The organism is Halomonas sp. N3-2A (genome assembly GCF_002216165.1).
Lineage (GTDB): Bacteria > Pseudomonadota > Gammaproteobacteria > Pseudomonadales > Halomonadaceae > Vreelandella.
Window position 1 is genome coordinate 3,513,988 of the sequence record NZ_CP022286.1, and the last position, 751,742, is coordinate 4,265,729.

Genomic DNA, 751,742 nt, shown 5'->3' on the forward strand with positions numbered 1-751,742 from the left:
GGAGGATAGAAGTCGCCCCAAAATTTTTTGTGTACGCAATTAATATATTTGGTTGCCTTCTTGATGTTTTTTTGTCTACGCTTGTCTGAGTTGACCAAATGGTCAAACGCGTTTTTTTCGATAGCTCACCCAACAAATACAAAGAGAATATCGTCATGCCACAAAGCCCTACGCCGTATTCCGGCTCCCCACCCGTCCAGCCAACAAGCACCCTGGATAATTACTTCAATGTCAGCCGCCGCGGCTCCTCGGTGAAGACCGAAGTGCTTGCAGGCATCGCGACGTTTCTAGCCGGGATGTATATCATCGTGGTCAACCCAGCCATCTTATCCGATGCGGGTATTCCCTTTTCTGCAGCACTCTCCGCCACCGTGGTCATCAGCTTTTTTAGTAGCTTGGCCATGGGTTTGTATGCCCGCAACCCAATTTTAGTTGCTCCTGGAATGGGCATGAATGCGCTTTTCACCTACACCCTGGTGCTTGGCGCAGGGTTATCGTGGGAAGTTGCTCTAGGCTGCGTATTCTGGTCAGGAGTACTGTTCGCTATTTTGGCGCTGTTTAACGTTCGCGAAGCCATCATCGAGGCCATTCCAGCCTCATTGCGCTATGCCATCACCTGTGGGATAGGCCTATTCATCACCTTTATTGGGCTCAAGAATGCCGGGTTCATCGTAGCCAACCCAGCGACCCTGATTAGCCTGGGTGATTTAAACGCAAGCCTAATAACCTTCTTTATTGGCCTAATGGCTACCGCGATACTGGTCATTCGCGGTTTCAATGGCGCTCTGATCTTAGGCATCGCCCTAACCACTCTGTTGGCAATCCCTATGGGGCGGCTGTGGAGTGACGACGTATTGGTGGCTTGGCAAGGCCTAGCCGCATGGCCGGATTTCTCGGCGGTAATGAAGGTCGATATTCTGGGCGCCCTCAAGGTGGCTTACCTGCCGTTCATTTTCGTGATGCTGTTTACTAACTTCTTCGACTCACTGTCTTGCTTTATGGCGCTATCCGAGTCAGCTGATCTCAAGGATGCCAACGGTAATCCACGCAACCTTAAGCGTTCCATGACAGTGGATGCTTTCGCATCGATGATCGCGGCCCCTCTCGGCACCAGCGCGGCACAAACCTTTATCGAATCCGGTGCTGGCGTTGCCCAGGGCGGCCGCACAGGACTCACGGCCGTCGTTATTGGCGTGTTATTTCTGCCCTTCTTGTTTCTCTCACCGTTGCTATCCCTAGTTCCCAGCATCGCGACAGCCCCAGCTCTTGTCTTGGTGGGGCTGTTCATGATGGCACCGATTGGAAAAATTGGCTGGAACCGTCTCGATGAAGCATTCCCCGCATTTCTGGCCATCATTTTAATGCCGCTGACGTACTCCATCACCCTGGGTATCGCCTTTGGTTTTATCAGCTTTGTGCTCATCCGGCTGGCCACCGGCAAGCTGGACGAGATTAAGCCTGCTATGTGGGTCTCCGCCCTGTTAGCGGTGGTGATGCTGCTGACAGCACAATAGACGACTCTTCTCATGCTGAGTCATCAAGAAATACCCCGTTTCTCACGCACCACCTGACCGATCGGACAGTAATTAAGCAACCAATAACAACATAACGGGTAGAACTATGATTACATTTCACCTCAATGGGCAACCGCATCGCGTTACAGCGGATGTCCACCTTAGCGTTCTGGAACTGCTAAGAGAACAACTACACCTGACCGGCACCAAGGAAGGTTGCGCGTCTGGTGATTGCGGCGCTTGCACGGTAGCCATCGGGGCACCCGATGCTAATGGCGAACTACGCTACCACAGCGCCAACGCCTGCATCATGCCCGCTCATCAGCTCCAAGGACGCCACTTAGTCACCGTCGAGGGTCTCGCTGACGACCAGCAATACCTGCATCCCGCCCAGGCAGCCATGGTCGAATGCCATGGTAGCCAATGTGGCTTCTGCACGCCGGGCATTGTGATGTCATTGTTCACACTGCACGAAGAACAGCACACTAACCCGCTCGCCACTCCCTTTAGCCCTGAGCGCCTTGAAGCCGCACTTGGCGGCAACCTGTGTCGCTGCACTGGCTATCGCCCCATTCGTGATGCGGCATTAGCAATGAACAGTATCGATGGCCATCGCCCTGAATGGTTAGATGCAACACTGAATGATGCGCAAGATAATCAGCACGTGGCCAACCTGGACGAAACCAGCAGCCGTTTCCATCAGCCTCGCCAGTTGAATGACCTAGTGCGCCTACGCGCAGCCCATCCAGAAGCACGCTTGGTTGCGGGTGCCACTGACCTTTGGCTTGAAGTCACCCAACAACTGAAGGACTTACCACGGCTTATCGACACCACCCGCGTAAGTGAGCTTCAGCAAATTGAACAAGGTCAGGATGCGAGCGGGCGCCCCGGCTGGTGGATCGGAGCAGCCGTCACCTATGCACGCCTGGAGCCCCTACTCGAGAGTGAATATCCAACCTTTGCCCATCTTCTACACCGCCTAGGCTCGGCTCAGGTGCGCAACCGCGGCACCTTGGGTGGCAACGTCGCTAATGCATCCCCCATCGGCGATACCCCGCCGGTGCTGCTGGCTCTTGATGCGCAGCTTCGCCTAGCAGGCCCTAACGGCTCCCGCGAGATTGCCGCCAGCAACTTCTTCATCGACTACAAAAAAACCGACTTAGCTGAAAATGAAGTGTTAAGCGCGGTTTTCATCCCGGCCCCGCAAGCAGGCCATCAGTTGAAAGTATGGAAACTCTCGAAGCGGCGCGAAGATGATATTTCTGCCGTGCTGAGTGCCTTTGCCTGGCATCTGGAGGATGGGTGTCTACGCGATGTCCGCCTGGCCTTCGGTGGCATGGCCGGCATACCTGCCCGAGCCAGTGGGGCCGAAGCGGCTCTCGAAGGAAATCCCCCCTCACCAAGCGTCTTTGAGGCTGCACGCCAAGCACTCGCGAATGACTTTTCACCGATGAGCGATGTTCGTGGCAGTGCCGACTACCGCACGCGCTCAGCGAGCGCGCTACTTGAACGCCTGCGCCTGGTTATCGAATCGTCTACCCACGCCCAAACACACACTCAGGAGGTGATGCTCCATGCGTACGCTCACTGATCTGCCAGCACCACAGCCTGAGCAGAAAGCATTTCAGCCAGCACAACATAGCGGGCGTTCTTTTTCTGGCGCCTCGGCTAATCACGAGAGTGCCATCAAGCATGTCACTGGGCGCGCGGCTTATATTGATGACCTAGCCCTTCCGGCCAATGCTCTCCACCTAGCCGCAGGCCTGTCATCTGTCGCCCACGGGCGCATTACCCGCATGGACCTGGAAGCGGTAAGGTCTGCTCCTGGTGTGGTCGATGTTATTAGCGTGGCAGACGTGCCAGGCCATACCGATATTGGCCCCGTTTTCCCAGGGGATCCCATCATGGCCGACGGCGAAGTGCTCTACGCGGGCCAGGTGCTATTCGCCGTGGCGGCCGACAGCCACCGTGCGGCTCGTCAAGCAGTCGAAAAGGCAATCATCGAGATTGAAGAGCGTCCTGCGAGCCTCGACCCTGTTGCCGCCGCCAACGCGGGTGACCTGGTTCGCCCCACCCATCAACAGATTAGTGGAGATTGGGAAAAAGCCTTTGCCGACGCCGCCATTGTCGTTGCTGGCAAACAGTTTGTCGGCGGCCAGGAGCACTTCTACTTGGAAGGGCAGGCCTGCGTCGCCCATCCCAGCGAAGACGAAGGCGTCATGATTCACACCTCCAACCAGCATCCCAGCGAGACTCAGAAACTGGTTGCCGAGGTACTCGGTATTCCCTTCCATGCCGTTACCGTCGAGACACGCCGCATGGGGGGCGGATTCGGAGGCAAGGAAACACAGGCTTCGCCTTGGGCTTGCCTGGCCGCCTTAATCGCCCGGCGAACCGGGCGCAGCTGCCGCTTCCGCTTACCGCGAGTCGATGACATGCGTGTAACCGGAAAGCGCCACCCTTTTCATAACGACTACCGCCTTGGCATCGATGCCCATGGCGTGATTCTGGGTGGCGATATCAATGTAATCGGCGACTGTGGCTATTCACCCGACCTTTCCGACGCCATTGTTGATCGCGCTATGTTTCACTCGGATAACGCCTATTCGCTGGGTGACGTCCGCGTTACAGGATATCGAGCGCGCACCCATACAGCCTCTAACACCGCCTTCCGCGGCTTTGGCGGCCCCCAAGGTATGATGGTTATCGAAGCGGCAATGGAAGATATCGCTCGTCGTCTGGGCGAAGATCCGCTGACGATACGCAAGCGCAACTTTTATCGCGACGGGCGCAACACGACGCATTACGGCCAGACGGTGGATCAGACCGTTCTCCTGCACGAGCTGGTTGAGCAACTCGAAACCTCTAGCGACTACTGGCAGCGGCGCCGAGAAATCCGGGAGTTCAACGCCAAGAGCCCCGTCATTCGCAAAGGCTTAGCGTTAACCCCAGTAAAATTCGGCATTTCCTTCACCGCCCAGCACCTCAACCAAGCGGGCGCGCTACTGCACGTCTATACCGACGGCAGTGTAATGATCAACCACGGCGGCACCGAGATGGGCCAGGGGCTGCACACCAAGATTTGCCAAGTGGTGGCGCGTGAGCTGGGCCTGGATCTTGATAGCGTGCGCATCACCGCCACGCGTACCGATAAGGTTCCCAACACCTCTCCCACTGCCGCCTCCAGCGGCGCCGACCTCAATGGCCAGGCAGCTCGCGATGCCGCGCTCAAACTAAAAACACGGCTTTATGACTTTGCTGCCGAGCACTACCATCTCGATCGAGAAACCATCCACATCAAAGATGGTTATCTAATAGCCGGCTTTGGCGAAAGTGAACACCGCATCGCTTGGGGAGAGCTGGTTCAGGCCGCCTATCTATCGCGCATCTCGCTATCGGAAAAAGGCTTCTACGCCACACCACTGATCCATTATGACCGCGCTAGCGGCAATGGCCGCCCCTTCTACTACTATGCCTTTGGTGCGGCGGTGGCCGAAGTTTCAATCGATACCTTGAGCGGCGAATACTTGGTAGATCGTGTCGACATCCTCCACGACGTGGGTGACTCCCTGAATCCGGCTATCGATATCGGCCAAGTCGAAGGTGGTTTCATTCAGGGGATGGGCTGGTTAACCAGTGAAGAGCTGAAATGGAATGGCAAAGGCCAACTGATTTCGAATGGCCCCGCGACCTATAAGATCCCCACTTACGGCGATCTACCCGCCACTTTCAACACCTCCTTAATGGAAGGCCACCCCAACTCCATGGCCAGCATCTATCGTTCCAAGGCAGTGGGTGAACCCCCTTTTATGCTTGGTATGTCGGTATGGGCGGCCCTGCGTGACGGCTTGGCCAGCCTAAACGGTTACACCCAGGCGATACCTCTGGACACGCCAGCCACACCGAAGCGAGTCATGGCTGCCGCTGAAGCCGCACGCGCCAAACTTGACCCTGCCGCTGACAAACGGCACAGCAATGGCCGTTAAGCCTTCCCCCTCTAACTATCTTCAGGAGCAACATCATGAATGAAGAGCAAGGACAATGCCTGAAACAAGAGCAGGGGCAAGCCTGGTTAATACGTGCACGGGTCTTGAGTTTCGATGCCGACCCCGGCGATGGTGACACGCCCCGAGAGGGTAGCGTTGTCTACCACCAAGACGGCGCCCTATGGTGGGCCGACGGCCGCATTCAGGGCGTCGGCGACTATCGTACCCTGGCCCCTCAGCTGCCCGCCGATATCAGCGTCATCGACCAGCGTGACAAGCTGGTCATGCCAGGCTTTATTGACAGCCATGTTCACTACGTTCAGCTCGATATCATGGCCTCTTATGGCCGCCAACTGCTGGACTGGCTGAATGACTATACCTTTCCTGAAGAGTGCCGCTTCGCCCAGCGCGCACATGCCGACAACATGGCCGACGCTTTTCTCAAAGAGTTGATGCGAGTCGGGACCACCACCGCCCAAGTGTTCTGTTCAAGCCATCCCAATTCGGTAGATGCCTTCTTCAGCGCCGCCCAACGCCGCGGCCTATGTATGCTCGCTGGCAAGGTACTGATGGATCGCCACGCCCCCGAAGCACTTACCGACAAGACCCTCGGCGGCATTCGTGATACCGAGCGCTTGATCAGCGACTGGCATGGCACCGACCGCCTTGGCTACAGTGTTACGCCGCGCTTTGCCCCCACTTCCACGCGCACCCAGCTTGATGCCGCCGGTGGCCTGCTACGCAACGATGAAAGCCTATGGCTGCAAACTCACTTATCAGAAAACCTCGGCGAACTGGACTGGGTAGCCGAGCTGTTTCCAGAAAGCCGTGACTACCTTGAGGTTTACGAGCAGTCCGGCCTGGTTGGGCCACGCAGCACCTTTGCCCATGGCATTCATCTGGACAATGGCATGCGCAAGCGACTGGCTGAACGCAGTGCCAATATCGCTTTTTGTCCCAGCTCTAACCTCTTCCTTGGTAGCGGCTTGTTCGACCGCCACGCCGCCCATGAAAGCGGGTTAAATCTAACCCTGGCCAGCGATATTGGCGCTGGCACCGATCTTTCCGGATTAGCAACTCTCAAGGCGGGCTATCAGGTAGGGCAACTGCTCGGCCAGCCACTGACGGCCTGGTCAGGTTTCCATGCCCTGACCAGAGGCAATGCCGTATCCCTATCGCTAGATGACCGTATCGGCCGTTTTGCACCAGGCATGGATGCTGATTTTGTAGTCATCGACCTGTCAGCCTCACCGCTGATGGCACGACGTATGGCACGATGCGAAAGTCTGGCAGAGGAGTTATTCACTCTAATGATGCTAGGCGACGACCGCGCTATCTTCGAAACCTGGGCTGGAGGACGCCTACAGCACCGACGTCAAAATTAAGCAGAGAATCAATCAGGAGGGGGCCAAAAAGCAGCGAAGCCCCCTCACCCTGCTAGCGGGTTCGGAGGCCATCCAAACAGTCATGTTCAGCAGCCAACAGAGTGCATACCGAGACGCGCCCTGTTGTACTAAAACACTACTCTAAACCTAATACATCCTGCATATCGTAACGGCCATGCGCTTTATCAGCGACCCAGCGAGCAGCGCGAACCGCACCTTTTGCAAAGGTCATACGGCTGGAGGCTTTATGAGTAATTTCGATACGCTCGCCTTCAGTGGCAAACATCACCGTGTGCTCGCCAACAATGTCGCCAGCGCGCACGGTGGCAAAACCAATCTCTTTGTCGGTGCGCGGACCACACTGGCCTACCCGCTCATAGACCCCGTGCTCTTTTAACGTGCGGCCGATACTCTCTGCGACCACTTCTCCCATCTTAATCGCCGTGCCAGAAGGCGCATCCACTTTATGACGATGGTGCGCTTCAATGACTTCAATATCGTAGCCTTCGTCACCGAGCGCTTTTGCAGCGGTCTCAAGCAGCTTGAGGGTCAGGTTAACGCCGACACTCATATTCGGCGCGAACACCATGGCCACTTTATCGCGGTAGCTATCCAGCTCGGCCAGTTCGTCATCGCTCATGCCGGTAGTGCCAATCACAATGCGTTTGTCGTGCTCGGCGCAGAATGCCAAATTTGCCAAGGTGACTTGCGGCGCAGTGAAATCGATTAGAACATCGAAGTCGTCCACAATCGCAGCGAGAGAATCGACGGCCACTACACCGCGTTTGCCAACACCTGCCAGCTCACCAATGTCCGCACCCGCCAAGGAACTACCTGGCTCAACGATACCGCCTGCAAGTGAGGCATCTGCCTGCTGCTCTACCGCATTTACTAACGTGCGGCCCATACGGCCAGCGACGCCTACAATGGCAATTCGGGTCATGAGAACTCCTGCGCATGCGCCGTTCGGCACCAAGCTTAGTATAAGAAAAACAAGGATAAAAAAGTGGCCGAAATTATAACAGACCCCTGCCAATGATGCGGTGCTTGCTTAGGGCAGCGCGCACGCTGCCTCGAACGGGTTAGTTCTCCCAAACAATTTCCAGCGGCTCGTCTTTTGCCATGCGTATGAGATGACTTTCCACCACCCCTTCCAACTGATCCAGATGCTCCTCTTCCAAGGTTTCGAGGGACACAATCAAGCGATCCGCTTCGACATGCATCAGGCAGGTGCCATTGGCAAATGTGATTTTGGCTTCCTGCTCATTCTGCTCAATCTCAAGCTTATGCGCCCAGTGCTTGCATAAGCGGTTTATCAAGCGCTCACCAGAAGGCGTTACGATTTCGGCACGGGATAAAGGCATGGTGTTTTCTCCAAAAATAGCGAGTGAACTCCTACTAGCGTAATGCCCACAGCGAAAAGCGCCAAGCGGCGAATGATAAAGCCTTGCAACAACACGTTCCAACGACGCCTCCTTAGCAGCGTACCTCGACAAACAAGCCTGTTTTCGTAATAATGCCCAGCTCAGTGAATACGAATTACACGCATAATCAATTTCCTCTTGGCGTTACCTCTCAATAGTCGCGCTGGCGACCCTCGGTTAGTTTCACTTACCAACTGGTGATCAATATAGTTATGTCTTCCCACGCTTTCAGGACGCTACTTAGCGCACTAACCGCCTTAACGTTCACCGCTGCCAATGCTGATAGCATCACCGTCACCGATGTTGCAGGCCGTCAAGTCTCCTTAGACGCGCCTGCCGAGCGGGTTATCTTGGGCGAAGGAAGGCAAATTTATCTGCTTGGCCTGCTGGAACCAGAAACGCCTTTTACCCATGTGGTTGGCTGGCGGGAAGACTTTTCTCAGGCGGATCCCGACAATTACGCCCGCTATCTGGAACGTTTCCCCGACATTGAGGCAATCCCCACCTTTGGTGGCTTCAAAGATGGCACCTTTGATGTTGAGCAGGCTGCGGCGCTTAACCCTGACGTCGTTCTGATGAATATTGAGGCGAAAGCAGCCACTGAAGACGCCGCCTATGACGATAAGTTAGCCGAGCTGGATATCCCTATTGTCTATGTGGATTTCCGTGAGGATCCCATCGCACATACGATTCCCTCGATGCGGATTATTGGCCAGCTGATGGGAGATGAAGCCGCTGCCGAGGAATTTATCGCCTTTGCTGAAGAGCAGATGGCGCGGGTTACTGATGTTATTGAGGACGCCAACCCAGAGCACCCGAACGTGTTTATTGACCGGGCAGGCGGGTATTCAGATGAATGCTGTATGAGCTTTGGCCCTGCTAACTTTGGCGAGTATGTCACCCTGGCTGGCGGTAACAACATTGCCGAAGGCATTATTCCTAACAGCTTCGGCAATTTGAATCCTGAACAAATTATTGCCGCCAACCCCGAGCACGTCGTTGTCACGGGCGGCAATTGGGATGCTTACGTTCCCGGTGGCGCTTGGGTAGGAGTAGGACCAGGCGCAAACATGGATCACGCTCGCGCGAAACTCGAAGCACTCACCGAGCGCACCGCCATGACCGGCATTGAAGCGGTCGACACTGGCAATTTCCACGCCATTTGGCATCAGTTCTATAACAGTCCTTACTATTTTGTTGCTGTTCAGCAATTGGCGAAATGGCTGCACCCCGAACTGTTTGACGATCTCGACCCTGAAGCGACAATGCGCGAGCTGCACGATCGCTTTTTGCCTATCGATTATGCACCCGGTTATTGGATATCTTTAAATGACGACTGACAGCACTGCTATGAATAGCGTGTCCCACGGGCGCGCCTTCTATCGCACCCAGGTATTTCGTCGCCAAATGATCTTGGCGGCGCTGGTCATAGCACTGTTCTTAAGCCTGTGTATTGACCTTGCACTCGGCCCTGCACGCTACAGTCTTGGCGAAGTCGTTGCTGCTTTGTTTACCCCGGAGTCTGTTAGCCAGCAGGCACGTGTCATTTTGTGGGAAATTCGCATGCCCGTGGCGCTGATGGCGTTAGTGGTCGGTGCCAGCCTCTCGGTGGCCGGGGCTCAGATGCAAACGATCCTAAGCAACCCGCTAGCCAGCCCGTTTACGTTAGGCATTTCGGCCGGCGCTAGCTTTGGCGCTGCCCTGGGCTTGGCTTTTGGCGTTGCGATCATTCCTGCGGCCATTGAGTATGTTGTCCCCATCAATGCGTTCCTGATGGCAATGGTGACCGCTTTTTTAATTCACGCACTCAGCCTTAAGCGCGGCGTTACGGTGGAAACGATCGTACTGCTAGGCATTGCGATGGTGTTTATTTTTAACTCATTAATGGCATTGATTCAGTTTTTTGCCAGCCAACAGGCTGTCGCCGCCGTTGTCTTCTGGACCATGGGCAGCCTAACCAAGGCAACCTGGCCAAAGTTTTGGATTGCACTCGGTGTACTGGCAGCCGTCATGCCGTTACTGGCACGCCACGGCTGGGCGCTAACCGCTATGCGCCTGGGGGATGCCAAGGCCGAAAGCATGGGCGTCAACCCGCGCGCACTGCGCTTAGAAGTTTTAGTGCTGGTATCACTACTGGCAGCGATTGCCGTCGCTTTTGTCGGCACCATTGGCTTTATCGGTCTAGTAGGGCCACACATTGCGCGCATTCTGCTGGGTGAGGATCAGCGCTTCTTCCTGCCCGGCTCTGCTTTATGCGGCGCGCTTATTCTTTCGGTTGGCTCAGTGATTTCCAAAATCATTATTCCAGGCACCATTATTCCCATTGGCATTATCACATCACTCGTGGGCATTCCCTTCTTCCTATTTTTGGTACTCAACCATAAGAAGGCATCATGGTAACCCTACAACTTAACCAGGTTTCTGCTCGCTACGGGCGCCGTCCTATTATTCAGGACATAACCACGCCGCGCTTTCAGGGCGGCCAGGTTGTCGCCCTGCTTGGCCCTAACGCAGCAGGTAAATCAACCCTGTTTCGCCGTATTTTAGGCCTGCTAAAAGGGGATGGTGAGGTGATTGTCAGTGGCACCAGTGCTGAACGCCCAGTGGCGTATATGCCTCAAGATACGGGGGCAAAGGCGGTGCTAACGGTGTACGAGTCAGTGCTACTGGCACGTATGCAAGGACGCAGCCTAAAAGTGCAGGCTGAAGACCTTAGCCAGGTCGACCGAGCGCTTGAAGAACTCAATATCAGCGCTCTTGGCGAACGTGATATTGGTGATCTAAGCGGCGGGCAACGTCAATTGGTGAGTGCCGCCCAGGCGCTGGTTCAAGAGCCTGAAATTTTAATGCTGGATGAGCCTACCTCAGCGCTTGACCTTAACCGCCAAATCAACCTGCTAAGCGTACTGCGGCGTCTTGCCGATGAGCGCAACATGCTCATTCTGGTTGCCCTTCACGATCTCGGGCATGCGTTGCGTTTCACTGATGCAGCCATGGTGTTAGAGAACGGCCGTTTAATCGCTTGCGGTCCAACCGAGGAAGTAATTTCACCTGAGTTACTGCGCCAAGTTTACAAAGTGACGGCGCGTATTGAGCCATGCTCAAAGGGCCGTCCTCAGCTTATCGTCGAAGAAGCCGTTTAATCCGGCGGCCTTCCAGTGTGGCCAGCCCGACCCCGCTAAGTAGCAACGGCAGTGCCAGCAAAAAGCCGCTAGAAACCGGCAGGCCAAACAGCAGCCAATCTGCTAACACAGGCCACACCAACGCAATGTATTCAAAAGGCGCTAGGCGTGACGCTTCGGCGTAACGCAGCGCCAGCGTCATCGCAATATGGGCCGTGCCGCCAAACAAGCCAGAAAGCACTAACAACCACACCACATCACCGTTTAGCGGTGCCCAGCCCAAGGGCAGCGTTGCCAACCCCGCTAGCGCAGAGACCAGAATAAAGTAAAAAGCAATGGAACCGGCTGTTTCGGTACGTGAAATGCGCCGTACGGTTAGCAGCGCTCCAGCCGTTAACAGCGCGCTCAGCGCCCCTAGCGCATAGCCAGCCAGCTGCCCTTGCTCGCGACTGGCCTCAAGCCCTGGCAGCACCAGCACCGCCACCCCAGCTAACGCCAACGCAATAGCGCCCGCCCGATAAAGCGAGAAACGCTCCCCCAGCAGCAAGACACCACCCAACGCCATAAACACGGGCGTCAGCTGGGCTAACAACGTAGTTTCCGCGACAGGTAACAAGGCCACCGCCGCGAACGATGCGAACATTGCCGCTGCCCCAAGCCCCGAGCGCAACGCATGCCCCAGTGGACGGCGCGTCGCCAATCCCTGCGGAAACTCGCGACGAAGCATCAAAAAAACAACAATCGGCAACAGCGCAAATAACGAGCGGAAAAACACCGACTGCCCTACCGGCACCTCGTCACTCACTGCTTTAATACACACCAACATACCGGTAAACAGCACGCCGGAAAGCACCCGCAGCCCAATGCCCAACCCAGGGCGAGACTCTTCATCCGCTAGCATTTGCCCTCGTCCTTATGTGCAAATAAGTTATGTGCAAATAATCCACGCTTTAAAAGGGTATCGGTTAGCGATTAATCGATAAGCCCATCAGACCCGCTATTTTACACTATGCAACACAATGAGTTAGCGATAAGCAATCAACAAAAACGCCCCGACACTTGAAAGTGTCGGGGCGCTGATGTGCTGTGAAGTGAATCGCCGTTACGGCTTCATCTCTTCAAAAAACTTCTTCACACTGTCGAAGAAGCCAGTTTTCTTCGGCGAGTGGCTGTGGCTATTGCTGCCGTCAAAGCTCTCTTGCAACTGACGAAGCAGGTCTTTCTGCTCGTCATTGAGATTGACCGGCGTCTCCAGCACCACTTTGCAAAGCAAGTCGCCAGGTGCGCCGCCGCGTACCGGCTTCACGCCTTTACCGCGCAGCCTGAAGAGTTTACCGGTTTGAGTTTCCGGTGGAATCTTCAGCTTCACACGGCCATCCAGCGTGGGTACTTCTAGCTCCCCACCTAATGCAGCGTCAACAAAATTGATCGGCACGTCACACTGCAGGTGTTTGCCATCGCGCTGGAAGATGTGGTGTGGCTTGATCGACACCTGAACATACAGGTCACCGGGCGGGCCACCGTTAATACCACTTTCACCTTCGCCATTCAGACGAATGCGATCACCCGTATCAACACCAGGCGGAATCTTCACCGATAGCGTGCGCGTTTCCCGCACGCGGCCTTCACCGTTACATTTGTGGCACGGCACTTTGATGTGCTGGCCACTGCCGTGACAGGTCGGGCAGGTTTGCTGAACCGCGAAGAAACCTTGCTGCATACGCACTTGGCCGTGGCCATGGCACGTGGGGCAAGTTTCTTTGCTAGAACCAGGTTCAGCACCTTCACCATCGCAGCGGTCACATTCGATATGACGTGGCACGCGGATATCAACGGTTGTGCCGGAAACTGCGTTTTCCAGATCCAGCTCTAAGTTGTAGCGCAGATCACTGCCACGCGCGGGGGCGTTAGGGCCACGACGACGGCCACCACCGCCACCAAAGATATCGCCAAACACATCGCCGAAGATGTCGCTGAAGTCGCCAGCGCCACCACCACCGAACCCACCACCGCCAAAGCCGCCGCCCTGGCCATCAACACCGGCGTGACCAAATTGATCATACGCCGCGCGCTTTTCGCCATCGCTTAAGACTTCGTACGCTTCTGACACCTCACGGAATTTTTCCGCTGCAGTGTTATCGTCCGGGTTTCGATCAGGGTGGAATTTTTGCGCCAAGCGGCGGTAGGCCTTTTTGATCTCTTTCTGATCAGCCCCTTTTTCGACACCCAGGACTTCGTAATAATCGCGTTTGGACATGGGTCCTACGCCTCCTGGTTAGCTACGCACTTAATTAGGCGTCTGCTTCGGAAACAGCAACGCGGGAGTTGTCTCCCGCGCCACCGCATTCCTTAACAGATAGAGGTGATTTACTGTTTCTTTTTGTCGTCGTTGACTTCTTCGTACTCAGCGTCAACCACGTCATCCTCTGGCTTGGTGCTGGCATTTTCAGCACTTTCACCGTCCGCCTGCTGAGCAGCTTCCGCTTGCTCGGCGTACATTTTCTGCGCCAATTGGCCAGACACTTCGGTCAGCGCGTCCAGCTTCTGCTGGATGTTGTCCTGATCGTCAGTCTTCACTGCTTCTTCCAGCTCGCTGATCGCGGTCTCGATGGCTTGTTTCTCGTCATCGGTCGCTTTATCGCCGGCTTCCTGCACGGTTTTGCGAGTGGCGTGAATCATGCCATCTGCTTGGTTACGCAGCTGCACCAGCGCTTCGAACTTTTTGTCTTCGTCCGCGTGAGCTTCCGCATCGCGTACCATTTGCTCGATCTCTTCATCCGTGAGACCGCTGGACGCTTTAATGACGATAGACTGCTCTTTATTGGTCGCCTTATCTTTGGCCGATACGTTTAGAATGCCGTTGGCATCCAGATCGAAGGCCACTTCAATCTGCGGCACACCACGCGGTGCTGGCGGAATGTCGGCAAGATCAAAACGACCCAGCGACTTATTCTGCGAGACCTGCTTACGCTCACCCTGAACGACGTGAATCGTCACTGCCGTTTGGTTGTCATCCGCCGTGGAGAAGGTTTGCGTCTTCTTCGTGGGGATGGTGGTGTTTTTGTCGATCAGCGGCGTCATTACGCCACCCAGGGTTTCAATACCCAGGGTCAGCGGGGTAACGTCGAGCAGCAGAACGTCTTTCACGTCGCCGCCAAGAACACCGCCCTGAATCGCCGCACCAACAGCAACCGCTTCATCTGGGTTGACGTCTTTACGCGCTTCTTTACCGAAGAAATCAGCGGCTTTCTTCTGCACCATCGGCATACGCGTCTGGCCACCGACCAGAATCACTTCGTCGATTTCAGATGCAGACAAACCAGCATCTTTCAGCGCCATTTTGCACGGGTCGAGCGAGCGCTGTACCAGATCTTCAACCAACGACTCCAGCTTGGCACGCGTCACCTTCACGTTAAGGTGTTTCGGGCCAGTGTTGTCAGCGGTGATGTACGGCAAGTTAACGTCTGTCTGCTGGGCACTGGAAAGCTCAATTTTAGCCTTCTCAGCCGCTTCTTTCAGGCGCTGCATCGCGAGGTTGTCGCCAGACAGATCCATACCGCTGTCCGCTTTGAACTGGTCAACTAAGTAGTTGATCAGCGCCAAGTCGAAGTCTTCGCCGCCCAGGAAGGTGTCGCCGTTGGTGGCCAACACTTCAAACTGAGTTTCGCCGTCAACGTCGGCCACTTCGATAATAGAGATATCGAAAGTACCGCCACCCAGGTCATATACCGCGATGGTTTTATCACCACGGGATTTGTCCATACCGTAGGCCAATGCAGCAGCGGTCGGCTCGTTAATGATGCGCTTAACATCAAGACCGGCGATGCGACCCGCATCTTTCGTGGCCTGGCGCTGGCTGTCGTTAAAGTACGCCGGTACAGTGATGACCGCTTCAGTTACCGCTTCACCGAGGTAGTCTTCGGCAGTTTTCTTCATTTTCTTCAGCACTTCCGCACTTACCTGCGGCGGCGCCATTTTTTTGCCTTTTACTTCAACCCAGGCATCACCGTTGTCGGCTTCGGCGATTTTATAAGGCACCATTTTGATGTCTTTTTGTACGACATCATCTTTGAAGCGACGGCCAATCAGGCGCTTGATCGCGTAAAGGGTGTTCTCAGGGTTGGTGACGGCCTGACGTTTTGCCGCCTGGCCTACCAGCGTCTCACCATCGTCGGTGTAAGCAATAATGGAAGGCGTAGTGCGGCCGCCTTCGGCATTTTCAATGACTTTAGCGCTGTCACCATCGAGCACTGCCACACAAGAGTTGGTGGTGCCCAGATCGATACCAATAATGCGTCCCATAGCAAAAACCTCGAATTCGGTTGTTACAAAACTGATGTTTGAAAGCTGATGTCAAAAAATCTGCTTTTTGAAATTTAAAGCGTTTGCGGGTTTTCCCGCGGGTTGCCCTTTATTTGGGGGCCGCTTGCAGCATTTCAAGGGGCTTTTTTTGCTTTGCGTCAGCCAATGCTTAATTGGCTTTTTGGCTAACCACCACCATCGCGGGGCGAACTAGGCGGCCGTTAAGCAAATAACCCTTCTGCATCACATCCATGACGGTATTGGGTTCAAGCTCGGGATTCGGCACCATCGCCATCGCTTCGTGAACTTGGGGGTCGAAGGGTTCACCCTGGGGTTCAACGCTTTCCACGCCAAATTTATTCAATACGCCTAACTGCATTTTGAGGGTCATGGAAACGCCCTCACGATGTACGTCAGAGGCTCCGTCTTCCATGCTCTCTAGGGCTTTTTCCAGACTATCAACAACGGGCAACAGCTCTTTAACAAATTTTTCTAAAGCAAACTTACGCGCTTTTTCAGCCTCTTGCTCAGCTCGGCGACGCACGTTTTGAGCTTCAGCAGCGGCACGTAGCGCTTGGTCTTTAGCTTCCGCCAAGCTCTGCTCAAGCTCTTCCACCTGAGCGGCTAGCATATCGGCTTCCGGGTTTCCCACGCCGTCCTCTAACGCAGCGTCGTCCTCGATTAACCCTTCCAGCTCACCCTCGACCAGGCGCTCTTCAGCCGCTTGCTCGGTGACTTCCGCCTCTTGCTCTTGGCGGGCCAGCTCATCTTCTAATGGGGTTTGCGGTTCTTTTGCCATGCCTAGCTCCTGAAAAGTATCCAGCGGTGGCATTAACGGCCACCTCGGTTAAGTAACGAGTATTAACCACGTATGGACGCTATATGGGGGCCATAAAAGCCATCTCAAGAGGGGCATTGAAGTGAGTTATAGACTACTGTATAAAACAACAATTATTGGATAAGTATCCAGCTTCTGTGCCGCACCGCCTCAGGAGGCCTTATGCTCACGCAGCTAGCAATCCAAGATTACGCTATTGTTGACCGCCTTGAACTCGACCTAACCCGTGGTATGACGGCGATTACCGGGGAAACTGGGGCAGGCAAATCGATTTTACTCGGGGCCCTTGGCCTATGTTTGGGTGAGCGTGCCGACGCTGGCAGCGTGCGCCATGGACGTGAGCGCACCGACCTTTCCGCTCGTTTTGATATTCAACATCTACCCGCTGCCACAGAGTGGTTGACTGCTCGCGAGCTGCCTGCTGAAGAGTGCTTGCTGCGCCGTGTGGTTACCGCCAGCGGTCGCTCCAAAGCGTGGATCAATGGCCACCCTGCCACCATCGCTGACCTAAAATCGCTGGGCGAGCAGCTGATTCAAATCCATGGACAGCATGCTCATCAGGCACTCATGCGTGAAGAAACCCACCTCGCCCTGCTAGATGATTATGCCGGGCTACGTGAGCGTAGCCAGCAGTTGGCTGAAACCTTCCGCGAGTGGCGCAGCGCCCGGCGGCGATTAAAAAAACTCAGCGAAGAAGGCAGTGAAGTTGAGGCAAAGCGGCAACTGCTGCGCTACCAAGTAGAAGAATTAGATCAACTGGGATTGGCAGAGGGTGAGCTGCAAACGCTAGAAGAGGAGCAGCATACCCTCGCCCATGCGGAAGAGACGCTGCGTGAAACCCAGTTTGCCGCCGACTGCTGCGCGAGCGATGAAGGTGGCGCTCTGTCGCTGTTAAATCAAGCCTATGCCCATTTAAGCGCGTTACCCGGCAGTGACAAAGGCACACTGGCCAATACCTTGGCTATGCTTAGCGATGCGCGCATTCAAGTAGAGGAAGCTTCCAGCGAGCTAAATCGTCTTGCCAGTACGACTGAACTAGACCCAGAGCGCCTAGCCTGGGTAGAAGAACGGCTTGGCGATGTCCACCGTATTGCCCGTAAACACCACGTTGCCCCGGAAGAGATTTGCGCACTGCATGCCCGGCTCAGCCAGGAAGTCGAACTGCTAGAAGCCAGCGACGACGACCTGGAGTCGTTAAGCAACCAAGTGTCTGAATACCGCGAGCGCTATCGCAGTGATGCCAAACAACTAAGCGAGGCGCGACAAAAAGCCGCCGTTCGCTTGGGCAAAGAAGTGCAGCAGCAGCTAGGGTTCTTGGCGATGGGTAAAGCACGCTTTGACGTGGACGTTACCCCGCGTGAAACGCCTACGCCGGAAGGCCTGGACCACGTCCAATTCCTGATTAGCGCGAACCCAGGCCAGCCCGCCAGGCCGCTAACCAAAGTGGCTTCGGGCGGTGAATTATCGCGCATCAGCCTTGCCATTCAAGTGGTGGCCGCTTCCCACTCCACCATTCCCAGCTTGGTCTTCGATGAAGTGGACGTGGGTATCTCGGGAGCGACGGCCGAAATTGTCGGTCAACTGCTGCGCAAGCTCGGCGAAAACGGTCAAGTAATGACTGTCACCCACCTGCCTCAGGTCGCCGCTCAGGCGCATCAGCACCTGCATATTGAAAAACGCGCCAAACGAGATAGCACGCTGACCCATATGGCCCTGCTGGACGAACAGGGGCGTATCAGCGAACTCGCCCGCATGTTGGGCGGTGTAACGCTATCTGACCAAACACTCGCCCACGCCCGCGAAATGCTGCACGCGAGCCAACGGCCACCGCACTAAGCGCTTTTTTCAATCGACAACGCGCTAGCAAACGCCACACACTATAAAAAACGCCCCTAGGGCGCGAATGAGTCATCACTCGCACCCTAGGGGCGTTTTATTTAGCGCGACTATTTTTTATTTGTGGGGCCGCTGTCCTGTCGGGTTACGTCCGACCCACGGGGGCGTACGTAAAGCACCAGGGCATGGTCCACAAGTTCATAGCCGTGCTCTTCGGCGATCTCTTGCTGACGTCGCTCGATGATTTCATCGACAAACTCAATGATTTCACCACTTTCTAAACACACCATATGGTCGTGGTGGTCTTCTTGAGTCATCTCGAACACCGCGTGGCCACCATCAAAATTATGACGGATCACCAAGCCTGCTGATTCAAACTGAGTCAGCACGCGGTACACGGTAGCCAAGCCAACATCCTCGCCCGCATCAATCAGTGTTTTGTACACTTCTTCTGCGCTAAGGTGGTGTTGACCCGAAGCATTTTCGAGAATCTGCAGGATCTTGACGCGCGGCAGGGTTACTTTCAGCCCGGCTTTGCGCAGTTCATGGTTCTGATCGGCCATGGTTGCTCTTCGCAGTAACAGGTTAGGTCGGGTATGATCGACCGAAACCACGATAGTGAAGAATAGGCTCAAATGCAAAAATTGACTCGCATCATTACTCTTTCCGTTGCCCTAACCGTTGTTAGCGGCTGCAGCTACGTTGGCGTTTACAAGCGCGACATCCCTCAGGGCAACTTGGTGACCGAAGAAATGGTCAGCCAATTACAGCCAGGAATGACCCGAGAACAAGTCACTTATGTGATGGGTCGCCCGTTGCTGGAAGCCCCGTTTGACACGCGAGAATGGGATTACGTTTATCGTATTGATAAAGCGTACGCGGATGTTGAGCAGCGGCGTGTAACTCTCACGTTCGATAACATGGGACGTTTGGTGAACGTTGAACAGCAAGGTGATTTCTCTAGCGATCTGCCGATCAGCACGGACACCGGCGCAGGCCCTGCAACAGAAACAGCAGATCCAATCACCGGCATCAACGCACCTAGTCAGCGAGTACCTACGTCAGAAAATGCCACAGCGCCATAGCCAGTGATGCCTCCCGAATAAGTTACCCGCCTCTGGCTTGACGCTTTGCCCGCTCCAGGCGGGCAGCTTTGGGGTCTATCTCTAATGGACGATACACCTCAACGCGGTCGCCTGGACGCAGCGCTTCTTGTTCAGGCTGGCGCAGCGCTTTGCCAAAAATTCCCAGCGGTGCCTGTTCAAAGGTATCGCTGGGGATCTCGGGAAACAGGCTGGGTAGATCTGCCATCATTACCGCTTGGCGTGCGGTTGTGCCTTGCTGCACCTGTAAGGCCACTAGACGCTGTTTGCGCGGCAAGGCGAAGGCAACCTCTACCGCGAACGTATCAACGGCCATAGCGCTCGTCAGCACGCTTCGTGAAGGCATCGACAAGCTGCCCCGCAATTTGCTGAAATAATTTTCCAAACGCCATGCTAAGCAAGCGATTGGCAAATACAAATTCCATTTCCAAGCTGACCTTGCAGGCGTTTTCCCCCATCGGGATAAATAACCAACGCCCTTTAAGCTGCTTGAACGGCCCTTTTACTAACGACAACTCAATCCGCTCGGGGGCATATAAATCATTTCGAGTAGTGATTGTTTGTTCCACACCCGCACGTCCAAGGGTCATCTCGCCAATCAAATGCGCCTCGTCATGCTCTAGCAGGCGCGCACGGCGACACCCCGGCAGGAACTCGGGATAGCGTTCGAAGTCATTAACCAGATCGAACATTTGTTGGGGGGTGTGCCGCACCAAGGCGGTACGATTAACGGTTGGCATTGACCTCTCCGCTGACTTCACAGTGCCCAAAGCGTATCATGGGAAACATTTTTGTAGACCTTGAATGGTATCACGCCTCCCCACATAACGAAGGGGGTGCTACTGACAGATCAACGATGAGGTTCCATGGCCACTAAGAAAGGTAACAGTAAGGGCCCTAGCAGCAGCGTTATTGCCCAAAACAAGAAGGCTCGGTTTGAGTACCATATCAACGAAACCTTAGAAGCAGGTTTGGTACTCGCGGGCTGGGAAGTTAAAAGCCTTCGCGCTGGTAAAGCACAGCTTACCGACACCTACATTTTGGTTCGTAACGGCGAGGCTTTTTTACTAGGCAGCCATATCATGCCGCTTAATACAGCAAGCACCCACGAAATTGCTGACCCGACGCGCACGCGTAAGTTGCTTCTGCACCGTAAGGAAATTGCCAAAATTTTCTCGGTGACTCAGGACAAAGGCCACACTTGCGTGCCGCTCAAGCTCTATTGGAAACGCAACAAGGTGAAGTGTGAGCTGGCACTGGTGACCGGCAAACAGCTGCATGACAAGCGCGCCACCGAGAAAGATCGCGACTGGAGCCGTCAGAAAGGTCGGATAATGCGGGAACATAACAAGGCATAACTGGTCAATTCGGTGTGAGCACGTTAGAATGCTCATCTGTAATCAGGGGGCGACATGGTTTCGACGCTGGTGACAACCCTTGCGGTGCATGCCGAGAGCGTGATGTATCTCGTAAATCCCACATCACGAAAAATAGTCGCAAATGACGAAAACTACGCTCAAGGCGCGCTAGCAGCTTAAACACTGTTAGCTTCTTGTCTGGCCCAAAGGTGATGTGCCTATTCATCACTGATGGGATACGAGCTAAAGCTGATAGGACCGCGGTTGGTGGTGTCTTCTCATCAATCGTTAAACTTAGAAGGCTCGCGTGGCTGAATCCTGATCGTCGGAGTCAGTTGCGTTAAAGCAAATGACGAAATCTAAGCATGTAGAGCCAATAGGCGCGTGCTGGCGGACGCGGGTTCAATTCCCGCCGCCTCCACCACCTGACTATACAAATCAAGCACCTACGGGTGCTTTTTTTGTGCCTGTGGCCTGAAAATGGCCTGTTTAGGCATAGTGTGGTCAACATTTTGGTCAGCTTTTCTTAAACGCCTCACACCCCCTCGAAGCTAGCCGCGTGCAGCGACAGAATTCAGCACAATTGCAATATTGATACAATATAACATATCATTTTGTGCGCTTAATTCTAACACTTAAGGGAAGACACCTGTGCCACGCTCTTTATTTCTGCTTACACCGCTTGCCACTGCTCTGCTTATCAGCTCCTCTGTCTATGCAGATGATCACCATCATGGGCACGACCATGATCACTCTGGTCATGCTCATGAGCACGACGCCTATGAACATAGCAACGATAAACATAGCGATGCTGAAAACAGCATCAACGTTACCTTAGTTGTCGAAGGCATCTACCATAATCGCTTTTCAGGAGATGAGAACTCGCCTGCCGGCTTTAGCCATGGGCACGAAAGCGGTCACGATCATGAAGGAGGACACGACCACAGCGGCCATAGCCATGATCTCGACAATGGATTTAACCTGGGACACTCTGAAGTGGCTATCGAAGGGCAAACCGCCCACCTTGAGGGCAAGGCCGTTGTTTCGCTAACGGAGGACGATATCACGCTGGAAGAGGCTTTGATTGCGACGCGTACGCTGCCTAACGGCCTGCGCTTACAAGCCGGTAAGTTTCTTTCTGATATAGGCTACATTAACAGCCGACATCCTCACGCTTGGGATTTTGTTGAGCGCCCACTGGTCAATGAGTATTTGTTTGGAGAGCATGGTCTGCTCGATACAGGCCTACAGCTAACCTGGTCACCAAACAGCACCTTGACGCTGGGTAGCGAGCTGTTTCAAGGCGAGGGAGAAGGCTTCAGCCGCTTTGATGAAGGGGGCTATGAGGATCGCGCCAGTGGCCCTCGCGTGGGCACGATTTTCGCTAAATACCGCCCAGATCTCGGTGCGAATAAGCAGCTAACGCTGGGAACGTCTGCGGGCATGAACCGTCAGTATGTGCGTGTCGATGACCATGGCCACCATGCCCATACCGCTGAAGGCGACAACTGGTTCGCAGGCTTAGATGCACGGTTTAACTACGATGCGGAGCAACCCGGTTATCAGGGCAACTGGCAATTAGGTGCGGAATACTTCTATAGCGAACGTGACCTGCAAGAGCATGTGCAACACCATGATCACTTTCATGCACACGACCACTACACTGAGCAACAAGATGGTGCTTACATCGACGCTATTTACGGTATTGCGCCTCGCTGGGAAGTCGGCCTGCGGGCAGAAGCATTAGGGTTAACCAATAAAGTGATGGGAACCCACCCTACCGCGATCGTCTCAGAAGACACGTCCTGGCGGCAAAGCGCACAGCTCACTTGGCATGTACGCGATAACATGTTCGTACGCACGCAACTGACCCGCGAAGACTTTGCAGGGCATGATGAGCAGTGGGTGGGAATGGTGCAGTTCAACGCAGCGTTTGGCAGTCATGCAGGACATAACCACTAAGTGCGCTAAATCATAGATAAAAAGCCCGTCTCATACTCAAGAGACGGGCCCTCCTCTTAGCCTGCACACCGCGCAGCCGGCGATCAACCACCAGCCAATGTAAAGCGTGATGCACTGAAAGGGCTAATATCCAACTGGCTATCACGCCCTTGCAGCATGTCAGCTACCAAGCGCCCCGTCGTGGCACCTAGCGTTAGTCCCAATTGGCCATGACCAAAAGCCATCGCCACGTTTTCAAGCAGTGGCGATTTATCAATCACAGGCTTAGTGTCTGGCAAGAAAGGGCGCCAGCCAGCGCCAAACTCCATACCAGCCGTATTCAACGATGGCAGTATCGTCTTGGCTTTTTCAAGAATGATCTCCGCACGCTTGAAGTTCGGTTCAGCATGGTTGCCAGCAAACTCAATCGTGCCGCCGATCTGTAGCCCTCGCTCCATTGGAATCAGACCAAAGCCGCCGTCAGCATAAAAAGTGGCGTGGGTTAAGTCGACACCAGGGTTGGGTAGCAATACCTGATAGCCGCCGACCTTAATCAACGGCACCTTAATGCCTAGTGCTTCAAAAAACGCCGAGCTGCCGTTGCCTGCGGCGACCACCACCTGCTCGACCGGCAGCCTCTCACCGCTAGCCAGGGTCACACCAACGGCACGCCCTCCCTGACTCTCAATACGCGACACACTATCTTGCACAAGCTTGCCGCCCTGCTCTACAAAACTGTGAGCAAGCTCGGTTAGGAAGGTTTCGGTATCGCACACCGTGCGCCAATCTGACAACAACAAACCGTGAGAAAAGCGTCCCGCTAACGCCGGTTCCATAGCGGCAATCTGTTCAGCATTCAGCGTTTCGGAAACAAACCCTAGTGAGCGGCGTAGCTCTACATAAGTTTGCTCATGGGCTAGCCCAGCCGCATCGTCAAACAGTTCAAGGGTTGGTTGGTGACCAATCAAATCGCCACGACGGCACTGCGCAAGCAGGGGCTCATAGTCCTGGAAGGCACAGCGCGTTAAGGTCGCTAGCTCATGGGCGATAGTGTCGATGCGTGAACGCCGCGCGTGGGTGATAAAGCGCAGCATCCAGGGTAATAGTCCTGGTAATGCTGATGGCCGCAGCGCCAGCGGCCCTTTTTGATCCAACAGCCATCCAGGCACTTTTTTGATAATACCAGGCTTGGACTGAGGAATAATTTCGCTAACCGCAATCTGCCCACAGCTCCACTTAGCGGTACTATCGCCAGACATAGCGGGCTCTACGAGTGTTACGTCGAGCCCCTCCTTTTGCAGATATAACGCGCAACAAATACCAACGATTCCACCACCAATGACCACGGTTGGATGCGTTGTAGTCATTATTATCCTCCTGGTTTTATTCAGGCGTGCTCGCAAGCAAACCCAAGTCGCAGCGATTCAGTTGTCGGCAAAAAACGCCTAGCTCAAAAGACAAACACCCCGCCTTTCGCAAGCCGGGGTGCTGTCTTATCGGTTAAAACACGTAACGACTAGCGACGATCAACTCGAGCTAGGAGCTGGCGTCGGGCTAGTAACGGCTGCGTCAGCAGCAGCGCCCAATGCTTCGGTAGAGGCAATCGCTTCTCCCTGTTTTTCCCACAGGGCACGCTCTGCATCGGTTGCCTTGGGCGAGAACAAGCCCATCTGTGCGTAAAGAATACCGATTAAGGGCGATAACCAGCAGGCAAAGGCCAGCGGAATATACAACAGGTTCTCGACGTTACCTTCGCCAATACCTAGCCCTAATACGCTAATGACGAAGGCACCACCTGCGTTCCATGGAATGAGCGGCGACATCAATGTTCCACCTTCCTCAACACCACGCGACAGGTTCAGGGTTGAGTAGCCCAGGCCACGATAAGTCGGCGCGTACATACGCCCCGGTAGCGCAACAGATAGGTAGGGGTCGCCTGCCACCAGGTTAGTTGCAAAGGAGGTAGCAATTGCCGAGGTTTGAACGCCTTTGAACGAGCGCACCTTGGACATAATGGCCTTGATGATGGTCTCCAGGCAGCCCGTTTTCTCCAACGCACCGCCAAAGGCCAAGGCAATCAGGATCAACGAGATGGTCCACATCATTGACTGAATGCCGCCACGGTTTAACAGGCTGTCCATGGCTTCCACGCCCGTTTCAATGGAGTAACCATAGTTAGCGTAAGTAACGATATCGTGCAGACCTACTCCCTGAACCGCCATGGCGGTTACCGCGCCTGCCATTACACCAGCAAACAGGGAGGGAATCGGCGGCATTTTCTTGATGGCTAGACCAATAACCAGCACCGCTGGCAACAGCAGCCAGATAGAAATAGTAAAGTGTTCGTCTAGTGACGCAGTGATGGCATCAATGCGCTCAAAAGATGCCGCTTGATCATCAATCATGGTGAAGCCCACCACCAGATAGATGGCTAACGCGATCAGCATGGCCGGAAGCGTCGTTGGCATCATGTTTTTGATATGCGAGAACACATCGTTGCCGGTAACCGCCGCCGCCAGGTTGGTGGTGTCGGAAAGCGGTGAGACTTTGTCGCCAAAAAAGGCGCCAGAAACAACCGCGCCGGCAGTCCAGTAAATCGGAATTTCAAACCCAGCGCCGATACCAACAAGCGCTAAACCTACCGTACCAACGGTTCCCCAGGAGGTCCCCAAAGAAACGGACACCACCGCACAGATCAGCATCGCCGCGGCAAGGAAGAAAGCCGGAGACAACAGAAGAAGGCCGTAATAGATCAGACTGGGCACGGTACCGCTGGCAATCCAGACGCCAATAATCATGCCCACTAAGATCAACACCGAAACCGAAGGCAAAGACACGTTGATAACGTGAAACGCCCCATCTTCAATCCGCTTCCAGCGGAAGCCAAGCTTGATTCCCACTAGCGAGGTTATCGCCAGGCCGATGGCCAACGGGATATGTGGTGTGAAATCACCAAAATAGAAAATTTGTACCCCGATGGCGATTAGTGTCAGCACAACGGGCACAAGGGCAAGCCCGAGACTGGGTTTTTGACGGACCCTTTTTGGTTTATCTTCCATCTTATAGACCTCGTTATTATTGAGTTTTTAATAGGTTTATCAGCAGCGATGTTTTTCGTTCAGCAGGAGTTTTTGAGATTTATCATCTAAGGCGTTAGCAATAGACATGCTTTCTATGATGTATACTGCCCTTTCATCTATACCAGCTAATTAAGCACAATGCGTCATCGCACTTTCAACACTTCAACAGCATTGCGATCACATCACTGTTACAAAAGAATACGAGGGTAACGATGACTTAACGTGTCTATTCCTCGGCTTTTCGTGCTGCTTCCAGGGGAAATACACATGGGCCAACAAATAATGCTGCTGAACTAAGTACGTTAAGCAACTATTCAAATTTATCTACAAAACCTACTAAAACAGAAAAATAAACTAAAAAACGCCAGCTTTATAAGCAAAAAGCTGGCGTTAAATTTCAATTAAACAATAAGTTATTCCAATAACAGGGGAGTCAAATTGAGGCGATAGCCCAACCTATTTGTTAGTTAACTAAGTACTCCAATAGCCTATGGTAAAGTGGAATCCCAAGCATCACGTTAAGAGGAAAAGTAATGCCGAGTGACGCTAGCATCGCAAGCCCAATGTTCGCTTGAGGGATAGCGGCACGCATTGCAGCCGGCGCCGCTATATAGGAGGCACTAGCAGCCAATGCGGCAAGAATCACCACAGAGCCCACTGGCAAACCAACTAGCGTACCTACCAGAATCCCCAGCAGTGACAGCAGCAATGGCGTGACCAGTGCAAAAGTCACTAAACGCCAATGATGCCACGGCATTGGGCGCAGCGTTTGCGCGGCGGTTAATCCCATTTCTAGCAGGAACAACGCCAGCACGCCCTTGAAAGCCCCAGTAAACAGTGCGGTGACCTCCTCTCCTTGAAATGGCCCGTATAGCGTGCCGATCACGACCCCACCCGCTAACAGGATAACGCCACGATTGGTTAAAGTTTCATGCCATAACTTGCTGGTGCTCTCTTTAACAGCGGCGCCTTGATAGCGTCTAAACAGGGCAATCGCCACCATAATCGCGGGTAGCTCCATAGCGACTAAATAGAGCGTTACTTCACTACCCACCGCTAACTGACGTGCTTCTACATACGCCAGAGCGACCGCAAACGTACCCGCACTGACCGAGCCATAGTGAGCAGCAATGCTAGCGCTGTCGGCGGCGGAAAGACGCACCCAGCGGCGCAACACCGGCATCAGCATCAGCGGTATAAACGCTGACAACAGCGCTACACCGGTAAGTTCTGGCATCAACCCCCAATGGATATTGCCATGCAGCGCCATTCCCCCCTTTAAGCCAATGGTGAGCATTAGTAACAGGCTTAAGGTGTCGTAAGTAGCTTTTGGTACCTGAAGGTCCGACTTCACCGCTCCGGCGACTAGCCCCAATAAAAAAAACATCACCACAATATCTGGCATCACCACTGCTCCCTAGGGTCAAAAGAGACTGCATTTTGCGAGCGATGACACTAGATAACTAATAATATATTAAAAGAAAATCATAGATAATTATCTATGCAGTTATCATCACCCTATCGCGACTCATTAATAAGCAGTGGTGATAGTTAATAGGCAGTGATGGTAGTTAAACTAAGGACATGAAAGAGTCACTAGGCGCGATGCCTGAAAGACCCCGCCCTGAGCAATCAGGGCGGGATGGTAAGAGCCTAACGTAACGTTAAAGGCCAATAGCAGATGAGGTGGAGCGGCGAGGATCGGCGCCACCAAAGAACATTCCATCTTTGATCATGATTGACTGAGCTGCCCCCATGGCGGACTGCTGACTGACCGTGTGGCCACGCTCTTCAAGCAAGTTAAGTGTATCTGGACTAAAGCCTGCCTCAACGCGAATCTCATCAGGCAGCCACTGGTGGTGCATGCGCGGTGCGCTAACCGCTGATTGGATATTCATATCATGATCAATAACGTTCATTAACACCTGTAGCGTTGTGGTGATAATACGTGAACCGCCGGGACTGCCAGTAACCAGGAAGTTTTTGCCGTCTTGTTTGACGATAGTGGGCGTCATAGACGAAAGCATTCGTTTGCCTGGTTCGACCTTATTGGCTTCGCCGCCAATCAATCCATAGGCATTGGGCACGCCGGGCTTGGCTGAGAAATCATCCATTTCGTTGTTGAGCAAGAAGCCCGCGCCATCCACCACGATGCCAGAACCATAACTGAAGTTGATGGTGTACGTGTTTGAAACTGCCAGACCACCGTCATCTACAATGGAAAAGTGAGTGGTTTCATTAGATTCGTAGTCGTTCGGATTGCCAGGCGCAATGTCTGCACTAGGGGTAGCTTGGTCGCCAATCTGGCTACGCAGTTCGGCGGCATACTCCTTTGAGGTGATACCGGCCAGAGGCACATCGACAAAGTCAGTATCGCCTAGGAACTCCGAGCGGTCAGCGTAAGCACGCTTCATGGCTTCAGCCATTAGGTGCATGCTTTCAGCAGAGCCAAAGCCAAGTTCACCGATAGGGTATTCTTCGAGAATATTCAGCATCTGCACAATATGAGCACCACCGGAAGAAGGAGGACTCATGGCGTAAATATCGTAGCCGCGATAAGTACCGTGGCTGGGCTCACGGATGATGGGAGCGTAACTAGCCATGTCTTCCATGGTAATCAGCCCATCGTGACGCTCCATCTCGGCAACAATCAGCTCTGCCGTTTCTCCCTCATAAAACTCGCGAGCCCCTTGTTCAGCAATGCGCCTGAGTGTCGCGGCTAGATCAGGTTGCTTGAAAATATCGCCGACCTCGTAGGCACTACCATCCTCCTTGAAGAACTTGGCCATGCTCGCATCCCAGGGCTCAAAGCGTTCTTTGGCCTCTTGTAACCCTTGAACAAAGCGTGGAGGCACCGCGAAGCCATCTTCAGCAAGACGAATGGCGGGCTCCAACGCTTCAGCAAGACTTAACGTGCCATACTCTTCCAGGGCCAGTGCTAGCCCCGCAACGGTGCCGGGAACGCCCGCGGCCAAGTGAGTAAAGCGGGAACGCTCGGTCACTGCATCGCCATTTTCATCTTGGAACATAGCTTCAAAGGCAGCTGAAGGGGCCATCTCGCGGTAGTCGATGGCAATGACTTCATCGCTTGTTTCATCCGAGATCAGCATAAAACCACCGCCACCGATATTACCGGAACGGGGCTGAGTCACCGCTAGCGCAAAGCCGGCCACTACGGCAGCATCAACGGCGTTGCCTCCTTCAGCAAGCACATCACGGGCAACCTCTGAGGCAAGAAAGTGGCTGGTAGCGACCATGCCATGGCTACTCTCTTGGGGATGAAAGCGCTCACCTTCCAAGATCGCTTGCTGAGAGAATGCCTGTGGAGAGACTAACAACCCGCCGATACATAAACTGGCCGTCAGCGTTTTAAGCGGACGCGAAGTTAAAAAGGGGATCATCATAGGTGGAATTCCTTATAGTTATTAGCTTAAAAATATTTAGAATATAACAGCATGCTTTTCTTCAACGCTATTCAAAGCCATGTTCTTGGCCTTGAGGAGCAACCCAACGTGCGCCACCTTAGTGTAATGTGGTTTAAACTCGTTTGTCTTCACCTGTCCATTAACGGCAAGGAATAGCCTAGCTTTTCGATGATGGCTTGCCAGGTATTCGTTGATAAAGCTGATCTACACCACTACCGAATAATGATGCATTAAGAGACGCCCCAGGAGTTGCGGTTGCTATGAATATTCGCCATCTGACCTTTAGGTTGCTCCAGGTATACGTAACCGTCGTTAGATGTGGCTCCATCAGCGAAGCCGCAAGACAGCTTCACCTTACCCAGCCAACCGTGTCACAGCAGTTGAAACGCCTCAGGGAAGCGGTAGGCAGTCCGTTGTTAGAACAGCATGCCCAGCGACTGACGATGACCGCCACAGGGCAAGCGCTTTATCAGGCAAGTCGGGATGTGTTGGGGCGCTTTGATGACTTTGCGGACCAGCTCAGTGATTTACAGTATGGCAGTAAGGGGCGATTTAGCATTGCCCTCGTGAACACTGCTCAGTACGTCTTACCACGCCTCTTAGGACCTTTTAGTCAGGCGTTCCCAGATGTCGATGTCACCGTTCATATCGGTAATCGTCGACAGGTATTGGCGCGCTTTGAGCGCCAGGAAGACGATCTTTATGTCTTTAGCCACCCGCCCGCGCTTGCTCACGCGGTCGCGTCACGCTTTATGCGCAACCCCTTAGTTGCCATTGCCGCCGCCGACCACTCTCTGGCTCAACAGAAAGCCGTGACGATGGAGCAGCTACTAAGTGAGCGCTTACTGCTACGCGAGCCTGGCTCTGCCACACGCATGTTATTAGACAGCTGGCTGCAAGAACACGGACTGACCATGCAAAAAACATTACAGATGGCCAGTAACGAGGCCATACGAGTAAGCGTGGCAGCCAATATGGGCGTTGCAGTGTTATCTGAACACGTTTTGCCTAATAAGCATCCTGATCTAGTAGTGTTACCCGTTCAGGGGCTACCTATTGAAAGTCACTGGCAATTTATCGTGCGCAATGATCAGCGCCTTCCACAGTCAGCACAACGCTTTCTTCACTACGTTCACGAACACCTGACACAGTGGATTGAACCGCGCTTTGTATGCAATGAACTAGACACCCTGCTGAACGCCTACCCGACGTTTCCCTTGCGTGGATAGAGCTTCGATTAATTGACTTGCAGACGCCGCTACTTCACTAATGCTTGAAGACCAGATGACGTTTCTAATAATGCGTTGCTGAGTGGCTATCCTGTTATCTAGCGTTCAACATAACTATTTTCGAAGGAACTCGCAGTGCAGATTGCCACCCTCGGCCCTAGCGGTAACAATCATGAATTAATTGCTCTGCGCTATTTAGCGAAGCATGGTCAGCCATCCACGAATCTTCAGCTTTTCGAACAGTTTGAAGAGGCGTTTGAAGCGCTGATTGAGGGGCGAGTAAGCCACCTGCTCCAGTGCACTGCTCACTTTGCCCACAGCGATTGCGTGGGCCGCTATATGCACCGCGCCTATCCGGTTGATGTCTTTATTGCCGGCAGCAAGCCTTTAGCGTTAGTTGCTCAGCGTAGTATTGCCACCCCTCGTCATGTGGCTATTCAACCAGCTACCCGCCATTACACGGACTTAAGCAGCTTTGGCGATATTATCGAGGCACCCACGACGGTTGCCGTGGCAGAAGGCTTGCTAGCGGGTACTTTTGAGGCAGGGATTTGCGCTGAAGAGGTCATAAATCAAGCGCCTGAGCAACTGAAGCTGGTGCAGTCGCTGGGGCCTGCACTAGATACCTGGGTGGTGTATGCCACCACCCAATTACCGGCCACGTCGCCGTTGTTTTTAAACCATGCGCCATTAAACGAGAAAGATAACAGCGGCACCCGCCACCACGAGCATTACGCGAAGCCAAATGGCTTTACGGGCGATGACACCAAACGAAATAGCCGTTAAACCAGCGGCTATTTTTAAACCATCGAGCAAAGCGCCCGCTGGATTAAAAGCAAGCTGAATAACGTCAGGGTTCGCGACCATCGCTAATGGAATGATGTACAACCCTATCCCCAAAGCCATGGCCTTAAGCGCTACTTTGAGCCAGTTTTCACCTACCATCCCCGCCGCGATAAACACTCCGCCACAGACAGGCGGCGTAATCGTCGAAAGCAGTGCGTACCAAAACACAAACAGGTGCGCCAACAACGGCTCTAATCCGAGTGATATAAGCGCTGGCCCCGCCACCGACACACAAATCACATAGGCTGCTGTTGTCGGCACCTCCATGCCCAAAATCAGGCAGGCCAGTGCGGTTAACAACAGCGCAGGCCATAGCAGGTCATTTGAGAGCGATAAGATACCCGACGTGATCTTTACACCAAGGCCTGTTAACGAGAGCACACCAATCACCAGAGAGGCACACAAAATAATCGCGCCAATGGTGGCAATTTGCCGCCCTGCGGTCACCACTGCATCCGCTAAGCGATTTGCAAACCCAGTGATTGAGAAACGCAGCGTAACATCGACCAATAGCAGCGCTGCACCGGCAAATATCGCAATACTAGCGGCATATTGAGGCGTGTATCCGCCGTTAAAAATACGCTCTAACAGCAGTACAAATGGCACCGCAAAAAAGAGTGATGTGATGAGTACTTCTTTGGCGGCTGGCTGCTCGCTGGCATCAATCGGCTGCAAGTCATGGCGCGTTGCGTAGGCATTAATGCCCATCCATACCGTCAGAAAATAGAGCACGGCCGGTAGCGTTGCTGCTGCCATGATTTGTGTATAGGGCGTGCCGGTTAGCTCTACCATGACAAAGGCTCCCGCCCCCATCAGCGGTGGCATTATTTGCCCACCTGAAGACGCCACCGCTTCTACTGCGCCGGCAAACGAACGCGGGTAGCGCAAACGTACCATAGAGGGAATCGTAATCGCCCCAGTAGAGGCAACGTTCGCCGAGGCTGAGCCTGAAATGGACCCCATCAGCGCCGACGAAATCACCGACACTTTAGCCGCACCACCGGTTAAGCGCCCAGCAACGGCACTCGCTAAATTCATGAAGCCTTGGCCAGCTTCGCCAGCATTAAGCACCGCACCAAAGATCACAAAGATAGCCACGACACCCACGCTAACCCCCGTTAGCGAGCCCCATAGCCCCCCTTCCGCAATCGTCAGTGAACCCACCATGCTTTGCAGTGGCAACCCCGGGTGGCCAAATGCCCCCGGCACATACTGCCCGAAAGCGCCGTAAAGCAGTGCCAATAGCGCAACCAATGGCAGCGGCCAACCGATCGCACGCCTTGCCGCCTCCAGGGCCAGCATAATTAAGAAAAGACCAATCGCCATCTGCAGATGGGTATCAATAAAGCCATACTGATTCGCCAGTGAGGCTTCATTAAGCGCGATGTAGGCGCAAGCGGCTATCCCTAATAGCGTCAGCCCCCAGCCACTAATGCGCTGAAAAGGGGTTTTAGCCATATAAATCAACACCCAAGGAAGCAGTAGCGCCATATGCAATGGCCTGCTCACCAGGGCGGGCGTTAAACCGTAAAAAATCAGTCCTAAATGAAACCCAACGCTAATGACACCTAACGCAATCCAACCAGGGGACGCCACCGCATTAGGTGTGGCGTTATCAGCCGTCTGAGACGAAAAAAGAGCATGCATGCCGAGTTGCCTATCCCTATAAAACGACGCAACGGCCTACAGACCGTTGCGTATTATCAGTGCCAAAAAACGCTGCTAAGGCAGCCTTTATCGAAGAGCGTCAGGCACATCGACTCCCGCTTCTTCATAATAACGCAGTGCACCGGGGTGCAGCGTACCGGTCATATTACTCAGCATGTCGGGCGAGATACTGCTCCACCAAGCCGTTTCTTCAGCCATGGCATCGCGACGCTCCCAGAAGGTTTTTGTCAGGGCATACGCGGTATCGTCATCCATTTGTGTGGTCGTGTAAGCGATGACCGGTAGTGACGTGGTTTGCACATCCTCGTCCACGCCAGGGTACGTGCCACCAGGAATCGTCTGACGAGCAGCACCTGTTTGCGCTATCTGCTCATCGCTAAAGCTAACCAGGGTGATTGGCATGCTGGCAGCCGTTTCAATAACATTCGGGGTTGGGAAGGAGCTGGCCGTCACAAAGGCATCAATCTGACCATTTTTTAACGCATCTGGCCCACTTCCAATAGAAGCGTCAGCAACACGTACTTTCTCTTCCAGCCCAAACAGCTCTAGATACCGAGTAGCTTCCCGAGCGCCAAAAGTACCTCGGCCGATTAAGATGTGCTTATCTTCAAGCGCCGCCATATCGGTCACACCGCCATCGCCTGCGATCACAAAGTGCATGGTGATAGAGGGAATAGGAAATAGGCCACGAATTTCTTGGAAACGAGGATGCTGACGCTCGGCAAAAGCCCCTTCCCCAGCCATAGCCTGTTCAACTAAGGCTGGCGGCGTAGTGAATACATAGTTACCTTGCCGAGCCATCACCTCCATCACGTTCTGAACCGAGCCCTGGCTCTCTTCTAGGGTCAGGATAATGGCATCGTCAGTGCCTTGGCGCACTGCCTCAGAGAGTTCAACACCCATCTGGTAATAGGCGGTTCCCGCCGATGCTGATTTATAGGTAACCCGTGTTTCTGCTTGTGCTGTCATTGCCGCAGCGGCAAGGGCAAGCGTGGCAGCCGAGACGCCTAATGTGCGATAAAGGGAGCGAATTGAGTGGTGCATATGAGTTCCTTAACGTGTCCAACGGCCAGCTGTGTGGCCTCGTTTTTATTGACTGAAAGCGATGACAAAGGCTAAATTCCAAGCCTTTAGACGCGACATAATGATCAACCATACCAACGCAGCCATCAATATGGTCGCGCATGCTGCTCAATTTTATTACCGCCTGAAGATCGACCCACAAGCCGCAAATATACCTACAAAGCGACGGAGACCAACAAATATCGTAAATCTATTATGTTTATCTGATTTATGATTAAACTCTTTACATTTATTTGGCCATTTTACTATTAGCTAAACGGATAATTTCCAAAAAAAAGACGTAATAACTTGCTTATCAAAGCATTTCATTCGGTTTAATTACGTATTGCAATGCAATATAACTTGTTAAACTAACGCCGCTTATTCCCCCTACCTTTTAACCAATATAAGGATAAATACGCCATGCCGACGTTACATAATGACCCAGGCCAGCTCCGAGTTTCTCGTTGCTGGCCTTTTTTGTTAGCAGCCTTATTATTATGCATGAGTCCTTCCGCTTTTGCAGTGACTGGAGATATCGACTTAACCTCCTCAACCGTCGGATTCTTTGCCGTAGCGATCTTCGTGCTTGCCTATGCCTTAGTAATGGCAGAAGAAAAGATCCACATGCGTAAGTCTAAACCGGTACTGGTTGCTGCCGGTATTATTTGGGGACTCATTGGCTGGGTGTACGTCCAAAACGGCATGTCCGATACGTCAGAGCATGCGTTTCGTGTGACACTTTTGGAGTTCACCGAGCTAATGCTGTTCCTGTTGGTCGCCATGACGTATATCAACGCCATGGAGGAGCGCCGTGTATTTGACGCCCTGCGCTCGTGGATGCTGCGCAAAGGCTTTAGCTACCGCCAGCTATTCTGGCTAACGGGCGGCCTTGCCTTTGTGCTCTCTCCCATTGCCGATAACTTAACTACAGCGCTACTAATGTGTGCCGTTATCACCAAGGTTGCTGAAGGAGATAAACGCTTCATTAATCTCGCCTGTATCAACGTTGTGGTAGCCGCCAATGCCGGTGGTGCCTTTAGCCCCTTCGGCGATATCACCACGCTGATGGTCTGGCAAGCCGGTATTATCCAGTTCCAGGAATTTTTCATCCTCTTCCTGCCTGCCTTGGTAAACTTCCTGATTCCTGCGGTCATCATGAGTATATTTATTAAGGATCAGAAGCCCAGCAGCGTTTATGAAGATGTATGGCTCAAACGCGGTGCACGGCGAATTATTGCGCTGTTTTTGATCACTATTGCCACTGCTGTGCTGTGCCATACGCTGCTGCACTTGCCGCCGGTACTCGGCATGATGACGGGTCTTGGCTACCTACAGTTTTTCGGCTATTACCTACGTCGCAGCCTGCCTCGCTCACTGGAACGCAAGCGTGAACGCTACAGCCGCCAAGGCGATAATAAAAAGCTTGAGCAGTTGGGTGGCGTGGTGCCGTTTGATGTTTTCAATCGTGTCGCCCGCGCCGAGTGGGACACTCTGCTGTTCTTCTACGGGGTGGTTATGTGCGTAGGCGGCCTTGGCTTTATGGGCTACCTTGGCCTGCTTTCCGAAGCGCTTTACACCGGTTGGAACGCCACCTGGGCCAATATTATCTTGGGGGTTGTGTCAGCAGTAGTCGATAACATTCCGGTAATGTTCGCAGTACTGACCATGGAGCCTGAAATGTCCCACGGGCATTGGCTACTGATTACGTTGACGGCCGGTGTAGGGGGCAGCTTGCTCTCAATTGGCTCGGCAGCAGGGGTCGCGGTGATGGGGCAAGCGCGTGGCGCTTATACCTTTATGGGCCACCTCCGCTGGGCACCGGCTATTTTTCTAGGCTACGTCGCCAGTATCATTGTGCATATGTGGCTTAACGCCAATAGCTTCGCCGTCTTTGGTTAACGAACGGTTGACACCAGTTCAAGCCCGCGTCACGCGCTAACAGGTGCTGCGCGGGCTTTTTAGTACGCCTCAAATAAATACTCAATTGGCGTCGGGCGGCCAAATAAATAGCCCTGATAGCGGTAACAGCCATGTCCTTTAAGCCAATCAAACTGCTCTTTTTTCTCGACGCCTTCAGCCACTACGGTTAAACCGAGACTGACCGCTAAAAGAATCGTGGTATCCACAATCGCCGCATCGGTTTTGTCAGTTAATAATTCGCGAATAAACGACTGATCAATCTTTAGCTCGTCCAACGGTAAGCGTTTCAGGTAGCTCAGCGACGAGTAGCCCGTGCCAAAATCATCCAGCGCGAAGCGAATACCTTGGGAACGAAGCTTTAACATGGTGCTACGTACTCGCGTGGGTTCGCTCATCAATAGGCTCTCAGTCACTTCCAGCACCAAACGACTCGGCGGTGCCTGGGTTAGTGCTAACAAGCTTTCTACATCGCGTACGAACCCAGGCTGCTGGAACTGCACCGAACTCACGTTAACTGAGATAGTGAGTGCCTCATAAGCAGGCTGCTGCGCCCATTTTGCTAATTGTTCACAGGCTAATTTCAGCACCCAGTGCCCAATAGGTAGAATCAGCCCGGTTTCTTCCGCAAGGGGAATAAAGGTGGCTGGCGATACCCAGCCACGCTGAGGGTGGTACCAGCGTAGTAAGGCCTCAACGCCAGTAGTGACGCCTTGATGGTTGACCTGCACTTGGTAATGTAGCGACAGCTCGTTGCGCTCTAAGGCTTGATGCAGATCCCCCTCAAGCCTAGCCCTCTCCAGCACACTGGTTTGCATCTCCATATTAAAAAAGCGCAACGAATTGCCACCAGCCGCTTTGGCTTGTTGAAGTGCCATGTCTGCTTGTTGTAAAACACTGTTCACACTCAACCCCAAACACTTAAACAGTGAAATACCAATGCTGGCGGTAATCGGCAGTGCCCGGTCGTTACGCAGCTTAGCAACCGCTTCTAAGAGCTGCCTTGCAAGGCGCTCAGCGTTGTGCGTTGCTTTACCTTGCTGTTCACCTAATGTATTTAACAGTACGACAAACTCATCGCTACTAAAGCGGGCAACGGTTGCCTCCTGGGGCAAATGTATTTGCAAACTTTCGGCGACATTAATCAATAATTGATCGCCACTCTCGTGGCCCTGAATGTCATTCACCAATCTAAAATTATCTAAATCAACAATAAAGATTGCGCTGAAGTTTGTTGTGCAATTATTTTGATCCGTGGCATCGGCTAACAATTCCATGAGACGCCGACGATTCGGAAGGCCAGTCAATGCATCATAAAACGCCAAATGGTGGGTTTTAGATTGCATTTCCAGATACTCAGTTAACTCCGTAGAAATACCACATAAGCAAGGCGCTTCACCTGGCGCCGTAGTTAATGGCATCTTAATCGATAGAAAAGTGCGTACATGCTCCTCACCCTGCAGCATATTATGCTCTTCAATCGTGACTTTCTTCCCTGAATCTAAAATATTTCGATCAACTTTCTTTATGGCCTTGGCACTTTCGGCATTAAAAAAATCATCATCATACTTCCCAACAATATCTTCTATTGGCCGCTTAAAAAGCTCACTCATTCGACGATTAACGTAACGATACTTTAGCGAGGAAGACTTAATATAGATATATGCATCGACACTATCTAAAATAGTCGCCAATAGCACTTCATGAGTATTTAGCTGTTCTCGGCTAAGTTTCATACGGCGTTTAAGTAGCACATTGCCTAAAAGCGCTAAAATAAGCAGTAAAATAAGTAAGCTAGTCCCCCACCATACCCACGTGGGAATCAATTGGGGTGGCCCCGTCATAGCTCGCCATGCACCTAACGTTTCATAATAAACGGAGCCTTTATCCTGTTTCCATCGACGTAGAACATCATCAATACGACTAAGTATCTCATCAGGAAGTTGTGGGGATGCGGCATAGAACAGCCTCGCTGGCTGAAAAATAACAGGCGTATCACTCAACCCATAATCGTGAGCCCGCCAGTCGCCAAATAGATGATTGGCAGCCACAAGGTCTGCCTCACCATTCGCAACTGCCTGAAACCCTCTAGCGAAACTACTCACGGGCAGCCAAGTGACGTTGATATCAAAACGCTCGGTTACCGCCGCCAAATAGCGTTGCTGAACGGACCCTGACACCACGGCCACACGCTGCTGCTCAAGATCAAAAATAGCGCCGATCTTAGCCCCTTCGCGCTGGTAAAGCTGTGACCAACTATGCATCACCGGCTCTTCATGAAACGCGATACGCTGAGCACGCTCTTCACTCCAGGCAACATCAGGTAGTAAGTCAATGTTTCCTTGCTCTAACAGGGTAAGACAGTGTTGAAAGTCACATTGAAGACTTTCCAGCTGCCACTGCTCTTCTTTGGCAATCGCCTGTAAAAGGTCGCCTAGTACGCCTCGAGGGCGACCCTCATCGTCAGCGAAGAGTTTTGGCGGATTGTGGTACACACCAACAGTCAGTGTCTCAGCCGATACGGGAGTTGTTACTAAACATCCACCTAGCAGTAATGCCCCTGACATAACGTGGGCTAGAACGCACAACGCACCCTTTTGAGTAGAAGGTAAGCGAGGTCCGAAGCAGCCCAACGTCTGGAACATAGATAAACCTACCCACCAGGCATGGTAAGGGGGCCCGCGCGCTCAACAACCCGTTGCCAGGCAGGGTCATTTTCAATGCGTGCCACAAACGCTGCGATAGCCGGATACCTTGCCAACGATTGTGTCGCGGCAACGGCCTGTAGCGGAAAACTCATTTGTATATCGGCCCCACTCGGCCAGTCACCCGCAAAATTACTTCGTTTGTGTAGGTGCGATTCAATAATGGCTAGATGTTGTTTAAGTTGGGGCTGGATAAATCGCTGCTGCACCGTTGAGCTAATTCCTTTTGCTAACGGCTTAATCAGCCACGGAGACTGCTTAGGTAGCTGGCTAAAGACCAGCCCCATCACTAACAGCGGCATTAACGAGCCTTCTGCATAATGAAGCCAGTAGCGATAATTTACCCACTCATTACGGTTTTCTTCAAGGTGTTGATCTTTAGTATTACTATAGCTATTGACGAGATAATCAATAATTGCCCCTGATTCTGCTACGGTCAGCTCACCGTCGGTAATCACTGGCGACTTACCCAGCGGATGGATTTTTTTAAGTGATTCCGGGGCTAGCTGAGTTTTAGGATCGCGCTGATAAACCTCAATATCATAATCAAGGCCAAGTGTTTCCAGAAGCCATAAAATACGGTGGGAGCGGGATTTTTCGAGATGGTGAACGCGGATCATAACGACTCCATGGGGCGACTTGGTGCGCTAGCATTGCACCAATGTCAGTTATCCTTTTGCTGCAAGCGTATTTAGCTTAGCACTATTGCGGCGTTGAACCCCATGAAGCTTAACAATTATTTATCTTATTAAAGAAACCCGAAGAGCATGACTTAAGGCACTATCAGATTAAAATCAAGCCCATGTTTTAACTCATTTTTAATAATATGGACATGCACTCACCCACTCTGTACTACGTTCTATGTCCATGACGCCAACGTGACAATATATCTAATGGCGACCATTTCCCTTCCAACCAAGGGGCAAGTAGGCGCGTTGAAAGTGGAATAAATAAAAACACCATGACAGGCGTCAACATCATCGTACTGACCAGAACACGGGGCACCATGGGCCAGTCCGCTAAAACACTGCCAAATACCCAGTTAAACAACAGTGAAATGGGAAAAAAAGCCAACCATACGGCGATGGCTTGTTTCCAGCGCGGGGGCGTCGTGCCCGAGCTAGACTGAAACCAAGCATCTAGACCGGTGGCACGGTGCTCATGAGGCGCATCATATAGCCCCTTACCTCGCTGTAGCCATGCATTGCGTGAAGCCGAATGCTCCCAGGCTGTTAACGTATCACTACTACTAAAGCGGAAAATGATCTGATATTCGTCATCGCTATTGGGTGGTGCCAAAACACCGGACCCCAAATAACCAGGAAAGTCAGCCGCTAAGTCGCGGCCTTCGTTTAACCAACGGTTAAAATCGTGATAACGGCCGCTCGCCACTCGACGGGCTACCATTAACGTAACAGGTGAGGCAGACATGATATATCTCCTAATGTGGTCACAGCGAATTGCCGGGTAGGCAAGCTGTTGGCCTTCAGGTGGGTAACCCCAAAAGCAGTACTCGCATTATACAGGCAATGATGATGCCATGTGATGACAAGCAGTGGTGATAAGGTGATAACTTAGTGGCCTGGTAGTGGCTGACGACGTTCGCCACGCTGAAAAGACCTAACGTGTAAGTAAATATCAATGGCGCTGCGAATTGCATCGGCCTCTAGGGCATCAGGTACCACGATAGGCCCTTTCACCTCCCCTCCTGAGCGCAAAACCCTATCCACATCAGCACGATAGCGTTCCAAAAGGTGTTCTATGTTGATACGCACACGATGCACTTCTAGCGAGAAAGCATGTCTTTGTTCGTTACGCTTAACGACATCCAATGGATTTTCTGCCACTTCGATTAGGCTCTCCAGGGTATTGAGCACTAATTTTTCGGCTCTATTTAGATTGGGTATAACGGCATAAATGAGTTCATGAAGCGTTAGATTTGCATCGCTATGGTGCATATGCCAAGTCAACTCTTTGAGAGAGGCTGAATGTTGATAAAACGACTCTGGTCAGAAAATTCCAATCGATAAACGCCATGAACGCCCTCTTGTCCTACTACGCGGCGCAGCGCTTCCGCAGGAAAAATGACCCAGCGGCCATCGACGCTGCGCGCTCGCACGTTCGAGTAGCGTCCTTCGTAATGCGCCAGGCACTCACTTTTTGACAGATGGATAACAACATCGATGATGGGCATGCGAATGATTAACCAAACAATAGCTAAGCGGTCGTTTTAGGCACGACGATTACGTGCTGCGATTCCTTCATAGATGCTCTATGCTAACGCAAACAGCTTATCCTTCGGTAATTGCTTATGGATCTTTCTACCCTAACCCCCTTTGTTTCTTCATATGCGTTACCGCAGCCTAAGGTAAGCAGCACACAGGCTAATCGGATACCGTCGGAGGAACAGAAGGCTCACTCCTCTGAGACTGCACAAGCCAGTGAAGAGACGGACTCATCCGCCAGTCGCGAAACGACCGGCCCTACGCGCCCCGACGGTACGCCGCTAGCACCGGAAGAGATCCAGCTTTTAGAACAGCTTAAGCAAACTGACCGGGAAGTTCGCCAGCATGAAATGGCCCACCAGACGGTAGGCGGCCCCTACACCGGCGGTGCCAGCTATGAGTACGAAGTTGGGCCCGACGGCAAACGCTATGCAGTTGCAGGCGAAGTTCCTATTGACTATGGCCCCGTGCCAGGTAACCCCACGGCGACTATTGAAAAGATGCAAACGGTCATCGCGGCAGCGTTGGCGCCGGCAGAACCTTCTTCTAAAGATATACAGGTGGCCGCTCAGGCAAGACAGTATTTATTGGAAGCCAAACTGGAAGCCGCTCGCGAGCAGAGCGAAATGAATGCTGCGCGAAGTGCTGGGGAGGCTACTACAGATACAGAAGAAGTGACCACAACATCTGATGAGCAGGCAGCCTGATCCGTTGGCTTTCCTACATTGGGTTGCAATTACATTGCAATTACTCAGCCTATTAATGTTGCTTAGGGTGCTGGTGAAGCAGCCCCTAAAAAGCGCTGATTCCAGTAATCGATATCCAGTGGCACGCTGACCACGGCTCGACCGCTGCCAGGTGCGTGGATCATCTGCCGGTTCCCGCCATAAATGCCTACGTGTGTGGCTTTGGCGCCATCTCCAAAGAACAGTAAATCACCTGGACGTGGCGCATCAACCGACGGCAGCGCGCGGAACTGATCGTTAGCAGTGCGGGGCACGCGGATGCCCGCAGCGCGATAAGTCATTTCCACAAGCCCCGAACAATCCAGCCCCTCCGGTGTATTGCCGCCAAAGCGATACGGTGTGCCAATCGCTTGCTGGGCATGAGAGAGAATCAGCGCGCGCTCCATCGAAATACCCGCTTGATCATTTGAGGCGGGAGCAGTCGTGATCTCTTTGCTGGCACACCCTGCTAATAGCAGCAGCGTGAATAGCGTTAACAGTGGGGACAGACGGATAAATGGCATACATCGCTCCGGCTCAGCACGTTAGCAATGCTTATATCATGGCCTATGCGCAGCTTACCCGCTACTGATTCGTAGGTTGTTATTACTAACACACGGTGACTAACGCCCTATCCACTCAACAAAGGTGGTTTCGCCCAGCGCATGCCGCTCGTGGCGCAGGCGGCTCATTGCAGCATAGGGCAAGTCCATCACTAAGCCGTTACCAAGCGGCTGCCCCAGCACTTGGCGCAGCAGCGCATTGCAGACAAACAGATGTGCAACTACCAACACGTGCTTACCGGGCGGATTAGCCAACAGCCGCTGCCAGGATTCACTAACCCGAGCATCCAGCGCCGCCAACGTTTCTCCTTCTGGGGGCGCGGATAGACAGGGATTAAACCAAAATTCGCTCATCGGCTCGCTGCCCTCATCGGCAAATACCTGGGCATGCGTTTTGCCTTCCCAGCGTCCCAGGTGAAGTTCAGCCAAGTCATCATCAACTTGTACAGGCACATCAAACTCCTCGCCCAGCCACAGCGCAAATTCGCGGCAACGCATCAGTGGCGAACTAATAATCGCATCGTAAGGTGGCCTGCCGTCCACCGTGTGGCGCATAACGGCATCACTCACTTGCTTCCAGCCCTTTTCACTCAGCGGGTGGTCGGTACTGCCACGTAACATGCGCCCGCCGACTGGCTCCCCATGGCGCATAATATCGATGGTGGTGATGTCTGCATTAGGAAAGCGCATGATTTCTGTTCCTCGACAGGCTGACTAGATGATTGCGTGACGCACACGGGCAAAGCCCCTCTCGGACACCAGCACCATGGCAAAAATCATCACATAGATAACGCTAACTGGATTCCAGGCGAGGCTGTTAATTGAGGCATTGAGCTACAAGCCAATACCATCATTGCCGGTAATGCTAATCACTGACGAATCACGTAGATTGATTGCCAGTCGATACGTTGAAAGGCCAATTAAGCACGGCATCACCTGAGCGGGTTATTTAGCAATGCCGCTATGGTGGTGTCCAACCATGACAGCGAAGAGACACTAAAATGACAAACGCATGACCGCTCAGCGACAGTTCAGTGGGTAAAACTCACTGTTACCTACTCCACGTCGGCACCACACAGCACCCTCGGCGCTCTACGAATAAACTGTTACCCACTATTTTTTTTGCTTGGTGCTTTAACTCGGAAAGTTGGGCGGCAATGTCTAGTGCCTTGCAGCGAGTGGTATCAGTGACCGGCTTAACAGCAATAGAAACACTGACAAAAGGAATAAACGTCACCGCACCCTGGCGGTTTTCTATATGGACTCCCCCTTGCTGACGGTCTACATCTTCATAAAACCCGGGCGCCATCACTTCAAAAGAGTGCAATATTTGCTGGCAAACGCCCTCCCACTGCGCTAGGGGAAGCAGCATCATAAAGTCATCACCGCCAATATGACCGATAAACCCGCCGGCGCTCTCTACCTGCGCTTGAAGCAAACGTGATAAGGAAATAATCACGTGATCGCCACGGGCATAGCCATAAGCATCGTTAAAGGCTTTGAAATTATCTAAATCAACGTAGGCGGCCGCAAACCCTTCGCGCTGATCGAGATAAGTAACCAACGTTTCGTTTATCAGAATATTACCCGGCAACCCGGTAAGCGGGTTGGCATGACGGGCCTGACGCACCTGAATGGCGGTAATTTCGCGCAACAGGTCCACTATCGTCCCCATTCCCAGATAGCAACCGCAACTATCCACAATCACGAAATCTTCCTGCTCGATATCGCGGCTATCGGTTAGCTGCTGGCTAAGCGCCTCAAGAGACAAATCTGCGTCGGCCACTAGCATTTTAGGATCCGCAATCTCTAACACCCGACGCTTTGCATACAACGCGTGGCTATAGGGGTTGGTAAATAGCGTTAAAAACGCATTGCGACGCACCACGGCTATTGGCACGCCATCTTCTACCACCGCCACGCAGCGTAGGCTTGTAACATCACGAAAGCGCTCGGCAAGCTCTGGTACGGAGCACGCCGGCGACACAGCACTTATCGCGCGTAAAATAGAGTGGGCGGTGCGCCCCGCCGGGCCTTTTAGCTGTGTCGTGGCAGGCAGCAGCATGTGCAGCTGCAAGGGCGGATGAAGGCTTGGTCGCGCAAAGTAAAACCCCTGAAGTAACGCCAATCCTCGGTCTAATTCCCATAGACAAAGGTGCTCAGCGGCAGTCTCAACTCCCTCAGCAATTAGTTGGCAGTCTAAGCTGCGCGCTACATCGAGAATCGAGCGTAAGAACTCACGCTTGGCAGGCTCTTGATCAATGCCAGAAATAAAGTGGCGGTCTAGTTTGACGAAATCAGGACGTAGTTCAGACCAATGGCGCAAACTGGAATGGCCTGCCCCTAAGTCATCCAACGCCACTTGAAAGCCCATATCGCGATAGTGGGCCACGGCTTGACGCATCAGCTCGTAATCATGAATAGGCACATGCTCAGTCAGCTCGATGACTACCCGCTCTGGGGGCAGGCCGCTCTCTTGGATGAAACTCAGCGTTAAGCCTTCACGGAAGTCACGCTCAACAATCGTCAGCGGCATCACGTTCAGAAACAGCAATCCGGGCAGTTCAAGTTCTGCAAAACGCTGAATCGCTAACCGTCGACACAGTAAATCCAGTTCGACTAACAATCCTGCTTGAGTCGCCACCTCAAACAGGCGTAATGGCGAGTGTAGCGGCGATGTTTTCGGGCCACGAATAAGCGCTTCATAGCCATAAATAGCCTGTTGATTGGCATTCACAATGGGCTGAAACAACACATGCAGCTCTTCTGCTGCAATAATCTGGTTCAACCACTGTGCTTCTTGTGCGGTCATATACCTGCTGCCCTATCAAACGTCGCCTGTTCCTTTGAGTGTTATAGCTCCAGCTGATTTTAAAGCGCCATCAGGAAAGCATTCGGACAGCAATCGTGCGACATTTCCATGTCGTTTGTATGACACTAAGGCCAACAGCCGCGGGCTAAGAGCGCGGGAGTTCTGACGGTGGAAACACCACATCACCGCCATCGACGTCTAACTGGCGAATATCCGTTGGGTGGCCCTGTTCATCCAGGCTTACCAGCCCAATCCCACTGGCATTCCATAGCCGCTCTCCAGCGCTGGCCCGGTCTGAGTCGCGGGGGTGAATACTCAGCTTGCGGCGCTTGGTGAACCAGTTGAGCGGTGAAAACGGCGCATAGAGCCAACGGTTCAAGCGGTCAAACGTGTTCAACAGCTGTTGTGGAAACGTATTTTTGATCCCGCTGGAGGTAATTTGCCAAAGATGCGGTGCCTGCTTTTGCCGACGTACAACAATGTCGTAGGCAAATGAGTAGTGGACGTCGCCAGATAAAATCACGTAGTTACCCGGCGTTTTTGAGTGCCGCCAAATATGCAGTAGCACATTGGCCGCCCCGCGATGCGCCATCCAGTTTTCAGCGTCCACCACCAACGGCTTGCCCGCCAAGGTAAATAGCTTTTGAATGATCTCTATCAGCTTGACCCCAAACATCGGAGCTGGGGAGACGATAACGGCGCTTTTAGTCCCCAGTAACGCTTGCTGCATTTCCATCAGCGCTTCCCAGTCCATTAAACCCGAAGGACGGTTGGGCTTTCTTTCGCTGCGCCAACGGCGGGTGCGCGTATCCAGCACGATTAGGGCAGGCGTGCCAGGCACCTGGTACTCCCAGCCCTGAAAGCGCAGTAACCGCTCGATAAATTTGTCCTGGGCGTTCGCGTTAAGCGAGCCTGCCTCTTCAAATAGTGTCGCGGCTTGAAGCAACAGCGGATTAAGCTTATCCGGTGCATTGCCCCATCCCTGACACAATAAATAAGCCACTAACGCATTGCCGATAATACGCTTTGAAAACGGATGGCCGTAGGCACAGCGCTCCCAGTCAGCGGTCAAGTTCCAGTCATCGGTGACATCGTGATCATCAAAGATCATCAGGCTGGGAACGTGGGCCATTAGCCGCGCGCACCGGGGCAGCCCCGCCACAAAGTCGTCAATCGCCACCTGCTCTTGCTGATAGGCATCCGTTTCTTTGTCACCCAACGCTGGCGGTTCAACAGCAATGAGCTGCCAGGGCGTTGGGGACCATACCAAGCAGTACATGGCGAGCATTTCTGCCAGTGTCACTAAGTGGTTTTGCGCATTTGCGGAGGTAAACACAGGCTTTTTAACGCCGCCAAAGAAACGCTCACGCAGCGCAGCGTTACTGGTCACATCCGGCAACAGCGCTTCACGGTGATAATAGCTTTCGGGGGCGGCGTAAAGCGCTTGACTGTCATCTACCGTGGCTCCTTCCAACTGCTCATCTACCAATCCCAAACGCTCAATCAGTGCGTGTACCGCACGCAGCATCGGACCAGCAACATCATCAACATAGACCTGGTCACCGGTCATCAGCAGCCAGGCTGGCCACTCTTTAGGGGTTGATTGGCGTTCGGCTAACCAGGTATCGGCCCGTACCAAGCCATCGGCGCTGTTGTGATGAGGTTTACGGCACGAACCGTGCATCAACCGGTGATGCCGAGAGGCCAGCACAAAGCCTGGATACGCTTCGCCCTCATGACATAACCAGGGCGCCCAATCCGGCAGGCGTTGCCATTCGCCTTGGGTACCCTGTACCTGCAGATCGTAGGCAATCCGCTCATCGGTGGGCAGTGCGGTCGGCAAGCTCAGGTCAATAAAATGAATATAGGCGTGCTGGCCAATCGCCACGCATTGATGCGACTTATCCAATGGGTGCGTCTGGACACCCACTTGTTCAGGGTAAAGCACCAGCTGCATAGTTAGCGGCCGGGTCGCGACTAGCCAAAGCACCAGCCGCGAAGGCGAAAGGCGACGCAGCAGTGGCCCCACCAGTACGTCCGGCAATGTCTTGGCGATTTGCGTCATGTCATTGTCTCTTGGTTAGGTCATGCATAGTAACTACCGAGCAACCACAGGTAACTCAATAACCACCTCTAATCCACCCGCCTGGGCACGTTGCAGATGCATTTGCCCTTGATACAGCGCGACAAGATCCGTCACGATGGCCAGCCCAAGTCCACTACCAGAACGTTGCTCATCGAGACGTTTGCCGCGCTGCACGGCGGCTTGGCACTCCTGTGCGGACATACCTGGGCCATCATCGCTCACTCGTAGCGACAGCCGTTGGCCATCGGTTTGCAGACTAATGCTCACCTCGCTGGTCGCCCAGCGAAGTGCGTTGTCCAACAGGTTACCGACGATTTCCTGAAGATCCTGCCCATCCATATGGACGCGCGCGCTGCCGTCTATGTGTTGCTGCAGGCGAATATGACGGCGCTGCGCCAGACGTGTAAGCCCAGTGATCAACGCTGCTAACGTATCCTGTACGGCAATTGGGGCGAAACGCGCCCCCTCGCCAGCAGCGGATGCCCGCGCTAAGTGGTGACGCACCGCATTGTCGATGCGCGAAAGCTCAACCTCCCAAAGAGCGCGGCTTTCGCTGGGCAATTGCTTAACCAGTAATCGCATAACGCTTAGTGGGGTTTTTAACGCATGGGCAAGGTTGCCCGCGGTATGGCGGCTTCGTTCAATCAAACGTTGGTCACGAATAAGTACGGCATTCATTGACTCCGCTAGCATCGCCAGCTCATCCGGCAAGTGGGTGTCGAGCTGCTCAGCCCGCCCTTGCTCGACGTCCCGGAGATTGGCATTCATGCGTCGCAGGGGTGCCAACCCCCAGCGCACCTGCAGCGCCAGTACACCTAACAGCAGCGCCCCCAGGCCCACCAGCCCCAGCCATAAAGCTTGTTGAAACTGTCGAATATCTTCTCGCAACGCGTCATCACGGGCGGCAATGCTAACATGCAGCGGGGTTTCCAACGGGGCAAGGTAAATATCTCGCTCGACAATGCGCAACTGTTGGCCTCGCGGGCCGCTCCATGTGCGAGCCGATAGGTTTGTATTATCGACAACCGGTAGGCGCTGATCCCACAGCGAGCGCGACGTTGCCGAAAGCTGGTCATGGTCGGTAATTTGCCAATACCAGCCGGAATAAACCTGTTCAAAACGCGGGTCGCCCAGTGATCGATCGTAACTTATCTGCTGGGCGACCGGGTCAAAGGTAACCCCCGCAATGATAACGTTCAGCGTTGTCTCCAAGCGTTCATCAAAGGCATGAATTGCTGACGTACGATAATGGTGAGTGAGTAGCCAACCCGCCATTGGCAACGCTAGCAACACCATTAACAGTGCCGCTAGTAGAAGACGCAACGTAATCGAACGGGTCGACCAACGCTGAGCCCAACGGGTCATAGCTGACTTCATGCGCCGGAAGGCTCTTCAGCGAGTAAGCGATACCCTTGGCCACGCAGCGTAGCAATCCGCCATGCGCCTAATTTACGCCGCAACCGGCTCACTTGAACATCAATCACGTTGGAGTCGGGCTCATGATCACGGTCATAGACATGTTCAGAGAGCTCGCTGCGGCTAACCACGCGCGGGGCGGCATGCATTAAGTAGCTGAGTAGACGCGTTTCCTGGGCGGTTATGCTAACCGGCCTGCCCGCCAGCGTGACATGCTGGGTATGGGTATCCAGGCGTAGCTCACCCACTTTTAGCACGGGATGGGCATGGCCATGACTACGACGCACCAGGGCACGCAGCCGAAACATGACCTCGGCAGGTTCAAAGGGTTTCGTCACATAGTCATCGGCCCCTGCGGTAAAGCCCGCCGCTTTATCAGCCCAGCGCTCCCGCGCCGTTAAAATCAATACTGGCAGATCAATACCGTCTTCACGCCATGCAGAGAGCCAGCGTGTGCCTTCACCATCGGGTAGCCCCACATCAAGGATGACCGTGTCATAGGCTTCCGTGCGCACTAGAAAATCGGCTTCCTGGCCATTTTCCGCATGCTCTACCAGCCAATCACCCTCCCGTAGCGCTTGAATAAGCTCACGGGCGAGCGCCTGGTCGTCCTCTACCAGTAAACACTTCATGAATAGCTACCTTATTGGCGGCGCATCTCGTTAATACGCACACCTTCTATTTTCATTAACTGTCCACTATGGCCATCAAACTCAAACTCAACCACTTGATTCTGAGCGCCCAGCAGTTTGATCTCATACTCTACATGACCATCCTCACGCTCGACCTCTACTTCTATTACCTCGCCGATATAATTAGCCTCAAGCCAGTCCAAAATGGACTCTAAGGGCACGACATCGCCTCGCTGCACTTCACTGTGCAACGCTTCCCAGGGCTGATCACCAATGGCACTACCGGCCAGTGCAATAGCAAACATCGCGACAACGACGTTAACAGGCAGCACTTTGTGCAAGCGCATGCGTGGCAGGCGCTGCCAATAACGTGAAAGGGTTCGCGTGAGGGGTATCTTGTTCATCGTACTAGCATGCCAAAAGCAACATGAACGTTAGATGAATGGCTTTGTCAGCTTACGGAAAGAACCGCGGTGCTATAACTGTTTTGCCTCATGACGAATGCTGTCTCATTCAACAGATGACGTCATTCAACAAACCAAGAAGGAATTTGATATGAACGCTATGAAAAAAATGTTGCTGATCCCGACCTCCGCGCTGCTGTTAACTGCGGCTGCAGGTAGCGTGCAAGCTGATACATTGCCGGTTGATCAGATTGACAGTGTGCTAACCCATGCCACTGACTATGGGTTCACCCATTATGAAGAGATCAGTATTAAGAGCCGTGGCCGTGCCGAGGTTGAAGGCTGGCTTGATGACGAATGGTACGCCGACATTGAGTTTTCCATCGATAGTGGCGAAACACTGCAAGAAGAGCGAGAGCGTCTAATTACCAGTGCCTGGGGCATGAGTGAAGATGATATTCGCCAAGCACTCGAGGTAGCAAGCCAAGAGGGTATGAGCGAATTTGAAGATATCGACATTGATAAAAGCGGCATGATTGATGTGGAAGGCCGCGATGAAAATGGTCGTGAAATAGAAGTCAGTCTACGCCAAGATTCCTTCCAAGTGAGTAACGTTGACCGCGACTAACGGGATAGCACAATTCAGCATTAACTAACACAAACCATTATGCGGGCCACTTAGGCCCGCTTTTGCTGGCAGCTCATAATGTTTGATACGACAAATAAGCGCCGTAAGTTACTTTTTTAATTAGCCAGTGGGACATTGCCAGCAACGCGCTGTAATGTGGTACGCATCATCAATAGTTATTGACTGTGTACTTCTGGGAGATGCCTTTGACGCTACCCGCCACCGCAGAAGGCGTAAGCGACCGCCTAGAACATTCGGTATTGCGTGATCTTGCGTGGTTGCTCGCCACGCCTGATTTGATTGAGCTAACGGGGCCGACTACCTATCCAGGCAGGCCAACACGCCAGGAGCTTGGCTTAGTAGATTCAATTGATGACTGGTTGGCGAATCTTTCGTCACTAGTGAGAGCGCTAGATGGCCAACTGGCGACACGCATGGGGCACTACCATGAGCGGCTGTGGCACCTGATGTTAGATAACGCGCCTAACACACGACTGCTCGCCAAAAACCTGCGTATTACCCAGCAGCGCAATACCCTGGGCGAACTGGATATGCTCTATCGAACACGGGACAACCCCAACCCCATCCATTTGGAAGTGGCGATAAAGTTCTATCTTGGCCTACCCGAAGGGCCTGGCGATGCCACCTGCCAAAGCCGCTGGATTGGCCCTGGCGGGCTGGATAGCCTGGCGCTGAAATGTAGCCATCTGCGCCATCATCAGTTGCCAATTTCGCGCACTGCCACCGCGCAAGCGATCATCGCCTACTGGCTAGCGCCCAGAGATATAGGGCCCACCCCACCACTCCATCATCCACTGGCGCAGCGCCTAGCGATGCCCGGCGTACTGTTTTATCCCTGGCACGCAACGTTACCGCCGCCCAGCGGTGCAACGGCCGATCATCGCCGTGGTAAGTGGTGTTATCTAAGGGATTGGCCGCAATTCGCAGCCCAGCGAAGCGAGGCACTGAAAATGGCATGGCTAGAGAAGCCTCACTGGCTAGCACCGCCGCCATTGGCTAGGTTCTACTCTGCCAAGAAACATATGGCAGACGTGACGCCACTCATCCATCGCTACGGGCCGCAGCAAGTAGTGCTATACGACCCGCAGGCTGAGGAAAAGCCGCTTGAGCGACTAGTCATCGTGCCTGACGACTGGCCGCGCCAAGTACCGCTACCGCCCCGTACTCGCGATTAAACAACCAGCTCGTTAAACAACCACCAAGTTATCGCGATGGATCAGCTCGTGAGCCTCCACGTAACCCAGAATTGCTTCAATCTGGTGGCTCGGTTGGCCCGCTAACTGACGGGCTTCATCCGCGCCGTAGTTCACCAATCCTTTAGCCACGCGTGCGCCCTGTTCATCCACGCACAACACCATATCACCGCGCTTAAAGCTGCCCTGCACTTCACGTACGCCCACCGCCAACAGGCTAGAGCCTTTGCCACGCAGCACATTGACAGCCCCAGCATCCAGTACCAAGGTGCCACGCACCTGCAACTGACCTGCCAGCCAGCGCTTGCGAGCAGCGATGGGCGCTTGAGCTGGGCGCAACAGAGTGCCCAGCGCCTCGCCTGACATGATGCGGGAAATAACGTCCGGCTGGCGGCCGCTGGCAATCACCGTGACCGCGCCGGAACGGGCAGCCAATTGTGCAGCACGAATTTTGGTGCTCATGCCACCGCGTCCCAAGGCGCCTCCACTACCAGCAACAGCGGCTAAGCGCGGGTCGTCGGCACGGCCTTCAGCAATCATTTTGGCATTGGGGTCGTGGCGAGGGTCGGCGTCAAACAGCCCCTCCTGATCGGTGAGCAGCAGCAGCGCATCGGCTTCTAACAGGTTGGCTACCAGCGCGCCAAGCGTATCGTTATCGCCAAAGCGAATCTCGTCGGTGACGACGGTATCGTTTTCGTTGATCACCGGCACCACACGCATCTCAACCAAGGTACGCAGCGCTGACAATGCGTTGAGATAGCGCTTGCGGTTGGAAAGGTCATCGTGGGTGAGCAGAATCTGGGCCGTTAACATACCGTGGCGAGCAAAATGCTGCTCGTAGCACTGGGTGAGACCGTTTTGGCCTACCGCCGCAGCTGCCTGAAGCTCATGAACGGCACTGGGACGCGCTTGCCACCCCAGGCGCACCATGCCCGCCGCTACGGCACCCGAGGATACCAGCACAACTTCTTTGCCCTGCTGATGCAGCGTGGCAATCTGGTCGACCCAGCCACCAATGGCCGGCTCATCCAAGCCTCGACCATCGTTGGTGAGCAGCGCGCTACCAATTTTAACCACCACCCGGCGGGCGCTGCTTAACGCCTCACGGCCGGGCAACTGCTCATTGCTTTCCACGTCGCGACTCTCCCAAGCCATTCCGCTCACGCGTTTGATTCCGTTGACCCTGCTGACGTCACCCACTCGACCGACGGATCGGTTACGGGGCGTACTCTACCTCGACATCGTAATCATCATCGTCAAAATCGTCGTCATCTTCATCTTCGTCGTCGCGTTTACGTCGACGGCCAAGACGCGCTTCCGTACGGGCCACTGATTCTTCTTCCATGCGGCGGCGCATTTCCTGCTCGCGGGCATGGGCTTCTTCATCTTCATTTTCCAGGCGCTGCTGCTCTGTCAGCCAGCGATACGCTGCCTGCACCAGCTTGTCAGTGCCGTCGCTGCTGATGGCCGAGATGCGGAATACCGGGCCATCCCAGTTCAGCGCTTGGATAATCGCCTCGGCGCGGGCTTCGCGCTCATCTTCCGGCAGCAGGTCAAATTTATTCAGAACTAACCAACGCGGCCGCTCAGAAAGCGCCGGCGAGAACTGGCCTAGCTCGTGAATAATCGCCTGCGCCGCTTCCACGGGGTCAGACTCGTCAAACGGCGCCACATCCACCACGTGGAACAACAGACGTGTACGGGTCAGGTGCTTCAAGAAACGTAACCCCAGGCCCGCGCCATCAGAGGCACCCTCGATCAGCCCCGGCACATCGGCCATCACAAAGTGCTCGTGCATCCCCAGCTTCACAACCCCCAAGTTAGGCACCAGGGTAGTGAACGGATAGTTCGCCACTTTGGGTTTGGCCGCGGATACCGAACGGATCAGCGTGGACTTGCCCGCATTCGGCATGCCCAGCAGGCCGACGTCAGCCATTACCTTCATTTCCAGCCGCAGGTTGCGGCGATCTCCTTCAGTGCCCGGCGTGGTGCGGCGAGGCGCACGGTTGGTCGAAGATTTAAAGTGAATATTGCCCAACCCACGGCGACCACCTTCGGCCACCAGTACCACCTGACCGATATCGGTGACATCGGCGATGACCTCAAGGGTATCCTCATCGATCACCGTGGTGCCCACCGGCACTTTCACATGCAGGTCTTCACCGGCTTTACCGCTCATCTGGCGGCCCATGCCGCCCTGGCCATTTTCAGCTTTGTAAAAACGCTGAAACTTGAAATCAATCAAGGTATTCAGTGAATCGTCACCAATTAGGTAGACGCTGCCACCATGGCCACCATCGCCACCATCAGGGCCACCTTTGGGCACATATTTTTCGCGGCGAAAGCTCAGACAGCCATTGCCGCCTTTACCTGCCTCAACAATAATCGAGGCTTCATCGACGAACTGCATTGGATTCTCCCGGCCGCTTCCGCCGCCCTAACTGCAATATCCCGCCCATTAATAACAGGCAAAAGGGATCGAAAAGACAAAAAAGCCCCGCCATGGCGGGGCTTTTATTTCGTCATCTTCGCTCTGCGCAACAGCTGTTGCTTAGGCAGAAACGATGCTAACGAATTTACGGTTGTTCGGACCTTTGGTCTCGAACTTCACGAAGCCGTCGTTCAAAGCGAACAGCGTGTGATCACGGCCCAGGCCAACGCCAGTGCCTGCGTGGAAACGAGTGCCACGCTGACGAACGATGATGCTACCCGCGCTGGCTGCTTGGCCACCGAAGAGTTTCACACCTAAGCGTTTGGACTCGGAATCGCGACCGTTACGCGTGGAGCCGGCTGCCTTTTTATGTGCCATTGCAAAATCCTCCTTAAGGGAATCGACTGCTTACGCAGAAATTCCGGTAATTTTGACTTCAGTGAACCACTGACGGTGGCCCTGACGCTTCATGCTGTGCTTCCGGCGACGGAACTTGATAATCGTTACTTTATCGCCACGGCCGTGGGAAACGATTTCAGCGGACACTTTGGCACCGCTTACTAAAGGCGCGCCAACGTTGACGTCATCGCCGTCTGCAACCAACAGCACTTCATCAAACTCAATCGTTTCGCCGGTAGCGACTTCGATTTTTTCGAGCTTGAGGGTTTGACCTTCTTGAACGCGGTACTGTTTGCCACCGCTTTTAATAACTGCGTACATGTCGCTCTCCGGACTTGTCGTTAATGCCGATTACGCCCCGCGTAACCAACGCTCATCGCCTTCCGCTCTTATCGACCTGCTGCGAGTGGCGCCCCTTTTGGCAGCCATCTGACAGGGAGCATGATGAGTGGGTCGCGAATTATAGCGACTATCGCGGTTTACCACAAGACTACGGGGCATTGTCAATCACACATCACACCACGAACGTCTATCACTACCTTGACGCCTCACAGACAGCCCCATAGCATGGCCCCAACTATCCTCCCCCCGCGATGAACGGAACCCATGACAGCCAACGTCTCTCAAACCCCGCCTGCCAGCCCAACGCCTTCACCGCTGCACGCCGTGGTGGCCGATGACTTTGACGCCGTAAACCGGACCATTGTCGCGCAGCTGAATTCCAAGGTGCCGCTGGTGGAAACCATCGGCCAATATATTATTGAAAGCGGCGGCAAGCGCCTGCGCCCGTTACTCGTGCTGCTGGCTGCCCGGTCACTGGGCTATGAGGGCGACAAACACATCACCCTGGCCACGCTGATCGAATTTATGCACACCTCCACGCTGCTGCACGACGATGTGGTCGATGAATCGCACATGCGGCGTGGCAAAAAAACCGCCAACGATGCCTGGGGCAACGCACCATCCGTACTGGTGGGTGACTTCCTCTATTCGCGCTCGTTTCAAATGATGGTGGACGTAGGATCGATGCGCATTATGGCGATTCTGTCCGGCGCGACCTGCGTGATTGCCGAAGGCGAAGTGCTGCAGCTCACCAATATCGGTAACCCCAGCATTTCTGAAGCGGATTACTTTGAAACCATTCAAGGCAAAACAGCGATGCTGTTTGAAGCCGCCTCCCACAGCGGTGCCGTGCTTGCCGACGCCACACCTGAGCAAGAGCGCGCCCTGCAGTACTACGGCCGCTATTTAGGTCTCGCCTTCCAGCTCATCGACGACCTGCTGGATTACCAAGGCGACGCCGAGGCCATGGGCAAAAATGTCGGCGACGACCTGGCAGAAGGCAAACCGACCCTACCGCTCATTCATGCTATGGAGCGCGGCACACCGGAACAGGCAAAGCTAATCCGCCAAGTGATTCGCAAGGGCGGGCTGGAACAGCTCGACGAGGTGCTTGAGATCATCAATGCCACTGGCGCGCTGGAATATACCCGCGCACGGGCCGTTGAGATGGCCGATAAAGCCCTAGCCGAACTCGATGCTCTGCCACCCAGCCCCTATCGCGATAGCATGGCTAGCATCGCTCGGTTAGCGGTTGATCGCAAAGCATAAAGCCTGCGCAACAAAGCAACCCAACACGAAAAAGGGACTTGAAAAAAACCCTTCGCCTGCGTATGATTCGCTCCGTTGTTGAGCGCTGCTTAGCGCGCTTTTAATAGCATCGTTGCAACAATATTCGGAATATAGCTCAGCTTGGTAGAGCGCTGCCTTCGGGAGGCAGAGGTCGTAGGTTCGAATCCTGCTATTCCGACCAAGAATTCCAGAAAAAACGGCCACTTAGCTCTTAGAGCAAGTGGCCGTTTTTGCTAATGGCTGCTAGGCCTTTCCGTGAACAACCTAGTGGATTTACCCAACTAGACCATCCTCCAGACCTTGCGACACTCCAGCCAGAAAGGCCTCTTCAAAGCCCCCTGCCTCTTCAGCAATATTCGCGACAACCGCATCGTCACTATACAGGTCAGCAAAGTCGACATATTCAGAGCGTTCAGCTATCTGCTGTGCAATAGCCGGGTCCAGAGAGTCGAATTCCCCCGATGCCATGAACTCGATCACACCTATCATGCTGAGCCACCCTTCCAGAGTCAGAGCTGCAGCTAATGCGCTGTAATCTAGGTCAAGACCTTGAGCAAGCTGATCCATCTCCTGGAGCCCACGCTGCTCGATCAACAACGTGGGGGTACCATCAAGTGCAAAGCCGTTGCGGCTGATAGCCGGGTTATCACTACCGGGGAACAGGGTCAGGCTGTCATGCTCGAAGTCTTCCAAGGCTTCCTTGATGGCAACCACAGCGCGCTGCCCCGATTCCATCAAGGCAGGCTCCACTTCATCGCTGGTCGCCCAGAGCACCGACATGCTATCCAGCGTCTCATCCTCAGACCGGTAGTTGTTCTGATGATGGTAATCGAGGTATAAGTCGGGCCGATACTCCTTGACAACTTCTCTCACCGCCGCCGATTCCGGAGCCTGCTCAGGGTTCTGCTCCTCGTTGGGGTCATAAGTACGATTGAGATCGATGTCATTCGAGTTACGACGCGGGTCGAGCACATCTTCAGCTCCTGCAACCTGCTGCTCCCAGCGGGCAAAGCCGTCCGGATTGACTCGAGGCATGACCACTACGGTTACCTCTTCTCGCAATGCTTTAGCTTCGACACTATCTCCTGCCAGATAGTCCAGCAGGTACAAAGCCGCCTCGGTTCCCAGCGGCTCGTCCCCATGCTGCTGAGTAGCAATCATCAGCGTCTTGGGTCCACTACCGACTACCGCTTTGTAAAGCGGGTTACCTTCCACGGACTCTCCAACCTGAGAAAGGTCCATGGATTCGTACTCAGTATCCAGGCGCTGCAATTCAGCATATAGCTGTTCATTACTGTGAAGGCTCTCCATGACCAGAGACTGCTCGGCACTGTAATTTTCTGCTGATACGTTCTGGCTATAATAGTCGGCAACCGCCAGCTTGGCATTCAAAGCCTCTGTATCAGTGTCTGCCGCGGCCTTTATCACGGCCCCGCGGAGTTCTGCACGACTTAGCTCACCGGCTTCTAACTTGCTAGCCCAGAAGTCATGGCCTTCCGTGTCCGCCGCTCTAGCAAACAGCTGCTCATAGAGGTCAGCAACATATTCGCTATCAGATGCCTCTTGCATGTACGTCTGAGCTTCCTTCGAGCTCGCAATTTCAGACAATACGGCCTGAAGTCCATCGCTTTCCAGCCGCTCCTGCCAGAAACCAAACCCTTCGGGGTCTGCCGCGCGGCCAAGTAGAGAAAAGTAGATCGATTGTACTATTTTACCGCTATCCTGAAGCTCCATAATCATTATTCCTTTAACGGGTCTGGGGCCTTTGTCCACTGCCCTATCCAATATGGGAAGATATCTTGAAGGCTACTCACCCTAGCCTAACTTATTGTTTTAGCAACCTTCTATTAAGGTTTCTAATATACCACCTACTTACTTTAGTACTCTTGCTCAAAAACTGCCAACGGGTTCAGGGCATAAGGAAAACACGGCATAAATCCTGCCGCAGCTGCCTAATCCGCTCCGGTGGAGTAAAATCTCGGTTTTGTCCGAAAAGTCGGGGGTACTAACGGTACCAAAGGCGTGGGGGTTGGGCTGTGCTTCTTTCCTTTGACTTCTTTACCAGTCGATCTAAGGTACGGGTAGTTAGGCTGGCAGTCGTTTTAGCCATTGAGGTCACCTTTTTCTAGGTTCCAAATAGGTTCCAGAGGTTGTAGGTTCGAATCCTGCTATTCTGACCAAGAACACCATAAAAAAACGGCCACTTAGCTAACACAGCAAGTGGCCGTTTTTTGTTGTTTGCTTCTCTTCCTACCCTGGCGGGTGGATCAGCCCCACCACGCTGACCAAGATCAGCACGGCTCCCAGTACGCGGAAGAACAGCCCGGTGTCTGCTTTTAGCATATAGCGGTGGGCTTTTTCGCCTAGCAAATGGCCGATAAATGCGCAGGGCAGTAGCCATAGTTGATGAATCAGTTGGAGGTCGACGCCGGCGATGATGAACGACGCCATTTTGATCATCACCAGGATAAACCACAGCACAAACATGGTGTCGCGCAGTTGCTCTTTGGCGACGTGGGTGGCGAACACCGCGACAATCAGCGGCGCGCCAATCAACGAGGTGCCACTGACATAGCCACCGAGAGCAAGCAGCACAATATCGACGTATTTGTTGTTACTTCTAAACGGTTTATTCAGCACATAGCCAATGGCATAAATGATCACAATGCCGAAAATAATGTTGGTCATGATCTGAGAGGGCAGCGTTAACAGCCCCACCACCCCGATCAACTTAGGCACGATCATGATTTTCAGGGCTTTGGTTAAATAGCCCCAATCGATATTACTTTCCGGCGATGTACCTCCCACGCCCGCTTTCTGCACTTGACGATGGCCGTTCCAGGCAATCCAACTGGAAAAAATCAGCAGATGAATGGCCACAATTGGCAGAAAGACCAGCGGTTCGTTGACCACCAGCAGCAGAAAAGGCAGCGCCAGCACGGCTCCACCAAAACCAAGGCTGGTGCGAACAAAACCGCTCCAAGCAAAAATAAGCCCGATGAGAAGGTACTGGTACCAGAGTAAATCTGTCATTGCGCGTGCATGGCCTCTAAGAAGATGAGTAGTTGCCTAGCCCCCACCAGCGTGGCAGCAATGCGCGCACCTTGGCCTGGGCAAAACGGTCGTCCATTAATATCACAACCCCTTCATCCTCGGGGCTGCGAATCACCCTTCCGGCGGCCTGCACCACTTTGATCATACCGGGTATGCGGTAGGTGTAGTCGTTGCCCTGGCCGAAACGGGTGTTCATGCGCGCTTTCAGCGCTTCGTTAAAGTCGTTAAACGGCGGCAGGCCTAAGGTGGCAATAAACGCGCCGATTAGGCGCTTGCCAGGAAGGTCGACCCCTTCGGCGAAAGCACCGCCTAGCACTGCAAAGCCGATGCCCTTACCACCCGGGGTAAAGCGCGCCAGAAAGGCATCGCGCTCGGCTTCCTGCATTCCACGGGTTTGGGCAAACATCGGCACGCTGGGATGTGCGTGCTGAAACTGCGTCATCACCTGCTCCAGATAAGCAAAGCTACTAAAAAACGCCAGATAGTGGCCAGGTTGACGCTGATACTGGTCGGCCAGAACTTCCACAATAGGCGCCACAGAGGCCTCACGGTGATGATAGCGAGTGGAAATATCGGTGCGAATACGCACCTCCAACTGGCGGGCGGCGAACGGTGAGGCCACTTCTCGCCACACACTGTTTTCCGGTAACCCGAGTAAATCGCGGTAGTAATGAAACGGGGTCAGCGTGGCCGAAAACAACACAGCGCTGCTGGCAGCCTTGAAGCGTGCCGCCAGAAAATCCGCAGGAATAACATTGCGCAGCCCTAGCACTGCGTCGCCTCGGCCATAACTGGCAAGGTCGCAAAGTGAGTGGTCACCAAACCGCTCCGCCAAACGGCAGAAGGCCAATGCGTCAAACAGCAGCTCTTGAAGCTCAATGCTTGAAGCGTCGGGGTGCTCAACCAAATAATCGGTGATCGCGCCAGCCAAGGTTTGCATCGCGGCCACCAGTTTGTTGGGCAGCGCATCAAGTAAATGATAACGCTGTGATGCCGCCGCATCGGTGGTCACTGTTTTCGTTAGCGCCTGCCACTGCCTACCGACACGGGCTAGCGGTTTAGCAAGCGCGGGAGGTGAGCGGCGACGCAGGCGGCTCAAGCGCTGCTGGGAAAGCTCGGCACTGTACATGCCCCGCGCTCGCTCAACTAAGTTGTGCGCTTCATCTATCAGCAGGCCTACCCGCCAGTCGTTGGCTTGGGCCAAACCATGCAGCAGCGCATGGCTATCAAACCAGTGATTCACATCGCCCACGACCACGTCGGCCCAGCGGGCTAGTTCCTGGCCTAGATAATACGGGCACACACTGTGGGCAAGCGCCACCTCTCGCAGTCCGGCACGATCTAGCCAGCGACGTGCCACCGCGGTTTGGCGAGCGGCAGGCAAGCGGTCATAAAAACCTGCTGCCAACGGGCAAGCATCGCCTTGGCAAGCGGTGCCTGGGTATTCGCAGGCTTTTTGTCTGGCCACCAGTTCCAACACCCGCAGCGGCGATGCGAGCGCAGACGCCGTGGAGGAAGATGAAGTAGGCGGTGATGAACTGGAGGTAACAAGACGCGCCAGCGCATCCAGCGCCACACGGCGGCCTGGGGTTTTCATGGTCAGAAAGGCCAGCCTATCCAGCTGCTGACGGGGCATTGCAGTCAGCATCGGAAATAGCGTGCCAAGGGTTTTGCCAATGCCGGTAGGGGCTTGGGCCAGTAGGCACCGCCCGGTGCTGGCGGCTTTATAGACATCTTCCGCCAACGCCCGCTGCCCAGGGCGAAAATCAGAATAGGGAAACGTCAGCGTCGCCAGCCACTCATCGCGGCGTTGGCGATGGGCGGACTCCTGCTCTGCCCAGGCCAAAAAGCGTTGGCAGTGATCGGTAAAAAACGCCTGCAGCTCAGTGGCGCTAGCTTCGTGGGTAAGCAGTGTTTCCTGACCGCTGGTAATCTCCAGATACACTAACGCCAGCGTGACCCGCTCAAGGCCGCGCTCGGCACAGAGCAGCGCGCCGTATACTTTCACCTGCGCCCAGTGCAACGCACGCTGATTAGCCGCCATGCGATCTAGATTGCCACGATAGGTTTTGACCTCTTCCAAACGGTTAGCATTGGGATCAAAGCCGTCAGCACGGCCTGCCACGCGAAGCCCCTGATACTCACCGGAAAGCGGCAATTCGGCCAGGTAATCCTCGCCCCGGCGGCTAGCCACTAACCCATGTCCTTCGATACCTTCCTGAGCGCTGGGCGCTGGCGTAAAGCGATGATCAAGGTCGCCCTCCCGTGCGGTGAAATCACATAGCGTGCGCACCGCTACCCGGTAACGGCTCATTCGACATCTTCTCGTTCAAGCCCTTCTGGTTGAAACCCTTCTGGTTCAGATGCTGGCTGCCAGCGCACATGACATACTTCAACGGGCATACCATGGCGGCAAAAGAAGTTGATCCAGCGGCGTTGGTTATCTTGTAGACGATCCCCCGGCCCTTTCACTTCTATCATTTTGTAGCGTGGTTCGCCGGGCGGTGCATCCGGCATCAACTGAATCAGGTCAGGTAAACCTGCACGGTTATGCTTAAGGTCATCTAATAGCCGCATAAAACAGGCACGCAAATGGGCAGGCGGCAAGCACTTAAGCGCAAGCGTTAACAGCTCTTCACTGACGACTCCCCAGTGAACAAAGGGCGAGGCGGTGCCCTGCTTGGCGTGCCAGGTGCGCAGTATCGTGTCCTGATAGCGGCCGTCATCCAACTGGGCCAGGCAGGCGGTGATATCGACTTGCCGCTGAGCGACAAAATCCTCGCGGTATAAATCCGCAGGCCCGCTGTGAAACGGGTGAAAAAACGCGCCTGGCAGCGGTTTAAAAATGGCTGGCCAGAGCAGTAAGCCAAATAGCCCCGTCAGCAGGCCATTTTCAACGTAATACACCGGCGCGTTAGGGGTCGCCATGTCGTCAGCAACGGCACGCTCAACTGGCTGAGGGCCAGGTAAATGAAGCACATTGGTAGGCGCCTGGGCCGCTTGTTGATCAGACCCAGTCGAACGCTCAACCTGTTGGGGTAATTTACGTGCCAAACGCGGCAACAACCGCATAAGCGCTTGGCTCTCGGCTTCGTTTGGCTGCGCGTCCAGCGCGCTGATCGTGAGTTCATAAGCGTCTGAATAACGGCCTAAACGCTCTAACACGCGCAGTCTGCGAATACGCGCATCGCTGTCATTGGCGTCAGCGTAAAGTGTTAACGCTAACTCTGCGTCACCGCCGCGCTCGGCCTCGCGGCCAATGGCAAGCAGCAACCGCGCCCGCCGAGAAGCTAACCAACGGTTGCTGGAAGCTGGTGGCACCTCGCTGGCAAGCACTTGCGGCAGCTCGCCGTCGTCCAAGCGTTCACGCAAGCGGTGAAGCGTTAAGTAAGTAGACACGTCAGAGCGGCTTTGGAAGGCACGTGATTCCGCGCTAAACGGTACTTGCTCAAAGCGCTGCAGGCCCAGCTCCGTTAGCACGAACTCTGCCCAGTCCTGGCGCAAATTGCCGAAAAACATCAGCCGAAGTCGATCACACAGCGCCATCACCGTTAGCCGCACAATCTGCGTCGTCGCCATTGGCCACCACTGCTGAAGGGGGGCGGACACTTCTAGCGACTCTTCCAGTGCTGCTTGAAGCGCAGCTTTCGTGCTGTTGCGGGCTAGACCGGCGTTGGTGATCTCGCCTGCCAATGCCTGGCGCAGTTCACTCAGTCGCAACAGGCGAAATAGCTCGCGACTGCTTAACTGCGGGGCATTGTCTACCCAACCAAGGACGACCAACGGCGCCAAGGCCTGCTCGGCGTCACCGATTTCCGCATAGCTCAGTTTATCCAGACGAAATAATTCCCCTTTACGCATCACCATGCGCACCAACAGCGCCTGGGAGGCTTGGGGTAACGTCTCAAAATGACTAATAGCGTCGCGTTCAGCAGCACTTAATAGATCGTAGTGGCGGGCTTCCACCCACGCCAACACGTAACGAAAGTTCGTTAGATAGTAGAAAGGGTCGTCTAAGGAGGCGGTCGCTGACGCGACAGGAGCACTGTTCATCTATCCATTGTAACAGTGCTTGATGAAGCAGGTTAACCCACCCGGTGCTGATAAAGTACGTCCAGTGCATCGTCATCAGCAGCAGAGGATGACGCCTTTGATTGGGCAACGGGTTTGCGGCCGCCCACCAGCACATACCATTCCGCTTCTGTTAGGTAGTGTTGGCACCAGCGGCTTAAGCCAGCGGCCACATCATCGCGAATTCGTTCGCCGCTACGGAAAGCCTGGGCGAGATGTAACAAGTCCTGGCGAGCAGTGCGAGCACGGGCGTTACCGCCGTGCACTTTAGAAAGTGGGCAGCGTCGATCATAGGCCGCGTTGGTTAATGCATTTAACCAACGTTCCAATTCATGCGCCTGAATACCGCCGTAAACTGCCACACTGCACTCCATGCTGAATGATGATTGAAATTTAATGAGCTCCGCCCATTAGCACTGGCGAAAAAGGGCGTTAGATTGCCCGATTGTGGTGCAACTGTCATCTTCGGGGTATTTCTGGCCACCCCCAGACATAGCCTAAACCAAGACGTAACGCCCTATGCCTGTACTATACCTGCTAATCGAACGAAATGATTTGTAAACGTTAGTAATTCATTAGTGTCTCTTTCGCTTTGTGTTTAAGCGACGCCAACACTTTAGACTCATGCCACTCTGGGCGATAAACAATGCCAAAACCAAACGACAACGCAGGCATAAAAGGCAGCACTTTGACATGGTCGTGGCGCGACAGCTGATCTTGCGCAGTAATCGGGTTCATTACCGTGACACCGACCTCATTAGCTACCAGCGCGCTAATCGTGCCGATATTAGCTTCCGTTTTACCTGAAATTTTAACCCCGTGCTCGGCGACAAGTTCCAGCAGTGGATTCGTGCTGACACTTGGCTGGTTGCTGATCACTAAATGTTGACCACGCAAATCACTGACTTCAACAACATCATGCGAGGCTAGTTCAAGCTTGTCAGGCACCAGCGCCACGGCTTCTGTCACCAGCAGTGTTTCTGTTAAGAGTTGAGGAGACGTCGCTGGCAATGTGATAAAGCCGATATCCGCATGGCTTGATTCCACCGCCGTTTGTACATCGTGGCTCGACATCATATCCAGACTAATACTTATCCGGCTGTTTTCAGCCAGTAACGCAGCGACTACCTGGGGCACAAAGCCAAAACATAGCCCGGGAATAGCGGCAATTCTCAAGCGTGATGTGCCGAACTCCTTAAGCGCCAACACACTATGGCGTAGCTCTTCAATATTCCCCATCAGCCTGAGAATCTCATCGTACAGCTCGCGTGCCTCAGGCGTTGCTAGCAAGCGGTTTTTTTCACGTAGAAAGAGCTGAATCCCCAGGTTCTCTTCAAGCTGCGCCAGCGAACGGCTCACTCCCGATTGCGTCATGCCAAGCAGGCGTGCCGTCCCTGAAGCGCTACCTACTTCATACAGTGTCTTGAAAGTTGCTAATGCTTTCAACGAGTTAATGGTGACTTCAGGCATGACTTTTACTCATTGATATTCGAAAAACGATCATATATTGAAATATAGTAACAAGCCTACCTAGACTGCAAGGGAGATTTTTCACCACACCATAAAAAACGGAAAACGTGATGACCGACTCTCCGCTGTTCTACCAGGCAGGTCCTGCCCTGCCGGAAGTCAGCCACGCTGATGGCGTTATGCTCTGGGATACCCAGGGCAAGGATTATCTGGATGGTTGCTCTGGGGCTATTTCCTGCAACCTTGGTCATGGCCGACAGGATATTCGTGACGCCATGCTCGCCCAGATGGATAAGGTGGCCTTCACCTACCGCACCCAGTTTGAAAGCGCCCCCGCCGTTGCGCTTGGCCATCGGCTAGTCGAGCTATTTGAGGGTGAACTCAGCAAGGTGTTTTTCATTTCCAGCGGTTCCGAGGCAGTGGAGTCGGCCCTCAAGCTGGCGAGGCAATACTTTTTCGCCCTTGGCCAGCCTCAGCGCCAGCGCTTTGTATCGCTGCGCCCGTCTTATCATGGCAGCACCATGGGGGCACTGGGCATGACCGGTTATCAGCCGCTGGAAGCGCCCTTCACCAGCATGACCCATGCGTCCATCAAAGTACCGGGGCCGGATTTCTATCGTCATCAGGAGTGTGATGATGACACTCACGTTGACCGCATCCTGGCAGAGACCCGCGCCGCCGTGGAAGCCGCTGGTCCTGACTCACTAATTGGTTTTGTACTGGAGCCAATCGGCGGTGCCAGCACCGGTGCACGACTGTTAGGCAAACGCTACCTGCAAGGCATTCGTGCCTTATGCGATGAATTCGGCTGCTTGCTGATTGCCGATGAAGTACTCACCGGCGTGGGTCGAACTGGCACTTGGTTTGCCTGCCAGCATTACGATGTGGTGCCGGACATCCTGGTCACCGCAAAGGGATTGGGCGCGGGATACTACCCTATTGGCGCGATGCTCGCCCGCAGCGCTATCGTCGAAACGGTCATGGCCAGCGGTGGCTTCCAACACGGCCACACCTATGCTGGCAACCCTTTGGCCTGCGCTACTGGCCTGGCCGTGCTTGAGGCCATTGTGCGCGAAGATTTGCTGGAAAATACCCGCCAGCGTGGCGCGCAGCTGGAAGCAGGGCTGCGCAGGCTTGCCGAGCGCTACGACTGGGTCGGCCATGTGCGCGGTGCTGGCCTGTTATGGGGCGTCGAACTGGTCGCCGATGGCGAATCGCGCCAGCCTTTCCCTGCCGAGCAAAACCGCTTCGCCCAAATCACCGCATTGGCCAAACAGGAAGGCCTGCTGATCTACCCCCGCCGTACTCTGGATGGCGTGGCCGGTGATCATTTCCTGGTCTGCCCGCCGCTGACTATTCAGCCCGAGGAAGTCGACACTCTGCTGGAACGCTTAGCGCGAGCCATGGTGCGTTTTGATCAAGCGCTTACCGCCGCTGATTTGCCCCCACAACCTTCCCGGGAGCGCTTAACACCATGACGCTGCTAAACCACAAAAGCTGTGATATTGACGCGGCTATCGCCGAGATTCCCGATGGCGCGACCATCATGGTCGGCGGCTTTGGCTCGCCGGGCACGCCCTTTGCGTTGCTCGACGCCCTGCTCGCCAGCGGTCAGCGCAACCTGACGCTGATTAAAAACGATGCCAATGAACCCGGTATCGGTATCGGCAAGCTAATTGAGGCAGGCCGTGTAAAGCGCTTGATCACCTCTCACTTAGGCCTCAACCGAACAGCCATTGACGCCATGAATGCTGGTGAGATGGAGGTCATTTTTCATCCTCAGGGGCTGTTGGCTGAAAAAATCCGCTGTGCAGGCGTTGGCCATGGCGGCTTTCTTACCGATATCGGCATCGGTACGGAAATTGCCGAAGGCCGTCAGGAAATCAGTGTGGAAGGTTGCACTTGGGCGATTGAGCCGGCCTTACAGGCTGATGTTGCGCTAATTCACGCTGAGCGAGCCGACCGCTACGGCAACCTGATCTATCGCGCCACGGCCAGCAATTTCAACCCCTTAATGGCCATGGCTGCCGAGCGGGTGATTGCCCAAACCTACCGTATCGACCAACCCGGCGACCTGCCTATCGACACCATTCATACGCCTTGTGCCTTTGTCAGTCATGTGGTGCAGGTCGACCGCGCGTCCAGCCAGCAAGGAGTTCGCCCCCATGCTTTCTGATCAGCAGCGTATGTTGACCCGCGCCGCCCGTGAAGTCATCGACGGCCAGATCGTCAATCTGGGGATCGGGCTGCCAACACGGCTGTTCCACTACCTGCCCGATGATATGAATGTCCTGGTGCATTCCGAAAACGGCGTGCTGGGCTGCCGCCCCCGCCAAGCAGGCGAAGCGCTCGATATCGACATGATTGACTCCGGCGGCGCGTATATCACCACCCGCGCGGGGGCTAGCGTATTCGATAGCGCCACGTCCTTTGCAATGATCCGCCGCAGTCGCGTGGACGTTACCTTTATGGGCGCCTTCGAGGTGGATCAGGAAGGCAACCTGGCCAACTGGAAGATCCCTGGCAAATTTTCGCCGGGCATTGGCGGTGCTATGGAGCTGGCCCAGAAAGTCGCCCGTCTGGTGGTGCTGTGCTCCCACAACGATAAGTACGGCAACCCCAAGATTCTCACCCGCTGCCAGTTACCCCTGACCGCCAGCCACTGTATTTCCCGCATTATCACCGAGAAAGCCGTGATGGATGTGACCCCGGAAGGACTTGAGGTAGTAGAAATCGCCGAAGGGCTGAGCGTTGAAGCGCTCCGCGAGGCGACCGACGCCCCTCTGCTGATTGATGAATCACGTTTAGGGAGATTCTGATGCTCGACGCCACCGAACAACGCATCATTGCCTGCTGCAATGCCCTGATGGACGACACCCTGGAACTGACCAGCGATCTGGTGCGGGGCTATAGCGTCCTTGGCCAGGAACAGAGTGCGCTGGACACCATGGAGCGCCACCTTGAGCGCCTGGGCCTGCCAGTGACCCGTGTACCCTTGGATGCCCCCGGCTTTGAGGAGCACCCCCATCGTGCTCCCACCGAATGGCCCAGCACTGGCCGCTATAACGTCATTTCAGACCTCAATCACGGCGCGCCAGGACCACATTTAGTGTTCAACGGCCACCTCGATGTGGTACCTGCCGAGCCTGTCGATATGTGGACCCGCCCCCCCTGGGAGCCGTGGCAAAAAGATGGCTGGCTGTATGGCCGTGGCGCAGGTGATATGAAGGCGGGGATTGCCGCCATGGTGATGGCGGTTGAGGCCGTACGTCAGGCAGGCGTCGAGATCAACTTCCCGCTCACCCTGCAAACCGTGATTGAAGAAGAGTGCACCGGCAACGGCGCACTGGCCTGCCTGCATCAAGGCTTTAGCGGCGATTTCGTACTGATCCCGGAACCTTTCGGCGCTCAGATCTACGCTGGCCAAGTGGGAGTGCTTTGGTTTCGAATGCGCCTGGATGGCGTGCCCGCCCATGTGCTCGACCCCAGCGCGGGGCGCAATGCGATTGAAGCCCTGCAGGACTATCTGCCCGCGCTAAAAGCGCTGGAAGCCGAAATGAACGACTTACCCCGGCCTGCGCTTTACGTTGACCATCCGCACCCATTCAACCTTAGCGTTGGCCGTGTAGATGCGGGCAACTGGGCCTCCAGCGTACCGGCCCACGCCATTCTGGAAGGGCGTGTTGGCTTCCCGCCAGGCATGTCACCGGAGGAGGCCATGCAGCGGGTCCGCGACACCCTGATGAGCCGCCATGCCGAGCTTGACGACGCCACACCTCCACCCAAGATCAGCTTCCATGGCTTTCGTTCCGAAGGGCATGTGGTCGATCTCGACACCCCAGGTATCCGGCTTCTCTCGGAGTGCCACGAAGCCTTATTAGGCGAACCACCTGCCCACTATCTGTCCACCTGCACCACTGACCTAAGGGCCTTCCACGTTTCCGGCGAGATCAACGGCACCTGCTATGGCCCGATTGCTCAGCGCATTCACGGCGTAGACGAGTGCGTCAACATCGACTCGATCCGCCACGTGCTAACCACCTATGCCCTATTCATCCACCGCTGGGCGCGCATGGCAAACAACCAGGAGACCCACGCATGAGAGACGTGTATCTCGCCGACTATGCACGTAGCGCCTTCAGCCGCGCGCACCCCCGCAAACCCGAGGTCGATGCCTGGGCAGATACCCGCAGCGATGCCCTGCTAGCCAGCGTGTTCGATGGCTTGTTAGCTCGTAGCGGCGTTGATGGCGCGGCGGTGGAAGATGTGAGCATTGGCTGCGCCCTGCCAGTAAAAGAGCAGTGGAGCTTTGGTGGGCGTTACCCGCTGTGGCTGGCCGAGCGTTTCGGCCCCCTGGGCGAGGCATGTGCTACCCGCCAAATTGATCAACAGTGCGGCTCAGGACTTGCCGCGCTACGCAACACCGCACGGGAAATTCAGGTGGGCGCGGTTGAGGTTGGTATGGCCGGCGGCGTGGAAAACATGACCCGTGTGCCCATGGGCCCCGCACTGTTTAAGGAAGGCGTGCTGACCAGCCCTCAAGCGCTGCAAACAGCCGACTGGCTGGCACTCGACGTGGTGCTCAACATGGGGCTGACCGCCGAAAGACTGGCCAAGGCTGCCGGTATTTCGCGCGAGGCGATGGATGCACTCGCCCTCAGTTCTCACCAGCGTGCCGCCAAGGCCAACGCAGCAGGTCACTTTGACGCTGAGCGTTTGACTCTGAACAACGCGGCAGGCGAACCGGTCAGCGCGGACAGCAACATCCGCGCGGATACCAGCGCTGAGCGCCTGGCGGGGCTGGACCCGGTATTTATGCAAGGCGGCGTAGTGACCGCAGGCAACAGCTCGCCGCTGACCTCTGGTGCTGCTGCCACGTTACTGATGTCTGAATCTGCCCTGCGCCAGCACGGCATTAGCCCCTTGGCACGCGTTGTGGCCATCGCCGACTGCGGCGTCAAGCCAGAGGAGATGGGCGCCGGAGCCGCTGCCGCCATTCGTCGCGCGCTGAAACAGGCCCAGCTAACACCGCAGGATATCGGCGTATGGGAAATCAACGAAGCCTTCGCCGCGGTGCCGCTGCATGCCATGGGTGAGCTTTCGATTGACCCTGAGAGCGTCAATATCTGGGGTGGCGCCATGGCGCTGGGGCACCCGTTAGGCGCGACCGGCATCCGCCTCGCTGGCACGCTTAGCCGACTTCTTCACTCCCGCCAGCAGCGCTATGGCTGCGCGGCGGCCTGCATCGGCGGTGGGCAAGGCATCGCCATCATTTTAGAACGCTAAAGCAACTAGATGCCGTTTAACCAAGCGGCAAACAACACTAACTCCTTATAAGGAGAATAATAATGTCAACAACAACCAACGACGAAAACAAGCGGCCCTCGTTTTGGGGCGCCATCATAGGCATCGGCTTCTTATGCTTCATGATGTTTGCGCAGATCTTTTTACTTGGTGAAGACTGGGTCACCCATATCTCGCTGATCTTTGCCATTGTGGTCTGCGCCATCATCGCGCTGTATTCCGGCTTCAGCTGGCAGGATGTGCAGAAAGGCATATTGTACGGCTGCGAAATCGCCATGCTGCCGATGCTGATCTTAATGATGGTCGGTGTGTTAGTCGCCAGTTGGATTGCCTCCGGCACGATTCCCTCGCTGATCTATTATGGCCTTCAACTGATCAACCCCTCCTATTTCCTGGTCACGGCCGTCATCGTGTGTGCCGTTGCATCACTGGTCACCGGCAGCTCATGGACCACCGCCGCCACCTTCGGCGTAGCCTTTATCGGCATCGGCAGCGGTCTGGATATTTCTCCGGCGATGACCGCGGGCGCAGTTATTTCCGGTGCTATCTTCGGTGACAAGATTTCACCAGTATCAGACTCCACCAACCTCGCTGCTGGGGTTGCCGAGGCCAACCTGTTCGACCACATCCGCTCGATGTTCTACACCACCGGTCCTGCACTGATCATTACTATTATTCTGTTCTTCTTTATCGGCATGCAGTTTGACGGCGAAGGGGCTGATATTTCCCGCACCGCTGAACTACTAGCGGGCATTAGCGATAATTTCTCAGTGGGTCTGCTCGCCTTCCTGCCCCCATTAATAGTGGTCGTTTTGGCCTATCGGCGCATCAACGCCCTGGCAGTCATGGTCATTGGCAGCCTATTGGGGGCGGGACTTGCTGTCGCCACTCAAGGCGTCGGACTGGGCAGCATGATGAATTACATGAACTACGGCTATGTATCGGAAACCGGTGTTGAAGCCGTTGATAGCCTATTAAGTCGTGGTGGTTTGCAAGGCATGATGTGGACGATCTCGCTGGGCTTTATCGGGCTTAGCCTGGGTGGCCTACTAGAGAAAACCCGCATGCTCGAAGTGTTATTGGAAAAGATGGGCAAACTGGTCAGTAATTCACGCGGACTAATCGTTACTCACGTTGTCTCATCATTAGCCACCAACCTGTTCTCGGCCAGCCAGTATATTGCCATCATTATTCCGGGGCGCATGTTCGTACCCGCCTACCGCAAACTCAAAATTCTGCCATCGGTATGTTCGCGCACCTGTGAGGACTCGGCCACGGTTACTTCACCGCTGGTTCCTTGGGGGCTAGGCGGTGCTTACTACATGGGCGTGCTCGGCGTGTCCGCGTGGGATTATATGGGTTGGACCTTCCTCGCCATTATCACCCCCGTGATTGCTATTGTGTACGGCCTGTTCAATATCTGCATTTGGCGTGAAGGCGAGCGTAACGACGTCAACACCTATAAGCAGCCATACACCGAAAGTCTGCCGCAAGCCGAGCTAGCGAAGTAGATCGCCACCTACCAGACCAACACGTGGCTAGAGGCGACCGAGTTGTCGCCTCGCACCACTGCCTATCAACCTGAGGGCATCTCTCATGTATAAGAATATTCTAATCACAACGGCGGCAGACAATAACTCCAATATCCTGCAAAAAATCGAAGTGGCACGTAAGCTGGCAGACAAAGACAGCACCATACAGATCATTTCGGTAATGGAGCGTATTCCCCCTTATATCGCACCATCACTGCCGAGTGATTACCGCGAAACCACCGCTCAGCGCATCAAGGACGGTATTCGCCAGAAAATTGGCGGCGAGCACTACGAGATTCATGTTGTGGAAGGCAATGCTGCCCATCAGGTGGTCAAGTTTGCCAAACGCAACGGCGTCGACTGCATCATTATTTCCTCGAACCGTCCCGGCTTTCCCGACCACTTTATGGGCTCCACCGCCCTCAATGTTGTACGCCAGGCAGCGTGCACGGTGACGGTGGTTCGGTAGACCGGTCATTCGATTATCTGCGCAAGTTACCTATCCAACGCCGAGCCGGAAAAATCGTTAACCGGCCACTGAGTGGCCCATTGACGTTTTCGGCTTGGCGTTTGGCGCTTCAGCGCATATTCAGCGCGGCTGGCCTCGGCGCGATCTGCGAACGGTTGCGCGCCGAGCAGCGCTATCGGTGGATTCGCTCGGGTATAGCGGGCGCCTTTGCCATCGCAGTGCGCTTGGTAACGTTTCGCTAGGTTATTGGTAATCCCCACATAGGTGCCGCGCTTGCACTCAAGTAAGTAGAGGAACCATTGGGTATCGGTATTTAGACTACTCACCGCAACAACTCTTTATTTTTCGACCGCTACCACATAGACAGCGCTCGTTTCGCCGCGGTTTGAGGCGCTCAATGGTCGGCACGCCATCCACATACCACCAGCGCCCGTCTTCAAACACAAACCGTGAGTTTTCTTCCAGCACATGCCAGCGGTTTTGTTCACGAAAATAGGCTAAAAAATGGACTGTGCCCTGCCTCTCGTTTGCTGGCGGTGCCGCCACAATCGTGAGCGCTTTCCATTGGGTGTCTGGGTCGGGCGCTAGCTGTGCTGGCCGCGTTGATGCGTGCCAAGTGGCGAGTAGGTAATCACGGCTATTCAACGCAAATGCCGTGTAACGTGAGCGCATTAGCGCTTCTGGCGTAAATGCCGTTGCACCTTGGTGATAAGGCTGGCAACACGCCGTAAATGCAGCACCACTGCCGCACGGGCAGTTGGCTGACGTTGAGACTGGCGTTGAAAGCGTCATATTGAAAGCTCTGTATTCTTTGGTTTATAGATTTGGTATACGTTTTGTTTCGGTATTGGCACAGAGTTAGATATAGTACCAGAGCTACATCATCAGACAGACGGAGTACGACACACGACCAAGCATTCTTTCCAAACCCAGTGGAGGTTCTCCTATGAAGGTTTACAAACCCGAGTGGCAGTGCACGTTTAGCGTAAACGAAGGCGCGGTAGAATCAGCAACCTGGAAAGAGCGAATCGCCTGGCGGCTTAGACAAATCGCCGATCGACTAGAAGGCGGTGGCCGTACGGTAAAAATCGACTACAACGTCTCTCCGCACGTTAGCCGAGACGAAGTTGATACCTGTTTGGGAAAAGGGTTTGAGGTGACTCAGCGGCTGCTGACCCAACTTGCCCGCCAACAGGCCTGCGAAGATGTGATGCGCCATGCGAAAGCAGAGCTTTACGAAGAGCAGCATCAGCACTAATAGCCAGTCCGTAAGCGTCTCAAGAAAACACCCGTCTATTTAATATTGGCGGGTGTTTTTTATTGTGCGCTATTTATATTGCGGACTCATTAGCAACCATCACTCCAAATGAGGTGTTTCTAGCGCCTGTCCTAATCGCTGCATAAACGCCGTACACTCATGCAACTGCGCCGTCTCAATATACTCATCGGGTTGATGTGCCTGGGCGATGCTGCCAGGGCCAAGAATTATTGTCTGCAAACCCTGACCTTGGAACTGCCCGGCCTCGGTGGCATAAGCGACCGCATGATTACAGCAGGCGTGTGGCAGATGGTCTTTAGCTAAACGGAGCACCTGGTCGTTTGCGCGATCGGCCAAGCCCGGCACTGTCACGTTTAGCGGCTCGGTGGTGATTTCAACGTGCTTGCCTTTAGCCTGCAGCTCAGCGCTTAGCTGGGCACAATAGGCATCAAAGCGCGCGTATATTTCGTCGAAGGTGTCCGTGGGCAGATGGCGAATTTCCCACTCAAACTGACACTCCCGCGCCATAATGTTGATCGCCGTACCGCCTTTTATTTTGCCAACGTGCAGGCTGGTATGAGGCACGTTAAAGGCCTCATCGACGCGGCCCTCTTCCACCAATGCCGCCATGGTGTCTTCAATGAACGTGACGAGCCTTGCCGCAACATGGATAGCTGACGTGCCTTGATTCACTTGGCTACTGTGGGCCTCCTGGCCAATCACGGTGGTGCGCAGATTCGTTGCGCCTTTTTGCGCGACCACAGGCTGCATGCTGGTAGGCTCACCAACAATGACGTGGGCGGTAGTGGAGTAGTGCTCGTAAAAGCGTTTAATAAGACTCGGCGCGCCCACACAGCCAATTTCTTCGTCGTAAGAAAATCCGAAATAGATAGGCTGCTTCAGCGGCGCATTGACCCAGGTCGGCACCATGGCTAACGCACAGGCAATAAAGCCTTTCATATCACAGGTACCACGCCCGTAGAGCCGGCCATCGCCGCCATCACGAAGGGTAAACGGATCACTCGACCATGGCTGACCGGCCACCGGCACTACGTCGGTATGCCCAGAAAGCATCACTCCGCCAGGGGCGTCAGGGCCTACGCGGGCAATCAGGTTGGCTTTGGTGCCACACGGGCTCATCACCCGCTCTGAAGCCACACCATAATCAGCTAGATAGTGCTCAACGAATTCAATTAGGGCCAAATTAGATTCACTGGAAGTGGTATCGAACGATACTAGCTTCGCCAGTAATGTGGTCGCGTCAGTCATACTGCTCTCGTCAGTTAGGCTCTTCATATCACCCTATCACCGCCTCTCTCCTTTGCCTACTAAGCAGGCCGACGCACAGCGAAACGTTGACTGTCACGTCGAGTTCATCGTGCATTCATGAAAACGTCATCTACACTTTCTACTGTTCAGTGCACCCAAAAACTTAATAAACGTACTGCGAACGACCCACAAGGAGCCGTTATGTCTCGTTTCACATTGCACGCGCTTGCCCTAGGGGTGGCTACTGCCACGTTTAGCCTTTCTGCCCATTCTGCGACCGAAGTGACCTGGTGGCACGCTATGGGAGGCCAGCTTGGTGAGATCCTTGAAGAAATGACGGAGGAGTTTAACGCTTCTCAGGACGACTACCACGTCACACCCAGCTACCGCGGCAATTATACCGAAACGATGACCGGCGCCATTGCGGCGTTCCGTGCGGGCGAGCAGCCGCATATTCTCCAGGTTTTTGAAGTCGGCACTGGCACTATGATGAACGCCAAAGGTGCCATCTACCCCGTGTACGAGTTGATGGAAGAGCATGGCCGCGCGTTTGATCGCGAAGCCTTCCTGCCAGCGGTAGTCGGTTACTACACCGACACCAACGGCAACATGCTGTCGTTCCCGTTCAACTCTTCTACGCCGATTATGTACTACAACCGCGACATGTTTGAGGAAGCGGGTCTAGACCCTGAGCAGGCGCCGCAAACCTGGTCTGAAGTGGCCGATTTTTCGCGCCAAATCGTCGATTCTGGGGCGGCCAGCTGTGGCTTTACCACCTCCTGGCCTAGCTGGGTAATGCTGGAAAACTTCTCCGCTTGGCATAATGTGCCGCTTGGTACGCTGGAAAACGGCTTTGGCGGCATGGAAACAGAGTTCAATTTCAACAATGAGCTGGTCGCCCGCCATTGGGACAACCTCCACAACTGGCAGGAAGAAGGGGTCTTTAAATGGGGCGGCCCCGGTTCTGGCCCTGACTCAGAACCGCTGTTCTACTCCCAGGACTGCGCGATTTTCTTCGGCTCTTCTGCTTCCCGCGCGGATGTCGCCGCTAACTCTGACTTTGAAGTCGGTTTTGGCATGCAGCCCTACTATGACGACGTAGATGGTGCGCCACAGAACTCCATCATTGGCGGTGCCACCCTGTGGGCACTACAAGGCCACACCGATGACGAGTATGAAGCCGTTGCCGCCTTCTTTGAGTACCTCTCACAGCCTGATGTACAAGCCGAGTGGCACCAGCAAACCGGCTACCTGCCCATCACTCAAGCGGCGTGGGACTTAAGCAAAGAGCAGGGCTACTACGATGAGAACCCAGGTGCCGATATTTCGCTGAAGCAGATGACGCTAAACGAACCGACCGAGAACTCGAAAGGCCTGCGGTTTGGTAACTTTGTACAGATCCGCGACATTATCTCCGAAGAGATGGAAGCCGTGATGACCGGTGGCAAATCGGGCCAGGAAGCAGCTGACGACGCAGTGGCACGTGGCAATGATTTACTCCGTGACTTTGAAGCTGCCAACCAGTAAATAAGTACTCACTTCGCCGCTTACCCCACTGGGTAGGCGGCGATTTCGTTTGTCGATGCTTATATTTACTAACCATTTGCAGAGCTGCCCATGCAAACTAAACGCATGACCTACCCTGGTCGCTTTTTGCCCTACGCGCTGCTGGCGCCCCAGGTGATTGTGACGCTGATTTTCTTTATCTGGCCTGCTGGCCAAGCGTTGTATCAGTCGCTATTGCGCGAAGACGCCTTTGGGCTGCGCTCGACGTTTGTGGGCTTGGAAAACTTCGCTCGCCTGTTTCGCGATGGCGCTTATCTTAACTCGCTCTCCGCGACAGCGGTGTTTGCCATCGGTACCACACTCCTGTCAATGACGGTGGCTCTATTATTGGCCAGCACCGTCAACCGGATGATTCGCTCACGTAGTACCTACACCACGCTGCTGGTGTGGCCCTACGCCATAGCCCCCGCCCTTGCGGGCGTTTTGTGGTGGTTTATCTTCAACCCCTCAATCGGCATTGTTCCCTATATGCTAGAAATGGTGGGTTATCAGTGGAATCACCGAAATTCGGGAAGTGACGCCATGCTGCTGGTGATTTTTGCCGCCGCCTGGAAGCAAATTTCTTATAACTTCTTGTTTTTCCTAGCGGGCTTACAGTCAATCCCACAATCGCTGATTGAAGCCGCCTCCATTGACGGCGCCGGCCCGACTAAGCGCTTCTGGACGATTATTTTCCCGCTGCTGACGCCAACGACCTTCTTCTTGATGGTGGTTAACGTGGTTTACGCCATGTTCGATACATTTGGCATTATTCACGCGACTACCCAAGGCGGCCCCGCCCAGGCAACCAACACGCTGGTCTATAAGGTCTACGCCGATGGCTTCGTCGGCTTGAATTTAGGCTCTTCGGCCGCTCAGTCAGTGATTTTAATGGCCATTGTGGTCGCGCTCACGGTGGTGCAGTTCCGCTTTATCGAGCGCCGCGTGAACTACTAACACCACTGGCTAATTGTTTGGGAGACTTTCAATGGTTGAAAACCGACCTTGGGCGAATTTTTTTGCTCATCTGACGTTGATGATTGGCGTCGCGGTGGTGGTGTTCCCCGTGTACGTTGCGCTCGTGGCGTCTACCCAGGCGCCAGGCGACTTGCTACGCGGTATACTGCCGATGCTGCCCGGCGCCCATGGTATCGAAAACTTTACCCGTATGTGGCAGTCCGGCGTTTCCAACGCAGGAGCCCCACCAGCAGGCATGATGCTATGGAACAGTTTTGTTATGGCCATGGCGATTACCATAGGAAAACTGTCGATCTCACTACTGTCGGCGTTTGCAATTGTTTACTTCCGCTTTCGTTTTCGGATGTTCTTCTTCTGGCTAATTTTCATCACGCTGATGCTGCCGGTGGAGGTACGCATTATTCCGACGTTTCAGGTCGTTGCGGACCTCAACATGCTCAATAGCTTTGCCGGGCTGTCGATTCCGCTGATTGCCTCGGCCACCGCGACGTTCCTGTTCCGCCAGTTCTTTATGACCATTCCCGAAGAAATGCTCGAAGCCGCCCGCGTCGACGGCGCCGGGCCACTGAAGTTTTTTAAAGACATCTTGATGCCACTGTCGGTGACCAATATCGCCGCGCTGTTTGTGATCATGTTTATCTACGGCTGGAACCAATACCTGTGGCCGCTACTAATCACCACCGATCCTGACTACTACACCATTGTGATGGGTATTCAACGCATGACCTCAGAAGAGAATCCCCAGTGGCATTTGATTATGGCCGCCGTGGTAATGGCCGCCCTGCCGCCGGTACTGGTGATTCTGTTTATGCAACGCCTATTTGTGAAAGGCCTGACCGAGACGGAGAAATAAGATGGCTAGCATTACCTTGGAAGGGCTGAAGAAAACCTATACCGGCGATGTTCACGCCGTCAAAGGCATCGACCTACAGATTGAAGATGGCGAGTTTGTGGTACTCGTCGGGCCATCCGGTTGTGGCAAATCGACCCTGCTGCGCATGGTCGCGGGGCTTGAAACCATTACCGAAGGCACGCTCAAAATCGGCGACCGGGTAGTAAATAAGCTAGAGCCCGCTGAACGCGATATCGCCATGGTGTTCCAGAACTACGCGCTTTATCCGCACATGACCGTCTACAACAACCTCGCTTATGGCTTAAAGAACCGGGGTTTCAAAAAAGATGACATCGATAAACGCGTGCGCTTAGCGGCCAAGATGCTAGAGATTGAAGACTTCCTGGAGCGTAAACCCCGCAAGCTTTCCGGCGGCCAGCGCCAGCGGGTAGCAATGGGCCGAGCACTGGTGCGCGAGCCTTCAGCCTTCTTGTTCGATGAACCGCTTTCCAACCTGGACGCCAAGCTGCGCGTACAGATGCGGGTGGAGATTAAGCAACTACAGCGTCGCCTAAAAACCACCAGCCTGTATGTCACCCACGACCAGCTGGAAGCCATGACCCTGGGCGACCGTTTGGTCGTGCTAAATGCCGGGCAAATTGAGCAAGTAGGCACACCGATGGAGATCTACGCCCGTCCGGCCACAATGTTCGTTGCGGAATTTATTGGCTCCCCGGCAATGAACATGTTGCCGCTGGAGTATCTGCGTACTCAAAACAGCAGCGTGCTGGAACACCTTCCCGAAGGCACCGACACCCTCGGCATTCGCCCAGACGACATGCACCTCACCGCACCCGATACGCCACATCTAGCCATCGACGCGACACTCATGCTCTTTGAGGCGGCAGGCGCGGAAAGCCATCTGTACGTTAATCTCGCCGACAGCGAGCAACCCACGGTGATTCGCACCGCGGGCCAGCCAGCCGTTCGTGAAGGTGAAACATTGCGCTTCTACGTAACCCGCGATGCTCTTCATCCTTTTAATAGCACCACTCGAAAGCGCACCGATGGTTAACACCGCGGCTTAAGAAAAATACGCATTAGAAAAGCACGTCATCGGAGATTTCATGCGCTACGTTTGAGCTAATAACAATAACTCGCTGCTCGGCTATTTTTTTGCCGGTAGCGTATGGATCTCTGTGATGAATACTGGTCTATGAAGACAGAATGTAATGACCTCGACAGCTTATACCGCGATCATTCCCGGCGCGTACAGGCGACTCTGATTCGCTTGCTAGGGGATTTTGAGCTTGCCGAAGAAGCAATGCAGGACGCGTTTGTGGCCGCAGTTCAGCAATGGCCGATTAACGGTACACCCGACAATCCTCAAGCCTGGTTAATTCGTACCGGCTACCACTGTGGGGTTAATCAGATTCGCCAACGCAGCACGGCACGCCGCCGAGCTCATTTGCTGTTACCCGCCGAAGAGACTCTGGATCTAGAACCAGCGACGATCCAAGACGATGCACTGCGCCTATTGTTCACCTGTTGTCATCCAAGCCTGAACATGGAAGCCCGCGTGGCATTAACCCTACGGGAAATGTGCGGCCTCACCACCGAGCAGGTGGCGAGTGCGTTACTCATGAAACCCACTACGCTGGCGCAACGCATCGTGCGCGCTAAGCGCAAAATTCGTGATGCCCGCATCCCCTACGCGGTGCCTGATAGCGAAGCACTCCCCGAGCGCCTGCCGGATGTACTCCAGGTGATCTATTTAGTGTTCAACGAAGGCTACTCACGCAGCATGGGCAGCCAGGTCGTTGATGTCAGTTTGACGAAGGAAGCCATGCGCCTCGGTGAGGCGTTAGCAAGGCTGCTACCCAGTGGCGAGGTGTTTGGATTGATGGCACTGATGCGGCTTAATGATGCTCGTCGCGATGCACGCCAAGACAGCGCGGGTGACTTAATCACCTTGGACGAACAAAATAGAGATTTGTGGCACCAAGAGGACATTCGTAGCGGCATCGAATGGCTTGAGCAGGCGCTGATGCTCACTCCAACCGGCTACTACACTCTTCAGGCATCAATTGCCGCGGAACACTCACAGGCTAGCAGCACCGAACAGACCGATTGGGAGAGAATCGTGAGGCTCTACAATGCGCTATGCCGCCGTAACACCTCCCCCATTCTGGCGCTGAATCGCGCAGTGGCCATTGCCATGAATGGTGCGCTGGCAACCGGCTTGCAGCTTCTTGATGAGTTAGCGCATCACCCACAAATGGGCCGCTATCATCTTTTTCATGCAGCACAAGCGGATTTGCTGCGCCGCCAAGGCCAATATGATGCAGCGCGCAGTGCCTATCAGCAGGCACTTGTGCTGGCGACGCTTGATCCAGAGAAGCGCTTTTTGCTAAAGCGTTTACACGAACTTGAGCAAGCTCCATAAACACAGCGTGCGTCGGGATTACAGGGTTGATAGGGCCTGGCTATCCCGTCCAACACTGAGATGTATTGTCACAGGAAGTAGCTCCCGCAAGCACTCACTTAGTCCCGAATAGAGATCGACATGTCGCCATAGATATTTGCCTGGACCGCAGGGCGTCGTAGGTACTCATGGGGAAATCCTAGAGGCACCGCGCTAACCTCGTCGAGCCGCGCCTGTTGGTCAACCGTCAGTTCCAGTTCGAGTGCATCCAGGTTGGCTTCAAGCTGACTTATCGATCGCGCCCCAATGAGCGGCGCGGCCATACCAGGACGGGCGAGCAGCCACGCTAAAGCCACGGTGGCAGGTGATGTATTTTGTTCCGTAGCAACCCGCTTCACTTCATCGATGATGCGAAAGCTGCGCTCTGGGACAGGGCCAGCCTCATTCACTATGGCGGCACGGCTGCCGCTGACCACGTTTTCAGGTGCGAGTTCGGCACGACTGTATTTCCCTGTCAGAAGTCCACTCGCCAGCGGTGACCAGGGTATGATGCCCATCCCCATTTCACGTGACATTGGAACCAAGTCACGCTCCACGCTGCGCTCAATCAGATTGTATTCTAGCTGCATCGCAATCACTGGCGACCAGCCACGAAGATCTGCGATAGCCTGCATCCGTGAGGCCTGCCAGGCAGGGATATCTGACAGTCCCAGATAAACGACCTTTCCCGCCGCCACCAGATCATCCATGGCGCGCAGAATCTCTTCTACCGGTGTAGTGAAATCCCAGGCGTGCAGATAAAGCAGGTCGATATAGTCGCTGCCGAGCCGGGTCAAGCTGTCTTCCACCGCACGAACCATGCTCCGTCGGCTGTTACCTCCGGAATTAGGGTCATTGGTGCGCATTGGCAAGGTGTATTTTGTAGCGATGACCAAGCGGTCCCGCTTCCCTTGGGCAAACCGGCCAACAAAGGACTCGGAAGTGCCCCCGGTATAGTAATTCGCCGTATCGATAAAGTTGCCGCCGTGGTCGACGTAACGATCAAAGATAGCGCGGGAAGTCGACTCGTCGGCGCCGAAGTTCCATTCCGTACCGAAAGTCATGGTGCCTAGCGCCATAGGAGATATTTTCAGGCCCGAACGGCCCAGTAAGCGGTAATGGTCGAGCTGCATGGTTTTTTCCTCAGCGGTTGGTTTCCTCAATGGTAGATTTGTTCTTAAATTGACAGAATACATCGATATATTTATGAACTATGAAGCTGTAATGAATAATGAAAAGTAGTGATGTGGCAGAATTGCGTGCCTTCGTGGCAATCATCGAGCGCGGTAATTTCGCGCGAGCGGCGGAATGGCTAAATGTTTCGCCTTCAGCACTCAGCCAGACGATTCAGAGGCTAGAGGCACGTCTGGGACAGCGCCTATTGAACAGGACTACCCGCACCACACGACCAACTGAGGCGGGGCAACAGTTGTATGAGCGGGTTTGGCCCGCCCTGAGAGAGATCTCAGCGGCTCAAGCGCAGTTACAGGAGCAACAGGATGAGCTTGGCGGTCGGTTGCGGATCAATTCGTCATCCACTGGGGCTGCTTATGCGCTGGCACCACACCTAGCGAGCTTTGCCGAGGCTTACCCTGGAATTGAAGTCGAGATCGTCATTTCTGATCGTCTGGAAGATGTGGTGGCTAGTGAGTGCGATGCCGGGCTGCGACTCGGGGAGAGTCTGGAACAAGATATGGTAGGAGTGCCGATGAGCAATCCACTACGTTGGATTGCGGTGGCATCGCCAGTCTATCTGGCTCGTGCAGGCACGCCGGAACATCCCGCTGCTTTGAAGGAGCATGCCTGTATCAATATGCGCTGGCCCAGTGGAGGACATCTCTTCCAGTGGGAATTCGGCTGCGAAGGGCGATCCGTTCGAGTAGCCGTGACCGGTCCGCTGTGTACTAACGATGTTGCAACACGACTGCGTGCGGTCAAGGACGGCCTTGGTATTGGTTATTTCCTTGAGCCGGAGGTGTGGGACTTGCTATCGGCCGGCGATGCCGTTGAGGTGCTAGGGTCCTGGTGTCCGAGGGAGCCGGGATTCTACCTTTACTACCCGGGTAACCGACTGGTCACGCCACAGCTTCGAGCTTTCCTCGATCATGTCGCGGCGCGCCGTCAGAAGATAGTTGCTACGCAATAAGATCATTTAATCCGCATCCGATGGCAGGAGGAAATCAACCAAATAGTCCGATCACTAAAAATAATATCTAGCCTATGTCGATTTCCGCTCGCCCCAAACGACTAGTGAGAGTACCCCCTCTGATCATCCAGGAGACTCTCAATGAAATTCATGCTAATTCGCCGTGCCGATACCAATACCGAAAATGGCGTTATGCCCTCCCAGGAATTGCTTGCCGACATGGCCGCTTATAACCAGCGTTTGACGGAGGCAGGTGTATTTTTAGGCGGTGATGGCTTACATCCAACCAGCGATGGCTGCCTGATCCGCTTCGATAAGGGTACTCCCACCATTATCCCAGGGCCTTTTTCGCACCCCAGTGAGCGCATTGCCGGCTACAGCGTACTAGAAGCACCCACACTTGAAGAGGCCATTCATTGGGCTCAGCAGTGGCCCGCCCAAGATGCCGATGGCAACGTGACGCTTGAGCTGCGGCGCTACTTCTCGCTGGAGGATTTTGAGCCCGGTGCTGGCATTGAGCAGCACCGTAACCTTGCGCGTGTGCCGGATGCCATGAACGTGCATGTTGCCTTTCCCGGCACTTGCCGTGAGGCCATGCAGTTTTATGCCGACGTCACTGGTGGCCAGTTGGAATGCCTACTGACTTACGCTGAAACGCCTGCCGCTGAACACGTACCGCCTGCCCTTCATGACCACGTTATCCATGCCTCGCTGAACCTGCGTGGACGCCGCTTGATGGGTGCCGATATGGCGGCTGACTGCTATACACCACCTCAAGGGGTAGAGATTCAATTGGAGTATCGGGATATTGAGCAAGCCGCACGAACCTTTGCTCAACTAGCGGAGGGTGGAAAGATTGTCATGCCGTTCGAAGCCACCTTCTGGTCGCCAGGGTTCGGCATGGTAACCGACCGCTTTGGCGTCGGCTGGATGGTCAACGTTCCGTCAGAAAACTGCTCTTTAGCCACCGAAGGAGACGCTCCATGAAGTACGTTGCGCTAGTGTATTACCAGGAGCAAATCATCAATGCCATGAGCGAACAGGAGTGGTACGACCTCAACCAGGAGTGTATCGCGGGGGTCGAGCGCCTGAGCGCCAGCGGCAACTACCTTTCCGGGCAGCCGTTGCAACCAACGGAGACCGCAACCACCGTGCGCGTGCGTGATGGCGAGACACTGATCTCCGATGGCCCCTTTGCCGAAACCAAAGAGCAACTGGCTGGTTTCTACCTACTGGAAGCTCGCGACTTGAATGAGGCACTGCAGTTGGCTAGCCGCATCCCGCCAGCTCGGCTGGGCAGCATTGAAGTACGCCCCGCTCGAGAACTCCCACCCAAAGCAAACGCAGGAGAAACAGCATGAACACTACCGCCACACCCTATGTCGATGGCTTCATCGCTGCCGTGCCGACCGCTAATAAATCTGAGTTTATTGAGCACGCCCGCGCCGCCGCAGAAGTGTTCAAAGAGTTCGGCGCACTGCGAGTGGTAGAGTGTTGGGAAGATGATGTTCCCGAAGGAGAGGTCACCTCGTTCTCCATGGCGGTTAAGCGAAAAGATGACGAAAGCGTTGTTTTTTCATGGATAGAGTGGCCTTCCAAAGCGGTACGCGATGTCGCTATGCCAAAAGTCATGGAAGATCCACGCTTACAAATGGACGTTAATCCCATGCCCTTTGATGGCCAGCGTCTTATTTATGGCGGTTTTGAAAGCATCATGACGATGTGAGTACACCGGGCCGTTTCACTCAATAGAAACGGCCCGCAAGCCCCTCCTCTTGGTAAGTGACTCCCCCTAGCGCAATCCCATAGCGGCTAAAACGCATCTTAATGGCTCCTTTCATATTGATGTCATCGTTCATCGTTAGCGTGCCAGAAAGGCCTGACAATGTGGTGACATCAATGACAAACCAACCGCGCAAACCGCTCAGCGACGAAGAAATCGCCTACTTAGAGGAACTGGCTAACGGCAACGCATTAGCCAAGCAGCGTCGCCGCGAGAAAAAGCGCCAAACGCCAGCGACAAAGAAACTCTTAGACTAACCACGCCTTACCAAGGCGTATTCATGCACGCTTTCTAAAACCACTTAATTATTATCATAGATAGCATAACGCAAAAAGCCGATGTACTTTTAGCACATCGGCAAAACGATCTTAATAAGTGACTTAAACGCTAAGGAAGCTATTTATCATTTAAAAGTGATAGCGAGCACCTACTGCATAATACAGATCATCTTCGAAGTTATTATTGGCATCTTTATTAGCATCATTTAGCTCGACAAACACATCAAAATTGTTAGAAACATCGTAATGCGCCGCAGCGGCCCAAGCATCGCGATCCTTATCAGCGTTGTCCACGTCAATGTTGTAATAATCGAGATAGAAGGTCCAAGCGCCGGTGGCAAAGCTACCACCTAGGCCTACTGTGTCGAAACCGCCTCCTCGCTTATCGTTATCACCACGAGTTTCATAACCTAAACGCGCAGAGAAAGCGTCATTGATGTCGTACTCGGCCGTAGTACCAAAACGTGTTTCACCGTTGCCACCGCCACGCACGGAATCTTCTACATAACCGAGTGCTAAACGTAAGGGGCCAGTCGCGTAAACGACGCCACCTTGTGTGGCGATAACGCTACCTTCGCTAGACTGCTGCGCTTCAGTGAGGCCACGCTCAGAAAAGTGTTTTGCTGAGAAAACAGCCTGAAAACCGTTGATTTCAGGCGTTTTATAGCCAAGTGAGTCGCCACGCGCCTGAAGACCACCGCCGGCAAATTCATAGCCACGCTCTACATAAACATCGAACGGTGTCATCACGTAGTTATCGTAGTAACTGTTATAGTTACCCGCCATGAACGTACCGTACTGCTTACTTTCGAGACCAAGGTAGCTATTACGCACTTCGTCAAAGCCCGGGCGGCTACGCTCATCCCCAGTAAAACGCCACTCTACCCGTGCAAACGCGCGCAGGTCAGCGTTGATTTGATGGCCTGCCGTAAAGCGCAAACGAGAACCAAAATTACGGAACTCCTCGCCATTATCAACGCCATTTTTTTCACCACCGCCTTCAAACCCCATAGCGATGCGGCCGTAGATATCTAGCGTCGTGCCGTCTTGGTCATATACCACCGCCGCTTGAGCCGCAGAGGCACCCAACAAACCACTAATAGCTAGAGCAAGTGTCGCCTTTTTAAACATGATTGATCCCATTAAAGTAGTTAGCGCTTGTTATCAGCACTTTTAGTTACAAGAGAATTCAGATACCGAAGTCTTCTAATTCAATTTATTTTCAACCCAAGATTCGTCAGAAAAGGGTCGTCATAAAAATCGAAAAATTATGTTTAAGCTGCTTACCGAGCTTTTAATTGCGCATTGCGAAGGCACAATCGAGGATATGTTTACCTCGTCGTCAGCTACCTTAAAACCGATATATGTCATTCTTCTTAAAGTTTTATTTTTTAGCGTTTTTTTTGATAACTATAAAAATGCAACCTGATCGACATCTTGATCTGCTAAGGCGTCACCATTCACTAGCGGCTTCACCATTAAAAATGGTGGCCTGTCATCCCATGTTCACCAGGCTGTCTTGGCAGTGTCACTGTCGCTACGCATAGTCAATGAAATAGTGAATGAAATAGTGAGTAAAAACGTGATAAAGGGATGGATCGCCCATGCGACTCTGTATCGTTAGCGAAACATGGTCACCAGAAATAAATGGTGTTGCGCATACCTTAAATAGGCTATGCCGTGAACTCACTCGGTTGGGGGTAACAGTGGATGTTATTCGCCCTAAACCAAGCATGGCTGCCAGCGCCATCAATGTTGCTCAAGAGCGTTCTCAAGGGCTTTCTCAAGCACCGTCTCAAGAACAGTATCAAGAACCCTACCAAGAACCTTCCCAAGAGCTTCAGGTTCGGCGGTTAGCGCTACCGGGTTATAACGCTGTGCAGATTGGCCTTGCCAGACCTTCAAAACTTCGCCGTTTCTGGCAGAAGCATCGTCCCGACTCTATTTATCTGGCAACCCAGGGCCCGCTGGGCTGGGCAGCTCGACAGGCTGCACGCCAACTGAACATACCTTTAGTGGCTGGCTGGCATACTAATTTCGATCACTACTGCCATGATTACGGGGTTTCCTGGCTAGCTGCCGCCACGCGGCGATATTTACGCTACTTCCATAACGGCTGCGACCTTACCCTTGTGCCCACTCAACAACAGGCTGAAGCGCTACGCGCTCAGGATATCCGCGGTGTAAAAGTGCTTTCACGCGGCATTGATGGCGATATATTTTCCCCAGCCCACCGCGACGACACCCTACGCGAACAGTGGGGGGTTAGCGAACATCAACCTGTTGCGCTGTATGTGGGCCGCTTAGCCCCAGAAAAAAACCTCGCGTTACTGCAAGAAACGCTGCAGGCCATGAGTGACGTACGCCCCGATATGGCACACGTCATTGTTGGCGATGGCCCAGGCCGCGCTCAGTTACAAAAAGCGCTACCAGATGCTCATTTCACCGGTTTTGTGAATAAACAGGCACTAGCACGCCACTATGCCAGTGCCGATATGTTTATTTTCCCCTCTCAGTCAGAAACATGGGGAAATGTGGTGACTGAAGCCATGGCCAGCGGGCTGGCAGTCGTGGCCTATCACCACGCCGCCAGCGCTGAGCTGATTCAAAGCAGGCACAACGGCATCACCGTTCCCCCTGGCGATACGCTTGCCTTTCAACAGGCTGCCGTCGCGTTATGCCAGCACCCTGCTGACTACGCCCGCCTAGGTAGAACCGCCCGCCTACGCGCGCTAGAGCAAAGCTGGCCGGGAATCGCAGAGCAGTTCTTACGCTATTTACAAAACGCCCAGGAGGCTCACCATGCGTCCGCGTCCGCTTGTCGTATTCGATCGTCTTGATGTCTTTGAATGGCAGCTTTGCCAACGGGTAACACACCTATCGCTTTATCGCCCCTGGCGGCTAACGCTGCAAACGGCAAGTAAGCTGGGAGACTGGCCTGTCTGGGTATTATTAATCGCTGCACAGCCCTGGTTACAGCCTAACGGTGCTTGGCGAATCATGCAGTACAGCGCCATCGCACTGTTTGCAGTCGCTATTTATAAGTTGGTAAAAACGCGGCTGTGTCGCGAACGTCCGTTCATCACCTACCTCGGTGGCGTCCACTGTGGCGAGCCTGCCCGAGACAAATACAGCTTCCCCAGTGGTCACACCATGCATGCGGTGATGTTTAGCGTGTTGGTCGCCGCTCATACCCCCTGGTTGCTACCTATTGTGATTCCCCTTAGTTTACTGATTGCCATTTCGCGGGTGGGGCTTGGGCTGCACTATGTCAGCGATGTCATTGCTGGCGCAGCCATGGGCTATGGCTTTGCGCTACTGAGTCTTTATTGGATGGGATAACCCTCTGAGGTTGGCCGCTCAACGCCGTATCAATAAAAGCAAAAAGCCACCAACGTGGACGCAGGTGGCTTTTGGTATTGTCGATTAACTATCTATTGTTTTAATTATCTACATATCGGGAGGCATATCGTCACGATCCTCTATTGTGGTCATAAACGATGTCTTGAACATCATATAAAGACCGACTCCCGAAAACCCTAGAAACAGCACAAACATGCATAACATCAATACCATCGCCATAGCGCTTGTCCCTGGAAGTGTGCGGCTGCGACGTTGACGTCTTCTAACCGCTACATTTTGGTTTACACCAGAGGATAGACCAAAATGTCACGCTTAATGATACAAAAGTTGTTCAAAAAATATGGAAAAGTTAAATATACATAAGAATCAAAGTGTTAAAAACAATTAATTGACGCAAAAAAACCACCTCGCTTTCACGAGATGGTGATTTTGCATCAATGCTGTTCCCTGGCGGTGATGATCAGCGTTTCCTTACACTGATAAGGGTGAGCAGGCTAAATGTCCTTTCACATCCTTTTGCTAATATGGCTCCATGCCTTCCCTAATTACCTATTAGCCTGCTCACGCTTGTTTACTCATTGTGGCTAACGTTGCTGCGAAGCGTTTTTGGCGATTAATTCCACTTAAAAATTAGAGTAACAACACTACGGCTGTAGTCAGGTTATTGCAGACAATAGGCCAAGTGCCATTTTTAACAACAAAACATATCAAAAACAATATCTTAAAAACTAACCGCAATACCAGGCTAAGAGATAAACGCCGCTATTTCATGGCTAAAACTGACACATGCGACAAAATCACACGGCCAGCCAGCGCTCAAACGATGGGAAATTGATGGCACCAACTGCCTGCAACGATTATTTTTAATGACAGCGTAGCTAAAACCGCTCTACAAGTGCCCAGTTGATGAGGATTCCTTCGATGAAGCGTGCAATGGCGATCAGTTTATTGATGATGGTGACACTTCTGCTCATAAGTGGCTGCAACACTATTCGCGGCGCAGGCGAAGATATTGAACGAGGCGGCGAAGCTATTCAGCGCTCCGCAAGTAGCTAATGGCCATGGTGACGATTTACCTTTCACACGGCCTGGAAAGCGGGCCTGGTGCCCTGAAGGTGCAAGCGCTAAAAGGGGTTGCTGAGCAGTTTGAGAACTGCGAACCCGTCGTCATGGACTACCGTGGCTTAAAAGAGCCGCAGGAGCGTTTAGCGCATTTACTTGCCGTGATTGACGAACGCAACGACACACTGGCTAACTGTGTTTTAGCGGGTTCCAGTCTCGGCGGATGGTTAAGTGCAGCGGTGAGTGCCCAGGAACCTGTGTTAGGTTGTTTTTTATTAGCCCCTGCTCTTGGTTTGCCAGATTACCCGCAAACCTCAATCACACTGCAGGCACAACACACGCATATCATTCATGGCTGGCGAGATGATGTCGTACCGCCAGGCCCAGTCATTGAACATGCCCGCTGTCAGCGACTTTCACTACGCATGATTGACGATGACCATCGCCTGCAGAACAGTCTCGATACAATACTTTCCGATTTCGAGCGGTTTTTAGAGCTGTGTCTTCAATAGCGATTTCTTTAAAAACTATCTCTTTAAAAACCATGCCTTTGAAAATAACGCTCTTAAAGCCGCGCTATTTAGCTCAACATGGACCGCAAACGTACTTCTGCTAACGAAGTGTTACAACAAATAGTCGACATACGCCAAGCAAAGCTATACAAATAATGTACAAACAACAGGAGAATACTCATGCTTGGTCTATTTAAACGCGATCCCAAGAAAAAGCTTCAGCAAGATTACGAGCGTAAATTACAGGCCGCAATGCAAGCTTCGCGCAATGGTGACATGAGGTCTAACGCCACATTGACGGAAGAAGCAGAAGCTATTCTGACTGAGATCAATCGCCTTAAAGCAGAAGAACGCTAGGACACAACGCCCATGCGCCACCATTTCATCGCTGCCATGACTCTAGGCTGGCTACCTTTAGCGGCTCATGCCAGCTGCCCTCTTCCTGGCCAGTGGTGGCAATCGCAACATGTCGTTGCTAACAGCGCTGTTTTAGCCCAAGCAATACAGCACCAGGTTGTCCTATTGGGCGAGCAACATGATGCCGTTGACCACCACCGCTGGCAGTTGCACACCCTAGCGGGGCTTTACGCGCTGCGTGACGATATGGTCATCGGGTTAGAAATGCTGCCCCGGGAAGCGCAACCCGCACTCGATGATTGGGTTGCGGGCTTGTTATCCGAAGAAGCGCTGTTGGAACAGTCCGGCTGGGAGGAGAACTGGGGGTTTGATGCTGATCTTTACTTACCCATTCTCCATTTCGCGCGTGTTCAACAGATTCCTCTGATCGCCCTAAACATTACTCCCGAGCTGCGTCAGCGCTTAGCTCGTGACGGCTTCAGCAGCGTGCCTGCCGACCAGCGACACCATATACCTGCACCGTTACCGCCAAGCGCTGGCTATGAAAGGCGCTTAAAAGAGGTATTTGACCAGCATGCAATGGGTGACGACGACCCCGCTATGCTGAAACGCTTTTTACAGGCCCAACTTAGCTGGGATGTCGCGATGGCTGAAGAGCTGGCTGACGCCGCCTTGGAGGGTAAATTGGCCGTTGGCTTGATGGGTTTGGGCCATGTGATTTATCACGACGGAGTGCCAAACCAACTTGATGGACTGGGGATAGATCACACCTTCAGCTTACTGCCCTGGTCAACAGAAACCTGCGAGTCACCCGACTCTGCATTAGCAGATGCTGTTTTTGTACTGCCAGCGGCGGAGTAACCGCTGACAGATGGGTTGCGAATAGATTGGTCGCTAACAGGTTATTTGTTAAAAGAAAGGTCGGTTAGGCATCATCTGCTAGCGCAGGCAGCAGCGTTTTCAATTTACGGGTAAGAGTATTGCGCCCCCAGCCGAGCAATTCGGCAGCTTCCCCTTTGCGCCCACCGGTATGTTTCAGCGCCGTTTCAATCAGAATGCGCTCAAAATCTGGCACGGCTTCTTCCAGCAGATGGGTATGGCCTTCTGCCAGGGCGTGGTCAGCCCAATCCCTGAACGCGGAACGCCAATCGCCATAAACACTACCTTCAGAAGCGCTGACCGAGAGCAGTTCTGGGGGCAAGTCCTCAATGAGAATTTCGCGGCCGGAAGCCATGACCGTTAGCCAACGGCAAATATTTTCTAATTGACGAACATTACCCGGCCACGGCAAACGGGTAAGATGCGCTTCTGCTTCGGGCGTTAACACCTTGATATCGGTGGTCAGCTCTTTGGCAGCTTCCGCTAAGAAATGACGCGTTAAACGCGGAATATCTTCCCGACGTTCGGAAAGGCGCGGCAGATGAACGCGAATCACGTTTAAGCGGTGGAACAAGTCCTCGCGAAACCGCCCATCGTCAACCAACGATTCCAGATTCTGATGGGTCGCGGCAATAATACGTACATCGACTTTTACAGGCGTATGGCCGCCCACACGATAGAATTCACCATCCGCTAACACACGCAGCAAGCGCGTTTGCGTTTCAGCGGGCATGTCACCAATTTCATCGAGAAACAGCGTTCCGCCGTTAGCCTGTTCAAAGCGACCTTGGCGCTGTTGCGCTGCCCCTGTAAACGCGCCCTTCTCATGGCCGAATAGTTCGGACTCAATCAAGTCCCGGGGAATCGCCGCCATGTTCAGCGCAATAAACGGCTTGCCCGCTCGCGGGCTATGTTGATGGAGCGCCTGAGCAACACGCTCTTTACCAGTGCCAGACTCACCGTTAATTAACACCGTGATGTGGGAGTGGGAAAGCCGCCCGATGGCGCGAAACACTTCCTGCATAGCAGGTGCTTCACCAATAATCTCAGCACTCAACCCTTCCGGCACGCTGACCGGGCGCTGGCGCTCTCTTGCATGAGCGACCGCACGGCGCACCAGCGCCAGCGCTTCGTCCACATCAAAGGGTTTCGGCAGGTATTCAAAGGCGCCCCCTTGGTAAGACGCCACGGCACTGTCGAGGTCCGAATGCGCGGTCATCACAATCACCGGCAGGTCAGGGTGTGCATCACGCACCCGGGACATTAAATCCAGCCCATCAATGCCGGGCATACGAATGTCAGTCACCAGCACATCCGGTGGATTTTCTAACAGTCGCTCCAGCGCGGTATCGGCGCGTTCAATACACTCTACATCCAGGTCTGGCTGCGCTAAGGCCCGCTCTAATACCCAACGGATGGCGCGGTCATCATCGACAATAACCACTCGTGCTACATCGGTTTGTGTCGCCTCAGTCATGACGCTTCTCCGGTGAAATTAACAACCAATGGAATCAGTAAACGAAATTCGGTATGCCCTGGACGTGAGTCGCATTCGATCAATCCTTGATGTTGGTGCAAAATCGATTGAGCAATTGATAGCCCCAGGCCGCTACCTTCAGCGCGCCCAGAAACCATGGGATAGAAAAGCGTTTCACGTAACGTTTCAGGTATGCCAGGGCCATTATCAATAACCCCCACTTCACTGACTAAACGATGGCGTTCAGCCCCCAGAGTAAATTGGCGCCGCGCGCGGGTGCGCAGCATAAGTTCCGGCGAAGGCGTTGCTGCATCACTCATGGCCTGTACCGCGTTACGTGCCACATTCAACACCGCTTGGATCATTTGAGATTCATCGCCTGAAAGATCCGGCAAACTCGGGTCATAATCACGACGGATCTCAACATGCGGATGCTCGGCAATCAGCAGTGCTCGCACCCGCTCTAACACCTTATGGATATTGACCGGCTCATGTTTGACGATGCGATTGGGGCCCAACATGGAGTCGACCAAATCTCGCAGCCGATCCACCTCTTCCACAATAATATGGGTGAATTCACGTAGTGCCGGATCGTCCAGATCGCGCTCCAATAATTGGGCAGCACCGCGAATCCCGCCTAAGGGATTTTTAACTTCATGAGCCAAGCCCCGCGCCAACACTTTGATGGTCTCTTGCCGGGTGGTCAGCGCTTCTTCCCGGGAAATCTGCATCAGCCGATCACGGGGCTCTACTTCGAGTAATAGTTCATCGGCTGAAAGCGGGGTCACGGTGTAGTCCACCGTTAATGGCTCGCTGTTCAGCGGCGTAATGCGTGCTTCGCGTTGGGTATAGGGATGAAAGGCATCCCGCGCTTTAGCGAGGACATCATCAATACTCTCATCGCCCCCTAACAGCGTGTCTAAACTAATGCCCTGCACACGGCTAAAACTCACCGCTAGCAACGCTTCCGCTGCCGGGTTCATCCAACGAACACGGAGTTCACCGTCTAGCAGTAAGACTGCGGTGGTGAGGTGTTCAAGTAAGCGCTGGTACATGGCGTATCCTGAAGCGTCGCTGTAAAAAAATAGCGTTATCGAGCGTATGAAAGAGAAACTGCAAAAAGCGCGCCAATTGACCACTTGCACGGCTAATGAGCAGGGGGCGGGGATGTAGCGTGCCGTTATAGCGCAGTCCGAGCGGTCAGCTTGCCACTTATTGCACCATTATAGTGCACATGACTCATCATCAATAAAAATACTCACCGCATCAGTGCGGCGCCGCAGACAGCGCTCTCCCCTTGCAAACAGACCTCTTCGTCTCACTATTCAGTGGTATAAAAAAACCCCGCCGAAGCGGGGTTTTAGGCCAGTCACACCCGAGGGAGTGATACTAGCTGCTGTGCTTAGCAATCGCTCTTAACAGCTGTAGTACATATCGAACTCAATCGGGTGAGTGGTCATGCGAATGCGCTCCACTTCTTCCATCTTGAGGTCGATGTATGCATCGATCATATCATCAGTAAACACGCCACCTTCGGTCAAGAACGCGCGGTCTGCATCGAGTGCTTCCAACGCTTGGTCCAGGCTGTTGGCAACAGTCGGTACTGACTTACCTTCTTCCGGCGGCAGGTCGTACAAGTTTTTATCCATGGCATCGCCAGGATGGATCTTGTTCTTAATACCGTCGATACCCGCCATCAGCAGCGCCGCGAACGCTAGGTAGGGGTTAGCAGTCGGGTCAGGGAAACGTGTTTCAACACGCTTACCTTTCGGGCTGGCGGTGTACGGAATACGGATAGAGGCAGAACGGTTACGAGCGCTGTAGGCCAACATAACCGGCGCTTCAAAGCCTGGCACCAAACGCTTGTACGAGTTAGTAGACGCGTTCGTGAAGGCGTTCAGAGCACGGGCGTGTTTGATCACACCGCCAATGTAGTAAAGCGCCATTTCGGAAAGCCCAGCGTACTCGTCACCTGCGAACTGGTTCTGACCATCTTTCCAGAACGACTGGTGTACGTGCATACCAGACCCGTTGTCGCCTACCAGCGGCTTCGGCATGAACGTAGCGGTTTTGCCGTAAGCGTGAGCCACGTTGTGGATCACGTATTTCATTTCCTGAACTTCGTCAGCTTTCTTCACCAACGTGTTGAATTTAACGCCGATTTCGTTCTGACCCGCGTTAGCAACCTCGTGGTGGTGAACCTCAACGGTCTGGCCAATCGCTTCCAGGGTGTTACACATTGCACCACGCATGTCATGGAAACTATCAACCGGGGGAACCGGGAAGTAGCCGCCTTTAACGCGCGGGCGGTGCCCCAAGTTGCCACCTTCTACCTGATTACTGGTCGCCCAAGCGCCTTCATCAGAGGTGATTTTGTACATGGAACCCTGAATGTCAGATTTCCAATGGACTTCGTCGAAAATGAAGAACTCAGGCTCAGGGCCAAAGAAGGCGGTGTCGCCCAGGCCGGTGGACTGCAGGTAAGCTTCTGCGCGCTTGGCAATAGAACGCGGGTCACGGTCATAGCCCTGCATAGTGGCAGGCTCGATGATATCGCAACGCAGGATCAGGGTAGCGTCTTCGGTGAAGGGGTCGAGGAAACCAGTGCCATCTTCAGGACGAAGAATCATGTCGGATTCGTTGATGCCTTTCCAGCCCTCGATAGAGGAACCATCGAACATCTGACCATTTTCAAAAAACTCTTCGTCCACGTCCCGTGCCGGTACGGTGACGTGCTGCTCTTTACCGCGCGTGTCGGTGAAACGCAGATCTACCCATTTAACATCATGTTCTTCGATTAGCGCGAGAGTCTTGGCTGACATAGTGTCCTCCGGTATGAACGTGGCTTAAGCTTGTGACAGTAAGCTACCGATAAAAGAGTTATTAAACAAACCGGCTATCGTTGTAGCACGCCGAGAGGCATCTGCCTACGACCCGCTAGCCGCTGCCTAATACCAAGCACGGAACATGCCAACTCTGCACCAATATGGCATAAAAAAACAACAAGCATTTGTTTTATAAAAGATAAAAAATAAAATACTGCGCTTCTTCATGTAGCATAATGCTCTGCGAAAGAACGAACTTAGCCCTAAAAAGCCACCTAGCTCAGAAAAACGCACCAATAAAGACCAACCAGAGACTCGCAAGCACCAACATGGTGCATGTCAAGCATCTATTATTTTCCTCATCACTGTAAACTTTAGCTTGATACCAAAAGAAACTCACACCTACAATTGATTACAAACCGATAGATTTAATAACAAACAGGTTTCACAACACAGGAAGCCACTCACATGGGCACGGTCTGCTTTATTGTTGATGCGTCAGTCACAGGTGCCCTTTTACCACGTCACCTGCGCGCTATTCGCCAAACAGGCTTTGCAGACCACACACTTCCCATTATCGTGACCAGCGCCACCGCCGATCCGCGCGTGCCGGACATTGAGCAACGCTACCGCGCGCACTTTCTTGTTACCCCTTCCCAGCCACTGGGCGCAAGGATCAATCAAGCCGCATATCTCAGCCAAGCTGATTGGTTGTTGATTGCAATGCAGCAACGGGCGCTAACAGCCAAACTATGGTGTTTACTTTATCCCCAGCTAGACACGTACACGCTGGATGCTCTTTTGATTGGCAGCGAACCACCCCGCTTATCCGAACGCTTACTCCAGTGCTTTTTAGGCGCAGGCGTCGCTGTTCCTCCCTACATCGCCATCAGGCGCACGTGGCTAGAACGGTTGGGGGGCTTAGACCCAGAGCTAGATGAAGCAGCGCTTGCTGATTTACTACAGCGCCTTTATGCCTGCCCTACCCGTTTACAAACCTTCAGCCTGGAAACCTCAGGGCTTACCCGAGACTCGCCATCAAGGAGTAACAAACCCTACCGGCCACCTCCCAACTCGCATACGGATACTTAACGTCTCTTATGGCTTAGGATCTCCTGTTGGTTAAACGCTCAAATGCTTGCCCAATAGCACTGCCCCCGCCGTCATAGTGTTAACCATACTATTCAACACGAATAAGCCAATACCATCGGCAAGAATCGGTTAATGCACTAACCAACGTGAAAACAGCACACAGAAAGGTATTACCCCCACGGCTGTTGAAGACAAGTTCTTTTGAAGACTTGTTCTTTTGAAGACAAAGCTATCCAACCAGCGAATGTGAGTGCAGCGGATTCACGACATCTCCATGCTTCAGCAGTGATTGGCTCTATCACACCAACGCACACTACACTTAAACATCACGCTATCTGATACAGCTCAACAAAAGGACACTGACAATGCATCAGCATATCGAATGGGACGAACCTGGCAGCGCAAGCGTTGTAGAGTTTTTTAAGAATGACCCCGACCACACTCCGCCCTACCCAGGCGCCATGCTCTCCGCCCGTTATCTAGGCCGCATTGTGCGGGTAAAAGTAGAAGCCTATCGTGATGAAGATGCCGTCAGCATCGGCAGCGTTGCCGCCATTCTTGACCGACACGGGCACCACCACGACTCCCACCACAAGCTTAACGTAGGCGACATCGTCCGACTTCCCGATGACAAACGCGCGATGGAACACTGGGACGAGGACGATTAAGAGTAACCGCCATCACAAACTACGAAAGCAAAGCGCGCCCTTTAAAGGGCGCGCCTTAACAAACCGTATCAACGGAAAAATTTACCCCGCTTTCTGAATTTCTACCGAATGCGGGTAAGGTATTGAAACACCTTGCTTATCAAAGGCTTCTTTGACAGCTTTCGTCATATCAAATTTCACATCCCAATAATCCGCCGCATCGACCCAAAGCCGCACGGTAAGGTCCACACTACTGGCTCCCAGGTTAGTGACTTTTACCCAAGGTGCGGGATCACCATGGATACGGCTGTCAGCCTCGGCCAAGCCGCTGATGATCGCCATGGCCAGATCAGCATCATCGTCATAGCCAATCCCGAACACAAGATCGACACGGCGTGTCGAGTGATGAGAGAAGTTAGTGATAATAGCTCCCCAAGCCTGCCCATTAGGCACAATAATTTGCACGTTGTCAGGCGTCACTAACTCGGTCACGAACAGGTTAAGATCCTTAACCGTACCGGACGTGCCCCCAATATCCACAAACTGACCCAGTTTGTAAGGACGAAACACAATCAGCATAAACCCCGCCGCTAAATCACTCAGCGTGCCCTGCAACGCCAAGCCAATAGCCAGCGTGGCAGCCCCCAATACAGCAACCAGCGAAGTAGCCTGAATACCAAACAGACCGAGTACCGTAATAAATACAACCAGCAGAATGACCCACTTCACCAAGGCTGCAAGGAAGTTGCCCAGCGTTGGGTCTATACGCGGTATCGCATTCACCCGCCTACGCACTAAGCTGCTGACTACCCCTGCGACAATCCAGCCCACAATCAACACCAACAATGCTTTCACGGCATTGATGATCAAAGGAACATAAGCCCCAAATTGCTCAAGAAAGTTTTCCATGACGTAATATCCTCTAGATGGCAGTTACCGACACACACAGCAATCATTATGTTAAAGCAGTTTTATTTTGGAACACTCTTTTCCTCACCATATTTAACAATTAAAGCACCATCGTGCTGATGACGCCGAAACTAAGAGAGTATTCACAACGGTTGAGCGCTGAATTACCTGGACGGCAACATCCAACTTACTAATTAATGAAGGTAATGCACATTGCGAGTAGCGCGGCGTAAGCGTTAGCGCACCCGCGAAAGCGATCCGGCAGGTGTGCATTTATGGCGGTGAGCAGATAGGTAGTGCGGAATTTGTACCACTCAGGCGGGCGGCGATGCGGACTGTGGTGGCTTGCATGGCCGCGATGACGATGTGGCTGTTTCCAGCGGTCGGATGCATGTACACCCGGCATGGTTGGGCATTGGATTGCATTTGTTGACTCCAAGCCGTGGTGGTTAAAGCTGACGTTTGCAGACGTCGCAAAACACAAGGTAAATATGCTTACCTTATGAGCGCTTTATTTACCTTGCAGGTCGAAAAAAAGCCGGCACAAGACCGGCTTTAGGGATCATTCGTAGCCTTTTACAACGGCTATCAGAGCGTCTCTGTGATTGAAGATATCTGTCAGTGCATTTAGATCGTGCTTAACTGATTCATTATCTTGGCGAATTTCAATTCTTTTTAAGATTTTGGAATTGAAGTGAAGGCGACAAATCGGCTTACGATTGTTGTCATCAAGCAACACGGCGCAATACGACTTTGCATCTCGCATGAAAACCCTTTCAGGAGCTACTTCGCTGGCAACGATAGCCCGAACCATGTTGTAACCATCAATCTCCTCCTGAGTCGTGACTATCGCATCATCTGTATTTTGAGAAGGTTCTTCGGAGTCCATCTGAATGGACTGTAAGTTAACAGCACCTGACTCATCGCCACTTGTCGTAGCTAATGCCTGTTTGAGTCTTAGAGAAACCTGTTCTTTGATGTGTTGAGCCATTGCGTCGCGGATGATCGGTGTGAATTCATCAAGAACTTGCTGAGTCATCCGTCCATCAAAGAAGTCTTGAGCTATGAATTTGATGAATTCGCGGGGCGGTTCTTTAAGCATCTTGCTGAATGATGCCATCGCGAGATTGGTGTATTTCAGCCGATTTGCGGTACTAAGAATGGTATCGACGTTAAAAACAGGCTTAGCAAATTTCTTCAGTTCTTCAATATCCCTTTCGTTATAGTCAGTCAGACGAAAGGTAAAAAATGGTCTGTTATCTAGCTTGTTTGTGTCATCAAGGTCTGAGTAAAAGCGGTACTCAATGCCATTGGTTAAAATCGCAAACTTTGCTTCCGTGCAATTGAAATAGCGGTAGAGCTGGCTGAATTGTGCATCTGCAAGGTCTGTCGTACGGGGCTTACATTCGATGAGGATTGAAAGCACACCATCATTTTTGATGGCGTAGTCGACCTTCTCGCCTTTCTTCAAGCCAACGTCAGCCGTAAATTCAGGCAGTACCTCGGTTGGATTGAAAACGTCATATCCTAAGCTTTGTATAAATGGCATGACCATCGCATTTTTCGTCGCTTCTTCATTGACGATGTGGTCAAGCTGCTCTCTGGCACGGCTCGCCAGTGTTGCGATTTTTTGTGCTATCTCCATGTTCCCTGCCTTTTTAGTTGGTTTGCTACATCCTCCCAAATGCCCAGAGCCCTAAAAAACGAGCACAAATTTGGAAGTTATCTGTTTCGTCCATTTCGTAGCTGGGATACAGCATATTGTCAGATATAACTCTAATTCAGTTTCAAGGTAAATGCTGAAGACGTTTAACCTGTACTTGGCCGTCTAATTGAAAAAGAACTCCATCTAACCATTCTTTACCCAACCTCGCCATTGACCATAGTCATACTTAGCCCACACCGATTACACGCTAGCGCCTTAGGCTCAACGTGCTACGCTTCGCGTTACTTTTCTTATTTGAGTGATTCGCTATGCCGATGTCTCGTGTGTTGGCGGCTTCCGCGCTAGTGCTGCTCACGCTGTCTACGCAAGCCCAGGCCCAAATGTCTGCTGACTGGTCGGCTTACAATAAGCTGCAGATTTGGACGCAACCCAACCAAGCCTCTAGCGCAATTAACCGTTTTCAACCTGCTCGTTTCTCGGTTGGGCCTGTTACTTTGAACGGCGAATACGCCCTGCTTGTCTCATTCCAACCAGCTGTTGCTGCTTGGCGCTATTAGCCATGTTGTAGTCGCTGCATGCCACGGCCGCATTAAAGGGGCACGATTTAATATTGTCAGTGCAACAGGTTTGTCAGCACGCCAGGAGCGCGTAAAATATCGGGCTCTTTTTTGGTTTTGCCAATTGTTATGTTATAACTTATTTATTGGTTAGCGAGGACACTCAATGAGTGAGCATATGCATCGCCATAACAAGGAAGGTCCTTGTCATTTTTCGCTGATGTCATTATCTGCCGCGAAGCGGTTGGGTCTAGTGGCACTGCCGCTGCTGGGTTTATGGGGGTTAGTTTTGTGGGCAAGTGGGTGGCCGCTATGAGTGAGCGTTCACTTTCACGCCTGCAACTGCATGACTTGCACCTTGCCCAAGGCGGGCGCACGGTACTTGAGCATGTCGATGGTGACATAAAACCCGGTGCTATTACGGCGCTTATCGGCGCTAACGGGGCGGGCAAAAGCACGTTGATCCAGGCGATTATGGGTGAACTGCGGCCTATTAGCGGCAAAGTGATTTGCACCGTTGATAAAGCACGCCGCGCATGGTTACCGCAGCAATTGGCGCTGGACCTTACTTTTCCGATGAGCGTGGAAGAGTTGGTGATGACCGGCAGTTGGCCAAGCCACGGGGCGTTAAAAGGCTACTGTGCGGCGCATTATCGCAAGGGTCGCGACATCATGGCGCGCCTAGGTATTTCTCATTTGGCCCACCGCCCTTTGGGTGAGCTTTCCGGCGGCCAGCGCCAGCGGGCACTGATTGGCCGTACGCTGATGCAGGAAGCGGAGCTTTTGTTACTGGATGAGCCGTTTGCCAACGTGGATAGCGATACGGTGGATATTTTGATCCGTATTTTGCGCCAAATGGCCGATGAAGGCGTGACCATCATTATTGTGCTGCACGATATGGATCATCTGAGCCACCTAGCCGATGAAGTATTAATGCTAAACGGTGGCCATGGTCGCTGGGTCGCGCCTAGCGCGCTTAACCACCAACATGCATCGGCCAAGGTCGTGCCGTTTGCTTTGGGAGGTCGTCATGCTGGCACTGCTTGATGCGTGGTTTGTTGCGCCTTTCGATTATGGCTTTATGCGGCGTGCGGTCGTGGGTGGCTTGGCACTTTCGCTTGCTGCTCCTCCGCTGGGCGTGTTTTTGGTGCTACGGGGCATGAGCCTGATTGGCGATGCAATGGCCCACGCTATTTTGCCTGGGGTGGCGCTGGGCTTTTTACTCGCCGGGTTCTCTCTGCCGGTGATGAGCGCCGGGGGCGTTCTGTTCGGCGTGATGGTGGCGTTACTTGCCGGTGCTGTGTCGAAAATGGGCGGCCAGCGAGAAGATGCGGCTATGGCGAGTTTTTTTATTATCTCGCTAGCGGCCGGGGTATTACTCATTTCTATGGGTGGCAGCAGCGTGGATTTAACCCATGTGCTGTTCGGCTCAATTTTGGCGATTAACTCCACAGCACTACTGCTCATTGCCTCTATCAGCACGCTGATTGTGATTATTCTGGCGATCATTTTCCGCGCGTTGGTCGTGGAGTGTTTAGACCCGCTGTTTTTACGCGGGCAAAGCCGCCGTAGCAGTTGGGTACATAGCGTTTTTTTAGGGCTATTGGTGCTGAATTTAACCGCGGGTTTCCAAACCTTGGGCACGTTAATGGCGGTGGGCTTAATGATGCTGCCTGCCACTGCGGCGCGGTTTTGGAGTAAGCGGCTGGAAGGCTTGATAGGTATTGCCGTGGTATTGGCCATGATCGCCAGTACCGGCGGGCTATTGATTTCGTTTCATCTTGATACCCCGTCAGGGCCGAGCATTATTTTGCTGGCTGGGGTGGGTTATCTACTGTCGGCACTGTTCGGCCGCTATCACAGCTTAGCCGCTAAGCTGCGGCGCAAGACAACGCCGCTGGCGCTTGAACAGTCGCCATAACTCTTTGTTATTTTTGAAGGAGCGTTGTATGTCGCTTTTCTCTTCATCGCGCTGGTGGGTGGGTGTTTCAGCCATGCTGGCATTGCCTGCAGCAATGGCTAACGACCGTGTTCAGGTAGTTACCAGCTTCTCTATCCTGGCTGACATGGTCGAAAACGTGGGCGGAGAGCACGTTGACGTAACGTCGCTTGTCGGCCCTGACGGCGATGCCCATGTTTATTCGCCAAGCCCAGGCGACGCCCGCGCGCTGGCCAGCGCAGATGTGGTGGTCTTTAACGGACTGCTGTTTGAGGGCTGGATGGAGCGTTTGATTGAGTCTAGCGACTATACGGGTGCATTGGTCACCGCAACCAATGGCATTCAACCCCGCGCCTTTGCCAAACACGATCATGAAGAACACGGCCATGACGATCATGGACACGACGACCATGGCCACGACGACCATGGCCACGACGACCATGGCCACGACGACCATGGCCACGACGACCATGGCCACGAGCACGACGAGCACGATCACAGTGAACATGACCATGGTGATGACGACCCTCACGCATGGCAGGATCTACAGCAGGCAAAGGTCTACGTTACCAATATTCGCGATGGCTTAATCGAAGCAGACAGCGCCAATGCTGAAAGTTATCAAGCAAATGCTGAGCGCTATTTAGCGACAATAGACGAGGCTGATCATGAAATTCGTGATTTGCTGAGCGATATTCCCGCTTCGGCCAGCGTGATTACCGGCCATGATTCGTTTGGTTATTTCTCAAATACTTATGGGGTGAACTTTCTTTCCCCTGTCGGCCTATCTACCGAAGCTGACCCCAGCGGCGCCAGCATGGCCGCGCTTGTGGATGTCATCGAACAGGAAAACGTGCAGGCGCTGTTCCACGAGAACATGACCAACCAAGCCATCATTAATCAGCTGGCCGAAGAAACTGGTCTGCCGATTGCTGGCACACTGTATGCCGATGCGCTGGCGAGTGAGGGTGAAGCCGGCACTTACTTAGGCATGATGCGTCATAACGCGAACGTGCTCCACTCAGCATTAGCTGAACCGGGCCATGATGACCACGACCACGACCACGACCACGACCACGACCACGACCACAGCGAGCATACTCACTAAGCGGTCATGGCAACTTTCTTATCGCAAATATTGGATCACATGGGCGTTTGGCCAAGGATGGCCTGGCGTCAGCGTCTCACTAAAAGAGCCTGCACCTCAGGCGTTGGTTGCTGTCATTAACCATTCTCGGAAGGCAGCCATCGCGTGAGTTTCTGCGCGTGACTGCAGCCGAGTGAGCCAGTAACCTCCCAAACTGACGGAGATATCGAACGGCTGTTGCAGTTCGCCACTGGTCAAGTGTCGGGAAAACATCAGCGGGGGCGCCAGTGCTACCCCAGCCCCTTGCAGGGCCGCTTCCACCATAGCGATGGAAGAGTCAAACACAATGCTTTTCGTCATCGGCAAGCTGCCAGGCAGCCCTGCCGCCAATAACCACTCGGTCCATTCGTCGGCGCGATAAGAGCGCAGCCAGGTCTCGCCTAATACATCGGCGGGGGTAGTGAGCCGCGCAGCGATAGCGGGGGTGCACATGACCGATAGCGACGCTGGCAACAGTGGCTGCGCTGCGGTTCCATGCCAAGCGCCCGTTCCAAAGCGGATAGCAATATCAAGGCCTTCGCTAGCTAAATCCGCGCGATTGTTATGGGTGGAAAGCCGTAAATCGACGAAGGGATATTTTTTCTGAAAATCTTCTAGCCTTGGCAGCAACCAGCCGACGGCAAAGGTACCTACCACACCAACGTTTAATACTTCCCGATAGCTACTCTCACCGAGCTGATCCAGGGTATGCGCCATCTGGTCGAACGAGCTTTTAAGCACTGGCAGCAGCAGTTCTCCCTCTTGGGTCAGCATAAGCCCTCGTGGCAAGCGTATGAACAGCGGCACCTGCAGCTGACTTTCAAGCAGCTTAACCTGATGGCTGACAGCAGCCTGGGTCACACACAGCTCTTCTGCGGCACGCGTAAAGTTCAAATGTCTGGCCGATGCCTCAAAGGCACGCAGCGCCTTCAGCGGCAAGTAGGGACGCACCACCTTGACCCCCAAATTTTTCTAATGGCTTATGCAAAATATCGCTGTTTGTGAATTGCCGCAGCGCGCCGTAAGTTAACCACCGTCACGGACTTTGCGTCTGGCAATAACTTCCCACCTTCTCTCGGCATTAATCACAACAGGATTTTGGTATGCGTAAGATGTTAGCAGCAAAAACCCACCTTTTCATGGCTACTTCTCTGCTATTTAGCAGCTCAGCTTGGGCGCTTGAAGAGCAGGATAACGCCAGCATTGAGGCTCTGGTGAACGATACTATCGCGCCGTTGATGGCCGAGCATCGCATCCCGGGAATGGCGGTCGCGCTTAGCATTAACGGCCAACAGCACTACTTTAATTATGGCCTCGCCAATCAAGAAGCGGGGATTCCGGTCACCGATGAGACGCTCTTCGAACTCGGCTCTGTCAGCAAGGTTTTTACGGCTGCGCTCGCTGGCTTTGCCCAGGCTAGCGGCGCCCTCTCGCTTTCCGACCCGGCCAGCCGCTACCTGCCGGAACTTGAAGGCAGCGCCTTCGATGAGATCAGCCTGCTGGAACTCGGCACCTATACCGCAGGAGGGCTCCCGCTGCAGTTCCCTGAGTCAGTTCAAAGCGAAGAGGCAATGATCGACTACTATCGCCAATGGCAACCGGAATTCGCCCCTGGCAGCCACCGGCTCTACTCCAACCCAAGCTTGGGCCTGTTCGGTTATCTCGCCGCACAAAGCCTGGGCCAGCCCTTCGAGATGGCGATGAAGGAGGCGCTGCTCGCCCCGCTAAGGCTTGAGCATAGCTACTTTCAGGTGCCCGAAGCACAGCAGGCGCACTATGCCTACGGTTACTCTAAACAGGATGAGCCCATTCGGGTGAACCCAGGCATGCTGGATGCCCAGGCCTACGGATTGAAATCGACTGCCGCAGACGTACTAACGCTGGTGGAAGCCAATATGAGTGGCGCTGGGCTGAATGAGCCACTAAGCCAAGCCTTGGCGGCCACGCGCACGGGGTACTTTGAGGTCCGCAATATGACCCAAGGACTGGGCTGGGAAAGCTATGCCTACCCGGTGGCAATCGACTCGCTGCTGGAAGGCAACTCGCTTGAGGTGGTATTGGAAGCTAACCCTGCCAGCCCTTTGAGTCCTCCATTGCCGCCCAGACAGGAAGCGCTCTACAACAAGACCGGTGCGACCAACGGCTTCGGCGCTTATGTGGCCTTTGTGCCCAGCCAGCAGTTAGGTATTGTTCTGCTGGCAAACCGGAACTACCCAAGTCAGGCGCGTATTCAGGCCGCACACCATATCCTGACAACCCTGGCCGAAGCACCCTAAACAATACCGCCGTTGGGCGGTATTTTTTTGCGTTGCATTTTGTCCCAGGGATGGAGAGACTTGCACTACTGCTGCGAATTTTCATCCCTGCAAAGAGCCAATACCATGCGCCTAAACGCCGATTTTAGCCACTTTGCCAGTGTCACGCCGGATCAGTACCGTTGGGTGGACTCCCCCAGCGCTGGTGTAGAGCGCATGATGCTAGACCGCATTGGCGACGAAGTCGCCAGAGCCACCAGCTTGGTACGCTACGCGCCCAACAGCCAGTTCAATCGCCATACTCATGGTGGTGGTGAAGAAATTTTAGTGCTGGAAGGTGTCTTTGCCGATGAGCATGGCCGTTACCCGGCAGGTAGCTACTTACGCAACCCGATTGGCACTGGTCATACCCCGCAAATAGGCGAAGAAGGCGCACTTATTCTGGTGAAGCTACACCAGTTTGATGAAAACGATATTTTGCAACTGGCCGTGCCTGCCCATAGGCTGCCCTGGCAGCCCGACCGACGGCCAGGTATTACTTACAAAATGCTGCACACCTATAGTTCAAAACAGTATGGCCCAGAGCGAGTCAGCCTAGAGCACTGGGAAGCCGATACACTGGTGTCTTATCCACCGCTTGCCGGTGGTTTAGAGCTGTTTGTGCTGGAAGGCTCTCTACTCAGTGATGAGCAGGAATATGCTACCGGCAGCTGGTGCCGCTACCCAGTAGGTGCGGCACCTCAGTTACGCGCGGGTAATGAAGGCGTGCAGCTTTATCTAAAACGCGGGCACTTAGCCACTATTAAGCTACCCAGCTAATCTACAAAACTGTTTACAAATCTAGCCTACCAAACCAATAAACGGCAGCAGCGTTAATAGGGCGATCAGCACCACGGCGACGATTACCAGTACGACTTGCACGGGGTGGGCAAGGAAGCGCCGCCATAATGTTGGTGCACTGCCACTGGCAACCGCTTCTTCGTGCTCTCGCCGCGCGTTAGCTTGACGCTTTTCCTGATACGCCGCCAATGCCGCTTCAGCGGCCTCGCGCTGAGCGGTGTTACGCAACCAAATGGCATCGACACCCAGGCGAAAAAAGCCCGCCTGGGTTTCATAGACATCAAAGCCCTGCTCATCTAGCAACTGGCGTACTTCCAACGCCTCTTCATCGGTCACGTGGCGTAGCCGAAACAGCAAGTGGGCCATATTAGTCGCCCATGGCTGCCATGCGGTCTGCCTGAATCACTTCGATCCAGTAACCATCTGCATCTTTGACAAAGATAACGTCTTTCATCTTGCCCTGGTCCGCGCGCTTGATGAACGTCACCTCATGCTCATCAAACCATGCCTCGGCAGCTTCTAAGTCAGGCACACTAAAGCAGATATGACCAAACCCTTGAGGCTCAGCGTTACCGTCGTGATAGGCAAAATCCTGCTGATCTTCTGTGCCCCAGTTATGCGTCAATTCCAGCAAGCCTTTCTGACTGAAGGTCCAGGCAGTGCGTGCTTGAGTATCTTCTGGCACGTTATCGCTGCTTTCTATATTGGCTAGGAAGTAGAGCGAAAACTGCATCTCTTCGAAATCCAATCGGCGTAGCACCTGCATTCCAAAGACCTTGGAGTAGAACGCTAGCGCGCGTTCGGGATCCTTCACCCGCAGCATGGTGTGATTTAAGCGAAACCCTTGGGTTTGCGGCGCTACGGGCGCGACGCCGGAATGTTGTTCGCCTTGAAAACTCATTTTGCTCTCCTGTCGCTAATGCTGATCATTGAATCCATTGAGCCTCACTTACCGCTTACCATGAGGGCTTTAGAGCCATAATACCAGCCTTTACAAGCATGTAGGATTCACTAACGCAGTGTCACATTAAGCGCACTGGCAATACTAAACAAAAACCCTACACTTATTATTCATAAACTTTACAAAAAGCAGTTCCCGCAACATGAGCGATGCCCCACCTTTGAGGCGTCCACAGGAGTTTTCCATGACTGCGATTGATATGACCCTCGGTGACCACATAACGTTAAAGCAGTTAGCCCGTGCCATACACAATGGCTTTTCACCGATTGTGGAAGTTGAATCAATGGATGGTATCTATAAGGTTCGCTTCCATCACGCGAACGGTGTCTCTGATTTAACCAATGCTGAGGGTCATGTCAGCACGTTTTTGGGCACCGGTGAAATTCGCGACACCCTTGGACAGCTGGGCCTCACTCATGGAGTGCTTACGTTTGCCGACCAGTGTGGCGATGAAATGATTGGTGTTGAGGGTAAAGCGATGACGCCTGATGAGATGCTCACCTACGGAACACGCATCTCGTTTCGTTGATAGTTGCTCATCGCGCTGCCCAGGCTTTACAGATTGATCTAAGCCAAGGATAGTACCATCACGACAGGGGCGCCCTTGCTTAACGGGCTGAGAAGCACCCTTTGAACCTGAACCGGATAACACCGGCGTAGGGAGTCGTGGTGCAGCTGCATCACCTCCCAGCCGGGAGGATATTATGCCTTCACGCCCACTCGGCGATTATCTCCGCGATATGCGCGCTGCCACACCGCTGGTACATTGCATTACCAACTATGTGGCGATGAATAGCACCGCTAACTTGCTATTGGCGGCAGGTGCTTCCCCCGCCATGCTGCATGCTCAAGAAGAAGTGGCGGAGTTCACGGCTATGTCTGGCGCGCTATCGATTAATATTGGCACCCTCTCTTCCCCTTGGGCTGATGCTATGGCAGTCGCCGCGCGCACTGCTCATGAAAACCATATTCCGTGGGTGCTTGATCCTGTGGCTGTTGGTGCTACCGCATTTCGCCTGCGTGTTTGTGAGACGCTGCTGGCTTATCAGCCTAGCGTTATTCGTGGCAACGCCTCAGAAATTCAAGTACTTAACGGATTAGCCAGCCAAGGGCGTGGGGTCGATGCAACTGCTAGCACCCAAGAAGCTACAGCCGCTGCCATTGCGTTAGCACAGCAACATCGCTGCGTGGTGGCGGTCACTGGCGAGAGCGATTTCATTACCGATGGCACGAATCATTATCGGCTTAAAGGTGGGCACGCACTCATGCCTCGCGTGACTACCTTGGGCTGCGGATTGAGTGCGCTGGTGGCAAGCTTTGTGGCCGCAAACCACGAGCAGCCGCTGGAGGCCAGCTTGGCCGCCTTGGCGTGTTTCAGCATCTCTGGAAGCCGTGCAGGCGAGCAGGCTCAAGGCCCTGGCAGTTTCCAAGTGGCGCTATTGGACGCGCTGTATCAGTTATCCCCTGACGACCTTTCGACCCTTGCTCAATGGGAGGCGGTGCATGCCGTTTGATCTTTCACTCTATTTAGTCACCGATGCGGGTCTATGCGCTGGCATGGGTCTGGAAAAAACGGTTGAAGCTGCTGTGCAGGGCGGCATTACCATGGTGCAATTACGCGATAAACACGCTAGTGACGAGCACATGATCGCCCAGGCCAAGCGTCTCAAAGCGATGTTGGCAGGCAGTGGCGTCCCTCTGATCATTAATGATCGCCTGAACGTGGCGTTCGCCAGCCAAGCGGATGGCTTACATGTCGGGCAAAGCGACACGGCTGTTCAAGCAGCGCGAAGCACGCTCGGCCAGCACGCCATTATCGGGCTTTCAATTAACACCCCAGCCCAACTTCAGGAGGCACCTGTCGAATTGCTCAATTACGTCGGCTTAGGGCCCGTGTTTTCGACTGGCAGTAAACAAGACCACGCCCAGCCCATTGGCTTTGATGGGCTGGCACAGCTTGCCAATGCGTGCCAACTTCCCAGCGTCGCGATTGGCGGGTTAAAAGCTGAACACATTGCTCAAGTGAAAGCCGCTGGGGCAAACGGTGTTGCGGTTATTTCTGCTATTTGTGGCCAGCCAGACCCCCGCCTGGCTGCACAGGCATTCCACGCGCAATGACCCAGTTCGACCATATCGCGGCGTTTGTAAAGGTCGCTGAGCTGGGTAGCTATACCCGCGCGGCCGAGGCGCTAGACCTTTCCCGCACGCGGGTATCCCGCCAAGTGATGGCACTTGAAGCGGCATTGGGTGCTCGGCTTATTCAGCGCACCACCCGGCGGCTGCACCTCACTGAAGCGGGCGAACGCTATCTCGTTCGTGCGCAAAGCATTTTGATCGCTTTGGACGAGGCAGCGGCAGAAATCGGCAGTGGCACCAGTACGGTGAGCGGACAGTTGCGCATCAATGGCCCGATGAGCTTCGGCACACGCTATCTTTCACCGCTGGTTGCACAGTTTATGCAAACGCACCCGGGGCTTGAGGTGCGTTTGGATCTAAACGACCGCCGCGTTGATTTGCTGGAAGAGGGCTACGATGTCGCCATTCGTATTGGCAACCTGCCCGACTCTAGCTTAGTGGCGCGACGGCTCACCCAGTGCCGGATGCTGTTTTGCGCATCACCTGATTACCTCACCAAGCACGGCACGCCGCTGACTAGTGAAGATTTGGCATCTCACCGCTGCCTTCGCTACCGAAGCGGCCAAAACAGTGGCGATTGGCGGATTGGCCATCAACTACTCAGTATTTCTGGCCCCCTAGAGAGTAATAATGGCGATATGCTGACGCATGCAGCTGAAGCGGGCTTAGGGATAGCGCAACAGCCCAGCTTTTTAGTGACCGATAGCATTGCGAACGGGCGTTTAGTGCCGATTCTGCAGAACTTACCGCCGGCGTTGCTAGACATCCATGCGCTTTACCCAGCCCGACGCTATTTACCTGCCAAAGTAGAGCGCTTTATTGAGTTATTGGCGGCGGCGTGGGGTGACCCACCAGTATGGGAAATCGAGCTCGGATTGTCGCCTTTATCGCAACAGTGAAGTGCAAGAACAGTGGATTATCTCAGTGGCTTTCATCTGTAAAGTGGCACTATCGCATCCAACGTGATGCTCGCGACTAAGAGAGACGGCTATGACCACTACTAATACTTCACCACTCACCCTCCATGCCACTGCCTTGCTACGTATCAGCTTGGGCGTGATGGTCTTAGCTCACGGCTTGCTTAAGGTGTTTGTCTTCACCCTGCCAGGCACTGTCAGCTATTTTGAATCCCTGGGCTTACCGGGTGTTCTTGCTTACTTAACCATTGCTGCCGAAGTAGGTGGTGGCCTAGCACTTTTACTGGGCATCTATACTCGTTGGGTAAGCCTTGCTCTAGTCCCCGTACTGTTAGGTGCAGCCTCGGTACACCTGGGTAATGGCTGGCTGTTCTCAAACCCGGGTGGTGGCTGGGAATTCCCTATTTTCTGGACGATTGCTCTGGTGGTACAGGCAGGCCTAGGTGGCGGTAGCGCTGTTGTCAGCCGCAAATTCGCTTAACCGCTCTGCCCGCATTGGCTTCGGCTTGTGCGGGCATCATTAGCCCCCTATAGGCTAACGGAGGTACTAAGATGCTACCCAGCCTGTTTATTTCTCATGGCTCCCCCATGCTGGCGCTGAATAAAACGCCGGCCCACGCTTTCCTACGCGAGCTGGGGAAGCGCCTCTCCCCTCGCGCGGTGGTCGTCGTATCAGCCCACTGGGAGAGTCTCACGCTCAAGGTCAGCACTAGCGCACAACCAGAGACGATTCATGATTTTGGCGGGTTTCCACAAGCTCTTTTCGAGTGCCAGTATCCCGCCCCTGGCAACCCTGAATTGGCTGAACAAATTGCGCTGTTATTGGGTGCCGAACGCGTAGAGCGCGGCCTTGACCACGGCGCTTGGGTACCACTTTCGCTGATGTTTCCGGAGGCCAATGTACCGGTCGTTTCCCTGTCGCTACCTGTGCGCTGGGAAAATGACGCGCTAGTCACGCTCGGCGAACGCCTATCAGCATTGCGAAAAGAAGGGGTTCTGATTATTGGCTCGGGCAGCCTGACCCATAACTTATATGAAACGCTTCCCCAGGGCAGCCCCGCCCCCGCCTGGGTAGATGAGTTTGCCCAGTGGGTGAGCAAGCACATTGCAGCCAATGATCGCCAGGCATTGCTCCACTGGGAGAGTGCTCCAAAAGCGCTGGAAAACCACCCAACCCCAGAGCACTTCCAGCCCTTGCTGGTGGCCATGGGGGCAGGCGGAGATGCAACTCAGTTACACCACAGCATTGAACATGGCGTACTGGCAATGGATGTCTATCAGTTCGCTTAAGCCGTTGGGCGAGGCTTCATCGTCGTGCGGCGGTCATGGTAAGCAATTGCCAACCCGCTGCCCATAATCAGCACACTGCCCACCCATACCCACAGATCCGGCAGCTCTCCCCAGAACCACCAGCCAAGCAGCACCGCCCACAGCATTGCAGTGTAATCGAAGGGAGCGGCAATCGCGGCAGGGGCAAAGCGGAATGCCAGGGTAATAAACGCGGTCGCGCCAATACCCAAAACACCCGAGACCAAAAAGCCAAGCCAGTGCCAGGGTTCTGGGGTTTGCCAAACCCAGGGCAAACTCAGAGCCGTGATGATAAAGGGCACTAACGTCATGTAGAACACCATCGCCCACAGGTGCTCCCGAGCACCATAGCGCCGCGCAGTGATCATCATCAGTGCGTAAAAGAAAGCCGCTCCCAAGAGGGTTAGCGTGCCGAGCTGGAACGCATCGCCACCGGGGCGAACCACAATCAGCACGCCGGCAAAGCCAATTAACGACGCTATTAATACGGGTGGATCAATCCGCTCGCCAAGCAACGGCACTGAAAGCAACGTTACAAACAAGGGCGCCACAAAAGCGATTGCCGTGGCCTCTGCGAGTGGCAACAGGGTTAGCCCCCAGACAAAGAACACCATGGTGGCGGTATAAATCAATCCTCTGAGAAGGTGTACACGTGGGCGCTTGGTATGCAACTTGCGCAACCCGCCTGCAAAATGCGCCAACAGTGCAATGAGCGGTAATGACACGAGCGTACGAAAGAAAATAATCTGTAGCGGCGAATGGACTTCGCCTAGCCACTTCGATACCGCATCACCAAGCGCTAAGAACAGAACCCCTAAGCACATGCATAGGATACCTTTTAACGACGTTGTCACGACGCTCTCCTTTTGCCCTTCGGACACTTTATCAGCCGGGGTTAAACAACTAATAAAAAACCCCGCCAATGTGTCACTGGCGGGGTTGCGGATCTAACGTGGCTTTACAAACTTGCGTTGACCACCATGCACTCCATCCCCTGCGCCTGGAGCGTTCTACAGGCGCGCCTGGCGCGCGCTTCGTCCAAGGCGACAACACGGGCGCGGAATACCGGCGTTTGACCAGCTATGGTATCGATGGCAACCCGCCCTCCCACTTCATGAGGCAGTCGCTGAGCTGCCTGACGTGCCAACTGCTCTGCTCGTGCTTCCTGGCTAAAAGCACCTACCTGGATACCCCAATCACCAGCAGTAACAGACCGTTGGGGCGTAGCAGCCAACTCGCGTTCACGCTCAATAAACGTATTCACCGGGTTTGATGTATGGGTAACCGGACTGCTTGTCGGTGTCTCCATAGAGCGCGCGAGACGATCTTCAATTTCAACAGCCGGTGCAGACGCTGGTGAAGGAGAAAGGGTTGTCGCTGCCAAATTATTCGAAGCCGCTGTATTATTCGAAATCGTTACGTTACTGGCCATGACAGGGCGATTAGAAGCTGGCGGTGTCGACATGGGGCGTTGGCTAGGGGTGCCAGAGCCAGAGAAAGCCATAAACTCACTAGAGAAAGTAGTATTGGCCAGCCATGTTTGCTGGTCACGCAGCGCTGCACGAGCAAAGCTTCGATCTAACAGGTTGGCCATATGAGAATCACGAGATGACCCACTAAAGCCACCCATAACAACACCGACCATGCGGCGATCCCCGTGGACGGCCGTTGTCGCTACATTGAAACCAGATGCACGAATGAAGCCGGTTTTAAGGCCATCTGCACCGGGGTAATTTTTCACTAAGCGGTTATGGCTGGTGTGCCGGGTACCACGATAGGTGAACTCCTGGAGCCCAAAGTAGTGGTAGTACTGTGGGAAGTCCTGCATCACGCGCACAGAGAGTGTCACCATATCCCGTGCCGTGGTGACCTGCTGATCATCAGGTAGACCCGAGGCATTACGGAACGTGGTGGCATTCATGCCTAGCTCGCGCGCTTTTGCGGTCATCAGCTGAGCGAAGCGCTGCTCGCTACCACCTAACGCTTCAGCCACCACGACGGCAACATCATTAGCAGAGCGCACTGCCAACGCACGAATAGCAGAATCAACAGGAATCGTACTACCTGCAGAAAGCCACAGTTTTACAGCAGGCATGGCGGCAGCTTGAGCAGACACAGGAAGCGGCTGATTAAGACTGAGCTGGCCACTCTCCAATGCTTCAAATGTAAGATAAAGCGTCATCATTTTGGTTAACGATGCGGGGTAGCGACGCTCATCGGCATTCTCGGCGTACAGCACCTCTCCGTTTTCCAAATCCACAACAATCCCAGCATAACGCGGATTTGCATGAGCACTCGATATCGTGCTTAGCAGCAATACCATTAACGACAGCGGAAGCCACCAACGCGCGACGATCGTTGCGCATATTCCCCTTGTTGCCATACATGCCCCTTTCTTGTTTTGCTGTGATGTCACACTACCAACCATTAATCTACTTGCCACACTAAGAAATCTAAGACTAGCACGGTAACTCTTCAAGTGAATTAAGAAAGCAGTATAAAAGTTGAAAACGCAATGAAATGCATAGACCAAAAAAAACCGACCCTAAGGGGTCGGCTTTCATTTTGTTGAGCAACAACGCAGAGACTTACTCTTCTGCAGCTGCTTCTTCAACAACCGGACGGTCAACTAGCTCAACGAACGCCATGGGCGCGTTGTCGCCTGTGCGGTAACCGCACTTGAGGATGCGGATGTAACCACCCGGACGCTCGGCATAACGCGGACCTAGCTCGTTGAACAGTTTGCCGACGGCTTCTTTGGAGCGCGTGCGGGCAAATGCCAAACGGCGGTTTGCAACGCTATCCTGCTTGGCTAGGGTAATTAGCGGCTCGATAACGCGACGCAATTCCTTGGCCTTAGGCAGGGTTGTCTTGATGACTTCATGTTCGACCAGCGAGACAGACATGTTCTTGAACATGGCCTGACGATGCGAGCTGGTACGATTCAGATGACGACCACTCTTACGATGACGCATGGTTGTAATTCCTTACCAAACTGGGACTCGAGTCGACACTCACGCGGAGGCCTTGTCGTCCTTCAGGCTAGCGGGTGGCCAATTTTCCAACCGCATGCCGAGGGACAAGCCGCGCGCTGCCAATACGTCTTTGATTTCATTCAAAGACTTTTTACCAAGATTCGGTGTCTTCAGCAGCTCAACTTCAGTGCGCTGGATAAGATCACCAATGTAGTAAATATTCTCGGCTTTTAGGCAGTTAGCGCTGCGAACTGTCAACTCAAGATCGTCTACGGGGCGCAATAGGATAGGATCAACAAGATCCTCTTCCTCTTCGACTTCCTGCTCTTTATCAGCTTCCAGGTCGACGAAGGCGGCCAGCTGCTCTTGCAGAATGGTCGCACTGCGACGGATAGCCTCTTCCGGATCCAGTGTACCGTCGGTTTCCAGATCGATAATTAACTTATCGAGGTCGGTGCGCTGCTCAACACGAGCGGCTTCAACCGAATAGGAAACACGGCGAACAGGGCTGAAGGTGGCATCCAGCTGCAGGCGGCCAATTGCACGTGTCTCTTCATCAGAGCCACGAGCGTCAGCCGGTTCGTAACCACGACCCAGCGCTACCTTAAGCTGAATTTTCAGCTCGGCACCTTCATTGACATGAGCAATGACGTGATCCGGGTTGACGATTTCGACGCTATGATCAAGCGCAATGTCGCCAGCGGTGACGACAGCTGGGCCCTGCTTGTTCAGCGAGAGCACCGCCTCATCGCGGCTGTGCATCTTGATCGCAACATCTTTCAAGTTCAGGAGGATTTCGATGACATCTTCCTGCACCCCTTCGAGCGCACTGTATTCGTGCTCTACACCGGCAATTTCAGCCTCTACCACGGCAGCGCCGGGCATGGACGAAAGCAGAATGCGACGAAGTGCATTCCCCAGGGTGTGACCAAAGCCGCGCTCGAACGGTTCGAGAACGATTTTGGCATGATGTGCGCTGATTTCTTCGACCTTGATGTCACGAGGACGAAGAAACTCTGTCACTGAACGCTGCATATGAACACCTTTCAGGCTGCCAAACGGATACTGAGTACTCTAGAGCACACTACTCAAGAGCATCTGGGCGGTTAGCTTGGCTACCCCGCCCAGGTCTCAAGAAGCAGAAATGTAAATCAAACTGCTTACTTGGAGTACAGCTCGACGATCAGGTTTTCGTTGATGTCGGCAGTCAGGTCACCGCGTTCAGGCAGAGCCTTGAAAGTGCCTTCCATCTTCTTGGCGTCGATTTCGATCCAAGCGATATCGCCACGGTTGGCCGCAATGGTCAACGAGTGTTGAATACGTGCTTGGTTCTTCGCCTTTTCGCGAACAGAAACAACGTCACCGGGCTTCACTTGGTAGGAAGCAACGTTAACGGTGCGGCCGTTCACGGAAATCGCCTTGTGGCTGACCAGCTGACGCGCTTCAGAGCGAGTCGAGCCAAAGCCCATGCGGTAGACGACGTTATCCAGTCGGGATTCAAGCAACTGCAACAATACTTCACCAGTCGCACCTTTCAGGCGAGCGGCTTCTTTGTAGTAGTTGCGGAACTGCTTTTCGAGTACGCCATACATACGGCGTACTTTCTGCTTCTCACGAAGCTGCAAGCCGTAGTCGGAAAGACGCTGACGACGCTGGCCGTGTACACCCGGGATCTGCTCGGATTTACACTTTTTCTCGAAGGGAGTAACACCGCTCTTTAAAAAGAGGTCGGTGCCTTCACGACGAGACAGTTTGCACTTCGGTCCAATATAACGAGCCATGAATCTGTCTCCTTAAACGCGGCGTTTCTTAGGCGGACGGCAGCCATTATGAGGAATGGGCGTCGCGTCAGTGATGCTTTGCACGCGGAAGCCGGCGGCATTGAGAGCGCGCACGGCGGATTCACGGCCTGGACCGGGGCCCTTGACCAGCACGTCTACGTTTTTCACACCATACTCGGCTGCAGCAGTTGCTGCACGCTCACTTGCCACTTGAGCAGCGAACGGGGTGCTCTTGCGAGAACCACGAAAACCCGAACCACCGGCTGTCGCCCAAGAAAGAGCGTTGCCCTGGCGGTCTGTGATCGTCACGATCGTGTTGTTAAAAGAGGCGTGGATATGCGCTACGGCGTCCACTACCTGCTTTTTAACCTTTTTACGGTTACTACGCGGGTTAGCCATGTTGATGTCTATTCCTGTCTTAACGTCAGCTCTCTATTAAAGAGCCTGCGTGTTATTTGCGGATCGGCTTACGCGGGCCCTTACGGGTACGCGCGTTAGTCTTAGTCCGCTGACCACGCAGCGGAAGACTACGACGATGACGCAGACCACGGTAGCAGCCTAAGTCCATGAGACGCTTAATGTTAAGCGTAACATCACGACGAAGGTCGCCTTCTACGGTGTACTTACCAACTTCAGAACGCAGGGTATCCAGCTCATCGCTAGATAGATCCTGGATCTTGGTAGTAGGCGCGATACCGGCAGCAGCACAAACGTGCTGAGCGCGGGTACGGCCAATCCCGAAGATATAGGTCAGCGAGATCGCCGCATGCTTGTTGTCCGGGATATTGACGCCTGCAATACGGGCCATCAGCTTACTCCGAAATTTGAGCGGCTTGCTCGTTTGTTCATCTACAAAAGGCGCAACAGCATACCCCTTTATAAGCCTTATGGCAAGGGGTATGCCGGCACCCGCTTAAAAACAACCCAGGTATTAACCCTGGCGCTGTTTGTGCCGCGGTTCGATACAAATGACGCGGACAGCGCCATTGCGTCGAATGATCTTACAATTACGGCACATCTTCTTTACGGAAGCTCGAACTTTCATCGTTCTCTCCAAATCGCAACGGCGCGCCTCAGCGCATAATGCCGCCGCTACCGTAGCCTTTCAGGTTGGACTTCTTCATCACCGAGTCATATTGATGCGACATGAGATGCGACTGCACCTGGGCCATGAAGTCCATGATGACCACAACCACGATCAGAAGCGAAGTTCCGCCGAAGAAAAACGGCACGTTCCACGCAACGATCAAGAACTGGGGCATCAAGGAAACCGCAGTGATATACAAGGCACCGAATAAAGTAAGACGAGTCATTACCTTATCGATATAGCGAGCGGTCTGCTCGCCGGGGCGAATGCCCGGCAGGAAGGCGCCTGACTTTTTAAGATTGTCAGCCACATCCTTGGGGTTGAAGACCAGCGCTGTGTAAAAGAAGCAGAAGAATACCACTGCCGCCGCGAAAAGCAAGATGTAAAGCGGTTGGCCGGGGCCTAACGCTTGTGATGCACGCTGCAACCACTCCATTCCTTCGCCAGCACCCACCCACTGACCAATAGAGGCCGGGAAGAGTAAAATACTGGAAGCGAAGATTGCTGGAATAACACCAGCCATATTCACTTTCAAAGGCAGGTAGCTGCTTTGGCCTGCATACATCTTATTGCCGACCTGACGCCTGGGGTAGTTCACTTTCAAGCGGCGTTGACCGCGCTCAATGAACACCACAAACGCAACGGTAGCAATACCTAGCACTGACAGCGCTAACAGCGGAAGAACATTCCAGGCACCTTCATTACGAGCAAGCTCGAACGCTTGCCCAACGGCACTGGGCAGCCCAGCGACAATCCCCGCGAAGATCAGCAGCGAAATACCGTTGCCGATGCCCTTCTCGGTGATCTGCTCACCTAGCCACATCATAAACACCGCACCTGATACAAATGTAATCACGGCGGTGAAAAAGAAGCTGAAGTCAGCGCTGTATGCGATGCCTTGGCTAGCCAGACCGACGGACATACCGGTAGCCTGGACGAAAGCCAGTATCACCGTGCCGTAGCGCGTGTACTGGCTAATCTTGCGGCGGCCAGCCTCACCCTCTTTCTTGAGCTGCTCAAGATGAGGGGAGACCGCAGTCATGAGCTGCATGATAATCGACGCCGAAATGTAGGGCATTATGCCCAGGGCGAGGACGCTCATGCGCTCCAGGGCGCCACCCGAGAACATGTTAAACATGCCTAGGATGGTGCCCTGTTGCTCCCTAAACAAGGCAGCAAGCTGGTCAGGATTGATACCGGGAACGGGAATGTGGGCACCAATACGGTACACCACGATGGCGAGGAGCACGAAGCGCAAACGCGCCCACAGTTCACTCAGACCGCTGCCCATCGCCGGCATATTTCCTGACTTGGCCATTTAGTCCTCTACCTTGCCGCCGGCGGCTTCGATCGCTTCACGGGCACCTTTGGTGACCTTGATACCACGAACGGTAACCGCCTTTTTCAGTTCGCCAGAAAGGATGATCTTCGCATGAAGCGTCGCATCCTTTAGCACGTTGGCTTGCTTCAGAGTTTCCATAGTGACTTCGTCACCGGCAACCTTAGCAAGTTCAGCCAGACGTACTTCTTCAGATACCAATGACTTAGCAGACGTAAAGCCGAACTTCGGCAAACGACGCTGCAATGGCATCTGACCGCCTTCGAAACCAGGCTTGACGCTGCCGCCACTGCGAGATTTCTGACCTTTGTGGCCACGGCCGCCGGTCTTACCAAGACCGGAGCCGATACCACGACCAACGCGCTTTTCAGCGTGTTTGGAGCCCGGTGCCGGGCTCAGGGTATTGAGTTTCATGGATTACTCTCCCTCAACGCGCACAAGGTAGTTAACCTTGTGGATCATGCCGCGTACGGCAGGGGTGTCTTCCAGCTCAACCGTATGACCGATGCGACGCAGACCCAGGCCCTTCATAGTAGCCTTGTGCTTGGGCAAAACGCCGATGGTGCTGCGGATCTGGGTAACCTTGATCGTTGCTGCCATGGTGCCTTACCCCGTGATCGCTTCGACAGACAGACCGCGCTTAGCGGCAATGTCTTCCGGTGCTTGCATGGAGGAGAGACCTTTAACAGTCGCTCGCACCACGTTAACCGGGTTGGTGGAACCGTAGCACTTGGCCAGTACATCATGGACACCAGCGAGCTCTAGTACAGAGCGCATGGCACCGCCAGCGATGATACCGGTACCTTCAGAAGCCGGCTGCATGTACACCTTAGAAGCACCGTGACGGGCTTTTATCGGGTACTGAAGCGTATGGCCTGCAAGGTTAACCTTGACCATGTTGCGACGAGCTTGATCCATCGCTTTCTGGATCGCAACAGGCACTTCACGCGCCTTGCCACGACCAAAACCGACACGACCTTTACCATCACCAACGACGGTCAGCGCGGTGAAGCCGAAAATACGACCACCTTTGACCACCTTGGCGACGCGGTTGACCTGCACTAACTTCTCTTGCAGATCACCGCTTTGCTGTTCGTTCTTCGCCATCGTAAAACCCTTTAGAATTCCAGGCCGCCTTCACGAGCGGCGTCGGCCAGAGCCTTAACGCGACCGTGATACTTAAAGCCAGCACGATCGAAGGCCACCTGGGTGATGCCTGCTTCTTTAGCGCGTTCAGCAATCAGAGCGCCAACCTTAGAGGCGGCTTCTGCGTTGCCAGTCGCACCCTCGCGCAGTGCTTTGTCCAGCGTAGAAGCACTGGCTAGCACTTTGCCACCATCCGGCGAGATAATCTGCGCATAGATGTGACGCGGGGTACGGTTGACGCACAGGCGATACACGCCCAGCTCGCGGATCTTTGCGCGAGCGCGGCGGGCACGACGGAGACGAGATTCTTTCTTCGCGTTCATAACCCTGCCTTACTTCTTCTTGGCTTCTTTGCGACGCACCTGCTCGTCGGCGTACCGAACACCCTTGCCTTTATACGGCTCAGGGGGACGGAAGGCGCGGATTTCCGCGGCGCACTGGCCGAGCATCTGCTTGTCCGCGCTTTTCAGCACGATCACGGTGTTCTTCGGCGTTTCCGCTGAGACACCCTTAGGCAGTTCATAGTCGACCGGGTGCGAGAAGCCCAGTGAAAGATTGAGCGTCTGGCCCTTAGCTTGGGCACGATAACCGACGCCTACAATTTCGAGAGTTTTTGTGAAACCCTCGGATACGCCCGTTACCAGGTTCTGAACCAAGGCGCGGGTAGTACCGGCCATTGCCCAGCTCTTGGCAGACTCACTCGGGGCGAAGGTCAGCTGGCCATCTTCTTGACCAATCACCACGTCCTGGTGAATGGGCATAGATAGCGTGCCCTGGCCGCCTTTGGCGGTCAGCTGGCCAGCGTCGATTTTAATCTCGACACCAGCAGGCACTTTAACCGGATATTTCGCTATGCGGGACATTCCAGCCTCCTAGAATACGGTGCAGATGACTTCGCCACCGACGCCTGCTTGGCGCGCGGCACGATCGGTCATGACACCATTAGAGGTGGTGACAATCGCGATACCCAGACCATCGGCGACCTTAGGCAGGTTGTCTTTGCCCTTGTACTGGCGCAGAGACGGCTTGGAAACCCGTTGAATGTGCTCAATAACCGGCTTACCCTCAAAATATTTGAGAGTAACGGTCAGCTCGGGTTTAACGCCTTCAGCCACCGTAAAGTCGGTAATGTAGCCTTCTTCCTTTAACACGCGGGCCACTTCCACTTTCAGCTTGGAGGACGGCATGGTAGCCGTCTCCTTGGTGGCCATCTGCGCATTGCGGATACGGGTAAACATATCCGCTAGAGTGTCTTGCATGCTCATTTAATGTGCGCTCCTGATGATTCGACGTGACGTTACCAGCTGGACTTTTTCAGGCCAGGGACGTCGCCACGCATGGCGGCTTCACGCAGCTTGTTACGGCCAAGGCCGAACTTGTTGTAAAAACCGTGCGGACGGCCAGTCACGCGGCAGCGGTTACGCTGACGCACCGGGCTTGAGTCGCGCGGCAGTTGCTGCAGCTTCAGCGTCGCCTCGAAACGTTCTTCTTCAGAAGCGTTCACGTCCGAGATGATTTTCTTGAGCTCTGCGCGCTTAGCCGCATACTTCTCGACTAGCTGAGTACGCTTGAGCTCGCGCTCTATCATACTTTTCTTAGCCATGATCCAACCCTTATTTCTTAAACGGGAAGTTCAGTGCCGCTAGTAGCGCACGACCTTCCTCGTCGGTGTTGGCGGTAGTAGTGATAGTGACGTCCAGCCCCCGGATGCGATCGATCTTATCATACTCGATCTCTGGGAAGATGATCTGCTCACGCACACCCATTGAGTAATTGCCGCGACCGTCAAAAGACTTCGGATTGAGACCACGGAAGTCACGCACGCGGGGAATCGCAATGTTCACCAAACGGTCCAGGAAGTCCCACATACGCGCTGAGCGCAGTGTTACTTTGACACCGATCGGCCAACCTTCGCGCACCTTGAAGCCCGCGATGGACTTGCGTGCCTTGGTCACCAACGGTTTTTGACCGGAGAGTTTCTCCAGGTCGCCGATGGCATTGTCGATCAACTTTTTATCGCTGACCGCTTCGCCGATACCCATGTTCAGAGTCACTTTCGTGATCCGGGGTACCTGCATTACGTTGGCGTAGCTGAACTGCTCTTTGAGCTGAGCCACGACCTCGTTTTGATAACGTTCTTTCAAGTTCGCCATTTTGCTACCCGACTCGCGTTAGGCGTCGATCTGCGTCTGCGTCGACTTGTAGATACGTACCTTGGTACCGTCTTCCTTAACTTGGAAGCCGACGCGATCCGCCTTACCGGTCTCCGAATTGAAGATGGCTACGTTGGACGCGTGAATCGGAGCCTCACGCTCGACGATACCGCCCTGATTTCCCGCCATGGGATTAGGCTTGGTGTGACGTTTAATCATATTCACACCGGACACCACGAAGCGGTTTTCTAGTACCCGCTTAACAGTGCCACGTTTGCCTTTATCCTTCCCGGCGATGACGATGACTTCATCGTCACGTTTGATCTTTTGCATATCCGCCTCGCTCCTTACAGCACTTCAGGCGCTAGGGAAATGATCTTCATGAACTTCTCATTACGAAGTTCACGAGTTACCGGCCCGAAGATACGCGTGCCGATCGGCTGTTCGTTGGTATTATTCAACAAAACCGCCGCATTTCCATCGAAACGGATCAGCGAACCGTCACTACGACGGACGCCACTACGGGTGCGAACGACTACCGCTTTCAGCACTTGGCCTTTTTTGACCTTACCGCGCGGAATCGCTTCCTTCACCGTTACCTTAATGACGTCACCAACGCGAGCGTAGCGACGGTGTGAACCGCCTAACACCTTGATGCATTGCACCCGGCGCGCTCCGCTGTTGTCGGCGACATCCAGCATTGTCTGAGTCTGAATCATCGGTTTTCTCCAAACCTAATCTGACTGCACTGATCGGCAGACTTTAGGTATTAACCCTTAGCCTGCTCAACCACCTCGACCAGCGTCCAAGCTTTCTTCTTGGAAAGCGGACGGCACTCCTGAATGGAAACCGTATCGCCTGCCTTAGCCTGGTTCGCCTCATCATGGGCGTGCAGCTTGGTGGAGCGCTTGACGTATTTTCCGTAGATCGGGTGACGCTCACGACGCTCGATCATAACGACGATGGATTTATCCATCTTATCGCTCACCACCTTGCCGGTGAGCGTACGTGTTTTTTTCTCTTCGGCCATCTTATTCACCTGCCTTCTCGTTGAGCATAGTCTTCACACGGGCGATATCCCGGCGGACCTGCTTGAGCAGATGAGTCTGGCTCAGTTGGCCAGTGGCCTTCTGCATGCGCAGGTTAAACTGCTCGCGGAGTAGCTCGAGGAGTTGCTCTTGCAGCTCTCCTACGGACTTTTCACGAATTTCCTGGGCTTTCATCACATCACCGTCCGTTTAGCAAAGGTGGTGGACAAGGGCATCTTCTGTGCGGCTAATTCAAATGCTTCACGGGCCAGCTCTTCGGATACACCTTCAATTTCGTACAGGACCCGACCCGGTTGGATCTGGGCTACCCAGTACTCAACGGAACCTTTACCTTTACCCATACGAACTTCGAGCGGCTTCTTAGAGATCGGCTTATCAGGGAAGACGCGGATCCAAATTTTACCGCCACGTTTAACGTGACGTGTGATCGCACGACGGCCTGCTTCGATCTGGCGCGCAGTGATGCGGCCACGACCCGTTGCTTTGAGACCGTACTCCCCGAAGCTGATTTTGCTTCCGCGATGCGCCAGGCCACGGTTGCGGCCTTTCATCATCTTACGGAATTTCATACGCTTGGGCTGTAACATCGACTCGCTCTCCCCTTACCTGGAACCTTTCTTCTTGGGCGCGTTGCCGGCAGGCTGCTGTTGCTTAGCCTTGGCACGTACTTCCTCAATACCACCGAGGATTTCACCCTTGAAGATCCACACTTTGACGCCGATGACGCCGTAGGTGGTGTGAGCTTCGTAAGTGGCGTAGTCGATATCCGCACGCAACGTGTGCAACGGAACGCGACCTTCGCGGTACCATTCGGTACGTGCGATTTCGGCACCACCCAGACGACCTGACAGCTGAATCTTAATGCCGCCAGCGCCAAGACGCATTGCGTTCTGTACCGCGCGCTTCATAGCACGACGGAACATTACGCGACGCTCAAGCTGACCCGCTACGTTAGCAGCGACTAGCTTGGCATCCAGCTCCGGCTTGCGAACTTCTTCGATGTTCACATGAACCGGAACACCCATCATCTCGGTTAGATCGCGACGTAAACGGTCGACATCTTCACCTTTTTTGCCAATCACGATACCCGGACGGGCAGTGTGAATGGTGATGCGGGCATTGTTAGCCGGACGCTCGATGTGAATGCGGCTTACGGAAGCGTTCTTTAAACGCTGATCCAGGAAGCTGCGCACTTCGAGATCATTATTGAGCTTATCGGCATAAGCGCCGCGCTCGGCATACCAGACAGAAGCATGGTCTTTGACGATGCCCAGTCGAATGCCTGTTGGATTGACTTTCTGACCCATCTGGTCGACTCCTACTTCTCGGCTACCTTGACGGTGATGTGGCAGGTGCGCTTCAAGATACGATCCGCACGGCCTTTGGCGCGCGGCTTGATACGCTTGAGCGTCACGCCCTCATCGACACAGATGGTCGAGACACGCAGCTCGTCGATGTCCATGCCGTTATTTTCTTCCGCATTCGCGATGGCGGACTGAAGCACTTTCTTGACCAGTTTGGCAGCCTTCTTCGGTGAGAAGGTCAGCAGGTCAATAGCTTCGGCGACCGGTTTACCGCGCACCTGGTCAGCCACCAAACGGGCCTTCTGTGCGGATAAAGCAGCGCCACTCAGCTTAGCTGTGACTTCCATCTCTTAATCCTCTCTGGCTTACCGTTTGGCTTTCTTGTCCGCAGCATGCCCGCGATATGTGCGAGTAGCAGCGAATTCGCCAAGTTTATGACCCACCATTTCCTCGGAGACGTGCACCGGGACATGCTGGCGTCCGTTATGGACCGCAATAGTCAGACCTACCATGTTGGGCAGGATCATCGAACGACGCGACCAAGTCTTGATTGGTTTGCGATCGTTCTTCTCCACTGCAGCCTCTACCTTCTTCAAAAGATGAAGGTCAATGAAGGGACCTTTCTTTAGTGAACGTGGCACAGCCGTTACCTCTTAAGTTCTTGGCAATTTCGATTAACGCGTCTTGTTACGACGACGGATAATCAGCTTGTCGGTGCGCTTGTTCTTACGCGTCTTGTGACCCTTAGTCGGCACACCCCATGGGGATACCGGGTGACGACCACCACTGGTGCGGCCTTCACCACCACCGTGCGGGTGATCCACCGGGTTCATCGCGACACCGCGAACAGTCGGACGCACGCCTCTCCAGCGCTTCGCACCGGCCTTGCCAAGTTGACGCAGGCTGTGCTCGGAGTTGCTCACTTCGCCCAGAGTTGCGCGGCACTCAGCCAACACTTTACGCATTTCGCCAGAGCGAAGACGCAAGGTGGCGTAGTTACCTTCACGAGCAACCAGCTGAGCGCTAGTACCGGCACTGCGAGCAATCTGCGCGCCTTTACCCGGCTTCAGTTCGATACCGTGAACGGTAGAACCAAGCGGAATATTGCGCAGCGGCAAAGCATTGCCTTTTTTGATGGGCGCGTTAACACCAGATTCCAGCACGTCACCCGCGCTGACACCTTTCGGTGCAATGATGTAACGACGCTCACCATCTGCATATTTCAGTAGTGCAATATGCGCACTACGGTTCGGATCGTGCTCAAGACGCTCAACGGTGGCTGGAATGCCATCTTTGGTGCGTTTGAAGTCGATCAACCGGTAGTGTTGACGGTGACCACCGCCCACGTGGCGGGTGGTGATGCGACCGTAGTTGTTACGGCCACCGGACTTGGACTGTTTCTCCAAAAGCGGTGCATAAGCACGGCCTTTGTACAGTTCCTCACCAACGATCTTAACGACGTGGCGACGACCGGCGGATGTGGGTTTGGTCTTGACGATTGCCATTATCCGTACTCCTGCCCTTATTCGGCGCCAGAGAAGTCTTCGAGCGTTTCACCCGCAGCCAGGGTCACATACGCTTTGCGGTAACCCTTACGCAGGCCAACGCCGTGAGCAGTACGCTTAGTTTTCCCCTTCACGTTCAATACTTGAACGCTGCCGACCTTCTTGCCGAATAGTGCTTCAACGGCTTTCTTGATCTCGGGTTTGGTAGCATCAGATGCCACCTTGAAAACGTACTGGTTGCGCTCGGCTGCCATCGCGGCCTTTTCGGTCACGTGCGGTCCAAGCAGAACCTTAAATACGCGCTCCTGGTTCATGCCAGCTTCTCCTCGAATTTACGCAGGGCGGAGACGGTGACCAGAACCTTATCAAAGGCTACTAGGCTCACCGGATCAGCTGCAGCGACATCCACCACGTCAACGTGGGGAAGGTTGCGTGCGGCCAGATAGAGCTTCTCGTCAATTTCTTCGGTGACGATCAACACTTTCTCAAGGTTGAGCTCTTTCAGCTTGGCAGCTACCTGCTTGGTCTTCGGCGCTTCAACGCTAAACTCTTCAACAGCGACAAGACGCTCTTGACGTACGAGTTCAGACAGGATGGAACGCATCGCCGCACGGTACATTTTGCGGTTTACTTTCTGGCTATGGTCCTGAGGACGCGCCGCGAAAGTTACGCCGCCGCTGCGCCATAGCGGAGAGCGGATAGTACCGGCACGTGCACGACCGGTACCCTTCTGACGCCACGGCTTCTTACCACCACCACGTACGTCGGAACGGTTCTTTTGAGCGCGGGTACCTTGACGGCCACCAGCCAAATAGGCGGTTACCACCTGGTGAACCAGCGCTTCGTTGAATTCTTTGCCAAAAGTGGCATCGGCTACTTCAACGGTACCCGTGCCTGCAGCAAGATTCAGATTCATTGGTAATTATCCCCTTCAGCGAGCTTTCACGGCGCTGCGAACGATAACATCGCTACCGGTCGCGCCCGGAACAGCACCTTTGATCAGCAGCAGGTTACGCTCGGCGTCGACACGGACGATCTCAAGGCTCTGCACGGTGCAACGGGCATTACCCATTTGACCGGCCATTTTCTTGCCTTTAAATACGCGACCCGGAGTCTGACACATGCCGATAGAGCCCGGCGCGCGGTGCGACAGGGAGTTACCATGCGTGTTGTCTTGGGTACGGAAATTCCAGCGCTTAACAGCACCCTGGAAGCCTTTACCCTTAGAGGTGCCGGTCACGTCAATCATTTGACCAGCTTCGAAGAGGGATACGGTGAGTTCGCCACCCACTTCCGGAGATTCTTCGCCTTCTGCAAGACGGAATTCCATCAGTGAACGACCAGCCTCAACACCCGCCTTGGCAAACTGACCAGCTTGCGCTTTGGTGAGGTGCTTGGCTTTACGAGAACCTGTGGTGACCTGAACCGCTGCGTAACCGTCAGACTCAAGAGTCTTAACGCGCGTTACACGGTTAGGATCAACTTCAATAACGGTCACGGGCACGGAAGCGCCATCTTCGGTAAAGACACGGGTCATCCCGGCCTTTTTACCGACTAAACCGATAGTCATACTCAGTCTCCTATAGTGTACGGGGCTATCACCCGCTATGGCTGCCCTTTCCAGAGCATTCCACTAGCACATTGTGTGGCGCCTCACGGCGCGGCGGCTGCTGCTCATTCTAAAAATTAATGAGCGCTGGGCCGCAAGTGTCTAGTGTAATTAGTCGAGCTTGATTTGCACGTCTACGCCAGCGGCGAGATCGAGCTTCATCAGCGCATCAACAGTTTTCTCGGTTGGCTCAACAATATCGAGCACACGCTTGTGCGTACGAATCTCATACTGATCACGCGCATCTTTGTTGACGTGCGGTGAAATCAGAATGGTGTAACGCTCGCGGTTGGTCGGCAGCGGGATCGGACCACGAACCTGAGCACCAGTACGCTTAGCGGTTTCAACGATTTCCGCTGTGGACTGATCAATCAGGCGATGGTCGAACGCTTTCAACCGAATGCGAATCTTTTGGTTCTGCATTTGCCCTAAACTCCAATGGATGTCGACGGCGCGAGCCGTCTACCCACGCATTCAAAGGATGCGCATTATAGGCACGCCAAAAGCCCATGTCAAACATTTGCTATTGGTGCGCAGAAAAGGGGGCTCGCAAGAGCCCCCTTGATCAATCAATCAAGCAAGCTTACTTGACGATTTTTGCAACAACGCCAGCACCAACGGTACGACCACCTTCGCGAATTGCGAAGCGCAGACCTTCGTCCATAGCGATTGGAGCAATCAGGGTAACAACCATCTTAACGTTGTCGCCCGGCATTACCATTTCAACACCTTCCGGCAGTTCACAAGTACCCGTTACGTCAGTGGTACGGAAGTAGAACTGGGGACGGTAGCCTTTGAAGAAAGGCGTGTGACGACCACCTTCTTCTTTGGACAATACGTAAACTTCTGCTTCGAAGGTGGTGTGCGGGTTGATGGTGCCCGGCTTAGCCAGAACCTGGCCACGCTCGACGTCATCACGCTTAGTACCACGCAGCAGAGCGCCAACGTTCTCACCTGCACGACCTTCGTCGAGCAGCTTACGGAACATTTCAACACCGGTAACGATGGTTTTAGTGGTGTCGCGGATACCCACGATTTCCACTTCTTCGCCTGCTTTAACGATACCGCGCTCTACACGACCGGTAACGACAGTACCGCGGCCAGAGATAGAGAACACGTCTTCGATCGGCATCAGGAACGGCTGGTCGATAGCACGCTCCGGCTCAGGAATGTACTGATCCAGAGCTTTAATCAGATTCGCAACAGCAGTAGTACCCATGCCGTTCTCATCTTCACCGTTCAGAGCCATCAGCGCAGAACCAGTGATGATCGGCGTGTCGTCACCCGGGAAGTCGTACTCGTCGAGGAGTTCACGAACTTCCATCTCAACCAGCTCAAGCAGCTCTTCGTCATCGACCATGTCCGCTTTGTTCAGGAACACAACGATGAACGGAACGCCAACCTGACGAGACAGCAGGATGTGCTCACGCGTCTGCGGCATCGGGCCATCAGCAGCAGAACATACCAGGATTGCGCCATCCATCTGCGCAGCACCGGTGATCATGTTCTTGACGTAGTCAGCGTGTCCTGGGCAGTCAACGTGCGCATAGTGGCGCTCTTCAGACTGATACTCAACGTGAGACGTAGCGATGGTGATACCGCGCTCGCGCTCTTCAGGAGCGTTATCGATGGTATCAAACTCACGCCAGTCGCCGCCGAAAACCTCAGCAGACACACGGGTTAGGGCCGCTGTCAGGGTCGTTTTACCGTGGTCGACGTGACCGATGGTGCCGACGTTGACGTGCGGTTTGGAACGTTCAAATTTTTCCTTAGCCACTGCTATAACCTCTTTACGTTAGCTAACGGTTAACCGTTTTGATTGATGACGGCTTCAACGACGCTGGAGGGCGCCTCCTCGTACTTCGCGAACTCCATAGAGTAGCTCGCGCGGCCCTGGGTTTGTGAGCGCAAATCGGTTGCATAACCGAACATCTCACCCAGTGGCACCGTTGCACGAATGACTTTACCAGAAGAGGAGTCATCCATACCCTGCACCAGACCGCGACGACGGCTCAGGTCGCCCATGACGTCACCCATAAACTCTTCGGGGGTCACGATTTCGACCTTCATCACCGGCTCCAGCAGCACGGCCTTGGCCTTCCTGGCACCTTCTTTCACTGCCATAGAAGAAGCAATCTTGAACGCAGTCTCGTTAGAGTCCACGTCATGGAAGGAACCATCAAACAGCGTTACTTTAACGTCGATCATCGGGTAACCCGCGATGACACCGTTTTTGAGCTGTTCGTAGGCACCCTTCTCAACCGCAGGCACGTATTCCTTGGGAACCGCACCACCTACGATTTCAGAGTTGAACTTGAAGAACAGTTCGTCTTCGCCTTCACCCTTTTCTGCTGCAGTCAGCGGCTCAATGCGCAGCCAAACGTGACCATACTGACCACGACCACCCGACTGACGCACGAACTTGCCTTCTTGCTCAATGTTGCCGCGAATTGTTTCGCGATAAGCAACCTGAGGCTTACCGATATTGGCTTCAACCTTGAACTCGCGACGCATACGGTCAACAAGGATATCGAGGTGCAGCTCACCCATACCAGAAATAATGGTCTGGCCGGTTTCTTCGTCGGTTTTCACCTGGAAGGAAGGATCTTCCTGGGCAAGTTTACCCAGTGCAACACCCATCTTTTCCTGATCAGCCTTCGACTTCGGCTCAACGGCTACCGAGATAACCGGATCCGGGAACTCCATGCGCTCGAGAACAATTTTGTTATCGATATCGCACAGGGTGTCACCCGTGGTAACGTCTTTCAGACCGATACATGCCGCGATGTCGCCAGCAAGTACTTCCTTGATCTCTTCACGCGAATTGGCATGCATCTGAACGATACGACCAACACGCTCTTTCTTCTGCTTAACGGAGTTATAAACGCCGTCACCAGATTTCAGAACGCCCGAGTAGACGCGAATAAAGGTCAAAGTACCAACGAAGGGGTCGGTAGCGATCTTAAACGCTAACGCTGCAAACGGAGCACTATCATCAGCCTCACGAGTTGCCACGGTACCATCTTTGTCGTCCAACTCACCTTCGATCGCCTTAACTTCAGTCGGCGAAGGCATGTATTCGATAACGCCGTCAAGCACTGCCTGGACACCTTTGTTCTTAAATGCAGAACCACAGGTCACCAGAACAATGTCGTTGGCTAACGTACGCGCACGAAGACCAGCCTTGATCTCTTCAATCGACAGCTCACCGCCTTCCAAGTACTTATCCATCAGCTCTTCAGAGCCTTCGGCAGCGGCTTCAACCATTTGCTCGCGATACGTCTCGGCCGTTTCCTGCAGCTCAGCCGGAATATCAACAAGCTCATAATTCATACCCAGGCTTTCCTCATCCCACAGGATAGCCTTCATCTGAATCAGGTCGATAACGCCTTTAAAGTCTTCCTCTGTGCCCCAGTTAATCTGAATCGGCACAGTATTAGCACCTAAGCGCTCCTTCAACTGGTCAACAACCATGAAGAAATCAGCGCCAGTACGGTCCATCTTATTGACGAAGACCATACGCGGAACTTCGTACTTATCAGCCTGACGCCAGACCGTTTCGGTCTGCGGCTGAACACCGGAGGAGCCGCACAGTACAACAACAGCACCATCAAGAACACGCAAAGAACGCTCGACCTCGATAGTGAAGTCAACGTGCCCCGGGGTGTCGATGATATTAATGCGGTGCTCATCAAACTGGTGACTCATACCTTTCCAGAAGGTAGTAACAGCAGCCGAGGTGATAGTAATACCACGCTCCTGCTCCTGCTCCATCCAGTCGGTAGTCGAGGCACCTTCATGCGTTTCACCCAACTTGTGGTTCAAGCCGGTATAGAAAAGCACGCGCTCAGTCGTCGTGGTTTTACCCGCGTCAACGTGAGCGACGATACCGATATTGCGATAACGATTAAGTGGAGTCTTGCGTGCCACGGTGAAGCTCCCGTTAGTTGGCGATGCTCGTTAATTCAGCAGTGTTCATTTTGTGTATTCCACTGCCGCCATCAACAAGGATAGCGACAGCGTGTTGCAGCATGGCGAAAGAACTCTTTAGCGCAGCACAACCAACAAAACCAAACACAAACTCAGAAACGCCGAGTTTAGAAACGATAGTGAGAGAAGGCCTTGTTGGCTTCTGCCATACGGTGCACATCTTCACGCTTCTTAACAGCCGAGCCTTTGCCTTCAGCGGCATCCAGCATTTCACCTGCCAGGCGCTGAACCATCGTTTTTTCACCGCGGCGACGCGCAGCGTCCACCAACCAGCGCATTGCTAGGGCTTGGCGACGCGAAGGGCGAACTTCGACCGGCACCTGATAGGTCGCACCACCAACACGGCGCGACTTTACTTCGACCATCGGCTGGATGGTTTCCAGCGCTTTGTCGAAGATTTCCAGCGGCTCTTCATTACTACGCTCGGCAACCTTGTCCAACGCACCGTAAACGATGCGCTCAGCTATGGACTTCTTGCCGCTGACCATCAGGTGGTTCATGAACTTCGCCAGACGCTCACTTCCGAACTTAGGATCCGGCAGGATTTCGCGTTTAGCTACAACTCTTCTTCTAGGCATGATAAGCCCTCAATTAAGGATCCTTCAGGTAAACCCGGGACCAATTGCGCTAGTAGCGCCGCCCGACCTTACTCTTATCAGACCGTCATATTCGTATTAAGGTAACAACGCAAGCGTCTTAAGACGCTGCAACAAGACGCCTTAGGACTTCGGACGCTTGGTACCGTACTTAGAACGACCCTGCTTACGGTTCTGTACGCCAGAGGTGTCAAGGGCGCCACGAACGGTGTGATAACGCACACCTGGCAAATCCTTTACACGACCGCCGCGAATCAGAACAACAGAGTGCTCTTGCAGGTTGTGACCTTCACCACCGATGTAAGAAGACACTTCGAAACCGTTGGTAAGGCGCACACGGCAAACCTTACGCAGGGCCGAGTTCGGCTTCTTAGGGGTAGTAGTATAAACGCGCGTACAAACGCCACGTTTCTGCGGGCATGCCTGTAGCGCAGGTACGTCACTCTTAGTGACGGGGCGCTTACGCGGCTTGCGCACTAGCTGATTAATCGTTGCCATGGTGTTTAGCTGACTCCAATGGTTGCCTGGCCTTTCAACAAATACTAGCAGCAGGTGCGGGCGCACCCACCCCACTGTTAAAGGCTGCGCATTCTAAAGGCTGACCCTAGGTGGCGTCAAGTCTTGCTGGCGGTTTAACCAGCAAGACGGTGCCATAAGGGCCAGCGACTCGTTGTTACTCGTTTTCCTTACCGTCGATTACAGCTCGTCGTCTGAATCAAGGGCGGTTAACTGAGCACCAAGCTCCTGCTCAACTTCGGTAGCCGAGGGGTTGAACAGACGCTCAACGTCTTCGCGTTTGCGACGACGCTCTGCGTGGTGAGTCAGACCGGTACCTGCCGGAATCAGACGCCCAACCACCACGTTTTCTTTCAGGCCGCGTAGATAATCGCGCTTGCCGGTTACCGCTGCTTCGGTCAATACACGTGTCGTTTCCTGGAACGACGCCGCTGAAATGAACGACTCAGTGGCCAAGCTGGCCTTAGTAATACCCAGCAGCAAGCGTTGATACTTGGCCGGGAATTTACCTTCTTTCTCGAGACGTGCATTTTGCTCTAGCACGCGCACGAGTTCAGCTTGATCGCCAGTAATAAAGTCAGAGTCACCTGAATCAGAGATCTCTACCTTACGCAGCATCTGGCGAACAATGACTTCGATATGCTTATCGTTGATGCCTACACCCTGCAGGCGGTAAACATCTTGCACTTCGGCGGTGATGTATTTAGCCAGTTCCGCCACGCCCAATAAGCGCAGGATATCGTGGGGGTTGCTCGGACCATCCGAGATTACCTCACCCTTCTCAACGCTTTCACCCTCGAAGACAGCGATTTGACGCCACTTCGGGATCAGAGCTTCAAACGGGTCGCCAGACTCTGGAGTAATCGTCAAACGACGCTTACCCTTTGTCTCTTTACCGAAACTGACCACACCACTGATTTCAGCCAAGATTGACGACTCTTTCGGCTTACGCGCCTCAAACAAGTCGGCAACACGCGGCAGACCACCGGTAATATCTTTGTTACCAGACGCTTCTACCGGAATACGTGCAACAACTTCACCTACACCAATGGTAGAACCATCATCGGCGGAGATAATCGAGTTGCCCGGCAGCAGATACTGTACCGGCGTATTCGATCCAGACACCGACACGTACTCGCCAGCAGCATCTTTCAGCATCACCATCGGGCGCTTATCGCGGCCTGCCATCGGGCGGGCTGCCGACTCGATAACCTCAATAGAGGACAGACCAGTCATTTCGTCGACGCTACGGTGCATGGTGACACCTTCGTCAAGGTCGATAAACTGCGCCTTACCTTCTACTTCGGCAATGATCGGATGAGTGTGCGGATCCCACTTCGCGACAATCGCACCGCCATCGACAACATCACCGTCACGAACAGACAGCTCTGCGCCGTAAGGCAGCTTATAGTACTCACGCTCACGGCCATGGTCATCAGCAACAGCAAGTGCGCTGGAGCGAGAGACAACGACCAGCTTGCCGTCGGCCCGCTCTACATGCTTGATGTTGTGGAGACGTACTTTACCGCCATGCTTGACCTGAACGCTGTCTACTGCCGATGAACGCGACGCCGCACCACCGATGTGGAACGTACGCATGGTCAGCTGGGTACCCGGCTCACCGATGGACTGTGCGGCGATAACACCGACAGACTCACCAATGTTGACCTGATGGCCACGCGCCAAGTCGCGGCCATAACAGGAGGCACACACGCCGTGGGCAGTGTCACAAGTAATGGTAGAACGAACAATGATCTCGTCTACGCCCATGGTGTCTAGCGATGCACACCACTTTTCGTCCAGCAATGTGCCGCGCGGAATAAGCACTTCATCATTACTTGGATCAATAACATCAATCGCAACGACACGACCAAGTACACGCTGAGACAGCGGTACAATGATGTCGCCACCTTCGATGATCGGGTGCAGGGTCAAGCCGTTTTCGGTGCCACAGTCGGTCTCAGTGATGACCAAGTCCTGGGCAACGTCAACCAGACGACGGGTCAGGTAACCGGAGTTAGCCGTTTTCAGAGCCGTATCCGCAAGACCTTTACGTGCACCGTGGGTCGAGATGAAGTACTGGAGTACGTTCAGACCTTCACGGAAGTTGGCGACGATCGGCGTTTCGATGATCGAGCCATCCGGCTTAGCCATCAAGCCACGCATACCCGCCAACTGACGGATCTGGGCGGCAGAACCACGCGCACCGGAGTCAGCCATGATAAAGACGCTGTTGAACGAGTCTTGCTCAACTTCGTTGCCTTCACGATCGATGACGGTCTCTTTAGAGATACCTACCATCATCGCCTTGGCAACTTTATCGTTGGCCTTCGACCAGATATCGATGACCTTGTTGTACTTCTCACCGGCAGTTACCAGGCCAGAAGAGAACTGATCTTCGATCTCTTTAACTTCCGCTTCTGCAGCGTCGACAATCTCGGTTTTCGCATCAGGAATAACGAAGTCGTTAACACCGATAGAGGCGCCCGACCACGTTGCCAAACGGAAACCGGTGTACATCAGTTGGTCAGCGAAGATAACCGTCGGCTTCAAGCCCGCACGACGGTATACCTCGTTGATCAAGCTAGAGATCGCCTTTTTCTTCATCGGCTGATCGATTAGCGAGAACGGCACACCTTCCGGCAAAATGCGGAACAGTAGCGCACGACCAACCGTCGTGTCGTAGATGCGGCGATGGAAACTACGCTCGCCGGTCTCTTCTTCTACATCGACTTCGTCCAGACGCACTTTCACGCGAGCGTGCAGCGATACCGACTGCGTGCCGAACGCGCGCTCTACCTCATTAAGGTCAGAGAACACCATGCCTTCGCCTTTGGCGTTGATCTTTTCGCGGGTCATGTAATACAGACCCAGAACAACGTCTTGCGACGGCACGATAATCGGCTCGCCGTTGGCAGGCGACAGCACGTTATTGGTGGCCATCATCAGCGCACGCGCTTCAAGCTGGGCTTCCAGGGTCAGCGGTACGTGTACCGCCATCTGGTCACCGTCAAAGTCGGCGTTGTAGGCGGCACATACCAGCGGGTGCAGCTGGATCGCTTTACCTTCGATCAACAGCGGCTCAAACGCTTGGATACCAAGACGGTGGAGCGTCGGTGCGCGGTTAAGCAGTACCGGGTGCTCACGGATAACATCGGCAAGGATGTCCCACACCTCGGGCAGTTCGCGTTCAACCATCTTCTTGGCAGCTTTGATCGTTGAGGCATAGCCCAGCGACTGCAGCTTGGAGTAGATAAACGGCTTGAACAGCTCAAGCGCCATTTTCTTGGGCAGACCACACTGGTGCAGACGCAGAGTCGGACCAACAGTGATTACCGAACGGCCGGAGTAATCGACGCGCTTACCTAGCAAGTTCTGACGGAAACGACCCTGCTTACCTTTGATCATATCGGCAAGGGATTTCAGCGGACGCTTGTTAGAACCCGTAATGGCACGACCACGACGGCCGTTATCCAACAACGCATCAACCGCTTCTTGCAGCATACGCTTCTCGTTACGCACGATAATATCCGGCGCATTGAGGTCAAGCAGACGCTTCAGACGGTTGTTACGGTTAATGACGCGACGATAAAGGTCGTTCAGGTCTGAGGTCGCGAAGCGGCCGCCGTCCAGCGGTACCAACGGACGAAGATCCGGCGGCAGCACGGGCAGCACTTCCATGACCATCCACGCCGGCGCGTTGCCGGAGTGATAGAACGCTTCAAGCAGCTTCAAGCGCTTTGAAAGCTTCTTAATCTTAGTTTCAGAGTTAGTCTGCGGAATCTCTTCACGCAGGTGATTAATCTCTTCTTCCAGATCAATATCTTTCAGCAGTTCTTGGACAGCTTCGGCACCCATACGGGCGTCGAAGTCATCACCGAACTCTTCTAGCGCTTCAAAGTACTGCTCATCGTTGAGTAACTGACCACGCTCCAGCGTGGTCATACCGGGATCGATGACGACAAAGCTTTCGAAGTACAGCACGCGCTCGATATCACGCAGGGTCATATCGAGGAACATGCCGATACGCGACGGCAGTGACTTCAAGAACCAAATGTGAGCCACTGGCGATGCCAGTTCGATGTGGCCCATGCGCTCACGGCGCACGGCAGCCTTGGTGACTTCAACGCCACACTTCTCACAAATGATACCGCGGTGCTTCATGCGCTTATACTTACCGCACAAACACTCGTAGTCTTTGACTGGGCCGAAAATCTTGGCGCAGAACAGACCATCCCGTTCCGGTTTAAAGGTACGGTAGTTGATGGTCTCGGGCTTCTTCACCTCGCCAAACGACCAGGAGCGAATCATGTCCGGCGACGCCAGGGTAATCTTGATCGCGTCAAACTCTTCGGACTGAGATTGCGATTTGAGTACTTTCACCAAATCTTTCATGGGACGGCTCCTAGCTCTCTAACTCGATATCGATGCCCAGCGAGCGGATTTCCTTCACGAGTACGTTGAAGGATTCCGGCATGCCTGCCTGCATGGTGTGGTCGCCATCCACGATGTTTTTATACATCTTGGTGCGGCCTTCGACGTCGTCCGACTTGACGGTGAGCATCTCTTGCAGCGTATACGCGGCACCGTAAGCTTCCAGCGCCCATACTTCCATCTCACCAAAGCGCTGACCACCGAACTGCGCCTTACCACCCAGCGGCTGCTGAGTCACTAGCGAGTAAGAACCGGTAGAGCGCGCGTGCATCTTGTCGTCTACCAAGTGGTTCAGCTTGAGCATATACATGTAGCCAACGGTCACCGAGCGGTCAAACGCATCGCCAGTACGGCCATCGTACAGCGTCATCTGGCCAGACTCAGGAATGTCAGCAAGCTTCAGCAGGTGTTTGATCTCGTGCTCTTTAGCACCATCGAACACCGGCGTTGCCATAGGCACACCGCCTTTGAGGTTTTTCGCTAGCGCAATGATTTCTTCATCGCTTAACGAATCGATATCCTCAACACGGGTTCCCGGCGTGTTATATATCTGGCCCAGGAAGTCGCGAATTTCAGCAACTTGCTGACCACGGGCATCACGTAACATCGCGTCAATCTTGACACCCAAACCACGGGCAGCCATACCCAAGTGTGTTTCCAGGATCTGACCAACGTTCATCCGCGACGGTACACCCAGCGGGTTCAACACCACATCAACCGGCTCGCCCTTCTCATCGAACGGCATATCTTCGATGGGCATGATCGCCGAGATAACACCTTTGTTACCGTGGCGGCCTGCCATCTTGTCGCCAGGCTGAATGCGACGCTTAACCGCCATGTAAACCTTGACGATTTTAAGCACGCCCGGTGCGAGATCATCGCCCTGGGTCAGCTTGCGCTTCTTATCTTCAAAGCGCTCGTCCATCTCTTTACGACGGTTTTCGAGCTGCTCATCGGCCTGGGCCAACAGTTCGTTGTAAGCCTCATCCTGCATGCGCAGCTTGAACCACTGCTGACGCGGTAGCTCGTCGAGGTAAGCCTCATCAAGCACATCGCCTTTCTTCAGGTTCGGGCCGCCATTAACAGCCTGGCCTTCCAACGTGCGCTGCAGACGCTCAAAGGTAGCGTCTTCAGCAATACGATAGGTTTCCTGAAGATCTTTACGCACTTCGTCCAGCTGCATCTGTTCGATAGCCAGTGCACGAGAGTCTTTTTCAACGCCGTCACGGGTAAATACCTGGACGTCGATGACAGTACCCTTCATGCCGGTCGGCGCACGCAGCGAAGTATCTTTAACGTCAGATGCTTTCTCACCGAAGATAGCGCGTAGCAGCTTCTCTTCCGGCGTCAGCTGGGTTTCACCTTTCGGTGTTACCTTACCGACCAGAATATCGCCGGGGCCAACTTCAGCACCAATGTAAACAACACCAGCTTCGTCCAATTTACCCAGCGCGGACTCACCAACGTTGGGAATATCGGCAGTGATCTCTTCCGGCCCTAACTTGGTATCGCGAGATACACAGGTCAGCTCCTGAATATGAATCGTGGTAAAGCGGTCTTCTTGAACCACCCGCTCAGACAGCAGGATAGAGTCCTCGAAGTTGTAACCATTCCAGGGCATGAACGCGATGCGCATGTTCTGGCCGAGCGCCAAATCACCCATATCAACAGACGGGCCGTCGGCAAGGATGTCGCCACGAGCCACACTGTCGCCAGGCCGCACAATGGGGCGCTGGTTCATACAGGTGTTCTGGTTTGAACGGGTGTACTTGGTCAGGTTGTAGATATCAACACCGGCTTCACCGCCGATAATCTCATCTTCATGTACCCGTACCACGACACGACGTGCGTCAACGGAGTCGATCACACCACCACGACGCGCCACGGCACAAACACCGGAGTCACGCGCAACGAAACGCTCCATACCAGTACCTACTAGCGGCTTGTCAGCGCGCAAGGTGGGTACCGCCTGACGCTGCATGTTCGCACCCATCAAGGCGCGGTTAGCATCATCGTGCTCCAGGAACGGAATCAGTGCGGCCGCGACCGAAACAACCTGGCGCGGAGACACGTCCATCAAGGTGACCTGCTCAGGACGCATAAACGTGGTTTCACCACGATGACGCACCTGTACCAAGTCATCACTCAGCCTGTTGGACTCATCCACAGCGGCAGACGCCTGGGCAATAACGAAATCACCCTCTTCGATCGCCGACAGGTGAACGATATCGTCCGTCACTTGACAGGAGTTGACCTTACGGTACGGCGTTTCGAGGAAGCCGTAGCTGTTGGTGTGACTGTACGTCGCCAACGAGTTGATCAGACCGATGTTCGGGCCTTCCGGCGTTTCGATCGGACACAAGCGACCGTAGTGCGTAGCGTGTACGTCGCGCACTTCGAAACCGGCGCGCTCACGGGTCAAACCACCTGGGCCGAGTGCAGACACACGACGCTTGTGAGTAACCTCAGAAAGCGGGTTGTTCTGATCCATAAACTGGGACAGCTGGCTAGAACCGAAGAACTCTTTCACCGCTGCCGCTACCGGCTTAGCGTTGATCAGATCTTGCGGCATCAGGCCTTCGCTTTCCGCCATGGAAAGACGCTCTTTCACTGCACGCTCTACGCGAACCAAGCCAACGCGGAACTGGTTTTCAGCCATTTCGCCAACACAGCGAATACGGCGGTTACCCAGGTGATCGATATCGTCAACGTCGCCAAAGCCGTTACGGATATTGATCAGCTCGCGCAGAACATCAAGGATGTCTTTGCGATCCAGTACACCAGAGCCCGTGTCGGTATCACGACGCAGACGGCGGTTGAACTTCATACGACCGACGCCTGACAGATCGTAGCGATCTTCGCTGAAGAACAAGTTATTAAACAGCGTCTCAGCAGCTTCTTTGGTGGGCGGCTCACCAGGGCGCATCATGCGATAAATTTCGACCAACGCTTCAAGCGCGGAGCCGGTGGCATCCAGCTTAAGCGTATCGGAAATAAACGAACCACAGTCCAGGTCGTTGGTGTAGAGCGTTTCGATGTGGGTGATGCCACCCTGCGCCATACGCTCAAGCACTTCTGGCGTAATTTCGGTATTACACGGACAGATCAGCTCGCCAGTTTTAGTATCGATCTGATCTTTGGCCAACGTTTTACCAAACAGGTACTCCATCGGTATTTCCAGACGCTCCAGGCCGGCTTTTTCAAGCTGACGGATGTGCTTCTGGGTAATACGGCGCCCTTCTTCAACAATGACATTACCTTCGCCATCTTTAATGTCGAAAGTCGCGGTTTCACCGCGCAGGCGTGACGGTACCAGCTCTACGAAGAAGCCAGTTTTTTCAATGCTAAACTTGCTGGTCTCGAAAAACTCTTCAAGGATCTCTTCGGTGCTCATTCCCAGGGCACGCATCAACACCGACGCTGGTAGTTTCCGGCGACGGTCAATACGTACAAAGACGTTGTCTTTAGGATCGAACTCGAAGTCCAGCCAGGAACCACGATAAGGAATCACTCGGGCAGAATAGAGCAGTTTACCAGAGGAGTGACTCTTGCCTTTATCGTGATCGAAGAACACACCGGGCGAACGGTGGAGCTGAGAAACGATAACCCGCTCAGTACCATTGATGACAAAGGTACCATTCTCGGTCATCAGGGGGATTTCCCCCATGTAGACTTCCTGCTCTTTAATATCCTTGATTGCCTTGTTCGAGGAGTCGCGATCATAGATGATCAAGCGAACCTTGACACGCAGCGGGGCGGAATAGGTCACGCCACGCAGCTGACACTCCTTTACATCGAACGCCGGCGTGCCGAAACGGTAGCTGACATACTCCAGCGCCGCATTCCCAGAGAAGCTTTCAATCGGAAACACGGACTTAAACGCCGCGTGCAGACCAATCTCGTGGCGCTCGTCGGGCGAACGATCCTGCTGGAGAAAGTCGTAGTAGGAATCAAGCTGGATGGCCAGCAAGTAAGGCACATCCATCACTTGGGGCAGTTTGCCGAAATCCTTGCGGATGCGTTTTTTCTCAGTATATGAGTAAGCCATCTGTATTCCCCAGCTTGTTCACCATGGGTGACCGATGCGTGGTCATCTGCCCCGCGGGCGTTTCAGACGCAGACAGCAAGCTCCTAAATCGGTAGCTCGCCGTCAAAAATCTTGATAGATAACAGTGTTACAGTAGTGCTGCTAGCGCTTCGTTATCACTCGCGCTTCACAACTTACGCTTCACAACTTACGCTTCACAACAACGGTCTTACTGTTTTGCTGCTTCTTACCGCAGCCTTCCTGCTGTAATGCTGCCGAGCAACATGATACAACAGAAAAAGGCCGGCAGCGGGATAAGCCCGCCGCCAGCCGTGGAAGCTTACGCAGCGCGTAAAGCCGTCAGCACAAGAATTACTTGAGCTCGACGCTTGCGCCCGCTTCTTCCAGCTTGGTTTTAGCTGCTTCAGCGTCTTCTTTAGACATTGCTTCTTTGATGGTAGCCGGCGCGCCATCAACTGCACCTTTGGCTTCTTTCAGGCCAAGACCAGTGATTTCACGAACTGCTTTGATGACGTTAACTTTCTTGTCACCAGCAGAGGTCAGTACCAGATCAAATTCAGTCTGTTCTTCAGCAGCTGCTTCGCCGCCGCCAGCCGGACCAGCCATTACGGCTGCTGCAGCAGAAACGCCGAATTTCTCTTCCATTGCTTCGATCAGCTCGACAACTTCCATTACGGACATGTCGGCTACAGCATTGATGATATCGTCTTTGGTCAGTGCCATTGTCTCATTCCTAACTTTGCGGGAGCCTCGGTCTACCGAGTGCTCAGGATTCATTGCATGGTTCAAGCAGCGCCCTGCTTATGCAGCGCAGACTGCTTGCAAAAAGGCCTGCTTATGCAGCTTCTTCTTGCTTCTGGTCGCGCAGAGCGGCCAGAGTACGAACCAGCTTGCCAGCGGAGGCTTCTTTCATTACCGACATCAACTTGGCAATTGCTTCGTCGTAAGTCGGTAGGGTTGCCAGACGATCGATGTCAGCAGCCGGAATCAGCTCACCTTCGTAGGCCAGCGCCTTCACTTCGAAGTTCTGATCTTGCTTCGCGAACTCTTTGAACAAACGAGCGGCAGCGCCCGGGTGCTCAGTAGAGAAAGCCAGCAGAGTAGGACCAACAAAGCTCTCGTTCAGGCACTCCCACTGAGTACCTTCGAGGGCGCGGCGTGCCAGAGTGTTGCGAACAACACGCAGCTGGACGCCATTCTCACGCGCTTGCTTACGCAGGTCGGTCATTTTACCGACTGTAACGCCGCGAGAATCGGCAACTACGACGGAGAGTGCGCCCTTGGCCGCTTCACTGACCTCGGCAACAATCGCTTTCTTGCCTTCAAGTGCTAGTGGCACAGTGATCACTCCTTCGTGCCGGAACCCACAACAGGCTCCGGTGGTTACCATCTCTTCCAGACGATAAATAAATAACGCTGGAAGCCTTGGGGGATGGTGCTCACCAGAAAGCGGTTTGGCTAAAAACCTCAACCAACTGGCGGCCACACCATCTGCGCAGGCGCTTTAAGGGCGATTAAGCCGCACCTCTAAAAGATGCGGCACCTGCGGTCTTTGACGATGCCCTGCCTGGCTTACGCATTAACAGGGGACCGCAAAGTTCTTGCTCGGTTCTTACAAAAATCGTACGACTACCTGCTTATACCAACGCAGAATGGTCGATAGTCAAGCCCGGGCCCATGGTAGTGGACAGGGTGACTTTCTTAAAGTAGATACCTTTAGAAGAGCTCGGCTTGAGCCTCTTAAGGTCAGCAACCAGCGCTTCCAGGTTACCCAGAACAGCAGATGCTTCAAAATCAGCTTTACCCAACGTTGTGTGGATAATGCCATTTTTGTCGGTACGGAAACGCACCTGGCCTGCCTTAGCATTTTTAACCGCAGTGGCAACGTCAGGTGTAACGGTACCAACTTTCGGGTTAGGCATCAGGCCGCGCGGACCAAGAATCTGACCCAGCTGACCGACAACACGCATAGCATCTGGAGAGGCAATCACGACGTCAAAATCCATCACGCCTTTTTTGACTTGCTCAGCCAAATCTTCCATACCTACGATGTCAGCGCCTGCTTCTTTAGCAGCATCGGCGTTAGCACCCTGGGTGAAGACCGCTACGCGTACGTCTTTGCCAGTACCGTTAGGCATGACAGTAGCGCCACGTACAACTTGGTCAGATTTACGCGGATCAACACCAAGGTTGATCGCCACATCCAAGGACTCTTTGAATTTAACGGTGGACAGCTCAGCGAGCAGCGCAACCGCTTCTTCAAGAGAGTAAGCTTTGTTCGGGTCTACTTTCTCGCGAATAACTTTCGCGCGCTTAGTTAGTTTAGCCATGATCAGAGACCCTCCACGTTTAGGCCCATGCTACGAGCACTGCCAGCGATGGTGCGCACCGCGGCATCGAGATCAGAAGCCGTCATATCGGGCTCTTTGGTCTTAGCGATCTCTTCGAGCTGTTCACGCGTAACGGTACCAACCTTCTTCTTGTTCGGCTCACCAGAACCAGACTTGATGCCCGCTGCTTTTTTCAGCAGTACGGCAGCAGGCGGCGTCTTGGTGACGAACGTGAAGCTACGGTCAGAGTAAACGGTGATCACGACAGGCGTCGGCAGACCTGGCTCAATTTCTTGAGTAGCCGCGTTGAACGCCTTACAGAATTCCATGATGTTCACGCCGTGCTGACCCAGCGCGGGGCCGACGGGCGGACTAGGATTGGCTTTACCTGCAGCAACCTGCAGTTTGATATAAGCCTGTACTTTCTTGGCCATGCTAAATACTCCAGTTGGGTGATAGCGCCTTACGGCTCCCCGGTACACATAAAGCAGCGCTTAGCTGCTTCACATAATGCAAGGATGGCGTGCAATGCACACCACCCCGCTACTTAATTAAATTTACTCTTTCTCTACCTGAGAGAACTCAAGCTCCACAGGCGTTGCGCGCCCGAAGATCAGCACGCTGACCTGCAAACGGCTCTTATCATAGTTCACTTCTTCAACGACACCGTTAAAGTCAGCAAACGGACCATCAATAACGCGGACCGACTGACCCGGCTCAAACATGGTTTTGGGCCGCGGCTTATCAGTACCGTCTTTCACGCGACGCAAAATAGCATCGGCTTCACGCGAAGTAATAGGTGCAGGCTTCTCTTTCGTGCCACCAATAAACCCCATTACACGCGGAGTTTCATTGACGAGATGCCAGGTTTCATCGGCCATTTCCATCTCGACCAGCACGTAGCCTGGATAGAATTTGCGCTCACTCTTACGGCGCTTTCCGTCACGCACTTCAACGACTTCTTCCGTCGGCACGAGAATTTCGCCAAAGCGATCTTCCATGCCATACATTTTCACGCGCTCGATAAGCGAACGCATGACATGCTTTTCAAAGCCGGAATAAGCGTGGACGACATACCAACGTTTGGACATGAAAGCTCCTAACCAATGACGCCGGACATCGCCCAGCCAAGAAGAGTATCAATCAACCACAGCATCAAACCCACCACCACAACAGCCGCCAGCACAATGGCTGTGGTCTGAATGGTTTCGGGGCGAGTCGGCCATACAACGCGCTGTATCTCTTTCTTGGCGCTGACGGCAAGCTCTACTAAATCGCGACCTTTAGCAGTGGCCAGCGCGATCAAACCCGCAATCACACACAACACCACCACACCTAATACGCGGTAGAGCAGGCCAATATCAGCGAAATAGGTATTACCAACAACTGCAACAACAAGCAGCGCCACAACCGCCGCCCACTTGAGCCCGTCATGGCGCGACTGTTGCACCTCTTCGCCATGTTTTACGGAACTAGGCTTCATAAAAACGAGACTCCCAAGGGTGCAGCGAGCGACAAAGGAATTCTAGAAAAAGACATACCAACCTGGGGAAGGCTGGCAGGCCAGGAGGGAATCGAACCCCCAACCTGCGGTTTTGGAGACCGCTGCTCTGCCAATTGAGCTACTGGCCTGTATCGTCATGTGCGCAAACAAATGCCTACGCAACAGCGGGCGCCATAATAGCGGATAACTTTCCGCCTGACAACCCTCAACACTTATCAAACTGACAAGTGAAAACAAAAAAAGCGAGCTTGGCTCGCTTTTATGCAATATGGAGCTCATGGACGGAATTGAACCGTCGACCTCACCCTTACCAAGGGTGTGCTCTACCCCTGAGCTACATGAGCTAAATACATCAAACTGGAGCGGGCGGCGGGAATCGAACCCGCACCATCAGCTTGGAAGGCTGAGGTTCTACCATTGAACTACGCCCGCCGAACTTGCCTATGGAATGACAACCCGTTGCACGAGATACAGTAGCTAAGCCCGCTTACCGGCCTTTCATTCCCAAGCAATGACTCAGTCACTGCTCGATAAAACTGGTGGAGAGGGAAGGATTCGAACCTTCGAAGCTTTCGCGGCAGATTTACAGTCTGCTCCCTTTGGCCACTCGGGAACCTCTCCAGCTGTGGCGGCACATTATGCCAGCCTCCAAAGCCATGTCAAGCTTACAAACTCTTTATTTATCAAAGCTTGTGAACTTACCAACACTTGCGCACTAATATTTAAAGTGGCTTATGCCTTGGAACGCGCTGCATTCTGTCAAAGCAGCATTGAGAATGCAAGACCTGCGCGAATTTTTTCTAACGAAACAGGCTCAGGCACCCCTGGTGCGCCTGACATTTTTCCAGCACGCTCCGCAAAGGTCAGCGGAAAGCAGGCTTCCAGCCCCCCGTAGACCATATCCGGCCATACCGCATGGGGCACTTGAACACCACGGGAAACCACTCTGGCATCACCACCCGTCAATAGCACTGGCAATGCAATCCCCTGTTGATCGCAGACTTCACTGTAAATTCTATTAATCGCACTGACCGCCGCCATATAGATACCGTGATTGACAGCATCTACCGTACGCCTCCCCGGCTCCAATAACGCATCAGCTTCACTTTCTGGATCAATGGCTACGTTGCGGGTGCCTAATTTAAGGCTCTCTTTCATTAATCGTAACCCGGGGACGATAAATCCGCCGAGATGGACACCACCCGGCAATACAAAATCAATGGTGATCGCACTACCACAATCGACTGCACAGCAACCGCCCGCCAATTGGTAGCCTGCCAGCGCCCCCATCCAACGATCGACGCCCAGTCGCCCAGGCTCTTCATACCCGTTGACAACACCCAGTGCTTCAGGAGTTGAGCGTGCAACATACACTTGGCGCACTTGGCGACGCAGCAAGGCAACGGTCTCCTCCAGCACGGCAGCTCTAGCGACACTGGAAATGCGCACCGCCTCGACGACATCAAGATTCGGAATATCTGACCCAGGCCGCCACTCCTCCCGTGTCCACACAGCACCTCGTGAACGTATTTCACTACTTTCGGCATCTTTTAAACGCCATTTCGATAGCGTATTGCCGATATCCAAATCCAAAATCATAGGCGCCTGCGTACACTGATCTCACCGCCCGACAGGCGTCGCGAGTGATCATTTTCGGTAACCCAAAGATTACCACTCTCATCTACCTCTCTAGCCACTGCATCGCTTGAGCGCTCACCCTGAATAATACGGATCGGCAACCCTGCATAGGCATGGCGACTATTCCATTCATCTCTCCAAGGGGCAAACCCTTCGCTTTCGAAACCTGCCAGCATATCCAATAGCTCAGACACCATATCCGCGGCTAACTGATTGCGAGAAATACCCGCTTTTGCATCAAACAGCGCTGCCACAGGCTGATCAATAGCGGCACGCAAGCTATCGGGTAGCGATAGATTTATACCAATGCCAATGACCACTTCACAGGGGCCCGCTGCATCCCCAGTGACTTCAATCAAAATACCGGCCAGCTTGCCAAGCTCACTACCTTTCTCTGCCAGCAGTATATCGTTAGGCCATTTTAATTTTGGTGAAACCCCATACTGCTCCAGCACTTGAGCAACCACCACGCCAACCGCAAGACTCAACCCCTCCAGCGCGTTAACCCCTGATTCAAAACGCCAGCCAAGCGAGAGCATCAAGCTTTGCCCCCAAGGCGTAGACCATACGCGCCCGCGACGGCCACGACCTGCGGTTTGCAGCTCAGCAAAGCATACTTCGCCGTGCCCGGCTCCCTGCGCAAAGCGTTCGCGCACATATTCATTGCTCGATGGCAGCTGGTCTTCAATGAATAGCCTGGTTAAGAGGTGGCGAGCACTAGCGGGCAAACGCTCTACAATTTTTGCCCCATCAAGCGGCTCTAGCGGATAGGCAAGTCGATACCCTCGACCTTTCACAGCCACCAATTCAACGCCCAATGCGTCTAATTTTTTTAGTTGTTTCCATACGGCGGCTCGGGAAACGCCCAGCGCTTCACCTAATTGTTCACCGGAATGAACCTCGCCATCGCTCAACAAACGCATCAGGTTACCGATGGTCATGTGCTTGCCCCAACTGGGAAAACACCTATCTTAACGGAAGCACCGCTGGAGCGAAAACTGCCATGTTTAGGTTATTGACTTGCACCTTTATTTAAGACAGCACTGGTAGTGGACCGTGCCCAGACCCTATAATGCCGCCCTATTTTTCTAGCAGGATCGCGTCGTGATCGAGAATCTTCGCAACATTGCCATCATCGCCCACGTAGACCACGGTAAAACCACCTTGGTAGACAAGCTGTTAAGTCAGTCCGGAACGCTCGACCGCAAGGCCGAAGGCCAAGAGCGCATCATGGACTCCAATGACCAGGAAAAAGAGCGCGGTATTACCATCCTGGCCAAAAACACTGCTATTCAGTGGCAAGATGGCAATGGTAAGGATTACCACATCAACATCGTGGACACCCCTGGACACGCCGACTTTGGTGGCGAAGTCGAGCGGGTTATGTCCATGGTGGACTCGGTACTGCTTCTGGTAGACGCCGTTGACGGCCCTATGCCGCAGACTCGCTTCGTTACCCAGAAAGCATTTGCCCAGGGCCTAAAACCGATCGTCGTCGTCAATAAAATTGACCGCCCCGGCGCACGCCCGGACTGGGTTATCGACCAGATCTTTGATCTGTTTGACAACCTAGGGGCTTCTGATGACCAGCTCGACTTCCCGATCATCTACTGCTCGGCGCTAAACGGCATTGCCGGCATGGACCCTGAAGAGCTGTCCGACAACATGGATCCCATGTTCCAGGCGATTGTCGATATCGTTGAGCCGCCCGCGGTTGAGATCGATGGTCCATTCCAGATGCAAATCTCCGCACTGGATTACAACAGCTACGTCGGCGTTATCGGCCTTGGCCGCATCAAGCGTGGCTCGGTGAAGCCTAACCAGCAAATTTCGATCATCAGCGTTGATGGCTCTACCCGTAAGGGTAAGATCGGCCAGGTCATGACTCATATGGGTCTTGAGCGCGTCCAGACAACGGAAGCGACAGCAGGCGATATCGTCTGCGTTACTGGCATTGAAGATCTATCAATTTCTGACACGCTGTGTGACCCGAGTGCCATTGAAGCGCTGCCGCCGTTGTCTGTTGACGAGCCGACCGTTTCGATGACGTTCCAGGTCAATGACTCACCGTTCGCCGGAAAAGAAGGCAAGTTCGTCACCAGCCGTAATATTAAAGATCGTCTGGAACAAGAGCTTATCCACAACGTGGCGCTACGCGTTGAACAGGGCGAAACCCCTGAGAAGTTCAAAGTTTCTGGCCGTGGTGAGCTTCACTTATCAGTGTTGATTGAAACCATGCGTCGCGAAGGCTTCGAGCTGGCGGTTGGCCGTCCAGAAGTCATCATTAAAGAGATCGACGGCGTTAAGCAAGAGCCCTACGAAGAAGTCATCATCGACTGTGAAGAGCAGCATCAAGGCTCGATCATGGAAGAGCTTGGCTACCGCAAGGGTGAAATGACCAATATGAACCCCGATGGTAAGGGTCGTGTGCGTCTCGACTTCATCATCCCGGCGCGCGGTTTGATTGGTTTCCGTGGTCAATTCTTAACCTTGACCTCCGGCACCGGCATCCTGACCAGCCGCTTTGATCACTACGGCCCGCTAAAGCCCGATGCTTCCATCGAGCGTCGCAATGGCGTACTGGTCTCAATGGTTGGCGGCAAAGCCCTTGCTTATGCACTCTACGCCCTGCAAGAGCGCGGCAAGCTGATTATCGATCACGCCACTGAAGTATACGAAGGTATGCTGATTGGTATTAATAATCGTGCCAATGACATGGTCGTTAACCCGACCAAAGGTAAGAAACTCGATAACATGCGCTCAACGGGTAACGATGAAAACATCGTGTTGACGCCGCCGATCAAGTTTACTCTTGAACAGGCTATCGAGTTCTTGGATTCCGATGAACTGGTTGAAGTTACTCCCAGCCATATTCGTCTACGCAAGAAGCACCTGACAGAAAACGAGCGTAAGCGTGCTGGCAAGAAGTAAGCTCTCGCCAGTCAATGCTCGATAGTCAGTACCCCAAAGCCCGCCATGTGCGGGCTTCTTTTTGGCTTCAGTTAACGATCACCCCTCGCTCATTTCCCGTCTCCGTATTACCCCACACGCCCCGCCCCCTGCGCCAAGTGGCTTCGTAAACGCAGCCTTAACGCTAGCAGGCTGGTAAGCGTAGGCGTTCTATCGCACAGTAACGCTACTATCAGTGCGTCCCTAGGCCGCTGGCAATCTACAATTCATACAAGTGTTTGGATAGTTACCCTCATCCTTCCACTACCACACGGACACTCCTCCACATGAGCGGTCATAACGTCTGGACTCACAAAGGCACGTTTTTGCTGGCAGCGGTCGGTTCAGCCGTCGGCTTGGGCAATCTCTGGCGCTTCCCCTATCTCACCGGGGAAAATGGTGGCGGCGCGTTTATTTTAATTTATGCACTGACCATCTTTGCTGTCGGCATCCCCATTTTAATTGCCGAAACAATGCTTGGCCGTACCAGTCGTCAAAGCCCTATTATGGGGATGCGCCATTTAACTAAAACACACAAGACCTCCCGTGCCTGGGAATCGATTGGCTGGTTGGGCGCTGCTTCCGCTTTTTTAATTTTGAGCTTTTATTCCGTCATCGCTGGCTGGGCACTGCACTACACGTGGCTAATGCTAACCGGCTCACTCGTGGGTGCCGATGCAGCAACGATTAGTGCTGGCTTTGATGCGTTGCTGGCGTCTCCGGGTCTGATGACGCTTTATCACACGCTGTTTATCGCCTTCTCGGCATTAATTGTCGGCATGGGGATTCATAAAGGGATAGAGTCAGGGCTGCGCATCATGATGCCAGCGCTGTTTGTTATTCTCATCGTGGTACTTATCTACGGCGTCATCAATGGCGACGTGAGAGCGGCAGCCAGCTTTCTGTTTACGTTCAATATTGCCGATCTCAGCTTAGAAGGCTGGTTACAAGCGATGGGGCAATCCTTCTTCACCCTGAGCCTTGGAATGGGGGCCATCATGGCCTACGGCGCTTATATTTCCAGCGAAGCCTCTCTAACCCGTACCGCTATCGCCGTGGCATTTGTAGATACTGCAGTTGCCATGGTGGCAGGGCTAGCAATTTTCTCGCTGGTCTTTGGTGCGGGGCTCGAAACCGGCCAAGGCCCGGGACTGATGTTTGTCACTCTGCCGCTAGCATTTGCTGACATGCCGTTTGGTGCTCTGGTGGGCGGGGTCTTTTTTATTCTGGTGCTAGGGGCCGCGATTAGCTCGTCTATTTCATTGATAGAGCCGGTCGCTGCCTTCCTGGTTGAGCGTTTTGATATGACGCGCCCTCAGGCAGTCACCATCATGGTCGTCGCGGCTTGGGCGATGGGCTTACTGACCGTGGTGAGCTTCAATATATGGGCCGAAGGGACGCTTTTCCACGCTCTATTTGGACGCAGCGCTTTTGAATTCATTGAGCTGTTGACCAATATCTTTATGCCGCTGGGCGGGCTAATGATCGCTCTATTTGCGGGCTGGGCACTGACTCAAAACGAAGTCATGAAAGAGCTTGGCACCAACATCACTTGGTTTAAAACGTGGCGCTTCCTGGTGCGCTTTGTTGGCCCTGCTGCGGTGTCGTTTGTATTTTTACGTACTATTCCACAGGTGGAAGGCTACGTTGTCCCAACCCTCGGCGCACTGCTCATTGTGGGTGTATTTGCCTTGAGCCAGCGGCTGCGTAAGTCTGCTTAATATAATTCTAATAACGCGGGTGGACAAAGGTCGCCTGCGACGCGAGGACACGATGACTCCCCTTATTGAGGTACAACACGTCAACAAAGCCTTCGGCGGGCTGCACGTTATCAATGACTGCTCAATCCGGGTTGAAAAGGGTTCGATTACCGGCATGATCGGCCCCAATGGGGCAGGTAAGTCGACGCTTTTCAATTTAATTGCGGGCGCACTTACGCCAGATAGTGGCCGCATTCTGCTGGACGGTGAAGACATTACGTCGCTAAGCGCTGATCAACGTTTCCACAAAGGGTTACTGCGCACCTTCCAAATCGCCCATGAGTTCAGCCAAATGAGCGCGCTGGAAAACTTGATGATGGTGCCACCCAACCAAGCAGGGGAACGTCTATTCAACACCTGGTTCAAGCCTGCTCTGGTCCGCAGCCAGGAGGCAGAGGTACGCCGCCGCGCACTGGAAGTCATTGAGTTTGTTGGTTTGCATCATGTACGCAACGAGCTTGCGGGCAACTTATCGGGTGGTCAGAAAAAATTGCTAGAGCTTGGCCGCACGATGATGACCGATGCCAAAGTCGTGCTGTTAGACGAAATCGCCGCCGGTGTAAACCGCACGCTACTCGGCGACTTAATGGGCAACATCGAACGTTTAAATCGCGAAATGGGCTATACCTTTCTGGTGATTGAGCACGATATGGATATGATTTCGCGGCTCTGCGATCCAGTGATTGTACTGGCACAAGGCAGCGTTATGGTTGAGGGTTCAATTGAAGAAATACAAAACAATCCGGCCGTTATAGAAGCCTATTTCGGTACTGATGCCGCTTGATAGCGCTGAGTTTGTCACCTAAACAATAGCCACAACAACATGGTCGCCATTGTTCACCGCAGTGCGGCCCAGCTGAGACGCGTTTATGTCATCCACACCGTCATCCCCACAGCCACTGCTCGAGGCACGCGATGTGCACGGCGGCTATGGCAGTATGAATATCCTTAACGGGGTCAATATGACCCTGTATGCCGATGAAGTCGGTGTCATTGTTGGTCCTAACGGGGCGGGCAAATCCACTATGCTAAAAGCAGTGTTTGGGCTGCTGAACGTTAATCAAGGCGAGATTTTGCTTAACGGGCAGCCGATCCATAACCTGCCGCCGAATCAGTTGGTTGAGCGTGGTATGGGGTTTGTCCCCCAGGAGAAAAACGTTTTCCCCAGCCTGACGGTGAAGGAAAACCTGGAAATGGGCGCCTATCTAAAACCTCAAAACGTAAAGCGCATGCTGGAGCAAGTTTACGACTTCTTCCCCCCTCTCGTTGAGAAGCGCCACCAGCCTGCAGGAGAGCTTTCCGGTGGCCAGCGCCAAATGGTCGCCATGGGCCGTGCGCTAATGGCTGAACCTAGTCTGCTGCTGCTGGATGAGCCAACCGCTGGCTTGTCGCCCCTTTACATGAATGAAATTTTTGACCGGGTTAAAAAAATCAACGCTGCCGGTGTGGGCATTTTGATGGTGGAACAGAATGCTAAACAGGCCTTAGCCATTGCCGATAAAGGCTTTGTGCTGGCGGCGGGACAAAACCGCTTTACAGACACCGGGGCTGCGTTACTGGCTGACCCTGACGTCGCCAAAAGCTTTTTGGGCGGCTAGCCCGGGGGAGAAACGCGTGAACGAACTGGTCTTTTTTATCAATAACGTGGTGATTGCCGGTAGCGTCACTGGCTCTATTTATGCCATTGGCGCCATTGGCGTCACGCTCATTTTTAGCATTATGCGCTTTGCCCATTTTGCCCATGCCGACATCATGACGTTTGGTGCCTTCATGGTGCTGCTCCTGACGACCGCCTTCCCAGCGGTGGGCGCCAGTATCGGGGTGCCGACGGCGCTCGTCATGCTGCCGCTAGCGATGCTGCTTACTGCGGCACTGGCAGTAGGCATTGATAAAGCGTTTTATAAGCCGCTACGCGCCCATGGCGTCAAGCCTATCGTGATGGTGATTGGCTCGCTGGGCGTGACACTTATGCTCCAAGGGCTTATCCGGCTATTCTCAGGCACCGGTGGTCAGAGCTTGTACGTCGATGACCGCAAGGAAATTTTCCGCATCGCGCTACCTTTCGAGGGCGTTCGGGCCCCCATCGTGATTACCGAACCACAGATTTATCTGTTTGTGATTACGCTAGTGGCCGTGGTCGCCCTACACCTATTCCTCAATCGCTCGCGACTTGGCAAAGCCATGCGCGCCATGTCAGACAACCCCGAGCTTGCCCAGGCATCTGGTATTAATACCAACACCATCGTGGCCGTCACATGGGTGATTGCTGGCGCACTGGCGGCAATTGCGGGCACCCTGCTGTCATTAGACGTCACGTTTAAACCCGACCTAAGCTTCTTCCTGCTACTGCCTATTTTCGCGGCGGCCATTGTCGGCGGCGTAGGCCACCCCTACGGGGCCATTGCAGGAGGATTTGTCGTCGGCTTTGCAGAAACCCTGGCAGTATTTAATTGGAATGTTCTCCTGCGCCCTTTCCGCGACAGCCTACCTACTTGGCTAGAGCTCCCTTCCAATCTCGCCTTTGTAGGCACTGAGTACAAAATTGTGGTGCCGTTCTTTATTTTGGTGGCCATCTTAGTGTGGCGCCCTACCGGCCTGTTTAAAGGCAAGGTGATCTAATGAGCCATTCCACAAAAAACCGTAATCCTGCTTACACGCCCAAAGATGCCACTCCTGAACGGCGCTTTCCGTTGCGCGAACTGGTGCTGTTTGGCGCTCTATTAGCTGCCGTGCTAGCGGTGTACGCGATAATGGGAGCGGCCTACAGCACGCGTATGCTGGTAGAGGCTGCTTGTTACGCTATTCTTGCCCTGGGCCTAACGATTCAATGGGGCTATGCCGGGCAGTTTAATGCTGGCGTCATGGGCTTCGTCGCGCTCGGCGGTTTCTGCGCCATGCTATTTAGCGTCCCGGTGAATGACGCATTCTGGGGTACTGAACTGCCGGGAGAGCTCGGCCAAGTTCTGCTGTATGGCATTGCGGCAACCTTGATCGTCGTCGGAGTGACAAAGCTTGACCGATTCGGCGTGCCGAAAAAGCTACGCACCGTGCTCGCCATCGTGATCGGAATCGTACTCTATTTGATTGTCATCAGCCTGCTGCGCGAAGTGACCAGCCAAATACAGTCTCAAGCGGGCTTTATTGGCGGATTTGGCTTGCCGGCCTGGGTGGGCTGGATTGTAGGTGGCGCGCTTGCTGGCGGCGTTGGTTACTTTATTGGCCACGTTTGCCTTGGCCTACGCAGTGACTACCTCGCCATTGCCACCCTGGGTATCGCGGAAATCATCAAAGCTTTTTTGAAAAATTCCGACTGGCTGACGCGTGGCACGGCCACGGTATCACCTCTTCCTTGGCCGACCCCCGGCCCGGCGGAACTCGGCTTTACGCTTTCCCGAGCAATTTATCTCTCAGTGACAGCTGTCGTGATCGCAGTGATTTTCTTTTTACTCCATCGGGCTTACCACGCCCCCTGGGGAAGAATGATTCGTGCGATTCGCGATAACGAAGTCTCGTCAGCGGCCATGGGTAAAGATATCAATAAGCGGCGCTTGGAGATTTTCGTATTAGGCTGCATTTTGATGGGCCTTGGCGGCGGCATGCTGGGCACCTTTAACAGCCTGTTTGATCCTCAAGGCTACTTGCCTCTCAACCACACCTTCCTGGTGCTGGTCATGGTTATTTTAGGTGGCCCAGGTAATAACCTTGGCACCATTTTTGGGGCGGTCGCAGTTTATATCATTTGGATTATGTCAGAGCCGTTGGCGCTATTTTTAATGCAACTAGCGGTCACACTGGGGGAAAACGCCTTCGGCTGGGAAGCGCCTAGCAATATGGATAGCCGGGCACTGCAAGCGCGGGTTCTAGTAATCGGTATGTTGATTACCTTGGTGCTACGCTTTGCTCCGAAAGGCCTGCTGCCAGAGAAAATTAAAACCCTCGGTTAACGTCCTCACAGTGCTAAAAACTCACTGTGTTAAAAACTTACAGTGCTAAAAAAACGCCCCGGGCTTGCCTGGGGCGTTTCGGTTATTGCTTAAAGAGCGTCATTTTGACTAGAGGTCAACCAAGCCCTTGCCGGTGAACGAGCCGTCTTCTACCACCATTTCCACAACAACCCCAGGCACGTCGCCGTTTTCATCAAATTCATGAGAGCCAGAGGCGCCTTCGTAGTTGATCTCGGTACCCGCTGCGATCAGCTCAAGCGCTTTTTCCCACTCACCCGGCAGTATCACTTCGCCTGGCGCACTGGAAACACTGCGTAGCGCTTCAGAAAGCCCTTCACGCTCGGCACTGCCATTTTGCTCAATAGCCAACGCTACTAGGAAAGCCGCGTCATAAGCTTGGGCAGCAAACACGGCACTAGGATCAATGTCTGCCGCGGTAGCCGCTTCATTAAAGATGTCCGTGCCGGGGAGATCAGGGCTACCAGGCCGTGTGGCGATCATGCCGTCTAGCACGTCTGCGCCAATCGCTTCTATTAAGCTATCCCCCACCATGCCATCGGCGCCCACATACTGGGTGAACATGCCGCTTTCGTAGGCTTGGCGCAGTACCGTCTGGCCGGAGGTATCGGCATAGGCCAGCACGACCAGCGTGTCTGCGCCACTCGAAGACAGCGAGCCAAGCTCAGAGCGATAGTCGGCACGGTTATCTTCATGTGCGAGGTTTTCGGCTATTTCGCCACCGCCCGCTTCAAAGGCGCCACTGAAGGCATCCGATAAGCCACGGCCATAGTCGTTGTTAACGTAGGTCACCGCGACAAAGTCGATACCTTTATCAAGCAGTAGCTTAGCAAGCATTTCGCCCTGGAAGGCATCCGATGGCACGGTACGGAAAACTAAGTCGTTGTCGTCTAACTCAGAGACAGCGGGGGCCGTTGACGCAGGTGAGACCATCAACACACCACCGGGAACCGCGGCGTTATTAGCAGCGGCAACCGTCGCCCCAGTACATAAAGCGCCGACAATCGCGGTGACTTGCTCAGAGTTCACCATACGATCTGCGGCGTTAGACGCAGCCGATGCATCCGAGCAGGTGGTATCCCCGGAAGGCATTTCCAATGTTTGCCCACCCAAGATACCGCCCTGCTCATTTATCTGCGCAACGGCAAGCTGAGCACCTGCAAAAATGGGTGGCGTCAGGCTTTCAATTCCCCCGGTAAAGCCGCCCAAGAAGCCAACTTTGACCTCCGCCTGGGCCATGCCCGCTAAAGCGAGTGATGAGGCCGCAACGGCGGTGGCTAATGTGCGCTTATTAATCATATTATTGGTCGCTCCCAGTATATTAAGTGCCCCGACTGTCCAGCGCGGGACTTCTCTTAATCTGGAACCGTAACGCCAAAAACACAAGCAACGCTTTCTAACGCTCCTCCTCTTCATCCGCATTTTGGCGACGCTCAGCCATCTGTTTTTGGTAACGCTTATTTTGGTACAGTCGCACCAGCGCAATCGTAAGCGCCGACGCGACCATGACAGCCAGCACACCCCCTTGCCAGGGGCGCGCAGCATCGCCCATTACGGTTTCCAGCGTAATAATCAGCATTAAACCCAGCGCCTGCGACCCAATGGCCAGCGCCCGCAGTATGTCGAAAGCGGGTTGTGGCATAGACATCTCCGTAATGTTTAACGTGCGTGGTATGGTTCACCAGTGTACCTGCTTAACGGAAAAATCATGAATGCGATTGCCATTGGACCACTGCTGATCTCCACCCCTAGGCTATATGCCCTCGGCTGCGCGCTACTGCTGTTATTGGCTAGCCGCTATCTGTTGGGATTAACGTCTTCTCAGCATGGGCGCTGGTTCAACGGGCTACTGGTGGTATGGCTACTGGCGGCTCGAATTGTTTTTGTCGTGCTCAACTGGGAAAGCTACAGCGCAGAACCGCTCGAGGCGCTCAAGCTATGGCAGCCCGGTTACAACGCGCTGGGCGGCCTAATCGCGGGGTTAATTTGGACAGCCTGGGCACTACGCAAGCGGCTGCTGTCGCTTATCGGCGGCCTTGCCATGTTGATTGGCACAACAAGCCTGTGGCTGGTCTTGGTAACGCTTGCCCCCTTAGGCAATGAATTTGCTATTGATACGTTGCCGGAGGTGACGTTGGACGATGTGGACGGCAACGCAGTGCATCTCCCTTCGCTGGCCGAAAGCGGTGACCTTATTATCGTTAATCTATGGGCGACCTGGTGCCCCCCCTGCCTGCGGGAGATGCCGCTGCTTGAAGAGGCAGCCAAGCGTGACGATGTCAGTGTGGTAATCGCGAACCAAGGCGAGGACTTACTGCCCGTCGTGCGCTATTTAGACGAGCAGGGACTGGATTTTCGCTACGCGCTGCGTGACCCAAGCCAAACGCTAATGGCGCAATTTCAAGCGCCAGGCCTACCCACCACGGTACTTTTTGATCGCCAGGGCAACACGCTGGATGTCCACGTTGGCGAGTTAACCCGAGCCCAGCTGGAACGCTGGTTAAAAGATTGACCACGATAGACCTTAATCCCCCCGCCGCTTTGCGTTAGAATCCCCCGCCCTGTTGCCACCGGAAACCTGCCCCGGTGGCGTACAACCTGTTTCTGTAGACTTCCTCGAGGCATCATGAGCGATTTTTCTCCCGGCCAGCGTTGGATTAGCGACGGCGAGGCTGAGCTTGGACTCGGCACCGTGCTTAACTGCGACGCCCGTAGCGTTACCATTTTGTTCAGTGCCAGCCAGGAAACCCGTACGTACAACACTCGCCAAGCCCCCTTAACTCGCGTCATGTTCGGCGGTGGCGACCGCGTGATTTCTGCTGATGGCTGGCAGATGATCGTAGACGATAGCAAAGAGACCAGCGGCTTAATCACTTATATTGGCGAAGATAGCGACGGCAATCCTCGTGAGCTATCCGAGGCAAAGCTTGCCGATACCATGCAGTTTGATCAGGCGCGCGATCGGCTGCTGACTGGCCAGGTTGATCGCAATGATTGGTTCGATCTGCGCTTTCGCACGCTGCACCACTATCAGCGCATTGAGCAGCACAGCGCCCTGGGCTTTGCTGGGCCGCGTATCGATCTGATACCCCACCAGCTTTATATCGCTGACGAAGTGGCAGGCCGCCATGCGCCGCGTGTCTTGCTTGCGGACGAAGTTGGGCTGGGTAAAACGATCGAGGCTGGGTTGGTTCTGCACCGCCTCCTCCTGGCTGGCCGAGTAGAACGCGCATTAATTTTGGTGCCTGACAGCCTTACCCACCAATGGCTAGTAGAGCTTTTACGCCGTTTCTCACTTAAGGTCAGCTTGCTAGATGAGCAGCAAAGTCTCGCCCACGGTAGCGCTAACCCATTTGAAAGCGCTCAAATAGTACTGGCCAGTCAAGGTTGGCTGTTCGCCAACACACACCGTCAAGAACAAGCCCTGGCGAGCCACTTTGACCTGCTGATCGTCGATGAAGCCCACCATCTCGACTGGAGCCCTGATGGCAGCGGTCCAGGCTATCAGTGCGTTGAGCAGCTTGCTGCTGATATTCCTGGCTTATTGCTGCTGACGGCCACGCCAGAGCAGATGGGGGTGGAGAGCCATTTTGCTCGCCTGCGCTTGCTAGATGCCGAGCGTTACCACGATATCGAACGCTTTAAAGACGAAGAGCATCATTACATCGCTGTCGCTCAAGCCATTGATGCCTTGGATGAGCTACCCAATACCGTCGAGGCCCGTGAACGGGTCGATAATGTCGCGGACGACCGCGACAGTCAGGCGCTGCTAGCAACGTTATGCAACCCTGAAGCCAGTACCGAACAGCAGAATGCTGCTCGCGCTCAGTTACGCGATGCTCTGCTTGATCGTCACGGTACCGGGCGCGTCATGTTCCGCAACAGCCGCCGTCATGTGGGAGGATTCCCAGAACGTCGCCTGCACCTAGCTCAGTTGGAACTCCCATCGGCCTATCGGCGCGTGCTTCGTCGCTTGGAACGCGATGATGACTACCTGGATGAGTTGCTGATTGAAACGGGCATGGATCACCCGGACGTATTGATCTATCCAGACACGATGTACCGTGAGCTCAGCAACGACCCGCTTAACACCGAATCCTGGTGGCATATCGACCCACGGGTAAACTGGCTGCTGGAAAAACTTAGCGACGATAGCGATAGCGGCTTTGCCAATGACAAAGTGCTGATTATTGCTCACCACAGAGAAACCGCTGAAGGACTTGCCGAAGGGCTGCGCGTACTAGGCGGCTATCACGCACCGGTGTTCCACGAAGGGCTATCGCTGGTGGAGCGTGACCGGGCCGCAGCGGCATTTGCCGATGAAGAAGACGGCTGCCAAGTGCTGGTGTGCTCTGAAATTGGCTCAGAAGGCCGCAACTTTCAGTTCTGCCGCCACTTGGTGATGTTTGATATGCCCCAGCACCCCGACCAGTTGGAGCAGCGTATCGGCCGCCTCGACCGGATAGGTCAGCGCCACGCAATTGAACTCCATGCCCCCACCTTCACTGGCAGCCCAGGCGAGCGCCTGCTGCGCTGGTACCACGAAGGCATGGATGCTTTTAGCGCGCCTCACGGCATTGGCAGCGACCTCTTTGATGCGTTTGGCGATGCTCTGGCCGATGCGTTACTCGATGATGAAATGCTCAATGAGATCATCGATGAAACCCGTGAAATGTTCACCGCCAAACTGGCTGAGCGGGACGCAGGTCGTAACCGACTGCTAGAACTAAACGCCTGCCGCCCTGCCCGTGCTCAGCAGGTAATTGATGCGGTGCGTGAGTTGGATGAAGACCCGGCGTTGCCGCGTTTTGTAGAGCGCGCCCTGGATATTTTTGGCGTAGACAGTCAAGAGATTGGCAATGGCTTGCTTTATTTACAGCCTAGCCAACACATGCTGGATGGGCTCCCCGGGCTAGTGAAAGGTGAAGAGGGCTTCTCGGCTACTTACAGCCGTTCGCTGGCACTTGCACGAGACGATATTCAGCGACTTTCTTGGGAACACCCGCTGCTGCGCGAAATGATGGAGCGCATTCTAGATGGCACAATGGGTAACACCGCGTTGGCGCTATTACGCCATCCCGCCATTCCCAGCGGCCGTTTAATGGCTGAACTGGTGTTCCGCACCCAGTGCCCTGCACCTAAATCGCTGCACATCAACCGCTTCCTGCCGCCCACGGCAGTGCGCGTCCTGCTTGATGAGTCAGGCGCAAACCTAACCAGCAAGATCTCCTTCACTGGTCTTGGCAAGAATCTACAGAAAGTGAACAAATCACTGGCACGAGATTTGATCAAGAGCCGCCATGACCAGCTGCGTGCGCTTCTCATTCAGGGGGAAGGTGAAGCCGAACGTGAACTGCCCAGCATCGTAGAAAGTGCTGAAACACGCATGCGAGCTCAGTTAGATGCCGAACTAGCCCGCTTGACCGCCCTGGCAGAGCACAACCCAGCGGTTCGTAGTGAAGAGCTTGAGGCGCTGAAGCAAGAGCGCCAAGCGCTCAGCGACGCGATAGAAAACACTCGCTTACGGCTTGATTCCGTGCGAGTGATAATCACCGTCGACCCCAACGCCTAACGTGGAAAGACTAAAGAATCGCCGCTAACGCCTTATCAAGGGTCGGGTACTGAAAGGTAAATCCAGCCTCGGTAAGGCGTGCAGGGCGCATATCGGCCCCGGTCAGCAACAGCTGCGACATTTCTCCAAAGCCCGCTTTTAGTACAAAAGCGGGCACGGGGAAAATCGCCGGCCGGTGAAGCTGCTTAGCCAACGTTTTCGTGAACTCAGCATTCGTCACTGGGTGCGGCGCACTGCCATTAAACGCGCCTGAAAGCGTTGATTCGTTCATCAAAAACATAATCGCTGCCACAAGATCGTCACGATGAATCCAGGGCATAAACTGTGTGCCGCTCCCAAAACGCCCCCCAAGTCCGAGCTTAAAGGGTGGCAGCATCTTCTGCAGCGTACCGCCCCCTGCCTCAAGCACTAAACCAATACGCAGTATCGCTAAGCGAACGCCCATCGCCTCAATCGGTTTTGCCGCTGCTTCCCACTGCGCACAAAGCTGATGAGCAAACTCATCGTTTGGCGGCGTTGTTTCATCCACCACCTTGTCGCCTTGATCGCCGTAATAGCCCATCGCAGAGCCGCTAATCATCACGCTAGGTAACGCTTGCCCGTTGGCTTTGAGCTGCTCACAAAGCGTAATCAGTTGCTGCGTACTGTCGATACGAGAGCGAATTAGTGTCTCTTTTTGGCTGTTACTCCAGCGCTTTGCAGCAATCGACTCACCGGCAAGGTTCACCAACACTTCCGGTGGGGTGTCCATAAATGCCTGAGCGCTATCACGAATATCGCAGGCTTTTGGCAACCTACCACGCACCTGATGCGGGGATCGGGAAACCACCTGCACATCATGCCCTTGGGTGAGGAGTTGTTGGCAGAGCCGCTGACCAACAAAGCCGCTACCTCCGGTGATTAATACCCGCATGGTGTCACTCCTGTGGTTGGTTAAGGTGGCTAGCGTATGCCCGCGTCGACGCTGAACTGCAAAGCTGGGAATAGCCGTCAGCTAAATGATCATTGCATAATATTTTATTGTACGATATCTATACACAAATGCTACATACTGACCATTGCACATTTCATTAGCCGTTGCGAGTCCCTATGCTTGAATCATTGCCTGAGTCTTTAACACTTTCCGACGTTCACTCAGTGGCAATTATCGGTGCAGGTATGTCTGGCCTTGCCTGTGGGCAGCAACTTGCCACTCAGGGCGTTAAGGTGGCGTTGTTTGATAAAGCGCGTGGCCCTGGCGGCCGTATGTCAAGTAAACGACGTCCCTCCGCGACACTGGACCTAGGTGCTCAAGCATTCACCGTGCGCAATCAACGATTCGCCAACAAAGTAGCCGAGTGGCAAGCCGCTGGTTGTGTCGCCAGTTGGCCCACAGCTTGTTATCAGGCTAGTGCATCCGGCTGGCAAACACACAATGACGATAAGCTACGTTATACCGGCGCGCCCCGTATGAGTGCCGTCACCCGTCATCTAGCCGATACACTTAACGCATTACCTAATGCCTCCATGACGCTTGAAACCCACATTACAAGGTTTGATAAGACGGCTGCGGGCTGGCAGCTCCACGATAGCCGTGGCTCAATACACGGGCCTTTTGACGTGGTGGTTATCAGCGCCCCGCCGCCCCAGGCCAAGGCATTATTAGCAGGGTGGGAACCGACACTGGCGGCGGCCTGTGAGGCCAAGCCTCAGCGTGGATGCTGGGCAGGCTGGGTTATTTTCGAGGAGCCATTACCCCCCATGGCGAAGGTAGTATCAGCGTGGCACACCGTTCACACACAGCATCCAGTGCTTCGTCTAGCGTCACGCAATCACACCAAGCCTGGCCGTGAACATCAGCCGGAAAGTATTAGCTTGCTTGCTCAGTTGGATTGGAGCGATGCACATATTGAGAGTGACAGTGAAAGTGTCGCCCAACAATTACTCGCAGCATTTGTATCGCTGCTGCCCGATGATGTAGAGCTACCGAGTGTCATTGAACTCGGCGCGCACCGCTGGCGCTATGCTCAGCCAGCACAGGCAGGTCATCAGACATACTTATACAGTACAAGTGGCTTAGCACTCTGTGGCGATAGCTTTAAAGGTAGTCGTGTCGAGGATGCTTGGTTATCAGGTGATGAGCTGGGCCAGGCCCTAATAGTCCGGTCGGTCTGAAATTAGAAACTAAACTTAACTTTTCCACACCTGCAGGAAAGGTTGTACCCAGAAGCCACAAGTTGTACAAAGGTGGCTATAATAGCGTTTAGCTATCTATACGATTAATAACGACCCGATTATGTGGCCAAACCGCCGATCAGGCGCTGAAGCATCGCCACGACAATTATTGACAGATCCCTGCACGCTTATTTGCAGGCAACCAAGAGGCAATGGCGCCCATGAGCATCAAGGCGACCCACCCACCCGATACCCCGCTTTATCCGATTAGGGAAGTTTCCCGCTTGACGGGTGTGAACTCGGTCACTCTTCGTGCCTGGGAGCGTCGCTACGGTTTAATTCGCCCACAACGCACCCCCAAGGGCCATCGTCTATACGCGCAAGACGATATCACTCGCATTGAACGCATTTTACAATGGCTAAACCGCGGCGTTCCGGTTAGCCAAGTGGTTGATTTACTTGATCAACCTGAAACGGTAGAAACACCATCGCCGAATACTGGCGACTGGGCCAGCCAACGACAGTTGTTGCAGTCCACCATAGAAGCGGTTGACCTTCCCAAGCTGGAAGCGCTGTACCACCAGAGTCTGGCGCTCTATCCCTTAAGCGTCGCGATTAATGAGCTCTGGCAGCCCGTTATTCTTACCCTTGAAGCCAAATGGGCCAGCCAGCCCGATGACCTTGTGCGCCGCACCTTTGAAGCCTTTCTGCGTAGCCAGGTAGGCATTCGCCTGCACTATGCCAATCAGGCAACGCGCGGCCCGTTAATCCTGCTAAGTGCGATGCCTGATGACCCCGGCCCGCTATGGGTTTTAATGTGTGCGCTCATGGCCAGCGAACAGGGCTACCGCGTACAACTGTTTGACCGCTCATTAGCGCTGGAGGACCTTCCTCAAGCCGTATCCCGATTGCACTCATCGATGGTACTGCTTTCCAGTGGCCAGCGAGAAAGCGACGACTACATTGGTCGCGCACTTCCCCAGGCCGCAGAAGCGTTAAATGTTCCTATTGGGGTGTGTGGGGAAGTGGCGCGATTAAGAGAAAATGAGCTGCGTGACGGTCCGGTGCAGATGTTAGGCGACGACCTGCCGCAAGCCATTTCACGACTTCGCCCCTTGTTGCGCGAATCGGGAATTCTCTGAGGTATCGGATGCTAGTTAACGTTACCGATGATAAGGATATCGCATGAATCTGCAGCTCGTTTGGCTGCGTAGCGACTTACGCATTCACGATAACTCCGCGCTTGCCGCTGCGGCTGCCAACGGCCCCGTGGTGGCCGTTTTCTTACGCAGCGTGGCTCAATGGCAAACACATGGCCACGGGGCGACTAAGCTCGACTTCTGGGCACGCAGTGTTGCGGCGCTCAAAGCGTCGCTTAACGGGCTTAATATTCCACTTTTGCATCGTGATATTGATCACTATGACGAAGCGGCTCAGGTGTTGCTTGATATCGCCCACGAGCACCAGATTACTCAACTCCACTTTAACTATGAGTATGCGCTGAACGAGCAACATCGCGATCAATCGGTGCTTGATGCTTTTAAACAAGCAGGGATCACCGCTCAGGGTCACCATGACGCCGTCGCCTTCGCCCCTGGCAGTTTATTGACCGGAAAAGGCGATTATTACGGCGTATTTACACCGTTTTCGAAAGCTTGGCACAAGCAGGTGACTGCACAGCAGCTTGCCTTACGTGATACCCCAGGCGTGCAATCTCCGCTAGAGATCAATAGCGACCCACTGCCCGCGCTTCCATCGCTGGATAATGACCCCGTTGATAAACGCCTCTGGCCTGCTGGAGAAGAGGCGGCTAGTGACAATCTCGAACGTTTTTTACGCTTTCGTGGACGGCACTATAAGCAGCAGCGAGACTTTCCAAACGTTCGCGGCACCAGCGAACTTTCGCCCTATCTAGCGCTGGGTATGATCTCCTATCGCCAATGCCTTCAAGCCGTGATGAGCGAAAATGGTGGCCACTTGGCCGATGGAGATGCGGGGCTAACCAGCTGGGTAAATGAGCTTATTTGGCGTGAATTTTATCAGCACGTTGCGGTAGGCTTTCCCCAGGTTTGCCGTCACCAACCTTTTCAAGAGCACACCAAGCAGCTCCGCTGGCGTGACGACGATAAAGGCTTTCAAGCGTGGTGTGAGGGCCGTACCGGCTATCCGATTGTCGATGCGGCCATGCGCCAGCTAGTGACTACGGGCTGGATGCACAACCGCCTGCGCATGATCACCGCGATGTTTCTAAGTAAGCACTTGCTGATTGACTGGCGGCGCGGTGAGGCATTTTTCATGCGCCATTTAATCGACGGTGAGTTTTGCGCCAATAACGGCGGTTGGCAGTGGGCGGCATCAACGGGGACGGATGCAGCGCCCTATTTTCGTATTTTTAACCCCACTACCCAGTCAACGCGCTTTGATCCAGAGGGTGAATTTATTACCCATTGGCTGCCCGAGTTAAAACCACTGCCTAAAAAAGCTCGCCATGCGCCGCCCCAGGACATGCTGAACCCAACGGATTACCCAGCCCCCATCGTTGACCATAAAGCAGCGCGCCAGCGTGCCCTGGATGCCTTTAAAGCGCTCTCGAAATAACTCCTCTCTTTTGCATCGCCTGCGCTGCGGTGATGCAAATCGATCGACTGCTTTCTCCTCGCTTCATCGTTTGCTGATTTTTCTTAACCACCACAGGACTGCGTGATGCCTAACGACCAAGCTTTGGCGAATTTCTGCGCCTTTTTTAATAAACTAGACAATACCTGTACAGAAAAACTATACGAGGTATATACTGAGGAAGTTATCTTCAATGATCCGCTACATCACATTGAAGGGCGATCGGCGCTAGAGCGCTATTTCGCCACCATGTACGAAAACGTTGAACGCTGCCAATTTACTTATCACACGCAACAACAGGTGGCTAATCAAGCATTTGTAACCTGGACAATGGAGTTCATTCACCCCCGATTAGCCCAGGGAAAACCGATCCGTGTCGCGGGATGCAGTGCCCTAACATTTGCAGAGGATGGTCGGGTTTCAAAGCACCGCGACTATTTCGATGCAGGCGCCATGCTGTATGAACACTTACCAATCATGGGACGTGTCATACGTTGGTTAAAACGGCGCATTAGCTGATATATGCCGTTTATTTGCATACAGGTTGCATGCTAACAGGCCATTACAGGAGAGCATGATGAGCACATGGAAAACGCCCCAACGCATTTGGCTCACAGGAGCTACGTCAGGCATTGGTGAAGCGCTTGCCACAAAGTTCATCGCCCAAGGTCACCATGTTGTGCTGAGTGCTCGAAACCAAGAGGCGCTCGATGATTTATGTGCCGGTCATCCCAATGCTTATTCGCTCCCCGTTGATATCAGCGACCACCAAGCAGTGCTTGCAGCGGGTGAACAGATCAGCACATGGCTGGGCGCACTGGATATTGCCTTATTCAATGCAGGCACCTGCGAATATCTAGACGCGCAGCATTTTGATATGGCGCTGATTGAGCGGGTTTTCACCCCAAACCTGTTTGGCACCCTGTATGGCGTGGAAGCAGCCCTGCCGTTATTAAGAGCTGCCCGCAAAGAGGGTAAACCTGCTCGCCTAGCCGCCACCTCTAGTGCATCTGCCTATTTACCGCTGCCCAGAGCCGAAGCCTACGGCGCCTCAAAAGCGGCTATCAGTTACTTTTTAGAGTCATTACGTCTCGACCTCGATCAAGAGGGCATTGATGTCAGCGTCATTCACCCTGGTTTTGTTAAAACCCCGTTGACCGATCGCAATGATTTTCCAATGCCCATGCAAGTCACCGCGGAACAAGCGGCCGATGCAATCATTGCCGGTCTTGTCAAAGGAAGGCTGGATATTCACTTTCCGCGTCGCTTCACCTATCTGGTGAAATGTTTAGGAATTTTACCGCCTGCGCTGCGTCGTCATATCGGCCTACGTATGACAAGGCGCCAAGAGGTACAGCAATGAGCAACATGGCTTCACAGCGTATCGCCATTATCGGCAGCGGCATTAGCGGCATGGCAGCGGGTTGGTACTTATCCTCCCAGCATGAAGTCACTCTGTTTGAAGCAGACGGGCGTCTTGGCGGGCACACGGCCACGATGGACGTGGAGGTCGGGGGGAAGTCCTACGCTATCGACACAGGCTTTATTGTTTTCAATGATTGGACCTACCCCCATTTCCAACGCTTACTAGAAACACTCGAAGTGCCTAGCCAAGCCACCGAAATGAGTTTTTCGGTGCATGAAACTGATGTTGATTTTGAATATAACGGCCATACGCTAGGCTCGCTGTTTGCCCAGCGGCGCAACTTACTTAGCCCCACTTTTTATCGCCTGTTACGCGACATCTTGCGCTTTAACAAACAAGCAACGGCTGACTTAGAGGCCAAGCGCCTTCCTAGCAACACAACGCTAGGCGAATACCTTGACCAACATGGCTACGGTGACGCTTTTCAGCGACGTTATCTGCTGCCCATGGGGGCCGCTATTTGGTCTGCGAGTATTGGCGATCTACGCGCCTTTCCGCTGACGTTCTTCGTGCGTTTTTTCCGCAATCACGGCTTGCTGTCGGTTAACCACCGCCCTCAATGGCATACCTTAGTTGGCGGCTCGAAACGCTATATTCCCAGCATGACAGCGCCATACGCAGCGCGCATTCACCTGAATACGCCTGTCACGCGCATTGAGCGAAACGCCACCGGCGTAATGATCACCACGGCACAAGGCACACAACGCTTTGATCATGTGGTGCTGGCTTGCCACGCCGATCAGGCACTAGCGATGCTCGGCGACCCGACACCCGCTGAACAAGACATTCTTGCCGCCATGCCTTATCAAGATAACGAGGTCGTGCTGCATACCGACACATCGCTGCTGCCCCGGCGGCAGCGCGCCTGGGCTAGCTGGAACTACCGTTTAGATGGTCGAGGAGCAGACGAGCGGGTGTCTGTTACCTACAACATGAATATTCTGCAGCGATTGAAAGAGGCCGAGACTACTTTTTGCGTCACGCTTAACGATTCCAATAGCATTGACCCTGCGAAAGTGCTCGGACGTTATACCTATGCCCACCCACAGTTCACACTGGCAGGACAGGCAGCGCAAATGCGCCATGACGAGATATCCTCGGTTGCTCGGCGCACTCACTTCTGCGGTGCTTACTGGCGCAATGGCTTTCACGAAGATGGGGTATGGAGCGCGCTGCGGGTTGCCCAAGCACTAGGTTGTGATGAAGCCGCTGCGCCGCCAACAACGCCCACAGCACTCCCGGCTCATGACCTGATGCCCACTAACAGCGTTGGGGAGGGGCTCGGATGATTACCGTGCCTCGCTCGCGTATTTACCGCGGCACCTTGCGCCATCGTCGCTTCACTCCTAAGGAGCACGCTTTCAGTTACCGCGTTTGGATGGCGTGGCTCGACTTGGATGAGTTGCCGAGCCTATTTGACAATGTGCCTTGCTTTAGCGCCCGAAGGCCGGCACTAGCACGCTTTCGTCGCGAAGATTATCTCGGCCCTACTGATAAGCCATTGCGTACAGCGGTACGCGAAGAGCTAATTCATCAGCTGGGTAGTGCCCCCAATGGCAAGATTTACGTACTGACCCAGTTGCGCACCTTTGGCACGGTCTTCAATCCTGTTTCGATGTACTACGCCTATGACCATCTTGGCAGGCTGGCGGCTGTCGTTGGTGAAGTCACTAATATGCCCTGGAAAGAGCGTACCTGCTATGCCTGTCGGATCGATCCAACTCGTCATAGCCATCATGCAAGCTTTGATAAAGACATGCATGTGTCGCCGTTTAACCCCATGGAAATGACCTACCGCTGGAAGCTCAACGCACCCGGCGATCAGCTCTATCTACACATGGAAAACTGGCAAAGCAGGCAGCGCCATTTCGACGCCACGCTTACCTTAGAGGCTGCGCCAGCGACACGCGGCGTTCTACTAGCAACGCTTGCACGCCAGCCTTGGATGAGCCTGAAAACCGTGGCGGGAATTCATTTTGAAGCGTTTCGCCTCTGGCTGAAGCGCATCCCCGTTTATAACCATCCTAAGCGCAAGGAAACTTCAAAATGACGACCCTGCGTTCTACGCCCCCTGACATACAACCGGTTAACCAGGATCGTTTGACTCGCTGGTTGAAGCCTCGCCTGATGGCTCAATTAGATGCCTTCCAGGGTGGCCGTATCACCTTAATTGAAGGCAATCAGTGTCACCACCTGGGTCAAGAAGGGCCGCTTCAAGTGACCGTTGTGATTCGTCACTCCCGCGCCTGGAAAAGGCTCGCGTTTGGCGGCACAGTGGGCGCAGCTGAATCCTATATGGATGGCGACTGGGATGCTGATGACTTAGTGGCCTTGGTGCGTTTGTTTGCGGCCAATCTGGATCACGTAAACGGTAAAATGGAAAACGGAAGCGCCCGTTTCACCCGCTGGCTGCTTGGCGCTGCCTATCGCTTCCAACGTAATAGCCTTTCCGGTTCAAAGCGTAATATCTCGGCACACTACGATATTGGCAATGACCTATTTGCCACGTTTCTTGATCAACGCCACTGGATGTACTCGAGCGCTGTATTCCCTTATCCAGAAGCCAGCCTGGAAGAAGCGTCTACCTACAAACTCGACATCATGCTCGAAAAGCTAGATGTACGCCCAGAACACCACTTGCTAGAAATTGGTACTGGCTGGGGTGGTCTTGCAATACACGCCGCCAAAACCCGTGGCTGCCATGTCACTACCACCACCATTTCTGAAGAGCAGTACGCCCATACCGCCCGGCGCATTCAAGAAGAGGGGCTTGACGATAAAATCACCCTGCTAAAGCAGGATTATCGTGAGCTGACAGGTCGCTACGATCGACTGATCTCTGTTGAGATGATTGAAGCCGTCGGCCACCAGTATTTGAACACCTACCTTGAAAAGGTCGACAGCCTGCTGAGCGACGATGGCCAGGCTATGCTGCAAGCCATCACTATCCGAGACCAACGGTTTGAAGAAGCCAAGCGGGATATGGACTTTATTAAGCGCTATATTTTCCCCGGTGGTTTTTTGCCGTCTCATCACGCCATGCTAACCAGCGTGATGCGCAAAACCTCACTGAACGTGGTAGCGCTTGATGAAATTGGCCAGCACTATGCCCGCACTCTACGCGAGTGGCGCCATCGCTTTGAAACCAGCCTAGAGCAGATAAGGCAGCAAGGCTACGACGAACGGTTTATTCGTATGTGGCGTTACTATTTGTGCTACTGCGAGGGGGGCTTTATTGAGCGCTCTATTGGTACGTGCCACTTATTGCTAGCCAAACCAGCCGCCAAACCCGCACCGTTAACGGGCGCGCTATAAATGGCTAGCCCACGCTGGCACGGCTTGCTGTTCAATGCACTACGCTTCGAAGCGGGCTGGTTGCTGTGCGTTTTGGGGGGATCATGGGTAGCTGCCATTATAGGGAGTGCGCTGCTAGGCTGGCATTTCTGGCGCTGCGCCAAACCCGGCGAATGGCGTTTTATTGGTGTGTTTGCGCTATTGGGGTTAGCGTTGGACGGAGGCCTTCATTTGGCAGGAGGTTTCGACTTCGGTGAACACACCTTGGTGGCTGGTTTACTGCCACTGTGGCTTTGGATGCTGTGGCCGCTGTTTGCAACGCTGGTATTTCACTCGCTTGCTTGGGTGTGGCAGTACCCAATGATTGCGGCGGTTTGCGGTGCGGTCAGCGGGCCACTGTCCTATGTTGGCGGCGCAGCGCTCACTGGCGTTAGCTTAGCCCCCTGGTTACTGCCAGCACAGGCCATTATTTGGGCAGTGCTATGTGTGTGTATCAGTCGTTACGCTAACCACAAGGTCGCTGCTTCTGGCGTTCATTAACACTTGCTTCTAGCATGGCGTTTAGCATTCACGAGGGCACTGATTCAGCCAGTATGCGCGGCGCCCAACGCTGTTCAAGCTCCGCTGCAGGTAAGGGCCTCGCAAAATAGAATCCTTGCACTAACGTACAGCCGGCGTTAACCAGAAACTGACACTGCTCCTGAGTTTCTACGCCTTCGGCGACCACTTCCAGTCCCATCCCCTCTGCCATCGCCAACACGGCCGTTACAATAGCGGCATCCGCTTGGTCATGAGGCAGTTCACGAATAAACGCACGATCTAGCTTAATTTTATCTACCGGCAGTCGTTTCAAATAACCAAGCGATGAATAGCCAGTACCAAAATCATCGATGGCAATCGCATAGCCCTGGTTACGCAGCGCCTGCAGGCGAGGCCCCATATCCCCGGCACGCTCGTCCAGCAAAACAGACTCTGTCAATTCCAAGCCAATTTGCGACGTTTTTAGCTGGTAGCGTTCTAAACAACTAGACAGCTGAGTTTCCAGGTCTCCCTGAAAAAGCTGCAGCGCAGAAATATTGACCCATACCGTCACTTTTGGCATACCGCTGTATTGCCAATGCGCCTGCTGGGCACAGGCTTTTTCGATCACCCAACTACCGAGTTCGGCCATCAGTCCATGACGTTCAGCAAGCGGTATAAAGTCGCCTGGCGAGATCATGCCATCCTCAGGGTGACGCCAGCGCAGCAGCGCTTCCATGCCCACTAAATCGCCAGTTCCTGGGTGATGCTGCGTTTGGTAATGCAGCTCCAACTGGTCACCGGATATCAACGCGGCCCGCAAATCGCTGACCAGAGCAAGCTGGGGGTTATCTTTTTTATCCAGCGCGGGGCGAAACCGCTGGCTGAGATTACGCCCTAAGCGCTTGGCACTATATAAGGCAGACTCTAGCCGCTGAAACAGCACGCCGGAATCATTGCCATCTTCAGGGGCGCGACAGCTACCTATCGTTAACCCCAGACGTAGCGATTGATCTTTTATTTCGAATGGTCGGCTCATGTGCTCACGCAGGGTCGCTACCCACTGATCATGGTCGTCGAAGGTGGTCGTGCGAATCACCATAAATTCATCACCACCCAACCTACCCACTACGCTGCCAGCCATATAGCCTGTTAACCGTTGGGCAAAGCGCGCTAACAAGCGGTCGCCCTGCTCGACCCCTAAGCTGTCATTCACCGACTTGAGCCCGTCAATATCAATCAACGCCATATCCAAGCTTTCACCCGCACGCAGATGGCGCAGCCGAGAGGACATCAGATCGTGTAAGCGGCGTCGGTTTGGCAACCCCGTTAGCGGGTCTTCATAACCAATTCGGCGCAAATCACGCTCGCGGGCTTTTTGGGAGGAAATATCGGTAAAGAGACTGATAAAGTGAGTAATCTTGCCGCGTTTGTCAGTAACCGCACGGACCTTTAGCCACTCGGGGTACTCATCACCGTGCTTGCGGCGATTCCACATCTCGCCCTCCCAACGGCCAGTCGCCTTTAACGTGCTCCAAAACGTCCGATAAAACGCTTTATCGTGGCGCTGAGCCGCTAACGTCTCTAGCTTACGGCCAATCATTTCCTGACTTTCGAAGCCGGTAATTTGAGTAAAGGCCGGATTGACCGTCAAGACGCGATTATGCACATCGCTGATGACAATGGCGTCACTCGCCAACCCTATGGCATCTTGCGAAAGGCGTAGCCGTAAATATTGTTGGCGTATTTGGTTCCAAGCATCCCACATACCAAATGCAACCAAGCTGGCCGCCACCATACGTAACGCCGAGTCAGGCACCCATACACAAGCGGGCAGCGCTATTAACGCCATCCATACCAGCGGACGATTAAGAGAAACAGGCAGCCACATGGCGGTTTAGTGTGTCCTATAAATGAGCCAAACAGGGCATGGGTTACAGATCTGGCATCATGCCGCTTAACAAAAAAACATGGATACACCATATTACGTCAATAGGGCGTTTATTGTGCAGAATCGCGTATTTGAAATAACGAAATACTCACAACCTCTATCGGCAGGCAGGTAAAAAGCTGTAGAGAAAACACGATAAGTGCCCAACAACGTGCATTCAGAGGTTTCGGGAAGTAGACTAGACCCAACTACCATCTTGATACTCGGAACGATTCAGTGACCAAGCAACATTCCTTTGATCGCGAAGAACTGCTGGCCTGCTCGCGCGGCGAGCTATTCGGCCCAGGCAACGCACAGCTTCCGGCTCCCAATATGCTGATGCTTGACCGCATCATGCACATTCACGAAGAAGGTGGTGTGCATGGTAAAGGCGAGCTAATCGCCGAACTGGACATCACCCCGGACCTGTGGTTTTTTGATTGCCACTTCCCCGGCGACCCAGTCATGCCAGGCTGTTTGGGGCTAGATGCCATGTGGCAGCTTGTGGGTTTCTACCTGGGTTGGCTTGGCCACCCAGGCCGTGGACGTGCACTGGGCTGTGGCGACGTAAAATTCAGCGGCCAAATTCTACCCGACGCGAAAAAAGTGACATATCACATTAATGTGAAGCGCATTATTACCCGTCGGCTTATTCTAGGCATCGCCGACGGCACTGTATCCGTCGACGGACGCGATATATACCAGGCTAATGATTTGCGCGTTGGCCTATTCACCTCCACTGCGAATTTCTGACAGGAGGCTCCCATGCGACGAGTGGTAGTCACCGGCCTTGGCATCGTATCGTGCTTAGGCAACGACCAGCAACAGGTCTTAGACGCGCTCAAAAACGGGCGCAGCGGTATTCGTTTTAAGGAAGAGTACGCCGAACGCGGCTTCCGTAGCCATGTAGCGGGTAGCGTCGACATCGACCTTGATTCCCTCATTGACCGCAAACTTCGCCGATTTATGGGCGACGCGGCAGCGTATGCCTATGTGTCTATGGCACAAGCCATTGAAGATTCGGGGCTCTCTGAAGAGCAGGTGTCCAACGAACGGACTGGGCTTATAGCCGGGTCTGGCGGGGCATCCAGCGCGAATCAGGTAGAAGCCGCCGATGTCATGCGCGAAAAAGGCCTACGTCGTGTGGGGCCATACCGTGTTACCCGCACTATGGGCAGCACCGTGTCGGCATGCTTGGCAACGCCATTTAAGATTAAAGGCGTTAATTTCTCTATCTCATCCGCCTGCGCGACGTCTGCTCACTGCATTGGTAGTGCGATGGAACAAATCCAGCTTGGTAAGCAGGATATCGTGTTTGCCGGTGGTGGCGAAGAAGAGCACTGGACCCTTTCTTGCTTATTTGATGCGATGGGTGCCCTTTCAACTCATTACAACGATACGCCTGAGAAAGCCTCTCGCCCTTATGATCAAGCGCGCGATGGGTTTGTCATTGCTGGTGGCGGTGGCATGTTAGTGCTTGAAGAGCTGGAGCATGCTAAAGCCCGCGGCGCCAAGATATACGGCGAATTGGTGGGCTACGGCGCCACCTCCGACGGCCACGATATGGTTGCCCCTTCCGGGGAAGGTGCGACGCGTTGCATGCGTCAGGCCATGGCGACGGTTGAGGGTGATATTGATTATATTAACACCCACGGCACGTCTACGCCGGTCGGCGATGTGGCTGAACTGAAGGCGATCCGTGAGGTGTTTGGCAATACCACACCTGCTATGAGCTCAACCAAGTCGCTTACCGGCCACTCGTTAGGCGCAACCGGCGTTCAAGAAGCGATTTATTCGCTGCTAATGATGCAAAATGACTTCGTCGCTGCCTCAGCTAATATCGAGCATCTTGATGAGCAGGCGGATGGGTTCGACATCGTTAGAGAGCGACGTGATGGCGTTACCATCGACCGTGTGCTTTCCAACAGCTTTGGGTTTGGCGGCACTAACGCTTGCTTGGTTTTCCAGCGCTTTAATGGCTAATTCCTAGCCATGCAGTGCATGTGCAATACGCTATAAAAACGGCGCCTTAAGGCGCCGTTTTTATGTTCATCGAAAGGTTGCTTAACTTAACGAGAAGCTGGCCGTGGCACCTCTGAAATCTCTTGCAACTGCCCTTCAATCCAGGCTTCAACATCCACCAGTACCTCATCGGGGGTACGGCCTGCAGTTTCAATAGGCGCACCAATACGGACCCGAAGCACGCCGGGGCGCTTTACCCAATGGCGACCAGGCCAGCGCTCACCAGCATTATGCGCCACTGGCAGCACCGGCACGCCTGCTCGGCAGGCCACCACGCTACCACTCTTGTTGTAGCGCTTTCGGACTCCTGGGTCGACACGCGTTCCCTCTGGAAAAATAAGCACTGAAAGCCCCGTTCCCAGTCGCGCGACACCCTGCGTCAACACCTGTTTCATAGCGCGGGCAGGCTTCGAGCGGTCCAGACTAATCGGCCGTAACAGACGTAACCCCCAACCAAAAATAGGCAGTCGCAATAACTCCTGCTTTAATACCGTGCAAACGGGTGGCTTCATCACCTGCAGAAACACCGTTTCCCACTCACATTGGTGGTTAGCCTGGATCACACAGGGGCCCGCCGGAATATTTTCTCGCCCCTGAATGTCGTATCGCACGCCACACGCAACTTTGAACCACGCCATCAAAAAATGGTTATAGAGGTTTAGCAAACGATAACGGGCAGCCAACGGCAAAAACGGTGCAATTGGCAAAAAAAGAATGCCAATCAACAGCATGGCAGAAAAATATCCCACATAAAAAACCAAGCTGCGAACCAGATTGATCAAGCCAACTCTCCTGTCCCTTCGCCCTGCTGTTGTTCCCGCAGCAAACACCACGCATCCAGCATTCGCCCTACCTCCAGCCGCCATGGCTTTTGGTGGACACCAAAAACATCGAGTACACGGCGGCAATTAAGGACTCGCCGCAGCTTGGCATCATGGTGATGATTAAGTGCTTGCACTTCGCCAAGGGCGACACTTTCGCCGCGACCTTCCAGATGGGTTGCCAGTTGGGTGCGAACCATTGAGGTAAACGTAAACGCACTGACAGGCTCGGTGCCCGCTAAGTGGTAAGCCCCCCAAGCCTCGGCCCCACAGGCTTGCTGCTGCAGCATGCCTATCAACGCCATGGCGACAGCATCGGCAGACGTAGGGCAAAAAATGACATCTTCAGCGGCGCGAGCAGACTGCCCAATCATCAAGCTGTCGATTATTTCGTTTAGCCACGCATGGCTGCCTTCCAGCGCAAACAAGGGGCCTAAGCGAACAATGAGATGCCGGTGATACTCAGCACGAATACGATCGCCCGCTTGCACTAAGCGGCGCAGGCTGTCATCCCGGGGGGCAGGCACCACATGTTCATCGATGGGGATCTCAAAACCGTCTTCGTAAAGTTGGTCTGAAACACACCACACCAACGCAATGCCTTGTGCTTGGCATGCATCGACGCAGGCATCAACGGCATCGGCGTGCGCCATTACATCGGCAGGTGCCATACTGAGCGGGTGCGCTAATGGGGGGATAATCACCGCATCAGGTGTTATCGCCTGGAGTTGAGCGGAGGTAATCGTAGTACCCTGCTCAATAACAAGCTCAGTATCCGTTCTACGACTGGCTTCTCGGGCTAATGCCAAACTTAAGCAGTGCCCCGCATCTAGTATCAGCAGCTTCACAGCAGAACCTCCCTCTCACCTAACCCCAGTAATGTGGCGAACTATTCAGTTCAGGCGATCAGAACGGAATTTCGTCGTCAAAATCATCGAAGTTGCCTGGGTCGGGGGCCCCATAATTGCTGTTTTGATTAGCCGGGGCTGGCTGGTTGTGCTGTGGTCCACGAGCAGGCTGGGGCGCGCCGCCATAGTTACCTTGAGGAGCACCGCCCTGGGGAGGGTAACCACCCTGCTGAGGCATACCGCCACCCTGATGACCCTGAGGGGCCGCATGCTGAGGAGCTGGGTGCTGCGGCGCGGGTTGCTGCTGGGCCGGCGCACCTTGCGCAGGGTTATTCTGTGCGTAACCCCCTTGAGGGGCTCCGCCACCCTGGAAATCGCCGCCACGGCTATCTAGCATCTGCATATCGTTGGCCACAATTTCCGTGCTGTAGCGATCTTGACCGTTTTGGTCTTGCCACTTACGGGTTTGTAGGCGACCTTCAATGTATACCTTAGAGCCCTTTTTCAGGTACTGCTGGGCAATCTCAGCGGTTTTATTGAACAACACAATACGGTGCCACTCGGTACGCTCTTGGCGCTGTCCGCTTTGGCGGTCCATCCAGGTGTCAGACGTCGCCAAATTCAGGTTTGCTACCGCCGTTCCTGAGGGCGTAAAGCGTACTTCAGGGTCTTGGCCCAGATTACCAATCAAGATGACTTTGTTAATACCGCGCGCCATAGGTCGCTCCTTTCAATAATCGGTCATATATCAATACCAGTGCCCTCAAGGGTATCACTGATACGGCTGACAGGCCTGAATGCCATGCAGCAAATGTGTGTAAAAGCTTCGCTATGTGTTTAAACCTGGAGGTGTAAACGCTTGCTGTACAAATGATCAGAAGTGGTCGTTACGTCTTGGGTGGCGATAACAACCTCGTCAGCGCTGCTTGATCGAGTTCTTTGCGATTCACTTTCAGGTACATCAAGCGCTCTTCCGGCACCACCATCACATCTTCCACGCCCACGACATCAGCGAGATGTTCCATCAACAGATTTAATGCATCAGGCTGCGTATCGTGTAGTGCTACGACTTCGCTGGAGAGAGGCGGTGGTGAAGGCATACGCCACATCGCCAGCCACCACAGCAGCGCTAGCCCTGCACAGCCGAAGAACACCGCATCAAGGCCCCATAGGTTCGACAACAAGCCACCCAGCGTGCCTCCTAAAAAAGCACCCAAAAACTGGCTGGTAGAGTAAACCCCCATCGCGGTGCCTTTAGCACCCGCGGGTGCCAACTTACTGAGCATTGATGGCAGCGTGGCTTCGAGCAAGTTAAATCCTGTAAAAAAAACAAATAGCCATGCGAACAGCCAGCTCTCTTGGGAGAATGGCAGCCCCAGGCTGCCCAAGCTAATGACAATGGCGCCGATTGCCAGCAGGCATACTAATTTCATGCGCTGGTATTTCTCTGCCACGATCACCAGCGGCACCATGGCAATAAACGACAGCGCCATAATCGCTAGATAAGCCAGCCCGTGGTACTCAATCGCGACGCCTGCATTTAACAGACGGAAAGGAACAGCAACAAAAATCGCCATTAACACCAGATGCAGCGAAAAAATCGACAGATCTAGCCGCCATAAATCGGGGCGCGTAATAACACTTTTAAACTGCTGGCGATCCATCCCCACATCGCGGTGGCGCAAACGGCGTGGTGCGGGCGGCACCCATCGCCAAAGCACCACTAAACCGACGAGCGTTAACAGCGCCGTAAACCAAAAAACTCCCGCCAGGCCCGCCCAAGCCGCCAGCCAGGGGCCAAGAACCATGGCAATAGCAAACGACACGCCAATGGAGAGCCCAATCGTGGCCATCGCCGCCGTCCGCACCTGCTCGCGGGTTTGATCGGCCAGTAGCGCCATAATCGCGGCAGCAACGGCACCACAGCCCTGCAGCGCGCGGCCCAAAATAATCCCGCCGATGGAGTCTGCCATAGCAGCGACCACGCTTCCTACGGCAAAAATCAGTAAGCCCATGGCAATAACGCGCTTACGACCAATACGGTCTGACAGCAGGCCAAAGGGAATCTGTAGCGTTGCCTGAGTTAGCCCATAGACACCTAATGCGACACCAATTAACAGCGGGGTAGCACCACTTAAGGTGTCGGCGTAAAGCGCCAACACCGGCAGCACCATAAACAAACCCAGCATACGAGACGCATAAAGCCCGGCTAAGCCGCTGATTGCACGGCGTTCAGTGGCCAGCAGCAGTGCGGAAACCTTGCGCATAATACCCTTGTGGTCAATAAAGAGGCTGAACAGCCCGAGATAACCGTCCATTCTAGCGCTTTGTATCCACGCTGGAAACGCCAAGCGCTGACCCCATATCAATATGGAGCTTTGCCGGGAGGGGTACAGCAAACGTATAATTACACTTTTGCCACGCGATTCGAGGTGTTGATGGACAGCATTCTGGTCAGGGGTGCACGCACCCACAACCTCAAGCAGATCGATGTGGAGCTGCCCCGCGACAAACTTATCGTCATTACCGGTCTTTCCGGCTCAGGTAAGTCGTCGCTGGCGTTCGATACGCTCTACGCTGAGGGGCAACGTCGCTATGTGGAGTCGCTTTCCACCTATGCGCGTCAGTTCCTTTCGATGATGGAAAAGCCCGATGTGGATCACATCGAAGGGCTTTCGCCTGCGATCTCTATTGAGCAGAAATCCACGTCCCACAACCCCCGCTCTACCGTCGGCACGATTACCGAGATTTACGATTACCTGCGCCTCCTGTTCGCCCGGGCAGGCACGCCACGTTGTCCAGAGCACGGAGAAGAACTGGAAGCACAAACCATTTCTCAAATGGTCGACCAAGTTATGAACCTGGCCGAAGGCACCAAATTAATGCTGCTTGCGCCAGTAGTGAAAGGTCGTAAAGGGGAGCACCTGCAACTGCTGGCAGAACTGCGGGCTCAGGGCTTCGTTCGGGTACAGATTGATGGTCAAGTGCTAGAACTTGACGATATTGCCCCGCTCGACAAGCGCAAGAAACACGATATCAGCGTGGTGGTTGACCGTTTTAAAGTGCGCGATGATATTGCCCAGCGTCTGGCAGAATCGTTTGAAACCGCAATTAATCTCGCCGACGGCACGGCGATGATCCACTTTATGGATGGCGATCAGGAAGACCTTGCCTTTTCAGCACGCTTTGCCTGCCCGGTGTGTGGCTATTCACTTTCTGAGCTTGAGCCGCGGATGTTTTCGTTCAACAACCCGGCGGGAGCTTGCCCCACCTGTGATGGCTTAGGCGTTCAGCAATATTTTGACCCCGACAAGTTGATTAGCCACCCGGAACTATCGCTAGCAGAAGGCGTGATTAAAGGCTGGGATCGGCGCAACATTTATTACTTTACCCAACTGCATGCGCTGGCTAAACATTATCAGTTTGAGCTTGAAACGCCATGGATTGAGCTGGCCAGCCATGAGCGTGAGATTATTTTAAATGGCAGTGGCAGCGAACAGATTCCCTTTGTGTATGTGGGTGACCGCGGCCGCAAGGTAACGCGCGAGCACGCCTTTGAAGGCGTACTACCCAATATGCAGCGCCGCTATCGGGAAACCGAATCCAATATGGTGCGTGACGATCTGGCCAAGTATATCGCCGTGCAGCCCTGCGCCACCTGTAGCGGCTCGCGGCTGCGCAAAGAGTCACGCCATGTGTTTGTCGATGACCATAACATTGCCGATATTGTGCACTTACCTATCGGTGAGGCATGGCGCTACTTTGCCGAGCTTTCCCTACCGGGCCGCAAAGGCGAGATTGCCGATAAGATCGTTAACGAAATTCATGCCCGGCTAGAGTTTTTGGTTAACGTAGGGCTCGACTACCTGAACCTGGAGCGCAGTGCTGACACGCTCTCGGGGGGCGAAGCACAGCGTATCCGTCTCGCCAGCCAAATTGGCGCGGGGCTGGTGGGCGTGATGTACATTCTGGACGAGCCCTCCATCGGCCTGCACCAGCGGGATAACGACCGTCTGTTGAAAACCCTGGAGCGCCTACGCGACCTGGGCAACACCGTGATCGTGGTTGAGCACGACGAAGACGCCATTCGCGCTGCGGACCATGTCCTCGACATCGGCCCTGGTGCCGGAGTCCATGGTGGCGAAATTGTCGCTCAGGGCACGCCTCAAGACGTGATGGACAACCCCAATTCACTGACCGGCCAGTACTTGTCAGGCACCCGAGAAATTGCCGTACCGCCCTACCGCATTCCCGGCAATCCGGAAAAGCAGCTGGTGGTGCGCGGCGCGACGGGCAATAACCTGCAAAACGTCACGCTTAGCCTACCGCTGGGGCTGTTTATTGCCGTCACGGGGGTTTCCGGCTCGGGCAAGTCGACGCTGATCAACGGCACCCTGATGCCGATTGCGGCCCGCGAGCTTAACCGCGCCACTACCTTGACCCCGGCTCCCTATGAGAAGGTAGAGGGGCTTGATCAGCTCGATAAAGTGATCGATATTGACCAGAGTCCTATCGGTCGTACGCCGCGCTCAAACCCAGCCACCTATACCGGTATTTTCACCCCGATTCGTGAGCTGTTTGCGGGCACTCAGGAAGCGCGTTCGCGGGGCTACAAGCCAGGCCGGTTCAGCTTTAACGTTAAAGGCGGCCGCTGCGAAGCGTGCCAGGGCGAAGGCATGATCAAGGTTGAGATGCACTTCCTGCCAGATATTTATGTGCCCTGCGATGTGTGTAAAGGCAAACGCTACAACCGCGAAACGTTGGATATCCACTATAAAGGCAAAACGATCCACGAAGTGCTGGCCATGACGGTAGAGGACGCCCTGGAGTTCTTCAGCCCAGTGCCTGCTATCGCTCGTCGTTTACAAACCCTGTTGGATGTGGGCCTCTCCTATATCCGCCTAGGACAAAGTGCCACTACCCTTTCTGGCGGTGAAGCGCAGCGTGTCAAACTAGCCCGTGAGCTAGCCAAGCGTGACACCGGAAAAACGCTCTATATATTGGATGAGCCCACCACTGGCCTGCATTTTGAGGACATCCGTCAGCTACTCACGGTACTCCACCGCTTACGTGATCACGGCAATAGCATTGTGGTGATCGAGCACAACCTGGATGTGATCAAAACGGCCGACTGGATTATTGATCTTGGCCCAGAAGGTGGCTCTGGCGGTGGACAAATTATTGCCGAAGGAACACCAGAACAGATTGCCAAGCAGAGCGTTTCCCATACAGGGCATTTCCTGGCACCGTTGTTAAAACGTGGTAATCGTGCCAAAAAAACCGCCTAGCGCCACTTCCAGGGTGGGCAACCCCCCCTGGAAAATGACAGCGATATACCTGCCCCTCCCCAAGGACGACAAGAGAGCAGAAAAGACCAAGCAACATAGGACGGCCCTGTTTATATTAATTAACGTTTATATTGATCAACAACGCGGCCGGTTAATCGTTGCTAACCTGTTTAGGAGAAGGAAGCTGTGGATCAGGATAAAAGCTGCATTATTAGCCACTTCAGTCACTACTGCTCACTCACTGAAGCAGAAAAAGCGCTATTAACCGAATTGGAAGAGAGTCCTACCGATATCAAAGCAGGATCGCTGCTGTGGGAAATTGACGCCCCGGCGAATGAGTTTTGCACCTTGCGCAGTGGCTGGGCTTACTCCTATCGACATTTAGAAAACGGTGACCGGCAAATTCTGGAAGTATTTTTGCCTGGCGATATTATCGGTTTGCGAGAGTTTGCGTTTTCCAAGCGGCTGGAAAACGTGCGCATGATTACTGACGGTGTGGTCTGTCATTTCCCTCATAAGCGCATGCTAGAGCTATTTCGTCAGTCACTAACGCTGACCTCGGTGATGTTTGCCATTGGCAGTCGCCACCAGGCCCTACTCACGGAACGGCTGGTCAACTTAGCGCGGCGTAGTGCCAGGCAAAAAATGGCCCACTTTCTTCATGAAATGTACCTACGCTTACGCCAGACTAATCATGACATCAGCGAGCAGTTCCGCTTGCCTCTTTCTCAAGAACAGTTAGCCGATATTCTAGGTTTAAGCCCGGTTCATGTGAGCCGCACGTTTAGTGCATTGAGTGAAGATGGCTTGGTGTTCCGTGACCGCCATAACGTCACTATTCCCGATTTAAAGGCGCTGGCTACCGAAGGAGAATTCGACGACTGCTATTTAACCGATAACGTCAGACCGCTACTTGTTAGCGCCTGAATCAACGGCAGATTATTCGTTCTTAAAACTTGCTGTTCTTAAAACTTTTCGTTCTCAAAACAAGCAACGCCGCGTGGCTCTCTAGGCCACGCGGCGTTGTTCGTTAGCGTTCTAGTGGGTTTGTCTGGCTTAGCCGCACTTAGACCAGCCGCAGCCTGCATAGCAGGTTGGGCAGCCATCCATCATAATAAGCTCACCGCGACACTCAGGACAGTTACCCACAACTGCCGGGCCACTGCCTTCAGGCTTTTTTACGACGTTTTCTTGCTCAGCGGCACCGCCAATCGGCTCCACGGCGCCAACCGCTGGGCTGGTCTCTGGCTCATCGGCCGGTGGTTGCCAAGCATGGCCATGCTGCATGCGGTGCGCATAACGCTCTACCAACATTTCTACCGGTACTTGGTTACCATCCTGGTCCAAGAACCCGCGCCGATAAAGAATCTGCTGGATCGACCAAGCAATCGCCGCCACTTCGGAATCGTGGAACATTGGCTTGTTCCAACGGTTCATACCACAGCGCACCAACCCTTTATCCCACGCCACTTTGCGCAGGTCAGCCACTGCCTGGGTGACATATCCCCCGCGCGCAGCCAGGGAAAGACTACGCATCGTCGCCGTAATCCATTGATGCTCGCTGGAAAGCTGTCCTGATGGGAAAAAGAACTCAACCGGGCGCTCAATGACCACACGTCGGCCACCCACCACGCCTTCTACCGGCATAAAAGAGACCAGCAGGTAAACTTTTTTGCGGCCTTCCGCGCCCACGTAAGAGATCTTTTCGGATACCGCTTCTAACGTACCTTCTGGACGCGAGGGAATCCTGACCGTTAGCGGGTCTTCTTCCGGAAGTTCAGGGGCAGGCGCTGTTTGCTCCTGCTGCTTGATACGGTAACCAACGATTTTTGAGGTAATTTCTACAGCCATGGTGTTCTCCACTTAGCAAAGGGTGTCGGGCGATGTTCGTAGCAAGGCGTAGCCCGCCCTTACCATTTGCCGTAGGTGCCCTCTTTTAAGGCATCAAACAGGTTGGCGGCGTTATGCTCTTCACCGTCGTAGACCACCGTTTCATCGCCGGCCAGTTCTAAGGTCTCGCCATTTTCCAGCTCAAACACGTAGGTGGTGTTTTTTAAATCATCTTCACGTACCAGAACGCCCTGAAATGCTTCTGGGTTGAAGCGGAATGTCGTGCAGCCTTTAAGGCGGCTCTCATACGCCTGTAGGTAGAGATCCTGGAATTTCTCAAACGGGAACTCTGTCGGCACGTTAACTGTTTTAGAGATTGCCGAGTCGATCCACTGCTGAGCGGCCGCCTGCACGGCCACATGCTGCTCAGGCGACACGGAGTCTGCGGTAATAAAGTAGTCGGGTAAATCGCTTTCCACCGCATCGGCGGTAATAAAGTGACGATAAGCGGCTAACTCGAACGAGACAACCTCAACCTGCTCTTTGGTTTTCTTACCCGATTGAATGATATTGCGGAAATAACGGTGCGAGAACGAGGGTTCAATGCCGTTAGAGGCATTATTACCCATCGATAGCGAAATCGTACCAGTGGGCGCAATAGAGCTGTGGTGGGTGAACCGTGCACCATGTTCCGCCAACTGTGTAACCAACTCAGGATCGAGCTCAGCCACTTTCGCCATATACTGGCTATAGCGGGCATGCAGAATACGTCCTGGTACTTTATCACCCACCTCATAACCATCGGCGGCGAGCTGGGGGCGCTCACGCATCATCTTCGGTGTAATCGTGTGCTCTTGCTCAAGCACAGGCGCCATGCCTTTCTCTTTAGACAGCTCTAGCGCTTGCTTCCAGCCTTCCAGCGCGAGGTGGCGGCTAACTTCTTCGGTGAAGGCCAGCGACGCTTGAGAGCCATAGGGAATTTTAAGCATGGTCATCGTTGAACCAAGCCCCAAAAAGCCCATGCCGTGTCGGCGCTTGGCTTCAATCTCACGCTGTTGCTGCGGCAGTGGCAAGCCAGCAATTTCCACTACGTTATCAAGCATGCGAGTGAAGATCGCTACCACCTTTCGATAGCGTTCCCAATCAAAGCGTGGCTTGTCACTAAACGGCTCAATCACAAACTTGGTCAAGTTGACCGATCCCAGCAGACAAGCGCCTTCTGGCGGCAGCGGCTGCTCGCCACACGGGTTGGTCGCGCGGATATCTTCGCAGAACCAGTTGTTGTTCATGCGATTGACTTGATCAATCAGAATAAACCCAGGTTCAGCGTAGTCATAGGTCGAGGACATAATGGTGTCCCACAGCTCGCGCGCTTTAATGACTTCAACGACACGGCAAGCCACGCGGCCTTCATCATCGACCGTATAGCCCTCTTCAATGACGGGCCAGTCGCGATATATCAAATCGCCCGCTTTTACATCGTCTTTTTCACCAGGGTGCAATGGAAACGCCAGCGGCCAGTCGGCGTTGTGCTTCACTGCTTCCATAAATTCGTCGGTAATCAACAGGCTAAGGTTAAACTGGCGCAGACGACCGGCTTCTCGCTTAGCTTGGATAAACTCACGAACATCAGGGTGGCCAACATCGAAGGTACCCATCTGAGCACCTCGACGACCACCTGCGGATGCCACGGTGAAACACATCTTGTCGTAGATATCCATAAACGCCAGCGGCCCGTTGGTGCCAGCCCCCGCGCCAAACACAAACGCTCCCTTATGGCGCAGCGTCGAAAAGTCGTAGCCAATACCGGCGCCAGACTTCAACGTCATGCCAGCATCAACGACGGAGTCGAGAATATCGCGCATAGAGTCGCGAATAGTGCGCGAAACCGTGCAGTTAATCAGGCTGACCGCAGGTTTGTAGGCTTCAGCGCCCGCATTGGAAAGGATTCGTCCGGCAGGAATAGCGCCGTTTTCTAACGCCCAGCGGAATTTTGGCAGCCACTCGTTAGCATTGTCACCTTCAACCGCCGCTAACGCTCGCGCGACACGCTCAAAGGTAGCACCCACATCCTGATCAACAGGTTGGCTATGGCGATCTTTTAACCGATATTTAGCATCCCAGATATCTTTTGAGGGAACCTGTAGTGGGACGTCATTCGAAGTCTTCATAGCCTTTGCTGCGGTGCTCATGTCGCGAAACTCCTTCACAACGGGGTGAAATTAGCGCTCAAAACGGTGCGATTATACGTTCTGCGACTATGAAGTATAGACTTGACTTTACACTATATGCGGCATTTTTCTTGTTAAAGACTACTACATATAGAAAAATCAGCGCGTTACCTTTTGCTTATCTTCAACAAACGATAGGCTAATGTTTTTCTTGTGCGATGCCACCCTTATGCCTATTTTAAAGCCTTTTGCGTTAGCGACCTTCAGCGCCCTACTTTCCAGCACTGCGCTGCCTAGCATGGCAGCAACGTTCAATATTGATGCCGAACAGCCCCACGATCATTGGCAGTCAATGGCGTTAACGTTAGGCAGTGAGCGGCACTTTCGCGCCGTGGAAACCCATAGCTATTCGGATGCCACCTTGAGTTTGAACGCAACCCAAGGTGTTTGCGACTTACCATGGCTGGAAATGCGGGTCACGCTGGCTGAACAGCAAGGCGAAAGTCGCGCGGTTAACTTAGTGCCTACCAGGATCCGGGTGGATGATACGCCTATCATTGATACCATGGCCGAGTTTATTACCGAGCGTGGCGATGATGGGTTTTATGCGCACTTCTACCTAAGCGACCTGCAAACATTAATGGCGCAAATGAGCCAGGGAGAGCAGCTGTTTATTGGTTTCGATCAACAGGATAGCGACCCTTGGTATATGACCTTTAGTCTTGACGGTGCTGATGATGCCATAGCGAGAATACAGCGCTTATGCGACCGCGCCGACGACCAATGATAGCGCGTGTCACTGCACGCTTTTTTCAGCGATTTCAACGCGGTTACGCCCATTATGTTTAGCTCGGTACATCGCAGCATCGGCCCGGGCGATGATAGTCTTGCAGCTATCATCGGGCTGCCATACTGCGACACCGATGCTGACCGTTATCGGTTGGCCCAAGCCCTTCACCTGCAGTGTTGCCACTAGCCCACGTAATCGTTCAGCAAGCCCTTCGGCGGCTTCCATACTGGAGTGGGTCGCCAATACCACAAACTCTTCCCCTCCCCAGCGCCCCAAATGATCACAGCCCCGCAGTGAACTTTCCACCATGCGTGCTAGCGAAATCAGCACATCATCGCCCACGCTATGGCCGAGGGTGTCATTGATCTGTTTAAAATGGTCGACGTCAAATAACAACAGCGCGAAAGCCGCCCCATAGCGTTTTGCTGCGACCAGCTCTGCATCAATAGCCTGCTCGATGCGGTAGCGGTTCCACACCTGAGTGAGCGGGTCAAAATGTGCCAACTGCTCTAACCGCTGATTCGCTTCTGCCAGCGCTTTACGCTCGCGCTCCAGATGCATATTGAGCGTGCTGATCTCATAAGCAGAAATGGCCAGCGTTAAATCTTCTCCTAAATCTATCGCGGCTAGCCGCTCAACCCGTTGCCAGGCTTCGCTTTTTCCTGTGACCTCCTCGCACCACGCGTCAGAAGGCGACATCATCATAGGTGGCAGGGATGCTGAAGAGGGCTGCATCGCCCAGTAGAGCGTTTCCACTTGCTCAGGACGAAAAAACATCAGCCAGCCGCGCTGAGCAGGATCGGTAGGCAGCGGCACGGCGAGTACTCCACTCTGCTCTAGCATGTCTAAAGAGCATGTTAGCGGCTCCTTGGCTGTCTCTTGGGTACACCATGGCCCACTATGGATATGGGATTTTTCAATCCGCGTGACCAACTGGCCGATCGTTTCCGGCTTGGGCGTATTGCCTGATTGATAGATACTGCCTTTCACCCATAACGCAACGCCATTGGCACGAAAGAGCGACTTCCATGTCTCGGCATGCTCGGTAAACAGCTGATAAGGCCCCTGAGGCTTTAAGCGATTATTGCTTGAAAGCACCAGGCTATCTTGTACGCGCTGCAAATAGCGCGCCTCTTGGCGAGCTCTCAGCAGTAACAGCCGCTGCGTAGCCATTTGCACCAAGGTGCGTACTGCATCTCGTACGGGCGGCGCTACGGGGTAAGGCGCTGCCGAGTGGCAGAATAGCAGCCCCCAAAGGCCGGTATCTCCCTGCATGGCCACGCTTAATGCGCCGCGCACGCCAAGTCGCTGTAAGTACTGTTGACGCTCAGGGGCCGGAGCACGCAAGAAGCTGTCACTTACATCTACCACCACACTCGCTGGCAGTAAGTGCTCGTAGGGTGCTGCGACATCTTGGATCAGCCGCACCGGATGGCGCTCATAGGCGCGCCGTAGTGCAATGGGGAAGTCTTTGGCGGGAAAGCGTTGCCCTAACAAGGCAGGCAAACGAACTGCCGCTACCTCGACACTCGACTGAGCGCGCCTCTTAGCTAACGACTCGGCCACGATTAGCCCATGCCAATCACTATCGAGATGGCATACAGACACCCGGTCATGCCCGGTTAATTCTTGTACCGACATCACTAGGTAATCAAGTAGCTCTTCTTGATGGGTCGCTTCCGCTAAGCGCATCAGGCGTTCGTTCACCGTGCCAAGCAGACGCTGCTTACCGAGGGAATGAAGGGGTTCTATCTCAACTAACACATGCGCACCGGCACGGTAAGCATGTAACTGGAAACGGTTTGATCGAGCGGGACACTTAAAGGTGAGAGGCCCCGGCAAACGCTGCTGACCTTGGAGCTCATAGCGTACGCGCTGGCTTAAGCGCTTGCCTAGAACGCTGGAGAGCGTTGCGAGACGCCCTTCAGGAAGGCTTACTCTCAGCAATTCAACAAAGTTGCTACTAAATGCCTGTATGCGCCGACAGTCAGCATCGAGCACCAGTAATGCACCGAACGACTGTAGTAGCGAGTGATGCTTCGACACAGAGATGGCCTCAAGAAATCTCTTTACCCCTCAGTCTGCTGCCTTAGCAACAGTTCAACGCGCCGGTTGGCGGATCTACCTTCCGGTGTTGCGTTACTTTCCATGGGTTGGGTATCGGCGTAACCGACTGCCCGCATACGTGAAATAGCAACTCCCTGGCGCTCAAGATACTGGACCACCGCAATGGCGCGCCCTACCGAGAGATCCCAATTTGAGGGGAAGCGAGAGGTAGCAATGGGAACATTATCCGTATGCCCTTCTACTGAAATTTGCCCCTCAAAGGATGCTAACACTGCCAGAAGGCTTTCTAACACATCTTGCCCCTGGGGCGTTAGTACGGCATCACCGCTAGGGAAAAGCAAGCTGTCGTCGATGCGCAGCGTAACACCTTCTTCACCTTGAGAGACACTAACCCCGGGGATATTAAGCTCAGTCATTCGCGGCTTGAGCCCGCTTTGCCGAGGATGGATACCGGTTGCTAAGCTGGCCAACGGAAGCGAGGTGATAGCACTTACAGAATGCATTCTATCGCGGTCAAAGGCTTCCCCTCCCCCCGGCGGCGTCAACGCAAGCAGTAAGACAAACAGCGTGATTAACAGCGTTAATACGTCTAAATAGCTCGTTAGCCACCCTTCATCGCCCTCCCCCGGCACAGTGGGCAATTCCAACGCGTGCCGTGAATCACGATCTAGCATGGCGCTACCCTTTTGCCGCAGAACTAACCGTTGGCCGCGGTTTTACAGCGGCATCGCGGATCTCGTCATGATAGTTAGCAACGAAGGAATTGAGCGTTTCTTCAATAAAAGAAGGCAGCCGCCGTTTGGTAATTAACGAAATGCCTTCCAGCACCATGTTCATGGTGATAAGGCGTTCTTCCGTGCGCCGCTCCAGCTTGACGGCAATCGGTTTGAACACCAAGTTGGCGAGCAGAATACCGTAGAACGTTGTCAGCAGAGCCACAGCCATGCGCGGGCCAATAACGTCAAGATCGCCTGCATCCATCACTTCCAGCATATTGACCAAGCCCACCAAAGTACCGATCATGCCAAACGCGGGCGCGTAGGTGGCCATGGTACGAAATATCTGCGCCTCAGCATGCTCCCGTGCTTTTAATCGTGCGATGCGCCAGCGCAGCATATCGAAAATTTCGTCCTCTTTCGTGTTAGCAATCACCAGTTGAATCCCGGTGCGCAAAAAGGGGTTACGAGTGTGCTCTAGCTCCTTCTCAACCGCCCTGACATCGCCTTTAAACCACAAGCGCGCCATGGAAACCAGTTCGTTGATATCATCACGCACATAGGTATTTTCACGCCGAAACACCAATCCCACCAGGCGCACCACGCGTAGCACTTCTTTCAGCGGATAACTAATGAAGGTAGCCGCCAAGGTGCCCGTTACCACAATGGCTAGCCCCGGCAAGTTAATAAAGCTTTCTGGCGACTCTGCAGTAAAAAACAGCACGCTTACCAGCAACAGCATGCTGGCAAAAATACCGATCAGCGTAGATGGGTTCATCAACGGCTCCTCGCCGGTTAGTCGTGATTAATAGTGGCGTTAGGTGGTGTCATATAAGCGAGCGCGAAGCCTGCTAATCGCTTGGCTGTGAAGCTGGGAGACTCGGGATTCGGTCACACCCAGCACCGCCCCGACTTCTTTAAGGTTCAGCTCTTCTTGGTAATACAACGCCATCAGTAGCTTTTCACGCTCAGGTAAGGCGTCAATCGCGTCAATTAACGACTGGCGTTGCTGTTTATCTAACAACTGATCGAAGGGCAGGTTAGTGGCTTCCTCCGTTGCGGACTCGGCCCCTTCGGCCACCAGTTCTTCGAAGGGCAGCAACTGGCCACTGTTCGTATCATTGAGCAATTGCTGATACTCACTAAGCGGCATATCCAGGTCACGCGCGATCTCACCCTCTTCCGGCGGGCGCCCTAACTGCTGTTCAAGGCGACGCACCGCATCATCCACGGCTCTGGCAGAGCGGCGTACACTACGCGGCAACCAGTCACGTGTGCGCAGCTCATCCATCATGGCACCGCGAATACGCTGACTTGCAAACGTGGCGAACGTTGCTCCCTGGGTCGCATCAAAACGCCCTAGCGCTTCTAATAAGCCCACCATGCCAGCTTGAATAAGATCATCCAACTCAATACTTGCGGGTAGTCTTACCTGCAGCGTTAAGGCCTGACGTCTTACCAGTGGCATGTATTGGGTTAACAGCTCGCTCTGTTTAATCCTGCCTTGTGCTGTATACATCCTCGTGCCTCACGGCTGAACTCTGTTCACTGGTAATTCACAATCACTTGCAGTTCCTGCACCCGTACCGGGCGCTGGCCCGGCGTCAACGCAAAACGAAAGTGCAGCGGCCCACTGACCTGTTTTCCGGCTAACGCAGTGGTTGAACCTCGCATAGCAGTTAAAGGAACACACTGCTCAGGGTGGCATAGCCACGCATTAACCGGCGCATTAACCGGCATTTGAAAACGCCAATGAATACGCTCTATCGCAGCATGCTCTACCTGCGCCCCTGCTGGCGGCTGAATGGGCTGGCTGCTGACAGCTCGGTCACTCATCGCGACCAGTACGCTGGGCACCTCACTACTCCAACTGCCCGTCGCGGCATAAGCACTCATGGTGATGACGCTTAGCGCCACCATCAACACCCTTTTGAGCAGCCTGTCAGCTTTGCAGGTATCGACCTTGAAGTCAGCGAGCATCGACATTGTTATTCCTTATCGGGGCGCTTGATAGCCGCTGTTAAAGCACGGCTACATAGCGTCAGGCTAGCTGTCATCGCGCCAGCAGTAAAAGCTCTATATCCAAGTAATAGCTGGCTGCTTCGCGCAGGTTATCGAGTAGACCTCGGCGCGGCAAATCTGGCTCGTGCAGCGCTAACAGCTGCCTAGGGCCACCGTTTTCCTGCATTTGCCGCAACGAGCGGTACATCTGGGCGAAAGCATCGGCATCGCTATTAATCCATAGTGCCCAACGCGGAAAGCGCGCTTTCAGTTGGCTAAGATTAGCGGCATCCGCATTGACGATGTGAATATCCCAATCATCCGGGTCGCCAGCCCAACGTCGCCCCAGCACTGACCATTGGGCTAGGCGCCCTTTTACTCTTGCCACCTGCTGATCGCCACCGTTAGGCATACCGATCACGATAAGCGGCTTCTGCGGCACCGAGGGCGATGCGCTGGTTTGCGCTTGGGCAGCAGTTGGCGGCACCGTTAAAGAATCGGTCATAGCGGTCAGTGGTTCAGCTGCAAGTTCGTCTCCCGTGGGATCACTCTCAACTGACTCTGCTTGGCGCTGCTGGCGCTGTAAATCTGCCCACTTGCGCAGGCCCGCTGCCTGATCCGGGGCGCTCATGCCAGCCCCTCACGGCTAACGCTGCTGAGTTGGCGAATGGCGTCACGGGCCATAAACGCGTGAACAAGCGCATCTAGCATCGCTGTGTCGCGCCGCTTACGCGTGGTGCCCAACAACCTTAACAAATCGGAGCGCAGTGCTATCGCAGCGTCATCATTGGCGATATCTAAGTGTCCCGCTGCAGCAGCGACACCGCTGGCCATCAATAAGCGAACCTCCGAGCTTACTTCGCCATCATCCGCATCTTTCAACTGCTGCCAAGCGCGCTTGGTTAGGCTAGACACCCCTTCGCTTTGCAACTGGATAACTAGAAGCGAACGCACATCCGCACCTAATCGGGCAGGCGTTAACCAGTAGCGACGCGCGATGCGTTTGCCATTTTCTGGATCGCGAACTTCACCAACCCATGCCAACAGCGGAGTACCAGCGGCGTCCTCGACAGCAATATGGGTGTGCCATAGCTGCACCGTTTGACCACGAAAACGTAGATCAGTGTGATGTGTGAGCGGGCTATCTGTGAACAGCTGACGCTGGGCATAACGCTTGCCCTGACAGTATACCCGTTGAGTGGCAGCTACTTGCGTGATCCAGGTCAAGTGTTGGGCTTCTAGCCACGCTAACGTGGCGGGGTCGGGAAACACGGGGAGCAGATGTACGGCGGCCCCCATCGTTTCGCCCTGGTGCAGCAGCCGTGATTGCCAGCCTGCGGGCTGACGGTGCTGTAGGCTGGTTAGCGCTAGCCAACCGCCATCGGCGTCTAATCCAAGATCGGGCATCGACCAGTCACAGCCCCGCTCATTACGGCGGGGAGACCATGCCATGCCCAGTCCCTTATCCGCGCAGGGCTCGCTAGCCAGTAGTGCATCCAAGCGTTTATCTTGCAGCACGCCCGGTAAGGAGGCGATATCCCATACCGACTCTAGCGCTGAAAACCCAACAATCCTTTCACGCAGCCGCGTCAGCACAGAGCTGAGGCGGCGCCCTTGCCCCAGCACGTCCCGCGACCAGCGCGGCAGACTCACCGAGTGAGGCTGCGCAGCGGAGGGCGAAGATCGCTCTTCACGCCCCCTCCCCAATGGGGTATTAAGCGCTTGATCGATCAGCGCAGCAGGGTCCGCAACCGCCATATCTTCTGGAACACGTTGCCCGTACGAACCAAACAACACGCGCAAGCCATGGCGTATGACAATATCTAGCACGGGGGCTAACCGGCCAGCTTCGTCCTGCTTGGTAATAATGCAATCATCTAACTCAGCGCCAGCCGCCCGTGCGGCTTGGCGATAGCGCAACACGACCTCTTCTAATGTTTCAGGCTGGCTAGCTGCATTCAACAGCAGCACTAAGCGCACGGACGCTTGCCCACCCTGCAAATGGGCAATTTGCTCAATCACACGCTGGTCACGCTGGCTCATACCGACGGTGTCGATAATCACCCACTGTTTACCTTGCAGTCGTCCGACCAGCTCATCAATCGGCTGCTCGGCGTCTAAGGCATACATGGGGGTATCCAGCAGGCGGGCGTAAATTCGTAGCTGCTCGTGGGCACCAATACGAAAGCTATCGGTGGTGACAAGGGCCACAGGTCGCGTACCGTGGCGCATCACGAAACGAGCTGCTAGTTTCGCAGTGGTGGTGGTTTTCCCCACCCCCGTAGGCCCCACCAGCGCGACAATTCCCGCTTGATCGAAAAAACCGGTTTCTTCTTTCAGTACCGGTAACCGCGCCATTAGCTGCCCACGAAGCCACTCGATTGCAAGCGCGCTATCGGCATCCGGCTGAGCCAATGACGTCGGCAGCGCCGCCAGCACCTCGTCGCTTAGCTCCTCGCTGAAACCAACGCTAAGCAGCTGTTGGCGCAAACGAAAGATTGGGTCGTCAGTGGTGGCAGAGACGGGCACATCGGCAGCTGGCTGCCGCTGGGCAAGCAGCTCCCGCATTTCCTGCATCTCGCGCAGCAAGCGTTCACTCATTGCCTGCAGCGGATCGGAATCTTGCGCTGAAAAGGCGATTTGGGGAGCTGGGGTAGGTGGAGGTGGCGACGTAGGGGAAGGTTCAAAATGATCGACCGCTTCATCCGCCATTGCCAATATTTCAACCCCATCCTCGGTACGGCGATTGGCGACAATTAAAGCGTCATCACCTAATGTTTCGCGCACTTGGCGCATCACATCGCGGCTGTTTGCTCCAACAAATCGTCTCACGCTCATGCTTTACCTGCGCCTCTTTGTGATGGTTTGGTAACGAGTGTTCTGCGTCAATCTCACGCCCGTCCTCCTACTACCGTAGTGACTCGTAACGTACGGTCATCCGGTATTTCTGCTTGAGACATCACCACCAAATGACGCACACGCCGACGTAAGAAACGCGATAGCACAGCACGCAGCGAGTGCTGTACGACCAGCACCGGTGCTTCACCGCTACCTTCATGACGCTCCAGGGCCTCTTGTGCCTGTGTCATGAGCGTATCAGCCAGCCCTGGCTCCATCGCACCGTTACCATTCATGGCCTGCATAAGCACTTGCTCTAACTGGGCATCAAGCCCCATCACGTTGAGCGTTTCCTGGCCGGCAAACCACTGCTGGGTAATCGCTCGACCCAAGGCAACACGCACCAGTGCGGTCAGCTCATTAGCATCTTTTTGCTGCCCAGCATGCTCTGCCAGCGTATCCAGCACCGTGCGCATATCGCGTATCGAAACATCTTCATCAAGCAGATTCTGCAGAATACGCTGCAGTACGGTGAGTGAAATGGCTTTCGGCACCACCTCTTCGACTAGCGACTTTTGATCCTCACCCAGCTTATCGAGCAGCTTTTGCACTTCTTGCCGTCCCAGCATTTCTGGCGAGTGGCGATGCAGCAGGTGATTTAAGTGGGTAGCAATGACCGTGCTGGCATCCACCACGGTATAGCCGTACACCTGGGCGTGTTCACGCTGATTGGCATCGATCCAGATGGCGGGCAAACCAAAGGCCGGGTCTTGGGTGGGCGTCCCCTGTAATTCGCCTGATACCTGACCTGGGTCGATTGCCAACCATTTGCCCGGCTGTGCATCCGCACGGCCAATTTCCGCCCCCTTCATAGAGAGTACGTAGGTATTCGGCGGCAGCTCCAGGTTATCGCGTATATGCACCACGGGCGGTAAGAACCCAACCTCTTGGGCAAACTTCTTACGCACACTTTTGATCCTAGCCAGCAGCTCCCCTTTCTGGCGGGAGTCCACTAGGGGAATAAGCCGATGCCCCACCTCAAGCCCCAACGTATCAACCAGTTGCACATCTTCCCAACTGGCTTCCGGTGACTCTTGTTGGGGCAGTGGCACGGCTGAGATTTCCTCTTTTACCAACGCCTGCTCTTTTTGACGAATCAAATACCACGCTAAACCCGCCAGTAGGGCTGTAAAAATCAGAAATACCAGGTTTGGCATCCCAGGCACCATGCCCAGCAGCCCCATCACCATCGCAGAGAGGATCATGACCTGAGGATTAATAAATAGCTGGCTGATCATTTGCTGACCAACATCTTGGTCAGTATTGACGCGTGATACGGTGACACCGGCGGCGGTTGAAATCACCAGCGCAGGGATCTGGGCCACCAGACCATCGCCGATGGTTAGCAACGTATAGGTACGGGCGGCATCTGCAAAGCCCATATCGTGCTGCATCATGCCGATCAATAACCCACCGATAATATTGACCACCATGATGACCAAGCCAGCCATGGCATCACCACGCACAAACTTGCTCGCACCATCCATAGAGCCATAAAAATCTGCTTCCTGGGCGACTTCAGCCCGCCGCTTTTTAGCGTCCTCTTCACCAATCAGGCCTGCGTTCAGGTCCGCATCAATCGCCATCTGTTTGCCAGGCATGGCATCCAGCATAAAGCGAGCGCCCACTTCGGCAATACGCCCAGCCCCCTTGGTAATAACCATGAAGTTGATGATCACCAGGATCAAAAAGACCACCAGACCAACGGCAAAATTACCGCCGACCAGGAAGGTACCAAACGCTTCGATGACTTTACCGGCCGCATCCCCGCCTTGGTGGCCTTCCATCAGTACAACACGGGTCGAGGCCACATTGAGCGATAGCCGTAATAGCGTGGTAAATAACAGCACCGCAGGGAAAGCGGCAAAATCGAGTGGCTTTTCCGCAAACATGCTGACCAGCAGCACCATGATGGCCAGTGCGATATTGAACGTGAACAGCAAATCGAGCGCGAAGGGCGGCAAGGGCAGAATCATCATGCCCAAGATCATCAGAATCAGCAGCGGCCCTGCGAGCAGCTTCATGCGCACATCGCCCATCCAATCGCGCTGATTGATCAATTGGGTTAAGCCTTTCATGATTGCGCCTCACTGCCACCGGCATCTCGATTGGAACGTTCCATTTCGGGAGGGACCGATAAATTGTCTGGGGTTGGGGGCACCTCGCCTCCTTGTTGTGCGACCTGCTTCAGGCGGTAAGCCCAGGCCATCACTTCAGCCACTGCGGTATACAGTTCCGCAGGTACTTCAGCATCTAAATCCACGTGATGATACAGAGCGCGCGCCAAGGGAGCGGCCTCCAATCGCGGCACACCGGCTTCCAAGCCTATTTCGCGGATACGTGCGGCCACTACATCGGCCCCTTTGGCCACTAGCCTTGGGGCGCCCATGCTACCTTCCTTATACGCCAGGGCCACCGCATAGTGGGTTGGGTTGGTGATAATAACGTCGGCATCAGGCACTTTACTCATCATCCGCCCTCTGGCCATTGCTTGCTGCTGCTGGCGAATACGCCCCTTGACGTGGGGGTCGCCTTCCGACTCTTTATGCTCTCGCTTAACCTCTTCCTTGCTCATACGCAGCTTTTTCGCATTACTCCAAAGCTGAAAAGGCACATCAATTAAGATAACCACCACTAGCGATAAAACGATCAGGCCAGCGGCCAGCGCCGACATATTCAATGCGCTTGCCAATGCTTGCTGAATGGGCTGGTTCATTAGCCCCATAAACTTGCCAAGGTTGGCGTACAGAAACGCCGATGCAATGCCGCCGACCAGGATTGATTTGGCAATCGCTTTGGTTAATTCAATCAATGCCTGCGACGAAAAAATACGCTGTAACCCTTTCACCGGGTTTAGCTTCGACAGTTTGGGCTGCATTGATTTTGCCGAGACTAACCACCCCCCAAGTAATGCGGGTGCGACCAGGGCGATCACCGTCAACAGCAAGAACAGCGGCAACATTGCAAATAGTGTGCGCTGCCCCAGATCCAGCGCATTGACCAGCATCGGGGTACTTTCCATGGCATGACGACGCTCAAATAAGAAGGCCTGCTCCATCACCATGCCCAACTGGTCATAGAGCATTTGCCCCATGCTCCACAGCCCAATCACACCGCCCAATAGCAGCAAAAAGGTCGCCAGTTCTCGAGACCGGGGTACTTGGCCTTCTTCCCGGGCTTTGTCTAAGCGTCGGGGTGTGGCCTCTTCCGTCTTTTCCTGATCGCTGTCGTTATCTGCCATGCGGCCATCCGGCGGTATCTTGCGTGGCTTATCATAAATTCAGCCGCCCCGAGGGACGGCTGAACAAATGCCTATAGTGCCAGATACTGCCTTTCACAATGTCTTAATAACAACGCATTAAAAGCCTAATTCGTCCAATAAGTCGTCGACCTGATCCTGACCAGTAACGATGTCGGGCGCATTGTCCTTCACCTGAGGGCCATTCAACAGCTCTTCATTACGACGTGCGTTGTCATTTTTCCATTGGTCTTCTGCCTTACGCTGCATCGACTCACGTACGTGAGCACCCGGCACGTTATCGATCAGCACTTGCACTAACTGATGCTCAATTTCTCGAATGACATCCATCATCTTTTTGATGACTTGGCCGGTAAGATCTTGAAAATCCTGGGCCATCATAATATCGAGCAGCTCTTTATTTGTCGCTGCAGCGATGGTTGGCACATCACTTAGATAGGTGCGCGTCTCTTTTACCAAGGCTTTGGCATCATCCAACTCTTGGGGCGCTTCAAACCACTCTGCCCAGCGCTTATCGAGCGCTTCAGCACGGTCAGAGAGTTGGTCTTGCAATGGCTGAGCGCGATCAATGGCATTTAATGCACGTTCAGCCGCCTGCTCAGTCATGGTAGCGACGTAATGCAACCGGTCACGCGCGTCAGGAATTGCTTCCGCTGCTTTCTCGATCTCTTTGTCCAGACCCAGCTCTCGCATGTTGTCGCGTAACATGCGGGTAAGTTTGCCGATGCGAAAGATCAGGTCTTCAGCGGCTTCCTCAGATAGCTGGGTAGCGCTATCCTGCTCATGCTGACTCATCGTGTTGTCTCCTCGTTAACCGAGCACTCAGGCGCAGCCGCTTCATTTACCCATCTTATCGAAGATCTTATTTAGCTTTTCTTCGAGTGTGGCTGCTGTAAACGGCTTGACGACGTAGCCATTAGCGCCCGCTTGGGCGGCCGCGATGATGTTCTCTTTTTTGGCTTCCGCGGTCACCATCAATACGGGTAGCCCTTTTAGTGCCTCATCCTGGCGGATCTCTTTAAGCATTTCTAAGCCGTCCAGGTTTGGCATATTCCAATCAGATACGACGAATTCGAAGTTACCCGCACGCAGCTTATTCAGCGCATCCTGACCATCTTCTGCTTCATCAACATTGGTAAAACCCAGCTCTTTCAACAAGCTGCGAACGATCCGACGCATGGTGGGAAAATCGTCAACTACCAGAAAACTCATGTTCTTATCGGCCATTGGTCATCCTCTCAATCAAATTATTTCTTACATAACGATGCTTAAAAATCGTTCTTAAAACCGTCCTTAAAACGGCTCTTACAACAATCCTTAAAACCTAGAACGCTTCCCACTCGTCGTGGTGGCTAGGCTCTGGGATTCGGCGAGGGCTGGGCGCAGTGTCTGCCTGCGGCCTAGCCGCAGGCACGTTTACTTGGCTACTCGCTGGCAGTGCTTGACGCTGCACGCCCGCTTGGCTAGTTAACAAAGCAAAGACAGCCACCGCCTCTTCTAACTTGTTTGCTTGCTCTTCGAGCGACATAGCCGCCGCGGAGGCTTGCTGAACCAGCGCTGCATTTTGCTGGGTCACTTCATCCATCTGCCCTACCGCTTGGCTGACCTGCTCAATGCCATCGCTCTGTTCCTGAGACGCTGCAGAAATCTCATCCATAATATCGGTCACCCGACGGACAGCCGTCACCACATCGGACATGGTAGTGCCCGCTTGCTCTACCAGCGTAGAGCCTTGCTTGATTTGTGCAACGGAGGCATCAATCAGCGTTTTGATCTCTTTTGCCGCATCGGCACTGCGGCTAGCCAAGTTGCGCACCTCACCTGCCACAACGGCAAAACCACGCCCTTGCTCGCCAGCGCGTGCCGCTTCGACCGAGGCATTGAGCGCCAAAATATTGGTTTGAAAAGCGATAGAGTCGATCACACTGGTGATATCTGCCACTTTCTGGGAGCTGGTAGAAATACCGTGCATGGTCTGCACTACCTGCTCAACCACTTGGCCCCCCTGCTCGGCAGTAGTGGAGGCATCTGCTGCCAGCGTGCTTGCCTGGCGCGCATTGTCGGCATTTTGTTTCACCGTGGCTGTCATTTGTTCCATGCTGGCGGCCGTTTCTTCGATCGAGGCGGCCTGCTGTTCAGTGCGTGATGACAAATCCGCATTGCCACTGGCTATCTCACGAGTGCCGTGATGAATTTCACTACTGCCTTCACGAACCCGCGTCACAATCGCCGTCAGGTTTTGCTGCATCGTGCCCATCGCTGAAAAAAGACGCCCCACTTCATTCTTGCCTGATGCAGGAACGGGTTCCGTTAAGTCAGCCTGGGAAATTTTGTCCAGTCGCCTTACGGCGTCATTCAACGGCGCGATGACCGTACGACGTAATGCTATATAGATGAGCACAGTCACCAATAGCGCAATTGCCACGGCAAGCGCATTGACTAACATAAACATATCGCCTTGCGCTTCAGCGTCGCCACGAATGCTATCTACCTGCTGAAAACCATGCTGCACAAAAGCAGTGGCGCTATTGGCTAAATTGCTCAATGGCTCAACCAGCTCGCCCCGAAGCCGATTAAAAGCATTGATGTCCATGGTTTCGAACGTCGCATGCTGCTGCTTGACCAAGGCCAGTACGTCGCGAAAGTCATCTATCAATGCCTCGCCCAATGCGTCGTTTGTCGTCGCAGCGAAGCGTTCAAAACGCTCTTCGGAACGGGCAATTCGATCCAGAGCAATGTCGACCTGGGCATTGGATTGGCGCGTTTGACCGACCATTAAAAAGTTGGATGCCGTTTCCATAGCCAGCATCGCCTGATTGAGCAACGAGTCAGCGCGATTAATCTCATTGAGCTGACTATTACTGATGAGGCTATAGGTTGACAGGTTAGCCTGAGCATTACGGTCTGCCATAAAGCTGATACCAGCTAACACCACTATCAGCATGACAAAGCTAGCCAACGCGGTAATAACGGCAGAGTGAATACTGATATGACGCAGTGAGCGTGTCATTTTTGTCCCCTTTTTTTTTATTTATGCGCAATGGGGTGTTATACCCGCTGAGCACGCCCTGAAGCGGCAATTAAGGCCATCAACCGCGATGGAATATCATCTAACGCAACCACTTCGACTGCTCCCCCGACGGCGATGGCTTCTCTTGGCATACCAAACACCACACAGCTTTGTTCATTTTGCGCAATGGTAGCCGCCCCGGCTTCACGCATCTCAAGCAGACCTGCAGCGCCATCCTTGCCCATGCCGGTCAAAATCACCCCAATGGCGTTTTTACCCGCATGCTTGGAAGCAGAGTGAAACAGCACATCAACAGAGGGACGGTGACGGTTGACCGGTGGGCCATCATTTAAGCGCACGACATAGTTAGCACCACTGCGGACAAGCTCTAGGTGCTGGTCGCCTGGGGCAATGTAGGCATGGCCTGGCAAGACACGCTCGCCATCGGTGGCTTCTTTTACGCTAATTCGGCACAGCCGATCTAGCCGCTCAGCGAAAGAGCGGGTAAAACCACCCGGCATGTGCTGGGTAATCAAGATGGCTGGCGCATTCGCCGGCAGTGGTTCGAGCACTGAGCGAATTGCCTCTGTGCCGCCGGTAGAAGCACCAATGATAATCAGCTTTTCACTCGACACCATTGGCGCTTTTAGCTGCGTGGGTGGTGGCGCATTTTTATGGCGGGCTTGGCGAGGACGCGAGCGGGCAGCAGCGCGAAGCTTGTCGGTAATTTCAGTTGCATACTCCATCATGCCGCTGCGAATACCCAAGCTGGGCTTGGCCACAAAATCCAAGGCGCCTAACTCTAACGCACGCAGAGTAATCTCTGAGCCGCTCTGGGTCAGCGATGACACCATGAGTACCGGCATAGGGCGCAGCCGCATTAATCGCTCAAGAAAATCAAGCCCATCCATCCGTGGCATTTCTACGTCCAATGTCAGCACATCAGGATTGTGTTGTTTGATCAGATCCCTCGCAGCAATCGGGTCTGGCGCGACGGCGACGACTTCCATATCCGGCTGAGAGTTGATTATTTCCGTTAACAAATCACGAATCAGCGCCGAATCATCAACGCACAACACTTTGATTTTGGCTGCGCTCAAAGCACGCCTCCTTTATGACGGTAGCCACCTGTGTGCCAGCCCACTCCGCTAAGGCGATTGCCAAAAGGAGTCAACGCACGTAACCGATTTATTTTTTTGCGAGGGTATAAACCGTTTGCCCACGCAGCTTGAATGCATCGCTGATATACGAAAAATTTTCCGAGTGTCCCGCAAACAGTAAGGCGTCTGGCTTCATCAGCGGGGCAAACCGTTTTAATATCTTGGCCTGGGTATCTTTATCGAAATAAATCATAATATTACGACAAAAAACGGCATCAAAAGGGCCTTTTACCGACCACTGGGACGCCAGCAAATTGAGCGGCAAAAACTCCACCAACGATGAGACTTCTGGCCTTATACGTGCCAAACCTGCATGACCACCGGTGCCTTTCTGGAAAAATCGCTTAACCCGCCCTTCGTCTAATTTACGCACCTGTTCAAGCGGATAAATACCGGCACGCGCTTTACTGAGTGCGTCGGTGTCAATATCGGTGGCAATGACTTTGGCCTGGGTGGCTTTTGGCCCCAAGGTTTCTAGCAGCGTCATTGCAATCGAGTAGGGCTCTTCCCCGGTGGACGCCGCTGAGCACCAAATAGTCACGGGACTTTGCTGTTTCTTAATGTGCTCAGCTAATAGCGGAAAGTGGTGCGCCTCACGAAAAAAAGCCGTGAGGTTGGTGGTTAAGGCGTTGGTAAACGCCTCCCACTCTTTAGCGTCCGGCTGGCGCTCCAACCGAGACAAATAGTCGGTAAAACGCGTAATACCGTGGTGACGCAGTCGCTTGGCTAAGCGGCTGTAGACCATTTCACGCTTATGCTCAGCCAGCACTATTCCGGCACGCTGGTATATCAATTCTCGTATACGCGCAAAGTCGGCATCGGTTAGCACAAGATCACGTTCGATCTGCCCTCCCGATGCCCACTGGCCGACGTCAACTCCCCGCTCGCGTTGGTCGATCAAAATTCTTCCCACTCCTCTACTGCGGCCAGCTGCCGCGTGGTTGGCGACGAAGGCGGTTTAGTTGGGCTATCTGGGAGCAGTGTTGGCGACCGATAGGCAGTAGGTGCTGTGCTAAGCGCTGTTGTTGGCGAGTTTTGATGATTCAAACGAAACGCCTCAACCGACAGGGCCAATAGACCCGCTTGCTGCTCTAATGCCACGGCGGCGCGCGCTGTTTCCTGAACACGAACGGCATTCTGCTGTGTCGCTTGATCCATTTCGGCAACGGCTTGATTCACTTCCGCGATACCGTGGCTCTGTTCTGCTGACGCTGATGAAATGTCATGCATGATCTGGGTAACATTGCGCGCCGCGTCGGCCACCTCACTAATCGCTACTTCGGCTTTTTTGACCAGCCCAGCACCCACATTGACTTCTTGATTAGAACCATCAATCAACACGCGAATCTCTTGAGAAGCACTTGCGCTTCTTCCTGCCAGCTTGCGCACTTCTTCAGCAACCACCGCAAACCCACGACCATGCTCACCTGCCCTGGCGGCTTCTACCGATGCGTTGAGTGCCAGGATATTGGTTTGAAAAGCAATCGAGTCAATCACATTGATGATGTCAGTCATTTTTTGCGAGCTTTGGGTAATTCGCTGCATATTCTCGACCAATTGCGACATTAGCTCCCCGGTCTGGGTCACTTGCTTAGCATTGTTATCGGCAAGACGGCGCGCTTCTTGAGCGTTATCGCTGTTTTGACGCACAGTCGTGGTCATTTCTTCCATGCTGGATGCGGTTTGCTGGAGCGACGCGGCCTGTTGCTCGGTACGAGACGATAACGCCTCATTACCGCTGGCAATATCCCGCGCGGCAGGGGTAACCACATTAATACCGCCTTTTACATCGCTGATAATGCTGCTCAAACTTTTCCGCATAGTGTTCAGCGACTCCATCAGCATCCCAACCTCATCCCGCTGGTGGGGGGGCACTTTTGCGGCTAGGTTTCCGCCCGCAATTTGCAAGGTAAAGCGAGACGCGCTTTTAAGCGGCCGAACAATGGAACGTAACATCAGCCCCCCAAGCAGGATAAGCGCCAGCACGCCAACACCTAGTACAGCGGCCTGAGCGCTTAACATGCGGGTTTGACCTTGCTCAGCATCAGCAGCCATTACCTCCGCGGCCACCTGTTTTTCAGCGATGAGCTGGTTCACCATCGTCGAGAGTTCGCGCCCTTCGTTATTCATCACACTGATGACTGCGTCCAAACCGGTAAACACCTGATACGTGTCTTCTGCTTGCAAGACGGTTTCCGCTTGGAACATGCCATTGTCTAAAAAGCTTTGCAGCTGAGTATTGAAGGAGCTGGCTAGCGCTGTCGTGTTGACATCTCGGGAGTAGTATTGCTGCCAAGCTGACTCGATCGTCGCCGCGCTCTTGGCAATCATGTCGCCCATCTCGAAGCGCTGTTGAATCAGCTCCATACGCTCTGGTTCAATCATGGCCTGGCGTGTTTGCGCGATGGTCTGGTCAATTTGCTGTAAGCGAATAACATCTTGCAGGCCATCATGATTAAGCGTCGCTAACCGCTCTCCGGCGACGTTAAGGCCATACAGCCCAAGGCCACCACTCACCAGCAGCAGTGCGCCAGCGACGACAATCATGCCAACCAATTTGGCGCGCAGGGTATCCAGTCGTATCCGCTTTAAACCTTGAGTTAGGCCTTTCTTACGCAACTTCCCCTTGTCTAAATAGAGCTGTTTGTTACGGCCTTCACGGATTTCAGCGTAGGCCTGTTCCGCTTGGGCGATCGCCTCTCGGGTTGCCTGCACCCTGACAGAGGCATAGCCAACGACCTGGTCGTCTTCAATAATCGGCGTTACGCTGGCACTCACCCAGTAGTGGTCACCATTCTTGCAACGGTTTTTAACCAGTCCTCGCCATGTTTCACCGCTTTTCACGGTCTGCCACAGGTTTTCAAACGCCGCTGGCGGCATATCCGGGTGTCGAATCAAGTTATGGGGCGCACCTATCAGCTCTTCGTACTGAAAACCACTGATCTCGATAAACGCCGGGTTGGCATAGGTAATGCGCCCTTTAAGATCCGTACGCGAAACGAGGAAATCATCACTCTGTAGTTCAATTTCACGCTGAGTGACTGGCTGGTTATTACGCATCCGCATACCTTATTTTTAGTATTGAAGCCGAGGAAGTCATGAGCCTAAACCGCAAGACCTAAAACGCTTCCCACTCATCGACTGCCGTGTTGCGAGCAGGTGTTTTTTTGGCCGCCGGGGTTTGGGCGGCAGGTACTGGCTGAAGAGCGCGGGGCCGCACGGCATACTTCCCCTCTGCCAGGGCAGGCGTCACCTGGAAGCGCTCAACCGCTTCTCTAAGGCGTGCCGCTTCGCTTTCTAATTCGTTGGCGCTACGTGCTGCCTGTTGAACCAGCTGGGCATTTTGCTGAACAACCTGATCCATTTGGGCAACCGCTTGATTAACTTGCCCAATACCATTGCTTTGCTCTTCGGAGGCAGCCGCAATCTCATCCATAATATCGTTGACCCGCTGCACCGCAGCGACAAGATCCTGCATGGTTTTTCCCGCGTGATTCACCCGCTGGGTGCCCGCGTCCACTTTGCCAAGCGATGCATCGATCAGCGTGCGAATTTCTTTGGCAGCATTAGCGCTGCGGCTAGCGAGACTGCGAACTTCCTGTGCGACAACGGCAAACCCTTTGCCATGTTCACCCGCACGGGCGGCTTCTACCGAGGCATTTAAAGCGAGAATATTGGTTTGAAAGGCAATGTTATCGATCACCGTAATAATGTCGGCAACCTGGTGGGAGCTGGCGCTAATGTCTTGCATGGTTTCAACAATATTGGCAACTTCTTCGCCGCTGCGTTTGGCGGTTAGCGTTACCTCATTGGCGAGCTGACTGGCTTGTAGTGCATTGTCAGCATTGTGCCCAACGGTAGAGGCCAACTGCTCCATGCTCGAGGCCGTCTCTTCTAGCGAAGAGGCCTGCTGTTCGGTACGTGAGGAGAGGTCGTTATTGCCACTGGCGATATGCTGAGAGCGCTCAAAAATTGACGCACCGCTTTGGCGTACCACGCCAACCGTTTCAGACAGTGAAGACTGCATATGCGCCATGGCAGTGTACAACCTGCCAATTTCATTATTGCCAGGCGAGGTAATTTGCTGGCTTAGATCGCCCTGGGCCATTTTCTCAAAGTAACCGACCAGACGATCCAAGGGACGCAACACATTAACGGTCACTCCCCACACCACCACAGCGACCGTTACGCCGGTCATGATCACCACGCCAATCAACACCCAGCGAATACGTGTCGCAAACTCACTGAACGCCGCTTGCTGCGCCTGCAAATCACTCGATGCCTGCACAATAGCGGCACCGTGGTGGAGCGCATAAAGGCCTATAGCGCAGGCCACCACCACCAACATTGAAAAAGTGGCTAACACCAGCCCCCAACTGAGGCGCACGGTCATATTGCTCATCATTTGACGCAGTAGCGGTGTCACACGCATTACTCCAAACACAACCGTAGTGGCCGATGCTATCCGTAGCACCAGAGAGGGCTGTTTTTTGGCTTAAGAAGGCACTCTCCCTGTGCCCAGTTACACAGGTATTAGCGGCTGCTAGTGCTATCGACTAAGGCCATTTCTTCGCTGGTTAGCAGCTTATCGATATCGACCAGCACCAACATGCGGTCTTCAAGACTGCCTAATCCGCTCAAGAAATCAGAGGAGAGCGTGACGCCAAACTCAGGCGCTGGTTTGATTTGCTCGGGTGTTAATGTCATGACATCAGAAACGCCATCCACGACAATACCAACGACGCGGTCGGCGACATTGACCACGATAACAACGGTTTGGCCACCGTACTCGACACTGTCTAGGTGAAATTTAATGCGCAGATCGACAATGGGGACAATGACGCCGCGCAAATTGGTCACCCCTTTAATAAAATCAGGGGCATTGGCAATACGCGTGACATTTTCATAACCGCGTATTTCCTGAACCTTCAGAATATCAATGGCATACTCTTCTTCTCCCAAAGAGAACACCAAAAATTCGCGATTATCGGCTTCTGCGGCGGACAACACCGCTCCATTGTTTGCTTGGCTCATGACGGCTCGGCCTCCTGGTAATAAGAGAGATGGGGATAACTCACCTGTTTTCCGGCTTCTTTCTTGGCACGGCTTAACCGATGTAAACCTGTAATATCTAGAATAAGCGCGACGCTACCGTCACCAAGGATGGTCGCCGCCGAAACGCCCGGCACTTTGCGGTAGTTATCTTCTAAGTTCTTCACAACCACCTGTTGCTGGCCAATCAGCTCATCGACCAACATGGCATAACGACGCCCCTCGCCCTGCACGATTACGGCAATACTTTTGGTCGGGTCGGTAATGGCATTTTCCACATCCAGCACTTCATGGATCGCAATCACCGGCAGGTACTCATCGCGCACTTTAAGCACCACATCATCGCCCGCCATGGCATACATATCCCCTTTGGCAGGCTGCAACGACTCGAGCACCGTGGAAAGTGGCAAAATAAAGGTTTCACTGCCTACTTTGATCGACATGCCGTCAAGAATGGCGAGCGTCAGCGGCAACACGATGCGCGTGTTGGTGCCTTCACCTTTCTTGGATTGGATTTCAACCCGGCCACCCATGCCTTGAATATTCCGCTTGACCACATCCATTCCGACACCGCGGCCAGAAACGTCGGTGACTTCTTTTGCCGTGGAGAAACCCGGTGCAAAAATCAGCTGGAAGACTTCTTCGTCGGGCATGTTGTCGGAAACGTTTAGGCCATTCTCACGCGCCTTGGCCAACAACCGATCACGATCCATACCCGCGCCATCATCACGCACTTCAATCAGAATATTGCCGCCCTGATGGCGTGCTGATAACACTAGCTTGCCAACTCGGGGCTTACCTACCGCTTCGCGCTCATCCGGCATTTCGATGCCGTGATCCAAACTATTACGTACTAGGTGCGTTAACGGATCGGTAATGCGCTCAACCAGACTTTTATCCAGCTCGGTGGACTTACCTTCGGTAATAAGCTCAATTTCTTTGCCCAATTTACCGGCGGTATCACGTACAACACGGGGAAATCGGCTAAACACAAATTCCATCGGAATCATGCGGATCGACATCACCGCTTCTTGAAGATCCCGCGCGTTACGCTGGAGCAGACTCATGCCATTTTGTAGCGAGCTATTGCCAACAGATTGATCGCCAAGGTCACTGACCGTTTGGTCCAGCATCGACTGGGTAATAATCAGCTCGCCCACCAAATTGATGATTTGGTCGACTTTATCTACCGACACACGGATCGAGGCAGACTCTGCGGCGGCTTTTTTAGGGGCGGATTTGGCTAGCTTTTCTGGCGAGGGTGTTTTGTCAGCAGGTTTAGCCACCGCAGACGCCGCAGGCTCAACACTATTAGTAGGCTCAACAACATCAGTCGGCGCGGCTGCTGGCGCGCTAGCACTTTCGTCTTTTTCAACGGCTACCACGCTAATTTCGATCTGCTCAGGCTCAATAATGAAGCACATCACCGCTTCAATATCGTCAGCACTAACGTCACCTGTCAGCGTGACTTCGTAACGTTTTTCATCCCCCGAGTGGGCTTGGACATCGCCCAGTTGCTCCAGCTCTTCCACCAGCAGCGTGCGATCTTTTTCGCTAACATTCAGTAGCGCAACCAACAGATGGCGTTCGCTTGGCGAGGAGGACTCAGCAGCCTCGGCGTTGGTTGATGGTTTTTTTTCAACCACTGGCGCGGGGGCCGCAGGTGCATCCAACGTCTGACCAATTTCTTCTAGCGCGATCTGCTGCAGTGTCTGGCAAATTCGCTCGTAGGCTTCTTGGTTGGGCTCTTCCTCGTTGCGATAGGCATCGAGTTGCTCATGCATGATGTCTTTTGCCTCTAAAAAAGTATCAACGAGGTCGGCTCGCAATGTCAGTTCACCTTTGCGTGCGTGATCTAACAAGTTTTCAAAGATGTGCGTGGTTTTCTGCAGCACACTGAAGCCGAAGGTACCTGCGCCGCCTTTTATGGAGTGGGCGGCGCGGAAGATAGCGTTTAGCTGCTCGCTATCCGGATCATCGACATCCAGTTCCAGCAGATGCTGCTCCATATCGGCCAGCAGCTCTTCAGCTTCTTCAAAAAAGGTGTCAAAAAAATCCGCTATATCCATGCACCGCTCCACATAAACGTCTTAGTGTTGTGATAAGCCCTACTCATTCGCTTTCATCGCTCTGAGACGCGCTTTGTGGCAGCGCCTCTAAAAGCGCATCTTCATCAGGCAATGGGGAATCAAGCCCCATAACGCCTGGATTACGAATCGCTTCAGCGATTTCTGGCAATAAGACAACGAGCTCAATGCGACGATTAACCGGGTCTGTCGGCGCAGTTTCAGGCAACCTGACACGATCGGCAAAGCCCGATACGCGCAGCAGTTGATCTGGATCAAGCCCACCAGCAACTAATTCACGCCGAGAGGCATTTGCTCGGTCGTTGGACAGCTCCCAGTTACTGTAGCCTCGAAAACCACCGGCATAAGGCACGCTGTCGGTGTGGCCGCTGATACTTAAGTCATTGGGTAATTCGTTGAGTAGCGGTGCCATCGTACGTAGCAGGTTGCGCATGTAGGGAGCCACTTGGTCACTGCCTAACTCGAACATAGGCCGCTGCTCCGTATCGAGCAGTTGAATGCGTAGCCCTTCGCGGGTTAAATCAAAGCGCATTTGGCTACGTAGGTGGCGCAGTTCCGGGTCTTGTTCAATGGCCCGCTCAATACGCTCTTGCAAATCGTTAAAGAAGCGCCGCTCCTGAGCACTGGGACGGCTATGCTGAAGAATATCAATCCGGGCACGTTCGCCATCGCTGTGGGTCGGGTCTGGGCCGCCGCCAGGAATCACCTGGGTGCTTCCTGACCGATCGCCACTGGTCATTGCCGAGATCAATGGCGTGCTGAAGTACTCTGCAACACTGCGGCGGGTTTCATCGTCGGAAACACTTAAAATCCACATGACCAAAAACAGCGCCATCAAAGCTGTCATAAAGTCAGCAAGGGCAATCTTCCACGCACCGCCATGGTGGGCATGCACCACTTTTTTGCGCCGAATAACAATCGGACGCTTATCGCCCCCCTTACTCATGCATTACCGCCCTTTTTAGCGTCGCGAACATACTCTTCAAGCTCTGCGAAGCTGGGGCGCTCGGTGCTGTGTAGTGCTTTCCGACCAAATTCAACGGCTAACTGAGGAGCATAACCATGCAGGCTAGCCAGTAGCGTGACACGGATACACTGGAGCATTTTTTCTGCTTCTTTGGCTTGCCGTTCGGCATAGCTCGCGATAGGGCTAATAAATCCATAGCCCATTAAAATCCCCAGGAAGGTACCCACCAACGCCATGGCAATCATTTGTCCCATTTGTTCAGGACTGGCATCTGCGTAGGTCAGTGCTTTAATCACCCCCATTACCGCCGCTACGATACCGAACGCAGGCATTGCATCACCGACTTTGGCAATCGCATCGATGGGAATATGGGCTTCCTGCTCAAATACTTCGATTTCGTGAAGCATTAACTCATCGATTTCCATCGGTTCCATGCCACCACTCACCATTAACCGCAGATAATCGGTTAAAAAATCCATAATATGAGGGTCTGCAAGCACCGTGGGATGCTCTTGAAACAGCGGGCTGTCCTGAGGGTTGTCAATGTCACGCTCAATGCCCAACATCCCCTCGCGGCGCACTTTAGAGAGGATCTTGTATTGCAGTGCCATTAACTCCATATACAGTGCTTTATTATATTTTTTGGTGCGCTTGAGCCGGGGAAGTATTTTAAACGTGGCTTTAATCGCTTTGCCGTTATTGGCAGCAATAAAAGCGCCAACGCCTGCACCGCCAATAATCAGCAGCTCCAGGGGTTGGAACAAGGGGCCCAAGCTACCGCCTGCCATCACATAACCGCCAAAGACAGATAGCAGTACGACCAAATAACCCAGAGGAATCAGCACAAGCAGTGTCCTTGCGGTATCAGTTTTATCTCAAGAGAGCGCGATTGCCGTGTTTCAAAAAGAAGACACAGAAAAGTCCCGCTCCACGCGTTTCTTAGCCATAGCATACGCAGGCGTAGGCAGTTCTAATGAAAAAGTACCCACCCCTTTTGGTGCTATCTATACGTTAAAGTCGCACTTTATTGGTTATATGCTTACCCGCTGTGGGCGTGGCCGTTTTTTATCTTTCAATGCCGCGCCTTGCGTGTTTTGCCGGCTCGCGAGGGAGGCTGGCAAATACCGCAAACATAATCATGAGCGGGGCTATGCGCATGCGCGACAAAGTGCCCCCCACAACGCGTACACATGTTTAGCTGCAGCAAGTCACTTTCAAAAAACCGTACCAGTGTCCACGCCCGCGTAAGCCCCAGCACCGGTTCAACGTTTTCAAGGTTTATCTGCTCTTCATACAGGCGGTAAGCTTTGACAAAGGCATCAATACGCTCGCAGCAGGTATTTTTTTGTATACTGTTGTAAATGTTGTAAAACAGCGACGAATGCACGTTTGGCAGCCACGTTACGAACCAGTCCGCGGAAAAAGGCAGCATACCTTTAGGCGGCGACATCCCCCGCACTTCTTTGTACAACTTAATCAAGCGCGTGCGACTTAGGTCTGTCTCGGTCTCTAGTACTTGTAAGCGTGCACCTAACTCAATCAGCTCTATGGCCAGTTGTACTTGGTGCATTTCATCAACCAAGCTTTTCTGACTCACTCGGACTCTCCTACTGGAAACACCTCAAACTCTTCACAAGCCGACAGTAAAGAAGCATGTAACCCTGAAAGACCTTGATCCCGAGGATTCTGAGTAATTTTGCGCAGTTGATGGACGCTCGTTTGGCTTAGCCTGCATATCAGCTGATTATTGCGTGCCAGTTTCGTCAACTGCCGAGCATTTAGAGACACCAGCAGATCGGCAAGCTCACTGTCTACTTTTAAGCGAAACATCGCTGCCTCACGGTCTTCGACCAATAGGCGCTGCGCGAGAAGTAAATACGCTAAATTAATTTCTTGAATTTCATCGAGAAAGCTTGTTTGACTCATAGTGTTCCATCGAACGACATGGGCGTTTCATTATGACTTTACATCGACGCCTTAAAGGTTTTTAACATTCCTCTGTCATGGTTACATACAACGTTTATATTGGCTACCAACGCTCTTGCCGAGGAATTAACCCTTCTTCGGATAACTCAAATACCCACACAAGAAGCTCTGCAATCACCTGGTATAAACTTGCAGGAACCTCGGCATCGAGATCTAACTGCATCAGCAGTGCCACAAGCTCAGGTGCATCGTGCACATAAATGCCTTGGCGCTGTGCCTCCGCCATAATCCGCTCCGCCAGCTCGCCGTAACCTTTTGCGATCACTCTCGGCGCCTGATCTTTATCTTGATAGGCTAGCGCGACGGCTTGACGACGATGCTCACCCGAGGTCGCCATCATGACTCTCCAAGGTGGCATAGTGAGCTTTCACCTGAACACTGCGAAAATCTAACGCCTGCAGACGTTTTTCCAAACGCTCACTTCCCAGCTCCAGAGACTGGTAAGTCGACGCAGCATCCGTGGTCAGATCAATGCTTAACACTGATTGGTAAAGTCTCAGTGATGCACTGAACGCTCCCAGATTAGGCACGTCAAGCTGCATATCTGACTGCCAGACACCATCACCTTCTGCCTCTTGCTGGGCGCTTTCGCGCTCACCTTCCCGGGTAGGCATATGAATGACTAATGCCATAAAAATACCGGCCCAAACATCACCTTCCCAGCGAATAACAGGCATCACGAGCATATCGAGCTGTTGACGCACCAGGCTCTGCAAACTTTCATGCACAATCTCACGACCACCGCGCACTAGCGAACTCTCTTCCATTGCTCGCGCGCTTGCCATATCAATACTGGCGGAAGCGCTCGCAGAGACATTGGCAGGCACACTTTCACGCTGCGCGCCTGCTGGCAGGGTACTATCCGGCATAAGCGCAGCTGGGCGGATCAAACCAGCTTGATCACTTGCCACAGGTATCAGCAACGAATTCGGCAATATGGCAACGTTTGTATTACTCGCACCCAATGTGGCATTTGCCGCAAAAGGAGGCATTACAAACGTGGCCAGACTGGCAGGCAGCAGAGGTCGTGGGCCTGGCTGCATCTGCGGTTCTCGCAGCAATTGTTGTCGGGAAGAGTCCCCTTGAAACCATCGCTTTAAATGCGATTCGTAAAACAGTCCGCTATCCCTAACGCTGTTTTCTAACCGACTTGCTAGTGCCGTAGCAGAGGGCGCTTCCTCCAATCCCATCAATGGCGCCTGCGGGCGTATCATCGCCGGTGGTGCGGGAAATCGCAGTAATACATCGGCGATGGTGCGTGCCGCTGGGCTAAAGTGGGTTTGCGTCGAGCCTAGTGGTGTGCTGGCTAGCTCTCCCTTCGCAGCGGGCAGCCGTTGCCCATCAAGCGAGGAAGGTAGCCGTCTAAGATCATCAAGTGGTGATGATAGCGGGCGTCCATCCAGGCTTGAATCGCCTTGCAGCGCGCGCGGCCCCTCGCCCGGTGGTATCGGCTGCACGGGCGCATTAAGCGGACGCTGGGACAACTCACCGCCCTTACGCCCAAGCACTTGGTGCATGAGCGTATCGATAAGTGGCGTAATGCCACTCACGAAGCCCCCTTCTCCTGATCGCTACCGGTATCGAAAAGCGCCGCATCACCTTGCTGAGGCGCATAAGCACGATGCAGACTTCGCTGACGTTGAGAAACACCTATCAGTTTGCCTAGCTCATCTCGTCTAGCCACCAAACGACGACGAATTTCAACATCATGCTCAAGAATGCTCTCCAGCAACTCTGCTTTTCGCTTCCGGCCATCATCATCAAGTACGGTTTCTTCATCGCGCTGACGCAACGCTTCAACTGACATCACATAGTGAGTACGCTGCTCGATAAGCTCTGCCCACTGCTCCGCATGCGCGAGCTCGTGCATTTTTGTCACACAGATGAGTAGCTTAGCGTACGCTTCAATAAGCGCTTGCTGGGCATTTTCACGAGCAGTTTCAGAAGCCGACATGCTTTGCCTCACGCACTTTGCTGTTGACCGATTTCACGCCATGCAGAGGCGATGTCTTCAAGCAAACGTTCTGCTTGGTTAAGGCTGTCTTCATCATTTCGAAGGTTTGCGGCTAACAATAAGCGGGAAATGTAGTCATATAGAGAAGCAAGACGCTCAGCAATATCGCCGCCCTTCTCTTGATCCAGCGCAGTCACCAAGCCATTGTTAATAATATCCAAGGCCTTGGAAATCGACTTCCCCTTTTCAGCCGTGTGACCTGCCTGCATATGAATACGCGCCGCACGGATGGCCGCCTGAGCACCATCAAACAGCATTACAATAAGCTGATGAGGATCAGCTGACATAACGCCGCTTTCCACGCCAACGCGGGCGTAGGCATTGGCACCTCGGCCATAAGCGGCGCCACCGCGGGAGTATGTCATAAGCGGGCTCTCCTTTATTAATGTGAACAACAGCCACACAATCAACGACTCGTGCTGTTTCTCGTTAGCTGTTTCGCGTCCAAAATCGAGCTTATTGACTCGGTTATAACTAGTATCGGCGCCTGACTAATAGACTTTAATGTTTACCTTACTTTTCGCTCAGAAAGTTTCGCTCTCTTTGCCAAGCAGTAAACGGCTACGTAGACACCGCCACTTCACGTGTTGGCTTACCCAACCTTTCTAGAACGTCCCCACGCAGCGTATTACCCAACGTCTCGCGCATGGGCGCCTCTGCCTGACGAGTCAGCGCCACTTCAGCCGGCGCACCTTGCTCGTCAAGGCGAACAATCCAAGCCATCTGTTCACTGGAAAAATACGCCAGCGACCCCACCGGCAGTGGTTTGAAATGCTCGATGTAGCGCTTGGTCCAGCGGGGATCAAATTGGTGAGGGTGGCTCAGCAAATGACGATATATTTGCTGCGCCGTTTTAGCCGGTCGGTCAGCTCGATCACGTCGCATCGCTTCTACCACATCGACCACAGCGCTCGCTTTCGCCAGCTCGTTAATATCACTGCCGGTTAAGCCATCAGGATAGCCACTACCATCCAACCGTTCGTTAATACCACCTATCACCGCTTGGGCAACGGCAGCAGAAAGCCACTGACAGTGCTGAAGACGATCTAACAGCAACGCCACATGCTCGCTCATGGCTTGGCGATGAGTGGCCTCGAAGTGTGGCGCCTTGAACAGTATTTGCGGAACAAGCGCTTTACCAAGATCATGCACTAAACCACTCGCTACAACCGCTTTGCGCACATCACGGGGCATATTTGTCCCCACCAAATCGAGCAAATGCACGGCTACTGCAATGCCATGGCGAACAAGCAGCGGTTCTGGCGACAAGCAGCGCGTCGCAAACAGCAGCGCTTCACGGTCTTCTTCGTGGAGCAACAAAAGACGGTCTGCATTACGTGATAGCTGGCGAGAATCGATGTCGCTGCCTTGCTGTAAAAGCAGCAGCTGGGCATCCAGGTAAGCCGCTATTTTCACTAAGCGCCGCGCCATTGGCGTTGCATAACGGCGAATATCACGCCGCCCGACATGCTCACTCCCCGCCGTACGCTTGCCCGGCTGCTCGAATAGCGGCGATGGCTGACGATCGTCCTGGGCCTCTTTTTTATAGCGGGCGGCTTCGCGCTCGATTTCACAGACAAAATACCAAATTTGTCGCTCTTGCTCGGCAGCGCAATTCGTAAAGCGGAAGCCCACGCGCAATAAGTGCCGTTCAGGATCGGTTTTTTGATGGCGCGGAACACCCTGCACTTCAAAATAGGTGCCATCTGGGAATGTAAAGGCGAGCGTTAGCGGCAGGTCAGCGTCAGCCAACACGCCACTGGCAGTCAGCGGCAGCTCTATTTGGCAGCCATCCTGAGAAAGGTCGCGTAGCTCCCCGTCAACCCCATCACCACTTTCGCCGCATATTGAAGCGGGCACGACCATACCTAAACGCAGCTCAGCGCGAAACGATTCGCGGCGCTGGAGCACCTCCAGGGTCGCGGGGTAGTCGCTACAACATAAAAAGCGCCCCCCTGCATGGCGGGTCTCGGTTAACGATAGAAACGGCGTGCGCACCACTTTGCCCTGGGAGTGGCCGCGCAGAAAAAATGATTCACCTTGCTGTAAGCGGTTTAACAAATGATCGACCGAGGATAAGTCCATCACTAGCGTCTTGCCGGCGTACTGCTCCATTAACACGATAGGTTCTGGGTGTGCATCAGCGGAGGCCAGGCAAAGCGACACCCCCCCACCCTCGATCATGGTATTTAAAAGAGAGCTTACGGCCGTTGGACTGGTAACTCTTTCATATTCATCTTGTTGGACTGACATTCTCGTCTCGCTCGCTACCACGTTGTTATTACGTCACACCCACAAAAAGGCGACAGAGCATATCAGAAGCTTTTGGGCTGTCGTTATAACGATCACAGTCCTGCGCTATGCAAAAATAAAGTTTGTAGCTCCCCGGCCGATAATCGTGAAGAGGCCTATAGCTACGATTCGACGGCCTTATCACCTTGTTGCCACCACGCCGCGTGGCTTTTATCTAAAGGATTCCGTCTATGGGCCCCTTGTTAATTGATGAGCTAATCTCGATAGCAACAACTCCCTATCAATCAACCAGCTACCAATCAACCAATCCAACAACATCGTTACAGCAGGCACCTGGCATCACAGGCGTTGCCGGAGAGCAGCCCGAACTTCGCAGCGTGAGCAAAGAGTCACTTGCGGTACCTATACAGCGGATCAACGAAACCTTGCGGCCACGGGGGTTGGAATTTGTACTGAGTGAGCAATCCGAGCGCGTCATCACGAAAGTCATCGACCGCGAAACCGGTGATGTTATTCGCCAAATACCAGCCGAAGAGGTGTTGCTCGTCGCAGAGCGGCTGGAAGAGTTACAAGGACGAATTATTTCTTTAGAAGCCTGACCAAGCGATAGGAGAGGTTACTTCATCATGACCAGTGATCTCTCTTGCTGACGCCACCCGCTAATCAATTACCCACCGTTGTCATTAGCGCTTGTTACTCGCTTTTTTTCGACACCAACGAATAAACGCTATCTACACCTGCATATTCATTACGTCGCGATAGGCCGTTACCAGGCGATTACGCACTTGAAGGCCCATCTGAAAAGCAACACTCGCTTTCTGCATGTCGACCATCACGTCGTTCAGTTCAACATTCGGTTCGCCTGCCTGAAAAGCCGTCGCTTTTGCGTTAGCAGCCTGCTGTAAGCGATTGATACGCTGAATAGACGCCTGCAACTCACTACCAAAACTGCCCTGACCCACCGCCGTGGCAACCTGCTCACCCTTGATAGGCTGGGCTGCCTGGGTAGCTAAACCTTGCATTTGCTGCAGCGCTGATTGTATGGCAGGTGAACTCATAAGCACGACTCATCCGGAGGAAGGTGAAGTAATACCAAAAGCCTATCACTGGTAGCAGAACACTCATACGTACAAATACGCCTTAAAAGACAACCTGTTCGTTCATTTATGCTCGACCTGCCACAGGATAATGGCGTCCATCACAATTCCGCTTCATCTTTTTAGCGGATAACCGCGATTGACGGATATTAGCCTATGCCTTCTTTGGTGATGCGCCTGAGCCGTCATCAGTTTTGCCTGTCCTCGTGGGGGCACGCATGAGCGAAACTGGTGCTACGGCAGGCCGTCAGAACAGTACGACACAACATGCACCCCGCAGCGGAACGGCAGACAATGACACCAAAAGCCCCACGACGGCTCAGCGCACGTTAAAACAGCTGCGTGGCAACCCGTTGGTTGTGCTGTTGGTCGCTGCTGCAGCTTCTATTGCGATTATTGCTGCCCTTTTCATGTGGGCCAGCAGCCCTGAGTATCGGGTTCTGTATAGCAACCTGAATGAAGCCGATGGTGGACGTATCATTGCGGAGCTGGATAGCCGCGGCGTTCCCTATCAGTTCAGCGAGGGCGGTCAAGCGCTGTTAATACCCAGCGATCAGGTGCACACGCTAAGGTTACAACTTGCTGAGCAAGGGCTCCCCCGTGGCGGTAATCTGGGCTTTGAGCTGATGGAGAATCAAGCCTTTGGTATCAGCCAGTTTGCTGAACAAGTTAACTTTCAACGTGGCCTTGAAGGTGAGCTGTCTCGCTCCATTGAATCACTGGGCCCCGTCGATAAGGTTCGCGTTCATCTTTCGATGGCCAAGCCGTCGGTCTTTATCCGTGATCGTGAGCCGGCCAAAGCCTCCGTTGTACTGACGATGTTGCCTGGGCGTGTTCTGGGCGAGGGGCAAGTCAGCGCTATCGTCCATATGGTATCCAGCAGTGTCCCTGAGCTGGCACCGGAAGACGTCACCATTGTGGATCAGAATGGTCGCCTGCTTTCGTCTACAGCGTCACAAGGCAACGACCTGGATGGCTCTCAGCTGGCGTACATCGCAGAAGTCGAACGCTCCTATCAGCGCCGTATCGAAAATATCCTGTCTCCCATTCTTGGCAATGACAACGTACGCGCCCAGGTAGCAGCGCAGATCGACTTTTCTCGCCGTGAACAGACCTCCGAGCGCTACGCCCCCAACCAGGCCCCCAATGAGTCCGCGGTTCGCAGCCGTCAGCTCAGCCTGTCGTACGATGGCGAGGATCCTCTGGCGACCGGTATTCCAGGGGCATTAAGCAACACCCCTCCCGGTGTAGCGCCATCACCTATCAATCAGCCCGACGCTGATGAAGAGGATGCCGAAGTACCTGAAAACGCCTTACAGAACCTACGTCAAGATGACGTGGTGAACTATGAAGTTGACCGCAGCATTGAACACATTCAGCACCGCCTTGGCCAGGTAGAGCGCCTATCGGCAGCGGTTGTCGTGAACTTCCGTCAGGTTATTAATGACGAGGGCGAAGCAGAGCAAGTTGCGCTAAGCCCAGAAGAGGTTGCTCAGTTGGAGCGCTTGGTTCAACAGGCCATGGGCTTCTCGCAAGCGCGTGGCGATCAGGTGGAAGTCGTCAATACGCCGTTCGTCAGTGTCGATGACAGCGCGTCTGACGTCGCTTGGTGGCAACAGCCGGAGACCCTGTCGATTGCCTCAACCTTGGGCCGCTATCTGCTTGTCGCCCTGGCAACGCTATTGCTCTATTTGCTGATTCTACGGCCACTGATCAAGCGCTATACCCAGCCACCGGTGATGGCTGCCGCCATGCCTGGCAGTACGTTTAGCGCCAGCGTTGGAGGCGAAAGCGAAGAAGATGAGCAAGAGAACGAGGCATCTGCGTCTGGTGAGAACGAGGATACCTACAGCAACAAGCCCAAACGGCGGCGCAAAACCTCGCTGTACGAACACAATCTTAACGACCTGCGTGAAATGGCCCAGGAAGATCCCCGTATGGTCGCAATGATTATCCGCAGCTGGATGAACACTCATGAGTAGCCCGATTGCCGAGATGACCGGTGCACGCAAAAGCGCCATTCTCTTGCTTGCGCTGGACGAAGATAGCGCGGCGGAGGTCTTCAAGTACCTCAGCGCCAGCGAAGTACAAGACATCAGTCTGGAAATGGCCCGCTTGCATCAAGTCTCACACGAAGACATGAAAGCAGTGCTGGAAGCCTTCCATAAAGAAAGCGAAGAGTTTGTGGCGCTAAACCTCAACTCTAGTGAGCATATTCGCTCGGTACTCACCAAAGCGCTGGGGAGCGAACGTGCCACCAGCCTTATCGAAGATATTCTCGAGACCACGGGCGGCAACTCAGGCATTGATGCGCTAAATCTCATGGAAGCCTCCATGGTGTCTGAGCTGATTCGTGACGAACATCCGCAGATTATCGCCACTATTCTGGTTCATCTGGACCGCCACCAGGCGGCCGATATTCTTGAGCTGTTTGAAGAGAAGCTGCGTAACGATGTGGTATTGCGTATCGCAACCTTCAGCGGCGTTCAGCCAGCCGCGCTGCAGGAGCTAACAGAAGTGCTGACCAGCATGCTGGATGGCCAAAACCTCAAGCGCAGCAAGATGGGTGGCGTAAGAACGGCAGCCGAAATTCTCAACTTGATGAATTCGTCTCAAGAAGAAGTCGCCATCGAAACCGTGCGCTCGCACAGCGAAGATTTGGCGCAAAAAATTATCGACGAAATGTTCCTGTTCGAGAACCTACTCGACCTGGACAACCGTGCCATTCAGATGGTGCTTCAAGAAGTCGAAACCAACTCTCTGGTGGTGGCCCTCAAGGGCGCCCAAGAAGCCCTGGTCGACAAGTTCCTACGCAACATGTCGCAGCGGGCAGCGGATCTTGTTCGCGAAGATATGGAAGCCCGAGGCCCTATTCGCGTTTCACAGGTAGAAACCGAGCAGAAAGCTATTTTGCAGGTGGTACGCCGATTGGCGGATTCCGGTGAGATCGTCTTAGCAGGCGGGGACGATGAGTATGTCTAACGCCAAAACGCCTGAATTTGATCGTCACGGTAGTTGGCGGCGCTGGCAGATGGATGAATTGGCTGAACAAAAGACAGGCTCACAACCGGGCGGCATACCAACGCCTTCCGCCCAGCAACGCAAAGTAGAGGCTGCCAAGAAAGCAGCCGAGCAGGCACGCCAACGTGAAGAGCAGGAACGCCAGGCACTTTACGAACGCATTCGCCGGGAAGCCGAGGAAGCGGGTTATCAGGATGGCTTAGCCCGAGGCCATCAAGAAGGTCTTGAACAAGGCCTTAGCGAAGGGCGCGCCCAGGCAGAGACAGAGCTAGAGCAACACATACGTAAAACCGTGGCGCCCCTACGCTCACTGGCAAAACAGTTTGCTGATGCGCTAGAGCGTATTGATGAGACGGTGGCACACGACCTCGCCGAGCTAGCGCTAGCAACCGGCAAGCAGTTAGCCGCAGACGCGCTACAAGAGAGTCCTGAGCAAATTCTTGAGATCGTTCGTGAATTACTCCATACCGAGCCACCGCTTGTAGGCCAGCAACGTCTTTGGCTTAACCCGCAGGACCATGCGCTGGTTAAAGAACATCTCGGTAGCGAGCTACAAGCGGCCAGTTGGTCGCTTCAGCCAGATGATCAGCTCGCACGTGGCGGGTGCCGGATCACCAGCGCCCAAGGAGAGCTGGACGCTACGTTTGAAAGCCGCTGGCAGTCAGTTGCTGCCCAGTTACGCAAGCGCCATCACAACAGTGATTCCACCTCTCCTACTCGTTAATACAAAGGTAAATGCACACGTTGATGAAACAGGTAATGCAATGAGCGAGGCAACTTGCCCTCACCTCTACCGCTGGCGCAAAGCACTGCACCGTACAACGCAGCGCGTCAGCCAGTTGCCTCACTACCGTACCAGTGGCCGTGTGATACGAGCCACGGGCATGGTCATTGAGGTCGTGGGGTTACGCGTGGCGGTGGGGAGTGCTTGCCGCATTGAATTACCTGGTGCAGATGGGCGGTTGAACGATAGCGACAAACATGCAGAAGCAGAGGTCGTTGGTTTTTCTGGCGACAAACTGTTTCTCATGCCGCTAGAAGAAGTTTCTGGCCTTATGCCGGGAGCCAGAGTCTCTCCGCTTAGTGATGGCAGTGGCCATAGCGCCCGACGTTTTCCAATTGGCGATGACCTGCTGGGGCGAGTGCTCGATGGCAATGGCAACCCGTTAGATGACCGTGAAAGTTTTGAGGACACGCCTCGCGCAACCCTTAATGCGACGCCGCTTAACCCACTTTCCCGAGCGCCTATTGATGCCCAGATTGACGTTGGCATCCGCGCCATCAACGCATTACTGAGCGTTGGCCGTGGGCAGCGTATGGGCCTTTTTGCTGGCTCAGGGGTAGGTAAATCCGTGCTGCTAGGCATGATGGCTCGCTATACCCAGGCGGATGTCATCGTAGTGGGGCTTATCGGCGAGCGTGGCCGTGAAGTACAGGACTTCATCGACAATATCCTGGGGCCAGAGGGTCGCAGGCGTGCGGTGGTCGTGGCAGCGCCCGCGGATACGTCACCACTCCAGCGCCTACAAGGGGCCGCTTACGCGACGCGGCTGGCCGAAGGGTTTCGCGATGCGGGGCGCAACGTTCTGCTGATTATGGATTCGTTGACCCGCTACGCCATGGCACAGCGTGAAATTGCGCTCGCGATTGGCGAGCCGCCCGCCACCAAGGGTTATCCACCCTCGGTGTTCGCTAAGCTACCCGGGCTTGTCGAGCGTGCTGGAAACGCTGAGCGCGGCGGCGGTTCAATCACCGCTTTTTATACGGTGCTGACCGAAGGCGATGATCAGCAGGATCCTATTGCCGACTCAGCCAGGGCAATTCTGGACGGTCATATCGTGCTCTCTCGCACGCTAGCCGAAGCAGGCCATTATCCAGCGATTGATATTGAAGCCTCAATCAGTCGTGCGATGACCGCCATTAGCTCTCCTGAACAGCTTCAAGAAGCCCGCACCTTTAAACAACTCTTTTCACGCTATCAGCGCAATCGTGACTTGATCAGCGTAGGGGCTTATAGCCCAGGGCACGACCCAAGACTGGACGAGGCGGTGAACCGCTTCCCGTCATTGGAACGGTTTCTTCAGCAAAACATTGATGAGTGTGCAACGCTTGAAGCATCACGCCAAGCACTGCACGCGGTAGTGGGAGGTTAGCGATGAGTCATTCACAGCTCGACATGCTGACAGGCTTAGCCCGTGATGCGCGGGATAAAGCCGGGAAATTATTGGCAGAAGAACGACAAACGCAGCAACAAACAGAAGCGCAACTTCAATCACTTAACCGCTATCGCGTGGAGTATGCCGAGCGTTTACAGAAGGCGATGCGCGACGGCATCGACCCTGCCACCATGTACAACTATCAGCAATTCCTGGCGTCGCTGGATGCCGCCCTCAGCCGGGCACGGCAGGCGCTTGTAGCCCAGCAAAAACGTGTACAGCAAAGCCAACAGCATTGGCAGCAGGAACAGCGCAAGCTCTCCTCCTACGATACGCTGACATCACGACGCTTATCCGAAGAGCATCGCCGCCAAGAACGTCATGAGCAAAAATCGAGCGATGACTTTGTGACTAACCGTTTAGCCCGCCAGCCGAATGATAAGGCGCATTAGCGCCGCGCCGAGGAGCTGTATTTATGACTATTGAGCTATTGCTAACAACGCAGGGCCAGGGAGCTAACTCGTCATCAAGCTCCTCTGCAGCCCCCGGCTCTCCGCGGGCGGCGCAAGGCATGTTCCTTCAGGCGTTTACGCAGGCTGTAAGCCAGCAGGCCCGCCCCCTCACTAGCGCCCAGGCAGAAAACGCCCCCACAGTTTCACTAAGCGATATCGTTGAACAATTAGCATCACTTGATAGTGAGCTGGATGAGGAAACACTGTCGAGCATAGTGGCCACTGTAAGCGCTCAGGGGCAGGCTACCGACATCTTCTCTTCCGGTACTGATAGCGCTGCGCTTGCTCAAACGCTAGAAACGGCATCAGCAGCGCGAGAACAAGCCCGGGCACCAGAACAGGCTTCTTTATCGCCTGCTAGCGAAGGCAGTGAGACGACCGAGACAGCCACGCAGATGACTATCGCAGAAGTCGCGTCGCGTTTAGCCCTCATCGCGTCATATTCTACGCCGCCAACCGCAAATCCTGCGGGCTCCAGTGCACAGCCAGCGAACCCTGCGACGCTCTCAGCCGCGAGCTTAAGCACGGCGACGACCCAAACGCCACCGAATAACCTTGCGCCTACCAACGCTGCGACTGCCGCCGCCTCTTTCCTTGATCGCCCAACCCTCGCTAGCGCTGCTCCGCGTGATGGGCAGGTAGCCCAAGCAGGCGAACGAGTTGTTGCAGAAACATCACAGGCAACGATACAAGCGTCAACCAACGCTGCTGCGTCAGTCATGCCACCGTTGCCTGCCACTAGCTCAGCCACCACACTACCCAATAATACGGGTGAGCTGGCTCAGTCAGCGGTTGGCTCCTCGCTAACCAGTGCCCTGGCAGCCACAGCACAGCAAACAGCGGGCGTCACCAACACCCCGCGCCTATCAAGTGCTAAGGCGTTGACAGCAGAAGCAGCGACCACACCTATTAACGCCCCGACACTTGCGGCATCGCTGAAAACCATTCCTGCCCAACCGTTTACGAGTATGCAGCCAGGCATGCATGCGCTGTCTCCGCTCAATACTGCACTAGCGCCTACGGTGAATGCTGACGCGGTGGCCAGCTTATTCGCTGAGGCAGAGACGGCGAGTGTCACCAGTGGCGCGAGCAAAGGCAGCGAGCAAGCGTTACCTGCATCGCTGACATCACCAAACCAAGCCATGCCTAACAGCCCAGCGACAGCGACCTTAAACACGCCGCTTACTAGCCCCGCTTGGCCTTCCCAGTTAGGGCAGCAGTTAATTCAGTTTGCTCAGCGTGGCGGTGAGCACCAAGTTAAAATGCAGCTTCACCCTGCTGAGCTAGGGCCATTATCGATCACGCTTAAGGTGACCGAACAGGGCACACAAGCACACTTTTTATCGTCACACGCCCCTGTTCGTCAGGCCATTGAGCAAGCCATTCCTCAACTACGTGAAGCACTTGCTGAACAGGGCATTTCATTAGGCGAAACCTCCGTGGGCGAACAGCAGACCCCGAATGAGCAGGCTTTTGCCCAGCAAACGCCAGGCAAAGCAGCTGGCAATCGAGGCGGTGAGTTAGGTAGCGATAGTGCCCCTTCACCTACTGAGGTGGATGTCCAAGGCAGTCCAGATGGCCGTGTAGATATCTATGCTTAATGCTTAATTCCAGAGTTAGCGTTGAGTATGGCGACACTGATACTCGCAACATCACTTAACTAAACCAAAAGATAGGCTCATCCAATGAGCTTGTTCATTTCATCACCTGTAACAGCGTTAGGCATAATGCTTGACTAGTGTTACGGGTGAAATTTATGGGAACAGCAAATGGCAGAAGCAAGCGGCGGGTCTAAAAAACTGCTTTGGATAATGATTGTATTGGTACTGCTTTCGTCAGCGGGTGCAGCGGCAGCTATTTATTTAGTGCTGGATCAGCGCGGCGGCAATGCTGAAAACGACGAAGCACAGCAAAAAATTGAGCATGTAGCGCCTGTTTTCACACGTATTGATCCATTTACTGTCAATCTGGCAGATGATCGTTATGGCTCCCGTTTGCTTTATACCGGCATTACGCTTCGGGTTGGCGACGAGCAAAGCAAGGCGATTATTGAAGAACACATGCCCCAGGTGCGTAGCCGCTTGCTTATTTTATTATCAGGCAAACAGGCCAATGAATTAACCTCCACCGAGGGGAAAGAAGCGCTGGCCCAAGCGATCATCAACCGCTTGAGCGTCCCGCTTACCGAAAACCAGCCTCCCCTCGACTTACGGGAAGTGCTGTTTACCGAATTCATTGTGCAATAACCCGGGAACTGGAGCCGTTCATGTCACAGGACGATCTACTGTCCCAGGAAGAAATTGACGCCTTACTAAAGGGCGTCAGTGGAGATGATGAGCCTGCTGCTCCGTCATCGTCCACCCAAGAGGAAGTTCGCGTTCGCCCCTACGATCCCGCGACACAGCATCGAGTGATTCGTGAGCGCTTGCACGCGTTAGACTTTATTAATGAGCGTTTTGCACGCTACTTCCGCAATGGTCTATTCAACTTGATACGGCGCAGTGCCGATATCACCGTTGAGTCGGTGCGTTACCAGAGCTTTAGCGACTTTTCGCGCAATGTTCCGGTACCCACTAACTTGAACCTTGTATCAATGAAGCCGCTGCGCGGATCGGCCCTGGTGGTCTTTCCACCTAACCTGGTGTTTATGGTGGTGGATAACCTGTTTGGTGGCGATGGTCGTTTCGTAACGAAATCGGATGGCCGTGAATTCACCAATACCGAGCAGCGTATTATCCAACGCCTGCTCAACTTGGCCATTGATGCCTACCAAGAGGCGTGGAAGGTTGTTTATCCGCTAGAAGTGTTTTTTTTACGCTCCGAAGTGCAATCCAAATTTGCCAACATCACCAACTCGCCCAACGAGATTGTGGTGAACACCAAGTTCAATATTGAAGTGGGCAACCTGTCGAGCAACTTCCAGATTTGTATGCCCTACGCCATGATTGAACCGCTTAGGGATTTGCTCGCCAACCCGATTAATGACAGCAACCATGACCACGATGGCACATGGTCACGGCGCATGGCGAATGAGCTTCGCCAGTCAGAAGTTGAGCTAGTCGCTGAATTTGCCCAAATACCCAGCCGCATTGCCCACGTAATGGGGCTTAAAAAGGGCGATGTATTGCCCATGGATATTCCCAATACGATCACCGCTCGTGTCGACGGTGTCCCGGTGATGGAGTGCGAGTACGGGAGCCAACAGCAGCAACGCGCATTACGCGTGCTACGTATGATCGACCATGCCGCTATGAATAACCTATCGTCCAAGGACTTTATTAAAGGTTCAACGCGACAGAAAGCCAAGGAACCCAAAGCATGACTGATCCAAATAAACCCGATCAAAAGGTCTCTGATGATGATTGGGCGGACGCCATGTCTGAGCAAGAAGAACCTAGTTCAAGTGCCGATGCCGCAGGTGAGGAAGACCCATGGGCAGCGGCCATGGCCGAGCAAGAAGCCGCTGAGGAAGCAGATGCCTCAAGCAGCGAGCCTGAGCCAGAAGCGCCTGTTGCTAAACCAGCGAGCGATGAAGTATTTCGTCCGTTAAGTGCTGAAAGTGGCCATGCCGAGTCTCGCGACTTGGAAATGATCATGGATATCCCGGTCAAGCTGACGGTGGAGTTAGGCCGTACCAAGCTGACCATCAAGCAACTACTTGAACTTGCCCAGGGGTCGGTGATTGAGTTGGAAGGTCTCGCTGGCGAGCCCATGGATATTTTGATCAATGGCTATTTAATCGCCCAAGGGGAAGTGGTTGTGGTGGAGGATAAATACGGCATTCGCATCACAGAGATTATTACTCCCTCTGAGCGCATTCATAAACTCAACCGATGAGCGTCGCGTCCTCTTCTTCATCAAGCTCCTCACTTGATGCCATAAGCGGCAGCGGTGATGCCTTAATAGGCATGGCAGCACTCGGCAAAACAGCAGCGGCACTCGCTCTGGTCATTGCCATTATTCTGCTGTGCACAGCGGTACTCAAACGCTGGCAAACCGCCCGTCATCACCATGGTGCCCACTTAAAAATTGTGGGCAACACCGCGGTAGGCAATCGCGAGCGTATTGTCGTGGTTGAGATAGAGGATACTTGGCTGGTCGTCGGCGTTAGCAATGGGCGGATAACGAAACTGCATGAACGCCCTGCGCCGACGGATCGCTCTACTTCGTCGCCCGCCGAGGCGCCTTCGCGGTTTTCTCAGCGTTTAGCCCAGGCACTCGCCACCAGCCGGGGCAAACGCGATGCCGAGCCCCCTACCGCCTCCGATTCAAACCACACACCATGAGATTCGAGATGCACTTCGCTTGGCCTTATGGGCGGCGTTGGTGGCTAATACTTGCCACGATCGCCTGCTGCTTATTTGTTTTACCTGCTCATGCACAGCAGCTTCCCGGGCTGGTTTCTCAGCCTTTGGATAATGGTGGTCAGCAGTGGTCGCTGTCGTTACAAACGCTGCTATTTTTAAGCTCTCTGGCTTTTTTGCCAGCCATGCTACTCATGATGACCAGTTTTACGCGCATCATTATTGTACTTAGCTTGCTTAGAACAGCCATGGGTACCCAGGCAACACCACCAAACCAGGTTTTATTGGGTATCGCGCTTTTCTTGACGTTTTTTATTATGTCGCCTGTCTTAAACCAAGTGTACGACACCGCTTGGATGCCGCTCACTAATGAAACGATCAATTTTGAAGAGTTCTTACTGCGGGCTCAGCAACCGTTTCGTGAATTCATGCTCGCCCAAACCCGCGAGCCTGATTTAGCGCTGTTTGTTCGTTTAGCAGATGTAGGCCCAATGCAAGGTCCCGAAGAGCTGCCTATGCGGGTCTTACTGCCTGCCTTTGTCACCAGTGAGCTCAAAACTGCCTTTCAGATTGGTTTTACTATTTTTATTCCCTTTCTGATTATCGACTTAGTGGTTGCGAGTACACTGATGGCGCTCGGCATGATGATGGTGCCACCGATCACGATTTCACTGCCCTTTAAGCTCATGCTGTTTGTATTGGTCGATGGCTGGCAGTTGATTATTGGCTCGCTAGCAGAAAGCTTTTACATGATTTGAGCGTCGCGTTCAGCGACCAGGAGTATCCATGACCCCGGAAATGGTGATGAGCATTGCTTACCAAGGCATGCGGGTAACGCTTTTTCTTGCAGGCCCTATGCTGCTGGCCGCCCTTTTCACCGGCCTTATCATTAGCTTGTTCCAGGCAGCGACCCAAATTAATGAAATGACGCTGACCTTCATTCCCAAAATATTAGCCGTCTTTGCCGTCTTGGTACTTGCTGGCCCCTGGCTAATTGGTTTGATCACCGACTTCACGCATCGCCTCTTCACCAATATTCCCAGTATGGTGATGTAACGCCATGGTGGAGGTGACGTTCGCCCAGCTCCAGGCGTGGTTAGTGGCTTTCTTTTGGCCATTTGCACGTATTACGGCCTTTATGGCGGCCTCGCCTCTCTGGGGCCATTCCAGCGTTCCGAATCAGGCCAAGGTGGCGCTGGCGGCGATCATTGCCATTGTGATTGCCCCGATATTGCCTGCCATGCCTGATATTCCCATCGTGTCGTGGGCAAGCGTAGGTATCCTGGTTGAGCAGCTGCTGATAGGCGTTGCGATTGGCTTAGTCATGCATATTGTTTTCGCCGTAGTGCAGGCAGCTGGTGAGTTTATCGGCTTGCAGATGGGTTTGGCGTTTGCCAGCTTTTTCGATATGTCGAGTGGCACCAATATCATGGTGCTATCGCGTATTCTTTATATGATTACGCTGTTGATGTTTCTTGCTATGAATGGCCACCTGATGGTGTTAGAAACGTTGATCATGAGCTTTGAAACACTACCCATCGGCATTGGTGCCTTAAACCCAAATGCGTTTGAGCTGCTGGCGCGCTATGCAGGAACTATTTTTGCGTCCGGAATGCTGCTTGCGCTACCGCTGGTCGGCTCACTGTTGATCATTAACTTAGCGCTCGGCATTCTCAACCGCTCAGCGCCACAGCTAACGGTATTCAATATCGGTTTTCCAACCTCATTAACCGTTGGGCTTATTCTGCTGATGGTATTAATGACAGACATCGGCCGCTTTTTACAGCAGCTCTTTAGTCAGGGGTTGGCCTTTATGCAGAGCCTGATCGAGACCATGGCGCCGTTAGGCTAGTGTTCAAAGCGCACCTGCCAAAAGCCCCAACCGCTAGCGATTGGGGCTTTTTTTAATGCGACGTCATGCATTACTAAAGCGTGGCCGTTTTACATATAGTCGAACAACGACATGCCTTTAATATCGACGAATGCTTTCTGAGCAGCCTGAAGACCCACTTGGCGTAAACTATATTCAGAAATCGCTTCGACGTAATTCAAATCGACCAAGTCAGACAGGGTTTGCTCATAGTTAAGCTTTCGGTTGCTGCCTACCGCATCAATCACCTCCAGCTCATTCAGCCGAGCACCCGCAGAAGCACGAACGGAAAGCACGTTATCGAGCGCATTATCAAGATCACGCATCGACGTATTAAGCGTATTGCGCAACGCAGCCTTTTCCGCGGTGCTTTGGGCTGGCGTGTCTAGTACGCTAATTGCTGCTTCCATAGTGCGAAACAGATCCGCACCACGCTGCTCGCTGCCCGCCTGGGCAATTAGGATTTCATCATCGGGCTCGGCGCTGCCGGTAAGTGTGATATTAATCCCAGCAAAACTAAGCTGCTGGCCGTCGCCAACATATTCGCCACTGGCCACCAAGTCAGCAGCGTCTTCCTGCCAGGCGCCGTCGCTAAAACGTTGTACTTGATAGCTGATGCCGCTATCTAGCGCTGCATCTTCACTGAACACGACACGGTAGCTGTCGCCATAGCCTGGAGCGTTAACATCGGTCAGCTGAGGCCCCTTGAAAGTAACGCCCCCGCGATTTTCTGTACTGGCTTCAGCGATATAGCCAGCACCGTTGGGTACACCCTGAAAAATCGTGGCGCCATTTTCAGCTACAGGCATCAAACGCGAAGAATCGACACGCTGCTGGCGTGAACTGTTATCACCGTTATATTCCACATTGCCGTCTGCCGATTTAACAAACGGCGGAGCATTATCTTTATAGCCGCCGAATAAGTAGCGACCATTGCCATCAGTGGCATTCGCCTGCCCCAGCATCGTTTCGTAAATGCCTTTTAGATCACTGGCAATGGACTCACGGTCCACATCGCTCAGCGTATCGCTAGAGGCTTGAATCAGCAGCGTTTTAGCACTAGTCACTGCATCACTGACACTGTTAAGAATGCTCTCAGTTTGCGACAGTGAATTGCGTGCCGAAATCCGTGCGTCTGAAAACTGCTGGTTCATCGCTCGGGATTGATCAACGCCGACAGCCCGTGATGCTGCCTGCGGATCATCGGAAGGATTAATCACGCGACGGCCACTAGCAAGCTGCTGGCTAACTTTCAAGAAATCGCTTTGCTGACGGTTAATAGAAGCCGTGCTCTGCTCAAACATAGTGACCGTACTAATACGCATCGCCAAAGCTCCTTATTAGTTCCGTAGATTCAAGATGGTATCCAGAATGGCACCCGCGGTATCGATCACGCGCGCATTCGCTTGGTAATATCGCTGATAGCGAATCAGGTTAGCCCCTTCTTCATCAAGATTGACGCCCGACTCCGATTGCTGCACCGCTTCCAGTTGATCAGTTAACCCTTGTCGAGCATCTAAATTCACCTGGACAATATTGGCACGGTTGCCCACATCGCTAACAATGACACCATACGCACCGCTCACCGATGCACTACCACCCACGATGGCTTTTTGCTGTAGGTCCTGTAACGCCAAGGCATTGCGGTTATCACCCGCGCCAGTCGCTACCCAGTCGGCGGGGTCGTCTTCAGGATTGGCTGGCTTGCCAGCGGCGATACGGTCTAGCTCATTGATGGTGACATCCATATCGCTTGCGCCACGTCGCACCGGCTGCACTTCAAAACGGTCACCATCGTTAGGCGTGCCGCTAATCGTGAGCGCTACACCGCCAAACGTCAGCGCACCGGTTCCCGCGTTCCAGTCAATATCGTCTACTGTTGCTCCGTTATCGTTACGCGTAACAGTTGGAGCACCATCTTCAAAGCGAACGGTGTAGTCCGTCGCGCGAAGCTGATCAATCGTGTCACTATCAAATTCGGCAGATTCAACGACGGCGGTGCCGCTGTTATTCGTATTACTAAACGCTTGGGGCGAGTACACGGCAAAAAAATCGCCACCTTGCTCACCATCCAGGTCGACACCCTGCTTGTGCTGCTCGTTAAACGCCAATGATAGAGAAACTGCCAGTTGGCCAATTTGGTTCTGAGTTTTATCCAGCGTTTCTGAACGGAATGTCATCAGACCACCCAGCGCACCGCCTTTAATCGCTGACTCTTCTAACTGAGTTACGCCACCTTCACCATCACGATAAGCCACCACTGTACGCTGTGGATCAGCTGCTGATTGCACAGTTTCAAGCTTAAACGCGCTGGTGCCCGTCACTAACGGCTGACCATTCGGCAAACTGAGGTTATAGCTTTTCCCATCCTGGATATTTAAGCGCATATCCATGCGCTCATTGAGCTCAGAAACCAAATGATCGCGCTGGTTCAACAGGCTATTGGGCGCTTCACCGCTACGCGCACGGGCAAGCGCAATTTCGCGATTCAGGCCAGCAATTTGTTCGGTCGTGTTATTTATCTGAAAAACTTCATCTTTGATTTGGCTATTGATGTTGCTCTGCATATCTTGCAGATAACCGTCAAAGGAGCGGAATTGGGCGCTGAGGGTATTGGCCGAGCCAACAACGCCTTGGCGGGCGGCAGGGTCCGCTGGCGCACTGGCCAAATCTTCCAAAGAGGAGAAAAACGACTGCATTAATGGCGATAAGCCCGCTTCTCGATCCGCAAGCAAGTTGTCAATTTGGGTGACTTGGTTGTGATAAGTCGCCAGTGCGCTTGATTGGGTTTTGGCGCTGTTAAGCTGGCTCGAGACATACGTATTAAACTGGCGCTCGATACTATTGATCTTAACGCCGCCACCCACAGCCCCTTGGCCAAGCTGAGCCAGCTCACGATTATACCCAGGCGTATAAACGTTACTAATATTGTTGCTGGTGGTATTGAGGGCATTCTGCGCCACATTAAGGCCGCTTAAGCCGATTGAAAACATGCTCATGGTCAATTCCTTAGGCCGATAAGTTGTCTATCGGCAGTGCGCAGCAAAACTTGAATCACACGTTAGCGGGAATCTGCGAGAAACTCGCGCCCCGTTGCTATCGGCCCCATGGTGTTCATGACGGCGACGAGTTTATTGGCATAGAGGGGGTCCGTCGCATAACCGCCCCGCTGTAGCTCATGAGCGGCTTGATACGCATCAGCGGCCTGTACTACGCCCGCGTAGCGCGGATTGTTGCCGATCAAATTGGCATAGTCGGTAAACGCATGCTCAAACGAGTCATAGACGCGGAAAGAGTCCACGACCTGGGTTCGACGGCCATCAATATACTCGTGGGTAACAATATCGGTCGTTTTACCCTGCCAGTGACTACCCGCTTTAATGCCAAACAAGTTGTGGCTATTGCCGCCGTGTTGCGTGGCAATTTCATGGCGGCCCCAGCCTGTTTCCAGCGCAGCTTGTGCCAAAATAAGCTCGGCTGGTACCCCGGAGGCATCACTAGCAGCTTGGGCTGGAGCGGCCAATGTCGTTAAGAAGCGCTGAACGTGATCGGGTGCATGGCCGAAACCGGCAGGTGTCGCGGCGGAAGTGGCTGATGAGGCAACGGCCGATGCCGTGCTGGTATTGCTGGTCTCAGCGGCTGACGGTTGGCTAATCGCGTCTAGTTCAGCTAAGAACCGCCCACTACCCGATGCGGGCGCATAACCACCACGATTCGGCTGCAGTGGCTCATCCAACACTCTCGGGGTGCCGCGTGGTATACCCGCGATCAGCGCTTGCAGTTCTTGGTCAGCGCTATCTGACTTATGATTGACCGCCCCTTGGCGCTGCAGCTGTTCCACCAGCATATCCGCCAATCCCATGCCTTTAGACGAGATCACTTGCGACCACTGCTGATCTAGCATCTGCTGGTAAGTATCAGTTGTCGAACTGCTCAACAGACCAGAAGAAGGTGTAGCATCACGCATGCTTTTCATCATCATCTGCACAAACAGGGCTTCAAACTGCTGGGCAGCGCCGTGTACACCAGCATCAGGATCCACTCGGGCGTTGTGCTGCAGGCGCTGAAAGCCGTTCATGTCCAGCGCGAATTGGCTGGTCATATCGCCAATGCTCATTTAAATAACCTCAAGCTCTGCGCGAAGCGATCCAGCGGCCTTCAACGCTTCAAGAATCGACATTAAGTCTTGGGGGGTGGCTCCCAATGCATTGAGTGCATTGACCACTTCATTCAATTGGGCACCTTCTACGATTTGCAGAAACGCTTCCTGCTGCTCAATTTCAATATCCGTATTGGGCACAACCACCGTTTCACCTTCACCAAAGGGAGCTGGCTGGCTAACCCCAAACTGGGTATCAATCATGATAGAGAGGTTGCCGTGGGCAACGGCTGCTTGGCGCAGGGTGACAGCGCTATTCATGACGACGGACCCCGTCCGCGCATTGAGTACGACCCGCGCGGGCGCCTCCATGGGTGTCACCTGCACATTCTCTACACGTGCCATAAAGTTAACCCGGGCGTTTTCATCCATCGGGCCATCAAGTGCGATCACCCGCCCATTGCGCGCATACGCTACCGACTGGCCAAATTCGTTATTAATGGCCGTTACCATGCGCTGTACCGTGCCAAAATCTGACTCATTAAGCTGTAACTCTAATCGTCCACCGTTACCGCCAAGATTTAGCGGCACTTCCCGCTCAACCATCGCTCCATTAGGAATGCGTCCGGATGCTTGTTGATTGATCTGAACACTGCTGCCACCTGATTGAGCACCTGCGCCACCCACTAGCATATTGCCCTGGGCAATGGCATAGGTATCACCATCGGCACCTTTCAGTGGTGTCATTAACAGCGTTCCACCACGTAAGCTGCGAGCGTTAGCAATCGAAGACACCACGATATCCAAGCGCTGACCTGGGCGTGAGAACGGCGGTAAGTCCGCGGTGACCATGACCGCAGCAACGTTGCGCAGCTGTAAGTTAGTACCTGCTGGCACCGTAACGCCTAACTGAGAGAGCATGTTCGTCAAGCTTTGGCTGGTAAACGGTGCTTGGGTGGTTTGGTCGCCGGTGCTATCCAGCCCCACGACCAAACCGTAGCCAACCAACTGGTTATCGCGCACCCCGGCAAAGCTTGATAGTTCACGCACCCGTTCCGCTGCGGCTGGCATCGCCAGTACACAACTAACGGCAAAGAGTGCCGTCAACATAGCGACACTACGAAGCCAGTGCTTAACACTACGATAACGGTTTAACTGCATAGCCATGATAGGTCTCTGTTAGCGGGCCGAGTAACTGGCTTAAAACGGCGATACATTTAAGAAAAAGCGCTGTAACCAGCCCATGTGCTGCGCTTCATTGATATAGCCATCGCCGACATACTCAATTCTTGCGTCTGCCACTTGGGTTGAAGGCACGGTGTTTTGCGCGGTAATTGTGCGTGGGTTAACCACCCCAGAGAAACGAATGAACTCTGTTCCCTGGTTAATCGCAATCTGCTTTTCACCGCGTACCCGCAAGTTGCCGTTATTCATCACTTCTAATACCGATACGGTGATGGTACCCGTGAAGGTATTATTGGCCTGGGAGCCGCCGCCACCCGCAAAGTCACTCTCCCCCGACACATCGAAACCATACTCGGCCAATGTATCCAGCACGTCAGGCAACTGCGCAAGCTCTAGGCTGGCACTCCCCGAACGATCTGCATTGGATCGGGCATTTTTGCTAGCACTCACCTCTTCATCGAGCACAATGGTCAAAATATCGCCAATAGAACGCGGACGGCGATCTTCAAACAGCGGCTGATAACCACGGCGCGCTTGATAAATGGAGCCATTAGCGATCGGCGGCGGCCGGTCCACAATGTTAATCTGCTCTTGTTCACCGACCACCGAGGCCCGCGGAATTTGCGCGCAACCCGCCGCAAATAAAAGAAACAGCGCAAGGCCAACTAACAAAAAACGACGTGAAGCAGCGTGTAAATCCAACATAATGCGACCTGTTAGTAAGCCCTATTTAGTAAGCCCTATTCATCAATAACGTTAGAGCTGACTCAAACGCGCTAACATTTCGTCGCTGGTCGATACCGCCTTACTATTAATTTCGTAGGCGCGTTGGGTTTGGATCATATTGACCATTTCCTCAACCACATTGACGTTTGAGGTTTCTACATAGCCTTGGAATAACCTGCCAGCACCATTATTACCGGGAACATTTTGGTTGGGTGCACCAGAAGCACCTGTTTCCAAGTACAAGTTGCCGCCAACGCTCTCCAGGCCTGCCGGATTAATAAACGACGCTACGTTGATCTGACCAATATCAGCATCTTGGGCGATACCTGGTTGGCGCACACTGACCGTACCATCTTCACCAATCGTGACCGACAAGGCGTTAGCAGGAATAAAAATAGCCGGCTCTAATGGATAACCATTAGCAGTCACCATTTGACCATTTTCATTGAGCTGAAAACTGCCGTCGCGGGTGTAGCCAACGGTGCCATCAGGCAGTAACACTTGAAAAAAGCCTTCTCCATTGATCGCCAGATCGCGGGAGTTACTGGTTTCTTCGAGGCCACCTTGGGTATGCAGGCGTTCAGTCGCCACCGCACGCACACCGGTACCTATTTGCATACCAGAAGGCAGGCGATCCTGAATATTATTTTGCGCACCGGGCTGGCGCATATTTTGATAGAGCAGATCTTCAAACACAGGGCGGGAACGTTTAAACCCGTTTGTGCTTACGTTCGCTAGGTTATTGGAAATCACGTCTAGCTTGGTTTGCTGAGACTCTAGCCCCGTCTTGGCTGTCCACAACGACTTAATCATAAGCGTGCTCTCTTGGCTGAGTGGCTGCTATCAGCCCTGAATAGATAAAATGCTGTTAGCGCGCTGAGCGTTTTCGTCCGCCGTGCTGAGCATTTTCATTTGCATGTCGTAACGGCGGGCAACATCAATCATAGACACCATGGCATCTACAGCGCTGACGTTACTGCCCTCTAGGGCACCACTGACAATTCGGGCATCCTCATCACCGGGAAGCACGGCGGCAACGCCTTCCTCATTCAATGGTCCACGAAACAGCCCGTCGTCACCGCGCATTAATGCCTGCTCATCGGGCGTGACTAGCTTGATGCGGCCGACATCGACCAGCGCTGCAGGCCCCTCACCTTGGGGGATCGCGCTGATGGTACCGTCCGCACCAATGGATATCTGCGCACCTTGGGGCAAGGCAATAGGGCCACCCTCTCCCATGACCGGACGCCCAACACTAAGCAGTACACCATCACTGTCCAGTTGCAGATCGCCTCGCCGGGTATACGCCTCAGTGCCGTCTTCGCCGAGCACCGCCATCCAGGCATCATCCTGCATCGCGATATCGAGGGTGCGACCCGTGCGTTCAATAGGGCCCTGCGAAAAATCGGTGCCAGGGGTGGTCGTCACCGCCGATACCCGCGTGTCGAGTAGCCCAGCGCCCTCTACCGGAACTGAACGCGCAGCTTGCAACTGCGCGCGAAAGCCTGCAGTAGACACATTCGACAGGTTATTGCTAATCACTGCCTGCTGGTCCATCGTGTGTTTGGCGCCGCTCATGGCGGTGTATAGCATACGATCCACAACTGACTCCTTAGCGCAGTATCACGCCATTATCACGACTGACTACAGGTTAATAATGGTCTGCAGGAGCTCGTCCTGGGTGCTGATGGTGTTGGAGTTCGCCTGGTAAGAGCGCTGCGCCACAATGGTATCTACCAGCTCACTGGCCAAGTTGACGTTAGACGCTTCTACTGCTTCCGCTTGGATCTGCCCCAGACGACCAGTTCCCGGCGCCCCAAGGTTTGCCAACCCAGAGGCATTCGTCGCCGCCCACAAGTTGTTGCCCAGCGGCTGAAGACCTTCTTCATTCCGGAAGCTGGCTAGCGCAATTTGGCCAGCAGCACGGGTTTCACCGTTGGTAAAGTTACGCTGAATAACGCCTGCCTCAGTAACGGTAATACCGGCCAATGCACCTGAGGTGTAGCCATCCTGGTTAAGTTCTTTTTGCAACGAGTCAGCGGCAAACTGCGTGGTACCGTCGAACTTAAGCTGGATATCAAGAGGTTCTGCCTGAACGCCGCCGGGGATACCTTCAATAGTGACGCGCGTTTCGCCAGTTGCCGGGGCGGTCACTACGTTCGCCCCGTTGGCTCCACCACTAATTCCCGTAACAACTCCCTGTGCATTGGTTTGCAATCTACCGCTTTCTGTAAAACTTAGATTAAAAGTGCCCCTGATATCAGTGGCGCCATTCTGGTCAGCCGTCACAATGGTGACGTTCCACTGATTCCCAGCGCCACGCTCAAAGTATGTCGCTACATTAGTAGCATTCCCTAGCGAATCGTAGGCCGTGAAATTATTGGAAAAATGGAAATTAACTTCTCTTCCTTCTGGCGCAGCAGTCAACTCAACTGAGTTTAAATCTTCACCTGTAGCCGTCGTGGCATCCAGGTTTAATAGTGCATTTACTTCGGTGGTGGCTTTAGCTGGAATATCGTCAACCGGCACATTTAATGCCTGAGGGTCACCGCCCACCAATACGTTTGAGAACGGGAACGCCTGCTGGTCATCGGTGTCTTGGGTGACACCGCGGTCCATGCCGTAACCCATCAAACGGTCACCCTGGGCATTAACAATATCGCCGGTAGCGGTAATGCCGAACTCACCGTTACGCGAATAACCGACTTCTCCAGTGGAGCGCTCTAGGCGGTAAAAGCCCTCACCGGAAATCGCCAAATCCAGCTTACGCCCGGTGCTCTCGATAGTGCCTTGGGTGAAGTCCTGGCGTACATCTGATACCTGCACACCAATGCCCCGAGAGGCCGCAAATACATCAGAGAACAGCACGTCAGAGCTCTTGTAGCCGACGGTTTGCGAGTTAGCGATATTGTTACCCGCAGAGTTTAGCTTCTCTGATTGTGCGTTAAGCCCAGCCACTGCCGTTGTAAATGACATAATACGTTCCTCATCAAAACGTCTTTTTCATTAAGACGTTCTTGCGGTAAAAATGTTGTTTTACTTACACGTTGCTTAAAGAATCTGTTTGATTTGATTCAACTGAACCTGTCCGTAAACAGCCCCTAAATCCAGCTGAATATTTCCGCTGCCATCGTTAGGAGTCACACTATTAACAACCGCATAGTTCAATGCGGTTGAGTCTAGTGCTTCACCTTCAGCATCTTTAGCCTCTAGCTGAACCGTGTAACGGCCACTGGCAGCGGCTTCGCCCTGCTCGTTTTTACCGTCCCACTGGAAAGACTGCACACCAGCTTCTACCGCACCCAAGTTATAGCGTCTGATCACTTCGCCACCTTGGCCAACAATCACCGCGGTAAGCTGATCGGCAGGTTTAGCAAGCTCAATACCAAAGGGTGTCGTATAAAGTTTTCCTTCACTATCTTGCTCTAGCATGACCTTGTTGCCAGGCACCATCACGCCTTGGCCAATCAAGCCACTTGCTTGCAGTGCTTGGTTGGCATCCATTTGGCTAGTAATGCTTTGCAAAGTGGTGTTCAGCTGCTCAATCCCACTGACCGTATTAATCTGTGCAATCTGGGAGGTCATTTCCGCATTTTCCATCGGATTCAGCGGATCTTGATTCTGTAGCTGAGTAATCAGCAGGGTTAGAAAACTGCTACGCAACTCATCTGATGCGCTCTGCTTTAACTGGGAACCACTGCCGCCGCCATTAATCGCCGAAAGTGTTGCCGGGTCGATTGTGCTCATCATTACCCCTCACCCAGTGATAGCGTCTGCACCATCATCTGCTTCGTTGTATTGAACACTTCTACGTTGGCCTGATAGGAACGCGACGCCGAGATCATGTTGACCATTTCATGCACAGGTTCAACATTGGGCTTGGCGACATAGCCTTCTTCATCCGCAGCAGGATGGCTAGGCATATATTCCAGGCGTAGCGGAGCGTCATCTTCAACTACGTCGGTGACACGTACGCCACCGACGCCATATCGATTATTGTGCGCTTGGGTTTCAAACATCACTTGTTTGGCCCGATAGGTCTCTCCATCAGGGCCTGCAATGCTGTCGGCATTGGCCATATTGCTAGCGGTAACATTCATACGCTGCGCCTGGGCGCTCATAGCAGAGCTAGCGATATCAAAGGCTGAAAACATCGACATAAATTACTTTCTCCTACCGCTCGGTTATTCCGGCTGCATCGCGTTTTTCAGGCCCTGAATGCGGCGATTCATGATGGTTAGTGCGGCTTGGTAACGAACAGCATTGTCTGCAAACTGTGTCCGCTCACGATCCATATCGACCGTGTTGCCATCCAAGCTGGGCTGATCGGGAATGCGATAAAGCAGCTCGGCACTGCCTACACCACGCCATGCAGGGCCTTCACCTTGCAGATGACGTTCTGAGGTTCGTGCGAGCGGCAGCGCGCCATTTTGCTGCTGCTGTGTCTGACTGCCCGCAACAGCCTTCTTTAACTCACTGGCAAAGTCGAGATCGCGCGCTTTATAGTTAGGCGTATCGGCATTGGCAATATTGGCTGCTAGCACGTCGTGACGCGCTTGACGCAAGCCCAGTGCCTGCTGGTGATAGTTAAAGGCAGATTCAAGCTGATCAATCATGCCAATCCTCGTTCGCTGAGAGGCAAATTAAAACGGATATTATTGATGATGAATAATAGGCTTCGCATCGTCAGCCTAAAGCATGGAACAGCTGCCGTTTACACCAGCATTTCATATGATGCACAGGGTACTTTTGCACTACACTGCACGGTTGATGATTACCATCTGCTTCCCTTCGATTGAGCGACTCTCCCATGCCACACCCGCTGCGCCCAACGCGATCCTATCTGGCAACTCTTAAGCAAATACTTTGCCTCTCACTGCTCAGCCTTGGCTTTTCATTTCACGCGCATGCCAATAACCAACTGCTGATGGATACCGTTCAGCAGTTCCTTTATCAAGAATCTCAATCGCTTGGGCAGGAAGTGATGATTGATATCTCACCTCCTTCTGCACATTTACCTGAGTGCATTGCACCCGAACCCTTTTTCCCGAATGCTAATCAATCCCCTATCGGGCGCATTTCGGTCGGCGTGCGCTGTGGCGAAAATCGTCGTCAAGTGCGGTATATCCAAGCGCAAATTGATATCATCGGTAGTTACGCCGTGGCTGGGCAGGATATTGATAGGGGCACGCTCATCACGAGTGATATGCTGACATCACGAGAAGGCAATCTTGGGGATCTCGCCGCCCAAGCACTTACCGACCAAGACGATATTATCGGTATGGTCGCGCAGCGTCCTATTCGAAGCGGCAGTACTTTCCAGTCCCACTATCTTCAAGCGCCTCAAGTGGTGAAACGAGGGCAGCGCGTCACTGTCATAGCAGAGGGCGCTGGTTTTCGAGTGTCACGCGAAGGAGAGGCCTTGTCTGATGGTGCACAAGGCGAGCGTATTCGTGTGCGCTTTGATACGCGGGAGTTAGTCACCGCACGCGTCATTGGCCAAGGAACATTGGTGATAGATTTTTAATCTAATGCCTAAAGTCCTTACTACCCAGGCCGATAGTAGGTAATACAGCGCATGCCGCACCAACGTTGACGATGAGGCAAACAACGTGAAAATCGATAACATTAATCCGTTGCTACGTTCTAATCAGGCGCAGCAGCGTGATGAAGCACAGAAAATAGCGGGCAATAAGCCAGCCGAAGCAGACAGCGCGACACGCTCAGCAACGCAACTCAGCCAAACGCATACGGATAGCTCACACGATATCGATACGGCAAAAGTTGAGGAAATTCGCGAAGCTATTCGTGAAGGGAAGCTAGAGATTCGTGCGGATCGCATTGCTGACGGCTTAATTGCCAATTTAAAAGATTTATAAGCGAACGATTATGGGTCTTTCACGACTGCTCTCAGATCAATTACAACGCCTTGATGAATTAGTACTGCTGCTCTCAGATGAACAAGCACAGCTTACTAAAGGCAGCATTGACGGAGATGCGCTCTCTGCTATAGCCCTGAAAAAACAGGCGCTGTTAGCTGAGCTGGAGCGCATAGAGCAATTGCGCCGAAACGTGCAGGCAAAGCTTGGCTATGCAGACGGTGCGCTTGGCGCCAAGCAAGCAGCTAACGATGCGGGCTGTTTAATTACCTGGGAAAGCTTGCTCGAAAAAAGCGAGCGTGTATCACGCATGAACGAATTAACCGGGCAAATGCTATCGCTTAGAATGAAGCATAACCAGGAAATGCTGGATTACATCCGCCAAATTGCTGAAAAAACCCTCTACAAACCAAATGGGCGCAATAATGCCCAACCAGGTCGCTTTAACGCGTCTGCCTAGCACTTATTGTCCAGTACTTCTTGACCAGCACTTCCACACAATCATAGACAAAAACTGTACAAGCAGCTTCAATGTGAATATTAATATTCATAATTGGAGCCGAACGGATGCTTGCCCATCTTCCAGACAACTTTACCGCTGTCGTCACCGGTGCCAATGGCGGCATAGGTAACGCTATTATTAAGCAGCTGCTTACCGATACCCATGTGGGTAATGTCGTTGCCGTAAGTCGTTCACCTCTTGCTTCTCAAGACCCATCTTTTCAAGACGCATCCGTTGAGATGGTAAACGTCGATATCACCACACAATCAGGGCGTGAGGCTCTTTGCCAACAGTTAAACGGTCGCCCGGTACATCTGTTGTTCAATGCTCTTGGCACGCTGCATGATGATGCGCGTAATGTGCAACCTGAGAAACGCTTAGAGCAGTTAGATGAAGCATCATTCGCCCATGTTATGCATGTGAATGCCGCCACGCCCGCCCTACTGATTGCCGCACTTAAATCATCGCTGCAAGGCAAGCATCCGGCTCTTATCGCCAGCTTGTCGGCGCGCGTTGGCTCCATTGGCGATAACGGGCATGGCGGCTGGTACAGCTATCGGGCCAGTAAAGCAGCGCACAACATGCTGATGAAGACACTTTCCATCGAACTAACGCGGCTTAATAAACAATCTATTGTGCTGTGCCTACACCCGGGCACTACAGATACAGCGCTTTCGAAACCTTTCCAAGCCCGCGTTCCCAGCGAAAAGCTATTTACGCCTGATTTCGTCGCTGAACAGCTATTGGAAGTAATGTCTAAACGCACCCCCGAAGATACTGGCAGCTTCTGGGATTGGGCTGGCAAGCCGATAGAATGGTAAATATCAGGCAAAAAAAATCCCCCAAGGCATAAGCCCTGAGGGATTTTTTCTTAATAAGTGCCTGACGATGACGCTACCCAGCCCGCCACCCTCGTCATTCCCGCAGGCCCTTAGCGGGAATCCATGTTGACTTGGGGTTTCGGGCTGCTACAGGTCAAGGTGGATTCCCGATAACCCCACTCGGGAATGACAGTGCGGTGGCTCGGGAATGACGGTGCGGAGACTTGGGAACATCTCTAATTGATTTTCTTCCGCGCAAACAAAAAACCCAGCCGGTTGGCTGGGTTCTTTGTTAAATAAGTGCCTGACGATGACCTACTCTCGCATGGGGAGACCCCACACTACCATCGGCGCTAAGCGGTTTCACTTCTGAGTTCGGCATGGGATCAGGTGGTTCACGCGTGCTATGGTCGTCAGGCGTAACTTGTAATGCATATCATGCTGACGTGTTTTGTGGCGTCTCTCGTTTCCTGTCACTGACAGGAAGCGCGTATCCGGTTTTCATTATCACTACGACCAGACCCCTTGGGTGTTATAGGGTCAAGCCTCACGGGCCATTAGTACACGTTAGCTCAACGCCTTGCAGCGCTTCCACACCGTGCCTATCAACCAGCTGGTCTCGCTGGGCCCTTCAGGAGGCCGTCAGCGGGTAGCAAGCTACCCCTGTTACCGCTCGACTTGCATGTGTTAGGCCTGCCGCCAGCGTTCAATCTGAGCCATGATCAAACTCTTCAGTTTAAAATCATTGTGATGCTTACTCGTCACCCGAAAACATAATGTTTACGAACAACAAAAGCGCATCAAACTTGGCTCAAGGTTCAAACGAATTCATTCAAACTTTCGTTTTCATGACCGCTTGCCTTGATATTTGGTGATTTATCACCCTCATCGGCAAGCGCCCACATGAATTACCTGATCAAATTGTTAAAGAGCTGTTTTCGCTGCTGAACTTCCGAAGAAGTAACTGGCTAACCGATGAACTGGCTTGCCTCAGCGAGGAAGGCGTATTCTACGCATTTCCTGGTGTTTGTCAATCACTGTTTTAAGTGAGTGAAGCGAGTGAGCGAAGAAAGCGAGATAACGTTGCTTTCTGGCGTGGCTCGTTTCAAAAAGCGTTGGAAGACATCGAAGCATGTTGCTGCTGAGTTCTTCTAACCCTCTGACAAACCGAAGGTTTTCACCTTCAATCACCGCTGGTAACGCTGTGCGTCCCCGGCAGCGGATGCGTACTTTACGGATTCGCTGCCGTTTTGGCAAGGGCTATTTATAGATAAGTGCGAAAAAGTTTTAAGGCAGGCCGTTTGCTAATTGAAAGCGCTTCGACGGCACTCCATTGGCGGTTACACTTATACCAGCTTTATAGCCCCCAACGCCCACCCCCATTCTGAGGTCCGTGATGAGCCAGCATCTATTAACTGTCGATTCATTACAGCGCGAAAGCGTTGACCACCTGCTACGCGTTGCAGCGCGTATGGAACCTATTGCCAGCCGTCGCCACGTTACTCGGGTGCTGGAAGGTGCTGTGCTTGGTAATTTGTTCTTTGAAGCGAGTACACGCACACGCGTGAGCTTTAATGCTGCGTTTTGCCGTCTGGGGGGAAGTGTGTGTGACACCACCGGTTTTACTTTCTCTTCTATGGCCAAGGGTGAATCGCTTTACGATACTAGTCGAGTGATGAGTGGCTATTGCGATGCGATTGTAATGCGCCATCCTGATCAAGGATCGGTAGCAGAGTTCGCCGCCGCCACCAATGTGCCGGTAATTAACGGTGGGGATGGCCCAGGTGAACACCCAAGCCAAGCACTGCTTGATCTCTATACGATTGATAAAGAGTTTCAGCGATTAGGTAAATCACTCAGTGGCGCACATATTCTGCTGACCGGTGATTTGAAATATGGCCGCACCGTGCATTCGCTGATCAAGCTACTGTCTCTCTATGATCCGCTGCGCATTACCTTGGTATCTCCACCAGGCCTGGAAATGCCGACTGCGCTGATTGACCTTGTGACGTCTCGCGGGCACCGCGTCGAACAACGTGACTCACTGGCCAGCGACTTCTCAGATCTGGACGTGGTTTACACCACACGCATCCAGAAAGAGCGTTTTACCGATGAAATGAACGAGAGCTTTCAGGGGCTTTCCGACGACTTTATGGTTAATCGCGACTTTCTGGATCAGCGCTGCAGCCAAAGTACGATTGTCATGCACCCACTACCCCGAGATAGCCGCCCTGGCGCCAATGACCTAAACGTGAATCTTAACGGTGACCCGCGTTTGGCGATTTTCCGCCAAACTGACAACGGGATACCCATGCGGATGGCCATTTTTGCCACGCTATTAAAGGTAGATGAGCTGATTGAGAAAGACCTGAGACCCGTGCGCTGGTTTGTGCCATCTCAAACCGGCACTCTAGACCGTTAAGTCATTACATCAGGTTTAATGAGCGATCCGCCCACCAGGAAGTCCTTCTTGGTGGGCAAACCAACCTTCTAGAATAAGCACAGCAGCGATGCCATCGACACTTTCTTCTCGATAGTTACCACGATGGCCTGCCGCATGAGCGATCTGCTTCGCTTCGCGAGTAGAGCCACGCTCGTCAACCATTTCACAGGGCTTGCCATAGCGCCCGTGCAGGCGATTACCGAACTTGCGTGACCGCGCGCTCATCGCAGACTCAGTCCCATCCATATTCAGCGGCAAGCCAACTACAAACAAGTCAGGCTGCCACTCTTCTACTAACCGTGTAACAACATTCCAGTCAGGAATGCCGTCTCGAGCGGTTAGCGGCGTTAGCTCGCGTGCGCTATTAAGCAACTCATTCCCTACCGCGACGCCAATACGCCGAGTACCAAAATCAAATGCGAGTATTAGCCGTTGCCCACGATCAGCCATAAAACTCAACCATCATGCATGGCCCGCGTCGCGGGTCATCAGGTTCAGATCAACGCCCAGAATGCCAGCGGCAGCGGTTAGACGCTCAGCGGGAGGGGTGTTAAACAGTACGTTGCCTTGGCCTTCGACCGTCAACCACGCATTCTCTTTTAGCTCGTCTTCTAATTGCCCAACGTCCCAGCCAGCACAGCCTAGACACACCAGAAAGTCCTCGGGGCCTGTGTCATCGGCAAGCGCCTGAAGAATATCCATCGAGGTGGTCAGCGCAATACCGTCTTCTACCTGGACACTGGAGTCCCACTCCTGGCTATCACCGATATGCAAAATGAAGCCACGGTCCTTATGCATAGGGCCGCCATAATAGACCGGCGCATTACGGTGCGGGCTATCATCGCCTCCCAGCGACAGCTGTTCAAAGAGGGCATCGAGAGTGATTTCAAGTGGACGATTGGCGATGACTCCCATACAACCATTGTGATCATGGTCGCAAAGGTAGATCAGGCTACCGGCAAAATTAGGGTCATCCAAGTGAGGCATAGCCATCAAAAAATGATGCTTAAAGCTTTGCATGCGTCTCCTACGGCTCGCTGAATACTCAGCGAGCCTCGCGTTATTAGGCGAATAGAACGTTCAACGGCATCGGTTAGTTAAGACGACGCTCAATAGCATCCAGCAGCATTCCGGCAATGTCCGTGCCGCGCTGATCATCAATTTCACGTACACAGGTAGGACTGGTGACGTTAATTTCAGTGATGTAGTCACCAATCACATCTAAACCAACAAACATCAGCCCTTTTTCACGAATCATGGGCTGCACCTGCTGAATCAACCAGTGGTCACGCTCAGTCAACTCACGGCTGACACCGCGCCCGCCAGCGGCGAGGTTACCCCGAGTTTCACCCGCCGAGGGAATACGCGCCAGCCCATAGGGCACGGGTTCACCGTCAACCAATAAGATGCGCGTGTCGCCATCTTTGATTTCGGCTAGGTAGCGTTGCGCCATAATTTGCCGCTGGCCACGCAGGGTTAATTGCTCAATAACCGCGCCAATGTTGCGGCCATCAGGGCCGATATGAAAAATCCCTGTACCGCCCATGCCATCAAGGGGTTTGAAAATCACATCACCATGCTCCGCGTGGAAAGCACGCAGGACGTCATCACGACTGGCGACAATGGTGGGCGCACAGCACTGGGGAAACTGCTGGGCAAATAATTTTTCATTACACTGCAACAACGCAGCGGTTGGATTAACTACCAGAACGCCTTCCCGCTCGGCAAACCCCAGCAGATGGACCGCATTGATAAAGTCGGCATCGACAGGCGGGTCTTTGCGCATTAGCACAATATCCAACTCCACCAGTGGGCGCTGAGCCGCTTCACCGAGGTCGTACCAATGGTTAGGATCGCGATGCACCGTTAATGGGCGCATACGTGCATAAGCCTGTCCTGCGTTCAAGAAAAGATCTTCTTGCTCCATATAATGCAGTGTGTAGCCGCGCTCTTGCGCCGCCCACAGCATGGCCATGGTGGTATCTTTCTTGTAAGCGATGTCGCTGATGGGATCCATCACCACACCGAGATGCAACGTTGATTGGCTCATCGGGGTAACATCCATACATGAACAAAAGGTAAGCAGTATGCCGCACTGCCTGCACAGCTCCAACCGTCGCTAGGGACTACTCGTCTTGCCCGCCCGTTAACGCCCCCGGTACAAGCCGGATAGCACCAGGCTCTAGGGTAATTAACTGCTGCTTATAAAGTCGCCCAATGGCCTGCTTGTAAGCACTCTTGCTAACACCTAATCGCGTCTTAATATCATGCGCGGAGCTTTTATCACCCAACGCTAGATAACCACCACTTTCACGTAGCGCCTGCAATACTTTATCACCCACTACATCTAAGCGAGCCACACCCGGGGGGAGCAGGCAAATATCGACACGACCATCTTCGCGGCGTTGCTTTACATAACCTTTCAGCGACTGCCCGCGGCGCAGCGGCTGGGTAATATCATCTTGATAGATTAATCCCCAATAACGGTGGTTAACCACTACCTTCATCCCAAGGTCAGTACGGTCAGCTACCACCACAGCCACTTCATCACCTTTTTCCAGCGCCCAAGCATCGTCTGTCAAAAAACGATCCAGGCGCATGGTAGCCACAGGCCGCCCTTGGTCATCGCTATACAGCATTACCAGTACCCGCTTACCGGGATCGGGGCGAAAGCGCTGCTCGCTATAAGGCAGCAGTACATCTTTGGGCTGTCCCCATTGCAGAAACGCCCCTGTGCTATTGACCGCCGTCACGGTCAAATAGGCTACGTCACCCAGCTGAGCAGCGGCGTCGCTTGCGGAACGGGGAGAAGAGTGAGACTCACGGACCATAGGTACCGTCCTTACAGAAAGTAGACCTTCATTATGGTGCCTTGCGCACGCAAGGCAAAGCGCAGCCGGTATACGTAAATTCGACAGCGCATAAACAGCGACCGACACCACTCAGCAGGGCATCAGCCAGCTAGTAAGCACTCACTTACGCGTACCGCTAAAAAATAAGCCCCTAAAATATTCCTTAAGAATAGGCCCTTAAGAATAAATATTTAAAGATGAGCTCTTACAAGTGGGTACAGAGAAGTGAGCGCTGAAAAGTGAGTACTTACACATCACCAAAGTGGTGCTGTAGCAGCGTTAACGCAACAACAGGCGCCGTTTCAGTACGCAATACTCTTGGGCCGAGCGTCAGCGGTGTAAAGCCACTGGCAGTGGCCGCATTAATATCCGCAGCACTTAAGCCACCCTCTGGGCCGATTAAGAGTGCTACTGCAGCAGGGCATGGCTGTTGCGAAAATACATTGCCAGTCGCTAGGTGAAGCATCAAGCGTAACGGCTCTTGCCGCTCGGCCAGCCAATCATCCAGCGCTTTTGGTGGATAGACGGGGGGGACAACCGCTCGCCCACTCTGTTCACAAGCACTCGCCGCAACCGCCTGCCAGTGAGCCAGTTTTTTTTCTTCACGATCGCCCTTGAGACGTACATCGCCCCGCTCTGTGTAGAGCGGGGTAATCGCTGCAACGCCAAGCTCAACGGCTTTTTGAATGGCATAATCCATCCGGTCGCCTTTCGAGATCGCTTGGCCAAGGTGCACCGCTAACGGCGATTCGCCACTACCCGGCCAGACAGCCTCGATGATCACTGTCGTTTGCTTGCGACCAACATCGGCTAAGCGCACGCCAGCCTCTTGGCCGTTGCCATCAAACAGCATCAGCGGTGCACTTTCGCCCAACCGTAGCACTCGCGTCACATGCCGCGCCGGGCCGTCAGGCAGAGTGATGGTTGCGCCCACTGCAAACTCAGCGGGCACATAAAGGCGGGGCATTTTGCCGTGTAAGGCAACCCAGTCAGCAGCATGCATACTTAGTGAGTATTCTCGGCTGCTTGCTGAGCCTGCTGCGCTTCACGCTGCTTGCGCTGAGCGTACATGGCTTCAAAATTCACCGGCGCCAGCATTAGCGGCGGGAAACCACCACGGTTGACCAGGTTGTCAACGCACTCACGGGCATAAGGGAACAGCAAGTTGGGGCAGAACGCACCCAGAGTTTGTTCCAGCTGAGCCCCTTCAATTCCAGAAATACGGAACAGGCCAGCTTGCTCTACTTCTGCAAGGAACGACGTAGTGCCAGTTTCGCTATCGTTAACCTGGGCAGTCACCTTTACAACCACTTCGTACTGGTCGTCGGCTATTTTCTGGCTAGTGGTGTTCAGATCCAGATTCACCTTAGGCTTAAATGCCTGCTTGAATACGGAAGGTGAGTTCGGCGCTTCAAAGGAAATATCTTTCACATAGATACGCTGTAAAGAGAACTTCAGCTGAGGCTTTTCGCCTTCTGCGGCGCCTGCCTGCGGGGTGTTGTTATCTTCCGCCATTGGGATACTCCTAATTGTTCATCTGCTAAAAAATTGCGCGACAGCGCACGGTTAAATACTTGCTACTTAATTACTTTTTTACCACCGGAAGACCATCGGCCTGCCACTGCACCATGCCACCTCTTAACTTATTGACACGTTCAAAACCTGCCTTAGCAAGTTTTGCCTGGGCAGCACCAGAGCTCTGGCCATGCTTACATACCACGATGATCGGCTGGCTTTTCACTTTCTCCAGTTCATTCATGCGGCTGTCGAGGTTGCTTTGAGGAATATTGCGTGCACCTGCAATATGTCCTGCTTTAAAGTCTTTGCTTTCACGGATATCCAGCACCACCGCGTCTTCACGGTTAATAAGCTGAGTCGCCTGGGTAGAGGTCACAGCATGCGTGGCGGCGCTGCGCGCTTCGTACGCCACCCATGCTATTAATACCAGCAAAAACGCCCCGACAAGTAGGGGGTGGTTCATTACGAATTCGAACAGCTGATCGATCATCGTGAACACAATCTCTTGGTCTATGCAGAAAAAAGCGGCCTAGCCGCCTCCAGAAACGCAACAAGTATACACGTCACACGGCATACCGCGCAGGCCATGACGCCCAACGGCTGCCTGCGTTATGATGCCCCATGCGCGCGCCTGTCGCGACCCTGATTATAAGGTGTTGTCTGAAAACTGTTTGAGCAACCTTCACCAACGTTTCAAACAGCACCTCATGTCGCTTGGCTGACCAACATAACGAGGTTTTCATGGCTACAACTGCACCGCGCCCCGTGGCGCTAATCATTTTAGATGGCTACGGCCACAATCCCGATAGCGCCCACAACGCAGTGGCCGCAGCTAATACGCCCAACATGGACAAACTGTGGGCCCATCGCCCGCACGCCTTTGTGCACACCGATGGTCGCCATGTGGGCCTGCCTGACGGGCAGATGGGTAATTCTGAAGTAGGCCATATGAATATTGGTGCCGGACGCATTGTCTACCAGGACTTCACCCGCATCACCAAAGCAATTGAAGACGGCGACCTAGACACCAACGAGGTACTGACCAAGCCCATCGATGAGGCCGTTGCCAATGGCCATGCTGTCCACTTGCTTGGGCTGCTTTCTCCCGGCGGCGTGCACAGCCACGAAGATCACTTTATTGCCATGGCTGAGCTTGCTGCCCGACGCGGCGCGCAGCGCATTTTTATCCATGCGTTTTTAGACGGACGCGACATGCCGCCGCAAAGTGCGCTCCGCTCGATCGAGCGTGCTAATGCACGTTTGGCAGAGCTGGTGGGTGCCGACAATGGCTTTGTTGCCTCAGTCATTGGCCGCTTTTATGCAATGGACCGTGATAACCGCTGGGAGCGGGTTGAGCAAGCCTACCGCTTGCTGACCGATGGCCACGCTGACTTTATCGCTTCCAGCGCTGAAACCGCCCTGCGCGACGCTTACCAGCGCGGCGAAACCGACGAATTTGTCGCTTCTAGCAGTATTCCGCTGAATGGCACCGCCATTACGCTCCAAGACGGCGATGCAGCTATTTTCCTTAATTTCCGCTCCGACCGCGCCCGCGAATTAACCCGCGCAATCACTGAAGCTGAGTTTAACGGCTTTGAGCGGCGTGTACGCCCTACGCTGGCTGGCGACGGTTTAGTCACGATGACCCAGTACGCCGCCAACATTCCAGCCCCAGCGGCCTTTCCCCCTTCTGATCTCACCGACACCCTGGGGGAAGTGGTTGCTAAACGAGGCCTAACTCAGCTACGCATTGCAGAAACAGAAAAGTATCCCCACGTCACCTTTTTCTTCTCCGGCGGTAATGAAGCCGAGTACGCAGGCGAAGAGCGCATTTTAGTGCCCTCCCCCCGTGACGTTAAAACCTACGACGAAAAACCCGAGATGAGCGCCTTTGAGATCACCGATAAGCTGGTGGACGCTATCGACAGTGGTCGCTTTGACTTAATAGTGTGCAATTATGCCAATGGCGACATGGTTGGCCATACCGGTGACTTCAACGCCGCGGTAAAAGCGATTGAAACCGTTGATACTTGCGTTGGCCGGGTAGTAGAGGCTATTGAACGTGCCGGTGGTGCTTGCCTGATCACAGCTGACCATGGCAATGCCGAACAGATGGTGCATCCGGAAACAGGCGCGCCGCAAACAGCTCACACCACCTTTACGGTGCCGTTGATTTACGTGGGAGAGCAGAATGGGCGGCTGGAAGATGGACGACTGTGCGATTTAGCGCCGACGTTGTTAACCATGATGAACCAGGCACAGCCCGAAGCAATGACAGGTAACCCACTGATTCATTTTGATTGATGCTGATGCGATGGACGTTAGCTGTCGCGCTCATGCTGGCGTTAGGTTATGCGCCAGCAAGTTTAGCCCAGCCAAATGAAAATGCCGCGCGCCAGCAGTTGGATGCGATTGGCCAGGAGATCGAAGCGGCTGCCCAGCGCCTCAGTGCGACCGGGCAAGCGCGAGATAGCGCCGAGCGTGAGCTGCGCCATGTGGAAACGGAGCTCGCTGAGACTCACCAGCGCCTGGATCAACTTCAGGCTGAGCGCCGTCAACTGGCCGACGAAACGACCCAACTTCGCCAGCACCGAGAGCGCTTGGAAGGTGAGCGTGAAGCGCAATACGCTGCGCTGAGCCAACAGCTGGCAGCCCTTTATCGACTGGGGCCAACACCCCAGTTGAAACTGCTCCTAAATCAAAGCGATCCAGCCGAGCTAGACCGAATGCAGGCGTATCTAAATCGCCTGACTCAGGCGCGTCAGCAACGCCTTACGGATATAAGCCGCCTCGACAACGCACTGGCAGATACCGAGCAAGCGCTCAGCGAGCGTCAAACGCGCCTTGATGCATTAGCCGACGAGCTAGAAGAGCAAAGCGCTATACTCGCTCAGCGAACCGAGGAGCGGCGTGGCGTCGTAGCGACCCTGGATGACCGCTATGGCAGCGAAGAGGACCGCTTAGCCGATCTTAACCAAAGCCGTGAGCAGGCCGAACAGCAGCTAAGGGCGATACAAGCGGAGCTGGCTCGTTTAGCCGAGCCAACACCGACCACACACATCACCCGCACGCGGGGCGATTTACCCTGGCCCGTGCAAGGAGCCATTACGGCAACCTTTCAGCGTAGAGACGGCGTGCACTATAACGGTATCGTGATTCGAGCAGATTCGGGCAGTGCAGTAACAGCCGTTCATACGGGCCGCGTGGTATTCGCCGACTGGATGCGTGGCTTTGGCAACCTGCTGATTATTGATCACGGTGATCAGATCATGACGCTCTATGCTCACTTGCAACAATTTAGTGCACGGCCCGGCCAACAAGTAAGCCGTGGCACTGAAATTGGACGTGTCGGCAACAGCGGCGGGCAGACCAACCCCGCGCTTTACTTCGAAGTGCGGCGTAGCGGTGAACCAATTAATCCACAACGTTGGATTGCACGCCGCTGACGGGATAAGCTGACTCCTATGAATTAACAATCATGTCTCAACTTATGCAGCGCCTTCTGGCGCTGCCTTTCGCCTAGCGGAGTCCGCATGACGCTATCTGTTACCAAGGTATCGGCCCCTGCCAAGCGCTTTTTGGCTACCCTGCTCCCGCTTGTACTGCTGACTGCTCCTTTCCCCTTAATGGCTCAGTCTGCAAATAGCGTTGCTGATGACCTACCGCTTGAAGAGATCCAGACCTTTGCTGAGGTGTTTGAGCGCATTAAACGCGGCTATGTCGAAGAGGTTGACGACCGCACGTTATTGCGTAATGCCATGCGAGGCATGCTCAGCGAGCTAGATCCCCATTCAGCCTATTTAGACGAAGAAGAGTACCGAAGCCTGCGCGAATCCACCCAGGGTGAGTTTGGCGGTATTGGCATTGAAGTAGGCACAGAAAACGGGCAGCTAATAGTTATTACCCCCATCGATGACACACCAGCTTCACGAGCGGGCCTGTTATCCCGCGATGTGATTGTGGCTATCGATGGAACGCCAACCGACAGCTTATCGCTTCAAGAGGCGGTTAACCTGATGCGTGGCGAACCGGGTAGCCAACTGCGTATTTCCGTCTTGCGGGCGGGTGAGGAGTCTCCGCGTGAGTTCACACTAACGCGCGAAGTAATTCGCAATGAAAGCGTTAAGCATGAAGTGCTGGAGCCAGGCTATGGCTACTTGCGAATTAGCCAGTTTCAGTCGCGCACCCCAGAGCAGGCACATAGGTCGTTAGAGCGCATGGCCCGAGAGCAGCCACTTGAGGGACTCATTCTCGATTTACGCAATAACCCAGGTGGCGTTTTGCAGGCCGCCGTTGGCGTTGCCGACCTGTTCCTGGATGAAGGACTAATTGTCTACACCGAAGGGCGTCTTTCTGACACCGAAATGTCGTTTTCGGCATCGCCAGAGACACCCGCTGGTGATGTTCCGCTCGTTGTACTGATAAACAGTGGTAGCGCCTCGGCTGCTGAAATTGTCGCCGGGGCGCTTCAAGACCAGCGCCGCGGGGTGATAATGGGCACCGAAAGCTTTGGTAAAGGCTCCGTGCAGCAGATCATGCCGCTTGGCAATGGCGAAGGTCTTAAGCTGACAACCGCGCTTTACTACACCCCCAATGGGCGCTCAATCCAAGCACAAGGTATCGAGCCTGACGTGGAAGTGGTACGCGGCCGGCTGGAAGTGGCTGAGGGGCAACGTCAAATCCGCGAAGCTGATCTTGATGGTCATCTAAGCGGCCAAGACGCAATGCCCCGGGAGCGGACTGAAATGTCTCAGCGCCTGCGCGAGGACTATCAGCTCAGTGAAGCGCTGAACTTACTCAAAGCATTGAACGTGGTGGATCGTCGGCGCCGTTAACGACACGATTGCGGCAGGCGTCCTCGCTCTCCGATTGCCTGCCGCATCACCAGTCGTTTTATCGGCACCAACTGATTCATACCACTCATCCCCATATTGCGCGCCAGCGTCAATGCAGGCACTTGGCTACCGAAAAGCACTTTAAACCCTTTCATCAGCCCTAGCATGGCGCTGTTATCGAGGCGCCTACGCCGCTCGTAGCGGCTGAGCGTTGTCAGCGCCCCCCAAGGGGCTCCTCGCTGCCATGCATTAATCACTTCCTCAGCCAGCACTGCCGCATCCATAAATCCTAGGTTAACGCCCTGCCCCGCTAGCGGGTGAATGCTATGGGCAGCATCGCCCACCAAGGCAAAATTAGGCTGCACGTAGTGAGCGGCGTGGCGCTGAATCAGCGGAAACCGATAGGCCGTATCGACGGCACTCACCTGACCTAAACGGTAGTCAAAGGCTTCACTTAGCGCCTGCCCCAACGCCTCGCTAGAGAGCGATGTAAGTTGATGTGCATGCTCAGGCGTGGTCGACCAGACAATCGAACAGTAGCGGTCATCACCGCCCACTGTTAACGGCAAAAAAGCCAGTGGATGGCCAGCGATAAAAGCCTGACGAGCCGTGTCGCCATGGGACTTTTCACACCTTACTGTGGTAACGACAGCCTCTTGCTGCATAGACTCTTCGGCCACTGATATCCCTGCCAATTCACGCATGGTGGAGCGTGCACCGTCGGCAGCAATTAATAAGGGCGTACTCAGTTGTCGGCCGTCATCCAGCACTAACCAACGCCCGTTATCCGAGGTTTGCAAAGCCTCCACGCCCACTCCAAAGAAAGTGCTAACGGAAGGCAGCGCTAGCACCTGCTCATTTAACGCGGCCAATGTCACATCGTTTTCAACAATATGCCCAAGTACGGGCGCACCTGCTTCATCGGCGGAAAAATGGATGCTACCGCTGCCTTCTGCATCCCACACCTGCATATAACGGTAAGGCGTTACCCTAGTAGCAGCCATCGCGGGCCATGCCTTCAAATGCGAGAGCAGCCGCTGAGAAACCGGCGTCAGTGCACTCACCCTGGGGGCAGGCGGATGGTCGCCAAAGGCATCTAAGCGCAGTGGTGCTGCTTTGGTTTCTACCAACGCCACCTGCATCCCAGCGTTAGCCAGCAGCCCTGCTAGCGCCGTGCCGACCATTCCGGCGCCTACGATCACCGCGTCAAAACGTTCAACCGGCACATCTATTGCCGCTGTTTGCGTTTTCATAACGTTCCCTTAGCTACTTGTTGCATCAGCGCTCCAGACCCATTGCTCTGCGTGCCAAGCTGCGGCGAAGCGGGCCCACTAAATTGAGCCCCACCAGGCCAGCGGCTCGGGCATGCGGCAGTAGGGGCAGCGAATAGCCAAATAGACGCACTAACCCATCGCTAAACCGAATGACATTGGCTCGGTCTTGCGCACGACGCTGCTCAAAGGCGAGTAGCATGTCCATATCACCAAGAGCACGCTGGTTCTGAGCGCCCTGGGCTAGTGCTTCGACCAGATCCATCACTGAGCGCAGTGCCAAGTTAAACCCCTGCCCCGCTACCGGGTGAAGCGCATGGGCAGCATTTCCCAACACCGCCAACCCAGGTCGAACGGGCTCTTCCGCGGTAATCAGCGAAAGTGGGTAGCTGAAACGCTGCCCCACCCGAGTAAAACGCCCGACTCGATCACCAAAGGCAGCTTGTAGCTGGCGTAAAAACGCCGAATCGGAGAGCGCTAGTCGCGCCTGCTCTGTGCCGCTGGCATGCGTCCAGACCAGCTCCATCGCTTGGCCAGGCAGTGGCAGCAGTGCGATCGGCCCCTCTGCTGTAAAGCGCTCATAGGCAACCCCCTCGTGGGGCTGGCTAATACCGACATGGGCAATGACGGCTGTTTGCTCGTAAGAGCGGTGGCGACTACTGATGCCCAACTGCTCTTTCAGTCCAGATCGCCCGCCATCGGCGAGAATAGTCAGCGCTGCCGTTAGTTCACTGCCATCGGAAAGCACCATGCGGTGGCCGTTAGCTTGTGGCATTAGTTGCGCCACCGTTGCAGGGCAGTGCCACTCAATCGGCAGTTGCTGAAGATGGTGATGCAGCACACGCCCCATCCAAGCATTAGGAATGACATGCCCCAATGCCGACACTCCCAGCTCCTGAGCGCTAAGCCTAGTGGCACCTAAACGACCGCGCTCGCTGATATGAATGCGCTTGATCGGGGTAGCTTCACTGCGCATCGCCTCCCAAACACCCAGTTGGCGAAAGCGTTGGGCAGAGCCTTCGGCGATAGCACTGGCCCTGGCATCAAAGCTTGGCTGCCACGCTGACTTCTCAGCGTTTTCAGGTAAGGCAGCCGCTTCAACAATTGCCACACGCCAGCCGTAGCGCTCAATCAACGGCGCCAACGCGCAGCCTAAGCTGGCACCGACCAGCCCGCCTCCCACAATAACGATATCGTGGGTGAGCGTAGCTGCTTGCTGCTGTCTTACCTGCTGAGTCCCATGCATTGTCATCTCCTACGGATAAACCAAACCCAGCAAATGTAATTTCGTAATGTAAATTACATAAACAAATATCAATGGAATTTTACTGCTTATTTATTAACCATTAATTGCTCTATATCAGCAATTCGCTTCGGCACGTCTGACGTAAGCACTTCGTGCCCATCGCGGGTCACCACGACATCATCTTCAATACGAATTCCAATTCCGCGGTAAGCGGCAGGAATATCATCATCGCTGGGAATGTATAAACCAGGCTCAATCGTGACGACCATGCCTTCGGTTAGCAGGCGCGGCGTCTCTTCATCCAACCGATAAGTTCCTACATCGTGCACGTCTAACCCCAACCAATGGGACGTAGAGTGCAGGTAGAAGCGCCGATAGCTCTCATCGTCAATGCGCGCCTGCACATCGCCCTCTAACAACCCGAGACCGATCAGCCCAGCGGTTAAATCACTCACGACCCCTTGGTGAATATCCGCCAGCGTGGCTCCCGGCTTGACGGCGTGCACTGCACGCTCTTGCGCATCTAGCACCACTTGATAAAGCGCCCGCTGAGCGTCATTGAACCGACCATTAACCGGGAAAGTACGGGTAATATCCCCAGCGTAGAGGTCGAACTCGGCCCCTGCGTCAATCAGCACAAGTGTATCGGCCTGCAACGTATCGCTGTTCTCAATATAGTGCAGCACGCAAGCGTTAACGCCACCACCAACAATGGTGCTATACGCAGGCCCGCTAGCACCTTGCCAAACGAATTCGTGCTCTAACTCTGCCTGCAACTGATACTCGCTTAACCCTGGATGGCAGACACGCATCGCACGCGTATGCGCCTTTGCTGAAATAGCGGCCGCATGGCGCATTAAGGAAATTTCAGCAGGGCTTTTAATAAGGCGCATCTCATGTATAAGCGGGCGGCTATCCAACCATCCTTTCAATGCTGGCTTACCTCGGCGTAGGCCAGCTTGAGCGCAGGCCAACGCCTCTTCTGCAATATTCAGCGCCTCGGGATTATCTAACGGCAGGTAGAGCAGTTCGCGGCCTGCCAATAGACCTGGTAACAGCTCTTCCCGCTGAGCATTTTCAAACGCTTGGTCAATGCCATGCTGAGCCTCAACGCCCTGGGCTCCTAGCCGTCTACCTGTCCAGGCTTCCATAGTGGCGTCGCGGTCTTGGCAAAACACCACGCTTTGGCCTGCCTCGCGCCCAGGCAGCACTACAAGCAACGCATCGGGCTCTTGAATGCCGGTTAAGTAGTAAAAATCACTCTGCTGGCGGAACGCGTATTCGCTATCGTGAGAGCGCGTTACCAAGGCAGCGCTTGGCACCACTAGCGCAGCATTGGCAGGCAGTTGGGCGATGAGCGCTTCTCGGCGCTGGCGGTACTCTGCAGGCGCAATAGCGGCGGGCCGAGGCAGTAACTCAGGTAACATAGATAACTCCTGTATTAATGAACGGGGGCGTCGGTCTGCTCAACCTGGGGCATTCCTGGGTGCTGCTCGGTGTAGAGCAACATTGCCGCCATACGCGCGTGTTCCGTCAGCGCAAATAGATCATTTTCGTTTTCAGGACTATCCTCGATATCGGTTTCGATCTGTACGAGTCCTGCGAGATCCTCGATGGCTTCTTGAAGCGTCTTAGACCAACGTTCGCGTAGCGCTTCATCAGCCACGTCTTCAACGACTTCCATAAAACCCAGCGTCCACTCTTTTAGCCCCTGGGCTTGCTCGGCGAGTGAAAAAAGCTCATCGGGTAGCAGCGGTGTGTAATTCAAATCGCTGGCGCTCAATGCCTCCAGCGTTTGACGCCGCCAACCTAGTAAGCGTTCAGCGCTAGCAGGATCTCGCGGCTGCTCGACCCCTAAGCTTAGGCATACCTCTTCTAGCCATGCTTCAGCCGTCACATCACGCAGTGCTAACAGACCACTTAGGCGGCCATCCAAAAACGCGGGCGACTGCATACTTCCATGCAGAAGAAAAACATCCGCGACGTCAGAAAAATCCTGGCGTTCATTGATTAGGGACATGGGCATTGCTCGCTATACAAAATGGGGAATGAAGTCGTCGTAACAACATCGCTAAGGGTGTTAAACCGCAGAAGGAATCTTACGGCGCGCGCGCCTGTGCGTTGACCCCACATAAGCGGCTCTCTTATAGTGAACGCCAACTATCCTTCCTATGCAGCGATGTTAACGCATTGGTCAATAAAATGACCTGTGCCGGAGTTTTTGATGAGTAACGCGAAGCGGCCAACCAAAGAAATCACCCTACTGGGTCGCAGCTACATGATTGCTTGCGACACTGGCGAAGAAGCTAAGCTGGAACGTGCTGCTCGCTATTTAGATCGCGCGATGAATGGCATTCACGCCCAAAGCAATGCCCTTGGCAGCGAGCGGGTTGCAGTGATGGCAGCGCTGAATATCACCCATGAGTTGCTTGAAATTATGGATGAGCACCGCGCGAGCGAAGCAAACCTGAACCGCCTAAACGACCGCCTTGAACGGGCACTAGCGGATACACGCCAGCAAAAAGAACCGTAAGAACCTGCTGTCGGCTCTTTGGCATTACCACTGGCTCTGTTAGGATAGAGATGTTCTCTGGGGTGTACGCCAGTCGTTATAGTCCCTCGAGCCTATGCGAAGTACCCAGGGGGCCAAATGCTAGCCAAACCCGTGTGCATGTCCGTGCGTCGGAAAGCCTGACGGTTTGGCTGCGGCCACCCACCTGAACCAGTAGGTTCAGGGCCAGAACGACAGCGGCATTCTGGGGAACACTTAGTCTTGATTAGCTCATCACGAGTAGCTCGTTATGAACGATACTGCTGCCCGCAGTACATTCGGCGATAAAATTGCGCTTCGTCGTGAGCTTAGACGCAGACGCCGCACCCTTTCCCTAGATCAGCAAAAACAAGCCGCTACCGCCCTTTGCCAGCGCCTTAAAGGGCTGCCTGAAATTTGTCGTGCGAAACGCATTAGCCTTTATTTACCGGTTAACGGCGAGATAGACCCGACACCATTAATACCTTGGCTTCGAAAGCGAAAAGTAAGTATTTACTTACCGGTATTGCGCCCATTTTCGACTAATCGCCTTTGGTTTGTTGCCTACCGCGAATCTACCCCCATGGTTAAAAACCGTTTTGGCATCGCAGAGCCCTGTTCACGATTTGCCGCCGATAGGCGCAATCGCCTGCCAGCTTGGGCGCTAGATACGCTTATTGTTCCGCTGGTAGGTTTTGATAAGCAAGCAAATCGCATGGGCATGGGAGGTGGTTTCTATGATCGCAGCCTCGCTTTTATGCGCCGCCAAGGGCCTGCACCGACACTCATAGGCGTTGCTCACGCCTGCCAACAGGTGGATGCGCTCCCCATCGAACCTTGGGATATTCCGTTGGACGTGATAGCTAGTGACACAAGGGTTATTCGACCAACTAAAACGGGCTGATCTTAATGATCAGCCCGTTTTAAATATCAACCTCGACTAGTTTGGCGCAGCGTTTACGCTGAAAGCGCTGTGATCAACTTAGTAAGTTAACTCCCCGATAGCGCTTGCGCGTATCCAGTGGCGAGTACTCCAAGTAAAAACACCACTGTTAGCGCCATCACCATATCAGGCTTTTTACGCCGCATGCCTCATCTCCAACGTCTTTCACGGTTGCCAAATGTCCTTAATGCGTCATCTAGACAATGTTGCTAAAAAGATGACGCACCTCATTAATTTCGCCCACGACTATAGGGCTATAGGGGAGGACTGACAACTGCTTTCAGTGCTATTTTTAATACGCCATTAAACGTTTTCAAAAATTCACTTTTCTTAACAGCCCTGCATCCTGGGGTTAGTAAGTACTTACAATTATTTACGCCATGAAGAGCCGATACGCTGGGTTATCACTCTCCCACCAATAACGGTAGCCAATCGCATCTAAGTACTCTGCAACATGGGTTTGATCACTGCTCGGCACTTGCATACCGACCAATACACGACCATAGGCAGCACCATGATTTCGATAGTGGAACAGTGAAATATTCCAGTCATGGGGTAGCTGGGTTAAAAAGTTCATTAGCGCACCAGGGCGCTCCGGGAACTCAAAGCGGTAGAGCTCTTCTTCAAAGCGCTCGCTGGGCCGACCACCACTAAGATGGCGGATATGTAGCTTCGCCAGCTCATTGTCGGTCAAATCTTCAACCTGATAGCCAGCTTCACGAAGCTTATCAATCACCGCCTGGCGGTCTTCCCCACCCGGTTTAACTTGAACACCCACAAAGATATGAGCCTCGCTATTATCTGCATAGCGATAGCTGAACTCGGTGACCATGCGCTTGCCCAGCGTGCGGCAAAACTTTTTAAAACTGCCTGGGTTTTCCGCAATGGTCACCGCCAATATCGCTTCACGCTGCTCACCCAGCTCGGTGCGTTCCGCAATATGTTGCAAACGATCAAAATTAGTATTCGCGCCAGAGTTAATACATATCAACGTCTCGCCTTCAGCACCGGTTTGCTGCACATATTTCTTCAAGCCAGCTAGCGAAAGCGCCCCAGACGTTTCTGCGACGGCGCGAGTATCTTCAAAGATATCCTTCACCGCAGCGCACATCTCATCGGTATTCACCGTGATAACGTCATCGATTAAGTCACGTACTAAAGAAAAAGGCACTTCACCGATTTGCGCGACGGCGACCCCTTCCGCGAACACGCCAACTTGATCCAGCACGACCCGCTCCCCGGCTTCTAGCGCGGCTTTTAAACAGGCACTGTCTTCGGCTTCTACGGCAATGATTTTGATATCTGGGCGCAGATATTTCACATACGCCGCGACGCCTGCGATTAAGCCGCCGCCACCGACAGGAATAAAAATAGCGTCTAGACGGCCGCTGTGCTGGCGCAGAATTTCAACACCAATGGTGCCCTGACCTGCGACCACATCGATATCATCAAACGGCGGAATATAGGTATAGCCATGCTCTTTAATCAATTCTTGAGCATGCTCAGCAGCAGCAGCAAATGCATCACCTTTCAAAATAACCTTAGCGCCGCGGGCACGTACTGCCTGAACCTTAATATCGGGCGTAATACGCGGCATCACAATAACCGCCTTCACCCCCATCAGCTTGGCTGCCATAGCCAAACCCTGGGCATGATTGCCCGCCGATGCTGCAATCACGCCCTTGGCCTTCTGCTCTTCAGTTAGCTGGGCCATTTTGTTGTAAGCACCACGAATCTTGAAAGAAAACACTGGCTGAAGATCTTCGCGCTTAATCAAAATTTGGTTATTGAAACGACGCGACAAAAAGGGAGCGGGTGAAATAGGGGTCTCACAAGCGGCTTCATAAACGCGGGCTTGGAGGATCTTTTTGACGGTTGCTTCGAGCATGCGGGAATCCCAAAAAAATAACGTGACCCTGACGGGAGAGAGCAAAGCCTTTATTGGTAGCAGATTACGCCTAGCGTCGTCTAGCGGCGTTTCCATCGGCAGTGGACGCTAAGGCCGTTATACTAGGGAACACTGCCTAACCCTGACGCAGGAAAATATGATGACCCAAGATGAATTGAAAGCGGCCGTAGCGGATGCTGCGGTTAAAGAGATTGAGCCTCATCTCGAAAAAGATACCGTGCTAGGTATTGGCACAGGTTCAACAGCGAACCTGTTTATTGATCGTTTAGGCCCGCTAAGAGATCGTTTCAAAGGGGCCGTTGCCAGCTCAGAAGCCAGTGCTAAGCGCCTACAGGCACTAGGTATTGAGATATTCGAGCTGAACAATGTTGGCGATGTCCCTTTTTACATCGACGGTGCAGACGAAGTAAACGCTAACTTACAAATGATTAAAGGGGGTGGCGCCGCCCTAACCCGCGAAAAAATCGTCGCCGCCTGCGCCAAGCGATTTATTTGCATTGCCGATGGCTCGAAATACGTGAACCAACTTGGCAACTTCCCGCTACCGGTAGAAGTTATTCCGATGGCACGCTCCTACGTCGCTCGGGAGCTGGTCAAGCTAGGTGCTGACCCCGTCTATCGGCAAGGGGTAGTCACCGATAATGGCAATCAAATTATCGACTGTTTTGACTTTATGATCGACGACCCAGCCTCCATGGAAGCGCGTATTAATGCCATTGTAGGCGTCGTCACGAACGGTTTATTCGCCCAGCGCGGTGCCGATGTACTGCTGTTAGGTAAGACGGACGGCGTGGAACGAACCGCGTTACGTTAACCACTGACTAAGCCCATCGAGCGTGCGCGCCAATGCGCCTCTATGGGCTTCAACGACCTCTCGCCCAGCCTGCCCAATTTGCAAAGCAAATGATGGCGTTGCCAGCCGCTCGGCTAGCGCGTCGGCCAAGGCATCGGGTGTTTCCACCACGCTTAACGCACCTACCGCTAACAGCGGCTCAGCCACATCGCTAAAGTTGTCAAGTGAAGGGCCACAGAGCACTGGCTTACCCAACGCCGCAGGCTCCAGTACGTTATGACCGCCCAGCGGTACCAAACTACCGCCAACATAGGCCACATGCCCTGCTGCATACAGCGTTGCCAGCTCACCTAGCGTATCCCCCAGGTAAACCTGCGTTTGTGGCGTCACGGCCTGCTGCTGGCTGCGACGGCTGAGTGCCCAGCCGCCTTGGGCACACAGCTTGGCCACTTCGTCAAAACGCTGCGGGTGTCGCGGCACCAATACCAATAACGCTGTTGGAAAGCGCTGCAATAGCTGACGATGGGCCTCCAAGAGCAGTGCTTCTTCCCCGTCGCGGGTGGAACCTGCCACCCACACTGGGCGAGCGCCCCAGACTTGAAGTAAGCACTTACTCTCTTCCAGAGCCTTTTCCTGAGAAGGCACCTCAAATTTTAACGATCCAACAACATGAGTTACTGCTGCGCGGCAACCCAGTGCCTGAAAGCGCTCAGCATCTTGGGCAGATTTAGCAGCCAGCCATGTGACGTTAGCTAATGCACTCGCCATTAACGAACGCAAGCGCTGATAGCGTGCAAAGGCTCGTGGCGATAACCGCCCGTTGACGACCGCGACAGGCACTGCTTGTTGGTGGCAAGCGTGCAACAGGTTGGGCCACAGTTCGGTTTCAAACAGAATGGCAAGAGTGGGCTGCACGCGGGTAATAAAACGCTTGGCCGCTCCCGGAAAATCCAGAGGGAGAAAGCAGTGAGCAAGCCTTACTTGATCCGGCGCGGTTTGTTCACCGATGAGTGTTTGAACTTGCTGAGCGCCCGTCGCGGTCATTGTGGTCAACAACAGGCTGTGCTGAGGGTAACGCGCCAGCAAACCCTCTATTAGGGGACGGGCAGCGCGCACTTCCCCCACCGAGGCACAGTGCAACCAAATTCGCGGCCCAGGGGGAAGCTTACCCAAACGCATACCAAGCCGCTGCAAGCGCGAGTAAGTAAGTACTTGCTCACGCCAAATACGCCAGCCAATCAGCGGCGACAACATATAAAGCACCGCTGAATAAACAAGCCGAGGCCAAATCGGCGACGCCATTAGCCCTCGCGATCCAGGATGGAGCTAATCATTGCGGTGGTCGATACGCCATCTTCAAAGCCAAGTACTTTTACATCGCCACCGTTGGCGATAACGGCCTCCCCTCCTGCAATATCTTCAGGGCGGTAATCGCCACCTTTCACCAAAATATCCGGCAAAACAGCTTCAATTAGCGCTTGGGGAGTATCGTCACTAAATGGCACGACCCAATCGACAGCGCCTAACCCAGCTAGTACTTGCATGCGACGGTTAAGCGGATTGATTGGCCGTTTAGGGCCTTTCAAACGGCCAATAGAGGCATCATCATTCACCGCAACGATGAGGCGATCCCCCAGGCGTTTGGCTTGTTCCAAGTAGGCCACGTGTCCTGCATGAAGAATATCAAAGCAGCCATTGGTCATCACCACGCGCTCGCCACGCAGCTGGGCAGCCCGCACGGCGTCGACCAGCGGGACTTGGTCAATCACCCCAAATTCAGCCAGCTTGTCGCCGTGTAGCGCGGTGTAGAGCTCGGCTATCGAGAGCGTCGCCGTTCCCGGTTTGGCCACCACCAAGCCCGCCCCCAAGTTGGCCAGCATCATCGCTTCTGGCAATGCATGGCCTGATGCCAGCGCGAGCCCCATCAGGCCAATCACGGTATCGCCTGCGCCGGTTACGTCGAACACTTCCTGGGCGCGGGTGGGTAAATGGAGCGGTGCGTGGTCTTCACGAATAAGCGTCATACCTTTTTCGCTGCGAGTGATCAGCAGCGCTTCTAACTCAAGCTCGGCGCGCAACGCTTCTCCGCGCTGGGCAAGAACATCGTCGTTGGCACAGTGACCAACCACCGCTTCAAACTCGGTTAAGTTAGGCGTAATTAAACTCGCCCCACGATATTTACTAAAATCTTGGCCTTTCGGATCGACCAGCACTCGCTTGCCGAAAGCACGCGCCATCTGAATCAGCGACTCGACCTGGTTAAGCGTTCCTTTACCGTAGTCAGAAAGAATCATCACATCGCAATCAGGCAGCGCTTTTTCGACCTGCTCCAGCAGAGCAGTGGTATCGACACCATCGAGGCGCTGCTCAAAATCCAGCCGCAGTAGCTGTTGATTACGACTCATCACACGCAGCTTGGTAATCGTTGGTATCTCTGGGCTTCGTTGAAAGTAAGTACTCACATTCGACGATGCCAAACGTGACGTCAGCAGCTCGGCGTTCTCATCCTCTCCCAGCACACCTGCCAGGGCAACGTGGCCGCCTAGAGAGGCCACATTCAGTGCCACGTTCGCTGCGCCACCGGGACGATCATCAGCATCTTCGACACGCACCACCGGCACCGGCGCTTCGGGTGAAATACGCGACGTGCCACCATGCCAGTAGCGGTCGAGCATCACATCCCCCACCACCAATACGCGGGCATGTTCCAGGGCGGTTAAATCAACTCTCATCCAAAGGTCCTGTTGTTGGCGGCACTGCGGTATACGCCAGCAGCGCGTCTAGCTTAGCAATCACGTCGTCGGCTTTGATCAAATCCATGGCATCCGCATGGCGTACTCGCTGTCCCCAGCTAACCTCATCGACGGATTTATTCAGATACGTACGAACCGCTTCGGGATAAGCATTGACTGCAAAATCCCGCCAACAATAAGGCGCGGCACGCTGAGGATTGGTGGTCGCATAGAGACCAAGTGTGGGCGTGCCCATGGCATTCCCCATATGCGCCGGCCCCGTGTCGGGGGCAATGACGGCACGGGCATTGTCAATCAACGCCAGTACGCCTTTGAGCGATGTACCACCGATAGCATTAATAACGCTATCCGGTTGACATAGCGCCTCAATTTGATCGCCGATTTCTCGCTCTAATGAACTCCCCCCACCGGTCAACACGCTCTTCAGACCATGGTGTACCCAAGCATGTTCAATCACGCTGGCATAGCCTTCCACTGACCAATTGCGGAAATTGCGCAGCCGTGCGTTGCTGCAAGGATTAATGACCAGATATGGCGTATCGCCACTGACCCCTCGGGCTTCTTCATAGGCCAGCGGTGGTACGGCCAGATTCCACTCCAATCGATCATCTTCTACGCCGAGCAAGCGAGCGAAGTCCATAAACGACTCCAACACATGGGCGTTAGAATGTGGCGCAAGCTGATGCTGTGTAAACCAATGCTGAGCGTCTTTGGCGCGCGACTTATCATAGCCCACGCGTACATTGGCCTTGAGGCCAAGCGAAAGCACGCTGGCGCGTATCGCTTGCTGCATGTGCAGCAGTACATCAAAGCGAGTATCGGACAGCTCTTTCCACAGGGCACGCATGCCCGCAAGACCGGTGGACTTGTCATAGACAACAAACTCGACCCCAGAAAGCCCCGCCAGTAAACTGTGCTCCCCCTTGCCGATTATCCAGGTAATGCGAGCGTGCGGCCATTGGCGCTGCAACGCACGCACCGTGGGCACAAGATTGCACACATCTCCCAACGCGGAGAGGCGCAAAATGGCAATATGGTTAGGTTGAGCAGGCAGAGAGGGCTTCATGCGCTTAGCGGCACTCCGGCAAAGAAATTGGCTGATTTTACATGATGTAGACAGTTTAAGTGACGCTGCCACGTCACACCAACTGTCGCAACATGGATCTCAACAACGATCGCAACAACGGTCTCAAGGGCAGTCACACCCACTTCATCCTGATCTATTCCATCAGGCCTATTGGCGTGAGCGTAATTTAATCGTCGGGGAAGCACCAGGAAGGGGTAGCAGTTTCTTCTTAAAGGCCAGTGATTCAGAACAGTGGGTATTGCGACCTTATCGCCGCGGTGGATTGATCGCCAAGCTAAGCGAGAAACGCTATCTATGGCTGGGTGAAGAGCGCACCCGTGCGTTTCGCGAGTTGCGCTTAAACGCTGCGCTGTATGACCAGGGACTGCCAGTGCCACGCCCCGTTGCCTGCTGTGTTATGCGTTACGGCCCTACGTATGAAGCGGCACTCATCACCGTTAGGATTCCAGGCGCTCAGGCGCTGGCTAGCTTATTGGCGGCAGGGGAAACAGATGAGGCGTTACTTCAGCGCGTTGGCGCAATGATCAAGCGCTTCCATCAAGCAGGCCTTGATCATGTTGATCTAAATGCGCGCAATATCTTGATCGACCCCCATGGCGAACCCTGGCTGATTGATCTGGACCGCTGCCGCCAACGGCCACCAGGTAAGTGGCAGGAACACAATATAAACCGCCTAGCAAGGTCACTAAAAAAATTCCATTGCCATAGTGTGCTGCCCATCATATTAAAAGGTTATAACCGTTAACCTTTATTTTTCAGCGCCAACATCACACGCGAGAATTTTCGATACGCAGTTTATTAGCTCATCAGGAGTAATTGATGAAAGGTCTGCTTGTGATGAAACATAACCACTGTTATCTCTCTCAAGAAACCATTCGGATAAATACTCTTTAAAAACAACCACTTGATTCACTCCCATTATATGAGCGACATGCGAGGGGCCACAATCGTTACTGACAAATAGTTTACAACTATTTACCAATCTAAAAAGAGTAGTTACATCAGGACTATGAATAACAGCAAACCCTTCTTGCTCAAGGATGTTCTTTTCCTCTTCTTCTTTTGGTCCTGTGAGAAAAACAATCGTCTCTGATCTTAACTCAGAAATCTTTCTTGCTAGCTGAATATAATTAGCAAGCGACCATTTTTTTTCTTCGCCCCCAGCACCAGGAGCAAGTACAATTTTATTATTTAATACTTCATCAGACTCAATCTGTTTTTTCAAACAGGGAGCAATATCTAATGTTGATGATATCTCTAGCAGTGACAAGAAAAGGTCTGCCCTGTAGGTAGTTACATCAAGAGGTACCGAGTGCGTATAAAACGCTCCAAATTTTTTGAATCCTATTCTATAAGGAATTCGCAGCTTCAACATTTGCAGAGAAGTCCCAATACTAGAGGGACGCAAGTTAAAACCAATATCGAAATTATATTTCCTACTTAAGCTGGTGGTGCTAAAGCCGTCAATCACTTCAAGTTCGTTTAAAAAACCCGCTTCAACTAGGAAGTCTGCCCCTGAATTTTTAGAGATACCCACCAATTTAGCATTTGGATACCTTTCCTTAACAGCGACTAAAAAAGGAATATGAACTACATATGCACCAAAAAAAGGCCTATTATGTAAAAATATAGCGATGCATTTAACTTTCAAAAAGTCGTTCATTTAAAAACAATTCCCTTATAGACATCGAGATAACTTTCAGCCATTTTTTCTTTACTATAAAGCTCTAAAAGAAGACGTGCATTCTCAACAGCAGACTCTCTCATCTGTTTATTTTTTGCTAGCTTTATTATCCAACTCTCGACTTCTTCACTACTTCCTGGTGTTACTAGAAAACCTGTTTCACCATGCTTAATTAAATCAGGAATGCCGCCAACATTACTAGCAACAATAGGCACGTTTGCATCCATAACATCTAAAAGAACTGAGCCTAGACCTTCGTTGCGAGACGGAAAAACAAACAGATCCAGCGCTGGAATAAAATCACCAATATTAGGCTTAAAGCCAGCCCATACAACATTTTTTAAGTGACTGCTTTCCAAGCGAAGCTCTTCCTCATCCTCACCTCGGCCAAAAAAAACGCACAGCACTTCGGGATAGCTATGCTGTAATCGTTCTGCAGCTTCAAGTAGTACCCGCTGACCTTTGTGACGATCAACTAATGCACCAATATGGCCGACAATAAAGCGGCCTGGATAGCTGGCACGAAAGCGAGCAGCAACTTGGGCGTCCGCGGTAAATCCCGTCATCGCACTCGGAATCGTCAATACTTCACTCTTATTCCAGTGTGATAGCTGTTGCCGAATAATCGATGAAATAGCGACACAACGATCTGCATCACGATAGAACAGTCGATTCACCCATTTATCTTTAATGGGTGTATCCACTCGGCGAGTCACCACATAGGGTGTACCGTATATACGCTTATGCAACCACGCCCAGTGCACCGCTTTAGCTTCATGAGCATGCACCACAGATGCGCGGCCGGCTTGCCTATGCCCAGCCATCTGCTGGTTAGCATCCACGAATCTTAAGTTCTCAATGCATTGAAGTTCATCACGCAATGGAGAATCTCTCCTGCATACCAGCGTTTGCTGACCTACATGCCGTTGCAAGGCTTGAATTAGCAGCACTGTCTGGCGTTCTCCACCGCGAAAACCTTTGGCAAGGTTAACGTGAATAATATGCAAATTGCCCTCATACAAATCGTTGCCATCACCCTGGTATAGTACTGTATCTACCAACCACCAGAGCAGGGTGTGAATAAATGTCTATGGATGTGAGCGTCGTTATCATTACTCGCAATGCGGCCGCGACACTTAGCCGAACACTAGACGCCTTGACGTGCTATGACGATGTCGTGGTATATGACAACGGCTCCACAGACGACACATGTAGCATTGTACAAGCCTACTCCAATACAACATTACACCATGGTGAATTTTTAGGCTTTGGCCCTACCAAGCGTGCTGCCGTATCGTTAGCAAAATATGACTGGATCTTCTCAATAGATGCTGACGAAGCGCCAACAAAAGAGCTTAACGCTGCGATTAATGACTGGGTCGCCACTGCAACACCTCAGCAGGCTGGCAAAATATTGCGCGAAAACTGGATGCTGGGTAAACCCGTTCACCACTCTGGCTGGGGAAATGACTGGTTAATTCGACTGTTTAACCGTAACACAGGTAACTTTAATGATGCCGCTGTTCATGAGTCAGTGAGCTTAGAAAAAAATACAGAAGTTTCTCAGCTTAATGGAAAAATTGAACATCTTGCCGTTAACGACCTCGCTCAGTTTCTTGATAAGATAAATCGCTATTCAGACCTTCGCGCATCATCAAAAAAACTCAAGCACTATCCTTTTGCGCTGATATTTCTCAAAGCACTTTACGCATTTATACGCACTTATTTTTTCCGCCTCGGCATACTGGATGGCTGGCGTGGGCTGACTATATCTGTGGCTAATGCAAATGGCGTTTTTTGGAAATATGCCAAAAATAATGCTAATAACCGCCTATAATACGCTGTAAATTTTCTATTACGACGTGTTGATATCACTAAAGATATCTCTACTACCGGGCAATCTCTCACCTGATCTTGTGATCAATATGCGTCCGTATTTCTTTACTCTATCAACACTCGTTTCGGGAGACGCATGCCAGCACTAAGGTCACTCAAACTTACTCCATGGTTGCCACTACTCGTAATCGGCATCTGTCTTGGCTATGCCCTCACCGTGCTTACTCGGCTACCTTGGTGGACACTATTTTTCACAGCCGCTGTATGGCTAGGTTTCGGCATCAAGTTACGCTGGGGAGCACCGCAAAACGCCCGCTACCGCACGATGTGGCCTTGGTCGCTGGCACCGCTCAGCTTACTAGGCATTTATGTCTACTTAGCCGATAGCTTTGGCAATGTTGATTTAGGTGCGGTGTTTTTCCACCTTCAGGCGGGCATGGCCGAACATGGCGGTGCTGAAAAAATGATCACTGCCGTTATTTACACAGTGAGCGTCATCGCAGTGCTGGCATCCGTTACCTGGATCACGCGGCATGATCAGCGATGGCGGCTCACTGAACGCTTCGTTGCCCTCCTCTTATTGGCCGCAAATCCAATGCTTTACGGTTTAGGGCAGCGCAGCGCAGCCATTGTAACGGACGATGGTGCCTGGCTAGACCGCCGTTACGTGCCGCCGCCCACGGACGATCAAGCTAATACGCCTAACCTGCTGGTCATGTACCTGGAAAGCATTGAGCGTACGTATCGTAATGAGCTATTTGGTGATGCTTATGCTGACTTAACCGCGTTAGGCGAACGCGGGCTGGTCTTTGAAGGTATCCAGCAAATGGAAAATACCGGCTGGACCATGGCAGGCATGATTGCTAGCCAGTGTGGTGTGCCGCTGATGCCTGCGGGACTTTTGCACGACAGCCAGTTCGAGCCGCTTTCCAAAGTAGTTCCCGGCGTCGATTGCCTGGGTGATGTGCTAGCGGCTCAAGGCTATCGACTTAGCTATTTGGGTGGAGCGAGTGCTCAGTTTGCTGGTAAAGGGCTTTTCTATCGCGGCCATCAGTTTGATACGGTAAAAGGCAAGGAAGAGCTGTCAGCGGAACTCAAGGACCCAGAGTACCTAAATAGCTGGGGTCTATACGATGATACGCTTTACGATTTTACGGTGGATGAGATTCGTCGTTTAAGTGAACAAGATGACGGCCCATGGGCAGTGGTGAATCTCAGCATTGCTGGTCACGCCCCTAATGGCTTTCCCTCCCAGACATGCATAGACCGTCAGGGCGAATTCGATGGTCAAGATATCTTATATTCGGTGAAATGTTCAGCGAGCCAGGCACGTGACCTTATTGAGCGTCTTGAACAAGAAGGCCTGCTCGAAAATACATTGGTTGTCGTGCTCAGCGACCACCTCACGATGCGAGTGTCGGTTTGGGATCAACTGACAACACTAGACCGAGACAATACGCTGATCATGCTGGGCGAAGGTATCTCACCGCTGACAGTGCATCGGGGGGCGACAATGTTAGACGTATTCCCGACTATTTTGGACGCAATGGGCCTACCGCTTAGCGATAACCGTGCAGGGCTCGGGGCATCTCTACTTAGCAGTCAACCAACGCTGGTTGAAACGCATGGGCTTGAGGTGCTTAACGAGCGGCTCCGGGAAGAGACCGCCTTACAGCACCGTCTTTGGGAAGGACTGACCCCTCAACGGCGCGAACCTCAAGAAAGCGCCGACCAACAAGTCATAGAAACGCCTGCTGATCAGGCTGATGAAGTCGAGATTATGCGCTAACGTTAGCGCCGTTAGCACGCTGACTATCGACACTCATCGCTCGGTACACTTGCTCCACGCCTAAATCATTCAGACAGTTGGTATGCCCCAGCGGGCAGGTACGCTTAAAGCAAGGTGAGCAGGAAAGCGCCAAATAGTGAATGGCAGCATTGTCGGTTAAGGGTGGGGTATATCTAGGCGATGAAGAGCCGTACAGAGCGTGAATGCGCACGCCTACCGCGGCGGCAACGTGCATTAAGCCTGAATCGTTGGTGACCACCTGACGGCAGTCTGCCAATAGATCTACCGCATCCGCCAATTGGGTTTTGCCGCATAAGTTATGCGCATGGGGCAACCCTTTCACAATGCTTTCACCTGCAGCGTTATCTTTCGGCCCGCCAAACACACGCACCTCAAATCCATCCTTAACCAGTCGCACCGCTAACGCATGGAAATAGCCTAACGGCCACTGCTTAGCGGGCCCGTACTCCGCTCCGGGCATCATACCGATGGCTGGACGCGACGATAGCGCATGAGTAAGACGTAAATTGACCAAGTTATTTCGATCAATCGTTAAACGCGGTGTCGGAATCTCAAATTCGCCTTGTATGGCTTCTTCCAGCGGCAGGCCCAGAGAAACAAACCGCTTAACCGTTTGATCCAACACCTGCTTATCCAACTTGCGGCGCTCTTTCAATAAGCCGTAACGGTGTTCACCCAAAAAACCGATGCGCTCGGGAATACGTGCCATAAAGGGCACCAGCGCCGCTTTCCAAGAGCGTGGCAGAACAATGGCACGATCAAAGCGTCCTCGTAAACGGGCAGCCAGCTCACGGCGGCTGGCTAGGCCAAATTCACCATGCCCTACTGCCAATGGAAGCACCTCGTCTACCTCAGGCATACGCTCCAAAATAGGCTGTGACCATGCCGGAGCGACCACCCCCAGGGTTGCCCCTGGGTTACGGTCTTTCAAGGTCATAAACAGGCTTTGCGCCATCACCATATCGCCGACCCACGAAGGGCCGACCACCAATATGCGCTTGGCAGAATTAGCCATTTAGCCACTCCAAGTAGGCTTTCACACCCTGGGCAACGGTTTTGAACTCAACATCGCAACCAGAGGCACGCAGATTGCTGATATCTGCACGCGTGTAACTTTGATAGCGGCCTTTTAGTTCTTCAGGGAAAGGTATGTAGTCAATTTCACCCTGACCATAAAAATCGATTACAGCCTCGCCAATAGCTTTGAAAGGCTCGGCTCGCCCAGTGCCCAAATTAAAAATACCGGACGCATGAGGGTTATCTAAAAACCACAGGTTGACAGCCACCACATCGCCAACGAAAACAAAGTCGCGACTCTGCATTCCTGCTTCATAACCGCCGTAAGCCCCAAACAGCTTTAACGTTTCCCCATTCCGAATTTGTAAATGGTTATGGTAGGCGACACTCGCCATCTTGCCCTTATGCTGTTCACGGGGGCCATAAACATTGAAGTAACGAAAGCCAACTACTTGTGTCGTCAACTCATCCCAGCGAGAGCGCACGTGCTGATCAAACAGCAGCTTAGAGTAGCCATAGACGTTGAGCGGCTTTTCGTGCTCAGGCGCCTCTTTAAACACCTCACTACCGCCGTAAGTAGCTGCTGATGATGCGTATAAAAATGGAATGCCTAACGCTTCACAGTAGTTAAGCAGCACTTTTGAGTACTCGAAGTTATTCTCCATCATGTAGTGCCCATCCCACTCCGTCGTATCGGAGCACGCACCCTCATGGAAAATAGCATCAATGGTTGGCAAATCGACTGACTCACCTCGCAATGCCGCCTTAATCCGCGCTAGAAAATCATCTTTATCCAGATAATCGGCCAACGTGCAGTCAGCTAAATTGACGAACTTAGTGCCGTCACGCAGGTCATCAACCACCATCACATCATCGCGGCCACGAGCGTTCAGCGCTTTGACAATATTGGCACCGATAAAACCAGCCCCGCCTGTTACAACGATCATCTCGTTCTCCTCACCAAAAACAGCTCTGTTGGCTAACGTGCCTATAACCCATCTCTCTGTGATTGTATACTTGACGGCCTATGAATTCATGGCCAACGGTGCTTTCCGCGATGAGTGTCTCGACAAACCAATCGACACCCGATGTGTCGACCTTTCAAGGCTTGATCCTTGCTCTGCAACAATACTGGGCAGAACAGGGCTGTGTCATTCTCCAACCTCTCGATATGGAAGTCGGCGCGGGCACCTTCCACCCTGCCACCTTCCTACGGGCAATTGGTCCAGAAACCTGGAACGCGGCCTATGTGCAGCCTTCCCGCCGTCCAACAGACGGCCGCTACGGTGAAAACCCCAACCGCCTACAGCACTATTATCAGTTTCAGGTGGTAATGAAGCCATCGCCCAGCAATCTGCAGGATCTCTATTTAGGCTCTTTAAAGCGCCTGGGGCTCGATCCTCTCGTCCATGACATACGCTTCGTGGAAGATAACTGGGAATCCCCTACCCTAGGTGCCTGGGGCCTAGGTTGGGAAGTGTGGCTCAACGGTATGGAAGTCACCCAGTTTACTTATTTCCAGCAGGCAGGCGGCATTGAATGCTACCCCGTTACTGGTGAGCTCACCTACGGGCTTGAGCGTATCGCCATGTACCTGCAAAACGTCGATAGCGTATATGACCTGGTATGGGCCATTGCCCCCGACGGCAGCAAGGTCAGCTACGGCGATGTTTATCTTCAGAATGAACGTGAGCAGTCGGCGTATAATTTTGAGCATGCTGACGTTGATCAGCTATTTGCCGCCTTTGACCACCAGGAAAAAGAGTGCAGTAAGCTTCTGGTAGCCAACCTGCCGCTGCCTGCCTATGAGCAAGTTCTGAAAGCGTCCCATACGTTTAACCTGTTAGATGCTCGTCATGCGATTTCCGTGACCGAACGGCAGCGCTTTATTCTGCGCGTTCGCACCATGGCACGGGATGTCGCCACTGCCTATTTTGAGTCTCGTAAAGCAGAAGGATTCCCAATGGCGCCCGAAGCCCTACGCCGCGAACTACTAGCCGACCAGGGAGACGCATAATGGCTGTTGATACGCTTCTATTAGAACTAGGTGCCGAAGAGCTTCCCCCCGCTGCGCTAGATACACTTTCCGATGCATTTGCTGCAGGCATCGAAAAAGGCCTGCAAGAAGCCGAGATTTCCTTCCAAAGCATCGCTGCTTACGCGACCCCGCGCCGTTTAGCAGTACAGGTTAGCGGGCTTGCAGACAAGCAGCCTGACCGTGAGGTTGAGCGTCGTGGCCCTGCCCTAGCCGCTGCATTCAAGGACGGCGTGCCCACCAAAGCAGCCGAAGGCTTCGCGCGTTCTTGCGGCGTCAGCGTTGATGAGCTGATTCACCTAGAAACCGATAAAGGTACTTGGCTTGGTTTCCGCGAACAGCAGCAAGGCGAGACGGTACAGGCGCTGCTGCCAGAGATGGTTCGCAAAACGCTACAATCGCTACCGGTACCTAAGAATATGCGCTGGGGTTCGTCACGCGTTGAGTTCTCCCGCCCAGTTCACTGGTTAGTTGCCCTGTATGGCAGCGACGTCATTGCCGCAGAAGCGCTTGGCCTTCAGGCTAGCCGTACCACCTTTGGCCACCGCTTCCATGCGCCAGATGCCATACAGCTTGAGCATGCCGATGACTACCTAGCCGCACTGGAAAATGCCTACGTCCTAGCCGATCGCCAACGGCGCCGCGAACGTATTCGTGAACAGGTATTAGCTGAAGCAGAGGTTCAAGAAGCCAATGCCGTTATCGACGAAGAGTTGTTGGTAGAAGTCAGCGGCCTGGTCGAATGGCCAGTCGCATTAACCGGCAGCTTCGATGAACGCTTTCTGGAAGTGCCCGCCGAGTGCTTAATCTCGTCCATGAAGGCTAACCAAAAGTACTTCCACCTGCTGGATGACCAAGGCAAGCTGAAACCGCTGTTCATTACTATTTCGAACATCGACAGCGCTGATCCGCAACAGGTGATTTCCGGCAATGAAAAGGTCATTCGCCCACGCCTGGCCGATGCGGCCTTCTTCTACGAAACTGACCGGAAGCGTACTCTCGCCTCACGTATTCCTCAGTTGGAAAGCGTGGTATTCCAACAACAGTTAGGCACCTTGGCTGACAAAGCACGTCGCAGCACAGCGATAGCAACGTATATTGCCGAGCACATTAATGCAGATGTGAGCCACGCCCAGCGCGCAGTGGCACTGGCCAAGTGCGATTTGGTCACCGAGATGGTGCTCGAGTTCCCAGAACTTCAGGGCATTATGGGCCGCTATTATGCCGAACAGGATGGTGAGCCCGCTGAGGTTGCTCAGGCATTAGAAGAGCAGTACCTGCCCCGCTTTGCCAGTGACGACATTCCACAAAGCCTTGCAGGCCAAGCGCTAGCATTGGCTGACCGGCTAGATACCCTGGTTGGCATCTTTGGGATTGGCCAGCGCCCAACCGGCGCAAAGGATCCGTTTGCCCTACGCCGAGCCTCTATTGGTGTGCTTAACATCCTGGTCAAAGGTCAGCTTAATTTAGATCTTCGCGAGCTACTCAGCGTAGCCGCAGAACAGCACCAAAGCCTGCCTAAGGCGGAAGGCTTGGTGGAAGACGTATTGACCTACATGCTGGACCGCTTCCGCGCCTGGGGCCAAGAAGAAGGTATTAGTGCTGAAATGTACTTGGCGGTACGCGCTCGCCCAGTAACTAAACCGCTGGATTTTGCTCGCCGCTTGCGTGCCGTTAAGGCCTTTGCACAGCGGGAAGAAGCCGCTGCTTTGGCTGCCGCGAACAAGCGGGTTTCTAATATCCTTAGCAAGCAGGAACACAACGGTAGTACCCAGGTTGATCAGAGCCTACTTCAGGAAGAGGCTGAGAAGACGCTGTTCAATGCAGTAACAGCCAGTCAGCAGCAAGTAGCCCCGTTATTTTCAGCCGGCGACTACCAGCAGGCACTAGATGCGCTGGCAACACTACGTGAACCTGTCGATGCTTTCTTCGATCAGGTAATGGTCATGGCCGATGACGACGCTGTCCGCCATAACCGCTTGGCACTGCTTGCCAGTCTGCAAGCACTGTTCCTTGAAGTGGCAGATATTTCCCAGCTACCGCAATAAGTCTCGGTGCCGATATCGGTTCACCCAGATAACAACAGCAAGCCCGGCTTCTATCAAGCCGGGCTTTTTTCGCTCATCACATTTGTCTCGCCGCTTCCCTTCAGACTAAACTCAGGGTTACGGCCGACTAAGTGTTTCACGTGAAACACCCGCCCAATGACTATGTGCCCATTACTCTAGTAGAAAACAGTAATGTGCGAATAAGGAACTCTATGATCTCGGCTAACCAACTGGTGATACTTGATCGTGATGGCGTCATTAATCACGACTCTGATGCTTATATTAAGTCACTTGACGAATGGGTGCCCTACCCTTCAGCGATCGATGCGATTGCCCAGCTAACTCAGGCAGGATATACCGTGGCAATAGCGACCAATCAGTCGGGTATTGCACGGGGCTATTATGATGAGGCAACGCTCCATTCAATGCATGAGCGCTTAACGGCGCTGGTTGAAGCGAAAGGTGGACGTATTGCCCATATTGCTTACTGCCCTCACGGCCCCGATGATCAATGCGCTTGTCGAAAACCCTTGCCAGGATTGCTTTTGCAAATTCAGCAGCAATTAGCAATGAAGAGCCTCACCGGTAGTTGGATGGTCGGCGATAGCCTACGAGATCTCAAAGCGGGTGAAGCAGTGGGATGTCGTTCAGTGCTGGTCAGAACAGGTAAAGGGGAGAAAACGCTAGCCAGTCATACTAATCTTGAAAATACGCTTGTTTATCCCGATCTAGCGGCATTTGCAGATTGGCTATGCCAACAGCAGTAATGGCGTTTCTTCCTTCCGTCCCCTCCCCCTCTCTACTCTAGCCACGCAAAAAAACGCCGCTCCCATTTAATTAGGCGCGGCGTTTTAGTTTTCATCTGACTGCGTTTATTAGTGCCTATCGCACTGTTTCACGTGAAACACACGCTGATAAACACATCAGACATCGAGATTAGCAACTAGCGCATTCGTCTCGATAAAATCACGGCGAGGCTCAACTTCATCCCCCATTAAGGTGTTGAACATCATATCGGCAGCAACCGCATCTTCAATGGTTACTCGCAGCATACGACGGCTGTCGGGATCCATGGTGGTTTCCCACAGCTGATCGGGGTTCATTTCCCCCAGACCTTTATAGCGTTGGAAAGAGAGCCCACGCTGCCCCTCTTGCATCAACCAAGCCAGCACTTCGGAGAAGTGCGTAACAGGCTTCTGACGCTCGCCACGGGCAATGTAAGCACCTTCTTCAAGCAACCCATTTAACGTCTCACCAAGGCCCGTTATGGCCCGATAATCAGTGCTCTCAAAGAAGTCCAGTCCCCACACATACTCAGTCGTAACACCGTGGGCAATCAAAGACACCGCTGGCAAGTGCAAACCGCGCTCGCTATCTTCCTGCAGATAGAACTGGTAACGCGGTCCGCCTTCATAGGCCACCATGTCATCCATTGCTTTCTGTAGCTCAGCAATCCAATTTTCCATGGTGACACGGTCTTTAAGACTGACTTCGCCTTGAAGCGCCGTTGTATGCACAGCCTGCTTGAGCACTGCGATAGGATATACCCGCGCAAGGCGATCAATCCGCTTCATCACATTTCGGTACTGAGTAACCAGTGCTTCTAGTTGCGAACCAGCGATGCCAGGCGCATCAGCATTGACATATAACCCTGCCCCATCTAGTGCTGTGGTAGTCAGGTAGTCAGTCATTGCCTGTTCATCTTTCAGGTAGAGCTCTTGCTTACCCCGCTTAATTTTATAAAGAGGAGGCTGAGCAATAAAGATGTGACCACGCTCAATCAATTCAGGCATCTGACGGAAAAAGAACGTTAGCAGCAACGTGCGAATGTGCGAACCGTCAACGTCAGCATCCGTCATAATAATGACCGAATGGTAACGTAGCTTATCGGGATTAAACTCTTCGCGACCAATACCACAGCCTAACGCTGTAATCAGCGTGCCGACTTCTGCTGAAGACAGCATCTTATCGAAGCGCGCTTTTTCGACGTTTAGTATCTTGCCTTTCAGCGGCAAAATTGCCTGGGTACGGCGGTCACGCCCCTGCTTAGCGCTGCCACCAGCCGAGTCGCCCTCCACCAGATAAAGTTCTGATTGGCTTGGGTCTTTCTCTTGGCAGTCAGCAAGCTTTCCAGGTAGCCCAGCGATATCGAGCGCACCCTTACGGCGAGTCATATCCCGTGCTTTACGAGCAGCTTCCCGCGCCCGTGCAGCGTCTAGCATCTTGTTAACGATCGATTTAGCTTCGTTAGGCTTTTCGATCAGATAGTCAGCAAATAGGCGCCCCATTTCTTGCTCAACCGCCGTTTTAACCTCACTGGAAACCAGCTTGTCTTTGGTTTGAGACGAGAATTTAGGGTCGGGAACTTTAACCGAGATAATCGCGGTCAAGCCTTCACGAGCATCGTCGCCCGACGTATTGACCTTGGATTTTTTCAGTAGCCCCTGAGCTTCGATATAGTGGTTAAGCGTTCGCGTAAGCGCGGCACGAAAACCCGCTAAGTGAGTTCCACCATCTCGCTGAGGAATATTATTGGTGTAGCAAAAAATGTTTTCAGTGAAGGCCTCGCTCCACTGCATCGCCACTTCTACTTCAACGCCATCTTCTCGCACTGCATTGAAATGGAAGACAGGGTTCAGAACTGTTTTATTTTTATTCAGGTGGTCAACAAATGCTTTCAAGCCACCTTCATAATGAAACAGTTCCTCTTTGCCGCTGCGCTCATCCATTAAACGGATAGCAACGCCTGAGTTCAAAAATGAAAGTTCACGTAGGCGCTTGGCGAGAATATCGTAGTGAAATTCGATATTCGCAAAGGTATTTGGTGACGGACGAAAATGTACACGAGTGCCACTTTTTTCCGTTTTACCGACAACACCTAGAGGCGCTTGAGGTACACCGTGGTGATAGACCTGCTCAAACACTTCCCCTTGACGCCAGATGGTTAGCCGCAATTCTTCCGAAAGCGCGTTAACAACCGACACCCCTACACCGTGTAGACCGCCTGATACTTTATATGAATTATCATCGAACTTACCGCCAGCGTGCAGCACTGTCATGATAACTTCTGCGGCTGAGACGCCTTCGCCTTCATGTATCTCGGTGGGAACACCACGGCCATTATCACTCACCGTTATTGATTCATCCGGGTGGATAACCACACGAATTTCACTACAGTGACCTGCCAGAGCTTCATCGATGGAGTTATCCACCAGCTCGAAAACCATGTGGTGCAACCCGGTGCCGTCGTCGGTATCGCCGATATACATGCCAGGGCGCTTGCGTACTGCGTCTAGCCCTTTGAGCACCTTAATGCTTGATGAATCGTAAGCCTGCTCGCTCATTGACCACTCCGTCGTGAAGTCTGTCTCGTTCCGTGTCGCCTACCCGTCCGGCAGTAATTGGCTTAACCCTTGACTGGAGTGTTTCACGTGAAACATCCCGACATCTGTTGAGGGCTCCCATATACCACGAAGCGCGGAGGGTTCGACGCTTGTAATAAATGCCTGACACTGCATCTTTTCAAGCAAATTGCAAAACCGATCTCGGTGCGTGCTATCTAGCTCCGCTGGTAAATCGTCGATTAAGTAGATGCAGTGTCGTTGTGTGGTACTTTCCAGAAGCCGCCCCTGGGCAAGCTTTAATGCACTAACCACCAGCTTTTGCTGGCCTCTGGAAAGGACTTCGACAGCAGGCTGCTTGTTTAATCTGATTCGCAAGTCTGCTCGCTGCGGCCCCTGCTGGGTAAAGCCCATTTGCTGATCCACTTGACGACTATCCTGCAAAACGTCCGCAAGTGCGCGCTGCTTATCCCAGCCTCTTACATAACGCAGCGTTAAATCGGGTAGAGAGATCAGCTCCTTTAAGGTTTCATCGAATACCGGCAAGAACTCGTTGAACCATGCTTGCCTGAGTGCATCCATCTGCTCCCCCCAGGTAGCTAACTCATACTCCCATACCGCTATTTCGCTTGGGACTATTCTACCACGCCTAAGGAGCGCATTCCGATGTTTCACCGCGCGGCGCGTTCGCTTCCATGCGTCGAGAAAAGAGTGTTTCACGTGAAACACTCCCCAATCCAAAAACTCTCTGCGACCTGCGGGCGATCCTTCGAGAAGGCGAAAGGCATCTGGATTTATTAGCTGCAACGGCATAGCTTCAACCAATTCGGCCAAGCGGACGCCTTTCTCTCCACGCAAACGCAACTCTAGCTCGCGCTGTGCGCGCATTCTCCTCACACCAAGCGTAACCTCAGGGTCCCCCGCCAAACGGCCGTAGAGCGTCATATAGGGCGCCTCAGACTGTATAGCATGTTTAAGCTGGCGAGTCCGGAAAGAGCGCCCCATTCCTAAGATATGAATACCTTCCAGCAGGCTAGTTTTACCACTGCCGTTAACGCCGTATATCACATTAATACGGGATGCCGGGCACATCTCAACTGGCGCTAAATTACGCAGCCCCTGAAGATTTAACCGAGACACACTCATTAACGACTGCCAGTAAATAAGACCATAAAACCTGCCATCCTTTAAAACGCGAAAACGGCGCTTCTGCCATCAGAAGCGCCGCCCTCTTTAGCCAGCTATTGCGGCTATAGCCGCATCGGCATAACAACATAAAGCGCATCACCGCCGCCAGGTTCTTCTAACAGCGCACTGCTGTTAGGATCTGCCAGCGTCATCTGCACTCGATCCTCATCCAGTACCGAAAGCACGTCGACTAAGTAACCTACGTTAAAACCAACCTCCATGGCTCCGCCATTATACTCAACGGCCACATTCTCTTCGGCTTCTTCCTGTTCAGGGTTATTGGCCATTACTTTAAGATTGTTTTCCTCAAGGTACAGCCGCACACCACGATATTTCTCATTCGAGAGAATAGCAGTACGTGAAAGCACCTGACGCAATTCAGCACGCTCAGCGATTAGTACTTTATCGCCATTGCGCGGCACTACACGCTCGTAGTCAGGGAATTTGCCGTCAATCAGCTTAGAGGTAAACGTAAAGTCGCCTGTATGAGCGCGAACATGGGTTGAACCCAGGGTAAGGCTTACCGGTTCATCACTATCGTCCAACAAGCGAGAAAGCTCTAGGATACCTTTCCGCGGTACGATTAGCTTTTGCGCTTGGTCAACCACAATATCAATAGGCCGTGAGCACATAGCTAAGCGGTGCCCATCAGTGGCAACGGTGCGCAACAAATTACTTTGAATTTCGAGCAGCATGCCGTTCAGATAATAGCGTACATCCTGCTGGGCCATTGCAAATGACGTTGACTCAATCAGGTGCTTCAATGTCCCCCTGGGCACACTAAGCTCTTGACTACCATCAGCATCTTCAATATTTGGAAACTCTGCAACGGGCAGCGTCGATAGCGTAAAGCGCGAACGACCACTGCGCAGTACGGCACGCCCCTCTTCTACCGCCAGCTGAATCTCAGATTGATCAGGCAACGATTTACAGATATCCATCAGCTTACGAGCAGGAACCGTGGCAGCACCCTCTTGATCAACTTGGCTCGCCACGGTACGGCCTACTAGCTCTACTTCTAGGTCGGTACCGGTTAATGCTACCTGATCCCCTTCTACTTGGATCAGTACATTAGAAAGTACTGGTAGCGTTTGGCGCCGTTCGACTACGCCCGCCACCAGAGTCAGCGGGCGAAGCAGCGCCTCTCGGGAAATAGTAAATTTCATCGGTACTCCGGTTTCTATCCTGAAAGGCCCGCAGTGCAGGCCCAAACGATAACGGTTAACTAGTTAGCAGGCGAAGAAGATTCTTGTAATCTTCACGAATATCCGCATTTTCCTCTTGCAGCGCTTTTACCTTACGGCAAGCGTGCAACACGGTCGTGTGATCACGGCCACCAAAGGCATCGCCTATTTCCGGCAAGCTGTGATTTGTCAGCTCTTTAGCTAGCGCCATAGCAACTTGCCTCGGCCGCGCGACGGAACGAGAGCGGCGTTTAGAAAGCAGATCGGCAACTTTAATTTTGTAATATTCGGCAACCGTTCGCTGAATATTATCAACGCCTACCTGCTTATCTTGAAGCGCTAACAGGTCTTTAAGCGATTCGCGAATAAAGTCCTGGGTAATGGTTTTCCCCATGAAATGCGAATCTGCAATCACCTTTTTCAGCGCACCTTCAAGCTCGCGGACGTTTGAGCGAATCTTCTGAGCAATAAAGAAGGCAGCATCGTGTGGAAGATCGACTTTCGCCTGATCTGCCTTTTTCATTAAAATCGCTACGCGGGTTTCAAGCTCTGGCGGCTCAATAGCCACTGTCAGGCCCCAGCCAAAGCGCGATTTCAGACGCTCCTCCACACCACTAATCTCTTTTGGATAGCGGTCAGAGGTAAGTATCATTTGCTGACCACCCTCTAATAATGCATTAAAGGTGTGGAAAAACTCTTCCTGGGAACGCTCTTTTCCAGCAAAAAACTGAATATCATCAATAAGTAGCGCATCAACGCTGCGATAAAAGCGCTTGAAGTCGTTAATCGCATTTAACTGCAGTGCTTTCACCATATCCGCGACGAAGCGTTCAGAGTGCAGATACACCACACGGGCATTTTCACGGCGGCCAGCCAGGGCGTTACCGACAGCGTGCATCAAGTGTGTTTTACCTAAACCAACGCCACCGTATAAAAACAGCGGGTTATAGGCGCCGCCAGGATTTTCAGATACCTGACGAGATGCCGCACGAGCGAGCTGGTTCGATTTACCTTCAACAAAGGTATCGAAGGTAAAATTAGGATTAAGACCACTACCATGTTTTAGGCTGCCTTCAACCTGTACCTGGCGCTCATTTCCTCGCCGATTCGGTGACTCTTCCCGCAGTTGATCAATTTCTCGCTCATCAGCAAGGTCTCCCCTTGGCGGCGTATGAACCGCAGGCGATGCTTGCCTTGAGGGAGATGCTGAGACCGGATTACCCAAATCTCTTGGCTGCGGGGCAGGTGCAGCCACACGGCGGCTACCTACAGTCAAACTGACTTTGGGAGGCTTGGATGGCGCAAGTTCTCGCATCAGCTCGCTGATACGCTTTGAATACTTATCACTCACCCAGTCGCGCACAAAGCGATTCGGCGCCAACAAGCGCAGCTCATTGGTCTCTCCTTCTTCTGCCTGCAGCGGACGTATCCAGGTATTGAACTGCTGTGAATTCAGTTCGTCCTGCAGGTAGTCCAGGCACTGTTGCCAAAGCGCGAGTGACACTCATCTCACCATCGGTTGAAAACGGCCGACCATTGTAGCGCCCAACGAGACGGTTATCCACACGCACTAACGCCTCTTTTTGTCCTGTGGACAACTATTCATGAGGCATAGGGAAAAGCTGGTAATCGATCAAGGAAAAAGCTGTTTTGATGTCTTCTATAACCTGTTGAACACACCTAATTAACAGTTTATTTAAGGCTTATCCGAAGGTTATACACAGATTTTTTATGTTTTTAAGCTGTTGATAAAAATGATCTAAAATAGCTTATCCACAATTAGTATCCCCACTATTAATAACAGTAGGTTTTAAATAACTTCATTAGTAATAGTAGTGTCATGGCAAGAAGCCACGATGGTGATGTACGAAGAGCCTCCATTGCCTTTTTAACGCTTTTTATGCAAGGAAAAATTGCACCTGACGCGGGAAGTCTCTACAATTTCCGGTCTTGAATTGAAACTCCCCGGCTAGTTCCTCACTGGACCGGGTCTTTTGGAATTCACTTTCCGTCCTAAACCACGTGGGAATAACGAGTTATGAAACGCACTTTTCAACCCAGCGTTCTCAAGCGCAAGCGCGCGCATGGCTTCCGTGCTCGTATGGCAACCAAAAACGGCCGTGCCGTTATCGCACGCCGCCGCGCCAAAGGCCGCAAGCGTCTGAGCGCCTGATCTCGGATTGCGTGTGCCGCATCAAGGCTTTCCCCGGTGCTTACGTTTGCTAAACGCCGGGGATTTTAGTCACGTGTTTGAACAGGCAGACCTGAAGGTTCATGGCAAAGGTATGATGGCGCTAGCGCGTTTGAGTACCCGGGGACATCCCCGCATTGGACTGGTGGTCAGCAAAAAGAATGTGAAGCTCGCTGTTGATCGCAACCGCTTTAAGCGACTCGTGAGAGAATCTGTTCGCCTCCGCCAAGATCACTTACCCTCTGTGGATATCGTGATACTGGCAAAGCGTGGTGTTCAAGATATTGATAACGAGACGCTGAATCGCCAGCTAAATGGCATGTGGAAACGACTTCAGCGTGACGCACAGGCGGTGTCTGCACCACTCCCGCCTAATGGCGTAACACGTGACGCTTGACGACACATCTCGCCGCTCGACCTCGGCCTGCCGCCTGGCAGGCTTTCGTGTGTCATGGGTCGAGTAAATGACACTGCGCCATTAGCATGTTCACCACCCATCGGGCAGAACCCTCATGGACGTAAAACGACTTTTATTACTGATTCCACTGGCAGTACTTGCCTACCTATTGGTTGTACAGTGGAATCAGGATTATGGGCAAATAAGCGTCGATTCGACGCCTGAAATTACCCAAAACAGCAACGGCTCATCCGCCAATAATGTTGGCAGTGATGATTTATCGGTTCCTAGTTCGTCGGCTCCCCAAAATGCCATTAGTGAAGGCATGCCTGGGGAAGCAGAAAGTAACTCGTCTAGTCGAGACTTTATTGCTGTCACGACCGACGTTCTCGACGTACGTATTGACCCACATGGTGGCGATATCGTGTACGCCGCTCTACCGCAGCATAAGCTAACGCAGGATTCAGATCGTAACTACGTGTTGCTTTCTGATAACTCAACGCGTAGCTACGTCGCCCGTTCCGGTCTTCAACTGGACGGCCAGGCTAGCCGCATTGCCTTCACGCCCGAGCGTACCGAGTACCGCTTAGGGAACGATGAAGAGCAGTTAAGTGTTGATTTAACAGCGGAAGTTAACGGCGTTGAGGTTATTAAGCGATTGACGTTTAAGCGCGGCGACTACGCGGTCAACGTTAGTTACTATTTAGCCAACAACACCGAATCACCGATTAGCGCACGCTTTATCGGTCAACTGGCGCGCGATAATAGCCCTGACCCCTCAAGTGGCGTCTCTATGGGTATGAAATCGTATCTTGGTGCAGCCTACTCTACCCCTGACGCGCGGTACGAAAAAATCGACTTCGACGATATTCAAAGCCATAACTTTGAAAATCGTGAGGCGCAAGGTGGCTGGATTGCGATGATCCAACACTACTTCGTATCTGCCTGGGCACCGGCGCAAAATCAGCAAAACCTCTACTATGTCACTACCGATTCACGGGATCGTAATGTCGTAGCGTTTGCTGGCCCCACGAGCAGTGTGGCCGCTGACGGCGAGGCAACGCTAAGCGCAACGCTGTACATGGGGCCCAAGGTTCAAGACTATCTTGAACAAGTCGCTCCCAACCTACGCCTAACCGTAGATTACGGTTGGCTGTGGTTTATCGCTAACCCGCTGTTCTGGTTACTGGATAAGATCCACGACATCGTTGGCAACTGGGGCTGGTCAATTGTACTGCTGACCGTACTCGTGAAACTGGTGCTGTTCCCTCTATCCGCCAAAGCCTACAAGTCAATGGCGCGTATGCGTAAGCTTGGCCCAGAAATGCAGCGTCTCAAAGAGATGTATGGCGATGATCGCCAGAAAATGTCTCAAGAGATGATGAAGTTCTACCAGAAGGAAAAGATCAATCCTCTGGGCGGCTGCTTACCAATTCTGGTGCAAATGCCGGTCTTTATCGCGCTGTATTGGATGCTGCTTGAGTCTGTTGAGCTGCGCCATGCGCCGTTCATGTTCTGGATTCAAGATCTGTCGGTGAAAGATCCGTACTTTATCTTGCCCATTCTGATGGGGATCTCGATGTTCGTTCAGCAAATGCTGAACCCGACACCGCCCGATCCCATGCAGGCGAAGATTATGAAGATGCTGCCGATTATCTTCACCTTCTTCTTCCTGTGGTTCCCAGCAGGTCTGGTTATCTACTGGGTCGTCAACAACATCATCTCGGTGGCGCAGCAGTATCTCATCACGCGTAATATTGAGAATGATCCAAACGTCGGCAAAGGGTTGCGAACCAAGTAGCACGCTCCCTTCTCCTACCACCAGACCCCCGCCCTAGCGGGGGTCTGGCGTTTTAGGATGAACAACGCGACAATCTTCGCCATACACCAACGAGAAGCGCCATGGCCGATCGACTTTACACCCAAAACACCATTACCGCTCTGGCAACTCCTCCTGGCCGCGGCGGTGTTGGCATTATTCGCGTCTCAGGCCCTGCCTGCCGCGATATCGCTGCCGCTGTACTTGGCCACTGCCCTTCCCCTCGTTACGCTCACTACGGCCCGTTTTACGCCGCTGAAAGCGTTATTGATGAAGGCATTGCCCTGCTGTTCAACGGCCCCCACTCATTTACGGGCGAGGACGTGCTTGAGCTGCAAGGACATGGCGGGCCAATCATTATGGATATGCTGCTTGAACGCTGCCTACAGCTTGGCGCACGCCTAGCACGCCCAGGTGAGTTTTCAGAGCGTGCCTTTCTAAACGACAAGTTGGATTTAGCCCAAGCCGAAGCCATTGCCGACCTGATAGACGCCACTTCCCGTTCCGCTGCCGAAAATGCCGTACGTTCGCTACAGGGCGAGTTTTCCCAGCGTATCTCGACATTAGTGGAGCGACTCATTGAGTTACGGGTATACGTCGAAGCGGCGATTGATTTCCCTGAGGAGGAAATCGACTTTTTAGCCGATGGCCACGTCGCCAACCGTTTAGACAGCGTTCAGCAAGCGCTGACGGCGGTTCGCAAAGCTGCAGGACAAGGGGCACTGTTACGCGAAGGAATGAGCGTGGTGATTGCTGGACGACCTAATGCCGGTAAGTCTAGCTTGCTCAACGCACTGACCGAACAAGATACCGCCATTGTCACGGATATTGCCGGCACCACCCGTGACGTGCTGAGGGAATATATTCACATTGATGGCATGCCACTGCATATTATCGACACCGCAGGGCTGCGCGACACCCCCGATGCCGTAGAGAAAATCGGCGTTGCCCGCGCTTGGGAAGAGATCGAAAAAGCCGACCGCGTGCTGCTATTGGTAGATGCCTCCACGACTGATGCGACCGACCCTATGACTATTTGGCCGGAATTTGTCGCCAGGCTCCCTGATAAAACACGCCTGACACTGGTGCGAAATAAAATCGATACCAGCGCCGAACCAGCGGGCATTGATTTATCCACAACCCCACCAACGATCAGACTATCCGCGAAAACTGGCGTGGGTGTGGATAACTTAAAAACCCATTTAAAGGACATCATGGGGTTTTCTGCGACGACCGAAGGGCGATTCTCAGCCCGCCGCCGCCATTTAGACGCCCTAGATCGCGCCATGATTGCGCTTGAAACTGGACGCGCCCAACTAGATGGCTACGGTGCAGGGGAATTGCTGGCCGAAGACTTGCGCGATGCTCAGCAGGCGTTAGGCGAAATTACCGGTGAATTCAGCGCTGACGACCTGCTCGGCGAAATCTTTGGCAGTTTTTGTATTGGGAAATAATCATCTGCTTTGGTCAATAACAGACAGTGGCTAACAAGCTATTCACCTACCAGCCACTCTGACCGATAGTCACTTTCCGAGCCTAGCAGCGGCGTAATGTGCTCCATCGCCGCCGCTAGACGCTCATCTAATCCCCAGGGCGGGTTAATCACTAGCATTCCACTACCGTACATGCCATGGCTTTGCTCGTTTGGCGTATGGCGTTGAAGTTCGCTGCGCCAAATTTTACGGATGCCGCTCTCCCTCAAGCCGTTTAGTAGCGAGAGATGGTTGCCTGCTGGTAGCAATGGATACCACACCAGGAGCACCGCATGTCGCGCTTTTGCCAGGCTATAAGTCACCGCATCAACCACCTCCAGATATTCCGCTTTACGTTCGTAGCTAGGGTCAATCAATACGCACAAACGCGGTGTTGCAACCGGTACCAGCTCACTCAAACCTGCCAGTCCATCCCCATAAATTCGCTGCGCCTGCGGGGAAAGCGATTGGGTGCTTAAGTGCTCATGCTCACCTGGATGAAGCTCAAATAACGTCAGGCGATCTTGCTCACGAAGCGGCTGAGAAAGCCACCAAGGTGAGCCAGGATAATGGGTAAGCTCAGATGCATGGGGCTGGGCAGTTGCCAACGTGGTTAGCCAACTACTCAGTAAAGGGTCACTTAGCTGTTCACTCGCTTTCCACAGCGGCCAAATGCCCTCACGGTATTCTTGAAGCCGCTGAGTCTCTTTGGTGTTAAGTGGATAGAGGCCTCGTCCCGCATGAGTATCTATATATGTAATGGCTGTTTTTTTACGTAATAAATAATCAACCACCGCGTAAAGCGTTAAATGTTTCTGCACATCGGCAAAGTTACCGGCATGGTAAGCGTGTTGGTAAGACAGCATAGTCGCTCGCTAACAGAGAATCGAAAAAAGCCCGCTATGTGAGCATAGCGGGCGTTTATCGGCAATGCCGAGGTTAGCTTATCAATCGTTAGTGTTAACCCTGGCCATTTCCCGTGGGAGTCAAGGTGATTTCAACACGACGGTTTTGCGCCCGGCCTTGTTCAGAATTATTGCTAGCAACAGGCTGATTGGCCCCGTATCCCATGGTGTTTAATCGAGCAGAGGATACGCCATTTTGGCTAAGGTAATTACCCACAGACTGGGCACGGCGCTCAGACAGACGCTGGTTATAGTTTGCATCTCCGGTGCTATCAGTGTGGCCAGCAATGTTGACGCGGGTATCCTGGTACTGGGTCAGTACATTCGCTACCTGGTTAAGAGAGTTGCGTGCCTCGCTGGTAAGCTCAGCAGAGTCGAAACCAAACGTAACGCCGCTGGGCATATTAAGCACAATATCGTCACCGCGACGATCAATCTCAATACGCGAGCCCTGGAGATTTTGGCGCAGCTGTTGCTCCTGACGATCCATGTAAACGCCTATACCGGCACCCGCTGCAGCACCTACCGCCGCACCAATCAATGCGCGATCACGACGGCTAGTGCTGCCATCGCCAGACAGCGCACCGGCAGCAGCACCAATAGCCGCGCCAATGCCAGATCCCATCGCAGTGCTAGAGCGCTGCGTCTGACCGCCATAAGGGTCCGAGGTAGCACAACCAGCTAACAAAATGGCTGCCGCCAGCGGGGTCAGTAGTCGAGAAATACGCATCACTCACTCCTTGATAATCTTCAGGGTAATTGCTTTATATATCGCTGATCACTCATCGCTTATTAATGTCAGCAATTCATTCAAGAATAATAGACCTTGAGGCGATGCACGCAGCTTTTCGGGCATTTCCATTAAAAGTCCTTTTTCATACGCGCTTTGTAACCGTGAAAGTAACACGGCTGAGGGCTGTCCTGTGTAAGCCGTCCAGACATCCATTGCGACCCCATCGGTTAAGCGTAACGCATTCATCGCAAACTCAAGGGGTAGCTCCTGCGTTGCTATCAGCTGCTTACCAGCCACAAAGCCACGCGGATCATTTGCACGACGTAAATACGCCTCTGGCTGACGTGTTTTCCAGCGCCTTTCGATATGCCGTTGCCCCTGACTATCGACCGCCGTCAGCTTTCCATGCGCTCCTGCCCCAATACCCAAATAATCGCCAAACTGCCAATAATTGATGTTGTGGCGGCTTTGTAGTCCCGCTCGCGCGTAGGCAGAAATTTCATAGCGCCGCAAACCGGCTTGCTCAAGGCGTTGATGGCCAGCTTCTTGAATGTCCCAGAGAGCCTCTTCTTCTGGTAACACAGGCGGATGAGAGAAAAACGCTGTATTCGGTTCAAGCGTTAACTGATACCAGGAGAGATGCTCTGGCTCCAGAGCCAATGCTTGATCAATATCCTCCATCGCTTGAGCTGGGGTTTGTTTGGGTAACCCATGCATTAAATCAATATTGAGGTTATCAAACCCAGCTTCACGCGCCTGGCGAACAGCATTGACCGCTTCTTGGCCGCTATGAATACGCCCCAACGCGCTAAGCTGTTCAGGGCGAAAGCTCTGAACTCCCAAAGACAAGCGATTGATCCCGGCTTCTCGATAACCAATAAAACGCTGCTGTTCGGTCGTGCCAGGATTCGCTTCAAGGGTAATTTCGATAGTCGAAGAGAACGGCAATCGAAGGCGTATCTCTTTGAATAATCGATCGTAAAAAGCTGGCGATAACAGGCTTGGTGTGCCACCACCAATAAAGATAGTTTGAATCTCTCTTTCATTCGCTAACGATAAATCACCCTCCAAATCACTGAGCAGGGCGGTTAGATAAGCGGCTTCGGGCAGCTCGTCAGTACTGGGTTCATGGGAATTAAAGTCACAGTACGGGCACTTACGTACGCACCATGGCGTATGGATGTATAGGGATAAGGGAGGCAATAGCTCAGCCATGCGCCACCTTCAACAGTTCAACCAAGCCCTGTAATGCTCGCCCACGATGACTAAGTCGGTTTTTGGTTTCACTGGATAACTCGGCAACACTCATTCCTTGGTCCGGTAACCAGAACAGAGGGTCATAACCAAAACCGCCATTACCTCGCGGGTGCGCCAGAATTTCACCTTCCCAACTGCGTTGCACAATCACAGGTACAGGGTCTTCTGCATGACGCAAATACACCAATACGCACCAATAACGTCCACTACGCTGGCCTTCAGCATAGCGACTGAGCGACGTTAATAACTTCTCATTATTGCGCTCGTCACTTTTAGGCTCACCGGCATAGCGCGCTGAATAGATACCCGGTGCACCGTGAAGCGCATCCACCTCTAGGCCTGAGTCGTCTGCCAATGCAGGTAACCCACTGATTCTACTTGCCTCACGAGCTTTCAGAAGTGCGTTTTCAACAAAAGTAAGCCCTGTTTCTTCCACATCGCCTACTCCAAATTCGGATTGCGGACGAACATCTAACCCAAGAGGTGCTAGTAATTGATTGAATTCTTTTAGTTTTCCTACATTTCCACTGGCTAAAACTAAGGTATTGGGCGATGCCATAACGATATCTCCAAAAAGAAGGTTAATGAGTTTACATATATCAAAATTTCTTCTAAAGCAGGCTTTCTGTTACTTAATGTAAATGTTAAAAACTAATTTAAAAACTGCTTATATTGTCAATAAATAATAATATAAACATATATTTACACACATTATTCTAAAAAATAATATATATATTCAAATTGATTTCAGCAGATTTCTAATAACAAAACTTTACGAAATGTATCTTATAGGCAACACTTCTGAGAGCACCTGCTCACTCTTTCTTTCCACGAGGGCTTCCCAATGTCACAGGAAAAGACCACAGGTTTGGTGTATCTCATTACCGAAAAAAGTCCGCAATCACAGCTATTTGCAGACTATTTACACGATCACACCAACTGCTCAATTAGCATTTACTCGCCAGACGTCACCATACCCTCTTCACCCGTCGAAAAGCTGCTCATCCTAATTGACAGTGATCATATTAGTGTAGAGACATTGCCAGACTGGCAAGAGAAACTGCCAGAAGCGTTAACAAAAATTCCTCTAGCCGCTTTCAATATTCGCGATATGGACCATGCCCTAGAAGCTCTCTCGTGCGCTCAACTGAAAGGGGTATTTTATCGCAATGAGAGCTTAGAGGTATTTTGCAAAGGTATCCACGCGTTACTTGATGATGAGCTGTGGATGTCTCGTGAGTTAATGGCGCGACTGATTCTTTTTTATCGCAAGTATCAAAGCAACGCGTTCCGTCCAGCCTGTGGATTAACCAACAGAGAAATGGAAATTATCTCTTTATTAAGTGCAGGTTCCTCCAACCAACAAATTGCCGATAAATTGTTTGTAAGTGAACACACTGTTAAATCTCATCTTTATAACATTTTCCGAAAAATAAACGTGCACAATCGTATTCAAGCACTTAACTGGATCCATCAGAATCTTGGGCCAATTCTTCCTAATATAGAAACCGCACGCAGTTTACAACGCCATCGGTAGGTTTTTAAAAGGGTATATAGCCATGAATTTACGTCGCTATTTACTGGTCATTTTTATCAGTTTTATTGCATTAACTACTGATACATTTGCCAATGAACCAGCCAATTCTTCCCGGGCATTAGCCACCAGTGAGCAGGAAGAAGTCAACGCTATTAACCAACTATCAAGTCCCGATGGCCCAGAAATTCAAGGACAACGAAGTAGAGGTAGTGAACTTACCGGTATCATGGTCGACCGTACCGTCACCATGGCAGGCAAGACCTTCTATCGCGCTTTCAGTCAGCGGGCAATGGATAACCTCATTATCGGTAATGCCACGATTACCATTCAAGAACGTCCCGATGCCCGCTGGGGCAGCCAAATTGCCATCGTGGAAGGCAACCGGATGTACTTCAGAACACAGCTCTCTCCCAGGATTAGCGAAGCTGACCGCGTAGCAGGAGAAGCTGTAAATATCGTTGAGGAGGCACTTCTCCAGCAGCAGCTGGCATCTGCTCTTACCTCAGATAAAGACTTGGGAAAAGAGGAGTTATTCTGATGAAAAACTGCAGAAAAATGGCTTGCGCTACGTTCATAGTGTTAATGGGAATAGGTGCTCACGCGCATTCAGGTGATTTAATTTATAAACCTATTAACCCTTCTTTTGGCGGCGACCCTTTTACAGGTAGTTACCTGTTAGGTAAAGCCCAGTCACAGGATACCAATACAGATCCAAATGCACGTAGGGGGCAAACATTATCATCCACTGAGCGCTTATTACAAAGTTTAGAAAGTCGATTGATATCGCAGCTCATTTCCGATGTTAGCCGCGGTGAAGTCAGTGAGGGTAGCTTCGATAGTGATGAGTTCGGCGTTGTCGTGAGTGACAATAGCGGACAACTAATTGTGCGTGTGGTGGATAAAGTTACTGGAGATGTAACAGAGATTAGCGTTGGCGGTTTATTTAACCCTTAACAACACAACCGCTAAAAAAACCAGTAATAACGACTAACGCTATCTGCTTTGTCAGGGGATCATTATGAAAATTATCGCCTCAATTGTCATCGCTAGCCTACTGAGTGGCTGTGCAGGAATGGTGGCAACGTCCGAAAATTTAGAAGGTGCTGAAGCAACACTCACGCCCAGAGGAGCTACCTATCAGGATCTTGTATCGCTTCCGCCACCGTCAGGAAAGATATTTGTCTCTGTGTATGATTTTCGCGACCAAACAGGGCAATACCGGCCAGCTCCCGCCAGTACGTTTTCAACTGCGGTAACCCAAGGGGCTGCAGCCATGCTTACCGGAGCCCTGTCTGACTCTGGCTGGTTTATACCGCTTGAACGTGTTGGGTTACAAAACTTGTTAACTGAACGACGTATTATTCGCGCAGAATTCGAACGTTTTGGGCAGCCCGATACGCTGCCATCGTTAAGAGCAGCGTCGGTTATGTTAGAGGGCGGCATTATTGCTTATGAATCGAACGTACGGACCGGGGGAGCCGGTGCTGAATATTTTGGCATTGGGGCGTCAGGCCAGTACCAGGTAGATCAGGTGACGGTGAATTTACGTGCGGTGGAAATCTCAACAGGCGAAATATTAGCTAACGTGACCACCACCAAGACCATCTATTCAAAAGAGCTACGAGCTGGGGTTTATCGCTTTATTGATTTCAGACGCTTATTAGAGGCCGAAGCCGGTATAACTACAAACGAACCGGTTCAGCTCGCGGTAATGTCAGCAATAGAATCTGCTGTCATTCACCTTGTAGCGAGAGGCATCGAAAATCGATTATGGAATCTTGCTCCCGGAACCAGTATTCAAGACACCATTTTAGATGACTATCTTAATGCATCGATACCTATGCTTTAGTAAAAATTAATCAAGGGAACACTACTCAAATAAAACTATAAAAAACAATGGCCACTCGACAGAGTGGCCTTTTTTATTTAAAAAAACAAATACAATGCAATTAGAGAACTAACAAACCAGTAATTAAGAAAGTGGTAAACACAAAATATTATAAACGTTAAACATATAACCACAGCATTAAAAAAACTTCCTATAGCGTCATTTTCAGAATGGTCCAAACTCAATCCATGAAACAAAAAGACACATTGAGTTTCAAAAGGATTTAAAAATGAAACATTATAGCTATCGGCTCAGAACAACTACAGCGAACAGAATTCGTTGTCGTGCTGCGATAACGATAGCCATTGCACTGCTAACTTTTTCTTCTGTGTTACAAGCCAATGAGAATGAAAGCGACTTATTTAACAGAAGTGCAAGAGTTACTCAGTTTGCGGCCATTGATAACGCCGCGCTACACAGCAATCTAAGCATCATTCGTCAACAAGGTAACAATAATAAAGCAAGTGTTGCACAGTCACGTTCTGTGAGTTATCAGCTTTCTAACTTTGCCTATATCGATCAAATCGGCAACGGTAATCAAGCAAGCATAATGCAAAGTAACGGAAATAATACCGGAATTATTTGGCAAGTGGGCGATGACAACACCGCCTCTATTAATCAGCAAGGTAATAGTTCCTCATTTAAAGCTGACATTTATCAAAATGGATTTAAAGGTGACGTTTCAATTTCGCAATCGGGCAGTGGCTTACGTAGTGTGAGTGTCCAGCAACAAAACCTTTCGGGCAATGCACGACCAGTCACTATCGATACCTACTGAGTCGCCAGCTGCTTCTCAGTAAACAACCAAAGCAAGTCGATCGAAAAAAAGGGGAAACACCATGAAAACTCAAATGACCGTTATCGCTGCTGCTGTTGCAATGGCTGTTAGTTTCTCTAGCCAAGCGCGTGACTTTGATAACTCTACAACAAATCCTGCTGCTAATGCAGGCTCAAACCCTGCGTTTGTAAACCAGCAAGATATCCGTGAGGGCATGAACGGCTTTGATCGTGATCCAATGCGGACTTCGCTTATTTTCCAGACTGGTAACAATAACATGGCTGAAACTGATCAGTATGATGATGAGCAATACTCACGTGTTGGCCAGGAAGGTAATAACAACAACTCTTATGTTTATCAAAGCGGCGATCAGCATGAGTCGATTGTTTATCAGATAGGCAATCATAATGATTCCGTCGTCGTGCAAGATGGTGGCAGCCTTAACGACTCCTATGTACGTCAACAAGGCGACAACAACAGCTCTAATGTTGCTCAATTCTTGAACACTGCGCAAAGCGACTCAATTGTTGAGCAGTTCGGTAACGGAAACGATGCTGACGTTTATCAAGCATTAAATACTGACGAAACCTGGAGCTTTATCCATCAAGATGGCAACGACAATGAAGCCAATGTCCTTCAGGTTGAAGCAGATCTGAGCGCCTCCTATATTTTCCAAGGTGGCGACGGTCATGTAGCGAATGTCTTCCAGACAGGTAACAGCAACGTGTCAACCATTCGACAGAACACCGTTGGTGGTAGCGCAGCTTCAGCAACTCACTTCCAGGCGGGTAACAACAACTCTGCTATCTCTACTCAGTGGTAAGCATCTTTGTAGGTACGTCTGTAAGTACTTACTTAGCTCAGGAAACCGCCCCCTTCGGGGCGGTTTTTTATGTTTAACGCACCATTACCGTTAACGTGCCGCCTTTTCCTTGGGTAGCAGAACGCGAGCGGTTGCTGCCTTTAAGAATATCGACTTCTAAACGATCATCTTCGCTGAGCAGTTTTACCGTACCTTCAAGCGTGGTGCCTTCAAAGGTAAATTCAGCGGGCACTGTGCCGCGTGTTTCGGGGTGTTCAATGGTTTCATCGTTATGAGTAATGCGCCACTGGGCTGAGAATTCCGCGCCTGGTGTGCCGCCCATAGTGATATGAATCTGAGTCATATCCTGCTCCTGTGCGGCCATCCCCGTTAACGGTAGGCCAAGGGTGAGAACAGCGGTTAACAATATGCCGTTAAAGCGTGAAGAGTGCCAAGCCAGTTGTCGTTTCATCATGTGTTTACCTCACTAACCACAGAGCCGCTCGATAGGAGCGGCTCTTGAAGTGTAGCAGGCGCTTTACTTGATGTTACATAACCGCAAAGGCTTTTTCTGCAGCATCCAACGTTAGCTGAATATCTTCCGGCGTGTGGGCACTCGACATAAAGCCTGCTTCATAGGCAGAAGGTGCGAGATACACACCGTGATCCAGCATGGCACCAAAGAAGCGGCGGAAAGCATCGGGGTTGCAAGCAGTGGCTTGGGCGAAGTTATCCACACGGGATTGCGACGTAAAGAAAACGCCAAACATGCCACCTGCGGATTGGGTCATCATCGGTATGCGGGCAGCGTTGGCACGCTCTTGCAAGCCAGTACACAACGTTTGCACCCGTTGAGTCAGCGCATCATGGAAACCAGGCACCTTTAGTTTGGTTAGCAGAGCAACCCCTGCAGCCATGGCCAGCGGGTTACCGGACAGCGTACCCGCTTGGTAAACCGGCCCCAGCGGCGAGATATTCTGCATAATTTCTTGTTTACCGCCAAACGCCCCAACAGGCATGCCGCCACCAACAATTTTACCTAAGCAGGTAAGGTCAGGCGTAACAGCGTAATGTGCCTGAGCGCCACCTAAAGCGACGCGAAAACCGGTCATGACTTCATCAAAAATCAAAATACTGCCGGATTCATTGCACACCCGGCGCAACGTTTCTAAGAAACCCGGCTGGGGAGGAATGCAGTTCATATTACCGGCGACCGGCTCCACGATAATGCAGGCAATTTGCTCTCCGATCTCTGCAAAGCACGCTTCCACCCCTTCAGGATCGTTATACGAAAGCGTGATGGTGTGCTCAGCCAGTGATGCGGGTACACCTGGCGAGCTAGGTTCCCCGTGGGTTAACGCACCTGAACCCGCTTTGACGAGCAATGAATCCGAGTGGCCGTGATAATTACCTTCAAACTTGACGATTTTGTCGCGCCCCGTTGTTCCGCGCGCAAGGCGAATGGCCGACATCGTCGCTTCGGTGCCCGAGCTGGTCATACGCACCATTTCCATGGAAGGAATCATTTCACAGATCAGATCAGCCATGGTGGTTTCGACAGCGGTCGGCGTACCAAAGGAGAGGCCGTTATCTAACCGTGCTCGCACGGCGGCCAGTACATCCTGATCGGCATGCCCAGTGATCATCGGGCCCCATGAGCCGATATAGTCTACGTAGCGGTTACCTTCCACATCGAATAAGTAGGCACCCTGAGCACGTTCCATAAAAACAGGCGGGCGATGGAGGCCTTTAAAAGCACGAACAGGGGAGTTAACACCACCCGGAATGTGACGACTGGCGAGGTCAAATAGTTCTGCAGATGTGGTCATGGCATCCTCAACATTAATGGCTTACTGCCAATGAGATCAAAAGCGTACGGGGCGTGGCAAGCGTTTCGGTAAACACTGTCCGCTAGGGGGCTGATAGCCATGAGACAAACTCTCCCAGGTAAAGTGCTGAGCTTGCTCACAGGCAGTTGGTAAGCGCTCACCAACGGCTAAACGAGCCGCAAGCGCTGAGGCTAATGTACAACCTGATCCGTGAAATACTTCAGGCAAACGTGGCCACTGCCATTGGCGCGTGGTGTCAGGAGAGTGCAGCGTGTGCACAACCTGTTGCGTATTACCCGGGAGTGGATTGTCGGTGGCAGTCACAAGGACGCCTTGGCAACCCTGCGCCAGCAACGCAACAGCGCGCGCCGTGTCATCCAAAGGGTCGGTTATCTCAGGCGTCAGTGCAGCAAGCTCAAACCGGTTGGGCGTTACTATATCCACAAGCGGTAGCAAACGATCTATATAAAGCTGCTGCAAGGCGGGTGTGGATAACTTAGCGCCGCCACCTGCTTTTAATACCGGGTCTGCGACGACAGGGATTCCTGGAAAACGGCGGATAATTTGTTCCGCTGCACGCAGCGTCGCCTCATCCGCCAACAGCCCCAACTTAATAGCCGCAATTTGCATATCACCTAACGCTTCCGCCATTTGCCGCATTGCAGCAGGATCTGCAGGCAGGGTGCGTATCACATTATGGCAATTTTGAACGGTCAAAGCAGTTGGAATGGTGACTGCCCAGCCATCACAGGCAGCTATCGCTTCGCTATCAGCCACTAACCCAGCCCCCCCGGTGGGGTCATGGCCAGCTAGCACTAAAACAACGGGAGGAAGAGGTTGGCGCATCAAAAGGGCTTCACCACCGCCAGGATAATAATCGCGATTAACGCAATCACGGGCGCTTCGTTAAACCAGCGGAAAAACACATGGCTTTTGGTGCAGCGGGCTTGATCAAATTGCTTCAAATAAATTAAGCAAACATGATGATAGGCGATTAACAGAGCGACAAGCGTTAACTTAGCGTGCATCCACCCTTGGCTCAACCAATCGGGTACAAGATAAAGCATCCAGCCACCAAAGATCAGCACAATGATCATCGATGGCGTCATAATCCCACGGTACAACTTACGCTCCATGGTTTTAAAGTAAGTGATCGCTTGCTCATCGCCTGTGTCCCGCGCCATGGCGTGGTACACATACAGTCGCGGTAAATAAAATAGCGCAGCAAACCAGGTAACAACCGCCATCAAATGAATGGCCTTTACCCATAAATACATGGTCTCTCCTTAGGCGTTGGGCTCATTGCTGGGAATCAGCACCGCGGGGGTCAGTGTAGTGATAATAACGTTCGATAGCGCCACGCGTAATGATACCTGAAATTCGCTGCTGCTTTGGTCGATAACCATGCACGACATAGAGTGCGCCTAGCGCATTGTCCTGAAGTTTTAGAAACGCTTCCGATAGCGTTGCTTGTAATCCGATAGGTGCCATTTCAAGCCGCTGCCCAGGGATCTCAAGCAAATCAATGAACTCGTCTTCTGGTGGGGCTTCGTCTTGCAGCGCTTCATCATGCTCCAGTAACCAACGCGCAAGCTCAGCGGCTTTAAGCGCCAGCACGGGTTTTTCTGCACTGGAGCGCTCAATCACTAGCCACACAGGATTCGTTTCCAACAGACGCCGTGCCTGATCAGGCGTAATCATTCGATCTGTGCGTACTAAGTGGCGCTCCATTACCGCTGGCACCGATACTCGCGAAAGCGCCTGCATTAAAGGCTGCTGTAACGGATGTAAGCCGTAGCGCACCGAGCTAATAAAAAAGCCCTCGCAACCGGTAAGCTGACGAGATGTTAGGCAGGCAACCACCACAACGAGCATGCCAGGCAACATGATATGTGGCGAATGCGTTAGTTCAAGTAACGCCATTAAGGCGGCAAGCGGTGCTTGCAATACAGCGCCCATCATTGCCGCCATGCCCAGCATGGCATAAATGCCAGGGTCTGCCGCTTTATCTGGCCATACCCAACCGCCCAACATTCCCCCTAGAGCACCGGTGGCAGCACCGACCACTAGCACGGGGCCAATAATGCCGATTGGTACACCTCCTGCCACGGTAATGGCAGTAATCAATAACTTCGCGATCATCAATGCCAACAACACAGTAATGGCCAGCTGATTATTCAACATAGCCGCAACGCTGTCGTAACCAATGCCTTGTACTTCAGGAAACCACCACGCAACAGCGCCCGTTATCACCCCGACGGCACCTAACCTAAGCCATAGCGGCCACTGCTGTAAGTACTGGCTACGCGAAAGATGAATAAATACGCCCGCTAATAGGCCAATCACCAAACCAATAATGACCACCCAAGGCACATTCATTAACGAACCTAGGGCAACTTCAGGAATGCGAAACGCCGGTTCGTTGCCATACACCAATTGAGCGACTAATGCCCCCATGGTAGAGGCGAGTATCACCGGCATAAAGCTCATCAGGGTGTATTCCATCATCACCACTTCCATGGCGAAAATCACCCCTGCGATTGGCGTATTAAATGATGCAGATATACCTGCCGCCGTACCGCAAGCAACCAACACCCGTAAACTGTTATTGGGCAAGCGAAGCTTGAGACCTAAGCCGCTGGATGCCGCTGCGCCCAGATGAATGGCAGGGCCTTCACGTCCTGCTGAGAGGCCACCCAGCACAGACACAACGCCCACCCACCACTGGTTAAGCCAGTTGCGCATAGGGAAACGTCCCTGGTGATAGGTGAGACGCTCAATCACATGGCCAACACCTAACTTACGGGCGGCAGCCTTTTGGCGATAGAGCAGTGTGCCAATCAACGTCACGGCAATCATCGGCAACAGTGCACGAAGCCATGGTGCGAGTCCTTCAAAAGCCTCAGGATTGCCCTCAGGCATATAAAGGGCAGCGCCGACCTCTAGCAATAAGCGAAAAGCCACCATCACCGCGCCTGTGATCACCCCTGACACTAACCCCAGCACACACAGCTGAGGCAGGGCATCAACATTCGCCAGTTGGCGACGAAAACTTTCTAAGGTGAAATCTGACCGGGAAAAACGTGCCACAACGTCCGTCCTTGCGCCTATTATTCGCTTTTACGCATCATGTTCGCGTTAGTGAACATATGCCTGTTTCCCTATAGCGCTCTTACGCGCCTGCTCTCTTGTGTATCATAGCTAGCTACAGTTCAACAGCCTGAGGTATCTCATTAGGCTGTTAATTATTGTTGGGTCTGACTGTGCGTAATGCGCAAGGAGTGGTTTGTGATTAAGGTTGGCATTGTAGGCGGTACCGGCTATACCGGCGTTGAGCTGTTACGGTTACTTGCCCAGCATCCCCAGGTAAGCGTAGAAGCCATTACCTCGCGCTCGGAAGCAGGCGTGAAGGTATGCGATATGTATCCCAACCTGCGCGGCCACTATGACGCCCTCACGTTTAGCGAGCCAGACGCCAAGAAACTGGGTGCACTGGATGCGGTGTTCTTTGCGACACCCCACGGGGTCGCCCATGCACTAGCAGGCGAACTGCTCGACAATGGCACGCGAGTAATCGACTTATCTGCGGATTTCCGGCTGCGCGACGCCGCCGAATGGAGCCAGTGGTACGACCAGCCCCATGGCGCCCCGGAACTGCTAAAAGAAGCTGTGTATGGCCTGCCAGAAATGCATCGTGAGAAAATCAAAAAGGCCCGCTTAATTGCCGTACCAGGATGCTACCCAACGGCTGTTCAACTCGGCTATCTGCCACTTTTGGAAGCTGGTTTGATTGACCCAGGCCAGTTAATCGCTGACTGCAAATCAGGCGTTACCGGCGCAGGCCGTGGTGCCAAAGTTGCCTCGCTGCTAGCTGAGGCCAGCGAATCGATGAAAGCCTACGGTGCGTCCGGACATCGCCATTTGCCTGAAATTCGTCAAGGCTTGAGCGATATGCAGTCAAACGCCGTAGGGCTTACCTTTGTGCCGCACTTAACGCCGATGATCCGCGGCATTCATGCCACGCTCTATAGTACGCTGACTGAAGAGCCGGGCGATTTACAGGCACTCTTTGAGCAGCGTTACGCTCACGAGCCGTTTGTTGACGTCATGCCTGCAGGCAGCCATCCGGAAACTCGCAGCGTCAAAGGCAACAATACCTGCCGTATCGCTGTTCACCGTCCTGGTAATGGCAATACCGTAGTCGTGCTCTCGGTCATTGATAACCTCGTTAAAGGCGCATCAGGCCAAGCGATTCAAAACCTCAACCTCATGTTTGGCTTTGACGAAAATATGGGTCTCAACGCCCCAGCGTTGATGCCTTGAATCACACCAAATACCAGCATGCAGAGGGCAGCTCAAAGAGGAGGTCATTTGCCAGGGAAGGCAAATGTAGCGTCCAAGGAAGGATTCAAAGCGCCTCCTCGGCGAACTACCCTCTGCTTGATACCCCAACACAATAGTTGACCATTTTGCTGGGAATTACCCATAATCACACTCCGATGCCGATTATTCGTTCTTAAAGCTCGCGGGAGGTACCCATGAGCGGTGCAGAAGCTTTTGTTCCAACGCCTCTACTATTGTCTGATAGTGCTAGGAAACGCATCCAAGCACTTATAGCAGAAGAGGCTAACCCTGCGCTGAAACTCCGCGTTTATGTCACCGGTGGTGGCTGCTCGGGGTTCCAGTATGGGTTTGATTTTGCTGAAAACGTGGCCGAAGACGACACGTTAATTGAATTTGGCGATGCGATCCTCGTCGTCGATCCTCTCTCCTACCAATACTTGGTGGGTTCAACCATTGACTATGAAGAAGGGTTAGCAGGTGCCCGTTTTCGTGTTCAAAACCCCAACGCTACGACCACCTGTGGCTGTGGAGCTTCCTTCATGGTCTAACCAACGTTGGTAACAACCCCCTCCCCGTGACTTGACGCCTTGGTGGTTTCTCGCCAAGGTTAAAAGGTCAATAACGGTTGCAGACGGAATTTATAAGCGTAAATCTTCTTTAAATCGCGTCGCTAACCAAATAAAACACGGGGAAACGAATGAATTACCTACTAAAAAAATCTGTCATTGCTACCGCCCTTGCACTGGGCTTAGGCAGTACCACTGTCGCGTTTGCACAAACGCCTACTGTCAATGTGGCCACTGACCCAAGCTTTGTACCGTTTGAAATGATGGATCCAGAAACTGGCGAAATGATCGGTTTCGATATGGATATCATCAACGCAGTCGCCGAACGTGCAGGCTTTGAGGTTAACCTCACCACGATGGAATTCTCTGGCATCATTCCCGCCGTCCAAACCGGCAGCCAGGAAATCGCCCTTGCAGGCATCACCATTACAGATGAGCGTGCCGAAGTTGTCGACTTCTCCGCTCCCTACTATGACTCAGGTCTGCAAATTATCGTGCGCGCCGACAACGAAGAGGTCTCTTCGCTTGAGGACCTAGCGGGTCTCACCATTGCCACCAAAATCGGCTCTACCAGCTACGACTTCCTTCAACAGGAGCTCGGCGAAGATGCCGACATTACTCCCTATCCAGGCACCGCCGATATGTACATGGCGCTGTTAGGGCGCAACGTTGATGCCGTGCTGTACGACGCCCCTAACGTTGCCTACTTCTCACAGACCCGTGGCGAAGGCCGTACCAAAGTGGTTGGCCCGCTGTATGAAGGCCAGCAGTACGGTATCGTTTTCCATAAAGGCAGCGAGTGGGTAGAGCCTACCAACGAAGCACTTGCTTCCATGCGCGAAGACGGCACCTATGATGAAATTTACACCAAGTGGTTTGGTGAAGCCCCCAGCGCTGAATAACATCGCTGTTCGCTATCACTAACGAGCGCTTTTCATCTCAGGGCCGGGCGGCTATTCCCCCGGCCCTGTGTCGTTGTTTATTTTTCTGGAGATAACGCGTGGACGTTAACTTTCAGTTTGATTGGTCGGCCGCATTTGGGTCGATCCCTTATCTGTTACCAGGTATTCCTTGGACGCTGCTTATATCATTCGGCGGCCTAGCGATCGGCTTCTTTATTGGCATATTCTTTGGTTTATTGCGTATTAGCCCAGTGCGCTGGCTGCGCTGGCCAGCAGTTTTGTACGTCGAAGTGTTTCGCGGCACGCCCATTTTAGTGCAGGTTCTGTTTATCTTTTATGGCTTACCCCAATTGCTGGGAGGCCCGATCAACGCACTCGTTGCCGGCATTGCCGCGATCGCCATTAATTCAGGGGCTTATATCTCTGAAATTGTACGAGGCGGCGTGCAGTCTATCGAACGTGGCCAGCGAGAAGCATCACTTTCGCTAGGCTTGTCTCGAACTCAATCTTTTCGCTACGTAATTTGGCCCCAAGCCCTACGGCGCATGATTCCTCCACTGGGTAACCAGGGCATCATCAGTATCAAAGATACCTCGCTATTTTCTGTTATCGGGGTCGGTGAATTAGTCCGCCAAGGGCAAATTTATATTGCCACTACCTTTACCGCACTAGAGGTCTATTTCATGGTGGCGCTGATGTACCTTGCCATCACCTGGACTCTCTCTTTGATTCTGCGCCAAATTGAGCGCAGAGGCCTCGCAGGACAATAAGGAACGTGCAATGACCTCTACCCAATCGCCAATTGTGCGTATGCAGCAGCTCAATAAGCATTTTGGCAGCCTGCACGTACTCAATAATGTTGATCTTGAAATTGTGCCTGGTGAAGTCGTCGTTATCATCGGTGCCAGTGGCTCTGGTAAATCAACGCTCATCCGCTGTATCAACGGCTTAGAAGAGTTTCAAGCCGGCTCTCTTGATGTTGATGGCAACCAATTACTGCCCAACGGTAAAAGCAGTAAAGCGCTACAAACTATCCGTACTGAAGTCGGCATGGTGTTTCAGCAGTTCAACCTTTTTCCCCACTTGAGCGTACGCGACAACGTTACCCTTGCGCCCATGAAAGTGCGGGGGTGGAGCCGCCAAGATGCCGAAGAGACCGCTGAACGACTGTTAGAGCGCGTTGGTATTGCCGACCAAGCAGATAAGTACCCAAGCCAGCTCTCGGGTGGGCAGCAGCAGCGTGTGGCGTTAGCCCGGGCGTTAGCCATGGAACCCCGCCTGATGCTGTTTGACGAGCCTACATCAGCGCTTGACCCTGAAATGATTGGTGAAGTGCTGGATGCCATGCGTGAACTTGCCAAAGAAGGCATGACCATGGTGATAGTGACCCATGAAATGGGCTTTGCCCGTGAAGTGGCAGATCGCGTTATTTTTATCCATAAAGGCGAAATTGCCGAACAAGGCCCTCCCGAGCAACTGTTCGATACGCCACAACATGAGCGAACACAATCCTTTCTTGCACGTGTTTTGAAGCATTAATGTCGGAATTAATCTGACTTTTTTGCCCATTTTTGCCCCGTTAAATGGCCTGTCACCGCGACAGGCCATTTTTTTTGCCTGTGGATACTATTTTTTACACGCTGCATCATATTGCTCTACGACACCTACCATGAGCGCTAATCAGGTCTTTTTAAGCTACCAATCACACTTGTTCACAGGTGCGGTAACAAACTCGGTATGGGTCGGTGGATAACCCGTTGTCTGTCATGCCTGTGCATAAGCTGCACTTTCATCCACAGGAGTGACACCGCTTCTACGCAGCTACTCCTCCGTTTAATCATGTAAAAGCTAACAATTTAAGAAACTGAAATATATAAACTTATTTGGGTTATCAACAGATTTTGTCCACACCAGTAGTTACAACATCAACAGAACTTCTCTTATATATTTTTATTTTGTTATTAATAATAGATGAATGCTTAGCTTGGGGTGTGGAAAAACCTGACGGTTACCCACAGGAGGTTTATACTGGCGGGCTTACTCAATCAGTGAACCAATACTGACTCACATCATCCGTGCCAAACGGCGCAAGACGAGGTGCCTCTTGAACTATCCCGACCGCTTTGACGTGATTGTCATCGGCGGTGGCCATGCGGGAACCGAAGCCGCATTGGCCTCTGCTCGTATGGGTTGTCAAACCCTATTGCTAACCCACAACATCGAAACGCTCGGCCAAATGTCGTGCAATCCAGCGATTGGTGGGATTGGCAAAAGCCACCTGGTAAAAGAAATTGATGCACTCGGTGGTGCAATGGGGCTAGCCACGGACTTAGGCGGCATCCAGTTTCGGGTATTGAACGCTCGTAAAGGTCCAGCCGTTCGAGCAACACGTGCTCAAGCAGACCGAATTCGCTACAAAGCTGCTATTCGGGGAATGCTGGAAAACCAGCCGAACTTAACGATTTTTCAGCAAGCCGCTGGCGATCTGATTGTGGATAACAACACCGTTCGAGGCGTTGTGACCGAAACAGGCATCCGCTTCCATGCGGAGTCCGTTGTGCTGTCAACCGGTACGTTTTTGGGTGGCGTTATCCACATTGGGTTAGATCAAAGCCGCGGTGGCCGCGCCGGTGACCCGCCTTCAAACGCGCTAGCTGAACGCTTACGCGCACTACCGTTTCGCGTTGATCGGCTAAAAACCGGGACGCCTCCACGAATTGATGCCAAAACCATTGACTTCACATCGTTGGAAGAACAGCCAGGTGACACCCCAACGCCAGTCATGTCATACCTTGGTTCACGGGAGATGCACCCACAGCAGGTGAGTTGCCACATAGCGCACACCAATGAGCGCACCCATGAAATCATCATGGCGAATCTTGATCGCTCGCCTATGTATTCCGGTGTGATCGAAGGCGTTGGTCCGCGATACTGCCCATCGATTGAAGACAAAGTTCACCGCTTTGCCGACAAATCAAGCCATCAGGTATTTATCGAGCCTGAAGGGTTGGATACCCATGAGCTCTATCCCAACGGAATCTCGACGTCGTTGCCTTTCGATGTTCAGCTACAAGTGGTTCGCTCAATTAAAGGGTTAGAAAACGCTCATATCACACGGCCTGGCTACGCTATTGAGTACGACTTTTTTGATCCCCGGGATTTAAAACACTCCCTGGAAACTAAATTTATCCACAACCTGTTTTTCGCCGGACAAATCAACGGTACTACCGGCTACGAAGAGGCTGGAGCTCAAGGGTTGCTGGCAGGCTTGAATGCCGCTCGCCGCGCCAAACAGTTAGAGGCGTGGCATCCTCGCCGTGATGAAGCTTATCTCGGTGTGTTGGTGGATGACCTGATTACTATGGGCACCAAAGAGCCCTACCGCATGTTTACCTCGCGTGCGGAATACCGTCTGCTGCTACGCGAAGACAATGCTGATCTACGTTTAACGGAAAAAGGGCGTGAGCTTGGCTTAGTCGATGACAAACGTTGGGCGTTGTTTAGCCAGAAACGCGAAGCCATCGAGCGTGAAACAGCACGCTTAGCAACTGTTTGGGTGCAGCCCAATACACCAGCCGCCGCGAAAATTGCTGAAAAAACCGGTAGACCGCTTCCCCGAGAATACTGTTTAAGTGACTTGTTAAAGCGCCCAGAGCTTAGCTATGCAGATATTACATCGCTGCCTGGCATTGAAAGCGGCGGTGTTGACGATGAAGCGGTTGCCGAGCAAGTACAAATTCAAGCGAAATACCAGGGTTATATCGACCGTCAACAGGATGAGATCGATAAGCTCAAGCGCCATGAAGCAACACAGCTGCCAGCCGAGCTGGATTATCAACGGGTAGAAGGGCTATCCAACGAGATCCGTCAAAAGCTTAGTGAAACGCGCCCTGAAACCCTGGCGCAGGCGGCTAGAATTTCAGGCGTGACCCCTGCAGCGGTCTCTATTTTGCTAATACATTTGAAAAAACGTCGCTTAGTCAGTACTACCGAGGTCGTTAACGGATGAGTCAATTAACGCCGTTGATTAACAGCTTGCCTGAAACCGTTGCCCCTCGGTTAGAAGAAGGGTTAGCAGCACTAGGAGCCACTGTAACCCCCCAACAGCGCGAACAGCTGCTAGGCTTGCTCGCGCTGTTGCACAAGTGGAATCAGGCTTATAACCTCACCGCTGTACGCGATGTTGAAGAGATGGTCTCACGGCACGTGTTGGATAGTGCTGCTGTCGCCCCTTATGTTCATGGGCCACAGATACTTGATGTAGGCGCTGGCCCCGGTTTGCCCGGCCTTGTGCTTGCTATCATGAAGCCTGAACTGCAGGTAACGCTACTCGATAGCAATGGCAAAAAAGTTCGCTTTCAACGTCAAGCAGTGATGGAGTTAGCGTTGACCAACGTCACGCCAACCCAAGCGCGTGTCGAGCAATTCAATGGCCAGACGTTTGATCAAGTGATTTCCCGAGCCTTTGCCAGCTTGGTAGACTTTATCTCGCTAACCCGAGCGCTACCGGCAGCTCATGGGCAGTGGCTTGCTATGAAAGGCCCAGGCGCTGATGATGAACTGCGGGAGTTGCCCGCCTATGTTGAGCTCCAGGCGCGTCACCTACTGCGTGTACCCTTCGAGACGGCCGAGCGGCAGCTGTTGATTCTGACCCCAAAAGGAGTTGAGTAGTGAGCCAGATCATTGCCCTGACCAACCAAAAAGGCGGTGTGGGCAAGTCCACTTCAGCCGTTAATCTCGCCGCCAGTTTGGCAGCACTTGATCGTCGTATCTTGCTGGTAGACTTAGACCCACAAGGGCATGCCAGTATGGGCAGTGGCATCGACAAGTACGCACTCGAAAAAAGTGTACTTGATGTGTTGCTGGGAGAAACAACCGCAAGCAATGCCATTGTTCGCGGGCTTCCAGTGAAATACGACGTCCTTCCAGGTAATGGCGACTTAACAGCCGCTGAAGTAGAGCTGCTCGATAGTGACCAGCGGCAAAGTCGTTTGTCGTTAGCACTGCAGACGGTGGCAGATGACTATGATGTCGTCCTCATTGACTGCCCGCCGTCGCTGAATATGCTTACCGTGAATGCGTTGACAGCCGCCAATGGTGTGCTTATTCCCTTGCAGTGTGAATTTTACGCATTGGAAGGGCTATCAGCGCTGCTGGATACTGTTGAGCAGATTAAACAGAGCGTTAATCCTGATCTAGCCGTTTCTGGCATTCTGCGTACTATGTACGACAAGCGCACCAGTTTGACGCGTGAAGTCGACAAACAGCTGAGAGATTTTTTTGGCGATGCGCTGTTAAAAACAACCATTCCGCGCAATGTGAAGGTTGCTGAAGCACCAAGCCATGGCTTACCTGTTACTCAATACGCGCGTTTTTCGCGAGGTAGTCAGGCTTATCGTGTGCTAGCAAAAGAGATGATCCGGCGGCTATCGCTGTAACGTAAAAAGTACGAGGGGAAGCGAATGACGCGTAAACGCGCGCTAGGACGTGGCCTGGATGCCCTGATTGGTGCGGGCGCCCGTCGTCGTGACAGTTTAGATCTTACCGGTGGCGTGACGCTGGATAGTGCAGACACGTCACTGTTGCCTGCAGCACCAACGGAAGAAGCGGCGGCTGAACGGCTAGAACGGTTACCTCTTGGCCAACTTACCCGTGGTAAATATCAGCCGCGTCGGGATATTCAGCCAGAAGCATTGGAAGAGCTTGCCGATTCCATTCGTGCACAAGGGGTGATGCAACCTATTGTGGTTCGCCCAGTGGGTGAAAATCGCTATGAAATTATCGCGGGTGAACGCCGCTGGCGTGCTGCGCAGTTGGCCGAATTAGATGTTATCCCCGCCGTTATTCGCGATGTCAGTGATGAAGTAGCACTTGCCCTGGCGCTGATTGAAAATATTCAGCGCGAAAACCTTAATGCCATTGAAGAAGCACTTGCCTTAAAGCGCCTTGGCGATGAGTTTGAACTTACTCAGCAGCAAATTGCTGATGCAGTTGGTAAATCACGCACTCAAGTCGCCAATTTATTACGTTTGTTAGCGTTAGATCCTGAAGTGCAAACACTGCTGGAACGTGGCGATTTAGATATGGGACATGCGCGAGCCCTGCTATCGCTTACCAGTACCCAGCAACGCCAAATTGCCCATGAAGTGGTCAATAATGATTTGACCGTTCGTGACACAGAAGCGTTGGTTAAAAAAGTACAAGCTAACCAGACGCCTGCCCAGACACCGCCGCGTACTGCTAAAACACCGGATGTTGCACGACTTGAAACACATCTGGGGGAATTACTTGGCGCGCCCGTCTCTATTGATCACGGGCAAAAAGGGAAGGGGAAAGTGACAATTCGTTATACCAGTCTTGAAGAGCTCGATGGGATCCTAGGGCATATTAAATAGCAGGCTTACTAAATAGGCGCTTATTTTAACCCTTTGGTCGCAAGTCGACACTGAATCGCGCGAAATCGGCGCAACTTCGGTTGAAGGTATGATAGCGCTTCCCTATAATCGCGCAAGATTTGTGCAGGTGACGGATGATTTATTGAGCAACAAGTTGTAAGCGTGACTCATTTATTGTGCTGGGGAATCATGTGCTGAAGATCTATCTGAAGAATTATGCAGCGACTTGAGACCCAACGGCGAAAAGCTTACTTCTTCAGGCTGACAGCAATTCAGCTGCTAATGACGCTAGTCGGTATGCTATTGGCTTTCCCTGTTGCTCATATGGCAGGCGTATTGTCGGTAGCTACAGGAGCATTAGTGGCGCTGTTGCCGCACATTTTTTTTATACAGCGAATGGGAATTTTTCGAACAAGGCATCGCGCTCCGCGCGCAATGGACCTATTTCGCGCCGAAGCAGGCAAGTTTGGTTTGACGGTGGCACTTTTTTCATTGGTGTTCGTTGTAGTGCCCCCCTCAAACCCCGCTTTCTTTTTTTGCGCTTATGTTGCGATTGTTCTGACGCATTGGTTAGCACCATGGCTAATGCTTGGGAATCGCACAACTAATTGAGGTGACATGTCTATGGCCGCAGGAAACGAAGTCTCAACGACTTACTATATCCAGCACCACTTGCAGAACCTAACCTTTGGCAAGCATCCAGAAAATGGTTGGTCGCTGGCACATTCGGCAGAAGAAGCGAGTGAGATGGGCTTTTGGGCTATCCATCTGGATACCATGGGCTGGTCCATTGCGATGGGCTTGCTGTTTATCTGGCTTTTCCGTAAAGCGGGTAAAATGGCAACCACTGGCGTGCCAGGCGGACTGCAAAATGCCGTAGAGATGGTGTTTGAATTTGTTGAAGATATGATCAAAGGGGCTTTTAAAGGGCATAACCCGATTATTGCGCCGCTTGCATTAACGTTGTTCGTGTGGATTCTGTTCATGAACACGCTGAAAATTATCCCGGTCGACTATTTCCCAATGTTGTTCAGTAAACTGGGCGTCGATTACATGAAGATTGTGCCGACTACTGATGTTAATGCCACATTGGGGCTAGCACTGGGTGTTTTCGGTCTGATTCTTTACTACAGCTTCAAGGTGAAAGGCGTTGGCGGCTTTGCCAAAGAGCTTTCACTGACACCTTTCAACCATTGGGCCTTGATTCCTTTCAATTTGCTGCTTGAAATCGTTGCCCTACTTGTTAAACCGTTCAGTTTGGCGATGCGTCTTTTCGGCAACATGTTTGCCGGTGAAGTTATTTTTATCTTGATTGCTATGCTGCCGTTCTGGGCAATCTGGGTACTCGACGTGCCGTGGGCGATTTTCCACATCTTGATTGTCGTTCTTCAGGCATTCATTTTTACCGTATTGTCAGTGGTGTATTTAAGCGCTGCGCACGAGCATCACTAAGACGTGCTGCTTGTTAGAGATTAACCCTTAACATCAACCCTCAACCTTGACCTTTAACTTGAAAAACTAGGAGCATTACCATGGAACTAATCTACATTGCTGCCTCCATCATGATCGGCTTAGGCGCTCTGGGCACCGGTATCGGTTTCGCTATCCTCGGTGGCAAATTGATCGAATCTACGGCTCGTCAGCCGGAGCTTGGTGACCAACTTCAAACCAAAACCTTCCTAATGGCTGGTCTGCTGGATGCTGTACCGATGATCGGTGTTGGTATCGCGATGTACCTGATCTTCGTTGTTGCCGGTTAATGACAGCTTAGCCGGGCGGCAGTCCCGCTCGGTTTTGTTTCACTCCGGTCGCCACGAACTTGTCAGAGGTACATCCCTGTGAATATCAACATGACGCTTATCGGGCAGACGATCGCCTTCGCGATCTTTGTCTGGTTTTGCATAAAGTATGTGTGGCCTCCGATCAGCAACGCGCTTCACGAGCGTCAAAAGAAAATTGCTGATGGCTTAGACGCAGCCAGTCGTGCTACTCGCGATCTTGAGCTTGCTCAAGAACGTGCAGAGCAAACACTGCGTGAAAGCAAGGAGCAGGCTTCTCAAATCCTCGAGCAAGCCAATAAGCGCTCTGCTCAGATGGTTGAAGAAGCACGCGAACAGGCCCGCGCCGAAGGCGAACGCCTCATGGTTAGTGCACGTTCTGAAATTGAGCAAGAAGTTAATCGTGCAAAAGACGAGCTTCGTGCCCAAGTTTCTCATCTTGCCATTATTGGTGCCGAGCGTGTGCTAGAAGCTTCGGTCGACGAGAAAGCACATCGCAAGTTACTTGATGAGCTTGCTGCTGAACTGTAAGGAGGTGACCCATGGCGGAATTACTTACCGTCGCTCGTCCTTACGCTAAGGCGGCGTTTGAATACGCGCGTGATCATAAGGCGCTTGATAGCTGGACCCAAGCGCTTGGTTTTTTAAGCGCTGCGGTAGCTGACAGCGATCTACGTCGTCTGTTGGGTAGTCCAAAACTTGAAAACGACAAAAAGGTAGCGCTGCTTTCGGATATGTTGCCCGAAAAGCAGGAAGACCTGTCGCGGTTTTTGGATACCCTGGCTGACCAAGGTCGTTTGTTAGCACTGCCCTTCATTGCTGAACAGTTCGAGTACTTACGTGCCGAACATGAACAGCGTGTTGATGTGACGGTTACGTCAGCTTATAAGCTGACTGCCGCACAGCAGACCAAGCTAGCGAACGCGCTTAAGAAACGTCTGAATCGCGAAATCTCCATTACTACTCAAGTGGACAAGACGCTTATTGGTGGTGTCATCCTACGTGCTGGCGATACCGTTATTGACGGTTCGGTACGTGGTCGATTGAACCGCCTTTCCGAAGCGCTGACCGCTTGAGTCTGAGGGACATGGCATGCAGCAACTGAATCCTTCCGAGATCAGCGACATCATCAAGCAGCGAATTGAGAAGCTTGACGTCGCATCCGAAGCCCGTAATCAGGGCACCATCGTCAGCGTTTCCGACGGTATCGTGAAAATTCACGGCCTCGAAGACGCGATGTTTGGTGAAATGATTGAATTCCCTAACAGCATTTTTGGCATGGTACTGAACCTGGAGCGTGACTCCGTTGGTGCCGTTGTCTTGGGTGACTACCTGCAACTTCAAGAAGGCATGACCGCTCAGTGTACGGGTCGTATCCTAGAAGTGCCGGTAGGCCCTGAGCTGGTAGGTCGTGTGGTCGATGCGTTGGGTAATGCCATCGACGGCAAAGGCGATATCAACGCCAAAATGACAGATGCGGTGGAAAAAGTAGCGCCTGGCGTTATTACCCGTCAGTCCGTTGACGAGCCGATCCAAACAGGTTTGAAGTCCATCGATGCCATGGTGCCAATCGGTCGTGGTCAGCGTGAGCTGATCATCGGTGACCGTCAGATTGGTAAGTCTGCCATTGCTATCGATGCGATCATCAACCAGAAAGGCAAAGGCGTTACCTGTGTTTACGTGGCGATTGGTCAGAAGCAGTCGACCATTGCTAACGTGGTACGCAAGTTAGAAGAACACGGCGCGCTGGAACACACCATCGTTGTCGCTGCTGGCGCTGCTGATCCGGCACCGATGCAGTTCTTGGCCGCTTATTCTGGTTGCACCATGGGTGAGTACTTCCGTGACCGTGGTGAAGACGCACTGATCGTTTATGACGATCTTTCCAAGCAGGCTGTGGCTTACCGTCAGGTATCACTACTGCTGCGTCGTCCGCCGGGTCGTGAAGCCTATCCTGGTGACGTTTTCTATCTCCACTCACGTCTGCTAGAGCGCGCTGCGCGCGTTAATGCTGATTACGTTGAGAAGTTTACTAACGGTGAAGTAAAAGGCAAAACCGGTTCTTTGACCGCACTGCCGATTATCGAAACCCAAGGTGGAGACGTTTCTGCGTTCGTTCCGACCAACGTAATCTCGATCACCGATGGTCAGATTTTCTTGGAAACCAACCTGTTTAACTCCGGTATTCGTCCGGCGATTAACGCAGGTCTATCGGTTTCTCGTGTTGGTGGTGCTGCGCAGACCAAAATTATCAAGAAGCTGGGTGGCGGTGTTCGTCTAGCCTTGGCTCAGTACCGTGAGCTAGCGGCGTTCTCGCAGTTTGCTTCTGATCTTGATGAAGCGACCCGTAAGCAGCTTGAGCATGGTCAACGCGTTACCGAACTGATGAAGCAAAAGCAGTACTCGCCGATGTCAGTGGCGGAAATGGCGCTGTCTCTGTACGCCGCTAACGAAGGTCACCTGGATGATGTGAGCGTCGATAAAGTGCTGGACTTCGAACGTGCTCTGCACGATTACATGAAGTCTGAGCACAACGATCTGCTCGATAAGATCAACCAGACCGGCGACTACAACGGCGAGATTCAGGACGGCTTGAAGTCAGGTCTCGAGAAGTTCAAGGCGACTCAGAGCTGGTAATGTCCGGCCCGCCTGCGGGCGGGCTTGCATGCTTTCTGAGAGCCACGAACGAAGGGTAGATCGCTATGGCAGCTGCAAAAGAGATACGCACCCAGATCGGGAGCATTAAAAATACGCAGAAGATTACCAGCGCCATGGAAATGGTAGCTGCATCTAAAATGCGTAAAGCACAAGATCTGATGAAGGCTGGCCAGCCGTATGCCAAGCAGATTCGTAATGTGGTAGGCCACATTGCTGACGCAAACCCCGAATACAAGCACGACTACATGGTCGAGCGGAGTGAGGTGAAGCGCGTTGGTTACATTGTGGTATCTACTGACCGCGGTCTGTGTGGTGGCTTAAACGTCAACCTGTTTAAGGCAGTGGTGAAAGATGCCGTTGTCTGGAAACAGCAAGACGCTGAGCTAGACTTCTGCGCCCTCGGCTCTAAAGCCGGCGCCTTTTTCCGCAACTATGGAGGCAACCTGGTTGCTGCCAAGAGCGGATTAGGAGAGTCGCCGACTGTCGAAGGACTGATCGGTAGTATAAAGGTCATGTTAGAAGCGTACGACGCAGGACGTATTGACCGCTTGTTTGTGGTGTATAACGAATTTGTTAACACCATGACGCAGCGGCCCGTCGTACGTCAGCTTCTTCCGTTGTCGTCCGATATGGGCGAAGACGCGAAGCATGACGAAGAAAACGCCCGTCCCGGAAGCTGGGACTACCTGTATGAACCGGATGCCAAGGCGTTGCTAGACAGCCTGTTGGTTCGATTCATCGAATCACAGGTGTATCAGGCGGTAGTCGAAAACGGTGCGTGCGAACAGGCCGCCCGAATGATCGCTATGAAGAGTGCCACTGATAACGCGGGCAACCTGATCGACGATCTGGAGATGGTATACAACAAGGCCCGTCAGGCCGCCATCACCCAGGAAATTTCCGAGATCGTCGGCGGCGCTTCTGCCGTATAACGCCTAGGGAGCTAGCTATCGCAAAGGTAGCTCCCGGCAGACAGGTTTCATTTGCAGGTTTTTGAGAGGAACCAAGATGAGCGGACGTATCGTACAAATCATCGGCGCGGTGATTGACGTAGAGTTTCCGCGGGACTCTGTGCCCAAGGTCTACGACGCGCTGAAGGTCTCTAATGCTGAGACCATCCTCGAAGTCCAGCAACAGCTGGGCGACGGCGTGGTGCGCACCATTGCCATGGGCTCTACTGAGGGCTTGAAACGTGGCTTGGACGTGACCGACACAGGTACCGCGATTTCCGTACCCGTTGGTAAGGAAACGCTAGGTCGCATCATGAACGTGCTCGGTGAGCCGATTGATGAAGCTGGCCCGATTGGCGAGCAAGAACGCATGCCAATCCACCGTAAAGCACCAAGCTACGCTGACCAAGCAGCTTCCAATGAGCTGTTGGAAACCGGTATCAAGGTTATCGACCTCGTTTGCCCGTTCGCTAAGGGCGGTAAAGTTGGTCTATTCGGCGGTGCGGGTGTTGGTAAAACCGTTAACATGATGGAGCTTATCCGCAACATCGCCACCGAGCACAGCGGCTACTCTGTATTCGCCGGTGTAGGTGAGCGTACGCGTGAGGGTAACGACTTCTATCACGAAATGACTGAGTCCAACGTTATCGACAAGGTATCGCTGGTTTACGGTCAGATGAATGAGCCGCCCGGCAACCGTCTGCGTGTTGCACTGACCGGTCTAACCATCGCTGAGAAATTCCGTGATGAAGGCCGCGACGTTCTGCTGTTCGTCGATAACATCTATCGTTACACCCTGGCGGGTACTGAAGTATCTGCTCTGTTGGGTCGTATGCCATCTGCGGTAGGTTATCAGCCGACGCTGGCTGAAGAGATGGGCGTTCTGCAAGAGCGTATCACCTCTACTAAAACGGGCTCTATCACGTCTGTACAGGCCGTTTACGTACCTGCGGATGACTTGACTGACCCATCGCCGGCGACGACCTTCTCGCACTTGGACGCCACTGTTGTATTGGCACGTTCAATTGCAGAGCTTGGTATTTATCCTGCGATTGATCCGCTGGACTCTACGTCGCGTCAGCTAGATCCGCTGGTCGTTGGTGAAGAGCACTACAATGTAGCACGTGGTGTACAGAACGTTCTGCAGCGTTACAAAGAGCTGAAGGATATCATCGCGATTTTGGGTATGGACGAATTATCTGATGAAGATAAGTTGGCTGTATCTCGTGCGCGTAAAATCCAGCGCTTCCTGTCGCAGCCGTTCTTCGTCGCTGAGGTATTCACTGGTTCGCCCGGTAAGTATGTTTCTTTGAAAGATACGATTCGTGGCTTCCAGGGCATCCTCGCGGGCGAGTACGACAACCTGCCGGAACAGGCCTTCTACATGGTAGGCTCCATCGACGAAGCTGTCGAAAAAGCCAACCAGATGAAGAAGTAATCCCGTCCATTAGGGGGATTCGCTATGGCGAATAGCTTCACTTGCAATATCGTCAGCGCTGAAGATTCCATCTTCTCAGGTACTGTCGAGATGGTGGTAGCTGCAGGGATTATGGGTGACCTCGGCATTTTGCCGGGGCACACCCCGCTGCTGACCGAGCTTCAACCGGGCCCGGTTCGCGTGATCCACGATGGTGGCAAGGAAGAGCACTTCTTTGTCACGGGTGGCTTTATGGAAGTACAGCCCACCACTGTTACGATCCTGGCAGATGCAGCGACGCGTGCTAGTGACCTCGACGAGGCCGCTGCTGAAGAAGCGCGTCAGCAGGCGTTGAAAGCCTTTAATGAAAAGTCATCGGAGCTGGATTATACCCGTGCTGCCGCTGAACTTGCCGAAGCCGTTGCACAGCTGCGAACGATTCAGCAGCTGCGCAAAAAGGCGGGTAAAGGCTAAGACACGCGCTAGCGTGCATAAAGCGCTCCTTGAACCCGAAAGGGTTTAAGGAGCGTTTTTTTTGTCTGGTACTATGAGAAAACGCATTCAGCGTAGGGATGCTCGTCTGTAACACTTCACCTGCACAATATGCGTCTGCACAAAGGGAGATAGCGATGTCATTGAACGATGAAGCCTTGCAGGAATTAAAAACCGAACTGCTCGACGAGTTGGCCAAGGAAGCGCCTAGTAAATCAGTACTATCTTTGCGTTTGGCCGAAACCCGCTCGGCGGATATCGGTGAAGTGCTTGAGGAGATGATTGAAGACGATGAGGAGTTGCCTGCGGCACTCTGCCTGTTGGATATTCTGTCTGCCGAGCGCGCTGCCAATGTCCTGGGTTATTTACCAGGAGAAAGCCAGCTTGAGGTAGTTGGTAAGCTGTCGGATACCCAGGTGCTTAAGCTTCTTGAAGAGATGGGCTCCGATGAACGGGCAGATTTATTTAATCTCTTAGATGAGGACCGTCGAGAAGCGTTGTTGCGCCGTATGGCTCACCAAGAGCGAGAAGATCTTAAACGCCTAGCAAGCTACGAAGAAGGTACCGCTGGCGCCATCATGACCTCTGACTATGTCGCCATAGCCAGTGGCATGACGGTGTCACAAGCCATGATGCGGGTTCGCCAAACGGCCCCAGATGCGGAAACGGTCTACCAGCTTTATGTGCTCGACAGCGATGGGCAACTGATTGGCACTATGTCACTGCGCCAACTGATGATCGCTCGTCCCGGGGCGTTAGTTGACGACATTATGATTAAAGATGTGATTAGTACGCCTGTGGATGAAGAGCAGGAAGAAGTCGCTCGTATTGTTGCCCGCTACGATTTATTGGCACTGCCGGTGTTAGACGCCGAGGGACGCATGGTTGGCATCGTCACCCACGATGACGCCATGGATGTTGCCGAATCTGAAGCCACAGAAGATATCCACAAGGGGATGTCTATCGGCCAGTTAGAGGATGGTGTTAGCCGTGTTCCGCTGTGGAGTCTTTACCGCAAGCGTGTTACCTGGCTGGTACTGCTGGTATTTGCCAATCTTTTTTCAGGCGCTGGCATTGCCTACTTTGAAGACACGATCGCAGCCCAAGTTGCGCTGGTTTTTTTCCTGCCGTTGCTGATTGGTAGTGGAGGTAACGCGGGGGCTCAGGCAGCTACGTTGATGGTACGCGGTATGGCGACTGGCGATATTGGCGTGAAAGACTGGAGTAAGATGCTAGGCCGTGAACTGCTGGTCGCTGGCTCTCTGGGCCTTACCATGGCAATTGCAGTCGCACCTATCGGGATTTTTCGTGGCGGTGAAGCAGTTGCCATCATCGTGGCGTTAAGCATGGTGACCATTGTTCTGTTTGGTAGCATGATCGGTATGTGCCTACCGTTTGTACTAGAACGCTTTAAGGTCGACCCTGCCACTGCTTCAGCCCCGTTGGTAACAACGTTAATTGATGCCTCTGGGGTACTGATTTACTTCACCATTGCCACCGCCATATTAACAAACGTATAGCTTGTTTTTAGGCCGCTAGTTTTAACGCATGGCACTGCTGGCAGCGCGGGTAATAAACATAACTTCTACGTGGCCCAGCCACTCAATATCGCTGGCGAGCGCCTTTAGTTGGCTGGCTAAGCACTGAGGGGGCTGGTGTACGGAATCGCCAATAATCAGCGATACCGATACTTTATCGTCTAAATAGTGGAGTTGAAGCTCGGTTAATGTGCGCCAGACAGGGTGCATATACCAGCGCTCATTCAGCGTGGCTTCCACTTCGGGCCGCAGCGGAAGGCCGGGGAGACGGCTGGGATCGCCTTCTCCGGCATCATCTTCGGGGTCTACGTGAAAGATCACATCGGTGAGCAACGGAAACTCATGCCGTAAACGTCGACTTACTTCGTTGCCGATTTCATGGGCTTCAGACACGGTGATTTTTGGCCCGACCACCACATGTAAGTCGACCATGACCCAGCCTGCAGACTGGCGGGTACGTAAGTCATGAACACTGTCTACCCCTGGGACGCTTTGAGCAACGTTATGCATTTGCCGTTGAACGCTTTCAGGTAGCGCGGTATCGACTAATTCTCTAGCTGACTCCCAGAGTAAATCCCAACCTACTTTGCCAACTAATAAGCCAACAATGATAGCGGCAACAGCGTCTAGCCAGCCCAAACCAAACTGCGCGCCAATCAATGCAACCAAGACTACTGCGGTGGAGAGTGCATCGCTGCGGGAATGCCAAGCGTTTGCTTCCAATAGCTTAGATTTAACGCGTTTAGCAACGCGCATGGTATAGCGAAAAATCCACTCTTTACTGAACAAGGCGATGATTGTAATGACAATAGCCACCATGCCAGGGGCACTGACCTCGGTACCACTAAACAAACGATCAAGGCTAGACCAGGCAATACCACCCGCTACAAAGATCAGTACGCTACCCAGCAGTAACGTGGTTAGGGTTTCGATACGGCCATGACCATAATGGTGATCATCGTCGGGTTCCTGGCGGCCGTAGTGGATAGCGGCTAGCACAAAACCGTCGGTCACAAGATCTGAAAGTGAATGGATACCATCGGCAATCAGCGCCGCCGAACCCACCCAAAAGCCGACCACGACTTTAACAATGCTCAACAAGCCATCCAGCCAAGCGCCAATATAGGTAACACGCTTGGCTTCTCGGCTATCTAGCTCATGCTTGGGAACCACTGGCGATTCTACGGTCTGAGTCATGAGGGACCTTGCTGGGGCACATACTTCCAATAGATGTCTATTGTAGCGCACAGTGCCTTAGCGCTATACCTTCTTGTGAATTTGCTCGTATGCTGGATGCGGACAATGAATTAAGGGATGTGTATCCTTAACGCCATTGCGAGCGCATGAATGTCACAAAGCACCTAAATATCATTAATAGTTAAGCACGGGATAACCCATGGATTGGTTACAGGTAGTTGTGTTAGCGGTAGTTCAGGGGCTCACAGAATTTTTACCTATATCGAGTTCGGCTCACCTTATATTGGTACCTGTTTTGACTGCCTGGGAAGATCAGGGCCTTGCTTTTGATGTGGCGCTGCATCTTGGCAGTTTAAGCGCCGTTGTGATCTATTTTCGGCATGAAATTGGCAGAATGATCGCTAGCAGCTTGGCCGCACTTCGCGGCCAAGCGGTTAATGATGATGCCATGTTGGCGTTTTGGGTCGTTATTGCCACCTTGCCAGTGTGTATTATCGGGTTTTTGCTTCACGATGTGATCTCAGGTTACATGCGCTCTACGCTGATCATTGGTGCCAGTTTGATTGTTTTTGGTTTGCTACTTGGTTACGCAGACTGGAAAAAACGCGGCACGCGTAGCGAATACCAGATGACGTTAAAAGATGTGCTCATCATCGGCGGCGCTCAAGTATTGGCACTCATTCCAGGCACCTCACGCTCAGGCATCACTATTACGGCGGCATTAATGGTGGGAATGAGCCGAGAGGGCGCAGCACGGTTTTCATTTCTACTGTCAATTCCTGTCATTGTGCTGGCGGGTGGTCTTGAGGCAATCAACTTACTGAAAGACCCTCAGCTTATCGATATACCGGCCATGTTAGTAGGTACTTTACTCTCGGGCATAAGCGCCTATGTGTGTATCCACTACTTCCTAGTTGTAATTAAAAAGCTGGGCATGCAGCCATTTGTGGTATATCGGGTGCTGTTTGGGGCTTGGTTGCTATGGTTTTTCCACTTCTAGTTGTTTCAGCGATAGAGGTTTTTCATTGTTAACCCAGTGCGTTTTATTCAAGGAAAAATAAAATGAAGATTAATTCTCGGTGGTTAAAGTGTTCGGGATTATTGCTCATTGCTGCTGGGGCATTAATGGGGTGTTCAGAAAATGATAGGCCTTTAGATACCCCTGTTCGCTTTGAAGGCGGTATTTTTGGGACGTTTTATCAAGTCACCATTGCGGACCCGCTAACCCAAGGCGAGGCGAATGCACTGGAAGAAGGTTTCCTAGCGGAACTCAACGACGTTGATCAAGCGATGTCGACTTACCGCGATGACGCCGAGCTTGTGGTCTTTAATGAGGCTCCCCTTAATGAATGGCAACCGCTGTCTAACGAGTTAATTGAAGTGCTTGCGATTAGCCACTCGGTATCAGAAGCAAGCAACGGCGCGTTTGATATCACCGTTGGCGATGTGGTCAATTTATGGAGTTTTGGCCCTGAGGCACGCCCTGAAGAGGTGCCTTCAGACGCGGAGCTTAGCGAACGCATGGCCACAATTGGCTACGATGCAGTTGAAGTCGATACTCAGCTTATGCAGGCGCGACGCTCCCGCGATGTATTTGCTGACTTATCGGGTGTGGCTAAGGGGCATGGCACCGACCGCGTTGGGGCATATCTGGATCAACAGGGGATTGAAAACTACCTCGTTAATATTGGTGGCGAATTAATTGCCCGTGGGTACCGTGACTTAGAAGAGCAAAGCCCTTGGCGTGTTGGCATTGAGGTACCACATAACGGCGTACCAGAAGCACAGCATGTAATTCCTCTTGAAAATATGTCGGTTGCAACATCGGGGGATTATCGTAACTATTTTGAAGTAGATGGTGAGCGTTTCTCCCACACTATCGATCCTCGCACCGGTCGGCCGGTTAAGCATCAGTTAGCGTCCGTGTCTGTTTTTCACCCCTCTAATGCATGGGCCGACGCATGGTCCACGGCTATCTCAGTTGCAGGTAGCGAAGAAGGGATGCAGATGGCAATTGAGAATAACCTCAATGTATTGATGTTAGTGAAAGAGAACGATCATTGGCGAAGCGTGGCCAGTCCCGCCTTCGTGGAATACTTCGATGAAGCGCTTATCGATGAACTGGGTATTGAAGCCTGGGAAGCTCCCGCCGCCAACCGCTAAACCGTTACAGGTGACTAAAATGCAAGACCTTGATGTCGTTATCCTCGCCGCTGGAAAAGGCACACGTATGCGCTCACAAACACCCAAAGTGCTGCATACGCTGGCAGGCAAATCGATGGTGCAACATGTGTTAGATACTGCCAATGGTCTTACGCCTACTCGCACGCATGTTGTGATTGGCCATGGTGCTGACCAACTACGCGAAGCGCTAGCAGAGAGCAATGTAACGTTTGCGGTTCAGGAAGAGCAAAAAGGTACTGGCCATGCGGTTGCTCAAGCGCAGTCTCAATTAGGTAATGGGAACGTGTTGGTTCTGTATGGTGATGTGCCTATGATTCGCCGCGAATCACTGATGGCACTTCTCAGCCAAGTTGACGAGCAGCACATGGGGCTACTGACCGTTACGTTGGAAGATCCGTCTGGTTACGGACGTATTGTGCGTAATGATGACGGTGAGGCAGTGGCGATTATTGAGCAAAAAGATGCCAGTGCCGACCAGCTAGCCATTACCGAATGCAATACCGGCATCATGGCGATGACCAGTGCTCAGCTTAAACGGTGGCTACCGCAGCTGTCTGCCGAAAATGCCCAGGGCGAGTACTATTTAACTGATGTGATTGCGATGGCGGCAAACGAAGGCATTAAAGTGTGTACTGCCCAGCCAGCCAGTGCCGTTGAAGTTGAAGGCGTGAATAACCGTTCACAAATGGCGCGTTTGGAGCGCGCTTATCAACTGCAGCAAGCTGAGGCTTTAATGGCTGAAGGCGTTGCATTGGCCGACCCGGAAAGAATTGATATACGCGGTAAGCTCACCTGTGGTCATGATGTGTTTATCGACGTGGGCTGTGTGTTTGAAGGTGACGTAGAGCTGGGTGAAGGGGTGCGGATTGGGCCTTACTGTGTGATTAAAAACAGCACGATTGGCGCTGAAAGCGTTATCGACAGCCATAGTGTGATCGACACAACCGTCGCTGCTGGTTTGAACCAAGTTGGCCCCTTTGCACGGCTACGCCCCGGCACACGCCTAGCAGTCAAAGCCAAGGTAGGAAACTTTGTTGAAACCAAGAATGCGGATGTTGGTGAAGGAAGTAAAATCAATCACTTAAGCTATGTTGGTGATGCCCGTTTAGGTCGTGATGTGAATGTTGGTGCAGGCACCATTACGTGTAATTATGACGGTGTAAATAAACATCGCACCGACATTGGTGATAACGCCTTTATAGGTTCTAACAGCGCCTTAGTGGCTCCTGTCACGGTGGGTAAAGGAGCGACTATTGGTGCGGGCTCAACCATTTGCAAAGATGTAGCGGAGCATGCGTTGGCGGTTACTCGCAGCAAGCAACTAGAAAAAGCGGGGTGGCCGCGCCCCGTTAAAAAAAGCTAACTAGGTTATTTTCTAACTGAATTGTGAGCTTCTAACAGTGCTTTACAAGATGCGGCTATTTGCCGCATCTTTACCTTGATCGCTGCGTTGCAGCACGTAATTAGTGTGCTTATCATCGTGGCGGTCTTTCTTAACCCTGCCAGGATCACTTTACTATGAAACCACCTAACGTCCTTGCAATGCGGCAGTCTACTTGCCGGTTTGCTTGGTTGTTGATCGCGCTATGTTTGTTTGCTTTTCCCACCCTCTCCTATGCCTCTTCTGGTTCTTTAGATCTTACCGCTTCGTTTGCAGGTATTGCCTCTGTTGTCATCTTCGTTCTTGCCTATGCCTTGGTAATGAGCGAAGAATTGATTCATATGCGCAAATCTAAACCAGTCCTGGTGGCCGCTGGGCTTATCTGGGCCCTGGTGGCGTGGGTCTATGTACAGGCGGGCATGCCTCATGAAGCGGAAGCTGCTTTTAAAGAAACGCTGCTTGAATACACCGAGCTCTTGCTGTTCTTACTGGTAGCGATGACCTATATCAACGCCATGGAGGAGCGCCGTATCTTTGATGCCCTGCGGGCATGGCTTGTTCGCAAAGGCTTTAGTTACCGTAGCCTGTTTTGGATTACGGGCTGTCTTGCCTTTGGTATTTCTGCCATTGCCAACAACATGACCACGGCGATGTTGATGTGCGCGGTAGTGTTGAAGGTGGCCGAAGGCGATAAAAAGTTTATTAGTCTGTGCTGTGTCAACGTAGTGGTAGCATCAAACGCAGGCGGCGCGTTTAGCCCGTTTGGTGATATCACCACGTTGATGGTGTGGCAGGCGGGTCAGGTACCGTTTGGTGGTTTCTTTGCGCTATTGATGCCAGCCATCGTCAACTTTATGGTGCCAGCGGTGATTATGAATTTCTTCATCGTTAATCGTCAGCCTGCATCGCTCAAAGAGAATGTCTGGCTCAAACGTGGTGCGCGGCGCATTATCGTACTGTTTTTGATTACTGTGGCGATCTCAGTGCTGTGTCACTCGGTGCTTTATTTGCCCCCGGCGATGGGCATGATGTTTGGCCTTGGCCTACTGCAATTCTTTGGTTACTACTTACGCCGCAGCCTGCCACGCTCCCTGGAGCGCAAGCGTGAGCGTTACTCACGTCGCGGCGACTGGAAGAAGCTTGAGCAACTGGGAAGTGTTGTTCCTTTTGATATCTTCAGCCGTATTGCCCGCTCAGAGTGGGACACGTTGTTATTCTTCTATGGGGTCGTAATGTGTGTTGGCGGCCTGGGTTTCATGGGCTATTTAAGTCTATTGTCAGAAACCCTTTACGGTAGCTGGAACCCGGTGTGGGCCAACGTGGTGCTGGGGATGATTTCAGCGGTCGTTGATAACATCCCAGTGATGTTTGCGGTACTTTCCATGGCACCGGATATGTCGGAAGGCAACTGGCTGCTGATTACCTTAACCGCCGGTGTGGGCGGTAGTCTGCTTTCGATGGGATCTGCAGCGGGTGTGGCGTTAATGGGCCAAGCACGGGGTATTTATACCTTTATGGGGCACATACGCTGGGCACCCGCTATTTTGTTGGGCTATGCTGCCAGCATTATGGTTCACCTATGGGTTAATGCAGCGCTGTTTTAAATTAGCGGCTAATTCAGATAGGTAAAACAAACGCCCCTTATCAATTGATAAGGGGCGTTTTGGTAAATGCTAGCGGTAGATTTGACCAGTTTGTCTTCGAAACTATAAATCGTGCCCAGTAATGACTTTGCAAATATCGGCAAAGCTACTGGCCGTTGGCACTGCCGAAGAGGTGACCTGCATCGTGGTTTTATTGCCCATGGCGTGTTGTATATCGGTGGCAGAAATAATACCGCGTACGCTTAATGGTTGATTTTGTTTATGCTCAGTAATCAACAAGTGCTGTTCTGTAAAACTCTCCATGGAAAGCACAAGGTCTTCAATCGTTAATGAGTTAAGTTGCTCAAAGGGCATCGCACTAAGTTTTTGCCAGGGCGTCATAATCATATCGGCTGTAATTTCCGTACGATCAAGGTTTCTCTGCTGCATCGCCAAGTTAATGCGCCGTGTTCCGATGACTTCTTTGGCGGTGAGCACGCCAATGCAGTGGTTTGCTTTGTCGAGAACAAATAATAGGCGAATACCGCCATGGCGCATTTTTAAATGGGCATCGTCGATGGGCGTATCAGCGGACACTGATTGAGGCGTGACTTGAGTAAAATCTGTTAGCACCGATAACGCAGGGCTTTCAGGTGTTAACTGTTTTGCTGTTGGCGTAATAAGCAGTGGCGTTTCACCAAACTGGATAAGTGGTTTGGGTGAGTGGACGAGCATATTCATTCAGGGAATCTCCGTTATGTGAATAGATAGGTCGTTAATGGCATTGCCTATCTTGTACTTTCACACTTGCACGGAATTCTTATGGGAATCTTAACAGCTCTCTTATGGCCGATTATTTTTTGGCTGACGCTGTGTTAGAGCGTTCCTACTCAAGGTTACTCGCACGCGAAGCCCGCCGCTAGGGGCATGATCGAGCTGTAAGACGCCTTGATGGCGTTTGACCAAGCGCTCGACAATGGATAGCCCCAATCCCGCGCCAGCACTAGTCCCTGCACGTTGGAAGCGCTCCATCACCCGGCTGCGTTGCGCTGCAGGGATACCGGGTCCTTGATCATCAACAGTAACGATAACGTCTGCTGCCGATGCCTCAAGCGTGACCGTGATAGCACCTTGCACAGGGGAGTGTTGAATGGCGTTACCCACTAGATTTTGCACCAGTGTTTCGATAGCGCCGGGTTCTTCTTCTATTGCCCAGTTAGCTGAGTCATCCGCATCCAATAACAGCTGTTGATGTCGCTCTGCGGCTAGCGGAGAGAGCTTTGCCAACGTTTCGCGCGTTTCATGTAAGACATCAGAACAGCGATACTCGGGTAACGGTTCTTCTTCGGGGTCTAGGCGTGCCAGGGTTAATAGCTGAGAGACTAGCCGCGTTGAACGGGCTACGCCGCTGCGTAAGTGGTGCAGGGCTTCCTCTCGGTCATCGGCGTTATCAGCAGTGAGCGCATTTTGCGCATGCAAATCAAGTACTGCCAAGGGGGTGCGTAGCTCGTGGGCCGCATCGGCAATAAAGCGCTTTTCGCGAATACGCAGTTGGCGGAGCCGTTCCAACAGCCGGTTTATGGCACCAGAAATGGTCTCCAGCTCTAGGGGAAGAGGATGAAGTGTCAGCGGTTTTAGGTGGTGGGGATCGCGGGTGCGGATTTGCTCTGCCATTCGCGATAAAGGAGCGAGCCCCCAGCCGATCGACCACCAGAGTAATAGTGTCAGTAACGGTAGGCCAATAAGATCAGGTAATAAGGTGCGTAGTGCCACTGCACTGATCAGTTCACCCCGCGCGTCCTCGCGCTCGCCCACCACCACGCGTTTGTCTGTGCCAGTAATTTCCAGGACGTAAATGCGCCAGTCATGCTGATTCACCGCAAGCGTTGAATAACCCGGTGGTTGCTGGGTAAGCGGTGTGTCGGGGGCGCTGGCGGAACGCAGCAGAAGACGGTCGCCTTCCCAAAGCTGAAACGCTAGCTTGGTTTCATAGCGATGGCCTGCAAAACGGTTATCGGATTGCTCTGCACGTAGCAGCGCGCCCTCCACGCTATTTAATAAAAGCGTACGATCGCTATCAGGCAGTGGTGCCTGTAGTAGCCCTTCTAGCAAACGGGCATTTTGTGCCAGGCTAGCATCATGAAGTTCTTCAATCTCATGGGCAGCATAGCGATAGCTAATAAAGCCAATCACTAGCATGCTCGCGCCAAACACAAGCAGCGCAAGCCCCAGGGTACGCTGACGAATAGAGCTCATAGACTTGCCTGGTGCCATTTAATCATCACGATTTATCCATGACATAGCCGATCCCTCTCACAGTGCGGATGACCTCAGGAAACAGCTTTCGCCGTAAATGGTGGATATGCACCTCGATAGCGTTGCTTTCGACATCCTCCTCCCAGCCGTAGACTAGTCGCGTTAAGGTATCGCGGGTGAACACACGGCCTGGGTGGCTCATAAACTCCTGCAGCAGCGTTAGCTCACGGCGCGAAAGTGTGATCACTTGATGTTGATAACTCACCTGTAAGGTCTGCGGATCCAGGCTAATCCCACGACAGCTGAGCAAGCCGCTGGCTTGTCCTTGGCTACGGCGCAACAAAGCACGTAAACGTGCTTTTAATTCTGCTACTTCGAAAGGTTTAGTGAGGTAGTCGTCGGCACCCGCATCCAATCCTTCAATACGGTTATCCATCGCATCGCGGGCGGTCAGAACCAAAATTGGCAGTTGGCTGCCATGCTGCCGAATAGCGCGCAGCACTTCCATTCCATCAATCGTCGGCAAACCAAGGTCTAGGATGACCGCATCAAAGGGTTCATTTTTAAGCGCATGAAGCGCGTTATTGCCATCGGCTAAATGATCTACCGTATAGTGCTCAGGTTTCAGCGCCATACGAATCCCCAACGCCAAACTCGGGTCGTCCTCAACCAGTAAAATGCGCATATCGATGGATGACTCCTTTCATTCACGGCGGGCTACTCAGGAACGTAACATGACACGTCATTCTTCTTTCGGCCACCGCTCCTTAGCCTGCGCAGTAATGCAGTGCCCACCTGAACAACGGCGTGAAGCATTACTGCATTTAGCTGCGGTGCATGATCCTACGCAGCAGCCTGCATTACAGCATGCCTTATCAACGATAAAAGCTGGCTGTGACGCTGTTTGGCAGGGCCTTTGGATAGCCACCCAAGCGGGCCATATCGAAGCCGCCGCCTGGGTACAGCCATTGGCTAATCAAACGGCACAGCTTTGGCTGCCCAGGCAACCTAATTCGGCAACTGATGCGCTGTTGAAAGCCTTGCAGGGCTGGGTAAACGAGCAGCCGATAGCGCTATGTCATGTGGTGTTATCTGACGATGCGACCCACTGGGAAACGGCACTAGTCGCCCACAACATGCGGATACTTGCCACCCTGGAGCACCTTATGTGGCAGTGCCAAACCGTTCAATCGCTCGCTAACCTGCTAACGCTAAGCCCCTTTGCTGAATTGTCTCCCGCACAACAGCGGGCGCTGGTAGCGAACGTTAGTGAAGGCTCGTTAGACTGCCCAGGGCTTCGCGAAGCGCTCACCATTGACACCTTGCTTGCTGGATTTTATGACCAAGCGCCGCAGGCACCAGAGCACTGGTATCAAGTGCGGCATCAAGGGAAAACCGTCGGCGTGCTATTACTTGCGCCTAACCATACGACCCAGCGCTGGTCATTGCAGTTGATGGGGCTGTTGCCTGAGTGGCGCGGCGGGGGAATGGGCAAGGCAATTATTCAACAAGCGCAGGCGTTGGCTAGCAAGGCGGGAGCCAGTGACATCACGCTCACCGTTGATGCGCAGAATATCCCCGCAAAGCGTGTATATGCTCAGGCAGGGTTTACGCGTTATGCTCAGCAGCGTTTACTGGCTTGGTGTTAACTAGGTGATCGTTGGCACCTTTTTTAAACTGCTGAATAAAGCACAGAGTACGGCATAGGTTGAATTGCCGCGCTTAGTAGCATTTTCTTACGCTTAGCGTTCTCGGTATACTAATGCGATATGCACGTCTTGGCGTCTCGGTTGCCGCAGGTTGATGATGTCGCTGCCGCGCGCAGGGGTTAAGCACAAAACGTTTTATGACAAAACTCAAGAGGTGGTGAGAGTGAAATCTAAGCTGATCATGAGCGGGCTGGCGGCCCTAGGCGTCATGGCAGGCACATCCGGTGCTTATGCCCAAGACGCAGCACGTGACGCAATCGCTGAGCGCCTAGCGCCGGTAGGTCAACTTTGCTTGCAAGGCCAAGACTGTGGTACCGCAGCAGCACCGGCCGCCGCTAGTGGCGGTGGTGAGATCGATGGCGAAGGTATTTACAACAATATCTGTATGGCGTGCCACGAAACCGGCGCTGCTGGCGCTCCGGTGCGTGCTGATGAAGCCGCATGGGCTGAACGTACTGAGCAAGGCTTTGCCACGTTATTAGAGCATGCCATCAACGGTATTGGTGCAATGCCTGCTCGAGGCGGCAACCCCAACCTTTCTGACGAAGAGATGGAAGCGGCGGTGGCTTACATGGTTGAGCCTGTCATGGACGTTCCCGAGCTAGGGGGCGGTGAAGAAGAAGCGGCTGCTGAAGTGACTGAAGAGGGCGCCAGCGACGACACGGCTGTGGCAGAGGATGCCGGTGAAGAGACAACTGACGCTGCAGCTAGTGAAGAAGAAGCAGCTAGCGAAGAAGCAGCAGTTGCCAGTGAAGACGAAGCTTCAAGTGGTGGCAGCGGTTTAGATGGTGAAGCGCTTTACGCCAGTGCTGGCTGTGTGGCTTGCCATGCTGCCGGTGTCGCTGGTGCGCCCAAGCTAGGTGATGCCGAAGCGTGGGGCCCGCGTATCGAGCAGGGTACCGATGCGCTCTATCAAAGTGTATTTAACGGCAAAGGCGTGATGCCGCCACGCGGTGGTAGCAGTGCCTCTGACGAAGAGATCATGGCCGTTGTCGATTACATGGTCTCAGCAGTGCAATAAACAGTTTTTGTAATAATGGCTGTTAAATTTATCCACAGGCGGGTTTTGAAACCCCCTGTGGATATTTTTTTGTGTTTTATTTTCTTAACTTGCCGCTAACTCAACAGAGAACGCAGCCCGGCAATCGCGTCTTGTCCGCGTGCCTGCTTTTTCTCGGGGTCTTCTTTATCGGCGCGTCCCTCCCACTCCAAATCATCAGCAGGCAGTTCGTCTAAAAAGCGGCTGGGCTGGCAGTCCATCAGTTCACCATACGCTTTACGCTGGCGGGCTAGCGTGAGTGTTAGCGTGCGTCTTGCCCGGGTGATGCCGACATAAGCCAAGCGGCGCTCTTCTTCTACCGTCTCCATTTCAATAGCGTTACGGTGGGGCAGCAAGTCTTCCTCTAAGCCCATCAAATACACATGGGGAAACTCCAGCCCTTTCGAGGCATGCATAGTGAGTAGTTGCACACGATCGGAGTCGTCTTCTTCGGCTTGTTGCTCGAGAATATCTCGCAGTACAAGGCGCGAAATAGCAGCTTCGACGCCATCGGTTTCCGTCGCAGTGGAATCATCTGCATCTTCGGGGTCGCGGTTTAGCGACTTTTCTAGCTGATCAATCAAAATCCATACGTTGGCCATGCGCCGTTCAGCGACGGTCGGGGCACTGGCGTTTTGGTACAGCCAGGCTTCGTAATCCATATCGCGCAGCATGTCGCGAATGGCCGCGATGGCATCGTCTTGATCCATGCGTTTGCGCACGCCATCAATAAAGTGCGTAAAGCGTGAAAGGCGCTCCACGGCCCGAGTCGGCAGCGTTTGCTCTAACCCCAGCTCGTGGCAGGCAGCAAACAGCGAAATAGAGCGTTCTGTTGCATAGTTGGCCAGCTTTTCCAGCGTGCCGGGGCCGATTTCACGGCGGGGCACGTTCACAATGCGTAAAAAGGCATTGTCATCGGCGGGATTAATTAACAGCCGCAGATAGGCCATGGTGTCCTTGATCTCGTTGCGAGAGAAAAACGACGTACCACCGGAAAGCTTGTAGGGAATTTGGTAATGCTGCAGCTTGAGCTCTAATAAACGTGCCTGAAAATTACCCCGATAGAGCACCGCAAAATCTCGCCATTCTGCCTTCTCTTTGATGCGCCGAGTCAGCATTTCGCTGGCTACCCGCTCGGACTCCGCCTCTTCATGGCGGTTGACGATGACCCGGATAGGCGCGCCATCGCCCATATCCGACCACAAGGTTTTATCGTAAACGTGCGGGTTATTGGCAATTAACGTGTTGGCCGCGCGCAAAATAGTGCCGGTCGAGCGGTAGTTCTGCTCCAGCTTAACCACTTTCAGGCGTGGGAAGTCTTCGCCAAGGGTCACTAGGTTTTCAGGCCGTGCCCCGCGCCACGCGTAGATCGACTGGTCGTCATCGCCGACCACGGTAAAGGTCGCCCGCTCGGCCATCAGCAGTTTCACCAACAGGTACTGGGAAACGTTAGTGTCCTGATACTCATCCACTAGCATGTAGTGGATTTTGTTCCGCCAGCGGGCCAGTGCCTCTGGGTCGCGTTGCAGGAGCACCACCGGCAGCAGAATCAGATCGTCGAAATCCACCGCGTTATAGGCTTTCAAGTGGCGTACATAAGCTTCATAAACCCGTGCGGCAAAGTGCTCGTCATCATCCGCGGCAAACGAAAGCGCATCACTGGGCAGCACTAAATCATTCTTCCACGTGGAAATTTTGGCTTGCACAGCGTTGATCTGCTCAGCGTCTACCTGAGCGTCTTTGTTCATCAAATCGCGCAGCAATGCTTTGGCATCTTCCGGGTCGAACAACGAAAAGCCCGGCTTGTAGCCCAGGGTTTTCAGCTCGCCGCGGATAATATTCAGGCCCAGATTGTGAAACGTCGATACCGTTAGCCCGTGGCCCTCTTTGCCCTTCAGCATTTGCCCAACGCGCTCTTTCATCTCCCGGGCGGCCTTATTGGTAAAGGTAACCGCCGCTATTTTGCGCGCGCTCATGCCGCACTCTTGCACCAGATAGGCAATTTTGGTGGTAATAACGCTGGTTTTACCAGACCCGGCGCCCGCCAAGACCAAGCAGGGGCCATCGATATAGCGCACCGCTTCCTGCTGGCGCGGGTTTAGCCCTTTAATGCGGCTAAGAATGCTCTTTGGCGGTTGGGGCGTCATGGTGAAGGGTGACCTCTACAAGTGTTTCTTGGCAAATTCCATTACAATCAGCGGCGCTGGACGAACGCACAATGAGTTAATAATAGGCAGGTGGTAATGTTTGAAGTAGCGCTATTTGAACCGCGTATGGCACCCAACACAGGTAACATTATGCGCCTGGTGGCTAACAATGGCTGCCGATTACATTTAATTGAACCGCTGGGCTTTGATCTCGAAGAGAAAAAGCTGCGGCGCGCCGGGCTGGATTACCGCGATCTCAACAATGTTACCCGCCATGCCGATTTTACGGCGTTTCAAGCGGCGATGCAGGGGCGCACACTATGGGCGATTACTACCAAAGGTAGCCGTGCTCACAGTGACGCGACTTTCGCCCCAGGCGACGTATTGCTGTTCGGTTCAGAAACCGCAGGGCTTTCACCCCAGGTACACGCTGCGCTGCCTGAAGAACAGAAGCTGCGCATCCCTATGCAGCCCAATAACCGTAGCTTGAATCTTTCCAATGCGGTAGCCATCGTTAGCTATGAAGCGTGGCGCCAGCAAGGCTATGCTGGCGCATTAGGCAGTGAGCGATAGATGCAGTGACTAGCCCGTGATGCCGTAGCGGTCGCGATAAGCGCGCACGGCCTCGGCGTAAGCCAGCATTTCGCCTCCAGCATGCTCTTCAAGGTAAGTAAGCACTTGCTCTAAGGTGACAATACTGACAACCGGCATGCCGTACTGAGCCTGCACTTCCTGGATAGCGCTTTGCTCGCCCTGACCGCGCTCTTGACGGTCAAGTGCAATAATCACGCCGCCCGCGCGGGCACCGCTTTGCTCAATCAGGCTCATCACTTCACGGATAGCCGTACCGGCCGTAATCACGTCATCAATGATCAAAATATCGCCGGCCAGTGGCGCGCCGACAATATTGCCGCCTTCGCCGTGGGTTTTGGCTTCTTTACGATTAAACGCGTAGGGCATATCGCGGTCGTGATGGTCGGCTAAGGCCGCGGCGGTGACCGCTGCCAAGGGAATGCCTTTATAGGCTGGGCCAAACAGCACATCCGCCTGCAGGCCGCTATCGACAATCGCTTGGGCGTAAAATCGGCCTAGCTTGGCCAAGGCACGGCCGGTTTGAAACAGGCCAGCATTAAAAAAGTAAGGGCTTACTCGCCCCGACTTAAGCGTGAACTCGCCAAACTTGAGCACGCCCTGCTCAATAGCGAAGGCAATGAAATCGCGCTGATAGGGTTGTAGAGTGGTGGCCACGGTGGTTTTCTCTTGTCGATAGGAATGAAAGTAATAGGAATCTAAGTAAACGCAACAATAAAACGGGGTTAAATAGCAAGATTTGGTTTGTCTATTTACCCAAACGTCTAAACGTCGGGTATCATACAGCAGCGACGCAAAAGGGACGATTTATGAAAATTGCCAGCATCAATGTCAATGGTATACGTGATGCCGTCGACCGTGGCTTCCTGGACTGGCTGGCTCAGCAGGATGCCGACGTGATCTGCGTGCAGAACATCAAGGCAAAAAGTTTTGAACTGGACGACTATATTCTCTATCCGGAAGGCTACGAAGGCTACTTTCTGGATGCGGAAGAAGATGGTTTCTCCGGTGTGGCACTTTATTGCCGCAAAATTCCCAAGGCGATTATGTACGGTCTTGGGTTCCCTCAGTGTGATCACGAAGGGCGCTTTCTGCAGGCGGATTATGACCGCTTCAGCATCGCTACCTTCTTGATGCCTGATGGAAGTGATCAAAAAGCCAAACAGGCGTTTATGGAGCAGTATCAAGAGTACCTGACGAAGATGTCGCGCAAACGCCGCGAATACATCATCTGCGGTACCTGGCACGTTGCCCATAAAACCATTGATTTGGCCAACTGGTCGGACAATCAGCTTACCTCTGGTTTCCGCCCTGAAGAGCGTGCCTGGATGGATCAGGTACTTGGCCCAACCGGCTTTATCGACACCTTCCGCGAAATTAATCGCGACGCTGGTGAATATACCTGGTGGCCAAAGCTCGACCAAGACGTGCCCCGTGAGCGCCAAGAAGGCTGGCGGATCGACTACCAGCTGGTCGGCCCCAACTTCCGTCGCCATGTGGTCGACGCGTGGATTGATTACGATGCGACCTTCTCTGAGTTCGCACCGCTGATCGTTGAGTATGACTTAGCGCTGTAAGCGCTCACTTTCCCGCGTCGCGTTACCCGTCTCAGCAACAGGCCAGCTTAAAAGCTGGCCTGTTTGCGTAAGCGCATAAGCTATTCGCCAAGTAACGCCTTAGCCGCGAATACCCAGTGCTTCGCGCTGTTTTTCGCGTAGCTCGGAGCCCGCTTTCTCCGCCAGATCAAGCATCGCATTCAGCTCGGCACGGTTAAACGCCCCCGCCTCTGCAGTACCTTGGACTTCAATCAGCTCGCCGCTCTCAGTCATCACCACGTTCAGGTCTGTGTCAGCTTTGCTATCTTCCGGATAATCCAGATCTAATACCGGTACGCCTTTATAAATACCCACCGAAATCGCGCTAACCAGCTGTTTAAAGGGGTCACCTTTAATTTTCTTCTCGCGCTGTAGGTAGCGAATGGCATCCACCAGCGCCACGCAGCCACCGGTAATCGACGCGGTACGAGTGCCACCGTCGGCCTGGATCACATCGCAATCCACGGTAATGGTGAATTCGCCCAACTTCTTCAAGTTCACTGACGCGCGCAGGCTACGGCCTATCAAACGCTGAATTTCCAGCGTCCGACCACCCTGTTTACCACGCGTCGCTTCACGGCCACTGCGAGTGTGAGTGGCACGGGGCAGCATGCCGTACTCAGCGGTGATCCAACCCTGATTTTTACCACGCAGCCAGCGCGGTACGCCTGCTTCTACGCTCGCATTACACAGCACCTTGGTATCGCCAAACTCCACCAGTACCGAACCTTCTGCATGGCGAGTGTAATCGCGGGTTATGCGAATTTCACGAAGCTGGTCGGCTTCACGACCGCTAGGGCGAACAACATCAGGACGCATAGCACCTCACATCAATTTAACAGTGGGAAAGCCCACTATTGTACACGTCTGTGAGTACGCTGATTCGATTAACGTCTAGCGTTAGTCGAGACGTCCGGCGTATAGCTTCTTGAAAGCGGCATAACGCGACGTGTGCAGCTCGTGCATTGCTATATCAGGCTCTAATACGTGTTCACCTGGGGTGAGGCCATTGGCAACGCTAAGAACCTCACCATTGGCCTGGGCAGCCAGGGCCGCCACGGCTACCCCAAGGAGTACGGGTTCCGGCGCATCCGCGAGTACAACCCGACAACCGGTACCGTCGGCATAGAGCTTGCGCAGCAGTGGTGAACGTCCATGACCACCGCTGAGGTGCAGGGTATCGATGGCATAACCATGGGCATTCATACGTTCTATGATGGCGCGGGTGCCGTAAACCAGTGAGGTGGCTGCCGCCCAATAGACCTTGATGAAGCTCTCGCGAGGCGTATCAAGGGTCAAACCAGTGATGGTGCCGCGAATGTCTGGATCCGCCAAGGGCGAGCGGTTGCCAATAAAGTCAGGGCAAACATGGGTATCAGGAGCTGGGTCGCCGGATGCCAAGCGCTCGAGCAGCGTTGCCGATAACGCGCCGTGAAGGTCGTCGCCAAATTCGCTGCTGGCTGAAAATAGTGCTGCGAGGTGATCCAGAAGAGCACCGGTAATGCTTTGCCCCCCTTCGTTGGCGACAAAACCATCGCATAGCGCCCCCGGATAGGGACCCCACACACCGGGTACCTCGCGGCGTTCGGGCAGGGCGCCGATATGACAGGTGGAGGTGCCGCCAATCACGGCAAGGCGGCGTTCGGGAGCATCCGTGAGGCTTCTACCTAGTGTGCCAAGCGCACCGGCATAGGCATCAATCATGCCCACTGCGAAGGTACATCGAGTCGTTAGCCCCAAGTCATTGGCGGCTTCTTCGGTCAACTGCCCAAGTGCTACGCCCACCGGAAGGGCTTGTTCAGGCAGGCGGGCGCACTCGATTACATCCTGCATATCAATCTGTTTTAGAAAGTCGTGGTCCCAGCCATGGCCAGGGCGAGGGTCAAACGTCCACTTGCAGGAGAGCATGCAGACCGAGCGCTCAACAGAACCGGTGCACTTAAAGCCAAGCCAGTCGCCTAGATCACCCGCGTAGCCAATCTGGGCGTAAAGCTTGGGCCGGTGCCGCTTCAACCACATGAGCTTAGGCATCTGCATCTCGGGAGACATGACGCCACCCAGGTTACGTAGCGGCGCTGCGTGGGTAGCCGTGCACTCAGCGGCTTCTGCGGTGGCTCGGTGATCCATCCATACAATGATATTCCATGCTTCATCACCTGGAGAGAGCGCTAGCGGCTTATCCTGCTTATCAAGGAGCACCAACGAGCAGGTGGCGCTTACTGACATACTGGTGATGGAATCGGACGTCACACCGGCTGACTCGCGGGCGCGCTGGGTTGCACTGCATACCGCGCGCCAGATATCCGTTGAGCTCTGCTCCACGTGATGATCGGCAGGGCGATGCATTGCAATCGATGTTTTTGCTTCGGCTAGCATCACACCATCCGAGGTGAAAATGCCCGCCCGGGCGCTGCCAGTACCAATATCGATGCCTAGAACGTGTTCTTGATGACTCATGGGAAAACCTTACTCAAGACTGTTTGATAAATGGCATACGCAGTGCCATTACAATAATTAGAAAAGCCCCCCATACCGCGGTGGCCAGATGCTGGCTGGCACCCATCAGGTTCATTCCCGAGGCGATTACCTGCAGGCTCATCAAGCCCAACACCAGTGGCAGTACGCGGCCAAAACCGCCAAAGGGGTTCGCCCCAGCCAGGAAACAGGCCAGCACCGTAATCAGTAGGTAACTCTCGCCATGGCCGACACGTACAGAGTTAAAGCGGGCGAGCATCACCATGCCTGCTAACCCTGCCAGAATGCCGGAAATCGTGTAGACGGTGATCAGCACACGCTTGACGTTAATGCCTGAGTACTCCGTCGCGCGAGGGTTGGAGCCCAGCATATAAATTGAAAAGCCAGTGCGGGTGAAATGCATGATGTAGATCAATCCTGCGGCAGCGGCGAGAAAGATCAGCATGGGGATGGGGATGCCTAAAAAGCTGCCGCTGCCGATGGTTTGAAATACCTCCGGCATGCCTGAAATACCGCCACCGCGGGTTAAAAATTCACCTACCCCTTGGAGAAAAATCATCGCGCCTAGCGAGACTAAAATAGGATGCGCGCCAACATAGGCAACGATAACGCCAATCAAAAAGCCTGCTGCCGCGCCAACGGCAAGCCCGGCAATAACCGCCATGGGAACGCTTAGTATGCCCATGCCCGCCAGTAACCCCTGTACCAGCCAGGCAGTCATCAATCCTGCGATATTGGCGGTAAAGGTCACCGAGAGGTTCAGGCCGCCAGAAATAATTGGCAGTAGCATTGCCAGTGAGAGTAGCCCCAACTCCGGTAACTGCATCGACATCGAGCCAAAATTGGTGGCGGTCAGAAAGCCCGGTGCCAGTAGCGAGAAGAGCCCAATACTGCCGATGAGCAGAGCCGTCATGGCGATGACCTCGATGGTATCGCCTCCCAGGCGGAGCCCGGCCGTGGAGTGTTGCTTATTCAGGCGCTTATTCATACGTTCCTCGCCTTGGTAGTGCGGGGCAACAGGTTGCCAAGGTTGCTGGTGGTGATAGCAATCAAGATGATCAGCCCGACAATCATGCGGAAGGCATAGGGAGTGACACCCAGCAGGTTTAAGCCGTTTTGGACAACGGCGAGAAGCAGTACCCCGAGTACGGCACCGAGCACTGAGCCGCGCCCGCCACCCAGGGTCGCGCCGCCAAGTACGACCGCCGCTAGAATCGGTAACTCCTGGCCGATCAAGGCGTTGGGCACAACCTCTTGTACGATATGCGCTTGCATCAGCCCCGCCATTCCCGCGCATAGCCCCAGCCAGCCGTAGGCAAAGGCATGAATTTTCCAGGCGCTAACGCCAGAGCGGCGAGCTGACTCGGGACTTGAACCGAAACCGTAGAGAGCACGCCCAAAACCGGTACGGGCCAGCATGAACCAAGTAAAGATCACCATCACCACCATCACCGCTGCAGGTAAGTAGAGCGTGGCTGATCCGCGTTCGGCAGGTAGGTCAAGCAGCGGAACGGAGTAGTAGAGCCAATCGGGAATATCGTAGATGGAGACTCCGCTGGTGAAGTACATCAAAAGGCCGAAAAACAGGTTAAATGTGCCGATGGTGACGATGATCGACACGATTCGGAAGCGATGGATTAGCAGCGCATTGAAGAGTCCCAGCAGCATGCCAACCAACATCGAAAGTAGGATGCCAAGTAACCAGTTACCCCCATCCAGGTAATTCATCAGCAGTGACAACACTACGTACTGAACCACGGATGCTGCCACTGCGAAGGAAATATCTATCCCTCCCGCAATCAGAACGACGACCAAGCCCACTGCAAAGATGATATTGACCGACTGATTGTTAAGCAGGTCGAATAGGTTCTGAAAGCTGAGAAAGCTGTCGGTGGCTAGTGCCAACACCACGCACAGCAACATGAGAATACAAAAGAGCGTCCCTTCTGTGCCGAGCCTTCTGTTGAGCAGTCGTTTATGCATTGATGATCGCCTCCAGCGCTTCTTCCGTGGTCTCCGCAGGTATGACCTCGGAGTAGATACGCCCCTCGCGCAGTACAAGCGCCCGGTCAGCGTTCATCCAGATTTCCCCCGCCTCATCTGAAATCAGAATGATGGCCATGCCCTGATCGGCAAGATCCCTAATGATGTCGAAAATACCGGCTTTAGCGCCGACATCGACGCCGATAGTGGGACAATCAAGAATGAGAACGTCGGGTTCAGTGGCCAGCCATTTAGCAAGCGCGATACGTTGTTGGTTACCACCGGATAGTGAAGAGACTGCAAGCTCGGCGTCACTCACCTTGGTTTTAAGCTGTTCGATCCAGTGAGCGGTCAGCGCCTTGATGCGTTGAGGGGAAAGAAAAAAGCGCGGTTTTTCCAGACTTGGTAGTACGGTCACTGCGGTGTTCATAGTGATGGACTGATTTTGCACCAAGCCAAGATTGAGTCGATCTTCAGAGAGATAGGCAATTCGATGGCGTACGGCATCGCGGTTGGAGTGTAGCGTCAGCGGCTGCCCCTCTTTTAGCAATTGCCCTGAAGTGGGTTGTGTCATCCCGAAAATTGTATGGGCTATTTCGGTACGTCCTGCACCCAGCAAACCCGTCAGGCCGAGAATTTCACCGCGATGCAGGGTGAAAGAGATGCTTTCAAACTCCCCTTCACGACTTAAGTTTTTAAGCTCCAGTACCGGGGCGCCTTTGTGTGTTTCAGCACGAGGGGTCTGTTCAAGTTCAAGCCCGGTCATCAAGGTTGAAAGTCGTGCTTGGGTCATTCCTTCGGTGGGGTAGGTGCCGACCAGCTCCCCGTTGCGGAGCACGGTGACGCGTTGGCACACCTCCAGCACTTCCACCAGCCGGTGGCTGACCAACACAATGGAAATGCCTTTCGCAGCCAGTGAGCGGGTAATGCCCAGCAGTGTCTGCACCTCTTTATAGGTAAGCGAGGCGGTGGGCTCATCCATAAAAATGATACTGGCCCCAGCACGCAACACGCGACAAATCGCCACCAGTTGACGATGGGCAATCGAAAGGTCTTCAACACGAGCCATGGGATCCAGATCGAGGCCAAACTGCTGAATGATCTCGCGGGATTGGGTCAGTGCAGCTTTATAGGAAATAGGCCGCCAAGGCTTAGCAACATAATCATCAAAGACGATATTTTCAGCGACGGTCAGGTGCGGAAACAGCGCAAGGTCTTGCCAGATAACATGAATACCCCGGCTGCGTGCCTCTTTCGGACTAATGGCAGAGAGGGTTTCATCGCCAAATGTGAACTCTATGCCGGGTTCAGGCTTGTAAACACCGTTGATAATTTTAATGAGCGTACTTTTGCCACAACCGTTTTCACCCGCTAGGCAAAGCACCTCACCCCGGCGAAGTTCGAATTCGACATCGTCGAGGACTCGGCTTTGTCCGAAAACTTTGCTGACGTGGCGCGCTCGAATCGCGATATCGCCCATTGGAGGCTCCTTTCTTAACATCACTGCCGCGCTCTTCAGGAGCGCGGCAGTCTCTACACGACCAAGCAGGGCGGTTTTACAGGCCGAGTTCTGCCAACTCATCTACGCTATCTTTGCTCAGCTTGAGTGGCTGTGAGGCAAAGATGGTTTTGCCATCCAGGGTAACTTCATCCAGTACCGGCAAGTTGGCACCATCGGTAATCTCTTCGCCGTTATAGAGCATCTCGCCCAGGGCAACGAATGCTTTGCCTGCCTCCAAAGGACTCCACTGGAAACCACCAGTAATCACGCCTTCATGCACTAAGCGACGGCCCTGACCCGGAGAGAAAAGGCCCATGACGGCTACGTCCCCTTCCAGGCCACGCTCTTTCACGGCCCGCGCCGCGCCGATGGTTCCCTGGCTGCCAAACGACATGATACCGGCCAAGTCTTCGTGGGCACGCAGTAAGTCCAGGGTGGTGTTACGGCTATCGTCGACGCTTTCGGCAACGCCGAAACGATCAGCGGCTTGGGTCAAGCCCGAGCAGTTATCATCAAGCCAGTTCACGGCTGCATCGGCCCAGGCGTTGTGAGCGGGCACGCTGAGGCCGCCGACGTAAACGGCATAAGAGCCTTCGCAGCCGGTAGTGTCAGCCAATAGCTTGGCGTGCTCTTCACCTAACTGCTGCGCTGAAATCATTTCAAAGTCGTAGTCGATGTTGATCGATTCAGGGCTTTCATGGGTCAGGACGATAATTCCCTGATCACGTGCCCGTTCCAATACCGGCTCAAGAACCTCACGATCATTTGGGACAACACCGATGACATCAACGCCACGGCTGATTAGATCTTCTATTGCGCGTACCTGCAGGGCGGGGTCAGCACTGGTGGGACCCACCATATAGGCTTCTACGCCAAGCTCTTCACCCATTTGTTCAATGCCCATTTCCATAGCATTGAACCAAGGGATGCCACCGACCTTGGCGACCACGGCAATTGTAGGAGACTCCTGAGCCATTGCGCCGGTGCTGCCGATAATGCCTGTTAGCGTAGCTGCGGTAAGAAGTGCTTTGTATTTCATTGTGATTTCCTGCTTGCTGTTGGCTGACCCAATCAGTGGAATAGAGTGCATTGAAGCGCTTTAATAATGCTGCTGTACGTTGCGCCATGGTCAAATGAAATGGCGCAGGCTCTTCATAGCGTCACAATACATAGGGATTTAATGCATAAAAACGTTACACAGTGCTGGATACGTTGAGTGGTACCTAAGCGATGCGTCATCGCTATTGTCATTTAATCGAGAATGCACAATCGGTTGTGCATGGAGTAGGATTGATCTAATGCATCATCACGTCAATGCTACTTTTATCTAATTGCAAGGAGCTGCCACGTGGTTAGCAATTCTTCATCCAAGCGGCTGACTATTTACGACCTGGCGAGGTTGGCAGAAACATCGCCCAGTACCGTCAGTGCCGTGCTCAACGGCACATGGCAGCGCCGTCGTATCAGTAAGAAGCTTGCCAGCAAAATTCTTTCGCTAGCCCAGTCGGAGGGCTATTCGGCCAACATGCAGGCCCGTGCCTTGCGGCGCGAGCGCTCAGGTATCATTGGCATGATTCTGCCGCTGTACGACAACCGCTATTTCAGTTCGATAGCCCAACACTTCGAATCGGAAGCGCGTCGGCGGGGGCTGTTTGCGATTGTTTCGTGTACGAATCGAGATCCCCAGCAAGAGTGTGAAGCTGCCCGTATGATGCTTGCTTACCGTGTCGAGTGCCTGGTATGCACCGGGGCAACGGATCCAGATACGATTGCACGGATGTGTGCCGAGAGCGGCGTGCAAAGCATTAATCTCGACCTTCCTGGTAGTAAAGCACCATCGGTGATTTCCAATAACCGTGAGGGCGCGCGACAGCTTACCCATGCCATCCTCAACCGCCTTGCCAAAGAGAAGCGCAGTGATGACCCTGTGCTATTTATTGGCGGTCGTGATGAGGATCACAATACCCGCGAGCGTATTGCCGGCTTCAAGCAAGCCAGAGCGGAAATGGGGCTGGCGACGGCGGAAGAGAATATCCTCCCCTGCGATTATGCTGCCGATAAGTCCCAGGCTGCGCTGGAAACATACATGCGTAATTGTTCTACTCTGCCCAGTGCTATGTTCGTCAACTCGACGATTTCTCTTGAGGGCGTCGTTCGTGGGTTGCAGCTAAATGGCTATTATCTAGATGACATCATTTTTGGATGTTTTGACTGGGATCCGCTTGCCGCTGCGTTTCATCCGCGCTTGATGATGGTTCGGCAAAATGTAATTGAGATGATTGACTGCGTCTTCGAACTGATTGATACCCCGCCGCAGGACCCCAGTCTGCTCATAGAGGTTCAGCCAGAAATAATAGGTGTTTGATGCGCGCTCTCGCACAGCATTTACTTAATCAAATGAATAGGCTAGTCATTTAGGGCGAAGCTTTATACACCATTATTCACTACCAGGATGAAACATGGCCATTTCCAGCCACGTACACAGCATGACCGCCTTTGCCCGCACCGAGCAGGCCGCCCCGTTTGGCACCCTGCAGGTAGAAATCCGCTCGGTGAATCAGCGCTATCTGGAACCGCACTTTCGGCTGCCCGACGCTCTACGCGAGCTAGAACCAGTGCTGCGCGATGCCTTACGCACGCGCCTAGCGCGGGGCAAAGTAGAGTGCAGTCTGCGTTTTGAAGCCGCCGAAGCCAACCAAGCCCCTGCGGTTAACGCCCAGCGCTTAAAAGAAATAGCCGATGCCCTGGCCGCCATTCAGCAACAGGTGCCCAGTGCCGTGCCGCCCACCACGCTGGCATTGCTTAACCAACCCGGCGTTATGGAAACCCAGCACCTCGATCAAGACGTCATTAAAGCCGCCGCCAAAAACCTGTTTGACCAGGCGCTAGACGAGTTGATCGACGCCCGCGCCCGGGAAGGCGAAAAACTCGCTGAGATGATCACCACTCGCCTAACGGCTGTCAGTGAACAAGTCGCCACTGTGCGCAGCTTGCTGCCGCAAATTTTAGAGCGCCAGCGCGCCCAACTACTGGAACGCTTAGAAGTCGCCAAAACCGAACTTGATCCCCAACGGCTGGAAGCCGAGCTAGTACTGGTGGCACAAAAAGCCGACGTGGATGAAGAGCTAGACCGCCTCACCGCACATATAGCAGAAGTGTGCCACCAGCTCGCCCAAAAAGGCCCCAAAGGCCGTCGGTTAGACTTTCTAATGCAGGAACTTAACCGCGAAGCCAACACGCTGTCGTCAAAATCCGTAGTGGCGGAGACGACACGATGTGCAGTGGAGTTGAAGGTGCTGATTGAGCAGATGCGGGAGCAGATTCAGAATATTGAGTAATGTCTACAATTGTCTATGTTAATATATAAAGTATTGTTTTTTAATTATTAATTATCAGGCGTTGTCTACGCTTGTCTACCATGTTCCAGCCTAAGCCACCGCTAAGTGGGTAGTAAAGTGGGTAGTAAAGTGCCATGCTACCCACCATTGAGGCAGAGTTACGTGCAAATACTACCCAATTTTGGCACAAGTTATTGAACCTGCTTTAAAAATTGAAACGTTAGCGGAGGGGGAGGATGGGAAGCTTTACTGCCAAGAAAATCCAATCATTGATCAGAGAAGCCAAGCCAGGGCGCTATGGTGATGGCAATGGCTTGTATTTGATGATTCCTAAGGCAGGAGCTGCCTACTGGATGTGCCGCTATACCTTTGCGGGTAAACGCCGTGGTATGACGCTGGGTAAGTACGCCCAGCTATCTCTGGCTGAAGCCCGTGAACAAGTGGTTGAGACTCAGAAGGCGATTCGTAACGGTACAGATCCTCTTACAGAGCGTAGGCGTGATGAGCAAATAGCGATCAACACTGTGCAGGATCTATTCGACGACTGGCATCAAGACTTAGAGAAGCGCCTTAAGCATCCCAACATCCCGAAGCGAGTATTTGAAAGGGATATTGCTCCCGCTATCGGTTCACTAACGCTGGATAGCGTTACACCTATGGATGTACGTGCCATCGTCAGAAAGGTGACCAGCAGCGGTCGGCCAACCATTGCAAATGATGCCTTGATGTATTTGAAGCAGCTATTTAACCACGGCATCAAGCTAGGGTTGATTACCTATAACCCTGCCTCAGCTTTTAACGTCAACGATGCGGGTGGGGTCGAGAAAAGCAGGGACAGAGCACTAAGCACTGATGAACTCAGTAAAGCTTTTGCTGTGTTCAGAGAGAACCGTACTAGCTTTACACGTGATAACTACCTTGCTTGCGCACTGCTGGTCGTTTTAGGAGTACGCAAAACAGAGCTTACAGAGGCTAAGTGGTCAGAGTTCGACCTCAAGGATGCGAAATGGGGTTTACCGGGCGAACGTAGCAAATCTGGGGTTGGGATTGAGATACCTCTCCCTTCACAAGCTATCGTTTGGCTGGAGGAACTGAAGGTGCGTGCTTGTGGCTCGCCTTATGTGTTTCCTAGCCGCCGTAGCAGTAAGCAGCCCCATATGGGCAAGGACACACTGAATCGAGCTATCGCCAAGCTATTCGGTAAGGAACCAGGCAAGAAGCAGCAGCCCGAGAACAAAATGGGCGATATTGGCGAGTTTACCGTGCATGACCTGCGGCGTACTTGTCGGAGCTTATTAGCTGAGCTGGGAGTGCCTGGCCACGTTGCAGAGCGCTGCTTGAACCATAAGCTAAAAGGTGTGGAGGGGATTTATGACCGGTACGATTATTATGGAGAGCGTAAGCAGGCTTTGAACAAGGTGGCAGAGCTGGTTACATCCAGCATTGATAACGATAAATAAATCGCCAATATGCGGCAGCACTCTTGTATTACTGTTTATTCCAGAAACTATCAGATTGCCAATTATTTGGCATTCCCATTGCTTCGTGTGATATCTCTGGAAACTCCTGCAATAGTTCAGCCAACCGTTCGTGCCAGCGAGTATGGGGACTCACTTGCTGCATGAGATGATGAAGTGCTGCCAGTACTACGCTGATGCGGGTGTGGGAAGTGCCACGACGTAAATACGTTGGCCAGGAAAAATTTTGCTGCTTAGGAATTTCGGGTTTGATACCGAGTTCACGATTCCACAGCCGTGAATGGTGCGCGCAGATGTTACGTACCGAGGTTAAAGTGTGCAGCCAAGACTCTAGCAAGGGAGCAGGGACGTTGAAGCGCCGTCCAATGATTTTTCGATCAATATCTTTAGCTAAGCCTTGGTAGAGGTGAGACAGTTCACCTAGTGTCAGCTCTTCAAGCATTGCCCACCCAGGCATAACTGTAGGCACATCATAGCTAAGCGTATAATGGCGTGCATAGCTTTCCTGGGCACGGCGCTTGAGTAGCTGCTTTTTCCTTTGCTGGTCGGCTTGCGTCAGTTTTTCAATACGTGCCGCCTCACGCTGGTAGTCCTTCAGCGCATTGCGTTGCGTGCTCTCGATGCTTTTTAGTAAACGGTCATGATCGTAACGGCTCTTGAAAAGTTGTTTGTTCAAGTACCAATGGGCGCCATACGTGGGGCCCATATGGTTTGAGATAGCTGCTCTGGCGGCGACCTCTATCCGTTCGACGGCATCAATGACTAACAACCGCAAACGCCGATCAAAGTCGTACAGGCGGCTTAGTTGGCGAAACCCTGCACCCTGTCGAAACCTATGGTCAGCATCATCAGGGATTTGGAAAGGCCGCATATAAGGCGTTAGGCGAAAAAAGCTCACTGCTTCCAGGAAAAGCGTAGCGCGAGCTTCGTCATTTATTTGCAGGCCACGCGCTTTGAGCAAGGCAAGTTGTTCAGACACTGTGATGGCGGGTTTGCTGAACTGCCTCATTCAAGCTCCTGCAAGGTACAGACAATAAAAAACCCGCGCGATTTGAGCGTGACTGCCGTAACAGACATAGGCTTGGCGGGTGTGTTGAGTGAAATCTTAGAGGCCTCATGCCAAGTATGCAAGATAACTATACTTACTTTAACTGCTCGATAAAGTTCATGGGGCGGCTGCCATTCTCGTAAATGCTTAAGGTCAAAGCCAAAAAAATTCAGACCTATATCACTCCTATGCATCCACCACCCTGGAACCTTTTCCTCTGCATAGGAGCGCTGTTTATGCCCCCATCCTGCACACGCTGTGCATCACTGCGCACGCTTAACCTTGAAACCGCCCAACGCGTTGGCGTCGTAGGTAGCACCTTGTTAGGGAGTGCCATCGGTGCCTGGCGTGCGACGGCCATGACCGGCCCACTGTCGCTTGCTATTACTCGCTTTCCACTCGCAAAGCTGCCTGCCGCATTGATGGGCGCGGTCGCCGGTGGTCAAACCGGCTCCCGTATCGCCCACTCGCTGTTTGAACAGTGGCTGCCCTTGGGTAACGGCACCCCACGGCTATGCCTGTCGTGCGGTCAAGCGTTTCGCTACCCCTATCCTCCCTTAGCGTCTGCTTATTAAACCTCGGCCTTTACCTTCGCCTACGGGCGACTCCCTTACTTAAACACTTATTAGCGCTGACGTTTCGTTGGCGTTTTTTTATGTCTGGAGATTTATTTATGGCACATCTCGTTGAACACATGGCTTACGTTGGCGATACCCCTTGGCATGGCCTGGGGCAGCAGCTTTCACGTCATCAACCGTTGGAAATCTGGCAGCAACAGGCAGGTATGAATTGGCATATTGAAGAAGCGCCAGTGCGGTTTATTGCCGAAGGAGCTAGCCACCTTGGCAGTATTCACTCGTTTCCGGAGCAGAAGGTACTCTACCGCTCCGATACCAAGGCACCACTGTCCGTGGTGTCCCAGCGTTATAAGGTGGTGCAGCCTGAGGAGATTCTGGAGTTTTACCGCGACCTAACGGAATACGCCGGTTATGAGCTGGAGACAGCGGGCGTGCTTAAAGGTGGGCGTAAATTCTGGGCTTTGGCCCGTAGCGGCTTAAGCACCTCGCTGAAAGGCCAGGATGAGGTGAACGACTACTTGCTGTTGGCGACGTCGTGCGATGGCACCCTAGCCACTATGGCGACCCCCACCACCGTGCGGGTGGTCTGTAATAACACGCTGCAGATTGCCGTGGATGGCACATCACAGGCAGTGAAGGTGCCCCACCGCTCGGAGTTCGATCCCCGTGCCGTGAAACGCCAGCTGGGTATTTCTGTTTCTCAGTGGAACGACTTCATGTACCGCATGAAGGCGTTAGCGGAACGTAAGGTCGACCACGGCGAGGCACAGCAGTATTTTCAGTCGGTACTCTGCGGTATTGATAAGGCGATAGACGATCCTTCCAAACTGCCCAACTATCGGGCGCTTAACAAGGTACAGAAGCTCTACCACGGCGAAGGCCGCGGTTCTCATCTCGACACTGCCAAAGATACTGCGTGGGGCTTGCTCAATGCTATTACCGAGTACGTGGATCACGACAAGCGTGCGCGTAGTAACGATACTCGATTGGATTCAGCGTGGTTTGGTCAAGGGGCTCAGTTAAAGCAGGAGGCATTGCAAACGGCCCTTGCCCTGGTGAGCTGACATGCTGCTTCTCATCATCTTACTGCTAATTCTTTTGGTTTTTATCTTACCCCTTATTGGATAGCGCGATCAGCCCAGCCATCTACACGGCTGGGCTTTTTGCATTTTACGTGGAGCACACCATGGCCAATCTTAGCCTTGATTTAGATATCGCATTAACCCAACTAACGGAACGACTGCTTACCCAAGACCAAACCTATGCCAAGACCTACGTCATGGCAAAGGGGCAGCTCTATCGCACCGAGCTGCGCTTATGCCCCGTTTCACCTAGTGAGCTTCCTGCCGATCTTTAATCCCTATTGAAGGTACTTCGTCATGGCAACTAAAACTAATGTGGTAAATCACGACTTATCTGCACCCTCTTTACAAGCTGTTCCTACGGTGCCTGCCCCTCACCTTGCAGAAAGCACGGCCATCATTCAGGTCATCGAGCGTGCGGCGCTTAACCCAGACGTTGATATCGACAAGATGGAACGCTTATTACAGATGCAGGAGCGGGTGATGGATCGCCAGGCCATGATGGCCTATAGCGCGGCCATGGCGGCCATGCAGACCGAGTTACCCAGCATCGAAGAACATGGCCAAGGCAATAACGGTAAGTACGCCACGCTGGAAGATATCGTCGATACCGTGCGACCCATTATGCAGAAGCACGGCTTTGCAGTGAGCTTCCGGATTCAGACGCAAGAACGTGGCATTCAGGTCACCGGAGTGCTGATGCATAAAGACGGTCACCGTGAAGAGACCAGCATGCTTCTGCCTGCGGATATAAGCGGCAACAAGAACGCGGTACAGGCCTTTGGCTCGTCTACTAGCTATGGCAAACGCTACGTGCTGAGCGCCCTGCTTAATATCACGACGCGAGGCCAGGACGATAACGGCAACACCAGCACTAGAGTAAAGCTAGTAACACCCTTTCAGGCGGGACAGATCCATCGGCTCATTAGCCAATGCCCCGCCACGACCCAGGAGTGGTTCAGCGGCAAGTACGGTTCCGCCGTTCAGGTGCCTCAGGTTGATTTTGACAAGCTGCGGGCATCCCTCACCAAACGTGCGGTTAAGTAAACGGCGTACTAACCCTACCTAAGTAAAGGAGGCATCCATGCAGATACTCAACATGGAGCAAGGCTCCCCCGAATGGCTAGCGGCGCGCTTAGGGCGCGTCACCATGTCGGAGCTAAAAACGCTGCTGGTCAACGGCAAAGGCCCTGGTGGATTTGGCACTGGGGCCTTTTCGTATATGCACCAACTAATCGGCGAGCGGATTACCGGTGAACTGGCAGAGCCGTTTCAAGGCAATGCCCATACCCGACGGGGCCACGAGCTAGAAAGTGTGGCAAGAGTGCTTTACCGCGATGCCACTGGCGAACTGGAGCCACAGGAAGTAGGCATTATCCTTAATCACGAGGTGGGCTACTCACCAGACAGTTTGGTAGGTGATAACGGCTTGCTGGAAATCAAAACCAAGCTGCCCAAATTCCAAATAGAGGTGCTGCTGAGCGGGGAGATTCCCGCCGAGCATGTTGCACAATGCCAAGGAGGGCTGTGGGTCAGCGAACGGGAGTGGATCGACTTCGTGAGCTACTGGCCCGGCATGCCGCTGTTTATCAAACGGGCTTACCGTGACGACATCATGATTCGCACCATCGCTGAGCGGGTGGAGGCATTTCATGAAGAGATGGAGCGGCGGATGAACCAAGTGATGGCTGCGTGAACGGTCACTCTCACAGATATTCCTTTCAACCATTAACGACATAGATGCCGGGGCCACCACCCCGGCATTTTTTAATTTTTTGGAGGCAACCATGACACACGCCAAACTCAAAGCCGGGGAGGTGGCGGGCACCTACCTCGTTACATCGCCCGTTACCGAAACCGACATCATCACCATGGCCAAGCGCTTTGCGCGGCGTAAGCTCGCCAAAGGCCGCAAGATCACCCAGCCCTCGCAGGCATTCGAGCACCTGCAGTTACTGCTTCAGGACTATGAACATGAAGTATTTAGCGTACTTTTCCTCGACAGCCAAAACCGTGTTATCCGCTTTGAAGAATTGTTTCGAGGCACCATCGACGCGGCCAGCGTGTACCCACGGGAAGTACTAAAAGCCGCCCTTGCCTACAATGCCGCGGCGGTCATCCTCGTTCACAATCACCCTAGCGGCGACCCTGAACCTAGCGATGCAGATCGGCGCATTACTGAACGACTCAAAGAGGCCCTGGGGCTAATGGATATTCGAGTGATTGATCATGTGGTTGTAGGAAGTGATGGTTGTAGATCGTTCGCCGAAATGGGATATGTGTAGAGATATGCCTGAATAAAATGGAGCTGCCTCGCTGGGCAGCTCCAGTAGTGAGATAAGCTTTATTTTTTGAATCAACGACTTGTAATCATAAGCATTCATTTTCCTGAGGAAAAAGAATACCAAATATTTTATGTTAAGCCGTTATTAAACGGCTTAAAACAAATACTGGCTTTTATGATCAATCAATTACGCAGCTCATGAAAGTTGGCCATTCACCACCCGGCTGTATTTGAACGTAATTATATTTATCATACATGAGCTCTTTCTGATCATGATGTGAAGCATTGAAATCAAAGTTCAGTTGATCCCTGTATGGCATCCTTCCACGCCAGTAGCCCATACCCTGATCCAGCAGGATCTTGCTGGATTTACCCGACGCCCACTTCACAGTAATGATTCGACAGTGCAGCAGATCACGTGGTTTATTCATCAGGATAATGTCCGGTGCGATATCGAACTGCTCTTCGAACCAGAGCTTGATTATGGTCTTCTGGTCATCCGCTCGCATCCAGTCATGGCCAAGCAGGTAGCTGGGCTGGTTACTGCTCGGTGCTAGCGTCTGTATTGATAGAGACTGAAGTTCATCACTCCGGAACAACTCCAGGAAACCCGTAAGGAGCATCAGCGACAAGGGCGATTTTAGGTAGCGATCCGAGTAACTGATGGAAATCGCCTGGTCATTGGAGATCAAGTCGGCCAGTTCTGGCATTTGAGCTTTGACCAGTGAATAAAGGCGTTTTTCCAGAGTATTGACAGGCCCATCAAGCTGCGTAGAAATTTCAACGACACGCGCATTTTGTAGCTGTTGGTGCCAGTTACTGCTATCGATAGAACTCCCGGTGACGGGTGGTATAAGTTTGCTGGTAGCCCACACCACATCAGCCTGACCTTGTAGCCAGTCGGAGCCAGGTACTCCAACGCTGTCAGTGCTACTGTACAGGCTCTGAACACCAGACTGTGAAGGGAGTTGTGCAATTAGGTACGGAGCTTGAAACTCTGTGGGATTCAGCTTGATTAGCTCAATGCCTAAGCGCTCAAACAGTGCAAAGGTCTCCTTTTGCTCGGTGCTTAACAGAGCAGTCGTAGCAATCCCAAGGCGGACTTTGAGCCTCTCTGAAATGGCCCACGTTAGCACTTGTTCCCGGAAACGAGGATGGTCCATATCCCAATCTTCACAGGAACCGTGAAGACAAAGCAAAATCGATGCTGTTTGATCACGATGATCCAATGAGTTGATGGCGTAGCTCAGTTCGCGCAACGGACCGACCGAGCAATAGCGAGCACCATGTAAACCAGTAAATACATCGGGAAGCCCCAGATGCTCAATCAGTCGAGAATCGTTCATCCACTGCAACGCCAAATTGCGATCCAGTTCTTCACGTTCAACACGACTATCCTGACTGGCCAGACAGTGCGAGCAAACATTCTCGCAGTTGGCAGGGCATCGTAACCTATCCAAAGTCTTGCTCAGCAGCAGCGAAATATCAGCCAGACCAGTCAGTACAAATCCGGCCCCCCCACTGACTTCATCGAACAATTGGATGACAGCGCGTCCCTCCCTAGTTTCCCGGTCACGGTCCAGACGATAGCCGAATCCCATTTCGTTGCTGGCGATACCGATCTGATCTGCGATAACGTCGCGCATAGCAACACTTAGTGTCGTAGCGACTAAACGACCTTCAGAGGTATCGCGTAACCACTCTCCAGTAAGGGGATTCCTGAGGAATACCTCAAGCACATCAGTTCGAATCTGATAGCCCAAATGAATGTTGGGTTTAACCGTTTCGCCTGAGCAATCGCGCTCCTTGTGACTACCGGCTAACCCACCAACCGGGCGGTGGCTTCTATCAGGTTGCAAGTCCTTGGGAATTTCGCCCGAGGCAAGCATCGACTCTGCACGTCCACAGGTCATACAGACAGCATATCCTTTTTCATACTCGCCAGTTGAATGGTGAAAAACGCTACCATCATGACCAAAACGCACAAATCCGCAGCGTTGGTCGGGTAGCGCAGTACTTTCACCATTCAGTTGAATACGTGGACGCTCAACGCGGATGAATTTCTGCGAAGTAACATCGTTGGTGGTTTCCTCGTAAAAGTCGGTCAAGAAGCCGCCTGGACGCAACACCATACATAATTCGGCTGACGGAATCGGGGTTGTACAATGCGAACAGCACAATCCGCTATTGTTAGAATAGGCATTTTCGATCACCCCAGAACTTCCGCACTCCGGGCAGCGCCAAGCTACATCGAACTTTTGTGCCTCATTGATCTTCCCGTCGCCATGCCACTGCAGGCTGACCCCAGCAGAACGATAAACACGTCCATCAATAACCACCTGAGCGCCGGGGGCGTATTCTCTAATGGCGATATTCAAGCTGCGCGATGGCATTTCCTTGTTGTTGAAAATGTTGTCTTCGCGGCTAACATTGTCCTTTCGCTGCAGATGCATGAAATCTTCTACGTTGTATGTCTTGAGACTCACAACATCGGTAGGGAAACCGTAGCCCGGCAAGAATGCAGAGGATGCCAAATGACGCAGTAAATACTCGTTCTCATGGCGCTGCTTCTCTAGAGTCAAAGCTTTCTTATAGGGGCCCTCACTGACTGACTTCAACTTATGGTCGATATTGCGGTGTTCACCCAGCCAGTACTCCTTGATGTCTCGCACCGCCTGTTGTGTTTCGCCAGTGATTGAGCTGAGCGAACGTCCTTTCAGGCAGGTACCCCTTGCAAGTTGCTTCACGGCACTACCATATTCTTCTGAGCTTGCCATGAGCCAAGCCATGAACTGCTGACAGGGCGACTCGTCTGAGTCGAAGAACCATTTCAGAGTTAGTTTTGTTCGGTCGCCATCATTGCTGCTGTGCATACGCAGGAATAACGATAGCAACAGAGAGTTGATATGACGCTGTACGATCCTAGCAGAACTGAGGGTAATGCTCGGTGCTGGAATTGCGGTCACAAACGGCCACTTCGGATGGGAGAATGCTCGCTGGTTATGCGGATCGGCTTTGCATAGCGTATATGCGATCGCCCGAGCTTCGCTGCGTCGTCCGGCGCGACCTGCGCGCTGCAAATAATTGGCCGGATGGGGCGGCAGATTATTCATCACCACAGCAGAAACACCGCCGATATCCACACCCATTTCCATGGTGGTGGAGCAATTCAGCACGTTTATATCGCCGCGCTTGAACTCCTCGACATAGTCATCCAGTCGTTTTGCCGACTGCTGTGCCGAGTGCTCGGCTGTTCGGTAGTAGAAACCGCCTTCGACTGTTCGGTCACTGATATCCGTCCACAGGCTTTCTTTTCTTAAATTAGTGATGACAGGGTCTTTTGCAACCAGCTGCCGAATCTGAGCTTGCTTGGGTACTGGTGAGCCGTCCGGCATTAGAGTGCTCAAGGTAGGAAGCTGGATCTTCTGGCAACGGTAATCCTGATTTAGCAGCTTTCGCGGCAAATAGGGTGTCAAGCCACGGAAGGTGTTATCGAAGATGCGTCGGGTCAACGGGCAGACCCAACCCTCTGTAGGTAGCGAGAAGGTAAGGGACTCCAAACGCAAACGGTGACCAGTATCGGATGGCTCCAGAATGCCAGCATTGACCAGCGCCAGCCACGCCGCGTCTAACCAGCTATTGATCTTGTCGGCATCCACATTCATGTCGCGATTCAGCCCGGTTGCCAGTTCGAGCAGCTTGATCAGACGGTGGGGCGTGCCAGGCTTGATCTGCGGCCACTTCCGGATGGTACTGCTTTCCTGCACGTCGCCCTTGGGCGAGTAAAGCGCCTTAGGACTAAAGCGGCTGCCCATCCAGCGGCGCATCTTGTTTTCCATCGGGATGAAAGTGTTCTCTCGGACGTAGAAATCGAGTGCAACCTTGAGGAAGTCGCGCCAGTCATCCAGCGTCAGAACGCTTCGGGGATCATTTGCAGCGCCCAATGCGGGAATGGCGCGTGTATCAACCCACAGCGGTGGAGTGGTCGCCACCTTCTCCAACCCTTGGTAGCCGACCTTGATCAGTCCCAGTGTTTCCGTGCTATTTTGGTTCTTGGGTCGCCGGGAGAACTCGCGGGCCATCAGCAGGCGCGCCATGGTCAGACCACCTTCGCTGCCATCGAATAGCGCCGGATTGGCATAGCGGTTATAACGCAGGATGAATTTATCGATATCCCTGGCTGCCGCGATAGTGCCTGCCATCTGTGGCCACGGAATGATTTCGGCCTTGGTAGGTACGGCGCCGCTCTGCAAAAGTTCGGCTTGCTGACGCAATTCTGCCGCCATGCCAGCTAAACCTTGTTTTTCCAGATTTTCAGCCAGAGTGAGCAATTCGACTGGACTACCGTTAGGCGTGTCTTTAGGAACAGCATCGGCCTTGGCTTGTGCATTCCTTAGTGTTTCAAACACTAACCCACGTAGCCGCGAGCGCTCGGCTTCCTGCTGCATTCGCACCGCCATGCGTGCGGTGCCCTGGCGACTGTCGGTGAACGTAATAAGCTTGCGCCCGCGCCCCGGGAGCTCTTCGGGGGAGCGGCCTTCGGAATCTGCCTTGTCAGGATCAGGGCAGAATTCCAGGACGGTCGGCACGGCGTTGGCAATGTAGAACGGTGCACCGAGGTAAGCCTTTCTCAGGAAATCACTGGTGCCAAACGACGAGTTGTCGCAGTGGCTGCAGCAGCAATCCTCCTCCTCCTCGGTAAGTATGATGCCGATATTGCGTTCAGCGTTCACGGCTCCGAGCTTCCGGCTCTCAAGATCAAGAGTGATCGAGAAGTAAGGTTCATGCTCAGTCGCCAGCCCGGCAATGATCAAGCGCGTGCTGGCGACACTCGATGTCAGCAGTTCGACTGGTGTGTCCTCGCCACCGTTTTCGTGATTGAGGGCGAACTCATCGCCTGCATAAGGGCTGGGCTGGTGTAGTTCTCCACTGCGATCTTCTGCCAATAGGTGCGGCGTCTTGCAATCGTCGCAGAAGCCGAGCTCATAAACTGGCGCATGGCATACGCAATGCGTTCGTTGGTTCACATAGACGTTGCCGAAGGGCCAGTCCTGCAGATGATTGGACTTAGCAGAGCAGTTAGGATCGACGCAGGCCCATAGGCCATGCAGCATGCGTTGGAACAGGTGGACTCGCAGCTTAAGAAACGGCGGCTGATTTTCGGCTGGTCGAGTGCCAGTCATGGTATCGAGCCAGTCGAGTACCTCTTGCTGTTGTTCGCTCTTGCTACATCCCTGCAGTTGATCAGCGACCTCATCTATAAGATCGTTGAGGTCAAGAGGCTTATCCGAGCTAATAACCGCGTGACGCAAACATCGGGAAATACTGCTTTGGCTAAGCATTTCAAAGCGTGCCGGTGATACTTCAACTTCCGGCTCGATCTCACGGATTGTCTGCAGAGCTATTTCCTTGTTTGGCAAATCGAAAGCAAGGTCCGGCCAGACACGCGAGCCCCCAATAACATCTACTTGCTCAAGCGGTACATCCGCAAGGTCTGCCAAATAGCGCTTCAGGCGTTCCTCAGCATCTACTCCAGCGATAGTGGCTGAAGTAGCAACAAAGCGGATCTGCTCAGACTGCCTACCAAATGCCTGCACCACTCGCCGAAGCAACAGGGACAACTCGGCAGCTTGGGAGCCCACGTATGTGTGCGCTTCATCAAGTACGATCCAGCGTAGCGATTGTTTCTGACGCGAGATTTCCAGGATGGGATTGTCGACCTGACGCACCAGCATGTACTCCAGCATTGTGGCGTTGGTCATCAAGATGGGGGCCGGCTCTCTCCGTAGTAACTCCCGCGACAAAATCTGGTTGGACTTCTGCTGCTGATCCTTACGAACCTTATCAGCGTGTTCCTCAGTCTTACCATTGTATAAGCAGAAACGGATGTTGTTGCCGTACTTATAAGTCCAGGCGTCGAGTCGCTCCTGCTGAGAATTGATTAGTGCATTGAGCGGATATAAGAAAAGAGCGCGGACGCCAACCAGGGCAGCTTCGCTGCGCTCATGTTCTCGAATCAAATCCTCAAGAATAGGTACCATGAAACATTCAGTCTTGCCCGAACCGGTACCGGTGGTGATGACAGCCGAGCGCGGGTGTTCGTCGAGAAGAGTACGCCAGGCCTTTAGCTGATGGGTGTAGGGAGATTGGTGCCTAGAGAATCTGTAAGGTCGCTTTTCGGCAGAAAGATTCGGATCTGGTCGATAGTGCGGCTTCTCCAAGGTGTCCAGCAGGCTTGTCGAAAGCAACTTGCCCTGCAGATCTTGCAATTTTAAATTCGACTCTTCCCAACCAAAGGTGTGCTCAAAAACTGGCGGTGCCAGGAAACATCCATTATCCCCTAAAACGTTCACCATACTCTGGCTTAAGTGATTGCGCAGGCCTGGATTGTGAATACCCAGCACACCCAGCGTTGCTTCTCGAGTGCGGTCAAGACTTTGTGCGATCAGGTCCCTAAAAAAACGCATCACTACTCCTTATGCCTCGTCCTGCGAGGCGAGTAAATAAGACACCATCAGTGCGTGTGCGGGCACGAACCATCCCTGACGGTCAAAGTCTGAAATCAATCGAATCGCGAATTTAAGGTAGGCTGGAGTCAATGGCAGGTCAGTAATTTTGGCCCTTCCAGCCGTGACGAAGGCCATAAATATGGGCAGGTAGGTCACTGCGTCGGTGAAATCCGTCAGTGAAAGAGCTTTTACTGGCGGTGGCAGTTCCTGTTCTTTAATCCAGTCAGAAAGCTCTCGGCCCAGCAGAGTTGGCCAGTTTTGGTTAGCTTCGTGGTATCGGCGTAGATCCTGGTACCAAATCGGTAGAACATTTTCAGGTGGCAGCTTTGTCAATGAGCAACGATTGCCTGTGCTTAGGTAATCTCCAAGGTACTCAAACCCTGAAACAATAAAACGCAGCACGTTGGCACGATTCGATATAAGGTTGTTGACCAAAGCTTCAGGAAGCCCGGTCAAACTTATAGAATCCTGGAAAAGCCGATATGCTCTTACCCATAAAGGAAGAGAGATAGTTTCCCAAATAACAGCTAGCTCATCACGTATGCGAACACAGAACGGCTCATCCATCTCAAGACGGAATATTGCGAAGCTTAATGCTTCCTGGTTGCGAGATAGAGCCTTCCAGGTCTCGAAAGACGAAAGTGGCAGGTGATGGTAGTTCTGCTTTAAATCGGCAAGGTACTGCCAGCCACTGTGGTTGAACTCTTCTGCCATGGCAGCAATTTGCTGGTCGATGACATACGGATTTTGCCAGGGGTGAAACAGTTCGGCAGCACGGTGTAGTGAGAATACCTCTGCTGCTGTATCTAAGCGATTTTCAGGTATCAAATAAAGGGCCGGACGAAAATGGGTGTCCGAGTTATCTGCCGGGTAAATTAGCCATGGCCCCCGAGATTGCATAGCGTGAGGTATCTTGAAACTACCGGTACCAACTGATTCGCTAGTTTTCTCGATTAATTGTAAAGGGGTTTGCTTAGGGTCGGACAGCAGCATAGCCTCTGCCTTCACGCCATCAAGTACAGCTCTTCTAGAGACACCGCCTATATGAAAGACATCGCGCTCTTCCCATTCAAGCTGCCCACCATAGCGTCGGATATCAATTTTAAGCAGTAGTTGTTCGGCTTCAATTGTAAGTTTGATATAGGCATCCTGCTCATCTACTGCTCCAAGCATGCTCTGCATGTCAGCAAGATAGCTAAACAGGTTGAGCATTACAGGCGCCGAATCTACTCGGATACTGTATGTACGCTGAGGATGCGGCCGCTCTTCGCAAACCAACTCCAGCTGTATATAGAAGGTTTGTCCTTGAGTTAAGCCTGAACTCAGTGAAATGCGATATCCCAATAGATCAGCCAATAACAACTCTCTGGCTCCTGAGGGATGACCGGACGGGTCCAGCAGACGGGCACCCTGGTAAGGATAAGGTAGTTGAAGCTTGAGAGGAGGTAATCCTTGACCTACTTCGATCATAAATTTCGACGGTGGTGCGTCACCTTGGTAGCGAAGATACAGCGAACATTCTGATTGCTCCACTACCAACGCATTGCTGACAATATGCGGATTAAGCTGCTTAGCCCCTTTAATTTGAAGACGCGCAGGTTGCTCGCGTACTTCGGGGATCAGCGAGAGACTGAAATCTCTGGGGAGAACGCCGAAACGACGCTGCATTAGTGTCTTGCCCGAGCGGGTGCGCAAGGTATAACGAACCGAGCCGTAATGGCTAATAACCCGACGGTCAAGTAACTCGCCATTGATGAACTCTAGCAAATCTTCTCTTGTATGAGGGTAGCCTTCAGGCAGCTCAAGGTTAGGCCAGCCTAAAAAAACCATCGAGTGAGAACTTTCGTAAAGTGCAAACACCCCCGAGAGGGTCGGTTTCGAGTCATCACTATTCGTCTGATTAAGCTCGACTAAATATCGATCATCCCCTTTTATTAACGTGAAGTCGGAGATTGCGTCGACCCAAAGACCATTTTCTTGATCCTTGGGTAAGTATGTTACATCATGATCTTTGCAGATGGTGTCAAAGCCATCGGGAACTCGGATACGGACACACTTGGATGATAGGGAGCAACTGGATACAGCGACCAGTTGCCAGCGTTCGGAGCGACTCTCGAAAATCAAAGGTGTATCTTGATAATCGATGGCACTGCCATCGAAATATTGGCAATGTACAACTCGCCCGTTGTCTAATAAACGAAGACTCAGCAGTTCGCTAGGTTTTCGACGTTCAAGCGTGACTTGAGGATTTGAGAAACGTGCTTTAATACCTTTTTCGGTAAGCTGGCCGTAAACGGAAGGACCTCTAGCTAGAAGGCTTTCACCCTCGTAGTAAGCTAGCTCAAGGCGGGTACTATTAAGACTTGTTGGATCAACTGCGAGCTCTGCCTCATAGGGCAAAATTAACTCTGTGCGTATTAGCCACTGAGGCAATATGCCATGCAGAAAATGCTCGCAAGAGAAGTCTCTCGCCCTACCCAAAGTTTCTTGACGCTCCTTGCGCTTCTGACCCGCGTCCCGGAGCCAGTCATTGAGCAGCGTTCGTGCATTGCTTTCATCCAATGGTATTGGGAAAGCTTCTGTCCATCCTGGCGCTGCCTGATCCAAATAATTGGTAGGATCATCCTGATCCTTGAGTGGGTGATGCTCGACCAGATACATGAGCTGATCAACGATACCTGCTAAAAGCCTACGCGTTTCAAGATTGCGGAAAATGAGCGGTAGCTCGTTTTCGAAGTCCGCCATTAAATCTGAAGTTGTTCTTCGATTACCTTCAGTTCTATAAAAATGCTTAATACCTCTGCGTACAGCGCGCCCGAATCCGTGTGATTCACTTTGAACTAAAGGCCACGGTAGTCCGCCTTCAGCGAATAGCGAGCCAAGCCAATCACGCCCGTTTTCCCGAAGCCGTATTGGCCGTTTCCAATACGCCAGACCTGTAGCGGAGAGGCTGGCGTGCTGTTGTGAAGATAGAGAAGCCCCCAGCAAAGCCTCTGGCCCTGACCACGACCAAGAACTGTTATAAGCACGCCGATACTGCTCGCTGACGAATAGACAAAAACAAGCCGCCAGATGAGTGGAGCTGTTTGCCACAGAACCACGCTTGAAGTAAGAACGAAGTAACTCGACAAGCGACCTGAATTCAGCCTCTGTAACGTGATAGTTATAAAGAGGAGTGCCGTCAGGCCCCTTGAACATTCCACGAGTTAATAGAAACTCGCTTAACCAAGCCTTTGCATAAGTGGTAGTTGATGTTTTCAAAAGCTTTGCAATCCCTTTGCCAGTTATAATTTAATGATTTTTATGCACTTTCGTAATGAATGACTCATAGACTGTATGGGGACGACATAAAAATTTTCTTTTAGTATTGTTGAGGCCGAATTCAGATTAATCATGCTGTTATCAAATAAAATGACGCAACCAGCAATTAAAATCCATCAAAACCGCACCCTCTCCGCATGCTCCCTCAACCACTCACGACACTGCGGATAGTCCGGCATCACCCGCCCCAGCTCATGCCAAAATTCGGGAGAGTGGTCGTGGCGGATCAGATGGCAAAGCTCGTGCATCACGACGTAATCCACCATGCGGTTGGGGGCCATCATGATCTGCCAGTTAAACTCCAGCTTGCCCTTGGCGGTGCAGCTGCCCCAGCGTGATTTGAACGTGCGGATGCCTACGCCCATGGGCGATACCCCCACAACGGGGGCAAAGCGCGTCACTTTCTCTTTTAGCTTTTGTTCTGCTTGGCGCTTGTACCAGCGTACCAAGGCGTTGCGCACCATGGATGGGCGCTGGGTACTTTGGGGTAGCGTGATTAACAGCTTGCCGTGTACCAGCTTTACGGGCGCAAAGGCACCGGTTTCTATCTTGAGGCGATAGTTACGCCCCAGGTAAGGAAACGCTTCACCGGAGACAAACTCGCGGCTACTGGCAGGTGCGGCCAGCTGGTGTAGCGCCATTTTTTCTTTGATCCAGCGCCGCTTGCTGGCCAACAGCTGGTCGACCTTCTCAAGCGGGGTGTCACTGGGCACTACTATCGAGACCGCCCCTTCTTCCACGCGGATATCCGCCGATTTACGGCGATTGGTGCGGATGATTTCGGCAATAAAACCCGAGGCCTCTCGGTATTCGGGTGGGTTTGCCATAACGGTCATGGATTCACTTTTCCAAAACGGTTTTTGGCCAGCTCCATAAAGCGGTCTTGCACGACGGTGACCAGGGCTTTGTCCGCGAAGGAGCCATCCAGCACGGCGCGCTTAATCTCTTTTTTCATGCGTTTGACCTGATCCTGCTTATCGAAGAAGTCGACGATTTGGGTCGCTTCATCAAACATATCGACAAGGTGCTGGCTGATGGCCTTGATCTCATCATGCACCGCTTCGCTAATGGCATCATCCCCGGCGTGGTGGGTCACTTCCGCCATTAGGATGTTGTAGAAAGCAAACTCGGTTTCACTCAGCCCCAAGGCATCGGCTTCTTGCTTATGCTCGGTGTCGATGGTGCTGACCATCTGCAGCAGTAGTTCTAGCTGTTGATCCCACTTGCCCGCCGTTTTCTCGATGATATCCCGCAGGCGTAGGCTGAGCGATTTGTAATACTCAGGATCTTCTTCCAGGTTGACGGTGATGTGGTGCTTAATCGCGCTTTCAATCTCGGACGCCTTAGATTCCGGGGATTTGATCTGCTCTACCGTTTGCTTGAAGTTGGCATCCATTAAATCCACTGGCGGAATCTTGGGGTCTACCCCCGTGCTGATAATGTGGTCTTCCACCAGCTTGCGAACTTTCTCACCTACATCAGCAAGGTTAAGGCCTGGGTCGCGGTAGCGGTTTCTCGCGGCGTTTTGCACCTTGCCCCAGAATTTCAGGTCAGGCACAAACGGTTTGGCCGCCGTATCTGGCAGAATGATATCCATCTGCTTGGCAAAGGCTTTATAGGCCAGCTCAAACTGCTGGCGTTTGTCTTCGTCTTTAAGAAACAGGACATACGTATCAATATCCTTCTCTTTCACCCCTGCAAATAGCTTAGCCACCCGCGTATGGGCGGCCTTCAACTTGGGAATCTCGTCTTTCAGGCTGTGGTAGGTGCCTTCAGCGTCGTCGTTACTGAACATCTCCAGCGCTTCAGTCAGCTGATCAGATAGCCCGTAGTAATCGACAATAAAGCCTGCCTGCTTTGCCCCCTGGCCGTTAGGTGACGAGCAGGTGCGGTTAACCCGCGCAATCGCCTGCATCAACGTGTGGTCTTTCAGGTTACGGTCGATATACATGGCCTGGGCAATGGGCGCATCGAAGCCGGTTAACAGCATATCTTTTACGATCAAAAGAGCCGTTGGGTCTTCACTTAACGGCTTGGTGAAGTTGCTGATGACCTGTTTCTGGCGGGCTTTATCGGTGTACTGCGCCAAGTAAGCGGGGTCGTTGTGGCTACCGGAAACAATAACCTCAGACGGCGGCGCATCCAGCTCATCCAGGGTTTTCTTGAACAGCGTGGCAGCATAGCGGCTACCGACCACAATCATCGCCTTAAAGCCGTTGGGCTGAATATGCTCGCGGTAGTGTTTCAGCAGGTCGATACATACCCAGCGGATGCGTGCCGGTGCCTCGAGTATCGCACGTTCCACCCCGTACTTTTTTCGGATCTCTTTTTTTTCGTCATCGCTGTAATCGCGAAAGTACTCCTCAAACAGCGCATCCAGCGAATCGCCCACCACATCGGTGAGCACCTGACGACCTTCGTAGAGAATACGCACCGTGGCCCCATCGGCCACGGCTTCGTTAATTTTGTATTGATCGATATAGCCGCCAAACGCTTGGCTCATTTTCTGCGTTTTCAGCAACGGTGTGCCGGTAAAGCCGATCTTAGGGGCATTGGGTAGCGCCGCGTTAATGGTGGCGGCGAGGTTACCAAACTGGGTGCGGTGGGCCTCATCGGCCAGCACGATCACTTTATCGCTAGGGTTCAGGTCGCTGAAATCGCCCTCGGCTTCGGCATCCTGAAACTTCTGCACCATGGCAGTGACGATATCGGATGAATCGCGCTGCAACAGCGTTTTTAGCTGAGCAACAGAGCCCGCATTGTGAATGGTTTCATTTTGAGCATCGCGGAACGTCGCGGAGAGTTGGCTATCTAGCTGTGTGCGGTCAGTGATGAACACCAGCTTGTACTGCTGAAGCTCCGGGTCGCGACGCATCTTCACCGCCAGCATCACCATGGTGAGCGACTTACCAGAGCCTTGTGTATGCCACACCACCCCCGATTTTTCCTTACGATCCCGGCCTGCTTTCAGGCGCTCAATTACCTTGTTAACCGCACGGTACTGCTGATAGCGGGCAATCTTCTTGATCAGTCGCCCATCCACGGCTTCAAACAGGGTGAAGTTCTGCAGCACATCGAGAAAGTTAGCGGGTGAGAAAAGCCCTGCCAGCAGGCGCTCTTGAGCATTGATATCTGCGTGAGCCGGTTGGCCCGCTGCAATACGCTGCGCTTCTAGCAGATAAGCGGGAGAAGGCACATCCGTCACTTGGTAAGCAGTAGCGGCAGGTAGAGGCTGCTGTGCTACTTGAGCGAAAGCAAACAACTGGCGGATATCCCCGTCAGTAAACGGGTAGGCATCTTTCCAATCGCCGTAATGTTGGGCACTAGAGCTAATCGTACCTACCCTGGCTTGGTCGCGGCAGGTGGAGACCATCAGTTGGTTGTACCAGAACAGCTTTTGCGCACCTTCGTCATCTTCGGGGTAGCGCAGGTTGGCGTAGCGCCGTAACTGATCAATACCTTGCGCCAGGGCGTCGGCAATATAGGGCGATTTGCACTCAATCACTGCCAGCGGCAGGCCATTTACGAAGCAAACGATATCCGGGATGATGTTCTGATTGAGGCCTTCAATCTTGAATTGGTTGGTGCAGAGAAAGTCGTTGTTGTCAGGCTGGTCGAAGTCGATGATTTTGACCGTTTGCCCTTTTCGCCCCTTGCCCACGTCCTGCTCTACCGAGAGGTAGTTGACCAGCTGCTGGTAAATCGCGTGGTTGTACTCCATCAACCCTGCATAGTGGGGATGAGTCATCTCCCGCAGTACCTTGCGCAGGTTTTCTTCGCTGATCCAGGGGTTCAAGCGCCGCAGGGCGGCTTCTAACTGTTTGACCAGCACGACATCACGATAGTAGCCGCGCTCACCGGCAGAAGGGGCACCGTCAATAGGCAGCACAGGGGATAAACTTGCCCCAGGAACATAACGCCACCCCAGTTGCTGGAGTTGGGCAATGGCAGGCAGCTCGACCTTTTCGACTTCATCCTGAAACAAGGTAAGTATCCTTTGTCATGCTTTTTGCTCAGCCTAGCATGCTACCGCCATCGGTTCAGCCGTTTAAGACCTAAGCAGCGGCGTCTCGACGCAAGTAGTTATGAAGCATCTCAATGAACGCGTTATACTTTATTCAATCAAAAAGCCAGCCCAGCTTGGGCATTTTCCACAGACGCATACGGTAATTTATGGCGACGGCAGAGCAGATCAAAGCATTATTGAAGAGCCACGCTGATCACGATGATCAGCGGTTCTACTCTATTGCCTTGCAAGTCGCTGCCAAAGAAGCCCGCAAGGGGCACCACAAGCTAGCCAGCGAAATCAAGGAAACCATCGAGCGCTCGCAGAAAGCCTCGAAAAGCTTGACCGTTGCGCCTGCTAAACCGACCCCGCTGGCCCAGCACCCCAAAGGCGATTTGAAGGGGCTTTTGGAGCTGACACACTCAACCGCTCGCAAAAACGAGTTGGTGCTCTCGGGTGAGGTAAGCGAGCGGCTGGATAAGGTATTACTGGAGCAGCGGCAAAAAAGTCGCTTGGCTCAGTACGGCCTTTCCCCACGGCGCAAGCTGTTATTTACCGGCTCGCCGGGCACGGGTAAAACCCTATCGGCAGCGGTACTTGCTTCAGAGCTTAAGCTACCGCTGTACACCATCGTTCTGGATAACCTGATCACTCGCTTTATGGGTGAGACCGCCGCTAAGCTTCGGCTGATTTTTGATCACATCAAGCAAACGCGAGCGGTATACCTCTTTGACGAATTTGACGCGATCGGCACACAGCGGGGCGCGACAAACGACGTTGGCGAAATACGTCGCGTGTTGAACTCGTTTCTTATGTTCGTCGAACAGGACACCTCTGAAAGCATCATTTTAGCGGCGACCAATCACCCAGAGCTGTTGGACAAAGCACTTTACCGGCGTTTTGACGACATCATTCAGTTTGAAAAACCAGGTCAGGCGCAAATCAAGCAACTGGTCGAAAATCGCCTCTCAGCGTTTGAGACTGGGCATCTAAGCTGGGATGAAATCACCCAGGGTGCCTGCGGACTAAGCTCAGCGGACGTTACCCGAGCCTGTGAGGACGCTGCCAAAGAAGCGGTCTTGCACCATGATGCCAACATCACTACCGCAATGATTACCAAGGCCGTACAACGCCGACAAAACGGAAAACAATAAGGAATAAGGGTGCTTCATGGCGGATCGGAAACCGCATTTATTGGTTAACGGTGTTGGTAGTAGAGAAGATTTTCAGTCCCGAAGCCGAGGTAGAAGCCGCGAAATTGCTCGTCAAGATAGGCATCAACACGGCACTGCTTTGGCACAGCAATACGCTAACGTGCTGGCTAGGCATGAGGCTCGCCAAGCTGAGCCGTTGATAGCTGTTACAGATGAAACAGGTATATATGTCGAAATTGTGGGGTTTTCAGGAATCGAGCTTCCATTAGATAGGCTCGATAATAAGGATTTTCATCTACGTTCATGCACCAAAATTGACGATCAAGAAACCGCCGTTGTGTTTATTCCTGAATCGCGGCGGAACGCTTTCCTAGCTAAGGTAAGTCGGTACTTAGATAAAAACTCCCCTAAAAGTGGCTTGCCATTAAATCAACCACTTATCGACAGCATCGCTGAGATCAAGCTGGCAGATTTACGCTCCTTCTGGACAGATGCCCAAGAGCTGTTTCCCGAATCAGCAGACCAGTCAGTATGGTGGGAACTGTGGCTGAAAAAACGAGCGACAGACCTATCTGCTAGCGAAGTGGCCGAGCAGCTTGCGGAGCGGCTTAACGCTGAGCTAAGCAACACCTCGCTTAGTTTCTTTGATAGTTTCGTTATTCTCATCAAAGCATCCGTTGACCAGCTTGAATCAGCTCCTGAGCTAATCGCCAACCTTGAAGAGTTACGTCGCGCAAAGCAGACTCCGAATGCGTTCATTTCCATGCCTGCCAAAGAGCAGCACGAGTGGGCCGATGAGTTAGCAGACCGAATACGGCTAGACGAAAGCACCACAACCGCTATTACGGTGCTGGATACAGGGGTCAATTTCCATCATCCACTACTAAGCCAGGTGACTACTCAGCAGTTGGCACAAGCGTGGGAGTCTAGCTGGCCTCTCTATGATGACTACCAGCCTACCTACCCCCTTGCGCCGTATAACGATCACGGTTCCAGACAAGCAGGGCTAGCAGCGCTGGGTGAGCTAGATGAATCGTTACTTGCTACTCACGAGATCTGGCTTGCTTATCGAATTGAGTCTGGCCGCATACTGCCACCCGCTGGGAATAATGATCCTGAACTTTACGGCGCTATTACCGTAGGCACCGCAGCGAAGCTTGAAATTGATAACCCGGAATTTTCCCGCGTTTATTCTCTGGCTGTTACCTCGCCCGCTGATTCGATAAGTGGGCAGCCTTCGTCCTGGTCTGCCGAAATTGATCAGTTTGCCTTCGGTCTGGAGGACGATTTACAACGGCTGTTTGTGATTTCTGCTGGTAACAACCAGTCGCTAGACGCGACGGTGGATGTCTGGGATCAGGTACATCTCGCAGATATTGAAGACCCGGCCCAAGCATGGAACGCTTTAACCGTTGGCGCTTACACAGAAAAAACAACCAACGACGACACCAGTTTTGTAGGCTGGGCACCTTTTGCCAAACCTGGGGATGTTGCCCCCGCGAGCCGGTCATCGGTGAATTGGGGCTGGCAAAAGCAAGCGCCTTATAAACCTGATGTGGTGGCAGAAGGCGGTAACCGGTTGTTATCGCCTGACGGCACGGAAGTGTCCGATGCTGATGTGGTATCGCTATTAACCACCTCAGGCAGAACCAGCGGGCAACTATTCGAGACCACCAAAGATACCAGCGCTGCCTGCGCACTGGTTTCCAGGCAGGCTGCACTGTTAATGGCGGAATATCCGGACTACTGGCCAGAGACAATACGCGGGCTGATTGTTCATTCGGCGGAATGGACACCCAGGATGTGGGAGCGCTTTGGTTTGCTTCAAAAAGACCAGGCGCCTTCTAATGCTGCCAAGACAATGCTGCGATGCGTTGGTCATGGTGTACCTAGCTTAGAGCGTGCAAGGTATAGCGCCAATCATGCCCTGACGCTGATTGTTCAGGATACCCTGCAGCCCTTCAAAAAGCCGAGTGGCAAGGCTTCTGACGATCCGAAACTGAACGAAATGCAACTTTATCAGCTGCCCTGGCCCGTGGAAGAGTTACGTACATTGCCGCCAGAGTTGGATATTAAATTACGGGTGACGCTGTCGTACTTTATTGAGCCAAACCCAGGCCGCAGAGGCTACCGCCAGCGCTACAGCTATCAATCTCACGGGCTGCGTTTCAATGTCATTCGTCCCAGTCAATCGTTAGAAAACTTTCGTGCTGCAATTAACCGCGTGGCCAACGAGGCTGTCGAGGACTACCAAGGTGTCGAAGGTGATAGCAGTGGTTGGCTACTAGGCTCCCAAATCAGAACCCGAGGCTCGCTACACTCCGATACGTGGACAGGTTCTGCGGCGGATCTAGCCGATATGCACACGCTGGCGGTGTATCCCGTGGGTGGTTGGTGGAAATACCGTGCAGGGGAAGAACGCTGGCAAAACCGCGTTCGCTTTAGCCTGATCGTCAGCATTGACGTTCCGGATAGCGAGGTGGATATCTACTCAGAGGTCGAGAACCTGATTGAAGCCAGCGTGCAGGTGGAGACCTAAGAAAGCGGCATCGCGCACTGTACGATGCCGTTACTTCAAGGGTGAGCTTAGACGTTGGATAGCTCGCGGGAATTAACATTGACGCGGACTTTGCCGGTGAGCAGGTCTTGCATCATGGCTTTTTTGAACGATTGAATAGTGTTGATCTTATTGATGGTTTTTGTGATACGAGCCTCAACTGAGTCTAGAGCATTAGCTATGTTTTTTTGCTCAGGTATGTCTGGAACTGCTATTGCAATACGACCCAAAGACTCACCGCTGATGCCTGCCCTTGTCGTAAACTTGCTGTTATCCATCATTTGCTTACGAACAGCGTTGCTTTGAAATACATATTTCAAAAAATGAGGGTGGAATAAATCATTTTTTTGACGAGCACGTATAACGAAGCCGTTGAAAACTACATCGTCTCTTCGACCTAGATAGACATTAGAAAAGCCAATTTCGTCAGGTGTTTCAGAGGTTCTCGTGAAAAACACATCTCCAAAATGAACCCTGAACCTTGAGAGCTCCTTTTCATTCATTTCGACGAGCGCGCCAAGATCTGAATCCAGAATTCCTCCACCTACATAAACATTCTTGTAGCTGATAATTGGTACGCCATGACCAAAAGCATCCTTGTCTTTATTCACACCATTTTTAAGATCAAACACGTCCCCCAATAGATAGCTTTCCCAGCTAACAGGGATCTTACCCACAGACGAATCCTTGAACTCAGTGTGCGGAACGCCGCCCGATCCAATGCCCTTGGTCAGAAGCTCCTGCATCATGCCGGTTTTCAGGTCTTTCAGCTTGTCGATCTGGGCACGCGTTTTTTCAATCACCTCATCGACGGATGACAGAATGGCGGCAATTTTTTTCTGTTCGGAGAGGGGGGGATAAGCCTTTTCTATGCCTTTTATATCCTTTACCGACAGGTGCTTCACCGTGGTAGCGCCAGTTGCCGAGTGAATGGAATCAAGATCATCCACAAGGGAGTAGAAAAGAAAGTCGCTATCGAACCCGCCACTTCTAGATGCTTTTACTTTGCAGATCCGCTGATTGAGAAGCGCGCTCTTTGTTTTCCATTTCACTATGTTGAAATCGCCGTCCATCCCAACCAGGATGTCACCCTTGCGTATCACGTATGCGTCGTCAAAGTCTCCGGCGTAAAAAGTTTCCACGCTTTGCTTCGCAAGATCACGAATGCGGATAATGCCCATTTTTGAGGGGTCATCGCAGAATAGTGATGATTTAAATGGAAAACCCGACAGGATATCGACCTTATCGTTGAGTGGATGGATTGCCCAACCTTCAGGAACTGTCTTACTCATACCCCAGCTCCTTCAAATAGCCTTTCATCACGCTTTCGGCTTCGGCTACTTCGGCATCCAGTTCATGCAGCGATACCTTGTACTTATCCCACCAGCGTTCTAGCTGGCTGATAATGGCAGCGCTATTTTCAGCATCGGGCGCTTCTTGCTGGACGATCTGGCGCAGCTGCTCTTTGCCTTCAATAGCGGGCTTGAAGTCGTAGTAGGCCTCATCACGTTGATCAAATACGCAGCTGACATCAAACGCCATCAGGATCTCTTCGCGGATATACTCGCTCTCCACTTCCCGCACGGGGATGCCGCCGTGGAGGATGGCCCGCACATCGAAGATTTCTGGCGGTGGGCTGGTGTCGGCGTAGCGGCGAATATTCAGGTTGTAATCGTTCTCGGCAATGTCCGCCAAGGTGACAACTTTGGAGTAGCGCTTGATCTCGGCGTAATCGTCAAAGGTAGCAACGATCTTTTCGATATCCTGCGGGCGCAGCTTGTTTTGGTTCTTGCCTTCTTCATATTCCAGCTCGCTGTTGATAAACAGCACCTTGCCTTTGCGTTCGGCTTGTTTCTGCTTATTGATAATCAGCAAACTGGCGGGAATGCCGGTGCCGTAGAACAGCGCCGGTGGCAGGCCAATCACGGCCTCTAGCAGGTCGTCGTTCAAGATGCCCTGACGGATAGCTTTTTCACTGGCACCCCGGAACAGCACGCCGTGGGGCATCACCACACCCATCATGCCTTCGGCATTTAGGCTGGCGATCATGTGCTGCACAAAGGCTAGGTCGCCGGAATCTTTCGGCGGCGTGCCGTAGGGGTAGCGGCCATAGGGGTCGTTATCGGCTTCTTCCTTGCCCCACTTCTTCAAGCTGAACGGCGGATTGGCCAGTACCCGGTCGAAGGTCATCAGCTCACCGCCTTGGGTGTGCTGCGGGTCGCCCAAGGTATCGCCCTTGCGAATATCGGCACTGTAAACACCGTGCAAGAACATGTTCATCTTGCAGATGGCCCAGGTGTTCAGGTTCATCTCTTGGCCAAACAGCGATAAGTTAGCCGGATTCTCGCCATTGGTGGCTAGGTGATTGCGGGTTTGCACCAGCATGCCACCCGACCCCGCCGTTGGGTCGTAAATGCGCATGCCCGCATGGGGCTTGAGCAGCGATACCAGCAGCTGTACCACTTCAGAAGGCGTGTAGAACTCGCCGCCTTTTTTACCGGCGCTGTCGGCGAACATCTTGATCAGGTATTCATAGGCCGTGCCCAGCAGGTCAGGCCGCTCGAAATCTTGGTTGCGTAACCGGTAACGGCTGAAATGGCTAAGCAGATCCCGCAGCTTCTTATCAGAGAGCTTGTTCTTGATGTTGAAGTCGATCGACACCAGCACGCCTTCCAGCGTGGCGTTGTGCTCTTCAATGGCTTCGGTAGCCTTGTTCAGCTCTGCGCCGATATCGTGTTTCAGGTCTTTGATGGCACCCCAACGGGCAACGGGCGGGATGTAGAAGGTTTTGTCATACTCATCTTCATCATCGGCCAGTTCACGGGCCTGAGCCTCGCTTTTGCCTTTACTGAGGTAATACTCAACCACTGATTCCTGGGCTTCTTCAAAAGCATCAGATAGACGCTTCAAGAACATCATGCCGAAGATGTAATCCTTGTACTCGGATGCATCCATATTGCCGCGCAAGATATCGGCGGCTTCCCACAAGAAGGATTCCAGCTGTTGCAGCGTAACAGTGTGGCTCATTGATGATTCCATGTATTGCAGTAACCGTGGGCATGGCGGATACCTAGCCCCCACAAAATAGTGAGCCGAGTTTAGCGGTGTGGGGGCATGTGGGCAAAGCCATACTCGGTTAGCCACGTCCAATAGTCTTGATGGGCCTAGCGAGCTAGGGATGATGTACAGCGGCCCTTAGTTGCGACTAGTGCCAAACGTCCGCATTCCTAGCCCATACTGCTTTGTATCAGCTTTGCAAAGGTAAGAAGCACGGTAGAACGCTTCCTGAAAGCTATTCGCATCATCTCTGCTTATCCAATAGTGCGGATTATCAGGTACGTGAACCCACGGCTCTTGTGGATTCCACGTAACCCTCAACGCGCTGTACCACGCACGTGACACGCGACTAATGAGGTTCTCGTTTTGAGAGCATGCCTTACCTGGCATGTGATAGACGTCACGATTCAATAAGAGAAAGAAGTGGTAGTGCGGCTTACCGTTAAGGCCAACCTCCCGACACCACACGTAGCGCACTTTGGTATCAGGCACCCAGCCAGCTTGGCGCTTACACTCATGGTCATGTTTAATAATCGCTTTCAAGGAAGCGATGAACCTTGCGATAAGGCCTTTATGATCCTCTAGCGTCATTCTGTCGCTTATTGCCGTAGGGATAACAGGATCAAATCTGAAGGCTAGAACACGTGGGTAATCATCTAGTGCCTTGTGCATCGTATCGTAAAGTGCCTGCAGGTATTCACTTGCCATTGGCAGGTAGTCCTCTTGGATGCTTAGCCCGTTAAATAAAGGGGTATAGACGAAGTGCAGGTTAGTATTTGAGTGACGTGGCGGTAGCATTTTAATCTCCTTCATAGGTGTAGTAGCCCATGGCTTCTGCTGCGTGGGCGTTTATGACAGGCATGACGAATCCTCCAGCGGTTACTGGATTCAATACGGTGGTGGTATAACGGTTATTAGCCTTTCGGCGGCGTACTTAGGTACGGGGCTTGAGGCCCCTCCCCTTACCCTTTGATCATATTAATAATAATTAAACAAGGGTCGAAAAGGCTGAGTTAGTGATCGTCAAGCTAGCTGTCGTGCGGGTTGAGCTGGGGATAATTGGTAGGCAATCAGCTCTTCAATTAAATTAGAAAAATCTAAACAGATAAGCATTAAGCGACTTTTCCATCCCTACGCTTAATGCTGTCGTTAATCCAAGCCTCAATCTCACTTTCAACCCAGGCCACGGCACGAGTACCTAGTTTGATAGGTTGAGGGAACTGCCCAAGGCTGATGTACTTGTAGATCGTCGATCTAGCCAGACCTGTGCGTTCCATGACGTCTTTGATGCGGATCAGTTTCATGCTCATGACGAACTCCTATTATTCGTTCATGAGATTAGGGAGCTGGGTATTTTTAATTGGAGAGTGGCTTTGGCGACTTGTGGTTATGAGTCGGTAGGCTCTTGAGCGTCTGACGCTGTTGGATCATTTGGCTCATTATTGATGGCTGAAAGGCAATCCTGATGATGCGTTTGCCAATAGGTGTTGAGATCCTTGGCGACATATCTACGGAATATAATGGTCGTTGGCTCTTTATCGGTATCTTCAAAGCGCAGGCTATAACTACGTAGCTGAAAACCTGGTAGTGTCGGGCCGTCAGGTGCATTGAAAAAAACAGGAACGAGCATGAAGGTCATTGCTTCGGCCTCTTCGTATTCATTAAATTTGAAGGCACTTTGGAGCTGTTTGGCTAGGTGATGTGACAGGGCATAGAAAAGTAGTGCTAATGGTGGGTAAGAGGCTTGTTCTGTGATTGGTTCTACTTCGGGAGGACTATGAAGCTTTTGATCGACCAAGGCCTTTGTATAGTCGCTGTCTTTTTCAGAAGCTGATTCTGTTTCCTGCTCAAGATCCGCTTCGATTTCATACTCAAGCGCTATGCCTAGACGCCGAGCAGTCGACACTATGACGTCATGGCATGGTTGGTCAGGCCCGCAAAAACCTTCTTTTAATTTATTCCAGTAGGAAGTTAGCAGATGACAAGCGTCGATATGAACGCTGGTAAGTAACCAGTTTGCATCCTCTGCATCGTAGCGTTTAAGCAGCTCTTCAATGCCATCATCTAGATAATCCGTGCTTGGCAGAAGTGCTTGAGCATTGTGGAGAATTTTTACTAGATCGTTGTATTTATGTTTTTCCTTAGTAACGACTGTCAAAGTACTTTTAGAATCTGTGATGGCATCGTACTCCTTCAAAAATGCCTCGATTTGCAAGTTACACACCCCTACAGTCATCGCCGCATCTACAACTCCTCCCACTAGCTCCGTTCGCTTCGCGTTCTTTGTTGAAGGAGGCGACATGATGGTGAGCGGAGCTCTTTTGAAAGTCCCGAGTGATGGGTGCGCCAGATCAAGCAAATAGATGGATGTCTTACGAGCATTAGCCTGGGGTGAATACCGCCCCGGTTGATGATGAACAATGATCCCTAACTCGAACAGCTTCTCCAGTTGCCTATCAATGCGAGAACGTGACATCCCGGTTAGAAGGCGCATTTTGGATATCCCAAGACTGGTTATGACACCAGGCGTGTCAGCATGAGCTAGCAACACCATGAGTAGCCATCGGTTAGGTAAGGTCAACCTGGAGCGGCGTCGACGTCCATCTCTTACCAAATCCTGCGTTCTATTTTCAGCAGACAATAGAGTCGTTTTTGTGAGTGTGGCTATTTCTTCTACGTGGTGCGTAGAAGACGGTGGGCTCTTAAGCAGTGCCTTCACCAGCTTTGCTGACAAACGATAACGCGACGCTGGCCGCCCTGGCCCTTTGATAGGTAGGCGCTCAATTTCAATGAACTGTTCTTGCCTTTCGCCGTGCTTGTCAATGAGTACATCCCAAGCTCGGCGGCCTTGCGTATACGTTAGCCCTAGGCGAGTAAAGAGGGTTTGCAAAGGGCAGTCGATACACTTTTCAAGACCGATAACTGATGCCCACTGCATCAGAAGCCAACGCGCTTCAGGCGTTAATCGAGCATCTTTGTAGGTCAGGGTCGCTGCAATCATAGCAAGCAATATACGCCAGATTGTACAAAATAAAAATTCGATTTCACGGACTTATTAATCTTTTAGTTATTACATTGTAATATTACATTGTAATATAAATATTGCCTTCAGCGATAAGGCATAGTTTGTTCTGAATTTTTGCTTTCACTTTTTGTTATAGGCTCTGCTGATGACACGTCCGTTTGATTGGGTTGATAGAGGTGACTATGAGCAATTTAATTGGATTGCTAACTACTTAGCACGCAAACAAACAGCAGGTTTGCTGCCTAACTCTTTAACAGTAACCCTCAACAAATTTGGCCCGCCCCAAACGGTTAACATGTTGGGCAGCTTTCCAGACACTGCCGTTTTTCGGGAGCTAAGTCGCCGTATGCAAGCTACTTGGAATGTGCGCAAGCATCGAAAAAAGCATGGCAATCCCGTATCAATCCAGATGTCCAAAGAGGCTCAAAGGCAACTGAAGACCTTGGCAAAAAAGAGCGGTCAATCTCAGGTGGAGACGCTTGGCCAAATCATCAGCAATGCAGTACATGAGCAAAAGCAAGACACGGAAAAATATAAAAAAGAAAAAGAATCATTTTTGTTGAAACTGGATAAGCAAAAGAAGGAGGCTCTTCAGACCAAGTATGTTTTAAGTGAAGCTGTTGAGGCCTTGCAAAAAGCCCTGTCTGAAGAAATAGATCACCGCTGCAGATATGAAGCGCTAGTAGGTAAATTGGACAACGCAGTGATTGGTAGCGAAGCGATAGAGGCTTACTGCGATTCAGTAACAAAGCGCGTTGCGGAAGTTGAGCTGGAGCTTGGCATACTGAAAATAATGCGTGCGAGAGTAGGACCTTCTCTAAATGAACGGATGCAAGAATTTATTCGTTTCCATGAGGGGAGGCATTTTGAGGATGGAAGTGGCCATAGTTAGTGATGTGATGCATAACAAAAGGGCGGAAGCTGCAATCGATACTTTCAGTATGGCTTTCGTTTTGGGTCTTCCCCAACGCTAGTTGGGTAGTGTATTGGGTAGTAATTACATTTTTTATGTGTAAATTATATTTTAATATATTGATTTTGAATGGTTTTTTACTTTTATTCTATTTTAAGATTCAGAATATTGAGTGATGAGCATGAGTCGAGCGACACCCTGGAGTGCAAGCGAGGTAGAGGCAACCGTTGCCACCTACCGGCAGATGCTAGTAGCGGAACTGAGCGGGCAAAGTTATAACAAGCGCGCACTTAATCGTGCGTTGATGACACAGCTTGATGGCCGCTCGGCCAGCGCCCTAGAGTTCAAGCACTGCAATATCAGTGCAGTGTTGCGGGATGCCAACTGCCCCTATGTCGATGGCTACAAGCCGCGCAGCAATTATCAACAAAGCCTGGTTGAGTTTGTCGAGGAGCTGTTGCTGCGAAGCGAGCTCGTTGATCGTGCAGCGCGCTTGGCCGCCGACCTCCCGGTGGTTGATATCACTGGCATCGTAGACGAGCGCATCATCGTCGAACCTCCTAGAACGACACCGCCGCAACAAGGCGTTCGGGAATTCCACGCCGACTATTCAGTGCGCCCGCCGCAAAAACGCGACTACTTGGCGCGGGAAACTCGCAACCGCGAGCTGGGGCTTGCGGGCGAGCATCTGGTGATGCGCTTCGAGCAGCACCGCCTGACACAAGCTGGTCAGGAAAAGCTCGCTGCGTGTGTCGAGCATGTTGCGGTGACTCAGGGTGACGGCCTGGGGTTCGATATACGCTCCTTCGAGCCCGACGGCCGCGACCGGCTGATCGAGGTCAAGACCACCGCCTTTGCCAAGGAGAGCGCGTTTTTCATCACACCCAACGAGCTCGACTGCTCGCGTGCCCATTCGAATCACTACCACTTGTTCCGGCTGTTCAATTTTCGCAAGGGGCCGAAGCTCTTTTTCTTGAAAGGCGATCTTCGCGAACAGCTCTGGCTTGAACCGGACAGCTATCGGGCGGGGGTGCGTTGAGCCAGATGGTCGAGCAAAGCAGCGAACATCTGGCGCTGGAGGCGCTTGGTTAAATCCATCTATCGGCTTTATGAAGATAGACTCGGCCCAAACCAGGTTTCTTATACAGTGTTTTCTGGATGCTTATGCCTGACGCGTTTCTCCAGGGCTTCGCGCTGAAGCTTCAACTCCTCTGTCAGTTCGCCACTGTAAAGTATCGATGTTTCCATGTTTCTGTACGGCCCGTGACGCGCAGCGCAGGCCCAGTTGTAGGAGCCCGCACACATAATGTGATCATCGACCATGACGAGTTTGCTGTGCACCTGGTTGACCACCTTCACCGTTACATTGTCCTCGGCAAGCGCTTCGCAGCACCTTTCGAAGCGAGCCGCTTTCTGGGTATCTGGCTGATCACCGTTAGTGGTATTGAAGCGATGGTCGGTATAGATCGTAACGGCAATGCCACGGGCAGTCGCCTTTTGCAGTGCTGTCAGTATTCCGGTTTCATCCAGGCGCCTGAAGGAGATCCAGGGCGAGACCATGTCGAGGCGTGAGCTGACAAGTTCAAGCAGTTCCTTTATGCAGTCGTCATGCTCCTCGGCATCGTTGATCACTCGCGGCTTGCGACAAAGTTCGAGCAGATCGGGGCGTGCAATGTTGGCAGTAAACAGCAGTTCGTTTTCTTCACGGCTGAACAGATACCGCCCCAACAGGTGACGTGGCGTTCCCCGCGGGGCAGCGTCAATAACGTCCATATCGCCAAACACGAGAAAGCTATCCTTGGCGCGTGAAACAGCCACGTTAAGAATCGACGGGTCATTATCGATAAAACTACCGTCGTCATGGCGTGAATATACCCCTGAAAACAGCACCACGGGGCGCTCCGCTCCTTGAAGCGCATGTACCGTGCCTACCGTCATTTCCGACTCGCCCCGGCCGACCTGGATATTCCGTGCTCGACACTCCTGCTCGATCAGGTTGGCCTGGGCCTTGAAGGGTGTCACTACGCCTACGATCTGTTCCAGCGGTTTGCCGTGTACGGCTTCCAGCTGCTCGCGTTGTTCCGCCAGCCATTCAGCCACGGTAATGGCTTCCAGCCGGTTGATGCGACTTCCCGAAGGCGGAGTCTCCGCTCGGCCATCGACGTGCACATAGCCAAAGGGCGGCAGCTCGGCATCGATGGCGGGCCTGTCGCGTAGAGGCTCCAAAAGCCCCTGATAACAAAGGTCATTGCAGTAAGCGATGATGTCATTCAGGCAGCGGCGGTGCTCGCGCAAAAACATGCCAGGCTCGGCCTGTTCGAGATAATGGTAGCGGCTGGCCTGCTGAGCAATGCGCATCACGCTGCCATCTACCACCGAGCGCCCGCCTTCGCGCAGTTCTTCGTACTCCTCGAGAGCGGTGAGCAACCCCTGATGGGAAAGATTGCCTACATCGACGGCCTGTGACTGGGTGGCCACTGGCTTGATCTGGTGGACATCGCCAATCGCCAGTACGCGCTTGGCCAAGGCCATCGAGGCGCCCGCCACATCCGGCGCCACCTGCCCAGCCTCGTCGATGATCAATAGGTCTATCTCATTGACCAGGTAATCATCGCGAAACTGGCCTTCGCCTTCGAAGACGCTGTAGGTCATATGGGATGGCAGCGAGTGCAGCGTAGAGACGATGCAGGGGGTAAGCATCATGCGGCGACGCCAGCGCCGGCGTACTGCGGGAAGCCCCTGTTTCTCGTTGCCCTTGGAAGTGAGTTTTAAATCGTCCGGGCGTTCGGCGCACTCCTTGAGCCAGCGCGCCTCCCAATAGTGCACCGCCAGTTGAAAGAGCTGAAAGCGTAGCGTGGTATCCAGCCCCTGATCAAAGGTGTCGAACGAGTCGGGTAGTGCACTAAAGCCCAGCGCTTGGTACACCGTTTCAAGCTTCGCCGTAGCCTGCTTGATCTCTTGCAGGTTCTGCTGGCACTCGGCAACAAACTTCTTTTTTCGCGAGATGGCTTCGCGCTGTTCACCCAACCAGGCTTTTAACGTGGCATCAGGAGGGCTGGTGGAGGCTGCCTGCTCGATGAGTTGCCGTGCGCCAGCGCTAAGCTGCTCATCAATGAACAGCTCTCGCCGCAGTCGGCGCTTTTTGGCCACCGGCGGCAAAACGGCGAGCAATGACAGCCACATCGGCTCGTCGGCGCAAAAGCGCTGCCACTGTTTCAGGTCTCCATGGAGGGTGTCATGTTCGGTTTGCAGGGTGGCAAGCGCTGCCTGTTCATGGGCAAGCGCCTCTTCTGGGTTATCGCCGAGCTTTTCAGCAAGCTCGGCGATGCGTGTTGCCCGAGCCGTCCAGTGCTGCTGAAGGCTTGAAAGCTTTGCCTGACGCTCCATCAGACGTTGGTGAAGCTGCTGGAGAACGAGGTCGATGCCCGTGAGCGAATCATCTTCCAGCGCCTGCCTGGCCTGCTGAAGAAAAACCGTCTCGGCACTATCCAGATACGCCAACGATTCAACGTGGCGATAGAAGGAAGGAGTCTGGTAATGCTTTGATGCCTTGTCTTCCTTGCTGATAGCGCAGTAGTAGCCGCCGTAACTGGTGATCTCAGGTAGCCAGCGCCCGCCGAAGGCGTCCTGAGTTTCCTCGAAATCCTTGGCGAAGGCTTCGAGCACGTTGGTCACGGCCTGATTGTTGGTCGAGGCCGCCATGATCAGAGGCGGTTCTTCTTCAACTAGTGCGGCCTTTACCCACAGGGACGCCACCGCCGACAGCACAAAGGTAGTTTTCCCCGTGCCCGGTGGGCCGTTTACGGCGAGTACTTCGCCGTTCTCCATCGACATGACCTGTGCTAGCGCATCGCGCTGGGCAATGGCCAGCGGGTACTGCGAATTGGCGTGGCCTAGCCGATAGGGCATGCTCGCGAACGGCCCAACGCACGGTTGGTATGTCTCGATGCTTGAAAGCGCGTAGCTTTCAACCAGCGGAAGCCGTTGATCGTTTTGAGAGAGCCAGTCGTAAAGGGCGATGATTTTGTCCGCCGCGCCCAGTTGGTTATCGACTTTGGCAATACGCGCCTCAGAGGCGTTCTCGAATACCTCTTTCAACAGCTCTTTCGGGCATAGCGCTTCGAACAGCTGGCGCGAAAGCTCGTAATACGTTTTCCAGCGCTCCCCGTGTGCCTCGGGGTCAGGTTCCTCGAGTAGCGTATACGCTTCACTCAGCGACCATACAGGGGATTCATGCTTGCTCAGGAAGCGATCCTGCCTGGCGACTTTTGTTAGTGTGAAGCGGTCATCGGCTTGGGGAGCCAGCAGGTCGCGCGGAATCACCGGTGGCTCGGCTGGGATCATGCGCCCATCGCGCGAGACCCACAACCCGCAGATTAATGGCGTGATAACGTCGGGATAGAGTGCGCGTTTTTTTGCCCCGTGTTCCAGCAGCACCTTGTACACTGCCGGGCGTAGCACGACGCGTACCAGTTGGGTGGCGTCCTCCTCTCCTTCGAAAAGGCGCGCGAGTGCAGGGTGGTTCTTCGGCAGTCGCCCTTCGCGATAGACCGTACTCGCGAGCGGTTCTGTTTTTCCCAGCTCTTTTTTAGTCAACGCCCCGCGGCCACTTTCTGCATCAGCCAGCGAATTGCGCCAGTAACGAAGCCACTGCTGGGCCGAGGGAGTGATAGTCTCTGCCTGCGTCATGCCGTTGCCTTCTTCCTTGTATGTTTTACAGCTGGCTTTGGTCTAACAATATCAAATTTTGCCGATTTAAATGGCGGAGTGAATATCACCGCATTGATTGGCGGCGGCGTTAGCTCGGGTGAGATGATTGTGGTGCGGCCAACAATTTGCTTCTTATCCGCATGAGACTTTATAAAGTAAAAAACGATATAGGTTAGGAATTCTTTATGAAAGCCGTTGTTTTTGAGAAATTTTCCGCCCCACCACAGATCCAGCAACTGCCTGATCCCACCCCCGAGCCGCATGGCGTGGTTGTGAAGGTAATGGCGACAGGCGTTTGCCGCAGTGACTGGCATGGCTGGGTAGGGCATGACACTGATATTCAACTTCCTCATGTGCCGGGGCATGAGCTTTCCGGTGTTGTCGAGGCCGTGGGTAAAGACGTCAAAACATGGCGCATTGGCGACCGCGTCACAGTTCCCTTCGTTGGCGGATGCGGCACTTGCCCTGAGTGCTACTCTGGAAACCATCAGGTGTGCGATAGCCAGTTTCAACCGGGTTTCACGCACTGGGGCTCCTTTGCTGAGTATGTGAGTATTCACTACGCCGATGTCAATTTGGTCGCACTGCCAGAGACATTGGATTTTGCAACGGCGGCGAGTTTGGGATGTCGTTTCGTAACCTCTTTTCGGGCAGTGGTTGATCAGGGCCAAACCTCCGCAGGGCAGTGGGTGGCCGTCCACGGTTGCGGTGGGGTTGGTCTATCCGCTGTGATGATTGCCAACGCCGTCGGCGCCAATGTGGTGGCCATCGATATTTCGGAAGAGGCGCTTCACTTGGCCCGTCAATTGGGCGCCGTTGCCACTGTGAATGCTGCCGAGGTTGCCGATGTGGTTGAGGCAGTGGCGGAAATAACGCAGGGGGGCGCTCATGTATCCCTGGATGCGTTAGGCCACCCGACGACCTGTTTTAACTCCATCAGCAATCTGCGTAAACGTGGCAAGCATATCCAGGTCGGGCTGATGTTGGCTGAGAACAGCACTCCTGCTATTCCCATGAGTAAGGTTATTGCCCACGAACTTGAAATACTGGGCAGTCATGGCATGCAGGCGCACCGTTATGACGCCATGCTGGCGATGATCCAGTCTGGAAAGCTGGTGCCCGAAAAGCTTATCGGCAAACGAATCAATCTTGAGCAATCGATTGATGCGCTGATGAACATGGATAAGTTCGAAGGGGCAGGTGTGACGGTGGTGACGGAATTTTGATAAAGCGGGCTGCAGCGTTGTTGCCGATTATAAATTGAAGGGTTAGGTAACACTGATGCTTCTAGTATCGAAAGCGTTGCATTTGCGCTACTCACGATGTGGGGTGGGCGATAGGTTCACTATTGCTTCCAGTTTGGTTGGACACCCCCATGCGCATCTTGCGAACTCTCGGTTGCACTCCTCTCGCCGGTATTCTCGGCATATCGCCCATCACTGCTTACCCAAACGCATCAATTCCAGCGCAACCTTAACACTCTTTTTTGTATTCTTACTTCCGCTAATCACTCGCGCGCGTGGCGCTCTGTGAATGGTGAATACTGGCCAATTAAAAATAAAGTATTAAAGAAACACTTTTTATCGATTCACTTGATTCATGATTTTTTAGCGCATTATGACTGATGTGCTGATTGTTTCTTATTGTTTATTTTAATATCGCTGGTGATATTTTATTGCCCATTTTTAGAGGCTGTTATATAAAAGCTTGTCTTTTCTTTAGGTGCTTAGTGGAATGATTTTTTACACTAATTTGCTGTAAGAGAAATTAACAATGTGCCTAGTGTTTAAGGCCTAGTTTTTAAGAGCTAGTTTCTCCCTTTAAGTTAATTAAAAAAATGGCGTGCACTGAGTGCGCGCATTACTGCGTACACATTAATGAGCGGCCTTATGGGTGCTTAATTAGCTGGCGCGGTATTCCCAATGATGCTTGGTCATTAGAGGAGTAGGGATATGAAAAAGTACGTAGCGGAGTTAATTGGTACGTTCTGGTTAGTATTGGGTGGTTGTGGCAGCGCGGTGTTAGCGGCGGCTTTTCCAGACGTAGGCATTGGCCTATTAGGAGTGTCGCTGGCCTTTGGTTTAACGGTTGTTACGATGGCGTATGCGATTGGGCATATTTCGGGGTGCCATTTAAATCCTGCGGTATCGGTAGGGCTTTGGGTGGGAGGGCGCTTTCCTGCTAAAGAGTTGCCTTACTATATTGGTGCGCAAGTACTGGGTGCCATTGTTGCCGGTGGCGTGCTGTATCTGATTGCGAGTGGCCAAGCAGGGTTTGATGTGTCGGCTGGGTTTGCATCTAATGGCTATGGGGAGCATTCACCCGGCGGTTATAGCATGACGGCGGCGTTACTAACGGAAGTCGTAATGACCATGATGTTTATCTTCATCATTATGGGGGCAACCGATGGCCGCGCACCGGCAGGGTTTGCGCCGTTGGCGATTGGCTTGGGCTTAACGCTGATTCACCTGATCAGCATTCCGGTGACCAATACCTCGGTGAATCCAGCGCGTAGTACGGGCGTTGCTCTATATGTAGGAGATTGGGCGACGGCTCAGCTGTGGCTGTTCTGGATAGCGCCTATGATCGGCGCAGCGTTAGGGGCACTAGCGTATCGCTTTATTGCTCAGCCTGAGGCACTCATAGCGCCGCCATCGCCTTCTGATCATGACGATGATCTAACGGGTAAGATCGTTCCCTAAAGCGGCTCTCCACGATAGTAGTGCCATAAAAATAGCGAACCCACGCTACGCCAGGGGGCCCAGTGTTCGACTAACTGGCGAGCCTGTTTAGGCGTGGGTTTGTCTTCCTGCTTTTTTAGACGGCCAAGCGCTACACGTAAGGCAAGGTCGTCGGCGGGAAATATATCCCCGCGTTGGAGCGAAAACATCAGGTAAATTTCGGCGCTCCAACGTCCAAAACCACGTAGTTGAGTGATGGCGGCAATCGCCTCGTCATCGCTCAGCGTGGCCAACCCATCGGCGCTGAATGTGCCGGCAAGCTCTGCCTCCGCCAGCCCTTTGGCATAGGCTACTTTGCGCCAGGAAAGCCCTGCATCACGCAGCGCTTGGTCTTCAATGTCCATCACTGCTTGCGCGTGCAATTCAGGTAGCAATGAAGTGACACGGCCCATAATAGCGCGCGCCGCTTCCGTCGAAATCTGCTGGCTAACAATCGTGCTAAAAAACGTTGCGAAGCCTTGGTCGCGTTGGCGCGGCGCGGGTGCTCCCACGAGTGGATAAGCACGGGCAATATCTGGGTCTGCTTTAGCCAGTGCCTCCATGGCGCACTCGATAGACTCTAGTGTCATGCACATTTCACCTGCTTGTAAGTTTAAAAACACACTAACAAAATTAAGATATTAGCGTTGTAATCCGTAGGAATTGCCTCGTTCGCCCGCTAACTTTTTTGGTGTTGCGTATTTCTACTTTTGTCTAATCCTGCGATCATTTGCAGCTATACAAGACCGTTTTGTTAAGCAGGTGTTGAATGCGCCTGGGGGAGAAAAGTATGCAGGCGTCGTCATCGGGATTGGCACGTAACCCGCGATTGGCAGAAGTCGTGTTGGCGTTAGGCGGGTTTGGTATTGGCACCAGCGAATTCGTCATTATGGGGTTAATGAACCGTGTCGCGGAAGATCTCGCCGTTACGGTGCCACAGGTGGGCTATGCCATCAGTAGCTATGCCCTGGGTGTGGTCGTCGGTGCACCACTGATATCTGCCTTTGCAGCGCGGGTACCTAAGCGTGCGTTGCTCATTGTGCTGATGTTGGTCTTTGCCGTCGGTAATATCGCCAGTGCCATGGCACCAGGATTTTGGTCATTTGTTGGGCTGCGCTTTATCGCCGGGTTGCCGCATGGTGCTTATTTTGGCGTAGCCGCATTGGTGGCCGCGGGTGCAGTGCCAGTTGATCAGCGGGCACGCGCTATTTCACGGGTAATGATGGGCTTGACGTTGGCGATTCTGATTGGCGCGCCGTTAGGCACGTGGACAGGCAATCTGTTTGGCTGGCAAATCGCCTTTGCAGCCGTAGGCATTATTGCACTGTTGACCGCGTTATTGATTCGTCTGTGGGTACCTGTACAGCCGTTCGATGCCTTAGCAAGCCCGTTACGTGAACTGTCGGCATTGATAAAGCAGCGTGTATTGGTGACGGTGGCCATTGCCTGTATTGGCTGTGGCGGTATGTTTGCTATTTTTAGTTATGTGATGCCTACGCTTACTCAGCAAGCGGGTATGAGTGAAGCGCTGGGGCCGCTAGTGTTGGTCATCTTTGGTCTTGGCTCTATCGCTGGGAATTTGATCGGTGGTCGTGCAGCGGACAAGAACCTGATGCGCGCGATTCCCGCTACCTTGGTGTGGTGCGCAGTGATTCAGGGATTGTTCTATTTTGCTGCTAATAATGTTTGGACGGGGCTGTTATTTGTCGGATTAGTCGGTTCCAGCATGGCGCTAGCGCCAGCGCTGCAGACTCGTTTAATGGATGTGGCAGAAGATGCCCAAACGATGGCAGCTTCGCTAAACCATGCCGCTTTTAATGGAGCCAATGCGTTAGGGGCATGGTTAGCGGGACTGGTGATTAGCGCAGGTTTTAGTTGGTCGAGCACGGGGTTAGTCGGTACCGGTTTAGCGCTTTGCGGGCTAGTGATTTTTGCTTGGGGGCGCTGGCTTGAGAAACGCACTTTCGCTACGGCTGAACGTTATCAGTGAGTGTTTACTAACGACATAGCCGAAAGCCGCGCATGCCGAGGTGAAAATGATCAGCATGTGCGGCGTTGTAGTCTGGCCCCAACACGTTACCAAATGTGTCGCAGGCACCATCTCTCGCTGCTGTTAAAAACGCCCCGGTTTCGCCTTCGTTATCCCAGTGATTGATCAGCGTAACGCGCTGGCCATTTTCAAACTGAAACCCCACCACATCCAGTGCTTCAGCGGTGGCGTGTTCACTGAGCCTGCCTGTTTCGCGGCCATAGACGTTACGGCAGGCAAAGCTGCCAACGTGATTGACTTGGGCCACACGGCTACCCATGATTTCCAGGGCGGCAGGTTGAAGGGCATGGCGCTCGTACATTACCCAGGCAAGCGCCATTGGGCAGGTGGCGACAAAGCGTTGGTTAAAACGAACGCTGCTAGACTGCATACGCACGATATTCGTCAGTGGGCAGCTAGCGGTTGGGGAATAATCGGCTAAAGGTGTGTAACTAAGCTCGCTTTCTGGCACGGTGTCCAGTGCGGCTAAACAGGCACTCCGGTCATCGTTTAGACGTTTGAGCTTTAGCTGGGTGATGGGCGTTATTGGGTCATCGATATAGAGTGGCGCCCAGGGTGCCCAATGGCGGGGAATCTCAATCAAGCCTTTTTGGAACGCTACGCCTAGGGCAATTAAGCATAAAATAACGATCGTACTGCGCATAACGACCTCCTTGTGACTGCGCCGAAACGCTACAGTCCATAGCATAGGTGTGCGATACTGCGCGCTACTTTATTTGCAGAACCTTATTCGCAGTGCTTGATAAATAGTACAACGTATTGCCGTTGTGCTGTTTATCTTCATCAACGATCTTTCGCTGACTATCATTTCGCTATCTATCTTTTGCTAATTAGGGAAGCGCTTCATGTCCCAGGGTACGCTTTTTATTATTTCTGCCCCGTCGGGTGCTGGTAAAACCAGCTTGGTCCGCGAGCTGATCGAGAGCCTGGATGGCATTCAGGTCTCGGTATCACATACCACGCGAGCTAAACGCGAGGGGGAAGTGGATGGCGTGAACTACCACTTTACTCACGTAGCCGACTTTGAAGCGATGATTGAGCGCGGTGAGTTCTTTGAGTATGCCAAAGTCTTTGATAATTATTACGGTACGTCTCGCTGTGCGGCGCAAACTGTTCTGGACGCGGGGCAAGACGTTATTTTAGAGATCGACTGGCAGGGCGCTCAGCAGGTACGTGAGCAAATGCCTTCGGCAGTGTCGATTTTTATCTTGCCACCCTCGCGTAGCGAACTAGAGCGGCGTCTTTCTAGCCGCGGAACCGATGAGCACGCAGTGATTGCTCGGCGTATGCGTGATGCCGTTAGCGAAATGTCCCATTTTGATGAATATGACTACTTAGTCATCAACGATGATTTCACCACAGCACTGCAAGAGTTGCAGTCACTGGTGATCAGTCGCCGCCTAACACGTGAGGCGATGCAGGTGCGTCATGCGCCACTACTCGATGCGCTCTTGTCACAAGCGCCTAGCGTCGAGTAATCTAGCAGGTTCCATTACCACTTTTTTTGCTGGGCCCGCGGCGTTTCACCACAACGCTGGCCCAGCGTTGTCATTACAGGAAGGCCCCCATGGCTCGCGTAACCGTTGAAGATTGTCTGGAAAATGTTGAGAACCGCTTCAAACTGGTGATGATTTCTACCCAGCGCGCGCGCCAGCTTGCCCGTGGCTCCCGTGAAGCGCAACTGCCCTGGGAGAACGATAAACCTACCGTTATGGCACTGCGTGAAATTGCCGCCGGCTTGGTAAATCACACCGTGCTAGATGAGCCGGTTGAAGCCGCGGTTCGTACGCGCCCAGCAATGACGCCTACGACACATATCGACGACTAAGGTTGACTAGAGACTGGACTTAGAAGCGACTAGGGGCGCGGTAAATGTTCACCATTGATGACCTGGCCGATCGACTTGGCGGCTATTTACCTCCAGACGAAATACAGCAGGTCAAACGCGCTTTCTATTATGCCGAGCAAGCCCACGACGGCCAGCGCCGTCGCTCTGGTGAGCCGTATGTGACCCATCCGTTAGCGGTCGCTAATATATTGGCTAATATGCACATGGACCATCAAAGCTTGATGGCGGCCATGCTGCACGATGTCATTGAAGATACGGGTGTCTCGAAAAAGGCGCTGTCTGCGCAGTTTGGTAAGCCTGTCGCCGAACTGGTGGATGGTGTTTCCAAGCTGACCCAGATCACCTTTGAAGACAAAGCCGTCGCCCAGGCGGAAAATTTCCAGAAGATGGTGTTAGCGATGTCGCGGGATATCCGCGTCATCATCGTAAAATTGGCTGACCGTCTGCATAACATGCGCACACTGGGAGCATTGCGCCCAGATAAAAAGCGCCGTATTGCCCGAGAAACGCTGGAAATTTATGCCCGTATCGCGGGACGTTTAGGTATCAATACGATTCGTGTTGAACTTGAAGATCTCTCTTTCCAGGCTATTCACCCAATGCGTTCAGAACGCATCAAGCGCGCGGTCGCCAGCGCGCGGGGGAACCGCCGTAGTGCGATGCGAGAAATTCAGTCGTCGCTACAGCAGAGTCTGGACGATGAAGGGCTTAAAGGCACCGTGATCGGTAGACAGAAACATCTGCTGTCGATTTATAAAAAGATGCGCGACCAGCGTAAGCCGTTCGCGGAAATTATGGATGTCTTCGGCTTCCGCATCATTACCGAAGATGTCGCTAGCTGCTATCGCATCTTAGGCGTGGTGCATAATCTTTATAAGCCCGTGCCAGGGCGATTTAAAGATTATATCGCTATCCCGAAAGCCAACGGCTATCAAAGTCTTCATACTACGCTGTTTGGTCAGGGTGGGATGCCCATTGAAGTGCAGATCCGCACCCGTGAGATGGAGGCGATGGCTAATAATGGCATCGCTGCCCACTGGCTCTATAAAGCAGGGCAAACCACCCACCCCATTGCCGAAGGCAGCCATGCCCGCGCCCGCGCTTGGGTAAAGGGGCTGCTCGAAATGCAGCGCCATGCGGGTGACTCGCTAGAGTTTATTGAGCACGTCAAAAACGACCTTTTCCCAGACGATATCTACGTATTTACCCCCAAAGGCGACATCATGGAGCTGCCTCAGGGCGCAACGGTGATCGACTTTGCTTACAGCGTACACACCGATATTGGCAATAACTGCATTGCTTGTCGTATTGATCGCCATTTAGCCCCGCTCTCGACGCGTCTTGAAAGTGGCCAAACGCTGGAAATTATTACTGCTCCTGGGGCACGGCCTAACTTGGCATGGCTCAACTTCGTCACGACAGCAAAAGCGCGTTCCGCGATACGTCATGCATTGAAGCACCAGCAGCAGGCAGAAGCGGTTATCTTAGGGCGACGGCTGTTGAATAAAGCGCTGGCGCCGTTTGAAACCAGTCTGGAAGAGCTTAATGACAGTGTTTTTGCTAAAGCATTGAAAGAGCTGGACGTCGTTTCGCTAGATGCTTTGTTAGAGTCACTTGGCTTGGGCAATCGCATGGCCCATGTGGTGGCACGGCGCTTGGTTGATGTCTCCAATGGCGGCAATTCTGACTACGTTCTCAGCGGGGATAGTGAAAAAGCCGTCGTTATCAGCGGTAGCGAAGGAATGGTGATTAATTTTGCCCGCTGCTGTCATCCGTTACCGGGCGACCCCGTTGTCGGCCACTTATCCGTTGGCAAGGGGCTGGTGGTGCATCGCAGTGAGTGCAAAAACCTCGGTGATCGCAAAAACGACCCAGAGAAGCTGTTTGCTCTTGAGTGGTCGGACAGTATAGATGAAGACTTCCCGGTCGCGCTGCGCATTGAAATTGAGAGCCGTCGTGGGCTGGTGGCCGAGCTGGCGGGCGTGGTGACCGATGCCGACGCTAATATCGAGCGTATCGGCATTGAAGAGCGTGATGCGCGGCTTTCAATCGTTAATTTAACCTTATCGGTAAAAGGCCGAGTGCATCTTGCGCGCATTATTAAGCGTATTCGCAACCTTCCTAATGTCGGCAAAATAACCAGAATGACCAATTAATCACCCGTTAGTAGGCTGCTGGCGATGGGCTGGCAGCAACTGCTATGGCGGACCATTACAATTAATGTTTAACGCTATCATCCTATCTACAACTTACCTCTAAAAATATATTAAACACGACAGGAGAGTGCTATCTCATGAGCAACAAAGCAGTTATTAATACTGAAAAAGCCCCCGCTGCAATCGGCCCTTACTCTCAAGCGATTAAGGCTGGCAACACAGTGTATATGTCGGGCCAGATCCCGCTGAACCCAGAGACAATGGAAATTATCTCTGACGACTTTGAGGCGCAGGCGCGCCAAGTATTTACCAATCTGCAGGCGGTGTGTGAAGAGGCTGCCGGTACGCTTGGCGATATCGTCAAACTCAACTTATACCTGGTTGATTTGGATAACTTTGCGATCGTAAACAAGGTGATGGAAGAGTTCTTCTCGTCGCCTTTCCCTGCCCGTGCAGCGGTCGGCGTCAAAGCGTTACCCAAAGGCAGCCAAGTAGAAGCAGAAGCTGTGATGGTCATTGGCGACTAAGCCTCTGAGCTGAATGTCTTCAGCAACTGTCTTCACCAAAAACGGGCGAGCACTCTATCATCAAGTGCCCGCTCTTTTTTTGAGGTTAGTACAAAGGAGTTAGCGCCGAAACGATTAGGCTTTTTGTGGCGCTAAGAAGCCGCCCTCTTTTAGCACCTGTGCGTAGCCTTCTTTGTAGGTCGGATAGCGGAATTCATAACCCGTTTCACGGATACGGCTATTATCGCAGCGTTTGCTGGTGCGACGGCGCAGTGGTGACTGCATGGTCTCGGTAGATTCAACCTTGAGCTGTTTGGCTAACCACGCCATCACGTTATGCAGGGTGACGGGCTCGCAGTCGCTAGCTAGGTAAAGGTCGGCGAGTGGCGCGCCTTTTTCCTGACAACGAATTAAGTGCGCCAGAATACCGGTGCAGTCATCACGGTGAATACGGTTGGAGTAGCTGACTGGCGTGACAGCGGCAATGCGGCCTTCCGCGACCTGATGAATCAAACGATCACGCCCAGGGCCGTAAATACCCGAAAAGCGCACGACTGTGCCGGGGATTGAATGGTTAATCAGCGCTTGTTCGGCATCGCACATCAGCTTGCCAGAAAAGCTGGTTGATCCGGTTGGGCTGTCTTCGCTAACAACCTCGCCTTCCTGCTGGCCATAAACACTGGTCGACGACACAAAAAAGATGCGTTTCGGCGGCGTTTTATGCTGATCCAGCACGCCAAGCACACGATTAAGGCCATCCGGATAGGCGCTTTGGTAGGCACTTTCTTCGAAACGGTCAGCGCTGACGGAATAAATAACGTAGTCAGCGTGAGGCAGGGCGTCAGCACCAGCGCCTTCAAGATCGTTAAGATCAAGCGCCAACGGCTCAATGCCGGTGTCTTTTAATGCCTCGACATGACGGCGCACGCCGATAACATGGTGGCCTTCGCTGAGTAGCTCGCGTCCGAGCGTTATGCCGATATCTCCGCAGCCAATAATCAGTACCGTTAGCTTCACCTTGGTCACTCCTCTTGATTAATATTCCCTATCAGATACAAAGTCCCTATGAGATGTGCCATCTTCAATAGGGTTTGTTTGTCCTTTTCCATCTCGCTATCACGATGACCTGTAACGAGCTGCAACGAGAGGATGCCACTGGCACCACTATGACTTTAACAGAACTACGCTACATCGTAACCCTTGCCCAAGAACGTCACTTTGGTCGTGCCGCCGAACGCTGCCATGTTTCGCAGCCAACGCTCTCGGTGGCGGTAAAAAAGCTCGAAGACGAGCTTGATACACCGTTGTTTGAACGTTCCAAATCAACCGTGCAGGTCACCCCGTTGGGAGAGAAAATCGTTGCTCAAGCCCAGCGCGTGCTGGAGCAGAGCCGACTTATCTACGAAATGGCGAATGCTGGCAAAGACCAGTTGGCTAACCCGCTGCGCATTGGCGCAATTTATACGATTGGCCCCTACTTATTCCCCCATCTAGTGCCAGCACTGGCTAGTGCCGCACCGCAAATGCCGTTGTATATCGAAGAAGGCATGACCGGCTCTCTGCGGGCAAAGTTACGCAGTGGCGAGCTGGATGTCATTATTGTGGCGCTGCCTTTCACAGAGACCGACGTAGTTACCAAGCCGATTTACGATGAGCATTTTGAGGTATTGATACCTGCCAGCCATCGCTGGGTAAGTCGTGACGCGATCCACAAAGAGGATTTGTTAGAAGAGCGCTTGTTGCTGCTGGGGGAAGGGCACTGCTTCCGCGATCAAATTTTAGAAGCCTGTCCGGCGATTACCCAAAAGCTTAACAGCCCCAATAATACGCTGATTGCTGAGGGTGGTTCATTGGAAACCATTCGCCATATGGTGGCATCTAAATTAGGAATTACGGTACTGCCACAGTCGGCGCTAGGCACTGATCAGTATGAAAATGCCATGCTGGTGAGTCGGCCCTTTGTTGAGCCCGCGCCTTCGCGCACCGTTGCCATTGCGTGGCGGGCAAGCTTTCCTCGCCCCAAAGCAATTGATGCGTTAGCCAAGGCGATTAGCCAATGTCAGCAACCTGTACACACTGCTAGTCCGTCCTCATGAGTGACCTTTCTGCACCGGTTTCGTCGCTGAAAGGGGTTGGTGAGGCGCTTGCGCTAAAGTTGGCGCGATTGGGAATAGACTGCGTAAGCGACCTGCTATTTCACCTGCCGTTGCGCTACCAGGACCGTACACGGCTAACGCCCATTGGCCTGCTGCGCGCAGGGAGTGAGGCGGTGATAGAAGGGGAAGTCACCGCGTGCGATGTTGTGAAGGGGCGTCGGCGTAGTTTGTTAGTCAGAGTGCGTGATGGAAGCGGTATTTTAAGCCTGCGTTTTTTTCATTTTTCGCCTGCTCAGCAGCAACAGATGCGCCCCGGTGTTACGGTGCGTGCATTTGGGGAAGCGCGCGCGGGGGCAACAGGGCTGGAAATTTACCATCCTGAGTACCGGCTAAGCGGCGGTAACGATACACCGGTTGAGGAGTATTTCACGCCGATTTACCCGACCACTGAAGGGTTGCATCAGACGCGTTTGCGCGCACTTACCCAGCAAGCGCTTGCGCTACTGCAGCGCTCCCCTGAGTTACTTCCGGACGTTATTCCAGATGCCCTGCGCCAGCGGTTCAACTTGCCTGGGTTACACGCTAGCCTGCAACTGCTACATCAACCGCCACCGGATGTGGACATTGAGCAGCTTGCCCACGGCCATCATCCCGCCACACGTAGGCTGGCGCTGGAAGAGCTATTGGCCCACCAACTCAGCCTGCGTGAAGTGCGGTTACGTATTCAGGCCGATGGTGCGCCATCGCTGCCGTCGGGCCGCAGCCTGCAAACCCGATTCTTAGCCCAGCTGCCGTTTGCCCTTACCGGTGCGCAGCGCCGCGTGCTGGAAGAAATTACCTTAGACCTTGCGCGGCCCGCCCCGATGCTGCGGCTTGTGCAGGGCGACGTCGGCTCGGGGAAGACGGTCGTTGCGGCGATGGCGGCGCTTTCAGCGCTAGCGGGCAATTGCCAGGCGGCGATGATGGCTCCCACGGAAATTCTTGCTGAACAGCACTATCGGGCGTTTAAAGCCTGGTTTGAACCGCTGGGCATCGAAGTGGCTTGGTTGGCAGGTAAGCTCAAAGGTAAAGCGCGGTTAGATGCCAAAGCCGCTATTGCCGATGGCCGTGCGCGCATGGTGGTGGGTACTCACGCGCTGTTTCAGAGCGACGTACATTTTCAGTGTTTAGGGTTGGCAATTATTGATGAACAGCATCGCTTTGGGGTTCATCAACGCTTGGCACTGCGCGAGAAAGGCGAAGCGGGCGGGCTAACACCCCACCAACTAATCATGACCGCTACACCAATTCCTCGCACGCTGGCCATGAGTGCTTACGCGGATTTGGATGTATCGGTAATTGATGAGTTGCCGCCGGGGCGTACGCCGGTTAAAACAGTAGTGGTGTCTGATGAGCGGCGGCCTGAAGTGGTCGAACGCATTCGCAATGCCTGCAGTGATGGGCGTCAGGCCTATTGGGTGTGTACGCTGATTGAAGAGTCTGAGGTGCTGCAGTGTCAGGCCGCCGAAGTCACTCGCGATGAACTAACCCAGGCGCTGCCTGAACTCGCTATTGGTCTGATTCATGGGCGTATGAAGGCCAGCGAAAAAGTCACGGTGATGGAGGCCTTCAAAACGGGCGAACTCGACCTGCTGGTGGCCACTACCGTTATTGAAGTGGGCGTAGATGTCCCCAATGCCAGCCTGATGATTATCGAAAACCCGGAACGCTTGGGACTTTCTCAACTGCACCAGCTGCGCGGCAGGGTGGGGCGCGGCAGCACGGAAAGCTTCTGTGTGTTGCTTTACCACCCGCCGCTTTCGAAAAGCTCTCGGGAACGCCTGGGGGTAATGCGTGAAACCACCGACGGTTTCCGTATTGCCGAAAAGGACTTGGAAATTCGTGGCCCCGGGGAAGTGCTCGGCACTCGCCAAACCGGCCTTGCCCAAATGAAAATTGCTGATCTTGAGCGTGACGCCGACCAGCTAGAGCGCGTTACCGCCCTTGCCCAGGCGCTTCAAGGCAACACTGAGGTCACCGCCGTATTAGTGCGGCGCTGGTTAGGCGAAGCCGCCGGGCGCTATGGGCAGGTGTAGGGAGTAATACAGCGCTTAAGCTGCGGTGCTCGCTTCTTGGTGACTCTCTACTGGTGTCTCCGTTAAGCGGTTGGCGGCTTCACCAAGGGGGCCTAGCTGTGCGGCAATCAGGCGTAGCTGGCTTTGGATGGGACGGTAAAGGGCAATGGCGTTTTCGTCCCCCTCTGAGCCCTTCTTATCGAAGGAATCTGAGGCATTCTGCTCTAGCTGCGCGAGGAGGTCGTTGACTTGATCAGCTAAGGGCGTGATGGGTTGGCGCTTGTTGAGCTGTTCTGCCAGTTGTTCCAGCAGCTCGCTGATGCGCTTGGCAAGGGGCACTAAGGCGGCGTCGTCCTCGTCTTCAGCCAACTGATGGCGGTGAGCGCCAAGGGCCGATAAGTGGCTTAGCAGCGTGTTAGACAGCACTAGAAAGCGTAGGCCGCTGTCGGCGTCCTGTTTGCGATAGTGACCTGGCTCGTGGAGCATATTGGTGAGCAGTGTTGAGAGCGCTGCATCGGCATTATGAGCATTACGGCGGGCTAACCGGTAAGCCAAATCGTCCTGCTTTCCCTCTTCATACTGGTGAACGATTTCATCCAAATAACGGCGGTGGTTGGTGAGGACTTTTGCGGCTTCCCGATACAGCCGACGCCCTTGCCAGTCAGGCAGAATAAAAAATACCGCTAGCCCGGCAATCAACGAACCCACCAAGGTATCCAATAGCCTAGGTAAGATCAGATTAAAACCGTCGCCGACCTGGTTAAAGCTGCACAGTACCAGCAGCGTGATAGAGGCGGTGGCGATAACGTAGTGGCGCTCGCGGTTGGCAAAAAAACAAACGCCCGCGGCCACCGCAATCATGCTTTGTATGCTGGCTTGGGGGAACAAGCTAATGGATGCCCAACCTGCAATGAGACCAAGCACTGTGCCGAGGATGCGCTGTGACAGAAAACGACGCGTGGTGGCAAAGTTAGGGCGACAGACGAACAGCGTGGTGAGCAAGATCCAAAACCCCTGCTCGGGGTCAAGCCACTGGAGCAGCCCATAACCCACTAGCAGCGCGGTGGATAAGCGCACCGCATGGCGAAACGTGGGTGAGCCCAGCGTCAAATTTAGCTGAACGCGTTTCCACGCTTCTAGCACGCTAGAGGGGGAGCGGTCGTAAAGCGAGCTATCACGACGATCATCGTCGGTGTCTGGGTTGTGAGCACTGGCAATCTGAGCTTCCAGGATAGACAGGTTATCGGCAAGTGCATTGAGCGGGTGGATAAGCGGACGCCATTCCGGCTTACCGTGCTCGCTTAGGTTGTCGATAGAAGCGCGTAGATCGGCCAGTGCCTGCTCACTCTGCTCATGGCCAAATGGGCGGTTAAGCAACAACGATTTGGCTAGCTGGCGGCAGGCGCGACCTTGCTGGTCTAAGAGTCGTTGGCAACGAAACAGCACGTCGTGGTGAAAAAATGCTTCGGTGAGCGCGCTATACGGATAGTGGGTCGAGCTTGCCCGCTCGTGTATATCCTGGGCGATAAAGTAAATCTGTAAGTAGCGGTTCAGCTTGCGGCTGCCACGCTGCCCCTCTAAGCGGCGAAAAATCATCTCTTTTGCTTGGTTGAGGGCATCGACGACTTTGCCGTTTTGCCTAGCTAGCGCCACGCGACGCGCCTCTAGATCGACACCGCGGACAGGCTCAAACAGCGCCGACTTCAAGATTAAAAACTCACCTAGCGCTTTATATACCCGCGCCATGCTTTGTTTAACTGGCTGGCGCGAAAAAAGGGCGCACCATAGGATTGAGATAACCCCGTACCACGCGGCTCCTGCAAGTAGCAGCAACTGCCGGGAAGCCACATCTTCATCCACGCCACCGTGCTGTTCAATGTTGATCATTGAGTAGATCGACAGGATTAACGTGCCCGACGCAATGGTCGCGTACCGCTGACCAATGGCACCCAGCATAATTAACGTGAAGGTAGAAACTGCCAGCCCAACTGCAAACAGCCACGGCCAGGGGAAAAGCCACTGAACGACAAACGAGGCCGAGGCAAAGCAAGCAAGTGTCACCACCAGCGCCTGTAAGCGCCCCTGCCAACTGTCATCGGTTTCAGAAAGCGCGCTCGCAATAATGCCCAAAAACAGCGGAATCACCAGCGCGATGTCACCTGCAAAACCGCTAAACAGCAGCGCCCCGCTGAACGCGATAAACACGCGCAGGCTGTAGGCAAACTTATCTAGGGTCCATAGGCGCCGCAAAGGCAATGAAATAGGCATAAAGGCTCTGGTGAGTGAGTTTTATACTTTAGTATAACATAGGGTTGGTAGGTGTAGGTGCCATACTCCTCTCTCAACCCCTTCAACGTTAGGCCATTGTCGCTTTAATTTATTATTGTCCTCTAGTCCAAACTGTAGGAGTGTTCTAAAAAATAGCGCACTAAGGTCCTATGATTGGAACGGCAACCTTTCGATACTCGGAGTGACTCTAAAAAAAACAGGGACACTCTTATGGATCTCAAGTTATTGCTGGATTGGCGTCTTCACCTTACGGTGATAGTGACGTCGATGTTTGCCGAGTGGGTCGGCATCGTGCGTATTCCTCTCGGGCCGGGAACACTACTGTTACTACCGCTGCTCTACGCTTTTGTGATCGGCGTACTGTTTAACCCTCATCTTTTCTCGGCAATGGGCAAGGTGATTCCCAAGCCGGTCAGCAATGCGGCTGGCCCGATTATTCTCATTGCCATCTTGCCGTTTATCGCCAAATTTGGTTCCACCATTGGCCCTGCGATCGAACAGATTATCGCTGCTGGCCCCGCGCTGATACTCCAAGAGTTAGGCAATCTGGGCACCATGCTGATAGCGCTGCCCTTTGCAGTATTAGTCCTCAAGATGGGCCGTGAAGCGATTGGCGCTACCTACTCTATCGCCCGTGAACCCAATATTGCCATTATTTCAGACCGTTACGGGCTAAGAAGCCCTGAGGGTATCGGGATTATGGGGGTGTACGTTGTGGGCACCATGTTCGGTACGCTCTACTTCGCCTTAATGGCGGGCTATATCGCGTCGCTGGATATTCTTGATATTCGCGCTTTGGCCATGGCCTGTGGGGTGGGCAGTGGCAGTATGGTGGCGGCGTGTTCGGCAGCTTTAGCCGAAGCAGTACCGGCATCTAAGGACGAACTACTCGCCTTTGCCGGGGCAAGCAACCTGCTTACCTACGCTACCGGTCTGTATATCTCTCTATTTATCGCGCTACCGATCACCGAGTGGATGTACAAGCGCTTAAATGGCTCGCGCCAGGAGGTTAGCCATGAAAACTCATGAGAGCCCAATCGATCAGTTCGATGCTGAGGCGTTAAAAGAGCTGCGCCCGGAAAATCAGCTGGGTAAAACCGCGTTGGTTCTGGCAGCGGTGTGTGTGGCGGCGTGGTTTAGCAATATCGTCAACGGTTCGCCTTTATTAGACGCGCTGCCCGGCATGTTGATTCTCTATGTCATGGTGATTATCGGCTTGGTGGTTGGGCGGTTTTGTCCTTTTTACCTGCCCAGCGTGGCCTGGGTGTCGCTGATTAGCATTATCGCGACGCTGCCGTTCTTCCCCGGTAATGGTTGGATCATCGCACGGCTGGCTGAAGTGGATTTCCTGGCAGTGGTCACACCGGTATTGGCCTACGCAGGGCTGGCGCTTACCGGACGTGAGTTCGCCATGTTCAAGCAAACCGGCTGGAAGCTGGTAGTGGTAGCGCTGTTAGTATTTACCGGTACCTTTATTGGCTCTGCCGTTGTCGCTCACGTGATGCTTTAAGGATAAGACGATGACTGCTTCAGTAGACTTACCGGATAGCGCAGAACTAAAAGCGTGGCGCCATGATTTCCACCAGCATCCGGAAACCGCGTTTGAGGAGCACCGCACCAGTGCGCGTATTGCCGAGCTACTAACTGAGTGGGGTTTTGAGGTAACCACTGGGATTGCCGGAACAGGTGTCGTAGCCACTCTGGATGGTCAGCAAGGGGAAGGCAAAACCATCGGCCTACGGGCCGATATCGACGCCTTGGATATTGGTGAAGAGACCCAGCTTGCCTACGCCTCGCAAACGCCCGGCAAAATGCATGCCTGCGGCCACGATGGTCATACCACGATGCTATTGGGCGCTGCCTGGGCGTTAAAGCAGCAGCCTGATTTCAAAGGCCGGGTGGTGTTCATCTTTCAACCCGCCGAAGAGAACGCAGGCGGCGGGCGGGTGATGGTTGAAGAGGGGCTGTTTGAACGCTTTCCCATGGATGCCGTGTACGGCCTGCACAACTGGCCGGGGCTGCCGGTAGGTGTTGCCGCAGTTCACGATACCGACGTCATGGCCGCCTTTGATATCTTTAGCCTGACGCTGACTGGCAAGGGCTGCCATGCGGCGATGCCCCATTTAGGTACTGATACGGTGTTGGCGAGCTGCCAACTGATTAGCCAACTGCAAGGGTTGGTGAGTCGCGAAACGCCGCCTGATAAAGCAGCCGTGCTGAGTATTACCAGTATTAACGCCGGTGATACCTTCAACGTGATTCCCGAGCAGGTGGCGCTGCGCGGCACGCTGCGTTGTTTTGATATGGCACACAAAGAGCATTTGGAAGCGCGCTTTAAGCAAGCGATTACCAGCTTAGCTGAGTTCCATGGTTTAACCGTTGAACTGGACTACCAGCGCTGCTATCCCGCCACTATCAATACCCCTGAACATGCTCAGTACTGCGCCTCGGTGCTGGAAAACTTACTCGGTAGTGGCAACGTGATCCGCAACCCGCCACCCAGCATGGCGTCTGAGGATTTCTCATTCCTGCTTGCCGAGCGCCCAGGTGCCTATATATGGATGGGCAATGGCGAGGAGTCCGCTTCGTTGCATAACCCGCACTATGACTTCAACGATGCATTGCTGCCTCTGGGGGCGCGCTACTGGGTGGAGCTGGTAAGGGCGTTACTCGTCTAAATTCCTGACTTAATACACGTTATTCGCTCTCTGATGCCCACTGGGTAGGGGAGCGTCTACCCCAAATATCACCACCGGACATAGCGTCTTGTTATCTAAAAAGCGTTTTGGGAGTTTTACGATGTCATTACAAACTGAGCCCTCGGCAACTGAGTCTTTAACTATTACTGTCATCGGCCTGGGGCAGATGGGCGGTAATATGGCGCTGACGCTTAAAGCCGCCGGGTTTGCGGTAACGGGAAGCGATGTATTTGAGCAAGCACGGTCGCGTCTCGCTGCTCAAGGGGTACCCGCTGTGGCTCCCGAAGAGCTACCCGCAAGCGACGTTTACCTGTTGTCGTTGCCCACCTCCGCCCAGGTGCGTGAGGTGCTTGAGCAATCGCCAGGCCTGATTAACCTAGCGCCAAAAGGTAGCGTGATTGTTGATACTTCCACCAGTGACCCCGCCGTGACGCGTGAACTGGCAGAAAAAGTTAGCGCAGCGGGTCTTCTATGGTTGGATGCACCGGTCAGCGGCGGCCCCAAAGGCGCTGCTAGTGGCAAGCTGGGGATGCTATTGGGAGGCGATGAACGCACTATCGAACGGGTATTGCCGATGCTGGAAGCGATGTCAGCCAAGCGCACCCATGTGGGCGGCCCGGGCAGCGGCCATGTGGTCAAGCTTGCCAATAATTACCTGTGTGCCGCGCACTTGTTAACCACCGCCGAAGCCGTTGCTATGGCAGCCAAAGCGGGCGTTGACCCCGCTGCCTGCTTGGCGGGACTCAATAGCGGTTCTGGGCGTAGCGCGGTTAGCGAGGTGAACTTCCCCGAGTGGGTGCTGAGTGAGCGCTTCGACTCAGGGTTTACCACCGGCTTGATGCGTAAAGACCTGCGTTTAGCGCGAGATGCCGCTGAGCAACTGGATATACCTTCGCCGCTGTTACAAGCCGTGGTCGATGCCTGGCATGCGAACGCCGACCACCCCGCCGATAGCGATGACTTTAACCATATCACTACACCGATATTAGCTCGCGCTACTCAAGCGGAGGGTAACGAATGAACGCACTTAGCCAACATGCCTGCGACCATCTTGCTGAACTGCTTAAAGGGTTTGGATTAGCTGCTGCCACACCGCTGAGTAACTGGATTGATGGTGATTTAGTGGTGGGAGAGGGTGAAGTGATCACCTTGAGCAATCCGGCCACCGGCGAAACGCTGGTGAGCTATCACGATGCAGGAGCCGCACTGATTGAGCGTGCCACCCAAGCCGCTGAGCGTGGCCAGCGCGAATGGATGGCGTTAACCGCCAGCGAGCGTGGACGGCGCATGAATGCCGCCATCCGTGGCCTGGAGGGCCATGAAGAGGCGCTGGCTCAGTTGGAAAGTGTGGTGGCCGGTAAGCCGATTCGTGACTGCCGCGCTGAAGTAGGCAAAGTGCGTGAGATGTTCGAGTACTACGCGGGCTGGTGCGACAAGCAGCATGGCGAAGTGATTCCGGTGCCTACCTCGCACCTTAACTATGTGCACCACGTGCCCTATGGCGTGGTGGGGCAGATTACCCCCTGGAACGCGCCGATGTTCACCTGTGCCTGGCAGTTAGCCCCGGCCATGGCGGCGGGCAATGGCGTGGTGCTAAAACCTTCCGAGCTGACGCCGTTCTCATCGGTGGTGATTGCCAAGCTGCTTGAAAGCGGCGGGCTTCCTAAAGGACTGATCAATATCGTCAATGGGCTAGGCAAATCGACCGGCGCAGCGCTGACCGATCACCCCGCCATCAGCAAGCTGGTATTCGTGGGCTCTCCCCAGAGTGGCCGCATGATCGCCGAAGCAGGTGCGCGGAGACTGGTACCCAGCGTGTTAGAGCTGGGGGGCAAATCGGCTAATATCGTGTTTGCCGATGCCAAGCTGGATGAAGCCGTTGCGGGTGCCCAGGCGGCCATTTTTGCTGCGGCTGGACAGAGCTGTGTGGCCGGGTCGCGGCTGTTGATCGAGCGCCCGGTGTTTGAGCAGGTTACCAGCCGTTTGGCGCGGGCGGCGGAGCAGATTCAAGTGGGCCTGCCTAGTGACGAAGCAACTCGCATGGGGCCATTGCAGAATCGCCGCCAGTTTGAGCAAGTGACGCGTATGATTGACGCTGCAGTAGCCGCTGGCGCGCGGCTGTTAACGGGTGGTAAACGTCCATCAGGGCTGCCTGACGAGGCTCACGGCTACTTTATCGCCCCTACGGTGCTGGTCGATGTCACACCGGATATGGAGATCGCTCAGCAAGAGGTGTTCGGCCCGGTGCTGGTGGCGATGGTCTTCGACACCGAAAATGAGGCGATTCAACTTGCCAACGAGACCCGCTTTGGCTTGGCTGGCGCCGTTTGGAGCCAAGACGTCGCGCGGGCGCATCGCGTAGCCGGTCAGCTGCGTGCGGGCACGGTGTGGATCAACAGCTACAAGGCGATCAGCGTTATGTCGCCGTTCGGGGGCTTTGGCGATAGCGGCTTTGGGCGCTCCAGCGGTTTGGATGGCCTGCGCGAATACACGGTGCCGCAAAGCGTTTGGGTGGAAACCGCCCCCGCAGCCAGTGTGGCATTTGGTTACGGCAGTGGCGTTGGTTGATCGCTCACCGCCAAACCTGGGGCGCGAAAGGCCTGCATCCAGCGCTGTAGGTGGCGTAGCAGCAGAACGCTAGCTTTGGGCTGCTGTCGACCTACCCGCGTGACCATGTGGGCCTGGGAGCGCTGAAAAAGCGGGTTATCTACCGGACGCGCGACTAACGTGCCGAGCTCTAAATCATGGGCGACGGCAAAGGCGGGCAGCAGGGTAATGCCCATACCGCTACGTACGTATTGCGCCAGAATCACCATGGAGTTGGTGTTCATCGCCATGCGCGGGGCTATACGCGACTGCTGAAAGGCTTGGTCAACCATTTGGCGCACCCCATGGGTGGTATCCCACATGGCCATCGGCTGTGTGCTTAACTGGGTGAGCGTAAGCGGTGTAGTGTGATTGGCTAAAGGATGGTTGGGCGCCAGGATAGCCATCAGTGGCTGCGGGCTAGATGACCAGAAACGCAGCTGGGGATGGGTACGCTCATGGAACATTAAGCCGATATGACTGTGATCGCTGATAATGGCATCAATTATCCCCGATGTGCCTGCGGTATGGATATCGAGCTGAATGCCCGCATAGCGTTGGGTAAATTCATGCAGAGGGGACGCCACTAGGTCACTGACAAATCCTTCACCGACGGTGAGCGATATCTTGCCGGTTTCCATGCGTTGGTAGGATTCAAGTGAGGCAATAAAGCCTTCATCAAGAGCGCCGCGTCGTTCGCAATACTCAAGCAGCATTTCGCCTACCGGGGTAGGCGAAATGCCGTCGCGATGACGCTCCATCAGGGTTGCCCCCAAGGCTTCTTCCAGCAAGGCAATTTGCCGGCTTACCGCCGAGGGTGCAATGTCCAAGCGCGCCGCTGCGCGGCGCACTGAGCCAGACTCAAGGGTAACGCGAAAGTAAACCAATCGCTGATGAGGAATATCCACTGGTAGCTGCTGTGCCTCTGCACTGGCTCTGTATAAATCGTTACCCTAAGGGTCCCCAAGCCTCGTAGTTTTCTCTAAACCGATAATAACGCTATAGGTACTTAAGTAGTTTCTGCAGCTTATTCATATCGGCAGAGTCGCCCACTAGGCGGACTTCACCGGCTACCATGCCATCTAGAAATGCCTGTTGCGTCGGCTTTTTAAGGATTTTCAACGCGGCATCCTGATCGCGAAAACGAAGCTCAAGGTCTAGGTCAACGGGTAGCCCTTTGCCGGTATCAATGCCTTTCGGCGCCATTCGATAATACCGGGCAATGCTGAGGTCTTCCGTGGCAACGCCCCAGTCCAGACCGCGCATTCGCTCAAGTTGCTCACGAAAGCGCGGCTTGCGTCGCAGGGCTCTTTTAAGCAGTAAGCTCAGTAGCCACAGCGTCAGCTTGAGTTTCATTAGGAAACGGCGTCCTTAAGCGCTTTGCCCGGCTTGAACGCAACATTTTTGCTGGCGGGAATCTGTAACGGCGCGCCAGTTTGCGGGTTTTTGCCAGTACGTGCGGCACGCTGGCGTACGGTAAACGTTCCAAAACCAATCAGAGCAACATCTTCGCCTTTGGCAACGCTGTTAGTGATTTCGTCCAAGATAACGTTCAGGACTTGGCCTGCTTTGTCTTTGGATAGATCAGCGTTTTCAGCAATTGCGGCTGCGAGTTCAGGTTTGCGCATAAAGGTATCTCCCTATGTGGAAATCAAGCGTAAGTTCATCTGTGTTGTTAGAAGCACTGCCCAGCTGGTTAACTTTTTTAGCCTAGTCGCTAAGGCGGCGAAAATCAGCCTAGCAGCGCAGGTGCTACTCTGGAAAGCTCCACTTTCCTTCTCACGCAGCTGCCTGTCAACGCAAATCCAATCAAACGACCGTCTTTATTTTCAGCAACGGCTGTCATGTCACCGCCTTCTCCCTCAATTTTCCACCGTGCTGGCGTGGTTGCTGGAGGGTAGGCAACCACGGGAAGTAATGGTGTTTTCACAATGACGGGCCACGCCCCAAAGCTGACGCTGGTTGGTTTTCCGGCGAGTGTTGTCGCTAGCGCTTTTACGCTTGCCTGCAGGGGCTGCACGTACATAGCGTTAACTCCCTCAACGCAAGCCGCATCGCCCAACGCAAATATGTTCGGTTGAGAGGTGCGTAGCTGGCGATCAACCACAATACCTCGATGGCTAACCGCCAGCCCGGCTGCTTCAGCAAGTTGAGTGCGCGGAGCTAAGCCCGTGGCGAGTAATACGATGTCGGCAGCATAGACGTCGCCATTATCAAGATGGAGTGATAGGGCATTATCTACGCTAAGGGCGAGCGTTTTCAGGTTATGCCCTAAAGCAAGTCGGATGCCAGCGTCTTGGAAAGCATCCGCCAGCGCTTGGCCGAGTGACTCGGGCAGTAGACGTTGCAGCGGGGTGCTTTCTGGCGCAATGAGGGTGACTTGGTGGCCGCCAGCATGGAGGTCATTGGCGAACTCGCAGCCCACCAGCCCGGTACCGACAACCGCGACACGTTTAGTAGGCGCTGCTCCTAATGCGGCATAAAAGCGGCGATACTCGTCTAAGTCGTTGATGGTGAAGCATCGTTTGGCGACACTTTCGGGCACGCTGAACGGCCTATGGGGCGCCGCCCCAGTGGCTAGCACCAGATCGTCATAGTGGAGCTGCTGGCCATTACTGAGTTCTACGCATTGGTTATCCACATGCAGGTGTGCGACCTGGGTGTGGGTAATTAACTCAGCATTCAGTTCTTCTGCGACGCCGCTGGCGTCACGTTGGGCGAGTTGGTCTGGCGTTAAGCGTTTCGCAAAGCCTGTAGAAAGCAGCGGTTTACTGTAATCATCGCCACTATCGGCACTGATAAGGGTAATGGTACGTGTATCGCCATGTCGGCGTAGGGCGCGGGCAAGGCCAATCCCCGCCATACCGGTGCCAATAATAATCAGTGCCGAATGGGTATATCGCGATATCTCGTGTGAGGGCATGCAGTCACCAAAAGTCGGCGGAACAAAAGCCTGTGAGGTCACCATGTTACACTAGCTTTCTGTGTATTGACCGCCTTGGAGACTTTGGTGATCGCCCCTACTGTTCGGCAAGCTTCCCTTCCTCATCGACTATTTCCTCACTGGCTCCCTGTTGCTGCGGCTCGTCCTGCAATGAGCGCTGCGTGGTGGCAGTGGGTGGCATCGACGGACTCCTTAACGACGCGGTTAACCGTCGCAGGCGGCACAAACGCGTTTCGGGTGCAATTGTTACGTCAAACGATTGGCTTACCTCTACGGGATGAAGCGCTAGCGCTGGGAATTGAACCGCGCCGCTATGCATGGCTGAGAGAAGTCGCGTTGTGTGTCGGCGATAAGCCCTGGGTAGTCGCACGCTCGGTAGCGCCACTTAGTCAATTACAAGGTAAGGGGTTAGAAGGGCTTGGCGAGCGTTCATTAGGCAGTTGGCTGTTTCAACAACCTGACTTAGTGCGCGGGCCACTCTACGCCACTCGCCATCAGCCACGCTTTGTCGCGGAACACTCTGCGTCGCTTTTAGACAGCGTATGGGGGCGGCGCTCAGTGTTTCAGCACGGTGGGCTGTCGCTGTTAGTGCAGGAATACTTTTTATCGACCATGGCAGATGATCTTGCCCTGTCTTCGCGCTAGGCTATCACCAGCGTTTTCTTTTTGAGAGGTAAGCATGGACCGTTCTCTGTTGAGGCCAACGGGATGGGCTCGGGTGGCTGATTTTTTACATTTAACGCGATTGGATCGCCCGATTGGTACTTGGCTATTGATGTGGCCCACCTTATGGGCATTGTGGATAGCAGCAGAGGGTGTGCCTGGACGGAATGTTCTGCTGATCTTTATTGCTGGCGTTTATGTGATGCGCGCCGCGGGCTGTGTGGTTAATGATTACGCTGATCGTCATTTCGATGGCCATGTAAAGCGCACTAAACATCGTCCGCTAGCCACTGGTCGTATCAGTGAAACCGAGGCGCAGCTGCTGTTTATCGCGCTGGTAGCCACTGCTTTCATTTTAGTGCTATTGACCAATTGGTTTACGGTGCTGTTGTCGATAGGTGGTGTTGTATTAGCGTTCATTTACCCGTTTATGAAGCGCTACACCCATTTACCTCAGGTGGTGTTAGGGGCTGCGTTCTCTTGGGCGATTCCCATGGCATTCGGTGCGGTATTGGGTCATGTACCGTTTGAAGCATGGCTACTGTTTAGCGCTAACGTGCTGTGGACCGTTGCCTACGATACTCAATACGCCATGGTCGACCGCGACGATGACCTAAAAATTGGCATCAAATCTACCGCGGTGCTGTTTGGTAGCGCTGATCGTCTGATCATTGGTGTGTTGCAAGTGGCGGCACTTGGACTACTTGCCTGGGTAGGATGGCGCGTTGGTTTAGGTGGCTTTTTCTGGCTTGGATTAGCCGCTATGGCCGCTACGTTTGTCCATCAACAACGCTTAATCGCTGGCCGTGAGCGCGACCGCTGCTTCCAGGCATTTCTTAATAATCATTGGTCAGGCTTGTTAATTTTTGCAGGTATTGCACTAAGTTGGTGGCCAATAACTGGCTAAATATCCTCTATGTCATAAAATTGTCATCGAGTCATGGTGTTATCGTCACTGACATGTCTTTGAACTGTTTTTTTAAACTATTTTTTAAATTAGTTTTCATTGAACACCGTGAGGCCCTGGAATGACCGCCAAGACCGTTTTGATTGTCGATGATGAGGCGCCTATTCGCGAGATGATCGCAGTGGCGCTGGAAATGGCTGACTATCGCGTGCTTGAAGCGGATAACGCCCAGGATGCCCACGCGATGATGGTTGACCACCAGCCAGATCTGCTTTTGCTGGATTGGATGATGCCGGGCACCAGTGGTATTGAGCTTGCAAGGCGCTTAAAGCGTGAAGAAGCCACTGCCGAGGTGCCTATCATTATGCTGACCGCTAAAGGCGAAGAAGATAATAAGATTCAAGGGCTTGAGGCTGGGGCGGATGACTATATCACCAAGCCTTTCTCTCCCCGCGAACTGGTGGCGCGCTTAAAAGCAGTATTGCGACGTACTACCCCCCGTGGTGTCGAAGATCCTATTGAAATTAATGGCTTGCTATTAGACCCAGTGAGCCACCGTGTGAGTGCTTACGGTAAGGCGTTAGAAATGGGGCCGACGGAGTACCGTCTGCTGCAGTTTTTCATGACGCACCAAGAGCGCGCCTATACACGTAGCCAACTGCTCGATCAAGTGTGGGGCGGTAACGTATACGTTGAAGAGCGGACGGTAGATGTTCACATCCGACGTCTACGTAAGGCCCTAGGAGAAGCTCACCAGAGTCTCATTCAAACGGTGAGAGGCACTGGGTACCGTTTTTCCGCGCGGGTGTAACGGTGCGCCTGTGGAGCCGAGAACTATGGCGAATTGCGTGGCTGGCCGCTTTGGGCGCTTGTCTGGGGTGGTTGCTGGGTATGCCAGGTCTTGGCGTTGCTGCAGGTCTTGCCGTTTGTCTGGTGTATCAACTGCGCCAACTGCGTGCGCTCTTTAAGTGGTTAACGCTTCACCCTCATGATGAACCCCCTGCTGCGAGCGGCATGTGGGGCGAGCTTTTTGATCGCTTGTATCGCTACCAAAAGAGCCAACGGATTACTCAGAATCGCTTACGTGCCACCCTTGCACGTATTCAGGAATCATCCGAAGCGATGCGTGACAGTGTCGTTATGCTAGATCGGCATGGTGACCTGGAGTGGTGGAACAGTGCCGCGACGGAAATGCTGGGCTTGCAAACCGCCCACGACCGTGGCCAGCACATTACCAATCTGCTTCGTGACCCGCGATTTATCAGCTACTTTAATGCACGTAAATACGGTGAGCCGCTGACCTTAACGTCGCCCATCGATGAACGGCATATCCTTCAATATCAAATTACTCTCTATGGTGATGATGAGCGCTTGGTAATGGCGCGAGATATTACCCGCTTGCATCGTTTAGAGCAGATGCGGCGTGACTTTGTCGCCAATGTTTCCCATGAACTACGCACACCGCTAACGGTACTGACGGGTTATTTAGAAACCTACAGCGACTTGAAAGAGCAACTTCCACCACGTTTGGGCCGAGGTATTGCTCAGATGGAAGAGCAGACGAAGCGTATGCAAAACTTAGTCAATGATCTGCTACTGCTCTCTCGGTTAGAAATTGATCAAGGTGGCGAGGATCATCATGCGTTGGCGTTAGGGCCAATGCTCGACACCATTCGCTGCGATGCGCTAGCGCTCTCTAACCAACAGCACAGTGTTCAAGTCGCGCTTGAGAGCGATGCCCGTCTGATCGGCAGCGAGCAGGAACTGCATAGCGCTATTTCAAACCTAGTGTTTAACGCTGTGCGGTATACGCCAGAGGGCAGTCAGATAACACTTCGCTGGAAAACCCTGCCGAATGGCAGTGCTTGTATTGAAGTTGACGACGATGGTGAGGGAATTGACCCTGTGCATATTCCACGCTTAACCGAGCGTTTCTATCGCGTTGATAAAGGGCGTAGTACTGCAACGGGTGGTACCGGGCTTGGTCTGGCGATTGTAAAGCATGTGCTACTAAGACATGACGCATTGTTACAAATTGAATCTCGCCCTGGCGAAGGAGCCCTCTTTCGCTGTGTTTTTCCGTCATCACGTGTTGTCAAAAGCGAGCCCGCCTCGCGCAATGCTGTTTAAGTACAAGTGATGTATAGGTGTGTCATGCTTGTCATACAAGTATGGCCACATAATACTCATGTGCCATTTCTAACCACTTTCCCTGCTTGATCTGCAAACGCTTTAAGCGCTCTTCCTATTATCTTTCATTTGATAAATTATTGTTTTATTTGGTTTTTTATATCATTTTTGATTTTTTGGCACATCGTCTGCACGTGTCTTGGTACTTGGTAAGAGAGAAAACCATAGGAATTGGTAAGCCGAAAGGCCGTCTTTCTTACTATTTAAGCAGTACCTGAACAGCGATCTAGGAGACGGAACATGATGTCCAAGGAACTACTCAAGAAAGCTGGTATTTTAAGTGTAGCGTTCGGTTTAGTTGCTAGCCCTGCAGCATTCGCTCAAGAGCCAGCAGACCCCGCGAACAATATTTCCCCTGATGAGCAGCCTGTTGAGACTCAATCCGAAAGTACAACAGATTCAAGTAATTATGATAGCCAAGAGTTGACTCATGACGAAGGCGATAACGCCAGCGACATGGAACCTAGTTCAACGAGCCAGGACGATTCAGAGTCTGGCTATGACAGCACAGATGAGTTGCCTGAAGAAAATAGCGGAATGTAACATTAACTTTGGTTACTTATCTTTTCAAAAGGTACTATAACTCTTACGCTTACGGATGAGCTATTCAGAGGCATGGATGTCAAATTGCATGGATGCTCCTAGATTCAAGGATTGAATCTTTCGACGGTCAACACGCTAGTCAGGGTTAATTCCAAGGTTGGAGCCCCTCAAACGGATAGGAAGCTAGTGTTACGTATCGCGATACTAAGAGTGCTCAAGACCCCACTTCGGTGGGGTCTAATTTTTTGTGTATAGTATAATCATTGTTACGTTGCCCACTGTTTCTTGGTGTTAAAAATGCAATTATTCAGATGACACGTTTTGCGATTGGCAAAAGAAGGTACCTTGTATCATTGCATTGTCGGTTGCTCCATATAGCAAGGAGTTTTTATTTATGTTGTTGAAATCATTTGTTAAAAGCACTGTGGTTGTAGGCTTATCGTTGGGGCTTATCGCAAGTCCAATAGCGTTTGCACACTCTTCCATAGAGCTGAATCAAGGACGTGCTGAGAACCAAGAAATTATTCAACCTCAATCTCGTAACACATCGGGCCCTGCGACCTATTCAGCTAAAGATTTGATCAATGATAATGAGAATACTCTGATATATGCTCCTTCAAGCCGTGCCAGTGACGCTGATGATGACTCTAAAGAGCGAGCAGGTTATCGCGCTGAAGAACTCAACCGTGAAGAAGGTAGCAGTACACGCTGGTAAAGAGGGCGATGGTTAAACGTGTGTGACAAATAAGTTTTATAGCAAAAACCCCGCTTCGGCGGGGTTTTTGTGGTTAAGACGGTGATCGATTGATCCTGTTAATGCTGGTGATGGCGGTCAGCGGCGGTGCTTCCTTCTTGGGCGCTTTGAACCCAAATTTCTATTTCAATAGCGTCTTGCTGGGCAAATTCGAGCGTGATGGGAAACCGGTCACCTTCTGCCAATGGCTGATGTAATCCCATTAGCATTAAGTGATAGCCGCCACCTGGGCGCATTGTTAGCGTTTCATCTTTAGCGATTTCGATAGCACTGACGTGGCGCATTTTCATCATATCGCCTTCCATCTGCATATCATGTAGCTCAACACTTTCGCTCACAGGTGTCTGTGCGCTGACCAGTGTGACGGACTCTGTATGAGCCGTAATATCCAGATAAGCGGCACCATTTGTCACACCGGGGGGCGTTGGCGTGGCAAAAGGATGAGCGATCCTTAGCTGGTCGGTTTGAACGTCGTGAGCCGATGCGAAAGAGATTGAGCCAGTGAGGAGAGCCGTCAACCAGAGTGCGCGGGTCAGCATGGTCGTATTCCTTGTAGGGGCCTTATCTTCTTAACAAGGCTTATGCTTAATCTTGAGAATAATAGTGAAGCCAAACAACCTTAAGGTAACAAATAGGTTGTATCAGCGTTATAGCGATTAAGTCATTAGCGATGAGGCGTAATGTCGCGCGTGCCGCGGTAGTGGTCGTCCCACATTAAGACGGCACCTGCCACTGCGCCGGGAATTAAGAACAGGTTGGCGAGAGGAATCCAGGTCACGAGCATAATTAACCCGCCGTAGGTGAGACTTGGCCACCACCGTTTCGATAATCGTGTACGCATATCGCGAAAGGTAATCTTATTGTTATCCATAGGATAATCTAAATAAGTGATTGCCATGATCCACGCGGAAAAAAGGATCCACAAAATAGGCGCTATCAGGTTTAGGCCAGGTATCCAGCTAATGATAAACAGTATCACCATGCGTGGCAGAATATAACCGAGTTTGACTAGCTCACGACCCAAGGCATCGACGGCGGTTTTAGCGAGCCCGCGGTCATCCAGGGGTTCACGCCCTGTTGCTTGACGCTCTACCTTCGCGGCTAAAAAACCATAGAAAGGTGCGGCGATTAAGTGGGTGACCAGGGTGAAGGTAAAAAAGATCACCAGCAGTAGGCTGATAAAGAACAGTGGCCAGATTAGCCATGAGAGCCACTCAAGCCAGCTTGGCACCATGGTCATCGCACTATCTAACCAGCCAGAAAAGCGGCTGACTACGAAGCTGAGCATGCTGGCATAAACGATTATATTGACCACGATGGGTAGGAAAATATAGCGCCGCAGACCTTTCTGGTAGACCAAGCGAGTGCCTCGACTCAGCGCCGTCATCGCATCCAACATATTTGCTCCTTAGAAAAAACGCCCAGAGGGAATATCTGGGCGTATTGCAGGAGGAATCGCGTGCTAGGTCAAGATTTTTTAAGTACCTGCGGGTCGATATTGTCGGGATCGCTATGGCGAATATCTAGCCCTTTGACCAAGTAGACAACGTACTCCGCCAGGTTGTTGGCATGATCCCCCACGCGTTCTAAGGCACGTAGCACCCACATAATGCTAAGTACAGAGCTAATCGAACGTGAATCTTCCATCATAAAGGTCATCAGCGAGCGCATGGCGCTACCATACTCATCGTCAACGAACTCATCTTCGCGCACAACTTGCATTGCAAGATCGGTATCAAAACGCGCAAAAGCGGTAAGTGCATCGCGAAGCATTTTACGCACGTGCTCGCTGATATGGCGTACTTCGACTAAACCACGGATGCTGCCGCTACTTTCGCTCAACAGTAGTGCATTTCGAGCAATTTTGCTGGCTTCATCGCCGATACGCTCGAGGTCGGACGTTGCGCGAATAACCGCCAGCACTAAGCGTAAGTCGGAAGCCGCTGGCTGACGACGTGCTAATACCCGCGTACATTCATCGTCAATTTGCAGTTGCAGGTCGTTCACTTGGCGGTCATTGTCGCGCACTTTCTCAGCAAGACGGCTATCACCTTCCAGTAGCGCAAAAACAGCATCTTGCACTTGTTTTTCCACCAGACCGCCCATGGCCATCAGGTGGGTTTTTAGCTCTTCCAGCTCTTGGTTGAACTGGCGAGAGATATGTTGGCTGTGGCTATCGCTCGTAATATCCATTGAGCACTCCTGACGTGATGTCTTTGGGGCCTAGGTGATGCGGCCGGTGATGTAGTTTTCGGTGCGTTGTAAACGCGGGTTGGTGAACACTTGATCCGTTGGCCCGTACTCAACGAGTTCACCGTGCTGCAAAAAAGCCGTGTAGTCAGAAACCCGCGCGGCTTGCTGCATATTGTGGGTAACCAGCACTAGCGTTAGCTGTGATTTAAGGTTACGAATCAGCTCTTCAATTTTCAGCGTTGAGATCGGGTCTAAGGCTGACGCTGGTTCATCAAGTAGCAGTACATCCGGCTGTACGGCAAGCGTACGAGCAATGACCAAGCGCTGCTGCTGGCCGCCAGATAGCTGCCAGGCCGACCGGTGCAGTCGGTCTTTAACCTCATCCCACAGTGCTGCCGATGTCAGTGCCCATTCGATAATGTCGTCCCGCTTCCGCTTGGGTAAGCGTTGCTGTAAACGCAGGCCAAAGGCCACGTTTTCATAAATCGACATAGGGAAAGGGTTGGGTGTTTGAAACACCATCCCAACGCGCCGTCGCAACTCGGTAACATTCATGTCCGGGGCATGAATATCCTGACCTTCAAGCTGAATATGGCCACTGTGTGTTACCGATTCATTAAGGTCGTGCAGTCGGTTAATCGCGCGTAGTAGTGTCGACTTTCCACAGCCTGAAGGGCCAATAAAGGCCGTTACACGGTGGCGTGGTAGGTCTAATGTTAGATCGCGCAACGCCATTTTCCCCGCATAAGCGAGGTGAAACTTTGCAATGCTCAAGCAGCGCTGTTCGGCAGAAAAACGCGCCACGGGTGCGAGAGCCGCATTGTTGGACGATAAAGACGCTAACATTCGTTTCCTCGCTGACGCCTCAGATAATGACGCAGAAATATGGCAGTTAGATTAAGCACGAGTACGATTAATACCAGCAGCAGCGCAGTGGCGAAAACTAGCGGAATGGCGGCCTGCACATCTTCACCATGAAAGGCGGTATCAAATAAATGATAGCCGAGGTGCATAAACTTGCGCTCTAGATGAAGGTAGGGAAACTCACCATCTACAGGCATTTGCGGGGCTAGCTTGGCGACGCCCACTAGCATTAGCGGCGCCACTTCGCCTGCGGCTCTGGCGACGGCTAAAATCATCCCCGTTAGCATGGCGGGCGTTGCCATGGGTAACACCACCCGCGTTAACATTTCCAAGCGTGTCGCACCCAGCGCAACGGCACCTTCCCGCTGGGCATCAGGTATGCGTGCTAGCCCTTCTTCGGTAGCGACAATCACTACCGGTAACGTGAGCAAGGCAAGTGTTAGCGAGGCCCAAAGAAGGCCGCCGGTTCCAAATGTGGGTGAGGGCAGTTCATCGCTAAAAAACCAGCTGTCGATAGAGCCGCCTACTCCGTATACAAATACCCCAAGGCCAAACACGCCATAAACGATTGAAGGCACGCCTGCCAGGTTGCGTACGCCAATGCGAACTAAGCGTGTTAAGCGGTTTTGGTGGGCGATTTCGTTTAAGTAAATAGCCGCGAGAACCCCAAATGGAGTAACGATCACTGACATCAGAATGACCATTAAGACGGTGCCAAAAATGGCTGGCCAGACACCTCCGCCAGTATTTGCGGCGCGTGGCCCTTCACTCAGAAATTGCCAGATGCGCTGCCCCCAGGCGATGGTTTTTTGTCCCCAGGACATGGCATTTGGTGATTGAAAATAGGTAACACTTGCCAGCGGCTGGCGAAGTATTTGACCATCGGCGGTGGCTAGCACTAACGTGCCAGGGGGCCGCTGGTTAACGGGCAAGGCAAGCGCATCCTGGATGAAGGCCCAGGCAGCTTGTTCTGTTAACCGTTGATCGCCACTCTCCAGCGTCATTAAACGGCCTATAAAATCACCCCATGGGGTGCGCGTTAAGCGGATAAGGTCGGCTGGCTCGGCCTGTTGGCTAATCTCATCAATGGCAATCCACTGCCAGTTGCTTCCTGTAACATCCTGATTACCAGTGAAATAGAGCCGTTCTGCCCCTGCTCCTTTGGGCAGCGTCGTTTCACGAACTGGCTGCCCAATGACGATATCGCCTGACTTGAGGGTAACTTCCTCTAATGGCGCTGGCCAAAAATGGCCTAACCCCCGAATCGTCAGCAGCGTTAATAATGCTGCCAACATTAATAACGAAAGCGCCACGCAGGCAGCACAAAGCCAAGGCCAGAGCCCGCTGCCGCTCATTTTTAAAAAACCAACGTTTGCAAAAACAGCCCGCTGCCAACGCATTAGAGTGTGCTCCCTAAGCGTTGATAGCGTCGGCGCAAGCGCTGTCTGACAATTTCAGCCAGTGTGTTCACCACAAAGGTAAAAATGAACAAGGCCAGCGCCGCCAGTATCAGTAAGTGATAGGTCAGCCCGCCTGGTGAAGCCTCGGGAAGCTCAATGGCGATAGAGGCTGATAGTGAACGTAGCCCTTCAAACGGACTGGCACTCAAGAGCGCGGTGTTACCGCTGGCCATTAACACAATCATGGTTTCGCCCACGGCGCGGCCAGCGCCAATCATCACCGCTGAAAAGACCCCAGGACCTGCCGTGGGTAGGGCAACTTTCCACAGTGCTTGCCAGCGGCTAGCGCCTAGCGCTTGAGCACCTTCCATTAAGGTAGGGGGCACATCGGCAAGTGCATCTTCTGCGAGTGAATAAATACTGGGAATCACCGCAAATCCCATCGCAATGCCCACAATCAATGCATTTCGAGTGGCGTAATCAAGACCGTAACGTTGATCCAGCAAGCGTCGCAGGTCGCCGCCAAGCCAGTGTTGTTCAATGATGGGAGCAATCCATATAGCCAGTACAGCCATGCCAGCCAACCAGGGGATCAGCCATAAGCCTGCCCAAGAAAGCGGTAGTCGTTGACGAACGTGGGCGGCCGTCCGATACCATAGATATCCCGCTAAGGCTGCGCTAAGAGGTAGCCAAATAATGATCATCAAGGCACTGGCCAGGTTTCGTTCCACCCAGGGGGCGAGTAATAAACCAGCAATAAAACCGATGACCACGCCAGGCACCGCTTCCATCAGCTCAAGCGTTGGCTTTAAACGGCTACGGAGCCGTGCGGACATAAATAGCGCAGAGTACATTGCTGCGCCCAGGGCAATAGGCGTTGCGAATAGCATGGCCGCCAGTGCCGCTTTTAATGTTCCCCAGGCAAGGGGCGAGAGTTTAGCGAGGCTGAACGTGTCGCCAAAGGCGAGCAAGGGTAGCGTTTCCCAAAAAAGGAACACGCCAATCGCTAAAATTGCCAACAAAACACCGATGCCACCAGCGGTGATAAGCCCGGTAGCAAGTCGGTCTTGTATATGGCGCAGCGGCTGACGCGAGAAGGGTAGCCGAGGAGGAGTCATGTCGACATCATAGAAAAGCGAAAGCCATCACGAAAATAAGCATGCATGGTCAAGTCTCCTTACCCTATCGTTTATTTATGACAATTAAATGACAGTTCACAGGTGTTGGCGCTGAGCATCACGCAGGTGATTGGGCAGCGGCACAAAGCCTGCAGCTTTGACAATCTGCTGGCCCTCTTCGGAAAAGATAAGTGTCAGAAAGGCTTGCTCCACAGGTGGCAATGACTCGCCGGGTGGCAGGTTAACGTAAAGATAGAGATCGCGTGATAATGGGTACTTTCCTTGCTGAATAGAGCGTTCGTTGGGCGCAACGGCAGCGCCGTATTCATCTACTAGGCGCAGTGCACGCACCATTGGATTTAAATGGTTGTAGCCTGCATAGCCCATGGCATTGAAGGACTCTCCTACCGCAGCAATGACCGCCGATGAGCCTGGGTGTTCACTGATATCTAGGCGGAACTCGCCATCGCACAGGGCTCTTGCCTGAAAGAGGCCATGAGTACCTGACGCTAGGTTACGACCATGCAGGGCTATTTGGCCATAGGGCCAATCCGTCGCCGGGATCAGCGTACTCCAGCGCCGGATGGGGTGGGGAGCACCGCAAGCGAGGCTAGTTGAAAAAATCGCATCGACTTGTTGGAGTGTCAGGGTATCCAATGGGTTATGGCGATGTACCGCCACGACTAATGCATCCCGCGCAACTCGAAGTTCAAGCGGTGGGTAACCGTAGCGGTCAATAAACTGCTGGCGTTCTGCATGGGTCATGGGGCGTGACATCGGCCCTAGGCGGGTGGTGCCTGCCACTAAGGCAGTTGGCGCGCTGGCTGAGCCGCCGGCCTGAAATTGCAGGTTGATATCCGGGTGGCGGGCGCTTAAGGCTTCGCCCCAGCGCAGCACCAAGCCTGCCATGGTGTCAGAACCGACGGCACCTAACGTGCCGCTCACCGAGGTTGGCTGCCCCCAGGCAAGCGTGCCTGCCATTAAAAGCCAGCCAGTCAGAAGCAGTAGCAGTTGATGTTTACTCACACGTCGTAAATTGTAACGCTTCAAACGACACCCCTCTTGTGATTAACTATTACCAGCCTATTGCGATGCAGCAACATCACAACAATAACCTTTTGAAGCGACCACCTTATGACACCGCTGGACACCGATTTGGACGATGTACCTGCTCCGCAGGGGCAGCTCACCTTAAAGTTACTGGCTTCTCGGCAAGATACCAATCTCTATGGTGATATTCCGGGTGGTTGGTTAGTCAATCAGATGGATCAAGCCGCCGAACTGGCCGCGGGCCGAGAGGCAGGCGGTCGCACAGCGACCGTAGCGATTGAGGCGATGGATTTTTTAAGCCCGGTACGTGTGGGCTCAATGGTGAGCGTTTATACCTGCGTGCGGGAAATAGGCCATAGCTCGATTAAGATTGATGTTGAGGTATGGGTGCGTCCACCTCAGGGTCGCCATTTGGAAGAGCGGCAGAAAGTGACCGAAGCGCGTTTTGTGATGGTAGCGTTGGATGATAATGGGCGTATCCGTGCGGTGCATAGCTGAGAGATTGGTTGACCATTAACATCATAAAAGGGCGCCAAGGCGCCCTTTATTGTGTCGCTACTAAACGTTGGCGAAATGCCTAGACGCCGACATTGTCGCGGTTTTTCAGGTAGGCGTATTCGCCGACATCGCTGAATGGGCGCAGTAATTTCTGGAAGGCTGAGTAAGAGTCATAAACACGGCGAGACTCTTCGTCATTGTCTACTTGGCGTTGGATCGCCTCTTTTGAAGATTCATACAGTGCTGCCATCACGTCTTCCGGGAAGGTGCGCAGTTGAACACCATGTTCATCGACCAGCGTTTCCAGTGCCTGAGCGTTACGGTAGGCAAATTCGCTGATCATGGCGAGATTAGAGGCTCGCGCGGCTTCACGGATAACGTCTTGCAGATCTTCTGGCAGGGAATTCCAGGCGTCTAAATTGATAGTGCCTTCCAGCACGGCTGACGGCTCGTTCCAGGCGGAGGTGTAGTAGTAATCTGCCACTTGGTGAAGGCCAAACGCCATATCATTGTAAGGCCCGACCCAGTCCGCTGCATCAAGTGCGCCGGTTTGCAGCGAGGTGAAGATTTCTGAGCCCGCCATAGTGACGGTACTCACACCAATGCCGTTCATCGCTTCGCCAGCAAGGCCTGGCAGGCGAAGTTTTAGGCCCTGCATATCGTCTAGAGAGTTAATCTCTTTTTTGAACCAGCCGCCCATTTGCGTGCCGGTATTACCGACCGCAAAAGGCTTCAGGTTGTGGTTGGCGTAGATCTCATCCCACAGCTCCTGGCCACCACCGTTATACAGCCACGCATTCATTTCGGTTGTGTTCATGCCAAACGGCACCGCGGTGAAAAACTGTGAGGCCGCGACCTTGCCGCGCCAGTAGTAGGATGCGGAATGCCCCATCTCTGCGGTACCCGCAGCGACCGCATCGAACACCTCAAGTGCAGGCACAAGCTCACCCGCACCGTGTACACGTATGCGCATGCGGCCATTGGAGAGCTGCTCGACCCGACGTGCGAAGTCATTGGCACCTGTGCCAAGCGCTGGGAAGTTTTTCGGCCAGGAGGTCACCATATCCCAGGTGTAGGTTTCGTTGGCGCTAGCAGTGGAAACAAAAGGCGCAGCAGCGACACCGGCGGCACCGAAGCCGGCGGTTTTTAGAAATTGGCGGCGTTGCATGGCGGGCATAACTCCGAAATTATCTGATGTTTTTTTATTAATGCGCAGTGAGCGCAGTGTCCATCAGCCAGTATGCGCTAAGCAGGTTTTAATGGGCAAGTACTCGCCTACCGCTTTACGCTTACGTTAACACCGCTCAAAGTGGGGTGAGTTTGGCAAACCCTAGTACGAGCCATTTCACCCCTTCACCTTCAAAGCTGACCTGTACGCGGGCGCGGGCACCTTCGCCTTCCGCGTTTAAAATTATGCCTTCGCCAAACACTGGATGCATTACCCGCTGGCCAACATGCAGGGCAGGTAGATCGCCGTCGCTTTCAACCCGCTGTTGCGCAAAACTTGAGCGTGAGGCGGTAACGGGACGGGAAATATGACCGCGTAGGCGGACTTCTTCCAACAGATGGGGCGGAAGTTCACGTAGAAAGCGCGATGGCCTGGGGAACACTTCTTTGCCGTGCAGGCGGCGGGTTTCGGCATGGGTCAGGTAGAGTTTCTGCATCGCGCGGGTAACGCCGACATAGCAAAGTCGTCTTTCCTCTTCGAGCCGCCCTGGCTCTTCGATCGACATTTTATGAGGAAATAGGCCCTCTTCAACGCCGGCAATAAACACCACGGGAAACTCCAAGCCCTTAGCAGAGTGCAGGGTCATCAGCTGCACGCTGTCTTCAAATTCATCGGCTTCATGGTCGCCCGCATTAAGTGCCGCTTCGGAAAGAAACGCTTCCAGCGCTGCCATACCTTCGCCTGCTTCCGGGGTTTCGAAGGCATCGCCGTGGGTAAAGGCGCGCGCAGCAGTCACCAGCTCTTCCAGGTTTTCCACGCGCGCTTGGCCTTTTTCGCCGCGCTCGCTCTTGTGATGCTCGATCAGGCCGGTATGCGTGGTGATGTGGTCGATAATTTCATGCAGCGGCAGGCCAGATGCATCGTTGTCTAATTGCTCAATGAGGTTGGCAAATGTCTGCACCGCGTTGGCTGCGCGGCCTTTTAGCGAGCCGTCTTGAATGGCATCGTGCAGCGCCTGCCACAGAGAAATGCTTTGTTCTCGGGCACGATGGCGCACAATTTCTACCGTACGGGTGCCTATCCCGCGGGTAGGTACGTTAATCACGCGCTCCAAAGAGGCATCGTCATCACGATTAAGCAGTAGGCGCAGATAAGCTAAGGCATTTTTGATCTCTAAGCGCTCATAGAAGCGGTGCCCGCCGTAAATACGGTAGGGCATGCCTTGGCGGATCAGCGTCTCTTCCAGTAAACGCGATTGAGCATTGGAGCGGTAAAGAATGGCAACATCGCGGCGATTAAACCCTTCATCGACCTTTTCTTTGATGGTATCGACGATATAGCGGGCTTCTTCTAAGTCGTTAAACCCGGCATAAACAGAAATGGGGTCGCCTTCGACACCGTCAGTCCATAGGTTTTTACCCAGCCGCTCGCTGTTATGACTGATCAGCGTGTTAGCGGCTTCCAGAATCGCGCTTGTGGAGCGGTAGTTCTGCTCTAGGCGTACGGTGTGAGTGTTAGGAAACTCCTCCTCAAAGCGGCGAATATTTTCCACTTTGGCGCCACGCCAACCGTAAATTGACTGATCATCGTCACCGACGGCGGTCATCGGTGTTTGTAGCCCAGTGAGTAGTTTTAACCACGCGTATTGCAGCGTATTGGTGTCCTGAAACTCATCGACCAATACATGACCAAAGCGCTCGCGGTAATGGTTTAGCAAAGGCGGATTGTCACGCAACAGTTCTAGGCTGCGCAGTAGCAGTTCACCGAAGTCCACTAGGCCGCCGCGTTCGCAGATAAATTGGTAGCGCTCATAAAGCTCTACCATCTGGCCAAGATAACCATCGCCGTCCACGTTGACTTGATGGGGGCGCAGGCCTTCCTCTTTGCAGCCAGAGATAAAGCCTTGCACCTGGCGGGGCGGGAAGCGCTCATCATCGATGGAATAATCTTTGAGCATCCGTTTTACCAGCCGTAACTGGTCATCGGAGTCGATGATTTGGAAGTGCTGTGGCAGCCGAGCATCCTGCCAGTGAGTGCGCAGTAGGCGATGGGCGATGGAGTGAAACGTGCCAACCCATACATGGCGCATGGAGATGCTCAGCAGAGCTTCCAGACGAGTGCGCATTTCCCGCGCGGCCTTGTTGGTAAACGTGACCGCCAGCAGGGCATACGGCGAAAGCCCTTCGGCCTGCATTAGCCAAGCAATGCGATGAACCAGCACGCGGGTTTTACCGGACCCGGCACCCGCCAGTACCAGTAAGTTACCCTGGGGTGCGCTTACTGCCTCGCGCTGGGCAGGGTTAAGCTGATCAAGTATCGCCGTGACGTCGTCCATATAAGCCGCTGCCGGTTCGAAAAATGGGCGGTCAGTTTAGCACAGCCAGTGAACTGGCTGTGCATACAGTCGAATGGACAGCTACGGCTCTTCAGGGTAACGCAGCGTATTCAGGCTCTTTTTGACGGCTTTTAGCTGCTCAGCAAGCCTCGGGCCGCGCGTTTTGGCAACGCCAACGGCGAGGACGTCGATAAGCACCAAATGAGCGATTCGTGAGCTAAGCGGCGTGTAGATTTCGGTATCTTCATGCACATCGATATACAACGGCAGACTCACTTCGCCAGCCAGCGGTGAGTCACTCGGGCACAGGCCAATAACGGTAGCGCCTGCTTCGCGCGCTAGGCGAACGCTAGCGACCAGTGCTTTGGTGCGGCCAGTTTGTGAGATGGCGACCACCACATCACCCTCTTTTAGCGTGACCGCCGACATATTTTGCATATGCGGGTCGGCATAAGCGGAGGTCGATATCTGCAGGCGGAAGAACTTGTGCTGGGCATCGAAAGCTACGGCACCGGAGGCCCCAAAGCCATAGAACTCAACGCGGTTTGCCATGGCGAGAGCGTTGACCGCACGCCCGAGGGCATCATTATCAAGCCGGTCGCGCACCGATAAAAGTGTGCCCACGGTGGAGTCGAAAATGCTGTGGGAAAATTCGGCAACCGAGTCGCTATCGTTCATAGAGAACTGGGCAAACTGACTACCACTGGCCAGCATCTGGGCAAGTTGGAGTTTAAAGTCCTGGAACCCATTACAGCCGAGTGCGCGACAGAAGCGCACGACGGTGGGCTCGCTAACTTTAGCCTCTGTTGCGAGGTCGACAATCCGCATATGGATGACCTCGTCTGGGTTGCGCAGTACGAACCGCGCAACCTTTTGCTCGGAGCGACGAAAGTGCTCCATGCGGCGTCTCATTTCATCGAACAGGGCGCGGCTCACATTAAGCTCCTTAAATTCTCTTTAGTACTTATGCAGACACAGTATAAATGCGATTGACTCATGCGTTTAAACGCCGTTAGGGCATTTCAGCTGGATTCGTCATCATTTTGTCAAGTAGGTTATAGTAAGAAGTGAAGTGCCGCACTGCATCATTTAAATAAACAGTCGTCACGGATGCAGGTGGACGTAGGCATATTCACCTGGAGGAACGTCGATTATGAGAAACGTCGAACGAATCACCTCGGTAAAAAGCGAGCTGCTCGACATCTTTATGAGTATGGAAGTGGATGAGCATGTTGAGCGTCGGCGCAGCGCCGCGCAGCGTAGCCTAAGGGCGCGTAGGGGTATCGAGCTGCATCGGGAGTTTCAGAAACTATCGCGAGATATCGCCCCCATGCCAGACGATGACGAGCAGCAAGAGAGCGAACTGCATTAAAAAAGTGCACTAAAGAGTGCACTTAAAAAGGTAGGCTTAAAAAGTATACCTAAGGGATTGTAGAACGTTGAAGCAGATCCGCCCCGCTCATGCACAGGGCGGTACTGCTCAATAGTGCTGACTGTCAGTGAGGGCTTAGAGTAGCCCTGTGACGAACACTGCAATAACGCCTGCGGGCGCTATAAAGCGCGCGATGACGTTCCATACGCTAACGCCTGTGGACGAAAGCCCCAGTTCAGCCTCTACACTGTCACGCTTCAAACACCACGCAACAAATATAATTGCCCCTAGCCCGGTTAATGGCAGCAAGATCTTGCTGGTAAACGTATCGAGTAGATCAAAAATATTAAGGCCGAAGAAAAGCACTTCAGACCACACGTTAAACGACAACAATGCGGCGACGCCCAGTACCCAGACACCAATCCCGCTTGCTAACGTGGCGGTAACGCGAGACATTGCAGTGCGCTCTTCAAGCATTTCTACCGTCGGTTCCAGCAGGGAAATTGCTGACGTTAAGGCAGCAAAGGTCAGCAGTAAGAAAAACATCAAGCCCAAAATTGTACCGCCAGCCATATTACCGAAAGCCAATGGCAACGTGACAAAGATCAAGCCTGGACCTTCTCCAGCACTGAGACCATTAGCAAACACAATGGGGAAGATCGCCAGCCCCGCCAGCAGTGCAATCACCGTATCAAGAATGATCACCGTGCGGGCCGTGCTAATGAGATTAACATCTTCGCCTAGGTAGGAACCGTAGGCCATCATGATGCCCATACCCAGCGATAGGGTGAAGAACGCTTGTCCCATCGCGGCGAGTACAACACCGCCGTCAAGTGCATCCCAATTCGGGCTGAACATAAAGGCTAGCGCTTCACCAAAATAGCCGCTGGTCATGCCGTAGCCCACCAGTATCAGCATTAATACCACCAGAGCAGGCATCAGCAACCGTGCTGCGCTCTCAAGGCCCTTGGTTACGCCACGTGCGACGATACCAATGACGAGCACCATAAAGGCAGTATGCCAAAGCAGCAGGGTCGTCGGGCTAGCCAGCATGCCGCCAAAAAGGCCACTAATCGCATCAGCATCTTGGCCGTTAAACGTACCAATGACTGAACTGAGGGTGTAGTTCAGCGACCAGCCCCCAATGACGCTGTAAAAAGACAGAATCAGGAACGCCGCTAATACGCCGCTCACCCCGATTAACGCCCACGCCTTGGATTTACCATGATCGGCTGCTAGGTCCGCCATAGTGTTGATTGGATTTTTCTGGCCACGACGACCAATCATCCATTCAGCCACCAATATGGGCAGGCCCACCAACGCTACGCAAGCAAGGTAGACAAGCACGAAAGCTGCCCCACCACTATCGCCCACCATGTAAGAAAAGCGCCAAATGTTGCCAAGGCCAACGGCTGAACCAGCGGCCGCTAGCACAAACCCCATGCGCGATGACCACTGTGCATGTGCAAGTTTTGCCATGAAATCACCTGTTTAGTTAATTGTAATAAGGCGTTATAAGCCTAATGTGCTGATTTTCGGAAAAGAGAAATGTTCTAACGTTATTTTCCGAAAGTACGCGCAATTTATCCGATCGTGGTGGGGGTTGCCAGTCAGTTAGCCTAAAAAGATCGGTCAAAACAGTTGGCTCTGCTTCTCGTCGGCGAATGACGCAAGCGCTGGCAAAGTGATGCGTTGTTGAACTTCATGGTACAAACAGCGCGCCAGTTCTGGTGACGCTCGGTTATCAGCAGTATGCACAAATAAGAAAGGGGTTTTCCCCTGACTTATCCACAGGATGAGCCTGTCTATCCACGGCTTGAAGTAGTCCCTATTAATTGTTTTGTCAATATGGCCAATAAAGCGAATGACTGGATAATTTGCTGTGGAAAGCACGTGTAGCGGGAGTTTCGGCTTTTCTTGCTGAGCATGCGCTAGGCCAGGATGGTCATTGGCGGGTGTTGAAAACACCGGGCGAACATCGAGCATCACGCGGTTAGCTGAATAAGTTATTAACAAGCGGTTCAGGGCTTTTTCAGCGTCTCCTTTAAGGAAAAAAGCGGGGTGGCGTACCTCAACTGCGCAAGGCAAGTGGGTCGGCCATTGAGCAAGTAGTGCTTCTAGTTGTGGCAGCTCCGAAGGGCCAAAATCACGTGGTAGCTGAACCATGGTAGGACCAAGGCGATCATGCAGTGGCGTGAGTGCTTCGAGAAACGCCCAGGCATTTTCTGGCTGGGTTAAACGCTGGTCATGGGTGACTGTGGCAGGAAGTTTAAAGCAGAAACGAAAATGAGGCGGTGTTTGCCGCGCCCACGCGGCCACCGTTTCTGCCTTTGGTGCGCCGCTATAAAACGTTGTGTTGCCCTCAACGCTTGAAAAGACCGCCGCATAATCGCTTAAAAGGTCAGTTTTGGCATGCCTTGGATAGAGAGTGCCTAGCCAATCCTGATTGGCCCACATGGGCAGACCAAGGTAAAGCGGTAGCGTCATGTTAAGGCCTTTCGTAGTTATCTTTATACTAGTGTAACTGTTTCATAGAAGCGTTTAGGTGCTTTTCTAGGGCACTGTTTCTAGAACATTATTTCTAGGACACAGTTTCTAGGGCACAGTTTCTAGGACATTGTTGCGACGATTAAATAGACAAGAACTACTTGGGTGAGCATTGGCGCCGATCTGTACTGCTCTCGGAGGATGAGCAAAAAAGTGCATAGTGTTCCTCCAAGAACTGCATAGTGAAGGCTGGGGGAAGCCTCTAGGGTTAGACGTACCTCATAAGTAATAAAAAGGTAACGACCCATGACTGCATATCGCTCCCCCTCCGACTGGCAGGCTTTCGTCGAGAGTTGTATCGACTTCCGTCCTGATGAAGGCGTTTTTAGGGTTTCTCGTGACATGTTCACCGATCGGGCGCTGTTCGATCTCGAAATGGAACTCATCTTCGAAAAGCAGTGGATCTTCGCCTGCCACGAAAGCCAAATTCCCAATAAGAACGACTTTATTACCATGCAGGCTGGCCGTCAGCCGATGATCATCACTCGTGATGGCAAGGGAGAGCTGCGCGCGCTGGCCAACACCTGCCAGCACCGTGGGGCCACCCTGACCCGGGTTGGCAAGGGCAACCAGTCCACCTTCACCTGCCCGTTCCACGCCTGGTGCTACAAGTCCGATGGCCGCCTGGTCAAGGTCAAGGCGCCGAGCGAATATCCCGAAGACTTCGACAAGGCCAGCCGTGGCCTGAGCCAGGCGCGCATCGAAAGCTACCGTGGCTTCGTCTTTATTAGTCTGGACACAGAATCCACCGTCAGTCTCAAGGAGTTCCTCGGTGACACCACGCTGTTCTTCGACATGATGGTCGAGCAGGCGAAGGATGGTGAGCTGGAAGTGCTGCCCGGTGAGTCCCGTTACACCTTTAACGCCAATTGGAAGCTGCAGAACGAGAACGGTCTGGATGGCTATCACGTCAGCACTGTGCACTATAACTACGTTTCCACCGTACAGCACCGCCGTGAGCTGGAAGCCCAACAGAAGGGTAGCAGTGGCGACACCCTCGATTACAGCAAGCTAGGTGCTGGCGACAAAGATACCGACGATGGTTGGTTCTCCTTCAATAACGGCCACAGCCTGTTGTTCAGTGACATGCCTAACCCCCAGGTACGCCCTGGTTACGCTGCGGTGATGCCGCGCCTACTAGAGCAGCTCCCCCAGGAGCGTGCTGAGTGGACCATGCACCGCCTGCGTAACCTGAACATCTACCCCAGCCTGTTTTTCATGGATCAGATCAGTTCCCAGCTGCGCATCGTGCGCCCGGTGGCTTGGAACAAGACGGAAGTGATCAGCCTCTGTTTGGGCGTGAAAGGCGAGTCCGATGCTGATCGCGAGAATCGTATCCGCCAGTTTGAGGACTTCTTCAATGTCTCTGGCATGGGGACCCCCGATGATCTGGTGGAGTTCCGTGAGCAACAGCGTGGCTTCGAAGCGCGGGCCACTGAGTGGAATGACATTTCCCGGGGCTACCAGTGCTGGGAGTACGGCGAGACCCACAACAGCCAGGTGCTCGGGATTAAACCGGTGATCACCGGAACCGAGTTCACCCATGAGGGACTCTACGTCAACCAGCACGGCAGCTGGCAGCAAATGCTGCTCGCGGGTCTCGAGAAGAAAGCACTCAAGCTCCAGGAGGTATAAGTCATGAGCCAGCAGCAAGCCATCGAACAGTTTCTCTATCAGGTCGCCGAACTTTGTGACAGCCAGGATTGGGATGCTTATTTAGACCAGTTCGCCCCAGAGTGTGAGTTTCATATCCCTCAGTGGAAGGGTGATCACGAGATTACCCAGGACCCGAAGCGTGAGATGTCGCTGATGTACTACGCGGACCGCACGGGCATTGAGGATCGCATCTTCCGCCTGCGTACTGGCAAGTCCGCTGCTTCCACGCCGATGCCCCGCACGTTGCATCTGATTAATAACGTGCGCTGGGCGCCACGTGATGATGGTCAGGTGCAGGCTAAGGTGAATTGGGTCACTCACTTCCACCGCTTCGGTGAGAGCGGCTACTTCTTCGGCACGGCCAGCTACACGCTGCGTGGTGATGGCGACGACTGGAAGATTACCCGTAAGCACACGGTACTGCTCAACGACAAGATCGATTCCGTCTTGGATTTCTACCACGTCTGATGTTGCTGGAGGGCGAGTCATGCATAACACAGCCGCCATTGTCTTTCGGGACGGCACCACCCGCTTCGTCAAGGTCGATAAGAATGAGCTGCTGATGGATGCCGCTCAGCGTCACGGAGTCAATCTGCCGGTGGATTGCCGAGAAGGGGTTTGTGGTACCTGCCGCTGCCTGCGCGAGTCCGGTGATGTCGACGTCGAGTATATCGATGAGGAAGCCTTGACCGAGGAGGAGATCGCCGCAGGGCATGTATTGGCTTGCCAGACTCGCCTGCGCTCCAGTCAGGCTTCTTTCTACTTTGATATCGATTCCAACGTCTGCAGTGTGGCTACCGAGGTGCATAACGGCACTGTCAGCGCCGTGGAGCAGGTCTCCGATGGTGCTGCCATCCTCGAGATCACCCTCGACGATCCCACTCAGGCATTGCCGTACCTGCCTGGTCAGTATGCTCGCATCGAGGTGCCGGGTAGCGATCAGTGGCGGGCTTACTCCTTTGCCACCTCGGCGGTACAGGAGGGAAAGTTGCGCTTTTTGATTCGCCTGTTGCCGAGCGGTGTGATGAGCGATTACCTGCGCGACTGTGCCCAGGTGGGCGATGCCATCTCTCTGGAGGCGCCTTTGGGAGCCTTCTATCTCCGTGAGGTACAGCGCCCGTTACTGATGGTGGCCGGTGGAACGGGCCTTTCTGCCTTCCTCGGTATGCTTGAGGAACTGGCCGAAAAGGGCGAGTGCCAGCAGCCGATCCGCCTCGTCTATGGAGTGACTCAGGAGCAGGATCTCAGTGAGCTCGCGCGTCTAGAAGCTTTCACCGAGACGCTGCCCGACTTCGCCTTTGGCACCGTTGTAATGACGCCTTCCGAAGCGTGGCAAGGCAACAAGGGCGTGGTCTGTGACCTTTTCGATCTCGATTTCCTCGCCCAGCCCTTCGATGCCTACCTGTGTGGGCCGCCGCCGATGATTGAGGCTAGCAAGACTTGGTTTGAGGAAAATCCGGTGGGCGAATGCCGAGTGTTTTTTGAGAAATTTATCTCTAGTTGAGGTTTCTATGCGCGGCGTCTCTATTGAAGATATTCAAACAGTGCTGGTCGATTTACCGACCATCCGTCCACACAAGCTTTCCATGACCACTATGGCCTGCCAAACCATGGTCATTGTGCGCATGCGCCACTCGGATGGGGTTGAAGGGCTAGGCGAAGGCACCACCATTGGTGGCCTTGCCTACGGCCCAGAAAGCCCAGAGAGCATCAAGCGCAATATTGATACCTACCTAGCGCCGCTGCTGATCGGTCAACCATCCGGCAATATTCATCAGCTACGCGCCCGTCTTAACCGCCGCATCCGCGGGAATATGATCGCCAAATCGGCGCTGGAAACCGCGCTGCTGGATGCTCAGGGAAAACGTTTGGGGCTAAGCGTGGCCGAGCTGCTCGGCGGCGCCCGCCAAACACATTTGCCGGTGCTCTGGACGCTGGCCAGTGGCGATACCGCCAAGGATATCGACGAAGCACAGTTGCGCTTAGAGCAGCGTCGGCATTGTGACTTTAAGTTGAAGATCGGCGCACATCCGGTGGATCACGATGTACGTCACGTGGCGGCCATCAAAGAGGCCTTGGGGGATCGCGCCAGCGTGCGTGTTGACGTTAACCAGGCGTGGGATGAATCCACCGCAGTTCGCGGTATTCAGGCGCTGCAGGAGGCCGGTATTGAGCTGATTGAGCAGCCCATTCCTGCCCGTGAGCACGCCGGACTGATCCGACTGGCTAACCGTTTCAATGTGCCAATGCTCGCTGACGAGGCAGTACAAGACGCTCGCGACGGGCTTGACCTTGTCTGCGGCGGTTTCAGTGGTGCCTTCGCGCTGAAGATTGCCAAAGCCGGTGGCATGTACGGCGTGCTGGAACTGGCCCATGTTGCCCAAGCTGCGGGGGTTGGCTTGTACGGTGGCACCTTGCTGGAGGGCACCATCGGCACTGCCGCGTCACTCCACGCCTGGGCAACGCTACCAGAAATGGCCTGGGGTACGGAGATGTTCGGCCCGCTGCTGCTCAAAGACGATATCGTCGTTAAACCGCTTAATTACCATGACTTTGGCGTCGACTTACCAACAGGGCCGGGGCTGGGTATCACGCTAGATGAAGACAAGGTTACGCACTACTCACGTAAAGACTAGTCGCGTAAGAGCCGAGGAGGAGAGCGCCATGCTGTATCAGGTAGAAATGACCGTTAAATTGCCGACGGATATGCCCGCCGAGCAAGCGGCAGACATTAAGGCTGCTGAAAAGAGCTACTCCCAAGACCTGCAGCGCCAGGGCAAATGGCGCCACTTATGGCGGGTGGCAGGCAGCTACTCGAACGTCAGCATCTTTGACGTTGAAGATAACGCCGAGCTGCAAGCATTGGTTAGCAACTTACCGCTGTTTCCCTATATGGAGATCAGCGTCAAACCGCTGTGTCGTCACCCCTCTTCAGTGCGTGATGACGATAGCTGATATACCCAGGTGCAAGGTTAGTTCTTATTAATAACAACAGCTTATAACAAACAGAGGGTTTCACCATGACCGTGAAGATTTTTGACACTCCCGACGTGCAAGACTTCATCAAAACCGTTGCTGGCTTTGGCCAAACCGGTGGCAATGATCGCGCCAAACAAATTGTGCATCGCTTGGTATCTGATCTGTTCAAGCTAATCGATGACTTCGATGTGACCGAGGAAGAGTACTGGGCGGCGGTCAATCTGCTCAATTCGCTGGGTAGCCAAACTCAGTTTGGTTTGCTGTCTCCTGGACTTGGTTTTGATCACTACCTTGATATGCGCCAAGACGCTATCGACGCTGAAGCCAAACGCACTGGCGGCACCCCGCGTACTATTGAAGGCCCGCTGTATGTCGCTGGCGCCCCGGAAGCCGAAGGCTTTGCCCGCATGGACGATAGTCAGGATAACGACGGTGAGACCATGTGGCTGACCGGTCAGGTGCGTGACGTGAACGGCACGCCGATTGCTGGCGCGAAGGTCGAGATTTGGCACGCCAACTCCCATGGAGGTTACTCCTTCTTTGATCCTTCGCAATCTGAGTACAACCTGCGCCGTACGATTTATACCGACAGCGAAGGTCACTACACCGCGCGTAGCATTATCCCCTCTGGTTACGGCGTACCCGAAGGTGCGCCCACGGATGTAGTGCTGAAATCCCTGGGACGTCACGGGCAGCGTCCAGCGCATATTCATTACTTCGTCTCCGCTCCGGGCCACCAGCACCTGACCACTCAGATTAACCTGGCGGGTGATCCCTACACCTATGACGACTTTGCCTTTGCCACCCGTGAAGAGCTGGTCGTCACTGCCGAACGTATTGAGGACCCCGCCGAGATTGCCAAGCGTGAACTAGACGGCCCGTTTTCTCATGTGGTGTTCAATGTGGCACTGGCCAACGTTGAGGCGCCCGAGCTACAGGTGCGTCATGCCCGGCCGCGGGCTAAAGAAGATGAGCAGGATCTCGCCAGTCAACTGGCCGGTACCGCGAAGGTTTGAGTCTGTTTTAAAACCACATAAAAACTATATAAGAGACCCATTATGACTCCTACAAAAGCCTTTCTGAGCACTGCCGTGGCGGCCTCTCTGCTCTTTAGTGCCGTTTCTGCCCAGGCTCGCGATTTCCGCCTGGGGGTGATTACACCTCCCCAGCACCTCTGGTCCACCGAAGCTGTGGCCTTTGCCGACACCCTTCATGAGCGTTCTGATGGCGAGCATAGCGTCAGTGTCTTCCCGGCCCAGCAGCTCGGTAACGAAGCGCAGATGGTTCAGCAATTGCAGACTGGCGCGCTGGACATGGCCTTTCTGACCATCGCTGAAATTTCCAATCGGATTCCTGACTTCGGTGCCCTTTATGCGCCCTATCTGGTTGATGATGTGGATCATGCCGCTCGCTTACTGCGTTCCGACACTGCCGGTGAACTGCTCGACCTGATGCCCCAGGGCGTGGGTATGGTCGGCGTTGGCTATGGCATGGTAGGCATGCGGCAGGTGCTCTCTCGGGCACCTATCGAGAACCAGGCCGATATGAGCGGGAAGCGCTTGCGTATCACCCCCTTTGAGCCAATCCGTGACTTCTATACTGCCACTGGCGCGGCTCCAGCCCCGCTGCCACTGCTCGAAGTCTATGACGCTCTGGCTAATGGCCAGGTAGATGCCATCGACATGGACTTTGATTCTATCTTGATCCTCAAGTTTTATGAGCAGGCGCCTAACTTACTGATCTCCAACCATATGATGTTCCCTATGGTGGGTGTGGTCTCCGGTCGGGTTTGGCGCGAACTCTCAGTAGAGGATCGTGAGTTGATCGAGACCACCATGGCTGAGCACCTGGAGAATGTCCTGTCCGGCTTTCAGGCTAAGGATGCTGCCCAAGAAGCTGAGATCCGTGAGCTTGGTCTGAACATTGTCGAGGCCGATGCTGAGTTCTTCGGCGACGCCATTGCCGAGTGGGAAGCAATCTGGGGTGAGAAAGCTCCGAGACTGGAGATGCTTCGCCAGGAAGCCGACCGTCTACGTGAATGAGGGCGACGTGATGTTGTCACGACTTTCTGACCGACTTGCCAAAGGAGAGGAGATCACTGCCGCTGTCCTAGCGGCGGCAGTGACCCTGCTGATCCTTGTCAATGTGGCTTTTCGTGCCGCCGGCTACCCGATCTACTGGATCAGCGAGCTGGCTATCTACGCCATGATCTGGATGACTCTGCTGATCTCCAGTGCGGTTTTTAAACGGCGCCAAGGGATTGCTGTGACGCTGTTCACTGATCTCTTGCCGACCTCTTGTCAGCGCCTGGTAGGTTTGTTCGTCGACCTCATGGTGGCGCTCTTCGCGCTGATTCTGCTGTGGCTTTGTTGGCGCTGGTATCAGCCGCTGCTGCTGTGGCAGACCGGCTTCGATATTCAGGCTTTTCAAGGCGAGACCTTCAATTTCATCTATGCCGAGAATACCTCAACGCTGGGTATCAAGAAGTTCTGGGTGTGGCTGATTCTTCCTTGGTTCGCCGCTTCCTTGCTATTCCACAGTCTGATCAATTTATTTCAATCTCTGTGCAATCTTGGTCGTCCGGCATCCCACACCACTCAAGAGGAGGTGGCCCGATGACTGTCGCTGTCTTTGCTTTGCTACTGCTGGGGGCGGTGCCCATTGCCCTGGTGCTGGCACTTACCGCCCTGTTCTATATCCTGGTATCGGGTAATACCGTGCTCTTTGAGTCCTATCCTCAGCAGTTATTCGCGGCCATCGAGAGCTATGGGCTGCTAGCCATTCCACTCTTTATGCTGGCCGGAGAGTTGATGAACGAAGGTGGGGTAACTCGCCGGTTGATCGACCTGGCACGGCTGCTGGTGGGTGGTTTTCGCGGTGGCTTGGCCTACATCAATCTGGTTGCCAACATGATGATGGCGGCGATTATCGGTTCTGCCGCCTCGCAGATCGCCATCATGTCTCGGGCTATGGTGCCAGCCATGGAGCGGGAGGGCTATGACAAGCCCTATAGTGCGGCCATTACCGCTGCTGGCGGCTTGCTGTCACCCATTATCCCGCCCTCAATGCTGTTCGTGCTGTTCGGCGTGATGGCCCAGGTGCCCATCGCGGATATGTTTATCGCCGGTATCTTGCCGGGCCTACTGCTAGGGGGCACCTTCTTTCTGACTATCGCCATCATGGGGTTGGTACAGCAATACCCCAAGGGAGAGTGGCTGAGTCGACAAGAAGCAATAAAAGCGCTGAAGATGGGCCTGCCAGCCATGTCGATACCGCTGATTATCATCGGCGGTATTCTGCTGGGCTTAGCGACTCCCACCGAATCGGCGGCGCTCGCCTCGCTGGCGGCGTTGCTATTAGGGCGCTATCTCTATCGTGATTTGAAAGTCGCCATGCTGCCCGAGATACTCAAACGCACCGCTATCAATGCCGGTCTGGTGATCATGTTGATCGCTGCTGCTGGAGTCTTCGGCTGGGTGGTCGTCTACGAGCAACTGCCGCAAATGGCTGCCGCCTGGATCGCTGCTTTGACCACCGACCCCTTTATTTTTCTGCTGTTGCTGGTGGGGGTGTTGCTACTGGTGGGAATGATCATCGATGGTATCGCTGCGCTCATCCTGGTAGTCCCCATCCTGCTGCCGATTGCCACCCAGCAGTTTGATATTACTCCCTACCAGTTTGGTGTGGTGGTCTGTCTGACGTTAGTGCTGGGACTTCTGACGCCGCCAGTGGGTGCAGGACTGTTTATTGCCTCTTCCATGACGGGGGTGCCGCCTATGCGTATCTTCCTGGCATTGTTGCCATTCCTGCTGGCGAGTCTTGTGACCTTGGTGTTGTTAGCTTGGCAACCCTGGCTGACGTTGGCACTTCTCTAGAAAACGGATGTACAGCATGTAATTAGCAGAGCCCCCTCAAGGTGTGACCTTAAGGGGGCCGCCCACCTTCAAACTATTCATGGCTACCTGACTGGCAATATCACGGATGCCTTCCATTGGGCTGACCGTGGTCGATAAGAAATGGGATAGCTCTGCGAGATCTGCGACCACCACCTTAAGAATAAAATCATGGTTGCCGGTCACCGCGTAACAGTCAATCACTTCATCTCGGGATAACAGCGTTGCCACTGCATCTTTGGGAGACGTCATACAGCCTTTGTCAACCGAGAGAAAAATAAACGCGGTGACTTTGAGGCCGAGCGCCTCTGGGTCAAGCCGTAAGGCATGTCCTTGGATAATGCCATGCTCTTCCAGGCGGGTAATGCGCCGAGAGCACTGGCTTGGCGATAAATTTACCGCCTCGGCTAGGGAGGCCAGGGTTAAGCGAGCATCCCGTTGTAATGCTTGAAGGATCCAGCGATCAAAGCGGTCAAGATGTTCCATTCTTAAATACGACCATTTTATGCAAAGAATTTGCATAAAATGCCTTTTTTGTGACGTAGAACGCAAGTTATTTCCTCTCTATCCCTTCTAGAATCATGAGTAGTTCATTATTCGGTTAACTGGAGGCTGCCATGACCCCAACCCTTAAAAGTGTGAGTGAGCTGGACAGTCACGACCCCCTAGCGCCGTTTAAGGCTCACTTCGCTTTACCTGACGACGTGCTTTACTTGGACGGCAATTCCCTGGGGGCCCAGCCTCTGGCTGCTCGAGAAGCCCTTGCTGCCACTCGCGACCAGTGGCGTGATCAACTGATCAAAGGCTGGAATCAAGGTTGGTTCGATGCGCCGGAGCGTTTGGGTGACCTGTTAGCGCCATTGATTGGTGCAGGCGCTAATGAGGTGATCGTCACCGATAACATCACACTCAATATCTTCAAACTACTTGGCTATATCACCGAATCGCAGGGGCGCTCGCGCCCCGTTATCCTGAGCGAGGGAGGGAACTTTCCCACTGATGGATATATCGCCCAGGGGCTGTGTCGCTTCGCAGGCTTTGAGCATCGAGTGCTTCCGGAAGGTGCGGCGCTAGCAGATTACCTTGACGACGATGTGGCCGCCGTAGTGCTAAGCCAGGTTAATTACCGGACTGGGCGGCTGCGCGATATGTCGGAGACGACTGCCTTGGTACATGCGCACGGTGCTGAGGTAGTGTGGGACTTAGCTCACTCCGCAGGAGCTCTTCCAGTGGATCTGCATGGCTGTGGTGCTCGCTATGCAGTCGGCTGCACCTATAAATATCTCAACGGAGGCCCTGGAGCTCCGGCATTCCTCTATGTGCACAAAGATCATCAAGATGGTGGCTGGCAGCCGCTATCAGGCTGGCATGGTCACGCGACTCCTTTTGCTTTTGGTGGCGACTATACCCCCGCTGCGGGCATTACCCGTTTTCGTACAGGAACCCACTCGGCGTTGATCTATGCCCCTCTAGAAGCCTCCCTACGGCTCTGGCAGGAAGTAGATATGACCGCTCTAAGGGAAAAGAGCTTGGCGTTGAGTGAGCTGTTCCGCGATTGTCTGGCCGATTTACTTGAATCTGAGGGCATTGAGGATATTACCCTGCCTCAGGGAGAGCGTGGCAGCCAGGTCGCTTTTATCCATCGCGAGCATGGCTATGCCATTGTTCAGGCACTGATTGCACGTGGAGTGATAGGCGATTATCGGGAGCCAGGACTAATGCGCTTCGGCTTCACACCTCTTTATCTTAGCTATGCAGATGTCTGGCAGGCGGCTCAGCACTTCCGTGAGGTGGTGGAAAATCGAGAGTACCTGGAAGCACGTTTCCAGATTCGCTCGGAGGTGACCTGAGATGTTGCCCGGTGAAGGTTTAGCAGCTCGTGAACATGCTTTTTCGCCGAGTCGCTGGGCCCGGGATTTTGAGGCAACGCTGGATCGCCAAGCCGCGTTAGGCGAGCTGCTCAGGGAGAGTCACCCGCCTAAACGTCTGGTCTATGGAACAGGGCCGCAAGAAGGGCTCAATCTGTTTGTTCCAGAAGGTGAGGGACCTTGGCCGCTAATGGTCTTTCTCCATGGTGGCTACTGGCAGGAATTAAGCGCTTCCGCGACCGACTTTATGGCTTTCCATTGGCTCGAGCAGGGCTGGGCTTTTGCCTCCATGGACTACCCTTTAGCACCAAATGCCTCAATTGAAACGATGGTGGCATCTTGTCGGCAGGGAGTTAAGGCTTTACGTCGTGAGTCAAATGCACTTGGGCTGAATGGGCGTATTCACTTAGGTGGGCACAGTGCTGGAGCTCAATTGGCACTGATGAGTTGTTTAGGGCCAGAACGTCTGAGTGGTATCGAATCGCTCTTGCTGGCCAGTGGGATCTATGACCTACGCCCTTTGGTGGGGACCTATATAGATGCGCCATTGGGATTAGATGCCGAACGAGCAGAGCGCCTCAGCCCCCTGTGCCAAGCATTGCAAGGGTTACCACCGCTGCAACTGGTACACGGTGAGTTTGACCCACCCGCATTTCGTGCTCAAGGGCAGACGCTTAAGGCGCTGGCAAAGGCTACTGGTGTGGATACGGAGCTTTGTACTAGACCTGAGTGTGATCACTTCGATGTTATCGAGTATATAAATGCCAATTTCATGTTTTTTAATAATAAATAGCATGAGATTGTTTAAATAACACCATAGCGGGTAAATAAAAGCTATAACTGTCTTAAATGGAGTGACTATGAACAGCCCTGATAATAAAAATGCTAGCCAAAATGCGTTAAACTTGAAAGATGAAAAAAATGTTCACTGGGATCAAGATATTAGTTACGGACAGTACTTGGAGCTAGAGCCATTGTTGTCTTGTCAGCGTCCCCGTTCAGAAGTTCATGATGAGATGCTGTTCGTTATTATTCATCAGGTCTCTGAGTTGTGGCTTAAGCAGTGTCTTCATGAAGCCCATGCGGCTGCTAATAATATTATAGCTGACGAGTTGCGCCCAGCTCTCAAAATGTTGACGAGGGTCGCGCGGATACAGGAGCAAATGATTCAGGCCTGGGAAGTGTTGGTTACCATGACGCCAGCCGATTATATTTCCTTCCGTGATAGTCTCGGTCAAAGTTCTGGATTTCAATCGTATCAGTACCGCGAGCTGGAGTTCTTGCTGGGAAATAAACATCCAGGGCTGGTTGAAGCACATCGCTCGCATCCTAAGAACTATCAACACCTGGCGAATGTTTTAAACGCACCCAGCCTTTATGATTCTTGTCTTAAATTATTGAGCCGACGCGGCTTTTCTCTTCCCGAAAAAGTGATTAACCGAGATTGGTCTGAGCCGTATGTGGCTTCACCTGAAGTAGAGGCCGTTTGGGCCGATATTTATCGCGATACTAATCAGTATTGGGATCTTTATGAGCTAGCCGAGAAGCTTATTGATACTGAATACAATTTTCATAAATGGCGCTTTAGCCATATGAAAACGGTGGAAAGGATTATTGGGTTTAAAACGGGAACTGGAGGGACTGCAGGCGTAAGCTACCTTAAAAAAGCGCTTGATTTGAAGTTTTTTCCTGAACTTTGGTCTGTTCGTACCTCTATGTAGGTAAAGAGTTTATTAATTCTAGAAAATCTTTCATTTCTTTGTGAAGACGGTCAGGTGTGCCGTCTTTATGCCTAATTTCTGGGTGTGGTTTTTTCCACTCCTATTAGCTAACTATTGATGATAATAAAAATTACAATCCTGGCGATTGTTATCTTTTTAAGGATGACCACTATGATAAAAAAAACATCTGTTTTCGGCGGTGCCTGTATTGTTGCCAGCGTTTGCGTTGGTGCGGGAATGCTCGGTTTACCTACTGCGGGAGCAGGCGCTTGGATGATATGGTCTGCATTTGCACTGCTTGTTACGATGCTTGTCATGACACTATCTGGTTGGATGCTGTTGGAGGCGTTGAAACACTACGATTATAGAGCATCATTCAGTACCGTTACGAAAGACTTGTTAGGAAGTAAAGTTAATTATTTTAATAATTTAATGGTCTATTTTGTTGGTGGGATTCTATTGTATGCTTACATTACATCCGCAGGTTTGATGATTTCAGGCGTTGTTAATATTGGCCGTGAGTTATCTGCTGTAATCTTCGTTATTATATTTTCATCGTTTGTTCTCCATTCTACCAAGGCAGTAGATAAGATTTCTGTTGTGCTGATATTGTTTATGGTGTTGAGTTTTGTTTTGGGGGTTTTTGGACTGACTTTTAATGTTAAGGCATCTAACCTTTTTAGTGGCCTATCTCAAGAGTTTCGCTATTTTCCTTATGTTCTTGCAATGTTCCCTGTTGCACTGACATCTTTTGGGTATCATCACTCCGTGGCTTCGTTAAGGTCATACTATAAAAGCGAAGAATTGGCGAAGAAGGCGATACTAGGAGGGACTCTGATAGCGTTATTTTTATACATGGTATGGATTTTTAGTGTGTATGGTAATTTACCTCGCTATGATTTTGGTCCAGTGATTGCTCAAGGAGGAAATATTGATGCTCTGTTAGCGAGCTTAGGTGATGCGATAGAGTCGGAACGGGTTTCTAATATTATTAGTATTTTCTCTGCAGCTGCTATTTTTTCATCGTTTGTCGGCGTTGGCCTGGGTGTATTTGATTTTATCGCTGATCTATGTGGCTTTGAAAATGATCGTAAAGGCCGTGTGAAAACATGGGGATTAACTTTTCTTCCCCCACTTATATTGTCGTTGTTTTTCCCCTTTGGTTTTTTAATCGCGATTGGTTATGCTGGCGCTGCTGCTACTGTTTGGACATGCATCGTCCCCGCATTGTTGGCGAAAAAATCACGCACCCTTGCTAAAGGTGGGGTGGGGTTTGTGGCACCAGGTGGGAATAAGATGATTCTCTTGGTCGTTTTTTATGGTGTTGCTGTCGCGGTACTACATTTTATGGGAGTTCTAGATTTATTGCCTCACCCTGGCCTATGAAAATAACCGGCTATTGCCTGCGCCGGTAAATAGTACTTGGCACTGGTAAGGCAGGAGCTTTTATTGCAACAGTACAGTGGCCGAGCGCTTTAGGGTTTCCGAGGGCAGTTCGCTGAAACGCACCTTGTACTCCTGTGAGAAGCGCCCCAACTGTTGGAAGCCACAATCCATGGCGATGCTTGAGACGCTTTCGTTGGGGGTGGCTAGTTCCAGGCGCTGGCGCACATAGTCGAAACGCAGCTGGCGGAAGTAGGCGATGGGAGAGACCCCGTAGTGGGTATGGAAGTCTCGATAGAGCCGTTCTCGAGAGACGCCAGCCGCTTGTTCCAATTCGGCTAGGCCGAGGGAGCGATCCAGGGACTCATGGAGTAGCGCTTCTAAGTCACTCAGGTAGGCAGGGCGCCCCTGTTGGCGACCGAGTAGCTCGCTTGTGTAGTTGTGAGGCTGGGTATACAGCAGGCTGGTAATCAGTGAGTTCTCGAAATTGCCCCACACCTCGGGAATATCGCAGAGTGAACCTTCGGCATGCAGCATTTCCTGCAGGTTAGCTACCATCTGCCACCACTCCTTAACCGTTCCGCTTAGAAGCATGCGTGGTTCAAAGATGACTGGCTGTGATAAATGGCGGTGCAACAGCTGCGATAGTTTGTGTTCAAGGGCTTGGCGGGAGAGGCGCACAAGGCGCTTCTGGCATTGCTCGTCCATGCTCAGGCGCAACGTTTGGCTAGGCGAGATGATCGCTCCCACGGCAGTATCAGAGTCGAAGGCTTTATCTTGATACTCCATGCTCTGGGTGCCCTGAAGGGGCAAACTAATGCTGTAGCTGTGGGTCAGATCGGCAATGTCGACGGTTACCCGAGTGGCGTATTCGATGGTACCGATCGAAACACTGCCTAGGCAGGTTCCTTGATGGCGAAAGCTGAGCTGACGCGGTTGAGGTACTTCCAGACGATGGGGGCCGTTGACTTGGCTCATCCAGCGGCAGGCCGAGTCGGGATGACGAAACTCGGCGGTGATTTGTTGTCGGGTCACAGGTACGGTCATGTTTCCTCCTAGCCTCGCCGCAGTAATCATTATTTTGGGGCCTTGAGGCCGTAGCGCGGTCGAGGGTTTGTTCGCATGTCGTCTTTAAGTGCGCATTGCGAACTTGTATTGTTATTTTGCCACTTTGGTGAAGCAATGGCTATTCGTCTAAAAGTATTGCTTTTAGCCGCCTGAATAAAGACAAAACCGCAGACTTTCTGCTCGCTACCGGCCGACGAGACACCGGCGTCGCAGTGTTTCGCTGGGCGATTCGCCAAATACCTGACGATAACTGAGACTGAAGCGTCCCATATGAGTAAAGCCCCAGCCCATGGCAATGTCGGTGATTGTCGCCGTGTCGGTGTCGGTTAGCAGCGCCTGCCGGACTCTTTCTAAACGCACCTGGCGTAAGGTTTCCATGGGGCTCTGATGGCGAAAATCTCGGAAGCCGGCATAGAGGGTTCTCAGGCTAACACCAGCCACCGACGCCAACTGAGCCGGCGTCAGCGGCTCTTGGGCATGGGCCTCGATATACTCCTCCACCCGTTTGACGTGGCGTGGGGCTAGGCGTTTATCCCCTTGGCGCAGCGCATCGCTGTAATTGTGGGGCTGAGTCGTTAACAGGGTATGGATGATCAATTGCTCAAGCTGGGGGGCAATCAGCGGATCTTGGTGTGCCTCCGGTGACTCCTTGAGCAGCCGAGTGATATAGCCGATTAGGTTGAACCAGATGGGCGTGTCGCGCCAGTACATTACGGGGTGAAAACTTAAAGGGGCGCGTAGAGGGCGTCCCAAAAAGCGGCTACAGGCATGCTCTAGTGCTTCACGCTCGATACGTAGCATCAACTGATCACAATCTTCACTATAGTGCATCCTGAGTCGTGCCGTGGGGTTGAGTACTGAGGCCAGCAGCTGTCCCGAGCCGATCTGTTCGCCGTCGTTGTCAATCCGGGCTTGTCCCTGTAGAGGCATCTGAATCAGGTAGAAGTGCTCGAGCCGCTCAGGGTCGATGCGCACAGCTCCGCCATAGGCGAGGCGGTTATAGGAGACGCAGCCCAGAGCTACTGAGTGCAGGCGGGCAGACAGTTTGCCACCGTGACTCAACGGTTCCAGATGATGTGACTTAAAGATATTGGCGACGTTTGTGCGTGTTTCCTCAGCGGCAGTCGAGCTGAATACCAAGTTCCGATGATCCTCCATCAGGGCTTGCTTCATCCAACGGGGTAGCGATTGTTGCGTTGTCATAAGGATCTCAATTGTTGTTATGTGCCCGCATCAATGGGGAGTGTCGAAAGTCCTTTCAGTATAAATAGCGATTTTCTTGATTCATTTCTTGGCAAATTACTTTCTGCACTCAGCGGATAGAGATGGCAGTTAGCGGATCGTGAAGTGCTTACTTTCTTGTCTAAGGTGATGGCGTGGACTTTAGCAATGACCCGCCAACAACAACGAAAGGTATCTACATGGGCACTTCTATCGAGATCAAGGCAGCGGATGGCAGCGGAAACTTCACTGGTTATCTGGCCGTTCCCGCCTCCGGCAGCGGCCCCGGGATTGTGCTGCTGCAGGAAATATTCGGTGTTAATGCCACCATCCGTGAAATCGCCGATTACTACGCTGAAGAGGGTTATGTGGTGCTGGCACCGGATCTGTTCTGGCGTCAGGCGCCTAGCATTGAATTAGACTATACCCCGGAGGATTGGCAACGTGCCTTTGGTTTATTTCAAGGCTTCGATCAGGAGCTCGGTATTGAAGATATCGCCGCTGCTGTCGAGACCCTACGGTCGCGTCCAGAGTGCAGTGGTGCCGTAGGTGCCCTGGGCTTCTGTCTCGGTGCCCGTCTGGCCTATTTGACGGCTTGTCGTTGTGATGTAGATGCCGCGGTGGGTTACTACGGCATGGGAATCGAGAGCCATCTGGACGAGGCAAAAAACATCCGTGGGACTCTAGTGCTGCACTTCGCCGAACAGGATGAATATTGTCCCGCCGCCGCCCGCGAGGCGATAGAAGCTTCCCTGGGCGAGCAGGATAATATCGAGCTGTATCTATACCCGGGTGTGGATCATGCCTTTGCCCGCCCTCATTCAGAGCACTACCACAAGCCCTCAGCGCTCATGGCCCACCAGCGCTCGGTGACGGCTTTTCGCAATGCGATAGGGCCTCATTACGATCTCTCGGCGCTGTGGGATAAGCATTGCGAGTATGAGTTTTCTACCCGCAACGTGGACGACACCATGGCCACCATGGTGGAACAGCCCTATGTCAACCATATCCCGACGCTTACGGGCGGGGTGGGGTATCGGCAGCTCTATCGCTTCTACAAGCATCACTTCGTCGACAGTAATCCCGCCGACACTACCCTGATTCCTCTATCACGCACTATCGGGGCGACTCAAATCGTTGATGAAACATTGTTCTGCTTTACCCACGATCGCGAGATCGACTGGTTGCTACCAGGGATTGCGCCCACCGGTAAGTATGTGGAAATCCCGCTCGTCGCCATCGTCAAGTTCCGTGGTGACAAGCTCTATCATGAACATATTTACTGGGATCAGGCTTCGCTACTGGTGCAGATCGGGGTGCTCGACCCGACAGGGTTGCCAGTAGCAGGTCATGAGACAGCCGTTAAATTGCTAGACGAAACCTGGCCTTCCAACGAACTGATGCACACTTGGGGCAACAGCGCCAATCGCTGATCTATTTGTGCCTGCCTACTCGTAGCAATCACCTCAAAACTACTGGATGTTAAGAGAGCGTTTTCTGCTTAATCAGCGCAAGCTGCTCGGTTCTTTACCATTGTACGTCTGAATTAGCTGCTGATGACGTGGTTGAAACGCCGTCAGATTTGGCAAAACAATGCGTTAACACGTAAAGAAAAAGGGTGCCCATGATGGGCACCCTTTTCATTAGCGGCTTGCTAACGACGTTAAGCGCTTTGTTTAACGTCTTTTTTGGGCTCACCTTGTTTGCTGTCATTGGCATCGCTTGGTTGTGGAAGCGAGGGCAGTGATTTAGCGAGCATATCGACACTATGCCGGTAGTAGAGCTGGCTCTTGTTGTGTTCGCCAAGGCTTGCATAGAGGCGAGCAAGCTCGGCGCATACTTCACCGCTGGGGCGTTGACGTTGACTGGCTTCAAAGTACTCCAGTGCTTTTTCCCACTTACCAGTACGCAGCGATAGGCGGCCACAGGTCAGCAATAGTTCGGGATCGTTGGGGCGTTCTTGCAGCCATTTTTCCGCTTTTGCTAGCTGGCGCGCAGCGTCTACGTTTAGTAGGCCGTAGCGTTTTACTAAGCGCGCATCCCAGTGGTTGTCCAGTGAGTGATTAAGCAAGCGCTCAGCAATAGGCTCTTCGTTGGCCTGTAAAAGCGCCTCGGTATAGAGCACGATTAGCTCGGTATTGCCGCGTAGATAGTCCGGCATATCGGCCCATAGCCCGCGTACACGCTCGATATTCGTGGGGTTTTTGGCCTCAAAAATAATCAATTCACGGTATGCTTTGAATTCCAGTTGCTCACGTTCTTGCTGAGTGATCAGCTTTTGCGCTGCCAAACGGGGTATTAACTGGCGTAAGCCTTCCCAATCGTTAACGCTTAAGTGCACTTGCTTAAGCAGCTTGAGGACTTGCGGGTGGTTGGGCAGCTTCTTATCCAGACGATTCAGAATGGCCAGCGCCTCTTCAGGCTGCTGACGATCAATCATCAGTTGAGCTTGCATCAGGCCAATCGCCGTATCAGCCCCTTCGGTAGTGAGCTGAGCCTGATTTAAATGCTCCTGAGACATTTCGTGGTGACCTTGGTAATGCGCCGCCAGTGCCGCAGAGAGGTAGTTCACAAGAGGTGTGCTGGAATCGTCAGCCGCTCGCACCAGCGTTTTCTCGGCTTTTTTCCAACGGCCTTCGGTTAAGGCCACCAAGCCGCGCACGGTGCGTTTCATGGCACGACGATTGCGGGCACGGCTATTCCAGGTGCGAAAACGCCCGACCGGACGAATAATGCCGCTGAGCAGGCGTAATGCAAAGTGCAAAACGATGAAGGCACCCAGTAGCAGCACCAAGCCGAACCAAAACGACGTTTGTACCGAGGTGTCACCAACGCGTATTAACCAGTAGCCTGGCACCGACATCATCAGGTGCCCGAACAGTGCGCCGACCGCTAAGCCGGCAACAATTAAGAGAATTAGCTTTCTCATGCATCACCTCCACCTTGGCGACGCGACTCAAAGCGGTTTTCAATAAAGCCCGCTAGTGCCTGTTGCGAAGCACTGATGTCTGGTAACTCAGGCTGCACCTGGGTTTGCTTCAGTTCTTGCAGGCGAGCAATAACGCTTTGCGTCTCTTCTCGTTCGGTATCGTAGTAGCCGTTGAGCAGCGCCAGTGCCTTATCGATGCTTGCCTCAAAAAGCGCTTGCTCTTCTTTAAGCAGTGCCAGCTGAGACTGTTCCAGAATCAGGCGTAGGCTTTGACGCAGATAGGACTCTTGCTCGGGTGTAATCAGTGTTTCTAACGCTTCGTCGTGCTGACGAATCACCACAAGATCTTTTAGCTCTTCCCCAAAGCGAGCCAATTGACGTTGGAAAGTGCCCGTGGGCGGCTGTTCAATGCTAGAGGTAACGGCGCGCTCTTCGATCTCTTGTGACAGGCGTAGGCCAGCAATACGCTCTTGCTGAGCGTTCAATGCAAGATAAATACCTGTGCGATCAACCTGTGGTACGGCGTCCAGGGCGGCAAGTTCGTTAGCAATTTCACGACGTACTGGCGTTAATGCAGGGTTGTCGGCATCGACCAAGCGAGCATCGGCGGTACGCAGCAGGGCGGCAGCACCTCCAACGTCACCTTCCAGTTGCAGGCGCTGGTTGGCTAACCGTAGCAGGTAGGCGGCTTCAGCGTGAAGCCAGTCTCGCTCGTCGGTCTCCTGCTCTTGAGAAAGCTGAGCTAGCACGTTGTCTAATGTGCTGTTGACCTCGCCACGGTAGCTGTCCAGCTCGCTACGCAGTTCGCTCATCGTGCTATTCAGCGCTTGGGTGCGCTCGGCTTCGCTGCTCTCAATGCGCGATGTTAGGTTGCTAACTGCCTGTTGCGAGGCACTGCTTTGTGTCAGTTGGGCGAGCTCGTCTATACGCTGCTGCTGGTTATCCAAGCGTTGCCAGCCTTGCCAAGCAGCAAACGCGACGGCAAGTGCCAGGATAATCACCAATGCAATGGCGATACCACTGCCTTTGCCACCACCACTGTTCGTGGTGCTGTTCTTAGAAGAGGGCGGGACATGCGCAGCATTGCCAGACGCGCTATTGCTAGACGTGCTATTGCCACTGCTCGTTGGCTTGGCGCTTGCCGTCTGCTTGGTACCTGCTGACGGCTTAGTGTCTGCCGAAGATTTAGTATCTGCAGAAGATTTAGCATCAGCTGTCTGTTTGGGCGCGTCGCTTGGTTGGGGCGAGGCTTGGTCATTATTGACGTTCGCTGAGGCGGTGCTGGCACTGGGCGCGCTAGAGCCCGCTTTATTACGGCGACGCGAGCGGCTGTTTTTAGCGGCGTAAGAAGATGCTGCCGTATTGCCTGCTGTTGACGTTTCGCCGCCCGACGCGGCTGACGCGGAGGTGTCGCTCGGTTTAGCGTCGTTTTGAGTTGTATCGGCAGACGCGTTGTGTACGCCTTCCTGATCATTTGGTTGTTTGCTCATCTGTCGCTAGCCCTTATTAAGTTCCTTGATCGACATCGGCACCCTTCGGGTTGCAGGACCGACCCAACGCCGCTGCCAGTGCAGCTGGTGTTGCTCCCGACGCCACCTTGAGGTCACGAAAACCCAGTTTACCGGCCAGTTTAGCTAAACGGTGACTGGAAACGATTAGCGGTTGGTTCAACGCTGCTTGTTCACACCATCTTGCCAGATGTTGAAGCAGTTCGCCGCTGGTAGCGATTAACGCTCGATAATCGCCGGTTAATAGACGTTGTTGCAGGGCAGGCGTTGGCGCTTGATATACACGTCGATACACGGCTATGCGGGTCACGTTGGCCCCACGTGCGCTCAATGTATCGGCTAATAATGAGCGACCACCTTCACCAGCCACTAGCAATATACGCTGATGCGTAAGCGTTTTGAGTGAGGCTAGTGACAACAGCGCCTCGCTCGTGTCTTCTCCGTAGTCAGGCGAAGGAATATGGACACGCACACCCAGTTGTTCAAAGAGCATGCTTGCCGTCGCACGGCCTACGCTATAGTAATCAATGCCCACAGGCAGCTGTGGCCAATAGCGATCAAGCGCCTCGCTTAAACAGTAAGCGGCAAAGGGGCTGACCACCACTATTTTATGGTACTGATCAATATCTAACCACACGCTACGTTGAACGTGGTCCTCGGGCAGCGGCTCTAAGCGCATAACATTGAGGCGCTCTACAGAAGCTCCCTGAGCACGCAGCGAGTCTGCTAGGGCTTCACCCCGCTCACCGGGGCGGCAGATCAGTACCGGTTGACTCATACGTTGCGGCCATACACCTCGGCTAATATATCGCCTGCCCCTTGATCCAGCAGATCTTCGGCGATTCGGATACCCAGGGCTTCGGGCTCATGAATGGAACCACTGCCTTCTGCACGCAGTACCTCTGTACCTTCTGGGTTGCCAACCAAACCGCGCAGCCAAATAGTATCGCCTGCCTTATCAAGCACGGCATGGCCTGCGATAGGCACTTGGCAACCGCCTTCAAGACGGGTGTTCATGGCGCGTTCGGCACGTACACGGGTGGCAGTGTCGGGGTCATCCAGCGGGGCTAATAAGCCGATTAGCTCGGGGTCATGGAGGCGACACTCGATGCCTAGTGCCCCTTGGCCACAGGCAGGAAGGCATATTTCAGGCGGCAGTGCTTGGGCAATTCGTTCATCGAGACCTAAGCGTTTCAAGCCTGAGGTGGCGAGAATGATGGCATCAAATTCGCCCGCATCTAATTTGGCTAAGCGAGTCTGTACGTTTCCGCGTAGATTAAGAATCTGCAGATCAGGGCGCGCTTCACGTATTTGCAAGCCACGACGCAGACTAGCGGTACCGATACGAGCACCCTCTGGTAGCTCGTCGATGCTGGTATAGTGGTTAGAAACAAACGCATCGGTCGGATCGGCGCCTTCCAAAATGACAGAAAGACCGAGCCCTTCGGGAAAGTGCATAGGAACATCTTTCATTGAATGAACGGCGATATCTGCACGCCCATCGAGCATGGCATCTTCTAGCTCTTTCACAAAGAGCCCTTTACCGCCAATCTTGGAAAGCGGTGTGTCGAGAATTTTATCGCCCTTAGTGGAGAGCGCAATAAGTTCGACTTCCAGGCCGCTGTGTGCCGCCATCAAGCGGTCGCGGACGTGCTCGGCTTGCCACATGGCAAGCTGGCTTTTACGCGTGGCAATGCGCAGTTTAGTGATGGATGACACGTTGTTCTCCCTTTGTCGCTTACAGGTCGCGACGAACTATGATAAGTCTCATCATAAAGCACCCAGCCACACAGTAAAAATAACCGGCTGAATTTAAGGCCAGTGTTGTCAGGCAAACCACATATTTAGGTAATGCCATGCCCCTTGCTAAATCTCAAGGCAAGTTAGACCAGTTTTTTTTATTATCACAAGACTTATTCTTTAGTATTGATTTCGCAGGCATTTTACTTAACGTCAACCCTATGTTTGAAACCTTGCTGGGCTATTCCGCTAGCGCATGGATAGGCAAGCCATGCAGCAAGGTAGTGGACCGTCGCGATATCCCGGTTGTCGAGGAAGCATTGGCGCGTCTCCAGTCCCAAAAGAGAGTACCTCCGTTTGATGTTCGAGCGCTGACGGCTGAGGGACAAATGGTGTGGCTAGAAGTTACCGCCGTGGTGGGGGAAGGGGTCATTTACGTAGTCGCCCGTGATATTTCGCGACGAAAAGCCATCGAGAAACAGCTCATCCGTAATCAGAGGCTCTTCCAAATAGTTGGCGAGACAGCGCTGATTGGTGGCTGGTATGTTGATATGTCCGAAAGACTGCCTATTTGGTCGAACGAGGTGTGTCGTCTGCATGGTGTTTCGCCCGGGTTTCAACCCACTGTTGAGGAGGCAATTGACTTCTATGCGCCGAGCTTCCGGCAACGTATCCGTGAGGTTTTTGAAGCCTGTTGCGAGCACGGTATCAGCTTTGATGAAGAGCTAGAGATCATCACTCGACAAGAAGTAAGGCGATGGGTAAGAGTGATTGGAAAAGCCGTACGAGACGAACAGGGGCACGTTGTTCAGGTTCAGGGCTCAACCCAAGATATCACTGAGCGCAAAGCGACAGAACGGCAGCTTACACTGCTAGAGAGGAGCGTTGAATCGAGTATCAATGGTGTCATCATTGTTGATGCTCAGCGGCATGATTTGCCAATAGTTTATGTGAACATGGCTTTTGAGCGAATTACCGGCTACTCCCGGGGTACGGTGATAGGGCAAAACTGCCGCTTTTTGCAGGGCGAAGAGACGGATCCCACCACGCTGGATCAACTGCGCAGAGGGATTCGAGCGCAGCAAGACGTTCATGTCGTGATGCGCAATTACCGTCGTAACGGAGTGCCATTTTGGAATGATCTGTATGTTTCCCCTGTGCGCGATACTGCGGGCGCTGTAACGCACTTCATTGGTGTACAGAATGACATTACTGCCCAGCGCGAATACCAAGCGCAGCTTCGACATAACGCTTGCCACGATGCATTAACAGGCTTGCCTAATCGATTGTTACTCGACCAGCGACTGGCACAAGGCTGCCAGCTGGCTAAGCGGTATCACCGCTATATAGCCGCGCTATTTGTCGATTTAGATGACTTTAAACCGATTAATGACACGCTTGGTCACGAGGTAGGCGACTATATGTTAATTGAGGTCGCCAAGCGCCTTGAAGAAGAGCTGCGCCCTTGGGATACCGTGGCGCGTTTTGGGGGAGACGAGTTTATCGTTCTATTGCCTGATTTAGCCCATGAAAAAGATGTCATGCAGGTCGTTGAGCGGCTGCTCGCTCGTCTCTCTGCGCCCTACTGGTATCGAGGCAGCGAGCTGCGTATTACTGCCAGCATAGGAATTGCCACTGATGATGGAACGATTAGCGAGCCGCGCCAGCTTATACAGCAGGCGGATCTGGCGATGTATAAAGCCAAGCGGCAAGGGCGTAATACCTATCAGTGGTATACCGATGAGCTAAATCGTAAAGTTTCCGAACGGGTTAATTTACGTCATGCGTTGCAACAAGCCATAGAGCAGTCGCAATTTGAGCTGCATTACCAACCGCAAATACATGGCTCCACGGGTCGAGTTTCTGGCGTAGAGGCGCTGATTCGCTGGTATCACCCTGAGCGTGGCAACATTGCTCCTGGCCAGTTTATTAGTTTGGCAGAAGATACCGGACAGATTATGCCGATCAGTGAGTGGGTGTTGGAGAGGGCGTGTCGTGATGCTGTCAGATTGAACGCGAGCGCAAATGTGCCTATTACCATGGCGGTGAATATTTCGCCCATGCAGTTTCAGCGCGCGGGATTTTTGTTATCTATTGAACGGGTGCTTGAGCAGACAGGCTTGGCACCCGAATTATTAGAGCTAGAGCTTACCGAAGGCGTACTGATGGACAGTACGGAGCATGTCATACAAACATTGCAGGATCTGCGTTCGCTGGGTGTGCATATTGCGCTGGATGATTTCGGAACCGGCTTTTCCAGTCTTAGCTATCTCAAACACTTGCCGATTAACAAGCTTAAAATTGATCGATCATTTGTGCGAGACGTGGTCAACGACACTCGGGATGCTGCGATTGTCGATGGCGTGGTAACCATGGCGGCCAAGCTGGGTCTTGAGGTATTAATCGAAGGCGTAGAGACGGCAGAGCAGTATGCATATCTCAGCGCACGCCATAGCACGCATTTTCAGGGCTTCTACTTTGCTCGTCCGATGCCATTTTCAGCCATACGTAGCTTATTACACGAATCTCCTTATCCGTTTAGTGACGCTGAGACCTCGCCGACATGAAAAACGACTATAAAACGGCATGCCGCTGAGTGCGGCGACTCTGGTACACTTTCTGATAACGATGACTTTAGTTTTTAACGACTCCTTCAGTTTTGTCAGCAGGATATGCCTCCGATGAGCCAAGCTACGAACCAGTCTTGGGGCGGTCGCTTTAGCGAGCCCACCGATGCTTTTGTCGCACGCTTCACCGCGTCTGTGACTTTCGACCAACGCCTGGCGCGCCAGGATATTCAGGGCTCGATTGCCCACGCCACCATGCTAGCGCGAGTCGGTGTACTGACCGATGAAGAGCGTGACACCATTATCAATGGTCTCACCGAGATTCAGGGTGAAATCGAGCGAGGCGAGTTTAACTGGTCGATCCCGCTTGAAGATGTACACATGAATATCGAAGCGCGGTTGACCGACAAAATTGGTATTACCGGCAAAAAATTGCACACCGGCCGCTCACGTAACGACCAAGTAGCGACCGATATTCGCTTGTTCATGCGTGATGAGATCGATGTGATCGAAGCGGAGCTGGTGCGTCTGCGCGAAGGCATGATTGAGCTTGCTGACCGTGAAGCCGATACCATTATGCCCGGCTTCACTCATTTGCAAACGGCACAGCCGGTGACCTTTGGCCACCATCTATTGGCATGGCAAGAGATGCTAACCCGTGACCACGAGCGCTTACTGGACTGCCGCAAGCGGGTGAACGTGATGCCTCTTGGCGCCGCGGCGCTAGCGGGTACCACGTACCCCATCGACCGCCATGTCACTGCTGAATTACTCGGCTTTGATCGCCCGGCAGAAAACTCGCTGGACGCCGTCTCTGATCGTGACTTCGCTATCGAATTCACCAGCTTTGCCAGCATTCTGCTAATGCATCTATCGCGGATGAGTGAAGAGCTGGTGCTATGGACCAGCGCTCAATTTGATTTTATCGACCTGCCTGACCGCTTCTGCACCGGCTCTTCGATTATGCCGCAGAAGAAAAACCCTGATGTTCCCGAACTGGTTCGCGGTAAAACGGGCCGTGTGTATGGTCATTTAATGGCGCTGTTAACGCTGATGAAGTCTCAGCCCCTGGCCTACAACAAGGACAACCAGGAAGACAAAGAGCCGCTGTTTGATGCCGTTGATACCGTGCGCGACTGCTTAAAAGCCTTTGCTGACATGGTGCCTGCTATCGAGCCGAAAAAAGACAGCATGTATGAAGCCGCACGACGTGGATTCTCAACCGCCACGGACCTTGCTGATTACTTGGTTCGCAATGGCGTCGCCTTCCGCGATGCCCATGAAATTGTCGGTCAATCGGTGGCTTACGGTTTGAAGACTAAGAAAGATCTGTCTGAAATGACCCTTGAAGAATTGCAGCAGTTCTCTGCCACGATTGAGCAGGATGTGTTCGAGGTGCTTACATTAGAAGGCTCTGTGGCCGCCCGTAACCATATCGGTGGCACCGCGCCTGATCAGGTGCGCGCCGCTGCCAGCCGTGCCCGCGAGGCGTTAGCTGCGCTTAAAGGTGATGCATGAAACGCTGTGTTACCACCTTGAGTGCGGTGCTGATGATCGCGCTGCTATTAGTGGGTTGCGGCCAGAAAGGGCCGCTCTATTTGCCTGATGAAGACACCCATGGTTCGGCTGCCGAGCAGGAGGGGTAATGGATCACTTTAACTACCGCGATGGCGTGCTTTATGCCGAAGACGTCCCGCTTACCCAGGTCGCCGCTGAACTGGGCACGCCCTGTTATGTTTATTCGAAAGCGACGTTAGAGCGCCATTTTCGTGCTTATACCGAAGCCCTGGGTGGTCATCCCCATTTAATTTGTTATGCGGTGAAGGCTAACTCTAATTTGGCCGTGTTGGGTTTGCTTGCTCGCTTGGGCGCTGGGTTTGATATTGTTTCGATTGGTGAGCTTGAACGCGTGCTGAAAGCGGGTGGTGATCCGAAAAAAGTCGTGTTTTCAGGCGTTGCCAAGCAGCCTCATGAAATGGCCCGTGCGCTAGACGTTGGCATTAAGTGCTTCAATGTTGAATCCCGTCCCGAGCTTGAGCGATTAAACGCTGTTGCGGCGGAACTGGGCAAGGTGGCACCGGTATCGCTGCGGGTAAACCCAGATGTGGATGCTGGTACCCATCCCTATATTTCCACTGGGCTGAAAGACAATAAGTTCGGTATTCCAGTCGACGAAGCGCTGGATGTTTACACGCTGGCTGACAGCTTACCTAACTTGCGTGTCACCGGGCTAGACTGCCATATTGGCTCTCAGCTCACTGAAACGGCACCCTTTTTAGATGCTCTTGAGCGGCTGTTAATGTTGATGGAGCGGTTGCGTGAGCGCGGCATCGAGATTGACCATTTAGATTTAGGTGGCGGGCTAGGTGTGCCTTATCGTGATGAAAAGCCACCTCAGCCGTTTGATTATGCGAGTCAATTGCTGGCACGCCTTTCTCGCTGGGAGGGCGGTGAAGCGCTTACTTTGCTATTTGAGCCTGGCCGCTCTATTGCCGCTAACGCAGGTTTAATGCTGACCCGTGTAGAGTTCTTAAAACCCGGCGAAACCAAAAATTTCGCGATTGTTGATGCCGCCATGAATGACCTGATCCGCCCTGCGTTGTACCAGGCATGGCAGGCGATTGTGCCGGTGGATACCCGCCAGCAGCGTGAGCGTGCGGTCTATGATGTGGTCGGTCCGGTCTGTGAAACCGGCGATTTCCTCGGTAAAGAGCGCGATTTGGCAATTGCTGAGGGCGATTTACTGGCCGTTCGATCAGCGGGTGCTTACGGCTTTGTGATGGCGTCAAATTACAATAGCCGTCCACGCCCTCCGGAAGTGATGGTCGATGGCAGTAGCTATCATGTGGTCCGCGCTCGGGAAAGCCTGGAAAGCCTGTGGGCCGGTGAAGCTCTGCTGCCGGAAGGGGAGCGCTGATGCTGTTGCACTTCACCAAAATGCATGGTCTGGGTAATGATTTTATGGTGGTGGATCTGGTGACTCAGCGAGCGCGTCTGCGTGATGAGCAGATTCGCCAGCTAGCAGACCGGCGCTTTGGCATTGGCTTCGACCAATTATTGGTGGTTGAGCCGCCCCGTGATCCAGAGATGGACTTTCGCTACCGTATTTTTAATGCGGATGGCAGCGAAGTTGAAAATTGCGGCAATGGCGCGCGCTGCTTTGCACGTTTTGTTCGCGACCAGCGCCTGACACATAAGCATGAAATTCATGTGGAAACGGCCGGTGGGTCACTGGTACTTAATGTTCAGCACGACGGTATGGTGCGCGTTGATATGGGGAGACCGCGCTTTAATCCCGCCACGTTGCCGTTTGAAGCACCGGGGGATCAACCCTTACACACTGTCGAGGTCGACGGTGATACGCTGGAGCTGGGAGTTGTCTCGATGGGCAATCCCCATGCTGTGCTGCAGGTGGAAAGTGTTGATAGTGCACCGGTTGAGCATCTTGGTCCGTTGCTTGAGTCCCACCCTCGCTTTCCTAAGCGGGTGAATGTGGGGTTTATGCAGGTTGTGTCGCCCAGCGAAATTCGCCTGCGAGTGTATGAGCGTGGCAGCGGCGAGACGCTTGCTTGTGGCACCGGCGCCTGCGCTGCTGTGGCTAGTGGCATTCGCCAGGGGTTATTGAAAAGCCCGGTCACCGTTCATTTGCCGGGTGGTCAGTTAAGCATTGAGTGGCCCGATCCCGAAGCGCCGTTGGTGATGGTGGGCCCTGCTACACGCGTCTTCGACGGTCGTGTCACACTCAACTAATTCGAGGAGAACGGCGATGTCTCAAGCCCCCGAGCCGCGCAAAACGCTCGACCCTGATCAAGTGGCGTTTTGGCTGGCCCGTCATCCCGATTTTTTTGTTGGTCGTGAAGGCTTGCTGCAGCAACTTAAGGTACCGCACCCCCACATTGATGGGGCGGTATCGCTGCTAGAGCGCTTGGTAATCGATTTACGTCAGCGTGCTGAAACAGCAGAGGGGCGGCTTGAGCATCTTCTAGAAACAGCGCGGCATAATGAAGCCCAATACCGTCGACTGCGTGAGACGCTACTCAGTCTGGTGGGAGCAGAAGATCGTGATGCCTTGGCCCAAGCGCTCGCTGTTCAGTTAAGCGAGCACTTTCAAACGCCTGCAATGGCGCTATGGTGCCCATCCTCATTGAGTGACAATGAGCCGACGCCGCCTCAACCGCCACGCCACGTGTTGGACCAGCATGCCAGCGCTCGTTTGGCTGCGCTGCTAGATGGGCGCACCAGCCGTTGTGCCAAGCTCAGCGTTAGCGACTGGAAATGTCTGTTGCCGCATACTAAAGCACCCCGGCGCGCGGGTTCCTGCGCCATTTCGCGTCTTTCGGCGGGCGAGCAGCTGGGGTATTTGCTGCTCGCAAGTCCTGACCCCGACTGTTACCGCGCCAGTATGGATACGCTGTTTACAGAGTATCTGAGCGATATCGTGGCACGGCTACTGCTGCGCCTAGAACACCATGGATAGCCCAAGCTCATTAACAACGCAGGTCGAGGCGTATTTACGTAAGCTTGCGACCCACGCAAGCCCTGCCACAGTGGCTGCGTATCGTCAGGATTTAACCGCCCTGCAGCATTTTTCTGAGCAACGTGGCGTCACCGAGGCAGCGACGTTAGACACTACATTTCTACGCGCCTTTTTGGGGGCGGAGCGCAGTCGCGGCCTGGCGCCGAGAAGTTTAGCCCGCCGCCGCGCTGCACTATCACGTTTTGCTGACTATCTTGTGCAGCATCACGTGCTTGCCGACAATCCTGTGGGGTTACTGCGCACGCCAAAGCAGCCAAGCCACTTGCCCAGACCGCTTGATGTGGATGCGCTCTCACGCTTTTTAGACACGCCGCACGACGGCACACCGCTGGCAATACGTGACCAAGCCATGCTGGAGTTGTTTTACTCCAGCGGCCTACGCTTAGCGGAGCTTGCTGCGCTGGATTTGGGGCACTTAAATGCTCATCATGTGCGGGTGATGGGGAAGGGCAGTAAGCCCCGGCAAGTGCCCGTTGGTCAGCGAGCGGATCAAGCAATTAAGGCGTGGCTGTCGTGTCGGCCTGAGCTAGCGGCAACCGGCGAAATGGCGTTATTTGTCGGTCAGCGTGGGCAGCGGCTGGGACACCGCGGTATTCAAAAGCGCTTGGCGCAACTTTCTATTGTGCGTGGTTTGCCTGAGCACCTTCATCCCCATCGCCTGCGTCACTCGTTTGCAAGTCATTTGTTGGAGTCCAGCCAAGATCTGCGGGCGGTGCAGGAATTGCTGGGCCACGCTAATTTATCGACGACCCAAGTCTACACTCGCCTTGATTGGCAGCACTTGGCCGAAAGCTATGATGCCGCTCATCCTCGCGCAAAACGCCGCACGACACGGAGTTAACCATGGCTTCTCTGCAAGCGATTACGTTTGATCTTGACGATACGCTATGGGACAACCAAGGCGTGATGTTAAAAACGGAAGAGGGCCACTATCGTTGGCTAATTGAAGCGCTGGCAACGTGGCGCAAAGCACGCCACGAAGCGCCATTAGCGCTAAGTTACCAGCAGGGGCTGGCTGATTACCTGGAGCGCCGCCAAGAGTGGGCCAAGCGGGTGCCAGAACGGCGCGGTGATTTTACCTGGCTGCGTTTGCGGGCGTTAGAAGCACAGCTGGAAGCCCAAGGCTTAGCACGCAGTAGTGCGTTGCTATGGGCTGCCGCTGCTATGAATGAGTTTCATCGTCTGCGGGTACAAGTAACGCCGCACCCCGAAGCCGCGGGGCTATTATCCGCGTTGAGCGAACGTTACCAGCTAGCCGCTATTACCAATGGCAATATTCACCTTAAACGCCAGCCGTTAGCGGCGTACTTTCCAGTGGCTATTGCTGCAGGCGAATTACTGGCGCCAAAACCAGATCCTAGGCCGTTTCTCACCGCCCTGGAGCGTCTGAATGTTGTGCCACACCGCGCCATGCATGTAGGTGATTCCTGGCAAGAGGACGTACTACCCGCACAGCAGTTGGGCATGCACGCCGTATGGATCGCCGCGCAAGGCGACCAAGCCTTGCCTGCACGCACCCACCGCATTGCCCACGTGAAAGAATTGCCCGAGTTGATCGAGTGGTTGGAGCGACGCTCGTGAAAAAGCGGCTTGTTTAAGAAGACTGAGTTTGTTTGGCAAGATTCCGTTTAATCGGGAAAGCTTGGCTTGTTCGGCGATCCTTGGTTTACTCAGAAGTATGCAGCCACTGGTCGAGCTTTTGAGAAAGCGTATCTACACCGTCGCGCTTGAGCGATGAGAAGAGCTGAACGGAGACTAAGTCTTCCCACTCTTTAAGACGAGAGCGGACTTTTTGCAGCGCGGCACTAGCAGGGCCTTTTTTTAATTTATCGGACTTAGTAAGCAGAATGTGCACAGGCATTTCGCGCTCATCTGCATAGTTGAGCATCATTTGGTCGAACTCGGTTAGCGGGTGGCGCACGTCCATTAGCAGTACAAGGCCACGTAGGCTGAAGCGGCCACGCAGATAGTCAGACAGGTGCTGCTGCCACTCTAGTTTTACCGCTTCAGGCACTTTGGCGTAGCCGTAGCCTGGCAAGTCGACTAAGCGACGCGATTCGTCGTTCATGACGCTGAAAAAGTTGATCAACTGGGTGCGGCCTGGCGTACGCGAGGTGCGGGCAAGGGCATTTTGTTGAGTAAGTGCGTTAATCGCGCTTGATTTACCCGCATTTGAGCGCCCAGCAAACGCGACTTCTGCGCCGGTATCGTCTGGACACAGAGCAAGCGTTGGCGCGCTGATCATAAAACGCGCTGTGGGGTAGTTCAGTCGAACGACTGGGTGATCATTGGCAGTAGACATGGTGTTAATCCTGAAAAACAGACGTATAAGACGGCCCGTTTCACCACGTTAACGTGAGTAAATGACGGTACCGCGACGAATTACCCCAAAAGCAGACCTGGACTTGCATTCCCGCCGCTAGGGTGATTCGTTATAATGCAAGCGGTTTATAACTGCGACCTGGGGCGCTAGTGTACCATCGCGCTCTAGCCAGCAGCGACCAACACGGCATGTTGTTCGTTTTGGCGGAGCTGACCCTGGTAAAGTGCTGAACCTGGGCAGCGCCCGGGATGCGTACCAGTCAATAATCAAACGGCATAGTGGAATAGCAATGAGAAAGTTACTGGCAAGCCTGGCAATTACCATGGGTGCCGTTGGCACCGTACACGCTCAAACCGACCACCAAGCTGACGCGGATGCGGCGGCAGGTCGTGAACTGGCTCAAACCTGTGCGGCCTGTCATGGTCAGCAAGGTATCAGCGCAGTGGGTACTTTCCCTAATCTGGCAGGGCAGCAGATGTCCTATCTGGCCAAGCAAATCATGGATATTCGTGACGGCAACCGCTTGGTTCCCACCATGGCTGGTCAAGTTGATGCATTCTCTGATCAAGATGCTTGGGATGTTGCGGCTCACTTTGCAGGCCAAAACGCAAATCTTGGCCAAACCAACGATGAAGACTCAGAGTTTTTAGCGCGCGGTGAAGAGCTGTACCGGGCGGGTGATATGTCCAAAGGTATTCCTGCTTGCAGTGCTTGTCATACACCTACGGGGGCTGGTATTGGCAGCGCGGTATATCCAGCGCTTTCAGGTCAGCACACAGAGTATATGGTGTCTACATTGCAAGACTTTGCTTCCGGTGAGCGTGCTAACAGCCCGAATAACATTATGGGCGATATTGCTTCTAAAATGAGTGATAACGACATGGAAGCTGTAGCGAATTATCTATTAGGCTTGAACTAGTCGCTGATGATAAATAAAGGTGCCCTATCTCACTGGTAATTAAAGAGATGGGGAACCTCTATGCATGTCCTGCAGTCATAGCCTCGCTCATTCTTGGAGAATTTTCGCTATGTTGAAAACGTTAATGGTCGCGATTGCTGGCTTAGGTTTATCTGCGGCAGTAAGTGCTCAGGAGTTGGTCGAGGGTCAGCACTACACCCTGCTTGAGTCGCCAGTGGAGACACAGGTCGACGAGGGGCAAATTGAAGTGACCGAAGCGTTTTGGTTTGGCTGCCCGCACTGCTATCGGCTGCAAACACCCGTAAATGAGTGGTACGAAACGCTTGAAGACGACGTTAGCATTGTCCATATGCCGGCTACCATGGGTGGTGCTTGGAACACTCATGCGACGGCGTTTTATGCAGCAGAATCTCTGGGTATCGAAGATGAACTGCACGCTGATTTCTTTGAGGCCATTCATGAAGATGGTCGCTCACTGACAGATGAGGATGAAATCGCCGAGTTTTTCTCTAATTACGGTGTCAGTGAAGAAGACGCTAAGCAGGCGTTGAAGGCATTTGGCGTTCGTAGCGAAGTCAATAAAGCCAACAGCCGCATGCGTGAAATGCGCTTAATGGGTGTGCCGGCGCTTATTGTTGATGGCCGCTACGTTGTGTCGCCAAGCACGGCAGGTAGCTTGGAAAATATGCCGCAAATTGCGGATGCGCTTGTCGAGCGCGTGCGTAACGAGCGTGCACAATAACGGTGTTAAAGCATGGTCACGCAGGTGGGCAAGTAGGCTCGTCTGCGTTGTCTTTGGTTGAACGTGGCCATATCCGCTTACTGACATTTAATTTGCAGGTAGGTATTCAAACGTCGGCGTATCACCACTACCTCACGCGTAGTTGGCAGCATGTTTTGCCTCACCCTCAACGTCTGGAACGCTTGGCGCAAATGGGTAATGTGCTAGAGCCATTTGATGTGGTGGGCCTGCAAGAGGTTGATGGCGGTAGTTTTCGTTCCGGTCGCGTAAACCAAGTTGAATACCTTGCCGCTAAAGCACGCTTTCCCCACTACTTTCAGCAGCTAAATCGTAATTTAGGGCAGTTTGCTCAGCACAGTAATGGGCTATTGTCACGTATCGTGCCTAGCCACATCGAAGAGCATCGTCTGCCAGGAATGTTGCCAGGGCGTGGTGCAATTCACGCACGCTATGGTGAGGGACCAGATGCACTGCATATCTTTGTCGCCCACTTGGCGCTGAGCCAGCGCGGGCGTGTGCGTCAGCTAAATTATTTAAGCAATATTATCGAGCCGCTGCGCCATGTGGTAGTCATGGGTGATTTAAACTGCACGCCTGACCAGCTTCATGCTCATGAACGTTTTAGTACCTCGTTGCCACTTCACCCGGTTAAGCCGCTGCTTAGCTATCCATCCTGGCAGCCTCGACGCGCCCTGGATCACATCCTGCTTTCCCAGACACTTGAAGTCGCAGATGTCCATGTACTGGACCATCTGTTTTCTGACCATTTACCGATTGCTGTCGATTTACCGTTACCTCCCGCCTGCCTAGCGGCGATTCGCCAAAGCGTTTAATAATAAGCTTGCTAGGCGGTTTATGGGCGCTGCATTGTCTGCGTATATGCGCTATTGTCTGGGGCGCTGACCCCCTTAGTCGTTTTACGCGAGACACTTCCATGTCAGATACAACACAACTACCTGCGTTTATCGCTGCGCTGGACCGCGCTTCGGAGTGGTTCGGACGTAGCCTTGCGTGGCTGATCATCATTATGATGTTGATTCAGTTCGCGATTGTACTGCTTCGTTATATTTTCAGCGTCAACAGTATTTTTATGCAAGAGCTGGTGATGTACATGCACGCCAGTGTCTTTATGCTCGCTGCGGCCTATACCTTTCGCCACGATGGCCATGTGCGTGTCGATATCTTCTATCGTGGAATGACGCCCCGTCGCCAAGCGCTGGTTAACATCGTGGGCATTATCACGCTGTTGATGCCTGTGATGGTTTTTGTCATCGCTTCCAGCTTGGGCTACGTCGCTAACTCCTGGCGTATTATGGAAACCTCCTCCGATTATGGTGGCATTCCAGCCGTCTTTGCACTGAAAACGTTAATACCGCTCTTTGCCATGCTAATGATACTGCAAGGTGTCATTGAGGTAGTGCGCAATGGCTATGTATTTACTGGCCGGATACCCCCATCTGTTGGTGATGACAACCACCTTGAGGAGCGCGTTTGATGCTGGAATTTATGCCGCTTGTTTTATTTGCCACCATTTGCATCGTGCTGATGTTTGGCTTTCCTGTAGCGCTTTCATTAGCAGGTACCGCGCTACTGTTTGCAGGGATGGGCCTAGGCCTTGAGACCATCGGCGTAGACGCCAATTTCGACAGTGGTTATCTCGCCGCGTTGCCCAACCGGCTTTACGGCATTATGACCAATCAAACGTTATTGGCAGTGCCATTATTTGTCTTAATGGGCGTTTTATTGGAGAAGTCCAAAGTAGCTGAAACACTGCTCGATGCGATGGCGCTGCTGTTTGGTGCCATGCGTGGCGGATTAGGTATTTCAGTGACATTGGTAGGTATGTTGATGGCAGCATCTACCGGCATTGTAGGGGCCACCGTGGTTACCATGGGGCTTATGTCGCTACCTACCATGCTAAAGCGCGGCTATAGCACCTCGCTGGCGACCGGCACCATTTGTGCGACCGGTACGCTTGGCCAGATCATCCCACCCTCCATCGCATTGGTACTGCTTGGTGATGTGCTGTCGTCCGCTTACCAGCAGGCTCAGCTCTCGATGGGTATTTTCAGTCCTAAAACGGTCTCTGTAGGTGATCTGTTTATGGGCGCGCTGGTGCCGGGGTTACTCCTGGTCGTTATGTATATGATTTACGTGGCCCTGGTCGCGTGGTTGCGCCCGCAAATGGCGCCTGCCGCAGACCGTGAAGAGCTCATGGCGGAGCTTGGGCATACTTCCGGCCTTGGGATGCTGTTGTTGAAAGGCTTAGTACCGCCCGTGGTGCTCATTGTGGCAGTGCTTGGCTCGATTTTAAGCGGCTTTGCAACGCCTACCGAAGCGTCGGCTGTCGGTGCCTTTGGTGCCCTGGTGCTGGCCATTGCTTATTGTCAACTGGATTGGGCAACGCTGAAAGACGTGCTGCGTTCAACTACCCATGTGACGACCATGGTGTTTATGATTTTGATTGGTGCGGCGCTGTTTTCGTTGGTCTTCCGGGCCTACGGCGGCGAGCATATGGTCACCGACTTGTTCGAAGGTATGCCTGGTGGAGTGGTGGGGGCGACCATTATCGTAATGCTGGTCATCTTCCTACTTGGCTTTATTCTCGACTTTATCGAAATCACGTTTGTGGTGGTGCCCATCGTTGGGCCGATTCTGCTGGCCATGGGGCTTGACCCAATTTGGCTGGGCATCATGATCGCTATTAACCTGCAAACGTCATTCTTAACCCCGCCGTTTGGCTTTGCGCTGTTTTATCTGCGCGGCGTAGCGCCACCCTCGGTACCGACCTCGGCAATTTACCGTGGGGTTATCCCGTTTATCCTGATGCAGCTTGGCATGTTGCTGATGCTAACGTTTTTCCCGCAGCTGGCCACATGGCTACCTACTCAATTTTAGGCTACGTCTTTTTGATTAGTGGCGAGTTGAAAACTATCGTGACTATCAACGCAACTAAGTGGCAACCTTAATCAAAAGCAGCCAAGCTGCATAAACTAACGGCTTGTAACAAACCGCCTAGCCAATTGGGCTAGGCGGCCTTCTCCTACCTATAACAGTAATAATAGAAGCAAGAGGGTTAATGTATGAAAGCCAATGCTTTACCTGTCGCCATTGCGATGACAACCGCTCTATCCACTAGTTTGCTGGTGGTTTCAAGTTTTGATAATCAAGCTCAGGCACAAGAAAATTTCCGCTGGAAAATGGTCACTTCCTGGCCGAAGAACTTCCCAGGTGTGGGGCAGGGTCCTGAGCGGCTCGCGCAACTGGTGGACGAGATGTCCGATGGTCGCCTGACCATTGAAGTATTCGGTGCTGGCCAGTTGGTACCTGGGTTTGAGGTCTTTGATGCTGTGTCTGATGGCACTGCTGAGCTTGGCCACTCTGCTTCTTATTACTGGAAGGGCAAAGCCCCTGAAGCACAGTTCTTCGCTGCCGTGCCGTTTGGCATGAACGCACAGGAAATGAATGCCTGGCTGCATTTTGGCGGTGGCATGGAGTTGTGGAACGAGGTTTATGAACCTTTTGGTGTGGATGTCATGGTGGCGGGTGCTTCTGGCGTGCAAATGGGTGGCTGGTATAACAAGGAAATCAATTCGATTGAGGACCTTGATGGCCTGAAAATGCGTATGCCAGGCTTAGGTGGTGAAGTGATGAGCCGTATGGGCGTCGCCATTGTGAACATGCCGGGTGGCGAAATCTTCACATCACTTCAGTCAGGTGCCATTGATGCGACGGAATGGATTGGCCCCTATAATGATTTAGCGTTCGGTCTGCATCAGGCTGCCGATTATTACTACTATCCTGGCTGGCACGAGCCGACGGTGATGTTTGAAACCATCGTCAACGAAGAAGCCTTAGCCGAATTGCCCGCTGATTTACAGGCTATTTTGACGACCGCAGTGCGCGATATTAATGCAAACGTGCTTGATGAATACACCGCGCGTAATAACGATGCGTTGGAGACGTTGGTCAACGAGCATGAGGTTGAACTGCGCCGTATTCCTGACGACGTGTTGGCTCAGGCCCGTGAGCATTCAGAAGACGTTATTGCTGAATTGGCTGAATCAAGCGAGCTGGGCACACGGATTTATGAGTCGTACCGTACCTTCCAGGATAAGGTCGGAAACTATCATGCGATTTCTGAACAGGCATACTACAACGCACGTAATCCAGAAGGTGACACAACGCAGTAACGGCTCAATAGCGATGTAGCTATACTATTAGCATACTACTCTCGTTGAACACGCAATGGCTGCCTCTTAGGCGGCCATTGTTTTGGTTAAGAAGCCCTGTTTGGCGTTGTATTTGGGTATTTTAGAACACGACTGAACCGTTAATTAAGGAACACCATGTCCAACGATTCCCGCCTTCGCAATGTACTGACCATTGCAGGGTCTGACCCCTCTGGTGGTGCTGGCTTGCAGGGTGATCTGAAAACTTTTTCGGCGCTGGGTGTCTACGGCACCAATGTCATCACTGCTGTCATCGCTCAAAATACCTGTGGTGTGGCTTCCGTGTATCCGGTTTCGCCTCACGCTATTCGCGAGCAGTTAGAAAACCTGATAAATGATGTGGCATTAGATGCCGTTAAAATTGGCATGGTCGCCAGCCGGGAGGTTGCCGAAGTAATCGCTGACGTATTGCAGCAAAACCGCCCCCGCTGGATCGTGCTGGACCCGGTAATGGTGGCCAAAAGCGGTGATATTCTGGTCGATGACGCAGGCATTCGTGCCGTGCGCGATATATTGGTACCGTTGGCTGACGTAATTACGCCCAATTTGCCTGAAGCTGCTGTTCTGTTAGATGCCGAGTCACCGAATTCGCTGGATGACATGGAAGCGATGCTGCCAGCGCTAATTGAGTTGGGCGCGCCTTATGTGGTGCTGAAAGGTGGGCACCTGCGCGGAGATACCTGTCCTGACTTACTGGCAACCCCGGACGGTCACACATGGCTTCCTGCTTCGCGTATTGACACTGACAACCTGCACGGCACGGGCTGTGCTCTCTCGTCTGCGATCACTGCGTGTCTAGCAAAACTACCCGCCGATGCGGCGCCAAACGCACCTAAGCAAGCGATTGGTGAAGCCAAGTTGTGGCTACATGCTGCATTAGAAGCGAGCACTCGGCTAAGTGTCGGTCATGGGCGTGGGCCGGTGCACCACTTTCATGCGTGGTGGTGATGTAAATGACCTAGCGCCATAAAAGTGCCGAGCAGCAGTGTAAAAAGTAAGTCACACCTTGCAGTATGCGCCAACGGACACCATGCTGAACATTGCCTGTTTGGCTATCTCACGTGTTACTGACGGTGCCGACTTGATCGGCCAGGGAGTTGTGCCATGTCTCGCACGCTGCTGTTTGCCACGGACCTTTCTCAGGATAACCGCGCTGCGTTTGCTCGCGCTCTTCGGCTGGCCTATGCCCATGGGGCGCAGCTCGACATTCTTCACGTCCTTGACCCTTACTTGCCCCACCGTGTTCTTCACGACGTTGAAAGCGCGGTTAACGAAGATATCAGTGCCACATTGACCGACCTGCGCGAAGATTACGCGCTGGAAGCGCCTTCGCTGCTTATTCAAACCGTTGTGGGGGAGCCGCATGTTGAAATTGTGCGAGAAGCCCACGAACGTAATGCCTCGTTAATTATTATGGGCATGCACCGTAAGCGCGGTCAGAAAGATCTTCTTTTGGGAACCACTGTGATGCGCGTGATGAGAAGTGCGCCTTGCCCGGTGGTGGTCGCCTCTTATCTACCGACGCAGCCTTGGCAGCATATCCTGGTGCCGATCGATTTTTCGCTGACTGCTCGGCAAACACTCAGGGAAGCACTCATTCGCTTTCCAGAAGCGACGTTGACGCTACTGCATGCCTGGAGCTTACCTGGTGAGCGTGAGCTGGGCTCCCAGGCTAATTTTGCCCAGTGGCGAGATCACGAAGTAGAACGTTTACGCAGAACGCTAGATAACGAGATTGAGAGCTTGATGCGAGATCTTGACGGTGTCCCCGATATCGAGCTGGTGCTCGAACCAGGGCAGCCCTGTGATGTACTTCAAGATTATATGAAGCGACACACTCCCGATTTGGTGATTATTGGAAGCCGTGGTCAGCCCCAGCACACCAGCCAAGTGACTGAAATGCTGTTAGGCGAACCTCACTGCGACCTCATGCTGTGCCGCTCCTGGTAGTTGTTGTATGGGAACCTTTATTTAGGCGGTTTTCGCGATTCGCTACTGGGATAGAGCTAATCCAAACAAGGCTTTGTCTCAAGCCTATGCCAGCGATTACACTGCCCCTTGTTGGGATGATATCGTAAGGGGCAAGAGTGAAAGCACTGATTCAGCGGGTAAAAAACGCCAGCGTGGCGGTCGAAGGTAAGATGGTGGGGGCCATTGACCATGGTCTTTTGGCTTTAGTGGGCGTTGAAAAGGGCGACAGTGAGGCCGATGCTGAAAAACTACTGCATAAGCTGCTGCACTACCGCGTTTTCAGTGACCAAGAAGGCAAAATGAATCATAACCTTCAGCAGGCTAACGGGGGCTTACTGCTGGTATCACAGTTTACGCTGGCCGCTGATACTCGCAAAGGTTTGCGCCCCAGCTTCTCTAGCGCGGCACCACCTGCTGAAGGCGAGCGCCTGTTTGACTATTTGGTGGCTAAGGCATCCGCTGCCTGGCCCAACGTTGCAACCGGCCAATTTGGCGCTGATATGCAAGTGGCGTTAATTAACGATGGGCCGGTAACGTTTATGCTTGAAAGCTAACCTAGTTAATTCGACTGGATTCAAAGCAGCGAGGATTAGCTAGCGTAGGGCTAGGCGTCTTCGCTGGCCAATAGCTCTGCTTCCATTGTTTCCAGCGCTTCCTCGGCGGCGAGCCACTGCTGTTCGGCGGTGTCCAAGCGGCTTTTGATTTTCGCCTGTTGGGCAAGTGCTTCGGTCAGTTCTGCTTTACGAGCGCTGTCGGTATAAAGCGTCGGGTCAGCCAAAACAGTTTCTACTTCTTCAAGCGCCTGCTGAGTTTTCTCCATAGTTTTTTCAGCTTGATCGCGCGCTTTTTTCAGTGGTCGCAGCTTCTCGCGTAGTTCTGCTGCTGCCTTGCGAGCGGCTTTTCGGTCACCGCTAGGCTGCTGACTTTGGCGTTCGCTTTTTTCGCTACGCGCATCGCGTCTGCCCTCTTCCAAGCGCGCCTTTAGCCATGCCCGATAGTCATCGAGATCGCCATCAAAGGGTTCAACACGATGGTCTGCTACCCGCCAGAATTCATCAACCGTGGCACGCAATAAATGCCGGTCGTGAGACACCAGAATGACCGTGCCCTCAAAACTTGCCAGCGCCTCGGTGAGCGCCTCGCGCATTTCTAAGTCCAAGTGGTTGGTTGGCTCATCGAGCAGCAGCAGGTTGGGTTTCTGCCAAGCGACCAACGCGAGTGCCAAGCGCGCTTTTTCACCGCCGGAGTAAGTGCCGACTTCACCAAAGGCGTCATCGCCCTTAAAGCCAAAACCACCTAGGAAATTGCGAATTTCCTGGTCACTCGCCGTGGGAGAGAGCCGTTGCACATGTACAAACGGCGTCGTCGTCACGTCCAAGCTTTCCAACTGGTGTTGGGCAAAATAGCCAATGGCTAAATGCTCGCCTGGCACGCGCTTGCCCTCTAGCAGCGCCAGTTCACCGGTCAGTGATTTGATCAATGTCGATTTGCCCGCGCCGTTGGGGCCTAACAGACCGATGCGGCTACCGGGTAATAACGTAATGTTGACCTTCTCTAACTGCGCGACATCACCTGCTTCGCTGCGATAGCCAAGGGTCGCTTGGTCAAGCACAAGCAGCGGATGTGAGGTCTTATCTGCGGCAGGCAGCGTGAAGTGAAAAGGCGAATCTGTATGAGCAACAGCGATATCCCCCATACGCTCCAGCATTTTCACACGACTTTGCGCCTGCTTTGCTTTGGTTGCCTGGGCGCGAAAACGCGCTATAAAACGCTCAATTTCTTCGCGGCGAGCCTGCTGTTTGGCTGCTTCTGCTTGCTGCAGAGCGAGTTTTTCAGCCCGCGTGCGCTCAAAGCGAGAGTAGTTGCCGCGGTAAAGCTCGAGTGTTTGGTGATGCATATGCACAATGTGATCACACACGGCATCCAGAAAGTCGCGGTCATGAGAAATCAGCAGTAACGTGCCTGGGTAGCGGGTTAGCCACTGCTCTAGCCAAAGCAGGGCATCGAGATCCAGGTGGTTGGTCGGCTCATCAAGCAGTAGTAAGTCGGAAGGCATAAACAGCGTGCGGGCTAGGTTCACCCGCATACGCCAGCCACCGGAGAAATCTGACAAAGGCCGCTTAAGATCCGTTTGCACAAATCCGAGCCCTACCAGCAGCTGCGATGCCCGCGATTCTGCCGTGTAGCCATCCAGGGTTTCGATAAGCCCATGCAACTCGGCTTCCTGATGCGCATCGTCTGCTTCGCGCGCGGCGAGTAGATCAGCCTCCGCTTGTCGCAGCGCATAATCGCCATCCAGCACGTACTCCACAATGGGACGATCTAGCGCTTCAACTTCCTGGGCCATGTGGGCTATCCGCTGACCGCCGCTCATCTCAACGTCGCCCTGGTCGGGGCCGAGCTCGCCTAGCAGAAGTTTGAATAAGCTCGACTTACCGGCGCCGTTTGCCCCGATAATGCCTGCCTTTATACCGCTGTGGAGCGTAAGGTCAGCGTTATCGAGTAGCGTTTGTGTACCCCGTTGCAGGGCGACTTGGCGCAGTGCGATCATGCATTCTCCCGAAAAAGTGGGTAAATCAATGTTCGATTCTAACCGATTCCAGCGCTTACAGCAGGCTCCACTATGGGATTTTGCACTGACATTTTATGCCCAGCCCGGAGTCGAGCAAGCATGCCTTGTTCTGCAAGATAGAGCAGGGGTGGATGTGTGTGAGCTGCTAGTGCATAGCTGGCTCTACCACTACGGTCTTCAGGTAACGCCTGGTGCGCTGTCAATGGAGCGCAAAGTGCGGGAGTGTTGGCAGCAGTCGGTCACCGCTGTTTTGCGGCAGTTGCGTCGTGATCTTAAGCCCCAAGCAGCAGAAAGTGAGGGCATTGCCCAGTTGCGAAAGACACTTCAGCAGGCCGAACTTCAAGCTGAGCGTGAGAACCTTCAACGCTGGCAGCACTGGATATTGCAAACGTCTGAACTTAACCAGCGGTTAACAAACTGCACTATAAGTAAGCAAGATGTTGCACAATGGCTGCAAAGTAAGCTGTTTTCTGATGGCCTTGCGTTTGATCAAGTAGTTGTGTCACCCGAGCGCGAGAACGTCAGAGAGGCGATTGCTATACTTGCGACACGGCTTGACCGCTACGAGCGACCGCGCTAGCCTGAAATTAAGCTATTTTTGAATAACGCGTGTTTTAAGGTTGTTATTGCTTGTGTAACTGTTTCTAAACGGATTCAAAAAGATAGGATTTATGAATGATGGTTTTATAAATAGTTACTCTAAAGTCACTGGCAACTAACAGAGCGTTTAAGAGCGACACGCATTATACAAAAATTAAATATTGGCGCACTCGCATAGCGCGCTTACCACTGCTAGGGGAACTCTGCATGAAGGCAAGCAAGTTAATTTCGACTCGTTCAGTAACGACTAAGTTAATGACGACGGCGAGCGTTGGTGCACTACTATTTGGTCTCAGCGCAGCCGCTCAAGCAGATAACTGGCGTTACGCCCACGAAGAGTACGAAGGCGATGTCCAAGATGTGTTCGCTTACGCATTCAAAGAATATATCGAAGAGAATTCCGATCACAGCGTTCAGGTTTATCGTTTTGGTGAATTAGGTGAATCTGATGACATCATGGAGCAGACCCAAAACGGCATTCTTCAGTTTGTAAACCAGTCGCCTGGTTTCACGGGTTCTCTGATCCCAGAAGCGCAAATCTTCTTTATCCCTTACCTGCTACCAACAGATGAAGAAACCGTCCTGACTTTCTTCGATGAGAGTAAGGCCATCAACGAGGTGTTCCCAGAGCTCTACGCTGAGCAAGGCCTTGAGCTATTGAAGATGTACCCTGAAGGTGAAATGGTCATTACCACCGACGAGCCGATCAGCTCGCCGGAAGATATGAATAACAAGAAAATTCGTACCATGACGAATCCATTGCTTTCAGAAACTTATGATGCCTTTGGTGCAACACCGACGCCGCTACCGTGGGGCGAAGTATATGGTGGTCTGCAAACCGGCATTATCGATGGTCAAGAAAATCCGATTTTCTGGATCGAGTCTGGCGGTTTATATGAAGTATCACCGCACCTTACCTTCACAGGCCATGGCTGGTTCACTACCGCCATGATGGCTAACCAAGACTTCTATGAAGGCTTGTCCGATGAAGACAAAGAGCTAGTTCAGGAAGCGTCTGATGCTGCCTATGATCACACAATCGAGCACATTAAAGGGCTAGCCGAAGAGGCATTAGCTAAAATCCAAGAAGCTTCGGATGAAGTCACTGTGACTCGTTTGGATGAAGAACAAATCCAGGCTTTCCGTGACCGCGCTCCACAAGTTGAAGAAGCCTTCTTAGAAATGACGGGTGATAAAGGTGCTGAGCTGCTGGAGCAGTTTAAAGCTGATCTCGAAGCTGTAACTAACGAGTAATTTACCGTTTAGTGCACTCATTTTGAACGGTAAATCACCTAGGGGGCAGCCAGCGCTGCCCCTTTTTTATTTTTATATGCACACCCGGTGCTGACAGCCACCTAGCAAAAAAAAGCGCGTAACCTTGCGTAAAACACAGAAAAATTTACGTACATCCAGCGTTGAAGCGGAAAGAGTTATTAACCGTTACGCTACAAAATGAGTAAGGCTGGACACGCTCCGTTCGGTGGTCAGTGAAAGAAGAGGCACTAGGTTTTTAATCGTTAGCTGCCACGCTGCATAAGAGGAGATCGGCCATGACCGAAGAAGAATCCGAAAAGAATTACAGCTCTGGTTTGCCCGGCATACTAGGCGTGATCGACACTGCAATTAGCAAAATCGAGTCAGTCATACTGGCGATGGGGGTTTTGCTAATGGCGCTGAATACGGTCACTAATGTTATTGCCCGCTTTGTATTTGGCAATAGCATTATGTTTTCAGGGGAATTAAACCGTATTTTGATCATTATGATTACCTTTGCGGGTATCGGCTACGCTGCTCGACACGGTCGTCATATTCGTATGTCAGCCATCTACGATGCCTTGCCTGTCGGGGGGCGTAAGGCATTGATGATAGGTATTTCGTTCTTTACCTCCCTCGTCATGTTCTTCCTGCTGTACTACTCCGTGGTGTACATCCTCGACCTTCAAAGCAAAGGTCGCGTGCTGCCGTCACTCGGGCTACCTATTTGGATCATTTATATCTGGGTACCAGTAGGTTTTCTCATTACGGGCATTCAGTACCTGTTAACGGCAATTAAAAACCTTACCTCTCGGGATGTATATCTCTCGACAGGGGTAGTTGATGGTTACAAAGACACCGAAACAGAAGTGTAAAGCAGGGCTTGCACTCTAGGGGAACGCTATGACGACGATAATGGTAGTCACCATGATTGCCCTGCTGCTGCTGGGCTTTCCTATGATGATCCCGCTGATCACGGCAGCGGTGATCGGCTTTTATATGATGTTTAACGGCTTCGGCCAAATGGATACGCTGATTCAACAGATGATGGCGGGTATCCGGCCTGCTTCGTTGATTGCGGTGCCGATGTTTATATTAGCGGCAGATATTATGACGCGTGGCCAGTCGGCCAATCGCTTAATTGATATGGTGATGTCCTTTATCGGTCATATCAAAGGCGGCCTTGCGGTCAGTACGGCGGCCTCCTGTACGCTGTTTGGCGCAGTTTCTGGTTCTACCCAGGCAACCGTAGTCGCGGTGGGCTCACCGCTGCGACCCAAGATGCTGAAAGCGGGCTATTCCGACCCGTTTACACTGGCACTGATTATCAACGCGAGTGATATTGCCTTTTTGATACCCCCAAGTATTGGCATGATCATCTACGGGGTTATTTCAGGAACATCCATTGGCGAGCTGTTTATTGCGGGTATTGGGCCAGGGCTTCTGATCCTGTTTATGTTCTCAGTTTATTGCATCGTTTATGCTGTGGTAAAAGGCGTGCCTACCGAACCCCGCGCTAGCTGGAAAGAGCGTGCCGTAGCCGTGCAGAAAGCACTGTGGCCGCTAGGCTTTCCAGTCATTATCGTTGGCGGTATCTACGGAGGTATTTTTAGCCCGACAGAAGCCGCTGCGGCCTGTGTGCTATATGCCGTATTGCTTGAGTTTGTGGTATTCCGTTCGCTCAAAATGAACGATATTTATGCGATTGCTAAATCCACCGGCTTAATTACCGCAGTGGTGTTCATATTGGTCGCTGTTGGTAATGGGTTCTCCTGGATAATTTCATTCGCGCAGATTCCACAAATGATTTTGGAAGCGGTAGGCGTCAATGAAGCTGGGCCGACAGGCGTACTGATTGCAATCTGTATCTCTTTCTTTGTCGCTTGCATGTTTGTTGACCCGATTGTGGTCATTCTGGTGCTTACGCCAATTTTTGCTCCGGCGATTGCGGCGACCGGTCTGGATCCTGTTCTGGTAGGTATTTTGATTACGCTGCAGGTAGCCATAGGTTCGGCGACCCCACCCTTTGGCTGCGATATATTTACCGCGATTGCGATCTTTAAGCGGCCTTACTGGGAAGTCATCAAAGGCACACCGCCCTTTATCTTTATGCTGATTTTAGCGGCGGCGCTGCTGATCATGTTTCCGCAAATTGCGCTGTTCTTGCGTGATATTGCCTTCCGCTAAGCAGTCACAAGGAGAACGCGGATGTTTAATCGCATTTTAATTCCCGTAGATGGCTCGAAAGGGGCGATTAACGCACTGGAGAAAGCGGTTGGCCTGCATATGCTCACCGGTGCCGAGCTTTATTTGCTGTGCGTATTTAAGCACCATAGTTTATTGGAGGCATCGCTTTCTATGGTGCGGCCGAATAAGCTGGATCTGCCTGATGATGCGCTAAAAGAGTACGCCACGGAAATTGCTGTACACGCTAAAGCCTACGCCATAGAGATGGGCGCAGACAGTGCGCGAGTAAGGGCGTTTGTGAAAGGTGGCCGCCCCTCGCGAACTATCGTGCGCTTTGCCCGAAAGAGGGAGTGCGATTTAATCGTGATCGGTGCTCAAGGAACCAATGGCGAGAAAAACCTGCTGTTGGGTAGTGTCTCCCAGCGCGTGGCGGGTGCGGCACACTGTCCCACATTGGTCGTTTAAGACACCAAACTACTGAACTTAATAGCGGTCTTACTAACACCCGCCATCTCAGGTAATGCAGCCTGAGATGGCGGGTGTTAGTCTTTGAGCTACTCAAACATTTGGCGCGTTGCGCCGTTGGATAAGGTTTTTTACATGAAAGCATTGTTTTCTTCCACCGCTTTGGCGAGTTTGTTACTGGTTGCTCCGTTCGCGGCAGCGGCGCCTGAAACCGATGAACAGCGCCTTGCTTATAGCTTAGGCGTCACTCTAGGCGAGAGCATGCAGGCTGATATTGAAGACCTCGATCTAGATACATTTACGGACGGCATGCGCGATGTCTTTGATGGCAACGAGTTGGCGTTAAGCGAGGAAGAAATGATGGAGGCGCTGGTCGCTTTCCAAGAGCGTTCTATGGCAGAGCGCGAGCAAGAAGCCGCTGAAATTGCCCAGCTTAATCTAGAGGAAGGTCAAGCTTACCTAGCGGAAAACGCTGAGCGTGAAGAAGTTGAAGTGACTGAGTCTGGCTTGCAGTATGAAGTGCTTGAGTCTGGTGACGGCGCAACGCCTGGCGCTGAAGACACCGTTGAAGTGAACTATGAAGGCATGCTGCTGGACGGCACCGTATTCGACAGTTCCTTTGAGCGTGGTCAGCCGGTGAGTTTCCAGGTAAATCAAGTCATTGAAGGTTGGCAGGAAGCGCTTCAACTGATGAGCGTTGGCGACAGCTGGATGCTATATATCCCTGCTGAGCTGGCTTATGGTGAAGGCGGCCAAGGCCCTATTGGCCCAAATGAAATGCTGACGTTCCGTGTTGAACTGTTAGGCGTCGAGTAAATGATACGTCCCGCCGCTTCTACATCCTGTTTTTTGGGTGCGCTGTTACTGCTGGGCAGCACGGCTGTTCACGCTGAAGCAGATACCGTGCCTGGTGATTTACCTGCACTAAGCGCAGCGAGCGATCACGCGAGCGTGGTAGGTGTCTCTTCTGGCGGTTACATGGCCGCACAGTTGGCGGTTGCTTGGCCTGAGCGCTTTAGTGGTGTAGGTGTATTAGCGGCGGGCCCTTGGAGCTGTGCCCAGGGCGCGCTCAGTTTGGCGCTTAACCAGTGCATGAGCATCCGCCGTGGGTTGCCTTCCTTGGATGAGCTGGACCGTCGGCGCGAGCGTTACGAGTCGCTTGAGCAGGTGGGTGAGCGCGACGCATTAAGCCAGCTGCGTGCCTATGTATGGCACGGTGATGAAGATGACACGGTTTCTCCAGAGCTGGGCAGTTTGTTAGCAGAACAGTGGCAGCGCTGGCTGGCATCTTCAGAACAGCTGCGTTTCGTGCGCAGTGAGCACACAGGCCATGGCTGGCCCATCAAACTGCCGAAGCAAACCAACGCTAGCCCCCAGGCACTTGGCGACTGTCGCCAGGGCGGTGGTAGCCATGTGCTTGCCTGTGATGAGGACGTGGCTGGCGATATGTTCTCATGGCTTTACCCTGAGCGTGAGGCTAATGCTAGCGAGGGCGAAGTGATTGCCTTTGATCAGTCGGAGTTCGCGGTTAAAGGCTTGGCCGATGTGGGGTATCTGTTTATTCCGGAGGCGTGTGAGGCGGGAGGGTGTCCTGTCACAATCGCCTTGCATGGTTGTCAAATGAGTGTTGATGCCATTGGCGATACGTTTGTACGCCACAGTGGTTTGAACCGTTGGGCAGCAGACCATGGTCAAGTGGTGCTATACCCGCAGGCGGAAAGCAGTATGGCTAATCCTCAGGGGTGCTGGGATTGGTGGGGCTTTGCCGAAAGTACTTGGCAGCTCAACCCGCTGCATGACACGCGTGATGGCACTCAAGCCAGAGCGCTAATGGCGATGCTTGAACACCTACAAAGCACGCCTTAATTCCAAGTACATCCTAAATCCAGATACTTCGTCGTGTATTTCGGCTAGCTACCTAACTCATTCTCCAGCGCTGACACTAAGCCGTGCGGTGCTGGGGAGTAGAGCACTCTCTGTAAAATCTCACCGTTGCGGTTAACCAAGAAAAGCGAGGCGCTATGGTCAATGGTGTAGGCCATGGCTGAATCGGGCGCCTCCACTCGCCGCCAAATCACGCCATAGCGTGCCGCTACATCTGCAAGCTGCTCTTGACTACCCACCAAGCCGATAAACGTATCACCAAAGAACTGCATATACTCTTCCATGCGCGGCAGCGTATCGCGTTCAGGGTCAACCGTTATCATTATCGGCACCACGCGTTCGCGCTGTGCATCGCTTAGCTGGGCCAATGCCTGACGTTTAACAGCCTGATTCATTGGGCAAACATCTGGGCAGTAGGTGTAGCCAAATGAAACAATCGCAATGTCGTCTTCATCTAGCTGGGCGAGAGAGAAATCACCTTGAGTAGAGGGCATTTCTATTGGTCCCCCCGTCACGTCATCGCTGTCTGGCTGGAAAGCAAACTGGTAAAGGCCGATAGCCGAAATGGTCAGCAAGACAAGTATTAGCACTAGTCCCAGCCAGAGTGCTTTACGATTGTTTGGTTTAGCGGCCATACGTACTAACTCCTAATCACGTCAAAGTCGAACCAACTGCCCAGCTTGCCTTCTGGTGTTTCCAGGATAACCCGTGCTCGCCAGGGCATCACGTCTTGCGTGCAGATACCGACTTGCCCTTGGCCATGAAAGTGACCGGGCGCAGAGGCGGTTAACCCAAAACGGTGTAAGCCCATATCCATATCACGCCCGATAAAGTCGACCGAAACATGGCTTGGGTTGAGGCCCTCGACTTCTACATCCAGTGGCAGAATATCCAGCGCATTGATACGGCCATCGGCATCAACGGTGAGTGTTAGGCGGCCTTTATCGCCCAGTACTGCCGAGCACGTACTGGTGTGTAGGTTGCAGTTGGCATCTGGTGTAAACCAGGCAATATCACCATCATCGCGCAGCCAGTTGGCAAACACGTACCACGTGCAGGCGGCCAGTGAGATGCCCGTGATGAGGATAAGCACTTTCAGCGCTGGAAAACCCGTAAAGTAGCCAGGTTTAGGCAAGTTCTTCATGGCAGAATGGTCACTACGCAGGCCGTAAGATGGAAGTTAGTTTCATGGTAACAGTAATCGCACGGATGTCGCTGTGCTGGGATGTCGCAGTTAACAAGGAATAACAATGGAGAGCATTACTGGCGCACTTGGGCCACTGTTTTTATTGATTTTACTGGGCGCTGCCATTGGCTATGGCCGTTGGCCAAGTGCTACGTTCTGGCCGCAAATGGAGCGTCTGATCTACTTTGTGCTATTTCCAGCCATGCTGATAGGTACGCTGGCCACTGCTGATGTCAGCCAAGTACCGGTTGGGCGTATAGCGCTGGTATTGCTCGGCACGATGGGGGTTTTGGGCCTGTTGCTATGGCGCTGTCGTGGTTACCTTGGCTTAACTCCTGCGGCGTTCACGTCGGTGTTCCAAGGCGCCGTGCGTTTTAACACCTACGTGGGTGTCGCGGGCGCTGCGGCACTGCATGGCAGCATGGGGGCGACTACCGCCGCTGTGGCGGTGGCACTCATGGTACCGGTGGTGAACGTAATGTGCGTCGCAAGCTTTGTCGCGGCAGGGACGCTAGGCAGTGGAAGCCTTGGCCAAAGTGCCCTCGCACTGGCTAAAAATCCGCTGATTTTGTCCTGCCTGGCAGGTATCGGACTCAATCTTTCGGGGGTTGGCTTGCCCGGTTGGAGCGAGGATACCGTAGGGTTATTGGGAGGTGCGGCGCTGCCGTTAGGGCTCATTGCCGTGGGCGTGGCGCTGCGCCCCGCAGCACTGCTACGGCTTGATCGTGGCGTGATAGCGACGAATAGCATCAAGCTGCTGTTAATGCCTGCGGTGGTGCTGCTATTCGCGTGGCTGGTGGGGCTGGATCCTATCAGCCGTGATGTGGCGCTGCTGTTTGCAGCGCTGCCAACCGCCACATCTGCTTACATTCTTGCTCGGCAGTTGGGAGGTGATGCAGAGCTTATGGCGGCAATTATTACCGGCCAGACGCTGTTAGCGATGCTGACGTTGCCCGTTTGGTTGCAGCTGGTGGGGTAGTGTAAAAAAACTGTCTTAAAAATAAATAAAAAGTATTCGCATTTAGGTTGACGCGGTAAATGAGAATGATTATATTGTGATTGTCAGCGTTTAATGAGACGTTGGCAGCCACGACAGAAACCGCCAGTTTCCTGTCATGGTTTCTCCCTCTCATTGCTAGTCACGGTCTTTTGCCGCTCCCTTGGAGCGGCTTTCTTTTTTTCTAGTGCCCGTGTTTGCTGAAACATTGGCAACCACGACGCTATTTCAAAGATCAGCGCCAGTTTCCTGTCATGGTTCCTCTTTCCTTGCTAGTCACGGTCTTTTGCCGCTCCCTTGGAGCGGCTTTCTTTTTTTCTAGTGCTCGTGTTTGCTGAAACATTGGCAACCACGACGCTATTTCAAAGATCAGCGCCAGTTTCCTGTCATGGTTCCTCTTTCCTTGCTAGTCACGGTCTTTTGCCGCTCCCCTGGAGCGGCTTTCTTTTTTTATAGCGGCATCTTTCTTTGATCTCGGTGAATACCTCTTGTGACGTTTGGGCAGACAATAGGCGAATTGCCTATGCTGATCATCTATCCAGAGCCAGGAGACATGCCATGCGCGTTGCCGTTTTTAGCGCTAAGCCTTATGACGAAACCTTCCTTACTCGTGCTAATGCCTCGAATCGACACGAATTAAGCTTTTTTGATGCGCGCTTGACCGTCGATACGGCGCCTCTCGCGAAAGGGTTTGAAGTTGTATGCGCTTTTGTAAATGACCATCTGTATGCGGACGTTTTAGAGCAGCTACACACGAGCGGCATACGATTGGTCGCACTGCGCTCGGCGGGCTTTAACCATGTTGACTTGGCGGCGGCCGAACGGTTGGGAATTACCGTGGTGCGGGTGCCCGCTTATTCGCCTCATGCCGTAGCAGAGCACGCGGCGGCCTTAGTGTTAAGCCTGAACCGCATGACCTATCGCGCTTACAACCGAGTGCGCGAGGGCAACTTTGCCCTAGACGGACTGCTGGGGTTCGATCTGCATGGCAAAACCGTGGGTGTGATTGGCACTGGGCAGATTGGCTTGATCTTTGCCAACATCATGCATGGCTTTGGCTGCCGAGTAGTTGCCAGCGATCCTTTTCCAAACCCGAATGCCGAGCCGTTTGTGGAGTATGTGCCGCTGGCGTCGCTTTATGCTCAAGCAGATATTATTTCGCTGCACTGCCCGTTAACACCCGATACTGATCACCTGGTTAACGTCGATGCCATCGCGCAAATGAAGCAGGGTGTGATGCTGATTAATACCGGACGTGGGCGAGTGGTCGATACTCAAGCGGTGATCGCTGGTTTGAAAAGCGGCAAAATTGGCCGCTTAGGGCTAGATGTTTACGAAGAGGAGGAGCAGCTGTTCTTCGAGGATCTATCGCACAAAGTGATCGATGATGATCAGTTCATGCGCCTGACGACCTTTCACAATGTGCTGATTACCGGTCATCAGGCTTTCTTCACTACCGAGGCGCTGACCAATATTGCCGAAACCACGCTGGCGAATATTGATGCCTTTGAAAGTGGTAGCGGTACGCTGCATCGCGTCGTCTACGATAAGCGAACGTAAACGACGCTGAGCTATCTTTAGTCGCTGTGTTTAAACGTCACGGCGGTAAATTAAATCCCATACGCCGTGGCCAAGTTTCTCGCCGCGGGCTTCAAACTTAGTTAGCGGGCGAAAGTCTGGGCGTGGAACGTAGGGCGCTGTGTCGGCGCTGGCGGTATTCGTATAGCCGGGTGCGGCGTCCATAACCTCAGCCATCCACTCGGCATAGGCTTCCCAGTCGGTCGCCAGGTGGAAGGTGCCGCCAGGTTTTAAGCGCGTACGAATCAGCTCAACAAACGCAGGTTGCACAATACGCCGCTTGTGGTGCTTCTTTTTCGGCCATGGATCGGGGAAAAAGAGCTGTAGCGTGGTTAATGAGTCTTCAGGCAGACACTGCTCCAGCACCGCTAAGGCATCTTCGCGGTAAACGCGCAGGTTAGTTAGGCCGCGTTTATCTACCTCATCCAGCAGCTTGCCCACACCCGGCGCGTGAACCTCGATACCGATAAAGTCGGTATCTGGGTGGCGTTCGGCTTGCTCGATGAGTGAGTTGCCCATACCAAAGCCAATTTCCACCACGCGCGGTGCTTGGCGGCCAAACAGGGTATCCAAATCTTGACGCCCATCGGCAATCGTCAGTCCTAAGCGTGGCCAAACGTCTTCTAAACCGCGGCTTTGCGCTGGGGTCATGCGCCCTGCGCGAATCACGTAGCTCTTAATCCCCCGCCGGTGTAGCGGGGCATCAGCATTTTCAGGGCCTGTGGTGTTGCTCTCAGCGCCAGCAGTGTTGCTTTCAGGCGTGGTGTCGTTCGTATCGGTCATGGTGTCTCTGTATCAGCCGTTAATTCGGCCTGCAAAAGGCGAAGAGGGATCGGCGCTCTGGCGGCGTGGCATACGGCCTGCTAAGAAGGCATCGCGGCCAGCTTCTACGGCCAGCTTCATGGCGTTAGCCATACGCAGCGGGTCGCGGGCGTGAGCGATCGCGGTGTTGAGTAGCACACCGTCACACCCTAGCTCCATTGCCATGGCGGCGTCAGAAGCGGTGCCGATGCCCGCATCGACCAGCACGGGTACACTGCTTTGCTCAACAATCAGGCGTACATTATGCGGGTTTTGAATGCCATGCCCCGAGCCAATCAGCGAACCTAGCGGCATGATGGCGCAGCAACCCATGGCTTCTAGTTCACGTGCCACAATGGGGTCATCACTGGTGTACACCATGACGTCAAAGCCATCAGCCAGCAGTGTCTCAGCGGCTTTTAGCGTCTCGACCACATTGGGATAGAGGGTGTGATCGTCGCCGAGCACTTCCAGCTTGACCAGGTTATGGCCGTCTAGCAGCTCACGCGCCAAGCGGCAGGTGCGCACAGCGTCTTTGGCGTTGTAGCAGCCCGCGGTGTTGGGCAACAAGGTGTAGCGCTGGGGGGAAACGACATCGAGCAGGTTAGGCGCGTCGGCATCCTGGCCTAAGTTGGTGCGGCGCACAGCAAAGGTGACAATTTCCGCGCCGCTTTGGGCAATGGCCGCGCCGGTCTCGGTAAAGTCTTTGTATTTGCCAGTACCCACCAGCAGGCGGGAGCTGAACTCGCGTCCAGCAACGGTAAACGGTGTATCAATCAGTGGCGTCATAGCGGTTCCTTTTGAAAGCAAAAACGGTGATGGGCTACGCTAGCCGCCGCCGATGGCGTGAACGACTTCTATCTGGTCGCCATTGGCTAAATGCGTTTGAGCAAGCTGGCTTTTGGGCACGATCTGTTCGTTAATTTCCACAGCGATACGGCGCCCGGTCAGGCCTAATTGCTCAATTAGATCAGCGGCGCTTAGGCCAGCTGCCAGCGTATGCGATTCGCCATTGAGCGTCAGTTGTATCGACTCATTAGGAGTAGGCATAACGGTAAGTGTCCCATTCGGTGAGGCAAAACATTGTCTATTGTAGCGGTTTCGCACCGCTCAAGGTATGTGACAACGTTAATCATCTCAGTGAAATATCGAGTGCGTATGTCGAGTACTTATCTCAAGTATTTATAACGAGTATTTATAAACAGGAGTAACGCATGCAGCGAGCAGACAAACCCTGGTGGTGCCTAGTCGCACTCTCAGGAGCATTAATGGTGATACTCGGGGCCTATGCGGCTCACGGGTTGGCATCGCGTACCACTGCTGCCATGGTCGACATCGTTGAAACTGGCGTGCGTTACCAAGCGTGGCATACGTTGGCCATGTTAGCGGTACTGGCTTGGCGCAGCCAGTGCCCTCAGCCAGGGCAGCGCATCGTGCTAGCGCTATGGGCGTTGGGTATCACCGCATTTTCGGGCTCGCTTTACCTAATGGCCCTAGTAGGGCTTAGCGTTGGTATTGTAACGCCCATCGGTGGTTTGCTGCTGATGGCAGGCTGGTTAGGCTTAGCCGTCACTGCGCTGCTCAGCCGTTAGCGCGGTGGTTAGCCAGTTGGGCTGTCTGGCAGCGCGTAGCTAGCGGTAATATGCGCAACCGGTTTAGTGTCATCGCTGGCAGAAAAAATCTGCACTTCGCCTACCGCTAAACGGCGGCCTAACTTGATGAGTTTGGCGTGAGCAACAATATCGTGCTCGCCGGAAGCGGCGCGTAAGAAATGGCAGTTCAAGTCACTGGTTACCGCCATGGCTTCGGGGCCTATTTGCGCCAAAATGGCCACATACAACGCCACATCGGCAAAGCCCATCATGGTCGGACCAGATACCCTGGGGCCAGGGCGAAGGTGTTGCTCACCGATGGTTAGTCGCAGGGTGGCACTCATCGCTCCAACGCTTTCAATTCTGCCCATCCGCTGGGGAAACACCTCATCTAAAAAGTGCTCAATCTGCTCGGCAGTCATTACGGTCATTATTATTGTCCTTTATAAAAAAGCCCCGAGGCATGCGCCTCGAGGCTGATGATACCGCAAAGCGCGTTTACTTCGCCTTATGTACCTGACGCCACGCGTGAAGTAGCGGTTCGGTGTAACCAGAAGGCTGTACGCGGCCTTTGAACACCAAGTCAGAGGCTGCTTTAAAGGCGGTTGAGCCTTCGAAGTCGGCGCTCATGGCCGTGTAGGTGGGGTCGCCAGCGTTCTGCTGATCAACCACTTTCGCCATACGCTTCAGCGTTTCTTCCACTCGCGGCGCATCGACAATGCCGTGGTGCAGCCAGTTGGCGATATGTTGGCTGGAAATACGCAGCGTAGCGCGGTCTTCCATTAGGCCAACGTTATGAATGTCCGGCACTTTTGAGCAGCCCACGCCATGTTCAACCCAGCGCACCACGTAGCCCAGAATGCCCTGACAGTTGTTATCCAACTCTTGTTGAATCTCCTCATCCGACCAGTTGGCATTTTCGGCTACTGGCACGGTGAGCAGGTCATCTAAAAAGTCGGGTTCGCCTTGGGCTTCCAGTTCGCGCTGTACGTCCGCTACGTTGACTTGGTGGTAGTGAAGCGCATGTAGCGTAGCCGCCGTTGGAGAAGGCACCCATGCCGTGTTAGCACCCGCTTTCGGGTGACCAATTTTTTGCTCTAGCATGCTATGCATCAGATCCGGCATTGCCCACATGCCTTTACCGATTTGAGCACGACCACGCAGGCCACAGGCTAAGCCTACCTGCACGTTGTTCTTCTCGTAGGCGGTGATCCACGCAGCGCTCTTCATATCGCCTTTGCGAACCATCGGGCCTGCTTCCATGGCGGTGTGCATTTCGTCACCGGTGCGGTCAAGGAAACCGGTGTTGATAAACACCACGCGAGAAGCCGCTTCAGCAATACACGCCTTCAAGTTGACAGTGGTGCGGCGCTCTTCATCCATGATGCCCATTTTCAGGGTGTCACGACTCATGCCCAGGATGTCTTCAACGCGACCAAACAGTTCGTTGGCGAACGCCACTTCTTTCGGCCCGTGCATTTTCGGCTTCACGATATACACTGAGCCAGCGCGGGAGTTACGCGGCTGATCGGCGTCTTTCTTCAGATCGTGCAGTGACAGCAGCGAGGTCACTACCGCGTCCAGAATACCTTCCGGCAGTTCGTTGCCATTTTCGTCCAGGACGGCAGGCGTGGTCATCAGATGGCCAACGTTACGCACGAACATCAGCGAACGACCCGGCAGTGTAACGGTGCTGCCATCAGTGGTTTGCCAAGTACGATCGGCGTGCAGCGTCCGCTTGAAGGTTTTGCCGCCTTTGTCGATGCTCTCTTCCAGGTCGCCCTTCATCAGGCCAAGCCAGTTGCTGTAAACACCGACTTTATCTTCAGAGTCGACAGCAGCAACGGAGTCTTCACAATCCATAATAGCGGTCAGCGCCGCTTCCACCACCACGTCTTTCACGTGAGCGGGGTCGGTTTTACCGATCGGGTGGCTGTCGTCGATCTGGATTTCCAGGTGCAGGCCGTTGTTAGTAAGCAGGATTGCTTCCGGCGCGGATGCATCGCCGTTAAAGCCGATCAGCTTGCCGGAATCTTTTAGGCCGGTTTCACGACCGCCTTCCAGACTAACGACCAAGTGGCCATCACGAATAGCGTATTTCACCGCATCGCGGTGAGAGCCGGTGGCCAGTGGGGCAGCACGATCAAGCACACCACGGGCATAAGCGATAACTTTTTGGCCACGTTTCGGGTTGAAACTGGTGCCTTTTTCAGCGCCATCTTCTTCTGAAATCGCATCGGTACCGTATAGGGCATCGTACAAACTACCCCAGCGGGCATTAGCGGCGTTCAGTGCATAGCGGGCATTGCTCACCGGTACCACCAGCTGCGGGCCTGCTTGAACAGCCACTTCACGATCTACATTGGCCGTGGTGGTTTTAACGCTACTGGGTGCATCCACCAGATAGCCAGCTTCTTTCAAGAAGCTGCGGTAAGCCGGCATATCGCTAACCGGGCCCGGATTTTCACGGTGCCAGACATCCAGTTTTTCTTGGAGCGTGTCGCGCTCTTCAAGCAGCTGGCGATTTTTCGGTGTCAAATCATGGAACAGGGCGTCAACGCCAGCCCAAAAGGTGCTTTCGTCGACACCAGTGCCCGGTAAAGCCTGCTCATTGATGAAACGGTCCAGGTCTGCTGACACCTGTAAACGGTGACGCGTGATACGCTCGCTCATGGGGTTCTCCTGTAAAGGTGCCCGTGGGATATTATCGTGCCACGGTCAGGGTAAATGTATATTTGTGGAAAATACTTCCACAACTGCGAGAGCATGTAAACAGTCTATGCCGTAAAGCAGCAAAATGATCGACCAAATGATGAGAGCGGTAGTGGTCTCCGCTATCATTCAGCCAATGGATAGGTGGCGTTCACGGAGAGACGTTAATGCATAATTTCCAACACCTGGAAGGCTTGTTTAGACAAGCAGCAGGCGAGTCATCGCTCTCCCAGCTTAGGCCGGGCGACACGCTAACGGACGCTGTGCATGACTATTTTCGCCACTACGGTTTAGAAACGCTACTAAACGATACCAGCGAAGTGCACGCGGGATTTATTGATACTGGACGCTTTGCTCTGTGGTGCCAAGTATGGAGCCCGCCTGTGCCCACGGGCACTGCGTTTGTGATTCATGGTTACTTTGACCATTTAGGCCTTTACCGCCATTTGCTCGGCTGCCTGCTGGCCAAAGGGTGGCGAGTGGTGTTGTGGGATCTTCCTGGTCACGGCCTTTCCAGCGGACCACGCGCCGACATTGACGATTTTGACGACTATCAGCACTGCCTTGCGCATTTACAGGCAACATTACAATGCCAGGGCATGGCCCCTACGCCGTGGCTAGGTGTTGGGCAGAGTACGGGGGCGGCCATCTTGGCGACCGACGCGCTCACTCGTCGTGAAACGGCAGGCTGGGCCGGTATTGTGCTGCTAGCGCCATTGGTACGCCCCTGGCGCTGGAGCCAGTCTAGCTGGCTGCACCTGATTGCCAGCCCTTTTCTAAAGGAGCTACCACGTAAGTATCGCCCCAACTCCACCGATGAGCAGTTTACGGCGTTCCTACGTGACCAAGACCCGCTGCAACCGGAACGCTTAAGCGTCGCCTGGATAACCGCGATGCGACGTTGGATGCCGCGTTTGCTAGCGTTAGAACCTAACCCACTGCCGACGCTTATTTTACAGGGTGAGCAAGATCTTACCGTCGATTGGGAGTGGAATTTGGCGGTGTTGGAGGAGAAGTTTCCCAATGCCGAGGTCCACCGCCATCCAGAAGCACGACACCATTTGGTCAATGAGGCCGATCCCATTCGTGAAGTGTTGTTTGAAGCTCTGGATGGTTTCGTAGATAACGTTGTTGAGGGCGTTCAATAACGTAAATGTTTAAAGCGCGGGGAGGGACAAGCTGAGGCTAGGGCGCTTGCGCGCGCCCTGCCTCAGGCCTATTTTCGCTACTGAGTTTCGTTACTGAGTTTCGTTACTGAGCGTTCAGAAAGTCCTCCACATCGAGCAGTATCAGCTCATTATCATCAGCGCGTCCTTGCTGGCGGCCAATCGAGAAAGGGTAGTTGTTGTCATTGGCGACCACGATGGTGCTCTCATCGACGCGATCGACGTTCTCAATGGTCACAAAGGGAAAGTTAAAGGTGCCGTTGATCGTGCCGCGGGGTGCGATGCCATCTGGATCCTGGATGTTCATCAGGTCTATATAGGCGATTTTCTCAAGCACTCCCTGCTCGTCTGTACGGTCGAGGTCGATAAGATAGATGCGTTTGAACTCAGCGGGATTGTCTGCCCACGCTTCTCGCGGGTCACCCTGGCGGCTATCACGCTCGATAATCAGGCCGCGTGTTCCGCCAATGAGATTGAAATCGCCAATCGCATGATCCGCTGACTCCAAGGGGTAGTAGCGGGTTGTGTCGCCCCATTCTCCGGTTTCAGTATCGAGCTCGAACATTCTTAATACGGGAGTGCCATCAATGGTTTCCGGGGCATTGGCGTTGCTGTCCCAGATCGGTTTTTCCAGCAAGGGATAGAGCGTTGTTTGGTCTTCGGAGAGCGCCATGCCTTCATAACCGCCGGAGCGAAACACCACCACCTCATCAGCGAGAGACGCGCCAGGGTTCGGGGTGAGGGTAAAAGCATTGTCAGGTGAGCGCATCAGAGTGCCGCCGGGGTCTGTGGCCAACACTTGCAGCACTTCGCCCTGATTATCGACCTGGATAATCCAGGGGCCGAACTCATCGCCAATCCAGTAGCTATCGCCCACCGGCTGTATCGATTCGATATCGAAATCAGCGCCGGTTAAAAAGCGACCAGGCGTGGCTTCATTCATAATCGGGAAGGGCACCTTGCGGTTTGGGTCCGATAGTTGAACGGTCTCCTCGATGATGACACGCCCGGTGTCCCAGTCAGTCTTTATGATGTTAAACATCAGAATGACGTCAGAGGAGTTGGCTTTGGAGCCAAAGCCGTTATCGGTTAATACCAAAAAACGGTCATCGCCTAGCGAACGAATACCTGAAAACCCCTGCAATGGCTGGCTGGGGAAAGGTAGCGCTAAGCCGGTGGCTTGCATGTTGGTATACAACTGCTCAGCACGGCCCTCTGGGCCAGTAAAACGGCCTGAAACGTTGTAGTGCTCAGCGGCGCCGGAAGGCGCCGCTACAAAGCTACTGCCGGGTAGCTGGGCATGGCCGGACAATGTGGCGCTAAAATCCTGCTGGGCGTACGCCGCACTGGTAAATACAAAGGCGAATAGGGCGGTCGCTAGTAACGGCTTAGTCATCACGGTTTCACTATTTAGGAAGAAAAAGTAGAGCAGTTTCAGCTTTTGCTAATTTTCACCCGTAATAGTGAAAGTTGAATGACAGCGTGCAGACGTTTTAATGGCGGCAAGCTTGCATATCGAGCCTAGCCGCTCATCAGCAAAAAACGCCTTGCTCAAAAGACACAAATGTTAAATGGTGAGGCTTTCAAACACGTTCTTATAAAGAGGAAATGGTAATGGCATCATCAGTAGCAAAAGTTCTCGTATTAGCGGGCAGTGCCCGTGAAGGTTCGCTTAACAAACAGCTCGCGAAGCTTGCCGCCAAGCGCATTGAGGCCTTGGGTGGAAAGGCTACCTTTATCGATTTAAAAGACTACCCTTGCCCGCTGTTCGATGAAGATATTGAAGCCCAGGGCATGCCTGATAATGTACTGAAGCTACGCGAAATACTGGCCGATCACCAAGCAGTGATGATCGCTTCGCCAGAGTACAACGGCTTTATCACACCGCTGCTGAAAAACACACTGGACTGGCTGTCACGACCCTACCAGGATACGCCGGGGCTCAAGTTATTTGCCGGTAAGTGGGCTGCGCTGGTAGCGGCATCCCCTGGTGGGCTGGGCGGTATTCGAGCATTGCCCCTTGGACAGCAATTGTTGGCCAATCTGAGTTTGACCGTACTGCCGCAGCCACTATCATTGCCGAAGGCAGGCAGTGCGTTTAACGAGTCAGGCGCGCTCAAGGATGAAGCGACGGGTGGAAAGCTCGACGCCTTATGCCAACGGCTTGTCGATGTAATGGCCAATCACCATCGCTAGGCACCTTTCAACAGCCTATCCAACTGCCGGTAGCCGATAGCCTCAATAAAGTGCGGCTGGGTAGGCTTGGGTTCGCCTTGTAGGTCGGCCAGGGTAAGCGCGACCCGTAAGACGCGGTGGTAAGCACGGGCAGAGAGCTTGAGCTTTTCCAGCACGCCTGCCAACCAGGCGCGCTCTTCATCGTTCAGCGCGCAGGCGGCTTCTAAGGCTTTGCCGCTTAGCTGGCTGTTGAGTGCGCCTCGTGCCATTTGGCGCTCTCTGGCGGCCATCACCCGCTCGCGCACGGCGCTGGAAGGTTCGCCTTGGGTTTGCGCGGTGAGCTGTTCGGGCGGCAGGGCGGGCACTTCTACTTGCAGGTCAATGCGGTCTAGCAGTGGGCCAGAAAGCCGTGCCTGATAGCGCTGAATCTGGCTAGCACTGCACTGGCAGCGCTGACGCGGGTCCCCCAAGTGGCCACAGGGGCAGGGGTTCATAGCGGCAACGAGCTGAAATTGTGCTGGGTAACGGCGTTCATGACTGGCGCGTGAGAGGTGAATTTCCCCCGTTTCCAGTGGCTGCCTTAACACTTCTAAGACGTTGCGCGAAAACTCCGGCAGCTCGTCTAAAAACAGCACACCGTGGTGAGCAAGCGAGATTTCCCCTGGTTTGGGTTTTGAGCCTCCTGTGAATTCCATTAAAAACAGCTACTAGTGCTATACTAGAACAATATCTTACGTTATTTTCGACAAGTAAATACGCTACTAATTGACACCAATATAAGCGACTGGGTGTCAAAACTACAAATATATAGGCGACTGGATATGAATCGGCCTGTTAGAGTTATTGGAACTAACCGAAGAAGCCTTACTGGGCAGGTTTCTTTCTTGCGAGGAGGTACTTGCAATTTTGAGTCATCATTAGAGCGCGATTTCCTGATGATCCTCGACTTTGATCCGTTGGTAGCTAGGGTTTGTGAGCAGCCGCTAACTATCAAGTATCTAGATGATGATCAAAAAAGGCGCCAGTACACGCCCGATATGCTCGTGACTTACTTGGATGACGCAGCGCCAATTCTGTATGAAGTTAAGTATCGAGAAGATTTGAGAGATAATTGGCACATCTTGAAGCCTAAATTTCAGGCAGCTATACGCTATTGCAAGCAGCAAGGTTGGAGCTTTCGCATTGTGACTGAGCGAGAGATTAGAGGTTCAGGCCTATTGAACAATGCACGATTTCTAAGGGCCTATAGGGACTTGGCAGAGGACTCGGCTACCGCTACTCACTTGGCTAGAACCCTTGCTGTGCTCGGTGAGACAACACCTGAAATTTTACTTACAGCTGCTTATGCGAATGAGGAAAAGCGTATGTGTGCGCTTAGTTGTTTATGGCAAATGATCGCTATAGGCCGGGTTCATGCTGACCTCATACGCCCATTAAACATGTCCAGCCCCATATGGATTACTAACGGAGAAGGTTTTTTATGGCTACAGAGCCCGCTTTTCTATCGGTAACTACTGGGTCTGTGATAACAGCCAATGGCCGTACCTATAGAGTTTCGCACTTGTTGGATACAGCAACCCTCCTTGCTAAAGATACCGACACTGGAGAGGTGCATCGTCTCTCTGCGCATCAGCTTCGTCCCGTAACGGATATAGAGCTTGAAGAAGGTGGTGTTGCTGAAGGAAAGGATTTATCCGAGATCGATGACGAAGACTGGCAAGTTGCTCAGCAGCGATTTGCAGCAATCCGTCCTCTACTTGACGATCCATTTCGTACTCGTGCAAAGGCAGAGCAGTTAGCAGAAGAAGCCGGTGTTCACGTTGCCACTTTATACCAATGGGTTAAGGACTATCACGAGGCTGGCCATATTTCAGCATTGATACCAGCCCCGCGAGGCCGCAAGCCAGGTACGAAAAAGCTCGATAAGAAAGTCGAGGCAATCATCGAAGGGGCGATCAATGACTTATATTTGAGTCGGCAACGCTACAAGCCCAGTGACGTTATTGTTACTGTGAAAGCGCATTGCAAACAGGCTGGCTTACCTCTTCCGCACGCAAATACCATTCGTAACCGCATTAAACAGATTTCGACCCGTGAAACGATGAGACGCCGCGGGTTACGAGATAAGGCGCGTGACACCTTTGCTCCTATCAGGGGAGAGTTTCCAAATGCGGATTTCCCTCTTGCTGTTGTTCAAATAGATCATACGCCTGCTGACGTTATTCTAGTTGATGAAGAGCATCGCCTAGCGCTTGGCCGACCGTGGATAACTCTGGCTATTGATGTCTTTTCACGAATGGTGGTGGGAATCGCGGTTAGCATGGAAAAGCCAAGTGCTGTCTCAGTAGGTTTGTGTGTGTCCAATGCCATGTTGCCTAAGCACGAATACCTTGCAAACCTGGAGGTGGGGCTAGAGTGGCCAGTCTGGGGGAAAATGCGTGTTCTGCATGCTGATAACGCAAAAGAATTCCGGGGGAAAATGCTGAGGCGGGCTTGCGAGCAATATGGTATCGACCTGCACTTACGTCCTGTAAAGCGTCCCCATTATGGCGGACATATTGAGCGTTATATGGGCACTGCGGCAAATGAAATACACACGTTACCTGGCACAACATTCTCGAATGTAGAGCAGCGAAAAGGATATGACTCAGAAAAAGAGTCAGCGCTTACCATTCGTGATTTTGAACAGCACTTAGTTGAATTCATCGTTGGGGTTTATCACCAGCGTAAGCATTCTGAATTAAATATGCCGCCAATGCGCAAGTGGCAACTCGGTATATTAGGGGACTCAAAGCAGCCGGGCTTAGGGATGCCTCCTATACCGACTGACCCTACGCGTTTGAAACTAGATTTCCTTCCTCTATATTCGCGCAGCGTCCAGCGTTATGGCATCCAGTTAGATGAAATTAATTACTACCATGAGGTGTTGAACCCTTGGATTGGTTCAAAAGACCCCGAAAATCAAACGAAGGCTCGTTCATTTACTATCCGTCGTGACCCACGCGATATCAGTAAAGTCTATTTCTTCGACCCTGAAAGTGAGATCTATTACATGGTCCCTTATCGGGATCCTACTCGCCCAGCGATTAGCGTATGGGAGTTACGGGCAGCAACGCGCCGCATTCGAGAGGAAGGACTGCGGCATGTTGATGAGGATGTGATTTTTGAGACCATTCTCAAGATGCGTCATCGTGTTGAACAGGCCGTCACGAAAACGAAGCAAGCAAGACGTCAGATGGCTCGTATCAATACGACGAAGAAACTCGCTAAGAAGGCTGAACCTTTTGAAAATCAATCACCTGCTGAGAGTTCTTTTCCTGATCCATCTCAAACAGAGGTGCAAAGTGAGATTGATATATTCGCGCTGCCGATAGAACCATTCGATGACGATGCCTAGGAAATGAATATGGCCCATTTTGATCACCTCAAGCCAGAGATTGCTGAGACACTCACCTGGACGACGGAAGACCGCATTTTTTTCGCTCAGCAAAACCATTGGATTTCCTATCCTAGGGCCAAAGAAATCATGACCCGGCTTGAGGATCAGTTAGCACATCCGCGTGTACAGCGGATGCCCAACACACTGCTGGTCGGAGAAAGCGGGAATGGAAAAAGTACGTTAATCGACCGTTTCAGAGAAAAGCATCCGGTGAAGATTCTTCCCTCTGGAGAACCATTAGCACCTGTCATTGTGATGGAAATGCCTTCCGAACCAAATGAAGGGCGTTTTTGGACTGAATTGCTTCTGTCTTTAAAAATTGCCCACAGAGATACGGATCCCGTGCAGCGTAAGGAGAACCAAGCTATTTCGGTATTAACTTACGTACAAGCCAAGATGCTCATTATCGATGAAATCCACAATGTGCTACATGGAAGTGCCAGACAGCAGAGGCATTTTCTAGGAATGCTAAAGAGATTGAGCAATAAGCTACAGCTTCCTCTTGTAGCCGTCGGTACACGTGACTCCATTCTCGCGCTGCACACCGATACTCAACTCTCAAGTCGCTTTGAGCCGCTGGCACTACCTCGATGGCAGTTAGATGTTAGCTTCTTGCGCCTCTTGGCCAGCTTTGAACGCTTACTGCCATTAGCTGACCCCTCTCAGCTGTCTAGTCAGGATATCGCGATAAAGCTACATAGTATGAGTGGGGGCACCATCGGCGGAGTAGCGTCCGTCCTGAAAAGAGCGACCGTTAAGGCGATCCGAGAAGGTAAAGAACATATAGACGCTAAGCTTCTTGATGACATCGGCTGGGTTAAGCTCTCTGATTATGGCAAGGAGGCGCTCAAACTGTGATCAGAGGGGGCTGGGCTATCATGTTATCACCCGCCAAGAATGAGCTGTTTTCTTCGTGGTTGATGCGTAGCGCCTTTGCTCATGGCCTGACCCCCTATCGGTTTGCTAATTACTGGGCCCCATCTACTCCTATCTGGGACCGTGACATTGATCGTAGTGCCAGTGATGAACTCCTCTATATCATGTCGTGCCACTCTGGCTTTGATGTTGCGTCAGTCGAAAGAATGACGTTACGCTCAATTGAGCAGAGTTTGGTAAAAATTCATCGTCAGGGAAATATCCCCTTTCTTCTGTCCGCGGGGATATCTAATAAGGTGCGTACCCGGCACGGCCTTCAGTATTGCTCCGAATGCTTCAGGGATTATGGGGCCATCTATTATCGTGACTGGCGTTTAGGGTTTATGGTTGTTTGTCCTTACCATGGCGCCATGATGAGCGATGCTTGTCCACGTTGTGATGCGCCATTGATGCCACATCGAAGTACCGTGCAAAGAATGGATCGTTGTACGGTATGTGGGGTGTCGCTTCTTTCTCGCAAGTTACCAACCTTGTGCTGTTCTTCATTAGTGATAGCTTTTCAATCCCAGTTACTGAAGTTAGCGAATGGAACTCCAACTAATTTGCTTCCACAAGCGTCCACCAGTCCGGAAGCTGTGAGTGTCATTCGGGTAATGGCCGGTGTGCTCGCTAATTCGCTACAGCATAATCGACTGAGGCTTCATTACGGCTTGAAGCCCTTCCATTATCCATCAAATCAGCGTTGCTTGTATGAGCTTCAGCGTGTCGCCTATAGGGCTGCAGTTTTGGAAACCTTGGCATATTGGCTTCGTGATTGGCCATCGTCATTTCAAGAAGGTTCAAGTGTGCTTGGTCTAACTCAGAGGACATTCATAAAAAATATAATGCCTGCTTTTTTTGATGAGCAGCTTACATGTCTGCCAGTAGGGGTACGAAGAACGCGCAGCACGAATCAGCTGCCACAAGAGCCTTGTCTAAATCGGTGTCGGCGAACTGAGCTTGTACAGTTTCGCCAGGAAAGAGCTCAACATATATTAAGCTTTTTAGGATACCCCTTTTTGTGAGTCGTAAACCCCACTTGCAGTGTGATGACTGTGGTCGATCCATGCTTAAGGCACATAGGCGCTACAAAGGAAGCGCTTACTGCTCGACATGTTATGCCCGTGAGTTTAAGAAAAAGACTTGCACTAAGTGCGGCGCGTCAGTGAGAGCCCATAAGTATGAACAGAGCCCGGTATGCAGTGAGTGCCTCAGGCTGCACCGCGTCTGCGCACGATGCGAAAAGCCGCTGCCGAAAGCTGATTATGTGATTGGAAATGCTGCATTCTGCAAAAGCTGCTCACCTCATGTGCGAGAAGAGCGTACCTGCGCTCAATGTGGGAATCCTGATAGTAGATGCTCGCCCGCCACCATTGACGGTATGGCGGGGGGTGTCTGTCTGGCATGCGAAAGAAAAAACCGCTCATTTGTAACTTGTGCCGTTTGCCGGCGATATCGCCAGCTTGATCAATATGATGCTGAAGGTCGAGCGGTGTGTAGAGACTGCAGTGGTCCGTATCCAAAGGTTCATTCATGTCCTGACTGTGAGATGAGCACGCCTGGTGGTGGAAGTGCCCCCTGCCCAAGCTGTGCATTAGAACGCAGAATAAAAAAAAGGGTGAACCTGAATCTTGAATTATTCGAAGCTCATTGGTGTAGAACGCTTTTTCTTGAGTTTTGTTCTTGGGATAAACTTCCTAGGCAAGCGGGAAATATGACGATGCGAATAGATAACTATGCGCGTTTTTTTGTCATACTCGAACGGCATACTTTGTCCGTCAGAGGTATTGATCAGCAACACTTATTCAATTTATTCGGAGCTGAAAAGCTCCGCCGTTCTTTTCATGTGGTGAACTTCTTAGTAGAAAAAATTGGCATCGTGTGGGATAACGAAGAGCAAGAGCAATTAATTGAAAATAAAAGAATTAATGATATTTTGCAATGTTGTAAGGAGCAGCCTTGGCATCGTGAGATCGTCACCTATGCAAAAGATTTGAGTGAGAGAATTACTTACAAAGAGACGCCAATCAAACCTTTGACTGTTAGGAACTATTTGCGAGCAGCTATAGAGCTACTGATTTCAGCCAAGGTAACTTCCATTCAGGAACTTCCCGAAGATGCAATCGTGTCTCATGTTAATAATAGGCCAGGGCATCGTGCTTCCTTAACTATTTTTAGAACCTTTGCTAAAGAAAAGTACGCCGTTAATCTAGTGTTACCAGAGAAAAAAAATAAAGGGATAAGTAACAAGCAAAAAGTTAAGAAAATTAAGGCAGTAATAGAAAAACTCGTTTCCACGCCGAACGAGCGTGAGGCTAGAGCTTTAATGCCTGCAGCAATTTCAATGCTTTATCAGTTGCCATTAAAAAAGGTCCTCATGCTTCGCTACGAACACGTGTTGCACTCCAACCGAAAGGTATTCATTACTGTGGATGATGAGCGCTACGAGCTCCTCGGGCCATTGCCTCATTTAATGAAGGAATATCAGTTGGGAGTCGACCCTAAGGCCTTTATCTTTGCCGGCAGAAGCCGTATGCAGCCTATGAGTACTATGACTGTGCGTTATCATATAAGAAAGCTTGAAGCGCTAAAAGGAATGTAAGGTTGAGGGCTTGGCCAAAGTGAGATGATAATTCACATAGGAAGCCCGTAGTGTAAATGGCACTGCAGAGTCTGATGAATCCTATACTTGAGCATAGGGTGTGTCGCCTTAAAATCGTTCAAGGTTTACCAGCAGCCTTGGCAGCTTCTTCGACCCAGACTCCAAGGTTTTCACGACCATTATCTGTATTCCAGCGGTAGTGCTTGTATCCCTTAACCGTCATGCCGCAGAAGGCACTTGTTTGTCTATTGAAATCAGCGATCTTACTAATATCAATAGTCAGCAAGCCGTTTCCACGTTTGATACTCTGCTCTATCTCGTATTTGACCCATTTACTTTTATCAGTATTGGCACCTACAAGTACGACCGTCACAGTCGTGCCGATAAGCTGGGCATCTATCCATGCTTTGACCGTGCTTTCACCTGTGCGTTCTAACTTCTCGAACTCTGCTTTGTCGATGAAGCCAGCTTTAGGGTTGGCATGGATCACGTTACTGTTTCGGACATTCATCGCTCTCTGAACGTCGTCGTACTTGAAGCTGAAGAAAACCTTTCTAGCCATGGGGACTCCTTAGATGAGTCGCAAGAGGAGGAGGATGACTTCTTGAGCGCGTTCAAGCGACGTAGCTTTATCGCCTAGTTCGTGCAACAACGGTGTAATCTTCTTACCATTCTCGTACTGAGATTCTTGATAAGACTTCATAACATCGCTCCACAGTAACTCCGACATCGAGCCTGTGATACCAACAGGAATTACAAAAACTCCTTTCGCTACAGCGATATCGAATTCTTCGCGCATTCCTTCAGAAAGAATTAATTCACCATCTTCCAACTTATTGCCAAACAAAAAAATAGCAACGCCTGCATGAGCGAGCATATTGCGTCGATATTCTGTCCACAGTTCCTTCAGCGGCTTTTCTCCAGTCTTACTCTGTGGAAATGGCCTGAGAATCAACTGATCGTTGTCGAGGCGGCCACCATTCATAACAGTTTGTTCAAGCACACCCGTTATGATCGCGCTCCCTATACCGAGGCCAAACCCTGAAATCACTCGGTACTGTTCTTTGCAAATGGTTCTGCTCAGATGATAAACGAATTGCTCTGATTCGTTCTTGGACCACGGGCTATAGTCATGAGCCGCACCAGAGATGAAGATAGTATTTCTTTTATGACGATGCTCAATGGCACGCAGAATGTCTGTAATTTCAGAAAACTCGTCAACGTAAACTGCTTTGATCCCGACACGGAGCAGCTCTCCTCTGAAAAGCTCTTCCTTGCGTTGGCGGTACTCGAAGTCAGCTAGGTCTTCATTCTCTCCTTTGCTAGCTTTCCTCAGGATGCAGTAGTGCTGTCGTTGATTTCGATTAAACTGAATTCGGACGCGGCTAAGAATATATTCTAGATTAGGGTCGGTGAAACTGAAGCCGAGAAAGAGGAAGGTTTTAGAAACCAGGTCACCGCTTAAAGCGGTAATGAACGGCTGCATATCGACGTGGTAACGCTCATAGTCATCACGGGTCAACACCGCGTCAGCGGCATGCTCGATGTCTCCATGCATCTTATAAACAATTGCATCACGTTTCGGCCGTGTCGTTGCCAATTGCTTGTTGGTATGTTTGATGTCAGCTATCTTTTCGTTTTTTTCAAGAGCTGTTTCAATCAAACGATCGTAATTGGTTGTCCAGTAGGTTGGGATTGGCAGCCTTGCCAGAATCGTGTGGTTCTCTGTGGGCCCCGCCGTCATTGAGAACTCAGTCACCAGTAGCTGGTTGAGTTTTGCTCGGTTAGTCGCATTAACATTTGTGTGGTATTGCGCCAACGTAACCAGGTCCCATTCTTTATCAACGTCTAATTCAAGCTCGTCAGCAATTGGCTTGAGCAAGGACTTCCAGTCGACATAACCTGCTGCTCTCGAAAAGCCTGCACCCGCAAAAATTGCTAGATTTCCTTCTTCTAGCTCTTTTGAAAGGGTGTCAACGAGCCGTAGCTGATCACGTTTCATTCTGAGCTACCGTTTAGGTTGTTGTAGGGAATGTCAAAGATTTCTCAGCCAACGGCCGTTTCCTTGAAGGTCGTATAGCGCTAACCCTCCGTTTGTTGAAGTTTCGATACGGGAATAAAGCTGTAGATATTCATTGCCGTGATGACGACCGGATGAATCGACGGTAGGAACGATAACGATGTTATTGAGGTGCTTCTTTCCATCAGCGTAACCAATCTCCCAAGGGCACCATCGTGATGACATAGAGTTCTCAGTAGCAAGGAAAAGGAACCAATTGGCATTTACAATGGCGTTCTTGATTCGCCTTGCGGTTTCCGCATCAGGGCGTTCCGGCATCTTTTGATCTTGCCAATCGATGTAGAGATCCCATCCTTGTTCAATGAGCATTTGCTGAAGACCTAATGCCAGCTGGTTATCTTTATGGCTATGGCTCAAGAAAGCAGTCGGTTTACCGCTGCTCGGTGATGAAAAACCCCGTTGCTGCCTACGATATGAGGCATTGTTGAGGTCATATTGGTAAATTTCCATACGTTAACATTCCCTACTATTTCTTAGCGTTTCATGAAAAAGTGTCATTATTTTCGTTCATTCGCAAGCTGTTTCTGAGCGTATCCTTATCGCAGGACTGTTCAACGTAATAGGCGGCGATGAAAGGCTTAGTGAATTATGTTGGCCCTAACCGAATGCTGCACATGGGACAGCGGCTACCGAGCTCATTGGGGTTCCATCATTATCTTTTGGTAGGTAGCTAATGGTGTCACCGGATTAGTCAATTCATCAGGTCAATGGGTCTAGGAAATGGATGATTAAATAATGGTGGAGAATCAAATGAAAATTACTGAAAAGGTGGAAATCGATACCGTTACTGATGTGATGTGCGATGTATGCCTATGTTCCACTCGGGGAGCGAATGATGGGCTTGAGTTTGCTACGCTCCAAGCTCATTGGGGATATGGAGCTAGACATGATGGCGAGCGCTACGAACTACATCTCTGTGAAAGTTGCTTTTTTGGCACAGTGACGTATCTAAAACAGGAGCGACGTATACCAAATTTATTCAATGACGAGGTTGGGAAAGAGGCTGGCGAGCAGAACGACACATTTGGCCTAGTCGCTACAGATGACTACTTTCGTGACGACGGAGGAAGCAAGCTTTAACCGTTATCTGTTCTAAAGTGCTCCAAAAAAGCACCAGGATGAATAGGCTTAATCAACGTCATTGCCTCACCGAATGCGCCTTCTTTGCCTAAGCTGCATGAAATGACTAGGCTGTCTTGCTGTAGCTATGAAGCTACCATCGTTATTTAAAATAGCCCAATGTACGTGCTCATAGTGCTTATGGAATAGGATCATTACTCGCATTCCCGAGAATACCAAAAGTTCTAGATTGACCGAGGAATGTCTTTCAGAGCGCGGTGAAGAAGAAAAAGTGGATGTGAAAGGCGCAGTAGGCGCAGGCAAGTTCTTCTGCGAAAGGCCGGATTCAAGTAGTCTCTGGCTATGGATAACGAAAAAAGCGGCTAACTGGGAATGTAAGGAATGGATCGTGGTTCCGATTTTTGGCGTAATGAAGTCGTAGCTTTTCTTGCGCTATCGACTATCAAAGGGGTTGGGTACTGGACGCTATTTCGTCTGATGTTGCCTGCCGGTGAAGGGTTCAAAGACTTTCTTAAAAATTCACCGATTTCAGTTCTTGAAAAAGAGCTGGAGGTATCACTTCTGCTGGACGAAGAAAGCCCTGAAGAGTGGCAGCATAAAGTCTGGGAAGCTGGCCTTCAGCTGGCTAGGGAGCTGGCCAAACATAGAACACGGCTGGTCTTTCGAGATCAGGAGGAATTCCCAGGTAGTCTCAAAGAGACTGAAGATGGGCCGCGTTGGCTATTTATCCAAGGAGATATTCGAGCTCTTCATAATCGTCCAATTGCTGTTGTGGGCACTCGTAAGCCGTCAAAAGATGGTGAGTTCTTGGCTCGCTACGTTGTTGCAGCACTGGCGCACTCAGAGAGAACAGTAGTATCTGGACTTGCATTTGGCATTGACCAGGTTGCTCATCAAGAATCTCTCAGATATGGCTTGCCCACAGTGGCTGTATTAGGAAATGGAATATTCCTGGATTACCCCAAAGGCTCTCAAGAGATCCGTGAGAAAATTTTAATGAATGGCGGGGCAGTCATAACAGAATACCTGCCACATCAAACCTACTCTGGTCAGAACTTTGTGAGGCGAAATCGAATCCAGGCAGGCCTTTCTGAGTTTGTGATTCCAGTTGAATGGAAAGTTAAAAGCGGTACGGCCCATACCGTTGAATATGCTTCGAAATACCAAAGAAAGGTAGTCAATGTATTTCTGCCAGGAACAGCAAAAGTTCGGCCAGAGCTGGATTTTTCGGAGCGTTCTCGCGGTGCAGTATCGTTTGAAATACCTAGGGAAACCGAGCAGCTTTTAGAGTTACTGGACTTGGATGCTTTCCCAGTGAGATTGGAGACCGAGCAATCAAAGGAAGTCGCGGCCGAACCAGTGCAACAGAGTTTGAAAATTTAGGTGAATCCTTGTCCTTTTTTAACAATATGAAAAGAAGCCTATGTTGATAGTAACCTCTCCCAGTGCGCTGCTAATTAACGGTGACCCCGACACATCTATTGCGCAGGTGTTGATCGAAGCAGCTAAAGATGGCCATAAGGTTGGAATTGTTTCAAATAATGCAAAACCGAGCTGGTTTGATGAGCTTTTCGCTGAAACCGGCGTAATATTTAAGCAAGAGTTAGGCCGGCAAAATGGAGGAATTGTTAAAAGAACTGCCGAAAAGCTAAAAATTGCGCCGCAAGATGTCTTAGTGTTAGTTGGCTCGCAAGCTGACATTGCCATGGGCAAGAATGGTAAAGCGGTTATGATTGCTGCGGGCTGGTTAAATGATCCAAGAGTGGCTGAGCTCGGCATTCAGGTAAGCTGTGCAAATTCCTTTAAGGAAACCCTTCGATTAACCTTTGAGTGGGATGGTAAGTGGTGGTTTCACGGTGAAGGATCGTCCTATTCTGTTCACGCTTTTTCCGATCTATCTACTTTTGGAAAGGACTTTGATCAAAAACAGTTTCGCTCGCATTTAACGAATACCATAAAACAAGGAGGGCCACGATTGAATGCTCTGCTTGCCATGGTCGCGAGATCCTTGTTGACTCAAGGTGTCGACTCGTTCCCAAAGCTTTTTTGGGGAGTGTTTCCTTCGTCAGCTAGCGATAACAGTGATAGCGAGGTGCTCAGTGATTTCACGCATCGCCTGAGGACAACCGTATCAACCGTTCGTATGGCGAGAAAGGGAGAGCCCTTATTTATTCGCCATAAGCCTTCTACTAAGCGGTCTACAGCTGGTTCCGGGATAAATCGTCTTGATCCCACCGAACAAGTAGAAACTATTCATTTGAATCCAAAGTACCGCTGCAATCTCATCGGACGTAACGTCATAGTGGTGGACGACTGTACTACCCACGGCGTGTCCTTTGGTGTAGCCGCCGCACTTTTACGCAAAGCAGGCGCTAATTCTGTCACATGTATTGCGCTGGGTAAGTTTGGGCGATCGCTGAGGGACTATCAAATTGATATTACTTCAGATCCATTTCAGCCGCTCAATATAGCGGGAGATGCTGTTCTAAAAGGAAACTCTTTTCTTGATGGGCAGGAAAATGCTTCTGCGCAAGAAGCGCTTAAGGGTTTGCTAGGTTAAAGAGTTTACATCAACGGGTTGTTTGCGGTGGGCACATAAAGGGTCAAGTGAACATGCAGTATGAATCACTCCGGGTTTCTTAGACACCTCCAGACCTTATAATCAAGGTACCCAAAAGGTCCAATGAGCAACCCACGTTATACCGAAGAATTCAAAATTGAAGCCTGTCAAACAGGTGGCCGACCGAGGCCATTCCGTTACCGAGGTTGCTGCTCGACTGGGAGTATCTGGACACAGCTTGTATCCGTGGATTAAGCGCTACTCCAGTGACGCGCATTACGTTAGAGCTGGCACTTGCTTCTTGCAGCTCACGTCAGGATCCGAGCTATGCTACCCCGCCCCAATTCATCGCATGCAGCACCCGGCGGGCCTGCTTAGCACCAATTTCTGTGTCGCACATCATAATAGGAGTCTGCCCGCCCAGTGCCTCATTAGGTCGAGACAGCCAGTCGATCGAGGCCTGTTTGTCTCCGAACATCTCCAAAACGAGCTGACTGGCAGTCGCAATCCGATCAAGGCGCTCAGAGGACACCGAATCCAGTCTCCTATGCTTTCGTAAATAGCGGTCTAGCTTCGTAGTAGATGCGGAGAACAGTAACTTAATCTGATTATCTTGTAGTTGAAAAGTCACGCGCACTGTTTGGTAAACTCCGACTGAGAATCCATCATGAATACTCTTCAAACGCTGAGATTCGGTGCGTGACCCCTGAGTTTTAATGAATTTCCAGAAATTAGTAGTCTGGATTTTATGCTCAATATTTTTCAGGCTTTTAGGCGATGATTTTGCTTCCGCCATGATCTACCTCGTGAAATAGTGATTCAAGTACCGTGAATTATAAAATGTTTAAGGTGTTACTTCTTTGCTAGTGTGGGGGGCGATCCTGCGGCTAGCGTCCTGACTCACAACACCACAACATAAGGGGATTCAATGAGAGTTGCCACACTTAAGCTTGAAAATTTTCGCGGAGTCCGCACTGGATCTATCCACTTTGGAAAGCACCCAGTTTTTGTTGGAGATAACAACACTGGTAAAACAACGCTAATTGAAGCACTTACCCTTCTTTTGGGGCGGGACAGGCTGGTTCGGGAGCTAACCGAGCATGACTTTTACGGTTCATGTCCCCAGCCAGCCGATCGCATCAAGCTTGTAGCCACCATCACTGATTTCCCAAATGACGATCCTGAACAAAGTAGTCAGTGGTTTCGAGAAGGAAGAGCAGTTGTCAAATGGCTGGATGAGGCCACTGGCATGGTACATCCTCTTCGAGAAAGCGAAGCCTATAAGCTATGTTGTCAGATCGCGGTCCAGGCTAGGTTTGATCACGACTCACTCGCAGTGGAGGTGCTTAGGTATTTTCATGACCACGATGAGCCCGTAGATCCATTCGCGGAGGACGCCCCGGCAGCAGTCCCAGGAAAGCTCATCCAGGAACTCAGCTTTTACCTCGTACGCGCAAGTCGTACTTGGGACAAAGTCTTTTCGTGGGGCAATGAGTTGTTCAAGCGCACTGTCCTTGCAGCGGCGGCCCAGCCTGCTGCTGCATTGCTGGCTGAGCGTGATCGTTTAAGGGCCCCCGACCAGCCAATCGATGCTGATCCAGGTATCGAACCGCTGATTCAGAATCTCAACGATGAATTAGCCCTTTCCTTTCCCAATTCGCCTCAGGTCCGCCTTCGGCTGACTAGAACTGATAGTCGCTCTGTAATGGAGGCAGTGTCTGCTCACTTCTCAACTGAAGATGGGTTCAACATACCCGCTGCAAGACAGGGTAGTGGCTTGGTTTCAATGCAAGGATTGCTTTTGCTGCTTGAGTTGGGACGAGCCCGTGCAGCAAGCGGTGGCGAATTTCTGATGGCGTTAGAAGAGCCTGAAGTTCATCTTCCTCCATCGGCTCAGCAGCGGTTGGTACAGCGTGTACAGGCACTTTCGACCCAAACTTTTGTGACCACTCATTCGCCGCTGGTGGCCAGCATGGCCGACCCCACATCTGTGTTGATTTTAAAGAAGCAAGGCGGCGTTCTATCAGCCGAGCCATTTCTCGAGGCCCCTCTCCCAGCTACGGCTCAGAACTGGCAGCGCAAGTTCTTCCAGCATAGCCGGATTGATGTCCTGAGTGCTCTTATGCAGCCGTCCCTGCTTGTTCCTGAAGGCAGATCCGACTTTCAGTTACTTCGATGCATCTTGAAACCCTTGATGATGACCGCTGGCTGGGTCGATTCAATGGCCCGGCCTTTTAGCATTGAGGTTGGCGTCGTTCCAACCGAGGATGCCAAAGTAGTTGAAACCCATCAGTTCATGGCCCGAGTGCACAGTCAAGTATGCTGTCTAGTAGATGGTGACGAGGAGGGACTGCGCTACGTAGATCGATTGCAGGCGACCTCAACACCCCCTGCTACGGTTATTCGATGGAACGATGGGGCCATGATCGAGGATGCGATCGGTTGGATTTTGGCCGCAGACGAAGCTGCAGCTGTTACCGAGCTGAATGCTCTAGGCCACGTAAAGTCTCAGACCGCAACGGACGTCGTGAATTACCTCAAAGCAAAGAAGATGGATATTATTGCTTATGAACTGGTAGCAGAGGCAATTGCAACTACGCCACCATGTAGAGCGCGCGCTGCCGACCTGCTCTCTGGACTTGCTTGCGCTTGTGTTGGGTCTAGTGCGACACAGCGTTTCAGCCAAGATGACAATAAAGTGTGGGTGTTTCAGCCATGACAGTTCATGTATTTACTGGAGGAGCCGGCTGTGGCAAGACGTATCATTTGATGAAATCACTGCGCGATCATCTGGAGGTAACACCTTTGAGCGAGGGGCAGAAGGTCTTGGCATTGACCTTTATGCATGGCTCCCGTCGGCGCCTGGAAGAGCGGCTAGGACAACTGCACCCCCTAAAAGTACGAACGGACTGCTCAACGATCGATAGCTTCGCTTGGCGTTTGGTTCGGCGCTGGTTGTCGCTCGCAAACGCACTTGGATTTGTAGACATTGAATCTGACCAATACGAACGAGTGTGTGATGCTGCCGGAGCACTTTTACGAATCAAGGAAGTCTGCAGTTGGGTGGCAGCCACTTTCCCTATTCTCTTGGTAGATGAAGCACAAGACTTGACGGAAAATCGACTTCACATCGTTGAAAGATTGGCCAGTAGGCTTGAGGTTTTTGCTGCTGCAGATGAGTTTCAATGCCTCAGAGAGGATCTTCGTCCGAATCCAGCCTGCGAGTGGCTCTCTCAGGTGGGTACTGTGAAAGAACTCACTCAACCGAGACGCACAAACGTCCAAGAGCTACTCGATGCGGCTAATGAAATTCGTAAGGGAAAACCTCCTGTATCTGGGAAGGTTTTCAAGGTTTCATTGACTGCGAAACCTCCGCTCGCTGGTGCTTGGATTAATGGAAATCTGCATTGGTACGGTGGAAGAAAGAGTGTTGCAGTGATCACGCCTACACTAGGCACATTCGCGAAGGGGGCGGTGAAATGGGCTGCTGAAAATAAGACTAAAAAGGGTTCCGGTCCTTATTCGATTTTGTGGGAAGAATCGGAGTCCAAGGCTGCATTGAATTTCCTGAGCGAAATTCCTCTGCAGGACGTAAATGATATCTCGTCCGCTATCGCTCTCCTAACTGCCGCAGGTGATCATCGAGCTACACGTGACTTGGCCGATTGGATGGATATGCAAAGAAGAGCTCGAGCAAAGACTTCTTTTTCCAAAAATGAAATTGAATTGGCGATTAAGCAAGGGTTCGCTCAACGACGTCACGCTAGAAAAGATAATGAAAGCGGCTGGAGAGGTATGACGGTTCACGGCGCAAAGAACCGTGAATTTGACAATGTAATCGTTCTTTGGCCTGCAGCTGTTGGTGGAAGCGACGATCAAAAACGTCGACTTTTATATAATGCAGTGACACGTGCGAAAAAGCGATGCTTGGTGCTCGTGCAGGCCAAGTCCTGTCTTGAACAAGCTCCATTTAAATGAACTTTAGATCGGTCAAAGTCGATTTGAAAGACAAGTCCTGTGAGCCAACTAAGCGTGCACCTTGCGGTAGGAGGCTACAATAGCCATGGGCGTAAAAAAACTATGTCAGATCCCCTGGGCAGTGGCTTGTTCAGTTTTTAAACGGTATCCTCTGCTAGATACACATTAGAAAGCAGTGTGCGTAACCATTCCTCAAAGTAATGGTGGTTATTCAATGTGAATGCTCTAAACCCTTGAATGAGTATGTTTTTAAAGATTCTTCATCCTCGATTTTTTGGGCTTTTGTGATCGGCGCTGCAGCTCTAATTTATATAACTTTTATTCCAAGACACGTACTCTAGTTACTAACGAACCACTAGGCACCTTTTTCAGAGCACCAATGTAAACCCTGTTAGTTATTGGAGCGTCGGTTCGTCGTTGAGCGAGTCGGCCAAAATTCTTTGACAGTACAAAAGAGCGGATTTGATTAAAAGGGATGACGGTTGTTGGCAAGGCTACTTGCGTAGCCATTTCCAAAAACCGTACCCTTGTATGCTGTATTATCGATACGTTTCAACTTAATGGTATGTTGAAAAGGTGCTTTAGTGTTTTAGACACCTGTGAGCGTCTTTAAAGCGTTGGTGAAGCTTACATGGTTAAGGGGCTTTATAAATGAGCTACTATTTTGTTTTTTATAGTATGCGTGTACCCATGTTTTCATATCTAACACTCCCCTGGATGCTCGGATTTTTCTTTCAGCGCTCTTTAAGTTTCCTCGGTAAAATGCAATGTGATTTATAACTCGTTTAATAGTTTCTTGATAGTTGTCTTCTGCTATTTTAAGCAATAACGTGCAGTATCCACCCTCGTTTTCTCTACATTCAATTTCAAGAAGAAATATCTTTTCCGCGTTATATTCAAAATGATAAACTAAAATGCTTCTACGTACTAGACCTGTTAATGTGACCCATTTGCCTCTTTTATGTTCTTTTTGATGCTCGTCTATAACCCTTTTCGGTAATGGCCAAGTCAAAATATTATCTCTAAAAAGACCACCTTGTTGCGGCTGATAGCAATGCAGGTTATTTATTATTTTATTTTCGTGAAGCAGCTCTAACATTCTTCTTAACTGGATAAATCGATAAGGCATGTTTTTTTGAGCTACTTGTTCTGCAGAAACCTCTTTTGTTACTGTTATTCCATGCGTCGTTAATCCAGAAGTACCATGCTTAAAATCCTTTTTTTCAATGGGTGTTACTTTTCCTGAAAGATATTTATAACTAACTTCTTTTTCAATTTTTCTTAGCTCTGGTTTGTTTTTCCAGTCGACTCCTAAAGAGAAAATTTCATCAAGCCCAGAATTGGCAGCAGGGTCTTCTTTAGAAGATATTGATACTTCATCATCTTTCGAGGCATTGTTATTCTGGTTAGCACTAGACCAAGGCTCACTTTTATCTGATTCTATAATATCTTTTGCCGTATTACCACTGTTGTCACGATGATGGTGGATTGTCAAGTTACTATAGGGCCACGTCGCGGAAATGATCTCCCAGCACAAATGCTTTTTGGGTTCTGATTGTATTTGAACTGAGCGGACTGAAAATCGGAAGTTTTTAACTAAAAAAGGAATGCTTGCATATATATAAGACTCACCAGTTGTCTTTAAAAAATTAGCGTAAATAGCATTGGCCGTTTGTTTGCCATGTTCAGAAATAGTGAGATTCGCTGCATGGTCAGCAAGCCCATCTTTGATTCTCTTTCTTAAAACCACCAACCATTCGTTATCAGAAATTTTTCCAGTTTTTTGGGTGTTAACAATATTTTCCATTGTTGTCGCCCATGGCCCTGTAGTTAGAGCTAGTGCGAACTGAGAAGAAGGCGCCATGAGAGCTCTAAAAACCTCGTGGCAAGGGATTATATAGGTACTTTGTGCTTGCTGAATTACAACGCAGTGGCTGTTGGAAAAGTCTTTTCCAAGACTGTATTCTGACTGCCCTATCCAACGGTATGGGTACTCATCTTTCCACCAACTTGGCCTTTCAAGCATGATGTCTTTTGCTTTAACAATTCTTGTACTTTTATCTGTCAAATCTGCATTAATATGGATGGTTTGAGCATTAGCGCGGCCAATTAGACGCCCATTTTTGTATATGCTACCTAAAACAAGCTCGGGCACCATTCCCGTGTGTACGCGTACTAGGATCTCTTCACTTAGGTTGGCAGGCTTGCAAATTTCTTGTTTGGTTGGATTCGAGCTGACTGGACACAACTTGACGCCAACAGAGGGGGTTGATGTTCGTCCCTCATAAGACAGGTACCCATCTACCCACCGTACCATCCAGTGGCGATCATCGTGGGGAAATTCTTCAAAATTAGTGATTATGTTACGACTAGACATGCAATTATTAGCACCTTTTTTTTCCTAAGTGCAGTATGCCAGTCGTGCAGTTTTTTGTTTAGTCGTTTTTATTAATGTAATTCACACCTCCACCCACTAACGCGGCGGCGCTGGCGCTGTGGTGGGGCTGGCGAAACGGGCGCTGGCCCCAGTCTGCTTCAAGCGGTAGCCCACAGACTGAACGTACAGCGGCCACTTGTAGCGCATCGTCTTCGCAAAGCGGCGGCAAAATGCCCGGTAAGCGGCTGGCGAGCATGGTTTTTCCGGTGCCAGGAGGCCCTGCTAGCAGCAAGTTATGGCCACCAGCGGCCGCCACTTCCAGTGCGCGGCGTGCCTGCTGCTGGCCGCGAACGTCGGCTAAGTCGGCAATGGGGGCCGTGGACCTCACCGAGGCAGACAGTTGGTGGGGCGGTATTTTCTCTTGTCCCAGCAAGTGAGCAACGACCTGCCATAGGGTGTCGGCAGGTAGAACCGGTAAGTCGCCCGCTAACGCGGCTTCGTCGGCACAGGCGCGGGGAATAATCAGTGCTTTGTTGACGCGCCGTGTGGCGAGAGCAAAGGGTAATACGCCGGGCACGGCGCGTAGTTTGCCATCCAATGCCAGTTCACCTGCGCACTCCATGCCTTCTAGCGCATCTACTGGAATCTGGCCAGAGGCGGCCAGAATGCCGAGTGCAATCGGCAAATCGAAGCGGCCGCCCTCTTTAGGTAGGTCGGCGGGGGCAAGGTTGAGGGTAATGCGCTTGGTGTTGGGGAAATCAAACCCGGCATTGATGAGCGCGCTGCGCACCCGCTCGCGGCTCTCTTTGACGGCGGTTTCTGGCAGACCCACCAGCGTTAGTCCCGGCAAGCCGTTGGCTAGATGTACCTCGACATGCACGGCGGGTGCTTCCAGCCCAACCCCTGCGCGCGTGGCCACAATGGCTAGTGTCATGGCGCCCCCTCGCTAGTTTTTTATTCCTAACGTAACCCTACGTTAATTGGAACGTTTAAAAATAGCGTGTGCCTGGAAAACTGACCTTAGTTAACAGTTGAGTCGGTTACTTGAGCTGGGCTGCCTGCCGACAGTGCAGCAAACAATTCCCTTGCAAAACGCTGGGCGGAGGGCAGCGCGCCGAAGCTCCATACCGGCGGTAGGCGAACTATCCTGTCATACCTGACGCTGGGGAGTTGCTGCCACAGGCCGCTGTTTGCGAGCTGCTCTTCGGCTCCGATGGGGAGTGGGTCGATGATCACCAGCGTTGCTTCTGGATAGCGCGCCAGCGCTTCAATTCCTACCAGTGCAAATCCCCAGGCATTGGTGGGTTGATCCCAGGCATTGGGGAGGTCGAGCTGCTCCAGCACGGCGTTGTATAAGCTGTTTTCCCCAAACACCCGCACGTGGCGGGCATCCATAAACTGTACCATCAGCAGCGGCGCAGTTTCAGACTGAGAGAGGGGGCGAGATTCGCGCAGCGTGGTCATCAACGTTTGGGTCTCTGCAATAAGCTGCTCGGCCTGGGGCTGATGCTCGGTTAACTCGCCCAGCTCACGGGTCAGGGTTTGCATCTCTTGCCAGGTATCGGTGCCGGGCGAGTAGAGCGAGAATGAAGTGACCGGGGCAATGCGCTCCAGGCGCGGTGTCAAACCGGCAAACATGGGCGAGATCAGCGTCTGTTCCGGAGGCACTTGGGCCAGCAGTTCTAAATTAGGCTGGGTGCGTAGTCCCATATCGGTGGCAGTGTCGGGTATCTGTGGCTCGCCCACCCACTGGTGATAATCGCTCTGCTGAGCAACGCTGCTAACCGGCGCATCAATGGCCAGTAGTGTTTCCGCGATGGTCCAGTCCACCGTGGCCCACTGCGCCTGGGCAGTAGAAACGCTCAGCATACAAACGGCGAACAGCCCGCAGCGCGCGAGCAAAGAGAACAGGTTAGTGTGGCGCATGGTGGTGAGAGGCTATCCAGAAAATAAGAACTGTATTTAAACGATAATATTTATTGTTTGCAAACTTGTCTTCAAGGAAAAATGCCCAGGCTGAGTGGCCTGGGCAGGTGGGGTTACAATAAATTAATAATGCTTAGACAAGGGCTTAGATAAGTGCTTGGAACGTCGCTTAGCACAAGCGTTTAGAAACGGTAGTGAACGCTGGCGGTCACACCGCGCTCGGCGCCGAAGTAGCAGTACTCCAGCGAGTTACAGGAGGCCACGTACTCCTTATCCAGCAGGTTGTTCACATTGAGGCGCGTTTCCACCCCTTCAACGCCGAGTTGGCTTAGATCGTAGCCAATGGTGGCATCCACCAGGGTGTAGTCAGGGACGGTTTCAGTGTTGGCTCGATCGGCGGCAATATCCGCATAGTGGCGTACGCCAACACCGACATCCACGCCGTTTAGCCAGCCCTTATTGGCCTCGTAGTGGCCCCACAGCTGTACTTGGTGGCGCGGGGAGTAAATCGCGTTGTTACCCTGGTTGCCATCATCGCTTTTGGCGTAGGTGATGTCGGTGAAGCTATAGCCTGCCTGAACCGAGAGGGTATCCGTTAGCTGGGTTTGTGCTTCCAGCTCCAGTCCTTGGGATTCAATTTCACCTACCGCGCGATAAGGGTCGGATGGCTGCACCTTGGTCGCGACGTTCTCTTGGCTGATATGGAACAGCGCCGCGCTGAATTGGCTGGCGCTGCCGTTAGGCTGGAGTTTTAAGCCGGCCTCCCACTGTTCGCCTTCCATTGGTTGAAGCAGGTCGCCACTCTCATCCACAAAACTAGTAGGGGTGAAGGCGGTGGAGTAGCTCAGGTAGGGCGCTACTCCATTGTCAAACAGGTAGACCACACCGGCGCGGCCGCTGAACTGGGTATCGCTAAGTGAACTGGTGTCACCGCTATCGCGGTTGGTATTGTCGATATTCACCCAGTCGTAGCGGCCGCCTAGCGTGAAGCGCCAGTTATCGACGGCGATTTGATCCTGTAGATAAACGCCGGTTTGATCAATCTCGTGGCGCTCACGGGTAGGTGCGTAAAATTCAATCGGCCCGCTGCCATAGACAGGATTAAAGGCATTGATGGGGTGGAAATACCCAGTGGGCCACGATACGTCGTTTTCCCGCTGTTGATAATCGACCCCGACAAGCAGTGTGTGATCCATAAAGCCGCTGCTGACGGTGGCTTCAAGCTGATTGTCGATAGTCCAAGCTTCCAGGGACTCATCACTGCCAGAATAGTAGCGGGTTAGTTCATCAGAGGTAGGTGACGTCCAGCCATAGCCGTAGACTTGATTCAGCACCACATCGGAGTTGAGATAACGCATTAACTGGCGGCCCGTTACGTCGTCATTAAAGCGATGTTCCAGGGTATAGCCAGCCATGCGCTGAGTACGCTCGTAGGCGTTGTAGTCAGCTTCGCCATCAAAGAAGTTGTTACTGATCTGCTTGCCGTTTCTGGGTACTACCGCTCCTTCATAGGGCACGCCGGAGTGGTAGCCGCCTTCGGGTTCATCCTGTAGATAGGCCTCAACCGTTAGGCTGGTGTCGTCGGTGATATCCCAGGTTAGCCGCGGCGCAATGGCATAGCGCTCCTCTTCGGCGGGGCCAAACTGGGTGTCAGCGGTGCTGGCAATGCCGGTCAGGCGAAACGCTACTCGCTGCTCTGCGCCAATCGGCCCAGTGAGGTCAAAGGCGGCACTGCGCTGGTTATTATTGCCTACCCGAAAACGTAGCTCACCGCCTGGTTCAAACTCAGGGCGCTTGCTATTTAGCGCCACCACACCACCCGGTGAGGCACGCCCATAGAGCACCGAGGCAGGCCCGCGGACTACTTCAATGCTGTCTAAAAACCACGGATCGATGCGCATACTGCTATGGGAGTTGGCATCGCCCATCACTTTAAGACCATCTAAGAAGGTGTTGCTCAAGCTGCCGTCAGAAAAGCCCCGTAGTACCAGGTAGTCGAAGCGGTTGGAGGCGCCCACCTGATTGCTGTAAACACCGGGCGTATAGTCGGTGGCGCGCTGAACGGTGTCTACCCCACGGTGTTCCATTTGTTCGCGGCTAATCGTAGACACGCTTTGCGGCGTTTCAATAAAAGGGGTGGCGACTTTAGTGGCCGCCTGCTGAGCGGTTACCGTCACAGTGCCTAGCGCTGTACTTTCCAGAGTACTTTCCTGCGCGCTTGCCTGAGCGTAAACCGAGGGTGCCGTGAGTGCCGCGATGACAGCGGCACTGAGTGGAGAGCGTAACAAACGGCGAGGCATAAAAGACATGGGGGTGTACCTGCAATGAGAAGCAATTAACTAATTTGTTAATGAGAATTATTGCGTTTAATTGCTTTGGAAAGGTATGCGCTATGACAAAGAGGTTATGCGTGCTGCCAAAAAATGCAGAGTAGGGGAACTTACGGCAAGACGTTATGGATAGTACGTTATGGGCTGTACGTTATGGATAGTACGTTAGCGACACTTGAAGACCTCATGCGGAGTGACACCAAAGGCCCGCTTATATGCCGTAGCAAAGTTGCTAGCGTGGCGGTAGCCGCAGGCGTGGGCAGTTTGCTGCACGCTATAACCTTTGCGTAAGTACGCCTGAGCTTGGGTCAGGCGACAACGCCGTAGGTAGTCGAATATCGAGCAGCCGTAACAGCGCTGGAACTTGGTGCGTAGGCTACTAGGGCTCATGGCGGCATTTCGAGCCAACTGCTCCAGCTGGTAATTCTGGTTGGGATAATGTTCGAGCTGCTGGCGCAAGCGCTCCAGACGTTGGTGATCGCGATGAGAAAGGTCCGGAGGGGGGCCATCTTGTGTGTTTTTGTCGCCGGTTTCCAGGCAAGCGGCAGGCAGGCCATGAGCGAGCAACTGGAATGCGAGGCCTTGCCATAATAGGCACTGCCGTTCTGCTGACCAGTTCGAAGCCAGTGCTGTTTCTAGGCTATGGCGAAGGAGCGGCGGTACTTGCCAAGTGTGTAGCACTGGGGTGGCTGGAGGGGCGACGTTAACGGGCGAGGAAGAGAGAGGCTCGAGGCCATCTAGAATCGATACGTTGAGGGTGCGTAAGCGTTGTGGTGCAGGCTGGAAGACCTCAAGCCCGGTCTGCTGGTTGAAGTGTGCACTGAAGGCGTCGCCAGCCTGTAATTGAAATGACTGGTGGCCGAGCCTCACGTGGATGCAGCCCTCAAGTATCACACTGAGAAACCACGGAGCGGTACGACGGGAGGTGGAGGCATAAGCGTGCAGAACATCAAGATCTGAGTGCGTCACGCGTAGGGCCGGGGTGATCTCGAAATCGATCACACGCCCGCGAGCCACGTAAGGCGATGGGGAGCGGTCGGGCGCTTCGGGAAAGCGGTAATCGATCCCGAAGCGCTGACCAAGGGCCAGCAGGTCATAGGTGGTGAGTGGCGCGAGTGTGTCGAGTGTCGCCATTCCCATTCCCTCGCTGTTGAGCGGCTGCCTGCGAGTAGCCGGGCGGTGCTTAATACGCCATCGACCAGTTCAGGGTGTAAGTACGTCCGCGCCCTTGATAGTCGTAGAGGTATTCTGGTCCGTAGTAGGGCGAATAGAACATAGCGGCCCGCTGGCCCCAGACGGTGGAGTACTGATCATCGAGTAGGTTCTGTATGCCCAGACTCACGGTGCCAAAATCGGTCTCCTGGCTGAGCGATAGATCGAGGGTGGTGTTGCCGTCGATCTCACGATCCGCGTCGTCTTTCAGATCGAAAGTATGGCTGGCTTGCAAGCGCGCCGAACGCACGTAGTCGGTCCAGCCGATAAAGGCCGTTGAAGAGGAGAGCGATGCATAGCGGGCGTCACGCTTCTCCCACTCCCCTTGGCTGTTCTCCTGCTCGGAACGCACTAAGTGTAGGGTGCCGCCGACCTCCAGGCCGTTGTCGAAGTAACGGGTTACCGCGCTCTCTAGACCAAAGTCGCGTTTCTTTTCGTCCACTACGCTGACGCTCAGATCCTGGGCATTCTCTACTGCCTTGTCCGACCAAGCGTAGTAGAGTGCCGTTTGAGCCATCCAGTTGCCCCCCTGGTAGCGCCAGCCTAGCTCCACCTGATCTGTCTCGATGGCAGATAGAGGGTTGTTATCGACACTCACCTCGGGGCTCTTGCCGTAGTATTTGGCGGGATCTGGCAGCTCGAAGCCCTGGCTAAACTGCAGCCAGTTCTGGTGACCGTTGCCGTAATCGTAGAGGGCGCTGGCATTCAATAGCGTGGCTTCGTAATCGTTCTTACCGCCGGGAATACCCTGGAAATCGCCCACTTCGACATCCATATGCTGCTGCCGCAACCCTGCGGAGAGCTTAAGCGCCTGGGTGGCCTGCCAGTCACCTTGGACGAAGCCCGAAAGCCCGTCCACCTGATAGCCTGGATAGCGGGGCTCAACGCCCGAAGCCTGCTGCACCAGACCACCGGTGGCATCCGAGACATCGGTATCGAACAGCATCTGGCTGGCATCGAATTTTTCTCGATCCAGGTCGAGGCCGTAGGTTAACGAAACGTCATCACCCAGGCGCGACTCAAACAGCGCTTTAATACCGCTTAAATCAGTGTTCTGTTGCGATGCGCGAAACTGCAGGCCATCCGAGACAGGGTAAGGAAAGGCCTGGAAGCTGGATTCCTCTTCTCGGTGGAAGGCCTGTAGATAGAAGTTTTGCCCCCACAGGTTAGCGTGGTGGTAGTTGACGTTGACCAGCTTGCGGTCGGTTTCCGGGTCGCGCTGTGAACGGTAGCCGTCGCGAATCTCGGCATCGTTCAAGTTGGGCGTGGCTGCGTCGAGGTTGGGAAAGTAAACCCCCCGGTTACCTTCGTAGCCGGAACGATACAGCTGGGCGCCCAGTTCCAGGCTCTGTTCGTCGGTCAAACGGAACGAGAGGTTGCCCAATACATCAATGCTGCGATTGTCCTGAAGGTCGGTCTGGGCAATATCAGGAAAGATCTCCTGACCGCTGCCGTCATAGTGACGGCCGTTGTCCACAATGGAGGTACCCAGATAGCCCTGAACCCGCTCATTGCCGCCGCTGATCGATTGCGACAGACGTCGATCCATATCATCGCTGTTGTTGAAGCCTGTGGTGATGCCAGCTTCGGTGCGCCAGTTCAGGCCTTCTTCGCCTTTACGCGTAATGATATTGATCAAGCCCCCCGTAGCACCGCCGCCATACAGGCTGCTGGCGCCGGAAAGCACTTCTACACGCTCAATATTGAAGGGATCGATGGCATCGAACTGACGGGAAAGCCCACGCGAACTGTTCAGAGATACGCCATCGATAAGCACCTGCACGCCCCGACCACGCATGTTTTGCCCATAATTGGTGCGCCCTTGCGGTGCCAGATCCAGCCCCGGCACAAGTTGCCCCAAAGCCGTCTTTAGGTCTGCACCATTGCGGGTCTGCTGTTGCAGCATCTCTTTATCAATCACCCATACCGCGCCAGGTATTTGACTGATCTGGGTTGGGGTGCGGGAGCCAACCACCACCATGGTATCTCCAGCGTTTGCGTTTAGCGTGGATCCAGACGTTGTGTTTTGGGCGAAAACATCGCTGGAAAAGCCTAGTAATAGACCCGTGCCAATGAGTGCAGCCGTTGAAGAAGACCAGTCAGACATGGTGAACAATCCGCAAGCAGTTAGGGAGTAGGAGGCGGAGAGTATCACCACAACAATCAAAGTCAATGATATTGATTCGTGTTTATTAAGTGGGTGTAACGCTCTTTACGTCATCAACATCAACGTATTAAGCCACCACTTAGTCGGCAATAGGCGTCGTCAACCTATTGCCGTCCGTTCTGGATTTAGGCGGGCTTGTCATCCTCTGAACCATCACTGTTCGGTTCAGGAGCGGGGGTTGGTGGTGCTTCTGCTTCAATGGGGGAAGGACTCGTTGAGGTAGACGCTTCCACGGCGGCCTCAAGGCTGGCCACTTGGCGCTCTAGAGCTTCAACGCGTGAGCGGGTGCGCTGCAATACATCCATCAAAATATCAAAGTCTTCCCGTGACACCAGCTCCAACCTGTCAAAGGCACCACGCACTACCTGCTGTACGCCTTTTTGAATATCTTCCGGGGCTTGGGAGGCGTTCTGTAAACGATCCCCAATTTGCTGGGCTAAACGGCTAATGCGATCTTGAGGCGCCATCGCTCTCTCCTTAAATGACCACGCATAAATGTGCACTGCTTACTAATAAGGATACGCAACCCGCCGTCGATGCGCATGCATCGTTTGCAAATTAGCCTCTGGCCTCTCTTTATCGGCGGGGTGCATCGAAGGAGTGCATCGAAATAGAGCGCCGCGTTTTTATTCATGTTCTTTTATGGTGCAAGCGGGCAGTGGCGGCGGCTACTAAGTCTTCCTTGCCACCGAAAAATCTTAATTTTTATAAAACAAACTGCTGACTTATAAGAAAAAAAAGTTGGGTGGCACGGTATGCGCATTAACGAGATAAGCAGTTAATTCGGGCGGCGCTGCCGCTACCTAATCCAGCAGGGGAGATCCGGGATGAAACTCATCACCGCTATCATCAAGCCATTCAAACTTGACGACGTTCGTGAAGCGCTCGCTGACAACGGCGTTCAGGGCATCACGGTGACTGAAGTTAAAGGCTTCGGTCGTCAAAAGGGGCATACCGAGCTGTATCGGGGGGCAGAGTACGTCGTCGACTTTCTACCCAAGGTAAAAGTTGAAGTGGCCGTGGACGACACCCGGTTAGAGAGCGTATTGGAAGCGATCTGTAGCGCAGCTAACAGCGGCAAGATCGGTGACGGCAAGGTGTTTGTGACACCGCTTGAAGACGTTATTCGGATTCGGACAGGCGAACGCGGTGCAGACGCCGTTTGAAGCTGTTTTTTCGGATCATTTCTATAGTTCAACGGGGAACTTAAAATGAATGAGTTGACTGATCTGAGCTACGCGCTCGACACGTTTTACTTCCTAATTTGCGGCGTGCTCGTCATGTGGATGGCCGCTGGCTTCTCAATGCTTGAGGCTGGCTTGGTACGTTCGAAAAACACCGCCGAGATTCTGACCAAAAATATCGCGCTGTTTGCGATTGCCTGCACCATGTACTTGCTGGTGGGTTACTACATTATGTATTCCAGCAGCGCGGGTGGCTTCCTACCCAACCTTGGTTTCTTGATTGGCGCTGAAAACAGCGTGGATGCAGTGACCGCAGGCGGTGATGATGCGCCTTACTACTCAATGCGCTCTGACTTTTTCTTCCAGGTAGTGTTTGTGGCCACAGCCATGTCGATTGTGTCTGGTGCGGTTGCTGAGCGCATGAAGCTGTGGGCATTCCTGGCCTTCGCAGTGGTGATGACAGCCTTTATTTATCCGGTGTCTGGCTACTGGACGTGGGGCGGCGGCTGGTTGTCTGAAGTCGGCTATTCCGATTACGCGGGTTCCGGCATTGTTCACTTAGCAGGTGCCGCGGCTGCCTTAGCGGGTGTATTGGTGCTTGGCCCACGTAAAGGTAAGTACGGTAAAGATGGGTCTATCCACGCGATTCCCGGCGCCAACATGCCGCTGGCCACACTGGGTACTTTTATCCTTTGGATGGGTTGGTTCGGTTTCAACGGCGGCTCTGAACTGAAAATGTCCGACATCAGCTCTGCCAACAACGTTGCTCAGGTGTTTGTTAACACCAATGCGGCCGCTGCCGGTGGCGTGCTTGCCGCACTGATTCTTGCCAAGCTGTGGTTCCGTAAAGCGGACCTTACCATGGCGCTTAACGGTGCTCTGGCTGGTCTTGTCGCGATTACTGCGGATCCTCTGTCGCCCTCTGCGCTAGGTGCTGCGGTGATTGGGGCGGTGGGTGGCTTGATCGTTGTCGCTGCGATCGTCACGCTGGACAAACTGAAGCTTGATGATCCGGTCGGTGCGATCTCGGTACACGGTGTGGTGGGTATCTGGGGCGTGCTGGCGGTACCGTTGACCAATGGCGACGCTTCTTTCGGCGCACAGCTGATCGGTATCGTTGGTATCTTTGGCTGGGTATTCGTTGCCAGCCTGGTGGTATGGCTGGTGCTGAAAGCCATCATGGGTATCCGCGTTAGCGAAGAAGAAGAGTATGAAGGTGTCGATATTGCTGAGTGCGGTCTTGAAGCCTATCCCGAATTTAGCGTTAAGAAATAAGCTTACGCTAATGAAATGAGCTGGCGTGCTCTTTTGGCCTCCCCTAGCGGGAGGCCTTTTTGCCTTAGTGCATTGTTACAATCCATAGGCGCTGATTTTTTATTCTCTGCCTGTAGCGGTGTATGCTTAACGCTAACGGGCTTGGCTAACAGCAGTGTCCCGCCAACCTTTAATAAAAGGCCACCAAGCTAGAGGATGTCGCAATGAAATTGATCTCAGCCATTATCAAGCCGTTTAAGCTTGATGACGTACGCGAATCGCTCTCTGATATCGGCGTGCAGGGCATTACGGTAACGGAAGTGAAGGGCTTTGGCCGTCAGAAAGGTCACACAGAGCTATATCGTGGTGCAGAGTACGTGGTGGATTTTCTGCCCAAAGTAAAGCTAGAAGTTGCGGTAGATGACGATATGGCGGAACAGGTTATTGATGCCATTACGCAGGTTGCCAACACAGGCAAAATCGGCGACGGCAAAATCTTTGTCATGCCGCTGGAGCAGGTGATCCGTATTCGTACCGGTGAAACCGGTAAAGACGCGGTTTAGGTTTGTTAACTGTGAGTGGTGAATGGTAAGTAAAAAGCAGTAAGTTGCTGAACTGTAGGTAGTAAGCAGCACAAAGCCCCTGTGGATCATCTCCAGCAGGGGCTTTGTATTAGTGATGTAGTCATTAAAGCGACTAGAATTTTCCTACTCACTACTCACTACTCACTACTCACTACTCACTACTCACTACTCACTACTCACTACTCACTTCTCAACAAAGGCACGCTCAATTACGTAATCGCCCGGCTCGCCCATCCGCGGAGAAATATTCAGGCCCAATTCGTCTAGCAGCGCGCTAGTGTCGTCGAGCATGGCGGGGCTGCCGCAAATCATCGCGCGGTCTTGGCGCGGATCAATCGGCGGAAGACCGGTGTCTTCAAACAGCTTGCCGCTGCGAATGTGATCGGTCAGGCGTCCCATGGTGTGGAATTCTTCACGGGTGACCGTGGGGTAGTACACCAGCTTTTCGGCAATCTCTTCGCCTAAATATTCGTGAGCAGGCAGCTCTTTGGTAATAAAGTCGGCATAGGCAAGTTCAGATACTTCGCGTACGCCATGCACCAGCACTACTTTTTCAAAGCGCTCGTACACTTCTGGGTCTTGGATCAGGCTCATAAACGGTGCAAGGCCTGTTCCGGTGGAAAGCATGTAAAGGTTGCGGCCGGGAAGCAGGTCATCGCATACCAGCGTGCCCGTAGGCTTGCGGCTGACCATAATTTGGTCGCCAACTTGAAGGTGCTGCAAGCGCGAGGTGAGCGGGCCATCGGGTACTTTGATGCTGAAAAATTCCAGATGGTCTTCGTAGTTGGGGCTGGCGATGGAGTAAGCACGCATCAGCGGTTTGCCGTTCACTTCCAGGCCAATCATCACAAACTGACCATTTTTGAAGCGCAGGCTACGCTCGCGAGTGGTGCGGAAGCTGAACAGGGTGTCGTTCCAGTGGTGAACGCTGAGGACTTCTTCCAGGGCAAACTTGCTCATGCTAACTCCTCCAATGGGCAGAGTGGCCTAAGCCTCGTCTGCCATATTCTAAAAAAGCATAAAAAATGGCTAAATATGTTGCTACTAATTCTAAATAAAGAGAGATATATCTGTTAAGCGAATTATACTGATAACACTTATCTAAAGAATAGATATGTCGCCGAAACAAGATAGGTTGTCTCTATGCATTACACCCTGCGCCAGTTGGAAGTCTTTGTGGCCGTCGCCCAGCACGAAAGTGTTTCTCAGGCGGCGCGTGCCCTCGCTATGTCCCAATCTGCTACCAGTACGTCGCTAGCGGAGCTTGAGCGTCAATTTGACTGCCAGCTTCTCGACCGCATGGGCAAACGGTTGAAGCTTAATGCGTTGGGCTTTCAACTGCTGCCAAAAGCGGTGGCTCTGCTGGACAGGGCCGAAGAGGTAGAGGAACTGTTGCGCGGCCAGCAGGGCGTAGGCGCATTGGACGTGGGCGCAACGCTAACCATTGGCAATTATCTAGCCACTCTGTTGATCAGCGATTTTATGCAGCGCTACCCAGGCAGTCGGGTGCGGCTAGCGGTGCGTAACACGCGGCACATTATTGAGAGTGTACGCCAGCACTCGCTTGATTTAGGGCTGATTGAAGGGCAGTGCGACGACGATATGATTATTAGCCAGCCATGGGTAGAGGATGAGCTGTGCGTCTTCTGCTCACCGCGCCACCCGTTGGCGGGTCGCGAGCATCTTGAGCTGGAACAACTGTTGCGTGAAGACTGGATTATGCGCGAGGAGGGTTCTGGCACCCGCATGACTCTTGAGCACGCCGCGCGGCATCGGCGTAGTCGGTTTAATACCCTGTTGGAGCTTGAACATACCGAGGGTATTAAGCGGGCAGTAGAGTCGGGGCTGGGGATTGGCTGCGTTTCCAGGCTAGCACTGCGTGATGCTTTCCGGCGCGGCAGCTTAGTGCCTCTGCCAACACCGGAATTAGACTTAAAACGTCAGTTCACTTTCATCTGGCACCGCCACAAGTACCTTACCACGGGGGTACGAGAGTTCTTGCGACTTTGCCGCGAGATGACCGCGGGTGCCAAGCGCAGTGATGATATTCCACTGCCGCCGATTCCTTAGTCACTTAATACGATAGTCACTCAATACGATGGCAAAGCGTTGGTTGCGTTGACGGTTAGAGGAGCCGAAGGGTGTTGAGACAGCTTAAAGCTGCTGATGGTGCCCTTAAGATGATCAGCTTGTTCTTTCAGCTGTTCAGCGGCAGTGGTGGACTCTTCCACCATGGCAGCATTCTCCTGGGTCATACGGTCAAGTTCAGACACGGCGATATTGATCTGTTTAATACCATCGCTCTGCTCACTCGTGGCGGAGTTGATTTCCTCTAACACATCGGTGACGCGAGTGATATGAGCGACAATGTCCTGCATGGTTGCGCCCGCGTTTTGCACTAATACAGTACCGTTATTCACTCTGCTTTGTGAGTCTTCAATGAGCTTTTGAATATCGTTGGCGGCTTCACTACTGCGTCCTGCTAATTTGCGTACTTCATCAGCAACGACCGCAAAACCACGGCCATGCTCCCCTGCCCGGGCGGCTTCTACGGAGGCGTTAAGGGCCAGTAAGTTGGTTTGGAAGGCAATACTGTTCATTAGCGTGACGATTTCGCCAATTTTATGGGAGGCCTGGGAAATATCTTCCATCGTGGTAACCACATTGGCGACCACTTGCCCGCCTTCCTTAGCTACGTTCGTGGCCGTTTGAGATAGCTTATTGGCTTCTTGGGCCGATGCGGCGGTGTGCTCCACGGTGCTGGTGATCTGTTCTATTGAAGCCGAGGTCTGCTGCAGGCTAGAAGCCGCATTATCGGTACGGCGGGATAGATCCTGGCCGCCCAAGGCAATTTCATTCGCTGCATGGTGCACCGAGTCACTGCTGGTGCGTACATCGACCAATACCGCTTCCATTTTGCCCACAAAGCGGTTGAAAGCACCGCAGATCTGAGCCACTTCATCACTGCCCTGTTCGGGAAGTCGTCGGGTTAGATCGCCTTCGCCGCTGGCAATGTCATCCAGAGCATCACGCGCCCGTTCTAGGCCAGCGAAAGCACGCTTGAGCCACAAGCTCAACAGCAGAGCCGTGACAGCAATGATGGCGATTAGCGTCAACAATGAAGACTTGAGAATGGCACGTAACCCGGCAGTGGCTTCATGCTCGTCGAGTGCCACGCCGAGTTCCCAGTCGGTTCCTGCGATGGGAGTCACCGAGAGTCGCTTATCCAGGCCATCGACGTTGATAGGCTCCCACGTGTCTGGCGCAGCACTTAGTTGTTCGATGGACGCAGGGGATAGGGTATCGCTAATTCGACTCAGCGGTTTGAGCGTCAGCGCTGCGTCGGGGTGAGCAATGACTGTTTCGCCGCCGCTACTTAGAAAGGCAAAACTCGAGGGCGTTGGCCGAATAGCGTTGACCTGACTGACTAGGTTGTCGATGACGACATCGCCGCCGATTACCCCATACAAACGGCCATTACGCTTGACTGGCGTAGCAAAGCTAACCACAAGCTGATTGCTATTAGCGTCCACGTAAGGCAGCGAGACGATCGTACGATCCTGCTTTGTTGCGGCTTGGTACCATTCGCGCTGGCGTGGATCAAAATCACTGCCTGGTACCCAGCCATCGGACGAAAGGTGGCGTCCATCGGATTGGCCGAAAAATGCCGTTAGGAAACCGCCTGACTCTGCTAACTGGACAAGTGGCGCAAGCGGATCATTATCGATCACGGGTGTGCGAGCTGCTTCTAGTATGGCGACTCGGGCATCAACCCACTCCTCAATGGCCAGGGCGTTACCCTGTGCAATAGAGGCCAGCTGCTGAGTTACCTGCTGGTCATTATGTGTTTGCAGGGTTAGGTAGCTGACTGAGGCATTAATAGTCAGTGCTAGCGTAATTACCATTAACGTGATGATAAGAATACGCAAGCGTAGGGACGACAGCATGAATATAGTCTCGCTAGTTAGGAAAGCTAAGGCCTAAAACAGGCCACTTTTTAGGTACTATCTGTTACGTACTATCTGCAGCCCTACTATCGGCACCAATGCCTACGACTTTAGGCGTATTCTTAAGATTGTGTTGTTATAGGCCCGCAACGGGGAAGACATGCTTTGGAGTAAGCTGAGCTAAGGCAGGATGGATAACGAGGTGAGCCCCGCAATGAGACCGGGCAGGATAATGACCGCCGAAGTTCAGCAGAGCGATAAACCTGCGCTACTGCCGATCTCCTGGCGGTCTGGTTGAATCGCCGTTTAGTACTGTGCCAGCATTGGCGCAGGCAGTGTGTGCTGGCTCTGTGTATGGCGGCTGTCATGTGCTTCAAGGGTGAAGCCACCCACCAGTGCATCGAGCCGATCCGCCTGATCTTTTAGCTGTTCGGCGGCGGTGGTGGACTCCTCCACTAGGGCTGCGTTTTGCTGAGTCATCTGGTCTAGATCGGTGACGGCAATGCTTACCTGACTAATACCATCGTTTTGCTCGCGCGCGGCCGTGCTGATATCGCCGAGCATTTGAGTAACGCGCGTCACGCTTTGAGCCAGTTCATGCATAGCTGCTTCGGCATCACGCACCATTTGGGTACCGCTTTCTACCTTACCTGCCGAGGCATCGATGCGTTGGCGAATATCTTTGGCGGCGTCGCTGCTGCGCGAGGCGAGTTTGCGCACTTCATCAGCCACGACGGCAAAACCACGACCATGCTCCCCTGCACGGGCAGCCTCTACAGATGCGTTTAGCGCCAGTAGGTTAGTCTGGAAAGCGATACCATCAATGACGCTGACAATGCTCTGAATTTCATCAGAGTTGGTGCGAATATCCGTCATCGTGGCGACCACCTGCTCAAACGCACTGTCAGTACGGGACGCTAGCTCCGAGGCGGTTTGGGAAAGCCCGCTGGCTTCCTGTGAGGCGTGGGTGGTGTGGCCAACGGTACTGCTGATCTCTTCCATGGCTGAAGAGGTCTGTTGCAGGCTGGCGGCGGCCTGTTCGGTGCGCCGAGAAAGATCGTGCCCTCCTTGGGTAATCTCATTGGCCGCATGGTTAACCGCTTCGCTGCTGCGCCGTACATCCAGCAAGATGGTTTGGATTTTCTCCGCGAAGGCATTGAACTGTTCTGCTACCGCTGCGCTCTCGTCGCGGCCATGAACTGGCAAGCGTTGGGTAAGGTCGCCATGTCCGGTTGCGATCTCTTCCATCCGGTTGGCTAGGCGTTTAAGAGGGCGTGCGATTCGTCCACCAATCCACCACAGTGCGCCGACACCAATCGCGGCCAGCAATAAGCCCACCAGCGTCATGCCCAGCGTGTTTTGCTGACGCTGCTCGCTGAGCACGTCTTGCAAGGCGTTCAGTTCGGCCAGTACCACTGACTCGGGAAGCTGCAGTACCAGCACCCAGGGCTGATCCGTATTGCCAAGGGTGATAGGCTGATAACGCTGGAACATACCATCGGCCATGCTGCTGTGTAGGCTGCCCTGCGTTGTTGCCTGCTCAATGCCTGCCAATAGCGTGTCACTTAGCGAATCGCTAGCGGGCAAGCCCAAGGCTTCTTTGCCAGCGGTATCCGCTACCAAACCGCCACGTCCCGCCACCAGTGTCATTCGGCCTGCGCCGTTGTAAAGCGCCTGGTTGGCATCGTTTAACAGGGTTTGGATAAAGTTAAGCGCCAAATCAATCCCCGCCACACCGCGAAATTCGCCATCTACCAAGATCGGCGCGTTGAACGAGGTGACTAGCTGGGTTTCGCCGCCGAAGTCGTAAGCCGCGGGGTCGATAATACAGGGAGCTAAGGTTTCCCGTGGACACAGGTAGTACTCGCCTTCGCGCACGCCGCTTGCTAGGGGCGTTTCGCTCTCTATGTCCTCACCTAGCGGCAGTATCGCCAGCTCGCCATCATCAGTGCGGTACCACCAAGGCATAAAGCGGCCGCTGGCGTCATGGCCGTAGCGCTCGTCACCCGCGTAGCGCGCGTCATCTCCAAAAGCGTTGGGCTCCCAGCCGATATAGGCATCCACTAGGTCAGGGTTGTCGGCGACGGTTTGGCGTACAAGGTTTGATAGCTGTCGGCGGCTTAAGTAGAGCGCGCGTTGGCCCTCTGCATCTTCCATGCCCATTAACGCATTGGTCATGGCGAGTTGGCTGGCCAGCGTCATCGCTTTGTCCAGCTCGCGCTGAATGCGCTGACCTTCTGCTTCGGCAATGGCGTTTAAGCGGGCATCCAGCGCGCCTTCCATGAGCTCACTGGTGTGGTCATCCACGGTTTGTTGAGTGTGTGAGGCGGCGATCAAGTTATACACCACCAGGGCGGCCACAATGGCTAACAGGCAAGGGCCTGCTAGTGCCACGACAAAAGAGCGTAATGAGCGGAAATGCATAGTGTAATCCCTAGGCGATATGGCGACGTTGGTTGTCAGGTGTTTGGTAGGGCACTTGCAAAGCAGGCGTGGCAGCGTGGGACAGTTTAAAGCTGCTGATAGTCCCCGCGAGATGCTCCGCTTGCTCTTTCAGTTGCTCAGCAGCAGTAGTGGACTCTTCCACCATGGCAGCGTTTTCCTGGGTCATGCGATCAAGCTCGGCAACGGCAATATTGACTTGATTAATGCCGTCGCTCTGCTCGCTGGTGGCTGCGTTAATCTCCTCCAGCACATCGGTAACACGGGTGATATGGGCAACAATATCCTGCATCGTCGCACCCGCATTTTGTACCAGAGAGGTGCCATTGTTGACTTTGCTTTGTGAGTCTTCGATTAGCTTTTGAATATCGTTGGCAGCTTCGCTGCTGCGCCCCGCAAGCTTGCGGACCTCGTCGGCCACTACGGCAAAGCCGCGGCCATGTTCGCCGGCACGGGCCGCTTCTACAGAGGCGTTGAGTGCCAGCAGATTGGTTTGGAAGGCAATGCTGTTCATCAGCGTGACAATCTCACCAATTTTATTAGAGGCTTGAGAAATGTCTTCCATTGTTGTGACGACATTTGCCACCACTTGGCCGCCTTCCTTTGCAACGTTTGATGCGGCATGGGAGAGCTGGTTGGCTTGCTGGGCAGATGCGGCAGTGTGTTGAACGGTGCTGGTGATTTCCTCGATCGACGCAGAAGTTTGCTGCAGGCTTGCGGCCGCGTTATCGGTACGGCGTGATAAATCCTGACCACCCATGGCAATTTCGTTGGCCGCGTGATGAACCGCTTCACTGCTCGTGCGGACATCAACCAACACGGCTTCCATTTTGCCGACAAAACGGTTGAACGCGCTGGCAATTTGGGTCACTTCATCGTTGCCTTCTTCTGGCAAACGCAGGGTTAAATCGCCATCTCCCGAGGCAATGTTATCCATCGCGTTGCGCACGCCAAGCAGTCTACGAAGCATCAATGAAAGCAGGACACCAAATATAACGGCGGTGATGGCCGCGACAATCAGCAAAGTGATAATCGAGGTAGTCGCAATGGCACGCAGGCCTGCGGTGGCTTCGTGCTCATCAAGCGCCACGACTAACTGCCAGCCACTACTGCCGCCCACTGTGCTGCCCATCAGCAGCTTGCCACTGTTTTGCAGCTCAAGCGCTTGAGGCTCTTCGGCCTGGATAATCTTGGCCAAGCTGTCGTTGGTTAGATCGCTGCTCAACACTGAGGACGGCTCAAGCGTTAACTCGGCGTCAGGATGCGCCACAAGCGTGCCATCTTCCGTCGTCAAAAAACCAAAGCTTGAAGGTGTCGGGGCGATACTGGCCACAATATCAATGACATCTTCAATGGTGATATCTGCGCCAATGACAGCGGCGAGCTGCCCGTTACGGTAGAAGGGGCGTGCAAAGGTAACGATTAACCCCCCTGTTTGGGCATCGACATAAGGCGTTGTGATAATGGTGTCTTTGGCGTTGGCAGCGTCTTGATACCAGGGGCGTTGGCGAGGGTCATAATCACTAGGCGGCTGCCAGTTATCAGAAAAAACAGCATCAGACGTAGAGGGATAAGCCATATAGGCCGTCATGAAGCTTCCAGAATCAGACAGCTGTCGCAATGCGGCAAGCGGGTCACTGCTGCCAACAGCATCATCCATGCTGGCCAGCATGGTATAGCGAGCGTTAAACCACTCATTAATTGCCTGGGTGTTGCCGTTAACGACGGCACTGAGATTGCGGCTTACTTGTTGATTGTTGTGATGCTTGACGGTGGTGTAGCTGGCTATGCCATTAATGATGAGGGCTACAATAATGGCCGTGAGGGCGGCTAGTAAGATGCGGGCTCGCAGGGACGAAAACATGGTCGCTCTCTAAATCGTCAGGGGTCAGACGACTATCGGCAAAAGCGACCACTTCTTTAGCAGAAAAGCGTGCTTAGTGGGAAAGCGAGGGTGACGTAGAGAGCATTAGCGTAGGTCGCTAACGGCGTTTTGAATATCGGCCAGGGAAGCTTTACTCAAATCTTTTGAAAGCGTGTGAATGACCAGTTTGTGGGTGGTGTTGTCGAGCTTTTCTCGCAGTAGCCCAAGAAACTTTGGCGGCGCGACCATAATAAGCTTTTCCATGCTGTTATCGACGCGTGCACCATATAAGCGTTTGGCGACTTCTTTGGCAAACAGCTCATTTTCATGCTGCGAGGCAGCGCCCTCTTCTCCAGACGAGCGCGATGAGGTTGACGTAGATTCATGGACATCGGCACCGCGGCGATCGGTGATTAAATCACCTTCGTGCAGCCTGCCTGCTGCGTGTACAAGGCTCTCATGCTCAGTGAGATTCAACGCATCACGGGTGAAAATACGCGCGCGGGCGGCGTCAGCTACCACGATATAGGTGGTCATCGTCGTACGTCCTCCTTGTCGTTAGTTACCCTCTAACCATGGCAAGCGTTTGCCGTTTGGTCAAACACTTGCGAAGGTAAAAAGGGGTTAAAGCACTTTGCTGCGCAGTAGGCTAGTAATGGCTTCGCCAATCAGTACCAAAATGATAATCGCGATCAAAATAGTAGCGACTGTCGGCCAAGCAAAGGTGTCGATAGCGCCTTGCAGAATCACGCCAATGCCACCTGCGCCAACGAGTCCCAGCACGGTAGATTCCCGGATGTTGATATCCCAGCGCAGAATCACGATAGCAAAAAAGGCTGGCATCACCTGGGGCACAATAGCGTAGGCGACCACTTTTGCCTTGGAAGCACCGGTGGCTTCCATCGCTTCCACTGGGCGACGGTCGATTTCTTCAATGGCTTCACCCATTAATTTGCCAATAAAGCCTATCGAGCGAAACACAATCGCCAGGATCCCTGCTAATACGCCGGGGCCAAAAATAGCCACGAATAACAGCGCCCATATAATCGTATTAACCGAGCGGCTGGAGACCAGAATAAAGCGCCCCAGCCATAGGCAGGCACGATTGGGGGTGGTGTTCTGGGCGGCGATATAGGCGACTGGCAAGGCGAGGAAAATAGTCAGAAATGTGGCCAACGTCGCGATATGTACCGTTTCGAGCAGCGCGTTCAGAATATTGCTTAACCCGGCAGGGCTAGGCGGCCACATGCGCGCAGCCAAATTAGACATTTGGTTGGGCGCGTCCCATACCCAGGGCCAGAAAATATCAATATCGCGAACCGCCCAGAACACCAGCATCAGTGTGCCTAGCAGTACAGCGTAGCGGATTAAGCGTTCTTTACGGTCGTAGCGATGCCAAACACGGTCGGCAAGTTGCTGAGCGTGATCTACCATATTTTTTTCCTCACCCAGCCGCTGATGCCTTCACTCAGTAAAATAACCGCAATAATGACCAGTAGAATCGCAAAGGCGAAGTCGTAATCATAGCGACCAAAGGCATTCATTAATGTGCCACCGATACCGCCTGCACCGACGATGCCGACCACCGCAGAGGCGCGTAGGTTGCTATCAAGCTGGTACATCGATAGACCGACCTGGCGGGGCAATATTTGTGGAAAGACGGCGTAATAAAGCGTGGCAATGTAGCCTGCTCCTGCCGCGCGCATGGCTTCTACCTGCCCCCAATCAATCTCTTCGATCTCTTCTGCTAGCAGCTTTCCAACAAACCCGATGGAGTAGAGAGTCAGCGTTAAAATACCTGCCAGCGGCCCAAACCCAACGGCCGCCACGAATAAAATAGCCACGATAACGGGGTGAAAGCTGCGCGAGATAATAATGACCGCGCGGCCAATCACGTAAATGGGCATCGGGGCGATGTTACGAGCGGCCATCACCGCAAAAGGAATCGATAGAAAAACGCCTAGTAGTGTGGCGAGAATGGCAATTTGGAAGCTCTCTTTAAAGCCTGTTAGTAGCAACTCGTAACGTTCCAGGCTGGGTGGAAAGCCCCCGCTAAAGATGCGCGCTGCCCGCGGTAAGCCTTCTGAAATGCGCGCCCAGTTAAACGGCAAAGAACCGAAAGCCCACACCAGATAAATCGCAGCGACAATAAAAATGCCGTAGCGGATGATGGGGTTGGCAATGAATGGCGGTTTTTTCCAGGTACGTGGGGGAGACGGGGAGTCAGACGGCGTCATGTCGTGGCTCCTCAGCATGGGCACCGGGCTGCTCGGTAATAGCATCGTCAGGCGCTTCAATACCACCATAAATGGCATCAAGAGCGTCTTTGTTGAAGTCTGCAGGCACGCCATCAAAAATCATCTTGCCGTGGCGTAAGCCGACAATGCGCTCAGTGTAGGTTTTTGCTTGCGCAACGTTATGAATATTAATCAATACCGGTAGCGAAAGCTCACTGGCAAGGCTCTGCAGCAGGATCATTATTTGCTCGGACGTGCGTGGGTCGAGCGATGCTGTTGGTTCGTCGGCCAGCAACAGGTCAGGTTCTTGCATTAATGCCCGCACCACCCCGACACGCTGGCGCTCACCGCCGGAAAGCTCATCGGCACGTTTATTGGCGTAATGAGCAATCCCAACGCGCTCCATAAGGGTAAATGCACGCTCTATATCGGCTTGAGGGTAGCGACGTGAGATTGCTTGATAGAGATTAACGTAGCCAAGCCGTCCAGCCAGCACGTTCTCCATGACGGTGAGGCGATCAAGTAAGTTAAATCCCTGGAAGACCATGCCAATTTTGCGCCGGGCACGGCGTAACTCAGCGCCTTTCACATTCACCAGTTCGGTGCCGTTGAGTTTGATAGAGCCCGATGTAGGTTCTACTAAGCGATTGATACAGCGAAGCATGGTGCTTTTACCAGCACCAGACGCGCCAACAATAGAAACAACGCTGTTGTCCTCTACCTTAAGATCGAGTCCCTTCAGCACCGCCTCGTTGTGGCCATAACGTTTGACCAGATTGGTAATTTCCAGCATGTGATTGTTTCCATCGAAAGGCGAATAATTGCGCCGCTGGGGGCGGCGCAATCGTTGTTACTCCAGGTTTTCTCGTGTATAGCTCACGTCATTAGCTGCCTGGATGGTACGAATCACTTGCCAGTTATCTTTGTAATTAATCGGAATAAACTTTTCGACGCCTTCAAACTCCTCGCCAAGCTCGGTGCCGACAAAATCGAAGGTAAAGAAGGCTTCCTCGATTTTTTCTACAAGATCCGGGTGTAAGTTATGGGCGTAGTTATAGGAAGTGGTTGGGAATCGATCAGATTCGTAGATCAGACGCACATCTTCCTCATCGTAAAGACCACGTGCTGCCATACGCTCGACCACTTCAGAAGCCACCGGCGCGGCATCGTAATCCCGAGCGACGACGCCCAACATCGATTGATCGTGGCTGCCCGAGTAAACGATGTCGTAATCCTCTTCGGGAGTGATGCCAAGCTCTGGCAGTAAGGCACGCGGCGCTAGATTACCGGAGTTGGACGTTGGCGAGGTGTGGGCAACACGCTTGCCCTTGAGGTCTTCCAGGCTCTCAATGTCTGAGTCTACGTGGGTAAATAGCTGCAGGGTGTAGCCGAACTGACCATCATCTGACCCCATCAGTGCGAAGGGGACCGCGCCTGCTAAGTTCACGGCAAAAGGAGTCGGGCCGGTCGAGAAGCCAGCAATGTGTAAGCGCCCGCTGCGCATGGCTTCGACTTGTGCGGCGTTAGATTGAACAGCAAAGAAGCGCACATCGCGTTCGGTGACCTCGGATAGATGATCAATAAAGGGCTGCCAGATATCCGAATAAATGGCCGGATCTTCTACCGGGGTATAAGCAAAAATAAGCGTGTCCGGGTTTGCCCATCCAGACTCGTCGCTTGGCCGATCAGCCACCATGTCGCCGTTTTCATCGCAGTACAGTGGGTCCAGGTCACCACGCTCGCACTCTGCCAAGGCATGGGTAGAGAGGAGTGCGAAGGGGAGCAGTGATGCAGCCGCTAGCATGGCAAGCGGACGCTTGCAGAAACGTGACGTTTCCATAGTTAGCCTCTTATGTGCGTTATTTTTGTGTTGTGCTATCCACTATCGAATTCAGCGCTTCTTTTACTGCGCGTACGTTTCGCAAGTGGACATTTGTAGCGCTAGATGTTTATTTTTCGAAAACGATCTCTTTCAATCTAGGGTTTATTACGAAGATATGTCAAACACTTTCACAGCTGCCTTCTACCATTGGCGAAATCGCTATCTGTTGATGCGCCATGGCCATAGCCAAGCGAACGAACAAGGCCTCATTATTAGTTCGCCTGGGCGTGGGCTTTGCGACTTCGGCTTGTCGCCTCTGGGTGAGGAGCAGCTCTCAACAGTCGTTGCACAATGGTGTTGGCCGACGCCCACCAAAGTGCTGCACTCGGACTTTTTGCGGACAACGCAAACCGCTGAAAGAGTTGCTACAGCGTTTGGCTTAACGCTGGAGAAAGAGGAGCGCCTTCGTGAGCGCTACTTTGGTGAGCTCGATGGCCAATCGGATCGACATTACCCTGACGTATGGGCGTTAGATGCCCAGGATGCTGAGCATCAACAGCATCAGGTGGAGGCGGTCAGCAAGGTCGCCGCAAGGATGTATGCAGTGATTGAGGAGCTAGAGCGCCGCTGTGAAGGTGAGACGGTACTGGTGGTGAGCCATGGCGATCCACTACAGATATTGCTCACAGCACTCGCCAATAAACCGCTGACGCAACACCGCGAGCAACCTGCCCTGCAGCCTGCCAGTATTACCCCGCTGGGGAGTTAGTCGGGTTGGCAGTGGTTGCGGGGGAGCGGTCAATGAATCGGCAGCGCTGGATATAACAATGGGCCTTCGCTGAGGCCCATTGCTTTATCAACTGCTTTATCAATTGCGTTACTTAGTGCCCCAGAATCTGGCTTAAGAATAGCTGGGTACGTTCTGACTGCGGGTTATTGAAGAACGGCTCAGGGGCGTTTTCTTCGATGATTTGCCCTTGGTCCATAAAAATTACCCGGTCGGCGACGGTTTTGGCAAAGCCCATCTCGTGGGTCACACACAGCATGGTCATGCCTTCATTGGCAAGCTCGACCATGACGTCTAGCACTTCCTTGATCATTTCTGGGTCAAGGGCCGACGTTGGTTCGTCGAAGAGCATGACGTCAGGGTGCATACACAGTGAGCGGGCAATGGCGACCCGCTGCTGCTGGCCGCCGGAAAGCTGACCCGGGTACTTAAGCGCCTGTTCAGCAATACGCACCCGTTCTAAGTATTGCATAGCCATTTCTTCCGCCTCGCGGCGCGGCTTTTTTTGCACCCACATGGGCGCTATACAGCAGTTTTCCAGCACGGTTAAGTGAGGGAAGAGGTTGAAGTGCTGGAATACCATGCCCACGCTACGGCGGATTTGCTCGATACGCTTAACGTCTTGGGTAAGCGGTACGCCGCCTACCACGATATCGCCTTGCTGGTGCTCTTCCAGATGGTTAATGCAGCGAATCAAGGTTGACTTGCCCGAGCCTGAAGGCCCGCAAATAACAATACGCTCGCCGCGCTTTACTTCCAGGTCGATATCGCGCAGCACGTGAAAATCGCCGTACCATTTATTAACGCCGCGCATTTCAACCATTAGATCAGAAGTCGGGGTGCCAGAGATGTCGGTAGCTGCTTGAGTCATGTCTTTATCCTGCTAAAAAATCGTTAATAAAAGCGGCGTTAGCGCTTATGACCGGTGTGTAGCTTGCGCTCTAAATACTGGCTATAGCGCGACATGCTGAAACAGAAGACCCAGAACATGAAGGCGGCAAAGACATAGCCTTCCAGTGAGAAGCCCAGCCAGCGTGAGTCGGCCAGCGCTGCTTGCACGATCCCCAATAGGTCAAATAGCCCGATGATCATGACCAGGGTGGTGTCTTTAAACAGCGAAATGAAGGTATTCACAATGCCGGGAATCATCATTTTCAGCGCCTGAGGAAGCACAATCAGCCCCATACGCTTCCAGTAGGTCATGCCAAGCGCAGCAGCAGCCTCTTCCTGGCCTTTTGGAATGGCTTGCAGGCCGCCACGAATCACCTCGGCCATGTAGGCGCTTTGGAATAGCGTTAGGCCGATCAGCGCCCGTACTAAACGGTCTACATTCATTTCAGAGGGTAGGAACAGCGGCAGCATTACCGAGGCCATGAATAGCACCGTAATCAGCGGTACCCCACGCCAGAACTCGATAAATACGACGCAGAAACTTTTCACGATGGGCATATTGGAGCGCCGCCCCAGCGCCAGCACAATGCCGATAGGCAGTGCGCCCACCATACCGACGGTGGCCAGCAGCAGGGTTAGCAGTAAGCCACCCCAGCGATGCGTAGGCACGCGAGGCATGTCAAAGTAGCCGCCGTGCAGCAGCACATAGGCAACGATGGGGAAACCGACGAGCGCGAATATCGCCACCCAACGTTTGAGGGGCAGGCGGGGAATAGCTAGCCAGGCTATCAGCGTAAAGAAACCAGCAAAGACGATGTTGGCTCGCCAGATTTCCTCACGGGGATACAAGCCGTAGATAAACTGGGTTAAGCGTGCATTGATGAATACCCAGCAAGCCCCTTCCCGAGAGCAGTCATCTCGTGTGGTGCCGATCCAATCAGCATTCAAAAACGCCCACTGAACGGTGGGAACGACAAGCAAATAGAGTATGTAAAGCCCGATTAGGGTAAAGATAGTATTGATCGGGCCGTTGAACAGATTGGCACGTAGCCAGGCAACCGCCCCGACAGAACTACTGGGGGCTGGCCGCTCTTTAATGATTGTTTGATTATGGATCATATCAATATCCTCACCGTCGGCCTAGCGTTCAACCAGTGCCACTCGGGCGTTGAACCAGTTCATAAACATGGACACCAGCAGGCTGATGGTTAGGTAGACCGCCATGGTCATTGCAATGACCTCAATGGCTTGGCCGGTCTGGTTCAGCGTGGTGCCTGCAAACACCGAGACAAGGTCGGGATAACCGATGGCGGTTGCCAGCGACGAGTTCTTAATCAAGTTCAAGTACTGGCTGGTTAGCGGCGGAATAATGACGCGCAGTGCCTGAGGGATAACCACCAGACGAAGTACCAGGTTACGTGGCAGGCTTAGTGCCTGTGCAGCTTCCGTTTGCCCGTGCGAAATTGCCTGAATGCCAGAGCGGACAATTTCAGCAATAAACGAGGCGGTATAAATCGACAGTGCCAGCCAAAGCGCGAGGAACTCAGGGATTACCGTAATACCGCCACGGAAATTAAAGCCGCGTAGTTCCGGCATTTCCCAGGTGACTGGCACGCCAGTGGCAACTAGCACTAACAGCGGTAAGCCAAAAATCAGTAAAAACGAGATCCAGTAAGCCGGTAGGCGTTTGCCAGTGGCTTCATGGCGACGCTTGTTCCATATCACCAGGGCAATACTGGCAACAATGGCGACAAGGAAGGTAAGAGGGATCAAGCCAAAGCCAGACTCAAACAGCGGCTGGGGTAAATACAATCCGCGTACGTTGAGAAAAATGGCTTCGCCAAATGCCAGGCTATCTCTGGCGCTTGGCATCGTGCGCAATACCGCAAAGTACCAGAAGAATATTTGCAGTAGCAGCGGAATATTGCGGAAGGTTTCGATATAGGCGGTGGCTAAGCGCGCTAGCAGCCAGTTAGGCGACAGGCGGGCGATGCCAACAATAAAGCCAATGATGGTCGCGGCCAATACCCCTAGGCCACCCACCAGCAACGTATTCAGTAAGCCAACCAGGAAGGTACGGCCATAAGTGCTTTGAGATGAGTAGTCGATCAGACTCTGCACAATCCCAAAACCTGCGGTGTTGCCCAAGAAACCAAACCCGGTGGTGATACCACGTGCGGATAAGTTGTCTTGGACATTACCGACAATGTAGAACAAAAAGGCTGCCACAGCGGCGACGAGGAGTAGCTGGAAAATAAGCGCACGTTTGGCGCGATCTCGCCAAAACGGCGGCTTGTGGCCAGCGGGACGAGTGTTAGGGCTTACGGACATGGAAGGCGTCTCCGCGATACGGACGGTCAATCAAATGGCCCGCCGATGCCCTTGGAAGGATGGGGCGGCGGGCCGGGGTCAAACGAGACGCTTAGCGAATCGGCGGTGCGTACTGGAAGCCACCTTGGTTCCAGAGGGCGTTAACACCACGTTCAATTTCAAGCGGAGAGCCCATACCGACGTTGCGCTCAAAGCTTTCGCCGTAGTTACCGACTTGGCTCAGGATGTTGTAGGCCCAATCGGCTTCTAAGCCCATACCTTCACCGTAGTTGCCATCTTGGCCAAGTAGGCGGGCAACATCAGGATTCTCAGAGTTGAGCATCTCTTCGGCATTTTCGCTGGTGACGCCATACTCTTCGCCGTTAATCATGGCGAATAACGACCACTTCACGATGTTAAACCATACATCGTCGCCTTGACGTACCACAGGGCCCAGAGGCTCCTTGGAAATAATGTCGGGTAGAATGACCGCGCTGTCCGGTTCATCTAGCTGAATACGCAGTGCCGCCAGCTGAGACGTATCCGAGGTTAATACATCACAGCGCCCAGACTGGAAGCCACCCACGGTTTGTTCAGAGGTATCAAATACAATGGGGTCGAACTGCATATCGTTGGCGCGGAAGTAGTCGGCTACGTTGAGTTCGGTCGTGGTACCAGACTGGATACAAATAGCGGCACCATCCAATTCGTCGGCACCACTCAGACCCAGATCGCGGTTAACTAGGAAGCCGATACCGTCGTAAAAGGTCACGCCAGTGAAGTTGAGGCCCAGCGTGGTGTCACGAGTGGTGGTCCAGGTGGTATTACGTGATAGTACGTCGACTTCGCCAGACTGCAGGGCCGTAAAGCGCTCTACGGCGTTCAGGGAAATGTAGTTCACCGCATCGGCATCACCGAGAACGGCAGCTGCAACGGCACGGCATACGTCAACGTCGAGTCCTTGCCAGTTACCTTCATCGTCCGGGGCGGAAAAGCCTGGCAGGCCGTCGCTGACGCCGCACTGTACGGCGCCGCGTTCCATCGTGTCTTCTAACGTATCAGCTTGAGCAGTGGCGACACCGGCCAACGTGATAGCACCCGCGGAGGCCAGCAGTACCAAGTGTTTTTTATTTATCATGGTCGTTCCCCTTACTCGATTTAATGTCGTTATGCATGCAGATGCATGACACTAGAAGCTAGCAAGGAAGGTGCCAGAAAGGATATGTCGTCAAATTCAGCGCTTTTCAACGCAAAATGCCTGCTGTATACGAAAGTATTGGTGCAAAAAGAAACATTAGCGACTAGTGATTGCTCTATTTTGATGCATAGTCGCTAATGTGGCTGTTAGCTTAAAAAATAGTGTCGCTCAGTGTGATGGATTAACGGGCTTGAAGGATGAATAGGATTAACGAATAGGGGGTGCGTACTGAATGCCACCATCTTTCCATAAGGCGTTTAAGCCTCTGGCAATCTTGAAGTCAGAGTCGGCACCAACGTTTCTATCAAAGATATCGGCGTAGTTACCCACCTGCTTGATGATTTGGTACGCCCAGTCAGAATTGATCCCCATTGGCTCGCCAAAGTCACCATCTTGACCAAGCAGGCGCATGACATCAGGATTCTCCGAATTAAGCTGTTCATCTACGTTAGCTTGTGTAATGCCCAGCTCTTCCGCATTTAGCATGGCAAACAGCGACCACTTCACAAGATTGAACCACTGGTCATCATTTTGACGAACGGCTGGGCCCAGCGGTTCTTTCGAGATAATTTCAGGGAGCACGACCGCCATGTCGGGATCAGCAAGCTGCATCCGCTGGGCATACAGTTGGGAAGCGTCGGAGCTTAAAACGTCGCAACGGCCCGCTTCAAAGCCGGCAATAGACTGCTCAGGCGCATCAAAAACGACAGCATCATAAGTCATGCCGTTGATGCGGAAGTAATCAGAAAGATTGAGTTCGCTGGTGGTGCCGGACTGGGTACAAACTGCCGCGCCATCAAGCTCTTTGGCGCTTTGCACGCCTAGATCGCTGGCCACCATAAAGGCCTGGCCATCGTAGTAACTTACGCCGGTAAAGTTCATCCCCATCGTTGTGTCACGGCTTGAGGTCCAGGTCGTGGTGCGTGATAGGACATCGACTTCGCCAGACTGCAGCGCGGTGAAACGTTCTACCGAGTCGAGTGGCACGAAATCTACTTTTGTCGCGTCACCAAGCGCCGCAGCGGCTATGGCACGGCATACATCGGTATCCAGGCCCCGGTATTGGTCGTTGTCATCTAATGACGAAAAGCCTGGCTGAGCAGCGTTAACGCCACAACGTACGCTATCGCGCTCCTGAACGGTTTCCAGCGTGCTGGCCATGGCCATCGCAGGTACTAAAACACCAATTCCAACTCCCAACCAACGAACGGTTTTCATTTGTTATTCCTTAACGTGAAAGGGCAAGTAAACGTAAGCACATAAAAAAAGCCGAGCAATGCTCGGCTTTTTGGCTATTCGCAGACGCTAAGTTATGCGAAGGCTTTACGCATAAAAGGCGGCAGCGATAGTGCACCACGGTGAGCATCACCAGTGTAGTACTGTAGCGGCATTTTATGCTCAGCGGCAGCCTGTTCGCGGAAGCTTTCAACGCTGGTCGCTTTACCGGCCAACGTGACGCTCCACCAGCCAGAAGGGTAAACCGGCTGTGGGAAGGGTAGTGTGGCCACGCTATCAAAGCCCGCTTCACGCATATCGTTACGCAGTTCGCGAATAATAGAGCCGCTGTGGTAAAGCGGTGATTCGCTTTGCTGCACCATCACGCCGCCATTTTTTAGAATACGGTGGCAGCGCTTCAGGAAGTCGGTTTTAAACAGCCCTTCGGCGGGGCCGACCGGGTCGGTAGAGTCGATAATCAGCACGTCGATGCTCTCGTCGGCAGCGTCGTCTACCCACTTCACACCGTCTGCAAACAGCAGCTCGGCACGCGGGTCGCCATTGGCTTCTACCAGCGCTGGGAAGAAACGCTCGGCGGCCTTGGTCACTTCTTCATCGATGTCGATTTGCGTCACTTTTTCAACGCCCGGATGACGCAGCACTTCCTTCAGCGTGCCGCAGTCGCCGCCGCCAATGATCACCACCCGTTTGGGGTCTTGATGGGTGAACAGCGCCGGGTGGGCAATCATTTCGTGATAGAGGAAGTTGTCGCGATCGGTCAGCATCACGCAGCCATCGAGCACCATCAGGTTGCCGTAGGTCTCCGTGGTATACACTTCCAGGTGCTGGTAGGGGCTTTGCACATCCAGCAATTTCTCAGTGACTTTCAGCGAGAAAGCGCTGCCGTGGCTATCAAATACTTCGGTAAACCACTGGTCGTCGCGTAAATCGCTCATTACTTTGCTCCTGGGCGCGGGGCGTTCGTTTGGGTAGGAATGCCTTGATGATACTGCGGGCTTAAATCGTGCAGCGCCTCCATAAAGGCGGTGACGTGGTCAGGGTTGGTGAACTGGCTGATGCCATGGCCCAAGTTAAAGACGTGGCCCGGGCCGTGGCCGTAGCTCTCCAGTACGCGAGCCACTTCGGCGCGAATGGCCGAGGGGCGGGCGAACAGCACGTTGGGGTCGAGATTGCCCTGCAGCGCGACTTTATGGCCCACGCGGGAGCGGGCGTCGGAAAGTTCGGTCGACCAATCGATACCTAGCGCATCGGCTCCGGCGCAGGCGATGTGTTCCAGCCATTGGCCGCCATTCTTGGTAAACAGAATAACCGGCACGTGGCGGCCATCGTGCTCACGAATTAGGCCGGAGACAATTTGCTCCATGTAGCGCAGCGAAAACTCCAGGTAGGCGGGGGTTGAAAGCGCACCGCCCCAGGTATCAAAAATCTGTACCGCTTGAGCGCCAGCGCGAATTTGCGCGTTTAGGTAGTCGGTTACCGACTGTGCCAGGGTATCCAGCAATTGGTGCATGGTGTCTGGCGTATCGTAAAGCATGGTTTTCAGGTGACGGAAATCTTTGCTAGAACCGCCTTCCACCATGTAGGTGGCTAGCGTCCAGGGGCTACCCGAAAAGCCAATCAACGGCATGCGGCCGTTCAGCTCACGACGAATGGTCGATACGGCACGCATCACGTAATCGAGATCGCGCTCGGCGTTGGGTACCGTTAACGCTGCAACCTCTTCTGGGGTGCGTACGGTTTTTCTGAATTTAGGGCCTTCACCGGTTTCGAAATAGAGCCCTAGCCCCATCGCATCTGGGATTGTGAGGATGTCTGAGAATAGAATGGCGGCATCTAGCGGGTAACGCTCAAGGGGCTGTAGCGTTACTTCACAAGCTAGGTCATGGTTGCGACACAGATCCATAAAACTGCCAGCATCGGCGCGGCTGGCGCGATATTCTGGCAGGTAGCGGCCTGCTTGGCGCATCATCCACACCGGAGTGCGGTCGACGGGCTGGCGAGCCAGCGCACGAAGAAAACGGTCGTTTTGCAAAGGTGTGGTGGTCATAAACACTTGCTCTTGAGAAGTTTGCCCGCATTGTAAGGGAGTCATTGTACTTGAAGATAACGGTACTTGAAGATAACTGTGTCTGAAGGCGGCAATTGTACTGAAAAACGTACTTAAAAACGCCTCTCCCTGTTGAGACCGTGAGGCTACCGCTGCTTCCTGGTAGAATGTTTTCTTATTTTTCCAACACCGGTGTGGTTAGCTGGTTTGGTTAATCGACGAGGTAACCTGTGACCATTCGCTTCATTGCCGCTTCCCGGCTGCCCACCCCTTGGGCCACATTCACCATGCACGGCTTCGAAGACGAAGCCACGGGTAAAGACCATATCGCCTTAACGCTAGGTGATGTGAGCGGCGGCGAGCCAGTACTGGGGCGCGTGCATTCTGAATGTTTAACTGGTGATGCACTGTTTTCCATGCGCTGCGACTGCGGCTATCAGCTACAAGAAGCGCTCAAGCGAATTGCCGAAGAAGGTCGTGGCGTGCTGTTCTACCTGCGCCAGGAGGGGCGAGGTATTGGGCTGCTGAATAAAATCCGCGCTTATCATCTGCAAGACCAAGGTGCTGACACGGTTGAAGCCAACGAACAGCTTGGTTTTGGTGCGGACATGCGTCGCTATGACCTGTGTGTGCCGATGCTTAACCACTTGGGTATCACGGCATTAAAACTGATGACCAATAACCCTCGAAAGGTGGATGCGTTAACCCGGGATGGCGTGAATGTGGTTGAGCGCCTGCCGATTACCACAGGCCTAAATCCCCATAATGAGCACTATCTCTCAACGAAAGCGGGCAAGCTTGGCCATATGATGGCGCTGGACGATTTTACCCAGGCCAGCGATGTCGATATTGAACGTAAAGGGTGACTAAGCCCTTTTGTCACACTACTGAACCGCTCTTCTGTCTGAATGATCCTAAAGCCCACTCCCCTGAGTATTTGTTGAGCAGATACTCGGCTGAGTTTCGTTAAGGCTGCGTAATAATCGAGATGTAATTAGCTTATAACTGCCTGAGTGACTATTTTGCATAGTGGGGTAGGGGAAATGATCTTCTCTACGCTGACTATCCTACGTTACGTGACAGAGGTTTGTTATGGCTGAAACAATTATTAAAATTGACCTTAAACAATCACCTTACGAGAACGAACAGATCCATAATCGCTGGCATCCTGATATACCCATGGCCTGCATGGTAAAGCCTGGCGACGATTTTATTGTTGAGTGTCATGACTGGACTGGCGGGCAAATCCATAACAATGATAGCGCCGACGATGTGCGCGATGTGGACTTAACCCAGGTTCACTTTTTATCAGGTCCCGTGGGGGTTGAAGGTGCTGAGCCTGGTGATTTGTTGGTGGTCGATATTCTTGATATTGGTACCTTTGAGGAGAGTCAGTGGGGGTTCAATGGCTTTTTTTCTAAACAGAATGGCGGTGGTTTTTTAACCGAGCACTTCCCAGAGGCTCAAAAGTCGATCTGGGACTTTAACGGCATGTTCACCAAATCCCGACATATTCCTGGTGTAGAGTTTGCTGGTTTAATCCATCCGGGTTTGATTGGCTGCCTACCTTCAAAAGAGATGTTGGCTGAATGGAATAAGCGAGAAAAAGCACTTTACGATACCGAGCCTGACCGTATCCCTCAGTTAGCCGCGCTGCCCTACGCCGATACGGCGCATATGGGCAAATTGTCAGGCACTGCCAAGCAACAAGCTGCCGCTGAAGGCGCGCGAACAGTACCGCCCCGTGAACATGGTGGTAATTGTGATATCAAAGACTTATCGCGTGGGTCGACAATTTATTTTCCCGTTTACGTTAAAGATGGTGGCTTGTCGGTAGGTGACCTGCACTTTAGCCAAGGTGATGGGGAAATCACCTTTTGTGGCGCTATTGAGATGGCCGGTTGGATCCACTTGCGGGTTAACCTGATCAAAGGCGGGATGGAGAAGTACGCCATCAAGAACCCTATTTTCAAGCCAAGCCCTATCACGCCGAAATACGATGATTACCTGATTTTTGAAGGGGTGTCGGTAGACGAGCAGGGTAAACAGCACTACCTGGATGTACATGTGGCTTATCGTCAGGCTGTTCTCAATGCCATCGAATATCTCAAAAAGTTTGGTTACACCGGTGCTCAAGCCTACTCGCTGCTAGGCTGCGCGCCCGTACAAGGGCATATCAGTGGCGTTGTCGATATTCCCAATGCTTGCGCAACACTTTGGCTGCCAACGGATATTTTTGATATTGATGTGAAGCCGAATGCCAATGGGCCTGGAGCGCAAGTCGCCCAGGGGGCTGATCTGCCGCTCTCCAAAGATAAGTAGAGCGCTTAGCCACCGCTGCATTGAGAAAGGCAGCGACACGCCAGTATCGCTGCCTGTTTAAAATGGATGCTAACAAGGAGAAAGTGGTATGCCTCTCTATGACTATAAATGTGCTACCCATGGCTTGTTCCACGAACTGGTTCCACTGCGCGAAGTAGGTGATGCTTGCGCTTGCCCAACGTGTGGAACGCTGTCACCACGAGTACTGCTGGTCGCCCCTCAGTTATTAACGATGGACCCAGCGCGGCGCAGCGCTTTTGCACGGAATGAAAAAGCCGCACACGAGCCCAGGCATGGTAACCAGCATAGTGAGCACGAAAAAGGCTGTTGTCATCAAGAACGTCATAAGCCCCAAGTATTTTATACGGCGGAAGGCAATAAAATGTTCCCTTCCGCACGGCCTTGGATGATAAGTCATTAAAGCCACGTTACCTGCGCCAGCGTTGTAGGTATTGAACGCATGGAGTGATAATGGTGGGGCGTGGCATATCAGGAGCGCCCCAGGATGAAGGCTCTAGATGAACAACGGCATGACGTGCTGCCTCAACAGCAGGGTGAGTTCAGCATTGTCGAAGAGTGGTTACACAGCATTACCCACGGGGTTGGCGCTGTGCTCAGCTTGGTGGGTATGGTCGTGCTGCTGGTAGTAGCGAGCTTGGCCGCCCACGTCGACCCTTGGAAAATTGTCAGCCTGAGCCTGTACGGCACCACGTTAGTCCTGCTTTATACTGCTTCGACTTTCTATCATGGCATTTCTCATCGGCGCTGGAAGCAACGCTTCCAGTTGCTTGACCACTGTGCAATTTACTTACTTATCGCGGGCACTTATACGCCTTTTCTGCTCGTTAATATGCGTGGCACCACGGGCTGGGTGTTATTTACCGCCGTGTGGTCGCTAGCGCTAGTGGGGATTGGCTGCAAACTGCTCTGGCCACAGCGTTTCGCGGTACTCCGCGTGGCTATCTATTTACTGATGGGCTGGATGATCGTCCTGGCCTCTAGAGAGATGGCGGCCAGTTTGTCGGTGACCGGCATCGCTCTGCTTGCCGCAGGGGGAATCATCTACACGCTAGGGGTTATCTTCTATGCCGTGCGTGCCATTCCCTACAATCACGCTATTTGGCATCTGTTTGTGATTGCCGGAAGTATTTGCCACTACTTTGCCGTCTACAGCGCTGTTCTACCTCATGGGTCGGTTACCTAGCGATCAACTGCCGCTTCTTGCTCTTTTTCCACGGCACGGGCTAGCGCTGGGCGCTCAGCGTGACGTGCGCGGTAGACAGCTAGGGGTTCAGGCAGTCGGTGTTTCATACTGGCTGCCCACGTTAACGTATGGGTAAGGAAGATATCTGCCAGGGTGAACGTCTCGCCGACTAACGTCTCCTGGCCCTGGTAACGGCGTTCTAGTGCTAGCAGTGCCCGCTGAAATTCCCAGGCGGCGGTGGGCAATACTGAAGGCACGCGCTTATCTTGGGGGAGCGCAAATTTATGCTTGGCCTGAAGCCACAGCGGTTGCTCGATTTCGGTGACGATAAAGCTTAGCCACTGGTCGACTTGCGCTCGCTCAGCGGCGCTTTCTGGCAGAAGGCGGCCATCACCGTATTGCTCGGCTAGATAACGGCAGATAGGTGCCGATTCAAACAGCGTTAGCTCGCCATCTTCAATCACTGGCACCTTGCCATCTGGATGGCGGGCTAGGTGCTCAGCAGTTTGTCCCTCGCCGCTATCCAATGCAACATGTTGGCAGCGGTACTCCAGGCCAAGTTCTTCAAGTGTCCAGGTAACCCGCAGCGAGCGAGAGTTCGGAAAACTGTAGTTCGTTATCATTAGGTGGCTCCTAAGCAGCGCGGTGAGGCTTTAATGTAGCGAGTGCTTAGAAACCTGTCGAGCTACCGGTCTCGGGCGCTACGGATGCGTTCGTAAGCGTTGCCAATTTCGCTGGTGCGTGCCTGGGCCACTTCACGCATGCTTTCAGGTAACCCTTTACCGGCGAGTTTGTCGGGGTGGTTTTGGCTCATTAGGCGGCGGTACGCTTTTTTGATTTCTGCGTCGCTGGCGTCTTCACTCACCCCTAGTACTTGATAGGCGTCTTTCAATGCCTCTTCGCTGGAGCCCTGCGAATTCGCGGCGGCACCGTGAAGCATGGCTTCGATCTGCTGCACTTCCGCTTCACTACAGCCAACCCCACGGGCCACGCGCAAAATCATCTCGTGCTCGGCAGGGTGCAGCACGCCGTCGGCAGCGATGGCGGTTAACTGAACCTGCAAAAACACCTGGCGTAAAACCGGTTGGCGCTGGGTTAGTCGGTTAACGTTCGCCAGTTCTGCATCTAGGTTGAAGTCGTCGGCGCGTCCGCGCTCGAAGGCGGCTCGCGCTTTGGCCCGTTGTTCGCCTTGAAGATGCATTTGGTCGAACAGCTTTTCGGCCACGCCAAGCTCGCCATCGGTGACTTTACCATCGGCTTGGCACAAGCAACCCATTACCGAGAAGATCGACTCTAAAAAGCCTTCTTGGATTTGTGTGCGGGCAGCGTTTAAGCGGCGGCTAATGCGTCGCCCTAGCCACCAGCCCAACCCACCGCCTACCAGCAGGCCAATGGGGCCGCCGACAGCAAGGCCAATCAGGCCAAACAAAATAATCAAAAATAGCATGGTGTTCTCAACCGTTGAAAAGTTAAAAGTTACGGGAGACGTGCGCGAATAGCGCGCTCGATACCGTCGGCATCCAGGCCGCAATCGCGTAACAACTCTGCAGGGGTGCCGTGTTCAACAAAGGTGTCAGGTAGACCTAAATTGAGCACTTCGATTTGTACCCCTTCCGCGTGCAGCAGCTCGTTCACTGCGCTGCCTGCGCCACCGGCGATCACATTCTCTTCCAGGGTGACCAGCAGCTCATGTTCATCGGCGGCATGCAGTACGGTGTCTCGGTCCAGTGGCTTGATAGAGCGCATATTGATATGCGTTGCGTCGAGCTTTTCGGCAACCTCAGCGGCGGCGCTGTTGACGCTACCAAATGCCAGCAATGCAATGCGTACACCTTCAGTCCCAGCATCGCGGCGTAGCTGTGCTTGGCCAATGGGCAGCGGCTCTAAGTGTTCAGGAATGGCTGCGCCAGGGCCTGTGCCACGTGGGTAGCGAACCGCTGCTGGGCCTGGGTGATGGTAAGCGGCGCTAAGCATGGCGCGGCACTCTGCTTCATCAGCAGGGGCTAAAATCACCATGCCCGGAATGCAACGTAAAAAAGACAAATCCATGCTGCCGTGATGCGTTGGTCCGTCTTCACCCACAAGGCCTGCGCGGTCAATCGCAAATGTTACGTCTAGATTCTGGACGGCCACATCGTGAATAAGTTGGTCGTAGCCGCGCTGTAAGAACGTGGAATAGATCGCCACAACAGGCTTCATGCTCTCGCAGGCCATGCCCGCAGCGAGCGTTACGGCATGCTGCTCGGCGATCGCGACATCAAAATAGCGCTCAGGATACTGCTGGGAGAAACGAATTAAATCCGAGCCTTCGCCCATGGCGGGGGTAATTCCCATCAGCCGTGAATCGGTGGCTGCCATATCGCACAGCCAGTCGCCGAACACGTTGCAGTACTTTTTCTTAGCCGGGGCCTTGGGCGCTGCCGCGGGCTTCACCAGTGGCGCATTGGCAGTGGCGCTGGGCTTTTCTAGCTTAGTGATGGCGTGGTAGCCAATCTGGTCAGCTTCGGCGGGCAGAAAACCTTTACCCTTAACTGTTTTGATATGCAGAAATTGGGGGCCGTCCTGGTCGCGCAGGTTGCGCAATGTTTCGGTGAGCGCCTCCAGGTCGTGGCCATCGATCGGGCCGATGTAGTGAAAGCCCATTTCTTCAAATAGCGTGGCAGGGCTCACCATGCCTTTCATGTGCTCTTCGGTGCGCTTGGCAAGTTCGAGTGCGCCCGGCAGATGGGAGAGCACTTTTTTGCCTTCTTCACGCATCTTAAGGAAGGGCTTACTAGACAGCACACGGGCTAGATAGGTCGCGATGCCGCCAACATTTTCCGAGATCGACATCTCATTGTCGTTCAGCACCACCAGCATATTGGCGTTAACGTGGCCTGCATGGGCCAGCGCTTCAAACGCCATGCCCGCAGTGAGTGCGCCATCGCCAATAATGGCGCACACACGACGTGGGTCGTTTTGTGCCTGGGCGGCTAGCGCCATCCCCAGGGCGGCTGAAATCGACGTGCTGGAGTGGCCAACACCAAAGGTGTCGTAATCGGACTCTGCGCGGCGGGGAAACGCTGCTAGGCCGCCATGCTGGCGAATGCTGAGCATCGCTTCGCGTCGCCCAGTTAAAATTTTATGCGGATACGCTTGATGGCCTACGTCCCACACCAAACGGTCTTTGGGCGTATGAAATGCGTGGTGCAGCGCTACGGTCAGTTCCACAACGCCCAGGCCTGCACCGAAGTGGCCGCCTGTCACTCCCACGCTGTATAGCAAGTAGGCACGTAGTTCGTCAGCCAACTGGGCAAGCTGCTTAGCATTCATGGCCCGCAGCGCAGCGGGATGATCAAAAGAGTCGAGCAGCGGCGTTGCCGGGCGCTCGCGGGGAATCTCGTCGAACAGCTTCATAGGCATGTTTTCATGGACAGGGTCATGGACATCGTTTAGTGGTCGCGCTCGATCATATAGTGGGCAAGATCGGCCAGCGGTGCGCCTTGCTCGCCAAGCGGGGCGAGGGCGGCAATGGCCTCTTCGATAAGCATATTTGCTTTGCGTTGTGCGCCGGAAAGTCCCAGTAAGCTGGGGTAAGTCGGCTTGGCACGTGCAGCATCAGCGCCAGAGATTTTACCCAGTGTGACGGTATCGCCCGTCACATCAAGGACATCGTCATGAATCTGGAAGGCTAGACCAATGGCGCGGGCGTAGCGAATCAGAGCGGCAAGCCGGGGGTCGTTTTCATCCACCGCGACTAAGCCGCCTAAGCGCACGGCGGCCACAATCAGCGCGCCAGTTTTGTGGGCATGCATATGAGCCAAGGCATCCACGTCCGGATGGCCACCTACGGCGGCTAAGTCGAGTGCCTGGCCTGCGACCATTCCTGCTCGGCCAGAGGCAACGGCCAGCGTGGTGACCATGCTGCCAAGCCGTGGATGAGGCTGGCTGGCAAGTACCTCGAAGGCCAGTGCTTGCAGTGCGTCTCCCGCTAAAATTGCGGTAGCTTCATCGAACGCTTTATGCACAGTGGGTTGGCCGCGACGCAGGTCGTCATCGTCCATGGCAGGCAAATCGTCATGAATCAATGAGTACGCATGAATCAGCTCAATGGCTGCTGCAGGTGCATCCAGCGCGTCGTCCCGCGCCCCTAGCGCGTTACCTGCGAGATATACCAGCAGTGGCCGCAAGCGCTTACCACCTACCAATAGGCCGTGACGCATAGCGGCTTCCAGGCGCGGCGCGACGGCTGGTTGGGAGTCAAACAAGGCTGAAAGTGTGGCATCCACCCGCGCGTTACTCACGTGGCGCAGCGTCGCCAGTTGAGAAGCATTAGCCGTCGTTACCATGGCGGCGTTTCCTCGCTGTCGTTGCCGTGATCTGTGGCATTGTCCGTTTCTGGAACCGTCGCGAAAGAGGTAACGTCAAGCTTACCATCGCGGTCTTCACTTAATGCGCGAACTTTTAGTTCGGCGTTGTCGAGCCGCTGCTGGGCTTCACGCGTGAGTCGCACGCCTTGTTCAAACGCGGTCAGAGCGTTCTCCAATGAGAGTTCGCCGGACTCAAGGCGTTCCACAATGGTTTCAAGCTGTGAAACCGTTGCGGCGAAATCTTGCGCTGGTGGAGTGTTATCGCTCATTGGGTAAGGCCTACTATTTTGCTGGCGCCCTGACGCTGATTACGGGCGGCGAATGTGACTATAGCCGTGTTATCAAAAAATAAACGCCCAGTATACACCGAGCTAAGGGGGTGGCGTCTGCCCTCATCCTGGGTCAATTCTGCTACTTGCGTCTGGTTCATCTTGTAAACGCACACTTTTCATCATCTCAAGACGCCGAGAGCGGCAGTGATTGTGCTACCATATGCGCCTTCCGTGAACCGATACACGGCGCATGCCGCCGACCATAGAGGTTGATTCAGCCATGGCCAAAACGTCCCTGGACAAGAGCAAGATCAAGATCCTGCTGCTCGAGGGCGTCCACCAAAGCGCGGTGGACAATTTTCACAACGCAGGTTATGAGAACATCGAGCACCTGCCGACATCGCTAGATGAAGCGTCGCTGATCGAAAAGATTCGCGATGTGCACTTCATCGGCATTCGCTCGCGTACGCAGCTCAATGAGCGCGTATTTGACGCGGCAGAAAAGCTGGTGGGCGTTGGCTGTTTCTGTATCGGAACGAACCAGGTTGACCTGACGGCAGCCCTTAAGCGCGGCATCGCGGTGTTTAACGCGCCGTACTCCAATACCCGTTCGGTCGCAGAGTTAGTGCTGGCGGAAGCCATCATGCTGCTACGTGGTATCCCCGAGAAGAATGCTCGCGCCCACCAAGGCGGCTGGCTGAAATCGGCGAAAAACTCCCACGAAGCGCGGGGCAAAACCCTGGGTATCGTTGGTTACGGTAGCATCGGTGCGCAGCTTTCAGTATTGGCTGAATCGCTTGGCTTCAATGTTATCTATTACGATGTGATCACCAAGCTAGGCATGGGCAATGCGAATCAGGTAGCGAGCCTGGAGCAACTGTTAGAACGCTCTGACGTGGTTAGCCTACACGTTCCTGACTTGCCTGCTACGCGCTGGATGATTGGCGAGAAAGAGATCGCGGCCATGAAACAGGGCGCCATCCTGATTAACGCAGCCCGTGGTAGCGTTGTTGAGATTGAACCACTAGCAGAGGCGATTAAGGCTGGCAAGCTGAACGGTGCCGCTATTGATGTCTTCCCGGTAGAGCCGAAAGGCAACGATGAAGAGTTCCAAAGCCCGCTACGCGGCCTGGATAACGTGATTTTAACGCCCCATATCGGTGGTTCTACCCTGGAAGCTCAGGAGAATATCGGTATTGAGGTGGCTGAAAAGCTGATTACTTATTCGGATAATGGCACCACGGTTACCTCTGTTAACTTCCCAGAAGTGGCGCTGCCTGCTCACCCGGATAAGCACCGTCTGTTGCACATTCATGACAACGTGCCTGGCGTGTTATCGCAAATTAACCGCGTACTGTCTGAAAACGGCATCAACATTTCAGGTCAGTACCTGCAAACCAATGACAAAGTGGGCTACGTGGTCATTGATGTCGATAAAGCCTACGGCCCACAGGCCCTAGAAGCGTTGAAGAAAGTTGAGCACACGCTGAAAATTCGCGCGCTGTACTCGTCGCATAATAGTTAAACGCTGTTGTCAGCGTGATCATCTAAAACGGCCTCACTTTTGAGGCCGTTTTTCGTTTCAGGGCTGAGGTTGCGCTAGGCTAGATCAAACAGCAGCACTTCGGCTGCTTGTCCGCCGGTTACGCTAAACGTCTCACCCGGTTGAAAGGCTGCGGCATCTCCAGAGCCAAGGGTTTCGCCGTTAACGTCAATCGTGCCTTTTACCACATGCAACCAGGCATAGCGTGATGGTGGGGCCGCCGCCTGCTCGCCAGCGTCGAACAAGCCAGCGTAAAGATTTACGTCTTGGTTAACGCTCACTGAGCCTTCGCGACCATCTTGAGAAGCGACTAAGCGCCACTGTCCCTGGCGTTCAGCGGTTGGAAAGGCTTTCTGCTCATAACTAGGGGCAATGCCGCGCTTGGCAGGCTCGATCCAAATCTGCAGGAAATGCAGCCCGTTCTCTTTTGAATGATTAAACTCGCTGTGCAGCACGCCAGTACCTGCGGACATACGCTGTACATCGCCCGGGCGCATGACTTCACCGTTACCCATATTATCGCGATGCTCCATTTCCCCTTCCAGCACGTAGGAGATGATCTCCATATCCTGGTGAGGGTGGGCGCCAAAACCATTGCCAGGGGCTACCCGGTCCTCATTAATTACCCGCAGCGCGCGGAATCCCATATGGTTAGGATCCACATAGTTGGCGAACGAAAAGGTGTGGAAAGAACGCAGCCAGCCGTGGTCGGCATAGCCCCGCTCGTTAGAACGACGGATGTGCATGGTGTTCTCCGAAAACGTCGTAGGAATAACACCAATATACGCCCGCTCGACGGGCGCGTGGGGTGAAGCTTTTTAGATGGTCAGATCGAATAAATCGATGATTGATCAGCGCCCCCTAGTCATTGTCAGACAGAGCAGCACTTTGCCTGAATTGTTTGCTAAACTATGCGCGTTTATTTACCCGGTCCGCCCTTTGCGAGGGCGACTACCAGGAGTATTCCATGACGGAAACCACCCAAATGCCGCCCATTGTGGTCGCGGCACTGTATAAGTTTGTCACTCTGAACGACTTTGAAGCCCTGCGTGAGCCTCTGCGTCAGACAATGGTCGATAACAACGTTAAAGGCACGCTGCTGTTGGCTAAAGAAGGCATTAACGGCACCGTGGCGGGGACTCGCGAAGGCATTGATGCCCTGCTGGCCTGGCTGACCGCCGACCCTCGCTTAAGCGATATCGACCATAAAGAGTCCTACTGTGACGAAACGCCGTTTTACCGTACTAAGGTGAAACTGAAAAAAGAGATCGTCACCTTGGGCGTGCCGGACATTGATCCTAACGACACCGTTGGCACCTACGTGGAGCCGGAAGATTGGAATGACGTGATCTCCGACCCGGACGTGCTGGTGATTGATACCCGCAATGATTACGAAGTGGCGATTGGTAGCTTTGAGCGGGCGATTGACCCGAAAACGACCACCTTCCGTGAGTTTCCTGAGTACGTGCGTGAGCACTACAACCCAGAAAAGCACAAGAAAGTCGCGATGTTTTGCACCGGTGGTATCCGCTGTGAAAAGGCCTCCAGCTTTATGCTGAAAGAGGGCTTTGAAGAGGTCTATCATCTTAAAGGCGGTGTGCTGAACTACCTCGAAAAGGTCCCGGAAGAGCAGTCTTTATGGCGCGGTGAGTGTTTCGTGTTTGATAACCGCGTCACCGTGCGCCACGACCTTAGCGAAGGTGAGCATGAGCAGTGCCACGCTTGCCGTATGCCTATTTCGCTTGATGATATGCAGTCATCGGCCTACGAGCCGGGCATCAGCTGCCCTCACTGCATCGACTCACTCCCCGAAAAAACCCGTGCTGCCGCACGAGAGCGCCAACGCCAAATCGAACTGGCTAAGGCCCGTGGTGAACCCCATCCTCTAGGCTATAACCAGCGCAAGGGCAACCGCGCAAACACGTAACTCACGAGGCCTTCTGCTCTTCAGGAGGCCTCTTTGGTCGTATCTCGCCAACATTAGCCTTTGTACGCGCTAGACTGAGCAACTCTCGACTGTCTAGGAGCTTTCTATGTCTGCCTCTTCAGATGCGCCACTGGCGTCTTCAGATCTTCTGCAACGCACTGATTATCAAGGGGTAACGACCCTTACGTTAAACCAGCCTGAACGCTTTAATGCATTGTCTGAGGCTATGTTGACGGCGCTGCAACGTGCGCTTGATGGTATTGCCCAGGATGAGCATGTGCGCTGCGTGGTGTTGGCTGCGAACGGCAAGGCATTTTGCGCAGGGCATGATTTAAAGCAGATGCGTGCGAACCCTGATAAAGCCTACTACCAGGCGCTGTTTGCTCGCTGCGGCGCGGTGATGCAGAGCATCGTTAACTTGCCTGTCCCTGTGATTGCTAAAGTTCAGGGCATTGCGACAGCCGCTGGCTGCCAGCTCGTCGCTAGCTGTGATTTGGCTGTGGCAGCTAGCAATGCTCGATTTGCTGTGTCAGGAATCAATGTGGGGCTGTTCTGTTCGACACCTGCAGTAGCACTGTCGCGTAATGTGTCGCGAAAGCGAGCGATGGAAATGCTGCTGACCGGAGAGTTCATCAGTGCCACTCAGGCCGCGGACTGGGGGCTTATTAACCGGGTTGCCGAAGAGAGTGAACTCGATAGTGCCGTGGGCGAACTCACTGCGAGCATCTGCGCCAAGAGCGCAGTGGCGGTGCGCACTGGCAAAGCCATGTTCGCACGGCAGCTAGCGATGCCGTTAGCGGAAGCCTATGCGTTTGCTGGCGAAACCATGGCGTGCAACATGTTGGCAGACGATGCAGCTGAGGGTATTGATGCCTTCATCGCCAAGCGCCCACCTCAGTGGCGCCATCGCTAGCAACGCTTGAGATATCATTGGTGGAATTTGTTTCCGTAAACGCGACAGCGGCCCCGCTGGCGCGTTATCCTCCCTCACTTTATGCCTTCAGGAGAGGCGCTTTCAGGAGAAAGTAAGGTGAGTGACGTAAAGCGTAGGTCAGTCGGACGTCCGGCGGGGGCCACCAAGGCGAGCGGTGGGCACAGCCAATCATTAGTACGTGGCCTCACGCTGTTAGAGCATTTGTCGGCAAGCCCATTAGGGTTAGCTTTATCGGAGTTGGCGGAAATGGCTGATCTCGCGCCATCCACCACTCACCGATTGTTACAAGCGCTACAAAGTCAGGGGTTCGTGACGCAAGAGAGTGAGCAGGGACTTTGGCGCATTGATGTTAAGACCTTCCGCATTGGTAATAGCTTTTTAGAAGCACGTGATGTCGTCGCCCAAAGCCGGCCCTTTTTACGCCGTTTAACCGCAGAAACGGGGGAAACGGCGAACCTGGGGATTCGGGATGGTGCGACGGCGGTCTTTCTTGCCCAGCATGAGTCGCCGCAGATGATGCGAATGATTACTCGTCTAGGCTCGCGGGCGCCGCTGCATGCTTCTGGGGTAGGCAAAGCCCTACTGGCTTGGATGAGTGAAGACGAGCGTACCGCGCTGCTTAAAGGTTACGACCTTGCCCGAGTGACTGAAAATACCCTGCATCAATCCGATGAGCTGTTGATCGAAATGGCGACTATTCGTGCTCAAGGATTTGCCTGCGACCGCGAGGAGCATGCGGTGGGTTTACACTGCGTGGCCGCCTGTATTCACGATGAGCATGGCACACCGCTGGCGGCTATTTCAGTCTCTGGACCCATGGCGCGTATTCCTGAAGAGCGCCTATTGGCACTAGGTGCGTTAGTGCGCACCATCGCTGACGAAATCACCCTTCAGCTGGGTGGCCAACTGCCCCGATAAGCGGCGCTTTGCGCACCTGCAGTGACTGACAAAGACGGCACTCATTATGTTTAGCCTATTCTGGGTGGCGTTGGCTAGCGCCACCTTACTGCCTGGCGGCTCAGAGGTGTGGCTGGCACGGTTGTGGTGCTTAGGCGAGCCCGCGGTTGGGCTCTGGCTCGTCGCCACCGCTGGCAACACCCTGGGCAGTATGATCAATGTGGCGCTGGGACGTTATGCCCGCCAGTTTCAACATCGCCGCTGGTTCCCCGCGTCACCCACTGGATTAGCGCGCGCAGAGCGTTGGTACAAACGTTTTGGTGAAGTTAGCTTGCTGCTTTCGTGGGCACCCGTTCTGGGTGATCCCCTTACTGTACTCGCAGGTATCTTTAGATTGCCCTGGTGGCGTGCGTTGCTCTGGATTGTGGTGGCCAAAGGGGCGCGCTATGCACTGTTGTTGGCGCTAGCCCACCAATGGCTGGCGCCGCTGTGCGGATAAATCGACAGATGATGCCAGCTTAACTCGCGTTGATGTCACAAATATTGACGCGGCGAGTGGCGAGCCACGCTCTTTTTCTCATGTTACCCTGTTTATCAATTATACAAATCTTGCACTCGCCGAGAGTGCAATATGAATAGCGTGCACTATGATGTGCATGAAACGATGTGCATAAAAGAGTTAGCAATGACATTGAGTGAAAGATTCATCCAAAGGGAGGTTTAGGTGTGACGCCATTACGTTTATTCCCCTGGCTAGGCGTCTGGTTATTGATGCTATTCGCCTTTCTGACAACGCCGGCACTCGCTCAAACGACGTTGAGTGCGGGAAGCGAAGCCACCGCTAACGCAGAGGAGCAGCCCTCTTATTCGGCACTTGCCGATCTGCTGGAAGATGAGCAGGCGCGCCAAGAACTGATTGAGCTGCTGCGAAATCAAGCGTCAGTGTTACCCAATGAACTGACTAGTGAGCTATCACCGGAAGCAGCCGCCCAAGGGAGTGACCTTGCCCCTGAGGATGTATCACTGCCCCGTCAGCTTGCAGAGCTAACCAGTCGTGTGGTTGGTGATGTTGGCGGACAGATAGAGCAGGCAGTGGCCGTGGTGGGCGACCTATTTACCGGCCAAGGCGCTAGCTCGTTCGACATGGCCGCGTTTGTTAGTGCGGCAATTAATTTGGGTATCGTGATTGTTGCGACGTTCGCGATATTTTTGCTTTGCCGCCGTTTGGCTAAACCGTTATTTACTAAAATCAGCGGCTGGTCTCAGCAGGGCAGTGGTTTAACGCCCGTGCTGCGTTTGGTGTTATGTGTCGCTATTGCTGCCGTCGTAGATGTGTTGTTGGTTGCTTTTGCTTACGTTGGCGGTAACTTGGTGGCGGCGTTTGCGGTGGGGGAAACAGGCGAACTTTCTACCCGCGCTTCACTATTTCTAAACGCCTTCTTGGTGATTGAACTGCTGAAAGCCGGTATGCGTATGCTGTTCTCTTCACGCTATGAAGGGCTGCGCTTGTTACCTATTTCAGCAAAAGAAGCGTCCTACTGGAATCGCTGGTTAGCGCGTTTAATTGGCATGGTCGGCTATGGCTTGATGGTGGTCGTGCCGCTGGTTAATTTCTATATTGCGGCAACCCTAGGCCAAGCCGTCGGCACCTTTATTATGTTGCTGGCCTTCATCTACGCGGTCGGCGTCGTGCTTAAAAACCGTGTGCGCCTGCGTGACAATCTTAACCAGATGGCAGCGCGAGCGACGATGACCGCCAGTCGCGTGTCGCTGCGCTTGTTTGCTCGAACCTGGCACTTGTTTGCATTGCTCTACTTCCTGATGGTGTTTGTGCTTACCTTGTTACGCCCTGGAGATGCATTGCCATTTGTGCTGTTTGCCACCTTGAAAACATTGGCCGCCGTGGTCATCGGGCTGTTGAGCTCGGCGTTCCTTACGCAAACGATTGGTCGGCGTATTCGGCTATCCGATGATCTGCGTCGCAAACTGCCGATGCTGGAAGTGCGCTTAAATAGCTATGTGCCCAATGCCCTACGTGTGCTGCGTACCGTGCTATTAGTAGCGGTCGTTATGGTCGTCTTGGATGCCTGGGGAGTGTTTAACCTAGCGGCATGGTATGCCTCCGAACGTGGCGCGAACCTCGTCGGGAAACTTACCAGCGTCGCCATAATCTTGATCGTTGCGTTCGGTGTGTGGCTGGGGCTAGCAAGCCTGATTGAGCATAAGCTCAACCCAGAAACCGGCCATGGCGAACCCTCTGCGCGTGCTAAAACGCTGTTGAGCCTGTTCCGTAATGCCTTAGTGATTGCCATGGTGACAATTACCGGCATGATCGTGTTGTCGGAAATAGGCATTAATATCGGGCCGCTCATTGCTGGTGCCGGTGTGCTGGGTTTAGCGATTGGTTTTGGTGCTCAAAAACTGGTTCAGGATGTTATTACCGGCATCTTTATTCAGGTAGAGAATGCCATGAACACCGGTGATGTGGTAACGGTAGGCGGTGTCACTGGTACTGCTGAGCGATTAAGTATTCGTTCGGTAGGCATACGTGATTTGTCTGGCACTTATCATATCGTGCCGTTCTCCAGCGTTGATACTGTGTCGAACTATATGCGTGAGTACGGTAACCACGTTGGTGAATACGGTATCGGCTATAACGAGAGCATCGATGAAGCAATTGAGCAGCTGCAGTTGGCGTTCGAAGACCTGAAGGAGAGCGAAGAGCACAGCCATAAACTGCTGGCTGACCTGACAGTGGCAGGTGTTACCGCGTTGGCCGACAGCTCTGTCAATATTCGTGTGGTGATCAAAACGACGCCGGGCGATCAGTGGGGTGTTGGGCGTGCCTATAACCGTTTAGTGAAGTTGCGCTTTGATGCAGCAGGTATCGAGATTCCATTCCCGCATACCACGCTCTATTTTGGTGAAACGAAAGGTGGCAAAACACCGCCCGCCAATGTGCGCGTGTTGGACTCCACCGCTGAACGTAAAAAGGTAGAAACATCGCCAATCCATCAGGAAAGCGAACAGCTATCCAATCAGTCAGTTCAAGACACCAATGAGTCTGATCATCTAAAACCTGATCATGGTGATGTAGACGGTGTGTAATAGAGTGCCGGTTATTGACACGGCTAACTAAACAACAGTGCCGCCCAAAAGGGCGGCACTGTTGTTGAAACATCTGCTGTAACTCATGTTCGTCAGAACGTTAGAACCCTTTATAGGTTATCCAGTTCGGGTGCTCCTTTGGGGCGTACGATTTTGATCTTCTCCTTCATTAGCGCCTTCATCAGTGCAAAGACCATGGCGAAGACCATGATAAAGATAGGCAGACCGATGACGGTAATCACTTGCTGTAGCGCTACTAGTCCCGCATCCCCTGCGAGTACGATCAGCATGGCAGCAACGGCACCTTCCGAGACGCCCCAGAATACCCGCTGATGAATTGGGCCGGGGTCCGTATCACCGGTACACAGTAGGTCGATGACCAGCGACGCGGAGTCCGACGAAGTAGCAAAGAAAATTGCCACGATAACGACGGCAAGCCCTTGAATCAGCGTAGCAGCGGGGAAGTTCTCAAAGAACGCAAACATTGCTAAGGGCACGCTCTCCATGACAGCGGCTGTCATCATACCGGCCTGGTCGCCCAACTGTTCGCGAGCGGCCGCGCCGATACCATCGATTTCCATGGCCGACCAGCCAAAAATAGCAAACCACACCAGCGTAAACACAGAAGGTGCAAACAGCACACCAAGGACAAACTCACGGATGGTACGACCTTTGGAAATACGAGCAACAAACAAGCCGATAAAGGGAGACCACGTCACTGTCCAGGCCCAGTAAAAGACCGTCCAGTTACCCTGCCAGCCCCAGCTGCCTTCTTCACGGGTATATTGCGCTAGCGTGTCGTTCCAGAACGACAACGGCACGATGTTGGAAATATAAATGCCGAGCGTTTCGATAATGCCGCGCAGAAGAAAGACGGTCGAACCGGTAAACAAGACAAACAACATCAACCCTACGGCCATGCCGATATTGATGTTGGAAAGCAGCTTCACGCCTTTATCCAGCCCGCCTGCAATGGAGGCTACTGCGACTGCCGTTAACACAATGATGATAATGACTTTAGTGGTCACGCTATCAGCAACGCCAAAAAGTTCGCTTAGCCCTGCATTAATTTGAGAGGTACCTAGCCCGATAGAAACGGCCACCCCAAACAGCGTTCCGAGTACCGCAAAGATATCGATCGTTTTACCGATTGGGCCGTAGATACGCTCCTTGAGCAGCGGATAGAACACTGAGCTGACGCGTACAGGGAGGTCGTAGCGGTAAATAAAGTAGGCAAAGGCTAGCCCTGGCAGAGTGAAAATGGTCCAGGTATGCAAGCCCAAGTGGTAAAGCGAAAAGCCCATCGCTTCACGGGCGGCTTCTACCGTATGTGGTTCAATATCGCCATGAGGTGGGTTGGCAAAATGAAAGACTGGCTCGGCCACCCCCCAAAACATCAACACTGTGCCAATACCACCGGCAAACAGCATCGTGAACCAGGAAATATTGCCGTACTCCGGCCGATCGTCTTCGTCGCCCAAGCGAATATTGCCGTAACGGCTGAGTGCTATCCACAGTAGGAAAACCAGCCAGAAACTAACCCCAAAGATAAAGAACCAGCCAAGATTGGTAACCACCCAACTGCGGCCAGCGGCAAAAATGCTTCCGATCGTCTCGGGGGCAATAATGAGTGCGACAAGAAACAGCACCATCAAGCCAGCCGAAGTAAAAAAAATGGTGGGGTCTGTGCGCAGCCCCAGCCGTTGCGCGAGTTTTTCCATGAGAAATTCCTTTTTATTGTTGGAATAGTCGCCTAGATGGGTTGCATACCAGCTGAAATAAGACGACTTTCACGAGTCTACAGACAACTCTTCTGTCCATGGAAGGTGGGAAATGTGACCTTTGATTAAATCGTGCGGGGCTTAACGTACCGTCAACGAAAAGCTGCCGAATGACTTAATAAGCATCGGCAGCGTATGGCGTAAGAGGGCGTTAAAGACAGATCTTAAAGACAGGTTTGAAAGATAGATTTGAAAGCTAGGCTTAAAGATAGGTTGGAATGCTTTCAGCCTGGATAGTTTTCGGAATGTTGCCCTTCAAGGTTGATCGACTCACCCCCATCGACAAAGAGAATTTGCCCAGCAACAAAGTCATTGTCTAATAAATAGTGCAACGCTTGTACAAGGTGGGCGGGATCACCCTGGTGCTTAACGGGCATACCTTCAATTCGCCACTGAATATAGTCGCTGGTGCGTTGAGAAGCGGGCAGTACCACGCCGGGAGCAATACCATTAATACGCAGGCGTGGTGCAAACTCTAGCGCTGCCATACGCGTCATATCAGCAAGGCTCTTTTTCGATAATAGATACGCGGCATACGGGTACTGGTGATATGCCACTTTATTATCAATAATATTAATGACCTGGCCTCTATCGACGGCGTCTGCAAAGTAACGTGTGAGCAGCAACGGTGTAAACATATTGACCCTAAACTGCGTTTCCAGCATGGCCATGTCGGTGCCTGAAATGGGAGCAGGTTCATATGCAGAGGCGCTATTAAGAAGCACGTTTAAGTGTGGGAAGTGTTGTTTGGCGGCTGTCACAAGCTCTTCAAGAGAGTCGCTCAGGAAGTTGCATGGCAGTATTTCGCAGCGCTGTCCTTTGGCGCGAATCGTCTTGACAACGTCTTCGGCTTCACCACGTGAGCTATTCACATGTAAGGCAATATCATAGCCCTTAGCCGCTAGGGCTTCGGCGAAATAGCGTCCTAAACGTGTTGCGCCGCCAGTGATCAGTGCAGCTGATGAACTCATGCAAGTTCCCCAAGTGGATTAACGTTAGCGTTGTGTATGACTTTCTGCGTGAGCGTAGCGTTTGTCAATATCTTGTACATAGCTTGAACAAAATAGCAGGCAAGCTAATCTTACGTATCATCAATATGACCTGACAACCGCCTTCGAATTTTGACGCTAAGCGCCGGGTTTCTAAATTAGGGTCTACAAGATTAGGATGCAGCTATGCCACTCTCGTCGTTAAGCACTACGCCAGATACGGCCCTCCATGAATGCTTAATCTCTCTCGGTACCAATATTGAGCCGGAACACCACTTTCACGAAGCACTGACTATTTTGCGCAGCGAGTGTGAGCTGATAGCCAGCTCAGAAGCGATTCGCACAACGCCGGTTGGCTATCAACACCAGCCGGATTTCCTGAATGCAGCGTTACTCGTGCGTACCTCCCTTGATCACGACGCTTTCCGCGCTTACTTAAAAGAGGTGGAAAACCGCCTCGGACGTGTGCGAGGCCCCATTAAATCAGGGCCGAGAACCATGGACTTGGATATTGTGGCGTGGGACGGAGACGTCATCGATGAGGGGTACTACCAGCATAGTTACGTGCGTCGCCCGGTAGATGAAGTGCTGGCTGCCAGCTGCCGCACACTTAAACAACGAGCATATTCATGATTTTTGCGTCGCGGCCGATAATAGCAGTGTAGCCTCCTACCCTTGGGCAGGCTGACCTTCCTCGGAGACGAGCGTTGCTAAGCCTAAACACAAACCTGATGTCTCTTATCGTGCAGAATAATCTGCGCAGCAGTCAGCAAGCGATGCAGACCGCTATGGAGCGTCTTTCTTCTGGGCTACGCATCAATAGTGCCAAGGATGACCCGGCAGGGCAGGCGATTGCTAATCGCATGGGGGCTCAGCTGCGTGGCATGGAGCAAGCCATTCGCAATACCAATGATGGCATTTCCATGGCGCAAACAGCGGAAGGTTCGCTCGACCAAATTAACGATAACTTGCAACGTATTCGTGAGTTGAGTGTTCAAGCGGCTAATGGCACTAACTCTTCCGATGATCTTGGTTCAATTCAAAATGAGATCGATCAACGCCTAGAAGAGATTGACCGCCTTGCCGAGCAGAGTAATTTCAACGGCATCAAGTTGTTTGATAGTAGCAAAGCGGTAAATATTCAGGTGGGTGCTAACGATGGCGATAGCATTGCGTTGCGCTTTGCAGCCATGAATAGGCAGGCATTGGGACTGGACAGCTTTAGTGTTTTAGATGATGTCAGCGCAACGGATAACCCGCTAAAGGCGATGGATGAAGCTATTCAACAGGTGGATCGCCAGCGGAGCTATTTAGGCGCGGTGCAAAATCGCTTCGAAAGTGTGATCGATGGACTCAATACCAACATCATTAATACGTCTGCTGCTCAGTCGCGCATCCAAGATGCTGATTATGCCCGTGAAGTTTCCAATCTAATTCGCGCGCAAATTCTGCAGCAGGCCGGTATTGCTATCTTGGCCCAAGCCAACCAGCAGCCGCAGATGATTCTGCGCCTACTGGAAGGTCTATAACATTAGATCTATAACATCAGGGCTGCATAAGGACTATTAACCGTTACTCGATAATGCCTTGCTCGCGCGCCATGGCATAGGCTGCCTGGGGGCCATTCCACAGCGATGGCAGTAAAATCAGTGAAACGGGAATCGCGGTAATCACGATAAATTGCTGTAAGGCGCCAATTTGCCCTGCTCCCATATACAGCAGCACCGCTGCCATTAGCGCCATGGCAATCCCCCAGAAAGCACGCACGTAAGGGCTTGGATCATCATGGCCAGCACCTACTACGGCAATGGCATAACTCATCGAATCACCTGTGGTGGCCACAAAAATTGTCGTCAATAACAAAATTGCCAGTGCCATCCAGGTACCGCCGGGGAGCGCTTGGGCCACGGTAAGCGTCGCTACATCAAACTGAAAATTATTCAGTGCCTCTGTCAGGTCAATGACGCCTGTGAGCTGATAATAAATGCCTGAGCCGCCCAGCAGAGTGAACCATACGGTCGTCGCAATCGGGGCGAGTACCGCCACGGCAAGAATCATTTCGCGAATACTGCGTCCGCGTGAAATACGCGCCACGAAAATCGCCATCAGCGGTGCATAGCCAATAAACCAGGCAAAGAAAAAGACGGTCCACCACTGCATCCACCAAGCGGGAGCGGTGTCGGCGGTCATGGTTGCCATGGTGAAAAACTTACTAATGTAAGCGCCCATGCTCGACACATAGGTGTTGACCAAAAACAGCGTAGGGCCAAACACGATGATCACCGCGCCAATGGCAAGTGCCAGCAGTACGTTAAAGCGGCTAAGCAGTTGAATGCCTCTATGAACACCACTCATCGAAGAGAGCACGTAAATGCAACCTAGTACCGCAAGGATAATAAGCTGCCCGAGGTAGCCTTCGGGAAGGCCGAACAGCTCATGCAAGCCAAAACTTACCTGAGTGGCTAGAAATCCGATGGGGCCGACAGTACCTGCTACCAACGCAATCACGCAGCAAGCGTCTACCACGCCACCTAGCGGGCCACGCATAAGCCGCTCGCCAAAAACCGGGTAAAGCAGTGTGCGTGGCTGCAGTGGCTGGCCTTTCACATAGTGGGCGTGGGCAAGCACCACCGCGGTTAGCGAGCCAAGTACCGCCCAGGCCAAAAAGCCCCAGTGCATGAACGATTGGGCAAGGGCGCTTGAGACGGCTTCGGCGGTGCCGGCTTCGGTGTCAAAAGCAGGAGGGGTTACCACAAAATGATAGACCGGTTCTCCGGCGGCGAAGAAGACACCACCCCCTGCTAGCAATGTGCACAGAATAATCGATAGCCACTTGAAGGTACTCATTTCTGGGGCATCAAGATTGCCAATCTTGGCTTTTGCCGCTGGCGTAACAGCTAGACCAATGGCAATAAAAAAAGTCAGTAACAGTAACAATTGAAAGTAGCTGCCTAGCACCAGGGCTGTCCAAGCAAAGCCAGCGCTGATTGAGTTTGCGACAAGATCAATGTCATAAAAGGAGAGGCCAAGAAACGCCACGATGAAACCGATGCTAAGCACCAGTACGATGGGGTCGCCGAGGGAAAACCGCGAAGTACCCTCGCTTGTGTTGGCAGGGTGGTTCATTAAGAACACCTATGTTTAATGAGGGGATGAGTAAGCAGAGTATTGAGCTTAACTAAACCGTGCGTGAGTAGGCGTAACGCCTAAAAGCATCCGATTTTCGAAACAAAAAAAAGCGCCATTCAATGAATGGCGCGAGGACAGGAAACTGTGGGTAGTATATCTTCTCTATAGACCAAAGTCTAATAATGCGGGATGGATTGCATAAAAATGGTGCGAAAAATAAGCGAGATGCACCATTATGAATAGATTAATGACAGTCATAGTTACTTAAGATGCGGTATAACTATATGATAATAAATGAAAAATAAGGCGGCTGTGTTTGGGGCGTCGCGCGTTACCAGTGATAGAGCAGTGATGCGCTGGTAGTGCTGTCAGTGCGTTCGCTGGCATCTTCAGGCGGCTGCGAGTTGTGTTTGATTTCATGGGAAAGGCGTAGCGAAAGTCGTGAATTTAGCCGAGCCGTTAGTGCCGTTAATGAACGCGCTGTAGTGTTCTGATGGGTATATTCCACCGACATTTCCTGGGCGATATCCGCATAATCTGAGAAGCCAAATTGATAGTCGAGTGCTGTATAAGCAACTGCCAATTGCTCATTATCAGCGCCGCGTAATCGGTCATTACGATAGCCAGGGCCTGCTTCTAACGACAGTGAATGTTGTTCACCAGCTAGCAATTGTCTCCCATAACCACCAATGGCAGAAAGCTGCTGGTCGTAGCCAGCAAAGCGGTCTTTTTCCCAGCGGGCAAAGCCAAACAGATAGTGGGGCCCGCTAAAGTCAAAACGCTCTCTGCCGGCCACTAAATATTGCTCAGCGCTGGTTTCTCCGTTTTTGCTCACATTGCGGACTTCACCGCGCAGCGAATGAGTGAAGTCGCCCGTCAGCCATGTCAGGCGTGTCTTTCCAATCAATGTTTGGCTATTGGTATTGCCGGAAAGGTGGGTAAAACCAAGTTCGGCATCGCCGCTGAACACCGGCGTATCATCTTGTGGCGGTGGTGGGGCGTAAAATGGATAAGCAGCGGCGGAAGTTGCCCATAGCGACAAGCTAGCTAATAAGACATTTCTTAATAAACTCAACAAGTAACTCCTCCTGAGTAGCGGTCTTTGTGAGCGGCTGCGATGTTGCAGGATGAGAGTTCGTCATGCACGCTTTAAAAGCGCTGAGTATATCGATAAAAACAAAATCAGTGGCTGCTAAATAAGCAAATAGTCGAAAAAGCGCAACGGCTAACGCCGCTTGGCGCTGCATGCCATAATGACGCTGTCGCGCCTAGTGAGTTCCTTTATGACCGCCCCACGCCCACGTACGTTGGCCGAATTACAGCGCTGGCGCCGTACTCGTGCCAAGCGCCGCTGGTACAAGCGTAGTTTTCGCCTGCAAGTCATGCTGCTGGTCGGCTTTCTGCTGGCGGGTATGTTGCTAGCGCAAGGCACCTACCTGAACCACCGTAAAGCAGAAATTATCACCCACCAAATGGGCGAGCGGGCATTGGCAGTGGCCAAGACCGTCGCGGGCATGCCGCAAATTGTTAATGCTTTCTCGACACCCGACCCGTCGCTGATTATCCAGCCGCTTGCTGAACGCGTTCGTCATGAGACCGGTGCCCGTTATGTGGTGGTGGGTAATGCTCAGTCAATTCGTTACTCGCACCCAGTGCCTGAGCGTATCGGCCAGCCAATGGTGGGCGGGGATAACGATCAGGCGCTGATTTACGGTCAGTCATATGTATCGGAAGCTACCGGAACGTTAGGCACCGCCATGCGCGGCAAAACACCCATCTGGGATGAAGAGGGCAATATCATCGGAGTGGTTTCGGTGGGCTTCATGCTAGAACGAGTTGATATGGATGTGGCCCGTTATACCAGCTTGGGGTGGGCGCTGGTGGCGCTGATGATTTTGCTAGGATTTGCCGGGGCCTATTGGCTGTCGCAGCATCTTAAAAAAATCATCCTTGGTTTAGAGCCTTATGAAATAGCCCGCTTGGCCATGGAAAAAGAGGCCATCTTGCAATCTATCCACGAAGGTATTCTGGCGGTTAATCGCGATGGTCAGATCACGTTAGTGAATCAGCAGGCACGCCGTTTTCTAGGGCTATCGGATGAACAGGTTTTGCTGGGGCAGCCAATCCGTGAGGTGGTGCCCAACTCGCGCTTAAGCGAGGTGTTAAAGCACGGCGAGCAGGAGTTTGACCAGGAAATGTGGCTGGGCGACCATCCTGTGGTGGCTAACCGCGTGCCTATTTTGCACGAAGGTGAGATCGAAGGTGCCGTGGCGACATTTCGCAGTCGCCGCGAAATTATTGATCTTTCCCAGGCACTTACCCAGGCAAGCCGTGATGTCGATATGCTACGTGCCCAGGCCCACGAGTTTTCCAACAAGCTTTACACCATTTCTGGTCTCCTGCAGCTTAACCGCGTTGATGAGGCGCTAGCGCTGATTCATCACGAAACCGAACGTGCCCAGGCGCAAATGAGCTTTTTAATGCGTCACGTAGCTGACGCGGTACTCAGCGGCATCTTGTTGGGTAAATTGACGCGGGCACGGGAGTTGGGGGTTGCACTGGAAATTGATGAGCAGAGCTCGCTCTCCTGCCCACTAACGGTCACTGGGCAGGAGGTCATGATGAGCGTTGTGGGCAACTTATTAGATAACGCCTGTCATGCGGCGCTTAATGGCCCAAACAGTGACACCCCGAAAGTTCGCCTGTTCTTTACGGATCTGGGCGAGCAGCTGTTGATTGAGGTAGAGGATAACGGCTCAGGTGTGCCCGGCGAGCATGCGGAATCGATCTTTCAAGATGGATTTTCGACCAAAACCGGTAAACATCGTGGCATTGGCTTAGCGCTGGTCGCGCGGTTGTGCCGTCAGCATGGCGGTGAGGTGACATTAGAAGAGAGCGAGTTAGGCGGCGCGTGCTTTATTGCCGTGCTGGATCGCGCGCTTTGCGACCCCATCGCCACAACGCCTTAAATCATAATAACGACGCCAGGAAGAGGAAACACTATGTCTGCGACGCAGTACGGTATTTTGGTCGTCGAAGACGATTTTCGCATTGCTGATATCCACAAGGCTTTTATTGAGCAGAGCGACGGCTTTTATGTGGTGGGATTGGCGCGTAACGGCAACGAAGCCAAAGCCCTGATGGCCCAGCATGCTGATGCTGTTCAACTCATCTTATTAGATGCTTACTTGCCTGATGTGGAGGGCCTGGAGCTGCTATGGGCCATTCGCCGTGACTATGTGCATGTGGATATCGTCATGGTGACAGCTGCCCGCGAAGTAGAAACCATCAGCGAAGCGTTGCGTGGTGGCGTCTTTGATTATCTGATTAAACCGATTGAAGCGACGCGTATGACGCAAATGCTGACACGTTTTCGCCGCGAGCGAGAGGCATTGGCGAATCGGGCTGAAATGAGTCAAGACGAGCTGGATCAGGTGCTTGCTCGCTTGCAACCAGGTGAATCTCCGCGGCTAGCTACGCGCACGTTACCTAAAGGCATCGACCGCTTGACCCTGCGCTGTGTGGTGGAGTCGTTGGCAGCCGAGCATGATTCCCAAACGGCGATGCAAGTAGCGCAGGCAATGGGCGCAAGCCGTTCAACAGCGCGTCGTTATTTGGAGTTTTTAGTAGCTGAACAAGCGGTTAATGCAGAAATTGGCTATGGCGATGTCGGCCGCCCTGAGCGCCGCTATCGGCTGCTGGAATCCTCTTCCACATGGCTGGAATCACTGTAAACGAGCCGTTCTAACCGGCCGTGAACAAAATGAACAAAACGCACAAAAAGCACTTTTTGCCATTAATGGTCATAAGCTTGTCGCGAGGAGTAGCGGTCTTCTAATGTGAAGGGCGTAACCACACAAAGATACGCAGATAACAACCATCTATAACAATAGATAGCTAATGTGGAGAACGCCCATGACCATGCTTCCCCTAAAGCGCTTTGCCGTGCTTGCTGTACCGATGGCAGCCCTTGCCATGACAACGTCCGCCAGCGCCCAAGAGTGGACACCGAGCCGTTCGATTGAATTTGTTGCACCGGCCAACCCCGGTGGCGGCTGGGACACGCTAGTGCGCACCATGTCCCGCGTTATTCAGCAAGAAGAGCTGGCCGACGAAAGCTTTGCAGCCATTAACGTGCCTGGCGGTGGCGGTGCAGTTGCCTGGGCTCAGGTAGCCCGTGATAACGGTAATCCGCATAAACTTTTCGCTACCAGCCCGCCGATGATTTTAGTCCCCCTGGCAGGCGCATCGCGTTACGACCACACCGACTTCACCCCGATTGCGCGTATCAATACCGACTATTCGATTATTTTGGTGGCGGCAGATTCCGAGTATCAAAACCTGGATGATCTTTTTGCAGCGCTCAAAGAGAACCCTAGTTTAAGCGTGGGCGGTGGTAGTGCGCCGGGCTCGATGGATCACATCTCAGTTGCCGGTCTTGCTTCCGCGGCGGGTATGGAAGCCTCCTCGGTTAACTACATTCCCTTCTCAGGTGGTGGCGACGCCATGACTAACCTGATGGGTGGCCATATCGAGGCAGTCATTGGCGGTGCCGGTGAAGCGGTAGGTCAGTTGGGCGAAGGTAGCCAGCTACGCGCGCTGGGCGTGTCTTCCGAAGAGCGCCTGGGCGGTGGACTGGCCGATGTACCCACTTACCAAGAGCAGGGTTACGACTACACTTTCGATATTTGGCGTGGCGTAATGGGCGCGCCGGAAATGCCTGAAGAGGCGGTTGAATACTACGAGACGCTCTTCGCCGAAATGCTCGAAACGGATGCATGGCGCGAAGCAAGCGACCAACTGGGCTGGATTGATGCCTACCAGGATAGCGACGCCTTCGCTACCTTCCTGGATGAGCAGCAAGAGCAGTTCAGCAGCGTGTTGACCGACCTGGGGCTGATGCGCCAGTAAGCGCTCGTCCCAAAAAGGCTCCCCCGGTGGCAGCGTGCCACCGGGATCTTCCGTCTGATACCGCAAGGGTCTTGCTGTTCAGCAATGACGTCTTCGGAGAACTTTCCCATGACTCGATTCAATACCAACCAATGGCTAGCGCTTGTGTTGGCGTTAGTGGCGGCTGCTTATCTGGCAATGGCCTGGCAAATCCCCAATTTTCCGCTGCCCCGCCCAGTGGATTCTGACCTATTTCCAAAAGTGTTAGGTGTTTCCTTGCTATTGCTGTCGGCGTGCTTGTTTTTTGAGCGTTCTGGTCCTATTGCGGGGGCCGATCAGATTGATCAAGCCGAAACCCAGGGGCCGCTACTGCTAACGCCTTGGGCGCGGGTGATCGTCACCGCCATCGCCATTGCGGCCTATGCCTTCCTGCTCGTGCCGTTAGGCTTTGTGCTGGCTTCGACGCTACTGTGTGTTGGCCTAACCGCTTACTACGGCTACCGCCGCCATGGGGTCAATCTGGCAACATCGCTTGGGGTGGTGTTGGCGCTGTATTTGACCATGACGCGGGTAATGGATGTTTACCTACCCACTGGCGTGCTGCCGTTTTAACCAAGCCGCGCTTGCCCACTGTTAGCGGGTTTAAAAGAGAGACACTCCCATGGATGCCTTTAACAATCTAATGTATGGCTTTGGCATCGCGCTTGAGCCTATCAATATTGCTTACGTCTTTGCCGGCGTTTTTGCTGGCACCATTATCGGCATGTTGCCCGGCCTAGGGCCGATCAGCGCGTTGGCGCTGATGATCCCGATTACCTTCGCTATGGAGCCTTCTTCAGGGCTGATCTTGATGGCCGGGGTGTATTACGGCGCTATTTTTGGCGGCTCCACCTCGTCTATTTTGCTGAACGCCCCCGGCGTGGCGGGAACGGTTGCGACCTCTTTTGACGGCTATCCGATGGCCAAGCAAGGGTTGGCAGGTAAGGCGCTGGCGATTGCCGCTTACTCCTCCTTTGTTGGCGGTACCATCTCCGTTGTTTTCTTGATGTTAATTGCGCCGCTGCTCTCCAAAGTCGCGGTAAGTTTTGGCCCTGCTGAATACTTCGCGTTGATGGTGCTGGGCTTAACCGCGGTTGTGTCGCTATCCGATAAGTCGCTGGTTAAAGGCTTAATTGCCGCTGTTATTGGGGTGATGATCTCGATCATCGGGATTGATATGCAAACCGGCACCGAGCGCTTTACCTTTGGCTCTATCCACCTGCTCGACGGTATCGACTTTCTGGTCGTCGCGCTGGGTATCTTCGCGTTAGCCGAAGTGTTCTACATGTTGCTACGCGGAGGCGGTGGTAAAGAAGCACCGCGTAATGCGATTGGTTCGTTGAAATTGACCCGCAGTGAAGTCAAGCAGATAGCAGGGCCGGTTAGCCGCAGTTCAGTATTGGGCTTCTTTACTGGTGTTCTGCCGGGCGCAGGTGCGACCATCGGTTCGTTTCTTGGCTACAGCATGGAAAAACGCATTGCCAAAGACGGCGATACGTTTGGTAAAGGCAACATCAAAGGCGTTGCTGCGCCAGAAGCGGCAAATAATGCGGCGTGTACCGGTTCGTTTGTACCGCTGTTAACCTTGGGTGTGCCGGGGTCTGGCACCACCGCCGTACTGCTTGGCGCACTGCTGGTGATGGGCGTTAATCCTGGTCCGATGATGCTTGAGCAGCGCCCGGATGTGTTCTGGGGCGTGGTTGCCAGTATGTACATCGGCAATATCTTCCTGCTGGTGCTTAACCTGCCGCTGATTCCGCTGATCGCCAAGATCCTCGATCTGCCCAAGCCATTGTTGCTATCACTGATTTTGATCTTCTGCATGATCGGTGTTTACGGTATGAGCTTCAGCGTGTTCGACCTACTGTTACTGCTTGGTTTTGGCTTGGTTGGCCTAGGGATGCGCTTGTTCGGTTTCCCTGCCGCGCCGCTGATTCTGGCGCTCATTCTAGGCAACATCATGGAAGAGTCCATGCGCCGTGCGCTGCAGATCTCCGGTGGGGATTGGATGACCTTTATCGACAAACCAATTTCGCTGTCGTTACTGGTTATCGCGGTGCTATCGCTTGGTTTACCGTTGCTGAAAAAGCGCCGCACTAAGCGTTTGAATACTGCTGAATAGAACATAGGCATGCGTGTAAAGCGCCCTAGGGTTTCCTAGGGCGCTTTTTTTGTGAAAGAAATGGGCGGGATTAATAGACGTATGCAACAGGAAGCGCACTATTGGTGCGAGGTGTCGTTGTGGTGCATAAACAGCGTGCATTTTTTGGATGTTGGCGCGCCACGATAGTGCGACCGGTGAAGACGGGGCTGCTTTTTTTAAAACTAACCTTTTGATTTTAAGCTTTTTAGTGTTTCTTTTTGTAGTGTGGCGCAAACCTTGCAGAAGCTAGGAGCTAGTGGATGCACCAAGCCCCGTAATGACCGTTCCTACGTTACATAACGGGAGTTCTTGGCCGCGAAGCTCAAATAACGAGCCCCGTCATAAGGGGCGCAAGGAGGTTCAAGTGACCACATTGCAGCGCAAGACACACCCTCGTACCGTTGGCCGTTTCGCTACTGCCTTAATGACCGCCGCCGTTATGGGGGCCAGTACACAAGCCATGGCCCAGGATGACGATCCGATCAAGGTCGGTATCCTTCACTCACTTTCAGGCACCATGGCGATCAGTGAGACGGTTCTTAAAGACACCGTTGAGATGCTTATTGAGCAGCAAAACGACGCGGGTGGCTTGCTGGGTCGCCAACTTGAAGCAGTTGTTGTCGACCCTGCCTCTAACTGGCCGCTATTTGCCGAGCGTGCTAGAGAGCTACTGGCGCAAGAAGAGGTCGACGTGATCTTCGGCAACTGGACCTCCGTTTCCCGTAAGGCAGTACTGCCGGTAGTGGAAGAGCTTAACGGCCTGTTGTTCTACCCGGTGCAGTATGAAGGTGAAGAGTCCTCGGAAAACGTCTTTTATACCGGTGCCGCCCCCAACCAGCAGGCGATTCCTGCGGTTGAGTATCTGATTAATGAAGTCGGCATCGAGCGCTTTGCGCTGGTCGGTACCGACTACGTCTATCCGCGCACCACCAACCGTATTCTCGAAGCGTTCCTCAAAGATGAGCATGGCATCGCTGATGAGGACATCATGATCAACTACACACCGTTCGGCCATTCAGACTGGCAGAACATCGTGTCAGAAATACGCCGCTTTGGTGAAGAGGGTAAACCCACGGCGGTTATCTCGACGATTAACGGCGATGCCAATGTGCCGTTTTACACCGAACTTTCTAACCAAGGCATCGATGCTGCCGATATCCCGGTCATCGCCTTCTCTGTGGGCGAGCAAGAGCTAACCGGCATTGATACGGGGCCGCTAGTTGGCCACTTGGCGGCCTGGAACTACTTCATGAGCGTCGATACCGATGACAACTACGACTTTATCGACGCCTGGATTGACTATACCGGCGACGAAGAGGCTGTCACCAACGATCCCATGGAAGCGCACTACATTGGCTTCAACATGTGGGCCGAAGCGGTGCGTAAAGCAGGCACTACCGATGTCGATGCGGTAAAAGACGCGATTATCGGTGTTGCCGTGCCTAACCTTTCCGGTGGCTATGCGGCGATGATGCCCAACCATCACATCACCAAGCCGGTGCTGATTGGTGAAGTTCAAGACAATGGCCAGTTCGATATCGTCTGGCAAACGCCTTCTACCGTAGCGGGCGATGCATGGTCTGACTACTTGCCTGGCTCACGTGACTTGATTGCCGATTGGCGCAAGCCCATGGAGTGCGGCAACTTCAACGTGGTGAACGGCTCGTGTGGCGGCAGCACCGCCGCAGAAGAGGCCGAAGCGGCCCTCGCCGAGTAAATGATGATCCCTCGCTGCTTGGCTAAACGCTGAGTGGTGGGGGAGCACGCTATCTCCCTTTTTTAGATCACTGTTTCTAATATAACCAAAGGAAGGACCCCATGAGGCGTTTCTTTTCCTTAGGGTTGCTGTGTCTGCTGTTGTTAAGCGTCACAGCCACCGCCCAGGCACAAACAAGCGCCACCGTTGAGGCTGATGACGCAGCGGCGCTTGAGCTACTAAACGCGCTGGACGTGCGTTCCTATTCCGCCAAAGGCGAAGCGATCAACGCTATTTTGCAAAGCGATGATGAGCGCGCGCGTGATTGGCTGCAGTCTTTGCTAGATGGTCGCTTGCAGCGCACTGACGACGGCCGTTTTGTGGTGGTGCTCGATAATCAAGGTCGCGATTGGCCAGTTGCAGATGCGCTGACCAATGAACCGCTGGGGGAGATGTCCCGCCGCGACCTGGATCGTATTGGCATTAATAACAATTTACGCAACCAGCTACGCAGCGCTATTGCCGTAGTAGATTTGTATTCGCCAAATGTTGAGCGTCGGCGTACTTCAGCCAGCCGACTACTGGGCGAGGTCGATGAAGAGCTGGCCGAACCGCTCAGTCAACTGATCGCTGAGGAAGAAGATGCCGAGGTAGCGCGCAGGCTTACCCAGGCGCTGGCGATTTACCAAGTTGAAAGCGGCGAGCTTGAAGGCGTTGAAACGCTACGAGGCAGTTTGCATCCACGTGTTCGAGTAGCGCTTAGTCGGGCAGCGAATAGCGATGACCCCATGATTGCCGATGCCGCCAATGAAGCGCTGAGCAGCATTGAGCAGAATCTCAAAATTAACCGTGGCCTGGAAACGCTCTACTTCGGGCTTTCGCTTGGCTCGGTACTGGTGTTGGCGGCGATTGGTCTGGCCATTACCTTTGGCGTGATGGGCGTTATCAATATGGCCCATGGTGAGCTAATCATGCTGGGTGCTTATACCACCTGGATGATGCAGCAGCTGTTGCCCGGCCAGCCGGGGCTGGCGCTAATTTTGTCGATCCCCGCGGGCTTTATGGTGGCCGCGCTGGTGGGCATTGCCATTGAGCGAGGCGTTATTCAGTTCCTGAAGGGCCGTCCGTTGGAAACGTTGCTGGCGACGTTCGGTATCAGCCTTATTTTACAACAGCTGGTGCGAACGGTGATTTCACCGCTAAACCGTACGGTCATAACGCCCGAATGGATGAGCGGTTCATTAGTGATTAACGATGCACTGTCGCTAACTCTTAACCGTATGTTTGTACTCGGTTTTGCACTGATAGTGTTTGCCGCGCTGATGCTGATTATGCGCCGCACGCGGCTAGGGCTTGAAGTGCGTGCAGTGACCCAAAACCGCGCCATGGCACGCTCCATGGGTATCCGCGCCACGCGGGTCGATATTATGACCTTCGCGTTAGGGTCTGGCGTCGCTGGCTTGGCAGGCGTTGCGTTATCACAACTGACCAACGTCGGCCCCAACCTGGGCCAGAACTACATTATTGATTCCTTTATGGTCGTCGTTTTCGGCGGCGTGGGAAATCTATGGGGCACCCTGGTGGCCGGGCTTTCCCTGGGCATTATCAACCAAGTGTTGGAACCCTGGGCAGGCGCCGTGCTGGCCAAAATTATTGTCCTGGTGTTCATCATTCTATTTATTCAAAAACGCCCGCGTGGACTCTTCCCGCAGAAGGGCCGGGCTGCGGAGGGCTAACCTATGATGACGCAATCATCTTCAAGCCAGTTTTGGCTAACCCGCCCGTTTGGCGAACGGGCCACGCAGATTTTTCTTGGCGTGCTGTTTGCCGCCCTGCTGCTGGTTACGGTACTGCATTTAGCGCTGCCCCAAGGCCACCCGCTGCACGTTAATGCTTACACCGTGAACCTGTTCGGCAAGTACTTAAGCTACGCGCTGCTGGCAGTGGCGGTGGATTTGGTATGGGGCTATTTGGGTATTCTGAGCCTGGGCCACGGGGCATTTTTTGCCATTGGCGGTTACGCCATGGGCATGTACCTGATGCGCCAAATTGGTGACCGCGGTACTTACGGCGACCCGGTACTGCCGGATTTTATGGTGTTCCTCAACTGGGACAGCCTGCCCTGGTACTGGCTCGGATTTGATATGGCCTGGTTTGCGTTTGCCATGGTGCTGTTAGCCCCTGGGTTATTGGCATTGGTCTTCGGCTTTTTAGCGTTTCGCTCGCGGGTTACTGGGGTGTATCTGTCGATTATTACCCAGGCGCTGACCTTTGCCCTGATGCTGGCATTCTTCCGCAATGAGATGGGCTTTGGTGGCAACAACGGGCTGACCGATTTCCGCGAGCTGCTGGGTTTCAACCTGCGCAGCAACGACACCCGCTTAGGGCTGTTTATTGCCACCGGCGTTGCGTTGGCGCTGGGTTACATCCTGTGTCGGGCGATTGTTACCAGCAAGCTAGGCCGGGTATGTGTGGCCACTCGGGATGCGGAGGCCCGCACGCGGTTTATTGGCTACCGGGTCGAACGCTTCCAGCTATTTGTATTCGTGGTTTCCGCCATGCTGGCAGGCTTGGCTGGCGCGCTTTATGTCCCTCAGGTAGGGATTATCAACCCCAGTGAGTTCTCACCGATTTTCTCGATTGAAATTGTGCTGTGGGTGGCACTGGGTGGTCGCGCCACGCTTTATGGAGCGGTTATCGGGGCGATCTTAGTCAACTACGCCAAAACAATTTTCACGGGCGTGATGCCGGATGCATGGCTGTTTGCCCTGGGCGCGATGTTTGTCTTGGTCACCGTGTTGCTACCCAAAGGCGTGGCGGGGTTATTGCTCCACCTAAAACGCCGCAAAAAATCCGCTACCTTGCCGAAGGAGGCTACCGCATGAGCTTGTTGCAATCGCTAACCACGCGGGATCGGGTATTTGATTTTATGGCTCCTCAGGCATCACCGGTGGATGTGCGTCATGGCCCGATTCTGTATATGGAAGATGTCACGGTGAGCTTCGATGGCTTCAAGGCAATCAATAACTTAAACCTGACTATTGATGACGGTGAACTGCGCTGCATTATCGGCCCCAACGGGGCCGGTAAAACCACCATGATGGACATCATTACTGGCAAAACGCGCCCCAACGCAGGCAGCGTGTGGTTTGGTAGCCGTCATAACCTGCTGCAAATGAATGAGCCGGATATCGCCAGCTTAGGGATTGGTCGTAAGTTCCAAAAGCCCACGGTATTTGAAGCGCTGAGCGTGTTTGAAAACCTGGAGTTGGCGATGGCCGCCGACAAGCGTATTTTCCCCACGCTGACTGCCCGCATGACTGGTGAAATTAAAGACCGTATCAATGAGGTGCTTGAAACGATTGGCCTGACCGAGCTGCGTTACCAGCCAGCAGGGATTCTTTCCCACGGCCAAAAGCAGTGGCTGGAAATTGGCATGCTGCTAATGCAGCGCCCGCGTTTACTGCTGGTAGATGAACCAGTCGCCGGGATGACCGAGCAAGAGATGGAGCGCACCGCAGAGCTGCTGACGGGCCTGGCGGGTAAACAGTCGGTGGTTGTGGTAGAGCATGACATGGGATTTGTACGCTCCATTGCCCGTAAAGTGACCGTATTGCACCAAGGCAGCGTGCTGGCGGAAGGCAGTATGGATCAGGTTTCAAGCGACCCTAACGTGGTTGAGGTGTATCTGGGTGCGGACGACGAGGAGGCTGCCTAATGCTGGCGATTGAAAAACTTAACCAGTTCTACGGCGAAAGCCACACCTTGTGGGATCTAGACCTCGATGTGCCTGAAGGCCAGTGCACTTGCGTGATGGGCCGCAACGGGGTGGGTAAAACCACCTTGATGAAAGCCATTATGGGCGAAGTGGCCGTAAAGAGCGGCCAGCTGCGCTATCAGGGTGAGGGCAGCGACATTGAGCTGACCAAAAAAGCCGTTGAGGCACGTTCCCGCTTGGGCATTGGCTTTGTCCCCCAGGGACGGCAGATTTTTCCGCTGCTCAGCGTGGAAGAAAATCTACGCACCGGCTTGGCAGCGCGCAGTGATGGGCTGAAAAAAATCCCCGAGCGTATCTATGAACTGTTCCCGGTTTTAAAAGAGATGAAGCATCGCCGTGGCGGTGACTTATCTGGTGGGCAACAGCAGCAGCTCGCCATCGGTCGCGCGCTGGTAATAGAGCCCAAGCTGCTGATTTTGGATGAACCCGGGGAGGGCATTCAGCCCAATATTGTGGCGCAAATCGGTCAGGTGATTCGCCAGTTGATCAAAGAAGATGGCCTAACGGTGCTACTGGTCGAGCAGAAGCTACCCTTTGCCCGCAAGTACGCCGACCGCTTTGTGATTATGAATCGTGGCCGTCCGGTGGCCAAAGGCGAAATCGCCGAGCTTTCCAACGAACTGATCAAACAGCACTTGACTGTTTAAGTTATCCACACCTACGCCTGTTTGGCTGGCGCAGGTGAGGTGTGCATATTGACAAGCCTAGTTGTGAAAAAACAACGGGTGCCAGGACAAGCGCATCGCTTGTTTCAGCTATCTAGAAGTCTAACGAGGCCGAAAACATAAAGGTGCGGGGGGCTCCTAGCGCAAGGCTTGAGAGTTGTGGCATGGCCCAGTACGCCTTATCGGTTACATTGTCGATAGTGGCGCGCAGCGTCAACGGGTAGCTGGAAAGGTGAGTAGTATAGCGTGCACCAACGTCGTAAATGGTGTGTCCAGGAACCGACAAGGAATTGTCACTATTAATATACTGCTCTGACATCGCGGTGGCATTAGCGGTCAGTGTTAGCCCTGGTGCTGCGGATAGATCCCATTCAGCGCCTAGCTTGGCTTGAAGGTCGGGCACACCAGTGGCCTGACTACCTTGGTTTTCATCGCTAGCGGCGCGGGTGACTTTAGGGTCTACATAGGCGATCCCACCCATTAAGCGGAGGTTACTAAGGGGGCTGCCGAAGAAGTTCCACTCCGCTCCTCGGTTACGCTGCTCACCGCCAAACGAGAAGATATTAGTTTCCAGGTCGGTGTAACTGCTGGGCCGCTTGATTTCATAAAGGCTAAGTGTATGTGAGAAATCGCCTAGGTCAAACTTCACCCCAATCTCGTTTTGTTTGGTCTTGTAAGGCTCAAATACCTCACCAGCATTGGCAGCACTCATAGGTGCCGTGGCCCCCTGACTGAGCCCCTCGATATAGTTGGCGTAGAGTGATACCTGGTCGGTGGCTCTGAAGAGTAGCGCTGCGGCGGGGGTGACCGCGCTTTCATCATAGCGGGAGATGCGTGCGCCGCTCGTTACGCTGTAGGCGTCGCTCACTACCTCCTGGCGTCGGGCGCCGAGGGTCAGTTGTAGGCGATCATCGGCAAATGAAATCGTGTCCGCCAAGCCATAGCTGTTCAAGCGTAGCTCTGTATGCATGATGTGTGGGGTGATAAATTCGGCAGCGGCGCCCCACTGCGGATCGTATAGGTTGGTGACCCAGTCCGCACCGGGGACAGTTCTGCGCCCGTAGTCGTGCTGCTCATGCTCGTAATGAGTGGCATTGACGCTAATGGCATGGCTGACGGCGCCGGTCTGGAAATGACCGCGAACCCCGACTTCCGCCGATGTTTTTTCGACATCGAAGGCGAGCTGACCAATGCTTGTGCGATAGTTGCCTTGATCATCAAGCACCTGGGAGGACATGGCACCGTTGTAGGTGTAATTCGTTTCGCTTCGACCGATCGCTGCGTACCCCATGATCTCGTCGGTAAAGTCGAATTCGCCACGTAATATGGCCCCCTTGTCGCGCGTGTTGGCAAAGGCCCAGTCAGGGTTGATCAGCGTATCGGAGTCGGGAGGTGTCGGTACTGCCAGGCCGGGGGCCAGGTTGATACCCCGAACGGGGCCATCGATATGGTCGTCCGCACTGTACAAGTCGGCTGACAGCCGAGCTTGTTCTCCGCGCCAGTCCAGCCCCAGAGCACCCATTTGAACCCTGGGTTTCTGGTTATCCACAGCCCCCTCGCCGTCCCGGTAGACGCCGTTGAAGCGAACGCCAAACTGCTGGTTGTCCCCCAGGCGTCGGCCAACATCAAGGTGCCCACCAAGCTGCGCATCGGACATGTACGTGGTGGTGAAACGCGTCAGCGGCTCATCGTCAGCCCGTTTGGGAACTAGGTTGATAGCACCACCAACGGAGCCTCCAGGGGGCATTCCGTTAAGCAATGCAGAAGGCCCTTTGAGCACCTCAATACGTGAGAACATCTCGGGGGATGTACGGTAGTAGGGGGCCATCCCGGCAAGGCCATCAAATGTCATGTCAGTGGTGCTGGAATTGAATCCACGGATCGAGTAACTCTCGCTCCAGGCACTGGTGACGCCATTACTGAATACACTCGGATCGGTCGCCGCAATGACATCGGCAATATTCTGGGCTTGTTGATCCTGGATGAAGCGATCCGTATAGCTGATGGCATTGAAAGGCGTTTCCATAAAGTCCTTGTTGCCCAGAAAGCCCGCTCGATTGCTATAGGTCACCTGATCACCTGCATAGGTATCGTTTACTGACGTTGCTTCACCGTGTACGGTGACCGGCGCCAAGGCCACAGCATTACGCGCCTCGCTGTGCTCGGTGTCCTCGGCAGTTTGGGCAAGCGCCTGTGAAGAAAGCAGCATGAGAGCACTCGCGCTCAGGGCTAACGGAAATGCGTTCCGGGCGAGTAATGGGGGGCTTAAACAGGCAGCCGCGAGGCGCAGTGGAGCTCTTGCCCATTCTGGTTGTGTTTTAGGGGGGGGAGGTAAGGCCATGTCGGTCTCCTTTTATATCAGACAGGCGGAGCTACGCCGCTCCAGTCGAGCCGTCGTTGGAACGCTCGATACAGCAGTCGGCTAGATCGTTTTTGAAGTGCTTTGGTTGGTTAAGTCTCTAGTCGCGATACCCATCGATAATGTCATCCGCGATGATCTCTAGGGCGCTCACGCTGGCGGCGGTGACATACCAAGCTTCGGGATCGACATAGATCACCCGGTTATTTCGCCAAGCGCTGGTTTGGCGTATTAGAGGGTTTGCCATGCTGCTGGCATCCATGGTGGGCCGGTGTTCCATTATGGCAGTACGATCCACGACATAAATGATGTCGGGGTCGGCCTGTTGAATGAATTCGCTGGAGACAGGCTGGCCGTGCATGCTGGTATCGATGCCGGGAGCCGCAGGCTCAACGCCTAGCTCGGTGAAGATGAAACCGTAGCGCGACTGCACACCGAAGGAGTTGAAAGCGCCATTGTTATGCAGCAGGATGAGCGCTCTCTCTGACCGACCTTGGGTAACACGCCTAACCTTCTCGACAGTACTGTCCAACTCGGCCGTGCGCTGACGGGCCAGTGTCTCCTTGCCAAAGATCTTCCCAAGATCGATGAGATGGTCTTTGATAACGTCAATGTGGTTGCTCTGGCTGTTACGGTAATCCACGTCGAAGTGGAGCGTTGGCGCGATTTGAGCTAATTCGTGATAATGGTTGGCCTGTAACGATGTCATGAGAATTAGATCAGGGTTGGCTCGATGCACCCGCTCAAGGTTGGGGCGCACGATAGAGCCCAGGTCTTCAACCGCCGGATTGTGTCGATGCTCCTCGAGAAAATGGGGAATAAAGTCCTTCGGCATACCCACCACTGGAACGTCCAACTGATCCAAAAAGTCGACTTCATTCATGTCTAATGCCGCTACCCGGTGTGGACGGTGGTCGATCACAGTGCTTCCCAACACGTGTTGAATCGTTAGCGGTGTCATAGCCTCCTGTGGGGGCATGTCATTGGTCTGATCGCACCCTTGCATCAATGCCATCGAAGCGAGAAAGAGGAGGTGTGCCAGGCGGCGGCTGTTGAGATATCGCGTCATACCAGATTTCCTGAGGGCTTGAAGTAATTGCATAGATAGCCGCGCTCGTTATGGGCGACGTCGAAGTTCAGTCCATAAAGCTCACTCAAGCGCTGCTCGGTGATGACGTCGGCGACGTTGCCATCGCAATGCACAGCCCCTCCCTTCATGGCGACAATGTAATCGGAGTAGTTGGCGGCAAAGTTGATGTCATGGACGACCAGAATGACCGTTCGTCCATATTCATCGCAGAGGCGGCGAAGGGCCTGCATGATCTGAACGGCATGCTTGATATCGAGGTTGTTCAGAGGCTCGTCGAGCAGTAGGTAATCGGTTTGCTGCGCAATGGTCATGGCCAGGAACGCCATCTGACGCTGGCCACCGCTGAGCTCATTCAGATAAGCTCCGCGTAGAGCCGTCAGCGATAGAAAGGACAGGGCATCATCGATCACTTGATGATCATGCTGGGTGAGCGTGCCGTGGGTGTAAGGAAAGCGACCAAAGGCGACCAACTCCTCGACGGTCAGGCGCAGGTTGAATTCAGGCGTTTGTCTCAGCGTGGCCACCCGCTTGGCAAACTCGCCGATGCGAATGTTCTCTACCGGGGAGCCGTCAAGCTGGATGACTCCTTGAGAAGGCTTTAGCAGTCTTGCGATCATCATCAGCAGGGTCGTTTTGCCTGCCCCGTTTGGGCCCACCAGTGACGTCAATTGACCCGTCGGGAAGCGGAGATTGATAGCCGATAGCACTGTGCGGCTAGCATAGGTTTTATGAAGGTCTTGAACCGTAATCATGCCGTGCCCCGCGTCCGCACCATCAGCGACAGGAAGTAAGCCCCACATACGAGGTTGACGAGAATGCTGACGGTGGTTTTGTAGTTAAAGAGATGTTCGACCAGCAGTTGGGCGAGGAGGAAAGTGGCGATGGAGATGGCGCATCCTAAAGGCAGTGTGACTCGATGCCGGTAGGTGCCTGCCAGCGCGTAGGCAGTATTGGCCACGAAAATACCCATGAATGCCGTGGGGCCAAGCAGGCTGGTTGAGATGGCTACCAGCGCGGCAATCAAGAAAAGCTGGCGTTGTACGCGGCGTCGATAGTCGATGCCGAGCGAGATGGCCTGCTCCCGGCCTAGCAACAGCACGTCGAGCACCGGAAGGGCCTTGTAGCCCACCAGACAGATCGTGACCACGATGGAGGTAGCGTAGAGCAGTTGTGCAGCGCTGGCTTTGCCGAAAGTGGCTTGGCTGTACCCCAGCAGAATGGAAAATTCGCCCGGGCTCATCTTGAGCTGAATGAACTGCGTAAGGGTGGTAATGACCATTGTCAGCACCAGTCCGACTAGCAGCAGGAAATAGACGTTGTCTCTACCATCGCGAAACAGCCAGCGATGCAGCACCCAGGAGTAGCCAAGCATCAGCAGCATAGAGAGTATGACGTTGCCGTGCTCGCCGAGTACCACCAGACTGCGGGTGCCCAGCATCAGCATCAACAGAGCCTGAAACAGCAGATAGATGGACTCGTAGCCCATGATGGCGGGCGTTAATATCCGGTTGCCGGTAAGACTTTGAAACGCAATGGACGACCAAGCGACGCAGATGCCGCCGATCACCATAGTGGCCAAGCGTTCCAGTCGTTTCGGAATGACATAGTCGAAGTCGAGTCCTGAGCGCACGAAGATAAAAGCGAGCGCTAGAACGATCACGGCTGCCCAAACGGTGTGGCGAGTCTTGGCTGTCATCGTTGTGCTCTCCCGATAATCAAGATCAGAAACAGCACTCCCCCAACGCAAGCCGTTGTTAAGCCGATGGGCACTTCAAAGGGGTAAATCAGCAGCCGACTCACAATGTCGCAGGCCAGCAGCAAGGTTGCCCCCGACAGTGCTACTACTGGCAGTGTGCGAGTCAGGTTATCGCCGTAGTAGAGCGCCACCAAATTGGGAATCACTAAGCCGACAAAGGGCATGGCGCCCACAGCGATGACCGTGACCGAGACCGTGATGGCCACCAGCATCAATCCTAGTATGGCGATGGCAAGATAATTCATGCCTAGGCTCACCGCCGCCGCCTCACCCATGCCCAGTACCGTGAAGCGATGGGCGTAGAGGTAGGTAAGCATCACGACCGGCAGAATGAGGTAGATGATTTCGTAATGGCCTTGCACGATCTTTGAAAAGTCGCCCAGTAACCAGCCCTGCATGCTTTGCAAGATGTTATGGCGGTAGGCGTAGAACTCGGCAAGGGCGCTTAGCATGCCGCCGTACATCAAACCGATGACGGGAATCAGCACGCTGTTGGTGAACTTGATGCGGCGAACAATAGTGATAAATACGACATTTGCAGCGAAGCAAAAGAGCAGCGCGGCAAGCATTCGTAATCCAGCGCCAGCTGCAGGCATTAGGGTTAGCGATACGAGAATGCCCAGTTTAGCTGCATCAAGCCCGCCCGAGGTGGCTGGCTCCACGAACTTGTTACGCACGATGTGCTGCAGAATCACGCCGCAAATCGACAGACCTACACCAGTCAAAATAACGGTGATGAGACGCGGCAGTCGGCTGGCTGTGAGCGTCAACCAGGCATCATCCGACAGAGTGATTAGTTGGTGCCAACTCAACTGCTGCGCGCCTATCAGTAACGATACTCCGCAAAGCAATACAAACAGACAAGGCAGATACCCACGCATCAGGTGTCTTCTCTCCCTTCTGCATTCGGTGTAATGCGCCATGTTTTAGCGGCCTGGCGCTGGCCAAGAAAGGTGGCGTAATGCCCTTTGTGGACGAGTAGTTCAGCGGGTGCACCCTGCTCCACGACGCGGCCGTTATCCAGTACGATGATCTGGTCGGCCATGGCCACGGTAGATAGCTGATGAGCGATCACTAATAGCGTACGTTGACCACGCAGCCGTGCCAGTGTCTGAGTAATGATGGCCTGGTGCTGTGGATCCAGTGCGGCCGTCGCTTCGTCTACCAGCAAGATGGGAGCATCTTTGATCAGTGCTCGAGCGATCGCGATGCGCTGACGTTCTCCGCCGGAGAGGCGGACACCTGCTTCGCCCACCGGCGTGTTTAGCCCCTGGGGTAAGCGTTCGAGTATCTCTGTGACGCCCGCAAGATTTGCCGCTTCCATTAGCTCGGCATCGCTGGCTTCGGGGCGGCCAAAGCGTATGTTGTCGGCTATGCTGCCAGCAAACAGATGGCTCTCCTGGAGGATCTGGCTAACATAGCCTGCCAACTGAGCACTGGACATGTCGCGCACGTCGACACCGCCAATGAAAACGCGGCCTTGGTCGACATCGAAAAAACGTGCCACAAGGCGTGCGATAGTGGTCTTGCCCGAGCCCGATTCGCCGATCAATGCCGTCATGCTGCCGGGCTTGACCGACAGACTCACTCCGTTGAGCACATTGGGCGCATCTGCGGCATAGCGAAAATGTACTGCGTGAAGTTCGATAGAGGTATCACGCGGCGGCTGAGGCGTGGTTGTCTCGGGTAAGGGCGATGCGTCGAAAACAGTTTTTATTGTCTCCAACTGCCCTTTGGCGCTGCGTAGAACGTCGCTATGCTGGGCCACATCAAGCAACGGCTCGATAAACCGGCTGATCAGCAACAGCGCCACAATAACACTGGTGACGTCAGGTGCCTTCAGCGGCTCACCCAGCAGCGTATTGATCCACACCATGATGGTGATCAGCAGGGCAGCAAATACCGCCTGCACTGCCCATGTATTGAGTAGCGCCGATAAAGCCGAAAGGCAGGCTAGCCTTGTGCCGGAATGGTGCTGCTTCTCCAGTGCGTTCTCCAGAAAGCGCGTACTCTGGCCTTCGCCGCTGAAGGCGCGTAATACCGCCTGCGCATTGGCAAATTCGACTACCCGCTGGCTGGTTTCGGAGAAGTTCTGCTGGAAGGCTCGGTCGGCGTGACGGGTGAGCTTGGAAGTGAGCCATAACACGCTCACCAGTGGCGCTAATGCTATCAGTGCTGCGATACCGAGCGGCGTGTGCAGCGCTAACAGAGCGATTAGGATGACCAGTGGCACGACCAGGCCGGTGATCACCGGTGTGAAAACGTGGGCGGGAAGCTGGGCTACCGCCATTATACCTTGAGTCACTACATGGTTAAGACGCGCAGTATTGGTGCTGGTAAACCAGCCAACGGGCAGGCGAGCTACATGGCTGCCTAGACGGTGACGCCCAGACTGCAGGACGGCGACGCCCACACGAACGCCCGCCTTCTCTACATGTGATCGCACTAACCAGCACGCGAGAATACCTAGCAGCAGTATGACCAACCATACGGTGGCGTTGGTCGAATCTCCGGACATCAAATAGGTGATGATGGGGATAAATGTCAGGATTGTGACACCGCTAAGCAGGCCATAGCCAATCGCTAGCCCGAGATAACGACGTAAGAGTACGGCGTCCTCGCCGAGCAGATGAGTCAGTATTTTCAGCACGTTGGTACCTCTGATTCCAGCGTTGAGGTGGCGTTGCTCAAGGCCCAAAGGCGGGCATATAGGCCATGTTGAGTGAGAAGGTGGTCATGGTTGCCCTGCTCGACGATCATGCCGTCATCGAGTACCAGGATCAGATCGGCGTATCGGGTCGTATCGAGTCGATGGGAGATAACGATCAGCGTGCGTCCACGGGTTAGCCGAGCTAGCGCTTCCTGAATGACCAGTTCGCTACTCGCGTCGACTGCTGCGGTTGCCTCATCCAGTACCAGTAGCGGAGGATCAAGCAGAATGGCGCGGGCAATGCTCACACGCTGCTGTTCACCACCAGACAGTTGGGTGGCGTCGTCAACGACAGTGTCATAGCCATCGGGTAATGCGACGATGCGCTCGTGAATGTTCGCCGCGCGGGCCGCGTCCTCAATCTCTTGCTGGCTGGCGGAAGGGCGGCCCAAGGCAATGTTGTCGCGGATACTGGCATGGATAAGGCGGACGTCCTGCAGGACAAAACCGATATGTTGGTAAAGTGTCGCCGTTGAGAGCTGGCGCAGATCCACGCCGCCTAAGGTGATGCGCCCCTGGGTGGGATCAAAGAAGCGCAATAGAAGTCGTGCCAAAGTCGACTTGCCCGCTCCGGATGGCCCAACAATCGCAGTGACACTTCCTGTGGCAAAGGTGACGTCGAGATTCGAGAGCCCACGATGTTCGTTATCATAGGCGTAACTCACATTGTCGAAACGAATTTCGCTGTTTGCAGGCAGTGTCTGCTGGTCGGAGAGAGGCGCTTGCAAGATAGGCGTTTCAAGTAGTGCCATGACGCGTTGCGCAGCGCCGGTTGCACTGCCCAGATCGTGCAGCAGGGTATGCAGAAGCAGCAAAGGGGCACAGATACCTGGCGCCACCAGAATGAACGGCACCAAGTCGACGGGAGTCGTCCAGCCGTTGACGACAGAAATCGTTCCGCACAGCAGCGTCAGTCCCAATATCGTCATCGGCGTTACCATCGCATGAACATGAGCCATGGAAGCGACCAACGGGCGGGTAAAGCGATCAAATGCATCGGCGAAGCTATCCACTGCGTCCTGATAGCCGCGATAGGCCTGTCCGGTGGTGCCGAACGTCTTCACGACGGGGATGCCGCTAACGAACTCATTGATGGCGCTGTTCATGTGCTCGAGCCGTATTACGAATTCTCCCATGTTGGCTTTGCTGGATTGCATGAGCCGATGCAGAAACAGAAAGAAGCCGGGCAGGGGCAATAGGGTTATCACAGCGATTCGCCAATCCAGCACAAGCAGATAAACCACCGAGATCGACAAGGCCCCAAGCGCGCGCCCGACGGCAGTGTAGAAGTGCGCGGTCAGGCTGTGCAGCGTCGCAATGTCATCCTGCATTGCTTGCTTGACCTGCCCGGAGGTTTGGCCGGTAAACCAGCCAAGCGGCGTCTGGGCCAAGCGCCTGAGAACGGCCTGACGTAGATGGTGTGTCAGACGGTTATCCGCCAGATGCGCGATCAGCTCGCCGAGGAACATGCTTCCCATGCCGATGAAGACGCTGACGATACTGGCCGTTACCACCCATACGATGTCGCGTTCGTTGCTCGCAGATAACTCCCAGGCTTGGTCTGAAGCGGTAGCGAGGATCTGCGCGATGTGCGCCATGCCGGCTAGCGGTACCATCGTGAATATTGTGCCGATGCCCGCCAGAGTGGCTGCTATGAGGAGCCGTGTGCGGATGGGGGCCAGTATTCGGCTGATAGAGCCTTGGGCAGTCGACGTAGTTTGCGTGTTCATGAATCGTTGCTACTCGGTCATGGGACGTTTAAGTGGTTACTCTCAGAGTCATCAAGTCGAAAGAACCGGTATTGCCACTGGATAGAAACGCGAATTAATCGCGTTTGTGAGATTAATTGAAAATTAGTTTAGTGTCTATAAACTAATTAAAATAGTTGCATGCTAATAAACTAATTGACCCTAGTGGAAGGGGCATGGCTTGATAGAGGGCGCTATCTAAAGGAGTGTGTTATGGCAGCGCGACCAGCATCTAAAGTACGAGGGCGGCCGCCCATCATTACGCGTGAGCGTATTGCGAATGCGGGTGTCGAGATTGGCCTACCCAATATCACCTTTGTGGGAGTGGCCGCCGCGTTGGGCGTTAGCCATATGGCGCTTTACAAGCACGTTGCTAACCTCAAAGCGCTGAAGGTGGTGGTGGCCGAAGAAATCTTTCGACGCTGGAGAATTCCGCGTGCGCGTCGAGATGAGCCCGAAGAGCTGCAGGCGTATCTGTTCACCTTTGCCATGTCGATAGCCGAGTTCGTTAAAGTACACCCAGGGCTGACGCCCTACGTGATCCGCCGTCTGGCGGCGACCCAACCCATGATTGAAAAAATACATGAGCACCAAGCGCATATTGCCGAGATCTATGAAATTTCCCAGTTACAGGCACGTTGGCTTCTGGCGACGGTAGCCTTTCACTGTTTTGCCGTAGCGGACACGATTTACTCGGTGATGGGGCAGGAGCCTGTTGAGGCAGTAGATCATGCCGTAGAAGAGGCGGAACTGGAGGCAGAACTGGAGCAAGGTATTCAGGCGCTCATTGCCGGGGCTATCGCCATGCTGGATGATCATCCGCAGGGGCAGAGCTGAATAATATCTTGACCTCCATCATCATGAATCGTGGCCGTCCGGTGGCCAAAGGCGAAATCGCCGAGCTTTCCAACGAACTGATCAAACAGCACTTGACTGTTTAAGTTATCCACACCCGGTTCAAAGTCTTGGGTCGGGCTGGAAGGGCAACGCCTCTGCCGTCGTGATGACTTGATCAAACAGGGGATGCTCAGGATTGAGCATGTAGTTGAATTCTCTTGGCACGACCACGCTGGGAATGGCCAAGGCCAGACTGTGGCCGGAGTCTAGCCATCCGTCGCCCAACTCGGCAGTTTCTGCTGGCGCAGGTGCTTCCCGCCAGTTGTCCGGTAGGTCAGCTTCCCCAACACCTAGAATGCTATCGGCCGGCAATGTCAGGCGCAGCAGCGCATAGGCATTGAGCAACTGATAGCTTTCCAGATGCACCATGATTTCAAGCAGCGCCAGCGACTCGGCGCTTGCCACATACACACAGGCCTTACCGGGGCTGTTCCAGCGCCCGCCATAAAGGCGTGCACCTTCGCCATCGAAAGCGTTGTCCTGATACTTGCGCTTGATCAAGCGGTAAGCGTTGACCTCATTCACGTAGCAACCCCGTGCTCCAGTCGCCCAATCAGGTTCAACACCGTTTGATACTCGGCAGAGGTTGCGCTCATTTCGATGGGCCTGCGCCCGCCCAGACCCGTATTGGGCTTGAGCAGCCAGGTGCGGGCACCCTCGACGTCGCCTTCAAACAGGTCTAGCGCCGCCTTGAAGAGTTCGGCAAAGCGATATAGCCGGTCGCTTTCCGCCATCTTAAAGCGCCCCGACTTAGCACGGCGGCTCAGCGTGGCCGGGGGAATATCGACGTAGCCTGCCAGCGCCTTCTGTTCGATACCTGACGCCTTAGCCAGTCTGGGGTAGACCCTATACTCAATGCCTTGATGCAAAAGCTCATGCAGCTTGCGGCCTCTGGCAGGCAGGCCGATCTGGTGCCAGAAACCTGATGCCAAGGCTTTGGGTGGCTGGTATTGAGTGAAGTGCATATCCATGGTGCTTCTCATTTGATATTTCAATGAACTATCAAATGGTATACATCCCGCCTGCCCAGACGTCAAGTGAGATGGGCGATAAGGAAGGCATCGCCTCTAATCTCTACTAGCGCAACGAACTTGGCGCTTCTGGTGTTTCGCGGGCGCGGCGGCGTTTCATGGACTGAGTAATCACGCCGTAGCGTGGGCCTGCTAAAAAGGCGAGGATTAGAAAAACGCCGGTCATTATCGCCATCATGCCGCCAATGGAGACGTTGAAATACACGGCGAGGTAGTAGCCAGAAATACTTGAAGCGATCGAAATTAGCGCACCGATGATAAACATCATCCACAGCCGGTCGGTCAGCAAATAGGCGGCGGAAGCGGGCACAATGGCAAAGGCGATAAACAGTACTGCCCCCACGGCATCAAAGGCTGCTACGGCGGTGGAGCTTGTTAGCATTAGCAGCACATAAAAAAGAATCGAGGGCATAAAGCCGAACGTTTTGGCCAGCGCTGGATCGAAGGTGGCCAGTTTCAGCTCCTTATAAAAGAGCCCGATAAACGCGTAGTTGAGCAGTGTCATCACGCTCATCGATACCAGCGCCTTGGGGATGGGCAGACCGAAGATGTCGAGAGTATCCAACCAGACAAAGCCGATTTCACCGAGCAGCACAGTATGCGTGTCGATATGCACATCGTTGGCGTAGACATTGAGTAACAGCACGCCGATGGAGAACAGCGCGGGGAAAACCAGACCGATAGCGGCATCCTGCTTTACCCGCTTGGTGTTGGCCAGTGCCTCGGTAAGTAATACGGTTAATAGCCCGGTTAATGCGGCGCCTATTAGCTGTACAGGCCCACTCTGCTGTTTGGTCAGCAGCCAGACAATCACAATGCCAAACACAATTGAGTGGCTAATCGCATCAGTGAGCATGCTATTGCCGCGCAGCACAAGGAAGGTACCCACCGCCGAGGAGGCAATGCCAACCATGGCACCTACCAGAATAATGGGCAGCGCCGTGTTGGTTAGTAATTCAGCAATCATGTCACGACCTCTTCGAAGGTGGCGACCACCTGTTTGGCTGCCTTTTCTCCCCGCGATGTTAGCGCCCATCCGGCGCCGCCGTCAGAGGAGCGTATAAGGTAGCCTTGGCGCTTAAGTTTACTCAGCACCATGCGCGCGCCAAATGTTGCGCGGTAGTGTCGGGAGGCGCTGGGATGCTTGTAAAGCGTGTAGAGTAACTGCTGCTTCTGCAGCGCTTCTTTTTGGCGGTAATGCTTGATGAAGCCCCACAGCAGGCCTCGGCCGGGAGCAAGCGCCAGCGAGATGATGACAATAGCCGTTGCGGTGAGAATCACCAGCGGGCCGGTCGCCAGACCACGGGATAGGGTACTAATGGTTGCCCCCGAGACCCCACTGACAATACCGATGCCGGCGGCAATAACCAGCATCCCCCCCAGATGACGGCTCCACTGCCGGGCCGCTGCTGCTGGCGCCACGATCATGGCGGCCATTAATATCACGCCTACCATTTGCAAGCCGACCACCACGGCGAGCGCCACCATGGCGGTAAGCGCGGCTTCGATAGCGTTGACGGGCATGCCGAGCGAGCGGGCGTACTGCCCATCAAAAGTGACCAGCTTGGCTTGTTTCCAGAAGATGGCGAGCAGCGTGAGAGTGACAAGGGTGATGCTGCCCATTACCCACAGATCCGAGCGTAGCGTAGCGGCGGCCTGACCGAACAGAAAGGCTTCGAGCCCCCCTTGGGAGGCGTTGTTGGTACCCTGGATATAGGTCAGCAACACGATGCCAATAGCAAAGAAAATGCTTAGGCAAATGCCGAGAGCGGCATCGGTTTTCAAGCGGCTTTTGCGGGTCAGCAGCAGCATCGTCAGCGCGGCTAACGAGCCGGTGGCCAGTGAGCCAATGATAACGCTGCCCATATCCCGACTGCCGGTGATGATGAAGCTTAAACACACGCCGGGCAGCGCCGCATGCGAAATGGCGTCACCGAGCAGACTCTGGCGGCGTAACACCGCAAAACAGCCCAGAGGGCCGCTGATCAGCCCCAGTAGCGAGGCACCAATCACCACGTTTTGAAAGGTGTAGTCAGACAGAAGGTCGAGCCACTGCATGGGTTATTTCACCTTTGAAGCAGTGAACATCAAGGCGTCGCTATCGTTCAGCAGGGCAATCTGGCCACCGTACGCTTGACGCAGATAATCAATATTAAACACGTCTTCAGCCTTGCCGCTGGCAATCACGCGTACGTTAAGCAGCAACAGCCAGTCGAAGTAATTACGTACGGTTTGCAGGTCATGGTGGACAACAATCAGCGTTTTACCCGCATCGCGCAGGCGGCGCAGAATGTCGATAATGGCGCGCTCGGTGGTGGCATCAACCCCGGCCATGGGCTCGTCGAGAAAGTACACATCGGCTTGCTGCACCAGCGCACGGGCTAAAAATACGCGCTGCTGCTGGCCGCCGGAAAGCTGACTGATCTGGCGGTCGGCATAGGCGCTCATTCCCACCATCTCCAAGGCTTCCAGCGACTCCTTACGCTCTTTACGCCCTGGGCGCCGGAGCCAGCCCAGGCGACCGTAAAGACCCATGGTGACCACATCCAGCGCGGTGGTAGGGAAGTCCCAGTCGACGCTGGAGCGCTGCGGCACATAGCCAACGCGCCTGCGCTGTGAGGCGTAGGGGCGCCCATGCACCATGACCTCGCCGGAAAGCGATGGTACAAGCTCCAGCAGGCTCTTGATTAGCGTGCTCTTACCCGCCCCGTTAGGTCCGACAATGCCTGCCATCACGCCGGTAGGAATCTCCAGGTTAATATCCCAGAGAACGGGCTGATTATGATAGCTGACGGTCAGGTTCTGAATGCTGAGCGCCGTGTCGGTCGTTGCGGGTGTCGCCATTGTTGCAGTGCCTTATCGAATGATTAGTGAGCGAGCTTCCACTCGGTAGCCCAATCGTTCATTTCATCGGGAAGCGGTGCCAGGGTACCGCCAAGCGCTTCGACAATATGCTGGGTGTTGCGGTAGATCATCCCCATATAAGTGCCATCGACCGTATCCGGGTCACCCATGGCATCGGAGTAGAGTTCACCGCCAATTTCGACAACCTGGCCCCGTTGTTGGGCGGCATCAATAACTGCCTGAACCGTGCGCGGGTTAATGGTGCTCTCGATGAAAAGGGCCGGAACCGCGCGATCCACCACAATATCTGTCATGTTGCGAATATCAGCAATCCCCGTTTCCGTTTCTGTGCTAATGCCTTGTATGCCTTCCACGTCGATATCGTAGGCGCGGCCAAAGTAACCAAAGGCATCGTGAGCGGTGACCAGAATGCGTTGCTCATCGGGAATGCTGGCAATACTGTCTGTCACCCATTCGTGCAGGGCAAGCAGTTGCGCCTGATAACGCTCGGTATTGGCATCAAACGTCGCGGCGCAGTCGGGGCGCGCTTCACTCAGCGCGGCATTGAGCGTGGGCAGTGTTTGCGCCCATAAAGAAACGTCCATCCACAGATGAGGATCGATGCCGTACACATCCTGTGAGGTAATCAATGACGCGGGGTCAATCGAAGCAGGGGCTACGGCAAGCGTAGGTGTGCGTTCGGAGAACCTTTCCAGTACGTCGCCTAGCTGACCTTCCAGCGAATAGCCTGAGTAGAAAATCTGTTCTGCGTTTCGCAGTGTTGCCACATCGCTAGCACTTGCCTGATACAAATGGGGGTCTACGCCGGGGCCCATCATGGCTTCCACATTAACGCATTCGCCGCCTACTTCCTGCGCCACATCGGCAATCATCCCAATCGTTGCCACCACGTTTAAGGGCGTCTCATCGGCAGTTGCCAACGCACTTAAAGGCAGTGCTCCCAATAGAATCACGGCATATTTTGTTGCCATTATTTAGCTCCAGACTCGTCATGAGGTAGATGGGGTTAAATTGCTTTGTGTAAACTGATTGTCTTAAGGAAAGAAGTATAGCCTTGGCTAAGTTTGTGTCGCGATTAATCCAATGTCAAGCAGATAAAAGGCGTTGAGGTGAGCTGAAAGGGGAGCCCGGGTGATGGCGGAAAGAAACATGAGGCGCATGGGAAAATGGCGCATTAATGTAAAGGCACAATTTTCCCAGCTTCTCATTAATTACCTTATAGGGGTGATGATGGGGAATGAGTTGTTGAGCAATACTTAGGCGGTTTGACTAGCTAAACGCCGTTCCTGTAAGCGTTGAACGACAAACCAGTCAACGATAAACATAAAGATCAATGAGACGCCGACGAGTGGAAAAATAATTCCACCGATCACCAGAATGACAATCAGGCCGCGAAACACCCGTTTATCGGCCGGTAGCGGGGGCACTCCCATCGCGCCTGAGGGGCGTCGCTTCCACCACATCACCGCCGCTGACACTGCTAGCAGAATAATGGCTAGGCAGACCGCCAGGAACAAGAGTTGATTGAATAATCCAAACTGCTGACCCATATGTACGTTAATACCAAACTCCAACCAGCGGCCCATGGGCCCATAGTCGGCATAGCTCATGTCGATCAAGCGCTCGCCAGTGTACTGATCAAGGTGCACCACGCGCTGTTGGCTAAGGTCATTGGGGTAGACCGAGCCGGTGTACACACCGGTTTCTGTGGTCGGCAGGCTTACCGCATAGCCGTGATGCAATCCCAATTCATCGAAGATGGCGACAGCGCCGTCAAGGCCGATGCTCTCTACCTGGCCTGGCCTCTGCAAGGATTCTGGAATCTGCGCCTGTTCGAGTGACCACGTTGTCGGGCTTTGTGCGTTTAAACGCGCCTCCGACATGGGCACTTCAACGCGCACACCGGCGGGGTAGCCAAAATTGTTACCGTTGGCCCACTGGTTAACCTGCCCGCCCCATACGCCCGACCAGGGCATGCCCGTGATCGCCAGAAAGACGATAAAGGCGCCGACAAATAGCCCGGTAACCGCATGCAAGTCGCGCCAGAATACCCGACTTTTCGGCTTGCCACGTACGCTAACCACGCCGCCTGCGCCTTTACGCCGTGGCCACCACAGATAGATGCCGGTGAGCACCAGCAGAATTGACCAGCCGCCAGCTATTTCAATCAGTTTGCGCGCCGTTGGGCCAAAGTATTTCAAGCTGTGTAAATAGCGAACAGTCCACATGACTGTGCCACGGTCATCCAGTGCTCCCAGCACATTGCCAGTATAGGGATTCACGTAAACCGCTAACCGCTCGCCCTCTGCGGTGTTAATCGTGATCTCTGCGGAGCTTTTCGGCGTCGCGGGGTCGGTGAATTTTACGGCGCTACCGGGATGAGCCGTCAGCGCCGCACTTACCAGCGCAGAGGGAGGCAGCGCGGCCTCTTGAACGGCCACGCGCTTCACATCAGCGTGTATCAGTGCGTCCAGTTCGTCTTTGAATAGATACAGCCCGCCAGTGATCGCCAGGGTAATCATAAACGGCAGTACCAAAAGGCCGGCGTAAAAATGCCAGCGCCAAACGGCGCGGTAGAGGTCGAAGGTCTTGCGCTTACCTTCTTGTGGAGATGACGCGGTAGACATACAGTGTCTCCAGGCCACCAAGCAGCGAGCTTGGTGGTTTAATGGGTAAGGGTAAACAGGTGCTCTACTGAGCACCTAAGTGAATTAGAAGCTGAAATCGGCCCGCGCCCACACCATTCGACCAGGCTCGTTAATGCCGCGATCCAAATCAGCGGGTAGCCAAAAGCGATGATTCCAAATCCTGGCCAACGACATTGCCTTTTTCGAGCGCAGTGCGGTTTTGATGTGGCGTTAGACACGTCGAAGAAAGGGCGGGGCTCGCGTTAGCGCGTGGGGATAATTATCACAGGACCGCATCGCCTGTGTCGGTTGCGTCAGCAGTTGACCATGCGTGATAAACGCTTGCTGGCTGATCGCGGGAAGAGCGGTTGGTGTTGTTGGAAACTGTTGCCAGACGGCGCAGTAGCCACATTGGTGAAACCAGTTGAATACCGGCTCTACCGCTTCAGAAGGGCCTGAAGAGTGATGATGTTGACTTGCTTGCGGGGCCGCGTGCTGATGATGGTTTCCGTTCTGGTGACTAGATGGATGGCTAGAAGAGTGGTCAGTGCCGTGGTTAGCGTGATGTTGCCCACCCGCTTGATACTGCGAAATTAGCGGCCCGCCCAGTAGGAGATGCATCGCCACAAACGCCATATAAAGCGCTATGCGATACCAAAGAGTCCCTACTGAACGTGATAAGTGCATTTACTCGATACGCTATTTGGGCCGTGTTATGTTGTTTCATATAGAGTGCTTGGCAATTTTAGCTGAAATTTCCTTATGAAAATGTGAGGGCGGTGCGGTCAATTGACACGTAGGGGCTATTGGCTTCAGCTAAAACGAGTACTAAATCAGTTAGTAGCTCCGACATTGCGTATTAGTAATGCAAGATCGATACACTGCGAACCAGCGCTGTCACCTGCTTACCTACAGCGAGTTTCATTTCATCTGAGGACTTGCGAGTTAAGCGTGATCTAAGGTGAATAGAACCAAGGCTCAAAAGCAGCTCCACCGAGTGTGGGCTGGTGGGCAACGTTTCCATTTTTTCAATGGTAGCCGCGAGCTGATTACGGTAGCTGGTGTCCTTTGTCGGTGAGAGTGCCAAGGCAATATCCCGCGCAAAGATACGTACGCGTAAACGGCTGCCGATAGGCGCTGATATACCCGGTATTATTAATTGGTGACACTTATCAAGCGCAAGATGGGTTAGCTGATATACATCGTCATGTTCGACAACTCGACCTTCGATAATCGAGGCAGCATCGAACCCTCCCAGCTCCTCGGTTAAATCAAAGCGCTGCAAAAGGTCATGCAATGGATCGCTAGCGATAACGCGCCCCTCTTTCATCAGTACGAGATGATCAGCAATTGCAGAGATCTCTTCGGGGTCGTGGCTGACGTAAATCACCGGGATTTGAACCTGGCGAGTCAGTCGCGCAATGAAGCGCAACAGCTCTTGCTTACGTGGCCCATCCAATCCGGAGAGTGGCTCATCCATTAGCAGTAGCTGAGGATCGCTCAGTAGTGCTCTGCCTATGGCGACCCGGCGTGCTTCGCCGCCCGAAAGGGTGCCCGGTATCCGCGCTAGTAAATGTCCGATGCCAAGCAGTTCGACAATCTCATCGAAGCGGTGAGCTGCTCGTTCAGGCATGCCGTAGGTAAGGTTGCCTCGCACTCGGTAGTGAGGAAAAAGACGCGCCTCCTGGAACACAACGCCAATGCGCCGTTGATGGGCGGGTACATTCTGGCGCTGTTGGGTGTCTAGTAGCACCTGATCGCCGAGTTGCAGTTTGCCTACGTCGGGTGTGTCCAGGCCTGCAATAATGCGCAGTAGGCTGGTTTTGCCGCTTCCTGATATGCCAAAAATACCGGTCACACCGCTAGCGGGCAGCGTGAGCGATGCTTGCAGCTGGAAGTTGCCAAGACGCTGTCCAACAGAGAGCGATAGCGATGAATGGGAAGAGGCGTCGGGAGACGTTGGGTTAGTAGGCATCACGTTCCTGTAAACGCTGTTGGGTGCGGCGCGCTAGCCATTCAGAGGCAATTAACGAGAGCAGGGCAATAATGATGGCGAGAAAACATAGCCGTGCCGCAGCGGCTTCCTGACCGGGCGTTTGAATTAGCGTATAGAGTGCTAGGGGCAAGGTGCGCGTTTCACCAGGGATATTAGAGGCGAAAGTGATAGTGGCACCGAACTCTGAAAGCGCGCGAGCAAAAGCCAGCACGGTACCGGTTAACAGGCCGGGGATCGCCAGCGGCAATGTGATGGTGGTGAATACCCGCCAGCGACTAGCGCCTAGCGTGCTGGCAGCCGCTTCGAGTTTGGGGTCAACGGCCTCAATGGATAAGCGCAGAGCCCTCACCAGTAGCGGAAACGCCATTACGCCGCTAGCAACGGCTGCCCCTTGCCAAGTAAATGGCAATGATACGCCTAAGCTGCTGTAAAGCCATTGGCCAAATACCCCTTGCCTGCCCAAGCCAATTAACAGTAAATACCCCACAACCACGGGCGGCAGAACCAGTGGTAAGTGTATTAAACCATTGACGAATGCTTTCCCGCGAAAATGATAGCGGGCTAGCCACCAAGCGACGGCAATGCCTGGAGGCAATATCCATGCAACCGCCGCTAAGCCGATCAGTAAACTTAGACGAATAGCCTCCCACTCCGCTGGAGAAAGCGTCACGGTGCACTGATGCTTGTGTCAAAACCGTGCTCGGCAAAGATAGCGAGGGCTTCTTCACTGGCTAGCCACTCCCGTAGCGCCACGGCAGCAGCGTTTTGCTCGGCATCAATCAGGGCAATGGGGTACGTAATGGAGTCGTGGCTGGCGGCTGGAAATAATCCAAGTACTCTTACGGCTTTGCTGGCAAAGGCATCCGTTTGATACACCACACCGATGGGTGTTTCTTCGCGCTCTACCAGTGCTAACGCCGCGCGCACATCATTGCCACGGGCTAGGCGCGGCGCTAGAGCTTCCCATTCGCCCAGTGTCTCCAGTGCTTGCTGGGTATAGATACCGGCCGGTACATGGTCTGGGTCTCCCACGGACAGCCGGTCGCGCTCGCCTAATAGCGTTTCAATAGCGATGCCTTCCCCTGGGGTGAACTGCATTGGCACGCTATCGCTGGCACTAACAAGCGCCAATCGATTTTGCAGTAAATCCCTACGTTGCTGCACATTGATCTGCTGATCTTCAAGCCAATCCATCCACGTCACATTTGCGGAAAGAAATAGCTGCGCGGGACTGCCGCTGGCGATTTGTCGAGCAAGGGTAGATGACGAAGCATAAATCGCGGTCACATCAACGTCATTATGTGTTTCATAAACCGCAATGGCATCGTTTAGGGCATCGGTCAGCGACGCAGCAGCCGCAACGTGCACATTGTCGCTCGCGAGCGCTGATGCCGTCGGAAGGCTAAATAGAATAACGCTGGCAAGCAGGCGATTGTTCACACCGAAGTTAAGCATCGTTTTATTCCGCTATTTCCACATGGATATAGCGGAGATTAGCGAATACTCAGCGCGTGTTCAATGGCAAATAACGCATGGCTTGATGGCGATCAATCATTGTCGCGCTCGGCATCATCAGAAGGTGACAGAAGCGCTAGCAGTGCTTTGGCATCGTCAGGCGTTGCCATCACAAACTGCTTTTCCAGTGCTCGGTAGTGGGTGAGTACTTGTTTACCCGTCTCGGTTAGGTGTGCTCCCCCCCGTGCATTTCCACCGGAACTTGTGACTACCAGCGGCGATAAAAAGTAGCCGTTCATAGTTTCGAGCAGTTGCCAGGCTTTTTTATAACTCATGTTCAGCGCGCGGCCCGCCGCGGAAATTGAGCCGGTTTGATCAATCATTTCCAAAAGATCAGCTTTGCCAGGGCCAATCACCACGTCGTGGTTTAACGCTAAGCGCAGCTGGAAGGTAGGGGAGGGGTGATGGGTACGTGTCATTGTTGAACTCTGCTGATGACTATGTGCGTATCAGTTTAGCAACGATACAGCCCCCAACGCTTACCATTTAGTGGTTGGCGAAGAAGCGGTCCCAGCCAAGGTTAACAAGGCTTTGGCCTTCTTCTAACAGCGTTGAAGGTTGCTCCAACGTGGTGCGCTTATCCATTTTGACGCTCTTTTTTGGTGCTCAAGACCGCTATTGGCTAACAATCTCAAGGCTTAAGTTATTGTGTCGACAAAGAAACGTGGTTTTTCACCATTTTGGCGCACTCCTTGCATTTCAAGTTGAAATATTGACCAACAGGAAGCGATAGCGCCCATGACTCTGTGTGAACTTGCGACACCTGCTGCTGGCTCAGGCCATCGCTTTGATGGCGAGCGCCACTGGGCGGCATCGCTGGGGCTGCGTTTTGCTAACCGTGAGGGCACAACCCGATTGGTGCAGGCTCGTCACCAAGGGCCCCTACGCGTACAGCGCCCGTTTTACCCAGAAGGGGGCACGGAAGCTTGCCATGTGTACGTGCTGCATCCACCCGGTGGTTTAGTCAGTGGCGATGCCTTGACGATTCGCGCCCACATCGAGCGTGATGCCCACGCGCTGCTCACCACGCCTGCGGCTAACAAGCTTTATAAAGCTGACAGTCAGGGCGTCGCCTGGAACCAACAGACGGAACTTAACGTGGAAGATGGCGGCATCCTTGAGTGGCTTCCTCAAGAAACGATCGCCTTTGATGGCTCCAAAGGCACTCAGCGAACGCATATTGCGTTGCATGGCAGTGCCCGTTGCCTGGGTTGGGAAATCATGGCGCTGGGCCGCCCCGCCAGTGAACTTCCCTATGTAACAGGCCGAATTGAGCAGCACTTTCGTTTAACCCTAGATGGCAAGCCGCTGTGGCTTGAACGCCAACCGTTGGATCCTGCACATCCGCGTTTTAACGGGCGCTGGGGGCAGGGGGGCGCCACGGTGCAAGCCACGCTGTGGGCGGTTGGTTTAGAAGATGCCGGTGCGGCGATTGATGAACTACGCGAAGCGCTGCCGGACAACCCGCGTTGGGCGGTCACCGTTCGCCAGGGCGTACTGTTATTACGTTACCTCGGAAACTCACGTAATGAAGCCTGGGCGCTGTGTGAGCAGGCTTGGCATTTACTGCGCCCGCGCTGGATCGCTCGCACCGCCCACACGCCGCGCATCTGGTTAACCTAGACATTATGCAGCAGGTGCTAAATAAGTTATTACCACTAATGCAAATGAAAACCTTTTGCATTAAAATGGTGGTTTGTGACTTGCACCGAGATGCACCATGCTGCTCAACGTCTTATCCTCTTCCTATTGGCTGCTGATCTTACGCATCCTGGCCGCGACGCTTGGCGGCTATATCGTTGCTGCACTGTTCTCGGTGGCAGCGCTTGGCTTACCGCTAGATACCATGATGTCTCTGCGTATCGGCATGATGGGGAGCTTCATTATTTGGGCGGGTGTGGCGATCTGGTCGTTTATCACGCCAAGTTTGATACGTCTTTGGGGGGTTATCGGTTTAGCCATTTGCGGCCTTCTAGTGGTGGCTAACTATGGCGTCCACTAAGCGCAGCGTGAGGCGTAATATGGCTCAGCTGCACACATGGTGCGGCTTGTTAGCTGCTTGGCTGCTGTTTGCTGTTTTCCTGACGGGCACCCTGAGTTACTTCAAAGAGAGTATTTCGTTATGGATGCAGCCCGAACTACCGAGTGTCGCCGCGAACGCTGAGTGGGACAACCGACGCCTGGCGGATTACTGGCAGCACTATCTTACTGAACATGCTTCAACAGCGAGAAGCTGGCAGATTACTTTTCCTAATGAGCGCGTGCCGGTCTCGACAGTCGTCTGGTTTGGGCAGGATGGGAGAGAGCAGTCGGTACTTGACCCAACCACTCTGACGTTGGTTACCCCGCGAGAAACGCGTGGGGGGGATTTTTTCTACCGATTCCATTTTCAATTGCATCACCTCCCCGCCGTCTATGGCCGCTGGCTCATTGGTATCGCCACCATGATGATGTTCGTGGCAATCATCAGCGGCGTGATCACCCATAAAAAAATCCTGCGCGACTTTTTTGCTTTTCGGCCCCAGAAGGGCGCCCGTAGCTGGCTAGATGCCCACAATGCTTTTTCTGTGTTAACGCTGCCTTTTCAGTTAATGATTACCTATACCGGCTTGATAACGCTCATGTCGCTCTATATGCCTTGGGGAGTAGAGCGCGCGTTTCCCGATGCTGACGCGCGTCGCCAAGCGACCAGTGAGCTGCATGCCTTTCCCCTCTCCGGCCCGGCTACGGGGCAGCCTGCAGCGTTATATGCCCTTAGCGAACTGGTCGGTGATGCTGAGGCGCATTGGCAGAAGCCGGTGCAGTCCTTAAGGGTTAGCCACCCTGGGGATGCAGGCGCGCGTGCCGTGGTTTGGCAGAGTGCCCACGAGGCGTTGTCTGCACACCGCCCGCAACGTATCTATGAGGCCAGTTCGGGCGCGTTGTTAGCAGAGACTCAGCCGCAACGCATTGATGAACAAGCACACGGCGTCATGGTGGGGCTACATGCCGGCCGTTTTGCCGACTGGGGCATGCGCTGGATCTATTTTGCCTTGGGCGCTGCTGGGTGTGGCATGGTGGCAACCGGGCTATTGCTATGGACGTCAAAGCGGAAGTACAAGAAGGGCAGTGTGGTGGGGATGTGGTGTGTCGAGCGGCTTAATATAGCCACGTTGGCTGGCATGCCGATTGCCGTATTGGCCTTTTTAGCCAGCAACCGACTTTTACCGGTGGCGCTTAGTGGGCGTGCCCAATGGGAAATCCATTGCTTCTTTGCCGCCTGGCTGCTGGCGCTGCTACACGCTGTCTTAAGGCGCTCGGCCTCGCAGGCGTGGCGGGAGCAGTTAGCTCTGATCGTTATCTTGTTACTGTGCCTACCAATGCTGAATCTCTTGGCCCCTTCCTATCGTGTTCTAGGTGAGCTTGCCGCAGGTAATTGGCAGCGTGTTAGCGTTGACCTGATGTGTTTGGTCGGCGCGCTGATCATCGTCTGGCAGATGAAACGAGCCGCTAAAAAAGCGAGCACCCGTGTGCAGCCCATTCAGGTGGCGTCATGATGCTCAGCACGATTCTGGCACTCGGTACGCTGGGCTTTGCATTAATTGCGCTATCGGATAGTCGCCATCGACGCCGTTGTGGTCTTAAGCCTGCTCAACAAAAACCTTGGTTCTGGGCGGGCAGTGCGATACTCGGTTGGCCGCTTTGGTTGGCAATGGAAACCTGGAGCACAGGGCTGGCAATAACGCTATGGCTGGGCTGTCTAAGCATCTCGGCGGGAGTGGTATTTCTTGGTCTGGCGATGTTTGAGCGCTTTCGCCAGCAGCGGTAATTATCCCCGCCGCTGGCGATTTAATAAATAAACCAAATAGATGCCGCCCAGCCCGGCTGTTAAAACCCCGACGGGTAACGCCCCAGAAGGCAATAAGTACTGAGCCGCTAAGTCTGCCGCTAATAGCAGCAGCGCTCCGACCACACCTGCCGCTAAGGGGAGCGGCCCAGGTTTTCGCCACAGGCGTAACGCCAACTGGGGGGCGGCAAGGGACACAAACGCAATCGGCCCTACCGTCGCGACCGCGCCACCTGCTAGAAAAGCCCCCATTAAGGCACTTAATAAGCGTGAGGCTGCCAGATTAACGCCGAGGCTTTTGGCGACGGGGTCGCCAAGCGCCATCAGACGCAGCCGGGGGGCTATCAGCACAATACCGGGCAGTAACAGCAAACACAGGCCAAGCATTGGCCAAAGATCGTGCCACTGGCGTCCTGCTACGCTACCGCTAAGCCAAATCATCGCGTCTCGCGCTTGCTCTTGGCCCAGCCAGGTCAAATTTAGCTGCACACCTGCTAGAGCTAAGGCATTGATAGCGATGCCAGCAATAATCATTGAAGAGGGGTGGCGAAAACCACGCCCAGAGCCGCTATAGACCGCCAGCGTGCCGATGATCGCACCTAGTGCGGCTCCTGTCGTGGTAGACATAATGCCCACCAACCAGCTGCTTGCCAGCAGTGCTCCCAGGCTAGCGCTGGCAGTAAGGCCGATAATATCGGGACTACCTAATGGGTTGCGGGTGATGCCTTGAAACAGGGCGCCCGATACACCCAGCGCAAAGCCAGCACACAGCGCGACGAATGCCCGTGGTAAGCGCAGCGTAAACGCCTGCCACTGTTCAAACGGTGTCGCATTACCTTGGATAAGGTGCCCAAGCGCTTCCTTGCTAAGCCCTTGGCTTCCCAGCATGAGAGAACCCAGTAATAGCCCTAAAGCGATAATGCTGGCCAACATGTAGGGGGCTAAAGCTCGGGATGGCAAAAGACAGGGTGACAACTGACGGGAGGCTGGCAGTAACGTATTAAAGCGTTTCATCATGACTCACACACCGCGCTGGTTAATGCGTAAAGCGACTAACAGAAATGGCGCGCCTAACAGTGCTGTCAGGATCCCTGTCATGATTTCAGAAGGGCTTAGCAAAAGGCGTGCGAGCAGGTCTGCAAGTATCATCATTAGGGGGCCCATCACCAGCGCGATGGCAAGTTGCCAATAAACGTAATGACCAGCAATTTTTTTGGCCAATAACGGCACGGCTAAGCCCACGAAGGCGATAGGGCCTACCGTGGCGGTTGAAATCGCCGCTAGCAACGCGCTACCGCTAAGCACCGCCAGCCTTAAACAACCCGCATTCAGCCCCAGCGCTTTGGTCACGCCGTCACCCATTTGCAGGACGTGCAAAAAGCGCGGGAGGATAAACGACAGGCCTAGCCCGACCGCTATCCAGCCTAATAGCCGCTGGGCTTCATCTAGCGTATGCCCATTGATGGACCCAACGATCCAGAAGCGATAGTTGGCAAATAAGGCGGGGTGAGTAAGGGTGATGGCTTGTACGTAGGCAAAGAGAACGGCGTTAAGCGCCGCCCCTAACAGCAGCAGATGTGATGGGTCATGCTGGCGATAAGCGCTCTGAACGCCGACTAAAACAGCCACGCAAAGCGCGCCAGGTAGCGCTAACCAAAAAGCGCCTGCAGGCAACGAACCAAGCACCAAACCAGCGGTGACTAGAGACGCGGCTGCGCCTGCATTGATGCCCAGAAGCCCAGGCTCGGCAAGCGGGTTGCGAGTTAAATTTTGGAGCAGTGTACCGGCGACAGCAAGTGCCGCGCCGGTGGCGATGGCGAGCAGTGTGCGTGACAGGCGTGCTTCCACTAAGTCGTTGGCGTAGCTAGTGTCTAGCGCTTGAAGTGCCCGCCATACTTGATAAGGGGAGAGGTGTTCTGCTCCCACCGAGAGGTTGACCCAGCCAAACAGCAGTACCGCCCCCATTAGCCCAACCAGCCAGCGTGTTCGTTGCCGCAAAGAGGGAAATAGGCCGTTCTCCATACCCGCTCCAGCATTCATCGCTGTTCTGCTGCCTCGGCAAGGCGTGGCAAGAGCCGCTCGATCATCCATTGAGTCGCTAGTGGCGAACCGGCAGAACTAGCCACGATTAATGGCTGATCGGTCAGCGCCAGATAACGGCCATCTGAAATGGCTGGCAATGAGGCAAACAGCGGTAGCTCAGCGACTCTATCGCGCTGCTCTGCGCTGTGATACCAAGAGACCACTAAATCGACATCTTCGAGCATGGGCAGATGTTCAAACCCTAGGTAGTGCGCAAAGTGATTACCGCTTGGAGAAAGGCCTTCAACCGTTGGTGATAAGTGAAGTCCAAGGCCTGTCAGTGTGCCAACACGAGGGTCGTCTGCTAAGTACACAGAGACATTTCCGGAGGCTGGGTCGGGCCGCACATAGGCAAAAGTGGTGTCTGCAAGGCTTGGATAAGACTCGCCTGCAGTCCTCAGCGATGTGTCGAGATGACGTATTAAGGCAGCGCCTCGTTCCGGAACGCCAAGCGCTAGTGCAATACGTTCAATCTGCTCATCAACAGAGGTGAGGTAAGGACGCTCTGGGTAAGCGACAATGGGCACCAGTGGCGACAGCAGGTCATAAATAGCGTCTGGAACACCACTGGAAGGTGCCAGAATGACATCCGGCTCCAGCGCGAGCAGTGCTTCAACATCCAGCTCGGGGTATTGGGTAATCGTCGTGGGGAGCGGCGCTGCTTGTGTTTCCAGAGCGTCTCGTACCCATGGCCAATAGCCATCTTCATCGCCGCCCCACTCCGCACGGCTGACCCCGACCGGCACCACGCCAAGTGAAATGGCAATATCATCAGCACCAACGCCAAGGGTGACGACGCGCTGCGGTGGCTCGTCAATGGTGGCTGTTCCCAGTGGGCTTTGGCTGACAACGGGAAACAGAGAGGCATCAGCCACTGCCCCCGTCATGGGGGCAGCCGCAATTAACAGGGTGATTAATGAGCGTAACAGCATCAGCTTCTCACCAATCCCAGTTGATTGACATGACGGCACTACGCGGTTCGCCAAGCCAATACTGGCTGTAGAAACCAATTTGCTCGTAGTAGTCCTTGTCAAACACGTTGTTGATGTTCAGCTGCGCGCTTAATTGATCGTTGAAACGGTAGCGTGCCATCAGATCAGCAACGGCGTAAGCATCTTGCCCAACCTTAACCTGGCCATTGGGGCTAGATGTGTTCCGCCAAATATCGCTTTGCCAACGAGCCCCGCCGCCCAGTGTTAAGCCACTCCATGCACCCGGTAGTTGGTAAGTGGTAAACAGTTTGACCTGTTGGCGTGGATGGGTTGTGTTGGTACGCTCGCCGTCGGAATTTTCTGCATTGGCTAGCGTGTAGCTGGCGCTCACATTCCAGCCAGAGGCCACTTCGCCAATCAATTCGACTTCAACGCCATTGACCTGATTACCATCAACGCTGCGGTGGGCGGACGTACCCGGCTGGCCGATTACATCAACACCCGGAATGGCTTCTGCCACACCGTTTTGCTCTGTTCTAAACAGTGCAATACTGCTATCCAAGTGGCCATTCAGAAGGGTTGCCTTAGCCCCCAGTTCATAGCTGCGACCCTGAATAGGATCAAGCAGAGAGCCATCCTCACGGCGGGCATTCTGAGACTGGAAAATCTCGGTATAACTCGCGTAAACAGAGGCGTAGTCATTAATATCGTAGATAATGCCTGCATAAGGCGTTATTTCGTTGCTATATCGGTACTGCCGCTCAGATCCATAATAAGTCTGATCCAATTCCCAGTCGCTCAGGCGTGCACCAAGAATAAGATTAAGCGGATCACTCAACGAAAAGCGCGACACCATAAAGCCGCCGCTTTGCGTTACCTGCATATTATCTGAGCTGTTGAATTGCCCCCACTGAGGCTTGGCCACCACACTGTCTCGCCAATTAAGGTAACTACCCGCGGAAGGCGGCGTGCCAACCGGGGTGGCCAGTTTTATCTCAAAGTCATCTTCGTTATGCATCCAGCCAAAGCCCAGCTCGTGTTGGCGGCCAAATAAGCTGAAATCACCTTCGGCCGTCACGTTAACGGTTTGTTGAGTGCGGTTGCCGCGGTAATTTAAGAAGGAGCTGGACATACCAAGGCCTGTCTCCCTGTCTGGGAAACCGCCGCGATAAAGGTACTCTAGGCCATAGTTACCATCGTTATGGCTGACCGCGGCGCGTAACGTCCAGCCGTTATCCAGTTGGTGGCTAAGATCAGCGAACACGCGAGTGGTCTCGTTGTAAAACGTTGACCAGTCGGTGTTGTTAGAGGCGCTGCGGTCAAAGTCCGTGCGGCTGCCATCAGCATAAAAAGCCGGGACACTGGCCCCTGCGCCAACCGTCTCGTTGTGCTGATATTCAACCCCTACGGTTAATTGAGTAGCGGGGGTAAGCTCGCTACTAATAACACCGTAAAGTGTCTCATGGTCATCTTCGAGATGAGAGATAAAGCTATCGTTCTGGCCTTTGGCTACGACAAAGCGGGCCCCTGTCGTGCCATCGCTGCTTAACGGTACAGACACATCCGCCGTGGCGCGGCGACGATCCCACCGGCCGATGCCCGCGGAAACAGACGCAGCCGCTTCGGATAACGGGCGTTTGCGAATAAAGTTAACGCTTGCCGAAGGTTCGCCAGCGCCGGTCAATAAACCGGTTGCCCCGCGTACCACTTCAACACGGTCATAAATCGCCGCATCCCAGTCGGTATCGCCAAAATTCCAAAAACCGCTGAGCGGAATGCTGAGTCCGTCAAACTGCACGCTACGTATCGAGAAACCACGTGCGGCATAGCTAATCCGGTTACTGTCAGCTCGGCTTGGCGAAACACCGGGTACTTGGGCTAACACATCACCGCCTGTCTGTGCCGCACGGTCGTCGATCTGCTGGCGAGTAATAACACTTGTTGATTGGGGCGTCTCGCGTGGTGTTAATGACAGCCCGACCGCACTGCGGCTAGCGGGCACTGTGTAGCGTTGAGTGCCTTCACTGCTGGTGCTGAGGCGCTCACCGGTCACTAGCAAATTGTCCAATGTTTCGTCAGGAGCTTCAGCAAAGGCAAGCAAAGGGTAGGCAAGAATAAGTGCAGTGCATGTTGATCGATATAACAATGGCATGGAGCGGTTTTCCAAAGTGGATGTTGCTAGTAGTTAATATTTCATAATGAGAATTATTCCACTTATGATGGGCGGGCGGTTATGCCCGCCGCGCAATTGATTATGCGCAAACGTCAGCCGTATCGTTTTAGGAGCGTTTAAGGGAACTTTCCGTCAAAGCACCCGGCGAGATACCGTAGTTTTTCTTGAAGGCAGTAATAAAGTTGCTGGCATGACGGTAGCCGCTTAAATGTGCCGCTTGTTGAACGCTGTGGCCGCTCAGCAGCAGCTCGCGGGCTAGAGAAAGCCGACGCTTGCGCAAATAGTCGATGGGCGCTAGGCCGTAAGCCAGCTTGAAATGCCGCATTAGCGTACTTGGGCTCATGGCCGCGCGATCCGCTAAGCGTTGCAGCGTGTGGTCAAACGACGGCTCTTCATCCAGCCAGCGGCGTATCAGCGCCAAGCGCTGTCGGTACAGTGCGCCACTGTCAGCCGTATATGGCGAACGGCCGTCCAGCCCCTGGGCGATGATTTGCAGTGCTAACCCTTGAAAGCGCATGCGCTGTGACTCAGCGCTACTGGAAGTACCGCATGCTTCATCGATGGTTAGCTGTAACCCAGGGCTGAGTTGCCAGACATGGAGGGATGACGATGAGATGTGAGCACCGTACCAAGCCTGCATCGCTGGTGCGTCGAGCGACAGGCATAGCGTGCGAAGCCGTTGATTAGCAGGATGAAAAGCGCTGAGCGTTAAACCTGTATCCAGCCTTAGCCAGCAAGCTTCCCCGGCCGTTATCCAGCGCTTTTGGCCATCAATATCGAAATGTGCGCAGCCCTCTAACATCACCACAATCAGCAGATCGGTATTGCCCTTAGAGAACGATTGATAGGGGCGCAGTACGTCCAAGTCGGAAATAAAAAGCTCCACACCCGCCGCTAGGCTAACTTCTTCTACACGCCCTTGGGCGATCGATGTTTTCGGCGTGCAGGCAGCGTTGGAAGTGATGGGAAAGCAGTAATCGATACTGTATCGGCGTCCGTAGCCTAAAAAATGAGCAACGGTATAGCGGGTGCTAATGGTCACGTGGTGTGTCTCAACCTGGTGTAGAAACAAAGGTTCAACAAACAGCCTTATTTAAAAGACGCGCACAAATAGTAATGTGTTTTATTATTATTTGATAGTTAATGCTAAGTGGAGCGTTTTAATTGCACTTCTTTGGTGCGACAGAAGGGGCTGGCTAATTAGCATGGTGCAATTTTGGTGCGAATAAGAGAAAGTCGATATTTTTCAAACCATTGAATAATAATAACTATTTTTTCTATTCACCATTTTGGTACGGCGGTTGCGCTGCATTGCTTCAAATAGGCGTGCTCGGTTTCGATAGTCTGGGAGTGTTGTTCCGAATCCTGCACCGTCGTTTCTGTTGAGCGCTGCCACTGATTGAGCCAATGGAGCCGCTATGGAACTGACCCCGCGAGACAAAGATAAGCTGCTGCTGTTTTCTGCCGCCCAGCTTGCCGAGCGCCGCAAAGCACGTGGCCTAAAGCTTAACTACCCCGAAGCCGTCGCGCTGATCAGCTTTGAAATTATCGAAGGTGCCCGTGACGGCAGAAGTGTCGCCGACTTAATGAGCTACGGCCGTGAAATCCTTAGCCGTGATGACGTGATGGATGGCGTGGCGGAAATGGTGGATGAGGTGCAAGTAGAAGCCACCTTTCCGGATGGCACCAAGCTCGTGACCGTTCACACGCCAATCAACTAGTCGTCAGCAACCAGGAGGCTGCCATGATTTCCGGCCCAATGATTCCAGGACAGTACCAGTTAAAAGACGGTGATATTGAGCTATGCGTGGGCCGCGAGCGGATTAGCGTCGAAGTGTCCAATACCGGCGACCGCCCTATTCAGATCGGCTCTCACTACCATTTTGCAGAAGCCAACCCGGCGCTGGTGTTTGATCGCACGAAAACCCGAGGTTTTCGCTTAGACGTGGCAGCGGGCACCGCGATTCGCTTTGAGCCAGGCCAGACCCGCGAGGTCACGCTAATTCCCTTCGTCGGTAAGCGCGAAATTTACGGCTTCCGTGGCGATGTGATGGGTGCGCTCGATGGAGATAAACAATGAAGCCGGTTAACAAAATCAGTCGGCAAGCCTACGCCGATATGTATGGCCCCACCGTGGGCGACCGCGTGCGCCTGGGCGATACCGAACTGTGGATCGAAGTGGAGCAAGACGCTACCCACTACGGCGATGAGGTGAAGTTCGGCGGCGGTAAGGTCATCCGCGATGGTATGGGCCAAAGCCAGCGTAACGACGCCACGGTGATGGATACGGTGATTACCAATGCGCTGATTTTAGACTGGTGGGGCATTGTGAAAGCCGATGTCGGCCTGCAAAACGGGCGCATTGCAGCGATTGGCAAGGCAGGCAACCCCGACACCCAGCCCGATGTAGATATAGTGATTGGCCCCGGCACTGAAATTATCTCAGGCGAAGGCAAGATTCTTACCGCTGGAGGCATCGACGCGCATATTCACTTTATTTGCCCCCAACAGGTAGAAGAAGCGCTGATGAGCGGCGTGACCACCATGCTGGGCGGCGGCACTGGTCCGGCGACTGGCTCCAACGCCACCACTTGCACGCCTGGCGCGTGGCATATTGGCAAAATGCTGCAAGCGGTGGACGACCTGCCGATGAATATTGGCCTGTTGGGAAAAGGCAACGCCAGCTTGCCGGAAGCGTTGGAAGCGCAGCTGGAAGCCGGGGCCATGGGGCTTAAACTCCACGAAGACTGGGGCACCACGCCTGCTTCCATTGATAACTGCCTCAGTGTGGCAGAGAAGTACGATGTGCAGATCGCGATCCACACCGACACACTCAACGAGTCCGGCTTTGTGGAAGACACCCTGGCGGCGTTTAAAGAGCGTGGCATTCATACTTACCACACTGAAGGGGCGGGCGGCGGTCACGCGCCGGATATCCTGACCGCCTGCTCAAAAGAGTATGTGCTGCCGTCTTCCACTAACCCGACGCGGCCTTATACGGTTAACACCATCGACGAACACCTGGACATGTTGATGGTCTGCCACCACTTGGACCCCAACATTCCCGAAGATGTGGCCTTTGCCGACTCACGTATTCGCCGTGAAACGATCGCCGCCGAAGATATTCTCCACGACTTGGGCGTGATCTCGATGATTGCCTCGGATTCCCAAGCCATGGGGCGAGTGGGCGAAGTGGTCTGCCGTACCTGGCAAACGGCCCATAAAATGAGAGTGCAGCGCGGTTTGTTGCCCGAAGATGAAGCCCTGGGTGCTGATAACCTGCGCGCCAAGCGCTATATCGCCAAATACACTATTAACCCTGCGATTACCCATGGCATTGCCCATGAGGTGGGCTCCATCGAAGTTGGCAAACTGGCTGATTTAGTGCTCTGGAAACCGGCATTTTTCGGTGTAAAGCCCTCGCTGATTTTAAAAGGCGGCATGATTGCGGCGGCGCCCATGGGCGACCCCAATGCGTCGATTCCCACGCCTCAGCCGGTGCATTATCGCTTTATGTTTGGGGCGTTTGGAAAGGCCGCCAGCCAAACGCGGCTCAACTTCGTGAGCCAAGCGGCGATTGACGCAGGCATTAAAGAGCGTCTGGGCCTGCAGAGCACGCTTTCCGCCTGTAAAAACGTACGTGGCGTGCGTAAAAAAGATATGAAGCTCAACGACGCCTGCCCAGAGCTAACCGTTGACCCACAAACCTATGAAGTGCGCTGCGATGGCGAGCTACTCACCTGCGAGCCCGCCACCGAGCTGCCACTGGCGCAGCGGTATCATTTGTTTTGATTAAGGCTATTTAATTGAGGTAGAGATGGCGGGGGTAGGCCGTAGAGAGGGTCTTTTGCCATGGCCGGAAAATGTTCCCTACATTTCCGGCATTTCCTCCATCCATGGAGGTCAGATGGCAAAAGTAGCGTACAGGGATGTATTCACAGCGCCCTCTCGTAGGCCTACCCCCGGCACAGCCGCATAGATAGCGAAAGGACGGTAGTCATGTTGAAACTGATAGAACGTTTAGGGCCGATAGACGAAAGCGCCGCCAGCGACACGTTAACGCTGCCCTTTGAGTTGCGCATTCGCGGCCGTTTGAAAGCCGAGAGCGATAGCGGCCGCGAGCTGGGCCTGTTTCTAGACCGTGGCCCAGTGCTGCGCGATGGTGAGGGCCTGAAGGCCGAGAGTGGCGAGGTCGTCCGCGTGTGTGCCGCTATCGAACCGGTCGTCACCGCGCGAGTGAGCACTGGCTTACCCCTGGCGCGGCTGGCGTATCATCTTGGCAATCGCCATGTGCAGCTCGCGCTGGATGAAGATGAACAGGGCGGCTGGGTGCGTTTCCCACCCGACCATGTGTTAGAAGAGCTGGCGGAACTACTGGGGGCGAAGCTTGAACACCACAACGCCACCTTCGATCCAGAACCAGGCGCTTATAACCAAGTAGGTGGCGGCGGGCATTCTCACGGTCATGGGCACTCCCACGACCATTCACACGCGCATGAGCATCACCATGCCCACTGAGCGTGCCGTGCTAGACAGCCATGACTTGGCTCTACTAGGGCTAATGCAGCTGGTCAGCCCCGCGCTACCCATCGGTGCCTTTGCGTTTTCCCAAGGGCTGGAAAGTGCCTTTGAACTGGGCTGGGTAAGTGATGAACAAAGCCTTTCTGAGTGGCTTTCTGGCGTACTGGAAGATGGCCTAACCCGCTGTGAACTGCCGCTGATCGCGCGCTTTTACACCGCCCTTGAGCAGCAGGACAGCGACGCGATAGCCCAGTGGGACGAGTGGTTGGCGGCCACCCGCGAAACCGCTGAGTTGGCCGCTGAGGATAGCCGCTTAGGCGCTTCACTCAAACGTCTGCTGGGCAGCCTGGACTTATTACCCCACCTGGATGAGCGAAGTGAAGGCTGTCAGCCGCCTTTATTACCTGCCTATGCAGGCTATGTGACGCTATTTAGCTACGCCGCTTTTATGCGCCGTGTGCCCCCGCGCCAGGCGCTATTAGGGTTTGGCTGGGCGTGGCTGGAAAACCAACTGGCAGTGGCCTGCAAAACACTTCCCCTGGGCCATACCGCCGCCCAGCGGGTGATTGAACAGCTGCGCGGCGAACTGGTGGAGGCCGTCGACCAAGCACTGTTGCTGGAAGATGATGACCTTGGCCCGATACTGCCCGGCGTGGCACTGGCCAGCGCTCTGCACGAAACACAATATTCACGCTTGTTTAGAAGTTAAACGCTTAGCTATTTCAAACGCTTATAAGTAGGAGATAACAATGACGCACTGTTTACGTGTAGGGGTGGGTGGCCCGGTGGGTTCCGGTAAAACGGCACTGCTTAAGCAGCTTTGTTCGGCGCTACGGGATTACTACGATATCGCCGTCGTAACCAACGACATATACACCCGCGAAGACGCCGACTTTCTGCTCAAACACGATGCGCTGCCTGCTGATCGCATCTTAGGTGTGGAAACCGGTGGCTGCCCGCATACCGCCATTCGCGAAGATGCCTCGATGAACCTGGCGGCCATCGACGAGTTACATGCCCGTCACCCTAAACTAGAGCTGGTGCTGGTGGAATCCGGTGGCGACAACCTCTCCGCAACGTTTAGCCCCGAGCTTTCCGATCTCACGCTGTACGTGATTGACGTTTCCGCAGGCGATAAGATCCCCCGTAAAGGCGGGCCAGGCATTACCAAGTCAGACCTGCTGATTATCAACAAGATTGATATTGCCGAACAGGTTCATGCATCGCTTGAGGTGATGGAGCGGGACTCGAAGAAAATGCGCGGCGAGCGCCCCTTTGTGTTTACCAATCTCTACGATGGCGTTGGGCTTGAAGAGATCATCCGCTTTATTCTCGATAAAGGCATGCTGGATGAGCGTCGGCCCCAGGCAGCAACGGCATAGCCAGTAGAAAAAGTTGCTGCAATAAAATAACAAGTACTCGCTAGCAGTGGCTTGCCAAGTGGCAAGCCACTATGTCGAGCGGGTTTGTCGCTCAGCCAACAGTCGCTCAGCCAACAACAACGCAGCGCGCCGTGCCAACGGTGACAGTTCATCATCCTCACGTTCCAGTGAGGCCACTAGGCGCTGTTTCATTGGTCTTGCCCAGAAGGTTTCCAGGTGTCGACAGATGGCTGTTGCCGCCGTTTCTTCGTCGTGGCCGCTGCGCAAGTTCACGGCGATTTGGTTAATCATGTGAATAAGGTTTTTATCGTTATGCGTCGACATTGAGTGTCTCCTCAGCCGTGGGCAATCGCCGTTGTAATGGGGCGGTGGTAGATCAAGTGGCGACCAGGTCGCGCAAAGCCCGCCAGTAGTAGGCCTGACGCTTGGGCCTGTTCCACGGCCAGCGCGGTGGCCGCCGAAACCGCCACCAGTGCGCCGATACCCGTGCTAGCGCACTTATGAACCATCTCGTAGCTGGCGCGGCTGGTGACTAGCGCGAACCCTTCTTCGAGGGGAACAGCCTCGCGGGCGAGCGCGCCGATCAGTTTGTCCAACGCGTTGTGGCGGCCGACATCCTCGCGTAGCCGTAGGATGCGACCCTGAGTATCGCACCAAGCGGCACCGTGGCTAGCGCCAGTGGCTGCTTGCAGTGGCTGATGGGTGGCCAGCTCCTGCAGGGAGCGCTGAATGGCAGCATCGCTAAGCGACGGTGCCACGACCGAGGGGATCGGACGAATAGCCTGTTCCAGGGCTTCGGTGCCGCACAGGCCGCAGCCGGTACGCCCTGTGAGGCTGCGCCGCCGCTGCTTGAGATCAGCCATCCGTTGGCTGGCAATGGTGAGGTGAACGGTGAGGCCCTGAGGCGCTTCGTGGATATCGAGGTCATAGCACTCGGTGATATTGGCCAGGATACCTTCGGAAAGGCTAAAGCCGAGGGCAAAATCCTCAAGGTCGGCGGGGCTTGCCATCATCACCGCATGGGAGATGCCGTTGTAGACCAGTGCTACTGGCCTTTCTAAGGCCAGTAGATCCTCCTGGGTATCGGTGTACCAGCCGTTTGCGCCCCGACGCACCTCCACAGGCTGGCGCGCTAACGCGTTGCGTGAATGGTGGGTGCTCATGGCGCCTCCTGATGAGCGTTGGCTAGGTGGTCACGCTGGATCAGGTCGAAAGTGTTAAAGCGCTGCTGCCAAGCGGAGGGTTGGCTGACTTTTTCCACCTGCACCGCCGTGACCTTATATTCCGGACAGTTGGTGGCCCAGTCCGAGTTATCCGTCGTGATGACGTTGGCGCCGCTGCCGGGGTGGTGGAAGGTGGTATACACCACACCCGGCTGCATGCGTTCGCTGAGCCGTGCGCGTAGCACCGTCTGCCCCGAGCGGCTGGTAATACCCAGCCAGTCGCCGTCACGCACACCGCGCAGTTCCGCATCAGAGGGATGCAGTTCCAGCACATCCTCGTCGTGCCAGCGCTGGTTGTCGGTACGCCGGGTCTGGGCGCCTACGTTGTACTGGCTGAGAATCCGCCCGGTGGTGAGCAGTAGTGGGAAGCGGCGGTTAGCGCGCTCTTCAGTGGCCACGTACTCGGTAATCGCAAAGCGCCCCAGGCCAATGGGGAAGTCAACCTCGTGCATGGTCGGCATGCCCAGCGGGTACTCGGCGTTGCAGGGCCACTGCAGACTGCCGCGCTCCTCCAGCTTGGCGTAGCTGACGCCCGCAAAGCTTGGCGTCAACTGGGCGATCTCGTCCATGATCTCGGATGGATGGGTGTAGTGCATCGGGTAGCCCAGCGCATTGGCTAGGTCCTGAGTGATTTCCCAATCTTCCTTGCCAGCCAGCGCTGGCATCACTTTGCGTACCCGGTTGATGCGCCGCTCGGCGTTGGTGAAGGTGCCGTTTTTTTCCAGAAAGCTTGAACCGGGCAGTAATACGTGGGCGAACTTGGCCGTTTCGTTGAGGAAAATATCTTGCACGATCAGGCAGTCCAGCGAGCGTAGTGCCGCCTCAACGTGCTGGGTGTTGGGATCAGATTGGGCGATGTCCTCGCCCTGCACGTAGAGCGCTTTAAAGGTGCCTTCGATGGCGGCGTCGAACATATTGGGAATGCGCAGCCCCGGCTCGTCGTCGAGTTTCACGCCCCACACGGACTCAAAGCGCCCGCGGGCGATGGGGTCGGCCACGTGCTGGTAGCCCGGCAGCTCGTGGGGGAAGGAGCCCATGTCGCAAGAGCCCTGCACATTGTTTTGACCGCGCAGCGGATTCACACCGACACCTTCCCGGCCAATATTGCCGGTGGCCATGGCTAAGTTGGCGATCCCCATCACCATGGTGGAGCCCTGACTGTGTTCGGTCACCCCCAAGCCGTAGTAGATGGCGCCATTAGCTGCTTTAGCATAGGTGCGCGCCGCTTGGCGTACGGCTTCGGCGGGCACGCCGGTAATCGCTTCGCTGGCCTCCGGGGAGTGGCGTGGCTCACTGATAAAGGTGCGCCAGCTGTGATAGGCCTCGGTATCGCAGCGCTTGGCCACGAATGCTTGGTCTTCCAGACCTTCGGTGACCACCACGTGCCCCAGCGCGTTGATCAGCGCCACATTGGTGCCCGGGCGCAGCGGCAGATGTTGGGCCTCGCTCATGTGCGGGGTCTTTAGAAGGTCGATGCGGCGAGGGTCGGCGACGATCAGCTTCGCGCCTTGACGCAAGCGTTTGCGCATCAGCGAACCAAACACCGGGTGGGCGTCGGTGGGGTTGGCGCCAATCACGATAATCGCATCGGCCTGCATTACCGAGTCAAAGGTCTGGGTGCCGGCGGATTCGCCCAGCGTGGTCTTCAAGCCGTAGCCAGTGGGCGAGTGGCAGACCCGCGCGCAGGTGTCGGTGTTGTTGTTGCCGAACGCGGCGCGAATCAGCTTCTGCACCAGATAGGTCTCTTCGTTGGTACAGCGCGATGAAGTGATACCGCCGATGCTCTCGCGGCCGTGCTCGGCCTGAATCGCTTTCAAGCGGCTGGCGGCAAAGCGGATCGCCTCTTCCCAGCTGGCCTCGCGCCAGGGTTGGTCGATGCTGTCGCGGATCATCGGTGTGGTCAGGCGATCCGGGTGGGTGGCGTAGCCAAAGGCGAAGCGGCCCTTGACACAAGAGTGACCATGGTTAGCGTCGCCGCCCTTGTAGGGCACCATGCGTACCAGTTGGTCACCCTTCATTTGCGCTTCGAACGAGCAGCCCACACCGCAGTAAGCACAAGTGGTCACGACACTGTGCTCGGGAACACCGTGGTCGATGACGCTCTTTTCCATCAGCGTGGCTGTTGGGCAGGCCTGAACGCAGGCACCGCAGGAAACACAGTCTGAATCCATGAACGAATCCGCCTGTCCCGCTGACACCTTGGATTCAAATCCGCGGCCATCGATGGTCAGGGCAAAGGTGCCCTGCACCTCTTCGCAGGCGCGCACACAGCGTGAGCAGACGATGCATTTGCTAGGATCGAAACTGAAGTAGGGGTTGGTTTCGTCCTTGGCGGCCTCAAGATGGTTCTCGCCTTCGAACCCGTAGCGCACTTCGCGCAGCCCTACACTACCGGCCATGTCCTGCAGTTCGCAGTCGCCGTTGGCGGGGCAGGTCAGGCAGTCCAGCGGGTGGTCCGAGATGTATAGCTCCATCACATTACGCCGCAGCTTGGCCAGACGTTCGTTCTGGGTGGTCACCTTCATACCTTCAGCCACCGGTGTGGTGCAGGCCGCGGGCATGCCTCGTCGTCCCTCTACTTGTACCGCGCACAGCCGGCAGGAGCCGAAAGGCTCCAGGCTGTCAGTAGCGCAGAGCTTGGGGATATTAATATCCGCCAACGCGGCGGCGCGGAGTACCGAGGTGCCCTCCGGCACGCTGATGGTCACGCCGTCGATATTGAGGCTCACCGTGGCCGTGTCAGCAGCCAAGGCAGGGAAAGGCGTACCTAGGTCTTTGTTGTACTCGACGCTGCTAGAGTGCTGACGGGGGTCGAAATGGTTGATCATGAGTTATCTCCGTTCGCCGTCCGCTGAAAATCATCAGGAAAATGCGCGAGGGCGCTTTGCACTGGAAAGGGCGTCATACCACCCATGGCGCAGAGCGAGCCATCCACCATTGTTTCGCAGAGGTCATGGAGCAGGACGAGGTTGGCCTCGCGGTTTTGGTTGGCGCGGATGCGATCAATTACCTCCACGCCACGGGTTGAGCCAATACGGCAAGGGGTACATTTGCCGCAGGACTCAACCTTGCAGAACTCCATCGAGAAGCGCGCCTGTTCAGCCATGTCGACGCTTTCGTCAAACATCACTACGCCACCGTGGCCCAGTACGGCGCTGTCAGCAGCAAAGGCTTCGTAGTCCAGCGGCAAGTCCCACTGAGATTCCGGCAGGTAAGCGCCTAGCGGGCCGCCCACCTGCACGGCGCGTAGTGGTTTGCCGCTTAGCGTGCCGCCGCCGAATGTCTCCATCAGGGTGCGCAGGGTGGTACCGAACGCCAGCTCTACTAACCCGCCGCGCTTAACGTTGCCCGCCAGTTGCAGTGCCAGCGTGCCTCGCGAGCGCCCCATGCCGTGGGTGGCGTAGGCCTCGGCGCCTTCGGCAAGAATGAAGGGTACGGCAGCCAGCGAGAGCACGTTGTTGACCACGGTGGGGCGGCCAAATAGCCCTTCAATGGCGGGCAGTGGTGGCTTAAAGCGTACCAGGCCGCGCTTGCCCTCTAGGCTTTCGAGCAGAGAGGTCTCTTCACCGCAGATATACGCGCCAGCGCCCAGGCGTACTTCCAGGTGAAAGTCGCGGCCGCTGCCCAGCAGGTTATCACCCAGATAACCGGCTTGTTCGGCGCGGGCAATCGCCTCGTCAAGAATCTCCTTGGCGAGCGGATATTCAGAACGCAGGTAGATATAGCCCTGGGTCGCCTCCACCGCGAGCCCGGCAATCGCCATGCCCTCGATCAGCATGTAAGGGTCGCACTCCATTACCAGCCGGTCGGCGAAGGTGCCGGAGTCGCCTTCATCGGCATTGCAGACGATATATTTCTGATCGGCGGGGGTGTCGAGCACGGTCTGCCACTTGATACCGGTCGGGAAGGCGGCTCCGCCGCGCCCGCGCAGGCCGGAGGCTTTGACTTCCTCGACGATGTCCTGGGGCTCGCGCTGCAGCGCTGCCTCCAGGCCGCAAAAACCGCTGTGGGCGCGATAATCTTCAATCGACAGCGGGTCAGTAATACCGATACGCGCGAAGGTCAGGCGCTGCTGACGGGCGAGGTAGTCAATCTCCTCTGTGGGCCCCAGCGCCAGGGGATGGCTGACGTTACCCTCTAACAGGCCGCTGTCGAGCAGCGCCGCGACGTCGTTGACGGTGACGGGACCATAGGCGAACCGCCCAATAGGCGTCTCGACTTCCACCAGCGGCTCAAGCCAAGCAAGTCCGCGGGAGCCATTACGCACCAGGGAAATTGACTGGCCGCGGGCGGCTAGCTCTTTTTCCAATCGGTTGGCGACGGCATCAGCGCCCAGGGACAGTGCGGTGGTATCGCGAGGAACGAATATGCGGATGCTCATGCCATTATCTCCAGCGGCCGGGTTTGCAGCTCATCCAACAGTGCATCAAAGACCTCTGGGGTTATCCGCCCGCGCACGCTGTCGTCCACACGAATGGACGGGCCGCAGGCGCAGTTGCCCAGGCAGTACACCGCCTCAAGGGTGATCTCACGGTCGCTGGTCGTCTGATGGTAATCGACCCCTAGGCGCGTCTTAGCATGGGCTTCGAGCTGGCGTGCGCCCACCGCTTGGCAGGCCTCGGCGCGGCAGATCTGAACCACGTGGCGGCCTGGCGGCGCGGTGCGAAAGTGGTGATAGAAGCTGATGACACCGTGTACTTCGGCGCGGGTTTGATTGAGCGCTTCAGCGATGATGGGGACTGCTGCCTCGGGGATAAACCCGAAACGATTTTGGAGGGCATGGAGGATCGGCAGTAGGGCGCCGGGCTTGTGCTTCAGGGCGTCGACTTCGGCCTGAATAGCCTGTGGCGCCCACTCCTGGGAATGGTTCATGGTGCCTGCCTCGCGACTGCTTATTATGTTTTAAATATGCACTACTTTTCATATTTAAAAAGGCGTGCATCACGGTTAATACAAAGCTAGCATCAAGTTATCGACTTAAAAATATGAAATAGTGTGCCTATGAAACGAATCAAGGTAACGCCCACCTGGTGCTTTAGCGATGACGATGGGCATCGGCTCGATACCAACCTTTTGCGCCTGCTGGGGGCTGTGCATCGTCATGGCAAGTTGACTCTTGCCGCCGAGGAAGCAGGGATTTCTTATCGTCACGCGTGGAATTTACTGCGCCAGGGCGGGGAGTTTTTTGGTGTCTCGCTTGTTGAACTTGAGCGTGGGCGCGGGGCGCGGTTATCGCCGCTGGGGGAAAAGTTGCTATGGGCCGAACAGCGAGCCACTGCTCGGTTAAGCCCACAGCTTGATAGCCTGGGATCTGAGCTTAATCTTGCTATCCAACAGCATCAGGAAGGTATTCAACCCGTTCTGCGCCTGCATGCCAGCCATGGTTTTGCGATAGAGCTATTGCCACAACATCTGGGTGAGCTCCAGCTTGATCTGCAGTACTGCAGCCCTTTGGAAGCGCTAGCCGCGCTTAACCGCAATAGCTGTGATCTGGCGGGCTGCCACCTGCCTCGGGGTAACGTGGGTGAGAAGGCGCGACGCAAATACCGTCGTCTGCTCAAGCCCCGCAATCATCGACTAATGGGGTTTATCGCACGTCAACAGGGATTAATGGTGGCGCCGGGTAACCCGCTGGGAATTGATGGCGTTGCCGCTCTGGCCAACAGGCCGGTACGGTTTATAAACCGTCAGGCATCGTCGGGTACCCGGGAGCTGTTAGACAACCTGTTGGCCGAAGCTGGTATTTCAGCAGCCAACGTGGATGGTTATGAGATTGAGGAGTATACCCACTCAGCGGTGGCGGCCTATGTCGCTGCGGGAATGGCGGATACCGGCTTTGGTGTAGCGGCTGCCGCGCAACGGTTTGGGCTTGATTTTGTGCCGTTAGCCACTGAGGACTACGTATTGGCCTGTCACTATCACTCCTTAAAGGAGCCAAAGTTCGATGACTTCTTGCGGGTGTTACGTAGTGCTTCCTTTCAAGAGGCGGTGCACCGTTTGCCGGGCTATAGTCCCCATCAATGCGGTAGTGTTATTGAAATTCCTGATTTCTTATAACGTTGGGGAAGACGGTTCCACGCTTACCAGCCCGTGTTGAGAGGCGGAAGCTGGAAGCGGCTGATGGTGACAATCTCGCCCATAATAAAAAACTGCCCTGCCCCAAAATGGGGCAGAGCAGTCAAAAAGACGTGGCTAGCGGCTTGCTAAAACGGGCCATCCTTGGCCACCACACCCCTACAGTGAACGGATAGGCCCAAGATAACCTTAACGCAGGTTATGAAAGCGCAATTTTGAGCGTTAATTTGCTGTTCATAAACAAAAAGTACGCGAAGTGGTTAAAGTTGACACAGGTTAGGTCGATAAAAAACGCATAAAACTATTAAAAATTCTTCCGATGACCTACTGAGAAACACTTTATGGCTACTCCTCCTGCTTCGACCTCGCCAAAACGGAACCTTAGCTTACAGGCTAAGGTGCTGATGCTTGTCCTACTGCCACTTTTCATAGTGACCGCAGGGTTAGTCGCGTTTGACGCCTACGGCCGCATTCAAAACACCCATGAGACGCTGGCGAATCAGCGTGAGGTGCTGATTGAAGAGCGCCGCAATGCAGTACGCGACATTGTGCAAATGGCGACGACCGCTATTTCTCCTATTTATGAGCAAGCAGGTGCCAATGATGAGGAAGCCAAACAGCAGGTAGCCGAGATAGTGCGCGCCATGCGCTTTGAAGATAATAACTACGTTTTTATCTACGACTTCGATGGTAACAACATCGTGACGGCCCCTGCGCCAGAGCGTGAAGGTACCAACATGATGGACGTAAGAACCCCAGACGGAAATTACCTTATTCGCGATATTCTTCAGGTTGCCAAGAACGGTGGTGGTTTTCATAGCTACTTATGGGAATACCCAAGCACTCGTGAAATTGAGCCGAAACACTCCTACGTCGATAGCCTGGAAAAATGGGGTTGGATGATCGGTGCCGGGGTTTACGTCACCGATGTTGATGCGGTTGTTGCAGAACTGGTGGCGACCGCTAACGCGGATCTACGCCAGTCTATCCTGTTCGCTATTTTGTTGGGTGCGGCCTTATTTATAGCAGTGGCGCTGCTCGCATTCGGCTTTGTGCGTCGTACCGTTGGGCCGATTAAACGTACCGCCAGCGCTATGCACGATATTGCCCAAGGTCGTGGCGACCTTACCCGCCGCCTAGCGGTAGAAAGCAACGATGAAGTGGGTAACCTAGCGGTTCAGTTCAATGCCTTTGTCGAGCGCATGCAGGAAACCCTGCGTGATGTGCGCCGTAGCACCATGAGTGTTTATCATTCGGCGGGAGAAATTTCCCATAGCTCTGAGGAACTGGCCACCCGCACCGAGCAGGCTGCAGCCAACCTGCAAGAAACGTCAGCTTCCATGGAAGAAATTACCTCGACCGTGAATCACAGTGCAGATAATGCCCAGCAGGCCAATCAGCTGGTGCAGTCCACTGCTGAAGTAGCCCAACATGGTGAAGAAGCCATGGGACAGGTCGAGCGGACGATGCACGATATCAACGACTCAGCGACGCGTATCAGCGAAATCATCACCATGATTGACGCCATCGCTTTCCAAACCAACATTCTGGCGCTTAACGCCTCGGTGGAAGCCGCGCGAGCGGGTGAACATGGCCGTGGCTTTGCGGTCGTCGCGCAAGAAGTACGCACACTGGCTAGCCGCTCTAGCAACGCGTCAAAAGAGATTCGTACGCTGATTGATAGCTCTGTTAAGCACACTCACACCGGTGCTGAGCTAGTACGTAAGGCGGGCGCGACAATGCATGACATTGTTGAAAGTGTCTCGAAGGTGACCGATGTGATCGGTGAGATTACGGCGGGTGCCAAGGAGCAAAGTAGCGGTATTGGCCAGATCAACACCGCCGTCGCGGAAATGGATACCATGACTCAGCAAAACGCTGCCATGGTGCAGGAATCCACCACGGCTGCTAGCAACATGCGCCGTCATGCCGAGCACCTTAATGAGCTGATCAACACCTTTGTGCTTGGCGACGATGAGCCACAAGCATCATCGACACGGCCAGCGTTAAACCAACCGCGTCAGTCTCTGCCTTCTGGCACACCAAGTGCGCAACAGACGCTCAAGCGCCCGACGCTCTCCTCTAAGCCAGCACCCGTTAACGCTGGCGAAGACGACTGGGAAGAGTTTTAAGCCTAACGCTATGCGCCTGCTGGCTGAAAACACACGTTGTTAAAAAGCCAGCGGCAAACAGGTGAAGTAGAAAAGGGGCTGCCACATGGCAAGCCCCTTTTTCATTACCGCCCAGCGTTAACTACCCGACCAGCCCAGCAGGATCGGTACATAAACCACCAATAGCAGCACGCCAATCAACCCTAAAAGATACGGGATAATTGCCCGAGTGATGCGCTCCAGCGGTAGCGACGTCGATAGGGGGCTGATGAGTATCGCATTTAAACTATAGGCTCTCTCTTTAGCTAGAGAGGGCCTATAGTTCAGTAATATCATTTAGTGGATTGCGGTTATTCTAAAAGGTAGTGACCCACAAAATGATGTTAGGAAATAGCGTAAATACTCCTATGGCGCCAAGTAAAATAAGCCAGTAAGGCAAGGAGGCCTTTGCTGCAGATGTTAAATTAACTTCATTTTTAGAAATGGATGATAGGACAAAGAGATTAAGCCCTACGGGCGGCGTTATCATACCGATCTCTATAAGTAGCGTGACAATAATACCGAACCAGATGGGGTCGAACCCTAAGCTTGTGATCATCGGGAAGGTGATAGGAAGTGTCATGAGTAGCAGTGATATGCCATCAAAGAAACATCCGAGCACGATATAGACGATGACGATCATCAGCAGTATGCCATACGGGCCTAGCCCAAAGCTGCCAATCGCTTCGACTGCAGTACGAGGAATGCCTAGTAGGCTGACGGCTTGAGAAAGGATCACTGTACCAATCAAAATCATACCGATAGCGGTAAACATGATTGAAGCATGCTTAAACGCCTGCCATAGTCTTTTGAAGGTTAAATCGCCCCACGTTAAACCTAGAACGATACTGGCCACTACGCCCAAAGCCGCCGACTCCGTAGGCGTCGCGATCCCCAGATAAATGGTCCCCAATACAAAGAAAATAAGTACGGGAAGAGGCCATATCTCCTTGAGTCCAGTTATTACGTGCTTGAAGGTCACTTTCTCTTTAAACGTAGGGGTTACTGGCTCGCCAATTTTAGAGCGGATCATAATCCATGTGGAAAAGGCGGCAGCAATGAGTAAGCCTGGCAGCATGCCAGCGATAAAGAGTTGGCCAATAGAGACGTTTTGAGTCGCTCCGTAGATGATCAATGCCAAGCTGGGGGGAATGAGAAGCCCAAGTGTGCCCCCTGCCGCTAATGTGCCCACCACTACACTTGGCTTATACCCACGTTTTGTCAGTTCAGGATAGCCAACTGCGCCTATGGCAGCTGCAGTAGAGGTGCTTGACCCGCTAACCGCACCAAACAGCGTGCAGACAGCGATGTTGGTATGGAGCAATTGCCCTGGAACACGCGCGAACAGAGGGGTTAGACCGTTATAGACGCGTTTTGACACGCCGCTTGCGAGAAGTATTTCACCTAAAAATATGAAAAGAGGAACTGCGCTTAGCGTAAAATCCGTCAGCATGTTCCAAGTTGCGTTAATCGCCAAGGGGGTGGCGCCGTTAGCTTGAAAGTGGAGCAGGAGTAGACCCGTAAGCCCCAGCGCAGCCCCTAGAATCGCGCCACTGGTTAAAAATACAACTAGCGCCCCGCTCAAGAGTAACCAGCTCATATTGCATCCTCCGCTGAAGCAACATCTGTCGAGGGCTGTTTAAAACCATGGCTGAGCTGAATCAAGAGGCACAGCACCATGGAAAAAGGCATGATGGCCATCCACGGCCATAAGAGAATGCTACTGATATCCGTACGTGAATTGAGCGAGAACGAGAAGTTCATGAAATTCCAGGATTCAAAGGCGAAGATGGCACAGAACGTGAGTAATACGAAGACGCCTATAAAGTCCATTATCCTCGCGATACCTGCTGGCATCAGGTTGACGAGTATCTCTATGCGTATGTGGCGGCCCTTATTGAGTACATAAGGTAGACAAAGGAAGGTCAATGTTAAGAACAGCAGCCCCGCCAGCTCATCTGAAAACCGCAAAGGATGACCACCCAGATAGCGCATCAAGGTGCTGACGAATATCAGTGCAGTCATTGCTATACCGCTCATGACGCCCAATAGAAAGGAGGCATAGGCAGTATAGTTCAGTACAGTGTTGATTCTTCTTATCATCACGGCTAGCTCCAAAAAGAAAGAGCCAATAGGTATTGGCTCTAGATTGGTTTATGTATCCATTACTCTTCGGAGATCGCTTGGGTGACTGTCTCGTAGTAGCGTATGCCGTCCTCGCCTGCGTTTTCCGCCATGGCTTGCCACGCCTGCCAAGCGGCGTCTACAAAAGTTTCGACGTCATCATCTGAGAAGTCGGGAAGCATGGTGATTCCCAATTCTTCACGCGCTTGACGCGCCTGCGCTTCGCGCTCTGGATCAACCGCAGTGGCGCGGGTATCGTTCCAAATCTCTTCACCGGCTTCTTCCAGAGCCTGGCGTTGGTTGTCGTTGAGGCGGGATAGCGCTTGTTCACTGATACCAAAAAGCCATGGGGAGGCTGCCCACGGGTGTAAGTAAGACTCGTACTCGGTGACTTCTTGAAGCGAAACGGTAGGGGCCACGGTAGATAAGTAATAGGCACAATCTACAACGCCTGTTTGAAGTGCCATATACATATCATTTTGCGGAATGACTTGAGCTGAAATGCCCAATAATTCAAAAGTATCCACAAGGTGTCTGGACCAGACGCGGACTTTCTTATCCTGTAGATCTGCCAAAGTGTGTACCGGCTCTTTGCAGTGCAAACCTACATCGAAAATAGGAGCAACGACGCCACCAACGATTTGAATATTCCAATCTGAGAAGCCGTCTTCATAAAGTTCCCTGATGACATCAAGAATTTCATCATGTTGGGAAGATTCTGTAATAGCGCCCTGAGCATATACGGATGCCAAGGCAGGCGCGTCACGTGTGTAATATTCACCATACAGTAGTGCCATATCGACCATGCCCTGCTGCAATACTCTCAGCATGTCGGCTTCTTTAAGACCTAAGGCGCCTGCATGGTAGACTTCGATATCAAGCTCGCCATCTGACTTTTCACTCACTAAGCTAGCGAATCTGTTGATCTGCTCTGCTTCGGGACGAGATTGTGAAAGCCCGCTATGGAATTTCAGCGAGATGTTCTCTGCCTGGACACTCCCGATGGTTGTTAAGGACAAAAGAGTTGCAGCGCCCAGAGTAACTTTTTTGATTTTAGGATTATTCATAAGTTTATTTCTCAGAGGAGAGGAGGTGGGGTTTCATCTTGAATCAGTTACTACTTTCGAAAAGGTGTTCTTTGCGACACTAAGGATCTAAATAGCGACATTTGATAAGCTTTTAAAAGAACGTGGTGGTGGGTATTTTTTTGTTATCTGACGAAGTAAAGCGATTAAGTTTGTGTAGATTGTTCAACTTGACCCAAGGCTGGGCAGGTTTTACATAGTTGAGTTTGAAGCCTTGTGGCATTGGGGGAATCATGCTGATTTTTTTGATTTATTTTTCCACGGTGCGGTTTTTGCATAAAATAATAATGGCTCAAAAAATTGAGGTTCATCATGAAGGATAAATTCTCAAGTATATTGAAAAATAAAAACATGCCTTATATTTCTTCAGTCGGCTATTTAGAAAATACTAAAATAAAGAAAAGAGTAGCTTTTATACTGCTAGAGAATTTTTCAATGATGGCTTTCACTGGCGCTGTGGATGCACTCGTTACCACGAATTTAATGAAGTCTACTACGATGTATGAAGTATTGGTGGTGGGTAGCGAGGCATCGGCAGTTGTTTCTGATTTAGGTATTGAGGTGGCTGCGGATTATTCGTTAGACAAGTTCGATGCTACAAGCCTCAACATTGATGTATTGATTGTATGTGGCGGCCTGCGCGTACTTCCTAAAACAACTCTCCTCTTGCGCAGCAAACTGAGACATGCTGACAACAAAGACAGAATGTTAGGAGGGTTATGGAACGGCGCTTACTTCCTTGCAGAGGCGGGATTATTGAGCGGCTACCAGTGCGCTTATCATCCTGATGGTCGCGCGATGATGGCAGAGCAGTTTTGGGATGTATCGGTATCTAGCCGTAGCTTTATTGTGGATCGTAATCGTATCAGCTGTGCGGGGGCGAGTAGCTCATTGAGCATGATGCTTGAAGTAGTAAGAACTGACTGTGGCAATGAGGTGGTCAGTGCAGTTGAAGAGATGCTTCGCTGTGATAAGGGCTTAGATTCTCCAGATATTTCAACGATAGGTGTCGATCAAAACCTCACTCTGCCAGAAAAATTGAAAATATCGCTGCAATTGATGAAAAATAATATTGAAGAGCCTTTATCCATCTCCGAAATAGCGAATTGGGTCAATATTTCGAGACGCCAGCTAGAACGTATGTTTGGTAATTACGTTAATGCTAGCCCTTCTCGATACTATATGGAACTTCGACTAACGCGTGCGCGTCAGCTTCTTCAGCAAACTAACAAGCCCGTTGCTGAAGTGGCAGTTGCTACTGGTTTTGTGAGTATCTCTCATTTTCGCAACTGTTTTTTCCAGCTCTTTGAAGTAACACCAGGACAGTTTAGAAGGTCGTGCCAAGCTGGCGAACATTCGATGTGAGCTTCTTGTGTGAATTCACGATGAGTGTACTGAGACTAGATAAGCGTTACTTTAAAAAGAGAGCCAAAAAGGCTCTCTTTAAACAGTGCAAACGCTGATTTAACCACCCGACCAGCCCAGCAGGATCGGTACATAAACCACCAATAGCAGCACGCCAATCAACCCTAAAAGATACGGGATAATTGCCCGAGTGATGCGCTCCAGCGGTAGTTGAGTCACTGACGAAGCCACATAAAGGTTGATTGCCACTGGCGGGGTAATCATGCCAATCGATAGCCCCACCACAATAATCAAACCAAAGTGGATCGGGTCGATGCCCAATTGCAGTACCAGCGGCAGCAGCACCGGGGTAAGAATAATCAAAGCGCTAGCGGTCTCGATAAACACCCCCGTGAGCAGAATCACGCCCACGACCAGCAGCATAATTACGTAGGGGTTGGTGGAAAGCGACAGCACTGCCTGGGCAATTGCGCCGGGTACCTGCCAGCTTGAAAGCGTCCAGCTGAGTACTGCCGACATGGAAATCACCAGCATAATCACCGCGGTGGTCATCGCCGAGCGAATCAGTAGCTTATACACCTGGGGCAGGGTTAAATCCCGGTACACAAACAGCGATACCAGCAGCGCGTAGTTGACTGCGACCACCGCCGCTTCCGAAGGCGTGAAAATGCCCGAGAAGATGCCGCCCAAAATAATCACCGGCGTCATCAGCCCCCAGCTAGCCGCTTTCAGCGTGCGCCAAATGGTAGGTAGCGACAGCGGTGTACCTTTGGGGTACTGACGCTTATAGGCTTGAGTGATGGCAATGGCCATCAGCCCCAGCCCCATTGCCAGACCCGGCAAAAAGCCGTTCAAAAACAGCTTGGATACCGACTGCTGAGCAATCACCGCGTAGATAATCATCGGCACCGAAGGAGGAATCACCACGCCAATCGTGCCGCTGGCAGCAATTAAGCTGGCCGCTGAGGCAGGGTCGTAACCTTTGCGCTTGAGTTCTGGCACCAGGCTTGAACCCACCGCCGCGGTGGTGGCCGCACCAGAGCCGGAGATTGCCGCGAAGAACATGCCTGCCATTACCGACACCACCGAAAGCCCGCCGCGCATAAAGCCGACTAACGAATCGGCAAAGCTCACCAGCCGCTCGCTGACCTTACCCTGGGCCATTAAGTCACCGGCCAGAATAAACATCGGGATCGCGACCAGAGCAAACGAGTTAATGCCCTGGAACATCTGCTGGGTGACCACCATCAGCGGCACGCCCGACTGGTAAAGCGCATAAAGCGTGCTTGCCCCAATCGCAAAGGCAATCGGCACGCCCAGCAGCATAAACAGGAAGAACAGCCCAAATAGCACCAGCGTCATAGCGGTTCCTCCGGGGCAGCGACCGTCGGCTCACCGTTCACCAGTACGTCGATCATATCCACCAGGGCGTACCACGCCATGATGGCGGCAGAGAGTGGGATGACTGCATAGATGTAGGTCATCGAAAGCCGCAGTGAGGCGGATTTCTGAAAGCTTTGCACCTGCATATAGCGATAGCCGATCACGATTAGCGCGATCATAAACGCTAGCACCACCGCCAGTGCAGCCAAGCGCGCCAGCTTGCGCAAAGGCAGGGGAAGCGCATCCACGGCAAAGGTCACGGCGATATGTCGCCCGCGTTGGAAGGCTAAGGTGCTGGCTAAAAACGTAATCCACACCAGCAGAAAGCGCGCGACTTCTTCCGTCCAGCCAACGGCGCTGAACAGTACCCGCGACACAATCTGCAGAGTGATCACACCAATTAATGCTGCCATGCCTGCAAAGACCACGGGCTGGATGATGGCATCCAGCCCGCGCTCACTACGTTGCAGCAGCGTCAAAAGAGGCTGTGCAAAGGCCATCACTGATTCAGCGCCTCCCGAATGCGTGGCAGGTAGTCACCAAACTGCTCGCCATACTTCTCATATACAGGCGCCACGGCAGCTTGGAAGGCTTCCATATCCGGCGTTTCGTTGATTTCCATACCGGCTTCGCGCAGCGCCGCCAGTTGGTCGGCTTCCATATCTGCGTTCACTTGGCGCTCATGCTCGGCGGCTTCTTGGGCGGCTTCTTTCAGTACGGTTTGCGCCTGTTCTGGCAGTTGGTTCCAAACGGGCATGCCCATTACAAAAATTGCCGGGGCATACGTATGGCGGGAAAGGGTCATGTAGTTCTGGGTTTCATCCAGCTTGAACGAATGGATCACGTTCACCGGATTTTCCTGGCCGTCGATGGTGCCCTGCTGCATGGCGGTCAGCGCTTCTGTCCATGCCATGGGAATAGCGTTGGCGCCCAGCTCGCGGAAGGTGTCGGTGTACACCGGGTTTTCCATCACACGAATGCGTAGCCCATCCAAATCTTCCGGCGAATTCACCGCGCGCTCGCTGTTGGTCAGGTTGCGGAAGCCGCGCTCTGCGTAGGCCAAGCCTTTCAGGTTCACGTCAGACAGCTTATCCAGCAGCTCCTGGCCGATCGGGCCATCGAGCACCCCATAAGCGGCTTCCGGTGAGGGAAATAGGAACGGCAGTTCAAACACCGCCATCTCTTCGACAAAGTTGGCCACCGGGCCGTTGGTAATCAGCCCCATATCCACCGTGCCGATCTGCATGCCTTCCAGTAGCGTGCGCTCGTCGCCTAGGGAAGCATTAGGATAGATCTCGATGTTGACCTTGCCACCGGTGCGTTCTTCCACCAGTTCTTCAAACTTGGTCGCGGCGATATGGAAACCATCCTGCTCGTTGACCACGTGGGCCAAACGCAGGGTAACGGGGTCCATATCAGCAAAATCAGCGGCATTCGCGGCGCTTACCAGCGCCAGTGAAATGCCCAGTGCCAGCGTGTTACGTGCAAAAGTTTTCATTATGTTGTGTTCCCAGTTTCACTAAAGATAGGAAGTGCTCCCAAAGCATGCACCACACTGCGGAAAACGGTCAATCAAAGCGCCTGTAAAACCGCTGACTAGCTGGACACAGCGCGCCCACACGGGTACGATACGCACCCAAAGCGCCCGTAGCTCAGTTGGATAGAGTGTCGGCCTCCGAAGCCGAAGGTCGCAGGTTCGATTCCTGCCGGGCGCGCCAAATTGTGAAAAAGGGAGCCTGCGAAATCGTAGGCCCCCTTTTTTTATGCCCACCATTATTGCGCAATGCCCATCCACTCCGCTAGTTGTTGATTAGCCTTTAAGCGTTGGCGTTGCAGTAGAGCGCTATCAAACAGCATATCCAAAGTAGCTGATGAGTTGGCAAAAGGAAGTGCAACGGCAGCCTCGTCACGAAATTGTCGACTAACAGTTGCGGTATCGTCTAAGTAGTGCCACCAGTGCAAGATATTTTGCCTAGCATTCTGCATAACACTCGCGGCAGGTAAGCGATCAGACTTTGCTTGATTCGCTTTTTCAGTAGCGGGTAGTAAATTCCATAGATCGTTATTGTTCCAGCGCGACCAAGGAAAGCAATGATCTACTGCATATTGCCCCCAGTGTAAGTCTTTCTGCGACCATACACAGGGCAGCGGTGTGGGGTCTTCCAGGCGTTGATTCACTAGCAAACGTACCTGTTGTGTATCACGGCGGCTTTCCTGCCATTGTAAGGCTTGATGCAGTTTGCCAAGATCATAATTTGCGTCGTAGCGTTGCATCAGTTGCGCCCACTCATGAACTATGGCCGGTTCTAGCCAACAGGCGTAGCGGCTCATAGAATCCCATAGCTGAGTCGGGATGCAGTAGGTTCCAAAAGAGGCCAGTGTTTCGCTATCAAGGCGAATCGCTTGCTCACGAATACGAAGGCTTTGGCTATTGCCATCGAAGATGGGGCGCTGGCTTCCTGGCCACGTAGTGAAGTGCGTGGGCATTTTAAGAATGGTCAGGCAAGCATCTCGAATTGCGCGCATCACCATGGCTGCGGCTTGAGGGTCGTAAAAAGGGGATCCGATACGTAAATCAGGCGGAGAAACCAGCTTCAGGCGATAAAAGTCATCTTTGGCAAAGCCGTAGCCTCTATTGCCGGGTGCTTGACGCAACTGGTGTTCTATTACCAAAGGGCGGTATAGCTTCAGCCAAAAAAGACCTACCGCACCCAGTGGTACGGTTACCCACTCTTCCGTTCGTGATATCACAATACCTGGCGCGCTGTCAGCCAAGCGTGTCAGTGTACGTAGTAAACCCAGCTTGTAAGTCGATGCTTTGTCATCATTTACGATGATGTGTCGTAACGTGGGTAATGCACCTGAGCCATCGTCCGGTAATTTAAAGACACGTAAATGCCAAGAGATACCATCCCGGCCAAGTTGATCGTCATTGTGGCTTGTTTGTAACGGCGAAAGCGCCAAGTTTTGTGCCCAACGCTCTAATGCTGACAGGTTCACAGATTGGAATAGGCGCTCATCACCGCTTGGGCCTTCGCGGCAGGTAATAACAAGAACTCCACCAGGTGCCAGCAGTGACGATAGAACCCGTAAAGACCGCTTTTGATCGTCATGACCAAGATGCATCCAGACAGCAGATACCAATATCAATTGAAACCGTTGCGATAGATGGCGCACAAGGTTCAATGAAGGCAGAGTATCGCTTAGCCAGGAGATATCATCACCAAATGTGTGCGCCTGTCCTAGCGCTCTCAAGCGGTCGGCAGGTTCCACAGCTATGACTTGCCAGCCTCGCTTCGCTAAAGCTTTCGCATCGCGACCACTCCCTGCACCAACGTCTAGCGCTAAGCCAGGTTGACTAGATAGATGGTGCAGCCATTCACCATGGATACGGTCGAAACTTAGCGACTGATACTGCTCAAACAATCGTTGAGCGTTATCGTCGTAGAAACGACTGGTAGGGTTAGTTTTGGAAGATGAAGCCATGCTGAATCCTTGGTAAGCAGTAAACAACCAATATCCTTACCTTACCAGCTTCGTGCATGTCAGGTAGTTGGAGAAAAGCAGGGGGCAACTACCGGCCAATAGAGGATGTTTTGTGAGCCCTGATGCAAAAGAAACCTTCGTTTACTTTGCACAGTGCTTCAAACTAGAAACAATGCAAAGGTTAGATGGCAAACATATTTAGATGCGTGGAAACCTGAGACAACTATCAAGGTATTTTTGACAGGAAAGTACAAGGAGCTTTCATTGCTTTCATGGATCAGGCGGTTAAAGGTTCAACAAACCCGCAATTACGAACAGCGATTTGATCAAGCCTTGAAACGCAGCAAAGACTGGGGCCTTGCGCCCTCCGGATTCTGTTGCTCTCAAGAGCGCTTTTTAAGCGAGAACAATCTCAAGGTATTTCAGCAAGTTGTGTCGGCGTCTTTATCCCATCTCCAGGCTGAAGATGTTTCACAGCAGTGTTTTGCGGTAACTGCGACGCTCAAAAACCCTTTAGAAAGGGCGCTGGGAGTGCCGCTCGCGTTCACCTTAGGCTACGTAGAGTATAACGGTCACAATGTTTTTTATAGCGATACCAATGAGCTTAAGGCGATGCTAAACAAGGGAATGCCCTCCCCTGCGCTGAATCTACATGCGTGGCTCACGCTGCCAAGCCATGAGGTGATCGATATGACGTTCGGTACGACGTACGGGGTGGTGACACAAACGCCGAGCGTCATTGGCCGTTTGTGCTTCATGCATCCTGATGACATGACCGCCGATATGCAATATCACCCGCAGTTGATCGGAGAGGATTACCTAGAACGAATCGGCGGTATGAGCACTTTGCTGATTTTATCTTGAGCCTTAGCCTCGTTAAAAAAACATCTCTGGCAGTGCTTTGTCCATTGCGCTGGTACATCTGCCCGCACCTTTGACGCCTTGCTTCGGAAGAAGTACTCGCCGGCCCATTACAAAAGGGCTGCTGCATCGGCTGCGGGCACTGCGCTCATAGAGTGCCTTTGGTCGAAAGCAATCGGTCGCCAAAGACTGCTTTCGGCCAGGAGCGGACTCTTATCTTCTCTGATATAACGCCGCTATAAGCCGCGCGAGCTCGCGAGCGCAGGGCGACCGAAGGGAGCGTACTTAATGGCTTGGTTATAACTGATTCGTAAAATGGCGAAGGACTTCGGATTTAACATCTTCCATAGTACTGAATCGTCCACCTAACCTATAGAAACAGTTCATCCAACCCCATCCCGGGACATCAACCATTCTGATGTGAGTTTCATCCAGCCCTTCGTATCCATATCTTTCGAAAAGAGACATTTGAACTTCAAAATTGCGCTCTCTCATGGTGGCATCGTCCAAAAACGGAAACTGGCCTTCAAAAACTATCTCTTGATTTGTTAGCTCATCAACAGCATCAAATATCACTGCCTCGCCAAAATTTTCTTTAATATGATTTAGAAAAATATCAAGTTCAAGACGTTTGTTTTCCATGCCAAATGTTCTCTCGCTTTTGTATAACACCCGGCTCGCGGGCCGGTTTGGAGCTGCGCAACAGCGGAAAATCGTTCGCCGTGCAGCCGATTGTTAGCGTCGATTTTCATCTTCCGTTACGGGATGATCTCCCAACTCTTCCGGAAGTTCCTCAAGCATTTCTTTAGAGTGATACTGAAGGACGATTTCACCCTTTGTTAATCTCTCTGTCCAATACCTGCCTACTAGCTTTTGCTTAGGCTTTTCAATGATCTTGAACACTGCTGTTCCATCATGCGGAATACTCCGCTCATTCAAACTTAATCTGGGCTTGCTAGTATAGGAATATGCTATGTTTTTAATTTGTCGATCCGGTTCGATCAGAAAACCCTCGGAATATGAAGAGCTTTCCATTTCACTCGTACGCATCATGCAATGAATGTGAAAGAAAGACTGGTTTACTGTGAGCATTACGGGTATGGGAGGTGGCTTTTCTCCTGTTTCGGGATTCTTCCAGTCGGAGTATATAAAACCCACCCAGCTCCCATTTAAATCAGGAAAAGGAACAAGCCACCCTCTAAATATTTTAAGCTTCCAGCCCCATTTGACAAATACTGCAACTACTAGAAGATCAATAGTTACAACCTTTGGTACAAGACCAAAAAAATCTTTTACCTTTGATAAATCAAGAGCGCTAAAGTAAGCGAGCGAAAACCAAGCAACTGCTGAAATGCCGACCAGCAGATACAACGAGCTTTTAATTGTCACGTTACGCATTATTTGAATCCAAAGTAGTTCCACGCCGCTTTAGCAAACTCACGACCATCCTCACGAGTCCATTTTTGATTTGAGTGAAACAGGAAAACACACTCACTCACCTCTAACCAGCGTCCAGAGGACGGCTCATCACCTTGAAGGTTATTCCATATATGCAAAAGCATGGCTCGTAGACGCTCTGTCCATGTTGGGTGAGAAAATGCATTGTCTGGACAATTATATGCTAGGCACTCCATGAAAAATGATGGCAACTCACGAAATGTGCCATCTTGCGCCATTGCATTTTCAACGCGCTTTAGTAGGCGCGCTCCTTTCTTATAGGCATATCCGGTTCGATTATTTTTTGCTGTCCCATTTTCCTTTTGTTGAACTGGATAGTTAACGATGCTGCTGCTATCAGTTTTGAATATTTTTGTTCCATCTCTCGATCCATGGTTCATGTAGTAGCGGTAGCTAAAGCATGGAACTACATCGGCATCTACGCGTGCTGAGTTAGAATTTATCTGTATCGCGGTAGATCCTGAAGAATCTACCTGACCCGGAAATTTTTTATTCATAGCAGAAAGAAGCTCCGCTCTTAACTTTTCTGGGGTCCAAATTCCCTCATATGATCCACTAGGCGGATGATTACCTTTTTCAGATTCCTCCCAGTATTGACATTCCGTGCACTCCACTGCTATGTCTACATCACTATCTGCCCGTACATTTGTATTGTTAGCGTAAGACCCCTTCGCAAAAACCTTCAATGAACAATCATTGAATGGTTCATGTGCATCTATCGCTTGGCGAATCATCCGCTCCGTTCTATCTTGCTTATCCTGCTCCGTGCTGCTTGAAGGGCCTGTCCATCCAGACAACTTATCTTCCAAACTCATTGCTTACCCTCCTGAAACGCTAACAGTGGTTATACGCCCCACTACATAACCTGAATGAACCCGGCGGTGCTTTCATTGAGGTTATACAGCTCATAAGCCACGATCTATCCCACTGAAATTAAAATAAATTAAGTATAAGTAGGCAGCATAATATAGATTATCGTTCCGGCTCAATCAGCATGCCACTTTCGCCGGAAGGGCCGCTTTGGGTCGTTTTCAGTCTTATGCTGCATAGCTATACGCTGCCTTTTTGCTTTCGAACACGAGCTCAAATCTCTACTGAACTTAGCCTAGCACAAGCTACTGAAGCGGGATGAGGTTCGTAAGCTTTTCTTTTCAACACTTCTTCGTGGCCTGCTGATTTAAGATTCGTAACATTTTCCAGCGTTGGTGGGTGCGCAGCAGGTGTAGTTTTGATTAGATGGGAACTGGTGGGCAGAAATAAAGTACCGAGCAAGCAAGAACTCCGCGTAAGCTCTTGAGAACCAAGAGGCGGATGGTCATAACGCTGTTAGCTGCCAGTGCGAAGCCTTGGCTTTAAGCCGACATAAAGTCATTCCAGCGCCTGACCAAATAGTTATGCTCATCTATGACGGTATTCCACACCGCGACTCGGCTCATTCTTGTTTGGTAGTCTCCGCCGTCGCGGATTTCGCCTCGGTGAATCATATCAGGGGTGCCGTCGGGACCAGGAAGGCTCTTGGAGGCAGATTTGCCGCCATACCAAAAGCCCCATTTTGCAGCGGAAAGGTGAGGACGCTTCATAGGAAGCGCCCTCATGGTAACGGTAAAGAGGGTTCGTTACTTAAAACTCGACGGTCGCCGAAAGCTTGAAGGTGCGCGGTTCGCCTTGAATCAAATAATTCGCAAAGGACGTCGAGGCGCCTGACCAGTAATTTTCGTCGGTAACGTTGTCGATGCCTGCGCGCCAGATCCAATCAGCGCCACCGAGCGGTGTGGTGCGAGCCCAACGCCCCTTCACGACCATCAGTGATCCCGGCCAGAAACGGGCACCTGATTTAGTGAAACGTGACTTTACGGCCATGCGTCCAAATCAGCATTGGGTGGCCGATTTTACCTATGTCGCTACTTGGTTTGGCTTCATTTACGTTGCGTTCGTTATCGATGTTTATGCACGCTGTATCGTGGGTTGGCGTGTAGCGACGTCGATGAGAACGGCACTGGTGCTGGACGCTCTGGAGCAAGCTCTGTGGGCACGAAACACAGACAAGGGTTGATCCACCATAGTGATAGGGGAAGCCAATATCTCTCGATCCACTACACCGAGCGTATGGTTGACGAGGGGATCAATGCCTCAGTCGGCACCACCGGCGACTCCTACGACAATGCGCTGATCGAGACCACCTATTCCGCTGTTGTTGAACCAACGAGATCGCTGTGCTGCTGAAACCTTCGCGGTCAAAATGTTTACTCTTGCGCGCGAACGTTGAAGAAGCTACCCGCTCTTTTTATATGCAATATCGCGTTCGCCACTATATTAAAGCCCGTTCCATCGCAGCCGATAATAATGACTAGGATTAAACTGCATCCTGCCAAAGTTAGCCATCACTACAATAAATCAGATAACTACCAGGTGACTCAATGCTGGAAAAACTCCACAAGATCAATGTGAAATATACCTTGGCGTTTATCCTGGTGGCCTTGTCGCTGCTAGGCGTTGTAGTGGTCGATAGCCTGCTTGTTCAGTCGATGCGCGAACGCATGACAGCGTTTAGTGGCTCCTTTAATCCGGCGGTATCAGCGGTGCTCAATGCGGACCGTGACCTGTATCAGGCCCGGGTGGCTGAACTTGAAGTGTTGCGTGAGGCGCCGGGCAGTGATGGGGCGAGCGCTCAATACGATGATTACCGTGAAAATGCTGAGCAAGCCTATGATCGAATGCATAACTTCCTCACACTGCTGGATGCATATCCGCAGGTGAGCGAGGGCCTTGAATCGTTCGAGGATCGCTATATGGCATGGGAGGCGGCGTCCCAGGCCGTCTTCGACCTGCATGCGGAAGGTGAGCTTGGTGCCGCTGAAGAGCAGTTGGAGAGAGGTTCGTTAGCGGCCTTTAATGACTTACGTGAGCTTTACAACGTTGCCGGAGAAAGCGCCGACGCGCGTGGCTTGGCTCTGGAGCAAGAAACACTGGCGGCAGTCGCCGTGCAGCAACGCTGGGTGATGGGCTTCACGGCATTCGTGTTATTGGTCACGCTGATGATCGCCTTGATGGGGCCGAACCTGATGTCCCGAGCCATTCGTCAAGTTAGCAGGCGCATTCGCGATATTACCCAAGGTGAGGGTGATCTTACCGCACGCATTGATAGCAAGCGACGTGATGAGATTGGCGAACTGGCCCGCGAGTTTGATGGTTTTATCGCGCGTATGGATGCCAGCTTTCAGGCGGTTCGCGATGGGGCCCACAATGTCAATATGGCGTCTGGTGAAATTGCTTCAGGTAGCGAGGATCTTGCTTCGCGCACCGAGGAGCAGGCTTCCGCTCTGCAAGAAACGGCGTCCAGCATGGAAGAGATGTCATCCATCGTGCGCCAGAACAGTGAGTCGGCCAGTAATGCCGATAAGCTTTCCAGTCAGGCCGCTGAAAAAGCCGAGAAGGGCGTTAAAGAGGTTCAGCACTCGGTTGAGTTGATGCGCGAGCTCGAGACCAGTTCGCGCCAGGTGGGTGAGATTGTTGAAGTCATCGACTCGATTGCCTTCCAGACCAATATTCTGGCGCTTAACGCCTCGGTCGAGGCGGCGCGTGCAGGTGACCATGGCCGCGGCTTTGCGGTAGTGGCTAGCGAAGTGCGCAAGCTCGCCAGTCGAAGCGCGGATTCATCCAATAAAATTCGTGAAATGATTACGGATATTAGTGAGCGCATCGCTAGCGTAGCCGAGCAATCGGTGCGAAGCAGTGAGGGAATACAGAATACGGTGGAGGCTATACGCCAAGTGTCGGGGCTGATGAATGAGATTTCGCTCGCCGTGAGCGAGCAGGAGTCAGGCATCCAGCAAGTGGGTGTAGCGTTGACGCAAATGGATACTGCCACTCAGCAGAATGTCACGATGGTATCGCAAACCAGTAGATCGGCGGCGTCGCTTCAGGAGGAAGCCAACCGACTCACTCGTTTAGTAGATACGTTCAAACTTAGCGGTGAAAAGTCGGTGGCCGCGTCTTCTTCGCCTCCCCAAGCCGATCTCTTAGCTCACGCCGCAGCGCAACCTGAAGTTACAACGTGCTGAAGAAACAGTCTTGACCAGAGCCATTCATACAAAGCCTAAGCCACTGGGAGTGACTCATCGCTCCCCCAGTCTGCCCAAGAACCGTCGTACAGCGATAGCCGATGGTATCCCGCCAGTTCGGCGGCCAGCAGAATGATGCAGGCGGTAATGCCCGAGCCACAGGAAAACACCAGTTGGGGTTCACTGTTGGATTGGAGAGGCGGAGCAAGCGTTATAAAGATTGCCTTCAGCTCGCTAACAGATTTAAAACAATTTCCCTCTAGCACCTCTGGAAACGGCAGATTATGAGAATTGGGGATATGGCCACTGCGCACCCCAGGGCGGGGTTCAGGTACCTGTGCCAGAAAGCGTGAACGTGATCGGGCATCAACAACGGTTACTTGGCTATCGTCCAGATATTGCAAAACGTACGCTGAGTTTCGCACTCGGCTGTGATTGAGGTTGGCGACGAAATTGCCTGGCTTGGTTGTCGTTTCCGCGATGGTAGAAACAACGTCCCGCTGTTCGGCTAGCCACTGTGGCAATCCTCCATCCAGAACAAAAACGTGTTTAACGCCCATTGACCGGAAAATCCACCAAGCCCGAGGCGCTGAATAGATGCCTTGGTTATCGTACAGTACGACGAGGCTTTCGGTCGTAATGCCCAGCTTTTGAGCTTCCTCAGTGACTTGCTCCTCTGTTGGAAAGGCGTGAGTCTGAGAAGAGCCGGTGTCACAAAGCACACTTTCAAGATCGATCTGGCGGCTACCCGGTATCCACACCGGGCGATCATAGACGATAGGCTCTTTACCAATCACCGTCGCCATGCTCGCATCGATCAGCACTAACCGTTCGTTAGCTAGGTTGTCTTGCAGCCATTGGGTCGTCACAAGGGGGGATGACATGGTGTTCTCCGATCAGGGACTGGCAGTTTGTGCTATTCGGGCGATAAGCAGAAATGTGTTATAGCATCTCTATCTCAAACGCCGCTATCTGCCGTTGAGCGCTTGAAAACTCCGCGCCTACTAGGTGACTTGGCTTGCCAGTCCCACTTATCGTAAATATATAGCCCTTCAAACAGGCAGCCCAGGGTATCCAGCAGCATACTGAAACCGATGGGGTAAGTCCTGGCGATGTTGGACAGCTTTTTAGTGTTCATGGGTGGAAATGACCCCTAATTGTCCGGCGTGTGCCCGTATAGTTTCCAACATGCTGGTTGCCGCAGCAGAGGGTGAACCTCGGGATGGCGTAATGATTCCCAGCGAACGGGGCACATAAGGATCAGTTAAAGGACGCCACTCTATACCTTCTGCAGAAATCTGACGGAAACTGAGCGAAGGAAGTGCAGCAACCCCAAGGCCTGCGGCGACCATTCGGCCAGCTGTACCTATTTGGCTCACTTCACACATCAAATCCATTTCCAAACTCAATTCGCTCAACACGTTCTCAATCGCAGCGCGTGTACTCGAAAGACGGCTCAACCCAATAATGGGGTAGTGCAGTAGCGTCTCCCAAGGAACGGTTTCCAATGCCAACAAGGGGTGCCCAACCGGGCATACCGCTACAAAATAATCTTCTACGAGTGATTCAAAATGGGTCGCTTCTGCGAGTAGCGGCTGTACCGATAGCCCAATATCTGCCCGCTGGTCACTCACCAAGTCATCCACCTGGGAGGCCAACACATCGTGAACACTAATGGCAATATTGGGAAAGCGTTGGCGGTAGTCGGCGAGCACGGTCGGTAAAAATCCCGCCGCTAATGTTGGCAACGCTGCCAACGTTATTTTGCCTCTCTGTTTGTTGAACAGCTCTCCAAGGTCGCCCAGAGCTTCATCCCAATCGCTAATCAGCCGTCTAGCAGTGGGCAGAAAAAATTTTCCTTCCGGGGTGAGCTGCACGCCGCGAGGAGAGCGGTTGAACAGCACGCCACCGACACACTCTTCTAATTTGCGAATGGCAATACTTAACGCTGGCTGTGACATGTAGAGGCGCTCAGAAGCCTCAATGAAGCTGCCGAACTCGGCGATTGCTACAAAAGCTTTTAACTGACGTATAGAAGGCTGCATAAATAAAGTAAAAGTCTCGTTCGTATAATTATATTAGACAAATACTAGCAGGCTCTCTCATTCTTAATAAGTTAAATGACGTACATCTTCTGGAACCAACAACCCACAATACCCAGAGAGAGCAATGACTATGTATTCGCTAAAAACGCCGCTCTTAACCGCTATCCTCAGTGCTGGCTTGATCGTTGGCACTGCGGCCCAAGCAGAAGAACAGCTTTTAATTGGCTCTACCTCCACATCCTCTAGCCAATACGGCTATTTCGTTGCCGTTGGGCAAATTATTAATCAGCATGTGGATGGTGTGCGCACCTCGGTAGTAGAGACCGGTGCCACGGTCGACAATTTGCGCCGCATTTTAAGAAACCAGGTCGATATGGGCCTCGTCACCACCAACGTGGGCTATCACGCCTATGCGGGTGAAGGTGAGTTTGAAGGTCGCCCTGTGGATAACCGCCTTCTTTGGGTCTACTCCCAAGCACCACAAAATGTCGTGATGCGTGAAGATTCTGGCGTTACGAGCATGGCAGAACTAGACGGCGCGCGCCTTAACCCTGGTATTACCGGCTCTGCTACCGAAGCCACGACGATTGCCGTTATGGAGACGCTTGGGCTCACCCCTGAGTATGTGCGCGGTTCTACTACGGATGTGGTTGCCGGTGTAAAAGATAACCGTATGGCGGGATACGTTAAATCTGGCGTGGGTGAAAAGCTGGATGGCTCCTCCATGGATATTGCGACGTTTACGCCGATCCAAGTGCTGTCGCTTAGCGATGACCAGGCTGAAATTCTGAATGAACAAATGCCTGATATTTCCGTGGTCAATATCCCTGAGGGAGCGGCTGATGGCATGCCCGCCTACACAACCTGGAGCTTTGGCTTAGCGATGCATGCAAGCCCAGAGCTTGATGAAGAAACGGCTTACCAAATTGTTAAAGCTGTGATGGAAAACCCCGAACCGCAAGTCAGTGCGCTCGCTAACCTCGCCGATGTTGATATCGCTGAACTCACCCTCAGTAGCGGAACGGTGCCCTTTCATCCTGGTGCCGCACGCTATTTTGAAGAGCAGGGATACGAGATTCCTGAACATCTGATACCGTCAGAATAAGGCGAGGAGCTCGATTCCATGCGCAATAAGCTGCTCATGCTGGTCGCCCTGTTCTTGGGCGGCTTCATCTTCTACACCTCAGCGACCGGGCCTTTTGAAAGCTTGGTTCACCGCAGTATCTTTCTTGCGCTGGTTATCGGGCTGGGGTTACTCACTTATCCATTGGGCGCTGGTAAAACTTGGCGCCCCTTAGGGATAGTTATTGATTGTTTATTATCCTTGGGAGCAATAACTGCTTGCCTGTTTATTACTTTCAACGCTAACAGCATTCTGACTACCTTACCCTGGGCAACGACGCAGGATATGGTGTTCACTGCCATTTTAGTGGTGTCCATTTTGGAAGTTGCCCGACGGGCTATTGGGTGGGTATTTCCACTACTAGTGGCAATGGGTATCGCCTATGCGCTGCTGGGAGACCGACTTTCAGGACCACTCAGCCATCGAGGTTTTGATGCCAGTTTCGTGACGGAAACGCTGTTTCTCGGTGATTTAGGCGTATGGGGGATGCTACTCGGCGTAGCCGCTACCACCATTGCCGCGTTTGTACTCTTTGGAAGCTTGCTGCTCCACACAGGTGGTGGCCAAACCTTTATTGATCTTTCAATGCGCATCGGCGGGCGTAGCCAAGGTGGGGCTGCCAAAATTGCGACGGTGGCTTCCAGCCTGTTCGCTATGGTCAGCGGAAGCGCGGTAGCCAACGTCGCCACTACGGGCAACTTCACCATTCCTATGATGAAACGGCTCAAGTACCCACCGGCCTTTGCTGGCGGAGTTGAAGCTGTTGCCTCCACTGGTGGGCAGATCGCGCCGCCGATTTTAGGCGCGGCGGCGTTTATCATGGCGGAGATACTTGGTGTCAGCTACGTCACCATTGCCTTAGCCGCTGTATTACCCGCACTCCTTTTCTATGTCGCAGTCTTCTTTACGCTGCACTTGGTAGCTGTGCGGAAAGCCCTACCGTTGGTACCGGAAAACGAGCTTCCCGCTTGGCCCGATGTCCTTCAATTTAGACGATTAGTCCCTATTGTTGCTGCGTTGGGTGGCTTATTTGGTGGCGTTCTAAATGGTTACTCCATCCAATTCGCAGCCTTTTTAGGCATTACACTGCTGCTTGTTAGTTACCTTTTCTTTGCTTTGTTGGACCGAACGCCACCTCGTCAAATAGTACGTTCTCTAGTGATTGGCTTAGAAGATGCTGGCAAGGGCATGGTTATCATTGGTGTGTTGCTCGCCGGGGCACAGATTTTGGTGGCAATGCTCAACCTAACGGGGATTGGCGTCACGCTTTCGACGCTAGTAGTCAGTGTCGCGGGTGAGCAGGTTCTCCTGGTGGCGCTAATTGTCGCGGTCATCTGCCTCATTATGGGCATGGGCATTCCTACCACCGCAGCCTATGTATTGGTCGCCGCTGTACTGGCGCCTGCGCTAACCCGCATCGGGATCGAGCCGCTGGTTGCCCACCTGTTCGTCTTCTATTTTGCGACCATCTCGGTCATCACTCCGCCCGTGTGCATTGCGGTTTTTGTTGCTGCTGGCATCGCTAAGGCTGGCTGGCTACAAGTCGCTGGTCACGCGATCCGCCTAGGGGCCACCACCTACATTATCCCTTTCCTGATTCTGGCGTACCCCGCGCTTATCGGTTTAGGCGATGCCTGGGATATTACCTTGGCTGCCGCTCGTGCCATGGCCTTTGTCTTGGCTTTCGCCGGCATATTGGGAGGGGCTCGGCTCTTCGGCAACCGATGGCTGGATAGTGCGCTATTGGCAACCACAGGGCTATTGGCGCTGGTGCCGAATATCGCACTTGGGTTAGTGGGCATTGCGAGCCTGACGGGGCTCTATCTATGGGCGTGGCAATCCTCTCGGCGTATTGCACTTCAAGGAGTGGAGCTATGAGTCATCAAGGAGTGAGCATGACGAATATTGCGATGATTGGCTGTGGCACTATCGGCATTAGTTGGACCGCCTACTTTCTTTCTCGCGGTATACATGTCACCGCTTTTGACCCGGATGCCACCGCCCGCGCCAACTTTACGCTGCGCGTGGCTGAGGATATGCGTGCCCTTGGCACCGATACCCGTACGCCCGTGGTAGCGCAAACACTGGCAGAGGCCTTACAGGGCGCAGAGCTGGTCGTCGAAAATGCGCCTGAATCCGTAGCGCTCAAGCAACAGCTATTAGCAGATATTCAACGGGCAGCGCCATCGCAAGCGTTGGTGGTGAGCAGCACCTCCTCTTTAAAGCACTCTGATATCACCCAGGGTGTGCCTGCTCCTGAGCGCATTATTATCGCTCACCCCTTCAATCCACCCCACCTAGTCCCTCTGGTCGAACTCTATGGGCCAGATACTGAGCTGGTGCAGCGATTGGTCGATTTTTATCGAAGCATCGGTAAGCAGCCGGTGATGTTACGTAAAGAGATGATCGGTCATATTGCGAATCGCCTCTCTTCGGCATTGTGGCGGGAAGCGCTTTATCTATTGCAGGAAGGCGTGGCCAGTGTGGAAGACATCGACCTTGCTGTGACGGCAGGCCCTGGATTGCGCTGGGCCATTCAAGGGCCGTTCCTGACCTATCATCTGGGCGGCGGCCAAGGGGGTATTCGTCACTACTTGGAACACCTCGGCCCTAGTCAGGAGTATCGCTGGGCAAGCTTAGGGCAACCGACCATGAACGACGAACTTTATGCGCAAGTGATCCATGGGGTTGAATCCTCCACGCAAGGGCAATCACTGCCAGACCTTTTCTCTGAACGAGATCGTCAATTGACGGCTATTCAGCAAGCGCTAGCGACTAACGTAAAACAGGAGGAGGTTCGATGAGCGCCTCATCTTGTCTGCTAATGGTCGCTCCCAACGGGGCTCGGCGCGTCTACCATGACCATCCTGCCATCCCACTGACCCCGAAAGAGCTCGCGCGGGATGCTCAAGAGTGTCTAGCGGCTGGCGCCTCAGCTATGCATGTGCATGTGCGTGAAACCGACGGACGCCATTTACTTGATGCGGGTGCCTATCAAGATGCCATTAGCGCCATTCAGGAAGCCGTAGGAGACCAACTGCTCCTTCAGGTCACCAGCGAAGCCGGTGGGCGTTATTCGCCTTCAGAGCAGAGACGTGTCATTGAGACGTTACAGCCATACTTCGTTTCTATCGCGGTGCGTGAATGGTTCGGAGATGCTTATGAGGTTCGAGCCAGTGGCGAACTGTGCCGTTACCTGGCCAGTCGCGGCACACATATTCAATACATCGTTTACTCGCCTGAAGATCTCACCTACTTCAATCAGTTAAGAGAGCAAGGTGATGTGCCTAATGGCCCGGCTTTCTTACTCTTCGTACTTGGGCGCTATGCGGATCCACCCATTGCAGACCCAAGCCGTCTAGCTAACTTTTTACACGCATTAGTGGCTGGCGACCATTGGGCGGTTTGTGCGTTTGGGCCAACCGAAGGTGACTGCTTAGCGCTGGCGGCCCAGCAAGGTGGTCATGCCCGAGTTGGCTTTGAAAATAATTTATGGCGAGCGGATGGCCAACTCGCTACCAACAATGCCGAGTTAGTCGCCGCGACTAAAGCCCGTATCGAAGCAACGGGACGTCGGGTGATGAGTGCATCCGAAGCCCGTCATTTCCTTGCATTTACTACCGTTGCTAACACGGGGGTGACCTTATGACGGTCGTGGTAGGTTGTGGCGCAGGCTTCTCTGGTGATCGTACCGATGCGGCTAGGCCGCTGGTCGATGCGCTCATGTCTTATGATGCCCCTCGTGCGCTGATGTTTGAAACACTCGGGGAGCGCACGCTGGCGGCTGCCCAGTTACGCCGGATCAAAGACCCGGACAGCGGTGATGAGCCACTGCTGGAAGAATTTTTATCGCCTGTTCTGAGTGACTGTCTGGCTAACCACATTACGATTTTGGGTAACTTTGGTGCGGCTAACCCAGATGCCGCGCGTCGTCGCATTCAGCAGTTGGCTAAGCGCTTAGGCCACTCTCAAGCGTGTTTGGCTACTATTCAAGGCGATGACGTAAGAGATCGCCTGCATGAGTTCGACTGGCTGGCCTGGGTAGGCGAAAAGCGCGCAATTTCAACCTTAGAGCAAGTTGTTGCCGCTAATGTCTATCTTGGTGCAGATGCCCTGATAGAGGCAATGACCCAAGGGGCTCAAGTTGTGATCACAGGACGCGTGGCCGATCCTTCACTGGCGCTTGCTCCTATCTGCTACCACCATGACTGGGCAAGCGATGATTGGGACAGGCGGGCAGCAGGGGCATTAGCAGGTCATTTAATCGAGTGCGGTACGCAAGTGACGGGTGGCTACTTTGCTGACCCTGGGGTTAAAGACGTGCCTGGCATGGCTTCGCTGGGGTATCCACTTGTCGAAGTTGAGCGTAATGGGCGACTCGTTGTGACTAAACCCCCAGGCACAGGGGGCTTGGTCACTGAGCAAACAGTAAAAGAACAGCTGTTATATGAAATACACAACCCCAGCGCCTACATCACACCGGATGTGGTTATTGATCTTGAGCATGTTCGCATAAAGCAACTGGCCAAAGACCGTGTTGAAGTCACCGGGGTACGTGGCAAACCCTCGCCAGCGCGGTTAAAAACCACCGTTAGCTTCCTCGCAGGCTATCAAGGTGAAGCTGAAATCTCTTATGCGGGCCCGAATGCTTTCGCCAGAGCACAACTAGCCAGAGAGACGCTGCGTCAGCGTTTATCATTACGCTGCCCTGCCGATCTGCGCGCCCGTTACGACTTAATTGGTGTTTCTAGCGTTTTTGATGGCGATGCCCACCTAAACACTCAACACAGAAACACAACAGCAAGCGACATTCGCCTTCGCCTCGCGGTGGAGCATGCTGAAAAATGCGTAGTGGAGCGGGCAACACAGGAGTTATTAGCACTTTATTGCTGTGGACCAGCGGGCGGTGGCGGTATACGTCGGCACCATACTCAACGGTTAAAAACCGCCTCTTATCTAGTACCAAGGCAGCAAGCTGCTCCTGTTGTCACACTGCATAAAGGAGAAGGTGATGAGTGAGCTATTGCACCGTTACGCCCATGCCCGGGCAGGCGATAAGGGCGACCGGCTAAGCTTAGCGGTTTTTGTGTATCAGGAGGCTCACTATTCCTGGCTCATCGAACAACTCTCGGCATCAAACGTTGCCGCGCTATTTGAGCATCGAGGCGTTAGTCACGTAACCCGCTACTTACTACCACATCTCAATGGAATGAACTTAGTCCTGGATGATGCACTACAAGGAGGGGTCAATGGTGCGCTCAACTTGGATGGTCACGGAAAAACGTTGTCGGCCTTACTGTTGTCTATGAAAGTGGCACCACCCCCAACTTAACTGCATTAATGAAAGTCAGTAGGCGTTCTTGTTTTTAGATCATGACGTTTGAGCTTGTAGGGACGAGGAGGTTTGAGGTGGTGCAGCCGCTGTTCAGCCCATCAGAAGCTGACTGGCTAGGCCACCCCCTACCAGAAGTAAGCCAAACAGGATGAACCCCAGTATAAAAGGTCGGATACCCAACTCCTTGAGCTTTTCGATTCGGGTTTCAAACCCCAGTGCGGCCATGGCCATGGTCAACGCAATCTGGCCAGCCAGAACGAGTATTTGATGGAGGCCGCTAGGCAAGTGGATAACACTGTTGAACACAATCATGGCGATGAACCCGAAGGCAAACCAGGGGATCACCGGCTTGCCCGCTGCTGACCCAGAGTCACTGGCCTGCTGACGAAGCCACCATTGCCCGACGAGCAATAGGAAGGGCAACAGCAGTATCACGCGAACCATCTTGACAATAACAGCACTGGCCAATGCCTCGGGACCCACCGCATCAGCAGCGGCCACGACCTGGGCGACTTCGTGGACAGTCGCGCCGATATAGACGCCAAAAAGATCTTCGTTCATTCCTGCAAGCGGGTATAAAAGAGGGTAGACAAGCATTCCCAGCGTGCCGAAGAGCACGACCGTGGCGACGGCTATGGATGAGGCCGCAGGCCGCGAACGAATGACCGTTTCGGTGGCGAGTACCGCCGCAGCACCGCAGATGGCACTGCCTGCACTTGTTAATAGTGTTGTTTCACGATCCATACCCAGTATGCGGGTGCCGATCTGATAGCCGATGATAAGCACACTGCAGATCACCACCAGATCCAACAGCAACACCTTAAAGCCAAGGGCGAAGACTTGTTGCAGGGTTAATGACAGGCCAAACAGTACAATGCCGCCCCGCAGCAGCCAGCGAGTGGCGAATGTTAACCCAGGTTGAGTACTTGGAAGGCGGTGAGCAAGAGGCAGGTTACCCACAGCCAGGCCTAACAGTAAGGCGAATACCAATGGACTAATACCTTTGGAAGCGAGTCCGGGGAGGTTAGCCAAGCCAAAACCTGCCAAGGTTAGGGTGCTACACAGAATCAGACCTTGCCACATAATGCTTTCTCTTGTTGGTGCGTATGTGGCTAGCATAGGGGCAAAAATGCTGTATGGTTATCAACATATAACCATATGGCTGTTCGGTAAAAACGATATATGACCCCTCATGTGACTTTTCGCCAGTTGCAGGTTTTTGTCGCTGTTGCTCGTGACGGCACGGTTATTGCTGCTGCTGATCACTTAAAGCTATCTCAATCGACTATTAGCCAATCGCTCTCAGATCTTGAGCGTCATCTGGGTGTCGAGCTCTTCGAGCGGCTTGGCCGACGCTTACAGCTCAATAGTATGGGAAGCTACCTGTTACCCCGTGCTGAGCGCCTTCTGGAAGGTATGGCCGATTTTGTTGCTGTCGCTGAGGATCCTGAAAGCCAATTGCAGGGCACGCTTAATATATCGGCCAGCGCTACCACGGGTACCTATCTGCTGCCCCCTCTGGCCGGATACTTCAGCAATCAGAACCCGAGAGTGGATCTTCGGCTACGATTGCGTAATACCGGAGAGGTAATTACGGATCTGCTGCGTTTTGATGCTGATTTGGGGCTGATCGAAGGGCAGTGTCACGAATCGCGCCTGACGAGTGAAACATGGTGCGAAGACCAGCTTGTGATTGTCTGTTCCCCACAGCACCCCCTGGCCAGCAAGGAGTGGCTTGATGACGCTGATATCAAAGCTGCTGGCTGGATACTGCGTGAACCTGGGTCAGGCACGCGTGAAGTATTTGAGGCCGCTGTGTTACATCATGTCGAACGTTTGCAGGTGCGCATGGAACTCAGCCAGCATGAAGCTATCAAGCAAGCAGTGAAAGCTGGCCTCGGTTTGGGCTGCCTCTCTCATCGCAGTGTGGAAGGGGAGCTTGAAAGAGGGGAGTTGGTTGCGCTGAACAGTGGGTTAAAGCTCACCAGGATTTTTTCATTGGTGTGGCATCCAGAGCGTTATCGGAGCCCGTTGTGGCAGGCGTTTAAGGTTTTTTTGATCGATAATCATGGCAATCCTCCGCAGCCAGGCAGACCACAATAACTGGGCTCGAAATGTACAGCTAATATGTCGTGCACAGAGCCTATCGATGACACTGCTTTTCACGCTCAGGCTGCCAGTAAATGGTATCAATTCGGCTCTATGGTTTGGTATTGTTGGGTAGTGGCTATTTTCTATGATGTCGCCTATTTTGAGACCACGGTTGAGGTCGATGAAGCGCACCTGCTTACTTTTTCATTATAAGTTAAGGGGCTATTCCGTTAACTCGCTCAATGATCTCGGTGGCTCCGCTAATATCAGGTAAACACTCTCCTTGGGCCACTCGCTGGAGAATTGCCTCTTCCTGTTGTTGCAGCATAATGGCCTTTGAGGCAATCGTAACGGCTTCTTGAGCAGGTACTACTAGAACTCCACTCTCATCAGCGAGGATAATATCACCAGGGTAAATAACGAGCCCTCCGAGAGTGACTGGCATATTCATAGTACCTCCCACCCCCGCCAATTTAGTCGTCAAGGCTGAAATGCCTCGGCACCAAACCGGAAATCCTAGCTCTTGAATAGTTTGTGCATCCGTTGCCATTCCGTCGATGATGACTCCTCCCACACCTAGCTTCTTGGCTACGTGAGTCATCACCCCACCCCAACATGCGTGTCGGTCGTCGCCTTGTCTGTCAATGACTAAGATGTCTCCAGGGCGTACTAATCGCATCGCGTGATTAAGTAGTGTGCCGTCTGTAGGTGGAAGAGAGAGGGTCACAGCAGTTCCTACCACCCGCGTCTGGGCGAGCAATGAGTGGATGGCTGGATCGATGAATCCATTTTCTCTGAAATGGCCAATAGTGGCCGTTTCACACTCGAGTAGTTGCTGACTGATATGGGGGCCAATCGGTGTTGGCATCTGTGCGATGTGATACATGAATATCTCCTAGTGGTCAGATCAAGCTGGGTAAAAACGTGATAAGAGAGGGCAAGAAGAACAGTACTAGCATGCCGAAGAGGAAGCAGATGACGATCGGCCAAGCTGCGGCAAAGATCGTTTGCATAGGTACTGAGGGCGCGCCGCCTTTCACTGCAAATAAGTTATAGCCGAAAGGGGGCGTTAGGCTGCCGACCGAGATATTTATTAAAAACAGGGTCCAGAACCAGATGGGATCGAAGCCATATAGCTTGACTAATGGTGCATAAATGGGAATGACGACCATCATGAATGCAATCTGGTCGATGAACATGCACGCAACGAGCGGCACTAGCATCAGTAGTAACAACATCCACATGGGATCAAGTTCTAGGCTAGTGGCCAGCCCTACTAGACCTGAAGTCGCACCAGCGAAAGAGAGTAATTGGCTGAACAGTTTCGAACAGGCCAGGATAGCGATGATCATGGCGCTGATGCCCAACGAAGAGAGTATCGCCTGCCGTGCCATTTTGAGTGTGAAACGACGGTAGTAAACCGCTACCAACATGGCACCAAGCACGCCCGTGGCTGCAGACTCCGAAGGCGTGGCAACCCCTAACATGATTAGCCCGAGCACCGAGAAAATGATGATACTGAACGGCGCCATATTCAGTAGCGCCTTACTACGTGCTCGCCACGTTCCGCCCCCGCCTTCGTCGGCGTTAGGTGCCAAGGAGGGATTGAGCATCAATTTTACTACTACGTAGCCGACAAACAGCCCTGCTAGAAGGATGCCCGGGATAATGCCAGCGATCAGCAGTCGCGCGATCGAGATATCGACCATGGAGCCGATGATGATGACCAGCAGGCTTGGGGGAATAATCGGTGCCAAACTGGCTCCCCCCAGAATTAGGCCGATAGAAAGCCTATCATCATAGCCACGCTGCTGCATTGTTGGTAACGCCGAGCGGCTCAGCATGGCGGTCACGGCTAGGGCTGATCCTGACAAAGCCCCAAACAGGGTGGCAAGTACAATGACAAAGAAATATAGGCGACCTTTTATACGGCCCATTAGTGTGTCCAGGGCATCAAAAATGACGTCTATCGAACCCGACCGGAACAGCAATTCTCCCATCAGTACGAACAGTACGATGGTAGTGAGAGTTTCTGAGGTGACAGTACTGTATACGCTGTTGGCGAACATGCCGAAGCCTGCACTGCCCATAAGCCAGAAAGTACCCAGGACGTTGACGGTAAGAAAGGCGATAAAAATCGGCACGCCCAGAGCGAATAAACCCATTAGCAATGTGAGGGCAATGCCTAGCGAAATATACCATTCCATGCTTAAGCCTCCTGTCGCTCGTTATCATCATGAGAGGGCCCCGCAAACAATGCATGGCGCAGGAAGTACAAGGCGGTATTGATAAAGGCATAGCAGATGAAGCTTGAAACCCAGTATTTAGGAATATCAAGACCCAATGCGGTTGTAGTTCCTCCATCAAATTGGCGGAGTGTTTCCTTAACGATGATCCAGGCGGTGACAATACAAACACTTCCTGATATTAGTGCGATTACTCGGTCATAGCGTTGGCGCATGGAAGGAGAGAGCCTTTCAGGGAGTACGGTGATCGCGATGTGGCCATTGGTGCGCGCAAGCTCCGGTATGCTCAGGGAAACCGCGATGCAGAGGAAATAAGCGACAAGGGAGCTTGACCATAGTGTCGGGGCATTAAAAAAGTAACGAGCGACCACTTCGATCCAGAAGCATAAGACGATGCCACATAAAGTGGCACCGCCAAGGTAGAACCCGAATCGCGTGATACGGTCATGGAGTCTAGCTATCGGGTGGGGCATAGTGATACCTACTCGACCGTCGCAGTCATGTTGTTCTGCTCAGCGATTGCACGCATGTTGCTGACCGCCTCTGGAGACTTGTCGACCCCTAACTGCCAGATTCCTTCATTGACCAGGGCATCAAGCCGCTCGGCATCAGATTGTTGAAAGTATGTTTCTTCCATTCCCTTTTCTTTCAATGATGCCCACTCTTGCTGTGCTAGCTCATCAAGAATGGCGGCTGTTTCGTTTTCTAGCGCTTTGCCTTGCTCGAGAAGTAAAGTTTGACTGTCCTCATCGAGCGCGTTGAAAGAAGCTAGATTCATGAACAAGTAGGTATAGGTTTGGCCGAAGGTAGGTTTGGTAAAGTACCCCGCGACTTCATTCCACCCGAAATCTTCGACGCCGTTGAGTCCCCAAGCGGCTCCATCGATCACACCACGATCAAGCGAAGAGTAAACATCCCCGCCTGACATTAGCACTGGAGTCCCCCCTAATCCTTGAGTGATGCTGGTATAAGTCGCGCTACCGCGAATCCGGCGACCCTCTAGGCCAGGAGTGCTCTCGATGGGTTCCTTGAGTACATATTGAAAGCCGCTGCTACCTAAAGGCGGAATTGCAATTAATTTGAGACCGAGCTCGTTATAGTGTTCATCGATAAAGTCCCAGAGGCCTGATTCGTGGGTAGCGTCAGGATCGACAAAGACCGCATCCATAGCAGCACCGACACCGGTAGTATTGGTATGGTAGGCTCCATGAGTGTAAAGCAGATCGAAAACACCAGATGATACAGGCTCAAGTTGCTCGAAGGGTGATACAACATCTGGTCCGTTCAAGCCGATTTTTAGAGCACCTTGGCTAGCTTCCTCGACTTTTGTTATATATCGCTGGGCAACTTCGCGTGTATAAGCACTCGTTTGGTCGTAGCTGGTGAGCATTCTCAACTCAGTAGCCATAGCATGTGATGCGCTCAATGTAAGAATGACTAATGCAAGGGAACGTTTCATTGTCTGCCTCTTTGTGTTTGTACTGACGAATTAAATGTTTTGCATGGGGCTATTGAATCTAGTCATGACAATGACTAACGGTCAATAGAATATAAAAAACTAGAGTTTTTTATTTTTTATGGATAAGATTAATAGAATTTATACAAAAGATTTTTATTTGGTGTGTTATCAATTTTTCACTAAATAATTTTTGGTTGTTAATTGAGTTTTGCTTTAGCGCTTGATTAGTACAAGAAAATATAAAAAAAGTGCTAGGAGCACTGTTTTGGTGCAATATTGTTCTATGCTGTATGTGATAAAATTAATTTTAAATAAGTTCAGTGGGCCACTTTTAGTATAAAAATTAGCTGTATTGTTAGAGGTTAAGAAGAGGCTTTATGAGACCCGTTCACGATACATTGGATTGGAATCTTCTTAGAACTTTTATTGTTATTGTTCAAGAAGAGAGTGTCAGTAAGGCTGCCAATAGGCTTTACCTTTCACAGCCAGCAGTCAGCCTCTCATTGAAACGATTGGAAGAGAGGTTAGGTCAGCGGCTAATCGAGCGCGATAGTCACAGCTTTAATGTGACAAAAGCTGGGCATCTCGTCTATCGAGAAGCCATCGATATCTACGCTAACGTAGCACGGCTGGCTGCTTCAGTAGGAGACTTTGACCCTGAAGTAGTCGGTCATGTTTCGCTACTTTTCATAACGGGAATTCAATGCCGATTCCTTGACAGTGTGTTCGAACGCTTTCATAAAAAGTTTCCCCAGATCACATTTAGTATTGAGGATATGTCTAGTCAGGAGGTGCAGAATGCGTTGGCCCAAAGGCAGGGAGCCATGGGTATCTGTCTCGCATTGCAATGTCCGAGTAATCTGAATAGCCAGACATTAGCGAGACAACGGTATCGGCTCTACTGCGGAAAAAGCCATGCACTCTTTGGCCGCCATAACTTGCCGATGGATAGCCTAATGAGTGAGAACTATGTCTCGTTTGGCAGCGAGCAACTTGATGGTGTGCTCTCTTCACTTGCAGTGTTTCGTGCCCACCATGGTCTTAAGGGCAATGTGGTCGGCCAATCGAGTAGCCTCCAAGAAATTCAACGAATGGTAATTGCCGGATGGGGGATTGGTTGTTTACCCGAGCATTTAGTGCTGAGAGATGTTGCGGAAGGTCGACTCTGGCCCCTTCCGCCCTATGATGGCGTCGCTGAAATCGATCTTCACGTGATGTGGCACCAAGATGCTCGTTTCAGTGATGCTGAGACCATCTTTATGGAGTTTTTCCTTAATGCTATGGGCAAGGTGCCGCTCGAGGAGCGGCTTACCACTGGACTTGAAGTGTTCGACGAAATACCTGATGTCGAAACAGCTAAATAATCGCTAATGGTATTATTTTTTGTAGGCCAAATTGAACCAAGTCGTCTTCAGATCTGAATACTTGTCCAGTGCATGAAGTGATTTATCACGACCAAAACCGGACTGTTTCATGCCACCGAAGGGGACACTAATATCACCATCGGCATAGCAGTTGACCCAGACCAAGCCAGCCTGAAGGCGCTTTGATACGCGATGTGCACGGCCAAGGTCACCGGTCCAGAGTCCAGCTCCAAGCCCATAGATAGAATCGTTAGCCAAGGCGATGGCCTCGGTCTCGTCGGCGAAGCGGCTTATACTTAACACTGGCCCGAAGATCTCCTCGCGCATCACCGTTGTGGTTTGGGCTCCTTCCAATATTGTTGGTTCAACGTACCATCCTCCCTCCACAGGCGTCGCATGCTTTCCACCGTGGTGGAGAGTCATGCCCTCGCTGAGTCCTTGCTCGATAAAGTTTAATACTTTGGCATGATGGTCGGCGCTGACTAACGCTCCCATACGCGTAGAGGGATCCAACGGATCGCCAGCTGGCATGTCTTTTGCGGCGGAAACCAGTCGTGGTAAGAAGTCATCAAAAATAGACGCTTCCACATAAAGCCTAGAGCCTGCAATGCATACCTCCCCCTGGTTGGTAAAGATACCTGCGGCAGCAGCATGTGCGGCGGCATCCAGGTCCGGGCAGTCAGCAAAGACTATGTGCGGAGATTTGCCTCCGCATTCGAGCCACACTCGCTTTAGATTGGACTCGCTGGAGTAGCGCATAAAACGCTTGCCTGTAGCGGTGGATCCTGTGAAGGCGAGTGCATCGACCTGTGGATGCATTCCCAGCGCTTCGCCAGCGATAGCACCGTGGCCAGGGGTGACATTGAATACGCCATCCGGCAGGCCCGCTTCCTTGGCTAGTGCAGCTAGCCTGAGAGCACTAAGGCTAGAGGCCTCGGCGGGCTTGAGTATGACGCTATTACCGACTGCCAGTGCTGGGGCGAATTTCCAGGCGGCGATCATCAGTGGAAAATTCCATGGCACCACAGCAGCGACCACACCGAGAGGCTGGCGGGTGATGGTGGCATGAACGTCTTCGCTAGTGGGGGCTATCTCATCGTACTGTTTATCGATCGCCTCGGCATACCAGGCCACACAGCGTGCTGTTTCGGGCAAGTCAAAGGCCAAGCTATCAGCGATTGGCTTCCCCATTTCGAGTGTTTGTAGAAGCGCTAGCTCTTCTGCGTGCGTTTCGATAAGCGAGGCGAAGCGGAGCAAAACTCGTTTGCGCTCTAGTGGAGGACAGCGAGACCAGTCACCTGATTCGAAGACTCGACGTGCGGCAAGTACCGCACGGTCGATATCCACACCACTGCAGGCAGTCACGTTGGCTATCATCTGGCCTGTCGCTGGGTTGTAAGCCTTTAGAGTTGAGCCGTCATAGCTGTTGACAAATTCACCGTCGATGAAGGCTTGAGTGGTCAGCTGTAGTCGGCTGGCTAGCGTTTGCCAGTAAGCTTTATCGTGCATTGTCATATCCTTATTTTAAGATGCTGCGATACCGGCCTTGCGCAGCATGGTGTGCAACAGCACGTTGGCGCCAGCCTCAAGATCCTCCGGTGTAGCATTTTCGCTTTCGTTGTGACTGATACCATCTTCGCAGGGAACGAAAATCATAGCCGTAGGTGCAACACGACTTACGAAGACAGCATCGTGACCGGCCCCAGTCTCGATATCGCGGTAGGGTATGCCAAGTCCATCGCTGCTAGCGCGAATGAGATCTACTAGGTCGCTGTTAAATGGTGTCGGTGGCACCCGCTGAACGTCCTGCAGTTCTACGGTTACTTTTCCAGGCTCATGATGCTTTGAGCAGATATCTCGGAGAGCATGCTCCATCTGTTCAAGCGTCTCGTTCTCCAAATGGCGAATATCAACGCTGAAGGTTACTCGCCCAGGAATGACATTGCGTGAGTTTGGATAAAGGTCGAACTCCCCACAGGTGACGCGACCATGCGGCTGATGCGGATCGGCTAGCGCTAGGATATCGCCGATGAGCTCGGCGGCCCGTTTTAGCGCATCACGACGATAGGGCATGGGTGTCGGCCCAGCATGGGCTTCTTGACCGGTGACCACGACATCAAACCAGCGCAAGCCTAGAGAGCCAGTTACCGCGCCGACAGCTATTCCTTCCGCTTCAAGTACTGGACCTTGCTCGATATGGGATTCGATATAGGCACCGAAGGTTTTGCTACCCATAGGAATGTCACCGCGGTAACCGATACGTTCCAACGAATCAGCTACAGTGTCTCCATTGCGATCTTTGGCAGCTAGCGCGGTCTCAAGCGGGATTACGCCAGCATGCACCCCAGATCCCATCATGACTGGAACGAAGCGGCAGCCCTCTTCGTTAGTCCATATCACTACCTCAAGTGGTGCTTCAGTAGTAATAGAGAGATCATTGAGAACTCGCATAACTTCCAGCCCGGCTAGTACACCGTAACAGCCATCGAAACGGCCACCGGTGGGCTGGGTGTCGAGGTGACTTCCGGTGGCCACCGGGGGTAGGTCATTACGGCTTCCAGCACGACGAGCGAAGATATTGCCCATTTGATCGACATCTATGGTCAAGCCAGCGTCTCGAAACCAGCTAGACACAAGCTCACGACCAAGTCGATCCTCTTCCGTCAACGCCAACCGGCAATTGCCACCCTTCGGTGTGGCACCAATGTCAGCAAGGTTCATTAATGAGTGCCATAGGCGCTGTCCATCAATGCGGAGTGTCGAGAAAGTAGACTCAGTCATCAGAGCTCTCCTGTGTCATTACTATATTTTTGGCCTTCAAGAGCTGCAGCACGGATTGCGCTTAGACGCTCTCCTGGTGCAATACCATCAGCGTCATAACGCAGCTCAATCAAAGCGGGCAAGTGTTCTTGCTCAGTAAAGGCTAGGGCACGATTAAAGGCAGCTTCGAACGAAGCGTCGTCCTCGACGATCTCTCCATGTCCGCCATAGGCCTTGATCAGGGCGTCAAACTTAGGGTTGGTGAATGTCAGCGCAATCTCTCGGCCAGGAAAGTCATTCTCCTGATGGGCGCGGATGGTGCCCCACATGCCATTGTTGAAGACGAGTATGACGATACCCAGTTGGTACTGCAGGGCCACGCCGAGCTCCTGCAAATTCATCTGGAAGCAACCGTCACCGGCAAAACAGATGGCCGGCCGTTGAGGGTGCTCGAGCTTACTGCTGATGGCTGCGGGAAGGCCGTAACCCATTGCACCAACCGTGGGAGCTAACGAGCTGCCAAGTCCACCAAACTGGATATAGCGATGAGCATAAAGTGCGTAGTTGCCAGCGCCGACAGTGATACAGCCTTTCCCGTTCAGTAGTCGATCTACCGTTCGGGTGACTTTATCTAGGCTAAGCCGTCCAGGCGCCTCTAAAGGTATAAGAGTATCAAGATAGGCTCGTCGAGCAGTGGCCGTCGCCTGTTTCCATGCGGGTGTTACCTCAGGAGCTAGTTCTCCTAGGCTTGTCGAAAAACCAACCACGTCGGCATTAATAGCGAGGTCAGGACGATAAACATGCCCCAGTTCTTCTGGGTCGGGATAGATATGGACTAATGTCTGGCTTGGCACGGGCGATTCGATCCAGCTGTAGCCCTCTGTCGTAGGTTCGCCTAATCGTGCTCCCAGCGTAATAATCAGATCGCAAGACTTGAGCTGCTCACGCAAAGCTTGATGCATGCCGCTACCAACGTGACCAACGAAATTCTCATGGTGTTGGTTAAAACACTCTAGGCGTCGCCAAGCAACGCCAACGGGAAGAGCGTAGCGCTCGGCAAACGCAGCAATATCCATTTGAGCCTGTTCGGTCCATCCGCTACCACCCAGTAATAGGAATGGCTTTTCGGCCCGCTCTAGATGCTGTTGCAACTCGCGCAATTGCTGTTGGCTAGGGTAACTGTGTAGGCGCTGCCGAGGCTCCACATCAGCAACGCAGGCCTCGCCCCACAACGTATCTTCTGGCAAGGCCAAAACTACTGGGCCAGGGCGGCCACTGGTCGCGACAGAGTAGGCTCTGGCGATGAACTCAGGTATCCGTGCAGTGTCGTCAATCTGAGCTACCCATTTGGCCATTGGTCCGAACATGCGGCGATAGTCGATCTCCTGAAAGGCCTCGCGTTCGATGAAATCGTTGCCGACTTGTCCGATGAAAAGGATCATCGGCGTCGAGTCTTGATAAGCCGTATGGACGGCAATTGATGCATTGGTGGCGCCAGGACCACGGGTGACAAAACAGATTCCAGGCTCGTTGGTTAGCTTGCCATAGGCCTCGGCCATGTAGCCAGCACCGCTCTCTTGGCGGCAGACAATAGGCTCGATAGCATCACGATGCTCATTAAGTGCATCAATACAGGGCAGATAGCTTTCGCCGGGGACCAGAAAAACGCGCCGAGCACCATGCTGGCGTAATTGTTGAATCAGGATTTGGCCCCCGTTGCGTGTCGGGGTGACGGCGTTGCTCATGGGCAAGATCTCTTTGAACGAATGGTTAGGTAGACGGGGCAGATAACAGCCGATGTAAGGGCTTAATCTGACGAGAATCGACAACACAACGAGCTCGAAAGCCGCACTGATAAGACCAAGACTGGTCTGCTTCGAACCCTTGTTTTTCTGGCCACGGGCCGTCAATTGCCAGCATGCCGGCATCATCGCAAGCCCTAAGAAACAACTGTCGGAAGGGGGCTAGCGAGGCGCTACGCTCTTCTGGAGACAGCTTTAGGTCACGTGCTAAATCACCAGTGCCGAGCAGAGCGGCTAAAACGCGGGGGCTAGAGTGTAATAATTCGCTGATCCGCTTGACCCCCAAGCGACTCTCTATAGTCGGTATAATGACGGTGGTTTCTGGTGCTATACCCCAGTGTTTTTCTTCGCGACTAAGTGCTGACGAAAGTGCCGTCAGTTGTGTTACTTCCTCGACTTTGGGCAGGAAGACCGCCTCAGGAGAGGCTCCCATTAGCAGTTTCAGCTCTTCTCGACCTCCCTTATCTAAGGCATTGATTCGGACCATGGGAGATACGCCTCTTTGCCGACAGCTTTTGGCCATGCTGGCGAACGCTTGGCAGGCAGTATGGCGTGATGCTGCCGGGGTGAACTCCTCTAGATCAATAACGATGGCATCGGCCCCAGAATCCAACGCGTCGGCCAAACAATCGGTGTCATGCCCTGGTACGAAAAGCCAGCTTCGACAGCCTGTTAGTTTGCTATGAAGCATGAAAGTCACTCCATTAGGTTGGGTAAGAACAGCACGATGTCAGGCACGAATGTGATGAGCATTAGGACCGCAAGCATGGACATCAGCATTAGCGAAAGTGGGCGTAACGTTTCCATAACGCTGATACCCGAAATACGGCAGGCCGCCATTAGATCTATACCCAGAGGGGGAGTATTGGCGCCGATAGCGAGGTTGACGGTGAGCAGCACGCCGAAATGCACTGGATCAATACCGTACTGGGAAAGCAGAGGCATAACGATTGGCGTGATGATGATAATAATGGCAATGCTCTCCATGAAGGTTCCGAGCACCAGTAGTACCGCCGTCAGTAAAAGCAAAACGCTGTGCGTGCTATCAGTCCAGTTGCCAATTGTTCCAGCGATGGCTTGTGGTACCTGCTCATAAGTCAGCCCCCAGGCGAAGAGACCAGCAGCGCCGATAATTACTAAGATGGCGGCGCTCGTTTCTGCTGTGGCGATGACGCAGTTGAGAATGTCTCGTAGTGAGAGGCATCGATAGAGCACCACACCAAGTACAAGGGCATAGAGAATGGCCGAGGCGGCTGCTTCGGTCGGTGTAAATACGCCGAAGCGAATTCCACCAATGATTAGTACCGGCACCATGAGTGCAGGCAGTGCATCGATGACCGCTCGGCGGCGTTCCGCGGGGTCGGAAGACTTGACCCCGGCCCAGCCATGTTTCCGCGAAATATAAAGTGCTACACCTATTAATGAGAGGGTCAACAACAGGCCAGGAATTACGCCCCCCACGAAGAGCTTACCCACCGATGTATTAGACGTGGTGCCATAGACAATCATGACGATACTAGGAGGGATCACTGTTCCGAAGGAGCTTGCACACCCAACGAGTGCGCTGCTAAAACCCTTGTGGTAGCCATTCTTATGCATTGCAGGTAACAGCATGCTGCCGATCGCAATCACATCTGCTACTCCCGATCCCGACAAGGCGCCAAATAACATACAGGCCATGACCGCTACGACGGCTAAACCACCCCGAATATCACCGACTAGGGACATGCAGAGATGTACGATACGTTTGGTGAGGCCGGCGCTGTTCATCAGTTGCGCCGCCAGTATGAAAAGGGGAATCGCTAATAGAGTGAAACTGTCCATCCCACCAACGAACTGTTGCGCGGAAACCATCATCGGGGCTGCGCCGAACACAAGCAGATAAACAAGAGCGGCGAGGATTAGGCTGAAGGCAATCGGAATATTAATTAAAATAGCGAGACCAAAAACACCCAGCAAAGTAAGTGCACCGGCGGTCATAGTGAATCTCCTGAAGACAACACGTGCTGCACTTGCATTAGTGCCATTCCTACGCAGCCCACTGGTACCGAGAGATAAATGATTCCAACAGGCATTTTTAACGCTGTTGTGGTCATGCTCATGGTTAGTAGTGTTAGATCCCAACCAGCCTTCGCCAGTACCAACAGCATTATCAGGAGCACAATGTCTGTGGCCTTTCCGATGATTCGGCGGGCGCCGATAGAGCGCACAATTAGCGGCAGTAGTCCGGCATTAAGGTGAGAACGTTGATAGGTACAGGTAACTGAGCCCAATAGGGCTGTCCAAATCAGCACTAGTCGCGGCAACTCTTCCGCCCAATTAGGCGTTTGTCCCACAACCCAGCGCATAAAGACCGTATAGATAACCAGGGCCGCCAACGCGGCGGCTCCACAGGCGGCTACGGCCAAGCTTAGATGGGATACACGCATTACAAGTTTGGAAAAGGTCATATCATTCAGCCGTTCGGTACTGTCTGACGGTCTCCATCAATTCCTCACCGAACACATCGGAATACTCGTTCCATACTCCTTGAATCCGCTCGTTGAAGGCCGCCGTGTCGACTTCATTTATCTGCATACCTTCTGCAGCCAGCATTTCGAGCATGTTTTTATCATCCTCTTGGGTCATAGCACGCTGCTTATCGCGCCACTCGTCTGCTAGCGATTGGATAACTGCCTGATCATCCGCATTGATCTTGTTCCAAGTAAGGTCAGCAATTGTTAAGCAAGCAGGAGCCCAAACATGGCCCGTTAAAGAGATGTAATCTTGAACTTCGTAAAAAGAAGAGGAGTGAATAATGGAAAGGGGGTTTTCCTGAGCGTCGAAGACGCCTTGCTGTAATGCCGAGTAGAGTTCACCAAAGGAAAGTGGGGCGGGGTTTGCACCGAGTGCTTCAAAAGTATTTAGACGCATCCTGTCAGGAGTGACCCTGATTTTTAGACCTTCTAGATCGTTCGGAGACTCAACTGGCCCACGGTTGTTGGTAACGTGACGGAAACCATTTTCCCACCAACTGAGAATTTTAATACTCTTATTTTCCGCTAGTTCTTCGAGGATACTGCCTAGTTCACCATCATAAGCTGCGTAGGCTGCTTCTCGGTTCTCCCAAGAGTAAGGCAGCTCAACAATTCCAAACTTGGGTTCTAAGGATTGAAAGGATCCGCATCCAATAACTCCGGCATCCATACTGCCAATTTGCATGCCCTCTACCATCCGGGTTTCATTGCCAAGCTGGCCGCTAGGAAAAATCTGAAAATTTACACGCTGATTGGTAGCTTCTCGTACGTCATGAGCAAAACCTTCCGCAGAGACATGCCAATTATGAGTTGGTGCCAAGACATGACCAAGCTTGATATCCAATGCTTGAACATTGCTGCAAAAAGCACTTATTCCGATAAGGCTGAAGAGCGCAAGAGGGGGTGGTTTCATTGTGATACCTGTTGTCATTAATTTTGGTGTTTTAAAATCAATCGCACAGGTAATAGACTCGTCGGATAAAAACGTTGTAGCAATTTTATAATTCTTATTTTTAATATTTACGTGTTTTATATGACGTTTTTTATTGGAGGGTTTTTTATTGATAATAGAGGGGCAAAGATTTTTAATGATTTATAGAAAGGTAGTTTTCAGGGTGTCAGCATAAAATATTTAATTTTTGGTTAAGGTTTTAGATATCCCGAAAACTAAATAACGCTACACTTTAGAGTCCGATTTTAGGAGTAAGGAGGGGGCATGAAGGGGCATTTCAGCGAAACACAGGTTATTGGTTTCCTGGGCGATGTAAGGCTGAACTACTATTAAGCAGCTATGCCGTCAGCATGGTTTCCCGAGTGCTATTGATAGTGCAGTAAGTTTGGCGGATTGAGCGTGTTAGGTGCCAAGCAACTGCCCTACAGTCACTTCTGACGCTAAACACAGCTGCATGCTGGGTGTGAGTTTAACCTCTATATTGCTATCGATAAGCCCTGAAAAGCCCTATTTAGCTCCCCCCACGAGATAGACCCGATTCCATCAGTCTCGCCATTTTTGAGCAGCGAGTCACATTTTGGGCATGGTATAAACTAAAGTCGGGGTTTCTGGTATGAGTTCGATGGCAGTAACCTATGGGTATAAAAATGCGAATAGTTGTTCGTCTTGCGAACTTAAAATATAAGTACTCTAACCCATGAAGAGTCCACTATGAAAAAAATTCTAAACGCTCTTTGCACTGCTACCTGCGGTGGTGCCGTCGCACTATCTCTCTCTGTGTCCACTGCTCAAGCACAGGATTGGCCCACTGATGATGTGCGCTTGGTGGTTCCCTATGCGCCTGGTGGAACTACTGATGTGTTATCGCGTCGTGTGGCCGACTTGCTACAGGAAGAACTCGATACCAATGTGGTGGTAGAAAACCGCCCAGGGGCTGGCTCTACTGTTGCTACTGGCCGTTTGGCTCGCGGTGGTCGTGATATCGATCACACCATATTAATGGCGTCACCTGGGCATACCATTGGCGCTGCTATTTATCCTGGCCTCACTTACGATCCAGTCGAGGACTTCGTATTCATTCAGAATATGATTGATATTCCTAACGTGATGGTGGTGCCGGCTGATAGTCCTTACAACAGCGTGCTTGAGTTTGTTGAGGCAGCGAAAGAACAGAATATGACCTTTAGCCACAGTGGTGTGGGTAGTTCTATCCACATGTCTGGTGAGCTGTTTAAGACGCTGACTGAAACCAATATGACTGCAGTACCTTTTGCTGGCAGTGGTGCAGCCCTACCAGCCTTACTGGGAGGTGATGTCGATGTCTCTTTCGAGAACATGCCGACTGTGTTCTCGCATATTCAATCCGGCGATTTGAGAGCGCTGGCGGTTACTTCAGCTGAGCGTTCTGAATTCCTACCAGATGTGCCAACCCTCAAGGAAATTGGTGAGTATAACCTCGACCAGTTTGTCACTACCGCTTGGTTTGGCCTGATTGCCCATCACTCTTTCCCCGAAGAAGCGACAGCTGCCATGCAAAAAGCGTTGCAAGAGGTGATGGAGCGCGAGGAGTTCACTAGCTTTGTAGAGCAGTTGGGTGCAGAGAAAGGCACTATCGCTGGTGATGAGTTCAAAGCCTTCATCGCTGATGAAGTTGCTCGCTGGGACGAAGTGGCGACTGAAGCCGGTATTCGTCAAGAGTAAGTCATTGGCTAGTACCTAGCATGGCGAGGCGAGGGTTACGACCCTCGCCTCAATTGGTTTCCTTGTAGAGCTTTTTTACGTCTTTACGTCGAGAGAGTACCCCGATGACGAAGTTTCAATCTACCGGTGGCACGCTGATCAAGGATCCGTGGGATGTAGTCGCCGGGGTTATGCTGCTGGGCTTCTCCCTGCTGCTGCTTTTCTATCTGGTTCCCAATTACATTGGTCAACCTCCCATCATGCAGAATCCGATGATGTCGCCGCGCTGGTTGCCGAACATTGTGGGCTGGTTGCTGCTGGTGTTCTCGGTACTGATGATTATTCAAGGTGTGCTAATTGCTGACGATGCCGAAGATAGCGGGCGTCGTTTTGAGCGTGGTCCGTTATTGCGCTTTGCGCTGATGGCATTATCTCTGGTTGTCTACGCTGGCCTGTTTGAGATGTTAGGTGCGGTAATCAGTGGCATCCTCGCCACCTTGATACTTTTTATCGCCCACCCGGTGCGTACTTGGTGGGTTTACGGTCTAGCTATCGTTTTCCCAACGGGCGTGACGTTACTGTTTACGGGGATTATGAACGTACCGCTGCCGATGTGGCCGTTCTGAGCTCACTGCCACCTTTAAGGTCTGGTGATTTATGGAAAACATTACAGAAGTACTGCAGCTGTTTCTAGCCACAGAGAACTTTGTGGCAATCGCTGTAGGGGTGGTGGTTGGCGTTACTGTCGGCTCTATCCCGGGTCTTACTGCCACGATGGCGGTGGCCTTGGCACTACCGTTTACTTTTTCTATGGAGCCGGTCGCGGCCATACTGTTGTTGGTAGGTATTTATAAGGGTGGTATGTATGGCGGCTCAATCACCGCTATTTTGATTCGTACGCCGGGTTCGCCAGCTTCAGCCTGTACGTTACTAGATGGCTATCCGATGGCGCAGCAAGGAGAAGCGAAAAAAGCGCTTAAGATGGCGCTCTATTCGTCGGTGATTGCGGATTTTATTTCTAATATTGCATTGATCTTTTTTGCTGCTTATTTAGCTAAGATTGCACTGAACTTCGGTGCGCCGGAATTCTTTTGGCTGATCTGCTTTTCTTTGACTATTATCATCTCGCTTGCCAGTGGCTCAATGATCAAAGGGCTGATTGCGGCTCTTTTGGGTATCCTGCTTTCATTGGTAGGGCTCGATTCAGTGTTTGGTTCGCAGCGTTTGACCTTTGGCAACTACAACTTGATGGACAGTATCTCGTTCATTCCGCTATTGATCGGTCTGTTTGCGATACCTGAAATTATCGAATTTTATCGCAAAAAGGTGATACCTCACCTCCGTGCCAAGGCGAGTGGTGCTGGTGTGTCTTTCAGCGAGCTCAAGGGCAGCCTCAAAAGCATCGTTCGAGGTAGTTTGATCGGTGTCATTATCGGCGCTATCCCAGGCACTGGGGCAACTGCAGCGGCTTTCATCTCGTACAGTGATGCCAAGCGTCGTTCACCCCACCCAGAGCGTTTTGGAAAGGGAGAAGTAGAAGGGGTCGCTGCTTCCGAAGCAGGTAACAACGGTGTCGCTGGAGCCACGCTGATCCCACTGCTGTCATTAGGAATTCCCGGTGATGTGATCACCGCTATTATCCTGGGAGCCTTCATGGTCCATGGGTTGACCCCGGGCCCACTGCTGTTTCAGGAAAACCTGCCGCTCATCTATGCACTTTTCCTCGGTATCATGCTCAGTTCCGTGATCTTGTTATTTGTGGGGAATGCAGCAATCCGTTACTTCTCCCTGATCGCAGATATTCCTAAATCGATTCTTTTTCCGATTGTGTTGATGTTCTGCGTATATGGGGCTTATGCGGTCAATAATGATACTTTCGATGTGTGGTTGATGTTGGCTTTTGGGGTTCTGGGTTATGTGTTTAATCGTACCGGTATCCCGGCTGCCCCCTTCCTAATAGGCTTCATTTTAGGGCCTATGTTCGAGGATAACCTGCGTCGCTCGCTGTTAATCGGTTCCAACGATCTGTCGATTTTCGTACGTGGTCCGATCACCTGGTTCTTCATCGCTCTAACCTTAGGCTCCATATTGCTGGCCCTTTATCGTTTTATTACCTCGCGGCAAAAAGCGAAACAGAGTGCGAGTGAGCCTGGGGCGGGGGCGTGATGCTGTCGACCTTACGCTAAGTGGTGTTTTGCCTTAAGCCCGCGAAGTGGGCTTAAGGCGCAAGGAAATCGAGCCGGCCACCGTAGGGTGCCGGCTTTTTTTTACTAGTGAGGTGGAGCCAACCATGAGTTCCAGCATAAAGATGCCAGTTGCAAACGTATGGTCTAGCCGTTTGCTAGCGGGTGTGGCAGTGCTAACTGTGGTGCATTTATTGAGTGGTGCAACGTGGGCCGCAAGCGTGGCTCAACTACTACTGGCAGGTTTTCTAGTGCTAGGTTGGACCCGTTTTAGCTCGATGGCTCGTATGCTTGCGTTGGCCTGTGTTGCAGTGTCATTTTTTGCACTGTGGCGACTTCCTTCTCCTTGGATAGTGCTTTATGAGGCGGCTAATGGCTTTGTCTTTCTGGCAGCGTTCATGGCGGCACTTGCAGTGCTGCGCTTGCCAGCTTATCGGTCGAGACTCATTCGTCGCTGTGGACAGAGCCTACTGTTGCAGCCTCCCACATGGCGTTATCCGATGCTCTCGTTGGGGTCTACCTTATTCGGTATCGTGCTCAACTTTGGCGTGTTGAACTTGTTCATGTCGATGATCGATAAGGCTAATACGCTCGGTTCGGCACAGGGGCGAGTGTGGCTGCAGGAGGTGCGTCGCCGACGCATGCTCTTGGCAACCTTGCGCGGCTTTACCTTGGCTCCTCTGGTTTCCCCGTTAGGTATCGGTGTTGCGGTGGTTTTGGGTAACCTGGAACCGCTGACCTGGGGTCAGCTCTTTCCTTATGTGCTGGCATCGGCAGTCGCGCTATTTCTGCTGGGGTGGGCTTGTGATCAGATTGCTGGTCCTCGTCCGAGCGCCAGCACAGCAGGGAACGAGAGGCCTTCATTGATACCGCTAGTAGCTTTTAGCCTGCTGCTGTTGGCTCTAGTCCTGCTTGTTTTTGCACTTGCCACCATGCTATCGCTGCGATTGCCTCAGGCTGTCGTGATCGGTGTGCCTCTGGGAGCCTGGGTATGGTTGGCTTGGCAGTGCCGTGATATTGGGTATGCTGGCGTGTGGTCAGCCACTGCTTTGCTCTCCCGCCGTCTGCCTGATGTGCTGGGTGGGATTGGTAATGAGGTCGTCGCGCTGGGTTCAGGTGCTTATCTTGGATATCTCAGCGTGGCGCTGCTTAATCCGGCCCAGCTGGATGGGGTGGCATCACTCCTTATCGCTGCTGGCAATTGGTTGCCAGCACTCGCGCTCTTACTGATCGTGGTGCTTGCCCAGATAGGCGTCAATCCCATTATCAGCGTGACCTTCTTAACCAGCATGGTCGCCCAGGTAGGGCTAGAGGGGGTGTCATTGCCGTTGTTGGCGGCGGCGATGCTGGTAGGGTGGTCATTGACGATGGTGTCGTCGCCGTTCACGGCGGCAATGATGATTATGTCGCGCTTCACCGGTATAACGGCGGGTCAAATTGGCCTGCGCTGGAACGGAGCATTTCTGGCGGCCTCGTTGATGATGGCCGCCGTACTTTTTCGATTAGCAAGCTGAGTTATTGCTTCACCCTACCGTGACACCACCGCAAACGAATAATGTTTGTCCCGTGATGAAACTGCTGCGTGGGTCGCAGAAGAAACTAACTGCTTGAGCAACATCATCAGGTTGCCCCATACGCTGGACAGGGATGTTCTCAATGATACGGCGCGCACGCTCTGAGTCGGGTGGGTTGTTCTCCCAGAACGCTGTCGTGGCAATAGGTCCTGGTGCCACACAGTTAACCGTAATGCCATCAGCGGCTAGTTCTAGGGCCCAGGTGCGGGCCATCGACTGTAATGCTCCTTTCGTCGCGCTATAAAGGGTGCGGGCCTCTTTGCCGAGCACCACGCGGCTGGCATTCATAACAATACGTCCCTGGCCATGCTGCCGCATATAGGGAAGAAGAGACTGGGTACATGCCAACGCGGAGCGCACGTTGAGGTGCATCAAAGAATCGAAGTCCTCAATACGGGTATCGTCGAGAAGCGCAGGACGCACTATGCCAACATTATTGACAAGACACGTCACCGGGTGGGCGTCAGCGATTTTTTCGAGCACTTGGCGGGTCGCATCAATATCACTCAGGTCGACTAGGTGTGCATCGGCCTTTAATGATTCTGCCTCTGGCGCCTCAATGTCGAGGACAATGGTGCGATAGCCATCTTGTTGCAAGCGCAACGCAATGGCTTGGCCGATGTTGCGGGCGCCGCCGGTGACGATAGCAAAGGGTTGTGGCATGGGTTACATCCTTCTAGTTAAAGGCGCGTAGGGCAGAATAGCGGACGAGGGGGATGAATGATCTGACGGCAACGAGGAGGCCTACGGTCATCAGCAAGCACCCGCTATTGAGCGTCGCGAATCATGTTGCGCGAGATAATTACCTGTTGGATTTGGGTGGTGCCTTCATAGAGCCTGAATAGGCGTACATCGCGATAGAACCGCTCAACGGCGTATTCGCTTATATAGCCAGCGCCGCCATGGATTTGTACACCGCGGTCGGCGACCCTGCTGCACATTTCGGTAGCGAACATCTTTGCGCAGGAGGCCTCGGTGCTAACGTTCTGGCCCTCATCACGCTTGCGTGCGGCATCTAGAACCATGCAGCGAGCGGCATAAATCTCGGCCTTGGAGTCGGCCAGCATGCCTTGGATAAGCTGGAATTCGGCAATAGGCTTGCCAAATTGTTGGCGCTCCATTGCAAAACGTAGGGAGTCATCTAGAACACGCTCAGCGGCCCCTACGGCAATGGCGGCAATATGCAGGCGTCCCTTATCCAAAACTTTCATGGCGGTTTTAAATCCGACGCCTTCTTGTTCGCCAATCAGTGCGCTGACCGGTACGCGTACATTATCGAAGATTACATCAGCGGTGTGGGCGCCTTTTTGGCCCATCTTCTTATCGCGTTTACCAATGGTAATGCCGGGGGTGTCGGCTTCAACGATAAAGGCGCTAATGCTCTTGGCGCCTTTGATCTCCAGATTAGTGCGTGCCATTACGGTAAAAATACCGGCATGCGGGGCGTTGGTGATGTAGCGTTTGGTACCGTTAATCAAGTAGTCGTCGCCATCTTTTATAGCGGTAGTGCGCAGCGAGGCGGCGTCAGAACCGGAGTCGGGCTCCGTTAGGCAGAATGCACTCAGAATCTCGCCGCTGGCCAATCGGGGCAAGTAGTTAGCTTTCTGCTCGTGGGTGCCGTCTAGCAGGATGCCGATTGAACCGATGCCGTTGTTAGTACCGATGAAGGAGCGGAAGGCGGGAGATGTCCTGCCCAGCTCGAAAGCAATATTGACTTCTTCCTCCATGGTCACACCAAGACCACCATATTCTTCGGGAATAGTGAGCCCAAAGAGACCCATATCACGCATCTGTGAGGCAATGTCATCGGGAATTTCATCGCTTTCAGCTATTTCTTCCTCACGCGGAATTAACGCTTCTTTAACAAAGCTACGTATGGAGTCGAGCAGGAGCTGCATGGTTTCCTGGTCACGAATCATGTGTGCCTCTTAATATAGGTAAGTAGATCGTTGGAGTTGTGGGTTTTACGAGATCTGGGTCTTTATATCGTTGACCAACTGGACTAATTGGGGCCCGATAGACTCTTCCAGCTTTTCCCGTGATATCTGGAACTCAGGGCCACCACAGTTGAACGACAGAATTCCCAACTGCGGGTGATGGAGGGGCACCGCAACGGCATTCACTTTTCGTTGCCATTCTCCAATCGACAAACAGTAGCCATAATCGGCGTAGTCTCGAAAAGCACGTTCTAGTGCTTTGCGAATAACAGGCCAGTCGCCGGGATAAGACTCCCGCAGGTGGTCCATTAGCGTGTCTGCCTCTTGTGGAGGTAGAGCAGCCAAATAGGCACGTCCCGCCGAGCTTTGGTGAAGGGGAAGACGCGTACCAGTTTGGCGACGGATGGTGGAACGTAGAGAACTCTGAACCACATCTAGATAAACCATGTCTAGGCGATCTCGGGCAGACATGGCCACTGTCGCACCGACTTCGTCGGCGAGATTTACCATCAAAGGTTGGGCAATCGCACGAATCGGCAGGTTGGATAGCATGGAATAGCCAAAGGCCATAACGCCCACATCCAATTGATACTTCCCTCGTGATAGAGGGCGCAGATAGCCCAGCCGGGCGAGAGTATGCGTGAGCCGACTAACAGTGGGGCGTGGTAGCCCCGACTTCCTAGCCAGATCGAGGTTGCTTAGGGCACTCTCGCTTGGAGTGAAGCAGCGTAGTAGTTCAAGCCCTCTCGCCAACGCAGTTACAAACTGCCGGTCCTTCTCCTGCTCGCCCGCCGCATTCATCGGGTCTATTACGATCTGAAAATCGCCCTGATTGTCTGTTGTCTTCACCGATTTCTGCCTCGTTCGAGGTTTTTGGACAGATTGATTTTGCAGCTTGCTGTCGATAAATGTCAATCATGCAGTCTTAATGTCCGCAAAGCGGACATTTTTATGTTGCAATATAGAGCGTTTTAGAAATTACGTATTGAATATAAATATTTGATAAATATGTATTTTTATTATGGTTGTTTTTCGACAGATTGACAGTTATTCCAAAAGCTGTGTAAGTTTTATCTCTTATCAAAACATTTGTCCGTAATGCGGACATTATTGGTGGCGAAATTTTGCATGATAAACAAACAGAGCTCTTCCGAGGTCTATCTTGCCTCGCTTGATGATGGGGTGGCGGTGGTTCGTATTGATCGGCCGCATGCCAAGAATGCTCTCAATGGAACGGTGAGGTGCCAGTTAGCCGAGCTTTTTTCGTCTCTAACTCGGCAGGATGAGGTGAGAGTCATTGTACTGACCGGGGGCGAGCAGGTGTTTGTTGCAGGTGCTGATGTAAAGGAGTTTGCTGAAGCCTCTCCGACCGAAATGCATCTACGCCACAATGAGCGTTTCTGGGAGCCGGTGGCACGCTGTCCTAAGCCAGTGATCGCCGCAGTTAATGGGTTTGCTCTGGGAGGTGGCTGTGAGCTTGCCATGCACTGCGACATCATCATCGCGGGGGAGTCGGCACGGTTTGGGCAGCCAGAGGTCAAGCTGGGTCTAATGCCTGGCGCAGGTGGGACACAACGGCTAGTACGAGCAGTGGGGAAATTTCAGGCCATGCGCATGCTGATGACCGGCTGCATGGTATCAGCGGCAGAGGCGTTGGCCATGGGACTGGTTAGCGAAGTGGTGAGTGATGATCGGACACTGGAACGCGCCACAGTACTGGCACAAGAAATCGCGCATTTGCCTGCTCTAGCGCTAGAGCACATCAAAGAAACGGTGCTCATGGGGGCTGATCTGCCCTTAGAGAGCGCTTTGGTTCTCGAACGTAAAGCTTTTCAGCTGCTTTTTGACACTGTGGATCAGAAAGAGGGGGCTGCTGCCTTTATCGAGAAGCGCAAACCGAGCTACCGAGGAGAACCCTAATGGCGAGAAAAGTGAACCGGCTGGGGATTGTCGGCACAGGAGTGATGGGGGCTGGAATAGCCCAGATCGCTGCGCAGGCAGGGCTGGAGGTCGTGCTGTTTGATAGCCGCGATGGGGCAGCCCGTGCTGCACGTGATGGTTTGCAAGGAACGTTCGATAAATTGGTTAGCAAGGGCAAAGTATCGCGGGAGTCTGCTGGAGCCGCTTTGTCGCTTCTTACCATCGCCGAATCGATGAAGTCTTTTGCGGATTGCGATGTGGTTATTGAGGCAATCATCGAGGATCTGGGAATCAAGCAACGCTTATTTGGCGACCTCGAAGCGATCGTTTCGCGAGATTGTATCCTCGCTACCAATACCTCTTCACTGTCGGTCACCGCTATTGCTGCGGAGCTAACTTATCCTGGTCGGATGGCTGGTTTCCACTTCTTCAATCCTGTTCCGCTGATGAAGGTCGTCGAGGTGATCGGGGGAGTCAATACCGATGAAGCTGTCGTTAATACACTGCTGGAGCTGGCAAGCCAACTTGGACATGCAGGTGTGCGTGCCCAGGACTCCCCTGGCTTTATTGTCAATCATGCTGGACGTGCCTACAGCACGGAAGGCCTGAAGATTTTAGAAGAGCAGGTGGCGCCGGTTGACGATATCGACCGGATTCTTCGCGAGGAGGCTGGTTTCCGAATGGGGCCACTCGAACTTTTTGATTTGACTGGCCTCGATGTTTCGCATCCTGCAATGGAGTCGATTTTCACGCAGTTCTATCACGACCCGCGTTATAGGCCTTCTTATATATCCCGGCAAATGCTGAAAGGGAATCGCCTGGGCCGCAAGACGGGGGTGGGCTTTTATCGCTATGAAGATGGACAAAAAGTCGCCGCGCTGGCGCCACAGCCAGTGCCTACGATCAGTGATTTTCCGTCATTCTGGGTGGGGTGTGAGGATATCGACCTACGTGAGCAGGTCGTGTCACTGCTGGTGTCGCTTGGCGGACGAGTGGAAAGGACAGATTCACCATCGGAAGAAGCGCTCTGTTTACTACTGCCCTTTGGTGATGATGCGGTGAGTGCGAGTGCGTATTTCGGTGTCGACCCTGAACGCACACTCTGCCTCGACGCATTTATGGGGCTGGAGCGGCATCGCACACTGATGATGACACCCGTCACGCTACAGCAGATGTGCGACGCTGCTCACGCATTATTGGCCTCTGATGGAACCGCAGTGACCGTGATTCGTGACAGCGTGGGGTTTGTCTCTCAACGTGTGCTGGCCGCAGTGGTTAATCTAGCCTGTGATATTGCTCAGCGTGGGATTGCCACGCCTACCGATATCGATAATGCCGTTAGATTGGGACTTAATTATCCCTATGGACCGTTGGCATGGGGAGATGCGTTAGGCCCGAAGAGGTTGCTTGCCATTCTTGAGCGCATCAATGCCTTAACGGGGGATCCACGCTATAGGCCAAGCCCGTGGCTGCGGCGTCGCGCAACGCTTGGCGTATCACTGTTACATGAAGCACCGAGTGTTCGGTGATGTTGAGGTTGATTATGTTAGTTGAAACGAGGTGGGTGTCATGGGAGCACTGACGGGAATTCGTGTGCTTGACCTAAGCCGAGTACTGGCTGGCCCCTGGTGCAGCCAAGTATTGGCCGATCTTGGCGCGGATGTCATCAAGGTAGAGCGCGTAGGGCGAGGCGATGACACGCGTGCTTGGGGCCCGCCATACATGAAAGATACTCAGGGTAACGAGACTCCGGAAACCTCGTATTACCAATCCTCCAATCGCAATAAGCGCTCGGTGGCTGTCGATATTACCACCGAAAAAGGGCAGGAAGTTGTTCGTGCATTGGCGGCTGAGAGCGACGTGCTGGTCGAGAACTTCAAAGCGGGCTCCCTAAAGAAGTATGGGTTGGATTATGAATCACTCTCCAATCTCAATCCGAGGTTAATCTACTGCTCCATTACGGGGTTTGGCCAGACAGGGCCTCGCGCGCAGGAACCTGGCTATGATTTCATTATCCAGGGGATGGGTGGGCTCATGAGCATCACCGGGGAGCGTGATGGCGTTCAGGGGGGCGGCGCGCAAAAAGTGGGGGTGGCTGTCACCGATGTGATGACAGGGCTTTACTCGGTTATTGCCATTCAGGCTGCGCTACTGGCACGTGAAAAATCTGGTCGCGGCCAGCATTGCGACATGGCGCTGCTGGATGTGCAGGTGGCGGCATTAGGCAACCAGAGCCAGAACTATTTAAGCACAGGCGTTTCACCTGGGCGCTATGGTAATGCGCATGCCAACATTGTGCCTTACAACTCCTTTCGTGCCAGTGATAAGGACTTCATTATTGCTTGTGGCAACGATTCTCAGTTTGCCGCGCTGTCCAGCGCAATTGGGTTGCCAGAGCTTTCTGCTGATCCTCGGTTTTCAAAAAATGAAAGTCGGGTCAGAAACAGAGATGCGATCACCCAGATTCTCTCAGAACATTTTAAACGCGATACAGCGGAAGCGTGGGTAAAAAAAATCAGCAACGCCAGGGTACCGGTCGGGCTAATTAACGACATTGCCGACGCACTAGCAGAGCCCCAGGTGGATGCCCGTGGCATGCTGGTCAATATCCCCCATTCTCTGAATCCTGACTTCAAGATGGTGGGTAGCCCAATTCACCTTTCCGACACGCCCGTAGAGTACCGAAGACCAGCACCACTGCTGGGACAAGATACTAACGATGTACTCGCCGAGTATCTTGGTCTTTCGCCAGAGCAGTTATCGCAGTTGAAAAATGACGGCGTACTAGGATAACCCATGCCTCCAAGTCGCCGACGACGGCTTGGTGGGTGATCTTTGCGAGGTTCTGCCAGGGCTCAAGGGTAAGCTGTAATGTTAAACACCAATTAAATATTATTAGATGGGCGTGCATAATGAACGACACGATTAAGTTATTGAAATCTCATCGCTCAATTAGAAAGTTTGAAGAGCGGGAAATTTCGCCGGAGTTATTGATAGAGCTGATTCGTACAGGGCAAGCAGCAGCAACCTCCAGCCATATACAGGCATATAGCATAATACATGTCACCGATAAGCATTTACGTGACCAGTTAGTCGAGCTGACAGGCGGGCAAAAATACGTAGCGAGCAGCAGTGACTTTCTGGTTTTTTGCGCCGATATGAAGCGTCCACTTGAAGCGGCGAGAAGTACAGGGGAAAACGTCGTGAGTGGTATGACCGAGCAGCTTTTGGTTGCTACGGTAGACGTTTCACTGGTAGCACAAAACATCGCGATTGCGGCGGAGTCAGAAGGGCTAGGAATTTGCTACATAGGAGGTATACGCAATAATCCACAAGCCGTGAGCGAACTGCTAAGTTTGCCACACCATGTATATCCTGTATTTGGTATGTGTATTGGTTATCCTGCACAAGATCCGGATATTAAGCCGCGGTTACCCGTTGAAGCTATCGTCAAAAAGAACAGATACAGTGATGATTCAGAGCATGTGAATGCTTTTAATCTCACCATGCATCACTATTACCAGACCCGCAAAGGGGGAAATAAAGTTTCAGACTGGTCTCAGAGTTTAGCCCCACTTTTTAATCAAAAGCTGCGTTCGCATATGCAAGAATTTCTTATTGATAAAGGCTTTGAAATGAAGTGAGGAATAGTTTTCAGATCTAATAGACAGTCTATCGCCACTCTTTTGTGTGGCTGGCTGTTTGATACACGCTTATATCCAGCTGTTTATGGCGAGCCGTCTAGTTGAGCGTTTGACACAGGCGGCTTGCTTGGCTGGTTTAACGGATGATCGCCGTTACGAAGCCGCGGTCATCAGGTTTTAGCATCTCATTTTAGCCTTTTTCCTCCATCAGTGCCCCCTCGCTGAAATAACCTTACTAGCACATAGCCAATATAGTATGTTGTTCAAATAGCGACCAATTGAACGATTTTTAGACATTATAAAGACAGATTAAGCACTCAACGACACGTTATTATAGGCATAACGACTTCCGACGGTGACGTAATGCCACGAAAGGAGACAAGCAGTGGGACAACCAAAAGTAACGGTCCTTCACGGACCTAATTTAAATCTTTTAGGCGTTCGCCAACCAGACGTTTACGGCTATGAGACGCTAGACGATGTTAATAACGCTTTGGCTGAAACAGCTGAGAGACAGGGCTGGGATATCAGCTGTTTTCAAAGCAATCACGAGGGCGAATTGATTGACGCCATTCATGCGGCGCGTCTCGATGGCACGCTGGCTATCATCATAAACCCGGCCGCTTATACCCATACGTCTGTCGCTATCCTGGATGCGCTCAATGCCTTTGAAGGTAGGGTCATTGAGGTGCATATCTCAAATGTCCATAAACGCGAAAGCTTCCGTCATCACTCCTATGTCTCGCAGCGGGCAGATGGGGTCATTGCGGGGCTTGGGACGGAGGGTTACCAGGCCGCTTTAAACGCCATTATAAAATCCTGCGTTTAAACGGTACGCGAAGCCGTACGAGGGCAAAAAGCAGTGCAAAGACCATAAAGATATCTCCTTCATGAAAAGCTGCGTAACGCTTGTGACCCGACGCTATACCTTGGTAGTAGCTTACGCCAAGTAGCGCGTGCATCTGCCTGGCTTAAGAATGAATAATTATCTGAAATAATAGGGTTTTTACCGAAATTAATGAGAGGGGAGGCTTAGCCTCCCCTTTTGTATGCGTGCTTGGTGGGGTTTGACGAGTGAATATGACGGGAGTAAATTGTTCGCACTACAAATCAAAGTTCGTTATTCGAACTTGTCGAGAGTCACTGCCAGGAGGAGACCTATGGCTGAGTTCTTGAGCTTGCATGACGCGGTAGCGCGCTACGTCGAAGATGGCGCCACCGTTGCCATGGAAGGCTTTACCCACCTGATTCCGTTTGCCGCGGGCCACGAAGTGATCCGTCAGAAAAAGCGCGACCTGACGCTGATCCGTATGACCCCCGATATCATCTACGACCAAATGATTGGCGCGGGCTGTGCTAAAAAGGTGATCTTCTCCTGGGGTGGTAATCCCGGCGTGGGCTCGCTGCATCGACTGCGCGATGCGGTTGAGAAAGGCTGGCCGCGCAAAATTGAGATTCTTGAACACAGTCATGCCGCGATGGCCTGCGCCTTTGAGGCCGGGGCTGCTGGCCTGCCAATGGCTGTGCTGCGTGGCTATGTCGGTAGTGAGCTGCCGAGCGTGAATGATCAAATCAAATTTATTGAGTGCCCGTTTACCGGTGAACGCCTAGCGGCGGTTCCTTCTGTGCGGCCGGATGTGTCGATCATTCACGCCCAGCGGGCGGATCGACAAGGTAATGTGCTGGTGGAAGGTATTGTTGGCGTACAGAAAGAGGCGGTGTTGGCTGCTAAGCACAGCATTGTCACCGTGGAAGAGATTGTCGATGACCTGAACGCTCATCCCAATGCTTGTGTGATTCCTGGCTGGGCGATTAGTGCTGTTGCCGTGGCAGAAAAGGGCGCGCTGCCTTCGTATACCCATGGCTACTACGGTCGCAGCAACCGCTTCTATAAAGAGTGGGATGCCATTGCTCGTGACCGCGATACCTTTACGCAATGGATCGACAAGAATATCTACGGTGCAGAGGAGCAAGCCTAATGAGTCAGGAATACACCTCTTCTGAAATGATGACTGTGACCGCTGCCCGTGCGTTAGAAAATGGCATGACCTGCTTTGTGGGTATTGGTCTACCTTCTGAAGCCGCCAACCTGGCACGCCTAACCCATGCGCCTGAGGTCGTGCTGATTTATGAGTCCGGCACCCTGCAAACCAAGCCTGAGATTCTGCCGCTCTCTATTGGTGACGGTGAGCTGTGCGAATCAGCGTTGACCACGGTGGCCGTGCCAGAGATGTTCCGTTACTGGTTACAAGGTGGCAAAGTGAACGTGGGCTTTTTAGGCACTGCGCAAATCGACCGCTTTGCCAACCTTAACACCACGTTGATCGGTGATTACAAAGCGCCCAAGGTTCGTTTGCCGGGCGGCGGCGGTGCGCCGGAAATCGCCACCAACGCTGGTGAAGTGTTTATTACCTTGAAGCACTCAAAGCGCGCGTTTGTGAAAGATGTCGACTTCGTCACCACGCTAGGCTTTGGCCGTGATGGCAAAGGACGCGATAACGTTCCCAATATTGGCAAGGGTCCCACGCGGGTCATTACCGACCTATGCGTGATGAAGCCCGACCCGGACACCAAAGAGCTGGTCGTCGTCTCGCTACACCCCGGCGTCACCCGTGAAGACGTGATTGACGCAACCGGTTGGGATATTCGCTTTGCCGAACAGCTGGAGAGCACGCCGGAACCGAACCCCAACGAGCTTGAAATATTGCGCGAACTGAAAGCACGCACCGAGCGTGCCCACGCGGGTGAATAAGGAGCTTTGTATGAGTGATGTCTATTTATGCCACCCGCGCCGCACTGCCGTTGGCCGCTTCGCTGGTACCTTGGCCAGCGTGCGCCCCGATGATTTCGCCGCGACGATTTTTAAAGCCGTACTGGCGGAAGTGCCGGATCTTGACCCTGCTGCCATTGACGAAGTGTTTGTGGGCTGCGCCAACCAGGCCGGTGAAGACAACCGCAACGTGGCACGTATGTCGTCGCTGCTGGCGGGCATCCCGACCTCGGTACCCGGCACAACCATGAACCGCCTGTGTGGTTCGGGCATGGACGCGGTCGGTACCGCGTTTCGCGCGATTAAAGCGGGCGAAATGGAGCTGGCACTGGCAGGCGGCGTGGAGTCCATGTCGCGAGCGCCCTACGTGATGGGCAAGGCTGAAGGCGCTTTTGCGCGCGGGCAAAAGATCGAAGATACCACCATCGGCTGGCGCTTTATCAACCCGCTGATGAAGAAAGCCTACGGCGTTGATTCGATGCCAGAAACGGCGGAAAACGTTGCCGAGCAGTTCACTATCTCTCGGGAAGATCAGGATGCCTTTGCCCTGCGCTCTCAGCAGAAAGCCGCTGCCGCCCAAAAAGCGGGGCGCTTTGCCCAAGAGATCACCGCCATCGAGATTCCCCGCCGCAAGCAGGCGCCGCTAATCTTTGATCAGGATGAGCACCTGCGGGAAACCTCCCTGGAAAAACTGGCAGGGTTGCCTACGCCGTTCCGTGAAGGCGGTAGCGTGACCGCAGGCAATGCGTCGGGCGTTAACGACGGTGCGGCGGCGATGCTGGTGGCCAGTGACGCGGCGGTTAAACAGCATGGTCTGACACCGATGGCGAAAATTATTGGCATGGCCACGGCCGGCGTTGAGCCGCGCATCATGGGATATGGTCCGGTACCTGCTGTGCAAAAACTGCTTAAACGCACTGGTGTCACCATGGATGATATCGATGTGTTTGAGTTCAACGAAGCGTTCGCTGCCCAGGCACTGGCCTGCATGCGTGACTTGGGCCTTAAAGACGACGATCCACGCGTCAACCCTAACGGCGGCGCGATTGCCCTGGGTCACCCGCTGGGTATGTCCGGTGCGCGCCTGTTAATGACCGCTGCTCATGAGCTGCAAAACAGCGGCAAGCGCTATGCATTGTGCACCATGTGTGTAGGCGTGGGTCAGGGTATTGCCACGCTGATTGAACGCGTTTAACGGAGGTAGCATGGCCTTTCATACTATCAATGGCCGCAGCGTCGCTTACCGATTGCTCGGCTCGGATGTGAATCCACTTATCGTGCTAGCGCATCCACTGGGCATGAGCCAAGCCGTGTGGGACGACATCATTCCCGCGCTGCTACCCCGCTACCGGGTGCTGACCTGGGATCTTCCCGGCCACGGTGCTAGTCAGGCAGCCAGCGGTGCACAAATCACTCCCGCTGATTTAGCCGCTGAGGCTCTAGCATTGGCAGAGCTGGCGGCTGCTGAGCGCTTTCACTTTGCCGGTACGTCCATTGGCGGTGTCGTCGGCCAGCAGTTGATTGCTGAGCATAGCGACCGGCTGCGCTCCGCTACGCTGACCAATACTGGCGCAGTGATCGGCAATCCTGATCTCTGGAACACCCGCGCAGGGCGGGTGCGCCAGGAAGGCCTGGCAGCGATGTCTGAAGAAATCGTGCCGCGCTGGTTTGCACCACAGGCCTTTGAGGCAAGTCCGGCGCTGAAAGCAGGATGGTGCGTACAAATGGGCCGTGGCGACGATGAGTCCTACGCCCAGCTATGCGAAATGCTTGGTCGTAATACGTTCTCTGGAAAGCTTTCTGGTAAGAACGCCCCTCATAAGGTCAGGGTACAGCTGTTTGGCGGCAGTGAAGATATGGCCACGCCGCCCGCAACGTTGGAAGCCTTGGCAGCGGAGCTAGATGGCGCACCTTTGGAGATATTTGACGGTGTGGGGCATGTGCCGTCGGTAGAGGCTCCGGTGCTGTTCGCGCAGAAGCTTATTGCTGTGCTTTCCGCCGATTTAGGTGACGGTGTGGCGTAAGCCTCCGGACTGGAGGGTCGCAAACAGGTATAGGCAGAGAGAAGTATTTCTATAACCGCATAACCGTCATGCCCACTAAGCGCTAGAGACACACTACGATACTCTAGCGTTTGGTGGGCATGACGTTAGCGTTTCTATAGATTCGACGATATGCCGCGCTCGTTAGCTATTAAGAGCCTGTAAGAAAACGCGGCGGAGTCGATAGAGCAGAGCTGTTATGCGTCACCTTCGTGTATAGATGAAGGATGACCGCATAATGGCTTCACATGGATATCCATATAGGGAAACAGCGGCAAACCGCTAATAAGATCGTGGAGTTCAGCATTGTCACTGACGTCGAAGATGCTGACGTTGGCGTAGCTGCCAGCGATCCGCCATAGGTGGCGCCATTTGCCTTGCCGTTGTAGCTCCTGAGAGTAGGCTTTCTCCTTTGCTTTGATGTCAGCCACTTGCTCGGCGGGCATATCCGCCGGCAGTTTTACGACCATTTCTACATGAAACAGCATTGCACTTCTCCATGGGTAGTTTTGCTACAGGTATTCGCGCTACAGAGTGTTTTTTCGATTTAAATAGGCTTGTCGCCAGCGCACGATTTTAACCTCGGCGAATAGCCCAGCTTGGTGGAATGGGTCAGACTCGATGAAGTGCTCGGCCTCCTCGCGGCTATCCAAGTCGACTAGGTAGATACCGCCAGACGCCGTTTTGCCATCATCGGAAAGCTTGGCGCCACAGGCCAGCAAGGTCACTACGTTGGCATCCAGATACTCCAAGTGGGCTTGGCGTACCTCCAGGCGTAGGGCCTGACGGTCGGGCTTGTCGAAGGTTTCGATCAAAAAAGGCATGGGGCAGTCCCGTAAGTCAAGAGTCGTTAAGCGTAGATAAGAGCCGTTAGGCGCCGAGGTAGCCCCAAATCAGCATCGCGCTGGCGTAGATGACCCCGAGGTAGATTAGGATCAGCACCATGTAGCCCATCACATCACGTAACTTCAAGCCGGAGATGGCTAACACCGGCAGGATCCAGAATGGCTGCACCATGTTGCTCCATTGGTCACCAATTTGGACGGCAAGCGCCGTGGCTGCCTGGGAAGCACCAAGTTCTGTGGCGGCTTGAACCATAACAGGACCTTGGACAGCCCATTGGCCGCCACCGGATGGTGCCAGCAGGTTGATGATGGCGCCGCTGATAAATGACCAGATAGGCAAGGTTTGCGCACTGGATATATCAACGAAGGTATTGGCGAACGAAACCACCAGCCCTGACCCCACGAGAATTCCCATGATCCCGGCGTAGAAAGGGTACTGCACGATAATGCCAGAGACGATACGAATCCCATCCGCCAAGGCGGCTAGGTAGTTGGCAGGCGAGGCAAATAGCAATATACCCAAAAACAGGAAGGCGAAATTGATGGTATTAAGGTTCAGCGAACCGCCATCGAATGCATACAGTGCAATATACAGCATGCCTAGCGCGCCGATGCCAATGCCCACCACTTTGCTGCGATTCAAGCGTTCGGCGATGGTGGTTTTTGTGTCGTTGGGCAGCGGGGCTGCGGAGGGCTTGGCTACCGTGGCTGGATCGATTTCGACGATATCTTCGGCTTGCTTGGGATGCAGCCAGGCATTGAAGAAAGGAAGAGTGAGCAGAATAAGGGCGCTGGTGATCAAAAGAATGGGCGAGAAAATTGTTTCGCTCAGTGGGATTAATCCAATCGTATCCTGAAGAAAGTGCCCTTCGGTGGCGATCAGTAGCGGCACGCTGCCAGACAGACCGATACCATAAAGAGCAAAGCCAGAATACGCCGCAGCGATCACTAGTGGGTAATGTAAGCCTTTCACGTTAAGCGCCAACTTCTGGGCGACTATACCGCCGATGACCAAGCCGAAACCCCAGTTTAGCCAGCTACCGATACCTCCCACTAGAGTGGCAACAACAATCGCGACGAAGGGCGTTGTGACGCGTGCTGCGACGCGATTGAGTATGCCGTCAACCAAGGGCGTTTTGGCCAGGATATAGCCCGCTAGGAGGATGACCGTCATTTGCATGCTGAAGGCCAGTAAGTCCCAGAAACCATCGCCCCAATAACGCACTGCATTCAAAGGGCTGGTGCCCTGCATTAACACTGCCAGGAGCATTGTGAGCATGGTTAGGAGGATCGCGATGACGAGAGGATCGGGCATGTAGCGGTTAACGAGCCGGGTGAAGAAATTTGCCAGCGCATTCATAGGAAGCCCTCTTATTGTCGGCGTGCCTGTCATTGTCTACTATGTACGCATAGCGCACATAAGTTCGTTTTTCGTGAGTGATCTTTGACTCACGACTAGTTTTATTCAATGCGACATTTGTCTAGGTTCACGTGAATGATCTCCGAGCCAGACGAAGGAGGAAGGACTGATGCAGGACGATTCATTGCAAGCTGCTGTGGTAGGTGCGGGAACCATGGGCACCACGCTGGCCAAGTTAATGGCGACGCATGGTGTCAAGGTCACTGTGGTTGATACCAACCCGCAGGTATTGGAAGCCAGTCGCTTGAATGTGGGGGAGAGTGCCGAGATCATTCGCTTTACCCCAGATTTGGAGGTGGCGAAGAGTGCCGATTTTGTCATTGAGAGCGTGACAGAAGACGTCGCGATTAAGCGAAAGGTCGTGGCGCAAATCGAGTCTGAAGTGGCCGATACTTGTATCATCGTGACCAATACATCGGGTATTCCGATTGATGACATCGGAAGTGCCATGCGTGTGTCGCAACGGTTCCTGGGGACGCACTTCTTTAATCCGGCGGATATCATACCTGCCGTGGAAGTGGTGCCAGGCAGCCATACCGAGGCGGCAGTAGTGGAAAAGGTGTGCGGTTGGCTAAAGCGTTGGGGGAAACGCCCTGCGGTACTGAATACCTGTGTACCTGGTTTCGTCGCTAACCGGATCCAGCATGCGGTGATGCGTGAATGCCTCTCCCTGTTGGAAAAAGGGGTAGTGGAGGCCGAAGCGCTGGATGATATCGTGCAGTACTCTATTGGTGTGCGTATGGCGTTGAACGGCCCCTTATGTCAGCGCGACCTTAACGGGTTGGACACCCACCTGAATATCGCCCATTACCTCTATGCGGATCTCGAAGCACGTCAGCAACCTGCCGCTCTGCTTGAAGAGTACGTTGCCCAAGGTCGCCTAGGTGCCAAGGCTGGGCAAGGTTTCTACCAGTGGAGTGATGAGACGCGGACCCAGCACCAGGCCCGGGAGCGGGAAAACCTGCAGCGTATCATTGAAATCGCTACCCAACATGCCGGTGGAGACAAGTCATGAATCAGCCACGCTGGAAGAAACGTCCTGAAGGTAGCAACTGGGGCGAGTTTGGCCCTGAAGATCAACTGGGGCGAGTCAACCTGATCGGCACCGAGCAGGTGCTCAAAGGTGTGAAGGAAGTCCACGAAGGGGTGACATTCTGCTTGTCGCTACCTCTGGATATCCCCGGCGGAAAGGTGTTGAACCCCCGTCGTTCGCCTCCGAAGCTAACCCCGACAGCTCTGGGTGATGACCAGTACATCAACTTTCCCCTGGCGACTCATAGCCCCGCGCTGCATGACGTTATTAGTGATGACCAGGTTCAGCTATCGTTGCAGTACTCCACGCAGTGGGACTCCCTGGCTCATGTGGGCGCTCTGTTCGATGGCGATGGTGATGGCACGCCAGAACGCCGCTACTACAACGGCTACCTGGCCGAGCAGGATGTGCTCGATCTGAGCGGAGAATCGGCCCAGTGGCACGACTCCTATGCTAGACGCCTGGGAGTCGAGACACTGGCAACACATGGCATGCAAGGCCGAGCCGTATTGGTCGATTTGGTGAGAGTTTTCGGTGCGGGAAGAACGCTGGTAGGGCACCTGGAGTTGATGGAAGCGCTGAAACAACTGAACGTGGTGGTGGAGCGTGGCGATATGCTGGTATTGCGCACTGGGTTCGCCGAGGCGTTGTTGGATATGCAGGGTACGCCACAGCCAGAGGTGCTGAAAAACACCGGGGCAGTGCTTGATGGCAGTGATTCAGCCTTGCTGGAGTGGATCACTGAAAGCGGCATTGCGGCGATCTGTGCGGATAATTATGCGGTGGAAAACTTAGACCGTGAGTTGGCGTCGAGCTGTTGCTCTAAACTTCCATTGCACCATCATTGCCTGTTCAAACTCGGATTGCCGCTGGCGGAGTTATGGTATCTGAAAGATTTAGCAGAATGGTTGCATAGCCGCCAGCGCAACCGGTTCTTGCTGACGGCGCCACCACTTCGGCTGCCAGGCGCCATTGGCTCGCCGGTGACGCCTGTGGCAACCGTATAGTGATGAGTTTGCCGCTGCGCTGAAGGGCGTTAGAGATACCTTCGACAATGGGAGTGCTTACGCCTGGGTGATAAGCTCTTAGGTCTGATCAATTCGACCGTTGAGGCAAACTCACAGTGAGCAGAAAGATTTGGCTGTATGCGCTGGTTCTGGCCTCTTTAATCGTGCTGAGCCTTTTGGGGTTATGGTGGTTATGGCATTGGCAATACAGCCACGCCGAAGCGGATGCCCAGCGTCACGCGAATACGCGTCTAGCGCTCTACACCAGCAGCCTGCAAGGCGCGCTTGAGCGCTTTACCTACCTGCCTGACTTACTGGCCCAGCAGCCTTTAGTCCAGGCTGCCCTGCGCGAACCCAGTGAGTTATTGCTGTCTCCTGTTAATCAGCACTTGGCAGAGGTTGCTGAGCGTTCGGGCGCTGACGCCATTTTTCTGATGAATGAGCAAGGCGTCACCCTGGCCAGCAGCAACTATGCACTCGAGCAAAGTTTCATTGGCCACGATTATCACTTCCGCCCCTATTTTTACGATGCCATGCAGAGCGGTAGCGGTGAATTCTTTGCAATAGGTGACACAACCGGACAGCCGGGTTATTTCACCTCTTATGTCGTTACGCTTGGCGACGACACTGTCTCTGCGGGTGTCCTGGTGGTTAAGGTCTCACTGGAAGCGCTTCAAGAGGATTGGCGTCGAGCACAAGAGAACGTCATTTTGTCAGATGCCAATGGCGTTGTGATACTTTCTAGCCGTGAGCAGTGGCGGTTTCAGCACATTGATGGGCTTTCTGAAGATGCATTGGCGCAGATTAATGCCCAACGTCAATTTCTCGATAAATCGCTTTCCCCACTCGGCCAGCGGCTACATGACGATACGCTGGTAATAGGCAACCAAGGACAAGGGGGAGGCGAGCGTTTTCTGGTCGCTTCCCTGCCGCTTGCTACACTGGGTTGGTCGATGCATTATCTCAGCCCGGTGCGGCCACTTTATATCAGTGCTCGCAATGTACTCCTGGCGGGCTTAGTCACACTTTCCGCTCTTTTGTTATTTGGTTTGTGGCTACGTGAACGCCAAAAACGCCAACATATGCGCTATGCTCAGGCGAAAATCATCCAGCAAACCAATATTCGCTTGGAAGAGCGTGTCCAGGAACGCACCCAGGCCTTAGAGGATGCGCAAGCTGAACTGGTCCAAGCGGGTAAATTGGCCGCCTTGGGGACCATGGCGGCAGGCATTGCCCATGAGCTTAATCAACCTCTTTCAGGCATCCGTACTTATGCTGCCAACGGTGAGCGGTTGTTGGCGCTTGGCCGTCAGGAAATGGCAGGCGACAACTTCCAACGTATTCAGGTATTAAGCAAACGCCTCGCCCGGCTAATCGAGCAGCTAAAGCTGTTTGCTCGCAAGGGCGAGAGCCGGGAGAGTGTGGATCTTCCAGCCAGCCTGAACTTCGTACTAGAGCTACTCGAGGAGCGTTTCCAGCAGCAAAAAGTGCGTTTGGAGCGTGACGGCGATTGGCCGCAGTCACTCTGGGTACGCGGCGATGACGTTCGCCTTGAGCAGTTGCTTACCAACCTGCTGCGTAATGCGCTGGATGCGTTGAACGACATAGCCAATGGCGTCATTCGTCTTCACGTTGAGATCACTGCGGAGCAAGTGCAGTTGACGATCCATGACAATGGCCCAGGCTTGCCCCAAGAAGTGATCGAGCAGATGTTCGACCCATTCTTTACGACTAAACCGGTTGGGGAAGGCTTAGGGCTGGGGTTGTTTATTAGCTACGGCATTGCTCAGGACCTTGGCGGTAAGCTCAGCGCTGGCAATCACTCCGCTGGGGGCGCTTGGTTTTGTCTGACATTACCGCATGGTGAGGAGACACCTTCATGACGCACGCATCTTCTAGCACCTTAGCTCGACTATCGGCTGCTTCTCTGCCCGTCTGGCTAGTGGACGATGAAGCCGATGTCCGTGACTCTCTTAGCCAATGGTTGGAGGTGTCGGGATTAGAGGTTCGCACGTTTTCACGCGCCGGTAAGGCGCTGAGTGCACTTCAAAATGGCCAGCCATGCGGTGTCGTCGTCAGTGATATCAAGATGCCCGAGATGGATGGCTTGGCCTTGTTTGCCGCCGTGCAAGCACTCGATACGCCGCCCCCGGTGATTCTGATCACGGGCCACGGTGATGTCCCCATGGCGGTTGCGGCGATTCAGCAGGGGGCCTGGGACTTTGTGCAAAAGCCCTTCGACCCTGAACGCCTTGAAGAGTGTGTACGACGAGCACTAGAGCATCGGGCCCTGGCGCTGGAAAACCTGCAGTTACAGCAGGCATTACGGCATAACTATTTAAGCACGCGCCTGCTCGGCGACTCTGCGCTGATGCAAGTACTACGGCGCCAAGTGGAAAACTTAGCTGCTAGCCGTGCCAACGTGGTTATCAATGGTGAAACGGGCAGCGGCAAGGAAGTCGTGGCTCGCGCCTTGCATGACTTTGGTAGCGGTAGCCAAGGCGCTTTTGTGGCGTTGAACTGTGGCGCCATGAACAGTGAATTAATTGAATCAGAGCTGTTCGGGCATGAAAAAGGCGCCTTTACCGGGGCGGGAGAGCGGCGTATAGGCCTGCTGGAAACCGCCAGCCACGGCACCCTCTTTTTGGATGAAATAGAGTCACTGCCACTGTCTGCCCAGGTTAAGCTGTTGCGCGCACTGCAGGAAGGTGAAATTACCCGGCTAGGCAGCAACCAAGTTATCCACCTCCATCTTCGGGTCGTAGCGGCCAGTAAAGAGAACTTGCTGGAAATGGTCTCGCAAGGAGATTTTCGCGAGGATCTTTATTATCGCTTGGCGATTGCCGAGCTGGCGATTCCCCCCTTGCGTGAGCGCCGCGAAGATATTCCCTTGCTGTTTCGTCACTTCTGCCATCAAGCCGCTGATGTTCACGAAAGGCCGCTGCGCGAACCCACCACAGAACTGCTGACTGCCCTCGGTAATCATCGGTGGCCTGGAAACCTCCGCGAGCTGCGCAATATTGCCACGCGCTTTATTCTTGGGCTGGATCTGCCCTGGCAAAGCTCGCCTATGCCGCCAAATCAAGCGTCTGCGCTCTCTGTGCGTATGGAAGTATTTGAGGCTACCGTCTTGAAAGAAGCGCTACAGCGCCATAATGGCAATATTCAAGCGGCACTCGACGAACTCGATCTACCTCGCCGTACACTCAATCAGAAAATGCAGCGTCACCAGTTACGCCGCGAAGACTTTCTCGCGACCTAAACGATTGATTCAAGAGTTAATGCGCTAGGGCTGATTCATCGGCCATTTTTTGCCGGTGAGGGAAAAAGCCATCGGCGAAAAATGGCCGATGGTCGCTCAGGCGTCTTCGCCTTTTGTCGTAGAAGTAAAATCATAATTTATTGATTTTTATGGCTTTGTTTGAAGTTGGCTAGCTTCTCGCTCTATTGGGGAAGGAGTAGTGATTACTCCAACAATTCCAATAAGCTGGGAGCAACACCATGCTGAAACGCCAATTTCTTAAAACCGCTCTTTGTCTCGCTACCGCCGCTGCATTCGGCGTCAGTGCCTCCGCTGTTACCGCCCAGGAACCTACCGAGGGCGGACAATACATCATGGGCACTGCCACCACCGGTGGCACGTTCTATCCAGTAGGCGTCGCGCTTTCTACACTGATACGTGTCAAGCTCGAGCCTACCCACGGCATCTCCGTTTCCGCCATCAGCTCGGCGGGTTCTGCGGAAAACTTGCGCCTGATGGATGACGACCAGGCTCAATTCGGCATTCTGCAAGCGCTCTACGGCGCCTGGGCATGGTCCGGTGAGGGGCCAGTGCCCAAAGCCTATGACAACGTACGCTCAGTTTCTATGCTGTGGCAGAACGTCGAACACTTTGTGATGCGTGACGCACTGGTCGATACTGGCACCATTGATGACTTGACCCAGCTCTACGGGCGCGGTTTCTCCATTGGGGCGCGTAATTCCGGTACCGAAGGTTCTGGTCGGCAAATTCTTGCCGGTCTGGGCATTGATCCGGAGCAGATGGATATTGCCTACCTGGGCTACAGTGCCAGCGCTGATTCCATGCAGAACGGCAATATAGACGGCATGAACATACCGGCAGGCGTTCCGGCCTCTGCCGTGACCAGCGCCTATGCCAATATGGGCGATGACATTACCACGCTGAACGTGACCGCTGAGCAACTTGAGCGAATTAACAGCCAGTACCCAGTGTGGAGCGCTTTCGAAATTCCCGCCGACACTTACCCTGGTCAGGACTCCCCGATCAATACCATTTCCCAGCCCAATATTTTGGTGGTTAACGCCGATGTGCCTGAAGAACATGTGTATCAGATCACCAAAGCCATGTTCGAGAACCTACCGTTTCTAAACAACATTCACCCGGCAACGCGTGATATGGCTCTGGAGAAAGCGCTCGACGGTCTGCCGATACCACTGCATGCCGGTGCCGCGCGCTATTTCCGTGAACAAGGCATTGAAATTCCCGAGCATCTTCTCGAAGGCTGAAGGCCTATCGCCCTGCATCTGCCTGGCATAAGCCGGGCGGATGGCCTCCCTATGCCTGACTTCGTTTCATGAGGTACACCATGAGTCATTCGACACCTGATACGGTGCGCGATGAATCCGCAAGCAGCGCTTCAGAGCGCCTTGAACATCCCTGGCTTGGGCGGATTCTGAGCTTGCTCGCCATCGTCGTTGCTTTCTCACATATCTATTTCAATACCCTGGGCACTGTCTCAGAGATTTGGGTTAGTGCATTACACTTCGGTATGTTCGGCCTGTTGTGCGCGCTTTCCGTGCCGATGTTCAAAGCGCGCTCGGCTAGCGGTCAGCGCCTATTACTCGCCGTTGATGTGTGTCTTGGTCTAGCCGCCCTAGGCTGTGCGTTCTATTTAATCGGCTTTGAGGATGCGCTTTATGCCCGTGGGGTACGCTTTTCCCTGGCTGACTGGATCGTGTCGATTACCGCTTTGGCGTTGGTATTAGAATTTGCCCGCCGGACTACCGGCTGGTTTATCCCGCTGCTATGTATCATTGCGCTGACGTACGTTGCTTGGTGGGGGCGCTATGTAGGCGGGGTGTTCAATTTCCCCGGGCTGAACTGGGAAACTGTTCTGTTTCGCAGCTTCCTCGGCGGTGACGGCATGCTGGGCTCGATTGCCCGGATTTCCTGGTCTTACGTTTTTATGTTCATTCTCTTTGGTGCCTTCCTGGTTCGTTCGGGCGCTGGAGAGTTCATCATTGAGCTGGCACGTTGTGCCGCGGGTCGTTTTGTTGGTGGCCCGGGGTTTGTAGCGGTATTCGCTTCAGGGCTTATGGGGTCAGTGTCTGGCTCCAGCGTAGCCAATACGGTCTCTACCGGTGTGATCACTATTCCCTTAATGCGTAAGGCAGGCTTTCCACCACGTTTTGCGGCTGGCGTTGAAGCCGCGGCTTCAACCGGGGGCCAGCTTATGCCTCCCGTTATGGGGGCGGGGGCTTTTATCATGGCCTCTTACACCCAGGTTTCATATCTCACTATCATTGGTGTCGCTGCGCTTCCTGCACTGCTGTACTTCCTCTCGGTGGCCATGTTCGTGCGCATCGAAGCCAAGCGTAGCGGTACTCATCAGGTAGAAACGGAACAAGCTCCAAAACTGATTGATGTATTGAAGGGCGGTTGGCACTACCTGCTGCCACTCGTGGTGCTGGTCGTCGCCCTTATCAATGGCTTCACCCCCACCTATGCTGCCGGTATCGCTATCGTGTCGGTGGTCGTTGCTTCCTGGTTATCACGTTCACCCATGAAGCTTCAGGCAATTATCGACGCTTTGGTACTGGGCACCCGCAACATGGTTTCCACCGCCATTTTACTGCTGACGGTTGGCTTGATCGTCAATGTGGTGTCGACGACCGGCATTGGTAACATCTTCTCGTTGATGATCTCAGACTGGGCGGGCGGCAGCCTGTTAATCACCATCGTGTTGATCGCGCTGGCCTCTCTTATTCTGGGGATGGGGTTGCCGGTGACGGCCGCTTATATCGTATTGGGCACGCTATCGGCACCTGCGTTGTATGGTCTGATGGCACACAGTCAGCTGTTAGAACTGATTATGGCCGGTGATTTGCCCGAGCAGGCACGGGCGATCTTTATGCTTGCCGCGCCAGATGCTTTGGAAGCGCTGAATGCCCCGATGGACGCCGCCAGTGCTCAACAACTACTGGCCTTGGTACCGGACGATTTCCGTTCACAGCTCTACGAGCAGGCGCTTTCGTCGCACACAATATCGATGCTGCTGGTGGCGGCGCACATGGTGATTTTCTGGCTATCTCAGGACTCCAATGTGACTCCGCCGGTATGCCTTACCGCCTTCGCTGCGGCGGCGATTGCCAAAACGCCACCTATGCGTACTGGTTTTACCGCTTGGAAAATCGCCAAGGGCCTCTACATCATTCCCTTGCTGTTTGTGTGGTCGCCAATGATCACCGGGACGCCGACTGAAATGTTGGTGGTGTTTGCCTTCGCGTTGTTCGGTATTTACGCCATTATCGCAGGGCTGGAAGGCTATCTGGAAAGCGAGTTGCCCTGGTGGCTGCGCCTAGCCATGTTCCCCATTGGTGCTTTAATGCTGTGGCCCCATGGAAACTTGCTGCTGGACTTCGTGGGCTTGGCGCTGTTTTTAATAACGCTGGTGTGGAGTGCCAGACGTGACCGCCAGATGGCACATACAATGGCCTGACACTAGGCGAGCATAAAGGGGGCAGCCCTCTTATCAATAGCGCTCAAATAAATGCCGCCATCAAAAGATGGCGGCATTTCAATGTAATGTCTTAATCAACGTGGGTGATGGGTTGTCGGTCGGGGTCAATATGCCAAGGCAGGCCGAGGCGTGTGTTGCGCTCTAGCTCAGCAATGACCTGTGCGCCCAGTAATAAAATGATGGCACCGACTTCCAGGCTGATCAGCACAATGATCAGCGTTGCTAGGGACCCGTAAACGGCGTTGACGAACGAGAGGTGAGTGAAATAGTAGACCAGTAGCAGCCGCACGCCTTCCCACAGCAGTGCCGCGACAAAGCCGCCGATGATTGCTCGGCGTAACGCGATACGCACTACCGGCAGCACCTTGTAGATAGCGCTAAACAATAAGAAAACCCCAGCAAAACTGAATAAGTTCAGGACTGGTTCGGAAAACCCTGCAAACGGCAGTTGCCGCTCAAAGAGCGCCATCATCAGCGTATTGAGCGAGCTGGCCAGGGTGACGACCAGTGTTAAGGCCAGCAGCCCCGCCCCTAGCACTAACATGAAAGCGTACGGCAGCATCACCGATACCCACACACTACGCTTGATGTGGGGGCTTTCTGGCGCATGGAAGATAATCGCCAAGGCATCTTCTAGCATGCGAAAGGCAAAAGAGCTGAAGAGCAGCAGAATGGGTAAGCTAAGAATGCCGATGACGCCGCGAGACTCCAGCAGACTGCGCACGGCGTCCATCAACACTTCGGCATGGGCCGGTGCTAGGTGGCGCGCTTGTACAGCAAGAACGCTGAGTAAATGCTGTTGATCCACCACTTTGGTCAACAGTACAACCAATACTGCAAATAGCGGCACGATGGAGAGCAAAATATTGTAGCCCACCCCACCGGCAAGCAGGATGCCGCGATTCTTCAGGAAGTGACACACGACACGCCAGGCAAAATGAGCCAGCCGTGGCAGCAGTAGAAGTAAGGCATTGAGTGCTGTTTGGTTGCGCCCCATCGTTTGCCATCCTCCTTGTGTGCCAACACTATGCTTTGGCGGTGTGACTGTTCAGCGACAACAAGCGTCAGTGGATAGACTGACGCACAGACCGGCAAAATGATAGCCAATGATTGGCGTTGCCCGGCGGAACCCATTGCCCCACACCCGCTTTATCGCGTGAAAATGGTTGTGTCTCATTTAGTGAGATGAACTCGTGAATTTGTCTTGCTATGTTCTAGCTCACCTAGACAGATAACGATAAACATAATGCCGGTAAATGAAAACATCACCTCATCAGGCCCCACCACGCTCGTTCACGCCATGCAGATACTGCAAGTTACCGCGCGTGGTGGCCACCGCGGTGCGAGTGTCGACGATTATCTGAATGAGTTGAGCTTCAGCCGTCCTACGCTCTATCGGTTGTTAAAAGGTCTCAAGCAGCAAGGGTTTTTACGCTCTTCTCCCATTCGTGGGCGTTACCTACTGGGTTATGAGTTGCTGGTGCTTGGTGCTCAGGCGGGCAATGGCGCTGGATTGCGAGACTTGGCTCGACCGAGGTTGCTGGCGTTGGCACAACGCTGGGGAGACAGTTTCTATCTGTTCGCCCGCGATGGTATCTACGCGGTCTGCCTGGAAGTACAGAACGGTGCTTATCCGGTGGGCAGTTTCGTTAGGGCGACGGGAGGGCGCTTGCCGCTCGGTGTCGGCCAAGCGTCGATTGCCTTGCTCGCGTATCTCGGTGCGGATGAACGAGGCGAGATTCTCGACCACAACGCGACACGACTGCGGGATGATTACGCGATCGCTACCGCCGATGTCGAAGCCGAAATTAACCATCTACTAACACATGGCTACGCCCGTGGCGTTGAAGGCTCTCTACTCCCGGAATACTGCGGCTTAGCCATTCCCATCCTCGACCATAGTGGCCACCCCTTGGGGGCCATGAGTTGCTCAATGCTCAAGTCTCGCATGACGACGGCCCATAAGTTGGAGGTACTCCAAGGCATGCAAGACGAAGTCGCCGCTATGGTTAACCAGGCCCACGGCCTGCTGTATCTGGATTAAATCGTCATGTCACAACCCACGCATCCATCCCATCAGCGGCTGTGCGGCTGGAACGCCTGGCTTCCAGAGCGCCAGCCGAGCCCCGCCTTGCGTGGCCAAACTGAGGCGGATGTCGTCATCATCGGGGCAGGTTACACCGGCTTCGCGGCAGCTACGGCCTGGCAGCAGGCGCGGCCTGAAGACCGCATCAAAATTCTTGAAGCCGACCAAGTGGGTGAAGGTAGCCCAGGACGTAACTCTGGTTTCATGCTGGAAATCGCTTTAGCCAATGATGCTCGCCCCGAAGAACTTGAGCGCATGGAGAAACTGAACGCGTTAAGTCGACAAACCATGGCGCTACTGCGCGAGCGGGTCGAACGGCTGGGAATTGACTGCCAACTTGAACGTAGCGGCACTTATCGCGCTGCCCGCAGCGCGATAGGCCAGCGCGCCTTGGCCCAGTATGAAGCTTTTCTTAACGCTGCAGGCCTTTCTTACCAGACCTTGAGCGCTAGCCAACTGGCTGAGCGGATTGGTACGCGCTACTACACTCAGGGTATTTATTCACCGGACTGTTATCTGGTGCAGCCTGCAGCATTGATTGTTGGTTTAGCGGATTCATTGGAAGCCGGAATCGAACTGCATGAGCACTCACCCGCGACTCAAATCAAGCCTGATGGCAAAAAGTGGCGTGTCACTACACCCGAAGGTGAAGTAACGGCTGGACAGGTAATCCTGGCCAATAACGCGTTTTCTAGAGCCTTGGGTGCAGACCCCTCGCGGCTAACCGCTATTTATACCTATGCCGCTATTACCGAGCCGTTGCCGGAGCTGGAACGACAGCGCATTGCTGCGACGACCTGGGGGCTGCTACCCGCACATCGCTTGGGTTGTACGCTGCGCACCACCGCCGATGGGCGCTTGATGATTCGTTCGCGTTACAGCTATGAACGCGAAGCCGATAACGCCCGTATTGAGGCTGAACTGAAAGCGAGCCTTGAGGCGCGCTATCCCGAACTCACCCCTGTGCGCTTTGATAAGGTCTGGGGAGGGACCACCGGGCTGACCTATAACGGTGCGCCACTCTGGGGGGAAATCCAGCCCGGTTTGTATGTGTCAGCGGGGTGCAATGGCGGCGGTATCGTCAAGGGTACCTTCCTTGGCGATGCTTTGGCGCGCCATGCCATGGGCCAGCCGGTCGAAAATATAGCGTCGTTATTCGGCAAGGCTAGCTGGATGCCGCCCGATCCCGTGCGTCGGTTGGGTTTCTACCTGACCAGTGAAATGGAGCGCCGTAAGGCAAAGCAAGAAACTTGATCCCCACTCACCATTATAAAAAAGAGAGATGACAATGGATCCTCAAGATCATATTGGGCTGCTGTCCATCATGCCGGCGGCGTTGGCTATTGTGCTGGCATTTATTACCCGCAACACCGTTTTCTCGCTGGCAGTCGCCTGTTTCGTTGGGGTGATTACCCTGGGCAATGGCTTGATGGGCTTTCCCACGCTATTAAAGGAAACCCTCGGCACCACCAGCTTCTCCTGGATACTGCTGTTGGAGCTTTTCATCGGCACAGTGATCGCGTTCTTCCAACGCACAGGGGCGATTCAGAACTTTACCGCTTGGGTGGAACGCCGTGCTTTATCGCGAGTGCGGGTTCAGTTGATCGCCTGGGTGATGGGCATGTTCGTTTTCTTCAGCGACTATTTCAGCCCCTTATTTGTTGGTAGCACCATGCGTGGCCTGACGGATCGCTATCGGGTGTCGCGGGAAAAGCTGGCGTATATAGCGGACTCCACTTCCGCCCCGGTGAGTGTGATGGTTCCGATCACTGGCTGGGCAGTGTTTATTTCTGGCTTACTGATTGGCATGGGACCCATTGAAAATGCTGCTCAGGCGATGGGCGTGTTTCTACATGCGGTTCCCTTTAACCTCTATGCATGGCTCTCGGTGCTGGTCGTGGGGCTGGTCATTGTCGGTGTTATTCCATTGTTTGGACCGATGCGCGAAGCCGAGCGTCGCGCTCAAGAAGAGGGCAAAGTACTGCGTGATGGGGCAGAGCCGCTGGTGGGCGAGGAGCTGACAGAGATTCCGCCTTATGACGGTGCGCGTACCAACCTATTCTGGAATTTTTTCGCCCCGGTACTGGTAGTGATCAGCGTTGCTGTAGGCACCTTTATCGTGATGGACTCGGCTAAGACCATGGAAGCATTTCTGGCGGCTTCTGTGTTTCTCGGTATCGTTATGCGCCTTCAGGGCATTCCCTTCAACGACATTATGAAAACCTCAATGGCCGGGATGAAAGGAGTAATGCCAGCCATTATTATCCTGGCGTTAGCCTATTCGCTGAATCAGCTTTCCAAAGACATGGGCACAGCGAGCTATATCGTTGAAGCCACCGGTGGATGGCTGACGCCGGCATTACTGCCAGCGATGACATTTCTTATCGCTGCCGTTATCGCCTTTTCGACCGGCACCTCTTGGGGCACCTTCGCGATCATGATGCCGCTGGCCGTGCCGCTCGCGTTCAACTTTAGCGGCGATATGCTGACACCGCTGGTATATGCCACGGTGGCAGCCGTAGCGGGTGGCGGTGTGTTCGGGGACCACTGTTCGCCGTTGTCGGATACCTCAGTGCTTGCCTCAACAGGGGCTGCTTCTGACCATATCGACCATATCAAGACGCAAATTCCCTTTGCGCTTGCCGTTGCGACACTCTCCTTGGCTGCTTACCTTTTGCTCGGTCTCACGCTATAAGCGATAAGCCCTGCGGTAGGCCGCCTGAGGCCATTATCGCAGGGCTTAATCTAGCATCAGCCAATGCAAACATTGCCTTGCGGGTCTTCAAACACCGGTATTGCGTCAAGGTTATCAAAAGCACCTGCTAAGCAGTTGCCTGTTTTAATATCGAATGCTGCGCCATGGGCGCTGCATAGTAAACGGCTTCTATCTGACGAAATAATACTGTCCGACCGGTAATTTAATGGTAAGTATTGGTGGGGGCAGGCATTAACGTAGCAATAAATGACACCCTCTATGCGCGTTAAAATGATAGGGAAAGGTGTGTCGTTACTAATAACTTCTATGCAGTGTGCATTGCCTTCTTCTATAAGATTAGAAGGGCAAATAATTGCCCCCTCTTGGGGGGCATTTGCATAGTTACGCCAAGCGTCTTGCACAGTGTTTCCTTTTCGTCAGCGCTAATCTTGTTATTTAGCGTTTTTGCTATTCTGCAGTACTCTGCAACACGCCTCGGTTAATTTGATCCTCTTCGATGGATTCGAACAGTGCTTTAAAATTGCCTTCTCCAAAACCATCATCGCCCTTACGTTGGATAAACTCGAAGAAGATTGGGCCAATCACCGTTTTTGAGAAAATTTGTAGCAAAATTCGGGTTTCGCCACCGCCCACAACGCCTTCGCCATCAATCAAAATGCCGCGATTACGAAGTTTATCGAGAGGCTCCTGGTGATCTTTTACGCGCTCAAGCGATTTTTCATAATAGATGTTCGGTGGGCCAGGCATAAACTCAAGCCCCGCGTCAGCGATTAAGTCAGTGCCGGTATAAATATCGTTTGTTGCAATGGCGATATGCTGAATACCTTCGCCGTTATACTCGCGCAAGTACTCTTCAATTTGGCTGTGATCGTCGGCACTCTCGTTAATCGGAATACGGATTTTGCCGTCGGGAGAGGTTAATGCGCGGCTAGTAAGACCGGTGACTTTACCGGTGATATCGAAGTAGCGTATTTCACGGAAGTTAAAGGTGTCGTGATAAAACTTATACCACGTGTCCATATTGCCGCGAATAACGTTATGAGTGAGGTGGTCAAGATAGTAAAAGCCAAACCCTTTAGGCTTAGGGTTTACCTCATCTAACCATTCAAACTCATTTGAATAGCAGCTGCCTTTTTCGCCATACGTATCAATAAAGTAAAGCAGCGAGCCGCCAATACCAACAACTGCAGGCGCATCGATGGATTTATTGCCAGTGAACTCCTCAGCCCCTAACTCAACGGCACGTTTTAGGGCGTGCTGAGCATCAACAACGCGCCAAGCCATGGCCGGTGCACAGGGGCCGTGCGCCTCAATAAACGCTGACGCATGGGAGTTAGGCTCGCTGTTAAGCAGATAGTTAATATCACCCTGACGATAAACGGTGATTGACTTGTCACGGTGCTTTGCAACGGGGACGAAGCCCATTTGCCGAAACAGGCTGTCTAACTTTTCCGGCTCAGGATGGGCAAATTCAACAAATTCAAACCCATCGGTGCCCGCTGGGTTTGCATCGCTTATGGTTACTTTTGGCGCGTCATGAGGAAAAGGTCCCATCGCTGTCTCTCCTATTATTGTCTTGTAAGTGAACAAGCTCAGTATAGGGAAGAGGCGGTGCAATTAGGTTGCAAACTAACCTAAGATATCGCCAAATAGCGCACAGCTTGTGCGCAACTGGAGTGTTCTATGCACGGGATTTCTTTGGATCGATATGATCTTGCAATTTTATCAGTGTTGCAGAAGAACTCAGCCCTCACCAATTCAGAGTTGGGAGAACGTGTCAGCTTGTCTCCCTCTCAGTGCTCCCGGCGTAAAGCGCGGCTAGAAGCCGAAGGGGTGATTAAGGGATATTCGGCGAGGCTTGATGCCTCCAGCCTGGGGTTTGGCTTGCGTGCGATCACTCGCGTTAATCTCAAAGCGCATGGTGAGAGCATGGGTGATGATTTTGTAACGTTACTGACGAAGCACGCCATGGTGCGTGAGGCTTATTCTGTGTCGGGGGATGCGGACTATGTACTGCACGTGATCGCCAAGGACCTCACCGAGTTTTCAGACTTTATTCACCACCATTTATTACCTCATCCTAATGTCACCCAGGTTCGCTCTGAAATCATACTGCGGAGTATGAAAGAGGAGCAGGGGCTGCCGGTGAGTGGTGGCTAGGCGATGTCCGAAATCACTGATTTTTCAGGCAAAGCCTAAGTAACTACGTTAGTTTTGTGCGGTGAGGGTTCTATGCGTCTTAAATTTTATTGTCAGAATCGAATCGGCATTCTTCGCGATATAGTGGCCCAGTTTGCTGACTACCGCATAAATGTCGCGCGGGGCGAAGTCGGCGGCGAGCAGGGCAATACCATCTATTTGCATGTCCCTAAGTTGCTTAATGCTCAGTTGAGTACGCTTAAGCCGGCACTGGAAGCTATCCCAGGCGTTTTTGGCGTCAAACGCGCGAGCTTGATGCCCAGCGAGCGTCGTCATTTGGAGTTGGATGCATTGCTGTCTTCGCTGTCTGACCCCGTTATGTCGATAGATATGCAGGGTCGCATTGTAGCGGCCAACCGTATCGCCGTTCAGGTATTGGGGGTGCGCGTTCAAGAAGTGCCAGGGCTATCGCTGGACCGTTACCTTGACGAAGTCGACCTTCCCGAGGTGATTCGCCGCAACAACTCACGTATTAATGGGCTGCGGATCAAACTGAAAGACGACACCTATCTCGCTGATATTGCGCCACTGCACACCGAAGACACCAAGGTGGACTCATTAGCCGGGGCGGTGGTGACATTGCATCGTGCCGACCGTATCGGGGCACGTATTTATCAAGTGCAGCGCCAGGAACTGCGTGGCTTTGAGGCTATCTTTCAGTCGAGTTCGCGATTGGCCGCCGTGATCAATGAGGCGCGGCGCATGGCGCCCTTGGATGCCCCGTTGCTGATTGTAGGGGAAACGGGGACTGGGAAAGAACTGGTCGCCAGAGCCTGCCATTTGGCAAGCCATCGCGGGCAAGCGCCGTTTGTGGTGCTCAACTGTGCTGGGCTGCCAGAATCAATGGCCGAGACAGAGCTTTTCGGTTACGCGCCCGGTGCTTTTGAAGGCGCTCGGCCAGAAGGCAAGCTTGGCCTTCTGGAGCTTAACGAAGGCGGCACCGTGTTTCTCGATGAAGTTGGTGAAATGAGCCCACGGCTGCAGACAAAGCTGTTGCGTTTTCTTCAAGATGGCGGCTTCCGGCGAGTGGGGAGCGACGAGGAAACCTTCCTGGATGTCCGAGTGATCTGTGCCACTCAACAGAACCTGCCGCAGCTGTGTAGTGACGGGCTGTTTCGGCTGGATCTTTATCACCGGCTTAATGTGCTGTTGCTACAGGTCCCTCCCTTACGTGAATGTTTGGACGGCATCGAGGAGTTGGCGAGCTATGTGCTTGATCGTGCGGCGCGCCAGATAGGCTGCCCTTTGCCCGAGCTTTCACCTGCTGCGTTGGAAAAAATCACCCGCTACGACTGGCCAGGCAACGTGCGTCAGTTGGAAAATGTGTTGTTCCAGGCGGTGTCGCTATGTGAAGAGAAAGCCATTCAGCCGGTGCATTTGCGTCTTCCTCACAGTGAAGTATCGCCTGAGCTTGCTGGTATTCCATTAGAGGGAAGCTTGAGCGACATGCTAGGCGAGGTGGAAAAGAATATCTTGAGTACGCTGTATCAGCAGTACCCCTCCAGCCGCCAGTTAGGCAAGCGGCTGGGTGTTTCCCACACAACCATTGCCAATAAACTCAAGCGTTACGGTATTGGTGCTCAAGACGGCACTTGAAAGCGTACTTGGAACAGCACCTGAAGCCGTATTCAAGACTCTACTTAAGCAAAATCTTAAAAAAGTCCGTGTAGCAAGCAAATTAACTGTCACGATTTATTTACAGTTTGTCAGGAAAATACAACAGCGAGACACCACGCTTCGGCATTTTTTTATGAGTGTAACGATTTCTTTACAGTTTTATGCCGCTTCTACGGGTAACGCCTCGCCGAATGCGATTTAACCCCATTCCTGCCCTATGGCTATCTCCATAGACTCTTTATAGATTGCTCTTTATGACTGATTGACCGCAGTTGGTTGGCTTTTATAGGCAGTTAATCGCTCTTAAGTAGCTGTTCTAGCTGCTCATAATAAATAGCCTAAAAAACAATATAAATTTATAAGGTTTCCCAATGACAACGACAAATACGCCCCCCAAAACATTGTGGCTGGGCCGCTGGGGGTTTGTGCTAGCAGCCACTGGCTCTGCAGTGGGTCTGGGTAATATCTGGAAATTTCCCTACATTACTGGCGAATTCGGAGGTGGCGCTTTTGTGCTGGTCTACTTGGCCTGCATATTGGCGGTAGGTGTGCCTATCATGATGGCTGAAATCAGCTTCGGGCGTCGTGGGAGGGGCAGCCCGATTGATGCTATCCGTCGAGTGGTGCATGAGTCGGGGCGCGGCAGTTTCTGGTCGATCTTCGGCTGGATGGCCATGCTGTGTGGATTCATGATTCTGTCGTTCTACGTGGTCGTCGCTGGCTGGTCATTTTCCTATCTGTGGAAACTGCTGAGCGGCGGACTGGCTGGTAATAGTGTCGATGATATGGCAGCAATTTTTGCCGCTAATAATGCCAACCCTTTCACGTTAGGCGCCTGGAGCACGCTAGTGACGGTGCTAACCATGTTCATCGTCGGCAAAGGCGTACAAGCAGGTATTGAAAAGAGTGTCAGTTGGATGATGCCGGGCATGGTGATCATGCTGGGCATACTGATTGGCTACGGTGCTTTTTCTGGTGGCTTTGCCGAAGCTTGGTCTTTTCTGTTTTCGTTCAATGCCGAAGGGTTAAGCAGTGAAGGGCTCTTAGCAGCACTGGGGCATGCCTTCTTTACCTTGTCGCTCGCGTCTGGTGCCATTCTTACCTACGGCTCTTACCTGCCAGAAGGGCACTCCATTGCACGCACGACATTCAGTGTGGCCATTGCTGATACCGTTGTCGCGCTGATGGCTGGCTTGGCTATTTTCCCGATTATTTTCGCTAACGGAATGAATCCCGGCCAAGGGCCAGGGTTGATCTTTATGAGCTTGCCCCTGGCCTTCCAAGCAATGCCGTTTGGTACGCTGTTTGGCGTCCTGTTCTTTGTGATGCTGTCGATGGCCGCGCTTACGTCGTCGATTTCAATGATCGAAGCGACAGTGGCCTGGCTCGTTGCCAGCAAAGGGATGACGCGCAAACGGGCATCCTGGGGTGTGGGTATCGTACTGTGGTTGGTGAGCACCTTGGCAATGCTGTCCTTCAATGTGGGCGCGGACTGGACGGTGGCAGGCCGCACTTTCTTTGATTGGCTGGATTACCTGACCTCCCGTTGGATGATGCCGCTAGGCGGTTTAGGTACGGCGCTGATGGCAGGCTTCCTGCTGCGTACTGAACTATTCAGGGAAGAACTAGGACTCTCCCGTACCCAGCACACGCTGTGGCTGTTTATGGTGCGTTACGTTAGCCCGTTAGGCATCGTGTTAATTTTCATCGATGCGCTGGGCCTCGCTACCCTCCAGGTAGGTACTCAGTGGCCGTGGCTGCTAGCCCTGCTGGTGGTTATTACCGTGGTGGGGGAGTTGGCTAGCCCACGCCTGCGTCACCAAGCGTCGTAAGCTACCTAAGCGCTCCCATCGCTAGTCGATGGGAGCGCTTTGCATTAGCGTGCCGCTAACGCATCAAAGGCATTGGCGTTAGGGCATAAGCGACGGCACTCATCAAGCTCGGCACTTGCCCGCATCGCTTTCCAACAATCGCCAACGGCGGCGCAGGCGTTGCAGGTGTCACGCAGTGCACGATAGTCGGCATGATTCATCAAGCCGTTTTCCTTCAGAGCACTCTCCTTAAGACCGAAGCGCTGCATCATAACTGGCATTAAGGTTTTGGCTGGGCTGAAATGAGCGGGTTGGCCTGTTGCTAGCTGCCTTGCCACTGCCTGCTCAAAGCGTGACTCTAGCGGTCTTTCCAGGTCATTGATAAGTGCATCATAGCTAGCACCTGCTTCCTGGTTTATGTTGCGGGCTAACGTCGCGGTTGATGCTGTATAGCAGCGCTCTGTGAGGCGCCCCCACCAAGAGGTGGTATCTGTGTGCTGGGCAGTATCCATGGTCATTCTCCCTCGGCGGTTCTTAATGATGACATCAGTATCAACCGACGAGAGATAAACTATCTTGATGCGGATCAAGTTGGTTTCAAGTGAAACAAACAGGCGGGACCATGGTTGCTACCAAGTGACGATGACAGCGTTATGGGGATCTTGTCCTACTTACCAGCTTTGCAAAGTGCGACTAAGCCCGCCTTAGATGCTACGCCGAGCTTGGCGTAGGCACGCTTGCGGTAGGTTTCAGTGGTTGAAAAAGCGATCTCGAGTTTGGCCGCCGCTGTTTTAAGCGTGTGGCCACGTAGTAGATAGAGGCACAACTGACGCTCGCGTTCGGATAGCGTGGCCAGCGCGGCAGCTTCGCAAGAACTAAGCCGCTCGGGCCTGGCAGGGGCATTGCTGTAATGGCGGCGAATTAAACTGGTCAACAGCGGCGCTAAGCTATTTAAGCAATCCAGATTAGCTGAGGTGAAGGGGCCTCTCTGTGTACCTCGATAAAGATTAAGATAATAAGCGCCCTCTTTGGCGGCAATGTTGAGTGATACCTTGTCAACAAGATCTGGAAACGCAAATAGATGATTACGATATGCTGGCGACATCGCTTCCACCTGCATAGTAGTTAATACGTCGATAGGCGTACTCTCCGGCTGGCCTGCCAGTTGGCTTAGTTGCAGGTAATTCGGATCCTGCCGGAACAGGCCACTTACGTAGATGTGAGCCAGACGATCAGCAACGCGTGGAAGCTGATGATTGGCGGCCAGTAAACAATCGATCTCGCCGCTCGTCGAGTAGCCAAAAATCATACATTGTTCGATACCAACGGCTTGATGCAGTAACGCGAGCAGTTGGCTTTCGAAGTTGTCCCTTTCCACGGCCTCAATGCAGGTCGCCACACTTGGCAGAAGGTTTCCCCATTCGATTAGCTGGGTATTAGTCATTTCTTTCATATGTCCCCCGACATCACGAGATGAGCTAAAGCTAATGGTCAGTTATGTCCCGTTTTTTACGGGACAACCCCCTTAAAACCTTCAGTGTAGGCTAGCGCCCTATACGGCCTATATACCCTCCGTAAAACACTCATTTTAAAATAACAGTAATAGGAGTATGTCATGCGACCAGCAGGCAAGGGTGAGCTTGACTCGTTATATTTTGATTATCCGCATTTCCCCTTTGTGTGTCCCGCTGAATTGGGAGGTGAGAGGCAACAGCACCGGGTTGCCATTGTCGGGGCAGGCCCTGTCGGCGTCGCTGCTGCGCTGGAGCTGGCGCGTCAAGGTGTTCAGTCTGTACTGCTTGATGATAAGTCGACACTAAATGACGGTTCCAGAGCGATCTGCCTATCCCGTCATAGCTTGGAAATACTCCAACAATTAGGCCTTGAGCAGCAATTTATAGACAAAGCGCTTGGCTGGACGCGAGGGCGCTCCTATTTCCATGATCAGGAAGTCTATCGTTTTGAGATGCCACACTCAGAACACGAACGCTTTCTGCCGATGTACAACCTTCAGCAGCAGTATATTGAGCAGTTTCTGGTCGATAAAGCGCTGGAAAGCCCCTTAATCGAAATGCGCTGGCAGCAGACCGTTAGCGATGTCACGCAAAGTGATACCGGCGTAACACTGCGTGTTTCCACTCCGCAGGGGGAGTACCAATTGAAGGCCGACTATCTGCTGGCGGCGGATGGTGGGCGCAGTGTTGCGCGCAAGTCGTTTGATCTTTCGTTACACGGTGAGTCCTATGAAGGACGCTATGTAATTGCTGATGTACGCATGACGTCTGACTTTCCGACCGAGCGCAGGGCTTTTTTCAGCCCTTCAGTAATGCCTGAATCTACTCTGCTAGTGCATAAACAGCCTGATGATATTTGGCGCATCGACTATCAACTGTTGCCGAACGAGAGCCCCGAGCAGGCTGTTACCGAAAGCGCTATTCGTGAACGCGTTGGTATGATCATCGAGATGCTAGGCGAAGAGGGGAAGTGGGAGCTTGAGTGGTGGAGCCTTTACAAAGCCTACACGCTGGCCCTCGACGATTATCGCCATGGCCGTGTGCTGTTTATTGGCGACAGCGCCCATTTAGTCCCCATTTTTGGTGTGCGTGGGCTTAACAACGGGCTGGCCGATGCGATTAATGCCGCCTGGAAGCTAGCCTGGGTACTCAAAGGCGAGGCTTCCGAGAAACTGTTGGATAGTTATAGTCCAGAACGGCGTGGTGCCACATTGGAGGTCTTCGCGAATGCCGGTAAGAGCACCCGCTTTATGACCCCGCCCAGTCAGGGGTATCGGTTGATGCGAGATGCCGCACTATCGTTGGCTCTACGTAACGACTACGCAAGCCGCTTTGCCGATCCTCGGCAAGTTACGCCCTACACCTATGCTGAAAGCCCAGTGACGGCAGAGGATGACAAGAGTTTTAGTGCAGGTCCGATACCTGGCGCACCGTTAATCAATCGCCGATTAGGCGAAAACAACTTCTTGCTCGACCACTTGGGAACGGGGTTCAACCTGCTGGTGTTTAGTGAGGATGGTAGCGTCACGCCTGAGCTACAGGCCGTCTTAGTTGACCTTCAGAAACACTACAGCAGTCTGGATGTATTGGTGATTGCCCGTCATGCCAGCCCGGCATTTTTTACTACATTGATTGATCACCAGGGTGCTTGTTTTGTTGGTTATGACGCCAGTGCTGGAAGCGCTTACTTAGTACGCCCTGATCGTCATATCACCGCCCGCTGGAAAGCAGTTGATGCTGCTTCCCTTAGCGCCGCCTTCAAGAAAGCACTAGGAGAATAATGCTCATGACAGCGATATCGACATCAACAGCCTCTTCACAAGCAGTTTTACCGTTTGCCGACCTTGAACAGGTTTATGAACAGCTAGCCGTCATGCTAGATTCGGTACCTGAGACGCAGCACACGCTACTGCTTGCCCAGCTGGCGTTAGCGCTTGCCCACCGGATACCCGATATCAATCAGGTAGTCGCGGCGATTAATGAAGCGCGCGAGGGTACCCGACTTGATGAGAGGAAAAGTAGAGAGGCAATTAGAAGCGGGGATTAGCGGTAAATAAGAGTGGAGAAGAAGGAGTGGGGAAGGAAGAGGGGAAAGAAGCGCTTCCCCTCTTTAATAGAAAGTATTTGATAGAGAGTGTTTGACGACGAGTGTTGGATAAAGAGTGCTTAGCCAAGCACGTTTAATAATAAACGCTTAGTAAAGAGCGGCTCAGTGACTAACAATACTCGCTTCGATACGCTCTTCGGCCGCTGCATTGACTAACTGTTCATGAAAGAAGGCAAGTGCGGCAGGCGCGTCGACACCACGACTCTTTATCGACTCACTCCAGGCATCTTGTAAGTTGCTCGCAACGCCCCTCAGGTAATCAATGTCTTGTTCCGATGCTTGGGTAAAGGTTGCGCCATTCTCTTCACCAAATTCAACACCGCGCTGGTCGGAAACATCCATCATGTAGCCAAACAAGCGTGAAAGCCGCTCACCCGATACGCTTTCAATCGCCGCGCGGTCTTCGTCCGACACTTGGTCCCAGAACATCGGGTTCATAACAATCGCAAAGCTGCCGCGATAGAAACCACCGTCTACGGTAAGGGTGTGCGGAGCCACTTCAGCCACGCGGAAGCTGCGCAAGCTCTCAAGCGTTAGCATCGCACCGTCGACAACGCCCTGGGAGGCCGCTTCGTAGGTGCCTGTCGGAGGAATGGAAACCCCGGTCACTGACATTGCCTCGGCTAAGCCACTCATCACTCCGCCGCCCACGCGCAGCCGTTTGCCAGCAAGCTCATCGATGGAGCTTATTTGGTCACGGGTAAATATTTGCCCTGGCCCGTGTACGCCCATCGCAACGACATCAACACCACGGTGCTCATTGGCTTGCTGCAAATACTCTTGGTGGGTGTGCCAATAGGCAGCCGAAGCATCTTCTGAAGAGAACTCCTCAAAGGTGGGGAACTCAGGTAGCTGCGTGGCTAGAAAACGACCCGCCATATGGGCGTGAAAAATCCAGCTGGCGTCTGCAATGCCATCAGCAACGATCTCCATTTGTGCGGGAGGAGGCCCCATGTCATGCACCACTTCTACCGTAACACGGTCATCCGTGGCTTCCTCTATCCACGCCTTCCAAGTCGGCCAAACAATGGTATTAATACCGTGATTCGGCCCACCCCACGTGCTAACGGTGATCGTTGCCTGAGCAAATGAAGACATGCTGAACGCCATGCTGGAAAGCGCGATAGCACCCACGAGTAAGCGAGCTGGTTGTTTCATGCGGAAACTCCAAAACGACGTTATTAACGTCTGTGTTGTTATTGGTAACGCCTAACACCGAGCAAGTGGCGCCTTCTCAGGTGGCGTAAATCGCATTGCTTACCTTGCCTTTAGATAGTTTCAATAGCAACTAATTTAAGGTTGGTTGAGTTGATACTTAAGTCTTAGTTTTTGAAGTTTTGAATGTTAGCTCTAACGGACAGCAAGGTTTGGTGGTCTCGATCAGTTGATTCAACGAATCGGGATAGCGGTCTCTTCTTTGATATTGCGCAGCACGAAATTGGAGCTGACCTGTGAGATACCGTCCAAGGTGAAGAGTTTTTCATTCAGAAATCGGTCATAAGCCGTCATATCCTCGATCACTACTCGCAATACGAAATCGGCATTGCCGGTGGTGGCATAGCACTGCAGCACTTCTGGATATTGCAGAATGCGATTTTCGAACTCGACGGTATTGTCGATGTGGTGGCGAACCAACGTCACCATGACCAGTGCTGATAGTGGTTGGCCCACTAGGCTGGGTTCCACCAACGCCGCAAAGCGGCGGATAACGCCACTCTCCTCTAGGGCTTTTACGCGTCGCCAACAGGCAGCGGGGGAGAGCCCGATCTGTTCGGCGAGCTCATTGTTGGTAATACGCCCCTGTTGCTGAAGCAGGGTAAGAATGCGCTGATCATGCCTGTCTAAGGTGATTTCTTTGATTGCTTCTTTCATGGTGCCATTTCATTTATTTGTGGTTTGTTGAATATCATTGCGTCAAAACTAAAAAAATGAAAGTAATGATTAATAACCAGACGTTTGAAGAGTTAATTAGCAAGCACCTTTAGTGCGCTCTTAGCTAGACTCAAATGTATTACAACCATAACTCTTCAACCGTACTGGTGAACTCTCATGACAACCCCCTCAATTGCTGAGCAGGCGGGTTCTATTACCCAGCCTCTCGAGATCGCACTCGATAATTATCAGCTGGCCGACCGCTATAGCCGTGGCGAAGGCCGTATTTTTCTTACTGGCACCCAGGCATTGGTACGTATCGCCTTACGCCAAGCCGAGCTTGATCGCCACAATGGCCGCCAAACGGCAGGGCTTATCAGTGGCTATCGTGGCTCGCCCTTGGGTGGTGTAGACCAAGAAATTTGGCGGGCGAAAGCCGCCATGGAAGCGCATCACATCGATTTTGTCCCTGCGATCAACGAAGACCTGGCCGCTACCATGATGCTTGGTTGCCAACAGGTAGAGACAGATCCTGAGCGGCAAGTCGAAGGCGTCTTCGGCATGTGGTACGGCAAAGGGCCAGGTGTTGACCGCGCGGGCGATGCGTTAAAGCACGGTAATGCCTACGGTAGCTCACCGACGGGTGGTGTGCTGGTGGTCGCGGGTGATGACCATGGGTGCGTGTCGTCCTCAATGCCACATCAGTCGGATGTCGCCTTTATGGCCTGGTTTATGCCGGTCGTAAGCCCTGCCTCGTTGGCGGAATACGAGCGCTTTGGGCTATGGGGCTATGCACTTTCACGCTTCTCTGGTTGCTGGGTGGGTTTCAAAGCCGTTTCCGAAACCGTAGAGAGTGGCGCATCGGTGGACGTGCCACCTTTGCCGGAATATGTAACGCCGGATTTCGAAATGCCGGAAGGCGGGCTGCACTATCGCTGGCCGGACCTGCCGGGGCCTCAGCTTGAGACTCGGCTTGAGCACAAGCTGGCCGCCGTTCAGGCGTTTGCCACCGCTAACCCGATTGATCAGTATTTATTTCGCCAAGAACAGGCGACGTTTGGGCTGGTTACCACAGGCAAGGGCCACTTGGATTTACTTGAGGCGCTGCGTTTATTGGGGCTGGATGAAGCGAAGCTGCGTGAATTGGGGGTGGAAATATACAAAGTTGGGATGGTGTGGCCGCTCCATCGCCCCGGCATTCTTGAGTTTATTCATGGCAAGCGCGAAGTGCTGGTCATTGAAGAGAAGCGCGGCATTATTGAAAGTCAGCTTAAAGAGTACATGTCCGAACCCGATCACCCTGGCGAGGTGATCGTGACCGGCAAGCAGGATGAAACTGGCAAACCGCTGATTCCCTTTGTGGGAGAGCTGGGCCCGCGTCTCTTGGCAGGCTTTGTCGCCGAGCGTCTCGCGCGCTTTTTCAAGATTAATTTTAGCGACAAACTGGCAACCGTTGATGCTTGCCAAGCCGGCGTTAAGGAGCTTGGTGGTGTGCGCCGCATGCCATATTTCTGCTCCGGTTGCCCACACAATAGCTCGACCAAGGTGCCGGAGGGCAGTAAAGCCTTAGCGGGGATCGGTTGCCACTTTATGGCCTCGTGGATGGGCCGTAGCACCGAATCGTTAATTCAGATGGGCGGCGAAGGCGTTAACTGGGTGGGCAAGAGCCGCTTTACCGGCAACGGCCATATTTTCCAGAACTTAGGCGAAGGCACCTGGTTTCACTCGGGCTCAATGGCGGTGCGTCAGGCAGTGGCTGCCAACGTCAATATTACCTATAAAATCCTGTTCAACGATGCGGTTGCCATGACGGGCGGCCAGCCCGTGGATGGGCAAATCAACGTGCCCATGATTGCTCGGCAATCGCTGGATGAAGGTGTTCGTCGGGTAGTGGTGGTCAGTGATGAGCCCGAAAAATACCGGGGGCATGAAAAAGAGTTTCCTAAGCAGGTAACTTTCCACGGGCGCGAAGAGATGGACACGCTGCAACGTGAACTGCGCGAAATTCCTGGCTGCACCGTGTTGATTTACGACCAGGCTTGCGCGGCTGAAAAGCGCCGTCGGCGCAAGCGTGGTTTGATGGAAGACCCCGCCCGGCGGGTGTTCATTAACCATCATGTTTGCGAAGGCTGTGGTGATTGTTCTGTACAGTCCAACTGTTTATCGGTGGTGCCTCGCGAGACCGAACTAGGCCGCAAGCGCAAAATCGATCAGTCGTCCTGCAATAAGGATATGTCCTGCGTTAGTGGCTTTTGCCCCAGTTTTGTCACGGTTGAAGGTGGCGGGCTGCGTAAAGGCCAGGGCGTCACCGCAGATAATGCCTTTTGGCAACGCATAGCTCATTTGCCAACCCCTGCGATTGCCACTTTAACGGCCCCTTATGACTTGCTGGTGGGAGGCGTTGGAGGCACAGGCGTGGTGACCGTTGGGCAGTTGATTACCATGGCCGCACACCTGGAAGGCAAGGGCAGCAGCGTGCTCGACTTTATGGGGTTTGCGCAAAAAGGTGGGGCGGTACTGAGCTATGTGCGTCTGGCATCACAGCCCAGTGAACTGAATCAGGTACGTATCGAAGCCGGTCAGGCCGATGCGATGATCGCTTGCGATATGGTGGTGGCGAGTTCACAGAAAGCGCTGAATGTGCTGCAACCGACCACGCGTATCGTGGCGAATCTGGCCGAGCTAGCCACGGCGGATTATGTTCTTTATCGCGATGCGGATATGCAGCCCAGCAAGCGCCTTAACATGCTGTGTGAAGCGGTAGGCGAGGAACGCTTTGCTTCCCTGGATGCCAATCGCCTAGCCGAACAGCTGCTGGGCGATACGGTGTTTTCCAATATGATGATGCTGGGGTTTGCCTGGCAACAGGGGTTGGTGCCGCTTTCTGAGCCTGCGCTGCAGCGTGCTCTGGAGCTAAACGGCGTCGCTGTGGAGAAGAACCGTCAGGCATTTGCCTGGGGTCGTTTGGCTGCGGTGGAGCCCGACTACCTTCAGCAGCATTTGGATACGCTACCCCTATCCGCGAATGCCACACTGGACGATGTAGTTGCGCGTAACAGCCGCCACTTGGAACGCTATCAGAACCGTGCTTGGGCTGAGCGTTACGTTACTCAAGTAACGAAAGTGCGTGAAGCAGAAACAGCGCTAAACGGTGGCCAATCGTTGAGTGAAGCCGTCGCCCATCAGCTCTATCGCTTGATGGCGTATAAAGATGAGTATGAAGTGGCGCGACTTTACACCCAAAGCGATTTTATGGATGAGATCAAAGCAACCTTTTCGGGTGATTACCAGTTAACCTTCCACTTGGCGCCGCCGCTTATAGGTGGTCGTAAGGATGCTCAGGGGCGCCCAGTGAAGCGCCGCTTCGGCCCCTGGATGCTGAAGGCAATGGGTGCGTTGGCAAAGATGCGCGGTTTGCGCAACACGGCTCTCGATCCTTTCCGCTTCAGCGCCGACCGCAAACTCGACCGCGCCTTATTGGCTGATTACGAGCAGCTTATCAATGAGTTAGTGGCTCGTCTTGATGGCACGAATCACGCCACGGCCATAGCGCTTGCTAAGCTGCCGGAAGAGATTCGTGGTTTCGGACCAGTCCGCGAAGCTGCCGCTGAGAAAGCCAACGAGCGCCGCGAGACGTTGTTGAAGGAACTACGTGAAGGGCACTCGAAGACCATCGCTGTCGAAGCTGCTTAAGGCAACCCAATATAGGTAAAAAAGGCCACGCAATGCGTGGCCTTTTGCTAGGTAGCGAGACAGTGATTCAGCTACGTCTCTTTTCGGCGGCGTACCAGCAGCCAGTGGCTTAGCAAGGCGAGCAGCCCCATTAGTCCGATCGTCAAGGCCATGGTGCGCGAGCTGCCGTCGTGGAATTGCCCGACTAACCCACCTACCACAGCGGCAATCGTCATTTGCAGAAAACCAAACAAAGAAGACGCTGCGCCCGCACATTGAGGGTTGGGCGCTAGTGCACCGGCCATTGTTTGTGGCATCAAAATGCCAACCCCCAGCATGAACACCATATGCGGCCCCACCACCGCCCACGGATGATGAACGCCAACGGTGGCCAAGCCCGCCATGACGACGCCCCCAATTGCGCAAATTACGCTGCCCAAAGTAACAAGGCGATCACGCCCCAGGCGGTGGCTATAGCGACCGCTGATCAGCGTCCCGAAGAAGAAGCCCGCGACAATCAGCGTGAACAGCACGCCATACAACGTGGGCGCGACACCCAGGTACTCGATGAGTACAAAAGATGAGCCCGAAAGGTACGCGAATAGCCCGGAGAACGCGGCCGCATTCACCAAGGTGTAGCCAATAAAGGCACGCTGAGTCAGTAGTAAGCGGAAGTTAGCCAGTACTGTTTTTGGGTGGATCGATTGCCGTCGCTCCTTCGCCAACGGCTCGGGTAGCATAAAGATCAGCACCGCCAGCATCACTGCCGCGTAGAGCGCCAGCACCACGAACACCGATTCCCAGCCAAAAAACAGCAGTAACCCTGCGCCCACCACGGGGGCCAGAGCAGGGGCGAGGGCCATCGTGCTTGCCATATAGGAGAGAATGCGCCCAGCCTCGATAGGGCCATGAATATCACGCACCGATGCCCGTGCTAATACCGGGCCAGCAGCACCGCCGAAGGCCTGTAAAAAGCGCCCTACCAGCAACCACTCGACGCTAGGCGCCCATGCACACAGTAGGCTCGCAGCGAGAAACAGCGATAAACCCGCGATCATCACCGGGCGGCGGCCAAAGCGATCAGAGATTGGCCCGCACACTAATTGGGCCAGAGCGAATCCAGCCATATAGAGGCTAAGGGTCAGCTGTATTCGGTCTGGGCCAGTATTCAGCGCGTCTGCCATCGCGGGCATGGCTGGCAAGTACATATCCGTGGCCAGCGGGCCAAGTGCAGTCACCGCGGCTAGGGCCACGACGGTGGCGGTAGAGGGCAGCTTTAGCACCCCTTAACTCCTTTTGGTTGGATGTGATGCCCCTTCGGACACGAGACGGGCGCCTTCCCGAGTGGAAAGACGCCCGCTTATGTTAGCCTGCTTAGTATAACTTAATCGTATCGCTTTATTTGGCTTGGCTTCAGCTTAGTTGGCGTCAGGCTGTGCCCCGGGGGCGGCTTTTGCGAAAGCTGGCAGCGCACGACAATTGGCAGCGATACGCTGGATCGTCAGGTAGGCTGACAAATCGCACTCGAAGCGTTCTGCGTTATACACCTGGGGAATCAGGCAGATATCCGCAAGCGTTGGGGTGTCGCCATGGCAAAAATCGCCGCTGTTTGAATCAGATGCTAGCGTTGCTTCCAGAGCTGCAAAGCCCTCGGTAATCCAGTGGCGATACCATGCTAACTTGGCCGCCTCATCCACTCCCAGTTCATTGACGAGATACTTGAGCACCCGCAGGTTATTGAGCGGATGAATCTCGCAAGCGACCGACTGGGCAAGCGCACGAATTCTTGCGCGCGCTAAAGCATCAGCCGGTAGCAGCGCAGGCTCGGGGTGTAGCTCATCGAGATACTCACAGATCGCCAGTGACTGGTTAACTACTGAGCTATCGTCCAGTACCAGGCTAGGCACCATCCCCTGAGGGTTGCGCGCCAAATGCTCGCCATCACGCTGCTCGCCTTTCACCAAGTTGACCGGAACCTGATCGTAGTCCAAGCCTTTCAGGTTTAAGGCGATCCGTACCCGGTAAGCAGCCGACGAGCGGAAATAGCCGTAAAGCGTCGTCATGTTACCTTCCTTGTGTTGGCTTTATTTGGGCTGGTACTTCACGACTTGCTGATCGATGGTACCAAAGAGGTTGTTGCCATCGCGGTCAAACATCTCGATGCGCACCCGGTCGCCAAAGCGCATAAAGGGGGTTTTCACCTGGCCGTAAAGTATCTGCTCGACCATGCGTACTTCGGCCAAGCAGCTATAGCCTACGCCGCCGTCAGCCACCGGTTTTCCAGGGCCGCCATCGGGGTCTGGGTTGGAAACAGTACCCGAACCAATCACAGCGCCCGCGCCGAGGTAGCGGGTCTTGGCCGCATGGGCAACCAACTGTGGAAAGCTGAAAATCATATCGGGACCCGCTTCTGGCTCGCCAAACTTCTCGTCATTCAGGTGCACGGTCAGCGGCAGGTGCACTTTGCCTTCTTGCCAAGCATCGCCCAGTTCGTCTGGAGTCACCGCGATGGGCGAGAAAGCAGAGGCGGGCTTGGCTTGGAAAAAGCCGAAGCCCTTCGCCAGCTCGCCTGGAATCAGGCCGCGCAGGCTGACATCGTTGACCAGCATCACCAGTTTAATGTGCTTGGTGGCTTCCTCGGGAGTGACGGCCATCGGCACGTCATCGGTAATAACCGCGATCTCACCTTCAAAGTCGATGCCATGCTCTTCACTCACCGCCTCGATATCTTCGGTGGGCGCCAGGAAGCAGTCGCTACCGCCCTGGTACATAAGCGGATCGGTCCAGAAGGTTTCGGGCATCTCGGCATTACGCGCCTGACGTACCAGTTGGACATGGTTCAGATAGGCGGAGCCGTCGGCCCACTGATAGGCACGCGGTAACGGAGAGTGCAGCGCACGCTGATCAAGCTCAAAAGTACCGTCGGCATTGCCATTGTTTAGCTGCGCATAGCGTTCTTCAAGCTGAGGGCTAACGGCTTCCCAGCTTTCAAGGGCCGCCTGAAGTGTGGGAGCAATATCAACAGCGCTTACGGCACGGGTGAGGTCGCGAGAGACGATGATAAGTTCGCCGTCGCGGCCTTTGTTAAGTGTTGCAAGTTTCATGGGCATTCAATCCTTGTCGTCAGGGGGCGATAAGTTTTACGGCTGGTTTGGGTTGAAGTGCGAACGCAGCGTTGACCAAACATCCACATAGTCACGTTGGCGGAAGTCAGCCTCCAGAGCCGCAGGGGTTGGGTGGAAGAAGTAGCGGCTTTCAAACATGAAGGCCAATGTATCGCCTATGAAGTGTGGCTTCAGCTCAGCATTGGAAGCTTTCTCGAATGTCTCAGCATCCGGGCCGTGGGGTGACATTGAATTGTGTAGGCTGGCTCCGCCTGGAGTGAAGCCTTCCGCTTTCGCATCGTACTCGCCATGAATAAGCCCCATAAACTCGCTCATCAGGTTGCGATGGAACCAGGGCGGCCTGAAGGTGTTCTCGGCAACCATCCAGCGCGGCGGGAAGATGACAAAATCCAGATTGGCCATTCCCGGCGTATCGGAGGGTGACGTTAATACGGTGAAGATTGACGGATCTGGATGGTCGAAGCTCACCGTATTGATGGTGTTGAAGTTGGCGAGATTATATTTATACGGCGCGCAGTTACCGTGCCACGCCACTACATCTAACGGCGAATGGTTAAGCTTTGTTTCCCAGAAACGGCCAGAGAACTTAGCGACTAAACGGTAATCACCTTCCAGGTCTTCATAAGCTGCCACCGGGCTTTGGAAGTCACGCGGGTTGGCTAAGCCGTTGGCCCCGATGGGACCGAGGCCGGGCAGTTCTAGAGGGCTGCCGTAGTTCTCACAAATATACCCCCGCGCAGCGTCAACACCCTGTGCTTTACGCACTTGGAACTTCACGCCGCGAGGAATAACGGCAATCTCACCGTTATCAATCTCGAGTTCACCAAACTCGGTGCGTAGACGAATAGCCCCCATCTGCGGAACGAAGAGCAGTTCGCCATCTGCGTTGTAGAAAAAGCGTTCAGTCATGTCTTGATTGAACGTATAAACATGCACGCCCACGCCAGCCTGGGTGGCCGCATCACCGTTCACTGCAATGGTAAACAGACCATCGATAAAGTCAGTCGGTGCATCCGGTATCGCAACCGGGTCCCAGCGCATTTGGTTGGGGTCCGCCGCTGGCTTCTCTAATGGGGATGTGTGTACGTTGCTATTTTCCAGTGGCTGATACGCGCTCTGAACAACTGAAGGGCGAATGCGATAAAGCCAGCTACGAAAGTTTTGATGCCGAGGCGCAGTGAATGCGGAACCAGTGAGTTGTTCAGCATATAAGCCGTAAGCACACTTTTGCGGTGAGTTTTGCCCAATTGGCAGTGCACCCGGCAGCGCTTCGCTTGAAAAGTGGTTATGGAAACCGTTCTGATATTGCAATTGTTCAGTCATTGTTAAGACCTGCTGTGTTTGGACGTTACTTAAATAAATCTAAGTCTTATAAACATAGACGCGGCGATTAATCACCATCACCAACCGCATGGGAAATGGCTGCTTCTAGCACGGTTTGATCGCCGATATGATTAGCCAGTAACAAGATCAAACGCGCATTGATGCGCTCACTCTCTGCCTCGCTGCGGTCGCGATGTAGCGCGGTGAGTGCCGCGTAAAAGGCGTCCGGATCAGTGAAGTTGGGATTTAATTCAAGCCTTGGCATGGCAACGCTCCTGAAAGGTCGTGTCAGCGGTACCCGCAAGATAAACGCCCAGCGCGCGGTCTAATGCGTCTTCAACCTGGTGGGCAGTGACGGTGTGCCAGCGAGCAGTAACGTGCTGGTCAGGACGGATAAGGTATCCGCCACCAGCTTTGAGGCCGTAGCGTTGCGTCACTAGCCCTTCGGTATCGTCTATCACGGTGGTGCGCGGTAGAGCGCCAAACTTATCCGGAGCTGGGCCAACCACCACAAGGCGTAAGTCAGTGTGGCGATCTAACAGCTCGCTCAGCTCTCTTAACGGCGCAGTGGCGTGACCGTCATCAATACGGCCATCGAGTAGCAGTACAAAACCATTACCCAACTGATTGAGTAGCCAAGCGTTCTGTTCTCCCAATCGAATAGGGGCATCTTTAGTCGGGCTGCCAGGGCGCAGTTCGCTTGGGCCACCATCAACATCGGGCGTATTAAGCGGTGAGCTATCATAGCGACACGGCATGGAAAGGCGGCCGCTGTTGACTAGGCTACGTGCGAAGGCATGTTTCTCCGCCAGCTCCAGCGTCACATCGCGAAATACCTGGCTGATATGGCTCTTCGGGGTAATAAAGTCAGTGGCGCGGGTAGAGTTAAGCAGGTTTTCTGTCGCGCCGTGCTGGCGCTCGGTGTTATACGTGGATAAGAGTGTTTTCGGTGCCTGCGCTTTGAGAACACGCGCCAGTTTCCAGGCTAAGTTCTCCACACCCTGGAGGGCGCCGTTGGCACCTCTGGCGCCAAAGGGGGATACCTGATGAGCTGCGTCGCCCATAAATATCACGCTGTGATGAATGAAGTTATCCATCTTGCGGCAGCGGAAGGTGTAGACACTGGCCCACTCAAGCTCAAACTCCACGTCCGGGCCAAGCATCGCCTGCACGCGCGGGCGAATGTTCTCTTCTTTCTTTTCTTCTTCCGGATCAGCGTCCCAGCCTAGCTGGAAGTCGATACGCCACACATTGTCGGGTTCTTTGTGCAGCAGCACCGATTGGTTGGGATGAAAGGGCGGATCAAACCAAAACCAGCGCTCTGTCGGAAAGTCAGCTTTCATCACCACATCCGCAATCAGGAAGCGGTCTTGAAATACCTGGCCTTTGCAGTCAAGGCCTAGCATGTCGCGGATGCGGCTGTTGGCACCATCCGAAACAAGCAAATAGTCGCAGGTTAGTGAGTAGTCACCATCCTGAGTCGACACCTTGATGGCGGTGCTGTCAGGCTGAGCATCAACATCAATGACCTTATGTTTCCAGCGCAGATCAATTTGCTCAGCAAAGTCGTGAGCGCGATTGACCAGAAACTCTTCAAAGTAATACTGCTGCAAGTTAATAAAAGCGGGAATGCGGTGGCCATCTTCGGGCAGCAGGTTGAAGTCATAGACTTCGCGGTCTTGGAAAAAGACGCGGCCATGTTGCCAAGTGACGCCTTTTTCAAGCATCGGCTCGACGCAGCCTAAACGGTCAATAATTTCCAGTGAACGCTTGGCAAAGCACAATGCCCGCGACCCCACGCTAACGGTGTTGTTGTCGTCCAGGACAATCGAATGAATGCCTTGCTGAGCCAAATCGATAGCGGCGGCGAGGCCGCTAGGTCCGGCACCGACAATCACCACCGGGTAATGGCGAACATCTTGAACATCAAGTTCGGGCGGGCGTCGGTAAGGATAGACAGGATTTTTATAGGTTGTTGGCATCTATTGCTCCCCTACAGCGTCGGGTGCGTTACACCCGACAGCTGGGCGTGATCAGTGGGTGTCTCTAGTAAGCACTTACTGATTTTCGACGGCGTCCTGCAGGGAGTGCCACATAGCGGTATCGCGCTCTGCCGTCCAGATACGTGGATCTGGATATTCGCCACCTGCTTCGTCATAGCAGCGAGTGATATCGAAAGGCACGCAGTGATCGAAGATGACCCAGTGGCCATACTTCGGCTTCAGAACCGCGTAGGTCTCGGCGTAGCACTCGGAGAGTGACTTGCCCGCCGCTTTGCCCGCTTTGACGCTGCCATACATATCGCTCAAGAAGTCGCGGGTGCCCTGAATGGCTTCCTGGCACTGTTCGGCAGTTTGCAGCGCATCGCCACGGCCGGGAACTAGCTTTTGGGGCTGCATGGCCTGTAGGCGATCAAGCGTAGCAGGCCAGTCCTCGTGGTAAGCATCACCGGTATAAGGAGTGGCGCCATACTCAACGAGGTCACCGGAAAACATGATTTTTTCTTTCGGTAACCAGACAACGGTGTCGCCCTTGGTGTGTCCGCGGCCAAGGTGAATGATCTGCACCTCACGCTCACCCATAAACACCGTCAGCTTTTCCTGGAAGACGATGGTTGGCCAAGTCAGGCCAGGCACAGAATCGACCCCTTTGAACAAGCGGGGGAAGCGGCCAACCTCGGACTCATAATCTTGCTGACCACGCTCGACAATCAGGTCGTAGGTGCTCTGGCTCGCGTAGATATTCTCGGCATCGTATGCGGATGCGCCGAGAACACGCACGGCATGGTAATGGGTCATGACCACATGCTTAATCGGTAGGTCAGTCACCTCGCGGATACGGCGGATAACGTCCTGGGCCATGATTGGCGTTGCCTGGGTGTCGATGACCATTACGCTGTCATCGCCAATCACTATGCCCGTATTGGGGTCACCTTCAGCCGTGTAAGCATAGAGCCCCTCTGCCAGCTTAGTGAAACTGATCTGTTTCTCTTCGGTATCGGCATGGGACGCGAATTTCTTACTCATGGTATCTCCGGTGCTAACAGGGTGGTTCAGCTGTTTATTGGATTGTTGTATGTCAGGAGGATAGTTTCTAATGAAACTAAATGTCCAGCACTCCATAGGCGAGCCAGCCGTTCTTGTGCATGAAATCGACAATAAATCCCAATGAATCAGATGATTATTGCAATATAATACCTAAGTATAATAATTAAAATCAGCAAATTAGTTGCATAAGAGAGTATCTGTCGGCACTGTTCTGGCTAATGCTGACAGGGCTTGCCCTGAGCATTGGCAACTTAATGCTGATGGCATTTTTGTGTGATAAAGGCGAGTAAGCGGTGAGTCGTTTTATTCGAAACAGCGTTATTGGATGGAGCCAAGAGGACTCTCTTCCTCAAGGTGGTCAGTATGATAGGCGCGTTGCTGGTGTCTATATTCCCAGCTATGGTGCTGATTTTTATCATCACCACCCCTGACAAACGGTGGCTCTAGGAGAAACACAATGACGATGGATAAAGCAGCAAGCGATGCTCCTCTGGAGTCTTCAGCCAGGGCAGAGCTGGATCTCAACCAGTTTTTACCCTATCAGCTTAACCGTTTAGCTGACCGCATCAGCCAGGCGTTAGAGAAGCTTTATGCCGAGTCTTATGATCTCAACATTGCTCAGTGGCGTGTACTTGCATGGCTTAGCCACTGTGATGATTTAACCGCTAAGAAGGTGTGTGCCTACACCAACATGGATAAGGCGCGCGTGTCTCGGGCTATTCAGTCGCTGGAAGAGCGTGGGCTGATAAGCCGCACGCCATCCCAGCAAGATCAGCGACTGCACGACTTACATCTGACAGAGGTAGGGCAAGCGCTACTTAATAAACTAGTGCCCGAAGCTCAGGCGTGGGAAGCCGATCTAGTGTCTACCCTCAGCGTTGGTGAATATCGTGACTTGCTCAATACCATGCGCAAGCTTGAGCGGCAGTTGGAGAGAATTGGTTAACAGCGCGACACCCTACAGACAAGCCAAGATGGCAGAGGATACCTCTATGTCGATACCCCTATGTCGACACCCCTATGTCGTCAGTGGTGTGTCATTGATATCAAAGAAAATGTGATTTGTGTAACAAAAAGATGGATTCAAAATTATTCCCCGATAGTCATTGATAGTGACTCGGAGAGGCAGCTTTTTTCATATAAATATTTGTAAATTAATAACTATATGGGGGTTGATACTTAAGTATTAGCATCTATTGGTCGATGGGTTGTTGCATGACCCAGGTATCTGTAGGCATTGTGATAAATAACATGATTCACTAGATTTTAAAAAGATAAAAATAAAGTATCATGTTTTGCGCTTCGACTTCGTGACGACCAGAGGAAAGAAAAGTGAATAAAACAACAAACCTGATGATTGGCGCTATCGCCGCCGCAACGCTGAGCACCACCGCCTTGGCGCAAACGACCATCACCGTGAGTACCTGGGCAGGCCCCAATCACGGCATTAACACCATCGTCTGGCCAACCTGGAAAGCGTGGATTGAAGAAGCCACAGAGGGTCGCGTAACAGTAGAAGTGATACATGACATGGGGCCGCCTGCGTCACAAATGGAGATGGTCGCTGATGGTATCGCTGATGCTACCTGGGTTTTTCATGGCTATAACACTGGCCGCTTTCAGTTAACCAAGCTGCCGGAGTTTCCTACCTTTCAAGAATTTTCGTCAGAAAATGCCTCCAGTGCCTATTGGCACACACACCAAGAGTACCTGGCAGCCGCGGGTGAACACCGTGGCGTAGATGTAGTTGCTGCCGGTGTCCACGGGCCTGGCTGGATCTTCAGCAGCGAGCAGTATGAAACCTTAGAAGACCTTAAGGGTAAGCGTATTCGGGTTGGCGGTGGCGTGATGGGAGATCTCTCCAATGCCCTAGAGCTGACCGGTGTCGCCTTGCCGCCCACAGGCGTTTATGAAGCGGGTTCTCAGGGCGTTATCGATGGGGCCATGCTTGTTCCAGAAGGGCTGCGTAGCTTCCGTGTCGCAGAGATTTTCCCCTATACCCTCACGGTAGACGGCGGTTTCTACCGCGGCAGCTTCACTATCGTTGTCAACCCGATGATCTGGGATGAAATGTCGCCCGAAGATCGTGAAGCCGTTGAGTCCGTCTCTGGTGAGCGGCTGTCTCGTCTGTTCGGTTACATGATGGATGTCGTGGATGTCCGGGGCGTCGATTTTGCCGAAGAGCTTGGTCATACCTTTACTGAACTCGGTGATGAAGATCTCAATACGCTGAAAAGCATGAGTGACAGCATGGTCGCTGAGTGGGCTGAGTCTGTTTCAGAAAACCGCAACGTGGATGCGATGGCCGCTATCGAGTTCTATCGTGAGCAGCTTGTCGCTGCAGCGGAAGAAGAGAGCGTCAGTAGCCTAGTGCCAGATGAATTAGTGTCTGGCGAATCAGTACCAGACGACACAAAGTAACCCCCCACTGGCGCTAGATGGAGAGTGACCATGCAAACCCAAATGGCACGTGCTACGCGCGTTAGTCGGGTGCTGCAGCTGATGTTAGAGGGGGTGGCTGGCGCTACCCTCTTTGGCATGATGCTGTTGACCACTGCTGACGTAGGCGGCCGCTACTTTTTTAATTCCCCCATTCTAGGTGCTATTGAATTAACCCAGCTGATGTTGGCGGCATTGGTATTCCTGTCGCTGCCAGTCGTTTGTTGGCGTCAAGAGCATGTCAGCGTTGATCTGCTTGATGCGGTGTTTCCTGCAAAACTTATTTGGCTACGTGAGGTGATCGTCAATCTGATCGTAACAGCGGCTCTTTGGGTGATGGCGCAGCGTGTATGGGCACTGGCAGAGCGGGCTTTTTCATGGGGAGATGTGACGGAATTTTTGCGCATTCCCTATGGCTATCTGATCGGGCTGATCGCCATCATGCTCGCGCTTTCAGCACTACTGACCCTTATCCGAGCCGTTTTTTACCTGCTTGAGGGGCTCAAGGTAATCGAAAAAGGTGGCCCATTGAGTATAGGAGAGCCCCATGACTGAAGCGTTGTACGGTTTCGCAGTATTGTTGATACTCGTATTCCTGCGTGTGCCACTGGCGTTCGCGATGGGAATCGTTGGTTTCGCTGGGTTCTATCTATTAACGGGTAACTGGAATGCTGCCGAAGCAATGGCGGCGCGCCGGGTAGTAGACACCGCAATGGATTATGGCCTGTCGGTGATTCCATTGTTCATTCTAATGGGTAACTTTGTTTCTCATGCAGGCCTATCCGATGCCCTGTTTCGAGCCTCAAATGGTTTTCTAGGTCACCGCAAGGGTGGTCAGGCAATGGCGACCATCGTCGCTTGCGGTGGTTTTAGCGCGATATGCGGGTCGAGCTTAGCAACCTGTGCCACCATGGGCCGAGTCGCCATGCCGCAAATGCGCAAATATGGCTATAAGGACTCGCTGGCTGCCGCTTCCATCGCGGCGGGTGGCACCTTGGGTATCTTAATACCGCCCAGCGTCATGCTGGTGATTTATGGAATTCTGACCGAAACCAGTATCCGCGAGCTTTTTGCCGCTGGCTTTATCCCCGGCATTCTTGGCATCTTTCTTTATATTGGTGCCATCAAGTGGGTGCTTTGGCGTGACCCCTCCGCTGGCCCTGCGGCAGAGAAAGTGCCATGGCCAGAACGGATCAAGGCGCTAAAAAGCGTCGGCAGTACGCTAGCACTGTTTGTACTCGTGATTGGCGGTATTTACCTCGGGGTGTTTACGCCCACTGAGGCGGCCGGTATCGGTGCCATGGGCGCTTTCTTAATCGCGCTAATGCGTCGGGCGCTGACCCCACAAGTGTTAATGAACGTGTTAATGGACACTGTGCGTACCACCGCGATGCTGTTTGCTGTGGTGCTAACGGCGCTGATTTTCGCCAACTTCATCAACCGTGCGGGGCTGCCTGGCGACCTGCTAGCACTGGTTAATGGCCTGAATGTTGCGCCTTTTGTGGTCATTCTGGTGATTATCGCGATCTATGTCGTACTGGGCTGTGTGTTCGAAAGTATGTCGATGCTGTTGCTCACCGTACCGGTATTTTTCCCGGTAGTGGCGGGGTTAGGTTACGACTTGGTGTGGTTTGGCATTCTGGTCGTTATCGTTATCGAGATTAGCCTGATAACACCTCCCGTCGGTATGAACGTGTTCGTATTGCGAGCCGTATTGCCGGACGTATCCACAGGCACGATCTTCCGCGGAGTCACCCCGTTTTGGGTCGCGGGTACCCTACGCGCACTGCTCGTACTTATCTTCCCTGCGATCGTACTTTTCCTACCGCGACTGATGTATTAAAGCGACGTTATTAATACGGTTCTATTAAGCTCCTCGCTAAACAAACGGATGACAGAGCGTACGCCCTGTCATCCGTTTTTGTTGCTTACTTGTTTTTCAGGTTTATCGGCTGAGCCGTTACTGCCGTTTAGCGACCAGCGTTAAAATGTCGTAGCTGGCGACTAGTTCATCATGTTGATTGGTCACTGCCACGTCCCACATCACCACGCCTTGCGGGTGGCCGTCGGGAGATGCCCGGCCCTGGTCAATCTTACGCTTACAGGTGAGGCGGGCGCGGATGGTGTCGCCAACCAGCACCGGCGTAATAAAGCGCAGCGTATCCAGGCCGTAGTTAGCTAATACGGGACCTTCGCCTGGGTAAACGAACAAGCCAGCGGCTGCCGACAGTACAAAGTAGCCGTGGGCAATGCGTTGGCCAAATTGGGTCTCTTTGGCGGCAATGTCGTCGAAGTGCATGTAGAAGTGGTCGCCGGAAAGGCAGCCAAAATTGACGATGTCGGCTTCAGTGACTGTGCGGCGGTGGGTTAACAGCGACTCGCCAACCTGCAGGTCATCGAAATGGCGGCGGAACGGGTGGATATCGTTCTCGATCACCTTCGCGCCACGCACATACTCCCCTGTGACTGCTGCGAGCATGGTCGGAGAGCCCTGGATGGCGGTGCGCTGTAGGTAATGGTGGACAGCACGAATGCCGCCGAGCTCTTCGCCGCCGCCTGCGCGGCCGGGGCCGCCATGCTTGAGCATCGGTAGCGGAGAGCCGTGGCCAGTGGATTCCTTGGCTGCCTGGGCATCCAAAATCTGCAGGCGGCCGTGTTGGGCGGCCAGTACAGGGATCATTTCGGCAGCAATGGCGGGGTCTTTGGTGGTCAGCGTGGTTACTAGGCTGCCCTTGCCCTTGGCGGCGATGGTCAATGCTTCTTCAATGCCGCGATAGGGCATTAGCGTCGCGACGGGACCAAATGCTTCGATGTCGTGGGCGCCGCCGTCGTTCAGTGGCTGGCGGTTGATCAGTAAGTGAGGAGAGATGAACGCGCCGTTTTCCACCTCCTGGCCGACAGGTTTGAAGCTGCCGTCTCTGCCAAAGACGCACTCACTGGTTTCTAACAGCTGTTCGATCGCATGATTCACGTCTCTCAACTGGTCACGGGAAGAGAGTGCGCCCATGCGCACGCCTTCTTGATGAGGATCACCGACTACGATGTTGGCAAGGCGCTCCTTGATTGTGTCTGCCAATGCATCGAGATGCTCGGCGGGCACTAAAATTCGGCGGATTGCGGTGCATTTCTGGCCTGACTTGGCGGTCATCTCTTTAACGACTTCTTTGGCAAAGATCTCGAACTCTGCGTCTTCAGGGCTTACATCTGGCGCCATAATCGCGCTGTTGAGCGAGTCTGCTTCGGCGTTGAACGGAATGCTCTTGGCCATGATATTCGGGTGGCTTTTCAGCATTAGGGCAGTGCTTGCCGAGCCGGTAAAGGTGACAAAGTCCTGCTCATCCAGATGGTCGAGTAGGTCACCGGCTCCACCTATCACCAGTTGCAGCGCACCTTCCGGCAGCAGGCCAGAGTCGTTGATAACGCGCACCGCTGCTTCGGTCAGGTAGCTCGTCGCCGTTGCCGGTTTGAAGATACACGGCATGCCTGCCAGAAAGGCGGGCGCGAACTTCTCCAACATGCCCCAGATAGGGAAGTTGAACGCATTAATATGCACCGAGACGCCGCGGCGGGGAACCAGAATATGGGTGCCGTTGAAGTGGTTCTCTTTGCCTAATTGGGTCACTGGGCCTTCGTGGGCCACATTGCCGGAGGGCAGTTCTTTACGGCCAGTGGAAGCGTAAGTGAATAGGGTGCCAAAACCGCCGTCGATGTCGATCCAGGAGTCGGCCTTGGTGCAGCCGGTATGGTGAGAGATGGCATAGAGCTCGCGCTTACGTTCTTGGATATAGGCGGCCAGCGCCTTAAGAATGGCGGCCCGCTGCTGAAAATCCAGTGCCAGAATGTTTTTCACGCCGGTGTCGCGGGCGTACGCCACCGCTTCGCGGAAATTGATCTCTTCTTGGTGGGTATGCGCAACGGTGGTGCCGTTAATGGCGCTGATAAGGGCTTTGGACTCGGTTTGTCCGAACCACTGGCCTGCGATGTAACTTTGCAAAACTGGCATTGCGTGTTCTCCCGCCCGTCTTTTTGGGAACAGTTGTTGGTATGAGGATAAACAAAGCCGACTTGGTCGCCGGCTTGGAAGTAGGTGGACTAGGAGTTATACCTCGTCAAAATCGAGTACCACCTTGTCGCTGATCGGGTAGCACTGGCAGGACAGCACGTAGCCGGCATCTATTTCGTAATCTTCCAGGGCGTAGTTGGCGTCCATTTCCACCTCACCTTCAATCACTTTTGACTTACAGGTGGAGCACACGCCAGCCTTACATGAGAACGGCAGGTCGGCGCCGTGTTCGTTACCCGCGTCCAGGATATTTTGGGTATTGCGGGGCAGGTTATATTCGATGGTGCGGCCGTCGATAATCACCTTGATATGCGAAGTTTCAGCCTCAAGTTGACCAGCTCTGGCTGCCTGGCGGCGTTTGGCGCCTGCTGTCGGCAGCCCAGTGGTGAACAGCTCAAAGTGCACATTCTCCTTTGGCATTCCATGTTGAGTCAGGACGTCGCGCACGATCTCGGTCATCTCTTGCGGCCCACAGATAAACGCGGCGTCGAGCTTGGGTACGTCTACCCAACGGTCAAACAGGGCGTTGCACTTATCGACGTCGATACGACCGTTGTAAAGGTCGATTTCATGTTGTTCGCGGCTGAACACGTAAATGATGTTGAGTCGTTCGAGGTAACGATCCTTGAGATCCTGGAGACGTTCGCGAAACAGTGTGCCCGTGGTGGAGCGGTTGCCATAAATCACCGTAAAACGGCTTTTTGGCTCGCTTTCCAACGTAGTGGAAACAATCGACATAATGGGTGTGACGCCGCTTCCTGCGGTCACTGCCAGATAGTGCCCTTCACGACTGGGGTCGAGAGGCACGAAGAACTTGCCCTGTGGCGGCATCACTTCCAACTGCTCCCCAGGCTGCAGTTGCTGGTTGGCAAAGGTAGAGAAGCTACCACCTGGCACCAGCTTGACGGCTACTCTTAGCTCGTGTTCGTGGACGCCGGTGCAGATTGAATAAGAGCGGCGGACATCCTCACCTTCGATGTCGCGGCGCAGTGTCAGGTACTGCCCTTGGGTAAAGCGAAAGGCGTCTAGCAGGTCATCGGGAATATCGAAAGCAATGGAAACGGCATCATGGGTTTCCTTGCGAACATCCTTGACGGTCAGGGCGTGAAATCGGCTCATGGGAAATAGTCTCGTCGTTTTACAGACACTTGAAATAATCGAAAGGCTCCAGGCAGTCGCGGCAGCGGTAGAGCGCCTTGCAAGCCGTAGAGCCGAATTCGCTGACGCGTTCGGTTGTGTTGCTGCCACATAACGGGCAGGGCACTACCGGGTCAGACTGGCCCGTCAGGCTGCGCTTGCTGGCGCTCCCTACCGGCGGCGCGATGCCGTAAGCGCGCAATTTTTCGCGCCCGGCGTTGGTCAGCCAATCGGTGGTCCAGGCGGGTGACAGGCGACGCTGAATCAGCGGGTCTGAGTAGCCGGCGGCCACCAGCGCTTCATGAATATGCTGTTCGATAACTTCCGTCGCCGGGCAGCCGGAGTAGGTGGGGGTCACGTTGACCACCAACCGACCGTCCACCCAGTCGATAGCGCGCACAATTCCCAGCTCAACTACGCTGACCACCGGCACTTCTGGGTCTAGCACTTGCTGTAAAACTGCCAGCACAGCGTCGACATCGCCTTGCTTGCCGGCGGGTGGCAGTCCGCGACGGTCGCTGCCAATCAAGTCACTGGAAGGCCAGTCATCAGGCCTGTTATCGATAGGGCCGTCCGACGGTGGGTTACCAGACGGTTGCATCGGGATATGCCCTCGGCAGGTATTGCATTTCCGCCAACAGAAAGCCCAGGTGCTCGGTGTGATGGCCGACTTTGCCGCCGGTATACATCCAAGCGTCGTAGGAAGGCCGCTCAAGCGTGGCTTCCTCAAGCACCTCTTCCACCGTCGCTTTCCAGCGAGCGGCAATGGTTTCAGGGTCAGGCGCGATACCAGCCTCTATCATGGCCTGATCAATCTCATCGACCTGCAATAGCTCGCCGGTGAACTGCCAGAGGTTGTCGAGTGCGCGCTGCATACGGGTGTGGCTTTCTTCGGTGCCATCGCCTAGGCGAATCACCCATTCAGAGGAGCGGCGGAGGTGGTACGTTGCTTCTTTGAGCGATTTGGCAGCCACTTCGGCAATTCGCGGGTCGCTGGACTCGGCCAAGCCATCCAGTAGGTGAACGTGCCAAGCATCGAACAAAAACTGACGTCCCATGATGTCGGCGAAGTCACCGTTGGGCTGCTCGGTGATCAACAGATTACGAAAGTCCTGGGCGTCGCGGCGAAAGGCCAGATGGTCGGCATCGACCTTGTCAGTCACCAGGTCAGCCGCCATCAGTTCAGAAGCATAGTCAAGCCAGTTGCGTGCCTGCCCGAAGAGGTCGAGCCCTACATTCATTAAGGCCAACTCTTCTTCCAACGCAGGCGCCTTGCCGCATAACTGTGCGTGGCGCTGACCCAGTACTAACGCGTTGTCGCCAAGGCGTAGTAGGTAGTCAGTCAGTGGTGCTTGCGTTTTTTGAGCCGCGTTTTTCAGGGCAGTGTTTTTCAGAGCCATGTTCTGCATGACAGCCTCCCTTACATGTGGCCGACTTCTTTCGGCAGTTTGTAGAAGGATGCGTGGCGATAGACCTTGTCATTAGACGGGTCAAACAGCGGTTCTTTCTCATCAGGAGAAGACGCGGTGATTTCGCTGGCCGGAACCACCCAGATGCTCACCCCTTCATTACGCCGGGTGTAAAGCTCACGGGCATTTTCGATTGCCATGCAGCGGTCTGCGGCGTGTACGCTGCCGACGTGTTTGTGGTTAAGGCCGTGCTTGCTGCGGATAAAAACTTCGAAGAGGGGCCAGTCAGCCATGAGAGATGCCTCAGTGGTCAGAGGAGTCTCGCGAGACTCCCTATTGTTCTAAAAAATAGTGTTTTAAAAGTCGGGTCTTAAAAATCAGACGTTGCCAGTTCAGGCGGCTTTGCGTTGACGCTTGGCGGCATAAGCCACGGCGGCTTCGCGCACCCAGGCACCGTTATCAATGGCGCTGCGACGTGCTTCGACACGCTCGCGGTTGCAGGGGCCGTTGCCTTTTACGACGTCGAAGAACTCCTGCCAGTCGATTTCACCGAACTCATAGTGACCGGTCTCTTGGTTATATTTGAGATCCGGGTCTGGAGCGGTGCAGCCCAGCAGCTCTAGCTGCGGTACGGTTTGGTCGAGGAAGCGCTGGCGCAACTCATCGTTGCTGTGGCGCTTGATCTTCCAGGCCATCGATTGGGCGCTGTTGGGTGAGTTCTCGTCGGATGGCCCGAACATCATTAGCGATGGCCACCAGAAGCGGTTGATGGAGTCCTGCACCATGGCTTTCTGGTCGTCAGTGCCCTCTTGCATCATGGTCAGCAGAATTTGATACCCCTGGCGCTGATGGAAGCTCTCTTCCTTGCACACGCGAACCATGGCGCGCGCGTAGGGGCCGTAAGAGGTGCGCTGCAGCGGTACTTGATTGACGATGGCTGCGCCGTCGACCAACCAGCCGATGGTGCCCATGTCAGCCCAGTTGAGCGTTGGGTAGTTGAAGATACTGGAGTACTTGGCGCGCCCATCGTGAAGCTTATCGATCTCTTCGTCGCGGTCGGCACCCAGGGTTTCCATGGCGCTATAGAGGTACAGGCCGTGACCTGCCTCATCCTGGATCTTGGCCATTAGCTGCAGCTTGCGCTTAAGGGTCGGCGCACGTGTCAGCCAGTTACCTTCCGGCAGCATACCGACGATCTCTGAGTGCGCGTGTTGAGAGATCTGACGGATCAACGTCTTACGGTAGGCGTCCGGCATCCAATTCTTGGGTTCTATTTTAATTTCGTCATTGATGCGCTCCTGGAACTGGCGTTCCTCAGGACTCATCTCATCAAGCGTTTTGAGTTTGTTAGAACCGGTTTCAACGAGCTGCGCGTACATAAGACCTCCGCGGCATCGGACTATCAGGGAGTGTGATTTATCTTGTTTGAAGTATAGTGACACGAAATATTTTATCAATAACTATTTTTGTGTGTCACTTTAAGACTTTGTGATTACGTATTAATAAAATATGATTGATTTATAAGGGAAAAATGATTCAATCTAAGTGATTCTTAATGCTCTGTGTTTTTTAATAAAAACTGGTTGTTTGAAAATTAAAAAGCCCTTGCAGGGGTTGCCTGCAAGGGCGTTGGTCTAGTATCTCAATCTATGGCAATACTAGCGTAGATCTTTGACGCGTCTGGCCTTGCCTAGCGAACGCATCACGCTCTCTACCGGGCACACTTCAACCTGGGTGCTGATACCAATATATGTCTTGATGGCATGCTGAAGCTGTTTCGCAGCGTTTTCACAGGCCACGGGGTCGCGGGCGATGTCATGATGATTTGCCTCTACACGAACAAGCACCATGTCCATATTGCCTTGGCGGCTGACTTCGATCTCGTAGTGGGGAGAAAGCGACGCGATCTTGAGCAGTTGCTCCTCGATTTGGGTGGGGAACACATTGACGCCGCGGATGATCAGCATGTCGTCGCTGCGGCCGGTGATTTTGTCGATGCGGCGCATGGGCCGCGCGGTGCCCGGTAGCAGACGAGTCAGGTCGCGGGTGCGGTAACGAATCACCGGTAGGCCCTCTTTGGTCAAGGTGGTGAACACCAGCTCGCCGTATTCGCCGTCTGGCAGCACGTCACCGCTGATCGGGTCGATGATCTCGGGGTAGAAATGATCTTCCCAGATGGTTGGACCATCTTTGGTTTCCAGACACTCCATGCCCACGCCTGGGCCCATTACTTCAGAGAGGCCGTAAATATCGAGGGCGTCGATGCCTAAGCGCTGCTCCAAGGCCGTGCGCATGCTGTCGGTCCAGGGTTCGGCACCGAAAATGCCGGTGCGCAGGGGCAGCGTGCGCGGATCGATGCCTTGGCGCTCCATCTCGTCAGCGATGTTGAGCATATAAGACGGCGTGACCATGATGATGTCCGGCTGGAAATCACGAATTAACTGAACCTGTTTCTCAGTCTGGCCGCCCGACATGGGGATGACCGCGCAGCCCAGCCGCTCGGCACCGTAATGGGCACCCAGCCCGCCGGTAAACAGGCCGTAGCCATAGGCCACATGTACCTTGTCATTACGGCTGCCACCAGCGGCACGGATCGAACGCGCCACCACATCGGACCACACATCAATATCCTTCTGGGTGTAGCCCACCACGGTGGGTTGCCCAGTGGTGCCGCTGGAAGCGTGAATGCGCACAATCTCGCTCATCGGTGTGGCCAACATGCCAAACGGATAGTTGTCGCGCAAATCAGCCTTGGTGGTGAACGGCAGTTTGGCGAGATCCGCCAGCGTCTGGATATCGTCGGGGTGTACCCCAGCCTTGTCGAAAGACTGGCGGTAGAACGGCACATTGTCGTAAGCGTGCTTCAGGCTCCACTTCAGGCGCTTGAGCTGAGTGGCGCGCAGCTCGTCGACGCTGGCGGTTTCCAAAGGGTCGAGGGTCGCAGTGTCGATACGCGTAGCGGGCTGATTCATCAGGAGTCTCCGGTCAAGCAAGTTATTATTGAGTTACGTTTTATAAGCTGTAGTCAGGGGTGAGAGGCTTATAAGCGCTCAATGATCAGAGCAATGCCCTGTCCGACACCGATACACATGGTGCATAGCGCAAAGCGCCCTTGCCGACGTTCGAGTTCATGCAGGGCGGTGGTCACTAATCGAGCGCCGCTCATGCCCAGCGGGTGGCCGAGTGCAATGGCGCCTCCGTTGGGGTTGACGTGTTCGGCATCGTCGCTCAGGCCCAAGTCACGCATGACCGCCAAGGCCTGAGCCGCGAAGGCTTCGTTAAGTTCGATGACGTCCATTTGGTCAAGGGTAAGCCCAGTCTGGGCGAGTACCTTGCGGGTAGCGGGTGAGGGGCCGAACCCCATAATGCGCGGCTCCACGCCAGCGGTGGCCATACCCACTACGCGCGCGCGCGGCGTGAGGCTGAAACGCTCAGCCTGTTCGGCAGATGCCAGCAGTAGCGCGCAGGCGCCATCGTTAACCCCCGAGGCATTTCCCGCTGTCACACTACCGCCTTCGCGGAAGGGCGTGGGCAGCTTGGCAAGCTGCTCGGCGGTCGTAGTGGCGCGCGGGTGCTCATCGGTATCCACGATCAGCGGGTCTTGTTTGCGGCGGGGTATCTCGACGGGCACTATCTCTTCGCGCAGGCGGCCTGCCTCCATCGCGGCGGCGGTGCGCTGCTGGCTGCGCAGAGCAAAGGCATCCTGATCTTGTCGAGAAATGCCAAACTGCTCCGCTACGTTTTCAGCGGTTTCGGGCATGGAATCCACGCCGAATTGAGCTTTTATAGCGCGATTGATGAAGCGCCAGCCGATGGTGGTATCAAAAATATCGGCTTGGCGTGAAAAGGCCTGTTCGGCCTTGCCCATTACGAAGGGCGCCCGCGACATCGACTCTACCCCTCCAGCGATCATCAATCCCGCTTCGCCGGTTTTAATGGTGCGGGCGGCATTGCCGATCGCATCCATGCCTGAGCCGCACAGCCGGTTAATGGTAGTGCCGGGCACCTCGACCGGCAGCCCTGCCAGCAGTGCGGACATGCGCGCCACGTTACGGTTATCTTCCCCAGCCTGATTGGCGCAGCCGTAAAAGATATCGTCAATCAATGACCAGTCGACGCTTGGATTGCGTTCCATCAGGGTGCGCATCGGAATGGCGCCCAGGTCATCGGCACGCATGCTGGAGAGTGCGCCGCCGTAGCGGCCTATCGGGGTGCGAATGGCATCAATGATCAGCGCGTCTTTCATAGGTTATCTCCAGCAGCGGTATTTTCTGCGTCAGTATCTTCCAGGCGGCGTACGCTGCCGCGAATTTTGTAGGAACGCCCGCGGAACAGGGCAATGGTATCGCCGTGCTGATTGCGCAACGTAATGTCGTAAATACCGGTGCGCCCACGGCGGCTGCGCTCTTCGGCGGTGGCGGTGATCTCGTCGCCTAGTTGGCCAGGGCCGAGGTAGTCGATACTGCAGCCAGCGGCGACGGTGGCTTCATCGTAGCTGTTGCAGGCAAACGCAAAGGCGGAATCTGCCAGGGTAAATAGAAATCCGCCATGGCAGTTGCCGTGCCCCTGCACCATGTCTTGACGCACAGTCATGGTCAGTTCGGCGAAGCCGGGAGCCACGCGGGTAATACGCATGCCCAGCCCTTGGCTGGCATGGTCGCGGGAAAACATCGCGTCGGCACAGGCTTCCGCCAGCTGTTGTGGGGTTAGTTGGGTATCACTCATGAAAGCTTTCCTCGCTCAAGGCGTTGCGCCGCAGTAGAAACGAGCTGCGATAGCGCTGTTCACCGTAGCTCTGCTGTAGATGCGTAAGGGTGCGGTGAACGAAGGGTAGGCCCAGTGAGTCTGCCCAGGCCAAGGGGCCGCGTGGGTAGTTGACGCCAGCCTGCATGGCCAGGTCGCCATCCTTGGCACTGCAGACACCCTGGAGTACGGCGTCGGCGGCTTCATTGGCGAGCATAGCCACGCTGCGCAGCACCACCAGCCCTGGGGTGTCGGTTAGCCAAGCCACGTCTATTCCCAGGCGTTGGAAGAACGCCGTTGCCAGTTGGCGAGCTTCGGGTGATGTGGTGTGGCTGGCAGTAAGTGCGATGGCGCTGGCGCTGCGGTAGTCCAGGCACAGGTCGAACAGTACCAGGGCGTCGAGTCCTTCATTGACCGCGCGCTCGGCGGCGCACCGACCGTCGCTAAGGGCCAACGCCAAATCGCCCAGATATAAGCGAGGCGTGCCGTCTGGTAGCAGTGATTCACGACGAACCACCTCAAGCCCAGCTTCCTGAGCGCGTTCCAGCAGCGGAGCGATCACACCAGGGTCGCCCTGCACGACAAGTGCTGGTAGTTTCGCATTTGCTGTTGCTGCAAATTTAGGCTGTGGCTTCGCAGGGTGTTCGCCCGCGTAGTCAAAAAAGCCTTGGCCCGATTTGCGCCCCAGGCGTCCGGCCTCCACCAGCGCTTGCTGTACTAAGGAAGGCTCGAAACGGGTGTCGCCGTAGTAGGCATCGAACACCGAGCGGGTCACCGCGTAGTTAACGTCATGACCGATTAGGTCCATCAGCTCGAAAGGCCCCATACGGAACCCGCCCGCCTGACGCAGCAGCGCATCGATGGTAGCGGCGTCGCTGGCACCTTCCTGCAGCAGACGTAGCCCTTCGGCATAGAACGGCCGTGCCACGCGGTTAACGATAAACCCTGGAGTAGAGCTGGCGTGCACCGCGACCTTGCCCCAGGCAACGGCAGTGGCGTACAGGGTTTCAGCAACCTCGCTGGTGGTCGCCAGGCCAGACACCACTTCCACCAGCTTCATGATGGGAGCGGGATTGAAGAAGTGCATTCCCGCCATGCGCTCTGGGTGTTCAAGGTTCGCGGCAATGGAGGTAATCGACAGTGACGAAGTGTTGCTGGCGAGCAGGGTATCCGCTGAGCATAACGCTTCCAATTGGGCGAATACCTGACGCTTGATTTCAAGATTTTCGACGATAGCTTCGATAACCAAACGGCTGTCGGCCAAGGCATCGATAGCATCGGCAGGTTGCAGGCGAGCAATAATGTTATCCACATCCCCTTGGATCATCTTGCCCTTGGCAACACGCTTTTCCAGCTGACGACGAATGTTATCAATGCCCGCTTTGGCGGCACCCGGTTGATTGTCATGCAAGACCACCGAGTGGCCAGCTTGAGCGGCAACCTGAGCGATACCGGCACCCATGGCGCCTGCGCCGATCACGCCAATAACGGCGGACGTGGGGAGGGCTGACATCTCACTCTCCCTTGAAGGTGGGGCGACGTTTCTCGATAAAGGCGCTGACGCCTTCGCGGTAATCTTCCGTGCGTCCGGCTAGGCGCTGCAGATCACGTTCCAGGTCGAGCTGTTCGTTGAAGCTGTTATCGCTGCTGGCGTGCAGGGCGCGCTTGATCAGTGCCAAGCCGCGCGTCGGTTGAGTGGCCAAATGGCGAGCCATGTTCATGGCTTCTTCCTGTAGCGCCTCATCATCGACGCAGCGCCAGATCATGCCCCACTGCTCGGCGGTCTCGGCGGGAAGCTTGTCACCCAGCATTGCTAGGCCTCTGGCGCGCGCCATGCCGACCAAGTTAGGCAGTGTCCAGGTGCCGCCGGAGTCTGGAATCAAGCCGATCTTACAGAAGGCCTGAATAAAGCTTGCCGAACGCGCGGCCAATACGATGTCGCAGGCCAGGGCGATGTTGGCGCCGGCACCTGCGGCCACGCCGTTCACTGCACAAATAGTCGGGAACGGCATGTCTTTAAGGGCGCGCAGCATAGGGTTGTAGCGCTTCTCAAGCGACTCACCGAGGTCGGGAGCTTGCTCGCCGGGTGCGACGCTGCGGTCGGAAAGATCCTGACCGGCACAAAAGCCTCGGCCGTTGCCGGTCAGTAACAAAGCGCGAACGCTTGCGTCCTGACGCACGGCTTTTAGCGCCTTACGCATCTCGGCATGCATGTCAGTATTGAAGCTGTTCAGGCTGTCGGGGCGGTTCAGCGTGATACGGGCGACGCCGTCTTCCACGCTGTAAAGCAGGGGCGCTTGGCTCATGGGGAGTATCCTTGTGTCAGTGCCCTTGAAAAGTGGCAGGTCGTTTTTCTTGGAAGGCGCGAATGCCCTCTTCGCGGTCAGCGGTGCCCGCTAGCAAGGTGAACGCATGGCGTTCAAAGCGCAGTCCGGTGGCTAGGTCGGTATCCATCGCCTTGTGTAACGATTCCCGCGCCAAGCGCACTGCCAGCGGTGCCTTGGAAGCAATGCGTGTTGCAATTGCCATGGCGCGTTCTAGGGTTAATTCGGGCTGGGTAATTTCGCTAATCAGGCCAGCTTCGAGGGCACGGCGAGCGGAAATTGGCTCGCCAGTCAGCACCATCTGGGTGGCCAGTGATTTGCCCACCGCCCTTAGCAAACGTTGTGTGCCGCCAGCGCCGGGCATGATGCCCAGGTTGATTTCTGGCTGGCCGAACAGAGCGTTTTCACCGGCGATGATGATGTCGGCATGCATAGCCAGCTCGCAGCCACCGCCCAAGGCATAGCCATTGACGGCGGCAATGATCGGTTTGCGAAAACGCGTAATGGTGGCCCAGTGGTGCTGGCGAGGATCTTCCAGCATGCCCACCAAGTCACGTTCAGCCATCTCGTTAATATCCGCACCGGCGGCAAATGCTTTTGCATTGCCGGTAATCACCACGGCGCGAACGTTGTCGTTACTATCCGCGTTGCTCAAGGTGTCGGCGAGCTCGCCGAGAAGCTGCGTATTTAGCGCATTCAGTGCTTCTGGGCGATTCAGCGTGATGCATAAAACGCCCTCAAGGAGTGGGGGTATTTTGAGCGTAGTGGGCATTGTTACCTCAGTTCGGCCTGTGGCGCACAGGATGAATATCTGTCGAGTATAGGTTTATTTTGATACACATCAATATTGTTTGATTGTTTTTAGTGTGTCGCTTATTGGTGTTTTTGATAATTTATGTTTTGTTAACAATGGCTTGTATGTATTTATAGCGAGTGAGTGATAGTTGTTAGACCATGGTATGAAAGGTGGGAAATTGGCCCGAAAAGTGATCTTTAGCCCGTATATATCGAGTTTATTGATCGTGGTGGGCTAATTCTTAAGCAAGCGGCGCCAGGGAAAGCGTTTGATGTTTTGTTACGGGAAAGATAGTCTTCTTTGCTATAGCGTATCAAAAAAATAAGTGAGTGCAGGAGCGCCCCCATGACGCAATCAGCGCAGCAGATGTTTGACCTTCACCGTGACATTCTTGACCAGGCTGTCGACGCCATTTCTAAGCGTAATTTCTGGACGCCCTATCCAGAAAGCATGCGGAAATACCCTGAAGACGCTGTTAATGCGGCACCATCGAAATTTGAGTCACTGCTCAACCAACCATTTGCGCTGAATAGTGTTGGCAGCACCCAGCAGGTGGGTGGCGAAGTCTCACCCTATGGGTTTGAACTTGGCATTACTTATGACCAGCCAAACCCTGACGAGCTGATAGCGGCCATGCAAGTGGCAATGCGTGACTGGCGGGATGCCGGGGCTGAGGCGCGTGTGGGGGTATGTCTGGAAATCCTGTCACGGCTAAATACCATGAGCCCAGAGATCGCCCAGGCGGTGATGCATACCAGCGGCCAGGGGCCGTTGATGGCGTTTCAGGCGGGTGGGCCGCATGCCCAGGATCGCGGCCTTGAAGCTGTGGCCTATGCCTGGCAGGCCATGGCGCAGGTTCCTGCTACCGCACAGTGGGTTAAGCCCCAGGGCAAGCATGATCCCATTGTCATGGATAAGCGTTTTCACATCGTGCCACGCGGCATCTCGTTGGTGGTGGCCTGTTCTACTTTTCCCACCTGGAACACTTATCCCGGCTTGTTTGCCAGTCTGGCGACAGGCAACCCGGTCATTCTTAAACCGCATCCTGGCGCTATTCTGCCAGTGGCAATGACCGCACGGGTTGTTCAACAGGTACTGGAGGAAGCGGGCTTTGACCCTTGTCTGGTTAGCCTGATACCCGACACTGTCGATGCACCGCTGACGAAAACGCTGGCGCTTGATCCTGCGGTCAAGCTGATCGATTTCACCGGCTCCAATGCCTTTGGCGATTGGCTGATAGATAACGCCACTCAGGCTCAGGTGTTCGCTGAAAAAGCCGGTGTCAACACGGTCATTATCGACAGCGTGGAAAATCTCAAAGCGGTCACAGCGAACCTGGCTTTCTCGCTGAGCCTCTATTCCGGCCAGATGTGTACGACCCCTCAGGCCATTTATGTACCCAAAAACGGTATTGAAACAGCAGATGGCCCGTTAAGTTTTGACGATGTGGCGGCAGCGCTAGCCAAAGCTGTCCAAGAGTTTCTGAGCGACAACGACCGCGCCTGCACGGTGCTGGGTGCCCTCCAGTCGCGGGAGACGCAAGCACGCATTGAGGCGTGCCGAGACTTGGGCGAAATAGCGTTGGATAGCGAGTCGCGAGCGCACGCTAAGTTCCCTGACGCCCGCATTCACACGCCGCTTATCCTCAAGGTAGATGCAGCACAGAAGGCTACCTATAGCGAGGAACGCTTCGGCCCCATCAGCTTTGTTATCGCAACTGAGAACACCGCGCATAGCATTGAACTGGCGCGTCAGGTGATCCGGGAAAAAGGCGCGATAACCCTCGGTGGCTATACGACAGATGAGACCGTGGCCAACCAGTTAGAAGAGCTGGCGATGGAGGTGGCGACGCCGCTCTCGTTGAACCTGGATGGGGGGATATTCGTCAACCAGTCGGCTGCTTTCAGTGACTTTCACGCCACAGGCGGTAATCCGGCGGCCAATGCCTCGCTATGTAATCAAGCCTTTGTCGCCAACCGCTTTGTGGTGGTGCAAAGCCGTCGCCACGGCCAATCGAACTAACGGAGAACGTGATGCCTTACTATCGACTTGAAGGGGTGACGCCAGTGGTGCACCCAACCGCTTATGTCCACCCGACCGCAGTGCTCATCGGGGATGTGATTGTTGGCCCCAATTGTTACGTTGGCCCCGGCGCGGTGATGCGTGGTGACTTCGGCCGTCTGGTGCTGGAAGAAGGGTCGAACCTGCAGGATACCTGCGTCATGCACGGTTTTCCGGGCTGCGTCACTAAGGTCGAAAAGGATGGCCATATCGGCCACGGCGCGGTTTTGCATGGCTGCGTGATTGGGCGTGATGCCATGGTTGGTATGAACGCTGTAGTGATGGACGGTGCCCACATAGCGGAGCGCTCTATTGTTGCGGCGGCCGCGTTCGTCAAAGCGGGGTTTGAATGCGAGCCACAGTCATTGGTGATGGGGGCACCTGCCAAAGTTAAGCGGGCGCTGAGCGATGAAGAATTTGCTTGGAAGCAGCAGGGTACTCAAGAGTACCAGCGTTTAGTGACCCGTTGCCGTGACAGCTTGGAACCTTGTGAACCGCTGACAGAGCTCGATGCTGACCGCCCAACCTTACTGACCGGTGATACACAGCCTAAGCAGCAGAGCATAGCGTAGCAAGGCGATAATTATGGTATGGCTCGCTACCACCGCGTCCCCCCTGGCGAGCCATCCCCCACCCAACCACAGGTTGATAGCCTCAAGCGGTCTTTGTAGTCGCCCCATAATCCCATTCCTTCCTGAGCGCCAAGTCTCAAACCTGAGTCGTCCGAAAACCTCGGCTGCCGTCACGGTAAACGATGATCAAATTTGAAGAGACAAAGTGTTTCAAGTCCATACGTAACTGTTGCAAGTTGGGGCACTGATTGCTGTCGATTGATTGAAAATCTAAAAATACTCAGACAAGTAAATTGCTTCAACTATATGAATAAAAAGAAATTGTTGATAGTCGGCGCGGTCAATGCAAGTTGAACGGGACTGGCATACACCTTCGATGTTCGTCCGCGAAGAGAACCGCAGGTGAACATCACGACAATAATAATGCGTGGAGAACTCCCCGTGATGAGACATGTACTTCCTACAGGGCTCTGTAGCTTAGCCCTGCTGCTGCCTACGGGCACTGTCTTGGCCTCTGCCGGCAGCGAGGCTATCGACAGGCACTGTTCAGCCTGTCATCAGACCCAAAGTGGCCCCGAGAGCTGGAGCCGTATTAGTGCGCAGCGTAAGACCCCGGAAGGCTGGGACATGACGATCGCGCGCATGCAAACTATGCACGGCCTGGAGCTGCCCCAGGAGGCCCGCCGGGATATCGTCAAGTTCCTCGCCGATACCCGCGGTCTGGCGCCCGAAGAGAGCGCGTCCCAGCGTGAGCTGATTGAGCGACGCCTCAACCGTATTGAGTCCTTTGATCATCCCAGCTACCAGGAGATGTGTGCCCGCTGTCATACTGGCGGCCGCGCCCAACTGCAGCGCCGTCCCCAGGAAGAGTGGGAGAGACTGGTGCACTTCCATGTGGGCCAGTTCCAGACCATTGAGTACCAGTCCATGGCACGGGATCGTGACTGGTTCGATCTCGCCCTGAACGAGATCGCTCCCTGGCTGGCCGAGACTCAAAGTCTCGAAAATGAAGCCTGGGAGTCATGGCAGCAGGCCGAACAGACCTCTCCTGAGGGCGACTGGCAGCTCTGGGGGCACTGGCCCGGAGAAGGCGACTTTTATGCCGACGTGACTATTAACGCCGCTGAAGGCGAGGATGCCTACTCGCTTAGCTTGGACGGTGCTTTCACCAGTGGTCGTCCGCTCAGTGGCGAAGGCCAGGCCATCGTTTATACCGGCTACGAGTGGCGCGCCAACCTGAACCTCAACGGTCGTGATCTCAAGCAGGTGCTGGATCTCTCCGGCGCGCACCCCAGCGGGCGTATCTTCGACGACCATGACGAAGCGTTTGGGATGATGGTGGAGATGATTCCTCACGAAGCGGCCGAGCCTGCGGTGTTAGCCAGCCTGCCCGCCTCGCTCAAGGCCGGCGAGCGTAGCCGACTGGTGCTGCTGGGCCACGGTCTTGGGGAAGGAGAGATCAGTCTGGGGGAGGGCGTCACCGTGCGTAAGGTGATCGAACGTAGCGACATGCGCCTAGTGCTGGACGTTGAGACTAGCACCGATCTCACACCCGGCTGGCTGGCTATGCAGATCGGCGAGATCAGTGCTGAGAGGCTGCTGGCTGGCTATCGCACGGTAGATCGTTTGGAGGTAAGTCCAGCGCTGGGAGTTGCTCGCATCGGCAACGATAAGACTCCGCCAGTGAGTGGCGTCTTCACCGCCGCCGGCTATCTGGACGGGGCTGATGAGACCATCCCGCTGGGGCAGGTACCGGTACGTTGGAGCGTGTCCCCCTGGGACGAGATCGCCGAGCGCGACGAGGATGCTAGGTTTACGGGCATACTGGACGCCGCCACAGGGATCTTCTCACCTGCCGGGGCTGGGCCCAACCCGCTGCGTCAGTACAACGCCAACAGCGTGGGCAACCTACGGGTGACCGCCAGTGTGGTAGGACAGGAGGCGATACAGGACGAAGCCCAACTGATCGTTACCGTACAACGCTGGAACAACCCGCCGCTTCGCTAGGAGATCACCATGGGAATTTTACAAGCCATACCCGAGAACCTGCACCGGATGGAAGTAGAAGGCCAGCCGTTGTGGTTCCATATCCCCACCACCAGCCTGTTCGCCCCGGATGCCCTCAGCGAGGAGCTGCTGGCTCTGGCCGGAAGAGAAGAGGGGCTCGATAGCCGGGCGCTGCCGGGCCACCTGACACATCAGGTCAGTAGCGACGATATCCAGGAACGGCTGCTACAGCTCAAGGCGCTGAAGCTGATCACCGATGGTGTTGTCCAGGCTTATAATCCTAGCGTAAAGGTGGAGCAGTTCCCGCTCTCTACCGTGGTGCTCAACGTCAACACCGGTTGCAACCTTAGCTGCAGCTACTGCTACAAGGAAGACTTGGATAACCCCCGGGATGGCAAGAAGATGGAACTGGCCACCGCCCAGGCCTCTATCGAAATGATGCTGCGCGAAGCCCCGCAGCGGGATCGCTACAACATTGTCTTCTTTGGCGGCGAGCCGCTCAGCAACATGCCCTTGATCCGCCAGGTGGTGGACTGGGCCGAGGCGCGCATTCATGGGCTTGGTAAGGCAGTAGATTTCACGTTAACCACCAACGCCACGCTACTGAGCGAGGAAAAGATCGCTTTCTTCGACGCCCATCGCTTTGGGCTCACGGTGAGCATGGACGGCCCCAAGGCGGTCCACGACAAAAACCGCATTGCGGTCAACGGCCAGGGCACCTACGATCTGGTCGCCAAGCGCATTAAGCCGCTGCTGGCCAGCTATCGCTCACGACCGGTGGGAGCCAGGGTGACCCTGACTCGTGGCATCACCGACGTTATCGGTATTCACGACCACTTGGTTAACGAGCTGGGTTTCGCCGAAGCAGGCTTCGCTCCAGTCACCTCCGGTGATATGGCTGACTACAATCTTACCAGCGACGAGCTCAAACAGGTCTTCGACGGTATGGTCGAGCTTGGTGAGCGGGCCGTGGCAGCCGCCATTCAGGGGCGCGATATTGGCTTCGGCAACTTCAACCAACTGCTCACCGACCTTTGGGAAGGGCGCAGCAAGGCGGTGCCCTGTGGGGCCGGCTTAGGGCTGGTTTCGGTGGATCATGCGGGCGACGTGCACCTCTGTCACCGTTTCACGGGCTCCGAAATGCCCACCTTCGGCAGCGTCCAGGAGGGGCTCGATCACGCAGGCCTCAAGCAGTTTATCGAGGCCAGGAGTGATCGCACCGAGCGTGGCTGCAGTAATTGTCGGATCCGCAACCTTTGCTCCGGCGGTTGCTACCACGAGAGCTACGCCCGCTATGGCGACCCCATGACCCCCACCTACCACTATTGCGACCTGATGCGTGACTGGGTCGACTTCGGCATTCAAGCTTACGCTCGCATCCTACGTCATAACCCCGATTTTCTCGACGGCCCCCTGGCCGGGAGGCAGACAGCATGACGAATAACAAGAAGAACTTGACCGCACTGGGGTTGGCGCCCCTCAACCGCAAGGCCCGCGAAATGGAACGGGCCGCTAGCCCAGAGGCCCTGGAAGAAGTGCAGGCCATGCAGACCATCGCCGGGTGCACTTCCAGCTTCGATCCAGGCTGGGAAGTGGATCCCTTCGGCGGCGTGGCTTCGCTGTGCCAGCCCATGGAAGCGGATCTCTATGGCTGCGCTGATCCCTGCTGGTGGCCTGCTCAGGTGCCGGACACTATGAACACCTACCCCAACTGGGGGGATGGAGCCGACCGCGCTGAGGATGATTGGCGCAAGTTCGATAGTGTCTATCCGGGAGACGATAAGTGATGAATAGCTCAGAAATTAAGCGGCTCAATCTGACCCTAATGGGGGTGCTGGCCTTCGCTGCCCAGTCTCTGATGGTGACTGCTGCTGTTGCCGATGAAGCCAGCGCTGACGAAGTACGCGAGTATCTGGTAACCATGGCCCGCCCCAACCAACTCTACGTGATCGACCCGGAGGCCCAGGAGGTAGTGCGTACCTGTGACGTAGAAGGCGCCTTTGGCTCTGGCACCCTGCAGCTATCGCCGGATGAGCGAATCGCCTATGTGTTGCACAACCGTTGGGAAGACGTAGTGGGCATCGACCTCACCAGTTGTGAGGAAGTCTTTCGTGCCAGCGGCTCAGGCAACTCAATACGCGCTAAATCCATCGCTTCCCTTGCCGTGAGCCCCGACGGCAGCCGCCTCTATAGCATTTGGGATCGGGCGCGGCTGGGCCTCGACCACTACGAAGTATTGGAGCCACAGTTAGCGGTCTATGACACGGCAGCCGGTCTCGCTGCCGAGCCCCTGGCCACCTTCCCAGCACCGCGCCAGGTGACAACCATGGGGGCCGCCGAGGATGGTAATCTCTATCTCGCTGGCGCTGATATCTATCGGGTCGACCCGGCAAACGGCGAGACCGAGATCGCTATCGCCAACCGAAATTGGGATCGCCCCAGCTTTAGCCCGCCAGACTCCTTAGCCGTGTGGTCTATGGGAGAGGTAACCAACGAGTTCCTGCGCCCCTACACGGTGGCGGAGCATCCTGGCGAGGAGAGCGAGGCATGGCACTGGGGCATCAGCCGCGTCGACCTAGCCACCGGCGAGACCGAGAACAAGGAGATAGCCCCTTTCGAGTTCATCATCTTCTCTATGGTTTCTGATCCCCGGGAGCGGGACGTCTTTTATGGCGTCTACACTCAGCTCAGCAAGCTGGATGCCCGTACTCAAGAGATCGTGAAGGTGATCGATCTTGATCATACTTACTACAGCATTAATACTTCCTATGACGGCTCGCGGATCTACCTGGGCGGCGCTTCCAGTGATATCGCCATCTATGATGATGACTTCAATGATCTGGGGCGCATTCGCCTGCCCGGTGATATGAGCACCGCAACGCTGAAGGTGGCACGCTTCTAGATTGCCGCTGCATGATCCTTCTGGCCGGCGCTTGTGAAAGCGATCGGCCATTTTTGCTGGGGGCAACCCTTATAGTTGATGAATGAAGAGAGCGTCGATGCGCGAGCCTGACTTCACCCGTGACACAGAGGCGCTGCCCTGGGGCTGGCTTTACCGCCCCCTCAAGGCGCGGCGCCTAGCGTTGGCCCGGCTGCTGACGCTGAGCCTAGTGGCGACCCTGCTGGCGCTGTTGCCTCCGTTGCTCACCCAGCGTTTGATCGATCACGGCCTTATGCAGGGGGACTTCAGCACCGTTGCCGCTTACGTCGCCGCCCTGGTGGTGTTGGGGCTCTCCGCCTTGGCCCTACAGGGGCTAACCCGCCTGCAGCATGTGGCGCTCTCTGCCCGACTATTGCTCTCGCTGCGTCGCTCCTTGCTTCGCCACCTGCTGCGCTTGGCACCGGCCCGCTGGCAGGCGCGAGGGCGAGGCGATCTGATGAGCCGTCTAGATGGCGACCTGTCTATCCTCCAGGGCTTCGCCCTGGACGGCTTGCTTAGCGGACTCTCCAATCTGTTAGGGCTGGTGGGAGCGCTAGCTATGATTGGCCTATTCAGCCCCATGCTGATGGCTCTGGTGGCCGTGCTAGTCCCCATCCAATGGTTGTGGCTGCGCGCTTGGCGCCCGGCGCTGACTCTCCGTCAGCAGGCACTCCGTGAGCAGAGCGGGGAACTCTCAGGCTTCTGGCAGGATACCCTGGCCCATGGCCCCTGGTTTCAAGGCCAGGCGCTGGAGTCGTCGCGACTCAATCGTCTCCAGGGGCTTGGCCACGAGCAGCTGCGACGCCTGCTGGCGGTGCGTCGAGTGGGCTTTCTCAGCGACGTGGGCCCGCAACTGATCCTCTCTCTGGCCCGGGCCGGGGTGCTGCTGTTGGGCGGCTATCTGGTGATTCAGGGGCAGTTGCAACTCGGTGAGCTGGTGGCCCTGTTAGCGTATCTCGGCATGGTGATGGCCCCCATCGGTGGCCTGCTGGGTCTCTATGGGGGGTGGCAGCGGGCCCGGGTCAGCGCTTGCCGCTTGGCCGAGCTCTTCAATGAGCCCGCCATGCGTGATCCCTACCAGGGCGGCCGTCCTGTCGGGCCTGGTGGGCTTTGCTTGGAGGGTGTGCGTTTCCGCCATCCCGGTCAAGCCGGTTGGCTTCTGGATGGTATTGATCTCGCGCTTCCGCCGAGCAGCAAGGTGCTGATTGCCGGTCCTTCTGGGGCAGGCAAGAGCAGCCTAATCCGTCTGTTGCTAGGGCTGGAGACGCTCGAATCAGGCGAAATCCGTGTCGATGGCGTGCCGCTTGACGCGCTCTCCCGCCATCACTGGCTCAAGCAGGTTGCTTGGGTGGAACAGCACCCCAGCCTGCTACGCGGCAGCTTGGCCGAGACCCTGCGCGCCCTGGCCCCTGAGGCAAGCGATGCCGAACTGATTGACGCGCTTTCCCGCGTTGGGCTCGCCGACTGGCTGACCGCCCTGCCGGAAGGGTTAGAGAGCGAGTTGGGTGATCTGGGGGGTAAGGTCTCTGGCGGCCAGCGCTCGCGCCTGGCCCTGGCTCGGGCACTGCTAAAAAAGCCTCGCCTAGTGCTACTGGACGAGCCAACTGCGGCGCTGGATCCAGCGGCTGCCCGAACCTTCGATGCCTTGCTTGATGAGGTGCTGGGAGATACCACTCGGCTGATCATCAGCCACCAGAGCGACCACTTTGGCAATCTGGATGCCTACTATCGACTCCAGCAAGGGCAACTGGTCGCAGTGGAGACGGCGTCATGTCTCTAATTCCGGCCATCAGCCCGACCCTGGGGGTTATCGATAGTGGGGTGCCTCCTGGTATGTCCATGGCGCGTTTCCATTCGCCCAGCGGTGCTGACCCTGGAGATCACCTTGGTCACGGCCGGGCGATCCTCGCCACCCTGGGCCACTATTTGCCGCTCACGCGGCTGGAAATCGCCTTCTACAAGCTATTCGAGGAGCGTCTCACCGCCAACGCCGCTGCCCTTGCTGCGGCCTTCGAGTGGCAAGCAGAGGCACCACCGGTTTGGCTGCTATGTAGTCTGGGGTTGCCCCGAGCCGACACGCGACTGCAGGAGGCGGTGGAGAGGCTACAGGCCGCGGGCACCCGCATCGTTGCTGCCAGCCCACGCTTTGGGGCGCCGGTCTACCCAGCTGCTTGGCCAGGGGTGATAGCAGTGAGTGGCGCCGCGGGGCTGATGCCGGGCTCGCCACGGCATGATCGGAATGGCCACTGGTACGCCTGCGTCTGGGCGGCTCGGGAGGGTAACGCCTGGCAACCCTGGCAGGTGGGGCCACCATCGATGGAGACTCCTCCTGCACTGGGCGGAGCCAGCTTCGCTGCGGCCCATGCGCTGGGCTATTGGCTGGCGGAGTCAATCGGTGAAAGGGGGGCACCGCCAAGAGAGTGGGGCTCGGGCAGCGCTGGCCAGTCGGGATGATCAGCCCACCAGCGGATGATCGCCATGGCCGCGGGGCCTGCGGCGACCAATAGTGCCCGAGCCGCTGCGTGGTCGCCATCCTGCATAGCCTTGACCAGAGGCGCTAGGGAGATTCCCGCCACTGCCTGAATCCCCATTGGCTGGTCCGGGGTAAACACCAGCTCCCGCTCGGCCAAGTGGTTACCAATGATAGCCAGGCCGCGTCTCACTCGTACTTGAGCCCAAGGCTCTGGTAGATGTAGCGGTTGATGATCGGGCCAGTGACAGCGCGCCGTCCAGTAGGGTGCCGGATCGGTGCCTATCGACTCTTGATAGGCAGCCTGACGGTAGAAGTCGCGGCCGGCCCGGGCGAAACGCCAGTACTGGGCATCCTGACGGCGTTGATGGAAGCGCTCCAGGGGCGCGATGCTGGTTTCCTCAAGGAGGCTATGGAGAACGGGCGTCAGGCCGTGGGCTGAGGAGAGCGCATTGAAAATGCCCTGTCCGGAGAGGGGATCGATGGCCATGGCGGCATCTCCGAGGCGCCAGAGGCGCCCCTCTCTCACTTGGGTGCGCCCCAGTAGGCTAGGGCGCTGGTAGTGGTGGCTAATCTCGGCTTGGCCCCAGAGCTGTGCCAGGTCGGGCTGGGCGGCTAGCCAGGTGCTGGGGTTATGCCGTGCCCGACGTAGCGTCGCTTCAGGTAGGGCCAGCTGCAGATACTGCTGGCCTTTGAGCCGCGACCACCAGGCCCAGCCTCCGCCGGGCAACGACAGGGCAGCACTGGCGGGGTCTGGGTCGGCGGCCTCGCCACGTAGGATCCAGGCAGGGGTTGACCAGGGAGCGGCGTCGCGGAACTGGCGCCGCGCCGCCGCCCGTCCCCGGGCCTCCACGCCCCAGGAAGCAGTCAGTACGCGACCATCTGCCAAGCCCAGGCAAACGTCACTTTTCTGGCTCTCCAGGAACGTGACCCGCGCTTTGATCACTGGGATACCAGCCTCGTGAAGATCTTCCAACAGGGCGGCATCGAAGGATGGACGCGGCAGCAGCCACTCGGCGTTGGGCGCTCGAGTTTTACCAGCCCAGGTGACTCGCCGCGGCAAAGGACCCACCGCGCAAGCGGCGGCCCGGTGCAGCCCCAGGCTTTGTAGGGCCTGGAGGCTGCGCCGGGCAATGCCCTCGATGGCCCGGTAATCGCGTACACGCCCCACCAAGATGACTCGCCGGCCGGCGCGATGCAGCAGCATGGCCAGAGCGGCACCAGCGGGGCCGCCTCCGGCGATCAGTATCTCGCTATCCACGTCTTGGCGCATTAGAAGAACCCCCTTGGGGCTGGTACGGTGCCAGAACTGGGTTAGATCAAACGATCATCACAACCGATTTCTGCTCTGTGTAATGCTCGATCAGTGAATCGCCGAGCTCGCGGCCGATGCCCGACTGTTTGAAGCCGCCGAAGGGCATGCAGGCGTCCAGCAGGTTGTGGCCGTTGACCCAGATACTACCGGCCTCGATTTCTGGTATCAGGCGATTGACCGCCGTAAGATCGTTGGACCAGATGCTGGCGGCCAGTCCATAAGGAGAGTCGTTGGCCAGTAACACGAGTTCGTTCAGATCGCGGAAGGTCTGGACCACGACCACCGGACCGAAGATCTCCTCTTGCACACAGCGGCTTTCCTGGGCCAAGCCGGTGATCACCGTCGGCTCGACGAAGTAGCCGATTTCGCTGCCTTTGCCACCGCCGGTGACGATGGTGCCGCCGTCGCTGCGCGCTTGTTCGATATACGCCAACACTCGTTGCTGCTGTTTGGAGGAGACCAGCGGGCCCAGGCTACTGGTGGGTTCACAGCCCGGTGCTAGCGTTAGCTGCTGGGCCTGTTCGGCTAGCTTAGTGACAAAGGTATCGTGGATCGACTCATGTACATAGATCCTCGATCCAGCGGTACACACCTGCCCCTGGTTAAAGAAGATTGCCTGAGCCGCGCCGGCAGCGGCTGCCTCGGCATCTGCATCGGCCAGCACCATCACCGGTGACTTACCACCTAGTTCCAGGGTGGTACGGGTCAGGTTCTCCATGGCGGAATGCCCGATCTGCTTACCCACGGGGGTCGATCCGGTGAAGGCTATCTTGTTGATTCCTGAGTGGCTGGCCAGCGCTGCTCCAGCGGTGTGCCCCAGACCGGTGACGACGTTGAGAGTGCCTGCCGGGAAACCTACTTGCTCGGCCAGTTCCGCCAGCAGCAGGGCGGTGAGCGGCGTGTCCTCGGCGGGCTTGAGCACGATACTGCAGCCGGCAGCTAGGGCCGGAGCGACCTTCCAGGTTGCCATCAGCAGTGGGAAATTCCAGGGGATGATGGCACCTACCACGCCGATGGGCTCGCGGCGGGTGTAGGCGACAATTTGCTTGTCTTCGGGCACGAAGGGCATCGAGGGTGTCATGCTACGACCCTCGATTTTGGTGGCCCAGCCCGCAGTATAACGGATAAAGTCGATGGCTAGAGCTACGTCCATATGCCGCGAAAAGGTCACTGGCTTGCCGTTGTCTAGTGTCTCGAGTAGGGCAAAGTCATCGGCGCGGGCTTCCAGAGCATCGGCGAGATCCAGCAGCAGCTTCTCACGCTGGGCTGGCCGCGACTTGCGCCAGTCACGGAAGGCCTCCCGGGCAGCACCGACCGCAGCATCAATATCGGTGGCATCACCCGCCGGAACCCGACTGATCACTTCCGCGGTGGCGGGATTATAGACATCCAGTGTCTGGCCGCTGGTGGCGGTGCGCCACTGGCCGCCAATAAAAAGAGCGTGGCTTTTGTCCAGCCAAGCTTGAATAGCAGTGGAGGGCTGCGTCATGGTTGTGCTCCTGTCAGACTGATTTATGATTGTTGTGAGTGCGTGCTAAGCATTGCACGCCTCTCATACTCCTTAGCAAGTACTCCCTAGCAAGCCCCGTGCCAGCTCAGGGAAGTAATATAATCACAACAATATCAGTGAGTTGAAGGTTAGCTATGACGATATTCCTCCGCCGTCTCGTCGCCGGATACGACGGCTGTCGCATTCTGGGACAGCTCGCCGACCTCGCTGGGAGAGGCCCATGATCTCCAAAACAGTCCTGCGAACCCCCGACGTGATTCGCCAGGCCCGTGAACATCTGCTCCGTGACCAGCAACTACCGATGGGCATGCTCGATGCCAGTATCGACCGTTCTTGGCAGCGCTGCATTGAGCATGGACTGCAGCTTGGTAGCCTACCCGAGTTGCCGCGGCTCGACAGTAGCGAACTCCGCACTCAGCGTGAGATGCATCGTCGTCTTATCGAACTGGCTGACCCGCTGATCAGGCGAGTGACTGAGGACCTGCGTGGCTGCCAGTTGCTGCTGGCCACCCCGGATGCCACTGTGCTCAAGAGCTACGGACAGCGGTTCGTGCTTAATGATCGCTTCCACATCGGGGCCGGCATCAACCTGGATGAACGCTGGTTCGGGACCAATGCACCTGCCCTAGCGCTCATCGAGCGTGCACCGGTGCTGGTCAAGTCCTGCGAGCATCTGCTGTTCCCCGACAACCCCGTCTCCTGTGTCGCTGCCCCGCTGTTTGATCTCAACGGCGACTGTTTAGGATTGATCGACCTTACCTTTGAGGCCGACCACCCACGACCAGAAATTTTCCTGCGCCGAGTGCAGCAGCTCACGGGGGCGTTGGAGCAACGGCTGTTTTTCCACCATTATCAGCAGCGTTGGGTGCTCCAGGTGCACGCATCGTTGGCTGAGTTAGACAGCGTGAGCTGTGGTCTAGTGGCAATGAACGACTCGGGGCTGATCCTGGCGGTTGATTCTCAGGCCGCTCAATGGCTGGGCGAGGCCTCTGCCTCACTAATTGGTCGCCATATTGAAGAATTATTGGGCAATTCCTGGAAGGAAATCTGTCGCCAATGCGAACGGTGCTCGGTCTTGCTGGGGCTGCCGCTTACCGGCGCCCAACTGGTGGGGCGGCTTAATCCCCCGGATCAGTGGCAGCCAGCAATTTTGAGCGGAGAAGCCACGGTGAGGCCGGCATCGCCTGAACCATCCCTCTCTCGTGGGCTTGAGGCGCTGGTGGAGGATTGGCCTGAGGCGCTGGCCCGAGAGGCTCGCCGGGCTAGTCGGGCACTGGAAGCAGGTTTGCCTGTACTGCTGCAGGGCAAAACTGGCACCGGAAAAGAGCAGTTGGCCCGAGCACTGCATAGCAGTCTCGGTGAGCAGCGGCCCTTCGTGGCACTCAACTGTGCTGCGCTGCCCGAAAGCCTTATCGAGGCGGAGCTATTCGGCTATGTGGAAGGCGCCTTCACCGGCGCCCGCAAGGGCGGGTACAGCGGGCGTCTGGTACAAGCTAATGGTGGGACTCTGATGCTCGACGAGATCGGTGACATGCCGTTGGCGCTGCAGGCCCGTCTGCTGCGGGTGCTGCAGGAGAAAGTGGTGACACCTCTGGGCGATCACCGCGAGGTGCCCATCGACTGCCGAGTCATAGCCGCGAGCCATCGCGATTTGGAAAGTCTGGTGACCACCGGTGACTTCCGCGAAGATCTTTTTTATCGTCTGGCTGGGGTGGTAGTAGAACTTCCCACGCTGAACGAGCAGGCTGATCTCGCGGGACAGATTCGTCAACACTGGGCTGCACTATGTCGCCAACATGGCCGCTCTCTGGCGCTGGATGAGTCCTTGTTAGAGTGTTTGGCTGGCTACCTTTGGCCTGGCAACTGGCGGGAACTAATTCACTGTTTGGAAGCGGCTTTGGTGGGAGCTGAGCCAGAGTGCCAACGGCTAACCATAGAAGGGCTTTCGCCGCGTTGGCAGCGTAAGCTTGCTCAGCCCACAGAAAATAATGCTCGTAATCCGGTCACACCGGAGGGCCTTGGCAACGGTTGCCAAGAACTGCGAGAAATGGAGCGGACCCATATGGTGCGTACGCTCGAAGCCCATGGGGGAAACATGACTGCCGCTGCCCGGACGCTAGGTATCAGCCGCTCGACGCTTTATCGACGGCTGGGGGAAGCGTCACCTTGAGCCGGTGAAGTGCAACCAAGCTGGACGGTCTCTTCCAGCTTGGCCTTATAGGCTGTCTAGCTCAACGGAGGGCAGGTGTCCCCCGCCATAAGATACGTAAGGCGTTTATAAGACACGTAAAGCGTTCATTCCAACCCACCGAAGCGTTGGTAGAAGCTGGGGCCAGGGGCTGGTAATGGGCCCTCGGCGGTTTCTAGGTGCCGGTCCAGCCAGCGTTCTGCGCGTTCGTAGAGCAACCGATAGAGGTTGCGGCAGAGCTGATGGGCGTAGCGACCTTCCCACGCCGTAGGGAGTAGTTCGTCAGGCAGCAGGGGGTCGCGTAGTTGAACCTTACGATACTCATGAATCAGTAAGGTACGGGCAATGAAGCACTCTTCCTGCCCTAAATGGTTCTCTGCGTTGAGTGCATTCCACAGTGGGCGAAACTTAACCAGAAAACGCTGATATAGCTCGGCGAGTTCGTCGAGGTTCCAGCTATCTCTGACCTGCAGGCGCAGCGGCTTACTGGTCATGGGCTCCATGGTCTGGGTTTGCATTACGATCGTGTCGTCTGCCGCATCAAGCTCTTGCAAAGCCACCATGGTTTCCGCGCATGACAGCGTGGGATGCGCCAGCACGCCCTGAGCGAAACTACCAAAACCGAGCCATTCAAGCTCATCACGAATCTGCTGGCGTCGATCTGCAGGTAATTGCGTCAGCAGCGCCAATGTCCACTGGCCCGACCAGGGAGGCTGGGCGCCGTGATAGACGCGCTTAAAGGCTTGTTCAAAACGACGCCGTCCAGGGCCACTCAGCCGGTAGTAGCTGCGACGCCCGACCTTTTCACCGCGTAGCCAGGTTTCATGGGTCAGCCGGTAAACCGATGTGCGCACCAGCCGCTCATTGATACCAATGGGCTCCACCAGTTTCGATAGACTGCCGAGCCATACAGTACCGCCCCGCGGAACGATAGAGTCGCCATAGACAGTAATAATTAGAGAGCCGGCGCGAATAGGCCGACGCTTCTGGAAGTCATCAATAAGCGTAGCGACGCAGTCTGTAGCTGACGACATGGTGAGTGTTGATTCCCTTGACGATGAAGTTGTCGCAAAACGACAGAAAATATAGCTTTTATAGAAGATTATCGTATCACGTTTTTTTGTGATTTGGCCTGCGTCGCTGCCAGTGATTTATGAATAATACTTTGGTGTCGTGAAGGTTGTTGGGTTAAATGTCCTGATAGAGCTGTGCATGCTTTTTTGAAAATATAAAAATAGTTTAAATAGTTTACTAAGCTTTAAAAAGCGAAGGTGATTGTCTTGTTGTTTTTGAAGTGATCAGCGGGGTGGTTTTAATACATTTTAATTAATGGTTTTCTTGTTTCTCTTAAGTGTTGGTTTGTTGTGCGATTTTTGGCGATTGATTGATTAGTGGGGGTTAGCTTTGTATGAGCGTTAGTGTCTAGTTTTATTGAGAAGTTTAACTTTTTTTAATAGTTATAAAGTGTATGATTCCATCGCTTGGCTCGAAGCGGGAAAAGTATGTGACCTGCGTGGCTAATTAGAATCATTATTTAACATTTCGCTGATTTTGTTTGGTGCACTAGCATATCGCCTCTTTTCTAGAGAGGTTTTTTGTTTTCTAGCAGGCATTGTTTTTGTTGCTTATATGGCTTTTCAGCTATTGATGAGTAAAAAAACATTAACACATGAGTAAAATTGTAAACACTCAACACTTGTTTGGCGGCGGCGTGGATATGGATAATCTAGCGGGGAAAAAAATTCTGGTCGTTGACGATGCCGAGGCGGATCGTATGCTGATTTCTTCGTATCTTTTGCATCAGGGCTGCCGAGTCTTTCATGCCCAAGATGGCATCGATGGTATTCACAAAGCGCGTCTTTTATTGCCGGACTTAATCCTGATGGACGTAGAAATGCCAGAGTGTGATGGTTATGCGGCGTGTAAAGTACTAGCAAATGATCCTTTTACCGAAAACGTTCCGGTTATTTTCCTTTCAGCCTACTCAGAACCCGAGAAGCGTGTTCAAGGATTACTAGTAGGTGCTGTAGATTACATTCATAAACCTTATTTATTTGATGAGGTTAAATTACGCATGGCAATTCATCTACGTAATCGGGTGCCGCAAAAAGCGTCTGCTTATAATGACCTTGATGAAGTGCGTCTAGATGGCGAACAAGCTAACCCTATTAACAATATTCTTTATCACAGTGCTCGGGTTCATTTGCTGAACTCTCTATCTGATGCTCCGAGCCTACAGGAGCTGGCGCGCTTAGTGGGTACTAATGCAAAACGTCTTAATGCCGCTTTTAAAGAGATGGTGGGTATGACTGTATATGAGTACCTTCGCGAAATACGTATGAATGAAGCGCGTGAACTTTTGTCTAATACCCACCTTTCTGTTAGTGCTATAGCCGCTCACGTAGGGTTTAGTAGCAGTGCGAACTTTTCAACGGCATTTAAAGAAAGATTTGGAACATCGCCTATGAAGTTTAAAAATCAGTATCCTTCGCCAATTAAGAGACCAATTAAAGAGTATCAGTGAGAAGCAAATTGTTTTATTAATGGCTTAATGTTGTCAGATTTGGCCCCCCTCTAACATGAAGGATCAAGAACAGCGCTAATTGCTCTAAAGCCTCCGCATTTAGCAAGGCCACCTATTTTTTTAGCTCGGTCTGCTTTACGGGCGTTGGCAACCTATATGTCAATTAAATCAGTTGTTTGTCAAAGTGCTAGCCAGGCGTTAATTTCGGGGTGTAGGCCACGGTTCAATCAGCCATGCATCTATTGTGCTCAAACGTATCTCTAGCCACCTTACCATCGAGTGGCTGTCAGTATTGCTCAACGTTGTATGTAACCAAAGGGGGGAGTATTGGCAGGGTGCTTCATGTAAATATTTTTTTCGTTAGTTTTTCTCCATTGCTCCGTTTTTAGCGTTGTGTAAGTCGGTAGCAGCGGCTGCATAAGCTAGAAATGTGGCTAGAAAATGAATAAAAGTGGCGACTAAGTGATTGTTTTTATAAATAGCATTTCATGGTTTTAGCTGTGATCATCATTGATAGGGTTTTATTTGAGAAAAAGCTAGCTCTGTGGATTCGGATGCTTAAGTAACTTAAATCCTTGTTTTTTTAATTTTTATTTGGTTGTCATGGGTTTTGTTTTTTATCAGCGTTAACAGTTTTTTATTTTTGTTATTAGTAATAATTCACTCCTGCAAATGTTATTGCCTTTTATCAAAAGAGTCATTGATTAGTTAGTGATAAAGTTCGCTGAATTTAAATTAGCTAATACTTTATTTGAATTAGCTATATTACTGATTTCTAACTAATTTTTTGCAGGAATAAGGGAATGTTTCAACGTATGTCGACCTTCAAGCTCAACCCCATGTCACTTATGCTGGCAAAGCAGGGGCTGGTAACCATTGCTCTGTCACTCATGGTGAGCGGCGTATGTGCGCAAGAATCACCAGCCTCTTCACAGCAATCTGCTATTGCAAACAATGTGGCTGATGTTGTCAAAACTGCTATTGAGTACAACCCCCAGGTAAAAGCAGCATGGAATGAGCTGCAGGCGGCTGAGCATGATGTTGATGTAGCACGTGGAAACTACCTGCCCTCTATTGATGCAACCGCTGGTGTGGGGCGGGCTGACCGTGAAGTAGATGGAGTCGGTAGCTATTCAACCAGTTTTGCTGAGTTAACGCTTAACCAGATGATTTGGGATGGATTTGCGACTCGTAATGAAGTTGAACGGCTAGATCGCGCCAAGCTGGTTAGTTATTACGAGTTGTTAGGTGCCAGTGAGAACGTCGCATTAGAAGCAGTGCAAGCCTATCTAGATGTGGAACGTTATCGCGAACTGGTTCGCTTGGCTCAGGAAAACTACCGTCAGCATCAACGTGTTTATCAACAAATCGAAGAGAGGGTTCAGAATGGCGCTGGCAGAGGCGTTGATTTAGAGCAGATCACAGGTCGCTTAGCATTAGCTGAGTCTAACCTGATGACGGAAGCGTCTAACTTGCATGATGTTTCTGCGCGGTATTTGCGAATTGTCGGCCAATTACCAACAGACAGTTTAGCGCCTATGCCAGGATTTGAAGATGACTTGCCTCCATCTGTGACTGAGGCAGTTAATCTTGCTTTTGAGGGTAATCCTGAATTCCACGCAGCCATTGAAAATATTGAAGCCAGCCGTGCGCAACAAGATGCTACTCGCGCTGCTTTCCAGCCTCGCTTAGATCTGCAAGGGCGTACGGGCACTTACGATAATACTGACAGTACTCCTATTCCTCGCGGTAGCCAGGATCGCCACAGTATAGAACTAGTAGCCAGCATGAATTTATATCGTGGTGGAAGCGATATGGCATCATTCCGCGCTGCAGGTGATCGAATTGAGCAAGCGGTTAATCAGCGTGAGAATGTTTGCCATAATATTCGTCAAACGACGCAAATCGCTTTTAATGATTCTCGCCAATTGCGTGAACAGCTGAATTATATTAATCAGCATCGGTTATCCAGTGACCGTGTTCGAAGTGCTTACCAGCAGCAGTTCGATATTGGCGAGCGTACGCTGTTAGATGTTCTTGACAGTGAAAATGAGTACTTTGAAGCAAGTCGTGCCTACGTAAATGCTAAGCATAATGTGCTAGAGGCGGATGCACGCACGCTGGCGTCTATGGGGCAACTGATGTTGACCCTCGACGTTGTACGTGAAGGAACGCCTACGCTTAATGAGCTTGGTAGTAATGGTGTCAGTATCAACCCAGATGCCATCTGCCCAGCCACTCATCTTGCCACTCCCTCATTAGCCGAACTAACTAATAGCTACGGGAACACACAAGCCCCCGCATCTACACCCGATATGGTGCTATCAGCCGATGCACTGTTTACAACGGGTAGTGCCGAACTTAACTCAGGAGCACATGCTGAGTTGTCCTCATTTGCTCAAAAAATTCATCAAATGCCTTCGGTAAATCAGGTGGTTGTTTCTGGCCATACTGATAGCAGCGGTACTAATGCATTAAATGCTTCCCTCTCTGAACAGCGTGCTCTTAACGTCGCTGAATACCTCATCGAACAGGGGATTGATCCAAATATTGTGCAAGTGCGTGGTTATGGCTCCCGCCAACCGGTTGCTTCTAATGCGACTGTTGACGGCCGTCGAGAAAATCGGCGCGTTGAGATAACGCTAGATATTTCAAACAGCTAAGCACTTGTTCAAAAGGCTCCTTCGAATGTTGGAGCCTTCATAGGATCTTTGGGGGGAAACGATGGAAACCGTCATCATTGAAGCAATCTCAGGCAACGCGTGGGTTCGTGATAGCAATGGAAACATAAGAGAGTTACGTGAAGGTGATACCGTTCAACCCGGCGAGACAATCATTACGGATGCCAATGCAAGCGTAATTGTCTCTACGCCTCAAGGTATGACACTTCAGTTGCCATCTGGTATTGAGCTTTCTCATTCAGACATTGTTCTGCGTAGCGCAGAGCCTGATGAAGACATGCGTTTTTCTGAAGCAGAGAAGGCATTAGAAGCAGAGAAAGCATTAAAAGCCGAAGAACAGCTAGAAGAACAGCTCATTGCACAGTTTGATAACGATCCCCCATCGCAGGGTTCGTCTTCCGCGCCCATTATTAGTAAAGACGGGTTAACGTTTGTAATGCTTGAGCGCATTGAGCTGCCGTTGCCGCCTCTTGCGTACGCTTATAACTACGAGCGGGGTGATGAGCCTCTTTATCGCCTTAACGGTTGGGGAGGGACTAGCGAAAGTTTTGAGCCTAGAACGTCAGCTTTGGAGGTGAGAGTTGAGTTAGAAGGCGCTAATGATGACGGCATCTATAGCCAGGATGAGATTGGTGAAGATGGCACCGTTACCGCCCAGATCACTCTGGGAGAGGGCACCCAGGTAGGCGACACTCTGATTGTTACCGACAAAGACGGTAATGAACTGCTTAATCGCCCGGTCACCCAGGACGACCTGGATAATGGCGTCACGGTTGAGGTGCCGGTTGCCGAAGGCGACACCGACGTCAGCGTGACCGCCACAGTGACTGATCCTGCAGGTGACTCGTCTAGCGATAGTGACACAAAACCGGTGGCTAACGATGAGCCGCCAGAGGACAATGAAGCCCCTGCGGTATCTGTCGAGCTGATTGGCAGCGGCGATGACGGCACGTACAGCCAGGATGAGATTGGTGAAAACGGCACCGTCACCGCTGAAGTCACCCTGGAAGACGGCACCCAGGTAGGCGATACCTTGGTGGTTACCGACAAAGACGGTAATGAACTGCTTAATCGTCCGATTACACAAGACGACTTGGACAACGGCGTTACGGTGGAAGTACCGGTTGCCGAAGGCGACACCGATGTCAGTGTGACCGCCACGGTCACCGACCCAGCGGGTAATTCCAGCAGCGACGACGACAGCAAGCCAATTGAGCCGATCGATGACGTACCGCCGACTGTCTCGGTCGAGTTGACCGGCAGCGGCGACGACGGCATCTACAGCCAGGACGAGATTGGTGAAGATGGCACCGTTACCGCCCAGGTCACTCTGGAAGACGGCACCGAAGTGGGCGACACACTGACGGTCACCGACAAGGACGGCAATGTCCTCTTTGACGGAGAAGTAACTCAAGACGACCTGGATAATGGCGTCACGGTTGAGGTGCCGGTTACCGAAGGCGATACTGACGTTAGCGTGACCGCCACAGTGACTGATCCTGCAGGTAACTCGTCTAGCGATAGTGACACAAAACCGGTGGCTAACGATGAGCCGCCACAGGACAATGAAGCCCCTGCAGTATCTGTCGAGCTGATTGGCAGCGGCGATGACGACACCTACAGCCAGGATGAGATCGGCGACGACGGCACCGTCACCGCTGAAGTCACCCTGGAAGACGGCACCCAGGTAGGCGATACCTTGGTGGTTACCGACAAAGATGGTAATGAACTGCTTAATCGTCCGGTGACCCAGGACGACCTGGACAACGGCGTTACGGTGGAAGTACCGGTTGCCGAAGGCGACACCGATGTCAGCGTGACCGCCACGGTCACCGACCCAGCGGGTAATTCCAACAGCGACGACGACAGCAAGCCAATTGAGCCGATCGATGACGTACCGCCGACTGTCTCGGTCGAGTTGACCGGCAGCGGCGACGACGGCACCTACAGCCAGGACGAGATCGGCGACGACGGCACCGTCACCGCTGAAGTCACCCTGGAAGAGGGTACCCAGGTAGGCGACACCCTGACGGTGACCGACAAGGATGGCAACGTCCTCGACGAGCGAGAAGTCACCCAGGACGACCTGGACAACGGCGTTACGGTGGAAGTCCCGGTCTCGCCGGGCGACACCGACGTCAGCGTGACCGCCACGGTCACCGACCCCGCGGGTAATTCCAGCAGTGACGACGACAGCAAGCCAATTGAGCCGATCGATGACGTACCGCCGACTGTCTCGGTCGAGCTGACCGGCAGCGGCGATGACGGCACCTACAGCCAGGACGAGATCGGCGACGACGGCACCGTTACCGCCCAGGTCACCCTGGAAGACGGCACCGAAGTAGGCGACACCCTGACGGTGACCGACAAAGACGGTAATGAACTGCTTAATCGTCCGGTCACCCAGGACGATCTGGACAACGGCGTTACGGTGGAAGTGCCAGTTGCCGAAGGCGACACCGATGTCAGTGTGACCGCCACGGTCACCGACCCAGCGGGTAATTCCAACAGTGACGACGACAGCAAGCCAATTGAGCCGGTGGATAACGTACCACCCGCAGTCTCGGTCGAGCTGACCGGTAGCGGCGATGACGGCACCTACAGCCAGGATGAGATTGGTGAAGACGGCACCGTCACCGCTCAGGTCACCCTGGAAGAGGGTACCGAAGTAGGCGACACCCTGACGGTGACCGACAAGGATGGCAACGTCCTCGACGAGCGCGAAGTCACCCAGGACGACCTGGACAACGGCGTCAGCGTCGAGGTCCCGGTATCGCCGGGCGACCCCGACGTCAGCGTGACTGCCACGGTCACTGATCCAGCGGGCAATACCGCCAGCGACGATGATAAGAAACCGGTGGACAACGTACCGCCCGCGGTCACGGTTGAGCTGACCGGTAGCGGCGATGACGGCACTTACAGCCAGGATGAGATCGGCGACGACGGCACGGTCACCGCCCAGGTCACCCTGCAAGAGGGTACCGAAGTCGGCGATACCTTGGTGGTCACCGACAAGGATGGCAACGTCCTCGACGAGCGCGAAGTCACCCAAGACGATCTGGACAACGGCGTCAGCGTCGAGGTCCCGGTCTCGCCGGGCGACACCGAGGTTAGCGTCACCGCCACGGTCACTGATCCAGCGGGCAATACCGCCAGCGACGATGATAAGAAACCGGTGGACAACGTACCGCCCGCGGTCACGGTTGAGCTGACCGGCAGCGGCGACGACGGCACCTACAGCCAGGACGAGATCGGCGACGACGGCACCGTTACCGCTGAAGTCACCTTGCAAGACGGCACCGAGGTAGGTGATACCTTGGTGGTCACTGACAAGAACGGCAACGTCCTCGACGAGCGCACGGTGACCCAGGACGACCTGGACAACGGCGTCAGCGTCGAGGTACCGGTTGCCGAAGGCGACACCGATGTCAGCGTGACCGCCACGGTCACCGACCCGACCGGCAATACCGCCAGCGACGACGATCAGAAGCCGGTGGACAACGTGCCGCCCGCAGTGAGCGTTGAGCTGACCGGCAGCGGCGATGACGGCACCTACAACCAGGATGAGATCGGCGAGGATGGCACCGTCACCGCCCAGGTCACCCTGGAAGAGGGCACCGAGGTAGGCGATACCTTGGTGGTCACCGACAAGGACGGCAACGTCCTCGACGAGCGTGAGGTCACCCAGGACGATCTGGACAACGGCGTCAGCGTCGAGGTCCCGGTTGCTGAAGGCGACACCGACGTCACCGTGACCGCCACGGTCACTGATCCGGCGGGCAATTCCAGCAGCGACGACGATCAAAAGCCAGTGGACAGTGTGCCGCCCGCGGTCACGGTTGAGCTGACCGGCAGCGGCGATGACGGCACCTACAACCAGGATGAGATCGGCGACGACGGCACGGTCACCGCCCAGGTCACCCTGGAAGACGGCACCCAGGTAGGCGATACCTTGGTGGTGACCGACAAGAACGGCAACGTCCTCGACGAGCGCACGGTGACCCAGGACGATCTGGACAACGGCGTTAACGTCGAAGTCCCGGTCTCGCCGGGCGACACCGAGGTTAGCGTGACCGCCACGGTCACCGACCCAGCCGGCAATACCGCCAGCGACGACGATCAGAAGCCGGTAGACAACGTACCGCCCGCGGTCACGGTTGAACTGACCGGCAGCGGCGACGACGGCACCTACAGCCAGGATGAGATCGGCGACGACGGCACTGTCACCGCTGACGTCACCCTGCAAGACGGCACCGAAGTCGGCGATACCTTGGTGGTCACCGACAAGGACGGCAACGTCCTCGACGAGCGCGAAGTCACCCAGGACGACCTGGACAACGGCGTCAGCGTCGAGGTCCCGGTATCGCCGGGCGACCCCGACGTCAGCGTGACTGCCACGGTCACTGATCCAGCGGGCAATACCGCCAGCGACGATGATAAGAAACCGGTGGACAACGTACCGCCCGCGGTCACGGTTGAGCTGACCGGTAGCGGCGATGACGGCACTTACAGCCAGGATGAGATCGGCGACGACGGCACGGTCACCGCCCAGGTCACCCTGCAAGAGGGTACCGAAGTCGGCGATACCTTGGTGGTCACCGACAAGGATGGCAACGTCCTCGACGAGCGC

691 protein-coding genes, 6 tRNA genes, 1 rRNA gene, 2 other RNA genes, 6 pseudogenes, 1 riboswitch and 1 other annotated feature are annotated in these 751,742 nt (G+C 53.4%); of the genes and pseudogenes, 337 read left to right on the forward strand and 369 right to left on the reverse strand.

Features of this window, described 5'->3' with window-relative positions; all coding sequences use genetic code 11:
- Positions 1–155: 155 nt before the first annotated feature.
- The 4 genes from CEK60_RS16360 (at position 156) to guaD (ending at position 6,885) form a co-directional block, all read left to right on the forward strand.
- Positions 156–1,514 carry an NCS2 family permease gene (locus CEK60_RS16360; protein ID WP_089040954.1) on the forward strand — a complete coding sequence of 453 codons (1,359 nt, stop codon included), beginning with the start codon at positions 156–158 and terminating at the stop codon, positions 1,512–1,514.
- Positions 1,515–1,620: 106 nt separating this feature from the next.
- Positions 1,621–3,105 (forward strand): xanthine dehydrogenase small subunit, encoded by a 1,485-nt coding sequence (xdhA, locus tag CEK60_RS16365; RefSeq protein WP_089039922.1) that lies wholly within the window; start codon positions 1,621–1,623, stop codon positions 3,103–3,105.
- Positions 3,089–5,500 (forward strand): xanthine dehydrogenase molybdopterin binding subunit, encoded by a 2,412-nt coding sequence (xdhB, locus tag CEK60_RS16370; RefSeq protein WP_089039923.1) that lies wholly within the window; start codon positions 3,089–3,091, stop codon positions 5,498–5,500. Before xdhA ends, xdhB begins: the two co-directional genes overlap by 17 nt.
- Before the next feature lie 35 nt (positions 5,501–5,535).
- Entirely contained in the window at positions 5,536–6,885 is a 1,350-nt protein-coding gene (gene guaD / locus CEK60_RS16375) for a guanine deaminase (RefSeq protein ID WP_051626410.1), read from the forward strand.
- 136 nt (positions 6,886–7,021) lie between these two features.
- Here guaD and dapB read toward each other — a convergent pair whose 3' ends face one another.
- The gene (gene dapB, locus CEK60_RS16380) at positions 7,022–7,828 is read right to left on the reverse strand and encodes a 4-hydroxy-tetrahydrodipicolinate reductase (RefSeq protein WP_089039924.1); all 807 of its coding nucleotides are present in this window, start codon (positions 7,826–7,828) and stop codon (positions 7,022–7,024) included.
- A 139-nt stretch (positions 7,829–7,967) separates the two neighbouring features.
- Positions 7,968–8,249 (reverse strand): DUF2218 domain-containing protein, encoded by a 282-nt coding sequence (locus CEK60_RS16385; protein WP_089039925.1) that lies wholly within the window; start codon positions 8,247–8,249, stop codon positions 7,968–7,970.
- Positions 8,250–8,521: 272 nt separating this feature from the next.
- Between CEK60_RS16385 and CEK60_RS16390 the strand changes: the two genes are divergently transcribed.
- The 3 genes from CEK60_RS16390 to CEK60_RS16400 are packed head-to-tail and all read left to right on the forward strand — an operon-like array spanning position 8,522 to position 11,452.
- A complete protein-coding gene (locus tag CEK60_RS16390; protein WP_089039926.1) occupies positions 8,522–9,649 on the forward strand; it encodes an ABC transporter substrate-binding protein in 1,128 nt (375 codons plus the stop codon).
- Positions 9,639–10,709, forward strand: coding sequence for a FecCD family ABC transporter permease (locus CEK60_RS16395; protein WP_198361380.1), 1,071 nt, complete (start codon positions 9,639–9,641; stop codon positions 10,707–10,709). The genes CEK60_RS16390 and CEK60_RS16395 overlap by 11 nt, the downstream gene beginning before the upstream one ends.
- Positions 10,703–11,452, forward strand: coding sequence for an ABC transporter ATP-binding protein (locus CEK60_RS16400; RefSeq protein WP_089039927.1), 750 nt, complete (start codon positions 10,703–10,705; stop codon positions 11,450–11,452). The genes CEK60_RS16395 and CEK60_RS16400 overlap by 7 nt, the downstream gene beginning before the upstream one ends.
- On the opposite strand, the gene CEK60_RS16405 is transcribed toward CEK60_RS16400, so the two are convergent.
- The 4 genes from CEK60_RS16405 to grpE all read right to left on the reverse strand — a co-directional run bounded on the left by CEK60_RS16405 (position 11,430) and on the right by grpE (position 16,532).
- Positions 11,430–12,332: a DMT family transporter gene (locus CEK60_RS16405; RefSeq protein WP_089039928.1), complete on the reverse strand. Its 903-nt coding sequence runs from the start codon at positions 12,330–12,332 to the stop codon at positions 11,430–11,432. The two genes, CEK60_RS16400 and CEK60_RS16405, sit on opposite strands and share 23 nt — an antisense overlap.
- A 201-nt stretch (positions 12,333–12,533) precedes the next feature.
- The gene (gene dnaJ, locus CEK60_RS16410) at positions 12,534–13,688 is read right to left on the reverse strand and encodes a molecular chaperone DnaJ (RefSeq protein ID WP_009723758.1); all 1,155 of its coding nucleotides are present in this window, start codon (positions 13,686–13,688) and stop codon (positions 12,534–12,536) included.
- A gap of 110 nt (positions 13,689–13,798) precedes the next feature.
- The gene (dnaK, locus tag CEK60_RS16415; protein ID WP_038480671.1) at positions 13,799–15,733 is read right to left on the reverse strand and encodes a molecular chaperone DnaK; all 1,935 of its coding nucleotides are present in this window, start codon (positions 15,731–15,733) and stop codon (positions 13,799–13,801) included.
- Between the two features lie 169 nt (positions 15,734–15,902).
- Positions 15,903–16,532 carry a nucleotide exchange factor GrpE gene (gene grpE, locus CEK60_RS16420; RefSeq protein WP_089040956.1) on the reverse strand — a complete coding sequence of 210 codons (630 nt, stop codon included), beginning with the start codon at positions 16,530–16,532 and terminating at the stop codon, positions 15,903–15,905.
- A gap of 201 nt (positions 16,533–16,733) precedes the next feature.
- Between grpE and recN the strand changes: the two genes are divergently transcribed.
- Entirely contained in the window at positions 16,734–18,407 is a 1,674-nt protein-coding gene (recN, locus tag CEK60_RS16425; protein ID WP_089039929.1) for a DNA repair protein RecN, read from the forward strand.
- A gap of 110 nt (positions 18,408–18,517) precedes the next feature.
- Here the strand turns inward: recN and fur are convergent, their stop codons facing one another.
- Entirely contained in the window at positions 18,518–18,970 is a 453-nt protein-coding gene (gene fur / locus CEK60_RS16430) for a ferric iron uptake transcriptional regulator (protein ID WP_009723762.1), read from the reverse strand.
- A 72-nt stretch (positions 18,971–19,042) separates the two neighbouring features.
- Between fur and CEK60_RS16435 the strand changes: the two genes are divergently transcribed.
- On the forward strand, positions 19,043–19,492 hold the full coding sequence (locus CEK60_RS16435; RefSeq protein WP_089039930.1) for an outer membrane protein assembly factor BamE: 450 nt from the start codon (positions 19,043–19,045) through the stop codon (positions 19,490–19,492).
- Between the two features lie 22 nt (positions 19,493–19,514).
- Here CEK60_RS16435 and CEK60_RS16440 read toward each other — a convergent pair whose 3' ends face one another.
- Together CEK60_RS16440 and CEK60_RS16445 are read right to left on the reverse strand one after the other, a co-directional pair.
- Positions 19,515–19,826: an RnfH family protein gene (locus tag CEK60_RS16440; RefSeq protein ID WP_089039931.1), complete on the reverse strand. Its 312-nt coding sequence runs from the start codon at positions 19,824–19,826 to the stop codon at positions 19,515–19,517.
- Positions 19,816–20,250: a type II toxin-antitoxin system RatA family toxin gene (locus CEK60_RS16445; RefSeq protein ID WP_038480655.1), complete on the reverse strand. Its 435-nt coding sequence runs from the start codon at positions 20,248–20,250 to the stop codon at positions 19,816–19,818. The genes CEK60_RS16440 and CEK60_RS16445 overlap by 11 nt, the downstream gene beginning before the upstream one ends.
- Before the next feature lie 126 nt (positions 20,251–20,376).
- Here CEK60_RS16445 and smpB point away from each other — a divergent pair, with 126 nt between their 5' ends.
- The 3 genes from smpB (at position 20,377) to CEK60_RS16460 (ending at position 22,830) form a co-directional block, all read left to right on the forward strand.
- Positions 20,377–20,868, forward strand: coding sequence for an SsrA-binding protein SmpB (gene smpB / locus CEK60_RS16450; protein WP_009723766.1), 492 nt, complete (start codon positions 20,377–20,379; stop codon positions 20,866–20,868).
- Between the two features lie 45 nt (positions 20,869–20,913).
- Positions 20,914–21,292, forward strand: a transfer-messenger RNA (tmRNA) gene (ssrA, locus tag CEK60_RS16455).
- Between the two features lie 227 nt (positions 21,293–21,519).
- A complete protein-coding gene (locus tag CEK60_RS16460) occupies positions 21,520–22,830 on the forward strand; it encodes a TonB-dependent receptor (RefSeq protein ID WP_089039932.1) in 1,311 nt (436 codons plus the stop codon).
- Between the two features lie 83 nt (positions 22,831–22,913).
- Here the strand turns inward: CEK60_RS16460 and CEK60_RS16465 are convergent, their stop codons facing one another.
- The 4 genes from CEK60_RS16465 to ggt form a co-directional block, all read right to left on the reverse strand.
- On the reverse strand, positions 22,914–24,176 hold the full coding sequence (locus tag CEK60_RS16465; RefSeq protein WP_089039933.1) for an NAD(P)/FAD-dependent oxidoreductase: 1,263 nt from the start codon (positions 24,174–24,176) through the stop codon (positions 22,914–22,916).
- Between the two features lie 159 nt (positions 24,177–24,335).
- Entirely contained in the window at positions 24,336–25,868 is a 1,533-nt protein-coding gene (nhaC, locus tag CEK60_RS16470) for a Na+/H+ antiporter NhaC (RefSeq protein ID WP_089039934.1), read from the reverse strand.
- Positions 25,869–26,352: 484 nt separating this feature from the next.
- On the reverse strand, positions 26,353–27,294 hold the full coding sequence (locus tag CEK60_RS16475; protein WP_089039935.1) for a sodium-dependent bicarbonate transport family permease: 942 nt from the start codon (positions 27,292–27,294) through the stop codon (positions 26,353–26,355).
- 259 nt (positions 27,295–27,553) lie between these two features.
- Positions 27,554–29,293, reverse strand: coding sequence for a gamma-glutamyltransferase (gene ggt, locus CEK60_RS16480; protein ID WP_089039936.1), 1,740 nt, complete (start codon positions 29,291–29,293; stop codon positions 27,554–27,556).
- Positions 29,294–29,574: 281 nt separating this feature from the next.
- On the opposite strand from ggt, the gene CEK60_RS16485 reads away from it, so the two are divergent.
- Both CEK60_RS16485 and CEK60_RS16490 read left to right on the forward strand, forming a co-directional pair.
- Positions 29,575–30,543 (forward strand): LysR family transcriptional regulator, encoded by a 969-nt coding sequence (locus CEK60_RS16485; RefSeq protein WP_089039937.1) that lies wholly within the window; start codon positions 29,575–29,577, stop codon positions 30,541–30,543.
- A 135-nt stretch (positions 30,544–30,678) separates the two neighbouring features.
- Entirely contained in the window at positions 30,679–31,329 is a 651-nt protein-coding gene (locus CEK60_RS16490) for a hypothetical protein (RefSeq protein WP_089039938.1), read from the forward strand.
- On the opposite strand, the gene CEK60_RS16495 is transcribed toward CEK60_RS16490, so the two are convergent.
- Positions 31,234–33,036 carry a TRAP transporter permease gene (locus tag CEK60_RS16495; RefSeq protein WP_089039939.1) on the reverse strand — a complete coding sequence of 601 codons (1,803 nt, stop codon included), beginning with the start codon at positions 33,034–33,036 and terminating at the stop codon, positions 31,234–31,236. The genes CEK60_RS16490 and CEK60_RS16495 overlap by 96 nt on opposite strands.
- An 87-nt stretch (positions 33,037–33,123) precedes the next feature.
- Positions 33,124–34,101 carry a TAXI family TRAP transporter solute-binding subunit gene (locus CEK60_RS16500; protein WP_089039940.1) on the reverse strand — a complete coding sequence of 326 codons (978 nt, stop codon included), beginning with the start codon at positions 34,099–34,101 and terminating at the stop codon, positions 33,124–33,126.
- Between the two features lie 441 nt (positions 34,102–34,542).
- Here CEK60_RS16500 and nhaD (CEK60_RS16505) point away from each other — a divergent pair, with 441 nt between their 5' ends.
- A complete protein-coding gene (gene nhaD / locus CEK60_RS16505; protein WP_089039941.1) occupies positions 34,543–36,021 on the forward strand; it encodes a sodium:proton antiporter NhaD in 1,479 nt (492 codons plus the stop codon).
- A 59-nt stretch (positions 36,022–36,080) separates the two neighbouring features.
- Here nhaD (CEK60_RS16505) and CEK60_RS16510 read toward each other — a convergent pair whose 3' ends face one another.
- The 5 genes from CEK60_RS16510 to CEK60_RS16530 all read right to left on the reverse strand — a co-directional run bounded on the left by CEK60_RS16510 (position 36,081) and on the right by CEK60_RS16530 (position 40,938).
- Entirely contained in the window at positions 36,081–38,606 is a 2,526-nt protein-coding gene (locus tag CEK60_RS16510; RefSeq protein ID WP_089039942.1) for an EAL domain-containing protein, read from the reverse strand.
- 86 nt (positions 38,607–38,692) lie between these two features.
- Entirely contained in the window at positions 38,693–39,364 is a 672-nt protein-coding gene (locus CEK60_RS16515; protein WP_089039943.1) for a glutathione S-transferase, read from the reverse strand.
- 232 nt (positions 39,365–39,596) lie between these two features.
- On the reverse strand, positions 39,597–40,175 hold the full coding sequence (locus tag CEK60_RS16520; protein ID WP_089039944.1) for an antibiotic biosynthesis monooxygenase: 579 nt from the start codon (positions 40,173–40,175) through the stop codon (positions 39,597–39,599).
- 143 nt (positions 40,176–40,318) lie between these two features.
- Positions 40,319–40,702: a hypothetical protein gene (locus CEK60_RS16525; protein WP_089039945.1), complete on the reverse strand. Its 384-nt coding sequence runs from the start codon at positions 40,700–40,702 to the stop codon at positions 40,319–40,321.
- A gap of 8 nt (positions 40,703–40,710) precedes the next feature.
- Positions 40,711–40,938, reverse strand: coding sequence for a DUF2835 family protein (locus tag CEK60_RS16530; RefSeq protein ID WP_089039946.1), 228 nt, complete (start codon positions 40,936–40,938; stop codon positions 40,711–40,713).
- Between the two features lie 117 nt (positions 40,939–41,055).
- Between CEK60_RS16530 and CEK60_RS16535 the strand changes: the two genes are divergently transcribed.
- On the forward strand, positions 41,056–41,676 hold the full coding sequence (locus CEK60_RS16535; RefSeq protein WP_089039947.1) for a putative metalloprotease CJM1_0395 family protein: 621 nt from the start codon (positions 41,056–41,058) through the stop codon (positions 41,674–41,676).
- A gap of 62 nt (positions 41,677–41,738) precedes the next feature.
- Here CEK60_RS16535 and CEK60_RS16540 read toward each other — a convergent pair whose 3' ends face one another.
- The 7 genes from CEK60_RS16540 to CEK60_RS16570 form a co-directional block, all read right to left on the reverse strand.
- Complete coding sequence (locus tag CEK60_RS16540; protein WP_089039948.1) at positions 41,739–42,218, reverse strand: C40 family peptidase; 480 nt, start codon at positions 42,216–42,218, stop codon at positions 41,739–41,741.
- A gap of 99 nt (positions 42,219–42,317) precedes the next feature.
- Positions 42,318–42,947, reverse strand: coding sequence for a histidine phosphatase family protein (locus tag CEK60_RS16545; protein ID WP_089039949.1), 630 nt, complete (start codon positions 42,945–42,947; stop codon positions 42,318–42,320).
- 361 nt (positions 42,948–43,308) lie between these two features.
- Positions 43,309–45,069: a bifunctional diguanylate cyclase/phosphodiesterase gene (locus tag CEK60_RS16550; RefSeq protein WP_089039950.1), complete on the reverse strand. Its 1,761-nt coding sequence runs from the start codon at positions 45,067–45,069 to the stop codon at positions 43,309–43,311.
- Between the two features lie 145 nt (positions 45,070–45,214).
- Entirely contained in the window at positions 45,215–47,134 is a 1,920-nt protein-coding gene (locus CEK60_RS16555; protein ID WP_089039951.1) for an alkaline phosphatase D family protein, read from the reverse strand.
- A gap of 33 nt (positions 47,135–47,167) precedes the next feature.
- Positions 47,168–48,532 (reverse strand): sensor histidine kinase, encoded by a 1,365-nt coding sequence (locus CEK60_RS16560; RefSeq protein ID WP_089039952.1) that lies wholly within the window; start codon positions 48,530–48,532, stop codon positions 47,168–47,170.
- Entirely contained in the window at positions 48,529–49,203 is a 675-nt protein-coding gene (locus CEK60_RS16565; protein WP_038480583.1) for a winged helix-turn-helix domain-containing protein, read from the reverse strand. Before CEK60_RS16565 ends, CEK60_RS16560 begins: the two co-directional genes overlap by 4 nt.
- 11 nt (positions 49,204–49,214) lie before the next feature.
- Positions 49,215–49,550: a PepSY domain-containing protein gene (locus CEK60_RS16570; protein ID WP_198361525.1), complete on the reverse strand. Its 336-nt coding sequence runs from the start codon at positions 49,548–49,550 to the stop codon at positions 49,215–49,217.
- 208 nt (positions 49,551–49,758) lie between these two features.
- Between CEK60_RS16570 and CEK60_RS16575 the strand changes: the two genes are divergently transcribed.
- Both CEK60_RS16575 and CEK60_RS16580 read left to right on the forward strand, forming a co-directional pair.
- Positions 49,759–50,235 carry a PepSY domain-containing protein gene (locus tag CEK60_RS16575; protein WP_089039954.1) on the forward strand — a complete coding sequence of 159 codons (477 nt, stop codon included), beginning with the start codon at positions 49,759–49,761 and terminating at the stop codon, positions 50,233–50,235.
- A 200-nt stretch (positions 50,236–50,435) separates the two neighbouring features.
- Entirely contained in the window at positions 50,436–51,431 is a 996-nt protein-coding gene (locus CEK60_RS16580) for a DUF1853 family protein (protein WP_089039955.1), read from the forward strand.
- 12 nt (positions 51,432–51,443) lie between these two features.
- Here the strand turns inward: CEK60_RS16580 and proB are convergent, their stop codons facing one another.
- The 4 genes from proB to rplU form a co-directional block, all read right to left on the reverse strand.
- The gene (proB, locus tag CEK60_RS16585; RefSeq protein WP_226912931.1) at positions 51,444–52,604 is read right to left on the reverse strand and encodes a glutamate 5-kinase; all 1,161 of its coding nucleotides are present in this window, start codon (positions 52,602–52,604) and stop codon (positions 51,444–51,446) included.
- A gap of 61 nt (positions 52,605–52,665) precedes the next feature.
- Entirely contained in the window at positions 52,666–53,859 is a 1,194-nt protein-coding gene (gene cgtA, locus CEK60_RS16590; RefSeq protein WP_089039956.1) for an Obg family GTPase CgtA, read from the reverse strand.
- A 141-nt stretch (positions 53,860–54,000) separates the two neighbouring features.
- Positions 54,001–54,258 carry a 50S ribosomal protein L27 gene (gene rpmA / locus CEK60_RS16595; RefSeq protein WP_009097313.1) on the reverse strand — a complete coding sequence of 86 codons (258 nt, stop codon included), beginning with the start codon at positions 54,256–54,258 and terminating at the stop codon, positions 54,001–54,003.
- A 30-nt stretch (positions 54,259–54,288) separates the two neighbouring features.
- On the reverse strand, positions 54,289–54,600 hold the full coding sequence (rplU, locus tag CEK60_RS16600; RefSeq protein ID WP_009723801.1) for a 50S ribosomal protein L21: 312 nt from the start codon (positions 54,598–54,600) through the stop codon (positions 54,289–54,291).
- A 285-nt stretch (positions 54,601–54,885) separates the two neighbouring features.
- Between rplU and ispB the strand changes: the two genes are divergently transcribed.
- Both ispB and CEK60_RS16610 read left to right on the forward strand, forming a co-directional pair.
- Positions 54,886–55,890: an octaprenyl diphosphate synthase gene (gene ispB / locus CEK60_RS16605; RefSeq protein ID WP_089039957.1), complete on the forward strand. Its 1,005-nt coding sequence runs from the start codon at positions 54,886–54,888 to the stop codon at positions 55,888–55,890.
- Positions 55,891–56,015: 125 nt separating this feature from the next.
- A tRNA-Pro gene (locus tag CEK60_RS16610) sits at positions 56,016–56,092 on the forward strand.
- A gap of 92 nt (positions 56,093–56,184) precedes the next feature.
- Here CEK60_RS16610 and CEK60_RS16615 read toward each other — a convergent pair.
- From CEK60_RS16615 to CEK60_RS16640, 6 genes are all read right to left on the reverse strand, one after another.
- On the reverse strand, positions 56,185–57,645 hold the full coding sequence (locus CEK60_RS16615) for a M14 family zinc carboxypeptidase (RefSeq protein WP_089039958.1): 1,461 nt from the start codon (positions 57,643–57,645) through the stop codon (positions 56,185–56,187).
- A 516-nt stretch (positions 57,646–58,161) separates the two neighbouring features.
- Entirely contained in the window at positions 58,162–58,944 is a 783-nt protein-coding gene (locus tag CEK60_RS16620; protein WP_089039959.1) for a sulfite exporter TauE/SafE family protein, read from the reverse strand.
- A 16-nt stretch (positions 58,945–58,960) separates the two neighbouring features.
- Positions 58,961–61,279 carry an ATP-dependent DNA helicase gene (locus CEK60_RS16625; protein WP_089039960.1) on the reverse strand — a complete coding sequence of 773 codons (2,319 nt, stop codon included), beginning with the start codon at positions 61,277–61,279 and terminating at the stop codon, positions 58,961–58,963.
- On the reverse strand, positions 61,276–63,018 hold the full coding sequence (locus tag CEK60_RS16630) for a VRR-NUC domain-containing protein (RefSeq protein ID WP_089039961.1): 1,743 nt from the start codon (positions 63,016–63,018) through the stop codon (positions 61,276–61,278). The genes CEK60_RS16625 and CEK60_RS16630 overlap by 4 nt, the downstream gene beginning before the upstream one ends.
- Before the next feature lie 32 nt (positions 63,019–63,050).
- Positions 63,051–63,398, reverse strand: coding sequence for a hypothetical protein (locus tag CEK60_RS16635; protein ID WP_038480555.1), 348 nt, complete (start codon positions 63,396–63,398; stop codon positions 63,051–63,053).
- A 202-nt stretch (positions 63,399–63,600) separates the two neighbouring features.
- Complete coding sequence (locus tag CEK60_RS16640) at positions 63,601–64,506, reverse strand: LysR family transcriptional regulator (protein ID WP_089039962.1); 906 nt, start codon at positions 64,504–64,506, stop codon at positions 63,601–63,603.
- Positions 64,507–64,616: 110 nt separating this feature from the next.
- Here CEK60_RS16640 and CEK60_RS16645 point away from each other — a divergent pair, with 110 nt between their 5' ends.
- The 7 genes from CEK60_RS16645 to CEK60_RS16675 all read left to right on the forward strand — a co-directional run bounded on the left by CEK60_RS16645 (position 64,617) and on the right by CEK60_RS16675 (position 71,811).
- On the forward strand, positions 64,617–65,984 hold the full coding sequence (locus CEK60_RS16645) for an aminotransferase family protein (protein ID WP_089039963.1): 1,368 nt from the start codon (positions 64,617–64,619) through the stop codon (positions 65,982–65,984).
- The gene (locus tag CEK60_RS16650) at positions 65,981–66,682 is read left to right on the forward strand and encodes a CoA transferase subunit A (RefSeq protein WP_089039964.1); all 702 of its coding nucleotides are present in this window, start codon (positions 65,981–65,983) and stop codon (positions 66,680–66,682) included. Before CEK60_RS16645 ends, CEK60_RS16650 begins: the two co-directional genes overlap by 4 nt.
- A complete protein-coding gene (locus tag CEK60_RS16655) occupies positions 66,609–67,325 on the forward strand; it encodes a 3-oxoacid CoA-transferase subunit B (protein WP_232471394.1) in 717 nt (238 codons plus the stop codon). The genes CEK60_RS16650 and CEK60_RS16655 overlap by 74 nt, the downstream gene beginning before the upstream one ends.
- Positions 67,325–68,608: an ArgE/DapE family deacylase gene (locus CEK60_RS16660; protein ID WP_089039966.1), complete on the forward strand. Its 1,284-nt coding sequence runs from the start codon at positions 67,325–67,327 to the stop codon at positions 68,606–68,608. Before CEK60_RS16655 ends, CEK60_RS16660 begins: the two co-directional genes overlap by 1 nt.
- Positions 68,605–69,792: an acetyl-CoA C-acyltransferase gene (locus CEK60_RS16665; protein WP_089039967.1), complete on the forward strand. Its 1,188-nt coding sequence runs from the start codon at positions 68,605–68,607 to the stop codon at positions 69,790–69,792. The genes CEK60_RS16660 and CEK60_RS16665 overlap by 4 nt, the downstream gene beginning before the upstream one ends.
- A gap of 62 nt (positions 69,793–69,854) precedes the next feature.
- Complete coding sequence (gene nhaC / locus CEK60_RS16670; protein ID WP_089039968.1) at positions 69,855–71,321, forward strand: Na+/H+ antiporter NhaC; 1,467 nt, start codon at positions 69,855–69,857, stop codon at positions 71,319–71,321.
- A gap of 85 nt (positions 71,322–71,406) precedes the next feature.
- On the forward strand, positions 71,407–71,811 hold the full coding sequence (locus CEK60_RS16675) for a universal stress protein (RefSeq protein ID WP_038480531.1): 405 nt from the start codon (positions 71,407–71,409) through the stop codon (positions 71,809–71,811).
- Positions 71,812–71,837: 26 nt separating this feature from the next.
- Here CEK60_RS16675 and CEK60_RS16680 read toward each other — a convergent pair whose 3' ends face one another.
- Positions 71,838–72,137 carry a GIY-YIG nuclease family protein gene (locus CEK60_RS16680; RefSeq protein ID WP_089039969.1) on the reverse strand — a complete coding sequence of 100 codons (300 nt, stop codon included), beginning with the start codon at positions 72,135–72,137 and terminating at the stop codon, positions 71,838–71,840.
- Entirely contained in the window at positions 72,130–72,603 is a 474-nt protein-coding gene (locus tag CEK60_RS16685; RefSeq protein ID WP_089039970.1) for a YchJ family protein, read from the reverse strand. The genes CEK60_RS16680 and CEK60_RS16685 overlap by 8 nt, the downstream gene beginning before the upstream one ends.
- A 154-nt stretch (positions 72,604–72,757) precedes the next feature.
- On the opposite strand from CEK60_RS16685, the gene CEK60_RS16690 reads away from it, so the two are divergent.
- Complete coding sequence (locus tag CEK60_RS16690; RefSeq protein ID WP_030074158.1) at positions 72,758–73,069, forward strand: hypothetical protein; 312 nt, start codon at positions 72,758–72,760, stop codon at positions 73,067–73,069.
- A gap of 99 nt (positions 73,070–73,168) precedes the next feature.
- On the opposite strand, the gene argE is transcribed toward CEK60_RS16690, so the two are convergent.
- Positions 73,169–74,338, reverse strand: coding sequence for an acetylornithine deacetylase (argE, locus tag CEK60_RS16695; protein ID WP_089040958.1), 1,170 nt, complete (start codon positions 74,336–74,338; stop codon positions 73,169–73,171).
- 201 nt (positions 74,339–74,539) lie between these two features.
- On the opposite strand from argE, the gene ugpB reads away from it, so the two are divergent.
- The 5 genes from ugpB (at position 74,540) to CEK60_RS16720 (ending at position 80,139) form a co-directional block, all read left to right on the forward strand.
- Entirely contained in the window at positions 74,540–75,865 is a 1,326-nt protein-coding gene (gene ugpB, locus CEK60_RS16700) for a sn-glycerol-3-phosphate ABC transporter substrate-binding protein UgpB (RefSeq protein WP_089039971.1), read from the forward strand.
- 90 nt (positions 75,866–75,955) lie between these two features.
- Entirely contained in the window at positions 75,956–76,840 is an 885-nt protein-coding gene (ugpA, locus tag CEK60_RS16705) for a sn-glycerol-3-phosphate ABC transporter permease UgpA (protein WP_089039972.1), read from the forward strand.
- A gap of 31 nt (positions 76,841–76,871) precedes the next feature.
- On the forward strand, positions 76,872–77,714 hold the full coding sequence (gene ugpE, locus CEK60_RS16710) for a sn-glycerol-3-phosphate ABC transporter permease UgpE (protein WP_089039973.1): 843 nt from the start codon (positions 76,872–76,874) through the stop codon (positions 77,712–77,714).
- A gap of 1 nt (position 77,715) precedes the next feature.
- The gene (locus CEK60_RS16715; RefSeq protein ID WP_089039974.1) at positions 77,716–78,768 is read left to right on the forward strand and encodes a sn-glycerol-3-phosphate import ATP-binding protein UgpC; all 1,053 of its coding nucleotides are present in this window, start codon (positions 77,716–77,718) and stop codon (positions 78,766–78,768) included.
- 141 nt (positions 78,769–78,909) lie between these two features.
- A complete protein-coding gene (locus CEK60_RS16720; RefSeq protein WP_089039975.1) occupies positions 78,910–80,139 on the forward strand; it encodes an RNA polymerase sigma factor in 1,230 nt (409 codons plus the stop codon).
- Positions 80,140–80,237: 98 nt separating this feature from the next.
- On the opposite strand, the gene CEK60_RS16725 is transcribed toward CEK60_RS16720, so the two are convergent.
- The gene (locus tag CEK60_RS16725) at positions 80,238–81,290 is read right to left on the reverse strand and encodes an aldo/keto reductase (protein WP_089039976.1); all 1,053 of its coding nucleotides are present in this window, start codon (positions 81,288–81,290) and stop codon (positions 80,238–80,240) included.
- Between the two features lie 98 nt (positions 81,291–81,388).
- On the opposite strand from CEK60_RS16725, the gene CEK60_RS16730 reads away from it, so the two are divergent.
- The 5 genes from CEK60_RS16730 (at position 81,389) to CEK60_RS22180 (ending at position 84,343) form a co-directional block, all read left to right on the forward strand.
- A complete protein-coding gene (locus CEK60_RS16730; RefSeq protein ID WP_089039977.1) occupies positions 81,389–82,303 on the forward strand; it encodes a LysR family transcriptional regulator in 915 nt (304 codons plus the stop codon).
- Between the two features lie 141 nt (positions 82,304–82,444).
- Complete coding sequence (locus CEK60_RS16735) at positions 82,445–83,290, forward strand: YciI family protein (protein WP_089039978.1); 846 nt, start codon at positions 82,445–82,447, stop codon at positions 83,288–83,290.
- Positions 83,287–83,664 carry a YciI family protein gene (locus CEK60_RS16740; RefSeq protein ID WP_089039979.1) on the forward strand — a complete coding sequence of 126 codons (378 nt, stop codon included), beginning with the start codon at positions 83,287–83,289 and terminating at the stop codon, positions 83,662–83,664. Before CEK60_RS16735 ends, CEK60_RS16740 begins: the two co-directional genes overlap by 4 nt.
- Positions 83,661–84,029 carry a DUF1428 domain-containing protein gene (locus CEK60_RS16745; RefSeq protein WP_089039980.1) on the forward strand — a complete coding sequence of 123 codons (369 nt, stop codon included), beginning with the start codon at positions 83,661–83,663 and terminating at the stop codon, positions 84,027–84,029. Before CEK60_RS16740 ends, CEK60_RS16745 begins: the two co-directional genes overlap by 4 nt.
- Positions 84,030–84,202: 173 nt before the next feature.
- Positions 84,203–84,343: a hypothetical protein gene (locus CEK60_RS22180; protein ID WP_157698051.1), complete on the forward strand. Its 141-nt coding sequence runs from the start codon at positions 84,203–84,205 to the stop codon at positions 84,341–84,343.
- A gap of 150 nt (positions 84,344–84,493) precedes the next feature.
- Here CEK60_RS22180 and CEK60_RS16750 read toward each other — a convergent pair whose 3' ends face one another.
- A complete protein-coding gene (locus CEK60_RS16750) occupies positions 84,494–85,495 on the reverse strand; it encodes a porin (RefSeq protein ID WP_089039981.1) in 1,002 nt (333 codons plus the stop codon).
- Positions 85,496–85,968: 473 nt separating this feature from the next.
- On the opposite strand from CEK60_RS16750, the gene CEK60_RS16755 reads away from it, so the two are divergent.
- From CEK60_RS16755 to CEK60_RS16775, 6 genes are all read left to right on the forward strand, one after another.
- The gene (locus CEK60_RS16755) at positions 85,969–87,204 is read left to right on the forward strand and encodes a glycosyltransferase family 4 protein (RefSeq protein ID WP_089039982.1); all 1,236 of its coding nucleotides are present in this window, start codon (positions 85,969–85,971) and stop codon (positions 87,202–87,204) included.
- Positions 87,167–87,706, forward strand: coding sequence for a phosphatase PAP2 family protein (locus CEK60_RS16760; RefSeq protein ID WP_089039983.1), 540 nt, complete (start codon positions 87,167–87,169; stop codon positions 87,704–87,706). Before CEK60_RS16755 ends, CEK60_RS16760 begins: the two co-directional genes overlap by 38 nt.
- A 942-nt stretch (positions 87,707–88,648) precedes the next feature.
- The gene (locus CEK60_RS16765; RefSeq protein WP_089039984.1) at positions 88,649–88,783 is read left to right on the forward strand and encodes an entericidin A/B family lipoprotein; all 135 of its coding nucleotides are present in this window, start codon (positions 88,649–88,651) and stop codon (positions 88,781–88,783) included.
- Between the two features lie 5 nt (positions 88,784–88,788).
- Entirely contained in the window at positions 88,789–89,301 is a 513-nt protein-coding gene (locus CEK60_RS16770) for a YqiA/YcfP family alpha/beta fold hydrolase (RefSeq protein ID WP_089040959.1), read from the forward strand.
- Positions 89,302–89,481: 180 nt separating this feature from the next.
- On the forward strand, positions 89,482–89,658 hold the full coding sequence (locus CEK60_RS22185) for a DUF6435 family protein (protein ID WP_157698052.1): 177 nt from the start codon (positions 89,482–89,484) through the stop codon (positions 89,656–89,658).
- 12 nt (positions 89,659–89,670) lie between these two features.
- Positions 89,671–90,519, forward strand: a complete 849-nt coding sequence (locus tag CEK60_RS16775) for a ChaN family lipoprotein (RefSeq protein ID WP_089039985.1) — start codon at positions 89,671–89,673, stop codon at positions 90,517–90,519.
- A 64-nt stretch (positions 90,520–90,583) separates the two neighbouring features.
- On the opposite strand, the gene glnG is transcribed toward CEK60_RS16775, so the two are convergent.
- The 3 genes from glnG to glnA form a co-directional block, all read right to left on the reverse strand.
- Positions 90,584–92,014, reverse strand: coding sequence for a nitrogen regulation protein NR(I) (gene glnG, locus CEK60_RS16780; protein ID WP_089039986.1), 1,431 nt, complete (start codon positions 92,012–92,014; stop codon positions 90,584–90,586).
- A complete protein-coding gene (gene glnL / locus CEK60_RS16785; protein WP_089039987.1) occupies positions 92,011–93,069 on the reverse strand; it encodes a nitrogen regulation protein NR(II) in 1,059 nt (352 codons plus the stop codon). The genes glnG and glnL overlap by 4 nt, the downstream gene beginning before the upstream one ends.
- 360 nt (positions 93,070–93,429) lie before the next feature.
- Entirely contained in the window at positions 93,430–94,836 is a 1,407-nt protein-coding gene (glnA, locus tag CEK60_RS16790; RefSeq protein ID WP_089039988.1) for a glutamate--ammonia ligase, read from the reverse strand.
- Positions 94,837–95,307: 471 nt separating this feature from the next.
- Here glnA and CEK60_RS16795 point away from each other — a divergent pair, with 471 nt between their 5' ends.
- Both CEK60_RS16795 and CEK60_RS16800 read left to right on the forward strand, forming a co-directional pair.
- The gene (locus CEK60_RS16795; RefSeq protein WP_089039989.1) at positions 95,308–95,931 is read left to right on the forward strand and encodes a hypothetical protein; all 624 of its coding nucleotides are present in this window, start codon (positions 95,308–95,310) and stop codon (positions 95,929–95,931) included.
- A gap of 365 nt (positions 95,932–96,296) precedes the next feature.
- A complete protein-coding gene (locus CEK60_RS16800; RefSeq protein WP_089039990.1) occupies positions 96,297–96,599 on the forward strand; it encodes a hypothetical protein in 303 nt (100 codons plus the stop codon).
- 81 nt (positions 96,600–96,680) lie between these two features.
- Here CEK60_RS16800 and CEK60_RS16805 read toward each other — a convergent pair whose 3' ends face one another.
- Positions 96,681–97,487, reverse strand: a complete 807-nt coding sequence (locus CEK60_RS16805; protein ID WP_089039991.1) for a mechanosensitive ion channel family protein — start codon at positions 97,485–97,487, stop codon at positions 96,681–96,683.
- A gap of 562 nt (positions 97,488–98,049) precedes the next feature.
- Complete coding sequence (locus CEK60_RS16810) at positions 98,050–99,132, reverse strand: type I restriction endonuclease (protein ID WP_089039992.1); 1,083 nt, start codon at positions 99,130–99,132, stop codon at positions 98,050–98,052.
- Positions 99,133–99,461: 329 nt separating this feature from the next.
- Between CEK60_RS16810 and CEK60_RS16815 the strand changes: the two genes are divergently transcribed.
- From CEK60_RS16815 to CEK60_RS16830, 4 genes are all read left to right on the forward strand, one after another.
- The gene (locus CEK60_RS16815) at positions 99,462–99,710 is read left to right on the forward strand and encodes a hypothetical protein (RefSeq protein ID WP_089039993.1); all 249 of its coding nucleotides are present in this window, start codon (positions 99,462–99,464) and stop codon (positions 99,708–99,710) included.
- A 312-nt stretch (positions 99,711–100,022) separates the two neighbouring features.
- Positions 100,023–100,757: a metal ABC transporter ATP-binding protein gene (locus tag CEK60_RS16820; protein WP_089039994.1), complete on the forward strand. Its 735-nt coding sequence runs from the start codon at positions 100,023–100,025 to the stop codon at positions 100,755–100,757.
- Positions 100,741–101,631 (forward strand): metal ABC transporter permease, encoded by an 891-nt coding sequence (locus tag CEK60_RS16825; RefSeq protein ID WP_089039995.1) that lies wholly within the window; start codon positions 100,741–100,743, stop codon positions 101,629–101,631. Before CEK60_RS16820 ends, CEK60_RS16825 begins: the two co-directional genes overlap by 17 nt.
- Before the next feature lie 28 nt (positions 101,632–101,659).
- Positions 101,660–102,757 carry a metal ABC transporter solute-binding protein, Zn/Mn family gene (locus tag CEK60_RS16830; protein ID WP_089039996.1) on the forward strand — a complete coding sequence of 366 codons (1,098 nt, stop codon included), beginning with the start codon at positions 101,660–101,662 and terminating at the stop codon, positions 102,755–102,757.
- A 96-nt stretch (positions 102,758–102,853) separates the two neighbouring features.
- Here the strand turns inward: CEK60_RS16830 and CEK60_RS16835 are convergent, their stop codons facing one another.
- A complete protein-coding gene (locus CEK60_RS16835) occupies positions 102,854–103,729 on the reverse strand; it encodes a LysR family transcriptional regulator (RefSeq protein WP_089039997.1) in 876 nt (291 codons plus the stop codon).
- A 158-nt stretch (positions 103,730–103,887) separates the two neighbouring features.
- On the opposite strand from CEK60_RS16835, the gene ampC reads away from it, so the two are divergent.
- Together ampC and CEK60_RS16845 are read left to right on the forward strand one after the other, a co-directional pair.
- Entirely contained in the window at positions 103,888–105,051 is a 1,164-nt protein-coding gene (gene ampC / locus CEK60_RS16840; RefSeq protein ID WP_232471526.1) for a class C beta-lactamase, read from the forward strand.
- A 105-nt stretch (positions 105,052–105,156) separates the two neighbouring features.
- A complete protein-coding gene (locus CEK60_RS16845; RefSeq protein WP_089039999.1) occupies positions 105,157–105,849 on the forward strand; it encodes a cupin domain-containing protein in 693 nt (230 codons plus the stop codon).
- Positions 105,850–105,870: 21 nt separating this feature from the next.
- Here the strand turns inward: CEK60_RS16845 and CEK60_RS16850 are convergent, their stop codons facing one another.
- Both CEK60_RS16850 and gloA read right to left on the reverse strand, forming a co-directional pair.
- Positions 105,871–106,236: a DUF6164 family protein gene (locus CEK60_RS16850; protein WP_089040000.1), complete on the reverse strand. Its 366-nt coding sequence runs from the start codon at positions 106,234–106,236 to the stop codon at positions 105,871–105,873.
- 1 nt (position 106,237) lies between these two features.
- Positions 106,238–106,771 (reverse strand): lactoylglutathione lyase, encoded by a 534-nt coding sequence (gloA, locus tag CEK60_RS16855; protein ID WP_089040001.1) that lies wholly within the window; start codon positions 106,769–106,771, stop codon positions 106,238–106,240.
- A 244-nt stretch (positions 106,772–107,015) separates the two neighbouring features.
- Here gloA and CEK60_RS16860 point away from each other — a divergent pair, with 244 nt between their 5' ends.
- From CEK60_RS16860 to CEK60_RS16885, 6 genes are all read left to right on the forward strand, one after another.
- Positions 107,016–107,360: a hypothetical protein gene (locus CEK60_RS16860; protein WP_089040002.1), complete on the forward strand. Its 345-nt coding sequence runs from the start codon at positions 107,016–107,018 to the stop codon at positions 107,358–107,360.
- A gap of 55 nt (positions 107,361–107,415) precedes the next feature.
- Positions 107,416–107,511: riboswitch (TPP riboswitch) on the forward strand.
- 24 nt (positions 107,512–107,535) lie between these two features.
- On the forward strand, positions 107,536–108,345 hold the full coding sequence (gene thiM / locus CEK60_RS16865) for a hydroxyethylthiazole kinase (RefSeq protein ID WP_089040003.1): 810 nt from the start codon (positions 107,536–107,538) through the stop codon (positions 108,343–108,345).
- Entirely contained in the window at positions 108,335–108,949 is a 615-nt protein-coding gene (gene thiE / locus CEK60_RS16870; RefSeq protein ID WP_089040004.1) for a thiamine phosphate synthase, read from the forward strand. Before thiM ends, thiE begins: the two co-directional genes overlap by 11 nt.
- A complete protein-coding gene (locus tag CEK60_RS16875; protein WP_089040005.1) occupies positions 108,946–109,866 on the forward strand; it encodes a LysR family transcriptional regulator in 921 nt (306 codons plus the stop codon). Before thiE ends, CEK60_RS16875 begins: the two co-directional genes overlap by 4 nt.
- Before the next feature lie 91 nt (positions 109,867–109,957).
- Positions 109,958–110,365: a DoxX family protein gene (locus CEK60_RS16880; protein WP_089040006.1), complete on the forward strand. Its 408-nt coding sequence runs from the start codon at positions 109,958–109,960 to the stop codon at positions 110,363–110,365.
- A gap of 71 nt (positions 110,366–110,436) precedes the next feature.
- Positions 110,437–111,174, forward strand: coding sequence for a DODA-type extradiol aromatic ring-opening family dioxygenase (locus CEK60_RS16885; RefSeq protein ID WP_089040007.1), 738 nt, complete (start codon positions 110,437–110,439; stop codon positions 111,172–111,174).
- Here the strand turns inward: CEK60_RS16885 and CEK60_RS16890 are convergent.
- The 48 genes from CEK60_RS16890 to CEK60_RS17125 form a co-directional block, all read right to left on the reverse strand.
- Positions 111,171–112,046 carry a DMT family transporter gene (locus CEK60_RS16890; protein ID WP_232471395.1) on the reverse strand — a complete coding sequence of 292 codons (876 nt, stop codon included), beginning with the start codon at positions 112,044–112,046 and terminating at the stop codon, positions 111,171–111,173. The two genes, CEK60_RS16885 and CEK60_RS16890, sit on opposite strands and share 4 nt — an antisense overlap.
- A 104-nt stretch (positions 112,047–112,150) precedes the next feature.
- Positions 112,151–113,575, reverse strand: a complete 1,425-nt coding sequence (locus CEK60_RS16895; protein WP_089040009.1) for a serine hydrolase — start codon at positions 113,573–113,575, stop codon at positions 112,151–112,153.
- Positions 113,576–113,780: 205 nt separating this feature from the next.
- On the reverse strand, positions 113,781–114,167 hold the full coding sequence (rplQ, locus tag CEK60_RS16900; protein WP_009723880.1) for a 50S ribosomal protein L17: 387 nt from the start codon (positions 114,165–114,167) through the stop codon (positions 113,781–113,783).
- A gap of 39 nt (positions 114,168–114,206) precedes the next feature.
- Positions 114,207–115,202 (reverse strand): DNA-directed RNA polymerase subunit alpha, encoded by a 996-nt coding sequence (locus CEK60_RS16905; RefSeq protein WP_009723881.1) that lies wholly within the window; start codon positions 115,200–115,202, stop codon positions 114,207–114,209.
- Between the two features lie 125 nt (positions 115,203–115,327).
- On the reverse strand, positions 115,328–115,948 hold the full coding sequence (gene rpsD / locus CEK60_RS16910; protein WP_009723882.1) for a 30S ribosomal protein S4: 621 nt from the start codon (positions 115,946–115,948) through the stop codon (positions 115,328–115,330).
- Between the two features lie 12 nt (positions 115,949–115,960).
- Positions 115,961–116,347 (reverse strand): 30S ribosomal protein S11, encoded by a 387-nt coding sequence (gene rpsK / locus CEK60_RS16915; RefSeq protein WP_009723883.1) that lies wholly within the window; start codon positions 116,345–116,347, stop codon positions 115,961–115,963.
- A gap of 52 nt (positions 116,348–116,399) precedes the next feature.
- Positions 116,400–116,756, reverse strand: a complete 357-nt coding sequence (gene rpsM, locus CEK60_RS16920; protein WP_009723884.1) for a 30S ribosomal protein S13 — start codon at positions 116,754–116,756, stop codon at positions 116,400–116,402.
- A gap of 123 nt (positions 116,757–116,879) precedes the next feature.
- Positions 116,880–116,993 (reverse strand): 50S ribosomal protein L36, encoded by a 114-nt coding sequence (gene rpmJ, locus CEK60_RS16925; protein WP_009099023.1) that lies wholly within the window; start codon positions 116,991–116,993, stop codon positions 116,880–116,882.
- 28 nt (positions 116,994–117,021) lie between these two features.
- Entirely contained in the window at positions 117,022–118,353 is a 1,332-nt protein-coding gene (secY, locus tag CEK60_RS16930; protein WP_038480406.1) for a preprotein translocase subunit SecY, read from the reverse strand.
- Complete coding sequence (gene rplO, locus CEK60_RS16935) at positions 118,354–118,788, reverse strand: 50S ribosomal protein L15 (RefSeq protein WP_038480402.1); 435 nt, start codon at positions 118,786–118,788, stop codon at positions 118,354–118,356.
- A gap of 3 nt (positions 118,789–118,791) precedes the next feature.
- The gene (gene rpmD, locus CEK60_RS16940; protein ID WP_009723888.1) at positions 118,792–118,974 is read right to left on the reverse strand and encodes a 50S ribosomal protein L30; all 183 of its coding nucleotides are present in this window, start codon (positions 118,972–118,974) and stop codon (positions 118,792–118,794) included.
- 6 nt (positions 118,975–118,980) lie between these two features.
- Positions 118,981–119,481 (reverse strand): 30S ribosomal protein S5, encoded by a 501-nt coding sequence (gene rpsE, locus CEK60_RS16945; protein ID WP_009723889.1) that lies wholly within the window; start codon positions 119,479–119,481, stop codon positions 118,981–118,983.
- A gap of 11 nt (positions 119,482–119,492) precedes the next feature.
- On the reverse strand, positions 119,493–119,843 hold the full coding sequence (gene rplR / locus CEK60_RS16950) for a 50S ribosomal protein L18 (RefSeq protein WP_009723890.1): 351 nt from the start codon (positions 119,841–119,843) through the stop codon (positions 119,493–119,495).
- Between the two features lie 9 nt (positions 119,844–119,852).
- Positions 119,853–120,383, reverse strand: a complete 531-nt coding sequence (rplF, locus tag CEK60_RS16955) for a 50S ribosomal protein L6 (RefSeq protein WP_038480399.1) — start codon at positions 120,381–120,383, stop codon at positions 119,853–119,855.
- Positions 120,384–120,392: 9 nt separating this feature from the next.
- On the reverse strand, positions 120,393–120,785 hold the full coding sequence (gene rpsH, locus CEK60_RS16960; protein ID WP_009723892.1) for a 30S ribosomal protein S8: 393 nt from the start codon (positions 120,783–120,785) through the stop codon (positions 120,393–120,395).
- Positions 120,786–120,817: 32 nt separating this feature from the next.
- The gene (rpsN, locus tag CEK60_RS16965; RefSeq protein ID WP_009723893.1) at positions 120,818–121,123 is read right to left on the reverse strand and encodes a 30S ribosomal protein S14; all 306 of its coding nucleotides are present in this window, start codon (positions 121,121–121,123) and stop codon (positions 120,818–120,820) included.
- Between the two features lie 10 nt (positions 121,124–121,133).
- A complete protein-coding gene (rplE, locus tag CEK60_RS16970) occupies positions 121,134–121,673 on the reverse strand; it encodes a 50S ribosomal protein L5 (protein ID WP_009723894.1) in 540 nt (179 codons plus the stop codon).
- An 18-nt stretch (positions 121,674–121,691) separates the two neighbouring features.
- Positions 121,692–122,006, reverse strand: a complete 315-nt coding sequence (gene rplX, locus CEK60_RS16975) for a 50S ribosomal protein L24 (protein ID WP_009723895.1) — start codon at positions 122,004–122,006, stop codon at positions 121,692–121,694.
- 14 nt (positions 122,007–122,020) lie between these two features.
- A complete protein-coding gene (gene rplN / locus CEK60_RS16980; RefSeq protein WP_009723896.1) occupies positions 122,021–122,392 on the reverse strand; it encodes a 50S ribosomal protein L14 in 372 nt (123 codons plus the stop codon).
- 50 nt (positions 122,393–122,442) lie between these two features.
- Positions 122,443–122,703, reverse strand: a complete 261-nt coding sequence (rpsQ, locus tag CEK60_RS16985; RefSeq protein ID WP_009723897.1) for a 30S ribosomal protein S17 — start codon at positions 122,701–122,703, stop codon at positions 122,443–122,445.
- Between the two features lies 1 nt (position 122,704).
- Positions 122,705–122,896 (reverse strand): 50S ribosomal protein L29, encoded by a 192-nt coding sequence (gene rpmC / locus CEK60_RS16990; RefSeq protein WP_009723898.1) that lies wholly within the window; start codon positions 122,894–122,896, stop codon positions 122,705–122,707.
- Complete coding sequence (gene rplP, locus CEK60_RS16995; RefSeq protein WP_007112000.1) at positions 122,896–123,309, reverse strand: 50S ribosomal protein L16; 414 nt, start codon at positions 123,307–123,309, stop codon at positions 122,896–122,898. The genes rpmC and rplP overlap by 1 nt, the downstream gene beginning before the upstream one ends.
- A gap of 15 nt (positions 123,310–123,324) precedes the next feature.
- Positions 123,325–124,029 carry a 30S ribosomal protein S3 gene (gene rpsC, locus CEK60_RS17000; protein WP_038480389.1) on the reverse strand — a complete coding sequence of 235 codons (705 nt, stop codon included), beginning with the start codon at positions 124,027–124,029 and terminating at the stop codon, positions 123,325–123,327.
- 11 nt (positions 124,030–124,040) lie between these two features.
- Positions 124,041–124,373 carry a 50S ribosomal protein L22 gene (rplV, locus tag CEK60_RS17005; protein ID WP_038480386.1) on the reverse strand — a complete coding sequence of 111 codons (333 nt, stop codon included), beginning with the start codon at positions 124,371–124,373 and terminating at the stop codon, positions 124,041–124,043.
- An 18-nt stretch (positions 124,374–124,391) separates the two neighbouring features.
- Entirely contained in the window at positions 124,392–124,667 is a 276-nt protein-coding gene (gene rpsS / locus CEK60_RS17010) for a 30S ribosomal protein S19 (protein WP_009098993.1), read from the reverse strand.
- A 33-nt stretch (positions 124,668–124,700) separates the two neighbouring features.
- Positions 124,701–125,531, reverse strand: a complete 831-nt coding sequence (rplB, locus tag CEK60_RS17015) for a 50S ribosomal protein L2 (RefSeq protein ID WP_009723901.1) — start codon at positions 125,529–125,531, stop codon at positions 124,701–124,703.
- Positions 125,532–125,548: 17 nt separating this feature from the next.
- Positions 125,549–125,845: a 50S ribosomal protein L23 gene (gene rplW / locus CEK60_RS17020; protein WP_009723902.1), complete on the reverse strand. Its 297-nt coding sequence runs from the start codon at positions 125,843–125,845 to the stop codon at positions 125,549–125,551.
- A complete protein-coding gene (gene rplD, locus CEK60_RS17025) occupies positions 125,842–126,447 on the reverse strand; it encodes a 50S ribosomal protein L4 (RefSeq protein WP_038480381.1) in 606 nt (201 codons plus the stop codon). Before rplD ends, rplW begins: the two co-directional genes overlap by 4 nt.
- Before the next feature lie 15 nt (positions 126,448–126,462).
- Positions 126,463–127,101, reverse strand: coding sequence for a 50S ribosomal protein L3 (gene rplC, locus CEK60_RS17030; protein WP_009723904.1), 639 nt, complete (start codon positions 127,099–127,101; stop codon positions 126,463–126,465).
- A gap of 150 nt (positions 127,102–127,251) precedes the next feature.
- On the reverse strand, positions 127,252–127,563 hold the full coding sequence (rpsJ, locus tag CEK60_RS17035) for a 30S ribosomal protein S10 (protein WP_009098983.1): 312 nt from the start codon (positions 127,561–127,563) through the stop codon (positions 127,252–127,254).
- Between the two features lie 160 nt (positions 127,564–127,723).
- Complete coding sequence (gene tuf / locus CEK60_RS17040) at positions 127,724–128,917, reverse strand: elongation factor Tu (RefSeq protein ID WP_089040010.1); 1,194 nt, start codon at positions 128,915–128,917, stop codon at positions 127,724–127,726.
- 29 nt (positions 128,918–128,946) lie between these two features.
- Positions 128,947–131,070, reverse strand: a complete 2,124-nt coding sequence (gene fusA / locus CEK60_RS17045; protein ID WP_089040011.1) for an elongation factor G — start codon at positions 131,068–131,070, stop codon at positions 128,947–128,949.
- Positions 131,071–131,237: 167 nt separating this feature from the next.
- A complete protein-coding gene (gene rpsG, locus CEK60_RS17050; RefSeq protein WP_009098975.1) occupies positions 131,238–131,708 on the reverse strand; it encodes a 30S ribosomal protein S7 in 471 nt (156 codons plus the stop codon).
- 141 nt (positions 131,709–131,849) lie between these two features.
- Entirely contained in the window at positions 131,850–132,224 is a 375-nt protein-coding gene (gene rpsL, locus CEK60_RS17055) for a 30S ribosomal protein S12 (protein ID WP_009098973.1), read from the reverse strand.
- Between the two features lie 198 nt (positions 132,225–132,422).
- Complete coding sequence (rpoC, locus tag CEK60_RS17060; protein WP_089040012.1) at positions 132,423–136,637, reverse strand: DNA-directed RNA polymerase subunit beta'; 4,215 nt, start codon at positions 136,635–136,637, stop codon at positions 132,423–132,425.
- 10 nt (positions 136,638–136,647) lie between these two features.
- Positions 136,648–140,724, reverse strand: a complete 4,077-nt coding sequence (gene rpoB / locus CEK60_RS17065; protein WP_089040013.1) for a DNA-directed RNA polymerase subunit beta — start codon at positions 140,722–140,724, stop codon at positions 136,648–136,650.
- A 351-nt stretch (positions 140,725–141,075) separates the two neighbouring features.
- Positions 141,076–141,447 (reverse strand): 50S ribosomal protein L7/L12, encoded by a 372-nt coding sequence (gene rplL, locus CEK60_RS17070; protein WP_038480362.1) that lies wholly within the window; start codon positions 141,445–141,447, stop codon positions 141,076–141,078.
- Positions 141,448–141,559: 112 nt separating this feature from the next.
- Complete coding sequence (gene rplJ, locus CEK60_RS17075; RefSeq protein ID WP_009723910.1) at positions 141,560–142,063, reverse strand: 50S ribosomal protein L10; 504 nt, start codon at positions 142,061–142,063, stop codon at positions 141,560–141,562.
- A gap of 298 nt (positions 142,064–142,361) precedes the next feature.
- Entirely contained in the window at positions 142,362–143,054 is a 693-nt protein-coding gene (rplA, locus tag CEK60_RS17080) for a 50S ribosomal protein L1 (protein ID WP_030074217.1), read from the reverse strand.
- 2 nt (positions 143,055–143,056) lie between these two features.
- Complete coding sequence (gene rplK / locus CEK60_RS17085; protein WP_009098963.1) at positions 143,057–143,488, reverse strand: 50S ribosomal protein L11; 432 nt, start codon at positions 143,486–143,488, stop codon at positions 143,057–143,059.
- A 123-nt stretch (positions 143,489–143,611) separates the two neighbouring features.
- Complete coding sequence (nusG, locus tag CEK60_RS17090; RefSeq protein WP_089040014.1) at positions 143,612–144,145, reverse strand: transcription termination/antitermination protein NusG; 534 nt, start codon at positions 144,143–144,145, stop codon at positions 143,612–143,614.
- Positions 144,146–144,153: 8 nt separating this feature from the next.
- The gene (secE, locus tag CEK60_RS17095; RefSeq protein WP_089040015.1) at positions 144,154–144,537 is read right to left on the reverse strand and encodes a preprotein translocase subunit SecE; all 384 of its coding nucleotides are present in this window, start codon (positions 144,535–144,537) and stop codon (positions 144,154–144,156) included.
- Positions 144,538–144,610: 73 nt separating this feature from the next.
- Positions 144,611–144,686, reverse strand: a tRNA-Trp gene (locus CEK60_RS17100).
- A gap of 141 nt (positions 144,687–144,827) precedes the next feature.
- A tRNA-Thr gene (locus CEK60_RS17105) sits at positions 144,828–144,902 on the reverse strand.
- Between the two features lie 14 nt (positions 144,903–144,916).
- Positions 144,917–144,990: transfer RNA gene (locus CEK60_RS17110), tRNA-Gly, on the reverse strand.
- 105 nt (positions 144,991–145,095) lie between these two features.
- Positions 145,096–145,179, reverse strand: a tRNA-Tyr gene (locus CEK60_RS17115).
- 138 nt (positions 145,180–145,317) lie between these two features.
- On the reverse strand, positions 145,318–146,157 hold the full coding sequence (locus tag CEK60_RS17120; protein ID WP_089040016.1) for a type III pantothenate kinase: 840 nt from the start codon (positions 146,155–146,157) through the stop codon (positions 145,318–145,320).
- Entirely contained in the window at positions 146,154–147,137 is a 984-nt protein-coding gene (locus CEK60_RS17125) for a biotin--[acetyl-CoA-carboxylase] ligase (RefSeq protein ID WP_089040017.1), read from the reverse strand. The genes CEK60_RS17120 and CEK60_RS17125 overlap by 4 nt, the downstream gene beginning before the upstream one ends.
- Positions 147,138–147,300: 163 nt before the next feature.
- Here CEK60_RS17125 and typA point away from each other — a divergent pair, with 163 nt between their 5' ends.
- From typA to CEK60_RS17155, 6 genes are all read left to right on the forward strand, one after another.
- A complete protein-coding gene (gene typA / locus CEK60_RS17130; protein ID WP_089040018.1) occupies positions 147,301–149,127 on the forward strand; it encodes a translational GTPase TypA in 1,827 nt (608 codons plus the stop codon).
- 305 nt (positions 149,128–149,432) lie between these two features.
- Positions 149,433–150,866 carry a sodium-dependent transporter gene (locus CEK60_RS17135; RefSeq protein WP_089040019.1) on the forward strand — a complete coding sequence of 478 codons (1,434 nt, stop codon included), beginning with the start codon at positions 149,433–149,435 and terminating at the stop codon, positions 150,864–150,866.
- A 52-nt stretch (positions 150,867–150,918) separates the two neighbouring features.
- Positions 150,919–151,689, forward strand: coding sequence for an ABC transporter ATP-binding protein (locus tag CEK60_RS17140; protein ID WP_083000439.1), 771 nt, complete (start codon positions 150,919–150,921; stop codon positions 151,687–151,689).
- A gap of 85 nt (positions 151,690–151,774) precedes the next feature.
- Complete coding sequence (locus tag CEK60_RS17145) at positions 151,775–152,503, forward strand: ABC transporter ATP-binding protein (protein WP_030074224.1); 729 nt, start codon at positions 151,775–151,777, stop codon at positions 152,501–152,503.
- 16 nt (positions 152,504–152,519) lie between these two features.
- On the forward strand, positions 152,520–153,524 hold the full coding sequence (locus CEK60_RS17150; protein ID WP_089040020.1) for a branched-chain amino acid ABC transporter permease: 1,005 nt from the start codon (positions 152,520–152,522) through the stop codon (positions 153,522–153,524).
- Complete coding sequence (locus CEK60_RS17155; RefSeq protein ID WP_089040021.1) at positions 153,524–154,849, forward strand: branched-chain amino acid ABC transporter permease; 1,326 nt, start codon at positions 153,524–153,526, stop codon at positions 154,847–154,849. The genes CEK60_RS17150 and CEK60_RS17155 overlap by 1 nt, the downstream gene beginning before the upstream one ends.
- Positions 154,850–154,957: 108 nt before the next feature.
- Here CEK60_RS17155 and CEK60_RS17160 read toward each other — a convergent pair whose 3' ends face one another.
- Both CEK60_RS17160 and CEK60_RS17165 read right to left on the reverse strand, forming a co-directional pair.
- Positions 154,958–156,166: an ABC transporter substrate-binding protein gene (locus CEK60_RS17160; RefSeq protein ID WP_089040022.1), complete on the reverse strand. Its 1,209-nt coding sequence runs from the start codon at positions 156,164–156,166 to the stop codon at positions 154,958–154,960.
- 97 nt (positions 156,167–156,263) lie between these two features.
- Positions 156,264–156,509, reverse strand: a complete 246-nt coding sequence (locus tag CEK60_RS17165; protein ID WP_089040023.1) for a hypothetical protein — start codon at positions 156,507–156,509, stop codon at positions 156,264–156,266.
- Between the two features lie 66 nt (positions 156,510–156,575).
- Between CEK60_RS17165 and CEK60_RS17170 the strand changes: the two genes are divergently transcribed.
- Positions 156,576–157,379, forward strand: a complete 804-nt coding sequence (locus CEK60_RS17170) for a TlpA disulfide reductase family protein (protein WP_089040024.1) — start codon at positions 156,576–156,578, stop codon at positions 157,377–157,379.
- Positions 157,380–157,493: 114 nt separating this feature from the next.
- A complete protein-coding gene (gene rapA, locus CEK60_RS17175; RefSeq protein WP_089040025.1) occupies positions 157,494–160,439 on the forward strand; it encodes an RNA polymerase-associated protein RapA in 2,946 nt (981 codons plus the stop codon).
- A gap of 10 nt (positions 160,440–160,449) precedes the next feature.
- Here rapA and CEK60_RS17180 read toward each other — a convergent pair whose 3' ends face one another.
- Positions 160,450–161,352: a TIGR01777 family oxidoreductase gene (locus tag CEK60_RS17180; RefSeq protein WP_089040026.1), complete on the reverse strand. Its 903-nt coding sequence runs from the start codon at positions 161,350–161,352 to the stop codon at positions 160,450–160,452.
- Positions 161,353–161,528: 176 nt separating this feature from the next.
- On the opposite strand from CEK60_RS17180, the gene CEK60_RS17185 reads away from it, so the two are divergent.
- From CEK60_RS17185 to CEK60_RS17225, 9 genes are all read left to right on the forward strand, one after another.
- On the forward strand, positions 161,529–162,593 hold the full coding sequence (locus CEK60_RS17185) for an NAD(P)/FAD-dependent oxidoreductase (protein WP_089040027.1): 1,065 nt from the start codon (positions 161,529–161,531) through the stop codon (positions 162,591–162,593).
- Positions 162,594–162,814: 221 nt separating this feature from the next.
- Complete coding sequence (locus CEK60_RS17190; RefSeq protein WP_198361381.1) at positions 162,815–163,735, forward strand: MerR family transcriptional regulator; 921 nt, start codon at positions 162,815–162,817, stop codon at positions 163,733–163,735.
- 43 nt (positions 163,736–163,778) lie between these two features.
- Positions 163,779–165,191: a deoxyribodipyrimidine photo-lyase gene (gene phrB, locus CEK60_RS17195; protein ID WP_089040029.1), complete on the forward strand. Its 1,413-nt coding sequence runs from the start codon at positions 163,779–163,781 to the stop codon at positions 165,189–165,191.
- A 105-nt stretch (positions 165,192–165,296) separates the two neighbouring features.
- Complete coding sequence (locus tag CEK60_RS17200; protein WP_089040030.1) at positions 165,297–165,728, forward strand: nuclear transport factor 2 family protein; 432 nt, start codon at positions 165,297–165,299, stop codon at positions 165,726–165,728.
- A 58-nt stretch (positions 165,729–165,786) separates the two neighbouring features.
- The gene (locus CEK60_RS17205; protein WP_089040031.1) at positions 165,787–166,572 is read left to right on the forward strand and encodes an SDR family NAD(P)-dependent oxidoreductase; all 786 of its coding nucleotides are present in this window, start codon (positions 165,787–165,789) and stop codon (positions 166,570–166,572) included.
- Complete coding sequence (locus tag CEK60_RS17210) at positions 166,569–167,924, forward strand: NAD(P)/FAD-dependent oxidoreductase (protein ID WP_089040032.1); 1,356 nt, start codon at positions 166,569–166,571, stop codon at positions 167,922–167,924. The genes CEK60_RS17205 and CEK60_RS17210 overlap by 4 nt, the downstream gene beginning before the upstream one ends.
- Positions 167,921–168,685: a DUF1365 domain-containing protein gene (locus CEK60_RS17215; RefSeq protein ID WP_089040033.1), complete on the forward strand. Its 765-nt coding sequence runs from the start codon at positions 167,921–167,923 to the stop codon at positions 168,683–168,685. Before CEK60_RS17210 ends, CEK60_RS17215 begins: the two co-directional genes overlap by 4 nt.
- Positions 168,682–169,950, forward strand: coding sequence for an SAM-dependent methyltransferase (locus CEK60_RS17220; RefSeq protein ID WP_089040034.1), 1,269 nt, complete (start codon positions 168,682–168,684; stop codon positions 169,948–169,950). Before CEK60_RS17215 ends, CEK60_RS17220 begins: the two co-directional genes overlap by 4 nt.
- A complete protein-coding gene (locus CEK60_RS17225; RefSeq protein ID WP_089040035.1) occupies positions 169,951–170,469 on the forward strand; it encodes a DUF2878 family protein in 519 nt (172 codons plus the stop codon).
- A gap of 28 nt (positions 170,470–170,497) precedes the next feature.
- On the opposite strand, the gene CEK60_RS17230 is transcribed toward CEK60_RS17225, so the two are convergent.
- Complete coding sequence (locus CEK60_RS17230) at positions 170,498–172,339, reverse strand: putative bifunctional diguanylate cyclase/phosphodiesterase (protein ID WP_089040036.1); 1,842 nt, start codon at positions 172,337–172,339, stop codon at positions 170,498–170,500.
- A gap of 276 nt (positions 172,340–172,615) precedes the next feature.
- Between CEK60_RS17230 and fabA the strand changes: the two genes are divergently transcribed.
- Positions 172,616–173,131: a 3-hydroxyacyl-[acyl-carrier-protein] dehydratase FabA gene (gene fabA, locus CEK60_RS17235; RefSeq protein ID WP_038480285.1), complete on the forward strand. Its 516-nt coding sequence runs from the start codon at positions 172,616–172,618 to the stop codon at positions 173,129–173,131.
- Positions 173,132–173,143: 12 nt separating this feature from the next.
- Complete coding sequence (gene fabB, locus CEK60_RS17240; protein WP_089040037.1) at positions 173,144–174,361, forward strand: beta-ketoacyl-ACP synthase I; 1,218 nt, start codon at positions 173,144–173,146, stop codon at positions 174,359–174,361.
- A gap of 86 nt (positions 174,362–174,447) precedes the next feature.
- Here fabB and CEK60_RS17245 read toward each other — a convergent pair whose 3' ends face one another.
- From CEK60_RS17245 to CEK60_RS17260, 4 genes are all read right to left on the reverse strand, one after another.
- Positions 174,448–175,182 (reverse strand): lysophospholipid acyltransferase family protein, encoded by a 735-nt coding sequence (locus CEK60_RS17245; protein ID WP_089040038.1) that lies wholly within the window; start codon positions 175,180–175,182, stop codon positions 174,448–174,450.
- A complete protein-coding gene (locus CEK60_RS17250; RefSeq protein WP_089040039.1) occupies positions 175,179–176,069 on the reverse strand; it encodes a sugar nucleotide-binding protein in 891 nt (296 codons plus the stop codon). The genes CEK60_RS17245 and CEK60_RS17250 overlap by 4 nt, the downstream gene beginning before the upstream one ends.
- 58 nt (positions 176,070–176,127) lie before the next feature.
- Entirely contained in the window at positions 176,128–176,787 is a 660-nt protein-coding gene (locus CEK60_RS17255; protein ID WP_089040040.1) for a single-stranded DNA-binding protein, read from the reverse strand.
- A 169-nt stretch (positions 176,788–176,956) separates the two neighbouring features.
- On the reverse strand, positions 176,957–178,336 hold the full coding sequence (locus CEK60_RS17260) for an MFS transporter (RefSeq protein WP_089040960.1): 1,380 nt from the start codon (positions 178,334–178,336) through the stop codon (positions 176,957–176,959).
- 171 nt (positions 178,337–178,507) lie between these two features.
- Between CEK60_RS17260 and uvrA the strand changes: the two genes are divergently transcribed.
- Positions 178,508–181,357, forward strand: a complete 2,850-nt coding sequence (uvrA, locus tag CEK60_RS17265) for an excinuclease ABC subunit UvrA (RefSeq protein ID WP_089040041.1) — start codon at positions 178,508–178,510, stop codon at positions 181,355–181,357.
- Positions 181,358–181,543: 186 nt separating this feature from the next.
- Positions 181,544–182,284, forward strand: a complete 741-nt coding sequence (locus CEK60_RS17270; RefSeq protein ID WP_089040042.1) for a Crp/Fnr family transcriptional regulator — start codon at positions 181,544–181,546, stop codon at positions 182,282–182,284.
- Between the two features lie 129 nt (positions 182,285–182,413).
- On the opposite strand, the gene CEK60_RS17275 is transcribed toward CEK60_RS17270, so the two are convergent.
- The gene (locus CEK60_RS17275) at positions 182,414–183,208 is read right to left on the reverse strand and encodes a ribonucleoside-diphosphate reductase (RefSeq protein WP_089040043.1); all 795 of its coding nucleotides are present in this window, start codon (positions 183,206–183,208) and stop codon (positions 182,414–182,416) included.
- Between the two features lie 59 nt (positions 183,209–183,267).
- Positions 183,268–185,379 carry an adenosylcobalamin-dependent ribonucleoside-diphosphate reductase gene (locus tag CEK60_RS17280; protein WP_089040044.1) on the reverse strand — a complete coding sequence of 704 codons (2,112 nt, stop codon included), beginning with the start codon at positions 185,377–185,379 and terminating at the stop codon, positions 183,268–183,270.
- Positions 185,380–185,560: 181 nt separating this feature from the next.
- On the opposite strand from CEK60_RS17280, the gene CEK60_RS17285 reads away from it, so the two are divergent.
- A complete protein-coding gene (locus tag CEK60_RS17285; protein ID WP_446718635.1) occupies positions 185,561–186,145 on the forward strand; it encodes a hypothetical protein in 585 nt (194 codons plus the stop codon).
- Between the two features lie 9 nt (positions 186,146–186,154).
- On the opposite strand, the gene CEK60_RS17290 is transcribed toward CEK60_RS17285, so the two are convergent.
- From CEK60_RS17290 to CEK60_RS17420, 27 genes are all read right to left on the reverse strand, one after another.
- The gene (locus tag CEK60_RS17290; RefSeq protein WP_089040045.1) at positions 186,155–188,194 is read right to left on the reverse strand and encodes a sensor domain-containing diguanylate cyclase; all 2,040 of its coding nucleotides are present in this window, start codon (positions 188,192–188,194) and stop codon (positions 186,155–186,157) included.
- 23 nt (positions 188,195–188,217) lie between these two features.
- On the reverse strand, positions 188,218–188,889 hold the full coding sequence (locus tag CEK60_RS17295) for an OmpA/MotB family protein (protein WP_089040046.1): 672 nt from the start codon (positions 188,887–188,889) through the stop codon (positions 188,218–188,220).
- A gap of 4 nt (positions 188,890–188,893) precedes the next feature.
- Positions 188,894–189,709, reverse strand: coding sequence for a motility protein A (locus tag CEK60_RS17300; RefSeq protein WP_089040047.1), 816 nt, complete (start codon positions 189,707–189,709; stop codon positions 188,894–188,896).
- 39 nt (positions 189,710–189,748) lie between these two features.
- The gene (locus tag CEK60_RS17305) at positions 189,749–190,450 is read right to left on the reverse strand and encodes an RNA polymerase sigma factor FliA (RefSeq protein WP_089040048.1); all 702 of its coding nucleotides are present in this window, start codon (positions 190,448–190,450) and stop codon (positions 189,749–189,751) included.
- A 26-nt stretch (positions 190,451–190,476) separates the two neighbouring features.
- Positions 190,477–190,917, reverse strand: coding sequence for a flagellar protein FlhE (locus tag CEK60_RS17310; protein ID WP_232471396.1), 441 nt, complete (start codon positions 190,915–190,917; stop codon positions 190,477–190,479).
- 67 nt (positions 190,918–190,984) lie between these two features.
- Positions 190,985–191,563: a hypothetical protein gene (locus CEK60_RS17315; RefSeq protein ID WP_089040049.1), complete on the reverse strand. Its 579-nt coding sequence runs from the start codon at positions 191,561–191,563 to the stop codon at positions 190,985–190,987.
- Positions 191,560–193,770 carry a flagellar biosynthesis protein FlhF gene (gene flhF / locus CEK60_RS17320; RefSeq protein ID WP_089040050.1) on the reverse strand — a complete coding sequence of 737 codons (2,211 nt, stop codon included), beginning with the start codon at positions 193,768–193,770 and terminating at the stop codon, positions 191,560–191,562. The genes CEK60_RS17315 and flhF overlap by 4 nt, the downstream gene beginning before the upstream one ends.
- A gap of 53 nt (positions 193,771–193,823) precedes the next feature.
- Positions 193,824–195,908 carry a flagellar biosynthesis protein FlhA gene (flhA, locus tag CEK60_RS17325; protein ID WP_089040051.1) on the reverse strand — a complete coding sequence of 695 codons (2,085 nt, stop codon included), beginning with the start codon at positions 195,906–195,908 and terminating at the stop codon, positions 193,824–193,826.
- Complete coding sequence (flhB, locus tag CEK60_RS17330; protein WP_089040052.1) at positions 195,905–197,071, reverse strand: flagellar biosynthesis protein FlhB; 1,167 nt, start codon at positions 197,069–197,071, stop codon at positions 195,905–195,907. The genes flhA and flhB overlap by 4 nt, the downstream gene beginning before the upstream one ends.
- Before the next feature lie 117 nt (positions 197,072–197,188).
- Positions 197,189–197,884 carry a protein phosphatase CheZ gene (cheZ, locus tag CEK60_RS17335; protein WP_038480231.1) on the reverse strand — a complete coding sequence of 232 codons (696 nt, stop codon included), beginning with the start codon at positions 197,882–197,884 and terminating at the stop codon, positions 197,189–197,191.
- Between the two features lie 42 nt (positions 197,885–197,926).
- Positions 197,927–198,316, reverse strand: coding sequence for a chemotaxis response regulator CheY (gene cheY, locus CEK60_RS17340; protein ID WP_009097747.1), 390 nt, complete (start codon positions 198,314–198,316; stop codon positions 197,927–197,929).
- 97 nt (positions 198,317–198,413) lie between these two features.
- On the reverse strand, positions 198,414–200,099 hold the full coding sequence (locus tag CEK60_RS17345; protein ID WP_089040053.1) for a methyl-accepting chemotaxis protein: 1,686 nt from the start codon (positions 200,097–200,099) through the stop codon (positions 198,414–198,416).
- A 38-nt stretch (positions 200,100–200,137) separates the two neighbouring features.
- On the reverse strand, positions 200,138–201,199 hold the full coding sequence (locus CEK60_RS17350) for a protein-glutamate methylesterase/protein-glutamine glutaminase (RefSeq protein WP_089040054.1): 1,062 nt from the start codon (positions 201,197–201,199) through the stop codon (positions 200,138–200,140).
- Between the two features lie 88 nt (positions 201,200–201,287).
- Positions 201,288–202,160 (reverse strand): CheR family methyltransferase, encoded by an 873-nt coding sequence (locus CEK60_RS17355; RefSeq protein WP_089040055.1) that lies wholly within the window; start codon positions 202,158–202,160, stop codon positions 201,288–201,290.
- Positions 202,157–204,319 carry a methyl-accepting chemotaxis protein gene (locus CEK60_RS17360; protein WP_089040056.1) on the reverse strand — a complete coding sequence of 721 codons (2,163 nt, stop codon included), beginning with the start codon at positions 204,317–204,319 and terminating at the stop codon, positions 202,157–202,159. Before CEK60_RS17360 ends, CEK60_RS17355 begins: the two co-directional genes overlap by 4 nt.
- Positions 204,320–204,377: 58 nt before the next feature.
- On the reverse strand, positions 204,378–205,691 hold the full coding sequence (locus CEK60_RS17365; protein WP_089040057.1) for a methyl-accepting chemotaxis protein: 1,314 nt from the start codon (positions 205,689–205,691) through the stop codon (positions 204,378–204,380).
- A gap of 101 nt (positions 205,692–205,792) precedes the next feature.
- Positions 205,793–206,293, reverse strand: coding sequence for a chemotaxis protein CheW (gene cheW / locus CEK60_RS17370; RefSeq protein ID WP_038480211.1), 501 nt, complete (start codon positions 206,291–206,293; stop codon positions 205,793–205,795).
- Positions 206,290–208,380: a chemotaxis protein CheA gene (cheA, locus tag CEK60_RS17375; protein WP_089040058.1), complete on the reverse strand. Its 2,091-nt coding sequence runs from the start codon at positions 208,378–208,380 to the stop codon at positions 206,290–206,292. The genes cheW and cheA overlap by 4 nt, the downstream gene beginning before the upstream one ends.
- Before the next feature lie 43 nt (positions 208,381–208,423).
- Complete coding sequence (gene motB / locus CEK60_RS17380) at positions 208,424–209,344, reverse strand: flagellar motor protein MotB (RefSeq protein ID WP_089040059.1); 921 nt, start codon at positions 209,342–209,344, stop codon at positions 208,424–208,426.
- Positions 209,341–210,210: a flagellar motor stator protein MotA gene (gene motA, locus CEK60_RS17385; protein WP_089040060.1), complete on the reverse strand. Its 870-nt coding sequence runs from the start codon at positions 210,208–210,210 to the stop codon at positions 209,341–209,343. The genes motB and motA overlap by 4 nt, the downstream gene beginning before the upstream one ends.
- A 227-nt stretch (positions 210,211–210,437) precedes the next feature.
- Positions 210,438–210,962, reverse strand: a complete 525-nt coding sequence (flhC, locus tag CEK60_RS17390) for a flagellar transcriptional regulator FlhC (protein WP_089040061.1) — start codon at positions 210,960–210,962, stop codon at positions 210,438–210,440.
- The gene (gene flhD, locus CEK60_RS17395) at positions 210,959–211,291 is read right to left on the reverse strand and encodes a flagellar transcriptional regulator FlhD (protein WP_089040062.1); all 333 of its coding nucleotides are present in this window, start codon (positions 211,289–211,291) and stop codon (positions 210,959–210,961) included. Before flhD ends, flhC begins: the two co-directional genes overlap by 4 nt.
- 103 nt (positions 211,292–211,394) lie before the next feature.
- Positions 211,395–211,688, reverse strand: a complete 294-nt coding sequence (locus CEK60_RS17400; RefSeq protein WP_089040063.1) for an EscU/YscU/HrcU family type III secretion system export apparatus switch protein — start codon at positions 211,686–211,688, stop codon at positions 211,395–211,397.
- Positions 211,672–212,901 (reverse strand): flagellar hook-length control protein FliK, encoded by a 1,230-nt coding sequence (gene fliK / locus CEK60_RS17405; protein WP_089040064.1) that lies wholly within the window; start codon positions 212,899–212,901, stop codon positions 211,672–211,674. The genes CEK60_RS17400 and fliK overlap by 17 nt, the downstream gene beginning before the upstream one ends.
- The gene (fliT, locus tag CEK60_RS17410; RefSeq protein WP_089040065.1) at positions 212,898–213,305 is read right to left on the reverse strand and encodes a flagellar protein FliT; all 408 of its coding nucleotides are present in this window, start codon (positions 213,303–213,305) and stop codon (positions 212,898–212,900) included. The genes fliK and fliT overlap by 4 nt, the downstream gene beginning before the upstream one ends.
- A gap of 8 nt (positions 213,306–213,313) precedes the next feature.
- Positions 213,314–213,730, reverse strand: a complete 417-nt coding sequence (fliS, locus tag CEK60_RS17415; RefSeq protein WP_089040066.1) for a flagellar export chaperone FliS — start codon at positions 213,728–213,730, stop codon at positions 213,314–213,316.
- Between the two features lie 196 nt (positions 213,731–213,926).
- Entirely contained in the window at positions 213,927–215,618 is a 1,692-nt protein-coding gene (locus CEK60_RS17420) for an HD domain-containing phosphohydrolase (protein WP_089040067.1), read from the reverse strand.
- Between the two features lie 230 nt (positions 215,619–215,848).
- Here CEK60_RS17420 and CEK60_RS17425 point away from each other — a divergent pair, with 230 nt between their 5' ends.
- Complete coding sequence (locus tag CEK60_RS17425; protein ID WP_089040068.1) at positions 215,849–216,217, forward strand: flagellar protein FlaG; 369 nt, start codon at positions 215,849–215,851, stop codon at positions 216,215–216,217.
- Positions 216,218–216,349: 132 nt separating this feature from the next.
- Here the strand turns inward: CEK60_RS17425 and fliE are convergent, their stop codons facing one another.
- The gene (gene fliE, locus CEK60_RS17430; RefSeq protein ID WP_089040069.1) at positions 216,350–216,676 is read right to left on the reverse strand and encodes a flagellar hook-basal body complex protein FliE; all 327 of its coding nucleotides are present in this window, start codon (positions 216,674–216,676) and stop codon (positions 216,350–216,352) included.
- A gap of 257 nt (positions 216,677–216,933) precedes the next feature.
- Between fliE and fliF the strand changes: the two genes are divergently transcribed.
- The 13 genes from fliF to fliR all read left to right on the forward strand — a co-directional run bounded on the left by fliF (position 216,934) and on the right by fliR (position 228,560).
- Positions 216,934–218,697 (forward strand): flagellar basal-body MS-ring/collar protein FliF, encoded by a 1,764-nt coding sequence (gene fliF / locus CEK60_RS17435; protein ID WP_089040070.1) that lies wholly within the window; start codon positions 216,934–216,936, stop codon positions 218,695–218,697.
- Positions 218,690–219,697 (forward strand): flagellar motor switch protein FliG, encoded by a 1,008-nt coding sequence (gene fliG / locus CEK60_RS17440; protein WP_089040071.1) that lies wholly within the window; start codon positions 218,690–218,692, stop codon positions 219,695–219,697. The genes fliF and fliG overlap by 8 nt, the downstream gene beginning before the upstream one ends.
- Positions 219,690–220,460 carry a flagellar assembly protein FliH gene (locus CEK60_RS17445; RefSeq protein ID WP_089040963.1) on the forward strand — a complete coding sequence of 257 codons (771 nt, stop codon included), beginning with the start codon at positions 219,690–219,692 and terminating at the stop codon, positions 220,458–220,460. Before fliG ends, CEK60_RS17445 begins: the two co-directional genes overlap by 8 nt.
- Before the next feature lie 40 nt (positions 220,461–220,500).
- On the forward strand, positions 220,501–221,889 hold the full coding sequence (fliI, locus tag CEK60_RS17450; protein WP_089040072.1) for a flagellar protein export ATPase FliI: 1,389 nt from the start codon (positions 220,501–220,503) through the stop codon (positions 221,887–221,889).
- A 2-nt stretch (positions 221,890–221,891) separates the two neighbouring features.
- Positions 221,892–222,344, forward strand: a complete 453-nt coding sequence (fliJ, locus tag CEK60_RS17455; RefSeq protein WP_089040073.1) for a flagellar export protein FliJ — start codon at positions 221,892–221,894, stop codon at positions 222,342–222,344.
- A gap of 23 nt (positions 222,345–222,367) precedes the next feature.
- On the forward strand, positions 222,368–224,005 hold the full coding sequence (locus CEK60_RS17460; RefSeq protein WP_089040074.1) for a flagellar hook-length control protein FliK: 1,638 nt from the start codon (positions 222,368–222,370) through the stop codon (positions 224,003–224,005).
- 168 nt (positions 224,006–224,173) lie between these two features.
- Positions 224,174–224,650 (forward strand): flagellar basal body-associated protein FliL, encoded by a 477-nt coding sequence (gene fliL, locus CEK60_RS17465; protein ID WP_089040075.1) that lies wholly within the window; start codon positions 224,174–224,176, stop codon positions 224,648–224,650.
- A gap of 20 nt (positions 224,651–224,670) precedes the next feature.
- Positions 224,671–225,726 carry a flagellar motor switch protein FliM gene (gene fliM / locus CEK60_RS17470; RefSeq protein ID WP_038480163.1) on the forward strand — a complete coding sequence of 352 codons (1,056 nt, stop codon included), beginning with the start codon at positions 224,671–224,673 and terminating at the stop codon, positions 225,724–225,726.
- The gene (gene fliN / locus CEK60_RS17475) at positions 225,723–226,241 is read left to right on the forward strand and encodes a flagellar motor switch protein FliN (protein WP_089040076.1); all 519 of its coding nucleotides are present in this window, start codon (positions 225,723–225,725) and stop codon (positions 226,239–226,241) included. The genes fliM and fliN overlap by 4 nt, the downstream gene beginning before the upstream one ends.
- The gene (gene fliO / locus CEK60_RS17480; protein ID WP_089040077.1) at positions 226,238–226,690 is read left to right on the forward strand and encodes a flagellar biosynthetic protein FliO; all 453 of its coding nucleotides are present in this window, start codon (positions 226,238–226,240) and stop codon (positions 226,688–226,690) included. Before fliN ends, fliO begins: the two co-directional genes overlap by 4 nt.
- An 8-nt stretch (positions 226,691–226,698) precedes the next feature.
- Positions 226,699–227,466, forward strand: a complete 768-nt coding sequence (gene fliP / locus CEK60_RS17485) for a flagellar type III secretion system pore protein FliP (RefSeq protein WP_089040078.1) — start codon at positions 226,699–226,701, stop codon at positions 227,464–227,466.
- 28 nt (positions 227,467–227,494) lie between these two features.
- The gene (gene fliQ / locus CEK60_RS17490; protein ID WP_009723992.1) at positions 227,495–227,764 is read left to right on the forward strand and encodes a flagellar biosynthesis protein FliQ; all 270 of its coding nucleotides are present in this window, start codon (positions 227,495–227,497) and stop codon (positions 227,762–227,764) included.
- Between the two features lie 4 nt (positions 227,765–227,768).
- Entirely contained in the window at positions 227,769–228,560 is a 792-nt protein-coding gene (gene fliR / locus CEK60_RS17495; RefSeq protein ID WP_089040079.1) for a flagellar biosynthetic protein FliR, read from the forward strand.
- 89 nt (positions 228,561–228,649) lie between these two features.
- Here fliR and flgL read toward each other — a convergent pair whose 3' ends face one another.
- The 11 genes from flgL to flgB all read right to left on the reverse strand — a co-directional run bounded on the left by flgL (position 228,650) and on the right by flgB (position 239,204).
- Complete coding sequence (flgL, locus tag CEK60_RS17500) at positions 228,650–229,903, reverse strand: flagellar hook-associated protein FlgL (RefSeq protein WP_089040080.1); 1,254 nt, start codon at positions 229,901–229,903, stop codon at positions 228,650–228,652.
- Positions 229,904–229,918: 15 nt separating this feature from the next.
- Complete coding sequence (gene flgK, locus CEK60_RS17505) at positions 229,919–231,577, reverse strand: flagellar hook-associated protein FlgK (RefSeq protein WP_089040081.1); 1,659 nt, start codon at positions 231,575–231,577, stop codon at positions 229,919–229,921.
- Positions 231,578–231,639: 62 nt separating this feature from the next.
- On the reverse strand, positions 231,640–232,695 hold the full coding sequence (gene flgJ, locus CEK60_RS17510) for a flagellar assembly peptidoglycan hydrolase FlgJ (protein WP_089040082.1): 1,056 nt from the start codon (positions 232,693–232,695) through the stop codon (positions 231,640–231,642).
- Entirely contained in the window at positions 232,696–233,838 is a 1,143-nt protein-coding gene (locus CEK60_RS17515) for a flagellar basal body P-ring protein FlgI (RefSeq protein WP_089040964.1), read from the reverse strand.
- 39 nt (positions 233,839–233,877) lie between these two features.
- Complete coding sequence (locus CEK60_RS17520) at positions 233,878–234,567, reverse strand: flagellar basal body L-ring protein FlgH (RefSeq protein WP_089040083.1); 690 nt, start codon at positions 234,565–234,567, stop codon at positions 233,878–233,880.
- Between the two features lie 51 nt (positions 234,568–234,618).
- The gene (gene flgG, locus CEK60_RS17525; RefSeq protein ID WP_089040084.1) at positions 234,619–235,401 is read right to left on the reverse strand and encodes a flagellar basal-body rod protein FlgG; all 783 of its coding nucleotides are present in this window, start codon (positions 235,399–235,401) and stop codon (positions 234,619–234,621) included.
- A gap of 30 nt (positions 235,402–235,431) precedes the next feature.
- Positions 235,432–236,190, reverse strand: a complete 759-nt coding sequence (locus CEK60_RS17530; protein ID WP_089040085.1) for a flagellar basal body rod protein FlgF — start codon at positions 236,188–236,190, stop codon at positions 235,432–235,434.
- A 42-nt stretch (positions 236,191–236,232) separates the two neighbouring features.
- Complete coding sequence (locus tag CEK60_RS17535) at positions 236,233–237,564, reverse strand: flagellar hook protein FlgE (protein ID WP_089040086.1); 1,332 nt, start codon at positions 237,562–237,564, stop codon at positions 236,233–236,235.
- Between the two features lie 75 nt (positions 237,565–237,639).
- The gene (locus CEK60_RS17540) at positions 237,640–238,338 is read right to left on the reverse strand and encodes a flagellar hook assembly protein FlgD (RefSeq protein ID WP_232471397.1); all 699 of its coding nucleotides are present in this window, start codon (positions 238,336–238,338) and stop codon (positions 237,640–237,642) included.
- Positions 238,338–238,748, reverse strand: a complete 411-nt coding sequence (flgC, locus tag CEK60_RS17545) for a flagellar basal body rod protein FlgC (protein WP_089040088.1) — start codon at positions 238,746–238,748, stop codon at positions 238,338–238,340. Before flgC ends, CEK60_RS17540 begins: the two co-directional genes overlap by 1 nt.
- Before the next feature lie 24 nt (positions 238,749–238,772).
- Positions 238,773–239,204, reverse strand: coding sequence for a flagellar basal body rod protein FlgB (flgB, locus tag CEK60_RS17550; RefSeq protein WP_089040089.1), 432 nt, complete (start codon positions 239,202–239,204; stop codon positions 238,773–238,775).
- 194 nt (positions 239,205–239,398) lie between these two features.
- On the opposite strand from flgB, the gene flgA reads away from it, so the two are divergent.
- The 4 genes from flgA (at position 239,399) to CEK60_RS17570 (ending at position 241,790) form a co-directional block, all read left to right on the forward strand.
- A complete protein-coding gene (gene flgA / locus CEK60_RS17555; protein ID WP_083000285.1) occupies positions 239,399–240,115 on the forward strand; it encodes a flagellar basal body P-ring formation chaperone FlgA in 717 nt (238 codons plus the stop codon).
- A gap of 85 nt (positions 240,116–240,200) precedes the next feature.
- Positions 240,201–240,467 carry a flagellar biosynthesis anti-sigma factor FlgM gene (flgM, locus tag CEK60_RS17560; RefSeq protein ID WP_089040090.1) on the forward strand — a complete coding sequence of 89 codons (267 nt, stop codon included), beginning with the start codon at positions 240,201–240,203 and terminating at the stop codon, positions 240,465–240,467.
- Between the two features lie 10 nt (positions 240,468–240,477).
- On the forward strand, positions 240,478–240,927 hold the full coding sequence (locus CEK60_RS17565) for a flagella synthesis protein FlgN (protein ID WP_089040091.1): 450 nt from the start codon (positions 240,478–240,480) through the stop codon (positions 240,925–240,927).
- Between the two features lie 107 nt (positions 240,928–241,034).
- Positions 241,035–241,790 carry an SDR family NAD(P)-dependent oxidoreductase gene (locus tag CEK60_RS17570; RefSeq protein WP_089040092.1) on the forward strand — a complete coding sequence of 252 codons (756 nt, stop codon included), beginning with the start codon at positions 241,035–241,037 and terminating at the stop codon, positions 241,788–241,790.
- A 302-nt stretch (positions 241,791–242,092) separates the two neighbouring features.
- Here the strand turns inward: CEK60_RS17570 and rrf are convergent.
- Positions 242,093–242,208 (reverse strand): 5S ribosomal RNA (gene rrf, locus CEK60_RS17575).
- Between the two features lie 131 nt (positions 242,209–242,339).
- Positions 242,340–242,424, reverse strand: a sequence feature (23S ribosomal RNA rRNA prediction is too short).
- 762 nt (positions 242,425–243,186) lie between these two features.
- Between rrf and pyrB the strand changes: the two genes are divergently transcribed.
- Positions 243,187–244,212, forward strand: a complete 1,026-nt coding sequence (gene pyrB, locus CEK60_RS17580) for an aspartate carbamoyltransferase (protein WP_083000221.1) — start codon at positions 243,187–243,189, stop codon at positions 244,210–244,212.
- Positions 244,213–244,227: 15 nt separating this feature from the next.
- Here the strand turns inward: pyrB and ruvX are convergent, their stop codons facing one another.
- The 7 genes from ruvX to CEK60_RS17615 form a co-directional block, all read right to left on the reverse strand.
- Positions 244,228–244,683 (reverse strand): Holliday junction resolvase RuvX, encoded by a 456-nt coding sequence (gene ruvX / locus CEK60_RS17585; RefSeq protein ID WP_038480028.1) that lies wholly within the window; start codon positions 244,681–244,683, stop codon positions 244,228–244,230.
- 12 nt (positions 244,684–244,695) lie between these two features.
- Positions 244,696–245,253: a YqgE/AlgH family protein gene (locus CEK60_RS17590; RefSeq protein ID WP_089040093.1), complete on the reverse strand. Its 558-nt coding sequence runs from the start codon at positions 245,251–245,253 to the stop codon at positions 244,696–244,698.
- 73 nt (positions 245,254–245,326) lie between these two features.
- The gene (gshB, locus tag CEK60_RS17595) at positions 245,327–246,283 is read right to left on the reverse strand and encodes a glutathione synthase (protein ID WP_089040094.1); all 957 of its coding nucleotides are present in this window, start codon (positions 246,281–246,283) and stop codon (positions 245,327–245,329) included.
- Positions 246,284–246,359: 76 nt separating this feature from the next.
- Positions 246,360–247,064, reverse strand: coding sequence for a CvfB family protein (locus tag CEK60_RS17600; RefSeq protein WP_089040095.1), 705 nt, complete (start codon positions 247,062–247,064; stop codon positions 246,360–246,362).
- Between the two features lie 268 nt (positions 247,065–247,332).
- Entirely contained in the window at positions 247,333–248,088 is a 756-nt protein-coding gene (locus CEK60_RS17605) for a 16S rRNA (uracil(1498)-N(3))-methyltransferase (protein ID WP_089040096.1), read from the reverse strand.
- A gap of 2 nt (positions 248,089–248,090) precedes the next feature.
- Positions 248,091–248,600 carry a protein-export chaperone SecB gene (secB, locus tag CEK60_RS17610; RefSeq protein WP_009102012.1) on the reverse strand — a complete coding sequence of 170 codons (510 nt, stop codon included), beginning with the start codon at positions 248,598–248,600 and terminating at the stop codon, positions 248,091–248,093.
- A gap of 70 nt (positions 248,601–248,670) precedes the next feature.
- Entirely contained in the window at positions 248,671–249,093 is a 423-nt protein-coding gene (locus CEK60_RS17615; protein ID WP_089040097.1) for a rhodanese-like domain-containing protein, read from the reverse strand.
- Positions 249,094–249,344: 251 nt separating this feature from the next.
- Here CEK60_RS17615 and gpmI point away from each other — a divergent pair, with 251 nt between their 5' ends.
- From gpmI to CEK60_RS17630, 3 genes are all read left to right on the forward strand, one after another.
- Positions 249,345–250,907 (forward strand): 2,3-bisphosphoglycerate-independent phosphoglycerate mutase, encoded by a 1,563-nt coding sequence (gene gpmI, locus CEK60_RS17620; protein WP_089040098.1) that lies wholly within the window; start codon positions 249,345–249,347, stop codon positions 250,905–250,907.
- A gap of 5 nt (positions 250,908–250,912) precedes the next feature.
- Positions 250,913–252,049, forward strand: coding sequence for a murein hydrolase activator EnvC family protein (locus CEK60_RS17625; protein ID WP_089040965.1), 1,137 nt, complete (start codon positions 250,913–250,915; stop codon positions 252,047–252,049).
- An 87-nt stretch (positions 252,050–252,136) separates the two neighbouring features.
- Entirely contained in the window at positions 252,137–253,438 is a 1,302-nt protein-coding gene (locus CEK60_RS17630) for a S41 family peptidase (RefSeq protein ID WP_089040099.1), read from the forward strand.
- Here the strand turns inward: CEK60_RS17630 and CEK60_RS17635 are convergent.
- The 4 genes from CEK60_RS17635 to CEK60_RS17650 form a co-directional block, all read right to left on the reverse strand.
- Complete coding sequence (locus tag CEK60_RS17635) at positions 253,435–254,691, reverse strand: UbiH/UbiF/VisC/COQ6 family ubiquinone biosynthesis hydroxylase (RefSeq protein WP_089040100.1); 1,257 nt, start codon at positions 254,689–254,691, stop codon at positions 253,435–253,437. The genes CEK60_RS17630 and CEK60_RS17635 overlap by 4 nt on opposite strands.
- Before the next feature lie 25 nt (positions 254,692–254,716).
- On the reverse strand, positions 254,717–255,955 hold the full coding sequence (gene ubiH, locus CEK60_RS17640) for a 2-octaprenyl-6-methoxyphenyl hydroxylase (RefSeq protein WP_089040101.1): 1,239 nt from the start codon (positions 255,953–255,955) through the stop codon (positions 254,717–254,719).
- Between the two features lie 86 nt (positions 255,956–256,041).
- Positions 256,042–257,382, reverse strand: a complete 1,341-nt coding sequence (gene pepP / locus CEK60_RS17645; protein WP_089040102.1) for a Xaa-Pro aminopeptidase — start codon at positions 257,380–257,382, stop codon at positions 256,042–256,044.
- Positions 257,383–257,396: 14 nt separating this feature from the next.
- Positions 257,397–257,975, reverse strand: coding sequence for a UPF0149 family protein (locus tag CEK60_RS17650; RefSeq protein WP_089040103.1), 579 nt, complete (start codon positions 257,973–257,975; stop codon positions 257,397–257,399).
- Between the two features lie 204 nt (positions 257,976–258,179).
- Between CEK60_RS17650 and CEK60_RS17655 the strand changes: the two genes are divergently transcribed.
- The 3 genes from CEK60_RS17655 (at position 258,180) to CEK60_RS17665 (ending at position 259,389) form a co-directional block, all read left to right on the forward strand.
- Positions 258,180–258,488 carry a cell division protein ZapA gene (locus CEK60_RS17655; RefSeq protein ID WP_089040104.1) on the forward strand — a complete coding sequence of 103 codons (309 nt, stop codon included), beginning with the start codon at positions 258,180–258,182 and terminating at the stop codon, positions 258,486–258,488.
- Positions 258,489–258,539: 51 nt separating this feature from the next.
- A non-coding RNA gene (ssrS, locus tag CEK60_RS17660) (6S RNA) lies at positions 258,540–258,722 on the forward strand.
- Positions 258,723–258,756: 34 nt separating this feature from the next.
- The gene (locus CEK60_RS17665; protein WP_089040105.1) at positions 258,757–259,389 is read left to right on the forward strand and encodes a 5-formyltetrahydrofolate cyclo-ligase; all 633 of its coding nucleotides are present in this window, start codon (positions 258,757–258,759) and stop codon (positions 259,387–259,389) included.
- A 412-nt stretch (positions 259,390–259,801) separates the two neighbouring features.
- Here the strand turns inward: CEK60_RS17665 and ilvA are convergent, their stop codons facing one another.
- Positions 259,802–261,316 carry a threonine ammonia-lyase, biosynthetic gene (gene ilvA / locus CEK60_RS17670; protein ID WP_038479987.1) on the reverse strand — a complete coding sequence of 505 codons (1,515 nt, stop codon included), beginning with the start codon at positions 261,314–261,316 and terminating at the stop codon, positions 259,802–259,804.
- Between the two features lie 160 nt (positions 261,317–261,476).
- Here ilvA and rpiA point away from each other — a divergent pair, with 160 nt between their 5' ends.
- Positions 261,477–262,151 (forward strand): ribose-5-phosphate isomerase RpiA, encoded by a 675-nt coding sequence (rpiA, locus tag CEK60_RS17675; RefSeq protein WP_038479984.1) that lies wholly within the window; start codon positions 261,477–261,479, stop codon positions 262,149–262,151.
- On the opposite strand, the gene waaA is transcribed toward rpiA, so the two are convergent.
- From waaA to CEK60_RS17690, 3 genes are read right to left on the reverse strand one after another with little or no spacing between them, the layout of a single operon-like run.
- A complete protein-coding gene (gene waaA, locus CEK60_RS17680; RefSeq protein ID WP_089040106.1) occupies positions 262,143–263,432 on the reverse strand; it encodes a lipid IV(A) 3-deoxy-D-manno-octulosonic acid transferase in 1,290 nt (429 codons plus the stop codon). The genes rpiA and waaA overlap by 9 nt on opposite strands.
- Positions 263,432–264,862 carry a bifunctional D-glycero-beta-D-manno-heptose-7-phosphate kinase/D-glycero-beta-D-manno-heptose 1-phosphate adenylyltransferase HldE gene (hldE, locus tag CEK60_RS17685; RefSeq protein ID WP_089040107.1) on the reverse strand — a complete coding sequence of 477 codons (1,431 nt, stop codon included), beginning with the start codon at positions 264,860–264,862 and terminating at the stop codon, positions 263,432–263,434. The genes waaA and hldE overlap by 1 nt, the downstream gene beginning before the upstream one ends.
- Positions 264,852–265,949: a glycosyltransferase family 9 protein gene (locus CEK60_RS17690; protein ID WP_089040108.1), complete on the reverse strand. Its 1,098-nt coding sequence runs from the start codon at positions 265,947–265,949 to the stop codon at positions 264,852–264,854. Before CEK60_RS17690 ends, hldE begins: the two co-directional genes overlap by 11 nt.
- Here CEK60_RS17690 and CEK60_RS17695 point away from each other — a divergent pair.
- The gene (locus tag CEK60_RS17695) at positions 265,948–266,715 is read left to right on the forward strand and encodes a 3-deoxy-D-manno-octulosonic acid kinase (RefSeq protein WP_089040109.1); all 768 of its coding nucleotides are present in this window, start codon (positions 265,948–265,950) and stop codon (positions 266,713–266,715) included. The two genes, CEK60_RS17690 and CEK60_RS17695, sit on opposite strands and share 2 nt — an antisense overlap.
- Before the next feature lie 3 nt (positions 266,716–266,718).
- Here the strand turns inward: CEK60_RS17695 and CEK60_RS17700 are convergent, their stop codons facing one another.
- Together CEK60_RS17700 and CEK60_RS17705 are read right to left on the reverse strand one after the other, a co-directional pair.
- On the reverse strand, positions 266,719–267,633 hold the full coding sequence (locus CEK60_RS17700) for a glycosyltransferase family 9 protein (protein ID WP_089040110.1): 915 nt from the start codon (positions 267,631–267,633) through the stop codon (positions 266,719–266,721).
- Positions 267,630–268,661 (reverse strand): glycosyltransferase family 4 protein, encoded by a 1,032-nt coding sequence (locus tag CEK60_RS17705; RefSeq protein ID WP_089040111.1) that lies wholly within the window; start codon positions 268,659–268,661, stop codon positions 267,630–267,632. Before CEK60_RS17705 ends, CEK60_RS17700 begins: the two co-directional genes overlap by 4 nt.
- A gap of 83 nt (positions 268,662–268,744) precedes the next feature.
- Here CEK60_RS17705 and CEK60_RS17710 point away from each other — a divergent pair, with 83 nt between their 5' ends.
- Positions 268,745–269,491 carry a glycosyltransferase family 2 protein gene (locus tag CEK60_RS17710; protein WP_232471528.1) on the forward strand — a complete coding sequence of 249 codons (747 nt, stop codon included), beginning with the start codon at positions 268,745–268,747 and terminating at the stop codon, positions 269,489–269,491.
- A gap of 135 nt (positions 269,492–269,626) precedes the next feature.
- Positions 269,627–271,279 carry a sulfatase-like hydrolase/transferase gene (locus CEK60_RS17715; protein ID WP_089040113.1) on the forward strand — a complete coding sequence of 551 codons (1,653 nt, stop codon included), beginning with the start codon at positions 269,627–269,629 and terminating at the stop codon, positions 271,277–271,279.
- Here the strand turns inward: CEK60_RS17715 and waaF are convergent.
- On the reverse strand, positions 271,269–272,315 hold the full coding sequence (waaF, locus tag CEK60_RS17720) for a lipopolysaccharide heptosyltransferase II (RefSeq protein ID WP_089040114.1): 1,047 nt from the start codon (positions 272,313–272,315) through the stop codon (positions 271,269–271,271). The two genes, CEK60_RS17715 and waaF, sit on opposite strands and share 11 nt — an antisense overlap.
- Positions 272,308–273,264 carry an ADP-glyceromanno-heptose 6-epimerase gene (rfaD, locus tag CEK60_RS17725; protein ID WP_089040115.1) on the reverse strand — a complete coding sequence of 319 codons (957 nt, stop codon included), beginning with the start codon at positions 273,262–273,264 and terminating at the stop codon, positions 272,308–272,310. The genes waaF and rfaD overlap by 8 nt, the downstream gene beginning before the upstream one ends.
- Before the next feature lie 110 nt (positions 273,265–273,374).
- Here rfaD and glyQ point away from each other — a divergent pair, with 110 nt between their 5' ends.
- The 3 genes from glyQ (at position 273,375) to gmhB (ending at position 277,167) form a co-directional block, all read left to right on the forward strand.
- Positions 273,375–274,334 carry a glycine--tRNA ligase subunit alpha gene (glyQ, locus tag CEK60_RS17730; protein ID WP_089040116.1) on the forward strand — a complete coding sequence of 320 codons (960 nt, stop codon included), beginning with the start codon at positions 273,375–273,377 and terminating at the stop codon, positions 274,332–274,334.
- Entirely contained in the window at positions 274,334–276,400 is a 2,067-nt protein-coding gene (glyS, locus tag CEK60_RS17735) for a glycine--tRNA ligase subunit beta (protein WP_089040117.1), read from the forward strand. Before glyQ ends, glyS begins: the two co-directional genes overlap by 1 nt.
- Before the next feature lie 212 nt (positions 276,401–276,612).
- A complete protein-coding gene (gmhB, locus tag CEK60_RS17740) occupies positions 276,613–277,167 on the forward strand; it encodes a D-glycero-beta-D-manno-heptose 1,7-bisphosphate 7-phosphatase (protein WP_089040118.1) in 555 nt (184 codons plus the stop codon).
- A gap of 156 nt (positions 277,168–277,323) precedes the next feature.
- On the opposite strand, the gene gyrB is transcribed toward gmhB, so the two are convergent.
- From gyrB to dnaA, 4 genes are all read right to left on the reverse strand, one after another.
- Positions 277,324–279,744, reverse strand: a complete 2,421-nt coding sequence (gene gyrB / locus CEK60_RS17745; RefSeq protein WP_089040119.1) for a DNA topoisomerase (ATP-hydrolyzing) subunit B — start codon at positions 279,742–279,744, stop codon at positions 277,324–277,326.
- Positions 279,745–279,783: 39 nt separating this feature from the next.
- On the reverse strand, positions 279,784–280,887 hold the full coding sequence (recF, locus tag CEK60_RS17750) for a DNA replication/repair protein RecF (RefSeq protein ID WP_089040120.1): 1,104 nt from the start codon (positions 280,885–280,887) through the stop codon (positions 279,784–279,786).
- A gap of 104 nt (positions 280,888–280,991) precedes the next feature.
- Entirely contained in the window at positions 280,992–282,095 is a 1,104-nt protein-coding gene (gene dnaN, locus CEK60_RS17755) for a DNA polymerase III subunit beta (RefSeq protein ID WP_009723350.1), read from the reverse strand.
- A 55-nt stretch (positions 282,096–282,150) separates the two neighbouring features.
- Complete coding sequence (gene dnaA, locus CEK60_RS17760) at positions 282,151–283,617, reverse strand: chromosomal replication initiator protein DnaA (protein WP_038479938.1); 1,467 nt, start codon at positions 283,615–283,617, stop codon at positions 282,151–282,153.
- Between the two features lie 534 nt (positions 283,618–284,151).
- Between dnaA and rpmH the strand changes: the two genes are divergently transcribed.
- The 4 genes from rpmH (at position 284,152) to mnmE (ending at position 287,974) form a co-directional block, all read left to right on the forward strand.
- The gene (gene rpmH, locus CEK60_RS17765) at positions 284,152–284,286 is read left to right on the forward strand and encodes a 50S ribosomal protein L34 (protein WP_009723348.1); all 135 of its coding nucleotides are present in this window, start codon (positions 284,152–284,154) and stop codon (positions 284,284–284,286) included.
- Positions 284,287–284,299: 13 nt separating this feature from the next.
- A complete protein-coding gene (gene rnpA / locus CEK60_RS17770) occupies positions 284,300–284,701 on the forward strand; it encodes a ribonuclease P protein component (protein WP_089040121.1) in 402 nt (133 codons plus the stop codon).
- A 115-nt stretch (positions 284,702–284,816) separates the two neighbouring features.
- Positions 284,817–286,502, forward strand: a complete 1,686-nt coding sequence (gene yidC, locus CEK60_RS17775) for a membrane protein insertase YidC (protein WP_089040122.1) — start codon at positions 284,817–284,819, stop codon at positions 286,500–286,502.
- A gap of 101 nt (positions 286,503–286,603) precedes the next feature.
- Positions 286,604–287,974 (forward strand): tRNA uridine-5-carboxymethylaminomethyl(34) synthesis GTPase MnmE, encoded by a 1,371-nt coding sequence (gene mnmE / locus CEK60_RS17780; protein WP_089040123.1) that lies wholly within the window; start codon positions 286,604–286,606, stop codon positions 287,972–287,974.
- A 38-nt stretch (positions 287,975–288,012) separates the two neighbouring features.
- On the opposite strand, the gene CEK60_RS17785 is transcribed toward mnmE, so the two are convergent.
- The 4 genes from CEK60_RS17785 to rdgB all read right to left on the reverse strand — a co-directional run bounded on the left by CEK60_RS17785 (position 288,013) and on the right by rdgB (position 291,446).
- The gene (locus CEK60_RS17785) at positions 288,013–288,858 is read right to left on the reverse strand and encodes a 23S rRNA (adenine(2030)-N(6))-methyltransferase RlmJ (RefSeq protein ID WP_038479928.1); all 846 of its coding nucleotides are present in this window, start codon (positions 288,856–288,858) and stop codon (positions 288,013–288,015) included.
- A 94-nt stretch (positions 288,859–288,952) separates the two neighbouring features.
- Positions 288,953–289,627, reverse strand: a complete 675-nt coding sequence (locus CEK60_RS17790; protein ID WP_089040124.1) for an OmpA family protein — start codon at positions 289,625–289,627, stop codon at positions 288,953–288,955.
- Positions 289,628–289,675: 48 nt separating this feature from the next.
- Complete coding sequence (hemW, locus tag CEK60_RS17795; protein ID WP_089040125.1) at positions 289,676–290,845, reverse strand: radical SAM family heme chaperone HemW; 1,170 nt, start codon at positions 290,843–290,845, stop codon at positions 289,676–289,678.
- A complete protein-coding gene (gene rdgB, locus CEK60_RS17800; protein WP_089040126.1) occupies positions 290,838–291,446 on the reverse strand; it encodes an RdgB/HAM1 family non-canonical purine NTP pyrophosphatase in 609 nt (202 codons plus the stop codon). The genes hemW and rdgB overlap by 8 nt, the downstream gene beginning before the upstream one ends.
- Before the next feature lie 285 nt (positions 291,447–291,731).
- Here rdgB and CEK60_RS17805 point away from each other — a divergent pair, with 285 nt between their 5' ends.
- The 6 genes from CEK60_RS17805 (at position 291,732) to CEK60_RS17830 (ending at position 295,913) form a co-directional block, all read left to right on the forward strand.
- Positions 291,732–292,424, forward strand: coding sequence for a response regulator transcription factor (locus CEK60_RS17805; protein ID WP_089040127.1), 693 nt, complete (start codon positions 291,732–291,734; stop codon positions 292,422–292,424).
- 22 nt (positions 292,425–292,446) lie between these two features.
- Positions 292,447–292,962: a CsgE family curli-type amyloid fiber assembly protein gene (locus tag CEK60_RS17810; RefSeq protein WP_089040128.1), complete on the forward strand. Its 516-nt coding sequence runs from the start codon at positions 292,447–292,449 to the stop codon at positions 292,960–292,962.
- A complete protein-coding gene (locus CEK60_RS17815; RefSeq protein ID WP_089040129.1) occupies positions 292,962–293,378 on the forward strand; it encodes a curli assembly protein CsgF in 417 nt (138 codons plus the stop codon). Before CEK60_RS17810 ends, CEK60_RS17815 begins: the two co-directional genes overlap by 1 nt.
- A gap of 64 nt (positions 293,379–293,442) precedes the next feature.
- Positions 293,443–294,273, forward strand: a complete 831-nt coding sequence (locus CEK60_RS17820) for a CsgG/HfaB family protein (RefSeq protein WP_089040130.1) — start codon at positions 293,443–293,445, stop codon at positions 294,271–294,273.
- 268 nt (positions 294,274–294,541) lie between these two features.
- Entirely contained in the window at positions 294,542–295,090 is a 549-nt protein-coding gene (locus tag CEK60_RS17825; RefSeq protein WP_089040131.1) for a hypothetical protein, read from the forward strand.
- Positions 295,091–295,151: 61 nt separating this feature from the next.
- The gene (locus tag CEK60_RS17830; protein ID WP_089040132.1) at positions 295,152–295,913 is read left to right on the forward strand and encodes a hypothetical protein; all 762 of its coding nucleotides are present in this window, start codon (positions 295,152–295,154) and stop codon (positions 295,911–295,913) included.
- A gap of 73 nt (positions 295,914–295,986) precedes the next feature.
- Here CEK60_RS17830 and CEK60_RS17835 read toward each other — a convergent pair whose 3' ends face one another.
- The 5 genes from CEK60_RS17835 to CEK60_RS17855 all read right to left on the reverse strand — a co-directional run bounded on the left by CEK60_RS17835 (position 295,987) and on the right by CEK60_RS17855 (position 300,811).
- Positions 295,987–296,367 carry a hypothetical protein gene (locus tag CEK60_RS17835; RefSeq protein ID WP_226916919.1) on the reverse strand — a complete coding sequence of 127 codons (381 nt, stop codon included), beginning with the start codon at positions 296,365–296,367 and terminating at the stop codon, positions 295,987–295,989.
- 73 nt (positions 296,368–296,440) lie between these two features.
- Positions 296,441–297,721 carry a glutamate-1-semialdehyde 2,1-aminomutase gene (hemL, locus tag CEK60_RS17840; protein ID WP_089040133.1) on the reverse strand — a complete coding sequence of 427 codons (1,281 nt, stop codon included), beginning with the start codon at positions 297,719–297,721 and terminating at the stop codon, positions 296,441–296,443.
- Positions 297,722–297,757: 36 nt separating this feature from the next.
- Positions 297,758–298,567: a bifunctional hydroxymethylpyrimidine kinase/phosphomethylpyrimidine kinase gene (gene thiD / locus CEK60_RS17845; RefSeq protein ID WP_089040134.1), complete on the reverse strand. Its 810-nt coding sequence runs from the start codon at positions 298,565–298,567 to the stop codon at positions 297,758–297,760.
- Positions 298,567–298,998 (reverse strand): protoporphyrinogen oxidase HemJ, encoded by a 432-nt coding sequence (gene hemJ / locus CEK60_RS17850; RefSeq protein WP_089040135.1) that lies wholly within the window; start codon positions 298,996–298,998, stop codon positions 298,567–298,569. The genes thiD (CEK60_RS17845) and hemJ overlap by 1 nt, the downstream gene beginning before the upstream one ends.
- 22 nt (positions 298,999–299,020) lie before the next feature.
- On the reverse strand, positions 299,021–300,811 hold the full coding sequence (locus CEK60_RS17855; RefSeq protein ID WP_089040136.1) for a chloride channel protein: 1,791 nt from the start codon (positions 300,809–300,811) through the stop codon (positions 299,021–299,023).
- A 198-nt stretch (positions 300,812–301,009) separates the two neighbouring features.
- Between CEK60_RS17855 and argC the strand changes: the two genes are divergently transcribed.
- The 19 genes from argC to mgtE all read left to right on the forward strand — a co-directional run bounded on the left by argC (position 301,010) and on the right by mgtE (position 318,743).
- Positions 301,010–302,044 (forward strand): N-acetyl-gamma-glutamyl-phosphate reductase, encoded by a 1,035-nt coding sequence (argC, locus tag CEK60_RS17860; RefSeq protein ID WP_089040137.1) that lies wholly within the window; start codon positions 301,010–301,012, stop codon positions 302,042–302,044.
- Between the two features lie 215 nt (positions 302,045–302,259).
- Positions 302,260–302,613, forward strand: a complete 354-nt coding sequence (gene erpA, locus CEK60_RS17865) for an iron-sulfur cluster insertion protein ErpA (RefSeq protein ID WP_038479889.1) — start codon at positions 302,260–302,262, stop codon at positions 302,611–302,613.
- Positions 302,614–302,762: 149 nt separating this feature from the next.
- The gene (locus CEK60_RS17870) at positions 302,763–303,533 is read left to right on the forward strand and encodes a transporter substrate-binding domain-containing protein (protein WP_038479887.1); all 771 of its coding nucleotides are present in this window, start codon (positions 302,763–302,765) and stop codon (positions 303,531–303,533) included.
- Positions 303,534–303,631: 98 nt separating this feature from the next.
- Positions 303,632–304,303 (forward strand): amino acid ABC transporter permease, encoded by a 672-nt coding sequence (locus tag CEK60_RS17875; protein ID WP_038479884.1) that lies wholly within the window; start codon positions 303,632–303,634, stop codon positions 304,301–304,303.
- A gap of 10 nt (positions 304,304–304,313) precedes the next feature.
- The gene (locus CEK60_RS17880; protein ID WP_038479881.1) at positions 304,314–305,072 is read left to right on the forward strand and encodes an amino acid ABC transporter ATP-binding protein; all 759 of its coding nucleotides are present in this window, start codon (positions 304,314–304,316) and stop codon (positions 305,070–305,072) included.
- 565 nt (positions 305,073–305,637) lie between these two features.
- On the forward strand, positions 305,638–307,542 hold the full coding sequence (gene mnmG, locus CEK60_RS17885) for a tRNA uridine-5-carboxymethylaminomethyl(34) synthesis enzyme MnmG (protein ID WP_089040138.1): 1,905 nt from the start codon (positions 305,638–305,640) through the stop codon (positions 307,540–307,542).
- Positions 307,539–308,204, forward strand: coding sequence for a 16S rRNA (guanine(527)-N(7))-methyltransferase RsmG (gene rsmG, locus CEK60_RS17890; protein ID WP_089040139.1), 666 nt, complete (start codon positions 307,539–307,541; stop codon positions 308,202–308,204). The genes mnmG and rsmG overlap by 4 nt, the downstream gene beginning before the upstream one ends.
- On the forward strand, positions 308,204–308,971 hold the full coding sequence (locus tag CEK60_RS17895) for a ParA family protein (protein ID WP_089040140.1): 768 nt from the start codon (positions 308,204–308,206) through the stop codon (positions 308,969–308,971). Before rsmG ends, CEK60_RS17895 begins: the two co-directional genes overlap by 1 nt.
- Before the next feature lie 24 nt (positions 308,972–308,995).
- Positions 308,996–309,928, forward strand: a complete 933-nt coding sequence (locus CEK60_RS17900; protein WP_089040141.1) for a ParB/RepB/Spo0J family partition protein — start codon at positions 308,996–308,998, stop codon at positions 309,926–309,928.
- Between the two features lie 216 nt (positions 309,929–310,144).
- Complete coding sequence (locus CEK60_RS17905) at positions 310,145–310,540, forward strand: ATP synthase subunit I (RefSeq protein ID WP_089040142.1); 396 nt, start codon at positions 310,145–310,147, stop codon at positions 310,538–310,540.
- A 12-nt stretch (positions 310,541–310,552) separates the two neighbouring features.
- A complete protein-coding gene (gene atpB / locus CEK60_RS17910; RefSeq protein WP_089040967.1) occupies positions 310,553–311,380 on the forward strand; it encodes a F0F1 ATP synthase subunit A in 828 nt (275 codons plus the stop codon).
- Between the two features lie 80 nt (positions 311,381–311,460).
- The gene (atpE, locus tag CEK60_RS17915; RefSeq protein WP_038479860.1) at positions 311,461–311,688 is read left to right on the forward strand and encodes a F0F1 ATP synthase subunit C; all 228 of its coding nucleotides are present in this window, start codon (positions 311,461–311,463) and stop codon (positions 311,686–311,688) included.
- Between the two features lie 78 nt (positions 311,689–311,766).
- Positions 311,767–312,237 carry a F0F1 ATP synthase subunit B gene (locus CEK60_RS17920; protein WP_038479857.1) on the forward strand — a complete coding sequence of 157 codons (471 nt, stop codon included), beginning with the start codon at positions 311,767–311,769 and terminating at the stop codon, positions 312,235–312,237.
- Between the two features lie 11 nt (positions 312,238–312,248).
- Complete coding sequence (locus CEK60_RS17925) at positions 312,249–312,782, forward strand: F0F1 ATP synthase subunit delta (RefSeq protein WP_089040143.1); 534 nt, start codon at positions 312,249–312,251, stop codon at positions 312,780–312,782.
- 16 nt (positions 312,783–312,798) lie between these two features.
- Positions 312,799–314,343, forward strand: a complete 1,545-nt coding sequence (gene atpA, locus CEK60_RS17930; protein ID WP_038479851.1) for a F0F1 ATP synthase subunit alpha — start codon at positions 312,799–312,801, stop codon at positions 314,341–314,343.
- A 65-nt stretch (positions 314,344–314,408) separates the two neighbouring features.
- A complete protein-coding gene (atpG, locus tag CEK60_RS17935) occupies positions 314,409–315,296 on the forward strand; it encodes a F0F1 ATP synthase subunit gamma (protein WP_089040144.1) in 888 nt (295 codons plus the stop codon).
- Between the two features lie 76 nt (positions 315,297–315,372).
- Positions 315,373–316,752: a F0F1 ATP synthase subunit beta gene (gene atpD, locus CEK60_RS17940; RefSeq protein ID WP_089040145.1), complete on the forward strand. Its 1,380-nt coding sequence runs from the start codon at positions 315,373–315,375 to the stop codon at positions 316,750–316,752.
- A 24-nt stretch (positions 316,753–316,776) separates the two neighbouring features.
- Positions 316,777–317,205 (forward strand): F0F1 ATP synthase subunit epsilon, encoded by a 429-nt coding sequence (locus tag CEK60_RS17945; RefSeq protein WP_089040146.1) that lies wholly within the window; start codon positions 316,777–316,779, stop codon positions 317,203–317,205.
- A 155-nt stretch (positions 317,206–317,360) separates the two neighbouring features.
- A complete protein-coding gene (gene mgtE / locus CEK60_RS17950) occupies positions 317,361–318,743 on the forward strand; it encodes a magnesium transporter (protein ID WP_089040147.1) in 1,383 nt (460 codons plus the stop codon).
- Between the two features lie 21 nt (positions 318,744–318,764).
- On the opposite strand, the gene CEK60_RS17955 is transcribed toward mgtE, so the two are convergent.
- Complete coding sequence (locus CEK60_RS17955; protein WP_089040148.1) at positions 318,765–319,958, reverse strand: cation diffusion facilitator family transporter; 1,194 nt, start codon at positions 319,956–319,958, stop codon at positions 318,765–318,767.
- A 199-nt stretch (positions 319,959–320,157) separates the two neighbouring features.
- On the opposite strand from CEK60_RS17955, the gene CEK60_RS17960 reads away from it, so the two are divergent.
- The 4 genes from CEK60_RS17960 to nhaD (CEK60_RS17975) all read left to right on the forward strand — a co-directional run bounded on the left by CEK60_RS17960 (position 320,158) and on the right by nhaD (CEK60_RS17975) (position 325,127).
- Positions 320,158–320,958: an undecaprenyl-diphosphate phosphatase gene (locus CEK60_RS17960; protein WP_089040149.1), complete on the forward strand. Its 801-nt coding sequence runs from the start codon at positions 320,158–320,160 to the stop codon at positions 320,956–320,958.
- A 62-nt stretch (positions 320,959–321,020) separates the two neighbouring features.
- The gene (locus CEK60_RS17965) at positions 321,021–322,121 is read left to right on the forward strand and encodes an FAD:protein FMN transferase (protein WP_089040150.1); all 1,101 of its coding nucleotides are present in this window, start codon (positions 321,021–321,023) and stop codon (positions 322,119–322,121) included.
- 19 nt (positions 322,122–322,140) lie between these two features.
- Positions 322,141–323,505 (forward strand): bifunctional UDP-N-acetylglucosamine diphosphorylase/glucosamine-1-phosphate N-acetyltransferase GlmU, encoded by a 1,365-nt coding sequence (gene glmU, locus CEK60_RS17970; protein WP_089040151.1) that lies wholly within the window; start codon positions 322,141–322,143, stop codon positions 323,503–323,505.
- A gap of 155 nt (positions 323,506–323,660) precedes the next feature.
- Positions 323,661–325,127: a sodium:proton antiporter NhaD gene (gene nhaD / locus CEK60_RS17975; RefSeq protein ID WP_089040152.1), complete on the forward strand. Its 1,467-nt coding sequence runs from the start codon at positions 323,661–323,663 to the stop codon at positions 325,125–325,127.
- A gap of 102 nt (positions 325,128–325,229) precedes the next feature.
- Here the strand turns inward: nhaD (CEK60_RS17975) and CEK60_RS17980 are convergent, their stop codons facing one another.
- From CEK60_RS17980 to CEK60_RS17990, 3 genes are all read right to left on the reverse strand, one after another.
- Entirely contained in the window at positions 325,230–325,847 is a 618-nt protein-coding gene (locus CEK60_RS17980) for a CBS domain-containing protein (protein WP_089040153.1), read from the reverse strand.
- A 102-nt stretch (positions 325,848–325,949) separates the two neighbouring features.
- Entirely contained in the window at positions 325,950–327,362 is a 1,413-nt protein-coding gene (locus tag CEK60_RS17985; RefSeq protein ID WP_089040154.1) for an ATP-binding protein, read from the reverse strand.
- A gap of 25 nt (positions 327,363–327,387) precedes the next feature.
- Entirely contained in the window at positions 327,388–328,047 is a 660-nt protein-coding gene (locus CEK60_RS17990; RefSeq protein WP_089040155.1) for a response regulator transcription factor, read from the reverse strand.
- 49 nt (positions 328,048–328,096) lie between these two features.
- On the opposite strand from CEK60_RS17990, the gene CEK60_RS17995 reads away from it, so the two are divergent.
- Positions 328,097–329,011 carry a GNAT family N-acetyltransferase gene (locus CEK60_RS17995; RefSeq protein WP_089040156.1) on the forward strand — a complete coding sequence of 305 codons (915 nt, stop codon included), beginning with the start codon at positions 328,097–328,099 and terminating at the stop codon, positions 329,009–329,011.
- A 223-nt stretch (positions 329,012–329,234) separates the two neighbouring features.
- Positions 329,235–330,092, forward strand: coding sequence for a c-type cytochrome (locus CEK60_RS18000; RefSeq protein WP_089040968.1), 858 nt, complete (start codon positions 329,235–329,237; stop codon positions 330,090–330,092).
- A gap of 95 nt (positions 330,093–330,187) precedes the next feature.
- On the opposite strand, the gene rep is transcribed toward CEK60_RS18000, so the two are convergent.
- On the reverse strand, positions 330,188–332,257 hold the full coding sequence (rep, locus tag CEK60_RS18005) for a DNA helicase Rep (RefSeq protein ID WP_089040157.1): 2,070 nt from the start codon (positions 332,255–332,257) through the stop codon (positions 330,188–330,190).
- Between the two features lie 96 nt (positions 332,258–332,353).
- Between rep and CEK60_RS18010 the strand changes: the two genes are divergently transcribed.
- Entirely contained in the window at positions 332,354–332,830 is a 477-nt protein-coding gene (locus CEK60_RS18010) for a tRNA (cytidine(34)-2'-O)-methyltransferase (protein WP_089040158.1), read from the forward strand.
- A gap of 9 nt (positions 332,831–332,839) precedes the next feature.
- On the opposite strand, the gene pyrE is transcribed toward CEK60_RS18010, so the two are convergent.
- Entirely contained in the window at positions 332,840–333,505 is a 666-nt protein-coding gene (gene pyrE / locus CEK60_RS18015; RefSeq protein WP_083007769.1) for an orotate phosphoribosyltransferase, read from the reverse strand.
- A gap of 152 nt (positions 333,506–333,657) precedes the next feature.
- Between pyrE and CEK60_RS18020 the strand changes: the two genes are divergently transcribed.
- On the forward strand, positions 333,658–334,425 hold the full coding sequence (locus CEK60_RS18020) for an exodeoxyribonuclease III (protein WP_089040159.1): 768 nt from the start codon (positions 333,658–333,660) through the stop codon (positions 334,423–334,425).
- A 99-nt stretch (positions 334,426–334,524) separates the two neighbouring features.
- On the opposite strand, the gene rph is transcribed toward CEK60_RS18020, so the two are convergent.
- The 6 genes from rph to CEK60_RS18050 form a co-directional block, all read right to left on the reverse strand.
- On the reverse strand, positions 334,525–335,262 hold the full coding sequence (gene rph, locus CEK60_RS18025; RefSeq protein WP_089040160.1) for a ribonuclease PH: 738 nt from the start codon (positions 335,260–335,262) through the stop codon (positions 334,525–334,527).
- An 81-nt stretch (positions 335,263–335,343) separates the two neighbouring features.
- Positions 335,344–336,900: an FGGY family pentulose kinase gene (locus CEK60_RS18030; protein WP_089040161.1), complete on the reverse strand. Its 1,557-nt coding sequence runs from the start codon at positions 336,898–336,900 to the stop codon at positions 335,344–335,346.
- 13 nt (positions 336,901–336,913) lie between these two features.
- Positions 336,914–337,906 (reverse strand): ABC transporter permease, encoded by a 993-nt coding sequence (locus CEK60_RS18035; protein WP_089040162.1) that lies wholly within the window; start codon positions 337,904–337,906, stop codon positions 336,914–336,916.
- Positions 337,903–338,901: an ABC transporter permease gene (locus tag CEK60_RS18040; RefSeq protein ID WP_089040163.1), complete on the reverse strand. Its 999-nt coding sequence runs from the start codon at positions 338,899–338,901 to the stop codon at positions 337,903–337,905. Before CEK60_RS18040 ends, CEK60_RS18035 begins: the two co-directional genes overlap by 4 nt.
- A complete protein-coding gene (locus CEK60_RS18045) occupies positions 338,894–340,381 on the reverse strand; it encodes a sugar ABC transporter ATP-binding protein (protein ID WP_198361382.1) in 1,488 nt (495 codons plus the stop codon). The genes CEK60_RS18040 and CEK60_RS18045 overlap by 8 nt, the downstream gene beginning before the upstream one ends.
- A 76-nt stretch (positions 340,382–340,457) precedes the next feature.
- Positions 340,458–341,441: a substrate-binding domain-containing protein gene (locus tag CEK60_RS18050; RefSeq protein WP_232471398.1), complete on the reverse strand. Its 984-nt coding sequence runs from the start codon at positions 341,439–341,441 to the stop codon at positions 340,458–340,460.
- A 309-nt stretch (positions 341,442–341,750) separates the two neighbouring features.
- Between CEK60_RS18050 and CEK60_RS18055 the strand changes: the two genes are divergently transcribed.
- From CEK60_RS18055 to CEK60_RS18065, 3 genes are all read left to right on the forward strand, one after another.
- Complete coding sequence (locus CEK60_RS18055; RefSeq protein ID WP_089040165.1) at positions 341,751–342,767, forward strand: substrate-binding domain-containing protein; 1,017 nt, start codon at positions 341,751–341,753, stop codon at positions 342,765–342,767.
- A 94-nt stretch (positions 342,768–342,861) separates the two neighbouring features.
- Positions 342,862–343,740: a YicC/YloC family endoribonuclease gene (locus CEK60_RS18060; protein WP_089040166.1), complete on the forward strand. Its 879-nt coding sequence runs from the start codon at positions 342,862–342,864 to the stop codon at positions 343,738–343,740.
- A gap of 236 nt (positions 343,741–343,976) precedes the next feature.
- Positions 343,977–345,200 (forward strand): tyrosine-type recombinase/integrase, encoded by a 1,224-nt coding sequence (locus tag CEK60_RS18065; protein WP_089040167.1) that lies wholly within the window; start codon positions 343,977–343,979, stop codon positions 345,198–345,200.
- A gap of 28 nt (positions 345,201–345,228) precedes the next feature.
- Here CEK60_RS18065 and CEK60_RS18070 read toward each other — a convergent pair whose 3' ends face one another.
- Positions 345,229–346,227, reverse strand: a complete 999-nt coding sequence (locus tag CEK60_RS18070; RefSeq protein ID WP_089040168.1) for an Abi family protein — start codon at positions 346,225–346,227, stop codon at positions 345,229–345,231.
- Positions 346,228–346,502: 275 nt separating this feature from the next.
- Between CEK60_RS18070 and CEK60_RS18080 the strand changes: the two genes are divergently transcribed.
- From CEK60_RS18080 to radC, 6 genes are all read left to right on the forward strand, one after another.
- A complete protein-coding gene (locus CEK60_RS18080; RefSeq protein WP_089040170.1) occupies positions 346,503–346,841 on the forward strand; it encodes a hypothetical protein in 339 nt (112 codons plus the stop codon).
- Between the two features lie 98 nt (positions 346,842–346,939).
- On the forward strand, positions 346,940–347,908 hold the full coding sequence (locus tag CEK60_RS18085) for a DUF932 domain-containing protein (RefSeq protein WP_089040171.1): 969 nt from the start codon (positions 346,940–346,942) through the stop codon (positions 347,906–347,908).
- 122 nt (positions 347,909–348,030) lie between these two features.
- Positions 348,031–348,201: a hypothetical protein gene (locus tag CEK60_RS22190; protein WP_156886210.1), complete on the forward strand. Its 171-nt coding sequence runs from the start codon at positions 348,031–348,033 to the stop codon at positions 348,199–348,201.
- Between the two features lie 22 nt (positions 348,202–348,223).
- Complete coding sequence (locus tag CEK60_RS18090) at positions 348,224–348,973, forward strand: ERF family protein (protein ID WP_089040172.1); 750 nt, start codon at positions 348,224–348,226, stop codon at positions 348,971–348,973.
- Between the two features lie 37 nt (positions 348,974–349,010).
- Entirely contained in the window at positions 349,011–349,622 is a 612-nt protein-coding gene (locus CEK60_RS18095; protein ID WP_089040173.1) for a lambda exonuclease family protein, read from the forward strand.
- 175 nt (positions 349,623–349,797) lie between these two features.
- Entirely contained in the window at positions 349,798–350,211 is a 414-nt protein-coding gene (radC, locus tag CEK60_RS18100) for a RadC family protein (RefSeq protein WP_446718666.1), read from the forward strand.
- A 178-nt stretch (positions 350,212–350,389) separates the two neighbouring features.
- On the opposite strand, the gene CEK60_RS18105 is transcribed toward radC, so the two are convergent.
- The 4 genes from CEK60_RS18105 to CEK60_RS18120 form a co-directional block, all read right to left on the reverse strand.
- Positions 350,390–356,677, reverse strand: coding sequence for a DEAD/DEAH box helicase (locus CEK60_RS18105; protein WP_089040175.1), 6,288 nt, complete (start codon positions 356,675–356,677; stop codon positions 350,390–350,392).
- Positions 356,678–356,686: 9 nt separating this feature from the next.
- On the reverse strand, positions 356,687–359,980 hold the full coding sequence (locus tag CEK60_RS18110; RefSeq protein WP_089040176.1) for an STY4851/ECs_5259 family protein: 3,294 nt from the start codon (positions 359,978–359,980) through the stop codon (positions 356,687–356,689).
- Between the two features lie 176 nt (positions 359,981–360,156).
- On the reverse strand, positions 360,157–360,876 hold the full coding sequence (locus CEK60_RS18115; protein WP_232471399.1) for a M48 family metallopeptidase: 720 nt from the start codon (positions 360,874–360,876) through the stop codon (positions 360,157–360,159).
- Positions 360,873–364,025 carry a type I restriction endonuclease subunit R gene (locus CEK60_RS18120; protein ID WP_089040177.1) on the reverse strand — a complete coding sequence of 1,051 codons (3,153 nt, stop codon included), beginning with the start codon at positions 364,023–364,025 and terminating at the stop codon, positions 360,873–360,875. Before CEK60_RS18120 ends, CEK60_RS18115 begins: the two co-directional genes overlap by 4 nt.
- A gap of 188 nt (positions 364,026–364,213) precedes the next feature.
- Here CEK60_RS18120 and CEK60_RS18125 point away from each other — a divergent pair, with 188 nt between their 5' ends.
- On the forward strand, positions 364,214–365,200 hold the full coding sequence (locus CEK60_RS18125; protein WP_089040178.1) for an AAA family ATPase: 987 nt from the start codon (positions 364,214–364,216) through the stop codon (positions 365,198–365,200).
- Positions 365,201–365,216: 16 nt separating this feature from the next.
- Complete coding sequence (locus tag CEK60_RS18130; RefSeq protein ID WP_089040179.1) at positions 365,217–367,739, forward strand: S8 family peptidase; 2,523 nt, start codon at positions 365,217–365,219, stop codon at positions 367,737–367,739.
- Between the two features lie 47 nt (positions 367,740–367,786).
- On the opposite strand, the gene CEK60_RS18135 is transcribed toward CEK60_RS18130, so the two are convergent.
- From CEK60_RS18135 to CEK60_RS18155, 5 genes are all read right to left on the reverse strand, one after another.
- The gene (locus CEK60_RS18135) at positions 367,787–369,049 is read right to left on the reverse strand and encodes a restriction endonuclease subunit S (protein WP_089040180.1); all 1,263 of its coding nucleotides are present in this window, start codon (positions 369,047–369,049) and stop codon (positions 367,787–367,789) included.
- Positions 369,042–370,784 (reverse strand): type I restriction-modification system subunit M, encoded by a 1,743-nt coding sequence (locus tag CEK60_RS18140; protein ID WP_089040181.1) that lies wholly within the window; start codon positions 370,782–370,784, stop codon positions 369,042–369,044. The genes CEK60_RS18135 and CEK60_RS18140 overlap by 8 nt, the downstream gene beginning before the upstream one ends.
- A 168-nt stretch (positions 370,785–370,952) precedes the next feature.
- Entirely contained in the window at positions 370,953–371,612 is a 660-nt protein-coding gene (locus CEK60_RS18145; RefSeq protein ID WP_157698053.1) for an inovirus Gp2 family protein, read from the reverse strand.
- A gap of 314 nt (positions 371,613–371,926) precedes the next feature.
- On the reverse strand, positions 371,927–372,124 hold the full coding sequence (locus CEK60_RS18150; protein WP_089040183.1) for a helix-turn-helix transcriptional regulator: 198 nt from the start codon (positions 372,122–372,124) through the stop codon (positions 371,927–371,929).
- Positions 372,125–372,201: 77 nt separating this feature from the next.
- The gene (locus CEK60_RS18155; RefSeq protein ID WP_089040184.1) at positions 372,202–373,815 is read right to left on the reverse strand and encodes a hypothetical protein; all 1,614 of its coding nucleotides are present in this window, start codon (positions 373,813–373,815) and stop codon (positions 372,202–372,204) included.
- Between the two features lie 169 nt (positions 373,816–373,984).
- Here CEK60_RS18155 and CEK60_RS18160 point away from each other — a divergent pair, with 169 nt between their 5' ends.
- Complete coding sequence (locus tag CEK60_RS18160) at positions 373,985–374,731, forward strand: hypothetical protein (protein WP_089040185.1); 747 nt, start codon at positions 373,985–373,987, stop codon at positions 374,729–374,731.
- Between the two features lie 202 nt (positions 374,732–374,933).
- Entirely contained in the window at positions 374,934–375,791 is an 858-nt protein-coding gene (locus tag CEK60_RS18165; RefSeq protein ID WP_089040186.1) for a DUF3883 domain-containing protein, read from the forward strand.
- Positions 375,792–375,892: 101 nt separating this feature from the next.
- On the opposite strand, the gene CEK60_RS18170 is transcribed toward CEK60_RS18165, so the two are convergent.
- Positions 375,893–379,441, reverse strand: coding sequence for an AAA domain-containing protein (locus CEK60_RS18170; RefSeq protein ID WP_089040187.1), 3,549 nt, complete (start codon positions 379,439–379,441; stop codon positions 375,893–375,895).
- 206 nt (positions 379,442–379,647) lie between these two features.
- Between CEK60_RS18170 and CEK60_RS18175 the strand changes: the two genes are divergently transcribed.
- On the forward strand, positions 379,648–380,688 hold the full coding sequence (locus CEK60_RS18175) for a zinc-dependent alcohol dehydrogenase family protein (protein WP_089040188.1): 1,041 nt from the start codon (positions 379,648–379,650) through the stop codon (positions 380,686–380,688).
- Between the two features lie 726 nt (positions 380,689–381,414).
- Positions 381,415–382,164 carry an aquaporin Z gene (gene aqpZ, locus CEK60_RS18180; protein ID WP_089040189.1) on the forward strand — a complete coding sequence of 250 codons (750 nt, stop codon included), beginning with the start codon at positions 381,415–381,417 and terminating at the stop codon, positions 382,162–382,164.
- Here the strand turns inward: aqpZ and CEK60_RS18185 are convergent.
- The gene (locus tag CEK60_RS18185) at positions 382,161–382,772 is read right to left on the reverse strand and encodes a DNA-3-methyladenine glycosylase family protein (protein ID WP_089040190.1); all 612 of its coding nucleotides are present in this window, start codon (positions 382,770–382,772) and stop codon (positions 382,161–382,163) included. The genes aqpZ and CEK60_RS18185 overlap by 4 nt on opposite strands.
- A gap of 200 nt (positions 382,773–382,972) precedes the next feature.
- Here CEK60_RS18185 and CEK60_RS18190 point away from each other — a divergent pair, with 200 nt between their 5' ends.
- Positions 382,973–384,172, forward strand: a complete 1,200-nt coding sequence (locus CEK60_RS18190) for an MFS transporter (protein WP_089040191.1) — start codon at positions 382,973–382,975, stop codon at positions 384,170–384,172.
- A gap of 7 nt (positions 384,173–384,179) precedes the next feature.
- Here CEK60_RS18190 and CEK60_RS18195 read toward each other — a convergent pair whose 3' ends face one another.
- Positions 384,180–384,875, reverse strand: coding sequence for an extensin-like domain-containing protein (locus CEK60_RS18195; protein ID WP_089040192.1), 696 nt, complete (start codon positions 384,873–384,875; stop codon positions 384,180–384,182).
- 202 nt (positions 384,876–385,077) lie between these two features.
- Here CEK60_RS18195 and gmk point away from each other — a divergent pair, with 202 nt between their 5' ends.
- From gmk to CEK60_RS18215, 4 genes are all read left to right on the forward strand, one after another.
- Positions 385,078–385,710, forward strand: a complete 633-nt coding sequence (gene gmk, locus CEK60_RS18200) for a guanylate kinase (RefSeq protein WP_038479745.1) — start codon at positions 385,078–385,080, stop codon at positions 385,708–385,710.
- A gap of 89 nt (positions 385,711–385,799) precedes the next feature.
- The gene (gene rpoZ, locus CEK60_RS18205) at positions 385,800–386,060 is read left to right on the forward strand and encodes a DNA-directed RNA polymerase subunit omega (RefSeq protein WP_038479742.1); all 261 of its coding nucleotides are present in this window, start codon (positions 385,800–385,802) and stop codon (positions 386,058–386,060) included.
- Between the two features lie 44 nt (positions 386,061–386,104).
- Positions 386,105–388,237, forward strand: a complete 2,133-nt coding sequence (locus tag CEK60_RS18210; protein WP_089040193.1) for a RelA/SpoT family protein — start codon at positions 386,105–386,107, stop codon at positions 388,235–388,237.
- 137 nt (positions 388,238–388,374) lie between these two features.
- Positions 388,375–388,764 (forward strand): RidA family protein, encoded by a 390-nt coding sequence (locus CEK60_RS18215; RefSeq protein WP_089040194.1) that lies wholly within the window; start codon positions 388,375–388,377, stop codon positions 388,762–388,764.
- A 114-nt stretch (positions 388,765–388,878) separates the two neighbouring features.
- Here CEK60_RS18215 and CEK60_RS18220 read toward each other — a convergent pair whose 3' ends face one another.
- Positions 388,879–389,760: an SDR family oxidoreductase gene (locus CEK60_RS18220; protein ID WP_089040195.1), complete on the reverse strand. Its 882-nt coding sequence runs from the start codon at positions 389,758–389,760 to the stop codon at positions 388,879–388,881.
- Positions 389,761–389,909: 149 nt separating this feature from the next.
- On the opposite strand from CEK60_RS18220, the gene CEK60_RS18225 reads away from it, so the two are divergent.
- Positions 389,910–390,839: a LysR substrate-binding domain-containing protein gene (locus CEK60_RS18225; RefSeq protein WP_089040971.1), complete on the forward strand. Its 930-nt coding sequence runs from the start codon at positions 389,910–389,912 to the stop codon at positions 390,837–390,839.
- Positions 390,836–392,914, forward strand: a complete 2,079-nt coding sequence (gene recG / locus CEK60_RS18230) for an ATP-dependent DNA helicase RecG (protein WP_089040196.1) — start codon at positions 390,836–390,838, stop codon at positions 392,912–392,914. Before CEK60_RS18225 ends, recG begins: the two co-directional genes overlap by 4 nt.
- Before the next feature lie 15 nt (positions 392,915–392,929).
- Here the strand turns inward: recG and yccS are convergent, their stop codons facing one another.
- Complete coding sequence (yccS, locus tag CEK60_RS18235; RefSeq protein ID WP_089040197.1) at positions 392,930–395,161, reverse strand: YccS family putative transporter; 2,232 nt, start codon at positions 395,159–395,161, stop codon at positions 392,930–392,932.
- A 231-nt stretch (positions 395,162–395,392) separates the two neighbouring features.
- On the opposite strand from yccS, the gene CEK60_RS18240 reads away from it, so the two are divergent.
- The 5 genes from CEK60_RS18240 (at position 395,393) to CEK60_RS18260 (ending at position 400,449) form a co-directional block, all read left to right on the forward strand.
- The gene (locus CEK60_RS18240; RefSeq protein WP_089040198.1) at positions 395,393–396,211 is read left to right on the forward strand and encodes a DUF3100 domain-containing protein; all 819 of its coding nucleotides are present in this window, start codon (positions 395,393–395,395) and stop codon (positions 396,209–396,211) included.
- Positions 396,198–396,692: a hypothetical protein gene (locus CEK60_RS18245; RefSeq protein ID WP_089040199.1), complete on the forward strand. Its 495-nt coding sequence runs from the start codon at positions 396,198–396,200 to the stop codon at positions 396,690–396,692. Before CEK60_RS18240 ends, CEK60_RS18245 begins: the two co-directional genes overlap by 14 nt.
- 10 nt (positions 396,693–396,702) lie before the next feature.
- Positions 396,703–397,860, forward strand: coding sequence for a M20 aminoacylase family protein (locus CEK60_RS18250; RefSeq protein ID WP_089040200.1), 1,158 nt, complete (start codon positions 396,703–396,705; stop codon positions 397,858–397,860).
- A gap of 121 nt (positions 397,861–397,981) precedes the next feature.
- Positions 397,982–398,902: an NAD(P)-dependent oxidoreductase gene (locus tag CEK60_RS18255; protein WP_089040201.1), complete on the forward strand. Its 921-nt coding sequence runs from the start codon at positions 397,982–397,984 to the stop codon at positions 398,900–398,902.
- A complete protein-coding gene (locus CEK60_RS18260) occupies positions 398,899–400,449 on the forward strand; it encodes an aldehyde dehydrogenase family protein (RefSeq protein WP_089040202.1) in 1,551 nt (516 codons plus the stop codon). The genes CEK60_RS18255 and CEK60_RS18260 overlap by 4 nt, the downstream gene beginning before the upstream one ends.
- On the opposite strand, the gene CEK60_RS18265 is transcribed toward CEK60_RS18260, so the two are convergent.
- The 4 genes from CEK60_RS18265 to CEK60_RS18280 all read right to left on the reverse strand — a co-directional run bounded on the left by CEK60_RS18265 (position 400,428) and on the right by CEK60_RS18280 (position 403,390).
- A complete protein-coding gene (locus CEK60_RS18265) occupies positions 400,428–401,375 on the reverse strand; it encodes a LysR family transcriptional regulator (RefSeq protein ID WP_089040203.1) in 948 nt (315 codons plus the stop codon). The genes CEK60_RS18260 and CEK60_RS18265 overlap by 22 nt on opposite strands.
- A gap of 91 nt (positions 401,376–401,466) precedes the next feature.
- Complete coding sequence (locus tag CEK60_RS18270) at positions 401,467–401,823, reverse strand: hypothetical protein (protein WP_038479712.1); 357 nt, start codon at positions 401,821–401,823, stop codon at positions 401,467–401,469.
- A complete protein-coding gene (locus tag CEK60_RS18275) occupies positions 401,823–402,095 on the reverse strand; it encodes an HU family DNA-binding protein (RefSeq protein ID WP_083007712.1) in 273 nt (90 codons plus the stop codon). The genes CEK60_RS18270 and CEK60_RS18275 overlap by 1 nt, the downstream gene beginning before the upstream one ends.
- 104 nt (positions 402,096–402,199) lie before the next feature.
- Positions 402,200–403,390: an NAD(P)/FAD-dependent oxidoreductase gene (locus CEK60_RS18280; RefSeq protein ID WP_089040972.1), complete on the reverse strand. Its 1,191-nt coding sequence runs from the start codon at positions 403,388–403,390 to the stop codon at positions 402,200–402,202.
- Between the two features lie 87 nt (positions 403,391–403,477).
- Between CEK60_RS18280 and CEK60_RS18285 the strand changes: the two genes are divergently transcribed.
- The 6 genes from CEK60_RS18285 to CEK60_RS18310 all read left to right on the forward strand — a co-directional run bounded on the left by CEK60_RS18285 (position 403,478) and on the right by CEK60_RS18310 (position 408,429).
- Positions 403,478–404,056 carry a chorismate--pyruvate lyase family protein gene (locus CEK60_RS18285; RefSeq protein ID WP_253921599.1) on the forward strand — a complete coding sequence of 193 codons (579 nt, stop codon included), beginning with the start codon at positions 403,478–403,480 and terminating at the stop codon, positions 404,054–404,056.
- Positions 404,057–404,090: 34 nt separating this feature from the next.
- Complete coding sequence (ubiA, locus tag CEK60_RS18290) at positions 404,091–404,981, forward strand: 4-hydroxybenzoate octaprenyltransferase (RefSeq protein WP_089040204.1); 891 nt, start codon at positions 404,091–404,093, stop codon at positions 404,979–404,981.
- Between the two features lie 121 nt (positions 404,982–405,102).
- Entirely contained in the window at positions 405,103–405,792 is a 690-nt protein-coding gene (phoB, locus tag CEK60_RS18295) for a phosphate regulon transcriptional regulator PhoB (RefSeq protein WP_009723274.1), read from the forward strand.
- A gap of 2 nt (positions 405,793–405,794) precedes the next feature.
- Positions 405,795–407,111 (forward strand): phosphate regulon sensor histidine kinase PhoR, encoded by a 1,317-nt coding sequence (gene phoR / locus CEK60_RS18300; protein WP_089040205.1) that lies wholly within the window; start codon positions 405,795–405,797, stop codon positions 407,109–407,111.
- Positions 407,112–407,411: 300 nt separating this feature from the next.
- Positions 407,412–407,714, forward strand: coding sequence for a hypothetical protein (locus tag CEK60_RS18305; RefSeq protein WP_089040206.1), 303 nt, complete (start codon positions 407,412–407,414; stop codon positions 407,712–407,714).
- 394 nt (positions 407,715–408,108) lie between these two features.
- Positions 408,109–408,429 carry a hypothetical protein gene (locus tag CEK60_RS18310; RefSeq protein ID WP_089040207.1) on the forward strand — a complete coding sequence of 107 codons (321 nt, stop codon included), beginning with the start codon at positions 408,109–408,111 and terminating at the stop codon, positions 408,427–408,429.
- 98 nt (positions 408,430–408,527) lie between these two features.
- Here CEK60_RS18310 and CEK60_RS18315 read toward each other — a convergent pair whose 3' ends face one another.
- The 7 genes from CEK60_RS18315 to CEK60_RS18345 form a co-directional block, all read right to left on the reverse strand.
- On the reverse strand, positions 408,528–409,007 hold the full coding sequence (locus CEK60_RS18315) for a copper chaperone PCu(A)C (protein ID WP_089040208.1): 480 nt from the start codon (positions 409,005–409,007) through the stop codon (positions 408,528–408,530).
- Positions 409,008–409,132: 125 nt separating this feature from the next.
- Positions 409,133–409,867 (reverse strand): sulfate transporter CysZ, encoded by a 735-nt coding sequence (cysZ, locus tag CEK60_RS18320; protein WP_089040209.1) that lies wholly within the window; start codon positions 409,865–409,867, stop codon positions 409,133–409,135.
- A gap of 68 nt (positions 409,868–409,935) precedes the next feature.
- Positions 409,936–410,661, reverse strand: coding sequence for a phosphate signaling complex protein PhoU (gene phoU, locus CEK60_RS18325; RefSeq protein ID WP_089040210.1), 726 nt, complete (start codon positions 410,659–410,661; stop codon positions 409,936–409,938).
- Positions 410,662–410,691: 30 nt separating this feature from the next.
- A complete protein-coding gene (gene pstB / locus CEK60_RS18330) occupies positions 410,692–411,507 on the reverse strand; it encodes a phosphate ABC transporter ATP-binding protein PstB (RefSeq protein WP_089040211.1) in 816 nt (271 codons plus the stop codon).
- Entirely contained in the window at positions 411,501–412,925 is a 1,425-nt protein-coding gene (pstA, locus tag CEK60_RS18335; RefSeq protein ID WP_089040212.1) for a phosphate ABC transporter permease PstA, read from the reverse strand. Before pstA ends, pstB begins: the two co-directional genes overlap by 7 nt.
- Positions 412,925–414,043 carry an ABC transporter permease subunit gene (locus CEK60_RS18340; RefSeq protein WP_089040213.1) on the reverse strand — a complete coding sequence of 373 codons (1,119 nt, stop codon included), beginning with the start codon at positions 414,041–414,043 and terminating at the stop codon, positions 412,925–412,927. Before CEK60_RS18340 ends, pstA begins: the two co-directional genes overlap by 1 nt.
- 96 nt (positions 414,044–414,139) lie before the next feature.
- Entirely contained in the window at positions 414,140–415,093 is a 954-nt protein-coding gene (locus CEK60_RS18345) for a PstS family phosphate ABC transporter substrate-binding protein (RefSeq protein ID WP_089040214.1), read from the reverse strand.
- A gap of 84 nt (positions 415,094–415,177) precedes the next feature.
- Between CEK60_RS18345 and CEK60_RS18350 the strand changes: the two genes are divergently transcribed.
- A complete protein-coding gene (locus CEK60_RS18350; RefSeq protein WP_083007699.1) occupies positions 415,178–415,591 on the forward strand; it encodes an acyl-CoA thioesterase in 414 nt (137 codons plus the stop codon).
- Positions 415,592–415,670: 79 nt separating this feature from the next.
- Here the strand turns inward: CEK60_RS18350 and CEK60_RS18355 are convergent, their stop codons facing one another.
- The 3 genes from CEK60_RS18355 to hexR form a co-directional block, all read right to left on the reverse strand.
- On the reverse strand, positions 415,671–416,759 hold the full coding sequence (locus CEK60_RS18355) for a TRAP transporter substrate-binding protein (RefSeq protein ID WP_089040215.1): 1,089 nt from the start codon (positions 416,757–416,759) through the stop codon (positions 415,671–415,673).
- Between the two features lie 136 nt (positions 416,760–416,895).
- Positions 416,896–419,094 carry a DNA helicase II gene (gene uvrD, locus CEK60_RS18360; RefSeq protein WP_089040216.1) on the reverse strand — a complete coding sequence of 733 codons (2,199 nt, stop codon included), beginning with the start codon at positions 419,092–419,094 and terminating at the stop codon, positions 416,896–416,898.
- A gap of 81 nt (positions 419,095–419,175) precedes the next feature.
- On the reverse strand, positions 419,176–420,030 hold the full coding sequence (gene hexR, locus CEK60_RS18365) for a transcriptional regulator HexR (protein ID WP_089040217.1): 855 nt from the start codon (positions 420,028–420,030) through the stop codon (positions 419,176–419,178).
- A gap of 217 nt (positions 420,031–420,247) precedes the next feature.
- Between hexR and CEK60_RS18370 the strand changes: the two genes are divergently transcribed.
- A complete protein-coding gene (locus tag CEK60_RS18370; RefSeq protein ID WP_089040218.1) occupies positions 420,248–420,466 on the forward strand; it encodes a PA3496 family putative envelope integrity protein in 219 nt (72 codons plus the stop codon).
- 135 nt (positions 420,467–420,601) lie between these two features.
- Here the strand turns inward: CEK60_RS18370 and CEK60_RS18375 are convergent, their stop codons facing one another.
- The gene (locus CEK60_RS18375; RefSeq protein ID WP_089040219.1) at positions 420,602–421,945 is read right to left on the reverse strand and encodes a sodium-dependent transporter; all 1,344 of its coding nucleotides are present in this window, start codon (positions 421,943–421,945) and stop codon (positions 420,602–420,604) included.
- Positions 421,946–422,098: 153 nt separating this feature from the next.
- The gene (locus CEK60_RS18380) at positions 422,099–422,953 is read right to left on the reverse strand and encodes a DUF72 domain-containing protein (protein WP_089040220.1); all 855 of its coding nucleotides are present in this window, start codon (positions 422,951–422,953) and stop codon (positions 422,099–422,101) included.
- A gap of 306 nt (positions 422,954–423,259) precedes the next feature.
- On the opposite strand from CEK60_RS18380, the gene antA reads away from it, so the two are divergent.
- The 9 genes from antA (at position 423,260) to CEK60_RS18425 (ending at position 431,523) form a co-directional block, all read left to right on the forward strand.
- On the forward strand, positions 423,260–424,648 hold the full coding sequence (antA, locus tag CEK60_RS18385) for an anthranilate 1,2-dioxygenase large subunit (protein WP_089040221.1): 1,389 nt from the start codon (positions 423,260–423,262) through the stop codon (positions 424,646–424,648).
- A 3-nt stretch (positions 424,649–424,651) separates the two neighbouring features.
- Positions 424,652–425,137 carry an anthranilate 1,2-dioxygenase small subunit gene (gene antB, locus CEK60_RS18390; protein ID WP_089040222.1) on the forward strand — a complete coding sequence of 162 codons (486 nt, stop codon included), beginning with the start codon at positions 424,652–424,654 and terminating at the stop codon, positions 425,135–425,137.
- Between the two features lie 19 nt (positions 425,138–425,156).
- Positions 425,157–426,173: an anthranilate 1,2-dioxygenase electron transfer component AntC gene (antC, locus tag CEK60_RS18395; RefSeq protein WP_089040223.1), complete on the forward strand. Its 1,017-nt coding sequence runs from the start codon at positions 425,157–425,159 to the stop codon at positions 426,171–426,173.
- A 7-nt stretch (positions 426,174–426,180) separates the two neighbouring features.
- A complete protein-coding gene (locus CEK60_RS18400; RefSeq protein WP_089040224.1) occupies positions 426,181–427,305 on the forward strand; it encodes a muconate/chloromuconate family cycloisomerase in 1,125 nt (374 codons plus the stop codon).
- A gap of 28 nt (positions 427,306–427,333) precedes the next feature.
- On the forward strand, positions 427,334–427,624 hold the full coding sequence (gene catC, locus CEK60_RS18405; protein ID WP_089040225.1) for a muconolactone Delta-isomerase: 291 nt from the start codon (positions 427,334–427,336) through the stop codon (positions 427,622–427,624).
- A 65-nt stretch (positions 427,625–427,689) separates the two neighbouring features.
- Positions 427,690–428,664 (forward strand): catechol 1,2-dioxygenase, encoded by a 975-nt coding sequence (catA, locus tag CEK60_RS18410; RefSeq protein WP_038479640.1) that lies wholly within the window; start codon positions 427,690–427,692, stop codon positions 428,662–428,664.
- Between the two features lie 42 nt (positions 428,665–428,706).
- Positions 428,707–429,690: a TRAP transporter substrate-binding protein gene (locus CEK60_RS18415; protein WP_089040226.1), complete on the forward strand. Its 984-nt coding sequence runs from the start codon at positions 428,707–428,709 to the stop codon at positions 429,688–429,690.
- Positions 429,691–429,700: 10 nt separating this feature from the next.
- A complete protein-coding gene (locus CEK60_RS18420; RefSeq protein WP_089040227.1) occupies positions 429,701–430,267 on the forward strand; it encodes a TRAP transporter small permease in 567 nt (188 codons plus the stop codon).
- Positions 430,264–431,523 carry a TRAP transporter large permease gene (locus tag CEK60_RS18425; RefSeq protein WP_089040228.1) on the forward strand — a complete coding sequence of 420 codons (1,260 nt, stop codon included), beginning with the start codon at positions 430,264–430,266 and terminating at the stop codon, positions 431,521–431,523. Before CEK60_RS18420 ends, CEK60_RS18425 begins: the two co-directional genes overlap by 4 nt.
- 36 nt (positions 431,524–431,559) lie before the next feature.
- Here the strand turns inward: CEK60_RS18425 and CEK60_RS18430 are convergent, their stop codons facing one another.
- Positions 431,560–432,027: an Lrp/AsnC family transcriptional regulator gene (locus CEK60_RS18430; RefSeq protein ID WP_198361383.1), complete on the reverse strand. Its 468-nt coding sequence runs from the start codon at positions 432,025–432,027 to the stop codon at positions 431,560–431,562.
- Between the two features lie 131 nt (positions 432,028–432,158).
- Between CEK60_RS18430 and kynU the strand changes: the two genes are divergently transcribed.
- The 4 genes from kynU to CEK60_RS18450 all read left to right on the forward strand — a co-directional run bounded on the left by kynU (position 432,159) and on the right by CEK60_RS18450 (position 436,516).
- Positions 432,159–433,391 (forward strand): kynureninase, encoded by a 1,233-nt coding sequence (gene kynU / locus CEK60_RS18435; RefSeq protein ID WP_089040230.1) that lies wholly within the window; start codon positions 432,159–432,161, stop codon positions 433,389–433,391.
- A gap of 1 nt (position 433,392) precedes the next feature.
- Entirely contained in the window at positions 433,393–434,202 is an 810-nt protein-coding gene (locus CEK60_RS18440; RefSeq protein ID WP_089040231.1) for an alpha/beta hydrolase, read from the forward strand.
- 67 nt (positions 434,203–434,269) lie between these two features.
- Positions 434,270–435,130, forward strand: coding sequence for a tryptophan 2,3-dioxygenase (gene kynA / locus CEK60_RS18445; protein ID WP_089040232.1), 861 nt, complete (start codon positions 434,270–434,272; stop codon positions 435,128–435,130).
- A gap of 171 nt (positions 435,131–435,301) precedes the next feature.
- On the forward strand, positions 435,302–436,516 hold the full coding sequence (locus CEK60_RS18450; protein ID WP_089040233.1) for an aromatic amino acid transporter: 1,215 nt from the start codon (positions 435,302–435,304) through the stop codon (positions 436,514–436,516).
- A 60-nt stretch (positions 436,517–436,576) separates the two neighbouring features.
- On the opposite strand, the gene CEK60_RS18455 is transcribed toward CEK60_RS18450, so the two are convergent.
- Together CEK60_RS18455 and CEK60_RS18460 are read right to left on the reverse strand one after the other, a co-directional pair.
- Entirely contained in the window at positions 436,577–437,560 is a 984-nt protein-coding gene (locus tag CEK60_RS18455) for an AraC family transcriptional regulator (protein WP_198361384.1), read from the reverse strand.
- A gap of 204 nt (positions 437,561–437,764) precedes the next feature.
- A complete protein-coding gene (locus CEK60_RS18460; protein ID WP_089040235.1) occupies positions 437,765–438,784 on the reverse strand; it encodes an AraC family transcriptional regulator in 1,020 nt (339 codons plus the stop codon).
- A 218-nt stretch (positions 438,785–439,002) separates the two neighbouring features.
- Between CEK60_RS18460 and CEK60_RS18465 the strand changes: the two genes are divergently transcribed.
- Positions 439,003–440,235 (forward strand): dienelactone hydrolase family protein, encoded by a 1,233-nt coding sequence (locus CEK60_RS18465; protein ID WP_089040974.1) that lies wholly within the window; start codon positions 439,003–439,005, stop codon positions 440,233–440,235.
- Positions 440,236–440,465: 230 nt separating this feature from the next.
- Here the strand turns inward: CEK60_RS18465 and CEK60_RS18470 are convergent, their stop codons facing one another.
- The 4 genes from CEK60_RS18470 to hemC are packed head-to-tail and all read right to left on the reverse strand — an operon-like array spanning position 440,466 to position 444,958.
- Positions 440,466–441,731: a heme biosynthesis HemY N-terminal domain-containing protein gene (locus CEK60_RS18470; protein WP_089040236.1), complete on the reverse strand. Its 1,266-nt coding sequence runs from the start codon at positions 441,729–441,731 to the stop codon at positions 440,466–440,468.
- Positions 441,728–443,221, reverse strand: a complete 1,494-nt coding sequence (locus CEK60_RS18475; protein WP_193059342.1) for a uroporphyrinogen-III C-methyltransferase — start codon at positions 443,219–443,221, stop codon at positions 441,728–441,730. The genes CEK60_RS18470 and CEK60_RS18475 overlap by 4 nt, the downstream gene beginning before the upstream one ends.
- 16 nt (positions 443,222–443,237) lie before the next feature.
- Positions 443,238–444,017 carry a uroporphyrinogen-III synthase gene (locus CEK60_RS18480; RefSeq protein ID WP_089040237.1) on the reverse strand — a complete coding sequence of 260 codons (780 nt, stop codon included), beginning with the start codon at positions 444,015–444,017 and terminating at the stop codon, positions 443,238–443,240.
- A complete protein-coding gene (hemC, locus tag CEK60_RS18485) occupies positions 444,014–444,958 on the reverse strand; it encodes a hydroxymethylbilane synthase (protein ID WP_089040238.1) in 945 nt (314 codons plus the stop codon). The genes CEK60_RS18480 and hemC overlap by 4 nt, the downstream gene beginning before the upstream one ends.
- Before the next feature lie 137 nt (positions 444,959–445,095).
- Here hemC and CEK60_RS18490 point away from each other — a divergent pair, with 137 nt between their 5' ends.
- The 8 genes from CEK60_RS18490 (at position 445,096) to CEK60_RS18525 (ending at position 453,664) form a co-directional block, all read left to right on the forward strand.
- Complete coding sequence (locus CEK60_RS18490) at positions 445,096–447,546, forward strand: sensor domain-containing protein (protein ID WP_089040239.1); 2,451 nt, start codon at positions 445,096–445,098, stop codon at positions 447,544–447,546.
- A gap of 114 nt (positions 447,547–447,660) precedes the next feature.
- Positions 447,661–449,064 carry an argininosuccinate lyase gene (argH, locus tag CEK60_RS18495; protein ID WP_089040240.1) on the forward strand — a complete coding sequence of 468 codons (1,404 nt, stop codon included), beginning with the start codon at positions 447,661–447,663 and terminating at the stop codon, positions 449,062–449,064.
- Positions 449,061–449,192: an LPS translocon maturation chaperone LptM gene (gene lptM, locus CEK60_RS18500; RefSeq protein WP_089040241.1), complete on the forward strand. Its 132-nt coding sequence runs from the start codon at positions 449,061–449,063 to the stop codon at positions 449,190–449,192. Before argH ends, lptM begins: the two co-directional genes overlap by 4 nt.
- A complete protein-coding gene (lysA, locus tag CEK60_RS18505) occupies positions 449,192–450,463 on the forward strand; it encodes a diaminopimelate decarboxylase (protein WP_089040242.1) in 1,272 nt (423 codons plus the stop codon). The genes lptM and lysA overlap by 1 nt, the downstream gene beginning before the upstream one ends.
- Positions 450,463–451,296, forward strand: coding sequence for a diaminopimelate epimerase (dapF, locus tag CEK60_RS18510; protein WP_089040243.1), 834 nt, complete (start codon positions 450,463–450,465; stop codon positions 451,294–451,296). Before lysA ends, dapF begins: the two co-directional genes overlap by 1 nt.
- Before the next feature lie 16 nt (positions 451,297–451,312).
- Positions 451,313–452,023, forward strand: a complete 711-nt coding sequence (locus CEK60_RS18515) for a DUF484 family protein (protein WP_038479597.1) — start codon at positions 451,313–451,315, stop codon at positions 452,021–452,023.
- A complete protein-coding gene (locus tag CEK60_RS18520) occupies positions 452,016–452,924 on the forward strand; it encodes a tyrosine recombinase XerC (protein WP_089040244.1) in 909 nt (302 codons plus the stop codon). The genes CEK60_RS18515 and CEK60_RS18520 overlap by 8 nt, the downstream gene beginning before the upstream one ends.
- 2 nt (positions 452,925–452,926) lie before the next feature.
- Entirely contained in the window at positions 452,927–453,664 is a 738-nt protein-coding gene (locus CEK60_RS18525) for an HAD family hydrolase (RefSeq protein ID WP_089040245.1), read from the forward strand.
- Positions 453,665–453,749: 85 nt separating this feature from the next.
- On the opposite strand, the gene yihA is transcribed toward CEK60_RS18525, so the two are convergent.
- A complete protein-coding gene (yihA, locus tag CEK60_RS18530) occupies positions 453,750–454,385 on the reverse strand; it encodes a ribosome biogenesis GTP-binding protein YihA/YsxC (RefSeq protein ID WP_089040246.1) in 636 nt (211 codons plus the stop codon).
- Positions 454,386–454,695: 310 nt separating this feature from the next.
- On the opposite strand from yihA, the gene CEK60_RS18535 reads away from it, so the two are divergent.
- The 9 genes from CEK60_RS18535 (at position 454,696) to dtd (ending at position 462,824) form a co-directional block, all read left to right on the forward strand.
- Positions 454,696–455,325, forward strand: coding sequence for a c-type cytochrome (locus CEK60_RS18535; protein WP_089040247.1), 630 nt, complete (start codon positions 454,696–454,698; stop codon positions 455,323–455,325).
- Between the two features lie 109 nt (positions 455,326–455,434).
- On the forward strand, positions 455,435–456,067 hold the full coding sequence (locus tag CEK60_RS18540; RefSeq protein WP_089040248.1) for a thiol:disulfide interchange protein DsbA/DsbL: 633 nt from the start codon (positions 455,435–455,437) through the stop codon (positions 456,065–456,067).
- A gap of 2 nt (positions 456,068–456,069) precedes the next feature.
- A complete protein-coding gene (locus CEK60_RS18545) occupies positions 456,070–456,900 on the forward strand; it encodes an endonuclease/exonuclease/phosphatase family protein (protein ID WP_038479579.1) in 831 nt (276 codons plus the stop codon).
- A gap of 101 nt (positions 456,901–457,001) precedes the next feature.
- A complete protein-coding gene (locus CEK60_RS18550) occupies positions 457,002–457,562 on the forward strand; it encodes a TRAP transporter small permease subunit (RefSeq protein ID WP_089040249.1) in 561 nt (186 codons plus the stop codon).
- Positions 457,562–458,965, forward strand: coding sequence for a TRAP transporter large permease (locus tag CEK60_RS18555; protein WP_089040250.1), 1,404 nt, complete (start codon positions 457,562–457,564; stop codon positions 458,963–458,965). Before CEK60_RS18550 ends, CEK60_RS18555 begins: the two co-directional genes overlap by 1 nt.
- Positions 458,966–459,150: 185 nt before the next feature.
- Positions 459,151–460,260, forward strand: a complete 1,110-nt coding sequence (locus tag CEK60_RS18560) for a TRAP transporter substrate-binding protein (protein ID WP_089040251.1) — start codon at positions 459,151–459,153, stop codon at positions 460,258–460,260.
- A gap of 156 nt (positions 460,261–460,416) precedes the next feature.
- The gene (gene thiD, locus CEK60_RS18565; protein WP_089040252.1) at positions 460,417–461,247 is read left to right on the forward strand and encodes a bifunctional hydroxymethylpyrimidine kinase/phosphomethylpyrimidine kinase; all 831 of its coding nucleotides are present in this window, start codon (positions 460,417–460,419) and stop codon (positions 461,245–461,247) included.
- Positions 461,248–461,403: 156 nt separating this feature from the next.
- The gene (locus tag CEK60_RS18570; RefSeq protein ID WP_089040253.1) at positions 461,404–462,249 is read left to right on the forward strand and encodes a universal stress protein; all 846 of its coding nucleotides are present in this window, start codon (positions 461,404–461,406) and stop codon (positions 462,247–462,249) included.
- 137 nt (positions 462,250–462,386) lie between these two features.
- The gene (gene dtd / locus CEK60_RS18575) at positions 462,387–462,824 is read left to right on the forward strand and encodes a D-aminoacyl-tRNA deacylase (RefSeq protein ID WP_089040254.1); all 438 of its coding nucleotides are present in this window, start codon (positions 462,387–462,389) and stop codon (positions 462,822–462,824) included.
- 50 nt (positions 462,825–462,874) lie between these two features.
- Here the strand turns inward: dtd and CEK60_RS18580 are convergent, their stop codons facing one another.
- Positions 462,875–464,821 (reverse strand): ATP-binding cassette domain-containing protein, encoded by a 1,947-nt coding sequence (locus CEK60_RS18580; RefSeq protein ID WP_089040255.1) that lies wholly within the window; start codon positions 464,819–464,821, stop codon positions 462,875–462,877.
- Here CEK60_RS18580 and CEK60_RS18585 point away from each other — a divergent pair.
- From CEK60_RS18585 to CEK60_RS18615, 7 genes are all read left to right on the forward strand, one after another.
- Entirely contained in the window at positions 464,820–465,422 is a 603-nt protein-coding gene (locus CEK60_RS18585; RefSeq protein ID WP_232471400.1) for a TIGR02444 family protein, read from the forward strand. The genes CEK60_RS18580 and CEK60_RS18585 overlap by 2 nt on opposite strands.
- Positions 465,423–465,649: 227 nt before the next feature.
- Complete coding sequence (locus CEK60_RS18590; RefSeq protein ID WP_089040257.1) at positions 465,650–466,696, forward strand: TRAP transporter substrate-binding protein; 1,047 nt, start codon at positions 465,650–465,652, stop codon at positions 466,694–466,696.
- A gap of 296 nt (positions 466,697–466,992) precedes the next feature.
- Positions 466,993–467,571 carry a TRAP transporter small permease gene (locus tag CEK60_RS18595; RefSeq protein WP_089040258.1) on the forward strand — a complete coding sequence of 193 codons (579 nt, stop codon included), beginning with the start codon at positions 466,993–466,995 and terminating at the stop codon, positions 467,569–467,571.
- 28 nt (positions 467,572–467,599) lie between these two features.
- Complete coding sequence (locus CEK60_RS18600; protein ID WP_089040259.1) at positions 467,600–468,883, forward strand: TRAP transporter large permease; 1,284 nt, start codon at positions 467,600–467,602, stop codon at positions 468,881–468,883.
- A 21-nt stretch (positions 468,884–468,904) separates the two neighbouring features.
- Entirely contained in the window at positions 468,905–469,348 is a 444-nt protein-coding gene (locus CEK60_RS18605; protein ID WP_089040260.1) for a universal stress protein, read from the forward strand.
- Between the two features lie 135 nt (positions 469,349–469,483).
- Positions 469,484–470,164 (forward strand): FKBP-type peptidyl-prolyl cis-trans isomerase, encoded by a 681-nt coding sequence (locus tag CEK60_RS18610; RefSeq protein ID WP_089040261.1) that lies wholly within the window; start codon positions 469,484–469,486, stop codon positions 470,162–470,164.
- The gene (locus CEK60_RS18615) at positions 470,165–471,214 is read left to right on the forward strand and encodes a PHB depolymerase family esterase (RefSeq protein ID WP_089040262.1); all 1,050 of its coding nucleotides are present in this window, start codon (positions 470,165–470,167) and stop codon (positions 471,212–471,214) included. It begins immediately after the preceding gene.
- A 44-nt stretch (positions 471,215–471,258) separates the two neighbouring features.
- Here CEK60_RS18615 and CEK60_RS18620 read toward each other — a convergent pair whose 3' ends face one another.
- Positions 471,259–471,867, reverse strand: a complete 609-nt coding sequence (locus CEK60_RS18620; RefSeq protein ID WP_089040263.1) for an SCO family protein — start codon at positions 471,865–471,867, stop codon at positions 471,259–471,261.
- Between the two features lie 5 nt (positions 471,868–471,872).
- On the reverse strand, positions 471,873–472,376 hold the full coding sequence (locus CEK60_RS18625) for a hypothetical protein (protein WP_089040264.1): 504 nt from the start codon (positions 472,374–472,376) through the stop codon (positions 471,873–471,875).
- A 106-nt stretch (positions 472,377–472,482) separates the two neighbouring features.
- On the opposite strand from CEK60_RS18625, the gene CEK60_RS18630 reads away from it, so the two are divergent.
- Both CEK60_RS18630 and CEK60_RS18635 read left to right on the forward strand, forming a co-directional pair.
- Positions 472,483–473,397 (forward strand): AEC family transporter, encoded by a 915-nt coding sequence (locus CEK60_RS18630; RefSeq protein ID WP_089040265.1) that lies wholly within the window; start codon positions 472,483–472,485, stop codon positions 473,395–473,397.
- A 576-nt stretch (positions 473,398–473,973) separates the two neighbouring features.
- On the forward strand, positions 473,974–474,975 hold the full coding sequence (locus CEK60_RS18635) for a 2-hydroxyacid dehydrogenase (RefSeq protein WP_089040266.1): 1,002 nt from the start codon (positions 473,974–473,976) through the stop codon (positions 474,973–474,975).
- Between the two features lie 30 nt (positions 474,976–475,005).
- Here CEK60_RS18635 and trmB read toward each other — a convergent pair whose 3' ends face one another.
- Genes trmB through thiS form a run of 3 tightly spaced genes read right to left on the reverse strand, consistent with a single transcriptional unit; the run spans position 475,006 to position 476,844 of the window.
- Positions 475,006–475,776 carry a tRNA (guanosine(46)-N7)-methyltransferase TrmB gene (gene trmB / locus CEK60_RS18640; RefSeq protein ID WP_089040267.1) on the reverse strand — a complete coding sequence of 257 codons (771 nt, stop codon included), beginning with the start codon at positions 475,774–475,776 and terminating at the stop codon, positions 475,006–475,008.
- Between the two features lie 12 nt (positions 475,777–475,788).
- Complete coding sequence (locus CEK60_RS18645; protein ID WP_089040268.1) at positions 475,789–476,583, reverse strand: thiazole synthase; 795 nt, start codon at positions 476,581–476,583, stop codon at positions 475,789–475,791.
- A gap of 39 nt (positions 476,584–476,622) precedes the next feature.
- Positions 476,623–476,844 carry a sulfur carrier protein ThiS gene (thiS, locus tag CEK60_RS18650; RefSeq protein ID WP_009723207.1) on the reverse strand — a complete coding sequence of 74 codons (222 nt, stop codon included), beginning with the start codon at positions 476,842–476,844 and terminating at the stop codon, positions 476,623–476,625.
- A 164-nt stretch (positions 476,845–477,008) separates the two neighbouring features.
- On the opposite strand from thiS, the gene CEK60_RS18655 reads away from it, so the two are divergent.
- Positions 477,009–477,386 (forward strand): DUF423 domain-containing protein, encoded by a 378-nt coding sequence (locus CEK60_RS18655; RefSeq protein WP_083007660.1) that lies wholly within the window; start codon positions 477,009–477,011, stop codon positions 477,384–477,386.
- 8 nt (positions 477,387–477,394) lie between these two features.
- Here the strand turns inward: CEK60_RS18655 and CEK60_RS18660 are convergent, their stop codons facing one another.
- Positions 477,395–477,817 (reverse strand): PaaI family thioesterase, encoded by a 423-nt coding sequence (locus CEK60_RS18660; RefSeq protein WP_038479517.1) that lies wholly within the window; start codon positions 477,815–477,817, stop codon positions 477,395–477,397.
- 67 nt (positions 477,818–477,884) lie between these two features.
- A complete protein-coding gene (locus CEK60_RS18665; protein WP_089040269.1) occupies positions 477,885–480,059 on the reverse strand; it encodes a malate synthase G in 2,175 nt (724 codons plus the stop codon).
- A gap of 206 nt (positions 480,060–480,265) precedes the next feature.
- Between CEK60_RS18665 and CEK60_RS18670 the strand changes: the two genes are divergently transcribed.
- Entirely contained in the window at positions 480,266–481,246 is a 981-nt protein-coding gene (locus CEK60_RS18670; RefSeq protein ID WP_089040270.1) for an alpha/beta hydrolase, read from the forward strand.
- A gap of 103 nt (positions 481,247–481,349) precedes the next feature.
- On the opposite strand, the gene CEK60_RS18675 is transcribed toward CEK60_RS18670, so the two are convergent.
- Positions 481,350–482,660: an esterase-like activity of phytase family protein gene (locus CEK60_RS18675; RefSeq protein WP_232471401.1), complete on the reverse strand. Its 1,311-nt coding sequence runs from the start codon at positions 482,658–482,660 to the stop codon at positions 481,350–481,352.
- 218 nt (positions 482,661–482,878) lie between these two features.
- Here CEK60_RS18675 and CEK60_RS18680 point away from each other — a divergent pair, with 218 nt between their 5' ends.
- Positions 482,879–483,460, forward strand: a complete 582-nt coding sequence (locus CEK60_RS18680; RefSeq protein ID WP_193059364.1) for an NADPH-dependent FMN reductase — start codon at positions 482,879–482,881, stop codon at positions 483,458–483,460.
- On the opposite strand, the pseudogene CEK60_RS18685 reads toward CEK60_RS18680, so the two are convergent.
- Positions 483,457–484,122: pseudogene (locus tag CEK60_RS18685) on the reverse strand (ATP-binding protein); the annotation flags it as partial. The gene CEK60_RS18680 and the pseudogene CEK60_RS18685 sit on opposite strands and share 4 nt — an antisense overlap.
- A gap of 252 nt (positions 484,123–484,374) precedes the next feature.
- Between CEK60_RS18685 and CEK60_RS23055 the strand changes: the two are divergent.
- From CEK60_RS23055 to CEK60_RS18710, 5 genes are all read left to right on the forward strand, one after another.
- Positions 484,375–484,950, forward strand: coding sequence for a TnsA endonuclease N-terminal domain-containing protein (locus tag CEK60_RS23055; protein WP_089040976.1), 576 nt, complete (start codon positions 484,375–484,377; stop codon positions 484,948–484,950).
- A gap of 50 nt (positions 484,951–485,000) precedes the next feature.
- Positions 485,001–486,836 (forward strand): Mu transposase C-terminal domain-containing protein, encoded by a 1,836-nt coding sequence (locus CEK60_RS18695; protein WP_198361386.1) that lies wholly within the window; start codon positions 485,001–485,003, stop codon positions 486,834–486,836.
- Between the two features lie 9 nt (positions 486,837–486,845).
- Complete coding sequence (locus CEK60_RS18700; protein ID WP_157698054.1) at positions 486,846–487,736, forward strand: TniB family NTP-binding protein; 891 nt, start codon at positions 486,846–486,848, stop codon at positions 487,734–487,736.
- 20 nt (positions 487,737–487,756) lie between these two features.
- Entirely contained in the window at positions 487,757–488,818 is a 1,062-nt protein-coding gene (locus CEK60_RS23060; protein WP_157698055.1) for a TniQ family protein, read from the forward strand.
- Positions 488,819–489,342: 524 nt separating this feature from the next.
- Positions 489,343–490,395 carry a hypothetical protein gene (locus tag CEK60_RS18710; protein ID WP_157698056.1) on the forward strand — a complete coding sequence of 351 codons (1,053 nt, stop codon included), beginning with the start codon at positions 489,343–489,345 and terminating at the stop codon, positions 490,393–490,395.
- A 118-nt stretch (positions 490,396–490,513) separates the two neighbouring features.
- On the opposite strand, the gene CEK60_RS18715 is transcribed toward CEK60_RS18710, so the two are convergent.
- Genes CEK60_RS18715 through CEK60_RS18725 form a run of 3 tightly spaced genes read right to left on the reverse strand, consistent with a single transcriptional unit; the run spans position 490,514 to position 492,925 of the window.
- Positions 490,514–490,957 carry a TIR domain-containing protein gene (locus tag CEK60_RS18715; RefSeq protein ID WP_089040277.1) on the reverse strand — a complete coding sequence of 148 codons (444 nt, stop codon included), beginning with the start codon at positions 490,955–490,957 and terminating at the stop codon, positions 490,514–490,516.
- A 9-nt stretch (positions 490,958–490,966) separates the two neighbouring features.
- Complete coding sequence (locus CEK60_RS18720) at positions 490,967–492,397, reverse strand: SIR2 family protein (RefSeq protein WP_089040278.1); 1,431 nt, start codon at positions 492,395–492,397, stop codon at positions 490,967–490,969.
- 33 nt (positions 492,398–492,430) lie between these two features.
- On the reverse strand, positions 492,431–492,925 hold the full coding sequence (locus CEK60_RS18725) for a toll/interleukin-1 receptor domain-containing protein (protein WP_089040279.1): 495 nt from the start codon (positions 492,923–492,925) through the stop codon (positions 492,431–492,433).
- A gap of 300 nt (positions 492,926–493,225) precedes the next feature.
- Between CEK60_RS18725 and CEK60_RS18730 the strand changes: the two genes are divergently transcribed.
- The 4 genes and pseudogenes from CEK60_RS18730 to CEK60_RS18745 all read left to right on the forward strand — a co-directional run.
- On the forward strand, positions 493,226–493,555 hold the full coding sequence (locus tag CEK60_RS18730) for a hypothetical protein (RefSeq protein WP_089040977.1): 330 nt from the start codon (positions 493,226–493,228) through the stop codon (positions 493,553–493,555).
- A gap of 381 nt (positions 493,556–493,936) precedes the next feature.
- Positions 493,937–494,938 (forward strand): DNA-processing protein DprA, encoded by a 1,002-nt coding sequence (locus tag CEK60_RS18735; RefSeq protein ID WP_089040280.1) that lies wholly within the window; start codon positions 493,937–493,939, stop codon positions 494,936–494,938.
- Between the two features lie 40 nt (positions 494,939–494,978).
- Positions 494,979–496,115 (forward strand): hypothetical protein, encoded by a 1,137-nt coding sequence (locus CEK60_RS18740; protein WP_089040281.1) that lies wholly within the window; start codon positions 494,979–494,981, stop codon positions 496,113–496,115.
- A gap of 123 nt (positions 496,116–496,238) precedes the next feature.
- Positions 496,239–496,389, forward strand: a pseudogene (locus CEK60_RS18745) (transposase); the annotation flags it as partial.
- A gap of 51 nt (positions 496,390–496,440) precedes the next feature.
- On the opposite strand, the gene CEK60_RS18750 reads toward CEK60_RS18745, so the two are convergent.
- On the reverse strand, positions 496,441–496,911 hold the full coding sequence (locus CEK60_RS18750) for an antitoxin Xre/MbcA/ParS toxin-binding domain-containing protein (protein ID WP_089040282.1): 471 nt from the start codon (positions 496,909–496,911) through the stop codon (positions 496,441–496,443).
- 132 nt (positions 496,912–497,043) lie between these two features.
- On the opposite strand from CEK60_RS18750, the gene CEK60_RS18755 reads away from it, so the two are divergent.
- Both CEK60_RS18755 and CEK60_RS18760 read left to right on the forward strand, forming a co-directional pair.
- The gene (locus CEK60_RS18755; protein ID WP_089040283.1) at positions 497,044–498,834 is read left to right on the forward strand and encodes an ATP-dependent nuclease; all 1,791 of its coding nucleotides are present in this window, start codon (positions 497,044–497,046) and stop codon (positions 498,832–498,834) included.
- The gene (locus tag CEK60_RS18760) at positions 498,831–500,093 is read left to right on the forward strand and encodes an ATP-binding domain-containing protein (RefSeq protein WP_089040284.1); all 1,263 of its coding nucleotides are present in this window, start codon (positions 498,831–498,833) and stop codon (positions 500,091–500,093) included. The genes CEK60_RS18755 and CEK60_RS18760 overlap by 4 nt, the downstream gene beginning before the upstream one ends.
- 589 nt (positions 500,094–500,682) lie before the next feature.
- Here the strand turns inward: CEK60_RS18760 and CEK60_RS18765 are convergent.
- The 7 genes and pseudogenes from CEK60_RS18765 to CEK60_RS18795 all read right to left on the reverse strand — a co-directional run bounded on the left by CEK60_RS18765 (position 500,683) and on the right by CEK60_RS18795 (position 510,572).
- The gene (locus CEK60_RS18765; protein ID WP_089040285.1) at positions 500,683–502,470 is read right to left on the reverse strand and encodes a hypothetical protein; all 1,788 of its coding nucleotides are present in this window, start codon (positions 502,468–502,470) and stop codon (positions 500,683–500,685) included.
- Positions 502,471–502,555: 85 nt separating this feature from the next.
- Positions 502,556–503,404 (reverse strand): annotated as a pseudogene (locus CEK60_RS18770) (YifB family Mg chelatase-like AAA ATPase); the annotation flags it as partial.
- A gap of 86 nt (positions 503,405–503,490) precedes the next feature.
- Positions 503,491–504,396, reverse strand: a complete 906-nt coding sequence (locus tag CEK60_RS18775) for an ABC transporter substrate-binding protein (protein WP_089040287.1) — start codon at positions 504,394–504,396, stop codon at positions 503,491–503,493.
- Between the two features lie 182 nt (positions 504,397–504,578).
- Positions 504,579–506,696 (reverse strand): TonB-dependent siderophore receptor, encoded by a 2,118-nt coding sequence (locus tag CEK60_RS18780; RefSeq protein ID WP_446718667.1) that lies wholly within the window; start codon positions 506,694–506,696, stop codon positions 504,579–504,581.
- Positions 506,697–506,891: 195 nt separating this feature from the next.
- Entirely contained in the window at positions 506,892–507,860 is a 969-nt protein-coding gene (locus tag CEK60_RS18785) for a helix-turn-helix transcriptional regulator (RefSeq protein ID WP_232471402.1), read from the reverse strand.
- 49 nt (positions 507,861–507,909) lie between these two features.
- Positions 507,910–510,045: a TonB-dependent receptor gene (locus CEK60_RS18790; RefSeq protein ID WP_232471403.1), complete on the reverse strand. Its 2,136-nt coding sequence runs from the start codon at positions 510,043–510,045 to the stop codon at positions 507,910–507,912.
- Between the two features lie 185 nt (positions 510,046–510,230).
- Positions 510,231–510,572: an accessory factor UbiK family protein gene (locus CEK60_RS18795; RefSeq protein ID WP_089040291.1), complete on the reverse strand. Its 342-nt coding sequence runs from the start codon at positions 510,570–510,572 to the stop codon at positions 510,231–510,233.
- Positions 510,573–510,932: 360 nt separating this feature from the next.
- Between CEK60_RS18795 and CEK60_RS18800 the strand changes: the two genes are divergently transcribed.
- The 3 genes from CEK60_RS18800 to glnK all read left to right on the forward strand — a co-directional run bounded on the left by CEK60_RS18800 (position 510,933) and on the right by glnK (position 513,106).
- On the forward strand, positions 510,933–511,271 hold the full coding sequence (locus CEK60_RS18800; RefSeq protein WP_038479487.1) for a P-II family nitrogen regulator: 339 nt from the start codon (positions 510,933–510,935) through the stop codon (positions 511,269–511,271).
- A gap of 45 nt (positions 511,272–511,316) precedes the next feature.
- Positions 511,317–512,564 carry an ammonium transporter gene (locus tag CEK60_RS18805; protein ID WP_038479484.1) on the forward strand — a complete coding sequence of 416 codons (1,248 nt, stop codon included), beginning with the start codon at positions 511,317–511,319 and terminating at the stop codon, positions 512,562–512,564.
- Positions 512,565–512,767: 203 nt separating this feature from the next.
- The gene (gene glnK, locus CEK60_RS18810; RefSeq protein ID WP_009098335.1) at positions 512,768–513,106 is read left to right on the forward strand and encodes a P-II family nitrogen regulator; all 339 of its coding nucleotides are present in this window, start codon (positions 512,768–512,770) and stop codon (positions 513,104–513,106) included.
- Positions 513,107–513,310: 204 nt separating this feature from the next.
- Here the strand turns inward: glnK and CEK60_RS18815 are convergent, their stop codons facing one another.
- Entirely contained in the window at positions 513,311–514,087 is a 777-nt protein-coding gene (locus CEK60_RS18815) for a ferredoxin--NADP reductase (RefSeq protein ID WP_038479478.1), read from the reverse strand.
- Between the two features lie 183 nt (positions 514,088–514,270).
- On the opposite strand from CEK60_RS18815, the gene CEK60_RS18820 reads away from it, so the two are divergent.
- A complete protein-coding gene (locus tag CEK60_RS18820) occupies positions 514,271–515,197 on the forward strand; it encodes a LysR family transcriptional regulator (RefSeq protein WP_009723195.1) in 927 nt (308 codons plus the stop codon).
- Positions 515,198–515,217: 20 nt separating this feature from the next.
- On the opposite strand, the gene CEK60_RS18825 is transcribed toward CEK60_RS18820, so the two are convergent.
- The 8 genes from CEK60_RS18825 to phnD all read right to left on the reverse strand — a co-directional run bounded on the left by CEK60_RS18825 (position 515,218) and on the right by phnD (position 525,457).
- The gene (locus tag CEK60_RS18825) at positions 515,218–517,074 is read right to left on the reverse strand and encodes a methyl-accepting chemotaxis protein (protein WP_089040292.1); all 1,857 of its coding nucleotides are present in this window, start codon (positions 517,072–517,074) and stop codon (positions 515,218–515,220) included.
- Between the two features lie 306 nt (positions 517,075–517,380).
- Positions 517,381–519,498, reverse strand: a complete 2,118-nt coding sequence (locus tag CEK60_RS18830) for a methyl-accepting chemotaxis protein (protein ID WP_089040293.1) — start codon at positions 519,496–519,498, stop codon at positions 517,381–517,383.
- Between the two features lie 10 nt (positions 519,499–519,508).
- A complete protein-coding gene (locus tag CEK60_RS18835) occupies positions 519,509–521,380 on the reverse strand; it encodes a methyl-accepting chemotaxis protein (RefSeq protein WP_089040294.1) in 1,872 nt (623 codons plus the stop codon).
- Positions 521,381–521,485: 105 nt separating this feature from the next.
- Positions 521,486–521,917 (reverse strand): host attachment protein, encoded by a 432-nt coding sequence (locus CEK60_RS18840; protein WP_089040295.1) that lies wholly within the window; start codon positions 521,915–521,917, stop codon positions 521,486–521,488.
- 87 nt (positions 521,918–522,004) lie between these two features.
- A complete protein-coding gene (gene phnE / locus CEK60_RS18845) occupies positions 522,005–522,814 on the reverse strand; it encodes a phosphonate ABC transporter, permease protein PhnE (protein WP_089040296.1) in 810 nt (269 codons plus the stop codon).
- Positions 522,808–523,617: a phosphonate ABC transporter, permease protein PhnE gene (gene phnE, locus CEK60_RS18850; RefSeq protein ID WP_089040297.1), complete on the reverse strand. Its 810-nt coding sequence runs from the start codon at positions 523,615–523,617 to the stop codon at positions 522,808–522,810. Before phnE (CEK60_RS18850) ends, phnE (CEK60_RS18845) begins: the two co-directional genes overlap by 7 nt.
- Positions 523,604–524,410 carry a phosphonate ABC transporter ATP-binding protein gene (gene phnC, locus CEK60_RS18855; RefSeq protein ID WP_089040298.1) on the reverse strand — a complete coding sequence of 269 codons (807 nt, stop codon included), beginning with the start codon at positions 524,408–524,410 and terminating at the stop codon, positions 523,604–523,606. The genes phnE (CEK60_RS18850) and phnC overlap by 14 nt, the downstream gene beginning before the upstream one ends.
- Positions 524,411–524,467: 57 nt before the next feature.
- Entirely contained in the window at positions 524,468–525,457 is a 990-nt protein-coding gene (phnD, locus tag CEK60_RS18860; RefSeq protein ID WP_089040299.1) for a phosphate/phosphite/phosphonate ABC transporter substrate-binding protein, read from the reverse strand.
- Between the two features lie 157 nt (positions 525,458–525,614).
- Here phnD and CEK60_RS18865 point away from each other — a divergent pair, with 157 nt between their 5' ends.
- A complete protein-coding gene (locus CEK60_RS18865) occupies positions 525,615–526,208 on the forward strand; it encodes a histidine phosphatase family protein (protein ID WP_089040300.1) in 594 nt (197 codons plus the stop codon).
- A 112-nt stretch (positions 526,209–526,320) separates the two neighbouring features.
- Here the strand turns inward: CEK60_RS18865 and CEK60_RS18870 are convergent, their stop codons facing one another.
- The 7 genes from CEK60_RS18870 to hemE all read right to left on the reverse strand — a co-directional run bounded on the left by CEK60_RS18870 (position 526,321) and on the right by hemE (position 533,908).
- Positions 526,321–527,049 carry an amino acid ABC transporter ATP-binding protein gene (locus CEK60_RS18870; protein WP_009723183.1) on the reverse strand — a complete coding sequence of 243 codons (729 nt, stop codon included), beginning with the start codon at positions 527,047–527,049 and terminating at the stop codon, positions 526,321–526,323.
- A gap of 86 nt (positions 527,050–527,135) precedes the next feature.
- Positions 527,136–528,236, reverse strand: a complete 1,101-nt coding sequence (locus CEK60_RS18875; RefSeq protein ID WP_089040301.1) for an amino acid ABC transporter permease — start codon at positions 528,234–528,236, stop codon at positions 527,136–527,138.
- Positions 528,237–528,257: 21 nt separating this feature from the next.
- The gene (locus tag CEK60_RS18880; RefSeq protein ID WP_089040302.1) at positions 528,258–529,448 is read right to left on the reverse strand and encodes an amino acid ABC transporter permease; all 1,191 of its coding nucleotides are present in this window, start codon (positions 529,446–529,448) and stop codon (positions 528,258–528,260) included.
- A 91-nt stretch (positions 529,449–529,539) separates the two neighbouring features.
- Positions 529,540–530,565 (reverse strand): amino acid ABC transporter substrate-binding protein, encoded by a 1,026-nt coding sequence (locus CEK60_RS18885; protein ID WP_089040303.1) that lies wholly within the window; start codon positions 530,563–530,565, stop codon positions 529,540–529,542.
- A gap of 267 nt (positions 530,566–530,832) precedes the next feature.
- The gene (locus CEK60_RS18890; protein ID WP_089040304.1) at positions 530,833–531,843 is read right to left on the reverse strand and encodes an amino acid ABC transporter substrate-binding protein; all 1,011 of its coding nucleotides are present in this window, start codon (positions 531,841–531,843) and stop codon (positions 530,833–530,835) included.
- 92 nt (positions 531,844–531,935) lie between these two features.
- On the reverse strand, positions 531,936–532,796 hold the full coding sequence (gene speE / locus CEK60_RS18895; protein ID WP_038479432.1) for a polyamine aminopropyltransferase: 861 nt from the start codon (positions 532,794–532,796) through the stop codon (positions 531,936–531,938).
- The gene (gene hemE / locus CEK60_RS18900) at positions 532,796–533,908 is read right to left on the reverse strand and encodes a uroporphyrinogen decarboxylase (protein ID WP_089040305.1); all 1,113 of its coding nucleotides are present in this window, start codon (positions 533,906–533,908) and stop codon (positions 532,796–532,798) included. The genes speE and hemE overlap by 1 nt, the downstream gene beginning before the upstream one ends.
- Before the next feature lie 230 nt (positions 533,909–534,138).
- Between hemE and ribA the strand changes: the two genes are divergently transcribed.
- From ribA to trhA, 4 genes are all read left to right on the forward strand, one after another.
- The gene (gene ribA / locus CEK60_RS18905) at positions 534,139–534,774 is read left to right on the forward strand and encodes a GTP cyclohydrolase II (RefSeq protein ID WP_030071109.1); all 636 of its coding nucleotides are present in this window, start codon (positions 534,139–534,141) and stop codon (positions 534,772–534,774) included.
- A 226-nt stretch (positions 534,775–535,000) separates the two neighbouring features.
- Entirely contained in the window at positions 535,001–536,230 is a 1,230-nt protein-coding gene (gene fmdA / locus CEK60_RS18910) for a formamidase (protein WP_089040306.1), read from the forward strand.
- A gap of 88 nt (positions 536,231–536,318) precedes the next feature.
- On the forward strand, positions 536,319–536,651 hold the full coding sequence (locus CEK60_RS18915; protein WP_038479420.1) for an FmdB family zinc ribbon protein: 333 nt from the start codon (positions 536,319–536,321) through the stop codon (positions 536,649–536,651).
- Between the two features lie 84 nt (positions 536,652–536,735).
- Positions 536,736–537,434, forward strand: coding sequence for a PAQR family membrane homeostasis protein TrhA (trhA, locus tag CEK60_RS18920; RefSeq protein ID WP_089040307.1), 699 nt, complete (start codon positions 536,736–536,738; stop codon positions 537,432–537,434).
- Here trhA and CEK60_RS18925 read toward each other — a convergent pair.
- The 5 genes from CEK60_RS18925 to CEK60_RS18945 form a co-directional block, all read right to left on the reverse strand.
- Complete coding sequence (locus CEK60_RS18925; protein WP_089040308.1) at positions 537,431–538,057, reverse strand: glutathione S-transferase family protein; 627 nt, start codon at positions 538,055–538,057, stop codon at positions 537,431–537,433. The genes trhA and CEK60_RS18925 overlap by 4 nt on opposite strands.
- A gap of 62 nt (positions 538,058–538,119) precedes the next feature.
- Positions 538,120–538,881 carry a co-chaperone DjlA gene (djlA, locus tag CEK60_RS18930; protein WP_038479411.1) on the reverse strand — a complete coding sequence of 254 codons (762 nt, stop codon included), beginning with the start codon at positions 538,879–538,881 and terminating at the stop codon, positions 538,120–538,122.
- A gap of 29 nt (positions 538,882–538,910) precedes the next feature.
- Positions 538,911–540,836, reverse strand: coding sequence for a 1-deoxy-D-xylulose-5-phosphate synthase (gene dxs / locus CEK60_RS18935; RefSeq protein ID WP_089040309.1), 1,926 nt, complete (start codon positions 540,834–540,836; stop codon positions 538,911–538,913).
- Between the two features lie 29 nt (positions 540,837–540,865).
- Entirely contained in the window at positions 540,866–541,762 is an 897-nt protein-coding gene (gene ispA, locus CEK60_RS18940) for a (2E,6E)-farnesyl diphosphate synthase (RefSeq protein ID WP_089040310.1), read from the reverse strand.
- The gene (locus tag CEK60_RS18945) at positions 541,756–542,052 is read right to left on the reverse strand and encodes an exodeoxyribonuclease VII small subunit (protein WP_089040311.1); all 297 of its coding nucleotides are present in this window, start codon (positions 542,050–542,052) and stop codon (positions 541,756–541,758) included. Before CEK60_RS18945 ends, ispA begins: the two co-directional genes overlap by 7 nt.
- A 283-nt stretch (positions 542,053–542,335) precedes the next feature.
- On the opposite strand from CEK60_RS18945, the gene serA reads away from it, so the two are divergent.
- Positions 542,336–543,580, forward strand: a complete 1,245-nt coding sequence (gene serA, locus CEK60_RS18950) for a phosphoglycerate dehydrogenase (RefSeq protein WP_089040312.1) — start codon at positions 542,336–542,338, stop codon at positions 543,578–543,580.
- 74 nt (positions 543,581–543,654) lie between these two features.
- On the opposite strand, the gene CEK60_RS18955 is transcribed toward serA, so the two are convergent.
- Positions 543,655–544,344 carry a pirin family protein gene (locus CEK60_RS18955; RefSeq protein WP_089040313.1) on the reverse strand — a complete coding sequence of 230 codons (690 nt, stop codon included), beginning with the start codon at positions 544,342–544,344 and terminating at the stop codon, positions 543,655–543,657.
- Positions 544,345–544,565: 221 nt separating this feature from the next.
- Between CEK60_RS18955 and trhO the strand changes: the two genes are divergently transcribed.
- The 5 genes from trhO (at position 544,566) to ybiO (ending at position 550,464) form a co-directional block, all read left to right on the forward strand.
- Positions 544,566–545,525 (forward strand): oxygen-dependent tRNA uridine(34) hydroxylase TrhO, encoded by a 960-nt coding sequence (gene trhO, locus CEK60_RS18960; RefSeq protein WP_089040314.1) that lies wholly within the window; start codon positions 544,566–544,568, stop codon positions 545,523–545,525.
- 106 nt (positions 545,526–545,631) lie between these two features.
- The gene (locus CEK60_RS18965; protein WP_089040315.1) at positions 545,632–546,438 is read left to right on the forward strand and encodes an enoyl-CoA hydratase; all 807 of its coding nucleotides are present in this window, start codon (positions 545,632–545,634) and stop codon (positions 546,436–546,438) included.
- 117 nt (positions 546,439–546,555) lie between these two features.
- Positions 546,556–547,377: an IclR family transcriptional regulator gene (locus tag CEK60_RS18970; protein ID WP_089040316.1), complete on the forward strand. Its 822-nt coding sequence runs from the start codon at positions 546,556–546,558 to the stop codon at positions 547,375–547,377.
- Positions 547,378–547,423: 46 nt separating this feature from the next.
- A complete protein-coding gene (locus CEK60_RS18975) occupies positions 547,424–547,855 on the forward strand; it encodes a YqaA family protein (protein WP_089040317.1) in 432 nt (143 codons plus the stop codon).
- Positions 547,856–548,082: 227 nt separating this feature from the next.
- A complete protein-coding gene (ybiO, locus tag CEK60_RS18980; protein WP_089040318.1) occupies positions 548,083–550,464 on the forward strand; it encodes a mechanosensitive channel protein in 2,382 nt (793 codons plus the stop codon).
- Positions 550,465–550,574: 110 nt separating this feature from the next.
- Here ybiO and CEK60_RS18985 read toward each other — a convergent pair whose 3' ends face one another.
- Entirely contained in the window at positions 550,575–552,185 is a 1,611-nt protein-coding gene (locus tag CEK60_RS18985) for a BCCT family transporter (protein ID WP_089040319.1), read from the reverse strand.
- A 284-nt stretch (positions 552,186–552,469) separates the two neighbouring features.
- Positions 552,470–553,216: an SDR family NAD(P)-dependent oxidoreductase gene (locus CEK60_RS18990; protein WP_089040320.1), complete on the reverse strand. Its 747-nt coding sequence runs from the start codon at positions 553,214–553,216 to the stop codon at positions 552,470–552,472.
- A gap of 204 nt (positions 553,217–553,420) precedes the next feature.
- On the opposite strand from CEK60_RS18990, the gene folK reads away from it, so the two are divergent.
- Positions 553,421–553,867, forward strand: a complete 447-nt coding sequence (folK, locus tag CEK60_RS18995) for a 2-amino-4-hydroxy-6-hydroxymethyldihydropteridine diphosphokinase (protein ID WP_089040321.1) — start codon at positions 553,421–553,423, stop codon at positions 553,865–553,867.
- Positions 553,868–553,941: 74 nt separating this feature from the next.
- Positions 553,942–554,763 carry a flagellin N-terminal helical domain-containing protein gene (locus CEK60_RS19000; RefSeq protein WP_089040322.1) on the forward strand — a complete coding sequence of 274 codons (822 nt, stop codon included), beginning with the start codon at positions 553,942–553,944 and terminating at the stop codon, positions 554,761–554,763.
- 43 nt (positions 554,764–554,806) lie between these two features.
- Here CEK60_RS19000 and CEK60_RS19005 read toward each other — a convergent pair whose 3' ends face one another.
- Both CEK60_RS19005 and CEK60_RS19010 read right to left on the reverse strand, forming a co-directional pair.
- A complete protein-coding gene (locus tag CEK60_RS19005; RefSeq protein WP_089040323.1) occupies positions 554,807–556,360 on the reverse strand; it encodes a BCCT family transporter in 1,554 nt (517 codons plus the stop codon).
- 334 nt (positions 556,361–556,694) lie between these two features.
- Complete coding sequence (locus tag CEK60_RS19010; protein ID WP_089040324.1) at positions 556,695–557,438, reverse strand: DUF481 domain-containing protein; 744 nt, start codon at positions 557,436–557,438, stop codon at positions 556,695–556,697.
- Positions 557,439–557,646: 208 nt separating this feature from the next.
- Here CEK60_RS19010 and CEK60_RS19020 point away from each other — a divergent pair, with 208 nt between their 5' ends.
- The 10 genes from CEK60_RS19020 (at position 557,647) to urtE (ending at position 569,556) form a co-directional block, all read left to right on the forward strand.
- Positions 557,647–559,332, forward strand: coding sequence for an ATP-binding protein (locus CEK60_RS19020; RefSeq protein WP_089040326.1), 1,686 nt, complete (start codon positions 557,647–557,649; stop codon positions 559,330–559,332).
- 33 nt (positions 559,333–559,365) lie between these two features.
- Positions 559,366–560,097, forward strand: coding sequence for a response regulator (locus CEK60_RS19025; RefSeq protein ID WP_089040327.1), 732 nt, complete (start codon positions 559,366–559,368; stop codon positions 560,095–560,097).
- Between the two features lie 181 nt (positions 560,098–560,278).
- Positions 560,279–561,274 carry a Bug family tripartite tricarboxylate transporter substrate binding protein gene (locus CEK60_RS19030; RefSeq protein ID WP_089040328.1) on the forward strand — a complete coding sequence of 332 codons (996 nt, stop codon included), beginning with the start codon at positions 560,279–560,281 and terminating at the stop codon, positions 561,272–561,274.
- A gap of 108 nt (positions 561,275–561,382) precedes the next feature.
- Positions 561,383–561,865: a tripartite tricarboxylate transporter TctB family protein gene (locus tag CEK60_RS19035; protein WP_089040329.1), complete on the forward strand. Its 483-nt coding sequence runs from the start codon at positions 561,383–561,385 to the stop codon at positions 561,863–561,865.
- Positions 561,866–561,914: 49 nt separating this feature from the next.
- Positions 561,915–563,414, forward strand: a complete 1,500-nt coding sequence (locus CEK60_RS19040) for a tripartite tricarboxylate transporter permease (protein WP_089040330.1) — start codon at positions 561,915–561,917, stop codon at positions 563,412–563,414.
- A 385-nt stretch (positions 563,415–563,799) separates the two neighbouring features.
- Positions 563,800–565,152: an urea ABC transporter substrate-binding protein gene (gene urtA / locus CEK60_RS19045; protein ID WP_089040331.1), complete on the forward strand. Its 1,353-nt coding sequence runs from the start codon at positions 563,800–563,802 to the stop codon at positions 565,150–565,152.
- Positions 565,153–565,253: 101 nt separating this feature from the next.
- Positions 565,254–566,867, forward strand: coding sequence for an urea ABC transporter permease subunit UrtB (gene urtB / locus CEK60_RS19050; protein ID WP_089040332.1), 1,614 nt, complete (start codon positions 565,254–565,256; stop codon positions 566,865–566,867).
- 3 nt (positions 566,868–566,870) lie between these two features.
- On the forward strand, positions 566,871–568,016 hold the full coding sequence (urtC, locus tag CEK60_RS19055) for an urea ABC transporter permease subunit UrtC (RefSeq protein WP_089040333.1): 1,146 nt from the start codon (positions 566,871–566,873) through the stop codon (positions 568,014–568,016).
- On the forward strand, positions 568,013–568,849 hold the full coding sequence (gene urtD / locus CEK60_RS19060) for an urea ABC transporter ATP-binding protein UrtD (protein WP_038479349.1): 837 nt from the start codon (positions 568,013–568,015) through the stop codon (positions 568,847–568,849). Before urtC ends, urtD begins: the two co-directional genes overlap by 4 nt.
- Complete coding sequence (gene urtE, locus CEK60_RS19065) at positions 568,849–569,556, forward strand: urea ABC transporter ATP-binding subunit UrtE (protein WP_089040334.1); 708 nt, start codon at positions 568,849–568,851, stop codon at positions 569,554–569,556. Before urtD ends, urtE begins: the two co-directional genes overlap by 1 nt.
- Positions 569,557–569,668: 112 nt before the next feature.
- Here urtE and CEK60_RS19070 read toward each other — a convergent pair whose 3' ends face one another.
- The 7 genes from CEK60_RS19070 to CEK60_RS19100 form a co-directional block, all read right to left on the reverse strand.
- Positions 569,669–571,783, reverse strand: coding sequence for a TonB-dependent receptor (locus CEK60_RS19070; protein WP_089040978.1), 2,115 nt, complete (start codon positions 571,781–571,783; stop codon positions 569,669–569,671).
- Positions 571,784–572,033: 250 nt separating this feature from the next.
- Complete coding sequence (locus CEK60_RS19075) at positions 572,034–573,002, reverse strand: siderophore ABC transporter substrate-binding protein (RefSeq protein ID WP_198361389.1); 969 nt, start codon at positions 573,000–573,002, stop codon at positions 572,034–572,036.
- Positions 572,999–573,775: an iron ABC transporter ATP-binding protein gene (locus tag CEK60_RS19080; RefSeq protein ID WP_089040336.1), complete on the reverse strand. Its 777-nt coding sequence runs from the start codon at positions 573,773–573,775 to the stop codon at positions 572,999–573,001. Before CEK60_RS19080 ends, CEK60_RS19075 begins: the two co-directional genes overlap by 4 nt.
- Positions 573,772–574,719, reverse strand: coding sequence for an iron chelate uptake ABC transporter family permease subunit (locus CEK60_RS19085; protein ID WP_089040337.1), 948 nt, complete (start codon positions 574,717–574,719; stop codon positions 573,772–573,774). Before CEK60_RS19085 ends, CEK60_RS19080 begins: the two co-directional genes overlap by 4 nt.
- Positions 574,716–575,660, reverse strand: coding sequence for an ABC transporter permease (locus tag CEK60_RS19090; RefSeq protein WP_089040338.1), 945 nt, complete (start codon positions 575,658–575,660; stop codon positions 574,716–574,718). Before CEK60_RS19090 ends, CEK60_RS19085 begins: the two co-directional genes overlap by 4 nt.
- Positions 575,660–577,429, reverse strand: coding sequence for an ABC transporter ATP-binding protein (locus CEK60_RS19095; RefSeq protein ID WP_089040339.1), 1,770 nt, complete (start codon positions 577,427–577,429; stop codon positions 575,660–575,662). The genes CEK60_RS19090 and CEK60_RS19095 overlap by 1 nt, the downstream gene beginning before the upstream one ends.
- Positions 577,423–579,219 (reverse strand): ABC transporter ATP-binding protein, encoded by a 1,797-nt coding sequence (locus tag CEK60_RS19100; RefSeq protein ID WP_089040340.1) that lies wholly within the window; start codon positions 579,217–579,219, stop codon positions 577,423–577,425. The genes CEK60_RS19095 and CEK60_RS19100 overlap by 7 nt, the downstream gene beginning before the upstream one ends.
- A 231-nt stretch (positions 579,220–579,450) precedes the next feature.
- On the opposite strand from CEK60_RS19100, the gene CEK60_RS19105 reads away from it, so the two are divergent.
- Together CEK60_RS19105 and CEK60_RS22910 are read left to right on the forward strand one after the other, a co-directional pair.
- Positions 579,451–580,074 (forward strand): TetR/AcrR family transcriptional regulator, encoded by a 624-nt coding sequence (locus CEK60_RS19105; RefSeq protein ID WP_089040341.1) that lies wholly within the window; start codon positions 579,451–579,453, stop codon positions 580,072–580,074.
- Between the two features lie 17 nt (positions 580,075–580,091).
- Positions 580,092–580,178: pseudogene (locus CEK60_RS22910) on the forward strand (ABC transporter ATP-binding protein); the annotation flags it as partial.
- 16 nt (positions 580,179–580,194) lie between these two features.
- On the opposite strand, the gene CEK60_RS19110 reads toward CEK60_RS22910, so the two are convergent.
- From CEK60_RS19110 to CEK60_RS19165, 12 genes are all read right to left on the reverse strand, one after another.
- Positions 580,195–580,659: an RES family NAD+ phosphorylase gene (locus CEK60_RS19110; protein ID WP_089040342.1), complete on the reverse strand. Its 465-nt coding sequence runs from the start codon at positions 580,657–580,659 to the stop codon at positions 580,195–580,197.
- On the reverse strand, positions 580,656–581,105 hold the full coding sequence (parS, locus tag CEK60_RS19115) for a type II RES/Xre toxin-antitoxin system antitoxin (RefSeq protein ID WP_089040343.1): 450 nt from the start codon (positions 581,103–581,105) through the stop codon (positions 580,656–580,658). The genes CEK60_RS19110 and parS overlap by 4 nt, the downstream gene beginning before the upstream one ends.
- A 106-nt stretch (positions 581,106–581,211) precedes the next feature.
- On the reverse strand, positions 581,212–582,132 hold the full coding sequence (locus CEK60_RS19120; protein ID WP_089040344.1) for a metal ABC transporter permease: 921 nt from the start codon (positions 582,130–582,132) through the stop codon (positions 581,212–581,214).
- On the reverse strand, positions 582,129–583,223 hold the full coding sequence (locus tag CEK60_RS19125; protein WP_089040345.1) for a metal ABC transporter permease: 1,095 nt from the start codon (positions 583,221–583,223) through the stop codon (positions 582,129–582,131). Before CEK60_RS19125 ends, CEK60_RS19120 begins: the two co-directional genes overlap by 4 nt.
- Before the next feature lie 3 nt (positions 583,224–583,226).
- Positions 583,227–584,009: a metal ABC transporter ATP-binding protein gene (locus CEK60_RS19130; RefSeq protein ID WP_089040346.1), complete on the reverse strand. Its 783-nt coding sequence runs from the start codon at positions 584,007–584,009 to the stop codon at positions 583,227–583,229.
- Between the two features lie 23 nt (positions 584,010–584,032).
- The gene (locus CEK60_RS19135) at positions 584,033–585,001 is read right to left on the reverse strand and encodes a metal ABC transporter solute-binding protein, Zn/Mn family (RefSeq protein WP_089040347.1); all 969 of its coding nucleotides are present in this window, start codon (positions 584,999–585,001) and stop codon (positions 584,033–584,035) included.
- A gap of 285 nt (positions 585,002–585,286) precedes the next feature.
- Complete coding sequence (locus CEK60_RS19140) at positions 585,287–586,657, reverse strand: PepSY-associated TM helix domain-containing protein (protein ID WP_089040348.1); 1,371 nt, start codon at positions 586,655–586,657, stop codon at positions 585,287–585,289.
- Positions 586,658–586,888: 231 nt separating this feature from the next.
- Positions 586,889–587,344 (reverse strand): DUF2946 domain-containing protein, encoded by a 456-nt coding sequence (locus CEK60_RS19145; RefSeq protein WP_198361390.1) that lies wholly within the window; start codon positions 587,342–587,344, stop codon positions 586,889–586,891.
- A gap of 172 nt (positions 587,345–587,516) precedes the next feature.
- Positions 587,517–588,632, reverse strand: a complete 1,116-nt coding sequence (gene modC, locus CEK60_RS19150) for a molybdenum ABC transporter ATP-binding protein (RefSeq protein WP_089040350.1) — start codon at positions 588,630–588,632, stop codon at positions 587,517–587,519.
- The gene (gene modB / locus CEK60_RS19155; protein ID WP_089040351.1) at positions 588,622–589,323 is read right to left on the reverse strand and encodes a molybdate ABC transporter permease subunit; all 702 of its coding nucleotides are present in this window, start codon (positions 589,321–589,323) and stop codon (positions 588,622–588,624) included. The genes modC and modB overlap by 11 nt, the downstream gene beginning before the upstream one ends.
- Complete coding sequence (gene modA, locus CEK60_RS19160; protein WP_089040352.1) at positions 589,320–590,108, reverse strand: molybdate ABC transporter substrate-binding protein; 789 nt, start codon at positions 590,106–590,108, stop codon at positions 589,320–589,322. Before modA ends, modB begins: the two co-directional genes overlap by 4 nt.
- A 92-nt stretch (positions 590,109–590,200) precedes the next feature.
- Positions 590,201–590,587, reverse strand: a complete 387-nt coding sequence (locus CEK60_RS19165; RefSeq protein WP_089040353.1) for a winged helix-turn-helix domain-containing protein — start codon at positions 590,585–590,587, stop codon at positions 590,201–590,203.
- Between the two features lie 319 nt (positions 590,588–590,906).
- Between CEK60_RS19165 and CEK60_RS19170 the strand changes: the two genes are divergently transcribed.
- The 4 genes from CEK60_RS19170 (at position 590,907) to CEK60_RS19185 (ending at position 593,976) form a co-directional block, all read left to right on the forward strand.
- Positions 590,907–591,791, forward strand: a complete 885-nt coding sequence (locus tag CEK60_RS19170; RefSeq protein WP_089040354.1) for an urease accessory protein UreD — start codon at positions 590,907–590,909, stop codon at positions 591,789–591,791.
- Positions 591,792–591,888: 97 nt separating this feature from the next.
- Complete coding sequence (locus CEK60_RS19175) at positions 591,889–592,170, forward strand: iron uptake protein (RefSeq protein WP_089040355.1); 282 nt, start codon at positions 591,889–591,891, stop codon at positions 592,168–592,170.
- A gap of 19 nt (positions 592,171–592,189) precedes the next feature.
- Complete coding sequence (locus CEK60_RS19180) at positions 592,190–593,704, forward strand: PepSY-associated TM helix domain-containing protein (RefSeq protein WP_157698058.1); 1,515 nt, start codon at positions 592,190–592,192, stop codon at positions 593,702–593,704.
- Positions 593,701–593,976: a DUF3325 family protein gene (locus tag CEK60_RS19185; RefSeq protein WP_089040357.1), complete on the forward strand. Its 276-nt coding sequence runs from the start codon at positions 593,701–593,703 to the stop codon at positions 593,974–593,976. Before CEK60_RS19180 ends, CEK60_RS19185 begins: the two co-directional genes overlap by 4 nt.
- Here the strand turns inward: CEK60_RS19185 and CEK60_RS19190 are convergent, their stop codons facing one another.
- The 5 genes from CEK60_RS19190 to CEK60_RS19210 form a co-directional block, all read right to left on the reverse strand.
- The gene (locus CEK60_RS19190) at positions 593,977–595,011 is read right to left on the reverse strand and encodes a FecCD family ABC transporter permease (protein WP_089040358.1); all 1,035 of its coding nucleotides are present in this window, start codon (positions 595,009–595,011) and stop codon (positions 593,977–593,979) included. It abuts the gene before it with no gap.
- A 3-nt stretch (positions 595,012–595,014) separates the two neighbouring features.
- Positions 595,015–596,016 (reverse strand): FecCD family ABC transporter permease, encoded by a 1,002-nt coding sequence (locus tag CEK60_RS19195; RefSeq protein WP_232471404.1) that lies wholly within the window; start codon positions 596,014–596,016, stop codon positions 595,015–595,017.
- A 14-nt stretch (positions 596,017–596,030) separates the two neighbouring features.
- A complete protein-coding gene (locus CEK60_RS19200) occupies positions 596,031–597,008 on the reverse strand; it encodes an ABC transporter substrate-binding protein (protein WP_089040360.1) in 978 nt (325 codons plus the stop codon).
- A 7-nt stretch (positions 597,009–597,015) separates the two neighbouring features.
- Entirely contained in the window at positions 597,016–599,160 is a 2,145-nt protein-coding gene (fauA, locus tag CEK60_RS19205) for a TonB-dependent alcaligin siderophore receptor FauA (protein WP_089040361.1), read from the reverse strand.
- Between the two features lie 127 nt (positions 599,161–599,287).
- A complete protein-coding gene (locus tag CEK60_RS19210; protein ID WP_089040362.1) occupies positions 599,288–600,223 on the reverse strand; it encodes an AraC family transcriptional regulator in 936 nt (311 codons plus the stop codon).
- Between the two features lie 376 nt (positions 600,224–600,599).
- Here CEK60_RS19210 and CEK60_RS19215 point away from each other — a divergent pair, with 376 nt between their 5' ends.
- From CEK60_RS19215 to ureG, 6 genes are all read left to right on the forward strand, one after another.
- A complete protein-coding gene (locus CEK60_RS19215; protein ID WP_009723133.1) occupies positions 600,600–600,902 on the forward strand; it encodes an urease subunit gamma in 303 nt (100 codons plus the stop codon).
- A 38-nt stretch (positions 600,903–600,940) separates the two neighbouring features.
- Complete coding sequence (locus CEK60_RS19220; RefSeq protein ID WP_089040979.1) at positions 600,941–601,261, forward strand: urease subunit beta; 321 nt, start codon at positions 600,941–600,943, stop codon at positions 601,259–601,261.
- The gene (ureC, locus tag CEK60_RS19225) at positions 601,258–602,973 is read left to right on the forward strand and encodes an urease subunit alpha (protein ID WP_089040363.1); all 1,716 of its coding nucleotides are present in this window, start codon (positions 601,258–601,260) and stop codon (positions 602,971–602,973) included. The genes CEK60_RS19220 and ureC overlap by 4 nt, the downstream gene beginning before the upstream one ends.
- A 207-nt stretch (positions 602,974–603,180) precedes the next feature.
- Positions 603,181–603,699 carry an urease accessory protein UreE gene (ureE, locus tag CEK60_RS19230; protein WP_089040364.1) on the forward strand — a complete coding sequence of 173 codons (519 nt, stop codon included), beginning with the start codon at positions 603,181–603,183 and terminating at the stop codon, positions 603,697–603,699.
- Positions 603,689–604,411 carry an urease accessory protein UreF gene (locus tag CEK60_RS19235; protein ID WP_089040365.1) on the forward strand — a complete coding sequence of 241 codons (723 nt, stop codon included), beginning with the start codon at positions 603,689–603,691 and terminating at the stop codon, positions 604,409–604,411. Before ureE ends, CEK60_RS19235 begins: the two co-directional genes overlap by 11 nt.
- Before the next feature lie 40 nt (positions 604,412–604,451).
- Complete coding sequence (gene ureG / locus CEK60_RS19240; RefSeq protein ID WP_038479289.1) at positions 604,452–605,084, forward strand: urease accessory protein UreG; 633 nt, start codon at positions 604,452–604,454, stop codon at positions 605,082–605,084.
- A gap of 69 nt (positions 605,085–605,153) precedes the next feature.
- On the opposite strand, the gene CEK60_RS19245 is transcribed toward ureG, so the two are convergent.
- The 5 genes from CEK60_RS19245 to CEK60_RS19265 are packed head-to-tail and all read right to left on the reverse strand — an operon-like array spanning position 605,154 to position 611,179.
- Positions 605,154–605,408, reverse strand: a complete 255-nt coding sequence (locus tag CEK60_RS19245) for a formate dehydrogenase subunit delta (RefSeq protein WP_089040366.1) — start codon at positions 605,406–605,408, stop codon at positions 605,154–605,156.
- Positions 605,409–605,419: 11 nt separating this feature from the next.
- Positions 605,420–606,247: a formate dehydrogenase accessory sulfurtransferase FdhD gene (fdhD, locus tag CEK60_RS19250; RefSeq protein ID WP_089040367.1), complete on the reverse strand. Its 828-nt coding sequence runs from the start codon at positions 606,245–606,247 to the stop codon at positions 605,420–605,422.
- A complete protein-coding gene (fdhF, locus tag CEK60_RS19255) occupies positions 606,244–609,135 on the reverse strand; it encodes a formate dehydrogenase subunit alpha (protein WP_089040368.1) in 2,892 nt (963 codons plus the stop codon). Before fdhF ends, fdhD begins: the two co-directional genes overlap by 4 nt.
- Positions 609,132–610,688 carry a formate dehydrogenase beta subunit gene (locus CEK60_RS19260; protein ID WP_089040369.1) on the reverse strand — a complete coding sequence of 519 codons (1,557 nt, stop codon included), beginning with the start codon at positions 610,686–610,688 and terminating at the stop codon, positions 609,132–609,134. The genes fdhF and CEK60_RS19260 overlap by 4 nt, the downstream gene beginning before the upstream one ends.
- The gene (locus CEK60_RS19265; protein ID WP_089040370.1) at positions 610,685–611,179 is read right to left on the reverse strand and encodes a formate dehydrogenase subunit gamma; all 495 of its coding nucleotides are present in this window, start codon (positions 611,177–611,179) and stop codon (positions 610,685–610,687) included. Before CEK60_RS19265 ends, CEK60_RS19260 begins: the two co-directional genes overlap by 4 nt.
- A 129-nt stretch (positions 611,180–611,308) precedes the next feature.
- Between CEK60_RS19265 and CEK60_RS19270 the strand changes: the two genes are divergently transcribed.
- The gene (locus CEK60_RS19270; RefSeq protein ID WP_089040371.1) at positions 611,309–612,364 is read left to right on the forward strand and encodes a helix-turn-helix transcriptional regulator; all 1,056 of its coding nucleotides are present in this window, start codon (positions 611,309–611,311) and stop codon (positions 612,362–612,364) included.
- 359 nt (positions 612,365–612,723) lie between these two features.
- Positions 612,724–614,514 (forward strand): methyl-accepting chemotaxis protein, encoded by a 1,791-nt coding sequence (locus tag CEK60_RS19275; protein WP_089040372.1) that lies wholly within the window; start codon positions 612,724–612,726, stop codon positions 614,512–614,514.
- Positions 614,515–614,848: 334 nt separating this feature from the next.
- Here CEK60_RS19275 and CEK60_RS19280 read toward each other — a convergent pair whose 3' ends face one another.
- The 3 genes from CEK60_RS19280 to dctP (CEK60_RS19290) form a co-directional block, all read right to left on the reverse strand.
- Positions 614,849–616,132 (reverse strand): TRAP transporter large permease, encoded by a 1,284-nt coding sequence (locus tag CEK60_RS19280; RefSeq protein ID WP_089040373.1) that lies wholly within the window; start codon positions 616,130–616,132, stop codon positions 614,849–614,851.
- Positions 616,129–616,635, reverse strand: coding sequence for a TRAP transporter small permease (locus tag CEK60_RS19285; protein WP_089040374.1), 507 nt, complete (start codon positions 616,633–616,635; stop codon positions 616,129–616,131). Before CEK60_RS19285 ends, CEK60_RS19280 begins: the two co-directional genes overlap by 4 nt.
- Before the next feature lie 62 nt (positions 616,636–616,697).
- Positions 616,698–617,723: a TRAP transporter substrate-binding protein DctP gene (gene dctP, locus CEK60_RS19290; protein ID WP_089040375.1), complete on the reverse strand. Its 1,026-nt coding sequence runs from the start codon at positions 617,721–617,723 to the stop codon at positions 616,698–616,700.
- A gap of 330 nt (positions 617,724–618,053) precedes the next feature.
- Here dctP (CEK60_RS19290) and CEK60_RS19295 point away from each other — a divergent pair, with 330 nt between their 5' ends.
- On the forward strand, positions 618,054–619,106 hold the full coding sequence (locus tag CEK60_RS19295; protein WP_198361391.1) for a GlxA family transcriptional regulator: 1,053 nt from the start codon (positions 618,054–618,056) through the stop codon (positions 619,104–619,106).
- Positions 619,107–619,205: 99 nt separating this feature from the next.
- Here the strand turns inward: CEK60_RS19295 and CEK60_RS19300 are convergent, their stop codons facing one another.
- Genes CEK60_RS19300 through CEK60_RS19310 form a run of 3 tightly spaced genes read right to left on the reverse strand, consistent with a single transcriptional unit; the run spans position 619,206 to position 621,987 of the window.
- Entirely contained in the window at positions 619,206–620,468 is a 1,263-nt protein-coding gene (locus CEK60_RS19300) for a TRAP transporter large permease (RefSeq protein ID WP_089040377.1), read from the reverse strand.
- Positions 620,465–620,989, reverse strand: coding sequence for a TRAP transporter small permease (locus tag CEK60_RS19305; protein WP_089040378.1), 525 nt, complete (start codon positions 620,987–620,989; stop codon positions 620,465–620,467). Before CEK60_RS19305 ends, CEK60_RS19300 begins: the two co-directional genes overlap by 4 nt.
- Positions 620,989–621,987, reverse strand: a complete 999-nt coding sequence (locus tag CEK60_RS19310) for a TRAP transporter substrate-binding protein (RefSeq protein WP_089040379.1) — start codon at positions 621,985–621,987, stop codon at positions 620,989–620,991. Before CEK60_RS19310 ends, CEK60_RS19305 begins: the two co-directional genes overlap by 1 nt.
- A gap of 143 nt (positions 621,988–622,130) precedes the next feature.
- Here CEK60_RS19310 and CEK60_RS19315 point away from each other — a divergent pair.
- A tRNA-Arg gene (locus CEK60_RS19315) sits at positions 622,131–622,207 on the forward strand.
- Positions 622,208–622,262: 55 nt separating this feature from the next.
- On the opposite strand, the gene CEK60_RS19320 is transcribed toward CEK60_RS19315, so the two are convergent.
- Positions 622,263–623,975 (reverse strand): class I SAM-dependent methyltransferase, encoded by a 1,713-nt coding sequence (locus CEK60_RS19320; protein WP_089040380.1) that lies wholly within the window; start codon positions 623,973–623,975, stop codon positions 622,263–622,265.
- A gap of 237 nt (positions 623,976–624,212) precedes the next feature.
- Here CEK60_RS19320 and CEK60_RS22435 point away from each other — a divergent pair, with 237 nt between their 5' ends.
- A complete protein-coding gene (locus CEK60_RS22435; protein ID WP_198361392.1) occupies positions 624,213–624,839 on the forward strand; it encodes a hypothetical protein in 627 nt (208 codons plus the stop codon).
- A 294-nt stretch (positions 624,840–625,133) separates the two neighbouring features.
- Here the strand turns inward: CEK60_RS22435 and CEK60_RS19335 are convergent, their stop codons facing one another.
- From CEK60_RS19335 to CEK60_RS22205, 5 genes are all read right to left on the reverse strand, one after another.
- Complete coding sequence (locus CEK60_RS19335) at positions 625,134–625,478, reverse strand: hypothetical protein (RefSeq protein ID WP_089040381.1); 345 nt, start codon at positions 625,476–625,478, stop codon at positions 625,134–625,136.
- Positions 625,479–625,571: 93 nt separating this feature from the next.
- Complete coding sequence (locus CEK60_RS19340) at positions 625,572–626,234, reverse strand: Cap15 family cyclic dinucleotide receptor domain-containing protein (protein ID WP_089040382.1); 663 nt, start codon at positions 626,232–626,234, stop codon at positions 625,572–625,574.
- Positions 626,234–627,109 carry a nucleotidyltransferase domain-containing protein gene (locus tag CEK60_RS19345; protein ID WP_089040383.1) on the reverse strand — a complete coding sequence of 292 codons (876 nt, stop codon included), beginning with the start codon at positions 627,107–627,109 and terminating at the stop codon, positions 626,234–626,236. The genes CEK60_RS19340 and CEK60_RS19345 overlap by 1 nt, the downstream gene beginning before the upstream one ends.
- A 537-nt stretch (positions 627,110–627,646) precedes the next feature.
- Positions 627,647–627,874 carry a hypothetical protein gene (locus CEK60_RS19350; RefSeq protein WP_198361393.1) on the reverse strand — a complete coding sequence of 76 codons (228 nt, stop codon included), beginning with the start codon at positions 627,872–627,874 and terminating at the stop codon, positions 627,647–627,649.
- A gap of 40 nt (positions 627,875–627,914) precedes the next feature.
- Positions 627,915–628,154 (reverse strand): TonB-dependent receptor, encoded by a 240-nt coding sequence (locus CEK60_RS22205; protein ID WP_157698060.1) that lies wholly within the window; start codon positions 628,152–628,154, stop codon positions 627,915–627,917.
- Here CEK60_RS22205 and CEK60_RS19355 point away from each other — a divergent pair.
- A pseudogene (locus CEK60_RS19355) lies at positions 628,063–628,472 on the forward strand (IS3 family transposase); the annotation flags it as partial. The gene CEK60_RS22205 and the pseudogene CEK60_RS19355 sit on opposite strands and share 92 nt — an antisense overlap.
- Before the next feature lie 239 nt (positions 628,473–628,711).
- Positions 628,712–630,355: a methyl-accepting chemotaxis protein gene (locus CEK60_RS19360; RefSeq protein ID WP_089040384.1), complete on the forward strand. Its 1,644-nt coding sequence runs from the start codon at positions 628,712–628,714 to the stop codon at positions 630,353–630,355.
- A 35-nt stretch (positions 630,356–630,390) separates the two neighbouring features.
- On the opposite strand, the gene CEK60_RS19365 is transcribed toward CEK60_RS19360, so the two are convergent.
- From CEK60_RS19365 to CEK60_RS19375, 3 genes are all read right to left on the reverse strand, one after another.
- Positions 630,391–631,239 (reverse strand): sulfurtransferase, encoded by an 849-nt coding sequence (locus CEK60_RS19365; protein WP_089040385.1) that lies wholly within the window; start codon positions 631,237–631,239, stop codon positions 630,391–630,393.
- 74 nt (positions 631,240–631,313) lie between these two features.
- Positions 631,314–631,493 (reverse strand): hypothetical protein, encoded by a 180-nt coding sequence (locus CEK60_RS19370; protein ID WP_089040386.1) that lies wholly within the window; start codon positions 631,491–631,493, stop codon positions 631,314–631,316.
- Positions 631,483–632,400, reverse strand: a complete 918-nt coding sequence (locus CEK60_RS19375) for a LysR family transcriptional regulator (protein ID WP_089040387.1) — start codon at positions 632,398–632,400, stop codon at positions 631,483–631,485. Before CEK60_RS19375 ends, CEK60_RS19370 begins: the two co-directional genes overlap by 11 nt.
- Before the next feature lie 124 nt (positions 632,401–632,524).
- Between CEK60_RS19375 and CEK60_RS19380 the strand changes: the two genes are divergently transcribed.
- From CEK60_RS19380 to CEK60_RS19405, 6 genes are read left to right on the forward strand one after another with little or no spacing between them, the layout of a single operon-like run.
- A complete protein-coding gene (locus CEK60_RS19380) occupies positions 632,525–633,505 on the forward strand; it encodes a TAXI family TRAP transporter solute-binding subunit (RefSeq protein ID WP_232471406.1) in 981 nt (326 codons plus the stop codon).
- An 18-nt stretch (positions 633,506–633,523) separates the two neighbouring features.
- The gene (locus CEK60_RS19385) at positions 633,524–635,401 is read left to right on the forward strand and encodes a TRAP transporter permease (protein WP_089040389.1); all 1,878 of its coding nucleotides are present in this window, start codon (positions 633,524–633,526) and stop codon (positions 635,399–635,401) included.
- Positions 635,398–636,327, forward strand: a complete 930-nt coding sequence (locus tag CEK60_RS19390; RefSeq protein ID WP_089040390.1) for a 3-hydroxyacyl-CoA dehydrogenase NAD-binding domain-containing protein — start codon at positions 635,398–635,400, stop codon at positions 636,325–636,327. The genes CEK60_RS19385 and CEK60_RS19390 overlap by 4 nt, the downstream gene beginning before the upstream one ends.
- Entirely contained in the window at positions 636,324–637,172 is an 849-nt protein-coding gene (locus CEK60_RS19395) for a 3-keto-5-aminohexanoate cleavage protein (protein WP_089040391.1), read from the forward strand. The genes CEK60_RS19390 and CEK60_RS19395 overlap by 4 nt, the downstream gene beginning before the upstream one ends.
- Complete coding sequence (locus CEK60_RS19400; RefSeq protein WP_089040392.1) at positions 637,169–638,542, forward strand: acyclic terpene utilization AtuA family protein; 1,374 nt, start codon at positions 637,169–637,171, stop codon at positions 638,540–638,542. Before CEK60_RS19395 ends, CEK60_RS19400 begins: the two co-directional genes overlap by 4 nt.
- Positions 638,535–638,855, forward strand: coding sequence for an AtuA-related protein (locus CEK60_RS19405; protein WP_089040393.1), 321 nt, complete (start codon positions 638,535–638,537; stop codon positions 638,853–638,855). Before CEK60_RS19400 ends, CEK60_RS19405 begins: the two co-directional genes overlap by 8 nt.
- A gap of 93 nt (positions 638,856–638,948) precedes the next feature.
- Here CEK60_RS19405 and CEK60_RS19410 read toward each other — a convergent pair whose 3' ends face one another.
- Positions 638,949–639,941 carry a YeiH family protein gene (locus tag CEK60_RS19410; RefSeq protein ID WP_089040394.1) on the reverse strand — a complete coding sequence of 331 codons (993 nt, stop codon included), beginning with the start codon at positions 639,939–639,941 and terminating at the stop codon, positions 638,949–638,951.
- Between the two features lie 99 nt (positions 639,942–640,040).
- On the opposite strand from CEK60_RS19410, the gene CEK60_RS19415 reads away from it, so the two are divergent.
- The gene (locus tag CEK60_RS19415; RefSeq protein ID WP_089040395.1) at positions 640,041–640,961 is read left to right on the forward strand and encodes a LysR substrate-binding domain-containing protein; all 921 of its coding nucleotides are present in this window, start codon (positions 640,041–640,043) and stop codon (positions 640,959–640,961) included.
- 24 nt (positions 640,962–640,985) lie between these two features.
- Entirely contained in the window at positions 640,986–641,162 is a 177-nt protein-coding gene (locus tag CEK60_RS22210) for a hypothetical protein (RefSeq protein WP_157698061.1), read from the forward strand.
- A gap of 1 nt (position 641,163) precedes the next feature.
- Here the strand turns inward: CEK60_RS22210 and CEK60_RS19420 are convergent, their stop codons facing one another.
- Genes CEK60_RS19420 through dctP (CEK60_RS19435) form a run of 4 tightly spaced genes read right to left on the reverse strand, consistent with a single transcriptional unit; the run spans position 641,164 to position 644,654 of the window.
- The gene (locus CEK60_RS19420) at positions 641,164–641,835 is read right to left on the reverse strand and encodes an RraA family protein (protein WP_232471407.1); all 672 of its coding nucleotides are present in this window, start codon (positions 641,833–641,835) and stop codon (positions 641,164–641,166) included.
- Between the two features lie 16 nt (positions 641,836–641,851).
- Positions 641,852–643,156, reverse strand: coding sequence for a TRAP transporter large permease (locus CEK60_RS19425; protein WP_089040396.1), 1,305 nt, complete (start codon positions 643,154–643,156; stop codon positions 641,852–641,854).
- Positions 643,157–643,158: 2 nt separating this feature from the next.
- Complete coding sequence (locus CEK60_RS19430) at positions 643,159–643,668, reverse strand: TRAP transporter small permease (RefSeq protein WP_089040397.1); 510 nt, start codon at positions 643,666–643,668, stop codon at positions 643,159–643,161.
- 8 nt (positions 643,669–643,676) lie between these two features.
- A complete protein-coding gene (gene dctP, locus CEK60_RS19435) occupies positions 643,677–644,654 on the reverse strand; it encodes a TRAP transporter substrate-binding protein DctP (protein ID WP_089040398.1) in 978 nt (325 codons plus the stop codon).
- Between the two features lie 377 nt (positions 644,655–645,031).
- Between dctP (CEK60_RS19435) and CEK60_RS19440 the strand changes: the two genes are divergently transcribed.
- Positions 645,032–646,018, forward strand: coding sequence for a LysR family transcriptional regulator (locus CEK60_RS19440; protein ID WP_089040399.1), 987 nt, complete (start codon positions 645,032–645,034; stop codon positions 646,016–646,018).
- A gap of 12 nt (positions 646,019–646,030) precedes the next feature.
- On the opposite strand, the gene CEK60_RS19445 is transcribed toward CEK60_RS19440, so the two are convergent.
- The 7 genes from CEK60_RS19445 to CEK60_RS19475 are packed head-to-tail and all read right to left on the reverse strand — an operon-like array spanning position 646,031 to position 654,009.
- A complete protein-coding gene (locus tag CEK60_RS19445) occupies positions 646,031–647,533 on the reverse strand; it encodes an aldehyde dehydrogenase (protein WP_089040400.1) in 1,503 nt (500 codons plus the stop codon).
- Positions 647,534–647,542: 9 nt separating this feature from the next.
- Entirely contained in the window at positions 647,543–648,799 is a 1,257-nt protein-coding gene (locus CEK60_RS19450) for a Zn-dependent hydrolase (RefSeq protein ID WP_089040401.1), read from the reverse strand.
- Complete coding sequence (locus CEK60_RS19455) at positions 648,799–650,523, reverse strand: thiamine pyrophosphate-binding protein (protein ID WP_089040402.1); 1,725 nt, start codon at positions 650,521–650,523, stop codon at positions 648,799–648,801. The genes CEK60_RS19450 and CEK60_RS19455 overlap by 1 nt, the downstream gene beginning before the upstream one ends.
- 25 nt (positions 650,524–650,548) lie before the next feature.
- Positions 650,549–651,271 (reverse strand): HpcH/HpaI aldolase/citrate lyase family protein, encoded by a 723-nt coding sequence (locus CEK60_RS19460; RefSeq protein WP_089040403.1) that lies wholly within the window; start codon positions 651,269–651,271, stop codon positions 650,549–650,551.
- A 5-nt stretch (positions 651,272–651,276) separates the two neighbouring features.
- Positions 651,277–652,560, reverse strand: coding sequence for a TRAP transporter large permease (locus CEK60_RS19465; protein WP_089040404.1), 1,284 nt, complete (start codon positions 652,558–652,560; stop codon positions 651,277–651,279).
- Positions 652,557–653,030, reverse strand: a complete 474-nt coding sequence (locus CEK60_RS19470; RefSeq protein ID WP_232471408.1) for a TRAP transporter small permease — start codon at positions 653,028–653,030, stop codon at positions 652,557–652,559. The genes CEK60_RS19465 and CEK60_RS19470 overlap by 4 nt, the downstream gene beginning before the upstream one ends.
- 1 nt (position 653,031) lies before the next feature.
- On the reverse strand, positions 653,032–654,009 hold the full coding sequence (locus CEK60_RS19475; RefSeq protein ID WP_089040405.1) for a TRAP transporter substrate-binding protein: 978 nt from the start codon (positions 654,007–654,009) through the stop codon (positions 653,032–653,034).
- A gap of 750 nt (positions 654,010–654,759) precedes the next feature.
- Between CEK60_RS19475 and CEK60_RS19480 the strand changes: the two genes are divergently transcribed.
- The 4 genes from CEK60_RS19480 (at position 654,760) to CEK60_RS19495 (ending at position 659,425) form a co-directional block, all read left to right on the forward strand.
- Complete coding sequence (locus CEK60_RS19480) at positions 654,760–655,749, forward strand: Bug family tripartite tricarboxylate transporter substrate binding protein (protein ID WP_089040406.1); 990 nt, start codon at positions 654,760–654,762, stop codon at positions 655,747–655,749.
- 104 nt (positions 655,750–655,853) lie between these two features.
- The gene (locus CEK60_RS19485) at positions 655,854–656,354 is read left to right on the forward strand and encodes a tripartite tricarboxylate transporter TctB family protein (RefSeq protein WP_089040407.1); all 501 of its coding nucleotides are present in this window, start codon (positions 655,854–655,856) and stop codon (positions 656,352–656,354) included.
- 31 nt (positions 656,355–656,385) lie between these two features.
- Positions 656,386–657,894, forward strand: coding sequence for a tripartite tricarboxylate transporter permease (locus tag CEK60_RS19490; protein WP_089040408.1), 1,509 nt, complete (start codon positions 656,386–656,388; stop codon positions 657,892–657,894).
- A gap of 124 nt (positions 657,895–658,018) precedes the next feature.
- Positions 658,019–659,425 (forward strand): hypothetical protein, encoded by a 1,407-nt coding sequence (locus tag CEK60_RS19495; RefSeq protein WP_232471409.1) that lies wholly within the window; start codon positions 658,019–658,021, stop codon positions 659,423–659,425.
- 9 nt (positions 659,426–659,434) lie between these two features.
- On the opposite strand, the gene CEK60_RS19500 is transcribed toward CEK60_RS19495, so the two are convergent.
- From CEK60_RS19500 to CEK60_RS19510, 3 genes are all read right to left on the reverse strand, one after another.
- Entirely contained in the window at positions 659,435–660,148 is a 714-nt protein-coding gene (locus CEK60_RS19500) for an SDR family NAD(P)-dependent oxidoreductase (RefSeq protein ID WP_089040409.1), read from the reverse strand.
- A gap of 104 nt (positions 660,149–660,252) precedes the next feature.
- Positions 660,253–661,404: an acyl-CoA dehydrogenase family protein gene (locus CEK60_RS19505; RefSeq protein ID WP_089040410.1), complete on the reverse strand. Its 1,152-nt coding sequence runs from the start codon at positions 661,402–661,404 to the stop codon at positions 660,253–660,255.
- A gap of 45 nt (positions 661,405–661,449) precedes the next feature.
- A complete protein-coding gene (locus tag CEK60_RS19510; RefSeq protein ID WP_198361394.1) occupies positions 661,450–662,271 on the reverse strand; it encodes an IclR family transcriptional regulator in 822 nt (273 codons plus the stop codon).
- 279 nt (positions 662,272–662,550) lie between these two features.
- Between CEK60_RS19510 and CEK60_RS19515 the strand changes: the two genes are divergently transcribed.
- From CEK60_RS19515 to CEK60_RS19555, 9 genes are all read left to right on the forward strand, one after another.
- The gene (locus CEK60_RS19515; RefSeq protein ID WP_089040411.1) at positions 662,551–663,342 is read left to right on the forward strand and encodes an enoyl-CoA hydratase; all 792 of its coding nucleotides are present in this window, start codon (positions 662,551–662,553) and stop codon (positions 663,340–663,342) included.
- Positions 663,342–664,871, forward strand: coding sequence for a 3-hydroxyacyl-CoA dehydrogenase (locus tag CEK60_RS19520; protein ID WP_089040412.1), 1,530 nt, complete (start codon positions 663,342–663,344; stop codon positions 664,869–664,871). Before CEK60_RS19515 ends, CEK60_RS19520 begins: the two co-directional genes overlap by 1 nt.
- A gap of 40 nt (positions 664,872–664,911) precedes the next feature.
- Entirely contained in the window at positions 664,912–666,135 is a 1,224-nt protein-coding gene (locus CEK60_RS19525; protein ID WP_089040413.1) for a CaiB/BaiF CoA transferase family protein, read from the forward strand.
- Between the two features lie 119 nt (positions 666,136–666,254).
- Positions 666,255–666,986 carry an oxygen-insensitive NADPH nitroreductase gene (gene nfsA, locus CEK60_RS19530; protein ID WP_089040414.1) on the forward strand — a complete coding sequence of 244 codons (732 nt, stop codon included), beginning with the start codon at positions 666,255–666,257 and terminating at the stop codon, positions 666,984–666,986.
- A 385-nt stretch (positions 666,987–667,371) separates the two neighbouring features.
- On the forward strand, positions 667,372–667,815 hold the full coding sequence (aroQ, locus tag CEK60_RS19535) for a type II 3-dehydroquinate dehydratase (protein WP_089040415.1): 444 nt from the start codon (positions 667,372–667,374) through the stop codon (positions 667,813–667,815).
- A gap of 331 nt (positions 667,816–668,146) precedes the next feature.
- Positions 668,147–668,965, forward strand: a complete 819-nt coding sequence (locus CEK60_RS19540) for a CoA transferase subunit A (RefSeq protein ID WP_089040416.1) — start codon at positions 668,147–668,149, stop codon at positions 668,963–668,965.
- Complete coding sequence (locus CEK60_RS19545; RefSeq protein ID WP_089040417.1) at positions 668,965–669,738, forward strand: CoA-transferase subunit beta; 774 nt, start codon at positions 668,965–668,967, stop codon at positions 669,736–669,738. Before CEK60_RS19540 ends, CEK60_RS19545 begins: the two co-directional genes overlap by 1 nt.
- A gap of 10 nt (positions 669,739–669,748) precedes the next feature.
- Entirely contained in the window at positions 669,749–670,951 is a 1,203-nt protein-coding gene (pcaF, locus tag CEK60_RS19550) for a 3-oxoadipyl-CoA thiolase (RefSeq protein WP_089040418.1), read from the forward strand.
- A gap of 10 nt (positions 670,952–670,961) precedes the next feature.
- Positions 670,962–671,780 (forward strand): alpha/beta fold hydrolase, encoded by an 819-nt coding sequence (locus tag CEK60_RS19555; protein ID WP_089040419.1) that lies wholly within the window; start codon positions 670,962–670,964, stop codon positions 671,778–671,780.
- Between the two features lie 215 nt (positions 671,781–671,995).
- Here CEK60_RS19555 and catC (CEK60_RS19560) read toward each other — a convergent pair whose 3' ends face one another.
- Genes catC (CEK60_RS19560) through CEK60_RS19570 form a run of 3 tightly spaced genes read right to left on the reverse strand, consistent with a single transcriptional unit; the run spans position 671,996 to position 674,003 of the window.
- On the reverse strand, positions 671,996–672,286 hold the full coding sequence (gene catC / locus CEK60_RS19560) for a muconolactone Delta-isomerase (RefSeq protein WP_089040420.1): 291 nt from the start codon (positions 672,284–672,286) through the stop codon (positions 671,996–671,998).
- A gap of 39 nt (positions 672,287–672,325) precedes the next feature.
- A complete protein-coding gene (locus CEK60_RS19565; RefSeq protein ID WP_089040421.1) occupies positions 672,326–672,622 on the reverse strand; it encodes a YciI family protein in 297 nt (98 codons plus the stop codon).
- 46 nt (positions 672,623–672,668) lie between these two features.
- Positions 672,669–674,003, reverse strand: coding sequence for a short-chain fatty acid transporter (locus CEK60_RS19570; RefSeq protein ID WP_089040422.1), 1,335 nt, complete (start codon positions 674,001–674,003; stop codon positions 672,669–672,671).
- 169 nt (positions 674,004–674,172) lie between these two features.
- Here CEK60_RS19570 and CEK60_RS19575 point away from each other — a divergent pair, with 169 nt between their 5' ends.
- From CEK60_RS19575 to CEK60_RS19600, 6 genes are all read left to right on the forward strand, one after another.
- On the forward strand, positions 674,173–675,078 hold the full coding sequence (locus CEK60_RS19575) for a 3-hydroxyacyl-CoA dehydrogenase NAD-binding domain-containing protein (protein ID WP_089040423.1): 906 nt from the start codon (positions 674,173–674,175) through the stop codon (positions 675,076–675,078).
- Entirely contained in the window at positions 675,075–676,103 is a 1,029-nt protein-coding gene (locus tag CEK60_RS19580) for a cyclase family protein (RefSeq protein WP_089040424.1), read from the forward strand. Before CEK60_RS19575 ends, CEK60_RS19580 begins: the two co-directional genes overlap by 4 nt.
- A gap of 116 nt (positions 676,104–676,219) precedes the next feature.
- Positions 676,220–677,986 carry a sensor histidine kinase gene (locus CEK60_RS19585; protein WP_089040425.1) on the forward strand — a complete coding sequence of 589 codons (1,767 nt, stop codon included), beginning with the start codon at positions 676,220–676,222 and terminating at the stop codon, positions 677,984–677,986.
- Positions 677,983–679,365, forward strand: a complete 1,383-nt coding sequence (locus CEK60_RS19590) for a sigma-54-dependent transcriptional regulator (protein WP_089040426.1) — start codon at positions 677,983–677,985, stop codon at positions 679,363–679,365. Before CEK60_RS19585 ends, CEK60_RS19590 begins: the two co-directional genes overlap by 4 nt.
- A 239-nt stretch (positions 679,366–679,604) precedes the next feature.
- Positions 679,605–680,630: a TAXI family TRAP transporter solute-binding subunit gene (locus CEK60_RS19595; protein WP_089040427.1), complete on the forward strand. Its 1,026-nt coding sequence runs from the start codon at positions 679,605–679,607 to the stop codon at positions 680,628–680,630.
- An 80-nt stretch (positions 680,631–680,710) separates the two neighbouring features.
- Positions 680,711–682,843 carry a TRAP transporter permease gene (locus tag CEK60_RS19600; protein ID WP_089040428.1) on the forward strand — a complete coding sequence of 711 codons (2,133 nt, stop codon included), beginning with the start codon at positions 680,711–680,713 and terminating at the stop codon, positions 682,841–682,843.
- Positions 682,844–682,934: 91 nt separating this feature from the next.
- On the opposite strand, the gene CEK60_RS19605 is transcribed toward CEK60_RS19600, so the two are convergent.
- Positions 682,935–683,861: a YihY/virulence factor BrkB family protein gene (locus CEK60_RS19605; protein ID WP_089040429.1), complete on the reverse strand. Its 927-nt coding sequence runs from the start codon at positions 683,859–683,861 to the stop codon at positions 682,935–682,937.
- Between the two features lie 249 nt (positions 683,862–684,110).
- On the opposite strand from CEK60_RS19605, the gene CEK60_RS19610 reads away from it, so the two are divergent.
- From CEK60_RS19610 to CEK60_RS19620, 3 genes are read left to right on the forward strand one after another with little or no spacing between them, the layout of a single operon-like run.
- Positions 684,111–684,908, forward strand: coding sequence for an IclR family transcriptional regulator (locus CEK60_RS19610; protein WP_232471410.1), 798 nt, complete (start codon positions 684,111–684,113; stop codon positions 684,906–684,908).
- A gap of 6 nt (positions 684,909–684,914) precedes the next feature.
- The gene (locus CEK60_RS19615) at positions 684,915–686,204 is read left to right on the forward strand and encodes an NAD(P)/FAD-dependent oxidoreductase (RefSeq protein ID WP_089040431.1); all 1,290 of its coding nucleotides are present in this window, start codon (positions 684,915–684,917) and stop codon (positions 686,202–686,204) included.
- Between the two features lie 34 nt (positions 686,205–686,238).
- Positions 686,239–687,645 (forward strand): Na+/H+ antiporter NhaC family protein, encoded by a 1,407-nt coding sequence (locus CEK60_RS19620; protein WP_089040432.1) that lies wholly within the window; start codon positions 686,239–686,241, stop codon positions 687,643–687,645.
- Positions 687,646–687,701: 56 nt separating this feature from the next.
- On the opposite strand, the gene CEK60_RS19625 is transcribed toward CEK60_RS19620, so the two are convergent.
- Together CEK60_RS19625 and hppD are read right to left on the reverse strand one after the other, a co-directional pair.
- Positions 687,702–688,067: a Rieske (2Fe-2S) protein gene (locus CEK60_RS19625; protein WP_089040433.1), complete on the reverse strand. Its 366-nt coding sequence runs from the start codon at positions 688,065–688,067 to the stop codon at positions 687,702–687,704.
- A 46-nt stretch (positions 688,068–688,113) separates the two neighbouring features.
- Complete coding sequence (gene hppD / locus CEK60_RS19630) at positions 688,114–689,220, reverse strand: 4-hydroxyphenylpyruvate dioxygenase (protein ID WP_089040434.1); 1,107 nt, start codon at positions 689,218–689,220, stop codon at positions 688,114–688,116.
- Between the two features lie 129 nt (positions 689,221–689,349).
- On the opposite strand from hppD, the gene CEK60_RS19635 reads away from it, so the two are divergent.
- The 3 genes from CEK60_RS19635 to CEK60_RS19645 all read left to right on the forward strand — a co-directional run bounded on the left by CEK60_RS19635 (position 689,350) and on the right by CEK60_RS19645 (position 693,314).
- Positions 689,350–689,826, forward strand: coding sequence for an Lrp/AsnC family transcriptional regulator (locus tag CEK60_RS19635; protein WP_089040435.1), 477 nt, complete (start codon positions 689,350–689,352; stop codon positions 689,824–689,826).
- A gap of 72 nt (positions 689,827–689,898) precedes the next feature.
- A complete protein-coding gene (locus tag CEK60_RS19640; RefSeq protein WP_089040436.1) occupies positions 689,899–691,461 on the forward strand; it encodes a sigma-54-dependent transcriptional regulator in 1,563 nt (520 codons plus the stop codon).
- Between the two features lie 392 nt (positions 691,462–691,853).
- On the forward strand, positions 691,854–693,314 hold the full coding sequence (locus tag CEK60_RS19645; RefSeq protein WP_089040437.1) for a sodium-dependent transporter: 1,461 nt from the start codon (positions 691,854–691,856) through the stop codon (positions 693,312–693,314).
- Positions 693,315–693,358: 44 nt separating this feature from the next.
- On the opposite strand, the gene CEK60_RS19650 is transcribed toward CEK60_RS19645, so the two are convergent.
- Together CEK60_RS19650 and CEK60_RS19655 are read right to left on the reverse strand one after the other, a co-directional pair.
- Positions 693,359–693,805: a DUF6455 family protein gene (locus CEK60_RS19650; RefSeq protein ID WP_089040438.1), complete on the reverse strand. Its 447-nt coding sequence runs from the start codon at positions 693,803–693,805 to the stop codon at positions 693,359–693,361.
- Between the two features lie 155 nt (positions 693,806–693,960).
- Entirely contained in the window at positions 693,961–694,746 is a 786-nt protein-coding gene (locus CEK60_RS19655) for a helix-turn-helix transcriptional regulator (protein ID WP_089040439.1), read from the reverse strand.
- Positions 694,747–694,908: 162 nt separating this feature from the next.
- On the opposite strand from CEK60_RS19655, the gene CEK60_RS19660 reads away from it, so the two are divergent.
- Together CEK60_RS19660 and CEK60_RS19665 are read left to right on the forward strand one after the other, a co-directional pair.
- Entirely contained in the window at positions 694,909–696,588 is a 1,680-nt protein-coding gene (locus CEK60_RS19660; protein ID WP_089040440.1) for an FAD-dependent monooxygenase, read from the forward strand.
- 5 nt (positions 696,589–696,593) lie between these two features.
- Positions 696,594–696,854 carry a hypothetical protein gene (locus CEK60_RS19665; protein ID WP_232471411.1) on the forward strand — a complete coding sequence of 87 codons (261 nt, stop codon included), beginning with the start codon at positions 696,594–696,596 and terminating at the stop codon, positions 696,852–696,854.
- A 162-nt stretch (positions 696,855–697,016) separates the two neighbouring features.
- Here CEK60_RS19665 and CEK60_RS19670 read toward each other — a convergent pair whose 3' ends face one another.
- A complete protein-coding gene (locus tag CEK60_RS19670) occupies positions 697,017–698,072 on the reverse strand; it encodes a TRAP transporter substrate-binding protein (RefSeq protein WP_089040442.1) in 1,056 nt (351 codons plus the stop codon).
- 231 nt (positions 698,073–698,303) lie between these two features.
- The gene (locus CEK60_RS19675; protein ID WP_089040443.1) at positions 698,304–698,786 is read right to left on the reverse strand and encodes an Lrp/AsnC family transcriptional regulator; all 483 of its coding nucleotides are present in this window, start codon (positions 698,784–698,786) and stop codon (positions 698,304–698,306) included.
- A gap of 177 nt (positions 698,787–698,963) precedes the next feature.
- Here CEK60_RS19675 and CEK60_RS19680 point away from each other — a divergent pair, with 177 nt between their 5' ends.
- Positions 698,964–702,479: an indolepyruvate ferredoxin oxidoreductase family protein gene (locus CEK60_RS19680; protein ID WP_089040444.1), complete on the forward strand. Its 3,516-nt coding sequence runs from the start codon at positions 698,964–698,966 to the stop codon at positions 702,477–702,479.
- A gap of 71 nt (positions 702,480–702,550) precedes the next feature.
- Here the strand turns inward: CEK60_RS19680 and CEK60_RS19685 are convergent, their stop codons facing one another.
- From CEK60_RS19685 to CEK60_RS19715, 7 genes are all read right to left on the reverse strand, one after another.
- A complete protein-coding gene (locus CEK60_RS19685; protein WP_089040445.1) occupies positions 702,551–703,741 on the reverse strand; it encodes a multidrug effflux MFS transporter in 1,191 nt (396 codons plus the stop codon).
- A gap of 135 nt (positions 703,742–703,876) precedes the next feature.
- Positions 703,877–704,521, reverse strand: a complete 645-nt coding sequence (maiA, locus tag CEK60_RS19690) for a maleylacetoacetate isomerase (protein WP_089040446.1) — start codon at positions 704,519–704,521, stop codon at positions 703,877–703,879.
- A 21-nt stretch (positions 704,522–704,542) separates the two neighbouring features.
- A complete protein-coding gene (locus CEK60_RS19695) occupies positions 704,543–705,562 on the reverse strand; it encodes a fumarylacetoacetate hydrolase family protein (RefSeq protein ID WP_089040447.1) in 1,020 nt (339 codons plus the stop codon).
- A 36-nt stretch (positions 705,563–705,598) separates the two neighbouring features.
- Entirely contained in the window at positions 705,599–706,906 is a 1,308-nt protein-coding gene (gene hmgA / locus CEK60_RS19700) for a homogentisate 1,2-dioxygenase (protein WP_089040448.1), read from the reverse strand.
- 67 nt (positions 706,907–706,973) lie between these two features.
- On the reverse strand, positions 706,974–707,171 hold the full coding sequence (locus tag CEK60_RS19705; RefSeq protein ID WP_089040449.1) for a DUF2783 domain-containing protein: 198 nt from the start codon (positions 707,169–707,171) through the stop codon (positions 706,974–706,976).
- Positions 707,158–708,888 carry an FAD-dependent oxidoreductase gene (locus CEK60_RS19710; RefSeq protein ID WP_089040450.1) on the reverse strand — a complete coding sequence of 577 codons (1,731 nt, stop codon included), beginning with the start codon at positions 708,886–708,888 and terminating at the stop codon, positions 707,158–707,160. The genes CEK60_RS19705 and CEK60_RS19710 overlap by 14 nt, the downstream gene beginning before the upstream one ends.
- Before the next feature lie 75 nt (positions 708,889–708,963).
- Positions 708,964–709,932 (reverse strand): MBL fold metallo-hydrolase, encoded by a 969-nt coding sequence (locus CEK60_RS19715; protein ID WP_089040451.1) that lies wholly within the window; start codon positions 709,930–709,932, stop codon positions 708,964–708,966.
- Between the two features lie 478 nt (positions 709,933–710,410).
- On the opposite strand from CEK60_RS19715, the gene CEK60_RS19720 reads away from it, so the two are divergent.
- The 4 genes from CEK60_RS19720 (at position 710,411) to CEK60_RS19735 (ending at position 714,235) form a co-directional block, all read left to right on the forward strand.
- Positions 710,411–710,899: a MarR family winged helix-turn-helix transcriptional regulator gene (locus CEK60_RS19720; RefSeq protein ID WP_089040452.1), complete on the forward strand. Its 489-nt coding sequence runs from the start codon at positions 710,411–710,413 to the stop codon at positions 710,897–710,899.
- 386 nt (positions 710,900–711,285) lie between these two features.
- Positions 711,286–712,374, forward strand: a complete 1,089-nt coding sequence (locus CEK60_RS19725) for a TRAP transporter substrate-binding protein (protein ID WP_089040453.1) — start codon at positions 711,286–711,288, stop codon at positions 712,372–712,374.
- Positions 712,375–712,404: 30 nt separating this feature from the next.
- Entirely contained in the window at positions 712,405–712,947 is a 543-nt protein-coding gene (locus tag CEK60_RS19730) for a TRAP transporter small permease (protein WP_089040454.1), read from the forward strand.
- The gene (locus tag CEK60_RS19735; protein ID WP_089040455.1) at positions 712,940–714,235 is read left to right on the forward strand and encodes a TRAP transporter large permease; all 1,296 of its coding nucleotides are present in this window, start codon (positions 712,940–712,942) and stop codon (positions 714,233–714,235) included. The genes CEK60_RS19730 and CEK60_RS19735 overlap by 8 nt, the downstream gene beginning before the upstream one ends.
- 117 nt (positions 714,236–714,352) lie before the next feature.
- Here the strand turns inward: CEK60_RS19735 and paaZ are convergent, their stop codons facing one another.
- From paaZ to paaF, 12 genes are all read right to left on the reverse strand, one after another.
- On the reverse strand, positions 714,353–716,395 hold the full coding sequence (gene paaZ, locus CEK60_RS19740; RefSeq protein ID WP_089040456.1) for a phenylacetic acid degradation bifunctional protein PaaZ: 2,043 nt from the start codon (positions 716,393–716,395) through the stop codon (positions 714,353–714,355).
- A 96-nt stretch (positions 716,396–716,491) separates the two neighbouring features.
- Complete coding sequence (paaE, locus tag CEK60_RS19745) at positions 716,492–717,574, reverse strand: 1,2-phenylacetyl-CoA epoxidase subunit PaaE (protein WP_089040457.1); 1,083 nt, start codon at positions 717,572–717,574, stop codon at positions 716,492–716,494.
- Positions 717,575–717,593: 19 nt separating this feature from the next.
- Positions 717,594–718,193 carry a 1,2-phenylacetyl-CoA epoxidase subunit PaaD gene (gene paaD, locus CEK60_RS19750; protein WP_232471412.1) on the reverse strand — a complete coding sequence of 200 codons (600 nt, stop codon included), beginning with the start codon at positions 718,191–718,193 and terminating at the stop codon, positions 717,594–717,596.
- Entirely contained in the window at positions 718,177–719,001 is an 825-nt protein-coding gene (gene paaC / locus CEK60_RS19755) for a 1,2-phenylacetyl-CoA epoxidase subunit PaaC (RefSeq protein ID WP_198361395.1), read from the reverse strand. The genes paaD and paaC overlap by 17 nt, the downstream gene beginning before the upstream one ends.
- 11 nt (positions 719,002–719,012) lie before the next feature.
- Positions 719,013–719,294, reverse strand: a complete 282-nt coding sequence (gene paaB, locus CEK60_RS19760) for a 1,2-phenylacetyl-CoA epoxidase subunit PaaB (RefSeq protein ID WP_009101609.1) — start codon at positions 719,292–719,294, stop codon at positions 719,013–719,015.
- 99 nt (positions 719,295–719,393) lie between these two features.
- A complete protein-coding gene (paaA, locus tag CEK60_RS19765) occupies positions 719,394–720,380 on the reverse strand; it encodes a 1,2-phenylacetyl-CoA epoxidase subunit PaaA (protein ID WP_089040458.1) in 987 nt (328 codons plus the stop codon).
- 279 nt (positions 720,381–720,659) lie between these two features.
- On the reverse strand, positions 720,660–721,973 hold the full coding sequence (gene paaK, locus CEK60_RS19770; protein WP_089040459.1) for a phenylacetate--CoA ligase PaaK: 1,314 nt from the start codon (positions 721,971–721,973) through the stop codon (positions 720,660–720,662).
- A 68-nt stretch (positions 721,974–722,041) separates the two neighbouring features.
- Complete coding sequence (gene pcaF / locus CEK60_RS19775) at positions 722,042–723,247, reverse strand: 3-oxoadipyl-CoA thiolase (protein WP_089040460.1); 1,206 nt, start codon at positions 723,245–723,247, stop codon at positions 722,042–722,044.
- Complete coding sequence (gene paaI, locus CEK60_RS19780; RefSeq protein WP_089040461.1) at positions 723,244–723,726, reverse strand: hydroxyphenylacetyl-CoA thioesterase PaaI; 483 nt, start codon at positions 723,724–723,726, stop codon at positions 723,244–723,246. Before paaI ends, pcaF (CEK60_RS19775) begins: the two co-directional genes overlap by 4 nt.
- Positions 723,719–725,257 carry a 3-hydroxyacyl-CoA dehydrogenase PaaH gene (paaH, locus tag CEK60_RS19785; RefSeq protein ID WP_089040462.1) on the reverse strand — a complete coding sequence of 513 codons (1,539 nt, stop codon included), beginning with the start codon at positions 725,255–725,257 and terminating at the stop codon, positions 723,719–723,721. Before paaH ends, paaI begins: the two co-directional genes overlap by 8 nt.
- Before the next feature lies 1 nt (position 725,258).
- Positions 725,259–726,050: a 2-(1,2-epoxy-1,2-dihydrophenyl)acetyl-CoA isomerase PaaG gene (paaG, locus tag CEK60_RS19790; RefSeq protein WP_089040463.1), complete on the reverse strand. Its 792-nt coding sequence runs from the start codon at positions 726,048–726,050 to the stop codon at positions 725,259–725,261.
- A gap of 16 nt (positions 726,051–726,066) precedes the next feature.
- Positions 726,067–726,840, reverse strand: coding sequence for a 2,3-dehydroadipyl-CoA hydratase PaaF (gene paaF / locus CEK60_RS19795; protein WP_089040464.1), 774 nt, complete (start codon positions 726,838–726,840; stop codon positions 726,067–726,069).
- A gap of 369 nt (positions 726,841–727,209) precedes the next feature.
- Between paaF and paaN the strand changes: the two genes are divergently transcribed.
- From paaN to CEK60_RS19835, 8 genes are all read left to right on the forward strand, one after another.
- Positions 727,210–728,886, forward strand: coding sequence for a phenylacetic acid degradation protein PaaN (paaN, locus tag CEK60_RS19800; RefSeq protein ID WP_089040465.1), 1,677 nt, complete (start codon positions 727,210–727,212; stop codon positions 728,884–728,886).
- Between the two features lie 11 nt (positions 728,887–728,897).
- Positions 728,898–729,497 carry a phenylacetic acid degradation protein PaaY gene (paaY, locus tag CEK60_RS19805; protein ID WP_089040466.1) on the forward strand — a complete coding sequence of 200 codons (600 nt, stop codon included), beginning with the start codon at positions 728,898–728,900 and terminating at the stop codon, positions 729,495–729,497.
- A 444-nt stretch (positions 729,498–729,941) separates the two neighbouring features.
- Entirely contained in the window at positions 729,942–731,504 is a 1,563-nt protein-coding gene (peaA, locus tag CEK60_RS19810; RefSeq protein ID WP_232471530.1) for a quinohemoprotein amine dehydrogenase subunit alpha, read from the forward strand.
- Between the two features lie 9 nt (positions 731,505–731,513).
- Positions 731,514–732,941 (forward strand): quinohemoprotein amine dehydrogenase maturation protein, encoded by a 1,428-nt coding sequence (peaB, locus tag CEK60_RS19815; protein ID WP_089040468.1) that lies wholly within the window; start codon positions 731,514–731,516, stop codon positions 732,939–732,941.
- Positions 732,938–733,291, forward strand: coding sequence for a quinohemoprotein amine dehydrogenase subunit gamma (qhpC, locus tag CEK60_RS19820; RefSeq protein WP_051626386.1), 354 nt, complete (start codon positions 732,938–732,940; stop codon positions 733,289–733,291). The genes peaB and qhpC overlap by 4 nt, the downstream gene beginning before the upstream one ends.
- On the forward strand, positions 733,291–734,406 hold the full coding sequence (gene peaD, locus CEK60_RS19825; protein WP_089040469.1) for a quinohemoprotein amine dehydrogenase subunit beta: 1,116 nt from the start codon (positions 733,291–733,293) through the stop codon (positions 734,404–734,406). Before qhpC ends, peaD begins: the two co-directional genes overlap by 1 nt.
- Before the next feature lie 97 nt (positions 734,407–734,503).
- Positions 734,504–736,204 carry an ABC transporter ATP-binding protein gene (locus CEK60_RS19830; protein WP_198361396.1) on the forward strand — a complete coding sequence of 567 codons (1,701 nt, stop codon included), beginning with the start codon at positions 734,504–734,506 and terminating at the stop codon, positions 736,202–736,204.
- Positions 736,195–736,878: a S8/S53 family peptidase gene (locus CEK60_RS19835; protein WP_089040471.1), complete on the forward strand. Its 684-nt coding sequence runs from the start codon at positions 736,195–736,197 to the stop codon at positions 736,876–736,878. Before CEK60_RS19830 ends, CEK60_RS19835 begins: the two co-directional genes overlap by 10 nt.
- Here the strand turns inward: CEK60_RS19835 and qhpG are convergent.
- Positions 736,797–738,167, reverse strand: coding sequence for a flavin-dependent monooxygenase QhpG (gene qhpG, locus CEK60_RS19840; RefSeq protein ID WP_089040472.1), 1,371 nt, complete (start codon positions 738,165–738,167; stop codon positions 736,797–736,799). The two genes, CEK60_RS19835 and qhpG, sit on opposite strands and share 82 nt — an antisense overlap.
- 46 nt (positions 738,168–738,213) lie before the next feature.
- Entirely contained in the window at positions 738,214–739,698 is a 1,485-nt protein-coding gene (locus tag CEK60_RS19845) for an aldehyde dehydrogenase family protein (protein ID WP_089040473.1), read from the reverse strand.
- A 241-nt stretch (positions 739,699–739,939) separates the two neighbouring features.
- On the opposite strand from CEK60_RS19845, the gene CEK60_RS19850 reads away from it, so the two are divergent.
- Entirely contained in the window at positions 739,940–741,889 is a 1,950-nt protein-coding gene (locus CEK60_RS19850; RefSeq protein WP_089040474.1) for a sigma-54-dependent Fis family transcriptional regulator, read from the forward strand.
- Positions 741,890–742,014: 125 nt separating this feature from the next.
- On the opposite strand, the gene paaX is transcribed toward CEK60_RS19850, so the two are convergent.
- Entirely contained in the window at positions 742,015–742,941 is a 927-nt protein-coding gene (paaX, locus tag CEK60_RS19855) for a phenylacetic acid degradation operon negative regulatory protein PaaX (protein ID WP_089040475.1), read from the reverse strand.
- A gap of 635 nt (positions 742,942–743,576) precedes the next feature.
- Here paaX and CEK60_RS19860 point away from each other — a divergent pair.
- The 3 genes and pseudogenes from CEK60_RS19860 to CEK60_RS19870 form a co-directional block, all read left to right on the forward strand.
- Positions 743,577–744,431, forward strand: coding sequence for a response regulator transcription factor (locus tag CEK60_RS19860; protein ID WP_198361397.1), 855 nt, complete (start codon positions 743,577–743,579; stop codon positions 744,429–744,431).
- A gap of 803 nt (positions 744,432–745,234) precedes the next feature.
- The gene (locus tag CEK60_RS19865; protein ID WP_232471413.1) at positions 745,235–747,094 is read left to right on the forward strand and encodes a TolC family outer membrane protein; all 1,860 of its coding nucleotides are present in this window, start codon (positions 745,235–745,237) and stop codon (positions 747,092–747,094) included.
- 61 nt (positions 747,095–747,155) lie between these two features.
- A pseudogene (locus CEK60_RS19870) lies at positions 747,156–751,742 on the forward strand (hypothetical protein); the annotation flags it as partial.

Excerpts from the sequence above, each read along its gene's own strand:
- CEK60_RS19365 (WP_089040385.1), bottom strand. The coding sequence starts at position 631,239 with ATGTCATCCCCCCTTGTGACGACCCAATGGCTGCAAGACAACCTAGCT.
- CEK60_RS17830 (WP_089040132.1), top strand. The coding sequence starts at position 295,152 with ATGAAAACTCAAATGACCGTTATCGCTGCTGCTGTTGCAATGGCTGTT.
- CEK60_RS19280 (WP_089040373.1), bottom strand. The coding sequence starts at position 616,132 with ATGAGCTGGTTACTCTTGAGCGGGGCGCTAGTTGTATTTTTAACCAGT.
- CEK60_RS18760 (WP_089040284.1), top strand. The coding sequence starts at position 498,831 with ATGACAGTTCATGTATTTACTGGAGGAGCCGGCTGTGGCAAGACGTAT.
- CEK60_RS19680 (WP_089040444.1), top strand. The coding sequence starts at position 698,964 with ATGACAACCCCCTCAATTGCTGAGCAGGCGGGTTCTATTACCCAGCCT.
- CEK60_RS19415 (WP_089040395.1), top strand. The coding sequence starts at position 640,041 with ATGACCCCTCATGTGACTTTTCGCCAGTTGCAGGTTTTTGTCGCTGTT.
- kynU (WP_089040230.1), top strand. The coding sequence starts at position 432,159 with ATGACCCCAACCCTTAAAAGTGTGAGTGAGCTGGACAGTCACGACCCC.
- CEK60_RS18965 (WP_089040315.1), top strand. The coding sequence starts at position 545,632 with ATGTCTGCCTCTTCAGATGCGCCACTGGCGTCTTCAGATCTTCTGCAA.
- CEK60_RS17165 (WP_089040023.1), bottom strand. The coding sequence starts at position 156,509 with ATGCCACAACCCGCTTTCGACATACTGCGGGCGCTGGCCATTGGGTCG.
- CEK60_RS18540 (WP_089040248.1), top strand. The coding sequence starts at position 455,435 with ATGTTGAAAACGTTAATGGTCGCGATTGCTGGCTTAGGTTTATCTGCG.
- CEK60_RS19410 (WP_089040394.1), bottom strand. The coding sequence starts at position 639,941 with ATGTGGCAAGGTCTGATTCTGTGTAGCACCCTAACCTTGGCAGGTTTT.
- modA (WP_089040352.1), bottom strand. The coding sequence starts at position 590,108 with ATGCTTAACTTCGGTGTGAACAATCGCCTGCTTGCCAGCGTTATTCTA.
- ugpA (WP_089039972.1), top strand. The coding sequence starts at position 75,956 with ATGCAAACTAAACGCATGACCTACCCTGGTCGCTTTTTGCCCTACGCG.
- CEK60_RS16720 (WP_089039975.1), top strand. The coding sequence starts at position 78,910 with ATGAAGACAGAATGTAATGACCTCGACAGCTTATACCGCGATCATTCC.
- secE (WP_089040015.1), bottom strand. The coding sequence starts at position 144,537 with ATGAAGCCTAGTTCCGTAAAACATGGCGAAGAGGTGCAACAGTCGCGC.
- CEK60_RS18145 (WP_157698053.1), bottom strand. The coding sequence starts at position 371,612 with ATGCTACCGCCACGTCACTCAAATACTAACCTGCACTTCGTCTATACC.
- paaG (WP_089040463.1), bottom strand. The coding sequence starts at position 726,050 with ATGAGCCAAGCGCCCCTGCTTTACAGCGTGGAAGACGGCGTCGCCCGT.
- CEK60_RS18085 (WP_089040171.1), top strand. The coding sequence starts at position 346,940 with ATGGCACATCTCGTTGAACACATGGCTTACGTTGGCGATACCCCTTGG.
- CEK60_RS17125 (WP_089040017.1), bottom strand. The coding sequence starts at position 147,137 with ATGACCATCGGTAACCTGATGCGTTTGTTGAGCGATGGCGAGGTTCAT.
- CEK60_RS17955 (WP_089040148.1), bottom strand. The coding sequence starts at position 319,958 with ATGACTCAGACCGTAGAATCGCCAGTGGTTCCCAAGCATGAGCTAGAT.
- CEK60_RS19200 (WP_089040360.1), bottom strand. The coding sequence starts at position 597,008 with ATGCTGTTACGCTCATTAATCACCCTGTTAATTGCGGCTGCCCCCATG.
- CEK60_RS16515 (WP_089039943.1), bottom strand. The coding sequence starts at position 39,364 with ATGATCCGCGTTCACCATCTCGAAAAATCCCGCTCCCACCGTATTTTA.
- CEK60_RS18130 (WP_089040179.1), top strand. The coding sequence starts at position 365,217 with ATGGCGGATCGGAAACCGCATTTATTGGTTAACGGTGTTGGTAGTAGA.
- fliE (WP_089040069.1), bottom strand. The coding sequence starts at position 216,676 with ATGAGTTCACCTGCCATACAATCAGCGCTGCAGCAAATGCAAGGTTTA.
- pcaF (WP_089040460.1), bottom strand. The coding sequence starts at position 723,247 with ATGAAAGACGCGCTGATCATTGATGCCATTCGCACCCCGATAGGCCGC.
- CEK60_RS17515 (WP_089040964.1), bottom strand. The coding sequence starts at position 233,838 with ATGCAGTTAAACCGTTATCGTAGTGTTAAGCACTGGCTTCGTAGTGTC.
- paaF (WP_089040464.1), bottom strand. The coding sequence starts at position 726,840 with ATGCCCACTACGCTCAAAATACCCCCACTCCTTGAGGGCGTTTTATGC.
- CEK60_RS16525 (WP_089039945.1), bottom strand. The coding sequence starts at position 40,702 with ATGCACCATAGCGATGCAAATCTAACGCTTCATGAACTCATTTATGCC.
- CEK60_RS16885 (WP_089040007.1), top strand. The coding sequence starts at position 110,437 with ATGCTACCCAGCCTGTTTATTTCTCATGGCTCCCCCATGCTGGCGCTG.
- CEK60_RS19405 (WP_089040393.1), top strand. The coding sequence starts at position 638,535 with ATGAGTGAGCTATTGCACCGTTACGCCCATGCCCGGGCAGGCGATAAG.
- peaB (WP_089040468.1), top strand. The coding sequence starts at position 731,514 with ATGGGAATTTTACAAGCCATACCCGAGAACCTGCACCGGATGGAAGTA.
- CEK60_RS19220 (WP_089040979.1), top strand. The coding sequence starts at position 600,941 with ATGATTCCAGGACAGTACCAGTTAAAAGACGGTGATATTGAGCTATGC.
- uvrA (WP_089040041.1), top strand. The coding sequence starts at position 178,508 with ATGGACAGCATTCTGGTCAGGGGTGCACGCACCCACAACCTCAAGCAG.
- radC (WP_446718666.1), top strand. The coding sequence starts at position 349,798 with ATGGCCAAGCGCTTTGCGCGGCGTAAGCTCGCCAAAGGCCGCAAGATC.
- CEK60_RS19610 (WP_232471410.1), top strand. The coding sequence starts at position 684,111 with ATGCCGGTAAATGAAAACATCACCTCATCAGGCCCCACCACGCTCGTT.
- CEK60_RS16495 (WP_089039939.1), bottom strand. The coding sequence starts at position 33,036 with ATGCATGCTCTTTTTTCGTCTCAGACGGCTGATAACGCCACACCTAAT.
- rplR (WP_009723890.1), bottom strand. The coding sequence starts at position 119,843 with ATGAACGCGAAGAAAGAATCTCGTCTCCGTCGTGCCCGCCGCGCTCGC.
- CEK60_RS19645 (WP_089040437.1), top strand. The coding sequence starts at position 691,854 with ATGACAACGACAAATACGCCCCCCAAAACATTGTGGCTGGGCCGCTGG.
- CEK60_RS19515 (WP_089040411.1), top strand. The coding sequence starts at position 662,551 with ATGATAAACAAACAGAGCTCTTCCGAGGTCTATCTTGCCTCGCTTGAT.
- CEK60_RS19545 (WP_089040417.1), top strand. The coding sequence starts at position 668,965 with ATGAGTCAGGAATACACCTCTTCTGAAATGATGACTGTGACCGCTGCC.
- CEK60_RS18750 (WP_089040282.1), bottom strand. The coding sequence starts at position 496,911 with ATGGCGGAAGCAAAATCATCGCCTAAAAGCCTGAAAAATATTGAGCAT.
- rpsN (WP_009723893.1), bottom strand. The coding sequence starts at position 121,123 with ATGGCTAAGAAAAGTATGATAGAGCGCGAGCTCAAGCGTACTCAGCTA.
- CEK60_RS19035 (WP_089040329.1), top strand. The coding sequence starts at position 561,383 with ATGACTCGATTCAATACCAACCAATGGCTAGCGCTTGTGTTGGCGTTA.
- CEK60_RS18415 (WP_089040226.1), top strand. The coding sequence starts at position 428,707 with ATGACTCCTACAAAAGCCTTTCTGAGCACTGCCGTGGCGGCCTCTCTG.
- CEK60_RS17960 (WP_089040149.1), top strand. The coding sequence starts at position 320,158 with ATGGATTGGTTACAGGTAGTTGTGTTAGCGGTAGTTCAGGGGCTCACA.
- hemJ (WP_089040135.1), bottom strand. The coding sequence starts at position 298,998 with ATGTATTTATGGGTAAAGGCCATTCATTTGATGGCGGTTGTTACCTGG.
- fliG (WP_089040071.1), top strand. The coding sequence starts at position 218,690 with ATGAGTAGCCCGATTGCCGAGATGACCGGTGCACGCAAAAGCGCCATT.
- CEK60_RS18315 (WP_089040208.1), bottom strand. The coding sequence starts at position 409,007 with ATGCTGACCCGCGCACTCTGGTTGACGGCTCTCCTCACTGGCTCAATC.
- CEK60_RS22205 (WP_157698060.1), bottom strand. The coding sequence starts at position 628,154 with ATGGCCGTAAAGTCACGTTTCACTAAATCAGGTGCCCGTTTCTGGCCG.
- CEK60_RS19195 (WP_232471404.1), bottom strand. The coding sequence starts at position 596,016 with ATGGAGAACGGCCTATTTCCCTCTTTGCGGCAACGAACACGCTGGCTG.
- CEK60_RS18525 (WP_089040245.1), top strand. The coding sequence starts at position 452,927 with ATGGCTTCTCTGCAAGCGATTACGTTTGATCTTGACGATACGCTATGG.
- CEK60_RS18310 (WP_089040207.1), top strand. The coding sequence starts at position 408,109 with ATGTTGTTGAAATCATTTGTTAAAAGCACTGTGGTTGTAGGCTTATCG.
- dapF (WP_089040243.1), top strand. The coding sequence starts at position 450,463 with ATGCTGTTGCACTTCACCAAAATGCATGGTCTGGGTAATGATTTTATG.
- CEK60_RS18680 (WP_193059364.1), top strand. The coding sequence starts at position 482,879 with ATGGCATCATCAGTAGCAAAAGTTCTCGTATTAGCGGGCAGTGCCCGT.
- CEK60_RS16395 (WP_198361380.1), top strand. The coding sequence starts at position 9,639 with ATGACGACTGACAGCACTGCTATGAATAGCGTGTCCCACGGGCGCGCC.
- CEK60_RS16845 (WP_089039999.1), top strand. The coding sequence starts at position 105,157 with ATGCGCCTAAACGCCGATTTTAGCCACTTTGCCAGTGTCACGCCGGAT.
- CEK60_RS16675 (WP_038480531.1), top strand. The coding sequence starts at position 71,407 with ATGTATAAGAATATTCTAATCACAACGGCGGCAGACAATAACTCCAAT.
- antC (WP_089040223.1), top strand. The coding sequence starts at position 425,157 with ATGCATAACACAGCCGCCATTGTCTTTCGGGACGGCACCACCCGCTTC.
- peaD (WP_089040469.1), top strand. The coding sequence starts at position 733,291 with ATGAATAGCTCAGAAATTAAGCGGCTCAATCTGACCCTAATGGGGGTG.
- CEK60_RS18465 (WP_089040974.1), top strand. The coding sequence starts at position 439,003 with ATGGGCACTTCTATCGAGATCAAGGCAGCGGATGGCAGCGGAAACTTC.
- CEK60_RS17120 (WP_089040016.1), bottom strand. The coding sequence starts at position 146,157 with ATGATTTTGGATTTGGATATCGGCAATACGCTATCGAAATGGCGTTTA.
- CEK60_RS16565 (WP_038480583.1), bottom strand. The coding sequence starts at position 49,203 with ATGAAGTGTTTACTGGTAGAGGACGACCAGGCGCTCGCCCGTGAGCTT.
- CEK60_RS16520 (WP_089039944.1), bottom strand. The coding sequence starts at position 40,175 with ATGTCTGCCTCACCTGTTACGTTAATGGTAGCCCGTCGAGTGGCGAGC.
- CEK60_RS18430 (WP_198361383.1), bottom strand. The coding sequence starts at position 432,027 with ATGGAACATCTTGACCGCTTTGATCGCTGGATCCTTCAAGCATTACAA.
- CEK60_RS18155 (WP_089040184.1), bottom strand. The coding sequence starts at position 373,815 with ATGATTGCAGCGACCCTGACCTACAAAGATGCTCGATTAACGCCTGAA.
- rplW (WP_009723902.1), bottom strand. The coding sequence starts at position 125,845 with ATGAACCAGGAGCGCGTATTTAAGGTTCTGCTTGGACCGCACGTGACC.
- xdhA (WP_089039922.1), top strand. The coding sequence starts at position 1,621 with ATGATTACATTTCACCTCAATGGGCAACCGCATCGCGTTACAGCGGAT.
- djlA (WP_038479411.1), bottom strand. The coding sequence starts at position 538,881 with ATGCTATTTTTGATTATTTTGTTTGGCCTGATTGGCCTTGCTGTCGGC.
- phoB (WP_009723274.1), top strand. The coding sequence starts at position 405,103 with ATGACCGCCAAGACCGTTTTGATTGTCGATGATGAGGCGCCTATTCGC.
- CEK60_RS19845 (WP_089040473.1), bottom strand. The coding sequence starts at position 739,698 with ATGACGCAGCCCTCCACTGCTATTCAAGCTTGGCTGGACAAAAGCCAC.
- CEK60_RS17615 (WP_089040097.1), bottom strand. The coding sequence starts at position 249,093 with ATGATCGATCAGCTGTTCGAATTCGTAATGAACCACCCCCTACTTGTC.
- fliS (WP_089040066.1), bottom strand. The coding sequence starts at position 213,730 with ATGACATACTCCCGCGGTGGCGCCGCTTATGGCCGAGGTGCCAATGCC.
- rplU (WP_009723801.1), bottom strand. The coding sequence starts at position 54,600 with ATGTACGCAGTTATTAAAAGCGGTGGCAAACAGTACCGCGTTCAAGAA.
- CEK60_RS18065 (WP_089040167.1), top strand. The coding sequence starts at position 343,977 with ATGGGAAGCTTTACTGCCAAGAAAATCCAATCATTGATCAGAGAAGCC.
- CEK60_RS16645 (WP_089039963.1), top strand. The coding sequence starts at position 64,617 with ATGACCGACTCTCCGCTGTTCTACCAGGCAGGTCCTGCCCTGCCGGAA.
- CEK60_RS18740 (WP_089040281.1), top strand. The coding sequence starts at position 494,979 with ATGTTGATAGTAACCTCTCCCAGTGCGCTGCTAATTAACGGTGACCCC.
- CEK60_RS19580 (WP_089040424.1), top strand. The coding sequence starts at position 675,075 with ATGAATCAGCCACGCTGGAAGAAACGTCCTGAAGGTAGCAACTGGGGC.
- CEK60_RS18450 (WP_089040233.1), top strand. The coding sequence starts at position 435,302 with ATGATAAAAAAAACATCTGTTTTCGGCGGTGCCTGTATTGTTGCCAGC.
- CEK60_RS17605 (WP_089040096.1), bottom strand. The coding sequence starts at position 248,088 with ATGCATGCTGCTGACTGGGTTGCCTTACACGGCAAAATGCCCCGCCTT.
- CEK60_RS18275 (WP_083007712.1), bottom strand. The coding sequence starts at position 402,095 with ATGCGCAAACCTGAACTCGCAGCCGCAATTGCTGAAAACGCTGATCTA.
- CEK60_RS19420 (WP_232471407.1), bottom strand. The coding sequence starts at position 641,835 with ATGTATCACATCGCACAGATGCCAACACCGATTGGCCCCCATATCAGT.
- CEK60_RS19020 (WP_089040326.1), top strand. The coding sequence starts at position 557,647 with ATGACCGCCCCACGCCCACGTACGTTGGCCGAATTACAGCGCTGGCGC.
- CEK60_RS19125 (WP_089040345.1), bottom strand. The coding sequence starts at position 583,223 with ATGCAGTGGCTCGACCTTCTGTCTGACTACACCTTTCAAAACGTGGTG.
- CEK60_RS19695 (WP_089040447.1), bottom strand. The coding sequence starts at position 705,562 with ATGAAACTTGCAACACTTAACAAAGGCCGCGACGGCGAACTTATCATC.
- CEK60_RS17635 (WP_089040100.1), bottom strand. The coding sequence starts at position 254,691 with ATGAAAACGCAAACAGCGGCAATAGATGTGCCGGTTGAACGTTTTGAC.
- rapA (WP_089040025.1), top strand. The coding sequence starts at position 157,494 with ATGAGCGATTTTTCTCCCGGCCAGCGTTGGATTAGCGACGGCGAGGCT.
- CEK60_RS19395 (WP_089040391.1), top strand. The coding sequence starts at position 636,324 with ATGAGCGCCTCATCTTGTCTGCTAATGGTCGCTCCCAACGGGGCTCGG.
- CEK60_RS19080 (WP_089040336.1), bottom strand. The coding sequence starts at position 573,775 with ATGATTACGGTTCAAGACCTTCATAAAACCTATGCTAGCCGCACAGTG.
- CEK60_RS17280 (WP_089040044.1), bottom strand. The coding sequence starts at position 185,379 with ATGAGCACCGCAGCAAAGGCTATGAAGACTTCGAATGACGTCCCACTA.
- cheZ (WP_038480231.1), bottom strand. The coding sequence starts at position 197,884 with ATGAGTCAGCATGAGCAGGATAGCGCTACCCAGCTATCTGAGGAAGCC.
- ubiA (WP_089040204.1), top strand. The coding sequence starts at position 404,091 with ATGGACCGTTCTCTGTTGAGGCCAACGGGATGGGCTCGGGTGGCTGAT.
- CEK60_RS18135 (WP_089040180.1), bottom strand. The coding sequence starts at position 369,049 with ATGAGTAAGACAGTTCCTGAAGGTTGGGCAATCCATCCACTCAACGAT.
- CEK60_RS19100 (WP_089040340.1), bottom strand. The coding sequence starts at position 579,219 with ATGAACACGCAAACTACGTCGACTGCCCAAGGCTCTATCAGCCGAATA.
- CEK60_RS18560 (WP_089040251.1), top strand. The coding sequence starts at position 459,151 with ATGAAAGCCAATGCTTTACCTGTCGCCATTGCGATGACAACCGCTCTA.
- atpG (WP_089040144.1), top strand. The coding sequence starts at position 314,409 with ATGGCAGCTGCAAAAGAGATACGCACCCAGATCGGGAGCATTAAAAAT.
- CEK60_RS17310 (WP_232471396.1), bottom strand. The coding sequence starts at position 190,917 with ATGTCGATGCTCGCTGACTTCAAGGTCGATACCTGCAAAGCTGACAGG.
- CEK60_RS19575 (WP_089040423.1), top strand. The coding sequence starts at position 674,173 with ATGCAGGACGATTCATTGCAAGCTGCTGTGGTAGGTGCGGGAACCATG.
- CEK60_RS16800 (WP_089039990.1), top strand. The coding sequence starts at position 96,297 with ATGCATCAGCATATCGAATGGGACGAACCTGGCAGCGCAAGCGTTGTA.
- CEK60_RS16805 (WP_089039991.1), bottom strand. The coding sequence starts at position 97,487 with ATGGAAAACTTTCTTGAGCAATTTGGGGCTTATGTTCCTTTGATCATC.
- rfaD (WP_089040115.1), bottom strand. The coding sequence starts at position 273,264 with ATGATCGTTGTAACAGGCGGGGCTGGTTTTATCGGTGCCAATATTGTC.
- glnG (WP_089039986.1), bottom strand. The coding sequence starts at position 92,014 with ATGACTGAGGCGACACAAACCGATGTAGCACGAGTGGTTATTGTCGAT.
- CEK60_RS19500 (WP_089040409.1), bottom strand. The coding sequence starts at position 660,148 with ATGCCACAACCCTTTGCTATCGTCACCGGCGGCGCCCGCAACATCGGC.
- CEK60_RS16570 (WP_198361525.1), bottom strand. The coding sequence starts at position 49,550 with ATGCGCTTGCACAAAGTGCTGCCTGTTAACGTCGTTGTCGCGATGTTT.
- dxs (WP_089040309.1), bottom strand. The coding sequence starts at position 540,836 with ATGCCTATGAAGCTGTTCGACGAGATTCCCCGCGAGCGCCCGGCAACG.
- thiD (WP_089040134.1), bottom strand. The coding sequence starts at position 298,567 with ATGCGCCAACCTCTTCCTCCCGTTGTTTTAGTGCTAGCTGGCCATGAC.
- rdgB (WP_089040126.1), bottom strand. The coding sequence starts at position 291,446 with ATGGCATCGCCCAATACCTTAGTTTTAGCCAGTGGAAATGTAGGAAAA.
- CEK60_RS17810 (WP_089040128.1), top strand. The coding sequence starts at position 292,447 with ATGAATTTACGTCGCTATTTACTGGTCATTTTTATCAGTTTTATTGCA.
- phnE (WP_089040297.1), bottom strand. The coding sequence starts at position 523,617 with ATGACGCCGTCTGACTCCCCGTCTCCCCCACGTACCTGGAAAAAACCG.
- CEK60_RS18675 (WP_232471401.1), bottom strand. The coding sequence starts at position 482,660 with ATGACTAAGCCGTTACTAGCGACCGCCCTATTCGCCTTTGTATTTACC.
- CEK60_RS18820 (WP_009723195.1), top strand. The coding sequence starts at position 514,271 with ATGCATTACACCCTGCGCCAGTTGGAAGTCTTTGTGGCCGTCGCCCAG.
- rpsD (WP_009723882.1), bottom strand. The coding sequence starts at position 115,948 with ATGGCTCGTTATATTGGACCGAAGTGCAAACTGTCTCGTCGTGAAGGC.
- rpsH (WP_009723892.1), bottom strand. The coding sequence starts at position 120,785 with ATGAGCATGCAAGACACTCTAGCGGATATGTTTACCCGTATCCGCAAT.
- rpsK (WP_009723883.1), bottom strand. The coding sequence starts at position 116,347 with ATGGCTAACCCGCGTAGTAACCGTAAAAAGGTTAAAAAGCAGGTAGTG.
- ispB (WP_089039957.1), top strand. The coding sequence starts at position 54,886 with ATGACAGCCAACGTCTCTCAAACCCCGCCTGCCAGCCCAACGCCTTCA.
- CEK60_RS18635 (WP_089040266.1), top strand. The coding sequence starts at position 473,974 with ATGCGCGTTGCCGTTTTTAGCGCTAAGCCTTATGACGAAACCTTCCTT.
- CEK60_RS17520 (WP_089040083.1), bottom strand. The coding sequence starts at position 234,567 with ATGTTGGATTTACACGCTGCTTCACGTCGTTTTTTGTTAGTTGGCCTT.
- CEK60_RS22210 (WP_157698061.1), top strand. The coding sequence starts at position 640,986 with ATGTCGTGCACAGAGCCTATCGATGACACTGCTTTTCACGCTCAGGCT.
- paaE (WP_089040457.1), bottom strand. The coding sequence starts at position 717,574 with ATGAGCCGATTTCACGCCCTGACCGTCAAGGATGTTCGCAAGGAAACC.
- dapB (WP_089039924.1), bottom strand. The coding sequence starts at position 7,828 with ATGACCCGAATTGCCATTGTAGGCGTCGCTGGCCGTATGGGCCGCACG.
- thiM (WP_089040003.1), top strand. The coding sequence starts at position 107,536 with ATGCCTTCACGCCCACTCGGCGATTATCTCCGCGATATGCGCGCTGCC.
- CEK60_RS17425 (WP_089040068.1), top strand. The coding sequence starts at position 215,849 with ATGGGCCCCTTGTTAATTGATGAGCTAATCTCGATAGCAACAACTCCC.
- fliI (WP_089040072.1), top strand. The coding sequence starts at position 220,501 with ATGAGCGAGGCAACTTGCCCTCACCTCTACCGCTGGCGCAAAGCACTG.
- dnaK (WP_038480671.1), bottom strand. The coding sequence starts at position 15,733 with ATGGGACGCATTATTGGTATCGATCTGGGCACCACCAACTCTTGTGTG.
- rpoC (WP_089040012.1), bottom strand. The coding sequence starts at position 136,637 with ATGAAAGATTTGGTGAAAGTACTCAAATCGCAATCTCAGTCCGAAGAG.
- pyrB (WP_083000221.1), top strand. The coding sequence starts at position 243,187 with ATGAGCCAGCATCTATTAACTGTCGATTCATTACAGCGCGAAAGCGTT.
- paaD (WP_232471412.1), bottom strand. The coding sequence starts at position 718,193 with ATGCAACCGTCTGGTAACCCACCGTCGGACGGCCCTATCGATAACAGG.
- flgL (WP_089040080.1), bottom strand. The coding sequence starts at position 229,903 with ATGCGTATTAGTACGGTCACTATGTTTGAGCAGAGCACGGCTTCTATT.
- CEK60_RS16810 (WP_089039992.1), bottom strand. The coding sequence starts at position 99,132 with ATGGAGATAGCACAAAAAATCGCAACACTGGCGAGCCGTGCCAGAGAG.
- CEK60_RS19505 (WP_089040410.1), bottom strand. The coding sequence starts at position 661,404 with ATGATTCGTGACCAGGAAACCATGCAGCTCCTGCTCGACTCCATACGT.
- proB (WP_226912931.1), bottom strand. The coding sequence starts at position 52,604 with ATGGCTTGGGAGAGTCGCGACGTGGAAAGCAATGAGCAGTTGCCCGGC.
- glnA (WP_089039988.1), bottom strand. The coding sequence starts at position 94,836 with ATGTCAGCCAAGACTCTCGCGCTAATCGAAGAACATGATGTTAAATGG.
- CEK60_RS19105 (WP_089040341.1), top strand. The coding sequence starts at position 579,451 with ATGGCAGCGCGACCAGCATCTAAAGTACGAGGGCGGCCGCCCATCATT.
- CEK60_RS17400 (WP_089040063.1), bottom strand. The coding sequence starts at position 211,688 with ATGGCGACCTCGGGTGAGCATCGTCGTCAAGCCGTCGCGCTAGCCTAT.
- phnC (WP_089040298.1), bottom strand. The coding sequence starts at position 524,410 with ATGCTGGAAATTACCAATCTGGTCAAACGTTATGGCCACAACGAGGCG.
- ugpE (WP_089039973.1), top strand. The coding sequence starts at position 76,872 with ATGGTTGAAAACCGACCTTGGGCGAATTTTTTTGCTCATCTGACGTTG.
- CEK60_RS18480 (WP_089040237.1), bottom strand. The coding sequence starts at position 444,017 with ATGAGTCAACCGGTACTGATCTGCCGCCCCGGTGAGCGGGGTGAAGCC.
- atpA (WP_038479851.1), top strand. The coding sequence starts at position 312,799 with ATGCAGCAACTGAATCCTTCCGAGATCAGCGACATCATCAAGCAGCGA.
- CEK60_RS17900 (WP_089040141.1), top strand. The coding sequence starts at position 308,996 with ATGACGCGTAAACGCGCGCTAGGACGTGGCCTGGATGCCCTGATTGGT.
- flgA (WP_083000285.1), top strand. The coding sequence starts at position 239,399 with ATGCCACACCCGCTGCGCCCAACGCGATCCTATCTGGCAACTCTTAAG.
- CEK60_RS19735 (WP_089040455.1), top strand. The coding sequence starts at position 712,940 with ATGACTGAAGCGTTGTACGGTTTCGCAGTATTGTTGATACTCGTATTC.
- CEK60_RS17690 (WP_089040108.1), bottom strand. The coding sequence starts at position 265,949 with ATGAAGCCCTCTCTGCCTGCTCAACCTAACCATATTGCCATTTTGCGC.
- CEK60_RS18975 (WP_089040317.1), top strand. The coding sequence starts at position 547,424 with ATGTTTAGCCTATTCTGGGTGGCGTTGGCTAGCGCCACCTTACTGCCT.
- CEK60_RS18010 (WP_089040158.1), top strand. The coding sequence starts at position 332,354 with ATGTTTGAAGTAGCGCTATTTGAACCGCGTATGGCACCCAACACAGGT.
- CEK60_RS19460 (WP_089040403.1), bottom strand. The coding sequence starts at position 651,271 with ATGCTTCATAGCAAACTAACAGGCTGTCGAAGCTGGCTTTTCGTACCA.
- ruvX (WP_038480028.1), bottom strand. The coding sequence starts at position 244,683 with ATGGCTGATCGTGGGCAACGGCTAATACTCGCATTTGATTTTGGTACT.
- CEK60_RS17200 (WP_089040030.1), top strand. The coding sequence starts at position 165,297 with ATGCCTAACGACCAAGCTTTGGCGAATTTCTGCGCCTTTTTTAATAAA.
- CEK60_RS17600 (WP_089040095.1), bottom strand. The coding sequence starts at position 247,064 with ATGGTCCGTGAGTCTCACTCTTCTCCCCGTTCCGCAAGCGACGCCGCT.
- CEK60_RS19350 (WP_198361393.1), bottom strand. The coding sequence starts at position 627,874 with ATGAAGCGTCCTCACCTTTCCGCTGCAAAATGGGGCTTTTGGTATGGC.
- modC (WP_089040350.1), bottom strand. The coding sequence starts at position 588,632 with ATGCCTACTAACCCAACGTCTCCCGACGCCTCTTCCCATTCATCGCTA.
- CEK60_RS17540 (WP_232471397.1), bottom strand. The coding sequence starts at position 238,338 with ATGATGAGCACAATCGACCCGGCAACACTTTCGGCGATTAATGGCGGC.
- paaX (WP_089040475.1), bottom strand. The coding sequence starts at position 742,941 with ATGTCGTCAGCTACAGACTGCGTCGCTACGCTTATTGATGACTTCCAG.
- CEK60_RS19090 (WP_089040338.1), bottom strand. The coding sequence starts at position 575,660 with ATGCGTGGGTATCTGCCTTGTCTGTTTGTATTGCTTTGCGGAGTATCG.
- CEK60_RS19005 (WP_089040323.1), bottom strand. The coding sequence starts at position 556,360 with ATGAACCACCCTGCCAACACAAGCGAGGGTACTTCGCGGTTTTCCCTC.
- fliF (WP_089040070.1), top strand. The coding sequence starts at position 216,934 with ATGAGCGAAACTGGTGCTACGGCAGGCCGTCAGAACAGTACGACACAA.
- CEK60_RS19715 (WP_089040451.1), bottom strand. The coding sequence starts at position 709,932 with ATGAGTAAGAAATTCGCGTCCCATGCCGATACCGAAGAGAAACAGATC.
- CEK60_RS19370 (WP_089040386.1), bottom strand. The coding sequence starts at position 631,493 with ATGAACACTAAAAAGCTGTCCAACATCGCCAGGACTTACCCCATCGGT.
- CEK60_RS17180 (WP_089040026.1), bottom strand. The coding sequence starts at position 161,352 with ATGCGGGTATTAATCACCGGAGGTAGCGGCTTTGTTGGTCAGCGGCTC.
- CEK60_RS18095 (WP_089040173.1), top strand. The coding sequence starts at position 349,011 with ATGCAGATACTCAACATGGAGCAAGGCTCCCCCGAATGGCTAGCGGCG.
- CEK60_RS19600 (WP_089040428.1), top strand. The coding sequence starts at position 680,711 with ATGAGTCATTCGACACCTGATACGGTGCGCGATGAATCCGCAAGCAGC.
- CEK60_RS19470 (WP_232471408.1), bottom strand. The coding sequence starts at position 653,030 with ATGACCTTTTCCAAACTTGTAATGCGTGTATCCCATCTAAGCTTGGCC.
- CEK60_RS16690 (WP_030074158.1), top strand. The coding sequence starts at position 72,758 with ATGAAGGTTTACAAACCCGAGTGGCAGTGCACGTTTAGCGTAAACGAA.
- yidC (WP_089040122.1), top strand. The coding sequence starts at position 284,817 with ATGGACGTAAAACGACTTTTATTACTGATTCCACTGGCAGTACTTGCC.
- CEK60_RS18765 (WP_089040285.1), bottom strand. The coding sequence starts at position 502,470 with ATGTCTAGTCGTAACATAATCACTAATTTTGAAGAATTTCCCCACGAT.
- CEK60_RS18775 (WP_089040287.1), bottom strand. The coding sequence starts at position 504,396 with ATGCGCCACACTAACCTGTTCTCTTTGCTCGCGCGCTGCGGGCTGTTC.
- catC (WP_089040225.1), top strand. The coding sequence starts at position 427,334 with ATGCTGTATCAGGTAGAAATGACCGTTAAATTGCCGACGGATATGCCC.
- CEK60_RS16730 (WP_089039977.1), top strand. The coding sequence starts at position 81,389 with ATGAAAAGTAGTGATGTGGCAGAATTGCGTGCCTTCGTGGCAATCATC.
- CEK60_RS16875 (WP_089040005.1), top strand. The coding sequence starts at position 108,946 with ATGACCCAGTTCGACCATATCGCGGCGTTTGTAAAGGTCGCTGAGCTG.
- CEK60_RS17210 (WP_089040032.1), top strand. The coding sequence starts at position 166,569 with ATGAGCAACATGGCTTCACAGCGTATCGCCATTATCGGCAGCGGCATT.
- CEK60_RS17220 (WP_089040034.1), top strand. The coding sequence starts at position 168,682 with ATGACGACCCTGCGTTCTACGCCCCCTGACATACAACCGGTTAACCAG.
- CEK60_RS19300 (WP_089040377.1), bottom strand. The coding sequence starts at position 620,468 with ATGACGCTGGTGCTATTTGGGCTGTTCTTCCTGTTTATGCTGCTGGGC.
- CEK60_RS18835 (WP_089040294.1), bottom strand. The coding sequence starts at position 521,380 with ATGTTTTCGTCCCTGCGAGCCCGCATCTTACTAGCCGCCCTCACGGCC.
- rplQ (WP_009723880.1), bottom strand. The coding sequence starts at position 114,167 with ATGCGTCATCGTAAGAGTGGTCGTCATCTGAATCGTACCAGCTCGCAT.
- CEK60_RS16715 (WP_089039974.1), top strand. The coding sequence starts at position 77,716 with ATGGCTAGCATTACCTTGGAAGGGCTGAAGAAAACCTATACCGGCGAT.
- CEK60_RS16445 (WP_038480655.1), bottom strand. The coding sequence starts at position 20,250 with ATGCCAACCGTTAATCGTACCGCCTTGGTGCGGCACACCCCCCAACAA.
- CEK60_RS16640 (WP_089039962.1), bottom strand. The coding sequence starts at position 64,506 with ATGCCTGAAGTCACCATTAACTCGTTGAAAGCATTAGCAACTTTCAAG.
- CEK60_RS18795 (WP_089040291.1), bottom strand. The coding sequence starts at position 510,572 with ATGGCGCCTCAAGATCGCATTAGCCGTTTAGCCCAGCAAATTGGGGAT.
- CEK60_RS16560 (WP_089039952.1), bottom strand. The coding sequence starts at position 48,532 with ATGAAGTCAGCTATGACCCGTTGGGCTCAGCGTTGGTCGACCCGTTCG.
- ureC (WP_089040363.1), top strand. The coding sequence starts at position 601,258 with ATGAAGCCGGTTAACAAAATCAGTCGGCAAGCCTACGCCGATATGTAT.
- CEK60_RS19670 (WP_089040442.1), bottom strand. The coding sequence starts at position 698,072 with ATGAAACAACCAGCTCGCTTACTCGTGGGTGCTATCGCGCTTTCCAGC.
- flhD (WP_089040062.1), bottom strand. The coding sequence starts at position 211,291 with ATGAGTCAAACAAGCTTTCTCGATGAAATTCAAGAAATTAATTTAGCG.
- atpE (WP_038479860.1), top strand. The coding sequence starts at position 311,461 with ATGGAACTAATCTACATTGCTGCCTCCATCATGATCGGCTTAGGCGCT.
- atpD (WP_089040145.1), top strand. The coding sequence starts at position 315,373 with ATGAGCGGACGTATCGTACAAATCATCGGCGCGGTGATTGACGTAGAG.
- nhaC (WP_089039968.1), top strand. The coding sequence starts at position 69,855 with ATGTCAACAACAACCAACGACGAAAACAAGCGGCCCTCGTTTTGGGGC.
- cgtA (WP_089039956.1), bottom strand. The coding sequence starts at position 53,859 with ATGCAGTTCGTCGATGAAGCCTCGATTATTGTTGAGGCAGGTAAAGGC.
- CEK60_RS18020 (WP_089040159.1), top strand. The coding sequence starts at position 333,658 with ATGAAAATTGCCAGCATCAATGTCAATGGTATACGTGATGCCGTCGAC.
- CEK60_RS17300 (WP_089040047.1), bottom strand. The coding sequence starts at position 189,709 with ATGAACCCATCTACGCTGATCGGTATTTTTGCCAGCATGCTGTTGCTG.
- CEK60_RS18440 (WP_089040231.1), top strand. The coding sequence starts at position 433,393 with ATGTTGCCCGGTGAAGGTTTAGCAGCTCGTGAACATGCTTTTTCGCCG.
- CEK60_RS19615 (WP_089040431.1), top strand. The coding sequence starts at position 684,915 with ATGTCACAACCCACGCATCCATCCCATCAGCGGCTGTGCGGCTGGAAC.
- CEK60_RS19650 (WP_089040438.1), bottom strand. The coding sequence starts at position 693,805 with ATGGATACTGCCCAGCACACAGATACCACCTCTTGGTGGGGGCGCCTC.
- CEK60_RS16895 (WP_089040009.1), bottom strand. The coding sequence starts at position 113,575 with ATGGCAACAAGGGGAATATGCGCAACGATCGTCGCGCGTTGGTGGCTT.
- aqpZ (WP_089040189.1), top strand. The coding sequence starts at position 381,415 with ATGAAAAAGTACGTAGCGGAGTTAATTGGTACGTTCTGGTTAGTATTG.
- CEK60_RS17990 (WP_089040155.1), bottom strand. The coding sequence starts at position 328,047 with ATGCGCATTTTACTGGTTGAGGACGACCCGAGTTTGGCGTTGGGGATT.
- CEK60_RS16360 (WP_089040954.1), top strand. The coding sequence starts at position 156 with ATGCCACAAAGCCCTACGCCGTATTCCGGCTCCCCACCCGTCCAGCCA.
- CEK60_RS18380 (WP_089040220.1), bottom strand. The coding sequence starts at position 422,953 with ATGACGCTACCGCTTTACCTTGGTCTGCCCATGTGGGCCAATCAGGAT.
- CEK60_RS16530 (WP_089039946.1), bottom strand. The coding sequence starts at position 40,938 with ATGCCCATCATCGATGTTGTTATCCATCTGTCAAAAAGTGAGTGCCTG.
- CEK60_RS19070 (WP_089040978.1), bottom strand. The coding sequence starts at position 571,783 with ATGCTGCTTTCTTCACAGGCGCTTGCCCAAACTGCCGAGGACACCGAG.
- flgG (WP_089040084.1), bottom strand. The coding sequence starts at position 235,401 with ATGATTAAGTCGTTGTGGACAGCCAAGACGGGGCTAGAGTCTCAGCAA.
- CEK60_RS18305 (WP_089040206.1), top strand. The coding sequence starts at position 407,412 with ATGATGTCCAAGGAACTACTCAAGAAAGCTGGTATTTTAAGTGTAGCG.
- pstA (WP_089040212.1), bottom strand. The coding sequence starts at position 412,925 with ATGCGTTGGCAGCGGGCTGTTTTTGCAAACGTTGGTTTTTTAAAAATG.
- CEK60_RS18630 (WP_089040265.1), top strand. The coding sequence starts at position 472,483 with ATGGAGAGCATTACTGGCGCACTTGGGCCACTGTTTTTATTGATTTTA.
- CEK60_RS16725 (WP_089039976.1), bottom strand. The coding sequence starts at position 81,290 with ATGCAGCTCGACCATTACCGCTTACTGGGCCGTTCGGGCCTGAAAATA.
- paaC (WP_198361395.1), bottom strand. The coding sequence starts at position 719,001 with ATGCAGAACATGGCTCTGAAAAACACTGCCCTGAAAAACGCGGCTCAA.
- CEK60_RS17205 (WP_089040031.1), top strand. The coding sequence starts at position 165,787 with ATGAGCACATGGAAAACGCCCCAACGCATTTGGCTCACAGGAGCTACG.
- CEK60_RS18270 (WP_038479712.1), bottom strand. The coding sequence starts at position 401,823 with ATGAAACTCAAGCTGACGCTGTGGCTACTGAGCTTACTGCTTAAAAGA.
- CEK60_RS17445 (WP_089040963.1), top strand. The coding sequence starts at position 219,690 with ATGTCTAACGCCAAAACGCCTGAATTTGATCGTCACGGTAGTTGGCGG.
- ubiH (WP_089040101.1), bottom strand. The coding sequence starts at position 255,955 with ATGCATGGGACTCAGCAGGTAAGACAGCAGCAAGCAGCTACGCTCACC.
- fliQ (WP_009723992.1), top strand. The coding sequence starts at position 227,495 with ATGACCCCGGAAATGGTGATGAGCATTGCTTACCAAGGCATGCGGGTA.
- urtB (WP_089040332.1), top strand. The coding sequence starts at position 565,254 with ATGAGGCGTTTCTTTTCCTTAGGGTTGCTGTGTCTGCTGTTGTTAAGC.
- CEK60_RS17570 (WP_089040092.1), top strand. The coding sequence starts at position 241,035 with ATGCTTGCCCATCTTCCAGACAACTTTACCGCTGTCGTCACCGGTGCC.
- gloA (WP_089040001.1), bottom strand. The coding sequence starts at position 106,771 with ATGAGTTTTCAAGGCGAACAACATTCCGGCGTCGCGCCCGTAGCGCCG.
- CEK60_RS18990 (WP_089040320.1), bottom strand. The coding sequence starts at position 553,216 with ATGAGTTCATCAGCTGCACTGATCACTGGCGGCGCAACACGTTTAGGA.
- CEK60_RS16770 (WP_089040959.1), top strand. The coding sequence starts at position 88,789 with ATGGTGACGATTTACCTTTCACACGGCCTGGAAAGCGGGCCTGGTGCC.
- rpmJ (WP_009099023.1), bottom strand. The coding sequence starts at position 116,993 with ATGAAAGTTCGAGCTTCCGTAAAGAAGATGTGCCGTAATTGTAAGATC.
- CEK60_RS17365 (WP_089040057.1), bottom strand. The coding sequence starts at position 205,691 with ATGCGTGTGACACCGCTACTGCGTCAAATGATGAGCAATATGACCGTG.
- rpmD (WP_009723888.1), bottom strand. The coding sequence starts at position 118,974 with ATGGCAGCAACGATCAAGGTTACCCAGATCCGCAGCACCATCGGCGTT.
- rpmH (WP_009723348.1), top strand. The coding sequence starts at position 284,152 with ATGAAACGCACTTTTCAACCCAGCGTTCTCAAGCGCAAGCGCGCGCAT.
- rplE (WP_009723894.1), bottom strand. The coding sequence starts at position 121,673 with ATGGCGAACTTGAAAGAACGTTATCAAAACGAGGTCGTGGCTCAGCTC.
- mnmE (WP_089040123.1), top strand. The coding sequence starts at position 286,604 with ATGGCCGATCGACTTTACACCCAAAACACCATTACCGCTCTGGCAACT.
- CEK60_RS18830 (WP_089040293.1), bottom strand. The coding sequence starts at position 519,498 with ATGCATTTCCGCTCATTACGCTCTTTTGTCGTGGCACTAGCAGGCCCT.
- CEK60_RS17945 (WP_089040146.1), top strand. The coding sequence starts at position 316,777 with ATGGCGAATAGCTTCACTTGCAATATCGTCAGCGCTGAAGATTCCATC.
- ugpB (WP_089039971.1), top strand. The coding sequence starts at position 74,540 with ATGTCTCGTTTCACATTGCACGCGCTTGCCCTAGGGGTGGCTACTGCC.
- CEK60_RS19710 (WP_089040450.1), bottom strand. The coding sequence starts at position 708,888 with ATGCCAACAACCTATAAAAATCCTGTCTATCCTTACCGACGCCCGCCC.
- CEK60_RS16665 (WP_089039967.1), top strand. The coding sequence starts at position 68,605 with ATGAGAGACGTGTATCTCGCCGACTATGCACGTAGCGCCTTCAGCCGC.
- CEK60_RS19340 (WP_089040382.1), bottom strand. The coding sequence starts at position 626,234 with ATGCGTAACGTGACAATTAAAAGCTCGTTGTATCTGCTGGTCGGCATT.
- fliO (WP_089040077.1), top strand. The coding sequence starts at position 226,238 with ATGAGCGTCGCGTCCTCTTCTTCATCAAGCTCCTCACTTGATGCCATA.
- CEK60_RS16475 (WP_089039935.1), bottom strand. The coding sequence starts at position 27,294 with ATGCCAGATATTGTGGTGATGTTTTTTTTATTGGGGCTAGTCGCCGGA.
- fdhF (WP_089040368.1), bottom strand. The coding sequence starts at position 609,135 with ATGATCAACCATTTCGACCCCCGTCAGCACTCTAGCAGCGTCGAGTAC.
- rpsQ (WP_009723897.1), bottom strand. The coding sequence starts at position 122,703 with ATGGCCGAAGAGAAAAAAACACGTACGCTCACCGGCAAGGTGGTGAGC.
- CEK60_RS19025 (WP_089040327.1), top strand. The coding sequence starts at position 559,366 with ATGTCTGCGACGCAGTACGGTATTTTGGTCGTCGAAGACGATTTTCGC.
- rph (WP_089040160.1), bottom strand. The coding sequence starts at position 335,262 with ATGCGTCCTGATGTTGTTCGCCCTAGCGGTCGTGAAGCCGACCAGCTT.
- CEK60_RS19400 (WP_089040392.1), top strand. The coding sequence starts at position 637,169 with ATGACGGTCGTGGTAGGTTGTGGCGCAGGCTTCTCTGGTGATCGTACC.
- pstB (WP_089040211.1), bottom strand. The coding sequence starts at position 411,507 with ATGTTAGCGTCTTTATCGTCCAACAATGCGGCTCTCGCACCCGTGGCG.
- ampC (WP_232471526.1), top strand. The coding sequence starts at position 103,888 with ATGTTAGCAGCAAAAACCCACCTTTTCATGGCTACTTCTCTGCTATTT.
- CEK60_RS18260 (WP_089040202.1), top strand. The coding sequence starts at position 398,899 with ATGAACGCACTTAGCCAACATGCCTGCGACCATCTTGCTGAACTGCTT.
- fliM (WP_038480163.1), top strand. The coding sequence starts at position 224,671 with ATGTCACAGGACGATCTACTGTCCCAGGAAGAAATTGACGCCTTACTA.
- CEK60_RS23055 (WP_089040976.1), top strand. The coding sequence starts at position 484,375 with ATGATCCTCGACTTTGATCCGTTGGTAGCTAGGGTTTGTGAGCAGCCG.
- kynA (WP_089040232.1), top strand. The coding sequence starts at position 434,270 with ATGAACAGCCCTGATAATAAAAATGCTAGCCAAAATGCGTTAAACTTG.
- CEK60_RS16815 (WP_089039993.1), top strand. The coding sequence starts at position 99,462 with ATGCCGATGTCTCGTGTGTTGGCGGCTTCCGCGCTAGTGCTGCTCACG.
- flgK (WP_089040081.1), bottom strand. The coding sequence starts at position 231,577 with ATGAGCATGTTTTCAATCGGCTTAAGCGGCCTTAATGTGGCGCAGAAT.
- CEK60_RS17315 (WP_089040049.1), bottom strand. The coding sequence starts at position 191,563 with ATGAGCGCCCCGGATCAGGCAGCGGGCCTGCGCAAGTGGGCAGATTTA.
- CEK60_RS17980 (WP_089040153.1), bottom strand. The coding sequence starts at position 325,847 with ATGAATATGCTCGTCCACTCACCCAAACCACTTATCCAGTTTGGTGAA.
- CEK60_RS18875 (WP_089040301.1), bottom strand. The coding sequence starts at position 528,236 with ATGATCCATAATCAAACAATCATTAAAGAGCGGCCAGCCCCCAGTAGT.
- recG (WP_089040196.1), top strand. The coding sequence starts at position 390,836 with ATGAGTGACCTTTCTGCACCGGTTTCGTCGCTGAAAGGGGTTGGTGAG.
- urtE (WP_089040334.1), top strand. The coding sequence starts at position 568,849 with ATGCTGGCGATTGAAAAACTTAACCAGTTCTACGGCGAAAGCCACACC.
- rpsL (WP_009098973.1), bottom strand. The coding sequence starts at position 132,224 with ATGGCAACGATTAATCAGCTAGTGCGCAAGCCGCGTAAGCGCCCCGTC.
- cheW (WP_038480211.1), bottom strand. The coding sequence starts at position 206,293 with ATGAGCCAAGCAAACAATGGAGCGGTGTTGTCCGCCGCAGAAGCCGAT.
- lptM (WP_089040241.1), top strand. The coding sequence starts at position 449,061 with ATGAAACGCTGTGTTACCACCTTGAGTGCGGTGCTGATGATCGCGCTG.
- CEK60_RS16830 (WP_089039996.1), top strand. The coding sequence starts at position 101,660 with ATGTCGCTTTTCTCTTCATCGCGCTGGTGGGTGGGTGTTTCAGCCATG.
- waaF (WP_089040114.1), bottom strand. The coding sequence starts at position 272,315 with ATGGCTAATTCTGCCAAGCGCATATTGGTGGTCGGCCCTTCGTGGGTC.
- qhpC (WP_051626386.1), top strand. The coding sequence starts at position 732,938 with ATGACGAATAACAAGAAGAACTTGACCGCACTGGGGTTGGCGCCCCTC.
- CEK60_RS17170 (WP_089040024.1), top strand. The coding sequence starts at position 156,576 with ATGAATGCGATTGCCATTGGACCACTGCTGATCTCCACCCCTAGGCTA.
- CEK60_RS19620 (WP_089040432.1), top strand. The coding sequence starts at position 686,239 with ATGGATCCTCAAGATCATATTGGGCTGCTGTCCATCATGCCGGCGGCG.
- CEK60_RS19660 (WP_089040440.1), top strand. The coding sequence starts at position 694,909 with ATGCGACCAGCAGGCAAGGGTGAGCTTGACTCGTTATATTTTGATTAT.
- CEK60_RS17140 (WP_083000439.1), top strand. The coding sequence starts at position 150,919 with ATGACTCCCCTTATTGAGGTACAACACGTCAACAAAGCCTTCGGCGGG.
- CEK60_RS17535 (WP_089040086.1), bottom strand. The coding sequence starts at position 237,564 with ATGTCATTTACAACGGCAGTGGCTGGGCTTAACGCACAATCAGAGAAG.
- hemL (WP_089040133.1), bottom strand. The coding sequence starts at position 297,721 with ATGACCACATCTGCAGAACTATTTGACCTCGCCAGTCGTCACATTCCG.
- CEK60_RS18340 (WP_089040213.1), bottom strand. The coding sequence starts at position 414,043 with ATGACTCCTCCTCGGCTACCCTTCTCGCGTCAGCCGCTGCGCCATATA.
- thiS (WP_009723207.1), bottom strand. The coding sequence starts at position 476,844 with ATGCCTACTCCTAATGAGTCGATACAACTGACGCTCAATGGCGAATCG.
- CEK60_RS19570 (WP_089040422.1), bottom strand. The coding sequence starts at position 674,003 with ATGAATGCGCTGGCAAATTTCTTCACCCGGCTCGTTAACCGCTACATG.
- gmk (WP_038479745.1), top strand. The coding sequence starts at position 385,078 with ATGTCCCAGGGTACGCTTTTTATTATTTCTGCCCCGTCGGGTGCTGGT.
- ispA (WP_089040310.1), bottom strand. The coding sequence starts at position 541,762 with ATGGTAACGACGGCTAATGCTTCTCAACTGGCGACGCTGCGCCACGTG.
- CEK60_RS19235 (WP_089040365.1), top strand. The coding sequence starts at position 603,689 with ATGCCCACTGAGCGTGCCGTGCTAGACAGCCATGACTTGGCTCTACTA.
- CEK60_RS19145 (WP_198361390.1), bottom strand. The coding sequence starts at position 587,344 with ATGCACTTATCACGTTCAGTAGGGACTCTTTGGTATCGCATAGCGCTT.
- CEK60_RS19310 (WP_089040379.1), bottom strand. The coding sequence starts at position 621,987 with ATGAAAACTTTTGCACGTAACACGCTGGCACTGGGCATTTCACTGGCG.
- CEK60_RS19665 (WP_232471411.1), top strand. The coding sequence starts at position 696,594 with ATGACAGCGATATCGACATCAACAGCCTCTTCACAAGCAGTTTTACCG.
- CEK60_RS17815 (WP_089040129.1), top strand. The coding sequence starts at position 292,962 with ATGAAAAACTGCAGAAAAATGGCTTGCGCTACGTTCATAGTGTTAATG.
- ggt (WP_089039936.1), bottom strand. The coding sequence starts at position 29,293 with ATGATGATCCCCTTTTTAACTTCGCGTCCGCTTAAAACGCTGACGGCC.
- CEK60_RS17230 (WP_089040036.1), bottom strand. The coding sequence starts at position 172,339 with ATGTGGCTGCCTGTTTCTCTTAATCGTCCGCTGGTATGGATGGCGTTA.
- CEK60_RS16735 (WP_089039978.1), top strand. The coding sequence starts at position 82,445 with ATGAAATTCATGCTAATTCGCCGTGCCGATACCAATACCGAAAATGGC.
- CEK60_RS18115 (WP_232471399.1), bottom strand. The coding sequence starts at position 360,876 with ATGACCGTTATGGCAAACCCACCCGAATACCGAGAGGCCTCGGGTTTT.
- CEK60_RS19475 (WP_089040405.1), bottom strand. The coding sequence starts at position 654,009 with ATGAAACCACCCCCTCTTGCGCTCTTCAGCCTTATCGGAATAAGTGCT.
- CEK60_RS22185 (WP_157698052.1), top strand. The coding sequence starts at position 89,482 with ATGCTTGGTCTATTTAAACGCGATCCCAAGAAAAAGCTTCAGCAAGAT.
- gyrB (WP_089040119.1), bottom strand. The coding sequence starts at position 279,744 with ATGAGCGAGCAGGCTTACGATTCATCAAGCATTAAGGTGCTCAAAGGG.
- CEK60_RS19175 (WP_089040355.1), top strand. The coding sequence starts at position 591,889 with ATGCTGCTCAACGTCTTATCCTCTTCCTATTGGCTGCTGATCTTACGC.
- CEK60_RS19130 (WP_089040346.1), bottom strand. The coding sequence starts at position 584,009 with ATGGCGACACCCGCAACGACCGACACGGCGCTCAGCATTCAGAACCTG.
- yihA (WP_089040246.1), bottom strand. The coding sequence starts at position 454,385 with ATGTCTACTGCCAATGATCACCCAGTCGTTCGACTGAACTACCCCACA.
- CEK60_RS16820 (WP_089039994.1), top strand. The coding sequence starts at position 100,023 with ATGAGTGAGCGTTCACTTTCACGCCTGCAACTGCATGACTTGCACCTT.
- CEK60_RS18125 (WP_089040178.1), top strand. The coding sequence starts at position 364,214 with ATGGCGACGGCAGAGCAGATCAAAGCATTATTGAAGAGCCACGCTGAT.
- CEK60_RS17295 (WP_089040046.1), bottom strand. The coding sequence starts at position 188,889 with ATGCTAGATCGTGATTCACGGCACGCGTTGGAATTGCCCACTGTGCCG.
- CEK60_RS18105 (WP_089040175.1), bottom strand. The coding sequence starts at position 356,677 with ATGCGTTTTTTTAGGGACCTGATCGCACAAAGTCTTGACCGCACTCGA.
- CEK60_RS18050 (WP_232471398.1), bottom strand. The coding sequence starts at position 341,441 with ATGAAATACAAAGCACTTCTTACCGCAGCTACGCTAACAGGCATTATC.
- motB (WP_089040059.1), bottom strand. The coding sequence starts at position 209,344 with ATGAGTAAGGGGGGCGATAAGCGTCCGATTGTTATTCGGCGCAAAAAA.
- CEK60_RS19635 (WP_089040435.1), top strand. The coding sequence starts at position 689,350 with ATGCACGGGATTTCTTTGGATCGATATGATCTTGCAATTTTATCAGTG.
- fliJ (WP_089040073.1), top strand. The coding sequence starts at position 221,892 with ATGAGTCATTCACAGCTCGACATGCTGACAGGCTTAGCCCGTGATGCG.
- CEK60_RS18945 (WP_089040311.1), bottom strand. The coding sequence starts at position 542,052 with ATGAGCGATAACACTCCACCAGCGCAAGATTTCGCCGCAACGGTTTCA.
- CEK60_RS18985 (WP_089040319.1), bottom strand. The coding sequence starts at position 552,185 with ATGGAAAAACTCGCGCAACGGCTGGGGCTGCGCACAGACCCCACCATT.
- rsmG (WP_089040139.1), top strand. The coding sequence starts at position 307,539 with ATGAGTCAATTAACGCCGTTGATTAACAGCTTGCCTGAAACCGTTGCC.
- erpA (WP_038479889.1), top strand. The coding sequence starts at position 302,260 with ATGAGCGGTGCAGAAGCTTTTGTTCCAACGCCTCTACTATTGTCTGAT.
- rplD (WP_038480381.1), bottom strand. The coding sequence starts at position 126,447 with ATGAATCTGAATCTTGCTGCAGGCACGGGTACCGTTGAAGTAGCCGAT.
- CEK60_RS17275 (WP_089040043.1), bottom strand. The coding sequence starts at position 183,208 with ATGGCTGTAGAAATTACCTCAAAAATCGTTGGTTACCGTATCAAGCAG.
- CEK60_RS19705 (WP_089040449.1), bottom strand. The coding sequence starts at position 707,171 with ATGCCAAGGCTTGAATTAAATCCCAACTTCACTGATCCGGACGCCTTT.
- CEK60_RS18245 (WP_089040199.1), top strand. The coding sequence starts at position 396,198 with ATGAAAACTCATGAGAGCCCAATCGATCAGTTCGATGCTGAGGCGTTA.
- lysA (WP_089040242.1), top strand. The coding sequence starts at position 449,192 with ATGGATCACTTTAACTACCGCGATGGCGTGCTTTATGCCGAAGACGTC.
- CEK60_RS17925 (WP_089040143.1), top strand. The coding sequence starts at position 312,249 with ATGGCGGAATTACTTACCGTCGCTCGTCCTTACGCTAAGGCGGCGTTT.
- rpiA (WP_038479984.1), top strand. The coding sequence starts at position 261,477 with ATGACCCAAGATGAATTGAAAGCGGCCGTAGCGGATGCTGCGGTTAAA.
- CEK60_RS19860 (WP_198361397.1), top strand. The coding sequence starts at position 743,577 with ATGAGTAAAATTGTAAACACTCAACACTTGTTTGGCGGCGGCGTGGAT.
- CEK60_RS17655 (WP_089040104.1), top strand. The coding sequence starts at position 258,180 with ATGAGTAACGCGAAGCGGCCAACCAAAGAAATCACCCTACTGGGTCGC.
- CEK60_RS16540 (WP_089039948.1), bottom strand. The coding sequence starts at position 42,218 with ATGCCATTTATCCGTCTGTCCCCACTGTTAACGCTATTCACGCTGCTG.
- rplV (WP_038480386.1), bottom strand. The coding sequence starts at position 124,373 with ATGGAAGTCACAGCTAAGCTGAGTGGCGCTGCTTTATCCGCACAGAAG.
- CEK60_RS19540 (WP_089040416.1), top strand. The coding sequence starts at position 668,147 with ATGGCTGAGTTCTTGAGCTTGCATGACGCGGTAGCGCGCTACGTCGAA.
- serA (WP_089040312.1), top strand. The coding sequence starts at position 542,336 with ATGGCCAAAACGTCCCTGGACAAGAGCAAGATCAAGATCCTGCTGCTC.
- CEK60_RS18040 (WP_089040163.1), bottom strand. The coding sequence starts at position 338,901 with ATGCATAAACGACTGCTCAACAGAAGGCTCGGCACAGAAGGGACGCTC.
- CEK60_RS19185 (WP_089040357.1), top strand. The coding sequence starts at position 593,701 with ATGATGCTCAGCACGATTCTGGCACTCGGTACGCTGGGCTTTGCATTA.
- flgB (WP_089040089.1), bottom strand. The coding sequence starts at position 239,204 with ATGATTGATCAGCTTGAATCTGCCTTTAACTATCACCAGCAGGCACTG.
- CEK60_RS17155 (WP_089040021.1), top strand. The coding sequence starts at position 153,524 with ATGAGCCATTCCACAAAAAACCGTAATCCTGCTTACACGCCCAAAGAT.
- CEK60_RS17190 (WP_198361381.1), top strand. The coding sequence starts at position 162,815 with ATGAGCATCAAGGCGACCCACCCACCCGATACCCCGCTTTATCCGATT.
- CEK60_RS18190 (WP_089040191.1), top strand. The coding sequence starts at position 382,973 with ATGCAGGCGTCGTCATCGGGATTGGCACGTAACCCGCGATTGGCAGAA.
- urtD (WP_038479349.1), top strand. The coding sequence starts at position 568,013 with ATGAGCTTGTTGCAATCGCTAACCACGCGGGATCGGGTATTTGATTTT.
- CEK60_RS18035 (WP_089040162.1), bottom strand. The coding sequence starts at position 337,906 with ATGAATAAGCGCCTGAATAAGCAACACTCCACGGCCGGGCTCCGCCTG.
- rpmC (WP_009723898.1), bottom strand. The coding sequence starts at position 122,896 with ATGAAAGCCCAGGAAATTCGTGAAAAGTCCGTAGGAGAGCTGCAAGAG.
- CEK60_RS18670 (WP_089040270.1), top strand. The coding sequence starts at position 480,266 with ATGCATAATTTCCAACACCTGGAAGGCTTGTTTAGACAAGCAGCAGGC.
- glnL (WP_089039987.1), bottom strand. The coding sequence starts at position 93,069 with ATGTACCAGCGCTTACTTGAACACCTCACCACCGCAGTCTTACTGCTA.
- glnK (WP_009098335.1), top strand. The coding sequence starts at position 512,768 with ATGAAATTGATCTCAGCCATTATCAAGCCGTTTAAGCTTGATGACGTA.
- paaN (WP_089040465.1), top strand. The coding sequence starts at position 727,210 with ATGACGCAATCAGCGCAGCAGATGTTTGACCTTCACCGTGACATTCTT.
- smpB (WP_009723766.1), top strand. The coding sequence starts at position 20,377 with ATGGCCACTAAGAAAGGTAACAGTAAGGGCCCTAGCAGCAGCGTTATT.
- CEK60_RS18825 (WP_089040292.1), bottom strand. The coding sequence starts at position 517,074 with ATGCTGTCGTCCCTACGCTTGCGTATTCTTATCATCACGTTAATGGTA.
- peaA (WP_232471530.1), top strand. The coding sequence starts at position 729,942 with ATGAGACATGTACTTCCTACAGGGCTCTGTAGCTTAGCCCTGCTGCTG.
- paaH (WP_089040462.1), bottom strand. The coding sequence starts at position 725,257 with ATGTCAGCCCTCCCCACGTCCGCCGTTATTGGCGTGATCGGCGCAGGC.
- CEK60_RS18550 (WP_089040249.1), top strand. The coding sequence starts at position 457,002 with ATGTCAGATACAACACAACTACCTGCGTTTATCGCTGCGCTGGACCGC.
- rplC (WP_009723904.1), bottom strand. The coding sequence starts at position 127,101 with ATGACTATCGGTTTAGTCGGTAAAAAGGCCGGGATGACCCGTGTCTTT.
- dnaJ (WP_009723758.1), bottom strand. The coding sequence starts at position 13,688 with ATGTCCAAACGCGATTATTACGAAGTCCTGGGTGTCGAAAAAGGGGCT.
- CEK60_RS18785 (WP_232471402.1), bottom strand. The coding sequence starts at position 507,860 with ATGGCGACACTCGACACACTCGCGCCACTCACCACCTATGACCTGCTG.
- fur (WP_009723762.1), bottom strand. The coding sequence starts at position 18,970 with ATGGCCGATCAGAACCATGAACTGCGCAAAGCCGGGCTGAAAGTAACC.
- CEK60_RS18355 (WP_089040215.1), bottom strand. The coding sequence starts at position 416,759 with ATGCAACGCCGCCAATTTCTAAAAACCGCCGGCTTCGGTGCCGCCGGT.
- CEK60_RS18730 (WP_089040977.1), top strand. The coding sequence starts at position 493,226 with ATGAAAATTACTGAAAAGGTGGAAATCGATACCGTTACTGATGTGATG.
- CEK60_RS16650 (WP_089039964.1), top strand. The coding sequence starts at position 65,981 with ATGACGCTGCTAAACCACAAAAGCTGTGATATTGACGCGGCTATCGCC.
- CEK60_RS16435 (WP_089039930.1), top strand. The coding sequence starts at position 19,043 with ATGCAAAAATTGACTCGCATCATTACTCTTTCCGTTGCCCTAACCGTT.
- CEK60_RS18255 (WP_089040201.1), top strand. The coding sequence starts at position 397,982 with ATGTCATTACAAACTGAGCCCTCGGCAACTGAGTCTTTAACTATTACT.
- argH (WP_089040240.1), top strand. The coding sequence starts at position 447,661 with ATGAGCCAAGCTACGAACCAGTCTTGGGGCGGTCGCTTTAGCGAGCCC.
- nfsA (WP_089040414.1), top strand. The coding sequence starts at position 666,255 with ATGAACGACACGATTAAGTTATTGAAATCTCATCGCTCAATTAGAAAG.
- nusG (WP_089040014.1), bottom strand. The coding sequence starts at position 144,145 with ATGTCCAAACGTTGGTATGTCGTCCACGCTTATTCCGGCTTTGAAAAG.
- CEK60_RS18225 (WP_089040971.1), top strand. The coding sequence starts at position 389,910 with ATGACTTTAACAGAACTACGCTACATCGTAACCCTTGCCCAAGAACGT.
- xdhB (WP_089039923.1), top strand. The coding sequence starts at position 3,089 with ATGCGTACGCTCACTGATCTGCCAGCACCACAGCCTGAGCAGAAAGCA.
- CEK60_RS19720 (WP_089040452.1), top strand. The coding sequence starts at position 710,411 with ATGACGATGGATAAAGCAGCAAGCGATGCTCCTCTGGAGTCTTCAGCC.
- CEK60_RS18660 (WP_038479517.1), bottom strand. The coding sequence starts at position 477,817 with ATGACCGTAATGACTGCCGAGCAGATTGAGCACTTTTTAGATGAGGTG.
- glyS (WP_089040117.1), top strand. The coding sequence starts at position 274,334 with ATGGCTGTTGATACGCTTCTATTAGAACTAGGTGCCGAAGAGCTTCCC.
- CEK60_RS18720 (WP_089040278.1), bottom strand. The coding sequence starts at position 492,397 with ATGAAACGTGATCAGCTACGGCTCGTTGACACCCTTTCAAAAGAGCTA.
- CEK60_RS19140 (WP_089040348.1), bottom strand. The coding sequence starts at position 586,657 with ATGTCTACCGCGTCATCTCCACAAGAAGGTAAGCGCAAGACCTTCGAC.
- CEK60_RS18570 (WP_089040253.1), top strand. The coding sequence starts at position 461,404 with ATGTCTCGCACGCTGCTGTTTGCCACGGACCTTTCTCAGGATAACCGC.
- CEK60_RS16860 (WP_089040002.1), top strand. The coding sequence starts at position 107,016 with ATGACTGCGATTGATATGACCCTCGGTGACCACATAACGTTAAAGCAG.
- CEK60_RS16510 (WP_089039942.1), bottom strand. The coding sequence starts at position 38,606 with ATGTCAGGGGCATTACTGCTAGGTGGATGTTTAGTAACAACTCCCGTA.
- CEK60_RS18955 (WP_089040313.1), bottom strand. The coding sequence starts at position 544,344 with ATGCACATCCGTCGTTCTAACGAGCGGGGCTATGCCGACCACGGCTGG.
- CEK60_RS17785 (WP_038479928.1), bottom strand. The coding sequence starts at position 288,858 with ATGCTGTCTTACCAACACGCTTACCATGCCGGTAACTTTGCCGATGTG.
- CEK60_RS18185 (WP_089040190.1), bottom strand. The coding sequence starts at position 382,772 with ATGACACTAGAGTCTATCGAGTGCGCCATGGAGGCACTGGCTAAAGCA.
- yccS (WP_089040197.1), bottom strand. The coding sequence starts at position 395,161 with ATGCCTATTTCATTGCCTTTGCGGCGCCTATGGACCCTAGATAAGTTT.
- CEK60_RS17880 (WP_038479881.1), top strand. The coding sequence starts at position 304,314 with ATGACCTCTACCCAATCGCCAATTGTGCGTATGCAGCAGCTCAATAAG.
- fauA (WP_089040361.1), bottom strand. The coding sequence starts at position 599,160 with ATGCCATTGTTATATCGATCAACATGCACTGCACTTATTCTTGCCTAC.
- CEK60_RS19275 (WP_089040372.1), top strand. The coding sequence starts at position 612,724 with ATGGCTACTCCTCCTGCTTCGACCTCGCCAAAACGGAACCTTAGCTTA.
- CEK60_RS18870 (WP_009723183.1), bottom strand. The coding sequence starts at position 527,049 with ATGGTTGAAATGCGCGGCGTTAATAAATGGTACGGCGATTTTCACGTG.
- CEK60_RS19490 (WP_089040408.1), top strand. The coding sequence starts at position 656,386 with ATGGAAAACATTACAGAAGTACTGCAGCTGTTTCTAGCCACAGAGAAC.
- CEK60_RS18665 (WP_089040269.1), bottom strand. The coding sequence starts at position 480,059 with ATGAGCGAGCGTATCACGCGTCACCGTTTACAGGTGTCAGCAGACCTG.
- CEK60_RS18455 (WP_198361384.1), bottom strand. The coding sequence starts at position 437,560 with ATGACCGTACCTGTGACCCGACAACAAATCACCGCCGAGTTTCGTCAT.
- CEK60_RS22190 (WP_156886210.1), top strand. The coding sequence starts at position 348,031 with ATGGCCAATCTTAGCCTTGATTTAGATATCGCATTAACCCAACTAACG.
- mgtE (WP_089040147.1), top strand. The coding sequence starts at position 317,361 with ATGTCATTGAACGATGAAGCCTTGCAGGAATTAAAAACCGAACTGCTC.
- CEK60_RS19295 (WP_198361391.1), top strand. The coding sequence starts at position 618,054 with ATGAAGGATAAATTCTCAAGTATATTGAAAAATAAAAACATGCCTTAT.
- flhA (WP_089040051.1), bottom strand. The coding sequence starts at position 195,908 with ATGAAAGGCTTAACCCAATTGATCAATCAGCGCGATTGGATGGGCGAT.
- CEK60_RS19135 (WP_089040347.1), bottom strand. The coding sequence starts at position 585,001 with ATGGCAACAAAATATGCCGTGATTCTATTGGGAGCACTGCCTTTAAGT.
- glmU (WP_089040151.1), top strand. The coding sequence starts at position 322,141 with ATGCAAGACCTTGATGTCGTTATCCTCGCCGCTGGAAAAGGCACACGT.
- CEK60_RS18880 (WP_089040302.1), bottom strand. The coding sequence starts at position 529,448 with ATGTCCGTAAGCCCTAACACTCGTCCCGCTGGCCACAAGCCGCCGTTT.
- CEK60_RS16685 (WP_089039970.1), bottom strand. The coding sequence starts at position 72,603 with ATGACGCTTTCAACGCCAGTCTCAACGTCAGCCAACTGCCCGTGCGGC.
- CEK60_RS18175 (WP_089040188.1), top strand. The coding sequence starts at position 379,648 with ATGAAAGCCGTTGTTTTTGAGAAATTTTCCGCCCCACCACAGATCCAG.
- CEK60_RS18865 (WP_089040300.1), top strand. The coding sequence starts at position 525,615 with ATGTCAAACACTTTCACAGCTGCCTTCTACCATTGGCGAAATCGCTAT.
- CEK60_RS17805 (WP_089040127.1), top strand. The coding sequence starts at position 291,732 with ATGTCACAGGAAAAGACCACAGGTTTGGTGTATCTCATTACCGAAAAA.
- CEK60_RS18195 (WP_089040192.1), bottom strand. The coding sequence starts at position 384,875 with ATGCGCAGTACGATCGTTATTTTATGCTTAATTGCCCTAGGCGTAGCG.
- CEK60_RS18800 (WP_038479487.1), top strand. The coding sequence starts at position 510,933 with ATGAAACTCATCACCGCTATCATCAAGCCATTCAAACTTGACGACGTT.
- secY (WP_038480406.1), bottom strand. The coding sequence starts at position 118,353 with ATGGCCAAGTCAGGAAATATGCCGGCGATGGGCAGCGGTCTGAGTGAA.
- CEK60_RS17700 (WP_089040110.1), bottom strand. The coding sequence starts at position 267,633 with ATGAACGACTTTTTGAAAGTTAAATGCATCGCTATATTTTTACATAAT.
- ureE (WP_089040364.1), top strand. The coding sequence starts at position 603,181 with ATGTTGAAACTGATAGAACGTTTAGGGCCGATAGACGAAAGCGCCGCC.
- phnE (WP_089040296.1), bottom strand. The coding sequence starts at position 522,814 with ATGGTAGATCACGCTCAGCAACTTGCCGACCGTGTTTGGCATCGCTAC.
- CEK60_RS18805 (WP_038479484.1), top strand. The coding sequence starts at position 511,317 with ATGAATGAGTTGACTGATCTGAGCTACGCGCTCGACACGTTTTACTTC.
- CEK60_RS17715 (WP_089040113.1), top strand. The coding sequence starts at position 269,627 with ATGCCAGCACTAAGGTCACTCAAACTTACTCCATGGTTGCCACTACTC.
- paaB (WP_009101609.1), bottom strand. The coding sequence starts at position 719,294 with ATGGCTGACTGGCCCCTCTTCGAAGTTTTTATCCGCAGCAAGCACGGC.
- CEK60_RS19120 (WP_089040344.1), bottom strand. The coding sequence starts at position 582,132 with ATGATTGCTGAATTACTAACCAACACGGCGCTGCCCATTATTCTGGTA.
- paaK (WP_089040459.1), bottom strand. The coding sequence starts at position 721,973 with ATGAATCAGCCCGCTACGCGTATCGACACTGCGACCCTCGACCCTTTG.
- CEK60_RS17820 (WP_089040130.1), top strand. The coding sequence starts at position 293,443 with ATGAAAATTATCGCCTCAATTGTCATCGCTAGCCTACTGAGTGGCTGT.
- CEK60_RS18140 (WP_089040181.1), bottom strand. The coding sequence starts at position 370,784 with ATGAGCCACACTGTTACGCTGCAACAGCTGGAATCCTTCTTGTGGGAA.
- CEK60_RS18425 (WP_089040228.1), top strand. The coding sequence starts at position 430,264 with ATGACTGTCGCTGTCTTTGCTTTGCTACTGCTGGGGGCGGTGCCCATT.
- CEK60_RS18615 (WP_089040262.1), top strand. The coding sequence starts at position 470,165 with ATGATACGTCCCGCCGCTTCTACATCCTGTTTTTTGGGTGCGCTGTTA.
- CEK60_RS18735 (WP_089040280.1), top strand. The coding sequence starts at position 493,937 with ATGGATCGTGGTTCCGATTTTTGGCGTAATGAAGTCGTAGCTTTTCTT.
- fliL (WP_089040075.1), top strand. The coding sequence starts at position 224,174 with ATGGCAGAAGCAAGCGGCGGGTCTAAAAAACTGCTTTGGATAATGATT.
- CEK60_RS17225 (WP_089040035.1), top strand. The coding sequence starts at position 169,951 with ATGGCTAGCCCACGCTGGCACGGCTTGCTGTTCAATGCACTACGCTTC.
- rplA (WP_030074217.1), bottom strand. The coding sequence starts at position 143,054 with ATGGCTAAACTAACTAAGCGCGCGAAAGTTATTCGCGAGAAAGTAGAC.
- CEK60_RS19390 (WP_089040390.1), top strand. The coding sequence starts at position 635,398 with ATGAGTCATCAAGGAGTGAGCATGACGAATATTGCGATGATTGGCTGT.
- CEK60_RS16630 (WP_089039961.1), bottom strand. The coding sequence starts at position 63,018 with ATGAACAGTGCTCCTGTCGCGTCAGCGACCGCCTCCTTAGACGACCCT.
- flhF (WP_089040050.1), bottom strand. The coding sequence starts at position 193,770 with ATGAGCGTGAGACGATTTGTTGGAGCAAACAGCCGCGATGTGATGCGC.
- CEK60_RS16580 (WP_089039955.1), top strand. The coding sequence starts at position 50,436 with ATGCCTTTGACGCTACCCGCCACCGCAGAAGGCGTAAGCGACCGCCTA.
- folK (WP_089040321.1), top strand. The coding sequence starts at position 553,421 with ATGCCACTCTCGTCGTTAAGCACTACGCCAGATACGGCCCTCCATGAA.
- CEK60_RS18915 (WP_038479420.1), top strand. The coding sequence starts at position 536,319 with ATGCCTCTCTATGACTATAAATGTGCTACCCATGGCTTGTTCCACGAA.
- CEK60_RS16390 (WP_089039926.1), top strand. The coding sequence starts at position 8,522 with ATGTCTTCCCACGCTTTCAGGACGCTACTTAGCGCACTAACCGCCTTA.
- CEK60_RS19440 (WP_089040399.1), top strand. The coding sequence starts at position 645,032 with ATGAGACCCGTTCACGATACATTGGATTGGAATCTTCTTAGAACTTTT.
- CEK60_RS18605 (WP_089040260.1), top strand. The coding sequence starts at position 468,905 with ATGTTTAATCGCATTTTAATTCCCGTAGATGGCTCGAAAGGGGCGATT.
- grpE (WP_089040956.1), bottom strand. The coding sequence starts at position 16,532 with ATGGCAAAAGAACCGCAAACCCCATTAGAAGATGAGCTGGCCCGCCAA.
- CEK60_RS16660 (WP_089039966.1), top strand. The coding sequence starts at position 67,325 with ATGCTCGACGCCACCGAACAACGCATCATTGCCTGCTGCAATGCCCTG.
- CEK60_RS16440 (WP_089039931.1), bottom strand. The coding sequence starts at position 19,826 with ATGGCCGTTGATACGTTCGCGGTAGAGGTTGCCTTCGCCTTGCCGCGC.
- CEK60_RS17790 (WP_089040124.1), bottom strand. The coding sequence starts at position 289,627 with ATGCGTATTTCTCGACTACTGACCCCGCTGGCGGCAGCCATTTTGTTA.
- CEK60_RS18885 (WP_089040303.1), bottom strand. The coding sequence starts at position 530,565 with ATGATAAATAAAAAACACTTGGTACTGCTGGCCTCCGCGGGTGCTATC.
- rplF (WP_038480399.1), bottom strand. The coding sequence starts at position 120,383 with ATGTCCCGCATAGCGAAATATCCGGTTAAAGTGCCTGCTGGTGTCGAG.
- CEK60_RS19345 (WP_089040383.1), bottom strand. The coding sequence starts at position 627,109 with ATGAGTTTGGAAGATAAGTTGTCTGGATGGACAGGCCCTTCAAGCAGC.
- CEK60_RS18555 (WP_089040250.1), top strand. The coding sequence starts at position 457,562 with ATGCTGGAATTTATGCCGCTTGTTTTATTTGCCACCATTTGCATCGTG.
- CEK60_RS16385 (WP_089039925.1), bottom strand. The coding sequence starts at position 8,249 with ATGCCTTTATCCCGTGCCGAAATCGTAACGCCTTCTGGTGAGCGCTTG.
- recN (WP_089039929.1), top strand. The coding sequence starts at position 16,734 with ATGCTCACGCAGCTAGCAATCCAAGATTACGCTATTGTTGACCGCCTT.
- rplN (WP_009723896.1), bottom strand. The coding sequence starts at position 122,392 with ATGATTCAGACTCAGACAATGCTGGATGTCGCCGACAACAGCGGAGCG.
- CEK60_RS18460 (WP_089040235.1), bottom strand. The coding sequence starts at position 438,784 with ATGACAACGCAACAATCGCTACCCCGTTGGATGAAGCAAGCCCTGATG.
- CEK60_RS17145 (WP_030074224.1), top strand. The coding sequence starts at position 151,775 with ATGTCATCCACACCGTCATCCCCACAGCCACTGCTCGAGGCACGCGAT.
- CEK60_RS18645 (WP_089040268.1), bottom strand. The coding sequence starts at position 476,583 with ATGACGCCACTGATTGATACACCGTTTACCGTTGCTGGACGCGAGTTC.
- gshB (WP_089040094.1), bottom strand. The coding sequence starts at position 246,283 with ATGAGCCAATCAACGTTGCATCTCGGTGTGGTGATGGATCCCATCAGC.
- CEK60_RS17185 (WP_089040027.1), top strand. The coding sequence starts at position 161,529 with ATGCTTGAATCATTGCCTGAGTCTTTAACACTTTCCGACGTTCACTCA.
- CEK60_RS23060 (WP_157698055.1), top strand. The coding sequence starts at position 487,757 with ATGTTATCACCCGCCAAGAATGAGCTGTTTTCTTCGTGGTTGATGCGT.
- fliP (WP_089040078.1), top strand. The coding sequence starts at position 226,699 with ATGCACTTCGCTTGGCCTTATGGGCGGCGTTGGTGGCTAATACTTGCC.
- fmdA (WP_089040306.1), top strand. The coding sequence starts at position 535,001 with ATGGCTGAAACAATTATTAAAATTGACCTTAAACAATCACCTTACGAG.
- CEK60_RS18280 (WP_089040972.1), bottom strand. The coding sequence starts at position 403,390 with ATGCCCTCACACGAGATATCGCGATATACCCATTCGGCACTGATTATT.
- CEK60_RS17305 (WP_089040048.1), bottom strand. The coding sequence starts at position 190,450 with ATGTATACAGCACAAGGCAGGATTAAACAGAGCGAGCTGTTAACCCAA.
- CEK60_RS18470 (WP_089040236.1), bottom strand. The coding sequence starts at position 441,731 with ATGAGAAAGCTAATTCTCTTAATTGTTGCCGGCTTAGCGGTCGGCGCA.
- CEK60_RS19245 (WP_089040366.1), bottom strand. The coding sequence starts at position 605,408 with ATGTCGACGCATAACGATAAAAACCTTATTCACATGATTAACCAAATC.
- CEK60_RS18925 (WP_089040308.1), bottom strand. The coding sequence starts at position 538,057 with ATGATAACGAACTACAGTTTTCCGAACTCTCGCTCGCTGCGGGTTACC.
- CEK60_RS19525 (WP_089040413.1), top strand. The coding sequence starts at position 664,912 with ATGGGAGCACTGACGGGAATTCGTGTGCTTGACCTAAGCCGAGTACTG.
- CEK60_RS18780 (WP_446718667.1), bottom strand. The coding sequence starts at position 506,696 with ATGCCTCGCCGTTTGTTACGCTCTCCACTCAGTGCCGCTGTCATCGCG.
- nhaC (WP_089039934.1), bottom strand. The coding sequence starts at position 25,868 with ATGGAAGATAAACCAAAAAGGGTCCGTCAAAAACCCAGTCTCGGGCTT.
- cheY (WP_009097747.1), bottom strand. The coding sequence starts at position 198,316 with ATGGCCGATAAGAACATGAGTTTTCTGGTAGTTGACGATTTTCCCACC.
- CEK60_RS16535 (WP_089039947.1), top strand. The coding sequence starts at position 41,056 with ATGGATCTTTCTACCCTAACCCCCTTTGTTTCTTCATATGCGTTACCG.
- CEK60_RS18585 (WP_232471400.1), top strand. The coding sequence starts at position 464,820 with ATGCATTCTCCCGAAAAAGTGGGTAAATCAATGTTCGATTCTAACCGA.
- CEK60_RS19640 (WP_089040436.1), top strand. The coding sequence starts at position 689,899 with ATGCGTCTTAAATTTTATTGTCAGAATCGAATCGGCATTCTTCGCGAT.
- CEK60_RS17995 (WP_089040156.1), top strand. The coding sequence starts at position 328,097 with ATGACACGTCATTCTTCTTTCGGCCACCGCTCCTTAGCCTGCGCAGTA.
- hppD (WP_089040434.1), bottom strand. The coding sequence starts at position 689,220 with ATGGGACCTTTTCCTCATGACGCGCCAAAAGTAACCATAAGCGATGCA.
- hldE (WP_089040107.1), bottom strand. The coding sequence starts at position 264,862 with ATGAGAGTTGATTTAACCGCCCTGGAACATGCCCGCGTATTGGTGGTG.
- CEK60_RS17630 (WP_089040099.1), top strand. The coding sequence starts at position 252,137 with ATGACGCTATCTGTTACCAAGGTATCGGCCCCTGCCAAGCGCTTTTTG.
- CEK60_RS19285 (WP_089040374.1), bottom strand. The coding sequence starts at position 616,635 with ATGATAAGAAGAATCAACACTGTACTGAACTATACTGCCTATGCCTCC.
- CEK60_RS19830 (WP_198361396.1), top strand. The coding sequence starts at position 734,504 with ATGCGCGAGCCTGACTTCACCCGTGACACAGAGGCGCTGCCCTGGGGC.
- CEK60_RS18370 (WP_089040218.1), top strand. The coding sequence starts at position 420,248 with ATGAGAAACGTCGAACGAATCACCTCGGTAAAAAGCGAGCTGCTCGAC.
- CEK60_RS18840 (WP_089040295.1), bottom strand. The coding sequence starts at position 521,917 with ATGACCACCTATATCGTGGTAGCTGACGCCGCCCGCGCGCGTATTTTC.
- CEK60_RS19675 (WP_089040443.1), bottom strand. The coding sequence starts at position 698,786 with ATGAAAGAAGCAATCAAAGAAATCACCTTAGACAGGCATGATCAGCGC.
- CEK60_RS18090 (WP_089040172.1), top strand. The coding sequence starts at position 348,224 with ATGGCAACTAAAACTAATGTGGTAAATCACGACTTATCTGCACCCTCT.
- CEK60_RS17665 (WP_089040105.1), top strand. The coding sequence starts at position 258,757 with ATGAACGATACTGCTGCCCGCAGTACATTCGGCGATAAAATTGCGCTT.
- CEK60_RS18625 (WP_089040264.1), bottom strand. The coding sequence starts at position 472,376 with ATGAAGAACTTGCCTAAACCTGGCTACTTTACGGGTTTTCCAGCGCTG.
- cysZ (WP_089040209.1), bottom strand. The coding sequence starts at position 409,867 with ATGTTGGATGCGATGACGGCGCTGAGTCGAGGCACTCGCTTGGTCTAC.
- hemW (WP_089040125.1), bottom strand. The coding sequence starts at position 290,845 with ATGGCTGAGCTATTGCCTCCCTTATCCCTATACATCCATACGCCATGG.
- CEK60_RS16575 (WP_089039954.1), top strand. The coding sequence starts at position 49,759 with ATGAACGCTATGAAAAAAATGTTGCTGATCCCGACCTCCGCGCTGCTG.
- CEK60_RS19590 (WP_089040426.1), top strand. The coding sequence starts at position 677,983 with ATGACGCACGCATCTTCTAGCACCTTAGCTCGACTATCGGCTGCTTCT.
- CEK60_RS17590 (WP_089040093.1), bottom strand. The coding sequence starts at position 245,253 with ATGCAAAGCTTTAAGCATCATTTTTTGATGGCTATGCCTCACTTGGAT.
- CEK60_RS18755 (WP_089040283.1), top strand. The coding sequence starts at position 497,044 with ATGAGAGTTGCCACACTTAAGCTTGAAAATTTTCGCGGAGTCCGCACT.
- CEK60_RS18160 (WP_089040185.1), top strand. The coding sequence starts at position 373,985 with ATGACACGTCCGTTTGATTGGGTTGATAGAGGTGACTATGAGCAATTT.
- paaY (WP_089040466.1), top strand. The coding sequence starts at position 728,898 with ATGCCTTACTATCGACTTGAAGGGGTGACGCCAGTGGTGCACCCAACC.
- CEK60_RS16545 (WP_089039949.1), bottom strand. The coding sequence starts at position 42,947 with ATGCGCTTTCCTAATGCAGACATCACCACCATCGATATTATGCGCCAT.
- CEK60_RS18170 (WP_089040187.1), bottom strand. The coding sequence starts at position 379,441 with ATGACGCAGGCAGAGACTATCACTCCCTCGGCCCAGCAGTGGCTTCGT.
- CEK60_RS18790 (WP_232471403.1), bottom strand. The coding sequence starts at position 510,045 with ATGTCTGACTGGTCTTCTTCAACGGCTGCACTCATTGGCACGGGTCTA.
- rpsJ (WP_009098983.1), bottom strand. The coding sequence starts at position 127,563 with ATGCAGAACCAAAAGATTCGCATTCGGTTGAAAGCGTTCGACCATCGC.
- CEK60_RS16485 (WP_089039937.1), top strand. The coding sequence starts at position 29,575 with ATGAATATTCGCCATCTGACCTTTAGGTTGCTCCAGGTATACGTAACC.
- hemE (WP_089040305.1), bottom strand. The coding sequence starts at position 533,908 with ATGACCACCACACCTTTGCAAAACGACCGTTTTCTTCGTGCGCTGGCT.
- CEK60_RS18420 (WP_089040227.1), top strand. The coding sequence starts at position 429,701 with ATGTTGTCACGACTTTCTGACCGACTTGCCAAAGGAGAGGAGATCACT.
- CEK60_RS18030 (WP_089040161.1), bottom strand. The coding sequence starts at position 336,900 with ATGAGTCATCAAGAACACGTTCTAGGCATCGATATTGGTACTGGCAGC.
- CEK60_RS18610 (WP_089040261.1), top strand. The coding sequence starts at position 469,484 with ATGAAAGCATTGTTTTCTTCCACCGCTTTGGCGAGTTTGTTACTGGTT.
- CEK60_RS19605 (WP_089040429.1), bottom strand. The coding sequence starts at position 683,861 with ATGGGGCGCAACCAAACAGCACTCAATGCCTTACTTCTACTGCTGCCA.
- ilvA (WP_038479987.1), bottom strand. The coding sequence starts at position 261,316 with ATGCTCGAAGCAACCGTCAAAAAGATCCTCCAAGCCCGCGTTTATGAA.
- CEK60_RS18600 (WP_089040259.1), top strand. The coding sequence starts at position 467,600 with ATGACGACGATAATGGTAGTCACCATGATTGCCCTGCTGCTGCTGGGC.
- CEK60_RS16745 (WP_089039980.1), top strand. The coding sequence starts at position 83,661 with ATGAACACTACCGCCACACCCTATGTCGATGGCTTCATCGCTGCCGTG.
- rplP (WP_007112000.1), bottom strand. The coding sequence starts at position 123,309 with ATGTTACAGCCCAAGCGTATGAAATTCCGTAAGATGATGAAAGGCCGC.
- CEK60_RS18890 (WP_089040304.1), bottom strand. The coding sequence starts at position 531,843 with ATGAAAACCGTTCGTTGGTTGGGAGTTGGAATTGGTGTTTTAGTACCT.
- CEK60_RS19495 (WP_232471409.1), top strand. The coding sequence starts at position 658,019 with ATGAGTTCCAGCATAAAGATGCCAGTTGCAAACGTATGGTCTAGCCGT.
- CEK60_RS18580 (WP_089040255.1), bottom strand. The coding sequence starts at position 464,821 with ATGATCGCACTGCGCCAAGTCGCCCTGCAACGGGGTACACAAACGCTA.
- pcaF (WP_089040418.1), top strand. The coding sequence starts at position 669,749 with ATGAGTGATGTCTATTTATGCCACCCGCGCCGCACTGCCGTTGGCCGC.
- cheA (WP_089040058.1), bottom strand. The coding sequence starts at position 208,380 with ATGGATATAGCGGATTTTTTTGACACCTTTTTTGAAGAAGCTGAAGAG.
- rpsM (WP_009723884.1), bottom strand. The coding sequence starts at position 116,756 with ATGGCCCGTATTGCAGGCGTCAATATCCCGGACAACAAGCATGCGGCG.
- CEK60_RS19270 (WP_089040371.1), top strand. The coding sequence starts at position 611,309 with ATGAAACGAATCAAGGTAACGCCCACCTGGTGCTTTAGCGATGACGAT.
- CEK60_RS22180 (WP_157698051.1), top strand. The coding sequence starts at position 84,203 with ATGACAAACCAACCGCGCAAACCGCTCAGCGACGAAGAAATCGCCTAC.
- CEK60_RS19170 (WP_089040354.1), top strand. The coding sequence starts at position 590,907 with ATGACTCTGTGTGAACTTGCGACACCTGCTGCTGGCTCAGGCCATCGC.
- CEK60_RS17650 (WP_089040103.1), bottom strand. The coding sequence starts at position 257,975 with ATGTCCCTAATCAATGAACGCCAGGATTTTTCTGACGTCGCGGATGTT.
- gmhB (WP_089040118.1), top strand. The coding sequence starts at position 276,613 with ATGATCTCGGCTAACCAACTGGTGATACTTGATCGTGATGGCGTCATT.
- CEK60_RS17255 (WP_089040040.1), bottom strand. The coding sequence starts at position 176,787 with ATGGCGCGCGGTATTAACAAAGTCATCTTGATTGGTAATCTGGGCCAA.
- CEK60_RS19835 (WP_089040471.1), top strand. The coding sequence starts at position 736,195 with ATGTCTCTAATTCCGGCCATCAGCCCGACCCTGGGGGTTATCGATAGT.
- trhO (WP_089040314.1), top strand. The coding sequence starts at position 544,566 with ATGACGGAAACCACCCAAATGCCGCCCATTGTGGTCGCGGCACTGTAT.
- CEK60_RS18210 (WP_089040193.1), top strand. The coding sequence starts at position 386,105 with ATGTTCACCATTGATGACCTGGCCGATCGACTTGGCGGCTATTTACCT.
- dctP (WP_089040398.1), bottom strand. The coding sequence starts at position 644,654 with ATGAAACGTTCCCTTGCATTAGTCATTCTTACATTGAGCGCATCACAT.
- antB (WP_089040222.1), top strand. The coding sequence starts at position 424,652 with ATGAGCCAGCAGCAAGCCATCGAACAGTTTCTCTATCAGGTCGCCGAA.
- CEK60_RS17420 (WP_089040067.1), bottom strand. The coding sequence starts at position 215,618 with ATGTCAGTCCAACAAGATGAATATGAAAGAGTTACCAGTCCAACGGCC.
- rpoZ (WP_038479742.1), top strand. The coding sequence starts at position 385,800 with ATGGCTCGCGTAACCGTTGAAGATTGTCTGGAAAATGTTGAGAACCGC.
- CEK60_RS18045 (WP_198361382.1), bottom strand. The coding sequence starts at position 340,381 with ATGGGCGATATCGCGATTCGAGCGCGCCACGTCAGCAAAGTTTTCGGA.
- CEK60_RS16750 (WP_089039981.1), bottom strand. The coding sequence starts at position 85,495 with ATGTTTAAAAAGGCGACACTTGCTCTAGCTATTAGTGGTTTGTTGGGT.
- CEK60_RS16740 (WP_089039979.1), top strand. The coding sequence starts at position 83,287 with ATGAAGTACGTTGCGCTAGTGTATTACCAGGAGCAAATCATCAATGCC.
- catC (WP_089040420.1), bottom strand. The coding sequence starts at position 672,286 with ATGCTGTTTCATGTAGAAATGGTCGTAAAACTGCCGGCGGATATGCCC.
- waaA (WP_089040106.1), bottom strand. The coding sequence starts at position 263,432 with ATGGCGTCGCCGATTTGGCCTCGGCTTGTTTATTCAGCGGTGCTTTAT.
- fdhD (WP_089040367.1), bottom strand. The coding sequence starts at position 606,247 with ATGAGCACCCACCATTCACGCAACGCGTTAGCGCGCCAGCCTGTGGAG.
- CEK60_RS19425 (WP_089040396.1), bottom strand. The coding sequence starts at position 643,156 with ATGGAATGGTATATTTCGCTAGGCATTGCCCTCACATTGCTAATGGGT.
- parS (WP_089040343.1), bottom strand. The coding sequence starts at position 581,105 with ATGGATATGCACTTCACTCAATACCAGCCACCCAAAGCCTTGGCATCA.
- CEK60_RS17360 (WP_089040056.1), bottom strand. The coding sequence starts at position 204,319 with ATGCGTAATAACCAGCCAGTCACTCAGCGTGAAATTGAACTACAGAGT.
- CEK60_RS19465 (WP_089040404.1), bottom strand. The coding sequence starts at position 652,560 with ATGACCGCCGGTGCACTTACTTTGCTGGGTGTTTTTGGTCTCGCTATT.
- antA (WP_089040221.1), top strand. The coding sequence starts at position 423,260 with ATGACTGCATATCGCTCCCCCTCCGACTGGCAGGCTTTCGTCGAGAGT.
- CEK60_RS16620 (WP_089039959.1), bottom strand. The coding sequence starts at position 58,944 with ATGACAGATTTACTCTGGTACCAGTACCTTCTCATCGGGCTTATTTTT.
- CEK60_RS16760 (WP_089039983.1), top strand. The coding sequence starts at position 87,167 with ATGCGTCCGCGTCCGCTTGTCGTATTCGATCGTCTTGATGTCTTTGAA.
- CEK60_RS17565 (WP_089040091.1), top strand. The coding sequence starts at position 240,478 with ATGGGTCTTTCACGACTGCTCTCAGATCAATTACAACGCCTTGATGAA.
- CEK60_RS16880 (WP_089040006.1), top strand. The coding sequence starts at position 109,958 with ATGACCACTACTAATACTTCACCACTCACCCTCCATGCCACTGCCTTG.
- CEK60_RS18710 (WP_157698056.1), top strand. The coding sequence starts at position 489,343 with ATGAGCACGCCTGGTGGTGGAAGTGCCCCCTGCCCAAGCTGTGCATTA.
- CEK60_RS17285 (WP_446718635.1), top strand. The coding sequence starts at position 185,561 with ATGTTTTTCTTGTGCGATGCCACCCTTATGCCTATTTTAAAGCCTTTT.
- CEK60_RS16400 (WP_089039927.1), top strand. The coding sequence starts at position 10,703 with ATGGTAACCCTACAACTTAACCAGGTTTCTGCTCGCTACGGGCGCCGT.
- secB (WP_009102012.1), bottom strand. The coding sequence starts at position 248,600 with ATGGCGGAAGATAACAACACCCCGCAGGCAGGCGCCGCAGAAGGCGAA.
- phrB (WP_089040029.1), top strand. The coding sequence starts at position 163,779 with ATGAATCTGCAGCTCGTTTGGCTGCGTAGCGACTTACGCATTCACGAT.
- CEK60_RS18375 (WP_089040219.1), bottom strand. The coding sequence starts at position 421,945 with ATGGCAAAACTTGCACATGCACAGTGGTCATCGCGCATGGGGTTTGTG.
- CEK60_RS19730 (WP_089040454.1), top strand. The coding sequence starts at position 712,405 with ATGCAAACCCAAATGGCACGTGCTACGCGCGTTAGTCGGGTGCTGCAG.
- CEK60_RS19030 (WP_089040328.1), top strand. The coding sequence starts at position 560,279 with ATGACCATGCTTCCCCTAAAGCGCTTTGCCGTGCTTGCTGTACCGATG.
- CEK60_RS19265 (WP_089040370.1), bottom strand. The coding sequence starts at position 611,179 with ATGAACCATTCCCAGGAGTGGGCGCCACAGGCTATTCAGGCCGAAGTC.
- CEK60_RS18215 (WP_089040194.1), top strand. The coding sequence starts at position 388,375 with ATGAGCAACAAAGCAGTTATTAATACTGAAAAAGCCCCCGCTGCAATC.
- CEK60_RS19085 (WP_089040337.1), bottom strand. The coding sequence starts at position 574,719 with ATGACAGCCAAGACTCGCCACACCGTTTGGGCAGCCGTGATCGTTCTA.
- CEK60_RS19480 (WP_089040406.1), top strand. The coding sequence starts at position 654,760 with ATGAAAAAAATTCTAAACGCTCTTTGCACTGCTACCTGCGGTGGTGCC.
- CEK60_RS19445 (WP_089040400.1), bottom strand. The coding sequence starts at position 647,533 with ATGACAATGCACGATAAAGCTTACTGGCAAACGCTAGCCAGCCGACTA.
- fabB (WP_089040037.1), top strand. The coding sequence starts at position 173,144 with ATGCGACGAGTGGTAGTCACCGGCCTTGGCATCGTATCGTGCTTAGGC.
- CEK60_RS18250 (WP_089040200.1), top strand. The coding sequence starts at position 396,703 with ATGACTGCTTCAGTAGACTTACCGGATAGCGCAGAACTAAAAGCGTGG.
- CEK60_RS19335 (WP_089040381.1), bottom strand. The coding sequence starts at position 625,478 with ATGGAAAACAAACGTCTTGAACTTGATATTTTTCTAAATCATATTAAA.
- CEK60_RS16795 (WP_089039989.1), top strand. The coding sequence starts at position 95,308 with ATGGGCACGGTCTGCTTTATTGTTGATGCGTCAGTCACAGGTGCCCTT.
- dnaN (WP_009723350.1), bottom strand. The coding sequence starts at position 282,095 with ATGAAATTTACTATTTCCCGAGAGGCGCTGCTTCGCCCGCTGACTCTG.
- CEK60_RS19850 (WP_089040474.1), top strand. The coding sequence starts at position 739,940 with ATGATCTCCAAAACAGTCCTGCGAACCCCCGACGTGATTCGCCAGGCC.
- CEK60_RS16405 (WP_089039928.1), bottom strand. The coding sequence starts at position 12,332 with ATGCTAGCGGATGAAGAGTCTCGCCCTGGGTTGGGCATTGGGCTGCGG.
- CEK60_RS17160 (WP_089040022.1), bottom strand. The coding sequence starts at position 156,166 with ATGATTAATAAGCGCACATTAGCCACCGCCGTTGCGGCCTCATCACTC.
- phnD (WP_089040299.1), bottom strand. The coding sequence starts at position 525,457 with ATGGAAACGTCACGTTTCTGCAAGCGTCCGCTTGCCATGCTAGCGGCT.
- CEK60_RS19455 (WP_089040402.1), bottom strand. The coding sequence starts at position 650,523 with ATGAGCAACGCCGTCACCCCGACACGCAACGGGGGCCAAATCCTGATT.
- recF (WP_089040120.1), bottom strand. The coding sequence starts at position 280,887 with ATGAGTGTGTCTCGGTTAAATCTTCAGGGGCTGCGTAATTTAGCGCCA.
- rplK (WP_009098963.1), bottom strand. The coding sequence starts at position 143,488 with ATGGCCAAGAAAGTACAGGCTTATATCAAACTGCAGGTTGCTGCAGGT.
- rplL (WP_038480362.1), bottom strand. The coding sequence starts at position 141,447 with ATGGCACTGACCAAAGACGATATCATCAATGCTGTAGCCGACATGTCC.
- CEK60_RS18060 (WP_089040166.1), top strand. The coding sequence starts at position 342,862 with ATGGCCATTTCCAGCCACGTACACAGCATGACCGCCTTTGCCCGCACC.
- flhB (WP_089040052.1), bottom strand. The coding sequence starts at position 197,071 with ATGGCAGATAACGACAGCGATCAGGAAAAGACGGAAGAGGCCACACCC.
- nhaD (WP_089040152.1), top strand. The coding sequence starts at position 323,661 with ATGAAACCACCTAACGTCCTTGCAATGCGGCAGTCTACTTGCCGGTTT.
- CEK60_RS18590 (WP_089040257.1), top strand. The coding sequence starts at position 465,650 with ATGAAGGCAAGCAAGTTAATTTCGACTCGTTCAGTAACGACTAAGTTA.
- rpsG (WP_009098975.1), bottom strand. The coding sequence starts at position 131,708 with ATGCCTAGAAGAAGAGTTGTAGCTAAACGCGAAATCCTGCCGGATCCT.
- CEK60_RS19565 (WP_089040421.1), bottom strand. The coding sequence starts at position 672,622 with ATGCCTTTTTTGATCGAAACCTTCGACAAGCCCGACCGTCAGGCCCTA.
- CEK60_RS18490 (WP_089040239.1), top strand. The coding sequence starts at position 445,096 with ATGCCCCTTGCTAAATCTCAAGGCAAGTTAGACCAGTTTTTTTTATTA.
- CEK60_RS18715 (WP_089040277.1), bottom strand. The coding sequence starts at position 490,957 with ATGGCTAGAAAGGTTTTCTTCAGCTTCAAGTACGACGACGTTCAGAGA.
- CEK60_RS18535 (WP_089040247.1), top strand. The coding sequence starts at position 454,696 with ATGAGAAAGTTACTGGCAAGCCTGGCAATTACCATGGGTGCCGTTGGC.
- CEK60_RS19385 (WP_089040389.1), top strand. The coding sequence starts at position 633,524 with ATGCGCAATAAGCTGCTCATGCTGGTCGCCCTGTTCTTGGGCGGCTTC.
- glyQ (WP_089040116.1), top strand. The coding sequence starts at position 273,375 with ATGAGTGTCTCGACAAACCAATCGACACCCGATGTGTCGACCTTTCAA.
- CEK60_RS19215 (WP_009723133.1), top strand. The coding sequence starts at position 600,600 with ATGGAACTGACCCCGCGAGACAAAGATAAGCTGCTGCTGTTTTCTGCC.
- guaD (WP_051626410.1), top strand. The coding sequence starts at position 5,536 with ATGAATGAAGAGCAAGGACAATGCCTGAAACAAGAGCAGGGGCAAGCC.
- CEK60_RS18515 (WP_038479597.1), top strand. The coding sequence starts at position 451,313 with ATGTCTCAAGCCCCCGAGCCGCGCAAAACGCTCGACCCTGATCAAGTG.
- CEK60_RS16550 (WP_089039950.1), bottom strand. The coding sequence starts at position 45,069 with ATGACCGCACAAGAAGCACAGTGGTTGAACCAGATTATTGCAGCAGAA.
- CEK60_RS18150 (WP_089040183.1), bottom strand. The coding sequence starts at position 372,124 with ATGAGCATGAAACTGATCCGCATCAAAGACGTCATGGAACGCACAGGT.
- flgC (WP_089040088.1), bottom strand. The coding sequence starts at position 238,748 with ATGTCGATGTTTTCAGCCTTTGATATCGCTAGCTCTGCTATGAGCGCC.
- atpB (WP_089040967.1), top strand. The coding sequence starts at position 310,553 with ATGGCCGCAGGAAACGAAGTCTCAACGACTTACTATATCCAGCACCAC.
- CEK60_RS17215 (WP_089040033.1), top strand. The coding sequence starts at position 167,921 with ATGATTACCGTGCCTCGCTCGCGTATTTACCGCGGCACCTTGCGCCAT.
- CEK60_RS19430 (WP_089040397.1), bottom strand. The coding sequence starts at position 643,668 with ATGCCCCACCCGATAGCTAGACTCCATGACCGTATCACGCGATTCGGG.
- rplX (WP_009723895.1), bottom strand. The coding sequence starts at position 122,006 with ATGCAAAAGATCAAACGTGACGATGAAGTCATCGTCATCGCCGGGAAG.
- rpmA (WP_009097313.1), bottom strand. The coding sequence starts at position 54,258 with ATGGCACATAAAAAGGCAGCCGGCTCCACGCGTAACGGTCGCGATTCC.
- CEK60_RS18655 (WP_083007660.1), top strand. The coding sequence starts at position 477,009 with ATGCAGCGAGCAGACAAACCCTGGTGGTGCCTAGTCGCACTCTCAGGA.
- flgJ (WP_089040082.1), bottom strand. The coding sequence starts at position 232,695 with ATGAGCATTGGCGATATGACCAGCCAATTCGCGCTGGACATGAACGGC.
- qhpG (WP_089040472.1), bottom strand. The coding sequence starts at position 738,167 with ATGCGCCAAGACGTGGATAGCGAGATACTGATCGCCGGAGGCGGCCCC.
- gpmI (WP_089040098.1), top strand. The coding sequence starts at position 249,345 with ATGGCTACAACTGCACCGCGCCCCGTGGCGCTAATCATTTTAGATGGC.
- CEK60_RS18475 (WP_193059342.1), bottom strand. The coding sequence starts at position 443,221 with ATGAGCAAACAACCAAATGATCAGGAAGGCGTACACAACGCGTCTGCC.
- CEK60_RS17870 (WP_038479887.1), top strand. The coding sequence starts at position 302,763 with ATGAATTACCTACTAAAAAAATCTGTCATTGCTACCGCCCTTGCACTG.
- CEK60_RS18725 (WP_089040279.1), bottom strand. The coding sequence starts at position 492,925 with ATGGAAATTTACCAATATGACCTCAACAATGCCTCATATCGTAGGCAG.
- nhaD (WP_089039941.1), top strand. The coding sequence starts at position 34,543 with ATGCCGACGTTACATAATGACCCAGGCCAGCTCCGAGTTTCTCGTTGC.
- CEK60_RS17695 (WP_089040109.1), top strand. The coding sequence starts at position 265,948 with ATGCGCTTAGCGGCACTCCGGCAAAGAAATTGGCTGATTTTACATGAT.
- CEK60_RS18700 (WP_157698054.1), top strand. The coding sequence starts at position 486,846 with ATGGCCCATTTTGATCACCTCAAGCCAGAGATTGCTGAGACACTCACC.
- trhA (WP_089040307.1), top strand. The coding sequence starts at position 536,736 with ATGAAGGCTCTAGATGAACAACGGCATGACGTGCTGCCTCAACAGCAG.
- CEK60_RS19865 (WP_232471413.1), top strand. The coding sequence starts at position 745,235 with ATGTTTCAACGTATGTCGACCTTCAAGCTCAACCCCATGTCACTTATG.
- rpsC (WP_038480389.1), bottom strand. The coding sequence starts at position 124,029 with ATGGGTCAGAAAGTCAATCCAACAGGCATTCGACTGGGCATCGTCAAA.
- rpsE (WP_009723889.1), bottom strand. The coding sequence starts at position 119,481 with ATGGCGAAGAACGAACAGCAAAGCGGTGATCTGCAAGAGAAGTTAGTG.
- phoU (WP_089040210.1), bottom strand. The coding sequence starts at position 410,661 with ATGGATATTACGAGCGATAGCCACAGCCAACATATCTCTCGCCAGTTC.
- CEK60_RS19655 (WP_089040439.1), bottom strand. The coding sequence starts at position 694,746 with ATGAAAGAAATGACTAATACCCAGCTAATCGAATGGGGAAACCTTCTG.
- fliT (WP_089040065.1), bottom strand. The coding sequence starts at position 213,305 with ATGTCGGCTTCTGAAACTGCTCGTGAAAATGCCCAGCAAGCGCTTATT.
- CEK60_RS19190 (WP_089040358.1), bottom strand. The coding sequence starts at position 595,011 with ATGATGAAACGCTTTAATACGTTACTGCCAGCCTCCCGTCAGTTGTCA.
- CEK60_RS18595 (WP_089040258.1), top strand. The coding sequence starts at position 466,993 with ATGACCGAAGAAGAATCCGAAAAGAATTACAGCTCTGGTTTGCCCGGC.
- CEK60_RS19165 (WP_089040353.1), bottom strand. The coding sequence starts at position 590,587 with ATGACACGTACCCATCACCCCTCCCCTACCTTCCAGCTGCGCTTAGCG.
- CEK60_RS17965 (WP_089040150.1), top strand. The coding sequence starts at position 321,021 with ATGAAGATTAATTCTCGGTGGTTAAAGTGTTCGGGATTATTGCTCATT.
- CEK60_RS17710 (WP_232471528.1), top strand. The coding sequence starts at position 268,745 with ATGGATGTGAGCGTCGTTATCATTACTCGCAATGCGGCCGCGACACTT.
- CEK60_RS19595 (WP_089040427.1), top strand. The coding sequence starts at position 679,605 with ATGCTGAAACGCCAATTTCTTAAAACCGCTCTTTGTCTCGCTACCGCC.
- hmgA (WP_089040448.1), bottom strand. The coding sequence starts at position 706,906 with ATGACTGAACAATTGCAATATCAGAACGGTTTCCATAACCACTTTTCA.
- speE (WP_038479432.1), bottom strand. The coding sequence starts at position 532,796 with ATGAGCGATTTACGCGACGACCAGTGGTTTACCGAAGTATTTGATAGC.
- CEK60_RS18350 (WP_083007699.1), top strand. The coding sequence starts at position 415,178 with ATGACACCGCTGGACACCGATTTGGACGATGTACCTGCTCCGCAGGGG.
- CEK60_RS19180 (WP_157698058.1), top strand. The coding sequence starts at position 592,190 with ATGGCTCAGCTGCACACATGGTGCGGCTTGTTAGCTGCTTGGCTGCTG.
- dctP (WP_089040375.1), bottom strand. The coding sequence starts at position 617,723 with ATGAATAATCCTAAAATCAAAAAAGTTACTCTGGGCGCTGCAACTCTT.
- trmB (WP_089040267.1), bottom strand. The coding sequence starts at position 475,776 with ATGACCGATACGAACGACACCACGCCTGAAAGCAACACTGCTGGCGCT.
- CEK60_RS17835 (WP_226916919.1), bottom strand. The coding sequence starts at position 296,367 with ATGATGAAACGACAACTGGCTTGGCACTCTTCACGCTTTAACGGCATA.
- fliR (WP_089040079.1), top strand. The coding sequence starts at position 227,769 with ATGGTGGAGGTGACGTTCGCCCAGCTCCAGGCGTGGTTAGTGGCTTTC.
- CEK60_RS17460 (WP_089040074.1), top strand. The coding sequence starts at position 222,368 with ATGACTATTGAGCTATTGCTAACAACGCAGGGCCAGGGAGCTAACTCG.
- CEK60_RS19075 (WP_198361389.1), bottom strand. The coding sequence starts at position 573,002 with ATGACGCGATATCTCAACAGCCGCCGCCTGGCACACCTCCTCTTTCTC.
- CEK60_RS16625 (WP_089039960.1), bottom strand. The coding sequence starts at position 61,279 with ATGAGCCGTTACCGGGTAGCGGTGCGCACGCTATGTGATTTCACCGCA.
- CEK60_RS19555 (WP_089040419.1), top strand. The coding sequence starts at position 670,962 with ATGGCCTTTCATACTATCAATGGCCGCAGCGTCGCTTACCGATTGCTC.
- CEK60_RS17985 (WP_089040154.1), bottom strand. The coding sequence starts at position 327,362 with ATGAGCTCTATTCGTCAGCGTACCCTGGGGCTTGCGCTGCTTGTGTTT.
- CEK60_RS19380 (WP_232471406.1), top strand. The coding sequence starts at position 632,525 with ATGACTATGTATTCGCTAAAAACGCCGCTCTTAACCGCTATCCTCAGT.
- CEK60_RS16775 (WP_089039985.1), top strand. The coding sequence starts at position 89,671 with ATGCGCCACCATTTCATCGCTGCCATGACTCTAGGCTGGCTACCTTTA.
- CEK60_RS17825 (WP_089040131.1), top strand. The coding sequence starts at position 294,542 with ATGAAACATTATAGCTATCGGCTCAGAACAACTACAGCGAACAGAATT.
- CEK60_RS16905 (WP_009723881.1), bottom strand. The coding sequence starts at position 115,202 with ATGCAGCGTTCAGTGACAGAGTTTCTTCGTCCTCGTGACATCAAGGTC.
- CEK60_RS16765 (WP_089039984.1), top strand. The coding sequence starts at position 88,649 with ATGAAGCGTGCAATGGCGATCAGTTTATTGATGATGGTGACACTTCTG.
- CEK60_RS18165 (WP_089040186.1), top strand. The coding sequence starts at position 374,934 with ATGAGTCGAGCGACACCCTGGAGTGCAAGCGAGGTAGAGGCAACCGTT.
- thiD (WP_089040252.1), top strand. The coding sequence starts at position 460,417 with ATGTCCAACGATTCCCGCCTTCGCAATGTACTGACCATTGCAGGGTCT.
- CEK60_RS19520 (WP_089040412.1), top strand. The coding sequence starts at position 663,342 with ATGGCGAGAAAAGTGAACCGGCTGGGGATTGTCGGCACAGGAGTGATG.
- CEK60_RS19360 (WP_089040384.1), top strand. The coding sequence starts at position 628,712 with ATGCTGGAAAAACTCCACAAGATCAATGTGAAATATACCTTGGCGTTT.
- rplO (WP_038480402.1), bottom strand. The coding sequence starts at position 118,788 with ATGAAACTCAATACCCTGAGCCCGGCACCGGGCTCCAAACACGCTGAA.
- CEK60_RS17260 (WP_089040960.1), bottom strand. The coding sequence starts at position 178,336 with ATGCGCAAGGTTTCCGCACTGCTGCTGGCCACTGAACGCCGTGCAATC.
- CEK60_RS16500 (WP_089039940.1), bottom strand. The coding sequence starts at position 34,101 with ATGCACCACTCAATTCGCTCCCTTTATCGCACATTAGGCGTCTCGGCT.
- paaI (WP_089040461.1), bottom strand. The coding sequence starts at position 723,726 with ATGAGTGATACCCAACTAACCCCACAACAGCTGGCGGAAGCCTGTGCC.
- CEK60_RS19450 (WP_089040401.1), bottom strand. The coding sequence starts at position 648,799 with ATGACTGAGTCTACTTTCTCGACACTCCGCATTGATGGACAGCGCCTA.
- CEK60_RS19320 (WP_089040380.1), bottom strand. The coding sequence starts at position 623,975 with ATGGCTTCATCTTCCAAAACTAACCCTACCAGTCGTTTCTACGACGAT.
- rpoB (WP_089040013.1), bottom strand. The coding sequence starts at position 140,724 with ATGGCTTACTCATATACTGAGAAAAAACGCATCCGCAAGGATTTCGGC.
- ureG (WP_038479289.1), top strand. The coding sequence starts at position 604,452 with ATGACGCACTGTTTACGTGTAGGGGTGGGTGGCCCGGTGGGTTCCGGT.
- CEK60_RS18070 (WP_089040168.1), bottom strand. The coding sequence starts at position 346,227 with ATGAGGCAGTTCAGCAAACCCGCCATCACAGTGTCTGAACAACTTGCC.
- CEK60_RS17345 (WP_089040053.1), bottom strand. The coding sequence starts at position 200,099 with ATGACACGCTCACTGCGTCATATCAGTATTCACTCTGCCGTTATTACC.
- CEK60_RS16755 (WP_089039982.1), top strand. The coding sequence starts at position 85,969 with ATGCGACTCTGTATCGTTAGCGAAACATGGTCACCAGAAATAAATGGT.
- CEK60_RS16555 (WP_089039951.1), bottom strand. The coding sequence starts at position 47,134 with ATGACGCAAATCGCCAAGACATTGCCGGACGTACTGGTGGGGCCACTG.
- CEK60_RS16825 (WP_089039995.1), top strand. The coding sequence starts at position 100,741 with ATGCTGGCACTGCTTGATGCGTGGTTTGTTGCGCCTTTCGATTATGGC.
- CEK60_RS18400 (WP_089040224.1), top strand. The coding sequence starts at position 426,181 with ATGCGCGGCGTCTCTATTGAAGATATTCAAACAGTGCTGGTCGATTTA.
- CEK60_RS19485 (WP_089040407.1), top strand. The coding sequence starts at position 655,854 with ATGACGAAGTTTCAATCTACCGGTGGCACGCTGATCAAGGATCCGTGG.
- pepP (WP_089040102.1), bottom strand. The coding sequence starts at position 257,382 with ATGTTACCTGAGTTACTGCCTCGGCCCGCCGCTATTGCGCCTGCAGAG.
- CEK60_RS18080 (WP_089040170.1), top strand. The coding sequence starts at position 346,503 with ATGCCCCCATCCTGCACACGCTGTGCATCACTGCGCACGCTTAACCTT.
- CEK60_RS17625 (WP_089040965.1), top strand. The coding sequence starts at position 250,913 with ATGCGATGGACGTTAGCTGTCGCGCTCATGCTGGCGTTAGGTTATGCG.
- CEK60_RS19040 (WP_089040330.1), top strand. The coding sequence starts at position 561,915 with ATGGATGCCTTTAACAATCTAATGTATGGCTTTGGCATCGCGCTTGAG.
- fliN (WP_089040076.1), top strand. The coding sequence starts at position 225,723 with ATGACTGATCCAAATAAACCCGATCAAAAGGTCTCTGATGATGATTGG.
- CEK60_RS17905 (WP_089040142.1), top strand. The coding sequence starts at position 310,145 with ATGCAGCGACTTGAGACCCAACGGCGAAAAGCTTACTTCTTCAGGCTG.
- thiE (WP_089040004.1), top strand. The coding sequence starts at position 108,335 with ATGCCGTTTGATCTTTCACTCTATTTAGTCACCGATGCGGGTCTATGC.
- CEK60_RS19260 (WP_089040369.1), bottom strand. The coding sequence starts at position 610,688 with ATGAGCATCCGCATATTCGTTCCTCGCGATACCACCGCACTGTCCCTG.
- CEK60_RS19305 (WP_089040378.1), bottom strand. The coding sequence starts at position 620,989 with ATGGCCTTTGCACAGCCTCTTTTGACGCTGCTGCAACGTAGTGAGCGC.
- rplB (WP_009723901.1), bottom strand. The coding sequence starts at position 125,531 with ATGGCAATCGTCAAGACCAAACCCACATCCGCCGGTCGTCGCCACGTC.
- CEK60_RS16850 (WP_089040000.1), bottom strand. The coding sequence starts at position 106,236 with ATGGCCCACTTGCTGTTTCGGCTACGCCACGTGACCGATGAAGAGGCG.
- CEK60_RS19375 (WP_089040387.1), bottom strand. The coding sequence starts at position 632,400 with ATGCAGCCTTCTATACGTCAGTTAAAAGCTTTTGTAGCAATCGCCGAG.
- CEK60_RS18815 (WP_038479478.1), bottom strand. The coding sequence starts at position 514,087 with ATGAGCAAGTTTGCCCTGGAAGAAGTCCTCAGCGTTCACCACTGGAAC.
- paaZ (WP_089040456.1), bottom strand. The coding sequence starts at position 716,395 with ATGCCAGTTTTGCAAAGTTACATCGCAGGCCAGTGGTTCGGACAAACC.
- CEK60_RS17135 (WP_089040019.1), top strand. The coding sequence starts at position 149,433 with ATGAGCGGTCATAACGTCTGGACTCACAAAGGCACGTTTTTGCTGGCA.
- uvrD (WP_089040216.1), bottom strand. The coding sequence starts at position 419,094 with ATGGACGACGTCACGGCGATACTTGATCAGCTTAACCCTGCCCAGCGC.
- CEK60_RS18620 (WP_089040263.1), bottom strand. The coding sequence starts at position 471,867 with ATGGCCGCTAAACCAAACAATCGTAAAGCACTCTGGCTGGGACTAGTG.
- CEK60_RS16615 (WP_089039958.1), bottom strand. The coding sequence starts at position 57,645 with ATGGAGCTTCAGGATAGCGGTAAAATAGTACAATCGATCTACTTTTCT.
- paaA (WP_089040458.1), bottom strand. The coding sequence starts at position 720,380 with ATGTACGCGCAGCTCGTTGAAACCGGTTCTAACAAACTCAAAACGCTT.
- rep (WP_089040157.1), bottom strand. The coding sequence starts at position 332,257 with ATGACGCCCCAACCGCCAAAGAGCATTCTTAGCCGCATTAAAGGGCTA.
- CEK60_RS18520 (WP_089040244.1), top strand. The coding sequence starts at position 452,016 with ATGGATAGCCCAAGCTCATTAACAACGCAGGTCGAGGCGTATTTACGT.
- CEK60_RS18240 (WP_089040198.1), top strand. The coding sequence starts at position 395,393 with ATGGATCTCAAGTTATTGCTGGATTGGCGTCTTCACCTTACGGTGATA.
- argE (WP_089040958.1), bottom strand. The coding sequence starts at position 74,338 with ATGACTGACGCGACCACATTACTGGCGAAGCTAGTATCGTTCGATACC.
- maiA (WP_089040446.1), bottom strand. The coding sequence starts at position 704,521 with ATGACGACGCTTTACGGCTATTTCCGCTCGTCGGCTGCTTACCGGGTA.
- CEK60_RS16465 (WP_089039933.1), bottom strand. The coding sequence starts at position 24,176 with ATGACTACAACGCATCCAACCGTGGTCATTGGTGGTGGAATCGTTGGT.
- catA (WP_038479640.1), top strand. The coding sequence starts at position 427,690 with ATGACCGTGAAGATTTTTGACACTCCCGACGTGCAAGACTTCATCAAA.
- urtC (WP_089040333.1), top strand. The coding sequence starts at position 566,871 with ATGATGACGCAATCATCTTCAAGCCAGTTTTGGCTAACCCGCCCGTTT.